This window comes from Croceibacterium mercuriale (assembly GCF_000802385.1).
In the GTDB taxonomy this organism is placed as follows: Bacteria; Pseudomonadota; Alphaproteobacteria; order Sphingomonadales; family Sphingomonadaceae; genus Croceibacterium; species Croceibacterium mercuriale.
In genome coordinates this window covers 974,573-1,872,704 of sequence record NZ_JTDN01000001.1, presented here as the reverse complement: position 1 = coordinate 1,872,704, position 898,132 = coordinate 974,573, and the positions used below count along the sequence as shown (strand labels likewise).

884 protein-coding genes, 22 tRNA genes, 3 other RNA genes, 4 pseudogenes and 2 riboswitches (2 of these 915 cut by a window edge) are annotated in these 898,132 nt (G+C 67.4%); of the genes and pseudogenes, 537 read left to right on the top strand and 376 right to left on the bottom strand.

The genetic code is table 11. The features are described from left to right. On the bottom strand, positions 1 to 1,056 hold the 5' portion of the coding sequence (locus PK98_RS08810) for a capsule biosynthesis protein (RefSeq protein WP_039095827.1). Its footprint begins 108 nt before the window's first position; only the first 1,056 of its 1,164 coding nucleotides appear in the window; the start codon lies at positions 1,054 to 1,056; its stop codon lies off the left edge, out of view. 177 nt (positions 1,057 to 1,233) lie between these two features. On the opposite strand from PK98_RS08810, the gene galE reads away from it, so the two are divergent. The 12 genes from galE to PK98_RS08750 all read left to right on the top strand — a co-directional run bounded on the left by galE (position 1,234) and on the right by PK98_RS08750 (position 12,038). Then, entirely contained in the window at positions 1,234 to 2,274 is a 1,041-nt protein-coding gene (galE, locus tag PK98_RS08805) for a UDP-glucose 4-epimerase GalE (protein ID WP_039096525.1), read from the top strand. A gap of 147 nt (positions 2,275 to 2,421) precedes the next feature. Continuing rightward, a complete protein-coding gene (locus tag PK98_RS08800) occupies positions 2,422 to 3,564 on the top strand; it encodes a polysaccharide biosynthesis/export family protein (protein ID WP_235425439.1) in 1,143 nt (380 codons plus the stop codon). Between the two features lie 53 nt (positions 3,565 to 3,617). After that, positions 3,618 to 4,154 (top strand): dTDP-4-dehydrorhamnose 3,5-epimerase, encoded by a 537-nt coding sequence (rfbC, locus tag PK98_RS08795; protein ID WP_152608569.1) that lies wholly within the window; start codon positions 3,618 to 3,620, stop codon positions 4,152 to 4,154. A gap of 2 nt (positions 4,155 to 4,156) precedes the next feature. Then, positions 4,157 to 5,215, top strand: coding sequence for a dTDP-glucose 4,6-dehydratase (rfbB, locus tag PK98_RS08790; RefSeq protein WP_039095824.1), 1,059 nt, complete (start codon positions 4,157 to 4,159; stop codon positions 5,213 to 5,215). After that, the gene (gene rfbD / locus PK98_RS08785; RefSeq protein WP_039095822.1) at positions 5,212 to 6,099 is read left to right on the top strand and encodes a dTDP-4-dehydrorhamnose reductase; all 888 of its coding nucleotides are present in this window, start codon (positions 5,212 to 5,214) and stop codon (positions 6,097 to 6,099) included. The genes rfbB and rfbD overlap by 4 nt, the downstream gene beginning before the upstream one ends. A gap of 11 nt (positions 6,100 to 6,110) precedes the next feature. Beyond that, positions 6,111 to 6,983 carry a glucose-1-phosphate thymidylyltransferase RfbA gene (rfbA, locus tag PK98_RS08780; RefSeq protein WP_039095821.1) on the top strand — a complete coding sequence of 291 codons (873 nt, stop codon included), beginning with the start codon at positions 6,111 to 6,113 and terminating at the stop codon, positions 6,981 to 6,983. Positions 6,984 to 7,084: 101 nt separating this feature from the next. Further along, the gene (locus tag PK98_RS08775; RefSeq protein WP_152608568.1) at positions 7,085 to 7,690 is read left to right on the top strand and encodes a D-sedoheptulose-7-phosphate isomerase; all 606 of its coding nucleotides are present in this window, start codon (positions 7,085 to 7,087) and stop codon (positions 7,688 to 7,690) included. 19 nt (positions 7,691 to 7,709) lie between these two features. Further along, positions 7,710 to 8,642: a D-glycero-beta-D-manno-heptose-7-phosphate kinase gene (gene rfaE1 / locus PK98_RS08770; protein WP_235425438.1), complete on the top strand. Its 933-nt coding sequence runs from the start codon at positions 7,710 to 7,712 to the stop codon at positions 8,640 to 8,642. After that, positions 8,639 to 9,118 carry an adenylyltransferase/cytidyltransferase family protein gene (locus PK98_RS08765; protein WP_039095819.1) on the top strand — a complete coding sequence of 160 codons (480 nt, stop codon included), beginning with the start codon at positions 8,639 to 8,641 and terminating at the stop codon, positions 9,116 to 9,118. The genes rfaE1 and PK98_RS08765 overlap by 4 nt, the downstream gene beginning before the upstream one ends. Next, positions 9,115 to 9,606: a D-glycero-beta-D-manno-heptose 1,7-bisphosphate 7-phosphatase gene (gmhB, locus tag PK98_RS08760; RefSeq protein WP_039095817.1), complete on the top strand. Its 492-nt coding sequence runs from the start codon at positions 9,115 to 9,117 to the stop codon at positions 9,604 to 9,606. The genes PK98_RS08765 and gmhB overlap by 4 nt, the downstream gene beginning before the upstream one ends. 51 nt (positions 9,607 to 9,657) lie before the next feature. Beyond that, positions 9,658 to 10,992 (top strand): ABC1 kinase family protein, encoded by a 1,335-nt coding sequence (locus PK98_RS08755; RefSeq protein ID WP_039095815.1) that lies wholly within the window; start codon positions 9,658 to 9,660, stop codon positions 10,990 to 10,992. Then, a complete protein-coding gene (locus PK98_RS08750) occupies positions 10,989 to 12,038 on the top strand; it encodes a single-stranded-DNA-specific exonuclease RecJ (protein WP_235425437.1) in 1,050 nt (349 codons plus the stop codon). Before PK98_RS08755 ends, PK98_RS08750 begins: the two co-directional genes overlap by 4 nt. Positions 12,039 to 12,073: 35 nt before the next feature. On the opposite strand, the gene PK98_RS08745 is transcribed toward PK98_RS08750, so the two are convergent. Next, entirely contained in the window at positions 12,074 to 12,598 is a 525-nt protein-coding gene (locus PK98_RS08745; RefSeq protein ID WP_039095813.1) for a ferritin-like domain-containing protein, read from the bottom strand. Positions 12,599 to 12,767: 169 nt separating this feature from the next. Here PK98_RS08745 and PK98_RS08740 point away from each other — a divergent pair, with 169 nt between their 5' ends. Further along, the gene (locus PK98_RS08740; RefSeq protein WP_039095812.1) at positions 12,768 to 13,397 is read left to right on the top strand and encodes a 6-phosphogluconolactonase; all 630 of its coding nucleotides are present in this window, start codon (positions 12,768 to 12,770) and stop codon (positions 13,395 to 13,397) included. A gap of 21 nt (positions 13,398 to 13,418) precedes the next feature. Beyond that, positions 13,419 to 13,865 (top strand): NUDIX hydrolase, encoded by a 447-nt coding sequence (locus PK98_RS08735; protein ID WP_039095811.1) that lies wholly within the window; start codon positions 13,419 to 13,421, stop codon positions 13,863 to 13,865. Between the two features lie 9 nt (positions 13,866 to 13,874). Here PK98_RS08735 and dinB read toward each other — a convergent pair whose 3' ends face one another. Continuing rightward, positions 13,875 to 14,990 carry a DNA polymerase IV gene (gene dinB, locus PK98_RS08730; protein ID WP_052208449.1) on the bottom strand — a complete coding sequence of 372 codons (1,116 nt, stop codon included), beginning with the start codon at positions 14,988 to 14,990 and terminating at the stop codon, positions 13,875 to 13,877. Positions 14,991 to 15,127: 137 nt separating this feature from the next. On the opposite strand from dinB, the gene PK98_RS08725 reads away from it, so the two are divergent. Beyond that, a complete protein-coding gene (locus PK98_RS08725; protein ID WP_039095810.1) occupies positions 15,128 to 16,393 on the top strand; it encodes a multidrug effflux MFS transporter in 1,266 nt (421 codons plus the stop codon). Here PK98_RS08725 and PK98_RS08720 read toward each other — a convergent pair. The 6 genes from PK98_RS08720 to crtY are packed head-to-tail and all read right to left on the bottom strand — an operon-like array spanning position 16,347 to position 23,029. Continuing rightward, positions 16,347 to 18,293, bottom strand: coding sequence for an acetyl/propionyl/methylcrotonyl-CoA carboxylase subunit alpha (locus PK98_RS08720; RefSeq protein ID WP_039095808.1), 1,947 nt, complete (start codon positions 18,291 to 18,293; stop codon positions 16,347 to 16,349). The two genes, PK98_RS08725 and PK98_RS08720, sit on opposite strands and share 47 nt — an antisense overlap. A gap of 27 nt (positions 18,294 to 18,320) precedes the next feature. Next, positions 18,321 to 19,373, bottom strand: coding sequence for a phytoene/squalene synthase family protein (locus tag PK98_RS08715; RefSeq protein WP_052208448.1), 1,053 nt, complete (start codon positions 19,371 to 19,373; stop codon positions 18,321 to 18,323). 56 nt (positions 19,374 to 19,429) lie between these two features. Next, positions 19,430 to 20,014, bottom strand: a complete 585-nt coding sequence (locus PK98_RS08710; RefSeq protein WP_039095806.1) for an LOG family protein — start codon at positions 20,012 to 20,014, stop codon at positions 19,430 to 19,432. Next, positions 20,011 to 20,313: a barstar family protein gene (locus PK98_RS08705; protein ID WP_039095804.1), complete on the bottom strand. Its 303-nt coding sequence runs from the start codon at positions 20,311 to 20,313 to the stop codon at positions 20,011 to 20,013. The genes PK98_RS08710 and PK98_RS08705 overlap by 4 nt, the downstream gene beginning before the upstream one ends. Then, positions 20,310 to 21,806: a phytoene desaturase gene (locus PK98_RS08700; RefSeq protein ID WP_039095802.1), complete on the bottom strand. Its 1,497-nt coding sequence runs from the start codon at positions 21,804 to 21,806 to the stop codon at positions 20,310 to 20,312. Before PK98_RS08700 ends, PK98_RS08705 begins: the two co-directional genes overlap by 4 nt. Continuing rightward, positions 21,803 to 23,029, bottom strand: a complete 1,227-nt coding sequence (gene crtY / locus PK98_RS08695) for a lycopene beta-cyclase CrtY (RefSeq protein ID WP_039095800.1) — start codon at positions 23,027 to 23,029, stop codon at positions 21,803 to 21,805. The genes PK98_RS08700 and crtY overlap by 4 nt, the downstream gene beginning before the upstream one ends. 116 nt (positions 23,030 to 23,145) lie before the next feature. Between crtY and PK98_RS08690 the strand changes: the two genes are divergently transcribed. Both PK98_RS08690 and thiC read left to right on the top strand, forming a co-directional pair. Continuing rightward, positions 23,146 to 24,024 carry a MipA/OmpV family protein gene (locus tag PK98_RS08690; protein WP_039095799.1) on the top strand — a complete coding sequence of 293 codons (879 nt, stop codon included), beginning with the start codon at positions 23,146 to 23,148 and terminating at the stop codon, positions 24,022 to 24,024. 33 nt (positions 24,025 to 24,057) lie between these two features. After that, positions 24,058 to 24,165: riboswitch (TPP riboswitch) on the top strand. A 47-nt stretch (positions 24,166 to 24,212) separates the two neighbouring features. Then, positions 24,213 to 26,069 (top strand): phosphomethylpyrimidine synthase ThiC, encoded by a 1,857-nt coding sequence (gene thiC, locus PK98_RS08685; RefSeq protein ID WP_039095797.1) that lies wholly within the window; start codon positions 24,213 to 24,215, stop codon positions 26,067 to 26,069. A 51-nt stretch (positions 26,070 to 26,120) separates the two neighbouring features. Here the strand turns inward: thiC and PK98_RS08680 are convergent, their stop codons facing one another. Continuing rightward, complete coding sequence (locus PK98_RS08680) at positions 26,121 to 26,540, bottom strand: hypothetical protein (protein WP_039095795.1); 420 nt, start codon at positions 26,538 to 26,540, stop codon at positions 26,121 to 26,123. A 258-nt stretch (positions 26,541 to 26,798) separates the two neighbouring features. Between PK98_RS08680 and PK98_RS08675 the strand changes: the two genes are divergently transcribed. The 4 genes from PK98_RS08675 to PK98_RS08665 all read left to right on the top strand — a co-directional run bounded on the left by PK98_RS08675 (position 26,799) and on the right by PK98_RS08665 (position 28,149). Then, positions 26,799 to 27,296 (top strand): DUF2306 domain-containing protein, encoded by a 498-nt coding sequence (locus tag PK98_RS08675; protein WP_039096513.1) that lies wholly within the window; start codon positions 26,799 to 26,801, stop codon positions 27,294 to 27,296. Between the two features lie 43 nt (positions 27,297 to 27,339). Continuing rightward, entirely contained in the window at positions 27,340 to 27,495 is a 156-nt protein-coding gene (locus PK98_RS17215; protein WP_162835549.1) for a hypothetical protein, read from the top strand. A gap of 109 nt (positions 27,496 to 27,604) precedes the next feature. Further along, on the top strand, positions 27,605 to 27,862 hold the full coding sequence (locus PK98_RS08670) for a type II toxin-antitoxin system RelE/ParE family toxin (protein ID WP_268745944.1): 258 nt from the start codon (positions 27,605 to 27,607) through the stop codon (positions 27,860 to 27,862). Then, entirely contained in the window at positions 27,859 to 28,149 is a 291-nt protein-coding gene (locus tag PK98_RS08665) for a helix-turn-helix domain-containing protein (RefSeq protein ID WP_039095793.1), read from the top strand. Before PK98_RS08670 ends, PK98_RS08665 begins: the two co-directional genes overlap by 4 nt. 8 nt (positions 28,150 to 28,157) lie before the next feature. Here the strand turns inward: PK98_RS08665 and PK98_RS08660 are convergent, their stop codons facing one another. Beyond that, positions 28,158 to 29,231 (bottom strand): type I restriction endonuclease, encoded by a 1,074-nt coding sequence (locus PK98_RS08660; protein ID WP_039095791.1) that lies wholly within the window; start codon positions 29,229 to 29,231, stop codon positions 28,158 to 28,160. A gap of 340 nt (positions 29,232 to 29,571) precedes the next feature. Between PK98_RS08660 and PK98_RS15965 the strand changes: the two genes are divergently transcribed. After that, complete coding sequence (locus tag PK98_RS15965; protein ID WP_052208233.1) at positions 29,572 to 30,048, top strand: hypothetical protein; 477 nt, start codon at positions 29,572 to 29,574, stop codon at positions 30,046 to 30,048. Between the two features lie 95 nt (positions 30,049 to 30,143). Here the strand turns inward: PK98_RS15965 and PK98_RS08650 are convergent, their stop codons facing one another. Genes PK98_RS08650 through PK98_RS08635 form a run of 4 tightly spaced genes read right to left on the bottom strand, consistent with a single transcriptional unit; the run spans position 30,144 to position 32,413 of the window. Beyond that, on the bottom strand, positions 30,144 to 30,623 hold the full coding sequence (locus tag PK98_RS08650) for a DUF892 family protein (RefSeq protein WP_039095789.1): 480 nt from the start codon (positions 30,621 to 30,623) through the stop codon (positions 30,144 to 30,146). An 11-nt stretch (positions 30,624 to 30,634) separates the two neighbouring features. After that, the gene (locus tag PK98_RS08645) at positions 30,635 to 31,342 is read right to left on the bottom strand and encodes an N-acetylmuramoyl-L-alanine amidase (protein ID WP_039095787.1); all 708 of its coding nucleotides are present in this window, start codon (positions 31,340 to 31,342) and stop codon (positions 30,635 to 30,637) included. After that, complete coding sequence (locus PK98_RS08640; RefSeq protein WP_052208443.1) at positions 31,335 to 32,006, bottom strand: histidine phosphotransferase family protein; 672 nt, start codon at positions 32,004 to 32,006, stop codon at positions 31,335 to 31,337. The genes PK98_RS08645 and PK98_RS08640 overlap by 8 nt, the downstream gene beginning before the upstream one ends. 11 nt (positions 32,007 to 32,017) lie before the next feature. Beyond that, on the bottom strand, positions 32,018 to 32,413 hold the full coding sequence (locus tag PK98_RS08635) for a M67 family metallopeptidase (RefSeq protein ID WP_039095785.1): 396 nt from the start codon (positions 32,411 to 32,413) through the stop codon (positions 32,018 to 32,020). A gap of 17 nt (positions 32,414 to 32,430) precedes the next feature. On the opposite strand from PK98_RS08635, the gene PK98_RS08630 reads away from it, so the two are divergent. Together PK98_RS08630 and rpoH are read left to right on the top strand one after the other, a co-directional pair. Beyond that, the gene (locus PK98_RS08630) at positions 32,431 to 33,375 is read left to right on the top strand and encodes an RluA family pseudouridine synthase (protein WP_039095783.1); all 945 of its coding nucleotides are present in this window, start codon (positions 32,431 to 32,433) and stop codon (positions 33,373 to 33,375) included. Between the two features lie 137 nt (positions 33,376 to 33,512). Continuing rightward, positions 33,513 to 34,418: an RNA polymerase sigma factor RpoH gene (rpoH, locus tag PK98_RS08625; protein WP_081996096.1), complete on the top strand. Its 906-nt coding sequence runs from the start codon at positions 33,513 to 33,515 to the stop codon at positions 34,416 to 34,418. Positions 34,419 to 34,496: 78 nt separating this feature from the next. Here the strand turns inward: rpoH and PK98_RS16340 are convergent, their stop codons facing one another. Further along, a complete protein-coding gene (locus tag PK98_RS16340; RefSeq protein ID WP_081996095.1) occupies positions 34,497 to 35,639 on the bottom strand; it encodes a DUF262 domain-containing protein in 1,143 nt (380 codons plus the stop codon). Continuing rightward, entirely contained in the window at positions 35,636 to 36,460 is an 825-nt protein-coding gene (locus PK98_RS16335; RefSeq protein ID WP_161792422.1) for an FRG domain-containing protein, read from the bottom strand. The genes PK98_RS16340 and PK98_RS16335 overlap by 4 nt, the downstream gene beginning before the upstream one ends. 403 nt (positions 36,461 to 36,863) lie before the next feature. Here PK98_RS16335 and PK98_RS17040 point away from each other — a divergent pair, with 403 nt between their 5' ends. Beyond that, positions 36,864 to 37,040, top strand: a complete 177-nt coding sequence (locus PK98_RS17040) for a hypothetical protein (protein ID WP_161792421.1) — start codon at positions 36,864 to 36,866, stop codon at positions 37,038 to 37,040. A 335-nt stretch (positions 37,041 to 37,375) separates the two neighbouring features. Here the strand turns inward: PK98_RS17040 and PK98_RS08610 are convergent, their stop codons facing one another. From PK98_RS08610 to PK98_RS08590, 5 genes are all read right to left on the bottom strand, one after another. Beyond that, positions 37,376 to 38,125: a 2,3-dihydro-2,3-dihydroxybenzoate dehydrogenase gene (locus tag PK98_RS08610; RefSeq protein WP_081996093.1), complete on the bottom strand. Its 750-nt coding sequence runs from the start codon at positions 38,123 to 38,125 to the stop codon at positions 37,376 to 37,378. Then, positions 38,122 to 38,766, bottom strand: coding sequence for an isochorismatase family protein (locus PK98_RS08605; protein WP_052208231.1), 645 nt, complete (start codon positions 38,764 to 38,766; stop codon positions 38,122 to 38,124). The genes PK98_RS08610 and PK98_RS08605 overlap by 4 nt, the downstream gene beginning before the upstream one ends. After that, complete coding sequence (locus PK98_RS08600; protein ID WP_052208229.1) at positions 38,763 to 39,890, bottom strand: isochorismate synthase; 1,128 nt, start codon at positions 39,888 to 39,890, stop codon at positions 38,763 to 38,765. Before PK98_RS08600 ends, PK98_RS08605 begins: the two co-directional genes overlap by 4 nt. 74 nt (positions 39,891 to 39,964) lie before the next feature. Next, complete coding sequence (locus PK98_RS08595) at positions 39,965 to 41,650, bottom strand: amidohydrolase (protein WP_039095778.1); 1,686 nt, start codon at positions 41,648 to 41,650, stop codon at positions 39,965 to 39,967. After that, positions 41,647 to 42,540, bottom strand: a complete 894-nt coding sequence (locus PK98_RS08590) for an NAD(P)-dependent oxidoreductase (protein ID WP_039095776.1) — start codon at positions 42,538 to 42,540, stop codon at positions 41,647 to 41,649. The genes PK98_RS08595 and PK98_RS08590 overlap by 4 nt, the downstream gene beginning before the upstream one ends. Positions 42,541 to 42,632: 92 nt before the next feature. Here PK98_RS08590 and PK98_RS08585 point away from each other — a divergent pair, with 92 nt between their 5' ends. Both PK98_RS08585 and PK98_RS08580 read left to right on the top strand, forming a co-directional pair. After that, positions 42,633 to 43,868, top strand: coding sequence for a threonine ammonia-lyase (locus PK98_RS08585; protein WP_039095774.1), 1,236 nt, complete (start codon positions 42,633 to 42,635; stop codon positions 43,866 to 43,868). A gap of 120 nt (positions 43,869 to 43,988) precedes the next feature. Further along, positions 43,989 to 44,846 (top strand): arginyltransferase, encoded by an 858-nt coding sequence (locus PK98_RS08580; protein ID WP_039095772.1) that lies wholly within the window; start codon positions 43,989 to 43,991, stop codon positions 44,844 to 44,846. Between the two features lie 9 nt (positions 44,847 to 44,855). On the opposite strand, the gene PK98_RS08575 is transcribed toward PK98_RS08580, so the two are convergent. From PK98_RS08575 to PK98_RS08550, 6 genes are all read right to left on the bottom strand, one after another. Further along, a complete protein-coding gene (locus tag PK98_RS08575) occupies positions 44,856 to 45,476 on the bottom strand; it encodes a lysozyme (protein ID WP_039095770.1) in 621 nt (206 codons plus the stop codon). 177 nt (positions 45,477 to 45,653) lie between these two features. Next, positions 45,654 to 47,063: a type I glutamate--ammonia ligase gene (gene glnA / locus PK98_RS08570; protein WP_039095768.1), complete on the bottom strand. Its 1,410-nt coding sequence runs from the start codon at positions 47,061 to 47,063 to the stop codon at positions 45,654 to 45,656. 61 nt (positions 47,064 to 47,124) lie between these two features. After that, a complete protein-coding gene (locus PK98_RS08565) occupies positions 47,125 to 47,463 on the bottom strand; it encodes a P-II family nitrogen regulator (protein WP_039095766.1) in 339 nt (112 codons plus the stop codon). A gap of 231 nt (positions 47,464 to 47,694) precedes the next feature. Then, positions 47,695 to 48,621, bottom strand: a complete 927-nt coding sequence (gene argC, locus PK98_RS08560) for an N-acetyl-gamma-glutamyl-phosphate reductase (protein WP_039095764.1) — start codon at positions 48,619 to 48,621, stop codon at positions 47,695 to 47,697. After that, positions 48,621 to 49,010 carry a hypothetical protein gene (locus PK98_RS08555; RefSeq protein ID WP_235425436.1) on the bottom strand — a complete coding sequence of 130 codons (390 nt, stop codon included), beginning with the start codon at positions 49,008 to 49,010 and terminating at the stop codon, positions 48,621 to 48,623. The genes argC and PK98_RS08555 overlap by 1 nt, the downstream gene beginning before the upstream one ends. A gap of 52 nt (positions 49,011 to 49,062) precedes the next feature. Continuing rightward, the gene (locus PK98_RS08550) at positions 49,063 to 50,472 is read right to left on the bottom strand and encodes a leucyl aminopeptidase family protein (RefSeq protein WP_039095763.1); all 1,410 of its coding nucleotides are present in this window, start codon (positions 50,470 to 50,472) and stop codon (positions 49,063 to 49,065) included. 54 nt (positions 50,473 to 50,526) lie between these two features. On the opposite strand from PK98_RS08550, the gene PK98_RS08545 reads away from it, so the two are divergent. Together PK98_RS08545 and map (PK98_RS08540) are read left to right on the top strand one after the other, a co-directional pair. Beyond that, positions 50,527 to 51,372 carry a DUF4163 domain-containing protein gene (locus PK98_RS08545; RefSeq protein ID WP_235425435.1) on the top strand — a complete coding sequence of 282 codons (846 nt, stop codon included), beginning with the start codon at positions 50,527 to 50,529 and terminating at the stop codon, positions 51,370 to 51,372. Between the two features lie 51 nt (positions 51,373 to 51,423). Further along, positions 51,424 to 52,251 (top strand): type I methionyl aminopeptidase, encoded by an 828-nt coding sequence (map, locus tag PK98_RS08540; protein WP_039095759.1) that lies wholly within the window; start codon positions 51,424 to 51,426, stop codon positions 52,249 to 52,251. On the opposite strand, the gene ccmB is transcribed toward map (PK98_RS08540), so the two are convergent. The 3 genes from ccmB to PK98_RS08525 all read right to left on the bottom strand — a co-directional run bounded on the left by ccmB (position 52,248) and on the right by PK98_RS08525 (position 55,713). Continuing rightward, positions 52,248 to 52,907 carry a heme exporter protein CcmB gene (gene ccmB / locus PK98_RS08535; RefSeq protein WP_039095757.1) on the bottom strand — a complete coding sequence of 220 codons (660 nt, stop codon included), beginning with the start codon at positions 52,905 to 52,907 and terminating at the stop codon, positions 52,248 to 52,250. The genes map (PK98_RS08540) and ccmB overlap by 4 nt on opposite strands. Next, on the bottom strand, positions 52,904 to 53,476 hold the full coding sequence (ccmA, locus tag PK98_RS08530) for a heme ABC exporter ATP-binding protein CcmA (protein ID WP_039095755.1): 573 nt from the start codon (positions 53,474 to 53,476) through the stop codon (positions 52,904 to 52,906). Before ccmA ends, ccmB begins: the two co-directional genes overlap by 4 nt. Positions 53,477 to 53,634: 158 nt before the next feature. Next, positions 53,635 to 55,713 (bottom strand): S9 family peptidase, encoded by a 2,079-nt coding sequence (locus tag PK98_RS08525; protein WP_326998657.1) that lies wholly within the window; start codon positions 55,711 to 55,713, stop codon positions 53,635 to 53,637. 124 nt (positions 55,714 to 55,837) lie between these two features. Here PK98_RS08525 and asd point away from each other — a divergent pair, with 124 nt between their 5' ends. The 8 genes from asd to PK98_RS16720 all read left to right on the top strand — a co-directional run bounded on the left by asd (position 55,838) and on the right by PK98_RS16720 (position 63,365). Continuing rightward, positions 55,838 to 56,713 (top strand): archaetidylserine decarboxylase, encoded by an 876-nt coding sequence (gene asd / locus PK98_RS08520; RefSeq protein WP_039095753.1) that lies wholly within the window; start codon positions 55,838 to 55,840, stop codon positions 56,711 to 56,713. Positions 56,714 to 56,749: 36 nt separating this feature from the next. Then, positions 56,750 to 56,823 (top strand) — tRNA-Gly (locus PK98_RS08515). Positions 56,824 to 57,163: 340 nt separating this feature from the next. Then, a complete protein-coding gene (gene glf / locus PK98_RS08510; RefSeq protein WP_152608567.1) occupies positions 57,164 to 59,365 on the top strand; it encodes a UDP-galactopyranose mutase in 2,202 nt (733 codons plus the stop codon). Beyond that, positions 59,362 to 60,774: a glycoside hydrolase 5 family protein gene (locus PK98_RS08505; protein WP_039095751.1), complete on the top strand. Its 1,413-nt coding sequence runs from the start codon at positions 59,362 to 59,364 to the stop codon at positions 60,772 to 60,774. The genes glf and PK98_RS08505 overlap by 4 nt, the downstream gene beginning before the upstream one ends. Positions 60,775 to 60,840: 66 nt before the next feature. Next, complete coding sequence (locus tag PK98_RS08500; RefSeq protein WP_039095749.1) at positions 60,841 to 62,157, top strand: replication-associated recombination protein A; 1,317 nt, start codon at positions 60,841 to 60,843, stop codon at positions 62,155 to 62,157. After that, the gene (locus tag PK98_RS08495) at positions 62,154 to 63,035 is read left to right on the top strand and encodes a hypothetical protein (RefSeq protein ID WP_039095747.1); all 882 of its coding nucleotides are present in this window, start codon (positions 62,154 to 62,156) and stop codon (positions 63,033 to 63,035) included. The genes PK98_RS08500 and PK98_RS08495 overlap by 4 nt, the downstream gene beginning before the upstream one ends. 22 nt (positions 63,036 to 63,057) lie before the next feature. Then, positions 63,058 to 63,133: transfer RNA gene (locus PK98_RS08490), tRNA-Thr, on the top strand. A 103-nt stretch (positions 63,134 to 63,236) separates the two neighbouring features. Next, positions 63,237 to 63,365, top strand: coding sequence for an entericidin A/B family lipoprotein (locus tag PK98_RS16720; protein ID WP_152608566.1), 129 nt, complete (start codon positions 63,237 to 63,239; stop codon positions 63,363 to 63,365). Between the two features lie 8 nt (positions 63,366 to 63,373). Here PK98_RS16720 and queF read toward each other — a convergent pair whose 3' ends face one another. Then, on the bottom strand, positions 63,374 to 63,823 hold the full coding sequence (gene queF, locus PK98_RS08485; RefSeq protein ID WP_235425434.1) for a preQ(1) synthase: 450 nt from the start codon (positions 63,821 to 63,823) through the stop codon (positions 63,374 to 63,376). Positions 63,824 to 63,950: 127 nt separating this feature from the next. On the opposite strand from queF, the gene PK98_RS08480 reads away from it, so the two are divergent. The 16 genes from PK98_RS08480 (at position 63,951) to gatB (ending at position 78,937) form a co-directional block, all read left to right on the top strand. Beyond that, complete coding sequence (locus PK98_RS08480; protein WP_152608565.1) at positions 63,951 to 65,057, top strand: hypothetical protein; 1,107 nt, start codon at positions 63,951 to 63,953, stop codon at positions 65,055 to 65,057. Between the two features lie 41 nt (positions 65,058 to 65,098). Further along, positions 65,099 to 65,938 carry a sulfurtransferase gene (locus PK98_RS08475; protein ID WP_039095742.1) on the top strand — a complete coding sequence of 280 codons (840 nt, stop codon included), beginning with the start codon at positions 65,099 to 65,101 and terminating at the stop codon, positions 65,936 to 65,938. Continuing rightward, positions 65,935 to 67,140 (top strand): cystathionine beta-lyase, encoded by a 1,206-nt coding sequence (metC, locus tag PK98_RS08470; RefSeq protein WP_039095740.1) that lies wholly within the window; start codon positions 65,935 to 65,937, stop codon positions 67,138 to 67,140. Before PK98_RS08475 ends, metC begins: the two co-directional genes overlap by 4 nt. Continuing rightward, positions 67,137 to 68,273 (top strand): mechanosensitive ion channel family protein, encoded by a 1,137-nt coding sequence (locus PK98_RS08465; RefSeq protein WP_407637608.1) that lies wholly within the window; start codon positions 67,137 to 67,139, stop codon positions 68,271 to 68,273. Before metC ends, PK98_RS08465 begins: the two co-directional genes overlap by 4 nt. A 411-nt stretch (positions 68,274 to 68,684) precedes the next feature. Beyond that, complete coding sequence (gene cobA, locus PK98_RS08455) at positions 68,685 to 69,443, top strand: uroporphyrinogen-III C-methyltransferase (RefSeq protein WP_039095736.1); 759 nt, start codon at positions 68,685 to 68,687, stop codon at positions 69,441 to 69,443. Then, positions 69,440 to 69,739: a DUF2849 domain-containing protein gene (locus PK98_RS08450; protein WP_039095734.1), complete on the top strand. Its 300-nt coding sequence runs from the start codon at positions 69,440 to 69,442 to the stop codon at positions 69,737 to 69,739. Before cobA ends, PK98_RS08450 begins: the two co-directional genes overlap by 4 nt. Next, on the top strand, positions 69,739 to 71,373 hold the full coding sequence (locus tag PK98_RS08445) for a nitrite/sulfite reductase (RefSeq protein WP_039095732.1): 1,635 nt from the start codon (positions 69,739 to 69,741) through the stop codon (positions 71,371 to 71,373). The genes PK98_RS08450 and PK98_RS08445 overlap by 1 nt, the downstream gene beginning before the upstream one ends. Continuing rightward, entirely contained in the window at positions 71,366 to 71,860 is a 495-nt protein-coding gene (locus PK98_RS08440; protein ID WP_200884983.1) for a DUF934 domain-containing protein, read from the top strand. Before PK98_RS08445 ends, PK98_RS08440 begins: the two co-directional genes overlap by 8 nt. Further along, the gene (locus tag PK98_RS08435; protein ID WP_407637607.1) at positions 71,829 to 72,656 is read left to right on the top strand and encodes a phosphoadenylyl-sulfate reductase; all 828 of its coding nucleotides are present in this window, start codon (positions 71,829 to 71,831) and stop codon (positions 72,654 to 72,656) included. Before PK98_RS08440 ends, PK98_RS08435 begins: the two co-directional genes overlap by 32 nt. Positions 72,657 to 72,683: 27 nt before the next feature. Continuing rightward, positions 72,684 to 72,995 carry a GNAT family N-acetyltransferase gene (locus PK98_RS08430; RefSeq protein WP_161792420.1) on the top strand — a complete coding sequence of 104 codons (312 nt, stop codon included), beginning with the start codon at positions 72,684 to 72,686 and terminating at the stop codon, positions 72,993 to 72,995. Between the two features lie 486 nt (positions 72,996 to 73,481). After that, positions 73,482 to 73,688 carry a 30S ribosomal protein S21 gene (gene rpsU, locus PK98_RS08425; protein WP_039095730.1) on the top strand — a complete coding sequence of 69 codons (207 nt, stop codon included), beginning with the start codon at positions 73,482 to 73,484 and terminating at the stop codon, positions 73,686 to 73,688. A gap of 129 nt (positions 73,689 to 73,817) precedes the next feature. Beyond that, positions 73,818 to 74,405, top strand: coding sequence for an FKBP-type peptidyl-prolyl cis-trans isomerase (locus PK98_RS08420; RefSeq protein ID WP_039095728.1), 588 nt, complete (start codon positions 73,818 to 73,820; stop codon positions 74,403 to 74,405). Between the two features lie 21 nt (positions 74,406 to 74,426). Then, a complete protein-coding gene (gatC, locus tag PK98_RS08415; protein ID WP_039095726.1) occupies positions 74,427 to 74,729 on the top strand; it encodes an Asp-tRNA(Asn)/Glu-tRNA(Gln) amidotransferase subunit GatC in 303 nt (100 codons plus the stop codon). A 12-nt stretch (positions 74,730 to 74,741) separates the two neighbouring features. Beyond that, on the top strand, positions 74,742 to 76,223 hold the full coding sequence (gene gatA, locus PK98_RS08410) for an Asp-tRNA(Asn)/Glu-tRNA(Gln) amidotransferase subunit GatA (protein WP_039095724.1): 1,482 nt from the start codon (positions 74,742 to 74,744) through the stop codon (positions 76,221 to 76,223). Beyond that, positions 76,217 to 77,377, top strand: coding sequence for an acyltransferase family protein (locus tag PK98_RS08405; protein WP_039095722.1), 1,161 nt, complete (start codon positions 76,217 to 76,219; stop codon positions 77,375 to 77,377). The genes gatA and PK98_RS08405 overlap by 7 nt, the downstream gene beginning before the upstream one ends. A 42-nt stretch (positions 77,378 to 77,419) precedes the next feature. Next, a complete protein-coding gene (gene gatB, locus PK98_RS08400; RefSeq protein ID WP_039095720.1) occupies positions 77,420 to 78,937 on the top strand; it encodes an Asp-tRNA(Asn)/Glu-tRNA(Gln) amidotransferase subunit GatB in 1,518 nt (505 codons plus the stop codon). 3 nt (positions 78,938 to 78,940) lie between these two features. On the opposite strand, the gene PK98_RS08395 is transcribed toward gatB, so the two are convergent. Then, positions 78,941 to 79,372, bottom strand: a complete 432-nt coding sequence (locus PK98_RS08395; RefSeq protein ID WP_039095718.1) for a COG3650 family protein — start codon at positions 79,370 to 79,372, stop codon at positions 78,941 to 78,943. Positions 79,373 to 79,532: 160 nt separating this feature from the next. On the opposite strand from PK98_RS08395, the gene PK98_RS08390 reads away from it, so the two are divergent. Then, positions 79,533 to 79,973 (top strand): DUF2721 domain-containing protein, encoded by a 441-nt coding sequence (locus tag PK98_RS08390; RefSeq protein ID WP_161792419.1) that lies wholly within the window; start codon positions 79,533 to 79,535, stop codon positions 79,971 to 79,973. A gap of 68 nt (positions 79,974 to 80,041) precedes the next feature. After that, positions 80,042 to 80,956 carry a hypothetical protein gene (locus PK98_RS08385; protein ID WP_039095714.1) on the top strand — a complete coding sequence of 305 codons (915 nt, stop codon included), beginning with the start codon at positions 80,042 to 80,044 and terminating at the stop codon, positions 80,954 to 80,956. Between the two features lie 38 nt (positions 80,957 to 80,994). On the opposite strand, the gene ruvX is transcribed toward PK98_RS08385, so the two are convergent. From ruvX to pyrE, 7 genes are read right to left on the bottom strand one after another with little or no spacing between them, the layout of a single operon-like run. Then, positions 80,995 to 81,489: a Holliday junction resolvase RuvX gene (gene ruvX / locus PK98_RS08380; RefSeq protein WP_039095712.1), complete on the bottom strand. Its 495-nt coding sequence runs from the start codon at positions 81,487 to 81,489 to the stop codon at positions 80,995 to 80,997. After that, entirely contained in the window at positions 81,474 to 82,586 is a 1,113-nt protein-coding gene (locus tag PK98_RS08375; RefSeq protein ID WP_039095710.1) for a DUF3089 domain-containing protein, read from the bottom strand. Before PK98_RS08375 ends, ruvX begins: the two co-directional genes overlap by 16 nt. Continuing rightward, entirely contained in the window at positions 82,576 to 83,691 is a 1,116-nt protein-coding gene (locus PK98_RS08370; RefSeq protein ID WP_081996090.1) for an AI-2E family transporter, read from the bottom strand. The genes PK98_RS08375 and PK98_RS08370 overlap by 11 nt, the downstream gene beginning before the upstream one ends. Next, the gene (gene lepB / locus PK98_RS08365) at positions 83,688 to 84,596 is read right to left on the bottom strand and encodes a signal peptidase I (protein WP_052208221.1); all 909 of its coding nucleotides are present in this window, start codon (positions 84,594 to 84,596) and stop codon (positions 83,688 to 83,690) included. The genes PK98_RS08370 and lepB (PK98_RS08365) overlap by 4 nt, the downstream gene beginning before the upstream one ends. Beyond that, on the bottom strand, positions 84,593 to 84,994 hold the full coding sequence (gene acpS, locus PK98_RS08360) for a holo-ACP synthase (protein WP_039095708.1): 402 nt from the start codon (positions 84,992 to 84,994) through the stop codon (positions 84,593 to 84,595). Before acpS ends, lepB (PK98_RS08365) begins: the two co-directional genes overlap by 4 nt. Further along, on the bottom strand, positions 84,995 to 85,768 hold the full coding sequence (locus PK98_RS08355) for a pyridoxine 5'-phosphate synthase (RefSeq protein ID WP_052208219.1): 774 nt from the start codon (positions 85,766 to 85,768) through the stop codon (positions 84,995 to 84,997). It lies immediately after the preceding gene. Beyond that, positions 85,768 to 86,346: an orotate phosphoribosyltransferase gene (pyrE, locus tag PK98_RS08350; RefSeq protein ID WP_039096485.1), complete on the bottom strand. Its 579-nt coding sequence runs from the start codon at positions 86,344 to 86,346 to the stop codon at positions 85,768 to 85,770. The genes PK98_RS08355 and pyrE overlap by 1 nt, the downstream gene beginning before the upstream one ends. Positions 86,347 to 86,573: 227 nt before the next feature. On the opposite strand from pyrE, the gene coxB reads away from it, so the two are divergent. Together coxB and ctaD are read left to right on the top strand one after the other, a co-directional pair. Continuing rightward, positions 86,574 to 87,710 (top strand): cytochrome c oxidase subunit II, encoded by a 1,137-nt coding sequence (gene coxB, locus PK98_RS08345; protein WP_081996089.1) that lies wholly within the window; start codon positions 86,574 to 86,576, stop codon positions 87,708 to 87,710. A gap of 60 nt (positions 87,711 to 87,770) precedes the next feature. Beyond that, entirely contained in the window at positions 87,771 to 89,498 is a 1,728-nt protein-coding gene (ctaD, locus tag PK98_RS08340; RefSeq protein ID WP_039095706.1) for a cytochrome c oxidase subunit I, read from the top strand. Positions 89,499 to 89,550: 52 nt separating this feature from the next. On the opposite strand, the gene PK98_RS08335 is transcribed toward ctaD, so the two are convergent. Beyond that, a complete protein-coding gene (locus tag PK98_RS08335; RefSeq protein ID WP_039095704.1) occupies positions 89,551 to 90,237 on the bottom strand; it encodes a DUF2490 domain-containing protein in 687 nt (228 codons plus the stop codon). 88 nt (positions 90,238 to 90,325) lie between these two features. Here PK98_RS08335 and PK98_RS08330 point away from each other — a divergent pair, with 88 nt between their 5' ends. From PK98_RS08330 to PK98_RS08300, 8 genes are all read left to right on the top strand, one after another. Next, positions 90,326 to 91,255 carry a heme o synthase gene (locus tag PK98_RS08330; RefSeq protein ID WP_052208217.1) on the top strand — a complete coding sequence of 310 codons (930 nt, stop codon included), beginning with the start codon at positions 90,326 to 90,328 and terminating at the stop codon, positions 91,253 to 91,255. Further along, on the top strand, positions 91,252 to 91,380 hold the full coding sequence (locus PK98_RS17495) for a hypothetical protein (protein WP_268745936.1): 129 nt from the start codon (positions 91,252 to 91,254) through the stop codon (positions 91,378 to 91,380). The genes PK98_RS08330 and PK98_RS17495 overlap by 4 nt, the downstream gene beginning before the upstream one ends. Continuing rightward, a complete protein-coding gene (locus PK98_RS08325; RefSeq protein WP_039095702.1) occupies positions 91,380 to 91,940 on the top strand; it encodes a cytochrome c oxidase assembly protein in 561 nt (186 codons plus the stop codon). The genes PK98_RS17495 and PK98_RS08325 overlap by 1 nt, the downstream gene beginning before the upstream one ends. Before the next feature lie 69 nt (positions 91,941 to 92,009). Then, positions 92,010 to 92,831, top strand: coding sequence for a cytochrome c oxidase subunit 3 (locus tag PK98_RS08320; RefSeq protein WP_039095699.1), 822 nt, complete (start codon positions 92,010 to 92,012; stop codon positions 92,829 to 92,831). After that, positions 92,831 to 93,445, top strand: a complete 615-nt coding sequence (locus PK98_RS08315; RefSeq protein WP_052208215.1) for an SURF1 family protein — start codon at positions 92,831 to 92,833, stop codon at positions 93,443 to 93,445. Before PK98_RS08320 ends, PK98_RS08315 begins: the two co-directional genes overlap by 1 nt. 13 nt (positions 93,446 to 93,458) lie before the next feature. Further along, on the top strand, positions 93,459 to 94,859 hold the full coding sequence (gene thrC, locus PK98_RS08310; protein WP_039095698.1) for a threonine synthase: 1,401 nt from the start codon (positions 93,459 to 93,461) through the stop codon (positions 94,857 to 94,859). Then, complete coding sequence (locus PK98_RS08305; protein WP_039095695.1) at positions 94,859 to 95,749, top strand: class I SAM-dependent methyltransferase; 891 nt, start codon at positions 94,859 to 94,861, stop codon at positions 95,747 to 95,749. Before thrC ends, PK98_RS08305 begins: the two co-directional genes overlap by 1 nt. Before the next feature lie 133 nt (positions 95,750 to 95,882). Continuing rightward, positions 95,883 to 96,245 carry a PRC-barrel domain-containing protein gene (locus PK98_RS08300; protein WP_039095693.1) on the top strand — a complete coding sequence of 121 codons (363 nt, stop codon included), beginning with the start codon at positions 95,883 to 95,885 and terminating at the stop codon, positions 96,243 to 96,245. Positions 96,246 to 96,269: 24 nt separating this feature from the next. Here PK98_RS08300 and PK98_RS08295 read toward each other — a convergent pair whose 3' ends face one another. Continuing rightward, positions 96,270 to 97,370, bottom strand: a complete 1,101-nt coding sequence (locus PK98_RS08295; protein ID WP_161792418.1) for an acyltransferase family protein — start codon at positions 97,368 to 97,370, stop codon at positions 96,270 to 96,272. Between the two features lie 114 nt (positions 97,371 to 97,484). On the opposite strand from PK98_RS08295, the gene PK98_RS08290 reads away from it, so the two are divergent. Genes PK98_RS08290 through PK98_RS08270 form a run of 5 tightly spaced genes read left to right on the top strand, consistent with a single transcriptional unit; the run spans position 97,485 to position 99,910 of the window. Beyond that, entirely contained in the window at positions 97,485 to 97,856 is a 372-nt protein-coding gene (locus PK98_RS08290) for a dihydroneopterin aldolase (protein WP_039095691.1), read from the top strand. Continuing rightward, positions 97,856 to 98,188 carry a Rossmann fold domain-containing protein gene (locus PK98_RS08285; protein WP_052208211.1) on the top strand — a complete coding sequence of 111 codons (333 nt, stop codon included), beginning with the start codon at positions 97,856 to 97,858 and terminating at the stop codon, positions 98,186 to 98,188. Before PK98_RS08290 ends, PK98_RS08285 begins: the two co-directional genes overlap by 1 nt. 12 nt (positions 98,189 to 98,200) lie before the next feature. Continuing rightward, entirely contained in the window at positions 98,201 to 99,205 is a 1,005-nt protein-coding gene (moaA, locus tag PK98_RS08280; RefSeq protein ID WP_039095688.1) for a GTP 3',8-cyclase MoaA, read from the top strand. Beyond that, positions 99,205 to 99,444 (top strand): MoaD/ThiS family protein, encoded by a 240-nt coding sequence (locus tag PK98_RS08275; RefSeq protein WP_326998656.1) that lies wholly within the window; start codon positions 99,205 to 99,207, stop codon positions 99,442 to 99,444. Before moaA ends, PK98_RS08275 begins: the two co-directional genes overlap by 1 nt. Before the next feature lies 1 nt (position 99,445). Beyond that, a complete protein-coding gene (locus tag PK98_RS08270) occupies positions 99,446 to 99,910 on the top strand; it encodes a molybdenum cofactor biosynthesis protein MoaE (protein WP_039095684.1) in 465 nt (154 codons plus the stop codon). A gap of 165 nt (positions 99,911 to 100,075) precedes the next feature. On the opposite strand, the gene PK98_RS08265 is transcribed toward PK98_RS08270, so the two are convergent. Continuing rightward, entirely contained in the window at positions 100,076 to 100,576 is a 501-nt protein-coding gene (locus tag PK98_RS08265; protein WP_039095682.1) for a hypothetical protein, read from the bottom strand. 189 nt (positions 100,577 to 100,765) lie between these two features. Between PK98_RS08265 and rplU the strand changes: the two genes are divergently transcribed. The 3 genes from rplU (at position 100,766) to PK98_RS08250 (ending at position 102,164) form a co-directional block, all read left to right on the top strand. Continuing rightward, positions 100,766 to 101,068 carry a 50S ribosomal protein L21 gene (gene rplU / locus PK98_RS08260; RefSeq protein WP_039095681.1) on the top strand — a complete coding sequence of 101 codons (303 nt, stop codon included), beginning with the start codon at positions 100,766 to 100,768 and terminating at the stop codon, positions 101,066 to 101,068. A 32-nt stretch (positions 101,069 to 101,100) separates the two neighbouring features. Then, positions 101,101 to 101,370: a 50S ribosomal protein L27 gene (gene rpmA / locus PK98_RS08255; protein WP_039095678.1), complete on the top strand. Its 270-nt coding sequence runs from the start codon at positions 101,101 to 101,103 to the stop codon at positions 101,368 to 101,370. A gap of 203 nt (positions 101,371 to 101,573) precedes the next feature. Beyond that, on the top strand, positions 101,574 to 102,164 hold the full coding sequence (locus PK98_RS08250; protein WP_039095676.1) for a GNAT family N-acetyltransferase: 591 nt from the start codon (positions 101,574 to 101,576) through the stop codon (positions 102,162 to 102,164). On the opposite strand, the gene PK98_RS08245 is transcribed toward PK98_RS08250, so the two are convergent. Then, the gene (locus PK98_RS08245) at positions 102,134 to 103,048 is read right to left on the bottom strand and encodes a metal-dependent hydrolase (RefSeq protein WP_081996087.1); all 915 of its coding nucleotides are present in this window, start codon (positions 103,046 to 103,048) and stop codon (positions 102,134 to 102,136) included. The genes PK98_RS08250 and PK98_RS08245 overlap by 31 nt on opposite strands. A 28-nt stretch (positions 103,049 to 103,076) precedes the next feature. On the opposite strand from PK98_RS08245, the gene PK98_RS08240 reads away from it, so the two are divergent. Continuing rightward, positions 103,077 to 103,646 (top strand): TetR/AcrR family transcriptional regulator, encoded by a 570-nt coding sequence (locus tag PK98_RS08240; protein ID WP_039095673.1) that lies wholly within the window; start codon positions 103,077 to 103,079, stop codon positions 103,644 to 103,646. Here PK98_RS08240 and ygfZ read toward each other — a convergent pair. Continuing rightward, a complete protein-coding gene (gene ygfZ / locus PK98_RS08235; RefSeq protein WP_039095671.1) occupies positions 103,637 to 104,359 on the bottom strand; it encodes a CAF17-like 4Fe-4S cluster assembly/insertion protein YgfZ in 723 nt (240 codons plus the stop codon). The two genes, PK98_RS08240 and ygfZ, sit on opposite strands and share 10 nt — an antisense overlap. A gap of 76 nt (positions 104,360 to 104,435) precedes the next feature. On the opposite strand from ygfZ, the gene PK98_RS08230 reads away from it, so the two are divergent. From PK98_RS08230 to PK98_RS08210, 5 genes are all read left to right on the top strand, one after another. Next, entirely contained in the window at positions 104,436 to 106,064 is a 1,629-nt protein-coding gene (locus PK98_RS08230; protein ID WP_235425433.1) for a phospholipase D family protein, read from the top strand. Positions 106,065 to 106,148: 84 nt separating this feature from the next. Next, positions 106,149 to 106,565: a hypothetical protein gene (locus tag PK98_RS08225; protein ID WP_039095669.1), complete on the top strand. Its 417-nt coding sequence runs from the start codon at positions 106,149 to 106,151 to the stop codon at positions 106,563 to 106,565. Positions 106,566 to 106,646: 81 nt separating this feature from the next. Then, positions 106,647 to 108,116 carry an ATP-binding protein gene (locus tag PK98_RS08220; RefSeq protein WP_039095668.1) on the top strand — a complete coding sequence of 490 codons (1,470 nt, stop codon included), beginning with the start codon at positions 106,647 to 106,649 and terminating at the stop codon, positions 108,114 to 108,116. A 151-nt stretch (positions 108,117 to 108,267) separates the two neighbouring features. Continuing rightward, on the top strand, positions 108,268 to 109,314 hold the full coding sequence (gene pyrC, locus PK98_RS08215) for a dihydroorotase (protein WP_235425432.1): 1,047 nt from the start codon (positions 108,268 to 108,270) through the stop codon (positions 109,312 to 109,314). Positions 109,315 to 109,411: 97 nt separating this feature from the next. Further along, positions 109,412 to 109,822, top strand: coding sequence for a glycine zipper 2TM domain-containing protein (locus PK98_RS08210; protein ID WP_039095663.1), 411 nt, complete (start codon positions 109,412 to 109,414; stop codon positions 109,820 to 109,822). Positions 109,823 to 109,847: 25 nt separating this feature from the next. On the opposite strand, the gene astD is transcribed toward PK98_RS08210, so the two are convergent. Then, complete coding sequence (gene astD, locus PK98_RS08205) at positions 109,848 to 111,266, bottom strand: succinylglutamate-semialdehyde dehydrogenase (protein WP_039095660.1); 1,419 nt, start codon at positions 111,264 to 111,266, stop codon at positions 109,848 to 109,850. Positions 111,267 to 111,321: 55 nt separating this feature from the next. Next, positions 111,322 to 112,722, bottom strand: coding sequence for a protein adenylyltransferase SelO family protein (locus tag PK98_RS08200; RefSeq protein WP_039095658.1), 1,401 nt, complete (start codon positions 112,720 to 112,722; stop codon positions 111,322 to 111,324). A 64-nt stretch (positions 112,723 to 112,786) separates the two neighbouring features. On the opposite strand from PK98_RS08200, the gene PK98_RS08195 reads away from it, so the two are divergent. The 4 genes from PK98_RS08195 to PK98_RS08180 all read left to right on the top strand — a co-directional run bounded on the left by PK98_RS08195 (position 112,787) and on the right by PK98_RS08180 (position 116,930). Next, on the top strand, positions 112,787 to 113,659 hold the full coding sequence (locus tag PK98_RS08195) for an alpha/beta fold hydrolase (RefSeq protein ID WP_200884982.1): 873 nt from the start codon (positions 112,787 to 112,789) through the stop codon (positions 113,657 to 113,659). Beyond that, a complete protein-coding gene (locus tag PK98_RS08190; RefSeq protein WP_052208210.1) occupies positions 113,659 to 114,705 on the top strand; it encodes a glycosyltransferase in 1,047 nt (348 codons plus the stop codon). Before PK98_RS08195 ends, PK98_RS08190 begins: the two co-directional genes overlap by 1 nt. A 100-nt stretch (positions 114,706 to 114,805) precedes the next feature. Further along, positions 114,806 to 115,597, top strand: coding sequence for a tetratricopeptide repeat protein (locus PK98_RS08185; RefSeq protein ID WP_039095655.1), 792 nt, complete (start codon positions 114,806 to 114,808; stop codon positions 115,595 to 115,597). Positions 115,598 to 115,601: 4 nt separating this feature from the next. After that, positions 115,602 to 116,930: an outer membrane protein assembly factor BamB family protein gene (locus PK98_RS08180; RefSeq protein ID WP_039095654.1), complete on the top strand. Its 1,329-nt coding sequence runs from the start codon at positions 115,602 to 115,604 to the stop codon at positions 116,928 to 116,930. A 3-nt stretch (positions 116,931 to 116,933) separates the two neighbouring features. On the opposite strand, the gene PK98_RS08175 is transcribed toward PK98_RS08180, so the two are convergent. Genes PK98_RS08175 through PK98_RS08165 form a run of 3 tightly spaced genes read right to left on the bottom strand, consistent with a single transcriptional unit; the run spans position 116,934 to position 121,388 of the window. Then, positions 116,934 to 118,103 carry a glycosyltransferase family 4 protein gene (locus PK98_RS08175; RefSeq protein ID WP_039095653.1) on the bottom strand — a complete coding sequence of 390 codons (1,170 nt, stop codon included), beginning with the start codon at positions 118,101 to 118,103 and terminating at the stop codon, positions 116,934 to 116,936. A gap of 43 nt (positions 118,104 to 118,146) precedes the next feature. Next, positions 118,147 to 120,678 carry an ABC transporter permease gene (locus PK98_RS08170; protein ID WP_039095651.1) on the bottom strand — a complete coding sequence of 844 codons (2,532 nt, stop codon included), beginning with the start codon at positions 120,676 to 120,678 and terminating at the stop codon, positions 118,147 to 118,149. Beyond that, positions 120,675 to 121,388 (bottom strand): ABC transporter ATP-binding protein, encoded by a 714-nt coding sequence (locus PK98_RS08165; protein ID WP_039095650.1) that lies wholly within the window; start codon positions 121,386 to 121,388, stop codon positions 120,675 to 120,677. Before PK98_RS08165 ends, PK98_RS08170 begins: the two co-directional genes overlap by 4 nt. Positions 121,389 to 121,452: 64 nt before the next feature. On the opposite strand from PK98_RS08165, the gene PK98_RS08160 reads away from it, so the two are divergent. Together PK98_RS08160 and PK98_RS08155 are read left to right on the top strand one after the other, a co-directional pair. Beyond that, positions 121,453 to 122,154 (top strand): arylesterase, encoded by a 702-nt coding sequence (locus PK98_RS08160; RefSeq protein ID WP_039095648.1) that lies wholly within the window; start codon positions 121,453 to 121,455, stop codon positions 122,152 to 122,154. A 171-nt stretch (positions 122,155 to 122,325) separates the two neighbouring features. Beyond that, a complete protein-coding gene (locus PK98_RS08155; protein WP_039095646.1) occupies positions 122,326 to 122,985 on the top strand; it encodes an RpiB/LacA/LacB family sugar-phosphate isomerase in 660 nt (219 codons plus the stop codon). Between the two features lie 45 nt (positions 122,986 to 123,030). Here the strand turns inward: PK98_RS08155 and recF are convergent, their stop codons facing one another. Then, positions 123,031 to 124,122: a DNA replication/repair protein RecF gene (gene recF, locus PK98_RS08150; RefSeq protein ID WP_039095644.1), complete on the bottom strand. Its 1,092-nt coding sequence runs from the start codon at positions 124,120 to 124,122 to the stop codon at positions 123,031 to 123,033. A 225-nt stretch (positions 124,123 to 124,347) separates the two neighbouring features. On the opposite strand from recF, the gene PK98_RS17035 reads away from it, so the two are divergent. The 3 genes from PK98_RS17035 to PK98_RS08145 are packed head-to-tail and all read left to right on the top strand — an operon-like array spanning position 124,348 to position 124,878. Further along, positions 124,348 to 124,491, top strand: a complete 144-nt coding sequence (locus tag PK98_RS17035) for a hypothetical protein (protein ID WP_161792417.1) — start codon at positions 124,348 to 124,350, stop codon at positions 124,489 to 124,491. Positions 124,492 to 124,537: 46 nt separating this feature from the next. Further along, positions 124,538 to 124,678, top strand: a complete 141-nt coding sequence (locus PK98_RS17030) for a hypothetical protein (RefSeq protein ID WP_161792416.1) — start codon at positions 124,538 to 124,540, stop codon at positions 124,676 to 124,678. Next, positions 124,675 to 124,878 carry a PspC domain-containing protein gene (locus tag PK98_RS08145; RefSeq protein WP_039095641.1) on the top strand — a complete coding sequence of 68 codons (204 nt, stop codon included), beginning with the start codon at positions 124,675 to 124,677 and terminating at the stop codon, positions 124,876 to 124,878. The genes PK98_RS17030 and PK98_RS08145 overlap by 4 nt, the downstream gene beginning before the upstream one ends. A 7-nt stretch (positions 124,879 to 124,885) precedes the next feature. On the opposite strand, the gene PK98_RS08140 is transcribed toward PK98_RS08145, so the two are convergent. Then, the gene (locus PK98_RS08140; RefSeq protein WP_052208208.1) at positions 124,886 to 125,620 is read right to left on the bottom strand and encodes a queuosine precursor transporter; all 735 of its coding nucleotides are present in this window, start codon (positions 125,618 to 125,620) and stop codon (positions 124,886 to 124,888) included. Between the two features lie 64 nt (positions 125,621 to 125,684). Between PK98_RS08140 and PK98_RS08135 the strand changes: the two genes are divergently transcribed. The 3 genes from PK98_RS08135 (at position 125,685) to PK98_RS08125 (ending at position 127,714) form a co-directional block, all read left to right on the top strand. Next, a tRNA-Arg gene (locus PK98_RS08135) sits at positions 125,685 to 125,761 on the top strand. 28 nt (positions 125,762 to 125,789) lie between these two features. Continuing rightward, a complete protein-coding gene (locus tag PK98_RS08130; RefSeq protein WP_235425431.1) occupies positions 125,790 to 126,842 on the top strand; it encodes a patatin-like phospholipase family protein in 1,053 nt (350 codons plus the stop codon). 41 nt (positions 126,843 to 126,883) lie between these two features. Then, positions 126,884 to 127,714, top strand: coding sequence for an MBL fold metallo-hydrolase (locus PK98_RS08125; protein WP_039095639.1), 831 nt, complete (start codon positions 126,884 to 126,886; stop codon positions 127,712 to 127,714). A 24-nt stretch (positions 127,715 to 127,738) separates the two neighbouring features. Here PK98_RS08125 and PK98_RS08120 read toward each other — a convergent pair. Continuing rightward, positions 127,739 to 127,813 (bottom strand) — tRNA-Gln (locus PK98_RS08120). A 61-nt stretch (positions 127,814 to 127,874) separates the two neighbouring features. Beyond that, the gene (gene yghU, locus PK98_RS08115) at positions 127,875 to 128,744 is read right to left on the bottom strand and encodes a glutathione-dependent disulfide-bond oxidoreductase (RefSeq protein WP_039095637.1); all 870 of its coding nucleotides are present in this window, start codon (positions 128,742 to 128,744) and stop codon (positions 127,875 to 127,877) included. An 87-nt stretch (positions 128,745 to 128,831) separates the two neighbouring features. On the opposite strand from yghU, the gene PK98_RS08110 reads away from it, so the two are divergent. Next, positions 128,832 to 129,851: a DNA topoisomerase IB gene (locus PK98_RS08110; RefSeq protein ID WP_039095635.1), complete on the top strand. Its 1,020-nt coding sequence runs from the start codon at positions 128,832 to 128,834 to the stop codon at positions 129,849 to 129,851. Between the two features lie 6 nt (positions 129,852 to 129,857). Here PK98_RS08110 and PK98_RS08105 read toward each other — a convergent pair whose 3' ends face one another. Next, positions 129,858 to 130,586 (bottom strand): FadR/GntR family transcriptional regulator, encoded by a 729-nt coding sequence (locus PK98_RS08105; protein WP_039095633.1) that lies wholly within the window; start codon positions 130,584 to 130,586, stop codon positions 129,858 to 129,860. Positions 130,587 to 130,691: 105 nt separating this feature from the next. Between PK98_RS08105 and PK98_RS08100 the strand changes: the two genes are divergently transcribed. The 5 genes from PK98_RS08100 (at position 130,692) to PK98_RS08080 (ending at position 135,611) form a co-directional block, all read left to right on the top strand. Continuing rightward, entirely contained in the window at positions 130,692 to 131,552 is an 861-nt protein-coding gene (locus PK98_RS08100) for a 2-dehydro-3-deoxygalactonokinase (protein ID WP_039095631.1), read from the top strand. Further along, positions 131,549 to 132,181, top strand: coding sequence for a 2-dehydro-3-deoxy-6-phosphogalactonate aldolase (locus PK98_RS08095; protein ID WP_039095628.1), 633 nt, complete (start codon positions 131,549 to 131,551; stop codon positions 132,179 to 132,181). Before PK98_RS08100 ends, PK98_RS08095 begins: the two co-directional genes overlap by 4 nt. Before the next feature lie 10 nt (positions 132,182 to 132,191). Then, positions 132,192 to 132,590 carry a peptide-methionine (R)-S-oxide reductase MsrB gene (gene msrB / locus PK98_RS08090; RefSeq protein WP_039095626.1) on the top strand — a complete coding sequence of 133 codons (399 nt, stop codon included), beginning with the start codon at positions 132,192 to 132,194 and terminating at the stop codon, positions 132,588 to 132,590. Between the two features lie 124 nt (positions 132,591 to 132,714). After that, positions 132,715 to 134,928 carry a transglycosylase domain-containing protein gene (locus PK98_RS08085; RefSeq protein ID WP_052208436.1) on the top strand — a complete coding sequence of 738 codons (2,214 nt, stop codon included), beginning with the start codon at positions 132,715 to 132,717 and terminating at the stop codon, positions 134,926 to 134,928. An 8-nt stretch (positions 134,929 to 134,936) separates the two neighbouring features. After that, positions 134,937 to 135,611, top strand: coding sequence for an HAD family hydrolase (locus tag PK98_RS08080; protein ID WP_039095624.1), 675 nt, complete (start codon positions 134,937 to 134,939; stop codon positions 135,609 to 135,611). Between the two features lie 61 nt (positions 135,612 to 135,672). Here PK98_RS08080 and PK98_RS08075 read toward each other — a convergent pair whose 3' ends face one another. From PK98_RS08075 to hflK, 3 genes are all read right to left on the bottom strand, one after another. After that, on the bottom strand, positions 135,673 to 137,199 hold the full coding sequence (locus PK98_RS08075) for a Do family serine endopeptidase (protein ID WP_039096465.1): 1,527 nt from the start codon (positions 137,197 to 137,199) through the stop codon (positions 135,673 to 135,675). 114 nt (positions 137,200 to 137,313) lie between these two features. Further along, a complete protein-coding gene (gene hflC / locus PK98_RS08070; protein WP_039095622.1) occupies positions 137,314 to 138,162 on the bottom strand; it encodes a protease modulator HflC in 849 nt (282 codons plus the stop codon). Beyond that, a complete protein-coding gene (gene hflK, locus PK98_RS08065) occupies positions 138,162 to 139,313 on the bottom strand; it encodes a protease modulator HflK (protein ID WP_081996168.1) in 1,152 nt (383 codons plus the stop codon). Before hflK ends, hflC begins: the two co-directional genes overlap by 1 nt. Before the next feature lie 134 nt (positions 139,314 to 139,447). Between hflK and PK98_RS08060 the strand changes: the two genes are divergently transcribed. The 3 genes from PK98_RS08060 to hemH are packed head-to-tail and all read left to right on the top strand — an operon-like array spanning position 139,448 to position 143,718. Continuing rightward, entirely contained in the window at positions 139,448 to 140,422 is a 975-nt protein-coding gene (locus tag PK98_RS08060; protein ID WP_052208204.1) for an Mrp/NBP35 family ATP-binding protein, read from the top strand. Between the two features lie 18 nt (positions 140,423 to 140,440). Further along, positions 140,441 to 142,699 carry a molybdopterin cofactor-binding domain-containing protein gene (locus tag PK98_RS08055; protein ID WP_039095619.1) on the top strand — a complete coding sequence of 753 codons (2,259 nt, stop codon included), beginning with the start codon at positions 140,441 to 140,443 and terminating at the stop codon, positions 142,697 to 142,699. Beyond that, positions 142,696 to 143,718 carry a ferrochelatase gene (hemH, locus tag PK98_RS08050; RefSeq protein ID WP_039095617.1) on the top strand — a complete coding sequence of 341 codons (1,023 nt, stop codon included), beginning with the start codon at positions 142,696 to 142,698 and terminating at the stop codon, positions 143,716 to 143,718. Before PK98_RS08055 ends, hemH begins: the two co-directional genes overlap by 4 nt. A gap of 17 nt (positions 143,719 to 143,735) precedes the next feature. Here hemH and PK98_RS16330 read toward each other — a convergent pair whose 3' ends face one another. Next, positions 143,736 to 143,897, bottom strand: coding sequence for a DUF1674 domain-containing protein (locus PK98_RS16330; RefSeq protein ID WP_081996084.1), 162 nt, complete (start codon positions 143,895 to 143,897; stop codon positions 143,736 to 143,738). 53 nt (positions 143,898 to 143,950) lie between these two features. On the opposite strand from PK98_RS16330, the gene PK98_RS08045 reads away from it, so the two are divergent. Then, complete coding sequence (locus PK98_RS08045; protein ID WP_052208203.1) at positions 143,951 to 145,222, top strand: RsmB/NOP family class I SAM-dependent RNA methyltransferase; 1,272 nt, start codon at positions 143,951 to 143,953, stop codon at positions 145,220 to 145,222. Here the strand turns inward: PK98_RS08045 and PK98_RS08040 are convergent. From PK98_RS08040 to PK98_RS08020, 5 genes are all read right to left on the bottom strand, one after another. Continuing rightward, entirely contained in the window at positions 145,219 to 146,286 is a 1,068-nt protein-coding gene (locus tag PK98_RS08040) for an alpha/beta hydrolase family protein (protein WP_039095615.1), read from the bottom strand. The two genes, PK98_RS08045 and PK98_RS08040, sit on opposite strands and share 4 nt — an antisense overlap. Before the next feature lie 25 nt (positions 146,287 to 146,311). Next, positions 146,312 to 147,763, bottom strand: a complete 1,452-nt coding sequence (locus PK98_RS08035; RefSeq protein ID WP_039095613.1) for a CYTH and CHAD domain-containing protein — start codon at positions 147,761 to 147,763, stop codon at positions 146,312 to 146,314. A gap of 111 nt (positions 147,764 to 147,874) precedes the next feature. Beyond that, entirely contained in the window at positions 147,875 to 148,972 is a 1,098-nt protein-coding gene (locus tag PK98_RS08030) for a branched-chain amino acid aminotransferase (RefSeq protein ID WP_039095611.1), read from the bottom strand. A gap of 404 nt (positions 148,973 to 149,376) precedes the next feature. Next, positions 149,377 to 149,913: a hypothetical protein gene (locus tag PK98_RS08025; protein ID WP_039095609.1), complete on the bottom strand. Its 537-nt coding sequence runs from the start codon at positions 149,911 to 149,913 to the stop codon at positions 149,377 to 149,379. After that, a complete protein-coding gene (locus PK98_RS08020) occupies positions 149,913 to 150,428 on the bottom strand; it encodes a hypothetical protein (RefSeq protein ID WP_039095607.1) in 516 nt (171 codons plus the stop codon). The genes PK98_RS08025 and PK98_RS08020 overlap by 1 nt, the downstream gene beginning before the upstream one ends. A gap of 72 nt (positions 150,429 to 150,500) precedes the next feature. Here PK98_RS08020 and PK98_RS08015 point away from each other — a divergent pair, with 72 nt between their 5' ends. From PK98_RS08015 to leuB, 6 genes are all read left to right on the top strand, one after another. Continuing rightward, positions 150,501 to 151,247 (top strand): TlyA family RNA methyltransferase, encoded by a 747-nt coding sequence (locus PK98_RS08015; RefSeq protein WP_039095605.1) that lies wholly within the window; start codon positions 150,501 to 150,503, stop codon positions 151,245 to 151,247. Continuing rightward, complete coding sequence (locus tag PK98_RS08010; RefSeq protein ID WP_039096459.1) at positions 151,244 to 151,735, top strand: TspO/MBR family protein; 492 nt, start codon at positions 151,244 to 151,246, stop codon at positions 151,733 to 151,735. The genes PK98_RS08015 and PK98_RS08010 overlap by 4 nt, the downstream gene beginning before the upstream one ends. Before the next feature lie 42 nt (positions 151,736 to 151,777). Next, the gene (locus PK98_RS08005) at positions 151,778 to 152,083 is read left to right on the top strand and encodes an accessory factor UbiK family protein (RefSeq protein WP_052208202.1); all 306 of its coding nucleotides are present in this window, start codon (positions 151,778 to 151,780) and stop codon (positions 152,081 to 152,083) included. 63 nt (positions 152,084 to 152,146) lie between these two features. Beyond that, on the top strand, positions 152,147 to 152,434 hold the full coding sequence (locus PK98_RS08000) for a hypothetical protein (RefSeq protein WP_052208201.1): 288 nt from the start codon (positions 152,147 to 152,149) through the stop codon (positions 152,432 to 152,434). Between the two features lie 41 nt (positions 152,435 to 152,475). Further along, positions 152,476 to 153,072, top strand: a complete 597-nt coding sequence (recO, locus tag PK98_RS07995) for a DNA repair protein RecO (protein ID WP_039095603.1) — start codon at positions 152,476 to 152,478, stop codon at positions 153,070 to 153,072. Further along, positions 153,073 to 154,128 (top strand): 3-isopropylmalate dehydrogenase, encoded by a 1,056-nt coding sequence (gene leuB / locus PK98_RS07990; RefSeq protein ID WP_039095601.1) that lies wholly within the window; start codon positions 153,073 to 153,075, stop codon positions 154,126 to 154,128. Between the two features lie 41 nt (positions 154,129 to 154,169). On the opposite strand, the gene PK98_RS17165 is transcribed toward leuB, so the two are convergent. After that, the gene (locus PK98_RS17165) at positions 154,170 to 154,535 is read right to left on the bottom strand and encodes a hypothetical protein (protein WP_039095599.1); all 366 of its coding nucleotides are present in this window, start codon (positions 154,533 to 154,535) and stop codon (positions 154,170 to 154,172) included. A gap of 112 nt (positions 154,536 to 154,647) precedes the next feature. Further along, entirely contained in the window at positions 154,648 to 155,925 is a 1,278-nt protein-coding gene (locus PK98_RS07980; protein ID WP_039095597.1) for a phospholipid carrier-dependent glycosyltransferase, read from the bottom strand. 75 nt (positions 155,926 to 156,000) lie between these two features. Here PK98_RS07980 and PK98_RS07975 point away from each other — a divergent pair, with 75 nt between their 5' ends. Further along, positions 156,001 to 157,206, top strand: a complete 1,206-nt coding sequence (locus tag PK98_RS07975; protein WP_039095594.1) for a trans-sulfuration enzyme family protein — start codon at positions 156,001 to 156,003, stop codon at positions 157,204 to 157,206. An 11-nt stretch (positions 157,207 to 157,217) separates the two neighbouring features. Here the strand turns inward: PK98_RS07975 and PK98_RS07970 are convergent, their stop codons facing one another. Beyond that, a complete protein-coding gene (locus tag PK98_RS07970; protein WP_039095592.1) occupies positions 157,218 to 158,474 on the bottom strand; it encodes a GGDEF domain-containing protein in 1,257 nt (418 codons plus the stop codon). A gap of 283 nt (positions 158,475 to 158,757) precedes the next feature. Here PK98_RS07970 and PK98_RS07965 point away from each other — a divergent pair, with 283 nt between their 5' ends. The 7 genes from PK98_RS07965 (at position 158,758) to PK98_RS07935 (ending at position 164,574) form a co-directional block, all read left to right on the top strand. Further along, positions 158,758 to 160,104 carry a sensor histidine kinase gene (locus tag PK98_RS07965; RefSeq protein ID WP_235425430.1) on the top strand — a complete coding sequence of 449 codons (1,347 nt, stop codon included), beginning with the start codon at positions 158,758 to 158,760 and terminating at the stop codon, positions 160,102 to 160,104. A gap of 69 nt (positions 160,105 to 160,173) precedes the next feature. Then, positions 160,174 to 160,584, top strand: coding sequence for a Co2+/Mg2+ efflux protein ApaG (gene apaG, locus PK98_RS07960; protein ID WP_039095589.1), 411 nt, complete (start codon positions 160,174 to 160,176; stop codon positions 160,582 to 160,584). A 36-nt stretch (positions 160,585 to 160,620) separates the two neighbouring features. Then, positions 160,621 to 161,424, top strand: coding sequence for a LysR family transcriptional regulator (locus PK98_RS07955; RefSeq protein ID WP_039095587.1), 804 nt, complete (start codon positions 160,621 to 160,623; stop codon positions 161,422 to 161,424). Positions 161,425 to 161,526: 102 nt separating this feature from the next. Beyond that, on the top strand, positions 161,527 to 162,048 hold the full coding sequence (locus tag PK98_RS07950) for a helix-turn-helix domain-containing protein (RefSeq protein WP_039095585.1): 522 nt from the start codon (positions 161,527 to 161,529) through the stop codon (positions 162,046 to 162,048). A 160-nt stretch (positions 162,049 to 162,208) separates the two neighbouring features. Beyond that, positions 162,209 to 162,634, top strand: a complete 426-nt coding sequence (locus PK98_RS07945) for a hypothetical protein (protein ID WP_152608563.1) — start codon at positions 162,209 to 162,211, stop codon at positions 162,632 to 162,634. A 28-nt stretch (positions 162,635 to 162,662) separates the two neighbouring features. Then, positions 162,663 to 163,211 carry a winged helix DNA-binding protein gene (locus PK98_RS07940; RefSeq protein ID WP_052208196.1) on the top strand — a complete coding sequence of 183 codons (549 nt, stop codon included), beginning with the start codon at positions 162,663 to 162,665 and terminating at the stop codon, positions 163,209 to 163,211. A gap of 199 nt (positions 163,212 to 163,410) precedes the next feature. Further along, a complete protein-coding gene (locus tag PK98_RS07935) occupies positions 163,411 to 164,574 on the top strand; it encodes a hypothetical protein (protein ID WP_039095583.1) in 1,164 nt (387 codons plus the stop codon). Between the two features lie 24 nt (positions 164,575 to 164,598). On the opposite strand, the gene PK98_RS07930 is transcribed toward PK98_RS07935, so the two are convergent. From PK98_RS07930 to PK98_RS15960, 3 genes are all read right to left on the bottom strand, one after another. After that, the gene (locus PK98_RS07930) at positions 164,599 to 165,450 is read right to left on the bottom strand and encodes a type 1 glutamine amidotransferase (RefSeq protein WP_039095580.1); all 852 of its coding nucleotides are present in this window, start codon (positions 165,448 to 165,450) and stop codon (positions 164,599 to 164,601) included. 245 nt (positions 165,451 to 165,695) lie between these two features. Beyond that, complete coding sequence (locus PK98_RS07920) at positions 165,696 to 166,046, bottom strand: hypothetical protein (RefSeq protein ID WP_200884980.1); 351 nt, start codon at positions 166,044 to 166,046, stop codon at positions 165,696 to 165,698. Continuing rightward, a complete protein-coding gene (locus PK98_RS15960) occupies positions 166,043 to 167,056 on the bottom strand; it encodes a hypothetical protein (protein ID WP_052208194.1) in 1,014 nt (337 codons plus the stop codon). The genes PK98_RS07920 and PK98_RS15960 overlap by 4 nt, the downstream gene beginning before the upstream one ends. Before the next feature lie 436 nt (positions 167,057 to 167,492). Between PK98_RS15960 and rpsL the strand changes: the two genes are divergently transcribed. From rpsL to rpmD, 24 genes are all read left to right on the top strand, one after another. After that, complete coding sequence (gene rpsL, locus PK98_RS07910; protein ID WP_039095576.1) at positions 167,493 to 167,864, top strand: 30S ribosomal protein S12; 372 nt, start codon at positions 167,493 to 167,495, stop codon at positions 167,862 to 167,864. 24 nt (positions 167,865 to 167,888) lie between these two features. Further along, entirely contained in the window at positions 167,889 to 168,359 is a 471-nt protein-coding gene (gene rpsG, locus PK98_RS07905) for a 30S ribosomal protein S7 (RefSeq protein ID WP_039095574.1), read from the top strand. A gap of 116 nt (positions 168,360 to 168,475) precedes the next feature. After that, entirely contained in the window at positions 168,476 to 170,569 is a 2,094-nt protein-coding gene (gene fusA, locus PK98_RS07900; RefSeq protein ID WP_039095573.1) for an elongation factor G, read from the top strand. A 102-nt stretch (positions 170,570 to 170,671) separates the two neighbouring features. Next, positions 170,672 to 171,847, top strand: a complete 1,176-nt coding sequence (tuf, locus tag PK98_RS07895; protein ID WP_039095571.1) for an elongation factor Tu — start codon at positions 170,672 to 170,674, stop codon at positions 171,845 to 171,847. 156 nt (positions 171,848 to 172,003) lie between these two features. Then, a complete protein-coding gene (gene rpsJ, locus PK98_RS07890; protein WP_039095569.1) occupies positions 172,004 to 172,315 on the top strand; it encodes a 30S ribosomal protein S10 in 312 nt (103 codons plus the stop codon). Positions 172,316 to 172,544: 229 nt separating this feature from the next. After that, positions 172,545 to 173,432, top strand: a complete 888-nt coding sequence (gene rplC / locus PK98_RS07885; protein ID WP_039095567.1) for a 50S ribosomal protein L3 — start codon at positions 172,545 to 172,547, stop codon at positions 173,430 to 173,432. A gap of 3 nt (positions 173,433 to 173,435) precedes the next feature. Further along, positions 173,436 to 174,059 (top strand): 50S ribosomal protein L4, encoded by a 624-nt coding sequence (rplD, locus tag PK98_RS07880; RefSeq protein WP_039095565.1) that lies wholly within the window; start codon positions 173,436 to 173,438, stop codon positions 174,057 to 174,059. After that, complete coding sequence (locus tag PK98_RS07875) at positions 174,052 to 174,366, top strand: 50S ribosomal protein L23 (RefSeq protein ID WP_039095563.1); 315 nt, start codon at positions 174,052 to 174,054, stop codon at positions 174,364 to 174,366. The genes rplD and PK98_RS07875 overlap by 8 nt, the downstream gene beginning before the upstream one ends. 4 nt (positions 174,367 to 174,370) lie before the next feature. Continuing rightward, positions 174,371 to 175,210 carry a 50S ribosomal protein L2 gene (rplB, locus tag PK98_RS07870; protein ID WP_039095561.1) on the top strand — a complete coding sequence of 280 codons (840 nt, stop codon included), beginning with the start codon at positions 174,371 to 174,373 and terminating at the stop codon, positions 175,208 to 175,210. A gap of 6 nt (positions 175,211 to 175,216) precedes the next feature. After that, complete coding sequence (gene rpsS, locus PK98_RS07865; RefSeq protein ID WP_039095559.1) at positions 175,217 to 175,492, top strand: 30S ribosomal protein S19; 276 nt, start codon at positions 175,217 to 175,219, stop codon at positions 175,490 to 175,492. Beyond that, entirely contained in the window at positions 175,492 to 175,869 is a 378-nt protein-coding gene (rplV, locus tag PK98_RS07860; RefSeq protein WP_039095557.1) for a 50S ribosomal protein L22, read from the top strand. The genes rpsS and rplV overlap by 1 nt, the downstream gene beginning before the upstream one ends. A gap of 1 nt (position 175,870) precedes the next feature. Next, positions 175,871 to 176,566 (top strand): 30S ribosomal protein S3, encoded by a 696-nt coding sequence (rpsC, locus tag PK98_RS07855; RefSeq protein ID WP_039095555.1) that lies wholly within the window; start codon positions 175,871 to 175,873, stop codon positions 176,564 to 176,566. A gap of 21 nt (positions 176,567 to 176,587) precedes the next feature. After that, the gene (gene rplP, locus PK98_RS07850) at positions 176,588 to 177,022 is read left to right on the top strand and encodes a 50S ribosomal protein L16 (RefSeq protein WP_039095553.1); all 435 of its coding nucleotides are present in this window, start codon (positions 176,588 to 176,590) and stop codon (positions 177,020 to 177,022) included. Continuing rightward, entirely contained in the window at positions 177,022 to 177,228 is a 207-nt protein-coding gene (rpmC, locus tag PK98_RS07845) for a 50S ribosomal protein L29 (protein WP_039096445.1), read from the top strand. The genes rplP and rpmC overlap by 1 nt, the downstream gene beginning before the upstream one ends. Before the next feature lie 10 nt (positions 177,229 to 177,238). Beyond that, on the top strand, positions 177,239 to 177,514 hold the full coding sequence (gene rpsQ / locus PK98_RS07840) for a 30S ribosomal protein S17 (RefSeq protein ID WP_039095551.1): 276 nt from the start codon (positions 177,239 to 177,241) through the stop codon (positions 177,512 to 177,514). A 121-nt stretch (positions 177,515 to 177,635) separates the two neighbouring features. Next, positions 177,636 to 178,004 carry a 50S ribosomal protein L14 gene (rplN, locus tag PK98_RS07835; protein ID WP_039095549.1) on the top strand — a complete coding sequence of 123 codons (369 nt, stop codon included), beginning with the start codon at positions 177,636 to 177,638 and terminating at the stop codon, positions 178,002 to 178,004. Continuing rightward, a complete protein-coding gene (rplX, locus tag PK98_RS07830) occupies positions 178,004 to 178,324 on the top strand; it encodes a 50S ribosomal protein L24 (protein WP_039095547.1) in 321 nt (106 codons plus the stop codon). The genes rplN and rplX overlap by 1 nt, the downstream gene beginning before the upstream one ends. Next, a complete protein-coding gene (rplE, locus tag PK98_RS07825; protein WP_039095546.1) occupies positions 178,317 to 178,898 on the top strand; it encodes a 50S ribosomal protein L5 in 582 nt (193 codons plus the stop codon). The genes rplX and rplE overlap by 8 nt, the downstream gene beginning before the upstream one ends. A 25-nt stretch (positions 178,899 to 178,923) precedes the next feature. Beyond that, positions 178,924 to 179,229: a 30S ribosomal protein S14 gene (gene rpsN, locus PK98_RS07820; RefSeq protein ID WP_039095544.1), complete on the top strand. Its 306-nt coding sequence runs from the start codon at positions 178,924 to 178,926 to the stop codon at positions 179,227 to 179,229. A gap of 11 nt (positions 179,230 to 179,240) precedes the next feature. Further along, positions 179,241 to 179,636 carry a 30S ribosomal protein S8 gene (rpsH, locus tag PK98_RS07815; protein WP_039095542.1) on the top strand — a complete coding sequence of 132 codons (396 nt, stop codon included), beginning with the start codon at positions 179,241 to 179,243 and terminating at the stop codon, positions 179,634 to 179,636. Next, on the top strand, positions 179,636 to 180,169 hold the full coding sequence (gene rplF / locus PK98_RS07810) for a 50S ribosomal protein L6 (protein ID WP_039095540.1): 534 nt from the start codon (positions 179,636 to 179,638) through the stop codon (positions 180,167 to 180,169). The genes rpsH and rplF overlap by 1 nt, the downstream gene beginning before the upstream one ends. Further along, complete coding sequence (rplR, locus tag PK98_RS07805) at positions 180,169 to 180,513, top strand: 50S ribosomal protein L18 (protein WP_039095538.1); 345 nt, start codon at positions 180,169 to 180,171, stop codon at positions 180,511 to 180,513. Before rplF ends, rplR begins: the two co-directional genes overlap by 1 nt. 2 nt (positions 180,514 to 180,515) lie before the next feature. Then, positions 180,516 to 181,307, top strand: a complete 792-nt coding sequence (rpsE, locus tag PK98_RS07800; protein ID WP_039096443.1) for a 30S ribosomal protein S5 — start codon at positions 180,516 to 180,518, stop codon at positions 181,305 to 181,307. A 6-nt stretch (positions 181,308 to 181,313) separates the two neighbouring features. Next, on the top strand, positions 181,314 to 181,490 hold the full coding sequence (gene rpmD / locus PK98_RS07795; protein ID WP_039095536.1) for a 50S ribosomal protein L30: 177 nt from the start codon (positions 181,314 to 181,316) through the stop codon (positions 181,488 to 181,490). Positions 181,491 to 181,572: 82 nt separating this feature from the next. On the opposite strand, the gene PK98_RS07790 is transcribed toward rpmD, so the two are convergent. Then, on the bottom strand, positions 181,573 to 182,820 hold the full coding sequence (locus PK98_RS07790) for a glycosyltransferase family 4 protein (RefSeq protein ID WP_152608562.1): 1,248 nt from the start codon (positions 182,818 to 182,820) through the stop codon (positions 181,573 to 181,575). A gap of 196 nt (positions 182,821 to 183,016) precedes the next feature. Here PK98_RS07790 and rplO point away from each other — a divergent pair, with 196 nt between their 5' ends. The 3 genes from rplO (at position 183,017) to PK98_RS07775 (ending at position 185,691) form a co-directional block, all read left to right on the top strand. Beyond that, complete coding sequence (gene rplO / locus PK98_RS07785) at positions 183,017 to 183,508, top strand: 50S ribosomal protein L15 (RefSeq protein WP_039095531.1); 492 nt, start codon at positions 183,017 to 183,019, stop codon at positions 183,506 to 183,508. 114 nt (positions 183,509 to 183,622) lie between these two features. Continuing rightward, the gene (gene secY, locus PK98_RS07780; RefSeq protein WP_039095529.1) at positions 183,623 to 184,987 is read left to right on the top strand and encodes a preprotein translocase subunit SecY; all 1,365 of its coding nucleotides are present in this window, start codon (positions 183,623 to 183,625) and stop codon (positions 184,985 to 184,987) included. Between the two features lie 53 nt (positions 184,988 to 185,040). Beyond that, positions 185,041 to 185,691 carry an adenylate kinase gene (locus tag PK98_RS07775; protein ID WP_039095528.1) on the top strand — a complete coding sequence of 217 codons (651 nt, stop codon included), beginning with the start codon at positions 185,041 to 185,043 and terminating at the stop codon, positions 185,689 to 185,691. Between the two features lie 132 nt (positions 185,692 to 185,823). Here PK98_RS07775 and PK98_RS07770 read toward each other — a convergent pair whose 3' ends face one another. Beyond that, the gene (locus PK98_RS07770) at positions 185,824 to 186,033 is read right to left on the bottom strand and encodes a DUF2171 domain-containing protein (protein WP_039095526.1); all 210 of its coding nucleotides are present in this window, start codon (positions 186,031 to 186,033) and stop codon (positions 185,824 to 185,826) included. 178 nt (positions 186,034 to 186,211) lie between these two features. Between PK98_RS07770 and PK98_RS07765 the strand changes: the two genes are divergently transcribed. The 3 genes from PK98_RS07765 to PK98_RS07755 all read left to right on the top strand — a co-directional run bounded on the left by PK98_RS07765 (position 186,212) and on the right by PK98_RS07755 (position 188,503). Continuing rightward, positions 186,212 to 186,583, top strand: a complete 372-nt coding sequence (locus PK98_RS07765; RefSeq protein WP_039095524.1) for a hypothetical protein — start codon at positions 186,212 to 186,214, stop codon at positions 186,581 to 186,583. A gap of 96 nt (positions 186,584 to 186,679) precedes the next feature. Continuing rightward, positions 186,680 to 187,363 (top strand): energy transducer TonB, encoded by a 684-nt coding sequence (locus PK98_RS07760; protein WP_235425428.1) that lies wholly within the window; start codon positions 186,680 to 186,682, stop codon positions 187,361 to 187,363. A gap of 84 nt (positions 187,364 to 187,447) precedes the next feature. Continuing rightward, positions 187,448 to 188,503: a mannose-1-phosphate guanylyltransferase gene (locus PK98_RS07755; protein WP_039095519.1), complete on the top strand. Its 1,056-nt coding sequence runs from the start codon at positions 187,448 to 187,450 to the stop codon at positions 188,501 to 188,503. Between the two features lie 24 nt (positions 188,504 to 188,527). Here PK98_RS07755 and PK98_RS07750 read toward each other — a convergent pair whose 3' ends face one another. Next, on the bottom strand, positions 188,528 to 191,119 hold the full coding sequence (locus tag PK98_RS07750) for an HWE histidine kinase domain-containing protein (RefSeq protein WP_039095517.1): 2,592 nt from the start codon (positions 191,117 to 191,119) through the stop codon (positions 188,528 to 188,530). Between the two features lie 179 nt (positions 191,120 to 191,298). Here PK98_RS07750 and PK98_RS07745 point away from each other — a divergent pair, with 179 nt between their 5' ends. Beyond that, positions 191,299 to 191,760: a DUF2721 domain-containing protein gene (locus tag PK98_RS07745; RefSeq protein ID WP_039096441.1), complete on the top strand. Its 462-nt coding sequence runs from the start codon at positions 191,299 to 191,301 to the stop codon at positions 191,758 to 191,760. A gap of 7 nt (positions 191,761 to 191,767) precedes the next feature. Here PK98_RS07745 and PK98_RS07740 read toward each other — a convergent pair whose 3' ends face one another. Continuing rightward, entirely contained in the window at positions 191,768 to 192,319 is a 552-nt protein-coding gene (locus PK98_RS07740; protein WP_039095514.1) for a SixA phosphatase family protein, read from the bottom strand. A 6-nt stretch (positions 192,320 to 192,325) separates the two neighbouring features. Continuing rightward, positions 192,326 to 195,067, bottom strand: coding sequence for an ATP-dependent DNA helicase (locus PK98_RS07735; protein WP_052208192.1), 2,742 nt, complete (start codon positions 195,065 to 195,067; stop codon positions 192,326 to 192,328). A 189-nt stretch (positions 195,068 to 195,256) separates the two neighbouring features. Between PK98_RS07735 and PK98_RS07730 the strand changes: the two genes are divergently transcribed. Both PK98_RS07730 and PK98_RS15955 read left to right on the top strand, forming a co-directional pair. Beyond that, positions 195,257 to 195,796, top strand: coding sequence for a hypothetical protein (locus PK98_RS07730; protein WP_039095512.1), 540 nt, complete (start codon positions 195,257 to 195,259; stop codon positions 195,794 to 195,796). An 83-nt stretch (positions 195,797 to 195,879) separates the two neighbouring features. Then, on the top strand, positions 195,880 to 196,497 hold the full coding sequence (locus tag PK98_RS15955) for a hypothetical protein (RefSeq protein ID WP_052208190.1): 618 nt from the start codon (positions 195,880 to 195,882) through the stop codon (positions 196,495 to 196,497). Here the strand turns inward: PK98_RS15955 and PK98_RS07720 are convergent. The 6 genes from PK98_RS07720 to mdh form a co-directional block, all read right to left on the bottom strand. Next, positions 196,482 to 197,108 (bottom strand): trimeric intracellular cation channel family protein, encoded by a 627-nt coding sequence (locus PK98_RS07720; RefSeq protein WP_039095510.1) that lies wholly within the window; start codon positions 197,106 to 197,108, stop codon positions 196,482 to 196,484. The genes PK98_RS15955 and PK98_RS07720 overlap by 16 nt on opposite strands. A 91-nt stretch (positions 197,109 to 197,199) precedes the next feature. Continuing rightward, complete coding sequence (gene lpdA / locus PK98_RS07715) at positions 197,200 to 198,603, bottom strand: dihydrolipoyl dehydrogenase (RefSeq protein ID WP_039095507.1); 1,404 nt, start codon at positions 198,601 to 198,603, stop codon at positions 197,200 to 197,202. A 94-nt stretch (positions 198,604 to 198,697) separates the two neighbouring features. Beyond that, positions 198,698 to 199,945, bottom strand: a complete 1,248-nt coding sequence (odhB, locus tag PK98_RS07710) for a 2-oxoglutarate dehydrogenase complex dihydrolipoyllysine-residue succinyltransferase (protein ID WP_039095505.1) — start codon at positions 199,943 to 199,945, stop codon at positions 198,698 to 198,700. A gap of 15 nt (positions 199,946 to 199,960) precedes the next feature. After that, the gene (locus PK98_RS07705; protein ID WP_039095503.1) at positions 199,961 to 202,780 is read right to left on the bottom strand and encodes a 2-oxoglutarate dehydrogenase E1 component; all 2,820 of its coding nucleotides are present in this window, start codon (positions 202,778 to 202,780) and stop codon (positions 199,961 to 199,963) included. Between the two features lie 86 nt (positions 202,781 to 202,866). Beyond that, entirely contained in the window at positions 202,867 to 203,757 is an 891-nt protein-coding gene (sucD, locus tag PK98_RS07700; RefSeq protein WP_039095501.1) for a succinate--CoA ligase subunit alpha, read from the bottom strand. Positions 203,758 to 203,768: 11 nt separating this feature from the next. Beyond that, on the bottom strand, positions 203,769 to 204,731 hold the full coding sequence (mdh, locus tag PK98_RS07695) for a malate dehydrogenase (RefSeq protein WP_039095500.1): 963 nt from the start codon (positions 204,729 to 204,731) through the stop codon (positions 203,769 to 203,771). A gap of 292 nt (positions 204,732 to 205,023) precedes the next feature. Here mdh and PK98_RS07690 point away from each other — a divergent pair, with 292 nt between their 5' ends. Beyond that, positions 205,024 to 205,227 carry a ParD-like family protein gene (locus tag PK98_RS07690; RefSeq protein ID WP_039095498.1) on the top strand — a complete coding sequence of 68 codons (204 nt, stop codon included), beginning with the start codon at positions 205,024 to 205,026 and terminating at the stop codon, positions 205,225 to 205,227. 1 nt (position 205,228) lies between these two features. After that, on the top strand, positions 205,229 to 205,999 hold the full coding sequence (gene map, locus PK98_RS07685) for a type I methionyl aminopeptidase (RefSeq protein ID WP_039095496.1): 771 nt from the start codon (positions 205,229 to 205,231) through the stop codon (positions 205,997 to 205,999). Here map (PK98_RS07685) and PK98_RS07680 read toward each other — a convergent pair. The 3 genes from PK98_RS07680 to PK98_RS07670 all read right to left on the bottom strand — a co-directional run bounded on the left by PK98_RS07680 (position 205,996) and on the right by PK98_RS07670 (position 208,922). Then, positions 205,996 to 206,760, bottom strand: a complete 765-nt coding sequence (locus tag PK98_RS07680) for a fatty acid desaturase (RefSeq protein WP_235425427.1) — start codon at positions 206,758 to 206,760, stop codon at positions 205,996 to 205,998. The two genes, map (PK98_RS07685) and PK98_RS07680, sit on opposite strands and share 4 nt — an antisense overlap. Continuing rightward, positions 206,757 to 207,284 carry a sterol desaturase family protein gene (locus tag PK98_RS07675; RefSeq protein ID WP_039095491.1) on the bottom strand — a complete coding sequence of 176 codons (528 nt, stop codon included), beginning with the start codon at positions 207,282 to 207,284 and terminating at the stop codon, positions 206,757 to 206,759. The genes PK98_RS07680 and PK98_RS07675 overlap by 4 nt, the downstream gene beginning before the upstream one ends. Positions 207,285 to 207,404: 120 nt before the next feature. Continuing rightward, on the bottom strand, positions 207,405 to 208,922 hold the full coding sequence (locus tag PK98_RS07670) for a CpaF family protein (protein WP_039095490.1): 1,518 nt from the start codon (positions 208,920 to 208,922) through the stop codon (positions 207,405 to 207,407). A 101-nt stretch (positions 208,923 to 209,023) separates the two neighbouring features. Between PK98_RS07670 and PK98_RS07665 the strand changes: the two genes are divergently transcribed. Further along, positions 209,024 to 209,941, top strand: a complete 918-nt coding sequence (locus PK98_RS07665) for a DMT family transporter (protein WP_039095489.1) — start codon at positions 209,024 to 209,026, stop codon at positions 209,939 to 209,941. Next, positions 209,928 to 210,212 (top strand): HNH endonuclease family protein, encoded by a 285-nt coding sequence (locus tag PK98_RS07660; RefSeq protein WP_039095488.1) that lies wholly within the window; start codon positions 209,928 to 209,930, stop codon positions 210,210 to 210,212. Before PK98_RS07665 ends, PK98_RS07660 begins: the two co-directional genes overlap by 14 nt. A 14-nt stretch (positions 210,213 to 210,226) precedes the next feature. Here PK98_RS07660 and PK98_RS07655 read toward each other — a convergent pair whose 3' ends face one another. The 7 genes from PK98_RS07655 to PK98_RS07625 form a co-directional block, all read right to left on the bottom strand. After that, positions 210,227 to 210,484, bottom strand: a complete 258-nt coding sequence (locus tag PK98_RS07655) for an ATP synthase F1 subunit epsilon (RefSeq protein WP_039096437.1) — start codon at positions 210,482 to 210,484, stop codon at positions 210,227 to 210,229. 8 nt (positions 210,485 to 210,492) lie between these two features. Further along, positions 210,493 to 210,984, bottom strand: a complete 492-nt coding sequence (locus PK98_RS07650) for a hypothetical protein (protein ID WP_039095486.1) — start codon at positions 210,982 to 210,984, stop codon at positions 210,493 to 210,495. A gap of 69 nt (positions 210,985 to 211,053) precedes the next feature. Then, positions 211,054 to 212,517: a F0F1 ATP synthase subunit beta gene (atpD, locus tag PK98_RS07645; protein ID WP_039095485.1), complete on the bottom strand. Its 1,464-nt coding sequence runs from the start codon at positions 212,515 to 212,517 to the stop codon at positions 211,054 to 211,056. Positions 212,518 to 212,540: 23 nt separating this feature from the next. Next, positions 212,541 to 213,422, bottom strand: a complete 882-nt coding sequence (locus PK98_RS07640; RefSeq protein WP_039095484.1) for a F0F1 ATP synthase subunit gamma — start codon at positions 213,420 to 213,422, stop codon at positions 212,541 to 212,543. 12 nt (positions 213,423 to 213,434) lie between these two features. Then, on the bottom strand, positions 213,435 to 214,964 hold the full coding sequence (atpA, locus tag PK98_RS07635) for a F0F1 ATP synthase subunit alpha (RefSeq protein ID WP_039095483.1): 1,530 nt from the start codon (positions 214,962 to 214,964) through the stop codon (positions 213,435 to 213,437). A gap of 28 nt (positions 214,965 to 214,992) precedes the next feature. Continuing rightward, the gene (locus tag PK98_RS07630; protein ID WP_039095482.1) at positions 214,993 to 215,547 is read right to left on the bottom strand and encodes a F0F1 ATP synthase subunit delta; all 555 of its coding nucleotides are present in this window, start codon (positions 215,545 to 215,547) and stop codon (positions 214,993 to 214,995) included. A 146-nt stretch (positions 215,548 to 215,693) separates the two neighbouring features. Beyond that, complete coding sequence (locus PK98_RS07625; protein WP_039095481.1) at positions 215,694 to 217,268, bottom strand: S1 family peptidase; 1,575 nt, start codon at positions 217,266 to 217,268, stop codon at positions 215,694 to 215,696. A 102-nt stretch (positions 217,269 to 217,370) separates the two neighbouring features. Between PK98_RS07625 and PK98_RS07620 the strand changes: the two genes are divergently transcribed. From PK98_RS07620 to PK98_RS07610, 3 genes are all read left to right on the top strand, one after another. Beyond that, on the top strand, positions 217,371 to 218,423 hold the full coding sequence (locus tag PK98_RS07620) for a bifunctional transcriptional activator/DNA repair enzyme AdaA (protein WP_039095480.1): 1,053 nt from the start codon (positions 217,371 to 217,373) through the stop codon (positions 218,421 to 218,423). A 116-nt stretch (positions 218,424 to 218,539) separates the two neighbouring features. Beyond that, entirely contained in the window at positions 218,540 to 218,989 is a 450-nt protein-coding gene (locus PK98_RS17025; protein WP_161792415.1) for a hypothetical protein, read from the top strand. Continuing rightward, positions 218,986 to 219,714: a TorF family putative porin gene (locus tag PK98_RS07610; RefSeq protein ID WP_052208187.1), complete on the top strand. Its 729-nt coding sequence runs from the start codon at positions 218,986 to 218,988 to the stop codon at positions 219,712 to 219,714. Before PK98_RS17025 ends, PK98_RS07610 begins: the two co-directional genes overlap by 4 nt. Before the next feature lie 28 nt (positions 219,715 to 219,742). Here PK98_RS07610 and PK98_RS15950 read toward each other — a convergent pair whose 3' ends face one another. Next, complete coding sequence (locus tag PK98_RS15950; protein WP_152608561.1) at positions 219,743 to 220,084, bottom strand: hypothetical protein; 342 nt, start codon at positions 220,082 to 220,084, stop codon at positions 219,743 to 219,745. Between the two features lie 107 nt (positions 220,085 to 220,191). Next, entirely contained in the window at positions 220,192 to 221,187 is a 996-nt protein-coding gene (locus PK98_RS07600; protein ID WP_039095478.1) for a LacI family DNA-binding transcriptional regulator, read from the bottom strand. 350 nt (positions 221,188 to 221,537) lie between these two features. Between PK98_RS07600 and PK98_RS07595 the strand changes: the two genes are divergently transcribed. After that, positions 221,538 to 224,132: a TonB-dependent receptor plug domain-containing protein gene (locus PK98_RS07595; protein ID WP_039095477.1), complete on the top strand. Its 2,595-nt coding sequence runs from the start codon at positions 221,538 to 221,540 to the stop codon at positions 224,130 to 224,132. Positions 224,133 to 224,190: 58 nt separating this feature from the next. On the opposite strand, the gene PK98_RS07590 is transcribed toward PK98_RS07595, so the two are convergent. Together PK98_RS07590 and PK98_RS07585 are read right to left on the bottom strand one after the other, a co-directional pair. Next, on the bottom strand, positions 224,191 to 224,706 hold the full coding sequence (locus tag PK98_RS07590) for an Lrp/AsnC family transcriptional regulator (RefSeq protein WP_052208183.1): 516 nt from the start codon (positions 224,704 to 224,706) through the stop codon (positions 224,191 to 224,193). 77 nt (positions 224,707 to 224,783) lie between these two features. Beyond that, positions 224,784 to 225,596, bottom strand: a complete 813-nt coding sequence (locus PK98_RS07585; RefSeq protein WP_039095475.1) for a sulfite exporter TauE/SafE family protein — start codon at positions 225,594 to 225,596, stop codon at positions 224,784 to 224,786. 283 nt (positions 225,597 to 225,879) lie between these two features. Between PK98_RS07585 and PK98_RS07580 the strand changes: the two genes are divergently transcribed. From PK98_RS07580 to PK98_RS07480, 21 genes are all read left to right on the top strand, one after another. Continuing rightward, on the top strand, positions 225,880 to 227,034 hold the full coding sequence (locus PK98_RS07580) for a pyridoxal phosphate-dependent aminotransferase (protein ID WP_039095474.1): 1,155 nt from the start codon (positions 225,880 to 225,882) through the stop codon (positions 227,032 to 227,034). A 52-nt stretch (positions 227,035 to 227,086) separates the two neighbouring features. Further along, on the top strand, positions 227,087 to 228,184 hold the full coding sequence (locus PK98_RS07575) for an SPL family radical SAM protein (RefSeq protein WP_039095473.1): 1,098 nt from the start codon (positions 227,087 to 227,089) through the stop codon (positions 228,182 to 228,184). A gap of 328 nt (positions 228,185 to 228,512) precedes the next feature. Then, complete coding sequence (locus PK98_RS07570) at positions 228,513 to 228,890, top strand: hypothetical protein (protein ID WP_152608560.1); 378 nt, start codon at positions 228,513 to 228,515, stop codon at positions 228,888 to 228,890. 158 nt (positions 228,891 to 229,048) lie between these two features. Then, complete coding sequence (locus tag PK98_RS15945; RefSeq protein WP_052208182.1) at positions 229,049 to 229,561, top strand: hypothetical protein; 513 nt, start codon at positions 229,049 to 229,051, stop codon at positions 229,559 to 229,561. A gap of 65 nt (positions 229,562 to 229,626) precedes the next feature. Then, positions 229,627 to 230,298, top strand: a complete 672-nt coding sequence (gene hisG / locus PK98_RS07560) for an ATP phosphoribosyltransferase (protein WP_039095470.1) — start codon at positions 229,627 to 229,629, stop codon at positions 230,296 to 230,298. Beyond that, the gene (gene hisD, locus PK98_RS07555) at positions 230,298 to 231,590 is read left to right on the top strand and encodes a histidinol dehydrogenase (protein WP_039095469.1); all 1,293 of its coding nucleotides are present in this window, start codon (positions 230,298 to 230,300) and stop codon (positions 231,588 to 231,590) included. The genes hisG and hisD overlap by 1 nt, the downstream gene beginning before the upstream one ends. Beyond that, the gene (nusB, locus tag PK98_RS07550) at positions 231,587 to 232,051 is read left to right on the top strand and encodes a transcription antitermination factor NusB (RefSeq protein ID WP_039095468.1); all 465 of its coding nucleotides are present in this window, start codon (positions 231,587 to 231,589) and stop codon (positions 232,049 to 232,051) included. The genes hisD and nusB overlap by 4 nt, the downstream gene beginning before the upstream one ends. Next, on the top strand, positions 232,048 to 232,923 hold the full coding sequence (gene thiL, locus PK98_RS07545; protein ID WP_039095467.1) for a thiamine-phosphate kinase: 876 nt from the start codon (positions 232,048 to 232,050) through the stop codon (positions 232,921 to 232,923). The genes nusB and thiL overlap by 4 nt, the downstream gene beginning before the upstream one ends. A 104-nt stretch (positions 232,924 to 233,027) precedes the next feature. Next, a complete protein-coding gene (locus tag PK98_RS07540) occupies positions 233,028 to 235,190 on the top strand; it encodes a sodium-translocating pyrophosphatase (RefSeq protein ID WP_039095465.1) in 2,163 nt (720 codons plus the stop codon). 103 nt (positions 235,191 to 235,293) lie between these two features. Continuing rightward, positions 235,294 to 236,187: an acyl-CoA thioesterase gene (locus tag PK98_RS07535; RefSeq protein ID WP_039095464.1), complete on the top strand. Its 894-nt coding sequence runs from the start codon at positions 235,294 to 235,296 to the stop codon at positions 236,185 to 236,187. Positions 236,188 to 236,249: 62 nt separating this feature from the next. Continuing rightward, positions 236,250 to 236,636: a hypothetical protein gene (locus tag PK98_RS07530; protein WP_039095463.1), complete on the top strand. Its 387-nt coding sequence runs from the start codon at positions 236,250 to 236,252 to the stop codon at positions 236,634 to 236,636. 134 nt (positions 236,637 to 236,770) lie between these two features. Beyond that, positions 236,771 to 238,819, top strand: a complete 2,049-nt coding sequence (locus PK98_RS07525) for a S46 family peptidase (protein WP_052208431.1) — start codon at positions 236,771 to 236,773, stop codon at positions 238,817 to 238,819. Then, on the top strand, positions 238,816 to 239,457 hold the full coding sequence (gene cobO, locus PK98_RS07520) for a cob(I)yrinic acid a,c-diamide adenosyltransferase (RefSeq protein ID WP_268745935.1): 642 nt from the start codon (positions 238,816 to 238,818) through the stop codon (positions 239,455 to 239,457). Before PK98_RS07525 ends, cobO begins: the two co-directional genes overlap by 4 nt. A 21-nt stretch (positions 239,458 to 239,478) precedes the next feature. Further along, positions 239,479 to 239,676: riboswitch (cobalamin riboswitch) on the top strand. 122 nt (positions 239,677 to 239,798) lie between these two features. Beyond that, positions 239,799 to 241,646 carry a TonB-dependent receptor plug domain-containing protein gene (locus PK98_RS07515; protein WP_039095460.1) on the top strand — a complete coding sequence of 616 codons (1,848 nt, stop codon included), beginning with the start codon at positions 239,799 to 239,801 and terminating at the stop codon, positions 241,644 to 241,646. A gap of 2 nt (positions 241,647 to 241,648) precedes the next feature. After that, entirely contained in the window at positions 241,649 to 242,458 is an 810-nt protein-coding gene (locus tag PK98_RS07510) for an ABC transporter substrate-binding protein (RefSeq protein ID WP_039095458.1), read from the top strand. After that, positions 242,455 to 243,423 carry a FecCD family ABC transporter permease gene (locus tag PK98_RS07505; protein ID WP_039096428.1) on the top strand — a complete coding sequence of 323 codons (969 nt, stop codon included), beginning with the start codon at positions 242,455 to 242,457 and terminating at the stop codon, positions 243,421 to 243,423. The genes PK98_RS07510 and PK98_RS07505 overlap by 4 nt, the downstream gene beginning before the upstream one ends. Next, the gene (locus PK98_RS07500; protein WP_039095456.1) at positions 243,414 to 244,163 is read left to right on the top strand and encodes an ABC transporter ATP-binding protein; all 750 of its coding nucleotides are present in this window, start codon (positions 243,414 to 243,416) and stop codon (positions 244,161 to 244,163) included. Before PK98_RS07505 ends, PK98_RS07500 begins: the two co-directional genes overlap by 10 nt. A 31-nt stretch (positions 244,164 to 244,194) precedes the next feature. Next, positions 244,195 to 245,262, top strand: coding sequence for a homocysteine S-methyltransferase family protein (locus tag PK98_RS07495; RefSeq protein ID WP_039095454.1), 1,068 nt, complete (start codon positions 244,195 to 244,197; stop codon positions 245,260 to 245,262). Positions 245,263 to 245,267: 5 nt separating this feature from the next. After that, the gene (gene metH, locus PK98_RS07490; protein WP_039096427.1) at positions 245,268 to 247,973 is read left to right on the top strand and encodes a methionine synthase; all 2,706 of its coding nucleotides are present in this window, start codon (positions 245,268 to 245,270) and stop codon (positions 247,971 to 247,973) included. 39 nt (positions 247,974 to 248,012) lie between these two features. Next, the gene (locus PK98_RS07485; RefSeq protein WP_081996078.1) at positions 248,013 to 249,176 is read left to right on the top strand and encodes a PKD domain-containing protein; all 1,164 of its coding nucleotides are present in this window, start codon (positions 248,013 to 248,015) and stop codon (positions 249,174 to 249,176) included. 40 nt (positions 249,177 to 249,216) lie between these two features. Then, complete coding sequence (locus tag PK98_RS07480; protein ID WP_235425426.1) at positions 249,217 to 250,218, top strand: SDR family oxidoreductase; 1,002 nt, start codon at positions 249,217 to 249,219, stop codon at positions 250,216 to 250,218. Between the two features lie 17 nt (positions 250,219 to 250,235). Here PK98_RS07480 and PK98_RS07475 read toward each other — a convergent pair whose 3' ends face one another. The 3 genes from PK98_RS07475 to PK98_RS07465 form a co-directional block, all read right to left on the bottom strand. Then, positions 250,236 to 251,255, bottom strand: coding sequence for a family 43 glycosylhydrolase (locus tag PK98_RS07475; protein ID WP_235425425.1), 1,020 nt, complete (start codon positions 251,253 to 251,255; stop codon positions 250,236 to 250,238). 70 nt (positions 251,256 to 251,325) lie between these two features. Continuing rightward, on the bottom strand, positions 251,326 to 253,266 hold the full coding sequence (uvrC, locus tag PK98_RS07470) for an excinuclease ABC subunit UvrC (RefSeq protein ID WP_039095451.1): 1,941 nt from the start codon (positions 253,264 to 253,266) through the stop codon (positions 251,326 to 251,328). Between the two features lie 62 nt (positions 253,267 to 253,328). Continuing rightward, entirely contained in the window at positions 253,329 to 256,307 is a 2,979-nt protein-coding gene (locus tag PK98_RS07465; RefSeq protein ID WP_052208181.1) for a TonB-dependent receptor plug domain-containing protein, read from the bottom strand. Between the two features lie 204 nt (positions 256,308 to 256,511). Here PK98_RS07465 and infA point away from each other — a divergent pair, with 204 nt between their 5' ends. From infA to PK98_RS07445, 5 genes are all read left to right on the top strand, one after another. Then, complete coding sequence (gene infA, locus PK98_RS07460; RefSeq protein WP_039095449.1) at positions 256,512 to 256,757, top strand: translation initiation factor IF-1; 246 nt, start codon at positions 256,512 to 256,514, stop codon at positions 256,755 to 256,757. Positions 256,758 to 256,776: 19 nt separating this feature from the next. Beyond that, the gene (locus tag PK98_RS07455) at positions 256,777 to 257,397 is read left to right on the top strand and encodes a Maf family protein (protein ID WP_039096418.1); all 621 of its coding nucleotides are present in this window, start codon (positions 256,777 to 256,779) and stop codon (positions 257,395 to 257,397) included. Beyond that, on the top strand, positions 257,390 to 258,358 hold the full coding sequence (locus tag PK98_RS07450; protein ID WP_039095447.1) for a hypothetical protein: 969 nt from the start codon (positions 257,390 to 257,392) through the stop codon (positions 258,356 to 258,358). The genes PK98_RS07455 and PK98_RS07450 overlap by 8 nt, the downstream gene beginning before the upstream one ends. Next, on the top strand, positions 258,355 to 258,528 hold the full coding sequence (locus tag PK98_RS16320; protein WP_081996077.1) for a DNA gyrase inhibitor YacG: 174 nt from the start codon (positions 258,355 to 258,357) through the stop codon (positions 258,526 to 258,528). Before PK98_RS07450 ends, PK98_RS16320 begins: the two co-directional genes overlap by 4 nt. A gap of 122 nt (positions 258,529 to 258,650) precedes the next feature. Beyond that, positions 258,651 to 258,726, top strand: a tRNA-Phe gene (locus tag PK98_RS07445). A 31-nt stretch (positions 258,727 to 258,757) separates the two neighbouring features. On the opposite strand, the gene rsmA is transcribed toward PK98_RS07445, so the two are convergent. The 4 genes from rsmA to PK98_RS07425 form a co-directional block, all read right to left on the bottom strand. After that, positions 258,758 to 259,579, bottom strand: coding sequence for a 16S rRNA (adenine(1518)-N(6)/adenine(1519)-N(6))-dimethyltransferase RsmA (gene rsmA, locus PK98_RS07440; RefSeq protein WP_039095445.1), 822 nt, complete (start codon positions 259,577 to 259,579; stop codon positions 258,758 to 258,760). Beyond that, a complete protein-coding gene (gene pdxA / locus PK98_RS07435; RefSeq protein WP_039095444.1) occupies positions 259,576 to 260,574 on the bottom strand; it encodes a 4-hydroxythreonine-4-phosphate dehydrogenase PdxA in 999 nt (332 codons plus the stop codon). Before pdxA ends, rsmA begins: the two co-directional genes overlap by 4 nt. Next, entirely contained in the window at positions 260,575 to 261,969 is a 1,395-nt protein-coding gene (locus tag PK98_RS07430) for a peptidylprolyl isomerase (protein ID WP_235425472.1), read from the bottom strand. It abuts the gene before it with no gap. 137 nt (positions 261,970 to 262,106) lie between these two features. Beyond that, positions 262,107 to 264,389, bottom strand: a complete 2,283-nt coding sequence (locus PK98_RS07425; RefSeq protein WP_326998655.1) for an LPS-assembly protein LptD — start codon at positions 264,387 to 264,389, stop codon at positions 262,107 to 262,109. 178 nt (positions 264,390 to 264,567) lie between these two features. Here PK98_RS07425 and PK98_RS07420 point away from each other — a divergent pair, with 178 nt between their 5' ends. The 3 genes from PK98_RS07420 (at position 264,568) to ndk (ending at position 266,955) form a co-directional block, all read left to right on the top strand. Beyond that, positions 264,568 to 266,019 carry a leucyl aminopeptidase gene (locus PK98_RS07420; RefSeq protein WP_039096414.1) on the top strand — a complete coding sequence of 484 codons (1,452 nt, stop codon included), beginning with the start codon at positions 264,568 to 264,570 and terminating at the stop codon, positions 266,017 to 266,019. A 9-nt stretch (positions 266,020 to 266,028) separates the two neighbouring features. After that, positions 266,029 to 266,463 (top strand): DNA polymerase III subunit chi, encoded by a 435-nt coding sequence (locus tag PK98_RS07415; RefSeq protein ID WP_039095440.1) that lies wholly within the window; start codon positions 266,029 to 266,031, stop codon positions 266,461 to 266,463. A 69-nt stretch (positions 266,464 to 266,532) separates the two neighbouring features. Continuing rightward, on the top strand, positions 266,533 to 266,955 hold the full coding sequence (ndk, locus tag PK98_RS07410; protein WP_039095438.1) for a nucleoside-diphosphate kinase: 423 nt from the start codon (positions 266,533 to 266,535) through the stop codon (positions 266,953 to 266,955). Here ndk and PK98_RS07405 read toward each other — a convergent pair. From PK98_RS07405 to purM, 3 genes are read right to left on the bottom strand one after another with little or no spacing between them, the layout of a single operon-like run. Further along, complete coding sequence (locus PK98_RS07405; protein ID WP_052208180.1) at positions 266,930 to 268,147, bottom strand: sulfotransferase family protein; 1,218 nt, start codon at positions 268,145 to 268,147, stop codon at positions 266,930 to 266,932. The two genes, ndk and PK98_RS07405, sit on opposite strands and share 26 nt — an antisense overlap. Before the next feature lie 3 nt (positions 268,148 to 268,150). After that, positions 268,151 to 269,125 carry a phosphoribosylglycinamide formyltransferase gene (purN, locus tag PK98_RS07400; RefSeq protein WP_039095431.1) on the bottom strand — a complete coding sequence of 325 codons (975 nt, stop codon included), beginning with the start codon at positions 269,123 to 269,125 and terminating at the stop codon, positions 268,151 to 268,153. Further along, entirely contained in the window at positions 269,118 to 270,224 is a 1,107-nt protein-coding gene (gene purM / locus PK98_RS07395; protein WP_039095429.1) for a phosphoribosylformylglycinamidine cyclo-ligase, read from the bottom strand. Before purM ends, purN begins: the two co-directional genes overlap by 8 nt. Before the next feature lie 76 nt (positions 270,225 to 270,300). Here purM and PK98_RS07390 point away from each other — a divergent pair, with 76 nt between their 5' ends. Genes PK98_RS07390 through PK98_RS15940 form a run of 5 tightly spaced genes read left to right on the top strand, consistent with a single transcriptional unit; the run spans position 270,301 to position 273,914 of the window. Then, positions 270,301 to 271,587: a heavy-metal-associated domain-containing protein gene (locus PK98_RS07390; protein WP_235425424.1), complete on the top strand. Its 1,287-nt coding sequence runs from the start codon at positions 270,301 to 270,303 to the stop codon at positions 271,585 to 271,587. Between the two features lie 9 nt (positions 271,588 to 271,596). Next, entirely contained in the window at positions 271,597 to 272,220 is a 624-nt protein-coding gene (locus PK98_RS07385; RefSeq protein WP_039095425.1) for an HdaA/DnaA family protein, read from the top strand. A 42-nt stretch (positions 272,221 to 272,262) separates the two neighbouring features. Beyond that, on the top strand, positions 272,263 to 272,997 hold the full coding sequence (gene epsC, locus PK98_RS07380) for a serine O-acetyltransferase EpsC (protein ID WP_039095423.1): 735 nt from the start codon (positions 272,263 to 272,265) through the stop codon (positions 272,995 to 272,997). Then, positions 272,997 to 273,359: a DUF2794 domain-containing protein gene (locus PK98_RS07375; RefSeq protein WP_039095421.1), complete on the top strand. Its 363-nt coding sequence runs from the start codon at positions 272,997 to 272,999 to the stop codon at positions 273,357 to 273,359. Before epsC ends, PK98_RS07375 begins: the two co-directional genes overlap by 1 nt. Positions 273,360 to 273,413: 54 nt before the next feature. Further along, on the top strand, positions 273,414 to 273,914 hold the full coding sequence (locus tag PK98_RS15940) for a DUF1440 domain-containing protein (RefSeq protein WP_052208178.1): 501 nt from the start codon (positions 273,414 to 273,416) through the stop codon (positions 273,912 to 273,914). 22 nt (positions 273,915 to 273,936) lie between these two features. On the opposite strand, the gene paoC is transcribed toward PK98_RS15940, so the two are convergent. The 5 genes from paoC to PK98_RS07345 all read right to left on the bottom strand — a co-directional run bounded on the left by paoC (position 273,937) and on the right by PK98_RS07345 (position 280,035). Then, positions 273,937 to 276,156 carry an aldehyde oxidoreductase molybdenum-binding subunit PaoC gene (gene paoC / locus PK98_RS07365; protein WP_039095419.1) on the bottom strand — a complete coding sequence of 740 codons (2,220 nt, stop codon included), beginning with the start codon at positions 276,154 to 276,156 and terminating at the stop codon, positions 273,937 to 273,939. Between the two features lie 5 nt (positions 276,157 to 276,161). Then, entirely contained in the window at positions 276,162 to 277,115 is a 954-nt protein-coding gene (locus PK98_RS07360) for an FAD binding domain-containing protein (protein WP_039095417.1), read from the bottom strand. Between the two features lie 3 nt (positions 277,116 to 277,118). Beyond that, on the bottom strand, positions 277,119 to 277,739 hold the full coding sequence (gene paoA, locus PK98_RS07355; RefSeq protein ID WP_039095415.1) for an aldehyde dehydrogenase iron-sulfur subunit PaoA: 621 nt from the start codon (positions 277,737 to 277,739) through the stop codon (positions 277,119 to 277,121). An 85-nt stretch (positions 277,740 to 277,824) separates the two neighbouring features. Continuing rightward, positions 277,825 to 278,886, bottom strand: a complete 1,062-nt coding sequence (locus tag PK98_RS07350; RefSeq protein ID WP_052208176.1) for an FUSC family protein — start codon at positions 278,884 to 278,886, stop codon at positions 277,825 to 277,827. Positions 278,887 to 279,009: 123 nt separating this feature from the next. Next, positions 279,010 to 280,035: a flagellin N-terminal helical domain-containing protein gene (locus PK98_RS07345; protein ID WP_039095413.1), complete on the bottom strand. Its 1,026-nt coding sequence runs from the start codon at positions 280,033 to 280,035 to the stop codon at positions 279,010 to 279,012. A gap of 231 nt (positions 280,036 to 280,266) precedes the next feature. Here PK98_RS07345 and PK98_RS07340 point away from each other — a divergent pair, with 231 nt between their 5' ends. The 18 genes from PK98_RS07340 to PK98_RS07255 are packed head-to-tail and all read left to right on the top strand — an operon-like array spanning position 280,267 to position 295,343. After that, positions 280,267 to 281,529 carry a sigma-54 interaction domain-containing protein gene (locus PK98_RS07340; RefSeq protein ID WP_039095411.1) on the top strand — a complete coding sequence of 421 codons (1,263 nt, stop codon included), beginning with the start codon at positions 280,267 to 280,269 and terminating at the stop codon, positions 281,527 to 281,529. After that, positions 281,526 to 281,921, top strand: a complete 396-nt coding sequence (gene fliE / locus PK98_RS07335) for a flagellar hook-basal body complex protein FliE (RefSeq protein ID WP_039095410.1) — start codon at positions 281,526 to 281,528, stop codon at positions 281,919 to 281,921. The genes PK98_RS07340 and fliE overlap by 4 nt, the downstream gene beginning before the upstream one ends. Before the next feature lie 3 nt (positions 281,922 to 281,924). Then, on the top strand, positions 281,925 to 283,625 hold the full coding sequence (fliF, locus tag PK98_RS07330) for a flagellar basal-body MS-ring/collar protein FliF (protein WP_039095409.1): 1,701 nt from the start codon (positions 281,925 to 281,927) through the stop codon (positions 283,623 to 283,625). Then, positions 283,625 to 284,647, top strand: a complete 1,023-nt coding sequence (locus PK98_RS07325) for a flagellar motor switch protein FliG (protein ID WP_039095407.1) — start codon at positions 283,625 to 283,627, stop codon at positions 284,645 to 284,647. Before fliF ends, PK98_RS07325 begins: the two co-directional genes overlap by 1 nt. Then, positions 284,640 to 285,248 (top strand): FliH/SctL family protein, encoded by a 609-nt coding sequence (locus tag PK98_RS17490; RefSeq protein WP_039095405.1) that lies wholly within the window; start codon positions 284,640 to 284,642, stop codon positions 285,246 to 285,248. The genes PK98_RS07325 and PK98_RS17490 overlap by 8 nt, the downstream gene beginning before the upstream one ends. Then, complete coding sequence (locus tag PK98_RS07315) at positions 285,242 to 286,576, top strand: FliI/YscN family ATPase (RefSeq protein ID WP_039095402.1); 1,335 nt, start codon at positions 285,242 to 285,244, stop codon at positions 286,574 to 286,576. The genes PK98_RS17490 and PK98_RS07315 overlap by 7 nt, the downstream gene beginning before the upstream one ends. Continuing rightward, positions 286,569 to 287,012 carry a hypothetical protein gene (locus PK98_RS07310; RefSeq protein WP_039095400.1) on the top strand — a complete coding sequence of 148 codons (444 nt, stop codon included), beginning with the start codon at positions 286,569 to 286,571 and terminating at the stop codon, positions 287,010 to 287,012. The genes PK98_RS07315 and PK98_RS07310 overlap by 8 nt, the downstream gene beginning before the upstream one ends. Positions 287,013 to 287,042: 30 nt before the next feature. Then, on the top strand, positions 287,043 to 288,332 hold the full coding sequence (locus tag PK98_RS07305) for a hypothetical protein (RefSeq protein WP_039095398.1): 1,290 nt from the start codon (positions 287,043 to 287,045) through the stop codon (positions 288,330 to 288,332). A 43-nt stretch (positions 288,333 to 288,375) separates the two neighbouring features. Next, positions 288,376 to 288,954, top strand: coding sequence for a flagellar basal body-associated FliL family protein (locus PK98_RS07300; RefSeq protein ID WP_039095396.1), 579 nt, complete (start codon positions 288,376 to 288,378; stop codon positions 288,952 to 288,954). After that, entirely contained in the window at positions 288,954 to 289,838 is an 885-nt protein-coding gene (locus PK98_RS16710) for a FliM/FliN family flagellar motor switch protein (protein ID WP_052208174.1), read from the top strand. Before PK98_RS07300 ends, PK98_RS16710 begins: the two co-directional genes overlap by 1 nt. Before the next feature lie 9 nt (positions 289,839 to 289,847). Further along, positions 289,848 to 290,201 carry a flagellar motor switch protein FliN gene (gene fliN, locus PK98_RS16315; RefSeq protein WP_152608558.1) on the top strand — a complete coding sequence of 118 codons (354 nt, stop codon included), beginning with the start codon at positions 289,848 to 289,850 and terminating at the stop codon, positions 290,199 to 290,201. Positions 290,202 to 290,210: 9 nt separating this feature from the next. Beyond that, positions 290,211 to 290,513: a flagellar biosynthetic protein FliO gene (locus PK98_RS07285; RefSeq protein ID WP_039095395.1), complete on the top strand. Its 303-nt coding sequence runs from the start codon at positions 290,211 to 290,213 to the stop codon at positions 290,511 to 290,513. Beyond that, the gene (fliP, locus tag PK98_RS07280) at positions 290,510 to 291,310 is read left to right on the top strand and encodes a flagellar type III secretion system pore protein FliP (protein WP_052208173.1); all 801 of its coding nucleotides are present in this window, start codon (positions 290,510 to 290,512) and stop codon (positions 291,308 to 291,310) included. The genes PK98_RS07285 and fliP overlap by 4 nt, the downstream gene beginning before the upstream one ends. 12 nt (positions 291,311 to 291,322) lie before the next feature. Then, a complete protein-coding gene (locus tag PK98_RS07275) occupies positions 291,323 to 291,595 on the top strand; it encodes a flagellar biosynthetic protein FliQ (protein WP_039095393.1) in 273 nt (90 codons plus the stop codon). Between the two features lies 1 nt (position 291,596). Further along, the gene (gene fliR / locus PK98_RS07270; RefSeq protein ID WP_039095391.1) at positions 291,597 to 292,379 is read left to right on the top strand and encodes a flagellar biosynthetic protein FliR; all 783 of its coding nucleotides are present in this window, start codon (positions 291,597 to 291,599) and stop codon (positions 292,377 to 292,379) included. Further along, positions 292,376 to 293,503 carry an EscU/YscU/HrcU family type III secretion system export apparatus switch protein gene (locus PK98_RS07265; RefSeq protein ID WP_039095389.1) on the top strand — a complete coding sequence of 376 codons (1,128 nt, stop codon included), beginning with the start codon at positions 292,376 to 292,378 and terminating at the stop codon, positions 293,501 to 293,503. The genes fliR and PK98_RS07265 overlap by 4 nt, the downstream gene beginning before the upstream one ends. 30 nt (positions 293,504 to 293,533) lie before the next feature. Then, complete coding sequence (fliD, locus tag PK98_RS07260) at positions 293,534 to 294,973, top strand: flagellar filament capping protein FliD (protein ID WP_039095387.1); 1,440 nt, start codon at positions 293,534 to 293,536, stop codon at positions 294,971 to 294,973. Positions 294,974 to 294,977: 4 nt separating this feature from the next. Then, a complete protein-coding gene (locus PK98_RS07255; RefSeq protein ID WP_039095385.1) occupies positions 294,978 to 295,343 on the top strand; it encodes a flagellar export chaperone FliS in 366 nt (121 codons plus the stop codon). Here the strand turns inward: PK98_RS07255 and PK98_RS17020 are convergent. The 7 genes from PK98_RS17020 to PK98_RS07235 all read right to left on the bottom strand — a co-directional run bounded on the left by PK98_RS17020 (position 295,340) and on the right by PK98_RS07235 (position 300,030). Beyond that, positions 295,340 to 295,516: a hypothetical protein gene (locus PK98_RS17020; RefSeq protein WP_161792414.1), complete on the bottom strand. Its 177-nt coding sequence runs from the start codon at positions 295,514 to 295,516 to the stop codon at positions 295,340 to 295,342. The two genes, PK98_RS07255 and PK98_RS17020, sit on opposite strands and share 4 nt — an antisense overlap. Further along, positions 295,513 to 295,665 (bottom strand): hypothetical protein, encoded by a 153-nt coding sequence (locus tag PK98_RS17015; protein WP_161792413.1) that lies wholly within the window; start codon positions 295,663 to 295,665, stop codon positions 295,513 to 295,515. Before PK98_RS17015 ends, PK98_RS17020 begins: the two co-directional genes overlap by 4 nt. A 20-nt stretch (positions 295,666 to 295,685) precedes the next feature. Next, entirely contained in the window at positions 295,686 to 295,781 is a 96-nt protein-coding gene (locus PK98_RS17350) for an alkaline phosphatase D family protein (protein ID WP_235425423.1), read from the bottom strand. Between the two features lie 89 nt (positions 295,782 to 295,870). Further along, the gene (locus tag PK98_RS07250; RefSeq protein ID WP_039095383.1) at positions 295,871 to 296,158 is read right to left on the bottom strand and encodes a hypothetical protein; all 288 of its coding nucleotides are present in this window, start codon (positions 296,156 to 296,158) and stop codon (positions 295,871 to 295,873) included. A gap of 2 nt (positions 296,159 to 296,160) precedes the next feature. Next, positions 296,161 to 298,704 (bottom strand): cbb3-type cytochrome c oxidase subunit I, encoded by a 2,544-nt coding sequence (locus tag PK98_RS07245; protein ID WP_039095380.1) that lies wholly within the window; start codon positions 298,702 to 298,704, stop codon positions 296,161 to 296,163. Further along, positions 298,701 to 299,651, bottom strand: a complete 951-nt coding sequence (locus PK98_RS07240; protein ID WP_326998654.1) for a cytochrome c oxidase subunit II — start codon at positions 299,649 to 299,651, stop codon at positions 298,701 to 298,703. The genes PK98_RS07245 and PK98_RS07240 overlap by 4 nt, the downstream gene beginning before the upstream one ends. Further along, positions 299,641 to 300,030 (bottom strand): c-type cytochrome, encoded by a 390-nt coding sequence (locus PK98_RS07235; protein ID WP_039095378.1) that lies wholly within the window; start codon positions 300,028 to 300,030, stop codon positions 299,641 to 299,643. Before PK98_RS07235 ends, PK98_RS07240 begins: the two co-directional genes overlap by 11 nt. On the opposite strand from PK98_RS07235, the pseudogene PK98_RS16310 reads away from it, so the two are divergent. Continuing rightward, positions 299,990 to 300,694, top strand: a pseudogene (locus PK98_RS16310) (c-type cytochrome); the annotation flags it as partial. The gene PK98_RS07235 and the pseudogene PK98_RS16310 overlap by 41 nt on opposite strands. A 13-nt stretch (positions 300,695 to 300,707) precedes the next feature. Here the strand turns inward: PK98_RS16310 and PK98_RS07225 are convergent. Further along, a complete protein-coding gene (locus PK98_RS07225; protein WP_052208172.1) occupies positions 300,708 to 301,379 on the bottom strand; it encodes a cytochrome b in 672 nt (223 codons plus the stop codon). After that, positions 301,376 to 302,134, bottom strand: coding sequence for a cytochrome c oxidase assembly protein (locus tag PK98_RS07220; protein ID WP_039095373.1), 759 nt, complete (start codon positions 302,132 to 302,134; stop codon positions 301,376 to 301,378). Before PK98_RS07220 ends, PK98_RS07225 begins: the two co-directional genes overlap by 4 nt. A gap of 107 nt (positions 302,135 to 302,241) precedes the next feature. On the opposite strand from PK98_RS07220, the gene PK98_RS07215 reads away from it, so the two are divergent. Beyond that, positions 302,242 to 303,147 (top strand): isopenicillin N synthase family dioxygenase, encoded by a 906-nt coding sequence (locus PK98_RS07215; protein WP_039095370.1) that lies wholly within the window; start codon positions 302,242 to 302,244, stop codon positions 303,145 to 303,147. Here the strand turns inward: PK98_RS07215 and PK98_RS07210 are convergent. From PK98_RS07210 to PK98_RS07195, 4 genes are read right to left on the bottom strand one after another with little or no spacing between them, the layout of a single operon-like run. After that, complete coding sequence (locus tag PK98_RS07210; protein ID WP_152608620.1) at positions 303,144 to 303,692, bottom strand: NUDIX hydrolase; 549 nt, start codon at positions 303,690 to 303,692, stop codon at positions 303,144 to 303,146. The genes PK98_RS07215 and PK98_RS07210 overlap by 4 nt on opposite strands. Positions 303,693 to 303,697: 5 nt before the next feature. Next, complete coding sequence (locus tag PK98_RS07205) at positions 303,698 to 304,372, bottom strand: TPM domain-containing protein (protein ID WP_039095368.1); 675 nt, start codon at positions 304,370 to 304,372, stop codon at positions 303,698 to 303,700. Continuing rightward, entirely contained in the window at positions 304,372 to 305,199 is an 828-nt protein-coding gene (locus PK98_RS07200) for a TPM domain-containing protein (RefSeq protein ID WP_039095366.1), read from the bottom strand. Before PK98_RS07200 ends, PK98_RS07205 begins: the two co-directional genes overlap by 1 nt. A gap of 11 nt (positions 305,200 to 305,210) precedes the next feature. Then, positions 305,211 to 305,882, bottom strand: coding sequence for a LemA family protein (locus PK98_RS07195; protein ID WP_039095364.1), 672 nt, complete (start codon positions 305,880 to 305,882; stop codon positions 305,211 to 305,213). Positions 305,883 to 306,027: 145 nt separating this feature from the next. Between PK98_RS07195 and mscL the strand changes: the two genes are divergently transcribed. Continuing rightward, the gene (gene mscL / locus PK98_RS07190; protein ID WP_039095362.1) at positions 306,028 to 306,516 is read left to right on the top strand and encodes a large conductance mechanosensitive channel protein MscL; all 489 of its coding nucleotides are present in this window, start codon (positions 306,028 to 306,030) and stop codon (positions 306,514 to 306,516) included. Further along, positions 306,497 to 306,839, top strand: a transfer-messenger RNA (tmRNA) gene (gene ssrA, locus PK98_RS16305). The genes mscL and ssrA overlap by 20 nt, the downstream gene beginning before the upstream one ends. A gap of 47 nt (positions 306,840 to 306,886) precedes the next feature. Here the strand turns inward: ssrA and PK98_RS07185 are convergent. From PK98_RS07185 to PK98_RS07155, 7 genes are all read right to left on the bottom strand, one after another. Then, complete coding sequence (locus PK98_RS07185) at positions 306,887 to 307,546, bottom strand: TadE/TadG family type IV pilus assembly protein (protein WP_039095360.1); 660 nt, start codon at positions 307,544 to 307,546, stop codon at positions 306,887 to 306,889. Further along, complete coding sequence (locus PK98_RS07180) at positions 307,546 to 308,124, bottom strand: TadE/TadG family type IV pilus assembly protein (protein WP_052208170.1); 579 nt, start codon at positions 308,122 to 308,124, stop codon at positions 307,546 to 307,548. The genes PK98_RS07185 and PK98_RS07180 overlap by 1 nt, the downstream gene beginning before the upstream one ends. After that, complete coding sequence (locus PK98_RS07175) at positions 308,121 to 309,935, bottom strand: TadE/TadG family type IV pilus assembly protein (RefSeq protein ID WP_161792411.1); 1,815 nt, start codon at positions 309,933 to 309,935, stop codon at positions 308,121 to 308,123. Before PK98_RS07175 ends, PK98_RS07180 begins: the two co-directional genes overlap by 4 nt. Before the next feature lie 73 nt (positions 309,936 to 310,008). Next, positions 310,009 to 310,266 carry a hypothetical protein gene (locus tag PK98_RS07170; RefSeq protein ID WP_039095354.1) on the bottom strand — a complete coding sequence of 86 codons (258 nt, stop codon included), beginning with the start codon at positions 310,264 to 310,266 and terminating at the stop codon, positions 310,009 to 310,011. A 20-nt stretch (positions 310,267 to 310,286) separates the two neighbouring features. Further along, positions 310,287 to 311,540 carry an N-succinylarginine dihydrolase gene (locus PK98_RS07165; RefSeq protein WP_039095352.1) on the bottom strand — a complete coding sequence of 418 codons (1,254 nt, stop codon included), beginning with the start codon at positions 311,538 to 311,540 and terminating at the stop codon, positions 310,287 to 310,289. Continuing rightward, positions 311,537 to 312,553, bottom strand: coding sequence for an arginine N-succinyltransferase (locus PK98_RS07160; RefSeq protein WP_039095350.1), 1,017 nt, complete (start codon positions 312,551 to 312,553; stop codon positions 311,537 to 311,539). Before PK98_RS07160 ends, PK98_RS07165 begins: the two co-directional genes overlap by 4 nt. Beyond that, positions 312,550 to 313,758 (bottom strand): hydrolase, encoded by a 1,209-nt coding sequence (locus tag PK98_RS07155; protein WP_039095348.1) that lies wholly within the window; start codon positions 313,756 to 313,758, stop codon positions 312,550 to 312,552. Before PK98_RS07155 ends, PK98_RS07160 begins: the two co-directional genes overlap by 4 nt. Before the next feature lie 89 nt (positions 313,759 to 313,847). Between PK98_RS07155 and PK98_RS07150 the strand changes: the two genes are divergently transcribed. The 5 genes from PK98_RS07150 (at position 313,848) to PK98_RS16705 (ending at position 322,180) form a co-directional block, all read left to right on the top strand. Then, a complete protein-coding gene (locus tag PK98_RS07150) occupies positions 313,848 to 315,989 on the top strand; it encodes a malate synthase G (protein ID WP_052208168.1) in 2,142 nt (713 codons plus the stop codon). Between the two features lie 65 nt (positions 315,990 to 316,054). Further along, a complete protein-coding gene (locus tag PK98_RS07145; RefSeq protein WP_039095346.1) occupies positions 316,055 to 319,165 on the top strand; it encodes a response regulator in 3,111 nt (1,036 codons plus the stop codon). Beyond that, positions 319,150 to 320,037 carry a CheR family methyltransferase gene (locus tag PK98_RS07140; protein ID WP_039095344.1) on the top strand — a complete coding sequence of 296 codons (888 nt, stop codon included), beginning with the start codon at positions 319,150 to 319,152 and terminating at the stop codon, positions 320,035 to 320,037. The genes PK98_RS07145 and PK98_RS07140 overlap by 16 nt, the downstream gene beginning before the upstream one ends. Further along, positions 320,027 to 321,856 (top strand): response regulator, encoded by a 1,830-nt coding sequence (locus PK98_RS07135; RefSeq protein ID WP_039095342.1) that lies wholly within the window; start codon positions 320,027 to 320,029, stop codon positions 321,854 to 321,856. The genes PK98_RS07140 and PK98_RS07135 overlap by 11 nt, the downstream gene beginning before the upstream one ends. Before the next feature lie 144 nt (positions 321,857 to 322,000). Further along, positions 322,001 to 322,180: a hypothetical protein gene (locus tag PK98_RS16705; protein ID WP_152608556.1), complete on the top strand. Its 180-nt coding sequence runs from the start codon at positions 322,001 to 322,003 to the stop codon at positions 322,178 to 322,180. Positions 322,181 to 322,302: 122 nt separating this feature from the next. Here the strand turns inward: PK98_RS16705 and PK98_RS07130 are convergent, their stop codons facing one another. Together PK98_RS07130 and PK98_RS07125 are read right to left on the bottom strand one after the other, a co-directional pair. Next, complete coding sequence (locus PK98_RS07130; protein ID WP_039095340.1) at positions 322,303 to 324,099, bottom strand: IlvD/Edd family dehydratase; 1,797 nt, start codon at positions 324,097 to 324,099, stop codon at positions 322,303 to 322,305. A gap of 13 nt (positions 324,100 to 324,112) precedes the next feature. After that, positions 324,113 to 325,228: an aldose epimerase family protein gene (locus PK98_RS07125; RefSeq protein WP_235425469.1), complete on the bottom strand. Its 1,116-nt coding sequence runs from the start codon at positions 325,226 to 325,228 to the stop codon at positions 324,113 to 324,115. A 160-nt stretch (positions 325,229 to 325,388) separates the two neighbouring features. Here PK98_RS07125 and PK98_RS07120 point away from each other — a divergent pair, with 160 nt between their 5' ends. After that, positions 325,389 to 326,699, top strand: a complete 1,311-nt coding sequence (locus tag PK98_RS07120) for a sugar MFS transporter (protein ID WP_052208165.1) — start codon at positions 325,389 to 325,391, stop codon at positions 326,697 to 326,699. Between the two features lie 36 nt (positions 326,700 to 326,735). Here the strand turns inward: PK98_RS07120 and PK98_RS07115 are convergent, their stop codons facing one another. After that, complete coding sequence (locus PK98_RS07115) at positions 326,736 to 327,518, bottom strand: FadR/GntR family transcriptional regulator (RefSeq protein ID WP_081996074.1); 783 nt, start codon at positions 327,516 to 327,518, stop codon at positions 326,736 to 326,738. A 93-nt stretch (positions 327,519 to 327,611) separates the two neighbouring features. Here PK98_RS07115 and PK98_RS07110 point away from each other — a divergent pair, with 93 nt between their 5' ends. The 10 genes and pseudogenes from PK98_RS07110 (at position 327,612) to PK98_RS07065 (ending at position 342,097) form a co-directional block, all read left to right on the top strand. Then, the gene (locus PK98_RS07110) at positions 327,612 to 329,162 is read left to right on the top strand and encodes an aldehyde dehydrogenase (NADP(+)) (protein WP_039095335.1); all 1,551 of its coding nucleotides are present in this window, start codon (positions 327,612 to 327,614) and stop codon (positions 329,160 to 329,162) included. 75 nt (positions 329,163 to 329,237) lie between these two features. Continuing rightward, positions 329,238 to 330,230, top strand: a complete 993-nt coding sequence (gene araD1 / locus PK98_RS07105; protein ID WP_039095333.1) for an AraD1 family protein — start codon at positions 329,238 to 329,240, stop codon at positions 330,228 to 330,230. Between the two features lie 3 nt (positions 330,231 to 330,233). Then, on the top strand, positions 330,234 to 331,160 hold the full coding sequence (locus PK98_RS07100; protein ID WP_039095332.1) for a Gfo/Idh/MocA family protein: 927 nt from the start codon (positions 330,234 to 330,236) through the stop codon (positions 331,158 to 331,160). A gap of 33 nt (positions 331,161 to 331,193) precedes the next feature. Next, on the top strand, positions 331,194 to 332,783 hold the full coding sequence (locus PK98_RS07095) for an alpha-N-arabinofuranosidase (protein ID WP_039095330.1): 1,590 nt from the start codon (positions 331,194 to 331,196) through the stop codon (positions 332,781 to 332,783). Then, positions 332,780 to 333,880, top strand: coding sequence for a family 43 glycosylhydrolase (locus PK98_RS07090; protein ID WP_407637616.1), 1,101 nt, complete (start codon positions 332,780 to 332,782; stop codon positions 333,878 to 333,880). The genes PK98_RS07095 and PK98_RS07090 overlap by 4 nt, the downstream gene beginning before the upstream one ends. Then, a pseudogene (locus tag PK98_RS07085) lies at positions 333,877 to 334,932 on the top strand (glycoside hydrolase family 43 protein); the annotation flags it as partial. The gene PK98_RS07090 and the pseudogene PK98_RS07085, both read left to right, overlap by 4 nt. 226 nt (positions 334,933 to 335,158) lie before the next feature. Continuing rightward, positions 335,159 to 338,029 carry a TonB-dependent receptor gene (locus PK98_RS07080; RefSeq protein WP_039095326.1) on the top strand — a complete coding sequence of 957 codons (2,871 nt, stop codon included), beginning with the start codon at positions 335,159 to 335,161 and terminating at the stop codon, positions 338,027 to 338,029. A 276-nt stretch (positions 338,030 to 338,305) separates the two neighbouring features. Then, the gene (locus PK98_RS07075; protein WP_052208164.1) at positions 338,306 to 338,680 is read left to right on the top strand and encodes a family 43 glycosylhydrolase; all 375 of its coding nucleotides are present in this window, start codon (positions 338,306 to 338,308) and stop codon (positions 338,678 to 338,680) included. 111 nt (positions 338,681 to 338,791) lie between these two features. Further along, the gene (locus PK98_RS07070; protein WP_039095324.1) at positions 338,792 to 339,694 is read left to right on the top strand and encodes an SMP-30/gluconolactonase/LRE family protein; all 903 of its coding nucleotides are present in this window, start codon (positions 338,792 to 338,794) and stop codon (positions 339,692 to 339,694) included. A gap of 132 nt (positions 339,695 to 339,826) precedes the next feature. Then, a complete protein-coding gene (locus PK98_RS07065; protein ID WP_081996073.1) occupies positions 339,827 to 342,097 on the top strand; it encodes a pre-peptidase C-terminal domain-containing protein in 2,271 nt (756 codons plus the stop codon). On the opposite strand, the gene purQ is transcribed toward PK98_RS07065, so the two are convergent. Together purQ and purS are read right to left on the bottom strand one after the other, a co-directional pair. Then, entirely contained in the window at positions 342,098 to 342,763 is a 666-nt protein-coding gene (gene purQ, locus PK98_RS07060; RefSeq protein ID WP_200885014.1) for a phosphoribosylformylglycinamidine synthase subunit PurQ, read from the bottom strand. 5 nt (positions 342,764 to 342,768) lie between these two features. Beyond that, positions 342,769 to 342,999, bottom strand: a complete 231-nt coding sequence (gene purS, locus PK98_RS07055; protein WP_039095319.1) for a phosphoribosylformylglycinamidine synthase subunit PurS — start codon at positions 342,997 to 342,999, stop codon at positions 342,769 to 342,771. A gap of 333 nt (positions 343,000 to 343,332) precedes the next feature. Here purS and PK98_RS07050 point away from each other — a divergent pair, with 333 nt between their 5' ends. Both PK98_RS07050 and PK98_RS07045 read left to right on the top strand, forming a co-directional pair. Next, the gene (locus PK98_RS07050; RefSeq protein WP_052208163.1) at positions 343,333 to 343,521 is read left to right on the top strand and encodes a helix-turn-helix domain-containing protein; all 189 of its coding nucleotides are present in this window, start codon (positions 343,333 to 343,335) and stop codon (positions 343,519 to 343,521) included. Positions 343,522 to 343,672: 151 nt separating this feature from the next. Next, complete coding sequence (locus tag PK98_RS07045) at positions 343,673 to 344,323, top strand: PAS domain-containing protein (protein WP_039095317.1); 651 nt, start codon at positions 343,673 to 343,675, stop codon at positions 344,321 to 344,323. Here the strand turns inward: PK98_RS07045 and PK98_RS07040 are convergent. The 6 genes from PK98_RS07040 to PK98_RS07015 all read right to left on the bottom strand — a co-directional run bounded on the left by PK98_RS07040 (position 344,320) and on the right by PK98_RS07015 (position 354,639). Then, entirely contained in the window at positions 344,320 to 345,687 is a 1,368-nt protein-coding gene (locus tag PK98_RS07040; protein ID WP_052208162.1) for a dicarboxylate/amino acid:cation symporter, read from the bottom strand. The two genes, PK98_RS07045 and PK98_RS07040, sit on opposite strands and share 4 nt — an antisense overlap. 43 nt (positions 345,688 to 345,730) lie before the next feature. Beyond that, the gene (locus tag PK98_RS07035; protein ID WP_161792410.1) at positions 345,731 to 348,541 is read right to left on the bottom strand and encodes a M16 family metallopeptidase; all 2,811 of its coding nucleotides are present in this window, start codon (positions 348,539 to 348,541) and stop codon (positions 345,731 to 345,733) included. A gap of 54 nt (positions 348,542 to 348,595) precedes the next feature. Next, on the bottom strand, positions 348,596 to 351,397 hold the full coding sequence (locus PK98_RS07030; protein WP_052208161.1) for a bifunctional diguanylate cyclase/phosphodiesterase: 2,802 nt from the start codon (positions 351,395 to 351,397) through the stop codon (positions 348,596 to 348,598). A gap of 152 nt (positions 351,398 to 351,549) precedes the next feature. Beyond that, positions 351,550 to 352,353 carry a phosphoribosylaminoimidazolesuccinocarboxamide synthase gene (gene purC, locus PK98_RS07025; protein WP_039095313.1) on the bottom strand — a complete coding sequence of 268 codons (804 nt, stop codon included), beginning with the start codon at positions 352,351 to 352,353 and terminating at the stop codon, positions 351,550 to 351,552. Positions 352,354 to 352,434: 81 nt separating this feature from the next. Further along, entirely contained in the window at positions 352,435 to 354,006 is a 1,572-nt protein-coding gene (locus tag PK98_RS07020) for a cryptochrome/photolyase family protein (RefSeq protein WP_039095311.1), read from the bottom strand. A gap of 39 nt (positions 354,007 to 354,045) precedes the next feature. Then, positions 354,046 to 354,639, bottom strand: coding sequence for an FMN-dependent NADH-azoreductase (locus tag PK98_RS07015; RefSeq protein WP_039095308.1), 594 nt, complete (start codon positions 354,637 to 354,639; stop codon positions 354,046 to 354,048). 128 nt (positions 354,640 to 354,767) lie between these two features. On the opposite strand from PK98_RS07015, the gene PK98_RS16700 reads away from it, so the two are divergent. Both PK98_RS16700 and PK98_RS16300 read left to right on the top strand, forming a co-directional pair. Next, positions 354,768 to 355,130, top strand: coding sequence for a winged helix-turn-helix transcriptional regulator (locus PK98_RS16700; protein ID WP_039095305.1), 363 nt, complete (start codon positions 354,768 to 354,770; stop codon positions 355,128 to 355,130). 2 nt (positions 355,131 to 355,132) lie between these two features. Continuing rightward, the gene (locus PK98_RS16300; protein WP_039095303.1) at positions 355,133 to 355,741 is read left to right on the top strand and encodes a glutathione S-transferase family protein; all 609 of its coding nucleotides are present in this window, start codon (positions 355,133 to 355,135) and stop codon (positions 355,739 to 355,741) included. A 356-nt stretch (positions 355,742 to 356,097) separates the two neighbouring features. On the opposite strand, the gene PK98_RS07000 is transcribed toward PK98_RS16300, so the two are convergent. From PK98_RS07000 to PK98_RS06995, 5 genes are all read right to left on the bottom strand, one after another. Further along, entirely contained in the window at positions 356,098 to 356,529 is a 432-nt protein-coding gene (locus tag PK98_RS07000) for an organic hydroperoxide resistance protein (protein ID WP_039095301.1), read from the bottom strand. A 159-nt stretch (positions 356,530 to 356,688) separates the two neighbouring features. Then, positions 356,689 to 357,297, bottom strand: a complete 609-nt coding sequence (locus PK98_RS16695; RefSeq protein ID WP_152608554.1) for a dual OB domain-containing protein — start codon at positions 357,295 to 357,297, stop codon at positions 356,689 to 356,691. Beyond that, positions 357,294 to 357,785, bottom strand: coding sequence for a DUF488 family protein (locus PK98_RS17545; RefSeq protein WP_081996071.1), 492 nt, complete (start codon positions 357,783 to 357,785; stop codon positions 357,294 to 357,296). The genes PK98_RS16695 and PK98_RS17545 overlap by 4 nt, the downstream gene beginning before the upstream one ends. Before the next feature lie 12 nt (positions 357,786 to 357,797). Then, positions 357,798 to 358,337: a DUF488 domain-containing protein gene (locus PK98_RS16290; RefSeq protein ID WP_081996070.1), complete on the bottom strand. Its 540-nt coding sequence runs from the start codon at positions 358,335 to 358,337 to the stop codon at positions 357,798 to 357,800. Positions 358,338 to 358,470: 133 nt separating this feature from the next. Beyond that, positions 358,471 to 360,636, bottom strand: a complete 2,166-nt coding sequence (locus tag PK98_RS06995) for a primosomal protein N' (RefSeq protein WP_039095299.1) — start codon at positions 360,634 to 360,636, stop codon at positions 358,471 to 358,473. Positions 360,637 to 360,838: 202 nt separating this feature from the next. Between PK98_RS06995 and PK98_RS06990 the strand changes: the two genes are divergently transcribed. Both PK98_RS06990 and PK98_RS06985 read left to right on the top strand, forming a co-directional pair. Continuing rightward, complete coding sequence (locus PK98_RS06990) at positions 360,839 to 361,666, top strand: outer membrane protein (protein ID WP_052208160.1); 828 nt, start codon at positions 360,839 to 360,841, stop codon at positions 361,664 to 361,666. 41 nt (positions 361,667 to 361,707) lie between these two features. Then, positions 361,708 to 362,364 (top strand): DUF4197 domain-containing protein, encoded by a 657-nt coding sequence (locus tag PK98_RS06985; protein ID WP_235425420.1) that lies wholly within the window; start codon positions 361,708 to 361,710, stop codon positions 362,362 to 362,364. A gap of 3 nt (positions 362,365 to 362,367) precedes the next feature. Here the strand turns inward: PK98_RS06985 and PK98_RS15935 are convergent, their stop codons facing one another. Next, complete coding sequence (locus PK98_RS15935; RefSeq protein WP_052208158.1) at positions 362,368 to 363,018, bottom strand: DUF2490 domain-containing protein; 651 nt, start codon at positions 363,016 to 363,018, stop codon at positions 362,368 to 362,370. Positions 363,019 to 363,087: 69 nt separating this feature from the next. Between PK98_RS15935 and fsa the strand changes: the two genes are divergently transcribed. The 3 genes from fsa to cysS are packed head-to-tail and all read left to right on the top strand — an operon-like array spanning position 363,088 to position 367,121. Beyond that, positions 363,088 to 363,780, top strand: a complete 693-nt coding sequence (fsa, locus tag PK98_RS06975) for a fructose-6-phosphate aldolase (RefSeq protein WP_052208155.1) — start codon at positions 363,088 to 363,090, stop codon at positions 363,778 to 363,780. A gap of 3 nt (positions 363,781 to 363,783) precedes the next feature. Continuing rightward, the gene (cobT, locus tag PK98_RS06970) at positions 363,784 to 365,604 is read left to right on the top strand and encodes a cobaltochelatase subunit CobT (protein ID WP_039095296.1); all 1,821 of its coding nucleotides are present in this window, start codon (positions 363,784 to 363,786) and stop codon (positions 365,602 to 365,604) included. Between the two features lie 41 nt (positions 365,605 to 365,645). After that, positions 365,646 to 367,121 (top strand): cysteine--tRNA ligase, encoded by a 1,476-nt coding sequence (cysS, locus tag PK98_RS06965; protein WP_039095295.1) that lies wholly within the window; start codon positions 365,646 to 365,648, stop codon positions 367,119 to 367,121. A gap of 49 nt (positions 367,122 to 367,170) precedes the next feature. On the opposite strand, the gene PK98_RS06960 is transcribed toward cysS, so the two are convergent. After that, a complete protein-coding gene (locus PK98_RS06960) occupies positions 367,171 to 367,563 on the bottom strand; it encodes a hypothetical protein (RefSeq protein ID WP_235425419.1) in 393 nt (130 codons plus the stop codon). A gap of 35 nt (positions 367,564 to 367,598) precedes the next feature. Continuing rightward, entirely contained in the window at positions 367,599 to 367,784 is a 186-nt protein-coding gene (locus PK98_RS16285) for a hypothetical protein (protein WP_081996162.1), read from the bottom strand. A gap of 130 nt (positions 367,785 to 367,914) precedes the next feature. On the opposite strand from PK98_RS16285, the gene PK98_RS06955 reads away from it, so the two are divergent. Beyond that, positions 367,915 to 368,589 (top strand): S24 family peptidase, encoded by a 675-nt coding sequence (locus PK98_RS06955; protein ID WP_039095292.1) that lies wholly within the window; start codon positions 367,915 to 367,917, stop codon positions 368,587 to 368,589. A gap of 35 nt (positions 368,590 to 368,624) precedes the next feature. Then, positions 368,625 to 369,290 (top strand): MBL fold metallo-hydrolase, encoded by a 666-nt coding sequence (locus tag PK98_RS06950; RefSeq protein ID WP_326998653.1) that lies wholly within the window; start codon positions 368,625 to 368,627, stop codon positions 369,288 to 369,290. 15 nt (positions 369,291 to 369,305) lie between these two features. Here the strand turns inward: PK98_RS06950 and PK98_RS06945 are convergent, their stop codons facing one another. Beyond that, the gene (locus PK98_RS06945; RefSeq protein ID WP_039095291.1) at positions 369,306 to 369,938 is read right to left on the bottom strand and encodes a prolyl hydroxylase family protein; all 633 of its coding nucleotides are present in this window, start codon (positions 369,936 to 369,938) and stop codon (positions 369,306 to 369,308) included. Positions 369,939 to 370,136: 198 nt separating this feature from the next. On the opposite strand from PK98_RS06945, the gene PK98_RS06940 reads away from it, so the two are divergent. From PK98_RS06940 to PK98_RS06890, 12 genes are all read left to right on the top strand, one after another. Continuing rightward, positions 370,137 to 370,213 (top strand) — tRNA-His (locus PK98_RS06940). Positions 370,214 to 370,258: 45 nt separating this feature from the next. Further along, a complete protein-coding gene (locus tag PK98_RS06935) occupies positions 370,259 to 371,323 on the top strand; it encodes a Leu/Phe/Val dehydrogenase (RefSeq protein WP_039095290.1) in 1,065 nt (354 codons plus the stop codon). A gap of 99 nt (positions 371,324 to 371,422) precedes the next feature. After that, positions 371,423 to 372,157: a heme ABC transporter permease CcmC gene (gene ccmC, locus PK98_RS06930; protein WP_039095288.1), complete on the top strand. Its 735-nt coding sequence runs from the start codon at positions 371,423 to 371,425 to the stop codon at positions 372,155 to 372,157. Then, positions 372,148 to 372,297, top strand: coding sequence for a hypothetical protein (locus tag PK98_RS17160; protein WP_162531629.1), 150 nt, complete (start codon positions 372,148 to 372,150; stop codon positions 372,295 to 372,297). Before ccmC ends, PK98_RS17160 begins: the two co-directional genes overlap by 10 nt. After that, a complete protein-coding gene (gene ccmE, locus PK98_RS06925; RefSeq protein ID WP_039095286.1) occupies positions 372,298 to 372,756 on the top strand; it encodes a cytochrome c maturation protein CcmE in 459 nt (152 codons plus the stop codon). Then, the gene (locus tag PK98_RS06920; RefSeq protein WP_039095284.1) at positions 372,753 to 374,690 is read left to right on the top strand and encodes a heme lyase CcmF/NrfE family subunit; all 1,938 of its coding nucleotides are present in this window, start codon (positions 372,753 to 372,755) and stop codon (positions 374,688 to 374,690) included. Before ccmE ends, PK98_RS06920 begins: the two co-directional genes overlap by 4 nt. Next, the gene (locus PK98_RS06915; RefSeq protein ID WP_039095282.1) at positions 374,687 to 375,214 is read left to right on the top strand and encodes a redoxin family protein; all 528 of its coding nucleotides are present in this window, start codon (positions 374,687 to 374,689) and stop codon (positions 375,212 to 375,214) included. Before PK98_RS06920 ends, PK98_RS06915 begins: the two co-directional genes overlap by 4 nt. Then, complete coding sequence (locus tag PK98_RS06910; protein ID WP_039095280.1) at positions 375,211 to 375,618, top strand: cytochrome c-type biogenesis protein; 408 nt, start codon at positions 375,211 to 375,213, stop codon at positions 375,616 to 375,618. Before PK98_RS06915 ends, PK98_RS06910 begins: the two co-directional genes overlap by 4 nt. Next, positions 375,615 to 376,301 (top strand): tetratricopeptide repeat protein, encoded by a 687-nt coding sequence (locus tag PK98_RS06905; protein WP_039095278.1) that lies wholly within the window; start codon positions 375,615 to 375,617, stop codon positions 376,299 to 376,301. Before PK98_RS06910 ends, PK98_RS06905 begins: the two co-directional genes overlap by 4 nt. Before the next feature lie 91 nt (positions 376,302 to 376,392). After that, positions 376,393 to 378,384, top strand: a complete 1,992-nt coding sequence (locus tag PK98_RS06900; protein WP_081996069.1) for a potassium transporter Kup — start codon at positions 376,393 to 376,395, stop codon at positions 378,382 to 378,384. Between the two features lie 124 nt (positions 378,385 to 378,508). Continuing rightward, entirely contained in the window at positions 378,509 to 380,602 is a 2,094-nt protein-coding gene (locus PK98_RS06895) for a prolyl oligopeptidase family serine peptidase (protein WP_052208149.1), read from the top strand. Between the two features lie 56 nt (positions 380,603 to 380,658). Beyond that, a complete protein-coding gene (locus tag PK98_RS06890) occupies positions 380,659 to 382,128 on the top strand; it encodes a DUF4403 family protein (protein ID WP_200884979.1) in 1,470 nt (489 codons plus the stop codon). On the opposite strand, the gene thpR is transcribed toward PK98_RS06890, so the two are convergent. The 8 genes from thpR to PK98_RS06850 form a co-directional block, all read right to left on the bottom strand. After that, positions 382,071 to 382,646 carry an RNA 2',3'-cyclic phosphodiesterase gene (thpR, locus tag PK98_RS06885; protein ID WP_052208146.1) on the bottom strand — a complete coding sequence of 192 codons (576 nt, stop codon included), beginning with the start codon at positions 382,644 to 382,646 and terminating at the stop codon, positions 382,071 to 382,073. The two genes, PK98_RS06890 and thpR, sit on opposite strands and share 58 nt — an antisense overlap. A 7-nt stretch (positions 382,647 to 382,653) precedes the next feature. After that, the gene (locus tag PK98_RS06880) at positions 382,654 to 383,283 is read right to left on the bottom strand and encodes an HdeD family acid-resistance protein (protein ID WP_052208145.1); all 630 of its coding nucleotides are present in this window, start codon (positions 383,281 to 383,283) and stop codon (positions 382,654 to 382,656) included. 51 nt (positions 383,284 to 383,334) lie between these two features. After that, positions 383,335 to 384,216 (bottom strand): oxygenase MpaB family protein, encoded by an 882-nt coding sequence (locus tag PK98_RS06875; protein WP_052208143.1) that lies wholly within the window; start codon positions 384,214 to 384,216, stop codon positions 383,335 to 383,337. 62 nt (positions 384,217 to 384,278) lie between these two features. Then, positions 384,279 to 384,917, bottom strand: coding sequence for a glutathione S-transferase family protein (locus PK98_RS06870; protein ID WP_039095271.1), 639 nt, complete (start codon positions 384,915 to 384,917; stop codon positions 384,279 to 384,281). A gap of 146 nt (positions 384,918 to 385,063) precedes the next feature. Further along, entirely contained in the window at positions 385,064 to 385,549 is a 486-nt protein-coding gene (locus tag PK98_RS06865) for a VOC family protein (protein WP_039095268.1), read from the bottom strand. Next, a complete protein-coding gene (locus PK98_RS06860; protein WP_052208141.1) occupies positions 385,546 to 386,376 on the bottom strand; it encodes a VOC family protein in 831 nt (276 codons plus the stop codon). The genes PK98_RS06865 and PK98_RS06860 overlap by 4 nt, the downstream gene beginning before the upstream one ends. Before the next feature lie 26 nt (positions 386,377 to 386,402). Then, positions 386,403 to 386,756: a DUF1428 domain-containing protein gene (locus PK98_RS06855; protein WP_235425418.1), complete on the bottom strand. Its 354-nt coding sequence runs from the start codon at positions 386,754 to 386,756 to the stop codon at positions 386,403 to 386,405. A 21-nt stretch (positions 386,757 to 386,777) separates the two neighbouring features. Continuing rightward, positions 386,778 to 387,452, bottom strand: coding sequence for a glutathione S-transferase family protein (locus PK98_RS06850; RefSeq protein WP_039095264.1), 675 nt, complete (start codon positions 387,450 to 387,452; stop codon positions 386,778 to 386,780). A gap of 81 nt (positions 387,453 to 387,533) precedes the next feature. On the opposite strand from PK98_RS06850, the gene PK98_RS06845 reads away from it, so the two are divergent. The 3 genes from PK98_RS06845 (at position 387,534) to PK98_RS06835 (ending at position 391,504) form a co-directional block, all read left to right on the top strand. After that, positions 387,534 to 388,232, top strand: coding sequence for a winged helix-turn-helix transcriptional regulator (locus PK98_RS06845; RefSeq protein WP_039095262.1), 699 nt, complete (start codon positions 387,534 to 387,536; stop codon positions 388,230 to 388,232). A gap of 94 nt (positions 388,233 to 388,326) precedes the next feature. After that, positions 388,327 to 389,301 carry a cobaltochelatase subunit CobS gene (gene cobS / locus PK98_RS06840; RefSeq protein WP_039096360.1) on the top strand — a complete coding sequence of 325 codons (975 nt, stop codon included), beginning with the start codon at positions 388,327 to 388,329 and terminating at the stop codon, positions 389,299 to 389,301. Positions 389,302 to 389,344: 43 nt separating this feature from the next. Further along, positions 389,345 to 391,504 carry a transglycosylase domain-containing protein gene (locus tag PK98_RS06835; protein WP_052208139.1) on the top strand — a complete coding sequence of 720 codons (2,160 nt, stop codon included), beginning with the start codon at positions 389,345 to 389,347 and terminating at the stop codon, positions 391,502 to 391,504. Positions 391,505 to 391,507: 3 nt separating this feature from the next. On the opposite strand, the gene truA is transcribed toward PK98_RS06835, so the two are convergent. Together truA and fmt are read right to left on the bottom strand one after the other, a co-directional pair. After that, the gene (truA, locus tag PK98_RS06830; protein WP_039095260.1) at positions 391,508 to 392,257 is read right to left on the bottom strand and encodes a tRNA pseudouridine(38-40) synthase TruA; all 750 of its coding nucleotides are present in this window, start codon (positions 392,255 to 392,257) and stop codon (positions 391,508 to 391,510) included. 9 nt (positions 392,258 to 392,266) lie between these two features. Next, positions 392,267 to 393,172, bottom strand: coding sequence for a methionyl-tRNA formyltransferase (fmt, locus tag PK98_RS06825; RefSeq protein ID WP_039095258.1), 906 nt, complete (start codon positions 393,170 to 393,172; stop codon positions 392,267 to 392,269). Between the two features lie 48 nt (positions 393,173 to 393,220). On the opposite strand from fmt, the gene recR reads away from it, so the two are divergent. Both recR and def read left to right on the top strand, forming a co-directional pair. Then, complete coding sequence (recR, locus tag PK98_RS06820) at positions 393,221 to 393,817, top strand: recombination mediator RecR (RefSeq protein WP_039095256.1); 597 nt, start codon at positions 393,221 to 393,223, stop codon at positions 393,815 to 393,817. A 50-nt stretch (positions 393,818 to 393,867) separates the two neighbouring features. After that, positions 393,868 to 394,434, top strand: a complete 567-nt coding sequence (def, locus tag PK98_RS06815) for a peptide deformylase (RefSeq protein ID WP_039095254.1) — start codon at positions 393,868 to 393,870, stop codon at positions 394,432 to 394,434. Positions 394,435 to 394,446: 12 nt separating this feature from the next. On the opposite strand, the gene PK98_RS06810 is transcribed toward def, so the two are convergent. Further along, positions 394,447 to 395,466, bottom strand: coding sequence for an SDR family oxidoreductase (locus PK98_RS06810; RefSeq protein ID WP_039095253.1), 1,020 nt, complete (start codon positions 395,464 to 395,466; stop codon positions 394,447 to 394,449). Between the two features lie 121 nt (positions 395,467 to 395,587). Between PK98_RS06810 and PK98_RS06805 the strand changes: the two genes are divergently transcribed. Both PK98_RS06805 and PK98_RS06800 read left to right on the top strand, forming a co-directional pair. Further along, positions 395,588 to 395,977 carry a DUF1622 domain-containing protein gene (locus PK98_RS06805; protein WP_235425417.1) on the top strand — a complete coding sequence of 130 codons (390 nt, stop codon included), beginning with the start codon at positions 395,588 to 395,590 and terminating at the stop codon, positions 395,975 to 395,977. A gap of 39 nt (positions 395,978 to 396,016) precedes the next feature. After that, the gene (locus PK98_RS06800) at positions 396,017 to 396,895 is read left to right on the top strand and encodes an EamA family transporter (RefSeq protein ID WP_039095251.1); all 879 of its coding nucleotides are present in this window, start codon (positions 396,017 to 396,019) and stop codon (positions 396,893 to 396,895) included. Between the two features lie 5 nt (positions 396,896 to 396,900). Here PK98_RS06800 and PK98_RS06795 read toward each other — a convergent pair whose 3' ends face one another. The 3 genes from PK98_RS06795 to PK98_RS06785 all read right to left on the bottom strand — a co-directional run bounded on the left by PK98_RS06795 (position 396,901) and on the right by PK98_RS06785 (position 400,600). Further along, complete coding sequence (locus tag PK98_RS06795) at positions 396,901 to 398,475, bottom strand: M56 family metallopeptidase (RefSeq protein WP_039095250.1); 1,575 nt, start codon at positions 398,473 to 398,475, stop codon at positions 396,901 to 396,903. Continuing rightward, positions 398,472 to 398,858 (bottom strand): BlaI/MecI/CopY family transcriptional regulator, encoded by a 387-nt coding sequence (locus PK98_RS06790; RefSeq protein WP_039095247.1) that lies wholly within the window; start codon positions 398,856 to 398,858, stop codon positions 398,472 to 398,474. The genes PK98_RS06795 and PK98_RS06790 overlap by 4 nt, the downstream gene beginning before the upstream one ends. Positions 398,859 to 398,938: 80 nt before the next feature. Beyond that, the gene (locus tag PK98_RS06785; protein ID WP_039095244.1) at positions 398,939 to 400,600 is read right to left on the bottom strand and encodes a formate--tetrahydrofolate ligase; all 1,662 of its coding nucleotides are present in this window, start codon (positions 400,598 to 400,600) and stop codon (positions 398,939 to 398,941) included. Positions 400,601 to 400,774: 174 nt separating this feature from the next. On the opposite strand from PK98_RS06785, the gene PK98_RS06780 reads away from it, so the two are divergent. Then, positions 400,775 to 402,172: a DNA recombination protein RmuC gene (locus PK98_RS06780; RefSeq protein ID WP_152608618.1), complete on the top strand. Its 1,398-nt coding sequence runs from the start codon at positions 400,775 to 400,777 to the stop codon at positions 402,170 to 402,172. 17 nt (positions 402,173 to 402,189) lie between these two features. After that, positions 402,190 to 402,894, top strand: a complete 705-nt coding sequence (locus tag PK98_RS06775) for a hypothetical protein (protein ID WP_039095242.1) — start codon at positions 402,190 to 402,192, stop codon at positions 402,892 to 402,894. On the opposite strand, the gene PK98_RS06770 is transcribed toward PK98_RS06775, so the two are convergent. The 7 genes from PK98_RS06770 to PK98_RS06740 form a co-directional block, all read right to left on the bottom strand. Next, a complete protein-coding gene (locus PK98_RS06770; RefSeq protein ID WP_039095240.1) occupies positions 402,881 to 403,705 on the bottom strand; it encodes a TrmH family RNA methyltransferase in 825 nt (274 codons plus the stop codon). The genes PK98_RS06775 and PK98_RS06770 overlap by 14 nt on opposite strands. 34 nt (positions 403,706 to 403,739) lie before the next feature. Beyond that, positions 403,740 to 404,018: an HPr family phosphocarrier protein gene (locus tag PK98_RS06765; RefSeq protein WP_039095238.1), complete on the bottom strand. Its 279-nt coding sequence runs from the start codon at positions 404,016 to 404,018 to the stop codon at positions 403,740 to 403,742. 42 nt (positions 404,019 to 404,060) lie between these two features. After that, a complete protein-coding gene (locus PK98_RS06760; RefSeq protein ID WP_039095236.1) occupies positions 404,061 to 404,465 on the bottom strand; it encodes a PTS sugar transporter subunit IIA in 405 nt (134 codons plus the stop codon). Positions 404,466 to 404,550: 85 nt separating this feature from the next. Then, positions 404,551 to 405,459, bottom strand: coding sequence for an RNase adapter RapZ (gene rapZ, locus PK98_RS06755; RefSeq protein WP_039095235.1), 909 nt, complete (start codon positions 405,457 to 405,459; stop codon positions 404,551 to 404,553). Between the two features lie 4 nt (positions 405,460 to 405,463). Beyond that, entirely contained in the window at positions 405,464 to 405,919 is a 456-nt protein-coding gene (locus PK98_RS06750) for an HPr kinase/phosphorylase (RefSeq protein WP_039095234.1), read from the bottom strand. Continuing rightward, entirely contained in the window at positions 405,916 to 407,499 is a 1,584-nt protein-coding gene (locus PK98_RS06745; RefSeq protein ID WP_039095233.1) for a stimulus-sensing domain-containing protein, read from the bottom strand. Before PK98_RS06745 ends, PK98_RS06750 begins: the two co-directional genes overlap by 4 nt. Continuing rightward, positions 407,492 to 408,247, bottom strand: coding sequence for a response regulator transcription factor (locus tag PK98_RS06740; protein WP_052208135.1), 756 nt, complete (start codon positions 408,245 to 408,247; stop codon positions 407,492 to 407,494). Before PK98_RS06740 ends, PK98_RS06745 begins: the two co-directional genes overlap by 8 nt. A 354-nt stretch (positions 408,248 to 408,601) precedes the next feature. On the opposite strand from PK98_RS06740, the gene PK98_RS06735 reads away from it, so the two are divergent. Further along, complete coding sequence (locus tag PK98_RS06735) at positions 408,602 to 410,212, top strand: phosphoenolpyruvate carboxykinase (RefSeq protein WP_039095231.1); 1,611 nt, start codon at positions 408,602 to 408,604, stop codon at positions 410,210 to 410,212. 33 nt (positions 410,213 to 410,245) lie between these two features. Here the strand turns inward: PK98_RS06735 and PK98_RS06730 are convergent, their stop codons facing one another. Continuing rightward, positions 410,246 to 411,820 (bottom strand): DUF1570 domain-containing protein, encoded by a 1,575-nt coding sequence (locus PK98_RS06730; protein WP_081996067.1) that lies wholly within the window; start codon positions 411,818 to 411,820, stop codon positions 410,246 to 410,248. Between the two features lie 82 nt (positions 411,821 to 411,902). Then, on the bottom strand, positions 411,903 to 412,316 hold the full coding sequence (locus tag PK98_RS06725) for a DUF3597 domain-containing protein (protein WP_039095229.1): 414 nt from the start codon (positions 412,314 to 412,316) through the stop codon (positions 411,903 to 411,905). Positions 412,317 to 412,366: 50 nt separating this feature from the next. On the opposite strand from PK98_RS06725, the gene PK98_RS17155 reads away from it, so the two are divergent. After that, positions 412,367 to 412,582, top strand: coding sequence for a hypothetical protein (locus PK98_RS17155; protein WP_162531628.1), 216 nt, complete (start codon positions 412,367 to 412,369; stop codon positions 412,580 to 412,582). Between the two features lie 18 nt (positions 412,583 to 412,600). Here the strand turns inward: PK98_RS17155 and PK98_RS06715 are convergent, their stop codons facing one another. Continuing rightward, positions 412,601 to 413,257, bottom strand: coding sequence for an alpha/beta hydrolase (locus PK98_RS06715; protein ID WP_039095226.1), 657 nt, complete (start codon positions 413,255 to 413,257; stop codon positions 412,601 to 412,603). A gap of 109 nt (positions 413,258 to 413,366) precedes the next feature. Between PK98_RS06715 and PK98_RS06710 the strand changes: the two genes are divergently transcribed. The 3 genes from PK98_RS06710 to PK98_RS06700 are packed head-to-tail and all read left to right on the top strand — an operon-like array spanning position 413,367 to position 415,830. Continuing rightward, positions 413,367 to 414,446, top strand: a complete 1,080-nt coding sequence (locus PK98_RS06710; protein WP_039095225.1) for a cysteine desulfurase family protein — start codon at positions 413,367 to 413,369, stop codon at positions 414,444 to 414,446. Next, entirely contained in the window at positions 414,443 to 415,528 is a 1,086-nt protein-coding gene (locus PK98_RS06705) for a cysteine desulfurase family protein (protein ID WP_039096350.1), read from the top strand. Before PK98_RS06710 ends, PK98_RS06705 begins: the two co-directional genes overlap by 4 nt. Continuing rightward, complete coding sequence (locus PK98_RS06700; protein WP_039095223.1) at positions 415,528 to 415,830, top strand: 2Fe-2S iron-sulfur cluster-binding protein; 303 nt, start codon at positions 415,528 to 415,530, stop codon at positions 415,828 to 415,830. Before PK98_RS06705 ends, PK98_RS06700 begins: the two co-directional genes overlap by 1 nt. Positions 415,831 to 415,843: 13 nt before the next feature. Here PK98_RS06700 and PK98_RS06695 read toward each other — a convergent pair whose 3' ends face one another. Together PK98_RS06695 and PK98_RS06690 are read right to left on the bottom strand one after the other, a co-directional pair. After that, positions 415,844 to 416,926, bottom strand: a complete 1,083-nt coding sequence (locus PK98_RS06695; RefSeq protein ID WP_161792409.1) for an acyltransferase family protein — start codon at positions 416,924 to 416,926, stop codon at positions 415,844 to 415,846. Positions 416,927 to 417,166: 240 nt separating this feature from the next. Then, positions 417,167 to 417,706 (bottom strand): type 1 glutamine amidotransferase domain-containing protein, encoded by a 540-nt coding sequence (locus PK98_RS06690; RefSeq protein ID WP_039095218.1) that lies wholly within the window; start codon positions 417,704 to 417,706, stop codon positions 417,167 to 417,169. Positions 417,707 to 417,814: 108 nt separating this feature from the next. On the opposite strand from PK98_RS06690, the gene parC reads away from it, so the two are divergent. Continuing rightward, positions 417,815 to 420,100 carry a DNA topoisomerase IV subunit A gene (parC, locus tag PK98_RS06685; RefSeq protein ID WP_039095217.1) on the top strand — a complete coding sequence of 762 codons (2,286 nt, stop codon included), beginning with the start codon at positions 417,815 to 417,817 and terminating at the stop codon, positions 420,098 to 420,100. A gap of 35 nt (positions 420,101 to 420,135) precedes the next feature. Next, complete coding sequence (locus PK98_RS06680; RefSeq protein ID WP_039095216.1) at positions 420,136 to 420,327, top strand: hypothetical protein; 192 nt, start codon at positions 420,136 to 420,138, stop codon at positions 420,325 to 420,327. A 60-nt stretch (positions 420,328 to 420,387) separates the two neighbouring features. On the opposite strand, the gene PK98_RS15930 is transcribed toward PK98_RS06680, so the two are convergent. From PK98_RS15930 to PK98_RS06655, 5 genes are all read right to left on the bottom strand, one after another. Continuing rightward, positions 420,388 to 420,978, bottom strand: a complete 591-nt coding sequence (locus tag PK98_RS15930; protein WP_052208132.1) for a hypothetical protein — start codon at positions 420,976 to 420,978, stop codon at positions 420,388 to 420,390. Positions 420,979 to 421,222: 244 nt separating this feature from the next. Continuing rightward, a complete protein-coding gene (locus PK98_RS06670; RefSeq protein WP_052208408.1) occupies positions 421,223 to 422,410 on the bottom strand; it encodes a CCA tRNA nucleotidyltransferase in 1,188 nt (395 codons plus the stop codon). Continuing rightward, positions 422,404 to 423,012, bottom strand: a complete 609-nt coding sequence (locus PK98_RS17345) for a CoA pyrophosphatase (RefSeq protein WP_039095214.1) — start codon at positions 423,010 to 423,012, stop codon at positions 422,404 to 422,406. The genes PK98_RS06670 and PK98_RS17345 overlap by 7 nt, the downstream gene beginning before the upstream one ends. Further along, positions 423,009 to 423,527, bottom strand: a complete 519-nt coding sequence (locus PK98_RS06660) for a DUF1285 domain-containing protein (RefSeq protein ID WP_039096345.1) — start codon at positions 423,525 to 423,527, stop codon at positions 423,009 to 423,011. Before PK98_RS06660 ends, PK98_RS17345 begins: the two co-directional genes overlap by 4 nt. A 23-nt stretch (positions 423,528 to 423,550) precedes the next feature. Next, positions 423,551 to 424,081, bottom strand: a complete 531-nt coding sequence (locus PK98_RS06655; protein WP_039095212.1) for a GNAT family N-acetyltransferase — start codon at positions 424,079 to 424,081, stop codon at positions 423,551 to 423,553. Positions 424,082 to 424,206: 125 nt separating this feature from the next. Here PK98_RS06655 and topA point away from each other — a divergent pair, with 125 nt between their 5' ends. The 4 genes from topA to PK98_RS06635 all read left to right on the top strand — a co-directional run bounded on the left by topA (position 424,207) and on the right by PK98_RS06635 (position 429,781). After that, complete coding sequence (gene topA, locus PK98_RS06650) at positions 424,207 to 426,837, top strand: type I DNA topoisomerase (protein WP_039095210.1); 2,631 nt, start codon at positions 424,207 to 424,209, stop codon at positions 426,835 to 426,837. Then, positions 426,837 to 427,019: a hypothetical protein gene (locus tag PK98_RS06645; RefSeq protein WP_039095207.1), complete on the top strand. Its 183-nt coding sequence runs from the start codon at positions 426,837 to 426,839 to the stop codon at positions 427,017 to 427,019. Before topA ends, PK98_RS06645 begins: the two co-directional genes overlap by 1 nt. A gap of 54 nt (positions 427,020 to 427,073) precedes the next feature. After that, positions 427,074 to 428,480, top strand: a complete 1,407-nt coding sequence (locus PK98_RS06640; protein ID WP_052208404.1) for an MFS transporter — start codon at positions 427,074 to 427,076, stop codon at positions 428,478 to 428,480. 290 nt (positions 428,481 to 428,770) lie between these two features. After that, positions 428,771 to 429,781 carry a class 1 fructose-bisphosphatase gene (locus PK98_RS06635; protein WP_039095205.1) on the top strand — a complete coding sequence of 337 codons (1,011 nt, stop codon included), beginning with the start codon at positions 428,771 to 428,773 and terminating at the stop codon, positions 429,779 to 429,781. 107 nt (positions 429,782 to 429,888) lie between these two features. On the opposite strand, the gene era is transcribed toward PK98_RS06635, so the two are convergent. From era to lepB (PK98_RS06620), 3 genes are all read right to left on the bottom strand, one after another. Next, positions 429,889 to 430,794: a GTPase Era gene (era, locus tag PK98_RS06630; RefSeq protein ID WP_039095203.1), complete on the bottom strand. Its 906-nt coding sequence runs from the start codon at positions 430,792 to 430,794 to the stop codon at positions 429,889 to 429,891. Between the two features lie 93 nt (positions 430,795 to 430,887). Beyond that, entirely contained in the window at positions 430,888 to 431,619 is a 732-nt protein-coding gene (rnc, locus tag PK98_RS06625) for a ribonuclease III (protein ID WP_200884978.1), read from the bottom strand. Further along, complete coding sequence (gene lepB, locus PK98_RS06620; protein ID WP_039095200.1) at positions 431,556 to 432,389, bottom strand: signal peptidase I; 834 nt, start codon at positions 432,387 to 432,389, stop codon at positions 431,556 to 431,558. The genes rnc and lepB (PK98_RS06620) overlap by 64 nt, the downstream gene beginning before the upstream one ends. 113 nt (positions 432,390 to 432,502) lie before the next feature. On the opposite strand from lepB (PK98_RS06620), the gene pgi reads away from it, so the two are divergent. The 3 genes from pgi to gor all read left to right on the top strand — a co-directional run bounded on the left by pgi (position 432,503) and on the right by gor (position 437,229). Next, the gene (gene pgi / locus PK98_RS06615) at positions 432,503 to 434,035 is read left to right on the top strand and encodes a glucose-6-phosphate isomerase (protein WP_039095198.1); all 1,533 of its coding nucleotides are present in this window, start codon (positions 432,503 to 432,505) and stop codon (positions 434,033 to 434,035) included. A gap of 268 nt (positions 434,036 to 434,303) precedes the next feature. After that, positions 434,304 to 435,797, top strand: a complete 1,494-nt coding sequence (locus PK98_RS06610; protein WP_039095196.1) for a DEAD/DEAH box helicase — start codon at positions 434,304 to 434,306, stop codon at positions 435,795 to 435,797. Between the two features lie 85 nt (positions 435,798 to 435,882). Continuing rightward, entirely contained in the window at positions 435,883 to 437,229 is a 1,347-nt protein-coding gene (gor, locus tag PK98_RS06605) for a glutathione-disulfide reductase (protein ID WP_039095195.1), read from the top strand. Positions 437,230 to 437,261: 32 nt separating this feature from the next. Here gor and aroB read toward each other — a convergent pair whose 3' ends face one another. Both aroB and PK98_RS06595 read right to left on the bottom strand, forming a co-directional pair. Continuing rightward, complete coding sequence (gene aroB, locus PK98_RS06600) at positions 437,262 to 438,368, bottom strand: 3-dehydroquinate synthase (RefSeq protein WP_039095192.1); 1,107 nt, start codon at positions 438,366 to 438,368, stop codon at positions 437,262 to 437,264. After that, positions 438,359 to 438,940, bottom strand: coding sequence for a shikimate kinase (locus PK98_RS06595; protein ID WP_152608550.1), 582 nt, complete (start codon positions 438,938 to 438,940; stop codon positions 438,359 to 438,361). The genes aroB and PK98_RS06595 overlap by 10 nt, the downstream gene beginning before the upstream one ends. 195 nt (positions 438,941 to 439,135) lie before the next feature. On the opposite strand from PK98_RS06595, the gene PK98_RS06590 reads away from it, so the two are divergent. The 5 genes from PK98_RS06590 (at position 439,136) to PK98_RS06575 (ending at position 444,716) form a co-directional block, all read left to right on the top strand. Further along, positions 439,136 to 441,010 carry a hypothetical protein gene (locus PK98_RS06590; protein ID WP_039095190.1) on the top strand — a complete coding sequence of 625 codons (1,875 nt, stop codon included), beginning with the start codon at positions 439,136 to 439,138 and terminating at the stop codon, positions 441,008 to 441,010. A gap of 24 nt (positions 441,011 to 441,034) precedes the next feature. Then, on the top strand, positions 441,035 to 441,928 hold the full coding sequence (locus PK98_RS06585; RefSeq protein ID WP_039095189.1) for a tyrosine recombinase: 894 nt from the start codon (positions 441,035 to 441,037) through the stop codon (positions 441,926 to 441,928). A gap of 10 nt (positions 441,929 to 441,938) precedes the next feature. Continuing rightward, positions 441,939 to 442,919, top strand: coding sequence for an acetyl-CoA carboxylase carboxyltransferase subunit alpha (locus PK98_RS06580; RefSeq protein ID WP_052208130.1), 981 nt, complete (start codon positions 441,939 to 441,941; stop codon positions 442,917 to 442,919). A gap of 35 nt (positions 442,920 to 442,954) precedes the next feature. Further along, positions 442,955 to 443,104: a DUF2256 domain-containing protein gene (locus PK98_RS16280; protein ID WP_081996065.1), complete on the top strand. Its 150-nt coding sequence runs from the start codon at positions 442,955 to 442,957 to the stop codon at positions 443,102 to 443,104. A gap of 124 nt (positions 443,105 to 443,228) precedes the next feature. Beyond that, positions 443,229 to 444,716, top strand: coding sequence for a M48 family metalloprotease (locus PK98_RS06575; protein WP_039095188.1), 1,488 nt, complete (start codon positions 443,229 to 443,231; stop codon positions 444,714 to 444,716). Between the two features lie 60 nt (positions 444,717 to 444,776). On the opposite strand, the gene PK98_RS06570 is transcribed toward PK98_RS06575, so the two are convergent. Continuing rightward, a complete protein-coding gene (locus PK98_RS06570) occupies positions 444,777 to 444,959 on the bottom strand; it encodes a Flp family type IVb pilin (RefSeq protein WP_039095187.1) in 183 nt (60 codons plus the stop codon). 88 nt (positions 444,960 to 445,047) lie between these two features. Further along, complete coding sequence (locus tag PK98_RS16275) at positions 445,048 to 445,248, bottom strand: Flp family type IVb pilin (protein WP_200884977.1); 201 nt, start codon at positions 445,246 to 445,248, stop codon at positions 445,048 to 445,050. Positions 445,249 to 445,337: 89 nt separating this feature from the next. On the opposite strand from PK98_RS16275, the gene PK98_RS06565 reads away from it, so the two are divergent. Together PK98_RS06565 and PK98_RS06560 are read left to right on the top strand one after the other, a co-directional pair. Further along, complete coding sequence (locus tag PK98_RS06565; protein WP_326998652.1) at positions 445,338 to 445,718, top strand: NUDIX domain-containing protein; 381 nt, start codon at positions 445,338 to 445,340, stop codon at positions 445,716 to 445,718. Between the two features lie 47 nt (positions 445,719 to 445,765). Beyond that, a tRNA-Arg gene (locus PK98_RS06560) sits at positions 445,766 to 445,842 on the top strand. A 44-nt stretch (positions 445,843 to 445,886) separates the two neighbouring features. Here PK98_RS06560 and PK98_RS06555 read toward each other — a convergent pair. Further along, positions 445,887 to 447,590: a bifunctional metallophosphatase/5'-nucleotidase gene (locus PK98_RS06555; RefSeq protein WP_039095184.1), complete on the bottom strand. Its 1,704-nt coding sequence runs from the start codon at positions 447,588 to 447,590 to the stop codon at positions 445,887 to 445,889. Positions 447,591 to 447,694: 104 nt separating this feature from the next. Next, on the bottom strand, positions 447,695 to 450,250 hold the full coding sequence (locus tag PK98_RS06550; protein WP_039095182.1) for a TonB-dependent receptor: 2,556 nt from the start codon (positions 450,248 to 450,250) through the stop codon (positions 447,695 to 447,697). A 335-nt stretch (positions 450,251 to 450,585) separates the two neighbouring features. Here PK98_RS06550 and ffs point away from each other — a divergent pair. The 3 genes from ffs to PK98_RS06540 all read left to right on the top strand — a co-directional run bounded on the left by ffs (position 450,586) and on the right by PK98_RS06540 (position 452,991). Next, positions 450,586 to 450,680: signal recognition particle sRNA small type (gene ffs / locus PK98_RS16270), an RNA gene on the top strand. A gap of 191 nt (positions 450,681 to 450,871) precedes the next feature. Beyond that, positions 450,872 to 452,653, top strand: coding sequence for a DNA polymerase III subunit gamma/tau (locus tag PK98_RS06545; protein ID WP_039095180.1), 1,782 nt, complete (start codon positions 450,872 to 450,874; stop codon positions 452,651 to 452,653). Continuing rightward, positions 452,650 to 452,991, top strand: a complete 342-nt coding sequence (locus PK98_RS06540) for a YbaB/EbfC family nucleoid-associated protein (protein ID WP_039095178.1) — start codon at positions 452,650 to 452,652, stop codon at positions 452,989 to 452,991. Before PK98_RS06545 ends, PK98_RS06540 begins: the two co-directional genes overlap by 4 nt. A 45-nt stretch (positions 452,992 to 453,036) precedes the next feature. Here the strand turns inward: PK98_RS06540 and ybaL are convergent, their stop codons facing one another. Continuing rightward, positions 453,037 to 454,695: a YbaL family putative K(+) efflux transporter gene (gene ybaL, locus PK98_RS06535; protein ID WP_039096335.1), complete on the bottom strand. Its 1,659-nt coding sequence runs from the start codon at positions 454,693 to 454,695 to the stop codon at positions 453,037 to 453,039. A gap of 229 nt (positions 454,696 to 454,924) precedes the next feature. Further along, positions 454,925 to 455,323: a hypothetical protein gene (locus tag PK98_RS06530; protein WP_039095176.1), complete on the bottom strand. Its 399-nt coding sequence runs from the start codon at positions 455,321 to 455,323 to the stop codon at positions 454,925 to 454,927. Positions 455,324 to 455,544: 221 nt separating this feature from the next. On the opposite strand from PK98_RS06530, the gene lon reads away from it, so the two are divergent. Both lon and PK98_RS06520 read left to right on the top strand, forming a co-directional pair. Continuing rightward, complete coding sequence (gene lon / locus PK98_RS06525) at positions 455,545 to 457,941, top strand: endopeptidase La (protein ID WP_039095173.1); 2,397 nt, start codon at positions 455,545 to 455,547, stop codon at positions 457,939 to 457,941. A 200-nt stretch (positions 457,942 to 458,141) separates the two neighbouring features. Next, entirely contained in the window at positions 458,142 to 458,414 is a 273-nt protein-coding gene (locus tag PK98_RS06520) for an HU family DNA-binding protein (protein WP_039095170.1), read from the top strand. A gap of 64 nt (positions 458,415 to 458,478) precedes the next feature. On the opposite strand, the gene PK98_RS06515 is transcribed toward PK98_RS06520, so the two are convergent. Then, a complete protein-coding gene (locus tag PK98_RS06515) occupies positions 458,479 to 459,267 on the bottom strand; it encodes a TrmH family RNA methyltransferase (RefSeq protein ID WP_039095167.1) in 789 nt (262 codons plus the stop codon). Positions 459,268 to 459,428: 161 nt separating this feature from the next. Here PK98_RS06515 and PK98_RS06510 point away from each other — a divergent pair. The 21 genes from PK98_RS06510 to PK98_RS06415 all read left to right on the top strand — a co-directional run bounded on the left by PK98_RS06510 (position 459,429) and on the right by PK98_RS06415 (position 478,263). Continuing rightward, positions 459,429 to 459,514: transfer RNA gene (locus PK98_RS06510), tRNA-Tyr, on the top strand. 88 nt (positions 459,515 to 459,602) lie between these two features. Further along, positions 459,603 to 460,355 carry a phosphatidylserine decarboxylase gene (locus tag PK98_RS06505; RefSeq protein ID WP_039095165.1) on the top strand — a complete coding sequence of 251 codons (753 nt, stop codon included), beginning with the start codon at positions 459,603 to 459,605 and terminating at the stop codon, positions 460,353 to 460,355. 19 nt (positions 460,356 to 460,374) lie between these two features. Then, a complete protein-coding gene (locus tag PK98_RS06500; RefSeq protein WP_081996063.1) occupies positions 460,375 to 461,295 on the top strand; it encodes a CDP-alcohol phosphatidyltransferase family protein in 921 nt (306 codons plus the stop codon). A 461-nt stretch (positions 461,296 to 461,756) separates the two neighbouring features. After that, positions 461,757 to 462,557, top strand: coding sequence for a 30S ribosomal protein S2 (rpsB, locus tag PK98_RS06495; RefSeq protein ID WP_039095163.1), 801 nt, complete (start codon positions 461,757 to 461,759; stop codon positions 462,555 to 462,557). A gap of 97 nt (positions 462,558 to 462,654) precedes the next feature. Next, entirely contained in the window at positions 462,655 to 463,581 is a 927-nt protein-coding gene (tsf, locus tag PK98_RS06490) for a translation elongation factor Ts (RefSeq protein WP_039095161.1), read from the top strand. Between the two features lie 176 nt (positions 463,582 to 463,757). Further along, a complete protein-coding gene (gene pyrH / locus PK98_RS06485; RefSeq protein ID WP_052208128.1) occupies positions 463,758 to 464,492 on the top strand; it encodes a UMP kinase in 735 nt (244 codons plus the stop codon). After that, positions 464,492 to 465,052: a ribosome recycling factor gene (frr, locus tag PK98_RS06480; protein WP_039095158.1), complete on the top strand. Its 561-nt coding sequence runs from the start codon at positions 464,492 to 464,494 to the stop codon at positions 465,050 to 465,052. The genes pyrH and frr overlap by 1 nt, the downstream gene beginning before the upstream one ends. Positions 465,053 to 465,147: 95 nt before the next feature. Next, complete coding sequence (gene uppS, locus PK98_RS06475) at positions 465,148 to 465,789, top strand: polyprenyl diphosphate synthase (protein WP_039096332.1); 642 nt, start codon at positions 465,148 to 465,150, stop codon at positions 465,787 to 465,789. Then, positions 465,776 to 466,549, top strand: a complete 774-nt coding sequence (locus PK98_RS06470; protein WP_052208127.1) for a phosphatidate cytidylyltransferase — start codon at positions 465,776 to 465,778, stop codon at positions 466,547 to 466,549. Before uppS ends, PK98_RS06470 begins: the two co-directional genes overlap by 14 nt. 7 nt (positions 466,550 to 466,556) lie before the next feature. Next, a complete protein-coding gene (locus tag PK98_RS06465; protein ID WP_039095154.1) occupies positions 466,557 to 467,711 on the top strand; it encodes a 1-deoxy-D-xylulose-5-phosphate reductoisomerase in 1,155 nt (384 codons plus the stop codon). Positions 467,712 to 467,715: 4 nt separating this feature from the next. Next, positions 467,716 to 468,831, top strand: a complete 1,116-nt coding sequence (gene rseP, locus PK98_RS06460; protein WP_200884976.1) for an RIP metalloprotease RseP — start codon at positions 467,716 to 467,718, stop codon at positions 468,829 to 468,831. A 213-nt stretch (positions 468,832 to 469,044) separates the two neighbouring features. Further along, the gene (bamA, locus tag PK98_RS06455; RefSeq protein WP_039095153.1) at positions 469,045 to 471,756 is read left to right on the top strand and encodes an outer membrane protein assembly factor BamA; all 2,712 of its coding nucleotides are present in this window, start codon (positions 469,045 to 469,047) and stop codon (positions 471,754 to 471,756) included. Beyond that, the gene (locus tag PK98_RS06450) at positions 471,756 to 472,424 is read left to right on the top strand and encodes an OmpH family outer membrane protein (RefSeq protein WP_039095152.1); all 669 of its coding nucleotides are present in this window, start codon (positions 471,756 to 471,758) and stop codon (positions 472,422 to 472,424) included. Before bamA ends, PK98_RS06450 begins: the two co-directional genes overlap by 1 nt. Then, a complete protein-coding gene (gene fabZ / locus PK98_RS06445) occupies positions 472,424 to 472,900 on the top strand; it encodes a 3-hydroxyacyl-ACP dehydratase FabZ (protein WP_039095151.1) in 477 nt (158 codons plus the stop codon). The genes PK98_RS06450 and fabZ overlap by 1 nt, the downstream gene beginning before the upstream one ends. Before the next feature lie 92 nt (positions 472,901 to 472,992). After that, positions 472,993 to 473,220 (top strand): 50S ribosomal protein L31, encoded by a 228-nt coding sequence (gene rpmE / locus PK98_RS06440; RefSeq protein ID WP_039095148.1) that lies wholly within the window; start codon positions 472,993 to 472,995, stop codon positions 473,218 to 473,220. 174 nt (positions 473,221 to 473,394) lie between these two features. Then, the gene (rpmF, locus tag PK98_RS16265) at positions 473,395 to 473,574 is read left to right on the top strand and encodes a 50S ribosomal protein L32 (protein ID WP_081996062.1); all 180 of its coding nucleotides are present in this window, start codon (positions 473,395 to 473,397) and stop codon (positions 473,572 to 473,574) included. A gap of 26 nt (positions 473,575 to 473,600) precedes the next feature. Then, entirely contained in the window at positions 473,601 to 474,701 is a 1,101-nt protein-coding gene (plsX, locus tag PK98_RS06435) for a phosphate acyltransferase PlsX (RefSeq protein ID WP_039095146.1), read from the top strand. Then, positions 474,698 to 475,663, top strand: coding sequence for a beta-ketoacyl-ACP synthase III (locus PK98_RS06430; protein ID WP_039095144.1), 966 nt, complete (start codon positions 474,698 to 474,700; stop codon positions 475,661 to 475,663). The genes plsX and PK98_RS06430 overlap by 4 nt, the downstream gene beginning before the upstream one ends. A 130-nt stretch (positions 475,664 to 475,793) precedes the next feature. After that, positions 475,794 to 476,093, top strand: a complete 300-nt coding sequence (locus tag PK98_RS06425) for an integration host factor subunit alpha (protein ID WP_200884975.1) — start codon at positions 475,794 to 475,796, stop codon at positions 476,091 to 476,093. Positions 476,094 to 476,116: 23 nt separating this feature from the next. Next, a complete protein-coding gene (locus PK98_RS06420) occupies positions 476,117 to 476,485 on the top strand; it encodes a MerR family transcriptional regulator (protein WP_039095141.1) in 369 nt (122 codons plus the stop codon). 149 nt (positions 476,486 to 476,634) lie between these two features. After that, complete coding sequence (locus tag PK98_RS06415; protein ID WP_039095139.1) at positions 476,635 to 478,263, top strand: lysine--tRNA ligase; 1,629 nt, start codon at positions 476,635 to 476,637, stop codon at positions 478,261 to 478,263. Here PK98_RS06415 and PK98_RS06410 read toward each other — a convergent pair. The 3 genes from PK98_RS06410 to ettA form a co-directional block, all read right to left on the bottom strand. Beyond that, positions 478,229 to 478,918 carry a prolyl hydroxylase family protein gene (locus tag PK98_RS06410; RefSeq protein WP_052208400.1) on the bottom strand — a complete coding sequence of 230 codons (690 nt, stop codon included), beginning with the start codon at positions 478,916 to 478,918 and terminating at the stop codon, positions 478,229 to 478,231. The two genes, PK98_RS06415 and PK98_RS06410, sit on opposite strands and share 35 nt — an antisense overlap. Before the next feature lie 110 nt (positions 478,919 to 479,028). Then, the gene (locus PK98_RS06405; protein WP_081996061.1) at positions 479,029 to 479,967 is read right to left on the bottom strand and encodes an RcnB family protein; all 939 of its coding nucleotides are present in this window, start codon (positions 479,965 to 479,967) and stop codon (positions 479,029 to 479,031) included. A 128-nt stretch (positions 479,968 to 480,095) separates the two neighbouring features. Continuing rightward, complete coding sequence (gene ettA, locus PK98_RS06400) at positions 480,096 to 481,775, bottom strand: energy-dependent translational throttle protein EttA (RefSeq protein ID WP_039095137.1); 1,680 nt, start codon at positions 481,773 to 481,775, stop codon at positions 480,096 to 480,098. Positions 481,776 to 481,885: 110 nt separating this feature from the next. Here ettA and PK98_RS06395 point away from each other — a divergent pair, with 110 nt between their 5' ends. Genes PK98_RS06395 through PK98_RS06385 form a run of 3 tightly spaced genes read left to right on the top strand, consistent with a single transcriptional unit; the run spans position 481,886 to position 485,091 of the window. Next, positions 481,886 to 482,527 (top strand): YitT family protein, encoded by a 642-nt coding sequence (locus tag PK98_RS06395; RefSeq protein ID WP_039095136.1) that lies wholly within the window; start codon positions 481,886 to 481,888, stop codon positions 482,525 to 482,527. A 52-nt stretch (positions 482,528 to 482,579) separates the two neighbouring features. Further along, positions 482,580 to 483,710 (top strand): polysaccharide pyruvyl transferase family protein, encoded by a 1,131-nt coding sequence (locus PK98_RS06390; protein WP_235425416.1) that lies wholly within the window; start codon positions 482,580 to 482,582, stop codon positions 483,708 to 483,710. Further along, entirely contained in the window at positions 483,703 to 485,091 is a 1,389-nt protein-coding gene (locus PK98_RS06385) for a Coenzyme F420 hydrogenase/dehydrogenase, beta subunit C-terminal domain (protein WP_039095135.1), read from the top strand. Before PK98_RS06390 ends, PK98_RS06385 begins: the two co-directional genes overlap by 8 nt. A 3-nt stretch (positions 485,092 to 485,094) precedes the next feature. On the opposite strand, the gene PK98_RS06380 is transcribed toward PK98_RS06385, so the two are convergent. From PK98_RS06380 to PK98_RS06345, 8 genes are all read right to left on the bottom strand, one after another. Continuing rightward, positions 485,095 to 486,102 carry a UDP-glucuronic acid decarboxylase family protein gene (locus tag PK98_RS06380; protein ID WP_039095133.1) on the bottom strand — a complete coding sequence of 336 codons (1,008 nt, stop codon included), beginning with the start codon at positions 486,100 to 486,102 and terminating at the stop codon, positions 485,095 to 485,097. After that, the gene (locus PK98_RS06375; protein ID WP_039095130.1) at positions 486,099 to 487,178 is read right to left on the bottom strand and encodes a CgeB family protein; all 1,080 of its coding nucleotides are present in this window, start codon (positions 487,176 to 487,178) and stop codon (positions 486,099 to 486,101) included. The genes PK98_RS06380 and PK98_RS06375 overlap by 4 nt, the downstream gene beginning before the upstream one ends. After that, entirely contained in the window at positions 487,175 to 488,260 is a 1,086-nt protein-coding gene (locus PK98_RS06370) for a CgeB family protein (protein ID WP_039095128.1), read from the bottom strand. Before PK98_RS06370 ends, PK98_RS06375 begins: the two co-directional genes overlap by 4 nt. Beyond that, positions 488,257 to 489,384 carry a CgeB family protein gene (locus PK98_RS06365; RefSeq protein ID WP_039095126.1) on the bottom strand — a complete coding sequence of 376 codons (1,128 nt, stop codon included), beginning with the start codon at positions 489,382 to 489,384 and terminating at the stop codon, positions 488,257 to 488,259. The genes PK98_RS06370 and PK98_RS06365 overlap by 4 nt, the downstream gene beginning before the upstream one ends. Next, positions 489,381 to 490,472, bottom strand: a complete 1,092-nt coding sequence (locus PK98_RS06360) for a glycosyltransferase family 4 protein (protein ID WP_052208123.1) — start codon at positions 490,470 to 490,472, stop codon at positions 489,381 to 489,383. Before PK98_RS06360 ends, PK98_RS06365 begins: the two co-directional genes overlap by 4 nt. Further along, positions 490,469 to 491,539 carry an NAD-dependent epimerase/dehydratase family protein gene (locus PK98_RS06355; RefSeq protein WP_039095124.1) on the bottom strand — a complete coding sequence of 357 codons (1,071 nt, stop codon included), beginning with the start codon at positions 491,537 to 491,539 and terminating at the stop codon, positions 490,469 to 490,471. Before PK98_RS06355 ends, PK98_RS06360 begins: the two co-directional genes overlap by 4 nt. Beyond that, positions 491,536 to 492,654: an NAD-dependent epimerase/dehydratase family protein gene (locus tag PK98_RS06350; RefSeq protein WP_235425415.1), complete on the bottom strand. Its 1,119-nt coding sequence runs from the start codon at positions 492,652 to 492,654 to the stop codon at positions 491,536 to 491,538. Before PK98_RS06350 ends, PK98_RS06355 begins: the two co-directional genes overlap by 4 nt. A 114-nt stretch (positions 492,655 to 492,768) precedes the next feature. Then, entirely contained in the window at positions 492,769 to 493,692 is a 924-nt protein-coding gene (locus PK98_RS06345) for a glycosyltransferase family 9 protein (RefSeq protein ID WP_235425414.1), read from the bottom strand. A 176-nt stretch (positions 493,693 to 493,868) separates the two neighbouring features. Between PK98_RS06345 and PK98_RS06340 the strand changes: the two genes are divergently transcribed. The 7 genes from PK98_RS06340 to PK98_RS06310 all read left to right on the top strand — a co-directional run bounded on the left by PK98_RS06340 (position 493,869) and on the right by PK98_RS06310 (position 500,483). Then, positions 493,869 to 494,678 (top strand): TIGR04290 family methyltransferase, encoded by an 810-nt coding sequence (locus tag PK98_RS06340; RefSeq protein WP_039095119.1) that lies wholly within the window; start codon positions 493,869 to 493,871, stop codon positions 494,676 to 494,678. Next, on the top strand, positions 494,675 to 495,601 hold the full coding sequence (locus tag PK98_RS06335) for a glycosyl hydrolase (RefSeq protein ID WP_039095117.1): 927 nt from the start codon (positions 494,675 to 494,677) through the stop codon (positions 495,599 to 495,601). The genes PK98_RS06340 and PK98_RS06335 overlap by 4 nt, the downstream gene beginning before the upstream one ends. A gap of 22 nt (positions 495,602 to 495,623) precedes the next feature. Then, complete coding sequence (locus PK98_RS06330) at positions 495,624 to 496,730, top strand: inositol-3-phosphate synthase (RefSeq protein WP_039096323.1); 1,107 nt, start codon at positions 495,624 to 495,626, stop codon at positions 496,728 to 496,730. 9 nt (positions 496,731 to 496,739) lie between these two features. Beyond that, on the top strand, positions 496,740 to 497,708 hold the full coding sequence (locus tag PK98_RS06325) for an MDR/zinc-dependent alcohol dehydrogenase-like family protein (RefSeq protein WP_235425413.1): 969 nt from the start codon (positions 496,740 to 496,742) through the stop codon (positions 497,706 to 497,708). After that, positions 497,705 to 498,694, top strand: a complete 990-nt coding sequence (locus PK98_RS06320) for a Gfo/Idh/MocA family protein (protein ID WP_039095113.1) — start codon at positions 497,705 to 497,707, stop codon at positions 498,692 to 498,694. Before PK98_RS06325 ends, PK98_RS06320 begins: the two co-directional genes overlap by 4 nt. 6 nt (positions 498,695 to 498,700) lie before the next feature. After that, a complete protein-coding gene (locus tag PK98_RS06315; protein WP_081996060.1) occupies positions 498,701 to 499,045 on the top strand; it encodes a tRNA-binding protein in 345 nt (114 codons plus the stop codon). A gap of 232 nt (positions 499,046 to 499,277) precedes the next feature. Further along, a complete protein-coding gene (locus PK98_RS06310) occupies positions 499,278 to 500,483 on the top strand; it encodes a type III PLP-dependent enzyme domain-containing protein (protein ID WP_039095111.1) in 1,206 nt (401 codons plus the stop codon). Positions 500,484 to 500,527: 44 nt separating this feature from the next. Here the strand turns inward: PK98_RS06310 and PK98_RS06305 are convergent, their stop codons facing one another. From PK98_RS06305 to murI, 4 genes are all read right to left on the bottom strand, one after another. Further along, complete coding sequence (locus tag PK98_RS06305) at positions 500,528 to 501,040, bottom strand: hypothetical protein (protein ID WP_039095109.1); 513 nt, start codon at positions 501,038 to 501,040, stop codon at positions 500,528 to 500,530. Positions 501,041 to 501,066: 26 nt separating this feature from the next. After that, a complete protein-coding gene (locus PK98_RS06300; RefSeq protein WP_039095107.1) occupies positions 501,067 to 502,020 on the bottom strand; it encodes a glutathione S-transferase family protein in 954 nt (317 codons plus the stop codon). Between the two features lie 27 nt (positions 502,021 to 502,047). After that, complete coding sequence (gene hemA, locus PK98_RS06295; protein WP_039096321.1) at positions 502,048 to 503,268, bottom strand: 5-aminolevulinate synthase; 1,221 nt, start codon at positions 503,266 to 503,268, stop codon at positions 502,048 to 502,050. 105 nt (positions 503,269 to 503,373) lie between these two features. Then, a complete protein-coding gene (gene murI, locus PK98_RS06290) occupies positions 503,374 to 504,174 on the bottom strand; it encodes a glutamate racemase (protein WP_081996157.1) in 801 nt (266 codons plus the stop codon). A gap of 57 nt (positions 504,175 to 504,231) precedes the next feature. Between murI and plsY the strand changes: the two genes are divergently transcribed. Next, positions 504,232 to 504,831 carry a glycerol-3-phosphate 1-O-acyltransferase PlsY gene (plsY, locus tag PK98_RS06285; RefSeq protein WP_039095103.1) on the top strand — a complete coding sequence of 200 codons (600 nt, stop codon included), beginning with the start codon at positions 504,232 to 504,234 and terminating at the stop codon, positions 504,829 to 504,831. Continuing rightward, positions 504,828 to 505,925, top strand: coding sequence for a DNA-processing protein DprA (dprA, locus tag PK98_RS06280; RefSeq protein WP_039095102.1), 1,098 nt, complete (start codon positions 504,828 to 504,830; stop codon positions 505,923 to 505,925). Before plsY ends, dprA begins: the two co-directional genes overlap by 4 nt. Before the next feature lie 5 nt (positions 505,926 to 505,930). On the opposite strand, the gene PK98_RS06275 is transcribed toward dprA, so the two are convergent. Beyond that, positions 505,931 to 506,554 (bottom strand): DedA family protein, encoded by a 624-nt coding sequence (locus tag PK98_RS06275; protein WP_039095100.1) that lies wholly within the window; start codon positions 506,552 to 506,554, stop codon positions 505,931 to 505,933. Positions 506,555 to 506,652: 98 nt separating this feature from the next. Between PK98_RS06275 and PK98_RS06270 the strand changes: the two genes are divergently transcribed. Next, a complete protein-coding gene (locus tag PK98_RS06270; RefSeq protein WP_039095099.1) occupies positions 506,653 to 506,892 on the top strand; it encodes a twin-arginine translocase TatA/TatE family subunit in 240 nt (79 codons plus the stop codon). Positions 506,893 to 506,952: 60 nt separating this feature from the next. Here the strand turns inward: PK98_RS06270 and PK98_RS06265 are convergent, their stop codons facing one another. Further along, complete coding sequence (locus PK98_RS06265; protein ID WP_326998651.1) at positions 506,953 to 507,984, bottom strand: PQQ-dependent sugar dehydrogenase; 1,032 nt, start codon at positions 507,982 to 507,984, stop codon at positions 506,953 to 506,955. A 208-nt stretch (positions 507,985 to 508,192) separates the two neighbouring features. Here PK98_RS06265 and PK98_RS06260 point away from each other — a divergent pair, with 208 nt between their 5' ends. The 3 genes from PK98_RS06260 to folP all read left to right on the top strand — a co-directional run bounded on the left by PK98_RS06260 (position 508,193) and on the right by folP (position 511,258). Then, the gene (locus PK98_RS06260) at positions 508,193 to 508,837 is read left to right on the top strand and encodes a ribonuclease HII (RefSeq protein WP_052208121.1); all 645 of its coding nucleotides are present in this window, start codon (positions 508,193 to 508,195) and stop codon (positions 508,835 to 508,837) included. Between the two features lie 184 nt (positions 508,838 to 509,021). Next, positions 509,022 to 510,146, top strand: a complete 1,125-nt coding sequence (locus PK98_RS06255) for a site-specific DNA-methyltransferase (RefSeq protein WP_039095095.1) — start codon at positions 509,022 to 509,024, stop codon at positions 510,144 to 510,146. 2 nt (positions 510,147 to 510,148) lie between these two features. Then, positions 510,149 to 511,258, top strand: coding sequence for a dihydropteroate synthase (folP, locus tag PK98_RS06250; RefSeq protein ID WP_039095093.1), 1,110 nt, complete (start codon positions 510,149 to 510,151; stop codon positions 511,256 to 511,258). On the opposite strand, the gene PK98_RS06245 is transcribed toward folP, so the two are convergent. Both PK98_RS06245 and PK98_RS06240 read right to left on the bottom strand, forming a co-directional pair. Beyond that, on the bottom strand, positions 511,255 to 511,899 hold the full coding sequence (locus PK98_RS06245; protein ID WP_152608547.1) for a hypothetical protein: 645 nt from the start codon (positions 511,897 to 511,899) through the stop codon (positions 511,255 to 511,257). The genes folP and PK98_RS06245 overlap by 4 nt on opposite strands. 64 nt (positions 511,900 to 511,963) lie before the next feature. Continuing rightward, on the bottom strand, positions 511,964 to 513,379 hold the full coding sequence (locus tag PK98_RS06240) for a sigma-54-dependent transcriptional regulator (RefSeq protein WP_039095089.1): 1,416 nt from the start codon (positions 513,377 to 513,379) through the stop codon (positions 511,964 to 511,966). A 135-nt stretch (positions 513,380 to 513,514) separates the two neighbouring features. Here PK98_RS06240 and PK98_RS17340 point away from each other — a divergent pair, with 135 nt between their 5' ends. The 8 genes from PK98_RS17340 to PK98_RS06205 all read left to right on the top strand — a co-directional run bounded on the left by PK98_RS17340 (position 513,515) and on the right by PK98_RS06205 (position 519,534). Further along, positions 513,515 to 513,673, top strand: a complete 159-nt coding sequence (locus PK98_RS17340; RefSeq protein WP_235425411.1) for a hypothetical protein — start codon at positions 513,515 to 513,517, stop codon at positions 513,671 to 513,673. Between the two features lie 14 nt (positions 513,674 to 513,687). Further along, positions 513,688 to 514,809 (top strand): NAD(P) transhydrogenase subunit alpha, encoded by a 1,122-nt coding sequence (locus PK98_RS06235; protein ID WP_039095087.1) that lies wholly within the window; start codon positions 513,688 to 513,690, stop codon positions 514,807 to 514,809. 4 nt (positions 514,810 to 514,813) lie between these two features. Continuing rightward, the gene (locus PK98_RS06230; protein WP_039095085.1) at positions 514,814 to 515,119 is read left to right on the top strand and encodes an NAD(P) transhydrogenase subunit alpha; all 306 of its coding nucleotides are present in this window, start codon (positions 514,814 to 514,816) and stop codon (positions 515,117 to 515,119) included. After that, complete coding sequence (locus tag PK98_RS06225) at positions 515,116 to 516,588, top strand: NAD(P)(+) transhydrogenase (Re/Si-specific) subunit beta (protein WP_052208119.1); 1,473 nt, start codon at positions 515,116 to 515,118, stop codon at positions 516,586 to 516,588. Before PK98_RS06230 ends, PK98_RS06225 begins: the two co-directional genes overlap by 4 nt. Continuing rightward, entirely contained in the window at positions 516,585 to 516,917 is a 333-nt protein-coding gene (locus tag PK98_RS06220) for a hypothetical protein (protein ID WP_235425410.1), read from the top strand. The genes PK98_RS06225 and PK98_RS06220 overlap by 4 nt, the downstream gene beginning before the upstream one ends. 75 nt (positions 516,918 to 516,992) lie before the next feature. Beyond that, positions 516,993 to 517,712 carry an aspartate/glutamate racemase family protein gene (locus PK98_RS06215; RefSeq protein WP_039095083.1) on the top strand — a complete coding sequence of 240 codons (720 nt, stop codon included), beginning with the start codon at positions 516,993 to 516,995 and terminating at the stop codon, positions 517,710 to 517,712. Positions 517,713 to 517,771: 59 nt separating this feature from the next. Continuing rightward, complete coding sequence (locus PK98_RS06210) at positions 517,772 to 518,944, top strand: deoxyguanosinetriphosphate triphosphohydrolase (RefSeq protein ID WP_039095081.1); 1,173 nt, start codon at positions 517,772 to 517,774, stop codon at positions 518,942 to 518,944. Beyond that, the gene (locus tag PK98_RS06205) at positions 518,941 to 519,534 is read left to right on the top strand and encodes a DUF938 domain-containing protein (protein ID WP_039095079.1); all 594 of its coding nucleotides are present in this window, start codon (positions 518,941 to 518,943) and stop codon (positions 519,532 to 519,534) included. The genes PK98_RS06210 and PK98_RS06205 overlap by 4 nt, the downstream gene beginning before the upstream one ends. 10 nt (positions 519,535 to 519,544) lie before the next feature. Here PK98_RS06205 and PK98_RS16260 read toward each other — a convergent pair whose 3' ends face one another. Genes PK98_RS16260 through PK98_RS06185 form a run of 5 tightly spaced genes read right to left on the bottom strand, consistent with a single transcriptional unit; the run spans position 519,545 to position 522,961 of the window. Continuing rightward, entirely contained in the window at positions 519,545 to 519,673 is a 129-nt protein-coding gene (locus tag PK98_RS16260) for an entericidin A/B family lipoprotein (protein WP_081996058.1), read from the bottom strand. Between the two features lie 41 nt (positions 519,674 to 519,714). Further along, complete coding sequence (locus PK98_RS06200) at positions 519,715 to 520,629, bottom strand: DMT family transporter (protein WP_039095077.1); 915 nt, start codon at positions 520,627 to 520,629, stop codon at positions 519,715 to 519,717. 57 nt (positions 520,630 to 520,686) lie between these two features. Then, complete coding sequence (locus tag PK98_RS06195; protein ID WP_039095075.1) at positions 520,687 to 520,983, bottom strand: polyhydroxyalkanoic acid system family protein; 297 nt, start codon at positions 520,981 to 520,983, stop codon at positions 520,687 to 520,689. After that, entirely contained in the window at positions 520,983 to 521,759 is a 777-nt protein-coding gene (locus tag PK98_RS06190) for a hypothetical protein (protein ID WP_052208117.1), read from the bottom strand. The genes PK98_RS06195 and PK98_RS06190 overlap by 1 nt, the downstream gene beginning before the upstream one ends. Beyond that, on the bottom strand, positions 521,759 to 522,961 hold the full coding sequence (locus PK98_RS06185) for a toxic anion resistance protein (RefSeq protein WP_039095073.1): 1,203 nt from the start codon (positions 522,959 to 522,961) through the stop codon (positions 521,759 to 521,761). The genes PK98_RS06190 and PK98_RS06185 overlap by 1 nt, the downstream gene beginning before the upstream one ends. Positions 522,962 to 523,103: 142 nt before the next feature. On the opposite strand from PK98_RS06185, the gene PK98_RS06180 reads away from it, so the two are divergent. Beyond that, on the top strand, positions 523,104 to 523,505 hold the full coding sequence (locus PK98_RS06180) for an MAPEG family protein (protein WP_407637604.1): 402 nt from the start codon (positions 523,104 to 523,106) through the stop codon (positions 523,503 to 523,505). Positions 523,506 to 523,532: 27 nt separating this feature from the next. Here the strand turns inward: PK98_RS06180 and PK98_RS06175 are convergent, their stop codons facing one another. After that, positions 523,533 to 525,260: a fatty acyl-AMP ligase gene (locus tag PK98_RS06175; RefSeq protein ID WP_081996056.1), complete on the bottom strand. Its 1,728-nt coding sequence runs from the start codon at positions 525,258 to 525,260 to the stop codon at positions 523,533 to 523,535. Between the two features lie 139 nt (positions 525,261 to 525,399). Here PK98_RS06175 and PK98_RS06170 point away from each other — a divergent pair, with 139 nt between their 5' ends. From PK98_RS06170 to PK98_RS16255, 4 genes and pseudogenes are all read left to right on the top strand, one after another. Beyond that, positions 525,400 to 525,981: a regulatory protein RecX gene (locus tag PK98_RS06170; protein ID WP_052208115.1), complete on the top strand. Its 582-nt coding sequence runs from the start codon at positions 525,400 to 525,402 to the stop codon at positions 525,979 to 525,981. Positions 525,982 to 526,005: 24 nt separating this feature from the next. Next, positions 526,006 to 526,491 (top strand): DUF192 domain-containing protein, encoded by a 486-nt coding sequence (locus PK98_RS06165; protein ID WP_039095069.1) that lies wholly within the window; start codon positions 526,006 to 526,008, stop codon positions 526,489 to 526,491. 66 nt (positions 526,492 to 526,557) lie between these two features. Continuing rightward, the gene (locus PK98_RS06160) at positions 526,558 to 526,959 is read left to right on the top strand and encodes an NADH:ubiquinone oxidoreductase subunit NDUFA12 (RefSeq protein WP_039095067.1); all 402 of its coding nucleotides are present in this window, start codon (positions 526,558 to 526,560) and stop codon (positions 526,957 to 526,959) included. A gap of 26 nt (positions 526,960 to 526,985) precedes the next feature. Beyond that, a pseudogene (locus PK98_RS16255) lies at positions 526,986 to 527,399 on the top strand (DUF2155 domain-containing protein); the annotation flags it as partial. A gap of 35 nt (positions 527,400 to 527,434) precedes the next feature. On the opposite strand, the gene aat reads toward PK98_RS16255, so the two are convergent. After that, a complete protein-coding gene (gene aat / locus PK98_RS06150; RefSeq protein ID WP_039095063.1) occupies positions 527,435 to 528,253 on the bottom strand; it encodes a leucyl/phenylalanyl-tRNA--protein transferase in 819 nt (272 codons plus the stop codon). 93 nt (positions 528,254 to 528,346) lie between these two features. On the opposite strand from aat, the gene PK98_RS06145 reads away from it, so the two are divergent. The 10 genes from PK98_RS06145 to PK98_RS17150 all read left to right on the top strand — a co-directional run bounded on the left by PK98_RS06145 (position 528,347) and on the right by PK98_RS17150 (position 535,135). Beyond that, a tRNA-Trp gene (locus tag PK98_RS06145) sits at positions 528,347 to 528,422 on the top strand. A 157-nt stretch (positions 528,423 to 528,579) separates the two neighbouring features. Further along, positions 528,580 to 528,732 carry a hypothetical protein gene (locus PK98_RS17210; protein WP_162835548.1) on the top strand — a complete coding sequence of 51 codons (153 nt, stop codon included), beginning with the start codon at positions 528,580 to 528,582 and terminating at the stop codon, positions 528,730 to 528,732. Positions 528,733 to 528,991: 259 nt separating this feature from the next. Next, positions 528,992 to 529,186 carry a preprotein translocase subunit SecE gene (secE, locus tag PK98_RS06140; RefSeq protein WP_039095061.1) on the top strand — a complete coding sequence of 65 codons (195 nt, stop codon included), beginning with the start codon at positions 528,992 to 528,994 and terminating at the stop codon, positions 529,184 to 529,186. Between the two features lie 52 nt (positions 529,187 to 529,238). Further along, positions 529,239 to 529,778: a transcription termination/antitermination protein NusG gene (nusG, locus tag PK98_RS06135; RefSeq protein ID WP_039095059.1), complete on the top strand. Its 540-nt coding sequence runs from the start codon at positions 529,239 to 529,241 to the stop codon at positions 529,776 to 529,778. A 145-nt stretch (positions 529,779 to 529,923) separates the two neighbouring features. Continuing rightward, positions 529,924 to 531,534 (top strand): amidohydrolase, encoded by a 1,611-nt coding sequence (locus PK98_RS06130; RefSeq protein WP_039095057.1) that lies wholly within the window; start codon positions 529,924 to 529,926, stop codon positions 531,532 to 531,534. Positions 531,535 to 531,734: 200 nt separating this feature from the next. Continuing rightward, positions 531,735 to 532,166, top strand: coding sequence for a 50S ribosomal protein L11 (gene rplK / locus PK98_RS06125; protein ID WP_039095055.1), 432 nt, complete (start codon positions 531,735 to 531,737; stop codon positions 532,164 to 532,166). Positions 532,167 to 532,170: 4 nt separating this feature from the next. Next, positions 532,171 to 532,866 carry a 50S ribosomal protein L1 gene (gene rplA / locus PK98_RS06120; protein ID WP_039095052.1) on the top strand — a complete coding sequence of 232 codons (696 nt, stop codon included), beginning with the start codon at positions 532,171 to 532,173 and terminating at the stop codon, positions 532,864 to 532,866. Between the two features lie 238 nt (positions 532,867 to 533,104). After that, complete coding sequence (locus PK98_RS06115) at positions 533,105 to 533,965, top strand: hypothetical protein (protein ID WP_039095050.1); 861 nt, start codon at positions 533,105 to 533,107, stop codon at positions 533,963 to 533,965. A 288-nt stretch (positions 533,966 to 534,253) separates the two neighbouring features. After that, positions 534,254 to 534,835 (top strand): hypothetical protein, encoded by a 582-nt coding sequence (locus tag PK98_RS15925; RefSeq protein ID WP_152608546.1) that lies wholly within the window; start codon positions 534,254 to 534,256, stop codon positions 534,833 to 534,835. Between the two features lie 81 nt (positions 534,836 to 534,916). Then, positions 534,917 to 535,135 carry a hypothetical protein gene (locus PK98_RS17150; protein WP_039095048.1) on the top strand — a complete coding sequence of 73 codons (219 nt, stop codon included), beginning with the start codon at positions 534,917 to 534,919 and terminating at the stop codon, positions 535,133 to 535,135. Here PK98_RS17150 and PK98_RS06100 read toward each other — a convergent pair. Then, the gene (locus tag PK98_RS06100) at positions 535,132 to 535,890 is read right to left on the bottom strand and encodes a competence/damage-inducible protein A (RefSeq protein WP_039095047.1); all 759 of its coding nucleotides are present in this window, start codon (positions 535,888 to 535,890) and stop codon (positions 535,132 to 535,134) included. The two genes, PK98_RS17150 and PK98_RS06100, sit on opposite strands and share 4 nt — an antisense overlap. 74 nt (positions 535,891 to 535,964) lie before the next feature. Between PK98_RS06100 and PK98_RS06095 the strand changes: the two genes are divergently transcribed. Continuing rightward, entirely contained in the window at positions 535,965 to 536,930 is a 966-nt protein-coding gene (locus PK98_RS06095; protein ID WP_039095045.1) for a magnesium and cobalt transport protein CorA, read from the top strand. A 7-nt stretch (positions 536,931 to 536,937) separates the two neighbouring features. Here PK98_RS06095 and folD read toward each other — a convergent pair whose 3' ends face one another. Together folD and PK98_RS06085 are read right to left on the bottom strand one after the other, a co-directional pair. After that, a complete protein-coding gene (folD, locus tag PK98_RS06090) occupies positions 536,938 to 537,819 on the bottom strand; it encodes a bifunctional methylenetetrahydrofolate dehydrogenase/methenyltetrahydrofolate cyclohydrolase FolD (protein ID WP_039095043.1) in 882 nt (293 codons plus the stop codon). A 19-nt stretch (positions 537,820 to 537,838) separates the two neighbouring features. Further along, positions 537,839 to 538,723 (bottom strand): methylenetetrahydrofolate reductase, encoded by an 885-nt coding sequence (locus PK98_RS06085; protein ID WP_039095041.1) that lies wholly within the window; start codon positions 538,721 to 538,723, stop codon positions 537,839 to 537,841. A 125-nt stretch (positions 538,724 to 538,848) separates the two neighbouring features. Here PK98_RS06085 and PK98_RS06080 point away from each other — a divergent pair, with 125 nt between their 5' ends. Beyond that, positions 538,849 to 539,550 carry an alpha/beta fold hydrolase gene (locus tag PK98_RS06080; RefSeq protein ID WP_052208109.1) on the top strand — a complete coding sequence of 234 codons (702 nt, stop codon included), beginning with the start codon at positions 538,849 to 538,851 and terminating at the stop codon, positions 539,548 to 539,550. Positions 539,551 to 539,569: 19 nt separating this feature from the next. Beyond that, positions 539,570 to 540,979 carry a syringate O-demethylase gene (gene desA, locus PK98_RS06075; RefSeq protein WP_039095037.1) on the top strand — a complete coding sequence of 470 codons (1,410 nt, stop codon included), beginning with the start codon at positions 539,570 to 539,572 and terminating at the stop codon, positions 540,977 to 540,979. A gap of 64 nt (positions 540,980 to 541,043) precedes the next feature. Here the strand turns inward: desA and PK98_RS06070 are convergent, their stop codons facing one another. Beyond that, positions 541,044 to 541,811: an IclR family transcriptional regulator gene (locus PK98_RS06070; protein ID WP_052208107.1), complete on the bottom strand. Its 768-nt coding sequence runs from the start codon at positions 541,809 to 541,811 to the stop codon at positions 541,044 to 541,046. Continuing rightward, on the bottom strand, positions 541,811 to 542,935 hold the full coding sequence (locus PK98_RS06065; RefSeq protein WP_039095034.1) for a cobalamin-independent methionine synthase II family protein: 1,125 nt from the start codon (positions 542,933 to 542,935) through the stop codon (positions 541,811 to 541,813). The genes PK98_RS06070 and PK98_RS06065 overlap by 1 nt, the downstream gene beginning before the upstream one ends. 121 nt (positions 542,936 to 543,056) lie before the next feature. On the opposite strand from PK98_RS06065, the gene PK98_RS06060 reads away from it, so the two are divergent. The 3 genes from PK98_RS06060 to PK98_RS06050 are packed head-to-tail and all read left to right on the top strand — an operon-like array spanning position 543,057 to position 546,397. Further along, on the top strand, positions 543,057 to 543,488 hold the full coding sequence (locus PK98_RS06060) for a nuclear transport factor 2 family protein (protein WP_081996055.1): 432 nt from the start codon (positions 543,057 to 543,059) through the stop codon (positions 543,486 to 543,488). A gap of 32 nt (positions 543,489 to 543,520) precedes the next feature. Next, entirely contained in the window at positions 543,521 to 545,488 is a 1,968-nt protein-coding gene (locus PK98_RS06055; RefSeq protein ID WP_052208388.1) for a TonB-dependent receptor plug domain-containing protein, read from the top strand. Positions 545,489 to 545,533: 45 nt separating this feature from the next. Further along, the gene (locus PK98_RS06050) at positions 545,534 to 546,397 is read left to right on the top strand and encodes an alpha/beta hydrolase (protein WP_039095028.1); all 864 of its coding nucleotides are present in this window, start codon (positions 545,534 to 545,536) and stop codon (positions 546,395 to 546,397) included. Here the strand turns inward: PK98_RS06050 and PK98_RS06045 are convergent, their stop codons facing one another. The 12 genes from PK98_RS06045 to PK98_RS05990 all read right to left on the bottom strand — a co-directional run bounded on the left by PK98_RS06045 (position 546,398) and on the right by PK98_RS05990 (position 559,051). Beyond that, on the bottom strand, positions 546,398 to 546,772 hold the full coding sequence (locus PK98_RS06045; RefSeq protein WP_039095026.1) for a hypothetical protein: 375 nt from the start codon (positions 546,770 to 546,772) through the stop codon (positions 546,398 to 546,400). Between the two features lie 64 nt (positions 546,773 to 546,836). Continuing rightward, positions 546,837 to 548,363, bottom strand: a complete 1,527-nt coding sequence (locus PK98_RS06040) for a Ppx/GppA family phosphatase (RefSeq protein ID WP_052208105.1) — start codon at positions 548,361 to 548,363, stop codon at positions 546,837 to 546,839. After that, positions 548,360 to 550,486 (bottom strand): RNA degradosome polyphosphate kinase, encoded by a 2,127-nt coding sequence (locus tag PK98_RS06035; protein WP_039096311.1) that lies wholly within the window; start codon positions 550,484 to 550,486, stop codon positions 548,360 to 548,362. Before PK98_RS06035 ends, PK98_RS06040 begins: the two co-directional genes overlap by 4 nt. Before the next feature lie 151 nt (positions 550,487 to 550,637). Then, entirely contained in the window at positions 550,638 to 551,678 is a 1,041-nt protein-coding gene (virB11, locus tag PK98_RS06030; protein ID WP_039095024.1) for a P-type DNA transfer ATPase VirB11, read from the bottom strand. 18 nt (positions 551,679 to 551,696) lie between these two features. Next, a complete protein-coding gene (locus tag PK98_RS06025) occupies positions 551,697 to 552,815 on the bottom strand; it encodes a TrbI/VirB10 family protein (RefSeq protein WP_039095022.1) in 1,119 nt (372 codons plus the stop codon). Then, on the bottom strand, positions 552,812 to 553,609 hold the full coding sequence (locus PK98_RS06020; RefSeq protein ID WP_052208103.1) for a TrbG/VirB9 family P-type conjugative transfer protein: 798 nt from the start codon (positions 553,607 to 553,609) through the stop codon (positions 552,812 to 552,814). Before PK98_RS06020 ends, PK98_RS06025 begins: the two co-directional genes overlap by 4 nt. Beyond that, complete coding sequence (locus tag PK98_RS06015) at positions 553,606 to 554,817, bottom strand: type IV secretion system protein (RefSeq protein ID WP_407637603.1); 1,212 nt, start codon at positions 554,815 to 554,817, stop codon at positions 553,606 to 553,608. The genes PK98_RS06020 and PK98_RS06015 overlap by 4 nt, the downstream gene beginning before the upstream one ends. Further along, entirely contained in the window at positions 554,814 to 557,285 is a 2,472-nt protein-coding gene (locus tag PK98_RS06010; RefSeq protein WP_081996053.1) for a VirB4 family type IV secretion/conjugal transfer ATPase, read from the bottom strand. Before PK98_RS06010 ends, PK98_RS06015 begins: the two co-directional genes overlap by 4 nt. A 40-nt stretch (positions 557,286 to 557,325) precedes the next feature. Beyond that, positions 557,326 to 557,607 (bottom strand): type IV secretion system protein VirB3, encoded by a 282-nt coding sequence (locus PK98_RS06005; protein ID WP_039095017.1) that lies wholly within the window; start codon positions 557,605 to 557,607, stop codon positions 557,326 to 557,328. A gap of 1 nt (position 557,608) precedes the next feature. Continuing rightward, positions 557,609 to 557,923: a TrbC/VirB2 family protein gene (locus PK98_RS06000; protein WP_200884974.1), complete on the bottom strand. Its 315-nt coding sequence runs from the start codon at positions 557,921 to 557,923 to the stop codon at positions 557,609 to 557,611. Beyond that, positions 557,920 to 558,510 carry a lytic transglycosylase domain-containing protein gene (locus PK98_RS05995; RefSeq protein WP_407637602.1) on the bottom strand — a complete coding sequence of 197 codons (591 nt, stop codon included), beginning with the start codon at positions 558,508 to 558,510 and terminating at the stop codon, positions 557,920 to 557,922. Before PK98_RS05995 ends, PK98_RS06000 begins: the two co-directional genes overlap by 4 nt. 160 nt (positions 558,511 to 558,670) lie before the next feature. Then, a complete protein-coding gene (locus PK98_RS05990) occupies positions 558,671 to 559,051 on the bottom strand; it encodes a hypothetical protein (RefSeq protein ID WP_039095015.1) in 381 nt (126 codons plus the stop codon). 250 nt (positions 559,052 to 559,301) lie between these two features. Between PK98_RS05990 and PK98_RS05985 the strand changes: the two genes are divergently transcribed. Then, positions 559,302 to 560,846 (top strand): hypothetical protein, encoded by a 1,545-nt coding sequence (locus PK98_RS05985; RefSeq protein WP_235425409.1) that lies wholly within the window; start codon positions 559,302 to 559,304, stop codon positions 560,844 to 560,846. Between the two features lie 127 nt (positions 560,847 to 560,973). Continuing rightward, positions 560,974 to 563,730, top strand: a complete 2,757-nt coding sequence (locus tag PK98_RS05980; RefSeq protein WP_039095011.1) for a TonB-dependent receptor domain-containing protein — start codon at positions 560,974 to 560,976, stop codon at positions 563,728 to 563,730. Between the two features lie 78 nt (positions 563,731 to 563,808). Here PK98_RS05980 and PK98_RS05975 read toward each other — a convergent pair whose 3' ends face one another. Then, positions 563,809 to 564,483: a response regulator transcription factor gene (locus tag PK98_RS05975; protein ID WP_052208099.1), complete on the bottom strand. Its 675-nt coding sequence runs from the start codon at positions 564,481 to 564,483 to the stop codon at positions 563,809 to 563,811. Positions 564,484 to 564,596: 113 nt separating this feature from the next. Here PK98_RS05975 and otsB point away from each other — a divergent pair, with 113 nt between their 5' ends. From otsB to PK98_RS05960, 3 genes are read left to right on the top strand one after another with little or no spacing between them, the layout of a single operon-like run. Further along, a complete protein-coding gene (gene otsB / locus PK98_RS05970) occupies positions 564,597 to 565,340 on the top strand; it encodes a trehalose-phosphatase (protein WP_039095009.1) in 744 nt (247 codons plus the stop codon). Beyond that, positions 565,337 to 567,142 carry a glycoside hydrolase family 15 protein gene (locus tag PK98_RS05965; RefSeq protein ID WP_039095007.1) on the top strand — a complete coding sequence of 602 codons (1,806 nt, stop codon included), beginning with the start codon at positions 565,337 to 565,339 and terminating at the stop codon, positions 567,140 to 567,142. Before otsB ends, PK98_RS05965 begins: the two co-directional genes overlap by 4 nt. Further along, positions 567,139 to 568,536, top strand: a complete 1,398-nt coding sequence (locus PK98_RS05960; protein ID WP_039095005.1) for an alpha,alpha-trehalose-phosphate synthase (UDP-forming) — start codon at positions 567,139 to 567,141, stop codon at positions 568,534 to 568,536. The genes PK98_RS05965 and PK98_RS05960 overlap by 4 nt, the downstream gene beginning before the upstream one ends. 6 nt (positions 568,537 to 568,542) lie before the next feature. On the opposite strand, the gene PK98_RS05955 is transcribed toward PK98_RS05960, so the two are convergent. Further along, a complete protein-coding gene (locus tag PK98_RS05955; RefSeq protein ID WP_039095004.1) occupies positions 568,543 to 569,514 on the bottom strand; it encodes a threonine ammonia-lyase in 972 nt (323 codons plus the stop codon). A gap of 109 nt (positions 569,515 to 569,623) precedes the next feature. Between PK98_RS05955 and PK98_RS05950 the strand changes: the two genes are divergently transcribed. The 3 genes from PK98_RS05950 to PK98_RS05940 are packed head-to-tail and all read left to right on the top strand — an operon-like array spanning position 569,624 to position 572,381. Further along, complete coding sequence (locus PK98_RS05950; RefSeq protein ID WP_039095003.1) at positions 569,624 to 570,835, top strand: saccharopine dehydrogenase family protein; 1,212 nt, start codon at positions 569,624 to 569,626, stop codon at positions 570,833 to 570,835. Further along, entirely contained in the window at positions 570,835 to 571,203 is a 369-nt protein-coding gene (locus tag PK98_RS05945) for a hypothetical protein (protein WP_039095001.1), read from the top strand. The genes PK98_RS05950 and PK98_RS05945 overlap by 1 nt, the downstream gene beginning before the upstream one ends. Further along, positions 571,203 to 572,381, top strand: coding sequence for a carboxynorspermidine decarboxylase (locus PK98_RS05940; RefSeq protein ID WP_039094999.1), 1,179 nt, complete (start codon positions 571,203 to 571,205; stop codon positions 572,379 to 572,381). Before PK98_RS05945 ends, PK98_RS05940 begins: the two co-directional genes overlap by 1 nt. An 8-nt stretch (positions 572,382 to 572,389) precedes the next feature. On the opposite strand, the gene PK98_RS17260 is transcribed toward PK98_RS05940, so the two are convergent. Beyond that, positions 572,390 to 575,743, bottom strand: a complete 3,354-nt coding sequence (locus PK98_RS17260; RefSeq protein WP_039094996.1) for a DUF4450 domain-containing protein — start codon at positions 575,741 to 575,743, stop codon at positions 572,390 to 572,392. Positions 575,744 to 575,817: 74 nt separating this feature from the next. Further along, positions 575,818 to 579,366 (bottom strand): TonB-dependent receptor, encoded by a 3,549-nt coding sequence (locus PK98_RS05930; protein WP_161792408.1) that lies wholly within the window; start codon positions 579,364 to 579,366, stop codon positions 575,818 to 575,820. Between the two features lie 205 nt (positions 579,367 to 579,571). Between PK98_RS05930 and pelA the strand changes: the two genes are divergently transcribed. After that, complete coding sequence (pelA, locus tag PK98_RS05925; protein WP_052208095.1) at positions 579,572 to 580,912, top strand: pectate lyase; 1,341 nt, start codon at positions 579,572 to 579,574, stop codon at positions 580,910 to 580,912. A gap of 32 nt (positions 580,913 to 580,944) precedes the next feature. On the opposite strand, the gene PK98_RS05920 is transcribed toward pelA, so the two are convergent. Further along, positions 580,945 to 581,021 (bottom strand) — tRNA-Pro (locus PK98_RS05920). Positions 581,022 to 581,053: 32 nt separating this feature from the next. Continuing rightward, positions 581,054 to 581,129, bottom strand: a tRNA-Ile gene (locus PK98_RS05915). Positions 581,130 to 581,338: 209 nt separating this feature from the next. On the opposite strand from PK98_RS05915, the gene PK98_RS05910 reads away from it, so the two are divergent. Further along, on the top strand, positions 581,339 to 581,803 hold the full coding sequence (locus PK98_RS05910) for an Lrp/AsnC family transcriptional regulator (protein ID WP_039094995.1): 465 nt from the start codon (positions 581,339 to 581,341) through the stop codon (positions 581,801 to 581,803). 21 nt (positions 581,804 to 581,824) lie between these two features. On the opposite strand, the gene accC is transcribed toward PK98_RS05910, so the two are convergent. From accC to PK98_RS05885, 5 genes are all read right to left on the bottom strand, one after another. Continuing rightward, the gene (gene accC / locus PK98_RS05905; RefSeq protein WP_039094993.1) at positions 581,825 to 583,174 is read right to left on the bottom strand and encodes an acetyl-CoA carboxylase biotin carboxylase subunit; all 1,350 of its coding nucleotides are present in this window, start codon (positions 583,172 to 583,174) and stop codon (positions 581,825 to 581,827) included. Between the two features lie 4 nt (positions 583,175 to 583,178). Further along, positions 583,179 to 583,637: an acetyl-CoA carboxylase biotin carboxyl carrier protein gene (gene accB / locus PK98_RS05900; RefSeq protein WP_081996156.1), complete on the bottom strand. Its 459-nt coding sequence runs from the start codon at positions 583,635 to 583,637 to the stop codon at positions 583,179 to 583,181. Positions 583,638 to 583,771: 134 nt separating this feature from the next. Then, the gene (gene aroQ, locus PK98_RS05895; RefSeq protein ID WP_039094991.1) at positions 583,772 to 584,206 is read right to left on the bottom strand and encodes a type II 3-dehydroquinate dehydratase; all 435 of its coding nucleotides are present in this window, start codon (positions 584,204 to 584,206) and stop codon (positions 583,772 to 583,774) included. Between the two features lie 80 nt (positions 584,207 to 584,286). Further along, on the bottom strand, positions 584,287 to 584,700 hold the full coding sequence (locus tag PK98_RS05890) for a holin family protein (protein ID WP_039094989.1): 414 nt from the start codon (positions 584,698 to 584,700) through the stop codon (positions 584,287 to 584,289). Between the two features lie 136 nt (positions 584,701 to 584,836). Beyond that, positions 584,837 to 584,913 (bottom strand) — tRNA-Pro (locus PK98_RS05885). A 36-nt stretch (positions 584,914 to 584,949) separates the two neighbouring features. On the opposite strand from PK98_RS05885, the gene yajC reads away from it, so the two are divergent. The 3 genes from yajC to secF are packed head-to-tail and all read left to right on the top strand — an operon-like array spanning position 584,950 to position 588,060. After that, a complete protein-coding gene (gene yajC, locus PK98_RS17510) occupies positions 584,950 to 585,444 on the top strand; it encodes a preprotein translocase subunit YajC (protein WP_326998650.1) in 495 nt (164 codons plus the stop codon). A 16-nt stretch (positions 585,445 to 585,460) separates the two neighbouring features. After that, entirely contained in the window at positions 585,461 to 587,065 is a 1,605-nt protein-coding gene (gene secD / locus PK98_RS05875) for a protein translocase subunit SecD (protein ID WP_039094987.1), read from the top strand. Positions 587,066 to 587,076: 11 nt separating this feature from the next. Next, a complete protein-coding gene (secF, locus tag PK98_RS05870; protein WP_039094985.1) occupies positions 587,077 to 588,060 on the top strand; it encodes a protein translocase subunit SecF in 984 nt (327 codons plus the stop codon). Between the two features lie 14 nt (positions 588,061 to 588,074). Here the strand turns inward: secF and PK98_RS05865 are convergent, their stop codons facing one another. After that, the gene (locus PK98_RS05865; protein ID WP_039094983.1) at positions 588,075 to 588,650 is read right to left on the bottom strand and encodes a helix-turn-helix domain-containing protein; all 576 of its coding nucleotides are present in this window, start codon (positions 588,648 to 588,650) and stop codon (positions 588,075 to 588,077) included. Between the two features lie 104 nt (positions 588,651 to 588,754). On the opposite strand from PK98_RS05865, the gene PK98_RS05860 reads away from it, so the two are divergent. Further along, on the top strand, positions 588,755 to 589,243 hold the full coding sequence (locus PK98_RS05860; protein WP_039096301.1) for a DUF6456 domain-containing protein: 489 nt from the start codon (positions 588,755 to 588,757) through the stop codon (positions 589,241 to 589,243). A 25-nt stretch (positions 589,244 to 589,268) separates the two neighbouring features. Here PK98_RS05860 and PK98_RS05855 read toward each other — a convergent pair whose 3' ends face one another. Continuing rightward, positions 589,269 to 591,056, bottom strand: coding sequence for an ABC-F family ATP-binding cassette domain-containing protein (locus PK98_RS05855; protein WP_039096300.1), 1,788 nt, complete (start codon positions 591,054 to 591,056; stop codon positions 589,269 to 589,271). A gap of 141 nt (positions 591,057 to 591,197) precedes the next feature. Between PK98_RS05855 and PK98_RS05850 the strand changes: the two genes are divergently transcribed. The 4 genes from PK98_RS05850 (at position 591,198) to PK98_RS05835 (ending at position 594,522) form a co-directional block, all read left to right on the top strand. Beyond that, complete coding sequence (locus PK98_RS05850; protein WP_039094981.1) at positions 591,198 to 591,935, top strand: SIMPL domain-containing protein; 738 nt, start codon at positions 591,198 to 591,200, stop codon at positions 591,933 to 591,935. A 90-nt stretch (positions 591,936 to 592,025) separates the two neighbouring features. Then, a complete protein-coding gene (locus PK98_RS05845; protein ID WP_039094979.1) occupies positions 592,026 to 592,334 on the top strand; it encodes a PepSY domain-containing protein in 309 nt (102 codons plus the stop codon). A gap of 96 nt (positions 592,335 to 592,430) precedes the next feature. Beyond that, on the top strand, positions 592,431 to 593,105 hold the full coding sequence (locus PK98_RS05840) for a response regulator transcription factor (RefSeq protein ID WP_039094977.1): 675 nt from the start codon (positions 592,431 to 592,433) through the stop codon (positions 593,103 to 593,105). Beyond that, complete coding sequence (locus tag PK98_RS05835; RefSeq protein ID WP_081996049.1) at positions 593,041 to 594,522, top strand: sensor histidine kinase; 1,482 nt, start codon at positions 593,041 to 593,043, stop codon at positions 594,520 to 594,522. Before PK98_RS05840 ends, PK98_RS05835 begins: the two co-directional genes overlap by 65 nt. On the opposite strand, the gene PK98_RS05830 is transcribed toward PK98_RS05835, so the two are convergent. Then, positions 594,519 to 594,848: a chorismate mutase gene (locus tag PK98_RS05830; RefSeq protein ID WP_039094975.1), complete on the bottom strand. Its 330-nt coding sequence runs from the start codon at positions 594,846 to 594,848 to the stop codon at positions 594,519 to 594,521. The two genes, PK98_RS05835 and PK98_RS05830, sit on opposite strands and share 4 nt — an antisense overlap. Before the next feature lie 88 nt (positions 594,849 to 594,936). Here PK98_RS05830 and PK98_RS05825 point away from each other — a divergent pair, with 88 nt between their 5' ends. After that, the gene (locus PK98_RS05825) at positions 594,937 to 595,947 is read left to right on the top strand and encodes a polyprenyl synthetase family protein (RefSeq protein WP_039094973.1); all 1,011 of its coding nucleotides are present in this window, start codon (positions 594,937 to 594,939) and stop codon (positions 595,945 to 595,947) included. A 122-nt stretch (positions 595,948 to 596,069) separates the two neighbouring features. On the opposite strand, the gene PK98_RS05820 is transcribed toward PK98_RS05825, so the two are convergent. The 3 genes from PK98_RS05820 to rlmN are packed head-to-tail and all read right to left on the bottom strand — an operon-like array spanning position 596,070 to position 600,853. After that, the gene (locus PK98_RS05820) at positions 596,070 to 598,571 is read right to left on the bottom strand and encodes a PhoX family protein (RefSeq protein ID WP_039094971.1); all 2,502 of its coding nucleotides are present in this window, start codon (positions 598,569 to 598,571) and stop codon (positions 596,070 to 596,072) included. 53 nt (positions 598,572 to 598,624) lie between these two features. Further along, entirely contained in the window at positions 598,625 to 599,560 is a 936-nt protein-coding gene (locus PK98_RS05815; RefSeq protein ID WP_039094969.1) for a septation protein IspZ, read from the bottom strand. Between the two features lie 24 nt (positions 599,561 to 599,584). Beyond that, positions 599,585 to 600,853, bottom strand: a complete 1,269-nt coding sequence (gene rlmN / locus PK98_RS05810) for a 23S rRNA (adenine(2503)-C(2))-methyltransferase RlmN (RefSeq protein ID WP_039096298.1) — start codon at positions 600,851 to 600,853, stop codon at positions 599,585 to 599,587. A gap of 251 nt (positions 600,854 to 601,104) precedes the next feature. Here rlmN and PK98_RS05805 point away from each other — a divergent pair, with 251 nt between their 5' ends. Further along, positions 601,105 to 601,764 carry an outer membrane protein gene (locus PK98_RS05805; protein ID WP_039094968.1) on the top strand — a complete coding sequence of 220 codons (660 nt, stop codon included), beginning with the start codon at positions 601,105 to 601,107 and terminating at the stop codon, positions 601,762 to 601,764. A gap of 129 nt (positions 601,765 to 601,893) precedes the next feature. Continuing rightward, a complete protein-coding gene (locus PK98_RS05800) occupies positions 601,894 to 603,048 on the top strand; it encodes a patatin-like phospholipase family protein (RefSeq protein ID WP_152608545.1) in 1,155 nt (384 codons plus the stop codon). Here PK98_RS05800 and PK98_RS05795 read toward each other — a convergent pair. After that, on the bottom strand, positions 603,035 to 603,514 hold the full coding sequence (locus PK98_RS05795) for a GreA/GreB family elongation factor (protein ID WP_039094966.1): 480 nt from the start codon (positions 603,512 to 603,514) through the stop codon (positions 603,035 to 603,037). The genes PK98_RS05800 and PK98_RS05795 overlap by 14 nt on opposite strands. A 15-nt stretch (positions 603,515 to 603,529) precedes the next feature. Beyond that, on the bottom strand, positions 603,530 to 605,485 hold the full coding sequence (locus PK98_RS05790; protein ID WP_039094964.1) for a lytic transglycosylase domain-containing protein: 1,956 nt from the start codon (positions 605,483 to 605,485) through the stop codon (positions 603,530 to 603,532). 99 nt (positions 605,486 to 605,584) lie between these two features. On the opposite strand from PK98_RS05790, the gene dapA reads away from it, so the two are divergent. The 8 genes from dapA to alaS all read left to right on the top strand — a co-directional run bounded on the left by dapA (position 605,585) and on the right by alaS (position 617,231). Beyond that, complete coding sequence (gene dapA, locus PK98_RS05785; RefSeq protein ID WP_039096296.1) at positions 605,585 to 606,469, top strand: 4-hydroxy-tetrahydrodipicolinate synthase; 885 nt, start codon at positions 605,585 to 605,587, stop codon at positions 606,467 to 606,469. Between the two features lie 63 nt (positions 606,470 to 606,532). Continuing rightward, positions 606,533 to 607,015, top strand: coding sequence for an SsrA-binding protein SmpB (gene smpB / locus PK98_RS05780; RefSeq protein WP_039094961.1), 483 nt, complete (start codon positions 606,533 to 606,535; stop codon positions 607,013 to 607,015). 62 nt (positions 607,016 to 607,077) lie between these two features. Beyond that, the gene (locus PK98_RS05775; RefSeq protein WP_039094960.1) at positions 607,078 to 607,641 is read left to right on the top strand and encodes a DUF2062 domain-containing protein; all 564 of its coding nucleotides are present in this window, start codon (positions 607,078 to 607,080) and stop codon (positions 607,639 to 607,641) included. Continuing rightward, a complete protein-coding gene (locus PK98_RS05770) occupies positions 607,638 to 610,085 on the top strand; it encodes a hybrid sensor histidine kinase/response regulator (RefSeq protein WP_052208091.1) in 2,448 nt (815 codons plus the stop codon). Before PK98_RS05775 ends, PK98_RS05770 begins: the two co-directional genes overlap by 4 nt. Before the next feature lie 34 nt (positions 610,086 to 610,119). Next, positions 610,120 to 611,634: a DUF4139 domain-containing protein gene (locus PK98_RS05765; RefSeq protein ID WP_052208089.1), complete on the top strand. Its 1,515-nt coding sequence runs from the start codon at positions 610,120 to 610,122 to the stop codon at positions 611,632 to 611,634. Between the two features lie 24 nt (positions 611,635 to 611,658). Then, complete coding sequence (locus PK98_RS05760; RefSeq protein ID WP_052208087.1) at positions 611,659 to 613,257, top strand: DUF4139 domain-containing protein; 1,599 nt, start codon at positions 611,659 to 611,661, stop codon at positions 613,255 to 613,257. Between the two features lie 124 nt (positions 613,258 to 613,381). Beyond that, on the top strand, positions 613,382 to 614,449 hold the full coding sequence (recA, locus tag PK98_RS05755) for a recombinase RecA (protein ID WP_039094959.1): 1,068 nt from the start codon (positions 613,382 to 613,384) through the stop codon (positions 614,447 to 614,449). 106 nt (positions 614,450 to 614,555) lie between these two features. Continuing rightward, positions 614,556 to 617,231, top strand: a complete 2,676-nt coding sequence (gene alaS / locus PK98_RS05750; protein ID WP_039094958.1) for an alanine--tRNA ligase — start codon at positions 614,556 to 614,558, stop codon at positions 617,229 to 617,231. Positions 617,232 to 617,285: 54 nt separating this feature from the next. On the opposite strand, the gene PK98_RS17010 is transcribed toward alaS, so the two are convergent. Both PK98_RS17010 and PK98_RS05745 read right to left on the bottom strand, forming a co-directional pair. Next, a complete protein-coding gene (locus tag PK98_RS17010) occupies positions 617,286 to 617,462 on the bottom strand; it encodes a hypothetical protein (RefSeq protein ID WP_161792407.1) in 177 nt (58 codons plus the stop codon). A 69-nt stretch (positions 617,463 to 617,531) separates the two neighbouring features. Then, complete coding sequence (locus PK98_RS05745) at positions 617,532 to 619,283, bottom strand: cation:proton antiporter domain-containing protein (RefSeq protein ID WP_235425408.1); 1,752 nt, start codon at positions 619,281 to 619,283, stop codon at positions 617,532 to 617,534. Between the two features lie 150 nt (positions 619,284 to 619,433). Between PK98_RS05745 and PK98_RS05740 the strand changes: the two are divergent. Both PK98_RS05740 and rsmD read left to right on the top strand, forming a co-directional pair. Then, positions 619,434 to 620,186 (top strand): annotated as a pseudogene (locus PK98_RS05740) (pseudouridine synthase); the annotation flags it as partial. Positions 620,187 to 620,341: 155 nt separating this feature from the next. Further along, on the top strand, positions 620,342 to 620,887 hold the full coding sequence (gene rsmD, locus PK98_RS05735; protein WP_039094954.1) for a 16S rRNA (guanine(966)-N(2))-methyltransferase RsmD: 546 nt from the start codon (positions 620,342 to 620,344) through the stop codon (positions 620,885 to 620,887). Positions 620,888 to 620,939: 52 nt separating this feature from the next. On the opposite strand, the gene PK98_RS16680 is transcribed toward rsmD, so the two are convergent. Next, entirely contained in the window at positions 620,940 to 621,578 is a 639-nt protein-coding gene (locus tag PK98_RS16680) for a hypothetical protein (RefSeq protein WP_152608544.1), read from the bottom strand. Between the two features lie 203 nt (positions 621,579 to 621,781). On the opposite strand from PK98_RS16680, the gene PK98_RS05725 reads away from it, so the two are divergent. Further along, on the top strand, positions 621,782 to 624,031 hold the full coding sequence (locus PK98_RS05725; protein ID WP_407637615.1) for an ATP-dependent helicase: 2,250 nt from the start codon (positions 621,782 to 621,784) through the stop codon (positions 624,029 to 624,031). 57 nt (positions 624,032 to 624,088) lie between these two features. Here PK98_RS05725 and PK98_RS05720 read toward each other — a convergent pair whose 3' ends face one another. Together PK98_RS05720 and PK98_RS05715 are read right to left on the bottom strand one after the other, a co-directional pair. Next, on the bottom strand, positions 624,089 to 625,528 hold the full coding sequence (locus PK98_RS05720; protein WP_039094948.1) for a DEAD/DEAH box helicase: 1,440 nt from the start codon (positions 625,526 to 625,528) through the stop codon (positions 624,089 to 624,091). A 143-nt stretch (positions 625,529 to 625,671) separates the two neighbouring features. Beyond that, the gene (locus PK98_RS05715; RefSeq protein WP_052208085.1) at positions 625,672 to 626,157 is read right to left on the bottom strand and encodes a hypothetical protein; all 486 of its coding nucleotides are present in this window, start codon (positions 626,155 to 626,157) and stop codon (positions 625,672 to 625,674) included. A 171-nt stretch (positions 626,158 to 626,328) separates the two neighbouring features. On the opposite strand from PK98_RS05715, the gene PK98_RS05710 reads away from it, so the two are divergent. Both PK98_RS05710 and PK98_RS05705 read left to right on the top strand, forming a co-directional pair. Beyond that, positions 626,329 to 627,801, top strand: a complete 1,473-nt coding sequence (locus PK98_RS05710) for an FAD-binding oxidoreductase (protein ID WP_052208083.1) — start codon at positions 626,329 to 626,331, stop codon at positions 627,799 to 627,801. A gap of 75 nt (positions 627,802 to 627,876) precedes the next feature. Then, the gene (locus tag PK98_RS05705) at positions 627,877 to 628,701 is read left to right on the top strand and encodes a SapC family protein (RefSeq protein WP_052208081.1); all 825 of its coding nucleotides are present in this window, start codon (positions 627,877 to 627,879) and stop codon (positions 628,699 to 628,701) included. A 230-nt stretch (positions 628,702 to 628,931) separates the two neighbouring features. Here PK98_RS05705 and PK98_RS05700 read toward each other — a convergent pair whose 3' ends face one another. Then, the gene (locus PK98_RS05700; RefSeq protein ID WP_081996047.1) at positions 628,932 to 629,876 is read right to left on the bottom strand and encodes an N-formylglutamate amidohydrolase; all 945 of its coding nucleotides are present in this window, start codon (positions 629,874 to 629,876) and stop codon (positions 628,932 to 628,934) included. A 120-nt stretch (positions 629,877 to 629,996) separates the two neighbouring features. Between PK98_RS05700 and PK98_RS05695 the strand changes: the two genes are divergently transcribed. The 6 genes from PK98_RS05695 to PK98_RS05675 all read left to right on the top strand — a co-directional run bounded on the left by PK98_RS05695 (position 629,997) and on the right by PK98_RS05675 (position 635,139). Continuing rightward, entirely contained in the window at positions 629,997 to 630,380 is a 384-nt protein-coding gene (locus PK98_RS05695; RefSeq protein ID WP_039094946.1) for a response regulator, read from the top strand. 87 nt (positions 630,381 to 630,467) lie between these two features. Further along, positions 630,468 to 630,542: transfer RNA gene (locus PK98_RS05690), tRNA-Val, on the top strand. Between the two features lie 145 nt (positions 630,543 to 630,687). Continuing rightward, the gene (locus PK98_RS05685; RefSeq protein WP_039094944.1) at positions 630,688 to 631,911 is read left to right on the top strand and encodes an NADP-dependent isocitrate dehydrogenase; all 1,224 of its coding nucleotides are present in this window, start codon (positions 630,688 to 630,690) and stop codon (positions 631,909 to 631,911) included. A 58-nt stretch (positions 631,912 to 631,969) separates the two neighbouring features. Continuing rightward, positions 631,970 to 632,152 (top strand): hypothetical protein, encoded by a 183-nt coding sequence (locus PK98_RS16675; protein WP_152608543.1) that lies wholly within the window; start codon positions 631,970 to 631,972, stop codon positions 632,150 to 632,152. Positions 632,153 to 632,380: 228 nt separating this feature from the next. Then, a complete protein-coding gene (locus PK98_RS05680) occupies positions 632,381 to 634,009 on the top strand; it encodes an AmpG family muropeptide MFS transporter (RefSeq protein WP_081996155.1) in 1,629 nt (542 codons plus the stop codon). 23 nt (positions 634,010 to 634,032) lie between these two features. Beyond that, complete coding sequence (locus PK98_RS05675) at positions 634,033 to 635,139, top strand: endonuclease/exonuclease/phosphatase family protein (protein ID WP_052208077.1); 1,107 nt, start codon at positions 634,033 to 634,035, stop codon at positions 635,137 to 635,139. A 62-nt stretch (positions 635,140 to 635,201) separates the two neighbouring features. Here PK98_RS05675 and PK98_RS05670 read toward each other — a convergent pair whose 3' ends face one another. Next, positions 635,202 to 635,672 (bottom strand): Hsp20 family protein, encoded by a 471-nt coding sequence (locus PK98_RS05670; protein ID WP_039094940.1) that lies wholly within the window; start codon positions 635,670 to 635,672, stop codon positions 635,202 to 635,204. A 163-nt stretch (positions 635,673 to 635,835) separates the two neighbouring features. Here PK98_RS05670 and grxC point away from each other — a divergent pair, with 163 nt between their 5' ends. The 3 genes from grxC to PK98_RS05655 are packed head-to-tail and all read left to right on the top strand — an operon-like array spanning position 635,836 to position 637,439. Then, positions 635,836 to 636,099: a glutaredoxin 3 gene (grxC, locus tag PK98_RS05665; protein ID WP_039094937.1), complete on the top strand. Its 264-nt coding sequence runs from the start codon at positions 635,836 to 635,838 to the stop codon at positions 636,097 to 636,099. After that, the gene (locus PK98_RS05660) at positions 636,100 to 636,936 is read left to right on the top strand and encodes a carbon-nitrogen hydrolase family protein (RefSeq protein ID WP_039094935.1); all 837 of its coding nucleotides are present in this window, start codon (positions 636,100 to 636,102) and stop codon (positions 636,934 to 636,936) included. After that, the gene (locus PK98_RS05655; RefSeq protein WP_039094932.1) at positions 636,936 to 637,439 is read left to right on the top strand and encodes a DUF1178 family protein; all 504 of its coding nucleotides are present in this window, start codon (positions 636,936 to 636,938) and stop codon (positions 637,437 to 637,439) included. The genes PK98_RS05660 and PK98_RS05655 overlap by 1 nt, the downstream gene beginning before the upstream one ends. A 27-nt stretch (positions 637,440 to 637,466) precedes the next feature. On the opposite strand, the gene PK98_RS05650 is transcribed toward PK98_RS05655, so the two are convergent. Next, positions 637,467 to 637,543: transfer RNA gene (locus PK98_RS05650), tRNA-Arg, on the bottom strand. Between the two features lie 55 nt (positions 637,544 to 637,598). Then, positions 637,599 to 638,168 (bottom strand): TetR/AcrR family transcriptional regulator, encoded by a 570-nt coding sequence (locus tag PK98_RS05645; protein ID WP_235425407.1) that lies wholly within the window; start codon positions 638,166 to 638,168, stop codon positions 637,599 to 637,601. A gap of 133 nt (positions 638,169 to 638,301) precedes the next feature. Here PK98_RS05645 and PK98_RS05640 point away from each other — a divergent pair, with 133 nt between their 5' ends. From PK98_RS05640 to PK98_RS05610, 7 genes are all read left to right on the top strand, one after another. Further along, positions 638,302 to 640,827 (top strand): DUF2339 domain-containing protein, encoded by a 2,526-nt coding sequence (locus PK98_RS05640; RefSeq protein ID WP_081996046.1) that lies wholly within the window; start codon positions 638,302 to 638,304, stop codon positions 640,825 to 640,827. 20 nt (positions 640,828 to 640,847) lie between these two features. Continuing rightward, entirely contained in the window at positions 640,848 to 641,429 is a 582-nt protein-coding gene (locus PK98_RS05635; protein ID WP_039094928.1) for a biliverdin-producing heme oxygenase, read from the top strand. Positions 641,430 to 641,507: 78 nt separating this feature from the next. Further along, complete coding sequence (locus PK98_RS05630) at positions 641,508 to 641,834, top strand: FtsB family cell division protein (protein ID WP_039094926.1); 327 nt, start codon at positions 641,508 to 641,510, stop codon at positions 641,832 to 641,834. Positions 641,835 to 641,982: 148 nt separating this feature from the next. Continuing rightward, entirely contained in the window at positions 641,983 to 643,056 is a 1,074-nt protein-coding gene (pdhA, locus tag PK98_RS05625) for a pyruvate dehydrogenase (acetyl-transferring) E1 component subunit alpha (protein ID WP_152608610.1), read from the top strand. Continuing rightward, positions 643,056 to 644,465: a pyruvate dehydrogenase complex E1 component subunit beta gene (locus tag PK98_RS05620; protein ID WP_039094922.1), complete on the top strand. Its 1,410-nt coding sequence runs from the start codon at positions 643,056 to 643,058 to the stop codon at positions 644,463 to 644,465. Before pdhA ends, PK98_RS05620 begins: the two co-directional genes overlap by 1 nt. Before the next feature lie 15 nt (positions 644,466 to 644,480). Beyond that, a complete protein-coding gene (locus tag PK98_RS05615; RefSeq protein ID WP_052208075.1) occupies positions 644,481 to 645,125 on the top strand; it encodes a hypothetical protein in 645 nt (214 codons plus the stop codon). Continuing rightward, on the top strand, positions 645,122 to 645,574 hold the full coding sequence (locus tag PK98_RS05610; protein WP_039094918.1) for a hypothetical protein: 453 nt from the start codon (positions 645,122 to 645,124) through the stop codon (positions 645,572 to 645,574). The genes PK98_RS05615 and PK98_RS05610 overlap by 4 nt, the downstream gene beginning before the upstream one ends. Before the next feature lie 3 nt (positions 645,575 to 645,577). On the opposite strand, the gene trmFO is transcribed toward PK98_RS05610, so the two are convergent. Next, the gene (trmFO, locus tag PK98_RS05605) at positions 645,578 to 646,927 is read right to left on the bottom strand and encodes a methylenetetrahydrofolate--tRNA-(uracil(54)-C(5))-methyltransferase (FADH(2)-oxidizing) TrmFO (RefSeq protein ID WP_039094916.1); all 1,350 of its coding nucleotides are present in this window, start codon (positions 646,925 to 646,927) and stop codon (positions 645,578 to 645,580) included. A gap of 43 nt (positions 646,928 to 646,970) precedes the next feature. Here trmFO and PK98_RS05600 point away from each other — a divergent pair, with 43 nt between their 5' ends. Beyond that, complete coding sequence (locus tag PK98_RS05600) at positions 646,971 to 647,657, top strand: hypothetical protein (protein ID WP_052208073.1); 687 nt, start codon at positions 646,971 to 646,973, stop codon at positions 647,655 to 647,657. A 44-nt stretch (positions 647,658 to 647,701) separates the two neighbouring features. Here PK98_RS05600 and gyrA read toward each other — a convergent pair whose 3' ends face one another. Then, the gene (gyrA, locus tag PK98_RS05595) at positions 647,702 to 650,515 is read right to left on the bottom strand and encodes a DNA gyrase subunit A (RefSeq protein WP_039094914.1); all 2,814 of its coding nucleotides are present in this window, start codon (positions 650,513 to 650,515) and stop codon (positions 647,702 to 647,704) included. 279 nt (positions 650,516 to 650,794) lie between these two features. On the opposite strand from gyrA, the gene PK98_RS05590 reads away from it, so the two are divergent. Next, the gene (locus PK98_RS05590) at positions 650,795 to 652,054 is read left to right on the top strand and encodes a hypothetical protein (protein WP_152608542.1); all 1,260 of its coding nucleotides are present in this window, start codon (positions 650,795 to 650,797) and stop codon (positions 652,052 to 652,054) included. A gap of 84 nt (positions 652,055 to 652,138) precedes the next feature. Here the strand turns inward: PK98_RS05590 and ychF are convergent, their stop codons facing one another. From ychF to PK98_RS05560, 6 genes are all read right to left on the bottom strand, one after another. Beyond that, a complete protein-coding gene (gene ychF / locus PK98_RS05585; RefSeq protein WP_039096285.1) occupies positions 652,139 to 653,239 on the bottom strand; it encodes a redox-regulated ATPase YchF in 1,101 nt (366 codons plus the stop codon). Between the two features lie 70 nt (positions 653,240 to 653,309). After that, positions 653,310 to 653,711 (bottom strand): GNAT family acetyltransferase, encoded by a 402-nt coding sequence (locus PK98_RS05580; RefSeq protein ID WP_039094910.1) that lies wholly within the window; start codon positions 653,709 to 653,711, stop codon positions 653,310 to 653,312. Further along, the gene (pth, locus tag PK98_RS05575) at positions 653,708 to 654,277 is read right to left on the bottom strand and encodes an aminoacyl-tRNA hydrolase (protein ID WP_039094907.1); all 570 of its coding nucleotides are present in this window, start codon (positions 654,275 to 654,277) and stop codon (positions 653,708 to 653,710) included. Before pth ends, PK98_RS05580 begins: the two co-directional genes overlap by 4 nt. A 73-nt stretch (positions 654,278 to 654,350) precedes the next feature. Next, on the bottom strand, positions 654,351 to 654,965 hold the full coding sequence (locus PK98_RS05570; RefSeq protein ID WP_039094905.1) for a 50S ribosomal protein L25/general stress protein Ctc: 615 nt from the start codon (positions 654,963 to 654,965) through the stop codon (positions 654,351 to 654,353). A gap of 104 nt (positions 654,966 to 655,069) precedes the next feature. After that, positions 655,070 to 655,918, bottom strand: coding sequence for a TraB/GumN family protein (locus PK98_RS05565; protein ID WP_039094903.1), 849 nt, complete (start codon positions 655,916 to 655,918; stop codon positions 655,070 to 655,072). Continuing rightward, the gene (locus tag PK98_RS05560; RefSeq protein WP_081996045.1) at positions 655,915 to 656,862 is read right to left on the bottom strand and encodes a TraB/GumN family protein; all 948 of its coding nucleotides are present in this window, start codon (positions 656,860 to 656,862) and stop codon (positions 655,915 to 655,917) included. The genes PK98_RS05565 and PK98_RS05560 overlap by 4 nt, the downstream gene beginning before the upstream one ends. A 131-nt stretch (positions 656,863 to 656,993) precedes the next feature. On the opposite strand from PK98_RS05560, the gene PK98_RS05555 reads away from it, so the two are divergent. Genes PK98_RS05555 through ppdK form a run of 3 tightly spaced genes read left to right on the top strand, consistent with a single transcriptional unit; the run spans position 656,994 to position 662,693 of the window. Next, the gene (locus tag PK98_RS05555; RefSeq protein WP_039094899.1) at positions 656,994 to 657,893 is read left to right on the top strand and encodes a glycine--tRNA ligase subunit alpha; all 900 of its coding nucleotides are present in this window, start codon (positions 656,994 to 656,996) and stop codon (positions 657,891 to 657,893) included. Continuing rightward, positions 657,890 to 659,989, top strand: coding sequence for a glycine--tRNA ligase subunit beta (gene glyS, locus PK98_RS05550; RefSeq protein WP_039096284.1), 2,100 nt, complete (start codon positions 657,890 to 657,892; stop codon positions 659,987 to 659,989). The genes PK98_RS05555 and glyS overlap by 4 nt, the downstream gene beginning before the upstream one ends. A gap of 19 nt (positions 659,990 to 660,008) precedes the next feature. Further along, positions 660,009 to 662,693, top strand: a complete 2,685-nt coding sequence (ppdK, locus tag PK98_RS05545) for a pyruvate, phosphate dikinase (RefSeq protein WP_235425406.1) — start codon at positions 660,009 to 660,011, stop codon at positions 662,691 to 662,693. Between the two features lie 3 nt (positions 662,694 to 662,696). Here the strand turns inward: ppdK and PK98_RS05540 are convergent, their stop codons facing one another. Further along, entirely contained in the window at positions 662,697 to 663,488 is a 792-nt protein-coding gene (locus PK98_RS05540; protein WP_039094897.1) for a methyltransferase domain-containing protein, read from the bottom strand. Positions 663,489 to 663,527: 39 nt separating this feature from the next. On the opposite strand from PK98_RS05540, the gene PK98_RS05535 reads away from it, so the two are divergent. Both PK98_RS05535 and hisI read left to right on the top strand, forming a co-directional pair. Next, positions 663,528 to 664,187 carry a ComF family protein gene (locus PK98_RS05535; RefSeq protein ID WP_052208069.1) on the top strand — a complete coding sequence of 220 codons (660 nt, stop codon included), beginning with the start codon at positions 663,528 to 663,530 and terminating at the stop codon, positions 664,185 to 664,187. A gap of 378 nt (positions 664,188 to 664,565) precedes the next feature. Continuing rightward, positions 664,566 to 664,913: a phosphoribosyl-AMP cyclohydrolase gene (hisI, locus tag PK98_RS05530; protein WP_052208067.1), complete on the top strand. Its 348-nt coding sequence runs from the start codon at positions 664,566 to 664,568 to the stop codon at positions 664,911 to 664,913. Between the two features lie 4 nt (positions 664,914 to 664,917). Here the strand turns inward: hisI and cysK are convergent, their stop codons facing one another. The 4 genes from cysK to tyrS form a co-directional block, all read right to left on the bottom strand. Next, the gene (cysK, locus tag PK98_RS05525) at positions 664,918 to 665,838 is read right to left on the bottom strand and encodes a cysteine synthase A (RefSeq protein ID WP_039094893.1); all 921 of its coding nucleotides are present in this window, start codon (positions 665,836 to 665,838) and stop codon (positions 664,918 to 664,920) included. Then, complete coding sequence (locus PK98_RS05520; protein ID WP_039094891.1) at positions 665,835 to 667,157, bottom strand: MFS transporter; 1,323 nt, start codon at positions 667,155 to 667,157, stop codon at positions 665,835 to 665,837. Before PK98_RS05520 ends, cysK begins: the two co-directional genes overlap by 4 nt. Before the next feature lie 70 nt (positions 667,158 to 667,227). Beyond that, positions 667,228 to 667,542 (bottom strand): PilZ domain-containing protein, encoded by a 315-nt coding sequence (locus tag PK98_RS05515; protein WP_235425405.1) that lies wholly within the window; start codon positions 667,540 to 667,542, stop codon positions 667,228 to 667,230. 98 nt (positions 667,543 to 667,640) lie between these two features. Next, complete coding sequence (tyrS, locus tag PK98_RS05510) at positions 667,641 to 668,873, bottom strand: tyrosine--tRNA ligase (protein ID WP_039094889.1); 1,233 nt, start codon at positions 668,871 to 668,873, stop codon at positions 667,641 to 667,643. 31 nt (positions 668,874 to 668,904) lie between these two features. Between tyrS and PK98_RS05505 the strand changes: the two genes are divergently transcribed. The 3 genes from PK98_RS05505 to PK98_RS05495 are packed head-to-tail and all read left to right on the top strand — an operon-like array spanning position 668,905 to position 671,890. After that, positions 668,905 to 669,447: a DOMON-like domain-containing protein gene (locus PK98_RS05505; protein WP_039094887.1), complete on the top strand. Its 543-nt coding sequence runs from the start codon at positions 668,905 to 668,907 to the stop codon at positions 669,445 to 669,447. Beyond that, positions 669,444 to 670,652, top strand: a complete 1,209-nt coding sequence (locus tag PK98_RS05500) for an exo-beta-N-acetylmuramidase NamZ family protein (RefSeq protein ID WP_039094885.1) — start codon at positions 669,444 to 669,446, stop codon at positions 670,650 to 670,652. Before PK98_RS05505 ends, PK98_RS05500 begins: the two co-directional genes overlap by 4 nt. Next, on the top strand, positions 670,652 to 671,890 hold the full coding sequence (locus PK98_RS05495) for a M24 family metallopeptidase (protein ID WP_039094883.1): 1,239 nt from the start codon (positions 670,652 to 670,654) through the stop codon (positions 671,888 to 671,890). Before PK98_RS05500 ends, PK98_RS05495 begins: the two co-directional genes overlap by 1 nt. On the opposite strand, the gene PK98_RS16670 is transcribed toward PK98_RS05495, so the two are convergent. From PK98_RS16670 to PK98_RS05445, 11 genes are all read right to left on the bottom strand, one after another. Further along, positions 671,779 to 672,192 (bottom strand): hypothetical protein, encoded by a 414-nt coding sequence (locus tag PK98_RS16670; RefSeq protein ID WP_152608541.1) that lies wholly within the window; start codon positions 672,190 to 672,192, stop codon positions 671,779 to 671,781. The two genes, PK98_RS05495 and PK98_RS16670, sit on opposite strands and share 112 nt — an antisense overlap. 62 nt (positions 672,193 to 672,254) lie before the next feature. After that, a complete protein-coding gene (locus tag PK98_RS05490) occupies positions 672,255 to 672,980 on the bottom strand; it encodes an RNA methyltransferase (protein ID WP_039094881.1) in 726 nt (241 codons plus the stop codon). 4 nt (positions 672,981 to 672,984) lie between these two features. After that, positions 672,985 to 673,446, bottom strand: coding sequence for a transcriptional regulator NrdR (gene nrdR / locus PK98_RS05485; RefSeq protein WP_039094879.1), 462 nt, complete (start codon positions 673,444 to 673,446; stop codon positions 672,985 to 672,987). Between the two features lie 3 nt (positions 673,447 to 673,449). Then, complete coding sequence (locus PK98_RS05480; RefSeq protein WP_407637601.1) at positions 673,450 to 673,677, bottom strand: hypothetical protein; 228 nt, start codon at positions 673,675 to 673,677, stop codon at positions 673,450 to 673,452. 1 nt (position 673,678) lies between these two features. Next, a complete protein-coding gene (gene glyA / locus PK98_RS05475; RefSeq protein WP_235425461.1) occupies positions 673,679 to 674,983 on the bottom strand; it encodes a serine hydroxymethyltransferase in 1,305 nt (434 codons plus the stop codon). A gap of 23 nt (positions 674,984 to 675,006) precedes the next feature. Next, positions 675,007 to 675,459 carry an RpiB/LacA/LacB family sugar-phosphate isomerase gene (locus PK98_RS05470; RefSeq protein ID WP_039094876.1) on the bottom strand — a complete coding sequence of 151 codons (453 nt, stop codon included), beginning with the start codon at positions 675,457 to 675,459 and terminating at the stop codon, positions 675,007 to 675,009. 243 nt (positions 675,460 to 675,702) lie between these two features. Continuing rightward, a complete protein-coding gene (locus PK98_RS05465; protein WP_039094875.1) occupies positions 675,703 to 676,047 on the bottom strand; it encodes a response regulator in 345 nt (114 codons plus the stop codon). Then, positions 676,044 to 677,513, bottom strand: a complete 1,470-nt coding sequence (locus PK98_RS05460) for a sensor histidine kinase (protein ID WP_039094873.1) — start codon at positions 677,511 to 677,513, stop codon at positions 676,044 to 676,046. The genes PK98_RS05465 and PK98_RS05460 overlap by 4 nt, the downstream gene beginning before the upstream one ends. A 46-nt stretch (positions 677,514 to 677,559) precedes the next feature. Then, positions 677,560 to 679,602 carry an RNA polymerase sigma factor RpoD gene (gene rpoD / locus PK98_RS05455; protein ID WP_039094871.1) on the bottom strand — a complete coding sequence of 681 codons (2,043 nt, stop codon included), beginning with the start codon at positions 679,600 to 679,602 and terminating at the stop codon, positions 677,560 to 677,562. Positions 679,603 to 679,610: 8 nt separating this feature from the next. After that, positions 679,611 to 681,554: a DNA primase gene (gene dnaG, locus PK98_RS05450; RefSeq protein WP_039094869.1), complete on the bottom strand. Its 1,944-nt coding sequence runs from the start codon at positions 681,552 to 681,554 to the stop codon at positions 679,611 to 679,613. A gap of 29 nt (positions 681,555 to 681,583) precedes the next feature. Next, the gene (locus PK98_RS05445) at positions 681,584 to 682,039 is read right to left on the bottom strand and encodes a GatB/YqeY domain-containing protein (RefSeq protein ID WP_039094867.1); all 456 of its coding nucleotides are present in this window, start codon (positions 682,037 to 682,039) and stop codon (positions 681,584 to 681,586) included. 159 nt (positions 682,040 to 682,198) lie between these two features. Here PK98_RS05445 and carA point away from each other — a divergent pair, with 159 nt between their 5' ends. The 3 genes from carA (at position 682,199) to greA (ending at position 687,355) form a co-directional block, all read left to right on the top strand. Beyond that, entirely contained in the window at positions 682,199 to 683,359 is a 1,161-nt protein-coding gene (carA, locus tag PK98_RS05440) for a glutamine-hydrolyzing carbamoyl-phosphate synthase small subunit (RefSeq protein WP_039094865.1), read from the top strand. Positions 683,360 to 683,431: 72 nt separating this feature from the next. Beyond that, positions 683,432 to 686,782 carry a carbamoyl-phosphate synthase large subunit gene (carB, locus tag PK98_RS05435; RefSeq protein ID WP_039094863.1) on the top strand — a complete coding sequence of 1,117 codons (3,351 nt, stop codon included), beginning with the start codon at positions 683,432 to 683,434 and terminating at the stop codon, positions 686,780 to 686,782. 105 nt (positions 686,783 to 686,887) lie between these two features. Beyond that, entirely contained in the window at positions 686,888 to 687,355 is a 468-nt protein-coding gene (gene greA, locus PK98_RS05430) for a transcription elongation factor GreA (protein ID WP_039094860.1), read from the top strand. A gap of 429 nt (positions 687,356 to 687,784) precedes the next feature. On the opposite strand, the gene PK98_RS05420 is transcribed toward greA, so the two are convergent. The 5 genes from PK98_RS05420 to PK98_RS05400 all read right to left on the bottom strand — a co-directional run bounded on the left by PK98_RS05420 (position 687,785) and on the right by PK98_RS05400 (position 689,985). After that, positions 687,785 to 688,012: a DUF4170 domain-containing protein gene (locus PK98_RS05420; RefSeq protein ID WP_081996044.1), complete on the bottom strand. Its 228-nt coding sequence runs from the start codon at positions 688,010 to 688,012 to the stop codon at positions 687,785 to 687,787. Positions 688,013 to 688,107: 95 nt separating this feature from the next. Further along, positions 688,108 to 688,611, bottom strand: a complete 504-nt coding sequence (locus PK98_RS05415) for a hypothetical protein (RefSeq protein ID WP_039094854.1) — start codon at positions 688,609 to 688,611, stop codon at positions 688,108 to 688,110. A 60-nt stretch (positions 688,612 to 688,671) separates the two neighbouring features. After that, positions 688,672 to 688,974, bottom strand: a complete 303-nt coding sequence (locus PK98_RS05410; RefSeq protein ID WP_039094852.1) for a hypothetical protein — start codon at positions 688,972 to 688,974, stop codon at positions 688,672 to 688,674. Then, the gene (locus PK98_RS15920) at positions 688,971 to 689,417 is read right to left on the bottom strand and encodes a phage holin family protein (protein ID WP_052208065.1); all 447 of its coding nucleotides are present in this window, start codon (positions 689,415 to 689,417) and stop codon (positions 688,971 to 688,973) included. Before PK98_RS15920 ends, PK98_RS05410 begins: the two co-directional genes overlap by 4 nt. A gap of 7 nt (positions 689,418 to 689,424) precedes the next feature. Next, on the bottom strand, positions 689,425 to 689,985 hold the full coding sequence (locus tag PK98_RS05400; RefSeq protein ID WP_052208063.1) for a hypothetical protein: 561 nt from the start codon (positions 689,983 to 689,985) through the stop codon (positions 689,425 to 689,427). A gap of 184 nt (positions 689,986 to 690,169) precedes the next feature. Between PK98_RS05400 and eno the strand changes: the two genes are divergently transcribed. Further along, entirely contained in the window at positions 690,170 to 691,456 is a 1,287-nt protein-coding gene (eno, locus tag PK98_RS05395) for a phosphopyruvate hydratase (protein WP_039094850.1), read from the top strand. Positions 691,457 to 691,499: 43 nt separating this feature from the next. Here the strand turns inward: eno and PK98_RS05390 are convergent, their stop codons facing one another. The 4 genes from PK98_RS05390 to ribB are packed head-to-tail and all read right to left on the bottom strand — an operon-like array spanning position 691,500 to position 694,500. Next, positions 691,500 to 691,808 carry a hypothetical protein gene (locus PK98_RS05390; protein WP_039094849.1) on the bottom strand — a complete coding sequence of 103 codons (309 nt, stop codon included), beginning with the start codon at positions 691,806 to 691,808 and terminating at the stop codon, positions 691,500 to 691,502. Next, on the bottom strand, positions 691,805 to 692,731 hold the full coding sequence (locus PK98_RS05385; protein ID WP_039094847.1) for an aldo/keto reductase: 927 nt from the start codon (positions 692,729 to 692,731) through the stop codon (positions 691,805 to 691,807). Before PK98_RS05385 ends, PK98_RS05390 begins: the two co-directional genes overlap by 4 nt. A gap of 42 nt (positions 692,732 to 692,773) precedes the next feature. Continuing rightward, entirely contained in the window at positions 692,774 to 693,193 is a 420-nt protein-coding gene (ribH, locus tag PK98_RS05380; protein ID WP_039094845.1) for a 6,7-dimethyl-8-ribityllumazine synthase, read from the bottom strand. Then, positions 693,193 to 694,500, bottom strand: coding sequence for a 3,4-dihydroxy-2-butanone-4-phosphate synthase (ribB, locus tag PK98_RS05375; protein ID WP_039094843.1), 1,308 nt, complete (start codon positions 694,498 to 694,500; stop codon positions 693,193 to 693,195). Before ribB ends, ribH begins: the two co-directional genes overlap by 1 nt. A gap of 101 nt (positions 694,501 to 694,601) precedes the next feature. Here ribB and PK98_RS05370 point away from each other — a divergent pair, with 101 nt between their 5' ends. Next, a complete protein-coding gene (locus tag PK98_RS05370) occupies positions 694,602 to 695,117 on the top strand; it encodes a flavin reductase family protein (RefSeq protein ID WP_039094841.1) in 516 nt (171 codons plus the stop codon). On the opposite strand, the gene PK98_RS05365 is transcribed toward PK98_RS05370, so the two are convergent. From PK98_RS05365 to PK98_RS05350, 4 genes are all read right to left on the bottom strand, one after another. Further along, on the bottom strand, positions 695,114 to 696,064 hold the full coding sequence (locus PK98_RS05365) for a M48 family metallopeptidase (protein ID WP_052208060.1): 951 nt from the start codon (positions 696,062 to 696,064) through the stop codon (positions 695,114 to 695,116). The genes PK98_RS05370 and PK98_RS05365 overlap by 4 nt on opposite strands. A 34-nt stretch (positions 696,065 to 696,098) precedes the next feature. Next, complete coding sequence (locus PK98_RS05360) at positions 696,099 to 696,278, bottom strand: hypothetical protein (protein WP_039094839.1); 180 nt, start codon at positions 696,276 to 696,278, stop codon at positions 696,099 to 696,101. Next, positions 696,275 to 697,423 carry a PepSY-associated TM helix domain-containing protein gene (locus tag PK98_RS05355; protein WP_039094837.1) on the bottom strand — a complete coding sequence of 383 codons (1,149 nt, stop codon included), beginning with the start codon at positions 697,421 to 697,423 and terminating at the stop codon, positions 696,275 to 696,277. The genes PK98_RS05360 and PK98_RS05355 overlap by 4 nt, the downstream gene beginning before the upstream one ends. A 133-nt stretch (positions 697,424 to 697,556) precedes the next feature. Next, the gene (locus PK98_RS05350) at positions 697,557 to 700,307 is read right to left on the bottom strand and encodes an Rne/Rng family ribonuclease (RefSeq protein WP_039094835.1); all 2,751 of its coding nucleotides are present in this window, start codon (positions 700,305 to 700,307) and stop codon (positions 697,557 to 697,559) included. A 479-nt stretch (positions 700,308 to 700,786) separates the two neighbouring features. Between PK98_RS05350 and PK98_RS05345 the strand changes: the two genes are divergently transcribed. The 8 genes from PK98_RS05345 (at position 700,787) to PK98_RS05310 (ending at position 710,866) form a co-directional block, all read left to right on the top strand. Next, positions 700,787 to 703,300: a penicillin-binding protein 1A gene (locus PK98_RS05345; protein ID WP_039094834.1), complete on the top strand. Its 2,514-nt coding sequence runs from the start codon at positions 700,787 to 700,789 to the stop codon at positions 703,298 to 703,300. Positions 703,301 to 703,342: 42 nt separating this feature from the next. Continuing rightward, positions 703,343 to 703,900 carry a peroxiredoxin gene (locus tag PK98_RS05340; protein ID WP_039094832.1) on the top strand — a complete coding sequence of 186 codons (558 nt, stop codon included), beginning with the start codon at positions 703,343 to 703,345 and terminating at the stop codon, positions 703,898 to 703,900. Between the two features lie 72 nt (positions 703,901 to 703,972). Further along, the gene (prfB, locus tag PK98_RS05335; RefSeq protein ID WP_039094830.1) at positions 703,973 to 705,100 is read left to right on the top strand and encodes a peptide chain release factor 2; all 1,128 of its coding nucleotides are present in this window, start codon (positions 703,973 to 703,975) and stop codon (positions 705,098 to 705,100) included. A gap of 80 nt (positions 705,101 to 705,180) precedes the next feature. After that, complete coding sequence (locus tag PK98_RS05330; RefSeq protein WP_039094828.1) at positions 705,181 to 705,942, top strand: class I SAM-dependent methyltransferase; 762 nt, start codon at positions 705,181 to 705,183, stop codon at positions 705,940 to 705,942. Positions 705,943 to 705,961: 19 nt separating this feature from the next. Next, a complete protein-coding gene (locus PK98_RS05325; protein ID WP_039094825.1) occupies positions 705,962 to 707,368 on the top strand; it encodes an NAD(P)H-dependent flavin oxidoreductase in 1,407 nt (468 codons plus the stop codon). A gap of 141 nt (positions 707,369 to 707,509) precedes the next feature. After that, on the top strand, positions 707,510 to 708,289 hold the full coding sequence (locus PK98_RS05320; protein ID WP_161792406.1) for a Crp/Fnr family transcriptional regulator: 780 nt from the start codon (positions 707,510 to 707,512) through the stop codon (positions 708,287 to 708,289). Between the two features lie 68 nt (positions 708,290 to 708,357). Next, positions 708,358 to 708,831 carry an SH3 domain-containing protein gene (locus PK98_RS05315; protein ID WP_235425404.1) on the top strand — a complete coding sequence of 158 codons (474 nt, stop codon included), beginning with the start codon at positions 708,358 to 708,360 and terminating at the stop codon, positions 708,829 to 708,831. Between the two features lie 145 nt (positions 708,832 to 708,976). Beyond that, positions 708,977 to 710,866, top strand: coding sequence for a M1 family metallopeptidase (locus PK98_RS05310; RefSeq protein ID WP_039096275.1), 1,890 nt, complete (start codon positions 708,977 to 708,979; stop codon positions 710,864 to 710,866). A 169-nt stretch (positions 710,867 to 711,035) separates the two neighbouring features. On the opposite strand, the gene PK98_RS05305 is transcribed toward PK98_RS05310, so the two are convergent. Next, positions 711,036 to 711,112 (bottom strand) — tRNA-Pro (locus PK98_RS05305). 112 nt (positions 711,113 to 711,224) lie between these two features. Between PK98_RS05305 and thyA the strand changes: the two genes are divergently transcribed. From thyA to PK98_RS05275, 6 genes are all read left to right on the top strand, one after another. Beyond that, the gene (gene thyA, locus PK98_RS05300; RefSeq protein ID WP_039094820.1) at positions 711,225 to 712,181 is read left to right on the top strand and encodes a thymidylate synthase; all 957 of its coding nucleotides are present in this window, start codon (positions 711,225 to 711,227) and stop codon (positions 712,179 to 712,181) included. A gap of 55 nt (positions 712,182 to 712,236) precedes the next feature. Beyond that, the gene (locus tag PK98_RS05295) at positions 712,237 to 713,532 is read left to right on the top strand and encodes a 3-methyl-2-oxobutanoate dehydrogenase (2-methylpropanoyl-transferring) subunit alpha (protein WP_152608539.1); all 1,296 of its coding nucleotides are present in this window, start codon (positions 712,237 to 712,239) and stop codon (positions 713,530 to 713,532) included. A 26-nt stretch (positions 713,533 to 713,558) separates the two neighbouring features. Continuing rightward, positions 713,559 to 714,566 (top strand): alpha-ketoacid dehydrogenase subunit beta, encoded by a 1,008-nt coding sequence (locus tag PK98_RS05290; protein WP_039094819.1) that lies wholly within the window; start codon positions 713,559 to 713,561, stop codon positions 714,564 to 714,566. Between the two features lie 13 nt (positions 714,567 to 714,579). Then, the gene (locus tag PK98_RS05285) at positions 714,580 to 715,854 is read left to right on the top strand and encodes a dihydrolipoamide acetyltransferase family protein (RefSeq protein WP_039094817.1); all 1,275 of its coding nucleotides are present in this window, start codon (positions 714,580 to 714,582) and stop codon (positions 715,852 to 715,854) included. 102 nt (positions 715,855 to 715,956) lie between these two features. Beyond that, positions 715,957 to 716,033, top strand: a tRNA-Asp gene (locus tag PK98_RS05280). Between the two features lie 76 nt (positions 716,034 to 716,109). Next, positions 716,110 to 716,186, top strand: a tRNA-Asp gene (locus PK98_RS05275). Between the two features lie 29 nt (positions 716,187 to 716,215). Here PK98_RS05275 and PK98_RS05270 read toward each other — a convergent pair. The 5 genes from PK98_RS05270 to PK98_RS05255 form a co-directional block, all read right to left on the bottom strand. Beyond that, a complete protein-coding gene (locus PK98_RS05270) occupies positions 716,216 to 716,428 on the bottom strand; it encodes a DUF2842 domain-containing protein (protein WP_039094816.1) in 213 nt (70 codons plus the stop codon). Further along, complete coding sequence (locus PK98_RS05265; RefSeq protein WP_039094815.1) at positions 716,428 to 717,009, bottom strand: 5-formyltetrahydrofolate cyclo-ligase; 582 nt, start codon at positions 717,007 to 717,009, stop codon at positions 716,428 to 716,430. Before PK98_RS05265 ends, PK98_RS05270 begins: the two co-directional genes overlap by 1 nt. Positions 717,010 to 717,054: 45 nt before the next feature. Continuing rightward, positions 717,055 to 717,223, bottom strand: a non-coding RNA gene (gene ssrS / locus PK98_RS16250) — 6S RNA. Positions 717,224 to 717,281: 58 nt separating this feature from the next. Further along, positions 717,282 to 717,605 carry a cell division protein ZapA gene (locus PK98_RS05260; protein WP_039094814.1) on the bottom strand — a complete coding sequence of 108 codons (324 nt, stop codon included), beginning with the start codon at positions 717,603 to 717,605 and terminating at the stop codon, positions 717,282 to 717,284. A gap of 16 nt (positions 717,606 to 717,621) precedes the next feature. Then, complete coding sequence (locus tag PK98_RS05255) at positions 717,622 to 717,804, bottom strand: hypothetical protein (protein WP_152608538.1); 183 nt, start codon at positions 717,802 to 717,804, stop codon at positions 717,622 to 717,624. 215 nt (positions 717,805 to 718,019) lie between these two features. Here PK98_RS05255 and tkt point away from each other — a divergent pair, with 215 nt between their 5' ends. The 5 genes from tkt to PK98_RS05230 are packed head-to-tail and all read left to right on the top strand — an operon-like array spanning position 718,020 to position 723,654. After that, entirely contained in the window at positions 718,020 to 719,966 is a 1,947-nt protein-coding gene (tkt, locus tag PK98_RS05250) for a transketolase (protein WP_162835553.1), read from the top strand. Between the two features lie 18 nt (positions 719,967 to 719,984). After that, on the top strand, positions 719,985 to 720,992 hold the full coding sequence (gene gap / locus PK98_RS05245) for a type I glyceraldehyde-3-phosphate dehydrogenase (protein WP_039094809.1): 1,008 nt from the start codon (positions 719,985 to 719,987) through the stop codon (positions 720,990 to 720,992). A 5-nt stretch (positions 720,993 to 720,997) separates the two neighbouring features. Then, a complete protein-coding gene (locus PK98_RS05240; protein WP_052208055.1) occupies positions 720,998 to 721,510 on the top strand; it encodes an MOSC domain-containing protein in 513 nt (170 codons plus the stop codon). Further along, a complete protein-coding gene (locus PK98_RS05235; protein ID WP_039094807.1) occupies positions 721,507 to 722,709 on the top strand; it encodes a phosphoglycerate kinase in 1,203 nt (400 codons plus the stop codon). The genes PK98_RS05240 and PK98_RS05235 overlap by 4 nt, the downstream gene beginning before the upstream one ends. A gap of 45 nt (positions 722,710 to 722,754) precedes the next feature. Next, positions 722,755 to 723,654: a fructose bisphosphate aldolase gene (locus PK98_RS05230; RefSeq protein ID WP_039096272.1), complete on the top strand. Its 900-nt coding sequence runs from the start codon at positions 722,755 to 722,757 to the stop codon at positions 723,652 to 723,654. On the opposite strand, the gene PK98_RS05225 is transcribed toward PK98_RS05230, so the two are convergent. Then, positions 723,651 to 724,034 (bottom strand): hypothetical protein, encoded by a 384-nt coding sequence (locus tag PK98_RS05225; RefSeq protein WP_235425403.1) that lies wholly within the window; start codon positions 724,032 to 724,034, stop codon positions 723,651 to 723,653. The genes PK98_RS05230 and PK98_RS05225 overlap by 4 nt on opposite strands. Before the next feature lie 60 nt (positions 724,035 to 724,094). Between PK98_RS05225 and thiE the strand changes: the two genes are divergently transcribed. The 4 genes from thiE (at position 724,095) to PK98_RS05205 (ending at position 727,688) form a co-directional block, all read left to right on the top strand. Beyond that, a complete protein-coding gene (gene thiE / locus PK98_RS05220; protein WP_039094805.1) occupies positions 724,095 to 724,745 on the top strand; it encodes a thiamine phosphate synthase in 651 nt (216 codons plus the stop codon). A 49-nt stretch (positions 724,746 to 724,794) separates the two neighbouring features. After that, positions 724,795 to 725,985, top strand: a complete 1,191-nt coding sequence (locus tag PK98_RS05215) for a L,D-transpeptidase family protein (protein WP_039094802.1) — start codon at positions 724,795 to 724,797, stop codon at positions 725,983 to 725,985. A 4-nt stretch (positions 725,986 to 725,989) separates the two neighbouring features. Next, a complete protein-coding gene (locus PK98_RS05210) occupies positions 725,990 to 726,601 on the top strand; it encodes a M23 family metallopeptidase (protein WP_039094801.1) in 612 nt (203 codons plus the stop codon). A gap of 559 nt (positions 726,602 to 727,160) precedes the next feature. Then, complete coding sequence (locus tag PK98_RS05205) at positions 727,161 to 727,688, top strand: DUF4269 domain-containing protein (RefSeq protein ID WP_039094799.1); 528 nt, start codon at positions 727,161 to 727,163, stop codon at positions 727,686 to 727,688. Positions 727,689 to 728,603: 915 nt separating this feature from the next. Here the strand turns inward: PK98_RS05205 and PK98_RS05195 are convergent. Together PK98_RS05195 and PK98_RS05190 are read right to left on the bottom strand one after the other, a co-directional pair. After that, positions 728,604 to 728,867, bottom strand: coding sequence for a hypothetical protein (locus PK98_RS05195; RefSeq protein ID WP_039094795.1), 264 nt, complete (start codon positions 728,865 to 728,867; stop codon positions 728,604 to 728,606). A gap of 94 nt (positions 728,868 to 728,961) precedes the next feature. Beyond that, the gene (locus PK98_RS05190; protein WP_152608537.1) at positions 728,962 to 729,372 is read right to left on the bottom strand and encodes a hypothetical protein; all 411 of its coding nucleotides are present in this window, start codon (positions 729,370 to 729,372) and stop codon (positions 728,962 to 728,964) included. A 96-nt stretch (positions 729,373 to 729,468) separates the two neighbouring features. On the opposite strand from PK98_RS05190, the gene efp reads away from it, so the two are divergent. From efp to PK98_RS05170, 4 genes are all read left to right on the top strand, one after another. Further along, positions 729,469 to 730,032, top strand: coding sequence for an elongation factor P (efp, locus tag PK98_RS05185; protein WP_039094791.1), 564 nt, complete (start codon positions 729,469 to 729,471; stop codon positions 730,030 to 730,032). Between the two features lie 6 nt (positions 730,033 to 730,038). Next, the gene (locus tag PK98_RS05180) at positions 730,039 to 730,860 is read left to right on the top strand and encodes an inositol monophosphatase family protein (protein WP_039094789.1); all 822 of its coding nucleotides are present in this window, start codon (positions 730,039 to 730,041) and stop codon (positions 730,858 to 730,860) included. 51 nt (positions 730,861 to 730,911) lie between these two features. Next, positions 730,912 to 730,995, top strand: a tRNA-Leu gene (locus PK98_RS05175). Between the two features lie 304 nt (positions 730,996 to 731,299). Beyond that, positions 731,300 to 731,572 carry a hypothetical protein gene (locus PK98_RS05170; RefSeq protein WP_039094788.1) on the top strand — a complete coding sequence of 91 codons (273 nt, stop codon included), beginning with the start codon at positions 731,300 to 731,302 and terminating at the stop codon, positions 731,570 to 731,572. A 48-nt stretch (positions 731,573 to 731,620) separates the two neighbouring features. Here PK98_RS05170 and PK98_RS05165 read toward each other — a convergent pair whose 3' ends face one another. Then, the gene (locus PK98_RS05165) at positions 731,621 to 732,715 is read right to left on the bottom strand and encodes a DUF475 domain-containing protein (protein WP_039094786.1); all 1,095 of its coding nucleotides are present in this window, start codon (positions 732,713 to 732,715) and stop codon (positions 731,621 to 731,623) included. A gap of 226 nt (positions 732,716 to 732,941) precedes the next feature. Here PK98_RS05165 and PK98_RS05160 point away from each other — a divergent pair, with 226 nt between their 5' ends. Beyond that, positions 732,942 to 734,504 (top strand): amino acid permease, encoded by a 1,563-nt coding sequence (locus PK98_RS05160; protein WP_039094784.1) that lies wholly within the window; start codon positions 732,942 to 732,944, stop codon positions 734,502 to 734,504. A gap of 82 nt (positions 734,505 to 734,586) precedes the next feature. On the opposite strand, the gene PK98_RS05155 is transcribed toward PK98_RS05160, so the two are convergent. After that, positions 734,587 to 735,057, bottom strand: a complete 471-nt coding sequence (locus PK98_RS05155; protein ID WP_039094782.1) for a pyridoxamine 5'-phosphate oxidase family protein — start codon at positions 735,055 to 735,057, stop codon at positions 734,587 to 734,589. Positions 735,058 to 735,297: 240 nt separating this feature from the next. On the opposite strand from PK98_RS05155, the gene PK98_RS15915 reads away from it, so the two are divergent. Then, complete coding sequence (locus tag PK98_RS15915) at positions 735,298 to 737,184, top strand: glycosyltransferase (protein WP_052208053.1); 1,887 nt, start codon at positions 735,298 to 735,300, stop codon at positions 737,182 to 737,184. 10 nt (positions 737,185 to 737,194) lie between these two features. On the opposite strand, the gene PK98_RS05145 is transcribed toward PK98_RS15915, so the two are convergent. Then, positions 737,195 to 738,022 carry an alpha/beta fold hydrolase gene (locus PK98_RS05145; protein WP_039094780.1) on the bottom strand — a complete coding sequence of 276 codons (828 nt, stop codon included), beginning with the start codon at positions 738,020 to 738,022 and terminating at the stop codon, positions 737,195 to 737,197. A gap of 121 nt (positions 738,023 to 738,143) precedes the next feature. Here PK98_RS05145 and PK98_RS05140 point away from each other — a divergent pair, with 121 nt between their 5' ends. From PK98_RS05140 to PK98_RS05125, 4 genes are read left to right on the top strand one after another with little or no spacing between them, the layout of a single operon-like run. Next, entirely contained in the window at positions 738,144 to 739,394 is a 1,251-nt protein-coding gene (locus PK98_RS05140) for a putative DNA modification/repair radical SAM protein (RefSeq protein ID WP_039096269.1), read from the top strand. Then, positions 739,391 to 740,824, top strand: coding sequence for a UdgX family uracil-DNA binding protein (locus PK98_RS05135; protein WP_235425402.1), 1,434 nt, complete (start codon positions 739,391 to 739,393; stop codon positions 740,822 to 740,824). The genes PK98_RS05140 and PK98_RS05135 overlap by 4 nt, the downstream gene beginning before the upstream one ends. A gap of 12 nt (positions 740,825 to 740,836) precedes the next feature. Continuing rightward, positions 740,837 to 741,478, top strand: a complete 642-nt coding sequence (locus PK98_RS05130; RefSeq protein WP_039094779.1) for a LysE family translocator — start codon at positions 740,837 to 740,839, stop codon at positions 741,476 to 741,478. Positions 741,479 to 741,509: 31 nt separating this feature from the next. Next, on the top strand, positions 741,510 to 742,232 hold the full coding sequence (locus PK98_RS05125) for an extensin-like domain-containing protein (protein ID WP_039094778.1): 723 nt from the start codon (positions 741,510 to 741,512) through the stop codon (positions 742,230 to 742,232). Here the strand turns inward: PK98_RS05125 and phoB are convergent. From phoB to recJ, 10 genes are all read right to left on the bottom strand, one after another. Further along, positions 742,229 to 742,918, bottom strand: a complete 690-nt coding sequence (gene phoB / locus PK98_RS05120) for a phosphate regulon transcriptional regulator PhoB (protein WP_039094776.1) — start codon at positions 742,916 to 742,918, stop codon at positions 742,229 to 742,231. The two genes, PK98_RS05125 and phoB, sit on opposite strands and share 4 nt — an antisense overlap. Before the next feature lie 62 nt (positions 742,919 to 742,980). Then, complete coding sequence (gene phoU, locus PK98_RS05115) at positions 742,981 to 743,649, bottom strand: phosphate signaling complex protein PhoU (RefSeq protein ID WP_200884973.1); 669 nt, start codon at positions 743,647 to 743,649, stop codon at positions 742,981 to 742,983. Further along, complete coding sequence (gene pstB / locus PK98_RS05110) at positions 743,649 to 744,431, bottom strand: phosphate ABC transporter ATP-binding protein PstB (protein ID WP_039094774.1); 783 nt, start codon at positions 744,429 to 744,431, stop codon at positions 743,649 to 743,651. The genes phoU and pstB overlap by 1 nt, the downstream gene beginning before the upstream one ends. Continuing rightward, positions 744,425 to 745,690 carry a phosphate ABC transporter permease PstA gene (gene pstA / locus PK98_RS05105; RefSeq protein WP_039094772.1) on the bottom strand — a complete coding sequence of 422 codons (1,266 nt, stop codon included), beginning with the start codon at positions 745,688 to 745,690 and terminating at the stop codon, positions 744,425 to 744,427. The genes pstB and pstA overlap by 7 nt, the downstream gene beginning before the upstream one ends. Further along, positions 745,683 to 747,068 (bottom strand): phosphate ABC transporter permease subunit PstC, encoded by a 1,386-nt coding sequence (gene pstC, locus PK98_RS05100; RefSeq protein WP_039094770.1) that lies wholly within the window; start codon positions 747,066 to 747,068, stop codon positions 745,683 to 745,685. The genes pstA and pstC overlap by 8 nt, the downstream gene beginning before the upstream one ends. 10 nt (positions 747,069 to 747,078) lie before the next feature. Continuing rightward, entirely contained in the window at positions 747,079 to 748,119 is a 1,041-nt protein-coding gene (locus tag PK98_RS05095) for a substrate-binding domain-containing protein (RefSeq protein ID WP_052208051.1), read from the bottom strand. A 109-nt stretch (positions 748,120 to 748,228) separates the two neighbouring features. Continuing rightward, complete coding sequence (locus PK98_RS05090; RefSeq protein ID WP_039094768.1) at positions 748,229 to 749,467, bottom strand: sensor histidine kinase; 1,239 nt, start codon at positions 749,465 to 749,467, stop codon at positions 748,229 to 748,231. 134 nt (positions 749,468 to 749,601) lie between these two features. Next, positions 749,602 to 749,676, bottom strand: a tRNA-Glu gene (locus PK98_RS05085). A gap of 26 nt (positions 749,677 to 749,702) precedes the next feature. Then, positions 749,703 to 749,777 (bottom strand) — tRNA-Glu (locus PK98_RS05080). A 70-nt stretch (positions 749,778 to 749,847) separates the two neighbouring features. Next, the gene (gene recJ / locus PK98_RS05075; RefSeq protein ID WP_039094766.1) at positions 749,848 to 751,629 is read right to left on the bottom strand and encodes a single-stranded-DNA-specific exonuclease RecJ; all 1,782 of its coding nucleotides are present in this window, start codon (positions 751,627 to 751,629) and stop codon (positions 749,848 to 749,850) included. Between the two features lie 208 nt (positions 751,630 to 751,837). Between recJ and PK98_RS05070 the strand changes: the two genes are divergently transcribed. Continuing rightward, the gene (locus PK98_RS05070) at positions 751,838 to 752,605 is read left to right on the top strand and encodes a hypothetical protein (RefSeq protein ID WP_052208050.1); all 768 of its coding nucleotides are present in this window, start codon (positions 751,838 to 751,840) and stop codon (positions 752,603 to 752,605) included. A 47-nt stretch (positions 752,606 to 752,652) separates the two neighbouring features. Then, positions 752,653 to 753,270 carry an AHH domain-containing protein gene (locus tag PK98_RS05065; protein ID WP_081996042.1) on the top strand — a complete coding sequence of 206 codons (618 nt, stop codon included), beginning with the start codon at positions 752,653 to 752,655 and terminating at the stop codon, positions 753,268 to 753,270. Here PK98_RS05065 and leuA read toward each other — a convergent pair. The 6 genes from leuA to miaA all read right to left on the bottom strand — a co-directional run bounded on the left by leuA (position 753,267) and on the right by miaA (position 760,409). Continuing rightward, positions 753,267 to 754,952 carry a 2-isopropylmalate synthase gene (leuA, locus tag PK98_RS05060; protein ID WP_039094763.1) on the bottom strand — a complete coding sequence of 562 codons (1,686 nt, stop codon included), beginning with the start codon at positions 754,950 to 754,952 and terminating at the stop codon, positions 753,267 to 753,269. The two genes, PK98_RS05065 and leuA, sit on opposite strands and share 4 nt — an antisense overlap. Before the next feature lie 220 nt (positions 754,953 to 755,172). Then, positions 755,173 to 755,820 (bottom strand): YceI family protein, encoded by a 648-nt coding sequence (locus PK98_RS05055; RefSeq protein ID WP_039094761.1) that lies wholly within the window; start codon positions 755,818 to 755,820, stop codon positions 755,173 to 755,175. Between the two features lie 143 nt (positions 755,821 to 755,963). Further along, positions 755,964 to 756,983 (bottom strand): ketol-acid reductoisomerase, encoded by a 1,020-nt coding sequence (gene ilvC, locus PK98_RS05050; RefSeq protein WP_039094759.1) that lies wholly within the window; start codon positions 756,981 to 756,983, stop codon positions 755,964 to 755,966. Positions 756,984 to 757,053: 70 nt separating this feature from the next. After that, positions 757,054 to 757,569 carry an acetolactate synthase small subunit gene (ilvN, locus tag PK98_RS05045; protein ID WP_039094757.1) on the bottom strand — a complete coding sequence of 172 codons (516 nt, stop codon included), beginning with the start codon at positions 757,567 to 757,569 and terminating at the stop codon, positions 757,054 to 757,056. A gap of 32 nt (positions 757,570 to 757,601) precedes the next feature. Further along, the gene (gene ilvB, locus PK98_RS05040) at positions 757,602 to 759,344 is read right to left on the bottom strand and encodes a biosynthetic-type acetolactate synthase large subunit (protein ID WP_039094755.1); all 1,743 of its coding nucleotides are present in this window, start codon (positions 759,342 to 759,344) and stop codon (positions 757,602 to 757,604) included. A gap of 126 nt (positions 759,345 to 759,470) precedes the next feature. Then, the gene (miaA, locus tag PK98_RS05035) at positions 759,471 to 760,409 is read right to left on the bottom strand and encodes a tRNA (adenosine(37)-N6)-dimethylallyltransferase MiaA (RefSeq protein ID WP_039094753.1); all 939 of its coding nucleotides are present in this window, start codon (positions 760,407 to 760,409) and stop codon (positions 759,471 to 759,473) included. Positions 760,410 to 760,423: 14 nt separating this feature from the next. Here miaA and serB point away from each other — a divergent pair, with 14 nt between their 5' ends. Beyond that, positions 760,424 to 761,308, top strand: coding sequence for a phosphoserine phosphatase SerB (gene serB, locus PK98_RS05030; protein WP_039094751.1), 885 nt, complete (start codon positions 760,424 to 760,426; stop codon positions 761,306 to 761,308). A gap of 3 nt (positions 761,309 to 761,311) precedes the next feature. Here serB and PK98_RS05025 read toward each other — a convergent pair whose 3' ends face one another. From PK98_RS05025 to purL, 3 genes are all read right to left on the bottom strand, one after another. Then, positions 761,312 to 761,902 (bottom strand): NADPH-dependent FMN reductase, encoded by a 591-nt coding sequence (locus PK98_RS05025; RefSeq protein WP_039094749.1) that lies wholly within the window; start codon positions 761,900 to 761,902, stop codon positions 761,312 to 761,314. Further along, positions 761,895 to 763,142, bottom strand: coding sequence for a DUF418 domain-containing protein (locus PK98_RS05020; RefSeq protein ID WP_039094747.1), 1,248 nt, complete (start codon positions 763,140 to 763,142; stop codon positions 761,895 to 761,897). The genes PK98_RS05025 and PK98_RS05020 overlap by 8 nt, the downstream gene beginning before the upstream one ends. Positions 763,143 to 763,204: 62 nt before the next feature. Further along, positions 763,205 to 765,439, bottom strand: coding sequence for a phosphoribosylformylglycinamidine synthase subunit PurL (gene purL / locus PK98_RS05015; protein WP_039094745.1), 2,235 nt, complete (start codon positions 765,437 to 765,439; stop codon positions 763,205 to 763,207). A gap of 79 nt (positions 765,440 to 765,518) precedes the next feature. On the opposite strand from purL, the gene PK98_RS05010 reads away from it, so the two are divergent. From PK98_RS05010 to PK98_RS16665, 6 genes are all read left to right on the top strand, one after another. Then, complete coding sequence (locus PK98_RS05010; RefSeq protein WP_039094743.1) at positions 765,519 to 765,776, top strand: exodeoxyribonuclease VII small subunit; 258 nt, start codon at positions 765,519 to 765,521, stop codon at positions 765,774 to 765,776. A gap of 11 nt (positions 765,777 to 765,787) precedes the next feature. Then, positions 765,788 to 766,696: a polyprenyl synthetase family protein gene (locus PK98_RS05005; protein WP_039094741.1), complete on the top strand. Its 909-nt coding sequence runs from the start codon at positions 765,788 to 765,790 to the stop codon at positions 766,694 to 766,696. Between the two features lie 2 nt (positions 766,697 to 766,698). Next, complete coding sequence (coaD, locus tag PK98_RS05000; protein WP_039094739.1) at positions 766,699 to 767,208, top strand: pantetheine-phosphate adenylyltransferase; 510 nt, start codon at positions 766,699 to 766,701, stop codon at positions 767,206 to 767,208. 70 nt (positions 767,209 to 767,278) lie between these two features. Then, positions 767,279 to 768,055 (top strand): peptidylprolyl isomerase, encoded by a 777-nt coding sequence (locus PK98_RS04995; RefSeq protein ID WP_039096262.1) that lies wholly within the window; start codon positions 767,279 to 767,281, stop codon positions 768,053 to 768,055. 4 nt (positions 768,056 to 768,059) lie between these two features. Then, on the top strand, positions 768,060 to 769,088 hold the full coding sequence (gene queA / locus PK98_RS04990) for a tRNA preQ1(34) S-adenosylmethionine ribosyltransferase-isomerase QueA (RefSeq protein ID WP_039094737.1): 1,029 nt from the start codon (positions 768,060 to 768,062) through the stop codon (positions 769,086 to 769,088). Between the two features lie 123 nt (positions 769,089 to 769,211). Next, positions 769,212 to 769,544 carry a hypothetical protein gene (locus PK98_RS16665; protein WP_152608536.1) on the top strand — a complete coding sequence of 111 codons (333 nt, stop codon included), beginning with the start codon at positions 769,212 to 769,214 and terminating at the stop codon, positions 769,542 to 769,544. Positions 769,545 to 769,651: 107 nt separating this feature from the next. Here PK98_RS16665 and PK98_RS04985 read toward each other — a convergent pair whose 3' ends face one another. Then, positions 769,652 to 770,797, bottom strand: coding sequence for a glycosyltransferase family 2 protein (locus PK98_RS04985; protein ID WP_081996041.1), 1,146 nt, complete (start codon positions 770,795 to 770,797; stop codon positions 769,652 to 769,654). A gap of 315 nt (positions 770,798 to 771,112) precedes the next feature. On the opposite strand from PK98_RS04985, the gene PK98_RS04980 reads away from it, so the two are divergent. The 4 genes from PK98_RS04980 to tgt are packed head-to-tail and all read left to right on the top strand — an operon-like array spanning position 771,113 to position 774,941. Further along, on the top strand, positions 771,113 to 772,081 hold the full coding sequence (locus PK98_RS04980; protein ID WP_039094736.1) for an ABC transporter ATP-binding protein: 969 nt from the start codon (positions 771,113 to 771,115) through the stop codon (positions 772,079 to 772,081). Further along, positions 772,078 to 772,845: an ABC transporter permease gene (locus tag PK98_RS04975; protein ID WP_039094735.1), complete on the top strand. Its 768-nt coding sequence runs from the start codon at positions 772,078 to 772,080 to the stop codon at positions 772,843 to 772,845. Before PK98_RS04980 ends, PK98_RS04975 begins: the two co-directional genes overlap by 4 nt. Positions 772,846 to 772,863: 18 nt before the next feature. Continuing rightward, a complete protein-coding gene (locus PK98_RS04970; RefSeq protein ID WP_039094733.1) occupies positions 772,864 to 773,811 on the top strand; it encodes a DUF481 domain-containing protein in 948 nt (315 codons plus the stop codon). A 5-nt stretch (positions 773,812 to 773,816) separates the two neighbouring features. Then, positions 773,817 to 774,941: a tRNA guanosine(34) transglycosylase Tgt gene (gene tgt / locus PK98_RS04965; RefSeq protein ID WP_039094731.1), complete on the top strand. Its 1,125-nt coding sequence runs from the start codon at positions 773,817 to 773,819 to the stop codon at positions 774,939 to 774,941. Positions 774,942 to 774,957: 16 nt separating this feature from the next. On the opposite strand, the gene PK98_RS04960 is transcribed toward tgt, so the two are convergent. Beyond that, the gene (locus tag PK98_RS04960) at positions 774,958 to 775,155 is read right to left on the bottom strand and encodes a hypothetical protein (RefSeq protein ID WP_235425401.1); all 198 of its coding nucleotides are present in this window, start codon (positions 775,153 to 775,155) and stop codon (positions 774,958 to 774,960) included. Positions 775,156 to 775,263: 108 nt separating this feature from the next. On the opposite strand from PK98_RS04960, the gene PK98_RS04955 reads away from it, so the two are divergent. Next, the gene (locus PK98_RS04955; RefSeq protein WP_039096260.1) at positions 775,264 to 775,575 is read left to right on the top strand and encodes a chorismate mutase; all 312 of its coding nucleotides are present in this window, start codon (positions 775,264 to 775,266) and stop codon (positions 775,573 to 775,575) included. A gap of 79 nt (positions 775,576 to 775,654) precedes the next feature. Here the strand turns inward: PK98_RS04955 and rpsD are convergent, their stop codons facing one another. From rpsD to PK98_RS04940, 3 genes are all read right to left on the bottom strand, one after another. Next, complete coding sequence (gene rpsD, locus PK98_RS04950) at positions 775,655 to 776,269, bottom strand: 30S ribosomal protein S4 (protein WP_039094727.1); 615 nt, start codon at positions 776,267 to 776,269, stop codon at positions 775,655 to 775,657. Between the two features lie 210 nt (positions 776,270 to 776,479). Then, positions 776,480 to 778,471 (bottom strand): DNA topoisomerase IV subunit B, encoded by a 1,992-nt coding sequence (gene parE, locus PK98_RS04945; RefSeq protein ID WP_039094725.1) that lies wholly within the window; start codon positions 778,469 to 778,471, stop codon positions 776,480 to 776,482. A gap of 73 nt (positions 778,472 to 778,544) precedes the next feature. Beyond that, the gene (locus tag PK98_RS04940; RefSeq protein ID WP_039094722.1) at positions 778,545 to 779,699 is read right to left on the bottom strand and encodes a penicillin-binding protein activator; all 1,155 of its coding nucleotides are present in this window, start codon (positions 779,697 to 779,699) and stop codon (positions 778,545 to 778,547) included. 61 nt (positions 779,700 to 779,760) lie between these two features. On the opposite strand from PK98_RS04940, the gene rsmI reads away from it, so the two are divergent. The 4 genes from rsmI to PK98_RS04920 are packed head-to-tail and all read left to right on the top strand — an operon-like array spanning position 779,761 to position 782,581. Then, a complete protein-coding gene (rsmI, locus tag PK98_RS04935; protein ID WP_039094720.1) occupies positions 779,761 to 780,606 on the top strand; it encodes a 16S rRNA (cytidine(1402)-2'-O)-methyltransferase in 846 nt (281 codons plus the stop codon). Beyond that, complete coding sequence (locus PK98_RS04930; protein ID WP_039094718.1) at positions 780,606 to 780,956, top strand: YraN family protein; 351 nt, start codon at positions 780,606 to 780,608, stop codon at positions 780,954 to 780,956. Before rsmI ends, PK98_RS04930 begins: the two co-directional genes overlap by 1 nt. Positions 780,957 to 780,969: 13 nt before the next feature. After that, positions 780,970 to 781,935: a glutathione synthase gene (gene gshB / locus PK98_RS04925; RefSeq protein WP_039094716.1), complete on the top strand. Its 966-nt coding sequence runs from the start codon at positions 780,970 to 780,972 to the stop codon at positions 781,933 to 781,935. A 37-nt stretch (positions 781,936 to 781,972) separates the two neighbouring features. Further along, a complete protein-coding gene (locus tag PK98_RS04920) occupies positions 781,973 to 782,581 on the top strand; it encodes a DedA family protein (RefSeq protein ID WP_039094713.1) in 609 nt (202 codons plus the stop codon). Here the strand turns inward: PK98_RS04920 and PK98_RS04915 are convergent. The 4 genes from PK98_RS04915 to rph are packed head-to-tail and all read right to left on the bottom strand — an operon-like array spanning position 782,578 to position 785,965. After that, positions 782,578 to 783,468 carry a tyrosine recombinase XerC gene (locus PK98_RS04915; protein WP_039094711.1) on the bottom strand — a complete coding sequence of 297 codons (891 nt, stop codon included), beginning with the start codon at positions 783,466 to 783,468 and terminating at the stop codon, positions 782,578 to 782,580. The genes PK98_RS04920 and PK98_RS04915 overlap by 4 nt on opposite strands. After that, positions 783,465 to 784,616 (bottom strand): radical SAM family heme chaperone HemW, encoded by a 1,152-nt coding sequence (gene hemW / locus PK98_RS04910; RefSeq protein ID WP_039094710.1) that lies wholly within the window; start codon positions 784,614 to 784,616, stop codon positions 783,465 to 783,467. The genes PK98_RS04915 and hemW overlap by 4 nt, the downstream gene beginning before the upstream one ends. A 6-nt stretch (positions 784,617 to 784,622) precedes the next feature. Next, entirely contained in the window at positions 784,623 to 785,252 is a 630-nt protein-coding gene (rdgB, locus tag PK98_RS04905; RefSeq protein ID WP_039094709.1) for an RdgB/HAM1 family non-canonical purine NTP pyrophosphatase, read from the bottom strand. After that, complete coding sequence (gene rph, locus PK98_RS04900; protein ID WP_039094708.1) at positions 785,249 to 785,965, bottom strand: ribonuclease PH; 717 nt, start codon at positions 785,963 to 785,965, stop codon at positions 785,249 to 785,251. The genes rdgB and rph overlap by 4 nt, the downstream gene beginning before the upstream one ends. A 68-nt stretch (positions 785,966 to 786,033) precedes the next feature. Between rph and hrcA the strand changes: the two genes are divergently transcribed. The 4 genes from hrcA to PK98_RS04880 all read left to right on the top strand — a co-directional run bounded on the left by hrcA (position 786,034) and on the right by PK98_RS04880 (position 788,315). Then, on the top strand, positions 786,034 to 787,077 hold the full coding sequence (gene hrcA, locus PK98_RS04895; protein ID WP_039094707.1) for a heat-inducible transcriptional repressor HrcA: 1,044 nt from the start codon (positions 786,034 to 786,036) through the stop codon (positions 787,075 to 787,077). Positions 787,078 to 787,087: 10 nt separating this feature from the next. Further along, positions 787,088 to 787,636 carry a nucleotide exchange factor GrpE gene (locus PK98_RS04890; protein ID WP_039094706.1) on the top strand — a complete coding sequence of 183 codons (549 nt, stop codon included), beginning with the start codon at positions 787,088 to 787,090 and terminating at the stop codon, positions 787,634 to 787,636. A 65-nt stretch (positions 787,637 to 787,701) separates the two neighbouring features. Beyond that, complete coding sequence (locus PK98_RS04885; protein WP_039094705.1) at positions 787,702 to 787,911, top strand: hypothetical protein; 210 nt, start codon at positions 787,702 to 787,704, stop codon at positions 787,909 to 787,911. A 116-nt stretch (positions 787,912 to 788,027) separates the two neighbouring features. Beyond that, complete coding sequence (locus tag PK98_RS04880; protein ID WP_039094704.1) at positions 788,028 to 788,315, top strand: YMGG-like glycine zipper-containing protein; 288 nt, start codon at positions 788,028 to 788,030, stop codon at positions 788,313 to 788,315. Between the two features lie 30 nt (positions 788,316 to 788,345). Here the strand turns inward: PK98_RS04880 and PK98_RS04875 are convergent, their stop codons facing one another. Together PK98_RS04875 and PK98_RS04870 are read right to left on the bottom strand one after the other, a co-directional pair. Beyond that, positions 788,346 to 788,765, bottom strand: a complete 420-nt coding sequence (locus PK98_RS04875) for a hypothetical protein (RefSeq protein ID WP_052208048.1) — start codon at positions 788,763 to 788,765, stop codon at positions 788,346 to 788,348. A 74-nt stretch (positions 788,766 to 788,839) separates the two neighbouring features. Continuing rightward, positions 788,840 to 789,298 (bottom strand): copper chaperone PCu(A)C, encoded by a 459-nt coding sequence (locus PK98_RS04870; RefSeq protein ID WP_161792405.1) that lies wholly within the window; start codon positions 789,296 to 789,298, stop codon positions 788,840 to 788,842. 218 nt (positions 789,299 to 789,516) lie between these two features. Here PK98_RS04870 and dnaK point away from each other — a divergent pair, with 218 nt between their 5' ends. Both dnaK and dnaJ read left to right on the top strand, forming a co-directional pair. Continuing rightward, the gene (gene dnaK, locus PK98_RS04865; RefSeq protein ID WP_039094701.1) at positions 789,517 to 791,439 is read left to right on the top strand and encodes a molecular chaperone DnaK; all 1,923 of its coding nucleotides are present in this window, start codon (positions 789,517 to 789,519) and stop codon (positions 791,437 to 791,439) included. 75 nt (positions 791,440 to 791,514) lie between these two features. Further along, positions 791,515 to 792,645, top strand: a complete 1,131-nt coding sequence (gene dnaJ, locus PK98_RS04860; RefSeq protein ID WP_039094699.1) for a molecular chaperone DnaJ — start codon at positions 791,515 to 791,517, stop codon at positions 792,643 to 792,645. 25 nt (positions 792,646 to 792,670) lie between these two features. Here dnaJ and PK98_RS04855 read toward each other — a convergent pair whose 3' ends face one another. Then, entirely contained in the window at positions 792,671 to 794,098 is a 1,428-nt protein-coding gene (locus PK98_RS04855) for a hypothetical protein (protein ID WP_039094697.1), read from the bottom strand. A 159-nt stretch (positions 794,099 to 794,257) separates the two neighbouring features. Here PK98_RS04855 and radA point away from each other — a divergent pair, with 159 nt between their 5' ends. The 7 genes from radA to PK98_RS04820 all read left to right on the top strand — a co-directional run bounded on the left by radA (position 794,258) and on the right by PK98_RS04820 (position 801,596). Further along, the gene (gene radA, locus PK98_RS04850; RefSeq protein WP_039096259.1) at positions 794,258 to 795,625 is read left to right on the top strand and encodes a DNA repair protein RadA; all 1,368 of its coding nucleotides are present in this window, start codon (positions 794,258 to 794,260) and stop codon (positions 795,623 to 795,625) included. A gap of 11 nt (positions 795,626 to 795,636) precedes the next feature. Beyond that, the gene (locus PK98_RS04845) at positions 795,637 to 796,158 is read left to right on the top strand and encodes a CvpA family protein (RefSeq protein WP_039094694.1); all 522 of its coding nucleotides are present in this window, start codon (positions 795,637 to 795,639) and stop codon (positions 796,156 to 796,158) included. 26 nt (positions 796,159 to 796,184) lie between these two features. Beyond that, the gene (locus PK98_RS04840; RefSeq protein WP_235425400.1) at positions 796,185 to 796,616 is read left to right on the top strand and encodes an iron-sulfur cluster assembly scaffold protein; all 432 of its coding nucleotides are present in this window, start codon (positions 796,185 to 796,187) and stop codon (positions 796,614 to 796,616) included. A gap of 2 nt (positions 796,617 to 796,618) precedes the next feature. Then, positions 796,619 to 798,232 carry an MFS transporter gene (locus PK98_RS04835; RefSeq protein WP_039094692.1) on the top strand — a complete coding sequence of 538 codons (1,614 nt, stop codon included), beginning with the start codon at positions 796,619 to 796,621 and terminating at the stop codon, positions 798,230 to 798,232. Further along, positions 798,232 to 799,281, top strand: a complete 1,050-nt coding sequence (gene alr, locus PK98_RS04830; RefSeq protein ID WP_039094690.1) for an alanine racemase — start codon at positions 798,232 to 798,234, stop codon at positions 799,279 to 799,281. Before PK98_RS04835 ends, alr begins: the two co-directional genes overlap by 1 nt. 73 nt (positions 799,282 to 799,354) lie before the next feature. Then, positions 799,355 to 799,951: a polyhydroxyalkanoate synthesis repressor PhaR gene (gene phaR / locus PK98_RS04825; protein WP_052208045.1), complete on the top strand. Its 597-nt coding sequence runs from the start codon at positions 799,355 to 799,357 to the stop codon at positions 799,949 to 799,951. 103 nt (positions 799,952 to 800,054) lie between these two features. Beyond that, the gene (locus tag PK98_RS04820) at positions 800,055 to 801,596 is read left to right on the top strand and encodes an aminoacyl--tRNA ligase-related protein (RefSeq protein WP_039094688.1); all 1,542 of its coding nucleotides are present in this window, start codon (positions 800,055 to 800,057) and stop codon (positions 801,594 to 801,596) included. Here the strand turns inward: PK98_RS04820 and PK98_RS04815 are convergent, their stop codons facing one another. Then, complete coding sequence (locus tag PK98_RS04815) at positions 801,597 to 802,790, bottom strand: MFS transporter (RefSeq protein ID WP_039094686.1); 1,194 nt, start codon at positions 802,788 to 802,790, stop codon at positions 801,597 to 801,599. Between the two features lie 148 nt (positions 802,791 to 802,938). On the opposite strand from PK98_RS04815, the gene PK98_RS04810 reads away from it, so the two are divergent. Then, positions 802,939 to 805,209 carry a ribonuclease R family protein gene (locus tag PK98_RS04810; protein WP_039096256.1) on the top strand — a complete coding sequence of 757 codons (2,271 nt, stop codon included), beginning with the start codon at positions 802,939 to 802,941 and terminating at the stop codon, positions 805,207 to 805,209. 108 nt (positions 805,210 to 805,317) lie between these two features. Further along, positions 805,318 to 805,689, top strand: a complete 372-nt coding sequence (locus PK98_RS04805) for a cupin domain-containing protein (protein ID WP_039094683.1) — start codon at positions 805,318 to 805,320, stop codon at positions 805,687 to 805,689. Between the two features lie 30 nt (positions 805,690 to 805,719). Here the strand turns inward: PK98_RS04805 and PK98_RS04800 are convergent, their stop codons facing one another. Next, positions 805,720 to 806,172 carry a universal stress protein gene (locus PK98_RS04800; protein ID WP_039096255.1) on the bottom strand — a complete coding sequence of 151 codons (453 nt, stop codon included), beginning with the start codon at positions 806,170 to 806,172 and terminating at the stop codon, positions 805,720 to 805,722. Between the two features lie 146 nt (positions 806,173 to 806,318). On the opposite strand from PK98_RS04800, the gene PK98_RS04795 reads away from it, so the two are divergent. From PK98_RS04795 to PK98_RS17205, 4 genes are all read left to right on the top strand, one after another. Next, positions 806,319 to 807,647: a pyruvate dehydrogenase complex dihydrolipoamide acetyltransferase gene (locus PK98_RS04795; RefSeq protein ID WP_039094681.1), complete on the top strand. Its 1,329-nt coding sequence runs from the start codon at positions 806,319 to 806,321 to the stop codon at positions 807,645 to 807,647. A gap of 52 nt (positions 807,648 to 807,699) precedes the next feature. After that, complete coding sequence (locus PK98_RS04790; RefSeq protein WP_081996150.1) at positions 807,700 to 808,032, top strand: acyl-CoA thioesterase; 333 nt, start codon at positions 807,700 to 807,702, stop codon at positions 808,030 to 808,032. A gap of 72 nt (positions 808,033 to 808,104) precedes the next feature. Further along, on the top strand, positions 808,105 to 809,520 hold the full coding sequence (gene lpdA, locus PK98_RS04785) for a dihydrolipoyl dehydrogenase (protein WP_039094679.1): 1,416 nt from the start codon (positions 808,105 to 808,107) through the stop codon (positions 809,518 to 809,520). Between the two features lie 68 nt (positions 809,521 to 809,588). Next, positions 809,589 to 809,741 (top strand): hypothetical protein, encoded by a 153-nt coding sequence (locus PK98_RS17205; RefSeq protein WP_162835547.1) that lies wholly within the window; start codon positions 809,589 to 809,591, stop codon positions 809,739 to 809,741. A 9-nt stretch (positions 809,742 to 809,750) separates the two neighbouring features. On the opposite strand, the gene PK98_RS04780 is transcribed toward PK98_RS17205, so the two are convergent. The 3 genes from PK98_RS04780 to PK98_RS04770 all read right to left on the bottom strand — a co-directional run bounded on the left by PK98_RS04780 (position 809,751) and on the right by PK98_RS04770 (position 812,868). After that, entirely contained in the window at positions 809,751 to 810,095 is a 345-nt protein-coding gene (locus PK98_RS04780) for a response regulator (protein ID WP_081996039.1), read from the bottom strand. 138 nt (positions 810,096 to 810,233) lie between these two features. Then, entirely contained in the window at positions 810,234 to 812,678 is a 2,445-nt protein-coding gene (locus PK98_RS04775; RefSeq protein WP_052208043.1) for a glycogen/starch/alpha-glucan phosphorylase, read from the bottom strand. Positions 812,679 to 812,778: 100 nt separating this feature from the next. Then, positions 812,779 to 812,868 (bottom strand) — tRNA-Ser (locus PK98_RS04770). Between the two features lie 117 nt (positions 812,869 to 812,985). Here PK98_RS04770 and PK98_RS04765 point away from each other — a divergent pair. From PK98_RS04765 to PK98_RS04730, 9 genes are all read left to right on the top strand, one after another. Next, complete coding sequence (locus PK98_RS04765) at positions 812,986 to 814,008, top strand: lytic murein transglycosylase (RefSeq protein WP_039094675.1); 1,023 nt, start codon at positions 812,986 to 812,988, stop codon at positions 814,006 to 814,008. Between the two features lie 25 nt (positions 814,009 to 814,033). After that, entirely contained in the window at positions 814,034 to 815,242 is a 1,209-nt protein-coding gene (locus tag PK98_RS04760; RefSeq protein WP_235425399.1) for a D-alanyl-D-alanine carboxypeptidase family protein, read from the top strand. Further along, a complete protein-coding gene (gene tmk / locus PK98_RS04755) occupies positions 815,239 to 815,877 on the top strand; it encodes a dTMP kinase (protein ID WP_039094673.1) in 639 nt (212 codons plus the stop codon). Before PK98_RS04760 ends, tmk begins: the two co-directional genes overlap by 4 nt. Next, entirely contained in the window at positions 815,871 to 816,830 is a 960-nt protein-coding gene (locus PK98_RS04750) for a DNA polymerase III subunit delta' (protein WP_039094671.1), read from the top strand. Before tmk ends, PK98_RS04750 begins: the two co-directional genes overlap by 7 nt. Continuing rightward, on the top strand, positions 816,823 to 818,358 hold the full coding sequence (gene metG / locus PK98_RS04745; RefSeq protein ID WP_039094669.1) for a methionine--tRNA ligase: 1,536 nt from the start codon (positions 816,823 to 816,825) through the stop codon (positions 818,356 to 818,358). The genes PK98_RS04750 and metG overlap by 8 nt, the downstream gene beginning before the upstream one ends. Then, entirely contained in the window at positions 818,358 to 819,149 is a 792-nt protein-coding gene (locus PK98_RS04740; RefSeq protein ID WP_039094667.1) for a TatD family hydrolase, read from the top strand. The genes metG and PK98_RS04740 overlap by 1 nt, the downstream gene beginning before the upstream one ends. Next, positions 819,146 to 819,913 carry an MBL fold metallo-hydrolase gene (locus PK98_RS04735; RefSeq protein ID WP_039094665.1) on the top strand — a complete coding sequence of 256 codons (768 nt, stop codon included), beginning with the start codon at positions 819,146 to 819,148 and terminating at the stop codon, positions 819,911 to 819,913. Before PK98_RS04740 ends, PK98_RS04735 begins: the two co-directional genes overlap by 4 nt. Position 819,914: 1 nt before the next feature. Further along, positions 819,915 to 820,082 carry a hypothetical protein gene (locus tag PK98_RS17005; protein WP_161792404.1) on the top strand — a complete coding sequence of 56 codons (168 nt, stop codon included), beginning with the start codon at positions 819,915 to 819,917 and terminating at the stop codon, positions 820,080 to 820,082. A gap of 166 nt (positions 820,083 to 820,248) precedes the next feature. After that, entirely contained in the window at positions 820,249 to 821,658 is a 1,410-nt protein-coding gene (locus PK98_RS04730) for an ISNCY family transposase (RefSeq protein WP_039094663.1), read from the top strand. Positions 821,659 to 821,697: 39 nt separating this feature from the next. On the opposite strand, the gene PK98_RS16660 is transcribed toward PK98_RS04730, so the two are convergent. Next, positions 821,698 to 822,453 (bottom strand): hypothetical protein, encoded by a 756-nt coding sequence (locus PK98_RS16660; RefSeq protein WP_152608534.1) that lies wholly within the window; start codon positions 822,451 to 822,453, stop codon positions 821,698 to 821,700. A 500-nt stretch (positions 822,454 to 822,953) separates the two neighbouring features. Between PK98_RS16660 and PK98_RS04720 the strand changes: the two genes are divergently transcribed. Then, positions 822,954 to 823,310: a hypothetical protein gene (locus PK98_RS04720; RefSeq protein ID WP_039094659.1), complete on the top strand. Its 357-nt coding sequence runs from the start codon at positions 822,954 to 822,956 to the stop codon at positions 823,308 to 823,310. A 37-nt stretch (positions 823,311 to 823,347) separates the two neighbouring features. On the opposite strand, the gene PK98_RS04715 is transcribed toward PK98_RS04720, so the two are convergent. Next, positions 823,348 to 824,442, bottom strand: coding sequence for a zinc-binding dehydrogenase (locus tag PK98_RS04715; RefSeq protein WP_235425398.1), 1,095 nt, complete (start codon positions 824,440 to 824,442; stop codon positions 823,348 to 823,350). Between the two features lie 154 nt (positions 824,443 to 824,596). On the opposite strand from PK98_RS04715, the gene PK98_RS04710 reads away from it, so the two are divergent. Then, positions 824,597 to 825,490: an exonuclease domain-containing protein gene (locus tag PK98_RS04710; protein ID WP_152608607.1), complete on the top strand. Its 894-nt coding sequence runs from the start codon at positions 824,597 to 824,599 to the stop codon at positions 825,488 to 825,490. 20 nt (positions 825,491 to 825,510) lie between these two features. Here PK98_RS04710 and PK98_RS04705 read toward each other — a convergent pair whose 3' ends face one another. Both PK98_RS04705 and PK98_RS04700 read right to left on the bottom strand, forming a co-directional pair. Next, the gene (locus tag PK98_RS04705; RefSeq protein WP_052208041.1) at positions 825,511 to 826,266 is read right to left on the bottom strand and encodes a glycosyltransferase family 2 protein; all 756 of its coding nucleotides are present in this window, start codon (positions 826,264 to 826,266) and stop codon (positions 825,511 to 825,513) included. 45 nt (positions 826,267 to 826,311) lie between these two features. After that, positions 826,312 to 829,209, bottom strand: a complete 2,898-nt coding sequence (locus tag PK98_RS04700) for a TonB-dependent receptor plug domain-containing protein (protein ID WP_235425397.1) — start codon at positions 829,207 to 829,209, stop codon at positions 826,312 to 826,314. A 120-nt stretch (positions 829,210 to 829,329) separates the two neighbouring features. Between PK98_RS04700 and PK98_RS04695 the strand changes: the two genes are divergently transcribed. Genes PK98_RS04695 through PK98_RS04685 form a run of 3 tightly spaced genes read left to right on the top strand, consistent with a single transcriptional unit; the run spans position 829,330 to position 832,330 of the window. Next, on the top strand, positions 829,330 to 830,598 hold the full coding sequence (locus PK98_RS04695; protein ID WP_161792403.1) for an extracellular solute-binding protein: 1,269 nt from the start codon (positions 829,330 to 829,332) through the stop codon (positions 830,596 to 830,598). Next, positions 830,595 to 831,476 carry a carbohydrate ABC transporter permease gene (locus PK98_RS04690; protein ID WP_039094652.1) on the top strand — a complete coding sequence of 294 codons (882 nt, stop codon included), beginning with the start codon at positions 830,595 to 830,597 and terminating at the stop codon, positions 831,474 to 831,476. The genes PK98_RS04695 and PK98_RS04690 overlap by 4 nt, the downstream gene beginning before the upstream one ends. Beyond that, the gene (locus PK98_RS04685; protein ID WP_039094650.1) at positions 831,467 to 832,330 is read left to right on the top strand and encodes a carbohydrate ABC transporter permease; all 864 of its coding nucleotides are present in this window, start codon (positions 831,467 to 831,469) and stop codon (positions 832,328 to 832,330) included. The genes PK98_RS04690 and PK98_RS04685 overlap by 10 nt, the downstream gene beginning before the upstream one ends. On the opposite strand, the gene PK98_RS04680 is transcribed toward PK98_RS04685, so the two are convergent. After that, positions 832,320 to 833,402 carry an ABC transporter ATP-binding protein gene (locus tag PK98_RS04680; protein ID WP_039094649.1) on the bottom strand — a complete coding sequence of 361 codons (1,083 nt, stop codon included), beginning with the start codon at positions 833,400 to 833,402 and terminating at the stop codon, positions 832,320 to 832,322. The genes PK98_RS04685 and PK98_RS04680 overlap by 11 nt on opposite strands. 63 nt (positions 833,403 to 833,465) lie before the next feature. Here PK98_RS04680 and PK98_RS04675 point away from each other — a divergent pair, with 63 nt between their 5' ends. The 3 genes from PK98_RS04675 to PK98_RS04665 all read left to right on the top strand — a co-directional run bounded on the left by PK98_RS04675 (position 833,466) and on the right by PK98_RS04665 (position 839,222). Continuing rightward, positions 833,466 to 835,037, top strand: coding sequence for an ATPase domain-containing protein (locus PK98_RS04675; protein ID WP_407637599.1), 1,572 nt, complete (start codon positions 833,466 to 833,468; stop codon positions 835,035 to 835,037). Next, positions 835,027 to 837,129, top strand: a complete 2,103-nt coding sequence (locus PK98_RS04670; protein ID WP_052208040.1) for a PAS domain-containing sensor histidine kinase — start codon at positions 835,027 to 835,029, stop codon at positions 837,127 to 837,129. Before PK98_RS04675 ends, PK98_RS04670 begins: the two co-directional genes overlap by 11 nt. Before the next feature lie 272 nt (positions 837,130 to 837,401). Beyond that, positions 837,402 to 839,222, top strand: a complete 1,821-nt coding sequence (locus tag PK98_RS04665) for a putative bifunctional diguanylate cyclase/phosphodiesterase (RefSeq protein ID WP_039094647.1) — start codon at positions 837,402 to 837,404, stop codon at positions 839,220 to 839,222. A gap of 18 nt (positions 839,223 to 839,240) precedes the next feature. On the opposite strand, the gene PK98_RS04660 is transcribed toward PK98_RS04665, so the two are convergent. After that, on the bottom strand, positions 839,241 to 839,882 hold the full coding sequence (locus PK98_RS04660) for a TetR/AcrR family transcriptional regulator (RefSeq protein ID WP_039094645.1): 642 nt from the start codon (positions 839,880 to 839,882) through the stop codon (positions 839,241 to 839,243). A 222-nt stretch (positions 839,883 to 840,104) separates the two neighbouring features. Here PK98_RS04660 and PK98_RS04655 point away from each other — a divergent pair, with 222 nt between their 5' ends. The 4 genes from PK98_RS04655 to PK98_RS04640 are packed head-to-tail and all read left to right on the top strand — an operon-like array spanning position 840,105 to position 846,557. Continuing rightward, on the top strand, positions 840,105 to 841,289 hold the full coding sequence (locus PK98_RS04655; protein WP_039094643.1) for an efflux RND transporter periplasmic adaptor subunit: 1,185 nt from the start codon (positions 840,105 to 840,107) through the stop codon (positions 841,287 to 841,289). Positions 841,290 to 841,295: 6 nt separating this feature from the next. Next, positions 841,296 to 844,493: an efflux RND transporter permease subunit gene (locus tag PK98_RS04650; RefSeq protein ID WP_039094641.1), complete on the top strand. Its 3,198-nt coding sequence runs from the start codon at positions 841,296 to 841,298 to the stop codon at positions 844,491 to 844,493. 4 nt (positions 844,494 to 844,497) lie between these two features. Then, positions 844,498 to 845,940 carry an efflux transporter outer membrane subunit gene (locus tag PK98_RS04645; RefSeq protein ID WP_039094639.1) on the top strand — a complete coding sequence of 481 codons (1,443 nt, stop codon included), beginning with the start codon at positions 844,498 to 844,500 and terminating at the stop codon, positions 845,938 to 845,940. Then, positions 845,937 to 846,557, top strand: a complete 621-nt coding sequence (locus PK98_RS04640) for a TetR/AcrR family transcriptional regulator (RefSeq protein WP_268745942.1) — start codon at positions 845,937 to 845,939, stop codon at positions 846,555 to 846,557. The genes PK98_RS04645 and PK98_RS04640 overlap by 4 nt, the downstream gene beginning before the upstream one ends. A gap of 8 nt (positions 846,558 to 846,565) precedes the next feature. Here the strand turns inward: PK98_RS04640 and PK98_RS04635 are convergent, their stop codons facing one another. Further along, the gene (locus tag PK98_RS04635; protein WP_052208034.1) at positions 846,566 to 848,572 is read right to left on the bottom strand and encodes a putative bifunctional diguanylate cyclase/phosphodiesterase; all 2,007 of its coding nucleotides are present in this window, start codon (positions 848,570 to 848,572) and stop codon (positions 846,566 to 846,568) included. A gap of 315 nt (positions 848,573 to 848,887) precedes the next feature. On the opposite strand from PK98_RS04635, the gene PK98_RS04630 reads away from it, so the two are divergent. From PK98_RS04630 to mazG, 7 genes are all read left to right on the top strand, one after another. After that, entirely contained in the window at positions 848,888 to 850,528 is a 1,641-nt protein-coding gene (locus PK98_RS04630; RefSeq protein ID WP_039094637.1) for a hypothetical protein, read from the top strand. Beyond that, positions 850,522 to 850,992 carry a GtrA family protein gene (locus PK98_RS04625; RefSeq protein ID WP_039094635.1) on the top strand — a complete coding sequence of 157 codons (471 nt, stop codon included), beginning with the start codon at positions 850,522 to 850,524 and terminating at the stop codon, positions 850,990 to 850,992. Before PK98_RS04630 ends, PK98_RS04625 begins: the two co-directional genes overlap by 7 nt. Next, entirely contained in the window at positions 850,967 to 851,833 is an 867-nt protein-coding gene (locus PK98_RS04620) for a glycosyltransferase family 2 protein (RefSeq protein WP_200884972.1), read from the top strand. The genes PK98_RS04625 and PK98_RS04620 overlap by 26 nt, the downstream gene beginning before the upstream one ends. Then, positions 851,830 to 852,807 carry a hypothetical protein gene (locus PK98_RS04615; protein WP_039094633.1) on the top strand — a complete coding sequence of 326 codons (978 nt, stop codon included), beginning with the start codon at positions 851,830 to 851,832 and terminating at the stop codon, positions 852,805 to 852,807. Before PK98_RS04620 ends, PK98_RS04615 begins: the two co-directional genes overlap by 4 nt. A 3-nt stretch (positions 852,808 to 852,810) precedes the next feature. Then, positions 852,811 to 854,271 (top strand): hypothetical protein, encoded by a 1,461-nt coding sequence (locus PK98_RS04610; protein ID WP_052208032.1) that lies wholly within the window; start codon positions 852,811 to 852,813, stop codon positions 854,269 to 854,271. Next, positions 854,268 to 854,663 (top strand): HAD family hydrolase, encoded by a 396-nt coding sequence (locus PK98_RS04605; protein ID WP_052208030.1) that lies wholly within the window; start codon positions 854,268 to 854,270, stop codon positions 854,661 to 854,663. Before PK98_RS04610 ends, PK98_RS04605 begins: the two co-directional genes overlap by 4 nt. A 776-nt stretch (positions 854,664 to 855,439) precedes the next feature. Next, a complete protein-coding gene (gene mazG / locus PK98_RS04595) occupies positions 855,440 to 856,180 on the top strand; it encodes a nucleoside triphosphate pyrophosphohydrolase (RefSeq protein ID WP_268745941.1) in 741 nt (246 codons plus the stop codon). On the opposite strand, the gene hflX is transcribed toward mazG, so the two are convergent. The 7 genes from hflX to dusB all read right to left on the bottom strand — a co-directional run bounded on the left by hflX (position 856,177) and on the right by dusB (position 865,456). Continuing rightward, complete coding sequence (gene hflX, locus PK98_RS04590; RefSeq protein ID WP_039096240.1) at positions 856,177 to 857,499, bottom strand: GTPase HflX; 1,323 nt, start codon at positions 857,497 to 857,499, stop codon at positions 856,177 to 856,179. The genes mazG and hflX overlap by 4 nt on opposite strands. Further along, positions 857,496 to 858,068: an RNA chaperone Hfq gene (gene hfq, locus PK98_RS04585; RefSeq protein ID WP_039096239.1), complete on the bottom strand. Its 573-nt coding sequence runs from the start codon at positions 858,066 to 858,068 to the stop codon at positions 857,496 to 857,498. The genes hflX and hfq overlap by 4 nt, the downstream gene beginning before the upstream one ends. A 152-nt stretch (positions 858,069 to 858,220) precedes the next feature. Then, the gene (gene ntrX, locus PK98_RS04580) at positions 858,221 to 859,597 is read right to left on the bottom strand and encodes a nitrogen assimilation response regulator NtrX (protein ID WP_039096238.1); all 1,377 of its coding nucleotides are present in this window, start codon (positions 859,595 to 859,597) and stop codon (positions 858,221 to 858,223) included. Positions 859,598 to 859,634: 37 nt separating this feature from the next. Further along, positions 859,635 to 861,815, bottom strand: coding sequence for a HAMP domain-containing histidine kinase (locus PK98_RS04575; protein WP_039094631.1), 2,181 nt, complete (start codon positions 861,813 to 861,815; stop codon positions 859,635 to 859,637). A 144-nt stretch (positions 861,816 to 861,959) separates the two neighbouring features. After that, complete coding sequence (locus PK98_RS04570; RefSeq protein ID WP_039094629.1) at positions 861,960 to 863,360, bottom strand: sigma-54-dependent transcriptional regulator; 1,401 nt, start codon at positions 863,358 to 863,360, stop codon at positions 861,960 to 861,962. An 18-nt stretch (positions 863,361 to 863,378) separates the two neighbouring features. Then, complete coding sequence (locus PK98_RS04565; protein ID WP_039094627.1) at positions 863,379 to 864,440, bottom strand: two-component system sensor histidine kinase NtrB; 1,062 nt, start codon at positions 864,438 to 864,440, stop codon at positions 863,379 to 863,381. Beyond that, entirely contained in the window at positions 864,437 to 865,456 is a 1,020-nt protein-coding gene (dusB, locus tag PK98_RS04560) for a tRNA dihydrouridine synthase DusB (RefSeq protein WP_052208368.1), read from the bottom strand. The genes PK98_RS04565 and dusB overlap by 4 nt, the downstream gene beginning before the upstream one ends. Before the next feature lie 77 nt (positions 865,457 to 865,533). Between dusB and PK98_RS04555 the strand changes: the two genes are divergently transcribed. Genes PK98_RS04555 through PK98_RS04545 form a run of 3 tightly spaced genes read left to right on the top strand, consistent with a single transcriptional unit; the run spans position 865,534 to position 867,757 of the window. Next, positions 865,534 to 866,724 carry a bifunctional 2-C-methyl-D-erythritol 4-phosphate cytidylyltransferase/2-C-methyl-D-erythritol 2,4-cyclodiphosphate synthase gene (locus tag PK98_RS04555; protein WP_052208028.1) on the top strand — a complete coding sequence of 397 codons (1,191 nt, stop codon included), beginning with the start codon at positions 865,534 to 865,536 and terminating at the stop codon, positions 866,722 to 866,724. After that, positions 866,721 to 867,263, top strand: coding sequence for a hypothetical protein (locus PK98_RS15910; protein WP_052208026.1), 543 nt, complete (start codon positions 866,721 to 866,723; stop codon positions 867,261 to 867,263). The genes PK98_RS04555 and PK98_RS15910 overlap by 4 nt, the downstream gene beginning before the upstream one ends. Continuing rightward, a complete protein-coding gene (locus PK98_RS04545) occupies positions 867,260 to 867,757 on the top strand; it encodes a CinA family protein (protein WP_039094623.1) in 498 nt (165 codons plus the stop codon). Before PK98_RS15910 ends, PK98_RS04545 begins: the two co-directional genes overlap by 4 nt. A 9-nt stretch (positions 867,758 to 867,766) precedes the next feature. Here PK98_RS04545 and PK98_RS04540 read toward each other — a convergent pair whose 3' ends face one another. Then, positions 867,767 to 868,222, bottom strand: coding sequence for a type II toxin-antitoxin system RatA family toxin (locus PK98_RS04540; protein WP_039094621.1), 456 nt, complete (start codon positions 868,220 to 868,222; stop codon positions 867,767 to 867,769). Further along, complete coding sequence (gene lipA, locus PK98_RS04535; RefSeq protein ID WP_039094619.1) at positions 868,222 to 869,190, bottom strand: lipoyl synthase; 969 nt, start codon at positions 869,188 to 869,190, stop codon at positions 868,222 to 868,224. Before lipA ends, PK98_RS04540 begins: the two co-directional genes overlap by 1 nt. Before the next feature lie 121 nt (positions 869,191 to 869,311). Between lipA and PK98_RS04530 the strand changes: the two genes are divergently transcribed. Beyond that, positions 869,312 to 870,115, top strand: a complete 804-nt coding sequence (locus tag PK98_RS04530) for a DUF1206 domain-containing protein (protein ID WP_039094617.1) — start codon at positions 869,312 to 869,314, stop codon at positions 870,113 to 870,115. A gap of 9 nt (positions 870,116 to 870,124) precedes the next feature. Here the strand turns inward: PK98_RS04530 and PK98_RS04525 are convergent, their stop codons facing one another. Then, the gene (locus PK98_RS04525; protein WP_161792402.1) at positions 870,125 to 870,613 is read right to left on the bottom strand and encodes a hypothetical protein; all 489 of its coding nucleotides are present in this window, start codon (positions 870,611 to 870,613) and stop codon (positions 870,125 to 870,127) included. Continuing rightward, the gene (gene mutL / locus PK98_RS04520) at positions 870,610 to 872,418 is read right to left on the bottom strand and encodes a DNA mismatch repair endonuclease MutL (protein WP_039094613.1); all 1,809 of its coding nucleotides are present in this window, start codon (positions 872,416 to 872,418) and stop codon (positions 870,610 to 870,612) included. Before mutL ends, PK98_RS04525 begins: the two co-directional genes overlap by 4 nt. 189 nt (positions 872,419 to 872,607) lie before the next feature. Here mutL and PK98_RS04515 point away from each other — a divergent pair, with 189 nt between their 5' ends. The 8 genes from PK98_RS04515 (at position 872,608) to PK98_RS04480 (ending at position 879,338) form a co-directional block, all read left to right on the top strand. Then, a complete protein-coding gene (locus PK98_RS04515; protein WP_039096235.1) occupies positions 872,608 to 873,654 on the top strand; it encodes a rod shape-determining protein in 1,047 nt (348 codons plus the stop codon). 30 nt (positions 873,655 to 873,684) lie between these two features. Continuing rightward, complete coding sequence (gene mreC / locus PK98_RS04510) at positions 873,685 to 874,683, top strand: rod shape-determining protein MreC (protein WP_052208024.1); 999 nt, start codon at positions 873,685 to 873,687, stop codon at positions 874,681 to 874,683. Further along, positions 874,661 to 875,233 (top strand): rod shape-determining protein MreD, encoded by a 573-nt coding sequence (locus tag PK98_RS04505; RefSeq protein WP_235425396.1) that lies wholly within the window; start codon positions 874,661 to 874,663, stop codon positions 875,231 to 875,233. Before mreC ends, PK98_RS04505 begins: the two co-directional genes overlap by 23 nt. A gap of 35 nt (positions 875,234 to 875,268) precedes the next feature. Then, a complete protein-coding gene (mrdA, locus tag PK98_RS04500) occupies positions 875,269 to 877,341 on the top strand; it encodes a penicillin-binding protein 2 (RefSeq protein WP_039094612.1) in 2,073 nt (690 codons plus the stop codon). Between the two features lie 123 nt (positions 877,342 to 877,464). After that, positions 877,465 to 877,540, top strand: a tRNA-Lys gene (locus tag PK98_RS04495). Between the two features lie 463 nt (positions 877,541 to 878,003). Continuing rightward, on the top strand, positions 878,004 to 878,243 hold the full coding sequence (locus PK98_RS04490; RefSeq protein WP_200884971.1) for a hypothetical protein: 240 nt from the start codon (positions 878,004 to 878,006) through the stop codon (positions 878,241 to 878,243). Positions 878,244 to 878,300: 57 nt separating this feature from the next. After that, entirely contained in the window at positions 878,301 to 878,537 is a 237-nt protein-coding gene (locus PK98_RS04485; RefSeq protein ID WP_039094610.1) for a DUF3253 domain-containing protein, read from the top strand. Between the two features lie 174 nt (positions 878,538 to 878,711). Beyond that, positions 878,712 to 879,338: a class I SAM-dependent methyltransferase gene (locus PK98_RS04480; RefSeq protein ID WP_039094608.1), complete on the top strand. Its 627-nt coding sequence runs from the start codon at positions 878,712 to 878,714 to the stop codon at positions 879,336 to 879,338. Between the two features lie 7 nt (positions 879,339 to 879,345). Here PK98_RS04480 and PK98_RS04475 read toward each other — a convergent pair whose 3' ends face one another. The 3 genes from PK98_RS04475 to PK98_RS04465 form a co-directional block, all read right to left on the bottom strand. Then, positions 879,346 to 880,545, bottom strand: a complete 1,200-nt coding sequence (locus PK98_RS04475; RefSeq protein WP_235425395.1) for a serine hydrolase domain-containing protein — start codon at positions 880,543 to 880,545, stop codon at positions 879,346 to 879,348. 169 nt (positions 880,546 to 880,714) lie between these two features. After that, positions 880,715 to 882,043 (bottom strand): metal-dependent hydrolase family protein, encoded by a 1,329-nt coding sequence (locus tag PK98_RS04470; protein ID WP_039094606.1) that lies wholly within the window; start codon positions 882,041 to 882,043, stop codon positions 880,715 to 880,717. 119 nt (positions 882,044 to 882,162) lie between these two features. After that, on the bottom strand, positions 882,163 to 882,669 hold the full coding sequence (locus tag PK98_RS04465; RefSeq protein WP_039094604.1) for a pyridoxamine 5'-phosphate oxidase family protein: 507 nt from the start codon (positions 882,667 to 882,669) through the stop codon (positions 882,163 to 882,165). A 315-nt stretch (positions 882,670 to 882,984) separates the two neighbouring features. Between PK98_RS04465 and PK98_RS04460 the strand changes: the two genes are divergently transcribed. Genes PK98_RS04460 through PK98_RS04445 form a run of 4 tightly spaced genes read left to right on the top strand, consistent with a single transcriptional unit; the run spans position 882,985 to position 887,433 of the window. Next, positions 882,985 to 883,686 carry a DUF1266 domain-containing protein gene (locus PK98_RS04460; RefSeq protein ID WP_161792401.1) on the top strand — a complete coding sequence of 234 codons (702 nt, stop codon included), beginning with the start codon at positions 882,985 to 882,987 and terminating at the stop codon, positions 883,684 to 883,686. After that, complete coding sequence (locus PK98_RS04455) at positions 883,641 to 885,404, top strand: Hsp70 family protein (protein ID WP_152608533.1); 1,764 nt, start codon at positions 883,641 to 883,643, stop codon at positions 885,402 to 885,404. Before PK98_RS04460 ends, PK98_RS04455 begins: the two co-directional genes overlap by 46 nt. After that, the gene (locus PK98_RS17000) at positions 885,401 to 886,672 is read left to right on the top strand and encodes a J domain-containing protein (protein ID WP_039094598.1); all 1,272 of its coding nucleotides are present in this window, start codon (positions 885,401 to 885,403) and stop codon (positions 886,670 to 886,672) included. The genes PK98_RS04455 and PK98_RS17000 overlap by 4 nt, the downstream gene beginning before the upstream one ends. Beyond that, positions 886,669 to 887,433, top strand: coding sequence for a DUF1266 domain-containing protein (locus PK98_RS04445; protein WP_039094597.1), 765 nt, complete (start codon positions 886,669 to 886,671; stop codon positions 887,431 to 887,433). The genes PK98_RS17000 and PK98_RS04445 overlap by 4 nt, the downstream gene beginning before the upstream one ends. A gap of 14 nt (positions 887,434 to 887,447) precedes the next feature. Here the strand turns inward: PK98_RS04445 and PK98_RS04440 are convergent, their stop codons facing one another. The 5 genes from PK98_RS04440 to PK98_RS04420 form a co-directional block, all read right to left on the bottom strand. Further along, positions 887,448 to 888,290, bottom strand: coding sequence for a metal ABC transporter permease (locus PK98_RS04440; RefSeq protein WP_052208021.1), 843 nt, complete (start codon positions 888,288 to 888,290; stop codon positions 887,448 to 887,450). Continuing rightward, the gene (locus PK98_RS04435) at positions 888,290 to 889,162 is read right to left on the bottom strand and encodes a metal ABC transporter permease (protein ID WP_161792400.1); all 873 of its coding nucleotides are present in this window, start codon (positions 889,160 to 889,162) and stop codon (positions 888,290 to 888,292) included. Before PK98_RS04435 ends, PK98_RS04440 begins: the two co-directional genes overlap by 1 nt. Further along, on the bottom strand, positions 889,159 to 889,995 hold the full coding sequence (locus PK98_RS04430; RefSeq protein WP_039094595.1) for a manganese/iron ABC transporter ATP-binding protein: 837 nt from the start codon (positions 889,993 to 889,995) through the stop codon (positions 889,159 to 889,161). The genes PK98_RS04435 and PK98_RS04430 overlap by 4 nt, the downstream gene beginning before the upstream one ends. Then, entirely contained in the window at positions 889,995 to 890,909 is a 915-nt protein-coding gene (locus PK98_RS04425; RefSeq protein WP_039094592.1) for a metal ABC transporter substrate-binding protein, read from the bottom strand. The genes PK98_RS04430 and PK98_RS04425 overlap by 1 nt, the downstream gene beginning before the upstream one ends. A 100-nt stretch (positions 890,910 to 891,009) precedes the next feature. Then, the gene (locus PK98_RS04420) at positions 891,010 to 892,293 is read right to left on the bottom strand and encodes a class I SAM-dependent methyltransferase (protein ID WP_039094590.1); all 1,284 of its coding nucleotides are present in this window, start codon (positions 892,291 to 892,293) and stop codon (positions 891,010 to 891,012) included. Between the two features lie 196 nt (positions 892,294 to 892,489). On the opposite strand from PK98_RS04420, the gene PK98_RS04415 reads away from it, so the two are divergent. The 6 genes from PK98_RS04415 to PK98_RS04390 all read left to right on the top strand — a co-directional run bounded on the left by PK98_RS04415 (position 892,490) and on the right by PK98_RS04390 (position 897,979). After that, positions 892,490 to 893,152, top strand: coding sequence for an RBBP9/YdeN family alpha/beta hydrolase (locus tag PK98_RS04415; RefSeq protein WP_081996035.1), 663 nt, complete (start codon positions 892,490 to 892,492; stop codon positions 893,150 to 893,152). 87 nt (positions 893,153 to 893,239) lie between these two features. Then, a complete protein-coding gene (locus tag PK98_RS04410) occupies positions 893,240 to 893,755 on the top strand; it encodes a CinA family protein (RefSeq protein WP_039094588.1) in 516 nt (171 codons plus the stop codon). Beyond that, positions 893,752 to 895,818: an NAD(+) synthase gene (locus PK98_RS04405; protein WP_039094587.1), complete on the top strand. Its 2,067-nt coding sequence runs from the start codon at positions 893,752 to 893,754 to the stop codon at positions 895,816 to 895,818. Before PK98_RS04410 ends, PK98_RS04405 begins: the two co-directional genes overlap by 4 nt. Positions 895,819 to 896,074: 256 nt before the next feature. Then, entirely contained in the window at positions 896,075 to 896,503 is a 429-nt protein-coding gene (locus PK98_RS04400; RefSeq protein ID WP_039094585.1) for a hypothetical protein, read from the top strand. A gap of 178 nt (positions 896,504 to 896,681) precedes the next feature. Then, positions 896,682 to 897,494 (top strand): ferredoxin--NADP reductase, encoded by an 813-nt coding sequence (locus PK98_RS04395; protein WP_039094583.1) that lies wholly within the window; start codon positions 896,682 to 896,684, stop codon positions 897,492 to 897,494. Positions 897,495 to 897,499: 5 nt separating this feature from the next. Next, positions 897,500 to 897,979 carry a hypothetical protein gene (locus PK98_RS04390; protein ID WP_039094581.1) on the top strand — a complete coding sequence of 160 codons (480 nt, stop codon included), beginning with the start codon at positions 897,500 to 897,502 and terminating at the stop codon, positions 897,977 to 897,979. Between the two features lie 68 nt (positions 897,980 to 898,047). On the opposite strand, the gene trxA is transcribed toward PK98_RS04390, so the two are convergent. Continuing rightward, positions 898,048 to 898,132: the final stretch of a thioredoxin gene (trxA, locus tag PK98_RS04385; protein ID WP_039094579.1), read on the bottom strand. 236 nt of this gene lie beyond the right edge of the window; the window shows 85 of its 321 coding nt (coding positions 237–321); the start codon falls outside the window, past its right edge — the gene reads right to left on this strand; the stop codon is at positions 898,048 to 898,050.

Sequence of the window (898,132 nt, the reverse complement as noted above, 5' to 3'; positions counted from 1 at the left end):
CAGCATCGGTTCGTCCGGCACGTTGGGATCGACCACCCGTTCCAGATAGAACTTCTGCCGCTGCGCCTCCGCGCGGGCCTGAACCAGCGCGGCGCTGGCCGCATTCAGGCTTTGCGTGGCGAATTCCTGCTCGACGATCAGATCCTCATATCCGCCCAGCTTCGACGCAATCCCGCCCTGTCCGCCGACGACGCGGCTGTCCTGAGACGCGATCTGGCCATTCAGTGACTGGATGCGCCGGCGCAGGGTCGGGATGGACGGGTTCTGCGGGGTGATCCGCTGCATCGTTTCGAGCTGCGCCTGAAGACCGGCACGCTCGGCAATCAGGGTATCGGCGATGGCCAGAACACCCGCCGCCTGCCGGGTAGGATCGATCAGCGACTGGGAGTTGCGGTATTGTGACAGCGCGATCCGGGCAGTCCTAGCACGCGCGGACGCCAGTTCGACCTGGCTCTGCGCCTCGGTAATCGCCGTCTCCTGCGCACGATCGTTGAGCCGGTTGACCAGTGCCTCGCTCAGATCGAGCAGGCGCAGGTTGATCTCGTACGCGTCTCGCGGGGCGAATGCCTCGACCCGTATCAGCGCCGTGCCTCCTTCGGAGTCGAACGTCGCCTCGACCCGCTTGCCGTAATATTTGAACAGGCTTTCGAAACTGTTGCTGCCGAAGGGCGTGGGCCATCTGGCGAGCGCGTCGGCATTGTCCGACGCGAACTTCGCACGAACGTCCGTCACCCGCTCCAGCTGTCTCAGCGCATCGCGCGACCGGACGAAGGTGAGAACTTCGTTGGTCTGCTCCTGTCCGCCGGACAGGCCCGTGGTCTGCACCAGATTGGCCAGCGTCGACATCTGCGAACGCTTCTCGTCCGGGCTCTTGATCACGAAACGGGATTCGGAGACGTAGACGTCGGAAGCGATCAGGCCGTAATACAGCGCCGCCAGCAGCGTCGGCCCGAGGACGAAGATGAGAAACCAGCGGCGCTTCTTCAGCCAGTCCGATATCGCTGGGCGGCGCTGACTCGTTTCGGACTCAACGGGAAACGAGGTGTTCACGTTCATGAATATGCTTTGCTACGGATGGGCGGGGATGCGCCCAGAGCGCTAGGCCAACATGAAGGCCGGTGCAAGCGCCGTGCAACCCGCTGGGATCCGGCGAGAACCCGGCTTGTCCATCTGCCGATCCCGATGTTAGGGCCCTGCCGCAGCCTCCGCGGCAACTTCAAGCATGGATCGAACATGATGACAAAGCATCCCGTTCTCGTCACGGGCGGGGCCGGTTATATCGGCAGTCACGCCGTCCTCGCGCTGAAGGATGCAGGGTGGCGCGTCGCGGTGATCGACAATCTCGTGACCGGCTTCAGGTTTGCCGTGCCCGAAGGCGTGGAGTTCTATGAAGGCGACATTGCGGACGCGGCGCTGCTCGAACGTATCTTCGGCGAGCAGGGGATGGGGCGGGGCACCGGGGCGATCATGCACTTCGCCGGCTCGGTCGTGGTGCCTGAGTCGGTCGGAAACCCGCTCAAATATTACAACAACAACACGGCCAAGAGCCGGGCGCTGATCGAATCCGCGGTCACCGCCGGGGTGCCGCACTTCATCTTCAGTTCGACCGCCGCGACCTACGGCATACCGGAGGTCTCGCCCGTCACCGAAGACACGCCGCAGGTGCCGATCAACCCCTACGGCATGTCCAAGCTGATGACGGAGGCGATGCTGGCCGATGTCGCCCGGGCGCATCCGTTCAATTCCTGCGTGCTGCGCTACTTCAATGTCGCGGGCGCCGATCCGCAGGGACGCACCGGTCAGTCGACCGCGGGCGCGACGCACCTGATCAAGGTCGCGGTCGAGGCGGCCCTGGGCAAGCGCGATCATGTCGGGGTGTTCGGCACCGACTTCGACACTCCGGATGGCACGGGGGTCCGCGACTACATCCATGTCTCCGATCTCGCCCATGCCCATGTGCTGGCGCTGGAGGCGATCATCGAAGAACCATCGCGTTCGCTGACGATGAACTGCGGCTACGGTCGCGGCTTCTCGGTACTGGAAGTGCTCGACTCGATCGATCGGGTGGCCGGCTGCCGGATCGAGCGTCGTCTGGAAAGCCGGCGGGCCGGCGACCCCGATGCGCTGATCTCGAACAACGATCGCATCATCTCCACCCTGCCGTGGACTCCGCGGTACGACGATCTGGACACGATCGTGCAGCATGCCCTCAACTGGGAACGCAGCCTCGGTGATCGTACCGGCGCATCCGGCGCCGCCATCCAGGCGCCCTGATCGAGGCTGATGCGCATCGGCATCGTCTGGTAAGTTGCCGCGTACGGCGGATCAAAGGCGCTCTTGTCCAGCCGTGAACGGGGGTGCTAGGGCGCTGCGCTGCGGCCGGGCGCCGCACATAATTCAGAGGTTCGGGTGTTTAGCGAAGTGAAGCAGTTCAGGATCGTCGGCAGCATGGCGCTGGCAGCAGCGCTTGCCGGCTGCGCTACGCTGCCGACCAGCGGCCCGACCGGAAACGACATCCGCGCTTCCGCGCTCGAGCCTGATACCGGCGCTGCGCCGATCCGCATCGTCGAAGTCGTGACTGCGGCCGACATTCCGCCAACCGCCTCGGCCGCCGCGTCGCTTGACGCCCTGCCGGACATCCCGCCGCCGCCTACCGACATGATCGGGCCCGGTGATGTGCTGGAGATCTCCATCTACGAAGCAGGGGTGACCCTGTTCGCGCCGAGCGGACCTGGTTCGGCGCAAGCCGCCGCGGCGCCCGGCGTGCAGCGGCAGGCCCTGCCGCCCAGCCGGGTCAACGATAGCGGCGAGATCACCATTCCCTATGCCGGCACCCTCCGCGTGATGGGCCGGACTGTTGCGGAGGCGGAGGAGATGATCCGCCTGTCGCTCCGCGGACTGTCGCAGAACCCGCAGGTGCGCGTGTCCCTGTCGGAGGCGCTGACCAACACCGTGATCGTCAGCGGCGAAGTGGCCCGGCCCGGACGGCTGGTCCTGCAGACCAACCGTGAGACACTGTCCGACGTCATTGCGCTCGCCGGTGGCTATCGCGGCACCACGCGGGATCTGGTGTTGCGCATCATGCGCCGTGGCGACAGCGTGGATATTCCGCTGAACGACGTGATCGAGGATCCCGGTCTCGATGTTCGCGCCTATCCGGGTGACAGGCTGATGCTGATCAACAGCCCGCGCACCTTCTCCGTTCTCGGCGCGCCCGGGCAGGTGAGCCGGGTTCCGTTCGCCACCTCGGCTGTGTCGCTGGCAGAAGCGGTGGCGAGCGTGGGCGGCGTCAATCCGGTGACCGGCGATCCGGCGGCCATCTTCCTGTTCCGCTACGTCACCGATGATGCCGGCGCTGAAGTGCCGGTGGTCTACCACCTCAACATGATGGAAACGCAGTCCTACTTCCTGGCTCAACGTTTCGCCATGCGGGACAAGGACGTGCTGTACTTCGGCAATGCGCGGGCCAATCAGCCCAGCAAGCTGGTACAGCTGATCAGCCAGCTGTTCTCCCCCATCCTGACCGTCACCAGCGCAGTTTCGGTGGTCCAGAACAGCAACTGAGCTGATCCGACGGAGGACATCGTATCCATCTCGAGGCACTCCGAACCGCCGGCGTGAAGCTGATCACGCCCCGCCGCCATGGCGACGATCGTGGCTACTTCGCGGAGACGTTCCGCGCGGATGTGTTCGCGGCCGAGATAGGCGCGTTCCAGTTCGTGCAGGACAATGAATCGCTCAGCAGCCGCGCCGGCACGATCCGCGGGCTGCACTTCCAGTCCGACCCGCATGCACAGGGCAAGCTGGTGCGCTGCACCGCGGGTGCGCTGTTCGATGTGGCGGTGGACATTCGCGTCGGCTCCCCGACCTATGCCCAGTGGGTGGGCGAGACGCTGACCCCGGCCAATGGCAGGCAGCTATGGGTGCCGCCCGGCTTCGCGCACGGCTTCTGCACGCTCGAGCCTGACACGGTCATCAGCTACAAGGTGACTGGTGGCTACTACAACGCGGCGTGCGACAAGGGCCTGGCCTGGAACGACCCGGCCATCGGCATCGAATGGCCGGACGTGGCCGATGCGGCGACCCTCTCGGCCAAGGATCACCAGCAGCCGGTGCTTGGCGATCTTCCCACCTATTTTACGTGGCAGAACTGACCATGCGCGTGATCGTCACCGGCGGGGCCGGCTTCATCGGCTCGGCTCTCGTGCGCCATCTGGTGCTGGACAAGGGCCATGACGTCCTGACCGTGGATGCGCTGACCTATGCGGGTTGCGAGGCATCGCTGAAGGCGGTCGCCGACAGCAAGCATCACACATTCCTGCATGCCGACATCCGCGACCGCGCGGCGATGGATACAGCGATTGCGGAGTTCCGCCCGGACCGGATCATGCACCTGGCCGCCGAAAGCCATGTCGACCGCTCGATTACCGGCGCGGCCGACTTCATCGGGACCAACGTGGTCGGCACCTTCACCCTGCTGGAGGCCGCGCGGCAGTACTGGAACACACTGGGCACATTCGCGAAGGCGGCGTTCCGCTTCCTCCATGTCTCGACCGACGAGGTCTATGGCTCGCTGGGCGACACCGGCCTGTTCCACGAGAGCACACCCTACGATCCCAGCAGCCCGTACTCGGCCAGCAAGGCGGCGTCGGACCATCTGGCGAAGGCGTGGCAGCGGACCTACGGCCTGCCGGTGGTGGTCTCGAACTGCTCCAACAATTACGGGCCGTACCACTTTCCGGAAAAGCTGATCCCGCTCACCATCCTCAATGCGCTCGAAGGACGCAAGCTGCCGGTCTACGGCAAGGGCGAGAATGTGCGCGACTGGCTGTATGTCGACGACCATGCCCGCGCGCTCGACCTGATCGCCGAGCGGGGCCGGGTCGGGGAGACCTACAATGTCGGCGGCCGCAACGAGCGCCGCAACATCGACGTCGTGCGCCGCATCTGCGCCGTGCTGGACGAGCTGGTGCCCACCGATACTCCGCGCGAGAACCTGATCGAGTTCGTCACCGATCGCCCCGGCCACGATGCGCGCTACGCCATCGATGCCACAAGGCTGGAGACGGAGCTGGGCTGGCGCGCGGCTGAGACCTTCGACAGCGGTATCGCCAAGACTGTGCGCTGGTATCTCGGCAATGCCTGGTGGTGGCAGCCCCTGCGCGACCAGTATGACGGCCAGCGCCTCGGGCTCGAGGCGAAGACCCCGGCATGAGGGTCGCGGTCACCGGCACCAGCGGGCAGGTCGTCACCAGCCTGCTGGAGCGCGGGCCTTTGGCCGGTCACGAGGTGATCGCGATCGGCCGCCCGGCGCTCGACCTGGCAGACCCCGCCACCATCCTGCCCGCACTGGAAGCAGCCCACCCTAATGCCATCGTCTCCGCCGCGGCGTGGACCGCAGTGGACAAGGCCGAGAGTGAGGCCGAGGCGGCCCACGCGGTCAATGCCACCGGCGCCGGTGCCGTGGCCGAAGCCGCCGCCCGGCTGGGCGTGCCGCTGGTGCACCTCTCGACCGACTACGTGTTCGACGGCATGCTCGACCGCCCGTGGCGCGAGGATGATCCGACCGGTCCGACCGGCGTCTATGGCGCCACCAAGCTGGCCGGCGAGCAGGCCGTGCTGGCCGCGCATCCTGACAGCGCGATCCTGCGCACCGCATGGGTCTACAGCCCGTTCGGCGCCAACTTCGTGGGCACCATGCTGCGGCTGGCCGGGACACGGGACGAGTTCGGCGTGGTCGGCGATCAGGTCGGCAATCCGACCAGCGCGCTCGACATCGCCGATGGCGTGCTGCGGGTCGCGGCCAACCTCGCCGCCGGCAGCGATCCGGCGCAGCGCGGCATCTTCCACATGACCGCCGCCGGCGAGGCGAGCTGGGCCGACTTCGCACGCGCCATCTTCGCCGCTTCGGCCGAACTTGGCGGCCCCACCGCTCGGGTGAATGCCATCACCACCGCCGACTATCCAACGCCGGCCACGCGCCCCGCCAACTCGCGGCTCGACTGCACCCGCATTGCCCAGGCGCACGGCGTCGCGCTGCCCCGCTGGCAGGATGCCCTGCCGCCGGTGGTCGCCCGCCTGCTCACTGCCCAGACCTGAAGGACTTCCCCATGAAAGGCATCATCCTCGCCGGCGGCAGCGGCTCGCGCCTCTACCCCATGACGCTCGCCACCTCGAAGCAGCTGATGAGCGTCTACGACAAGCCGATGATCTATTACCCGCTCAGCACGCTGATACTGGCCGGCATCCGCGAGGTGCTGATCATCTCCACCCCGCGCGACCTGCCGGCGTTCCGCGCGCTGCTGGGCGATGGCTCGCAATGGGGCATGCAGTTCGAATATGCCGAGCAGCCCAGCCCCGATGGGCTGGCGCAGGCCTACATCATCGGCGCCGACTTCGTGGGTGGGGAGCCATCCGCGCTGATCCTGGGCGACAACATCTTCTACGGCCACGGCATGCCCGAACTGCTGGCCGGCGCGCGTGCATCGCAGGCGGGTGCCACCGTGTTTGCCTACCATGTGACCGACCCGGAACGCTACGGCGTGGTCGAGTTCGACGACCGGCGCCGCGCCATCTCGATCGAGGAAAAGCCCGCCACGCCCCGCTCCAGCTATGCGGTGACCGGCCTGTACTTCTACGATGCACAGGTGGTCGATATCGCCGCCAATCTGGCGCCATCGCCGCGCGGCGAGCTGGAGATCACCGACGTCAACCGCGCCTATCTGCAGCGTGGCCAGCTGAACGTCCAGCTGATGGGCCGCGGCTATGCCTGGCTCGACACCGGCACGCCCGACAGCCTGCTGGACGCCGGCGTGTTCGTGCGCGTGCTGGAAAAGCGCCAAGGCTTCAAGATCGCCTGTCCGGAAGAGGTCGCCTTCCACCAGGGCTTCATCGACGCCGCCGGGCTGGAACGCTGCTGCGCCGCGCTCGGCAAGTCCGATTATGCCAGGTACCTCAGGCAGGTGATCGCCGAGGCGGGCTGAGCAACGGGGCCTTCGCCGAGGACCAGAATTTGCTCGCAACCGCCATCATCGTCCGGCACTGCCACAGTGTGCGGTGATGCCCGACGACCCTGGAGAACCAAGTGGCCTTATCGATCAGCAGCGAAGTCGCCGCGACGTTGGCGTCGCTGCAGCGGGTCCTGACTCCGGAGTTTCTGGCCGGCGTCGAGCCGGTGGCGCAGCACCTGGCCGAGCGTCTGCGCGGCGGGGGAAAGTTCCTGATCATGGGCAATGGTGGTTCTGCGGCGGATGCGCAGCACATCGCCGCCGAACTGGTCGGCCGCTACAAGGTCGAGCGGCCGGGCCTGCCCGCCATCGCGCTGACGACCGATACGTCGATCATCACCGCATGGAGCAACGACTACGCCTTCGACACGGTGTTCAGCCGGCAGGTCGAGACACTGGCAAGCCCGGGTGACATCGTCTGGGGTATTTCCACGTCGGGCAATTCCGCCAACCTGGTCGCCGCCTTCGCGGCGGCGCGGTCGATGGGGGTGACCACGTTCGGCCTGCTCGGCCGGGATGGCGGCAAGCTCGCCTGCCTCAGCGACCTGGCTATCATCGTGCCGCTGGCTGCCACCGACCGGATCCAGACCGCGCACATGCTGATCTATCACGCCATCTGTGCCTATCTCGATGAAGAGTTCCGCCCCTTCGCGGATCCTGTCGGGGCCTGTGCCGGTGCTTGACGCAGCCATTCGCGAACGGGTGGCCCGCCTCCACGTCGTCGTCGTCGGCGACGTCATGCTGGACGAGTACTGGTTCGGTGACGTGCGCCGCATCTCGCCCGAGGCGCCGGTGCCCGTCGTTCATGTCTCCCGGTCGGACGAACGGCCTGGCGGTGCCGCCAACGTGGCGCGCAACATCGTCTCGCTGGGTGGGCGCGCAACGCTGCTGGCGGTCGTCGGGGCGGATGCGACGGCCGATCGCCTCCGCCGCGCCCTTGACGGCGCCGGGGTGCGCCATCGCCTCAGCGTTGATCCCGCACTCCGCACGACGCTGAAGCTCAGGGTGCTGGGCCCGCACCAGCAGATGCTGCGCATCGATTTCGAGGAGCGTCCGTCCGCCCCGGCATTGCAGGCCAACTCGGCCGAGTACGAGCGGATCGTGGGTGAGGCCGACGTCGTGGTGCTCTCCGACTACGGGAAGGGTGCGCTCGCCCGCGCGGCCGGACTGGTCGCGTTCGCCCGCCGGCTCGGCAAGCCGGTGCTGGTCGATCCCAAGGGGCGGGATTACAGCGACTATGCCGGCGCCACGATGGTCACCCCCAATCGTGCCGAGATGTCCGAGGTGGTGGGATCATGGTCAGACCTGGCGGAGCTTGACGACAAGGCCGAGGGTCTGAGGGCGCAATTGCGGCTGGAGGCGCTGGTCGTCACGATGAGCGAACAGGGCATGCGGCTCTATTCACAGGACGGCGTCGTCCGGCAGCCAGCCCGCGCACAGGAAGTGTTCGATGTGTCGGGTGCGGGCGACACGGTCATCGCGGCGCTGGCGATCATGCACGGCGTCGGGGCGAGCTGGGAAGATGCGGTGGCCTTTGCCAATGCGGCAGGTGGTGTCGCGGTGGGCAAGCTGGGTACCTCCGTCGTCCAGTTCGACGAGGTCGCTGCGTTCCTGCAGGGGACGTCGTCGCCATGACCATCGCGGCCCGGATCATCGCCCGCCGCAATCTGCCGGCGGCCGTGGCGGCTCTGCCTCGCCCGCTGGTGTTCACGAACGGCGTCTTCGATCTGCTCCATCCCGGCCATGTCGAGTATCTGGAGAGTGCCCGTGCACTCGGGGGCTCGCTGCTGGTGGCGCTCAACAGCGATGCCTCGGCGCGGGGGCTGGGCAAGGGAGCGGACCGCCCGATCAATCCCGCGACCGACCGCGCCACCTTGCTGGCGGCGCTCGCATCCGTCAGCCTGGTGACCGTCTTCGATGAGCCGACGCCGGTGGCCCTGTTGCGGCAAGTCCGCCCGGACCTGTACGTGAAAGGCGGCGACTACGACATGGCAACGCTGGAAGAGACGCGCCTCGTGCGCTCCTGGGGCGGTGATGCGCAGGCCATCCCGTTCCGCGATGGCCATTCGACCACTGCCCTGCTTGAACGCATCCGCGCCCTGCAGGCATGAGCCGTTCTGCCCTGTTCCTCGACCGGGATGGCGTCATCAACGCCGATCACGGCTACGTCTTCCGCATTGCCGATTTCGAGCCGCTGCCCGGCGTGTTTGCGGCGCTGCGGCTGGCGGCGGCGCGCGGATATGCGCTGATCGTCATCACCAACCAGTCGGGTATCGGCCGGGGCTATTTCTCGCAAGCCGACTACGACATGCTGGAGGCGCATATGCGTCGCCTGTTCGCCGACGAAGGTATCGCATTCACCGGCATCTATCACTGCCCGCACCGCCCGGATGCGGGGTGCGACTGCCGCAAGCCACGCCCGGGCATGTTTCTGCGCGCCGCGTGCGAGCACGGGATCGATCTTGGCCGGTCGGTCATGGTGGGGGACAAGCCATCGGATGCCGAAGCCGCCCGTGCAGCCGGCGTGGGGACGATCGCGCTGGTCACGCCGGATCGTGGATTGCGCGAGATCGTGGCCGCCTTGCCAGTGCAGGACTGATGGTACCCGCCAGCGAAGGGCACCCATCTGCCGCGGTCGCGTTGTCGCCTCATGCCTGATGATGACAACAGCCGCTACCGCCCGATCCCCTCGGGCCGCCTCGCGCGGCTCGGCTCCTTCGGAAGGCTGGCCGGCGGGGTGGCCGGCGGCATGGTGGCGGAGGGCGCCCGGCGACTCGCCGCAGGTGAGCGCCCATCGCTGAGCACCATGATGCTGACGCCCGGCAATGCCACGCGCGTGGCCGATCGGCTGTCGCACCTGCGCGGCGCGGCGCTGAAGCTGGGGCAGATGATCTCCATGGATGCGGGCGACCTGCTGCCGCCGGAGCTTTCCGCCATCCTGGCCCGCGTGCGCGACCAGGCCTACCGCATGCCCCCGCAGCAGCTGGACGGCGTGCTGAAGGCGGAATGGGGCGCCGACTGGCGCCGCCGGTTCCGCCAGTTCGATGCCAGCCCGATCGCCGCCGCGTCCATCGGGCAGGTCCACCGCGCCACCTTGCCGGACGGGCGCGTGCTGGCGATCAAGGTGCAGTATCCCGGCATCGCTGCGAGCATCGACTCCGACGTGGACAATGTCGCCACCCTGCTGCGCGTCTCCGGCCTGCTGCCCGCGACCGTCGATCTCGCGCCGCTGCTGACGGAGGCCAAGCGCCAGCTGGCCGACGAAGCCGATTACCGGCGAGAGGGCGAGCAGATGCGCCTCTACCGCGAGCGGCTGGCTGGTGATGACCGCTATGTCGTGCCGGAACTGGAGGAAACGCTGACCACCGGCCGGGTGCTGGCGATGAGCTTCGTCGAGGGCCGTCCGATAGAGGCGCTGGCCGATGCCGGGCAGGACACCCGCGACCGGGCGATGACCGCGCTGGTCTCGCTGGTGCTGCGTGAGCTGTTCGCCTTCGGGGTGATGCAGACCGATCCCAACTTCGCCAACTATCGCTGGCAGCCGGAAAGCGGCCGGCTGGTGCTGCTGGATTTCGGTGCCACCCGCGCGGTGGATGCCGCCACGGTCACCGCCTATCGCCGGCTGATCCAGGCGGGGCTGGCGCGTGATCTGGATGCCGTGCGCCATATCGCGGTGCAAACCGGCTTCCTGGGGGCGGAGGCAGCGGCGGCGCACCAGCCGGCGGTCGACCGGATCATCGCCGCGATCGACGCGGCCCTGAACCGCCCCGGCCCGTTCGATTTTGGCGACCGCGCCTTCGTCCCGGTCGTGCGGGAGGAGGCCAGGGCCATGATCGCCGACCGTGCCACCTGGCATGTACCCGATGTCGAGACGCTGTTCGTGCAGCGCAAGGTCAGCGGCACGGCCCTGCTGGCGGCCCGGCTGAAGGCGCGGGTGGATGTGCGTGGTCTGGCAGAGGCGGCGGCTGCGGAACGGGGCGCATGATGGTCGGCGAGCTCCATGCCGGCGATCCCCGCGCGGCGGCGGCGGCCGGCACGGCGCGGTTCCTGGCGCAGGTCGACCCGGCCCGCCCGGTGGCGGTCGCCGCGCATTTCGATGCCGACGGGCTCTCCGCCGCGGCGATCCTCGTGCAGGCGCTGCGTGCCGCCGGGCGCCTGGCGGAACCGGTGATCGTCGGCAAGACCGAAACGCCATGGGACGGCACCTTCGCCGCGCGCCTGCTGGCGCTCGCCCCCGGCGGCCTTGTGCTCGCCGACCTCGGCACCCGGCCGGCTGCGGTGCTGCCCGACATGCCGACCCTCGTGATCGACCACCATCGCCCCACCGGCACGCCGCCCGCCGCCATCACGCTGAGCGGCCACGGGCTGGAGCCGGAGCCGACCAGCGCACTGATCGCCTGGTGGGCGGTAGGGGCGCTGGGCGACCAGGCCGACCTGCTGTGGCTCGCCGGGATTGGACTGGTCGGCGACATGGCGGAAGGGGCAGGCTTTGCCGAACTGGCAGACGCGCAGGCCCGCTGGGGCAAGACCGCGCTGCGCGATGCGACATCGCTGGTCAACGCGCCGCGCCGGACCGCCGCCGCCGATGCCGGCCCGGCCCTGCGACTGCTGCTCGCCTGTGACGGACCGAAAGGCATCACCAAAGGCGAAGGCCCGGACGCCGAGGCCTTGCGCGCCGCCAAGGTCGAGGTGCGCGAGGCGGTCGAGGCCGCCCGCCGCGTGGCCCCGCGTGTCGTGAGCGACGTGGCGCTGATCCGCTTCACCTCGCCCTGCCAGGTCCACCCGCTGATCGCGCAGCAGTGGCGCGGAAGACTGCGCGACAAGATCGTGATCGCGGCCAATGACGGTTACCGGCCGGGCTGGGTCCACTTCGCCGCGCGCAGCGCCAGCGGGCTGGACCTGCTGGGCTTCCTGGCGAAGCACCGGCCGGCCGGGGCAGACGGTCGCTATGGCAACGGCCATGCCCAGGCGACCGGCGGCGCCCTGCCGCTGCCTGTCTGGGACAGCTTCATCGCCGGACTGGGGTTCTGAGGCCGGCGCAAGTTCGCTTGCGCCGGCCCCGACGGTCACACCTTGGCGGCGGAGGAGCCACCTTCGGCATACAGGGCGGCGTAGCGGCGGGTGACCAGCGGCAGCGAATCGTCGATCCACTGTGCCATGTCCTGCTCCTCGCGCAGCGACAGCTTCAGCAGCGGCGTCGCCTGCGTGAAGCCGCCATCCTCCGCCATCACCAGCAGCGACTTGTAGGCCGCGATCTCGAAGTGCTCGAAGGCGTAATTGGCAAAACTGTTCTTCACGATCTCGTCACCCGCCACCGAATGGGTGATCGCTGCCATTCCGCCAGTCATGCTGAGGCCGATGTCCTTCAGCGTGGAGGAGGAGGTGCCGAGCCCTTCCAGCAGCTCGTCCAGCCGGGCGATCTGGCCGTTGGTTTCCTCGATATGCAGGCGCAGCCGGTCGGCCACCTCGGGGTAGTTCTCGATCCGCTCGACCTGCGGCGTCATGGTGGACAGCGCCTGCTTCTCCACCGCGTGGGCGTTGATCAGGCCGGTAACGAACAGCTCGCGAAGCGCGTCGGACTGGGTTGCCATGTTGTTTCCTCTCGCATTGGCGCCGACGGAACGGGCACCGCAGTGCTCTCATCGGCTCACGTTTCCAAGCCATGGCGTCCCAAGCGGTTCCACCGCTTGACGCTGGCGGCGGTCTTGCCGGCGCAGCCGGGCTGCCATAGGCATCAATCCCGCGCACAGGAGCCCGCTTATGGTCGAGATCATCCGCAACGCCCATGACGACCAGGTCGCCGGCTGGCTCTACCATCGGCTGGTCGCGGCCGAGCGCGCCGGGCCGGCGGACACCCGCGTGCCGCTGTGCCTGCCCGGTGGCTCCACCCCGCGTCCGGTGCTGGAAGCGCTGGCCGGCGCCCCGCTGGACTGGCGCCGCTTCGCCATCTGGCCAGGCGACGATCGCTGCGTGCCTGTCGATCACCCGGCCAGCAATGCCGGCATGATCGGCACGGCGCTGGGCATCGTGGGGGCCGAGGTGGTGCCGCTGACGGAGGATGCGACCCCGCCACGCTTCGCACTGACCTGGCTGGGCATGGGGGAGGATGGCCACGTCGCCAGCCTGTTCCCCGAAACCGATCCGCAGCCGGATGATCCGCAATCCATCCGCCGCATCACCCCCGATCCGCTGCCGCCGCATGCCCCGTTCGACCGCATCACCCTGACCCTGCCGGCGCTCCTCGCCACCGGGGAGCTGCTGTTCGTAATCCGCGGCGAACAGAAGCTGGCGCTGTTCGAGGGTGCTATGGCAGGGGAGATCGACCTGCCCGTCACCCGCCTGCTGCGCGGGGCGGAGGCGCAGGGCATTCCGGTCACCTGTTTCGCGTGATCTGTCCAGGGTGACTGGCCGGTGCTGATCCCGGCATCCCTCCATCGGCTGGCGCTGCGCGTCGGCCACGTCCTGCGCATCGTCCGGTGGCAGCTTGCCCGGCCTCGCATCCACGGGGTCAGCGTGATCGCGCGCGACGGGGAAGGGCGCGTGCTGCTGATCCGTCAGACCTACGGCCCGCGTCACTGGGTGCTGCCCGGCGGCGGCGTGCGCCGCAACGAGCCCGTCACCGACGCTGCCGCGCGGGAGTTCAAGGAGGAGCTGGGTTGCCCGGTGACCGATCTGTGCCTGCTGCAGGTGCGGGAGGAGCCGCTCCATGGCGCCACCAACGTCGTTCACCTGTTCACCGCCAGCCTGGCAGGTGAGCCCCGCCCCGATCGCCGCGAGGTCGGCGCCGCGCAACTGTTCGCGCTCGACGCCTTGCCGTCGGTCTCTCCCCGCACCCGCGCGCGGTTGCGGCTGCTGTGAAGCGACGCGCTACAGCAGCCGCAACTGCTCCGCCCGCGGCCGCTCCATCGGTTCCGGCTCCGGCACCTCGCCAAGCGCGCTCAGCGTCAGCCCCATCAGGCGGATCGGGCGGGGCAGGGGCAGCTGCTCGGCCAGCAGGGCGCGCGCGACCTCGGTGAACTGCTCCCGGCCCGTGACCGGCACGGACAGCGACCGGGCGCGGGTCATCAGCTGGAAATCGTTGTACTTCAGCTTCAGCGTGATGGTCCGCCCCTTCGCGCTCTTTTCCGCGATGCGGGTCCAGACGATGTCGATGATGCTTTCCAGCATGTCGCGCAGATCGTCCGGCGCGTGCAGGTCGGTGTTGAAGGTGCGCTCCCCGCCGATGGACTTGCGCTCCCGATGCGCGCGCACCGACCGATGGTCGATGCCGCGCGCGGCGTTGAACAGGTAATCGCCGAAACTGCCGAAATTGGTCCGCAGCCAGTCGACATCCTTCGTCGCCAGGTCCGCGCCGGTCTCCACGCCCAGGCGCGTCATCTTCTCCGCGCCGCGCGGACCGATGCCGTGGAACCGCCGCACCGGCAGCGCCGCCACGAAGGCCGCGCCTTCGCCCGGCTTGATGATGCACAGCCCGTCCGGCTTGTTCTGGTCGCTGGCCAGCTTGGCCAGGAACTTGTTGTACGACACGCCCGCGCTGGCGGTCAGCTGCGTCTGCTCGGCAATCAGTCGCCGGATCTCCCGCGCGATGGTGGTGGCCGACGCGATGCCCAGGTGATTGCGGGTCACGTCCAGGTAAGCCTCGTCCAGGCTCAGCGGCTCGATCAGATCGGTGAAGCGGGCGAAGATCGCGCGGATCTGCTGCGACACCTCGTGATAGACGTCGAACCGGGTTTTGCAGAAGATCAGGTCCGGGCACAGCCGCCGCGCGGTGGCGGATGGCATGGCGGACCGCACGCCGAACACCCGCGCCTCGTAACTCGCCGCCGCGACCACGCCGCGCCCGCTGCCGCCACCCACCGCCACCGGCTTGCCGCGCAACGTCGGATCGTCGCGCTGCTCCACGCTGGCGAAGAACGCATCCATGTCCACATGGATGATCTTGCGCAGGGTGTCGGCCACCGGGCCCGCTGCCGGCATGGGCATCGGTTCGGAAGCGGGCACCTCTGGCGCCGATTCGATCAGGGCCGGCTGGCTGTTCACTACCTGTTCCTAGCAGATCCTGTGCAGCCATGCTGCCAAGAAGTGTTTACCGCGCTGCAACATGGGTCTAGGCGCGGTCGATGGCCACCTCCGCCGCTACCCCCCACAACAAGATCATCGGCCAGCGGGAGCTGGTGGTGATCGTCGCCCTGCTGATGAGCCTCAACGCGCTCGCCATCGACGCCATGCTGCCCGCGCTGGGCCAGATGGCGGCGGAACTGAACGTGCAGGACGGCAACCGGCGGCAGCTGGTGGTGGCGGTGTACCTGCTGGCCAACGGTCTGGGCTGCCTGCTGCCGGGATCGCTGGCCGACCGCTTCGGACGCCGGCCGGTGCTGTTCGTCAGCCTGGCCGCCTATGCCGCCTGTTCGCTGCTGATCGCCGCGATCCATTCCTTCGAAGTGCTGCTGGCCTTGCGCGGCATCCAGGGCGTGCTGTGCGCGGGGCTGATGGTGGTGCCCACCGCGATCATCCGCGACCAGTATGAAGGCGACAAGATGGCCCGGCTGATGAGCCTGGTCAGCGCGGTGTTCATCACCGTGCCGGTAATCGCGCCCAGCCTGGGGCAGGGCGTGCTGCTGTTCGCCGGCTGGCGCTGGATCTTCATCCTGTTTGCCGTGGTGGCGGCGGTGACCGGCCTGTGGGTGTGGCTGCGCCTGCCCGAGACATTGCACCCGGAAAACCGCCAGCGGGTGGAGCTGCCGGTCGTGCTGCGCAACATGCGTACCGGCCTGCTGAACCGCGGCGCAATCGGCTACGTGCTCGGCGCCGGGCTGCTGGTCGGTGCGGTGTTCGGCTACGTCAACAGCGCGCAGCAATTGCTGGGCGAACATTTCGGCGTGGGCGAGTGGTTCCCGCTGGTGTTCGGCGGCACGGCGGCGATGATGGCGGTGTCCAACATCGTCAACTCCCGCATCGTGGAACGGTTCGGCGCGCGCCGCGTCAGCCATGCCGGTGTGCTGACCTTCATCGTGGTGTCCGCGGCGCAGGTCTGGGCGGCGCATTACCGCCCGGGCGAACTGGCGGTGTTCCTGCCGCTGATGGCCACCAACCTGATGCTGCTGGGCTTCCTGGGCGCCAATTTCGGTTCCATCGCCATGCAGCCCTTTGCCCGCATCGCCGGTGCGGCCAGCTCCGTGCAGACATTCTGCCGCATGTTCGGTGCGGCGGTCGTGGGCCTGCTGATCGGGCAGGCCTATGATGGCAGCGCGCGCCCGTTCGCCCATGCACTGCTGATGTGCAGCGTGTCGGCGTTGGTGCTGGTGCTGTTCAGCGAGAAGGGCCGCCTGTTCCGCCGCCTCAACCCGCCGCGGCAGCAGCAGCCGGCGGGGCCTCCGCCGGTCTGACCCGCACCAGCGGCGCATCCACCTGCACCTGCGCGCCGGTTGCCACCTGCAGGTCGGTGACCACGCCATCCGTCGGCGCGGTCAGCGCGTGTTCCATCTTCATCGCCTCCAGCACCAGCAGCCGTTGCCCGGCGACGACGGCTTGCCCGTCCGCCACATCGACCGCGATGACCCGCCCGGGCATCGGCGCCAGGATCGTCCCGTCGCCTGCCAGCAGCGCGCCGGCATCGAAGCGCGGCAGGCTGAACAGGAACGGCTGCGCATCACGCACCGCCAGCACGCCGTCACCGTCCCGCCCGCTGACCGGCGTGGCCGTGCCGCTGGCATAGACACACTCGGCCAGGTCCATTCGGCGCAGTTCGGTCGCGCCGCCCGGTCCATGATGCTGCACGCTGATCTGCATGGTGTCGGGCGCCGCCAGCCGCAGGCCGCCTGCCTGGTCCCACGGTCCCGCCAGCGGCTGCTCGCCCGTGCCGTAGAACGGCGCGAATAGGGCCAAGGCCGCGACCTGCCACTCATTGTCGCCCGGCCCGCCGCTGTCGGTCAGGGCTGCGCCCCGGTCCGCGATCAGGCCGGTGGTCGCCTGGCCCGTCTGCACCACCGGATCGCTCAGGCAGGCGAGCAGGAAGGCGGCATTGGTGCGCACCGGCCAGACACGCAGGTCGCGCAAGGCGGCGGCGAGGTGCTCATGCGCCTCCGCCCGGTCCTCGCCATGCGCCACCAGCTTGGCGATCATCGGGTCGTAGAACGGCGACACCGCATCGCCCTGTTCCACGCCTGTCTCGATTCGGATCGGCGTCTCGCCCCAGTCAAGCAGCTCCAGCGGGCCCGTTGCCGGCAGGAAGCCGCGCGCCGGATCCTCGGCATAGAGCCGCGCCTCCACCGCATGGCCGTGGATCGCCAGCTCGTCCTGCCCCAGCGGCAACGGCTCGCCGGCCGCCACGCGCAGCTGCCATTCCACCAGGTCGACGCCGGTGATCGCCTCCGTCACCGGATGCTCCACCTGCAGGCGGGTGTTCATCTCCATGAAGAACACCCGGTCGGCGGACAGGCCCCGGCTGCCATCGGCGATGAACTCGATCGTGCCGGCGCCGACATAGTCGACCGCCTGCGCCGCGCGCACCGCGGCATCGCAGATCGCGGCGCGGGTCGCCGCGTCCATGCCGGGGGCAGGGGCTTCCTCGATCACCTTCTGGTGCCGCCGCTGCAGCGAACAGTCGCGTTCGAACAGATGCACGACGTTGCCATGAGTGTCGCCGAACACCTGCACCTCGATATGGCGGGGCGCACTGATCCACTTTTCCAGCAGCACGCGCTCATTGCCGAAGGACGCGGCGGCCTCCCGCCGGCAGCTGTCCAGCGCCGCGGCGAAGTCGGCGCGGCTTTCCACCAGCCGCATCCCCTTGCCGCCACCGCCGGCCACAGCCTTGATCAGCACCGGCCAGCCGATCGCCTCCGCATGGTCCAGCAGGCTGGCGGCATCCTGGTCCGCCCCGTCATAGCCGGGCGTGACCGGCACCCCCGCGGCACGCATCCGCTGCTTGGCGGCGTCCTTCAACCCCATGGCGCGGATCGCTGACGGAGGCGCGCCCACCCAGACCAGCCCTGCGGCCATCACGGCCTCGGCGAACTCGGCATTCTCTGACAGGAAGCCATAGCCCGGATGCACCGCATCCGCCCCGGTCGCCAGCGCGGCCTCGATGATCCGCGCCCCCACCAGGTAGCTTGCGGCCGCAGGCGCCGGTCCGATCGACACCGCCTCGTCCGCCTCGCGCACATGCAAGGCGCGAGCATCCGCGTCGGAATGGACCGCGATCGTGCGCAGGCCCATGGCGCGGGCAGTGCGGATGATGCGGCAGGCGATCTCGCCACGGTTGGCGATCAGGACGGAACGGATCATGGCAGCCTCACCCAGTTTCTGTTGTAACTACGTACTATCCTCATCTGGCAGCGGAGTCATCGGCATCGGTGCGATCGGTCCCGCCATCCGCACCGCCAGCAGGATCTGCCCGCGCGCCGGCTGCGGCCATTGCGCCGGCGGCTCTCCGGGGGAGCGCAGCGCCTCGAACAGGGCGGTCAGCACATGGCGCAGCTTGGCCAGCTTGCCGATCCGCACCCGCCGGTCCCATGCCTTGGCGCCCCGGGCGCGTACCTTGCGACCGATCGCGCCATAGATGTTGGCCGCGGCCAGCACGGCCCAGCGCTGCCGGAAGGACAGGCTCGCCGCCCCGAACCGCGCCGATGCCTCGCGCTCCTCCGCCAGCGCGACCAGCTTCGCCACCAGCGCCACCAGCTGCGGGCGGAAGGCCGGCTTCATATGCTCGCCCGGCGGAATGTCCGCCTCCGCCAGCCACTCCATCGGCAGGTAGCAGCGGTCCCCCGCCGCATCCTCGCTGATGTCGCGCGCGATATTGCCCAGCTGGAAGGCGAGGCCGAGGTCACAGGCCCGGTCGAGCAGCTCGTCATCGTCCGGATCCACGCCCATGACCCGCGCCATCATTACGCCGACCGCACCGGCCACGTGGTAGCAGTAGCGCCACAGATCCATCTCGCTGCGAGGGCGCCAGCCGGCCAGGTCCAGCGCGAACCCCTCGATCACGTCGGCCGCCATCTCGGCCTTCAGCCCGGCCTCCAGCGCCACCTGCCCGAAGGCGTCGAACGCAGGTTCCGCCGTCGGCTGCCCCTCCAGCGCGCGCGCGGTCAGCACGCGGATGCCGGTGATCCGTTCATGCCCGTCAGTACCGGGCCGCAGGGTGAAGCCGCTGTCCTGCCCGTCGGCGATGTCATCGCACCGCCGGCACCAGGCATACAGCAGCCACGCCTTTTCCCGCGTGTCCCGGTCGAAGATCCGGCTGGCGGCGGCAAAGCTCTTGCTGCCCTTGCGGATGGCGCGGTGCGCCTCGGCCACCAGGTCGTCCCGCTCCCGCCCGCCGCCGATCTGGCGCGGGGTGGGGCGCAGGATGCGCGAAGGTGCCAGCATGCGCCGGGGCACCGTCAGCGGGCGGCGCGACGCGGGCCGCAGGGGCGGGGTGCTGCTCACAGCTCCTCCGCCGCCATGGCGAAGATCGGGCGGTGCGGCTGATAGGCGATCATGCGGTCCAGCAGCGGCTCCAGCTCGGTGTCCACCAGCATGATGTTCTGGTGCACGGAACGGACAAAGCCGGTCTCCGCCATGGTCCGGTTGAACGCCACCAGCCCGTCATAGAAGCCGAAGCTGTTCAGCAGCCCCACCGGCTTCGTGTGGTAGCCCAGCTGTGCCCAGCTCATCGCTTCCCACAATTCGTCCATCGTGCCGACCCCGCCGGGCAGGGTCAGGAACCCGTCCGACAGGTCGGTGAAGCGCAGCTTGCGCTCGTGCATGTTGGCCACCGTGATCAGCTCGGTACAGGCATGGTTGGCGACCTCCGCGGTGGCGGCCAGCGCCTCCGGGATCACGCCGATCACCTCGCCGCCGGCGGACAGCGCGCCTTCTGCCAGCGCCCCCATCAGCCCGCGCGTGCCCCCGCCATAGACCACGCCGATCCCGCGCTCCGCCAGGGCAGCGCCGGTGGCACGCGCCAGCGGGACATAGCGCGGATCTGCGGGAGTGGCGGAGCCGCAATAGACGGCAAGGCGGTTCATGGCGCTTCGGGTCCTTCGATCATGGTGAATGTGGCCGGGCGGCCTTTGGAACGGTAGTACTCGACCGCATCGTCGAACACCTGCTGCGCGCGGGCGAAGTCCAGGCCCAGCGTCGCCCGCGCCGCCGCGGCATTGCGCCAGGTGATCTCCAGCGGGGCGGTGTAGTAGGCCAGCAGCACGTCGAACAGCGCGTCGAGATTGGGGCCATGATCGTCCGGTGTTTCCGGATGCAGCGCCACCTGCGCGTGCAGGTCCGCCAGCGACCCCATCGTCGCGCCATCCAGCGTGAGTGCCGTCACGCCGCCAGGTCCGCCAGCATCAGCCCGGCCGTGGCCTTGGCGCTGCCTACCACGCCGGGGATACCCGCACCCGGATGGGTGCCCGCGCCCACCAGGTAGAAGTTGCGGATCACGTCGTCGCGATTGTGCCCCCGGAAGAACGCGCTCTGCGTCAGCATCGGCTCCAAGCTGAAGGCGCTGCCCAGATGCGCGTTCAGGTCGGCGGCGAAATCGGTCGGGGCGTAATGGAACTTGGTCACGATGCGGCTGTGGATGTCCGGGATCAGCCGGCGGCCGACCTCGTCCAGGATGCGCTTCTCCAGCTGCGGGCCGACCACCGACCAGTCGATGGCCAGCTTGCCCATGTGAGCGACCGGCACCAGCGCATAGAAGGTGCTCATGCCCGGCGGTGCCATCGCCGGGTCGGTCACGCTGGGATGATGCAGGTAGATGGAGAAATCTTCCGGCAGCACGCCATGGGTGTAGATATCGTCCAGCAGCCCTTTGTACCGGGGGCCGAACAGGATCATATGGTGCGGGATGCCGGGCCAGGTGCCCTCGACCCCGAAATGGACCACGAACAGGCTGGGGCTGAACCGCTTCTTCATCAGCTTGCGCCCTTCGCGCTGGCCGCGCTGGTTGCCGCTCAGCAGGTCGCGATAGGAATGGACGATGTCGCCATTGCTGGCCACCGCGTCGAACGTCTCGTTCCAGCCGCTGGCGCAGGTGACGTCGCTCGCCCGGTCGCCCATCGTGCCGATGGCGGTCACCGGATCGCCCAGCCGGACCACGCCGCCCAGCCGTTCGAAATGGCGGACCATGGCCGCGATCAGGCGGTTGGTGCCGCCGCGCGCCCACCACACGCCACCGTCCTTCTCCAGCTTGTGGATCAGGGCGTAGATGGAGCTGGTGGTCATCGGATTGCCGCCCACCAGCAGCGTGTGGAAGCTCAGCGCCTCGCGCAGCTTCTCGCTTTTGACGTAGCTGCTGACCACCGAATAGACGGAGCGCCACGCCTGGTGCTTCATCAGCGCGGGCGCGGCCTTGATCATGCTGGCGAAATCCAGGAACGGCACGCTGCCCAGCTTGACGTAGCCTTCCTGGAACACGCCCGCCGAATATTCCAGGAACCGGTCATATCCGGCGACATCGGCCGGATCCAGCTTGGCGATCTCCCGCTTCAGCGAGACCTCGTCGTTGGAATAGTCGAAATTACTGCCGTCGGGCCAGTTCAGGCGGTAGAACGGCATGACCGGCATCAGCTCGATGTCGCGGGCCATGTCATGCCCGCTGATGGCCCACAATTCCTGCAGGCAGGCGGGGTCGGTCACCACCGTCGGCCCGGCATCGAAGGTGAAGCCGTCGCGCTGCCAGAAATAGGCCCGCCCGCCCGGCTTGTCGCGCGCTTCCACCACGGTGGTGGCGATGCCCGCCGATTGCAGGCGGATGGCCAGTGCCAGTCCGCCAAACCCGGCACCGATGATGCAGGCGCGCTTCGCCTGGGGGTCGATCATGCACTATCCCTTTGTGTTTGCGCGCCAAGGTAAAGCGGCGGCCGGTCTTGTGCCAGTGCCCGCACTGCCGCGCCCACCGGCACTGGCGGCTTTCCGCTCAGCACCCGCACCCGGTCAGCCCAGGTGCTGCGCCCGGCATAGAACCGTTCGATCAGCGATGGCTTCAGGGCATAGAAACGCTCGAACACGCGATAACGCTCCGCCGGGGCGGCCGCCCCGAACAGCATTTTTCCCAGCAGACGATAAAAGCCCGTGCGGCGCCAGTGTTCGCGCCCGCGCTGCTCCAGCAGATCGGCCAGCGCGGTGCCCGTCAGGGCGGGTTTGTTGGCGAATGCCTCGGCCACGATCAGCGCCGTCTCGACCGCGAAGGGCAGGGTGTAGCTGGTCAGCGGATGGACCAGGCCCGCACCCGCCCCGGCACGCGCCACGCCCGGCACGCGCATTTCCGCCTGCCATGCGGCAAAGTCGCCCCCGGTGATCACCGGCAGCACGCCCGTCTCCTCGTGCGTCATCGTGCCGGTCCAGCCATGCGCGGCGGCATAGGCGTCGATCCGGCCGGACAGCAGCGCCCGGTCCAGCACCGGGCTGTCCTGATAATAGGTGTCCTCGATGAACACCGCGTCCGCCGCCATGGGCAGGACATAGACGAAGCGGTATCCGTCCACCTGGTCGACGGTCGCATCCATGATGATGGGCCGGGTCAGCCCATGCGGCCGCTCCAGCTGCAGGGTGCGCCCCATGAACACCTGCCACCCGCCCCTGAGGTGCCGGGTCGGCCGGAACCCGCGGCAGTCGATCACCGCACCGGCGGGCAGCCGCGCGCCGTCGGCCATGGTCACGCCGTCCGCCGCAACGTCTTGCGCCCGCTGTCCCGTGACCAGCGTGCCGGCCGGCAGCACAGCCGTCAGGTGGCTGGCAAAATCGTCGGAGCCGAGCGAGCGGTAATCGGTTTCCAGCACCCGGCCGCCATGCGGGAACGCGACCTCGTACCCGGCATGCCATTCGGCCTTGGTCAGCGGCGCCAGCAGCCTGGTGCCGGCCTCGTCCAGGTCGCTGGCGAACCAGCTCCACCGGTGATTGCCGCCGGGCTGCGCGCCTTCCTCGATCACCCGGATGTGCAGGTCGGGGCATCGCGTCGCCAGCGCCAGCGCGATCAGCCCGCCCGCCAGCCCGCCGCCGACGATCGCCACATCGCATCCATTGCTGCCCGCGGCTGTGCCCATGGCGCTGCCTTACCCGATCATCGCCCGCTGGCAATGCACGGTTCGCCGTATGGGCAGCAGGAACAGAGTAGCTGGACGTGCGTTTCGCGCCCATCATCCAGGGGCCTACAGACAACATGCGAAAGATCCTTACCGGCGCCGGCATTCTGGCCGCGCTGATTGCCATGCCCGCCGTCGCGCAGGACGTGGCCACCGCCTCCGGGCCGCTGCCGGCACCCGAGCAGGTGGACGCAGGCGTTCTCGACGGCGACTTCTTCATCATCGGCGCAGGTGTCGGTCTGGTGCCGACCTACGAAGGTTCGGACGATTATGTCGTGACCCCGGTGCCGGCGATCGCCGGCCGGCTGGGCGGCATCGGCATCGCCCCGCGTGCGGGCGGCGTCGCACTCGACCTGATCAGCGATTACGACACGGCTGGCAACGTGCAGTTCCAGCTCGGGCCGGTCGCCCGGCTGCGTTTCGGGCGGGACGGCGACGTCAAGGACGACATCGTCGAGCGGCTGGCTGACCAGGATCTGGCAGTCGAGGTCGGCGCCAATGCCGGCATCACCTTCTCGCAGGTGCTGCACCCGTATGACCGCCTGACTGTCAGTTCAGACGTCGTGTGGGACGTGGCCGGCGCGCATGACGGCATGGTGATCACGCCGGGCGTCAGCTACCTCACCCCGCTCAGCCGCGGCATCTTCGCGGCGCTGAACGTCAGCACCGAATGGGTCGATGATTCCTACGCCGACTACTATTATGGCGTGACCCCGGGCGATGCGGCGATCACCGGTCTGCCGGTCTATGACGCGGATGGCGGCTTCAAGTCGGCCGGCGTCAACCTGGTCGCCGGGTTCGATCTCAACGGCGACATCACCGATGGCGGCCTCGCGATCGTCGGTCTCGCCAGCTACAACCGGCTGTTCGGCTCGGCGGAGGACACGCCGTTCACCAGCATCCGCGGCAGCGCGGACCAGTGGGTCGGCGGGATCGGTCTGGCCTACACGTTCTGACGCTTGCATGCCCGGGGGGTGCGGCCTATCCTGGTTGCACCCTCGGGGAGCCTGCCATGGCTGAGAGGTGGGGCTGGCATCCCACGACCCGTCGAACCTGAACCCGTTAATACGGGCGGAGGGAAGGGCGGCGGCACAGGCGCAATCCGGCTTTCCGCACCTTTTCTCCGAAGAAACGGAGAGCGTGCATGGCCGACATCAATTCCCCGCTGGAAATCGGCGTAACGACCGGCCCGATCCGCGGATCGCGCAAGATCCATGTCGGCCCGCATCGCGTCGCAATGCGCGAGATCGTGCTGGAACCCTCCTGCGGCGAACCGCCGGTGCGGGTCTACGACACCTCCGGCCCCTACACCGACCCCGCCGCCACCATCGACATCGCCACCGGCCTGCCCCTGTTGCGCCGCCCCTGGCAGATGGCCCGCGGCGACGTGGAGGCGTATGACGCGCGCGAGGTGCAGCCGGAGGATAACGGCCTCAAGGGCCCTGACCGCTCCGCTGGCGTGCCCGCCTACCCCAACACCATCCGCCGCCCCTTGCGCGCGAAAGCCGGCGGCAACATCAGCCAGATGCACTACGCCCGCCGCGGCATCATCACGCCTGAGATGGAGTACGTTGCCGAGCGCGAGAATTTGGGCCGCGAATTCGTCCGCAAGGAAATGGACGGCAACAGCTGGGGTGCCGAGATTCCCGAATACGTCACCCCCGAGTTCGTCCGGGACGAACTCGCCCGTGGCCGCGCCATCATCCCGTCGAACGTCAACCACCCCGAATGCGAACCGATGGCGATCGGCCGCAACTTCCTGGTCAAGATCAACGCCAATATCGGCAACAGCGCGGTGGCGTCCGATGTCGCGGCGGAGGTGGACAAGCTCGTCTGGTCGATCCGCTGGGGCGCCGACACCGTCATGGACCTTAGCACCGGGCGCAACATCCACGACACCCGCGAATGGATCATCCGCAACAGCCCGGTCCCCATCGGCACCGTCCCCATCTATCAGGCGCTGGAAAAGGTCGGCGGCATTGCGGAGGACCTGACCTGGGAGATCTTCCGCGACACGTTGATCGAACAGGCGGAGCAGGGCGTCGACTACTTCACCATCCATGCCGGCGTGCGCCTGCCCTACATCCCGATGACTGCGAAACGCGTCACCGGCATCGTGTCGCGCGGCGGGTCGATCATGGCCAAGTGGTGCCTGTCCCACCACCGCGAGAGCTTCCTGTACGAACATTTCGACGAGATCACCGAGATCTGCGCCGCCTACGACATTGCCTACTCGCTGGGCGACGGACTGCGCCCCGGCTCCATCGCCGACGCCAATGACGAGGCGCAGTTCGCCGAACTCTACACGCTGGGCGAACTGACGAAGCGCGCCTGGGCGCAGGACGTGCAGGTCATGATCGAAGGGCCGGGCCATGTCCCGATGCACAAGATAAAGGAGAACATGACCAAGCAGCTGGAAGCCTGCGGGGAGGCGCCGTTCTACACCCTCGGGCCCCTCGTCACCGACATCGCGCCGGGTTACGACCACATCACCAGCGGCATCGGCGCGGCGCAGATCGGCTGGTACGGCACCGCCATGCTCTGCTACGTCACGCCCAAGGAGCACCTGGGCCTGCCCGATCGCGACGATGTGAAGGTCGGCGTCGTCACCTACAAGCTGGCCGCCCATGCCGCCGACCTGGCGAAGGGCCACCCGGCGGCGCAGGTGCGTGACGATGCGCTCAGCCGCGCCCGGTTCGAGTTCCGCTGGCGCGACCAGTTCAATCTCAGCCTCGATCCGGAAACGGCGGAACAGTACCACGACCAGACCCTGCCGGCCGAAGGCGCCAAGACGGCGCATTTCTGCTCCATGTGCGGGCCGAAGTTCTGCTCCATGAAGATCACGCAGGAAGTGCGCGACTTCGCGGCGAAGCAGAACGCCCCGATCCAGACCTTCGTGGCGGTGGAGGAGGCGGAAGCCGGCATGGCCGCGATGAGCGAGAAGTACCGCGAAGGCGGCAACGAGCTCTATATCGGCGCCAACGGGCGCGAGCAGGACTGACCGGGGCAGCGGGGGGGGCCGCGAACGGCCGCCCCCGCCCCCCTCACGCCATCAGTTGGTGGCGAGCGTCGCCGTCGGCAGCGCGGCCAGCTGCGCGGCCGTCATGCTGGTCTGTACATCCGTGTCGTTGCCGTCGGCCCGCGTGCTCAGCCCGGCCAACGGCACCATCACGTAGCGATCGGGGTTGCTGTCCTCGATCTCGACCAGCAGGCCTTCGACGGTGCTGCCGCTGCGGCGCACCTGCGCGACATCGCCCAGCTCCGTGCCGTCGGCGGTGACGAGGTCGGCATCCAGCAACTGCCGCTCGGTCAGGCCCAGCGCCACCTGCGCATCGCCGGATGCGGCGGCGCTGGCATCGGCCTGACGCTCGACCGTGTCCTCCATCGCATCCGCCTGCTTCTCGGCTTCGGACTGACACGCCGCCACGCTCAGGGCGAGCGACGACAGGGCGGCAAGGGTGGCGAACTTCATGGCAAAGGCTCCTCTGCGCTGTTGTGGGATACAGGGCGAACGAGGACGCGCCGCGTTGGTTTCCCTGTACGCCGCCACGGCAGGGGCACTGCAGACCCGCGGCCATTGACGGACCGGCGCGCAGGACGCAGGTTTCGGCCGGGTTCCTGGACGGGGGCAGCGAGTGGCATGACGGGGCCGGCGGATGCGATCAGGATTGACCCGGTGACGGCCCTGCCTCCGCCGCCTGACGCTGGGCCGGTCGCCCGGCGGGGCGGGGTGCGGGATCGCGCCGACCGCAGCCTGCTTGCGCCCACCACCTTCGACCGGGTGCTCGCCGCCGGGGCAGCAGTGCTGCTGCTGGCGGTGCTGGTCGCCCTGGCCCGCGGCTTCGGCCAATGGGCGCAGCTCCCGGCGGCGCTGTGGGTCCACATCCTCACCATCCTCGTCGCGCTGGCGCTCACGCCGGTCATGCTGCTGCGTCCGCGCGGCGACCGGCGCCATCGCCGGCTGGGCTGGGTCTGGGCCGCCGCCCTGTTCCTTACCGCTGCCGTCAGCTTCCTGGTGCGGACCGCACCCGATGGCGGGTTCAGCGTCATCCACCTGCTGTCGGCCTTCACCCTGTTGCAGGTGCCGCTGATCATCTGGACCGCGCGCACGCACCGCTGGGCACGCCATCGCAGCGCAGTCCGCGGGATGGTGACGGGCGCCCTGCTGATCGCGGGTTTCTTCACCTTCCCGTTCGGCCGGCTGATGGGCACCTGGCTGTTCGGATAAGCGCCGCGCTTTACATCGGCGGCATTGGCGGCAAACACACGCCATGGCCGATCTTTACCTCAAGGCGCTGGAATCCGAGCGCAAGGCCCTGTGGGCGACCTGTCGCCTCAAGGGCCTCCCCAAGACCTCCCTCGAGCGCATGCGCATCGTGGAACTGGACCGCCTGCTTGCTGCGCATAAGGGGAAGACGAAGGGGTAGGTCGCGCTGGCGGCCCGGCTTGTAACATATCAAAAAAGATATATAAGGCTTGGACAGTCGAATTCCTCGATGACACCGCGTTAGCAGAACTCGAAGCCATGCCGGCCACATCAAGGCGCGCGTTGCCCGCATCGTGGACCTGATCGAAGGACATGGGCTGGAGCGTGTCGGCGAGCCTCACATCAAGCATCTCCAGGGCAAGCTCTGGGAAATGCGGATGAAGGGGCGCGATGGCATCGCTCGCTCGCTTTATGTAACTGCCACCGGCCGGCGCGTGGTCGTGCTGCGGAGCTTCGCCAAGAAGACGCAGAAGACCCCGCGCCGGGAGATCAGTCTGGCCCTCGAACGGGCGAAGGAGGTCGAATGAGCCGCAGATCCATCCCCGCAAAGGCAGCCGTTGCCGAGTGGCGCAAGGATCCAGCCTTCACCCGCGAATACGAAGCACTGGCGGATGAGTTCGCCCTTGCCGCTCAGCTCATCGAAGCCCGCGCCCGCGCCGGTCTGACGCAAGCGCAATTGGCTGAGCGGATGGGAACGAGCCAGAGCGCCGTGGCCCGACTGGAGAGTGGCAAGGCGCTGCCATCAGTGGCGACGCTGGAGAAGCTCGCAGCGGCGACGGGGAGCAGGCTGCGGATTGCTCTGGAAGCGAGATAACTCTCGCGTCACCCCTTTTCCAACGCGTCATCAAGTTCATGAAGACGGCTCTCGATCTGCGAAACTAGACGATAGATGCCGGTCAACTCGGGCATCAGGTGCTTGGTCTCGTCTTTGCCGGCAAAGGTGCCAAAGTACTTTGTCGTTGGAGAGTTAAACCACATGCGCGCAATCGTTTTCCGATTGTTGTCATCCAGCAATATCGCGCAATATGACTTGCTGTCCCGGATGGTGATCCGCTTCGGGTCCACGAGACGGGAGGCAATTGCCTGGACGATATGGTACCCACTCAATTCCTCTTGAGTGGTGATAATTGCCTCTTCCGGAATCTCGGACGTTGCCTCTTCTGGCTCTGCCATCGCGGGTGTTGTCGCGTTCAGCGCTGACGAGAGGCGCTCATTGACTCTGTCCCGAATAATTGAGGCAATGGTATTTGGGATCAGGCGCGCAATCATCTCCTTGCTGGCAGGTGTCAGTCGTCCCTCAACAACCCGTCCAGCGAACATACGGGTCAATTCTTCCGAAGGCTCTGAAAACTCTTGCTCGACTGCTTTCCGGAGAAGGGACTGGAGCTTCAGGTTGCCAGCCTCCTGAATGATCTGCTCAACATCGAAGCCGGTCTTGGCGAACTTTTCCAACGTCCGAACGTCGGATGGTTTTATCGCATCCATGCTAAAGATGAAGAACGGGCGTTCATCCATCTTGTTTGGTTTTTCTACATCGGAGTAAAACTGGTAGTTAACGCCGTTGGTGAGAATGGCCAACCGGGCATCAGTCACGCTGAAGTAGCGAAATAGCTGGGAAGCATGATGAACGTTCAAATCGGCTGAAGCCGGTTTGCACTCGATTAGAATGTTAACTGCACCATTGTTGCAAATGGCGTAATCAACCTTCTCGCCCTTTTTGATGCCGACGTCTGCTGTGAACTCTGGAACAACCTCTTTAGGGTTGAAAACGTCGTATCCGAGTGATTGTAGAAAGGGCATCACCAAAGCGGTCTTTGCCGCCTCTTCTGTCAGCAGCACCTCGCGATGTTCGATCGTGCGCTTTTGCAATTCAGCCAGCCGCGTAGCAAGGTCCATAATTTTCCCTTTGTTGCCAATGCAGGATGACGAGGTGGTTACCTTGGGGCAAGCATGATTATTGCCTCACTTCCTCTTCGCGCGCCAAGACTGGCGCATACAACGCCGCCGCAAACTTGCACCGCATCTTGCACAAGCCAAAGCACTCGCCGGTCTCGATCCGGCATGATGGCGATTGATTCCGGCACATCCTCCTCGTCTGCGGCATACTCGCACAGGCGCTCCCAATCGTGTGTACGCGACAAGACCATACCCGGAGGCACGCCAGGGCGCGATGCTTGCTCGCGGACCTTCAGCAAACCGTTTTCCTACACGCCGCCAATCTGCCCAAAGCGCGCCCATGACCACGCCCCCGCCTGGCGCCCCTTCGCCAGCCGCACCGCCCCGCACCCGCCACCCCGATCCGCACCCGCACGACCAGTACCGCTGGACGCCAGCCAAGGCGCTCGCCTTCCTCGATGACCTCGCCCGGCACGGCAATGTCGCGCGGGCCGCGCGCAGCGTCGGCATGACCCGGCAATCGGCCTATCGCCTGCGCGACCGCTCGCTGACCATGGCGCAGGCCTGGCCGCGGGCGCTCGCCGCCGGGATGGAGCGGGCCGCGCTGGTGCCCAGTCGGGCGGAGACGCGGCAAGCCGCCACGCGTCGCCGGCAGGCGGATGCGCGATGGTTCGCGCAAGGACTGCCGTGGCTGCAAGGGGACGACACCGCGCGGCAGGGCGACCGCATCCCGTCCCGAGGTGACGCCGCGCTCCGGCAAAGTGACGCGTCCGGCAGGAACAGCGACAGCCATGGCGCGCAAGGCGTCAGCGTGTGACCGTCAAGGCGACACCAGCGCCGGCACGGTGTCGCCAGGCGGGATCAAGCAGACGGGAAATCCGGCCAAGCCGACGCGCAGGGGTGCAACCTGTGTCACCCCGTCAGCGCGTGCAACCGCTCCGCCAGCGCAGTATCCATCAGCGCCGCATCGTCCCGCAGGCCGCGCAGCACCGCCGCCATCTCGGCGTCGCCCAGATGCTCCGCCAGCGCCAGCGCGGTCTCGTGGCTGACCCGCTGCGCCTGCTTGCCCTTGCGCAGCGCGCCCACCAGCGCGACGTCGCGCCAGCGGCCGCGTGCCTCCGTTTCGGTGTCGCGCCCGGCATCGTCCAGGATCGCGCGCAGCCAGATATTGTCCGCACCGCCCGCCGCCGCGCCCAGCCCGGTCAGCAGGTCGATCAGCGCCCCCGCCTCGCGCGCCGCGGCACGCACATCGGCCACGATCAGCATCCGCAGCGCATCGTCATTCACTGCGTCGGCCAGCCCGTCGCCCCGCTCCGCCAGCGCGCGCGCGGCATCGGCCATGTCCTGCAGCGCCTCGACCAGCAGCCCCCGGGCACTATCGACCTGCGGCATCCCCGGCGCTCCTATCTGGTATGGCCCCGGTCGCGATCCACCAGCAGCTGGAACAGGATCGCGCGGATCTCGCCATCCACGATGCCGTCGATCCGTTCCGGCCGCCACCGCCGCTGGAACGCCTCCACGACCTTGTGGCTGTCGGTGATGTCGTATCCGAACCGCTCCAGCGCCAGCATGAAGGCGCCGTCATTGTCGAACGGATCGCCCAGGTCCAGCCGGTCGGGCCGGGGCAGGCACAGGCGGTGGGCGGCCAGCCGGTCCCACGGGAACAGCTCGCCCGGATCGATCTTGCGGGTGGGGGCGACGTCCGAATGGGCGACTACGTTGGCGCGCGGAATGTCATGCGCCTGCACGATCCGCGCCAGCAGCGGCAGCAGCGCGTCGATCTGCGCCGGCGCGAAGGGGCGGTACCCGCCGGCATGGCCCGGATGCTCCAGCTCGATCCCGATGCTGGCGGAATTGACGTTGCGGATGCCGCGCCAGAAGCTGGCCCCGGCATGCCAGGCGCGCTTGTCCTCTGCCACCAGCCGGGTGACCTCGCCCGCCTCGCTGATCAGGTAATGCGCGCTGACCTCGGCCGCCGGATCGGTCAGGCGGGCCAGCGCCGCATCGAACGGCATCTCGGTATAATGCAGCACCACCATGGCGATGGCGCCGGTGCGCTCGTTCCAGTTGGGGGAGGGGATCTCCCGCTGGACAAGCTCGTCCTCAGTCATCGGCCCAGTCGTCCGCCGGTACCTCGGTCGACGCACCGATGGTGGCGCCCATCACCAGCACGCCATCGCCCTGCGCCTGCTGCACAGTGCCGCCATGCGCCTGTGCCAGCTGGCGCACCAGCGCCGCCGGGGCGGTGCGGGCGGACAGCTGGTGCGGGGGCAGGGTGCCGTCCAGCGCGCGGCCGATGTCGCGGTCCATCGCGATGCGCGCGCCTTCCGCCCGGATGGCGATCTCCACCTCGCTGCCGCGCCGCTCCGCCGCGATGGCCAGCACCCCGCCACGCACCAGCGTGTCCAGGCCGATCGCCGCCATGTTCAGCAGCAGCTTGGCCGCCGGGCCCGGCAGCGTCTCCGCCGCGATGCCCCAGTCCAGCGCCACGTCGCGCCCGCTGGCGGCCAGCGCGGTGATCAGCTCCCGCATCTCGGCCACCGGCATCTCCTGCACGCTGGAGCCGGCCGCGCCGAAGGCGTAGCGGAAGAAGGTCAGCTTGTCCGCCGCCACCCGCGCACTCTGCGCCAGCAGCTGCGTGCAGCTGTCGCGCATGGCCGGGTCGTTCTCGTGTTCCAGCAGCTCCAGCCCGTTGCCGAAGGCGGCGACCGGGCTGACAAGATCGTGACACAGGCGGGAGCAGAGCAGGGCGGCGAGATCGGGTTGGGCGTTCATCATTGCCGCCCTTAGCTTTCCGTGACCGAACAGGGAAGCGGCGCAAAGCCCGGCTCGTCGTCCCGCCACCAGCATACGTCGCACCCCGCGACGATCGCCCACACCCGCCCGTCTCCCGCCGCCTGCGCCTGGTCGGTGGCGGACGGCCGCGCCTCGCCAACCGGGTGCGAGTGGTAGTAACCCAGCACCTGCGGCCCGCCCGCCCGCGCCGCCCGGTGCGCGGCAATCAGCGCCGCCGGGTCGATCTCGAACCGGTGCCACGGCTCCGCCGCCACATTGGCCGCCGGCACCGCCTGCGTGATCGCACCGCCCCGGCCCAGCAGCAGGCCGCAGCATTCCAGCGGATGCGCGGCGGCCGCCTCCGCCCGCAGCATCGCCAGCACGGCGCTTGTGACCGTCCATTCCATGCGGCACAGCCATAGCCATGGACGACGCGGACACAATCACCGGCACGCTGGCGGGCGGCCAGCGGCTGGACAAGGCGCTGGCGGAGGCGAGCGGCCTGTCGCGCGAACGGGTCAAGGCGCTGCTGGCCGAAGGCGCGATCACCGTGAACGACGCACCCGCTACCTCGCCCACCGCCAGACCCGCCGCCGGCACCGCCTTCGCCATCCGCCTGCCCCCGGCCACCGACCCGCACGCCGCCCCGCAGGCCATCCCGCTCACCATCGTGCACGAGGATGCCGACCTGCTGGTGGTGGACAAGCCCGCCGGCATGGTCGTCCATCCCGCCGCCGGCAATCCGGACGGCACGCTGGTCAACGCCCTGCTGCACCATTGCGCGGGGCAGCTGTCGGGCATCGGCGGCGTCGCCCGGCCCGGCATCGTCCACCGGATCGACAAGGATACCTCCGGCCTGCTGGTCGTGGCCAAGAGCGACCGCGCGCACGAAGGCCTCGCCCGCCAGTTCGCCGACCATTCCATCATCCGTGCCTACCTGGCCGTCACCACCGGCCACCCGCAGCCGCCCGCCGGCACGATCGTCACGCGGCTGGGTCGTTCCGATGCCGACCGCAAGAAGATGGCTGTGCTGCCCAAGGATTCCTCGCGCGGCAAACACGCCGTCACCCACTACAAGACCCTGGAACGGCTGCACGGCGCCGCCCTGATCGAGTGCCGGCTGGAAACCGGTCGCACCCACCAGGTCCGGGTTCACCTGCTGTCAATCGGTCATCCGCTATTGGGGGATCCGTTATATGGACGTGCCAACGCCACCACCCGCCCGATCCTGCGCAGCCTCGGCTTCGCGCGCCAGGCACTGCACGCGCAGCAGCTCGGCTTCGTCCATCCGGTCAGCGGCGAGTCGCTGCATTTCAGCAGCCCGCTGCCGCCCGACATGCGCCGACTAATCGACGAATGCGGTCAATAAGATCGACGAAACGAAGGGTGATTTCAGGATCGGTCGGTATATAAGACCGTTGAGGACATAAGTGGCTGGGTCCTGCCGGATGCCCGATCGGGGTCCGCGAACCAAACAGCCGACAAAGGTTACAGGAAACTGGATACATGAGCGAGCAACGCAAGCTGACAGTGCCGGCACTCGGGGGCGAACAGAGCCTCAACCGCTACCTGTCGCAGATCAAGAAATTCCCGGTGCTGAAGCCCGAGCAGGAATACATGCTCGCCAAGCGCTATCAGGAACATGAGGATCGGGAGGCCGCCGCGCAACTGGTGACCAGCCACCTGCGCCTAGTGGCCAAGATCGCCATGGGTTACCGCGGCTACGGCCTGCCGGTCAGCGACCTGATCTCCGAAGGCAATGTCGGTCTGATGCAGGGCGTCAAGAAGTTCGAGCCCGATCGCGGCTTCCGCCTGGCGACCTACGCCATGTGGTGGATCAAGGCGTCCATCCAGGAATACATCCTGCGCAGCTGGTCGCTGGTCAAGATGGGCACCACCGCCGCGCAGAAGAAGCTGTTCTTCAACCTGCGCCGCATGAAGAAGCAGCTGGAGGCCTACGAGGATTCCGACATGCACCCGGACGACGTCGCCAAGATCGCGACCGACCTGGGCGTGCCGGAGCAGGAGGTCATCAACATGAACCGCCGCATGCTGATGGGCGGCGATGCCTCGCTGAACGTCTCCATGCGCGCGGATGAGGAAGGCGGCGGCCAGTGGCAGGACTGGCTGACCGACGACCGCCCGCTGCAGGACCACGTCGTGGCCGAGGCGCAGGAATCCTCCGTCCGCCATGCCATGCTGGTGGAGGCGATGGACGGGCTGAACGATCGGGAGAAGCACATCCTGACCGAACGCCGCCTGACCGACGATCCGCAGACCCTGGAGGAGCTGAGCCAGGTCTACGACGTCAGCCGCGAACGCATTCGCCAGATCGAGGTGCGCGCCTTCGAGAAGGTGCAGAAGGCCATGCAGCGGATCGCCGGCGAGAAGCTGATGCCCGCGATGGCCTGAGGCTTGGTTTCAGTGCTGAGGTTATGAGAGGGCGGCCTGCGAGGGCCGCCCTTTTTCTAAGATGTGGCGCTGATCCTATCAGCCTAGAATTGGGTTGAGGTAGAACTCTGCCTTAAAGCGATGCAAAATTATCCGATAGCGACCATCAATCGATGCTTGGTCGTTGCTGCTGCGGTTCATCAGTTCGAACTGCGTGAGTTCTGGATCACGGGCAGGGTCTTCGGGTGAAAGGCGGCGGTTGATCTCGCGCAGCCGCTGGAACCGCCTGAGGAAGGCTCGAAGGCTAAGCAATTCTTTATGGTCGAGTTGACCTGCTAGCAAATAGATAATTGGTATTTGTGCTTGAGCGGCGAGCAGCGGATCTTTCGAACGAAACAAGGGAGCGAGCCGGTCCAAGGCCTGCTCGACGCGGTCTGCCGAGTGAGAGATGTCTACATTCTCCGTGTCCTCGATCGCCTCCACAAATCCGCCGATCGCGAGATCCACCTCTTCGGCTCGGCTTTTAGCGGTCGCGCGCATGCGCGCCGGGTCAGCCACAAGTCGGTCAAGCTGAGTCTTTTTTGTATCGAATGCACCTCCGGCGTGTTCCAGAAGCAAAAGTTTAGCAGCAGCGTTGGCGTCCTGTCCACGAAGCGTAGTAAACCGTACTTTCTCGCGGAAGAATGAGTGTTCCACTAGCCGTCGGATAAGGTCAGGTACCGTACCTAGCATGGCATTGCGCTTTTCAGCGCCGGTGAGCGGGCTGCTTGTGTTTAGCCGGAGGAATAGTTCGTTGATGTTTTTTTCGTCAGAAGTGACAACTCCCATTACAGTTAGGCGAAAATTGGCAAAGCGCTCTGCTATATCCGGATGGTCCCGCACGAGCTTGCTATAGTCTAGGCCACCAAGATTGCGGGCCGGTTGGTCAAAGAGGACAAACTGTCGCGAAAGTGTTAGTCGCCCTGAAAAGAACGCAAAAAGCGCTTGTAAACGCTGCTTTCCGTCGATGACAGCATACGGAAGCCCTTTCATATCAAGCGTGCGTTCACTCCGCGTGAAGTCGGCCAGATAAACCTTAGGTATATCAAAACCGTTTAGCACGGTATCGATCAAGCGTTGTTGAGTTGCTACCCCCCAGATAGAACCCTTACGCTGGTAGACTGGCGCGAAGTCGATGCTCCGCTCCTCAAACCACCAGTCTCTAAGGCTTCGGGGTTCGATCTCCCGAACAATCATGCTCATTTTAAAAACCCGCGCCGGTTTCGGATCTCTCGGCTAAGACCGTCTAGGTCAGGATACACGACCGAGTCTGAGATGCCCATATTGAAGAGGTGGGAGAAGATTTCTCTCTTGCTCGGGCCGGTCACGACTATTTTTCTCAACACATTATCGTTCATAAGATTGAGGGATACTTGATCCTCCATTGAAGATGTGTCGCGGCCATAAAGTATGAATGAACCTCGCTGGGCGACAATGCGGGGGGTGTTATGAACTCCGTAGATTGCGCAGGGCGTCGTAATCTCGATTCCCTCGACTGTGGGCGCTGGTAGAAGTCCCTGAATATCTTTTGCGTAAGCTCCAAGAACGCGAGCCGCATTAACCCGATTAGGAAACGTTTTTCTATTTAACTCTATAGGGTTGATTACCCACACGGCAGCGTCGAGTTCGCTTCCAGGATCCTCGTCGCGCGCATTCTCCGTAGCAAAAAATAGCGCAGTAAAAGGATTTTCGGTCCAATCCAGAAGTCGGGTTGGAACTCTGTAGTGCTGCATAACAAACAAAAGTTCGAGATCCGAAGCCGGGATGCTTGGCTTAAATGGCGGAGCCTGATGCCGGTAATCGTTGAGCAACTGCCACTCTAGGTCGATCAAGTCTGTAGCCTGAGTTAAAGTGGGATGCCGAAATAGTCCGGGTCTAAGATCGTGACGGACATCACGCGCGCCGCGAAACCAGATGGTGCGGCCCTCGGCAGCAAGGATGCTAACTTCATCCGCAAATTCGCGCAGCGACGTAACTGTTCGGTGTACGCCATCCTCCGCCTTCTGCTCCTGTGCCTCGGTCAAATGACATCTCTCCCGCGGTACAATAACGGACCTCTGTCTCGCGACAAACACTGCCCCGTTAACACGCTCTTCGTCTAGCCAAGTTTGTGGACTTTCTCAAACAATGACGCCGATCTCATCATCCCGATGAACGGCAGCCGTGTTTCGTTATGCTCACACTACGCAAAGGGTCTAGTAAGGTCTTAATTGCAATTCGATGCCCGGTTGTCAGATCCGCGACAAAGCTCGCTTTAAATGCAGGCGACCCAATCTCACCCGCAAACCACTTTCCTACACCCCCCTCCCATACCTACCGCCTCCGGCGATGAGCAACCGCCGCAACACTGCCCGCCCTCGGTGCGCCGCCAGCCGCCCGGGCCAGAGGCCCTGGCAGCCTTACCTCAGGCTCCCGCCCTTCCTCCCCGTGCCCGTCCGCACCCGGCGCGACGGGTGGACGGCGGAGCGGCAGGCGCGGTTCATCACCTTGCTGGCGCAGGGCGGCTGCGTGCGTAGCGCGGCTCAGGTGCTCGGCCTGTCGCGGGAGAGCGCCTGGCGCCTGCGCCACAGTGACGCGCGCCACGCTGCAAGGTTACACGGGTGATCGGCAACGCGACACCGGCTGCTGCGGTGCGTGACACCGCCATGTGGCAAGGTGACGCTGCCGCTGCGCAGGGTCACGCCGGATGGCGGCAAGGTGACACCGCCGCCGTGCAGGGTCACACCGGACGGCGGCAAGGTGACACCGGATGCCGCCAGCGTGACGCGAAATCGGGCAAGCCGACGCGAATGGGCGTCACCTGTGTCACCCCTGCCGGGTGCGGCTCTCCTTGCGGGCCGGCAGCAGCAGGAACAGGTTCGCGCGCACCGCGCCACCCACCACACCGCCGAGCAGGGTCGCACACCCGGCGCCCTCCGGACCTGCACGCCGACCCAGGCTCAGGCCCTGAGCGTCGCCCCGCCATCCACATACAGATCGGCCATGGTGATGTGGCCGGCGCGGTCGCTCAGCAGGAACAGCACGGTCTCCGCAATGTCCTCCGGCGTGGCGAGCTTGCCCAGCGGAATGCCGGTCTTGTACGCCTCCAGGCTGCCCGCGATCACCCGCGCGGCGCCCTGGTCGTCCGCCCACATGTCGGTCTGCATCGGCGTCAGGGTCGATCCGGGCGCCACATGGTTGCAGCGGATGCCGTGCGGCGCCAGCTCCAGCCCCAGGCAGCGGGTGAACATCGCCGCCGCCGCCTTGGACGCGGCATAGGCGGCCATGTTCTGCCGCGGAATGCCCGCCGCGTTGCTGCCGACGGTAACGATGCTGCCTGTGCCACGAGGCGCCATCACCCGCCCCAGCGCCCGGCCCAGGTGGAACACGCCGTCGGTGTTGACGGCAAAGGTCCGGCGCCATTCGTCATCCGTGAGGTCCAGCACCGGGGCGGTGGACAGCACGCCGGCGACATTCACCCCCAGCGCGACCGGCCCCCACTCGTGCTCGACCTTGGCCACCAGCGCATCCACCGCGCCGCTGTCGGTCACGTCCAGCACCGCCGCATCCGCGCCGTCGGGCCGGGCAAGGTCGGTCGCCATCACCCGCGCGCCTTCCTCCCGCAGCAGCCGCACCACCGCCGCGCCGATCCCGCCCGCCGCGCCGGTGACCAGCGCGATGCGGCCCTCCAGCCCGAAGGAGCGGCTCATTGCAGCGCCTCCAGCACGTCGGTCGTGGCGACCACCCGGGCGCAGCAATCGGCCGCCTGCGCCAGCGCGGCATCGTGCCACTCGCGGGAGAAGTCGCCCAGCGCGTCGCCCACCATGAAAGGCTGCAGGTCCAGCTGGAACGCCTCCGCCGCGGTGAACAGGCAGCCGATATGGGCATAGATGCCGCACACGATCAGCTGGTCCCGCCCGCGCGCCCGCAGCAGCACCTCGAGGTTGCTGCGCTGGAACGCGCTGTAGCGGTGCTTGACCAGCACGATGTCGTCGGTGGCAGGGGCAAGGGCGGGGACGATCGGCTGATGTTCCGCCACCTGGCGCATGCCCGGCCCCCACAGGTCCGCCTGCCGCCCGCGATCCGCCGGCAGCTGGTCGCCCTGCTGCGCGGTATAGAACACCGGCACCCCAGCCCCTCTCGCAGCCGCCAGCAGCGTGCCGATATGCTGCACCAGGTCCGGCACCGGCGCGGCCTGGAAGGCGTCGACGAAATAATGCTGCATGTCATGCACCAGCAGCGCGGCCCGATCCCGCTCCAGCACCCAGTCGGCGCGGGAGGCCGGCCACTCGGCGGGCAGGGGCAGGGCATAGGGCGCGATGCCGGGCAGGCGGCGGGGTGTGTCGCTCACGCCGCGGCCCCGGCCTGCACCGGCATGTCCAGCGCCAGCGCGCGCAGCATGGCGCCGAACTTGGCATCGGTCTCCGCCAGTTCGGCCGCCGGGTCCGATCCGGCGACGATCCCGGCGCCGGCATGGAGGCGCACGTCGCACCCGCTGATCTCGGCACACCGCAGCGTGACATGCCAGGCACCATCGCCCGCCGCATCGACCCAGCCGATCGCCCCGCCATAGAACCCGCGGCGATCCCCCTCCAGGTCGCGGATCGCCTGCAGCGCCGCCGCGCGCGGCACGCCGCCGACCGCCGGGGTCGGGTGCAGCAACGCCGCCAGCCCCGCCGCGCTCGGCCCGTCACCGGCCTTCAGCATGCCGCCAATTTCGGTGCCCAGATGCCACATCGTGGCGGTGGATCGCAGCGCCGGGCTGGCAACGGTCAGGTCGATGCACAGCGGTGCCAGCAGGTCGGCGATATATTCCACCACCAGCGCATGTTCGCGCCGATCCTTTTCCGATTGCAGCAAGCGCCGCCCGGCCGCCTCGTCGCTCACCCGGTCTGGCCCGCGCGGAGTGGAGCCGGCCAGCGGGTGGGAGCGGATGGCAGCACCATGCCGCTCCACCAGCAGCTCCGGCGTGGCGCCGACCAGCCAGTGATGTGCCCGGCCGGAAACCGGCGCCAGGTCCAGCAGGAAGGTCAGCACGGAAGGGTCGGCGGCATGCAGCCGACGGGCCAGTACCAGCGGATCGACCGGCACGCTGGTCCGCGCGGCCAGCTGCCGGGCCAGCACCACCTTGCTGAGCACCCCCTGGTCGATCAGGCGCAACGCCTGCGCGACCATCGCGGCATATTCATCGCCTTCGTCCAGGCGGCGCAAGGCGGCGGGGATGGCTGTCGGCGCGGCGTGCAGCACATCGGCCACGCTCCGGCCCTGGTGCGCCGCATCCGTGGCGAACAGATAGCTGTCCTGCCCCGGATCGAACGGCATCGCCCCGGCGACGAGCGCCCCCGGCCCGGCCATCGCCAGCAGCCGCTGCACGGCCTCAGGCAACGCATCCTGTCCGGGCCGCAGGTGCCGTGCAGTGCCGCGCGCATGCAGGCCATCCTCCTGCCCCAGCAACAGCAACCCGTCGAACGCCACGTGAACCTCGCCACTTGCAAGTGATTTGCAGCGGCAATAGCTCCTTGCCATTACCTTGCAACCCTTATCGCGATCTATCGCCCGGGCGCATCGGCTGCGCGTGCCTCCTCACCACCGAACACCTTGCGGCCGTTGATCCAGGTTTCCAGCACACGGATCTGGCGGATCTCCTCCGGACTGGCCATCAGCGGGTCGCGGTCGATCACCACGAAATCCGCCCGCTGGCCTTCTGCCAGCTGCCCGAAGCGCCGCTCCGCAAACCCGGCATATGCTGCGCCGGCGGTATAGGCGGCCAGCGCCTGCTCGCGGTTGATCGCCTCCTGCGGCTGCCACCCGCCGAATGGCTGACCATCGGCGCCGGTGCGGCTGATCGCGGCTGCGATGCCCATGAAGGGCAGGGGGGGTTCGACCGGGGCGTCGGACCCGAAGGCCAGTGGCGCGCCCGCCGCCAGCATGGAGCGCCAGGCATAGGCGCCCGCCAGCCGTTGCGGGCCCAGGCGAGCCTCCGCCATCTGCCGGTCCGACGGCTGGTGCTGCGGCTGCACGGAAGCGATCGTGCCGTGCTGGCCGAAGCGGGTGATGTCCGCCGGGTCGACGACCTGCGCATGTTCGATCCGCCATCGGCGGTCGCCGTCATAATCGCCCGACAGTTCGGCAATGGCATCCAGCGCTTCGCGATTGGCGCGGTCGCCGATGGCATGGATCGCCACCTGGAAGTCGTCCATCGCCGCGCGGCTCATCAGGTTGCGCAACTGCGTGCCGTCCAGCAGCGGGATGCCGCGATTGGCCGGATCATCGGCATAGGGTGCGTTCAGCAGCGCGCCGCGCGATCCCAGCGCCCCGTCAAGGAACAGCTTGATCCCGTTCAGCCGCAGCCGATCGTCATACAACCACAGGGTCGGTGCCGGCCCGCCGATCAGCACCATGGCATCCACATTGGCGGCATAGGCCATCACGCGGATGTCCAGCCGACCCGCATCGCCGGCGCGGCGCAAGGTCATCCAGTCGTCCACGCTGGTGCCCATGTCGGCCACGGCGGTCACGCCATTGCGCAGCAGCACGCGCTGCGCCTCGTACAGGGCCAGGTCGCGATCGGAGGGGCGAGGCGTGGGCACCTGCGCATCGACCAGCGCGGTCGCGGCGTCGACCAGCACGCCGGCCGGCGCACGTCCGCCGGCCGCGCGTTCGATCCGGCCACCCGCGGGGTCGGGACTCTCTGCGGTGATGCCGGCCGCCGCCAGCGCGACCGAATTGGCCCAGCCCGCATGGTCGTCAGCCCGCTTCAGCCAGACCGGGCGGTCGCCGACCACCGCATCCAGTTCCGCTGCCGTGGGGAAGCGGCCGAGACCCCAGCGTTCCTGGTTCCAGCCACGCCCGATCAGCCAGGGCTGGTCCGGATTGGCGGCGGCGTAGGCGGCCAGCTTGTCCAGCGCCTCCTGCAGGGAATCGGTGTCCGACAGGTCCAGCGTGAGCTGCGCCAGTCCCAGGCCCATCAGATGCAGGTGCCCGTCGATCAGGCCCGGGATCACGGTGCGCCCACGGCCGTCCTCGCGAAACTCGACCCGCTCCGGCGCCTTGTCGCGGCGTTGCAGCAGCTGCGTGATCTTGCCCTGATCGTCGATCACCATGCCACGGAAGCGGGTGACGGTGCCCTCGCGATCGACGGAGATGCCGTTGATGTTGTCGACCAGCGTGTCGGCCAGAGCCGGCACGGCCGTGGCGCACAGCAGTGCGGCGGCGGCGAGCAGAACGCGCTTCATCGGGCGACCTCCGGCAGATGGCGGATCAGCGCGCTGGTATCCTGCCGCCCGCCCCCCTTGGCCTGTACCGCGGCGTAGAGCTGGTCCACCAGTGCGGTCACCGGCAGCGGTTGGCCGGCCGCATTGGCGGTGGCGAGCGCGATGGCGAGATCCTTGCGCATCCAGTCGATGGCGAAGCCGAACTCGAACGTGCCCGCGGCCATGCTGGTCCAGCGATTGTCCATCTGCCAGCTTTGCGCTGCGCCGCCGCCGATCGCCTGCTGCACCTTGTCGATGTCCAGCCCTTGCGCCTGCGCGAAGGCGACCGCTTCCGACAATCCCGCCAGCACGCCGGCGATGCAGATCTGGTTCACCGCCTTGGCGCTCTGCCCGGCGCCGGCCGCGCCGATATGGACGATGCGCGCGGCATAGGCCTGCAGCACCGGCTCGGCCCGGGCCATCGCCTCCGCCGTGCCGCCGCACATGATCGACAGCTTGCCGTTCTCCGCGCCTGCCTGCCCGCCGGAGACCGGCGCATCCAGTGCCAGCAACCCGCGGCGCTCTGCCTCGGCCGCCACGTCGCGCGCCGCAGCGGGGGATACGGTGGTATGATCCACGAACAGCGCACCCGCCGGCATCGCCGCCAGCGCGCCGGTGTCGCCCAGCACGACCTCCGCTAGATCGGCATCGTTACCGACGCAGGCCAGCACCACCTGCGCACCCTGTACGGCCGCCGCCACGGAAGGCGCAGAGGCGACGTCCAGCCCGGCATGCCGCTGCAGCCAGGCGTCAGCCTTGCCGGCAGTGCGGTTCCACACGGTGACGCGGTGCCCGGCGCGCGCCAGGTGGCCGGCCATCGGCGCGCCCATCACGCCGAGGCCCAGGAAGGTGATCTGCAGGGGTTCGCTCATGCCTTCGCCAATGCCGCCTGCAGGCAAGCAAAGCAACGATTGCCGACGGTGCCGGTTTTCTCCCGCGCCGCTTTGGGCTAGGCGCACCGGCCATGGACAGTGCAGACCTGCTCGACAGCACCCTGACCCTCGCCGATGTCGAGGGCGCCGCCGCGCGGATCGCCGGCGCGGTGGTGCGCACGCCGACCCATTACAGCCGCACGCTGTCCCAGATTACCGGCGCGGAGATCTGGCTCAAGTTCGAGAACCAGCAGTTCACTGCCGCCTACAAGGAACGCGGCGCGCTCAACGCCCTGCTGCAGATGGACCCGGTCCAGACCGCGCGCGGCGTGATCACCGCCAGCGCGGGCAATCACGCGCAGGGGCTGTCCTATCACGGCACCCGGCTGGGCGTGCCGGTCACCATCGTCATGCCGCGTACCACGCCCACCGTGAAGATCATGCAGACCGAGCAGGTCGGCGGCAAGGTCGTGCTGGAGGGCGAAACCTTCGACGAGGCCAAGGCATATGCCCACCAGCTGGAGACAGAGCTCGGCCTGACCTTCGTCCATCCGTTCGACCATCCGCATATTGCCGCCGGGCAGGGCACCGTCGCGCTGGAGATGCTGGCCGATGTGCCGGACATCGACTGCATCGTGACGCCGATCGGCGGAGGCGGGCTGATCTCCGGCATGGGCACCGTCGCCAAGGCGCAGGACCGCGCGATCGAGGTGGTCGGCGTGCAGGCGGAGCTTTACCCCTCGATGTACGCCCGGCTGAAAGGGCAGGTGATGCCCGCGGGCGGCGACACGCTGGCGGAAGGCATCGCGGTCAAGGAGCCGGGCGTGTTCACCAGCCGGATCATCGGCGACGTGGTGGACGACATCGTGCTGGTCGGCGAAAGCGACCTGGAACGTGCCGTGGCGCTGCTGCTGCAGATCGAGAAGACGGTGGTGGAAGGGGCCGGCGCAGCCGGTCTGGCCGCCGTGCTGGCGCACCGCGAGCGCTTTGCCGGGCGCACGCTGGGACTGGTGCTGTGCGGCGGCAACATCGACACACGTCTGCTGACCAACGTGCTGCTGCGTGACCTGGCCCGGTCGGGCCGGATCGCCCGGCTGCGGATCACGCTGCAGGACCGGCCGGGCGCGCTGTACAAGGTCATGCGGGAATTCGACGCGCACAACGTCAACATCCTGGAAATCTATCACCAGCGCATCTTCACCACGCTGCCGGCCAAGGGGCTGATCACCGACATCGAGTGCGAGGCGCGCGATCGCGGGCAGATCGAACGGCTGGTCACAGCGCTGGAGCAGCGCGGCTATCTGGTCGGCCAGGTGGAGCTGAACTGATCCAGCAGGGGACAGTGCGCAGATATTCTGCAAGACTGGTTTGCAGTGGCGCCCGGAGCGCCTATTTCGACAGGACAAGACGCTGATTTTCGCCGTCCCTCAAGAGAGTATGCCCGGAACGTGACCGCCCCTGTGCGCTTTCCCCGGTTCTTCGTGACGACCCCGTCACCGTGCCCCTATTTGCCGGGACGGACCGAGCGCAAGGTGTTCACGGAGCTGAAGGGTCCGCAGGCGGACGGTCTGAACGATGCGCTCAGCCGCATCGGCTTCCGTCGCAGCCAGACCGTTGCCTATCGCCCCAGCTGTGTCGATTGCCGCGCCTGCGTGTCGGTCCGCGTCCTGGCGGCGGAGTTCCGCGCCTCCACCACGCAGAAGCGCGCCTTGAAGCGCAATGGCGACCTGATCGTCACCGAGTGCCGGCCCTGGGCTACGGCAGAACAGTTCGAGCTGCTGCAGCGCTACCTTGTCAGCCGCCATCCCGGCGGCGGCATGGCGGCGATGGACGAGGTCGACTTCGCCGACATGGTGGAACACACCACCGTGACCAGCAGCATGATCGAGTATCGGGAGCCCGACGCGGATGGCGGTCCGGGGCGACTGGTCGGGGCCTGCCTGACCGATCGGCAGGCCGATGGCCTGTCGATGATCTACAGCTTCTACGAGCCGGACGATGCCGCGCGCGCGGGGCTGGGCAACTTCATCATCCTCGAACATATCCGCCGCGCCGCGGCGGAGGGGTTGCGCTATGTCTATCTCGGCTACTGGGTGGATGGGTCCAGCCGGATGCAGTACAAGGTCCGCTACCGCCCGCTGGAGCGGCTGGAGCTCACCGGCTGGGTGCGGTTCTCCGACGGGGAGCAGGCGGCGCTGATCGCGCAGGTCACCGCCTCCCCTCCGGATGAAGGCCGCAAGCTGAGCGGCGAGAGCAAGGACGGTGCTCCCGGCGGCCAGCAGCAATACAAGGTCGTTCCGGAGTAGCCAGGCAGGCTACCCGGTCATGTCGTCCGCGCGGCGGTACAGTGCCGCTTCCGCCGCCCGCCGCCGCACAAGTCCGGCCAGCACGCGGCCGCCAGCCCGGTTCCAGCGCCCGAACTGCTCCGCTGCGCCGGCATGATTGCCGGCCAGGTGCATCCGCAGCAGGGTGGATGTCGCGAGCGCGGACGTGCCGATATTGTAAGCGAGGCTGACCAGCGCATCGAACTGGTTCCGGCTGGTGGGCGTCCGACCCAGTAGCGTCGCGACCTCTCCGGCGAACTCCGCGACATGCACGGCAAAGCGTGCATCGCACCGCTCCTGCGCCCACACGGTGCCCGGCGTGATCGCGTTGCCACCCTCGTCCGTGGTGGAGCCCCAGCCGATCGTCCACGGCGCGCCGCCGGTGGCGGGATCGGGATAGGCCTCGACCAATCCGTCCTTGCGTCGGCGGGCGAAGCCTTCGAACTCGCGGATCAGCTGCAATCCCGGCTCACCGACCGTGGTGACGGGGCTGCTGTCCGCTTCCGGCGTGATCGTCTGGTCGATCGCGTGATCCAGCCGCGCGACCTCCGCGCGGGAGAACCCTCGGCCCAGGATCTGGCGCACGGCGTCGAATATGGCTTTCCTGTTCATCTGCTGTCCTCCGGCAATTGGCTGCGCGAGGCACTAGGAACAGCCTGACACTGTAGGAAAATGGTTTCTTCGAGTGGGCCAGCACAACCATGCTGGTTCTACGGACAGGCTGCTGCTGCAACAGAAAGGGCGCCCGGATCGCTCCGGACGCCCCTTTCATGGTCGCTGCAGGGCCGGTCAGGCGCTGTAGTACATGTCGAATTCGACCGGGCTGGGCGTGGTTTCGAAGCGCGAAACTTCGTCCCACTTCAGCTCGACATAGGCTTCGATCTGCTCCTTGGTGAACACGTCGCCACGCAGCAGGAATTCATGATCGGCCATGACCGAGTCGAGGGCCTCGCGCAGCGAGCCGCACACGGTCGGCACCTGGGCGAGCTCTGCCGGCGGCAGGTCGTACAGGTTCTTGTCCATCGCCTCACCCGGGTGGATACGGTTCTGGATACCGTCCAGGCCGGCCATCAGCAGCGCAGCGTAGCACAGATACGGGTTGGCCATCGCGTCGGGGAAGCGGAACTCCACGCGCTTGCTCTTCTCGCCCGAACCGTACGGAATGCGGCACGAGGCCGAACGGTTGCGCGCGGAATAGGCCAGCAGCACCGGCGCCTCGAAGCCCGGCACCAACCGCTTGTAGCTGTTGGTGGTCGGATTGGTGAAGGCGTTCAGCGCCTTGGCATGCTTGATCACGCCGCCGATGAAATACAGGCAGGTGTCCGACAGGCCGGCATAGCCGTTGCCGGCGAAGGTCGGCTTGCCACCATCCCAGATCGAGAAGTGCGTGTGCATGCCGGAGCCGTTGTCGCCCTTGATCGGCTTGGGCATGAACGTCGCGGTCTTGCCGTAGGCATGGGCTACCATGTGGACCACATACTTGTAGATCTGCATGCGATCGGCCGTCTGCACCAGCGTGCCGAAGGTCATGCCCAGCTCGTGCTGCGCGGCCGCCACTTCGTGGTGGTGCTTGTCGCAGGGCAGGCCCATTTCCAGCATGGTCGAAACCATCTCGCCACGGATGTCGACGGCGCTGTCCACCGGTGCGACCGGGAAATAGCCGCCCTTCACGCGCGGACGGTGGCCCATGTTGCCGGCGTCCATTTCGGTGTTGGTGTTGGTCGGCAGCTCGATGTCGTCGATCTGGAAGCCCGAACCGTTATAGCCGTCCTGCCAGCGCACGTCGTCGAACATGAAGAACTCGGCCTCGGGGCCGACATAGACGGTGTCGCCGATGCCCAGGCTCTTCATGTAGTTCTCGGCCCGCTTGGCGGTCGTGCGCGGGTCGCGCGCATACCATTCACCGGTCGACGGCTCGATGATGTCGCAGAACACGATCATCATCGGCGTGGCGCTGAACGGGTCCATGTAGACTTCGGTCAGGTCAGGCTTCAGCACCATGTCCGACTCGTTGATGACCTTCCATCCCTCGATGGAGGAGCCGTCGAACATCAGGCCTTCTTCCAGCTGGTCCTCGTCCAGCGCGGATGCGACCATGGACAGGTGGTGCCACTTGCCCTTGGGATCGGTGAAGCGCAGATCGACCCACTCGATCTCTTCGTCCTTGATCCGCTTCATGACTTCCGATGCAGTGGACATGGCGTTCCTTCCTTGACGCTAGAATACATTGGCGCGGAGCCACGGCCCCGCGAACTCTCGATCAGATCGCGGCTTCGTCCCGCTCCCCGGTGCGGATGCGCAACACGGTGTCGACGGTGCTGACGAAGATCTTGCCATCGCCGATCCGGCCCGTCTGGGCCGCTGCGCTGACCGCTTCGACCACCGCCTCCGCCAGGCTGTCGGGCACGACGACCTCCAGCTTCACCTTGGGCAGGAAGTCGACGATATACTCAGCGCCGCGATACAGCTCGGTATGGCCCTTCTGCCGGCCGAAGCCTTTTGCCTCGGTCACGGTGATGCCGGACACGCCAACCTCGTGCAGCGCCTCCTTCACTTCGTCGAGCTTGAAGGGTTTGATGATCGCTTCGATCTTCTTCACAACTGTCCCCGCGGGTCCGGATGCCGGACGATCCCTTTCGCTGTCCCACCTGGTGGACCGGCGCGATTCCTGTTCGGGGCGTAGACAATTGTGCTGCGCTGCGAAAGGGCGATTAGCAAGATTGCAACATCATTGTGCCACCGCAGCAACAACATCGTTCACTTCGGCTGATGTTCGCGCCAGATCATTGCCTGAAAAAGGAGCAAGTGCCCGATAAAGCGGCAGTGATGCTCAGAGCCGCAGCCCGGTCGCTTCGTCCAGCCCGGCCATCAGGTTCAGTGACTGGATCGCTGCGCCGCTGGCGCCCTTGCCCAGATTGTCCAGCAACGCGATCAGCCGCGCTTGCCGGCCGTCGTCGGCACCCAGCACATGCAGTTCCAACCGATCGTTCCCCGCGGCTCCGGCACGCAGCAGCAGCTCGTCCGGCTGCGTGTCGGCAACGGACACGATCCGGCTGCCCTCGTAGAAGCGCATCAGCGCTTCCCGCAGTGCGTCGGGGTGGCCCGAGCCGGGCATGGCCGCCAGCGGCAGCGGCACTTCCACCGCCATGCCGCGATGGGCGGCGATCACCGCGGGCGCGAAGACGGGATCATGCACCAGCCCGGCATGGGCCCGCATCTCCGCCAAGTGCTTGTGCCCCAGCGCCAGGCCGTAGCCGCGCCAGGCGATGTCCCGGTCATACTCGAACCGCTCGATCAGCGCCTTGCCGCCACCCGAGTAGCCGGACACGGCATTGACGGTGTAGGGCCAGTCCGCCGGCAGCAGGCCACCGCGCACCAGCGGCGCGACCAGCGCCAGGAAGCCGGTGGGATAGCAGCCCGGATTGCTCACCCGCCGCGCCGCCGCGACAGCATCGCGACCGATCAGTTCGGGAAAGCCGTAGGCCCAGCCATCCGCCACGCGGAACGCAGTGGATGCGTCGATCACCCGCGTCGCGCTTGTCGGATCGATCAGCGCCACGGCCTCGCGTGCGGCATCGTCAGGCAGGCACAGGATGGCGAAGTCGGCCTCGTTCAACGCCTGACCCCGCGCGGACGGATCCTTGCGGCGCTCGCCATCCAGCACCAGCAATTCGAACTCCGGGCGGGTTGCCAGTCGTTCCACGATCTCCAGCCCGGTCGTCCCGGCGGCACCGTCGATGAACACGCTCTGCGCCATCAGGACAGCAGCTCCAGATGGTCCAGCCGGACATAGCCGACCGGGCCGTCCAGCGACAGGCAGCCCCAAGCCCACACCTGACCGACCTCCAGCACCTCGAAGCTGTCGCCTTCCATCAGGGTGCACAGCTCCTCTGCCTGGGCGTCGGGTTGCAGCAGCAGCGGCGCGCCGCCGGGCAGCACGGTACGCGGCTGCGGCACGGCATAATGGGGCACGAAGTGGCGGCCGGCGAGACCGATATGCGCCAGGTCGCCGCGCAGCGGCACCGTTCCGGTGGCAGGCCGCTCGATCGGGCCGCTCAGTGCATAAGGGCCCTGGTTGCGGTGCAGACCGGTGTCGGCGGCATCATCCGGATGGGTGGCGGTTTCGCCAGACGGTTCCTCTGTCACGGGCGGGCGCTTACCCGCCACCCGCACGAACGGCAAGCGGCAGCAACGTGCATCAGCTGCCGAACCGGCCCTGCAGCATGTGCCAGGCCGCGCGCAGACCCAGCGCCTCACCGCCGCGCGGCCGGCCGGGGCGCGGGGCGGGGTTCCAGGCGAAGGTGTCGAAATGGGCCCAGTCGATCGGCTGCCCGGCGGCATCCTGGCCCACGAACCGGTCAAGGAAAATCGCGGCGGTGACCGCGCCGGCGAAGCTGTTGGTGGTGGCGTTGTTGATGTCGGCGATGTCGGACTTCAGCCCCTCGGCATAAGGGGCGTGCAGCGGCAGGCGCCACACCGGGTCGTCCTGCGCGCGGCCCGCCGCCAGCAGTGCGTCGGCCGTGGCATCCGTTCGCGCGAACAGGGCAGGCAGGTCGGGGCCGAGCGCCACGCGCGCCGCGCCCGTCAGGGTGGCGAAGTCCAGCATCAGTGCAGGGCTCTCCTCGCTGGCGCGGGTCAGCGCATCGGCCAGGATCAGGCGCCCTTCGGCATCGGTGTTGCCGATTTCCACGCTCAGCCCCTTGCGGCTGCGCAGCACGTCGCCCGGGCGGAAGGCATTGCCGGCAATGGCGTTCTCCACCGCCGGCACCAGGCAATGCAGCCGTACGTCCAGCCCGGCCTCCATCACCAGCCGGGCGAGGGCAAGCGCATGGGCCGCACCGCCCATGTCCTTCTTCATCAGCAGCATGCCGGCCGATGGCTTGATGTCGAGCCCGCCCGAGTCGAAGCAGACCCCCTTGCCGACCAGCGCCAGCACCGGTGCGTCCGGCCGTCCCCAGGTCAGGTGCAGCAGGCGCGGCGCATGGTGGCGCGCCGCGGCCCGGCCGACCGCGTGGATCATGGGGTAGTCCGCCTCCAGCTGCTCCCCGCGGGTCACCGTCAACTCCGCCCGGTGCGCGGCGACGATGCCGGCGGCCACCTGCTCCAGCGCGGCAGGGCCCATGTCCTCCGCCGGGGTATTCACCAGATCACGCACCAACTGCACCGCGCGTGCTTCGGCCAGCGCACCGGCGATCGCGCCGGCCTTGCCCGTCAGCAGCACTCGCGGCCCTTCCGCCGCGGCATCGGCGGCATAGCGATCGAAGCGGTATTGCGCGGTCTGCCAGCCGAGCAGCGCATGATCGACACCGTCGAACCCGCTTTCTTCTGCCAGCCGGTACGTGCCCGCGGGCAGCACCTCGGCCAGCCGGGCCAGGCACCAGCTGCTCAGGCCCTTGTCCGGCACGCCACCCAGCGCCAGCCAGCCTTCGCCATCGGGCAGGATCGCGGTCTGTCCTGCCTTGCCGGTGAAACGCTGCGCCGCCAGCAGGGAGCGTTGCGGCCCGCTCAGCGTTATGGCGGTGCGGTCGAAGGTGTCGGCCGTGACCAGACGGATGGTGGTGGCGGCCCCGCCGCGATCCGGCTGGATCAATTCGTCTTTCATGCCCATAGAAAGGCGGCTTGCCTGTTTGCGCAAGGTTTGGAAAGGTAGTCCGTGATGCGCTTGGTTTCCCTTCTTGCCTGTGCGGCAGTGATGGCCGGCTGCACCGGTCCTGCCGGGGATGAGCAGGAACGGCAGGCCGGCACGCCGGCCCCCGAGGCGACGGCCGTCGCCACACCTCCGCCCGCGCCGGAGCCGACCGAGACCCCGCTCGCCGTGCGGGAAACCGGCGGTGCGCGCGCAGTGACGGAGGAGACGGACGACTACCTGTTCAGCTATGCCTATCCGGCGGTGGCGGGTTCGGTCGCGCCGCTGGGCGACCTGCTGGACCGGCAGCTGGAGGAACGCCGCACCGAACTCGCCACCTCCGCCGCGCAGGCCCGGCGGGAGGCGCGTGCGGACGGGTTCCCGTACAACAAGCACAGCTACCAGGCAGAATGGAAGCTGGTGGCCGACATTCCCGGCTGGCTCAGCCTTTCGAACGAGTTCAGCACCTACAGTGGCGGGGCGCACGGCATTTACGGCGTGTCTTCGCTGGTGTGGGACAAGGACGCGGCCGAGGCGATGGAGGCGATCGAGCTGTTCACCTCGCCCCAGGCGCTGGAAGACGCGCTGGGCGACCGGTTCTGCGACGGGCTTAACAAGCAGCGGGAGGAACGCCGCGGCGACCCGGTCGATCCGGAGGCGGACGATCTGTTCAACAAGTGCCCGGACATTGACGAGCTGGTCGTGCTGGTCGGTTCCGGCAGCGGGCGCCGGTTCGACCGGCTGACCCTCTATGCCGGCCCGTATGTGGCCGGCCCCTATGCCGAAGGCGATTTTCGCGTGAACCTCAATGTCGACCGGGCCGTGCTGCAGACCGTCAAGCCCCGCTACCGCGACAGCTTCGCCACCCGCGGCCGCGCCTGACCTGCGGCGTCTGGCTGGCAAAATCGGCCGGCAGCCGCTACATGCGCCGGCATGACGGAATATCAGCAGATCGAGGCAGGCGACGCTGTCCATCGGGACGGCACCATCAAGCTGCACGGGCCTGACGCGTTCGAGGGGATGCGCCGCGCCGGGCAACTGGCGGCCGGGATCCTGGACGCCATCGGCGAGCATGTGCGGCCTGGTGTCACCACGCTGGAACTGGACACGCGCATTCGGGAGATGATGCTGGATGGCGGCGCGGTGCCGGCGACGCTGGGCTATCGCGGCTACACCCATTCTTCCTGCATCTCGATCAACCATGTCGTGTGCCACGGCATCCCTTCGGCCAAGACGCTGAAGGACGGGGACATCCTGAACATCGACGTGACGCCGCTGCTGGATGGGTGGCATGGTGATTCCAGCCGCATGTACGTGGCGGGCGAAACATCAATCAAGGCGAAGCGCCTGATCGAGGTGACGTATGAGTGCCTGATGATCGGCATCGATCAGGCCCGCCCCGGTGCCCGGCTGGGCGATATCGGCGCGGCGATCCAGGATTATGCCGAAGGGCACCGTTATGGCGTGGTGCGCGACTTCTGCGGCCATGGCGTCGGGCGGCTGTTCCATGATGCGCCGGAGGTGGTCCATGCGGGTCGCCCCGGCACCGGGCCGGAACTGAAGCCGGGCATGATCTTCACCATCGAACCGATGATCAATCTTGGCCGCCCGGCGGTGAAGGTGCTCAACGATGGCTGGACCGCGGTGACGCGGGACAAGAGCCTGTCGGCGCAGTTCGAACATTCCATCGGCATCACCGATGACGGGTGCGAGATCTTTACCGGCAGCCCCGCCGGGATCGAGCGGCCGAACTTCGGCTAGGCTTCCCGCGCCGCGCGGATCGCCGCACCGCCGGCGAACGGCGCCAGTGCCACCAGCGCCAGACTGATTGAGCCGCACAGTGCCACCCCGCTGCTGCCCCCGGTGCTCAGCGCGCCGGCGCCGAACACCAGCAGCGGCACGGCGAGCGGGATCAGCAGCAGCCCGGCCAGCGCCATGCCGCCGCTGCGCAGGCCCAGGGTCAGGGCGGCGATGATGATGCCGATCGCCGCCAGCCCCGGCGTTCCCGCCAGCAGCCCCAGTTCCACGACCGCCAGCGTCCGCGCCTCCAGCCCCAGCAGCGCAGCGGCGGGCAGGGCGGCCAGCATCAGCGGCGGCCCGAAGCTGAGCCAGTGCGCCAGCCAGCGGGTGGCGACGACCACCTCCTCGGCAATCCCGCGCATGGCCCATTGATCGAAGAAGCCGTCCGCGAAATCGTTCGCCAGCAGGCGGTCGAGCGGCAGGATTGCCGCGAGCAGCGCCGCCACCCAGATCACCCCGCCGCCGGTGCGCGCCAGCAATACCGGGTCCGGCCCGACGGCAAACGGGTACAGCATCGCGACGCCCAGGAAGAACAGCAGCGGCAGCAGCGTGCCGCCTTGCCGCCCGGGCAGCAATCGGGCGAGATCACGCCGCAGCAATGCCATCAGCACTCTCATGCCGCGTGGGTCCTGAGGTCCAGCACCGCCGCATCGCACAGGCGGATCGGCTGATGGCTGGCGACGATCACGGCACCGCCGGCGGCCTGCCGTTCCGCGATCAGCGCCTCGACCAGCGCCACGCCCGCATCATCCAGCGCGTTGAGCGGCTCGTCCAGCAGCCAGTGCCGCGCGCCTTGCCCGATCAGCCGCGCCAGACCGGCCCGCTTGCGTTGCCCGGTGGAAAGATAGCGCACCGGCACGTCCAGCAATTGGTCGAGCCCCAGTCGCTCAAGCGGCATGGCCGCCGGGTCCAGTCGTTGCCAGAAGGCGAGGGCAGTGCCCAGCGCCTGCTGCTCGTCCAGCGCCACCGCGCCGTCCAGCAGCGCGAACGATCCGTCACGCTCCACCTGGCCTGCCATGGGTCGCAGCAGCCCCGCAGCGATGCGCAGCATGCTGGTCTTGCCGATCCCGTTCGGCCCGGTCAGGTGCAGCGCCTGCCCAGGCCGGACCGCCAGGTCGAGCGGCCCCCACAGCAGCCGGTCGCCTCTACGGCACACCAGTCCCGTTGCTGTCAGTGCCGCCTGCATGGGACAGGGCGATAGGTGAACTCTGCGCCGTCAACAATGGGCCGGCGCATCGGGTCAGGATGCTGGCACCAGGCGGCGCTGTCGCCTGCCCGACCGGTGAACCACTCCGGGTGTTTCTCTGAGGAAACATGGCCGGAGCGGTTCGTTGTCACCTGCCGCTATTGAGATGTGCTACCTGCGGGCAGTCCCACGATCTCTGCCCCCGCCAGCACCTGCGCAGTGGACCTGGCGACAGTTTCGCCCACCGGTTCGGCCCGGCCGCCCAGGCATGCCGCCAGGAAGTTCTCGGCCACGGCGTTGAAGGCGATGTTGTTGGTCGGCTTGGCGAAGCCATGCCCTTCGTCGGGGAACAGCACATAGGTGACCGGCACGCCCGCCGCCTGCATCGCCGCCACGATCTGGTCGCTTTCGGACTGCTTCACGCGCGGATCGTTGGCGCCCTGGCCGATCAGCAGCGGGCGCACGATCTCGCCCGCCTTGTGCAGCGGGCTGCGTTCCTGCAGCAGTGCCAGCCCTTCGGGCGTGGTGGGATCGCCCATCCGCTCGTGGAACTGCTTCACCATCGGCTCCCAGTAGGCGGGAATGGTTTCCAGCAGGGTCTCCAGGTTGGACGGGCCGACGATATCCACTCCGCAGGCAAAGGCTTCCGGCGTGAATGCCAGACCCGCCAGCGTGGCATAGCCACCATAGGAGCCGCCCATGATCGCCACCTTGTCGGCCTGGGCGACGCCGCGCTTCACGGCCCAGTCCACCGCATCCAGCAGGTCGTCATGCATCGTGGCACCCCATTGCAGGTTGCCGGCGTTGATGAAGTCCTTGCCCAGCCCGGTGGAGCCGCGGAAGTTGACCGACAGCACGGCGTAGCCGCGATTGGCCAGCCATTGATGCGCCCGGTTGAACCCGTAATTGTCGCGTGCCCATGGTCCGCCATGCACCAGCAACACCATCGGCACCGCAGCATCGGGCGTGCCGTCGCCGTCGGGATCGCTGCCGGGGGGCAGGGTCAGGTAGCTGACCAGCGCCATGCCGTCGCGCGCGGGGATTTCCACCGGGTGCATAGGCTGCAGCGGCGCGCCTTCGAGTTCGGGCCGGCTGTTGTAGAACTCCGTCAGCGTGCCGGCGGGGCGGTCATAGACATAGACCCGTGTCGGTCCGCTCAACGGGTCGTTCCACACCACCCACTTGCTGTCGTCATGGGTGCGGGACTGGACGCCGAAATCGCCCTCCAGCCGGCTGTCCAGGAACTGCAGGCTGGCGCCCACGTCCGGATCCAGCGCGGTCCATTCGGTGCGCAGGTAATTGACCGAATACGCTTCCACTTCGCCGGTGCGCGGGTTGGCCATGGTGCCGCCGATATCCGCCTTGTCGCTGGCAGCGACGATCCGCTTCTCGCCGGTCGTGGTATCCTCCGCGATCAGCGCCGCGGTGTTGCGGTCTCGGGAATCGATCCAGTACAGCGTCTTGCCGTCAGTGGTGTAGCCGGCCACGCTGGTGGTCAGGGCATCCTCCAGCCCGGTGCTTTCGCGCGGGTTGGCCGCAACGGTGCCGTCGGTGATCTCGAACATGTCGGTGCCGCCGGCCGCATTCATCTGCAGGGCCCAGCGCAGCGTAAGGCTGTCATCGGCCAGGAAGCCGACATAGCCCGGGTTCTCCATCACCAGAGTCAGTTCGCCCGTCGTCAGGTCAAGCAGGTGGACGTCGTGCAGCCGGGGATCGCGGTTGTTGATCCCCACCAGGATCTTGTCGGTGATGGTGTTGGACATGCCGACCACCTGCACCCGCGTATTCTCGAACGGGGTCAGCGTGCGCTCCGTCCCGCTCTCCACGTCGACCTGGTACAGCAGGTAGTTCTCGTCCCCGCCCTTGTCCTGCACATACACGATGCTGCGGGAATCCGGCGCCCAGGAGAAATGCGGGATCGGCCGATCGGTCGATCCGGTCATGCGGCGCGCCTCGCCCGGATTGCCGGCGGGTGCGATCCAGACGTTCATCACGCCTTCGTGGGGCGCCAGCCAGCTGACCCACTGCCCGTCGGGGCTGATCTGGCCGGCAGCGCGGGTAGGGTTGCCGTACAGCGCATCGCGCGGGATCAGCGGAAAGGCATTCACGGCGTCGGCGGCACTGGAGCTTTGCGGAGCAGCAGTCATGGTATCTCCCGATTGAGCAAGGGCGTTGGGTGCGGCGATGGCCAAAGCCAGAGCGGCGATGGAGCCGCCGGTCGCCAGGTGCTTGAACATGTGAACTCTCCCCCCGGATGTCTGATCCTCTGATGAGTAACGCGCAGACCACCGGCAGCAAGCGTGTTCGTCGAACCCGGTCAGCCCCTTGTCGGACCGGCAGGATCGGCCATAAGCATCCGCCATGACACGAAGCCCGGCCGTCCTGCTGCAATATGTGCTGCCCAAGCAGCTGATGACCCGCCTAGCCGGACGGGTTGCCGGGGCCCAGGGCGGCGGGCTGACCACCCGGCTGATCCGCTGGTTCGTCGGCCGGTACCGCGTCGACATGGCGGAGGCGGAGCAGGCCGATCTGGCCCATTACACCAGCTTCAACCATTTCTTCACCCGCGCGCTGAAGCCGGGCCTGCGCCCGCTGGCACCGGCCGCCTTCGTCTCCCCGGTCGACGGCACGATCAGCCAGCTGGGCGCGATCGACGATCACCACATGGTCCAGGCCAAGGGGCACCGCTTCACCACGACGCAGCTGCTGGGCGGTGATGCGGCGCTGGCGGCGCCGTTCCGGCATGGCAGTTTCGCCAATCTCTATCTCAGCCCGCGCGATTACCACCGGGTGCACATGCCCTGCGCCGGGCGGCTGCGGCGCATGATCCACGTGCCAGGCGCGCTGTTCTCCGTGAACCCGGTCACCGCGCGTGGTGTGCCGGGCCTGTTCGCCCGCAACGAGCGGGTCGTGTGCCTGTTCGATTCGGCGGAGCATGGCCCGTTCGCCATGGTGCTGGTCGGCGCCACCATCGTCGGCAGCATGGCGACCACCTGGCACGGTCCGGTCAATGCCAGGCGCACCGGCAGGATCGCCGAATGGCACTATGCCGACGGGGAGGTCACGCTGGACAAGGGCGCGGAGATGGGCAGGTTCCTGCTCGGCTCCACCGTGGTGATGCTGTGGGGGCCGGACACGATCGCCTTCAACGAAGGCTGGATACCCGAAGGGGCGGTGCGCCTGGGCGAACGGATGGGCGATCGGCCTGCCAGCAAGAATTCGCCACATCCACATTGACGCCGGTGCCGCAATCGTGGCACCGGACATGGCGACGCGGGTGTAGCTCAATGGTAGAGCAGAAGCTTCCCAAGCTTACGACGAGGGTTCGATTCCCTTCACCCGCTCCACTCTGACATCGATGCAAGTGGCGAGGCGAACCGCGCACCTTACTGTCGTGGTGACAGGGCGGTGATCGTCTGTAGATCCAATCGCCCTGCTCGCCAATTCTGTACTGATAAAAGTTAAACTATAATCGTGATGTTCAATCGCGCGTCGATTGACTTTGTGCAGGTGTGGAACCTGCCGCAGGGGCCGGCATTTACTTAGCTCCCTCCTTTGCAGGAAATGCTTTTGTCCCAAATGCTCGGCGGATCGAACTGGCGCAGCACCTCGCGCGCTTCCCACGGCACGTTGCTGTGCTTGTCGCATCTGCGATGGGACTTCGTCTTCCAGCGGCCGCAGCATCTGATGACCCGTTTCGGGCGCACCATGGACGTGCTGTTCTGGGAAGAGCCGCTCGACAGCGACAGCGACGTGGCCAGCGTCGACCTGCGGGAAGGCACGCCCGGCGTGACCGTCGCCATTCCGCGGCTGCCACGCGATCTGACCGGCGATGCCCGGACGCAGGCCTTGCGCACGCTGCTCGACGGCGTGCTGGCCGGCGCGCAGGAGCCGCTGTTCCGGTGGTATTACACGCCGATGATGCTGCCCTTCTCGGCCCATCTGGTCGCGGCCTGCACCGTCTATGACTGCATGGACGAGCTGGCCAATTTCCGCTTCGCCCCGCCCGAGCTGATCCCGCTGGAACGCGAATTGCTGGCCGCGGCCGATCTGGTCTTCACCGGCGGCTACAGCCTGTACGAGGCGAAGCGCGAGCAGCACCCTTCGGTGCATCCGTTCCCCTCCAGCGTGGATGTCGCCCACTTCGCGACCGCGCGCACCGATGCGGCGGCGGCCGATACCGCCGGTCTGCCGCGTCCGTGCCTGGGTTTCTACGGCGTCATCGACGAGCGGATGGACCTGCCGCTGATCGCCGCGATTGCGGATGCGCGGCCGGACTGGTCGCTGGCGATGGTCGGCCCGGTGGTGAAGATCGACCCGGCCGACCTGCCGCAGCGGCCCAACATCCATTATCTCGGCCCCCGCACCTATGCCGAGCTGCCTGCCTGCGCCGCCGGCTGGGACGTGGCGCTGATGCCGTTCGCCATCAACGCGGCGACCCGCTTCATCAGTCCGACCAAGACACCGGAATATCTCGCCGCCGGCCTGCCGGTGGTCTCCACCCCGATCACGGACGTCATCCGCCATTACGGCACGGTCGCCGGCGTGCTGATCGCTGACGGGACGGAAGCCTTCATCGCCGCCTGCGAGCAGGCGCTGCGATTGCGAGGCGAAGGCGATGGCTGGCGTGCGGAGGCCGATGCGCTGCTGTCCGCCCAGTCCTGGGACCAGGTCGCCGCGCGCATGCTGGCGCATATCCGCCAGGTGGCGCAGCCGGAGCGTCCGCACCTGACGGCGGTGCGGAAGGACCATTACGACTATCTGGTGGTCGGTGCCGGCTTTGCCGGGGCGGTCATGGCGGAACGGCTGGCCAGCGACGGCGACAAGCGGGTGCTGGTGATCGATCGGCGCCCGCATATCGCCGGCAACGCCTTCGACCGGCCGGACGAGGCCGGCATCCTGATCCACCAGTACGGCCCGCACATCTTCCACACCAACAGTGCGGAGATCTTCGACTATCTGTCACGCTTCACCCAGTGGCGCCCCTACGAGCATCGCGTGCTGGCCGATGTGGACGGCCAGCTGCTGCCGATCCCGATCAATCGCACCACGCTGAACAGGCTCTACGGGCTGGAGCTGACCACCGAAGAGGAAGCTGCTGCCTTCCTGGCCGCGCGGGCCGAACCGGTGCCGATGGTGCGGACGTCGGAGGATGTGGTCGTCTCCGCCGTCGGACAGGACCTGTATCGCACCTTCTTCCGCGGCTACACGCGCAAGCAGTGGGGCATCGACCCGGCCGATCTGGACAGGAGCGTCACCGCCCGCGTGCCGACCCGCACCAACGCCGACGACCGTTATTTCGGGGACAGGTTCCAGTACATGCCGCGCGACGGCTATACCGCGATGTTCGCCGCCATGCTGGACCATCCCAACATCGACGTGCGCACGGGGACCGACTTCGCGCAGGTGCAGGACACGGTGGATTACGACCGGCTGGTCTTCACCGGCCCGATCGACGAGTTCTTCGACTATCGCTTCGGCAAGCTGCCGTATCGCTCGCTGCAATTCGTGCACGAGACGCTGCCGCAGGAGTGGCTGCAGCCGGTCGCCGTGGTCAACTACCCGGACGAGGCGGTGCCGCATACGCGCATCACCGAATACAAGCATCTGACCGGGCAGCAGTCGACGCACACCAGCGTCACCTACGAATATCCGCAGGCCGAGGGTGATCCCTATTACCCGATCCCACGGGCCGACAATCAGGCGCTGTACAAGCGGTATGAGGCGCTGGCCAATGCGCGCCCCGACGTGCTGTTTGTCGGCCGGCTGGCGACCTACCGCTACTACAACATGGATCAGGTGGTGGGGCAGGCGCTGGCGACCTACCGCAGGCACAAGGCGGAGCTGCTGGAAAGGCCTCCCACCACACCGGCGATCGCCGTCGAGTGACAGGAGCGCCGCCGGGCCTGCCGTGGATCGAGGTCGCGGCAGGTGCCCCCTATTTCCAGGACCAAACGGGTGCGTCGTGGCACCCGGTCGGGCAGAATGACTCCATCGACTGGCCGGAACTGGCGCCCCTGTTCCGCCGGCGCGACCTGCCGGCGGTGGAGCGCCATCTCCGCTGGCTGAAGGCCAATGGCGTCACCTGCCTGCGCCTGATGCTGGAGGACGCCCGCGGGCGGCACCGCTTCCTGGAGAAGCCTGCCGGGCGCTTCGTGCCTGCGATGGTGCAGGTGTGGGACGACCTGTTCGCCCTGTGCGAGAAGGTCGGACTGTACATCCTGCTGACCCCGCTCGACACGTTCTGGATGTGGATGCGCTGGAAACAGCACCCCTGGAACGTGGCCAATGGCGGGCCGCTCGCCACCATGCGCGAGGCACTGCTGTCCGCCGAGACACGTGTGGCGGTTAAGGCGAGGCTGGACTTCGCGATCAGCCGCTGGGGCGGATCGGGCGCGTTGTTTGCATGGGACCTGTGGAACGAGATCCACCCGGCCCATGCACGTGACGATGCCAGCTGTTTCGGCGAAGTAATCGACGACCTGTCCCGGCATGTGCGGATGCGCGAGCAGGAGCTGCATGGGCGGAGCCACCTGCAGACCGTATCGATCTACGGGCCGGAACTGCGCTGGAAGCCGGACCAGCCCTTGCAGGAACCGATCTTCCGTCACCCCGCGCTCGATTTCGCGACGATCCATATCTACCGCGAACGTTCGATCGACGATCCGCGCAACACCGTCGCGCCCGCCCGCGCCATGGGCGAGATCGTGCGCGAGTGCCTGGCGGAGATCACTGACGGGCGCCCGTTCTTGGATACCGAGCATGGGCCGATCCACAGTTTCAAGGATCGGCGGGTCACCCTGCCGGAGCCGTTCGACGATGAGTATTTCCGCCATATGTCTTGGGCGCATCTGGCATCGGGCGGGGCCGGGGGCGGCATGCGCTGGCCGAACCGCCACCCGCATGTGCTGACGCCCGGCATGCGCGTGGTGCAACGGGCGATGACCGGCTTCCTGCCGCTGATCGACTGGCGCAGCTTCCGCCGTCGCAATGTCTGCGTCGAAGGCGCGGCGAAGGGCCACCACCTGTTCGCCTGTGGTGACAAGCGCCAGGCGATCGCCTGGCTGCTGCGCGCGCGCTCGCTGGCGGAGGATGGGCGCATGCGCCGCGACGTGCCGGCCCGACCGGCGGTGCTGACCCTGCCGATGGCGGATGGCGCCGTGCAGGTGACCGAGTGGGACACGACGGGCGGTGCGGTCGTGCGGGTGTCGGAACAGGCGGTGCGCGACGGAGAACTGCGGTATGAGACGACGCCCTTCGTGGCAGATATGGCGCTGGCGATTACGGCAACGCCTTGATCCGGGCCCGGGTTCTCATCCGCAACATCTACGCCGTTCGTCGCAACCCTCCTATATGCCACCCCGATGACCGACCTTTTCCCCGCCGACCCGCCACCCGCGACCGACCAGCCCGCTGCCGACGCCCCGCTGGCGGATCGCCTGCGGCCGCGTGACCTGGGCGAGGTGATCGGGCAGGAGCATCTGACCGGGGCGGAGGGACCAATTGGCCGCATGGTCGCGGCGGGACGCCTGGCCAGCCTGATCCTGTGGGGCCCGCCCGGCACCGGCAAGACCAGCATCGCCCGCCTGCTCGCCGCTGCCACCGACATGCGCTACCACGCGGTAAGCGCGGTGTTCTCCGGCGTGGCCGACCTGAAGAAGGCCTTTGCGGAAGCCGACCGGGCCCGTGCCGCCGGGCAGCGCACGCTGCTGTTCGTGGATGAGATCCACCGCTTCAACCGCGCGCAGCAGGATGGCTTCCTGCCCTTTGTCGAGTCGGGCACCGTCACGCTGGTCGGGGCCACGACGGAGAACCCCAGCTTCGAGCTGAACGCCGCGCTGCTGAGCCGGGCGCAGGTGCTGATCCTGCATCGCCTAGGCGCCGACGCGCTGGGCCGGCTGCTGGACCGGGCGGAGGTGCTGGAAGGTCCGCTGCCGCTGACGCCGGAGGCACGCGATGCCTTGATCGCCAGCGCGGACGGTGATGGCCGCTTCCTGCTCAATCAGGCGGAGACGCTCTATGCCGCGCAGTTGCCGGCGCCACTGGATCCGGCGGCGCTGGGCGCCTTCCTGCAGCGGCGGGTGGCGGTGTATGACAAGGACCGCGACGGGCACTACAATCTCATTTCCGCACTCCACAAGAGCTTGCGCGGGTCGGATCCCCAGGCTGCTCTCTATTATCTCGCGCGGATGCTGACGGCGGGGGAAGAGCCGCTCTATGTCTTGCGCCGCATTACCCGTTTCGCGGTGGAGGATATCGGCCTGGCCGATCCGCAGGCGCTGCTGCAATGCACCGCTGCGCGGGAGACGTACCAATTCCTGGGGTCACCCGAGGGGGAGCTGGCGATCGTGCAGGCCTGCCTCTATTGCGCCACCGCGCCCAAGTCGAACGCCGCCTATGCCGCGATGAAGGCCGCATGGAAGTCGGCGCGGGAGACCGGCAGCCTGTCGCCGCCGCCCTCCATCCTGAACGCACCGACCAAGCTGATGAAGGACATCGGCTACGGCAGGGATTATGCCTACGACCATGACGCCACCGACGGCTTTTCCGGCGCGGATTACTGGCCGGAGGGCATGGAACGGCAGGAGTTCTACCGGCCCGTGGAACGCGGGTTCGAGCGGCAGGTGAAGGAACGGCTGGCCTGGTGGAGCCGCCGGCGGGAGGAGTTGCAGCGGGAATGACCCGCTTCCGCCACTTCGCCGCGATCGACTGGTCCGGCGCCGCCGGCGAACGACAGCGCGGCATCGCAGTGGCACTGTGCAAGGCGGCAGACGCCCCGGTGCTGGTCCGCCCGGGCCATGTCTGGTCGCGGGCCGAGGTGCTGGACTGGCTGCTGACGGACATGCCGGCCGACACGCTGGTCGGCCTCGATCTCGGCCTGTCGCTGCCGCATGCCGATTGCGGCGCGTTCTTTCCCGGCTGGCCCGACAGCCCGCCCGATGCCCGCGCGTTGTGGGCGCTGGTGGAGCAACTGTGTTCTGCTGATCCGCACCTGGGCGTCGGCAGCTTCGTCGATCATCCGGAGGCGAGCCGCCACTTCCGCCGTCATGGCGGGCGGGAAGGCGACCTGTTCCACCTGCCCGGAAGCGATCACCGCCGTGGCCGGCTGCGCATGACGGAGGGTGCGCAGGCCACCTTCCCCGGCTGCCGGCCGACCTCCAACTTCAACCTGGTCGGCGCTGCGCAGGTCGGCAAGTCCAGCCTGACCGGCATGCGGTTGTTGCACCGGCTGGCAGGGCGGCTGCCGGTGTGGCCGGTCGATCCGCTGCCGCCCGCGGGATCGGTGGTGGTGGAGATCTACACCGCCATTCCCGCGATCGAAGGCGGGCGCAGTGCCGGACGGGCGAAGATGCGCGACATGGCGGCGCTGAACGATGCGCTGGCGGTTCTGGGCAGCCTGCCTGTGCCCGGAACCGGCGCGATCACCGACCACGCCGCCGATGCGCTGCTCGCCGCCGTCTGGCTGCGGCTGGCGGCGGATCGCGAAACCCTGTGGCATCCGGCCGCGATGACTGCGGAAGTGGCCGCAACGGAGGGCTGGACCTTCGGTGCGGCCTGAGGCATCAGGCGGCGCGCATTGGGCCGGCTTAGCTCAGTTGGTAGAGCACCTGATTTGTAATCAGGGGGCCACGGGTTCGAATCCTGTAGCCGGCACCATCTCCCCCTCGTCGCGCACGCTCCGGTCGCGGAAGTCCGGCAGGGAACGCTGCAACAAGGTCGGCGTTGGCAGGACACAGCAACTCTCTTCGGGAGACTACCCATGACCCTGCGCGCCATCACGCTTTCGACCCTGGCCGTCCTGACCCTGGCAACCACCGCCTGCAATACCGTTTCCGGCGCGGGCGAGGACATCCAGTCCGCCAGCCGCGAAGTCGAAAAGGAAATCTGACCTTCGCGTCAGCCCCGGCCGCGATATGGAGCGACGCCCTGATCGGGCAGCCACAATCCGGCCGGGGGACTGCCGCTTTGCCAGAATACGTCGATCGGTATGCCGCCGCGCGGATACCAGTAACCGCCGATGCGCAGCCATTGCGGTTGCATCTCGTCGAACAGGCGTCGGCCGATGCCCACGGTCACATCCTCGTGGAAGCCGCAATGATTGCGGAATGCACCCAGGAACAGCTTGAGGCTTTTCGACTCCACGATCGTCTCGCCCGGCGCATAATCGATCACCAGATGGGCGAAATCGGGCTGTCCGGTCACCGGGCACAGGCTGGTGAACTCCGGCGCCGCAAAGCGCACGCAGAACAGTTCCGCCTTGCGCGGGTTGGGCACGTAGTCGAGCCGGGCCTCTTCCGGGGAGGTGGGGAGGGGCGTCGTCTGGCCAAGGAATAGGGGTTCGCTCATGCCGCGCCCCTGCCTCCGTTGGCCGGGCATCGCAAGAGGTGCGTGCGCAGTTCACAGGCTGTTCAGCAAAACCGGGCAAGCGGCAGGCATGGTCAGGGGCAGGATAGCGGCAGGTGCCGCAGCTTGGGTGGGCGCAGCATCGCTGCATGGCACGGCGCTGGCTGGAGTAGCCTTGCCGGATTTCCGCCTGCCGCCCTCGACACCGACCGCCACCCCGCAGCGGGACCGGGTCGGTCCGGTCGCCCCCGATGTGCCGCAGAGCCGCGCGACGCCGACACCAACCCCGGCACCGAGCAGCCAGCCCGCCGTCCAGCCGCCACCGCTGGTGGTGCCGCCAGCCGCTACGCCGGCGCCGACGCAAGGCTCTCGTCCCGCGCCAGTGCCTGCTCCGACGCGCTCGGCACCTCAGCCTGCACCCACGGCAGAGCCGTCATCCGCCGCCGTGCCCACGGCCGAAACTGACACAGCCCCGCCCGCAACGCCTGTGCCCGACAGCACGATTGCACCGCAGCCAGGACCCGCAGCGGCGACGCCGCCACCTGCGACGCCGGAGGACGAGGGCGGTGTGACCTGGCTCGGCTGGGCGGCGGTTGCCGGCCTGCTGGCAGGCGGCGCGGTGTTGCTGGTCCTGCGCCGCCGGCGCACGGCCGAGCCGGAGCAGGCCGCACCTGTGCCGCCCACCCCGTTGCCCGTGCCTGTGCGCACACCCGTTCCACCGCCAGCGCCACGGATTGTGCCCACCTCTGCGGCCCACCCCGCCGCAGGGCTCGCCGAGGTAGAGCTGCATATCGTGGCGGAGCGGCTCAGCCTGTCGCTGATGAACGCCACGCTGACCTTCCAGCTGACCCTGCGCCATGCGGGCGCCACGCCGCTGACCGGCGTGACCTTGCATGGCGACCTGATCGCGGCGCACGGTGCTTTGTCGCAGGAGGAACAACTGGGCGGGCCGGCAGCAGATGCCCCGATGATCGCACGACTGCCCGACCTGTCGGAGGAGGCACGCACGATCCGGGGCGAGGTCCGCCTGCCCCTGGCGCAGGTCAATGCCATCCGGCAGGGGCGCAGCAACCTGCTGGTGCCGCTGCTGCGGCTGGCGCTGGAGACGGAGGGGCAGGGCCGCCGCACGCTGACCGCGCTGGTCGGCCCCCCGGGGCAGGGCGGGCAGGTGCAGCCGGTGCTGCTGGATGCCGGACCGCGCGTGATCACCCCGTTGCTGGCGCGGGTGCTGGGCTGAACGGTTTACCGGCATCGCCCGCTTCGCTACGCATTGCAGGCATGAACGAACTTGTTTCCACCGCTTGGCTGGCGCAGCAGGCGGGTGATCCCGCGCTGGTGGTGCTGGACGCCTCCGCCCATCTGCCCGCTGCCGGCCGCGATCCTGCCGCCGAGTTCGCCAGCGCGCATGTTCCCGGCGCGCAATTCCTTGACCTTGCCAGCCTGACGGACCGGGAAAGCCCGGTGCCGGCGGCCTTGCCGACGGGCGACCAGTTCGCGGCCCGGGTGGCCGGGCTGGGCATCGGCGCGGGCACGCGGGTGGTGCTGTATGATGACAGCGACATCCGCACCGCCGCGCGGGCCTGGTTCATCTTCCGCCAGCACGGCTTTGACGAGGTGGCGATCCTGGATGGCGGCTTGGCCAAGTGGCGCGCCGAAGGGCGTCCGCTGGAAAGCGGCACCCATGCGGCAGAGCCCGCCGGGGACTGGCGACCGCAGCCCGGGGCCATGGCGGTGCGCGGCAAGGCGGACCTGCTGGCCAATCTGGAGAGTGGTGCCGAGCAGGTGCTGGACGCCCGCAGCCGCGCCCGCTTCATGGCGGAGGAGCCGGAGGCGAACCCGCAGCTTGCCGGCGGGCACATCCCCGGCTCGCTGAACCTGCCCTACAAGGCCATGTTCGCGCCTGACGGCACCTTCCTGCCGCCGGCCGATCTGCGGACGGCGTTCGATGCGGCGGGCATCGACTGGGCGCGCCCGGTGGTCACCACCTGCGGCAGCGGGGTGACGGCGGCGGTGCTGCTGTTCGCCATGCGGCTGGCAGGCAAGACCGACACCGCGCTGTATGATGGCAGCTGGAGCGAGTGGGGCGCGGATCCGGGCACACCCAAGGCCGTCGGATGAGCGACACGCCCGACGATTGCGGCCCCGGGACCCGGCTGGTCAGTGCCGGCCGCCGTCCGGAATGGACCGGGCCGGTGGTCAACGTGCCGGTCTGGCGCGCCTCCACGCATCTGTATGCCGACAGTGCGGACCTTGCTGCCGGACGGCCGAATGCGGACGGGCACTTCTATTACGGCCGGCGCGGCACGCCCACGCAGTGGGCGCTGTGCGACGCGCTGACCGGGCTGGAGCCGGGCGCGACCGGCACGCTGCTCTATCCCAGCGGCCTGGCCGCGATCAGTGGCGCGCTGCTCGGCCTGCTGGATGCGGGCGACGTGCTGCTGATGAGCGACAACGCCTATGAGCCGAGCCGTGCCCTGGCGGAAAAGCTGCTGGCGCCGCTGGGGATCGAGACGCGCTGGTTCGATCCGCTCGACCTTGAGGCTTACCGCGCCGCCTTCTGCCCGCGCACCCGCGTTGTGCTGCTGGAAAGTCCCGGCAGCCTGACGATGGAGGTGTGCGACGTGCCGGCGCTGGCTGCCATCGCTCTGCAGCATGGTGCGATCAGCGTGCTGGACAATACCTGGGCCGGGCCGACCGGCTTCGCTGCACTGGCCCATGGTGTGGATGTCAGCGTGCTGGCACTGACCAAGCATGTCGGCGGCCATTCGGACCTGATGCTGGGCGCGGTCACCGCCAGCGGCGAGGTCCATGGCCGGCTGCGGGAGCGCGCGCAATTGCTGGGCCAGGTGGTCAGCCCGGACGATGCGGCGCTGGCGCTGCGCGGCCTGCGCACGCTGGGCCTGCGGCTGGAACGGCAGACAGCCAGCGCGCTGGCGGTGGCGCAGTGGCTGCAGGGACAGGCGCAGGTGGCGCATGTGCTGTGCCCCATGTTGCCGGGGGCGCCGGGCCACGAGCTGTGGCTTCGCGATTTCACCGGCGGCTGCGGCCTGTTCTCCTTCGTGCTGCGCGGCCGCAGCGTGGGCGACCGGGCCCGGCTGATCGATGCCCTGCGCCTGTTCGGCATCGGCTTTTCCTGGGGCGGGTTCGAAAGCCTGGCGATCCCGGTCGATCCGCAGCGGATCCGCACCAGCAGCATCTGGCCCAAGGCCGGGTGGGCGGCGGAGGACCGGCTGGGCGTGCGCCTCGCCATCGGGCTGGAGGATCCCGCCGACCTGATCGCCGACCTGCAGCAGGCGCTTGACGCGATGGACCGGGCGTGAGCACGCGGCTTGGCAAGCTGCTGCTGCCGGGGACGCAGGAGACGCCGGCCCCGCAGGAAACGCCGCCGGTGGTGGACGTGCCGGTCACGCAGGGCAGCCCGGTCGCGGTACCGGTGGCTCAGCCCGCCCCGGTCGAGCCGCCGCCGGAGCTGGTCGGGGCCGAGGCGCTGAGCGAAGCGATCAACGACCGCAACGCCACGGTCGGTGACATCGTCACCCAGCTGGATGCGATCGGCGTCACGCTTGGCAGTACCCGGTTCTCGCTGTGGACCGCACTGGTGGTGGTGCTGGTGATCGTGGGCGTGTTCATCGCCGCGCGCTTGTCCAACAAGTTCGGCCACCGCCTGCTGCGCAAGGTCAGTCGCTTCAGCCCGTCGCAGGAGTTGCTGGGCGAGAAGCTGGTTACGATCGGCGTCTGGACCTTCGCCATCCTGATCGGCGTCGACCTGCTGGGTATCGACCTCACGGCGCTGGCGGTGTTTTCCGGCGCCTTCGGCCTGGCTATCGGGTTCGGCCTGCAGAAGACCTTCGGCAACCTGATCGCCGGGATCATCCTGCTGATGGACCGGTCGATCAAGCCGGGCGACGTGATCGCGGTGACCGACATGGCCGGCAACGAGACCTTCGGCCAGATCCGCAAAATCGGGGTGCGTGCCGTGTCGATCATCACGCGGGACGAGAAGGAATACCTGATCCCGAACGAGAACCTGATGGTCAATCAGGTGGAGAACTGGTCCTATTCCAGCCGGCGTGTGCGCGTGCAGATCCCGGTCGGCATCTCCTACAACAGCGACATCATCATGGCCGAAACATTGATGATGCAGGCGGCGCGGGGCGCGTCCCGCGTGCTGACCGATCCGGCGCCCACCGTGTGGCTGTCGGATTATGGCGAGAGCTGGCTGCTGTTCACCATCCATTGCTGGATCGTCGATCCGGAGGAGGGTGTGGGCAATGTGAAGTCGGACGTGCTGAAGCGCCTGTGGTTGCTGTTCAAGGAAAACGGCATCGAGGTGCCTTACCCCCAGCGCGACCTGAACCTGCGCGACAATGCCCAGTTCGACCGGCTGATCGCGGCGCTGGAACAGCGCACGGCGTCCAGCCCGGCCGACAACACGCAAGCGCCTCTGCGTTAGTCCTTCCGGGAGGGTGCCGAGTTCTCCGTGCCGGCGATGCCCTGAGCCCATCGCGGATCGTCAGCCCCGATGCATTCGCCCGACACGCTGCCAGTGCTTATGATCAATCCTTCGCGCGCAGTGGCTGATTGTTCCAGGAAGCGCATGCCCCGCGCTGCGCATTGGGCGACAGCGTCGCTTCGCGCCTCATTCTGCGCCATCGTAGCGCAACCGGTCAGCGCGACCGCCCCGGCCAGGATCCCCACTGCAATTGTAAGATTCCGCAAGACTGCCCCCGTCTGTGTCGCCTCAAGCGCATCTGCCCTGTCATGATGCGCCGGCATTGTTCAAGATGCCGTTGGAAAGCACGTCTTCGCTGGCGTCAATCCATTCTCGCTGGCAGCTTCGCGATGCAGGCGCCATCTGGCCACGATGACGACAGGTACAGTCTTTCTGGTGGGCGCGGGGCCGGGCGATCCGGACCTGCTGACGCTGCGCGCCGCGCGGCTGATCGGGCGGGCGGCCATCATCGTGCATGACGGGCTGGTGGAGCCGGCGGTACTTGCACTGGCGCGGGCCGACGCGCTGCTGATCGACGTCGCCAAGCGACGCGCGCACCACACCTTGCCGCAGGACGAGATCAACACGCTGCTGGTGCGCCATGCCCGCGGCGGGCACGATGTCGTGCGGCTGAAGGGCGGCGATCCGTTCATCTTCGGCCGCGGGGGCGAGGAGGCCGAGGCCTGCCGCGCCGCCGGCATCGCCGTGGAGGTGGTGCCGGGCGTATCCAGCGCGCTGGGCGCCGCCGCCGCCGCGCAGATCCCGCTGACTCATCGCGACCATGCCAGCATCGTCAGCTTCGTCGCCGGCCAGTGCAAGGGGCTGGCGGAGCAGGACTGGGCCGGCCTCGCCGGCACCGGCCGCACGCTGGTGATCTTCATGGGGGTGAAGACTGCCCCGCAGATTGCGGAAAAGCTGATGGCCGACGGATTGGCACCCGACACGGCGGTGGCGGTGATCGAGAACGGCGCACGGCCCGAGATGCGCGTACTGCGCGGCTGCCTGGCCGGCCTGCCCGACCTGGTGGCGCGGGAAGGGGTGGTCAGCCCCGCATTGATCGTTATCGGCGCCGTGACCGGCGGCAGCGATGCCGCCCTCCTCCCCGTCGCGCTTGGAGCAGCAGCAGCATGAAGATCCTGACCGGCAATGACCTGAAGAGCGGCGCGGTCGTATGGTGGGACGGCCGCAACTGGTCCCTGCATGTCGAAGATGCCTGCGACGTGGGCGAGGATGCCGCCATGATCGCCGCGCGCGAGGATGCGGAGCGGCGCGTGGTGGTGCCCTATGCGATCGAGGCCACGGTCGATGCCGACGGCCGGATCCGGCCCGCGCATATCAAGGACCGTATCCGCGCGCTGGGCCCCACGGTCCGCACCGACCTGACTTTGCGACCGGCCGATCCCGAAGCCGGCACCTGGGTGATCTGATGTACCAGTATGACCGATACGACCAGCAGATGGTCGATGCCCGTGTCGCGGACTTCCGCGACCAGGTGCGCCGGCGGCTCGACGGCAAGCTGACGGAGGACCAGTTCAAGCCCCTGCGGCTGATGAACGGCCTGTACCTGCAACTGCACGCCTACATGCTGCGGGTGGCGGTGCCTTATGGCACGCTCAGCGCTGCGCAGATGCACATGCTGGGCACGATCGCGGACAAATATGATCGCGGCTACGGCCACTTCACCACCCGCCAGAACATCCAGTACAACTGGATCAGGCTGGAGGACGCGCCCGACATTCTGTCCGAGTTGTCGACGGTGGAGATGCACGCCATCCAGACCAGCGGCAACTGCATCCGCAACATCAGCGCCGACCATTTCGCCGGCGCAGCGGCCGACGAGGTCGCCGACCCGCGCCCCTATGCGGAGCTGATGCGGCAATGGTCCAGCTTCCACCCGGAATTCAGCTACCTGCCGCGCAAGTTCAAGATCGCGGTGATCGCCAGCGAGACGGACCGCGCGGCCATGCGGCTGCACGATATCGGCATCCGCATCCACAAGAACGATGCGGGCGAACTGGGCGCGGCGTTCTATGTCGGCGGGGGCATGGGCCGCACGCCGATGATCAGCCATCTGGTGCGCGAATGGGTGCCGCTGGACCGGCTGATCACCTATGCCGAGGCGTGCCTGCGGGTCTACAATCGCTACGGCCGGCGCGACAACAAGTACAAGGCACGCATCAAGATCCTGCTGCACGAGATCGGTGCGGAGGATTACGCCGCGCAGGTCGATGCCGAATACCAGCACCTGCTGGACCAGGGCGTGGAACCGCCCTTTGCGGAGCTGGAGCGGATCCGCACCTTCTTCGCCGATCCCTCCTTCGTGCAGGGATTGAGCGACGGGGTCGACCAGTCCGATCAGGCATTCGCCGCCTGGGTGCAGCAGAACACGCATCTGCACCGTATGCACGGCTACACGTCCGCCACGATCAGCCTGAAGCCGGTCGGCGGCATTCCGGGTGACGCCACCGCGGCGCAGATCCACCTGATGGCCGATCTGGCGAAGGAGTTCTCCTTCGACGAGTGCCGCGTGACCCATGCGCAGAACATCGTCCTGCCGCATGTGGAGCAGCGTCGCCTGTACGAACTATGGCAACGGCTGGACGCGGCCGGGCTGGCCACCGCCAACCTCGACAACATCGGCGACATCATCGCCTGCCCGGGCCTGGATTATTGCAGCCTTGCCAATGCACGGGCCATCCCGCTGGCGCAGAAGATCAGCCAGCGGTTCGCCGACAACGGGAAGGAAGCGGTAATCGGCGAGCTGAAGCTGAAGATCAGCGGCTGCATCAATGCCTGCGGCCACCACCATGCCGGCCACATCGGCATCCTTGGCGTGGATCGTAAGGGGCGCGAGAACTACCAGCTGCTGCTGGGCGGCAGCGAAGGGGCCGACACTTCATTGGGCAAGATCACCGGCCCCGGCTTCGACGAGGACGGGGTGGTGGATGCCATCGAGAAGACGACCGAGCTCTATCTGGCCCAGCGGCAGGAAGGCGAGCGGTTCCTCGATACCTATCGCCGCATCGGCATGGAGCCGTTCAAGGAGGTGCTTTATGGCTGAGCCGATCAGCGGAACCGACAGCGAGGCGCGCGAGCTGGACGATGTGCAGTTCCGTTTCCGCAACGACGAGATGGTCGATCACCCGGCGGTGACGGTCGATGCCTTCGTGGGCCAGACCAATGCCAGCGCCGTGCGGATCGAGCCGGGCGACGACGCCCGCGACCTGCTGCTGCATCTGGACCGCATTGCGCTGGTGGAGGTGAACTTTCCCTCCTTCGGCGACGGGCGCGGCTATTCGGCGGCGCGTATCCTGCGGGAAGCCGGCTATGCCGGCGAACTGCGCGCGGTGGGCGATGTGCTGATCGACCAGCTGAGCCACATGCGTCGTTGCGGGTTCGACAGCTTCGCGCCGGCTGTCCGGCTGGATGCGACGGACGCGGAACGCGCCTTTGCCACCTGGCCTGATGTCTATCAGGCGGCGGTGGACGGTCGCGCCCCGATCTGGACCTTGCGTCATGGTGGGCGAGACGGTGGCGGCAATGGCTAGCCGCGCGCGCGACATCATCGATACCGGCGCCAGCTTCGTACAGGCGGATGCGGATGCACTGAACGCCCGGTTTGCCGGGGTGGATGTGCAGACCATGCTGGCGCAGCTGTTCGCGCAAGGCAGCCTGGGCCGGGTGGCGGTGGTCTCCTCCTTCGGCACCGAAAGCGCCGTGCTGCTGGACCTGGTGGCGAAAGCCGACCGCACCGTGCCGGTGATCTTCGTCGATACGGAGAAGATGTTCGCCGAGACGCTGGACTATCGCGACACGCTGATCGCCCGGTTCGGCTTCACCGACTCGCAGGTCGTCCGCCCTGATACTGCGGCCTTGCAGGCGAAGGACGAGGCTGGCCTGCGCTGGGGCTGGGATCCCGATGGCTGCTGCGCCATCCGCAAGGTGGAGCCGCTGGCCCGCGCCAAGCACGGGCTGGATGCGTGGATCTCCGGCCGCAAGGCGTTCCAGTCGTCCACCCGCCAGAACCTGCCCCGGTTCGAGATCGAGGACGGGCGGCTGAAGATCAATCCGCTGGGTGACTGGACCAAGGCCGATCTCGACGCCTGGTTCGCCGCCAATGACCTGCCCCGCCATCCGCTGGAAGGGCAGGGCTACCTTTCGGTCGGTTGCGCGCCGTGCACCAGCCCGGTGGCCGCAGGCGAAGATCCGCGTGCCGGACGGTGGCGCGGCTGGAACAAGACCGAGTGCGGGATCCATTCCTCCAGCAACCCCGCTGCCAGCGGGCTGGAGGATCTGGCGGACAAGGACGACGACTTGCCGCCGGGGTATGAACCGGCGTTCTAGCTTTCCGTCCGGCGGGTGGAGCGGCCGGTGCAGCCTGATGGCGCACCGGCTCTTGCCCGCCTGTTCTACGACGCAGTCCATCAGCTTGCGGGCCTGTATCATACGGCCGGACAGGTGCAGGCGTGGGCTCCCCAGGTGCCGGAGCCGGACCGGATCTCCGCTTGGGCTGCTCAGGATCGGCTGTTCCTGGTTGCAGTGAACGATGATGACGAGCCGGTGGCGTTCGCCGATCTCGAGCTCGACGGTCATATCGATTACTTCTTCTGCCGCCCGGATTGCGCGGGAACTGGGGTCGCAAGGCTGCTCTTCCATGAACTGGAGCGATGCGCGCGACGGTAAAGGACGAGGCGCCTGTACGTGGAGGCCGGCGAACCGGCGCGACGGTTCTTCCTGCGAGTGGGCTTTCGTGAGGATCACCGGCGCGACTTCCTGATCGGCAATGTCCCGATCCACAACTTTCGAATGAAAAGCGTCTGTGACCAGCTTCGCTGACCGCTGCCTTCGTTGGGCTGACACGAAACGCAGCGATGTGTTGCGTGCCGCGCAACACTCCATGCGGTTTATGCGTTATGCCGAATCGGCCCTCCTCCTCATAAGGAACAGGCCTTTCAGGCATCCTCTCCCAAACTTTTCAGGCCCGCTCGGCAACGAGCGGGCCATTTTTTTGACTTGAAGGCAGGATGGCCAGGCGGGTTGCCCATGCGGCCCGTTTGCGATAACGGGCGCCGCAGATTTTGTTGCCGGTCTGCGTGCAGGTCGGCCTTTTTGTCATTTGCCCCTTCCGTTCAGGTGAAGGCATCAGCCAAAAGAGGTTACGTTACTTCTATGCAGATCATGGTTCGCGACAACAATGTGGAGCAGGCCCTGCGCGCGCTCAAGAAGAAGCTGCAGCGAGAGGGTGTGTATCGCGAGATGAAGCTGCGCCGCCATTTCGAGAAGCCGAGCGAGAAGCGTGCGCGCGAGCGGGCCGCTGCCGTGAGCCGCGCCCGCAAGATGGATCGCAAGCGTGCGGAGCGCGACGCCGCCAAGTAAGTCGCCCGCCCGCGTGGGCGGCCGGCGCACGGCATCACCTCGCGCTTGCAGGTCGCCATTGCTTCAGCCAAGGGGGCGCGAAAGGGATCATCCTTTTGCGCCCCTTCGCTTTTCAGGATCGCTCGTCTCATGACCGAAATCACCCGCGTGCAACTGCAGCCCGTCGCCAAGGGGACGCTTCCCAAGCTGTGGATCGGCATCGTGCTGGTGCTATTGCTGGCGGCCGGCGCCGCCTGGGCCGCGGTGCCCAAGGTGCTGACCCTGGCCGAAGGCGTAACGCTGGAGACGCTGACGGAAGGCACCGGTCCCAATCCGGGTGCCACCGACTATGCTCTGGTCAACTATCGCGGCCTGCTGGATGACGGCACCGTGTTCGATCAGAACGACCAGGCGCCGATGCCGGTCGACCAGGTCGTGCCGGGCTTCTCCACCGCCTTGCAGAACATGCAGGCGGGTGGTCGCTACCGCGTGAAGATCCCTGCCGCGCAGGGGTACGGCGCGCAGGGTGGCGGGCCGATCCCGCCCAACGCCGACCTGACGTTCGAGGTCGAGCTGATCGAGTTCCGTACGCGGGAGGAGATCATGCAGATGCAGCAGCAGATGATGCAGCAGCAGATGATGCAGCAGATGATGCAGGGTGGAGCTGCGCCTGGTGGTGCACCCGGTGGCGCTCCGGTCGGTCCGGGCGCGCCAGCCGCTCCGCCGGTCGGCCAGTAAGCAGCTTCGCGAAGGAACAGCATGTCCGTCGACAAGGCCACCGTGGCCAAGATCGCCTCTCTGGCGCGCCTCCGCATGGATGATGCCGCGCTGGACCGCATGGTGCCGGAACTGAACCAGATCCTGGGCTTCGTGGAGCAGCTGGGCCAGGTGGATGTGACCGGTGTGGAGCCGATGACCGCCGTCATCGCGCAGAGCTTGCGCCTGCGCGACGACGTGGTGGATGCCGATCCGCTGACTGGCGGCGGCGTGCGCGATGCGGTGCTGGCCAATGCCCCGGCTGCGGAGCACGGCTTCTTCGGCGTGCCCAAAGTCATCGAATAGGTTGATCGAGTGATGAGCGAACTGACCCAGCTAGGCGTGCAGGCGATCCGCGACGGCGTTGCCGGCGGCACCTTCACCGCGCGCGAAGTGGCGGAAGCATGCAATGCGGCAGTGGCCGATGCGGCCACGCTGAACGCCTTCATCGTCACCACGCCCGACCATGCGCTGGCCGCCGCCGACCAGGTGGACGCGGACCGCGCCGCCGGGCGTCCGCTGGGCCTGATGGCCGGCGTGCCGATCGGCATGAAGGATCTGTTCGCCACGAGGGGCGTGCAGACCACGGCGGCCAGCCACATCCTGGAAGGCTTCACGCCGCAATATGAAAGCACCGTCAGCCAGCGCCTGTGGGATGCCGGCGCAGGCATGCTGGGCAAGCTGAATCTCGACCAGTTCGCCATGGGCTCCTCCAACGAGACCAGCCATTTCGGCGACGTCGTCAGCCCGTGGCGCCGCAGCGGCAGCACGGCCGGGCTGACCCCCGGCGGCTCCTCCGGCGGCAGCAGCGCGGCCGTGGCCGCCCGGCTGGCTCCCGCGGCGACCGGCACCGACACCGGCGGCTCGATCCGCCAGCCCGCGGCACTGACCGGCATCTGCGGCATCAAGCCGACCTATGGCCGCTGCAGCCGCTGGGGCATCGTCGCCTTCGCTTCCTCCCTCGACCAGGCCGGTCCGATGGCGCGCAACGTGACCGATTGCGCGCTGATGCTGCAGGCGATGGGCGGCTTCGATCCCAAGGATTCCACCAGCCTCGACCTGCCCGTGCCGGACTGGAGCGGCGCGCTCGACGCGAACCTGGCCGGCAAGCGTGTCGGCATCCCGCGGGAATACCGGATGGACGGCACCGATGCCGCCATCCTGAAGGCATGGGACGACGGTATCGGCTGGCTGAAGGATGCCGGCGCCGAAGTGGTCGACATCAGCCTGCCGCATACCGAATATGCGCTGCCGGCCTATTACATCATCGCCCCGGCGGAGGCGTCCAGCAATCTCGCCCGCTATGACGGCGTGCGCTACGGCCTGCGCGACCTGCCACAAGGCGCCAACCTGCAGGACATGTACGCCGCCACCCGCGCCGCCGGCTTCGGCGACGAGGTGAAGCGCCGCATCCTGATCGGCACCTATGTGCTCTCCGCCGGCTATTACGACGCCTATTACACGCAGGCGATGAAGGTCCGTGCACTGGTTGCGCGCGACTTTGCCGAGGCGTGGGACAAGTGCGACGTGATCCTGGCGCCGACCGCGCCCACCGCCGCCTTTGCACTGGGCGAGAAGCTGTCCGATCCGCTGGCGATGTATCTGGGTGACGTGTTCTCGGTACCGGCCAGCCTTGCCGGACTGCCGGCGATGAGCGTGCCCGCCGGGCTGGACGGGGCCGGCCTGCCGCTGGGCCTGCAGCTGATCGGTCGCCCGCTGGACGAGCAGGGCGTGCTCAATGCCGCGCTCGCGATCGAGCAGCGGGCCGGCTTCACGGCACAGCCGGACCGCTGGTGGTAGCCAGCCGGGAGGCGCTGGCCCGCCTGCCGGATGGCGGACGGTTCATCGCCCTCGATTCGCTGCGCGGCGTGGCGGCTCTGGCCGTGATGCTGTTCCACATGGGCCCGTTCGGCTGGCTGGGCGCCTTGCCCTTCCTGCGCAATGGCTGGCTGATGGTGGACTTTTTCTTCGTCCTGTCCGGCTTCGTCATCGCTGCCAGCTATGGCGGGCGGCTGGCACAGGGGTTCTCGCGCCGGCACTTCCTGGCATTGCGGCTGGGGCGGGTGGTGCCGCTGCATCTGGCCACGGTGCTGGCGGCCAGCGCCTTCGAATGGTTCTATGTCAGCGGCGTGCTGGGCGAGCAGGCCAGACCGTGGCTGTTCTGGCGTGGCGTGCTGCTGCTGGATGGTTTCGCAACCGGCGCCAGCAACCCCTATGCGCCGGTCAGCTGGTCGATCTCGGTCGAGATCGTGCTCTACGCCATTGCCGCCGTCCTGTTCGGCACAGGCCGGCGCGGGGTGGCGGCGGCGCTGCTGCTGGCAGGCGGGTGCATTGCGGCGCTGACGCTGGAATGGAACCATCCGGGGTTGGGCCGGCTGCTCCAGCGCGGTGTGCTGGGGTTCGCGCTCGGCGTGGGATGCCACTGGCTGCACCGCTCCTGGCATCCCCGCCTCGGCATCGGTCTGCTGACCCTGCTGGAGGTTGCGTGCCTCGCCACGCTGGTGTGGCTGCTGGCGGCCATGCCGCTGGGCAATCGCACGCTGCTGCTGACGTCGCCGGTCTTCGCCCTGACGGTGCTGGTGTTCGCGCGTGACAAAGGCGGGATCAGCCGGCTGCTGCAGGTACGGCCGCTGATCCTGCTGGGGACGCTGTCCTATTCCATCTACATGCTGCACATGCTGCTGATCCGCCCGCTGGCGAAGGCCGGGCCGGAGCTGCTGCGGATGCTGGGCCGGCCGGACCTGGTGGCCACGCAGCCGCGTCCCTCGGGCCTCGCCATCCTGGCGCTGGGCGACGGTACGGCGATGGCGGTGTCGCTGGTCCTGATCGGGCTGACGATCGCGCTGTCCGCCCTGTCCTTCCGCTGGCTGGAGGAGCCCGCCCGCCGCTGGTCGCGCGACCATGCGCGTCGCTGGGGCCCCGCCGCCGCGGAACGCGAGGCATTGACCATCTGAGGCCGCTTTCCAACGGCGCCCGCGCCGGTTATCGGATGCGGCATGACTGACTCCTCTTATCGCATCCACGGCGCCACAGGTGACTGGGAGGTCGTGATCGGCCTCGAGGTCCATGCCCAGGTCACGTCCAACGCCAAGCTGTTCTCCGGCGCGGCCACCGCCTTCGGGGCCGAACCCAATGCGCAGGTCAGCCTGGTGGATGCGGCAATGCCCGGCATGCTGCCCGTGCTCAATCGCGAGTGCATCCGCCAGGCGGTGCGCACCGGCATGGCGATCGAGGCGCAGATCAACCGCTGGAGCCGGTTCGACCGCAAGAACTACTTCTACGCCGACCTGCCGCAGGGCTACCAGATCAGCCAGCTGTACCACCCGCTGGTGGGCGAGGGATCGCTGACCATCGAGGCGGACGAGAAGGCCGGCATTCCGGCCGACAAGGTGATCGGGATCGAGCGCATCCATGTGGAACAGGATGCCGGCAAGCTGATGCATGACCAGCATCCGACCATGTCCTATGTCGACCTGAACCGCAGCGGCGTGGCGCTGATGGAGATCGTCAGCCGCCCGGACATGGCGTCTCCGGCCGAGGCCGGTGCCTACCTGCGTAAGCTGCGCGCCATCCTGCGCTATGTCGGCAGCTGCGACGGCAACATGGAGGAAGGATCCATGCGGGCAGACGTCAACGTGTCCGTGCGCAAGGCGGGCGAGCCGCTGGGCACCCGGACGGAGACCAAGAACGTCAATTCGGTCCGCTTCGTCATGGCCGCAATCGAGCATGAGGCTCGCCGGCAGGTCGACCTGCTGGAGGATGGCGGGGCCATCATGCAGGAAACCCGCCTGTTCGATCCGGGCACCGGCACGACCCGCTCGATGCGGTCCAAGGAGGATGCGCACGATTACCGCTATTTCCCCGATCCCGACCTGCTGCCGCTGGAACTGGATCAGGTGTTCCTGGACGAGTGCCGCGAGAGCCTGCCCGAACTGCCCGATGCCAAGCGGCGCCGCTATGTCGAGGAACTGGGCCTCAGCGACTACAACGCGCATGCCCTGACCGCCGAGGTCGAGACCGCCCGCTGGTTCGAGGCGCTGCTGCTGACCAGTGCCGCGGCGCAGAACAAGGTGCTGGCCAATGTCGCGAAGCAGGCGGCCAACTGGCTGCTGTCCGAACTGATGGGCGCCCTGAACAAGGCCGGTCGCACGCTGGACGACGGCGCGGTGACGCCGGAAAGCGGCGCCGAGCTGCTGGCACTGATGGGTGCGGGCACCATCTCCGGCTCCATCGCCAAGCAGGTACTGGATAGCATGATCGCCACCGGTGACGCGCCGGGCGTGATCGTGGAGCGTGAGGGGCTGAAGCAGGAGTCCGACAGCGGCGCGATCGAGGCGGCGGCCGATCAGGTGCTGGCGGCCAACGGCGACAAGGTGGCGCAGTATCGCGGCGGCAAGGCGGCACTGTTCGGTTTCTTCGTCGGACAGACGATGAAGGCGATGGCTGGCAAGGCGAACCCGCAGGTCGTGAACCAGGTGTTGCAGGCGAAGCTGGGGCCCGCCGGGGAGGCGTAGCCCCTATGGCGCCGGGGCCCCGGTAAACGGCCGCGCTTCGGTCCAGCCGCAGCCGGACAGCATCTGTTCGCCGCGCTGCACGGTGACGGAGAACGGATAGGTGCGGTCGGACATGCCGTCACTGCATGATCCTTCGCTGGCCAGCAGGGTGAAGGGCGCGCCATCCAGTTCGCCCGACCAGCTGGCACCGCCCCGCCCGGCGAAGCGGGTGACGGTGATGGTGCGGCCATCGGGATCGTCGACCGTGCTGAACAGCAGGGCCGTGCCGCGCAACTGCCCGCCCCAGAACGGTTCGGTGCCGGTGAAGCGCAGCGTGTCCGCCTCCGCGATCCCGGCATAGGGGCGCGTGTCCTCGCCGCCCGGCAGGCGATCGTCCGGCTGGCCCGAACAGGCGGCGAGCAGCAGCAAGGGGGCAGCGGCGGCGAGACGGATCATTGGGCAGCTCCTCGGCATGGGCCGAACCGGCTTATCGCGAGCAGCGGCTTGAGTCGACGCGCACCCGGCGTAGAAGCCCCGCATGGACATTCTTGTATCAGGGACCAGCCTGGCGGGCGATCTGCTGGCGCGGACAGCCAGCACGGCGCGTGTGCAGCAGATGGTGCAGCTTTCGCTCACACCGGCGTTCCTGCTGGCCGCGGTCGGTGCTTTCCTCAACGTGATGAACCAGCGCCTGATCTGGATCGTCGATCGCGTGCACCTGCTCGAGAAGATGGACGATGCGGACATTCGCGACGGCGAGGTGGAGGAACTCCCGGTCCTGCGCCGGCGACGCCGCTTCGCGCATTCGGCTGTGAACCTGAGCACGGGCGCGGGGCTGCTGATCTGCATTGTTGTCAGCACGACCTTCGTCAGCGCCTTCGTGAGACCGCCGCTGGGCACGCTGGTGGCGCTGGTGTGGATCGCGGTGATGGTGCTCGTCTTCGGCGCCCTGCTGTCCTTCCTGTTCGAGACGCAACTGGCAACGAAGTCGTCCAGGGATACCCGCCTGCTGTCCCGCAAGCTGGCCGAGCGCGAGAACGACGCCGATACGAGATGATCCAGGCAGTTGGCGCTGGCCAAGCGCTGCGACCCTGCCTAGCCTCCCGGTCAGGCAGGGGGGCATGAATGTCGGTAGGATCGATCATCGGCGGCGGCGTGCGCCTGATGCGGGAGCAGCCGGGGACCGTCGCCATATGGGCGGCGATCCATCTGGGGGTCGTGGGGCTCGGCATTGCGGCCATGCAGCCATGGACAGCGGCGATCGTCGCGATGCAGCGGCAGCCTGTGGACCCGGCAATGCCACCGCAGCTGCCCTCCGGCATGTTCGGCGGACTGTTCCTCCTCTACCTGGCGATGCTGATCCTGATGGTCGTCGCCTTTGCGGCGGTGGTCCGCGCCGTGGTGCGGCCCACAGGCGACCGGTTCGCCTATCTGCGGCTAGGGATGGACGAGCTTCGGCTGTTCGGCCTCGGCGTGATCCTGGTGATCGCCGGCCTGATTGCGGAGATGGTCGCGATCCTGGCGGTGGTGCTGGTCGCCGGCCTGGTCTCGCTGGTTGCCGGCCACGCGGCGGCCGCGATCGCCGGGGTGCTCCTCGGGCTCGCGCTGTTGTGCGGCGCCTTCTACGTCCAGGTGCGTCTCTCGCTGTCCGGTGCGCTGACGGTGATGCGTGGCAGGATCGCCATACGGGAATCCTGGCGCATGACACGGGGGCACTTCTGGACTCTGGTCGGTGTTTTCGCGGTCCTGTCCGTCGGGTTCATCCTCGTGATGATCGTGGCTGTCGCCCTGACCAGCCCCGGGCTGCTCTCCGCCTATGCCAGCATGGATCCGACGGCGATCACGGCCGCGGCACAGCAGCAGATCGACCGGCAGACTGCGGGGCTGACGGCCGGCCTGATCGGGCAACTGGTGGTAAGCGCGCTCGCCGGCACGATCCTGGGGGTGGTCTTCTGCGGGGCGGTGGCGACCGCTGCGCTCGAACTTGGCGGAGACATGTCGGTTGCGGACGCTGCAGGGCAGGACCGGGGCATCGACTGACCCCGGATTCGGCAGGATGGAAGGGCCGCCCGCGCCAGCTAGTCCAGCCATCCGCCGGAGAGACGATCCATCGCCGCCTGCAGGATGATCGCGGCAGCATGCGAATCGATGCGGGTGGCGCGCTTGGCACGGCTCATGTCCTGGGAGATCATCGCCCGCTCCGCGCTCTGGGTGGACCAGCGCTCGTCCCACAGCAGGATCGGCCGATCCAGACCTGCGCAATTGCGGGCGAATGCCCGGGTCGCCTGCACGCGCGGCCCGGCGCTGCCATCCATGTTGAGCGGCAGGCCGAGCACCACTCCTGCAACGCGCCGCTCCGCGATCAGGTCGCGCAGGATGGCGAGATCGGCCGTGAACTTGCCGCGGGCCAGCGTCCTGCCCGCGCTGGCGAAGCGCCAGCCGGGATCGCAGAAGGCGGTGCCGATCGTCTTGGTGCCGAGGTCCAGCCCCAGCAGCACGCCGCCATCAGGCAGCGCGCCGGCAAAGGCACGGGCGTCGTCCGTGATCAGGGTGGCGGTCACCGGCTCTGCCATGTCGCCACCCGCCGGGCCAGATCCGCGCGCAAGTCCTGCCAGAACAGGGGAATGTCGTAGACGTGGTAATTGTTGCCCGGCAGCACATAGGGGCCAAGCTCCGGCGGATCGCCGATCAGCAGCAGGCCCTGTTCGTCGCAGCGGGCCGGCACCGCGCCCGGTACCAGCCGGCCGTTCGCCAGCCCTTCATCGGGTACCAGCGTGCCGGCATTGGCGCTGGCGGGCGCTTCTCCGCCGATTGTGCCGGTCAGCGGGTTGAAGCACAGGATCGGGCTGTTGCCGCGGCTCTCCCCGTCATAGCCGGGCGAATTGGCATAGGTATCCAGCAGCAGGCCCGGATCGGCGGGTTCGGCAAAGCTGGACCAGCCCAGGATGCAGCCTGCCTGCGCTGGCGTGGCGCAGGCGGGCAGGGGCAGGGCGGGCAGGTCATGGGCGACAGATAGCGGCCAGCCGACGGCATAGACCGCGGCGATCCGGTCCGCGACCGGCGTGCCGGCCACCTGCTCCCGCAGCAGGCGCAGCACGTGCAGCGCACCCTGGCTGTGGCCCGCCAGCACGATTGGCCGGTCCGGCTCGGCCTCGGCCAGGAACAGGGCGAAGGCCTGCGCCACGTCGGCATAGGCCGCATCCAGCGCCTGGGCGCCCTCGGGTGCGTCGGTCAGGAAGGCGCCGAATGTCGCCTGGCGGTAACGCGGCGCCCATAGCTGCGCCGCCTGGTTAAACGGGCTGGCGAGGCCGCGCACGAAGGTGCGGGCGCGCGATTGCGACTGGGCATCGTCCAGCGGGGCGTTCCAGCGGGCCCGCTCCAGATAGGAGGTGGGATGGACGAAGAACACCGCCACCGGCAGTTCCGGCCCGGCATCCACGCCCGGCGGCAGCCAGCGGGCCGGGTCGGTATCGCGCTGGAAGCGGGGATGGGACAGCCACATGCGCGCATCCGCATAGGCATTGCCGGCCAGCGGCGCCTGTTCCTCGAACGCGGTGGAGGGGATCAGCGCCACACGCGTCAGGTCCTGCCCCCAGATGCGCAGGGCGAACAGCACCGCCGCGCCGAGCAGGATCAGCCCGGCAAAGACATACAGGAACTTACGCGCCATGAGTCGTCGGTGCCACCATGCCGCGTTCGCGCGCTTCCAGCCGTTCGCTGCGGCGTTCCAGCGCGACCTTGATCATCGCCATCAGCGGATCGGCCAGGAACAGGCCCAGTATGCCGAACAGGATGCCCATGATCAGCTGCGCCGCCAGCACCAGCGCCGGCGCCAGATCCACTGTCTTGCGCGCGATCAGCGGCACCACGACGTAGCCGTCGAAGCCCTGCACGATCACGTAGACGGCGATGGTGTACAGCCCCATGTCCACCCCGCCCGAAAAACCGACGAGCACCATCAGCAGGCCGGATACGACCGCGCCGACATTGGGCAGGAAGGCCAGCAACCCGGTCAGGATGCCCAGCAGCGCAGCCATCGGCACGCCCCAGGCCGCCAGCAGGATGTAGGTCAGCACGCCTTCGAACACCATGCCGACCAGCCGCCCGGCCAGCAATCGCCGCATCGTGCTGGCCATGCGCAGCATGGTGATGTGGAAATCGTCGCGTGAGCCACGCGGCAGCATCCAGCCGAGCCCGCGTTCGTACAGACGCGGCTCCAGCGCGACATAGATGCCGATGATCAGGATCAGGAAGATCGTGGTCAGCCCGCCGAACACGCCGCCGATATAGGAGGTGACCATGCCCACGCCGCTCATCAGCTGGCCCGCCAGGGTCTGCACGGTGCCAAGGTCGATGGAAACGCCGCGGTTCTGCAGCCAGGCCAGCGTGCGCATGCCCTGCTGCTGCACCAGCGTCGGCAGCAGCGCCGCCTCCTGCGAGATCGACGAACCCGCGAAGTAGAACAGCCACAGGAAGAAGGCGAGCGACAGGATCAGCACGATCAGGATGCGCCAAGACCGGCCGAGCGGCAGCACGCGCCCCAGCAGCCGGGCGCCGCCATCGACCAGCCCGGCGAACACCAGCCCGCCGAAGATCACCAGCAGTGACTGGGAGATATGCACCAGCAGCACCGCCAGGCCGACCACCATGACCCAGGCGATTGCCCGCTGGACCTCGAAGCGGATTTCCGGATTGAGGATGCGGGTCGGGCTGACCCGGCGATCCGGGACGATGCCCTCGTCGTCGACGGTTTCGGTGCTGCCGGGTTCGCTCATTGCGGGTCGCGTTCGGGCCGCAGCGATGTGCCGGCGCGGCCGGAGCGGAATGCCGAGAACCAGCTCGCCGGGTTCCAGCCTTCGCTGCCGTCGAGCGAGAAGGTGACCAGTTCCGCCCGGCCGCCCACATCGGCGATCGGTACCGGACCGCCCAGCCCGTTGCCGATCGGCGCGGCTTCTGCCCGGCTGTCTGCCGAATGGTCGCGATTGTCGCCCATCAGGAAGACATGCCCGTCGGGCACGGTCACTTCGGGCCGATTGTCGAGCAGGCCATCGGGATTGTCATCGATTACCAGATAGCTGGCGCCGTTGGGCAGGGTTTCGCGAAGGGTCGGCGGCTCGTAGACCTGGCTGCCATCGGCCAGCGTCACGCGGAAACGCTCGAACGCGGCGAGGCAGGGGGCGCCGCCGCACAGCTGCCGGTCGGCCACGGGGATGCGCTGCGGCGGCACCATCTCCTGCGGCACGGGCTCGCCATTCAGGATGATCTGGCCATCCGCCACCGCGATCCGGTCGCCCGGCAGGGCGACGACGCGCTTGATGTAATCCTCTGCCCGGTCCGGCGGGACCACGATCACCACGTCGCCATAGGCCGGCGTCGCGGGCATGATGCGCCGGGTGGAGCGGGGCAGGAGGTGGAAGCTGGCGGACACCCAGCTCCAGCCATAGGGATATTTGCTGACGATCAGCCGGTCGCCGACCTGCAGGTTCGGCAGCATGGAGATCGACGGGATGTAGAACGGCTTGGCCACCAGGCTGTGGAAGGCGATCACCGCCAGCAGCATCAGCGCCAGGCCGCGCAGTTCGGCCAGCCAGTTCACGCCCCGGTGCGGCGGTGTGTCAGCGAGGGGCGCGACCTGCTCGGCCACGGGCGGGTGCAGGCTGTCGCCGGGGGCGGAGCTCATCGGGGGCGGGCTTCCAGGATGATGAAGGCCTGCGCCCATGGGTGATCGTCGGTGAGGGTAAGATGAACAACCATCTCGTGCCCCGCCGGCGTCAGTTCCGCCAGCCGTGCCGCCGCCCCGCCAGCCAGCGCCAGGGTCGGTGCGCCGGACGGGGTGTTGACCACGCCGATATCCTTCATGAACACGCCGCGGCTGAAGCCGGTGCCGACCGCCTTGCTGAACGCCTCCTTGGCGGCGAACCGCTTGGCGTAGGTGCCGGCACGGGTCAGCGGGCGCTTGGCCGCCCTGGCCCGTTCCACATCGGTGAAGCAGCGCTGTTCGAACCGGTCGCCATGCCGGTCGAGCGCGGCCTGGATGCGTTCGATGTTGCACAGGTCGGAACCTAGGCCGATGATCATCTAGCGAACCGCATCCATCAGATCGCGCATCTGCCGCACGGCCGCCTCCAGCCCCACGAACACCGCCTCGCCCACCAGGTAATGCCCGATATTCAGTTCGGCCAGTTGCGGGATGGCGGCGATCGGCTGCACATTGTCGTAGGTCAGGCCGTGTCCGGCATGCGGCTCTATGCCGTTCTTCGCCGCCAGCGCGGCCATGTCCGCCACACGGCGCAGCTCAGCCGGCAGGGTGTCAGGGCCGGCATGGGCATATTCGCCGGTATGGAACTCCACCACCGGCGCGGCCAGGCGCAAGGCGGCCTCCAGCTGGCGTTCCTCCGGCGCGATGAACAGGCTGACGCGAATGCCGGCATCCAGCAGTCGGCCGACGATCGGCGCCAGGCGGTTGTGCTGCCCGGCGGCGTCCAGCCCGCCTTCGGTGGTGCGTTCCTCCCGCCGCTCCGGCACGATGCAGGCGGCATGCGGCCGGTGCGCCAGCGCGATCGCCAGCATCTCTTCCGTCGCGGCCATCTCCAGGTTCAGCGGCAGGTCGGTCGAATCCTGGATGCGCCTGAGATCGTCATCGCGGATGTGGCGGCGGTCCTCCCGCAGATGCGCGGTGATGCCGTCGCCGCCAACCTGCGCCACGATCCGGGCCGCGCGCACCGGGTCCGGATGCTCGCCACCGCGAGCGTTGCGGATGGTGGCGACATGGTCGATGTTGACCCCCAGCCGCAGGCGCCCGCCCGTGCTCCCCGTCAGCGGACCGCCCCCGACCAGCGGATTGCCCGCCATCAGGCGCGGCTGCCCGGCTTGGTGACCGGGCGCGCGGCCAGCTCGGGCGGTAGTTCCTCGGGCGCGTAGGTGGGGAAGTTGATCTCCACCAGCGGGTAGAACGGCACGCCCAGCTCGACAGCCCCGGCGGAGCGGTCCACCAGCGCGACCTCGGCCAGGACCTCGCCCCCGGCAGCGGCGACCGCCTTGATCGCCTCCCGGCTGGACAGGCCGGTGGTGACGACGTCTTCCACCATCAGCACCCGGTCGCCCGGCTTGATGGAAAAGCCGCGGCGCAGTTCGAACGTGCCTTCGGGCCGCTCCAGGAAGATGGCGTCACGCTCCAGCGCGCGGCCGACCTCGTGCCCGATGATCAGGCCGCCCATCGCGGGGGAGACGACCACATCGACATGGTGGCGCAGCTCGCGCGGCATCTTCTGGACCAGCGCCCGGGCCAGTCGCCCGGCCCGCTCGCCATTCATCAGCACGCGGGCGCATTGCAGATAATAGGCGCTGTGCCGTCCGCTCGACAGACGGAAATGTCCTTCCAGCAAAGCATGGCTGGCGCGAAATTCGGCAAGCACCTCGTCATCGGTCATGGTCGGCGTCGATATCCCCGTTGCGGCCCGTGCACGGCGGCGCGGATCCGGCGTCCACCCGTAGAAGCGCTTGATGCACGGGGCAAGCGGGCGCGTGGCCGATGCTTCGGCAGCCACCCGGGCCGGCAGGCTGCGCCGGTGACAGCGCTGCACGCGCCGGTTGCCTTCCCTGCCGATTGCTGCCACTTTGCAACGATTAGTTGGCAATATTACAGACCGGCGGGGAAATGAACCTGGGCATTCTTGCATCGCGGCCAGCACGCCGCCTGTTGCCGCTGCTTGCGGCGCTTGCGCTGGGCGGCGGAGCCGTATCGGCCGTGGCCGCGGTACCCGCGACCGAGCCCGGCGCTGCCGTGACCAATGTGGAAGACACGCAGTCGCCAAACGTGGCGGCCGAGAGCGTGCCCCAGGCAGCCGCAGCGGAACCGTCCACCACCAATGCGGTGGTCGGCGAACAGGCGGCAACCGGCGGCTACACCCCGCTCGGCCCGGAATGGATCAAGGGACAGCCGAGCGACGGCGCCATGACCTTCCAGAACCAGTACACCCCCGACGGGCATTATGCGCTGTGGATGCATGATGCGATCCTGCTGCCGCTGATCGTGGCGATCAGCCTGGTGGTGCTGGGCCTGCTGCTGTGGGTGGTGGCCCGTTACAACCGGCGTGCCAACGCGACGCCCAGCCGCACCAGCCACAACACGCTGATCGAGGTGATCTGGACTGCGGTGCCGGTGCTGATCCTGGTCGCGATTGCGGTCCCGTCCATTACGCTGCTGTCCCGACAGTATCGCAGCCCGCCGGAAGACGCACTGACGGTCAAGGTCACCGGCTACCAGTGGTACTGGGGCTACACCTACCCGGACAATGGCGGGTTCGAGGTGATCTCCAACATGAAGGACGAGGGCGAGGCGCTGGCCGGTGGCGAGCCGCCGCAGCTGGCGGTCGACAACCGTATGGTCGTGCCGGTGGGCGAGCCGATCCGCATCCAGACCACCGGCGCGGACGTGATCCACTCCTTCGCCGTGCCCAGCCTGTGGTTCAAGATCGATGCGGTGCCCGGGCGCCTCAACGAACGGGTGCTCTTCATCGAGGAGCCCGGCATCTATTACGGCCAGTGTTCCGAGCTGTGCGGTGCCCGTCACGCCTACATGCCGATCGCGGTCGAGGCCGTGCCGCGTGCGCAGTTCGATGCATGGCTGCTGTCCAAGGGCGGCACGCTGGGCGGGCCGGAGAGCGAGGGCGCGCAGGCGCCGACGCTGGCTCCGCCGCAGGAACCCGAAAGCGGCGTCGAGGGCGCACCCGGCGCCGGTGCGCCGCCCACGGCGGAAACCGCGCCCGGCACTCCGGTCCCGGAAGCGACCTGACCTGATGCCGCGCGCCACCATCTTCCTTATCGCAGAACATCCAGCCAGGATCCGCTGACCATGGCCACCACCGCCGACGCCTTCCAGGCGCACCACGACGATCACGCGCATCACCACGATGCCGATCACAAGCCGCCCTTCTTCCAGCGCTGGTTCATGTCCACGAACCACAAGGACATCGGTACGCTGTACCTGATCTTCGCGATCTGCGCGGGCATCATCGGCGGCGCGGTGTCGGGCATCATGCGTGCCGAGCTGGCGGAGCCGGGCATCCAGTATCTGGGCTGGTGGGTCGAGTTCCTGGGCGGCGGCCCGGCCGATTTCGACAAGAACGGCCATATGTGGAACGTGCTGATCAGCGCCCATGGCCTGATCATGGTGTTCTTCATGGTCATGCCGGCAATGATCGGTGGGTTCGGCAACTGGTTCGTGCCGCTGATGATCGGCGCGCCGGACATGGCCTTCCCGCGGATGAACAATATCAGCTTCTGGCTGACGGTCGCGGGCTTCTGCTCGCTGATGTTCAGCGCCTTCGTGCCCGGCGGCACGGGGCTGGGCGCGGGCACCGGCTGGACGGTGTATGCTCCGCTGTCTACGAGCGGCAGCGTCGGGCCGGCGGTCGATTTCGCGATCTTCTCGCTCCATCTGGCAGGCGCCGGGTCGATCATGGGCGCGATCAACTTCATCACCACCATCTTCAACATGCGCGCCCCCGGCATGACGCTGCACAAGATGCCGCTGTTCGTGTGGTCGGTGCTGGTCACCGCCTTCCTGCTGCTGCTGGCGCTGCCGGTGCTGGCCGCGGCGATCACCATGCTGATCACCGACCGCAATTTCGGCACGACCTTCTTCGACCAGGCCGGCGGCGGCGATCCGGTGCTGTACCAGCATCTGTTCTGGTTCTTCGGCCACCCGGAGGTGTACATCATGATCCTGCCGGGCTTCGGCATGATCAGCCAGATCGTGGCGACGTTCAGCCGCAAGCCGGTGTTCGGCTATCTCGGCATGGCCTACGCCATGGTGGCGATCGGCGTGATCGGCTTCGTCGTGTGGGCGCACCACATGTACACGACCGGTCTGGACGTGAACGTGAAGATGTATTTCACGGCCGCGACCATGCTGATCGCGGTACCGACCGGCGTGAAGATCTTCAGCTGGGTCGCCACGATGTGGGGCGGCAGCCTGGAGTTCAAGTCGCCCATGGTCTGGGCATTGGGCTTCATCTTCCTGTTCACCGTCGGCGGCGTGACCGGCGTGGTGCTGGCCAATGGCGGCGTGGACGACAATTTGCACGACACCTACTACGTCGTGGCGCACTTCCACTACGTGCTGTCGATGGGCGCGGTGTTCAGCCTGTTCGCGGCATTCTACTACTGGTTCCCGAAGATGAGCGGGCGGTGGCATTCTGAGCTGCTGGCGCACATCCACTTCTGGGGCTTCTTCATCGGCGTGAACGTGATTTTCTTCCCCATGCACTTCCTGGGCATGAACGGAATGCCGCGCCGCTATCCGGACTACACGCCGGCCTTCACCTACTGGAACGAGATCGCCTCGACCGGCTATCACATCATGGCGGCGTCCATGCTGGTGTTCTTCGTGAACATTGCCTGGGCACTGGTCGCGGGCCGCAAGGCGGAGGGCAATTACTGGGGCGAGGGCGCCACCACGCTGGAGTGGACCCTGTCCAGCCCGCCGCCCTTCCACCAGTACGAGACGCTGCCGGTGATCGAGGAGCATCACGACTATCACGACCACATCGGCCCCGCCGGTGGCAGGCCCGCGCACTGAGACAGTGCCGGGCCGCCGGTCATCGCCGGCCCGCATCCGCGGGCGGCGGTGCCTAGTGGCGGATGAACAGCGCCACTGACAGCACATGGCCCATGCGCGTGGTGCCTGCGCCGTCGACCAGCTGGTTCAGGTAGCCGGCCTCGATTGTGGACGCGCCCGGCAACGGCAGTTCGGCGCCCACAAAGGTGCGCAGTTGGTCGAACCCGCCGCGCGCGCCCCAGTCCGTGTCGTTGAGTGCGACGAACCCTTCCACCGACCCGAGCAGCGCAGGACCGCCCGCCTCCTTGAGCGCGTGCTCGTAGCGGATCATCTGCCGCAGGCGGAAACCGGTATCGTCACCCGCCTCGTTCCAGCGCTGTTCGAATCGGGTGCGGGACTGGATCTCGCGCCGGCCACGTTGCACCATCCACGTCGCCTGCTGGAACGACCGGTCCTCGTCCCGCGATCCGCCGCCGGCCACCGGCTGCAGCACCTTGGCATACCCTTGGAAGAGCGTGAGATCCGGCGTCACCGCCACTCCGATCGCCGGGCGCAGCAGCGTCTGCGACACGCGCGACAGGTCGTCCGACACCCGTGGCTGCACCTCCGCGAAGTAGACGATGCCGTCGGCGAGGGAGCCCGTCAGGGTCAGGTTGCCCCACGCCTGCAGATCGTGTTCGGTCTGCGCGTGAACGGACGGGGCGGCAGGATTGACGGCCGCGATCAGTGCGGCGACGACGAGGGCAGGGGTATGACGCATGGGTACCCCTAAAGCAGCTTCGCCTGCCACGCACAACGCAGACGCCTGACGGTTGGCCGGGACGCGCAGGCCCGCTATAGGGCAGGGCATGTCCCTGAACCCGGCGTCCCCCGCGCCACCCCCTGCACCGGCGATCCAGCTGCCTGCCGACTGGCGCGACTTCCTGGCGCTGACCAAGCCGCGGGTGATGAGCCTGGTGGTATTCACCGGCCTGTGCGGCCTGCTGGCAGCGCCCGGCCACATCAATCCCGTGCTCGGCTTCACCGCGATCCTGTGCATCGCGCTGGGCGCTGGCGGCGCCGCGGCGCTGAACCAGTGGTGGGAGGCGGACATCGATGCGCTGATGAAGCGCACGGCCAGGCGCCCGCTGCCCACCGGCCGCATGGCGCGGACCGATGCCCGCGATTTCGGCATTGCGCTGTCCTGCGCCTCCGTCGGCATCATGGGCCTGGCGATCCACTGGCTGGCGGCCGTCGTGCTGGCGATCTCCATCGTCTATTATGCGGTGGTCTACACCATCTGGCTGAAGCCCCGCACGCCGCAGAACATCGTCATCGGCGGCGGCGCCGGCGCCTTTCCCCCGCTGATCGGCTGGATCGCGGTCACCGGTGAAGTCACGGCCATGCCGGTGCTGCTGTTCGCCATCATCTTCCTGTGGACGCCGCCGCATTTCTGGGCGCTGGCGCTGTTCGTGCGCACCGATTACGCAAATGCCGGCATCCCCATGCTGCCGGTCGTGGCCGGGCAGGCGGCGACGCGGCGGCAGATCCTGCTCTATTCGCTGGTGCTGCTGCCCGTGACCCTGGCGCCGTGGGCGATCGGCGGCACCGGCGCGATCTACGGGCTGGCGGCACTTGCGCTGTCGGCGCTGTTCGTGGTCCTGGCGCTGCCGGTGGCGTTCCGCCGCAGCGGGGACGGGGATCCGATGCGGCCGGAGAAGCGGCTGTTCGGTTACTCGGTATTGTATCTGTTCGCGCTGTTCGGCGCACTGGTGGTCGATCGGATGGTGCTGGCATGAATCTGCGCGAACAGGATGAGGCGATCCGCCGCACCCGCCGCAACCGCAACCGCGCGCTGGGGCTGTTCCTGCTGTTTCTGGTGGTGCTGTTCTACGCCATCACCTTCGTGAAGTTCGGCGCCTGATGGCCAGCGTCCCGCTGCAGCAGCGCAACCTGCGCACCGGTCTGCTGGCCCTGCTGGCAGCGCTGGCCATGCTGGGCCTGGGCTTCGCCTCCGTGCCGCTGTACCGCCTGTTCTGCGAGGCGACCGGCTTCGGCGGCACCACGCAGCGGGCCAGCCTGGCCGATGCCGACCTTGCCGCGCAGTTCGCCGCGAGTGGGGGCGGGCGGCAATTCTCCATCCGGTTCGATGCCAACACGGCGCGCGGCATGGGCTGGCATTTCGCGCCACGGCAGACAACCGACCGCATCACCATCGGCGAACGCGACATGGTGATCTTCGACGCGCGCAACGATACCGACGAGCCGATCACCGGCACGGCCACCTTCAACGTGGAACCGGCGCAGGCGGGCGTTCATTTCAACAAGATCCAGTGTTTCTGCTTCACGGAACAGGTGCTGCAGCCGGGGGAGAGCGTCGCCATGCCGGTGCTGTTCTTCGTCGACCCGGCCGCGGCGGACGACCCGAACATGAAGGATGTGGAGCAGATCACGCTGAGCTACACTTTTCACCGCAAGGAATAGCGGCACTGGACCGCGCCGCAGCGGCGGATTAGACATACTGCAAGAACATCGAAGTCACGGGATCAGGGCATGGCTGGCGCAAAGAACCACGAATATCACATCCTGCCGCCGTCGGTCTGGCCGCTGGTCATGTCGGCGTCGGCGCTGACCTTCACCAGCGGCATGGTGCTGTTCATGCACGACCTGCCCGCCGCGGGCGTGGTGCTGGGGCTGGGCATTGCCGGGCTGATCGCGGCGTTCTTCTTCTGGTTCAGTTCCATCGTGGGTGAAGCGCAGGCGGGCGATCATACGCCGGTGGTGCAGCTGCACCTGCGGTACGGGATGATCACCTTCATCGCGTCCGAAGTGATGTTCTTCGCCGGCTGGTTCTGGGCCTGGTTCGATTTCGCGCTGTTCCCGTCGGAGCTGACCGAAGTGGTCGGGGGCATCTGGCCCCCTGCCGGGATCGAGGCAGTGATGGACCCCTTCGCTCTGCCGCTGCTCAACACGCTGATCCTGCTGTGTTCGGGCACCACGGTCACCTGGGCGCACCATTCGCTGATCCATGGCGATCGTGAAGGGCTGAAGACCGGCCTGTGGCTGACGATCATCCTGGGTGTCGTGTTCAGCTTCGTACAGTTCTACGAATATGCTCACGCTCCGTTCGCGTTCGGCGGCAACACCTATTCCAGCGCCTTCTTCATGGCGACCGGCTTCCACGGCTTCCACGTGCTGGTGGGCACCATCTTCCTCGCCGTCTGCCTGCGCCGGGTCTATGCCGGGCACTTCACCCCGCGCCAGCATTTCGGGTTCGAGGCGGCCGCCTGGTACTGGCACTTCGTGGACGTGGTGTGGCTGTTCCTGTTCATCACCGTATATGTCTGGGGCGGCTGGGGCGCCGAATACCACTGATGACGTCGGCCCCGCAGCGGCGGGTGCCGCTGCTGCCCACGGTGCTGGTGCTGACGGCGGTCGCCCTGATGCTGGCGCTGGGCGTGTGGCAGCTGCGGCGTTCGGAGTGGAAGGGCGACATGATCGCCCGCTACGCCGATGCGCAGAACCTGCCGCCGGTCGCCTGGCCCGGCACCGCGTCCGCCCGAGAGGCGGCGCTGTATCGCCCCAGCAGCCTGACCTGCCTCCAGGTGCTCGCCATGCGGGAGACCGCCGGCCGTTCCGTCCGTGGTCAGTCGGGTTGGGCGCATGTCGCCCGCTGCCGGCTGGCGGAAGGTGGCGAGGCGGAGGTGGCGCTCGGCTGGTCCGCCGCACCTGCGCCCCCCGTATGGAGCGGCGGCAGAGTGACGGGTGTGGTCGCGCCTGCGGGTGAAGACGTGCGGCTGGTGGCTGATCCGCCGCAGGCCGGGCTGGAGGCGCTCGTCCGCCCCGATCCCAAGACGCTGCCGAACAATCACCTGTCCTATGCCGGGCAATGGTTCTTCTTTGCGATCACCGCGCTCGTCATTTACGCAATGGCATTGCGCCGCCGGGCCGATCCCGTGGACCTTGCCTCGTCCGCTACCGGCCGCTAGGCGCGCTGGCACGATGGACTACATCTCCACTCGCGGCACCGCGCCCGCGCTCGACTTCGAACAGGTGACGCTGACCGGCCTGGCTGCCGATGGCGGGCTGTACCTGCCGCGTGAATGGCCGCGCTTCACGCCGGAGCAGATCGGCGCCATGCGCGGCCTGCCCTATGCGGAGCTGGCGGTGCGGGTGATGCTGCCCTTCGTCGGCGACAGCCTGACCGAAGACAAGCTGCGCGACATTGCCACCCGCGCCTATGGCCGCTTCGGGCACAAGGCGGTGACCCCGCTGGTGCAGCTGGACGAGCAGCACTGGCTGCTGGAGCTGTTCCACGGCCCGACGCTGGCGTTCAAGGACGTGGCGCTGCAATTGCTGGGCCGCCTGTTCGAGGAGTTCCTGCAGCGGCATGAGGGGCGGCTGACCATCGTCGGCGCCACCAGCGGCGACACCGGTTCGGCTGCGATCGATGCTGTGGCCGGGCGCGACAATGTGGAGATCTTCATGCTCCACCCGCATGGCCGCGTCAGTGACGTGCAGCGCCGGCAGATGACCACCGTGCTGGCGCCCAACGTGCACAACATCGCCATCGACGGCAGCTTCGACGATGCGCAGGCCATGGTGAAGCGCATGTTCGGCGATCGCCAGATCAACGGCCCATTGCGGCTGGGTGCGGTGAACTCGATCAACTGGGCCCGGCTGATGGCGCAGGTGGTGTATTATTTCTATGCCGCGCTGCAGCTGGGGGCGCCCGAGCGGGAGGTCGCCTTCAGCGTGCCGACCGGCAATTTCGGCGACGTGTTCGCGGGCCATGTGGCGGAACGGATGGGCCTGCCCATCGCCCGGCTGATCGTCGCCACCAATGTGAACGACATCCTGCACCGCGCGTTTTCCGCCGGTGACTACTCGGCCGGCCTGGTCACCGCCACCGCGGCGCCCAGCATGGACATCCAGGTGTCGAGCAATTTCGAACGCCTGCTGTTCGATTGCGGTGGGCGCGACGGCACCCTGCTGGCCGAACAGATGCGCAGCTTCGAACACAGCGGCGCCATGCGCCTGACCGAAGCGCAGATCGCCGGCGCTGCGCGGGGCTTTGCCAGCTGCCGGGCGGACGAGATCGAGATGGCGCAGGCGATGGCCTGGGCCAAGGATCGCTGTGACGAGCTGATCGACCCGCACACCGCGATCGGCCTGCATGCGGCGCTCGCCTCGGCCCTGCCGGCGCATGTGCCGGTGGTGACGCTGGCGACCGCGCACCCGGCCAAGTTCCGCGACGCGGTCGAACGCGCCACCGGCCAGCGCCCCAGCCTGCCGACCCGCCTGGGCGACCTGTTCCAGCGGGAGGAACGCTATACCGAACTGCCCGGCACGTACGAGGCGGTGACCGGATATGTGCTGCGCCATGCGCGCCCGCATGGCTGATGGCACGATTGGCTGAACAGCCGCTGGTGCTGGCGGGCACCGGCTGGGACGATTACGCGCTGATCGACAGCGGGGATGGGCGCAAGCTGGAACGCTATGGCCCGCATCGCCTGATTCGCCCGGAAGGGCAGGCGCTGTGGCCGCCGCGGCTGGCCGACTGGCAGGCCGATGGCGAATTCATTCCCGGATCTGACGAGGATGGCGGCGGTCGCTGGCTGTTCGATCGCGCGCTGCCGGCCGATGGCTGGCCGCTGGCGCGTGGCGATGTGCGCTTCACCGCGCAATGCACCCCCTTCCGCCACCTGGCCTTCTTCCCCGACATGGCCCCGGTGTGGGACTGGATGGGCACGCAGCTGGACGACATGGCGCAGCCGGCGGAAACGCTGAACCTGTTCGGCTACACCGGGGTCGGCACGCTGTCGCTGTCCGCGCATGGCCCGGTGACGCATGTCGATGCGAGCAAGAAGTCGGTTGCGCAGGCGCGGGCCAATGCCACCCTGTCCGGCATGGAGGAGCGCCCGATCCGCTGGCTGGTGGACGATGCCGCCAAGTTCGCCGCGCGCGAGGTGCGTCGGGGCAAGCGTTACGACGGCATCATCCTGGACCCGCCCAAGTTCGGCCGCGGCCCCGATGGGGAGGTCTGGCGGCTGGAGGAGCACCTGCCCGCGCTGCTGGCCTCCTGCCGGCAGCTGCTGGATGGCGACAGCCGCTTCCTGTTCCTGACGGTCTATGCCGTGCGCATGTCCAGCCTGGCGCTGGGCGGATTGCTGCATGGGCTGTTCGCCGACCTGCCGGGCACGATCGAACATGGCGACCTGGCCATGCGGGAGGATGGCGCGGGCGGGCGGCTGCTGCCGACGGCAATCTTCGCACGCTGGTCGGCGGGGTAGGGCGGCGGGTCGGAACGGCCCGCCGGGATCGGTGTTCTCCGACTACTCCCCACGGCGTTTGGTGCGTGCGGGGGCCGGATGACGGCGCGGCTGTTCCACGGACCGTCGCCCGCTAACTTGAAAGAACCCCCATATGGCAACGAACCCCGAAGCGGCCCTGACCCTGGTGGAGGCCGAAACGTCCGGCCTGAACGTCCGCTCTCGCGATGGCGACAATCTCGGGCATATCAAGGCGCTGATGGTCGACCGGCGCACCGGCCACTCCACCTATGCGGTGCTGAGCCTCGGCGGGTTCCTGGGCTTCAACAAGAGCTATTATCCGGTGCCGTTCAGCGTGCTGGAATTCGACGTGACAACCGGCGAGTACGTGGTCGTCATCGACCGCCGGGTGCTCGAAGGCGGGCCGAGCTGGGCCAGCAACGCGCCGGAGTTCAACCAGTCCTACGCCGACCGTGTCTCCAGCTATTACGGGACGGAGCCGACCCGCATCGTCTGACCGGCCTGCCGCAGCCCCGGCCGGTCACACCGGCGCGGGCTGCGGCGCGGTTCCCCTGGCGTAGGGGAACAGGTGCTTCAGCCGGTTGAACGGCTGTTCGACCCAGTGCCACGATGCCGCGCCCATGGCGATCGCCACCAGCGTGGCCACCACGAAGGTCGCCGGGCCCGGCTTGCCCCAGTCCAGCCCCGGCAGCACCGCGATCAGGAACACCCATGCAAAGATGTGCCAGATATACAGGCCATAGCTGATGCGCCCCAGATACCGCACCGGGCGCCATGCCAGCGCCCGGCCGATCGCCCCCGGTATGCCATGCCGCGCCGCCAGCACCAGGAACGCCATCGGCACGGTGCAGGCAAAATCCGTGATCGCATAAGGCAGCTGGATCAGCACGGATGCGCCGACCAGCGCCAGGCACAGCAGGCTGGCCCCGCCCAACCGTTGCAGCAGCCGCTCGCGCGCGGCAGGATCGCCCGCCTGACGATGCACCAGTGCCGCGATCAGTCCGCCCAGCGCCAGCGCATCCATCATCGCGGGCATCAGCACGTCCTGCGGCGGCATGCCCGGCCAGATCAGGTTGCACAGGATGCGGAAGGCGATGCCGCCCGCGATCGTCGCCACCAGCGCCGCCAGCAGCCAGCGGCGCGGCAGCAGCAGGATCACCAGCGGCCAGACGAGGTAGAACTGCTCCTCCACCGCCAGCGTCCACAGGTGGACCGTGGTCCATGGCTCCCAGTCCGGGTGGCGCGCGTACCACAGGTTGGACAGGAAGGTGGCGTGGTACAGCGACGTCCCCCGCACGCCCTCCACGTTCAGCGCCACGCCGGTGGCGAGCATCAGGTAATAGGTCGGGAACAGCCGCAGGATGCGCCGGGCGTAGAAGCTGCGCAGCAAGGGCCCGAGCGGGGCCGGGCTGCCGGCCGGCCGCTGTTCCAGCAGGATGCCGGTGATCAGGAAGCCGCTGAGCACGAAGAACAGCCGCACGCCCAGATGCCCCAGATGGCCCGACTGCAGCCAGTAATGCGTGATCAGCACGCACATCACGGCCAGCGCGCGCAGGCCGTCCAGCTGCGGGAAGTGCCGTCCGGCCATCTGGCGCGGGGCACCGGCGCTGCCTCCGGCCATGCGTACCTCCATCTGCATCGAACCCCTCTCGCTCGGGCGATTGTCGGGCAATCCGGGCCACCTTGCAACCGTGCCCGGCTGGACAGCGCCGTGTGTGCCTGCCATCGGACACGCATGGCCGACCGACTGACGCTGGAGATCGCCGATTTCGTGCATGACGTGCACACCGGCATCTATTCGGAGGAAACGGGGAAGCCGCAGCCGCTGCGTTTCACCGTCACGGTGGAGCTGAAGCCTGCCGAGCGCTACGCGCCGGACACGCCGCTGTCCGCCAGCAAGAATTACATGGACCTGAAGTTCGCCGCCTCCGGTGCCTTGCCGCCGGGGGTGCATTTCACCCTGATCGAATCGGTGGCGGACCATGTGGCCGACACGCTGTTCGTGGCCGATGCCCGGGTGCAGGTGGTGACGGTGAAGATCGTCAAGCTGGCGCTGAGCGAGGCGGACGAGCTGATCGGCATCACCCTGCGCCGGGAACGCCGCTGATGGCGCAGGCGGTGCTGGTGACGGAACGGTCCCCGGCCGCGCCGCTGGATGCCGCCGCCGCCTTCCACGCCGCGGACCTGCCCCGGGCCCGCGCGCTGCTGGCGCAAGGCGGCGATCTCGTCATCCATTTCCCGCCCGCGGACCACACGCACCGCGGCTGGCGGCTGGCCGTCGTGCAGGAACTCGCACGGGAGGCGGCACCACGGCGCGTCAACGGCGTTGAAGGGCATGATGATCCAGCGACCGCCGCCACCGTCGCCTGGCTGGCGGATGCGCCCGCCATCACCGGGCAAGTGTTCGCCGTGGATGGCAACGCCGGCATGGCCGCCTAGATTGGCTGCCGGATGAGCTGTTCTTCAGGCCCCCTCGTGGATGCGTTCGACCGGCGCATCACCTATCTCCGCCTGTCGGTGACCGACCGGTGTGACCTGCGCTGCACCTATTGCATGCCCGAACGCATGCAGTTCCTGCCCCGCAAGGAGGTGCTGAGCCTGGAGGAGATGCATCGGCTGGCGCTGGCCATGATCGATCGTGGCATCCGCAAGATCCGCCTGACCGGGGGTGAACCGCTGGTCCGCCGCGACGTGATCGAGCTGGTGCAGGCGCTCGGCCGCCGGCTCGGCGATGGTCTGGACGAACTGACCCTGACCACCAACGGCACGCAGCTGGCCACCCATGCGGAGGCACTGTTCGCGGCCGGCATCCGGCGGGTGAACGTCTCGCTCGATACGCTGGACCCCGGCCTGTTCTTCGCGCTGACCCGACGCGACCAGCTGGCGGAGGTGCTGGGCGGCATCCGCGCCGCCGCGGCGGCGGGCCTGCAGGTCAAGCTGAACATCGTGGCGCTGAAGGGGCTGAACCGGCACGAGATCCCCGATCTGGTCGCCTGGGCGCACGGGCAGGGGCACGAGGTCACCCTGATCGAGGTGATGCCGCTGGGCGAGGTCGAGGGGGAGCGCGTCGACCACTACCTGCCGCTGACCGCCGTGCGCGACGATCTGGAGCAGCGCTGGACCCTGGTGGAGAGCACGCACCGCTCCGGCGGGCCGGCGCGGTATGTCGATGTGGCCGAAACCGGCGGGCGGCTGGGCTTCATCACGCCGCTGACGAACAATTTCTGTGCCACCTGCAACCGCATCCGGGTGACCGCGACGGGCCAGCTGTTCGCCTGCCTGGGCGGTGCGGAGCAGGTCGACCTGCGCGCCGCACTGCGCTCCGACACGCCCGACGTGCTGCTGGCACAGGCGCTGGACACCGCCATGGCGATCAAGCCGGAGCGCCATCATTTCAGCCATATCCGCGGCGCCGCGCCGGCGCAGCCGCGACACATGTCGCTGACGGGCGGCTGATGATCACACTCGTCTTCCTGGGCCGACTGGCGGAGCAGGCGGGCGGCCCGACTCGCCAGCTGCCCGCGCCGCTGGACTGGGCGGGCCTGCTGGGCGCGCTGGACACCGGCCTGGCGGCGCAGGTCGCCAGCGACCGGGTGCGGCTGGCGCTGAATGGCGGGCTGCTGGCCGACAAGACACAGCTGCGGGCAGAGGCGGGGGACGAGGTTGCCCTGCTGCCCCCGGTCAGCGGCGGCTGAGATGCCGGTCGACATCCGCCTGATCGACGCGGCCTTCGCGCCCGGCAGCGCGATCGACGCCTTTGCCGCCGCGCACCCGCAGGCGGGCGGCATCGCCAGCTTTACCGGGCAGGTGCGGGTGGAGGAAGACGTGCTGGCGCTGGAACTGAGCCACTATGCGCCCCTGACCCTGCCGGGCATGACGGCGCTGGGCGATGACGTGCTGGCCCGCTGGCCGCTCGCCGGCCTGCTGATCTGGCACCGCACCGGGCTGCTGCATCCGGCAGAGCCGATCGTGCTGGTTGTCGCTGCCGCCCGCCACCGGCGCGACGCGTTCCAGGCGGCGGATTATGCGATGGACCACCTGAAGTCCGATGCCTGGTTCTGGAAGCGCGAACAGCGGTCTGATGGCTGGCACTGGATCGAACCGCGCGAGCAGGATCATGCCGACTTGGCGCGATGGCGTGTGGGGGATGGTGCTGCCTGAGCCGAGGCGCGCCGAGTCGATCGTTGCAAGCGCCGAGCATGATGCCGGCCCCATCCGCGCAGTTCAGCGCGCTGGCCCTCTTCATCGCCGGCCTGAGGGCGGGCTGCTCACCTTCCGCAGGGCCTATACCGCAATTCCGTCTACCCTCGGCCGTGCCGCCGGGCCTCAGTTCGCCAGCCCGGCCAGCACCGCATCCTCTCCGGCCACCAGCGCCTCGATCTCGGCATGTACCGCGGCGATGCGATCCAGATCCTCGCCGGCGGTCGACGCTTCCACATACACCCGGTCCATGCCGGCGAGCGGCACCAGCGTGCGGCTGTGCGCAGCGGCCAGGGCGGAGCGGGCGACCTCGGCACGGGCCCACGCCTCGCTGCCGATCGCAGCATTGCGCGCCGCGCCGACCAGGCGAGTCGCCTGTGCGCTCTCGGCCGTGAAGGCGGTGTGCGCCGCGCGCGCTTCCGTCGCCAGCGAGTCCAGGCTGGCCAGGGCGGCGGCGGGCGGCGGGGGCGGGATGTGGCGGGGCGGGGGGGTCCGGACTGCGCCAGCCCGCTCCGCCGGGCGAATCGCCAGGCTGGGATAGCCTTCCGCCGCACCGGCGCAGGCCGACAGGAACAGGGTCGCGGCAAGGGGCAGCAGCAGGCCGGCGGTAAAGGTGTTGCGTGGCATCGCCGTCCGCCTTAGCGGGGGTGGCGGCGCAGGGCCAGATGCCCGCTCCGGATGGGTGCGATATGGGCGTCCGGCCATTGACAGCCGGGTAGCCGTCCCTTATCGGCCCTGCACTTTCCGGCGCCCGTTTCGGGTGCCCTTCCGGCGTTCCACAGGGGAGCGTCATCGCAAGAACGGATACGAGACACCATGTTCGCAGTAGTGCGCACCGGCGGTAAGCAGTACCGCGTCGCCGCAGGAGACAAGATCGCGGTCGAGAAGCTGGCTGGCGAAGCTGGCGAGACGATCACGCTGGGTGATATCCTGCTGGCAGGCGAGGACGGCGGTCTGGCCGATGTGGCGGGCGTGACCGTCAGTGCCGAGATCATCGCACAGGCCAAGAGCGAGAAGGTGATCGTGTTCAAGAAGCGCCGCCGGCACAATTACCGTCGGAAGAACGGTCATCGCCAGCAGCTGACGCTGCTGCGCATCCTTTCGGTCGGCAAGGCTTAAGCCCCCAGGCGGGCTTCAGGAGTTCAGACGAAATGGCACATAAGAAAGCAGGCGGTTCATCCCGCAACGGTCGCGACTCGGAAGGTCGGCGCCTTGGCGTGAAGAAGTTCGGCGGCCAGGTTGTGGTCGGTGGCAACATTCTCGTGCGTCAGCGCGGCACCAAGTTCTACCCGGGCACCAATGTCGGCATCGGCAAGGACCACACCCTGTTCGCGCTGGGCGAAGGCCGCGTGCGCTTCCACCAGGGCAAGCTGGGTCGTTCCTACGTGTCGGTCGACATGATGGCCGAGGCGGCAGAATAACACACGGATAGTTCGCTGACGGGGCTGTCCATACGGGATGGCCCAGCCGGCGCAACGCACCGGACAATCGGAGGGAGATGGGGCCACCCGTCTCCCTTTTTGCATTCTCCCTCTCCGCCGGCGGCGCCTTGCATGCGCACTGCCATCACTTCGCCACATGGGCCTGCAACAGGCCGGTCGTGGTGGGATTGGGAGACACGAGAATGTTCATCCGCACCGAACGCCTGTTCCTGCGGCCTGCCTGGGAAGAGGATGCGCCCGCGCTGACTCGTGCCATCGCGCACGAGTCGGTGGCTCACATGCTCGCGCGTGTTTCTTGGCCGTACGAGGAGGAGGATGCGCTCGCCTGGATCGGCGCACCGCGCGATCCTTCGCTGCCCAGCCTGCTGATCACAATTCCGGATGACGGAGGCACCATCATCGGTGGATGCGGTCTGCATGCCGCGGACAGTGATGGTCCGGCGGAGGTCGGATACTGGATCACGCCCGCTGCGCAGGGGCAGGGTTACGCGCGGGAGGCGCTGAGCGGCCTGCTGGCGATTGCCCGCATGGCCGGGCACCGGACCCTCCGCGGGCGGCACATGGTCGACAATCCCGGTTCCGGCCGGGTGCTCACAGCCGTCGGGTTCCGCCCGACCGGCGGCACCGGCAGCCTGCCCAGCCTTGCTCGTGCGGCCGCCATCTCCACCCTGGAGTACGAGGCGGACCTGGCCGGCGGCGAACCGGCACAGGTCCCGCCAACGGCCTGGGTGACGCCGGACGCCTACATCGCCAGCATCAACGCCGCCGCCTGATCGGGGCCGGTCCGGGGCGCGTCATAGCCCCGGATCAGCGCCGAATCATCCCGGTGCCACGGATGGAACCCGGGCAGGAAGAACGCGGCCCAGGCCGGCAGCAGGCGGCGCAACATGCCCGGGCGGCCCAGCAGGTACCAGGCGAGCCGCCCCTTCGCCCGCAGTCCGGTGATCCCGTCCTGCGCCATCAGGTCCAGCGCATCGGCATTGGCGCTGTGCATGAAGTTGCGCGTGACGCGCAGCATCAGCGCGCTGCGCAGGCTCCACCGCTTCCACGCGCTCCAGTCGCGGGTCGCATGCAGCCAGGTGTCATAGGCCACCGCCTTGTGCTCGATCTCTTCCACCGAATGCCAGCGCCACAGCTCCGCCTGCTCGTTGTCGCCACTGATGTACCGGTCGGGCTGCGCCAGGAACTCATGCGCGAACAGGGCGGTGAAGTGCTCCAGTGCGACCGTGACACCCAGCCACACGATCGGTGGCGCCTCGCGCACCTGTCCGATCAGGGTGTCGAGCCGCGCCTGCACACGTGTCAGGTCGTATCCGGCATCCTCGACCGCGCGGTTGAACGCCAGATGCTCCCGCGTGTGATTGACCTCCTGCTTCACGAAGTCGCGGATTTCCTCCGCCAGCTTGGGCGACACGCCATCGCGGAACGCCTTCACCGCGTCGATGAACAGGGTCTCGCCCTGGGGGAAGGTGATCGACAGCCCGTTCAGCCAGGCGGTGCCCACCGGATTGCCGTCGGCCCACCAGCGGGTGGCCGGGGCATGGCCGTCGCGCGCGCGGCCGAAGCGGCGGTTGCGCACCACGATGGGCGGGGTTGCGAGGGAAGCCGGCTGCTTGCCGGAGGGCGACACGCCTTCTAGGCCGATGGTCTTGCTCATGCCCCGAACCTGGGATTAACTGACACCAATGTCAATAAGAACGCGCCTGTCGTCCGAGCAGAGCCGTGCACAGGCGCTGCAGGCGGCGCATCAGCTGCTGCTGGCGGAAGGGCCGGCGGCGGTGACGCTGAAGGCGGTGGCCGGACGGATCGGGCGGACGCACGCCAACCTGCTGCACCATTTCGGCAGCGCGGCAGGGTTGCAGCAGGCGCTGGTGCAGCACCTGACGGCGCAGGTCAGTGCCTCCATTGCGGATTCGCTCCAGGGCGGACTGGCCAGCCCACGGGCGATCGTCGACCTGGTGTTCGATGCCTTCGGCGCCGGCGGGGGCGGGGAACTGGCCCGATGGATGCTCGCCACCCATCAGCACGACGCGCTGGATCCCTTCGCCGCCGCCATCCGGCATCTGGTCGACGGCCTGTTCGGCCAGGATGGCAGGGCACCGGCGCACCTGCACCAGACCGCGCTGGCACTGGTGCTGCTCGCCCTGGGCGACTCGCTGCTGGGCCAGCGGCTGGCCGGCGCCATGGCGCTGCCCCCCTCCGCCGCGCGGGACGAGGCGGAGAAGCTGGTCGCCGCCGCGCTTGCTCAGTCCTGAAGTGCCATCCAGGCGGGGCGCAGATCATCCGCGATGTCGGCCACGCGCAGATGGTCCACCGCCTGGCCCAGCTCCGGGTAGGCCACCCTGCGCCGGGCGGGATCGCCCCGCTCCAGCGGCACCACCACCAGCCGGCGATTGACCTTCTGCCGCCAGTTCATCCGCGCGGTATTCTCCTGCCCGACATAGCAGCCCTTGGTGAAGCTGACCCCATTCAGCTCCACCGCATTGGCCTCCAGCCACAGGGTGTCGCCCAGCTCGGCCCGGCCTTCGGTCACGCCCAGCGCCAGCCGGTGCCGCAGCCACGCGCCATCGCCGGCGGGCACGGCAGGGTCGGCCGCCGCGATCCAACGTCGGCCCAGCGTTGCCAGCCGCGGATCGGCCATGCCGACATCGCCACCGGCCTGCCAGTACACGGCCAGTCCGTCATCCCGCACGATGGTGATGCGCTTGCGCAGGCGGTACAGCGTCAGCCGTCGCACCAGTTCGTCCGCGAAGGCGGCTTCGCAATCCAGCAGCAATCCGCCGTCCGGCCCGGCCCACACCAGGAAGTCGAACAGCGCCTTGCCCTGCGCGCTCAGCAGCGCGGCCCACACAGGCAGCGGCCCGGTGACATCGTTGGTGACCAGCCCTTGCAGGAAGGTGGCCGGATCGTCGCCCGCTTCTCCTGTCAGGCGGACCAAGGTGCGGTCGAGCAAGCGGTGCTGATCCATGCGCCCCAGATGGCAGGGCCGGCACCCTTTTCAAGCAGCGCTTGCGTCGCGGGCTCCGGCCCGGCACCAACCGCCCATGCCGATGACCCACTGGATCCGGACCCACAAGCTGGCTGCCACCGGCGCCGCTCTCGCCACCGGCTTTGCCGCGCTGGTTCTTGCCAGCCGACTGCCGCGCCGCCGGCGGCAACGCAGCGAGACGATCTGCCAGGACGCGCCGGGTCCCGGCGAAACCCGGCTGGAGCAGGGTGCGCAGCGGCAATGTGCCGAACATCCCGGCCTGTCGGGGCTCCACCTGCTGGAGGACGGGCTGGACGCCTTCGCTGCCCGCCTGCTGCTGGTCCGCCAGGCCCAGCGGACGCTCGATCTGCAATATTACATCTGGCACGGCGACCGCACCGGCACCCTGCTGCTGGAGGAGCTGCACAAGGCGGCGGAGCGCGGCGTGCGCATCCGCCTGCTGCTGGACGATAACGGCATCGTCGGGCTCGATCGCGCCCTGGCCGCGCTGGACGGGCATCCCGCGATCGAGGTGCGGCTGTTCAATCCGTTCCGCATCCGCTGGCCCAAGATGATCGGCTACCTCACCGATTTCAGCCGGCTCAACCGGCGCATGCACAACAAGAGCCTGACGGCGGATCGCGCGGCCACGATCGTGGGCGGTCGCAATGTGGGCGACGAATATTTCAGCGCTCATGACGGCGCGCTGTTCGCCGATCTGGATGTGGTGGCGATCGGCCCGGTGGTGGACGAGGTCGAGGACGATTTCGAGCGTTACTGGACCTGTGCCGCCGCCTTCCCCGCTGCGCAGATCCTGCACCAGATCGGCCGCCCGCACCGCCGCAAGCTGGCCCGGCGCGCATCCGTGGTCGAACGCGATCCCTCCGCCCGCGCCTATGTCGAGCGGGTGGAGACGTTGCCCGTGGTGGAGCAGCTGAGCGAGGGCACGCTGCCGCTGATCTGGGCGGAGGTGGACATGATCAGCGATGATCCGGCCAAGGCGTGGGGCGGGGCAACGGGCGACGGCCTGCTGGCGGGCCAGCTGGCCAAGGCGATAGGCGAGCCGCGGCAGCAGCTGGGCATCGTTTCGGGCTACTTCGTGCCGGGGGAGCAGGGTGTCGAGCAGATCTGCGACCTGGCCCGACAGGGCGTGAACGTGTGCATCCTGACAAACGGCTATTCCGCCAGCGACGTGCCACTGGTCCATGCCGGCTACGCCCCGTGGCGGCGGCAATTGCTGGAGGCCGGCGTGCATCTGTGGGAAATCGCCCGGCGCACCGATGCGCAACGGCCATCGCACAAGGAACGGCGCCGCGGCGTGCGGCTGGGCATCGGCAGCAATCTGGCGGGCAGCGGCACCGGCCGCTCCGCCGCCTATCGCGGGGGCGCCTCCACGCTGCATGCCAAGACCTTCACGGTCGATCGGGACCGCCTGTTCATCGGCTCGTTCAACTTCGACCAGCGCTCGATCGACCTCAATACCGAGATGGGCTTCATGATCCGGTCGCCGGAACTGGCCGGGCTGGTGGCGGACTCGTTCGAAGGCACCATCCCCGAACATGCCTGGCAGGTCCGGCTGGATGATGACGGCACGATGCGCTGGGACCGCGATGGCGAGACGTGCCGGGACGAACCCGGCATGGGCCCCGGCGCCCACCTGCTGATCGCCGTCGCCTCGCGCCTGCCGATCGCCTGGCTGCTGTGAGGGCGCTGGCCATTCCCCACCCTATCCATTAGCCTCCTTCCGGCGGGCGCCAAAGACCCGCGAACAGATGGGAGAAGGCAGCCTATGCCGCTGACGATCGTACAGGGTGTTGTGGTGGGCGCGCTGGCGCTGGCGGTGCCGGCGGGCGGATACTGGCTGGGGCAGATGGGCTCCACCGATGTACGGTTCCTGCGCGGTACGGATACCGCAACGATGGCCGGCCTGGTCACGGGCGCGGCGCCGCATGATTACCGCGTGAAGGCGGCCGCGGGGCAGCAGCTGGAAGTGGCACTGGCCGGACCGCCGCAGGTCGGGTTCGACGTGCTGGCCCCGGGCAGTGACCGGGCGATCGGCACCGGCTCCGGCGCACAAGGCTGGCGCGGCACCGTGCCCGATGGCGGGGCCTACACGATCCGCGTGCATCACCAGCCCGGCAGCGATGCCGGCGGCAGCGATGCGTTCGACCTGAAGGTGTCGCGCCGCGATCCCGCAGGCGGCTGATTCGCCACAGATGTTGAAAAGCCGCCGCCGCGACCGACCCCGTGCTTGGGGGTGGGGCGCGGCGCAGCTACATGCGGCTGCATGGAGTCGCGGGTCATCATCGGGGAACAGCACGGGGGCCAGCCGGTCCACGTCGACATAGAGGAGCTGCTGGCCACCCGTCTGCTGGTGCAGGGCAATTCCGGCTCCGGCAAATCGCACCTGCTGCGCCGCCTGCTGGAGGAATCGGCCGGCATCGTGCAGCAGATCGTGATCGATCCGGAAGGCGACTTCGTGACGCTGGCCGACCATTTCGACCATGTGGTGATCGACGGCGCCAGCCATTCGGTGGCCGAGATCGAGGCGCTTGCGACCCGTACCCGGCAGCATCGCGCATCCGTGGTCCTGTCGCTGGACGGGCTGGATGTGGAGCAGCAGATCCGCTGCGCCGCGCATTTCCTTACCGCCCTGTTCGATGCTCCGCGCGAATACTGGTACCCGGTGCTGGTCGTGGTGGACGAAGCGCAGATGTTCGCGCCTGCCGCCGGGGGCGAGATCAGCGAGGATACGCGCCGGATCAGCCTGAACGCGATGACCAACCTGATGTGCCGTGGGCGCAAGCGGGGCCTTGCGGGCATCGTGGCGACCCAGCGGCTGGCCAAGCTGGCGAAGAATGTCGCCGCGGAAGCGTCCAACTTCCTGATGGGCCGCACCTTCCTGGATATCGACATGATCCGCGCGGCGGACCTGCTGGGCATGGAGCGGCGCCAGGCCGAACAGATCCGCGATCTGGATCGCGGCATGTTCCTGGGCCTGGGCCCGGCGATCACCCGCGTGCCGCTGAAGGTGCGGATCGGGGGCGTGAAGTCCGGCCCGCGCACCAGTACCGGCAGCGGGCTGCTGCCGCTGCCTTCTGCACCACCGGCCGAGATGAAGGACCTGCTCCATGCGGAGCTGGCCGAAGCTGCCGCCGCCCGCAGCGACATGCCTGCGCCGGCGCCCGCCGCCTTCGTGGCGGACCAGCCCTCCGGCTCGGAACGGCTGGCGGAACGCATGGCCGAGCTGGACGCGCAGGCGGCGGACGCCGATGCTTCCGCGCTGCCGGCTGCCGACACGGGGGAGCGGGTGGAGATGGTGCTGCGCGACATGGCGGCCGATCCCAAGGCCGCATTCCAGACGACCTCTGCCCTGTTCCAGACCTTCCTGATGCAGTGCCGGCAATATCAGGTGCCATCGTCCGGGATCGACATGGGCAGCTTCCGCCGCCGCTTCGCCCTGGCGCAGGCGGGCATGGATCGGGTGGACGAAGGGACACGTGCCGCCATCCTGCAACTGGCCGCCCCGCTGGAGGATGACCTGCTCGCCCCGTTCCTGCTGATCGCCCGGCTGGCCGCGCAAGGGCATGGCACGCCGGACGAGGACCAGCTGGCCCGCCTGTATGGCACCAGCAGCCCCAGCCGCATCCGCCGCCTGCTGGAACATCTGGAGAAGCGCGGCCTGATCGTGGTGCGGGAGGATTACGGCGGGGAGCGCAGCGTGACCGTGCCCGGCCTCGCCGCGCTGGTCGACTGACCGGCGCCTGCTCCGGACGGTCCGGGGTGTCCTACACGGTGCCTTTATGGCAAGGGCGCGGGCACGCCGGGCAGGGTCGCAGCGGCCCGCTCAGCCGACCTTTACGCCTTAGAACACTGTCAGATGTGTCAACTTCGTCAGGAACATTGCCATGGACATGAACAGCATCACCATCCGCCGGCCGGATGACTGGCATGTCCATCTGCGCGACGGCGACGTGCTGACCGGGGTCACGCCCTACACGGCGCGGGTGTTCGGGCGGGCGATCATCATGCCCAATCTGGTCCCGCCGGTCACGACCGCCGCCATGGCCGAAGCCTATCGGCGGCGGATCATGGCGGCGGTGCCGGCCAGCAGCGGCTTCACCCCGCTGATGACCTGCTACCTGACCGACGCCACCAATCCGGCCGATCTGGCCGACGGCCATGCGGCGGGCATCTTCACCGCCGCCAAGCTGTACCCGGCCGGCGCCACCACCAATTCGGCCAGCGGGGTGACGGCGATCGCCAATATCCGGCGCGTGCTGGCGGTGATGGAGCGGATCGGCATGCCGCTCTGCGTCCATGGCGAGGTGACCGATCCGGACATCGACATCTTCGATCGGGAGGCAGTGTTCATCGACCGGGTGCTTGCCCCGCTGCTGCGCGACATGCCGGGCCTGCGCGTCGTGCTGGAACATGCCACCACCAGCCAGGCGGTGCAGTTCGTGGACGCCGCCGGCCCCAACATCGCGGCGACCATCACGCCGCAGCACCTCCATCTCAATCGCAACGCCATGCTGGTGGGCGGCATCCGCCCGCATGCCTACTGCCTGCCCGTGGCGAAGCGGGAGGAGCACCGGCTTGCCCTGCGCCGCGCGGCAACCGGCGGCTCGGGCAGGTTCTTCCTCGGCACCGATTCGGCGCCTCACGCGCGGCACATGAAGGAATCGGGTTGCGGCTGTGCCGGCATCTTCAACGCGCCCCACGCGCTGGAAAGCTACCTCACCGTCTTCGACCAGGAGAACGCGCTCGAGCACTTCGAACGATTCGCCAGTCTGGCCGGCCCGGAGTTCTATCGCGTGCCGGTAAACGAAGGTTTGGTCACGCTGGTCCGCTCCGACGTGCGAATCCCGGATGTTCTGGACGCCGCCGGCACTGCGATCGTACCGTTTCATGCCGGTGAAACGATAGGATGGAAGATTTCGTCGATGAGTTGAGTGGGAAGGTGCTTTTCTTGCAGGATGGTTGCCGAACGTTCAGCTGGCCGGGTCTAAACATGAACCAACGACACTTCTGGTTCGAAGGAGACCTACCATGAGCAACCTGCTGAAGAACGCCATCCTCGCCTTTGCCGCTACCGGCGCGATCGCGACTGCTCTGCCGGCAGCCGCCGTGACGCTGCCCGCCGCGCGCACCGCGACCGTCGCCACCTTCGACAACGCCGCCGACCAGTCGGGCACCGAATGGAACCAGTGGCGCCGGGACCGCGATGATCGCCGCTATGGCCGTGACCGCCGCGACCGCGATCGCCGCGACCGCGACTACCGCCCGCAGTGCGAGAAGAAGAGCGGCACGACCGGCCTGATCGTCGGCGGTGCAGCCGGCGCCCTGCTGGGCCGCGAGATCGACGGTGGCCGTGACCGTACCCTTGGCACCGTCCTGGGTGCTGCCGGTGGCGCGCTGCTGGGCCGCGAGATCGAAGGCACCGGTGTTCGCTGCCGCTAACACCTGAACGGTTGCCGCGCCGGTCCTAATCGGCGCGGAAGCCAACGCCTACACTGGCCCGTGGCTGCGGCACTTCGGTGCTGGCCACGGGATAGGCGCAATAATCGGCCGCGTAGAATGCCGCCGGGCGGTGATTGCCCGACAGGCCTACCCCGCCGAACGGCGCCGCGGAACTGGCCCCGTTGGTCGGCCGGTTCCAGTTCACGATCCCCGCCCGTACATTCGCCCAGAAACGGTTGTATTCCTGCGGGCTGCCGCCGATCAGGCTGGCCGCCAAGCCGAAGCGGGTGTCGTTGGCGACCGCGATCGCCTCGTCGAAATCGCTGACCCGGATCACCTGCAGCAACGGGCCGAACAGCTCCTCGTCCGGCCGCTTGCCCGCCTGCGTCATGTCGATCAGCGCCGGGGTGACGAAGGGCAGATCGTTGCCCATCGGCCGCCGCATCGGCACGATCGCCCGCCCGCCGCGGGACAGCAGGTCGACGAAGCCTTCGGTCAGCTGCTCGGCCGCTGCATTGTCGATCACCGGGCCGATGAACGGCTGCGGATCGTCGAACGGTGCGCCGATCACCATCCGCTCCGCCAGCGCCGCCACCTCGCCCACCACCGCATCATACAGGCTATCCTGCACGATCAGCCGCCGGGCCGCGGTGCAGCGCTGGCCGGCGGTGGTGAAGGCGGACTGCACGATCAGCGCGGCAGCGTCGGCGACCAGCGGCGTGTTCCACACGACCAGCGGATTGTTGCCGCCCATCTCCAGCGCGACAATCTTGCCGGGGTCCTCCGCCAGCGCCTTGTTGATGGCGACACCGGCGCGGGCCGATCCGGTGAACAGCACGCCGCCCACATCGGGGTGCGCCACCAGCGCGCGGCCTTCGTCCGGCCCGCCGACCAGCAGCTGCGCAACATCCTCCGGCACGCCGGCGCGGTGCAGGCAATCGATCAGGAAGGCGGCGGTCGCCGGCGTCTTCTCACTCGGCTTGAACACCACCGCATTGCCGGCGATCAGCGCGGGCACGATGTGGCCGTTGGGCAGGTGCGCGGGGAAGTTGTAGGGGCCCAGCACCGCCATCACGCCATGCGGCTTGTGCCGGACCGCGGCGGTCGCGCCCATCGCCCCGTCCAGCCGGCGCTGCCCGGTGCGTTCGGCATAGGCCTTCACGCTGATCTCGACCTTGGCGATCACCGCCTCCACCTCGGTCAGCGACTCCCAGCGCGGCTTGCCGGTTTCCCGCGCGATCAGGTCCGCAAAGGCGTCCTGCACACTGCGCACCTCGTTGGCGAAGCGGCGCAGCAGCTCGATCCGGTTGGCCAGCGGCCGGGCGGCCCATTGCGGCCAGGCCTGCCGTGCCCGCTCCACCGCCGCATCCACATCGCCCACGGCCCCGCGCCACAGCTCCGCCCCGGTGGCGGGTTCGAACGAGACGATTTCGGCGTGGGACAAGCGGGTTACCTCGGCAGGAGTGGGACCGCAGGTTCTAGCCCGGGGTCGCTGTTCGTCAAACCGGCAGGTGACCGGCCGGCACCGGCGGCTCGCCCAGGGCGTCGCCAAGTGTGCGGATTGCCGCGACCTTGGCGTGCACCGGCTGCCAGTCATCATGTTCGGCGATGGGCTGCCAAAGCGCCTCGACCTCCTCGATCGGCAGGCCGGGCGGGGCGTCGGACCAGAGCGGATGATCGTCACCCGCCGGCTCGTAGCCGGACAGCGCCGCCGCCAGATCGCCCTGTGCCGCGCGCCCGCCACGATGGGCGAAGAAGAACGCATCAGGACCGACCGCTTCCGCCTTCATCGCCCGCTCCGCCGCGGCGATCAGCGCAAAGTCCGCCTCCGCGCCCCGGCTCGCCACGCCCAGCCGCCAGCAGAAGCGCCGCGCCATGGCGGCGTTGAAGTGGTCGGGAAAGCTTTCCAGCGCCGCGATCAGCGGTGCGCTGTCGGTCAGCCGGCGCAGCGCAATGGCGAGCTGCATCAGGTTCCAGCGGATTGCGTGCGGCTGGCGGCCAAAGGCATACAGGCCGGCATGGTCGAAATAGGCCGCGGTGAAGCCGGCATCCCATTGCGGCAGCCAGCGCCACGGTCCGTAATCGAAGCTCTCGCCCGAGATGTTCATGTTGTCGGTGTTGAGCACGCCGTGCACGAAGCCCGCGACCATGTAGCTGGCCGCAAGGTCCGCCATCCGCGCCACGGCCTGGTGCAGCAGGATCGCCGCCGGCTCGTCCCGCCCCGGCGCATCGTCCGGCGGCGGAGGGCCGGGATAGAGCCGCAGGGCGTAATCCACCAGTGCGGCGAGGTGATCGTCCTCCTCCAGCGCGGCGAGCCGCTGGAAGCTGCCGAAGCGGATGTGGCCATGGCTCAGCCGCACCAGCACGGCGGAACGGGTGGGGCTCGGCTCGTCCCCGCGCCACAGTTCCTCGCCGGTCTCCACCACGCTGAAGGTCTTGCTGGTATTGGCGCCCAGCGCCTCCAGCATCTCGGTCGCCAGGATTTCCCGCACCGCGCCCTTCAGCGTCAGCCGGCCATCGCCGGCGCGACTCCACGGCGTGGTCCCGCTGCCCTTGGTGCCGAGGTCCAGCAGGCGCCCGGCGGAATCGCGCAACTGCGCGAACAGGAAGCCGCGCCCGTCACCAAGGTCGGGATTGTACACCTGGAACTGGTGCCCGTGATACCGCAGCGCCAACGGAACCGGCAGATTGTCCGCCAACGGCACGAAGCGGCCGAAATGCTCCAGCCACGCGCTGTCGCTCAGGCCGGCCAGGCCGATCGCCGTGTCCCACCGCCGGTTGCGGAAGCGCAGTGTGGTCTGCGGGAAATCCGCCGCGGCGACCGGATCGCCCAGCCACGGGGCGACGCTGTCGATCTGCGGATCGGGGCGATAGGGGGCGGGTTGCGGTTCTGCGCGCATCCCATCAATAGTGGGCACGGGCAGGCCGGCGCGCAACCAAGCGCCGCCGGAACAGGATCGGGCGATGCAGGACACAGGCTATCAGATGCGCGAGTGGACCAGCGATGACGGGCTGGTGCTGCGCTATCGCGACTATCCCGGGCGGCAGGATCGCCCGCCGATCCTGTGCATCCCCGGCCTGACCCGCAATGCCCGGGATTTCGAGCCGGTCGCCGATGCCTTTGCCGGTGAGTGGCGCGTGCTGTGCGTCGACCTGCGCGGCCGGGGGCAGAGCGATTATGCCAAGGATCCTGCCAGTTACGTGCCGCTGCGCTACGCAGCCGATATTGCCACGCTGCTGGATCAGGCCGGGCTGGAGCGGGTGGTGGCGATCGGCACCTCGCTGGGCGGGATCGTCACCATGCTGCTGGCGGCGCAGATGCCGGACCGGATCGCCGGGGCGGTGCTGAACGATATCGGGCCGGAGATCGAGGCCGCCGGGCTGGCCCGCATCCGCGACTATGTCGGGCAGGGGCGCAGCTTTCCCACCTGGATGCACGCCGCCCGCGCGTTGCGCGAACAGGCGGGCGAGGCGCATCCGGACTACCTCATCGCCGACTGGCTGCGGCTGGCCAAGCGGCTGATGTGCGTGGGCGCCGGCGGGCGGATCGCGTTCGATTACGACATGAAGATCGCCGAGCCGTTCTCCGCCGTGCCGACGGGACCGGCGCCCGACATGTGGCCCCTGCTGCATGCGCTGGCCGGACGGCCGGTGCTGGCGATCCGCGGCGAGCTGTCGGATATCCTGTCGCCCGCCACCCTGGCGCGGATGGCGGTGGAGGTGCCGGGGCTGGAAAGCATTTCCGTACCGCGCACCGGCCATGCGCCGACGCTGGAGGAACCCGTCGCGCAGCAGGCCATCGCCCGGCTGCTCGGCCGCGTGGCGGAGGCGGGCTGATGGCGGGTGTGCTGCACTGGGTCGCCTCGGGCGCGGATGCGTTGCCCGAACGCTGCGGCGTGGTGGTCGCTGCCATGGCAGGGCAGGGGCCGCAGGTGCTGGCAGGAGACCCGCCGCCGGTCCGCGCCCGCGGCGTGCAACTGGCGACGCTGCCGCCGCTGAGCGGGCGGCCCTGGCCCGCGCGGCTGAAGATGCTGGCCGGCGCGATGGCGGGGTTTGACCTGGTATGCACCTGGGGCGGGGGCGCGCTGGATGCGGTGCTGGCGCATACCTTGTTCGCCGATGTCTACCACCTGCCGCCGCTGGTGCACCACGAAGGCACCGGCGCCGGCCGCAGCAATCTGTACCGGCGGATCGCGCTGGGGCGGAGTGCGGCGATCATCGTGCCGGATGCCGGCACGGAACGGATCGCGCTGGAACGCTGGCAGCAGCCCCGCACCCGCGTGCGCCTGATTGCGGATGGCGTCGAGCTGGCGCCGTTCGGCCGCGCGCCGAAGCGCGATGCCTTGCCCGGGCTGGTCAAGCGGCGGGACGAGAAGTGGCTGGCCGTGCCGGCGGATGGCAACGTGCCGGCGCTGATCGCCGCCCTGCCGCGCCTGCCGGAACAATGGCAGCTGGTCGTGTGGGGCGCCGGCGCGGACCGGCCGGCCTTGCTGGCCGCGGCGGCGGCGGTGGCGCAGGATCACCGCGTGCTGTTTGCAGGCGACGCTTCGGCGCAGCAGCTGCTGCCCTTGTGCGACCTGTTCGCTGCCACCGGGCCGCTGCCATCGGTGACCGTGCTGCAGGTGATGGCGACCGGGCTGCCGCTCGTGGCGCCGCGTGGCGCGGTGCATGGGCTGCCGGCCAGTGCCAACGGCCCGCTGCTGGTCCCGGATGCCGCCGCGCTGGCCGATGTGCTGGTCGCGCTGGCAGACGATGCGGATCGCCGCGCTGCCATCGGGCAGGCCAACCGGGCGCAGGCGGTGGCGGAACATGATGCCGCCACCACCGTGGAACGGCATCGTGCGCTGTATCGCGGGCTGATGCGCCGCCCGGCGCCTGTGTAGCATAACGGACCGGCTTCATCGCCGGTTCACGCCGGGAATTGAATTGCGGCGCCCTTGCGCTAAAGCGCCGGCTTCCCTTCTTGCAGCAGATCGAGCGACCTTGGCCCTCCCTTCCGACATCGACAATGCCCGCGCCGAGCGGGCCGCCGTGCGCCGCCAGGCGGAAGAGTCCGTGATGGTGCGGGAGGTGAACGAGGCCGTCCGCAAGGAAGAGTTCAGCGAACTGGCCCGCCGCTATGCGGTGCCGGTCGGCCTCGCGATCCTGGCGGTGCTGCTGGCGCTCGGCGGCTGGCTGTTCTGGCGGGATCGTCAGGCGGCGGCGCAGGAGGCACAGTCCGAACAGCTGGTATCCGCATTGGACGAACTGGAGGGCGGATCGCCCGAACAGGCCGCCAAGGAACTGGCCGCCATCGCCGAAGATGCCGACGGGGTGGCGCTGCTGTCCGCGCGGCTGGCGCAGGCCGGTCTGGCCCTGCGTGGCGAGCGGCGGGACGAGGCGCTGACCATCTATCGCGAGATCAGCGCGGATGCGGGTGCGCCCAAGCCTTATCGCGACATCGCCACCATCCGCCTGGCCGCCGCCGAGTTCGAGGACGTGCCGCCACAGACTATCGTTGACCGGCTGAAGCCGCTGGCCGTGCCGGGCAACCCCTGGTTCGGCAGCGCGGGCGAGATGGTCGCGATGGCCTACCTGAAACAGAACCGCACCGATCTGGCCGGGCCGCTGCTGGTGCAGATCGCCCGCGACGATGCGGTGCCGCCCACCTTGCGGTCCCGCACCCGGCAGCTCGCCGGGCTGCTCGGCTTCGATGCGGTTGACGAAGGCGACCTAGCGCTCGGCGGAAACACGCCGGCCGCTGCCCCCGCCGCTCCCGCACCTCAACAGGACTGATCCAATGCTGCGCAAGCCCCGCATTCTCCTGACCCTGCCGCTGCTCTCGTTGCTGGCCGCCTGCGGCATCTTCGGCGGCAATGGTGATCCGAAGACACCCTCCCTGGGCAACCGGACGCCGATCCTGTCCCGGGTGAGCCAGGTGGTGGAGGCGGACAAGTCGCTCGTCAACACGCCGGTCGTGCTGCCGGCGCAGACGCCCACCGCCGAATGGCCGCAACCCGGCGGCAACGCGGCCAAGGCTGCCGGCCATGCTGCCCTGTCCGCCGCCCCGGCGCGGGTGTGGAGCGTGCAGGTCGCCGGATCGACCAACCGCCGCCGGCTGGCCTCCAGCCCGGTGGTCGGCGACGGGATGCTGTTCGTGGCGGATACCGCCGGCGTGATCCACGCCTTCGATGCCGCCACCGGTGCGGTCCGCTGGACCAACCGGGTCGAGGTGCCGGAGAACCTGGCCGGCGTGACCTATGGTGGCGGCGCCAGCTATTTCGACGGACGCCTGTTCGTGACCAATGGCGCGGGCGACGTGATCGCGATGAACGCGCGGGATGGTACGGAGGTGTGGCGCAAGAAGCCCGCCGGGCCGTTGCGCGGGGCACCGACAATCGCGTTCAACGCGGTGTACGTGATGACGCAGGACAACCAGATCCATGCGATGAACATCGCCGATGGTGCGCCGATCTGGCGCGATGTCGCCACCAGCGGGCAGTCCGGCGTGTTCGGCGTGGCGGCACCGGCGGCGGGGCAGGGCACGGTGATTGCCGGCTATTCCAGCGGCGAGCTGGTCGCCTACCGGTACGAGAACGGCCGCACCCTGTGGTCGGACGCGCTGGCGCGCACGTCGCTGTCCACGCAGGTCGGATCGCTGACTGACGTCGATGCCGATCCGATCATCGATGCCGGGCGCGTCTACGCGCTGGGGCAGGGCGGGCGCATGGCGGCCTACGAGCTGCTGACCGGGCAGCGCGTGTGGGAGCTGAACCTGGCGGGCGTCTCCACCCCGACCGTCGCGGGCGACTGGATCTTCACCCTGACCGACGATTCCCGCCTGCTGGCGATCGCCAAGGCGACCGGCCGGGTGAAGTGGATCACCCAGCTGCGCCGCTGGCGTGACGAGGAGGATCGCGAAGGGCCGGTGTTCTGGACCGGGCCGCTGGCGGCCGGCGGTCGGCTGTGGATCGCCAGTTCGCGCGGGCAGGTCAGCTCGGTTGATCCCGCCACCGGGGAGGCGACCCCGTTCACGGATCTGGAGAAGGCGGTGACGCTGAACCCGGTCGCGGCGGGTGGCACGCTCTACATCATGGACGATAGCGGGCGGATCACCGCCTGGCGGTGATGCTCAGGCGGCCCGGCGCACCGGGCCGCGATGCGCGGCGATCAGCCGGGCATAGGTGTCGACCACTGCGCCATTGATCGCGTCCCAGCCATAGACGGCGCTGCGGCGTTCGCCGGCGATGCCCATGCGGGTGCGCAGCTGCCGGTCGGTCACCAGCCGGCCGACCGCATCGGCGAAGCCGGCCACGTCGCCGGGCTGCACCAGCACACCCGTCTCCCCCGGCACGATCAGGCTGTTGCTGCCGGTCGCGTCCGCGCCGACCACCGGCACGCCGCAGGCCATCGCCTCCAGCGTGACATTGCCGAAGGTTTCGGTGATCGACGGGTTCAGCAGCAGGTCCATGGCGGCCACCGCCCGGCCCAGATCCGGTCCCTTCTGGAACCCGGCGAAGATGGTGTCGGCCGGCAGGTGTTCGGCCAGCCAGCCATGCGCCGGCCCTTCGCCCACCACCAGCACGCGCGCAGCAATGCCGCGCTGGCGGATTTCGGCCAGCGTGTCGGCGAACACGTCCAGGCCCTTCTCCATCACCAGCCGGCCCAGGAAGCCGACGGCTACCTCGTCATCGGCCAGCCCCTGCGCATGCCGCCATGCGGGATCACGCGCGCCGGGATGAAAGATTGCCCGGTCCACGCCGCGCTGCCACAGGGCGATGTCGCCGTTCATGGCCTGGTCGCGCAGCACCTGCGCCATCCCTTCCGACGGGGCGACCAGCGCATCGCACCGGTTGTAGAAGCGGCGCAGCAGCGATTCCACCACCGGCTCGATGAAGCCGAGGTGGTAATAGCGCGGATAGGTCTCGAACCGCGTGTGGACCGACGCGAGCACCGGCAGGCGCCGCCTGCGCGCCCAGCGGACCGCCTGCTGACAGGCGATGTCGGGCGATGCCACGTGGACGATCGTGGGATCGAACGCCGCCAGATCGCGCCGCACCGCCGCCGACAGGCCCAGCGGGAAGCGGTATTCGCCGCGGCCGGGGAAGGCGGTGGACGGCACGCTGACCAGATCGCCCTTTGGCTCGAAGGCGGGTTGCGGCACCGTGGGGGCGTAGACGCGCACCGCGGCACCCTGCCGCAGCAGGTAATCCACCAGCCGGTTCAGCGCCTGATTGGCCCCATCGCGGACGTAATTGTAATTGCCGCTGAAAAGCGCGACCCGCAGGCTAGCCATGTCCATGGCTCGGGGCCTTACGGAAAGCGCGGGCGCTCTACAATGTGCTCTACAGCGTCCGTAGTGTTGCCGCCGGACGGGCCCGCAGCACCTGCAGGCTGGCGCCCAGCGCGAACAGCAGCACCAGCGCCAGCCCGGCGGCCAGCGTCAGCAGCACGCGCGGCCAGTCCGGCAGCCAATCGAATTCGAACTGCCATACGATCACCAGCCAGCCAAGCGTGCTGCCCAGCACCAGCGCCACCAGCGCCAGCAGCACGGCCAGCAGGCCGAACTCCGCCAGTTGCAGCATCAGCACCTGCCGTCCGCTGGCACCCAGCACACGCAGGATCACGCTGTCATAGGTGCGCTGCGCCCGCGCGGCGGCGATCGCGCCCAGCAGCACGGCGATGCCCGCCAGCACCGCGACGCCCGCCGCGGCCAGGATGGCGAGCGAGACCTGACTCAGGATCTCGCGCGCCTGCGTCAGCAACGGGCCGACCTCGATCACGGAGCTGGTGGGAAAGGCGCGCACCAGCTGCCGCAGCAGCGGGCCGGTGGCGGCATCTTCGGGCAGGTCGACGGTCGCGGCGATGTTGTGCGGCGCATCGGCCAGCGTGTTGGGGGAAAATACCAGCACATAGTTGAAGCCGAGGCTTTCCCAGTCGATCCGGCGGATGCTGGCGATCCGCGCCTGCCGTTCCACGCCTAGCAGGCCGATCGTCAGGGTGTCGCCCACGCGCATGCCCGCCGCCTCCGCCAGATCGGCATCGACGGAGACGAGCGGTTCACCCGTGTAGTCCTGCGGCCACCATTCCCCTTCGGTCAGCACATTGCCGGCCGGCAGCGTCGCGGCGTAAGTCAGCCCGCGTTCGCCGTTCAGTGCCCAGGCGCCTTCGGGCACTTCCTCCAGATCGGCGACGCGGGTCTGCCGGCCGGCGGGGCCATAGGCCAGGATCGCGCCGCGCAGGGTCGGCACCGTCTGGATCACCGCGCCGGGTGCGCTCGCTTTCACGGTGCCACGGAACTCGGCCACCCGGTCGCGCGGAATGTCGAGCACGAAGTAGTCGGGCGCGCGCTCCGGCACGGAGCGGCTGATATTCGCGTCGAGCGCGGTCTGCACCGCAGCCAGCAGGACGAATGCCGACAGGCCGAAGCCCAGCGCAGTCACCAGAGATGCCGTGGCGGAGCCGGGCCGGTGCAGGTTGGCCAGCGCCGCCCGCAGGATCGGGTCGCGCGGACGCGGCATCCGGGCGGCCAGGCGGCGGATGCCGAAGCCCAGCGCGGCGAGGAGCGCCAGCAGCACGGCAGCGCCCGCCAGGAAGATGGCGTTGAGACCCGGCTGGCGCGATCCCAGCACCGCCAGCGCGACGATGCCCAGCAGCCCCAGTCCGACCGGGCGCAGCGCCGCCCGCCAGCGTCCGGCGCCCAGCGGATCGATCCGTGCCCGCATCAGCGCCATTGCCGGGAAGTCGCGGGCGGCGATCAGCGGCGGCGCGGCGAAGACCAGCGCGACCAGCAACCCGAAGCCCGCCGCGCGCAGCAGCGCCAGCGGAGCCAGGACCAGGCCGGTCTCGACCGGCAGCAACGCGCCCAGTGCGCGCGCCAGCAGCGGCGTCACCAGCACACCCGCCAGCAGCCCGGCGACCGCGCCGGCCAGCGCCGCAGCGCCCAGCTGCAGGGTATAGATGCGGGCAATGTCGGCGCTGGTCGCGCCGAGAATCTTCAGCGTGGCGATCCCGGCGCGGCGCCCTTCCAGATAGGCGGAGACCCCGCCGCCGATGCCGATGCCGGCGATCACCAGCGCGGCCAGGCCGACCAGCGACAGGAACTCGCCCATGCGGCCGACGAACCGCTCCGCCCCCGGAGAGGCACGGTCGCGCGTGCGGGTGTCGAGCCCGGCGTCCGGGAAGCGTTCCAGCAGCGCCTCCTCCACCTCCGCCGGGTCGGCCGGACGGTCGAAACGCAGGCGGGTCTTGCTTTCATACAACGACCCCGGCGCCACCAAGCCGGCCGCCGCCGGCAGGTCGAGCGGGACAATTACCGTCTGGCCTAGCTGGAACCCTTCGGACAGGCGGTCCGGCTCCTCGGCGATGATGCCGCCGACGCGGACAGTGGCGGTGCCGATCTTCAGCAGAGCCCCCGGGCCGATGTCCAGCCGCTCCGCCGCGCCGGGCGCAAGCCAGGCCTGTCCGGGCGGAGGGGCGCCGACGCGGTGCCCGCCATCCAGCGTCAGCGCGCCATAGAGCGGCCAGTTGGTGGCGACCGCCTTCAGTTCCACCGGGATCGTGGCGTCACCGGCACTGGCCATTGCCTGCAGCCGCAATCCGGGCGACAGCGTGCCATAGCGTTTCAGGAAAGCGGTTTCCTCCGGCGAAAGCGGGCGCTGCCACACCTCCACCTCCAGGTCGCCGCCCAGCAGGGTCTGCCCCTGCGACGAAAGCTGCCCGTCGATCGCGGCGGTCAGGGAGCCGATCGCGGCCAGCGCGCCGACGCCCAGGAACAGGCACACCAGCAGCAGGCGCAGGCCGCGGAACCGGCGATGCAGGTCGCGCCGGGCGATGCGCCATGCCGCCGCCCAGGGGAGCACGGCAGTGTCGTTCACGCGCCGGTCGGCCCTGCGGCGGTGTCGGCGGCGATGCGTCCGTCCGCCAGCGTCACGATCCGGTCGCAGCGGGCGGCCAGCGCCTCGTCATGCGTGATGATGATCAGCGTCGCGCCGGTCTCGACCCGGCGGGCGAACAGCAGTTCGACGATGCCGGCGCCGGTGGTGGCATCAAGATTGCCGGTCGGCTCGTCGGCGAAGACCAGTGGCGGACGCGGCGCCAGCGCGCGGGCGATGGCAACCCGCTGCTGCTCTCCACCCGAAAGCTGCGCGGGGTAATGGCCCAGGCGGTGGCCCAGGCCCACGGCGGTCAGCTCGGCGGCGGCCCGCTCCCATGCATCCGCAACACCCGCCAGTTCCATCGGCGTGGCGACATTCTCCTGCGCGTTCATGGTCGGCAGCAGGTGGAAGGCCTGCAGCACGATGCCGATCCTCCCGCGGCGGGCACGGGCCAGCCCGTCCTCGCTCATGGCGGTGAAGTCCGCACCGGCGACATCGAGCGCGCCGCCAGTGGCGCGTTCCAGCCCGGTCAGCACGCTCATCAGGCTGCTCTTGCCGGAGCCCGACGGCCCCAGCAGCGCGAGGGTGGTGCCGGCGGCGACGGTCAGGTCGATGCCGCGCAGGATCTCCACCGCGGCGGACCCGCTGCCCAGGGTCAGGCGCAGGTCACGGGCTTCGATCGCGGGGGATTGCGGTGCAGGGCTTGCCACGGCCGGGCGATGGCATAGCTAAAGGGCACCGGCAAGGTGAACTCGTCGGGTCGCGGAGTGGCAGATGGTGAAGCAGGTGGCGGGATTGATGCTGGGCATGGCGGCGACTGGCGGGCTGGCGGCCTGCAGCGCGGAGCCGGCGCCCGCGCCGCAACCTTCCGCCAGCATCTCGCCCGACGATCCCATGCCCGCGATCACCGGGCCGGAACGGCGCATCCTGGCCTTCGGCGACAGCCTGTTCGCCGGCTATGGCCTGAAGGAGGGCGAGAGCTATCCCGCCCGGCTGGAGGTCGCGTTGCGCGCACGGGGCATCAATGCGCGGGTGACCAATGCCGGCGTGTCCGGCGACACCACGCAGGCCGGGCTGCAACGCCTGCCATTCACGCTGGAGAATGGCGGCGATTACGACCTCGCGATCGTGGAGCTGGGCGGCAACGACCTGCTGCGCCAGCTGCCGCCGGCACAGACGCGCGCCAATCTGCAGGCCATCCTGGAGGAAATGCAGAAGCGCGACATTCCCGTCCTGCTGATGGGCCTGCGCGCACCGCCGAACCTGGGCGCGCAGTATCAGGGCGCGTTCGACGCGATCTATCCTGACCTGGCGCGCGACTACGATGCGGAGCTGGTGCCGTTCTTCCTGGAATCGGTCTGGAACCGGCCGCAACTGATCCAGCCCGACCGCGTGCATCCCACGGCCCAGGGGATCGAGGCGATGGTCGCCGCCACCGTGGACGAGGTTGCCGCGGCCGTGCCCCAGCCCGAGTGACGGGTGGGCCGGGCCGGGCCACGACCCGTCACGCAATCGGGCCTGCGGCATTGCACAAAGTGGTAAAAAATGGCATAGCCACGCTCAGACACCGGTTACCTTACATTGCTGCGGGCGAGCGCCCGACACTGGGCCGGGCCGCTTCCCACCATCCTGCCAAGGGGATTACCTATGAAGATCGCTCTCATCGTCGAGAACAGCCAGGCCGCCAAGAGCGCGACCATCCATGACGCGCTGACCACCGTGGTCGAGCCGCTGGGCCATGAAGTGTTCCACTACGGAATGTACGCGGCCGAGGACAAGGCATCGCTGACCTATGTCATGAACGGCCTGCTGACCGGCATCCTGCTGAACAGCGGCGCCGCCGACTTCGTCGTTACCGGCTGCGGCACCGGCACCGGTTCCATGCTGGCCTGCAACGCCATGCCCGGCGTGTTCTGCGGCCTGATCATCGATCCGACCGACGCCTTCCTGTTCGGCCAGATCAATGACGGCAACGCCATCTCCATGCCCTATGCCAAGGGCTTCGGCTGGGCGGCCGAGCTGAACCTGCAGGACGTGTACAAGAAGCTGTTCGAAGGCGAGCGCGGCCTGGGCTACCCCAAGGAGCGGGCCGAGATCATGGCCAAGAACCGCGGCATCCTGAAGGACCTGAAGGCGATCACCTGCCGCGACATGCTGACCGTGCTGAAGGAGATCGACCAGGATCTGCTGAAGGCCACCGTCGCCGGCGAGAAGTTCCAGGAGCATTTCTTCGCCAACGCCACGGATGCCGGCATCGTCGAGTACATCAAGGGTCTGGTCGGAGCGCCGGCGCTCGCCGACGCCTGAGCCAGTCGGGGCAGGGCGGTCGCCGGTCGGTGACCGCCCGCTCTTCTACAACGGAACGGCCGCGCCGGCAGTGACCTGCCAGCCGGCCGCTTCCGCCAGCACGCCATCGAATGGCGCCGGCTCCGTGCCCGTGAGCCAGACCTGACCCGCGAAACCGCGCAGCAGGTCGAACAGGGCCTCCCGCCGCAGCGGATCCAGATGCGCGGCAACCTCGTCCAGCAGCAGCACGCCCGGGCGTCCACCCGCCGCTTCCGCCGTCAGCAGACCGGCGTGGGCCAGCGTCAGCGCGATCAGCATCGCCTTCTGCTCCCCGGTCGAACCAAGCGCCGCCGGCATCCCCTTGGCAGCATGCGTCACCTGCAGATCATCCCGATGGGGCCCGATCAGCGTGCGCTGTGCCGCGCGGTCTCGTGGCCGGTGACGGGCGAGGTCTGCCGCCAGCGCCTCGGCCGTCAGGGGGCCGCCGGGTGCATAGGCGAGGTCGGGGCGGGCGAAGGGGGCATCGGGCATGGTGGCGAGCGCGGTGCCGAGCTGTTCCACCAGCAGCGCCCGCGTTGCTCCCAGCATGGCGCCGGCCTGCGCCAGCTGCGCCTCCACCGCATCCAGCCAGCGGCCCTCTGGCATGTCGGGCGATGCCAGCAGGCGGTTACGCTCCCGCAATGCGCGATCATAGCGGGTGGCGATCGCGGCATGACCGGGGTGCAGCGCCACGGCGAGCCGGTCCATGTAGCGGCGGCGGGCCCCGGCACTGTCGGCGAACAGCCGGTCCATCGCCGGGGTCAGCCAGGCGATAGCCAGCCATTCGCCCAGCTGGGCGGCGCTGCTTGGCGCGCCGTTGACCTGCACCAGCCGCCGGCCCGGCTGCTCCGCGCTGGTCCCCGTACCCAGCTGGACCGGCTCCCCCGCCGGATGCGACAGCTGTGCGCTGACCGTGAAGCCGGTGACCGATCCGTCCGCTGCCATGTCCGGCAAGGCGGCGCGGCGCAGGCCGCGGCCGGGCGCCAGCAGCGACACTGCCTCCAGCACGTTGGTCTTGCCGGCCCCGTTATCCCCCACCAGCAGGTTGATGCGGCGCGTGCCCGCCAGCGTGGTGCCGTGGTGATTGCGGAAACCGGTCAGGGTGATGCGGTCGAGCATGAGGTGGCATCGCGCTAGAGGCTGGCGCGTTCCGGCAATAGGGTAAACTTTGCCGTCCTACTAGTTGGTGAATTTTACCAAGGCGGAGCGGAGCTTACCGTGACGCCTTCCGGCGTTTCAGGTCAAAGGGTTGTTAATGCTGGTGAAAGAAAAACTGGCACGCCCCATGCAATGTCCTGGGCATGGCACGGATGACCCGCTGCCCAGCAACAAGGACCCACGACAATGACCCAGAACCCCACCTTCGCCCAGCAGACCTTCGCCGCAATCGGCGCGTTCGCGATCACCGCCACGCTGCTGTTCGGCAGCTTCGCGCCGCCGGCAACCGATACCACGCAGGGCATCGTCACCACCGAAGTGCTGGCCTGATCCCACCCGACCGCTCCGCCGACATCAGACAGGAAAGACCACGACCATGACACAGACCTCCGACCTCGCCCGCCAGTCCTTTGCCGCCCTCGGCGCGCTGGCGATCACCGCGACCCTGCTGTTCGGCAGCTTCGCTCCGCCGGCGCAGGATGCCACGCAGGCCGCCAATGTCGAGGTGCAGGCATGAGCGCGCTCGAACCCCACGGACATGGCGCCGGGCTGCGGCTGGACAAGGCCAACGGCAAGCTGATGGGCGTCTGCGCCGGGCTGGCGAACCGGTTCGAAGTCGATCCGTTGTGGATACGCCTGCTGTTCGTCATCGGCACGCTGGTCGGCTTCGGCAGCTTCATCCTGATCTACCTGGCCATCGCGCTGCTGGTGAAGTGAGGCGGCGTCAGCCTCGCGCGAAGGGGGAGAAATCGGTGCCGGTATCGAACACCTCCACCCCTTCGCGCCGCTTCAGAAAGCCGACGACCGCATAGGTCACCGGCGTCAGCAACGCCTCCCACCCTGACTTGATCAGCCATTGCGACAGGATCACCTGCCCCAGTTGTTCCGGCGGCCAGCCGGCCAGGCCCCAGAAGGCGAGCGGGTAGAACAGCAGGCTGTCCACCCCCTGTCCCACCAGTGTCGACCCGATGGTGCGCAGCCATAGCAGGCGGCCACCGGTGGCCAGTTTCAGCTTGGCAAGCACCAGGCTGTTCACGAACTCCCCGCACCAGAATGCCACGATCGATGCGCCAACGATGCGCCAGGTGCTGCCGAACACGAATTCGTAAGCCGCCTGCCCCGGCCAGCCGGGCGACGCCGGCAGCGCGACCACCACCGCCGCCATCAGCGCCATGAACAGCAGTGCGGCCGTGCCGGTCCAGATCACCCGCCGCGCACGGGCAAAGCCGTAGACCTCCGTCAGCACGTCGCCGATGATGTAGCTGACCGGGAAGAACAGCACGCCCGCGCCGAACGACCACATCGTGCCGTCCGGCAGTGTCACGTAGCTGGGCTTGGCCGCGCCGATGATGTTGGACAGCAGCAGGATGGCAACAAACGCGGCCATGACCAGATCGTAATAGCGGAACGCGGCGCGTGCTCCCGCCTGCCCGTCCAGCCGCTGCATCTTCCCCTGCATGGGGCACGGTCATAGCCCGCAATTGCAGCGGGCGCAAAGCGTGGCTAAGGCCGCAGGCCAGCGCGCGCCCGTAGTTCAACTGGATAGAGCACGAGCCTTCTAAGCTTGGAGTTGCAGGTTCGAGTCCTGCCGGGCGCGCCACTTCCACAGAGTTGCGGGGATCATGCCGATGGACGATGCGGAAGCGGGTGGCGGGATGGATCACGATGTCGTGCTGGTGCTGGGCGGGGGCAACGCGCTCGGCGCCTATCAGGCGGGCGTCTACCAGGCGCTGCATGAGGCCGGCATCCTGCCGGACCGGATCGTCGGCGCCTCGATCGGGGCGCTGAATGGCGGCATCATCGCCGGCAACGCACCTGACCGGCGACTGGTGCGACTGGCCGAGTTCTGGCGCCCCGGCCTGGCCAATGGCGACTGGTCGGGCAGCCTGCATGACACCTGGCGCCGCAGCTGGGACACGATCGGCTACCTTATGGCCGGCCGGCCCGGCATGTTCGCGCCGCTGGGCAGCTCTGCCTTCTCGCCATCGCCGCCGTCGATCTACGATACGCGGCCGATGGCGGCACAGCTGGCGCAACTGATCGACCTGGAGCGGCTGAACAGCGGAGCGATCCCCTATGCCGCGACCGCTGTGGACCTGGAAACGGGCGAGGAGGTGACCTTCGATACCCGTAGCGGCCCCATCGGGATCGACCATATCCGCGCCAGCGGCGCCCTGCCGCCCTCGTTCCCGCCGATCGCGATCGATGGCCGACTGTTCGTGGATGGCGGGATCGCGGCAAACCTCCCGCTCGATCCGGTGCTGGACACGCCGCCGGGGAGGCCGATCCTGTGCATCGCCGTCGACCTGCTGCCGGCGGCTGGCGCGCGCCCCGGCACTCTGGGCATGGCGGCAGAGCGGGTGCAGGACCTGATCTTCGCCGTGCAGTCCCGCCGCACGATCACCCGCTGGCAGGAACGCTACGCCTCCGCAGCCGACGGCGGCGGCCGGCAGCCGGTCACGCTGGCGTGCCTGACCTATGCCGACCAGCAGCCGGAGGTGGCCGGCAAGGCGATGGACTTCTCCCCCACCTCCGTCCGCTTCCGCTGGGACGCGGGGTACCGTGACGGGGGCGCGCTGGTGGCGCTGCTGCGGTCCGGCACGATCATCGTCGGCGGGCCCGGTCTGCAGGTCCATCACCTGCCGGATCAACAAAAGGCAAAGGCGGAACATCCCGCTTGAGCGTCCGGTTGGTCAGGCACTCACAGGCGAGGCCATGACCCATGCGTATCCATTATCTTCGCTGCGGCACGGACTGTCCGGTCGGCGGCGCCTTGTTCGACGGGTTCAGCAAGGGGCCACTCGGGCTGATCCCCTGCGTGGCGCAACTGATCGAGACCAGCGACGGTCTGGTGCTGATCGACACCGGCTACGGCATGCAGGATGTGCGCCGCCCGCATCCCCGGCTCAGCAAGTTCTTCCATGCGCTGCTGAACATCCGGTTCCGCGAGGAGGAGACCGCCATCCATCAGGTCCGCGCGCTGGGCTACCGGCCGGAAGATGTGCGGCACATCGTGCTGACGCATCTGGATTTCGACCATGCCGGCGGGCTGGAGGACTTCCCGCATGCCCGTGTCCACGTGATGGAGGCGGAACGCGACGCGGCCGAGCGGACCCGGCGCGGCTTCATCGCCCGGCGGCGGTACCGGCCCGTACAGTGGGACGATGTGCGCGACTGGCGCACCTATGCCGGTGGTGGAGAGACCTGGTTCGGCTTCGACAGCGTGCGCGCGCTGGATGGCCTGCCGCCGGAGATCCTGATGGTGCCGTTGCCCGGGCACACCTGGGGCCACGCTGGCGTGGCGGTGCAGACCGGCGCGGGCTGGGTGTTGAATGCGGGCGATGCCTACTTCTATCGTGGAGAGATGGACCCCCGCCGGCATCGCTGCACCCCGGGTCTGCGCTTCTACCAGACCATGATGGAGGTCGATCGCGCGCAACGGCTGGACAACCAGCACCGCCTGCGGGAACTGAAGCGGCAGCATGGCGCGGAGGTGACGATCTTCTGCTCCCACGACCAGAAGCAACTGGAGGCCATGCAGCGCCGCTCGTGAGAAGCGGACCGTGCGGGCGAGAACTGGCTGGGGCGGCAGGATTCGAACCTGCGCATGCCGGTACCAAAAACCGGTGCCTTACCGCTTGGCTACGCCCCAGCATCGCCCGAACACGGGCAAGGGCGCCCTATAGCGGAGCGCCCGGCCCGTGCAAGATCGTTCAGCTGGCGATACGCTGGCGCACGGGGGCAAGCAGGGCCGGGTCCAGCGTGTCGAAATCGCTGGCCGCATGCCGTTCCGCCAGCCCTTCGGCCGCGTTGACCAGCCGCCCGCGGATCGCGCCCGGCCGGGCGTCGATCACCTTTACCCAGCGGGCGACATGCTCGTATTCGTGCAGCGACAGGAACACGTCCGCCCCGCCGTAGCCGCCATGGAACAGCATGCCGAGCCACGGATAGGCCGCCACATCGGCGATGCTGTAATCGGCGCCGGCCAGATATTCATGCCGCGCCAGCTGGGCATCGGCGACGGCGAACAGGCGCTTGGTCTCCATGGCGTAGCGGTCGATCGGATATTTGTACTTCTCCGGCGCGTAGGCGTAGAAATGGCCAAAGCCGCCGCCGATCAGCGGGGCACTGCCCATCTGCCACATCAGCCAGCTCATCACCTGCGTCCGCGCCGGCTGGGCACTTGGCAGCAGGAAGTCGAACTTCTCCGCCAAGTAGAACAGGATGGCGCCGGATTCGAACACCGGAACCGGCTGGACCCCGCTGCGGTCGACCAAAGCGGGGATCTTGGAATTGGGATTGATCTCGACAAAGCCGCTGCCGAACTGGTCGCCATCCATGATGCTGATGCGCCAGGCATCGTACTCCGCCTCGGCGAAGCCGGCTTCCAGCAGTTCTTCCAGCATCGTGGTCACCTTGATGCCGTTGGGCGTGCCCAGCGAGTATAGCTGGAACGGGTGCTTGCCCACAGGCAGCGCCTTGTCCTCCCGCGCGCCGGCGGTCGGGCGGTTCAGGCCGGCGAAGCGGCCACCATTGGCGGGATCATGGGTCCAGACTTCGGGCGGGGTATAGGCATCGGTCATGGGGCAGGGTGTCCCTTGCTGTTAGGCGCGCGATCTGGCGAGGCGTCGGTGGAACCGCAAGAGCGCGGCAGCCGTTGACCGGCAGCAATGACAAACACCCCCGCAAACCTGATCTTTGTCGATGACGAGCTGCCAGGCATCACCCGGCGCAAGGCGGGGAGGGGGTGGGCCTATTTCGATGCCACGGGCGAACGGATCAAGGACCGGGCGGAGATCGACCGGCTGAACAGCATCGCCCTGCCGCCCGCCTATGTCGACACCTGGTTCTGCCCGGCCGATAACGGCCATATCCTGGCGACCGGCTATGACGACAAGGGGCGCAAGCAGTACCGGTACCACCCGGTGTTCCGCACCCAGCAGGAAGGGCTGAAGTTTGATGGCTGCCGCACTTTCGGCGAATTGCTGCCGCTGGTGCGCAAGCGGGTGGAAACGGACCTGAGCGGCCGCACCGTCACCCGCAGCCATGCCATCGCCAGCGTCGTGCGGCTGCTGGACCTGGGCATCGTGCGGATCGGCAACGAGGCCTATGCCAAGGAGAACAACTCCTTCGGCGCCACCACCCTGCGGCAGGAACATGCCACGGTCAGCGGCCCCAGGCTGAAGCTGAGCTTCCGCGCCAAGAGCGGCAAGCAGCGCGAGGTGACCATCACCGACAAGCGGCTGGCCCATTTCGTGCGCAAGATGCAGGACCTACCCGGCCAGCACCTGTTCCAGTACCTGGGTGAGGATGGCGAGGTCCACAATGTCGGCTCCGACGAGGTGAACGAGTATCTCTGCGAAACGATGGGGCAGCACTTCACCGCCAAGAACTTCCGCACCTGGCACGGCAGCGTGCTGGCCTTCAACATGCTGGCCGGTGCCAAGGCCAAGCTGACGATCAAGGCGCTGATGGAGGAAGTGGCGGACAAGCTGGGCAATACGCCCGCCGTCGCCCGCCGGTCCTATGTCCACCCTGCGGTGACCGCGCTGATCGACGATCAGGTGACGTGGCGCGAGACTTTGAAGCTGCCGCGCCGCACCCAATGGCTCAGCCGCGAGGAGCGCGGCCTGCTGGCGCTGCTGGAGCAGAGCCCGCCGGCCGGGGAGATGCTGGCCGAAGCGGCGTAGGCGTGCTCAGTCCTCCGTATCGCCGATCAGGCCGAGCACGTCGCCGATGAGGCGCTGCATCGCCGTTCGGCTGCCGGTCGCATCCCGAGCGGCGATGGCATCGGCCACGGCGGCATGGTCGGCGATGCTGGCGGTGCGGCCCTTGATGCGGTTGGTGAAGCGGATGGAGGTGCGCAGCGCCGTCGCCACCATCTGCTGGAACTGGGCGTAGAACGGATTGCCCGATGCGCGCAGCACGGCCACGTGGAAGGCGATGTCGGCCTCCAGCGCGTCACCATCGCCGGCATCGGCCCGTTCCATCCGGTGCAGCCCTTCGCGGATGGCGGCCAGCTCCGCCGGGGAATGATGCACCGCCGCCAGTGCCGCCGCTTCCGGCTCGATGGCGATGCGCAATTGGCTGAACTGACGCAGCAGCTGGATGGAGAACTTGCGGTCCAGCAGCCAGCGCAGCACGTCGGCATCGAACAGGTTCCATTGCGACGATGGCTGCACCACCGTCCCCTGGCGCGGCCGGGCGCTGACCAGGCCCTTGGCCGTCAGCATCTTGACCGCCTCCCGCGTGACGGAGCGGCTGACCCCGAAGGTCTTGGCGATTTCGGCCTCGGTCGGGAAGGGGCGGGTCTCGTAGCGGCCGACCACGATGGCCTTGCCCAGCGTGTCGAGCATGCCGTGCGTCAGATTGCGCCCCAGCACCGGAATGAGCGGGGTGCCGGAACCGAAGGGATCGCTGTCCATAGAAGCGCCTTGTGCAACATCCGTCCGCGCCTGTCACGCAAGGGAACTGGACGGGCGGCACTTATCCTATAAATGCGGGGCGAGTTGCAGAAGGGCCCATGCCACATGTTCATCGCCGTCGACTGGGGCACCACCAATCGCCGCATCTATGCCATCGACGATGATGGCGCGGTCACGGCCACGCTGCGCGACGATCGCGGGGCAACGGCGGTCAGCGACTATCCGGCGGAGATTTCCGCCATGCGGGCGCAATTCGGCGATCTCCCGGTGCTGCTGGCCGGCATGGTCGGGTCGAACATCGGCTGGCGCGCCGTGCCTTATGTCCGGGCGCCAGCCGGGGCGGAGGCGCTGGCCGGGGCTTTGGCCGAAGTCGCGCCCGGGGTGTTCATCGTGCCCGGCGTGTCCTGGCAGGATGGTGACCGGGCTGACGTGATGCGGGGCGAGGAGGTGCAGCTGCTGGGCGCTGTTGCAAGCGGAGCGGTGGCTGGCGATGCGCTGCTCTGCCAGCCGGGCACGCATTGCAAATGGGTGCAGATGGCAGGCGGACGGATCGCCCGCTTCACCACCGCCATGACGGGCGAACTGTTCGCGCTGCTGCGCAAGCAGGGACTGCTGGCCGCGCAGCTGGGCGGCGCGGTGGAGAACGGCGCGGCCTTCCGCGCCGGCGTTGCCGAGGGTGCCCGGCGTGATCTCGCCGCCAGCCTGTTCGCCATCCGCGCGGCCGGCGTGCTGGGCCTGCGCGACGATGCCGATGCTGCCGCCCATTGCAGCGGATTGCTGATCGGCGCCGATGTTGCCGCCCGCCTGGCCCAGGCTGACGGTCAGGTGGTCGACATCCTGTCCGACCCCGCGTTGGGCGGACTGTACCAGACCGCGGTGGAGGTGCTGGGCGGGACGGCCCGCCTGCATGACAGCCAGACCGCCTTTCTCGCGGGGATCACCCGCATCCGGGAGCTTGCCCAATGACCCATCGTGAGACCTTCGACGCCGCATTCGCGCGCTGCCCCCTGATCGCCATCCTGCGCGGCGTGAAGCCGGACGAGGTGGAAGCGATCGGTGACGAGCTGGTCGCGGCCGGCTTCACCATCATCGAGGTGCCGATGAACTCGCCCGAGCCGCTGGACAGCATCGCCCGCCTGGCGAAGCGGCTGGCGGGCCGCGCGGTGGTGGGGGCAGGCACGGTGCTGACGACCGACGCTCTCGCAGCGGTGCAGGATGCCGGGGGTACCGTGATCATTGCCCCCAATGCCGACACCGCCGTAATCGCGGAGGCGGCGCGCCGCGGGCTGGTGGCGCTGCCCGGCATCGCCACTCCGACCGAAGCCTTCGCCGCGCTGGCCGCCGGCGCCGCCGCGCTGAAGCTGTTCCCTGCGGAAGCGGCCAGCCCGGCCGTGCTGAAGGCGATGCGCGCCGTCCTGCCGGCCGGCACCCGCGTGCTGCCCGTCGGCGGCATCGCGCCCGACAACATGACACCGTGGCAGGCGGCCGGCGCCGCCGGCTTCGGCCTCGGTTCCGCGCTGTATTCGGTCGGACTGGATGCCGCGGCGGTGCGCAGCCGCGCCGATGCCTTTATCGCGGCGCTGGCCGCATCCTGACGGACAGCCGATGGCCGACAAGCTGAGCCTGGATGACGTGGAATGGCGCGAGCGGCTGAGCCCGGAGCAGTACCAGGTGCTGCGCCGGGGCGGCACGGAACGCGCCTTCACCGGCAAGTACGACCGGAACAGGCAGGCTGGCGAATATCGCTGCGCCGGCTGCGGACAAGCCCTGTTTGCGTCCGGCGACAAGTATGAATCCGGCTCCGGCTGGCCGTCCTTCCGGCAGCCGGTCGCCGACGCTGCGGTGGAGGTGCGTCCGGATGCCACCCACGGCATGGTCCGCACGGAGGTGGTCTGCACCCGGTGCGATGGCCATCTGGGACACGTCTTCCCGGACGGGCCGGACCCGGATGACCTGCGCTATTGCATCAACAGTGCTTCGCTCGCCTTCCGGCCGGTGGACTGACCGTCATCCGCCGCTTGCCGCCTCGCTTGCGTTGGCGCCGTTAAGCCGCCATTCCGGCGCTCGGTCGCATGGGCGCGGCTGATCGGGGCCGGTTCGGCGCCCCGCATGCAGGATGACGGCTTTCATGGCGCAAGCGCGGCGCAGGCGCTCCCCTTCGAAGACAGGCAATGGCAGCGGTGCCCGCCCCCCTCGGGGGGAACGGTCCGGCCTGGCCCGCTGGCTGCGGCGCCTGCTGATCGGCGGCGGGCTGCTGCTGGTGCTGGGGCTGATCGGCCTCGGCACCTCCGTCTATTTCGCGGCCCGCTCCATGCCGGGCTATGCCGCGCTGATGAGCAGCCAGAACGGGCAGACCATCGTCGTCCGCGCGCGCGATGGCAGCGAGATCGTCAATCTCGGCCCGTCTTACGGCGAATGGCTGCGCGCCGACGAGATCCCGCAGGTGATGAAGGACGCGATGGTCGCGGTGGAGGACCGCCGATATTATTCGCATGTCGGCATCGATCCGATGGGCCTTGCCCGCGCGGTCTATGTCTCGTGGCGGGATGACCGGTCGGTGCGGGCGACCAGCACGATCACGCAGCAGCTGGCGCGCAACATCTTCCTGAATTCCAACCGCAGCATGGACCGCAAGGCGCGCGAGGCGATCCTGGCGCTGGCGCTGGAAGCCAAGTTCACCAAGCAGCAGATCCTGGAGCTGTACCTCAACAAGGTCTATTTCGGCGGCGGCGCCTATGGCATCGATTCCGCCAGCCGGCGTTTCTTCAGCCACTCGGCCCGCGACCTGTCGGTGGGCGAGGCGGCAATCATCGCCGGGCTGGTCAAGGCGCCCAGCCGCTACTCCCCCACCGCCGACACCGATGCCGCGGTCGATCGCGCGCGCGTGGTGCTGGACGCCATGCAGCGTTACGGCGCGATCAGTTCGTGGGAGGCGGAGGTCGACGTTTCCGCCATCCGCCTGAAGGAGGAGGAGGGGCAGAACTCCGTCCGCTACTTCACCGACTGGGTGCTGCCGCAGCTCGACCTGCTGCTGCCATACGACAATACGGAGCCGGTCGAGGTCTGGACCACGATCGATCCCGCCATGCAGCGCGCCGCACAGGGCGCGATCAGCAGCCATGCACCGAAGGGCGCCCAGGGCGCGCTGGTCAGCCTGGACCGCGATGGTGCGGTGCTGGCGATGGTCGGCGGCACGGATTACGTCCGCTCCAACTACAACCGCGCCACGGATGCGCTGCGCCAGCCGGGTTCGGCCTGGAAGCTGTTCGTCTATCTCGCGGCGCTGGAGAACGGCTACACGCCCGATGATGCCGTGGTGGATGCGCCCGTCACCATCAATGGCTGGAGCCCGCGCAATTCCAACGGCCGCTTCGCCGGGCAGATCGATCTGCGTTCCGCCTTTGCCTATTCCGTCAACACGGTGGCGGCGCAGCTGGGGAACGAGGTCGGCTTCTCCAACGTGGCAGCCATGGCCCGCCGCTTCGGCATCACCACGCCGGTCGCGACCAACCCGGCGATGGTGCTGGGCAGTTCGGAGGTGCGCCTGATTGACATGACCCGCGCCTTTGCCGCCGTTTCGGCCCGTGGCGAATCGATCGAGCCGTACGGCATCACCCGCGTCACCACCGGCAATGGCCGGCTGCTCTACGCGCGCGAGGCGCAGCGGGGCGATCTGCTGGTGCCGGAATATGTCGCCGCCGGCATTACCGACCTGCTGCAGACTGCGGTCAACACCGGCACCGGACGCGCGGCACAGATCGGGCGCCCGGTCGCGGGCAAGACCGGCACCACCAGCAGCAACAAGGATGGCTGGTTCGTCGGTTTTTCCAGCGGCATCACAACCGGCGTGTGGATGGGGCGCGACGATGCCCGTGCGGTCGGCGGGCTGCAGGGCGGCACAGCTCCGGCCCGCGCCTTTGCCGAGTACATGCGCGTGGCGGTGGCCGACCGGCCGGTGGAGCAGTTCGACACCGAGCTGAAGCTGCCCGGCTGGCAGCTGGAGCCGGACGACGAATATCTGTTCGGCGACCGGGAGGATGACGAGGGATATTACTTCTACGACGAGCAGGGCAATCCGATCGGCCCGTATCCGGACGGTCCCGGCTATGATGACAGCCAGGATCGCCGGCCGGGTATGGAACTGCCGCCGTCCGACGATGCTGCCCGCCGTCCTGTGCAGGTCCGCCCGCCTGCGGCACCACCTTCCACCCCGCCGCCCGCGGTGGGCGACGACTTCCTCGACCGGGCGCTGGGGCGGGAGGGCACCGCGGCGCCCGCGCCCCGCCGCACCGGCGCTGCCGCCTCGCCACGGAGCGAAGGGCGGATCTTCTCTGCACGATAGGACTGGCTATGGCTGATGGACCCACGCAGCCGCTACTGGCGGTGATCTTCGACATGGACGGTACCCTGCTGGATACCGAGGCGGTCGAACATGCCGCGCATCGGGCGGCGGCGCTGGCGGTCGGTCGGGACCTGCCGGCTGACGTGCTGCTGGAATTCGTCGGCGTCCACCGACAGGGCAATCTGCGCCGCCTGCACGATCTGTGGGGCGACGCCGACACCCCGCTGGCCTTCTACGCCGAATCCGACCGGCTGTTCGAGGAGATGTGGCGCCAGGGCGTGCCGTTCCGCCCCGGCGCGATCGAGTTGCTGGATGCCTTGCGCGAGGAGGGCCTGCCGCTGGGCCTGTGCACCTCCACCCGCAGCCCGAATGCGCAGGAACGGCTGCAGGGCGCCGGCATCTACGATCGCTTCGCCACGGTGGTCACCGTGAGCGACGTCACCAACCCGAAGCCTCATGCGGAGCCTTACCTGCTGGCGGCGGAGCGGCTGGGCATCGATCCCGCAGCCTGCGTGGCGGTGGAGGACTCCCCCAATGGCCTGGCCGCGGCGGCCGCGGCGGGGATGATGGCGCTGTTGGTGCCCGACCTGGCGCCGGTCACGCCGGTGACGCAGGCGCTGGCGACGGCCGTGCTGCCCGACCTGCATGCCGTGGGACGCTGGATCGCCGACGCGCGCGGCTGACCGGCAACAAAAAAGGCGCGGCAGGTCAGTCCTGCCCCGCCTTTCCTGATCGATCGCCGGATTACTGCGCCGCGCGCAGCCGGATCGGCAGCGACGTCGCCGGACCGCCACGGGCCCGAACGCGCAGCAGGATCGCCTCGCGGTTCTCGCCGCGGGCGGCGCGGATCGCGGCCTCCAGATCGCCGGTCGTCGCCACGGGCGAGCCGTTGACAGTCTCGATGATCACCCCCCGGCGCAGGCCCTTGCGGGCCGCATCGGCGGACTGATCGACCGCCAGCACCACCAGCCCGCGCGTGTCGTTGCCGACACCCAGCTGGCGCGCGATCAGCGGCGTGATCGGCGTGACCTGCAGACCCAGCGCCTGCGGGATCAGCCCATCGCTGCTCGGCAGCGGCTGCTGCTGCTCCGGCGCTTCCTCGTCCATGCTGAACTGCTGCGCCTGCAGCTCTTCCGCGCTCGGCCGGCGGCCGACAGCAACCTGGATGGTGCGGCGCTGGCCTTCGCGGATGATCTCCAGCGGAATGCGCGTGCCCGGCGCAGTGTTCGCGACCAGGAAGGACAGCGACTGTTCGGGCGTGACCTCCTTGCCGTCGACGGTCAGCACGACGTCACCCGCCTGCAGACCGGCCTGTTCCGCCGCTTCGCCCGGCTGCACACCCTGGATGAACTCGCCCCGGTTTGCGGCGATGCCCAGCGCGGCGGCCAGATCCTCGTTCATGGGCTGGATCTGCACACCCAGATAGCCGCGCACGATCTCCTCGCCTGCGATCAGCTGGCGCACGATGGGCGCCGCGGTATCCGCCGGAATGGCGAAGCCGATGCCGACGCTGCCGCCGCTGGGGCTGAAGATGGCATTGTTGATGCCGATCACATTGCCCTGCATGTCGAACAGCGGACCGCCCGAATTACCGCGGTTGATCGATGCATCGGTCTGGATGTAGCGGTCATAGGCGCCGCCATTCAGGCCGCTGCGCAGCACCGACGAGATGATGCCGCTGGTGACAGTCCCGCCCAGGCCGAACGGGTTGCCGATGGCGACCACCCAGTCTCCCGCCCGCGCGGCGGCGGAATCGCCGAACTTCACGAAGGGGAACGGCTCGTCACGGACGATCTTCAGCACGGCCAGATCGCTGTCGGCATCGTTGCCGACCACTTCGGCCTGGTATTCCTTGCCGTCGGGCAGGGTGACGGTCACCTCTTCCAGCTCGGCATTGGTATCCGGCGGGCTGATGACGTGATTGTTGGTCACGACATAGCCGTCGGCGCTGATGATGAACCCACTGCCCAGCGACTGGGCCTCACGCGTGGACTGCTGCCCCTGATTGCCGAACATCCCTTCGAACGGGGTACCGGCGAAGGGGTTGTTGGTCACGGTGACGCGCTGGCGGGTGGAGATGTTCACCACCGCCGGCTGCAGCTGCTCCGTCAGGTCGGCGAAGCTGGCCGGGGCACCGGCACGCGGGACCATGTTGGTCATGGCACCGGCATCGTTCTGCGCAACCTGCGCGCCGGCGGGGAAGCCGGTGATGAGCGAAAGGCTTGCGGCGCCGGCCAGCAGGGCGGCGGTGATGCCATAGGAATAACGCACGGGCTTCACGTCCTTGTGGTTCCTTCACGATGGGCGGCACGGGAAACGCGCCTGCCGGATGCAAGATTGTGCGTCAGCATAGCCGCCGCGGCACTGAACTGCGTTTGAACGCCCCTATCGGTTCCCGCCACGGAACTGACGCAGGTAATCATTCTCGGGCGACAGGATGATGTTGCTCTCTCCCTCGCCCATTTCAAAGGTGCGGCGGTAGGACTGCATGGCGCGGTAGAAGTCGTAGAAATCCGGATCCTTGCCGTAGGCGCTGGCATAGGTGTTCGCCGCCTGTGCCTCTGCTTCTGCCCGGATGATCTGCGCGTCGCGCTGGCCGGCCGCCCGGATCGATGCGGCTTCCTGCTCGCGATCGGTTTCCATGCGGGTGAAGGCGGCTTGCAGCGGCGTGCCATCGGGCAGGTCGGCCCGCTTGATCCGCACGTCGATCACCTGCGCGCCATATTGCCGGGCCTGCCGGTCCAGCTGGGTGCGGATGTTGCTCATCGCATCGCCGCGCTCAGCCGTCAGCAGGTTGGCGAAACTGCGCCGCCCCAGTTCCTGCCGCAGCACGGAGGTGAGGATCGGCGCCAGCTGCGTGCGCAGGTTCTCCTCCGTGCCCGCATTCTCGACCATGGCGATGGGATCGATGATCCGGAACCGGGCATAGGCGTCCACCTGCAACCGCTGCTGGTCGCTGGAGAGTACCTGCTGCCGCTCCATGTCGAGGTCGAGCACGCGCTTGTCGACATATTGCACCGTTTCCAGCACCGGGATGCGCATGGAGATACCGGCGCCCGTCTCGCCGAACGGCACGTTCGGGCGGTAGCGATTCACCACGCGTACCGGCTCACCCGTCCGGATCACCACCACCTGCTGCGTCTCGGGCACGATGATGATGCTGGCCAGCGCCGCAACCAGCAGGGCGGCCGCCGCGATGATGGCGAACCTGTAGCGGTTCCAGACCTGGTCCATCAGCGTGCTCCTGCCCGTGCGCGGGTCGGCGCCGCATCGGGCACCTGGGTCGACGGGGTCTGTGCCGGCTGCGGCGAGGACCGCCGCTGCAGTTCGGGCAGCGCGAGGTACGGCGTCACGCCGTCCGTCTCGACGATGGTCTTGTTGGTCTTGGCCAGCACGCTTTCCATGGTCTCGTAATACAACCGCCGGCGCGTCACCTCGGGCGCCTGGCGATATTCCTCGTAGATGTTGTTGAACTCGGCCGCGTCACCCTGCGCCCGGGCCAGCAGTTGCTGCGAATAGGCCTCGGCACGGTTGATGTCCGCATCCGCATCCTGCTGCGCGGCGGATACGTCCTTGAACGCCTCGACCACCTGCTCGGGCGGCTCGGTCCGGCCGATATCGACACCCTGGATGGCGATGCCGGAACGGTAGGCATCCAGCACGGCCTGCATGCGCGTGCGCACCCGCTCTTCCACCGTGGCACGGCCGGCGCCGGACACGACGCTGTCGAAGGTCTGCTCTGCCACGGACGCGCGCATCGCGGCCTCGGCTACCTCGCGCAGGGTCTCCTGCGGTTCGGCCAACTGGTAGCGGAACAGGCGCAGGTCCTTGATGTTCCAGCGGATCAGGTAGGACAGGTCGACCAGGTTCTGGTCCCCCGTCAGGATCAGCTGCTCCGCATTGCCGGTGGGCATTGTCTCGGACTGGATGGAGGTCACGTCCGTCACCTCCACATTCTGCAGCGGCCAGGGCAGCGTCATGTTGAGGCCGGGGTTCAGCGTGTGGCTGTACTTGCCGAAGGTGGACACGATGCCCTGTTCCTTGGGCCCGACCTGATGGACGGCGGTCGCCAGCAGCAGCACCGCGATCAGCGTGCCGCCGATGATGGGGACCCAGCTGCCGCCATTGGCGCGGCGCGGCATCTGGAAGTTCGGGCCGCCGGGGCCGCCCGGGCCACCGGTGCGCCGCCGCGGACCTTCGGGGCCACGATTGCGGAAGATGTCCTCGATGCCGGCCGACCGGCGCGGCGGCTTCTCGCCATCACCGCTGCCATCGGGCAACCAGGGGTTGCGCGGCCCGCGCGCAGGCGGTTCCTCCCCGCTGGGCGGCGTGGCCGGCCCGTCTTCAGGCGCGCCGCCACCCCACGGGCTGCGCTTGCCTGCCATCGCCAGCGTCCACCTGCCCAACCAACCACTTCTGTTCGTCATGGGACTTTTATAGCTAGCAGGGCGGCAAAAAACAGGGGCGCGCCCGTGCATTTTCGCTGCAGGCCCGCGCCGGACGCGCTAGCAGCGCCCTCATGACCCCCATCGACCCCCGCTCCGACCACCCGATCGCCCGCGCGCTGCCTGCCGAAGCGCAGGGCCGTATCCGCACCCTGCGCCTGGCTGATGGCGTGGTGACGCTGATCGTGGACGCCGCCGGGCTGGAACGCGGCGCGGCGGGCAAGCTGCAGGCCGCGCTGGAGCAGGCCGTGGGCGCGGTGCCCGATGTCAGCGAGGTGCGCGTGGCGCTGATGGCCGACCGGGTGGAACGGCAGATCATCGTGGTCGGCTCGGGCAAGGGCGGCGTGGGCAAGTCCACGCTGACCGCGAACCTGGCGGTTGCACTGTCCCGCCTGGGGCTGAAGGTCGGGGTGGTGGATGCCGACATCTACGGCCCCTCGCAGCCCACGCTGCTCCATGCCGAAGGGACGAAGCCGACCGCCACCGGGCAGCAGCTGAACCCGGTCGACTGCGCCTGGGGCCTGAAGATGCTGAGCATGGGCCAGTTGATCGAACCGGGCAAGGCGATCGCCTGGCGCGGGCCGATGGTCGGTAACGCGCTGGCGCAGATGATGGACGCGGCCTGGGGTGATACCGAGGTGCTGCTGGTCGACCTTCCGCCGGGCACGGGCGACGTGCAGCTGACCATGCTGCAGAAGTTCCGCCCGTCCGCCGCCGTGATCGTGTCCACCCCGCAGGACCTGGCGCTGATCGATGCCACCCGCGCGCTGGACCTGTTCCGCACGGTGGGCGTGCCGGTGGCCGGCATGGTGGAGAACATGGCCGGCTATGTCTGCCCGCATTGCGGCGAGATATCGGACCCGTTCGGCCGCGGCGGGGCGGAGGCGACCGCCGCCAAGCTGGACCTGCCGTTCCTGGGCCGGGTGCCGCTGGCGATGGAGATCCGCGTGGCCAGCGATGCCGGCCAGCCGCCGGCCGCCACGGACGGGCCGCAAGGCGATGCGTTCCGCGCGGTCGCGCTGCGGCTGGCGGAATGGATGCGGGGCTGACCGGATGCAGCTGACCCCATGCAACTGACCCGGCGCCGGCTGATCGGCGGCGCGGCGGCCGGCGGTGGGCTGCTGGTTGCCTGGCAGCTGCTGGAACGCGACCACCTGCCCCCGCTGGCGCCGACAGCGGCCGAGGCGCAGTTCGGCGCGTGGCTGAAGATCGACCGGCAGGGCGTGGTCACGGTGGCCGTGCCGCAGCTGGAAATGGGGCAGGGCATCACCACCCTGCTGGCGCAGATCGCCGCGCAGGAACTGGGGGCGGACTGGCGCCAGGTGGCGGTCGAGCCCGCGCCGGTCAGCGCCGCCTTCGCCAACCTGCCATTGGCCGCGCGCTGGACCCCCTTGCGGGCGCCGCTGGTGCCGGAACTGGCCGACGCGCCGGGCGATGCGCTGCTGCGGCGCTGGGCGCGCACGCACACTTTCACCGCCACGGCGGAGGGCACCTCGCTCGCAGCCTACGAAGGGCCCTGCCGGGAGGCCGCCGCTGCGGCACGCGCGATGCTGTGCATGGCCGCGGCGGCGCAGTGGGATGTCCGGTGGGAGGAATGCGAGGTTGGCGACGGCTTCGTGACGCACGAGGATCGCCGGGCCGGTTTCGGCGCGCTGGCGGAAGACGCCGCCCGGCTGGACGCACCCGATCCGCCGCCCTTGCGCACGGAGCCGCCCACCGATCCGACGCTGGCGGGCGAGCCATCGGCCTTCCCACGGCTCGACGCGCCGGCGAAGGTGGATGGCAGCTGGCTGTTCGCGGGCGACGTGCGCCTGCCCGGAATGGTGCACGCCGCGATCCGCCACGGCCCGCTGGACCGGGCGGAGCTGGGCACCTTCGACCGGGCCGCGGCAGCGCAGGTATCCGGGCTGGTCGGCGTGGTGGCGGGCAAGCGCTGGCTGGCGGCGGTGGCGACCGACTGGTGGAGCGCCGAGCAGGCCCTGACCGTCATGGCGCCCCATTTCCGGTCCTACGATCCCGTGCAGTCCGCACGGATGACGGAGGCGCTCGATGCCGCACTGGCGCGGGGCGAGGCGCAACGGGTCGCCAGCGCCGGCGCCGAGGAAGGGCCCGCCGGTCGCCCGACCCTGACGCAGCGCTACGACATCGCGCCCGCCGCGCATGGCAGCGTGGAAACCGCCAGCTGCACCGCGCGGCTCGCCGGTGGGCGGCTGGAACTGTGGCTGGCAACGCAGGCGCCCGAACAGGCCCGCATTGCCGTGGCGCGGGCGCTGGATGTGCCGCTGCGCCACACGGTCCTCTACCCCATGCCGGCCGGCGGCAGCTTCGACCGGCGGCTGGAGCATGAGCATGCGATCGAGGCCGCGCTGATCGCGCGGGAGGTCGGCCGTCCGGTGCAGCTGACCTGGAGCCGGTGGCAGGAACAGCTGCGCCTCCGCCCGCGTCCGCCCGCCGCCATCACGATCGCCGCGCATCTGGCCGCGGATGGCAGCCTGGCCGGCTTCGCCGCGCGCATCGCCACGCCGCCCGCCGCGCTGGAGTTCGGCGAACGGCTGCTGGGCAACCGCACCAGCTGGTCAGCGCGGGAGGCGGTGGCGGATCGTGCCGACCCGCTCGCCTGCGAGGGGCTGCTGCCACCCTATCGCGCTGCCCATGCCAGCGTCGACCATGTGCCCGTCACGCTGCCGCTGCCCGCCGGGCGGCTGCGCGGCAATGCCCATGGCATCACCTGCTTCGCGGTCGAAAGCTTCACCGACGAGCTGGCCCGCGCCGCCGGGCGGGAGCCGCTCTCGTTCCGTATCGCGCTGCTGGGTGACGATCCGCGTCTGGCCCTGTGCCTCCAGCGCGTCGGCCGGTTCGCCAGCTGGGATGGCGGCGCGCCGGGCAGCCGGCAGGGTCTCGCCTGCCATCGCATGCAGCTTGGCCCCGCCAGCGGGCGCATCGCGCTGGTGGCAACGGTGGAGCCCGGGGCAGGGCCGGTGCGGGTGACCCGGCTGGCCGCGTCGGTGGAGATCGGCCGCGTGATCAACCGCGACATTGCCCTGCAGCAGATCGAGGGCGGCCTGCTCTATGGCCTCGGCCTCGCGCTCGGCTCCGGGCTGGAATATCAGGACGGGGTCGTGCGGCAGGCACGGTTGCGGGACCTGGACCTGCCGCGGCTGGCCGATTGCCCGCAGATCGGCATCGACCTGATCGAAAGCACCGGCCCGCCCTTCGATCCGGGCGAGCTGCCGCTGGCACCGGTTGCGCCGGCCATCGCCAATGCGCTGTTCGCCGCCAGCGGGCGTCGCCTGCGCGCGCTTCCGCTGCTATCAGCCCCGGCATGACACATCAGATCCAGCGCCTGCCGGCCGATCATGCCCCTGTCACCAGCGGGAAGGTGGGGGTGCTGCTGGTCAACCTGGGCACGCCCGATGCGCCCGATGCCAAGGCCGTGCGGACCTACCTGGCGGAGTTCCTGTCAGACCGGCGCGTGGTGGAAATCCCGGCGATCGCCTGGCAGCCGATCCTGCGCGGCATCATCCTGAACACGCGCCCGAAGAAGAGCGCCCATGCCTACCAGCAGGTATGGACGGAGGCGGGATCCCCGCTGGCGGCGATCACTGCGCAGCAGGCCACCGGCTTGCAGGCGGCGCTCGGCAACGGGGTGCAGGTCGCCTGGGCGATGCGCTACGGACGGCCGGAAATCGGGGCGGAGCTGCAACGGCTGATGGACGGGGGATGCGAGCGCATCCTGCTGGCGCCGCTCTACCCGCAATATTGCGCCGCCACGACCGCCACGGTTGTGGATAAGGCTGCGGACAAGCTGCGGACGATGCGTTGGCAACCGTCGCTGCGCACCCTGCCGCCGTACCACGATGACCCGCTGTATATCGACGCGCTGGCACGGGATCTGGGACGGCAGATCGACGCGCTGGATTTTGTGCCCGAGGTCCTGCTGCTGAGCTTCCACGGCATGCCGAAGCGCACGCTGGAACTGGGCGACCCGTATCATTGCCACTGCCGCAAGACTGCCCGCCTGCTGGAAGCGGCACTGGCACGGCCCGCCTTGCGCTGCGTCACCGCCTTTCAGTCCCGCTTCGGCCCGGCCAAATGGCTGGGCCCGGCGACGGACGAGATGCTGGTGGCGGAGGCGCAGGCCGGCACCAGGCGGCTGGCGATCGCCGCGCCGGGCTTCGCCGCAGATTGCCTGGAAACGCTGGAGGAACTGGCGATCCGCGGGCGGGAGCAGTTCATCGGTGCCGGCGGAGAGAAGTTCCACACGCTCGACTGCCTGAACGCCAGTGCCGACGGCATGGCCATGCTGGAAGCCCTGATCCGCCGCGAACTGTCCGGCTGGGTCTGACGGGCCTTACGAGGCAGTCAGGAGAAGTCGATCGCGATCCCGTCCTTCACCCAGTCGCCATAGCGGGTGGGGCTGAGCTCGTCATGCTGGACGCCCGGCTGCGGGGCAGGCGCCGGGGCGTTGCTCCAGTAGGTCGGCTTGGCGAACCCCTCCGGGCGCTTGGTGGCACGCTCTGTCATTCCCGATATCTGGGACGGCTGGCGCTGCGACGCAAGGGCTTCTAGGGGGTGCCATGCCTGCACCACGCACGAACAATACGCCCGCACCCGCTCCGACCCCCGCCGGCCTGCCCGCGCGGCGGGCCGCCCTGAAGCTGCTGGATGCGGTGCTGCGCCGGGGCGAGACGCTGGACCAGGCGGAGGCGGGCGCCCTGCGCGGCGTACAGGCGCCGGCCGATCGCGCGCTGGCACGCGCCATCACGGGCGAGACCCTGCGCTGGCTGGTGGATCTCGACGCGCTGATCGACAGCGCCACCAGGCAGCGGCTGGCTGACGACACCAAGGTGCGCGGCGTGCTGCGCCTGATGCTGGCGCAATGGCTGCGCCTCAACACCCCGCCGCATGCGGTGATCGCCACCGGGCTGGACCTGCTGGCCGGGGGCCCGCGCCGGCTGGCGCATGGCGTGTTCGGCGCGCTGGTGCGGCAAGGGGTGACGCTGCCCGACGTGCCGACGCTGCCGCCGCTGGTCGCGACCCGCTGGGGTACCCGCGCCGCGGCAATCGCCGCCGGCCTGGCGGAGCCGCCACCGCTGGATCTGAGCCTGCGCGATCCCGCCGCCACCGCCGAATGGGCGGAGCGGCTGGGGGGCATCAGCCTGGCGCCGGGCCATGTGCGCCTGGCCCGCGGCGGCGCGATCGAGGCGCTGCCCGGCTTTGCCGAAGGGGCCTGGTGGGTGCAGGATCTGGCCGCATCATTGCCGGTGCGCCTGATGGGGGCAGGCCACGGCCGGCGCGCGCTGGACCTCTGCGCCGCGCCCGGCGGCAAGACGCTGCAGCTGCTGGCCGCCGGGTGGGAGGTGACCGCGCTCGATGCCAGCCGTCGCCGGCTCGGCCTGCTGGGCGACAATTGCAAGCGGCTGGACATGTGGGCGAAGATCGTGGTCGCCAATGCGCTGGAGTGGGAGCCGGAGGAGCCGTTCGACGCCATCCTGCTGGACGCACCCTGCACGGCGACCGGTACCGCCCGCCGCCACCCGGACGTACTGCACCGGATCAGTCCCGCACAGATCGAGGGCATGGTCGACCTGCAGGCCAGGCTGCTGGATCGCGCGACCGGCTGGCTGAAGCCGGGCGGCACGCTGGTCTACGCCGTCTGCTCGCTGGAGCGGGAGGAGGGCGAGGCGCAGGCCCCGCGTGTGACGCTGCCGCCTCGGCCGGTGGGCGCGGAGGAACTGATCGCCGGCGTGACCCCGACCGCCGAGGGGTGGGTCCGCACGCACCCGGCGCTGCTGGCCGAACATGGCGGCATGGACGGCTTCTTCATCGCCCGCTGGAGCGCGCCCTAAGGCGCCATGTCCGGGTCGAGCGTGCGTGCCAGCCAGGCGCCGAGCAGCGCGAAATAGGCGGGCGCATCCGGCTCGGCTGCCGTGGCGAACGCGGTGTCCATCTGCTGCTCGGGCGGCACGCCCAGCATCATCGCGTGATCGGCACCATCGATCACCTGCCAGCTTGCCTGCGGGAAGTCGGCGGCGCGCGCCTGCAGCGCGGCAAGCGAGGCGCCGACCGGCACCCACGGATCGCCCTGTCCGAACAGGATCAGGGTGGGGACGCGAGAGCCCGCCAGGGCGGCCAGCGGATCATTGCTGATCTGCTGCTTCCATTCGGGATCGTCGATATTGCCCCGGATCCAGGTGTCCCCGTACCATGCCTCCTGGCGGATGCCGGCCTCGGCAGCCTCGGCCTCGGCGCGGGAACGCCGGCCGCGGACATATTCGTCCACCGCGACCCGCGCCGCGATGGCCCGGTCGATCACCGCCTGCGGTCGTCCCTGAACACGCAGGATATTTTCCACGGCGAAGTTCATCTGGACGTCGGCTGCGGAGATCGGGCCGGATACGGCGACGGCAAACGCGGCCTGGGGCGCCTTCTGTGCAGCCAGCAGCGTCAGCCAGCCCCCTTGCGACAGGCCCCAGAAGCCGATCCGGGCCGGGTCGATCTCCGGCTCCTGACGCAGCCGGGCAAGGGCTGCGACGGCATCCTGGGCCAGCAGGTCGAAATTGCCCGGAGCCGTTCCGCCGCTGTCCGATGCACCGGACCCGCGCCGGTCGTACAGCAGGACGGCGATCCCCAGCCGGGGCATGATCTGCGTCAGGTGCCGGTACAAGGGTGCGGTACGCAGTGGCGCCTGCGCGCCATGCAGCGCGATCAACGCGGCGCGTGGCGTAGTGCCGGCAGGCAGGAACAGTGTGCCTTCAAGCTGCGCACCGGCGTTCTCGAAGACGATCCGCCGCTCCTCGACAGGATTGTCGGTCGGCACCATCCAGGGTGTTGACGGTGCCTCCTGTGCGCCTGCTGCCGGCGCCAGGGCAGACGCGGCAGCGGCAAAGGCGATCTGTAGTGCACGGTGCATCGGTTCATCCTCCGCAGGAATGGCGTCAGCGCCAGAAGCGTTTCGCGTCGGCCAGCGCGTCATGGGCCTCCACCGCGTCGGCGATCAGCGACTTCCTGCGACCGCCCGCCAGCAATGCGTCGGTGCCCGCCTGGCCTTCCAGGCCCAGCTCGCGGATCACCTCCGGCGCCGTGGCAAGATCGTTCAGCGCGCCGAGCTGGTCCTGCAGATCCTCCAGCGCGCCGACGAACCGCTTATGGCGGCGCCGCTGCTTCTTGCCATCGAACAGGGCAGCAAAGAACTCGCTGGCATAGCGCAGCTTCTTGGCATCCTTGCGGACCTCGTGCCGGGTCTCGTCATCGACCGCCTCCAGATCGCGGCCGCCCTTCTTCACCCGCCGCCGGAAGCGATCCAGCGCTGCTGTCGCAAAGTCCAATGCCGGCTCCCCGGCGCGATTGTCCGCCGCGCCCTGCCACGCTCCGATGACGAGCCATTCGCTCAGGTCCAGCATCAGCGCGCGGACCCGCGGGGATGCGAGCGTCGCCTCCACGGAAGCATACGCCTCGTCGCGCGCCTTCCTGATCCGGGTCCGCAGCTTGCCGGCGGGCGCCCGCTCCAGCAGCACGTCGCGGTCGCGCGCCCGGCCCAGTTCGCCAGACAGCCAGCGCAGCTCCTCGCGCAAGGCGTGGGCGCTCTCGTCGCCGGCGTGTAGCGGCCGGAAGATCGAGAAGGCCGAACGCAGCCGGCGCAACGCCACGCGCGCCTGATGCAGCGCCTCCGGGTTGCGCTCGCCGAACAGCACGGCCTCGTTGCGCCGGAACTGCCGCAGGCAGGTCTGCGCGACATGCTGGAACGCCTGTGCGGCCGTCATCTCGCGGGTGAGCACGACCGGCTCGGCCTTGAACACGGAGCGCGCACGCTGCGACAGATGGTGGCCACGTTCCGCCTTGGTGAGGACGCCCAGACGGATGGGCGCAGCGCTGTCGAGCGCGCGGGCCAGCGCGAACAGGGCGGCGGGCTCGCCAGTCTTCAGCTCCAGCTCGATCTCGCAGATCGGCGCCTCCAGCCCGCCGGCGCGCACCGTTCCGCGATCCAGCACTACCTCGATCCCCGCGCCGTCATGCTGCAGCAGCCAGATTCGACGCTCGACCGCAACCTCGAATTGCGCCGCAACCGCCTTGATGCGGTCGCCCAGCAGCGCCTTCACCGGGGTGCTGTCATCGAGCACCGGGATGTCGCCGTCGACCGGCATCTCCCACTCCGACCGGAGGAACAGGCCGGCGCTGCCGGCACCATCCGCCTTGACCGTCTGGATGCGCTCCTTGCCCGCCGCGCGGATGCGCAGGGACAGTCCGGCGCGGGCAAGCGCATGCTTGGGGGTGTCGAAATAGATGGCGTGCAGCCGGCGGACCTTCGCCTTGCCCGGCAGGATGTCGGACGCCTCCAGCGCATCCGCCGCGGCCGCGGTCAGGTCGAGCTTCAATTCCACTTCCTGCACGCCGAACGTCCCTTCCGTTGCTGAAGCAAACCTCGCGGTCGCCGGCTCAACGCGTGACGGTCCTGTTTGGTATGCCGCGAAATTGCCGCCGGGGGGACAAGGGCGCGTGGGTCAGTCCAGCCGCATCACCCAGCCATGCGGGTCGGGCGCTGCGCCGCGCTGGATGGCGACCAGCCGTTCGCGCAGGCGCTGCGTGGTCTGGCCGGGGCCGCCGCTGCCGATGGTGAAGGCGCCGTCCTCCCCCGCCACGCGACCCACCGGCGTCACCACCGCCGCCGTGCCGCAGGCAAAGGTTTCCACCAGCCGCCCGCTCTCCGCATCATCGCGCCACTGGTCGATGGCGTAGCGTTCCTCGCGTATGGTCAGCCCTTCCTCCCGGGCCAGCAGCAGCAGGCTGTCGCGGGTGATGCCGGGCAGGATCGTGCCGGTCAGAGGCGGGGTGATCAGCGTGCCGTCCGCGAACACGAAGAACAGGTTCATGCCGCCCAGTTCCTCGATCCAGCGGCGCTCCGCCGCGTCCAGGAACACGACCTGATCGTGCCCGCGCGCGATGGCATCGGCCTGCGGCACCAGGCTGGCGGCGTAATTGCCGCCGCACTTGGCTGCGCCGGTGCCGCCGGGGGCCGCGCGGGTATGGTCGGCCGCGACCCAGATCGACACCGCCGGCGCGCCGCTCTTGAAGTAGTTGCCCGCCGGGCTGGCGATCACCACGAACTTGTACTGCTTGGCCGGACGCACGCCCAGGAATGCCTCGGTCGCGAACATGAACGGGCGCAGGTACAGCGATCCGCCATCCACCGGCGGGAACCAGTCCCGGTCGGCCAACGCCAGGGCGCGGCACGCTTCCACGAAGGCTGCCTCCGGCAGCTCCGGCATGGCCAGACGCCGGGCGGACTCGTTGAAGCGGCGGGCGTTCCGATCAGGGCGGAACAGCGCCATGCTGCCATCGGCCAGGCGATAGGCTTTCAGCCCTTCGAAGATCTCCTGCGCATAATGCAGCACCGATGCCGCGGGATCGAGCGGGATCGGCTGGCGGGGGCCGAGCTGCGCATCATGCCAGCCGCGATCCTCGCTCCACTCAATCGTCAGCATGTGATCGGTGAACACCTTGCCGAACCCGGGATCCGCGATGGCCTGCTGGCGCGTGGCGCCGGGCACGGGGGCAGGGTGGGGCAGGCGGGCGATATCGATGATGGGTGCGTCGGCCATGTGCAATCTTCTCCTGACCGATGCGGGTAGGACGGCGCCGGGACGGAGGCAAGAGGCGGGCGATTGCGCCGGGATGTGGGGCGCGCATATGAGAAGGACGGCATCGCGTGATCGCGACACCGCCCTTCACATGGTCAGCGGCCGGAAGTGCCGCCCACGTAGCCTCTATCGGTAACAGATCAGCTTACCGATAATGCTCCGCTCGGGACTTAACCGACCTCTCTGCTGAACCATGAGACATCGGATCACCTCCTTTCGCGCTGGATAGCCATGCCGCCATTTTACCGGCGGCCGGGCCCTGCGTGCATCGCCGGACCTGCGGGGATATTTGAGTCAGACCGGGCGGCAACGCAAGTGCGAAGATGCGATTTTTCCACCGTCGCGCGCTGCCTGCCCGTCTGCCCTCAGCGGCAGTCCTCCACCACCCGCGTCACCTCCGGCCAGGCGGGCAGGAACAGCGGCGCGGCGCTGCCCGCCTCCACGGCGAACCGGCCCTTGGAAAAGGCCATCGCATCCAGCAGCGAGTCGCCCGCCGCCAGCACCGCGGTGGCGGCACCGCTGGCCGGGCTGGCCGGCAGGCTGCGCTCCGCCGCTTCCGCCCGCACGATCATGCTGCTGCCACCGGCGCCGGCCCGCGCCAGCGTTACCTGCCGTGTGCCGCTGCAGATCATGTCGAACAGCACGGTGCCGGCGGGATCGACGAAGCTCGCCCGCCCGCCCGTGCCCAGCCGGCTGTACCGCCAGTCGCCGGGTGTCTGCGGTGCATCCATCCAGTTGGTCGCGGCAGGGGGTGGCGGGGGGGCGGGCCGCGGTGCGGGGGCCGGTGCCGGGGCAGGCGCGGGGGCCGGGGTCGGCTGCGGTGTCGGCGGGATGCAGCCGGGCAGCGTCAGCGCGGCCAGCAGCGCGATGCCTGTCGCCAGGCGCAGGGTGCGCGCGCGCATCAGCTGCAGGCCTGTGCGACGCGGCTGATGCCGGTATGGCTGGGCAGGTGCAGGGCCGGGATGCCCGGCGCCTCCATGCGGATGGTGGCGGCCGGATCGGCGAACACGGCAAAGATCGGCTGCGCGGGATCGACCACCGCCTCGACGTCTCCGAGGCTGGTCGGAGCCGGCACCATCGCCAGGTCGGCGGCGACACCACCCGCCTGCAACCGGAACGTTGCCGCCTCGGCCACGCCGGACCGGGTCAGGATCACGGCCCGGTCGGCCCGGCGGCAGACCAGCCGCACCACCGGCTTGCCCGCCGGATCGGCGAACACGGCGCTGGCACCACCCGCCGTTTCCTCGACCAGCCAGCTGCCCGCGGTCAGCGGCGCGCCCTTGGCGTCGGCGGTGCGCGGCGCGGAGGTGGTCAGCGCAGGCGTGGGCGCCGCATCCTCCGGCGCCTGGTTGCAGCCGGCCAGCAGGGCGGCGGCGCCCAGCATGGCAAGGGCGACGGGGCGGGGCGGATCGATCATGGCATTCCTCTCGAAAGCGAAGACGCGTTAGGGCTGGCGGCGTGTAGGTCCGGCCTCTAAAGCGCCTGCCCCATGGCGGGCAAGATGCGTATCGACCAGTTGCTGACCGAACGGGGCCTCGCCCCCAGCCGCGCGCGGGCGCAGGCGCTGGTCATGGCGGGGCTGGTCTTTGCCGGCGACCGGCGGATCGACAAGCCGGGGCAGCAGGTGGCCGCCGATGCCGCCGTGGAGGTGCGCGGGCGCGACCATCCCTGGGTCGGCCGCGGCGGGGTGAAGCTGGCACACGCACTGGCGCACTGGCAGCTCGACCCCACCGGCGCGGTGGCGATGGACATCGGCAGCAGCACCGGCGGCTTCACGCAGGTGCTGCTGGAAAACGGCGCGCGGCATGTCTTTGCGGTGGATGTCGGCACCAACCAGCTCGACTGGAAGCTGCGGCAGGATCCGCGCATCACGGTGCTGGAACAGACCAATGCGCGGGACCTGACGACGGACATCATCACGCAAGGATGCAACTGGGTCGTCTGCGATGCCAGCTTCATCGGCCTGGCCAAGGTGCTGGCCGCCCCGCTGGACCTGGCGCTGCCCGGTGCGCAGGTCGTGGCGCTGATCAAGCCGCAGTTCGAGGTGCGGCGCGAGGAGGTGGGCAAGGGCGGCATCGTGCGCGATCCGGCGCTGCATGAGCGGGTGTGCGACGAAGTGTCCGCCTGGCTGGCGGAAACCGGCTGGCAGGTAAATGGTATCATTCCCAGCCCGATCACGGGCAGCGAGGGGAATGTGGAATTCCTCGTCAACGCCACCAAGGGAGCCGCCGCATGACCGATCGTCGCAATCTCAGGCGCTGGCTGCTGCTGGCGGTGCCGGGCGTGCTGCTGCTGGGCTCGCTGTCGGGCCTCGTCTCGGGCTCCTCCGGCGACCAGCCCTCGTTCGCCGCACTGGCCAAGCCCGCGATCTACCCGCCGGGCGCCACCTTCGGCATCGTCTGGCCGATCCTCTACGTGATGATGGGCATCGCGCTGGCGCTGGTCGGGGCGGAGCGTGGCGCGCCACACCGCCGGGCGGCGCTGACGGCTTTTGCCGTGCAGCTGGCGCTCAACCTGGCGTGGTCGCCGACCTTCTTCGCGGCGCACCAGATCGGCGCGGCGCTGGCGATCCTGCTGGCGCTGGACGTGGCGCTGATCGTCACCCTGACGCTGTTCCTGCGGGTGCGGCGGGCAGCGGGCCTGCTGCTGCTGCCCTATCTGGCCTGGGTGCTGTTCGCCACGGTGCTCAACTGGCAGGTGCTGCAGCTCAATCCCGGCGCATAGGACCACTTGCGCGGGCGCGGCCAGCGCGCCAGATAGCAGTGTATGCAGAGCCAGAACCCGATCCTCGCCGACTTCGTCAAGCTTGCCAACAGCGCCGCGGGCACCTTTGCCGGCATGACGCGGGAGGCGCGCGAGGGCGCGCGCGAACGCTTCAAGGAAGCGTTCGGCGGAATGGATTTTGTCAGCCGCGAGGAGTTCGACGCGGTCAAGGACATGGCCGCCCGCGCCCGTGAGGAAGCCGATCGGCTGCAGACCCGCATCGCCGCGCTGGAGGCGAAGCTGGCCGGTTCCGACACCGGCTTCACCAGCGCTCCGGCCGCCGGCACTTCAGGCGATCCGCTCGCCTGACCGGGTACGTCCGGAACGCTAGTCCATGTTAGCGGGTTGCTGCATGTGAAAGGTGTTCCTCACATGTTCACGCAGCTCAATCCCCCAATGCCCCTCCACGTGCTCGGCAAGGGGGATGGCCTAGCGGTCGGCATGATCGACTACGGGCCGGAGCATAGTCTGATCTGGGTCACCGCCATCGATGGTACGGGCGAGCTGTGGTGCGCACCGAACGCGCAGGTGCGAATGCAGAAGAACTGGACGGCAGGCCGGCCGGAGAACCCGCTGGTGACCAGATCGAAGGCCGACCTCAAGAACCGCGCCGAACCCTGTGCCGATTGCGCGGACCTGCTGGTGGCCAAGCCCGCCTGATCCGCTTGCGCCGCATCTCGCACGGGCGCAGGTGAAGCGCCATGCATCTGCGCGTTCCTGCCATCCTGCTCGCCGCACGTCCGCATGGCGAGACTGCGGTCATCGCGCGCGCCCTTACGGAAGAATATGGCCTTGTCGCCGCCTATGTCGCGGGCGGGCGCGGGCGGCGGCTGCGGCCCGTGCTGATCCCCGGCAACCTGCTGGACCTGCAACTCGCCGCCCGCTCCGAAGCGCAGCTGCCCTTCGCCACGCCCGAACTGCTGCGCAGCCGCGGCGCGCTGCTGGGCGAACCGCTCGCCGCTGCCGCCATCGGCTGGACCACCGCCTTCACCGCCACCGTCCTGCCGGAACGGCAGCCCTATCCGCGCCTGTTCCAGGCGCTGGGCGGCGTGCTTGACGCGATCGGCAGCGGCGCGCCGGCGCGCGACTGGCTGGGCGGGCTGGTTTCATTCGAGACGCTGGTGTTGCGCGACCTCGGCTTCGGCGGCGCGGCCCCGGTGACGGGCACCTTTGCCGAGACGCTCGCCGCGCTGGACCGGTTGCAGCCGCTGCTCGCGCGCTACCTGCTTGCCGACCGGCGCGGCGATGTTATGGCCGCCCGCTCTCGCCTGCGCGACCAATTGTCCAGGATGGAATAGATGAAGATTGCCTGCCTGCCCGGTGACGGGATCGGTCCCGAGATCATGGCGGAGGCGCTGCGCGTGCTCGCCGCGCTGGAGCTGCCGGTGGAGGTGGTCCACGGCGATGTCGGCGGCGCGGCCTATCACCGCCACGGCCATCCCCTGCCGCCCGAAACGCTGGCACTGGCACAGGGCGCAGATGCGCTGCTATTCGGCGCGGTGGGCGATCCGACCTGCGACAATCTGGAACGGCACCTTCGGCCCGAACAGGCGATCCTGGGCCTGCGATCGGCACTCGGCCTATTCGCCAACCTGCGCCCGGCGAAGATGTTTGCCGGGCTGGAGGACCTGTCCGCCCTGCGGCCCGAAGTCGCCGGCGCGATCGACCTGCTGATCATCCGCGAACTGAACGGCGACGTCTATTTTGGCGAGAAGGCGATCCGGCGGCTGGACGATGGCCGCCGCCAGGGCTTCGACCTGATGTCCTATGCGGAAGACGAGGTCCGCCGCATCGCCCATGTCGGTTTCCGTGCCGCGCAGGGGCGCAGCGGCAAGCTGTGCAGTGTCGACAAGGCAAATGTGCTTGAAACCAGCCAGCTGTGGCGCGACGTGGTGATCGAGGTCGCCGCCGAATATCCGGATGTCGCGCTGACGCATATGTATGTCGACAATGCCGCGATGCAGCTGGTGCGCGATCCCGGCCAGTTCGACGTGATCGTCACCGGCAACCTGTTCGGCGACATCCTGTCCGACCAGGCGAGCATGTGCGTCGGCTCCATCGGCCTGCTCGCCAGCGCCGCGCTGGGCGAGCGGCAGATGGCGCATGGGACGCTCGGCCTGTTCGAGCCGATCCACGGCAGCGCGCCCGACATTGCCGGCACCGGCCGTGCCAACCCGATGGCCATGATCCTGTCGCTCGCCATGCTGCTGCGCCATGCGCTGGGGCAGGAGGACGCCGCCACCCGGATCGAGGCGGCGGTCGCCGTGACCCTGGCCGACGGGATCAAGGGCGGCGACCTGGGCGGCACGGCCGGCACCGTCGCCATCGGCGATGCGGTGCTGGCGCGTTTGTAGGCCGCCTGCCGCTCCCGGCCTGCCGGGAGCGGGCGACGAAGCTACCTCCGTCCGCCGACGATCACCCGCCCGCCATAACGATGGGCGGTGGCGCGGGCTTCGCGGCAGCTGGTCGCACGCGGCTGGTGGCCGGGCGGGCGATCATCGAACCACACGCGGCACTGGCCGGCCGGCGGGATGTGACCCGGAGGGATCCCGCGCCCGCCGCGTGGCCCACGATCGTCCCGACGGTCGCCTCCGCGATAGTCGCGATGATCGTCACGGCGGTCGTTTCCGCGACGGTCGTCGCGATCCCAGCGTTCATGATGTTCGCTGTTCCCCCGGCCACTCTGGCCCTTCCCGGGGGCGGCAGCGGCGGGCGCGACGATCATGGCCGCAAGCGCCGTGGCAAGAATGAATGTCTTCATCGATCGTCTCCGATTGGCACCGGGATCTCGAATGATCCTGTTCGTTCACCTATCGGGCAGTGTACATGAACGAAACATGGCCACATCGATGTGACCGAGCAAGCTACTGCGGCTAGATCCAGCCGCGCACCCAGGCATATCGCCGGAACCCGTCTGGCCCATCCAGAGCGCCGGCGGTCAGCACCGGCCAGAACCAAGCCAGCAACAGCAATGCTCCCACCGGCACCGCCAGCACGCTCCGCCAGCCCCGCTGCCACCACGCATCCAGCGCCAGCGCCAGCGCTGCCGTCGCGAACAGGCCGGGCAGGCTATAATGATAGAAGAACTGCACGTTCTTGGCCGTCACCATCCACAGCGCCATGCTGGCGCCATACAGCACCGCCACCGCCAGTGCGTCCGCCCGCCCGCGCAGACCTGCCCACAGGCACCACGCCAGCGCGGGCAGCGCGGGCAGGTGGACCAGCGGATTGCCGACCAGCAGCACGCCTCGCTGCGCGCCGTCCACCGGCTCGTACAGATACCAGATCGCCCGCCAGTCCAGCACCCATTCCCACCATCGGCTGCCATAGGGATGCGGCGGCAGGATCTGGTGCTGCAAGGCAAGCATCTCCCCGTGCCAGGCCACCAGCCCGGCCCAGCCTCGCAGCGGGGCCACCTCCACGAACCAGTAAGGCAGGTAGCAGGCGGCATAGGTGGCCAGCGGCACCAGCCCCAGCCACAACGCGGCCTCTGCCAGCCGGATATTGGCCACCGGCGGTCCGCGCCGGGTCACCAGCCCGTGCCAGCCGCAGGCGCGCAGCCGCACGGCGGCAAAGGCGAGACCGGGGAGCACCGCCACCGGAATGGCGTTCCACTTGGCCGCCATCGCGCAGCCCAGTGCCACGCCGGCCAGTGCCAGTCGCCAGCGCGCCCGTTCCGGCTCGCGCATGGCGGCGGCGCACAGCCACGCTGCACAGGCCACGCCCGCCAGCATGAACACGTCCAGCATGGCGATGCGCGCCTGCACCAGCAGCGGGAACCCAGCCACCGCCAGCACGCCGCCCGTCAGGCTGGCAAAGCGCGAAAGGCTGGCGAACCACAGCGCGCGGGTGAACGCCCACAAGGTCAGCACGCCGGCCGCCCACGGCATCACCCGCCAGCCCAGCGGATTGTCCCCGAACAGCGCCATGCCACCCGCCAGCAGCAGCTTGCCGAGCGGCGGGTGCTCCGGATTGGCGATGCGCGAGAGGTCCAGCAGCGCACGGGCCGCGGGCAGGTAATGCACTTCGTCGAAGAAGGGCTGCGACGGGGTGGTCAGCTTCCATCCGGCCAGGACGGCAAACAGCGCCACCAGCAGCGCCGTCCAGCCGAGCGGGTCGCGGGGATGGGCAGGCGGCGGGGTCCTCGTCACCGGTGCGCGCCTACAAAGCGGCGGGCAGGAGGGCAAGCTTGCCCCGCCGCGCCGGTGGCCGTAATGCGCAGTCCCATGAAGAATACCACCGGACAGGACCGCTCCGTCACCGCCGCCTGGCGCCCCGCAACGCAGGCCGTGCGCGCCGGCACCTGGCGCTCGGAACATGGCGAGACCAGCGAGGCATTGTTCCTCAACAGCGGGTACACCTACGATTCCGCGCAGACCGTTGCCGACCGCTTTGCGGGCGAGGCACCGGGCATGGTCTATTCGCGCATGCAGAACCCCACTACGCAGATGCTGGAGGACCGCATCGCCGCGCTGGAAGGTGCCGAAGCCTGCCGTGTGCAGGCGACCGGCATGGCCGCGATGTCCGCCGCCATGCTGGCGCACCTGTCCGCCGGTGACCACATCGTTGCGGGCAAGGCGGCGTTCGGTTCGTGCCGCTGGATCGTGGACAATCTGCTGCCGCGTTTCGGGATCGAAGGCACCACCATCGACGCGCGCGACAATGCCGCGTGGGAGGCCGCGATCCGCCCCAACACAAAGATGTTCTTCTTTGAGACGCCGGCCAATCCCACGATGGACGTGGTCGACCTGGCGCATGTCTGCGGGCTGGCACGGGCGCACGGCATTACCACGCTGGTGGACAATGCCTTCGCCAGCCCGGTCCTGCAGCGGCCGATGGAGTTCGGGGCGGACATCGTCGCCTATTCCGCCACCAAGCTGATGGACGGGCAGGGCCGCGTGCTGGCCGGTGCGCTGTGCGCGTCCGAGCAGTGGATCACCGATGTGCTGATGCCGTTCCAGCGCAACACGGGCCCGATCCTGGCGCCGTTCAACGCCTGGGTGGTGCTGAAGGGGCTGGAGACGCTGGACCTGCGCGCGCGCCGGCAGAGCGAGAACGCGCTGGAGGTTGCCCGCTTCCTGGAAGGGCGCGGCGTGGAGGTGCTCTATCCCGGCCTGCCCAGCCACCCGCAGCATGATCTGGCCATGCGGCAGATGGTGGCGGCCGGTCCGATCTTCGCCTGCTACATGGACGGGCAGGAGCAGGCGATGGGTTTGCTGGACGCGCTGCAGCTGATCGACATCAGCAACAATATCGGCGATTCCAAGTCGCTGATGTGCCACCCGGCGACCACCACCCATTACAATATGGGGCCCGAGGGCCGCGCCGACGCCGGCGTCTCCGATGGCATGCTGCGATTGAATGTCGGGCTGGAGGATCCGCTCGACCTGATCGCCGACCTCGATCAGGCGCTGAACCGCATCGGCCGCTGAAAGCTGCGGCCTCAGTCGCCAAGCGACACGCGGCGCACAGCTCGCGGGTAGTCCCTCAACACAGGGGTGATGGCGACCGGCAGGAGCGAACCGGCGATGATCGTGCGATTGCGGCCGCCGCGCTTGGCCGTATACAGCGCCTCGTCCGCGCAGGCGAGCAACGCTCTGGGCCCACGGTCCGGGCCGGTCAGGGCCACGCCCACGCTGATCGTGCACCGCCGCACGGTACTGCCTTCGCGATGGCTGCGATCGGCAAAGGCCTTGCGCAGCCGGTCCGCCCGCCGCAGCGCGTCCGACATCGTGGCCGCGCGGAACACCACCGCGAACTCCTCCCCGCCGGTACGATAGACCTGTCCGGGGCCGAACAGCTCTTGCGCGACATGCGCCGCACCGGCGATCACCAGGTCGCCGAACGGGTGGCCCAGTTCGTCGTTCACCAGCTTGAAGCAGTCGATATCGAACATCGCAATCGCGACCGGCCGCGCATCCTTCGTCGGCGGTGCTTCCTCCAGCTGGGCGATTGCCGCATCCAGGGCACGGCGGTTGCCGACGCCGGTCAGCGGATCGACCATCGCCAGCCGCAGGTGGCGGGCGGCCACCTGTTCGCGCCGCAGCGCGGTCAGGAACACGCCCAGCAGCAGGCCTTCCAGCACCAGTGCGAAGTTGAACAGGGCCAGCGACCACAGCTGCGTCGGATCGACACCCAGCGGTCCGGGCAGGAGCGGCGCCAGCGGCGTGCGCCCAAGGTCGATCACGGCAAAGGCTGTCAGGATCCAGCGCAAGGTCATGGCACTGGGCGGCTGGTGTTCGGGCAGACGCCAGAACTCGCGTGCAGCCAGCGCGTTGAACAGGCCGAACAGGGCGATCCGTGGCAGCATCCGCATCTCCGGCCATGCCGTATCGGCCCCGACCGTCGCGTTGAACAGCAACGCGGCCGAACAGGGCAGCAGCACCGCCAGCAGTCGCGGCGCGCGGCCCAGGCTGACCCGGGCGGCATTCCACACACCGCCATAGACCAGCGTCAGGGCGAACCAGCCCAGCTGCAGCCCCCAGAACGGCTTGCCCAGCAATTCGGGCCAGGTCAGCAGCACGCCCGCCGGCACCGCAATGCCGAACGGGAAGAACAGCCACCACCGCTCCCGCCGTGCGCCATCGTTGGCGGAGGACAGCAGGATCACGACGCACATGATCACCGCCAACGCCGTGCTGCATGCCGCGATGGTCAGGTGGATGTCGGGCACGATCACCTTCATCTGCGCATGCGCCACCAGCAGGCCGGGCCCTGCGTGGTACCACGCCGCAGCCTGCCTCTGGTCCAGTTCGGCGCCGGTATGTGCACGCGCAATCCTTCTCGCAATCCGGGCGGGACTCAGGCGCGGTTCGCCTGCCCCTGATGTCCAGGTGCTACTTGCCTGATACTTTAGGACACGTTGCCGGCAAACCGCCTTTTTGCGCGCCCGGTCACCGGCCGCTGCTACAAAGCTCGATTGCTTTCCCCATGCGCCCTCGTATGTAGCTGGTCGGCCCCGTCAGGACGGAAACGGAACGCGCTTGATCGAGAAAGAGGACCTGTTCGCTGCCCTGTTCCAGGGATCGGACGATGCCATCGTCGCCAAGACCACGGAGGGGGTCGTGCAGGCGTGGAATCCCGCGGCGGAACGGCTGTTCGGCTACAGCGCGGCGGAGATGGTCGGGCAGTCCGTCCGCATCCTGCTGCCAGCCGACCGCCAGCAGGAGGAGGACCACATCCTCGACCGCATCCGGGCCGGGGAGCAGGTCGGCCAGTTCTTCACCCGCCGGATCCACAAGAGCGGCCGCCTGGTGGATGTGTCCGTCACCGTGTCGCCGGTGCGCAATCGTGCGGGCCTGATCGTCGGTGCCAGCAAGATCGCCCGCGATGCCGGACAGCACCTGGCGAACCAGCGCCGCCTGACGCTCAGCGAGGAACGGTTCCGCATGCTGGCGGACAATATCGACCAGCTGGCCTGGATCGCCGCGCCGGACGGCAGGATCGAATGGTACAATCGACGCTGGTACGACTTCAGCGGGGTCGACAGCGCAGCCCACCGGCCGTTCCGCGGACGGGACCTGATCCACCCGGATCACCATGCGGAAGTGACGCAGACCTTCGACGCGGCCATCCGGCGGCAGGAACCCTGGGAGGGCACGTTCCCCATGCGCGCCGCCGATGGCACCTATCGCTGGTTCCTGGGGCGCACCCAGCCGATCCGCAATGCGGCCGGACTGCTGGTCAACTGGGTCGGCACCAACACGGACATCACCGACCAGCGCGAACAGGCAGAGCAGATCCGCCTGTTGCTGATGGAGGTGAACCACCGCTCCAAGAACATGCTGAGCACCGTGCAGGCGCTCGCCCGGCGCACCGCGCCCGGGCAGGCCGAGTTCATCGCCCGGTTCGAGGATCGGGTCCGCAGCCTGGCCGTCAACCAGGACATCCTGGTCCGCCGCGCGTGGCGCGACGTTCCGGTGGCAGAGCTGGTGAGTAGCCAGCTTGCCTTCCTGACGGGCGCGCCGGGCGAAGTCAGCATCGCCGGCGAACAATGCGCGCTAGTTCCGCGGGCGGCGGAAGTGGTGGGCATGGCGCTGCACGAGCTCGCCACCAATTCGCTTAAATATGGCGCCCTGTCGGTCCAGGACGGGCATGTCTCGATCGGCTGGAATTGCCCGCCCGATCGCGCAAGGTTCCGCATATGGTGGCAGGAAAGCGGCGGGCCGCCGGTTGTGGAGCCGGAACGCAAAGGGTTCGGCACCACGCTGATCCGCGATGTGCCGCGGCACAATCTGCAGGCGACCGTGACGCTGGACTATGCGCCGGGCGGCCTGCGCTGGGCGCTGGATGCCGACGGCGCGGTGCTGGCGGAGCAGCCCGCGGACTAGGATCGCGCGGCCGCCGTCCCGGACAGAGGGGCATTGCCGTTTGAGGGGCAGGGCCGTAGGCTGCGCACCATGGCCGAACTGCTTGCCAACATGTTTCAGCACGCTGCCATCACCAACGGGGTGACGGTGCGCGTGTCCGTGACCTTCATGCCCGACCAGTCGCGCGTCACCAACGAGCGGTGGTTCTGGGTCTATCACATCCGGCTGGAGAATGCGCGGGACGACCGGATCCAGCTGCGTACCCGCCACTGGCGCATCACCGACGGGCGCGGCATCGTCAGCCTGGTGGATGGCGAAGGCGTGGTGGGGGAAACTCCGGTGCTCGATCCCGGCGCCACGCACGATTATGTGTCGGGTTGCGAGCTGACCACGCGGACCGGATCGATGGAAGGGCATTATGGCTTCTCGCGCGAGGACGGCTCGGCGTTCGAGGTGGCGATCCCGTTCTTTCCGCTGGCCGCGCCGGCTACCGCGCGTTGATCGGCCTGTGATTGCGACCGTGCCGAGCGTGATGCCATGAAGCGTACCCATCTGCCATTGAACGCCCTGCGCGTGTTCGACGCCGCGGCCCGCCATCTCAGCTTTACCCGCGCGGCGGACGAACTGGCGGTGACGCCGGCCGCCGTGGGCCAGCAGATCCGCGCGCTGGAAGATGTGCTGGGCGTGGTGCTGTTCCGCCGCACCTCGCGCGGACTGGAACTGACGGACGAGGCGCAGGGCGGGCTGGAACCCTTGCGCGAAGGCTTCCTGCGGTTCGAGGAAAGCGTGCAGGCCATGCAGGCGGGGCAGTCCAGCCACGCCTTCGCGCTGGCCGCGCCGCGCGAGTTCTACGCGCAGTGGCTCGCGCCCCGGCTGGCGAGCTTCCGCGCCGCCAACCCGCAGGTCCGCTTCCAGCTGGTGGCGGAGGAGGAGGCGGATTTCACGCAGGCCAATCTCGACGCGGCCGTGCGCCTGGTGGAAGGGCCTGGCGACTACGAAGGGGTGGAACTGTCGCCCGCGCGCCGCATCACCGTGGCCGCGCCTGATGCCCCCGCTGGCTGGGTCACCTGGCCCGGCTGCCCCGACCCTGCGGCGGGGGACGAGGTGCTGCTGCAGGTCGGCAATGCCGGCCAGGCGCTGTCCTCCGCACTGGCGGGCCTCGGCCGCACCACCCTGCCGCTGCCACTGGTCGAGGAGGCGCTCGCATCCGGCCGGCTGCTGGCGCTGAGCGAACCGGAGGAGGTCCGCCGGGCCTACTGGCTGGTCGCACCACGCCCGCAATGGCGGCAGAAGAAGGTCCGCGCGCTGGTCGCCCATCTGGTGCCCGCCACCGGCGACTGAGGCGGCCGGTCCGAATCTTCCGGACCGGCATATTGCGCACTTCCCCTCGAGCCTGCGCCCGTATAGATGTGCCGCAAAGGGACATAACAGGGTCGCAGGCATATGTCAGAGTCTGACATAAGGGAGCAGTTGGCCTCCCTGACGGACAAGCAGCGGGAGGTGCTCGACCTGCTGATAGCGCACAAGACATCCAAGGAGATCGCGCGCGATCTCGGGATCTCCCCGCATACGGTCGATCAGCGGATCCAGTTCGCCAAGGTCAAGCTCGGCGCCGACAGCCGGGGGGAGGTCGCCCAGACCTATCGCCGGCTGCTGGACGGCATGGCCGGGACGCATGGTGAACCATCCCGTCCGTTGGCATATGAAGAAACCCCTATCGTCGCCGAACCGCTGCCCGCCGATACCGGCAGGGCGAACGGCGCAGCGCTCCTGCCGGTTCCCGCTCCCTCCGCTGGAGGGGCTGGCATCACGGAGTACCGCGTCGCTCCGGAATTGTTCGAAGGGCGCAACGGTACGGTCATGCGGCTGGGTGCGATCGCGGTTCTCGCGGTCATGCTCGTCTTCATCGCGCTGGGTTCGGTCATGATGTTCGACCAGATCTCGCGCACCATGGCCGCACAATGATGCCGACCCTTCCTGCAGCTCCGGTGATGGGGATCCCGATCGTCGCGAGATCGGGCATTCGGGGGTCGAACAATGTCACGGATCTTGGCGAGGTTGAGTGCGGGGGCGGGGCCTAGCCTGGGCCATGCAGCCGCACACACTCCTGATCTCGGCGCTATCGGTGCTGGTCTACTTTCTCGCCGTGTGGCGCGGCGGTGCGCCGGAGCGGGCGGCGGGCGGCCTCCTGCTGGCGATGTTCCTGGCCGACGAACTGCTCGGCGTGGCGGTCGGCCGCGTGCAGTTCAGCCATTTCGCGCCGTCGATCTTCGTCGGCAACCTGGTGGAGCTGGCGGTCTTCACCTGGCTGGCCATCCGGGCCAACCGGGTGTGGCCGATCGTGCCGGCCGGGCTGAAGCTGGTTGCGGTGCTGGGGCACCTCGCCGCGCTGCTGCTGCCGGGGGGCATGCAGCGGGCCTACTGGGCGATGGTGGAACCGCCGGCCCTGCTCACCGTGGTGGCGCTGGCGATCGGCCTCGGCGCGCACCTGCTGCGGCAGCGCCGCATCGGACCGTATCCGGACTGGCGGCCCGAGCTTCCGTTCCGCTGATCGGCACATCACCGGCGGGAGCCGCGGCATGAGCGTCCAGCTGCCCGTCACCCCGGCGCCCGACCAGGCCGCTATGGCCGCGGACATGGCCGCGCTCACCCGCCAGCTCCGCATGCTGGGCAATCAGGCCATGCGCCTCGCCGCCGATGTCGCCGCGCGCGACGCGGCGGAGGCGGACCGCGCCGCGTTCGACGCCTACGGCCAGGACAGCGACATGTGGCTGGTGGTGGCACAGGACATCTACCGCGAACGCCAGCGTCGGCGCGAGTTCTTCGACGGTGACCTGTTCGGCGAGCCCGCATGGGACATGCTGCTGGACCTGTATATCTGCGACCGGCAGGGCAAGCGCGTCTCCGTCACCGCGGCATGCCTGGGCGCAGGCGTGCCCGAGACGACCGCCCTGCGCTGGCTGAAGCAGCTGGAAAGGAACGGCCTGCTGCTGCGGGAAGCGGACCGGCGGGATGCCCGGCGCAGCTTCGTGCGTCTGTCGGAACTGGGCTATGCCAAGATGACCGCCTACCTGCAGGCGAACCGGCCCGCGGGAAAGACCGCCATGCCGATGCCGCTCGCCGCCTGACAGCGGGTGATTCGGCCATGGGGCACGCGGGCACGTGCCGACCGGCCCCGGCGGGTCGGGCCAAGTGATTGCGAACACGGTCGAATACAGACGAACGGTTTGAAGCTGTTTACAACCCCCGGCGGCAGGCTGATACAGGCCGCAAGCTGTACGGATCGGCATGGGTCCGACCGTCGGCAACCCGGGGGATTTGCCTAGCATGTATCGCATCGCGCTGACTGCCATTGTCCTTTGCCTGGGCCAGGCCGGCCTTGTCCAAACCGCCGGCGCGCAAAGCCGCACGATTGCCGCCGATATCGCGCAGCAGCCCTCTGTCGGTTACGTCATCCAGGGCAGCTTCGCGCCGGCAGACGGAACGCGTGCCTACTGGCTGACGCTTGCGGCGGGGCAGTCGGTCGAGGTCACGGCGCTGCCGCTCGGCGGCACGGACCCGGTGCTGACCGTCTATGACGAAGCCGGTGCGGAACTCGCCACCAACGATGATTTCGGCGACGGGCTAGCCGCCCGCGTGCCGCTGTTCTCCGCCGCGGGGCAGCGGGTCCGCGTGGTGGTCAGCCAGCTTGGCGAAAGCACGGAGGGGCTGGGCGATGCGCCGCACTTCACGCTGACCGTCACCCCCAGTGACTGGCGACCGTCCGAACCGGAGACGGTAAGCCGGCTTCCCTACACCCACGAAGGTACGCTGCGCGCCAATGGCGAGCAGGCGTTCATCTTCACCGCGAAGCAGGGCGACACGTTCGAGGCCGTGGCCGGCTCCGACGAATCGGGCCTCGATCCCTATCTGCGCATCGTGCCCGCAACGCCCGGCCAGACGCCGACCGTCGCCGGCACCACGGCCCTGGTCGAGGATGATGACAGCGGCGGCAGCCTGGCCGCGCAGCTGGTGTTTACCGCGCCTGGTGACGGCACCTATGCCGCCATCGTCAGCGGCGTCGGCTCGGGCAGCGGCGCCTACACGTTCGGCCTGAACCGGATCGAGCTGCCGGACCCGATCGAGATCGGCCTGGACGAGACGGTGCAGGGCGTCGTTGCCAGTCTCGCCGCGCCGCCGGTCTACCGCCTCAGCCAGCGGGCCATCGCCACGCTCGTGCGGCAGCCGGGGGCCGTGCAGATCGCCATGAATGCGATGGGGGAAGGGGAGGACGCACTCGATCCCTACCTCAAGGTCGGGATCGACACCCCGTTCGGCCAGTCGGAAATCGCGACCGACGATGATGGCGGCGGCGACCTCAACGCGCTGGTCAGCCTGCCGCTCAGCCGGCACGAGGATCTGGCCCGCTGGCTGCGCGACCTGCGCATCACCGCCACCGCTGCCGGGGGCGTGGAAACGCCCGGCGGTTTCGAGCTGACGGTTACCCGCTGAGGCACGCCGGCGGCGGCGCCTGCCTCAGATGCCGCCGTCCCTCAGCCTGGCCGCATGATCCAGGAAATTGCTGATCTCGGTCCGCCGTCGCTGTTCTTCCGCCATTTCCCTTCCGACCCCCAGCTTCCAGCGCAAGGGGTGATGGTCGGGCCGGCGATGCAGTTCTTCCAGCATGTCGGCGATCGTGCCGACATCATCGTCGCTTTCCGCCACCCCGTTCTCCACCAGGTCGTCCGCCTGCGATCGCAGCGCGGTGGCGATTTCGGCCATGGTCAGCTCCGGGTGGTATTGCACGCCCCAGAAGACCCCGCGATCGTGGCGGATCTCGGCCGCCTGCACCACCGTGGCGGCATTGCCCGCCAGCAATGTGGCCCCGGGCGGCAGCACTTCCACCTCGTCGCCATGAATGCCGATCGCATCCCAGCATGGCGGACGCCCGGCCAGCAGGGGATGGTCGCGTCCGGCCTCCGTCGCGGTGATCCCGCGCACGATGCCTGCCTCGATCCGCCCCGCCATGCGCCGCACCCGGCCGCCCGCGGCCGCAGTGGCGACCTGCAAGCCGGCGCATGATCCGAAGGAGGGCGTGCCGGAGGCGAACACCGCCCGCATGAAGGCCAGCTGGCGGCGCACCGGCGGCGTGTCGTCATAGACATGCATCGGCGATCCGGTCAGCAGCACCGCGTCGAACCTGGCCAGCTCCTCGGGCGACAGCACCGGCGCGTCTTCGTCGGCCGGGGCAATCAGGGTGACGTCCGCGCCGGGCCGCATCTGCTCCAGCGTGGCCTGGTAGGTTTCGCCCGAACTCTTGCCTGCGCGCGCGCGCCGCTTCTGGCGTTCTTTCGGCAGTTCACTCTCGGCAATCAGGTAACGCGACACACAGGACCCTTTTCGGTTTCCTTGTTCAACCGCGGATCGGCGCATCTGTGCCGCAATTACCATTTGTCTCATGATTACCGCCGGTGCCGGCCCCGGTCCGCGGCATCCGCTTGCCCTTGGTCCGGCTGGTCAGGTGGATGCGATGGCAGCGGTCGCAACGATAGGTCCGCAACACCAGCCCGGATCGGGTGATCGCGGCCTGCGCCTCCGCCTCATCGGCAAAGGACAGCTTCCGGCGGCAGATGCTAAGCCTGGTCCGCACCCTGCGCCTCCAGTGCGGCGAACCACGCATGATAGGGGGTGTTGCGCGCCATGTGGCGGTTGAGGTCGGGCGCACCATCGTCCCACCACACCGGCCCACGCTCGCCCAGCGCGATCTTGGCCTCGTCCACCGCGCCGCGCGCCGCAGCCAGCGCCGCCGCATCACCTGCCTTCAGCGCACGGCCGACCGCGCGGCGCGCGGCCATCAGCCGATCGACCAGAGCCTGCCGCACATGGTCGGGCAGGTCCGGGTTCGCCCGCCGCCACAACCGCCCACGCACCACCAGGTAGCGGCCGTCAGGCGTCACCGGGGGTTCGCTGCGATCCTCGTTCATCCTCCGAGCGACGGTTCGGCGCTCGCCCCGTTCCCGCTTGCATGGTCTGCCACCAGCCTGTGCGGAACCGGATCGGGCGCATAGGCTTCCGCCGCCGTCATCTGCTCGAGCGCCTCCAGTTCGAACCCGGTGAAGCGGCGGAGGTCCACGCTGTGCGGCTGCTCCAGCAGCATCCGCTTCCAGCCGCGCAGATCACCGGGCGCGGCCGCCTCGGCATCGCCGGCGGGCAGGGCGGGCGGTTCCTCCTGTGACAGCGCCGGCGCCGGTGCCGGGTCCCGGGCCGGAACATGGCGCGCCTGGCGCAGCGGCGGCAGCTTGGGCGATCGTCCGCTGCCACCGTAGCGCTCGGGCCGGCGGTTCCGCAGCAGGAACATCACCAGCGCCTCGTTATGGCGCCGCTCATATCCCAGCAGCTTGCCGCCGGACACGATCAGCCGGTTCTCCCCGGTGATTGCCCGCTGCACCGCGCTGTCCTCCACCCGGGCGAAGCCGCGCTCGGCCGCCGCTTCCCATGCCGCGGCAAAGTCGTCCGCCCCCGGCTTGTGCCGCAGATTGTACAGCGCTTCGGGGCTGGCACCGATATGCGCCGCCGCCTGCAGCACCACGCCCGTCGCCGCCAGCGCGGCGATGAATTCGCGCTGCCGCTCCGCCGTGATGGAGTTGCGCCGCGGATGAGTGTGCGGCGCTGGCACGAAGTCCAGCAGCGGATCGTCCGCCTCCGGCATGGGGCCGGGATTGGTGACATAGGATGTGCGCCGCCCGGCCGCCCGCCGCGCGCGGTGGTCTTCGCAACCGGGCAGCGCATCCTCCGGCAGCACCGGCGCCGCGATCATGCCGTCGCCGTGCGGAACCATGGTGAAGGCCTGCTCGGTCGGCAGGCGCAGCTGCGGCGCCAGCTCCTGCGGCGGTGCCAGCGCGGCGGGAACCTCGAACGTCTCGATCACGGGCGATGTCGTGTTCGGCACTGCCTGTTCGATCCAGACATAATCGCCGCGTCCCTGCTCCGTCACCCGCTTGCCTCCCGCTGTACGCCGGCGCGATGGCATGGGCAGGCGGCTGTAGGAAAATGCTTTCGGCACGGGCCGTTGTGGCGGCAGGGAACCTCCAGGATGGCAAGCGCCCGGCGTCATGCCCTGCTTGACCCGCGCGGCACATCCCCGTACAGGCGCCGGGTTCCCGGCTCCGGCATTCGTGCCGTCCGGTGGCAGAGCTGAACATTGGCGCTGCCCGTCCTGCCGGGGTTTTTCCTCATCATGGCGGCCGTCAAAGTAACCCGGTGCCCGGTGGGCGGGGGTGGAGTGTTTTCGGCTCGCGCTTGTCGCAACAAGGCGCGTCTCCCTGCTTCGGGCGATGCGCCGCTGGTCTTTCGGCCCGCAGGCAGCGCGATCCTTGTGACTTTCCGCACCCGGCCGCTTCGTGGCGCCACGCACATGGTGAAGGATACCCATGCCCACTATTAACCAGCTGGTCCGCAAGGGCCGCACGCCGGTCAAGGCCAAGAGCAAGGTCCCGGCGATGGAGCAGAACCCGCAGAAGCGCGGCGTCTGCACCCGGGTCTACACGACCACCCCGAAGAAGCCGAACTCGGCACTGCGCAAGGTTGCGAAGGTTCGCCTGACCAACGGACGCGAAGTCATCTCCTACATCCCGGGCGAAGGCCATAACCTGCAGGAGCACTCCGTTGTGCTGATCCGCGGCGGCCGTGTGCGCGATCTTCCGGGCGTGCGCTACCACGTGCTGCGCGGCGTGCTCGACACGCAGGGCGTGAAGGACCGCAAGAAGAGCCGTTCGAAGTACGGCGCGAAGCGTCCTAAGTAAGCGTCTCCGGGAAGGAAGCAGAATATGTCACGTCGTCGTCGTCCCGAGAAGCGGGAAATCCTGCCCGATCCCCAGTACGGAGATCTGGTGCTGTCCAAGTTCATGAACAACCTGATGCTGGACGGGAAGAAGTCGGTTGCGGAGCGGATCGTCTATGGCGCGCTCGAGACCGTCGAGACCCGGTCCAAGAACGATCCGGTGCAGATGTTCCATGATGCGCTGAACAATGTGAAGCCGGCCGTGGAAGTCCGCAGCCGCCGTGTCGGCGGTGCCACCTACCAGGTGCCGGTGGAAGTGCGTCCGGAACGCGCCCAGGCGCTGGCGATCCGCTGGCTGATCACGGCCGCCCGCGGCCGTGCGGAAACCACCATGGCGGCGCGCCTGTCGGGCGAACTGCTGGATGCGGCCAACAATCGCGGCAACGCGGTGAAGAAGCGGGAAGATACGCACCGCATGGCCGACGCCAACCGCGCTTTCAGCCACTACCGCTGGTAAGCGTGGTGGCGGCGCGGGCCGGAGCATCCGCTTCGGCCTTCAAGCGGTCACACAATTGATTATATGGGGCGCGTCGGCTGGTCCGGCGCTGCCCCGCACACCCCGAGGAACTACCCATGGCCCGCGAATATCCGCTGGAACGTTACCGCAATATCGGCATCATGGCGCACATCGACGCCGGCAAGACCACCACGACCGAGCGGATCCTCTACTACACCGGCAAGTCCTACAAGATCGGCGAAGTCCATGACGGCGCCGCGACGATGGACTGGATGGAGCAGGAGCAGGAGCGCGGGATCACCATCACCTCCGCCGCCACGACCACGTTCTGGCAGGCAGAGGATGGCCAGGGCCCCAAGCACCGCATCAACATCATCGACACTCCCGGCCATGTCGACTTCACCATCGAAGTCGAACGCTCGCTGCGCGTCCTTGACGGCGCGGTCGCCGTGTTCGACGGCGTCGCCGGCGTCGAGCCGCAGTCCGAAACCGTGTGGCGCCAGGCGGACAAGTACAAGGTCCCGCGGATGTGCTTCGTGAACAAGCTGGATCGCACCGGTGCGGACTTCTACTACTGTGTGCAGTCGATCATCGATCGTCTGGGCGCCAAGCCGCTGGTGCTGTATCTGCCGATCGGCGCCGAGTCCGATCTGAAGGGCGTGGTCGACCTGGTGAACAACCGCGGCATCGTCTGGGAAGACGAGAGCCTGGGGGCCAACTTCAAGTATGTCGAGATCCCTGCCGACATGGCCGACAAGGCAGCGGAGTACCGCGAGCGCCTGATCGAAACCGCCGTCGAGAGCGACGACGAGCTCATGGAAGCCTATCTCGAGGGCAACCTGCCTGACGCTGCGACGCTGAAGGCGCTGATCCGCAAGGGCACGCTGGAGCAGCTGTTCGTGCCGGTGCTGTGCGGCTCCGCATTCAAGAACAAAGGCGTGCAGCCCCTGCTCGATGCCGTGGTCGACTACATGCCGAGCCCGATCGACGTACCTGCCATCAAGGGCGTGAAGCCGGACAGCGACGAGGAGGACAGCCGTCCTTCGAGCGACGAGGCACCCTTCGCCGGCCTGGCCTTCAAGATCATGAACGATCCCTTCGTGGGCTCGCTCACCTTCACCCGCATCTACTCGGGGCGTCTGGCCAAGGGCCAGGTCCTGAACTCGGTGAAGGACAAGAAGGAGAAGATCGGCCGCATGCTGCTGATGCATTCCAACAACCGGGAAGACATCGAAGAGGCATTCGCGGGCGACATCGTGGCGCTGGCCGGCATGAAGGACACCACTACCGGTGATACCCTGTGCGACCCGGCAAACCCGATCATCCTGGAGCGCATGGAGTTCCCGGAGCCGGTGATCGAGCTGAGCGTGGAGCCCAAGACCAAGGCCGACCAGGAGAAGATGGGCGTCGCCCTGAACCGCCTGGCTGCCGAGGATCCCAGCTTCCGCGTGTCGACCGACCACGAATCGGGCCAGACGATCATCAAGGGCATGGGCGAGCTTCACCTCGACATCCTGGTCGATCGCATGCGCCGCGAGTTCAAGGTCGAGGCTAATGTCGGTGCACCGCAGGTGGCGTATCGCGAGTCGCTGGCCCGTGCTGTGGAACTGATCTACACCCACAAGAAGCAGTCGGGCGGCTCCGGCCAGTTCGGCGAAGTGAAGGTGGCGCTGCGGCCCGGAGAGCGCGGGCAGGGCATCAACTTCATCGACAACGTCAAGGGCGGCAACATCCCCAAGGAATATATTCCTGCGGTGGAGAAGGGCATGCGCGAGACGGCCGAGGGCGGATCGCTGATCGGGTTCCCGATCATCGACTTCGACATCGAGCTGCTGGACGGCAAGTACCATGACGTCGACTCGTCCGCCCTGGCGTTCGAGATCGCCGGCCGCGGTGCGATGCGCGAAGCCGCGCAGAAGTCCGGCATCAAGCTGCTGGAGCCGATCATGAAGGTCGAGGTGGTGACGCCCGAGGAATTCATGGGCGACGTCATTGGCGACCTGAACAGCCGTCGTGGCCAGATCCAGGGCACCGACAGCCGCGGCAACGCACAGGTTGTGGATGCGCATGTGCCGCTGGCCAACATGTTCGGCTACGTGAACGAGCTGCGGTCCTTCACACAGGGCCGGGCGCAGTACTCCATGCAGTTCTCCCACTACGACGAAGTGCCGGCCAACGTGGCGGCCGAGGTCAAGGAGAAGCTTGCCTAAGGCAGGCGATGAGTCTAGGGGCGGGCGCTCGATTCAGCGGGCGCCCCGCCTGACCTTCCAGTCAGTACAGATCGATTTTCCAGAACAGAGGTTTTTGCAAAAATGGCTAAGGAAAAGTTCCAGCGGAACAAGCCGCACTGCAACATTGGCACCATCGGTCACGTTGACCATGGCAAGACCACGTTGACGGCGGCGATCACGAAGGTGCAGGGCGCGCCGATCGATTTCGCAAACATCGACAAGGCGCCGGAAGAGCGCGAGCGCGGCATCACGATCTCGACCGCTCACGTCGAGTACGAGACCGATGCGCGCCACTACGCGCACGTCGACTGCCCGGGTCACGCCGATTACGTGAAGAACATGATCACCGGCGCGGCGCAGATGGACGGCGCGATCCTGGTGGTGAACGCCGCCGACGGCCCGATGCCGCAGACCCGCGAGCACATCCTGCTCGCTCGTCAGGTCGGCGTGCCGGCGCTGGTCGTGTACATGAACAAGGTCGATCAGGTCGACGACGAGGAAATTCTCGAGCTGGTCGAGCTGGAAGTGCGCGAGCTGCTGTCCTCCTACGACTTCGATGGCGACAACATTCCCATCATCAAGGGCTCGGCTCTGGCCGCCCTCGAGGGTCGTGACCCGAAGATCGGCGAAGAGTCGATCAAGGAGCTGATGAAGGCTGTCGACGAGCACATCCCGCAGCCTGAGCGTCCGGTTGACCGTCCGTTCCTGATGCCGATCGAGGACGTGTTCTCGATCTCCGGCCGCGGCACCGTGGTGACCGGTCGCGTCGAGACCGGCGTCGTCAAGGTTGGCGAAGAAGTCGAGATCGTCGGCATCAAGGACACGCAGAAGACGACCGTCACCGGCGTCGAGATGTTCCGCAAGCTGCTGGACAGCGGCCAGGCCGGCGACAACATCGGCGCGCTGATCCGCGGCGTCGCACGTGAAGCGGTGGAGCGTGGCCAGGTGCTGGCCAAGCCGGGCACCGTGAACCCGCACAGCGAGTTCAGCGCCGAGATCTACGTGCTGTCGAAGGAAGAGGGTGGCCGTCACACGCCGTTCTTCGCCAACTACCGCCCGCAGTTCTACTTCCGCACCACGGACGTCACCGGCGAGGTCATCCTCCCCGAGGGCACCGAGATGGTGATGCCGGGTGACAACGTGACGATCAGCGTGAAGCTGATCGCGCCGATCGCGATGGATGAAGGCCTGCGCTTCGCCATCCGTGAAGGCGGCCGCACCGTCGGTTCTGGGGTTGTCAGCTCCATCACGAAGTAATATAGGCGCCTTCGCTGACGGGGAATCGCTCCCTGTCAGCCAGGTTTCGAAGGGGCCGCCCCTTCCCGGGCAACCGGTGAGGCGGGCGGCTCCTCTTTGTTTTGGGGGAGTGCCTCGCTGGCACCCTCTTGGCTCTTTCGCATCGGTAAGCAGGACATGGACGCTCAGAACATCCGCATTCGCCTCAAGGCCTTCGATCACCGCGTGCTTGATCAGGCAACCGGCGAGATTGCGGACACCGCCCGCCGCACCGGCGCGCTGATCCGGGGTCCGATCCCGCTGCCCACGCGCATCGAGAAGTTCACCGTGAACCGTGGCCCGCACGTCGACAAGAAGTCGCGCGAGCAGTTCGAGGTGCGCACCTACAAGCGGCTGCTCGACATCGTGCAGCCCAACGCCCAGACCGTGGACGCGCTGATGAAGCTGGACCTGGCGGCTGGCGTGAATGTGGAGATCAAGCTGGCCTGATGGCTGGTCTGATCCACCAGGTCCTTCCGGTCGGACGTTAAACGGACCGGGCAAGTTTCCGCCACCGCAACGCGGTGCGCCTATCGGGATACCGCCGGCACTCAGCCGGGCTGCGTCCCCCGTCTCGCCCCGTTGTGGGGCATCTGGCCCGGGCGGGGCGACGCATGACAATCAGGGCCGGCACGCCCACGGGATGGTCCCGTGGGCCTCTGTTAAGGAGCTGTGCATCATGCGCACAGGCGTGATCGCAAGGAAAGTCGGGATGACCCGCTTGTTTCAGGCGGACGGTCGGCACGTGCCGGTAACCGTCCTCGCCCTGGATGAGTGCCAGGTCGTGTCCCATCGCACCCTTGATCGTGATGGTTATTATTCCGTGCAGGTTGGTGCGGGCGAAGCGAAGCAGAAGAACGTTGCCAAGCCGCAGCGGGAAGCCTTTGCCCAGGCCAACGTATCCCTGAAGAAGAAGGTCGCCGAGTTCCGGGTTGACGACGAGAGCGGGCTGCTGCCCGTCGGTTCGCACATCTCGGCCGAGCACTTCATCGCCGGCCAGATGGTCGACGTTTCCGGGCACACGCAGGGCAAGGGCTTTGCCGGCGCCATGAAGCGCTGGGGCTTCGGCGGTCTGCGCGCGACGCACGGCGTCTCACTGAGCCACCGTTCGCACGGTTCGACCGGCCAGCGGCAGGATCCGGGCAAGGTCTTCAAGAACAAGAAGATGGCCGGCCACATGGGCGATCGTCAGCGCACCCAGCAGAATCTGGAGATCGTGCGGACTGATGCCGATCGCGGACTGTTGTTCGTGAAGGGGTCTGTCCCCGGTGCGAAGAACGCCTGGTTGCTGGTGCGCGACGCGGTCAAGCTGCCCCTGCCCGAAGGTGCGCCGTTCCCCGGTGCGATCCTGGAGCGCAAGAGCACTGCGATCGAGCATGAGGAAGCGCCGGCCGGCCTGGTCGAGAGCGCTGCCGAGCATGCCGTCGACACCGGCCCGACCACCGAAGAAGCGGCCGCCCTGCTTGCAGAGCAGCAGGCTGGCGCCGGTGATGATGTCACCCCGGCGGTGGGCGACACCAGCGATGCGGCGGGTACCCCTGCTGCTGACGAAAACAAGGAGGGCTGAGCCGTGAAGGTTGCAGTTCAGAAGCTTGACGGCGCCAGCGCCGGCGACATCGAGCTGAGCGATGCCGTGTTCGGCATCGAGCCGCGCGCCGATATCCTGCATCGGGTCGTCACCTGGCAGCTGGAGAATCGTCGCGGCACGGCCCGTGCCACCCGCGAGCGTTCCGACGTTGCGCGGACCGGCAAGAAGTTCGGCCGCCAGAAGGGCGGTGGTACGGCCCGTCACGGTGACCGTGCAGCCCCGATCTTCATCGGTGGCGGCAAGGCCCATGGTGCCCGCCGGCGCGACTTCGAGCAGTCGCTCAACAAGAAGCTGCGGGCGCTCGGCCTGAAGATGGCCCTGTCGGCCAAGGCGCGTGATGGCCTGGTGGTCGTGGACAGCCTGGAACTGGCCGAAGCCAAGACCAAGGCGCTGGCGCAGACCTTCGGCAGCAATGGCTGGAACGGCAAGGTGCTGGTCATCGACGGCGAAGCGGTCGAGAACGGCTTCCGCCTGGCTGCGGGCAACCTGCCGGGCGTGAACGTCCTGCCGGCCGTTGGCGCGAACGTGTACGACATCCTGAAGCATGACACGCTGGTGCTGACCCGCTCCGCTGTCGAAAAGCTGGAGGCCCGGTTCAATGGCTAACAAGCAGGAAATCGACGCCCGTCATTACGACGTGATCCTGGCGCCGCACATCACGGAGAAGGCGACGCTGCTGTCCGAGCACAACGCCACCGTGTTCAAGGTGTCGGGTGATGCGACCAAGCCGCAGATCAAGGCGGCCGTGGAGGCTCTGTTCGGCCGCAAGGTCAAGAGCGTCAACACGCTGGTCACCAAGGGCAAGTCGAAGCGCTGGAAAGGCAAGGCCTATACCCGCTCCGACGTGAAGAAGGCGGTTGTGACCCTCGTCGAGGGCCAGGACCCGATCGACATCACCGAAGGCGTGAGCTGATCCGATGGCACTGAAGAATTACAACCCGACCAGCCCGGCGCGCCGTGGTCTGATCCTCGTCGACAAGTCGTCGCTGTACAAGGGCAAGCCCGTCAAGGCGCTGACCGAAGGCAAGCACAAGACCGGCGGCCGCAACAACAAGGGCCATGTGACGAGCCGCGGCATGGCCGGCGGTCACAAGCAGAAGTACCGCTACATCGACTTCAAGCGTCGCAAGTGGGACATGCCGGCAACCGTCGAGCGGCTGGAGTACGATCCCAACCGTACCGCGTTCATCGCGCTGGTCACCTACACCGATGGCGAGCAGGCCTATATCCTGGCACCGAGCCGTCTGGCTCCGGGCGACACGGTGGTGGCGGGCGAGCGCGTCGACACGAAGCCTGGCAATGCCATGCTGCTGGGCCAGATGCCGGTCGGCACAATCTGCCACAATGTGGAGATGAAGCCGGGCAAGGGCGGGCAGATCGCCCGTTCTGCCGGCACCTATGTCCAGCTGGTCGGTCGTGACCGCAACATGGTGATCGTGCGCCTGAACAGCGGCGAGCAGCGTTACCTGCGTTCCGACTGCATGGGCACGGTCGGTTCGGTGTCGAACCCCGACAATTCGAACCAGAACTTCGCCAAGGCAGGTCGCAAGCGCTGGATGGGTGTGAAGCCGCTGACGCGTGGTGTCGCCAAGAACCCGGTCGATCACCCCCATGGTGGTGGTGAAGGCCGCACCAGCGGTGGTCGCCATCCCGTGACGCCGTGGGGCAAGCCGACCAAGGGCGCCCGTACCCGGCACAACAAGCAGACCGACAAGATGATCATCCGCTCGCGTCACGCCAAGAAGAAGAAGGGGTAAGCGACCATGGCTCGTTCCGTCTGGAAAGGTCCGTTCGTGGAACTGTCCCTGCTGAAGAAGGCAGAGGATGCCCAGGATGCTGGTGGCCGCGCGCCGATCAGGACCTGGTCGCGTCGTTCCACCATCCTTCCGCAATTCGTCGGCCTGACGTTCAGCGTCTACAATGGCCACAAGTTCATCCCGGTGTCCGTCAACGAGGACATGGTCGGCCACAAGCTTGGTGAGTTCGCGCCGACGCGCAGCTTCCCCGGCCATGCCGCCGACAAGAAGGGCAAGCGATAATGAGCAAGGCAAAGGCTCCCCGCCGCGTTGGCGAGAACGAGGCTCTGGCCGTCGGCACCACCATTCGTGGTTCCGCGCAGAAGCTGAACCTCGTCGCCGGCCTGATCCGCGGCAAGCGCGCGGAAGAGGCGATGAACATTCTCTCCTTCTCCAAGAAGGCGATGGCTGTGGATGCGCGCAAGGTGCTGGCATCCGCCATCGCCAACGCGGAAAACAACCACGACCTCGACGTGGACGCGCTGGTCGTGGCCGAGGCGAGTGTCGGCAAGTCGATCACCATGAAGCGCTTCCACACGCGTGGTCGTGGCAAGTCCACCCGGATCCTGAAGCCGTTCAGCCGGCTGCGGATCGTTGTGCGCGAAGTCGAGGAGGCGTAACATGGGTCACAAGAGCAATCCGATCGGCCTGCGCCTGCAGATCAACCGTACCTGGGACAGCCGCTGGTATGCCGAGGGCGCTGACTATGCTCAGCTGCTCAAGGAAGACATCGCGCTGCGCAAGTACATCATGAGCAGCCTGCCGCAGGCCGCGATCAGCAAGGTGGTGATCGAGCGTCCCGCCAAGCTGTGCCGCATCTCCATCTTCGCTGCACGCCCCGGCGTGATCATCGGCAAGAAGGGCGCTGACATCGAGAAGCTGCGTTCCAAGCTGGCCACCATGACCAAGAGCGACGTGAAGCTGAACATTGTCGAGATCCGCAAGCCGGAAATCGACGCCAAGCTCGTGGCGCAGGGCATTGCCGACCAGCTGGTCCGCCGCGTGGCGTTCCGCCGGGCGATGAAGCGCGCCATGCAGTCGGCCATGCGTCTGGGTGCCGAAGGCATCAAGATCATGTGCGGCGGCCGTCTTGGCGGCGCGGAAATCGCGCGTGTCGAACAGTATCGCGAAGGTCGGGTGCCGCTGCACACGCTGCGCGCAAACGTCGATTATGCCGACGCCGAGGCGCTGACCGCCTATGGCATCATCGGTATCAAGGTTTGGGTCTTCAAGGGCGAGATCCTGGGGCATGACCCGATGGCACAGGACCGGCTGATGATGGAGGCTCAAACCTCCGGCGTCCGTCCGGCCCGCTGATCGGAAGGCTGAGTAAAGACGATGCTGCAACCGAAAAAGACCAAGTTCCGCAAGATGTTCAAGGGCAAGATCCATGGTCTTGCCAAGGGCGGCGCGGAGCTGAACTTCGGGTCCTATGGCCTGAAGGCCATGGAGCCGGAGCGGATCACCGCTCGCCAGATCGAGGCCGCCCGCCGGGCGATCACGCGCCACATCAAGCGCCAAGGGCGTCTGTGGATCCGCGTGTTCCCCGACGTGCCGGTGTCCAAGAAGCCCGCCGAAGTCCGTCAGGGCAAGGGCAAGGGTGCCATTGAATACTGGGCGGCGCGCGTGAAGCCGGGCCGTATCCTGTTCGAGCTGGATGGCGTGCCTGGCCCGCTGGCGGCCGAAGCGTTCGAACGTGCGGCCATGAAGCTGCCGATCAAGACCAAGGTCGTGGCCCGTCTGGGCGACACCTCGCACCTGGGAGGCGAATGATGGCCAAGGTGGAAGACCTGCGCACCAAGACCGACGACCAGCTGGCCGACCAGCTGGTGGAGTTGAAGCGCGAACAGTTCAACCTGCGCTTCCAGGCGGCGACGAGCCAGCTGGAGCGTCCGGCGCGCATCCGTGAGGTTCGCCGCCAGATCGCGCAGATCAAGACCCTGCAGGGCGAGCGCACCCGCGCCGCCGTGCAGGCGTAAGGAGACAACCATGCCCAAGCGTATCCTGATCGGGACGGTCGTCTCCGACAAGATGGACAAGACGGTTACGGTCAAGGTGGAGCGCAAGGTCAAGCACCCGCTCTACGGCAAGATCATCCGTCAGTCGAAGAAGTACCACGCGCATGACGAGGCGAACGAGTTCCGCCCCGGCGACCGCGTGCGCATCGAGGAGACGCGTCCGCTCTCCAAGACCAAGACGTGGAACGTGCTCGACCGTGTCCAGGCCGGCAAGGGCGAGGCGCTCGAGGCCGATCTCGAAGGATAAATCCTGGGGCTGACAGGCGGGCAAGGTTGCTCTATGGGGCCGCCTCCCGCCGCGTTGTCGCAGGGATTTTTTGGAACTGCCGGACTGGTTCCGGCAAGCCGAGTGAGAAGGAACCGGATCAATGATCCAGATGCAATCAACGCTCGACGTCGCTGACAACAGCGGTGCCAAGCGCGTCCAGTGCATCAAGGTGCTGGGCGGATCGAAGCGCCGCACTGCTGGCGTGGGCGACGTCATCGTCGTCTCCGTCAAGGAAGCACAGCCGCGCGCCCGCGTTAAGAAGGGTGACGTCCACCGCGCCGTGATCGTGCGCACCCGCAAGGATGTGCGTCGTGCCGACGGCACCGTGATCCGCTTCGACAGCAATGCGGCGGTGCTGGTGAACAAGAGCGAGGAGCCGATCGGCACCCGCATCTTCGGCCCCGTGGTGCGCGAGCTGCGCAGCCGTGGCTTCATGAAGATCATCAGCCTCGCGCCGGAGGTGCTGTAATGGGCGCTGCCAAGATCAGGAAGGGCGACAAGGTTGTCGTCCTGAGCGGCAAGGACAAGGGGCGCACCGGCACGGTGAGCCAGGTCCTGCCCAAGGACGGCAAGGTTGTGGTGGACGGCGTCAACGTCGCTGCGCGTCACCGCAAGCCGACCCAGACCAACCCGCAGGGTGGCATCGAGCGTGCCCCCGCCCCGATGGCGGTGGCCAAGGTCGCCGTCGCCGATCCCAAGGATGGCAAGCCCACCCGCGTCCGCTTCGAGGAGCGTGATGGCAAGAAGGTGCGCGTGGCCGTCAAGTCCGGTGAGACGATCGATGGCTGAAACCTACATCCCGCGCATGAAGCTGGACTACAATGACCGCATCGCCCAGGCGATGATGGACAAGTTCGGCTATGCCAACCGCATGCAGATTCCCCGGTTGGAGAAGATCACGCTCAACATGGGCGTGGGCGAAGCGAGCCAGGACAAGAAGAAGGTCCAGATCGCTGCCGAGGAAATGGAGCTGATCGCCGGCCAGAAGCCGGTGATCACCAAGGCCAAGAAGTCGATTGCGCAGTTCAAGCTGCGTGAAGGCATGCCGATCGGTTGCAAGGTCACCTTGCGCCGCGAACGCATGTTCGAGTTCCTGGACCGTCTGGTGACCGTGGCGATGCCGCGGATCCGCGACTTTCGTGGCCTGAATCCCCGGTCCTTCGATGGCAATGGCAATTATGCCATGGGCCTGAAGGAGCAGATCATCTTCCCGGAGATCAGCTACGACCGGATCGAGAAGGTGCGTGGCATGGATATCATCGTGACCACCACCGCAAAGACCGACGATGAAGCGCGCGAACTGCTGCGCCTGTTCGGTTTCCCCTTCCCGGCCGCCGAGGCCGAAGAAAAGCAGGCGGCCTGAGGCCGCCGCAGGAGAGCTTAAGTCCATGGCGAAACTGAGTTCCATCAACAAGAACGAGAAGCGCAAGCAGCTCGTGAAGAAGTATGCGGCACGTTACGAGAAGCTGAAGGCTATCGCGAACGACCAGAGCCTCGAAGAGGGTGAACGGTTGATCGCGCGTCTGAAGCTGGCGGAAGTGCCGCGCAACGGCAACCCGACCCGCGTGCGCAACCGTTGCGCAACCACCGGCCGCCCGCGCGGCGTTTATCGCAAGTTCGGCCTGAACCGGATCGAACTGCGGGATCTGGCCAACAAGGGCATGATCCCCGGTGTGACCAAGTCGAGCTGGTGAGGACACGTTAAATGGCGATGACCGATCCCTTGGGTGACATGCTCACCCGTATCCGCAACGGCCAGCAGGCGAAGAAGGACTCTGTCCTCAGCCCTGCGTCGAAGCTGCGCGCCAACGTGCTGGAAGTGCTCCAGCGCGAAGGTTACATCCGTGGCTGGTCGCAGGACGAGTCCGGCAAGCATCCGGCGCTGCGGATCGAACTGAAGTATTTCGAAGGCCAGCCTGCGATCAAGCATGTGGCCCGCGTGTCCAAGCCGGGCCGCCGCGTCTATTCCGGTAGCCGCGAGCTGCCGACCGTGCGCAACGGCCTGGGCATCACCATCGTCTCGACGCCGCGTGGCGTGCTTTCCGACGCGGAAGCACGGGCGCAGAATGTCGGCGGCGAAGTGCTGGCGGAGGTTTTCTGATGAGCCGCATCGGCAAAAGGCCGGTGGTGATCCCGAACGGCGTCACCGCCAATATCGATGGCAAGGTGCTGAGCGTGAAGGGTCCCAAGGGCACCCTGACGCTTGGTCTGTCCGAGCTGGTCAACTACGATCTGGAAGACGGCTCCATTGCCGTCACCCCGGCCAATGACAGCAAGGCTGCCCGCAGCCACTGGGGCATGCAGCGCACGCTGGTGTCCAACCTGGTGGAAGGCGTCACCGGCGGCTTCACCAAGGTGCTGAACATCACGGGCGTCGGCTATCGTGCCGCGGCGCAGGGTCGCAATCTGAAGCTGCAGCTGGGCTACAGCCACGATGTCGACATTGCCGTGCCGGAAGGCCTGGAAGTGAAGACCCCGGACCAGACCACGATCGAGATCAGCGGCACCGACAAGCAGGCCGTTGGCCAGCTTGCCGCCGAGATCCGCCGCTGGCGCAAGCCGGAGCCCTACAAGGGCAAGGGCATCCGCTATCGCGGCGAGTTCATCTTCCGCAAGGAAGGGAAGAAGAAGTAATGGCCAAGCTTTCCCTGTTCGAACGCCGCCGTCGCCGGGTGCGCACCGCGCTGCGCAAGCGTGGCGGTACCCGTCCGCGACTGTCCGTTCACCGGTCCGGCCGGCACATCTACGCCCAGGTGATCGACGATGCGGCAGGCCGCACGGTCGCTGCGGCCTCTACGCTGGGTGTGTCCGCTTCGGGCGCCAATGTTGATGCGGCAGTCGAGGTTGGTCGCAAGATCGCCGAGGCGGCTGTGGCTGCCGGCGTGACCACCGTCGTGTTCGATCGCGGCGGCTACCTGTTCCATGGCCGCGTCAAGGCGCTGGCCGATGCCGCTCGTGCCGGCGGCCTGGAGTTCTGATGATGGCAGACGAAACCGAGAACCCGATCGCGACGACCCCGTCGGAAGCGGTCGAAAGCCAGTCGGCTGCCGGTGGTGAACCGAGCCAGCCTGCGCGTGAAGGCCAGGGTCGCGATGGCGGCCAGCGTGGTGCCCGTGGCGGACGCGGCGGCGGCAGCGGTGGCCCGGGCGGCAACCGTGATGGACGCGGCGGCGGCAATCGTGACGGCCGCGGCGGTCGCGGTGGCCGGCGCGACGATCGTCGTGACGATGACGGGGGCGAGGAGCTGATCGAAAAGCTCGTGCACATCAACCGCGTGTCCAAGACGGTGAAGGGCGGCAAGCGCTTCGGCTTTGCGGCGCTGGTGGTCGTGGGCGACGGCAAGGGCCGGGTCGGCTTCGGCCATGGCAAGGCACGCGAAGTGCCGGAGGCGATCACCAAGGCGACCGCCGCTGCCAAGAAGAAGATGATCCGTGTGCCGTTGAAGGATGGTCGTACGCTGCATCATGACGGCATGGGCCATTTCGGCGCAGGCAAGGTCAATGTGCGGTCCGCTCCGGCGGGTACCGGCATCATTGCCGGCGGCCCGATGCGCGCGGTGTTCGAGAGCCTGGGCGTGGCGGATGTCGTGACCAAGTCGATCGGCACTTCGAACCCGTACAACATGATCCGCGCCACCTTCGATGCGCTGGGCGAGCAGACTTCTCCGAAGTCCGTCGCGCAGCGTCGTGGCAAGCGCGTCGCGGACCTGCTGGGTCGTGGCGGTGCGGGCGAAGCAGAGGCCGAGGCCGCTGCCGAAGCCATCGTGGAGTAAGAGAACATGGCAACCATCAAGCTGAAGCAGATCGGCTCGCCGATCCGCCGCCCCGAAGCCCAGAAGAAGATTCTGATCGGGTTGGGCCTGGGCAAGATGCACCGCGTGGTTGAGCTTCAGGACACCCCTGAAGTGCGTGGCGCCATCGCTCGCCTGCCGCATATGGTGGCCGTGGTCGACTGATCGACCGCGCCGTCAAGGTACATGAAAAAGCCCCGGTGCAGTCCGCTGCACCGGGGCTTTTTCGTGCCTGCTTGCCGAAGCGTCAGGCTGGAAGGCTGTCCAGCAGCGTACCGATCCGCTCGCGATATTTCGCAAAGGTATAGTTGGCGCTTTCCGCCTGCGCTGCCACGCGCCAGGCATTCAGCCGGTCACGATCCTGGATTGGTACCAGCATCGCCTCCGCTACTGCCTCGATTGACTGTTCGTGCAGCATCAGCCCGCATGCCGGCGTGACACCATTGCCGGCCATCGGCGACTGGATCAGGGCCAGGCCGCTCGCCAGCGCCTCCAGCAGGGAAATGGCCGAGCCCTCGAAGTAGCTGGGAAACACCAGCACATGGTGTCGGGCCATGATGCCGGGCACCTCTGCACGCGGAACGTGCGGAATGTGCGTCACGCGATCGGCAAACCGCGCAAAGGTCGCGGGCGGGCTGCTGACCTCCCCCAGCAGGGTCAGCGTAAACTTGTCCGGCGGCAGGTGATCGAGCGCCTGCAGCAGCAGGTGCAGGCCCTTGCGCGGGCCGAGATGCCCCACCAGCAGGAAGCGGACCGGCTCGTCCTTGCGGACCGGGGCGGGGGCGGGCTGGCTGCCGAACCTGGTTTCGTCGAAGCAGTAGGGCAGGACTCGCAGCTTGTCGGCCACGCCGGGCACGGGCGACTCCGCGGCAACAGTGTCGGCGCAACTGCGGCTGCCGGTGACGATGACATCGGCAAGGGCATATTCGGCATCCTGCTGCTGCAGCATATCTTCGGAGATCGGATCGCTTTTGATGCCGACCCAGTCCGGCCATTGGGCCTGCAGCTCTGCCATCGCGCGGTTCAACGCGCGGTGGTCTCCGATCGTGCGATCCAGGATACAGGTGCGGTTCTGCCGCCGTCCCGCTTCGAATGCCTCGCGCGAGCTGAAGTCGAAGCCCCACAGGGCAAACGGGTCGGGACGGGCGATCTCGCGTTCCAGGGCGCGGCCAAACCGGCGATTGCCGCGGATGTCGAACCAGGTGCCGAGCTTGAAGAGCCCCGCCCGTCTCGCGATCCGCTCCAGCCACTCGTCGACACCGGACGTCTTGACCAGCGCCGGATCCAGCCCCGGTGCCTCGAACCGCCGGAACTCGCGGCCGAGCTTGCGGCCGATCGGACCCGGCAGGCGGTCGAGCACATAAGGCCAGCGTCCCGGCTGGTAGAGGATCGACGTGGCGTACCATTCCAGCCGCCCCATTTCCTGGAGTGCGCGGGCGGTCTGCCAGCTGTGCTGGGTTCCCGGATGGAATACTGCAACTTTGGACTGTGCCACCGCAACCTCGCTTGCCGCTGCGCATGGCGCGCATTGGCGCCGTCTTGCCGCAATGCACAATTGCAGGCAACCGTGCGCACCTGAACCGTGTATCGGCCCGGCATCGGCCGAGAGCGGACTGGACGTGGCGGACGCTATCGGCTAACGGCCCCGCTTCCATTCAATCGGCGCGATCAAAGCGAAAGCGAGTGCACTTATGAAACTGACAGAAATCCGCGACAATCCGGGCGCGCGCCATCGCAAGATGCGGGTGGGCCGCGGCATCGGCTCCGGCAAGGGCAAGACTGCCGGCCGTGGCCAGAAGGGCCAGAAGGCCCGTTCCGGCGTAGCCGTGAAGGGCTTCGAAGGCGGCCAGATGCCGCTGCACATGCGTCTGCCGAAGCGTGGCTTCAACAATATCTTCCGCAAGGATTATGCCGAGATCAACCTGGGCCAGATCCAGCAGCTTATCGATGCCGGCAAGCTCGACACCGGTTCGGTGATCGATCACGCGGCGCTGAAGGCGGCTGGCGTTGCCCGCGGCGGCAAGCATGGCGTGCGCCTGCTGGCCAAGGGTGCGTTGACCGCCACGGCGCAGTTCAAGGTGGCCGGCGCTTCCGCTGGTGCACTGGCCGCGGTCAAGCAGGTCGGTGGTTCGGTGGAGGTCACCGTGGCGCCCAAGGCTGCCACGCAGGAAGCCTCCGAATAAGTAGCGCTAACGGGCGGGCGGGGTTCCAGTAACCTCGCCCGTCTCCTATATGGCTGACCTCCACAGGGGGGCGGGGGCGCAAGTGCCGCCGGCCAGCGAAGGCTTACACGCACAATGGCATCACGCGCCGACAACATCGCCAGCAACATGAGCCTTGCCAATTTCGGCAAGGCGACCGAGCTGAAGCAGCGCATCTGGTTTACGGTCGGAGCACTCATCGTGTTCCGCTTTCTCAGCTTCGTGCCGCTGCCGGGCGTAAATCCGCTGATCCTGTCGACGCTGTACGACCAGACGCGTGGCGGCATCCTGGACCTGTTCAACACCTTTTCCGGCGGATCGCTGGAACGCATGAGCCTGATCGCGCTTGGCGTGATGCCCTACATCACCGCGTCCATCGTGGTGCAGCTTGCGGCGGCTCTGCACCCCTCGCTGATCGCCCTGAAGAAGGAAGGCGAGGCCGGCCGCAAGAAGCTGAACCAGTACACCCGTTATGGCGCGGTGCTGCTGTGTGCGATCCAGGGCTGGTTCCTGGCGTCCGGCCTGGAAGCCTACGGAGCGCAGAGCGGGCTGCAGGCCGTCGTCGACCCGGGCGTCATGTTCCGCGTGATCGCGGTCGTGAATCTGATCGGCGGCACCATGTTCCTGCTGTGGCTGGGTGAGCAGATCACCAGCCGCGGCATCGGCAACGGCGTCTCGCTGATCATCATGGCGGGCATCGTCGCACAGTTTCCCACATTCATCGGCAATCTGTTCGAAGGTGGCCGGTCGGGTTCGATCAGCCCGGTTCTGATCGTCGGCCTGATCGCGATGATCGTGGCGCTGATCCTGGGCATCTGCTTCATGGAGCGGGCGCAGCGCCGGTTGCTGATCCAGTATCCCAAGCGGGCCAGCGCACGCGGCATGATGCAGGCTGATCGCAGCCACCTTCCGCTGAAGCTGAACACGGCTGGTGTGATTCCGCCGATCTTCGCCAGCTCGCTGTTGCTGCTGCCGCTGACCATCACGCAGTTTGCCGGCAACTCGACGGACACCGGCAGCGTTGGGTACGACATCGTGCAGACGCTGAACCAGTATCTGCAGCACGGCGCGCCGCTATACATGTTGCTCTACGCGGCCGGGATCATGTTCTTCGCGTTCTTCTACACCGCGGTGGTCTTCAACCCGGAAGAAACGGCGGAAAACCTGAAGAAGAATGGTGGCTTCATTCCCGGGATCCGTCCGGGCAAGCGCACGGCCGACTACCTCGACTATGTCCTGACGCGCATTACCGTGCTCGGCGCGATCTACCTGACGATTGTGTGCGTTGTGCCCGAATACGTCATCGCGCAGACCGGCCTGCCACTGTTCCTCGGCGGTACCAGCCTGCTGATCGTGGTGAATGTCACGGTGGACACGATCACGCAGATACAGTCGCATCTGCTGGCGCATCAATATGGTGACCTGATCCGCAAGGCACGGTTGAAGGGTCGCATGCGCTAGAACGGCCGCGTCGACAAAAGGCGCGGAACGAAGTTGAGGGGGAGACGAGGCCGATGAACATCATCCTGCTGGGGCCGCCGGGGGCCGGCAAGGGCACGCAATCCTCGCTGCTGGTGCAGCATCATGGGATGCGGCAGCTATCCACGGGCGACATGCTGCGTGCGGCCGTCGCCGCGCAGACGCCCATCGGCATCAAGGCAAAAGCGATCATGGATGCCGGGCAGCTGGTTTCGGACGAGATCGTGTCGGCCCTGATCGATGCCGAACTGGTCGCGATGGAGCCGACGACGGGCGCCATCTTCGATGGGTATCCCCGCACCGCGGCGCAGGCGGATGCCCTTGACACGATCCTGGCCAACCATGGTCGTCGCCTGGACATGGTGATCGAGCTGTCGGTGGACGAGGACGAACTGGTCCGTCGGATCACCGGCCGTTATTCGTGCGCCAAGTGCGGCGAAGGATACCACGATACGTCCAAGCAACCCGCGATTGCCGATGTCTGCGACCGTTGCGGTAGCCACGAGTTCAAGCGTCGGCCGGATGACAACGAGGACACCGTGCGGAAGCGCATGCAGGTGTATCGCCAGGAAACGGCACCCATTCTGCCTGGTTACGACGCTCGCGGGATTGTGCACCGCCTCGACGGCATGGCGCCGATCGAGCAGGTGACTGCGGCCATCGAAGGTATGCTGGCACAACCTTAAGCCCGCTTCGGTCGCGGACATGTGAAAAGCCCCGACACGCCAGGGGGAAGCGTGCCGGGGCTATGGTACCTCTGGTCGTCCTTGGGGGGGGATTGAACGACCAGAGGGGGATCGACGGTCCGGTCAGTTCTCTTACGAGACCATGGTACCTTCTTTGAGATATACCCGGTTGTCATCGATCCGATCCACATCGGCCAGGGACAGGTAGTGATGCTGGTTGTCGGCACTGTCCGTACGGGTCAGCTTGATCTGCTCACCCTCGACATCATCGACAGTGCCGACATGCTGTCCGGCAGCATCGGTCACTTCCATGTGTTCCTTGATGCGTAGCTTTTCGAACATGCGAACTCCTGTTTTCGTTTGGTCGGCTAACGGACGGCAGCAGCACGTCGTTCCGCGGTTCGTCGCAATCGCGGCACGGGTGGCGCAACGGTGAACTCGGCTGATGATCCCGGGGCACCTACAGCGATGCCACGCATTGAACGGGCGACCAGGACAACAGCCAACAGGAGCAGGCGCCATGGATGACAACCGGATCTGGCAGTTCGAACGTGAGCTGTGGCTCGGCGGCGGCGATGTGTATCGCGAGAGGGTGGCCAAGGATTGCGTGATGGCGTTGCCGTCCGAGCCTTTCATCTTCGACGGGGAGGCTGCCACCAGCGCCGTCGAGAGCACGCCAAGGTGGACGGAGGTGGAGTTTGCCGATCAGCGGGTGGAGCGGCCACATCGTGGCCTGATCGTCATCGCCTACCGCGCCAAGGCAAACCGCGAGGGGCAGAGTTATCATGCCCTTGCCACCTCGACCCTGATGCAGCTGGAGCATGAGCAGTGGGTCGTGGTGCAACACTCGCAGGTGCCGCTCGGCGTGATGGTTGCCGATCCTGACGCCTGAGCTGGGTGTCACAACCTGCCTACACGCTATGATCCAGGGTCGCAGCGGCCGCATTGGGGCACGCTGGCCCTGGTAATCGGCCTGCACGGCGCGGCATTGTTCGGGCTGGTGCAGGCCTTCGCGCCGGATCTTGCCGGAAGAGCGGTCGAGCAGGCCGAGAAACTGGTGGCGGTCTTCGAACCCGTTGCCCCGCCGCCGGTACCGCCGCCGCCTCCAGCGCGGCCGGTGCCGGAACCTGCCGTTGCGCCGGTGTCGCAGCCCAATGCCGGCGCCAGTGCTCCGCCGGCTCCCCGGGCCACGCCTAGGCCTGTGATGGTGCCGACGCCCCCTGTTGCATTGTCCCGCCTGACCTTGCCGGATCCGCCGGTCAGCGCCGATGGTCCCGAGACCCGCTCCGGTGCAGTGGCCACCGGCGATGGCACCGGGGCGGGCGGGACCGGATCCGGTACGGGCAGCGGCTCGGCCGGACAGGGGCAGGGTGGAGGAGGCGGAGCTGTCACTCGCCCGGAGAAGATTGCGGGGAATATCAATGATGCACGTGACTATCCCATACCGCCCGGCGGGCGGGAGGTCAGGCGTGGGCATTACGTCGTGGTGCACATGATCGTGGGTGTGGATGGGCGTGCGCGCCAGTGCCGCGTGGTGGAGGCCAGCCCCGACCCGGCCGCGGACCGGCGCACCTGCCAGCTTGCGGAGGACCGCTTCCGCTTCCGCCCGGCCCGCAATGCTGCGGGGGAACCGGTCGCCGCAGCCTTCGGATGGCGGCAGGATTGGTTCTGACCGCACATTGCACTGCAACAATGCCGATGACAGCAGGCGCAACAACGGTTAGCGAGGAAAAAACACCCATGTAAAGGTATGGCAATGGCGGCGATTTACCCGGTTGTGCTGAGCGGCGGCAACGGTACCCGCTTGTGGCCACGCAGCCGCAAGGCCATGCCGAAGCCGTTCCTGCCGCTGGTCGGGGAACACACCCTGTTCGAGGCGACGCTGGACCGCTGCGCTGACGACGATCGGTTCGCCAACGCCGTGATCGTGACCGGCGTGGCGCATCTCTCCCACGTGCAGGCGCAGGCTGCGGCCTTTGCCGGCACACAGGTCATCGTAGAGCCGGAGGGCAAGAATACCGCCCCGGCCATTGCGCTGGCGGCGGCGCGCCTGCCTACCGATTCAATCATGCTGGTCTGCCCCAGCGACCACCACATCGCAGACCCGGCCGCCTTCACCCAGGCCGCATGCGCCGCCGCCACGCTGGCGCAGGAAGGCTGGCTGGTCGCACTGGGCATCACGCCGACGCACCCGGAAACCGGCTACGGCTATATCCTGCGCGGCGATCCGATCCCGGGCGGCTTTGCCGTGAAGCGCTTCGTGGAGAAGCCGGATCTGGCAACGGCGGAGGCATTCCTTGCCGACGGCAATTACAGCTGGAACGGTGGCATCTTCGCCTTCCAGGCCGGCGCCTTCCTGGATGCGCTGGACCGTTATCGTCCGGCCATGGCGGCGCTGGTGCGCCAGTCGGTTGCGGCCGGGCGCAGCGAAGGCGCGCTGTTCTTCCCCGATGCCGACAGTTTTGCGGAAATCGCCGAGGAATCGGTGGATTACGCCGTCATGGAAGAAACCGATCGTGCGGCCGTTGTGCCGGCGGTGATGGGCTGGTCGGATATCGGCAACTGGCATGCCTTGCGTGATGCACGCATCGGGGGCGCGGCCGGACTGGGCCCCGATGATGGCGCAAATGCAGTGATCGGCAATGTCGAGCTGGTCGATTGTCGCCGCGTGCTGGCAGAGACCGATGGCCCGCGCATCTCGATCATCGGAATGGAGGACGTTGCCGTCGTCGTCGATGGTGATGACGTGCTGGTGACCAGCATGACGGGCGCGCAGAAGGTCGGCAAGCTGGCGGGTGCGACCAACCAGTAGCGGCGCCCAGCGCAAGGGGGCGTGTCAGCCCCCGCGCATCTGTTTCAGAATACCGGCCAGATCCGTCGCGCTGTATGGCTTCTGCAGGATGCCGCGTGCGGCCGTTTCCCCAAGCTGGGCGATGGCATCGCCATAGCCGGTGACGAACCAGTAGGGCACGCCGATCGCATCGAGCGCGCGGGCGATCGGCTCGCTGGACTCCGCACCCAGGTTGAAGTCAAGCAGCGCCATGTCGGGCATGTCACTGTCCAGCACGCCCTGTGCTCCGGCAACGGAACTGACTACGCTCACCCGCGGCACGCCCAGCCCCAGCAGGGCCTCCTCGGCATCCATGGCGATGATCATGCTGTCTTCCACCACCAGGACGTGGCGCACCAGCCCGGGCCCGTCGCCACCCTTCCGCTCGGCCACCGCCGGGCGGGGTGTATGCGGGGTATCCGGCCGGCCCGGTGCGGCCTGCACGAAGCGGCCGGGGATGGTAAAGTCGGCCTCCACCCCGGTCAGCTTGTGGCTCAGCCGCGCGGTACCGCGCAGTTCGTAGGGGATGGAACGTTCAATGATCGTGCTGCCGAAGCCACGCCGCTGCGGCGGGCGGACGGGCGGCCCACCGCTCTCGCGCCAGCCGATCTGCAGGTCGCCCAGTTCGCCCAGCCGCGTATCGATCGTCAGCCGGCCGCTGCTGTCGCACAGTGATCCATACTTGGCCGAATTGGTCATCATCTCGTGCAGCACGAGCGCGAGCACCGTATAGGCCTCCGGAGCTACCAGCACGTCCGGCCCGGTCACGCTGACCCGGTCGGTCTTGCCGCCCAGATAGGCCTCCGCCTCCGTCTCGATCAGCTCGTGCAGGGATGCGGGGGACCAGTGCTCCCGCGTGATATTGTCATGCGCAAGTGCCAGTGCGCGGATCCGGCCGCCGATCAGATCGGCGAACTGTTCGATGCTGGTACCCTCGGTGCGGGACTGGCTGACCAAGCCGCGGATCAGGGTCAGGATGTTGCGGACCCGGTGGTTCAGCTCCGCAATCAGCAATTCCTGCTGCTCGGCGGCGCGGGCGCGTTCCTGCATCTGCTCGTCGCTCATGCGCAGGATCACCTCCAGCAGCGTGACGCGCACATGCTCGGCCACAGCCAGCTCCTCGGTTGTCCAGGGCGTGCTGTGCCCTTCCACCATCTGCCGCCAGGCCTCGAAGCTCTTGCGCGGGGACAGACGCGGCCCGTGAGGGCCGTGCTCCATCGCCTTCTCCGGGCGACCGGCCCAGGTGACTACCTGCGGCAGTTCCCGCCGCCAGAATACCACATAGTCGCGCGGGCGGCGGCTGACCGGGATCACCAGCGCCCCGCAGGCACGGTCGGCAAAGGCGCTTGCGGCCGGCAGCATGGTGGCGAGGGCATCGGAGTGGACGATCCGGCTGCTGGCAGCCGCGTTGAGCGCTGGTACCAGCGCCAGGAACTCGGCCTCCGTCGGCGCCGCGCCGCGGGCATTGTAGGCCCCATCCACAAAGGCGCTGGCGCCGTCATGCGGGATGACCTGGCCGATTACGCTGTCCAGCGTGCTGAGGTTCTCCACCAGAGCGCTGCTGCCCACCAGCCGGGTCATCAGACGGTCGTGCAACTGCCGCCCGCGTTCGGCCATGCGACTGCCACTGCTGGCGATCGCCACCTCCAGCTGCAGCGCGAACAGCTGGGCGAACAGTTCGGCCGTGGTCCGCAGCGAATAGGGCAGGGTGCGCGGGGCATAATGGTGGCAGGCGAACAGGCCCCACAGCTTACCCTTGACCACGATGGAGATGGACAGGGAGGCGCTGACCCCCATGTTCTTCAGATATTCGATATGGATCGGCGACACGGCACGCAGCGTGCTGAGCGACAGGTCGACCGCTTCTCCGCCAAGGGCATGTTCCGGCTCGATCGGCACGGGGGCTGCGTCGACGTCGGCGATGATACGCAGCAGGTTGCGCAGGTACAGCGCCCGTGCCTGGGCCGGAATGTCGGTGTGCGGGTAACGCAGGTTCAGGAAGGCTTCCAGGTGCTGTTCCCGCGCCTCTGCGATCACCTCCCCGCTGCCATCCGCGTGGAAGCGGTAGACCATCACCCGATCAAACCCCAGCAGCACCTTCATCTGCCGCGCAGCTTCGGCGCACAGATCGGCCACGTCGCTGTGCCGGCTGAGCCGCTGCATCAGCGATCGCAGGCCGCCGCTATGATGCAACTCGCCCGCCCCTTCGCCCGGCTCCAGCTCCACGATCAGCAGCGATCCCGAGCGGTGCACCGCCAGGTCGAACAGCACGCCATCACCCAGCAGGTCCACGCCGAACAGGCGGCTTACCAGATCGGTCGCGTCATCCTTGCCGTCGCCGGCAACGCCCGTATCCTCGTCAAGCTGGCCAGCGGCCGTACGCAGGAACTGCATGGCGGGCGCCGCGAAGTATTCGCCCAGTCGGCCGCCGATCGCCGGAGCCGTCGGACGCCTCAGCACTGCCGCCAGATTGGCGGAGCGATGCGCTACGATCCAGTCGGCGTTGAGCGCGATCAGGGCCCCGAAGCCCTGGATACTGCCCAGCTTGTGAATTGGTTCGCGGTCGCAGTTGGACAGATCATATCCGTGACTAGCCATGACTACGACATTCCTGCCGACAGATAGTCAGGCATGCTAAGCAACACTGTCACGACAAACCCACCCGCGCCAGCCGCACAGGTCGAACCGATGAGGCTTCAGATTAAATATATTTCCGTCTGGCTTCAAAGCAGCGGCGACCGCTAGAGTTCCCGCTTGCAGCAGTGGAGCAGCAGGACATGGAACTCAATCTGGACGGTGTGATCGCACAGACCATCCAGCTGGCGCTGACACCGGTCTTCGTGCTGGTGGCCATCGGCAATATCCTGAACATCCTGTCCAACCGCCTTGCCCGCGTGGTTGATCGGTCGCGCTTCCTGCAGGAAACGCATGCCCGGACCAGCGGGGTGGAGCATGACGCGGTCGTGCGCGAGATCCGCATCGTCGACCGGCGCATCCGCCTGATCAACAGTGCCATGCTGCTGCTGGTGATGAGCGGGCTGTCGATCGGCATGACGGTCGCCATGCTGTTCGTCGAGGAGGTATTCCACGCCTCTTTGCAGAATGCGGCCGCGGCCTTCTTCTTCGGGTCTATCGCCCTGTTGATGGCGGCGCTGCTCTCCTTCCTGCGGGAAACGCGCGTTGCCACCAACGCGCTGAAGATCCCGGCGACCTACCTGGAACTGGAACGCAAGCTCTAGCGCCCGCCTAGCCGACCGTGGACGTTTCGGGCCCTAGTGCAGGATCAAGGTCGCGCGGCCGGGCGAAGTGGACCAGCCGGGCGCAACCGGGGGACACGTCGGCCCAGCTGGTCACATCCAGCTCCAGCACGGCAAAGGTGGCGGTCGGGAATTTCTCGGCCGCCTCCTGGCACAGCGGATCGTCGAGGTCGCGCAGCAGCAGCAGCAGCAGGTCCTGCAGGCCGGGATTATGCCCGATCAGCAGCAGGCTGGCGGCATCCGCCCCGGTGGTCTGCACCAGGTCCAGCAGCGTGTCGGCGTCCGCCAGATAGGCATGGTCCTGCCATTGCGGCTCCTGCGGCAATTGCGCCGCTGCCAGCGTCTGGCGGACGCGTTCCGCAGGGCTGGCGAGCAGCCGGTCCCAACCTACGCCATGGTCGATGATGTGCTGGCCCATCAGCGCGGCGCCGCGCCGTCCGCGGCCGTTCAGCCCGCGATCGAAGTCACGCTGCTCCCCGCCGCGAAGTTCGCTTTCCGACCAGTCGGACTTGGCATGGCGCAACAGGCCCAGCAGCTTCACGGGGGATCAAGGCTCCTCTTGCAGCGCGCGATCAGTCGGGCCTGCCTCTGTCGTATATGAAACACTGGCGCCGAGCGCTTGTAAAGCCTGCTCCAGCGTGACGCGCCGCACCGGCGTGCCGGCGGGGAACGCATCCAGCAGCCGGCTGGGGAAGGCGGCGGACAGGACCACGAAGTGCCCGCGATCCCCGGCGCTGCGGATCAGCCGGCCGAACGCCTGCGCCAGCCGCGCGCGGATCAGCATGTCATCATATGCGCTGCCCGAGCCGTGCGCCGCCCGCCGTGCCCGGTGCAGGATACCCGGCTTGGGCCAGGGCACCTGTTCCAGCACCACGCAGCGCAATGAATGGCCGGGTACATCCACCCCGTCACGCAGGGCATCGGTGCCTAGCAGGCTGGCGCGATGATCATCGCGGAAGATGTCCACCAGCGTGCCCGTATCGATCGGATCGACATGCTGCGCGTAGAGCGGCAGGCCGCTGCGCGCCAGGCGGTCGGCGATGCGCGCATGTACGGCCCGCAACCGGCGGATGGCGGTGAACAGGCCCAGCACGCCGCCACCGGCCGCCTCTATGATCCGGCCGTAAGCGCCCGCCAGCGCCGGCAGGTCGCCGCGCGGCACGTCGGTCACGATCAGCACCTCGGCCATGCTGGCATAATCATACGGGCTGGCCGCCGCGCTCAGTTGCGGCGTCCCTTCCAGATGCGTCGCGCCCGATCGTGCCAGCGCGACGGTCCAGTCCTCCTCGCCCCCGGTGCCGCCGGGGCACAGGGTCGCGCTGGTCAGCATCGCGCCATGCGCCTGATCCAGCACCACGCGGGCGAAGGGCTGGCTCGGGTCCAACCAGTGCCGGTGCAGGCCCACGTCGAACTCGCGCGTATCAGCCCGCTCCACCGCCATCCAGTCCACGAAGCTGGGATCGGCCGGACCGCCCAGCCGGGCCAGCATCGCCTCCCACGCCAGCAGCAGGTCGATCCGCCAGCTCAGCGAATGACGCGCGCCCTCGATCCGGGCGCGGCCTTGCGCATCCAGCCAGTCGGGCGCGTCCTCCAGCACCGCTTCCAGCCGTTGACCCAGCTGGAGCAGCGGCTGGCGGATCGCTGCCAGGGCCGCGCCGGCCTGCTGCGCCAGTTCCACCACCGGGCCGTCCAGCCCGGCGACTTCGGTTTCCAGCCCGTAACCGGCATCCTGCGCGCTCTCGTCACGAGCATAGGTGGTCGCCCGCACCGCACTCAGCAGCGCCTCCACCGCGCCAAGCGGCAGACCCTCGTGGATGCGCTGCAGCCAGCCATCGGAGGGTAGCGCAGCGGCCGCCTCCACCGCATTGGCGATGGCCTCGCTGCCCGCCTCGTCATAGCTGGCGACATCCGCCAGTCGCGCCGCCAGGCCACGCCGGCGGCCTTTGCCGCTACGCTCCGGGCCCAGCAGCCAGCGCCGCAGTTCCACCGCCTCGCGCCCGGTCAGCGCTGCAGCGAAGGTGCTGTCCGCCGCTTCGAACACATGGTGTCCTTCGTCGAAGATGATGCGGGTGGGGCGCTGCGCATGATCGCGCCCGCGCGCGGCGTTGACCATCACCAGCGCGTGATTGGCGATCACCAGATCCGCCTCCGCACTGGCGCGGGCGGCGCGTTCGATGAAGCATTTGCGATAATGCGGGCACCCGGCATAGATGCACTCGCCGCGCTGGTCCGTCAGGCTGCGGATTGCGCGCTGGCGGAACAGCGTGCCCAGCCAGCCGGGCAGATCGCCGCCGACCACGTCGCCATCCTGCGTATAGGCGGCCCAGCGTGCCACCAGATGCGCCAGGATTGCCGCCCGTCCGCCAAACCCGCCTTGCAGCGCATCTTCTAGGTTCAGCAGGCACAGATAGTTCTCGCGCCCCTTCCGCACCACGACAGGCCGGCTGCCATCGGCGCGTTGCTGGGGCCAGGCGCGCGTGCTTTCGCGCCGCAGCTGCCGTTGCAAGTTCTTGGTATAGGTGCTGACCCACACGGTGCCGCCGCTCTGTTCCGCCCACAGGCTGGCGGGGGCGAGATAGCCCAAGGTCTTGCCGATGCCGGTGCCCGCCTGCGCCAGCAGCAGGTGAGGCCGTCCCCGTGCCTCCCGCGGAGCAAAGACGCCGGCAGCACCCTTGGCATAGGCGACCTGCCCGGCCCGCCGTTCCGCGCCGTCACCGGTCAACTCGGCAAGGCGCGCTTCCACCGCCTCGCTTTCCAGCACTACCTGTCTGGGCTGGGCTCGCGGCGGTGCCTCCTGCCATTCGGGCAGACGGGCGAACAGCCATCGTTCAGCCCTCTCGGGTCGGGCAATATGCGGGGACAACACCTGCGCCCAGTGCCAGCGGAGCCGGGTCAGCGATTGCAGCGCGCTCCACGCGCCCTCCCGCTCCGGCCACGCGGGATCGGTGCAGACCCGCACCAGCGCCGCGGCGGCGGCCTGCAACAGGGCTGGCACCTCGTCATCGCTGACCGGTACGGGTAGATCGAGGGCCTCGGCCAGCCCCTTGGGCGTCGGCACCACGAAGCGGGCCGGATGGATGAAGGCGTACAGCTCCAGCAGGTCCAGCCCCGACAGGTCGGGATAGCCCAGCCGGCTGGCAACCAGCGGCGCATTCAGCAGCAACACCGGCGTGTCAGCCGCCGCATTCAGCGCGGTGCCCTTGCCGACCGGCCGCACGACACCCGCAGGATCGCTCAGCCAGCAACCGGCATGGCTGGCGTGCAGGGCAGGCAGGGGCAGCGGGGGCATGGTAACCTAGATGGCGGTGGCGGAACGGAAAGTAAACGCGGGTTGGGCCCGACGATCTGGCGTTCAGATAAAGAGAGACATTTATGAACGTTGCTTGTCAGGCAGGTTCAGTCCCGCATCATTGCACCGGGTCTATCCCGGCACAGTCGGCGGTCCGATCAGGCCGCCAGTTGTAGTCGGAGAGTAACCATGAACACCTTTGGCAAGACTCTGGTCGGGTCGATCACGGCCGGCGCATTGGCGCTGGGCACCGTCGCACCGGCACAGGCGCAGTGGCGCGGCGATCGTGATCGCCGCAACGACAATGGCATCTCTGCAGGCGAGATCATCGCCGGTGCTCTGATCATCGGCGGCATCGCCGCGGTTGCGTCCTCCGCCGGGCGCAACAATCGCGATCGCTACTACGACAGTCCGCGTGATGCCGTCGAACGCTGCGTCAACGCGGCGGAGCGGACTGCCAGCCGCTATTCCTACGGTGGCCGTTCGGAAGTGACCGACATCCGCGATGTCGATCGCAACCGCGATGGTTACCGCATACGGGGCCGCATCGCGGTGAACCAGATGGATCGTGACTGGCGCCGGGGCGACAATCGCTATGGCCGCGGGTGGGGCAATGATTACCGCGGCTGGAACGACAATTATCGCGGCTGGGACTCCGGCCGGTTCACCTGCCGCATCGAACGCGGCCGGGTGGTCGATATCGATTATAGCGGCATCCGCGGGCTCTGATGCCTTCAGGTGGCGGCCGGTGGTTCAGCCTTGGGCAAGCACCGGCCTGCCATGATCATACCTTCACAGATGGAATTGCACCGATGCGTCGCCCACTCCGCCTGATTGCCACTGCCGCCACCAGCCTGGCGCTGCTTGCCACGCCTGTCATGGCGCGTGATCACCATCGCGGCGGCTGGAACGACCGCGGCTGGCATGATCGTGGCTGGGACCGGCGCCATCGGGACAACGGCATCGGCGCGGGCGACGTGATCGCCGGCGTGGCGGTGCTGGGGGCCATCGCCGCCATTGCCGGCGTGTTCGACGGCAACCAGACCCGTGAAAACGAGCCTGTGCCGGTCCGCTATCCCGACGTCGACACCCGCGGCTATAACGGCGTGGCTGATGGCAGCGGGCTGGACCGGGCGGTCGATATCTGTGTTGCGGAGATCGAGGCGACCGGGCCGCGCATCTCCGGCGTGGACAGTGCCAATCGTACGGCGGAAGGCTGGTTCGTGTCCGGCGCCGTGGATAGCGGCGCGCCGTTCAGCTGCCGGATCGGCAATGACGGCCGGGTCGCTGATGTGGAGATCGGGGAGGGCGGCGTCCCGGCTGGAGGGGGCTACTACAACCCCGCCGCCGATGACCGGCAATATGACGATGCCACGTACTACCAGGCGCGCAACGGCGTGGATGCCGGGCAGAGCTATTCCGCGCGGTAGGTCGGCAGCTCGATCTTCCATACCATCGCCGCACCACGCAGGGCAAAACCGGCAAGTGCGGCGATGCTCCACCCCCACGCGGGCGGCACGTCCAGCGCAGTGAAGATGGCGCACAGGCCGGCTGACAGGGCCGCCGCGGTGACGTACAGTTCAGGCCGCATCAGGATGGACGGCACGCCGGCCAGTACGTCCCGGATCATGCCGCCGACACAGCCCGTCACCACGCCCAGCACCGCAGCGGGCAGCGGCGCGACGCCATAGGCCAGCGCCTTGGCCGTGCCCAGCACGCAGAACACCGCCAGGCCCAGCGCATCCGCCCATTCCAGCAGCATTCCTTCCCACCAGCGCGAAGGCGTCAGCCAGACCAGCAGGGCGGAGGCGAGCACCACGGCCGCCACCCAGGGATCGCTGATCCAGAAGGCGCGCAGGCCGATCAGCACGTCACGCACCGATCCGCCGCCCACGCCGGTCACCAGCGCAAAGAAGCAGGTGGTCACGAAGGTCTGCCGCATCTTCACCGCCGCCAGCGCGCCGCTGATGGCAAACACCGCGATACCCAGCAGGTCCAGGAACGGGGGCAGGGCAGGGGTGGCGAACGGCTGCACGATCATGGCCGGGCCGTAGCGCGCCCATCGGCCGGCGCAACAAAAAGGGGGCCGTCCGCGATGGACAGCCCCCTTCCGATATCCGGCTTGCGACGGGTCAGATATGGATCGGCTTGCCCCGGACCGCCATCGCCGCTTCCTTGATCGCTTCCGAGTGGGTCGGATGGGCGTGGCAGGTATAGGCGATGTCTTCCGACGTGGCGCCGAACTCCATGGCCTGCGCCGCCTGCGCGATCATCGTGCCCGCCAGCGAGCTGACCATCCACACGCCCAGCACCTTGTCGCTGGTGGCGTCGGCGATCACCTTGACCCAGCCGGTGGTGTCACGGTTGGTCTTGGCGCGGCTGTTGGCAGCCATCGGGAACTTGCCGACCTTGATCTCGTGCCCGGCTTCCTTGGCGCCCTCTTCCGACAGGCCCACGCCGGCGAATTCGGGCAGGGTGTAGACGACGCTGGGGATCACGGCATGGTTCACGATGCCGACCTGGCCGGCGATGTTCTCTGCCACGGCAATGCCTTCATCTTCCGCCTTGTGCGCCAGCATCGGGCCGGGGACCACGTCGCCGATCGCCCAGACGCCATCCGCCTTGGTGCGGAAATCATGATCGGTCTCGATCTGGCCCTTGCCGTTCACCTGCAGCCCGATCCTGTCGAGGGCGAGACCGTCGGTGTTCGGCCGGCGCCCGATGGCGACCAGCACGCAATCGGCGTCCAGCGTCTCGGCTGCGCCACCAGCGGCAGGCTCCAGCGTCAGCGTTGCCGAGGCGCCGTTCACGGCCACGCCGGTGACCTTGGTCGACAGCCGCAGTTCCATGCCCTGCCTCTTGAACACCTTGGCAGCTTCCTTGCGGATCTCGCCATCCATGCCCGGCAGCAGCTGGTCCAGGAACTCGACCACGACCACTTCGGCGCCCAGGCGGCGCCACACGCTGCCCAGCTCCAGACCGATCACGCCGCCGCCGATCACGACCATGCGCTTGGGCACCTGCTTCAATGCAATGGCGCCGGTGGAATCGACCACCACGCCGGCCGCATTGTCGATCTCCACGCCCGGCAGCGGGGTGACGGAGGAACCCGTGGCGATCACGATGTTCTTCGCGGTGACCGTCTGCCCGGCCACCTCGACGCTGTTGTTGCCGGTGAAGCTGGCCCGGCCCTTCAGCCAGGTGACCTTGTTCTTCTTGAACAGGTACTCGATGCCGCCGGTCAGCTCGGTGACAGCGGTCGACTTCTCGCCCATCATGGCCGGGAGATCCAGGGTGACGCTGCCGACCTGCACGCCGAACTTCGCCAGCGTGCCATCATGCGCTTCCTCGAACAGCTCCGAGCCGTGCAGCAGCGCCTTGGACGGAATGCACCCGACATTGAGGCAGGTGCCGCCCAGGGTCTCGCGGCTCTCGGCGCAGGCGGTCTTCAGCCCCAGCTGCGCCGCGCGGATCGCGGCGACGTAGCCGCCGGGACCGGCACCGATGACAAGGACGTCGTAATCGTGTTCAGCCATTGGTCTTCCTTCCGTGCGTGCCGCTGATGTGGGCACGAGCGGGTCAAATCAGAAGGCCGGCAGCTTCGGTTCGAAGCGGCCGGCCCAGGTGGTCTCAAAGGTCGATCAGCAGGCGCATCGGATCCTCGATCGCGTCCTTCATGATCTTCAGCGCAGTCACCGCCTCGCGCCCGTCGATGATGCGGTGATCGTAGCTGAGCGCCATGTACATCATCGGGCGGATCACCACCTGACCGTTCACGGCCACCGGGCGCTCGTCGATCCGGTGCAGGCCCAGCACGGCGCTCTGCGGCGGGTTGATGATCGGGGTGGACATCAGCGAGCCGAACACACCGCCATTGGAGATGGTGAAGGTACCGCCCGACATGTCGGCCATGGTCAGCGCGCCTTCCTTGGCCTTCTTGCCGAAGCCTGCGATCGCCTGCTCGATCTCGGCAAAGCTCATCGATTCCACGTTGCGCACCACCGGCACGACCAGCCCGTTAGGGGCGCTGACCGCCACCGACAGATCGACATACTTGTGGTAGATGATCTCGTCGCCTTCCATCCGCGCATTGACTGCGGGGACGTCCTTCAGCGCCAGGCACGCGGCCTTGGCGAAGAAGCTCATGAAGCCGAGCTTGATGTTGTGCTTCTTGGCGAAGACATCCTTGTAGGCTTCACGCGCGGCGATCACCGCGCTCATGTCCACATCGTTGAACGTGGTCAGCAGCGCTGCCGTCTCCTGCGCACTCTTCAGCCGCTTGGCGATGGTCTGGCGCAGGCGCGTCATCTTGACCCGCTCCTCGAGACGCTCTCCACCACCGGAGGAGGCCGGCGCCGCAGCGACGGCCGGGGCGGAGGTGCTGGCACCGGGCGTGTCCTTCTTTGCCTGCGCGGCGGCGACGACGTCCTCCTTGGTCAGGCGGCCATCCTTGCCGGTGCCCTTGACGGAGGCCGGGTCGATCCCGTGCTCCAGCACCGCACGGCGCACGGAGGGGGACAGCGACTGGTCACCGGCAACATCGCCATTGCCGGCGGCAGGCGCCGTTGCGGGCGCGGGGGCAGCAGCAGGTGCCGGGGCGAAGGCTGCCGGGGCGGATGCAGCGCCGGACGAGGCGCCACCCTGATCGTTGATCGTCGCGATCGCCGCGCCGACCTCCACGGTGTCGCCCACCTGCACCAGGTAGTCGCCCATGAACCCGGCCACAGGGGAGGGGACCTCAACCGCCACCTTATCCGTTTCCAGGCTGGCGATGGGCTCGTCGGCAGCAACCGCCTCGCCGGGCTTCTTCAGCCACTCGCCAATGGTCGCCTCGGCCACCGATTCCCCAAGCACGGGGACCTTTACTTCAATCGCCATGTCGATTTCCTGCCATCAATTCTGCGAAAGGCCGAGCGCGGCCGAGACGAGTGCTTCCTGCTGGGCCTTGTGCCGGCTGGCCAGGCCCGTCGCCGGGGATGCGGAGGCGTCGCGACCGGCATAGGTCGGCCGCATGCCGGTCTTGCCGGCGGCGCCCAACGCCTCCTCGATCCGGCTTTCCACGAAGAACCAGGCGCCGTTGTTCTTCGGCTCCTCCTGGCACCAGACCACCTCCTGCAGGTTCGGCATGCGCGCCACGCGGTCGGCCAGCGGCTCGCCCGGGAAGGGGTAGAGCTGTTCGACACGAATGACGGACACATCCTGCAGCGCTTCCTTGTCGCGGGCCTCGAACAGGTCGTAGGCGACCTTGCCGCTGCACAGCACCAGACGGCGCACCTTCTCGTCCGCCACCGGGGTCGGGTCGGACAGCAGCCGCTGGAAGTGGCTGGTGCCCTGGAAGTGTGCCGCGGCGCTCTTGGCCATCGGATGGCGCAGCAGCGACTTGGGCGTCATGATAACCATCGGCTTGCGGAACGGCCGCAGCATCTGGCGACGCAGCACGTGGAAGTAGTTGGCGGGGCTGGTGATGTTCAGCACCTGCAGATTGTCGTCGGCGCACAGCTGCAGGAAGCGCTCCAGACGGGCGCTGGAATGTTCCGGCCCCTGACCTTCGTAACCATGCGGCAGCAGCATCACCAAGCCGTTGGCTCGCAGCCACTTGGACTCGCCGGACGCGATGTACTGGTCGATGATGATCTGTGCACCATTGGCGAAGTCGCCGAATTGCGCCTCCCACAGCACCAGCGTCTTGGGATCGGCCAGCGCGAAGCCATATTCGAAGCCCAGCACGCCATACTCGGACAGCGGACTGTCATAGACCTCGAACTTGCCGTGCGGCAGGCTGGAGAGCGGCACGTATTTCCGCTCGTCCTGCTGATCCACCCAGATCGCGTGTCGCTGGCTGAACGTGCCGCGACCCGAATCCTGGCCTGACAGGCGCACGCCGAAGCCTTCCGTCACCAGGCTGCCGAAGGCGAGCGACTCCGCGGTTGCCCAGTCGAACCCTTCGCCCCCATCGAACATGGCGCGGCGGGCATCGATCACGCGCGACAGCGTCTTGTGGACGGTAACGTCGTCCGGGATCGTGGTGAGCGTACGGCCCAGGCTGTCGAACAGCTTGGGGCTGATTGCCGTTTCCACGTTGCGCGGCGCGGTCTCGGGATCGGCCGGCTTGTGCAGCCCGCTCCACCGGCCGGCGAACCAGTCCGCCTCATTCGGCTTGTAGGACTTGGCCGCCTCGAACTCGTCGGCCAGCACGGCCTCGAACTCCGCCCGCATCCCGTCCGCATCGGTCCCTTCGATCACGCCTTCGGTGGCGAGGCGCTGCGAATACAACTCGCTCACCCGCGAATGCCCGCGGATCTGCGAATACATCAGCGGCTGCGTGAAGCTGGGCTCGTCACCTTCATTGTGGCCGAAGCGGCGGTAGCACCACATGTCGATCACGATGTCGCGCCGGAACTGCTGGCGGTACTCGATCGCCAGCTTGCAGGCGAAGGTCACCGCTTCCGGATCGTCGCCATTCACATGCAGGATCGGCGCCATCACACCCTTCGCCACGTCGGACGGGTAGGGGCTGGAGCGCGCGAATTGCGGGCTGGTGGTGAAGCCGATCTGGTTGTTGATGATGAAGTGCAGGCAGCCGCCGGTGTCGTACCCGTTCAGGCCTGACAGGCCGAGGCACTCCCATACGATGCCCTGGCCGGCAAAGGCGGCATCACCGTGGATCAGCACGGGCAGGACCTGCTGGTGCTTGGTCAGGTCATCGCGTTGCGCCTGTTGCGCGCGCACCTTGCCCAGCACCACGGGATTGACGGTTTCCAGATGCGACGGGTTGGGCACCAGGCTCATATGGACGGAGGTGCCGTCGAAATCGCGGTCGGTGCTGGTACCGAGATGGTACTTCACGTCGCCCGATCCGCCGACATCGTCCGGATTGGCGCTGCCGCCGGAGAACTCGTGGAAGATCACGCGGTACGGCTTGGCCATCACGTTGGCGAGCACGTTCAGCCGGCCACGATGCGCCATGCCGTACACGATCTCGCGCACGCCCAGCGATCCGCCATACTTGATCACCGCTTCCAGCGCGGGGATCATGCTCTCGCCGCCATCCAGGCCGAACCGCTTGGTGCCGACATACTTCTTGGCCAGGAACTGCTCGTATCCCTCGCCGCGGATCACCGCCTGCAGGATGGCGCGCTTGCCCTCCGGCGTGAAGGTGATGACCTTGTCCGGTCCTTCGATGCGGTCCTGCAGGAAGCGACGCTCATCCACATCCGCGATGTGCATGTATTCCAAGCCGACCTTGCCGCAATAATTCTTCTGCAGCACTTCCAGCAGCTTGGCCGGCTTCACCCAGTCGAGGCCAAGATTGCCGCCGACATAGACGTCACGGTTCAGCGCCGCGCCGGTGAAGTCGTGCCATTCCAGCGTCAGATCTTCGGGCAGCTCACGCTGCGACAGGCCCAGCGGGTCGAGCTTCGCGGCCAAATGGCCACGCACGCGGTAGGACCGGATCAGCAGCATGGCGCGGATCGAATCGCCCGCGGCCTGCTCCACCTGGCTGGCGTCGAGGGCCTTGCCTGCCTTGGCGGCGGCTTCCTTGACCACGACGCTCATCCGCGTCGGGTCCATGGCCATCGCCAGGTCGTCGCCCGCGGCGGTTCCGGCATTGCCTTCCGTCAGGGGCCAGTTGGCGTTGCGCCAGCTGGGGCCGGGCTGCGGCCCTTCCTGATCGGTCAGCTCGGGGAGAAAGGTTTGCGCTTCGTTACCCATTGTCGGTTCCAGACCTGCGTGTTCCCGCGGTTCGCTGTGGCGGGCAGTGCGGCGCCCCGGATTGCGGGGCGCCGGTATTCAAGCGATCACACCCGTTCCTTCAGCAGCGCGTCAAGCGTGCTGCCGAGTTCGGACGGGGAGTTGGCGACGCGCACGCCGGCCTCTTCCATCGCCGCGATCTTGTCTTCCGCGCCGCCCTGGCCGCCGGAGACGATCGCGCCCGCATGGCCCATGCGCCGGCCCGGAGGGGCGGTGCGGCCGGCGATGAAGCCGACCATCGGCTTCGACCGGCCGCGCTTCGCCTCGTCCTTCAGGAAGTGCGCAGCTTCCTCTTCCGCCGAGCCGCCGATCTCGCCGATCATGATGATCGACTTGGTCGCGTCATCGGCCAGGAACAGCTCCAGCACATCGATGAAGTTGGTGCCGTTGACCGGATCGCCGCCGATGCCGACTGCGGTGGTCTGGCCGAGACCCGCATTCGTGGTCTGGAACACGGCTTCGTAGGTCAGGGTGCCCGAGCGGCTGACGACGCCGACCGAACCCTTGGAGAAGATGGAGCCCGGCATGATGCCGATCTTGCACTCTTCCGGCGTCAGGACGCCGGGGCAGTTCGGGCCGATCAGACGGCTCTTGCTGCCGCTGAGCGCACGCTTGACGCGCACCATGTCCAGCACCGGAACACCTTCGGTGATGCACACGATCAGCTCGACCTCGGCATCGATCGCCTCGAGGATCGAGTCGGCAGCGAATGGCGGCGGCACGTAGATGCAGCTGGCGGTCGCGCCGGTCGCGGCCTTGGCCTCTGCCACGGTGTCATAGACGGGCAGACCGATATGCGTGGTGCCGCCCTTGCCGGGTGTCACGCCACCGACCATCTGCGTGCCGTAGGCCAGCGCCTGCTCGGTGTGGAAGGTGCCGGTGGCACCGGTCATCCCCTGCGTGATGACCTTGGTGTTCTTGTCGACGAGAATGCTCATGTTGCGTCCTTTCAGCCCAGCTCGCCGTCGATGCCCTTGCAGGCAACCAGCAGTTCCTTGACCGCATCGACGCTGACCTGGAAATTGTCCTTCGTCTCGCCTTCCAGCGCGATCTCGATCACTTCCTCCACGCCGTTGGCGCCGAGCACCGCCGGCACGCCGACATACAGGCCGTCCAGGCCGTACTGGCCGTCGACATAGACCGCGCAGGGCAGAATGCGCTTCTGGTCGCCCAGATAGGCTTCCGCCATGGCGATGGCACTGGTGGCCGGCGCGTAATAGGCGCTGCCGGTCTTCAGCAGGCCGACGATCTCGCCGCCGCCGGCGCGGGTGCGCTGCACGATGGCGTCGATGGCTTCCTTGCTGGACTTGCCCATAGCAACCAGGTCATCGACCGGCACGCCGGAGATGGTGGTGTAGGAGGTGACCGGCACCATGGTATCGCCATGACCGCCGAGCACGAAGGCGTTCACGTCCTTGACCGACACGCCGAATTCCCACGCCAGGAAGGTGGCGAAGCGGGCGGAGTCCAGCACGCCGGCCATGCCGACGACCTTGTTGTGCGGCAGGCCCGAATATTCGCGCAACGCCCACACCATCGCGTCCAGCGGGTTGGTGATGCAGATCACGAACGCATCCGGCGCATGCGCCTTGATGCCTTCGCCGACCGCCTTCATGACCTTCAGGTTGATGCCCAGCAGGTCATCACGGCTCATGCCCGGCTTGCGCGGCACGCCGGCGGTGACGATGATTACGTCCGACCCGGCGATGTCGGCATAGTCGTTGGTGCCGGTGATCCTGGCGTCGAAGCCTTCGACCGGGCCGCACTGCGACAGGTCCAGCGCCTTGCCCTGCGGCATGCCTTCGGCAATGTCGAACAGGACGATGTCGCCCATTTCCTTCTTGGCGGCGAGGTGTGCCAGTGTGCCACCGATCATGCCGGCGCCGATAAGGGCGATCTTCTTGCGGGCCATGGTCTTTGCCGTATCCTCTTCAGCGCGGGCGCATTCGGCTCTTCCTGATGCCGCCCTGCATCCCGCAGACGGGCCGGCACCGGTGTGGCGGATGCCGTAGGCCCGCAGACCGCTCTTTGCAACCGGCTAAACGGTGTTGCTATAAACGAAGCTGATAACAGTTCGCAAGAGCGACAGGCGAGCGATCAGGTGAGTTTGTTAGGCGGCGGATCGAATTGTGCCGGTGCCGATTTGACCAGCTGGAATATGGAACATATACGAACCGTATGTTGTTCAACAGGGAGGTTCAGCGGTGGGGATCGTGAAGATCGATGATGCGCTGCATGCGGAGGTGCGCAAGGCCAGCGCGGTGATGTGCCGGTCCATCAACGCGCAGGCCGAGTTCTGGCTCAAAATCGGCATGCTGGCAGAAGCGAACCCGACAATGCCGTTCAACGAGATCGTCAAGGCGCAACTGGCGGCAGCCAGGGTGTCGCTCGTCCAGGCTGCCGCCTGACATGGTCAAGACCCCGGACGAAGTGGCCCTGATGCGCATCTCCGGCAAGCTGCTGGCTTCCGTGTTCGAGATGCTCGATCGGCAGGATCTGGCAGGAATGTCGACCTTGCAGATCAACGATCTGGTCGACCATTACATCACCACCGATCTCGCCGCCCGCCCGGCGAGCAAGGGGCAGTACGGCTTCAAGTTCGTGCTCAACAGTTCGATAAATCAAGTCGTGTGCCATGGCGTGCCGGATGCAGGCGAGGTCGTGCGAGACGGCGACATCATCAACCTCGACATCACGCTCGAGAAGAACGGGTTCATCGCGGATTCGAGCAAGACCTACCTCGTCGGCGATGTTCCCCCTGCTACCAGGCGGCTGGTGCGGGTGGCGCAGGAGGCGATGTGGCAAGGTATCCGGCAGGTGCGCCCGGACGCGCATATCGGCGATGTCGGTCACGCGATCGAGCGGCATGCCAGGAAGCACGGCTACTCGGTCGTGCGCGAGTTCTGCGGGCATGGCATCGGGCGCGAGATGCACGAGGAGCCGCAGGTGATGAACTTCGGCCGCCCCGGCTCGGGCGTCCGCCTCCGGGAAGGGATGGTGTTCACGGTGGAGCCGATGCTCAACCAGGGCAGTCGCCAGGTTGTCACGCGGGACGACGGCTGGACCGTGGTCACCAGGGATGGGAAGCTTTCCGCCCAGTTCGAACACACGGTCGCCGTGACGGGTAACGGCGTCGAAGTGCTGACGCTGCGCGCGGACGAGACGCCGCTGCGGACCTAGCGCTCCCGCGAAGTCGCCGCATCGGCGCGCCGACGGGCGGGCAGCCCCCACCACGGCGTTCCCGGCGAAAGGTGGTGTTCGTGGTGATAGCCGCCGAAATGGAAGCAGGTCAGCAGCGACAGCACCGGAGCGATCCTGATGCTGTGCGCGCGATGGTCATCGGCAAACGGTTCGTCCCGTTCCCGATGCGGCAACCAGGTGCCGAACACGAACAATTGCGCCACCGCCCCCAATGCCGGCACCGCCCAGAAGATGACGATGTTGCCGAGCGGCGCGCCGAGCAGCAGGGTGTAGACCAGCGCCACCAGCGTGATCCGCACGATCTGCCCGTGCGAGTAATAGTTGCGGAAGAACTGCCCGAACCACCCGAACAGGCTGGGATTGCCGCCATGGAAATCGGGATCGCCGTCCCGGCCCGTATGCCGATGATGCAGATGGTGCCGCGGAAGCAGTGCGGCGTAGGACAGGCAGGCATACAGCGCCAGCGAGGCGGTACCGATCGCGCGGTTCAGACGCGGGTGCCCGGGGGCAAGCGCCCCGTGCATGGCATCATGGGCGATGATGAACAGCCCGGTGCTGAGCCAGGTCTGCACCAGCACCATCAGTGCGGCGAGCGGGACGGCGGACAGGCTCCAGTGCCAGAAGAAGATGCCGGTGACGTGGATCGCCAGCCAAGCGGCAATGATCGCGGCCGCCAATGACACGCCGACCACCGCCTGCCCGCGTGTGGCATCAACCCTGGCGGGGGCAGTCGCTATCACTGGTCCGCCGCTGCCGGGGTCTTGGCAGGGTTCCTGGCCTGAGGCGCCCGCTTGTGCTGCTGTTCCGCGTGGGCGCGCAGCTGCGCCTTCAGCACCGCCGGCTTGCGCGCGAACAGGAAGCCGTGGCTGACCGTGCCATCCTTCCCCTCGACCGCATGATGCAGCCGGTGCGCCTGCAGGAGCCGCTTGAAGTAGCCGCGCTTGGGCACCCACCGGAACCCGCCGCGCTGATGTACCAGCATGTCATGCACGAAGGTGTAGATCAGCCCGTAGATCGTGATGCCCAGTGCCGCCCACCACAGCGGCTCCCACCATAGGCCGACGACGAACAGCACGATCGGCACGATGGCGAAGACGGCGGCATACAGGTCGTTCTTCTCGAACCAGCCCTCATGCGCCTCGTGATGCGACTTGTGCCAGCCCCAGCCCCAGCCATGCATGATGTAGCGATGCGCCGCCCAGGCGAAGCACTCCATGAACAGGACCATGAAGACGACAACGGCGATCCTTTCCAGCCACGTCATCGGCAACGGCCATCACGGTTGGCAGCGGAAGCGGGGATCGGGCGCAGCATCCATCCTATATATGCGCAACGGGTCGGGGATGCGAGAGCGAGATGTCGGCAGACTCCCGGCAGCTTCGCCCTAGAGGCACGCTTCCAGATAGGCCTGGTCGAACCCGAACTGCCGCGCCTTCTCCAGCGTGTAAGGCCGCAGACCGCTGGAACGGAACTCGCCCAGGATCTTCCCGTCTTCGCCTTCGTCCAGATATTCGAAGTTGAACAGCTCCTGCGTGACGATCACATCGCCCTCCATGCCGATCACCTCGGTGATGTTGGTCGTGCGGCGGCTGCCGTCGCGCAGTCGCTTGACCTGCACGATCAGGTCCACGCTTTCGGCGATCTGCCGGCTGATCGCCTCCTTCGGGATCTTGATATCCCCCATCAGGATCATGTTCTCCATGCGCCCCAGCGCCTCGCGCGGGCTGTTGGCGTGGAGCGTGCACATCGATCCGTCATGACCGGTGTTCATCGCGGCGAGCAGGTCGAACGCCTCCGCGCCGCGGATCTCGCCCAGGATGATCCGGTCCGGCCGCATGCGCAGCGCATTCTTGACCAGATCGCCGATCGTGATCGCGCCCTGACCTTCCAGGTTGGGCGGGCGTGTTTCCAGCGGCAGCCAGTGCGGCTGCTGCAGGCGCAGCTCGGCCGCATCCTCGATCGTCAGCACGCGTTCGCCCGGATCGATCATCTTGGACATGGCATTCAGCATGGTGGTCTTGCCGGAGCCGGTGCCTCCGGAGATGACGATGTTCATCCGGCTCGCCCCTGCGATCTTCAGCGCGGTGCACATCGCCTGATCCATCGAACCGAAGTTCTTCAGCATGTCCAGCGTGATGGGCTTTTCGGAAAACTTGCGGATGGAGATCGCCGTTCCGCGCAGGCTGAGCGGCGGCACGATCACGTTGACGCGGCTGCCGTCCTTCAGCCGGGCATCGGCCAGCGGCGTGGTCTGGTCCACCCGCCGGCCGACCTGGTTGACGATCCGCTGGGCGATCTGGAACAGATGCGTCTCGTCGCGGAAGCGAATGGGCGCGATCTGCAGCTTCCCCTTCTTCTCGATATAGGTCTGGTCCGGACCGTTCACCATGATGTCGGTCACGTCCGGATCGCCCAGCAGCTCCTCCAGCGGGCCGAAGCCGAGCAACTCGTCGATCAGCACCTTTTCCAGCGCGAACTGTTCGCGCCGGTTCAGCGTGATCTTCAGCTCGGTCAGCACCTCCATGATGATCGGGCGGAACTCCTCCGCCAGCTCGTCCTTGCTCAGCGTCGCCGCCGCTTCCGGGTCGACCCGCTCCAGCAGGCGGGGCAGGACCTGCTCCTTGATGCGATGGATGCTGGCCTCGAACCCGCCGCTGTCGTCCGCGCCGGTACTGGTCAGCGCGCGGGCGCGATCCTCCAGCCGGCTCATCGCATCGGCCTTGCTGCCGCCGGGCGTCGCCGGTCCGGCCGCCAGCGCACCCGCGGCGCCGGGCTCCAGGCCGGCCGGTATGTCGGGCTGGGCTGGCGGAGGCGGGCTGAAGGACAGGCCGGTGCCTTGCATCGGCTGCGCCACACCGAACTGGGGGCGGGCGGCGGTGGTTCTTTGTCCGAAAGCGCTCATGACCAGGGATGGTTAGGCGGCAAAGCTTGCGTTTCCCTAAACGCGCGATCGCCGTTACATCCGCAGGCAGGGCGGCAGACCAAGGATTGCGACACGGGACGATGCAAGGCGGGGAACGCGCAGGGCTGCTCTACACGCTGGCAGGGTTCATGCTGCTGTCCGTCAGCGATGCGCTGGTGAAGGGGCTTGCCGGCACCTGGGCGGCACCCGCCATGGTCTGCGGCCGCTATCTGGCGGCGGCTTTGCTGCTGGGCCTGGTGCTGGCCCGGCAGGAAGGCGTGGCCGCGCTGGCCTTGCCGCGGAGCGGACTGCAATGGGTGCGCGGGATCGCCATCGCGCTGTCGGCCGTCGGCATGTTCATGGCTTTCTGGATCATGCCGCTGGCCGAAGCGACCACCATCGCCTTCACGCAACCGGTGCTGACGGCAATCCTGGGGATGGTATTGCTGGGGGAGCCTGCCCGGCGCGAGACCTGGATTGCCACCGCCATCGCCTTTGCGGGCGTCGCGATCGTGCTGCGGCCCAATCTGGCGGCGGTCGGACCTGCGGCCTTGCTGCCCCTGCTGGGCGCAACCGGCCTGGCGGTCACCATGGTCGCCAACCGTGCCAGCCGCGGGCAAGCCAGTGTCCTGCGCATGCAATACTGGCTGGCGATCACCGCCACCTTGTTCATGCTGCCGGTCGTGCCGCTGCTGCACGCGACGGGGCTGGAGCCGTTCCAGCTCACCTGGCCGCACTGGAGCGTGCTGGCCAGACTGCTGCTGGTCGGCGGCATCGCCAGCACCGCGCACGGGATGATCTACATGGGCACCGCGCGGGCCGACGCGGGTGCGGTGGCGCCGATGACCTATGGTCAGCTGCTGGGTGCGACGACGCTGGGCGCGCTGTTCTTCGACGAGGTGCCGGACCGCACCGCGCTGATCGGGGCGGCGCTGATCATCGGGGCCGGGCTGTATATGTGGCACGCCACGCGTCAGCCGCTGGCGGAGGCGCAGACCGAGGCCGATGTCGGACGTTGATGCGCCGGTCTGCTGGCTGTGCGGCCGGCCCCTCGGCGCCCGCGTGCAGCAGCATCATACCGTGCCCAAGGCCAAGGGTGGTCGGTCCACCGTGCCGCTGCACCCGATCTGCCACAAGGCGATCCATGCGCATTTCACCAACGCGCAACTGATGCGGCAAGGCGCGGATCGTGCCCGTCTGCTGGAGAATGCCGAACTGGCCGGCTTCGTGCAGTGGGTGGCGAACAAGCCCCCCGACTTTCACGCACCGACGCGCACGAAGCGCCGGTGAGATGCCCGCCGGCGTCAGTCCTCGACGTGCTCGGCCAGCACGGTCAGGCCCTTGTCGCCCACCTCGGCGAAGCCGCCACGTACCTGGATCAGTTCCGGCGCGGCGCCTTCGGTGCGGAACACCTGCACGGCGCCGTCGCGGATGGTGGACATGAACGGCGCATGCCCTTCCAGCACGCCGAACTCGCCTTCGGTGCCGGGGACGACGACCATGTGCACCTCCTCCGACCGGACGAGCTTGGCAGGGGTCACGAGTTCGAAATGCAGCGGCATGGTCAGGTTCAATCCTTGGGCTGGGGCGCGTCTATAATCGCGGAGGAGCGGCTGTCCAGACGGAAGGCCAGGATGATGGCGATCGCGCCGGCAATGGCGTAGCCGGCCAGCCGCAGCAGTTCCGGCCAGAGCATCTGGTAGCCTACGGTCTGCAACCCGGCCAGCGGCACCAGAGCAATACCCGCCGCGCTGCCCACGAACAGGCGCAGGATGCCGCGTCGCGCGCCACGCAGGATCTGCACATGGGCGTAGAAGTTCACGGCGATGAAGGGAAAGCCGACGGCATACAACCACAATGGTTGCGGCGGCACGGCCAGCAGATGGCCCTTCAGCATGGCAAAGGCGGCATCGAACTGCTGCCAGTGCGTCACCCGCCAGCGATGGATATCGAAGGCCGAAATCAGCAGGAAACAGGCGATGCCTGCCCAGGTCAGCCGTTGCAACAGCCGGTCGATCCGGAGCTGCCGCCCGGCTTCAAAGCCACGATTGTCCTGCGCCATCCTCTTGCTCCATCATCGGGCCGCCGGCGGGCAGGGCGCGGGGCACGATCGGCCCCGCGCCATAACCCTTCAGGCGCCTTCGGCCATCTTGCGGGCCTTCTCCACGGCCTCGTCGATACCGCCGACCATGTAGAAGGCGCTTTCCGGCAGATGATCGTACTCGCCTTCGACCACCGCCTTGAAGCTGCGCACGGTGTCTTCCACCTGCACGAACTTGCCGGGGATGTTGGTGAACACCTCGGCCACGTGGAACGGCTGCGACAGGAACTTCTGGATCTTGCGCGCGCGCTGGACCGTCAGCTTGTCCTCTTCCGACAACTCGTCCATCCCCAGGATGGCGATGATGTCCTGCAGGCTCTTGTACTTCTGCAGCGTTTCCTGGACCCGGCGGGCCGTGTCGTAATGCTCCTGCCCGACGACCGCCGGGGTCAGCACGCGGCTGGTGGAGTCGAGCGGATCGACCGCCGGGTAGATGCCCAGCTCCGAAATCGCGCGGTTCAGCGTGGTGGTCGCATCGAGGTGGGCGAAGGAGGTGGCGGGCGCCGGATCGGTGAGATCGTCGGCCGGCACGTAGATCGCCTGCACCGAGGTGATCGACCCCTTGTTGGTGGAGGTGATCCGTTCCTGCAGATTGCCCATGTCAGTCGACAGGGTCGGCTGGTAGCCCACGGCGGACGGGATGCGGCCCAGCAGCGCGGACACTTCCGAACCCGCCTGCGTGAAGCGGAAGATGTTGTCGACGAAGAACAGCACATCCTGTCCTTCCTCGTCGCGGAAGTATTCGGCCATGGTCAGGCCGGACAGCGCGACGCGCGCGCGGGCCCCCGGGGGCTCGTTCATCTGGCCGAAGACCAGCGCCACCTTGCTGCCGTCGGACGTGGCGTTGCCGTCGGCGTCCTTGGCAATGACCCCGGCATCGAGGAATTCGTGGTACAGGTCGTTGCCTTCGCGGGTGCGCTCACCCACGCCGGCGAAGACAGACACGCCGCCATGACCCTTGGCAATGTTGTTGATCAGTTCCTGGATCAGCACGGTCTTGCCCACGCCGGCGCCGCCGAACAGGCCGATCTTGCCGCCGCGCGCATAGGGCGCCAGCAGGTCGATGACCTTGATGCCGGTGACCAGGATCGCGGCCTCGGTCGACTGGTCAACGAACAGCGGGGCTTCGGCATGGATCGGGGCAGTGCGATCGGCGCCAATCGGGCCGCGCTCGTCGATTGGCTCACCGATCACGTTCATGATGCGGCCCAGCGTCTTGGGGCCGACCGGCACGCGGATCTGCGCACCGGTGTTCATCACGTCCTGCCCGCGGACCAGGCCGTCGGTGCCGTCCATGGCGATGCAGCGCACGGTGCTCTCGCCCAGGTGCTGTGCAACCTCCAGCACCAGACGGGTGCCATTATTGTAGGTCTCGAGCGCGGAAAGAATGGCGGGCAGCTCGCCGGCGAAGGTCACGTCGACGACGGCGCCGATGACCTGGGCGATCGTGCCCTTCTCGGTAATGTTCGGGTTGTAGGCGGGGGCGGTGGCCATGGTGTTCGTCCTTGGTCCTGAGATCAGAGCGCTTCCGCGCCGGCAATGATTTCGATGAGTTCGGTGGTGATCGCGGCCTGGCGGCTGCGGTTGTACTGGATGGTCAGGGAGTTGATCAGGTCGCCGGCATTGCGCGTGGCGTTGTCCATCGCGGTCATGCTCGCGCCCTGTTCGCTCGCCGCATTCTCCAGCAGCGCGCCGAAGATGCGCGTCTTGAGATAACGGGGCAGCAGCTCGGCCAGTATTTCCTCCTCGCCCGGCTCGTACTCCACCACCGCCTCGGCGCTGCCCGCAACGGGCGCAACGGTCGGGGCGGGGACGGGGATGATCTGCTGCACGGTCGGTTCCTGCACCAGGGCGGAGCGGAACCGGCTGAAGAACAGATGCGCCACGTCGAACCGGCCGGCCTCGTACATCGCCACCAGCTCGTCCGCGATCCGCTCGGCCTCGGCGAAGCCGGGGTTGCGGATCTCGGACGTGTCGAACTGAGCGGTGATCTGGTCGGGGAAGGCGCGGCGGATCACCGGGCGGCCCTTGCGGCCCACCAGGTAGAATTCCACGCTATGGCCCGCCGCCTCCAGTTCGCGTGCCTTCAGCAGGGCGGCACGCACGATGTTGGAGTTGAACGCACCGGCCAGCCCCTTGTCGCTGTTCGCCACCACCAGCAGGTGGCGCGAATCGGCGCCCGTGCCGCGCATCAGCAGCGGGGCATTGGCCTGCCCTGCCACCTTGCCGGACAGCGACGCCATCACGCCTGCCAGCCGCTCCGCATAGGCACGCGCGGACTCGGCGGCCGCCTGTGCCTTGCGCAGCTTGGCCGCGGCGACCATCTGCTTGGCCTTGGTGATCTTCTGGGTCGACTTGACCGAGTTGATCCGACCCTTGAGTTCCTTGAGCGATGCCACCGGCCGCTGTCCTTACGCGAACTGGCTGCCGAACGCGTCCAGCGCGCTGACGACCTTGGCCTTCACGTAGTTCTCGAACTTCTGCGTGGTGCGGATCTCTTCCAGCACGCCGGCATGTTCGCCGCGCATGTAGGACAGCATCGCCGTCTCGTACTCGGTCACGCGGTTCACCGGCACATTGTCCAGGTAACCGTTGGTGCCCGCGAAGATCGACAGGACCTGCTCCTCCACCGGCATCGGATCGAACTGCTTCTGCTTCAGCAGCTCGGTCAGGCGCGCACCGCGGTTCAGCAGCTTCTGCGTCGAGGCGTCCAGGTCGGAACCGAACTGCGCGAATGCAGCCATCTCGCGGTACTGCGCCAGCTCCAGCTTGATGGAGCCCGCCACCTTCTTCATCGCCTTGGTCTGCGCGGCGCCGCCGACGCGGCTGACCGACAGGCCCACATTGATGGCCGGACGGATGCCCTGGTAGAACAGGCCCGTTTCCAGGAAGATCTGGCCGTCGGTGATGGAGATCACGTTGGTCGGGATGTAGGCCGACACGTCGCCCGCCTGCGTCTCGATGATCGGCAGCGCCGTCAGCGATCCGCCGCCATTGGCGTCGCTCATCTTGGCCGCACGCTCCAGCAGGCGGCTGTGCAGGTAGAACACGTCGCCCGGATAGGCTTCGCGGCCCGGCGGGCGGCGCAGCAGCAGCGACATCTGGCGATAGGCGACGGCCTGCTTGGACAGATCGTCATACACGATCACGGCATGCATGCCGTTGTCGCGGAAGAACTCGCCCATGGCCGCGCCGGTATAGGGCGCCAGGTACTGCAACGGGGCCGGCTCGGATGCCGTGGCCGCGACCACGATGGAATATTCCATCGCGCCATTCTCTTCCAGCTGACGCACGATCTGCGCCACGGTGGAGCGCTTCTGGCCCACGGCGACGTAGATGCAGTACAGCTTCTTGCCTTCGTCGGTGCCGGCGTGGGCGTCCTTCTGGTTGATGAAGGTGTCGATCGCCACGGCGCTCTTGCCTGTCTGGCGGTCACCGATGATCAGCTCGCGCTGGCCACGGCCGACCGGGACCAGGGCATCGATCGCCTTCAGGCCGGTCTGCACGGGCTCGTGCACGGACTGGCGCGGGATGATGCCAGGGGCCTTGGCTTCCACGCGGCGACGCTCGGTCGTCGCGATCGGGCCCTTGCCGTCGATCGGGTTGCCCAGCGCATCGACCACGCGACCCAGCAGGCCCTTGCCCACGGGCACGTCCACGATGGTGGCGGTGCGGCGCACGCTGTCGCCTTCCTTGATGCCCGCATCGGATCCGAAGATCACGACGCCGACATTGTCGGCTTCCAGGTTCAGGGCCATGCCCTGCAGCCCGTTGTCGAACTCGACCATCTCGCCGGCCTGCACTTCGTCCAGACCGTGGATGCGGGCGATGCCGTCACCTACGGACAGCACGGTGCCGACTTCCGACACCTGGGCGTCGGTGCCGAAGCTGGCGATCTGCTCCTTGATGACGCGGGAGATTTCTGCGGCGCGGATTTCCATGATCTGCCTTTCGTGCGGCGCTTGGTCTTCAGGCCTTCAAGGCCTGGGAGAGGGTGTTGAGACGGGTGCGGATCGAGCTGTCGATCCGGCGCGAACCGATGGTGACCACCAGTCCGCCAAGAATGTCGGGGTCGACGCGCGACCGCAGCTTGACCGTGCGCCCTTCGCGGGCCCGCAGCTTCTGCTCGATCGTCTGCAACTGGCCTTCGTCCAGCGCATGGGCGCTGACGACCTCGGCCGTGACCTCGCCCCGCTGGGCACCGGCGATCATGCCGAACGCGCGGATGATCTGCGGCAACCGGTCGATCCGGCGATTCTGCGACAGCGTGCCGAGGAACCCGGCGGTGAGGCCGGAAATCTCCAGCGTCTCGCCGATCTCGTCGAACACGCGGCCGATCGCCTCGCGGCTGACCTGCGGGTTGCGGATCAGCGCGCGCAGTTCCTCGCTCTCGGCAAGGGCGGCGGACAACCGCTCCAGATCGCCTTCGACCTGGGTGACGGTGCCTGACTCAACAGCCAGGTCGAACAGGGCGGAAGCGTAGCGGCCTGCCAGACTGGCCTTGATACCGGCGGATAGCTCCACGGCGGAATGGTCCTCTCGAGACGGACAAAGGTGTTTGTACGGACCTGCCTGGTCAAGGATCACTGAATCAGCCCCCCGGCAGAGTAGGGGCGCGCCTAGCATCCACATGGGCAGCTTGCAACCGGACTGCCACAATGGATGGCCGGCTATCGCCCGGCGTCGTTCTTGGTGCAGCGATAGACCAGCCGTTCGTTGGGCGCAGGCGGCAGTACCGCCAGGATGGCCTGCTGCCGCTGGGCCAGCTGGATGGCCGCCGCACCGCCGCCGCCACATTGCGGCACCTGGTAACCGCCGCGCGCGGCCCGCGCCGCTTCCCGTGCCTCGCGACCGAGCAGGTACCGGTCGACGCGGTACTCGCCCGTCGCCGGGTCGAAGCGGTTGACGGTCGCCGCCGCTTCCTCCTCCGGCACCAGGATGCGGGTCCAGTCGCCACCGGTGCGCGCATATTGCGTGCGGCCGTTGACGCAGCCATCCGCAGCCCACCGGATCGCGACATCGCCCGCCGCGTCGCCCACCACCCGGCTGCGGCTCTCGTCCAGCACGCAGGTATAGCTGCCTGCCGGATTGTCGCCCGCGTCCGATCCGCCCGCCTCTGCCGTCCGCTGCGCCAGCAGGCTGTCCGCCAGGCGTCCCTCCACCTGCGCGAATCCGGGCCGCGCGGCCCAGGCGCCGCCGGCACCCAGCAGGGCCAGTGCCGCCACGGCAAAGGCGATGCGCGGGCGCGTGGCGGTCTCGTTCTCGCGCGGGAATTCGTGCAGGAACATGCCGTACAGTGCCGCGGCAAAGCCGGCGATCAGCAGCAGGAAGGTGGCGGCCATGCCGTTCTCCCGCTCCGCGATGATCTCGAACTCGATCGCGCGCCGGGCATCGGCCTGCCGTCGCGCGGTAGAAGCGGCATCGGCCTCGGCGGCGCGGGCCGCATCTTGCGCCTCGCGTTCCGCGCGGCCGGCCTCTGCAGCCTCCAGATCGGCGAGGCTGCGGCAGGGGGAACTGTTGACCCGCGGGACCACGCCATTGGCGGTCAGGAACGGCAGCAGCTCGCGGGTCGAGACGGCGAAGAAGAACTCCGCATCCGCGCTGCCGCTTTCCGTGCCGAAGCTGTTGACCCCCACGACGCGGCCACATTCGTCCAGCAGCGGCCCGCCGCTGTTGCCGCGCGCGATCGGCGCGGTGTGCAGCAGCGTGTCGAAATCACGGGACGGACGCCGCCCGCTCAGGAAGCCGGCACTCTTCACCGGGGGCACCGCGCGGAACAGGTCGCCGGCGGACAGGCCCTGCGCCCGGTCGACATTCATGGGGTAGCCGACCGCGACGACCGAACCGGCATCCACCGCCGGGTTGCCGCTGACCGTCAGCGGCGGCAGCGCCATGGGCGCGGTGGTCGCCAGCAGGGCCAGATCGTTGCGGTCCGAGATCGTCACCAGCCGGGCATAGATCGCATCGCCGCCATCGGATGGCACGATGCCGATCGCCAGCGACGGATCGGCCACCGCCTGCCGCACCACATGGGCGTTGGTCACCACCCGCTCCGTACCGATCGCGAAGCCGCTTCCGTGCGACAGCGGAGTGACCTGTCCGCCACGCCGGTCGATGATCACCACCCGCACCACGCCTCGCGCCGCGGCGTCGATGTCTGCCGGGTCGGCCCGCGCCGGCGATGGTGCGACCAGCAATGCCAGCAGGACGGCGGACAGGAGGAGGCGGAACAGGGATGCGACCATGATGCCCCGCTCCTTGCCGCTGCACCTGTTTGAACGCAAGGCGCGGGATGCGCCGGCCACCAACTCTTGTCACAAGCGCGCCGTGATAGGAGAAGATGCGCCATGACCCATCCGTCGATCGACGATGATGCCGCCTGGGCCGCGGTGCTGCGGCGTGACGCCGGCCAGGATGGCCGCTTCGTCACCGGCGTGCTGTCCACCGGCATCTACTGCCGCCCGTCCTGCGCGGCGCGTCATCCCCGACGGGAGAATGTCCGCTTCTTCGCCGATGGGGCGGCGGCGCAAGGTGCCGGGCTGCGCCCCTGCCGGCGCTGCCTGCCGGACGACCAGGCGCGCGACGTGGCCGCGGTGGAACAGGCCGCCGCGCTGATCCGCGCCGCCGACCAGCCGCTCACGCTGGCGCAACTGGCCGGGGCGACCGGCTACTCGCCGGCTCATTTCCAGCGGATCTTCACCCGCGCCACCGGCCTCTCCCCCGCCGCCTATGCCCGCGCGCTCAGGCGCGAACGGGCGCAGGCGGCGCTGAGCGCGGCCGGCGCGGTGACGCCGGCCATCTACGATGCCGGGTTTGAAAGCCCCAGCCGCTTCTACGCCGCCTTGGACGGCCGGCTGGGCATGAGCCCGTCCGCCTGGGCGCGCGGCGGCGAGGGGGCGCGGATCGAGTGGGCGCTCGTCGCCACCAGCCTCGGCACCATGCTGGTCGCCGCGACGGCCAAGGGCGTGTGCCGTCTGTCCTTCGCCGAAGGCGCGGAGGACCTCGCCCGCCGCTTCCCGCGCGCCGAACTGGCGGAAGGCAGCGTGGCCTTCCGGGTGTTGCTGGACCAGGTGGTCGCCGCGGTCGAACGGCCCGGCGCGGCGGCACCGGCGATCCCGCTGGATGTGCGCGGCACCGCTTTCCAGGAACGGATCTGGGCCGAACTGCAGCGCATCCCGGCCGGGGAGACACGCTCCTACGCCCAGCTTGCCGCCGCCGCCGGCCACCCTGCGGCGGTGCGCGCGGCCGGCAGCGCCAACGGCGCCAATCCGGTCGCCGTGCTGATCCCCTGCCACCGGGTGGTGCGCAGCGGCGGCGCGCTGGGCGGCTATGCCTATGGCCCGCAGATCAAGGGCGAACTGCTCCGGCGGGAGCGTAAAGGCGCACCGCCCGGCAGCTGACCGGATGCAATGCTTTGTAACTTGAACAAGGCTACCCGGGCTCCAAGGTCGTTCGGAGGCTAACAGGCCCCAACCGCTCACGGCCATAACGGCCGGGGCATCGCAGGAGAATGCAGATGACTGGTATGCTGGCAGCCGCCGCGCTCGCGCTCGGCGCCATTGTCGTGACCCCGCACCTTCCGCTGGAACACCGCACCCAGGTGCAGCACGCCAGCGGCACCGTGGATGCCGAATATCGTGGCACGGTGACACTCGCCGCGCGCCAGATCGGCACGCCCGCGCCGGGCGGCCGCGCCTCCACGCTGCGGTGCGAATGGACCGCCGGCCTTGCCGTGGAGCGGGAGGCGCGCCACGCCGGTGGCGGCCTGCTGTCGCGCACGATCGACGATGCCGACGGGCTGAAGCTCAGCCGCGCCGGCTGGTGCAATGCCCACCGCAACGACGTGGCGCAGCACTTTGCCGAACGCTCGGACGAGCTGCACCGGCAGCTGCTGGCCGTGGCCGAGGCCGATCGCGACATCCTGGTCTCGCAAGTCGAGCGGCAGCTGGCTATGACCGCCGGGTGAGACAGCTTTCCATCGTATTACTGGCCGCCCTGCTGCTCCCCGGCACGGCGGCCGCCGCTCAGTCCCTCGGCCCGGTGGCGCTGCGCCCCGCTTTCGAGATCGCCACGGAGGAGAACCGCCGCGGCGTCAGCTGGAGCGAAGGTCGCGCCGCCATTTCCGCCGATCTGGCACTGGAGGCCGGCGCGCTGGGCGCGACCGCCCGCCTTGTGTCCTTGCGCGATGCGGGCCTGCATGGCGGGGCCGACACCGTGCTCGACCTCGGCCTCTCCGCCACGCAGGACGTGGGGCCCTTCGCGCTGACCGGGCAGGGCATCGTGCACCTGTTCACCGGCGCCTTCGGCAAGCAGGATTATGCGGAGGCAGGTATCACCGCCGCCTACACGCTGGGGCCGGTGCGGGCGACCGCCGGCGGCATGTACGCGCCGGAACAGAGCGCGATCGGTGGCAGCAACCTGTACCTGTTCGCCGGTGCCGATGCCGGTATCCCGGCCACGCCGCTGACGCTGTATGGCCATGTGGGCCGCTCCACCGGTGATGTGGACGATGTCGTGCGTGCCGACCGGCTGCGTCCCGGCGGCCGCTACATCGACTGGCGCGTCGGCATCGACCATGTGACCGGCCCGCTGGCCGTGTCGCTGGAATATGTCGGGACCGACATCCCGGAGGTGGCTGCCCGGGGCGACCATGACGACCGCCTGATCGCCCGCGCCCGGTTCAGCTTCTGACGGCCGGACCGGGCGGCACGCTGCCCGGTCAGCGCAGTTTGCGTTCGACCTCGTCGAGCGAGCGGTTGTAGCTGGCGCTCTCACCGGCGCTGAGGAAACCCTGTTCGCGCACATGGCGGGCGGAGTCGGTCCGGACCCAGGCGATCTTCCCGTTCAGGCGCGCGGCTTCCGCCTGCGAGACACGTCCCGCCGCACGCGCGGCCTGCACCTGGCTGGCGACCGCCGCCACGCGCCGGGCCAGCGTGGTGTTGAGTGCATCGGGGTGCCGGCTCGCCTGCGGTATCGGGAGGGCGGCAGGTGTGGCCAGTACAGGAGCGGCCGCCAGCCCGAGTGCGGCGATGGTCAGGCTACGGGCAAGGATCGTACGCATGAGTTGCTCCAGGTCAGTCGCCATCCGCTGGCGGCGTCGACGACCTTGCCCGTCGGCGGCTGAACGGACGCTGTGATCCGCGCCCCGGCCGGACACAATCGCCGGTTCTATCCCGACTGCCGCACCACCAGTTGCGGCGGCAGGCGGACGGATGCCGCCTCCTCGCCATCGATGCGGCGGAACAGCAGGTCCAGCATTATGGTCGCCGCCCGCTCCAGATCCTGCCGCACGGTGGTCAGCGCCGGCATCACATGCGCGGCCAGGCTGACATCGTCATAGCCGATCACCGCCACGTCATCGGGCACCGTGCGCCCGCTGCCGGCCAGCGCCCGGATCACGCCCATCGCGATCACGTCCGACGCGGCGACCACGCTGTCGATCGTGCCGTCGATCGCGCCCATGTCCGCCTGCGCCCCTTGCGGATCGAACGACAGCGGCACCGCGATCTGCGGGCCGGGGGCGACACCCGCCGCCGCCAGCGCCGCCAGATAACCGGCATGGCGCGCCGCCAGTTCGGGGATGTCGGTCATCCCGGCATAGGCGATCCGCCGCCGCCCGGCGGCCAGCAGGTGCTCCGTGGCCAGCCGCCCGCCGGCCCGATTGTCGGTGCCGACGCAGCAATAGCCTTCCATCGCTTCCCCCCACACGATCAGCGGGCGATAGGCACGTGCAACCTCGCGCAGCCGGGCATCCTGGTCGGACTGGCACAGCACGATGATACCATCGACGCGCCCGCTCAACGCCAGGCTGTCCAGCCAGCCGGCATCCTCCGGTGCGCCGGTGGACAGCAGCATGGCATGTCCGCGCAGCGCCAACCCTTCCATCAGCAGGCCGATCAGCGCGGTGTAAAACGGGTCCGACACGCGCTGTGCGCTGGGGTGGCCCAGCGGAATCACCACCCCGATCGCCTGCGTCCGTCCCAGCCGCAGATTCCGTGCGGTCTGATTGATGCGGAAGCCGTGATCGTGGGCGATCGCCAGCACCTTCTGCCGCGTCGCCGGGCTAATCTGCGCGTGGCCGGACAGGGCGCGCGACACGGTCGCCGGGGTCACCCCGGCAAGGGCGGCGATGTCCGCCAGTCTGGTCACCTGCCTGCGTGTCATCGCGAAACTCCTGCACCGCCTTGCGCCAGCTAAGGCGCGCGACGGCAAGCTCTTTCTCCCGGATGGGATCCCCGGCATGGCCACGGTGCGCGGCGGCAGGTCGCTGGTTGATCAAACAAATATCCCACATACCGTGGCAAACTGCGTAAAATATCGGTGGCCATGCTGCCGAAACAATAATTCTGTTTGCACTTGACGGTGATGTTCGTACTTTGCGTTCGGAACGGAACGAAGCAGGGTCGGCCAGCCGCGTCCTCGGGCACACCGAAGGATCGCAGCGCACCAGACACTCGTGCCGGCCGTGTTGGGGAGAGGCGCCCGGAAGATCGTTGAATCGGGGGGTTAGCTGAATGAAGTCGATGCACCTGGTATCCCGTGCCGCACTTGCGGTGGCACTGGGCGTTGCGCCGCAGCTCATGGCCATGCCGGCCATGGCGCAAGCGGTGGAAGAAGAACTCGATCGCGAAGCCATCATCGTCACGGGCACCCGGCGGGTTGATCGCACCGTGACCGAATCCGCCGTCCCGGTGGACGTGTTCACCGCGGAGGATCTGGCGACGCAACCCAGCCCCAACCTGCAGACCATCCTGCGCAACCTCGTCCCGTCCTTCAACCAGCAGCGCAATGCCGGCGCCGACGGGGCCTCCTTCGTCCGTCCGCCCACCCTGCGCGGCCTTCCGCCAGACCAGATCCTGGTGCTGATCAACGGCAAGCGGATGCACCGCAGCGCGCTGGTGCAGGTGGCGGGGGACTCGCTCTCGTCCGGCTCGCAAGGCCCCGACCTGTCGCAGATCCCCTCCGTCGCGCTCAGCCGGGTGGAGGTGCTGCGTGACGGCGCCGCCGCGCAATATGGTTCGGACGCGATCGCCGGCGTGATCAATCTGGGTCTGCGCGACAATGATGACGGGCTGGAACTGAACGCCCGCTACGGCCAGAGCTACGAAGGCGATGGTGAAGACCTGCAGCTGTCGGCCAATGCCGGCTTCAAGCTGGGGGAGGGCTTCTTCAACATCTCCGGCGAGTACATCGATCAGAGCCTATACAATCGTGCGCGTGACCGGCCGGATTCGGCCGCCCTGCGCGCGCTGGGTGTCGACGTGCCGTTCCCGCCCACCCGTTATGGCCAGCCGGACAACGAGGCCTATCGTATCATCATCAACTCGGCGATCCCGGTCGATGCGGATACGGAGCTCTATTTCTTCGGCAATTACGGCTATGCCGATCAGGCGGTGGACTTCAACTATCGCCGCCCCGTGGCGGTGACGGTGCCGGGCGTGGTCGCCTTCCCGGGCGGTCCACAGGCGGCACCGCAGGCGTTCGGCAAGTCTGTCGGGACGATCTACCTCGACGCGATCCCCGGATTGCAGACCGCCGCGGGTGCGCCGGTCTACAGCGCTACCGGTCGCACCTTCGAAGCCAGCGAGGTCTTCCCCGAAGGCTTCACCCCGATCTTCCTGTCCACGAACGAAGATGTCCACGGCGTCATCGGCTATCGCGGGGAGACATCGTTCGGGATGCGCTTCGATCTCAGCGCCGCCACCGGGCGCAACCGCATCCGGTACGAGATGACGGACACGCTGAATCCGTCGCTCGGCCCGCAATCGCCGACCGACTTCTACCTGGGCTTCCTGGAACAGCGGGAAACCAACTTCAACTTCGATGCCAGCTATCCGCTGGAGGTCGGCTTCGCCAGCCCGCTGAACATCGCCGCCGGGCTGGAATTCCGGCGCGAGACCTATGTGGTGGGGCAGGGGGACGAGGCGTCGTGGGCGATCGGTCCCTATGCCACGCAGACGGTGCAGCGGGCCAACGGCACCCGCTTCCAGGCGACCGCGGCGGTGGGGGCCAACGGCTTCCCTGGCTATGGTCCGCAATCGGTCGCAGACGGGTCGCGCAACAGCTACTCGGCCTATATCGACCTGGAAACGGATATCGTGGAAGCGTTCACGCTGGGCATCGCCGGAAGGTTCGATCACTTCTCCGACTTCGGCTCGACGGTGAACGGGAAGGTCAGCGCACGCTATGCCTTCACCGATGCGATCGCCATTCGCGGCAATGTGTCGACCGGTTTCCGCGCGCCGACGCCGGGGCAGTCCTTCACCTCCAACGTGCAGACCGGCTTCCCCAATGGCAGCACGGTGCCCGTCGCCACCGCCACGGTGACGCCCGACAGCGTGACGGGCCGGTTCTTCGGTTCCGAGGCGCTGACGCCGGAAGAATCGGTCAGCTTCTCGGGCGGCGTGGTCATCTCGCCCAGCGGGCGGCTGAACCTGACGGTGGACTACTACAATATCGAGGTGACCGATCGTATCGCCATCACCTCGCCGTTCAACGTCACGCCGGCGCAGCAGCAGGCCTTGTCCGACCTGGGCGTCGGCAATGCCTTCGATCTGGGGCAGGTGAACTACTTCACCAATGGCTTCGCCACCCGCACCCAGGGTGTCGATGCGGTGCTGACCCATCGGGCCAGCCTCGGCTTCGGCAGCCTCAGCACCTCGTTGGCGGGCAACTACAACAAGAGCAAGGTGACCGACATCACCCGCCCTGCCGCCATCACGGCGCAGCGCGGGCTCAACATCGAAGGGCTCACGCCGGAGTTCCGTGCCGTGCTGGCCACGACCTTCGACGCCGATGCCTGGTATGTCACCGGGCGCCTGAACTATTCGGGCGAGATCACCTCCTACAACGACGTGCTGGCGACCGGCCCCACGGTGCAGACCTTCGGGGATGAGTTCACCTTCGACCTGGAAGTGGGCGCCACCATCGCCGAACGATTCCGCCTGGCGGCGGGCGTGGAAAACCTGTTCGACGAATATCCCGATCGGGAACTGCGCAACATCTATCCGGAAACGGGCGCGCAGGGCAGCGGGCGCATCTACAACGATGCATCCCCGATCGGCTACATGGGCGGGTTCTGGTATGTCCGCCTGGGCGCCAGCTTCTAGACTGGCACCAGCGTGAAACAGGGAAGTGCGGGGCCGCGCGGCTCCGCCCTTTTCTGTGTCAGGCGGCGCTCGCGGCGTCCGGCAGCGCCCGCTGCGCCAGCGGCAGCGCAGTGGTCAGCTTCAGCACCTCCACGGCGAAGGTGCTGGTGACGTTGACGATCTTCACCGCCTTGATCAGCCGCTTGTAGACCGAATCGTAGGCGGCGATGTCGGCGACGATCAGCTTGATCAGGTAATCCACCTCGCCCGCCATGCGGTAGAACTCGACCACCTCGGGCATCGCGGCGACCGTGGCGTAGAACGCGTCGAACCATTCCTCCGAATGTTCGCTCGCCTTCACATGGATGAAGACGGTCAGGTTCAGTCCCACCTTCTTGGGGTTCAGCAGCGTGACGCGCGCGCTGATGACGCCTTCTTCCTCCAGCCGGCGGATGCGCCGCCAGCAGCCGTTCTGCGACAGGCCGGTGCGTTCCGCCACGGCGGCAATGGACAGGGAGCCATCCGCCTGCAGGACGTCCAGGATCTTCAGATCGGCGTCGTCGAGTGCGATGTTGCTGACCGTGCTAAGCTTCATCGCCCGGCCATAGGCTAGGCGATCGAAGGATTCCAGCCGGATGGTGCGGTCCGTCCGGGCGCGGACCGGGGCTTCTGCTACATGCTGCGGCTGAACATCACCGCCGCCACGAACAGCAGGTACAGCCCGAACACGAACTTCAGCGGCCGGCTCGGCAGGCTGTGCGCCGCGGCCACGCCCAGGGGCGCGGTCAGGATCGACATGGCCGCCACCGCAGCCGTCGCCGGCAGGTTGACATAGCCCAGCGATCCCCACGGCAGGCCGTGCTGGCTGAGGCCGATGGCGACGAAGCCGATGGTGGTCGGCACCGCGATCAGCGCGCCCACGCCGCTGGCGGTGGCGATCGCGCGGTGGATGGTGCGCCCGCACAGCGTCATCATCATGATCGCCAGCGTGCCGCCACCGATTCCCAGCAGGCTGGAGAAGGCGCCCAGGCCCGTGGCGAAGGCGATCCGCACCGGACCACCCGGCATGTCGCTCGATACGACCTTGTCGCTCAGCTGCGGCACCAGGAAGTTGACGGACATCAGCGCCACGCCGGTACCGAAGATCAGCGTCAGCAGGCGCCCGTCCACATGATCCGCCAGCAGCACGCCCGCGCCGCAGCCCAGCACGATCCACAAGGCCCACCCGCGCAGGATCTCGAACTCGACCGCGCCGCGGCGAGCATGCGCGCTGAGGGAGCGTAGGGAGGTGACGATGATCGTCGCCGCACTGGTGCCGATCGCCACATGCGCCAGATGGTGCGGGTCGCCCCCCAGCAGCGGCAGCACGATCAGCAATGCCGGCACCACCACGAAGCCGCCCCCGATGCCGAACAGCCCGGCGGCAAACCCCGCGACCAGCCCTGCCGCCAGCAGGCCCAATGCCGGCACGATGATATCGATCATTGCACAACCCCTGTCTGTTCCAAAGGTCCGCTCCCGCAGCGCGCGCATCTTCCGTGTCACCCCCGGATGCCGTCGCCGATCCCTCGTTAGTTGCAATGTTCAATCTGAACAAGAGGGTAAAACCAGAAGAATCATGCGTTCAAACCAGCCTTCGTTGCTAAAAGTGTTTGACGCTGCAATGCGGTAATGGGACAACGAGGCGAGGGGCCAGCGGCAGCGGCCTGCCTGCACGGCAGCCGGCCTGTGCCTGACCCAGTGGTGGCAAAATCGGGGGTTTATCGAGATGATGGAACAGGACGCACGCGAAGATCTGCTGGGCCGTGGCTATTCACGGCGGCAGCTCGGCCGCATCGCCGCGCTGGTCGGTGGCGGCGCGGTGCTGGCGCAGGTCGCCGGTCAGGCCCAGGCGCAGAGCCAGGCCGCACGCGGCATCGCCGGCGCGGTGCGCATCGGCGCAAACGAATGCTGGACCGGCCCCTTCCCGGAAGCGGTCGCTGCGGCGGGGCGTATCGTCGGCGAAGGCAATCGCTACGATCCCGACGATCAGCGCGGCATGCTGCTGCGGACCGTGTCTCAGGTCGACGGCGTGCCGGAAGACCGCATCCTGCCGTGGCCGGGCTCCGGCGATCCGCTGGTCCGCTCCGTGATCTCGTTCTGCTCGCCGACGCGCGGGCTCGTCACCGCCGATCCGACCTTCGAATCGGCCTGGCGCGCCGCTGCCTGGCTGGAGGCGCCGCTGGCCAAGGTGCCGCTGCAACCGGGCAAGGGGCTGGACGTGCGCGCCATGCTGGCCGCCAATCCGCAGGCCGGCCTGTACTATATCTGCACGCCCAACAACCCGACCGGCACGGTGACGCCGCTGGCGGATATCGAATGGCTGGTGGCCAACAAGCCGGCCGACTCGGTCGTGCTGGTGGACGAGGCCTATCTGCACTTCTCCGAAGCGCCGAGCGCCGCGCAGCTCGCCGCCACGCGGGACGACGTCGTGGTCATGCGCACCTTCTCCAAGCTGTTCGGCATGGCCGGCATCCGCCTGGGCCTGACCTTCGCCGCACCCGCGCTGCACGACCGCATGATGCGCTATGACGGGCGGCAGGTGTCCGGCACGCTGCCGATCACGGCGCTGGCCTGCGGCACCGCTGCCTACCCGCTGGCCGACCGGATCGCCGCCCGCCGCGCAGAGATGATTGCCAACCGCGAACAGACCATTGCCAGCCTGGCGCGCCACGATGTCGAGGTCCATGGCGGCTCCGAAGCCAACATGATCATGATCGACTGGAAGCGTGGCCCCGCGGCCGACATCCAGAAGGCGCTGCTGGCCGAGAATGTGCAGATTGGCCGCTCCTGGCCGATCTGGCCCAACGTCTCGCGCGTCACGATCGGGTCGGCGCAGGACATGGCCGCCTTCAGCGCGGCGGTGGACAAGGTGCTCGCCTGAGCTGAGGCCAACCATGTGAACCCGAATGGGGCGGGTGCTCGTTGCATGATCCATGCAGTCCGCACCCACCCCGTCGCGTTCATCGTCTCGCCCGCTCTCCGTATGGCGCCCGCGTCGCCTGCTCGCCACCCGCGCTGCGCTGACCTTCGCCCATGGCCGCACCATCGTGGAGCGCGCCACTGCCATGGGCGTGGAGGTGGTGGAACTCCCGGGCGACCGGTTGAGGCTGGACCTGCCTGACGATCCCCGCCGGGCCTACGCGCAGGCGAAGGCCACGCTGGCGCTTACCGTCGCGCCACCGTCCAAGCGCCGCCTGCAACCGATTGCCCCCAGTGCGGACTGGCGCGTGGACCTGGCGGAAGGGTGTCCGGCGCATTGCAGCTACTGCTATCTCGCCGGCTCCCTCAAGGGGCCGCCGATCACCCGCGTTTATGCCAATCTGGAGGAGATCCTGGACGGGCTGCCGGCCTATCTGGGGCAGGGCACCATCACCTCGCGCAACGAAGCGCGCGTGGCGGAAGGCACCACCTTCGAGGCGTCCTGCTACACCGATCCGCTGGCGCTGGAGCCGCTGACCGGATCGCTGTCCGCCACGATCGCCTGGTTCGGCCGCTGGCAGGCCGATGCCCAGCTGCGCTTCACCACCAAGTTCGCCGATGTGGCGCCGCTGCTGGCGCTGGACCATGCCGGCCGCACGCGAATGCGCGCCTCGATCAACCCCGCCGCCTTTGCCCGCTTCGAAGGCGGCACCTCGCCGGTGGCGCAGCGCCTCGCGGCACTGGCGGCCATGGCCCGTGCCGGTTACCCGGTGGGGCTGACGATCGCTCCGATCATCGCCGCGCCCGGCTGGCAGGACGCCTACGCCACCCTGATCGGCGACGCCGCCACCGCGCTGGCAGACATTGCCGGACTGGACCTGACTGTCGAGCTGATCACGCATCGTTACACGCCCGGCTCGAAGGCCGTGCTCACCAGCTGGTATCCCGGCTCCTCGCTCGACATGACCGAAACGAACCGGGTCACCAAGCGTACGAAGTTCGGCAGCGAGAAGCAGGTCTACGACACGGCTACCATGCGGGAACTCCGCCGCTTCTTCGAGGAGCGGATTGCGCAGGAACTGCCGGCCGGGCGCATCCTGTACTGGACGTAAGCCAAGACCGGGCTGGGCAACCTGAGCGGTCTAGGAAGGCTTCGTCACCATTCCTTCGCTCTCTGGATACTATGTCGCGACCAAAGGGGGCCATTGAGAAAGTCCGCACGGCGGGAAGTTTCCTGTTGCACTAGGACAGGCATGCTTATTGTTGCTCGAGGCATATCAAAAAGATCTCACCCGCTTCCGTTCGTCTGAAATACTTGCTGAACGTCAGATAAACAATTTCTTCTCAACGAGCAGTGCCATCATCTCGCCGCATTTCGGGGACCTTCGCGGCAGGTCGTGCGTCCAGTCGACATACAGTGCCACTCAGGAGTTTTACGAAATGAAGATTGCTCTCAATAGTCTGCTCGCCGCTACGATGATGGTTGGTCTGGGCGGCGTTGCCCAGGCCCAGGACACGACGACGACGCAGCAGACTGCCCCGCAGCCGACCGATCCGATGGCGCCGACCGATCCGATGGCGCCGACCGATCCGATGGCGCCGACCGATCCGCTCGACCCGCGTGGTCCGACCACGACCCAGCCGATGGAGCCGACGCCCGCACCGACGTCTCCCACGACGCCGACGCCCGAAGCGCCTATGCCGGATGACAGCATGACGACAGATGATACGATGGACGGGACCACAGCCGATCCGATGGGCGAGAATGGCCTGTCGACGAGCCCGGAGCCGGATGCGACCCGCCCGCCGACGCTCTGACCCATTGATGAATTCGCAGGCAAGGCCTCCTTCCACTATGGTGGCAGGGGGCCTTGCCGTGTCTGCTGTCGAAGGCTGAACCGGTCGCGAGGCCTGAACGGCACCGGCACAGCCAAAGCGTTTTCCTACATCCGCTTCCCGCGCCTACGCGCTTCGGTATGAGCAACCGCCGCAACTCCAGCAAACGCCCTCGCCACAGGCGGTGGGCTGCCTACCTCAAGCTGCCGCCATTTCTTCCCGTTCCGCTGCGCACGCGCAAGGACGGCTGGACCCCTGCGCGGCAGGCACGCTTCATCGCCTTGCTGGCCGAGAGCGCCTGCGTACGGAAGGCCGCACAGCTGCTCGGCATGACCCGCGAGTCCGCCTACCGGCTGCGCAAGCATCCTGGTGCCGGCTCATTTTGCGCTGCATGGGACACCGCGGTGCGGGGGACACGGCAGCCGCGGTGGAAGTTCACACCGGTCGAGGCGCGCGCGTTGGCGCTCCAGGGCGCGTTCCACATTGCGCTTCATCGCGGCCGGGCGCGCACGATCTGGAGAAAGCCTGATGATTCCAGACTGTTGGGCGTGATCGGCCGGCTCGACCGGGCGCTTGGCGACCTCCTGCCGGGCTTTCCGGACGACCCGTTCGCCTGGCTGGACGTGCGGCGACAGATCCGTCGTTCCGTGTAACCCCCTCCTTGTGGTCCGCCGCCCGATTGCCCTTTGCCCCGGCCGCCCTTATGTGCGGCCCCGCCATGGGCCATTCCCGACCACTGACATTTGCCGTGCCCAAGGGGCGCATCCTGGAAGAGGCGCTGCCCGTGATGGCGCGCGCCGGCATCGTTCCGGAGGCTGCGTTCCACGACAAGGCCAACCGCGCGCTCAGCTTCGCCAGCGATGACGGGGCGACCCGCATCATCCGCGTGCGCGCCTTCGACGTCGCCACCTTCGTGGCGTTCGGCGCGGCGCAGGCCGGCATTGTCGGGTCCGACGTCATCGAGGAGTTCGACTATTCCGAACTCTACGCGCCGGTCGATCTCGCCATCGGCCACTGCCGCCTGTCCGTGGCGGAACCACGTGGAGGTCTCGGCGTGGATGACCTGTCCGCCCGTGCCAGCCATCTGCGGATCGCGACCAAGTACCCCAACATCGCCAGCCGCTGGTTCGAACGCCGCGGTATCCAGGCCGAATGCGTCAAGCTGAACGGGGCGATGGAGCTGGCGCCTTCGCTGGGGCTCAGCGGCCGCATCGTCGATCTGGTGTCCAGCGGCCGCACGTTGGCCGATAACGGGCTGGTGGAAACCGACCGCATCATGGACGTGTCCGCCCGCCTGATCGTCAACCGCGCCGCGCTGAAGACCGATCCCCGCGTGGCGGGACTGGTGGATCGCTTCCGTGCCCTGACGCGTGTGGTGGAGCCCGCCTGATGCTGCGCCTCCGCACCAGCGACGCCGACTTCGAACGCCGCTTTGCCCGGCTGGTCGATGATCGGCGGGAGAGTGACGGCGACGTCGCTCGCGCCGTGACCGACATCCTGCACGATGTGCGGGCACGCGGCGACGCGGCGCTGGCCGACTACACGCAGAGGTTGGACCGGCACACGCTCGCCAGCGACACCGACTGGCGGATCCCGGCGGAAGATTGCCGCGCCGCCTTCGAGGCGCTTGATCCGACCTTGCGCGAGGCGCTGGAACTCGCCGCCGACCGCATCACCGCCTATCACCGCGACCAGTTGCCCGCGGAGCGCGATTTCACTGACGATGCTGGCGTTCGGCTGGGCGCGCGGTGGAGCGCGGTCGATGCCGCCGGCCTGTACGTGCCCGGTGGCCGCGCGGCCTATCCTTCCAGCCTGCTGATGAACGCCATTCCCGCCAAGGTGGCGGGCGTGGAGCGGCTGGTCGTGGTCACCCCCACGCCCAACGGGCAGAGCAATCCGCTGGTACTCGCCGCGGCGCATCTGGCCGGCGTGGACGAGGTGTGGCGCGTCGGCGGGGCGCAGGCGATCGGTGCGCTGGCCTATGGCACGGCGCGCATCGCGCCGGTCGATGCGGTCGTAGGTCCCGGCAATGCCTATGTGGCGGAGGCCAAGCGCCAGCTTTATGGTGTGGTCGGCATCGACATGGTCGCCGGCCCGTCCGAGATCCTGGTGATTGCCGACGGGCGGAACGATCCCGACTGGATCGCCGCCGACCTGCTCAGCCAGGCGGAGCATGATCCCGCCGCGCAGTCGATCCTGATCACCGACGATGCCGCCTTCGCCGATCTGGTGGCCGATGCGGTGGACGTGCAATGCGCCCAGCTTACGACCCATCGGACCGCCCGCGAAAGCTGGGATGCGCATGGCGTGATCATCCTGGTCAGCGATCTTGCAGCAGAGTCGCCGGTGCTCGCCAACCGGCTGGCGGCCGAGCATGTGGAACTGGCGGTGGACGATCCGGAGGCGCTGTTCGCACTGCTGCGCCATGCCGGCAGCGTGTTCCTGGGGCGCCATACGCCCGAAGCGGTCGGGGACTATGTCGCCGGCCCCAACCACGTCCTGCCCACCGGCCGCCGCGCCCGCTTTGCAAGCGGCCTCTCGGTGCTCGATTTCATGAAGCGGACCAGCTTCATCTCGCTCGATGCGGCGGCTCTGGGCCGCATCGGTCCGGCCGCCATTGCCCTTGCCCATGCCGAAGGGCTGCCCGCCCATGCCCGTTCGGTGGAGTTGCGCCTGCCATGAGTTCGAAGTCCAAGTCCGTCGCCCGCTCCGCCGCCCGCCTGGGTGCGGTGCAGGCGCTCTACCAGCGCGAGATGGAGAACACCCCGCTGCCGCTGCTGCTGGACGAATTCCACCAGCACCGGCTGGGTCGTCCGATCGAGGAGGAGCCGATCGCACCGGCGGAGATGACCTTCTTCGACGATGTGGTGAAGGGCGCGCTGGCCCGGGCGGAGGAGATCGACGTGCTGCTGGAAAGCAAGCTCGCCAGCGGCTGGACCCTGGCGCGGCTGGACCGCACCATGAAGCAGATCCTGCGCTGCGGCACTTACGAGCTGCTGGCCCGTCACGACGTGCCGGTCGGCACGGTGATCAGCGAATATCTCGACGTCGCCCATGCCTTCTTCGATCCGAAGGAGGCCAAGTTCGCCAATGGCGTGCTGGACGCGGTGGCCAAGGCAGTGCGCCCTTCCGCCAGCCGGTGAGCCGCGAGGCCGCCTTCATCGACGGCTTGCGGATGCTCGCTGGCCATCAGGCGGCGCGCGGCCTGCTGGACGATGCCGCGGTGCTGGAGGTCGGCGGCGAGGCGCTGGTCCTGACGCATGACATGCTGGTGGAGGGCATCCATGTCCTGCCCGGGCAGGACGCGGCCGATATCGCGTGGAAGCTGGTGGCCACCAACCTGTCCGATCTCGCCGCCAAGGGTGCGGAGCCGGTGGGCGTGCTGCTGGGGCACATGCTGGGCGATGATGACGAATGTTTCCTGCTGGGGCTGGCGCAGGTGCTAGGCCGCTACGGCGTGCCGCTGCTGGGCGGGGATACCGTGGCCGGAGGTTCGCCGCGCAGCTGGGGCCTGACCGCGATCGGTCGCGCCACGCACCGCCCGGTGCCGGGCCGATCCGGCGCGCTGCCGGGCGACGGGCTGTGGGTAACGGGCGAGCTGGGCGCCGCCTTGCTCGGCTTCGAGGCCCTGCGCGACGGCACCGGCGCGGACAGCGCCGCCTATCGGCGGCCGCTGCCGCTGCTGGCGGAGGGCCGGGCGCTTGCCCCGCTGGTCACGGCGATGATGGACGTGTCCGATGGCCTGCTGCTGGACAGCTGGCGGCTGGCGGAAGCGAGCGAGGTTTCGATCGCCATCGACACCGCCGCCGTGCCGATCGCGACTCCGGAAAGCCGGCGGTTGCAGGCGCTGAGCTGGGGTGACGATTACCAGCTGCTGTTCTCCCTGCCGCCCGGCACGCAGCCGCCGGTCCCCGCCACGCAAATCGGCCAGGTGGAGCAGCGCGGCTTTGTGCCCCTGTTCGTGGACGGGCAGCCGATCGCCAATGCCGAAGGGTTGGGTTGGCAACACAACTGATTAGCTTCGCAGCTTTTTGCTTGCACATTCAGGATCATCGCGACTAGCCTGACTGCATTGATGGACCCGGCGACAATGATCGGGCCACAGGGAGAGGATAGCCCATGGGCTTGATCGGGATCGCGGTAGCGCTGGGCCTGCTGGCCATCGTCTATGGCCTGGTGACCGGCCGGCAGGTGCTGCGCGCACCGACCGGCACGGACCGCATGCGCGAGATCGCCGCCGCCATCCAGGAAGGCGCGCAAGCCTACCTTCGCCGGCAATACACGACCATTGCTGTGGTCGGCGCCGGCATGGCGCTGCTCGTGCTGCTGCTGCTCGGCCCGATCAGCGCCGGCGGGTTCGTCATCGGGGCCATGCTGTCGGGTGCGGCGGGCTTTATCGGCATGATCATCTCCGTCCGCGCCAACCTGCGCACCGCCGCCGCGGCGGGGGAAGGGCTGCAGCAGGGACTGACACTGGCGTTCCGGTCGGGTGCCATCACCGGCATGCTGGTGGCGGGCCTTGCGCTGCTGTCTATCGCCGTGTTCTTCGGCCTGCTCGTCGGTGTGTTCGGCTTGAACCCGGATGACCGGCAGGTGGTGGACGCGCTGGTGGCGCTGGCCTTCGGCGCCAGCCTGATCTCCATCTTCGCGCGGCTGGGCGGCGGCATCTTCACCAAGGCGGCCGATGTGGGCGCGGACCTGGTGGGCAAGGTGGAAGCCGGCATCCCGGAGGACGATCCGCGCAACCCCGCGGTGATTGCGGACAATGTGGGCGACAACGTCGGCGATTGCGCCGGCATGGCGGCCGACCTGTTCGAGACATACGTGGTCACCGTCGGTGCGACCATGGTGCTGACCGCGCTGCTGGTCCGCGACATCGGTGACCTGCTGCTGCCGCTGATGAGCCTGCCGCTGCTGATCGGCGGGGTGTGCATCGTCACCTCCATCATCGGCACCTATGCCGTGCGGCTTGGGGGCGGCACCAAAGTGATGCTGGCGATGTACAAGGGCTTCGGCCTGACCGCGCTACTGTCGATCCCCGCCATCTGGTTCGCGATCAACCTGGCGCTGGGCGACATGAACGCGGTGATCGGTGGCGATGCGTTGCTGCGCGGCACACAGGACGTGATGCCCGGTCAGCCGATCGACACGGAAGGCATGGCCGCTCAGGTGCGGCCGTTCACCGGCTGGGCGCTGTTCGCCTGCTGCATGGTGGGCCTGGCGATCACGGCGGCGATCATCTGGATCACCGAATACTATACCGGCACCAATTACCGGCCGGTCCGCTCCATCGCCAAGGCGAGCGAGACCGGGCACGGCACCAACGTGATCCAGGGCCTGGCCATCAGCTTGGAGGCGACCGCGCTGCCCACGCTGTTGATCGTGGCGGGGATCATCGGCGCCTACGAGATCGCCGGCCTGATCGGCATCGCCTATGCCGCGACCGCGATGCTGGCGCTGGCCGGCATGGTGGTGGCGCTGGATGCCTATGGCCCGGTGACCGACAATGCCGGCGGCATCGCGGAGATGGCCGGGCTGGATGCCACGGTGCGCGCACGGACCGACGCGCTGGACGCGGTCGGCAATACCACCAAGGCGGTGACCAAGGGCTATGCCATCGGCTCCGCCGGGCTCGCGGCGCTGGTGCTGTTCGCCGCCTATACCACCGATCTGACCGAGTTCTTCCCCGGGCTGGACGTCGATTTCAGCCTGGAGAATCCTTACGTCATCGTCGGCCTGCTGCTCGGTGCCTTGCTGCCATACCTGTTCGGCGCGATGGGCATGACCGCGGTTGGCCGCGCGGCGGGGGACGTGGTGCAGGATGTGCGCGCGCAGTTCCATGCCGATCCCGGCATCATGGCCGGCACCACCAAGCCGGACTATGCCCGTACGGTGGACCTGGTGACCAAGGCCGCGATCAAGGAGATGATCCTGCCCAGCCTGCTGCCGGTGCTGGCACCGCCCGCGGTCTATTTCGGGATCACGGCGGTGGCCGGGCAGCAGAACGGCTTCGCCGCACTGGGTGCGTTGCTGCTGGGGGTGATCGTCAGCGGGCTGTTCGTGGCCCTGTCCATGACAAGCGGCGGCGGCGCGTGGGACAATGCCAAGAAGTTCATCGAGGACGGCAATCATGGCGGCAAGGGGTCGGAGGCGCACAAGGCGGCGGTGACCGGCGACACGGTGGGCGATCCGTACAAGGACACGGCCGGCCCGGCGATCAACCCCATGATCAAGATCACCAACATCGTCGCATTGCTGCTGCTGGCGGCACTTGCAACCTGACCGGATGACGGCACGGAGGGACACAATGATCGGGTGACGGTTCATTGCCGCACCCTGCAATATTGTTGACTAGCCTTGTTGTGCCGCGCATCTGCGTCGCACGATGGCTAGCCGTGACCTCAAAGGACCGACGCCCGAACAGCTGGTGGCCGAGCTGAGCCTGCTGCTGGATCTGGAACCGCGCGGGGGAGACCGCTTCATCGGCCGCCGCCAGCCCGATGCGGCCGGACGGGTGTTCGGCGGGCAGGCGATCGCGCAGGCGCTGGGTGCAGCGCGCCGAACGGTGCCGGACAGCCGCACCGCCAATTCGCTCCACGCCTATTTCCTGCGCGCGGGTACCGACAAGGAGCCGATCGAGTTCCGCGTGAAGCGCGATCTGGACGGCAAGAGCTTTTCCAACCGGCGCGTGGTGGCGAGCCAGCAGGGCCAGCCGATCCTGAATCTGCTCGTTTCCTTTCAGGAGCCGCAGGACGGACCGGTGCATCAGTATGCCCGGATGCCCGACGTGCCGCCGCCGGAAGAGCTGGTGTCCGACGCGCAGATCCGCCGCGAAGTGGCCGAGCGGATGCCGGAAGGCCTGGCCAAGCAGTTCATGATCCGCAGCCGGCCGATCGATTTCCGTTCCGTGGAGCCACGCGACTGGCTGGACCCGCGTCCGCGTCCGCCAGTGGCGCATGTGTGGTTCCGCACCGTGGCGCCGCTGCCCGACCATCGCTCCGTGCACAATGCGGTGCTGGCCTATGCCAGCGACTTCCAGCTGCTTTCCACAGCATTGCAGCCGCATGGCCTCAGCTTCCCGCGCGGCGACGTGAAGGCGGCCAGCCTGGACCATGCATTGTGGTTCCATGGCGAGTTCAGCACCGATGACTGGCTGCTTTATGTGATCGAGAGCCCCTGGTCGGGGATGGCGCGTGGCTATGGCCGCGGGCAGATCTTTACCCGCGACGGCCGGCTTGTGGCCAGCGTGGCGCAGGAGGGCATGGTGCGGCTGGCCTGACAGCCGACGCTTTCCGGCAACGAGCGCTTGCCCTGCCGTCCGCCGCGGTGCCACACGGGGTCATGGACCCACATATTCGCGCCATGGTCGCCGCCGCGACCTTCGCCTCCATCACGGGCAGAAAAGTCGCCGGCCTGTTCGATCACGCCGCCGGTCAGGATCTGCGGATCGCCGCCGAGTGCCGTGGCGACCAGCTTCAGGGCTTCGACGGCGATCGTTCGGCCAGGTTCGGCGGCACCTTGCCGGAGATCTTCGACAGTGGCGAGCAGAGCTTCGTCTCGTTCGAACGGGATGGCGATCGGGTGAAGGGATACGACCGGGCGTCCGGCACCTTCTATGACGCTCACATCGCCGATGGTCTGGTGCAGGTCTACGATCACGGAGCGGCGGCATGGTTCGCCTATGACGTGCAGGATGCACAGGCGCCGCAAAGCTACCACCGCACGTAGCCCGCCGGACCGCGCGGCGATTGCCGTTGGCTGTCGATCCGATTACACCCGGGCCAGCAACAACGCTCGGCCGGCCGATGACAGCGATATGCCGCTATCTGGCTGGCCGCAGCCGGCAAACCGAAAGCGGATTGATGACGAACCGACGCGCACTCCTGGCGACTTCCCCCCTCGCTTTGCTGGCGATTGCCGGCACCACGCCCGCCGCTGCCGAGGAAGGCATGTGGACGTTTGACAATTTTCCGGAGGCGCAAGTGCGCGAAGCGTATGGCTGGGCACCGGACCAGGCGTGGCTGGACCACACCCGCCAGGCGGCGGTGCGGTTGACGGGTGGCTGTTCGGCCAGCTTCGTCTCGCCGCAGGGCCTGATCCTGACCAACCATCACTGCGTCGCATCCTGCCTGTTCGACAATTCGACGGCTGCCGCCGACCTGCTTGACGCCGGCTTCATCGCCGGGCGCCGCGAGGACGAGGTCGCCTGCCCCGGTCAGCAGGCCGAGGTGGTGACCGGCATCACCGACGTGACTGGCCGCGTGCGCACCGCGCTGGAGGGTCTTGGCGGCGAGGCGCTGACCCGCGCGCGGGATGCCGCGATCGCCGCGATCGAGGACGAGAACTGCACCGACCGGGCGACCACGCGCTGCCAGGTGGTGACCCTGTTCGGCGGCGGGCAGTACAAGCTGTACACCTACCGCAAGTACTCGGACGTGCGCCTGGTCTGGGCGCCGGAGGATCGCGCGGCGACGTTCGGCGGCGATCCGGACAATTTCAACTTTCCGCGCTATTCCATGGATGCGAGCTTCCTGCGCGCATACGAGAACGGCCAGCCGGTGCAGCCCGCAGCGCATCTGAAGTGGAACCCGCGCGCGCCACAGGAAGGCGAGCCGACCTTCGTGGTGGGCAATCCCGGCTCCACCAGCCGCCTCTACACGCAAAGCCAGCTGGCGTTCGAGCGGGAGGTCGCGCTGCCGGCCAGCGTCACCAGTTTTTCCGAACTGCGCGGCCGGCTGATCGCCGCCATGCAGGGTAGCGAGGAGCGCGCGCGTGAAGGGCTGGACCTGCTGAACGGGATCGAGAACTCGCTGAAGGTCTATATCGGCCGGCAGCGCGCGCTGAACGATCCTGCCTTCACCGCCCGGCTGGCCAGTGCCGAGACGGATCTGCGCGGGCGCACCGACGTGACCGCCGGCGATCCGTGGGAGCAGGTGAGCGAGGCGGTCGGCGCCTATCGCACGCTGTACCTGCCGTATCGCTACACCCAGCCATCGGCCGACCTGTATGCCTATGCCCACGATCTGGTGATGGCGGCGCAGGAACGGGCCAAGCCCAATGCGGAGCGTCTGCCCGCCTACAGCGACAGCGCACTGCCGCTGCTGGAGAAGGAGGTGCTGGACGAGCGCCCGATCTATCCCTGGCTGGAGGAGCTGCGGCTTTCGTGGAGCCTGTCCAAGGCGCGTGAATATCTCGGCGTGGATGATGCCGACACCAGGCTGCTGCTGGGCCGTGAAAGTCCGGAGCAGCTGGCCGCGCGGCTGGTCGCCGGCACGAAGCTGGCGGACCCCGCCTATCGCCGGCAGCTGTGGGAGGGCGGTCTGGCTGCGATCCAGGCGTCGGACGATCCGCTGATCCGTTATGCCCTGCAGCTGGAGCCGCGCCAGCGGGAACTGCAGCAGCAGGTGGATGCGCAATATCGCGGGCCGCTGGCCGCCGCCGGTGCGAAGCTGACCGATGCGCGGTTCGCCGCCTATGGCGACAGCCAGTATCCCGATGCGACCTTCACCCTGCGCATCAGCTACGGCAAGGTGGCCGGGTGGGAGGAGCGGGGCACGACGGTGCCCTTCGCCACCAATCTGGGCGGCACCTTCGACCGGGCGACCGGCAGTGCGCCATTTGATCTCGCCCGCGGGTTTGCTGCCAGGGAGAACGAGATCGACCGCGATGCGACCTATGATTTCGTGACCACGAACGACATCATCGGCGGCAATTCCGGCAGCCCGGTGATCGACCGGGCCGGCACGGTGATCGGGGCGGCGTTCGACGGCAACATCCATTCGCTCGGCGGCAATTACGGCTACGACCCCGCCTTGAACCGGACGGTCGTCGTCTCGACTGAGGCGGTGCAGGAGGCGCTGGAGACGATCTATCCGGCACCGGCGCTGGTGCGGGAGCTGGCCGGCGGGTGACTGGCACCCCCGTGACGGAACCCGCGCCGACGACCGACGCCGATCACGCGCGGCACAATGCCCGGATGAAGCGGATGAAGGTGGCGCGCGACAAGCTGCAGGCGCGCCGCACGGCGGAGCGCGGCCTGCTGATCGTGCATACCGGCAACGGCAAGGGCAAGTCGTCCGCCGCCTTCGGCATGGCGATCCGTTCCGTCGGATGGGGGATGCGGGTGGCGATCCTGCAATTCGTGAAAGGCACCTGGGAGACGGGGGAGCGCAACTTCTTCGCCGCCCTGCCGCCCGGACTCGTCAGCTTCGAAAGCATGGGCGAGGGCTTCACCTGGGACACGCAGGACCGCGCCAAGGATATCGCCGCCGCGGCGCGCGGATGGGAACGGGCGCAGGCGCTGATCCTCGATCCCGAAATCGATTTCGTGATCCTGGACGAACTGAACATCGTGCTGGCTGACGACACGCTGCCTTTTGACGACGCGCTGGCCTTCCTGCGCGAGCGGCCGCTGACCAAGCACGTCTGCATCACCGGGCGCGGTGCCCGGCCCGAGCTGGTCGAGCTGGCCGATCTGGTGACGGAATTCGGTGAGGTGAAGCACCCGTTCAATGCCGGGTTCAACGCGCAGAAGGGCGTGGAATATTGACGCGATGCCCCGGCGGGAGCTAGGGCGCGCTGCGCGAACGGCTCCCCGGTGACGGGGATGAAAAGGGAAGTCGGGATCGGCCACTGGCTGCAGCCCGCGCTGCCCCCGCAACTGTGATCGGGGAATGTCGCCCGAACTGGCCACTGGGTGCAGATCCGGGAAGGCCGGGCGACATGGTGATCCGAGAGCCAGGAGACCTGCCGGTCGCCAGTCGATCCATCGTGCGGACGGGGTGCGCCGCGCGGACGAGGCAGAAACCCTCGAGTGGCGACACGGGCGTCAGGCCGACGCACGCGCATGGTCTGCGCGGCGCCGGCCCTGTGTGGTTTGGGGCTTTTTACATGCGAATTCCCTGTCTTCTGGCGGCGCCGGCCGCCCTGCTTGCGCTGCCGTCCGCAGCGCAGGATACGGATGCAGATGCGAACATCATCGTAACTGCGATCGGTGCGCCACAGGATGCCGCCACCACCGGGCAGGCCGTCACGGTGATCGACCGCGACACGATCGAGCAGCGGCAGACCGTCGCGATCAGCGATCTGCTGGCGACCACGCCCGGCGTCACGGTGACGCGCAATGGCGGGCTGGGTACTGTGACGAGCCTGCGCATCCGTGGGGCGGAGGGCGACCAGACGCTGGTGCTGATCGACGGTGTGCGGGTGAACGATCCATCGGCGCCCGGCGGCGGGTTCGACTTCGCTCACCTGCTCGCCTCCAGTGTGGAGCGGGTGGAGGTGCTGCGCGGCCCGAACTCCGTGCCGTGGGGCAGCCAGGCGATCGGCGGCGTGGTCAATGTCATGACCAAGGCGCCGTCCGCCGGCCTGCAGGCGCGCGGCAATGTCGAGTATGGCAGCATGGACACGCTGTTCGCCAGCGGCGGCGTGTCGGGCAGCAGCGGGATCGTGTCAGGCGCGCTGACCGGCGGCTATCTGCGCACGGACGGCATCTCCGCCTTCGATGGCGGCACGGAGCGGGACGGGTACCGGCAGTACGGTGCCAGCGGCCGGGCCGAGGTCGCGTTCACACCCGACCTGCGGCTGGACCTGCGCGGATACTGGGCCGACAGCCGGACCGATCTGGACGGATTCCCCGCACCCGCTTTCGCCTTTGCCGACACGAACGAGTATTCGACCGCGCAGGAGCTGTACGGCTATGCCGGGCTGCATGGCGACATCCTCGACGGCCGCTGGCGCAACACGGTCGCGTTCCAGATCGCCGATGTGGACCGCGACAATTACGACCGGGATGCCGGGGCGGCGCCGCTGTTCGTGTCGCGGGGCCGCTCGGAACGCTACACCTACAAGGGCGACGTCGACGCGATGGACCGTGTGCGGCTGGTGATCGGCGCGGAGCATGAGGATACCCGCTTCGACGACGGCGTGCAGGATTACAGCCGTGGCACCACCAGCTTCTGGGGCGAGGCGATCCTGACCCCGCTGGATCCGCTGACGATCACCGGTGCCGTCCGGCGTGACGATGATGACGCGTTCGGCGGCCGTACCACCTTCGGCGCGAATGCCGCGCTCGCCGTGGGTCCGGGAACCACCCTCCGCGGCAGCTACGCCGAAGGCTTCAAGGCGCCGACCCTGTACCAGCTCTATGCCCCGTTCTACGGCACGACGACGCTGGAGCCGGAGACTGCGGAAAGCTGGGATGCCGGCGTGGAGCAGCGCCTGCTGGGCGATGCGCTGGTGGCAAGCGCCACCCTGTTTCACCGTGACACGACCAACCAGATCGATTTCGACCTCCTGACCTTCACCTATTCCAACATCGCCCGCACGCGTGCGCAGGGTCTGGAGCTGGGGCTGGTCGCGCGGCCGGTAGACGGGCTGACCATCTCCGGATCGTACAGCCTGATCGATACGGAGAACCGCAGCGCCGGCTTCGTCGGCAATCACCTGGCCCGCCGTCCGCGCAACAGCGGCAGCCTGTCGGCCGATTACCGCTTCACCTTCGGCCTCTCGCTGGGCAGCACGGTGCAGCTGGTCGGCGACAGCTTCGACGATGCCGGGAACACCACCCGGCTGGAGGGCTACACGCTGGTCAGCCTGCGGGCCGAGATGCCGGTGGCGGATCGCTGGTCGGTCTACGGCCGGGTCGAGAACCTGTTCGACGAACAGTATCAGGTCGTCAGCGGATACGGCACGATCGGCCGGGCCGCCTTTGGCGGTGTCCGCCTGCGGTTCGACTGAGGATGCGTCGGCTGCTGCCCTTGCTGCTGCTGCTCGCCGGGTGCGCCCCGGCGGCCGGGCAGCGGGGCGGCGGCATCGTGTCGCTGAACCCGTGTTCGGACCAGCTGCTGCTGGCGCTGGTGCCGGCGGAGCGGATTGCGGCGATCAGCCATTATTCGCAGGCGGCGGGCGCCACCTCCATGCCGCTGGACGTGGCCCGCCGGTTCCGCACCACCGGCGGGACGGCGGAGGAGGTGATCGCGCTGGCGCCCGACCTGGTCGTCGCCACCAGCTACACGCCGCCCGCCACCCGCGCCGCGTTCGAGCGGGCGGGCTTGCGGACGCTGTATCTGGATTCACCGACCACGATTGCCGGCAGCAAGGCGCAGGTGGCCGTACTGGCCGCTGCGGTTGGCGCTTCCGGGCAGGGCATGGCGATCAATGCCCGCATCGACCGGGCGTTGGCGGAGGCGCGCTGGACCGGTGCGCAGGTGCCGGCACTGCTGTACATCTCGGGCGATCTGGCGACGGGGGACGGCACCTTGCTGCACGAGATGATGCAAATGGCCGGCCTGCGGAACGCGGCGGCGGATTACGGGCTGGCGCTGACCGGCACGCTGCCGGTCGAAACCATCCTGGCGCACCCGCCGGCATTGATCCTGCGGCCCGATGCGGAGGGGCGCACGGCGGCGATCCGCCGGCGGCTGCTGGCGCGGACCGACGCCGGCACGCAGGAGGTCGCCTTCCCGCGTGAGCTGATCAATTGCGGCGGCCCGACGATCCCCGCGGCGCTGGCGCGGCTGGCGACGGTACGGCGGCAGGTGGCGCCATGAGGCGCACGCTGCTGCTCGTCGGGCTGTCCGTGCTGGTCACGGGTCTGTTCGTGGCATCGCTGATGGTGGGCAAGGCGGTGGTGCCGCTGTCCGCCTGGTGGTCGGATGATCCGCGCTGGGCCATCATCGCCGAACTGCGCCTGCCGCGCGCGGTGCTTGCGGTGCTGCTGGGCGGCTCGCTGGGGCTGTCGGGTGCGGTGATGCAGGGCTGGCTGCGCAATCCGCTGGCCGATCCGGGCGTGCTGGGTACGTCGGGTGCGGCGGCGCTGGGCGCGGTGGCGGCGATCGTGCTGGGCGGTGCGACGCAATGGGGCATCTTTGCCGCCGCCATGGCCTGCGCCGCCGGCGGGCTGGCGCTGCTGGCGGCGCTGACCTGGCGCGCGGAGACGCCGGCCGCTTTCGTGCTGGCGGGCACGGTTCTGGCCGGTCTGGCCGCGGCGCTGACCGCATTCCTGATCTCCATCGCGCCCGATCCGTACATCGTGGCTGCGGCGATCGACTGGCTGATGGGCGCCCTGACTGATCGGGGGGTGGAGGACCTGACCCATGCCGCACCATTCATGCTGGCGGGATGCGGCGTGCTGCTGGCGACCGGGCGCAGTCTGGATGCGCTGACGCTGGGGCCGGATGCGGCACGGTCGCTGGGGATCGGCCTGCCGCGACTGCAGGCGCAGGTCATCGCGGGTGCAGGCCTGTGTGTCGGCGCCGGTGTGGCGGTGACAGGGGTGGTCGGCTTCGTCGGGCTGGTGGTGCCGCACATGCTGCGGCCCGTGGCCGGCGCCCGGCCGGGCGCGCTGCTGGTGCCGAGCGCGCTGGGCGGGGCGGCGCTGGTGCTGGCGGCGGATGTGGTATGCCGGCTCGCGCCCGGTGCCGGCGAGGTGCGGCTGGGCGTGGCCATGGCGCTGATCGGCGCGCCGTACTTCCTGGTGCTGCTGCTGGGGGAGCGGGGGCGGTCATGGGCCTGACGATCGACAACCTGCATGTCGAGCTCGGCCGACGCGCAGTGCTGCGCGGGATCACGGCCAGCCTTGCGCCTGGCCGGGTGACGGCGGTGCTGGGGGCGAACGGCGCGGGCAAGTCCACCCTGCTGCGCGCCTGCGTCGCGCTGCTGCTGGCCAGCAGCGGACAGGTGATGCTGGACGGGCGCGACGTTGCGGTGCTGCCGCCCCGCGAGCGGGCAATGGCGCTCGGCTACCTGCCGCAGGATGCCGCGGTCCACTGGAACATGCTCGTGCGCGATCTGGTGAAGCTGGGCCGCCTGCCGCATGGCGATGCCGGCACCGCTGCGATCGCTGCGGCGCTGTCGGCGACCGACACGGCCGCGCTGGCCGACCGGCCGGTTCGCGCGCTGTCCGGCGGGGAGCGCGCCCGCGTGCTGCTGGCACGGGTGCTGGCGGGGGAGCCGCGCTGGCTGCTGGCGGACGAACCGCTCGCCAGCCTGGACCCGCTGCACCAGCTGGAAACCCTGGCGCTGCTGCGGGCTGCGGCAGGGCGCGGAATGGGCGTAGTGCTCGTGCTGCACGACCTGACGCTCGCCGCGCGGGTGGCCGATGATGTGCTGCTGCTGAAGGACGGCATGGCGCTTGCCGCCGGTCCGGTTGCGGAGGTGCTGACGGAGGCGAACCTGGCGGCGGCGTATGGCGTCAGGGTGGCAATCCTAGCACAGCCGGAGGGGCCGGTGATCGTGCCGCAGGCGGCCGCTTGAAAATATAAGCAAACACTTATATCCGGCCGGCATGGCCATCCTCAACTTTGCCCCGCCCGGTGCCCGCGAGGCATTGATCGCCGCCGCACAGGAACGCATCCTTATCACCGATGGCGCCTTCGGGACCGAGATCCAGAACTGGAAGCTGGGCGAGGGCGATTATGCCGGTACGCTGGCGCTGGGTCATGACCAGAAGGGCAACAACGACATCCTGGCGCTGACCAGGCCGGAAGTGCCCGAAAGCATCCATCGCGCCTATTTCGCCGCGGGCGCGGACATCGCAGAGACCAACACGTTTTCCGCCAACCGCATCAGCCAGGCCGATTACGGCGCGGAGAGTCTGGTGCGCGCGATCAATCACGAAAGCGCAGGCATGGCCCGGCGCATCGCGGACGAGTTCGCCGCACAGGACGGCCGGCGCCGGTTCGTGGCGGGCGCGATCGGGCCGACCAACAAGACCCTGTCGCTCAGCCCCGACGTCAACGATCCCGGCTATCGCGAGATCGACTTCGACCAGCTGAAGGATGTCTATCGCGAGCAGGCCGACGCGCTGATCGAAGGGGGCGCGGACTTCATCCTGATCGAGACGGTGTTCGACACGCTGAACGCCAAGTCGGCGATCATGGCCGCGCAGGAGGCGGCGGATGCGTTCGGCCGTGACGTGCCGATCATGCTGTCCATGACGCTGACCGACCTGTCCGGCCGCAACCTGTCGGGCCACACGGTGGAAGCGTTCTGGCACGCGGTGCGCCATGCGCGGCCAGTGACGATCGGGCTGAACTGTTCCTTCGGTGCTGAGCAGCTGCGCCCGCATGTTAAGGTGCTGAGCGATACCTGCGACACGCTGATCATGATCTACCCCAATGCCGGCCTGCCCAACGAGCTGGGCCAGTATGACGAGGCGCCAGCCACCACGGCAGCCTTGGTGGGGGAGTGGGCAGAGCAGGGACAGGTCAATATCCTGGGCGGCTGCTGCGGCTCCACGCCTGCTCATATCAAGGCGATCGCCGGCGCAGTCGCATCGCTGAAGCCGCGCGCGATCCCTGTGCCGCCGGTGCGGACCCGGCTGGCCGGCCTCGAACCCTTTTCGATGGCGTGACGATCATGACCGAACAGCTGTCCAGCGCGCGCTTCGTCAATATCGGCGAGCGGACCAACGTCACCGGATCGGCGGCGTTCAAGAAGCTGATCATGGCCGGCGATTACGAGGCCGCCGTTTCCGTCGCGCTGAGCCAGGTCGAGAATGGCGCGCAGATCATCGACGTCAACATGGACGAAGGCCTGCTGGACGCGGTCGAGGCCATGACCACCTTCCTGAAGCGGATCGCCGCCGAGCCCGATATCGCCCGGGTGCCGGTGATGATCGACAGCTCCAAGTGGGAGGTGATCGAGGCCGGGCTGAAATGCGTGTCTGGCAAGCCGATCGTGAATTCGATCAGCATGAAGGAAGGCGAGGACAGGTTCCTCGAACAGGCGCGCAAGTGCATGGCCTATGGCGCCGCCGTGGTGGTGATGGCCTTCGACGAGGCCGGCCAGGCGGACACGCAAGCCCGCAAGATCGAGATCTGCGAACGGGCCTACAAGCTGCTGGTCGGCATCGGCTTTCCGCCGGAAGACATCATCTTCGACGCCAACATCTTCGCGGTGGCGACGGGGATCGAGGAGCACAACAATTACGGTGTCGACTTCATCGAGGCGGTGAAGGAGATCCGCGCCCGCTGCCCCCATGTGCACTTCTCCGGCGGGCTGTCGAACCTGTCCTTCAGCTTCCGCGGCAACGAGCCGGTGCGCCGGGCGATGCACTCGATCTTCCTGTATCACGCCATTCCGGCGGGGCTGGACATGGCGATCGTCAATGCCGGGCAGCTGGACGTGTACGACCAGATCGACCCCGAGCTGCGCGAGGCGTGCGAGGATGTGATCCTCAACCGGCCGCAGCGCGATCCGGAGGAGACGCCGACCGACCGGCTGGTGCGGATCGCCGAGCGTTATCGCGGGCAGAAGGCGGGCGGTGTCGAGGACAAGAGCGCGCTGGAATGGCGCGGCTGGCCGGTGGAGAAACGGCTGGAGCATGCGCTGGTGCGCGGCATCGACGCCTTCGTGGTGGAGGACACCGAGGAGGCACGGCAGGCTGCGGTCAAGCCGATCGAGGTGATCGAGGGCCCGCTGATGGACGGAATGAACGTCGTCGGCGACCTGTTCGGATCGGGCAAGATGTTCCTGCCGCAGGTGGTGAAATCGGCCCGCGTGATGAAGAAGGCAGTGGCGCATCTGCTACCCTTTATCGAGGCGGCGAAGGAGCCGGGCGCCAAGGGCAAGGGCAAGATCGTGCTCGCGACCGTGAAGGGCGACGTCCACGATATCGGCAAGAACATCGTCGGCGTGGTCCTGCAGTGCAACGGGTTCGAGATCATCGACCTGGGCGTGATGGTGCCGTGGAAGGCGATCATCGATGCCGCCAATGACAACAAGGCCGACATGATCGGCCTGTCGGGCCTGATCACCCCCTCGCTGGACGAGATGGTGACGGTGGCGGAGGAGATGACGCGGGCGGGCATGACCATGCCGCTGCTGATCGGCGGCGCCACGACCAGCCGGGTGCATACGGCGCTCAGGATCGACCCCGCCTATGCCGGCGCTGTGGTGCATGTGCTGGATGCCAGCCGCGCGGTGGGGGTGTGCACCCAGCTGGTGTCGGACACGCAGGCAATCGACTTCGCCAGCCGGACCAAGGCGGAATATGACGACATCCGGGTCAAGCGCGCCAATGCCAGCGGATCGACGCTGGTCGCGCTGGAGCAGGCGCGTGCGAACGCGTTCGTCGCGGACATGGCGCTGAAGCCGGCTGCGCCGTTGCAGCCCGGCGTCCATCGCTATGATGCATGGGATCTGGCCGACCTGGCCGAGCTGATCGACTGGACGCCCTTCTTCCGGTCGTGGGAACTGGCCGGCAACTTCCCGGCGATCCTGGACGATGCGGTGGTCGGCGAGAGCGCGCGCAGCCTGTGGGCCGATGCGCAGACGATGCTGGCGCAGATCATCGAGGAAAAGTGGCTGACGCCCCGCGGTGTCGTGGGCCTGTGGCCGGCGCACCGGCATGGCGACGACATCTTCGTGCAACATCGCCACTCAGCCGACCATCGCAGCCCGGATGGTGCCAGCGTACCCGCCGGCCTGCGCGTACCCGACCTGGATCGCACCAACGAAGGCAGCACGCGGCTGGCCATGCTGCGGCAGCAGATCGCCAAGCGGGAAGGGCGCCCGAACATGTGCCTGGCCGACTTTGTCGATCCCGCGGGCGACTGGCTGGGCGGCTTCGCGGTGGCGATCCACGGCATCGACCCGCACCTTGCCCGCTTCCGCGCCGCGCATGACGATTATAACGACATCCTGCTGAAAGCCTTGGCCGACCGCTTCGCCGAAGCCTTCGCGGAGCGGCTGCACCAGCATGTCCGTGCCACGCTGTGGGGCTACGCACCGGACGAGCAGCTGACCAACGAGGCGCTGATCCGCGAGCAATATCGCGGCATCCGCCCGGCGCCCGGCTATCCTGCTTGCCCCGACCACACGCTCAAGCCGGAGCTGTTCGCCATGCTGGCGGATGATGGCGGTGACGTTGCCGGCATCATGCTGACGGAGAGCATGGCGATGCTGCCCACTGCGGCCGTCAGCGGCTTCTACTTCGGGCATCCGCAGGCGAGCTATTTCGGGGTCGCCCAGATCGGCATGGATCAGGTCACCGACTATGCCGCCCGTCGCGACCTGCCGGTGCAGGACGCGCAACGCTGGCTGCGGCCGAACCTACACTGACGCTGGTGCTGACCGGCTGCGCGCTGCTACGATCCTGTCATGCTTGATCGTCAGGTTCTACGGAATGTCGTGCCCGCCACCGGCTGGCTGCTGGGCGGGGCGTTGCTGGTGAGCGGCCCCGTCGCGCTGGCGCAGGACCGGCCTGACTGCGAGTACAAGATCTTCCAGTTTGCCGCCGATGCCATTCCACGGATCGACGGCCGCACGGATGACTGGGACCCAGTTGGCGGAGAGTACGCCATCGGCAGCGACAAGCTGAAAGTCACAGACGGCTCCGGCGAGAGCCCGGCTCCGGACAATCTGGACGTCCGCGTCCGCGTGGGCTGGGTCAAGGGACTGAACCGGCTCTACGTCCTGTATGAAGCGACCGACGATTACTGGGACTTCGCCGAGCGCGGCCTGCACAACGACACGTTCGAACTGGTGGTCGACGGCAACCGTTCCGGCGGGCCGCTGATTGCGCGGTTCCATCCCGATCTTGCGCCGGCCGGGACCGATCCGGCCTCCTCCGCCCGCTATGTCACGCCGGAGGAGGCCTGGCTCTCGTTCCAGAACATCCATGCCCAGAACTACCATATCTTCACCCCGGCGTTTCAGAAGGACTGGGCAATGGCATGGGGTCCGCAGGCACGCTGGATCAAGCGCCTGCCCTGGTCCAATATCGCCTACGACTACAGCTTCTCGCACGGGGAAGGCGGCAAGCTGGTGGCGGAGTTCTGGATCACGCCATTCGACCATGCTGATCCGTCCGGCTCCGACCGCTCCGTGGAAAGCGTGCTGGCGGAGAATGGCGTCGTCGGCATGGCCTGGGCGGTGATCGACTATGACGGGCTAAACACGCGGCGGAGACACTTCTGGAACTTGTCGCCCTTCCACACGATGTACGGCCAGGCGTCGCAGCTCTGTTCCTTCCGGCTGATGCCGATCGAGCCGGCCGCGCAGCAATCCGTGAGGGCCGACTGGTCGTTCACCATCCTCGACCAGCAGCGCCGGGCCGTCGCGTTCCAGGATCGGACGGCGGGAAGCGTCACCCGATGGGCATGGGATTTCGGCGACGGCACCAGCTCGACCGAGCAGCACCCGATCCACACCTACGCCGCGCCCGGCAACTTCGTCGTCACGCTGGAAGTGGACGGGCCGGATGGCCGTTCCGCCTTGACCAGGGTGTGGGATGTCTCGTTCAGCGGAGACCCGCAGAAGTGATGTCCGAATAGCGCGCTGACCCGCTTCCTTTCGCGCCCTCGTGCGTTGGGCTGGCGAGGAGAAGATCGTGAACGGATCGGACAGCAAGCGCGTCGTCATCACCGGCGCTTCCAGCGGGATCGGCGCGGCGACGGCGCAGGCATTTGCTGCGCAGGGTGCGCGGATCGTGCTGGCAGCGCGCAGCGAGGATGCGCTGGAGACCATTGCGGAGACCTGCCGCCAGCACGGCGCCCAGGTGCTGGTCCATCCGGTCGACGTGACCGATACGGAGGCGGTGGCCGGGCTGGCCCGCCGGGCGCAGGAATGGCTGGGCGCCATCGACCTGTGGTTCAGCAATGTCGGAATCGGAGTGGTCGGGAAGTTCCACGAGGTGCCGATCACCGATCATCACCGGGTGATCGAGGCAAACCTGATCGGCCATCTGAACGATGCTCACGCCGTGCTGCCGATCTTCATCGCACAGGGGCGCGGAACATTCGTGAACATGATTTCGGTAGGCGGGTTCGCGCCGGCCCCATGGGCCGCGGCCTATACGGCCAGCAAGTTCGGCCTGCGCGGCTTCAGCCAGGCGCTGCGCGGCGAAGTGGCGCCCTATCGCGACATCCACATCTGCGACGTATATCCGACCTTCGTCGACACGCCGGCCATCCGCCATGCCGGCAATTACACCGGTGGCAAGACATCTGTGCCGCCCGGCGTGCTGGATCCGCGGAGTGTCGCCAAGGCGGTCGTGCGGCTCGCTGATCATCCGCATGACACGACGGCGGTTGGCGCCCCGGCGTTCGCCATGAAGCTGGCGCAACTGGCACCCGGCCTGACGGCCAGCAGCATGAACCGGTTCATGGGCCGCTATTTCGCGAAGGCTGATCCGGCGCCAGCTACGTCCGGCAACCTGTTCGCGCCGCCGATCGATGACGGACAGGTCGATGGCGGCTTCCGCCGGGCGGAGCAGCGGGCCGCGGCGGCCGGGATTGCCGGCGTGCTGACCCTTGCAATCGTGGCCGGCGGCGTGCTGCTGAGCCGGCGGAACGACAGGCGGTAGCACCTTCTCCCCGCGCCTCAGCGGCACGGCCCCGCGGACACGCCCTGCCGGGTCTGCGCGATCGGTCGCATCAGCCCGTTCTCGTCATAGGTGATCCGCTCCGCCGCCACCGAACGACGAAACTCCGAGCCGGGCTTGCCGTCGATCGTCAGCCTGCCGTTGTGATAGATGAAGTACCAGTCGCCCTTGAATTCCTCGATCCCGGCATGGATCGTGAAGCTGTTCTCTGCCTCCCCTGTCAGCTCGCCACGGTAGGTCCACGGGCCGGCCATGGATGATGCCGTGGCGTAGGAGATGCGCTCGTTCTTCTGCTCCGGCTCCTTGATGGAGGCGTAGGTCAGGTAATACAGGTTGCCGCGCTTGTGCAGCCAAGGGCCTTCCAGATAGTTGGTCAGCTCCAGTTCCTGTGGCGGGCCGTCCAGCTCGATCATGTTGGGCTTCAGCCTGGCCAGATACAGGTTGGAATTGCCCCAGGCGATCCAGGCGGTGCCATCATCATCGACCAGCACGGTCGGGTCGATCTCGCTCCAGGTGCGCCAGGTATCCTTGTTGTCGAGCACCAGGGCGGATCCGCGCGCATCGGTGAACGGCCCCAACGGGCTGTTGCCCACCGCGACCCCGATCGCCTTGCCGCCATGCGGCTTCTGATGCTGCACGGTGGTGTAGAAGTAGAACCTGCCGTCCTTCTCCACCATTTCCGACGCCCATGCCTCGCCGGTAGACCAAGCGAAATCGGTCGGCTTCATGAAGGCGCCGTGGTCGGTCCAGGTCCGCATGTCGGTGGTGGAATAGGCGACCCACTCGTCGATCCGGAAATTATCCTCGCCATTGTCGTGCCCGGCATAGATGTACATCCGGTCGCCCACCGTCAGCGGGGCCGGGTCGGCGGTCCAGCGATTGCGGAACAGCGGATTGCAGCCGTCGGCTGCGGCCAGGGCCCCGGTTGTGGCCCCTTCCGGTAGCGGCATGGCGCAGCCGGCGGCCAGCAGCGTCGCCAGGGCGCAGGTTGCGAACAGGATCGAACGGGGATGGATCACGGGCAACTCTCCTGAATGGTCTGCTTTTGTCGGACATTGCCGATCAGGAGGCGCGCTGTCGAGCCGGTGCTCAACCCCGATGATGGTAGAAGTCGTACACGACCTGCGCCACCGCCGCACTGACGCCGGGTGCGCGTTGCAGATCCTCCAGCCCGGCGGCGCGGACCTTGCCGGCAGTGCCGAAGTGCAGAAGCAGCGCGCGCTTGCGCGCCGGGCCGATGCCGGGGATCTCGTCCAGCGGGCTGGCGGTGATGGCGCGGCTGCGCTTCTCCCGATGGGCGCCGATGACGTAGCGGTGGACCTCGTCCCGCAGGCGCTGGAGGTAGAACAGCAGCGGCGAGTTGACCGGCAGCATTTTTTCCCGGCCATCGGGGAAGTGGAACACCTCGCGCCCGTCGCGCCCGTGATGCGGCCCCTTGGCGATGGCGATCAGCGGCACATCCTCGATCCCCAGCTCCTCCAGCGTATCGCGCACGCTGGACATCTGCCCCTTTCCGCCGTCGATCAGCACCAGGTCCGGCCACATGCCGCCGTCGCGGTCCGGATCCTCTTCCAGTGCACGGGCGAAGCGCCGGCCCATCACCTCGCGCATCATGGCGAAATCATCGTTGGTCTGTGCGGTGCGGATGTTGAACTTGCGGTACTGGTTCTTGATGAAACCCGCAGGACCGGCCACGATCATCGCACCCACGGCCTTGCTGCCCTGGATATGACTGTTGTCGTAGACCTCGATACGTTGCGGCACATCGCCCAGCTCCAGGAACTCGGCCAGCTCCGTCATCAGCCTTGCCTGCGTGCCGCTCTCCGCCATGCGGCGGTCGAGCGCTTCCTCCGCATTGCGGCGTGCCTGTTCCAGCAGCCGACGGCGGTCACCACGCTGGGGGATGCTGATCTCGACCCGGCGGCCGGCGAGGGCGCAGAACGCTTCTTCCAGCAGGGCGCGGTCAGGCAGTTCGCGGTCCACCAGGATGGTCGGTGGTGGCGGCACCTCCTCGTAGAATTGCGCCAGCACGCGGGCGAGCACCTCTTCCTCGCTCACCTCGGCCGTATGGGTGGGGAAGAAGGCGCGGTGGCCCCAGTTCTGCCCGCCGCGGATGAAGAAGCCCTGCAGGCCGACATGGCCGCCCTTGCTGGCCAGCGCGAACACATCGGCATCGCCGACGCCGCCGGCATTGATCGCCTGCGCGCCCTGGATGAAGGTCGCCGCGCGCAGCCGGTCGCGCAGCATGGCGGCGCGCTCATAGTCCAGCGCCTCCGCCGCCGCGGCCATCTGCACCTCGATCTTCTTCTGCACCGCGCCCGAACGGCCGCCCAGGAAGTCCTTCGCCTCCTGGATCAGCTCGCGATAGCCTTCCTTGTCGATGCGACCCACGCACGGGGCGGAGCAGCGCTTGATCTGGTACAGCAGGCAAGGGCGGTCGCGCCGGGCGAAGAAGCTGTCGGTGCAGCTGCGCAGCAGGAACAGCTTCTGCAGCGCGTTGATGGTCGTGTTGACCGAACCGGCGCTGGCGAAGGGGCCGTAATACTGCCCCTGCATCTTGCGCGCGCCGCGATGCTTCTGGATGCGCGGGAAATCGTGCCCGGCGCGCAGCAGGATGAAGGGGAAGCTTTTGTCGTCGCGCAGCAGCACGTTGTAGGGCGGACGGAACCGCTTGATCAGCTGCGCTTCCAGCAGCAGCGCGTCCGCTTCCGACGCGGTGGTGACGATCTCCATGCTGCGTGTCTGGCCGACCATGCGGCGCAGGCGGTTGGAAAGGCGGGCGATCTGCGTGTAGTTGGCGACGCGGTTCTTCAGCGCGCGCGCCTTGCCGACATACAGCACCTCCCCCCGCGCATCCAGCATCCGGTACACGCCGGGGCTGGGCTTCAGCGTGCGCACGGTTTCGCGAATGGCGGCGACACCCGCGTCCAGGTCGGGCTGGGCGGAGGCGACGGTATAGGCGGCGCGCTCCTCGTTGAAGCGGGAGGAACCGCGGGGATCGTGGGGGGTACCGGCAGGCGTACGCGACATGGTCAGGCAGATAGGGCCTGCCGCCCCGGCATGGAAGCCGGAGCGGCATGACTATCGCACAATCAAAACAGCTTGCGCAGCTCGATCTCGAACCGGCGACCGACCGCATCCTGAAGGAAGGGCTGGTACCGGATCGGCACCACGCCGGCTTCGTCCGTCACCCGGCGGCGGGCATCGAAGATGTTGTCGATGCTGAACGACACGCGCACGTTCTCCAGCAGCGGCACCCGCTGGGTCAGCGTGCCGCGCTCGTTCATGTTGACGAAGGTCCGCAGGCTGAACGTGGCAAGGTCGCCGAAGCGCAGGTCCGTGCCGCCCGGCCGGATGCTGCCGTTCAGGTCGCTGGCACTGATATATTGCCCCTGAAGCGAGGCGCCAAGGCCGCGATAGAACAGGCCGCCGCGCAGCTGGACCCGGTGGCGGGACTCGGGATCACTCGTCAGAGCATCGCCATTCAGCAGATCGAGCACCGGACCACCTTCCGAAATCAGCGCCTCGTTCTCCAGCTCGTAGCGATAATCCAGATTGAGGTTCCAACGCCCCTGGCCGTTGCCGCCACCGCCGAACGGGTTGCCCCCGCGACCGCTACCGGGGCCACCGCCAGGGCCGCCGCGGGGCGCACCACCGGCAGGACCGCCCGTCTGCGGCGTCGCGCCGCCGGCCGCCGCCGGGCGCGGCTGTTCCCGTTCGTCCCGCTCGCTGTCGGATGGGGGCGGGGCGCCTGCACCCGGCGCCGAAGTTTGCCCGCCCGCACCCGATGACCGGCCGAACGGGGCCTCCCGGCTGCAGAAACGCTCGCGGAAGGTCTGCAGGCGCTCGGGTGCGATCTGGCCGTCCGGCCCGCGCAGCCGCTGCTGCAAACCTTCGGGCAGGACGGTGAGGTCGGCCGCGCCGCTGACCGCCGGATCGCTGCTGCAGAAGGTCTGGCGGAAGGCAGCCATCTGGTCGCGCTGTTCCGGCGTCAGATCGGCGCCGAAGCCGCCTCCGCGACGACCCGGCCCGCCGGGCCCACCGCTCTGGCCAGAGGAAGGCGTACGTCCGGGCGCGGCTGTCCCGCCCGAAGTGCCGCCGCCGGGACGCAGGGCGGAACGGAGCGGATCCCGCGACTCACGCGCCGCCTGCTGTTCCGGCGTGAACGGATCGCCCAGCGGACCGGTCAGGTTCAGGCCCACGCGGATGCGGCTGGATTTCTGCTGGGCGAAGGTGACAGGCCGCTGATCGACCGACACCAGCCGGCCGTCGGCATCGCGGCTCACTCGGCGGGGGAAGGCCGCCTCGATCGTGGGGGTCAGCACGGGGAAGCCCTGCGCCACATCCTCGGACTGCGTGTTTACGTATTCCAGCTCGATGTTGGAACGCTCGAGGAACGGCAGCTGCCAGTTGACCCCGACGTTCCAGTCGCTCTGCTGCTGTTCCGGCAACGTCGGATTGCCGCCGCTGATGATGGTCGCCAGCACGGTCTGCCCGGTGTTGAAGTCGAAGATCGACACGTTCGGCGTCTCGATCGTCGGGTTGCCCAGCTGCGCCAGGGACGGTGCCTGTTCCCGCCCGACGCGCGTGGCGCGGAAGGTCAGCGTGTCGGTCACGCCCCAGATCAGCCCGGCCGACCAGTCGGTCAGCGTGCCGAAGTCCGACAGGTGATCGACCCCGCCGGTCAGGTTCAGCGACAGGTTGCCGACATCCGCCAGGAAGTCGTCGCGCACGCTGGTCAGCGGGATGCTGACGCTGATCCCGCCATTGACGTTGCCGCGCGTCAGCTGCGCCCGCTGAGTGGCGGAGCGGGTGTCCTCCCGCGTCAGGCGCGTCCAGTCGTACCCGGCATCCAGCGTCACCGACAGGTCGCCCGCGGGCAGCAGCAGCGGCCGGCCATTGGCGGTGATCTTGCTGGAGAGGGTGTCGGTGGTGCTGTCCGCCCGGTCCAGGCCGGCGTCGGGCAATTGTCCCAGATCGCCGGTGATCGGCAGCGTACCCGCCGCCGCCGCCGCGACCAGCCCGGAGGTATCCGCCCTGCGCGCGGTCAGCGTGCGCTGATCCTGCCGACTGGCATCGACGGTGCCGGTCAGCTGCCAGTCCGCCACCGTCGCGTTCAGCGCGCTGGCGACGGAATAGGTGGTGGTGCGCCGGTCGACCGTACGCGGATCTTCCGCGCCCAGCACGCGCAGGGCGGTGATCCCGCCCGGATCGGTCAGCGTGACGGTGTCGAGACCCTGCAGGCTGAACGAATCGTCCCGCTCCACCGTGCCGTTCAGGCTGAGCGAGGTGCCGGCATCGTCCAGCGATGTGGTCCAGTTGACCGTGCCTTCCAGGCCGGCCGTGTCGCTGACCAGGCTGCGATAGCGTGCCTGATCGGGATCACCGGGCAGGCCCACGCTGCCCACCGCCTGCAACACGCCGCGTTCCGCTTCGGTCAGGATGCTGCCGTTTTCCCACCGCAGGTTCAGGTTGAACCGGCTGGGCCCGCTGATCCGCAGCAGGGTCGCCTCGACCTCCTGCGTGGAGAAGCCGCCATCCCACGGCTGGCCATATTCCGCCTCGATCTCGCGGCTGGCATAATTGGCCTTCAGGATGATGTTCACCACCCGCTGATCGGCGGAGTAGCCATATTTCTGGGCGACGGATTCGGGGAACACCTCCACCTTCTCGATCGCCTCGGGCGGGTAGCTGCGCAGTTCGCGGAAGCTGGCAATGCGCACGCCGTTGACTAGGATCACCGGCCGGCCGTCACCGCGGCCGCTGCCGCTGGTGACTTGCGGGGCGAGCAGCTCGAGCAGTTCGTCGATGGAGCCGGCGCCATAGCTGGCGATGTCCTCTTCCCCCAGTTCCAGCAGCGGGGCTTCCGCCGCATCCACCTGGCCGCGCAGGGAGCGGGCGAAGACGATGATCTCGTTCGCCGCCTCGTCCACCACAGCTTCGCCCGGCACGGCCTGCTCGTCCGGCTGTGTGGTCTCCTGTGCGAAGGCCGGGCCGGCGGGCGTCAGGGCCAGCGCAGCGCCCGCCAGCGTGGCGGACAGGGTCAGGAAACTAGGCGGCAGGTGGCGCAATGTCGTCAATCCTCATGATTCTGGTCCCAGCCCCTGTCGCGGCTTGTTGCGGCAATGGCTTGCCCCGGCAAGCCGCACCCGGTATCAAAATGTCGCACCTGTTGCCGGGATGTCTCAGCGTGCCTTTCGGCAGGCTTCCCTTTTATGCGGCCAGTCGCTATGTGCCCGGCCATGACCAACAACAGAATCGCAGCCTGAGCCCGCATGGCGAAGGAAGAACTGCTGGAAATGCGCGGGCGGGTGGTGGAACTGCTGCCGAACGCCATGTTCCGCGTCGAACTGGAAAATGGCCACGAAGTGCTGGGACACACGGCGGGCCGCATGCGGAAGAACCGCATCCGGGTGCTGGTCGGGGATGAGGTGCTGTGCGAGCTGACGCCGTACGACCTGACCAAGGCGCGCATTACCTATCGCTTCATGCCGGGACGCGGCGGACCTGGCCCGTCCTGAGAGCTGTTCCGTGGCCGAGGTGCCCGATGCTGCCGGGGCCAGTGCCGCATCGGCCACTACCCCTACGCTGATTCTGGCCTCCGCCAGCCCGCGCCGCCGCGAGTTGCTGGCGCGGCTGGACGTGACGCCGCTGCGTATAGCGGCAGCCGATATCGACGAGACGCCGCAGGCCGGCGAACTGCCGCGCCCGCATGCCGCGAGGCTGGCCCGCGGCAAGGCACTCGCCCTGGCGGCGGACGGCGCGGCCGATCGTGCGCATGTGCTGGCCGGCGACACGGTGGTTGCCGTCGGCCGCCGCATCCTGCCCAAGGCAGAGGATGCCGACACCGCCGCAGCTTGCCTGCGCCTGCTGTCCGGCCGGCGACACCGCGTATTTTCCGCCATTGCCCTGCTGTCACCCGACGGCACCTTGCGGGAACGGATCAGCGAGACCCAGCTGCGCTTCAAGCCACTGACCGATGGCGAGATCGCCGCCTATGTCGCCAGCGGCGAGTGGAAGGGCAAGGCCGGGGGCTATGGCATCCAGGGCCGAGCCGAGGCGCTCGTCGCGTGGATGGCCGGCAGCCATTCGGGCGTGATCGGCCTGCCTTTGTTCGAGACGCGCGCACTGCTGAAGGCCGCAGGGTTCCCGCTTGGCTGAATGGCTGGTCGAGAGCGGGATTGCCGATGAACGGGCGATCCTGTGGGATGGCAGCGAGGCACTCGCCGCCGCCTGGCAATGGAGTGGCGGGCTGCAGGCCGGACTGGTGGCCGATGCCGTCCTGCTCCATCGGGCCAGAGGTGCCACGCGCGGCACGGCGCGCTTTGCCGGTGGTGAGCAAGCGCTGGTCGATCGCCTGCCCGCCGATGCGATCGAGGGCGGACCGATCCGCCTGGAAGTAACCCGCCCCGCCATCGGCGAGCGCGGCCGCACGAAGCTGGCGCGTGCACGACCGACCGATCACCCGCTTGTCGCGCCTTCCTTGATCCGGCAGCTTGGCGGCCGATCGGTGCACCGCCTGCCAGCCGGTGCGTGGGACGATGTCATGGGCGAGGCCTTTGCCGGCGAGGTGGGCTTTGCCGGTGGATCCCTGGTACTGCACGCGACACCCGCCATGGTGCTGGTCGACGTGGATGGTCCCGCCGCGCCGCTGACCTTGGCCGAGGCGGCAATTATGCCTCTGGCAGCGACATTGCGACGGCTGGATCTCGGGGGCTCCGTGGGGATCGACATGCCGACGCTCGCCCGAAAGGCCGACCGGCGCGCGATCGATGCGGCGCTGGAGGGGGCTCTGGCCGACTGGCCGCATGAACGCACCGCGATGAACGGCTTCGGCTTCGTACAGGTGGTGTCTCGCCTCTCACGCGTGTCGCTGCTTCATCGCGCGCAATTGCAGCCCGCGGAGAGCGCCGCCCGCTGGCTGCTGCGGCAGGGGGAAGTGGCGGCGGAGGGGGGTATTGCCGGCGGAGTGGTGGCGCTGACCTGCCATCCACGGGTCGCGGACCGCCTGCGGCCGGACTGGCTGACCGAGCTGGCGCGGCGCACCGGGCGGGACGTGCGGGTGATGCCCGACATGCAGCTTGCCATCGGCGCGCCGCATGCCCAGATCATGGCACGATGACGACCCTTCGCCGATGCCCCATCTGCGCCAAGCCGCGCAGCGAGACCCACGCGCCATTCTGCTCCACCCGCTGCCGCGATCGTGACCTCGCGCTGTGGTTCAACGAAGGCTATACCGTGCCTGGCCGCCCGGCCACGCCGGAGGATATCGCGGAGGAAGGTCAGGGCTGAAAAGGCGCTTGCCAAGCGGGGATCGCTCCGCCATAGCGCCGCCTCCAACGCCGGTCCGGTGCTCCTGAGAGTGTCGTTTCCGACCGGCATGGCACCTGTCGCGGCCTTCAGTTCGCGCCAATGCCCGGGTAGCTCAGTTGGTAGAGCATGCGACTGAAAATCGCAGTGTCGGCGGTTCGAATCCGTCCCCGGGCACCACCTTCCCTTGCCGATAATACGTTGCGGGCGATCAGCCCGTCAGCACCCGCGCAATGTTCACGAACTCGGCCACGCTCAGCGTCTCCGCCCGACGCTGCGGCTCGATGCCGAGCTGCTCCAGCGCCGCCAGCGCGCCGGGCATGCCCTTCAGGCTCTGGCGCAGCATCTTGCGTCGCTGACCGAAAGCGGCGGCAGTCAGGCGTTCCAGCACCTTGGCCTTCACGCCCGCGGGCTGCTCCGTCGGGATCACGTGGACGATGGCGCTCATCACTTTTGGAGGCGGGGTGAACGCGCTGCGATGGACCTTCAGCGCCAGCCTGGGCGTGCTGCGCCACTGCGCCAGCACGGCCAGCCGGCCATAGGCGTCGGTATCCGGCTGCGCGACGATGCGCTGCGCGACCTCCTGCTGGAACATCAATGTCAGGCTGGTCCAGCGCGGCGGCCATGTCTCGCCACCCAGCCAGCCGGTGAATAGCGGTGTGCCGACGTTGTAGGGCAGGTTGGCCAGGATGGCGTAGGGCTCGCCCAGCAGGGCGTCATGGTCGATGGTCGTGGCGTCGCCTTCCACCACGGTCAGCTTGCCGGGGAAGGCTTCGGCGAGTTGTGCCAGTGCGGGCACGCAGCGGCGATCCATCTCGATCGCGGTGACGCGCGCCCCGGCGCGCAGCGCGGCGCGGGTCAGGCCGCCGGGACCGGGTCCGATCTCCAGCACGGCCCGGTCCGTCAGGTCGCCGACGATGGCGGCGATGCGCGACAGCAGCTGTTCGTCGAGCAGGAAGTTCTGCCCCAGTGCCTTGGTGGCGCTGAGGCCATGGGCGGCGATCACTTCACGCAGCGGTGGCAGGATAGTCATGCCTGCGCCCGCCGGGTGGCCAGTTGCGCGGCCATGCGGATCGCGGCGAAGGTGGCGCCGGGATCGGCCTGGTTCCGCCCGGCGATACCGAAAGCGGTGCCATGATCGGGCGAAGTGCGGACCACAGGCAGACCGAGCGTGACATTCACGCCCTGGTCGAAGTCCAGCGCCTTCAGCGGGATCAGCGCCTGATCGTGATACATGGCGATCGCCACATCGTAGGTGGCGCGGGCCCGCGGGGTGAACAGCGCATCGGCCGGGTGCGGGCCGGTCGCGTCCCAGCCGGCGGCGCGCAGGGCAGCGATGGCCGGGGCGATAATACGGATCTCCTCGTCCCCCATGCGGCCGTCCTCCCCCGCATGTGGGTTGAGGCCGCAGATGGCGAGGCGGGGCGCGGCGATGCCGAAATCACGCTGCATCGCCCAGGCCACGATCGTGGCGCGGCGTTCGATCAGCGCAACCGAAAGGAGGGCCGGCACGCTGGAAAGCGCGCAATGCACCGTCAGCGGCACCGTGCGCAGGGCAGGGCCGGCCAGCATCATCACCGCATCGTCGGCGGCCACGCCGCAGGCATGAGCCACGAATTCGGTCTGCCCGGGAAAGGCGAAGCCGACCTGCGCCAGTTCGGCCTTGGCAATCGGGCCGGTCACCAGCGCGGCGGCAGTCTGCCGGGTGACCAGCGCCGTCGCCTGCTCCAGCGATGCCAGCGCCAGCCGTGCCCCGGCAGCATCGGGCTGTCCGGGCCGGTAGTCCCCGTCCAGTTCGCCCAGCACGGGCAATGCATCGGCGAAGCACCAAGCGGCCTGCGCAGGATCCGTGATGGTCGCGACCGGCAGCCTGATCCCGCGGGTGGCTGCTGCCGCAACCAGCAGCCGGGCACCGCCGACCACGAAGAAGGGTGGCAGGTCGGCCGCCTGCCGCTCGGCCCAGCAGGCGGCGATCAGTTCCGGGCCGATCCCCGCCGGATCGCCTAGCGACAGTGCAAGTGCCAGCACCTAGTTGTATTCGACCACCGCATCGCGCCGCAGGTCGCGCAGGTAGCGCTGGGCGCGGCGGTTGACACGCTCGTCCTCCATCTGCCGCATCAGCTGGTCACGGCTGGGACCGCTGGCGACCTGCGGATCATCACGGCCGCACAGCATCAGCACGCGCACGCCGTCCTCCAGCGAGCCGAAGGGCGGGGTGCTCTCCCCGACATTAAGGTTGAGCAGCGTGCCCTGCAGCGCTTCCGGCAGCGAGCGGACCGTGATGTCGTCATTGGTGACGATCTCGGCACCCAGCTTCACGGCCGCGGCATCCGCCTCGCCGCATCCGCGGATGGCGGCCACACCCTCGGCAAAGGCCGCCGCGCGGCGCTGTGCCTCCTCCTGCGAGGTGCCGGGTGCGAAGTCGATCGCGATCTGCTTCAGGCTGACCACCGCATCCCGCGGATCGGCCATGCCGACCTGGCGCTTGTCGATCAGGTACAGGATGGAAAAGCCGCCGGGGATCTCCACCGGACCGACCAACTGGCCAGGGGTCAGTTCGCGCGCGGCCTGTTCCAGCTGCGGGTTCTGCAGCTGTGCCAGCTGGATCCAGCCGAGATCACCGCCCACCGCCGCGGTCGAGGCTTGCGAATACTGCCGCGCATAGGCGATGAAGCTGCCGCCGCCGCGCAGCTGTTCCATGATCTGTGCGGCCTGCTGTGCCTTTTCGGCCCGGTTGGTGGAGTTGGCCGCCAGGAAGATCTCACCGATGCGGTATTCGTCCGTGCCCTTGTTCGCCTGGATCCGCTCGTAGCTTTCGCCGACCTCTTCCTGCGAGACATTGACGAAGGGTTCCACGTTGCGGCGCAGCAGTCGGTCCCATGCCAGCTCGCCCTGGATCTGCCGCTTCAGCGACGCAGGGGAGGAGCCGATCGAGGTGAGATAGGTGGTCATCCCCTCGATCGTGCGGCCGAAGCGTTCTGTCGCCAGCTGGTTGTAGGTCTGGTCGACCTCCTCCGGCGTCACGGGGATCTCCTGCAGTTCCGCTTCCTGGATCTGCAGCGTCTCGTCGATCAGGTTGCGCAACACCTGCAGTCGCAGCCGCTGCTCCTCCTCCGGCGAGATCTGGCTGGACTGGTTGGCGGCCAGGATCAGCGCAACACGGTGGTCCACGTCGGTCCCGGTGATGATCGTGCCGTTGACCCGCGCCGTGGCACGCCGCTTGTTCGGATCGGCCCGGGTCATCAGCTGCACATCCGCCGGGATGTTCAGGATGTCATCTGCTGACGCGGCACCGGCCGGTGCGGCCTCCTGCGCCCGTACGGGGCCGAAGGCAGGTGTTACCAGCAGCGCGGCGGCCAGGGCTGGAGTGCCCACGCGGTTCCACCACGCATCGCGCCGCTGCAGTCTGCCGAAAGTTCCGATCACGCACATATCCTTGAAAACACGAAAGCGGGTCGCGGCAGATGGCAAACGGCGGCTGAACCGCAGATGATCCTCGCCAGGCGCCTGCTTTCTGCCGTAGCGGCTCGGCCGCGCCCTGCCAACAGCACGCCGATCCGTCAGCGGAAGTTGAGATTGCGCAGGGCGAAGTGGAAGCGGAAGCTGCTGCCTTCCTGCGCGTCTGCGATGGAGATGTAGTCGCGCCGCCAGGTGAAGCCCAGTTCGAGGCAATCATCGGCATAGGCGAACCCCAGCCGCGTCCGTACCGGCGAGAACCCGTCGGACTCGTTCAGCGGATCTTCCTGCCGATCCGTCAGGTTGACCACGGCGGAACCGAAGATGGACCAGTACCGGGCGAAGGCGACACGGCCGGCGGCACGGACCTCTTCACGGTCGCGCAGATCCTCGAACCCCGGGTCCAGGTTGCGGTTGAGCCGCAGATAGCCCAGTTCCAGATAGGTCCGGTCGGAGCCGATCGCGGCGTCGATCTCGTTGCGGCGGATGCCGAGGCTGTCCTTGTCCAGCCGGAAACGGTGGGTGAGGCGCAGGAAGTTGCGATATTGCACATTCACCCGGCCCACATAGTCGGAGAATTCCGAGGAGAGGCCGGTGCCATCGGGGAACAGCGCCAGCTTGTCCGTCAGCCGGTAGGACTGGCCGACGGTGCCGGAGATCCGCCAACCGGGCAGGTCCAGCTGGTAATCTGCGCCGTAGGTCAGGCGTACGCCATCCTCCACCCGGTCATAGCCCGGGAAGCGGTTGAGCGAGAACAGGTTGCTGTTGTCCAGCTCGAAGGCGCGCGAATCCTCGTTGGGGATGTCGGTGTTCTTCACGTCCGGGCTGCCGGCGAGCTGGACGCGCGGGGTCAGCACCTGCGTGCCCCCGAGGAACTCGCCGGCAAGCGGCCACTTCAGATCCACCGCGCCGATGGCGATCCCGCGCCCGTGCCAGCCTTCCGCGCCGCGGTAGGGCAGGGTGGCGGTCAGTTCCGACTGGTTCGTGTGGTATACGTCGCCCCGCACCAGGGCGGAAAAGGTCAGTTCCTGGCCCCAGCTGGTAATGGACCGGCGGGTCCAGCGGGCGCTGGTGAAGGCGCGCTGCGTGTCCTGTCCTTCGCTGCGGGTCAGCGCCAGCGTGTTGGCCTGCAACTGCACCGTGCCGCCGGCCACCGGATCGGCCAGGTTCAACCGGTAATCCATCGCCGGCAGCGCCAGCGGCACCTGCCCCTGATCGCCCTGCACCAGCAGCAACTGGGTCGCCCAGCCGGCCAGCGAGAAATAGGACCGGTCGCCGATCCGTTCGGCCGCGATGGTGGAGCGCAGGCGATCGTCGCGGCTGATGTCGTAGCGCCGCAGGAAGGTGCGGTCGCTGGCCAGCCGCAGCGATCCGGTCAGCGACCAGGCGGGGTCCAGCTGGATGCGACCATTGGCGAACAGATAGCCGCGCAGGCCGTCCTTCTCCTGCCCCGTCTCTTGCGCACCGAGCGGAATGCGCGCGCCCTGCGTGGCGTAGCCGGTGATCTGGTAGGCGCCGTTCTGCGTCAGCTGGCGGTACTGGGCGGAGATCATCGGCTTGGCACCGGTGAATACCGTGCCGGTGACCGCCAGGTCGCGGTTGGTGGCCAGGCGCCAGTAATAGCCCGCACTGGCCTCCAGCCCGTTGGCCGGGGTGTAGCCCACATTGGGGATCAGCACGCCATTGTTGGCTGAACCATCGGTGTTGAAGGTATAGCCCGGCAGAGGCAGGAGGCGCCGGCCGAACAGTTCGAACCAGGCACCTTCGAATCGTACGCTGCGATCCTCCGCATCGTAGAACACGCGGCTGGCGGTGATGCGCCAGCTTGGCTGGTCGGGGCAGCCCTCGGCCGTCTCGACCTGGCACCCGGAGTAGACCGCCCGCTCCAGCGCGATGTCGCCATTGTCGCTGCGGCGACCTTCCGTCGCCGCCAGGCGCCCGCCGGCATTGAAGGCCAGCAGCAGGTTGCTCATCGCACCGGCGCGCAACTCGTCCGTCAGTTCCAGCCGGTCGGTGAACAGCTGGTTGCCGTCCCGGTCCACGAAGCGGACATCACCCGTCGCGACGATCTGGCCGGAGGTGCGATCCCAGTTGACGGCATCGGCCCGCACCGACTGGTCGCCCTGCCGCAGGATGACGTCGCCGCTGGCGGTGACGGTCTCGCCTTCGCTGTCATATTCCACGCCGGTCGCCTCGAACGCGATCGGTTCGTCGGTAATGGGCGAAGGGGCCGGAGCCGGCGTTTCGGCGGGGTCGGGCGTGTCCTGCCCCAGCAGCTCGTCACGCCCCAGGCGCGGGGGTACGCTGCCGTCCTGCGCATGGGCAAGCAGCGGAAGAAATGCGATGGCTGCGCAGGTCGCCAGAGCAGCCAGCCGGACGGGCTGCAAGCGGGAAAGCGCGGCTTGCAACCTGTGGGTCTGGCCGGGGAGCATGGCTTGCCTATCGCACCGCCCGTCCTTAACTGCAACGGCAGCATTTCATCAGCGGCCAACGTCCTGTCGCATGTCCTTGTCGAGCGAGGGCGCGACGGTGAAGGTGGTCGCCACCCCCCTGATCGGAGACAGCATGCAGATCGAGTTCAGCCCCACCACTCCCACCAGCACCGCGCCGGTCGCCACGATCGTCGCACAGGACCAGCTGCCGCAAGGGCTGGAGCCGGTGCTGGTCGAAGGGGCCCGGGCGGCGCGCTTCACCGGCAAGGCGGGGCAGCTGTTCGAAGGGTTCGTGGAGCGCGAAGGCGTGGTGCGGCGGGTGGTGCTGGCCGGCGCCGGCACCGCCGGGACGGAGCGGCCCGCGGCGCTGGAGCGCGCCGGCGGCGGGCTGACCGCCCGGTTCCTGACCGGCGGGACGGAGCAGCTGGTGCTGGACGCCACCGGGTTGCAGGCCGGCGAGGTCGCGCATGTGCTGACCGGGCTGACCCTGCGCGCCTGGCGGCATGACGTCTACCGCACCCGGCTGAAGGACGAGCAGAAGGTGTCCCTGAAGCACGTCATCGTGACCAACGCGGCGCAGGGTGCGGAGGCGGCATGGACCGAGGCGGCGGCGCTGGTGGAAGGCGTGAACTTCACCCGCGAGCTGGTCGCGGAACCGGCCAACGTGATCTACCCCGAAACCTTCGTGGAGCGGTGCCGCGCGCGGTTCGAAGGAACCGGCGCGGAGCTGGTGGTGCTGGACGAGGCCGAGATGGCGGCCCTGGGCATGGGCGCGCTGCTGGGCGTGAGCCAGGGTTCGCGGCGCGAGGCGCGGCTGCTGGCGATCCGCTGGAACGGCGGAGCCGATGGCGCAGCGCCGATGGCCTTCGTCGGCAAGGGCGTGACATTCGACACCGGCGGCATCTCCATCAAGCCGGCGGCCGGCATGGAGGACATGAAGTGGGACATGGGCGGCGCCGGCGCCGTGGCCGGGGCGATGCTGGCGCTGGCGAAGCGCCGAGCCAAGGCCAACGTGATCGGCGTGGTCGGCCTGGTGGAAAACATGCCGGACGGCAATGCGCAGCGCCCGGGCGATGTGGTCACCAGCATGAACGGCCAGACGATCGAGGTCATCAACACCGATGCCGAGGGGCGGCTGGTGCTGTGCGACGTGCTGACCTGGGTGCAGCGCGAGCACAAGCCGACCGCCATCGTCGATCTGGCGACGCTGACCGGCGCGATGATCATTGCGCTGGGGCATGAGCATGGCGGCGTGTTCAGCAACAATGACGGGCTGGCGGCGGCGCTGCTGCAGTCCGGCCTGGACAGCGGCGACAAGCTGTGGCGCTTCCCGCTGGCGCCGGCCTACGACAAGCTGATCGACAGTCCGATTGCCGACATCCGCAATGTGGGCCCGCGTGGCGCCGGATCGATCACTGCGGCGCAGTTCCTGCAGCGCTTCATCGAGAACGACACGCCGTGGGCACATCTCGACATTGCCGGCATGGTCTGGTCGGACAAGGCGGGCGCGACCTGGGACAAGGGCGCCACCGGTTTCGGCGTGCGGCTGTTGGACCAGTATGTCCGCACGCAGCTGGAGGGCTGAGGGCACCCCGTGCGGGTCGGCTTCTATCTGTCGGCGACCCAGCCGGTCGAGCGCGTGCTGCCGCAGGTGGCACGCGCGGCCGTGCGCGCCGGTCAGCGGATGCTGGTGGTGGGCGATACGCCGCTGCTCGCCCGGCTGGACCAGGCGCTGTGGGACAGCGCACCCGACGCGTTCCTGGCGCACGGCGATGCCGCGCACCCCCATGCGGCGCGTCAGCCCATCCTCCTTTCCGCCGAATGCCGCGCGCCCAATGGTGCGCAATTGCTGGCACTGGCGGACGGGCAGTGGCGCGATGACGCACTGGCGTTCGAGCGCGCGCTGCTGTTCTTCGACGAAGGCGGCCGCGATGCCTCGCGCGCATTATGGCGCGACCTGAAGCGGCGCGAGGGCGTGATGCTGGAGTTCCACGAGCATGATGGCACGCGCTGGAACAGTCGCAGCTAGGCAGGCTTGCCGCATGCCCAGCGTGCCGCTAGGGCGCGCGCAACTTCTTACCTCTGCAAGGATAGCACAATGGCGGTCACCCGCACTTTCTCGATCATCAAGCCCGATGCCACCCGCCGCAACCTGACCGGCGGCGTCACCAAGATGCTGGAGGATGCCGGCCTGCGCGTCGTCGCGTCCAAGCGTATCCAGATGACCCGCGAACAGGCCGAGGGCTTCTATGCCGTGCATAGCGAGCGGCCGTTCTTCAACGACCTGGTCACCTTCATGATCAGCGGCCCGGTTGTCGTGCAGGTGCTGGAAGGCGAGGACGCCGTTCTCACCAACCGCACCGTGATGGGCGCCACCAACCCGGACAATGCCGACGAAGGCACCATCCGCAAGACCTATGCCGAGAGCATCGAGGCCAACAGCGTGCACGGGTCCGACAGCGACGAGAACGCCGCGATCGAGATCGAGTACTTCTTCAAGCCCGAAGAGATCGTCGGCTGAAGCTGCGATAGGCGGCCTTGTGGGCATGGTGGGGCTGGCGCGCGGCGCGGCCCTGCTCCGCCCGCATGGCCGCCAGTGCCGCCGGGGTGAGCGGCAGGCCAAGCGCCTGATAGGCGCGGCCGATCTCCCCCTCCCAATCCAGATCCAGCCCGGCGAAGTCGACCTCCGCCAGTGGCCCGGCGAAGCCGGTCAGCGCCTCCGCCATGCGGCTCTCGCGCAGGGCCACCTTGCGCCGGCACTCCGCCTCGATACAGCCCAGCTCTGCGGAAGCCGATTGCAGCGCGCGCTGATTGGCGACCAGCGACACGGCACTGGCGACCACATCCTCTTCCGCCCGGCGGGCCACCACCACCCGCGCCTGCGGGAAGCGGGCGAGCAGCGCGGGCAGGTCTTCCGCGAACTGCGGGACCTTCAGCACCCGCGTACGGTCCGCATTGCCGCGTATGGCGGCATCAGTTGCCAGCAGGCGGGCGAACTCGGCATAGACCGGCTCCGGGTCGCGCGCTTCCGACCACAGGCTGTAGCCGGGGATGCGCCACTGCGCCTCGTACGCGCAATGATCCAGCGCCGTGGCGAGCCAGCCCAGCTCCTCGTCAGGGCGGGTGGCGCCGAAGGGATGGATGGTATCCAGCCAGGGGTCCAGCCGCCGGGCGAAGGCAAGCGACAGGCCCGACCAGAGCGGGCGCAGGTCAGGCCGGCCGGAGCGGGGCGGCACCGGGTGCCAGCTGTCGCAGAACCGGGTGGCGGCATGGGCGGGATCGGCGGCCAGCAGGCGATGGACCCGTGTGGTTCCCCCACGCATATGGCCGACCACGATAATCGGCGGCGCCAGCGGGGTGACCGGCAGCTCCGGTCGATCAAGCCACAGCGCACCCAGCTGCAACCGCTGGCGCAGCACGCGCACCAGTTGCCCATGGGCAATGGTGCGGCCCAGATTGGTTAGGTCCGCCTCTTCCACCAGCGCGGCACAGAGCCGTTCCAAGCGGGCGCGGAAGTCGGCCACCTCCGCTGCATTGCGGCCCCCCGCCTCTCCGGCAGGTGGTGCCTGCTGCAGCGCCTTGGCCCAGAGCTGCGCCGGATCGAGCGAGGGGCGCTGGCACAGGCCGGCAGACCACAGGCGACCAAGCAGCCGGTCCAGCCTGCCGACCAGCGGCCCGCGGGCGAGAAGGTGAGGGCGCGGACGGCGGCTCATCGGTCAGAACTGGTCGGCAACGGACTGCAATCGGGTCAGCCGCGCCGGCGCGACGCTGCGCCAGCTGCGTTCCAGCCATTGCGCCACATGCGCCCAGTCCACGCCCGGCCGGTTCAGGATGATCCCGACCCAGCCGGCAGCGCCATAATAGGCGGGGCGAAAATAGACGTCCGGGTCACGCTCCACCAGCGCAGCCAGCTCGTCCGGCCCGTCGGTCTTCACCAGCAGCGCCAGATGCGCGCTGCCGTGATGGTGGTGATCGAAATAGGCGAAGAACTTGCCGCTCTTGCCGCCGGTGCGCCAGCCGATCGCGCCATGGCTGTCACGCTCCTCCGCCTCCGGCAGCTCCATGGCAAGAGCCCGCAGCTCCGCGATGACCCAGTCGGCCCGCAGGTGCCGACCCACATAATCGGAGAAGATGCGCGGCAGCAGTTGGTATTCGGCCAGTCGCACGCGATAAGACAGGCTGTCGGGCGTGTCGTTCGGCAGGATGGCGACAGGCATCTGCCCCAGCACCGGGCCGTCATCCAATTCCGCCGTCACCACATGCACCGAACATCCGCCATAGGCATCGCCGGCGGCGATGGCGCGGGCGTGGGTGTCGAGCCCCTTGTACTTCGGCAGCAGGGACGGGTGCGTGTTGACCATCCGCCCGGCCCAGCCTTCCACGAAGCGTGGCGTCAGGATTCGCATATAGCCGCACAGTGCCAGGTAATCCGCGCCCGATGCCCGCAACGCGGCATCCATTGCCGCGTCATGGTCGGCGCGGCTCATGCCCCGGTGCGGCAGGGCAAAGGTCGCGATCCCTTCCGCGGCGGCGATGGCCAGGCCCGGCGCATCCGGCACATTGCTGCCCACCAGCACCAGCTCGTATGGGCAATCGGGCAGGCGGCTGTGGAACAGCAGCGCGGACATGGTGGTGCCGTTGCCCGAAAGCAGCGCGGCGACCTTTACCTTCGGCCTGTCCGGCTCAGGCAAGGTGCTGCGCCTGCCAGTCGCCGCGTCCGCCCCAGGTCTCTGTGGAGCCGCGCACGGTGCAGCCGCGCTGGCCCTCCACGATCTCGCCAATGCGGCTGACCGCCTCGCCGGCTGCCTCCAGCTCCGCGGCGACCTCGTGCGCCAGTTCGGCGGGCACGGCCAGGACCATGCCGATGCCGCAATTGAAGGTGCGCGCCATCTCGCCGGGCTCGATATTGCCCTGCGCCTGCAGGAACGCCATCAGCCGCGGCTGCTCCCACGCATCGGCCTCGATCATCGCGTGGGCGCCTTCCGGCAGCACGCGCGGCACGTTTTCCAGCAGACCGCCCCCGGTGATATGCGCCAGCGCATCGACCTTGCCGCCGCGGATCACCGGCAGCAGGCTGCGCACATAGATGCGGGTCGGCGCCATCAGCGCATCGATCAGCCGCACTTCCTGGTCGAACAGGGCCGGAGCCTTGAGCCGCCAGCCGAGATCTGCGGCCAGCCGGCGGACCAGCGAGTATCCGTTGGAATGGACGCCCGAGCTGGCGAGGCCCAGCAGCACATGGCCGGGCGCCACGCGCGCGCCCGTCAGCTGCTCGCCCCGCTCCACCGCGCCCACGCAGAACCCGGCCAGATCGTAATCGCCGGCGGCATACATGCCCGGCATCTCCGCCGTTTCGCCGCCGATCAGCGCGCAGCCGGCCATCCGGCACCCGTCGGCAATACCGGCGATCACCCGCTCGGCCACGCCGTTGTCCAGCGTGCCGGTGGCGAAGTAGTCGAGGAAGAACAGCGGTTCCGCACCCTGCACGATCAGATCGTTGGCGCACATGGCGACCAGGTCGATGCCGACGGTGTCATGCGCGTCGTGATCGATCGCCAGCTTCAGCTTGGTGCCGACGCCATCGTTGGCGGCGACCAGCAGCGGATCGGAATAGCCGGCCGCCTTCGGATCGAAGAAGCCGCCGAAACCGCCGATCTCCGCATCGGCGCCGGGCCGGCGGGTGGCGCGCACCAGCGGACCGATCGCCTTGACCAGCGCATTGCCGGCCTCGATCGAAACGCCGGCGCCGGCATAGGTGTAGCTCGCGGGAGGGGTCGTGTTGTCGGCCATGGGCCAACCCCATAATCTTTCGCGCTTGGATTTCCACTCGCCATTGGGCACAAGGCCGGCGATTTCCCCGATGGCCATGCTCACCCCCTCCTTTCCGCCGCTCCGTCTGACGGCCTTGCGGCCCGCCGCAGGGGCGGTGCTGCTCGCGGCCATGCTGGCCGGCGGTGCCGCGCTGGTGGCGCAGGTCGCGGGGGAGCGCGGCATCACGCCCGTCGCCGCCACCACCGATATCGAGGTGCGCGGGATTCAGGTGAACACCACCGGCGACAGCGCGGAAGAAGCCCGCCGGGCCGGCTGGGCGGAGGCGCAGCGGCTGGCCTGGGCCAAGATCGGCGGGCCGAAGCTGCCCGATTCGCAGCTGGACGGGCTGGTGACCGCCATTATCGTGGGTCAGGAACAGATCGGCCCCCGTCGCTACATCGCCACGCTGGGCGTGGTATTCGACCGGGCGCGCGCCGGCGGGTTGCTGGGCGGCGGCGGGGCGCGGGCACGCAGCGCACCGATGCTGGTGCTGCCTGTGCTTGTGACCGGCGGCACGCAGACCATGTTCGAGGTGCGCAACCCGTGGCAACGCGCCTGGGCGGAGTATCAGACCGGTGCCAGCGCGGTGGATTATGTGCGGCCAAGCGGCGCGGGCTGGCAGTCCCTGATGCTGACCGCAGGTCAACCATCGCGCCGCAGCCGCGCCTGGTGGAACGAGGTGCTCGACCAGTTCGGCGCCGCCGACGTGGTGACGCCGGTGGCTGAACTGACCTACCTGTATCCGGGTGGGCCGGTAGAAGGGCGCTTCACCGCCCGCCACGGCCCGGAAAACCAGGTGCTGGGCACCTTCACCTTGCGTGCCAATGGCAGCGCGCAGCTGCCGGCCATGCTGGCGCAGGCGGTGGAGCGCTTCGACGAGATCTTCACCCGCGCACTCGCCAGCGGAGAGCTGCGGCCCGACCCGACCCTGACGCTGGACGAGATCCAGCTGAGCCCGGAGGTGCGCGCCCTGATCGCCGCAGCCCGGCAATCGGAGCTGGCCGACGCTGCGCGCGCAGCGGAACTGGCGCCGCCGTCCGTGCCCAGTCCGGTGCCGGTAACCCCGCCGACGCCTGTTCCGGGAACGGAGGCACCGGCGACGGCGACAGGCAGCTTCACCGTGCAGGTCGGCACACCCGATCCGGCCGCGATCGACGCGGCGCTTGGCTCCGTCCGGGGCACACCCGGCGTGCGGCAGGTGCAGACACCCTCCATCGCGATTGGCGGCACGTCGGTGCTGCAGGTGAGCTATGCGGGTGATCTGTCGGCCCTGGCCGCCGCCCTGCGCGCGCGTGGCTGGACCGTGACCGAAGGGTCCAACGCCCTCGCCATCACGCGCTAGCGCCGCCAGATGGTGGCCACGATCGCCCGCCAGATCGCGCTGCCGCTGGCACAGGGCGCGGGCGCGGCGGCGCGGATCGTGACCGGTGACGCGAATGCCCAGGCAATCGCCGCGCTGTGCAATCCCGCCGCCTGGCCCTATCGCACCGCTGTGCTGACCGGGCCGCCGCGATCGGGCAAGTCGCTGCTGGCACGGTGGTTCGCGGAAGGTGGCCGGGGTGAGGCGATCGACGACGCCCCGCTGCTGGCGGAAGATGCGCTGTTCCATCGCTGGAACAGCGCGCAACAGAGCGGTACGCCGTTGCTGATCGTGGGCGGGGCGCAGGCATGGCGCATCACATTGCCCGACCTCCGCTCCCGCCTGGGCGCGGCCATGCAGCTGCCCATCGGCCAGCCGGGTGACACCATGGCGGCAGAGCTGCTGCTGGCTCATGCGGAGCAGCGCGGTCTGCTGCTGGGGCCGGATGCGGCCGATTATCTGGTGCCGCGCGCCGGCCGGTCCTTCGCCTTGCTGGAGCAGCTGGCGGCCGAGATTGACCGGCTGAGCCTTGAACGCAAGGCGCCGGCCACCCAAACTGTATGGCGCGCCGCGCTGGAGGCGGTAATGGGTCCTGCCGAACCGCGGCTGCTATGACGCAGCCAGGCGCCTCCGGCACGATGCGATAACGAGGGTCTGATGTTCGAGCGGCTGACCGCCTACCTGGATTCGATCCGCGCGCGCGACCCGGCACCCCGGTCGCGTTGGGAGATATTGCTGTACCCGGGTGTCTGGGCGCTCGGGCTGCACCGGGTGGCGCACTGGCTGTTCACCGGGCAGCTGTTCTTCCTGGCGCGGCTGGTCAATCATCTGAGCCGCTGGCTGACCGCGATCGACATCCATCCGGGTGCGCGGATCGGGCGCAATTTCTTCATCGATCACGGCTTCACCGTGATCGGCGAAACGGCGGAGATCGGCGACAACGTCACCATCTATCAATGCGTCACGCTGGGCGGCAGCAATCCGACCAACGGCCTGGCCGGCAAGCGGCATCCGACGCTGGAAGATGGCGTGATCATCGGGTCCGGTGCGCAGATCATCGGCCCCATCACGGTGGGCCGCCGCGCCCGGGTCGGGGCCAATGCCGTCGTGCTGGACGACGTGCCGGAAGGCGCGACCATGATCGGGCTGAAGGCGCGCAGCACGCTGGTCCCGGCGGAAACCTGGCTGCGCGAGTTCATCCCCTACGGGACGCCGTGCCGCGACGGGCAGGATTGCGAGGAGGTGCGGCCTGACCGCGCCGAGACGCTCGAACTGCAGATCGCTGAATTGCGGGCAGAAGTTGCCCTGCTCAGGGCAGAGCGCCAGCAGCCCGAGCCGCCGACACCGCCGGTCACGCGCCGGGTACGGGCGGTCCGCAAGGCGGAAGGTTGATGGCGGCAGAGGGCAATGGCATCATCGCCTTTCCCGGCGGCGGCGTGCCCCCGCGCGGCGGTGCGCAGCAGGTCGGGTTCGATCGCGCGGAGCTGACCCGCATCCTGGACCTGTATGGCCGCATGGTCGCGGCTGGCGAGTGGCGCGACTACGCGATGGGCTTCACCCGCGATTGCGCCAGCTTCTCCGCCTTCCGCCGGGCGGCCGAGAACCCGCAGATGCGGCTGGAGAAGCGCCCGGCGCTGCGCGGCAAGCAGGGCATGTGGGCGCTGTTCGGTGAACACGGGCAGGTGCTGAAGCGCGGGCATGAACTGCCTGGCGTCCTTGCCGTGCTGGAACGCCGGCTGGTCAAGCTGGTCTGATCGGAACCGGCCTCGGCCCCTGCCCATTGAGGCGAGAGGCAAGGAGGACCGTTGATGACGATCGACAAGGATAGCGCAGTCACCGACATGCTGGCGGGCGTGGCCGGTGGTCTCGCCGCCACGGCGGTGGTTGCCATCTTCATGCAGCTGTCCAGGCCGTTGGCGGGCATAGACCCTGCCGCTCCCGATGCGACGGGTGAACCGCGCATCGGATCGCCTGTCGCGGCCACGCGCGCCGTCGAGGAAGGACTGGGCCGGCCATTGCCGGACGATCGCCAGGAAGCCGCGACCGGACTGTTCCAGTTCGCCTTCGGCGCTGCCCTGGGAGCCGGTTATGGCTTGCTGGCGCGCCATGTCCCGTTGGCAAGCGCAGGGCGTGGCGCACTGTTCGGCGCCGGTGTCTTCGCCGTGGCGGACGAGGTGCTGGTGCCGGCGACCGGGCTGTCCGGCAAGCCGGCCGACAGCCCGCCGGTGGCGCATGCCAGCGCCTTGGCCGTGCACCTGATCTTCGGCCTGGTGGCGGACGGTGTCAGGCGCGCAGTGCTGCGCCGCTGACACCGTCCGCCCATGCGGCAGGTCAGGCGACCTGCGGCAGCTTCTCCAGGTGCTTGTCCAACGTGATCGGGTAGTCGCGCACCCGCACGCCGGTGGCGTTGTAGATCGCGTTGGCCACGGCTGCGCCCACGCCGCACAGGCCCAGCTCGCCCACGCCCTTGGCCTTCAGCGGGTTGGCCTTGTCGTCCGGATGGTCGAGGAAGATCACCTGCTGGTGCGGGATGTCGGCATGGACCGGTACCTCGTACCCGGCGAGGTCGTGATTGACGAACAGGCCGAAGCGCGTGTCCACCGCCAGTTCCTCCATCAGTGCGGACCCCACGCCCATGGTCATCCCGCCGATCACCTGGCTGCGCGCCGTCACCGGGTTCAGGATCCGCCCGGCCTCGCACACGGCCAGCATCCGGTGGACCCGGACCTCTCCGGTGTAGGAGTCGACCGCGACCTCGCAGAAATGTCCGGCAAAGGTCGATTGCTGGTATTGCTTGTCCAGGTCGCCGAATTCGATCCTGTCCTCCGCCATCAGCTCGCCAGCGTCCGACAGGCGAGCGGACCGGTTGCCGGCGCGCACCTCGCCGTCGGTGAAGTCGGCCGTTGTCGGATCCATTCCCAGCTTCTCCGCAATGGCAGTGCGCAGCTTCACGCATGCGGCGTAGACGCCGGAGGTGGAGTTGGCCGCGCCCCACTGGCCGCCGCTGCCGGCGCTGGCAGGATCGTCGCTGTCGCCCAGGCGCACGGTCACCCGGTCGAGCGGCAGGCCCATCATCTCCGCCGCGGTCTGCGCCAGGATGGTGTAGGTGCCGGTGCCAATATCCGTCATGTCGGTTTCCACCACCAGCGATCCGTCGCGCTGCAGCCGGACCCGCGCGGCCGACTTGGTCGCCATGGAATTGCGGAACCCGGTGGCCATGCCCATGCCGACCAGCCAGCGCCCGTCGCGCACCTGTGCCGGCTTGGGGTTGCGTCGGTTCCAGCCGAACTCCTCCGCCCCGCGGCGCAGGCATTCCACCAGATGGCGTTCGGAGAAGGGCCGTTCCGGCTTCTCCGGATCGACCTGCGTGTCGTTAACGATGCGCAGTTCCACCGGGTCCATGCCCAGCTTTTCCGCCAGTTCGTCCATTGCCATCTCCAGCACCATCAGGCCGGGCGCTTCGCCCGGTGCCCGCATGGCATTGCCTTCGGGCAGGTCGTTGACCGCCAGCTTCATGAAGATTTCGCGATTGGGCGCGGCATAAAGCAGGCGGCTCTGCTGCGTGGCGACTTCCACGTCGCCGCCGGGCAGATTGCCGCTGGTGCTGGAATGATGAAACGCGGTCAGCCGGCCATCGGGCGTGGCACCCAGCTTGACCTGCTGGATCGTCGCCGGGCGATGGCTGGTGTTGTTCGCCACCAGCGGCCGCTGCATCGCGATCCGCACCGGACGACCGACCTTCTTCGCGCCCAGTGCTGCCAGCACGGCATCCGCCCGCACCCACAGCTTCGCACCGAACCCGCCGCCGATGAAGGGCGAGTCGAGCCGCACGTTCTCCGGCTTCATGCCCAGCATCTTGGCCAGTGAGCCCTTGGACCAGGCGATCATCTGGTTGGAGGTCCATACCGTAAGCTTCTCGCCTTCCCACGCGGCGATGGAGGCGAAGGGCTCCATCATCGCATGGCTTTCGTCGGCCGTGGTGTAGGTCGCGTCGACCGTGACAGGCGCCTCCGCGAAGGCGCCGGCGAAATCGCCGACCTCCACCTTGAACGGCTCGCCCTTCAGCTTGCCGCTCTCGTCCGCGACACGGGCCTGCGGGGCCAGCGTGGCAAGATCGAACCGGCCGTCGGCGCGGTCATAATCGACGCGGATCATGTTGGCCGCGGCGCGTGCCTGCTCGAACGTCTCGGCCATGACGACAGCGATCGCCTGATGGTAATGGCGGATTTCCGCGCCGCCGAAGATGTTGGCAACGATGCCCTGGCCGGGGGGCAGCAGCTCCTGCTCCAGCGTGGTGACGATGCCCAGCACGCCGGGCGCGCGGGCGGCCTCCTGCGTGTCCATGCTGGCGACGCGACCCTTGGCGATGCCGGCACCCAGGATGTAGCCATAGCTCTGGTTCGGCACGACGCCATGGTTCGGTCCGTGGCGTTCATGGGCATAGGGCGCGGTGCCGGTGGTCTTCAGCGGGCCGTCGATCCGGCTGGTCGGCTGGCCAATGATCTTCTGCCGGTCGATCGGGTTGGTGCCCGCGGCTTGTTCGAACTTCATTTGGACTATCCCTTGGCTTCGGCCAGCACGCCGGCAAGCGCGCGGGTGGCGAGCGGCAGCTTGAAACGGTTGTGCTCGGTCGGACGGGCATCGGCAAAGACCTGCGCGGTCACCGCTGCGGCGCCCTGCGGCAGCGCGGCCTCCGCCGCCTCCACCCGCCACGGCTTGTGCGCCACGCCGCCGAAGGCGACCCGGCCGGTGCCGTCCGGCTGGATCACCGCCGCAACCGATACCAGCGCATAGGCGTAGGACGCCCGGTCGCGCACCTTCTGGTAGAAGTGCTTGCCACCCAAGGGCCGGGGCAGGGTGACCGCGGTGATCAGCTCTCCATGCGCCAGCACATTGTCCCTCTCCGGCTCGTCGCCGGGCAGGCGATGGAATTCGGCAAAGGGAATGGCGCGGGTGGTGCCGTCCGGCTGCACCGTCTCCACTGTTGCGTCCAGAACGCGCATGGCAATGGCCATGTCACCTGGATAGGTGGCGATGCACTTGTCGCTGCTGCCGATCACGGCAAGCTGGCGGGAGTAACCTTCCAACGCGGCGCAGCCGCTGCCGGGGTTGCGCTTGTTGCAGGGCAGGTTGGGGTCGTAGAAATAGGGGCACCGGGTCCGCTGCAGCAGATTGCCTGCGGTGGTGGCCTTGTTGCGCAGCTGGCCCGATGCGCCGGCCACGATGGCGCGGGTCAGCACGCCATAGTCGCGCCGTACCCGCTCGTTGGCGGCGAGCGTGGTGTTGGTCACCAGCGCGCCGATCCGCAGACCGCCATCCTCCGCCTGCTCGATCGTGCCGAGGCCTTCGATGTCCTGCACATCCACCAGATGGGCGGGGCGTTCGATCTCCAGCTTCATCAGGTCGAGCAGGTTCGTGCCGCCGGCCAGGAACTTGGCGCCGGGGTTGCCGGCGACAGCGGCGGCAGCTTCGGCCGCGGTGGCGACGCGCTGATAGGTAAAGGGGCGCATGGTTCAGGCTCCCGCCACTTCGGTGATGGCGTCCACGATGTTGCTGTAGGCGCCGCAGCGGCAGATGTTGCCACTCATCCGCTCGCGCAATTCCGCCGCGCTGAAGGCGGGGGCGGCGGTGATGTCATCCTGCACGTGACTGGGGATGCCCGCGCGGATCTCCGCCAGCGTGGCCACGGCCGAACAGATCTGCCCGGGGGTGCAGTAACCGCACTGGTATCCGTCATGCTTCACGAAAGCCGCCTGCATCGGATGCAGGTTATCCGGCGTGCCCAGCCCTTCGATGGTGGTGATCTCGTCACCCTGATGCTGGACGGCGAGCGACAGGCAGGAATTGATCCGCGTACCGTTGACCATCACCGTGCAGGCACCGCACTGGCCATGGTCGCAGCCCTTCTTGCTGCCGGTCAGTTCCAGATGTTCGCGCAGCGCATCCAGCAGGGTGACCCGCGTGTCGAGGGTGAGCTCCGCTTCCTTGCCGTTGACGGTGAAGGACACCGGCATGGTCGGCGGTGTCGCCGCCCCGCCGGAACTGCCCTGCGCCTGCACCCCTGGCGCCTGCGTCAGAGCCACGGCTGCACCGCTGCCTGCCAGCATGCTGCGCCGTGTTGTATTGAAAGCCATTCCATGTCGCCCCTTGCGTGCCGTATCCTGGTTTGCTGCCACAACGGTCCAGGCACCAGCCCGTGCCTATCGCAAGCCATTCGCGTCAGTGCCGCGCCGCGCGCCGCGCCAGGGTGCCTTGCAGCGCGACCCCGGCGACCCCGATCGCCGCGCCCAGCAAGGTGTCGACCAGCCGGGCGAGCAGCAGCGCCGGCACATTCGTGGCGCCCTCTCCGACCGACAGTTGCGGCGTTTCGGCCAGCAGGATGGCCATGGGCGTGATGAACGCCACGGCGAGCGCATAATGACGCACCACCAGCATCTCCACCGCGAACAGCAGTGCCATGATTGCGATCGCCGCCTGCCATGGCACATGGATGACCGACAACAGCGGCACTGCCAGGATCAGCCCGGCGCCGGTGCCGGTCACACGATGGATCTTGCGCTGCCAGGCATGTGCGACTGAGGCGCCGCTCATGATGGTGACCGTGCTGATCGCCACCCAGTACGGGCGCGAGAGCCCCAGCACCGCGGCCAGCACCAGCGCGACGGCCACCATCATACCGTGGACGGCGGCGTCGCGCCAGATTGCGGACCACCGCTCCCCCAGCGGCTGCACCGGCAGGCGCGCGCGGCGCCGTCCGATATAGATCGAATAGATGGCCGCGACCGCCACGGCGAACAGGCACCCGGTGGCGAGCGCCGCCAGCTGCGACAGCGCCCGCGCCGGTGCCAGCGGGCCGGCCGCGGCGGCGATAGCGGCGGGCATGACCAGGAACAGGCTGCCGGGCGGACTGCGCTGCAGGCTGCGGCACAGAGCCGTCGCCGCGGAGGCAAGCAGCCCGAGCCCGGCAATCGCCAGCACGCCCCGTCCGGCCAGCCACAGGCCGGCGGCGTAGCAGGCGATCATTGCCAGGCCGAAGATCGCCACGATCCTCAACCTGTGCAGCAGCGGGGTGCGCGGCAGATAGAGCAGCGCCATCGCGCCCAGTGATCCGGCCAGCCCTTCGCCGACCAGCCCGGCGGCGCTGCCGGCGAGCAGCGGCACGCCCGCCGCGATCATGCAGGCGAAGGCCAGTTCCCACGGACGGTCGCTCGGCTGGAGCGTGCGCAGGGATCGCAGCGGCGCAAGCAGCGCAGCGGTTCCGGTCGGGCGGGTCGCGGACATGCCCGGCCTCTCGCCGCCAAAGCGGCGCGGCTGTCAAGCATGTGGCGCACACGGAAAGGCCCGCACCGATTGCGCGGTGCGGGCCTCCTTTGCCCCCGTAGGAAGGGTGGGCGAAGGTGTGTTTTAGCGCAGCAGCGACAGCACGTTCTGCTGGCTCTGGTTCGCCTGGCTCAGCATCGCGGTCGAGGCCTGGCTCAGGATCTGCGCCTTGGCGAGAGCGGTCGTCTCGGCCGAATAGTCGGTATCCTCGATCCGGCTGCGGGCGTCGGACAGGTTGGTGACGCCGGCGGTCAGGTTGTTGACCACCGATTCCAGGCGGCTCTGGCCGGCACCCAGGCTGGCGCGGGTTTCGGCAACCGTGTCCAGCGCGGTGTCGATGGTGGCCAAGGCGCCCTGCGAGCTGGCCGCCGTCAGCACGGACACGCCGCCCGCCACGTCGGTATCACCATCGGCGATGTAGAAGGTGTCGTCCTCTTCCAGCGTCACGACGGTGCCGATGTCGGCCGCTTCGACCGCAGCGCCGCCCATGGTCGCACCGAAGGCGACGTCCTCGGCCGTGACGGTGCGGTCCGCGCCGATCAGGGCGTGCCCGGCAACCAGGGCGTTGGACAGGCTGCCCGGCGTGCCGAGCGTGGCGGTGCCGTGCACGGCCACCAGGTTCAGCTGGGAAACCTTCAGCACCACCTGATCGGTGGATCCCGCGCCGACCTGGATCTGGATGTTGTTGTCGGCAGTGGAATCAAACAGGTCAACACCGTTGAACTGGGTGCCGGTGATGTCGACCAGCTGCTTCTGCAGCTCGGTGACTTCGGCCTGCATGTTTTCACGATCCTTGGTCTGGTAGGTACCCGAGGAGCCTTGGACGGACAGCTCGCGCATGCGCTGCAGGATGTTCGTGACTTCGTTCAGCGCGCCTTCGGCAGTCTGCGCCAGGCTGATGCCGTCATTGGCGTTACGGATGGACTGGCTCATGCCGCGGATGCTGGCGGTCATGCTGGTGGCGATGCCGAGACCGGCGGCATCGTCCTTTGCGCTGTTGATGCGCTTGCCGGTGGACAGGCGCTCCATCGCCGTGCCGAGCATCTTGTCGGCAGCGGTGGAAGCGTTCGCGGCCTTCATGGACGAAATGTTGGTGTTGATGACAGCCATCGTAGCAAACTCCTTGGCGGTAAACCTGCGGTAAGTGCTGCCATCACGATCCCAAAAGCGTGGCAGTCATGGGCTAGACCGGATCGGGCCAGCGTTTTTTAAGCCGGATAATGTCCCGCCGGCCGGAACTTTCGGGCAGCTACGGGAAAACCGCAGGCCTGAAATTAAGGTCGTTTTGGCCGTCCCGGGCGCAAGACTCGGCCCAGGAAGGGTCAAGGTGAAGGTCGGGTCATGAGCGTTATCGCGACGACAAGGATATTCGATGCGACGCATGCCGCATTGGCGGCGCGGCTGGCGGGGGTGGCGCCATCGCTGTTCCCCGGCCGGCCGGTGCTGCTGGCCGATGCCGGCGAACGCAGCGTGGGCGAGCAGCCCGGCGTCTCGGTCCAGCGGGCGGAGCGGCCGGGCATCGAACTGGCGGGCGTCTCCGCCCGGCTCAGCTATGCCGATGCCCGCTCGCCCGCCAGCCTGGCCGCGCTGATCGCACTGCTGTGCGCCCGGCGTTCGCCGGTGGCGGCCGATCCGGCATCGCTGTCGGTGCTGGCCCTGGCCGACCGGATCGCGCGGGCCGACATCCCGGTGCTGATCGCCGGTCCCACCGGCACCGGCAAGGAGGTGATCAGCCGCTTCATTCACGACCGCTCGACCCGCGCCGACCAGCCCTTCGTGGCGGTCAACTGCGCGGCGATCCCGGAAACCATGCTGGAGGCGTTGCTGTTCGGTCACCAGAAGGGTGCGTTCACCGGCGCCGCGACCGCGGGCGAAGGCTTCTTCCGCGCGGCCGATGGCGGCACGCTGCTGCTGGACGAGATCGCGGAGATGCCGCTTGCGCTGCAGGCCAAGCTGTTGCGGGCGTTGCAGGAAGGCGAGGTGGTGCCGGTCGGCGCCACACGGCCGATCAAGGTCGACGTGCGGATCATCGCCTGCGCCAACCGGGACCTGCCGCTCGAGGTGGAGGAGGGCCGGTTCCGCGCCGACCTGTATTACAGGCTCAACGTATTCCCGATGGCTCTGGCGGCCTTGTGCGAACGCCCGGCCGACATTGCGCCGCTCGCCTTCTCCATGGTGCTGCGCCACGCCACGAAGGGGCGGCCTGTGCCATGGATCAGTGACGCGGCACTCGCCTTGCTGGAAGGGCATGGCTGGCCCGGCAACATCCGCGAACTCGAGAACGTCATCCGTCGCGCCCTCGTTCTGGCCGGAACGGAGCGGGAGATCGACACGCAGCATATCATCTTCGACCGGCCCGCCCGGCTTGTCGCCCGGGCGGAGCCGGTGTCCGCCCACATCGGCGCGCCGGTGGAGCCGGTTGCCGCCAGCAAGCTGGCCGGCATCGTGCAACTGTCCGAAGCACGCGCCATCATGGCCACGCTGGATGCCTGTGGCGGCCGCCGGACGGAGGCGGCGCGGCAGCTGGGTATTTCCGAACGGACGCTGCGCTACCGCCTGGCATCCTACCGCGATGCCGGCCTGTCGAACGCAGGTGCCCGATGAGCGGCATCAGCGCGATCGGCGCCAATCCCGGCACCGTGCAGCAGATCATGCAGATGCGCGCCGAACTGATCGACCGGTCGGCATTGCTGCGCGAACTGCACAGCGCCCGGCCGCAGGGTGTGCAGGGCGTGTCGGGTACTACGCCCGGCGCAGCGCCGGTGCAGCCGGCGAGCACCAGCTTTGCCGCCACGCTCGAAAGTGCGCTGGACGGCGTCAACGCCACGCAGGTGCGATCGAACCAGGTCACCGAGGCCTACGAGCGCGGCGAGGTCACCGACATCGCCGCCGTGATGCTGGCGCGGCAGGAATCGGGCGTCGCCTTCGAGGCGACGCTGCAGGTGCGCAACAAATTGCTGAACGCGTACCAGGAAATCATGCGGATGGGGGTTTGATAGATGGCCGAGCTCGTTACCTCTCCGCCCGCTTCCACCGGCATCGCACCTCCGGCCACCAGCCTGCTGGGCCCGCTGCGCGACCCGCTCGGCGGTTCGCTGCCCCGCCGGCTGTCCGCCTTCGTGGCGCAACCGCCGGTCAGGAAGGCGCTGCCCTGGTTTGCCGGCGTGGCCGGCGCGGGCGTGCTGGCGCTGACCTGGGCCGCGATGGCACCGGCCCCGCAGCGTGTGCTCTATTCGTCGCTGGATGATGCGGACCGGGCGTCCGTCGTGGCCGCACTGGATACCAGCGGCATCGGTTATGCCATCGACAATGCCACCGGCACGCTGACGGTGGCGGAGGACGATCTGTACCGCGCCCGCATGCTGGTGGCCCAGGATGGCGCCCTTGCGACGCCCGAAAGCGGCACGCAGATGCTGGATTCTCTCCCGATGGGAGCCAGCCGCACACTGGAAGGGGACCGCCTGCGCGCCGCGCGCGAACGCGAACTGACGCTGACCATCGCGGAGATCGACGGGGTGGAATCCGTCCGCGTCCACCTGGCGGAGGCGGACCGGTCCGTCTTCGTGCGAGAGAACATCCCGCCCTCCGCATCCGTCATGGTGCGCATGGCACGCGGGCGGCAGCTCTCGGCCTCGCAGGTAACCGCCATCGCCAACCTCGTCGCCGCATCGGTGCCTGGCCTGTCGATCGACGCGGTGCGGATCGCCGATCAGCAGGGCAAGCTGCTGAGCCAGCCCGATGCCGACAATCCGGACCGGCTGGACCTGCAATCGCGCATGGAAGCCAAGCTGCGGGGACAGGTGGAACAGCTGCTGGTCCCAATCGTGGGCACCGGCAACTTCTCGTCGGAGATCCAAGTCCGCCTGAACATGGATGAGACGACTTCCGCGCGTGAAAGTTACGATCGAGACGGCGCATTGCGGCGCGAGACACAGCAGCAGTCGCAAGGCGGTGGGCCGGCGATGGGCGTTCCCGGCGTGCTGTCGAATACGCCGCCACCCGACGCGCAGGCGGTGAACGAGGCGCCGGCCGGCAACACGCCGCAGACCCCGCAGGTGGAGGAAAGCAGCTCCACCCGGCAGTATGAGCTGGGGCGCGAGGTGGCGGTGTCCAACAGCACGCCCGGAACGCTGGAGCGGCTGTCCGTCGCCGTGGCGCTGAACCGGGAGGCAATGGCGGGCATGAAGCCGGCCGATACGCAGGCGCTGGAGCGGCTGATCGGTGCCGCTGTCGGTGCCGACACGCAGCGGGGCGACACCGTGGCGGTGATCGTGCGCCCGTTCACCACACCGGTCGAGGAAGCCGTCGGCTTCTGGGAGCAGCCCTGGTTCGCCACCGTACTGCGCAATGTCGTGGCGCTCATCGCGGTGCTGCTGGTCCTGCTGCTGGCGGTGCGCCCGCTGGTGCGGTCACTCGTTGGCGAGAAGCCGAAGAGGGCCAGGAACAAGAACAAGCTGGTCACGGCGGGCAATGATGAAGATGACGAGATGCCGAACGGAGCGGCGCCGGGCCGGCACGGTACCGCCGCGCTGGATGGGCCGGACGCTCTCCCGCAGCTGCCCGACCTGATGCCCGCCGACGACCCGCGGCGCCTGGCCGCGCAGATGGAGCTGGCGCGCCAGATCGTGCGCGACAAGCCTGACGACGCGCTGCTGGCGCTGCGCCGGATGATCAACCAGCCCCGGGCGGAGGCCGCGTGATGAGCGAGGTGATGGAACCAGCCCTGGCCAGCGGGGCCGACCAGGCCGCCGTCATGGTCATGCTGCTGAGCGAGGAAGACGCCACCGGCCTGATCGGACGCCTGTCACAGAACGAGCTGCGTACCCTTGGCGGGCGGATGCTGGAACTGGGCGAGATCGGCCCCGATGCCATCGTCGACGCGATCGGCGCCTTCGCCATCCAGGCTGGACAACAGGGCATCCCCGCCTGGAACCGGGTGGCGGATGTACGCCAGCTGCTGACCGGCGCACTGGGCGATCTGCGTGCCGGCAGCCTGATGCGGCAGGTGGCACCCGACGCGTTGCCGCCGCCCACGCCCGCGCTGGAGATCGCCCGCTGGCTGGAGCCGGACGTGCTGGTGCCGCTGATCGTGGAGGAGCCGCCGCAGGTCATCGCCGTGCTGCTGGTGCAGCTGGATGCCCCGGTCGCCGCCAAGGTGCTGGCCGAGCTGCCGGATACGCTGCAGGTGGCGGTGGTTCACCGGATCGCGCGACTGGGCAATGTGCCGGCGCCCGCGATCCAGCTGCTGGAGGAGACCCTCTCCATCCGGCTGGAACGGATCCATGGCGTTCCGGCGCACCGCATGGGCGGCGTGCGTGACGCTGCGGGCATCATCAACAGCGCGGCCCGCAGCCTGGAACGCCGCGTGATGCCGGGCATCACCAAGGTCGATAAGCAGCTGGCGAAGGATCTGGAAAACGAGCTGTTCCGCTTCGAGCATCTGTTCGTGCTGGATGCCAAGATGATGGGCACGCTGCTGCGCGAGGTGGAAAGCGAAGTGCTGATAGACGCGCTGAAGGGCCTGGAGGAAGGCCAGCGCGACGTCTTCTTCGCCGCCATGTCCAGCCGTGCCGCCGATGGCGTGCGCGACGAGATCGAGGAGCGTGGCCGCCTGAAGAAGGCCGATGTGGAGGAAGCGCAGAAGAAGATCATCGCCACCGCCAAGCGCCTGGCCGCGGACGGCACGATCGTCCTGGGGGACGGGGAGGAGGATTATGTCTAGCCTGCCGCTGCTGGCCACCTCGGGCGGGTTCCGGCCCGTCCGCACCGCTGCCGGCTTCGCCGTCGATCGCCGCTTCGCGCTGATCGGCGTCGAGCCTGTGCCGGCGCCGCTGCCCCCGGCCGAGCCGGAGATCGACCTGGAAGAGGCGGCATTCGAGGCCGGCCGGGCGCAGGGCCGGCTGGAGGCGCTGGAGGCCGCGCGCCGCGAGGAAGCCGATCGTGACGCCGCGCGCGGGCAGATCGAGCTCGCCTTCGCCCGCATGAACCAGGAGGCGTTGCAGGAGCTGCGCGATCGCCTGCGCCAGACGGTGCTGGCCCTGTGCGAGGACGCGATCGCGCCGCTCGCCATCGATGCCGATGGCCTGGTGCTGCGGGTGGAGCGTGCCGCCGCCATGCTGCGGCGCGCGCAGGACGAGAAGCGCGTGCTGCTGCACCCGGCCGATTTCGACCTGGTGGCGGCGCGCCTGCCGGCCGGGCTGGACTGCGCGCCCGATCCCGGCATCGAGCGGGGCGGGTTGCGGATCGAGACCGCCGATGGCGGTGTAGAGGATGGGCCCGGCCAGTGGCGCCGCATTTTGGCCGAGGCGTTCCGCGAATGCTGAAGGAACTGGACCGCGTGCTGGACGATCTGTCCGTCACCCCGCTGAACTGCGCCCCGCGCCGCTTCGGCCGGATCACCGCCTGCGACGGTGGCCTGATCGAGGCGAGCGGGCTGACGGTGCCGATCGGCGGCTTGTGCCGGATCGATGCCGGCCGCTCCGGTGGGCCAGAGCTGATGGCGGAGGTCATCGGCTTCCGTAACGGGCGCACACTGATGATGTTGCTGGGCGATGCCGTTCTGCTGCGCCCGGGCCTGGTGGTGCGGCCGGAGGGACGGCCCGGCATGGTGCCGGTCGGACCGGAATTCCTGGGCCGAGCCGTCGATGCGATGGGCCAGCCGATCGATGGCGGACCGCCGATCCGCGCGCTGGCGGACTGGCCTGCCAATGGCCGCCGCACCGGCGCGCTGGACCGCGCCAGCGTGCGCGTGCCGTTCGACACCGGCATACGCGCGCTCAATGCCCTGACCACGTTCGGCGTCGGTCAGCGCGTCGGCATCATGGCGGGATCGGGCGTGGGCAAGTCGGTGCTGATCGACATGATCGCACGCTGGGCCGTGGCGGACGTGGTGGTGGTCGGCCTGATCGGTGAGCGGGCGCGCGAAGTGTCCGACTTCGTCGGCCGTCACATGCAGGGTGACGCCGCCCGCCGCACCTGCGTGGTCGCGGTGCCGGCCGACCATGCGGCTAATGTGCGGCTGCGCGGCGCGCTGCTGGCGACATCTCTGGCGGAGCATTTCCGCAGCGCAGGGCTGAAGGTCCTGCTGATCCAGGACAGCCTGACCCGCATCGCACATGCTGCGCGGGAGATCGGAATCCTACTCGGGGAGCCAGGCGCCGCCCGCGGCTATCCACCCTCGGCGCTCAACACGATCGGCAAGCTGGTGGAACGCGCCGGCAATTCGGCGGCGAGCGGGGGATCGATCACCGGCCTGTACACCGTGCTGGCCGATGGCGACGACCAGAACGACCCGGTGGTTGATACCGCGCGCTCCATCCTGGATGGGCATATCGTGCTGTCACGTGACCTGGCGCAACGCGGGCAATATCCTGCGATCGACATCGGTGCCTCGCTCAGCCGCGTGATGACGGACATCGTGCCGCCGCAACAGGCCATACAGGCGCGCCGGTTCCGCGCGCTGGTGTCCGCTTATGAAAGCAACCGCGACCTTGTGCTGATGGGCGCCTATCGCGCCGGCGCGGACCCCCTGCTGGACCGCGGCATCGCACTGGCCCCGGCCCTGAGCGCCTTCCTGTCCCAGGAGATGGGCGAGTGCGTACCGCTGCCTGCGGCGGCGCAGCAGCTGGCGACGCTGATCGGCCATGAATAGAGCGCGGCTGCGGCGGGCGCTGCTGATCGAACGTCTCCGGTCCGCAGAGTATCGCCGCGCCGCCGCCGACGCGCAGGCCGCGCAGGCGGTACGCGACAAGCTGGAAGGTCTATCGGAACGCACGCGCACGCTGGCGGGCGTCTACGCGCTGCGCGACACCGCGCAGGACGGCGCGGATCTTGCCGCCGCGGCCATGCTGAGCGCGCATCTGTGCCAGATCGGCCGCAATGCGCGCGCGCAGGCCGACAATGCCCGCGCAGAGGCCGAGATCCGCTTCGCCGAGCTGGCCCGGGCGGACCGTCGGCGGCAGCGTTCGGCGGAAGATCGCCGCGACATGGCCGCCTTGCTGCTGGCGGAGCGGGAGCGGCGCGAGGCGGGGGTGCCCGTTCGCAGCATGGCGCCATCAGGGTCCGAGGCTGGCACGCTTCTTGATTAAGGCGTCCTGCATGAACAGCAGGATCAGGACATGAACGCCTTTGACGCCGCCAGGACCAGCGCCGGAGAGACCGGCCTTGCCGGCCTTCTTGCCACCACGACGGCCCCCGCGAACGGGCAGGGTGCCCACGATCCCGCTGCGGGCGCCACACCGTTCGCGCAGCTGTTGGACCAGTTGAGCGCATTGCCGGTGCCGCAGGACATGGCGACGCCGGTGGCGCAGCCCATGGCACAAGGGCCATCGCTCGCGATCCCGCGACTGCCGGCACAGCAACTCCGCCAGACCTTCGATGCGCAGGCGTCGCCGCAGGACGAGCAAGCGTCGATCCGCATTCCGGCGCTGGATTGCGCCTTGCCCCGGCAGGTGACCGGCAAGATGGTGCCGGCGGCTGTCATGCACGGCACGATCCTGCCGGCCGATCCAGCGACCGAGGTGCCGCGTGACGAGGCGACCGGCATGAACGAAGCCCGGCCCCCTTCCGACCAGCCGGTCGAAATGATGGAGCACGATGTTTCCGCGCTCCCGTCGCTGGCAACCGCGCAGTTGGCTGCTGCGGCGGCGCCGCTATGGATCGCCGCACAGGCCGCTCCCGTGCGAGCGCCGGGCGGCGGCTTCTTGCAAGCTGGGCAATCAATGTCTCGCGAGTCAGCCGTTCCGGCCGCAGCATCGCCGGCCAGCACGCCTGCCCCCGCAGCACCTGCGGTCACGCTCATTGCAGCGGACTTGCCGGCGACCCGGCCTGGCGGAAGTGCGGCCGTTGCGGATGAACCCAGAGACTTGGTCGTTGCCATGGCTCCGGGCCGGCCGACCATGCCGGTGCCGACGGACCTGCATGGTCTTGCCGCCAGTGCAGAGCCACGGGCGGCCGCGCCGCAGGTCGGGCTCGCGCAACAGCCGCCGGCGATGCAGGACCTGACCCAGATCGTGGAGCGGCTGGCGGCTGCGCGGGAGGCTGCGGCACCAGCCGCCACGCAGCTGGCGGTGGACCATGCCGAGTTCGGCCCCCTGTCCCTGTCGATCCGGCAGGGCGAATGCGGCGAACTGGCGATCGCCGTCGCCGCGGCCGACCGCGACAGCCAGGTGGCGCTGGTGGCGGCCATCGCGCAGGGCGAAGCGCCCGCTTTCGAGCAGGCGCCCGATCGCCGCGGCGGCGATCCGGCGGGTCGCGAACCTGCCACGGCCAGCCAGCACGGCGAGCAGCGTGGCCAGGGTGGGCAGCGTGATCGGCTGGCAGGGCAGCAGCAGCAGCGTCAGCCCATGCCGCAGCGCAGGCCGGCGCAGGAGCGGGACGGGGAAACGCGTACCGGCACCTACGCCTGAAGTTAACGCCTTCCACGCCATTAACCATCCATCGTAACGGGGAATGACGGACGTGAGCGACAGCGCCGAACCGAAGAAGAGCAAGAAGGGTCTCCTCCTGAAGATCCTGCTGGGGGTGGCCATGCTGGGCGCAGGCGGCGGCGGTGCGGTCGGCCTGATGGCGGCCGGCATCGTCGGCGGCGGCCATGGTGATGCCGTGCCGGAGGGGCCGGGTCTGGTGCGGAAGGGGGCGGAGGATCCGTACCTCGTCGTCGGCGAGAAGAAGGATGCGCCAGAGGTCGTCCATGGCGATGGCGGCAGCAAGTATCGCACCGCATACTTCAACTTCACCGACAGCTTCACCAGCAACCTGAAGGACAGCCCCGCGCTGGTGCAGGTCAGCCTGACCGCCTCCACGCAGCGGGACGGCCGCGTGCTGATGTGGCTGGGGGAGCATGAGCTGGCGCTGCGCAGCCGGGTGCTGGTCGAGCTGGCCGATACGGACGAGGCTTCGATCAACAGCGACACCGGCCGCACCCGGCTGCAGCAGCGCCTGACCGGTGCCATCAATCATGAGCTGGAGCGGCTGGAAGGCTTCGGCGGCGTCGACAACGTCCTGTTCACGCAGATCATCGTCCAGTGATGCAGTTCGAACCCCTGCGGGCCGTGGCGCGCGCAGCCGATCACGCGGCGATCCTGTGCCGCCCGACCGTTGCAAAGCCGGCCCCCTTGCCACGCCTGCAGGCGCAGCACGGACGTCTGGCCCGCCGCCTGGCGGAGCAGCTGGCCGGCTTGCTGGCGGTGGACGAACCGCAGGTGCGGGCGACCGGCATCGAGGAAATCGTCGCCGGCGACCTCGGCACGATTGTCTCGCCTCTGGCGGCCAATGCCGTGTGGTCGGTGGTCGGCACGCCGCACCGGCTGCTGATCTCGGTCGAGGGCAGGGCCGTGCTGGCCGAGCTCGATCGCGCCTTCGGCGGCACGGGGGAGCTGGACGGGCCGCTGCCATCCGCGCTGCCGCTGTCGGCCGACCGGCTGGCGGACCGGCTGGAGAACGCGGTGGCGCAGGCGCTTGGCGATACGCTCGGCTGCCTGCTGGCCACCGCGGCGCGCGACACCAGCCTGGCCGTGCTGGCGCCGTTCGCGGCCGACCGACCGGTGGTGGCGATCGGCTGCGAGCTTGGGCGGCCGTGGAAGCAGGCTGCCCGTGTGACCATCGTGGTGCCGGCCGATGCGGTGGCGGATCTGGTGGCCGATGATGGCGTAGTGGGCCCGCGCGCCGCGCGTCAGCCGGCCAGCCCGCTGGACCAGCCCTTTGCCGACCTGCCGCTGGCGCTGTCGGCCACGCTGGTGGACATGCACCTGCCGATCAGCCGGCTGGCCGCGCTGTTGCCCGGCACCGTGCTGCCGGTGGCCATCGCGCGCGCGGTGCCGCTGGCCATCGAAGGCACCGTGATCGCCCGCGGCACCGTGGGCGAACTGGACGACCAGGTCGCGGTGCAGATTTCCCATACCTTCCAAGTCTGAGGACAGATCATGAGCATTGCTGACGGTTTCGGCCTGATACAGGATATCGACGTCCGGCTGACGGTGGAGCTGGGCCGCACGCAGATGCGCCTGCGCGACGTGCTGGCGCTGACGGAAGACAGTGTCGTGCGGCTCGACCGGCTGGTCGACGAGCCGCTGGACGTGATGGTCAACGGCAAGCTGATCGCCCTGGGCGAGGTGGTGGCCGAAGGCAACCGCTTCGGCCTGCGCATCCTGGAACTGGTGAGCGCCGGTGGATCAGGCACGCCGGCGATCGTTGCCCCGGCGACGGAGATCGTGCTGCCGGAGATCGAGGCCAGAGTGCCCGCGAAGCCGGCATCAGCCCGCGCAGGCCGGGGCTGAGGCGCCACGATGGGCTGGTACATCCTGAAGCTGCTGATCCTGCTGCCGCTGATCGGCGGCCTGATCTGGGGCAGCCTGAAACTGGCGCAGCGGATGCAGGGCACGATCGGCGCGCCCAGGGGCAGTGGCCGGGCGGTGCGGATCGTGGAAACGGTCATGCTGTCGCCCAGCCTGCGCCTCGCGGTGCTGGAGTTTCATGGGCGCGAGATCCTGGTCGCCACGGGGCGCAACGGCCTGACCCGGCTGGGTGAGGCGCCGGCCCGTGCAGGCATGGACAGCTTCACCGACGTGCTGGTGGAGACGCAGGCGTGATCCGGCCGCTTGCCGCATTGAGTGCCGCGCTCGCCACCCTGTCGATCCCGGCTGTCGCCTGGGCGCAGGCGGCTGCGCCGGCATTGCCGCCCGGCGTGCCCGCGCCGCCGGCCGCCGTGCCCGGCGCGCTGGATCGTGCCTTTGGCGAACTGGGTGGTGCCGGCGGCGAGCCGCTGAGCCTGTCGCTGCAATTGCTGCTGGTGATGGGGCTGCTGACCATCCTGCCGGCATTGATCCTGATGATGACCAGCTTCACCCGCATCATCGTGGTGCTGGCGATCCTGCGCCAGGCGCTGGGCCTGCAGCAGAGCCCGCCCAACCAGGTGCTGATCGGCCTGTCGCTGTTCCTCAGCCTGTTCGTCATGGCGCCCACGCTGGAGCGGGTGAACGATGCCGCGCTGGCGCCTTACTCTGCCGGTCAGATGAATGCGGAGGACGCGATCGCCCGCGCAGGCGACGAGTTCCACCTGTTCATGATGCGCCAGACACGCGAGGGCGACCTGCGCATGTTCGCCGACATCGCCCGTGTGCCGGCGTTCGAGCGGGCCAATGACGTGCCGTTTTCCATCCTGTTGCCGGCCTTCGTCACCAGCGAGCTGAAGACGGCGTTCCAGATCGGCTTCATGCTGTTCCTGCCCTTCCTGGTAATCGACTTGGTCGTGTCGTCGGTGCTGATGAGCCTGGGCATGATGATGATGTCGCCGATGCTGGTGTCGCTGCCGTTCAAGCTGCTGCTGTTCGTGCTGGTCGATGGCTGGGCCCTGCTGATGGGCAGCCTGGCCAGCAGCTTCGCCTGAGGGAGAGCGGCCATGGATGACCTATCCCTGTTCCTGTCGCTGACCGACCGGATGTTGTGGGTCACCGCGCTGGTCGCCGCCCCAGTGCTGCTGGCCAGCATGGCGGTGGGGCTGGTGATCGGCCTGGTACAGGCCGCCACCAGCGTCAGCGAACAGACGCTGACATTCGTGCCCAAGCTGGCCGCCATCGCCCTGGTGCTGGTGCTGCTCGGTTCCTCCATGATGGTGCTGGTGTCCGACTTCATGGGCCAGATCTTCGTGGAAATCGCGCGGATCGGCGACTGACATGATCGGGCTCGATTTCGGGTTTGGCGCGCTGGAGGCGGAGTTCTGGCGGATGGTGTTCCTGATGACCCGCATCGGCGCCGCGCTGCTGGCCGCGCCCCTGTTCGGCGGAGCCTCCGTTCCGGCAACGGTGCGCACCTGCCTGATCGGCGCGCTGGCGATCTTCGCCGCCGTCTGGCTGCCGGACGTACCCGTGCCGCCTTCGCTGCTGAGCCTGGAAGGGCTGCTGGCCGTTGCCGGTGAGGTGCTGGTCGGGGCAACGCTGGGCTTCGTGCTGCAACTCGCCTTTGCCGCGCCGCCGCTTGCAGCCGAGATCATCGCAGGGTCGATGGGCATGAGCATGGCCGTTGCCGCCGATCCGCAAGGGGGCGGGCAGACGACCGCCTTCGGCCAGTATTTCAACATCGTGCTGGTGCTGATCTTCCTGGGCGTCGGCGCGCATCTGCACTGGATCGCGCTGCTGATGGAGTCATACCGCGCCTTTCCACCGGGCGAGACCTGGCTGGGGCCGGAGCGGCTGTCGCTGGTGGTAGGGTTCGGCGGCGAAATCTTCGCCACCGCCTTGCGGATCGGCCTGCCGGTGACGCTGATCCTGCTGCTGGTGCAGTTCATGACCGGCGTGCTGAGCCGCGCGGCGCCCTCGCTCAACCTGTTCGCGCTCGGCCTGCCGGCGGCGGTACTGGCCGGCATCGCGGCGCTGATCATCACTGCGCCGCTGCTGCATGAGCAGCTGGAAGAGCTGTCGGCCGAGGCGATCGGCCAGGTTGGGCAGGTCCTGCGATGAGCGAGACCGCCGGCGAGAAGACCTTCGCGCCGACCGAGAAGCGCCTGCGCGATGCCACGACCAAAGGCGACGTGCTGCGCTCGAAGGAGCTGGCGACGGCGGGCGTCATCCTGCTGGCCGCGGCCTGGCTCACCTTCGCCGGTCCGTGGCTGCTGCAGATGCTGGGTACGCTGATGCGCGGTGCGCTGATGTTCGATCGCGGGCAGGTGGATGCCTTCTCTCCGGCCAGGCTGCTGACCGGCGCCCTGCTGACCGGCCTGCCGCTGATCGCCAGCATTGCGGTGCCGGTGATCGCGGTCACGCTCGTCACGCAGCTGGGGCTGGGCAGCGGCCGCTGGGTGCCGGCGAACATGGCGTGGAAGGGGTCGCGGATCGATCCGCTGGCGGGCCTCAGGCGCATGTTCGGGATGCAGGGCCTGATCGAGCTGGGCAAGGGGCTGGCCAAGGTGGCGCTGCTGGGCACGATCGCCTTTGCCTGGGTGCGCGTGTGGCTCGATACGATCGTGGGCCTGGGGCGCAGCACGCTCGCCGGGCAGCTGGATGCCGGCTGGGGCGCGCTGCTGTCGCTGCTGCTGGCGCTTGGTGGCGGGCTGGTGGTGATCGCGCTGGCCGACGTGCCGATCCAGTGGCTGCGCCGGAACAAGCGCCTGAAGATGAGCCTGCAGGAGGTGCGCGACGAGAACAAGGAAAGCGAAGGCAGCCCGGAGGCCCGCTCCGCCCGGCGGCAGCGCCAGCGGGAGATCGCCCGCGGTGCGGTCGCGCCGGCCATGCGGGATGCGCAGTTCGTGCTGACCAACCCCACCCATTTCGCCGTGGCGATGACCTACGATCCGCAGCGCGCCGCCGCGCCGATCGTGCTGGCCAAGGGGCGTGGCGACAAGGCGGCGGCGATGAAGGAGCTGGCGCGCGAAATGGCCGTGCCGCTACTGGAATATCCGCAACTCGCCCGGTCGGTATTCTACACCACGCGCGAGAACCAGACCATCCGGGAGGAGCTGTACGGGGCACTTGCCGCCGTGCTGGCCTATGTCTTTTCCCTGCCCCGGGGCGAGCAGCGCAGCCTGCCCCCGGTGGATGTGCCCGCGGCGCTGTGCTTCGACGCGGATGGCAGGCTGGCCTCTTAAGCGGGCGGGTTACGGGCCGTTCTACCGGTCATGAGCACCACCACCTCCCCCGCGGCGGCGACCAATGCTTCCGCCTCCTCGATCATCGCCACGCTGAACGCAGGCAGCGGGGTCAACTGGTCGCAGCTGGCGGCGGACCTGTCGGCGGTGCAGTTCCAGGCCAAGACGCAGCGACTGACCCAGCAGAGCGAGCTGATGGAGACGCGGATCAGCAGCGCCTCCGCCATTCGCGGGGCGCTGTCATCGCTGGCCACCGCGATCGGCGATGGCGTGCGCACCGGCAACCTGTCGACGCAGCCCGGCGTCGCCGACGCCGCGGTGGCGCAAGTGTCCTCCCCCGTGGGGACAAGCGGGAAGGGCAGCTATTCGCTGGAGGTGCAGCAGATCGCCCGCGCGCAGACGCTGGCATCGGGCGTGTATGGCAGCGGCACGGACGTGGTCGGCGCCGGGACGCTGACCATCCGCTTCGGCGCGACCACCGGCACGGGCTTCGCCGCCGATCCGGCGAAAGCCACGGTCGATGTGCAACTGGCCGCGGGCGCAACGCTGAGCGATGTCGCCAAGGCCATCAATGCCAAGGGGGCGGGCGCCACCGCCTATGTCGCCAACACCTCGGAAGGGGCGCAGTTGGTGCTGAAGGGGCAGGAGGGCGAGGCTGCCGGCTTCGTGGTCGAAACCACCGGCGCAGGTCTGCCGGACCTTGCCTGGGATCCCATGGCGGGCGGCGATCCTGCCCGGTTGAAGGGGGCGGCGCAGGATGCCCTGTTCAGGCTGGACGGGCTGGAGATGCGCAGTGCCACCAACAAGACCGCACAGGTGGCGCCTGGCCTGCAACTGACCCTGACCGGGACCAATGCCGGCGCGCCCACCACCATTACCTTCGCCAGCCCGGTGGACAACATCAGCAGCTGGATGGTCGATTTCGTCTCTTCCATGAACGACATCGCCGGTGCGCTCGGCTCCGCCATGGCCATCGGCGGCGAGCTGGCGGCAGATGCCGGCGCGCGCACGCTGCGCAGCCAGCTTGCGCGATTGCCGGGCGAGACCGTGATGCGCAATGCGGCGGCAGGTTCGCCGCGCACGCTGGGCGATCTGGGCGTGAAGCTGGAACGCGACGGCACCTTCACGCTGGATACGGCGCGCCTGTCGGCCACGCTGGCGGCTGATCCGGCGGGTGTGGCGGCGATGTTCACCACCGGTCTGGATGGCGTGTACTCGACGATCGACAAGCTGGCGCGCAATACCAGCAGCACGCTGGTGCCCGGCACCCTGGGCTACTCCATCAAGAAGTACCAGGCCGACACCAGCGACTTCGGCAAGCAGCTGACCGACATCGCGGAACGGCAGGAAGCCTTGCGCGCGCAGATGGTGACCCGGTTCAGCAAGGTCGAGACCAACGTCAATGCCTCCCGCTCCACACTCAGCTTCCTGCAGCAGCAGATCGACGCGTGGAACGCCAGCCGCGACTGATGCGATGCTGGCGCTGAGAGATCCCGACGAAGCCTACCGCCGCAGCCAGTTCGATGCGCGGATCAGCGGCGCCAGCGCCGCCGATCTGGTGCGCGTCTGCGTGGACGAGGTCGTCGACAGCCTGGCGCTGGCGGTGCTGGCGCATCGGCAGCGCAACTACACCCTGCGCAGTCGCGCCCTCACGCGCGCCGTCACTGCCCTGACCGCGCTGGAGATGGGCATTGACCGGCAGGCGCCGCTGGCCAGCGCCCTGCTGCAATTCTACGGCGCGGCGCGCATCCGCGTGCTGGACAGCGCCGTGCGGTTCGAGACACCGGCGCTGGAAGAGGTGCGCAGCGATTTCGCCGACCTGCGGGCCGCCTTCGCCTAGCCGCGATCGAACCGTGGCACGCCGTGGCGGGCGGTCATCGCGTGCGTTCCGGCCAGCTGCATCCCGCGGTCGCGGATCGACTGCACGAAGTGCCATTCCCCGCGCACCGCATCCGGTGCGAAGGCAACGCTCATGTAACCGCGCTGGCTGGCATCGGCCCATTGCAGGTTCACCCCGATCTGAACGGCAGCCCGACGCGCGCGGCGGCAAGGCCGACCGCCGCCTGAGCCTGCAGCGTCGCCGAACTGATCAGTTCGCTGACCTGCCTCGGCATGGCGATCACCCCCATGATGACCTGCTGCGCCAGCACCTGCCAGCGCACCCGGTCTCCGGTCAACCGGGTCAGCCGGTCGGCAGCCAGCCCTCCTGCTCGATCCCCATCATGGTGCGGGCGGGATCGGACCAGATGCTATCACGGAACTCGGCCAGCGTGACCATCTCGCCGGGCCGGTCACAGCCTTGCGTTACAGGATGGAGACGAGCCTGCCGGCCGGTTCAGCGCGGCCGCGTGACGTAGCGGTGGTGCATCACCCGATCAGCGCCGGCACGCAGCTGAAGGCGATTGCCATGCTGGCGAGTGCCAGGCCGAGGCCGGCGACCGACTGCACCCGAACGGGCCGCACCCGCCGCCACAGCACGCCCAGACCGGCAAAGGCGATCACGGTCAGCAGCACGCCGACGATTCTGCCCAGAGCCTGCCCGGGCCAGATCACGCTGGCGCACCACACCAGCATGAAATGCGCAAACCAGATGGTGAGCGCGGCAGTGGCGGTGAACCAGTCCGTCCGGTTGATGAAGCTGTCGGGGTCCTGCACGGTCAGCCGCCCGGGAACAGGCGCAGCACCATGCTGCCGACAAGGCCCTGCAGCGCGCAGAAGCCGATCCAGCGGACCACCACGTCCAGCGTTACATTGGCCGACCCCGTCAGCAGCCCACGCGCGCTGCGCCAGGCAAGGTATGCGGCCATGATGATGGCGGTGACCACGCACATGCCCTGATGCGCCAGCAGCGCGAACACGGTCGCGCCTTGTCCGGTCGCCGTGGGCAGCAGGCCGGTGCCGCTCCAGCCGGTGACATCCCAGTAGAGCGCCAGGGCGAGCAGGCAGGCGCCGGCCGCGGCACTCATCCAGGGGCCTTGCCCGGGGAACTCGCCGTCGGCCGTCCTGGCCAGCCAGCGGCGGGACAGCCACGCTGCGCCCAGTGCCAGCAGCAGCAGCACCGCGATGCCGCCTGTCTGCAGCAGCGCGGGCGGCGCGGTCCAGACCTCCGGATGGATGCCGTACAGGTACAGGTAGGCGAACATCGTCATCAGCCCGATCATGCCGATGCACACGATTGTCGCGTTCAGCGCCCACCAGCTGTGGCTGCCCGGCCCGGTGATGGTGATGGGCAGGATGATGCCGCCGCCCACGTCGCCCTTCTTCAGGCTGATCGACCGGTCCGTTTCCCACAACCAGCGCAAGGTGGCGTAGAGCATGAACACGCAGCTGACGGCGGAGAAGGTGTAGGCCTGCACCGTCAGTGCCAGGAAGATGCCTGCGGTGAAGATGGCCGAGGCGAGTGGCCAGACGGATGGGCCGGGCATCAGCTGGACATATTGCGGCTCCGCATTGATCGGGCTGGTGACCAGTGTCTCGCGCAGGCCGGTGATGCTGCCGGGCAGGAAGTAGCGGCCTTCCTCCACATCCTTGCCCAGCTCCGGCTGGTCCCACAACGGATCGCGGCTGCGCACCAGCGGGATGGACCGTGTGGAGTAGAGCCCGGTCGGCAGCCATTCCAGCGTACCGGCATTGTAGGTGTTGCCGGCGTCATTGTCGGTCGTGAACCGGAAATTGCGCGCGCAATCGATCAGGAACACCAGCACGCCGGCCGCCATGACGAACGAGCCGACGGTGGAGATCTGGTTCAGCAGATCCAGCCCGCGATCCGGCAGGTAGGTGTAGACGCGACGCGGCATGCCCATGAAGCCGGTCAGGTGCATGGGCAGGAAGGTGATGTGCAGGCCGGCGAACATCAGCCAGAAGGTCCACCTGCCCAGCCGTTCGCTCAACGGGCGGCTGCTGGTCATGCCGGCCCAGTAGTAGAAGGCGCCGAACACCGGGAACACCATCCCGCCGATCAGCACGTAGTGGAAGTGCGCGACGATGAAGTAGGTGTCGTGCACCTGCCAGTCGAACGGCACCATACCCACCATCACGCCCGTCAGGCCGCCCATGGTGAAGATCATCACCGATCCCACCACGAACAGGGCCGGCGTGGACCAGCGGATCCTGCCCGACGCCAGGGTGGCGATCCAGCAGAACACCTGGATGCCGGCCGGCAGGCTGACCGCCATGCTGGCGGCGGAGAAGTAGCCGGTGGACACGCGCGGCATGCCGGTGGCGAACATGTGGTGCGCCCACACGCCGAAGCTGATGAAGGCGGTAGCGACGATCGCCAGCACGTTGAGGCGGTAGCCGACCAGCGGGGTCTGGGCCGCGGTCGACACCATCATGCTCATCAGCCCGGCCGCCGGCAGGAAGATGATGTACACCTCCGGATGACCGAAGAACCAGAACAGGTGCTGCCACAGCATCGGATCACCGCCGCGCGTCGCGTCGAAGAACGGCCAGTTGAACGCCCGCTCCAGTTCCAGCAGCAGGGTGCACAGGATCACGCTGGGGAAGGCGATCAGGATCATGACGGCAAAGGCCAGCATGGCCCACACGAACATCGGCATCCGGTCTAGCGTCATGCCGGGCGCACGGGTGCGCAGCACGCCGACGATGATCTCCACCGCGCCGGCGATGGCGCTGATCTCGATGAAGCCGATGCCCAGCAGCCACATGTCGGTGTTGATGCCGGGGCTGTACTGCAGGCTGGTCAGCGGCGGATACATGAACCACCCGCCATCGGGTGCCAGGCCGATGAACAGGCTGCAGAAGAAGAACCCGCCACCCACGGCGTAGGCCCAGTAGGCATAGGCAGACAAGCGGGGGAAGGGCAGGTCACGCGCAGCCAGCATCTGCGGCAGCAGCATGACCCCGATCGCCTCCACCATGGGCACGGCGAATAGGAACATCATCACCGTGCCATGCATGGTGAAGAACTGGTTGTACGTGTCCTGCGGCAGGAAATCCATCATCGGCGCCGCCAGCTGGACCCGCATGCCAAGCGACAGGATGCCCGCCGCCAGGAAGAAGCACAGCGCCGTGACGACGTAGATGAAGCCGATATAGTTGTTGTTGACCGCCTTCAGGTACTGCCAGCCGCGCGGCGCGCACCAGATGCGCTCCAGTTCCTCCAGCTCGCCTTCGGGCCGGGGATTGGTCGTGGGAAAACGGGCGTAAAGCGCGTGGTCGAAGCCGGTTTCGGACTTCATTGCTGCTGTTCCAGCCAGCCGGCGATGGCGGTCAGCTCGGCGGCGGAGAGGGTGTCGTAACTGGGCATGCGATTGCCCGGCTTGATGCCCTGGCTGTCCCCGATCCAGCCGATCAGCGTACCCCGATGGTTGGGCAGGATGCCGGCGCCCAGCGTGGCGCGTGTGCCCACATGCGTCAGGTCAGGGCCGGCCAGGCCGTTCGCCTCCGTCCCGGCAACGCGATGGCATGCGCCGCAACCGCTTTCCATGAACAGCTGCCGCCCGGGGCCGCCGGTGGCGTTGACCTGCGCCAGCCGTCCCATTCGCCCCTGCTGCCAGCGGGCATAGTCCGCAGGTTGATGTGCGATGGCGACAAAGCCCATCAGCGCGTGCGGCCCGCCGCAATATTCCGCACAGACCCCGCCGAACTGGCCGGCCTTGTCCGCCTGGATGCGCAGCAGGTTGGTGCGGCCGGGCAGCATGTCCTTCTTGCCGGACAGGTGCGGCACCCAGAAATTGTGGATCACGTCGGCGCTGCGCAGTTCCAGCACGACCGGTTGGCCGACCGGCAGGTGGATCTCGTTCGCATCCTCCATCACCACCCGGCCGGCGGGATCGAGATATTGCACGCGGAACCACCACATCTCGCCCGTCACACGGATACGCGGTTCGGTGCCGGTGATGTCGTCCGTCAGGTCCGCCGTCAGCGTCAGCCCCCAGAACAGCAGCGCAGTCAGCACCACGCCGGGGAAGGCGATGCCGCCGATCCATACCGCACTTTCCCCGCCCAGCCGCTGCTTCCACCGGGCCGGCCCCTTGATGGCGACCCACAGCGCGGCGCAGACGATCGCGGTGACGATCACGCCCAGTGCCAGCAGCACCCAGGCCAGCACCGTCACCTTGTCGGCATAGGGCCCGGCCGGGTCCAGCACGGGCGGCGGCCAGCCCCACAGCGCATCAAACATCATCGTCAATCCCGTACAGATAGGCGGCCGCCGCCCGCGCCTCGTCCGGCGTGATGGGAATTGGCGGCATGGTCGATCCCGGCTTAACAGCAGGCGCGTTGCGCAGGAAGGCGGAGAGGTTTTCGGCCGTGTTGGGCACGGCCCCGGCAATCAGGCCGATATCACCGAACCCGGCCAGCGATGGACCCCAGCGGCCCCGTGGCCAGGCCACCCCCGGGATCTCGTGACACGCGGCACATCCGGCCCGCTCGATCACGGCCCGCCCCTGTTCCGCCAGCGCGGTGTCGACTGTGTAGCGTGGCTTCTCGGGCGCCTTGCAGCCTGCAGTGGCCAGCACGCACATGCCCAGCAGCAGGGCAGCAGCCGGCCGCCTGTGCTGCATCAGAAATCGTCGTTGCCCCCGCATGTCATCCGGGAACCGGTACAAAGCGCCGGCGGTTCCCGGACAGATGGGGCGCATCCACAACTATTTGCTGAAGGCCACGCTGTGTGCTGCCGTCGTTGTCACAGGCGCCGGCTGTTCGCGCCAGCACCAGGCCGGGGCGTTCGAGGCGACGGGCGAAGTGATCGCCCAAGGCGGCGGCGATGCCGGCGTGGATGGCGCCTGTGTGGTGTGTCACGGCCTGCAAGGGCAGGGGGATGGCGAAACGGTGCCGCGGCTGGCAGCCATGGATCGTGGCTATTTCCTGCAGCAGATGGAAAACTACGACAACGGTGCCCGCAACCACGCCCAGATGAGCTGGATCGCCGGCCGGCTGGACAACCAGGCGCGTGTACGGCTGGCCGATTACTACGCCACCCTGCCGGCGACTGCGCCGGTCGAGGTCAGCGGCGTGCTGCCGCCGACCTGCCCGCCTGCCTTTGCCGCCACGCTGTACCAGCAGGGCGACCCGGAGCGCGGACTGGTCGCCTGCGCCACCTGCCACGGCGTGCGTGGTGAAGGGGTCGGTACCGGCAATCCACCGCTCGCCGGTCAGCCGGCGCCTTACGTGGAGCAGCAATTGCGGCTGTGGCGTACGGGCAAGCGGTATGGCGATGCCATGCACGCGATGACCGGGGTCAGCCGTCTGCTGGCTGAGGATGAGCTTGCGCCGCTTGCGGATTATAGCGCCGCCCTTCCGGGTGCGACGTCGTATCCGGCACTTCCGGCAACATGCCTTCCAGCACGTCATCCCGATCCCAGAAGTGGTGCTTGATCGCGGCACCGGCATGACCGAACACCAGCACCGTCAGCGCGATCGTGCCATAGACATGCACGTTCATCGCCGCCTCCAGCGCCCACCATTGCCATTCCACCGACAGATCGTGCAGCGGCATCGGCGGGAGCGGGATCACGCCGGCCAGATACAGCGGCTGCGGCGGCTGAATCGCGGACCACATCACCCATCCGCTCAGTGGCAGCACCGCGAACAGGAAATATAGCGCCCAGTGGATCATGTGCGCGGCCGTGGTACGCCAGCCCTGTCCATCGGCGTCGTTGGTCGGCCCCGGTACCGCCATGCGCCACAGGAACCTGCCCGCGGCCAGCAGCAGCAGCAGCAGGCCCAGTTCGGTATGCCGCTGATAGAATTCGAGCTTGTCGCCGCCCACCAGCACCCGCTGCATCGTCCAGCCGGACCAGAGCTGGTAGATCACCAGTGCAGCCATCACCCAGTGGAAGGTGACGCCGACCGGGGTGTACTTGCCGCGCCTGTTGTAGGACTCGGCCCATTCGACCAGTGTCTCCCTCATGCGGGCAGGCCGTCTGCGGCATCACCGCGGAGCGATCGGTAGAGGATGGCCATGGCCGCCAGCAGGTAGATGGCAGAGGCGGGCGCCCACATCAGGATGCCGGCGAGCTGCTGGTCGTCCAGTGGCGACAGGCCCCAGCTCTGCACCGTAAGCCAGTGCGGCGCATAGAGCGGCCGCCCGGCAAAGGTGATCAGCGCGCCAAGCACGCCCATCAGCATCATGGTCGCGAGCAGCGACGTGACCGCGCCGGCCGCGCTCACCTGCCGCAGTCGCGCCCACCACAGTGCCGCGGTGGCGGTGATGCTCAGCTGCATGGCCCAGAACACCCCATCATTTCCCAGGGCAGCGGCGTAGACCGGCGGCGCGTGCCATGCCCAGAAGGTCAGCACCTGCACCGCGGTCAGCAGCGACAGCGATTGCGGCAACCGGCGAAGATGCAGGCCGGTCGCGGCGACCAGGGCAGCGGCAAGCATCGTCGCCAGCACCACATGATGCACCACGCGGGCGGTGAACAGGGCAGAACTCAGCGCGCAGAACGGGCTGACGAACAGCACCAGCATGATGGCCAGCGATGCGAGCGCCGCCCGGCTGTCCGTCACGCCCTGCCGGCGCCATCGCCACCAGGCGAACGATGCGCCCGCCAGCCCCAGCAGCAAGACTGGATCAAGGTTCCAGCGCGAAAGCCAGTCGGCCGGCAGGGGCGCCGCGCCGCAATAAGGTATCCATTGGACTGCCGCCCCGTTCACAACCACCATCCCCGATACGCTTCCTGACCGATACGAGTCCCGCTCCACCCGGTTCCGCCCGCACGGTGCAGCTTGCCGGTTGGCAGGCGGCCGGAAAGCGGAGTAGGACACGACATATGACCGCCATAGCCACCACCTCGCTCACCCGCCAGCCGGCTGAACTTGCCGCCGATCTCGGGCAGTCCTTCGAACAATACGGTTTCGCCATCGTGGCCGATCACGGCATCCCGACCGACCTGATCGCCCGCGCGCAGGAACAGGCCCGTGCATTGTTCGCCTTGCCGGAGGAGCAGAAGCGGCAATGGCACCAGACCGGGCAGGGCGGTGCGCGCGGCTATACCCCGTTCGGCATCGAGCAGGCCAAGGGCGCGACCGTGCGTGACCTGAAGGAGTTCTGGCATGTCGGGCGCGAACTGCCCGCCGGCGACCCGCTGGCGGTGTTCATGGCGCCCAACATCTGGCCCGATGACGTCCTGCCGGACTTCCGGCCCACCTTCCTGGAACTGTACGCCAGGTTCGAGCAGGTGGGGGCACATATCCTGTCTGCCATTGCGCTGCATCTGGGGCTGGAGGAGCGCTGGTTCGACCCGACGGTGGAGCAGGGCAATTCCGTGCTGCGCCTGCTGCACTATCCGCCCGTGCCGCCAGAGGCCGAGGGTGCCGTGCGCGCTGCCCCGCACGAGGACATCAACACGATCACCCTCCTGCTCGGCGCGGAAGAAGCCGGCCTGGAATTGCTGGCGCGTTCCGGCGAATGGCTGGCGGTGGCCCCGCCGCCGGGTGCGCTGGTGGTGAATATCGGCGACATGCTGCAGCGGCTGACCGCCGGACGGCTGCCTTCGACGACGCACCGGGTGATCAACCCGACGGGCCCGGCGGCGGCCCGGCCGCGTTATTCCATGCCGTTCTTCCTGCACTTCCGGCCCGACTTCCTGATCGACCCGATCGTGCCGGGCGGCGAGGCGCCGATCACCGCGGACGACTACCTCAAGCAGCGACTGCGGGAGATCAAGCTGGCCTAGGCGGGATCGCCGGCGATCCAGCCGGCGCCCAGCAGCAGCAGCAGCTTCACGTCGAGCCCGTGCCCCCTGGCCTGGTGCTCGGCGACGACCTCGTGGATGCGGGCGAGCGGCACGCGGTGGACCACGATATCCTCGCTGTCGGTCCCGCCGCCATCGCCGATGCGGGTCAGCCCGGTCGCGCGCACCAGCGTGAAGCCTTCGCTCAGCATGCCGGGGCTGGACAGGAACTCGCCCAGCACCTGCCAGTGCTCCGCACGGTAACCGGTCTCTTCCTCCAGTTCCCGCTTCGCACTGGCCAGCGCATCCTCGCCTTCCAGTCCGGCCTCGTCACCGATCAGCCCGGCGGGCAGTTCCAGGCAGTATCGGGCGGAAGGTACGCGGTACTGTTCCACCAGGATCACGTGGTCGCCATCCAGCGCCAGGATCACCGCGGCGCGGATGCTGCTGGGTCGGCCGGCATATTCCCACCGGCCCCGGCGCTTCGCCTCCACGAACTTGCCGCGCCAGACGACCTCCTCCGGCGCCTCGGCATCGGGTGGCAGGATGCGGCTCACAATTCGATCAGCCGGTCGGGCAATTCGTTGCGGTCGTCGGCTGCACGGGGGAAGTGCTGCGCCAGCACCGCGCCAACCTGCTCGATAGCCGCGATCATACCATCGGCAATGCGGCCATCCTTCAGCGGCTGCAGCAGCGCGGCCATTGCTTCACCCCAGGTGTCGTCCGGCACCAGCGCGTTGATTGCATCGTCCGCCACGATCTCGGCCCGGTGCTCGCGCATGGACAGGTAGATCAGCACGCCGGTACGCCCGGTGGTGCGCCGCTCCGCCCCGACCTTGAACAGGGCAATGGCGCGATCCTCCGCCCGGTCGGTACGGATGAAGCCGGGCACCATCGCGATGCGCAGCGGCAGCCAGGCCTGCGCCGCCAGCAGCAGCAGGAACACTCCGATGCCGATTGCCGCGGCGGCGGCGAAGATGCCGGGCGCGGCCCATGCGACGTTCCAGCCACCGTGGAACACCGCCAGCGCATCCAGCACGGGGGTCGCCATGAACGGAAGCAGCGCCAGCACGGCAAAGGCACCAAGCGCCGCCCAGGCGAGCGCGACATCCATGTAGCCGTCGGACAGGTCGGCCACGATCGTCACGATCTCGCCGCTGGTCTGCGCCTCCGCAGCGGCAACCGCCGCGCTGACACGGGCATGTTCGTCAGGGGTCAGATACGCCATCACCAGCTCCCCGAGGCGCCGCCGCCGCCGGACATGCCGCCGCCGAACCCGCCGAAGCCGCCACCACCGCCTCCGCCACCACCGCCGAAGCCGCCTCCGCCGCCCCGTCCGCCCATCATGCTGCTCACCGCGCTCCACAACAATACGTCGCCGACCGCACCGGCCGCGCCATAACGCCGGTGACGCCGCCGACCCTTGCCCTTGCGGCCGAACAGCAGCGCGAAGCCCAGGATCAGCGCGCCCCAGAAGATTGCCCCGCCGATCATGCCCGCGGTGCTGCCACCGCCGCGCTGCCGGTCCCGCTCGGCCGCGGCTGCCGCCTCCGCGATGGCGGCGGCATCTTCCGGGCTGCGGTCGAGCTGCGTCAGCAGGGCATTCACACCCGCCTCGATGCCGCCGGGATAGTCACCGGCGCGGAAGGCCGGCGTGATCGTGTCGCGGATGATCCGTCCGGACAGGATGTCGGTGACGTAGGGCGTCAGGCCATAACCGACCTCGATCCGCACCTTGCGCTCCGTCGGTGCGACCAGCAGCAGCAGGCCCAGGTCCCGCTTCGCCCCGCCGATGCCCCATTGTTCGAACAGGCCGACAGCATAGCTTTCGACCGGCTGTCCGTTCAGCGTGGCTACCGTGGCGATCACCACCGCACGCCCGGTGCGCGCATTATACGCGCGCAGCCGTGCGTCGAGGGCGGCCTCCTGCTGCTGCGGAAGGATGTTTGCCTGATCCAGCACCGGCCCCGCCGGTCGCGCAGGATAGTCCTGCGCAACGGCGGCACTGGCGCCGATGATGGCCAGCAGGGTCAGCAGCCAGCGGATGACGGGCACGGCGATTACGCTCAGTTCGCCGCCGCGGCGGGCGCCTGCTGTCCGGCATTGTCATTCGCCGGAGTGCCGGCCTGGCCGCCATTCTCGAACGAATCGCCGAAATCGACCGTGGGCGCGGTCTGCGCGCCGGCGCTGGCCTGGAACGGCACCTTGGCTTCTGCACCATGGATCAGCTTGGCGCCGATCACGCTGGGAAAGGTGCGGATCTCCGTATTGTAGTCCTGCACCGCCTCGTTGTAGCGGATACGCTCCACGTTGATCTGGTTTTCCGTACCCTCGACGGAGGTCATCAGGTCGCGAAAGCCGGCCTGGCTCTGCAGCTGGGGATACGCCTCCACCACGGTGCGCAGCTGCCCCATGGCCTGCGTCAGCTGGTTCTGTCCTTCCTGGAAGCGCTGGAACTCGGCCGGGTCGGACAGGTCGTCGGTCGTGATGTTGATGCTGGTCGCGCGGGCACGGGCAGAGGTCACGTTGTTCAGGATCTGGTTTTCCGACCCGGCGGCGGCGCGCACCGTTGACACCAGGTTGGGGATCAGGTCCGCGCGGCGCTGGTAGGCGCTCTGCACGTTGGCCCACTGCGCGTTGACGGCCTCCTCCTTGGTCGGCACCGAATTGATGCCGCAGGCGGACAGGCTGAGCGTCGCCATGGCGGCAAGGGCGAAGCGGAAGGGGGAGCGGATCATGCGTGGCTCTCTCTTGATGGGGCCGGCCACCGGACCGGCGCAAACTGTATTAGGCAGATAGCACACGCCTGCCCGCGTTCAAGCGTTGGCTGTTGCGGGTTTGTGGGGTAGCTTGCATCGCAACAGATGCGGCAGGGGATGGCTGATGTTCGGAGAGTTCAAGAAGTTCGTCGCCCGGGGCAACGTGCTCGACCTGGCGATCGGCGTGATCATCGGCGCGGCGTTCGGGCGCATCGTCACCTCGCTTACCGAAAGCATCATCATGCCCCTGATCGGCTGGGTGTTCGGGGATGTCGACTTCTCCAATTTCTTCCTGTTGCTGGGCGAGATCCCGGCCGATTACGCCGGCGACCGGACATCCTATGCTGGCCTGAAGGCGGCCGGGGTGGCCATGTTGGGCTATGGCGACTTCGTGACGCAGCTGATCAATTTCCTGATCGTCGCCTTTGCCCTGTTCCTCCTGGTCAAGGCGGTGAACCGCCTGCTGGACGAGATGCAGGCCAAGCAGAAGGCGGCGGATGACAGCGCGGCCGTGCCGGAGATCCCGACCGACCCGCAGCTGGACGTGCTGAAGCAGATCCTGGCGGAGCTGAAGGACCGGCCCGAAACACCGCCCACTTCACAATTCATTTGAAGGCGCTATATCACCCGTGCCGGTCTCGACCGGATATGGCGATAAATAGTGGTGTGTAATAGACACAGCGGACCCGGGGGCAGTACCCGGCGGCTCCACCACCACCAGCGGGCGACTGCTGTTGATGACGGGGCCGAACCAGGATCGACGTGTGTTAAAAGACATCGTTTTTGCTCGGGCTGAGTAACCCGCATAAGGCTCAAAACACACAAGTGCCAACGATAACGAAGCACTCGCAATCGCTGCGTAACCTGACGGCCTAACGGCCTGATCTTACAAAGCTAAAGCGCGGTTGGACCCACCGGGCAACAGAAGGGATTCCAGGGGCACGGGGTGCGCCCGGCAACAGAAGCACCCCACCTCTCCCGCATCACAGCCCGTCGGGTGACAGGCAATTGTCCTTGGGCGCGTATCCTTCGACAGCCAGCACCGGATGATAGATCGCCCCGCGACCACGGAAGCTGGCCGTACGGGTGATCACCGGCGGCACCTGCAGCCATTGCACGAACGTGTCGCTGAACACCGGTTCGTAGGCATAGCTGACCTGGGCGTGGAACAATGGCTCGCCCGCATTCAGCTGTCGGGGGATGCCGGCTGCGACATCGCTGATGCTCCAGCAGCCCATCAGCTGCGGCGCCCGCGTCAGCGCCCCGTCGAACCGCTGCCACATGATCTGGTTCACGTCGCCTTCGCCGTCATCATTCTCGTCCTGTCCCATCACGGCCGACACGATGACCCGCCCCCGATTGCGAATCTCGAGCGGGCTCGCGGCCACATCCATGGCGTAGAGGATGTCATAGACCTGAGCCTCCGACAGGCGCCGGTCCGAGGCGCCGTCGCGGGCCACAAGATCGGCGGTCATGGTTGCCAGCCGCTGCACCTTGACCTGCGCGAGGAGAAGGAAGGACACCTCGATGCCGGCCCCCATCACCCCCACGAACAGGGGCAGCGCCAGCGCGAACTCCACCGCGGAGACGCCGCGGCGGCAGCCGGCCAGCAGCCGCAGCAGGTGGCGGGCGCGGGTCCGCATCACAGGACGGACCGTTCCGGCTCGTTGCGGGCGACGGCGTTGCTGGTCAGCCGGAGCGGCGTGCCGAACACGCCTTCCAGGAAGGGGAAGAACGGATCGACCGGGTAGATGACGGAGTAGGATACGACATCCCCGACATCGCCCATCCGCCCGCCGGTCGGCATGGCCATGTCCCGGACGCCATTGCGGTTGCGATCGGCGAACAGCTCGCCATCGTCATAGACGCCGTTGCCGTTCAGATCCTCGAACCCCTCGGGCGTGGCGCCGCCGAAGGTGCGGTAGACCTGCGTCGTGATTTCCATCTTCTCTCCCTCGGCCACGGGGAAGGCGCCCATGATGTCGGTGATCCGGGCACGCATGGCGGCATCGCGCACATCCTCGTTCAGCGTCAGGGCCACCGCATTCTCGCGCGCCGCATGCGATACCGCGCCTTCCAGCGTGGTCTGGACCAGCAGGAAGTGCGCCGCCTCGATCGTGCCGGCCAGCAGCAGCAGCATGACGGGCGCCAGCAGGGCGAATTCCACCACCGCCACGCCGTCCTCCTGCCGCCGCAGGGCCGGGAGCCGACGGCGCGTCATTCGGTCAGGTGCAGGTCGACCAGGTCGACTGCGATCTGGCGGAAGGCGTTCTGGATCTGGCTCTGCGTATTGGTCTCAAGATAGTTGGAGCCGGCACAGGTGCGGAACACGCTGCCCGCATCGTCCGACGCCTTCATGAGAGAGACGATGTAGACGGCGATGCCATCCCGCTTGGCGTTCTCGCACACCTTGGCGAAGCGATACATGACCTGGTTCGTGAATGTGGCGGCGTTGGTGCTGGCCGTCAGCCGCCTGTCACGCAGATTGCCATAGGCGCCGTACCAGGCAGCATGGGTGTTCGCGCTGCTTTCGCCGTCGGTCATGAACACCAGGGCACGCAATGGCCGTTCGGACGGGACCGGGTTCCTGCGGACGAACACGTCGTCCCTTGTCAGCAGGCGATAACCCCACAGCATCCCGATGTGATGCAGCGTGCCGTCTGCAGGCATCAGCGGGAAATTGTCCAGCCGGATGTAATCATCATAGACGGCTTTTGCCCGGCCGTAGCTGAGCTCCAGCGCAGGCTCCGGACACTGCCAGTTCGGGGTGGCCATCCGCAGGTTGCGGCCGCCCCGGGTGGGATAGCCATAAACCCTGTTCGGATCGGACCAGTCTGCCGCTTCGCTGATCCGCGGGATGCGGGCATATTCCACACGCCATGGATCGGTGGAGCCCGGCGTGTACTTCGCACCATCGGCGGCGCGGACGATCACATCGTCGGTTGTGCTGCTATTGTCGTGGTTCAGGCCGATATAGAAATCGTAGAAATGCTGCCGGTATGCCGGCGTGTTCGCCAGCCGCTGTGCGATATCGGCGCGACCCCCGGGGCTCAGCCTGTACAGGTTGTTCTTCCGGTCGGACCCCGTGTACGTGTTCTTGTGGGCCGCTTCGTAGTTGGCGGGCAGGCGGGCATTTGATGCGAAGGCGGCAGCGGTGACCTTGGTCGTGGTCACCGGCGGCACGTGGTACGGCCGCACGCCCGGGCGACCATTTTCCCCCGGCAGGATACTGTCGATGTCCCACGCACCGTTTTCCATGCTCGTGGCGGATGCACTCAGGTCGCGCACTGTCGGATCGTTCTCGACGCAGCCACGCCATCCCAGGGCATTCGCGGCAACCGGCTCCACCTCCTTGGTGTAGTCGGAGATGTTGGTGAACCCGTCCCGTTCCATGAGGGGGACGTGATGGTCGGTCAGGATCTTCCCGACATTCGTCGTCACGGTGTAGGTGACGAAGCCCATCGCCAGGTCTGCCCGCCGCTCTTCACCCTGATGCAGAATATCGATGAAATCATTCATCGCGGTCTGCAGTGCGGTCATGCGCGTGCCCTTGCCAAGGCCGCCACCCATGGAGCCGGTATTGTCCAGCACCACCATCACCTCCAGCGGCTTGGGCTGCATCTCGGCCACGGCCTCGACCGAGACTGCCCGGTGCTCGATGCCGAACAGGCGCATGAAGACCATCGGCAGGTCAGTGGTGGCCGTGACCTGCACGCGATTGACGCCCCGGACCTCCTGAAATTCCGCCACGGGCGCGATCGGGTCGCTGCCGGCATAGCCTTCGGGCATGTTGGCGTGGAAATAGGCGGCGACCTGGGTGCCGCGATCATCGGTCAGGCCGAACACGCGGGCGCCGGCCAAGGCGCCGGCATCGACGCCGGCCTGCATCTGGGCGCGCACGGTAACGATCCGGCCGATATCGACGGCCGCGCCGATTCCCGCCAGCACCGGCAGCAGGCCCGCGGCCATCATCGGCAGCGCGGCGCCCCGTCGATCGTGCATCAGCCGGCGCATGAAGTTGCGCTTGTTCATGGTCCACCATCCCATTGTAGATGGCGGGCATAGGCTGGCGCTGGTTAAGCGGTCGTAAAAGGCGGCGGCGGGGTCAGTCCGCTTCGTCAGCCGCCATGGCGGCCCTGGCCGCCGCCTCCAGCTTCAGGCAGTCCAGTATCTTGGCCCCCGCCATCAGCACGGCGCAGCAGCAGGCCCCGAACAGCAGCCGTCCGCCCCAGCCGGGGAACTGGTCCAGATAGACCGACCCGCGCTGCGTCGCCCCAAGTGCCAGGGCATAGATCACGGCAAATGCCTCCAGCCGGGTGCGGATGGTGAACAGCGCGAGCAGCCGCTTGGGTCGGAAGGTCATGGTCCGGCAATCACTCCCGGTCAGGCAAGTTCCAGCAGGTGGAGGGCGTCCAGCAAGGCGTACCGCGCTGCGACAATCTGGTGGGCGAGTGCCGGATCGCCCAGCTGCGCCGGTGCGATCGCCTCCGGCCAGTGCGCGGCGATCACCCCCTCGATCAAGGTGGCCTTGTCGTCATCCAGCAGGAAGCGCGGATCGACGGTTCCCGGGTCTGCCACCACCCGCAGCCGCAGGCAGGCCGGTCCGCCGCCATTTGCCATGCTTTCCCGCACATCCACCGGCAGCACCTGCCGGATCGGGCCATTGCCCACCAGCAGCCGGTCAAGGAAGGCGTGAACCCGGGGATGGGCCGAGGCCTCGCCCGGCACCACCAGCGCCATGCCGCCACCCGCCGGCAAGGACAGCAGCTGGGCGTTGAACAGGTAGGAGGCGATGGCATCGGCCAGGCTGACCTCGGCGTCAGGCACCACGATGATCTCGGCCTTTGGCAGCAGTCGGCGGATCGCGGCATAGGTACCGTCGGGATCGGCAAAGGCGCGCTCGTGCGTGAACAGCACGGTGCCATTCGCCACCGCCACCACATCATTGTGGAACGCCCCCGCCTCGATCGCTTCCGCCGCCTGCTGCACGAACAGCGTGCGGCCGGGATCCAGCCCGTGTCGACGGGCCACCGCGCGGCTGGCCTGTTCGTGCTGGCGCGCGGGAAAGCGGCCGCCGGGCCGACCATGGACGAACATCTCGATACCGGGTGCGCCATGCTCGGCCGCCATGCGCATGTGATTGGCGGCGCCCTCGTCGCCGAAGCAGGGCGGAACCGCGTCGTGCACGGCAAAGTGACTTTCATCGGCAAACGCCACCCGCAGCTGGCGGATGGTATCGGGCCATTCCTGCGCCCGGTGCGGCATGGTGACGAGGTTGGCGACGGTGAGATGGCACCGGCCGTCCGCCGTATCGGGCGCGGGGCTGACCGTGGCGGCGTTGGCGGTCCACATCGCGCTGGCGGACCAGGCGCCCGCCAGCAGGGCGGGGTCCGCCTCCGGTATCCAGGCCAGCCGGTCCAGCCAGCCGGCATTGGGCCGTGGCAAGGGCAGCAGCACGCCTTGCGGCAAGCCCAGCGCCATGTTGCCGCGCATCTTGGCGAGGCCCTGCAGCGCGGCGGAGCGGGGGTGGCTGACCTGCCCGGCATGGGCGGTGGCCGCCAGGTTGCCGATGCTGAGCCCGGCATAATTGTGGCTTGGTCCGACGATCCCGTCGAAATTGATCTCGCGCAGGCTCATCGCGCGATGCTCCACACCATGTCGCCGGGATTGACCTGCAGCAGGTCCGCAGTGTGCGAGTCGATCGCCACGGTGCCATCATCCAGCACCTGCCGCGCACCGAAACAGCAGCGGAAGGTCGCCAGGGTGCCGGCGGCGATCAGCGCCTGTTCTCCCTTGGCCAGCATGGCGTCGGTCAGCGCAGCACAATGCGCCTGCCGGACGCTGGCGACCTGATCGGTCATCGCCGTCATGGTGGGTCCGCCGTCGAAGATGTCGACATAGCCGTGATGGTGGAACCCTTCATGTTCCAGCATCCGCATCGCCGCGCGGCCGGTCGGGTGCGGCAGGCCGATCACCCGGCGCGCCTCCTCTGCCAGCATGGCGGTGTAGACGGGGTGCTTGGGCATCAGGTCGGCGATGAACTGGTTGCCGTGCAGCGCATTGAACTCATCCGCTTCCTGGAACGTCATGCCGAAGAAACAGCCGCCGACAGCATCCCAGAACGGGGATCCGCCGCGTTCGTCGATGATGCCGCGCAGTTCCGCCAGGATGCGCGGGGCGAAGCGCTGCCGGTGCGCGGCAATGAACAGATACCGGCTGCGGGCGAGCAGCAGGCCGAGCCCCCCGGCCCGCTCCCCCGGATGCAGGAACAGGCCGCCCACCTCGCTCGATCCCTCCAGGTCGGTCACCAGGCTCAGCATCTCGGCGCGCATGGTGCGGTCCAGCTCGCGCGAATACTGGGTCATGGTGGTGAGGCGGTAGGAGTAGAACGGCCAGCGCTGCCCCACCTGCGTGAACAGCTGCCCGGTGCCGCGCACCAGGCCCGTCTCTACATTCTCCAGCACCAGCACGAACTGTTCGTCAATGACGGCATCATCGGTGCGGGCGAGGGCGGTGGCGGAGCGTTCCAGCTTGGCTGCCAATGCGGCCCGTTCCGGCGGAAGGTTGGTGAAGCCGCCGCCGGTCAGCTTGGCCATCTCGTAGAGCGGCTGCAGGTCGTCCGGCCCAGCGGCGCGGATCACGAAGCTCATGGCAGCTCTCCCGAGGCGAGGCGGTGCAGGACCAGCGCCGACAACCCGGCGCGTTCGGCCAGGCTGGGCACGATCATGTATTCGTCCGGCGAATGGATCGCGCCGCCACGCACGCCCATCGTGTCGACCACCGGCACCCCGGCTGCGGCGATGTTGTTTCCGTCGCACACGCCGCCGCTGGGTCGCCAGCCGAAATGCTGGCCGAGATCGGCGCCGGCGCGCTGCACCAGGTCGAACAGGCGCTGCGCGCGCGCATCCACCGGTTTGGGCGGGCGGGTAATGCCGCCATGGGGGTGCAGCTGCACCTCATGTTCCGCGGCCACGCCTGCCACAATCCTGGCGAAGTCGACCGCGAACCGCTCCGCCGCTCCTGTGGTCTGCGGGCGGATGTTGAAGCGCAGCACGGCATGGTCGGGCACGACGTTGTTCGCCGATCCGCCTTCGATCTTTGCCGGGTTCACCGACAGCTCCGGCCCTGCCAGCCACTTCAATTGAAGCGCCAGGTCAGCCAGCGCCAGTACCGCGTTGCGCCCGTCCTGCGGGTTGCGGCCGGCATGGGCGGAGCGGCCCGTCGCCACTACCGAGTAATTGCCGCTGCCCCCGCGCGCATGGGCCAGCGTGCCGTCAGGCGCGGTCGCCGGCTCGTAGGTCAGCGCGGCCACCCTGCCGGAGGCCAGCTGCGCGATCAGCGCGGCGGAGGCGAGCGAGCCGGTTTCCTCGTCCGCGTTGATCAGCACGTCGTAACCGAGGCGGGGTGCTGCCGGCGTGGCCTCCAGCGCCAGCAATGCCTCCAGCATCACCGCCAGACCGCCCTTCATGTCGGCCGCGCCCGGTGCGTTGAGTGTGTCGGCATCAAGCCAGCGGGCAAACTGGAAGGGGTGGTCTGCGGGGTAGACCGTGTCCATGTGACCGGTCAGCAGCACCCGCCGCGCGGCATCCGGCCGCACGCGCACCAGAAGGTGCTGGCCATGGGCCTGCGCAACCTCCCGCCCGGCAGCGTCGATCATCCGCACCGGCGCCGGATCGACCAGCGTGACCGCGCCCGGCAGGGCGGCAAAGGCGTCGGCCAGTGCCTGTGCCTGCCGCGCCAGTCCGGGCAGATTGCGGGTGCCGCTGTTGATCGCGCACCAGCCCTCCACCCGCGCCAGCATGGCCGCCCCGTCAATCGGCGCCAGCGCCTGTTGCTCGTCCTGCTCCAGTCCCATCGGACAGGCTGTAGCCGCTTGTGGGCCAGCTTTCAAAGTCCACCCGCCAGGCGTAGGACAGCGGCAGGACAACAAGCGGGAGCGGATGGATGGCACGGGTGGAGATCGCCGGGCTGCGGGTCGACAGTGCCATGGCTGCGTTCCTGGACACGGAGGTGCTTGGGCCGCTGGGGCTCGACACCGGTGCCTTCTGGCGCGGCCTTGCCGGGCTGGTCGCGCGTTTCACCCCGCGCAACCGCGAGCTGCTGGCCGTTCGTGAGCGGATGCAGCAGCAGATCGATGGCTGGCACCGGGAACGGCGTGGACAGGACCATGATCCGGCCGCCTGCAGCGCCTTCCTGCACACCATCGGCTACCTGCTGCCCGAGCCCGCGCCGTTCACCATCGCGGACCATCCCGCCGATCCGGAAGTCGCCGCCACCGCCGCGCCGCAGCTGGTCGTGCCGGTGCTGAATGCGCGCTACCTGCTCAACGCCGCGAATGCGCGGTGGGGCAGTCTGTACGATGCCTGGTACGGCACGGATGCGCTGGGCGACCTGCCGGTGGGCGATACCTACGATCGGCAACGCGGTGCCCGGGTGATTGCAGCCGGGCGCGCCTTCCTGGACCGGACCCTGCCGCTGCGCGCGGGCAGCTGGGCCGACCTGCCCGATGCCGATGCGATCCGGCTGGCCGACCCGGGGCAGGCCTGCGGCACGACGCAGCACGGCCTGCTGTTCCGCAACAATGGTCTGCATATCGAGCTGGTGATCGATCGTGCGCACCCCATCGGGCAGGACGACAGGGCAGGCATCGCCGATATCCGGCTGGAAGCCGCGCTGACCACCATCGTCGACCTGGAAGATTCGGTGGCGGCGGTGGATGCGGCGGACAAGCTGGCGGCCTACCGCAACTGGCTGGGCGTGATCCGCGGCGATCTGATCGCGCGGTTCGACAAGGGCGGCGATCGGCAGATCCGCCAGCTGGAAGGAGACCTGACCTGCACCGGCCCCGACGGCCATCCCGGTGCCCTGGGCGGTCGCAGCCTGCTGTTCGTGCGCAATGTCGGCCTGCTGATGACCAGCGACGCCGTGCTGCTGTCCGATGGCAGCGAGATCCCGGAAGGGCTGCTGGATGCAGTCGTCACCGCAGCGATCGGTGCGCTGGACGTGCGTGGCCTCACCCGATGGCGCAACAGTGCCGTCGGCGCGATCTACATCGTTAAGCCCAAGCTGCACGGGCCTGACGAGTGCGCCTTCGTGGACGAGATGATGGATGCCGTGGAGGACCTGCTCGAGCTGCCGCGTCATACGGTCAGGCTGGGCCTGATGGACGAGGAGCGGCGGACCAGCGCGAACCTGGCCGCCTGCATCCATGCGCTGCGCCAGCGGATCGTGTTCATCAACACCGGCTTCCTGGATCGTACCGGGGACGAGATCCACACGGCGATGCAGGCCGGCCCGGTGGTGCGCAAGGCCGCGATGAAGCAGGCCCGCTGGCTGGACGCGTACGAGCGGCGCAATGTCGCGGCAGGTCTCGCCTGTGGCCTTGGCGGGCGGGCGCAGATCGGCAAGGGCATGTGGGCCGCGCCCGACCGGATGGCGGCCATGCTGGCGGAGAAGGGCGCGCACCTGGCCGCCGGGGCGACCACGGCATGGGTGCCGTCACCCACCGCCGCGGTCCTCCACGCGCTGCACTACCATGAGGCCGATGTATTCGCGATACAGCGCACGCTGGCTGAGGCGCCCGGGAGGGAAGCGCTGCTGACCCCGCCTCTGGCCGATGGTGGCTGGTCGCGGGCGGAGATCGCAGAGGAGCTGGAGAACAACTGCCAGAGCCTGCTGGGCTATGTGGTGCGGTGGATCGATGCCGGGATCGGCTGTTCCAAGGTGCCGGACATCGCCGATGTCGGCCTGATGGAGGATCGCGCGACCCTGCGCATCTCCAGCCAGCACATCGCCAACTGGCTGCTGCATGGCGTGGTCACGCGCGAGGAGGTGCTGGACACCTTGCGCCGGATGGCCGTGCGGGTGGACCGGCAGAATGCGGCCGATGCGGCATATCGGCCGATGGCGCCGGCATGGCGGACGCATCCTGCCTTCCAGGCCGCGTGCGAACTCGTGTTCGACGGGGCGACGCAACCTTCCGGCTATACCGAGCCGATCCTGCATCGCTGGCGCCGGCAGACCAAGCGACGTCGCCGGAAGATTGACGGGAACCGGACTGGCACTTCGGCGTTTTGGGCCGAATAGCAGGCATGTCGCGAGCAGGACGGGGGCGCGACGTGGTGCCCGGAGTCCCGCTTGCCGAGTTGATAATGCCGTCACGACAAGGGTTTGACGGCCGGCTGCTGTCCTATGCCGGCCTGTTGGTGCTGTTGGGTGGCACGTTCCTGGCCGACCTGACCTTCCCGCTGGGTACGGCGGTGTGGGTCATCTATCTTCTGCCGACCGTCCTGACCTACCTGACCATGCATCGCATCCTGCCGGTGATCGTTGCGGCCACCGCGACGGTGCTGATGGCGATCGGCTTCGCCTTCGCGCCGGAGGGTATCGACACCGGCGTCGCACTGGTGAACCGCGGACTGGCGAGCTTCATCAACCTGCTGCTGGCGGCCATCGGCTTCCTGTTCATCGGCTACCGCACGCAGAACCGGCGCCAGCAATGGCTGCGCGACGGGGAGGCCGGGCTGGCGAGCGTGCTTGCCGGAGAGCTGACCCCGGGCGAGACCGCAGCGGCGGCGCTGCGGTTCCTGGTGGACCGGCTGGGGGCCGGCGTGGGGGCCATATACCTGCGCAATGGCGACCGGTTCCGGCGGCAGGCGACCTTCGGCGTGCCCGCGACCGCGCCCGTGCCGGACGAATTGCACGCCGGGGACGGGCTGCTGGCCGAGGCTGTCCGCGATTGTCGCAGCCACATCGTCACGCCGGTGCCTGCCGGCTATCTGACCTTCGGCACCGCGCTGGGCCAGGCGAGCCCGCGCAGCCTGCTGGTGGGCGTCAGCGCCGTGGACGGGATGGTCAACGGCGTGGTGGAGCTGGGCGTGTTCGACCGGCACGATCACCAAACGGACGCGCTGCCGTTCCTGGACATGGTGTCCGACCAGCTGGCCATTGCCTTCCGCTCCGCACTGTATCGTGCGCGGCTGCAGGATCTGCTGGCCGAGACGCAGGCGCAGGCAACCGAGTTGCAGGCGCAGGGCGAGGAACTGCGTGCCACCAACGAGGAACTGGACGCGCAAAGTCGTCAGCTGATGGCATCGCAGGCGCAGCTGGAGGACCAGCAGGCAGAGCTGGAGCGCAGCAACGCACAGCTGGAGGAGCAGACCCAGTCGCTGGAGGCGCAGCGCGACGAGCTGACGCGGGCGCAGGCCTCCTTGCAGAACCAGGCCGCCGAACTGGCGCAAGCGAGCCGGTACAAGAGCGAGTTCCTGGCGAACATGAGCCACGAGCTGCGTACGCCACTGAACTCGCTGCTGATCATGGCGCGGCTGCTGGCGGACAATCGCGCCGGCAACCTGACCGCGGAACAGGTCCGCTTTGCCGAGACCATCGAGGGATCGGGCAACGACCTGCTGGTGCTGATCAACGACATCCTCGACATCTCCAAGATCGAGGCCGGGAAGGTCGACCTGCAGCTGCGGGTCGTCGATCTGGCCGGCACGCTGGACAAGCTACGCGGCGTGTTCGGCGTGGCGGCGGCGGACAAGGGGCTGCGGTTCGAGGCTGTGATCGAGGACGGTGCGCCGCGGCAGCTGGAGACCGACCCGCAGCGGTTGGAGCAGATCCTGCGCAACTTCCTGTCCAACGCCATCAAGTTCACCGATAGCGGCTCGGTCACGCTGGAGGTCCGCGAGGGCCGCTCCGCCGGGCGCGTGGCACTGGTCGTGCGCGATAGCGGGCCGGGTATCGAGCCCGACCAGCACGACGCCATCTTCGAGGCGTTCCGGCAGGCCGATGGCAGCATCAGCCGCCGCTATGGCGGGACCGGGCTGGGCCTGTCGATCAGCCGCGAACTGGCCCGGTTGCTGGGGGGCGAGATCCTGCTGGACAGCACCCCGGGGCAGGGCAGCGCCTTTACGCTGGAACTGCCCGAACGGATCGACCTGGCCACCATGCCGGAGCCGGCGCGGCCGACCGCCAGTCGCATGGCCCAGCGCATCCTGCCGCAGCCCGCTCAGGCCCATGACGTGCCGGCGCCCGTGCTGGTGCCGGACGATCGCGCGGTACTGGCGGGCGACAAGCGCCTGATCCTGGTGGTGGAGGACGATCCGGTCTTTGCCCGCATCCTGCGCGACTTGGTGCACGAGCTGGGATTCCAGTGCCTGATCGCCGGGACGGCGGACGAGGGCACGTTGCTGGCGCGGCAATACCTGCCGCATGCGGTGATCCTCGACATGAACCTGCCCGACCATACCGGCCTGTCGGTGCTGGACCGGATCAAGCGCGACGTGCGCACCCGGCACATCCCGGTGCATGTGGTGTCGGTCGACGACGACATGCAGGCCGCGCTGGCCAGCGGGGCGGTGGGTTACCTGTTCAAGCCGGTCAGCCGCGATGCGCTGATCGGCATGCTGGAGGGGCTGGAAGCGCGCATGGAGCAACGCCTGCGCCGCGTGCTGGTGGTGGAGGACGATGCCACGCAGGCGACCAGCATCCGCCACCTGCTGGCATCGCGAGACGTGGAGACGGTGGAAGCCCATGACGCCGCCGCGTGCCTGGAACTGGTCGCCACGCAGACCTTCGATTGCATGGTGATGGACCTGAACCTGCCCGACATGCCCGGACTGCAGCTGCTGGAGCGGCTGAGCAATGACGAGGCGTTCAGCTTCCCGCCGGTGATCGTCTATACAGGCCGCGACTTGTCGTCGGAGGAGGAGCTGGCGCTGCGGCGCTACTCCAAGTCGATCATCGTCAAGGGCGTGAAGTCGCCCGAGCGGCTGCTGGACGAGGTGACGCTGTTCCTGCACCAGGTGGTGGCAGACCTGCCCAGCGAGCACCAGCAGATGCTGGAACGCGCCATGCGCCGCGACGCCATGCTTGACGGGCGGCAGGTGCTGGTGGTGGAGGACGATGTCCGCAACATCTACGCCCTGACCGGCATCCTGGAGCCGCATGGCGTCCGCCTGCGGGTGGCACGCAACGGGCGCGAGGCGATCGAGGTGCTGGATGGCAGCCGCGCCGACGGCGGCGTGCCGGTGGATCTGGTGCTGATGGACATCATGATGCCCGAGATGGACGGGCTTACCGCCATGCGCCACCTGCGGGCACAACCCCAGTGGCAGAACCTGCCGATCATCGCGCTGACGGCCAAGGCGATGGAGCGCGACCAGCAGGAGTGCCTGGATGCCGGCGCTAACGACTACCTCGCCAAGCCGCTGGACGTGGACAAGCTGCTGAGCCTGGTGCGCGTGTGGATGCCGCGCTGATGGTGGACGATGCAGCTGTGCGGGCGATCGAGACCGACCTGCTGGTGGAGGCGATCTGGCGACACTACCAGTATGATTTCCGTTCGTACGCCCGCGCCTCGCTGGAACGTCGGCTGGTCCGGGCGTGCGCGCATTTCGGCCTGTCGAGCCTGTCGCAGCTGCAGCATGTGGTGCTGCACGACCCGGCCGCGTTGAACGTGCTGCTGTCGTTTCTGACGATCCAGGTCAGCGAGATGTTCCGCGACCCCTCCTACTTCGCGACGCTCCGGCGGGACGTGGTACCGCATCTGCGCACCTGGCCATCGCTGAAGGTGTGGATCGCCGGGGTCGCCAACGGAGAGGAGTTCTACTCCCTCGCCATCCTGTTCCGGGAGGAGGGGCTGGAGGATCGCACGCTGTTCTATTGCACCGACATCAACCGCGCGGCGCTGGACCGGGCAGAGGCGGGCATCTTCCCCGATGACCGGATCGCCGGCTTTTCCGCCAATTACCAGGCGGCAGGCGGCAAGGGATCGCTGTCCGAATACTACACGGCCGGCTTCGGCGCCGCGCGGTTCGATCCCACCCTGCGCCGCCGCGCCGTCTTCGCCGACCACAACCTGGCCAGTGACGAGGTGTTTTCGGAGGTGCAGCTGGTGTCGAGCCGCAACGTGCTGATCTATTTCGACCGACCGCTGCAGGATCGCGCCCTTGACCTGTTTGCCCGATCCCTGCCGCATGGCGGGTTCCTGGGCCTGGGCGCCAAGGAGACGATCCACCTCTCGGCGCGGGCCCCGCTGTTCAGCGACTTCGCCACCACCGACAAGATCTATCGCCGCACCGCGCTCAGCCCCGAGAGCGTGCCGAACAGGACCATGACCCATGCAGGCTGAACCGATCCGCATCCTGGCGGTGGACGACGTCGACGCCAACCTTGTCGCCTTGCAGGCCGCGCTGGACCTGCCAGGAGTGGAGCTGGTGCCGGCGCGCGGCGCGATCGCGGCGCTGGAACTGCTGCTGCACGGTGATTTCGCACTGGCGCTGCTCGACGTGCAGATGCCGGAGATGGACGGGTTCGAACTGGCCGAGCTGATGCGCAGCACGGAGCGTACCCGCGGGATCCCCATCATCTTCCTGACCGCGGTCGCCACGGACGAGCAGCGCCGCTTCCAGGGGTTCGAGGCCGGCGGCGTGGATTACCTGCTGAAGCCGCTCGACATCACGATCCTGCGCAGCAAGGTGGCGGTGTTCGTGGAACTGGCGCGCCAGCGCTGCGAACTGGCGCGCCAGCGGGACGAGCTTGGTGCGGCGCTGGGTCGGCTGCGCGCGCATGGCGACAATTCCCCGCTGGCTGTGATCGAGCTGGATGCCGACGGCCGGATCATCACCTGGGCCGAGGGGGCGGTGCGCCTGTTCGGGCTCGAAGCCGGTGCCATGCTGGGCACGCGCATCGCCGACGCGCCGTTCCTGCTGGCCGAGATGCGGGCCGGGTTCCTGGCCGAAACGGCCGACCTGCTGACCGTGGGCGACAGGCGCGAAATGCAGTGCCACCGCTTCATTCGCGCCGACGGATCAGTCCGGGAAGGGGAGTGGTACTGCTCCTCCCTGTCCGGCAGGGCCGGCCCCGCGCGCACCCTGATGCTGCAGGTGCAGGACGTGACAGAACGCCACCGCGCGGAGGAGACGCAGCGCCTGCTGGTGGGCGAGCTGAACCACCGGGTGAAGAACACGCTGGCCACGGTGCAGGCCATGGCCTCGCTCAGCCTGAAGCGCGCCCGGTCCTTGCCGCAGTTCGAGGAGAACTTCACCGGGCGTCTGCAATCCATGTCGCGCGCCCATGCGCTGCTGAGTGCGACCACCTGGAGCAGCGCCAGCCTGCGCCGGCTGATCGCCGACCAGCTGTCCATCGGCACCGTGCCGGAGGAACGCTTGCGGCTGACTGGTCCGGATGTGCATCTGCCGCCGGAGCTGGCCCTGCGCTTCGCACTGGTGCTGCATGAACTGGCCACCAACGCGCACAAATATGGTGCCTTGTCCGGTACTGCCGGACAGGTGGCGGTCAGCTGGCAGGTCGAGCAAGGCACGCTGCAGTTCTGCTGGAGCGAGCAGGGCGGTCCGCTCATCGAGGCGCTGGACCGGCGCGGTTTCGGTTTCGAACTGATCACCGGCAGCTTGCGGCCATCCGGCGGTCGGGCCGACGTCGAGGTGAGCCGGGAAGGGTTGACCTGGCGCATCGCCCTGCCCGTGGAGGAGGCCGACCCGCCGGTTCCGTTCGAGGAACCGCAGGCTGTGGTGGAGCCGGTCGTCCCTGCCTGTTCCGCTCCGCCCGCTGGCCTGTCGCGGGTGCTGATCGTGGAGGACGAGCCGCTGGTCGCGATGGAGCTGGCGCTGGAACTGGAGGATCAGGGAATCATCACGCTGGGGCCGGCAACGTCATGCCGGCAGGCGCTGGACCTGATCGCTGCGGAGGCGCCCGATGCGGTGCTGCTGGACGGCAACCTGAACGGGGAGCCGGTCATCCCGGTGGCCCAAGCGCTGGCAGAACGCGGCACCCCGTTCGCCTTTGTGACCGGGTACAGTCTGGACCAGTTCCCGGCGGAGTTCCGGAACCGTCCGATCCTGTCCAAGCCGTTCACGCCGGCCGATCTGCGGCAGGTCCTGGCAGTGCTGAAGAGGGCGGAGCAGCCGGTGGCAGCGATCGCTGCCGCCTGATCGGCGGCCGGGCATCCGCTGCAGTGAGGCGTGCGCCACCGCCTTGGAGCACATCAGACGACCGTCACTCCACTGATATGGGCCCGGTGCCTGGAACTTCCGCGCGAAGCAGGCGGTTGGTCTGCCGTTTCAGGAGAACATCCAATGGCGACACTTCCCCCCGACCCCTATGCTCCTGATCCCGCCCGCAAGCCGGACGGTACGCCTGTCCCCGAGGACATGCCGGAAACCTTGCCCGGGCCCGACAATCCCGAGCCGCCGCGGATCACGCCCGACAGATCTGGCGACGATGTGGGCGACACTCCCGATCAGGGGCAGGCATAAACTGTAGTGCAGGCGGACGCGTGTCCGCTTGCGGTCACTACACCCGAACTATTAAGTTCGAGGCCGACGTCTCGTCGCAAGCACCGGCTCGCGACGAGACAGGTCGGACAGGCTGACCGAGGTCAGTGATTGTCGCGCGGTACGCCGTGGACCTGGGCGACGCGCTGGTACTTCTCTGCCCCTTCCAGGATCGCGCCGGTTTCCATCTGGCCGACCACAGCCCGCTGGATTTCCTGCCACGGCGTCTGCGACCCCGGATAGGCATAGCCACCCGCCGCATCGAACGCCGCTCGGCGTTCGGCCAGCTCGCCATCCGGCAGCAGCAGATCGACCCGGCCCTGGCGCAGGTCGATGCGCACCCGGTCACCCGACACCAGCAGCGCCAGGTTGCCACCTGCAGCAGCCTCCGGGCTGGCGTTGAGGATCGACGGACTGCCGCTGGTGCCGGACTGACGTCCGTCGCCCAGGCATGGCAGCGCATGGATGCCCTGCTTGATCAGCTCGGCCGGTGGCCGCATGTTGACCACCTCCGCCGCGCCCGGATAGCCGATCGGCCCCGCGCCACGCATCACCAGGATGGTGGTGTCGTCGATCCCGGTGGCGGGATCGTCGATCCGGTGATGGTAATCCTCCGGCCCGTCGAACACCACGACCGGGCCCTCGAACGCCTCGGGATCATTGGGATCGGACAGGTAGCGTTCGCGGAACTCGGCCGAGATGACGCTGGTCTTCATCAACGCGGAATCGAACAGGTTGCCGTGCAGCACCAGGAAGCCGGCATCGGCCAGCAGCGGACGCTCGAACGGGCGGATGACTTCCTCGTCCTCGATCACCGCGTTGCGGCAATTGTCGCCCATGGTGCGTCCGTTGACCGTCATCGCACCTTCCGCGATCAGGCCCTGCTTCATCAGTTCGGACACCACGGCCGGCACGCCGCCGGCGCGGTAGTAATCCTCGCCCAGATACTCACCGGCCGGCTGCAGGTTCACGAGCAGCGGGATCTTGTGGCCATGATGCTGCCATTCGTCGATCGGCAGCTCCACGCCGACATGGCGGGCGATCGCCGCCAGATGGATCGGCGCGTTGGTCGATCCGCCGATCGCGGAATTGACCGCGATGGCATTGAGGAACGCGTCCTTGGTCATGATGTCGGAGGGCTTCAGATCCTCCGCCACCATCTCCACGATCCGCTTGCCGGTCAGGTAGGCAGCTTCCTGCCGGTCCCGGTAGGGCGCGGGGATCGCGGCGGAGCCGGGCAGCGACATGCCGAGCGCTTCCGCCAGCGAGTTCATCGTGCTGGCCGTGCCCATCGTGTTGCAATAGCCGGTGGAGGGGGCGGAGGACGCGACCAGCTTGATGAAGCCGACCTCGTCGATCTCGCCCGTGGCCAGCAGTTCGCGCGCCTTCCACACGATCGTGCCGGAGCCGGTGCGCTGGCCTTTGTAATTGCCGTTCAGCATGGGGCCGACCGACAGGCTGATCGCCGGCATGTTCACCGTGGCCGCCGCCATCAGCAAGGCCGGTGTGGTCTTGTCGCAGCCGGTGGTCAGCACGACGCCGTCGAGCGGGTAGCCGAACAGCAACTCCACCAAGCCCAGATAGGCCAGGTTCCGGTCGAGCCCCGCGGTCGGGCGCTTGCCGGTTTCCTGGATCGGGTGGACCGGGAATTCCATCGCGATGCCACCCGCCTCGCGGATGCCTTCGCGGATGCGTTCGGCCAGCACCAGGTGGTGCCGGTTGCAGGGGCTGAGATCGCTGCCGGTCTGGGCGATGCCGATGATCGGCTTGCCGCCGCGCAGCTCGTCCAATGAAAGGCCGTAGTTCAGGTAACGCTCCAGATAGAGCGCCGTCATGTCGATATTGTCGGAATTGTGGAACCAGGCGCGCGAGCGAAGCGGGCGCGTTGTATTTTCAACCATGGAGCGGGCGTCCTTAGCGCGCAGTGGAAATGCGGTAGATCATGGCGTGGCGATAGGGCTTGCCGGGATCGACACGGGGCGAAACGAAATCGGGCTGGTTGGGCGCGTCGGGGAACTTCTGCGGTTCCATCGCGATGCCGTCGCCCATGCGGTACAGGTGGCCGTTCTTGCCGATCAGCGTGCCGTCCAGGAAATTGCCGGTATAGACCTGCACGCCGGGTTCGGTGGTCAGCACCTCCAGCACGCGGCCGGATACGGGATCCTCCAGCCGGGCGGCCAGCTGGGGCTGCACGGTCAGGCCCTTGTCCAGCGCCCAGTTATGGTCATAGCCGCGGCCGAAGCGGATCTGCTCGTCTGTGCCGTCCCGCAGGCCGTGCGCGATGTAGCGAGCCTGGCGGAAGTCGAACACGGTACCGGCGACAGGCATCCGTTCTCCGGTCGGAATCAGGATCTCCGACACGGGCGTAAAGTGTGCGGCCGGGATGGTCAGGCGATGTCCTTCGATGCCGCCGGCGGCGCCTTCGCCAGCCAGATTGAAGATCGCATGATTTGTCATATTTATGACGGTCGGCTTGGTCGTATCAGCCTCAAACGTGATCGCCAGATTGCCGGCATTGTCGAGCGTGTAAGTGACCTTCGCCTTCACCTCGCCCGGATAGCCGCTGTCGCCATCGGGGCTGGTCAGCGTCATCACCACGCCGGGTGTCGCGCCGGAGGTCGCGCTGGCGACCTGCCAGTTCTTCTTGTCAAAGCCGGCGCCGCCGCCGTGCAACGAATTGTCGCCGTCATTCTGGGGCAGCTGGAAGCTCTGTCCGTCGATTGCAAAGCGCCCGCCGGCGATGCGGTTGGCGTAGCGACCGACAGTGACGCCGAAATAGTTGGGCGTGTCGACATAGCCTGCCAGATCGTCGTAGCCCAGGGTGACATCGGCCAGCTTGCCCTCCCGGTCGGGGGCGATCAGCGACTGCAGGGTGGCGCCGTAGGTCAGGATGCGGGCGGACACGCCATTGTCATTGGTCAGCGTCACCGCCTCCACGACAGTGCCGTCCGCCAGCTGCCCGGCGCGCTCACGTGTCATCTCGCCGGCGAGCGCATGACCCGTCCCGGCCAGGAATAGCGCTACCACCATTGCCGACCGTGCCGGCATGCCGAGCTCCCGCATGTTCTCTCCCATCATCGTTGACTAGCTTCGCCGTGCTATATAGTCGGACATAAAAAGCTAGGGCAAGGATTTGATCACACCGGTGCCGAGATTCGTCGCCGGGTGAATGTCAGGGAGAGAATACGCGATGGCATTGCCGACTGCAGGTGCGCCTGCGCCGATAGGTGAAGCGCAGCCGGGGATGAACTATCGCCCGGCACTGACGCTGCTCGCCAGCCTGTTCTTCATGTGGGGCTTCATCACCGTCATCAACGGGACGTTGCTGCCGCATCTGCGCTCCGTGTTCGAGCTGTCCTACTTCCAGACCACGCTGATCGAATCCGTGTGGTTCATCGCCTATTTCTTCGCCTCCATCCCGTCCGCCAAGCTGATCGAGCGGATAGGCTATCAGCGGTCGATGGTTGCCGGGCTGGGCATGATGGCCGGCGGCGCGCTGCTGATGGTGCCCGCGGCGATGATCCCTTCCTATGGCGTGACGTTGATCGCGCTGTTCGTGATCGCCAGCGGCATCACCCTGCTGCAGGTGGCGGCCAACCCCTATGTCGCAGTGGTCGGCGCGCCCGAGACCGCGTCCTCCCGGCTGAACCTGGTGCAGGCGTTCAACTCTGCGGGTGCGACACTGGCCCCACTGTTCGGCGGCTATCTGATCCTGGGGCGGACGGCCGGTGGCACGGCCGCCGCGGGTGACGCGGTGCTGACGGAAGCGGAGCGGCTGGCCGATGCACAATCGGTGATCCTGCCTTACCTGCTCGTCGCCGCAGTGCTGGCGGTGCTGGCGATCGTGATCGCGCGCTTCCCGTTTCCCGCACTCGGCGCCGCCACGCAGCGGTCGGCGAAGGAAGAACGGCGCGGGCAGTCGCTGTGGCAGCACCGCAACCTGGTGCTCGCGATCCCGGCGATGATCGCCTACCTGCTGGCAGAGATCGGCGTGGGCAACCTGTTCATCAACTTCGTGTCCCAACCCGACATCGGCAATCTGACCCAGCAGCAGGCATCCAACTACCTGTTCCTGCTGTGGGGCGGCATGATGGTGGGCCGGTTGATCGGCGCCTTCGCCATGCAGCGGATGGATCCGGCCAAGGCTCTGGCGATTGCCGGTATCGGTGCCGCGATCGTCATGACCATCGCGACCTTCGCATCCGGCGAAGCCGCAATGTGGGCGCTGATTTCGGTCGGGCTGTTCCACTCGATCATGTTCCCGACGATCTTCACGCTGGGCATCCGTGGCCTGGGGCCGCTGACCGAAGAAGGTTCCGGCCTGCTGATCATGGCGATCGCCGGCGGTGCGCTGGTGGCGATCCAGGGCGTGCTGGCCGATGCTTACGGCCTGCAATGGTCGTTTCTGCTGACGATCGTGTGCGAGCTGTTCGTCGTGTACTACGCTGTATGGGGCGCTCGCCCCACCAACGCGCTCCCGCCGCCAAGCCGCACAGCCTGAAGCAGGCGTAATCTCTAGGAAGGCTGAGGCGGTGCCTCAGTCTTCCATGGAGCTGCGGGTGTCCTCCAGCGCCAGTTCCACCAACTGGCGCATGGCATCCTCCGCCCCCTGCGGGTCGCTGGCGGCAATTGCATCAGCCACGCGGGCGTGATCGGGCACCGGATTGCGCGGCAGGTCGCGCGCACGCATCTTGAACCGGGTGGTCCAGCTGACTGCGGCGCCGATGCTGGCGCTCAGGGTCACCAGTGCATCGTTCTGCGTCGCCTGCAGGATGGCGGTGTGGAAGTCGCGATCGGCCGCGCGGCCTTCGTCATTGGCGAGCGTATGCCGTCGCATGCGGCCCAGCGCATCCTTGATCACCCGTACATCGTCCCGCGTGCGTCGCTCCGCCGCCAACCGCGCCGCGGCCGGCTCCACGATGGCGCGCAGTTCGAACAGATTGCGGATGAAATTCAGGTCCGGCGAACCGCCGAAGGCCCAGGCCAGCACATCCGGGTCCAGCAGGTTCCAGCGCTGACGTGGCAGCACCCGGGTGCCGGCTTTCGGCCGACTTTCCACCAGCCCCTTGGCCGACAGCACCTGGATCGCCTCCCGATAGGCACTGCGCGAGACATCCAGCGCCTCCGAGAAGGCGACCTCGCCAGTCAGCACGTCGCCCGGCTGGTACTGGCCTGAGAGGATGGCGGTGCCCAGCTTGTGCGCGATCGCGCCATGCAGGCGCCGCCCCGTGCCGCGCGCGATCCGCGGCGCAGCCGCCGGCTGCGTCTCGCTCTCCGGCACCAGCCGACCGGCCGCTCCTTCGCCCCCATCATCTGTCATGGTGCTTGCCTATCAAAGCGGTGCGGGCTTGCAACGGCAAACATTGCCAAGCCGCATGGCCGCCGATATGTCCGAGTAAACGGAGACCTCATCATGACCGATCAGGCAACGCTTGCCGACCGCGCCGACACGTTCCGCTCCATCAGTGCCGCCACCGGCGAGGCGGAAGGTCCCGCCTTCCCCGTCCACGGCACGGCCGATGTGGAGGCCGCCTGCGCAGCGGCGGCCGCAGCCTTCGACGCCTACCGCGGCACGGACGCCGAGACCCGCAGCCGCTTCCTGGAGCAGATCGGCGAGGAGATCGAGGCGATCGGCGACACGCTGATCGAGACCGCATCGCGCGAATCCGGTCTGCCGCGGGCGCGGCTGGAGGGGGAGCGTGGTCGGACAATAGGTCAGCTGAAGCTGTTCGCGGAGGTGGTGCGCGCAGGTGCCTGGCGCGGTCTGCGCATCGATACGGCGTTGCCCGACCGCCAGCCGCTGCCGCGGCCGGACCTGCGCCTGCGCACCGTCCCACTCGGCCCGGTGGCCGTGTTCGGCGCGTCCAACTTCCCGCTCGCCTTCTCCACTGCCGGCGGCGACACCGCCTCGGCCCTGGCCGCCGGGTGTCCGGTGGTGGTGAAGGGGCACCCGGCGCATCCGGCAACGGGTGAGCTGGTGGCCGAGGCGATCCGCAAGGCGGTTGCGGCGTCCGGTCTGCCGGACGGCGTGTTCGGTCATCTGACCGGCCCCGGCAACGATCTCGGTTCCGCACTGGTGCAGGATCCGCGCATCGCGGCGGTGGGCTTCACCGGATCGCGCGGCGGTGGCATGGCGCTGGTCAGGCTGGCGCAGGCGCGGCCCGTGCCGATCCCGGTCTACGCCGAGATGTCGAGCATCAACCCGGTGGTGCTGATGCCGGAAGCGCTGAGGGCGCGCGGCGCGGCGCTGGGCATGGCGTTCGTCGGTTCGCTGACGATGGGTGCGGGCCAGTTCTGCACCAATCCGGGCCTGGTGGTGGCCGTGGAAGGGGAAGGGCTGGACGCCTTCCTCAATGCCGCGCGCACGGCGCTGGGCGATGCGCCGTCTTCGACCATGCTGACCCCGGGCATCCATGCCGCCTACACCAAGGGTGTGGAGGACCTGTCCAGCCATCCGCAGGTCGAGACCGTCGGCCGCGGTTCGGTTGGCAGCCCCACCTGCGGCCAGGCAGGCCTGTTCGCCACCACGGCGGCGGCCTTCCTGGCGGACGAGGCGCTGGGTCACGAGATCTTTGGTGCGTCCAGCCTGCTGGTCCGCTGCCGGGACGAGGCGGAGCTGATCGGGGTATTGCAGGCTGCCGAAGGTCAGCTGACGGCGACGATCCAGATGGATGCCGGCGACACCGATGCCGCCGCGCGGCTGGTGCCCGTGCTGGAGTTGAAAGCTGGCCGCGTGCTGGTGAATGGCTGGCCGACCGGCGTGGAGGTGGCGCACGCCATGGTCCATGGCGGGCCTTTCCCGGCGACGTCCGACGGGCGCACCACCAGCGTGGGCAGTCTGGCGATCGACCGCTTTCTGCGGCCGGTGAGCTATCAGAACCTGCCCGCGGAGCTGCTGCCGCCGGAACTGCGCAATGGCGGGCAGGCCGGCGCACCGCTGCTGCTGGACGGCAAGGCGGTCTGAGGATTAACGAACACAGTCACTGTAGAACAAGGGGCAGCGCCGCATGGGCGGCGGGCCCGACAAGGGGATGAACTGATGTATCTGCGCCTTCTGCAACATCGCGCCGCCGACGGCGCCCGTGCCGTGATCGCCGCCCGCGGAGATGACGCCTGGCTGGTGCCGGGCGCCACCACCATCCGCGCCCTGGCGGAACAGGCGATCGCCGCCGGCAGCACGCTGGCCGAACTGGTCGATGGTTCGGGCAAGGGCGATACGGTCGATCTCGCGGCGGAGCTGGAGGCCGGGCGCATCATCGCCCCGATCGACCATGCCGATCCGGCGCATCTGCAGATGACCGGCACCGGCCTGACCCACCTCGGGTCCGCCGAAGGGCGCGACAAGATGCATCGCGAAGCCGCCGCGGCCGAGAAGCAGACCGATTCCATGCGCATGTTCCTGGAAGGGCTGGAGGGCGGCAAGCCCGTTGCCGGCCAGACCGGGCAGCAGCCGGAATGGTTCTACAAGGGCGACGGTTCGCAGCTGGTCGGCCCCGGCGCCCCGCTGGCAATGCCGGCCTTCGCGCAGGATGGCGGCGAGGAGCCGGAGCTGGCCGGCATCTACCTGATCGGTCCCGATGGCACCCCGTTCCGCCTGGGCCTGTGCCTGGGCAACGAGTTCAGCGACCATGTGACGGAACGGCACAATTACCTGTGGCTGGCCCACTCCAAGCTGCGCCAGGCCTCGCTGGGGCCGGAGCTGCTGGTCGGTCCGCCGCCCGCCCATGTCGAAGGCATGAGCCGCATCCACCGCGATGGCGAGGTCCTGTGGGAGAAGCCGTTCCTGTCTGGCGAGGCGAACATGTCCCACAGCCTGGCCAATCTGGAAGGGCATCACTTCAAGTACGACCTGTTCCGCCGCCCGGGGGACGTGCATGTCCACTTCTTCGGCACCGCGACCCTGTCCTTCAGCGAGGGCGTGAAGACCGAGGAAGGCGACGTGTTCGAGATCGAGGCCGCGCCGTTCACCCTGCCGCTGCGCAACCCGCTGAGCCGTGCGGCAGCGGTGTCCGCCACCGTGCGGGAGCTCTGATCGATGGCCGCCATCCGGCTCGCCATTGTCGGCGTCGGCAAGATCGCGCGCGACCAGCATCTGCCCGCGATCGCCGCCGACCCGCGCTTCGAACTGGCCGCGCTGGTCAGCCGGTCTGACGCGCATGCCGATGGCGTGCCCACCTTCCCGACGCTGGATGCGTTGCTGGCGGACGGTCCGCCGGTGGATGCGGTGGCGCTGTGCACCCCGCCACAGGTCCGGTACGACCTGGCGCATCAGGCGCTGCGCGCCGGGCTGCACGTCTTCCTGGAGAAGCCGCCCGGGGCCACCGTGGCGGAAGTGGCCGCGCTGCAGGCGGAGGCTGACGCCGCCGGCCGCACCCTGTTCGCCAGCTGGCACTCGCGTTTCGCCGCCGGGGTCGAGCGGGCCGAGGCATGGCTGGCCGACAAGACGATCACGGGCGTGACCATCACCTGGCGGGAGGATGTGCGCGTCTGGCATCCGGGGCAGCACTGGATCTGGCAGGCCGGCGGGCTGGGTGTGTTCGATCCGGGCATCAATGCCCTGTCAATCGCCACCCAGATCCTGCCCTGGCAGTTCTTCCTGACCGAGGCGGTGCTGGAACGGCCGGCCAATTGTGCGAGTCCCATCGCCGCGCGCATCACCTTCCGGTCCGGCGATGGCGTGCCGGTGGAGGCCGATTTCGACTTCCGCCAGACCGGGCCGCAGAGCTGGGACATCGCTGTGGAGACCGAGGCCGGTCCGCTGCTGCTGCGCGAAGGTGGCGCGGTGCTGGTGCTGGACGGGCAGGAGAGCCGCGCACCGGATCGGGAATATCCCGGCCTGTATGCCCGCTTCGCGGAGCTGGTCGAAGCCGGCCGCAGCGAAGCCGATGTGCGCCCGCTGCAACTGGTCGCCGACGCCTTCTTGCGGGGCGAGATCCGCACGGTGGAAGAGTTCCACGACTGACCTGACACGATAACGATAATGGGGAGAGAACAAATGCTGAAAGTCTGCCGCCGCCTCGCCACAGCCTTGCTGCTGGCCACGGCACCCGTCGCCGTGGCGCATGCACAGGACGCGCAACGCCCGGTGATGGCCCCCGTGCCGGCGCAGGGCACCGCCGCCATCACGGTCCGCGCCGACACGCCTGGCCCGGTCTATGACAAGCGCATCTTCACCCAGTTTGCGGAGCATCTGGGCACCGGCATCTATGGCGGTCTGTGGGTCGGCAATGACCGCGCGATCCCCAGCACGCGGGGCTTCCGCAACGACGTGCTGGCCGCCTTGCGCGAGCTGCGCGTACCGGTCGTCCGCTGGCCCGGCGGCTGCTTTGCCGACGAATATCACTGGCGTGAAGGCATCGGCCCGCGCCGTGACCGTCCGGTCAAGATCAACACCCACTGGGGCGGCGTGGAAGAGCCGAACACCGTGGGCACGCACGAGTTCATGGATCTTGTCGAGCTGCTGGGCGCGGAGGCCTATGTCGCCGGCAATGTCGGCAACGGCACGCCGCAGGAAATGGCGGAGTGGATCGAATACATGACCTCGCCCGCCGGCAGCCTGGCGGAGGAGCGTGCGCGAAACGGTCATCCTGAACCCTGGGCCGTACCCTATTTCGGCGTCGGCAACGAACTGTGGGGCTGCGGCGGCAACATGCGGCCCGAGTATGCGGCGGACCTGACGCGACGCTATGCCACGTTCATCAAGGCGCCGCAGGGCACCCGCATCATCAAGATCGCGGCGGGCGCGAACAATGATGACGCCAACTGGACGGAGGTGCTGATCCGCGAGGCGTCGCGCCAGATCGACGCGCTGTCGCTGCACTACTACACCGTTCCGGGTGGCTGGCCGCCGCGCGCCAGCGCGACCCAGTTCGGCGAGGACAAGTGGGCGCTGACCCTGGCAGCGGCCAACCGCATGGACGAACTGATCACCCAGCATACCGATGTGATGGACAAGTACGATCCGGAGAAGCGCATCTGGCTGGCGGTGGACGAATGGGGCACCTGGTACGCGGGTGATCCGGGCACCAATCCCGGCTTCCTGCGGCAGCAGAACACGCTGCGCGATGCGCTGGTGGCGGCCATCCACCTCAACATCTTCGCCAAGCATGCCGACCGTGTGAAGATGACCGCCATCGCGCAGATGGTGAACGTGCTGCAGGCCATGATCCTGACCGACGGGCCGAAGATGGTGCTGACACCGACCTACCATGTCTTCCACATGTATCGGGACTACATGGACGGAACGGTGCTGCCGGTGGAGATCCAGTCGCCGTACTACAATGCCGGCCCTTCGACCCTGCCGACGGTCAGTGCGTCCGCGGTGCGGGGCAAGGACGGTGTGGTGCATGTCGGCCTGACCAATGCCGACCCCGACCAGCCCTCCACCGTCACCATCCGGATGCAGGGCGTGACCCCCGGTGCGGTCAGCGGGATGGTGCTGACGGCCGACGAGATGACGGCGCTGAACACGTTCGATGCGCCGGAAGCGGTGCAGCCGGCGACGTTCAACGGTGCAACCGTGCAGGGCGACACGCTGACGGTGACGCTGCCGGCCAAGTCGGTCGTCATGCTGGATCTGCGCTGATGACCCGGCCTGCCTCCATGCTGGCGATTGGGGGGCTGCTCGCATCTGCCATCGCCCTGCCGGCATGGGGGCAGGTGGCCGATGTCGCAGCCATGGCCGATGTGCCGGGTGGCGACATCGCGCCGGTGCATGATCCGGTGATCATCCGCGAAGGCGACACCTATTACGTGTTCGCCACCGGGCGTCGGCGGGGACAGGACGGGATCATTCCCACGCTGACCTCGCCGGACCTGCGGACCTGGACGGCCGGCCCGTCCATGCTGGCCGATCTGCCCGCCTGGGCGAAGGCCGCGGTGCCGCTGGCGCGCGACATGTGGGCGCCTGACATCAGCCTGGTGAACGGGCGGTACCGACTGTATTACTCGGTGTCGTCCTTCGGCTCGAACCGGTCCGCCATCGGCCTGGCGACCAGTGCCACGCTGGACCCTGCAAGCCCCGATTATGGCTGGCGGGACGAAGGGCTGGTGGTGCAGTCCACAGCCGAATCCGACTTCAACGCCATCGACCCGAACTTCATCGAGGACCGGGACGGCAATCACTGGCTGTCGCTGGGCAGCTTCTGGACCGGGTTAAAGCTCTTCCGGCTCGACCCCGCCAGCGGCAAGCCGACCGATCCGGCCGCAGCGCCGATCGCCATTGCCCGTCGCCCGGCACCGGCAGGCGGCCCGGCGCCGGTGGAGGCGCCGTTCATCATCGATCATGGTGGATATTACTGGCTGATCGCGTCCTACGATTATTGCTGCAAGGGCGTGAACAGCACCTACTACACGGTCGTCGGCCGGTCGCAGGATATCGCCGGGCCCTATCTGGGCCAGGATGGCAGTTCGATGCTGGAAGGAGGCGGCACCATCCTGCTGCGCGCCGACCTGCCGGAACGGGAACGCTTCCGCGGTCCCGGCCATGCCGGGGCGATGCAGGACAGGGACGGCACGCACTACCTGGTGTGGCACGCCTACGACAAGCAGCAGAACGGCATCCCTACGCTGCGGCTTGGCCGGATCAGCTGGGGTCAGGATGGCTGGCCGACGGTCATCCAACTCGATGCAGACATGACGACCCCGGCAGACAGCCGGGGCGATACGGGAGAGAGCGAATGATCCACCTGTCCCGCCGGCTGTTCCTGGCCGGCAGCACCGCCACCGGCCTTGCCGCCTGCACCACGCTGCCGGGTGGCGGCGGCCAGGGCGCCGGCATCGTCAATCCGCTGGTGAAGAACCGCGCCGACGCGCAGGTCTTCCGCCACACGGACGGCATGTATTACCTGACCGGTTCCGTGCCGGAGTACGACCGGCTGGTGCTGCGTCGCGCCTCCACCATCGCCGGCCTGGCCGATGCGGAGGAGCGGGTGCTGTGGCGCCATCAGGCGAGCGGGCCCATGTCCGGCTTTCTGTGGGCGCCCGAACTGCACTGGGTGGACGGCAAGTGGGTGATGTATTTCGCCGCCGGCCCGGCCGGTGGTGGGGAGGACCCGTTCCGCATCCGCACCTACGCCGTCACCACCGACAGCTCCGACGCGATGGCCGGCACCTTCGACGTGCTGGGCCAGCTGCAGACCCCGTGGGACAGCTTCAACCTGGACAGCACGATCTTCCACCATCGCGGCACCCGCTACATGGCATGGGCGCAGAAGGAGCCGGGGATCGAGACGAACTCCAACCTCTACATCGCGCCCATGGCCAGCGCGCTGACCTTCTCCGCCACGCCCGCCCGGCTGACAGTGCCGACGCTGCCATGGGAGGTCCGCGGCTACAAGGTGGCGGAGGCACCCGCGATCCTGGCGCGTAACGGCCGGTTGTTCATGACCTACTCCGCCAGTGCTACCGACGATCGCTATTGCCTGGGGCTGCTGACCGCCCGGGACGATGCGGACATCATGAACCCGGCCAGCTGGACCAAGTCGCCGGAGCCGGTCTTCGTCTCCTCGCCGGAGAACAGCGTCTATGGCCCGGGACACAACAGCTTCACCGTGGACCGGGCAGGGCGGGACGTGCTGGTCTATCACGGGCGCGACTACCGGGAGATCCAGGGCGATCCGCTGCTCGACCCCAATCGACATACCCGCGTGCAGTACTTCACCTTCGATGCCGAGGGCGTGCCGCAGTTCGGCCAGCCGGTGGCCAATGGTCCCTTGCCGGCCTCCTTCGCTACCTAGGCCAGAACCCGCGCCGACAGTCATGTCGCGTCCCAGCAGCCGCGATCGTGCAAGCGGTCGCGGCTGTGCCTGTTCATGGCATCTTTGGGCCACACACCAGGCCACCTGCCACTTCGCCAGCCTGATTGTCATACCCCTACAAAGCCGCTTGTGAGCGCCCCTGATCGGATGTAAGTTGTCCGAGTAATGAAAGGCGCAACAAGCGTCCTCTGGGGAGAGATATATGATCGAGAAGGCCTCACTGCTCCTGAGCGTATCCGCTGGCGCGTTGCTGCTGACAACGCCGGCTCTCGCGCAACAGGTGGACGCACTTGGCCCGGAAAGCCGTTCGAACACGCCGGTAACCGCCGAGGAGAACCGGCAGTCGCCGCCACCGGGTGACGAGATCATCGTCACCGGCGTGCGCGCCAGCCTGACCGGCGCGATCGATGTCAGGCGCAATTCTGTGCAGATCGTCGACTCGATCGTTGCCGAGGATGTCGGCAAATTGCCGGACAATAACGTTGTCGAGGCGTTGCAGCGTGTGACCGGCATCCAGGTGACGGATCGTGCCGGGGGCGAGACCGCCGCGATCACGATCCGCGGCCTGGCCGACCCGGTCACCACCCTGAACGGGCGCAACATCTTCACCGCTGGCGGCACATCCTTCGCGCTGCAGGATATTTCCGCCAACCTCGTCCGGCAGATCGACGTCTACAAGACGCGTTCCGCAGATCAGCTGGAGTTCGGCCTGGCCGGGCAGATCGACGTGCAGACCCGCCGCCCGTTCGACTTCGACGAGCCGACCATCTCCGGCCTGGCACGCGGCATCTACAGCGAACTGGCGGACGAGATCAATCCGAACGTCGCGCTGCTGGTGACCGACACCTGGGAGACCGGGATCGGCGATATCGGCCTGCTGATCAACGGCAGCTACACCAGGTACAAGTATCGCAACATGAACGTGCAGGCGGGCGCCAGCGTGCCCTTCGCCACGGAGGCCCCGCCCGCGGCGAGCGGCCTGAGGCCGCTGGAGCGGATCTTCCCCAACACGGCCAATCCGGCAGATCCCTTCTGGACGCCGGGCCTGAACTCGGGCCTGCCGACCGCGCCGGGCTCGACCCTGAGCATCAGAGGGGTCCAGGTGCCGTACTATCTTGCGCGCGACGCGGTGATCAGTTCGGACCTGTATGGCGAGCGTGAACGGCCATCGGTCAACGCCGCCTTGCAGTGGGCGCCGAATGACAGCTCCACCTATACCGCCGAGTTCTTCTACAGCGGCTTCCGCGGCAACACCTTCAACTCGCTGTTCTTCAGCTTCGCCGACTGGTGGGGCGATCTGGGCCCCAACCCGGGCTCCACCTTCGAGCTGTTCGAGGGTACGAACATCATCAAGTCGCGTCGCGCGGGCAGCGTCGCCGGTTTCAACAGTGGCGATTATGCCACCAACCGGACCGACAGCTACGTCTATGCGCTGAACGGCGCGTGGGATCTGGGCGATAGCGGCCAGGTCACGGCCGACCTCGCCTATCAGGACAGCGCGAACGAGACGTCGTTCTTCGCCATGCGCACGAATCGCGGCCCGCTGGACCTCGATGTCGACTTCAATGCCGGCGGCGGCATCCCTTCCTACAGCTTCGGCAACACGGCACTGCTGACCGATGCCACGCAATGGACCGTGGGCGACCTGTTCGACAGCGCCACGCGGGCGACAGGCAGTGCCTGGACCTTCATGCTCGATGGCCATTACGACTGGGAGGAAGGCTTCCTCCGCCGGATCAAGGCCGGGCTGCGGTTCGACGATCGCGACACCAGCACCTTCGTGCGGGAGCAGAGCTCGGGTGCGCTGGGCGGCACGCTGGCGGCGCTGGGCGGACACTATTCCTTCACCAACGAAGGCTTCTTCGACGGGCGGGCGGATGTTCCGACCAGCTGGGTGCTGGCCAACGGCCCCGCGCTGTACGAGAACCGCGATGCGATCCGTTCCCTGTACCAGCGGGTCAATCCTGCGCTGCGGCTGTCGGATGCGCTGGCGCTCGACCGGGTGTTCGACATCGATGAATCGACCTGGGCCGCCTATCTGGTCGCGGACGGGCAGATCGACATCTTCGGCCGCCCGCTGCAGATCCAGGCCGGCGCGCGCATCGTGGCGATCGGAACCGACTACACCTTCTATGACCGTCTGAACGCCCTGGCCGAATCGACTGTGGGCACGGACGAAACCAAGGTGCTGCCCAGCTTTACCCTGCGGTACGAGATCACGCCCGAACTGCGTCTGCGGTTCAATTACGGCCAGACATTGCGTCGCCCGGCCTTCGGCAACCTCAACCCGAACATCACGCTGGTCGGCGATCTGTCACGCCTGGGCTTCGGCACGGGCAGCGCCGGCAACCTGAGCCTCCGGTCGACCACGTCGAAGAACTACGACGTGGCGCTGGAATGGTATTTCGAGCGGAGCAGTGCGATCTACGTCACCGGTTTCCGCCGCGAGATCGATGGGCTGGTGGTCCCGCTCACCCAGCTGGAATTCATTCCCGACAACCCGATCGAGGGCGAGACGGCGACCGACTACTTCCAGATCACCCGTCCGTCCAACGCCTCCGACGGTGTGCTGCAGGGCGTGGAGATCGGGCTGACCTACTTCCCGACCTACCTGCCCGGCTTCCTGGACGGACTAGGCTTCCAGGGCAGCGCCACGATCCTGGATTCCACGCAGACCATCCCGGACACGGACGTCAACGGCAACATCACGGAAACGGAGTCCGAATTCTTCACGGTCTCGCCATTCTCCTACAATGCCACCCTGGCGTACGAGCGTGGTCCGGTCGGCGCGCGGCTGTCCTATGTCTGGCGCGAAGGATTCCTCAACAACAACGAGGCGCGCGCCTTCGCCAATCCGATCGGCTTCTGGCGCCAGCCGGAGGAGAGCCTGGACTTCCAGCTGACCCTGGCGGTGACCGACGACATCGGCGTGACCTTCGACGCGGTGAACCTGACCAAGTTCAAGCAGCAGAACTATTACCGGTACGCGGATGTCGGCAATCCGGAGCAGTTCAACTCCAGCACCTTGCTTGTCGACCGCACCTTTGCCCTGGGGGTACGCTTCACCTTTTAGGCGCCTTGTCGCCGCGCCGGGCCCGTCAAGGGTCCGGCGCGAGACAGATTCGGTCCAGCGCGGGCGATGACATTGCGCGGTCCTGCACATGGGAGCTGCGTGATGAGGATACTCAGGGTTGTATCGGCGCTGCGATCCGGTGATCCAGTCGCGCACCAGCGACGATTTCAACGCCATCGACCCGGCGGTGTTCACCGATGCCGACGGCCGAATGTGGATGGCGTTCGGCAGCTTGTGGACCGGCATCAAGCTGAGAGAGCTGGATCCCGCCCCGGGATGCGCAAATCCGGCGACACGCTCCGCTCCATCGCCGCGCGCCCGTTCCCCGGCGCGGTGGAGGCGCCCTTCGTGGTGCGCCGCGGCGCGTTCTACTACCTGTTCGTGTCGTTCGACAGCTGCTGCCAGGGGGCGGCCGGCACCTGCAACACGCGGGTCGGCCGCTCCGCCAGCCCGGCCGGCCCGTTCGTGGATCGTGACCGTCGCCCGATGATGGAAGGCGGCGGTACGATGGAGCTGGACAGCGGGCAGGGCACCGGCTCGCGCTATGTCGGGCGGGGCCATGTCGCCGTGGTCAGCCAGGCGGGGCAGGACTACATCGTCCATCATGCCTATGACACCGCCCGGAACGGCTTGCCCGTGCTGCAGATCTAGCGGCTCGGCTGGGTGGATGGCTGGCCTGTCGCGCAGTAAGCCGGCCCCCTCTTGCGGACGGCCGCGCCGATGCGCCATGGCAGGGCAACGCAATTTGCGAGAGGATGATTGATGACACAGGTGCAGCTGGGCGAACCGCGGGTCGTATGGGATCTGGGCGCAACCTTGGGCGAGGGGCCGGTCTGGCTCGACAGCGACCCGGTCGGGTCCGGCGGCGCGTTGTGGTTCGTCGATATCAAGGCGCCGGCCATCCACCGCTACGATCCCGCGACTGGCGATCGCCGCAGCTGGGTCGCGCCTTCGCCGGTCGGCTTCTGCCTGCCGGCGGCGGATGGCAGCTTCGTGGCCGGGCTGAAGACCGGCCTGGCCCGGTTCGATCCGGTGGCCGGCACCTTCACCCCGCTGCACGATCCGGAGCCGGGCATGCCCGACAACCGGCTGAATGACGGCCATGTCGACCAGCAGGGCCGCCTGTGGTTCGGGACGATGCACGATCCGGAGGACGAGGCGACCGGGCGGATCTACCGCTACGATGGCGCCAGCGCGATCGCAGTGACCGATCCGGTGATCGTCAGCAACGGCCCGGCCGTCAGCCCGGAAGGCGGCACGCTGTACCATGTGGATACGCTGGGCAGCACGATCTACGCCGCGGAGCTGGCGCCGGATGGCACGGTTGGCGAGGAACGCGTGTTTGTGCGGATCGCGCAGGGTGGCGGCTTCCCGGACGGCGTGATCGTGGATGCCGAAGGCTGCCTGTGGGTCGGCCTGTTCGGCGGCGGGCAGATCCGCCGTTACTCGCCCCTGGGCGACCTGATGGAGACGATCCCCCTGCCGGTCAGCGCCATTACCAAGGTGGCCTTCGGCGGGCCGGACCGTCGCACCCTGTTCGCCACCACCGCCAGCGTCCACTTGGACGAGGAAGGTCGCGAGCGCGAGCCGCTGGCGGGGCATCTGTTCGCTCTGCCTGTCGCCGTCGCAGGCCTGCCACCGGTCCGGATCGCCCTGCCGTCCTGAAGCCGGACAGACGGCGGCACGAAACCCCTTTCCGGCGGGCTGCCCCTCACGCATAGTGTCCGCACATCGCCCTTGCGACGCGCCCGATCCCGGTGCGCGCGCGGGCGATGGCGGGCTTGGGGGAGTTCGTTGATGCGCAGGGTTTCCAGTCGAGTGGTTGGCCTGCTGCTGGCCGGTGTCGCCATCCTGGCCGGTACTGGGCCGGCATCGGCGCAGCACAACGTGGCCGGCACGCTGGCCAGCGGCGATGGCACGCTGGATACCGGCGAGTTCTACGACACCTACGACCTGACCGGCCGTGCGGGCGACACGGTCACCATCACGCTGCAATCGGCCGACTTCGACGCCTACGTCTTCGTGCGCGGGCCGGGGGACAGCGCGTTCAGCAATGACGATGCGGAAGGGGGCGGTTCCGATGCGGCGCTCACCTTCACGCTGCCGGCGGACGGCACCTACCAGATCTTCGCCACCTCTTATGCCAGCGGGGAGACCGGCGCGTACCGCCTCGTCAGCTCCGCACCGGCAGCGGCCGCCTCCGTCGCCGCCGCGACGCCCCGTGCCGGCAGCGATGTGCTGTCCGCGGGGGAGAAGGTGGAGGGCACGCTCGCTCAGGGGGATGACACGCTGCAGGGTGGCGAGTTCGTCGACACCTACAATCTGGCAGGCGAGGCCGGCAGCCGGGTGATGCTCAGCATGCGGTCGGATGCCTTCGACGCCTATCTCCACGCCTCCGGCACCGGCGGGTACGAGGTGTTCAATGACGACGCACCGGGCGGCGGCGGGAACAGCCAGCTGGAGGCTCAGTTCCCTGCCGACGGTCGGCTCACGCTGGTGGCCACCAGCTTCGCCGCCGGGGAGCAGGGCGCCTACACCATTGCCGTGGAGCCGGTATCCTCAGGCGCCGGCCGGCCTGCCGGTGTCCAGGGCGGCGCGCCCCTGACGCTCGGGTCGGAGGTCACCGGCAGCCTGCCTGCCGCATCGACCTACCGGCTGGAGGGGCAGGCGGGGCAGACGGTGCGGTTATCGCTCCGGTCGGAGGCGTTCGACCCCGTCCTGCAGCTGGCGGGGCCTGACGGCTTTACCGCCAGCAATGATGACGATCCCGCGGGCGACACGCTCGACAGCCTGCTGGAGGTGATGCTGCCCGCCAGCGGAACCTATCACCTGACCGTCGGCACCTATTCGGGGGATGGCACCGGTTCGTTCCGCCTGGCGGCCAGCGCCGGCGGCCAGGCTGTGGCGCAGGCCGCCCGGCCCGCGGCGACGTCGCTGACGCCGGGGCGCGCCGTCACCGGATCGCTCGCGGCCGGGGACCGGACCTTCTCCAGCGGCGAATATTCCGATCGCTACAGCTTTTCGGGCCGACGGGGGGACCGGGTGGTGTTCGACATGGCTTCGGCCGACTTCGACACCTTCCTGTCGCTCTATCTGCCCGATGGCGCGATCGAGACGAATGACGACCGTGCCGGCACCGAGGGGACGGACAGCCGGCTGGCGATCACCCTGCCGCAGGACGGCACCTACGAGATCGCCGCGACCAGCTATGCCGCGGCGGAGACCGGCAGCTACACCCTGCGGATGGGGCTGGAGGACGGTGCCGGTGCGCCGATGCTGGCCGAGGCGGGCGAAGGTGCGGGCCGGGTGTTCCTGCTCAGCGTCGGGGTGGCCGACTATACACGCGCCAGTCCGCTGGCGATGACCGATGACGATGCAGCCAAGCTGACGCAGACCCTGTCCAACATGGGCGTGCTGGCACCGGGCAGCGTCACCCTGCTGAACGCGGAGGCGACGCGGGGCGCGGTGCAGGCTGCCTTCGGCCGGATCGCTTCGCAGATCGGGCCGGACGACCTGTTCCTGATGTTCTTCTCCGGCCATGGCAGCAAGGAGAGCGTCGACACGATCATGGAAGGCGATGGCAGCGCCGAGACGATCGAGATGTACGATGCCGCCTTGCGCGATTACGAGCTGGCCCAGCTGTTCGACCAGATCCCGGCGCGCAGCCTGCTGGTGCTGGACAGCTGCTTTTCCGGCGGGTTCGATACCGTGATCAAGCGGCGCACCGGGCGCATGGGCATCTTCAGTTCGGATAGCGACCTGACCAGCCTGGTGGCCGAGAAGTTCCAGGCAGGCGGCTATATCTCCATGATCCTGCAGCAGGCGCTGGGCGGGCAGGCGGACGGCGACGGCAATGCCGCGATCACCGCGGGCGAGCTGTCGGAATACATGCGCACCACCTTCTACCAGATCGCGGCGCAGGGCGGGCTGTCGGCTGCCGTCTTTGACCGCAACGCCCGGCAGGTGGGTAGCGGGTACCAGCACATCCTGGTCGACCGCGGCGGCGACGGGATGGCGTATGAGCAGGTCCTGCTGCGGGTCGGCGCGCCGCAGGTGGCGGCGCGCTGATCAGGCGAGCTGGCGGATCGCGGCTTCGAACAGGGCGCGGCCATCCGTGCCGCCATGGTCGTCCTCCACCGCACGTTCCGGGTGGGGCATCATGCCCAGCACGTTGCCGGCTTCGTTCAGCACGCCGGCGATGTCGCGCTGCGATCCGTTGCAGGTCTGCACGTATCGGAACGCGACCCGGCCTTCGCCCTCCAGCCGGTCCAGCGTGTCCTCGTCGGCGAAGTAGTTGCCGTCATGATGCGCCACGGGGATGCGGATCTGCTGCCCGGTGGAATAGCCGGCGGTGAACAGCGAGCGGCTGTTCTCCACGGTCAGCGGCACGGTACGGCAGATGAAAGTCTGGCCGGCATTGCGCAGCAGGGCACCCGGCAGCAGGCCGGCCTCCGTCAGCACCTGGAAGCCGTTGCACACGCCCAGCACGGGCACGCCGCGGCCGGCGGCTTCCACCACCGCACGCATGATCGGGCTGGTTGCGGCCATTGCGCCGCTGCGCAGGTAGTCGCCATAGGAGAAGCCACCCGGCAGCGCGATCAGGTCCAGCCGGTCGGGCAGGGCGGCATCGCCGTGCCAGATACGCAAGGGCGCCGTGCCGGAGACCTGCTCCAGCGCCACGGCCATGTCGCGGTCGCAATTGGAACCGGGGAAGGTGATGACCGCGGCGCGCAAGCCCATCAGACCCGCTCCACCCGGTAGTTCTCGACCACACCGTTGGCGAGCAGGCGGCGGCACATGTCGTCCAGCGTGGCATCGGTGGTGTCGTCCGCCACCTCCAGCTCGATCAGGCGGCCGACCCGCACATCCTGCACGCCGGTGAAGCCCAGCCCTTCAAGTGCGTGGTGGACGGCGCGACCCTGCGGATCGAGCACGCCGGGCTTCAGGCTGACATGGACGCGGACCTTCATGGCTGTTTCCCGGTGCTGGAGAGATTGCGGCAGCGCCTATCGCGCGTCACGCGGCGGGGCAAGTGGGGAGGGGGTGACACAGGTTGCACAGTGCAGGAAGGCAGGCGCGGTGCGGCAGGGGGTGACAGGGGTGACACTGTACATGACGTTGTCGCATCGAGGCGGCAGGTGATTGACTTCATTAGGCTTTGTGTGCCGCTGATATAAACCGGCCGGTCGAATGTAGGAAAGCGTTTCCCGCGCCCGATGTGACCGGCAGATCGTCAGCATGCACATGCCCGGCGATCTGGCTAACGTGGATGGTCTGCTGCTGTCTCCGGCTACCAGCTGCCCATGACGCAGGAACAGCTGGCGGATGCTACTGGCCTGACGTCGGTTCATGTCAGCCGATCGCTCATGGGTCCGGCGGCTGACGGCCTGATCGTATGCGAGAAGCGGTTCGTCGGCATTCCGGAGCGAGAGCGCCTGCGCAATCTCTGCGGCTCCAGTGAACTTTACCTGCATCTCGACCACGTTGCCTGAACCATCAGGCACCGGTATTATGTTCATGGTTCATCTCTGGAGTTAGCAAACTAAAAGTTAGTTTTAAGATGCCGGGTGAGCTGGTAGACCGCCCGCAACACTAGTCACACATCTGACGATTCCCGCGACAACGTATGAGGGTACCCCGTTCATGTTGTTTGGACACACGCTTGCAGACAGGTCCGGCACGCTTCTAGCGGTTGACGCCACGGTCTGCGAGATCATGCAACGCGAGGAACGCGAGCTTATCGGGATAGGGTTCGAGGCCCTGACACATCCGGGTGACTGCACGCGCAACGTCACCGCACTTGCCAGTCTGAGGATCGGCGATGCGCCACTGACCATCCGGAAGCGGTATGTCCGTCCGGACGGTTCCGCCATATGGTCGAACGTCCAGGTTTCGCGATTGCAGGGAAGCGATGGCGGGCGCCTGGTCGGCACCATCCACATGCTCAAGCAGGATGGTCTCAAGCACGATCCGGAGAGTCTTTGGCGGGCCGCAAGGCTGGTGGATTCACGCATCCAGCGGCGCAGGCGGGCATTGGGCGAGGATCTGTTCATGGATCATGCCTGGCTGATCCTGGTGCAGATCTACCTGGCGGAGGCTGAAGGACGCACGCCGGACGCCGCAACCATCAGCGGCCTGGCGTCAATCCAGCTGCCGCTTGTCAATCGCTGGGTGGCGGTCCTCGAGCAGAAGATGCTGGTCGAACAGACGACATATCGTGGGGCCGTCCCTCAGCTTACCTTGCAGGGAATGCGCGCGGTGGAGGCCCTGCTGGACAGTGATCTCGACTGTTAGCGGACGGTTGGGGACGTCGGCTGATCGGCCGGACCGTCCCGTGCTTCCTGCACATCCATCGCCGGCAATTCGCCACTGGTGGCCGCACGGAAGCGCTCTGCATCGAAGCCGCCTTCCCAGCGGCTGACCACCACGGTGGCCACGGCGTTGCCGATGAAGTTGGTCAGGCTGCGGCATTCGGACATGAAGCGGTCCACTCCCAGAATCAGCGCCATGCCGGCGATCGGCACGCTGGGCACGATGGAAAGCGTGGCGGCGAGCGTGATGAAGCCGGCGCCGGTGACGCCTGCCGCACCCTTGGACGACAGCATGGCCACGCCGAGCAGCAGGGCCTGCTCGCCCCAGCTCAGCTCAACGCCGGTGGCCTGCGCGATGAACAGGGCGGCCAGGGTCATGTAGATGTTGGTGCCGTCCAGGTTGAAGGAATAGCCGGTGGGCACGACCAGCCCGACAACCTGCTTGGGGCAGCCGGCACGTTCCATCTTCTCGATCAGCGAAGGCAGCGCACTTTCGCTGGAGGAGGTGCCCAGCACCAGCAGCAGTTCGGCCCGCAGATATTTCACCAGCCGCCAGAGCGAGAAGCCGGCGAGATGCGCCACGGTGCCCAGCACCACGCCCACAAACAGCAGGGAGGTGAGATAGAAGGTGGCGACCAGCCCTGCGAGACCGGCCAGGGCGCCGATGCCGTAGGCACCGATGGTGAAGGCCATCGCGCCGAACGCACCGATGGGCGCCGCACGCATGACCAGGGCCACCAGCCGGAACACGACGGTCGACAGATCCTCCAGCGCGGACAGCAGGCGGTCGCCCCGCGGGCCGACCAGTGCCAGTGCGATGCCGAACAGCACGGCCAGCAGCAGCACCTGCAGGATGTTGCCGGAGGTGAAGGCGCCCAAGGCGGTGTCGGGAATGACGCCGAGCAGGAACTCGCTGAGCGTGCTGCCGTGATGTGCAGCCTCGGCATATTGCGCGACGCTGCCGCCATCGAGGGTGGCCGGATCGACTTGCAGGGCGTCGCCCGGGCGGACGATGTTGGCGACGAGCAGCCCGACGATCAGCGCCAGGGTGGAGAAGAACAGGAAGTAGGCAAACGCCTTCGCCGCCACGCGGCCGACTGCGGCAAGGTCGCGCATGCCGGCGATCCCGGTGACGATGGTGAGGAAGATGACCGGCGCGATGACCATCTTCACCAGCTTGATGAACCCGTCGCCCAGCGGCTTCAGCGTCTGCGCGGTCTCCGGCACGAAATGACCGAGGGTGGCGCCGGCAGCGATGGCAATCAGCACCTGGACATAGAGGTGCCGCCACCACGGCAGGCTGCGCGGGGGCGTGGCGTCGGGCAGCGGGTGCGTGATGTGGGCCATGACCCGCGAAGCTACTTTGCGCGACGTCGCAAGGGAAGCGGAGTTACGGCCGCGGCAGGACGGTCACCTCCAGCGCCTGCCCGGTATCCAGCCAGCGGGCGGCGGTGGCTTGCAGGTCGGCGGGGGTGATGGCGGCGATCAGGTCGGGCGCGGCCGCGAAGCGGGTAATATCCTCCGGCCGGGACTGCGCGCGGGTGGCGAGGCCGAGCCAGCCGGCATTGCCCTTCAGCGCATTGGCGTAGAGCTGCAGCAGCGGCTGGCGGGCGCGGAGCAGCTCGTCCTCGTCGATCGGCGTGGCGGCCAGCCGGGTGATCGTGGCCAGCATGGCTGCGCGGGCGGCGGCCACCTGATCGGGCGCGATGGCGGCCGACAGGGCGAACTCGCCATATCCGGGCCAGGTGCGCGACTGGCTGGCGCTGGCCTGGGGCGAGTAGGTCTGGCCCAGCCGCTCGCGCAGCGTGTCGGTCAGCTCTAGCTGGGCCACGCGGCGAAGCAGTTCCAGGCGCAGGGCCGTGGGCTGGTCTTCGCCGTCCGTGGTCGGCCAGGACAGGCGCAGCAGTGCCTGCGAGGCAGGACCGTCATGCTGCAGGATGCGCGGGCTGCGATCGGCGGTGTAGCTGCGGGTGCGGTTGTCGGCATAGGGGCGGAAGTCGGGCTCGCGTGCGGGCAGGGTGCCCAGCGTGGCGGCGACCGCCGCGATCGCCTGATCCTCGTCGAAGTCGCCGACCAGCGCCAGCTCCAGCGCGCCGCGGGCCAGCCGGTCGGCCATGGTCGCCCGCAGGTCGGCAAAGGAGGCGGCTTCCTGTTCCGCACGGGGCTGCAGCGAGAAGCGGGGATCGTTGTCCGACAGGATTGCGCCCAGCTGCGTGGCGAGCGTGCCTTCCGGCGTGGCGGCGGCCCGGGCGAAGAAGTCGGCCACGCTGCGGCGGTGCTGCTGCTCGCCCTCGGGCCGGTAGCCGGGATCGGTGAGCGCGGCGGCGAGCAATTGCAGCTGCAGGGTGAGATCGGCCGGGGTGGTGCTGGCGGACAGGGTGAAGCGATCCTCCCCCGTGCTGAGCCCGAACTGCACGGTGCGCCCAGCGAACAGGGACTGCAGGGCATCGGCCGAGTGCCGGCCCAGCCCGCCGGCGGGCAGCGCGCTGGCCAGCGCGGTGCCGAGCGGGCGATCGGCGGTGTCCAGCAGGCGTCCCCCATCGAGGCCCAACCGCAGGGCGATGCGGTTGGCGGACAGGTCCGTGCGCTTCAGGTTGACGCGCAGGTCGTTGGCAAAGGTCAGGGTGCGGATGCCCAGCGGACCGGTATTGTCGGCGATGATGGTGCCGGGGGTGCCCCAGTCGGTGTAGGCCCAGGCATCCGTTGCATCGTCCGCCACGGTGGCGAGCGGTGCGGCTGTGCCGGCGTCCCATGCGGCGCGCAGGGCCTGGGTGCCGCCTTCGGGTGGCGTGCGGCCCTCCCACCGGATCAGCGGATCGGCCAGCGGGACGGCATCATCCAGCAGCGCAGCATGGACGGTAGCGGCGGTGATGGAAGGTGCGAAAGCTTCGAAGCGGGCGAGGGCGCTGGCCGGGGTGGTGGGCACAGTGCCGTCATCCAGCAGCGCCAGGGCGGAGGCGACATGGCTGGCGTGGTTGCGGGTGGTGGCGCCGGCGGCGGCCTGCACATGCGCGGTGCGCAGCTGGGCCAGCTGTTCGGCCAGTTCCGCATCGCTGAAGCCGCTGGCCAGTGCGCGGCGATATTCGGCCTGCGCGGCGGCAAGGCCGGGCTGCCAGCCGCCCTCCACCACGTCCACGATCAGCCGGGTGGAGCGGGCGGTGCCGAACACCTCTCCCGTGCCGAAGCCGGCGGCCTTGAACGGCGGATCCTCGGCACTGGCGATCCGCTGCAGCCGGCGGTTGACGATGGCATAGCCGATCTGCCGCAGCAGCCGGGTGCGGCGCCGGGCGGTGCTGTCGGGTTCCTCCGTCCAGGGGCCATGGCGGACCACGCTGACCCGCTCCGACAAGGCCGGATCGGCGTGGACATGCGTCAGGCCGGCAAGGTCGTGCAGCACCGGGCCGGCGTTCGGCGCGGCTGCTGGCAGACCGCCGGTCCAGTCGGCGAAGCGGGCGCGGATTGCCGCTTCCACCACCGCCGGATCAAAGTCGCCGACCACGACCAGCGCGGCATTGCCCGGGCGGTAAAGCCGCTGCCACAGCGCACGCAGCTGCGGCGTGGTGGTGGTGCGCAGCACCTCGGCATTGCCGACCGGCAGGCGGTGGGGAAAGCGCGCACCGGGGTAGAGGAAGGCGAACTCGTCCTCCGTTTCGCGCGCGGCGTAGGTGTCGCGCGTGCGCAATTCGGCCAGCACGACGCCGCGTTCCCGGTCCACGGCGGCGGGGTCGAAGGTCAGCTCGCCCGCGGTCTCCCGCAGCAGCATCAGCGCGGTGTCCAGCAAAGCGGGATCGGCGCGGGGCAGGTCCAGCCGGTAGAGCGTCTGTTCGAAGCCGGTGGAGGCGTTGGTATCCGCGCCGAAGGCCAGCCCTTCGCGTTCGAGCAGGCGTACCATGTCCCCTTCGGGCACGTTGGTGGAGCCGTTGAAGGCCATGTGTTCGATGAAGTGGGCGAGCCCCGCTTCCGCGTCATGCTCTGCCAGCGAACCGCTGCCGATCCACAGCTGCACGGTGCCCTGCACCGCCGGCGTGGCGTTGGCGCGGATCAGGAAGGTGAGGCCAGTCGGCAACGTGCCGATGCGCCAGTCCGGATCGGCCGGCAGGTCACTGGCCGCGATGGCCGACACCTGCGCGATGGCGGGTGCGGGCAGCACGGGCAGGGCGGCAAGCAGGGTGGCGAGCAGGGCGGGGGACAGGCGGAGCATCGCGCCGTCCATGCCCGCCCGCCGGTGAACGGGCAATGTGCGGCTTGCCCCGCGTCAATGCGCCAAGGTCAGCGCCTCCTGCCGGGTGATCTCCGCATGGTCGAGCGGGACGGGGCGGCCGAAGAAGTAGCCCTGCGCCTGATCGCAGCCTTCGGCGCGCAGCAGCCGGAGCTGGTCGGCGCTTTCCAGCCCTTCGGCCAGCACCGGCACGTCCAGGCTGCGGCCGAGTGCCAGCACCGCGCGGATGATCGCGCGGGCGCGGTCGCTAGCGGAGGAGTCCATCAGAAAGGATCGGTCGATCTTGATCTTGTCGAACGGGAAGGAGTTCAGCGTGTCGAGCGAGGAATAGCCGGTGCCGAAATCGTCGATCGCGATGGTGACCCCCAGCGCCTTGATCTGGCGCAGCACATGCAGCGCCCGCAGCTTGTCACCGATCACGGCGCTCTCGGTCACCTCCAGTTCCAGCCGGTGCGCGGCCAGCCCGCTTTCCAGCAACGCCTGCGCCACCAGGGCGGGCAGGTCGACATGCATCAGCTGCACCGGCGACAGGTTTATCGCCACGCGCCACGGTTGGGGCCATTCGGCCGCCTGCCGGCAGGCGGTGCGCAGCACCCAGTTGCCGATCGGCAGGATGGCGCCGCATTCCTCCGCCACCGGTATGAAGTCGACCGGCGACACCCAGCCGAGCACCGGGTGATGCCAGCGCAGCAACGCCTCGTACCCGGTGATGGCGTGGTCGGTCAGGGATCGCTGCACCTGATAGACCAGGCGCAGTTCCTCACGCTCGGCTGCCTCGCGCAGCTCGCTCGCCATGAACCGCCGCGCGCGGGCGGCCTGGTCCATGTCGGGCTGGTAGAAGCAGGTGGTCTGGCCCAGCGTCCCCTTGGCGCGGTACATGGCAAGGTCGGCATTGTTGATCAGGTCTTCGCGAGTGGTGCCATCCGCCGGATAGACCGCCACGCCGACGCTGCCACCGGGCAGGATTCGCTGCTCGCCAAGGATCACGGGGGTCTCCAGCGCCTGTTCCAGCCGGCGCACGAACTCCGCCAGATCATCGGGGTCGGTAAACGGCTTGCAGGCGGAAAACTCATCCCCGCCGATGCGGCCGATCGTCTCGCCATCGTGCAGCACGGCGCCGAAGGCATAGCCCAGCTGGCGCAGCACCAGGTCGCCTGCCGCATGGCCGTGATTGTCGTTGATCTCCTTGAACCGGTCCAGGTCGATGCCGATCACCGCCAGTTGCCCGCCGACCTTGCCGGCCTGCGCCAGTGCCTCGTCCAGCGACTGGGCGAAGCCAGGACGGTTGGGCAGGCCGGTCAGCGCATCGTGCAGCGCCATGTGCTCGATCCGGGCCGCGGCGCGGCGGCTTTCAGTGATGTCTTCCAGCGTGGTCACGAAGCCGCCGCCGGGCAACGGGCGATGGCGCATGCACAGCGTGCGATCGTTCAGCGACTGGAAGACCAGCATGCCGCCGTCAGGATCGCGATAGCACTGGCGGTGACGTTGCAGCGCGTGGTCGATGACAGCCGGCGCGGGTGGTGCACCATCCCGCAATTCGCCGTGCAGCCGGATCACGTCCGTCAGCGTGATGCCCGGCCGGAAGGTGTCCGCCGCAAACCCGCTGAGGACCGCCGCCTGCGCGTTCGCCAGCAGCAGGCGTTCGTCCGCATCGAACAGGCACAGGCCCTGGTGCATGTTGGTCAGTGCGGTATCGAGGTTGGCGGTCAGCACCGCCATCCGCTCCTCGTTCTGGCGGTACTGGGTCATGTCACGCGTGACCTTGGCATAGCCGGTCAGCGTACCGGTATCGTCCCGCATCGCCATCACCACGACATGCGCCCAGAAGCGGCTGCCATCCTTGCGGCAGCGCCAGCCTTCGGTCTTGTACGTGCCCAGTTCGGCGGCAGCAGCCAGGGTGGCGGCGATCGTGTCGGTCCGGTCCTCCGGCGGGTAGAAGGTGGACAACGGCAGACCGATGGCCTCGTCCTCGGTGTAGCCCTTCAGGCTTCGCGCGCCGCGGTTCCAGGAGCAGATCGTGCCGTCCGGTGCCAGCATGTAGATCGCCAGGCCCTGGACCGACTGCACCAGCAGCGAGAACTCCCGTTCGCGCGAGGCGATGGCAAGGCGCGCGCGGGAGGCGAACCAGGTGGCCATGCCCAGCACCGCCAGCAACCCGCTGGCAACGACGCCGATCAGCGTGCCCAGGCTGATGGCGGACAGCAGCATGGAACTGCCCGTCAGGTCGCGCCCTGCATCCGGCAGCACGGTGATGGCGGCCATCCCGGTGAAGTGCAGCAGCAGGATGGCGGCGGCCACCAGCAGGGCTGCCCCGACGGCGCTGTCGCGCCCGCGCCGCTCCAGCGCAAGGCGCAAGGCCGGCACCAGCGGAGCGATCGCCAGCAGGATGGAGGTGGCGACGACTGTCCGATCGAACCGGAACCAGCCGGGAAACTGCACCGCGACCATGCCGGTATAGTGCATCGCGGCGATGCCGCAGCCCAGCACGATGCCGCCCGCGACCGGCCCGCGCCAGCCGCCCAGCCGCAGCGCCAGCCAGAATGCGAGCCCGGCAGCACCGGTGACGATGGCGAGCGAGCCGGCGGTCGGCAGAATGTCGTAACCGGTGGCGACGCCGGGATCGTAGCCCAGCATGGCGATGAAGTGGGTCGCCCAGACACCCACGCCGGCAGCCAAGGCGGCCAGGGCGGTCCAGCGGCGACGGGTGCGGTTGCGGGCGCGCTGGGCGGATCGCAGCAGCGCGATCGTGGCCCAGCAGGTGGCGGTACACAGGATCAGCGCCAGTGCCAGCAGCCGCCAGTCGTGCTGGTCGCGGATGCAGTAGAATAGAGCGAACATGCAACCCCCCGGCCGATAAGCGGCTGGAAGTTGCGCTACCCCAAATTCGTATGCAAGTGCTTAAGCCGGAATCGGCCGGTCAGGGTCACAAGGCGGCACGAAAAGACGTGTTCCGTGCCGCCTCAGTATTTGCCCGTAGGCCGCCCGCCGGACTACTTCTTCGGCTTGGCAGGTGTGGTGCGCAGCTTCGAGCGGTGGGCGGACAGGTCGAACACCTCGCCCGGGCCATCTTCACCTTGCAGCAGGCCAAGGCGCCGGGCGACCTCCTGATAGGCCTCCTCCTCGCCACCCAGGTCGCGGCGGAAGCGGTCCTTGTCCAGCTTCTCTCCGCTGTTCATGTCCCACAGGCGGCAATTGTCCGGGCTGATCTCGTCCGCCAGGATCACACGGGAGTAATCCTGATCCCAGATGCGGCCGAATTCCAGCTTGAAGTCGACCAGACGGATGTCGATCGCGGCGAACATGCCGCACAGGAAATCGTTCACCCGGATCGCCATGGAAGAGATGTCCTGCATCTCTTCATGCGTGGCCCAGCCGAAGCAGGCGATGTGCTCTTCGGCGACCATCGGATCCTGCAGTTCGTCCGACTTCAGGTAATATTCGATCAGGGTGTGGGGCAGCGGTTCGCCCTCTTCCAGCCCCAGCCGCTTGGACAGGGAGCCGGCGGCGACGTTGCGGACGACCACTTCCAGCGGGATGATCTCCACCTGCCGCACCAGCTGCTCGCGCATGTTCAGCCGGCGGATGAAGTGGGTGGGGATGCCGATATGCGACAGCCGCAGGAAGACATGTTCGGAGATGCGGTTGTTGATCACCCCCTTGCCGTTGATCGTGCCCTTCTTCTGGGCATTGAAGGCGGTGGCGTCATCCTTGAAGTACTGGATGATGGTGCCGGGTTCCGGACCTTCATACAGGATCTTGGCCTTGCCTTCGTAGATCTGGCGGCGGCGGGACATGGGCGTATTTCCTGCTGGCGCCCGGTGGGGCGGCTTTGCGCCTGCCCTTAGGGGCAATGGCGATTGTTGGCAATGTAAGCGCTATTGCGCGTGCGCCCAGCCCGGCGCAGCGGGAACCAGTGCGTCGAGCACGCCTTTCGCACTGGCCAGGGTGTCGGCCCGGCGGCTCTCGCTCATCCGGTCCCAATTGGCGTAGATCCGGCCGATGCGGCGATTGGGTTCCAGCCTGTCCCGGTTCCGAACCATGAAATCCCAGTAGAGCGGGTTGAACGGGCAGGCATCCGGCCCGGTCTTCTGGTTCACGTCATAGCGGCAGGCGCCGCAATAATCGGACATCCTGTTGATGTAGTTGCCACTGGCGGCATAGGGCTTGCTGGCCAGCGTGCCGCCATCGGCGAACTGCGACATGGCTGCCACGTTGGGCAGTTCCACCCATTCGTAGGCGTCGGCATAGACGACCAGGAACCAGTCCTCCAGCTCCTGCGGGCTGATGCCGGCGATCAGCGCGAAATTGCCCAGCACCATCAGCCGCTGGATATGGTGTGCATGGGCGTTGTCGCGGGTGGAGCGCACGCAGTCCGCCATGCAGCGCATGTCCGTCTCGCCCGTCCAGTAGAAGTCCGGCAGCGGCCGGGTGGCGCCGAACCAGTTGGCATCGCGCAGCCCGGGCATGTGCAGCCAGTACATGCCCCGGATGAATTCCCGCCAGCCGAGCAGCTGGCGGATGAAGCCTTCCACCGCGTTCAGTGGCGCCCGGCCGGCGCGGTATTCCGCCTCCGCCCGGCGGCACAGGTCCAGCGGATCGAGCAGGCCGAGGTTGAGTGAGGTGGACAGGAGCGAGTGGAACAGGTCGTCCTGCCCGTGCAGCATGACATCCTGCCAGGTGCCGAAATGTGGCAGGCGCTGCGCCATGAAGGCTGCGGCCGCCTGCTCCGCCTGCACGCTGGTGACCGGCCAGTGGAAATGGGCAAGTGTGCCGAAGTGATGGGGGAACAGGCGTTCGACCATCGCGATGACCTCCGCCGTGATTGCGTCCGGAGCGAACTGCGGAACAGGCGGGGCGTCGAGCTGGCGGGGCGGAGGTTCGCGGTTGTCGCGGTCGTAGTTCCATTGCCCGCCAGCGGGCTCGGCGCCGTCCATCAGCAGACCGGTCTCCGTCCGCATCTGGCGGTAGAAGAACTCCATCCTGAGTTCGCGCCGGCCGGCGGACCAGCTGTAGAATTCCGGCAGGGAGCAGATGAAGCGGTCGTCCGGCAGGATGCGCATGGGCACCGGGCTGGCGGCCTGAAAGGCGCGCAGGGCCTGCATCACGCGCAGCTCGCCTGGCTCCACCATCTGTACGGCGGCGGCATCGTGGCGGGTGATGGCGCGGGCGATCTCGCCCGTGAAGCTGCCCGTGTTGGCGGGATCTTCCAGTCCGACATGGTCCACCTGCCAGCCGGCGGCCCGCATCTCGGCCGCGAAGTGGCGCATGGCGGACAGGATCAGGGCGATCTTGGCCTTGTGGTGGCGGACATAGGTGGTCTCTTCCGCCACCTCCATCAGCAGCACTATCGTGTCCGCCGGGGTGCGACCCGCCAGGCTGGAGAGCGTCGGGGTGAGCTGGTCACCGAGGATCGGGACCAGGACAGGCTGGGGGGTGGGGCCGGGCATCGCCAATCAATGCGCCGGCCGGTCACCTGTGCCCGCGGCTTACAGCTTCGCGATCTCTTCCTTCGCGGCGGCGAGGCCGGCCTCGACCGCTTCGGGGCCGAAGCCGGCCTTGTTCACGCGGACGAATTCTGGATCGATGCCCAGGAAGTTGAACACGGTCTTCAGGTAGGTTTCCTGATGTTCGCCCGCATCGCCCTGGTTGTAGTCGCCGCCGCGACTGCTGGCGACGATCACGCGCCGGCCGCCGGCCAGACCCTTGGGGCCGTTCTCGTCATAGCTGAAGGTGACGCGGGGCACGCCCAGCCGGTCGATCCAGGCCTTCAGCTGGGAGGGGATGGTGAAGTTGTACATCGGCGCGCCCAGGATCACGATGTCGCTGGCCAGGAACTCGTCGAGGATCGCGCGCTCGGCCGGGTAGGCGGCCTGCATCTCGGGCGTGCGCGCTTCTTCCGGTCGGCGGATGGCGCCGGTGGTGACGGGGGTGAGATGCGGCAGCGGGTCGGTGCCGTAATCGTGGCTGATCACGGTGGCATCGGGATGCGCCGCGGTGAAATGGTCGAGCAGCATCTGCGTGAGGCGGCCACTGACGGAATCATCGCCGGTGGTGGCGCTGTCGATGCGGAGGATTTGCATGGGTGCGTCCCTGTGGTTACTGTTGGTGACTGGAGGCAGATATGGCGACCCAGACTACATTCGCGCAAGAAGGCACATCTCTGTCCGAAAGGCACAGCGATGTGCCTGCCCATGAGCCGGAGGGGCCCTTGCATATCCCCGATCACGGCGCCTGCACCGCGGTCAACGACGTGCTGGCGCGGGTGGGCGACAAATGGACCATCCGCGTGATCATGGCGCTGGGCGACGGGCCACGGCGGTTCAATGCGTTGAAGCGGGAGATCGATGCGATCAGCCAGCGGATGCTGACCCGCACGCTGCGGGTGCTGGAACGCGACGGGCTGGTGCGCCGGCTGGTGGAGCCGAGCGTGCCGCCGCGGGTGGAATATTCGCTGACCCCGCTGGGCCATTCGCTGCAGGGGCCGGTGACGGTGATCGGCCAGTGGGCGATCGACAAGCGGATCGAGGTGGCACGGGCGCGGGCGCATTACGACGCCCGCGACGAGGGCTGACCGTGCAGCTGTACGGCGTGCCTGGCTGGGGATCGACCATCGTGGAGATCATGCTGGCGCTGGCGGGCGAGCCGTACGACTTCGTGGATGTGACCGGGTTCGACCGGCCCGGCGCGGCGCGCGACCGGTTGCGGGCGATCAATCCGTTGGCGCAGGTGCCCACGCTGGTGCTGGAGGATGGCCTGGTCCTGACCGAGAGCGCGGCCATAGCGCTGTGGCTGGCGGGGCGGCATCCTGAGCTGGCGCCGGCGGCGGGGAGCGCGGACCATGCGCGGTTCCTGCGGCTGCTGGTGTGGTATGTGGCCAATGTCTACCCGACCTTCACCTATGGCGATTACCCGGAACGCTGGGCGCCATCCGCACCGCAGGAACTGGTCGACGCGACCGACCGGCGGCGGGAGGAATTGTACCTGTGGCTGGAGACGCAGCTGGCCGGACCGTTTGCGCTGGGCGAGCGGGTGACGCTGCTGGACGCCTACATCGCCTGCGTGATCAGCTGGCGGCCGCGGCGGGCGTGGTTCGCAGGCCATACGCCCACGCTGCTGGCAGTGGCGGAGCGTGTGCGGGCCTTGCCCGAGGTGGCGCCGGTGATGGCGCGGAGCGGGCTGTAAGGCTTACACCGAACGGCCGGAATGTGCGTGCGCGGTTCGGGTGGTTTATGGCGGTTGCCTGCGGGTTTGCGGCGGATCGGTGTGTGAACTTCCGCGCGCAGGGTGTGCGGGAAGGGTGCAAGCTGTTGTTTCTGCTCGCGAAGGTCGGCGGTTGTCATGCGCCGGGCATGGCACGGCAAGGGTGATGTAGGAAAGTTCAGCCTACCTCGTCGCCCCTGCGGAGGCAGGGGCCTATCCACGCTCTCCACCTGCGGCCACGGTGATGGTGGAGGGGTTATCCAGGCCCCTGCCTGCGCAGGGGCGACGAGGAGGGGCCATCGCGGGCGCCATGGGGCACCGCGCGATGGCCAGCCGGATCAGGCGACGGTCAGCGTCACTTCGATATTGCCGCGGGTGGCGTGGCTGTAGGGGCAGATCTCGTCCCCTGCGTGCATCAGCCGCTCGGCCTCGGCACGGTCGATGCCGGGCAGGCTGGCGGAGAGGGCGACCTTGAGGCCGAAGCCCTTGTCCGGACGCGGGCCGATGCCGACGGTGGCGGTGACCTTGGCGTCGGCCGGCACCTTGGGCAGGGACTTGTCCAGCGTGGTGGCGAACTTCATCGCGCCCAGGAAACAGGCCGAATAGCCGGAGGCGAACAGCTGTTCCGGATTGGTGCCTTCGCCGGTGCCGCCCATCTCCTTGGGCGGGGACAGCTTCAGGTCGATCTTGTTGTCCGAGGTGGTGGCGCGCCCGTCGCGGCCGCCGGTGGCGGAGGCTTGGGCTTCGTAAACGGGGGTGATGGGGGTCATTAGTAGATGCTCCTACTTAGAGTTCGTTGGCTGATCCGTTGTATACCACAGCCGCTAAGGTATTGACGGGTTCCGTTTTGTTCTGTGTCGCGGCAGATGTGTTTGAGGGACCGCCCTACGTGAGCGATGCTCTTGCGCACTGGGTATCATCAGAATGTCTCAAAACCAGCCAGACAGTTGCAGATAGCAGCGCTCTTCAAGATGCTGATCTGCATCATCTGGTCTCCACCATCGCGCTAACGACATCCGAACGAAAGTTCCCGCCGGGATAACCGGGATCGCGCTTGGCTCTCCAACATAGGAGAATCCGCGGGGACCAAACTTGCCCGGATAGTCGTAATGCTTACCGTCGGATCGTAGGACCAAGTCTTGATCCGGAATCCAAAAGCAGGTGCTATGATTTGGAACGCCTCGACGTTGATTTATGAAGCCGTTGTTCGCAGCGGTGAAGGCAAGATTGCCGTCAAAGATATGCTGTGTACTGCCCGTCAATCCAGTTACAATCTGAGATACTTGGGTGCCAAAACTTGGTACGGGGCCGACAAACTTAAACCCGTGAACTAGGACATCCTCAAGATGTGGTGGTCTCAGGTTTGCTGCGTGTGTGAATGAGACATCCCATACCTCACCAATCTGGAACGGAGCGGAGGTAGGCCAATAGTCACCACCAGATGTGAGAAGCCGGACCGAATTTCCTTCCTCCGTAATACCGCCAATGCAACGATGGGAGGTGCCCATACGAGTTCGTCCCAAGATAAGGATGTTCATGGGCGAAGATGCCTTATAGGTTGATCTAAGTTGAAAAGTTCAGCCAAGCGCGTTGCGGCAAGTGATCGATGGCAAGCCGATGGTTCCGTTTCTACGCAGAAGAGTGCCAGCGCACTGGCGCTCTCTAACGATCGTAGAAATGCAGCGTCATCAAATTGATCTAGGATACATGTACTGTATTTGTCTATAAACTCGGCGGACAATAGCTGGCGATCTCGCTTTCTAATAGCGTTCGCTTGATCCTCTTGCTTTTGTGTGCTGCGTATAGCCGTTGTAGGCGCTAGGCCGAGAGCATGAACGTAGCGTATGTTTGCTGAAGCCACGAGCGCTTGTAATCGGGTGCTATTCAGAAATGCATACTTCGATCCTCGCAGCCCACGGCGCTGCCGCACATCAACTAACGTATCAACTTCATTCTTAGTGAGCGCGCTGAGAAACGAACTGTCAGTAAATCCGTATCCGCCAATGGTAAATACTTGCAAAGGCATCTCCTAGGATTGTCAACGATATTTCTTCCTCGATGTGAAACTTTCCTCAAAAAAGCTCGTTTGTCGATCGGTAAGTTGATCAATAACCTGAGATTGACTAAGCGCTGAGCCGTCCGGAAGAATGTGGGTAACATCGATTCCGTCGTCTGATAAAGCTACAGCTATAAGCTTTGCGCGATGACACTGCGATGGGTGGCCCTCGCTGCAGAATAAGCAAACAGCTAAGCTCTGCTCATAAGCTCTTTTTAATCGAGTAATGCCGTGTCTAAAGAAATCTTTCGCTCGAACCTTCTCGTAATCAACCTTACCATCAGTATAGCATTCATCATCAGTTGGCCTGCCACCTAGCACATCTCCCATAAATACATACTTAATTTCAGCGTTTTGAAGTGCCATTGATAGAGGTTCACGCGAGAAATCCGGCTGAAACTTCGAGTACGGCATTGAACGAACATCTATTAGATATTTCACACCCGTAAGGCGCAGCCGCTCGAGCACAGCCTCTTGGGTGTTGCTACCATACCCGATCGAAAAAAAACGTCCTAATACCATGGCAATTCGTTAACTCGCTACCGCTCTATGTGCCATTCCAAATCACCGAGCGCAGAGATTTAATCACCGCGCAGAGACCGGGATATGCTTGCTTGTAGTCGGCGTGACCCCGACGCCAAGCACCTAAACATCATCACACAAAGCTATACGGATCAATATCCACGCTCACCCGCACCCCCTGCGGGTGGCGATGCTCACCCAGCCATTCGCGGATGACCGCCTGCACCTGCGCCGTGCGCCGCGCATTGAGCAGCAGGCGGTAGCGGAAGCGGCCGCGCAGAAGGGATAGCGGCGCCGGGGCCGGGCCGAGCACCTCCACATTGGGCAGGTCCGGGCGGGTGGCGCCGAGGCGGTTGGCGGCTTCGCGGGCTTCGGCCTCGTCCTCGCTGCTGACGATGATCGCGGCCCAGCGGCCGAAGGGCGGCGCCCCGGCGTCGCGGCGGGCTTCGGTCTCGGCGGCGTAGAAGGCGTCGCGGTCGCCCGCGGCCAGCGCGGCGATCACCGGCGCGTCGGGGTGGCGGGTCTGGATCAGCACCTCGCCCGGCTTGGTGCCGCGGCCCGCGCGCCCCGCGACCTGGGCGACCTGCTGGTAGGTCCGCTCCGCCGCGCGCAGGTCGCCGCCTTCCAGGCCGAGATCGGCATCGACCACGCCCACCAGCGTGAGGTCGGGGAAGTGGAACCCCTTGGTGATCAATTGCGTGCCGACGATCACGTCCACCGCGCCGGTCTCGGCCTGGGCGATGAAGGTGGCGGCCTTGTCCGGCGTGTTCAGCGTGTCGGAGGTGACGAGCGCGGTGCGGGCGTCGGGGAACAGCTCGGCCACCTCGTCCGCGATGCGTTCCACGCCGGGGCCGCAGGCGACCATGCAGTCGGGCTCGCCACATTCGGGGCAAGTGCGGGGCGGCGGTGTTTCGTGCCCGCAATGGTGGCAGGCGAGGCGGCGGCTGAGGCGGTGCTCCACCAGCCAGGCGCTGCAATTGGGGCATTTGAAGCGGTAGCCGCAATTGCGGCACAGCGTCAGCGGGGCATAGCCGCGGCGATTGAGGAACAGCAGCGACTGCTCGCCGCGTTGCAGGCGTTCGGTGATGCCCTGCACGATCGGCTGGGCCAGCCAGCGGCCGGCGCCGGGCTTCTCCTCCGTCAGGTTGACGATCTTGATGGTGGGCATGGTCGCCCCGCCGAAGCGGCTGGGCAGGACGAGGCGCCGGTAGGTCCCGCTCTCCGCCATCTGCAGGCTTTCCAGCGCGGGCGTGGCGCTGGCGAGGATCACCGGGATCTGTTCGAACCGGGCGCGCATCACGGCGACATCGCGCGCATTGTAGCGGACACCGTCATCCTGCTTGAAGGATACCTCGTGCGCCTCGTCCACCACGATCAGGCCGAGGGCGGCATAGGGCAGGAACAGGGCGGAGCGGGCGCCGACCACCACCTGCGCGGTTCCTTCCGAAATGGCGCGCCAGGCGCGGCGGCGTTCGGTCGATTTGAGCGAGGAGTGCCACAGGACCGGCTGCGTGCCGAAGCGCTGCCCGAAGCGGGTGAGGAACGCCTCCGTCAGCGCGATTTCCGGCAGCAGGACCAGCACCTGGCGCTGCGCGCGCAGGGCGGCGGCGACGGCCTCGAAATAGGTCTCGGTCTTGCCGGAGCCGGTCACGCCGTCGAGCAGGAAGGGGGCGAAGGCGTGCGCCTGGACGGCGGCGACCATGGTGTCGGCGGCTTCGCGCTGCAGCTCGCTGAGGTCGGGCTGGTGGTGGTCCGGGTCGGCGGGCGGGTAGGGGCGGTCGATGTCCACCTGCACCGGTTCCAGCGCGCCGGCATTGGCAAGGCCGCGCAGCACCGCCTCGCTGACGCCGGCAAGCGTCGCGAGTTCGCGCATGGTGGCCTGCTCGCCCTGCAGCGCGTCCAGCGCCAGCCGGCGTTGCGGGGTGAGCCGCGGGGGTTCCTGGCCGGACAGGCGGTATTCGGTGGTGGTGGCCGGGCCGCGCAGGGCGCCGCCCGATGCCAGCACCATGCGGGCAACGGCCGCAAGGGGCGCGCAGTAATAGTCGGCCGTCCATTCGATCAGGCGGCGCAGCTGCGGCTGCAGGGGCGGCACGGGCAGCTTGGCCAGCAGCGGGCGCAGCTTCGCCTCCGGCACGTCGGCCGCGGGCAGGCGGTCGGCCTCCCACACGATGCCGATGATCTGCCGCGGCCCCAGCGGCGCGATCACGGCGTCGCCCGGCCCGACCTGCATCCCTTCGGGCACACGATAGTCGAGCGGGCCGAGCGCGGCGTTGAACTGGAGAAGGCGGATACGGGTCATTGGCCTGGAGGTTCATGGAGGTGACAGGAGGCGCAGGGCAAGGGCGGATGTGGCGCCTTGGCGCGCCTGCACCAGTGTTGCGCAGATGCAACATGCAGATACCGGATTGTCATTTGTTGCACGAAGCAGGGAGCTTTGCGCAGGGATGACGGTTCGGGGCAGGCAAGCCAACGAGCTGCCTAAACGCAAGAGGTATTCGAATATGAGAGCATTCCTGTCCGCCCTGGTCATCGGCACCGCCGTGATCGCTGCCCCCGCGATGGCGCAGTCCACCACCACCACCTGGGACGGCCCCTATGTCGGTGTGCATGGCGGCTACACCTTCAACGAGTCCGACCGTGGCGAGACGCTGGTGTTCGACACCAATGGCGACGGCAACCGTGACGTCGTCCGCACCGCCGCTGGCGTCAACGCGTTCGGTCCGGGCTTCTGCGATGGCCGCGCCAACACCGGCGCTGCATCGGGCGGCTGCGAAGGTGACCAGGATTCGATCACCGGTGGTGTGAAGATCGGTTACGATCGCCAGATGGGCCCCGTCGTGTTCGGCGTCGTGGCCGACTACACGCATGGCAAGCTGCGCAACTACGTCACCGGCTTCAGCACGACGCCGGCGTCCTACACCTTCACCCGCACCGTGCGGAACCAGGCCTCGCTGCGTGCGCGCGCCGGCATCACCTCGGGCGACGGCCTGCTGTATGCGACGGGCGGGCTTGCCTATGGCCGGATCCAGAACCGCTTCACCACCAGCAACACCGCCAACGCCTTCAACTTCGACGGTGATGACGATCACGCCTTCGGTTACGTCGCGGGCGGCGGTTACGAGCACAAGCTGACCGACGCCATCTCGGTGGGTCTGGAATATCAGTACCGCAACCTGAAGGCGGACGACTTCGACGTGAATGTGGCCCGTGGTTCCGCCGCGGCGAACAATCCGTTCCTGATCGGCGGCGCCGGCAGCACGGACATGGAGCGCCTGAACGGCCGCTTCAAGACGCATGGCGTGAACGCCAACGTCAACTTCCGCTTCTGATGCGGATGGCGGCCAGCCCCCTTCCGACGCGCCGTGCCGTGATGGCCGGCGCGCTGGCGGCCGGGCTGGCCGCCGCCCTGCCGGGCTGCGCGACTGGTACCCAGCCGCTCAGCCTGACAGAGGCGGTGCGCCGCCTGTTGCTGCTGTCGAGCGAGCGGGCCTTTGCCCGGCTGACGGCGCCCGGCGGATACTGGGACGACGCACTGACCCGGGCCGACCTGCCCGCCCGGCTGGGCGCGCGCGGCGACGCGCTGACGCGGGTGCTGTCCTCCCCCCTGTTCCGCCAGCGGCTGGACGAGGTGTTCGCCGATGCGGCGATCGATGCATCCTATCGCGCGGCGCCGGTGGTGACCGATGCGGTGCGGACCGTCGGCATCGGCAATGCCCTGGCGATCGTGCGCGGCGGGCCGTCCGCGGCAACGCAGTTCCTGCGCGGCGAGCTTGGCGGCCGGCTGCTGTCCGTGCTGGTGCCGGAAGCCGACGAAGCGCTGGCCACCCTGTCCGACCCGCTGGTCAGCGGCCTGCTAGGCGCGGCAACCGGTGTCGATACGGCGGCGATCGCCCGTGGCCTGGCCGCTGCGGTGGAAGACACGATCTGGGGCGAGATCGGGCGGGAAGAGGGCGTCATCCGCGCCGATCCGGCTGCGACGCGCGATCCTGCGCTGGCCACGATCCTTGGCGCTGCGGGCGCGTTCTGATCCCTACAGCCGCCAGGTCAGCGAGACCTGCGGCACATGGCTCCACTGATCCTCCCGCTCCCCACGAGGGCTGAGCATCAGCAGGTAGGCAGCCCCCAGTTCCAGCCGTTGCGACACCTTCTGCTGCACGCCGATCCGCGCGCGCCAGCTGTCCACGCCTTGGGCCATGCCGATGGTCTGCGTGCGGGCATTGTACAGCACCTCCGCCGATCCGCTGACGCTGGTATCGCGGGCAAGTGGCACCGTGACCTGCAACCGCTGCCGCAGACGCAGTGCCATGCGGTCCGCCCCGTGGAAGAACCGCTGCTCCACCCGGGTACGCGCCTGGAACACGCCGGCGGTCAGGATGAGGTGCTGGTGCGGCCGGAACTCGTTCGGCCCGGCGGTCGGGATGAAGGCCATTCCGCCGCCGACCGTGACGGCCCCGGTCAGGCGGTGATCGTAGGTGATGCGGTTGATGACCTGTTCGTCACCCACGGAGCTTTCGCGCGCGCGGGGGGACGTTTCCAGCGTCAGCCGACCGTCCGCACCGACCGGCGCGTTCAGGATCGAGAAGTGCCACAGCTGCGTGTCGTCGTTCGCCATTGCCGGTGCGGCGGCGAAGCAGGCGCTGCCCGCGGCCAGGGAGCGGAGAAAGCCGGTTGTGCGAGGCATGGTCGCGCCTATAGGGTTCGTGTCCGAAGCAGCAATCACCGCCCCTGCAAGAAGAGTGACAATCCCGACATGAAATTCTTCGTCGACACCGCCGACACTGCCGAGATCGCGGAACTGGCCGCGACCGGCCTGCTGGACGGCGTGACCACCAATCCCACGCTGATCAGCAAGTCGGGCAAGGACTTCATCGCCGTGACGCGGGAGATCTGCGCGCTGGTGGATGGCCCGGTCAGCGCGGAAGTCGTCGCGCTGGACCATCGGCAGATGATGCGGGAGGCCGACGTGCTGCGCGCCATCGCCCCCAATGTGTGCATCAAGGTGCCGCTGACGGTGGACGGGCTGAAGACCTGCAAGGCGCTGTCGGATGACGGCACCATGGTCAATGTCACGCTGTGCTTTTCCGCCAACCAGGCGCTGCTGGCCGCGAAGGCGGGGGCGAGCTTCATCAGCCCGTTCATCGGCCGGCATGACGATAACGGGTTCGACGGCATGGACCTGATCCGCGACATCCGCCTGATCTACGACAATTATGCCTTCGAGACGGAAATCCTGGCCGCCAGCATCCGCCACCCGGTGCATGTGCTGGAAGCCGCCCGGATCGGCGCCGATGTCGGCACCATGCCTGCCAAGGTGATCTGGCGCCTGTTCAACCATGTGCTGACCGACAAGGGCATCGAAGGGTTCCTGAAGGACTGGGCCACCACCGGCCAGACCATCGTGGCAGCGATCGAGGAGGCGGCAGGCGAAAAGCCCGCTGGCTAGGCCTTGGCCGAACAGACCCCCCTTGACCAGTTCCGGCTGGCGCTGACCGGCGCGGCCCGGGCCATCGCCCACGATGCCGAGGCCGAGGTCGGCTGGACGCCCGACGCTCCGGTGCTGGTCGGCCGGACCCTGCGCGTGCCCATGCCCCACCGGACGGTTCCGGCGGATCAGGCGCGCGAGGCGCGTGGCCATGCCGACAGCTTCGCCTTGCGCCTGCGCCACCATGACGAGGTGCTGCACCGCCGGGCCGCGCCCGAGGATCCCGTCGCCCGCGCGTGCTTCGATGCGGTAGAGCGCGTGCGGTACGAGGCGTTGGGCGAAACCGCCTTCGCCGGAATGCGCGACAATCTGGCGGCGTCCATCGCGCAGCGGATGCGCGGCGACGCCATTGCCCGCGCGCGGGAAGCGGACCAGGTGCCGCTGGCAAGCGCGCTGGCGCTGATGCTGCGCGAGCAGCTGACCGGTCAGCCGATTCCCGAGATCGCACGGCCCGGCGTGGAGCTGGTGCGCGAATGGGTCGAAAGTCGCACGGGTGACGATTTCGAGCAGCTGGGCGACAGCCTGGCCGACCAGCGCGCCTTCCAGTCGCTGACGCTGGACCTGCTGCGCCATCTGGATCTGGTGCAGACCGAAGCGCCAGCCGAGCCGGAGCCCGACGAAGGCGAGGATGACGCCCTGGGTGACGACGAAGGCGAGGACGAAGGTGCCGAGCAGAGCCCCGTGGAGGAGCGCCGGCCGGAGACGCAGACCGGCGAGACGGGCGAAGGCGACGCCGAGGATGACGGCTCTTCCGAGATCGAGAGCAAGGAGGAGATGCCGGAAGGCGCCGCCGGCGATGATGGCGAGGAGGGCAGCGTCCCCAATCGCCCGAACCGCCCGTGGACCGAGCTGCCCGAACATTTCGACTATCGCGCCTATAGCGAGCAGTTCGACGAGGTCGTGGAAGCACAGGAGCTGTGCGACCACGAGGAGCTGGAGCGGCTGCGCGCCTACCTCGACAGCCAGCTGAGTGGCCTGGCGAGCGTGGTCACACGACTGGCCAACCGGCTGCAGCGGCGGCTGATGGCGCAGCAGAATCGCGCCTGGGATTTCGATCAGGAGGAAGGCCTGCTGGACGCGGCGCGCCTGGCACGCGTGATCGTCAGCCCCGGCCAGTCGCTCAGCTACAAGGTGGAGCAGGAGCAGGCGTTCAAGGACACGGTCGTCACGCTGCTGATCGACAATTCCGGCTCCATGCGCGGCCGGCCGATCTCCATCGCCGCCATCAGCGCGGACATCATGGCGCGCACGCTGGAACGCTGCGGCGTGAAGGTAGAGGTGCTGGGCTTCACCACCCGCGCCTGGAAGGGCGGACAGTCGCGCGAGAAGTGGCTGGCCAACGGCAAGCCCGCACAGCCCGGCCGCCTGAACGATCTGCGGCACATCATCTACAAGCGCGCGGACGAGCCGATGCGGCGCGCCCGGCGCAATCTCGGCCTGATGATGCGCGAAGGACTGCTGAAGGAGAACATCGACGGCGAGGCGCTGCTGTGGGCGCACAGCCGCCTGCTGGCCCGGGCGGAGGACCGCCGCATCCTGATCGTGATTTCGGACGGCGCGCCGGTGGATGACAGCACGCTGAGCGTGAACAGCGCCGGTTACCTGGAGATGCACCTGCGCAAGGTGATCGACTGGATCGAGCGGCAATCGCCGGTGCAGCTGGCAGCGATCGGCATCGGGCATGACGTCACCCGCTACTACAAGCGGGCGGTCACGATCATGGATGTGGAACAGCTGGGCGGAGCGATCATCGAGCAGCTGGCGGAGCTGTTCGACGCGGATTGAGGCTGCTTGACCCGGGCGCCACCCGTGCCCATTCCGCCGGCATGACCGAACTCACCCTGTTCAATTCGCTGACGCGGCAGCTCGAACCCTTCCGGCCGGTCCATGCCGGCGAGGCGCGGGTCTATTCCTGCGGGCCGACCGTCTACAACTACCCGCATGTCGGCAACATGCGCGCCTATGTCTTTGCCGACCTGCTCGGGCGGACGCTCAGCTGGTCCGGGTACCGGCTGACGCATGTGATCAACATCACCGATGTCGGCCATCTGACGGATGATGCGGATGCGGGCGAGGACAAGATGGAGCGGATGGCGGCGAGCCGCGCGCAGTCCATCTGGGACATCGCGCGTCATTATACCGAGGCGTACTTTGCGGACATCCGGGCGCTGAACATCCGGCAGCCGGCGCACTGGTCGGTCGCCACCGACTACATCGAGGCGATGATCGAATTCGCCGCCTCGATCGAGGAGCGGCACTGCTACCGGCTGGACAGCGGCCTGTATTTCGACGTGTCGACCGTTGCCGACTATGGTCTGCTGGCACGGGCACGGACCGACGAAGGCGAGAGCCGGATCGAGGCGGTGAGCGGCAAGCGCAACGCGGCGGATTTCGCGATCTGGCGGACCACGCCGGCAGGCGAGCGGCGGCAGATGGAGTGGGACAGTCCGTGGGGCCGCGGTGCGCCCGGCTGGCACCTGGAATGCAGCGTGATGAGCGGCAAGCTGCTGGGCTTCCCGTTCGACATCCACACCGGCGGGATCGATCATCGGGAGATCCACCATCCGAACGAGATCGCGCAGAACCAGGCGTTCTGCGGTTGCGGCGGCCTGGCCGATCCGGTGAATTCCGGCGCGCGCATGTGGCTGCACAACAACTTCCTGGTGGAGCGCGGGGGCAAGATGAGCAAGTCCTCGGGCGAGTTCCTGCGCGTGCCGCTGCTGGTGGAGCGCGGCTATCACCCGCTGGCCTATCGCATGCTGTGCCTGCAGGCGCATTACCGCAGCGAGCTGGAGTTCAGCTGGGATGCGCTGGGCGCCGCGCTGACCCGACTGAAGCGGCTGGTAATGGCGGTGGCCGCCTTGCGGGAGCGTGCGCCGGCAGCCGGCTGGGCGGCGTGGACGCGGGAGGCGGTGCTGGCGCAGGACTGGGGCAAGTTGCAGCCATCGATGGAACGCTTCGATGCCGCGCTGGCGGACGATCTTGCCACGCCGGTCGCGCTGACCGCGCTGGAGGACGTGCTGGCCGCCAAGAAGATCGATCCAGAGCTGAAGCTGGCGGCAGCGGCGGCGATGGACAGCGTGCTGGGGCTGCACCTTGGCACATTGACGCGCGGCGACCTGCGGGTGCGCCCGGCGGACGCCTCCATCGGGGAGGAAGGGATCGTGGCCCTGCTTGACCGGCGCCGTCAGGCGCGGGGGGACAAGGACTTCGCCACCTCCGACGCATTGCGCGACGAGCTGGCAGGCGCGGGTGTGGAGGTGATGGATGGCGATCCGCTCGGCTGGGAGTGGCGCCTGTAGGCTCTGTGCGCCGGGGCGGTGATCCAGACCGCCCCGGCACGTCGGCAGCTCAGTTGTCGTCGAGCATCAGCACCTCGACCTGTACCACCATGCGCTCTTCCGGCAGCATCTGGTGATCCACCGCGCTCACGGCGGCGTCAGCCACCAGCTGCCCCGGAATGGCGAAATCATGTTCCGGCAGGAAGGCGATGAACTTCTCGCCCGCCTCGATCGCCTCGGCGCCGGTGAACACCAGGGTGACCTGGTGGCGGGTGCCCGCAAAGGTGATGCTGGCCCAGCTGCGCTCCCCATGATCGGTCACGGTCGCCTGCCCCTCGGCCAGCGTGATCAGCGCTGCCCGCAGGCGATCGGCGGGCGTGAGCCGGCGGCGTGTCTTCGTGTCGGCGCCCTTGAACGCCAAGGTCGGCAGGATGGCAGCGGTGTTGATGGTTTCGGAAAACATATTGATGACCCCCATTATCAATAAACGAACTCAGATCAGAAAGCGCTTGGACGGTTATATACGTTCATGAAATGTTCTATACGCTGCGCCGTATGATTACGCGGCATGCGGCCCATGCGCAGATCAAGTACAAAGCGCGGATCATGCGCGGCAAGGCGCCCGAACTTTGTAGCTGCCATGCCTGTTTCACCTAGGAATACTTCGATCTGACCCAACAACATGATGCCTCCATTATGGAAGGACTGACCCGGTAGGCGAATCGCCTGAGCCATCGTATCGCTGGAAAAATCCTACTTGTCTAGGAAAAATACTTCCTCTATGTGAGACATCATAGGAACACAGGAAAAAACCATGGATCCGCGGGAAACATTGGCCGATCTGGCCCGCGACAAGGGGACGAGCCTCGCCGCACTGTCACGCATGCTGGGGCGCAACGCCACGTATCTTCAGCAATATATCAGCAAGGGCAGCCCTCGTAAGCTGGAAGAGGAGGACCGGCGGCGGCTGGCAAAGTACTTCAACGTCGCCGAGTCCCAGCTTGGTGCGCCAGAGTATAAATCCTACGACCCGTCTGCTGCCGGCGATCTGCCCGGTCTGGGTGGCACGCTGGCGATGGACAGCGAGCAGTGGGTGGAGCTGGACCGGCTGGCGATCGAGGCATCGGCCGGGCCGGGCAGCGTGGGTGCGCAGGAAACATCCTTCGACACCATGATGTTCTCGCGCCGCTGGCTGCGCGAGCAGGGTCTGGACCCGACCAAGCTGTCCGCCATTCGCGTGTCCGGCGACAGCATGGACCCGCTGCTGAAGGATGGTGACGAGATCCTGGTCGACCGCACGCCGCGCCCGTTCCGCGAAGGCATTCATGTGCTGCGGCTGGGGGAGGTGCTGAACGTCAAGCGGCTGCAGGCCGGCAAGCCCGGACGCGTGCTGCTGATCAGCTCCAATCCCGCCTACGAGCCGATCGAGGTGGCGCAAGGCGAGGTCGACATCATCGGGCGCGTGGTGTGGAAGAGCGGCCGGGTCTGATTGCAATCCGCGCGGGCCCCGCGCACTTGTAGCGCATGAACGAGATACTGCCGCCCCTGCGCGCCGCCATCATCCCCGTCACCCCGCTGCAGCAGAACTGCAGCCTTGCCTGGTGCACGAAGACCATGCGGGCGGCGGTGATCGATCCCGGCGGCGACCTCGACAAGATCAGGGATGCGGTGCGCCGCGCCGGCGTGACGGTCGAGAAGATCCTGCTGACCCACGGGCATATCGATCATTGCGGCCTGGCCGGCGAACTGGCGAAGGACCTCGCGGTGCCGATCGAGGGCCCGGAGGAGCAGGACCGCTTCTGGATCGCCCGGCTGGACGAGGACGGTCAGCGCTTCGGCACGCCGGGCCGCGTGTTCGACCCGACGCGCTGGCTGGAGGAGGGTGACACGGTCAGCTTCGGCGAGATCACCCTGGATGTGCTGCATTGCCCCGGCCACACGCCGGGCCATGTGGTCTTTGTCCATCGTCCTACCCGCTTCGCTTTCGTGGGGGACGTGCTGTTCGCCGGATCCGTCGGGCGCACCGACTTCCCGCTGAGCGATCACGACGCGCTGATCGAGGCGATCGTCACCAAGCTGTGGCCGCTGGGCGACATGACCTTCATCCCCGGCCACGGCCCGGTCAGCACCTTCGCGCAGGAACGGGCCAGCAATCCCTTCGTCGGCGATGCCGCACTGGCCCAAGGCTGACGAAGGCCGGGCCGATCAGCCCCAAGGGCGTTCCCGATACCATTTGGTGATGACGTATTTGACGCCGCGCCGCACCTTCATGCCATGGTGCAGGGTGGCAGGGTTCAGCGTGCCATCCGGCCGGTGGTTGTTCCAGCACACCAGCTTGCCGGTCGCGGGCTGGAAGATCTTGTCGACGACCTTGAAGCGCGTGGCGCCGCCGGCCTCTACGTCGTTCAGGTAGATCATGAAGGTCCAGGTCCGGTTGCCGGCGACCGCGCAGAAGCGCTGGTAGTCCACGCCCTGTGGCTCGAAATAGTCGGTGTGCGGCTTGAACTCCTGCCCCTCGGCGTAGCGCTGTCCCTGGGCAGGCTCGCCATGGGCGGGGTCGATCCCGTTCAGCGCCAGCAGCCGCGCCTCCAGGTCCTGCACCACCGGCAGGTCGGCGGCCAGATCGCAGGTCTCGCTGGTGCGGAAATAGCTGTCGCCATTCGGGTCGGCGATGGTGGAGGGGCGCCGGTCCTGATCGATCAGCGCGATCAGGGTCGCGCACATGCCCGGCGGCAGGAAGCCGGGCATGTCGAACAGTTCCGCCTTCGGGGTCGGCACACGTCGCACCCCCGCATGTGCCAGCAGCGTCGCTGCAGTGGTCTCGCCCGGATTCGCCATGCGCCGTGTTTAAAGCGGCGCCCTGCCCGGGCAAGCCTCACCGGCGCACGCAACAATGTTGCGCCATTTGCCACCTACATCTTTTTGGATTTGCATCGGGCGGGCGAAGTGTGCAACAGGCGCCAGCCCGTGCCGATCACCGCTTGACGGCGACGTGCGGGGGCCTATCAGCGCCGCTCCCACGGCGACAGGCTGATGGCGATTGTAGCTCAGTTGGTTAGAGCGCCGGTTTGTGGTACCGGAGGTCGCGGGTTCAAACCCCGTCAATCGCCCCACCTTTTCACGGCATCCGCCCTTCGCCCAATACATGCGGAGCAGGTATGTCGGCTTTCTGGACGGACAGCGATTTCGACGCGCACGAGCAGGTGAACGTGGTGCATGATCGCGCCAGCGGCCTGACCGCCATCATCGCGCTGCATTCCACCCATCTGGGCCCGGGCGCCGGCGGCACCCGCTTCTGGCATTATGCGGATCCGGCGGGCGCGATGCGCGACGCGCTGCGGCTGAGCCGGGGCATGAGCTACAAGAACGCGATGGCCGGTCTGCCCATGGGCGGCGGCAAGGCGGTTGTCCTGCTGGATGCGCAGCGGACCAAGACGCCTGCGATGCTGGCCGCCTTCGGCGACGCGGTGGAGGACATGGGCGGCCGTTACGTGACGGCAGAAGATGTCGGTGCTTCGGTGGCGGACATGGTCGCGATCTCCGCCCGGACCAGCCATGTCTGCGGCCTGCCCGCGGGCGAAGGCGCGATCGGCGGCGATCCGGGTCCGTTCACCGCCCGTGGCATCTATCTGGGCATCAAGGCCGCGGTGGCGCATGCGCTGGGCGCGGGCGACATGCGCGGCGTGCGCGTGGCAGTGCAGGGCGTCGGCAGTGTCGGCGGCGGCGTTGCCCGCCTGCTGGCAGCCGATGGCGCCGACCTGGTGCTGGCCGATATCGACGGGGCACGGGCGCAGGCGCTGGCGACGGAGCTTGGCGCACGCAGCGTGCCGGCCGATGCCATCCTGGCGACCGAGTGCGAGGTGTTCAGCCCCAACGCGCTGGGCGCCATCCTGACGGAAGCATCGATCCCGCAGCTCGCCTGCCGGATCGTCGCCGGCGGCGCGAACAACCAGCTCGCCCGCGCGGGCGACGGTGCGCGGCTGGCGGAGCGGGGCATCCTCTATGCCCCGGACTACGTCATCAATGCCGGCGGCATCATCAATGTCAGCCTGGAATACCTCGCCAGCCAGCATGGTGCGTCGGTCGACATGGCCGATGTGCAGGGCCGGATCGACCAGATCCCCGGTCGCCTGCAGACCATCTGGCAGCAGAGCGATGCCAGCGGCCATTCGGCGGACACGGTGGCGGACCGGATGGCGCAGGAACTGATCGGTCGGGCCTGAGCCACGCCACCGGCGCTCGTAAACGGGCGCCGGTTCCTGTGCATGGGGCTTGCCGTGCGCCGGGCAGACGGTAGAACCACTGTCAGGTCACCATTTTTCATGCACTTCTACGCCAATCCTGCCCGCTTTCTCGGCATAGCCCGTCGGCTGACGCTGCCCCTGCTGATCGGCGGGCTGGTGCTGGCGGGTGCTGCGCTGGCTTGGGGGCTGCTGGTGGTGCCGCCCGACCGCCTGATGGGCGAGACGGTGCGCGTCCTGTTCGTGCACGTTCCCGCCGCCTGGCTGGGCATGGGCGGATGGATGACCATTGCCATCGCCAGCTTGGCCGAGCTCGTCTGGCGCCATCCGCTGGCCGCGCTCGCCGCCCGCGCCGCGGCAGTGCCCGGCGCCACCTTTGCCGCAATCTGTCTTGCCACCGGTTCCATCTGGGGCCGGCCGACCTGGGGCACCTGGTGGGTGTGGGACGGACGGCTGACCTCCATGCTGGTGCTGCTGTTCCTGTATCTGGGCTACATCGCGCTCGCCGGTGCCATCGCGCGTGATGGCGCGTCCAGCCGGATCCTGGCGATCTATGGTCTGGTGGGGGCGATCAACGTGCCGATCATCAACCGGTCGGTCGTGTGGTGGAACTCGCTGCACCAGCCGCCCTCCATCACGCTCGGCCAGTCCGCGATCGACGGCGTGTTCCTGGCCCCGTTGCTGGTGGCGACGATCGGCTTCTCCCTGCTGTTCGGCGGCGTGGTGCTGGCGCGGATGCGCGCGCTGCTGGCGGAGGCTCAGGCCGAGGCGCGCCTGCGCCGCCGGGCCGCTGCACCCGCCACGGAATGGGGCTGATGCGCGAAGGGCTGGACCAATGGAGCTTCGTGCTGGCGGCCTATGCCGTCGCGATCCTTGCCACCCTGCTGCTGGCCGGCTGGAGCTGGCGGTCCATGCGTCGTGCCGAAGCGCGGCGTGATCGCGTGTCGGGCCGCTGAATGGCCGCGCTGAAGGCCAAGCATCAGCGGCTGGTGCTGGTGATCATCGCGCTGGTGGCGCTGCTGGGGGCCGGGTTGCTGGCCGCCTGGGCGCTGCGCAACCAAGCCAGCTATTTCTACGTCCCCAGCGCCATGCTGGGTGATCCGCCGGCGATAGGTCAGGCGGTGCGGCTGGGCGGGATGGTGCAGGCCGGATCGCTTGAGACTGCCCCCGATGGCGTCACGATCCGTTTTCTGGTGGGCGATGGCGCGGCGCGCGTGCCGGTGCAGTTCAGCGGCATCGTGCCCGACCTGTTCGTGGAAGGATCCGGCGTGGTGGCCGAAGGCGCGTTGCGACCCGATGGCACCTTCCTCGCGACCAACCTGCTGGCCAAGCATGACGAGAACTACATGCCGCGCGAGCTGCAGGACATGAGCCCGTCCGAGGCGCGCGAGACGGTTGCGGAAACGCAGGAGTGATCGCGGAGCTGGGTCTTGCCGCGCTGTGGCTGGCGGCGGCGCTGGCCGCGTTGCAGCTGCTGGGCGGCGTGATCGCATTGGCGCGGGGCGAGGCGGAGCCGCTGGCCGGCCTGGTGCGCCCGGCGGCGCAGGTGCAGGCGCTGCTATGCGCCATTGCCTTTGCCGCACTGCTGTACCTGTTTGCGGTGACCGACCTGTCGGTGGCGCTGGTGGCCAGCAATTCGCATTCGGCCAAGCCGGCGATCTTCAAGCTGGCAGGGGCGTGGGGCAACCACGAAGGCTCCATGCTGCTGTGGATCACCGTGATGGCGCTGGCCGGCGGGCTGATCGCCTGGGTGGAGCATCGCCTGCCCGAACGCACGCTGCTGGCAACCCTGGCGGCGCAGGCCTTCGTGGGCCTCGGCTTCTATGCCTTCCTGCTCGCTTCCTCCAATCCCTTTGCCCGGATGGTACCGGCGCCGGCAGAGGGCGCGGGGCTCAACCCGCTGCTGCAGGATATCGGCCTCGCCCTGCATCCGCCGGTCCTTTATTGCGGCTATGTCGGTCTGTCGGTCGCGTTCTCCTTCGCCGTCGGCGCGCTGCTGACGCGGGAGGTCACGCCGACCTTCGCCCGTGTCATGCGCCCGTGGGTGCTGGGCGCGTGGGTGGCGCTGACGCTGGGCATCACTGCCGGTTCCTACTGGGCGTATTACGAGCTGGGCTGGGGCGGCTGGTGGTTCTGGGATCCGGTGGAGAATGCCTCGCTGATGCCGTGGCTGGCCGCGACGGCGCTGCTGCATTCCGCGGGCGTGCTCGCCGCGCGCGACGCCTTGCGTACCTGGACGCTGATGCTGGGTGTGGTGGCGTTTTCCATGAGCATGATCGGCACCTTCCTGGTGCGGTCGGGCATCCTGACCAGTGTGCATGCCTTTGCCGTAGACCCGGAGCGCGGCACCTTCATCCTGGTGCTGCTGGCGCTGTATATCGGTGGAGCACTGGCGCTGTTTGCGCTGCGCGCGGGCACCGTGGCCGAAGGGGAGCGGTTCGCGATCGTCAGCCGTGAAGGTGGGCTGGTGATCAACAATGTCGCGCTGTCCGCCATCCTCGGCATCGTGCTGCTGGGCACGCTGTATCCGCTGCTGACGGAGGCGCTGGGTTTCCGCGTCTCCGTCGGGCCGCCATACTTCAACCCGGTCGGCGCCATCTTCTTCCTGCCGGCCATGGCGGTGCTGGCAGTGGGTCCATTGCTGCGCTGGCGGCAGGACCGGCTGGCACGCATCCGCTGGCAGATGGTGGCGGTTGCCATCGCCTTCACCGTCGCGCTGCTGGCGGCATGGCTGCTGGCGGGGATCGCCTTGCTGCCGCTGCTGGGCATGGCGCTGGCGGCGGCGGTGGCGGTGGGCAGCGTGCTGCCGCTGGCTAGGCGCAAGCTGACGCGTGCTCCGCTGACGCTGTGGGGCATGGTGCTGGCGCATCTGGGCGTGGCGCTGGCGGTGTTCGGCATGGCCGCCGACAGCGCCTTCACCACCGAGCGACTGGTTGCCCTGCGTACCGGCGAGCAGACGAGCGTTGGCCCATGGCGGGTCATCCTGGAAAACGTGGAACCGGTGGCCGGGCCGAACTGGACCGCGCTGACGGCCAGCTTGCAGGTGGCCCATGCCGGCGGTGCGCCCGTGCTGCTGGAACCGCAGGCGCGCAGCTTCTGGGCGCCGGCGCAGCAGACCAGCGAAAGCGCGCTGCTGACCCGCTGGAACGGGCAGCTATATGCGGTCATCGGAGGGCAGGCGCCGGGTGACGGGCCGGAGCGCTGGCAGCTGCGCCTGTGGTGGAAGCCGTTCGTGACCTGCATCTGGTATGGGGGTGGGCTGATCGCCTTTGGCGGGCTGCTCGCGCTGATCGGCCATGTCGTGGGCGACCTCAGGCGTCGGCGCCGCTGGCGGGAGGCACGGGCATGATCGGCTGGCGTCTGTGGCTGCCATTGCTGGCAGTCGCGCTGCTGCTGGGCCTGTTCGCCCTCCAACTGGGCCGACCGAAGGACGACTTCGTCCGCTCCGCCCTGATCGGCCAGCCCTTGCCGCCCTTCCGGCTGGAGCCGGCGGTTCCCGGCCAGCCGGCACTTGCCAGCACCGACTTCGCCGATGGGCGGCCGCGGCTGCTGAACGTGTTTGCCAGCTGGTGCGTGCCCTGCGCGGCGGAGGCACCGCAGCTGACGGCGCTGAAGGCTGGCGGAGCGGAGATCGTGGCGGTCGCCATCCGCGACAAGCCGGCGGATGTTGCCGTCTTCCTGGCCAGATATGGCAATCCTTTCAGCCGCATCGGGGGCGATCCTTACAGCCAGCTGCAGATCGCGCTCGGCTCCTCCGGCGTGCCGGAAACCTTCGTGATCGACGGGCAGGGCGTGATCCGTCACCAGCATATCGGCGATATCCGCGCCGCGGACGTGCCGCGGCTGCTGGAAGAACTGCGGGACGCCGGGTGAGGCTGCTGCTCGCTCTCCTGCTGGCGCTGCTGCCGGTCGCCGCCCCGGCGCAGGACAGCCTGCCGCCGGCGCCCTACGCCTATCGCCAGCTGGACGATCCCCGGCTGGAGCGGGAGGCGCGTGACCTGATGGACAGCCTGCGCTGTCTCACCTGCCAGAGCCAGTCGATCGCCGACAGCGATGCGCCGATGGCCGGCGACATGCGCCATCAGGTGCGCACCCGGCTGGCGGCGGGCGAGACGCCGGAGGCAGTGCGTGGCTGGCTGATCGGGCGCTACGGCGACTACATCAGCTACCGTCCCGCGCCCGGCGCCACGACGTGGCCGCTGTTCGCCGTGCCCGTGCTGCTGCTGGTGGCGGCACTGCTGGTGATCGCCCGCCGCCTGCGGGGGCGCAGCCGATGAGCTGGGTGCTGGTCATTGCGCTCGCCACTGCCGCGCTGGTGCTGGCCGGGCTGGTGATGCGGATCGGGCGCGGCGCACTCGCCACCTTTGCCGTGGCGCTGACACTGGGCCTGGCCGGCTACGCGTTGCAGGCGCGGTCCGACGTGCCGGCGGCGCCTGCCGCCGGGGTGGCCGCCCGGATCGCGCCGGGACAGGCCTGGCGGGAACTGCGGCAGGAGATGATCGCCTCGCGCAACCGTTCCGACGCGCGGACGCTGATCACGGCCGATGCCTTTGCCGCACGGGGCGACTACCTGACCTCCGCCGGCCTGCTGCGCATCGCGGTGCGGGACGATCCGCGGGATGGCGAGGCATGGCTGGCGCTGGCCAACAGCTTGGTGGAGCATGCCGACGGTCTGCTGACCGCCCCGGCCCGGCTGGCTTACGGCAGGGCGGCCGGGCAGCCCGGGACCGCACTGGCCGCCGGGTACTTCCTGGGCCTCAACCAGATGCGTGGCGGTGACATCATCGGGGGGCGGGAGACCTGGGTGGCCACGCTGGGGCAAGTGCCGCAAGCGGCCGTCCGTCAGGCATCGGAAGACCCGGATCCGCAGGTGTACCTGGCACAGCGGCTGGCCCGGCTCGACCAGTTGCTGGGGGCGGCGCTGCAGGCGGAGCAGGCCGGCAAGCGGCGGCCGGACTGAGGCGCGCCGACCGCAACGGAACAACTTGCCGCAGCGCACATTGCAGCGCTGTGAACCGGCTGCTAAGCGCGCCGCCTGTTCGTGCCGGGATATGGTGTCCGGTCGCATCTTGCGTCTATTCGAGGGGCCGCACGCTTTGAGCGCCATCGAGGGGGAAGAGCGCACTTCCGCGAAGCTCAAGCTCGCGGCCGGCGCCGTCGGTATCGTGTTCGGCGATATCGGTACCAGCCCGCTATATGCCTTTCGCGAAACCTTCGTCGGCCCGCACAAGCTGACGATCGACGACGCGCATATCCTGGGCGTGGTCAGCCTGATCTTCTGGTCGATGACGCTGATCGTCTCGATCCAGTATGTGTCCTTGCTGATGCGGGCGGACAACAAGGGGCAGGGCGGCACGCTGGCGCTGGTCACGCTGATCAGTCGCCACATCGGCGAGTCGCGCTGGCACTGGTATACCCTGATGCTGGCGGTGTTCGCGACCGCACTGTTCTTCGGCGACTGCATGATCACCCCCGCCGTATCGGTGCTGTCCGCGGTGGAGGGGCTGACCGTGGTGCAGCGCGGGCTCAGCCCGTTCGTCATCCCGATCGCACTGGTCATGCTGGTCGCGCTGTTCTTCATCCAGAAGCGCGGCACGGCCCGGATCGGTCTGCTGTTCGCGCCGATCATGATCCTGTATTTTGTCACCCTGGCGATCCTCGGCGTCGGTCACATCGTGACGGCACCAGAGGTGCTGGTGGCGCTGAACCCCTGGTATGCGGTGCAATTCTTCATGCTGGACGGCTGGCTCGCCTTCCTGGCGCTCGGCTCCGTGGTGCTGGCGGTGACCGGGTCGGAGGCGCTGTACACCGACATGGGCCATTTCGGGCGCGGGCCGATGCGCCTGTCGTGGTTCGCCTTTGTCATGCCGGCGCTGCTGCTCAACTATTTCGGGCAGGGTGCGATGATCATGGGCATGGGCGATGCCGCGGCGGCCGATGCGATCAGCAATCCCTTCTTCGTGATGGCGCCGGAAGTGCTGCGCCTGCCGCTGGTGCTGCTGGCCGCCGCCGCCGCCTTCATCGCCAGCCAGGCGGTGATCTCCGGCGCGTTTTCCGTCACGCACCAGGCTGTGCAGCTGGGCTACATCCCGCGCCTGACCATCCAGCACACCAGCCAGAAGCATCAGGGGCAGATCTACATTCCGCTGGTGAACTGGACACTGTGCATCGCGGTGATCCTGCTGGTGCTGTTCTTCCGCAACTCGTCCAACCTCGCTTCGGCCTATGGCATCGCGGTGACCGGCGCGATGCTGATCGACACCTGCCTGCTCGCGGTGCTGCTGCTCGCGGTGTGGAAGTGGAAGTGGTATTTCTGGGTGCCGGTGGCGGCGCTGTTCTTCATCGTGAATGGCGCGTACTTCCTGGCCAACGCCACCAAGATCCCCAGCGGCGGATGGTTCCCCCTGCTGGTGGGCGCGATCGCCTTCATCCTGCTGACCACCTGGTCCAAGGGCCGGCGCCTGATGCGCGCCCGCATGGCGGAGGTCAGCCTGCCGCTGGACATCTTCGCCAAGAGCGCGCGCAACTCGACCGCCCGCGTGCCCGGCACGGCCATCTTCATGCATTCGGGCGCGAGCGGCACGCCATCGGCGCTGCTGCACAACATCAAGCACAACAAGGTGCTGCATGAACGGGTCGTGGTGCTGACCGTGCAGATCGCCGAGGTGCCCTTCGTGGAAGATGCCAACCGGTTTGAGATCGAGGAGCATGGCGACGGCTTCTATTCCGTGCAGCTGCGTTACGGCTTCATGCAGGAAACGGACGTGCCCGCCGCGCTGAAGGCGATCGGCCGGGCCAAGAAGGGCCCTGACTATGTGGAGCCCGCGCCGCAGACGATCGAGATCGGCGGCGGTCCGTTCGAGATGATCCAGACCAGCTTCTTCCTGTCGCGCCAGACGCTGCTGTCGGCCGAGACGCCCGGCATGGCGGTCTGGCGCGAGCGGCTGTTCGCCTGGATGATGCGCAATGCGGCGACGCCCATGCAGTTCTTCAACCTGCCCACCAACCGCGTGGTGGAACTGGGGAGCCAGGTGGAGATCTAGGCGCTCCGGAGGCAGGCGGCGGCGGCACCTGCCCCTTGCACGGCGTCGCCACGGCGCTACGTGTCTGTAGTCACAACAGAAACGGACTGCACCCTTGAGCCTCTCCCTTCTTGCCGCTGCCACCATGCTGACGCCGCTACCGGCGCCCGCCTATCCCGAAACCGCCACGGTCGAGACCAGCGAGACGATCTTCGGCGAGACCATCGCCGATCCCTATCGCTGGCTGGAGAACGATGTCCGCAACGATGCGACGGTCGCGCAGTGGGTGGAGCAGCAGAATGCGGTGACGCAGGCCTATCTGAACCAGCTGCCCGGTCGGGCGGAGCTGGCACAGCGGATCGCGCAGCTGACCGATTTTCAGCGCATCTCCACCCCGGTGAAGCGCGGCGGGCGCTATTTCCACACCAGCAATAGCGGGCTGCAGAACCAGTCGCCGCTCTATGTGCGCGACAGCCTGAATGCCGAGCCGCGCCTGCTGCTCGACCCCAATGCCTGGGCGCAGGATGGCGCCACGGCGCTGGCCGACTGGTCGCCGTCGCCCGATGGCAGCCGGCTGCTTTATGCCGTGCAGGATGGCGGCACGGACTGGCGCATCATCCGTGCGCTGGACGTGACGACTGGCGAGACGCTGGAGGACGAGGTCCGCTGGGCCAAGTTCACCGGCCTGGCATGGGTCGGCAATGACGGCTTCCTCTACTCGCGGTTTCCGGAGCCGGAAGCGGGCCAGAACTTCCAGGCGCTGAACTACAACCAGGCCGTCTACTATCACCGTCTAGGCACGCCGCAGAGCGAGGACCGGCAGGTCTTCGCGACGCCCGACCATCCCGAACGCGGGCACAGTGTCAGCGTCACCTCCGACGGCAAGTGGGCGATCGTCACCTCCAGCCTGGGCACCGATTCCCGGTACGAGGTGCACGCGATCGACCTGTCGGCGCAAGGCGGCGACGCCTGGCAGGCGGTGCCGCTGGTCACCGGGTTCGACAATGCCTGGTCGCTGATCGACGGCGTGGGCGACCGGCTGTGGTTCAGCACCAACAAGGATGCGCCGATGTACCGCGTGGTGGCGGTCGACATGGGTCAGGTCACCGCCGCCGCGCCGCCGCAATGGCAGCCGGTGATCGCGGAGCGTGGCAGCGTGATCGAGTCCGCCGCACTGGTGGGCGAGAAGCTGATCGTGTCCTATCTGGAAGACGCCAAGTCGGCACCGGTGGTGTTCGACCGGCAGGGGCAGGAGCTGTCCCGGCTGGAGCTGCCCGGCATCGGATCGATGGGCGGGGTCAGCGGGGAGCCGGGTGATGAGGAGGCGTTCTACAGCTTCTCCTCTTTCAACCAGCCTGCCGCGATCAACCGCTTGACCGTCGGCACGCTGGCGAGCGAGCCGTTCTTCCAGCCGCGCCTGACCTTCCAGCCGGATGACTTCGTGGTGGAGCAACGCTTCTACCAGTCCAAGGATGGCACGCGCGTGCCGATGTTCATCATGCGGCGCAAGGACGTGGCCGCCAGCGGCCAGCCGGTGCCGACCCTGCTGTACGGGTATGGCGGGTTCGACATCTCGCTGACGCCGGGCTTCGCCGCCAGCCGGCTGGCGTGGGTGGAGGCGGGCGGCGCCTATGCCCTGGCCAACATCCGCGGCGGCGGGGAATACGGCAAGGCGTGGCACGACGGTGGCCGGCTTGCCAACAAGCAGAACGTGTTTGACGACTTCATCGCGGCGGGCGAGTTCCTGAAGGCCGAAGGCGTGACCACGCAGGATGGCCTGGCGATCCAGGGCGGCTCCAACGGCGGCTTGCTGGTGGGCGCAGTGGTCAACCAGCGCCCGGACCTGTTCGCCGCCGGCAATGCCGCGGTGGGGGTGATGGACATGCTGCGCTTCGATCGCTGGACTGCGGGCCGGTACTGGGTTGATGATTACGGCCATCCGGATCAGGAAGCGGATTTCCGCGTGCTGCGGACCTACAGCCCGCTGCACAACATCCGCAACAACACCGCCTATCCAGCGCTGCTGGTGACCACGGCCGACACGGATGACCGCGTGGTGCCGGGCCATAGCTTCAAGTACACCGCCGCGTTGCAGGCGGCGGGGCTGGGACCCCGGCCGCAGCTGATCCGGATCGAGACGCGCGCAGGCCACGGCGCCGGCAAGCCGACCGACAAGGCCATCGCCGAAGGCGCCGACATCCTGGCCTTCCTGGCACACTGGACCGGCCTGGAACTGTAGGGCCGCAACCAACTCGGCCGCTTGCGCATTTCCCCTGAAAGCAGGGGAGGGCGTGAGTGGCCGACTTGGGCAGATCTGGTGCATTGCTGCTGCTGGCAGCGCTGGCCGCATGCAGCGGACATGGGGGAGAGGGTGCCCCGCCGCGCGCCGATGATCCCATTCCGGTCGAGAAGATCGAATCCTTCGTCGCGGTTCCGGTCGAGGCCGATCTGGGCAACCTGGCCATTGCGCTGGAACGGCGTCTGCCGCGTCGGCTGTGGCAGATCGACCAGCCGGGCGAGGCCTGCGTGCCATCTCGCCGGATAGATATCGGGATCGCCACCATCAAGACGCCCACCATCCGTTGCCGCATCGTGGGCGAGGTCACGCGCGGGCCGCTGCGGCTGGCGGGCGCGGGCGAGCAGATCACGCTTGCCATGCCGCTGAACGCCGTTGTCCGGGCGGAGGATATCGGTGGCGTGCTGCGGCGCGAGACTGCCACTGCCACGGCGATGGCGCATGCCGTGATCCGCATCGACCTGGCGCGTGACTGGACCCCACGCGGCACGATCGACATCCGCTATGACTGGCGCGACACGCCGCACATCGACTTCCTAGGCCAGCGCATCGAATTCACGGAAGCGGCCGACCGCGAATTGCGGCCGATCATCGCGCAACTGGAACGCGACCTGCCGGGCGAGATCGGCCGCCTGCAGGTTCGCGAGCAGATCGGCCGGGCGTGGCAGTCGGCTTTCACCAGCGTGTCGCTCAACCGGGCGGACCCGCCGGTATGGATGCGCATCACGCCCGATGCTCTGCGTTATGGCGGCTACCGCATCGAAGGTGGTCGGCTGCGGATGAACCTGGGCCTGAGCGCCACGACGGAGACGTTCATCGGCGATCGGCCTGCGGATCCGGCGGTCAAGCCGCTGCCGCCCCTGGCACCTCTGCAGCGCGAAAGCGGGCGGCTGTCCTTCTTCATCCCCGTCATCGCCGATTACCGGCAGCTGCAGCCCGTGCTGCTGGAGGCGCTGGTGCGCCGGTCGCAACGGCCGTTCGACGTACCGGGGCTGGGGCCGGTGCGCGCCCGGTTCGACAAGGTCACCTTGTACGGCACGACCGGTGGCCGCATTGCCGTCGGTGTCACCTTTGCGGCACAGGATGCGGAGGGCGAGCGGGCGAGCGGCACTGTCTGGTTCACGGGGACGCCGTCGAACGAAGCCGGATCGCGCCGGGTGGGCATCAGCGGCCTGGAGATCACCGGCTCCACGGATGTGACGGGCGGTGACCTGCTGCTGGACCTGGCCAATGCGCCGGGCGTCAACAGCTTCATCGCCAGCGCACTGGCGCAGGATTTCGAACGCGATTTCGATGAACTGCTCGGCAAGGTGCGGCGGGCGATCGCCGAGAAGCGCGAGGGTCCGCTGGTGATCCGCGCCGACATCGATCAGGTGAGCACCGGCACGCTGCGTGCGGCCGGGCAGGGGCTCTACCTGCCGGTGCGGCTGACCGGTACGGCCTCCGTATCGGTCGCGCCCAGCGGGTAGTCGACGGCCGGCTGGTAGATCGAGCCGGCCTTGTTCAGATGGCTTTCGTACAGGGTGAAGCTGGCAACGGACCAGCGTGGCACCGTCAGCGTTCCTGTATGGGCCAGCCACGGCGCGATCGGGCCGGCACCGCCGGACAGCCGCGCCAGAGTGACATGCGGCACGAACTTGCGGCTTTCACGGGGCAGCCCGGCGACCTGGCAGGCCCGCTCCACCCGGCCATGCAGCAGGTCGAGCCCGGCTGACGGCAGCACGCGCGCCCACACGGTGTGCGGCCGGCCCTTGCGCTCGAAGTGGCCGGTGCCGGCGACCTGTAGGTCGAACGGTGCGGCGTGGACATCGGCCAGCGCCTCCGCCAGCTCGTTGGCGACTGGCCGCTCCACCTCGCCCACGAAGCGCAGCGTCAGGTGGAGCTGGTCGTCACCTTGCCAGCGTGCGCCGTCGATCCCGTCAGTCGTGTCGATCAGCGCGTCCAGCACCGCCGCTGGTGGGCGGATGGCGATGAACAGGCGGTGCATGGCCCGATCAGCGCAGCCGGCGGAGGCGTAGTGCCAGCAGCACCAGCGCAACGCCCGCGACCAGCGCGTAGAGCGCGATCAGCCAGCCGACCGAAACGACGCTGACCGCCGGATTGCCCATCGCGATCCACAGCAGGGCGGCACCCAGTAGCAGCGACACGGCGCCCGAGAGGCCGAGCAGCCATTCGCCGGTGACCTCCCGCCGCAGCCGGATGGCGGCGCTGATCTCCGCCACGCCGGTGGCGATCGCCCAGAAGGCGATCAGTAGCACCGCGATCGTGGCGTAGGCGAGGGAGGACAGGACGGGGAAGCCGACGAACAGCACGCCGACGGCCACGCCGACCAGGCCGGACAGGATCAGCGCCCACCAGCGTTGCCGGTGGTGCGTCGCCCCGCGCACACCCGCGACGATGTTCAGCAGCCCGTCGGCGAAGGAGAAGGCGGCGAACATCAGCGCGAACACGAACAGCGCCGCCGCCGGCATGAAGGCGGCGAGCAGGCCCAGCACGATCAGCAGCATACCGCGGGCAAGATACCAGCCCCAGTTGGCCGGCGCGATGGAACCGCCTGGTACCAGCGGATCGGCAAGCCCGGCGGCGAAGGCCGGTGCGGGGGCGGGATCGTGTTGCGTGGACATCAGCTTCCTCCTGCCCGCGTTACGGCGCAGCGGTGCCCCCGGTTCCCGCGGTCAGCCCGGGCGCAAGGCCCAGCGGATGGTGCCGCCCAGCATCCGGGTGGCCATGCGGGTGCCGATCGCCGGCAGGCCGTTGCTCTGCAGACCCAGCATCGTGCGGGCGAAGGGCGGCAGCAGGTCGATCGCCGCCCGCGCCAGCACCGGCTGCGCCAGCGCGCCGATGGACTCGCCGCGATGCGCCAGCACGGTGTGCGCGACCTCCCGCGTGATGGCAGCGGCCCGCAGGGACGGGCGCATGGCAGCCATCATCTCCGCCGCCTGGGCCCGGTTCTCCGGCACCGGATCGGCCCCCAGCTGTCGGGCGATCATGGCGAACTGGCGGTAATACTCGTCCTGCTCCGCACCCGGCATGTCCGGGCGCACCAATGTGACATAGGCCTGCAGGAAGGACCGCGCCTCCGCCAGATGCACCCACGCGAGCGTGGCCGGATCGGTCGCGCTGTATGGCGTGCCATCGGGCAGGGTGCCGTTGACGTGGCGGTGAATCGCGTTGACGCGGCCGATCATCCGCTCCGCCTCCGCGGCCGGACCGTAGGTCGTGATCGCGATGAACCGGGCGGTGCGGCGCAGGCGCCCGTCGAGGTCGGTGCGGAAGTCGGAATGATCCAGCACCCCCTGCAGCGCATGGGGGTGCAGCATCTGCAGCAGCAATGCCGTGATACCGCCCACCATCATGGAGGTGACGTCGGCATGGACCATGCGGATCGGCGTGTCGGGCGCGAACAGCGCATTGCCGGCCGGCATCACCGGCGCCTCGCCTTTCGCCGGATCGTTGAACATGCGCCGGATGCTGCTGCCCAGCTGGCGGCGCAGATGTTCGGCCGGGTGCCAGGGCTGCTGCCGCAAGGGGCGCGCCGGTGTTGATCCTCTCCGCATCGGGCAATCTCCTGATTGTCGTGCAGATGGGAAGCGCCGGCGCGCTTTGCGAGGCGTCAGGCTCAGTTGGCGGCTTGCTTCATCTGGGCGATCAGTGCGTTGTCGATCGCCTTGGCCTCGGCATAGGCGGCCCGGGCGCGCAGTCGACCGGCATAGGCCTGGAAGGCGGGACGATCGGGCATGGTGCCGAAGGCGAGGCCCCAGTCCACCTGCGATCCCACATAGACGTCGACCATGGTGAACCGGGTGCCGCAGATGAAGTCGCGCCCCTGCAGCCAGCTGTCCAGCGCATCCATCGTCCGCTCGTACGATCCGAAGCCCAGCATCATCTCCTGCTGCGCATCCTTTGCTTCCCAGCCCATGGCGTGGGAGATGATCGCCTGCTCCAGCGGACCGGCACCGAACAGCAGCCAGCGGAAGTAGTCGGCCACTTCGTCCGGTCGCGGCAACAGGGAGGAGCCGGTCGCTTCCGCCAGATAGTGGCAGATCGCGGCGCATTCGGTCACCACCTTGTCGCCACCCTGGGCATGGTGGATGATCGTCGGGATCTTGGCCATCGCGTTCGCCGCCAGGAACTCGGCCGGCTTGTCTTCACCATACGGGACCAGCACGGGTTCGTAGTCCGCCGACACCTCGTGCAGCGCCCAGCGGGCGATCTGCGCCCGGCTCATCGGATTGAAGAAGAACGTGAACTCGGCCATCTGCTATGCTCCCTCGCACCAAACCGTCTGGTCCGGCAGTGCATTGCAGCCCGGTTCGATGCCGATGGCAAGGTGTTGCGCGCCGGCTTCCACCCTCTGCTGGCGGACCCGACGGGTGATCGGCGCCGTGTTCCGGCCGGCCATGATCATCCGCCCCGGCGTGCAGCCTCGATCGCGGCGACGTCGATCTTGCCCATGGTCATCATGGCTTCCATCACCCGGCGCGCGACGGCCGGGTCCGGATCGGCCATGCCTTCCGTCAGCACGCGCGGAGTGATCTGCCAGGAGATGCCCCAGCGATCGGTGCACCAGCCGCACTGGCTCGCCTGCCCGCCATCTGCGATCAGCGCATTCCAGTACCGGTCCGTCTCCGCCTGATCCTCCGTCGTGACGGAGAAGGAGAAGCTGAGATTGTGGTAGAAGTCCTCCTGCCCGCCGTTCAGCCCGAAACAGGGCAGGCCCATCACAGTGAAGTGCACCACCAGCGGATCACCCTGCTTGCCGCCCGGGTAGTCGGTGGCGGCATATTGCGTATGCCCCACATGGCTGTCGGGAAAGGTCTCGGCGTAGAAGCGCGCCGCATCGGCCGCATCATTGTTGCGAAACCACAGGCAGATCTCGGCCTTGTTCATGCGGTCTGCTCCTTGCGCGGGCCGACAAGGCCGATGGTCGCGCCGGCGGGATCGACCGCGTTCAGGACATAGCTGCCGCCCGATACTTCCTGGATCTCGCCCATCGGGGTGCCACCCTGCGCCACGACCGCCTCGGCCGCCTGATCGATGTCAGGCACTCCGATGTAGAAGTTCCAGCAGGAGCGATCGAGCTGCGGCACGAGCGGCATGACTGCACCGATCGGATCGCCACCGTGATGGATGAACTGGTAATCACCCAGCTCACCCATCGGCATGAAGCCGTCCTGCGTCCAGCCGAACAGCTTGCCATACAGGCTGATGGCGGCTGCCGGGTCGGTCGTCATGAGCTCGTTCCAGGTGATCCGGCCGGGTATCATGTAGCCGAACACATCGCTCTGCGCGTCGGGATCGCTCTCCGGCGGGGTCGGCGCCAGCAGGTAGAACGCAGCCCCTTGCGGGTCGGCAAGCATGGCCATGCGGCCGACGCCTGCCATGTCGAGCGGTCCCATGAAACACTGCCCGCCGGCTTCCACGATCGCCTGTGTGGCGGCATCCACGTCGGGATGATGGATGTAGCCGGTCCACGTCGGACGCATGCCGGAACCTGCCATCTGCGCGGTCAGGGTCAGCACGCCGCCGGCAAGGCCGCCATCGGCACGCCGGATCATGCGGTACTCCGTGCCGTCATGGTCCTCGCCCGCCGGATCGATCGTCCAGCCGGCGACCTGCTGGTAGAACTCCTGCACCAGCCCCGGGTCGGGCACCGCCAGTTCATACCAGATGAAGCCGCCATGATCGGGCGCGGCGCCGGGCTCGCTGTCAGCCATCCTCTATCTCCTGTCTCCGCGGCGCTTCAGCGGCCCAGCGTGTAGATCGGCGAGAAGCCGCCATAGATCATCCGCTTGCCGTCGAACGGCATCTCGTCCGGCATCTGCATGTCAGGGTCGGTCTCCATCGCCTTTTCCGCCGCGTCGGCCGCCTCCTTGCTGGGCCAGACGATCCACGAGAACACGATCTTCTCGCCGGCCTCTGCCTTTACCGCCATCCGGAAGTCGGTGTGTTCACCGTTGCGGACATCCTCTTCCCATGCTTCCATGATCTCAACGGCGCCATGCTTCTGGAAGAACGGGCCGGCGGACGCAGCCATCTCCCGATAAGCCTCTTTCTTGGCGGCGGGCACGGCCAGCAGGAATCCGGTGACATACATGATCGCTCTCCTCGGGTCGGTTTACTGCACAGGTGGTTCGTCGGAAAAATCGGCCAGCTGTGCCGCCAGTGCGCGCGCATGGCCGGGGCGACTGACGCCCCGCGCGAAATAGGCGGCCAGCACGGGATGGGCGGGCAGCAGATCGAGATCGTGCGCAATCTTCAGCACGGTGACCATGGCAATGTCGGCGACCGAAAACGATCCCGCCAGCCATTCGCGGCCGCCCAGCGCGGTCGCCAGTTGCGCCAGCCGTTGCTCCGCCTGTGGGCGCAAGGTGGCAAAGGCATCCTCTGCCCACGGCTGGTCGGCGTGGAACAGCCGCATATCGACCAGGCTGCCCAGGAATGGCTCGACCGAGTTGAGCGCCGCGACCAGCCAGCTTGTCGCATGCCAGCGGGCCTGCGGGTCCGCCGGGAGCAGCCTGTCGTCACTTTCCCCTAGATAGAGTAGGATGGCGCCGCTTTCGAACAGTTGCACTTCGGCATCGCGCCAGGCGGGTACCTGGCCGAAAGGCTGCCAGCAGGTGTAGTCCGGCCCGCGCTGATGCGTGGCGTCCAGCAGGACCGAGGCATAGGGCCGGCCGATCTCCTCGCACGCCCAGCGGACACGCAGGTCGCGGACATTACCGCGCGCAAAGTCCGGCACCCAGCTGAAGGCGCTGACCTCGCCCGGATCACCGCGATATCTGCTCTCCATCCGATCCACGAAGTCTCTCCTTCGTTCGCGTGCGAATCATCTACTTGAAAAGCATGCCTCTGCTGGTTACTTAATGCAACTATGAAGTCTAGTGAAGTTACCGGACCGGGGTTGCGCAACCCGGTGCATGGCAAATGGTACGCGGATGCTTGCGGCATGGCCTTCGCCATGGAGCTGGTGGGAGAGCGCTGGGCGCTGCTGATCGTGCGCGAGCTGATGCTCGGGCCGTTGCGCTTTTCGGACTTGCGCGCGCGCCTGCCCGGCCTGTCGGCCAAGGTGCTGACAGAGCGGCTGGCGGGCATGGAAGCCACCGGCATCCTGATCCGGCGCAAGCTGCCGCCGCCGACGCCGGCGCAGCTGTTCCAGCTGACCGACTGGGGGCTGGCGCTGGAACCATCCATTCAGGAGCTGGGCCGGTGGGCCGCGATGTCGCCGGCGCATGATCCGCAGCTGCCGATGTCGCCGGTATCCTTCATGCTTTCGTTGCGCACGATGCTGGATCGACAGGCGGCGCGCACGCTTGACGTGCAGGCCGGCTTCACCGTGGCCAGAGACAGCTTCCTGGCCGAACTGGGTGCCGGCGCCATGCCGGTGCGGCGGGCCGAGCCGGGCGAGGGTACGATCGGCTTCGCCGCCGACACCGCCTTGCCGCTGCTGCGGGTATTCTATGGCAAGCAGCCGCTGCATCAGGCGGAGCAGGCGGGCGTGGCGATCCGCGGCGATCGCGACCTGGCACGACGGTTCGTGGCGCTGTTCGCATTGCCGCCAAAGCTCGCGTGATTCGCTATCCATGGCCTGAGCAAAGCCGGTTGGCGGAGCCATTCCGGTTGCAGCGCAAAAGCCGCTTGTCTAGGCACATGGCAACATGAACCAGATGACCAGTTCCGCCCACGAATCCGGCACCGCGCTGCCCGCTCCGGACACCACCGTCAGTGTCCGCGAGGTGTTCGGCATCGATACCGACATGACCGTGCCGGCCTTCTCCCGCGCGGACGAGCGCGTGCCCGATACCGATGCGACCTATGTGTTCGATCCGGACACGACGCTGGCGATCCTGGCGGGCTTCGCCTTCAACCGGCGGGTGATGGTGCAGGGCTATCATGGCACGGGCAAATCGACCCATATCGAGCAGGTGGCGGCGCGGCTGAACTGGCCATGCATCCGCATCAACCTGGATGCGCATATCAGCCGCATCGACCTGATCGGCCGTGACGCGATCGTGCTGCGCGACGGGCTGCAGGTGACCGAATTCCGCGAAGGCCTGCTGCCCTGGGCGCTGCAGCACCCGGTGGCGCTGGTGTTCGACGAATATGATGCCGGTCGGCCGGACGTGATGTTCGTGATTCAGCGCGTGCTGGAGACGGAAGGCAAGCTGACCCTGCTGGATCAGAACCGGGTGATCCGCCCGCACGCGGGCTTCCGCCTGTTTGCCACCGCCAACACCGTCGGGCTGGGCGACACCAGCGGGCTGTATCATGGCACGCAGGCGATCAACCAGGGCCAGATGGACCGCTGGAACATCGTGGTCGGCCTGAACTACCTGTCGGCGGAAACCGAGCGGGCGATCGTCGGCGCCAAGACGAAGCTGGGCGACAAGCTGGTGGCTGACATGATCCGTGTCGCGGACATGAGCCGGCAGGGCTTCATGAACGGTGACATCTCCACGGTGATGAGCCCGCGCACGGTGATCACTTGGGCGCAGAATACGGAGATCTTCACCGATCCGGGCTTCGCCTTCCGCCTCAGCTTCCTGAACAAGTGTGACGAGGCCGAGAAGATGCTGGTGGCGGAATACTACCAGCGCGTGTTCGGCAAGGACCTGCCGGAAAGCGTCGTCGGCAAGGCCTGATTTGCTTCTCGCATCCGCTGTGTTGATCAGCTAATACAGCTCCATGGGATTGTGGCATCGGCTGACGGGCAGGGCGCAGCGGCGGGAGGATCCGCCGGCCTGGCGGGACCGCGAGGATGCGCCGTGGTCGCCGCTTTACGGCCTGGATGACGAAGACGAGCGCGACGATGGCTGGCGCGAGCCGCCGCGCCCGTTCGTGCCGGTTGCGGAACCTGCGAGTGTCGTAACGCCAGGTGGCCGCACCCGCGGCTGGTGGGTGCGGCACGGGCTGGCCGCCTCGCTGGCCGTGCTGATCCTGCTGATCGGGTGGCTGGCGGTCACCGCTCCCCTGTCCAAGAGCCTGCAGCCGATCGTGCCGCCGCAGATCACCCTGCTGGCGGCGGATGGCACGCCGATCGCCCGCAACGGCGCGAATGTGGATGCGCCGGTCGCCATCGCCGAGCTGCCGCCGCACGTGGTGGAAGCGTTCCTGGCGATCGAGGACAGGCGCTTCTACCAGCATTGGGGCATCGATCCGCTGGGCATCGCGCGCGCCGTGTGGGGCAACCTGACCAGCGGCCGGACGCAGGGCGGCAGCACCATCACGCAGCAGCTGGCCAAGTTCACCTTCCTCACGCCCGAACAGAGCCTGACCCGCAAGGGGCGCGAGGCGCTGATCGCGTTCTGGCTGGAGGCCTGGCTGAGCAAGGACGAAATCCTCGAGCGCTACCTCTCGAACGCCTATTTCGGCGACAACACCTACGGCTTGCGAGCCGCCTCCATGCATTACTTCCATCGCCATCCGGAACGGCTGACGGTGGCGCAGGCGGCGATGCTGGCCGGGTTGCTGCAGGCGCCGTCCCGCTACGCCCCCACCAAGAACTATGCCCTTGCGCGGGAGCGGATGGAGACGGTGGTCGGCGCGATGGTCGATGCCGAATACCTGACCGCCGCGCAGGGTGACGCACTGCGGGCGCCGCGGCTGGACGTGCGGGGCGCCAGGACGCTGCCGACCGGCACCTACTTCGCGGACTGGGCCTTGCCGCAGGCGCGACGGGTGGCATCGGCCGGCTACGCGCGGCAGACGCTGGTGACCACGCTGGACAGCCGGCTGCAGAACGCGGCCCGCCGTGCGGTGGAGCGGGCATCGCTGGGTAAGGCGCAGGTGGCGCTGGTGGCGATGCGCACCACGGGCGAAGTGGTGGCGATGATCGGGGGGCGCGATTATGGCGACAGCCCGTTCAACCGTGCGACCCAGGCCCGCCGGCAGCCGGGCTCCACCTTCAAGCTGTTCGTCTACCTGGCGGCGCTGGAGGATGGGTGGGAGCCGGAGGATCCGATCAGCAACCAGCCGATCACCGAAGGCAGCTACCGCCCGGGCAATTCGGGTGGACGCTATTCCGAGTTCATCTCGCTGGAGGACGCCTTCGCCCAATCCAGCAATGTCGCCGCGGTGCGCCTGCTGGGGGAGGTCGGGTCGGACCGGGTGATCGAGATGGCGCAGGATCTGGGCATCACCGGGCCTATGCCGGAAGGCGATCCGTCGCTGGCGCTGGGCACCACCACCGTGACGCTGCTGCAACTGACCGCCGCCTATGGCGGGGTCGCGGCCAACCGCTTCCCGGTGCAGCCGCGCGCCTTGCCGGTGGAGGAACGCGGCTGGCTGGGGCGGCTGTGGGACTGGCTGTTCAACCGGCCGGACAGCCTGAGCACGTACGAACATGGCGCAATGGAACAGATGCTGCGCGCCGCGGTCAATCGCGGCACCGGCCGTGCGGCGGTGCTGCAGGCGCCGAACTTCGGGAAGACTGGCACCACGCAGGACAACCGCGATGCGCTGTTTGTCGGCTATTCGGGCGATCTGGTTGTCGGCGTGTGGGTCGGCAATGACGACAACAGCCCGCTGCCTGGCGGCATGAGCGGCGGCGGCGTGCCCGCGCGCATCTGGCGCGACTTCATGCAGCAGGCGCTGGGAGAGCGGAGCGGCCCCGTGCGGCGCCGCGATGCCCCGGCACCGAACCCGAGCGGCCCGGTCCAGCCGCTCGACCTGCCGGATATCGGCGACGTTCCGTTGGGGGGCGAAGGCGGTCCGGTGCTGCGGCTGGACGATGGCGGCGCGGTGATCTCCAGCGATGTGGCCGGCATGCCGCTGGACCTGCGGCTGGACGAGAACGGCGTCAGCGTCAGCAGCGGACCGCCGCCGGAGCCCGCACCTGGCCTGTGACGATCAGCCCTCGTCCGGGTAGGTCGCGCGCACGAAGTACAGCCCCTGCGCCGGGGCGTTGAGGCCCAGCCGGCTGCGGTCGCGTGCGGCCAGCGCCTCTGCCACCTGCTCCTGCCGCCATTGGCCCAGGCCGACCAGCGCCAGCGTGCCGACCATGGAGCGGACCTGATGGTGCAGGAAGCTGCGCGCCGCAGCCTCCACCAGCACCCACTCGCCCTCCCGCCTTACGTCCAGCCGGTCGAGCGACTTCACCGGGCTGGCGGCCTGACAATGGGCGGAGCGGAAGGTGGTGAAGTCGTGCAGCCCGACCAGTGCCTGCGCCGCCTGGTGCATGGCGTCCGCATCCAGTGGCCGGGTCACCTGCCAGGCGCGGCCATGCTCCAGCGTCAGCGGCGCGCGGCGATTGCAGATGCGGTAGAGATAGGCGCGGCCGGTGCAGGAAAAGCGCGCATGCCAGTCGTCCGGTTTCGCTTCGCAGGCGGTCACTGCCACCGGCTGCGGGCGCAGCACGGCGTTAAGCGCCTGCATCAACCGGAACGGGGCGATCTCCTTGGCGATCTCCACATGGCTGCGCATTGCCAGCGCATGCACGCCGCTGTCGGTCCGGCCCGCGCTGTGCAGCACGACCGTCTCGCCGGTGACCTGCAGCACTGCCTCCTCCACCGCCTGTTGCACGCTGGGGCCGTGCGCCTGCCGCTGCAGGCCCATGAACGGGCCGCCGTCGAATTCCAGCGTCAGGGCGAAGCGCGTCACCTGTCGCCCCTATCGCAGTACCGTGCCCTGCGGGATGGAGCGCCCGCGCAGGAAGTCCGCCGCCGGCATGGCCGGGCGCCCCGCGCGTTGCACGATCGCGGGGCGCAGGGCGGCCTCGCCGCAGGCGACCGTCAGCTGATCGTCCACCACCGTGCCCGGCGCCGCATTGCTGGCCACGACATGCGCGCCAAGCACCTTGATCCGCTCGCCATCAAGCTCGAACCAGGCACCGGGAACAGGGGCGAAGGCGCGCACTTCCCGTTCCAGCAGTTCGGCCGGCTTGGTCCAGTCCAGCCGCGTCTCGGCCTTGTCGATCTTGGCGGCGTAGTTCGCCCCCAGCTCGTCCTGATCCTCCGGGCGCCAGTGCTGGTGATCGGCCAGAACCTCCACCAGCAGGTGCGCGCCGACCTCCGCCAGTTCGGCGAACAGCGCGCCGCTGGTCTTGTCCTCCACCGGCACGCGGGCCGTCGCCAGCATCGGCCCGGTGTCGAGCCCTTCGGCCATGCGCATGATGGTGATGCCGGTCACGGGATCGCCCGCCAGGATCGCGCGCTGGATCGGCGCGGCCCCGCGCCAGCGCGGCAGCAGGCTGCCATGCACGTTGATGCAGCCCAATGCCGGCACGTCCAGGATGGGGCGTGGCAGGATCAGGCCATAGGCGACGACCACGGCAACCTCCGGCTGCAGGGCGGCGAAGTCCGCCTGAGCTTCCGGATTGCGCAGGCTTTTGGGCGAGTGGACCGGAATACCCAGCGTCTCCGCCCGCAGCTGCACGGGTGAGGGACGGGGGGCCTTGCCGCGCCCGGCGGGGCGGGGCGGCTGGGTATAGGCTGCGACCACGTCGTGCCCGGCCTCCACCAGCGCGTCCAGCGTCGGGAGCGCGAAGTCGGGCGTGCCCATGAAGGTGATGCGCATCTGCCTGCCCCTTTGCGTTTGCCGGTGGCGCGCCCTATCTGCCGGTGGATGGCATCGCAAGAGATCGAGGCGCTGGCGGGCGCATTGGCGCGGCTGCCCGGCCTCGGCCCCCGCTCCGCCCGGCGCGCCGTGCTGTGGCTGGTCAAGCGGCGGGAAACCGCGCTGGTCCAGCTGGCCGAAGCGCTGGAGACGATGCGCCGCAGCCTGGTGGAATGCGGCACCTGCGGCAATGTCGATACGGTCACCCCTTGCGCCATCTGCTCCGACCCGCGGCGCGATGCGCGCCAGTTGTGCGTGGTCGAGGATGTGGCCGATCTGTGGGCGCTGGACCGCGCGCATCTGTTCACCGGCCGTTACCATGTGCTGGGCGGGCGCCTGTCCGCGCTGGACGGCATCCGGCCGGAGGATCTGAGCATCGGCCAGCTGCTCGACCGGGTGTCCGCCGGCGGCATCGAGGAGGTGGTGCTGGCCATGAACGCCACGCTGGAAGGTCAGACGACCGCGTACTACCTGGCGGAACGGCTGGAGGGCATGCCGGTGCGCCTGACCCAGCTGGCGCATGGCCTGCCGGTCGGGGGCGAGCTCGACTATCTGGACGAAGGCACGCTGGCGCAGGCGCTGCGTGCCCGGCGCTCGGTGCTGTAGGCGCTTGTCCCCTGATTGATTAGCGCCGCCGACCGGACTATCTGGGCGCCATGGCTATTCGTGAAATCGTGGAAGTGCCGGACGCCCGGCTGAAGCTCGTCTCCCAGCCGGTGGAGGCGTTCGACGACAGCTTGCGCACCCTGGTCGCTGACATGTTCGAGACGATGTATGACGCGCATGGCATTGGCCTTGCCGCCATTCAGGTGGGCGAGCCGGTGCGGGTGATGGTGATCGACCTGCAGGAGCCGGACCCGGATGCCGAAGGCGAGGAATGCGGCGATCACGGCTGCGGCCACGATCACCGCCCCACGAAGAAGAACCCACTCACCTTCATCAATCCGGAGATCGTCGAGGTCAGCGAGGAGCTGAGCGTCTACCAGGAAGGCTGTCTGTCCATCCCGGAGATCTACGGCGATGTGGAGCGGCCCGCCCGCTGCCGCGTGCGCTGGCAGGACCTGAATGGCGCGAACCATGAGCAGGAGCTGGACGGGCTGCTGGCGACCTGCCTGCAGCACGAGATGGATCACCTGAACGGCATCCTGTTCATCGACCATCTCAGCCGGCTGAAGCGCAACATGGCGCTCAAGAAGCTGGACAAGCTGCGCAAGGCTGCCTGATGCGGCCGGCCTTCACGCGCGTTTGAACCCGCGCGTCACGGCCCAGATCGTACCGGCGGTCAGCCCGCCGGCCACCCCGATCAGGGCCGCCGGATGGCGAGCCGCAATGGTGAAGATGCTGAAGCGGCGGCCATGCTGCCGCCCTTCCGTGGCCCCGTCATTCCCCTGCGGGGCGTACAGGTTGCCGGCCTTGTTGCCGACCGGCCGACTCGGGTCGGTCAGGACCGGCCCCATGGTGGTGGCGAGACGGTCGAACAGGTTCGGCAACATCGTGGCGGCCAGCACCTGCAGCTTGCCGGCGCCGCCCACCGTGACGGACCGGCGCGGATGGCTCACCGCATCCAGGATCGCCCGCGCGACCACCTCAGGCGCGTAGAGCGGTGGTGGCAGACGGCCGCTCTCGCCGGTGATGTTGCGGCCATGCTGCGGGAAGGGCGTGCCGATCGCGCTCGGCTTGATCAGCGTGACCGACACCGGATGGCCGTTCTTCAGCACCTCGATCCGCAGCGAGTCCGTAAAGCCCTTCACGGCGTGCTTGGACGCGTTGTAGGCGCCCAGGATCGGACTGGCCATGTCGCCATTGATCGATCCCACATTGATCAGCGCACCACCCTGCGGCCGGTTCTGCAGATGCCGCAGCGCCGCCAGCGACCCGTGCACCAGGCCCCAGTAATTCGTTTCGAACACCTGCCGGTGATCTTCCAGCGACAGTTCGGCCAGTTCGCCATAGGCGCCGGAACCTGCATTGTTGATCCAGCTGTCGAACCCGCCGAACCGCAGGATCGTTTCCTCGGCCAGCCGATCCACATCCTGCACCTGCGAGACATCGGTCACGACATATTCGGCCGTGCCACCCTTCTGTCGGATCCCGCCGACGGCGTGGCGCAGTGCATCCTCGTCACGGGCAGCGAGCATGACCCTGGCGCCGGCTTCCGCGGCCATCTGCGCAGTGGCCAGGCCATGGCCCGAGGTAGCTCCGGTAATGACGATGGTCTGTTCGGCGACCGACTTCAGCTTCGGCGTGGCTGGCATGGTGGTGTCCTGATGTGCGGATGTTCGCAGCGGAAACGGGGCGGCTGCCCGTAAGGTCCGGCTTTTCTCCGTGTGCCTGCAATCAGGCGGAACAAGCATCGGCAGCACCTATTTACTTCCCGTGCTGAGCGAAGCCTTCATGCTGAACACCGCCACCATCGTGGCGCAATGGTTCGAACTGGCCGGTATCGCCGCCATCATCCTGGGCGCGGTGCTGGCAACGGTGCAGTTCGGCCTCAGCCTGCTGCGTGGCCAGGTGCAGCGCGGGGCGGAGGGGCGCGATGGTGTCCTGCCAGCGTTCCGCCGCACTCTGGGGCGATCGGTGCTGACCGGGCTGGAGCTGCTGGTCGCGGCCGACATCATCCGCACCGTGGCGGTCGAGCCGACGCTGAACAGCGTCCTGGTGCTGGGCCTGATCGTGATCATTCGCACCTTCCTGTCCTTCAGCCTGGAGGTGGAGATCGACGGCAGGTGGCCGTGGCAGCAACGCAAGGACAGCGCCGCCGATTGATCCGTTGCATCACGCAGGCGCAGCATACAGGGACGGGCAATGAACCCCGATCGCACCGTCTTTGCCGCCGCGCTGGCGATCGTGGGATCGATCTGCTGCGTCAATCTGGGCGCGGCAATTGCCAAGGGCATGTTCGCCACGATCGGCTTCGAAGGCATCGTTGCGCTGCGCACCGCCATCGCCGCGCTGCTGCTCCTGCCGCTGGGCAAGCCATGGCGCGTACGGCTGAGCCGGGCGCAGTGGGGTTGGGTGCTGCTGTACGGCCTGACCATGGGCGCGATGAACCTGCTGATCTACTGGTCGTTCCTGTTCATCCCCATCGGGGTTGCGGTGGCGATCGAGATCACCGGGCCGCTCGTGCTGGTGCTGGCCGGCTCGCGCACGCTGGGCGACTGGCTGTGGGCCCTGGTGGCGCTGGTCGGTCTTGCCCTGCTGGTGCCGTGGACGGACCACTCCGCGGCGCTGGACGGGCGCGGCGTGGCGCTGGCGCTGGGGGCGGCGGCATGCTGGGCGGCATACATACTGTTCGGCAAGCAGGTCAGCCGCATCGGCGGGCAGCAGGTGGTGGCGCTGGGGCTCGGCATCGCCTGCCTCGTCACCGTCCCGATCGGGATAGACCATGCCGGCGCGGCGCTGCTGAACCCGTGGGTGCTGGCGGTGGGGATGCTGGTGGCCGTGCTGTCGAGCTGCCTGCCGTATCTGCTGGAAATGTTTGCGCTCGGCCGGCTGAGTCCGCGGCTGTTCGGCCTGATCATCAGCGCCGCCCCCGCCACCGCTGCGCTGGCAGGCTATGCCGTGCTGGGGGAGCGTCTGACGCTGCCACAGGGGATCGCCATCGCGCTGATGATCGCAGCCAGCGCGGGCGCGGCACTCACCGGGCGTCCGGCCGTGTCACGCCCGCGCGAGGATCTGAGCTGAATGGATCAGGTGCCGGCCTGCATGCCGGCGATCTCCGCATCCAGTTCGCGCAACACCTCGGCCCGCTGCTGCGCCGGCAGTTGCATGTTGCCGGCGATGGCAGCGCGCGCTCCGATGAGCGCACGACGGGCGGCGCGCAGGGCATTGGCCTCGATACTTGCCTCGGCACTGGCGGCTGTCACGGTAGGATCGGGACTGCCACACTCGATCGAGGCTGCCCCTGCGGTGGCGGCTTGCGAAGCGCACGCCTCAACCATGGCAAGCGCCGTGACATCCGCTGTCTGTCGCATGATCGCAGCGTGCATCGCGCCACCCTCCGCGAACTGCTGCTCGATATCGCTGGCCATGGCGGCGGCATCGCGCTCGATAGCGGCAGCGTCTGCCTCCGTGCTGGCGCCGTGCAGTGCCATCTGGCGGCCATATGCCTCCATCCGTGCGCCGAATGCGGCCCAGGCATCGCCCTCTTCTGCCGGGGCGGCATGGCTGGTGACCAGGATCTCCCCGTCATGCGCGGTATCCGGGTCGATGGAGTGGACCAGCGTCGGCAGATGCGGGTGCCGGGGTTGAGCGACCGGGGCAGGCGGGACGGCAGCAATCGGTCCGTCCTGCACCGCCGCATAGGAGATCGATGCGGTCAGCGGCAGCGCCAACGCACCTGCAGCGATCAGTGCCCGGCCGAGCAGCCGCTGCCGGCGGGAGGCCTCCGTACGGGTCAGGCTGCGCAGGCGTTGCACGATGGAGGCCTCGCCCAGCACCGGCCCGACCATTGGGCAGGCCAGCGCCGTGGGCAGCCCCCGCGGCGAGGCCGTGCGCTGGCCCGTGGCTATGCCGACGATCAGCGCGGCATAGCACGCCCGCTCGGCCCGGCCGCGGCCCGCCATCACCCGCGCATCGCACGCCGCCTCCTGATCCTGCCGCATGGCGTGCCAGCCGAACCATGCCAGCGGATTGCACCAGTGCAGCGCCAGCACCAGTTGCGCGGCCATGTTGGCGAGCAGGTCATGCGCGTGATGGTGGCTCAGCTCATGCGCGATGGCGAAGTCGCGGGCCTGCCGATCGGGCTGGTCCATGAAGCCGTCCGGCAGCGCCACGACCTTGTCCAGCACGCCGAAGGCGACCGGGCCATCGATCACCGGCGTCTCCAGCAGGCGGACCCGCCCGACCTTCCCGACCGTGCGCGCCCGTGCCAGCAGGGTGCGGCGCATCCGCCGGTACGTGACCACGCGCAGGACGACAAACCCGACTGCACCCGCCGCCCACAGGCCGAGCAGGATCACGACGAGGTACGAGGAGCCGGTCACGGCCGCCGTGTGCGGCATTGCGGCCGGCATCGGCATGGTCGGCGGGATCGCAAGACCGGGCGCCAAGGCTGGCGGCATCGGCGCCGCAGCCGGGGCCAGAACGGCAGGCAGGGTTACGGGCGGCAGCACCAGTCGCGCCAGTGGCAGAGCCCATAGCGCATAGGCAAGACCGGGCCCGAACTGCCGCGCCACCGGACGGCGCACCAGCAGGATGATCGCGATCAGCAGGCCGGTCCACATGGCTGTGTCGGCAAGCCATTCCACAAAGGCAGACATCATCGGCGCAGCTCCTGCAGCAGGCGTTCAATCTCGTTCAGGTCACGCTCGTCCAGCGCTTCTTCCCGCGCCAGATGCGCAAACAGGGAGGCGGCGCTGCCGCCGAACAGCCGATCCACCAGCCGACGGGACTCTCCGCCAACCCAGGTCTGTCGTTCCAGCAGCGGGGAATAGAGAAAGCGGCGGCCATCCGGCTCGGTCGCCACGGCGCCCTTGGTGACGAGTCGGGCCAGCAGGGTCTTGACCGTGGCCATGGTCCAGTCGCGCTGGACACAGACATGGTCGCACACCTCCACCGCGGTCAGCGGATGCCGCGTCCATAGCGCCTCCATCACCGCATGTTCCGCGTCGCTGATACGTTCAGGCTGGATGTCGGGGTCGGACACGGTGGCTCCTTCTTGTGACTACGCTTGTAGTCAAATCGACTACGGCTGTAAACACAAGAACGAGGCAGGCGCCAGCGCGCCTAGAACAGGCCTTCGATCTGTCCGTTCTCGTCCAGATGGATGCTTTCGGCGCTGGGTACGCGGGGCAGGCCGGGCATGGTCATGATCTCCCCGCATATCGCCACCACGAAACCCGCGCCGGCCGACAGGCGCACCTCGCGTACGGCGATCTCGTGCCCGACCGGCGCGCCTGTCGCGCCGGGGTCGGTGGAGAAGCTGTATTGCGTCTTGGCCATGCAGACGGGGAACTGGCCATAGCCCATCTCCTCCCATTGCTGCAGCTGCCTGCGCACCGGTTCAGTGATCGCCACGCTGCCCGCGCGATAGATTTCGGTGGCGACGGTCTCGATCTTCGCGGCCAGCTTCATGTCATCAGGGTATAGCAGCCTGAAATCAGGCGCATCCGCATCCGCCTTTTGCGCCACGATCCGGGCCAGCTCTTCGGCACCCGCGCTCCCCTCGGCCCAGTGGCGGCAGATGACGGCATCGGCGCCAAACTGCCCGGCCATTTCCTGGATGACGGCGAGCTCCTCGTCCGTGTCGGTGTCGAAGTGGTTGATGGCGATCGTCGGCGTCAGACCGAATTTCTGCACATTCTCGATATGCCGGCGCAGGTTCACGGCGCCGGCGCGCACGGCATCCGGGTTCGCCGCACTCAGATCCTTCTTCGCCACGCCTCCATGCATCTTCAGCGCACGCACCGTCGCCACCAGCACCACGGCCGCTGGCGCGAGCCCGCCCATGCGGCACTTGATGTCCATGAACTTCTCGGCGCCCAGGTCCGCGCCGAAGCCTGCCTCCGTCACCACGTAATCCGCCAGCGCCAGCGCGGTTCTGGTGGCAATCAGGCTGTTGCAGCCATGGGCGATGTTGGCGAACGGGCCGCCGTGCAGCAGCGCCGGATTGTTCTCCAGCGTCTGCACCAGATTGGGGAGGATCGCATCCTTCAGCAGCACTGTCATCGCCCTGTCGGCCTTGATGTCGCGACAGAACACGGGCGTCCGGTCGCGGCGGTAGCCGACGATGATGTCGCCCAGCCGCTGCTGCAGGTCGGCCAGATCCGCGGCGAGGCACAGGATGGCCATGATCTCCGACGCGACAGTGATGTCGAAGCCGGATTCGCGCGGGAAGCCGTTGGACACGCCGCCGAGCGGCCCGACGATCTGCCGCAGCGCGCGATCGTTCATGTCCAGCACCCGCCGCCAGGTTACCCGGCGCAAGTCGATCTCCAGCGTGTTGCCCCAGTATATGTGGTTGTCCAGCATCGCGCTCAGCAGGTTGTGGGCGGAAGTGATCGCGTGGAAGTCGCCCGTGAAGTGCAGGTTGATCTCGTCCATCGGCATGACCTGGCTCCTGCCGCCGCCGGCACCGCCACCCTTCACGCCGAAGCACGGGCCCAGGCTCGGCTCGCGCAGACATAACAGCGTCTTCCTGCCGATCCGGTGCAGCGCGTCGGACAGGCCGACGGAGGTCGTGGTCTTGTCTTCGCCCGCCGGTGTCGGGCTGATCGCCGTCACCAGGATCAGCTTGCCGCGCGGCTTCGTTGGTAGCAGGCCGACATCGATCTTCGCCTTGTACCGACCATAGGGGATCAGCGCTGCCTCCGGCACGCCGGCATGGCCTGCCACTTCCGCGATCGGCATCAGCGTGGCCTGGCGGGCGATCTCGATATCGGTCGGCATGAACTCTCCTGCGCAAGCTGCGGGGCGGGTTAGACGATGCCGGCCCATGTTTCGCAACCCTGACGGCTTCATGGTTGCGAATGACGTCCGCACCTGCGGCCCGCTGCTTGCCAGCGCCGGCACCCTCGGCTACGTTCCCCATGTGTTCTTGGGCTGAAGGGGTGTCGGGTGGATCTGCTTGCCGTGGTGCTGATCGTGCTGGCGCTGCTTGCCGGGCTGGCGGTCGGCTGGTTTGCCGGCGGGCGGCCGGCAGCTGACTGGCGGACGCGGCATGGCCAGCGGGAGGCAGAGGCAAAGGCCCTGGAGGAGAGATTTCGGCAGGCGATTGTCGATCTGGAAGGGGCCAGCGTTCGCGCGGCACGGGCGGATCAGCTCTCGGACATGCTCGACGTGACGCGCGAGGAGCTTGTGGTGCTGAAGACGCAGGCGGCCGGCTTTGCCGAGCAGAAGCGCCTGCTGGAAGAATCGCGCGACCGGCTGCTCAAGGAGTTCGAGCATACCGGTTCCGCCGTGCTGTCCCGCGCGCAAGACAGCTTCCTGGAGCGCGCGGCCGAGCGGTTCGGCCATGCGGAACGGTCCAGCGAGGCGAAGATCCGCGCCCTTCTGGAGCCGGTGGGGGAGCGGTTGCGCAGCTACGAACAGCAGGTCGAGACGCTGGAGCGCAACCGGGTGGATGCCTTCGGCCAGCTGACCGGCATGATCGAGGCAATGCGCGTTGGGCAGGAGGCGGTCCGCAACGAGGCGATGCGGCTGGGCAATGCGCTGACCAACGCGCCCAAGGCACGTGGCCGCTGGGGCGAGCAGCAGCTGAAGAACCTGCTGGAAAGCTGCGGCCTGGCGGAACACACCGATTTCCAGCTGGAACACTCCGTCACGGTGGAGGAGGGTCGGCTGCGACCCGACGCGATCGTGCGGATCCCGGGCGGCAAGCTGCTGGTGATCGACGCCAAGGTTTCGCTGAACGCCTATCAGGAGGCGTTCCATGCCGACACGGAGGAGGCCAAGCGCATCGCCATGACGGCGCATGTGCGGTCCATGAAGGCGCATGTGCAGCAGCTGGGCGCCAAGTCATACCAGAGCCAGTTCACCGATGCTCCCGACTACGTCGTGATGTTCGTGCCGGGCGAGCACTTCGTTGCCGCCGCGCTGGAGCATGATCCGGAACTGTGGGACTACGCTTTCGAGCGCCGGGTCCTGCTGGCGACGCCGACCAACCTGGTGGCGATCGCCCGCACCGTGGCGCAGGTCTGGCGACAGGATGCGCTGGCGCAGGAGGCGCGTGCGATCGGCACGCTGGCGGGCGACCTGTACGACCGCATCGCCGTTGCGGGCGAGCATCTCAAGCGGGTCGGATCCGGGCTGGAAAGCGCGGTCGGCAATTACAACAAGTTCGTCGGCAGCTTCGAACGCAACGTCCTCTCCTCCGCCCGCAAGCTGCGCGACAAGGGCGTGGAAATCGGCAAGCGGGAGGTGGACGAGGTGCCGCTGGTGGAAAGCGCGCCGCGGTACACGGCGGGCGATTGCCCGCCGGACGGGGAACCCGCACCAGCGCGGATGGTTGATCCTGCCTGACGGCGGGAGACGATCGGATGAGACTGGCGCTGGCCGCCCTTGCATTGCTGGCTGCGACCGCCGCCTGTCGTCAGGACGAGGCGCCTGCTGAAGCCATCGAGGAAACCGCCGAGAAGCTGATGGAGCCGGCCGCGCAACCCACGGCATTGGCCCGCGGCCAGTTCGCGCCGCATGATGATTGTGCAACCGTCACCGGCGCGGCGGCCTTCCGGTCCAGCCTGGCGGATGCCGTGCGGCGGCGTGACGCAGTCGCGCTGTCGGGGCTGGCGGCTCAGGACATCAAGCTGGATTTCGGTGGTGGGGGCGGCGTGGCGCAACTGCAGCAACGGCTCGCCGATCCGGAGCAGGCCCTCTGGACCGAACTGGAAGCCATGCTGCCGCTCGGATGCGCTGAGAACGAGCAGGGTGGGGTGACCATCCCGTGGATAGCCGATCAGGACCTGGGGCGCCGCGATCCGTTCTCCACCATGCTGGTGCTCGGTGAGAATGTGCCGGTACTTGCCGCACCCGCCGGGGACGCGCAGCGGCTGGGCGAAGTGTCTTGGGATCTGGTGCGGATCGCTGCGCTGCGGCCCGGTGCACCCTTCCAGCAGATCATGCTGCCGGACGAACGAACCGGCTTCATCGCCAGCGAAGCCCTGCGCAGTCCGGTGGACTACCGCCTGACCGCCTCCAGCCGCAACGGCAGGTGGAGCATCACCAGCTTGGTCAGCGGGGACTGATCGCCGTCTCGGGCGAAAGCTGCGCCAGCACTTCATAGGCCAGCACGGCCGCTGCAACGGCCGCGTTCAGGCTGTCCGCCGACCCACGCATCGGCATGGTGACGTGCATGTCGCACGCGCTCTCATACTCCGCCGGCAGGCCACGCGACTCGTTGCCGACCAGCACGAAGCAGGGTGCCTGGTATGTGGCGCCGCGATAGGGCTGCGATCCGAATGCCAGAGAGGCAGCCACCAGTTGCCCGTCACCTTGCCGCAGCCAGCCGCTGAACTCGTCCCAGCTCGCCTGGGCTAGGCTCTGCGTGAAGATCGCGCCCATGCTGGCGCGTACCGCCTCCACCCCGAACGGATCGGCGCAATCATCCAGCAGGATCAGCCCGCCGGCGCCGACCGCATCGCCCGTGCGCAGCATCGTGCCGAGATTGCCCGGATCGCGCAGCGCCTGGGCCACCAGCCAGATCGGCGCAGCGGCACGATCCAGTTGCGCGAGGCCGGTATCCCATTGCGCAAACACTCCGGTAACGGCCTGCGCATTGTCCTTGCCGGTGATCTTGCTCAGGATGTCGGCGCTGGTTTCGATCACCTCGCCCCCGGCAGCCAGCACGTCGGCTTCCAGCGCCTGCAGCAGCGGGTGCTCGTCGCGCCCCTCGGCCATCACCAGCATTTCCGGCAGGCGGCCATGCTCGCGCGCGTCGGTCAGCAGGCGCAATCCTTCTGCCAGGAAGCGCTGGTGCAGGCGGCGCTGCTTCTTGTCGCGCAACGAGCGCAGCAGCTTGACAGTGGGATTGGAGAAACCGGTGATCTGGCGACGCATGGGACTTCCGAGGTGTGACGAGGGGCCGACGAGGTCAATCCTCGCCGAAGCCGTCCTCGATCATGGCGACGAGTTGCGCCAGCCGTTCTTCCGCGGATTTGCCACTCACCTGCAACTGCACGCAATCGCCGCGCGCGGCGCCCAGCATCATCAGCCCCAGGATCGATCCGCCGGCAGCGCTGCCGCCATCCTTGCTGACGCGAACCTCGCTGCCTTCCATCTGGGCGACAGCTGACACGAACTTGGCGCTGGCGCGTGCATGCAGCCCGCGCTTGTTGACGATGGTGACCGCTGCCTCGACCTGTTCCGACATCCTTGTCTCCCTCACCGGCGCGCCCTTTGCGGGGCCGTTCGGTCAGGCATCCTGGCCCAAGAACTCGGACGCGACCGTGATGTAGTTGCGCCCTGCGTCCCGCGCCGCCGATGCCGCCGCTGACAGCGTCATATCCTTGCGCGCGCCTGCGAGTCGAATCAACATTGGCAGGTTGATGCCCGCGATCACCTCGGTCTTGCCCCGCTGCAGCAAGGAAATCGCCAGGTTCGACGGCGTACCGCCGAACAGGTCGGTCAGCAGCACCACGCCATTGCCGCTATCCACCGCCTTGATCGCCCGGGCGATGTCCTTGCGGCGTTGTTCCATGTCGTCGCTTGGGCCGATGCACACAGTTGCCACGTCGACCTGCGGGCCGACGACATGCTCCATGGCGTGGACGAACTCATCGGCCAGGCGGCCATGAGTGACCAGGATGATCCCGATCATGTTGCAGTGCGATCCTTGTTATGGTCAGCCATCGAAGCCCGCGAGGCAGCGACCAAGCTGTTGTTTCGCAACCATGTGGTGTGCATCATGCCCTGTCCGGCCCTTCCAGCAGCGCGGCCCCGCGCCCCGCCAGGTTGCGGTGCAGCACAGTGGGCGAAAAGCCGTCTGCGCGCAAGCCTGCGGCGATGCGCTCTGCCGTATAAACCGATCGGTGTTTCCCTCCGGTACAGCCGACGGCGATGCTGACATGGCTCTTGCCACGGGCCGCATATCGAGGAAGCAGGTCGGCAAGCAGTTCCACGATGCGTGTCAGGTTCGGCGCAAAGCCCGGATCGCGTGCGATATACGCTCCCACCGCTTCATCCAGTCCGGTCCGCTCGCGCAGGTCTGCCTCCCAGTGCGGATTGTCCAAGAACCGCATGTCGAACACCAGATCGGCAATGGGTGGCATGCCGCGGGCAAAGCCGAAGGAGGTGAGGGTCACGGCCATTTCATGTGGGGCCGATGCGCTGAACAGTTCCCGAATGCGGAACTGCAGGTCGTTGCTGTTAAGGTCGGTCGTGTCGATCAGCATGTCCGCCCAGTCCCGCAGGGGAGCGAGCAGTTCCCGCTCCGCCGCGATGGCCGCGGTGACCGGTAGGTCCTGCGCCAGGTGGTGCCGCCGGCGTGTCTCGTTGTAGCGGCGCACCAGTTCGGACGACCGACAGTCCAGGAACAGCGACGCCAGCTGCGTATCGCCGCGCTGGCCGAGCGCCGCGGCGCGGGCGATGACCTCGGCCGGCAGGAAACCGCGCGTGCGGCTGTCAAAACCGATCGCCAGTGCCTCTCCTGAACCATCGCCATCCACCAGACGGTCGAGCAGCCGGATCGGGAAATTGTCGATCGCCTCCCAGCCCAGATCCTCCAGCTCGCGCAAGGCCGTGGTCTTGCCGGCGCCCAGCAATCCGGTGAGCAGCAGCAAGCGGCGGGGCGGTACAGGCGAGTCGGTGGCCATCGGCTCAGGCCTCTGCGCCTCCCGCCGGCGCTTGTGAAGCCGGCAGGCCATATTGCCGCAATGCCCATTCCGCGCGCAGCGGCAGCGCGGGCGTGTCCGGCCACAGGCGGATCAATGGCAGGCCGGCGCCATGACGTGCGACCTGTTCAGCCTGCTCGACATAGCGCTGTGCCGTGGGGTCGAGCCGCACCACCAGGGCGATCCACGCGGACGCGGCGGGCAGGGTGACAAGCCCGATATTGCGCACCTCCAGCAGCCCGGCCGTGGCGGCCGGTGGATGCGCCCACAGACGACCTTGGGTCAGCGTCAGCCGGACACCGTCATCCCCCACCAGGCCTGCGCCCCGGTCGATCAGCGCCAGCGCCAGGCTGGACTTGCCGCTGCCCGGCGGCCCTTCGATCAGCAGCCCGCGCCCGCCGATCGCCACGCAACTGGCCTGCCACGAGCCGCCATTGCTCATGCCGCGGGCAGGTCCAGCACCAGGCAGGCGCCACCTGGCTGCTCCGGCAGGTTCGGATCCGCCACGCGCAGCGATCCGTCATGCGCCTCCGCAATTGTACGGGCGATGGCGAGCCCAAGGCCGCTGTGATCGCCGAACCCTTCTTCTTCCGGCCGGACCGAGTGGAAGCGGGCAAACACCTTCTCGCGACGCTCCGGCGGGATGCCCGGCCCTTCGTCACAGATCGTGGCGATCACCCGGTCGTCATGCCCGGCAACCGTCACCGTGATCCGGCCGCCCGGTGGCGAGAAGGACACGGCGTTGTCCAGCAGATTGTCCAGCACCCGTTCCAGCCGCAGCGGCACGCCCAGCACGATGGCGGGCCGGCCCTCGCGCTCCACCTGCACCCGGCAGTCGCGATTGTGCTGCCGGTCCTGCCGGGCACGCACCAGATGTTCGGTCAGGGTGGCAAGATCGATCGCCTCGAACGTTGCCCGGCTCAGTTCCGCGTCGATCCGGCTGGCCTCCGCGATCTCCGTCACCAGCCGGTCGATCCGGCGCACGTCATGCGCGGCGATGTCGATCAGTTGCGTACGCAGGTCCGGGTCGCTGACGCGCTGCAGGCTGTCGACGGCGCTGCGCAGCGAGGCGAGCGGGTTCTTGATCTCGTGCGCGACATCTGCGGCGAAGGTTTCGACCGCGTCGATCCGCAGGCGCAGCGCGGCGGTCATGTCGGAGACGGCCCGGGCCAGCACGCCGAGTTCGTCCCCCCGCGCGCCCATGCGCGGCACCTCCACGTCACGCTCCCGCCCCAGCCGCACGCGCACCGCCGCCCGGCTGAGCCGGCGCAGCGGGTCGATGATGGTGCGCGCCAGGTACAGCGACAGGAAGAAGGAGATCACCAGCACCACGGCGATGATCAGCAGCAGCTGACTGCGTGCGGAGCGGACCGTCAGCGTGATGTCGCGGGCATTGCGGGTGGTCAGCAGCGTCGCCCCGCGCAGGCCGACCGGCGCAGCGGCAGTGATCACGGGGGTGCGGTCCGGCGCATGGCGCAGCTCGATCTGGGTCAGGCCCTGCTGCCGCGCGCGGGCGACTTCCGGCCAGGCATCGGCCAGCGGCTGGGTGGGCTCCGTGTAGGGCGGTGATCCCCGTGCTCCGGTCAGAAAATCCACGGTGGCATCCATCCAGCGGGCGACATCCTCCGGCCACGGGTCGGCCGCCGGATCGTTGAACCGGAAGGATGGCGGCGCCAGCGCGAAGCTGTCCGCCGTCAGCGTGCCGTCCCGGTCGAAGATGCGCAGGCGCATGTTCTGCTCCTTGCCGATCTGGATCAGCAGCGCCTTCTGCCGCTCCGCCGTGGCCCCGGCCAGCGCCTCCGCCGTGATCTGCGCCTCGATCCGCGCCAGCTTGTAGCGTTCGTCCAGCAATTGCCGGCGGTATGAATCGAGCAGGAACAAGCTGCCGCCCAGCGCCACCAGCGGGATCAGGTTGACCGCGAGGATGCGGGTAGTGAGCGAGATGGTACTCCGAAACCGCCCGGCATGCTGCGCCCGCCCGGTGGGACGGAGCGAACGGTCCTCCAGATCCGCGTCAGCCATCGGCGAAGCTGTAACCGGCGCCATACAGGGTTTCGATGGCGGAGAATTCGGGATCCGAAACCCGGAACTTGCGGCGCAGACGCTTGATGTGGCTGTCGACCGTACGGTCATCCACGAAGACGTCGTCGGGGTAGGCCGCATCCATCAGCTGGTTGCGGCTCTTGATCACGCCCGGCCGCTGCGCCAGCGCTTCCAGGATCAGGAACTCGGTCACGGTCAGGGAAACCGGCAACCCGGCCCAGGTCACACGATGGCGCGACGGGTCCATCTGCAGCCGGCCACGTTCCAGCATCGGCGCGGCCGGCTGGACGCTCTCGGTCGCGACCTGCTCCCCCACGCTGCCGACTTCCCCCAGCGGCGCGGCACGGCGCAGGATGGCGCGGATACGCGCCAGCAGCAGCCGCTGGCTGAACGGCTTGGCGATATAATCGTCCGCGCCCATGGCGAGGCCGGCCTCCTCGTCCTGTTCGTCATCCCGGCTGGTCAGGAAGATCACCGGCAGGTCGGACGTCTCGCGCAGACGCCGCAGCAGCTCCATTCCGTCCATCCGCGGCATCTTGATGTCGAACACGGCAAGGTCAGGCGGATTGTCGGTCAGCGCGCGCAGGGCGGCTTCCCCATCGGAATACAGCCGGGTGGCATAACCTTCCGACTGCAGCGCGATCGACAGGGTCGTCAGGATGTTCCGGTCATCATCCACCAGGGCAATGGAGCGCCGGGTTTCGGCGATGGCTGGTGGCGGAGTCATGGCGCTGGTCGGGTCTCTTCTGGTGAGCAGATGCGAACCCGATGGAGCCTAGGGGCAGGGCGCCCGGACGGCAATGCTTGCAGGTCCTGCAACATGGATCGGACCACACCGGAATGACCACCGGTGTCATGAAAAAGTGGCTGTTTTGCGGGATTTATCAGACATGGATCAACTTTGCTTCTGGTGCTTTCCTGCGTGACTTTCCCCGTCTGATCGTCAATGCATCACGGCGTGTGACGGGGATCCCCGACCACCTTGGCGCGATGCACGACGCTGTGGGGACGGGGTACACACAACCATGTCTGCGGCCTGGGTGCCGCAGGATGATCGCAGGCCCAAAAGGGAGAATTCGTAGTGACAGCCACCTTGTCGTTCCCGCTTTCGCAGCAGGGGATAACCACCGACGCCACCATCCATGCCAATCTGGGCACCGCCGCGCTGGTGGAACAGGCCGTCATGCGGGGCGAAGGCCGGCTGGCCAAGGACGGGCCCCTGGTGGTCGAGACCGGGCGCCACACCGGCCGGTCCGCCAAGGACAAGTTCCTGGTCCGCGATGCGGAGACGGAAGATACGGTCTGGTGGGGCAAGGTCAACAAGGCCATGAGCGAGCAGCATTTCGCCGCGTTGAAGGCCGATTTCCTGGCCGCGCTGGCGGACAAGGAAGAGCTGTTCGTGGCCGACCTGTTCGGCGGTTCGCAACCGGAATACCGCGTCAACGTGCGGGTCATCAACGAACTGGCGTGGCACAACCTGTTCATCCGGACGCTGCTGGTACGGCCCAAGGCGGACGAACTCGAAGGTTTCGCCCCTGACTACACGATCATCGACCTGCCCAGCTTCCGCGCGGATCCGGAACGGCACGGCTGCCGCACGGAGACAGTGGTGGCGGTCAACGTCACCGAGAAGCTGATCCTGATCGGCGGCACGGCCTATGCCGGCGAGATGAAGAAGAGCGTGTTCGGCATCCTCAACTATCTGCTGCCGGCACAGGGCGTGATGCCGATGCATTGTTCCGCCAATGTCGGGCCGGACGGGCGCACTGCCGTGTTCTTCGGCCTGTCGGGCACCGGCAAGACGACGCTGTCGGCCGATGCCAGCCGCACGCTGATCGGCGATGACGAGCATGGCTGGTCCGACACGGCGGTCTTCAACTTCGAAGGCGGCTGCTACGCCAAGATGATCCGCCTGTCGGAAGAGGCGGAGCCGGAGATCTTCGCCACGACCCGCAGGTTCGGCACGGTGCTGGAAAACGTGGTGATGGATCCGGATACGCGGGTGCTGGATTTCGATGACAACAGCCTCGCGGAAAACAGCCGGGGTGCATACCCGATCGAATTCATTCCCAACTGCTCGGCCGAGAACCTCGGCCCGGTACCTTCGAATGTGGTGATGCTGACGGCGGATGCATTTGGCGTGCTGCCCCCCATTGCACGGCTGACCCCCGATCAGGCGATGTACCACTTCCTGTCGGGCTACACCGCCAAGGTCGCGGGTACGGAGATCGGGGTGACGGAGCCGGAGGCGACCTTTTCCACCTGCTTCGGTGCGCCCTTCATGCCGCGACACCCCAGCGTCTATGGCAATCTGCTGAAGGAGCGGATCGCGCGGGGCGGCGTGCAGTGCTGGCTGCTCAACACCGGCTGGACCGGTGGCAAGTATGGCGTGGGCAAGCGGATGCCGATCAAGGCAACGCGGGCGCTGCTGAACGCGGCACTGGACGGATCGCTGAACGATGCCGAGTTCCGCAAGGATCCGAATTTCGGGTTTGACGTGCCGGTCAGCGTGCCGGCCCTGGCCGCAGCCGGCATCGACCAGACGATCCTGGATCCGCGTGCCACCTGGGACGACAAGGATGCCTATGATGCGGCCGCCGGCAAGCTGGTGCAGCTGTTCGTCGACAACTTTGCCGATTTCGAGGCGCATGTGGACGAGAGCGTCCGGCAGGCTGCCCCGCAACCAGCATGACCGGCCGGGCGGGGACGTGATGACGGCCCCCGCTCAGTCCTCCGTCGAAGTGTCCGCCGCGTCGGCGCCTGCTATGGCTGTCTCCGCCGCTGTCGGGGCCCGCATGGCGGCCATCAGCGGGTCCATTCCGATGATGGTGCCATCCTCCCGATCGGCCAGATAGGTCAGCAGGCGGCCCGCCGCGATTGAGCGACCGCCGCCATGCGGCGCGAAGGCGACCGGCTGCAGCGTCAGCCGCGCCGGCTCCAGCCGCCCGTCGCTCGCCTGCTGCAGCGCAGCCATCATCCGCAGGTCCTGATCGTAGGGCGCCAGTTCCAGCGCCCGCTCCAGCGCCTGGATCGCCAGTTCGCTGGGCTCCTCGCCCCGTTCGCGATAGCTGCGGTACAGGTAGATCAGCGGCAGGGTATGATCGTTCTCCAGCCGGTTCAGCGCACGGAATGGCTCCATCGCCGCGTGGTAGGTGGCCGCCGCATTGTCGCTCCCTTCCGCCTGCCGGAACAGCGCGAAGCCTTTCTGCACATAGGCGTTCACCTGCGTCGGATCGGCTGCGAGCGCCGCATCCGCGGCGACGATCGCCTCCGCCGTGTTGCCGGCATCGAACTCCGCCTCCGCCAGCGCGGCCTGCACGGCGGCGTCATCCGGGAAGCTGGCGGCGACCGCCCGGATCTTCGGCAGCAGCTCTAGCGCCTCCTCCCGCGAAACACCCCGCTTCGATACCATCCGCAACGGCATCACCGCAGCTTCGCCGGCGCTCAGCGGCCTGATCGTGATCGGCGATCCGGACAGGTCGGTCAGCTGGAACTGGTTGATACGACGGCCATGGAGGTAATCGTCCAGCTCGTCTTCCAGCACGGCCAGGTCGCCGAAAGCCTCCCGCCCGGCCTGCAGGCTGGGTGTGCCGGAGGTCAGCTTGGCCCAGTAGCTGGACAGCTGGCCCCTGCGGGCATCGGTAAAGATGAGGAAGTGGTACAACAGCCATGCGCGTCCGTAATAGGCATCATAGCCCCGGCCGCGCCCTTCCTGGTACAGCCTGTCGTCGAGCAGCCGCTCGACCGACACCTCGGCGGCATTGAACAGCTCGCCCGCCCGGTGCATCGCCGCCGTGCCGATCAGGACACTGCCATCGCGGTTGAACTTGGCCGAGGCGTAGAACTCCGCCGCGCCTTCGGACAGCCAGCGCGGCATGGCGTGGTTGCCGGTCGAGATCAGCAGGTGATGGGCGTATTCGTGCAGCAGGACGGTCTGCGAGAAGTCCGTGGCGCTCCCGCGCGAGGTGATCCGTGGTACGAAGGCCAGCGACCCGCTGGCACGCGGCATGTAGAACCCGGCCACGAAGCGGCTTTCATCGCGGCTCAGCCGCCGGATCTCGCGCATGTCGCCGACGACGTAGATCGTGATCCGGCTGGACGGGCTGGGTACCGCGACGCTGCGGCCGGAAACCTTCTCGACCGCGCTGTGGTAGAGTTCCAGCTCGTCGGCAAACTCCCGCAGCGTCGTTTCGCGGGTATCGGCATAGACGACGAAATGATCGCTGGCTGCCTCCAGCCAGCGCGCCTGTGCCGCATCCGACCAGCACGCCAGCAGCAATGTCAAACCCAGCAATCGCATCCCGACTCCCCCAAGCCGCCTGTCCCTGGCGCACAGGCTAGGACAGGTACGGCCCGCAGGGCAAGGTGTCGGGAAGGACGGATCAGTCGGTCAGCGCAGCCGGCACCTTGCCGCCGTTCTTCGCCAGTTCGCGCATCACCCGCTTGTGCAGCGCGATGTTCTCCGCCGCTTCGCCCGAATAGTCGGTGTCGCCCAGTTCACCGGCCAGTTCCTTGCGGTTGGCAAAGCTGGAGTCGATATCGAGCAGCTTCAGCAGATCGACGATTGAGCTGCGCCAGTTCAGCCCATCCGCACCGTCCATCGCGGACAGACGCGCCTCGACATCGACCTCGCTGAGCGCTGCGGCGGGAGCAGCGGCCGGCGCCGCAGGACGTGGCGCAGCGGGCGCGGCCTGAGCAGCCGGACGGGGCGCTGCCGCCGGCTGGGCGGGTGCAGCCGCCTTCTTCTCGGGCTTCTTGCCCAAGATCGCGTCGGTGATCTTCTGAAAAATGCCCAAGGCTTGTCTCCTCCGCCTGCGCAGGCTGCGCGGCTTTGGATCGGCAATGGGTGGCTGGCCTGCGGGTTCCGCCCGTGGCGACAAGCCGCTACAGCCGGGCGATGGACTTCGTGCTGTCTCTTACGATGCTGGCCGCCATCGCGCTGGTCATCGGCGCCGCCTGGCTGCGGCGCCGCGGCGGCGCCACCCGGCAGATGTGGCTGATGCTGGTGCTGGCGGGGGTGATGCTGGCCAATGTCGCCATCTGGTCGCTGCCCCCGCCATGACCGGCCGACCGGCCGCCATCAGCGGATGGTGCAGGCCGGGTCCAGCCGGAAGTCGAGATAGCGCTTCACGGAGGCCATCAGCTCCTCCTGCTCGTTCTCGAAGAAGTGGTTGGCCCGGGGGATTTCCTCGTGATGGATGGTGATGTGCTTCTGGGTCCGCAGCTTGTCGACCAGCTTCTGCACCGAATTGGGCTGCACCACCGTATCCGCGGTCCCCTGGATGAAGATGCCGCTGGCGGGGCAGGGCGCCAGGAAGGAGAAGTCGTACATGTTGGCCGGCGGCGCGATCGAGATGAAGCCGCGGATCTCCGGCCGGCGCATCAGCAGCTGCATGCCGATCAATGCACCGAAGCTGACGCCGGCGACCCAGGTGGTCTGCGCCTCGGGATGGACCTGCTGCACCCAGTCGAGCGCGCTGGCAGCATCGCTCAGCTCGCCGATGCCATTGTCGAAGCTGCCCTGGCTGCGACCCACGCCGCGGAAGTTGAAGCGCAGCGTCGCGAAGCCACGATCGGCAAAGGTCTTGTACAGGCGCTGCACGATCCGGTCGTTCATGGTGCCGCCACCCTGCGAATGCGGGTGCAGGATCATGGCGACCGGCGCCCGCGGACGGGTGGCGGGGGAGAAGCGGCCTTCGAGGCGGCCTTCGGGGCCGGGGAAGATAACGGATGGCATCTTTGGCAGGACTCTCGTGCTTGGTTTGGCGGCTGGATCGCGAGCACGGGTGGCGCGCGGAAAGTGGGCCGCTATATAGGATTGCGAACCGGTTTCGCAATTGTCACGAATGATCCGCACCTATCTTGACCATGCGGCCACAACGCCGCTCCGCCCGCAGGCCCGTACCGCGCTGGAGGAAGGCTGGCGCCTGTGGGCCAATCCGTCCAGTCCCCATGCGGAAGGGCGCGCCGCGCGCCGGGCGCTGGAGGATGCGCGCGAGCGCATCAGGCAGGCGCTCGGCTGGACAGGCGAACTGGTCTTCACCAGCGGCGCCAGCGAGGCCGCGGCCCTGGCGCTGGACCACGCCCAGGCTGGCAGCCGGCTGGTCAGCGCGGTGGAGCATGACAGCATCCTGCGGGCCGCCACAGGCGCGACCGTGCTGCCGGTCGGCGCGGACGGCGCGCTTGATCCGGAGGTACTGGCGCGCGAGCTTGCCGCTGCCGACGATCCGCTGGTGGCGGTGCAGTCGCTCAATTCGGAAACCGGCGCGCGGCAGGATCTGCCCGCCATCGCCGACCATGTGCGCGCGGCTGGCGGGTTGCTGCTGGTCGATGCCTCGCAGAGCGCGGGCAAGTATCCGCTGCCTTGTACGCCGGACATGGTGATCGTGTCCGCGCACAAGTTCGGCGGACCGGTCGGCATCGGCGCCCTGCTGGTGGCGGACTGGGCCATGCTGCGCCCGGGCGGCGGGCAGGAGCGTGGCTATCGTCCGGGCACGGAGAACCTGCCGGGCGCGCTGGCCATGGCCGCCGCGCTGAATGCGGCCGGCGACGCGTACATGTCCTTCGATCCGGACGAGGTCCTGCGCCCCTTCGCTGCGGAGGTGCGCGCCCTGGGTGGGGTGTGGCTGTCCGACCGCCTGGCCGCGCCATCCGGCTACATCCATGCGGTCGCCATGCCGGAGCTGTCGGCAACGGCGCAGCTGATGCGGTTCGACCTGGCCGGCATCGCGGTCAGCCAGGGCAGCGCCTGTTCTTCCGGTTCCCTGCGCATCAGCCACGTCCTGGCTGCCATCGACCTGCCCGACGCGCTTGCCGCCCGCACGATCCGCATCAGCCTGGGCTGGAACACCACGCGCGAGGATCTGGACCGGTTCTGCGATGCGTGGCTCGGGCTGGCGCGACCGGCCGCCGGGCGCGCCGCGTGATCTACCTTGACCATCAGGCAACCACCCCGCTGGCGCCCGAGGCGCGCTCGGCGATGGAGCGCTGGCTGGGTGGAGCCGACAGCGCCAGTTTCGGCAACCCGCATTCGCCGCACCGGCTGGGCCGGCAGGCCGATGCCGCCGTGGAGCTGGCGCGGGAGCGGGTCGCGGCGCTGTTCCCGTCCGGCGGGCAGGTGATCTTCACCGGCAGCGCGACGGAAGCCCTGAACCTGGCGCTGCGCGGCGCGGGCCCGGTCCGGGCTGGACGACGCGTGGCGATCAGCGCGATCGAACATGCCGCGATAGAGGAAACCGCCCGCTCCCTGCCTAACAGGCTGACCGTGCTGCCGGTGGACGCCGCCGGCCTGCTGGATGCCGAGGCGGAGTGGCCCGCAGAGGTCGGCCTGGTCAGCGTGATGCAGGTCAATAACGAGATTGGTACGATCCAGCCGGTCGAGCGGGTGTATCAGCGCGCTCAGGCCGCCGGGGCGCTGTTCGTGTGCGACGCGGTGCAGGCTGCGGGCAAGCTGCCGATTGCCGGCGCCGACATGATCGCGATCAGCGCGCACAAGTTCTATGGCCCCAAGGGCATCGGCGCTCTCTGGGTCCGCAACGGCGTGGCGTTGCAGCCGCTGATCACCGGCGGCGGGCAGGAGGGCGGCTTTCGCTCCGGCACGTTGAGCCCCGCCCTGTGCGCCGGAATGGGCGCTGCCGCAGAGCTGGCGCTGACCCGCATGGAGGCGGACGCCGCGCACATGGATCGGCTGTTCGCCCGCGCGATGGATCTGTTCGCCGGCTGGACGCTGAACGGCAGCGCGGATCAGCGGCACAAGGGCAACCTAAACCTGTGCCGCGCCGGGCTGGATGTCGCCCGGCTGATGTCGGATGTGCGCCAGGTGTGCTTTTCCGCCGGCAGCGCCTGCGCCAGCGACAGCGGCAAGCCCAGCCGCGTGCTCGCCGCCATCGGCCTGTCCGCGGCCGAGGCGAAGGGCTCGATCCGGCTGGGAGTGGGTCGCTACACCACCGAAGCGGAGCTGGCGGATGCCGCCGCGCTGCTCAACGCCGCGGCAGAGGCGCAAGGCTGATGCAGGTCCAGTTCCTCGCCAGAGGTGGCGAACGCATCACCGCCGACGCCCGGGTCGGCGACCGCCTGCTTGATATCGCACAGGCCGCCGGCCTGCCGCTGGAGGGCACCTGCGAAGGGCAGATGGCCTGTTCGACCTGCCACCTGATCGTGGCCCCGCAATGGTTCGGCCGCCTGCCGCCCGCCAGCGCCGAGGAGGAGGACCTGCTGGACCTCGCCCCCGGCGCCTGCAGCACAAGCCGACTGGCGTGCCAGATCGTGCTGAGCGATGGACTGGATGGCCTCCTGACAGCTGTGCCGTAGGCAGCGTTCCGGCTCAGGCCGAAGCCGCGAGCACGCCGCTTGAGCCTTCGTCACCAGCCGCCGGCATGCGGGACGAGACCCACGCGTGACGCAGGCGATTCGCCGGTCGGTCGACCAGGTGCCACAAGGCCAGCGAACCCAGGCAGACGGCGACCACGCCCGTGCCGGCGACCATCAGACGCTCGAGCACCGGCTGGCCCGCCATCGAGTAGAACCATTGCACGGCCACCCAGTGCAGCAGGTAGATGACATACGACAGGTCGGCCAGCATGCGGTCCGCCCGGTCTGACTTCTGGTACACCGTCCACATGGCATATGGCAGGCAGACGAATGCCATGACCACGTTGAACAGCGGGTTCCAGGCGTAAAGCGGACTTGGATTGGCCCCGCCCCACAGGATGCCCGCCAATGGCGTTACCGTGACCAGCACCAGCGTTCCGACAACTGCTGCGGCCGAGCCGTAGGCCAGGGTGCTGCCGGGCTGCCAGCGCGTGGCAGACACCGTCATGCCGGCAAGGAAGAAGATCGCATAATGGGCAAGGGTCGGCACGGACAAGGACCATGTGGCCACCAGCGCAAGGATGGCCGCGCCGGCAATCAGCGGCAGGCGCAGAGCCGGCCGCAACAGCGCAACAGCCAGCAGCGGTGCCAACAGATAGAACTGCATCTCGATATCCAGCGACCATGCGGGCGCCACCGGCACATAGGTCAGGTAGGAGTAGGACAGGAGGAACACGGTCGAAACGGCGAGATGGAGGGGATCGCTTGAAAAGACCACCTCGCGCTCGATGCCGATCAGCACCAGCAGGGGTATGGTGATGATGCTCGTCACGATCATCACAGGCGCCAGCCGCCACACGCGGCTGACGAGATAGGTGCGATAGGGCGTGCGCGCATGGGAATACCGGTCGCGCCACATGGTGTTCAGCCAGAAGCCGGACAGGGCAAAAAAGACGTACACTGCAAACTTGCCGAAGCCGAAGCTGCTGAGGTGATGGCCGAAGACCAGCAATGCCAGGAACAGCCGGAACGCGCCGGGGCTTGTCGGGAGGAAGAGGGTCGCCAATGTCAGCGGCATCTTGGATCGTGACGTCATCAATGTTTCCCATCTCGCACCTGCGAGACAGAGAAGCAGATCGAAGTGAAAGTCGATAGAACGTACGGTGGCAGACCTTGCCCCAAAAAGGAACATCGCCGGTCGCTGGCTCAATGCTCGCCGACGGCAAGATGCAATGAAGAAATCTTTTGGACGGGTGGTGCGTCGTCTGTGTTGCGCAAGAAAGACAAGGCCCCGTCAGCGCTTGCTGACGGGGCCTTGTCGCTGGTGTCCTCCGGCTCAGGCGGGTTCGGCCACCTGCTCCAGCAGGCCCTGCAGCGCCTTGACGAAGGCCGGGATGTCGTCCGGCTTGCGGCTGGTGACCAGATTGCCATCTACGACGGCTTCCTCGTCCACCACATTGGCGCCGGCATTCGTCAGGTCGGTGCGGATCGATGGCCAGCTGGTCACCCGCTTGCCGCGTACCACGTCCGCCTCCACCAGCAGCCACGGTCCGTGGCAGATGGCCGCCACCGGCTTGCCCGCATCCACGAAGTCGCGCACCAGCTGAACGGCCTGGGGATCCATGCGCAGCTTGTCCGGGTTGATCTGCCCGCCGGGCAGCAGGAGGGCGTCGAAATCCGCCGCATTCGCCTCGTCCAGCGTCAGGTCGACATCCACATCGTCGCCCCAGTCGTCCTGGTCCCAGCCCTGGATCGAACCTTCCTCGGGGCTCGCCACCAGCACCTCGTACCCGGCATCCTGCAGCAGCTCCATCGGCTCTTCCAGCTCGGACTGCTCGAACCCGTCGGTGGCCATGATCAATATGCGCTGTGCCATCGTAACTCTCCTTGGAAGGTGCTTGGCCCTGCAATGAGTGGGGGAAGCGGACCGTTCCGGCCCGCCGCACCCTTTGTCGTCGGGCGTGCCGGTGGTAGGGCCGGGCGCATGGCCACCATCGATGCTGCAAAAGACCCGTTCGATGCGATCGTCGACACCCCGTTCGACAGCGCCCTGTCCGAACGCTACCTCGTCTATGCGCTCTCCACCATCACCGCCCGCTCGCTGCCGGACCTGCGCGACGGGCTGAAGCCGGTCCATCGCCGTCTGCTGTGGACCATGCGGCAGCTCAAGCTGAACCCGACGGACGCCCCCAAGAAGTCGGCCCGCGTGGTGGGCGACGTGATCGGCAAGTATCACCCTCACGGTGACGTGGCGGTCTATGATGCGATGGTCCGCCTGGCACAGGATTTCACCCTGCGGTACCCGCTGGTGGAAGGGCAGGGGAATTTCGGCAATATCGACGGGGATAGCGCCGCCGCCTACCGTTACACCGAGTGCCGGCTGACCCGCACCGCCCTGTCATTGATGCAGGGGCTGGACGAGGGTGCCGTCGATTTCGTGCCAACCTACAACAATGAGGAGGAGGAGCCGGCGCTGTTCCCCGGCCTGTTCCCCAATCTGCTGGCCAACGGCGCCAGCGGGATCGCCGTGGGCATGGCAACCAGCATCCCCAGCCACAATGTGGCCGAGATCGTCGATGCGACGCTGGAGCTGATTGATAATCCCCACGCCACGCACCAGCGGCTGATGGAGCTGTTCCACGGGCCCGATTTCGCCACTGGCGGCGTGATCGTGGACGGGCCGGGCGCGATCAGTACCGCGTACGAGACTGGCCGCGGCGCGTTCCGCGTCCGTGCCCGCTTCCATGCGCCGGAGGCGGGGAGCGAGGCGGATCGCGCGGCCGGGATCGAACGGCTGGGCAGCGGGCAGTGGCAGCTGGTCGTGTCGGAGATCCCCTACCAGGTACAGAAGGGCAAGCTGATCGAGCAGGTCGCCGCCCTGGTCGGCGACAAGAAGCTGCCGATCCTGGAGGATGTGCGCGACGAAAGCGATGAGCAGGTGCGGATCGTCTTCGTCCCGCGCAGCCGCAATGTCGATCCGGAGCAGCTGAAGGAAGCCCTGTACCGGCTGACCGACCTGGAGGTGCGCTTCTCGCTCAACCTCAACGTGCTGGACGCCACCCGCACGCCGATGGTGATGGGCCTGCACGAGCTGCTGTCCAACTGGGTGGCGCACCAGATCGACATCCTGCAGCGGCGCACGCGGCATCGGCTCGACAAGATCGCCGACCGGCTGGAGCTGGTCGCCGGCTACATCGTCGCCTTCCTCAACCTGGATCGGGTGATCGAGATCATCCGGACCGAGGACGAACCCAAGACCGTCATGATCGCGGAGTTCGAGCTGACTGACCGGCAGGCCGAGGCGATCCTGAACATGCGGCTGCGCAGCTTGCGCAGACTGGAAGAGTTCGAGCTGCGCAAGGAGCACGACACCCTGATGACGGAGCGTGGCGAGCTGGAGGCGCTGCTGGACAGCCCCGCCAAGCAACGCACCCGGATCAAGCGCGACCTGCGCGCCTTGCGCAAGGAATATGGCGAGGAGACGAAGCTGGGCCGTCGCCGCACCACCATCGCCGAGGCCGCGCCGACCGTCACATTCAGCATGGAGGCGATGATCGAGAAGGAGCCGCTGACCGTGATCCTGTCGCAGCGCGGCTGGATCCGGGCGGCGCGAGGGCATGTGCCGCTGGATGGCGACTGGAAGTGGAAGGAGGGCGATGGCCCCGCCTTCGCCGTCCATGCGCAGACTACGGACAAGCTGCTGATCGCCGGCGACGATGGCCGGTTCTTCACCCTGGGTGCCGACAAGCTGCCGGGCGCGCGCGGCTTCGGCGAGCCGATCCGCACGATGCTGGACATGGAGGCGTCGGTGCAGACGGTGGCGCTGATCGTGCATCGGCCCGGCCTGCGGCTGCTGCTGGCATCCAGCCATGGGCGCGGCTTCGTGGCGGAGACGAGCGAGCTGCTGGCCGAGACGCGCAAGGGCCGCCAGGTCGTCAATCTGAAGGGTGACGGAAAGCTGTCGGTGTTGCGGGAGATCGCGCCGGCGCATGACCACGTCGCGGTGATCGGCGACAACCGCAAACTGGTGGTGTTCCACCTGGACGAGCTGCCGCAGATGGCGCGGGGGCAGGGTGTGGCGCTGCAGCGTTACCGCGACGGCGGCATGGCCGATGCCATCACCTTCCGCCTGGAGGAAGGTTTGAGCTGGGCCATGGGCGGCGAGACAGGGCGGACGCGGACCGAGCGCGACATCCAGCAATGGAAGGTTGCCCGGGGCGGAGCCGGGCGATTGCCGCCCAACGGCTTCCCGCGGGATAATCGCTTCTGATCGCACGTTGAGGGCAGGCAACAGGAGCACTGCCCATGTTCATGGACTTCCGCGAACCGCCGATGCCGCCACCATGGCGGCCACGGCCCCGTCCGGCACGGCTGACCCGCCGGCAGGAAAAGCGGCTGGGCATGGTGTTGCTGGCGAACGTCGTGCTGATGTTCGCCGCCGCGCCACTGGCGGGATCGTCGGTCGTCGCGGCGCTGTTGTGGATGACCGGATCGTAGATACAGGAAGGGCCGGGACACCATCGCGGTGTCCCGGCCCTTCTGTTCAGCCTGCGCCGATCAGCTTACGGCGTCAGTCGCCGGTGCTGCGGCCGAGGCCTGCGAGGACACCGCTGCGTTCAGGTCGGCCGCGGTCGCGAGGAAGGTCAGGTTTTCACCCTGCACCGTCATCTGCTCCTTCGGCAGCTGGATCGGGCCGGCCGTGGTGTGCTCCACGACGACCATCCCGTCGGTCTTCACCTCGGTGATCGTGCCGACCGCCACATTGTCTACGGTGAACAGCTGCGCACCGGCCACGAGCTTGGTATCGAGCGCGGCGACGGCCTTCTGCTCCTCGGCCGCGATCGCGGCTTCCAGGTCAGCCTTGTTCCAGCCGATCGTCGGGCCATTCGCGCCGGCACTGAACGTGCTGGCCGGCAGTGTTGCGGTCTGCGTGCCGGTATTGACGACGACATTGGTGCCTTCCACCTGCTCCACCGTGCCGACCGGCTGGCCGTCCGGGCCGTAGATGGTCGCGCCGGCGGTGACGCCGGTGGCCCCTGCGGGAGCGGCGGGCGTTGCGGCCGGTGCGGTGGCCTGGGCGAGGGCGGCAGGTGCCAGGGCGGTGGTGCAGGCAAGGGCCGCAGCAGTCGCGAGGGTCCTGATGTTCATATGATCAACTCCGTATCTTCGTCTGACAGTCTTGGTGGCCGGAAAGGCCGCGGTTCTGTTCACGGGGTCGGTACAAGGAAGCCGCTGTTGGCGCGACCACTAGGGATGCCGGCGTATGTCGGCAGAACCCCAATTTCCCGTCCGGATGACCCGTTGCCGTCACTGAACGGCAAAACTTCCATCGCGGCCCCGGTGAATCGGTCAGTCGTTACTCAGACGGGACGAATTGGCGCGATGCAGCATTCTACCCACCACGGTGTGCCGCCAGCACATGGTCCAGCAAGGCATCCGTGGCCTCGGCGTTGGGGAAGCCGCTTGCGACCCACCGATCTTCCACCATGCGAAGCAGACGCGCCACGTCCGGCCCGGCGCTCACGCCGCGCGCGATAATGGCCCCGCCCTTGAGCGGGAACACGGGCATGTCCCATTCTGCAACGGCAGACGGATCGCCGCCGGTCAGCGCCAGCCGGTCCAGTGCCTCTGCCCGTCCCAGCCGATAGGCCAACGCCCGCGGGTCATCTCCGTCATGCGACTGCCGCTTCGCCGCCTGCGCCAGTCGCTTGCGCTGCGCGGTGGACAGTCGCAGCCGCGCCGCCGCCTGATCGACCTGCCGGGGATCGGCCGGCAGCAGCGCCGCCAACCGCCGCAGCGGGTCTGGCGCCATCCCGTGTGCCTGCTCCCACCCGATCAGCTGCGTCAGCAGTTCCACGCCGCCGGTGCTGCGTTCGGGCAGGGCGATCGGCAGCACACCGGCCGCCTCCATCCGCGCCAGTGTCGCCGCAGGGTCCGGCAAGGCGAGCAGGTTCAGCAATTCCATGGCCACCCGCTCCCGGCTCAGGCCTTTAAGTGTCGGCGCCAGCTCCGCACAGGCCGCTTCCGCCGCTGCATCCAGTTCCGCGCCGAAGCGGGCCTGGAAGCGGTAATAGCGCAGGATGCGCAGGTGATCCTCCCGGATGCGCTGGTGCGGATCGCCGATGAACCGCACCCGCCGCGCCGCCAGGTCGGGCAGGCCGTCGAACCAGTCGCTGATCTCCAGCGTGCGCGGATCGGCGTACAGGGCGTTGATGGTAAAATCCCGCCGCGCGGCATCATCGCGCCACTCGCTGGCAAAGGCGATCGTGGCATGACGGCCATCCGTCGCGACGTCGCGACGCAGGGTGGTGACCTCGACCGGGCCATCGGGCAGCACGGCCGTCACCGTGCCGTGGGCGATGCCGGTCGGCACGGCGCGGATGCCGGCCGCCGCCAGACGCTCCAGTACGACATCCGGTCGCAGCGGCGTGGCGGCATCCACATCCTTCACCGGCTGGTCCAGCAGCGTGTCACGCACGGCGCCCCCGACCCAGCGCAGGTTGTCCGGCCCCAATGCAGCGACCAGCGCGGCGAGGTCAGCGCGGGCGGTCCAGGAGGGGGCGGGCAGGTGGGTCACGATGCCGAACCTTCGAACAGGCTCTGCCAGCGCAGACGGCGCGACAGGTTGACCAGGATCGCGGCGGTGATGCCCCAGATGCGATGATCCTGCCACATGATCTCGGTATAATGGCGCTGCTGCCCCAGCCATTCGCCGGTGCGCTGGCGATGGTTGGCAGGGTCGAGCAGGAAGCGCAGCGGCGCCTCGAACCAGGCGCTGACCTCGGCCGGACTGGGCACGATCGGCAGGTCCGCCGGGATGGTGGCGAGCACCGGCGTCACGTCGTACCCGGTGGCGGTGACGAAGCGATCGCTGGCGCCGATCAGCTGGACCCGGGCGGGGTCGATGCCGAGTTCCTCCTGCGCCTCCCGCAGGGCCGCCGTTACCGCGTCCTCCCCCGCGTCGATCTTGCCGCCGGGGAACGCGACCTGCCCGGCATGGGCGCGCATGGTGGCCGGCCGGTGGATCAGCAGCATGCCGGGGTCCGCCCGCTCCGTCACCGCAATCAGCACCGCAGCCGGGCGCAGCCGCGGCGGCGCCAGGTCGGCATCGGTGGCCAGATCGGGCAGGACGATGCCGTGTCCTTCGTCAAACAGGGCAACGAGGCGGTCGAACAGGGTCAAGCCGGCTCCAGCGCGAAGCGCATGCCGTGGCTGGTGACGTGAAACGATCCGTCCACCGCCTCCTCCGCCAGATCGGCCAGCTGCAGCCAGGTGGCGCGGTCCAGCCGGGCCTCGCATCCATGTCGCACTGCGAGGTACAGTGCAGGCGCTGCCGCAGTTCCGGCAGCGCGCAAGGGATGGTCCGGCCCGGCCTCGATCCGGTCGCCGGTGTTCAGGCGGAACACCAGCACCGCGCCTTCCTGCACCACATCCACCGCCATGAAGGCGGCGTCCTGTACCGCGATCGACTGCCGGCATTGCGGCGTCATCAGCCAGTGCTGCCCATCCGCATCGCGCAGCAGCAGCGTGGAAAAGGCGCGCACCATGGCGGGGCGCTGGATCGGCGAATCCTGGTAGAACCAGTGCCCGGCTGCATCGATGCGCATCTGGCTGTCGATCGTCTCGGCCGGCTGCCAGCGGTCGACCGGCGGCAGCGGGCGCGCGGCGTGGTGCAGAAGATCGTCCGGGCTGGTCACGGCAGTTCCCCTGCCATGCCGCGTCAGCCGCGCCAAGGGCCCAGAATGCCGGTGGCGGGCAGCACGGCGGGGTTGCTGGCACGCAGCAGCAGGCGGTGCGCCTCCCACGGGCCGGGACAGCGCCAGCCGGCGGTGTAGTCGGCATGGAAGCCGAACGGGTTGTAATAGGCCGGATCGCCGATCAGCATCTGCGGCAGAGGCGCGCGCGGATCGATCGCGCTGGTCTGCGCCGCCATCAGCGCACGACCGAAGCCCTGGTCGCGCCGATCGGGATGGACCGCCACCGGCCCGACCATGATCAGCGGATGATCGCGCCCGGCATCGTCGGTCAGCGCGACGGGGAATGCCTGGATCGTGCCGGCCAGCGTGCCATCGGGCGCCAGCGCCGCGTAGCTGAGCGCGGGCAGGTAGTCCGTGCCCTGCCGGATGGCGTAGGCGGTGCGTTCGTGCCGGCCATTCCCGAACACGAGATCCAGCAGCGCCTCCACGCCAAGCGGGTCGTGATCGGCCAGCGGCATCAGCGTGGCGGCGTCGGCAAGGTTGGGGGTGACCATGGCGCCGGGCGGATAGGGCCAAGCAGCCCGGCGGGCAATGGTCTTCGCCGTGCATCAGCACTTGACGATGACCCCCCGGCCTTTCCACCCTCGCGCGTACACACGAAGGATCACGTTTCACTGCCATGCAGCTCGTCATTGTCGAATCGCCGGCCAAGGCCAAAACCATCGAAGGCTATCTGGGCAAGGACTTCCGCGTCCTGGCCAGTTACGGCCATGTCCGCGACCTGCCGCCCAAGGATGGCAGCGTCCGTCCGGACGAGGATTTCGCCATGGATTGGGAGATCTATGACGACAAGCGCAACAAGGACCAGGTCAAGGCCATCGCCGATGCGGCGAAGAAGAGCGACCGCCTGATCCTGGCCACCGACCCTGATCGGGAAGGGGAGGCGATCAGCTGGCACGTGCTGGAACTGCTGAAGAAGCGCAAGGCGTTGCCGGCGGAGGTGGAGCGCGTGACCTTCAACGCCATCACCAAGGCGGCAGTGACGGACGCGATGAAGGCGCCCCGCCAGCTCGATACCGATCTGATCGATGCCTATCTGGCGCGCCGCGCGCTGGATTACCTGTTCGGCTTCACGCTCAGCCCCGTGCTGTGGCGCAAGCTGCCCGGGGCCAAGAGCGCCGGGCGCGTGCAGTCGGTCGCGCTGCGTCTGATCGTTGATCGGGAGAGGGAGATCGAGGCCTTCACCGCGCAGGAATACTGGTCCGTCACCGCGCAGATGGAGCAGGACGGCATGCCGTTCACGGCGCGGCTGGTGCAGTTCGACGGCGACCGGCTGGACCGGCTGAGCATCGGCGACGGTGCCACGGCAAACCGCGCGAAGGCTGCGGTGGAGGCCGCGCGCTTCACGGTGGAGGAGGTCGAGACCAAGCCGCTGAAGCGCAACCCGGCGGCCCCGTTCACCACCTCCACCCTGCAGCAGGAGGCTGCGCGCAAGCTGGGCTATTCGGCACAGCACACGATGCGTCTGGCGCAGACGCTCTACGAGGCCGGCCACATCACCTACATGCGGACGGACGGCGTGCAGATGGACGGCAGCGCGATCAGCGCCTGCCGCAAGGCCATAACGGAGCGGTATGACGGGCATTACCTGCCCGAGAAGCCGCGCCAGTATCAGACCAAGGCCAAGAACGCGCAGGAAGCGCACGAGGCGATCCGTCCGACCGACTTCACCAGGGATCGCGCCGGCAGCGGTGACGAGGGCAAGCTGTACGACCTGATCTTCAAACGGGCGATGGCCAGCCAGATGGCCGCCGCCAGCCTGGAGCGCACGACCGTGACGCTGCGCGACCCGACGGGCCGCCACGCGCTGCGGGCTACCGGTCAGGTCGTGAAGTTCGCCGGCTTCCTGGCGGTGTACGAGGAAGGCTTCGATGCCAAGGACGAGGACGAGGCGGAGGGCCTGCTGCCGCTGATGCGCAAGGGCGATGCCCCGGCGCGCAAGGGTGTGGACGCGCTGCAGCACTTCACCCAGCCGCCGCCGCGCTTTGCCGAGGCCAGCCTGGTCAAGCGGATGGAGGAGCTGGGGATCGGCCGTCCGTCCACCTATGCCAGCACCATCCAGACGCTGCGCGACCGGTCCTATGTCCGCATGGAGAAAAACCGCTTCTTCGCGGAGGAATCCGGCCGGCTGCTGACCGCGTTCCTGGAGCGGTTCTTCCCCCGCTATGTCGGCTACGACTTCACCGCCGAGATGGAGGAGGAACTGGACGACGTGTCCGGCGGGCGCGCCGCGTGGAAGACGGTGCTGGAAGCCTTCTGGCGCGACTTCAAGCCCAAGAGCGACGAGGTGATGGAGCGCCAGCCGTCCGAGGTGACGGAGGCGCTGGACCTGTTCCTGTCCGACTACCTGTTCCCGCCACAGGCAGATGGCGGCGATCCGCGCACCTGCCCCAAATGCGTGACCGAAGGGCGCGAGGGCGGCCGTCTGTCGATGCGCGGCGGCAAGTTCGGCGCGTTCATCGCCTGCGCCAATTACCCGGAGTGCAACTTCCGTCGCCGGTTTGGCCAGCCGGGCGCGGATGGCGAGGAGTCGCAGGACGAGGTGATGGGCAACGACCCGGTCACCGGCCTGCCGGTGGAGCGCAAGGTCGGCCGCTTCGGCCCCTATGTGCAGCTGGGCGAGGGCAAGGAGGCGAAGCGCGCCAGCATCCCCAAGGACCTGCCCGACTTCGACCTGGAATGGGCGCTCAAGCTGCTCAGCCTGCCGCGCGTGGTGGGCCAGCATCCGGAGACCGGCAACGACATTAGCGCCAGTATCGGCAAGTACGGCCCCTATCTGGTGCATGACGGCAAGTATGCCCGGCTGACCAGCACCGCAGAGGTGTTCGAGACCGGCATGAACGCGGCCGTCAGCATGCTGGCCGAAGCCGCCAACCGCAAGGGTGGCACGCGGACCAAGGCGGAGCCGATCAAGGCGTTCGGCGCGCATCCGGACAGCGGGGCGGAGATGAAGGTGCTGCCCGGCCGCTTCGGCCCGTACGTCACGGACGGCACCACCAACGCGACCATTCCCAAGGACATGAAGCCGGAGGACCTGACCGAGGAACAGGCGATCGCCCTGATCCGCGACCGGGCGGCGAAGGCGCCGGCGAAGAAGAAGGCGGCGCCAAAGAAGAAGGCACCAGCCAAGAAGGCACCTGCCAAGGCAGCGGCGGCGGAGAAGAAGCCGGCCGCGAAGAAGGCACCGGCGAAGAAGGCGCCGGCGAAGAAAGCGGCGGCCAAGGCGCCGGCCGCAGAGGGAGACAGCTGATGGGCAAGGAAGTCTTCGAACGCCACAAGCAGCCGTGGAAGGCGGAGGAGGCGGGCATGCTGCGCACCCTGGCCGCCAAGGGCAAGGGGCTGAAGGACATCGCCAAGTCGCTGAACCGCAGCGAGGAATCCACCAGGGACTTTGCCAAGAAGAACGGGATCGAGATCCTCAAGAAACGCTGACCGCCCGGGCTCGGCGTGCTTGAACTCGCGCGGCGGGGCGATCACATGGCGCGCATGTTGCAGACCCCGACGGCCGCCCCGGTGGCAGCAGACCACGCTGTTCCGGGCCGGTCGGTCGATGACGGCCTGCCCACGCCCCGCCGCTGGTGGGCCATCGCCGCGATCAGCTTCGGCACGGCGGTCATGGTGCTGGACACCAACATCGCCAATGTCGCGCTGCCGACGATCGCGCGCGATCTGGGCGTCACCAATTCCGTCGTGACCAACGTGGTCGCCGTCTACCAGCTGGTGCTGGTGATGGTGCTGCTGCCCTTTGCCAGCCTGGGTGACCGGATCGGCCATCGCCGGCTGTACCAGGCGGGGCAGGCGCTGTTCATGGTGGCGAGTGCGCTGTGCCTGTTCGCCGGTACCCTGCCGGGGCTGCTGGTCCTGCGCACGGTGCAGGCTCTCGGGGCGGGCATGGCGCTCAGCGTCTCGGCTGCGATGGTGCGGCAGATCTACCCTGCGGCGAAGCTGGGGACCGGCATGGGCGTGAATTCGGTGGTCGTGGCCAGCTCCGCCGCGCTGGCGCCCACACTGGGCGGCTACATCGTCGGCCACCTGCCGTGGCAGTGGGTGTTCGTCGCGGCGGCCCCTCTGGCGGTGGTGTCGTTGCTGCTGGGACGCGCGCTGCCCGATCCGGTGCGGCGCGACGTGCCGGCACAGTGGGTCAGCGGCGTATGGAGCGCGGGCACCATGCTGCTGCTGATCGGCGGCATCCAGCTGGCGAGTCACGGCGCGCCGATGCCCGGCATTGCCGGGGTTGCCGCGGGGATCGTGTCGTTGGTGCTGCTGGTCCGGCGGGAGCGGCAGCGGGCGGAGCCGGTGCTGCCCGTCGACCTGTTGTCCACCCCGGTGATCGGCCTGTCGGCACTGGCCGCGATCGCCTGCTTCGTGGCCAGCGGCGCGCTGATGCTGTCGCTGCCCTTCCGGCTGGAAGGCGTGTTTGGTTACCCGCCGCAAAAGGTCGGCGTGCTGCTGCTCCCGTTCCCGCTGACCATGCTGGTGGTCTCGCCGGTGGCCGGCTGGCTGTCCGACCGGGTGGCGGCGAGCAAGCTGGGCGTTACCGGCATGGCCATCGCCGTTACCGGCCTGCTGCTGCTCGCCACGATGCCGGTCAGCGCTGGCGAGACGGGCATCGCCTGGCGCCTGGCGCTGGCCGCACTTGGCTTCGGGCTATTCTTCGCCCCCAACAGCCGCCTGCTGATCGGCCGTGCCCCGCGGGAACGTGCGGCGGCTGCCGGTGGGCTGCTCTCGACCTCGCGCCTGCTGGGCCAGACGCTGGCCGCAGTGACACTGGGCATCCTGCTGGCGGGCGGCATGGGCACCGGGCCTGCTCCGCTGCTGGTCAGCTGCGCGCTGGCGTGCGTGGCGGCGGGTTGCAGCCTGGCACGGTTCAGGAGCTCGCAACGCACACGGTAGCTGAGGCGGTGAAAGGCACAGCGCCCTCGCGGCCGTGGGCGATCGATACCCGCAATCGGCCCCGGGATTGTCTCGCACGTGAAGTCTTCGCAGCCGATTGGCATGTTGACCGGATCGTTGTTGTCGGCTTTGACAGCTTGCATGATCCTGCACGCGGCTTTGCCCTTGGCAGAGCAGTGGAGCAGGAACTGGATCAGGCCGTTCGGTGGCACCGGGTTTCGAGGACCCGCCACCGGGTGAGGGTATTTTTCGAGGCGGATCAAGCCTTCGTCAGCATGCGAGAGAACTGAATGAAACGCCTCACCCTTACCCGCTTCATGATCGAGGAACAGCGCCGCTCGGGCGTTCTCAGGCCTGAGCTGCGGCTGCTGATCGAGACGGTGGCGCGGGCCTGCAAGACCATCAGCCACGCTGTCGGCAAGGGCGCGCTGGGAGAGGTTCTCGGCAGCCTGGGCAGCGAGAATGTCCAGGGGGAGGTCCAGAAGAAGCTGGACGTCATCGCCAACGAGCTGCTGCTGGAAGCCAACGAGTGGGGCGGTCACCTGGCCGCAATGGCGTCGGAGGAGATGGAGGCGATCCATCGCATTCCCAACCGTTATCCCAAGGGCGAATATCTGCTGCTGTTCGATCCGATCGACGGTTCCAGCAACATCGACGTGGGCCTTTCGGTCGGCACGATCTTCTCGGTCCTGAAGGCTCCGGCAGATGCATCGGGCCGGGACATCGTGGAGCAGGACTTCATGCAGCCCGGCACCAGCCAGGTCGCAGCCGGCTACGCGATCTATGGCCCGCAGACGATCCTGGTGCTGACGCTTGGCACCGGCGTCTACGAGTTCACCCTCGATCGGGAGGTTGGTTCCTGGCAGATGACCGACGGCCCGCTCCAGCTGCCGGCCGGTACCTGCGAGTTCGCCGTCAACACGGCCCGTCATGAGCAATGGTCGCCTGCGGTCCGCCGTTACCTTGACGAGCGCCTCGCCGGCGTCAACGGACCCTGCGGCAAGGACTACAACATGCGGTGGACGGCCTCGATGGTTGCCGACGTTCACCGCATCCTGAAGCGTGGCGGCATCTTCCTGTACCCTGCCGATCACCGGACGGCCGGGAAGGCCCGTTTGCGCCTGATGTACGAAGCCAATCCGATGGCGTTCCTGATCGAACAGGCAGGCGGCGCCGCGACCAACGGCGTGGAGCGCATCCTGGATGTGCAACCCCGCGGGCTGCACGAACGGGTCGGTGTCATCCTCGGCGATCGGACCGAGGTCGAGACGGTCACGGCCTATGGCAGCGTGAGCGTCTGAACGAGCCCGATCAGACGGCCATCTGACCGGTCACCATCATCGTCGTTCCTGTCTGGGCAGAGGCGACGATGATGGATGGACGGGCGGGATGGCAGCTCAGTCGATCGTCACCGGACCCAGTCCAGCCCGATCTCCTCGTAGATCTCGCGGCTTTCCTGCCAGCGTTCGTCGACCTTCACATGCAGGTACAGGTGCACCGGCGCACCCAGGATCTCGGCCAGCTCCAGCCGGGCGGCCTCGCCGATGGCCTTGATGCGGGTGCCGTGCTTGCCCAGCACGATCGGCTTCTGGCTGTCGCGCGCGATCACGATCTGCTGGTGGATCTCCACGCTGCCGTCGGCCCGCTGCAGGTACTGCTCCGGCCGCACGGCGCAGTCATACGGCAGTTCCTCGTGCAGCTGGCGATACAGCTGCTCGCGCGTGACCTCGGTCGCCAGCAGGCGCTCGCTGGCGTCGCTCACCTGATCCTCGGGGTAGTGCCACGGGCTGGGTGGCATGGCCTTGGCCAGGTGCGTCTTCAGCTGCGGCACGCCATCCCCGGTCAGGGCGGAGATGAAGAACACCTCCTCGAACCCGATGCGGCCGACCAGATCCTGCGCCAGTTCCAGCAGCGGCTCCTTCTTGGAAACATCGACCTTGTTCAGCGCCAGCAGCTTGCGCTCCTTGCGGTCCTTCAGCTGGGCCAGCAGCGGCTCCAGCTCGTGCCGGCGCTGCTTCACCGGGTCGACGACCAGCAGCACCGCGTCTGCGGCCACGGTGCCTTCCCACGCAGCGGAGACCATCGCCCGGTCCAGCCGGCGCTTGGGCGCGAAGATGCCGGGCGTGTCGACCAGGATGATCTGGGTGGTGCCTTCCAGCGCGATGCCCAGCAGGCGGGCGCGGGTGGTCTGCGCCTTGGCGCTGGTGATGGCGACCTTCTGCCCGACCAGCTGGTTGACGAGAGTCGACTTGCCGGCATTGGGCGCGCCGATGACGGCAACCAGGCCGCATTGTGTTTCGTGTTGTTCAGTCATGATGTTCGGGCCTTGCGCGGGCGTCCTTCGACAGGCTCGGGACGGGCGAATGTGAAAAAAGGGGCAGTATGATCGGGAACGGCACGGCAGCCATTACCCGAACTGTTCCATGAAGGCGCGTGCGGCGGCCGTTTCGGCCTCCTGCTTGCTGTTGGCGGTGGCGTCCACCTGGCCGACATTGTGCACGCTGACCCGCACGGTGAAGCGCTGCGCATGGTCGGGACCGGACCGGTCGACCACCTCGTATATCGGCGTGCGCCGGCGATTGCCTGCCGCCCATTCCTGCAACGCGCTCTTGGGATGCTTGGCCCGGCCGTCCTGCCCTTGCGCGGCATCGGCCCACAGGCCGCGGACCAGCGTACGGGTCGCTTCCCATCCGTTCTGCAGGAACTGTGCGCCCAGCAGCGCCTCCATCACGTCGCCCAGGATGTTGTCGCTGTCTGCACCGCCATCGTCGCGCGCCTGCTTGCCAAGCAGCAGATGCGGCGGTGCGCCGATGGTGCGGGCGATCCGGGCACACATCTGCCGGCTGACCAGCGCGTTCAGCCGCTGCGCCAGTTGTCCCTCGCTGCCGGCCTGCGTGGCGTGCAGCCATTCCGCGACACACAGCCCCAGCACGCGGTCGCCCAGGAACTCCAGCCGCTGGTAATCCCGCGCGGCGCCCATGCTGCCATGGGTCAATGCCTCCGCCCACAGAGACTCTTCCATGATGCCGAAGCCGGTCGCCTTCAGCCAGGCACGGGCGGCGGGATCGAGTACGCTCAGATCCCCCTCCCGATCCGGCTCCAGCGGGCGGCGGTGAACCAGGTCCACGGCTTCAGCCATTCGGCGGTGCCGTCGGTGGAAAAGAACACGAAGCTGGCGCGGCCGACCACGTTCTCCACCGGCACCAGCCCGACGCCCTGGCCGGGCACCGCCGGGAAGCGGCTGTCGAGCGAGTTGTCGCGGTTGTCGCCCATCATGAACAGGTGCCCTTCGGGCACGATGAAGGTCTGCGTGGTGTCCGCCTGCCGCAGCCCGAAATCCAGCACTTCGTAGGTGACCCCGTTCGGCAGCGTCTCGCGGAAGCGGGGATAGCTGCAGGTGGGCGCGCCGTCGGCGCTGTCCTGCTGGAACTGCGGCTCCGCACAGCGCCCCCCTTCGCGCAGGGACACGACCAGCGTGCCGTCCCGGGTCTTGCGCACCGGATCGCCGTTCAGGTGCAGCACGCCATTGACCATCTGCACCTGGTCGCCCGGCAGGCCGATCACGCGCTTGATGTAGTCCACCCGGTCCACCGGATGCTTGAACACCGCCACGTCGCCGCGATCCGGCATGCCCGCCGGGACGCGGCCAGATACCAGCGGCAGGTCGAACGGCATGGAAGCCTGCGAATAACCATAGGGCCATTTGGCGGCGAACAGGTAATCGCCTTCCAGCAGGCGCGGCATCATCGATTCGCTGGGGATCGAGAAGCTGGAGAAGATCAGCGTGCGGAATATCAGCACGACCACGACCAGTTTCAGCAGGAAGACGACCAGGCTGTCCTCCTCCTTCTTCGGCTTGGCCGGGGGCGGGGCGGGGGTGTCGGCCGGGGCAGGTGCAGTGTCGCTCATCGCGACGGGTCTTGTTGGCAGGCGGGCACGGCGTCAAGCTACTGTCGCCGAATCATGGCACGTGTCCCGTGCCCGACGTTATCTTTAGGCCCGATCAATCTTCAGGAGAGTTCATGACCGATGCGCGCGCCACGGCCTGGCAGCAGCTGGCGGATCAGCCCCGCCTTCCTCTGGCGGAGCTGTTTGCCGCCGATCCGGCCCGTGTCGACTGGCTCGCCACGCGGTTCGACCTGACGCTGGATGCCGAGCGGCCCTCCGGCATGCTGCTGGACTGGTCCAAGACTCACCTCACGCGCGAGCTGGTCGCCGGATTCGAGGCGCTGGCGGACGCGAGCAACTTCACCGAGATGCGCCGCCGGCTGTTCGCCGGCGAGGTGGTGAACCCGACGGAGAACCGTGCTGCCGAACATTCCGCCCTGCGCGGTGTGGGGAAGGACAGCAGCGTGGAGGAGGCCGAAGCTTTGCGTCAGCGCATGCGCCTGCTGGTCGAGGCGATCCATGACGGTTCGCTGGGCGAAGTGCGCCACCTGATCCATATCGGCATCGGCGGCAGCGCGCTCGGCCCCGCGCTGGCCGTGGATGCGCTCGCGCGCGACCTGGAGCTGGTGGACGTGCATGTCGTCGCCAATATCGATGGCGTCGCGCTGGAGGATGCCTTCGCCGCCTGCGATCCGGAGACGACCATGATCGCGGTCGCCAGCAAGACCTTCACCACCATCGAGACGATGACCAACGCCGCCAGCGCATTGAAGTGGCTGGCCGACAATGGCGTGGACGATCCCAGCGGCCGGGTCGTGGCGCTGACCGCATATCCGGAGAAGGCGGTCGAATGGGGCGTGGACGAAACCCGCATCCTGCCTTTCGCCGAAAGCGTGGGCGGCCGCTATTCGCTATGGTCCTCCATCGGCTTCCCCATCGCGGTCGCGATCGGGTGGGAGGAGTTCGAGGCCATGCTGGCGGGCGCTGCCGCGGTGGACCGGCACTTCCGCGACACGGACGGGATCGCCAATCTGCCGCTGCGCGCGGCCTTTGCCGACCTGTACTATACCCGCCTGCGCGGAGCCGAGACCCGCGCGGTGTTCGCCTATGACCAGCGGCTGGCGCTGTTCCCGTCCTACCTGCAGCAGCTGGAGATGGAATCGAACGGCAAGAGCGTGACCGCCGAGGGCAGGCCGGTCGAGGGACCGACCGCGCCGATCACCTGGGGCGGCGTCGGCACCGATGCGCAGCACGCGGTGTTCCAGCTGCTGCACCAGGGCACCCACCTGGTGCCGATCGACTTTATCGCCAGCATCGCGCCGGGCGACATGCAGGATCTGGCGCACCATCGCATCCTGCTGATGAACTGCTTCGCGCAGGGCGCGGCGCTGATGACCGGCAAGCAGAGCGACGACCCGGCGCGCGCCTATCCGGGCGACCGGCCCAGCGCGACCATCCTGGTGGACGATCTCGATCCCGAGACGCTGGGCGCGCTGATCGCCTTCCACGAACATCGCACCTTCGCAGCGGCGGTGATGATGGGCATCAATCCATTCGACCAGTTCGGCGTGGAACTGGGCAAGGAGATCGCCAACAGGATCGACGCCGGTGGGGAGAGCTTCGATCCCAGCACCGAAGCGCTGCTGAAGGCCGCCGGGCTGGACTGAACGGCACGCCCTGCCATCCCGGACGCGGAGCCGGGATGGCAGGGCGGCGGCTGCCCCGGAAACACAATCGATTGACTTTTTGCAGTGCAGCGTCCATCTGCAGCGCCATCGAGACGCGTGCAGCGTGACTGAGCGGTCCCAAGGGACCGCCCCGGCAGCATCTCGGTCCAAGCACAAAGCTTCCCTTTCACGCGGGCGGTTTCCTTCTGACCCGCGGGCCGCGCATGCTTGTCGCTGCGCGCCGCAGATCTTTGCGAGTACTCATTCCATGACATTCGAAACGCTCGGGCTGTCGCAGCCCGTCGTCCAGGCGCTTGCCCTGAAGGGCTACGATACGCCCACCCCGATCCAGGCGCAGGCCATCCCCCATCTGTTGGAAGGGCGCGACCTGCTCGGCATCGCACAGACCGGCACCGGCAAGACGGCGGCCTTCATGCTGCCTTCGATCGACCGGCTGGTCGCCGCGGACAAGCGCCCGCGCCCCCGCTGCTGCCGCATGCTGATCCTGGCGCCGACGCGCGAACTGGCCGGCCAGATCGCCGAGAGCGCCCGTGACTATGCGCGCTTTTCCCACCTGAAGGTCGTCACCGTGTTCGGCGGCACCTCCGTCAACAAGAACCGGCAGGACGTGGCGCGCGGCGTCGACATCCTGGTCGCCACGCCGGGCCGCCTGGTCGACCTGACGGAGCAGAACGCGCTCGATCTCGGCCATGTCGAGATCCTGGTGCTGGACGAAGCCGACCAGATGATGGACCTGGGCTTTATCCATGCGCTGCGCCGCATCGTGAAGATGGTGCCGACCGAACGGCAGACGCTGTTCTTTTCCGCCACCATGCCGCCGGCGATCCGCACGCTGGCCGGCCAGTTCCTGACCGATCCGGCGCAGGTCGCCATCACGCCGGCCGCCACCACGGCGGAGCGGGTCGAGCAGTACGTCATGCACGTCAACCAGGCCGAAAAGCAGGCGCTGCTGAACCTGGTGCTGCGCGAAGGCTTCGCCAAGAAGGAGATCGACCGCGCGCTGGTGTTCACCCGCACCAAGCATGGCGCCGACCGTGTCGTGCGCAAGCTGGCGCAGAGCAACATCCGCGCCGCCGCGATCCACGGCAACAAGAGCCAGCCGCAGCGTGAAAAGGCGCTGGGCGAGTTCCGCGAAGGCAGCGTGCGCGTATTGGTGGCGACCGACATCGCCGCCCGCGGCATCGACATTCCGGGCGTGTCGCACGTCCTGAACTTCGAACTGCCCAACGTGCCCGACCAGTATGTCCACCGCATCGGCCGCACCGCGCGTGCCGGCCGCGAAGGCGTGGCCATGTCGTTCTGCGCGGCGGACGAGAAGGAATATCTGCGCGACATCCAGAAGCTGACCAAGGTCACGCTGGACACCGTGCAGCTGCCGGACTCGTTCCGCAGCGAAGTGGAGCGGGTTGCGGCGCTGCCGATGACCAGCCCCAAGGACGAGGACCGCCCCGAACGGCGCCAGCAGCAGCAGGGCCCGCGTCGGCCCAAGCGCACGGTGGAGCCGCAGCGAGTTGATGGCGCGCAGCGTCGCGCACCGCAGGGGCAGGGTGGCGGTCAGCGTACCGGTGCGGCCGGCGGTGGTCAGCGGACCGCGGCGGCCGGCGGCGGGCGTCCGCCCCAGGGTGGCGGCCGATCCAGCGGCGGTGGCCAGCGTAGCCGTAGCGGCGGTGGCGGCAACGGAACTGGTGGCGGCCGCGGCGGCAATGGTGGCGGCCGCGCCTCGGGCGCACCCCGCGCCTGATCGACGCCTGACCTGAATGACGGCGGCGCCCGGTTGGCAAGCCGGGTGCCGTCCGCCATATCCCGCTCCTGCACGGGAGCGAGCGATGCCTGATTACGATTACGACCTGTTCACCATCGGCGCAGGTTCCGGCGGCGTCCGCGCCAGCCGGATCAGCGCGGCCCATGGCGCCAAGGTGGCCGTGGCGGAGGAGCATCGGGTCGGCGGCACCTGCGTGATCCGCGGCTGCGTGCCCAAGAAGATGCTCGTCTACGGTGCGCACTTTGCCGAAGACCTGCAGGACGCGCGCAATTTCGGCTGGACGGTGGAGAACCCCCGGTTCGACTGGGGCACGCTGCGCGACAACGTCCTGAACGAAGTGACGCGCCTGGAAGGGCTGTACAGCCAGACGCTGCAGAACAACGGCGTCACCATCATCCCGCAGCGCGCACGAGTGACCGGTCCGAACGAGGTGACCCTGGCCGATGGCGAGGTGGTCACGGCCCGCCACATCCTGATCGCCACCGGCGCACGCCCGCATGTGCCCGATTGCCCGGGGCACGAGCATGGCATCACCAGCAACGAGGCATTCCATCTGGATGCCCTGCCACGCCGCGTACTGATCGCCGGCGGTGGCTACATCGCCAACGAATTTGCCGGCATCTTCAACGAGCTGGGCAGCCAGGTGACGATCATCAACCGCACCGACCAGCTGCTGCGCGGCTATGACGAGAGCATGCGCGACCGTCTGCTGCAGATCAGCCTGACCAAGGGCATCGCCTTCCGCTTCAACGCCAATTTCGTCGGGATCGAGAAGCAGGCGGATGGCAGCCTGCTGGTGTCCATGACCAACCACGATCCGCTGGAGGTCGACTGCGTGCTGTTCGCCACCGGCCGCCTGCCGAACACCGAAGGGCTGGGCCTGGCCGAGGTAGGCGTCGAGCTGAGCGGGCGCGGTGCGATCGCGGTCGACCGGTTCAGCAAGACGGCGGTCGACAGCATCCATGCCGTGGGCGACGTGACCGACCGGGTGCAGCTGACCCCCGTGGCGATCCGGGAGGGGCAGGCGCTGGCCGACACGCTGTTCGGCAACAAGCCGACCGCCGTCAGCCATGACTGCATTCCGAATGCGGTGTTCAGTCATCCGCCGATAGCGGGCGTCGGCCTGACGGAGGCGCAGGCACGCAACACGCTGGGCGCGGTCAGGGTCTACCAGTCCGACTTCCGCTCCATGAAGAACGTGCTCGCCGGCCGCAACGAACGCGCGCTATACAAGATGATCTGCGAGGAGACGTCCGGCCGGATCGTCGGCATCCACATGATCGGCCCGGACGCACCCGAGATCATGCAGGGTGCCGCCGTGGCGGTAAAGGCCGGCCTGACCAAGGACGATTTCGACGCAACGGTGGCGATCCACCCGACAATGGCGGAAGAGCTGGTGCTGATGCGGTGACTGTCCGGCTGACGCGCCCTTGCAGGTGCGCGTCAGCCCCGCAGCTGTTCGTCCAGGAACACCGCCACGTCGTCCAGCGACACCGCGCGGTCCAGGAACGCCTCGCCGATTGCGCGCAGCAGGATGAAGGGCAGGGTGCCCGCATCCATCTTCTTGTCGTGCAGCATGTGCTTCGCCAGCCCGGTACCATCCGTGTCGAGTTGCAGGCGGGCGATCTCTACCGGCAGGCCGGCCGCGCCGACCGCCTCAGCCACCAGTATCGCCTCCTCTGCCGCTAGGTGGCCGATCCGCGCGGAGTAGCGCGCTGCCAGCACCATGCCCAGCGCCACCGCCTCGCCATGCAGCAGGTCCTGGCCATAGCCGGTTTCCGCCTCCAGCGCGTGGCCGAAGGTGTGGCCCAGATTGAGCAGCGCGCGCGTGCCGGTCGTCTCGCGCTCGTCCTCCGCCACGATGCGCGCCTTGGCGGCGACGCTCTGCTCAACGGCATGTTGCTGCATCATGAGATCACCGCCCACCACGGCGCCGCCATGCGCCCGGCACCAGTCGAAGAACGCCCGATCGCCCAGCACGCCATATTTCAGCACCTCGGCAAAGCCGGAACGCAGCTCGCGCGGCGGCAGCGTGGTCAGGGTGTCGAGATCGGCCAGCACCAGCGCGGGCTGGTGGAACGCGCCGACCAGGTTCTTGCCCGCAGGCGTGGTGATCGCGGTCTTGCCGCCGACCGAGGAATCGACCTGCGCCAGCAGGCTGGTGGGCAGCTGGATGAAGCCGCAGCCGCGCTTCGTGATGGCGGCGGCGAAGCCCGCCAGATCGCCGATCACTCCGCCGCCCAGCGCCAGGATGTGGTCGCCGCGCTCCACCTCCTCCGCCAGCAGCCAGTCGACCGTACGGGCGAGGCCCTCCCAGCTCTTGGCCTGCTCCCCCGGCGCGTGCACCAGCCAGCGCACCTCCTTGCCCGCATCCTCCAGCGCCCGCGCCACCGTCTCGCCCCAGCGGGCATGGACGTTGGCATCGGTCACCACCGGTACCCGGGTCTTGCGCAGCAGCGTGCCGCACCGGGCGGCCAGATCGGGCAGCAGGCCGGTGCCGACACGCACATCGTAGGACCGGCCGGCAAGGGCCACGGGGATTACAGCCATGTGTCGATCGCCTCCAGAATGCGGTGCACGGTGTCGGCCTGCGGGCCGTTCCCGCTCAGGACCTTGAGCGGCGCCAGGGCGTAGGCGGGCTCCCGCTCCGCCTTCAGCCGTGCCAGGATTTCGGCGGGATCGCCGCCGCGCAGCAGCGGGCGGGTGTCCTTGCGGCTCACCCGTTCCACCAGGGTTGCAGTGTCGCTGTCCATCCAGACGGCGATGCCGCGCTCGATGATCATGGCGCGGGTATCCGGCTGCACGAAGGCGCCACCGCCGGTGGCGACGATGCCGGGCCCCCCTTGCAGCAACCGGGCGATCACGCGCCGCTCGCCGTCGCGGAAATACGCCTCGCCGAAGCGACCGAACACTTCGCTGACGCTCATCCGCGCGGCGCGCTCGATCTCCTCGTCGGCATCGCTGAAGGGCATCTGCAGCGCCTGCGCCAGCCGGCGGCCGACGCTGGTCTTGCCCACGCCCATCATGCCGACCAGCACGATCGGGCGGTCGATACGGGTCTGCAGCCGCGTGGCGAGATCACGGATTGTGGCGTCGTTCGGGCTGCTGGGCTCGATGGTCATTGCCGTGCGCGCTATAGTTGCGCTAACCGCCGGCGCAAGCGTGCGGGGAAGTACAGACACAGTGGCGATGCGCCGGAAAACCATAATGCAGGTGTCGATTGGTCTGGTGGCGCTGTTCGTGCTGCTGGCCTGGATCGATGGCGGGCGGGAGCCACAGCGGATGATCGAGCAGCCGGTTGTGCTGGAGAGCGGACAATGAGGCGCGGCACCTGGATCGCCCTGCTGAGCGGGGCTGCCTTGGCGGTGTCGTCCGGCCTGGCGATGGCCGCCCCGGAATCGCTGCTGCCGCCCGGCTTCGGCCAGCCGGCCCCTGCGCCCGCGCCCAGTCCGGCGCCAGCTCCCGCGCCTTCGGCACGTCCCGCGCAGCCGGCACCGCGCCCGTCGCCGCGGGCGAGCGCGCCTTCGCCGACCTCCTCCGCCGTGGTCCAGCCGCTGCCGCGCGCGGTCACCCCGCCGCCGCCCGCCGCCATCGGCATCCCCACCCTGGCCGGAGGGCGCCTGCCATCCGTCCGTGAGCTGGAACGGATGAGCGATGCGGAGTTCGACGCTCTGTTTGGCCTGGCGCCGCAATATGACATCCCGCCCGGCGCCCGCCGGGCACTGCGGCAGGTCGGCGTCATCGATCAGGCCGAGGGTGGCTTCGGCCCGGGTGCGCTGTCCCGGCAACCGGCCGCGCTGGTGCGCGCGGCGCTGATCGGCACCCAGGGCCCGCTGGTGTCGCGCTGGGGGCACATCCTGCTGCGCCGGACCCTCGCCAGCCGCATGGATGCGCCGCTGGGCATGGACCCGGTCGCCTTTGCCGCGCTGCGGGCCGACCTGCTGAACCGCCTGGGCGAACCGGCCGCTGCCCGCGCGCTGGTGCAGGATATCGAATCTGCCGCCTACTCGCCGGGGCTGGGGGCCGTGGCCCTGACCGCATATCTGGGCACGGGCGATATCCTCGGCATCTGCCCGGTGATGGGCGTGCATGGCACCCTGCGCGACGATGCGCCGTGGTTGATGGCCCGGCACATCTGCGATGCCCACGCGGGCGAGACGCAGGATGCCGACCGGGCGCTGCGCCGGATGCTGAACGGCAGTGATGCCCGCCCGATCGATGTGCGGCTGGCGCAGCGCTATGCCGGTTCAGCGGGCGCCGGGCGCCGTTCCGTGACGATCGAGTGGGACAATGTCGACGCGCTCGACCCTTGGCGCCTGGGCCTGGCCCGCACGCTGGGGATCGAGGTGCCGGACGCATTGCTGTCCGGGGCGCCCGCCCGCCTGCGGATGGCCGATGTGCATATCCCGGCCACCCCGCTCGCCGCGCGCATCGCCGCGGCGGATGGCGCGGGCGCGGCCGGCGTGCTGTCGTCTTCCGCCATGGTCGATCTGTGGTCGCAGGCGTTTGACGAGCCCGCCATGGAGGGCGCCCCGCGCGACCGGGCGCAGGCGTTGCGCCTGGCCTATGTCGCGCGCCAGCCGTCCGACCGGGTCGCCGCCATGCGCCAGCTGTGGACCGGCAGCGATCCCTATGCCGGGCAGGTGCTGACCGCCTACGCCGCGGCGCGCCTGCCGGTCCTGGCCACCGCCGTGGACGAGGCGCCGCAGCTGATCGGCGCGATGCTGTCCGCCGGGCTTGACCGCAACGCCGCCCGCTGGGCCGAGGTGGTGCCGGAGGGCAGCCTCGGCTGGGCACTGCTGGCGGTGGGCACGCCGGGCGCGTCCGGGGTCGATGAAGGTGCACTGGACGATTTCATCGGCGATGACGGCAGCAGCGAAGGGCGCAAGGGCCGTTTCCTGGTCGCGGGGCTGGCGGGCTTGGGTCGGCTGGACGAGGGGACGGCGCAGGGATTGCTGAGCGACATGGGCACCAGTCTGCGGCTGGAAGGTGCCTGGAGCCGGCGGATCGATGCCGCCGCGCAGTACCGCAACGCCGCCCTCGTTGCCTTGCTGGCCGGCGTGGGCATGCAGGGCGACGGCTGGGACCGGATGACCGCGCGCCAGCTGTTTCACATCGTGCGCGCGCTGTCACAGGTCGGGCTGGAGCCTGAGGCCCGGATGATCGCGGCGGAGGCGGTCGCCCGCGCATGATCACGCATCCGTGATCGTTCGGTCGTGAGCGCCCCTGCCACCGACGCTTTCCTGGCGATGCTGGCGGCAGAGCGCGGTGCCGCCGCCAACACGCTGGCGGCCTATCGCAGCGACCTGGCCGGCGCGGAGCAGCTGATCGGCCCGTTGGCCGAGGCGGGAGAGGGCGACCTCGGGCGCCTCGCCGCGGAATGGACCGACCTGTCCCCCGCCACGCTGGCCCGCAAGGCATCCGCCCTGCGGCAGTTCTACCTGTTTCTGGTGGAGGAAGGGCTGCGACCCGACGATCCCTCCACCGCCCTGCCGCGACCGGCCATCCGGCGGCCCCTGCCACGTATCCTGAACCACGCGGAGGTCGCCCGCCTGTTCACCACAGCCGAGGCTGAGGCCGCCATCGGCACCGCGCCGGCCTTGCGGATGCTGGCCCTGCTGGAGATGCTCTACGGCTCCGGCCTGCGCGCCACGGAGCTGGTGTCCCTGCCGATGGCGGCCGTGCCGCGGGACGCGCCGTTCGTGACCCTCATCGGCAAGGGCGGGCGGCAACGCATGGTGCCGGTCTCAACCCGCGCGAAGGCTGCGCTGGGCGACTGGCTAGCGGTACGCCCCACTGGCACGCGCCATCTGTTCCCGGGGCGCGCGGGTGCGGTTGCAGGGCATCTGACGCGCATCCGGCTGTACCAGCTGATCCGTGAACTGGCCGCCCGCGCCGACATCGACCCTGCGCGGGTCAGCCCGCATGTGCTGCGTCATGCCTTCGCGACCCATCTGCTGGAGGGCGGCGCCGATTTGCGCGTGCTGCAGACACTGCTGGGTCATGCCGACATTTCCACCACGCAGATCTACACTCATGTGGATGCCGCAAGGCTGGTGGCGCTGGTGAACGAGCGTCATCCCCTTGCAGCACGCGCCCACTCGCCTTAGCGCTGCTGCCATGATCTCCTATCTCGATTTCGAAAAGCCGCTGGCAGAGCTCGACAGCCGCATCGCCGACCTGCGCACCACCGCGGGGGAAAGCGGCGATGTCGACATCTCGTCCGAGATTGCGCGGCTGGAAGGCAAGAGCGCGGACATGCTGGCCGGGCTGTATGCCGGGCTGACGCCGTGGCAGAAGACGCAGGTGGCCCGCCACCCGCAACGGCCGCACTTCCGCGATTACCTGTCCTACGCCTTCGAAGACTGGGTGCCACTGGGCGGGGACCGCCTGTTCGGCAATGATCAGGCGATCATGGGCGGGCTGGCCACGCTGGGTGGCCGGCGCGTGATGCTGATCGGCCATGAGAAGGGCAACGACACCCACAGCCGCATCCGCCACAATTTCGGGATGGGCAAGCCGGAAGGGTATCGCAAGGCGATCCGCCTGATGGAGATGGCCGGCCGGTTCAACCTGCCCGTGGTCACGCTGGTCGACACATCCGGCGCCTTCCCGGGGATCGAGGCGGAGGAGCGCGGCCAGGCCGAAGCCATCGCCCGCTCGACCGAAGCATGTCTGGCACTGCCCACCCCGCTGGTCGCGGCGATCGTGGGGGAGGGCGGCTCCGGCGGGGCGGTGGCGCTGGCCAGCGCATCCCGGGTGCTGATGTTCGAACATGCGGTTTACTCGGTGATCTCGCCTGAAGGCTGCGCCTCCATCCTGTGGCGCACGGCCGAGAAGGCACCGCAGGCGGCCGAAGCGATGCGCATGACCGCGCAGGAACTGGCAGAGCTTGGCGTGATCGACCGCATCGTGCCGGAGCCGCGCGGCGGTGCCCAGCGCGATGGGCGTACGGCGGCGCTGGCGCTGGCCGACGCGATCGGCGAGGAGCTCGATCTTCTGGGCGAGGTGCCTCCGGCCGATCTGCGTCGCCAGCGGGAGGACCGCTTTCTGTCGATGGGCATGGGCGTCACACCCCAGGCCAGGAAGGGCAAGCGCTGAGGGAGACCTTTGTGCAGCCGGGGCGTTGAAGCGTCATGGTGCACAAGAAGGTCAACCTGCCGACCAAGATCTGCGTGGCCTGCGGGCGCCCGTTCGCGTGGCGCAAGAAGTGGGCGCGCGACTGGGACAATGTGAAGTTCTGCTCGGACCGTTGCCGGGCCGCCGGGGCGGCGAAGCCGTCGTAGATGCGCCCTGTGCGCCTTCGCGCGGGGAACATACCTCCAACCCGCCGGTTCGCCTGATACGAGCAGAACAAGGCCGCGCCGGCAGGGAGCGTGCGGCCGCCGCACATCAGGGAGCCTTGCGCAAATGCCACAATCCAACCTCACCCGTCGCTTCACCGGCGCGGTGCTCGCCGGCGTCGCCTCGCTGTCGCTGGGCGCCTGCGCTACGATGCCCGGTTCCTCCATCCAGCCCGGCACGCCGATCAGTCAGGCGGAGGCGCAGCAGGGCGCGCAGTATCACGAGCAGTTCGTGCAGGAGTTCGGCGGCGCGGTGCGTGGCCCGCAGGCCGATTACGTGGTGCAGGTGGGGCAGAACATCGCCGTGCAATCCGGCCTTGCCACCACGCCCGACGCCTTCCGCGTCACGCTGCTGAACTCCTCGATCAACAACGCCTTCGCGGTGCCCGGCGGCTACGTCTACGTCACCCGCCAGCTGGTCGGACTGATGAACAACGAGGCGGAGCTGGCCGGCGTGCTGGGGCACGAGGTCGGCCATGTCGCCGCCCGCCACTCCGCCCGACGCCAGCAGACCGCGCAGCGCAACCAGCTGCTGGGTGTGCTGGGGCAGGTGGTCTCGGGCGTGCTCCTGGGCGATTCGGCGCTGGGTCGCGGTGCGGCGAACCTGCTGAACACCGGAACGCAGCTTGCAACGCTGAGCTATTCCCGCTCGCAGGAAACCGAGGCGGACCAGCTGGGCGTCAATTACCTGCGCACGGCCGGCTACGATCCGTCCGCGATGTCGACCGTGCTCGAAAGCCTTGCCCGCCAGAACGCGCTGGACCAGCAGCTGCAGGGTCAGCAGGCGACCGTGCCCGAATGGGCCTCCACCCACCCCGATCCGGCCAGCCGCGTCGCCGCGGCGCGCAACATGGCCGGGCCGCAGGCCGGTGGCGTGCTGAACCGGGAAAACTTCCTCAGCCGCATCAACGGGCTGACCTATGATGACGACCCGGCGCAGGGCGTGATCGAGGGGCAGAGCTTCATTCACCCGCAGTTCCGCCTGACCTTCAGCGTGCCGCAGGGCTTCACCATGTCGAACGGCGCGCAGGCGGTATCGATCACCGGCGGCAACGGGCAGGGTCAGCTGGCGAGCGCGCCGTTCAGCGGCAATCTCGACACCTATGTGCAGCAGGTGTTCCAGTCCCTCGCCGGTCAGGGTGGCGCGCTGGCGCCGCAGGCATTGCAGCGCACCACGGTGAACAGCCTGCCGGCGGTCTATGGCACGGCGCGGGTCAATTCCGGACAGCAGCAGGTGGACGTGGTGGTCTTCGCCTATCAGTTCAGCAACAGCCAGGCGTTCCATTTCGCCACGATCAGCCCGGTGGGCGGGGCAGGGGTGTTCAACCCCATGTTCAACTCCATGCGCCGGATCAGCGCGGCGGAGGCGGCGGAAGTGGTGCCGCGCCGGATCGAGGTGGTGACCGCCGCCCGGGCCGACAGCGTGCAGAGCCTGGCGCGCCGGATGGCGTACACCAATGGCCAGGTGGAGCGTTTCCGCGTGCTCAACGGCCTGTCCGGCAATGCGGAGCTGGTGCCGGGGCAGCAGTACAAGATCGTAGTGCGGTCGAACTGATCGCCCATGGAAAAGGGCGACACCCGGAGGTGCCGCCCTTTTTCTCGATGTCGGCGCTGATTACGCGGCCTTGGTCGCCTCGGTGTTCAGCTTGGTGCCGACATTCGTAAAGATGCCGGACAGGCCGCCCTGCAGCGTACCGAGCGCGGTGATGAGGCCGACAGCGACCAGCGCTGCGATCAGGCCGTATTCGATGGCCGTGGCGCCATCCTCGTTCTTACGCAGCTTCTTCAAAAACTTCATCGATGGTCTCCTGGTGTGCACTACCCGATCGCCCGACCCGTTCGCGAATCAAGCATTTGCACATTGACCCCTGCCGGTTGATTTTTTGCTAACCCGGTCCCGCCGCATCTTCGACGGCACCGGCCGTCCGCTCGAACGACGCGGTGTTCTGCTCGCCGACGAAGCTGACGGAGCTGAAGATGGCGAGCGCGATCAGGGCGACGATCATCGCATACTCGATCGCGGTCGCACCCGACCGATCGGCGTGCAGCCGGCGCAACCATTGCCTTGCTCGATATGGACGTGTCACGCGGCCTGACCCTTCTTGCACTTGCGATGGTCGCCACATGGCACGGCGCAAGTAAAGAACCGGTTGTGACGGCAAGGGAGTGACTCGCGGTGGAACAGCCGATGCTGGTGGTAGCCTTGTGCCTGGAGGATGCGGATGGTCGCCTGCTGCTGGCCCGCCGACCCGTCGGCAAGCATCATGGCGGATTGTGGGAGTTTCCCGGCGGCAAGGTGGAGCCCGGTGAAACCTCGCGCGCGGCCCTGGTCCGCGAGGTGGCGGAAGAACTGGCCATCGGCATCGATCCGGCGGCCCTTGTGCCGCTGACCTTTGCCGAGGACGACAGGCTGGTCCTGCTGCTGTTCGGCGCCTGGTCGGCGAAGGGTGAGGTGACCGGGCTGGAGGGTCAGGAATGGGGCTGGTTCACCCGCGAAGCCGCCGCCGCGCTGCCGCTGGCGCCGCTGGACAAACAAATGCTGCACTTGCTTGCATAAAGCCCTTGCCAACCGGGATCGGCCTGCTATTCGGCGCCCTCCCGAGGGCACCCGTAGCTCAGCTGGATAGAGCACCAGACTACGAATCTGGGGGCCGGAGGTTCGAATCCTTCCGGGTGCACCATTACAAAGCCCGCTTCCGATCTGTCGGAAGCGGGCTTTGTCATATCAGGCGCCGGGTGCCTGGGTGACCCGCGCCACCGGATCGACGGCCACGTCGCCGGTGATGAAGGCGGTCAGCGCGTCCAGGTCGACTCCGCCGTGCGCCACGTTCCTGGCCGTCGGCAGCACGGTAAAGCCGTCGCCGCCGCTTGCCAGGAAGTTGTTCACCGTGATGCGGTAGGTGCGCGCCGGGTCGATCGCGGCGCCGCCCAGCGTGGCGCTGGTGATGCGCCGCCCGACCGGCAGTGCGGGGTCAAAGACGAAGGTGAAGCCGCGCGACGGGATCAGGATGGTGCCGCCATCCTGGCCTTCCCGGAACTGCTGCTCCAGCAGCGCCACCAGATCGGCACCGGTCAGCTCCAGCACCTCCAGCGTGTTGCCGAAGGGCTGCAGCGCATAGAGCTGGCCGAAGGTGACCGTTCCGTCGGCCGCCGGCTGGAACGCCGCACGCACGCCGCCCTGGTTGATGAAGGCGATGTCCGCCCCGCCACGCTCGGCCCCGCTGGTGGCGGCAAGCTGTGCATCGGCAACCAGGCGGGCCAGCGGGCTGTCGACCTGCTCCCCGCGGCCCAGAGAGCCGTCGATCCGTCCGATCACCCGGTCAGACACGGCGCGGGTCGCATCGGCGTAACGGGCCACCAGCGCGGCGATGCCGGTCTGTTCGCCCGCGACCCCGGTGACCGGCACGTTGACCGCGTTCATGGTCCAGCGCCCGGCAGCGTCGCGTCCGGCGCGGATGTCGGTCACAAAGCCGCCATAGCGCCCGGCGCTGGTCAGCAACCGCTCGCCCCCGCCGGCCAGCGGCATGCGGCAGACATAGGCATTGTGCGTGTGGCCTGAAACGACCAGCGGAATGGCCGGCGTCAGGCGCTCCAGGATCGGCAGCACCGGGCCGTCCAGACCCGCGCAGTCATCCGCGCGGAACATGCCCTCCACCGTTGCACCCTGGTGCAGCAGCAGCACGACCAGATCGGCGCCGCCGGCCCGCAGCTCGGCCGCCAGCCGGTTGGCCGTCTCCGCCTCGTCCGCGAAGCGCCAGCCGGCGGTGCCGGCGGGGGAGGAGACCTGCGCCGTTTCCTTCAGCGTCATGCCGATGAAGCCGACCGTGACATCGCCGAACTGGCGCAGCGCCGTGCCGGGGAACAGCGTGGCGCCGCTCTCGTCCAGCACGTTGGCGGCCAGATACTGGAAGGTGGCGCCGGTGAACGGTTCCAGTGCGCACGGCTGCTTGGGCGTGTTCTGCTCGCAGCCGCCCTGCTGCAGGCGTGTCAGCTCGGCCGTGCCGCGGTCGAATTCGTGATTGCCGACGGCCGCCAGCTCCAGCCCCATCTGGCTGAGCGCGGCGATGCTGGGCTCGTCCAGGTAATAGGACGAAACCAGCGGGCTGGCGCTGATCAGGTCACCTGCCGCCACGGTGACGGTGTTGGGCTGGCCCTGCCGCATGGCCGCCAGCTGCGCCCCCAGCCGCGCTGCGCCGCCCAGCACGGCAGTCTGCTGCCCGCCGGGCACGTTGGCGGGCGTACCGAACCAGGTGGTCGGCTGCGTGGGCACCTCCAGATTGCCGTGAAGGTCGTTGAGGCCGAGGATCTGCAGGGTCGCCGTCGCCTGCTGGCCGCCGGCGGGCGAGGGGGTGGGCAGGGTGGTGCAGGCGCCCAATGCCAGCAGGATGGCGGGCGAGAGCAGCAGGCAGGGTGCGAGGGGACGGAACATGAGGCAGACTCCTGGCAAGATCGTTGCCGGCGACAAAACAAAAACGGGGAGGCGCCGCAAGACGCCTCCCCGCAAATGTCCGCCGGCCAAGGGGCCGATGGTGATCAGAACGCAGCGGTGAGAGACACCGACACGGTGCGCGGGGCACCGATCTGCACGTTGGGAACGCTGCCCGGTGTACCCGTGATCACGCCTGCGCCCAGCACGTTGCCCTGGTTCAGACCCGCCGTGTAGGTGCCGGCGTACAGGTCGTCGAACAGGTTGTAGACGTTCAGCTGCACGAAAGTGCGGTCATTCAGGCCGGCCCACTCCATGTTCACGCGAGCATCCAGGTTGACCAGCCAGTAGGCCGGGGTCTGCGCACCGAACACCTCGACCGGAGCCGCCGCGGTTCCGGCATAAACCGGCAGGTTGGTGTCGTAGATGAACCGGCCACCGGTCCGCTTGGCGGTGGCGCCCAGGTCGACGGGGCCGAGCATCAGGCGAGCCTGCGCACCGTAGCTGTATTCCGGCGCGCCGGATTCACGCTTGCCTGCGGTAGCGATGAAGATCGGGCCGGCCGCGTTCGTACCGCTCTGCACGTCATCCTTGATCTCGGACTTCAGGTAGGAGCCGAACAGGCCGATGAACAGCTCCGGGATCGGCGTCACGTTCAGGCTGCCGTCGATCCCGTACTTCTCCACATCGCCCAGGTTGCGATAGACGTTGCGGTCGGTTTCCGGATCGTAGGCCGAAGCCAGACGGTTGGCATACTTGGTGTACCAGCCCACCGCCATCGCCTGCACCATGCCGGTGGTGTACCGCACGCCCAGGTCGAAATTGTCGGTGGTTTCCGGGGCCGGATTGGCCGGGCCGGCGTCCGGCGCGAAGAAGAAGGAGTTGTACAGCGCGTCCGTACCGGGGACCTGCAGACCCTTGGAATAGTTGAAGAACACCTGCATCGGATCGGTCAGGTCGAAGGTGAAGCCGGCGCTCGGCAGGACCTTGTTGTAGTCCAGCTCGCGCTGCTGCGGACCCTGGACGGTCGGGCGCGCCGCGGCATAGGCTGCGTTGGCTGCTTCCGTGGCGAAGCAGTCGACGAAGCCGCTGTCGCTGGTGGTGAAGCAGTTGTTCTGCAGGTCACGCTTGAAGAACGGCGCGCGCAGACCGGCGACCACGTTGAAGCGGCCCTCGGCGAAGCTGCCGCGATACTCGCCCGACACCTGGTGCAGGATCGCCTTGCTCTCGCGATCGCGCTTCTGCAGCACGTTGCCGGCCGCATCGGTCAGCGGGTTGTCATAGGCCGGCATGGTGCTCAGCGGCTCGCCATTGCCATAGACCAGGCCGGCTTCGCCCGTCTGGCGGTGATCGCCGTAGTCCAGCGTGTAGGCCAGACGCACCGTGTGATCCGGGGTGATGTCGTAGATCAGGTTGGAGATCACGCCATACCGGTTCGTGCGGGTCTGGCTGGGCTGGATGACCGTCACGCGGTCGAGGATGTCACCGTCCCCGTTCAGGTCACGTCCGAAGTAGAACGAACCGCCCACATTGCCCGTCAGGCCGCGGGGAACCCCGCCGACAGCGCTCGCAGGTGTCAGGCTTTCGAACGCAGACGTGGTGCCGCCGCCATTGGCGCGGGTCCACTGGAAGCTCGGCTCGACCGTCAGCACCAGCTGGTCGGTCAGCGTGAAGCGGCCGGCGGCCCGGATGTTGCCCGTCTTGGACGGGTTGTAGCGGCGGTCGAACTCGGTGCCGCAGACATTCGGCAGATCGACCTGGCCCGGACGGGCGGTCAGATTGACGGCGCACGGAGCGCTGATGTCGTAGGTCGCCTCGTCACGGTTGTTCGGGAAGCGGTTGCCGGAACCCGGGCCGACCACGCGGTTGGCGTCGTTGCGCAGGGGAACCGATCCGAAGAAGTTGTTGCGGTTCTCGTTATAATGCCCCGCGATCCACACATAGTCGTCACCCGCCAGCGGCTGGTAGATCTTGGCGTTGAACTGCGTCTTGTCGACCACGCCGTAATTGTTGATCGGGTTGTCGTAGTCCTGCTTGCTGGCAGAGATGAACGCGCGCAAGCCGCTGCTGGTCAGCGCACCGGTGTCGATCATGCCGAAGATGCGGAACATGTCGAAATCGCCGGCGGAGACGGAGAGCATGGCGCCCATGTCCTCGCTGGGCGTGCGGCTCTGATAGTTGACGGTCGAGCCGCTGGCCGAAGCAGTCGGGCTGTCGATGTCGGTCGAACCCAGGTTCACATTGACGTTGTCGATGATCTCCGGGTCGAGCTGCTGGTTGGAATAGATGGCGTAGTTGCCGGTGTCGTTCAGCGGCAGGCCGTCGAAGGTCAGGCTGATGCGGTCGGCGGAGAAGCCGCGGATCGACAGCTGGCCGCCGCCGGAGCCGTAGGCGTCGTTGTTGGTGAACGTGACGCCCGGGATGATGTTGATCGAATCGAGTACGGTCTGACCCGGGCCGTTGCGCTCCAGCTGCTCCTGCGTCAGCACCTGCTTGGCGCGCGGCGTGCTCGGCATCAGGATGCCTTCGACGTTGCGGGTGACGGAGCCGCTGACGATGATCGCATTGCCTTCGACTTCACTGGAGGCTGCGGACTGCGCGTGGACGGTCGCGGGCAGCACGAGCGCCAGGATCGAGCAGCCGCCGAAAAGGATGTTCTTCATTGCAGTGGTTCCTGCCTGCGATGGTGATGGAATGTCGGCTGAGCGCATCACGTGAACCGATGTCCACGAGCCGCCCTTGCGACCGGCTAGATACATAGAATGTTACAGCTATGCGACACGCTTCGCATGTGCCGCATCATGGAGCAGCTGTTGACAGAGCAAACAAGCTGTTGATTTTATGAGAGTAAATCAAAAACATGCCTCTTCCGGGAACGTTTCGGCGGCAACTTCTCCGCTGCAGTGCGGCATGATTGCAACACCGGGCCGGCATGCGCCGGTCCGGACTTTTTGGATCGGCCGTCTTGATCGGTCGGGCTTTGCGCGGCATAGGAGCCGCGGGAGTCGGGTGGACGTTCGCGTCCGCCAACTTGGTCAGGTCCGGAAGGAAGCAGCCACAACGGATGGCAGCGGGTCGCCCGGCTCCTATTTCATGCAAAACATCGCTGTCCTACACAGGCGCCGCCTGCGATGGCTGGCTGCGTCCGCAGAGCCATCCTGGTCCCCATCGGCGCGCAGGTCCGCCGGGGATCCCTGGACACTGTCAGATGTGTCAACTTCGCCCTTCATTCGACAGGCCGGGTCGCGCTCACTAGATTGCGGGTCGTGATCGATTCAGCAGACATGTTCGGTGATTCCCCGCCCATCGGGGACAGCCCGCAGGAACCGGAGCGCCCCGCCGTGGCGGAGCTGGAGGCTGCCGGCCAAGCCGCGATGTTCGGCGATCCGGCGCCCGCGTCGCCGCCCGCTCCCGCCGCGCCGCAACCATCGACGGCGGAAGGCCAGGCCTATCGCGTGCTGGCGCGCAAGTATCGTCCCCAGACCTTCAGCCAGCTGATCGGGCAGGAGCCGATGGTCCGCACGCTGGGCAACGCCATTGCCCGGGGCCGGCTGGCGCACGCCTTCCTGATGACCGGCGTGCGCGGCGTGGGCAAGACCAGCACCGCCCGGCTGATCGCCAAGGCGCTCAACTGCGTCGGGCCGGACGGTCAGGGCGGCCCGACCATCGACCCGTGCGGTCAGTGCGAGCCGTGTCGCGCCATCGCGGAAGGGCGCCATATCGACGTGATCGAGATGGACGCCGCCAGCCACACCGGCGTCAACGATGTGCGCGAGATCATCGAGGCGGTACGCTACGCCGCGGTCAGCGCCCGCTACAAGATCTACATCATCGACGAGGTTCACATGCTGTCGAACAGCGCGTTCAACGCGCTGCTCAAGACGCTGGAGGAGCCGCCGGCGCACGTGAAGTTCCTGTTTGCCACCACGGAAGTCGACAAGCTGCCGGTGACGGTGCTCAGCCGCACCCAGCGGTTCGATCTCCGGCGCATTCCGGCGGCCACCCTGCGCGAACATTTTGCCTCCATCTGCCGGCAGGAAGGCGTGGAGGCGGAGGACGAGGCGCTGGGCATGGTCGCTGCCGCGGCCGAGGGTTCGGTGCGGGACGGGCTGTCGATCCTGGACCAGGCGATCGCCCATGCCGATGCCGACACGGGCGGCGTGGTGACGGAAGAACGGGTCCGCGACATGCTGGGCCTGGCGGACAAGAGCGCCCGACGGCGGCTGTTCGCGTCCCTGCTGGGCGGCGAAGCCGGCGCCATGCTGGACGAGGTGGAGCGGCAATATGCGCTCGGCGTCGATCCGCTGGCGCTGGTCCGCTCGTTGATGGATCTGACGCATCAGGTGGCGGTGACGCAGGTCGGCGGCGGCACCAGCAGTGCCCCCACGCTGGAGGAACGCGCCGATGTGGAAGGCTGGGCCGCGCGCCTGTCACCCGGGCAGGTCCACCGTCTGTGGCAGCTGCTGCTGAAGGGGCATGACGAGGTGCGTGCTGCGCCCGATCCGCTGGCATCCGCGCAGATGGCGCTGCTGCGTGTGACCCATGCGGCCGACCTGCCCGACCCCGGCACGCTGGCCAGCCAGCTGAGCGACATGCTGGCCCGAGCGCCGGCGATCCCGGCTGCTCCGGCGGGCGAGGGCAGTGCGCCCGCTGCAGTGCAGGCGGAAGCGTCGGTTCCGTCGATCGACTGGGCTGCCCTGTGCGATCAGGTGGAGGATCGCGGACGGTTGCGGGTGGCGAACCTGATGCGCGACTGGTTGCGCGTGGTGGAACTGGCGCCCGGGCGGCTGGTCTATCAGCTGGTGCCCGGCATCGGTGACGAGCCGACCGCCGACCTGCGCGATGCGCTGCGCGAGGCGACCGGCATCAAGTGGCAGGTCGAGCGCGGCGAGGGCGAGGGTGCGCCTTCGCTGCGGGAAGAGGCGGAGTCGCTGAAGCATGCGGAGCGGGAGCGGGTGCTGGCGGATCCGCTGGTGCAGGCCGCCTTTGCCGCCTTCCCAGGCGCCGAACTGATCGAAGAGGAACGCGCCCCCGCGGGCGTCGCAACACGGAGCAGAGCACAATGAAGTCGATGGAAGAGATGATGCAGGCAGCGCAGCAGGCGGCCGAAACCATCCAGAAGCAGATGAACGAGGCGCAGGCCAAGCTCGACTCGGTCGAGGTCGAGGGGACGGCCGGTGGCGGACTGGTGAAGATCCGCTGCACCGCCAAGGGCCGCATCCTGAGCGTGGCGATCGACGACAGCCTGATCGTGCCCGAGGACAAGCAGATGCTGGAAGACCTGGTCACCGCGGCCTTCAACGATGCCCGCACCAAGGCCGACCAGGCCGCCGGGCAGGAGATGCAGGCGATCCAGTCCGGCATGGGCCTGCCGCCGGGCCTGAGCATCCCGGGCTTCAGCTGAGGCCGGACAGGTTCCGGTGCACGCCGGGGTCGAGATGCCCTGACCCTAGAGCGCGTTCGAACGGCTCATTGCCAGCATGGCGATGAGCCGACGAGCGATCTCTCGCTCCCCCATCACCACATGGTCGGCCCCGTGGCGCTCCAGATGGGCGACCTCCTCGTCCGAATGAGCCCGGGCGAAGATCGTCACCAGCCGGTTCGCTGCCCGCGCGCTGACGGCGATGGCCCCCGCTTCGAAGCCTTCGGGAATGGCGATGACCAGCTTGCTGGCCTCCGCAATGCCAGCTTCCCGCAGGATGGCGGACGAGGTGGCATTGCCGCGGACGACCGTGAACCCGTCCCGCAGTGCATGGGCAACGACATCGGCCTGATCCTCGATGATCACCAGTGCCCGGCCGCTGGCCCGCGCGCCTTCGGCGAACAGGCGCCCGACGCGGCCATAACCGATCAGCACGACATGCTCGCGCCGGTCACGTTCGCGCGCGCGTTCGATGGCTTCGCTCTCGTCCGCTTCGGCCTGCCTGACCCGCTCGATGCGTCCGGCAGCGGCGGTGAAGACCAGCGGATTGGCGAAGATCGACAGGATCGCGCCCACCAGGATCAGGTCGCGCCCCTCTGGCGGCAGCACGCCGAGATCGGTGCCGAGCCCGGCCAGGATGAAGGAGAACTCCCCGATCTGCGCCAAGCTGGCCGAGATCGTCAGCGCGGTGCGGTTGGTATGGCCGAATGCGCGGACGATCCCGAAGGCAGCCACGGACTTGCCGAAGATGATGATCGCCACGGTGGCCAGCAGCGGCCAGGGCTGCTCCACCACCACGGCGGGATCGAACAGCATGCCCACCGACACGAAGAACAGCACCGCAAAGGCGTCGCGCAGCGGCAGCGTTTCTTCCGCCGCGCGGCGGGACAGCTGCGTCTCGCCAAGGATCATGCCGGCGAAGAACGCGCCCAGCGCAAACGACACGTCAAAGGCGACGGCGGCGCCGAACGCCACGCCCAGCGCAATCGCCAGCACCGCTAGCCGGAACAGCTCCCGCGATCCGGTATGCGCGACCCAGTGCAGCGCACGCGGGATGATCCGCCGACCGACCAGCAGCATGAAGGCGATGAAGCCGCTCACCTTCAGCAGGGTCAGTCCGAAGGTCAGCGCGATGCCGCTGCCACCCGGGCTTCCTCCGCTGATCAGCTCGGCCAGCGGGGGCAGCAGGACCAGGGCGATGACCATCGCCAGATCCTCGACGATCAGCCAGCCGACCGCGATGCGGCCCCGCTGCGTGTTGATCAGGTCGCGCGCCTGCATCGCCCGCAGCAGCACCACCGTGCTGGCCACCGACAGGGCGAGCCCGAACACCAGCCCCGCCGCCAGCGACCAGCCGAGGGACAGCGCCAGACCGAGGCCGAGCGAGCTTGCCACCGCGATCTGGATCAGCGCACCGGGTACGGCGATGTGCCTGACCGACAGCAGGTCCCGCAAGGAGAAGTGCAGGCCCACGCCGAACATCAGCAGGATGACGCCAAGCTCCGCCAGCTCGTTGGCAAGGGCGACATCCGCGACGAAGCCGGGTGTGAACGGCCCGACCAGTACGCCGGCCGCCAGGTAGCCCGCCACTGGTGAGATGCGCAGGCGATGGGCAATCGCCCCCATGAAGAAGGCGGCGACGAGTCCGGCCACAATGGTGGCGATGAGCGGAGAGTGGTGCGGCATCCGGTGATCCTCGATCATGCAGGGCCGGGCGAAGGCCCTGCATGGCGACCTAGTTGACTGTTGTGGTGAACAGCAGCGCGAACAGCCCGCAGGCTCCTGTCACGCCGGCAATCAGCGCGGGCGCGAACCAGCGGGGTGGCTTGTTCCGTCGGAATCTCATTCTGACCTCCGCAAGGAGAGGCAAGGGACGGAGCGGGCGCGAGGGCGCGGCTCCGGGCACGATCACGGTTCAGGAGATCGGCGGCGCTCTTGCCGGGTGCGAGCGGGAGAGCGGGCCTGATACGGAAGCGGGAGCCGGCACCGCTATGTCGGGTAGTTCCTGCGCGGATACGAACGCCTGGCTTGCAGCGGCAAGATCCAGTGTCGCGAGCAGGCGTGGAGGCAGATCAGGCGCATCGTCGGTCGGGCCGGCCCAGCGCAGCTTGATCCCGGTGCTTTCCTCCCGCGTGCTGGGCCGCACCGTCACCGACACGGTCGACGGATCGAACGCCGATCCGATCAGCCGGGCGCAAGGCTGCGCGCCCGTCGGCGCGGCCGACAGCAGTACCAGCAGCAGCAGCGCCCAACCCCACAGCAGGAACGCCGTGGGCCGGATGCGATTGCTTGCGGGATGGCTCTGGCCGGTCATTGCACGCGACATGCTACACGATCGGACCTTGATTGCGAGGGCACATCACCGGCCCGAACAGGCGCCGGGCCTTGCGGCACCTGCGTCCAAAACCTGCCTTGTGGTTGGCCAACAATTGCAATCCGCAGCGGAATGTTCGCACATTGCAGTCGCGAAGTGTGGCGCCCATATCCGCAACAAGCATGGCGCCAGGATGCGCCTGCACTGACGGGATCTGATCTATGACTACCTATCCGCTGCTCCCCTTGCGGGACATTGTCGTGTTTCCCGGCATGGTCGTGCCGCTGTTCGTCGGCCGCGAGCGTTCGGTCGCCGCGCTGGAAGCGGCGATGGAAGGCGACAAGGACATCTTCCTGCTCTCCCAGCTCGATCCCGGCTGCGACGATCCGGGCGCGGACGACCTGTATGACGTGGGCGTCATCGCGCAGGTGCTGCAACTGCTGAAGCTGCCCGACGGCACGGTGCGTGTGCTGGTGGAAGGCCAGTCGCGTGCCCGGCTGGACACGCTGGAGACGCTGGAAGACCATGTCGTCGCCACGGTGCAGCCGATGGAGGACGAGGCCGCCACCGAGGGTGACGAGGCGACCGCCATGATGCGGTCCGCGCTGGAGCAGTTCGGCGATTACGCCAAGCACAACAAGAAGCTGCCCGACGATATCGAGGAAGAGCTGTCGCAGATCGAGGAGGCCGGCAAGCTGGCCGATGCGATCGCCGCTGCGCTGCAGGCCAAGGTGTCCGTCAAGCAATCGCTGCTGACCGAGCCCGGCGCCGTGAAGCGGTTGGAGATGATCCTGTCGATCATGGATGGCGAGCTGTCCGTGATGCAGGTCGAGCGCAAGATCCGCGGGCGCGTGAAGCGCCAGATGGAGAAGACGCAGCGGGAATATTACCTCAACGAACAGCTGAAGGCGATCCAGTCGGAACTGGGCGGCGAGGAGAGCGAGACGAACGAGCTTGCCGAACTGCAGCAGAAGATCGACAGCCTGAAGCTGTCGACCGAAGCGAAGGCCAAGGCCGTGGCGGAGCTGAAGAAGCTCAAGACCATGCAGCCGATGAGCGCCGAGGCGACCGTGGTGCGCAATTACCTGGACGTGCTGCTGGGCCTGCCCTGGGGCAAGAAGAGCCGGCTGAAGAAGGACATCGCCGCCGCGCAGGAGGTGCTGGACCAGGATCATTACGCGCTGGACAAGGTCAAGGACCGGATCATCGAGTATCTGGCGGTGCAGGCGCGGACCAACAAGCTTAAGGGGCCAATCCTGTGCCTCGTTGGCCCGCCGGGCGTGGGCAAGACCAGCTTGGGCAAGTCGATCGCCAAGGCCACCGGGCGCGAGTTCATCCGCCAGTCCTTGGGCGGCGTGCGGGACGAGGCGGAGATCCGCGGTCATCGGCGTACCTATATCGGCAGCCTGCCGGGCAAGATCGTGCAGAACCTGCGCAAGGCCGGCGCCAGCAACCCGCTGTTCCTGCTCGACGAGATCGACAAGCTGGGCCAGGATTTTCGCGGTGACCCCGCCAGCGCGCTGCTGGAGGTGCTGGATCCCGAACAGAACGCCAAGTTCCAGGACCATTACCTGGAGCTCGACATCGACCTGTCGGACATCATGTTCGTGTGCACGGCCAACAGCCTGAACCTGCCGCAGCCGCTGCTGGACCGGATGGAGATCATCCGGCTGGAAGGCTACACGGAAGACGAGAAGGTCGAGATCGCCCAGCGTCACCTGATCGAGAAGCAGGTGAGCCAGCACGGGCTGAAGCGCGAGGAGTTCTTCCTGGAGGAAGAGGCCCTGCGTGACCTGATCCGGTACTACACCCGCGAAGCCGGCGTGCGGACCCTGGAGCGCGAGATTGCCCGCCTGGCGCGCAAGAGCCTGCGGCAGATCCTGGAGAAGAAGACCACCAGCGTCCGGATCACGCCCGATAATCTCGGCGAGTTTGCCGGTGTGCGCAAGTTCCGCCACGGCATGTCGGACGAGGATGCGCAGGTCGGCGCCGTGACCGGTCTGGCCTGGACGGAGGTTGGCGGCGAACTGCTGACCATCGAGAGCGTGACCACCCCCGGCAAGGGCGAAGTCCGCACCACCGGCAAGCTGGGCGAGGTGATGACCGAGTCGGTGCAGGCCGCGTTCTCCTTCGTGAAGGCGCGTAGCCCGGCCTATGGCATCAAGCCGTCGCTGTTCGCGCGCAAGAACATCCACATCCACCTGCCCGAAGGGGCGGTGCCCAAGGATGGTCCGAGTGCGGGCGTCGGCATGGTGACGTCCATCGTCTCCACGCTGACCGGCATCGCCGTGCGGCCGGATGTCGCGATGACCGGGGAGGTTACGCTGCGGGGCCGGGTGCTGCCGATCGGCGGCCTGAAGGAGAAGCTGCTCGCAGCCTTGCGTGGCGGTATCCGCACGGTGCTGATCCCGGCCGAGAACGAGAAGGATCTGGCGGAGATCCCCGCCAACGTGAAAGCCGGGCTGGAGATCGTACCGGTGGAGCATGTCGATCAGGTGCTGGCCCTGGCGCTGGTACAGCGGCCGGAGGCCATCGAATGGACGGAGGCGGACGATCTCGCTTCGCAGCCGCCGGTCGCAGGGCAGCAGGTGCCCGCGCCGCTCTCCACCGCACACTGACACGGCGGACGTGACAAATGATGTGCGGCACGGTGGGCCGCACATCCCCCCCTCTTGCTTTCGCCCGGCGATCGGACGAAGGCGGCGCGTACGGTTTTCTGCCGCTTCTGCTTTGACTCGCGGGTCGATGCAGGGTGAGATGGCGTCTTGCGCCGGAGAGACCGAGTCACTGGCAGAGTTACGGGGGGAATGTTTCGCACATGAACAAGAATGACCTGATCGTCGCGGTTGCCGAGGCCAGCGGGCTGTCTCGCACCGACACGACGAAGGCCGTCGAGAGCGTGTTCGAGACCATCACCGCGACGCTGTCCAAGGGCGACGAAGTGCGTCTGGTCGGCTTTGGCACCTTCACCGTTTCCAAGCGCAAGGCATCCACCGGGCGCAACCCGCGCACTGGGGAGCCCATGACGATCAAGGCGTCCAGCCAGCCCAAGTTCAAGGCTGGCAAGACGCTGAAGGATTCGGTCAACTGATCAGGTGCGGCGGGGCCGTGCAGGCCCCGCCGCCACTACCGGGCCCGTGCAGGCCCCGCCGCCACTACCGGGCCGCGGCGGCGTAGAGCGCGATCGCGGCGGCGTTCGAGACGTTCAGGCTTTCCATGGCTGCGCTGATCGGCAACCGGCACAGCGCATCGCAATGCCCGGCGATGTTCTGCCGCATGCCTTCACCTTCCGCGCCCAGCACGAAGGCAACCGGCCCGGCCGGTAGCGCGTCACCCAGCGTGGCGTCTGCTTCGCCGGCGAGACCAAGGCGCCAGTAGCCCGCCTCCGCCAGCTCCTCCAGCGCACGCGCCAGGTTCACCACACGCACCCACGGCACGATCTCCAGCGCGCCCGATGCCGACTTCGCCACCACGCCGCTCTCCGGCGGGGCATGGCGGTCTTGCGTGACCAGCGCGCAGGCATCGAAGGCTGCGGCAGACCGCAGGATCGCACCGACATTGTGCGGGTCGGTCACCTGGTCCAGCACCACAACGGGGCGCATGGGCTGGCTGTCCAGCACATCGGCAAGGTGCAGCTCCTCCAGCGGGGCGCACTCCAGCACCAGTCCCTGGTGGGGTGCATCGCGCGCCACCAGCCGGCCCAGATCCGCCACCTCGGCATATTCCAGCGGGAAGTCCGCCGGCAGTTCGCCATCGAGCGAGGCGATGCCTTCGCGCGTGGCCCACAGCTTGCGATGCTGGCGCTGCGGGTTCATCAGCGCCGCCTCGACCGCATGGCGCCCCCACAGGCGCACCGCACCGGTCGATGCCCGGCCAGACCCGCGCCCGCCCTGCATTCGTCCGGCGCGCCCGCGCAGATTGCTCTTCTCGCCACGCTTGGCCATCAATCGTTCCCTTGTCCGTGCATGGTGGCGGCTCCTGCCAGCAGGGGCATTGACAGGCAAGCGCGCCTTCGGCATTGGCGCGCTTCACTCGGCCGGGTGGCCCCGTAACGGGGGCTCGCAATATCGGCGGCAGCAGTGCCTTCGTGACCGGCTAATCCGGTGGACAGGTGGCCGAGTGGTTAATGGCAGCAGACTGTAAATCTGCCCGCGAGAGCGTACGCTGGTTCGAATCCAGCCCTGTCCACCAGCCGGCCCCATCCGATCAGCCGAGACCCGTCAGCGGTGAAACGCGCCGACGGCTTGTGATGCGCCGGGCATGGCCCTAAGCACCGCCGATGGCTGGCGAACTGCTTGATAATCGTGGGCGCGGCTCGGCTGCATGGTCGTGGCCGTCGGTCCATCCGGAAGGGCGCAAGTTCGGGCTGATCACGGTCGCGATTGCCCTGTTCTTCCTGCTTGGTCTGGATTGGGAGATCGTCGGCTGGCCGCTGCTGTGCCTGTCTGCCGGCGTATTCGCCTTCTTCCGCGATCCCGTCAGGGTCGTGCCGCAGGGCGAGAACCTGGTGATCGCCCCGGCGGACGGGCTGGTGACGATGATCGGCATCGTGCCGCCGCCGCTCGAGCTGCAGGCCCCTGATGCCGCCGGGCGCCCGGGTCTCGGCGCCGCGCCGGTCACGCGCATCTCCATCTTCATGTCCATGTTCGACGTGCACATCAATCGTGCGCCCACGGCCGGGACCGTGCGGCGGGTCGTCTATATCCCCGGCAAGTTCGTGAACGCCGACCTGGACAAGGCAAGTGAAGATAATGAGCGGCAGCACCTGCTGATCGAACGGGCTGATGGCGTGACGATCGGCTGCACGCAGATCGCCGGGCTGATCGCGCGCCGGATCGTGCCGTTCGTCAAGCCGGGCGACATCGTCGCCGCCGGCCAGCGTATCGGCCTGATCCGCTTCGGCAGCCGCGTGGATGTCTATCTGCCGGCCGGCACCGATGCGCGGGTCGTGCTGGGCCAGAAGACCATCTGCGGGGAAACCATTCTGGCGGAACTTGGCGAGCAGCACCTGATTGAAGGGTTTAGCCAATGACGGCCGGAACGGAGCAAGCATGAATCAGGCTGACGATGGCTGGCTGGGTCCCAAGGCGAGCGAGGATGACGATCGCCTCGGCGGGGCGGGGCACGCGGTGCGCAGGCCGGCACGCGGTCTGGCGCTGCGGGCGCTCGTTCCCAACGCGATCACCGCCGCCGCCCTGTGTTCCGGCCTGACGGGCATCCGCTTCGGCATAACCGGCGAGTGGGAACGCGCGGTCTTCGCCATTATCCTGGCCGGCATGCTGGACGGGATCGACGGCCGCATCGCCCGGTTGCTGAAAGCGCAGTCGCGCTTCGGGGCGGAGCTGGACAGCCTGGCTGATTCGCTCAGCTTCGGCATGGCGCCCGCGCTTGTGCTGTTCCTGTGGTCGCTGCAGGACCTGCCGCGCTTCGGCTGGTTTGCGTCGCTGGCCTTCGCCATCTGCTGCGCCTTGCGGCTCGCCCGCTTCAACGCACGGATCGATCTGGAGGAGCAACCGCACAAATCCGCCGGCTTCCTGACCGGTGTGCCGGCCCCGCTGGGGGCCGGCCTTGCGTTTCTGCCACTCTATCTGTGGCTGGCGAGCGGGGAACCGGTATTCCGGTCGCCCGTGCTGGTGGCGGTATGGACGGCGGTCGTAGCCGGTCTGATGATCTCCAACCTTGCAACGCTCAGCTGGACTTCGTTCCGGCCCCATTCCAGCATCCGGCTGGGCGCCATTGCCGTTGCTGGCCTGCTGTTCGCCGCCTTGCTGACGGAGCCATGGGCCACGCTGGCGGTGCTGTGCATCATCTACCTGGCGCTGATCCCGGTGGGCATCATCCGGTACGGCCGGCTCAGGCGGCAGCGGAACGCACAGCGGCCGGCACAAGTGCCGGTCGCGCCACACGGCGCGCATTCGGCAACGTCGCCCGCCGGCGTTGTGTCGACGGAAGACCCGCCGCTGGGCAAGTAAGGCCGGTGGCGGAGCGCGGGATCGTCACCATGCGATGATGCACCTGCGCGGCCAAGCCGTGCGGACCCAGCAGCAGCCGGGCGCCGCCTGCCATCGTACGCAGGGCGTCGGAGATCATCAGCAACGCGCCAAACGCGCCAGCGGCAAACAGCAGGGCGAACATATCGGTCATCCTCGGGCTCCGCAGTCGACCATGCTGACCGACTCACAAGTGCAGTGTTCCCCATATGTTCTGCGGCGTCAAGCGTTCCGGCCTTCGGTTTGTCGGCGCGCTTTTGCGCTGGCCCCGGGGCGGCCGATCGCATAAGGGCAGCCCCGTCACCGTTCGTGCCCGACTCGCAAGAGCAGGCAGCTGCGGGGGCAAATTCACATGGAAGGCCGACATACCGGTGCCTTGCTCGTGCCTCGCGCGCGAACGGGGTTCCCAGTCTTCCAGAGGTCAAACCGGAAGGAACTTACTTATGGCGGTACCCACCGTCTCCATGCACCAACTGATTGAAGCCGGCGCTCACTTCGGCCACCAGACGCACCGCTGGAACCCGCGGATGAAGCCGTACATCTTCGGCGCGCGCAACGGCGTCCACATCATCGACCTGTCGCAGACCGTGCCGCTGATGGCGCGGGCGCTGGACTTCGTGTCGGCCACCACCCGTGCGGGCGGCAAGGTGCTGTTCGTCGGCACCAAGCGTCAGGCGCAGGAGCCGATCGCCCAGGCCGCGCGTGCCTGCGGCCAGCACTTCGTCAACCATCGCTGGCTGGGCGGCATGCTGACCAACTGGCGCACGATCAGCCTGTCCATCAAGCGCCTGAAGACGCTGGAAGAGCAGCTGGGCGGCGACACGGCCGGCCTGACCAAGAAGGAAGTCTTGCAGCTGACGCGCGAGCGCGACAAGCTGGAGATGTCGCTGGGTGGTATCCGCGACATGGGCGGCATTCCGGACGTGATGTTCGTGATCGACGCCAACAAGGAAGAGCTGGCGATCAAGGAAGCCAACGTGCTCGGCATCCCGGTCGTTGCCGTGCTCGACACCAATGTCGACCCCAGCGGGATCGCCTTCCCGATCCCGGGCAATGACGATGCCAGCCGCGCCGTGCGCCTGTACTGCGAGGCGATCGCCGCCGCAGCCAGCCAGGGCCGGACGCAGGGCGTGGTCGATTCGGGCACCGATTTCGGCGCCATGGACCTGCCGCCCGAAGAGGCTGAGGTTGCTGCGCCCGAGCCCGCCGCTCAGGAAGCACCGGCCGCGCCTGCCGAGGCGTAAGGCCTCCGTCACATTGACGGACCAGAGCGCCGGCCTGAGCCATCCGTGCGGATGTGCCCGGGCCGGCGCCCGTTAACATTCAAGAGGAATACCGATCATGGCAGCTTACACCGCCGCTGACGTCAAGAACCTGCGCGAACGGACCGGCGCGGGCATGATGGACTGCAAGAAGGCGCTGTCCGAAACCAATGGCGACGTGGAAGCCGCCGTGGACGCCCTGCGTGCACGCGGTCTGGCCGCCGCGCAGAAGAAGTCCAGCCGCACCGCGGCCGAAGGTCTGGTCGGCGTTGCCGTCGAGGGCCTGAAGGGTGTTGCGGTCGAGGTGAACTCCGAGACGGACTTCGTGGCCAAGAACGACCAGTTCCAGGACTTCGTCCGCAAGGTCACCGGTGTTGCGCTGACGGAGGACAGCGACGACGTCGAGACGCTGAAGGCGGCTGGCTATCCCGGCGGCGGTACGGTCGGCGAGAAGCTGACCGACAACGTCGCCACCATTGGCGAGAACCAGCAGCTGCGCCGCGCAAAGAGCGTGGCCGTCAGCAGCGGCATGGTCGTGCCCTACATGCACAATGCGCAGGCGCCGAACCTGGGCAAGATCGGCGTGCTGGTCGCGCTGGAGAGCGAAGCCGGCGCCGACGTGCTGGAGCCGCTGGGCAAGCAGATCGCCATGCACATCGCCGCGGCATTCCCGCAGGCACTGGATGCCGACAGCCTGGATGCCGACGTGATCGAGCGTGAGCGTGCGATCGCGCGCGAGAAGGCGGCCGAGAGCGGCAAGCCGGAAGCCGTGCAGGAAAAGATGGTCGACGGCGCGGTGAAGAAGTTCGCCAAGGAAAACGCGCTGCTCAGCCAGCTGTTCGTCATGGACAACAAGACGCCCATCGCCGACGTGGTGGCGCAGGCCGGCAAGGATGCCGGTACGCCGATCAAGCTGGTCGACTATGTCCGTTATCAGCTGGGTGAGGGCATCGAGAAGGAGCAGACCGACTTCGCCGCCGAAGTCGCTGCCGCCGTCAAGGGCTGATCCAGCCGACGACTGCATAAACGGCCGCCGGAGCGACGTGCTCCGGCGGCCGTTTTCATATGGGCCGTAGCTCCTGCCGGTGAACCCCTTGGCAGCCCACTTGCGCGCTCTATAAGGGCGCAGCAAATTTCCGCCGACCGCCCGCTTGTTGCCAATGCCCGGAGTACCCTGCCTTCATGTCCGTTTCCGTGCAGATGCCGCCCGTCCGACGTGTCCTGCTGAAGCTGTCGGGCGAGGTGCTGATGGGCGAGAAGCAGTTCGGCATCGATCCCGCCTTCGTGGCGGAGCTCGCAGGGGAAGTGAAGGCTGCCAAGGAAAGCGGGCTGGAGATCTGCCTGGTGATCGGCGGCGGCAACATCTTCCGCGGCATGGCTGGCGCGGCCCAGGGCATGGAGCGGGCGCAGGCTGACTACATGGGCATGCTGGCGACGGTCATGAATGCGCTCGCCATGCAGAACGCGCTGGAGCAGCTGGGTGTCGAAACCCGCGTACAATCCGCGGTGCAGATGGATCAGGTGTGCGAGCCGGTGATCCGCCGTCGGGCGGAGCGGCACCTGGCCAAGGGCCGGGTCGTGATCTTCGCCGCGGGCGTTGGCGCGCCTTATTTCACCACCGATTCCGGCGCCGCCTTGCGCGCGGCCGAGATGCAGTGCGATGCGCTGCTGAAAGGCACCAGCGTGGATGGTGTCTATGATGCCGATCCGAAGAAGGATCCGGCTGCAAAACGTTTTGAAGCAGTCACTTATGACAGGGTTCTGGGTGACAATCTGAAGGTCATGGATGCCTCTGCCGTGGCGCTGTGCCGTGACAACCGGATCCCGATTGTGGTGTTCTCGATCCGCGAAAAGGGCAATCTGGCGCGTGTGCTGGCGGGCGAAGGTGTCCAGACGATCGTGCAAGGGGAAGCCTGATGGCGCAGAAGTATGACAAGGCCGACGTCGAGCGGCGCATGAGCGGTGCGGTGGACAGTCTGAAGAGCGATCTGTCGGGCCTGCGCACCGGCCGCGCCAATGTGGCGCTGCTCGACCCGGTGATGGTGGAAGTCTACGGCGCGCTGATGCCGTTGAACCAGGTGGCCACCGTATCCGCACCCGAGCCGCGCATGCTGAGCGTGCAGGTATGGGACCGGTCCAACGTGATCCCGGTGGAGAAGGGCATTGCCCGGTCCAATCTGGGCCTCAATCCGATGATCGATGGCCAGACGTTGCGCCTGCCCCTGCCTGACCTGACGGAGGAGCGCCGCAAGGAACTGGCCAAGCTGGCTGGCAAGTATGCCGAGGGTGCCAAGATCGCCATTCGCAATGTCCGCCGCGATGCGATGGAATTGCTGAAGGAAGACGAGAAGAAGAAGCAGATCAGCGAGGATGATCGCAAGCGGCTGGAGGACGAGGTCCAGACCATGACCGATCGCTTCGTCAAGGATGTGGACGCCGCCAGCGAGGCGAAGGAGAAGGAAATCCTGCAGCGGTGAGCGACAAGGTGGCTCCGCTGGGCGCGCTGGACGCCGCCGCGGCGCCCGGCACGCGTGCAGGGGCGGGGCATGGCGCACGTCATGTCGCAATCATCATGGACGGCAATGGTCGCTGGGCGCGCCGTTTCCACCTGCCGCGGGCGATGGGGCACCGGCGCGGGGTGGAAGCAGTGCGGCGACTGGTCCGTGCGCTTGCGCCGATGGGGCTGGACTGCCTGACGCTGTATGCCTTCTCGTCGGAAAACTGGAAGCGGCCGGAGGACGAGATCAGCGACCTGATGGGGCTGATGCGCAGCTTCATCCGGTCCGACCTGCCGGAGTTTATCGCCAATGATGTCCGGTTGAAGATCATCGGCGATTACAAGGTGTTGGCGCCTGACATTGTGGACATGCTGGAAGATGCGCTGGCCCGCACCTCCGGCGGATCACGCACCCTGTCTGTCGCGCTCAACTACGGCTCGCAGCAGGAGATTGCGCGTGCGGCGACCAAGGCGGCCGCAACCGGGGTGATCACCGCTGACAGCATCGCCGCCAACCTCGATACCGCCGACCTGCCGCCGCTGGACCTGCTGATCCGCACCAGCGGGGAAGTGCGCCTGTCCAATTTCCTGCTGTGGCAGGCGGCTTATGCGGAGATGTGGTTCACCGAAGTGCTGTGGCCTGACTTCACGCCGGCGCATCTGGAAGAAGCGCTGTCGAGCTTCGCCAATCGGGAGCGGCGCTTTGGCGGACGCTGAGTCTCACAGGCGCAAGCGCGACCGGCTGAAGGCCCGCGCGCTCCGTTATGCCGCCGTGCCGCTGGCGGTGCGCACGGGCGACCTGCCCAAGCGGCTTGCCTCTGCCATCGTCATGCTGCTGCTGGCGGGCGGGGCGCTGGCGATGGGCGGCGCGGTATTGCAGATTTTCGTCGCGCTCGTCGCGGTGCTGGCGCTGGCAGAAGCCGTGCGGCTTGTGCTGCGCGCCGCCTATGGCTGGCGCCTGCGTCTGGCCGGGATTGCTGTTGCTGCGCTGTATATCGGTTTTGCTGCGGCGTTCCTGATCCAGATGCCACGGTTCATGCTGGTGGTGACGGTGGTCACGGTGATTGCCACCGATACGGGTGCCTATTTCAGCGGCCGCACGATCGGCGGGCCGCGCATCGCGCCGCGTATCAGCCCGTCGAAGACCTGGGCCGGTCTTGCCGGGGGCATGGTCGCCGCCGGTCTGTGGCTGGCGCTGGTGGCCACGATGCTCGATCGGGCGATGCAGGCGCTGGCCCCGAACGAGCCGGTCGGCATCGCACCAAATCAGTTGCTGGCCGGTGCGCTGATCGGTGCCGCCCTCGCCATCGCGGCGCAGGCGGGCGATTTCCTGGAGAGCTGGCTGAAGCGCAAGGCGGCGGTGAAGGACTCCTCCCGTCTGATCCCTGGGCACGGCGGAGTGCTGGACCGGGTCGACGGGATCCTGCCGGTGGCGCTGATCGTGGGTCTGCTCGGCACCTATGGCAATGCCTGGTGACCCGGGCATGACCCGCTCCATCTCCATTTTCGGCGCGACGGGTTCCATCGGCGCCTCCACACTGGATCTGGTTGCCCGCGATCCTCAGCGGTGGCGGGTCGAGGCGCTGACCGCGAACTGCCAGGCGGCCGAGCTTGCGCGGCTGGCCCGGCTCCACAATGCCCGGGTGGCAGTGGTCGCGGACGAAGGCTGCCTGCCCGAGCTGCGCGCCGCCCTGGCCGGCAGCGACATTGAAGCGGCCGGCGGCAACGCGGCGCTGGTGGAGGTGGCAGCCCGCGGTGCGGACCTGACCGTTGCCGCCATTGTCGGCTGCGCCGGGCTCGCCCCCACGATGGCGGCGATCCGCACCGGCGGCACAGTGGCACTCGCCAACAAGGAAGCGCTGGTTTCCGCTGGTGAGGTCATGACGGCGGCTGTTCGCCAGTACGGCGCCACCCTGTTGCCCGTCGACTCGGAGCACAACGCCATCTTCCAGTGCCTGGCAGGCAACGATATCGCGGATGTCCGCTGGATCACGCTGACCGCCAGCGGCGGACCCTTGCGCGAATGGTCGATGGCGCGGCTGGAAGCCGCCACGGCGGCCGAGGCGGTGGCCCATCCGAACTGGTCCATGGGAGCCAAGATCAGCGTCGATTCCGCCACCATGTTCAACAAGGGGCTGGAGTTCATCGAGGCATACCACCTGTTCCCGGTCGGGCATGAACGGCTGCGGATCGTGGTTCATCCGCAAAGCGTTATCCATTCCATGGTTGAATATCGCGACGGGTCCACCCTGGCACAGCTCGGCCCCGCAGACATGCGCGTACCGATCGCATCGGCCCTGGCATGGCCTCTGCGGATGGACACGCCCTGCGCTCCGCTCGACCTGCCTGCGATCGGCCAGCTGACCTTTCTGGCGCCGGACGAGATGCGCTTCCCGGCGACCAGGCTGGCGCGTGAGGCGGTGATCGCCGGCGGCGCCGCGCCTGCCGTGCTGAACGCCGCGAACGAAGTGGCGGTGGCCGCTTTCCTGGCCGGTCAGATAAGGTTCACGCAGATCGCGCAAATCGTGGCGCAAGTGCTTGAAAACTGCTGCCCTCCGCCGCCAGCCTGTCTGGATGACGTGCTCGCCGTCGATAGTCTGGCGCGCCGGCAGGCAAGCGCCATGCTGGAGCCTGCCTGACCCCATGATCGAGACACCGCCGCTCTGGATGTGGTTGCTCGGCTTCCTGCTGGTGCTGGGGCCCCTGGTGACGCTGCACGAACTTGGGCACTATCTTGTCGGCCGCTGGTGCGGGGTGAAGGCTGACGCCTTCTCCGTCGGGTTCGGCAAGGAGCTGATCGGCTACACCGACCGGCGCGGCACCCGCTGGAAGCTGTCGGCGCTGCCACTGGGCGGCTATGTGCAGTTTGCCGGAGACATGAACCCGGCTAGCCAGCCTTCGCCCGAATGGCTGGCGCTCCCCGCCGCCGAACGGGCGCAGACCTTTCAGGCGCGTACGCTGGGGCAGAAAGCGCTGATCGTGGCCGCTGGCCCGGCCGTGAATTTCGTGGTGGCGATCGCGATCTTGGCGGGGCTCAACCTCGCCTATGGCCGGCTGGAGGTCGCGCCGGTGGTGCAGGTTCTGGCCCAGGACGGCGCGGCTGCCCGGGCCGGCATCGCGATAGGTGACCGGATCGTCAGCATCGATGGCGATCCGATCGCCGGCTTCGACGAGGTGCCCGGCCGCATCGCGCCGCATCCGGGCGAACCGGTGACGCTGGTGGTCGATCGCGGCGGAGAGCAGCTGAGCTACAGTTTCACCATCCGCCCGGTGACCGAGCAGGACCGCTTCGGCAACCAGTTCAGGATCGGGCAGATCGGCATCGGCGCGGGCGGCGGACGGCTGGTGCCGGTCGGTGCTGGCGAGTCTGTCGTGCTGGCGGTCCGGCAGACCGGGCAGATCATGGAAACGATGGTGCTGGGCATCTGGCAGATCATCAGCGGGCGCCGTTCGGTGGAAGAGCTGGGCGGCCCGATCAAGATCGCCAAGTTTTCCGGCGAGCAGCTCAGCCTCGGCTGGCCGCAATTCATCCATTTCGCGGCGCTGATCTCAATTAACTTGGCATTCATTAACTTGCTGCCAATTCCGGCGCTGGATGGTGGGCACCTGGCGTTCTACGCAGCGGAAGCGATCCGCCGGAAACCCGCCAGCCAGCGCAGTCAGGAATGGGCATTCCGCACCGGCATAGCCTTCGTGCTGGCGCTGATGCTGTTCGTGACCATCAACGATGTGGCGACGCTGCCGCTGTGGGGGCGTTAGGCCGCGACCGTCTGCCTTGTCGCGGGGCAGACGGACCGGAATTGAAGATTGTATCGCGGCACGCTTTTCCCCAACGCTTGCTTGATCGCCCGTCTTGCATGGGGCAAGGGCGCGAGCTTGAGTTGCAAGGGCGGACCGGCACGATTTCGCGGGGGTGGCGAGACAGCCGGGCATGATTGCCAAGTTCATGCAGACGGATTGGAACCGACGGGAATGACCGCCAGGAATACTGAAGTGACTGCCTTGCCTCTGATGGCGGCGCTGCTCGGCTGCACAGTGCTGGCCGGGATGCCGGTGAGCGCATGGGCGCAGCAGGCACCGGCCGCATCGGCCACAACGCAGGCCACGCCGCCCGTAACCGGAACGGCGCCGGCCGCCACGGCGGCACCGGCGCCGGCGCCGCAGGGTGATGTGATCCGCTCGATTGCGGTCGCGGGCGCCCAGCGCCTCGAACCCCAGACCATCCTCAGCTACATCAAGCTGCGGACCGGCGACGTCTACACCGCCGCCGCGGCGGATCAGGCGCTGAAGGATCTCGCCGCGACCGAGCTGTTCTCCGACTACCGGATCGACAACGAAGTTGGCAATCTGGTCATCACCGTGGTGGAGAACCCGGTGATCAACCGCATCGTCCTGGAAGGCAATCGCCGGATCAAGGATGACAAGATCCTGCCCGAGATCCAGCTGGAACCCCGGCAGATCTTCACCCGGTCAAAGGTGCGCGCCGACGTGGCCCGCATCATCGAGCTGTACAAGCGCCAGGGCCGCTTCGCCGCCACGGTGGAGCCGCAGATGGTGCAGCTCGACCAGAACCGCGTGGATGTGGTGTTCGAGATCACGGAGGGCCCCAAGTCCAAGGTCCGCCAGATCAACATCCTCGGCAACGAGGCGTTCAGCGATGGCGACCTGCGTGACGAGATGGTGACCAAGGTTGCCGCCCCGCTGCGCATCTTCTCCTCCGCCACCAGCTACGATCCCGATCGGCTCGCCTTCGACCAGCAGCAGCTGCGCGCCTTCTACCTGCAGAACGGCTATGCCGACTTCCGCGTAGTGTCGGCCGTGGCCGAGCTGACACCGGACAAGCGCGACTTCATCATCACATACGTGGTCGAGGAAGGGCAGCGCTACAAGTTCGGCGAAGTGGAAGTGGACAGCCAGCTACGCGACTTCGACTCGGACCGCATGACCGGCAACCTGCCGATGAAGGCGGGCGACTGGTACGATGCCAAGCTGGTCGAGGACACGATCGAGCAGATGACGGAACTGGCCGGCACGTTCGGCTACGCCTTCGCCGATGTGCGGCCGCAGTTCAGCCGCAACCAGGAAGAGCTGACGATGAACGTCCGCTTCACGATCAACGAAGCGCCGCGCGTCTATGTCGAGCAGGTGAACGTCAACGGCAACACGCTGACGCAGGACAAGGTCATCCGGCGCGAGTTCCGCATCACCGAAGGCGATGCGTTCAACTCGCTGCAGGTGCAGCGTTCGACCGCGCGCATCAACTCGCTGGGCTACTTCCAGGAGAACTTCGAGGTTAGCCAGGTTGATGGCTCCAGCGCCGACCGCATCATCCTGGATGCGAACGTGCAGGAACAGGCCACGGGTGAGCTGTCCCTGTCGGCCGGCTTCTCTTCGATCGAAAGCTTCATCTTCCAGGGTTCCATCCGCCAGCGCAACTTCCGCGGTCGCGGGCAGACGGTCGGCTTGTCGGCCAGCTATTCCCGGTATTCGCGCTCCGGCAACATCAGCTTCACCGAGCCGTATCTGTTCGACAAGAACATCTCGGCCGGTGTCGATATATACCGTCGCGACTTCAACAACGGCTATCTCAGCCGTCAGAGCGCCACCTACGAACAGGCGCAGACCGGCTTCTCTGCCCGTGTCGGCGTGCCGCTGACCGAATACATGACCGCGGTTGCGCGCTACACGTTCAACTATGACGACATCACCCTCGACGAGGACCTGTACTTCATCGACGGCGAGTGCGCACCGCTGATCGCAGGCCGTTTCCTCTGCGACGCGATCGGCACCCGTACCAGCTCCATCCTGGGCGGATCGCTGATCTATTCGACGCTGAACAGCCGGCAGCGCCCGACATCGGGTGAGAACGTCCTGCTGAGCGTCGATGTCGCAGGCCTTGGCGGTACCGTGAAATATGCGCGGATCACCGCCAACGCCGACAAGTATTGGAACATCGGCAGCGGCTTCATCTTCAACGTCAGCGCACAGGGCGGCTACATCAAGGGGCTGGGCAATGGCGGCAATGTGCTGCTGACCGACCGCTTCTTCCTGGGCGAGCCGCAAATGCGCGGCTTCGACATCCGCGGCGTCGGCCCGCGCGTGGTCCGCCGCTTCTACGAGCAGGGCGCCAGCGGCTATGTCACCGACGCGCAGGGCAATGGCGTGCTGCTGCCGTTGCGCGACCGTGGCAACACGGATGACGCACTGGGCGGCAACGCCATGTACCTGTTCCAGGCCGAGCTGGAGATCCCGCTCAGCTCCGGCGCGCGCGAGCTTGGCTTGCGGCCGTCGATCTTCCTGGATGCCGGTGCAGTGTTCAACGTGAACCGGCCGGCGCTTACCAATTCGCCGTTCCCGGGTGGCATCCTGATCCCGGAGCGCGACGAGGCCGGCAATGCGCTGTACAATCAGGTCGGCACCAACGCGGCCGGCCAGGCGATCACGACGATCGTGACCAACCCGCGTTCGCCCACGGGTGACATCAACCAGGCACGCGGCCGTAACCTGCCGCCCTTCGTCGAGCAGTTCTTTGGCGACACGCCCAAGCCGCGCGTCGCCATCGGCATCGGGGTGGACTGGAATTCACCGTTCGGGCCGTTCCGGATCAACGCCGCTTATCCGCTGCTGAAGGCGGAAGGCGACGACACACAGCTCTTTTCGTTCAACGTGGGAACCCAGTTCTGATGACCAAGCTTTTCAAGCCCGCGCTGGCTGCAGGCCTCGCTCTCGCCGCGCTGACCGCGCCCGCCATCGTCGCGCCTGTCGCGGCGCAAGCCCAGCAGGGTATCGGCGTCGTGAACATCCAGGCCGTGGTCGCCAGCTCCAACGCCTACCGCACGGCACAGCAGCAGCGCCAGACCACCTACCAGGCACAGATCGACCAGGCCAACCAGCTCCGTACCGCGATCCAGCAGCAGCTGGAGCCGCTGTTCACGCAGCTGCAGACCGCCAGCCAGCAGCCGAACGCCAACCAGCAGCAGCTGCAGCAGCAGGCCGCCACGATCCAGCAGCTCGAGCAGTCCGGTCAGCGCGAGCTGCAGCAGATCCTGGGTCCCGTGGCGTTGAGCCAGGCCTATGTCGAAGAGCAGATCCAGGCGCAGCTGCCCGCCGCGATCGAGAATGCGGCCCGCGCCCGCAGCGTCACCCTGGTGCTGACGCCCGACACCGTGCTGTATGCCGACGCGGCCTACAACATGAACCAGGCGGTGCTGGACCAGCTGAACACCCTCCTGCCGTCGGCGCAGATCGTCCCGCCGGAGGGCTGGGTGCCGCCGCAGCTGCGTGAAGAGCAGGCAGCGCAGGCACAGGCGCAGGCCCCTGCCGCCGCGGCGACGCCGGTCGAGGGCCGCTGATGACAGAGGACGTGCCGGCCGCCACGGAAGCTTGCAGCATGGATATTGCGGGCATCCTGGCGGCACTGCCGCATCGCTACCCCATGTTGCTGGTCGACCGGGTGGCGGAGCTGGTGCAGGACGAACGTATCCGGGCGATCAAGGCGGTCAGCTTCAACGAGAGCTTCTTCCAAGGGCACTTCCCTGGCCGCCCGATCATGCCCGGCGTCCTGCAGATCGAGGCGCTGGCCCAGGCGGCCGGCATCCTCGCGGTCGAGACCATGAATCTCGCCGGCAGCGGCAAGCTCGTCTATTTCATGGCGATCGATGAAGCCAAGTTCCGCGCCCCGGTCGAACCGGGCTGTCTGCTGTCACTGGAGGTGAGCTTCGTCCAGAAGCGCGCCCGTGTATGCAAGTTCCGCGGCGTCGCGAGCGTGGATGGCAAGGTCACCTGCGAGGTGAGCTTTACCGCCATGATCGCCGATGCACCGGCCTGACTTGCCAACCGCGCCCCTTGGCACTAAGGGGCGCCGCTTCCATCCCATTGCGCGGCCGGTCGGTACCGGCCCCATGCACGAGGACTAATGCCATGAAGGCCGAGATTCACCCCGACTACCACATGATCAAGGTGCAGATGACCGACGGCACCGTGTTCGAGACCCGCTCCACCTGGGGCAAGGAAGGCGACACGCTGGCGCTCGACATCGATCCCACCAGCCACCCGGCCTGGACCGGTGGCACGCGTCAGCTGGATACGGGTGGCCGCGTGGCGCAGTTCAACAAGCGCTTCGGCGGGCTGTCGCTCAAGAAGAAGTAAGTCCGTGGCCCCCGTGCGGGGCCGCAGCAAAGGTTGCGTCGCGGCGTGGAATCGCTATAGCGCGCGCCTTCGCCGCATCTATGTGCCGCCTGTCCTGTCGTGCTTGCGCGCGGGGCAGCGGCGGCATAGGGCGGTCGCAACATTGATTAGCCAATTCAAGGAACAGGTGCCGCAATGGCCGTCCCCAAAAGGAAAACTTCCCCGCACCGTCGCGGTAACCGCCGGTCGCACGATGCACTGAAGGTCGATGCCTTCCACGAGTGCACCAATTGCGGTGAGCTGAAGCGTCCGCACAATCTGTGCGTCGCCTGCGGCCACTACAATGGACGCGAAATCATCGCTGCTGCTTCCTGATCGTCGGTGAGCAGGAGCAGGTACGCATGAGCCTTCCGCGTATCGCCGTCGATGCGATGGGTGGTGACGAGGGCGTGCACGTGATGGTATCCGGCGCGGCCCTGGCCCGTCGGCGTCATGAAAAATTCCAGTTCCTGCTGGTCGGCGATGGAAACAAGATCGAGCAGGCCCTGGATCAGCATCCGGGCCTGCGCGCTGCGTCCGAGATCCTGCACTGCGACGATGTCGTCGCTGGCGACGAGAAACCGACCCAGGCGCTGCGTCGCGCGCGGACCACGTCGATGGGTCTTGCCATCGACGCGGTGAAGCGTGGAGCGGCCGGAGCGGCAGTCAGCGCCGGCAATACCGGCGCGCTGATGGCGATGAGCAAGGTCGCGCTGCGCACCATGCCCGGTATCGACCGCCCTGCGCTGGCGGCGTTGATGCCCACGCTGGGCGACAATGATGTGATCATGCTGGATCTGGGCGCCAACACCGAGTGTAGCGCACAGAACCTGGTGCAGTTCGCCATCATGGGCGCCGCCTATGCCCGCATCGTCACGGGGCGCGAGCGGCCGCGTGTCCGGTTGCTGAATATCGGTACCGAGGACACGAAGGGCACCGGCGACCTGCAGGATGCCGCGCAGGCGCTGCGCGCGGCGCATGGGTTGTCGCTCGATTTCGAAGGCTTCGTGGAAGCGAACACCATCAACCGCGGCGCGGTCGACGTCGTGGTGACGGATGGTTTTTCCGGAAATATCGCCCTCAAGGCGATCGAGGGTTCGGCGCGCTTTGTCACCGACCTGCTGAAGGATGCGTTCCGCTCGTCGCTCCGCTCGAAGATCGGCTTCCTGATCTCGCGGCCGGCAACGGAATTGCTGCGCCACCATCTCGATCCGAACAACCACAATGGCGCGGTCTTTCTGGGCCTGAACGGCGTGGTCGTGAAGTCGCATGGCAGTGCTACCGCCGCGGGTGTGGCCAATGCGGTCGCCGTGTCGGCCCGCCTGCTGGAAGAAGACCTGACGCAGCGCATCATGGCCGATCTGCAGGAGCTTGGCACGGACCGCCTGCGAGCCCGCGTCGCATCCTCGACCGTGATCGACAGCAACCCGGCTGACAAGCCGGAGGCCGAGGCGGCGCAATGATCCGCTCCGTCTTCCGCGGTGTCGGTCATGCCTTGCCCCGCCGGGTGGTCAGCAATGACGAGCTGGCGGCGCAGCTGGACACCAGCGACGAATGGATCCGCGAGCGAACTGGCATCACCCAGCGCTACATTGCGGGCGAGGGCGAGACCACCGGCACGCTGGCCATCGCCGCCGCGCGCGCTGCGTTGGCGGATGCCGGCATCGATGCCGCCGCGGTCGACCTGATCGTGCTGGCGACTGCCACACCCGACCAGACATTCCCCGCCACCGCCACGCTGGTGCAGCACGAGCTTGGCTGCGCCGGTGCGGCGTTCGATGTTGCGGCGGTCTGTTCCGGGTTCCTTTATGCGCTGGGCACGGCAGATGCGATGCTGCGTACCGGCATGGCGACAACCGCGCTGGTGATCGGCGCGGAGACCTTCAGCCGCATTCTGGACTGGGAAGATCGCACCACCTGCGTGCTGTTCGGCGATGGCGCGGGCGCCTTCGTGATGCAGGCGCAGGAGGTGGCCGATCCGGACGGACCGGGTGTCCTGGCCACGCGGCTGCATGCCGATGGCCAGCATCGCGGCCTGCTGCATGTCGATGGTGGGCCATCCACCACCGGCACGGTGGGCAAGTTGCGGATGAAGGGCCGGGAAGTGTTCCGCCACGCGGTGGTGAACCTGGCCGAAGTGCTGGCCGAGGTGCTGGCCGAGACCGGGCACCAGCCGGCCGATATCGACTGGGTCGTCCCGCATCAGGCGAATTTCCGCATCCTGGACGCGACCGCGCGCAAGCTGGGCCTGCCGATGGAGCGCATGGTCGTGACTGTCGACCGCCATGCCAATACCTCCGCCGCCTCGGTGCCGCTGGCCTTCGCCGTGGCGCGGCAGGATGGCCGGATCAAGGATGGCGACCTGGTCATGCTGGAGGCGATGGGCGGCGGCTTCACCTGGGGTGCCAGCCTGCTGCGTCTATAACCGGCTGCAACGACTGACAAATGTGAGCAGTTGCAGCGGATTCGCGCCAAGCCGTTATTGCGCATGGATGCCGATTCGGGCAAGTTAGCTGCGGGGACTGCGGCACTTTCCGGGGGAATATGGCATGCACATGATGCGTTCTGTGGGCACATTGACGCGGGCTGATCTGGCCGAGACGTTGAACCGCAAGCTGGGCCTGTCCCGCGCCGAAAGTCTCGACCTGGTCGAGGCTATCTTGGCCAAGATGTGCTGTGCACTGTCCGAAGGGCAGAATGTGAAGATCTCCAGCTTCGGCAGCTTCGTGCTGCGTGACAAGCGCGAACGCGTCGGGCGCAATCCCAAGACCGGCATCGAAGTGCCGATCACGCCCCGCCGCGTGATGACCTTCCGTGCAAGCCAGAAGCTGAAGGATCGCATCGGCGCTGCCTGACGGGGCGCTGGCCGGGACTGATCATGAAGGATGGCAAGGAACCCGGCGCACTGCGCACCATTGGCGAGCTTTCCGCGATGCTGGGGGTAAAGCAGCACGTGCTGCGATACTGGGAACAGCAGTTCCCCATGCTGCAGCCGCTCAAGCGCAGCGGTGGCCGGCGCTATTACCGCAGCGACGATGTCGCGCTCGTCATGCGGATCGATGCGCTGGTCAACCGGGCCGGCTACACCCTGAAGGGTGCACGGGGTGCAATCGAACAGGAGCAGGCCGCACCGGTCGATCAGGTCCATGCGACGACGCCCTCGACAGCGTCCATGACGGAAAACGTGCGGTTGCGGACATCCTTGCAGGCGATCCGCGACCGGTTGGCAGGCGCGCTGGCGGCGTAGGTATACACGGGCGCACGTCCATACTGCCAGCCTGAGCGTCGCGTTGGATTCCGCCAGTCTCCGGGCGATCGCGGCCGCACATCGCACCCGTCCGCTGCAAGCCGGTCCGCCCCTTGCGGACTTGGCCGGCATCCGCGAAAGGCACGCTCATGTTCGACGAAGCACTGATCGCCGCCGCCCGCACCTCCAAGGCCTGGCCCTTCCAGGAGGCCATCAAGCTGTTCAAGCGGTATCCGAACGGCCGGCCGGACGGGCAGCCCGTGCTGTTCGAGACCGGCTACGGCCCCAGCGGCCTGCCGCATATCGGCACCTTCCAGGAAGTGCTGCGCACCACCCTGGTCCGCCGCGCCTACGAGATCGTCGCCAGCACGGATGGCACGCCGGCGCCCACCCGGCTGGTGGCGTTCAGCGACGACATGGATGGTCTGCGCAAGGTGCCCGACAATGTGCCTAACGGGCAGATGCTGACCGACAATCTGGGCCGTCCGCTCAGCCGCATTCCCGATCCGTTCGGCACGCATGAAAGCTTCGCGCACCACAACAACGCGATGTTGCGCAGCTTCCTGGACCGCTTCGGCTTCGATTACGAATTCGTTTCCGCATCTGACCGGTACAATGCCGGCGACTTGGATGATGCGTTGCGCAACGTGCTGCGTCACCATCAGGCGATCATGGACGTCATGCTGCCCACCTTGCGGGAGGAGCGCCGGCGCACCTACTCTCCGGTGCTGCCGATCAGCCTGTCCAGCGGGCAGGTGCTGCAGGTGCCGGTGGAGGTGCTGGACGCAGAGGCCGGGATCGTCCGGTTTGAGGATGACGGCCGCATGGTCGAGCAATCCGTACTGGGCGGTCGGGCGAAACTGCAGTGGAAGGTTGATTGGGCGATGCGCTGGGTCGCGCTGGGCGTCGATTACGAGATGTGTGGCAAGGACCTGACCGACAGTGTCACCCAGTCCGGCAAGATCGCCGCCGTGCTGGGCGGCCGGCGACCGGAAGGGCTGATCTACGAGCTGTTCCTGGACGAGAAGGGCGAGAAGATCTCGAAGTCCAAGGGCAATGGCCTGACGATCGAGGACTGGCTGACCTATGGCAGCGAGGAATCGCTGGGCTTCTACATCTTCCCCAATCCCAAGAGCGCCAAGAGCTTGCACCACGCGGTGATTCCCCGTGCCGTGGACGAGTACTGGCAGTTCCGCGCCAAGATTGCGCAACAGCCGCTGGAGCAGCAGCTGGGTAATCCGGCGTGGCACCTGCTGCGCGCCAACGGCGAGGCTGGCGGCGCGGGCGACACGCTGCCGGTGACTTACGGCCTCCTGCTGAACCTGGTGGGCGTGCTGGGGGCAGGGGCCACGCGCGAGCAGGTCTGGTCCTATCTTGGCAATTATATCGCCGACCCCGATCCGGCGCAGCACCCGCAGCTGGACACTCTGGTCAGCACGGCGCTGGCCTACAACCGCGATTTCGTCGCCCCCACGCTGCAGCGGCGCGCGCCGACCTCGGACGAGGCGGCGGCTCTGACTGAGCTGGACCGGCAGCTTGCGGCGGCGCCCGACGCGGATGCCGAAGCGTTGCAGACGATGGTGTACGAGATCGGCAAGCAGCCGGAGTTCGGTTTCGAAAGCCTGCGCGACTGGTTCAAGGCCCTGTACGAGACGCTGCTGGGATCGCCGCAAGGACCGCGCATGGGCAGCTTCATCGCGCTGTACGGCATCGACAGCACCCGCAGTTTGATCGCGGAAGCGCTTACAGCCAGCGGCGAGCCCGATACCATTTCGTGATGATGTACTTTACGCCGGCTGTCACGGGGCGGCCGGCGTGGATCGTCCACGGATTGGGGGTGCCGTCCAGCCTCGCATTGTTCCAGACCAGCAGCACGCCCGGTGCCGGGGTGATGGACAGGTCAAGCCGCGGGAAGTCGGTGGTGCCGCCGCCTTCCACCTGGTTCAGGAACACCATCGCGGTAACCGCCCGCTGTCCACCGCGGGCGCGCTCCGTCGCCCAGTAGGCGGTGTTGGACGGAAACCAGTCCGTATGGTGCTGGAACTCTTGCCCGATCTCGTACCGCTGGCCCTGGATTGTCTCGCCCGTATCCGGCTCCAGCCCCAGCAGATCGTCGATCCGCCGCTGGATGCGCTTTACGAACGGGGCGTGGGCGTCGACATCGCCGGAATAGCTGGTGCGGTAGCCGGATTCATACGGCGTGCCGAAGGCGCCGCTAGGCGTAGCGGTGGCATCGATCATCGCCATCAATTGCGTGCACTCGTCCGCCGAGAGGACATCGCCTATCGCCCACAGTTCCGCTTTCTCGGTCGGGATGCGGTACGCAGCCGGGTTGGTGGCGAGCCGTTCGCGCAGGGTGCGGCCAATCCGGCGGAGCAGCGCCTTGTCCGGGTGGTTGCTTTCGTCGATCAGGTGGTCGGGATCTTCATTCATGCCAGCCATCCTGTTCCATCCAGGCAGCCCGCTGACAAGCGGCAAAGCCCCCGGCCGTTTCCGACCGGAGGCTCCGCCCTGCCGGGCCACTCGCACCGGCAGAAGCCGGTTTACCAGTAGAAGTCGTAGATCGCGTCCACCACTTCGCCCGAATAGGTGTCGACGAGCAGCACGTCGTCATAATACCGAACCCAGCGATACTGGCCGTAGACGGGCGGCAGGCGATACTGCCCCGGATCGTTGATCCAGTAGCGGCTGCCGAAGAACAGGCTGTTCAACGTGAAACCGATGTTCAGCCGGCGATACGACCAGTCGCGATAGGGCGAGTAGTAGCTGCCACCACGATAGAGCGCCCGGTTGGAGTTCCGGTAATTGGACCAGTTGTACCGGTTGTCGTTGCGCCAGCCGCGATCCCATCGCCGATCGTTGCGATTGCCGGCCCAGTTGCCACGGCGGTCATTGTCGCGCCGCCCATCGTATCTGCGATTGTCGTTCCGGCGATCATAGCCGCGGTTATCGTTCCGGCGGTTGTCATAGCGGTCGCGGTCGTTCCCACGGTCGTTGCGGTTCCAGTCCGCCCGGTTGCCATTATTGCGGTTCCAGTCCTGGCGATTGCCGTTCCATTCGCCCCGGGCGCGGTCAGCGCGGATATCGCCGCGCTGTTCCACCCGGTTCGCCCGCTGGTCGCCCCGCTGTTCGATGCGGCGGGCGTTGCGGTCACCGACCTGTTCCACCCGGCGCGCCACGGCTTCGGCACGCCGGTCGATCTGCCGGCCCTCGCCATAGCGGCCCTGGACACGGCTCTGCTGTGCCTGGCGATCGCCCCGGCGCTCGATGCGCTGGGCCTGCCGCTCGCTGCTGCGATCAACCTGACGGGCACGTTGCTCGCTTCCGCGGTCGATCCGGCCGGCACGCTGCTCGCTGCGCCGTTCGATCCGGTCGCCGCGGCGGTCGCCCCGGTCCTGCGCCTGTGCAGCAACGGGGGGTACGGTTAGCCCTGCCGCAAGTGCGGCATAGCCCACCATCTTCAATAGGTCTGTCACGCGCATCGCTGAACTCTCCCGTATGCGGTTGCGCCGCGTGAGTGGCTGCGGCCGATACAGGAGAGATAGAGTGAGTCGGCTTTCCGTTAACTGAACCAGCTAGTTATCTGAACGAAAAGCAACAGCGTGCCAGATCAGCGAGTCAGCTTCTTATACGCCAGCTTCGTAGGTCGATCCGCCGCATCACCCAGGCGGCGACGCTTGTCTTCCTCATAGGCAGCGAAGTTCCCTTCGAACCATTCCACATGGCTGTTGCCTTCGAAGGCGAGAATGTGTGTGGCGAGGCGATCCAGGAAGAAGCGATCGTGGCTGATGACCACGGCGCAACCGGCAAAATTCTCGATCGCATCCTCCAGCGCGCCCAGCGTTTCCACGTCGAGGTCGTTGGTCGGTTCGTCGAGCAGCAGCACGTTGCCGCCCTGCTTCAGCATCTTGGCCATGTGCACGCGGTTACGCTCACCACCAGACAGCTTGCCGACATTCTTCTGCTGGTCGCCGCCCTTGAAGTTGAACGCACCGACATAGGCCCGGGTCGATGTCTCGTGCTTGTTGACGGTCATGTAGTCGTGCCCGTCGGAGATTTCCTCCCACACGTTCTTCTTGGGATCGAGGTGATCGCGGCTCTGGTCGACATAGCCGAGATGCACGGTGGAGCCGATCTCCAGCGCACCTTCGTCAGGTTCTTCCTTGCCGGTGATCAGCTTGAACAGCGTGGACTTGCCCGCGCCGTTGGGGCCGATCACGCCCACGATCCCGCCCGGGGGCAGCATGAAGGACAGGTTCTCGAACAGCAGCTTGTCGCCATAGGCCTTGGTCAGGCCCTTGGCTTCGATCACCTTGCCGCCCAGCCGCTCCGGCACCTGGATGACGATCTGCGCCTTGCCCGGCTTGCGGGTGTTCTGCGCCTCCTGCAGGGCCTCGAACTTCTTGATGCGGGCCTTGGACTTGGTCTGGCGGGCGGCGGGGGTCTGCCGGATCCACTCCAGCTCTTCCTTCAGCGCCTTGGATCGGCCGCTTTCCTCGCGGTCTTCCTGGTCCAGCCGCTTGGCCTTCTTGTCCAGGTAGGTGGAGTAGTTGCCCTCGTACGGGAAATAGCGACCGCGATCGATTTCCAGGATCCAGCCGACGACATTGTCCAGGAAGTAGCGATCGTGGGTGATCATCAGCACCGCGCCGGCATATTCCTTCAGGTGGTTCTCCAGCCATTCGACGCTTTCGGCATCGAGGTGGTTGGTCGGTTCGTCCAGCAGCAGGATGTCCGGCTTCTGGATCAGCAGCTGGGTCAGCGCGACGCGGCGCTTCTCGCCGCCGGACAGGCTTTCCACGCCGCTGTCCGATGGCGGGCAGCGCAGCGCCTCCATCGCGATCTCAAGCTGGTTATCGAGCGTCCAGCCATCCACCGCGTCGATCTTTTCCTGCAGGGTGCCCATCTCTTCCATCAGGGCGTCGAAGTCGGTGTCGTCCTGCGGGTCACCCATTTCCGCGCTGATCGCGTTGAAGCGGTCGACCATGTCGGCCACTTCGCGGGCGCCGTCCTTGACGTTTTCCAGCACGGTCTTGGTCGGGTCCAGCTCCGGCTCCTGCGGCAGGTAGCCGACCGTGATGTTCTCGCCCGGCCAGGCTTCGCCGGTAAAGTCGGTGTCGATCCCGCCCATGATCTTCATCAGGGTGGACTTGCCGGCGCCGTTGGGGCCGACGATGCCGATCTTGGCACCCTGGTAGAATTGCAGGTTAATGTCCGACAGCACCGGCTTGGGCGCGCCGGGGAAGGTCTTGGTCATGTTCTTCATGACATAGGCGTATTGGGCGGCCATGCGTCTCTATCTCGAACAAAGGTAAAGGGAACTGGCCCGGCAAATAGGCGCTGGCGCCGTCAGGGGCAACCCGCTTGGCGGCAGGGCATCCGTCCTGTAGCGGCCCGCCCGTGACAAACGAAACCAACCCGCTCGATCCCGAAGGCATGCTGCGCGACCCCAACGAGCATACGCCGCTGGAGGACATCTACGCCATCATCACGGGCTGCACGTTGCTGGCGGTCGGGCTGGTGCTGATGCAGGCCGCGAACATCGTGACGGCGGGCGTGGCGGGCATCGCCCTGCTGATGTCCTATGTCCTGCCGCTGGGCGTGGGTCCGCTGTTCTTCCTGATCAGCCTGCCGTTCCTGGCATTCGGCGGGCAGGTGCTGGGGCGCGAGTATGTGATCAAGACGGTGGTCGCCAGCGGATTGATCTTCGGCATCGCCGCCGTCGCGCAGCAGGCGATCCACATCGCCGACGTTCACCCGGCCTTCGCCGCACTGGCGGGCGGGACCTGTGCGGGCATGGGCATCCTGGCACTGGTGCGGCACAATTGCGGGGCAGGGGGCATCACCACCCTGGCGCTGTATCTCCACCGCACCCGCGGGTGGAGCGTGGGCCGGTTCCAGCTGCTGGTCGATACCTTCATCGTCGGCTCCGCCCTGCTGGCGATCCCGCCCGAACGGATCGGCTGGTCGGCGCTCAGCATCCTGGCGATCAACATGATCCTGATCGCTTGGCACAAGCCCGGCCGTTACCTTGGCCGATGATCATGCCCGGGTACGGGCCTTGCAAAGCATCGTCCGGCGCGTCTAGACGCCGATGACGATGGGGCGCTGGCTGGACGAGACGATCGGGGAACGACCCCTTCAAGCCACTACGGCCGTGCCCGGACGGGCGGGCGATGGCGTGGTCGGCGTCCTGACCTTTCACCGCTGCATCAATTATGGGTCGTACTGGCAGGCACGCAGCCTGGTGGAAGGGCTCCGTGTGGGCGGGCACCAGGCGGTGCTGCTCGACCATCAGAGCGAGGAAGTCCGCCGGCGCGAATGGCGCTGCGCCTTCCAGCCGCTGCTGCCGCATCGGTCGCCGCGATCCGACCTGTCCGCCTACGGCCGCAAGGCGCGCAAGCTGCTGGAGGCGGTGGATCGCCTGCCGCTGTCCGCCCCGTTCGAGCTGGAACAGCCGCATACCATGCCCCGGGTCGACACGGCCGTGATCGGCAGTGACGAGGTCTGGAACCTGCACCATCCGTGGTACGGCGGCAGCCGGCCGTTCTATGGGGAAGGTCTGCGGGCCGGACGCGTGATGTCCTACGCCGCGAGCTTCGGCAATTATGACGCCGCGAACGGGTTGGGCCCGGACTGGGCCGAGCGGCTGGGTGCACTGGATGCCATCTCCGTGCGGGACCACAACGCGCAGGCATTGGTGCGGGATGCCATCGGGCTGGAAGCGCCGCTGGTGCTGGATCCGGTGCTGCAGTTCCCGGTTGCCCGGCTGGAGCGGGCGATGGACTCCTTCATTCTGGTCTATGGCCACAACTTTCCGGACTGGTACGCCCGGGCCGTGCGGGCGCATGCCGATGCGCGGGGCCAGCGGCTGGTTAGCATCGGCTACCGCAACGACTGGGCGCATGAGCAATGGCTGGATGCATCGCCGCAGGAGTTCGCGGAAGCGATGGCGGCGACCAGTGCCCTGGCGACCAACTTCTTCCATGGCTGCGTGTTCGCGCTGCTGAATGGCCGGCCATTCGCCTGCGTCGCTTCGTCCTATCGCGCCAACAAGCTGCGCGACCTGATGGAGGTTGCCGGCACCGGGGACCGACGGGTGGAGGAGCACGCGGCGGAGCGTGTCGGCACCCTGCTGGAAACACCGCTGGCGCCGGCTGTCACCGATCGGCTGTCGGACATGCGGGTGCAATCCTCCGCCTTTCTCGCCACTGTCCTTGGCTGATCTCCCGGCTGCCATCAGCCCGGGCGACGTTATCGCATCGGGCCTGTGCATCGGTTGCGGCGGCTGCGCCAGCGATGCACCGGCCACGATGGGATGGGACGAGTTCGGGCAGCTGAAGCCCGACGGACCCCCGGCTTGGCTGCACCAGCCGACGGCACGGCAGGCGGCGATCTGCCCCTTTTCTCCCACCGCCGCGAACGAGGACGTGATCGCTGCCGATCGCTTCCCGGCCGCACCGGTGCTTGATCCGCGCCTGGGGCGGGTGGAGCAATGCCATGTCGGGCATGTGGCCGAACCGGGCTTCCGCGATAACGGCTCCTCCGGCGGGATGGTCAGCTGGGTCGCGGCGGAGCTGCTCAGGCGAGGGCTGGTCGATGGCGTAGCGCACGTTGCCCCATCGGATCGTGTCGTCGAGGACCGGCTGTTCCGCTACCGCATCTCGCGTACCGCGGAGGAGCTGGGGCAGGGGGCCAAGAGCCGGTACTACCCCGTGGACATGGCGCAGGTGCTGGACGAGATCCGTCGCGTGCCCGGCCGCTACGCCGTGATCGGCATACCGTGCTTCATCAAGGCGGTGCACCTCGCGCGCGCCGACGATCCAGTGCTGGAGGCGCGGGTGACCCACATGCTCGGGCTGTTCTGCGGCCACATGAAGAGCGCGCGGCTGGTGGACAGCTTCGCGCAACAGATGGGGGCCGAGCCGGCGGCGGTGAAGGCGGTCAATTACCGCGTGAAGAACGCCGACCGACCGGCCAACTGGTACCGGACGCAGCTCTCCCTGAGCGATGGCAATGCGGTCGAACAGGACTGGTGGCACCTGGTGGAGGGGGATTGGGGCTCCGGCTTCTTCCAGAACAGCGCCTGCAATTTCTGCGACGATGTGGTGGCGGAAACCGCCGACATCTCCTTCGGCGATGCTTGGGTGGAGCCGTATTCCAGTGACGGACGCGGCACCAACGTGGTGGTGACCCGCTCCCCCCAACTGCTCGCCATCGTGAACGAGGCGATCGGCGATGGGCGGCTGGCGCTGGAGGAGGTGGATACAAACTTTGTGGCCGACACGCAGGCAGCGGGCTTCCGCCACCGGCGCGAAGGGCTGGCCTGGCGGCTGGCGCACAGGTCCCGTGCTGAAGGACTGATGCCGGTCAAACGGGTTGCACCGGCAACAGCCGGCGTGCCGCGGCGCCGGCGCGCGGTCTATGCCATGCGCCGTACCATCAGCTGGGCAAGCCATCGGCTGTTTGCCATGTCGCTCAGGAATGGCGACCGTGCCATCTACCAGACGCCGACCCGCTGGATGGTCGCGCTGTATGGCGCGCTTACCTATGGTCGCGGGCGACTGGGCCGTCTGCTCGATCGCATCGACGGCACCAGTCGCTAGATCTCAGGCGACCTGCTGCTCCAGCGGCCGGGTTGCGGCGATCTCTTGCGCAAACCATTCATACGTGCGGCGCAGGCCTGTGGCGAGCTGCGTCGTCGGCTCCCACCCCAGCAGTTCGCGGGCGCGCGAGATGTCCGGCCGGCGACGCTGCGGATCGTCCTGCGGCAGATCGTGATAGGTGATGTCCAGGCTGCGGCCGACCACCGCTTCCATTGCGGCGACCAGTTCCAGCACGGTGATCTCTGCCTGCGTGCCGATGTTCACCGGCACGGGCTGCGCCATCTCGCTCTCCATCAGCCGCACCAGCGCATCGACCGTGTCCGCAACGTAGCAGAAGCTGCGCGTCTGGTTGCCGCTGCCATAGATGGTCAGCTTTTCGCCTTCCAGCGACTGGCAGATCAGGTTGGAGACGACCCGCCCGTCATCCATCCGCATCTGCGGGCCGTAGGTGTTGAAGATGCGTGCGACCCGCACATCGGCCCGGCCCATCCGGGCATAGTCGAACGCCAGCGTCTCGGCGGCGCGCTTGCCCTCGTCGTAACAGGCGCGGGGGCCGGTGCAGTTCACGTTGCCGCGATAATCCTCCGGCTGGGGGTGCACTTCCGGATCGCCATAGACCTCGCTGGTGGAGGTCAGCAGGAAACGGGCGCCGGTCTGCTCCGCCAGGCGCAGCAGCTGGTTCGTGCCGACCACGTTGGTCAGCATCGTGTGCTCCGGGTCCGCCTGGTACAGCGGCGGGGATGCGGCACAGGCCAGGTTGTAGATGTGGGTGAAGCGGGTGTCGGTGATCGCGGCCGGCAATGGCTGCGTGATGTCGGCTTTTACGTAGCTGAAGCGATCGCGCAATTGCAGCCGCTCCAGATTGGACGGCAGGGCCGTCTGCATGTTGTCCAGGCAGGTGACATGCGCCCCTGCATCCAGCAGTGCCGCGCACAGGTGCGAGCCGATGAAGCCTGCGCCCCCCGCCACCAGCACCGTGCCGCCAGCCTGTGCCTCGCCCGGGTTCCTCATGCCATTACCTTTCTTGTGGATGCCGCGCGGTCGTGTTGCCGTGCGTGCAGGTCTTGTTCCAGCTGTTGCGCGCGGATCTCCGCGCTGTGCCCGGCAAGCACCGCCTGCCGCGCCGCTTCGCCCATGTCGGAGGCCTCTCCGTCCAGTGCGGCGATCACCTCACCGGCGGTGTCGGCCAGCACGATTGCCTCGCCTGGCGTAAACACGTCCTCGATCCCCGGCCACCGGTCGGAGATGATCGGCGTTCCGCAGGCGCCAGCCTCGAACAGGCGGACGGACGGACTCCATCCGGCAGCGATCATGTCCGCACGGGTGACGTTCAGAGTGAAGCGCGACGCGGCGTAGAAGACCGGGTGCTCTGCCGGGGGCAGATGCTCGATCCGTTCAACATTGGCCGGCCAGTCGATGTCGAACGGATATTGCGGTCCGGCCACGACAAATCGCTTGTCCGGGCACTTGCGCGCAGGCTCCAGCAGCAGCCGCTCCAGTGTAGGTTGCCGGTCCGGGCTGTAGGTGCCGAGATAGGACAGGTCCCACTGCTTGGGCACATCCAGCGGCTGGTAGCGCGCCGTATCGACCGAGCAGTAAAGCGCTCGCGCCTGAGGCGATCCGAACTCCTGTTCCAGCCGTTGCAGCGTCGGGCCGCCGGTGAAGCTGAAATAGATGTCGTAGCCGGGGATCACCTCAGGCGAGAGATATTCGTGATCGCCGCGTGCCAGCTTCGCCAGCGTGACCGGGGTGTCGATGTCATAGAAGCAGGTGACCCCGCGCGCGGTGGCCTGCGCCCAGCGGCCGACCTCCACGCCATCGGGCACATAGGAGCCGACCATCACCGCATCCGCGCCCGCCACCTCGTCAGCCCAGTGCTCCAGATCGGCCATGCTGGTGTAATAGGCCAGACGGCAGAAATACGGATCCGGCAGATCGCGGTTCCCGGCATACCAGGGCACGTCGCGTTCCAGGAACAGCACCTCGTGCCCGCGCGCGGCAAAGGCGGCGAGCAGCGCGCGGAAGGTGGTGGCATGGCCGTTGCCCCACGAGGAGGACAGGCTGAGGCCGAGCACGACCAGCTTCATGCGACCGGCTCCCGCTGGCGCAGGCCGTCCAGCACCCGGTCCACTTCCACGGCGCGTCGGTCATAGGTGTGCTCGCTCAGCACGCGGGTCAGTGCCGCCTGCCCGATCGCATGGGCGCGATCCTGCGTCAGCGCGGCAAGGTGGTCGGCCACGTCCTGTCCGTCACGGGCGACCAGCACCTCGCTGTCCGGCTGCAGGAACTGCTCGATTCCTTCCCAGGCATCGGTGATCAGGCAGGCTGCGGCACCCGCCGCCTCGAACACGCGGGTCGCGGGGGAGAAGCCGATATCGGCCATGCTGTCCCGCGCCACATTCAGCACGGTACGCGGCGTGCAGTTGAAGGCGTTGTGCGACCCTGTGCCGACATGGCCGATCGCGCGGACATTGGCCGGCATCCCCTTGTCGTGCCAGCCATTGCCGCCGATCATGAACTGCCGGTCGGGCAGCAGGGCGGCGGCCTTCAGGAAGAACTCCTCCACCCGTGCCTCGCGATCGGGCAGGCGATTGGCCAGGAAGCCCAAGTCGCAGCCGAAGCGCGGGTCAGGCGGAACGGGATAGTGCGTCGCCGGGTCCAGCGCGTTGTAGATCGGCACGCACTGCTTCGCGCCGAAGCCTTCATATGCGGCAATGACCGGCGGCCCGCCGCCGTAGGTGAACACCAGGTCCAGGTGGGGCAGGGCCGCCCGCACCGGGTGGTCGGGCGCACCGCGCATCTCGTCCAGCGTGGCGGCGGCATCGACATCCCAGTAGATCTTCAGCGCATCAGGCGCGGCATGGTGCAGGATGCCCTCCAGCAGCTCCCGGTCGAACACGCCCACGCCATTGGCCTTGACCACGATGTCCGCCGCCCCGGCCTCCGCCAGCACGCCAACCAGCGCATCCTCGGTGGCGGCATAGACGACCGAGCGGCACCATTCCGGCGGGTCGATGTCGCGATGCTGCTGGCGGTCGAAGGCGTCAGGCTCGTAAAAGGTGATCTCGTGCCCGCGCTTGGCCATGGCGTGCAGAATCCCGCGATAATAGGTCGCGGCGCCGTTCCAGTAGGAGGAGAGCAGGCTGGAGCCATAGAAGGCGATCTTCATGCGGGGGTCCTTTCGGGCTCTGCCGCAGCACTGGTAGGAAGGCCGAGCGTGGCGGCGATCGCCAGCAGCTCGTCCACACGGTGCGCGCAGGTATGGCGCGCGCGGACGGTTTCGAGACCGTGCGCCACCAGTTCGGCGCGCAGGTCCGGATCGGCGGCAAGGGCGGTCAGGTGACGGGTCATCTCCGCCCCGTCCTGCGCGGTCAGGTAGTCGATGCCGGGCCGGAACAGCCCTTCCGCATCGCTCCATGGCGCACTCACCAGCGGAATGCCGCATGCGAGCGCCTCGAACACGCGGATCGTGGGGATGCCGGGCAGCACCGTGGTGTAGAAGCGCCGCGGCACATGCACGGTCGCCAGATGGCGGGCAAAGATCTCCGGGGCACGGGCGTTCGCGGCCCAGCCATGATAGGCGATGCCATAGCGGGCAAGTGTGGCGCGAGCCTCCTCAGGATAGCGGACGCCATAGATGTCGAGCGGCAGGCCGGCAGCCTGCGCCGGCGCGAACAGGAAATGTTCCAGTTCCAGCGTGCGCTCGCCATCGCCCCAGTTGCCGACCCATACCAGGCCGGTGCGCTCGCCTTCCGCAGCTGGCGGATGGAAGCGGCGCGTGTCGGCCGCTTCGTGCCAGGTCCAGACCCGGCCCTGCCAGCCCCAGCCGCGATACACCTCGCTCAGCGTCTCGCCGAACGCCAGAACCCCGTCGTAACCGGACAGGTCATAGGCCTGCATCTCCGCCGGCGCGCTGACAGCGCGATGATGCGTGTCATGGAACAGCAGGCGGAACGGCGCACCGGCCTTGCGCAGGGCGCCCAGCCGCGCGACCAGATCGTGATCGTTCCATTCATGTACGATCACCAGATCCGCGTCATCTACCAGCTCGTCCATGTCGGTACCCGGCGCGTAGGTGGTGGAGGCAAGCCGCGGATAGAGGCGGCGCCACGGCTCCAGCCCTGGTTCGCCATGATCCGCCAGCAGGTTGGCCAGGCTCCAGGCGTTCTCCGGCTCGTACGCGGCAACGTCGTGGCCGCGTTCGACCAGCTCATCCAGCACACCCCGCAGGAAATGGGCGTTGCCATGATTCCAGCAGGAGGCGAGCGAGTGCGTGAAGTATACGATCCTCATGCTGCCACCCGATGCGGCTGCACCTGATCGTACAACGCGGTCATCGCCGCTGCCGTATGCTCGGGCGTGTAGCGCAGCGCATGTTCCTGCGCCCTGCGACCCATTTGCTCTCGCTTGGCAGGGTCGCCGGCGAGCGTCGCGATCGCTTCTGCATAGGCGTCCTCCGATGCGACCGGTACGAACATGGCCGCACCATCCCACAGCTCGCGGAACGAGGGCATGTCCGCCAGCACCAGTGCGCAGCCGGCAGCCGCAGCCTCCAGCACGGCAAGGCCGAACGGTTCGAAACTTGCTGCCGACACGAAGATCGGCCGGGCAGCCAGCAGGGCATCGAGTTGCGCGGCAGGGATGGCGCCGAGCGTCTGCAGATGCTGCAGCAGGGCCTGCTCCCCGTGGGGTGCCGTCAGCGATCCGGCGGCGAGGAACGGCAGGTCGATCTGCGCAGCAACCCGGTCGAGGAGAGAGGCCTGCTTCACCTCGTCCCACAAGCGGCCGACGGTCAGCGCAAACAGGTCGTCGCGGGCCGGCAGGGCGCGCGGGCGCGAGGCCCGCCCATTGTGTACTGCAACGGGCAAGCGGGGCAGGGCATAGGTCACTTGGACATCGCGGGCGTAACTGGCGCTTGGCGCCACGACGATCTCGGCTGCAAGCAGGCCCTGCCGGGTCAGGTCCGCATGCCAGCGGAACGCTTCCGTGACCGGTGTGCCACGCGCAGCCCGCCACCAGGTGGAGACGCAGCCATGCGCGACGGCGATCACCGGCGCTGGCCACCCTGCCGCGGCGGCGTAAGCGGGGTGATTGCAATGGATCAGGTCGGCGTCGGCGGATCGCGCCAGTTGCACCAGCTGGCGGGCGGCATCCTGCACCGGCGCCGGGCCGTCGGCCAGCCAGTCCAGCGGAAGGCCGGTTTCCTGCACTTCACAGCCGGCAGCTTCTGCGGTCCGCACCTGATCCGGGCTTGCAGGCGGGCCAAGGATAGCCAGCGTGACCTCTTGCCCTAGTGCAGTCAGGGCGGCAGCCAGGTCGGTGGCATATTGCCAGACGCCGCCGACCGTATCGACAGTCATCAGGATCTTGCGAACCGTCAAAGCGCGGCAGCCTGCATAGCCGGAACGGGCTGCGCTGGCGCGTGTTGCGTTTCCAGCCAGGCGGCAAGATCGCGCAGTCCGTCGCGCCAGCCGCGCCGCTGCGACAGTTGCAGGGCCTTGTCGATGCGGGCGGTGTCGGACACGTACCAGCGCTGGTCGCCCGGGCGCCAGTCGGCAAACTCCACCTTGGGCGCATGGCCGATGACCCGGCCGATCTCGTCGATTACGGTCAGCAGGCTGACGGCGTTGTTCGCCCCGCCGCCCCAGTTGAAGGCCCGGCCACTGATCGCGTCGATCCGGTCCAGCGCTGCCAGATAGGCGTCGACCGTGTCGCGCACGTCGCAGATGTCGCGCACCTGATAACCGTCACCGAACAGGGTGATCGTCTCGCCCCGCATGGCGCGGATCAGGAAATGCGCGACCCAGCCCTGGTCCTCTGTCCCCATCTGTCGCTGACCGTAGATGCAGCTCATCCGCAGCACGGCCGTCCGCAGGCCATACGACCGGGCGTAATCCAGCACATACTGGTCCGCCGCCCCCTTCGACACGCCGTACGGCGTGTGGAAGTCGAGCGGGCGGTCCTCACCGATGCCGGTCACCGGCAGATCAGGGTGATCCGGGTGGTAGCCATGCGGGCTCGGCCGCATCGGGCAATCCGACAGGTCGCCATAGACCTTGTTGGTGGATGCGAAGATGACCGGCGCATGGGCCGCCTGTGCGCGCACCGCTTCCAGCAGGTTGAAGGTGCCGAGGATGTTGATGTCCAGGTCAGCCCGCGGATCGGCCATGCTGGTCGTGACCGCCACCTGCGCCGCGAAGTGAAATGCCGCATCGACGCCGCGAGCGGCCTGCAGCATGCGGTCCGCATCGCGGATGTCGGCGATCACCGGCTCGATCAGCTCGCCGTGACGGCTGGTCAGCCAGTCGAGATTGGCCTCCACGCCCGGACGGTTCAGCGAATCGTAGATCCGCACGCGCCGGCCGCCGGTGGCCAGCCGGTCCGCCAGATTGGAGCCGACAAAGCCAGCGCCTCCGGTGACGAGGATCGTCTGCTCGCCGCCGCTCATGCGACCAGCCCGCGAGCTTCCAGTTCGCTCCGCGCCTTGGCAACGTGGTCGACCGCGGTCTGCTGCCCGACCCACTCGGCCAGTTCGGCGAGCCGTTCCACGAAGTCCTCGCGCGCGGCGAAGCCCAGCTTCTGTTCCGAGAGGCTGGTGTCGCAGAAACAGTGACGGATGTCGCCCGTGCGCGACTTGCCCACGATCTCCGCCTCGATGGAATTGCGGTTCATCGCGCGGGCAAGATCATGCGCCACTTCCCGTACGGAGCGATCCCGCCCCGAGCCGATGTTGAAGGTGCCGCCCACTGCCTCCGGCAGGACCAGCGCATCGCAGAAGGCGCGGGCCACGTCATGCACATGCACGAAGTCGCGGCGCTGCTCGCCATCCTCGAAGATCATCGGCGGCTGGCCGTTCAGCAGGCGGGAGGCAAAGATCGCCAGCACGCCGGTATAGGGATTGGACAGTGCCTGACCCGGACCATAGACGTTGAACAGCCGCAGGCACACGCTCTCGATGCCGTAGGGATCGCCCATGATGTGGGTGGTGCGTTCCTGCACATACTTGTTCAGCGCGTAGATCGACGACAGGCTGGGCCGCTTCCACTCGGGCGTGGCGACCGGGGCCAGCGGGCGCCCATGATTGTCGAGCGGCTCCCAGTTTGCCTGACCGTCGCGCAGGGGCTTGCGTGCGGCATCCTCTACCAGACCGCCATCTGCGTCGCGGTACAGACCCTCGCCATAAATACTCATGGAGGAGGCTGTGACGACGCGTCGCACCGGCTGGTCGATCAGCTTCTCGAACAGGACGGCAGTGCCCACATCGTTGGTCGAGGTATAGCGTTCCACCTCGTACATCGACTGGCCGACGCCGACCTCGGCCGCCAGGTGGACCACGCTGTCGACCCCGCGCAGAGCCTCGGCCACCTTGCCGGCATCACGTACATCCGCGTGGACGAATTCGGCATCGCGGGAGAGAGCGTCGGGCCGGCGTGCATCAGCGCCGTGTACCTGTTCGATCAGGCTGTCGAGCACCCGGACCTTGTGTCCGCGCCGCAGCAATTCGTCACACACGAACCGGCCGATGAAGCCAGCACCGCCCGTGACCAGAACCCGTTCACTCACTACAATCCCCCCGTTCACCATCCAGGCGAGCCGACAAGCGGCGTCTTGCGATCACGCGCCGATTGCGCCAATCTCGCACATCCCCGGCCGGGATCAATAATCCTTCTTCATCATCTAAGTTCCCGCAAGTGCCACGGAAGGCGGTGCATGGTGCGGGCGATCTGCCAGCGCACCTTCGATCCGCCGGACAACGCCGGCCCAGTCGCCAACCTCGGTCTGGACGAACTGGCGCGTACCGGGATACCAGCATGACACGCTTTGCGCCGGATTCCAGCGCCAGTCCGGTTCGTGCTTCAGCATCACCCAGACCGGTACCCCCATTGCTCCGGCAAGATGCGCGATCATCGTGTCGACCGTTACAACAAGGTCCATCGTGGCGATCAGCGCAGCAGTATCGGCGATCGCGCCCGGACAACCGGCGGGATTGCGCACCGGCAGCGCAGCTGTCGGGCCAGTTGGTTGCGGCATCAGCAACGTGCAATCATGCCTCTCGCACAAGGGCTGCAGCAGCATCGCCGGCAGGTTGCGATCCGCATCCCACCCGCCGGCCGCGTGGCACAGTCCGATCGTGCCGGTGCCGCTGCCCTGCCAGCGCTGTGGCAGGTACGGCGCCGCATGAACGTCCGGCGCGGCCCGCAGGGCAAAGGCCAGATCCATTATCTCCAGGTTGCACTCGGCCGGCGGCAGAGGGTGCGCGAGATCAAACGGGTGAAAGCCGATCCGGTCCATCCAGTGGCTGAACAGTGGCAGCAGATCGGGCTGCATCTCCACCGTCACATTCCGCGCGCGTGACGCCAGCAGCGGGAGGAAGCGGGCGAACTGGATCGTGTCCCCCAGCCCGTGATAACACCGCACCAGCACATCACGCCCGTCGACGGGTCGGCCGTCCCACACCCATCGCTGATGGTACGGCAGCGATGGATCGTCACGACTTGCCGGATCGCGCAGGGCGAGTGCATCGGCAGACAGGTTCCACGCCACATCGAACCGCCGGTCACGCATGGCCTGCGTCCAGCGTTGCATCAACTCTGCTGCCATGCGTAGACCAATTGATGAAAGTAGCTGCGGTTCCGCTGCGGTGGAACCGTGCGGGAACAAGCAGCAACAAAGCATGTTATCGTACATGCAGGATGGGGGCCGGTGCATTCCGGCAAGTGAGGGCACGGGGGACGAATGATTTTTCGCAAGGCCGACGATTACGCCGAGGCGCCGGCATGAGCCGCGACGCCGAACAGATGCTCGCGCCCGAAGCGATGCGCGCGCAGGTCGACAGGCTGGCGCCCTGGTTCCAGAACCTCCATCTGCCGCACGGCATCCAGACCGCGCCTGATCATTTTCTGCCCGACTACCCGGCCAGCAAGTTCCGCAATTTTGCCCATGTGCTGCCTGATGATCTGAGCGGGCAATCGGTGCTCGACATCGGGTGCAATGCGGGCTTCTACTCGCTCGAGTTCAAGCGGCGTGGTGCCGGGCGCGTGGTCGGGATCGACAGCGACGACCGCTACCTGGCGCAGGCGCGGTTCGCGGCGCAGATGCAGGGTTACCGGGACATCGAGTTCCGCAACCTGTCGGTCTACGACGTGGCGGCGCTGGGCGAGAAGTTCGACTGGGTCATCTTCATGGGTGTGCTGTACCACCTGCGCCATCCGCTGCTGGCGCTGGACCTGATCCGCGAGCATGTGGCCGGCGGCACCATGCTGTTCCAGACCATGCAGCAGGGCGGCGAGGCCGAGATCGAGCTCCCGGAGGATCATCCCTTCCATGTGCCGGGTACCTGGGATCCGCCGGCCTTCTTCGACGATCCCGGCTATCCCAAGATGCACTTCATCGAACGCCGCTTCGCCGACGACTGGACCAACTGGTGGGCGCCGAACATGGCGTGCAGCAAGGCCATGCTGCGCGCGGCCGGCTTCACGATCGAGGTTCAGCCCGAAGCCGAAGTCTATCTCTGCCGCGTGGCCGATGTGCCTTACAGCCATCTGGGGCCGGCGGCGGTCTATCCTGACAGGGGTCCGAATACGTGATCGAAGCGGTGATGCTCTGGAACGAGCCGAACAACAAGTCGCACTGGAATCCGGAGCTTGACCCCGACTGGTCGATATACGCCGATACGGTGATCCGCGCCGGCCGCGCGATCCGCTCCGTGAACCCGTCGGTGAAGCGCGTGCTGGGTGGCATGTCGCCGATCGATCCCCACTGGACCAACCGGATGCGCGCGCATGGCGCGCTGGACGAGGTGGACGTGGTTGCCGTGCATGGCTTCCCGCTCGACTGGAACCTGTGGCCGATCCACGCCTGGCCCGACAAGATCGCCGAGATCGAGGCGGTGGTGCCGGACAAGGAGATCTGGGCCACGGAAGTAGGCGTCGGCTCGTTCGGCGCGGAGGAGGTGCAGCAGTTCGGAGTGGAGAAGACTGCCGAGCTGCTGATCGGGCGGGTGCCCAACGTATACTGGTATTCGCTGTTCGACCTGCCGCAGAGCTGGGGCGCGGAAACGCGTCACCGGGAGGCGGAAGGGTCCAGCTATTACCGCCACTTCTACATGGGCCTGATCCGGGAAGACGGAACGCCCAAGCCGGGCCTGGAAGCCTATCGGCCGTTTGCGGACCGGATGGGACTGATGCAGTGGTTCCACTTCCACGATCCGCGGCTGGACGATGCGGTTCGCTGGATGAGCGAACTGGGCGTGCGCAAGCTGCGCACCGGCCTGTCGTGGGCCGACAGCTTCCGCCCTGACGCGCTCGACTGGTTCGACCGGCAGATGGAGGCGCTGGCCCCATTCGACACGCTGGTGACCTTCTGCTTCACGCCCGAGCATCTCGGCGTGGAGGCACATCATACCAGCCCGGCGCGCGAACCGCAGGCCTTCGCCGACTGGTGTCAGCAGATGGTCGAACGCTATGCTCCCGCGACTGCTACCCCGCCGCGTATCGGGGTGCCCGCATGACGAACAAGAAGGATTGCCGCTGATGCTTTCGCCTGATCCCCGCGGTATCCGCGTTGCGCTGGTGGGCGTGGGCAATTGCGCCAGCTCGCTGGTGCAGGGGCTCGCCCATTACCGCAACGGAGCCAACGACCTGACTGGCCTAATGCACCATAATCTGGGCGGCTACCGCCCGGAAGACGTGCGGATCGTCGCGGCATGGGACGTGGACCGGCGCAAAGTGGGGCAGGACGTGGCGGAGGCGATCTTTGCCAAGCCGAACTGCACGGCCGTCTTCTGTCCGCAGGTGGAGCGTACCGGCACGATCGTGCAGATGGGCACGGTGCTGGACGGCGTGGCCGACCACATGGCCAATTATCCGGAGGACCGGACCTTTGCCGTCGCAGACGCGCCGCAACCGGATCGGCAGGCAGTGATCGATGCGCTGCGCGAGAGCGAGGCGGATGTGCTGATGAACTACCTGCCGGTGGGATCGCAGCACGCCACCGAGTTCTATGCCGAATGCGCGCTGGAAGCGGGCGTGGCCTTCGTGAACAACATTCCCGTGTTCATCGCCAGCGACGCTACCTGGGCGGAACGGTTCCGGGCAGCGGGCGTGCCGATCATCGGTGACGACATCAAGGCGCAGCTGGGCGCGACCATCGTGCATCGCGTGCTGACCGACCTGTTTGCCAAGCGTGGCGTGAAGCTCGACCGCACCTACCAGCTCAATACCGGCGGCAATACCGACTTCCTCAACATGCTGGAGCGCAGCCGCCTCGCTTCCAAGAAGGAGAGCAAGACGGAGGCCGTACAGTCGGTCGCTGCGGTGCGGATGGAGGACGACAACATCCATGTCGGCCCGTCCGACTATGTTGCCTGGCAGAACGACAACAAGGTGTGTTTCCTGCGCATGGAAGGGCAGTTGTTCGGCGGTGTGCCGATGAACCTGGAACTGCGCCTTTCGGTGGAGGACAGCCCGAACTCGGCCGGCGTGGCGATCGACATGATCCGGTGTGCCAAGCTGGCGAAGGATCGCGGTCTGGCCGGGCCGGTGCTGCCGGCTGCGGCCTATTTCTGCAAGCATCCGCCCGAGCAGATGCCGGATGACCGCGCCTATGCCGAACTCGAAACATTCATCGCTGCGGTCTGACTGCTGACCATGACAGAAATGATGAAGGCGGCGGTGCTGGCGTCGCCCGGCACGATCGAACTGCGCAACGACGTGCCCATCCCGCAACCTGGCGAGGGCGAGGTGCGCATCCGGCTCGAAGGTTGCGGCGTGTGCGCCAGCAATCTGGAACCATGGGCCGGTCTCGAGTGTATGGACTATCCCCGCGAACCGGGTGATCTGGGCCATGAGGGCTGGGGCAGGGTGGAGGCCGTCGGTCCGGGGGTCAGCGGACTGGTCACCGGTGATCGAGTGGCTGCGCTTTCCTATCGCTCTTTCGCCGAAAGCGACATCGTGCGGGCGGACATGGCAGCGAAGCTGCCGCCGGAACTGGATGGCCAGCCCTTCCCGGGCGAGCCGCTCGGCTGCGCCTTCAACATCTTCCACCGCAGCGATATCCGGCCGGAACAGACGGTGGCGATCGTCGGCATCGGCTTCCTGGGCGCGGTGCTGTGTCATCTGGCCAGTCGCGCCGGCGCGCGGGTGATCGCCATCAGCCGGCGGCAGGAGTCGCTGGATCTGGCGCGGCACTACGGCGCGGCCGAGACGATTTTCATGCACGATCATTACGCCATCATCGACCAGGTCAAGCAGCTGACCGGCGAGGCGATGTGCGAGCGGGTGATCGAGTGCGTCGGCAAGCAATGGCCGCTCGACTTAGCTGGCGAGCTGACCGGCTTCGGCGGGCGGCTGGTGATCGCCGGCTATCACCAGGATGGACCACGGCAGGTTTCCATGCAGATGTGGAACTGGAAGGGGATCGACGTCGCCAACGCGCATGAACGCGACCCGGCCGTTCAGATGCGCGGATTGCGCGAGGCGATCGCCGCAGTGGCCGATGGCAGCTTCGATCCCGCGCCGCTCTACACGCACAGCTACCCGCTGGAGCGGCTGGGGGATGCACTGGATGCGACCCGCGACAAGCCGGAAGGTTTCGTCAAAGCCCTGGTGACCCTGTGAGCAAGCCCCGCATCGGCTTTCTCGGCACCGGCTGGATCGGCCGACACCGCATGCAGGCCATTGTCGACACCGGCTTGATGGAGGCGGTGGCGATCTGCGATCCTGCGCCGGACTGCGTTGCGCAGGCACAGGCCATTGCTCCGGGGGCGGTCGCGCTGCCATCCCTGCAGGCGATGCTGGACCTGGGGTTGGACGGGGTGGTGATCGCCAGCCCGTCCGCTCTTCATGCGGCGCAATCAGTGGAGGCGCTCGGGCGCGGCGTGGCGGTGTTCTGTCAGAAGCCGCTGGGCCGCGATGCCGGCGAGGTGTCGGCGGTGGTGGATGCGGCGCAGGCGGCAGACCGGCTGCTCGGCGTCGACCTGTCCTACCGCCACACCGCCGCGACCGAGGCCATGGCGCAGGCGATCCGCAGCGGAGAGCTGGGCACGATCTATGCCGTCGATCTGACGTTCCACAATGCCTACGGACCTGACAAGCCGTGGTTCTACGACCGGGCGCAATCGGGCGGCGGCTGCGTGATCGACCTGGGTGTCCACCTGATCGATCTGGCGCTGTGGCTGCTGGATTTCCCTGCGGTGGAGCACGTCACCGCGCGCCTGTTCGCCGGCGGTGCGCCGCTGGGGCAGGTGCCTGACCGGGTGGAAGATTTCGCAACCGCACGGCTGGACCTTGCCACCGGCGCTGCGGTGCAGCTCGCCTGTTCGTGGAACCTGCCGGCCGGCCGTGATGCGGTGATCGAGGCGGCGTTCTACGGCACACAAGGGGCGGTCACGTTCCGTAATGTGGATGGCAGCTTCTACGACTTTGCCGCCTTCCGGCATCACGGCACGCAGGCCCATCCCATTGCCAGCCCGCCGGACGATTGGGGCACACGGGCTGCTTCGGCATGGGCGCGGCAACTGGCTGGAAGCACGCGGTTCGATCCGCAGGCGGCACGGCTGGTGGACGTGGCGCAGGTGCTCGACCGCATCTACGCCGCCGGATAGGGCTCAATGATGCCGGTCAGGGAACAGGTCGACTATGCGGCTTTCGAACGGCTCGACATCCGCATCGGCACGGTGTTGGACGTCCAGCCGTTCCCGAAGGCGCGCAATCCTTCATGGAAGGTCCGGATCGACCTGGGCGAACTCGGCAGCCGGTGGTCCAGCGCTCAGATCACCGCCTATCCGCCGGAACAACTGATAGGCACGCAGCTCTGCTGCGTCGTCAATTTCGCACCCCGCAACATTGCCGGCTTCCAGTCGGAAGTGCTGATCCTGGGGGTAACCGGCGCGGATGGCATGATCATTCTCCTGTCGCCGCGCTCGCCCGCGCCGGACGGCAATCCGCTGCACTGATCCCGGGCCTTGTCCTGGCATCGTCACGCCCTGTCCCGGATACACGGGGCATGCCGGGGAAAGCGGGATCGATCCTTTGCACAAACCGCTGACAACATGTGCCTTTTGGCGGTCACACAAAAACCGTTGGCGATCTGTCGATTCGCTCTTATATGCCCGCCTCCGCTGCCCCATGGGGACTTCCTAACCGCAAGGCAGCCTTGTTGAACAAACCGTTTGGGGGTCCCTTGAATTGCACAGCTATCCTGACGCACGGTCTGTAGTCCGCGACCTCGTTCCGGACGAACCGGTGATGCTCAACCGCCCGCATGCCGCGGCGCGGGCGGCGCAGTTCTTTGCGCAGCGTTTTCCGGGCACCACGATGTATGCGGTCAAGGCGAATCCCTCGCCTGACCTGATCGTGCTGCTGTGGGAAAACGGCATCCGCACCTTTGACGTCGCCTCCATTGCGGAAGTGCGGCTGGTGCGTGCCCTGCTTCCGGAAGCCACCCTGTGCTTCATGCACCCGGTGAAGACGATCGGCGCCATCCGCGAGGCCTATCACACGCATGGCGTGCGGACTTTCAGCCTGGATACGCTGGAGGAACTGGCCAAGATCGTGGAAGCCACTTCGGCTTCGGACGGCGCGGCGGCAGAAGATCTGAACCTGCTGGTGCGCCTGCGCGTCTCCTCCGAACATTCGGAGCTGAGCCTTGCCTCCAAGTTCGGGGTCGACCTGGTCGATGCCGCGCCGCTGCTGCAGGCTACCCGCCAGCATTGCGACGCGCTCGGCATCTGCTTCCATGTCGGCAGCCAGGCGATGACGCCGTTCGCCTATGTGCAGGCGCTTGATCGCGTGCGCGCGGCGATTGCGCAGGCCTCCGTCACGGTGGACATCATCGACGTCGGCGGTGGTTTCCCCAGCGCCTATCCGGGCATGAACCCGCCGCCGCTGGAAGATTACTTCGCGATCATCCACCGCCATTTCGAGGCGCTGCCTATCTCCTACAATGCGGAGCTGTGGGCTGAGCCGGGCCGGGCGCTGAGCGCGGAATATTCCAGCGTGATCGTCCGCGTGGAGAAGCGGCGGGGCGACGAACTGTACATCAATGACGGCGCCTATGGCGCGCTGTTCGATGCCGCGCATGTCGACTGGCGTTTTCCGGTGCAGGCACTGGAGGACGATCTCACTCAGCCGCTGGCCGATTTTGCGTTTTACGGCCCCACCTGTGACGATGCCGACTACATGAAGGGTCCGTTCGACCTGCCGGCCGACATCCAGGCGGATGACTATTTCGAGATCGGCATGCTGGGTGCCTATGGCGCGGCGATGAAGACCGGCTTCAACGGCTTCGGCGCGGCACAGGCGGTGGTGGTGACGGATGAGCCGATGGTGAGCCTCTATACCGGCACCCGGCAGGAACCGAAGCGCAGCGACAACGTGGTGAGCCTGCGTTGATCTGACAGGATGGCGCCGGCCGCAAAGGTCGGCGCCGCTTGCTGTCAGTCTGCATAAGGCACTTCGTAGATGCGGTCCGCCACGTTCAGCGGGTAGGCGGAGGCGCTGAACTCGCCTTCAACCACGAACACGCCGCTCCTCATCCGTTCCATGTCCCGGCGAGCTGCTGGCGACAGGTCGGCGAGCTGGCCACCAGCCGCCAGCAGATCCGGCGTGACGATGGCGCCCTTGACTGCACCACATTCGTCACCGTTCCAGGATACCTCCCGATCGCCTGCGCCAGGATAGCGCACGGTGAACAGGCACGCCGGTTGCCCTTGCACGACGATTGTCTCGGTCGCCACGATCTCCGTCGTTCCCGCTGGCGCTGGCGCTGGCTCCAGATCGATCGGCCCGGGCACACTGGCATCCTTGACCGGTGGTGCCGCAGCGGGTTGCGCCAGTTCCGCCGGGCCAGGGGCAGGCGCCGCGCTGTTGTCGCAGGCGGACAGCAACAGGGCGAGTGGAAGCAGGCGCAGAGGGATGAGGCCCGGCTTGTGGTGAGCGGCCTCCGACATGGGGGTTCGGCGATCGGCAGCCACGATCAGGCCCGTCCGTGCGGCGTGTCGAGGTCCAGCTCGGGGCCGACGGGCACCACACCGGTCGGATTGATCATCCGGTGGCTCTGGTAATAATGGCCCTTGATGTGCTGGAAGTCGACGGTGCCCGCCACCCCCGGCGTCTGGTAGATGTCCCGCAAATATCCGCTCAGCGCCGGGTAGTCGGCGATGCAGCGGATGTTGCATTTGAAGTGGCCGACATACACCGCATCGAAGCGGATCAGCGTGGTGAACAGGCGAATGTCGGCCTCCGTCATGGACGGGCCGACCAGCCAGCGACTGCCGGTCAGGCGCTGCTCCACCCAGTCCAGTGTCTTGAACAACGGGCCGACCGCCTCTTCGTACGCCTCCTGCGTGGTCGCGAAACCGGCCTTGTAGACGCCATTGTTCACATGGTCGTAGATCCGCCCGTTGACCGCGTCGATCTCCTCCCGCTGCCCTGCGGGATAGTAGTCGCCAGGCGCGGCGCCGACATCGTCGAATGCGCTGTTCAGCATGCGCAGGATCTCCGCGCTTTCATTATTGACGATGGTGCCGGTCTGCCGGTCCCACAGCACCGGCACGGTCACGCGGCCGGTATAGGCAGGGTCGGCGGCGGTATAGACCTGCCACAAGCAACGCGCATGATGGACCGGATCGCCGATGACACCCGGCGCCGGGTCGAAGGTCCAGCCATTCTCCAGCATCAGCCAGTTCACGACGGAGACCGGGATCATCTCCTCAAGCCCCTTCAGCGCGCGCATGATCAGCGTGCGATGCGCCCAGGGGCAGGCGAGGCTGACATACAGGTGGTACCGCCCGGCCTCCGCCTGGAAGCCGCTGCTGCCATCAGCTGTCACGGCGTCGCGAAAGGCGGACTGCTTGCGTCTGAACCGGCCGCCGGTCGCATCCGTGTCGTACCACACATCCTGCCACCGGCCGTCCACGAGCATGCCCATCGCCGCAATCCCCTGTCGTTACAGGGCTCAAGCGGCCTTGCGCAGCTCCAGTTCCAGCCGGTCCCAGATCTCGACTAGCGCGGCAGTCAGGTCGGTCATCATCGCCTCGGTATGGGCCGGGCCGGGGGTGAAGCGCAGCCGTTCGGTGCCGCGTGGCACCGTGGGGAAGTTGATCGGCTGCACATAGACGCCGTACTCGGCCAGCAGGATGTCGCTGATCCGCTTGGCGCGCACCGGATCGCCGACCATCAGCGGCACGATGTGCGTGGTGCTGTTCATCACCGGCAGGCCGGCCTCGCGGAACATGCGCTTCAGCGTTGCGGCCGCAGCCTGCTGCCCATCGCGCTCCTCGCTGGAAGCCTTCAGGTGACGGACGGAGGCGAGCACGCCGGCGACCAGCACCGGGGACAGCGAAGTGGTGAAGATGAAACCCGGCGCGTAGGAGCGGATGCAGTCCACGATGCGCTGGTCGGCGGCGATGTAGCCACCCATCACACCGAACGCCTTGCCCAGCGTGCCTTCGATGATGTCGATCCGGTCCGCCGCCGCATCCCGCTCGGAAATGCCGCCACCGCGTGCACCATACATGCCGACCGCATGGACCTCGTCGATATAGGTCAGCGCGTTGTACTTGTCCGCCAGGTCGCAGATCGCGTGGATCGCGGCAACGTCGCCGTCCATGGAATAGACGCTCTCGAACGCGATCAGCTTGGGGACCGCGGGATCCTCCGCCTCCAGCAGCTCTTCCAGATGCGCCACATCATTGTGGCGGAATACGCGCTTCTCGCACCCGGAGTTGCGGATGCCGGCGATCATGCTGGCGTGGTTCAACTCGTCGGAGAAGATCACGCAGCCGGGCAGCAGGCGGGCGAGGGTCGACAGCGTGGCGTCATTGGAGACATAGCCGCTGGTGAACAGCAGCGCGGCTTCCTTGCCATGCAGGTCGGCCAGCTCACGCTCCAGCTGAATGTGATAATGGGTGTTGCCGCCGATGTTCCGCGTGCCGCCACTGCCGGCACCGACATCGTGCAAGGCCTCCTCCATCGCCGCCACCACCTTGGGGTGCTGGCCCATGGCGAGATAGTCGTTGGAGCACCACACGGTGATCGGCTTCGGCCCGTTATGCCCGGCAAAACACCGCGCATTGGGATACGCACCCTTGTTGCGCAGGATGTCGATGAACACACGATACCGGCCTTCCGAATGGAGGCGGTCGATGGCCTTGTCGAAGATCAGATCGTAGTTCAGCAGACCAGTCCGTGATTGGCGAGACATTCCGGGGGCAAACCCTGCCTGCGGCATGTAAACCCTTCACCCCGGCCTTCAAAGCATTCAGTTTGCGATGGATTCGCGTTAAAACCAGTCACACTGTGTGATGCCATAGCTCAGCAGCGCAGGAGCGATCATGTCGAGATCATCGCCCGTGCCGGTGAACAGGGCACGGTCGGGCGACTTACGGATGAATGGCTGGCCCTCCACCAGATGCGCAATGCGTCGCGCGATACCGGCGGCCCCGTCAATGAAGCGGACCTCCGGGCCGAAGGCGTGGGACAATTTGTCCACCAGCAGCGGGAAGTGCGTGCAGGCCAGCACCACCGTGTCGATCGAATCGCCACCCGGCTGCTCGCGCAATCCGGAAACCGCCGTGGCGATGGCTGCCGGGTCGACGGCCGCCCCGCGCAGGAAGGCTTCCGCTGCCTGCACCAGCTCCGGCGCGGCGTGGCGCAACAGGCGCTTGTCGGCGGCAAATTCGGCCTCCAGCTGGTCGACATAGGCCTGCCGGATGGTGGCCGCCGTGCCCAGCAGACCGATCGTGCCGGTGCGTGTCATCGCGGCAGCCGGCTTGATCGCCGGCACCGTGCCGACGATCGGCACCTGCAGCACGTCGCGCACCATGCCCAGTGCGATGGTGGAGGCGGTGTTGCAGGCAATGGTGATCAACCGGGGGGCGAAGCGTTCGGAGAGCCGCCCCAGCAATCCGGCCACACGCGCCGCGATCTGCGCCTCCGTCTTCTCGCCGTAGGGCAGGCCGGCGGTGTCCGCGACATACAGCACCGGCACCTCCGGCAGCACGCGGCGCAATTCGGCCAGCACCGTCAGCCCGCCGACGCCGGAATCGAACAGCAGGATGGGCGCGTCGGGTGCAGACTGCATCTTCGCCCGCATATTTTGCCCCTGCCGAAATGCAAGCGACGCGCTAAAGGGCGGGGCATGACGCTGCCCATCGGTACCACCGCCCTTCTGGCCCTTCTGCTCGGCTACGCCATCGGTTCCATCCCGTTCGGCCTGCTGCTGGTCCGCGCCGCGGGCAAGGGCGATGTGCGCGATGTGGGATCGGGCAATATTGGCGCCACCAATGTACTGCGAGCCGCAGGCAAGGGCATCGCCGCCGCCACGCTGGTGCTGGATGCGCTGAAGGGGTGGGTGGCGATATTGCTCGCCGTGATGCTGTGGGGCGCGGGGCAGGACTGGGCCGCGCTTGGTGCGTTTCTGGGCCATTGTTTCCCCGTCTGGCTGCGGTTCAAGGGTGGCAAGGGTGTCGCCACGCTGATCGGCATCGGCCTGGGGCTGCACTGGACCATCGGCCTGACGGTGATCGTGGTGTGGCTGGGCGTTGCCCGGCTGTCGCGCATCAGCAGCGTGGGGGGCATGGCCGCCGCCGCCGCGGCACCACTGGCTGCACTTGCCTTCGGTCACACGATCTACCTGCCGGTATTGCTGGCGATCTTCGCCATTGTCCTGCTGCGCCATCGCGCGAACATCGCCCGCCTGCTCGCCGGGACGGAGCCGCGCATCGGCCGCAAGCGATGAGCCTGACGCAGGCCGAGGCGTTCGCCCGCATCCGGCTGCTGCGGTCGCCGCATGTCGGGCCGGTTTCCTACCGCCAGCTGCTGCAACGGTTCGGTACGGCGGTGGCTGCGATCGCCGCTCTGCCCGATCTCGCCCGCCGCGGTGGTCGCCCCTACGTCGCTGCACCGACGGACCGCGTTGAGCGGGAGGTTGCCGGCATACGCAAGGCTGGCGCCCGCTACCTGTTCCATGACCAGCCCGACTATCCCAGGCTGCTGGCCCAGGCGCCGGCCGCACCGCCGATCCTTACGATGCGCGGCCGGCTGGAGCTGGCGGCCCGGCCCTGTGTCGCGCTGGTCGGCGCCCGCAACGCCAGCGCCGCGGCGGTGCAGCTGGCGCGGGAGTTCGGCGCGGCGCTGGCCGCGGATGGCTTCGCGGTCGTGTCAGGCCTGGCCCGCGGCATCGACGGTGCCGCGCACGAGGGCGCCTTTCCGCACACGATCGGCGTGATCGCCAGCGGGATCGACATCACCTACCCACCGCAGCATCGCGACCTGCAGGAACGCATCGCCACGGACGGCCTGCTGCTGGCAGAACAGCCCGTCGGCACCGAGCCGCGCGGCAGCCATTTCCCGAGCCGTAACCGGATCATCGCCGGCCTGTCGCTGGGCACGCTGGTGGTCGAGGCGGCACCGCAATCGGGATCCCTCATCACCGCCCGGCTGGCGGGTGAATACGGACGGGAGGTGATGGCCATTCCGGGCAGTCCGCTGGAACCGCGCAGCGCCGGCGCAAACGAGTTGATCCGTGACGGCGCGGTGCTGGTGCAGGATCCGGCACAGGTTGCAGAACTGCTGCACCGGTTCGACGGAACGCCACGCACCGCACTGGCGGAACGGCAGCACCCGTTCACCGCCTTCGAGGAGGAGCCGGCAGGTGAGGGGCCACAAGGCAGCGAGATCGCGCCCCTGATGGGCCCTGCGCCGGTGCATGTCGACGAGCTGATCCGCCAGAGCGGTCAGCCGGCCGGCGCCGTGCAGATGGCGCTACTGGAACTGGAGATCGCCGGCCGGCTCGTGCGCCACGAAGGCGGGCGCGTTTCGCTGGCCGGCTGACCGCTTCAGAGGTCGCGAGGGGCGGAGCGGCGGTTGCGGCGGCCCCAGGTAAGCTGCCGCCAGATATACACCACCACGATCAGCACGATCACGCCGGTTGAGATCGGCCCGATGAAACGCTCAATCTGGTCGAACTGGCGCCCCAGCACCCAGCCGGCAATGGCTAGGCCCGCGCTCCAGATGGCGGTGCCAAGGGTCGACCAGATCAGGAAGCCCGGCAGGCGCATGCCCACCAGGCCGGCGGGCAGCGACACGACGGAACGGATCGTCGGGATCATCCGGCCGAAACCGACGATCGCCGCGCCGAACCGGGTGAACATGCTCTGCGCGCGTTCCACTTCCGGCCAGTCCAGCGTCAGCCAGCGGCCATACTTCTCGATCAGTGGGCGAAACCGGTGGAGTCCGATCATCCGCGCGATCACATACCAGAACAGGTTGCCCGCCATCGCCCCTGCCGTGCCGGCGATGATCACCCCCGCCAGCGACAGCTCGCCCCGCGCGGCCACGACGCCGGCCACGGGCATGATCACCTCCGACGGGATCGGCGGGAACACCGTCTCAAGCAGCATCAGCAGGAAAATGCCGGCCAATCCGCCGCCTTCCACTAGCTGAAAGACCCATTCGTCCATTGTATCGCCCCGGGTTGCTGATTAGGTACAGGTGTGAACGGGCGCCTCTTACCGACACACACGGGTGCGCGCCATGCCTCTATTACCGGAGACGTCTGATGGCTGGTTTCTCGCTGATGCACTGGGTCATCGTTGCCCTCGTGATCCTCGTCCTGTTCGGCCGGGGCAAGATTTCGGAGACGATGGGCGACTTCGGAAAAGGGATCAAAAGCTTCCGCAAGGGTCTGACCGAGGAAGAATCCGCCCCCGTGACGAAGCCGGCGCAGATCGCCCAGATCAATGACGAGAAGACGCAGGGTGTCCCCGTCGACACCGCCACCCGCAGCACGAACTCCTGATCGACAGGCCCGGTCGCGCCAGTGTGCGACCGGGCCAGGGCGCCACTGTCCGTCAAACGGTCAGCGTGGCGTCAGCCGCAGCAATCGGCCATCCTTGCCATCCTCGATCATCAGCAATGATCCGTCGGGCGCTTCCACGATGTCGCGCAGACGCTCGGGGAAGGGATGTCGCGCTTCCTCCCGCCCGCTTTCGCCACTGATCGACACCCGGACCAGCGCCTTGGAGGACAGGCCGGGGATCAGCGCCTGACCCTGCCATTGCGGGAACATGGCCCCGCGATAGAACAGGAAGTCGCCCGGCGCGATCACCGGGTTCCAGCCGATCGCCGCCGCGCGGAACTCCGGCCGCGTCGCATGGTCGGGGATCGGGGTGCCATCGTAATCGTCCCCATCGGACACGATCGGCCAGCCATAATTCTCGCCCGCCGACACCAGGTTCAGCTCGTCGCCGCCGCGGGGACCATGCTCCAGATCCCACAGCCGGCCCTGCGCGTCGAAGTGCAGGCCCAGGATGTTGCGATGGCCATAGGACCAGATCTCCCGCGACACGCCGCCGCGATCGGCGAAGGGGTTGCCTGCCGCCGGCGTGCCGTCCAGGTTCAGGCGCAGCACCTTGCCCAGATTGACGGTCAGGTCCTGCGCCGGCGTCTTCTTCTGCCGGTCGCCCGACGCGAGGAACAGATGCTGGCCATCCGGGGAGAAGGCGATCCGGTGGGAGTAATGGCCTTCACCGGTGACCTTGGGCTGCTGGCGCCAGATCACCTGCAGGTTCTCGACCCGGCAAGCCGTCTCGCTGGCACAGGACAGCGTTCCACGCCCCAGCACCGCACCGCGCGTGTCGCCGTCGCCTGCCTCCGCCCATGTCAGATAGATCGTGCGTCCGCCCAGCGTGGCGCTGCTCTGCGCCGGCAGGAAGGCCACGTCGCCAAGTCCGCCTTGGCCGCCATAGGCCACCTGCGGCAACCCGCTCACGTCGCCTACACGCCCGGTGCCGAGGTCCACGAACTTCATCGTGCCGGCACGCTCGGTCACGAACAGCGTGCGGGTGCCAGGTGCCAGCGCAAGCGCCCAGGGCTCTGCGAACTGGCCCAATGACGCGGCCTGAAAGGGCGCGTTGCCCTGCAGCGTGACCGGCTGACCGGTCGCGTAGCCGGCCGGCGTGGGTGACGGTGATGGGGTAGGGCTCGGGGCAATCCCTGCCGGAGCGGGGGTTGAGGAACTATTCCCGGACTCGGCACCGCCGCAGCTTGCGGAACAGAGCGCGACGGGTAACAGGCTGGCGGTCAGGAATGGAATGCGCATGCTCTCGGGAACGCCCTCTCCGGATTTTTGTGCCAGCCTCGGCGGGCCGCTGATCGTCGGCGTCGACGAGGCGGGACGGGGGCCGCTGGCCGGCCCTGTCGTCGCCGCCGCCGTGTTGCTGTGCCGGCCGCGACCCGCCGGGCTGGATGATTCCAAGAAGCTGAGTGCGGAGAAGCGCGCCTTGCTGGAAGAACGCATCCAGCGCCGGTGCGCCTGGGGGATCGGCGTGGTGGAGGTGGAGGCGATCGATCGCCTGAACATCTTCGGTGCCACCATGCTGGCGATGACACTTGCGGTGGACCAGCTCTGCGCGGCGTTGGGGCGCGACTGCTGCCAGGTGCTGGTCGACGGCAATCTGACGCCCGTCGGCCGTCGTACGGAATGGCGCTGGCCGGCCCGCGCCATCGTTGGTGGTGACGCGCTGGAGCCGGCGATCAGCGCCGCCTCGATCCTGGCCAAGGAACATCGCGACCGCCTGATGCGCGCCGCGGCCGCAGATCACCCGCATTACGGGTGGGACCGGAACAAGGGCTACGGCACCCCCGATCACCTGGCGGCCTTGCGCGCGCACGGGCCCAGCCCGCTGCACCGCCGGTCGTTTGCGCCGGTCGCGCAGGCCGATCTGTTTTCCTGCACCGGCTGAGTCCTGCCGGCCACACCACAGCATGTTGAGTCCCCCTGGCCGAGCTGGACTCAACATGCTGCGCCGGACTCCTTTCGTTCCGCCGAGACCCGCGCGACTCGAAGCGACTCGGCAGAAAAGCTGTACTTGACGGCGGAGTCCCTGATCGCGCAGGCTGTGGATAAGTCACAGGGGCAGGCAGATAATGGGCGAAGTTCTTTCCATCCGCGCACCGCGCACCAGCAGCGCGACGAAGGCGGAACTGCCGCTCGGGCAGATCCTGCCGGGCGACTGTATCGAGGCGATGCGCTCGCTGCCGGCGCGCAGCGTGGATCTGGTCTTTGCCGACCCGCCCTATAACCTGCAGCTGGGCGGCGACCTCAACCGGCCGGACGGCAGCATGGTCGATGCGGTCACGAACGATTGGGACCGGTTCGACAGCTTCGCCGCTTATGACAATTTCACCCGCGAATGGCTGGCCCAGTGCCGCCGCGTGCTGAAGCCCGATGGCGCGCTGTGGGTGATCGGCAGCTACCACAACATCTTCCGCGTCGGCGCGCTGATGCAGGATCTGGGCTTCTGGCTGCTGAACGACATCGTCTGGCGCAAGGCTAACCCGATGCCCAACTTCCGCGGCACCCGCTTCACGAATGCGCACGAGACGTTGCTGTGGGCCAGCATGGGGGAACGGTCACGCTATCACTTCAACTATCGCGCGATGAAGACCCTGAATGACGAGTTGCAGATGCGCAGCGACTGGCTGATCCCGCTGTGTGGCGGGCAGGAACGGCTGAAGCGTGATGGCACGAAGGCCCATCCGACGCAGAAGCCGGAGGCGCTGCTGTATCGCGTGCTGCTGGCCACGACGGAGCGCGGCGATGTGGTGCTGGACCCGTTCTTCGGCACCGGCACGACCGGCGCGGTGGCCAAGCGGCTGGGCCGCCAGTGGATCGGTTGCGAGCAGGAGGCGACCTATCGCGAGGTCGCGACCGAGCGGATCGCCGCCGCCCTGCCGCTGGACGAAAGCGCGCTGGAGGTGATGCAGAGCCGCAAGGGCGCGCCGCGCGTCGCCTTCGGTACGCTGGTGGAAACAGGCCTGGTGCCGCCGGGCAGCGTGCTGTTCGACCGGCAGCAGCGCTGGCGCGCGCAGGTGCGGGCCGACGGTTCCCTGGAATGTGGCGGCCACACCGGATCGATCCACGGCGTCGGCAAGGCGTTGCAGGATGCACCCAGCTGCAATGGCTGGACGTTCTGGCATGTCGAACATGACGGCGCGACCAAGCCGATCGACGCGCTGCGGCAGCTGCATCTGCTGGCGGTCGAGGACTGAGCATGATGCGCGTCTACGTCCAGCCGCTGACGCTGGCTCCGTCACCCCAGGCGCTGGATGGCGGCGCGGTGCGGCTGGCGGGCGGCATGGCCTGGGCGCGCGACTTCGCCGTGATCGTGACGGAGGCTGGTCGCGTCACCCGCCGCCAGATCGCGACACCAGCCACCATCGCGCAGGAACTGGCGGACCTGCCCGATGCTCTGGCGACGGATGGCGAAGGGCAATGGGCCAACCTGACCCGCGCCCGCCTCCCTCTCGCCGTGCAGGGCGGGGCGCTGCGGCTGGACGAGCCGCAGGTGATGGGCATCCTCAACGTCACGCCCGACAGCTTTTCCGATGGCGGGCAGTTCGTGAACGATCCCGCTGGCCGGGCCCGCTCCCTGCTCGACGCCGGTGCGGCGATCATCGATGTCGGCGGCGAAAGCACGCGACCGGGGGCCGCTCCGGTATGGGAAGGGGACGAGATCGCCCGGATCGTTCCGGCGGTGGAGGCCTGCCGCGAGCTTGGTGCACTGATCAGCCTCGACACGCGGCGGGCCGCCGTGATGCAGGCGGGGCTGGCCGCCGGCGCGCACCTCATCAACGATGTGTCGGCACTGCATGACGATCCCGACGCGGCGCGGGCGGTTGCCGCCGCCGGGGTGCCGGTGGTGCTGATGCATGCGCCCGGGGCAGGGCAGGGCCTCGGCCTGCATGCCGAGGGCAATTACGGCAACATCCTGTTCGATGTGTTCGACTGGCTGCGCGCCGCCCGTGATCGCGCGGTGGCAGCCGGGATAGCTGCCGACCGGATCGTGCTCGATCCCGGTATCGGCTTCGGAAAGCCGCTGGCGGGCAATCTGGCGCTGCTGAACGGCCTGGCCCTGTTCCATGCGCTGGGCCACCCGCTGCTGGTAGGCGCCAGCCGCAAGCGCATGATCGGCGCACTCCATGCGGAGGCGCCCGCCGACGCGCGGCTGGGCGGCAGCATCACGCTGGCGCTCGCGGCGATGCAGGCGGGGTGCCAGATCGTGCGGGTGCACGATGTCTGGGAAACGGTGCAGGCGCGCAATGTCTGGCGGGCCCTGCGTGACGGCGCCCTCAGCGATACTGGCGGGTTGCCGGCGTTCTAGCGACCCGGCGCGGGCAGCGTCCGCGCAAGGCTGCGGATCGTCGCCGCAATGGCCGTCCGGGCCTGGCCATTATTGTTCACCAGTTCCTGTTCGGCCAGCATCAGCGTTCGTTCGCCCACCGGGATGAAGCGGTACAGCGAACGCTTGCCCAAGCGGATCCGGTTGTAGGCGAAGCCACGGGATCCATCCAGCCGGGCCGGCATCAGTTCCGCGCCAAGCCCGGCCTTGATGAAGTCCTGCCGGTAATCCTCGATCGGCCGCTCCAGATAGGACAGGACCAGCCCGCCCTCGTCACGAGCGTTGCAGGTGCGGCGGCGGGGCGGATTGCCATAGACGCAGCCCTGCTGGCCGATATGGACGGCGCGCTCCGCCGGCACCAGCTTGGCGCCCCAAGCCTGCTGCTGGGGGCCGATCGGGAACATGATCGGCATCTCGATCAGGGTCAGTTGCCGCTGGTCATACTGGAAGCGCAACGGGCCGATCGCTCCCGGTTGCAGGTCTTCCAGCACCTCCTCCCCCGTCATCATGTCGACGCCTGCTTCGGCCAGGGCCTGCTCGGTACCGCCGGTTGCCGTCTGGTCGCATCCGGTCAGGACAGGCAGACATAGCATCGCTGGCAAGATAGACCGGAACAGGCTCATCCGGATTGAAGTACGCGCAGGCCCCGCCGGTTCCAGCCATCATGCAGATGACGGCACATTACTGTCACACTGTGTTTTCCATGCCCAGATCGGCCAGCTTGCGGTACAGCGTTGACCGTCCGATCCCCAGCCTGCGCGCCACTTCCGACATGCGGCCGCGATAATGGCCGATCGCCAGGCGGATCACGTCGGCCTCCACCTCTTCCAGCGGGCGCAGATGCCCGTCGGGGGTGAAGATGTCGACGCCGCCGCGCTCCGTCGGCTGGCCGCCGCGATCGCCTTCGCCGACCAGCTCCGCCAGCTGCGGAAAATCCTGCTCGGTCAGGGCATTGCCGTCGCAGAACACTGCGGCCCGGAACAGCACTGCCTGCAGCTGGCGCACATTGCCGGGCCAGTCGTACCAGGCCAGCAGGGTCAGCGCGCCATCGGTGATGCCCAGCTGGCGCAGGCCCGGCTCGGCCGCGATGCGCGCCAGGAAATGGCGGGCGAGCGCCACGATGTCGCCATGCCGTTCCCGCAACGGGGGCACGGTGATCACGGTGGAACTCACCAGGCCCAGCAGGTCGTCGTTGAAATTGCCGGTCGTCGCCAGATCGATCAGCGGCAGGTTGCTGGCCGCGATCACCCGCACGTCCAGGTGGAAGCCGTGCGGCGATCCGATGGGCCGGACGCGCCCGTCGCGCAGGACCTGCGCAAGCTGCGCCTGCACCTCGGGCGGCAGGTGATCGATCTCGTTCAGCACCAGCGTGCCGCCATCGCTGGCCTGCAGCGCTCCGACATGGCGCTCGAACGCGCCGGGGAAGGCGCCCTGTTCATGGCCGAACAGGACCGATGACAGGCTGGCCTGCGGGACGGCGGCGATGTTCAGGATGCGGAACGGGGCGCGTGCCCGCGGACTGGCGGCGTGGATCGCGCGCACCAGCATCTCCTTGCCCGTGCCGCGCTCCCCCTCGATCAGCAGGTTGCCATGCCCGCGCGCCGCCTTGGCGGCCCGCGCCAGCGCGGTGCGGAACGGCGGCGCGGTGCCGACCATGGCATCGAAGTCCAGCACCGCCGGCATCTTCTCGCTCAGCGGGGTCAGCTCGTGCTGCCAGGCGGCGGCAGCGGTCACGTTGCGCAGGCCCTGCATCAGCCGTTCGGGCGCGACCGGTTTCACCAGATAGTCGCTGGCCCCGGCGCGCATGGCGGCGACCGCCTGCACGGGCGAGGAACTGCCTGTCAGCACTAGCACAGGCAGGGTCGGGCGCCGTTCGCGCATGGTGGTGATCAGCTGCACCAGATCGTCACCGGGTACGATCTGGTCCAGGATGATGGCATTGATGCTCATGCCCTCCCGCGACTTCAGCAGGTCCAGCGCGCCATCCGGATCGCGCGCGACAACTGCCCGCCACCCCTCGCGCCCGGCCAGCGCGGTAATCAACCTGATCTGTGCCGGCGCATTATCCACCAACAACAGCATTCGCGCACCCGGCTCGGCCATACGCTCCATTACCCTGATTGCCCCACTTCGACCCTTGGCTAGTCCCTACAGGTAAAAAGCCGTTTAACCCCATAGCGCGGTTGTTGCGTGAGGGTAGCTGACGAAGTAGCATGCGCTCAATCAATCTCGACTGAAATGATTGTGGTTAATGGTCTGGTGGAGGACACAGGAATGGAACCGGCGAACGACATGCAGGCGGCCAGCAGCACCTACAGCAGCTTCGTCGGCACCTTGAAGTGGTCGGTGCCGCTGATCGCGGTGATCGTGTTCATCATAATCCTGGTCATCGTCTGATCGCGCCCGCGCCGGTGCGTATCGCCGTTCTGGCAGAGCGGGCCGCAGGCGAAAGCCGCGTGGCCGTCACGCCCGAAACCGTCCGCAAATTCCTGGCGCTTGGCGCGGAGGTCGCGGTCGAGCGTGGCGCGGGGGAGACAGCCTCCATCGCAGATGCCGATTACGAGGCGGCAGGCGCCACCCTGGGCTTGGCCACGCAGGTGGTGCAGGGCGCGTCGATCGTGCTCGGCGTGCAGGCGCCGGAACCGAACCTGCTGGCCGGGGTCGCACCGGGCGCGCAGGTCGCCGCCCTGTTCGATCCGTTCACGCATGGCGACCGGGTGCAGGCCTATGCCACCGCCGGGCTGGAGGCGTGGAGCATGGAACTGATGCCCCGCATCACCCGCGCGCAGAGCATGGATGTGCTTTCCAGCCAGTCCAACCTTGCCGGCTACAAGGCGGTGCTCGCCGCCGCCAACCAGTATGGCCGGGCTTTTCCGATGATGATGACGGCCGCAGGTACGGTGTCGGCCGCGCGCGTCTTCGTGATGGGGGTCGGCGTCGCCGGCCTGCAGGCGATCGCCACAGCACGCCGGCTGGGCGCGCAGGTCAGCGCCACGGATGTGCGCAGCGCCACCCGCGAACAGATCCAGTCGCTCGGCGCCAAGCCCGTCTTCGTCGAGAACGTCGCCGGGATCGAGGGGGAGGGCAGCGGCGGCTACGCCAGCGAGATGAGCGAGGAATACCAGCGCGCACAGGCAGAGCTGGTGAGCAGCCATCTGGCCAAGCAGGACATCGTCATCACCACCGCGCTGATCCCCGGCCGGCGCGCGCCGCGCCTGATCAGCGACGCCCAGATCGCCACCATGCGGCCGGGCAGCGTGATCTACGATCTCGCCGTGGCGCAGGGCGGCAATGTGGAAGGGTCCGTCGCGGACCAGGTGGTGGAGCGGCACCGTGTCACCATCATGGGCTACAGCAACACACCTGCCCTGCTGCCGGCGGATTCCAGCGCGCTGTTTGCCCGCAACCTGCTGAACTTCCTGTCCGCCTTCTGGGACAAGGAAACAGGCCGACCGGTGCTGGACGAGGAGATCGGCACCGCCGTGCGCCTGACGCAGGGCGGCACCGTCGTACACGAGAGGTTGAAAGGCTGAGCCCATGGATTTCATTTCCATCCTCTCCATCTTCGTCATGGCCTGCTTTGTCGGCTATTACGTCGTGTGGTCCGTCACTCCTGCGCTGCACACGCCGTTGATGGCGGTGACCAACGCGATCAGTTCCGTCATCATCGTCGGCGCGCTGGTTGCCTCGGCGGAGGCGGGCAGTCCGGCCGCCAAGTGGCTGGGCCTTGCCGCCGTGGTGCTGGCCAGCGTGAACATCTTCGGCGGCTTCGCGGTCACCGAACGGATGCTGGCGATGTACAAGAAGAAGGAACGGCCCGCCGCCAAGGAGCCGCGCACATGATGCTGGCACCCGACACCACCGTCGATCTCAGCCTGGCTGCCGACGCCGCCCATGCGGTGAACCCATGGGTGGCGCTCGCCTATCTGGTGGCCGGCGTGCTGTTCATCCTGGCGCTGCGCGGCCTCAGCAGTCCGGCGACCAGCCGGCGCGGCAACCGCTACGGCATGGCGGGCATGGGCATCGCGGTGGTCACCACCCTGGTGACGCACAGCATCGCCAGCCTGCCGGAGATCATCGGCGCCATCGCCATCGGTGGCGCGATCGGCTTCATCATCGCACGTCGCATCGCCATGACCGCGATGCCGCAACTGGTCGCGGCCTTCCACAGCCTGGTGGGCCTCGCCGCCGTGCTGGTCGCGGCGGCCGCATTCCTGAACCCGGCCGCGTTCGACATCCTGGGGCTGGACGGGAACATCCTCGTCGTCAGCCGGCTGGAACTGATGCTGGGCGCAGCGATCGGCGCGATCACCTTCTCCGGCAGCGTCATCGCCTTCCTGAAGCTCAACGGGAACATGAGCGGCGCGGCGATCCTGCTGCCCATGCGGCACTGGATCAATCTCGGCACGCTGGGCGGCATTCTCGTCCTCACGGCGATGTTCACCCATTCGCCGGTCGGCGGGCCGGGGGAAAACCCGCTGTTCTGGGTCGTGCTGGCACTGGCTTTCGCCATCGGCTTCCTGCTGATCATCCCCATCGGTGGCGCGGACATGCCGGTGGTGGTGTCCATGCTGAACTCTTATTCCGGCTGGGCCGCGGCGGCGATGGGCTTCACGCTGCACAACACCGCCATGATCATCACCGGCGCGCTGGTGGGATCGTCCGGCGCCATTCTGTCCTACATCATGTGCCGGGCCATGAACCGGTCGTTCCTGTCGGTCATCGCCGGCGGGTTCGGGGCGGAGGCGTCCAGCACCGGCGGCGAGGCGCGCGAACAGCGCCCGTACAAGCAGGGCAGCGCCGACGATGCCGCCTTTATGCTGAAGCAGGCGGAAAGCGTCATCATCATCCCGGGCTACGGCATGGCGGTCGCCCAGGCGCAGCACGCCCTGCGGGAGATGGGCGACCTGCTGAAGGAGGAAGGCGTCAGCGTCCGCTACGCCATCCACCCGGTCGCGGGCCGGATGCCCGGCCATATGAACGTGCTGCTGGCGGAGGCGAACGTTCCCTATGATGACGTGTTCGAGCTGGAGGACATCAACAGCGAGTTTGCACAGGCCGATGTTGCCTTCATCATCGGCGCCAACGATGTGGTGAACCCTGCTGCCAAGACGGACAAGGGCAGCCCGATCTACGGCATGCCGGTGTTCGATGTGGACAAGGCCAAGACCGTCATGTTCATCAAGCGGTCGATGGGCGGCGTAGGGTATGCCGGCGTGGACAATGACGTGTTCTATATGGATCAGACAATGATGCTGCTGGCCGATGCGAAGAAGATGGTCGAGGAAATCAACAAGGCGATGTCCGCATGATCCGGCATCCGGACATGCTGGTGCTGGCCTCGGCCACGATACTGGCGCTTGGCGGATGTGCGCAGGTGATCGCGGAGCCCCGCGTCCGCTCCGCCCTGCAGGATGCCGGCCTGTCCGAACGCAATGCCAGTTGCATGGCCGGGCGGATGGTGGACCGTCTGACGATCGCGCAGCTTAAGAAGCTGGAGGCACTCGGCCCAGGTGAGGGCGAAGCAGGTCGGCCGGCGACCCTCGGTGATTATGTCGAGCGCGTGCGGCGCGTCGGCGATCCCGAAGTGATCGGCGTTACCGCCTCGTCCGCGGCCCTGTGCGCCACCGGTCTCGGATAGCTGGACGCTGCACGCAGCTTTTCCTAAGACGATCCGTGCCGGTGCGTCGACCGGTAGAGTGATCAAGGGGTTATCGTGCGCAAGCTGGGGCTGATCGGCGGGATGAGCTGGGTTTCGACCCGCACCTATTACGAACACATCAACCGCATCGTGCAGCAGCGCTGCGACCGGCGCACCAGTGCGCCGCTGCTGATTGAAAGCCTGGACTTCGCGCAGCTTTATGCCCTGCACACGGAAGATGACTGGAGCCGTGCGGCCACCATCCTGTCCGCCAGTGCGCAGCGGCTGGAGGCGGCGGGCGCCGAAGGCCTGATCATCGGCGCCAATTCCATGCATCGCGTATACGATACGGTTGCCAGCGCGGTCTCCATCCCCATCCTGCACATCGCCGACTGCGTTGGCGCGCGGATGGAGGCGGATGGCGTGCGCACCGCCGCGCTGCTGGGCACCCGCAACGTCATGGTCGAAGGGTTCTACCGCCGCCGGCTCGTGGCGCGGGGCGTGGACCTCGTTCCGCCGGACATGAGCAATGTGGAGCAGCTGGACCAGATCATCTACGATGAACTGATGGTCGGCCGCGTCACCCGCAGCGCCGAGCGGGCGCTGAAGAGCATGGTGACCTTCATCCAGCAAAGCGGCACCGAGGCGGTGGTGCTCGCCTGCACGGAGCTGGAGATGGTGGTCGATGCCGATGCCAACGTGCTGCCCATCTATGACAGCGCCCGCATCCATTCCGAAGCCGCAGCCGACTGGATCCTGGCAGGCGGCGAACAGGTGGATAACATCGCCGCCTGACGCCGCGTTCGCCTCCTGTTCACGGTGACAGGGGGGCGTCCGGGCTCTAGCCATCGGGCATGGTCCCAGGCTCCTTTCGCGCGCCCTACGCCGCCGATCCTTCGCGGTCCCGCGGACGGGAATTTGCCACGCCCGGTGACGGCGCCCGCGGTCCGCGCAGCGTGTTCCAGCGCGACCGGGACCGGATCATCCACTCGATCGCCTTCCGCCGCTTGGCCGGCAAGACGCAGGTCTTCATCGCGCCCGATGGCGATCATTACCGCGTCCGTCTGACGCACAGCCTGGAAGTGGCGCAGATCGGCCGCACGCTGGCCCGTGCGCTGCAACTGGACGAAGATCTGACGGAGGCGCTGTGCCTGGCGCACGATATCGGCCATCCGCCCTTCGGCCATTCGGGGGAGGAGGCGCTGCACGCCGCGCTGCACGATCTTGGCGGCTTCGATCACAACGAACACTGCCTGCGCACGCTGATGCGGCTGGACAGCCCTTATTGCGACCTGCCCGGCCTCAATCTCAGCTGGGAAGTGCTGGAAGGCCTGGCGAAGCATAATGGCCCGGTCGCCGCCGCCGGCTGGGCGCTGGCGGAGCTGGATGGCGCCTTCCCGCTGCGGCTGAACGAACATGCCAGCCTGGAGGCACAGGTCGCCAGCCTCGCGGACGACATCGCCTATGACAATCACGATATCGACGATGGCCTGCGCGGCGGCTTCCTGCAGCTGGACGACCTGCTGACCCTGCCGGAGCTCGCCGACCTGTGGCGCGAGGTGGAACGGCGCCACCCCGGCAGCAGCCGGCAGGCGCAGCTGCGCGAACTGGTGCGCACGCAGATCGGCCTGATGGTCAACGACCTGATCGCCACGACCAAGGCACGCATCGCCACGATCGGCTCCGTCGAGGAGGTCCGCGCCGCCGGCGAACCGCTGGCGACCTTCTCCCCAACGATGGCGGAATACGAGCGGCGTCTGAAGCGCTTCATGTACCAGCAGCTCTATTATCACCCTGAACAGAAGGCGACCGCGCTGCGCGCGCGCGAAGTGGTGGCGCAGCTGTTCACCGCCTTCCACGACGATCCGGCGCTGATGGGCGAGACCTGGCGCGACAGCCTGCCGGTGGAGGAACCCGCCCGCAGCCGCCACATCGCCGATTATATCGCCGGCATGACCGATCGCTTCGCCATCGAGCAGTTCCGCCGCGCAACCGGCACCGTGCCGGAGAGCCTGTCCAGCGTATGAAGGGCCATGCGCCCGCCGCGCTGCGGAACCGCGACCCGATTGCCGCCGTGCTGGCGCAGGAACTGCCGGATGCCGGCATCGTGCTGGAGGTTGCCAGCGGTACGGGCGAGCACATCGTCCACTTCGCCCGACTGTTCCCGCATCTGCAATGGCGACCGAGCGACCCCGCTGTGGAGGCACGCGCCTCCATTACCGCCTGGGCCGCGGAGGCGGATCTGCCCAACCTGCTGCCGCCGGCCGCGTTGGATTGCGCGGCTGGTGACTGGCCGCTGGCAGAAGCGGCCGCGATCCTGTGCATCAACATGGTGCATATCAGCCCGGTCGCGGCGATCTGGGGCCTCGTGGCGGGCGCCGCCCGGCTGCTGCCGGCGGGCGCACCGTTGCTGGTCTACGGTCCGTTCGTGGAAGCGGACGTACCCACGGCACCTTCCAACCTTGCCTTCCACGCGGACCTGCAGCAGCGCGATCCACGCTGGGGCCTGTGCGACCTTGCCTGGCTGGACAAGGTCGCCGGCACGCATGGCCTTGTTCGCACCCGGCGGGTGGCGCTGCCGGCCAACAATCTGCTGCTGGTCTATCGCCGGGGCTGAAGGCTTTGGGTCAGAGTGCCCGGTCGCCCGCTTCGCCCACGCTCTGGATGTCGCGGCCGACGCCCTTGACGGTGTTGCAGGCGCTGACGGTCAGCGTGGCGGCGGCAAGGCAGAGGGCGAGGGCAAGCTTGCGGGTCATGAGGTAGGCTCCTTTTCAGCTACAATGCACTAGCAAGCCAATCAGGCATCTTCCAGCGGTGCCGGCGTCCTGCGCTGCCGGGCCAGCGCATGTTCGCGCCAGGCGATCACGATGCCAGCCCCGGCGATCAGCGGCGCACCGAACCATGTGCTGCCCGGGGGCAGCGTGTCGAACAGCAGGAAGCCGTACAGCGTCGCCCAGAACAGCGACGAGTAATCCATCACGATCACGCTGGACAAGGAACCGAAGCGCAGCGCCGCGGTCAGCAGCAACTGCCCGACCAGCCCGGTGACCCCGATCGCGGCGATCAGCAGCCATTCCGTCGCATCATGCGCCTGTCCCACGAAGGGGAGGGCAAAAGCGGTCATCGGCGAGGAGAACGCCGCGAAATAGAACACGATCGCCAGCGGCTTGTCCGTGCGGTTCAGGTCGGCGATCTGGATGGAGATCAGCGCCACCATGAACGCTGCGCCGAGCGCCACCAGCGCACCGTAGAGCGGAAAATGGCTGCCGCCCGGCTGTGCGATCACCAGCACCCCGGCAAAGCCGGCCAGCACCGCGGACCAGCGCCACAGCCCGACCTGCTCCTTCAGCAGCACCACGGATAGCAGCACGGCGAAGATCGGCGCGGTGAAGCTGAAGGTGGTCGCCTCCGCCAGCGGCAACAGGATCACCGCGCCGAAGGTCATCGACATGCCGACCGTCCCGTACAGCGCGCGCAGGAACTGCGTGCCGGGGCGCCGGGTCTTCAGCGGTTGCAGGCTGCGCGCGGTCAGCATCACCCAGCCCAGCAGCAGCGGCACGCTGATGAACTGGCGCCAGAACATCAGTTCCAGCAGATGCATGCCGCGCTGCGACGCCAGCTTGATCAGCGCGCCCATCGTCGCCAGCGCGGCAACCGCGCCAAGACGGATCAGCAGGGCGAGAAGCGGCCGGGTGGCCTGGGCGGCTTGCATGCTGCATTGCCATAGGTGCAATGCACCATGGCGCAACTGCCAAGGCGCCGAAGCATCTTATTTCAGCAGCTTGGGGCCCTGATCGCGGATCGCGCCGGCAATCAGCGGCTCCATGAAGCTCAGCATGGCCGGCAGCGTCACGTTGAACAGCAATTGCGTGTCCTCCACGTCGACATGGCCGTCGACCACCTGCCCCATCGCGGTGATGTTCAGCTGCATCCGGTCGGTCGTGGGCCAGCTGGTCGTTACCTGTGCGGCACCGCCCGGGATCGCGTCCGCCAGCGTGTGGCTGCGGCTGCGCAGCCGTTCGCGCGCGACTTCGCGGCCCAGCGTGTGGGGAATGGCAACCTGCATCAATGCTTCTCCGTAGGCAAGGCGATCGGCGGCGGGCCGTCGGACGCCGCGCCACCACTGTATTTGTATTCGAGATAGCGGGTGCGCACGGCCAGGTCGTCCAGCGCGCCATCGGCCAGCTGCCGGGTCACCCGGTCCAGTTCCTCGCTGATCCGCCCCAGGCTCTCGGTCAGCCTTGCATCGGCGGTGGCGCCTGCATGGTCCTCCCGCCGCAAGGATGCCGGCACCCGGCGCCAGGCATCCACCGTCTCCGGCAGATGCTCGCCGACCAGCTTCCGGGTTTCCGCCGCTGCGGGATGGGCTGGGTCGATTGTCTCCAGCTGCAGGCCCAGCGCATCCAGCTGCACGCCGATCCGGTCCACCAGCGTCACCGCCGGGGCGGGCAGGGCGGGGCGCTGATGCTCCAGCCACAGCTCGGTCCGGGCGACCAGCTGGCGGGCATCGCTGGTGCGGGTCAGGTCGGCGCGGCGCGGGACCTTCACCTTGGGGAAGTTGCTGAACACCAGCACCGCCACCAGCAGCGCCAGCGCTGTCAGCATGACGCCGACGAAGCCGATGCCGTTCAGTACGATCCCGGCGGCCATCGCCGCCAGCAGGATGCCCAGCACGGCGATGCCGATCAGCTTCAGCCGGCTGACCAGGTTCCGCCGCCTCAGCCGGGCGGACCCTTCGCCGATCGGCTGCCCGCCGACCCGTCGGCCACCCTGCCGGTTGTCGTCCAGCGACGCACGGGCGCTGCGCAGGATGGCGTCGCTGTCAGGCGTGCTGTCGGCCATCAGCTATCCAGGCTCAGCAGTCCGCGCTGCTCGATCTGCGCGGACGCCTGCGATTGCCCCTCCGCACGGGCGATGTAGCCCTTGGACCGCTCCACCTCGACCGTCAGCGTGTCCACCGTCTGGCGCATGCTTTCCAGCGCGCGCAGCTTGAAGGTGTCGACCTCGTCCATCGTGTCGTAGATGTTCTGGAAGGCGCGCTGCAGCGTCTCCAGGGGGATGGTGCTGCTGGCAGCCTGTTCGTGGATGCGGGCGGTGTTTTCACGCAGCAGCTTGCTGGTGGAATCGATGATGCCCGCCGTGGTCGTGTTCAGCGCGGTGATCTGGCCCAGTACCAGCCGCTGGTTGGTCATCGCCTGCGCCACCGTCACCGCGGTGCGCAGCGCGCCCACCGTGGTGGTGCTGGCCCGGTCCACGCCCTTGACCAGCTCCACATTGTTCTTCTTCACCAGATCCAGCGCCAGATAGCCCTGCACGCTGACCGCCATCTGCGTCAGCAGGTCCTGGGTGCGCTGACGGACGTAGAACAGCGCGGTCTCGCGCACCGCCTTGGCCTTGGCCGGGTCGGTTGCATCCAGGCTGATGGCCTCCTCCTCCAGCCGCGCATCCAGCTGGCGGGAGATGTGGATCATCTGTTCCAGCTTGCCCATCGCCTCCCACAGCTTCTGCCGCTCGACATCGATGGCGGCATTGTCCATCAGCAGTTCGTCCTTGCCGCTGGACAGCCGCGTCAGGATCGCCTGGATGTGGCCCTGCGCGGAAGAATAGCTGTCGAAATAGGTCTTCAGCTTGTTGCCGAACGGGATGATGCCCAGCAGCTTGCGCGGGGCGGTCGCCTTGCGGCCCGGATCCAGCTCCTCCACCGTGCGGCGCAGTTCCGCCAGGTCGGTGCCCACGCCACTGTCCTTGTCGATCGCGCGCACTGGCCGGTCCAGGAAGCGGTTGGACATCTGCGCCGCGGCGGCGATCTCCTTGCGGCCCATGTTGGTGATCTGGTCGACCTTCTTGCCGAAGTCGGGCGAGTTGGCATCCAGCGCGACCAGTTCGGCCACAAAGCCTTCGACCCGCGCATCCAGCTTGGTCTTCTGCTCGGCATCGACCGGCACCAGGCCGGCGGCCCGCTCCGCGGAGACCACCGGCACCGGATCGGGCGGCGTCAGTTCCAGCTTGAAATCGTCCTTGGCGGCGGTCGGCGTGGTGGCCATGCGTGTCGTCTCCCGGTGCTTCCAGCTGTATTAGTTGCACAAGACACGCAATTCAAGCGGTTCACGTTCCGGGCGCATCCGGCTAATGCAGGCGCTGGAACGACCCACGCGAAGATGCGTCCGTGCAGGAGTGATACAGGAGGTGTATTTGCCAACCGAACTCGCCGTGCTGGTGCTGGGCGCCGTGCTGCTGCTGGTGCACATCATGCTGGCCGGGCAATTCAAGACGCTGCAATATGGCGTGGAGTGGAACGCCGGGGCCCGCGATGCGGAGATGCCCGCGCTGAATGCGGTCGCCGGACGGCTGAGCCGCGCGCAGGCCAATTTCCAGGAAACGTTCCCCGTTGCCATCGTCGCGCTGGTCGGTGTGGTGCTGGCCGGGAAGACCGGCCCTGTCACCGCCACGGCCGCCTGGGTATGGCTGGCGGGCCGGGTTGCCTATTTGCCCCTGTACTGGGCCGGGGTGCCGTATGTCCGCTCGCTGGCCTGGGTCATCTCGACACTGGCGCTGGTGGTGATGCTGGGCGTGCTGCTGTTCCGCTGACGCCACCGGCCACCCGGCCGGGCCGCATCACGCCGCCAGCGTGAACGGCTCGATCTCGCCCGACAGATACAGCTTCTTGGCCTTGGCCCGGCTCAGCTTGCCGCTGCTGGTGCGCGGCAGGCTGCGGGGCGGGACAAGTTCGACCACGCAGTTCATGCCGGTGATCGCGCGCACCTTGTCACGGATCGTGTCGCGCAGCTTCAGCCGGTCCTCCGGATCGGACACGCGGCAATGCACCAGCACGGCCGGCGCTTCCTCGCCATTGTCCATCTCGACGGAGAAGGCGGCGATATCGCCATGGTTGAAGCCGGGCAGCTGCTCCACCGCCCATTCGATATCCTGCGGCCAGTGGTTCTTGCCGTTGATGATGATCATGTCCTTCGCCCGACCGACGATGAACAGATATCCGCCGGCCATGTAGCCCATGTCGCCGGTGTCGAGCCAGCCATCGACCATGCAGTCGGCGGTCGCCTCCGCATTGCGGAAGTAGGAATGCATTACCGAAGGTCCGCGGCACCACACCTTGCCGATCTGATGGTCGCCGCGCAGGCCGCCATTCTCGGCCCGGATCGCGACTTCCATGTCCGGCAGCGGCTTGCCGCAATTCACGATCGCGCGATAGCGGGCAGGGCGGCGGAGATCCCGGCGGGTGCCGCTCAGCCGCTCTTCCTCCACCAGTTCCACGCGAATACCTTCGCCCGGCGGCATCACCGTCACCGCCAGCGTTGCCTCCGCCAGGCCGTAGCTGGGGGTGAAGGCGCCGGCCTTGAACCCGGCCGGGGCAAAGGCGTTGACGAAGCCCTGCATCACATCCGGCCGGATCATGTCCGCGCCATTGCCCGCGATGCGCCAGCGGGACAGGTCGAAGCGGTCGGCGACGCTGCTCTGGCTGGAGATGCGCCGCGCGCAGATGTCGTAGCCGAAGGTCGGGGAGTAGGAGAGCGTCGTGCCGGTGTTGCGGCTGATCAGGTCCAGCCAGGCCAGCGGCCGGCGGGCGAAATGCTCGGTCTTCAGGTAGTCGACCGACATCTGGTTGGCGATCAGCGAGAGGAAGCAGCCGACCAGCCCCATGTCGTGGTACCACGGCAGCCAGCTGACCACGCGGTCGCCTTCGCCCACTTCCATGCTGGTCGAATGGCCATACAGGTTGTGCAGCAGCGCCCGGTGCGTCACCGCCACACCGGTGGGGAAGCGGGTGGAGCCGCTGGAATACTGCAGGTAGCAGATGTCGTCCGGCTCGGCCGTCGGCAGCTCCACCTCTGGCGCATCCCGCTCCGCGAAACTCGCCCAGTCGAAACCCTGGCAACCCTGCCGCGCCGCCGCCTCGCCGCACATGTCGGCCAGCTCCGGCGGGTACAGCAGGATCGTCGGGTCCGCGCTGCCCAGCTGCAGCGCCAACTGCTCGATATAATTCTCCCGCCCGCCGAAGGTGGTCGGCAGCGGCAACGGCACGGGCCAGGCACCGGCATACACCGCGCCGCAGAACAGCGCGGCGAACGGCGCGGCGGTGTCCGCGATCAGCGCGACCCGGTCGCCCTTGCCGATCCCCATCGCCAGCAGGCGGCGGGCGCAGTCCAGCGCGTCCTCGCGCAGGCGGACGTAAGGATAGACCTCGGCCAGCTCCCCACGCATGTCGTGGAAGTTGAGCCCTTTTTCACTCCGCGCGGCATATTCGATCGCTTCCACGAAGGTGGCGAAATCCGCACGCCGACGGGGCAGCGGGCAATCATTAGGAGTTGGAACCAGAATCGTCATATGCTGCAAGGACAAACCCATCCCATGGCGCTGCCTGGCGCCTTTGCTTTATACACAAGGCACTGATCCCCTTGGGGGCTCCGGGCCAAACTGCTCCCTTTGGCAAGGAGTGTGGCAGCAATAAGGCGATACTCCGCGGATGCAAGGTAAGGACCCGGCTGATCCACAGGCGCAGGAGCGCCGCCGCCGCGTGCCCACCCCGCTGGATCGCCCCCGGCTGGAGGAAATGGCGCTGGCCTATGTCGCCCGGTTCGCCACCAGCGCGGGCAAGCTGGAACGCTATCTGATACGCAAGCTGCGGGAGCGCGGCTGGGACGGGGAGGGCGCACCACCGGTGGAGGCGATCATCGCCCGCCATGTGGAACTGGGCTATATCGACGATGCCGGCTTTGCCCGTGCCCGCGCCGGCTCCCTGCTGCGGCGCGGCTACGGCCCGCGCCGCATCGGGCAGGCGCTGGGCGAAGCCGGTATCGCCGAACCGATCCGTCAGGACGTGCGGCCCGACGGCGCCGCCCGCCGGCAGGCGGCACTCGCGCTGGCCCGCAAGCGGCGCTTCGGCCCGTTCGGGGGCAAGCCGTCGACCGATCCTGCACTGCGCCAGAAACAGATTGCGGCCATGCTGCGCGCAGGCCACATGCTGGCAGAGATACGCGGCGTGCTCGACGCGCCCAGTCCGGCTGCGGCCGAAGGCTGGGCGGCAGATGCCGACGATGACGACTGACACGCTGACCCTGACGAGGTGACTATGCGCCTGGCGACCCTGCTGCTCTCCCTGATGTCCGCCACGGCGCTGGTCGCCTGCGCCCCGCAGGACAGTGGCGCCACCGCCACCACCCAGGCGCCGGCGGCGCATCCCGTGTCCGGGCTCCGGGTCATTCCGCTCACGGTGCAGACCGGCGGCACCACGCACCGGTTCCGCGTGGAAGTGGCCGAATCGGCGGAGGCGCAGGCCCGCGGCCTGATGTTCCGGACCGAGATGGGCGCCGACGAAGGCATGATCTTCCCCTATGCCGCGCCGCAGCAGCTGTCCTTCTGGATGCGCAACACGGTGCTGCCGCTGGACCTGGTCTTCATCGGCGCGGACAAGCGGGTCATCAACGTGTCCGCCAATGCGGTGCCCTATTCGGAGGCACAGCTGATGTCGGACGGCCCGGCGATCGCCGTGCTGGAACTGAATGGCGGGCGCGCGGCGCAGCTCGGCATCGGGCCGGGCGCCGTCGTAAGCTGGTAGGGACGGATGCTAACCTCCTGCTGCCCCTTGCGCTTGGCAGGGGCGGCGCGCTAACGGCGGGGCACGATGGGTATTCTCGGCAAGATCTTCACCTGGTGGGACGGCGCAACGATCGGCACCGCCCTGTTTTCCGCTCGCAAGGGCGAACAGGTCGGTACGGACGCGCAGGGCAACACGTATTTTCGCGCCACCAAGGTGCGCGGGCCTGACGGGCGCGAGAAGCGCTGGATCATGTACAATGGCGCCAACGATGCCAGCCGCGTGCCGGCCGAATGGCATGGCTGGCTGCATCATTCCTATGACGCGCTGCCCGAAAGCCATCTGGCGCCGTCCAAGATCTGGGAAGCAGACTATACTCCCAACGCCACGGGCACGATCGGCGCCTATCGCCCGGCCGGCGCGCTGGAGAAGGGTGGGCGCCGCGCGCGTGCGGCCGGCGATTACGAAGCCTGGTCGCCCGACGCCTGAAATGCCCCGGCGGTGAAGGCGCATCGATGACAATCCGTTTCGCCGCATGGGCGGTGGCCCTGCCACTGCTGCTGGCCGCCTGTTCCGACGGCCAGCCTGAGCCGGAGGCGGAGAGCACCGCCATCCCGCGCGAACTCGCCGCGCCGGCCGCTCCGCCGGCTGGGTCGCAGGCGAACGCGATCGGCACGCCCATGGCGCAACGCGTCGCCACCATCGGCCTGCTCAACAAACGCAACAACATCACGCAGGACGTGGAACTGAAGCCCGGCGAAAGCCGGCGGCTGGGTGACGTGATCCTGCGCCTGTCCGCCTGCGAGAAGACCGCCCCGTGGGAGCCGCGGGCAGAGACCGGCGCCTTTGTGCAGGTGCTGGTACAGGAGCGCGCGCAGGCCGGTGCCGAACCGCAGTGGCGCGGCATCTTCTCGGGCTGGCTGTTCCGCAACTCGCCCAGCCTCAATGTCGTCGAACACCCGATCTACGATGTCTGGGTCAAGAACTGCGCGATGAGCTTCCCGGGGGAGGAGGCGACCCCGCGCGTCCGCTCCACCTCCGGCGCGTCGGCTTCGCGGACCGCACCGGCGCCGGCGGCGACGCCCGCTGCCGTCGCTTCGCCGGCGGTCACGCCGACGCCGGAGTCCGTACCAGCCCCGGCCGCGGCCGACAGCACCGACGAATAGGCCGCCTGCAGGCTGTCCGCCCGGCCATGCGCCACGGCGATCGCCAGCGATTGCAGGTAATCCTCCCGGCTGATCGTCACCGCCCCCATGGAGTGCAGGTGCTCGGTCATGAACTGGCAGTCCAGCAGCCGGAAGCCCGCCAGCCGCATCAGCGTCACCAGCCAGGCCAGCGCCACCTTGGATGCGTCGGTGCGCCGGCTGAACATGCTCTCGCCGCAGAACACCCGGTCGAAGGCGACGCCGTACAGCCCGCCCACCAGCGTGTCTCCCTCCCAGCATTCCACCGAATGGGCGTGCCCTGCCGTGAACAGCGCGCGGTAGCTGGCGCTGATCCGGTCGCTGATCCAGGTGTCCTCGTGATCGGCGCGCGGTGCGGCACATGCCTCGATCACGCCGGCGAAATCGACATCCACCGTCACCCGGAACCGGTCGCGCCGGATCGTGCGCGCCAGGGATCGGGAACAATGCAACCCGTCCAGCGGGATGATCGCACGCTCGCGCGGCTCGACCCAGAAGACCTGGTCGTCCATCCGCCCGTCGGCCATCGGGAATATGCCGCTGCGATAGGCGTTCAGCAGCAGCTCGGTCGGAATGGGCGGCGTGGTCGGCGCATGCATCGGACCGTCAGTCTAGCAGAGCTGCATCTACGCGAAACCCGTCACGCACGCTTGCCAAGCGGGATCAGCCTGCTTAAGGGGCGCGTCTCCTGCAGGAGTGTAGCTCAGTTGGTAGAGCATCGGTCTCCAAAACCGAGGGCCGTGGGTTCGAGTCCCTCCACTCCTGCCATTTCCCCGATCTGACCTGATCCGGCCGGTGTGGCGAATGTGCTACACCGCACGCGCCCTGTGTCGGTTCGACGCCTGCCAGCGGGACGTAACGGGAACCTCTGCGACCAGCCGTTCATTATGAGCGGTAATCAACATCGCACTCAGGGAGGTTACCGATGTCGAGCCTCAGTTTCCGCAGTTCCCAGCCCGATCGCTGGACCTTGCCCCGCCCGCAGCAGAATGCCGGCACGCGCTATCGCATTCACGGCCCGATTCTGCCGATGGAGCAGCGGCCCGGCTTTCTGGCACGCTTCTTCCGCCGCTTCTGAACCGGGCGGTCACGCACGAACCCTTGCGGCTCCGCAGCAATGCGGGGCCGTTTCGTTGTGCGGGCATGGCGCCACACGCCTGCCCGGGCCCGCCTGCCTTGCCATCGGCCACGGCCCGCGCTACATGCGCCTCCGCTTTCCGACATCGGAGCCATCCTGCCCCTCCCGGCCCGCTAGGCCGGGGCGGCGATGAGCCGATGGCGGCGGGCGCAGTCACTGATGCCACGGCCGTCACCGGCCCAAGCCGAGCGAGCAAGAGATGGAAAAGACCAGTCCCGGCGAATTCATCCGTCAGGTCCGTTCCGAAGCGGGCAAGGTCGTCTGGCCCACGCGGCAGGAAACCACGCGCACGGCGATCTTCGTCGCCATCCTGGTCGTGATCCTGTCGGTCTTCTTCCTCGGCGTCGATTCCGTGTTCGGCGTTGCCGTGCGCTGGCTGCTCTCGCTGGTTTGACCATTACGGGGGCCGCTGGTCCCCATCTGAATAGACGCGCAAGGAACCGCCCATGCCCGCCCGTTGGTACATCATTCACGCCTATTCCGGCTTCGAGAACAAGGTTCGCGAATCCATCCTGACGGAGGCCGAACGGATGGGCCTGGCCGAAGCCGTGGAAGAGGTGCAGGTCCCGACTGAAACCATCAACGAGGTGAAGCGCGGCAAGCGGGTGCAGACCGAACGCAAGTTCATGCCCGGCTACGTGCTGGCCAAGCTGAACATGACGGACGATGTCTACCACCTCGTCAAGAACACGCCCAAGGTCACCGGCTTCCTGGGCAATGGCGGCAAGCCGCAGGCGATCTCCGAACGGGAGGCCGCCCGCTACTTCGGCGGCATGGAGGAGGCCAAGGCCACCCCCAAGAAGCAGGTCACCGTCGATTACGAGATCGGCGATCAGGTCAAGGTCAATGCCGGCCCGTTCACCAGCTTCAACGGCATCGTGGAGGAGCTGGACTTTGACAAGAGCCGCGTGAAGGTTGCCGTCTCCATCTTCGGCCGCGCCACCCAGGTGGAAATGGGCTTCGAGGAGGTCGAGCTGGTCAAGTAAGGCCGACTCGCCGCGTTCCCGATTATTGTCCGATTGTCAGAGGGCGCGCAGGATTGCTGCGCGCCCTTTGTCGTTCACGCCGATCTTTCGCGTGAACCGCTCCCGGCTGCGCCGTAGAACACCCTTGTACCAACAGGGGGTCCACATGAGCGTTCGCAAGCTGCCCACATCCATCCGTTCCGCCGTCGCCGCGCTGGCCTTGTGCACCGCGCTCGCCACGCCGCCGGCCGTAGCCCCGGCGGCGCACGCCCAGGCCAGTGCCGAGCTGAAGGCGGAAGTCGCCGCCGCCGTGGAGGCGCAGCGCAAGGACGTGCAGGTCATGGTCGACCAGATCTACTCCTTCGGCGAACCCGGCTTCCAGGAGGTGCGCACCAGCGAATACCTCACCGGCATCCTGGAGGAACACGGCTTCACCGTGGAGCGCGGCGTCGCCGGCATCCCCACCGCCTTCACCGCCACTTGGGGCGCCGGCGGGCCGAAGGTCGCGCTGGGCAGCGACATCGACCAGCTGCTCGGCCTGTCGCAATATCCCGGCGTGGCCGAGGTGCGCCCGATGGTGGAGGGCGCGCCCGGGCCGGGGGAAGGGCACAATAGCGGCATGCCCGCGATCGTCGCCGCCGCCATCGCGGCGAAGCAGGTGATGGAACGCCACAACCTGGCTGGCCGCCTGATGCTGTGGCCCGGCGTCGCGGAGGAGCTGCTGGCGACCAAGGCCTACTATGTGCGCGCCGGGCTGTTCAGCGACGTGGACGCCTCCATCTTCGTGCATGTGGGCGACCGCTTCGCCACCGCCTGGGGCGACATGGGGCTGAACGCGCTGGTCTCCACCGAATACACCTTCCACGGCAAGCCCGCCCACGCCGCCGGCATGCCCTGGTCCGGCCGCAGCGCGCTGGACGCGACCACCGCGATGGACGTGATGTGGAACATGCGCCGCGAACATCTGCCGCTGACGCAGCGGTCGCACTCCATCATCACCGAAGGCGGGCGCCAGCCCAACATCGTGCCGGACAAGGCCACCGCCTGGTACTTCTTCCGGGAGAAGGACTTCGCCAGCCTGCGCGCCCTGTACGAGATCGGCAACACCATCGCCGATGCCGCCGCCCTGGGCACCGGCACCACCGTCAGCCGCCGCGTGCTGGGCTACGCCGCGCCCAATTACGGCAACCGCCCGCTGGCCGAGGCCGCCTACGCCAACATCACCGCCGTCGGCATGCCCGAATGGTCCGCGGCGGACCAGTCCTTCGCCCGGCGCGTGCAGGAAACCAACAGCCTGACGGTGGAGCCGCTGCGGGCCGAAATCACGCCGCTCTCCACGCCGGAGACGCGCGGCGTCGGCATGGGCGGCGGGTCGGACGATATCGGCGACATCATGTGGACCGTGCCGACCATCACCATCAACTACCCGTCCAACATCCCGAACGTCATCTACCACCATCAGACCGCCGCCATGGCGATGGCCACCCCCATCGCGCACAAGGGCGCGGTGCAGGGGGCGAAGGCCGTGGCCATGACCGTGCTCGACATCGTCACCACGCCGGCGCTGGTGCAGGAGGCGAAGACCTTCTTCACGCAGGTGCAGGGGGCGGAACAGTCCTACGATCCGCTGCTCGGGCCGGACGACCAGCCGGGCATCCACCTCAACGGCCCCACCATGCGCGATTACCGCCCGCAGATGGAACCGTTCTACTACGACCCCGCGAAGTACGACACCTACCTGGAACAGCTCGGCATCCGGTACGGCGCCGAGGATTGATGATCTCCCGCCGTCGCCCCTGCGCCGGGGGCGACGGCAAGGGTTCTTGATCGCAGGCCGCAATGCCGCTATGCGCGCGCCTTCCCCATACCGGGAAACCACGCGGAAGGTGCATCCACCTACGGATGTGCCGTTCGTACCGCTTACCATGAGTCCCGCGCCGAACAGGCCCGGGGCGACAGTGAGAAAGGAGGCCAGCGATGGCCAAGAAGATTACCGGCTATATCAAGCTGCAGGTTGCGGCCGGCAGCGCCACCCCGTCCCCGCCGATCGGCCCTGCGCTGGGTCAGCGCGGCGTGAACATCATGGAATTCTGCAAGGCCTTCAACGCTTCCACGCAGGAGCTTGAGAAGGGCATGCCGATCCCGACGGTCATCACCGTCTATGCGGATCGTTCCTTCACGTTCGAGACCAAGACCCCGCCTGCCAGCTTCCTCATCAAGAAGGCCGCCGGCCTCAAGTCCGGCTCCAAGGAGCCCGGCAAGAGCACCGTGGGCACGATCACCCGGGCCCAGCTGTCCGAGATCGCCGAACAGAAGATGAAGGACCTGAACGCGAACGACATCGGTCAGGCGACGAAGATCATCGAGGGCTCCGCGCGCTCGATGGGCCTCGAAGTTGTGGAGGGCTGACACCATGAAGATGACCAAGCGCCAGAAGATGCTGGCCGAGACCCTCGATGCCGAGAAGCTGTACGGCTTCGACGAGGCGCTGACCAAGCTGCGCGACCTCGCCAGCAAGAAGTTCGACGAGACGATCGAGATCGCCATGAACCTGGGCGTCGACCCGCGTCATGCCGACCAGATGGTCCGTGGCATGGTCTCGCTGCCGTCGGGCACCGGCAAGACCATCCGCGTCGCCGTGTTCGCCCGCGGTGACAAGGCTGCCGAGGCCGAGGCCGCCGGGGCCGACAAGGTCGGTGCCGAGGACCTGATGGAAGACATCCAGAACGGCAATGTCGATTATGACCGGATCATCGCGACGCCGGACATGATGGGCGTCGTCGGCCGGCTGGGCAAGCTGCTGGGTCCCAAGGGCCTGATGCCGAACCCGAAGCTGGGCACCGTGACCCCGAACGTGGCGCAGGCCGTGAAGGACGCCAAGGGCGGCCAGGTCGAGTTCCGCGTGGAGAAGCAGGGCATCATCCACGCTGGCCTGGGCAAGGTCAGCTTCAGCGATGACGAGCTGAAGACCAACTTCAAGGCCTTCACCGACGCGATCGTGCGCGCCAAGCCCTCGGGGTCCAAGGGCAAGTACGTCCGCAAGGTCTCGCTCAGCTCCTCGATGGGCCCGGGCCTGAAGCTGAGCCTGGAAGAAGTGCAGGGCGCCTGACGCTTTTTACCAGCTTAGGCTGAACATTAGAGGCCGGGAGGGGAGACCCTTCCGGCCTTTTTTGTGCACAGAACGGTCGTTCCAAACGGCTTTCAGTTTATCCGTCGGATAATGTGATCAACTGTTTAGCGGATCTGGCTGAGGGTGAGTAGGATGTGTCTTTGCCATTGATGCGCCGAAACGTAGGTTCATGCTGCTAAGTCTACCACCAACAACATGCCTCCGCTAAGGTACGCTAATGGCAGATTTTTATCGTCCTCGCGCGTACTACAGCACCCGGAAAAATGGTGAGCACGCCGTCTCCTTAGATTTGGATGACTTACGAGAAATCTTACTCAGTGCTTACAGCTATTTTGAGACAAGCGGCTACCTAGTCGATGCTTTCGGTTATAACTGCGTGGATAGTGGTTATGAGCCTGGCTACGTAGGCAGCGACATTGGTATTTTTATACGCTTAACCTTGTTCCGCAAGGACCTTTGGCCTCTAATTGAAAACTATAGATTCTATACTGAAGATGATTGCTTTACGATGATCGAGTTTATTTACGATCACGTCAGTAAGCCGCATGAAAAGAACTATCACGATTGGGACCATTGCGGATACCACTTCAGCAAATTCAACAAGCAAGATGGCCGTGAGGAGTTTCGGGCTCGCTTTGCTCTGCCACTGGAGCGTTATGGCCATGGCTGGGAGCTGACTGAAGCAGGCGAGATTATGAGTTTGCCACCCACTGGCATGAACACTCTCGTGACGGCTACGCTTCCCACAAAGGATGAGACGGTTCAGACGCGAGTTGCTAACGCTACGGCGCGATTTCGGAGACACGGCACCACGCTGGAAGAACGGGAGGTCGCAGTGCGCGATTTGGCTGCTGTGTTAGAGTGGCTTCGCCCACAAATCAAAGAAGTGCTGTTGCGCGAGGACGAGAGTGAGTTGTTCAACATTGCAAACAACTTTGGCATACGGCACTTGAACAACAAGCAGAAGATGAATTACGACAAAGCCGTTTGGCTAAGTTGGATATTTTACCACTACCTTAATACAATCAATGCTGCTCTTCACATTATCAAGCGTCAGGAGGACCGAGCGAATAAGTAGGCGCGTCGTCGGAAAATCGTGATTTAATTGCAGGGACAAACTTCTGTTTGATCCGCTGATCCTCTCCAGCTTGGTCATCTCAATCATCTGCCTGCTCGTAGAAGCTGGGTGTGTGTGTGGCCGGCAGCTAGGTGCTAGGCTAGACGGCGAAGGGGCAATCGCCCGAGCCGCCAGCGGAAAGCCGCTACCGCCTCAGTCTTCTTCGCCCTGCAGAGACAATGGCCTAGACAAGCTCCCCAACATCAGTGCCCCTTGAAGGGGCAGCGTGAACGGACCCCCGCCTTTGCAGTGGCGACGACAAGGGTATTGCGCCGCAGGCTTTCGCCCAAAACCATTTTCCTACACCCACCCCGCGCGCTTACGCCTCTGGCGATGAGCAACCGCTGCAACACCTCGCCCAAGCGCCGCAAGCCCTGGCAGCCCTACCTGCGCCTCCCCGCCTTCCTCCCCGTGCCCCTGCGCGCCCGCCGCGATGGCTGGACACCGCAGCGCCAAGCCAAGTTTATCGGCCTGCTCGCGCAGACCGGCTGCGTACGCACGGCGGCGCAGATGCTCGGGCTCAGCCGGGAAAGCGCCTATCGCCTGCGCCGTCATCCCGAAGCCGGCTCCTTCGTGGCTGCCTGGAACACCGCTTTGAAGGGCCGCACACAACCGCGCTGGAAGTTCACACAGGCCGACCGCGCCCCGCTCGCCTTCGGGCAACTGCTGCAACCGCGCATGTGGCGCCGCCGCTTCATGGGTATCCAGCGCAAGGCCAGCAATCCCGCGCTTCTCGCCCTCGTGACCAATCTCGACCGGCAGACCGCCGGCTGCGATGTGGACCCGTTCACCGATCGTCAGGCGCGCGCACTTTTCGGCCGTTTCCTGTGAACTTCGTCACCCCCCTCCGCGCGGCGCGGAAACACCCGCCCGCTCGCACGTTCCTTCGCCAACACAGCATCGGAGAAGAGCATGGCCGGCGGATTATGGAGCGTGTTGACGATACTGGGGCCGATCCTGCTGATCGGCGTGATCGCCTGGGCCATGCTGCGCAATCGCGGCGGTACGAAGCGCGAGGTCGACCGGGCGGAGCATGGCGCGGCCGATCTGCGGCATGACCTGGATGCCGATGCCGCGGTGACGGATCACACGGTCACCAACACGGACGACCGCCCGGGATCGCGGCTCTAGAGCCCTCCGGGCGTCCAGTCCCACCCCGCGGCACCCAGCGCATCGCACAGCGTGTCGCGGCACGATGCCAGCATCGCCGCATCGGTCGACCGGATCACGAAATTGGCGCCGCTGCGCCCTTCCTTGAAGAAGGGGTAGCTGCCGATTTGGCATCCCTCATGCGCCTGCTCGATCGTCCGCAGGATGTCCGCCACTTCGCTCTCGGGCGCACGGCTGCCGATCGTCTCCGTCAGCAGCGGCAGCCCGCCCTCCAGCGATCCGGTCAGCGCATCCAGCATCCCCGCGGTGATCCCCGGCACGCCGGCCATGATGTAGATGTTGCCGTGGCGGATGCCCGGCGCCCCGCTGATCCGGTTGGGGATCAGGTCCGCCCCTTCCGGCACCCGCGCCATGCGCAGCCGCGCCGGATTGGTGCCGCCTTTGGTGGCGTAGTATTCCTCCAGGATCGTGCGCGCCTCCGGATGCTCGACCACCGGTACGCCCAGCGCTGCGGCGATCGCGTCCACGGTGATGTCGTCATGCGTCGGTCCGATGCCGCCGGTGGTGAACAGGTAATCGTTGCGGGCGCGCAGCGTGTTGACCGCCTCCACGATGGCGTCCTCCACGTCCGGCACCACGCGCACCTCGGCCAGGCGGATGTTCTGGATCTGCAGCCAGCCCGCGATCTGCGCGATGTTCTTGTCGTGCGTGCGGCCGGAGAGGATCTCGTCCCCGATCACGATCAGCGCTGCGGTCCAGATGCGGGGTGTGCTCATGGCGCGGGCGATACGGCAAAGCTTCGCCACGCGCCAGATTGCACGGCCGCCGCCACTCTGGCACCGCAGGCGGCATGACCATCGCCGCTGCCCGCCGCTACCGCTCCGGTTCCGTGATCGACCGCCAGCTTGCCCTGGATGCCGGGCCGGCGGGGGAGGGCGAGTTCGACTGGATCGGCCTGGTCGAACCCACGGAGGAGGAGATGGAGCAGGTCCGGCAACGCTACGACCTGCACCCGCTGGCGGTGGAGGACGCGCTGGGCCGGCGGCAGATGCCCAAGGCGGAAAGCTACGCCCACCAGCTGTTCGTGATCGCCAGGACTGCCAGCTTCGGGGAGGATGACCGGATCGGCTATGGCCAGACCGCGATCTTCCTGGGCCACGACTTCATCGTCAGCGTCCGTCAGGGCAATGCGAACGGTCATGTGGAGGTGCGCGGCTGGCTGGAATCGATGCCCGACCGGCTGTCCGAAGGCCCGGACATCGTGCTGCACGGCCTGCTCGATTTCATCGTCGACAAGTACAGCCCGCTGCTGGACCGGCTGGAGGAGATCGTGGACGAGATGGAGGACGCCGCCGTCGGCAGCTTCCCGCGTCCTGATTCCATCCGCCGCATCTTCCGCCTGCGCCGCGAACTGCGCCGGTTCGAGGATATCGCCGGCCGGACGGAGGAGGTTGCGGGCAAGCTCGGCCAGGTGCCGCTGCCCTGCATCGACGAGCGGGCGCGGCCGTACTTCCGCGACATCTACGACCATGCCAAGCGCGCCGAAAGCCGCGCCCGCTGGCTGACCGACACGCTGGGCAACATCGTCGACATCGCCGGCCTGCTGGAACAGAGCCGGCAGGGCGACATCAGCCGGCAGCTGGCCGGCTGGGCCGCGATCCTGGCGGTGCCCACGGCGATCGCGGGGATCTACGGCATGAACTTCGAATGGATGCCGGAACTGCAGTGGGAGTATGGCTACTTCGTGGTGCTGGGCGTGATGGCGGCGGTCTGTACCGGCCTCTACGCCCGTTTCCGCCGGATGGGTTGGCTGTAGGTAGCGGTCAGGCGTCCGCCAGCATCGGCTGCTTGCCGGCGGCAACGCAGGCGGCCTTCACCGTGTTGCTCAGCAGGCAGGCGATGGTCATCGGCCCCACGCCGCCCGGCACCGGGGTCACGGCCCGGGCGTGGCCCATCTCGGCAAAGGCGACGTCGCCCACCAGCCGGTCCTTGCCGTTGGCGCCGGGCACGCGGGTGATGCCCACATCGATGATGACTGCGCCCGGCTTCACCCAGTAACCGCGCACCAGCTCCGGCGCGCCGGCCGCGGCGACGATGACATCGGCCTTGCGGGTGATCTCGGCCAGGCCCTTGGTATGGATATGCGTGACGGTGACGGTCGCCTCTCGCTCAAGCAGCAGCATGGCGATGGGCTTGCCCACGATGTTGGACTTGCCGATGACCACCACGTCCAGCCCCTTCAGCTCGGGCAGCACGCTGTCCAGCAGCAGCATCACGCCCAGCGGGGTGCAGGGCACGATGCCGCCGGTACCGGTCGACAGGCGCCCGACATTGACCGGGTGGAAGCCGTCCACATCCTTGTCCGGCCGGATTGCATCCAGCACCGCGCCCTGGTCGATATGCGGGGGCAGGGGTACCTGGCACAGGATGCCGTGGACCTGCGGGTCGGCGTTCAGCGCGGCGATCACCGCCATCAGCTCGGCCTGCGTCGTGGAAGCCGGCAGGCGGCGTTCGAAGCTGGTGATGCCCACCGCCTCGCACCCCTTGATCTTGCGACGGACATAGACCTGGCTGGCGGGATCGTCGCCCACCAGCACCACCGCCAGCCCCGGACGCGGGCCGCCGCTGGCGACCAGTGCGGCAACGTCGGCCCGGGTCTGCTCGTCCACCACGCGGGCGAGCGCCTTGCCGTCGATCAGTTCCATGCCGTCTTCCCCTGCGCCCCTAGTGCCGGGCAGCGTAATCGTTGATCCAGTCGGCGGACGCGGTCAGCGCACCGAACGGGTAGAAATGCAGTCGCACGCGCCCATGGTCCGGTCCGAGCTTCCGCTCAAGCGATTCGACCAGCCGGTCCGGCCCGGCACTGCCCAGCAGACTGCCCAGCGAGATGCCATATTTCTTCAGCACCGTGGCCGACGCCCCCACGCCGCAGCGCCGGGCAAAGCCGAGCAGGCGCTTGATCCCGGCAGGGCCGGGCACGCCCAGCCGCACCGGCACGTCGATCCCGCGCGCGCGCAGGGTGGCGACCCAGTCGACGATGGCATCATCGTCGAAGCCGAACTGCGTCACCACCAGCGGCAGGATCCCGCGCGCCCGCAGCGCGGCGACCTTGCGCTCCATCCACAGCCACAGCTGTTCGCGGTCGACCGCCGGGTGCCCTTCCGGATGGCCGCCGATCCCGACAATGGTGATGCCGTGCTTCTCCAGCAGGCCGCTCTCGATCACCTGCATCGAGTCCTCGAACGGACCTTCGGCTTGCGACGGGTCGCCGGCGATCACGAACACACGCTTCAGGCCTGCCTCCGCCGCGACCCGCGCCAGATAGGTGTCGAGCTCTGCTTCGGACGTCAGCCGACGGGCGGACAGGTGGATGATCGGTTCGAACCCCAGCTGCCGCACCAGCCGGGCGGCGGCGACGCGCTGCTCCAGCGCCTCGCCCGGCAGGAACGTCACGGCGATCTGCGTATGTGGGCGGATGAACGGGGCGGCGGCCTGCAAGGCGTCCAGCTCTCGCGCGGTCATCTCCAGCGAGTAGCCGTCCACCATGTTGGTGCGCGCCCGTTCCCAGTCGGGATGGATCGCTGCGTAGCTGACAGGGTCGGTGGCCATGCTCTGTCGCCCTCCTTGGTGCTGGTTGCCGGTTCTTAGGCGGGTCCGGCGGGATGGACAAAGGCCTAGCGAACAGCCATCCTTTCGGATAGGTGAAAACTTCATGGACGTGAATTGATCCTGCGATGCTGCTGTTCCTGCCCGGCCTGATCTGCGACGCGCGCACCTTCGCGCCCCAGCTGGCGGCGTTCCCCGGCGCGCGGGCGCTGGATGGCTATGGCAGTGCCGACAGCTTGCAGGCCATGGCACGCGCCGTGCTGACCGAGGCCGACCGGCATGGTGCGGATGCGCTGGACCTGTTCGGTCATTCGATGGGGGGACGGGTCGCGCTGGAAATCGTGCGGCAGGCGCCCGGTCGCGTGCGCCGGCTGGCGCTGGTCAGCACCGGTGTTCATCCGGTCGGGCGAGGGGAGGCCGCCAAGCGCCATGCCCTGCGCGACCTTGGGCGGGAGCAGGGCTTTCCCGCGCTGGTCGATGCCTGGCTGCCGCCGATGCTGGCACCGGCGAACCGGGCCGATCCCACGCTGTACGATCCGCTGCGGGCCATGTGTATCGCGCAGGGGCAGGCGCGGTTCGAGCAGGATATCGCGGCCCTGCTTGGCCGGCCCGAGGCGGTCGGACTGCTGCCGTCGATCGCCTGCCCGGTGCTGGTGATGACCGGCGCGCTGGATGGCTGGGCGCCGCCAGAACAGCACCGCGACATTGCTGCTGCCATCCGCCAGGCCATGCTCGTCATTGTGCCCGATGCCGGCCACATGCTGCCGCTGGAGGCACCGGCGGCCGTGAACGAAGCCATCGCCGGATGGCTGTCACACCCAGAACAATAAACACGAGAGAGGAATGCCGATGACCGAACAGACCTTGCAGCAGAAGCTGGATGAAGCGGGCGACATCGTCCACTTCCTGCGTAACCAGCAAGTCGGCCCCAACGTCTATCCTGGCGTGCCGGCCGAATATTCCAACTGGCGCAGCGAGCAGCGCGCATGGGCTGAGACAGCGGTGCTGTTCAACCAGTCCTACCACATGGCGGAGCTGCTGGTCCGCGGGCCGGATGCCTTCCGCCTGCTGGAATACCTGGCGATCAATTCGTTCAAGAACTTCGCGGTGAACAAGGCCAAGCAGTTCGTGCCGGTCACGCCCGATGGCTATGTCATCGGCGACGTGATCCTGTTCTACCAGGCGGAGGAGGAGTTCAATCTGGTGGGCCGCGCCCCGGCGCTGGAATGGGTCGAATTCCATGCCGCCACCGGCGACTGGGACGTGACGGTGGAGCGGGACGAGCGCACCGCACTGCGAACGGACGGCAAGCGCCGGCATTACCGTTTCCAGCTGCAGGGCCCCAACGCGATGGCCGTGCTGGAACGCGCGCTGGGGCAGACCCCGCCGGACCTGAAGTTCTTCAACATGACGCATATCGACATTGCCGGTTGCGACGTGACGGCCCTGCGCCATGGCATGGCCGGGCAGCCGGGATACGAGCTGTATGGCCCGTGGGAAGATTACCACGCCGTCCATGCCGCGCTGGTGGAGGCAGGCGGCGATCATGGCCTGACTCTGGTCGGCGGACGGACCTATTCGTCCAACACGCTGGAATCCGGCTGGCTGCCGAGCCCGCTGCCGGCGATCTACACCGGCAGCGATCCGATGCTGGTGCAGTATCGCGAATGGCTGGCCGCCAAGTCCTATGAAGGCATGTGTTCCATCGGCGGATCCTACGTGCCGGACACGGTGGATGGCTATTACATGACCCCGTGGGACATCGGGTACGGACACATCGTGAAGTTCGATCACGATTTCGTCGGCCGCGAGGCGCTGGAGCGGATGAAGGACCAGCCGCACCGGACCAAGGTGACGCTGGCGATGGACGATGCGGACGTGACGCGGGTCATGTCCTCCGTGTTCGCGGAAGGCGGCCGGGCGAAGTATTTCGAGTTCCCCAGCGCGGTCTATTCCATGCATCCGTTCGACGAGGTGCGGTGCGACGGCAAGCTGATCGGCGTGTCCACCTGGATCGGCTATTCCGCCAATGCCGGCAAGATGCTGAGCCTGGCGATGATCGATCCCGATTACGTGGACATGGGCAAGAAGGTGACGCTGGTCTGGGGCGAGCCCGATGGCGGCACGGCCAAGCCGACCGTGGAGCCGCACGAGCAGGTGGAGATCACTGCCGTGATCAGCCCGGTGCCCTATTCCAACGTGGCGCGCGACAGCTATGCCGACAGCTGGCGGCAGAAGGGTGTCGGCGTTTCGGCCTGATCGAGGGGCCGACTTCGTCATCAAGGGGGTCGCCTGCGGCCCCTCGCGATGACGAAGTCGCGGCCTAGCTGTCCAGCATCGCCGCGGCGCGTTGCAGCATCTTGATCGCCTTGTCGTGCCGGTCCGATGTCAGGCGCGCCTTGGGAATGGCGACGGACAGTGCGCCGACCGGCACATCCCCCGACATGACCACGCAGGCCATGCCGTGGATGCCGAGGCTGTATTCCTCGTCCGTCTCGGCAATGCCGGCGTCGCGCGCCTGCGCGATCGCCTGACGCAGGCCGTTTTCGTTGGTGATGGTGGAGGGGGTCAGCCGCCGCCGGGTGGACTCGGCGAAATATCGTGCCAGATCGCCATCATCCATCAGGGTGAGCAAGGCGCGCCCGCCCGCCAGCGCATGCAGCGGCAACCGGCTGCCGACATCCAGCGAATAGCGCAGCGCGTGACTGCTGCTCTGCGTCACCAGCACCTCTGCCTCCCAGTCCACGCGGACCAGGAAGCTGGCGGTCTCGTTCAGCTGGGCGCGCAGCCATTGCACCAGCGGGGCGGCACGATCGGCCAGGGTGGGGCCATGGCGGCGGGTCTGCAGCCGCTCCAGCCCCGGGCCCGGCAGATAGCGGCGCCCTTCGCGCACGATGTAGCCGCGCTCCACCAGGGTGGCGAGCAGGTAGGACAGGCTGGACACCGGGATGCCCAGCGCCACGGCGATCTCCTGTGCCACCAGCGGGCGCGACGTGGCGACAACATACTCGATGATGTCCAGCGTGCGCGTGGCCGACTTGACCGCCGGCGACAGCGCGGCCGGCGGGATTTCGTCCTGCTCGGCCGCCATCAGCCGATCCTGCCATCCGCCAGGTCGGCGCCGGCGCGCAGGTTGGCGAGCTTCTTCCACGTCACGGCGGGGTCGATCTTGCCATAGCCCGCAAAGGTGCCGAAGCCGCAATCGGTGCTGGCGATCACGCGATCCTTGCCCACGAAGCCGGCGAAACGTTCGATCCGCTGGGCGATCAGTTCCGGCGTCTCGATATAGTTGCTGCAACTGTCGATCAGGCCGGGGGCCAGCACCTTGCCGGCCAGGTCGGCCGCGCGCCACACCACCCATTCATGCTCGTGCCGCGGATTGGCGGCTTCGAACAGGATGGTCTGCGGCCGGGCGGCAAGCACGATGTCGATGATCCGTTCCAGCGGAATGTCGTGATCGTGGGGCCCTTCGTAATTGCCCCAGCACACATGCATCCGCATCCGTTCGGCCGGGATGTTCGCGGTGGCCGCGTTCAGCGCCGCCACATTGGCGCTGATGGTGCGCAGGAATTCCGCCTCGTCCATGTCCTGGTAGCCGGTGTGCCGGCTCATCGCCAGGTCGGGGCAGTCCAGCTGCAGGTCGAAGCCGGCGGCAATGATCGCCTCGTATTCCGGCCGCATGGCGGTGACCAGGTCGGCCAGATAGGCCTCGTGGCTGGGGTAGAAGGCATTGGGCTGGAAGGCGGTGATCAGGCCGGGGCTGGCGGCGTTGAGGAAGCCCCTGACGCCCGCGCCGTGCCGGTCCAGCGCCGTGCGGAAACGGCGCGTATCATCATGCAGCGGCTGCAGGTTGACCAGTTCCACCTTGCCGATGGCGCTGGCGCGGCTGAACTCCTGCGCGCCCATGATGTGCGCCAGCTTGGCCGCTAGTTCCGGCACGTCCGCCAGATCCCGCGCCGGCTTGCGTGGCGTGTGGCCGCCGAAGCCCGACAGGCGTTCCTGGATGTAGGTGGAGTAGCCGATCTTGCCGAGCTCCCCGTCCGACACGATCGACACGCCCGCGGCAACCTGCTGCTGCACGGCTTCGTCCACCGCCGCCTGCACGGCGGTGTCGAATGCGGCCGCGTCGTACGGCTCCCCCTTGTCGCGGGCCAGCAGCAGAGGGACGAGGGCGGCGCCACGCGGCAGGCTGCCGACATGGGTGGTGGAGATCATGGCGAATGTCCTCGGGAATGAACGATGCTTCATCTTTCACGTATGCGAACTTTCCGCAAGCATGAGGAGCGGCGTCGGCCTGCTCTTGGCGGCCCCTGTCCGCTGTGGCACGGGCCGCGGCATGACCAATGACGAACGCCGCGCGATCGAGGCGGATTGCGGGCGCCTGATCCGCCTCTATGCCAACCTGGCCGATGCCGGGGAGTGGGCCCGCGTGGCCGGGCTGTATACCGATGACGGGCGCTTTGCCCGGCCCAGCCGCCCGGGCGAGTTCGTCACCGGGCGCGAGGCCATCCTGGCCAGCTTCACCGCCAGGCCAGCCCGGCCGCAGCGGCATATGGTCGGCAACATCGTGGTCGATGTGGTGGATGGCCATCACGCCACCGCCTTCAGCGTGATGCTGCTGTTCACCGGCGAGGTGCCGGCCGAGGGCGGGCTCGCGGTGCGCGATGCGACAGGGCCGCTGGTGGGCAGCTACACCGATCGGCTGGTACGCACCGCCGATGGGTGGCGCTTTGCCGAACGGGTCGGCGGGCTGGATTTCCGCCCGTGAACCGCCGCCTGCTGTGGGCCGCGCCGGCAGCGATGCTGGCGGGTGGGGCAGTGTCGGCCATGGCGCAGGAGACGGCGTCGATCATCGTGACCGGCACGGGGCTGCCGGACACGCCGGCAACACCGGCCTATGGTACGGTCACGATCGGGCGGGAGGCGATCAGCCGCAGCGCATCCGGCCGGCTGGAGGATGTGCTGAGCAACGTTGCGGGGTTCCAGCAATTCCGCCGGTCGGACAGCCGCTCCTCCAACCCTTCCGCGCAGGGGATTACCCTGCGGGCGCTGGGCGGCAATGCCAGCAGCCGGGCGCAACTGCTGCTGGACGGGGTGCCGATGGCCGATCCGTTCTTCGGCTACATCCCGTTCAGCGCCATCGCGCCCGAGCGGCTGGCGCGGGCGCGGGTGACGCGAGGCGGCGGGTCCGGCCCGTTCGGTGCCGGCGCGCTGGCCGGCACGGTGGAACTGGACAGTGCCGGACCGGAGACGCTGGGCCTGCTGAGCGGCGAGGCGCTGGTCGACCACCGCGGGGAGACGGCGCTGTCGGCGACGGTGGCGCCCGAACTGGGTGATGGCTTCGCAGTGGTCAGCGGGCGCTGGGACCGGGGGCAGGGCTTCTTCACCACGCCGGCCGACCAGCGCGTGCCTGCCACTGCACGCGCGGCGTTCGACAGCTGGTCCGCCAGTGCGCGGCTGGTGCAGCGGGTGGCGCCGGATCTGGAGGTGCAGCTGCGCGGGCTGGCGTTCGACGATCATCGCACCCTGCGCTTCGCCGGGGCGGACAGCAGCAGCCGCGGGGAGGACCTGTCGGTGCGGCTGGTCGGGCGTGGCCCCTGGCAGGTGGACGCGCTGGCCTACGCGCAATGGCGCAACTTCACCAATCGCGTGATCTCCGCCACCAGTTACGCGCTGACGCTGGACCAGCGGGACACGCCCTCGACCGGGCTGGGCGGCAAGCTGGAGGTGCGACCGCCCGTGGGAGCGGCGCATGTGCTGCGGCTGGGCGCGGATTATCGCCGCTCCGCCGGCGATCTGGTGGAGGATCGCTACCTCGCCAGCGGGGCCGCCAATGGCAGCCGTTCTGCCGGCGGCGTCAACAGCACCCTGGGCCTGTTCGTGGAGGATGACTGGCAGCTGGGCGCGGTGGTGCTGACGGGCGGTGTGCGGGCCGATCGCTGGTCCATCCGCGACGGCTACCAGCGCAATCTGGCCGCCAGCGGTGCGCTGCTGCTGGACGAAGCCTATGCGGACCGTGCGGACTGGGCGGTGAACTGGCGGGCAGGGGCTACCTTCGATGCCGGCGCCGGGGTGCAGCTGCGCGCGGCGGCCTATAGCGGGTTCCGCCTGCCCAATCTGAACGAGCTGTATCGGCCCTTCGTGGTGTTTCCGGTGACCACCAATGCCAACCCGCTGCTGCGGAACGAGCGGCTGACCGGGTTCGAGGCAGGAATGGACTGGCAGGTGGCGTCGGCGGCCCGACTGTCGCTGACCGCGTTCGACAACCGCATTCGTGGCGCGATCGCCAATGTCACGCTGACGCAGAGCGTGCGCGAGCGGCAGAACCTGGATGCCGTCCGCGCGCGCGGGCTGGAGCTTGCGGGGGAGGTGACGCATGGGGCGCTGGCGCTGGAGGGAACGCTGGCGCTGACCGATGCCGAGGTGGAGGCTGACGGCGCCGCTGCCGCGTTGGACGGGTTCCGTCCCGCGCAGGTGCCTGCCCGTGCCGGCAGCGCGACGCTGAGCTGGAACCCGGCGGAGCGCACGCGGCTGGCCGCCACGCTACGCCATGTCGGGCGGCAGTTCGAAGGCGACCGGGAGGACGACGCCTTGCGGGCGGCGACCACGGTGGACCTGTTCGCGCAGGTGCCGGTGCACGGTGCGCTGACGCTGGTCGGGCGGATCGAAAACCTGCTGGATGCGGACATTGTCACCCGCAATGGCGGAGGGTCCATCGACCTGGGAGTGCCGTTCACCGCATGGGCGGGCGTAAGATACGGTTTTTGATCGCACAATCCTGTCACCTGTCATGATCGCAGGCTACGGGGCGGGATGAACATGAGTCTCCGCGCCAGCATCGCCCGCGAAGGGCGTGACGTGACCCCGCGCATGATTGCGGCCACCCGCCGCCTGTTCGCCCCGCTGCTCGACCTCGCGGATGCCGGCGTGCTGCGCGATGTGCCCTATGGACCGGACGTCCGGCATCGGCTGAACCTGTATCCCGGCAGCGATGCGGCCGCGCGACCGGTGCTGCTGTTCGTGGGCGGTGGCGGATATGATCAGGAACTGTGGCCCGATGCCGAGGCCGGGCCCGACAATGTTGCCGCGATGGCCGCCAATCGGGGTCTGGTCGGGGCCGCCATGCACTATCGCCTGGCGCCCGAACACCGCTTCCCCGCCGGGGCCGAGGACGTCGCCCGTGCCGTCGCCTGGCTGCGCGACAATGTGGCGGAGCATGGCGGCGATCCGCTGGGCATCGTCCTTGTGGGCCATTGCACCGGGGCCACCCATGTCGGCGGCTACCTGGCGGATCCGGCGCTGCATGTCGGGCCGGGCGCGGGGATCGCCGGGGCGGTGCTGATGTCGGGCATCTACGATCCACGCCATGCCGCGGCGGATGACGGGGCAATGGCCTATTTCGGGCCGGACCGCCGCAACTGGTCGCAGGCGTCCTGCGCGGCCGGGCTGTTGAGCAGCGATGTGCCGCTGCTGTTCACCGTGGCTGAACTGGATCCGGCCGACCACCAGACGCAGGCGGCGCAGATGGTCGGGGCCTGGGGCCTGGCGCATGCCGCCTATCCCCAAATGCACCTGCTGGCGGGGCACAACCACGTCTCCCCGGTGTTGAGCGTCGGCACGCCGGAGCGGGGGATCGAACGGCTGATCCTGGACTTCGTCGCCCGGGTCACCGCCTGATCAGCGACCGATGTAGCTCATCTCCGCGCGGAGCAGGTCCGTCTGCTCCCTGGTGACGATGGCCCAGACCCGCAGCTCGTGCAGCTCCGCAGGCGTCATGCCGTCGCGGGCATAGCGGCGCGCCGCGCTCGCCATGCGGCCAGCCTCCCCCCGCAGGCGACGGGCGGTCTTGCGGTCGAGCTGCCCCGCGTCGCGACCCTCCTCGATCGTGCGGTTCAGCGCCTCGATCTCCGGGATGGGCTGCACCACGTCGGCGCGGACCAGGAAGCGGGACTTGGACGATTCCGCCGGCCATCGCTGCACGTAGCGGGCTGAGGCAGTCTGCGGCACGGTAGCGATGGCGAGCACGATGGTGGCAGCGAGAGTGAGACGCATGGTAGGCCTCCTGGAAGAGGCCAGATCAACCCGACTCGCGTGAACCCGATGTGAACTCCGGCGCTCAGGCCGGGATCGCATCCTCCCGCTCGGCAATCCGCAGCTCGTGTTCCAGCCCCATCCACTGGGCCAGGTTGCGCAGGTCGCCCAGCACGGGACCGGCGGCCAGGGCTGCACGCGCCGGGTCGACCCGCAGGACCAGACGGCCGCCTTCGCGCCGCAGCGTGCTGGTCATCAGCGACACATGCGATCCTGCGCCCAGCCGGCGGCACAGCCGGATGGCAAGGCCCCAGCCGACCGCTTCGCGCAGACGGTCCTCGGTGGTGAGACGCAGCAGGTCGGCATCGATCACCGGCTTGCCGCAGGCACCGTGCAGCGCCGCCGCCAGCCGGGCGCGGCCCGCCGGATCGATTGCCAGCCAGCGCTTCTCCAGCGCCCAGTCCAGCGCATGGCGCAGGCGCATGTTCGGTTCGAGCCGGGCGGCGGCGATCGCCAGCATGGTGGCCGCCAGGCGCAGCCGCTCGCTGCCAGCCTCGGGCACCTCCGCACCGCTGGCCACATCCGCCGTCCAGCCGGTGATGGTCGCAGCCAGCGACGGGGAGGCGCCGCGCGGTTCGGTAAACTGGCCGATCGCGGATAGCAGCGGATCCTGCTGGCAGGCGGCCGCATCCAGGTCGCCATACAGCAGCCCTTCGCGCAGGCCCCAGGCGGAGAAGATCAGGCTGTCCGGCTTCAGTTCCGCCAGCAGGACGCGCAGCATGGCGGCGGCATCGGGCAGGACGGCGGCACGGGTCTTGGAGATACCCTTCATCTTCGCCAGCTCTGCCGAGGTGCATTTTTCGACGATGCGGGCGTAGCGGTCGGCATCGTCCGTGGCCAGGCGGTAGCCGTGCGGATCGGTCAGCGGGTGGTCGGCCGCGCGCATGGCGTATGCGGCAAAGGCGCGCCAGGTGCCGCCGACCATGTACAGCCGGCCCGTGGCCTCACCGCCGCCTTCCGCATCGCTCACGATCCGGGCGACCCGGCTGCGGAACGCCTCCATACCTCCGTCGCGCAGCGCCGGCAGCCGCAGCGTACCGAGCGGCAGGCTGGTGCCGCCATGCGAACGCCCCTCGCCGATATGCACCAGTTCCAGGCTGCCGCCGCCGAGATCCGCCACGGTCCCGACCGCGCGCGGGAAGGCACCGATCACGCCCATGGCGGAGGTCTGCGCCTCCTCCTCCCCGGTCAGCAGCCGTGGCGACAGGCCCAGTTCGGTGACCCGCGCCATGAACTCGGGGCCGTTGCGCGCCTCGCGCACCGCAGCCGTGGCGACGGTCTGCACGTCGCGGATCTCCAGATCGGCCAGGATGGTGGCGGCCCGGGCCAGCATGGTCAGCGCGGCCTGCATTCCCGCCTCCGGCATCATTCCAGTCGTGGACAGGTCCTGCCCCAGCCGGGCGCTGACCTTTTCGTTCAGGAACACCTCCGGCGCGCGCACCGATCCGGCATAGACGACCAGACGCACCGTATTGGACCCGATGTCGATCACCGCGCGGTCCGGCCGCTCCAGCGCGGCGGCCGTGCGGCGGATGCCGGCGCGGGCGATCATGCCGCGCCCCGGCGTAGCGTCAGCTTCGGCACCCGGCTGTCCTTCAGCGCATCGCCCCGTCCGGAAAGGGACGGATTGGTCATGAAATATTCGTGCAGGTTGAACCCGTCGGTGCCGTCGTCGGCCACCCGTTCCCAGCTGCCATCCTCGCCATCCAGCAGCCAGCTCTGCTCGGTATCCAGCAGGTTGGCCATCAGCACCTGTTCCAGCACCTGGTCGTGCACGGTCTGGTTGATGATCGGGACCAGCAGCTCCACCCGGCGGTTGAGGTTGCGGTTCATGGCATCGGCACTGGTGATGAACACTTCTGCATCCCCGCTGGGCATTTCCGTCCCGTTCGCAAAGGCCCAGATGCGGCTGTGTTCCAGGAAGCGGCCGATGATCGACTTGACGGTGATGTTTTCGGACAGGCCGAGGATGCCGGGCCGAAGGCAGCAGATGCCCCGCACCACCAGCACGACGCGCACGCCGGCCTGGCTGGCGGCATATAGCCGGTCAATCACGCCCTGTTCGGTGAGCGAGTTCATCTTGGCCCAGATGCTGGCGGGCCGGCCTTCGCGGGCATTGGCGATCTCGCGGTCGATCTTGGTGTACAGGGTCTCCCGCAGGTTCAGTGGCGACAGCGCCAGCCGTTCCAGCCCCTGCGGCTCGACATAGCCGGTGATGAAGTTGAACAGCTTGGCCGCGTCGCGCCCGATGGCGGGATCGGCGGTGAAGAAGCTGAGATCGGTATAGATGCGCGCCGTGATCGGGTGGTAATTGCCCGTGCCGAAATGGCAGTAGGTGCGGTACCCCTCCTCCTCCTGCCGCACGACCAGCGACACCTTGGCGTGCGTCTTCCAGTCGACGAAGCCGTAGATGACCTGCACGCCGGCGCGCTCCAGCTCGCTGGCCCACTTGAGGTTCTGCTCCTCGTCGAACCGGGCCTTCAGCTCGACGACGGCGGTGACGGACTTGCCCATCTCCGCCGCATGGACCAGCGCCTGGATTACCGGGGACTGGTGCCCCGCGCGGTACAGCGTCTGCTTGATGGAGATCACCGCCGGATCGTTCGCCGCCTGGTACAGGAAATCGACCACCACCTCGAAACTTTCGTACGGGTGATGAATCACGATGTCCTTCTCGCGGATGGCGGCGAAGCAGTCGCCATCATGCTCCATCACCCGCTCCGGATAGCGGGGGGCGTAAGGGGTGAACTTCAGGTCGGGCCGGTCCTCGCCCACGATCTGTGCCAGGTCGCAGACGCCGACCAGATGATCCAGCGGCAGGACCATCGCCTGCTCCAGCCCAAGCTGGTCGCGCAGCATCTGCTCCCCGGCGGGATCGAACGCATGGTCCAGCTCCAGCAGGATCACCTTGCCGCGACGGCGGCGCTGGATGGCGGTGCGGTAGTAGCGGACCAGATCCTCCGCATCTTCCTCCAGCTCGATATCGCTGTCGCGCAGCAGGCGGAACACGCCGTCGCCATCGACGCGGAAGCCGGGGAACAGCAAGGTGGCATAGCGGCACACGATCTGTTCGGTGGTGAGATACAGCGCATCGGCGCCCGGCACCCGCACGAAGCGGGGCAGCGCGCTGGGGATCAGCACCATTTCCACCAGGCTGCTGCCATCATCCTCCCGCGTGAGGTTGAACAGCACGCCGATGCCGCGATTGGCCACGAAGGGGAAGGGATGTGCCGGGTCGATTGCCTGCGGCGTGATGACCGGCATGATGGAGTTCAGGAAATAGTTCTGCAGCCAGCCGTCGGCTTCCGCATCGATCCGGTCCTCGCCCGCGATGACGATGCCCTGCGCCGCCAGCAGCTGCTTCACGTCCGCCAGGATCGACTGCTGCTTGCCGGTCAGGTCCAGCACCTTGGCGGTGATGGCGGCCAGCTGCTGCCCGGGGGTGCGGCCGTCGAGCGACATGTTGCCGATCTTGCTGCGGATCTGGCCCGCCAGCCCGGCCGCGCGGATCATCAGGAACTCGTCCAGATTGCTGCCGCTGATCGACAGGAAGCGCAGGCGTTCCAGCAGCGGATAGGCGCTGTTGCAGGCTTCGGCGAGGACGCGATCGTTGAACGACAGCCAGCTGAGTTCGCGGTTGAAGTAGCGGTCTTCCGGGGCGGCCGGACCGACCATCAGGGCTTCGGTCGTGACGATGCTGTCGGGGCGGGCATTCTGCGCGGTGCTGCTCATGACCGGTCACTGGACTCCAAGGTGATTGGCCGGAGCGGATCCGGCCTGCCTGCCCCCGCTAGCCGGGCAATGCGTCATTTGGAAGCAGCGCGGCTCAGGGCAGGATGTCGCCCGGCCGTGCGATTGCGCTGATGCCGCGGCGACCATCGCTGCGATCCAGCTGCACGATGACGTCGATCACCGATGCGGCATAGGCGATGGTGTCGCTGCGGGTCAGGCCGATGCCGGTCTGCATGACCATCAGCGCCAGCTGTTCCAGCGCGCCGCGCAGCGAATTGGCGTGGATGGTGGAGAAGCTGCCCGGGTGACCGGTGTTGATGGCGCGCAGGAAGCTGACGCTTTCCGCGCCGCGCAGCTCGCCCAGCACGATGCGATCGGGACGCAGGCGGAGGGCCGATTGCAGCAGTTCGTTGGCGGTGACCTTGGCTTCGCCCAGCTCGCCCTTGACCGCCACCAGGCCCAAGCCATTGGCGCCGGGCAGGCGCAGTTCGGGCGTGTCCTCCACCAGGATGACGCGTTCGTGCGGCGGGATCTCGCCCAGCATGGCATTGAGGAAGGTGGTCTTGCCGGTGCTGGTGCCGCCGGAGATCAGGATCGTCTTGCGCGCGCGGATAGCCGCCCGCAGGAACGCGATCGGAGCCTGCGCCGAGTCCGGCATGTCGGGCTCCACCGGCGCCAGCAGCGGGCCGGTGTCATAGGCGTCGAGCGGCAGGTCCAGCCGGCGATGGCGGCGGATCGCCATGGCCCAATGGCGCCGGGTCGCGGGCGGGCCGCAGAACTGGATGCGCGCGCCGCCAAAGCCGTCCGCCGGCAGGGTCGCGCCCAGCAGCGGGTGTTCGCGGTTGATGCCCTGGTGGCTGACGCGGGCAACCTGTTCGGCCAGGCGCTGCACCAGGCGATCGTCGATCTCCGGCGCGACGATCCGCTGCATGCCGGGCTGCGCGGCATCCTCCACCCACACCTCGCCGGGGCGGTTGACCATGATCTCCGTCACCGTGTCCCGTTCCAGCCACTGGCGGAACGGGGCGAGGTAGGCGTCGAGATAGACGCTGCCGCTGACGATGCGCGGCGCATCGGGCTCGGCTGCGCCAAGCTCGTCGACCGGGCTGCCGAGGTGGACGATTTCGGCTGCCATGGCCTTACAGGCCCGGGATCACAGGCGGGGTGCCTGGCTGAAGTCCAGGTCGCGCGCGGTGAATACGCGAATCGGTTCGCCCTGGCGCACCCGCACGGTGGGCGCAATCTGGCCGCTCTGCTGCAGCGCAGTGCTGGCCGCATCCTGCCCGCCGCCCAGCACGACCGAGGTGCCGCCGCTGGCGACCGCGGTCAGCCCGCCGATCACCGACAGCAGGATGGACGATCCGAAGCGCTGGAAGAAGTGGTTGTCCACCCGGCCCGGCAGGCCGCCGCTGCCGTCGAACGCACTGGCGGGGCTGGCCAGTGCAACGGACACGCCGTCGGGACGGATCAGGCGGGTCCAGATGACGTAGGCGCGCCGCTGGCCGGCCTGCAGGCCGGACTGGTACTGCCCGATCAGCCGGCTGGAGCGCGGGACCAGGATGCGCGTGCCGTCGAAGCTGCGCACGTCCTGGCTGACCACGGCGCGGGCGAAGCCGGGCACGTCGGTGTTGATGGCGGTTTCCAGCACGGCGGGGATCATGGTCCCCTGCGTCACCGTGGTGCGCGGATCGACATCGGTGCGGGCCACGGCCGGGCCACCGCCCACGCCGCCGACGCGGCTGGCGAAATCCGCCGCCGTCGTGCCGGTGCCGGCGGTCGCCTCACCAGCGGGGGCGCCTGCCAGCGCGCCGGCGGCAGCGGCGGGCATGGCGCCGGCATCGAACACCACCGTGGGGCTGGCATAGGGGTTGCCCATCGGCATGGCGGCGGTCTGCGGCGGGGAGGCGAAGACCGGCGATGGTACGGGCGCACCGGCCGGCACGCCGTTCAGCACCGGCACCGGCGTGAGTGGGTCGGTCGGGATAAACGCGTTGGGCGGCCCGTTCTGCACCACCGGGGCGGTGCCTTGCGGAGCATCCGGCACGCGGCTGGCATTGAGGCCCCACAGCGTCGCCGCGCCCAGCAACGCGACGAAGCCGATGCCGGCAGCCAGGCCGACGGCATCAGACCGGCCCTTGCGCCCCGCCACCGCCGGATAGGCGGTCCGGCTTGCCAGATCGATCACCTCGGCAGAGGCGTTCTCGCGCGGGTCGGTGTCCGGCGCCGCGTCGCCGTTCGTACGCGACGGTGAAATGCGGTTGGCGAGTTTCATCGGCGTATCTCCGTGCTGGCGACCGCTCTGGGGGCGGCGGCGGAAGCGGAAGGCGCGCGAACGGGACCTTCGTTGACAAGGGTGGCAATATCATCGCCCGAACGCAGGATGAGCCGGCGTGGCACACCATCGACCACGATCTGCTCTCCACGAACGGCGTAGTTCACCGGCCCCTCGGTTCCCTCCAGATCCTGGATGAGAATGGCCGGCAGCGGCGTGCCGGCTGCCCAGGACATGAAGGTTGCCGTGCCATCGTCATAGATCGTGTTCGGCAGCAGCCCGCTGTCGCCGAAACGGCGCCAATCATGGTTCAGCAGGACCGGGTCGACCACTGCATAGGGATCGGTCGCCGCGGCAAGCTCGATCGCGGTCGGCGCCCCGGCGGCACCCTGGCCCGCCAGTTGCGCCTCATCCTCCTCCTCCGGCTCCTCCGGGTAGGTGAAGGCCAGCAGGTAGGTCGGGTTGCGGTTGGCCGGGCTGGCGACGAGATCGAACAGATAGGTGCGCTTGTCCGTCACCACCGTCATGTTGGTGGCGGCGCGGTCCGCCAGTGGCTTCACGAACAGCAGGTTGGCCCGCTTGTTGGGGGTGACCTGCCAGCTCTGGGAGTCGCCAATAGCGACGTTCTCGATATGCTCGTTCTCGGCGAAGCGGATGGCGGCCTGGACGTTGGCACGACCCTGCAGCTGGACCACTTCGTCCGCATTGTAGAAATGTTCCACCAGGCGTCGATCATCGGCCCTGGCAGGAATGGCGGCCACGAGCAGCGCGGCAAGCAGGATGGGGCGGATCATGGTGTGGTCCTGGACTTGGAGCCGCGCGGCGGCGCGGCGCGGAAACGGCTGCCGACACCGCGGGCGCGCGACGGGCCCGCCTGGTCGGCGATGCTGCCGGCGCCTGGTGCCGCAGCGCCGATGATACGCGTCTCGCGCGTGGAGACCGTGCCGGTACTGCCGCGATCATTGGCGGCGGATGGCAGGCTGGCAGCGGTCATGCGGATGTCGCGCGAGGGCGCGGCGCTGGCGGTGCGGGCAGCGCCGGCCGGACCGGCCGCGACGACTGCAGTGGCAGCCCCGCGGGCGGCAGCAGCAGCGGTGACCGCATTGTCGGCCTTGTCCGCATCGCGGCCGGTCAGGCCGAATACGGTCCAGCCCGCGACCATGGTGCCGGCGACCTTCAGCACCATGATCATCAGCGCCATGTGGACCGCCCCGATCATGAAGAAGGCCATGGCCGCACGCGGCTCGATCTCGCCCGGTACCACAGTCAGCGCGCGCAGGACGGGCACGGCCAGTTCCAGCATCAGCGACCCGCCGAGCACCGCGAACAGTGGCGTGATCGCCAGCAGCACCACGCCCTTGAGCCAGCCGGTGAACAGGCCGCGCGTGCCGTTGAACAGCGCCAGCACCACGAAGATCGGTCCCAGCGCCATCAGGATCGCCAGTGCGATCTTGCAGGTGGCGAGCAGACCGACCGTGCCCAGCAGCAGCAATGTGCCACCGAGCCACAACAGGCCGGGCGGCGAGAAGGTGGAGGGCGCGCCCTCCGCCGCCTCGTCCCCGCTGGCTTCGATCAGGGCGGCGAACACCACATCGATCTTGTCGGCGAAGACGGTGGTGGCGGATCCTTCGGTTCCGGTCAGGATGTTGGCGATCTGGTTGGGCGCGCCGATCACCAGATTGTACATCGTGCCCTGGTAGGCAGCCCAGCTTGTCGCAAAGGTCAGCACCAGGCCCAGCGTGACCATGCGCGGCGTCAGGGCGGAAATGCCCAGCGTGCTGCGCCCGGTGATCAGGCCGAAGGCGAAGAAGGCGACATACAGCGTCAGCAGGATGGTCAGCGCCGGCAGCAGCGCGCCATCGCTGGCGAACAGGCGCCCGAATGCCGCCTGCGAGGTGGCGGCGGCGGCGCAGTCGACCGCGCGCAGCGACATCGCCACACCGCTGCCGACGCCGTCCATCGCCTCCTGACACAAAGCCGGGGTCAGGCCGGCGGCGCTCACTCGGCCGCCTCCTGCGTCAGGAAGGCGGGCACGGGCGTGGGTGCCGGGATCGGCAGGTCGGCATAGTCCGGTTCTGCCATCGTGCCGGGCCACGGCTGGTTGGTCAGCAGCGGATACCAGGCGGCCGGCTCGTCCCCCACGCTGGCGCGGATCGCATCCAGCCGGCGCACGGTGCTTTCGCGGCCGGACAGGATGGTCAGCACCTCCGGTGCGCCGGACAGGTCCAGCCGGACCACCACGGATGCATCGGGCTGCCGCACCAGGAAGGCGCGGCTGTGCGCGGGCAGGCTGCGGATCAGGCTGAGTTCGTGCCGCGTGAGGCCGAACCCCTCGCAATAATCCTCTTCGCGGGCGCGGGCGTTGGGCATGAACACCATGGTGGCGGTCTGTTCGACCAGCGCGGTGGAGATGCGGCTGTCCAGCGCATCGCGGGCGCTCTGCGTGGCGAAGCCGACCAGCGCGTTGCGTTTGCGCAGCGTCTTCAACCAGTCGCGGATGCGGGCGGCGAACACCTCGTCATCCAGCGCTTTCCAGCCCTCGTCGATCAGGATCATCGTGGGCATGCCGTCCAGCCGCTCCTCGATGCGGTGGAACAGGTACATCATGGTCGGCGTGCGAAGCCGCGGGTTCTCCAGCAGCGCGCTCATGTCGAAGCCCATGACCCGGGTGGACAGGTCCAGCCGGTCGGTCGCGTTGTCGAACAGCCACCCATGCTCGCCATCCTCGATCCACGGGCTCAGCCGGTCGGCCAGATCCCCCGCCTGCGGCCGACGTGTGCCCGACAGCAATTCTCGGAAGAAACGCAGCCGGCGCAGGTGCGGGGCATTGGCGTAGGCGGCATCCACCGCACCGGCGATGGTGGCCAGTTCCTCCGGCCCTTCGGCCTTCAGCAGCACGGTCAGCCAGTCCCGCAGGAAGGCGCGGGCCGACGGGCTGTCCGGCATGGCCATCGGGTTGAAGCCGGTCGGCTCCCCCGCATGGATGCGATCGTAGCGGCCGCCGATGCCGCGGATGAACAGCTCCGCACCGCGATCCTTATCGAACAATACTGTTCGCGGGCTGAACTTCTGCGCCTGTGCCGCCAGGAAGTTCATCACCACCGTCTTGCCGGAGCCGGACGGGCCGATGACGGAGAAGTTGCCGAGATCGCCATGGTGGAAGTTGAAGAAGAACGGCGTCGCGCTGGTCGTCTCCAGCAGGGTGACGGCATCGCCCCAATGGTTGTTTTCGGCCTGGCCCAGCGCGAAGCCGTGCAGGCTGCCGAAGCTGGCCATGTTTGCGCTGGTGATCAGTGCGCGGCGGACCAGGAAGCCTTCGTTGCCGGGGAACTGGCCCCAGAATGCCGGCTCCAGATTCGTGTCCTCGCGGACGGTGATCGCGCCGGTATCGGCCAGCGCGGCGGCAACGGCGGCGGTGGCATCGTCCAGCCGGGCGAGGTCGGTCTCGCGCACCAGCACGCTGAGATGATGATCGCCGAAGATGACCGAGCCGCTGCCCAGGCCATCACGCGCGGCGAGCATGTCGCCCCGCTCGGCCTGCGCTTCCTCGTCCGCGGAGCGCAGGCGGCGAAGCGACAGGTCGATCCGCTCGCGCGCGGTCTGCCGTTCCTGCGGCGCGAAACTTTCCGTCACGATCATCTCGCACGGCAGGCGCAGCATGGGATCGAGCAGGCCGGGGCTGGTCGCCTCCGGATAGTCCTTCAGGCTGAGCATGGCGCCGAAATCGGGCGCGGCATTGCCGCCGGCGCCGCGCAGCTCCATCGCATCGACGCCGAAGCTGGCGCGGCGATAAGGCAGCATGCGGCCGATGTCGGTGTCGTCCTCCGGCCGGCGTACCGGGCGCATCTCGCCGTTGAACAGGGCGCTGAGCAGTTCCAGCAGCTCGTTGTTCGTCCCGCCATGCGGGCCGGCATAGTCGCCCAGCGGCTGCGCGCCATAATCACCCAGCGAGGCGGCAAGCGCCTGCAGCGCAGCACGGAGCGAGCGCAGATCCTTGGGATCGGCTTCCAGCTGTTCGCGCCCGCGACGCTTCCACAGCTTGCCGGCACGCTCGGCCAGACCGGCCTTGCCCCGGGCCGGGCGGCGCACCAGCGTCACGAACTGATCGTTCACGAACAGCGATCCGCCCTGCAGCTTCTGGTTCCAGCGGCGGTCGATATGCGCGGCGAGCGGATCGTCGAAGGTGGCAGGCAGGTCCACCGCCACGCGGCGGCGGATCACGTGGTGGTACAGCACGAACCGCGCATCGAGGGCGGACCGCAGCATGACCTCCCGCGTGGCGGCATGGGCGTTCAGCGCGTCGGTATCCTCCGTCTCGAACAGCAGGCCCGGCACCTGCAGCGCCGCCATCAGCGACCCGTCGCGCAGCAGCACGGTATTGCCGTCCAGCAGCCGCGCATAGGGCAGACGGTCGCCGGCATGCGCTTCCTTCGCGCTCCATGCCGCGGCGCCGAGCCACTTGGTTTTCATGCGTCCTGCTCCTTGCGCGCCGACTTGGGCGGTGCGACGGTCATGGGGTGTAGCTGTTGCAGCCCCAATGCTTCCAGTTCTTGACGCGCGGACATTTGCTGACCTTGGTCAGCCACAGATCGAAGATCCGCGGTTCGCGCAGGCAGGCGAAGTAGCCCACCAGATGGATCAGCAACGCCACCGGCAAGGCCAGGAAGCTGCCCGTGATCAGGAACAGCTCCGTCGTGACGGCGGCGTTGATGATGAAGTAGTTGTAGGTCACGCCCGCGAACATCTGCGGCCGCGTCAGTGCGCGGTGCACGGGATGGCGGACGAGGTCCATGTCAGCCCACTGCCGCGGCGGACTGGATGCCGCTGACGATGCTGGCAGCGCCGAACAGGATAAAGCAGCCGATGATCACGGTCGCGCCGAAGCGCCAGTTCATGCGCCCGGTCAGCATCATGAAGCCGACCGCGGCCACCGCCATCACCGCCACCGCCGTGGCGACATTGCCCAGCAACGTGCCCTGCATCCACGACAGCGCGGCGACGATCGGGCCGGACCCCTGCGGATCGGCGGCCGTCTGGGCCTGCGCCGCGACGGGAACGAACAGCGCGAGCAGCGTGGCGAGCAGGCGGGAAGGGGTGCGGTAGATCAAGGCTCACTCCGGGAATGGTCGCTGAGACGGCTCATTATGGCAGATACGTAGCCTTGCGTCTCGCGGATGCGGGGGATGCCGCCGGCGCGCTCTACCCGGCCGGGCCCGGCATTGTAGGCGGCCAGCGCACGTTCGATGTCGCCACCGAAGCGGTCGATCTGTTCGCGCAGGTATCGGGCGCCACCTTCAAGGTTGGCGAACGGGTCGTCAGGATTCACGCCCAGGTAGCGCGCGGTGCCCGGCATCAACTGGGCCAGGCCGCGCGCGCCGACCGGCGAGCGGGCATCGGCGCGCCAGCGGCTTTCCTGCCAGACCAGCGCCTCGATCAATGCCGGGCTGAGATCGTAGCGGTCGGCAAGTTCGGCGACCTTGGCGGCGTAGAGTTGCGGCACGGTGCCGGCCTGTGCGGCGAGCATCGCCACCGCGTGATCGGGAACAATGGCAGCTTCCAGTGGTATCTCGGCGAGCGGCAGCGCCTCGCCGACCGCGAGGACCTGTTCGGGTACGCCGGTGAGCCACACGGCTTCGCCGTGTGCGCCGATCTCCAGCACATCGGCATGTGCGGGGATGCTGGCGGTCATCAGCATGGTTGCCGTGGCAAATAGTGCAGCGCGCAGAATCATTGGTGCTCCAGAAAGCGCGCCAATGCGTATGCCAGATGACAGCGGCGTGACACAACCGCCTGCGTGAGCATGCAAATCATCGGGGTAGAACCGGATGGCCCGTTGGCTATCCGGTCGCGTGATGTCACCGAAGCGCCAGCATCGGGCGGGTCGCAAGGTCGGCCTGCGCCAGCCGGGCGGCACGGCGCGAGTCCACCCAACGGCCATCCGCCAGTTCCAGATCGTACCGGGTGCTGCTGCCCTCCGCCGCTGCGAACGCTGCCTGTGCCTCGGCGGCCCGGCCGAGGCGCAGGTAGGTGCTGCCCAGATTGATCAGCAAGGCAGGGTCGCCCGGACGCGTCGTCAGTTCGGCCTGGATCACGTCAAGCGCCGCCACGGTCTGGCCGGTGGCGAGTTCCTCGTACGCGACGTCGCGCAGTTCGGTGACCCTGATGTCAGGGCCGGGGATGGAAGTGATCGGCTGGCCGACCATCACGGCGGCGGCAAGGAAGGGGATCAGGGACATGGGCTCTCTCCGATTATCGTTCTGACCGGGATGCTACGCCGCACGCATCTAAATGCAATCAAACTGTCATAGTGTCACAGAACTGTAATTTCCTCTGCAGCATGATGCGATGCTGCATTGCAAAGAAACTGTCACAGCATGGTCGTAGGCGCGGCTCAGCGACGCTGATCGCCCGATCTGATTCTCGCCTACACATGGGGGATGTGCTGTGACCTACCTGACCCGTTCGCTTGCAATTGGCTGCAGCCTGTTGGCGCTTTCTGCTTGCGGACCTGACGAAATCGCTTCCCCCGGGACCGGCGGCAACATCACGATCAACAACCCGGCCCCGACGCCTGCGCCGAGCCCGGCACCGACGCCGGCGCCGACTGCCCCTGCGCTGGTCCAGCCGGCATCCGGCTGCCCGACCATCGCGGACGCCGCGGGTCTGGCCGATGACGGCGTGATCACCGGGCCGACCGGCACCTATCGCGTCTGCACCATGCCCGCGCGCTTCACCCGTTCCGCCACGCTGCCCAACCTGCGTGGCGTGCTGTACCGCATGAACGGCCGCGTCGATGTCGGCACTGATGGCGGGCCGACCGCCAGCGCCGCCGATACCAATGTCGTCCTGACGATCGATCCGGGCGCTATCGTCTTTGCCAGCGGTGCGTCCTTCCTGAACGTCAACCGCGGCAATCGCATCAATGCGGTCGGCACGGCCCAGCGGCCGATCATCTTTACCAGCCGCGACAACGTGCTGGGCCTGAACAGCGACACCTCGTCCGGCCAGTGGGGCGGCGTGGTGCTGAGCGGCCGTGCGCAGGTCACCGACTGCGCGGCACCGGCCGCAACCCCCGGCACCGTGGCGTGCGAGCGTCAGGTGGAAGGCGCGGCGACGCCGGCCTTCTTCGGCGGCGTGACCAACAACGACAATTCGGGCCGGCTCAGCTACGTCCAGATCCGCTATTCCGGCTTCGTCCTGTCCGGCAACAGCGAACTGCAGTCGCTGACCACCGGCGGTACCGGCAGCGGCACGCAGATGGACCACATCATGAGCTTCAACAGCTCGGATGACGGCGTCGAGTTCTTCGGCGGCTACGTGAACATGAAGCACCTGATCGTGGTCGGTCCGGAAGATGATGCGCTGGATGTCGACACCGGTGTGAAGGCCAACCTGCAATATGTGATCGTGGCGCAGAACACGAACACGCATGACACGATCCTGGAAGGCGACTCGGACAATCTGCGTGACTCCACGCCGCGCACCAATGCCCGCATCGCCAATTTCACCTTCATCGCCGGTGCTCCGGCGGCGGACGGGCAGGCGATGCTCCGCCTGCGGGGCGGCGCGGACTTCGCGTTCGTGAACGGTCTGCTGGTCAGCCGCAACGACGAGTGCCTGCGCGTGCAGCATGCCGAGACCATCGCCGCCGCTAATGCCGGCACGGACGAGGCCGGCCCGCCGATCTTCCGGTCGGTGGCGTTCCAGTGCGGCGGCGCCTCGCCGTTCATCGGCACCAACGACGTGACGGCGGCGCAGGTGCAGGGCATCTTCACCAGCGGCCCGAACAACAATGCCAACTACACGTCCACGCTGACGAACCTGTTCGTCAATGGTGCGAACGAAAGCGCGCTGGTCGCATCGAACCCGCAGGCTCTGAGCAGCTTCTTCGACACCACCAACTATGTCGGCGCCGTCCGCGACGCCAGCGACACCTGGTATGCCGGCTGGACCTGCAACTCGGCGACGGCCAGCTTCGGTGCGAACAACAGCGGGGCCTGCACCAGCCTGCCCGTCTACCCGGCCACATAAGGCACGGCTGACATGGCGGGCACGGCGGGTCGCAGATGGCGGCCGGCCGTGCCCGCCAACGGCGCTATGGCGGGGCTGCGGCCCCGTAATTTTCTGAGATGCACAGACCATTGAGGGGGTCGGTACGATGACCACTGGCAAGCAGCTTGCAGGGCTGCTCCTGCTTTCCACCGGGCTCACCGTGCCGGGTGTCGTGTTCGCGCAAGGCACGACCGGCGATGCGGGGGCCGGCATTCCCGGCACCGCGTCCGTCGGCCAGGTGCCGCAGGACGCGGATAACGCCGACACCGCCGCACCAGGGCCGGACAGCACTGCACCGGACGGGGCCGCCGATGCGCAGGTCTCCATTCCCGGCGGCGAGATCATCGTGACCGGCCGTGTCAGCCGCGATCCGCAGCGCAACGCCACGCAGGTGCTGTCGGTCCTGTCGGCCGAACAGATTGCGCGGACGGGTGAGGGCGACATCGCCGGCGCGCTCGGCCGCGTCACCGGCCTGTCCGTGCAGGGCAATGGCCTGGTATTCGTGCGTGGCCTGGGCGACCGTTACTCCCTCGCGCTGCTCAACGGGCTGCCGCTGCCGAGCCCGGAACCGCTCAGCCGCGTGGTGCCGCTGGACATCTTCCCGACCAGCGTGGTCGCATCCTCGCTGGTGCAGAAGACCTATTCCGCCAACTTCCCGGGCGAGTTCGGTGGCGGCGTGATCAATCTCACCACTTCCGCCGTGCCCGACCGGACCTTCATCACCGTCGGCACCGGGATCAGCGGCGATACCGAGACGACCGGCCAGGTCGGCTATTCGTATTTTGGTGCGGACAGCGACTGGACCGGGTTCGATGATGGCACGCGTGACGTGCCGCCGGCCTTGCAGGCGTTCTTCGACGGTGGCCAGCAGCTGGAAAGCATCACCGACCGGGGCGCGGTGCGTGACATCATCAAGGATATCACGAACCCTCAGATGATGACCATTCAGCGGCTGGATCGGCTGCCGGTCAATTTCTCCGGCACCCTCACGGCCGGCACCGGCATCGATGTCGGCGATGGTCGCCTGGGCATCATCGCGACGGCCGGCATCAGCAATCGCTGGCGCAACCGACTGATCCAGAGCGACGCTTCCGGTAGCGGCGATCTGGTGCTGAACAGCACGTCGCTCAACTACACCACCGACAACCGCGTGCTGGTGAACGGCCTGCTGGGCCTGGGGCTGGAGATCGGCGATCACCGGTTCCGCTTCACCAACCTGTTCATCCGCGACACCCTGAAGCAGACGGTGCTGGGCTTCGGCACCAACTTCGACAGCGGCAACCGCGAGATCGACAACGACACGTCGTGGTTCGAACGCCAGCTGTTCGACTCCCAGTTCGTCGGCGAGATGGAGTTCGGGGACTTCGAGGTGGATGTCCGCGCAGGCTATGCGCAGACACAGCGCGAGGCGCCGTTCGAATACTCGATCCAGTACTTCATGAGCCAGGACGAGAACAACCTGTACGAAGGCCTGTGGCAGAACACGCTGGACGGGCAGCGCAGCAACGCCTCGGTGGTGTTCTCCGACCTGACGGAAAATGTCTACCACGGCGGGCTGGACCTGTCCTATCCGGTGCTGGACGGCATCACCGTCACGGGTGGTTACGCCTACACCAAGACGGACCGGGCGTCCTCCCGGCGCGAGTTCCGCATCCGCGCCAACGGTTCCTTCCCGGCGGCTTTCAGCCTGCTGCAGCCGGGTGGCCTGCTGAGCGATGACGTGATCGACTTCGGTGAGTCTGCCCAGAACACCGATCCCGCCATGCGCTACCAGCTGCTGCTGGACGAGACGACCAGCGCCGCCCCGGCCTTCAACGCCGAGCTGGAGGTCCATGCCGGCTACCTGATGGCACGCGGCAACCTGTTCGATGCGCTGACCTTCGACGTGGGTGTCCGGTACGAGGATGCGCGGCAGACGGTCGAGCCGGACCTCGGCGTGTACGCCAGCCCGCCGCCGGATATCGGCGCGTCCACTGCGCTGAACAACGACTACTTCCTGCCGGCGGCGACGCTGACCTACGAGATCGACGCCGGTCTGCAGGCCCGTCTCAGCGCCTCGAAGACGATTGCCCGTCCGCAGTTCCGCGAGCTGATCTTCCAGCCGTACCAGGATCCGGAGACCACCCGCACCTTCCGCGGCAACCCGCTGCTGACCGACAGCGAGCTGCTGAACCTGGAAGCCCGGCTGGAATACTACCCCGGTGGTGGGACGCGCGCGCTGCTGGCCGGTTTCTACAAGAAGATCGATCGGCCGATCGAAGCCTTCGCGACGTTCGAGGATGGCCGCGTCGTGACCAGCTTCGCCAACGCCCCTTCGGCCGAGCTGTATGGCGGCGAGGCGGAGTTCGAGTATCGTTACGACCTGGAGGCGCTGGGCAGCCTGTTCACCACCAAGCAGCTGCTGGTCGTCGCGAACTACACCTACACGCAATCGTCCATCAAGGTGCAGGAAGGCGATACCACCGCGGTGTTCGGCTTCGGTACCGACGATGCGACGCTGTTCTTCCGCCCCGACGTGCCGCTGACCGGCCAGTCGGATCACCTGGTCAATCTGCAGCTGGGGCTGGAAGATACGGAGCGGCTGCAGCAGCTGACCTTCCTGCTGTCCTACGGCAGCGAGCGCGTGGTCAGCCGCGGCTTCAGCGATCTGCCGGATATCATCGAGGAGCCCGGCGCGCGGTTCGACATCGTGTTCCGCCAGGGCATCGACCTGGGCGGCGTGGATGCCGAACTGAAGCTGGAGGCGCGCAACCTCTTCGGTCAGAGCCATCAGGAGTTCCAGGACAATGGAACCCGGCGGATCGAGATCAACACCTATGACATCGGCACCAGCTTCGGCGGGTCGCTGTCCTTCACCTTCTGATGTCAGGCATGCCGGGTGACCGGCATGCCGACTGTCCCGGCCGCGCCGCGCTCTGCATGAGCCGGGTGCGGCTGTTCGTCAGATCAGGTCGAGCACGTAGCCGCGGCCGTGGACGGTGCGCAGCAGGCTTTGCGCGCCGGCGACCTTCAGACCGAACCGCAGGCGCTTGATCCAGACATCGACGGTGCGCAGGTAATCGGGGTCCCCGGCCTTGCCCAGTGCGGTCACCAGTTCCTCCCGCGCGAGAACACGGTTCGGGTGTTCGACCATGAAGCGCAGGACGCGGAACTCGTTCGGTCGCAACGGGATCAGCCGGCCCTGCCAGGTGGCCTGCTGCCCGGCGACGTTGATCTGCAGGTCGCCCAGGCTGAGCTGCTGCTGCGGGATCGCCGCCGGCCCGGTCTGGAGCGCGAGCACCCGGTCCAGCATGGCCTGACGGCCCAGCGGTCCCACGGCGTAATCGTCCGCCCCCGCCGCCAGCGCGCGACGCCGGTCCTCCAGGCTGTCCTCTTCCAGCAGCATCGTGACATGCGCCGTCTGCAGGCGCGGATCGGCCCGCAATCGCCGGCACAGTTCCAGGCCGGACAGGTCGGGCAGCAGCCAGTCGACGAACAGCCATACCGTGCCGTCGATCAGCCCGGCCGGCGCGGTCGAGCCGAGCGCGTGGAAGCGGTAGGTCGTTTCCCCGTGCGCGAAGGGCGGATAGCCCGCGCTTGCGGTATCTGTGCTGAAGATGCTGACCTGTCTGCCCATGGGTGCCCCGTCGCTGGATCGTGGCTTCGTTGCAGCAGTGGTGTGACCGGTCTGTGACGCCACCCCTGCGGCGCTGCGGTTGACCCCGGGCCAAGCGTGTCTACACAATCATTATGTTCGAACATGCCACCCTGCCGCCGCCGCCCCGCCTGCCTGACCTGAGCCAGGAAGGGCCGTTCGCGCTGTTCCTGGATTTCGACGGCACGCTGGTCGACCTGGCGCCAACGCCCGACAGCATCAGCGTGGGCACGACTCTGGCCGACGATCTTGCCACGCTGAGCGAGCGCCTGGATCACCGCGTGGCGCTTGTCAGCGGGCGGGCGATCCCGGACCTGCAGCGGCATCTCGGCTCCTTGCGCGTGGCGCGTGCCGGATCGCACGGCATCGCGCGCGAACTGGCCGACGGATCGCTGCTGGGCGAAGTGCCGGCGCCCTTGCCGGACGATGCGACGCAGGCCTTGCGCGATTTCGCCGCCGCCGGTGGCTTCGCGCTGGAGCAGAAGCCCCATGGCGCCGCACTGCATTACCGCAGCGATCCTTCGCTTGAGCCGGCGGGCCTCGCCTTTGCGCAGGATCTGGCCGGCCGGCACCAGCTGGAGGTTAAGCGCGGCAAGAGCGTGATCGAGCTGGTGCGGCCCGGCGTCAGCAAGGAAGGGGCGGTGCGCGCCTTCATGCAGGTGGCGCCGTTCGCCGGGGCCATGCCGATCTTCGTTGGCGACGACGTCACCGACGAGGATGGCTTCCGCGCCGCGGATGAACTGGGCGGCTTCGGCATCCTGGTCGGCGATCGCACCCCGACCCGGGCCCGCTACCAGTTGCCCGATGCGGCCGCCGTGCACGACTGGCTCGGCCTGTGAGCGACAGCGGCGCGAACCTTGAATTATGGCCGGTCGGCAATTGCCAGGTGTCCGGCATGATCGACGAGCGGGCCGGCCTGGTATGGGGCTGCATTCCGCGCGTCGACGGCGACCCGGTGTTCTGCGCGCTGCTGCACGGCGACAGGCCGGACCAGGGCGTCTGGCGGTTCGAGCTGGAAGGGCAGGTGCGCGCCAGCCAGAGCTACGAGCGCAACACCCCCATCCTGGTCACCCGGCTGGAGGCGGCGGATGGCAGCGCGGTAGAGATCACCGACTTTTGCCCGCGGTTCGAACGGTCCGGGCGCATGTATCGCCCGGTCGCCTTCACCCGCATCGTGCGGCCGGTCGCGGGCGTGCCGCGGTTGAAGATCAAGCTGGCGCCGCTGCACAGCCACGGGTCGGCAGAACCACGCACCACCAATGGCAGCAATCATATCCGGTATCTGCTGGGTGACGAGGCCATGCGGCTGTCGACCGACGCGCCGATTGGCTATGTACTGGCGGGCAAGACGTACCGCGTGGAAAGCGACCAGCACTTCTTCCTGGGGCCTGACGAGCCGTTCGTCGGCAATCTGCGCGCCGAGTTGCGCAACATGGAAGAACTGACGCGCAAGTACTGGCGCCTGTGGGTGCGCGGGCTGGCCACCCCGCTCGAATGGCAGGACGAGGTCATCCGCTGTGCCATCACGCTGAAGCTGTGCCAGCACGAGGAGACCGGCGCGATCGTCGCCGCGCTGACCACCTCCATCCCGGAGGCACCGGGATCGCAGCGCAACTGGGACTACCGGTTCTGCTGGATCCGCGATTCCTACTACACGGTGCAAGCGCTTAACCGGCTGGGCGCGCTGGACGTGCTGGAGAAGTATCTCGGCTATCTGCGCAACATCGTGGACGATGCGCAGGGCGGGCGGATCCAGCCGCTGTATTCGGTGATGGGCGCGGCCGAGCTGACGGAGAGCATCGCGCCGGACCTGTCGGGCTATCGTGGGATGGGGCCGGTGCGGATCGGCAATGCCGCCTTCCGGCAGGTGCAGCACGATTGCTACGGCCAGATCGTGCTGCCCACGGTGCAGGCGTTCTTCGACCGGCGATTGCTGCGCATGGCGGACGAGCGCGACTTTGCCCGGCTGGAGCAGGTGGGCGAGATGGCGTGGCGGATGCATGACCAGCCCGATGCCGGCCTGTGGGAGTTCCGCACCCGGGAGGAGGTTCACACCTACTCCGCCGTGATGTGCTGGGCCGCCTGTGATCGCCTGCGCAATGTGGCGGAGCGGCTGGGCAAGCCGGATCGAGCCGGGTTCTGGCATGACCGGGCGGATGCCGTCCGTGCGCGGATCGACCGCGATGCCTGGGTTCCCGACACGGACGAGCGGGATGGTTTCTACAAGGCCAGCTTCGAGAGCGAGTACCTGGACGCCAGCCTGCTGCAGATGCTGGAGCTGCGCTTCCTGGAACCGGACGATCCGCGCTTCGCCAGCACGATCGACGCGGTGGAGCGCGACCTGCGCCGGGGCGAGCACATGCTGCGGTACCAGAAGGAGGACGATTTCGGCCCGCCCGAGACTGCCTTCAACATCTGTACCTTCTGGCTGATCGATGCGCTGGCGCGGATGGGTCGGCACCAGGAGGCGCGGGAGCTGTTCGTCGCCATGCTGGGTCATCGCACCAGGTCGGGGCTGCTGTCCGAAGATATGGACTTCGTGACCGGGGAGCTGTGGGGGAACTTCCCGCAGACCTATTCGCTGGTCGGAGTGATCAATTGTGCTGGTCTGTTATCAAAGAACTGGAACACTGTCCGTTGAGCCGTCTTGTCGTCATTTCGAACCGCGTCGCAGTCCCCAAGGCACGGGGGGCGGCCGGGGCGCAGGGCGGACTGGCCGGCGCGCTGAATTCTGCGCTTAAGCAGAACGGTGGCATCTGGTTCGGCTGGTCCGGCCAGGAGACGGACACCTTCACCGGCAACATCAACGTGCAGCGGTCGGAAGGCGTCACCACCGCCACGATCGATCTGGAGCAGGCGGATGTCGAGGAGTACTATAACGGCTACGCCAATTCGACGCTGTGGCCGCTGTTCCATTACCGCATCGACCTGACCGAATACGAACAGGAATTCGGCCGGGGCTACGAGCGGGTAAACGAGCGCTTCGCCCAGAGCGTGCTGCCGCTGATCGAGCCCGAAGACACGGTGTGGGTGCATGATTACCACCTGATGCCGCTGGGGGAGCGGCTGCGGTCGCGCGGGGTGAAGAACCGGATCGGTTTCTTCCTGCATATCCCCTGGCCGCCAACCCGCCTGTTCGTCTCCCTGCCGTTCCACCAGCGGCTGGTCCGGGCGATGCTGCATTATGACCTGATCGGTTTCCAGACCACGGAATGGCTGGAAAGCTTCCTGCATTATTGCGAGCGGGAGCTGGGCGCGACCGTCGACCACGAAGATTGCGTGGTGGAGCTGGACGGGCGGAAGACAGTGGCCAAGGCCTACCCCATCGGAGTCGACTACGACCACTTCGTCGCGCAAGGGCAGACCATCGCGGCCAAGACCGCCTACCGCCGCCTGTGCGACAGTTCCCGCACCCGGACAGCGATGATCGGCGTGGACCGGCTGGATTATTCCAAGGGCCTGCCGGAGCGGATGGACGGGATCGGCCGGTTCTTCGACACCTACCCTGACCGGGTGAAGGACCTGCTGTTCATCCAGATCGCGCCGCCGAGCCGGGAAGATATCGGATCCTACCAGAAGATCCGCACGATGCTTGAACAGAAGACCGGGCAGATCAACGGTGCGCGCAGCGATGTCGACCTGGTGCCCATCCGCTACGTCAACCGTGGTTACAGCATGGCGGAGCTGTTCGGGTTCTACCGCGCCGCCAAGATCGGGCTGGTGACGCCCCTGCGTGACGGCATGAACCTGGTGGCGAAGGAATATGTCGCCGCGCAGGATCCGGAAGATCCGGGTGTGCTGGTGCTGTCCCGCTTTGCCGGTGCGGCGTTGCAGATGGGCGAGGCGCTGCTGGTCAACCCGTACAGTCCCGACGATGTGGCGCACAATATCCGTCTGGCGCTCGACATGTCACTGGCGGAGCGCAAGGCCAGATGGGAACAGCTGATCGTCACCGTCCGCGATGACAATGTGCTGCGCTGGACCGACAATTTCATCACCGACCTGGAAGGGACGACTGAACCTGCCGTAGGCTGATCCTCGTCACTCTCCATCAGTCAGGACCTGCGCGAAGCTGACTGCATCGGTGTTGCCGCCTGACAGGATCAGGGCAGTGTGGCCGTCCAGCGGCACCCGGCCGGCCAGCGCCGCGGCCAGCGCGACGGCACCGCCGGGTTCCAGCACCAGTCGCAACTCCGCGAAGGCGAACCGCTGTGCGGTGCGCACCTCTTCCTCGCTGACCGTCACGGCACTCACCCGGCCATGCAGCACGGCAAAGTTGACCGGCCAGGTCGCCGGCGTTTGCAGCGCATCGCAGGCGGTCTGCGGCGCATCCGCAGCGACACGCTGGATCGTGCCAGTCGCAAGGCTGCGCCCGACATCGTCCCAGCCGGCCGGCTCCACCGCCACGATCTCCGCCGCCGGACAGGCCAGTGCCAATCCTGCCGCCAGACCGCCACCGCCGCTGGGCGTGATGATCCGGGTCGGTGCGCCGCCGGCCAGCGCCGCCATCTGCGCGTCGAGTTCCACGCCGGCGCTGCCCTGACCTTCGATCACCCAGGGATCGCCGAAGGCATGGACCAGCGTTGCGCCCCGCTTCGCCGCCAGTGCCTGCGAGATGGTGTCCCGATCCTGGGATGCGCGGTCATAGGTGACGACCTCGGCGCCAAGCTCCGCCACGCGGGCCAGCTTCACCCGTGGCGCATCGGCCGGCATGACGATCGCCGCCTGCATGCCCAGTCGCCGGGCCGCCCAGGCGACGCCCTGCGCATGGTTGCCGCTGGACACGCCCACGACGCCGCGCGCGCGTTCCTCCTCGCTCAGGTCGGACAGGCGATGCCACGCACCGCGGATCTTGAACACGCCGATCGGCTGAAGGCATTCCGCCTTGGCCCAGACCTGATGGCCATGGATGGTGACGGGCAGCAGCGGGGTGGGCGGCAGGATCGCCGCGATCTTGCGTGCCGCGCGCAGCACGCCGTCCCGTGTCGGAGTTCTGACCGGCGCGACACTCATCTTGCTCCTCCTGCGCTTTTCCCTAAACGGGCGCCATCAGCGCGCTGGCACCGGCAACCCGGCACAAGCGTTAGGCGCGTGAACATGCATTTTCGAGATGGGAGTTTCCATGTCCACTATCCTGGTGATCGGCGCGGGTGGGGTGAGTTCGGTCGCGGTCCACAAGATGGCGATGAACCCGGCCATCTTCGGCGACATCCATCTGGCCAGCCGCACGAAGTCCAAGTGTGATGCCATCGCTGCCAGCGTGCAGGAACGCACAGGGCAGAATGTCGCCACGTACGAGATCGATGCGGAAGAAGTGCCGGCGATGGTCAATCTGATCCGCCGCGTGCAGCCGAAGCTGGTCGTCAATCTGGCGCTCCCGTACCAGGACCTGCCGATCATGGATGCCTGCCTGGAAGCGGGCGTCGATTACCTGGACACGGCCAATTACGAGCCCAAGGATCAGGCCAAGTTCGAATATCACTGGCAGTGGGCCTATCACGACCGCTTCAAGGATGCCGCGATCATGGCGCTGCTGGGCAGCGGGTTCGACCCCGGCGTCACCAGCGTGTTCACCATGTGGCTGAAGAAGCACAAGCTGAAGACCATCCGCCGGCTGGACATCCTGGACTGCAACGGTGGCGACCACGGCCAGAGCTTCGCCACCAACTTCAATCCCGAAATCAACATCCGCGAAGTGACCGCGCCGGCCCGCCACTGGGAGAACGGCCAGTGGGTCGAGACGCCTGCGATGAGCGTGAAGCAGGGCTTCGATTTCGAGGGCGTGGGCCCCAGGAACATGTACCTGATGTACCATGAGGAGCTGGAAAGCCTCGCCAGGTTCGTGCCGGAGCTGGAGCGCGCGCGGTTCTGGATGACCTTCGGGGACGAGTACATCAAGCATCTGACGGTTCTGCAGAATGTCGGCATGACGCGGATCGATCCAGTCATGTACGAAGGGCGTCCGATCGTGCCGCTCCAGTTCCTGAAGGCCGTGCTGCCGGAGCCTTCCAGCCTGGGGTCCACGACCAAGGGCAAGACCAATATCGGCGTGATTGCCACCGGCGAGGCGCTGGACGGCTCCGGCGAGCAGACCTTCTACATCAAGAACATCTGTGACCATGAGGACGCCTTTGCCGAGACCGGCAACCAGGCGGTCAGCTACACCACCGGCGTGCCGGCGATGATCGGCAGCGCGATGGTGCTGACCGGCGCATGGCAGGGCGATGGCGTGTTCAACATCGAGGAGTTCGATCCCGATCCGTTCATGGACATGCTGAACAGCCAGGGCCTGCCCTGGACCGTGGAACAGCTGGCCGGCCCGGTGGAGTTCTGATGCTGCGCCACAGCCTCATCGTGGCGGGCCTCGCGGTCCTGGCCGCGTGCGCCCCCGTATCGCAGGAAGAGCCGACTCCGGTCGGCCCGAACTCCACCATGGCCGTCAGCGCGGCAGCGGCCTGCCGTGCGGGCGGCGGCCTGGTGCAGCGGCGCGGGCGCATGCAGGCGGAGCTGTGCGTGCAGCCCTTCGCCGATGCGGGAAAGACCTGCACCGATGGCGACCAGTGCGCGGGCGACTGCATCACCGAGGCAGCGCAACAGGGTGGCACACAGGTCAGCGGGCAGTGCCAGGCGGATGACCGGCCGTTCGGCTGCTTCGCCAAGGTGGAAGATGGCCGGGCGACCGGCGGGATCTGTATCGACTGATGGAAACCAGAGCCGGTGATCCGGGCGCCTTCGCCCAATTCGACCTGAGCCGGGTGGACAGCCCGGCATTCGTCATCGACGCGGCGAAGCTGCGCGCCAACCTGCAGATCCTGGCGGATGTGCGCGATGCTGCGGGCATCAAGGTGCTGGCGGCGCTGAAGGCGTTCTCCATGTGGTCGGTCGCGCCGATCATCGGCGAGTACCTGGACGGCGTATGCACCTCCGGTCTGTGGGAGGCGCGGCTGGCATCCGAGTTCTATGACGGCGAGATCGCGACCTATTGCGCGGCCTACAAGCCGGAGGACCTGCCCGAGATCTGCCGTCTGTCCGACCACGTGATCTTCAACTCACCGGCGCAGCTCGAACGCGCCAGTCTGATCCTGGATGATGCCCGGGTACGTGGCGGCAACTTCGACATCGGCCTGCGCGTGAACCCGCTGCATGCCGAAGGCGAGGTGCCCCGCTACGATCCGTGTGCGCCGCACAGCCGGCTGGGCTGGCCGATCGACCAGCTGACCGAAGAACACATGGCGATGGTGGATGGCATTCACCTGCATACCTTGTGCGAGCAGGATCTGGAGCCGCTGAAGCGGACCTGGGACAAGCTGTTCGATCATCTGGAGCCCTATTTCGGGCAGATCAAATGGCTGAACTTCGGCGGTGGGCATCACATCACCCGCGCCGATTACCAGCGCGACGAACTGGTAGAATTCCTGCGCGACGTGGCCGAGGATACCGGTGCCGAGATCTACCTGGAGCCGGGCGAGGCCGTGGCGCTGGATGCCGGCATTCTGGTGGGCACGGTGCTGGACACGCACTGGAACGCCATGCCGCTGGCGATCACGGACATTTCGGCGACCTGCCACATGCCCGACGTGATCGAGGCGCCGTATCGCCCGGCCATGCTGGGCGAGGACAGCGATGTGCAGGGCGAACCTGTCAGGCTGGGTGGTCCGTCCTGCCTGGCGGGGGACGTGATCGGCGACTATCGCCTGCCGGTGCCCGCTCAGCCCGGCGCGCGCTTCGCCTTCCTGGATCAGGCGCATTATTCGATGGTGAAGACCACCACCTTCAACGGCGTGCCGCTCCCCTCCATCTGGCTGTGGGACAGCGAGACGGATGCGCTCGAATGCATCAAGCGGTTCGAGTACGAGGATTTTCGCAACCGGCTGAGCTGAGGTCGACCTTACGCTCCGCCATCGATCGTGGCGGCGAGCAGGCCGATGACCACCTCGTTCGCGCGGGCACGGACAGTCAGGGATTGCAGCTGGCGCGCCGGATCGAGCTGCAGGCCGAGCACGGTGGCCGAGCCGCCCTCGATGCGTGACTCCGGTCCGGTACCCGCACCCGCTTCGCCGCCCTGCCGAACCCGCGCGGTGGCCAAGTCGACACGCAAGGGGCGCGGACCCGGGATACGGAACTGGTAATCGTCGGGCAGGTAGTCTCGCTCGATCGGCCACCAGGTGGTGGGATTGTGCAGCGCCAGTCGGGCGGTGGTGCCATCGGTGTAGGTGACGATCACCTCGCCATTGTCGATCCGGCTCTGCATGGCATTGGTGGTGCCGGCCATCAGCAGGCGCAGGAAGCGGCCGCTGCCGGACAGGGGCAGGGTGACCTCGTCCGGGTAATTATCCCACTTCGACACGAACAGCGCGTTCTTGCCGCTCGCCGGCATGGCGAACCGCCCGCCATCGGGCAGGGTGAACCAGCCGCCGCCGGCCTGCACCGCCTGCCGCAGCCCCGCATCGTCGATGGTGGCGGTGGCGTTGACGTGCCCGGCCCAGGCGCCGAGTCCCTGTGACGGCAGCGCCAGCGAGGCAAAGGGCGAGCGCGGGCTGACATACTTGCCTGACGCGAAGATCGCGGTAACCGCGTCGTTGAAGAAGGGGGCAAGATCCACTGTGCGTTGCGCACCGGTCGGAGCCGAGTCCGTCACGATCGGTGTGACCGGCTGTTCGGCGACAGGGCCGGTCGGCACCCACCAGCGCATGGCGCCCTGCTGCCGGGCTGCGAAGCGACTGCCGGCGCCGGTCGCTGGCGCGATCGCGTCGCCGGCCCAGCGCACCACCACCTCGGCCTCCGCGCCAAGGGGGGCGGCGATCAGGATCGCCGGGGCACCGACCGCGGTTTCATCCACCTGCCATTCTGCCGGCTGACCGGCGACGGTGACGGCGGCAACCTGATCCCGCCGGGCCGGCAGGCGCAGATGCAAGCGGGCGAAGCGATCGCCTGTCTGGCGCAGGGTCCAGCGGTCTTCCGCGCCATCGCGGCGGAAGCTGAGCGACAGGTCGGGATGGTGCAGCTCGGCATGGTCCCACGCGGCGGGCAGACCGGGCTGTACGGTCAGGCTGCGGGCCAGTGCATCGGGTCTTACACCGAACAGACCCTCCACCAGCGTGCGGGCCATGACGCCTGAGCCATCGGCGAAGTCGCGCTGCGCCTCCCGTCGGTAGACGTCGAGATAGTTCATGGAGCCGACATTGCCCGGGCTGATGCCCATGAACATGCTGGCGAGCAGGGCGCTACGCGCGAGCGTGTAGGCGTCCTCCGCCCGGCCGGCCTGCCACAGGCCGAGCGCGGTGTGCAGGTTTTCCCCCATCACCACATTGTTGACGGACCAGGTGTAGGGCATCCAGTTGCTGCTGGCATAGACGCCATGCTGCCGTTCACCGGGCACACCCGGCCCTTCGACCGGCAGCATGGGCATGGTGCTGGCGACGGCATCCGCCATCCGCCACGCTTCCTGCCGGTCCGGCACACCGGAATCCAGCACATGGTAGAAACTCCACAGACCGGCGGCCGGGTGCGTGGCCTGTTCGCCCAGGAAGTCGCGGTACTCGGCAAAGTGGCCGCGTTCCGGCAGCCACAGATGCGCGCGCATGGCCCGACCGATCGCCTCCGCCTCGGCCTCGAACGGCGTGGCATCCTCGCCTAGCGCGCGGGCGAGGCTGGCGGCCTGCCGATTGTGGAACAGGTTGTAGGCGGAGGCATAGGCGACGCCGCCGCCATTGTACCCGACATCGTCGCTGGCCCAGATCTGCGCATAGGCCTCGTACAGCGGCAGGCCGTCGGATCCGAACGGGCGGCGGAACAGCCGCTGCTCCCATGCGAGGTGACGCTGGATCGCCGGCCAAGCCTCGCGCGCGAAATCGAGGTCGCCGGTCCACGCGATATGCCGGAACAGCGCGTCCACGAACACGGCGTTCATGTCGTAATGCGCGTTCGCCAGGTCACCGTTGGAGTGCAGCGCACTTTCGTTGCGGGCAAGGTTGCTGTCGGTATCCGCCGGCGGGATCGTCGCGGGGATCGGATCGGTGTTCTGGCGTGGCAGCCAGGCGCGGAAATTGGCGCGGGCACGATCGTGCCAGCCGAGCGCGTCGAGCGCATAGGGTCCACGCCAGCCGACCAGCTTGGTGCGCCATGCGACCGCACCATGCATGATGGCGGCCTGCGGGCCGTCCCATACAGCATCGGCAGCGACGTTCAGGGAGGCGGCCGCGGCGTTCAGCCACGGGTCCGGGGTAACGATCCGCACCCGGCCGCGCAGTTCCGCAAAGTGCGCCCGGGCGTCGGCGAATACCTGCGGCAGCGCATCGCTGGGGTAGGGCGGCGCCAGCGGCGGCAAAGGCGGGGGCGCCCGGCGATCGGCACTGACCGCGGCATAGGTCGACAGATCGGTATTGGCGGCCGGCGCATAGGCGGTGCGCTGCAGCACCAGGAAGCCACCGTCGCCGTCCAGCTGCAGGCTGCCGGTCATCACCGGCCGCTCCGGAGCGACGTTGGTGGCCGGGCCGGCAAACAGATCCGCCGGACTGTTCCATGCTTCCCCGGGTGCGGTGCCGGTGACACCGCCGTTCCGCAACGTGCCGGTGATCATGCCGGGCTTGCCGCTCACGCTGAAACCGTCATCCAGCGGCTCCACGATGTTGTCCTGAGCGAAGGCCGGCTGGAACCCGAACCATTCGCTGATCGGCACCTTTTCCGTGCCGATGTCGCCATCGCGCGTACCCCGCTGGCCATTCACACCGCCAAACGCCCAGGCCAGCTGTGTATCGGGCGGGAGGCCGTCGCCCCCGGCATGGATCGCCAGACCTTCGGTGTCGGCCAGGGCGACCGCGACCAGCTCGATCGCGCCCGTCCCGAGGCGTCGATCAGTGATGCGGTAGGTCAGTTCACCCGGGCGATAATGGGTGGTGATGGCCTCGGCCTCGTGCAGCCACCAGTACGTGCCGTCCGCCAGCCGCACGGCGAAGCGCAGGTTTCCGCCGCGCCCCGGCAGATAGAGCACGAACTCCGGCCGGTCGCCGCCATCGACCCGGAAGGCCGTGTTGCCGCCGTAAAGCGGACGGTTGTAGCGCTCGGTCCCGTTCTCGATCCGGAAGGCGTCGCCATCGGGCGTGTAGCGGACCGGGCGGGCCAGCTCACCTTCACGGTTGGGCGCGACGCCGCCTGTGGCGACCAGCGTCTGCGCCAGCATCGGCTGGGTCAGGGCGGTCGTCAGCGCCAGCGCGCTTGCCAGCAAGATGAACGGGCGGGGCATATCCGCATTCCTCTGAAAAGAACGCCCGGCTTCCACGAATGGAAGCCGGGCGAGGGTCCTCTGGGGAGGAGGATTTAAAGATCGGCGATGATGCCGAAGTAGAAGGTGCGACCGACGAACACCTCGTCGAACATGTACGGAGTGTCTCCGCCGATCGTGCGGAACTCGTTAGGCGTATACTTGCCGATCGAGGTGTTCAGCAGGTTCTTGCCTTCCACGAACAGCTGCAGCTTGGGGAATAGCTGGTACGATGCGCGCGCATCGAGGTTCTCTGATCCTGTCTTGTAGACCGGCGGAACGGTCTTGAAGTAGCTGGTAGCCGTAGAGCCATCGAGGCCGGCGCTGGCGGGGATGCGGTTTTCCGCATCAGGGTCAGTGCGATCGTAGAACATCGCACGACGCTGGTAGGCGACACGGGCATTGAGCTTGCCATCATCGTACCACAGATTGACATTGTAGTAGTACTTCGACTGCGACCGCGGCGGCAGGGCAATGCCCGTGAACAGATCGACCTCGCTCGTCTCTTCATTCGACTCCGTATAGGAGTAGTTGAAGCCGCCACCCAGATACTGCAGCGGTCCAGGCAGGAAGGTGAAGGCGGTGCGACCGGCGATCTCGAACCCGCGCTGCTTCAGTCCGCCAGGGCCGTCACGGTAGGTGTCGACTGCATAGTTGTTTCCGGCAAGCACGTAGCCGTCGGTCGAGACGTTCTCCGGCCGGCCGGTCTTCACCGCAATCTGGTAGATCGCGCCGGTCAACTGCGTATCCGCGTTGGGGTACCATTCCAGCGACAGGTTCTGCGTGGTCGCGCCATAGCCGGCGAGTTCGGGGTTGCCGATCCGGCCGTTGCACCGATTGACGAAGGAGTCGAGGATGTTCCCTGCCTCCGCATCGTCATCCGTGTTCGGATCGTCATCCTGGATGGCGCCGGGGTTCTGCGCCAGGAACTGCTCCAGCTGCTCCCGCAATCCGGGGGCCACAATGCCGCAGTTGGAGACGGCAGCGCCGGTGAGCTGGGCAAGGCTGGGACGCGCGCGCTGCTTGGCGATGGAATAGCGCAGGCCCAGCACATCTTCCACCGGCCAGGCCGCCAGGTTGAAGCTGGGCAGCCAGTCCTCGCTGGTGCGCTGGATGGAGCCAACGTCGCGGCGGATCAGGACATTCGCGACATTGTAGGTCGGCAACCCGTTGTCACCAACGCCCGGTGTGGCGGTGCGATTGCTGAAGTCGATGACCGGCGCGGCATCCACCTTGATGCGCTGGTACCGGACGCCGGCATTGCCCTCTAACAACACGCCGAACGGCCGCACCGCGAAATCGGCCATGATGTAGGCCGACGAGGTGATCTCGTCCGTATGATAAGGCGGCCGCTCGTAGGTCTGGCCGTCGGACGCGATGCATTCGTACAGACAGTCGAGGTTCCAGCTGCTGAGATCAGCGTACTTGCCGAGTTCACGGGCGAATACCTGAGCGTCGAGCGCGCCCCAGTTGATCGTTCCATCGTCGCGACCAGCACCCGGCAGGGTGAGGAGCGATGCGTTCAGGATGTTCTGGTACTGCTCGACCGTGAGGGTGTGCAGCTTGTTGAGCCGGTCGGTCGTGGTGTTGACGTTGGCCGGCGTAATCGATGCTGGTGCGGAGCCGAACACGCAAGGGGCGGCAGCCGTGGTGCGCGTCGGATCGCAGGCGCGAACCTGGTCGATGCTGCGGGCACGCGACAGCACGGTTCCCGGCGTGATGATGTAGCCGGTTTCGTTATAGGTGTCGTTCTTGCGGGTGCGGTGCTGGACGCCCGCCTTGATACGAGTCAGCGGCCCGAAATCTTCGAAGAAGTGTTCGGCATCGAGCTGGTAGTTCCATTCGCTGTTGCGGTTCGCTTCAGGAATGACGTCGATCTGCGCATTGCCGCTGAACCCCGTCGTGCCGATGACCGGGTAGTAGGAGGCCGGGTTGGTCTGATCGACGCCCGGCGCTTCGATTGTCCACAAGCCGCTGTCCGGTTGCAGCGCGAAGCTGGCCGTATCCAACGGCGCAAAGGCGCGGACAGCGATATCCTGCCGCTGGAACTTGGAGAGGCTGTACTGAACACGCCCCTTGATCACCCATGGCCCAGAAATGAAGTCCAATCCGCCCTGGGTGTAGTACTGCTCGGCATCGCGGCGAATGTCGCGGTTCTCTGTCGTAAGCCGATTATTGTTGATGTAGCCCGGGACCGTGGCGGCAACGTTCGCCGGCCGGTTGACCATGTCAAACGACGTCACATAGTGGTTCTCGTTGACCACCACATTGCGGATGTTCGACGTGGCAAGCAGACCGTTCGTGCCGGTGGTGCCGACAGGGATGGCAACGCTGTAGTTGTAGTCCTGCGAATTTACCTTCCGGATGTTCGGATTGTACGAGACGAAGGCGACCAGATCGTCATTGATCTCCCAGTCTACCCGCGCCTGCAGTGAAAACCGTTCTTCGCCGCGGATCTGCCGGCCTGGCCGAACGTAGGACGGGACCAGATCCTCCCACTGGGCATAGCAGTTTAGGCGGCTGTTGATGCCGGTGGTGGTCAGCGCGGCGCAGCCCGCCTTGCTCGTGACCGCTGCCGCAGCTGGATCGAAGGGAGTCGTGAAGGTCTTTTCCGGCGAATTGTCGAGATCGCCCAGCGGGATATAGCCCTGCTGCGCGCGCGATACGCGCGAGTAATCAGTGCCGATCGACTGCTTTTCGTACGTGCCGTTGATGATCAGGCCGACGCGATCGTCGAAGAACTTCTGGGTGGCGATCGCGTTGATGCGCGGGTTGAAGTCCTCGCTCAGCGTCTGGTACGCGGCCTGGACGTTCAGGCGATACAGCGGGTCCTTGAAGTCCAGACCGGTCCGCTGCTCGATCTTGACCGTGCCGCCGACGCCGCCCGGTGTCATGTCGGCCGTCTGACCCTTGATGACGTCCACGCTCTTGATGAGGTCGGATGACAGCTCGCCGACTGTCGCTGCGCGACCGCCGGTGCCGCCGCCAGAGGGCAGCGTGGTCATGCCGTCCACCTCGATGCGGATCAGGTCGGCGGACTGGCCGCGAATGGTGAAACCACCCTGTTCGCCGGAATCGCCGACGTCCAGCGCAACACCGGCGATACGCGAAATGGCTTCGGCTGCGTTCTTGTCGGGGAACTGGCCGACATCGTCCGCCACGATCGAGTCCTGCGCGGTGCGGGCGGTACGCTTGCGGGCGATGGCGGACTGCTCCGCCTGGCGAACGCCGGTCACGAGGATCTCGTCACCTTCGGCGGCGGCGCGATCGACCGGCTGGTTGCCGTCCTGCGGTGCGGGGCCGGAGATGGTCTCGTTCGAAGGAACCGTGCTGTTGGCAATGCCGGGGCCGGCAACGGCCGAGGTCTGCGCGGTGGGCGTGCTGCCGCCCGTGGACGGAGGAGTGCGGCTGTCAGCCCGCGTGCCCTGCTGCTGCACCGCGTCCTGCGCGTGCACGGCCGTTCCGCCGCCTGCGATCGCCACGGCCAGCAACGAAATGGCTGACCGCGTCCGCGCCTTGCGCAGCATCGATCCACCTTGCGCCTGCATTGTGCCGCCACTCTTCAGGATACGCGTCCCTGCGCGCGCACCAAGCCCCTCGTGCATCATCCGCTCCTCATGATCCGGTCTGTTGCGCCGGCTGAGCAAAGATGTATGACAACCTTTCCTCTATGGCAACGGGGATTATTGGTAAAAGTGACTTTGCCAATGACGGCGGCTTTCAGCGCTGTGCCAAGCGATTAAGTCAATCATTTCTTGTATGACAAGACCAGGCTCACAGGATCGCCTGTGACCGGCAGGGAGAGGCACCATGCGAGCATCACACAAGCGGGCGCGGCGGTTCGGCACAGGCACCGCCGGCATTCTTCTGGCAATCGGCGCATCGTGCGGCGTCATTACGATCTCGCCGGGTGAAGCCAGGGTGATCGGCACCAACGTACCGGCGCCGCCGCTCGATGCGGAGCGGATCGGAACTCTGCCGGCTACCCAGCGGCAGGGCTGGCTGGACTATCTGCAGCGTTCCGCCACGCAGATGCGTGCAGACCGCGCGTCGCTGCAAGCCGAGCTGCCTGCGGGTGCGAGCCAGCCACCATCGCCTGCACCGCATGGCGCCGGGATCAAGTCGATGCCCATGGATCAGGATCCAGTTTGGTATGCCGGTGCCGACGCCAGGCGCATCGCCGACAACGTCGCAAGCTTCCAGACGCCTGCCGGGGGTTGGAGCAAGAACCTGGATCGGGCCGGTTCGCCGCGCCTGCCGGGGCAGCGCTATGGCAGCGATGGTGGCCCGGCCGTGCCTGATCCCACCAATTTCGACCAGCCGGATGATCGCCGCTGGATCTATGTCGGCACGATCGACAATGGCGCCACCACCGGTGAACTGCGCTACCTGGCGCGCGTCGCCGCAGCGGTGCCGGGGCAGGAAGGTGACGCCTACCGGGCCAGCTTCGTCAGCGGGATCCGCTATCTGCTGGCGGCGCAATACCCGAATGGCGGCTGGCCGCAGGTGTGGCCGCTGCAAGGCGGCTATCATGACGGGATCACCTTCAACGATAATGGCATGGCCGAGGTCATGATGCTGCTGCACGATGTGGCGACAGACCCGCGATTCGCCTTCGTGCCCGGAGACATGCGCAGCCAGGCTGGCGCAGCGGTGGAGCGCGGGACCGCCGTGATCCTGCAGGCTCAGGTCCGGGTCGACGGACAACGCACCGGCTGGCCGCAGCAGGTGGACCCTCTGACGCTGGAGCCGATTTCCGCCCGCAATTACGAGCCACGATCGATTGCGAGTGGAGAAACAACGGACATCCTGCTGTTCCTGATGCGCGAGCCGCGCCCGGCAGCCGAGGTGCGCACCGCGATCGAGGGCGGGATCGCCTGGCTGCGCAGCAAGGCCACGCACGATGTCGCCTTCACCAGGGTGGAGGGGGAAGGGCGCAAGCTGATCCCGCATCCGGGCGCCGGCCCGATCTGGTCCCGCAACTATGATGTGGTGAGCGGGCAGCCGATCTTCGGCGATCGTGACAAGAGCATCCATGATGACGTGAACGGCATCTCGGAAGGGCGCCGCAACGGCTATGCCTGGTGGGTGAATACGCCGCAGCGCGTGCTCGACGCCTATCCTGCCTGGCGAAGCCGCACCGAGACCTGACGCTGCCGGTTTGTCCGTGGCCTGAGACGGAATGGTCGGGGAGACAGGATTCGAACCTGCGGCCCTCTGCTCCCAAAGCAGATGCGCTACCGGGCTGCGCTACTCCCCGACCGGCCCGTCAGGCCACGGCATATGCGATGGTGGTAGGCCTGGCAGGATTCGAACCCGCGACCTAGCCGTTATGAGCGGCCAGCTCTAACCGCTGAGCTACAGGCCCAGTGCACCGCATGTGCTGCCGGTGCGCCTAGCTTGGGTAGGCCCCGCAGGCAAGCTGCGTCTGCTGTCCGACCAGCTTTGTCACCAGCCGCCGGGCTCCTGTTGCAATCGCCTTCGGTTGCGGGCATGGACAACTTTGTTACCCGCACCCATGTGCAGACGCGTGTTAACTTCCAATCCGACATGGTTGCGAGGCTGAGAGAGGGACTGATGGCGACGCTCGATTCGATCGATCGCAAGCTGCTTGCTGAATTGCAGGCAGAAGGCAGAGTGACCAATGTCGACCTGGCGAAGCGTGTCGGCCTGACTGCCCCGCCCTGCCTGCGCCGTGTGCGCGGGCTGGAACTTGCAGGGGTCATCCGCGGCTACCATGCCGATCTCGATGCCTCCAAGCTGGGCTTCGCCATCACGGTCTTTGCCATGGTTAGCCTGAAGAGCCAGGCGGAGGAAGATCTGCGCGCGTTCGAGGATCACATCCGGCTGCTGCCGGAAGTGCGCGAGTGCCACATGCTGAATGGCGAGATCGATTTCATCCTGAAGATCGTCAGCCACGATCTGCAGAGCTTCCAGGAATTCCTGACCAGCAAGCTGACGCCGGCGCCCAACGTCGCCAGCGTCAAGACCTCGCTGACCATCCGCACCGCCAAGAACGAGCCGGGCGTACCTTTCGATTGAAGGGCCGCCCGGTCGTACCTGTCAGCGATCGCGCCGGGCGAGCCAGTCTTCCAGCCACTTGATCGAGTAGTTGCCGCTCAGCACGTCATCTTCGTGCAGCAAGGCGTTGTGGAGGGGGATGTTGGTCTTCACCCCCTCGATCACCATTTCCTCGAGCGCGCGCCGCAAGCGCATGATGCAACCTTCGCGTGTCCGGCCGTACACGATCAGCTTGGCGATCATGCTGTCATAGTAGGGCGGAATGGAATAGCCGGCATACAGCCCGCTATCCACGCGCACATGCATGCCGCCCGCTGCATGATAGGCGGTCACCTTGCCCGGTGACGGGGCGAAGGTGAACGGATCCTCGGCATTGATCCGGCACTCGATCGCATGGCCGGTGAAGGTGATCTCGTCCTGCGTCACTGACAGCGGCTTGCCTTCCGCGACCCGGATCTGCTCCCGCACCAGGTCGACGCCGGTGATTGCCTCCGTCACGGGATGCTCCACCTGCAGGCGCGTGTTCATCTCGATGAAGTAGAACTCGCCGTTCTCCCACAGAAACTCGATCGTGCCCGCACCGCGATAGCCCATATCGGCCATCGCCTTGGCGACGATCCCGCCCATGCGGGAGCGATCCTCTTCGGACAGGATGGGGGAGGGCGCCTCCTCCAGCACCTTCTGGTGCCGCCGCTGCAACGAACAGTCACGCTCGCCCAGGTGGATCGCGTTGCCCTTGCCGTCGCCGAATACCTGAAACTCGATGTGCCGCGGGTTGCCGAGATATTTCTCGAGATAGACGGTGTCATCACCGAACGCGGACTTGGCCTCGTTCTTGGCCTGACGGATCAGGCTTTCCAGCATGTCCGGGCCAGGCACGACCTTCATGCCACGGCCTCCGCCGCCGCTCGCCGCCTTCACCAGTACGGGATAGCCGATCTCCTCGGCAACGCGCGCTGCCTCCTCGACCGTCTCGACCGCGCCGGCAGAACCTGGCACCAGTGGCAGGCCGAGCGCACCGGCGGTACGCTTGGCTTCCACCTTGTCGCCCATGGTGCGGATATGCTCGGGCTTGGGCCCGATCCAGGCGAGGCCGTGCGCTTCCACGATCTCCGCAAACTGCGCATTCTCGGACAGGAAGCCGTACCCCGGATGGATCGCGTCCGCGCCGGTGATCTCGGCCGCGGCGATGATCGCTGCCGTGTTCAGGTAACTCTCGGTGGCGGAGGGCGGTCCGATGCAGACGGCGTGATCGGCCAGGCGAACATGCATCGCCTCCGCATCGGCGGTTGAATGCACCGCCACGGTCTCGATGCCCATCTCGTGCGCGGCGCGGTGGATGCGCAACGCGATCTCTCCGCGGTTGGCGATCAGGATGCGGGAAATGGCCATCTGTTCAGCCGATCACCATCAGCGGCTGATCGAATTCGATCGGCTGGGCATTGGTGATCAGGATCTCGCGTACAACACCTTCCTTTGTGGCGGTAATCGGGTTCATCACCTTCATCGCCTCCACGATGAGCAGCGTGTCGCCCGGCTTGACCGTGTCACCGACCTTCACGAACTGTTCCGAACCCGGCTCCGGCGACAGATAGGCGGTGCCTACCATCGGGGAGCGCAAGGCATTGGACATGTCGGGCGCTGCCTCAGCCGGTGCCGTGCCTGCCGGCGCACCGGTCAGGGCCGGGGCCACATAGGACGGGGCCGCAGATGCAACCTGCATCGGCGCTGCGGCCATCATGTTCTGGCGTACGACGCGGATGCGCCGCGCACCTTCTTCAACCTCGATTTCGGTCAGGCCGGTATCGACCAGCAACTCCGCCAGTTCGCGCACCAGCGTGCTGTCGATCTTCATCGCGGGGCCGGCAGTGTCACCGCTGCTATCTGCCACCATGGGTCCTCCAAGCTTCAAACTCATAAACGGCGCCCTATGGGATCAGCCATCCGGCAAAGCAAGGGTCGGCAGCCCCGGGAGACACGCCCTTCGCCTTACCAGCGGCTGATTGCCTGCAGCGCCAGTTCGTAGCCTAGCGCTCCCAGGCCGGCGATCGTTCCCTTGCACGCCATCCCGACATAGCTGCGGTGGCGGAAGGCCTCACGGGTGTGGGGGTTGGACAGGTGCACCTCCACGACGGGGGTGCGCACAGCCTTTATCGCATCGTGCAGTCCGATGCTGGTATGGGTCAGCGCGCCGGCATTCAGGATCACGCCCCTGGCCTCACGGGCCTGCGCCTCGTGTAGCCAATCGATCAGATGGCCTTCATGATTGGACTGGCGCAGATCGACGGTGAGCCCGAGCGGCCGGGCGAGGTCGTCAAGCCGGCCGGCGATGTCGTCGAGCGTGTCGGAGCCATAGATGTCCGGCTCCCGCGTACCGAGCAGGTTGAGGTTGGGCCCGTTCAGGACAAAAACGATCTGGCTCAAGCAGCAACTCCCCGGCATGTCTGGCAACAATGATCGCCATAGCGCCGGGGAGGAGGAAGGGTAAGGCTAAGCGCGCCGGCTCATTGCGCGGGACCCTTGGCCTTGCCCCACTGGCGGGCCGCGGTGTAGCCGAGGTAGCCGGTGCCGAACAGGACGTAAAGCTCTTCCGGCAAGCCGTTCAGATAGGTGTTCATGCCACGGGCGATGCCGTCCGCCATGTCGGGGCGAAAGGCGGACAGGACCCCCATCGGGATCGCCATCAGGATCATGATGTACATGACATAGAGGAAGGACGGACGGGCCCGGCTGGTCCAGGGATCCCGGGACTCGGCCTCGGCCACGATGGCCGAAAGGCGCGAGCGGATCGCCTCCAGCTCTTGGGTACCTTCCAGCTTCAGCAGTTCCAGCTTGGCGCGCGCCTGCGCCTCCTTGTCTGGGATGATCTTGTCGATCAGCGAGGCGATCGGCGAGATGAGGGCTTCGAAAACAGCCATGCACTTGCTCCGGATGTGAGTCGGAGCTGCCGAATGAACCAGATTGGTTTGTGTAGGAAAGGTGCTTTGCCGCGCCGACGCACATCGCGCCGCATGGCTGGCGCGCATCGATCGGCAAAGAGAGGGGGGTTGCCACTGGTCGGGACGAGAGGATTCGAACCTCCGACCCCCACACCCCCAGTGTGATGCGCTACCAGGCTGCGCTACGTCCCGATCCAGTGGAAGCGGGCGTATAGGCGCGGCTTTTGGATGTGGCAAGTGCGGGCGGACAGCCACCTGCAACTCCGCCGCTTTCCCCGTTCATTGCACGTCAGATGCATTGCTGCTACGCGCCGCGGCCACTTATCGGGCGCAGGCCGGCAGGTCTTTGCCCGACGTCCGGCACCTTGGTGCCGCCACAATCGCAAATGGATCGAACATACGATGCTTGACCTACTTGCCGCCGGTGCGGGCGGTTCGGTGCCGCCGGGATGGCTTCAGTTCTTGCCGATCATCGGCATGGTCGCGATCTTCTGGTTCCTGATCATCCGCCCGCAGATGAAGCGGCAGAAGGATCACCAGACCAAGATCGCATCCGTGAAGCGCGGCGACCAGATCGTCACCGCCGGCGGGATCATCGGCAAGGTCATCCGCGTGGAAGACGACGCAGCCGAGGTCGAGATCGCGCAAGGGGTGCGCGTCCGTGTGGTGAAGGCAACGATCGGCGACATCATGGCGCCGGGCGGCAAGCCGGCGAACGATTGAACCGGACGGAACACTGATGCTCGACTTTCCGCCTTGGAAGCGCGCCTGGCTGTGGAGCCTCACCGTGCTTGGCCTGCTATGCGCCGTGCCCAGCCTTGTGGCACTGGCCGGCGGCAGCCTGCCCGCATGGATGCCCAGCCGAACGGTCAATCTGGGACTGGATCTCGCCGGCGGGTCGCACATCATGCTGGAGGCCGAAGCCAGCCAGGTGGCGGCGCAACGGCTCCAGACCATGGAGGAAAGCGTCCGCGACACGCTGCGGCAGGCGACCCCGCGCATCCGTCATGGCGACATCTCCACCAGTGGCGGACGGCTGACCTTCATGCTGGAGGATCCCGGCCAGGTCGATGCCGCGCGCGGCCTGCTGGAACCGCTGACCACAGGCGCAGGCCTGACCGGCCAGCGCGACTGGACCATAGAGGTCGTTGACGGCACCCGCTTCGTGTTGACCCAGACGAAGGCCGGCCTGGAGGTCGCAACATCGCAGGCGATGGACAGCGCCACGGAAGTGGTGCGCAAGCGCATCGACGCGCTTGGGACGCGCGAGCCGACGATCATCCGCCAAGGCGCGAACCGCATCGTGGTGCAGGTTCCTGGCCTGGAAGATCCCGAAGCGCTGAAGGAATTGCTGGGGCAGACTGCGAACCTCGAGTTCAGGCTTGTCGATACCACGGCCCTGCCGTCCGACGTTGCCCAGGGCATTGCGCCTCCGGGCAGCGAGATCGTGCCCTATGCCGCAGATTCGCAGACCGCCGGCGGTCTGGCGCTGCGGCGGCTGGGCGGTATCCGCGGCGACTCGTTGACCAACGCACAGCAGACCTTCGATCCGCAGAACAACACGCCGGTTGTCAGTATCTCCTTCGATCCGCAGGGCGCCCAACGCTTCGCGCGACTGACCACGGAAAACGTCAATCGACAGTTCGCCATCGTGCTCGATGGTGAGATCCTGTCTGCCCCGACGATCAACGAACCGATCCTGGGCGGCACGGCGCAGATCTCCGGCAACTTCACGACCGAGAGCGCCAACCAGCTGGCGATCTCGCTGAACTCGGGCGCGTTGCCGGTCGAACTGACGGTAGTGGAGGAGCGGACCGTTCGCGCAGAGCTGGGGGCTGATTCGATCGGCAAGGGGGCTATCGCCATCGCGGTGGGCACCATCGCGCTCGTGCTGTTCATCTTCGCCACCTACGGCCCGCGTTTCGGCCTGTATGCCAATGCCGCAGTCGTCATCAACGTCCTGATCATCCTGGGTATCATGGCGGTGATGGGTGCTACACTGACGCTGCCAGGCATCGCAGGCTTCGTGCTGACGATCGGTGCGGCGGTGGATGCCAACGTGTTGATCAACGAACGCATCCGGGAGGAACGGGCTCGCGGTCGCAGGCCGGTGCAGGCTGTGGAAAGCGGCTATCGCGAGGCAAGCCGCGCGATCTTCGATGCGAACATCACCAACGTGATCGCTGCCGTGCTGCTGTTCCTGTTCGGCAGCGGGCCGGTGAAGGGCTTCGCCGTCGTGCTGGTGATCGGCATCATCACCTCCGTATTCACCGCCGTGACCCTGACCCGCATGTGGGTCGCCGGCTGGCTGCGCCGTGCGCGGCCGACCGATCTCGTGCTGTAAGGCGGCCCGCGATGAAACTGCTGAAGCTAGTCCCCGACAATACCAACATCCACTTCCTGCGGTGGCAATGGCCGTTCTTCATCGTCAACGTGCTGGCGATGCTGGGCGCGGCGGCGCTGCTGTTCACCAACGGGCTGAACCTGGGGATCGATTTCGTCGGCGGCCAGATGATCCGCACGACCTTCACCCAGAGCGCGGAAGCACCCGTCACCGAGCTGCGCGAGGAGATCGACGCACTCGGCTTCGGGGAGCCGGTGATCCAGGCCTTTGGCGAGCCGAACGAGATCTCCATCCGCATGCGCCTGCCCGACGGGGCGGACACGCAGCCGGAACTGTCGGCGCAGATGACCAACGCCGTGACGGCGGTGATCCGGGCCAATCATCCGGATGCACGGATCGACGGCGTCGATGCGGTGTCGGGCCGCGTGTCCGGCGAACTGTTCGAGACCAGCATCCTGGCGCTGGTGCTCGCCTCCATCGCCATCTCGATCTACATCTGGGTGCGGTTCGAGTGGCAATTCGGTGTCGGCGCATTGTTCGCGCTGGTGCAGGACGTGCTGCTGACTGTCGGCATGTTCTCGCTGACGCAGTGGGAGTTCGACCTCAACATCGTGGCCGCGCTGCTGACGCTGATCGGCTATTCGCTGAACGACAAGATCGTGGTCTATGATCGCATTCGCGAGAACCTGAAGAAGTATCGCCGGATGCCGCTGCCCGAGCTGCTCGACCTGTCCGTTAATGAAACCCTCTCGCGCACCATCGTCACGTCGCTGTCGCTGCTGATCACGCTGGTTGCGCTGCTGGTGCTTGGGCCGGACGTGATCTTCGGCTTCACTGCCGCGATCACGCTGGGCATCTTCATCGGGGTCTATTCGTCCATCTTCATGTCGGCGCCGTTCCTGATCTGGCTGGGCGTGACGTCGGACAGCTTCGTGCCGAAGGAAAGCGCGGCCGACCGGCAGGCGCGCAAGGCGATGGGCAGGGCCGAGCCCTGACCGTCGCCTGAGGGTCACAGGCGGCGGACGAGCATCTCCGCCACCGCGATCCAGGGCGGGTTGTCGACGACGACCTGCAACTGACCGGCGAAGGGAGGCAGCAGGCCGATCTTGCTGCCTTCCCGGTTGATCAGCCGCCCGAAGGCGAAGCGCCCGCCGGAGCGCGGGCACAGCACGTCGCGATTGACGAGCCGTCCCGCATCCTCGGGCTTGTGCTGGCGCAGCCAAACCTGATCGCCGGCGCGGTACTCGCCCTGTGTCGCCTCGATCGCCAGGCAGATCAGCGGCGCTTCCCCGCCAAGCGCAGTCGGCAGGATCGCATCGCGCGGCTTGCCCAGAGCCTCCGCGCCGTTCTCCGTCAACCGGGCCACGATCTGCGGCTGTTCCGCCGCGGCGCTGCCGCGCACCAGCAGGTTCGGTTCCACGTCCAGCGCAGCCGCGATCGTGTTCATCCAGTCCAGGCTGAGCTTGCGCGTGCCCGTTTCCAGCCGGCCGATCGTCTGCGCGGTGGTCGGCGGGTCGCACGCCGCAGCCACCTGGGCCAGCGTCAGGGCCTTCTCCTTCCGGATGTCGCGGATGCGGTTGATCATATCTCGTCCCGGAAAATGCTAACCTGATTGGTTTTCCGTTTTCCTACAGGCCAACGCATTTGGCAACCCGGTCGCATCGAACGACAGGGGAGTCGCAGTCCATGATGCAGCAGGAACTGGTGACGCGCGAGATGACCAGCGAAGGCCCGGTGCGCGGCCGCAAGGTCGGCGCGCGGGGCGCGGGCACGAAGAAGCGCAGCGTCACCGTCAACATCGCAGAATCGCCGCTCACCTGGCTGCACGCGCATGGCCACCTGGAAGACCGGCTGTACGAGGCGGGCGAGCGGTTGCGGGCGGATTGGGAGCGGGCCCAGCTTGGCCCGAACATCACGATGAGCTGGGACGTGGTGCGGATCCGCGGCACGGGCGATGCCGGCCTGTCCGCGACGGAGCGGCAGATCGCTGCCAAGCGCCGGTTCGGCGAAGCCTGCGACAGCGCCGGCAAGGGGCTGCAGGACATCCTGTGGCGCGTGGTCTGCAGCGGCGAGACGTTGCCAATCGCAGAGAAGGCACTGGAATGGCCGGCACGCAGCGGCAAGCTGGTGCTGAAGCTCGCGCTGGAGCGGGTGGCCGATTACTACCGGATCAGGTGAGAGCGCTGGAGCAGGGGAAGGGCGTTCAGCCCTCCACCTGCTCCGCCAGCGCCAGCCAGCGTTCCTCCGCCGCATCCTTTTCGGCCCGCGTCTGATCCAGCGCGGCGGAGATGCGGGAGAACCTGGCCGGATCGCTGCTGTACAATGCCGGATCGGCCAGCGCGGCCTCGCCCTTGGCGATCAACCCGTCCAGTTCCTCGATCCGGCCGGGCAGCAGGTCATAGTCACGCTGGTCCTTGTAGGTCAGCTTGGTGGCCCGGGGAGGCGGCGGTGGCGGGGGCGCGGCCTGCGCGGTCGCCTTGGCCTTGCCGCCGGCCGGCTGGCGCACCTTGCGCTTAGCCTCCCAGTCCTCGTAGCCGCCGGCCACGATGTCGACATCCCCGCTGCCATCCAGCCCCAGGGTGACGGTGACTGTGCGATCCAGGAAGTCACGATCGTGGCTGACGATCAGCACGGTTCCTTCATAGTCGGCGATGACCTCCTGCAGCAGGTCGAGCGTCTCCAGGTCGAGATCGTTGGTCGGTTCGTCCAGCACCAGCAGGTTTGATGCCTTGGCGAATTCACGCGCCAGCAGCAGGCGGCTGCGCTCCCCGCCCGACAGTACGCCGACCTTCATGTCGACAATGCCCGGATCGAACAGGAACTCCTTGAGGTAGCCCTGCACATGCTTGCGCACGCCGCGCACGTCGATCCAGTCGCCGCCTTCGGCCAGGATCTGCCGCACGGTGCGATCGCCCTGCATCAGCGCACGCTGCTGATCGATCATCACGCCGTTCAGCGTTTTGGCCAGCGTGATCTTGCCGGTATCCGGCTCGATCTCGCCCGTCAGCAGCTTCAGCAGGGTGGTCTTGCCAGCCCCGTTCGACCCGACGACGCCGATGCGATCACCGCGCTGAATGCGCAGGGTGAAGTCACGGATCACAGTGCGGGCGCCGTAGATCTTGCCGACTTCCTCCGCCACGATCACCGATTTGGTCCGCACCTCTTCATCGGTGGCGAGGCCCAGCTTGGCGGTGCCGGCGGGATTGATCATCGCTGCACGGGTGGCGCGCATCTTGTACAGCGCCTCCAGCCGGCCCTGGTTGCGCTTGCGCCGGGCGGTGACGCCACGTTCCAGCCAGTGCGCCTCCAGCTTCAGCCGGGCGTCCAGCCGCTCGGCCGCGCGCGCTTCCTCGGCATAGACCTGTTCTTCCCATGCCTCGTAGCCGCCAAAGCCGATATCCTTGCGCCGCATCGATCCGCGATCAAGCCACAGCGTTGCATTGGTCAGCCGCTTCAGGAAGGTCCGGTCATGGCTGATGGCGATGAACGCCCCGCGATAGCGTTGCAGCCAGCTTTCCAGCCAGTCGATCGCGGCAAGGTCCAGGTGGTTCGTCGGCTCGTCCAGCAACAGCAGGTCGGGCTCCATGGCCAGGGCACGCGCGATCGCCGCCCGGCGCCGCTCGCCCCCGCTCGCCGTGGCGGCGCTGCGTGACAGGTCGATGCCGAGCTGCCCGGCGATCGCATCCACCTCGAACCGGGGCGGTGCGTCGTCGCCGCCGAGTGCGAAGTCCATCAGCGTGTCGTAGCCGCTGAGGTCCGGCTCCTGCTCCAGCATCACGATGCGCGTACCCGGCTGTACCGATCGCGTCCCTTTGTCGGCCTCGATCCGGTCGGCGACGAGTTTCAGCAGCGTGGTCTTGCCCGCGCCGTTGCGGCCGATCAGCGCCAGCTTGTCGCGTGGCCCCACATGCAGGCCGAGGTCGGTGAACAGCCAGCGGCCGCCCTGCTGCAGGGAAAGGTTTTCCCAGGAAAGGATTGGTGCATCTGCCATGTTCAAGGCGGGCACCTAAGGGTTCCGTCTGGCGTAGACAAGCCGTGCACAGGGGCGGCCGCCATGGCCGTACCGAGTTCATGACCCGCTCATCCGCCGGGCGGCAGCAGACGTGCAGCAATGACAAAGGAGTGTTTCGCGATGAAGATGTTCATACCCGCCGCAGGGTTCATGGCGAGCGCCATGGCCGCCGCCGCAATAACCAACGCGCCGGTGCAGGCAGCGGAGGTGCAGATCGCCGCGAGCGGCCCGGTGGTGGAGCTGACGGTGACGGAGAATGTCGAGGCCGAGCCCGACGAGGTGACCATCGGTGCCGGCGTGACCAGCGAGGCGCCGACGGCGGTGGAAGCCTTGCGCGGCAATTCGGCGCAGATGGAGCAGGTGATCGCCCGGTTGCGGCAGCTGCGCGTGCCGGCGAACAACATCCAGACCGCCGGCATCAGCCTGGGCGCACGCTATGATTACGACCAGACAGCGCAGCGACAGGTATTCCGCGGCTATTCTGCGTCAAACCGGGTGAGCGTGAAGCTGGACGGGGTCGATCGTGTCGGCGAAGTGCTGGATGCGCTGGTCGCCGCCGGTGCCACCGACCTGTCCGGGCCGGACTTCACCATCGCGGACGATACGGCCGCCCGGGCGCAGGCACGGCAGGCAGCGATGCAGACAGCGATGGCGCAGGCGAAGGAATATGCGCGCATGGCGGGTTATTCCGACGTCCGATTGCTGAAGCTGGAAGAAGGGATCGCGCCGGGCATGCCGCAGCCGTTGATGCGCGCGATGGATGTGCAGGCGGTCTCCGCCAAGGCCGCGCCGCCGGTCCAGCCGGGCCTGGTGCAGGCCGGTGTCACGATCGTCACCACGTTCGAACTGACACGCTGATGCAACACAGGCAGGCCGGCCTTTCTGAGGCCGGTCTGTCGGAAACATTCAGTTCTTGTTCAATGGCCTGCGTCCAGTCACTATCGGGTCATGCGAACTTGCCCCGCCTCGCTTCTTGCAGCCGCTGCCATTACCCTGCTGCCGGTGATCCCGGTCGCTGCCTCCGCCCAGTCGCGGGAGGACCAGCAGAACGTGCGCACGCACATGCAGGCCGGCCGGGTCATGTCCGTGCGCGAGATCGAGCGCCGGATCATTCCGCAGATGCGCGGCAACGAATATCTCGGCTTCGAATATGACGGGGTTGCCACGGCCTATCGCCTGAAGTTCATCAAGGACGGGCAGGTCGTGTGGGTGGACGTGGATGCGCGCACCGCCCGGGTGCTGCGCGTGTCCCGCTGAGGCGGGCCTTAGTTGCCAGCGGGAAACAGCCGGGTTGTTGACGCGTTCCCCTCCAAAGCCCAGAGCAGTTCCGGGGTCAACCGCAGGGAAACTTACATGCGCATCCTGATCGTCGAGGACGAACCGACGCTGGGGCAACAGCTGAAGACCACGCTGGAGCAGACCGGCTATGCGGTGGATCTGTCCGTCGATGGCGAGGACGGGCATTTCCTGGGCTCGACCGAGGAATATGACGCCGTGATCCTGGATCTCGGCCTGCCCGAGATCGACGGACTGACCGTGCTGGGCATGTGGCGGCGGGAGGGGCGCAAGTTCCCCGTGCTGGTGCTGACCGCGCGCGACAGCTGGAGCGACAAGGTCGCGGGGCTGGATGCCGGTGCTGACGACTATCTGGCCAAGCCGTTCCAGACGGAGGAGCTGATCGCCCGCCTGCGCGCACTGATCCGCCGCGCCACGGGCAATGCCAGCAGCGAGCTGATCGCCGGCGGCGTGCGGCTGGACACGCGGAGCGGACGCGTCACCCTATCGGGCGAGCCGGTCAAGCTGACCGCGCAGGAATACAAGCTGCTGAGCTACCTGATGCACCACAAGGGCAAGGTGGTCAGCCGCACCGAGCTGATCGAGCATATCTACGATCAGGATTTCGACCGGGATTCCAATACGATCGAGGTGTTCGTGACGCGCATCCGCAAGAAGCTGGGTGCCGATGTCATCACCACCATCCGCGGCCTTGGCTACAGCCTCGACGATCCCGACGCCCCGCGCGGATGATCCGCCGGGCGTGGCGCCGGACAGCGGTGCCGCGCCGGCGGTGACAGCCACGGAGGGCGGCGCGCAGCCACAGACGGGCAGCCTCGCCCGGCGCATGCTGCTGATCGCGGCCGCGTGGATCGGCGTGCTGCTGCTGCTGGGCGGGGTGGCGCTGGATCGCACGATCAATTCCCTGCTGACCGACCAGTTCGACGAACAGCTGGAATATGTGCTGACCAGCATGATCGGTTCGGCCGAGATCGGGCCGGAGGGCGAGGTCTATTTCAACCGCGCGCTCGGGGACCAGCGGTTTCTCGAGCCCAATAGCGGGCTGTACTGGCAGATCAGCGGGGACGGGCACGAAAGCTGGCCGTCCCGGTCGCTGTGGGATCGCACGCTGGAGCTGTCTGGCGAGCGGCATGATTATCGCCCGCGCTATTACAACACGGAACAGTTCGAGGAAGAGCCGCTGCGGGTGGTGGAGCGAACCCTGCGCCTGCCCGGCAGCAATACCGAGTGGCAGTTTGCCGTCGCGGCTGCCCGGGGCGAGCTGGATGCTCAGATTGCCGACAGCCGCGCCATCCTGGTGTGGAGTTTCGTGGTTCTGGGCGTGGGCCTGTTCTGCATGGTGGCGTTGCAGACCTGGTACGGGCTGGTGCCGCTGCGCCGGGTGCGCAAGGCGATTGCCCGCATCCGCACGACCGGGGCCAATCGCGTGACGGATCCCCTGCCGCAGGAAGTACAGCCGATGGTGGAGGAGCTGAACGCCCTGCTGGCGCATACCGACCGGCAGGCAGAGGAGGCGCGTACCCACGCCGGCAACCTGGCCCATGCGCTGAAGACGCCACTGACCGTGCTGACCAATGCGGCCAGCGCCGGGGCACCCGACCTGAACGAAGCCGTGCTGCGCGAGGTGGCGACGATGCGGCGGCATGTCGACCACCATCTCGCCCGCGCCCGTGCGCTAGGGCGGCGGGCGATCGGCCTGTCCCGGACCAATGTGATGGACAGCGCGCGCGCGGTGGAGCGGGCCGTGGCGCGGCTCTATCCGGCGGTGCGGTTCGACATTGCCGGCTCACCCGCGGCGGAGGTCGCGATCGAGCGGCAGGATCTGGACGAGGTGCTGGGCAACCTGCTGGAGAATGCTGCCAAATATGGCGGGGGCAGCGTGTTCCTGACCGTGGATGCGGAGCCGGGTGGGCCGAACTGCACCATCTGGGTGGAGGATGACGGGCTCGGCATCCCGGAGCAGCAGCGCGACGGCATGTTCGGGCGCGGGGCGCGGCTGGACACCGGCAAGCCCGGCACCGGCCTGGGCCTGGCGATCGTCCGCGATGTCGTCGGCATCTATGGCGGGACGGTGGACCTGGACGAAAGCGAGGATCTGGGCGGCGTGCTGGTGCGCCTGCACCTGCCGCGTGCCGGGCTGCCGGTCTAGCCCGCTTCCGCCTCCGCCGCGGCGTGGCGCTGGTGATGCCGGATAACTTCCTCGATCACGAAGCGGATGAACTTCTCGCTGAATTCGGGATCGAGGTCGGCATCTTCGGCCAGGCTGCGCAACCGTGCGATCTGGCGCGCCTCCCGGTCGGGATCGGCCGGCGGCAGCTGGACGCGCGCCTTGTATTCGCCGACTGCCTGCGTGATGCGGAACCGTTCGGCCAGCATGCACACCAGCGCGGCATCGATGTTGTCGATGGACCGGCGAAAGCCGGCCAGCACCGCATCATTGCCGGCCTGTTCCGGTTGGGCTGCCCGTGCCTGCATTGTCGTCCCTGATCTGCTGGTGTGCCTCACCTGCTAGACAGGGATTCCGCGCTTGCCAAGCAGGGGAACCTTGTCCATCTGCACGGGCATGAGCGCCGAGGTTGTACCGCTGCCCGCCAGAGCACCGTCGCTTGGCCCCATTCTGTCGCTGACGCAGACGTCGATGAATGCGGTCAACCAGATCATCCTGGACCGGATGCAGAGCGAGATCCCGCTGATCCCGGCGCTGGCCGGTCACCTGATCGCCGGCGGGGGCAAGCGCATGCGGCCGATGCTGACGCTGGCGGGTGCCGCGGTGTGCGGTTACCAGGGCACGCGTCATCACCGGCTGGCCGCCGCGGTGGAGTTCATCCATACCTCCACCCTGCTGCATGACGATGTGGTGGACGGGTCGGAAACGCGCCGTGGCCAGTCTACCGCCAATATCGTGTTCGGCAATCCGGCTGCCGTGCTGGTGGGCGACTTCCTGTTCGCCCGCGCCTTCGAACTGATGGTGGAGGATGGCAGCCTGCGCGTGCTGAAGATCCTGAGCTCCGCCAGTGCGATCATCGCGCAGGGCGAGGTGGACCAGCTGGTCGCGCAGCGCCGGATCGAGACGAGCGAGGATCGCTACCTCCATATCATCGGCAGCAAGACCGCCGCCCTGTTCGCCGCCGCCAGCCGCATCGCCGCCGTCGTGGCCGAGACCGGCGACGCGGAGGAGCAGGCGCTTGACGATTATGGCCGCAACCTGGGCATCGCCTTCCAGCTGGTCGACGATGCGATCGATTACGACAGCACGGCCGCGGAGATGGGCAAGGACAAGGGTGACGATTTCCGGGAGGGCAAGATGACCCTGCCGGTGATCCTCGCCTATGCCCGGGGTTCCGACGAGGAACGGCAGTTCTGGCGCGACGCCATCGCCGGCTTCCGCACGGAGGACGAGGATCTGGCGCATGCGGTGACGCTGATCCGCCGCCACGACGCCATCGACGCCACCCGCGAACGGGCCCGCCACTTCGCGGAACGCGCCTGCGATGCCCTGTCGATCTTCCCGGAGAGCAAGGCCCGGGCGGCCATGATCGACGCCGCGCGCTTCGCCGTCAGCCGCGGCTACTGACGCACATCCTCCGCGAAGGTTCGGGGCTGTAGGTCCCCCGTCAGTTTCATCACCAGAGAGACAGAAAACGGCCGGCCCTCGCAGAGAGGACCGGCCGCATTCCTTGTACCCAATGGCCGGGATCAGATACCTACGATGCCGCCATCGGCCTTGGTAATGGCCACCAGGCCGGAGCGGGGACGGCCGGAATTAGTGCCGGCCTGGCTCTGCGGCCAGTTGCTGGTCGGCCGGGTCGCATCGCCCGCCTCGCCGGGATGCTGGATGCCCGCAAACAGCGTGCGCCCGTCCGGTGTGCTGTCCACGCCGGTCAGTTCGCATTCCTGCGGCCCGACCAGGAAGCGCTTGACGGTCGCCGGCGTAGCATTCGCACCCACGATGGTGGCCTGCTGCCGCGTGGTTCCGTTCTGCGCGCGATTGGTGATGGTGCGGGCGCCGCCATCGCCGACCCGGCCCGGGAAGCAGGCCAGCATCTGGTTGTTGGTCCGGTCCAGGATCGCGCCATCATCGGTCTGCAGCCACATCAGCGGGCGGCCCTGGCCGGCCGGGTTGGTGGGGCGGGAGAACCACAGGCCATCCGGGCTGCTGAACGAATTGCTGTCATCCAGGCCGGAGATGTTCACGTTGACCGGGTCGGCATCCACATTGTCGGCACCGAACAAATATATGTCCCAGCGGAACGTGGTGCCGGCACCATTGTCGTCGGTTTCCCGGAGACGGATGATGTGGCCGTTGGGATTGCCGTACTGGTTGGTCGGCTGCGGCGGGGTGGCGGGATCGGGCACCGGCTCGGTCGCGCCCTTCGGATCGTTGTAGTGACGCGGATTGGCCGCGTCTGTCCCGCTGATCGGGCGCAGCGTGGCATTGGAGTTGGTCAGGGTGAGATAGATCTCCCCGTTCGCCGGATTGACGCCGGTCCATTCCGGGCGATCCATCGGGGTCGCACGCACTGCATCTCCGGCAAGCCGCGCATTGACGCAGATGTCGGCCTGGCTGGCGAAGACATATTCCGGATCGGCGCCCGTGGCCGGGCGGTTCGGGGTCTGGCCGAACACCAGCGGCAGCCACTGACCGGTGCCGTCCGCATTGAACCGTGCCGCGTACAGCGTACCCTGGTCCAGATACTTGTCACCGATCGCCAGCGGATCGCTGGCAGTGGCATCGGCCGCCAACCAGTTTTCCCGCGACACGAACTTGTAGAGATACTCGCCGCGGGAATCGTCGCCCATGTAGACGGCGATCGGCCGACCGGCGACCGGCAGGCCGAACCATGCGCCTTCATGGCCGAACCGGCCCAGCGCGGTGCGCTTGCGCGGGGCGGATGCGGGATTGTACTGGTCGAACTCGACGACCCAGCCATACTGGTTGGGCTCGTTCCGGTAATCCTGCGTGGCATCGGCGGCCGTGGCGCGCGCGTCCCACTTGCGGAAGATCGAGTTCTGCGAATTCACCGTCGACCAGGCATAGCTGCCAGTCGAACTGGTCACGCCGTAGCGGCGCAGGCTGACCTGTTCGCCCACGGAGCGGTTGGCGTTGTCGCTGGCTGCGCCGCTGCTGGGGCGGCGGAAGTAGCCGGCCCAGTTTTCTTCGCAGGTCACCACGGTCGACCAGACGCTGACGCCGTTGGCGCAATTGTTGATCGTGCCGCGACCATCCGTTCCGGCCGGGGAGTAGGCGGTGCGCAGCAGATCACTGCCGCGCGCCGGACCGCGCATCACCGTCGGCGTGTTGGGCGTCAGGCGGCGGTTGTAGCGGCTGTCCTGCACCCAGGTCCACTGGCGGTTGCCGGTGTCGCGGATCTCGGTGACGGAGACGCCATGCGCCTCGATCTCCTTGATCGCCTCGCCTTCGGGACGCGGTCCGGTGGACACGTTGGTCGAGCCGTTGACGTGCAGGTACTGGTTGTTGATGTTCTCGTGGTTCTGCACGATCAGCCCGCGGGTGGAGGAGGCGAGATCCTTGTTCCCGGCGGCGTTCAGGCCGAAATAGGCCAGCGCATCATGATGGTCGCCGATACGCTGTGCGAAGTTCGTGTCGGTGCCATCGTTGCGATAGGCCGGCACGCCGGCAGCGATCGGGTCGCCGGTGCGGGTCAGGACCGTCACGTTGTAGCCCGCGGGCACGACAACCACGTCGCTCTGCGACTTGGGCACGGCGGTGAAGGCAAGCTGCGCCGGGGTGACGGTGATCACCGTGCTGTCGGTCGCGGTGACACCGCCACCGGCAGCGCCGTAGGTAAAGGTCAGCGGCGTGTTCTGCGCCACGCCTGGCGAGAGGAAGGTGACGGTCTCGCCAGTGCCGCTCAGCGTCACCGCCGGTCCACCGGTCTGCGCCCATGCCGCCGCGCCCGCACCCGTGGCAGAGCCGGTCAGGGTGACAGTGCGCCCGGCGGAGACGGTTGCATCCTGCCCCGCACTGACGGTCGGCGCAACCGCGTCATCGTCATCGCGGCAGGCGGCCAGCAGCGTGGTGCCGAGGAATGCCGCAACGGAAGCCTGCAGGCTGCCCATGATCGTCTGGCGGCGGCTGAACCGTTCGGCCGCCATGCTTTCCAGCGAACGGCTGCCCATGTTGTTGGTGTCGGTGTCGCCGTCCCAGTAGCCGCGATGATCGAGCTGGTTGTCCATGATGCACTTCCCCGTCCAAGTTGATGGGGTCGCGCTATCGGCGCAGTGTTACATCATTTTGCGATTGGTGAGACAGTTTCGTGACTGCGCGCAAACATCCGCCCCCGGGCGTAGCGGAACACCAGCAGTGTCAGGCTGGCGGCGAGCACGAAGTCCACGAAGGTGCTGTAGAACAGCCAGACATCGGTGCTGGCATAGAGCGCCACCAGATAGTTGAGGCCCGCCATGACCAGGCCCAGCAGGCCGAGCCCGAGGGCCAGCCGGCCTGGATCGACATCGGTATAGGGCAGGTACCGCACCAGCCCCTTGCCCAGGCGATTGCCGCCCAGCAGGCCATCGCCCAGGAACAGACCCGCGCTGATCAGGCCGAGGATGGTGCTACGCATCTTCACGGCCATGTCGTCCTGGAAGATCAGCGCCAGTGCCGCCGACAGCAGCAGCATGACGACGCCGAACATCGCCAGGCCGCCCAGCAGGTCCACCTTCACGAAGCGTTGCACGACCACCAGCGCCAAGCCGATTGCCGCCCCTGCCAGTGCCGCCGTAGTCAGATCAGTCAGCTTGGCGAGCACGTAGAACAGGATGCCGAGGGTGATGTCCACCAGCAGGGGCACCTTGTTGGCGCGGTACCGGCTCATGTCCACATTGGCGTCGGACGCCATCTTGTGGGCACTTTCGGGATAGGCGATCCGCCGGCCGGGATGGCTCTCGTGCACCAGGCTGTCGCCCACCCGCACGGCGATGCCGACATTGACCCAGTTGATATAACCCGCCTCCACCAGCAGCGCCGTACCGTCGGGCAGCGTGGCGGCGAGCCGGTGATTGCGGGTCGCGTCCGCCCCCATGCTGGGCGTGCTGTCGCGGGCGACCACTGCTCCATCCATCGCCAGCTCGCTGTGCATGCCGGCAAAGTCGGCGCGGACCGTCACCTCGCATGACACGCCGCTCGCAACGAAGGGGCGGCGGTATCGGGCAAAGGTCAGGTTCATCGGTCGGCCCTGCAGCAGGAGTGATCAAGGATGGACGAGGTGTTCCGCTGATGCCGCCGCAGCCGCTGCGTCGCGGTCGCGGTCGCGGTCGGCCCGGCTGCGCTTCTCCGCGGCGGTCTTCAGCTGACCGCAGGCCGCGTCGATGTCGCGCCCGCGCGGGGTGCGCACCGGCGCGCTGATGCCGCCTTCGAACACGATGTCCGAGAAGCGGCGGATGCGTTCCGGAGTGGAGCATTCGTAGCCGGAACCCGGCCAGGGATTGAACGGGATCAGGTTGACCTTCGCCGGCAGGTCGTACTTGCGCAGCAGGCGGACAAGCTCGTGCGCGTCCTCGTCGCTGTCGTTCCGGTCCTTCAGCATGACATATTCGAAGGTGATGCGGCGGGCATTGGATGCACCAGGATAAGCGGCGCAGGCGGCCAGCAGATCCTCAATCCCGTATTTCCGGTTGAGCGGCACCAACTCGTCGCGCACTTCCTTGCGCACGCCATGCAGGGAGACGGCCAGGTTGACGCCGATCTCCTGTCCGCACCGCTCCATCATCGGGATCACGCCGCTGGTGGACAGGGTGATCCGGCGCTTGGACAAGGCCAACCCGTCACCATCCATCACCAGCTGCAATGCGTCCCGAACATGGTCGAAATTGTACAGCGGCTCGCCCATGCCCATCATCACGATGTTGGTCAGCAGCCGGCCGTCGGTGGTGTAGCCGCCTTCGTCCTCCACGCCATCGAGCCCGACCATGGTGCCGCGCGGCCATTCGCCCAGGCCATCACGCGCCAGCATGACCTGGCCGACGATCTCGCCCGGCGTCAGGTTGCGGACCAGCCGCATCGTGCCGGTATGACAGAAGGAGCAGTTCAGCGTGCAGCCGACCTGACTGGAGACGCACAGCGTGCCGCGATCGGCGTCGGGGATGAACACCATCTCGAAATCATGGCCGTCGGAGGTACGCAGCAGCCATTTGCGCGTGCCGTCGGTCGAATGCTGCGCCTCGACCACCTCTGGCCGGCCGATGACGAAGCGTTCCGCCAGCCAGGGGCGCATGGTCTTGGCGATGTCGGTCATCGCCTCGAACCCGGTCACTCCGCGATGGTACAGCCAGTGGAACAGCTGGCGCGAGCGCAGTCTGGCCTGCTTGCGATCGAGCCCCGCCTGCTCCAGCAGTTCCGCGATACGCGGGCGCGGCAGACCGACGAGATCGATCCGGCCATCGCCACGCGGCGTGACCTCGCGGGCAACGGGCACCGGATCGAGCGGGCCGGGGATGGGCATCAGGGCAGTGTCTGGCATGATCCGCCGCCATATAAGCCAATCCGGCCGGAAAGCCAATTTGCGCTGCGAAGCTTGCGGTTCCCGCTCCGCCGAAGGCCGGATCAACGGTTCGTCGATGCAGTGTTGCAGTTCATCGACAAAGCTGTTGCTGAAATACAACGCTGCTTTCGTTGTATTAGGTTCATGAAACCGGAGGGGTGTGTCCGACATTCAACGGGTCCGCAGGCCGAGAACAACGGCTGCGCGTTTGGACAGTTGGAGCTACGATTATGTACAAGGGTCTCGCACTTCTCGCCGCCGGTTCGGCCATCGCGCTCGCCGCGCCTGCCACCGCGCAGCAGAACCCGACCTTCACCGGCCCGCGCGTGGAAGCGCTGGTGGGCTACGACATCAACAAGCCCGGCAGCTCGCAGGACATCGACAACGCCGATGACCTGGACCAGTCGATGGAAGGCGCCAGCTACGGCGTGGGCGTGGGCTATGACTTCGCGGCCGGCGGTGCGCTGCTCGGGATCGAGGGCGAGTATACCGGTTCCAGCGCGGAAACCGATTACGACACCGCCGCTGTCGAGACCTTCGGCGTAGGCGCGGTCGAAGCCGGCCGGGATCTGTATGTCGGTCTGCGTGCCGGTATCCTGGCGACTCCGCGCGCCCTGGTGTACGTCAAGGGTGGCTATACCAACGCCAGCTACAACGTGCTGACGCGTGCCGGTGGTGACACGACCGATACCGACATCAACCTCGATGGCTACCGCATCGGCGCCGGTGCGGAATATGCCCTGAGCAACAACCTGTTCCTGAAGGGCGAGTACCGGTACTCGAACTACGGCGACGGCGAAGTGCGCGGCGAAGGCGGGATCCGCAGCGACCGGTTCGACATCGACATGGATCGCCACCAGGTCATGGCCGGCCTCGGCTACCGTTTCTGATCGGCTGATCGATCTTCGGCCATCCAGGCCGGCCATGCGGGCGCGGGGGGCAACCCTCGCGCCCGTTTGCGTTCGACCTTCGCGATTGCGGATGTTGCATTGCAGCATGGCGAACATCATGTTGCGACCATGATGCATAGCCCTTCGCGATCACGCCCCGATGTCCTGGTGCTGCAAGGCGGCGGTGCCTTGGGCGCATATCAGGCCGGCGTGTACGAGGCGTTGCACCAGACCGGGTTCGAGCCGGACTGGATCGCCGGCATCTCCATCGGCGCGATCAACGCCGCGATCATCGCCGGCAACCCGGCGGAACGTCGGGTGGAGCGGTTGCGGCAGTTCTGGGATCTCGTCTCGTCCGAATGGCTTGTGCAGCCGCTGGTGCCGGAAGGCACGGTGCGTCAGTGGTTCAACGAATGGGCGGCGGCCGGCATCATGGCGGGCGGCGTGCCCGGCTTCTTCCGCCCGCGTCCGCCGGTCGACTGGCTGCTGCCGGGCGAGATGCCGCCGCTGGGTGTGTACGACACCACGCCGCTGCGTGACACGCTGCTGGAACTGGTCGATTTCGACCGGCTGAACGATGGCGCCATGCGGGTCAGCGTGGGGGCGGTGAATGTGCGGACCGGCAACTTCTCCTATTTCGACAACCGGGAACGTACGATCGGGCCGGAGCACGTGATGGCCAGCGGCGCGCTGCCGCCCGGCTTTCCGCCAGTGATGATCGACGGGGAGGCATGGTGGGATGGCGGGCTGGTGTCCAACACGCCGTTGCAGCATGTGCTGGACGAAGCGCAAGGCGACCTGACCGTGTTCCAGGTCGACCTGTTCCATGCCCTGGGCGACATGCCGACCAATATCTCGGAGGTGCTGCAACGGGACAAGGACATCCGCTACAGCAGCCGTACCCGCATGAACACCGACCTGCAGCAGCAGCTGGAGGAGCTGCGGCTGGCGGCTGCGCGGCTGGTGGCCAAGCTGCCGCCGGAACTGCAGGATGATCCGGATGTCCGGGCATTGTCCGTCCTGCCACGGCCGGGTGCGGTATGTGTGCTGCACCTGATCAACCGCCGCGAGCCGTTCGAGACGCAGAGCAAGGATTACGAGTTCAGTCGCGCCACGGTGAACGGCCACTGGGAGTCGGGCATTGCGGACGGCACGGAATCGCTGCGGCATCCGCTATGGCAGGCGCGTGATCGCTACCGGCGCGGGATCGTCACCTTCGACCTGACCCACCCCGACGGGCCGCAGGTGCGCTGCGGCGACGAGGCGCTGCTTACGGGTAGCTGATCCCGACCACTTCCCACTCCTTCTCGCCCGCGGGCAGGCGCACGGTGCGCAGGTCGCCCACGGCAGCGCCACGCAGCGCGCGGGCGATCGGCGCGCTCCAGCCGATGCGGTCGGCGGATGCGTCCTGCTCGTCATCGCCGACCAGGGTCAGCGTGCGCTGGTTGTCATCCTCGTCGGCGATGGTGATGGTGGCACCGAAGAAGGCGCGGCCACGATCGGGCGTGGCGGCCGGATCGATCACCCGCGCGGCCTTCATCCGGCGGACCAGATGCGCCAGTTCGCGGTCGATCTCCCGCATCCGCTTGCGGCCATACAGATAATCGCCATTCTCCGACCGGTCGCCATTGCCCGCAGCCCAGCTGACAATGGCGACGATCTCCGGCCGCTCGGTCCCCAGCAGGTGGTCATAGCGGGCCTTCAGCGCGCTCAGCCCTGCCGGGGTGATGGGATTGTCGTGCTGCTTCATGCGGCAGGCATTAGCCTACCGCAGGAAATCCTCCACCCCGCGTGCCCGGCCGAAGGGGGCGTTCTGCGGATAGAGCTGTTCGTAGACCACGGCATTCTCGATCACGCGGGTGACGTAGTTCTTGGTCTCGAAAAACGGGATCCGTTCGATCCAGTCGATCCAGCTGACGGAGCCGGTGCGCGGGTCGCCGTTGGCGGAGAGCCACTTGTTCACATTGCCCGGTCCCGCATTGTAGGCGGCGATCGCCAGCGGCCAGCTGCCGTAACGGGCATACAGCCGCTGGATGTGGTTGTTGCCCAGCGTCATGTTGTAGCCGGCATCGTCGATCAGGCTGGACTGGATATATGCCAAGCCTGCCTTGTTCGCCTCCTCCCGCGCGGTGCCCGGCATCAGCTGCATCAGGCCGGTAGCACCGGCATGGCTTATCGCATTCTGGGCGAACTGGCTTTCCTGCCGGGCGATGGCGTGGACCATGGTCCAGTCGGCGCCAGCCGGCGGGATCACGGTCGGGAAGCCGATGCGGGTGAAGCCGGTATGACCATCCGCCACTGCGGAATCGAGCAGGTTGACCGCCAGGTCACGCCGGCCGATCTCCCGCGCCAGTTCGGCCACCAGCATGTGCTCGCCGGCACTTGTCGCCTGGTCGGCAAGTTCGCGATAGAACCTTATGCCCACGCGCCACGGGGCGTCGCGGGCGACTTCGGTCACGGCAGCGGTGATCGGCAATTGCCGGAACCGCTGGCGTTCCTCCGCGGTCGGCTCGCCCGCGGGTCCGTCGGGGAAGGGCGGCACCGGGCGGCCGAGTGCCGCCAGCGCCATCTGCCCGTAGAATCGGTCGGGGTAGGCTGCGGCCAGCTCATAGTAACGCTGCGCCCCTGCGGCGTCGCCGGCCCGTGTGGCGGCAAAGCCGGCCCAGTAGAACCCCTTGGAGCGGGTCTGCCCCGTGCGGGCCGCATTGCCGTACCGGTAGAACAGCGGTGCCGCGCTGGCAGCGTCGCCCAGCTGCCACAGGGCCTGCGTACCGCCCAGCCACACGAGCGACGTATAATCGTCGCGCAGCTTGTACGGCTTGATGCTGATGTCGGCGCCAGCCTCGAACGCCTCGTCGATGCGGGCGGCGATGGCGACGGCGGACCGCGCGTCGGCGGCGCGCGCGGCGGCGAGCTGCTCCTCCACCCAGCGGGTCTGGTCGAAGGGAAGACGCGAAAGCTGCGGGTGCTGTGCCGCCAGCATCACCGCCTCGCCGGTGCGATCTTCCTGCCGCAGTTCGCGGCTGCGATTGTACAGCCAGCCCGGATCGGCCCGGGCGGTCGGATCGCCGATCGCGCCATCGCCGCCCTGCAGGATGGCGAGCCGGGCCGAGAAGACCGGCTGCAATGCCGGGGAGGTCCACACCATCTGCCGTTCCGCCGCCAGCCGGTCACGCTGCCACAGCAGCGCATCCATGCGCGCATCGTGATCGGCCTGCGTCAGCTGCCCGCCATAACTGGCGAGGATCGCGGCAGAGGCGGTGTCGGCCATCTCTCCGCCGCGCCATGCCTCCAGCGCGACCTGCGCCGCCGCATCCGGCCGGACCGACATCAAGGCCAGCGCATATTGCGCACGGGCCGTGTTGCCGAGCGGCGGGTAGCTGTCGAAAAAGGCGACAACCTGCCCCGGGTCGGCATATTCCTGACTGAGCCGGCCTTCGGCGAAACCGCGCATCCGCGTCTCGTCCGGCATGCCGGGATATTGCATCAGGAACCCGGCATAATCGTTGAACGAGAAGGATCCGCCTGCACTCAGCGCCTGCCAGCGGGCGATCGCGCCCGCCATCGGCCCCGGCTGCACCGCGGAAAGCTGCGCACGATTGCGGTCATATTCTGCGGCGACTGCCGCGGGGTCGGTGCTCTGGGCCGTGGCGGAGAACGGGAAAGCGAGCGCGCTGGCCAGCAGCAGCGCGGCAAATCGGGTGTGAAGCATGCTGGACATCGTGCCGGGCGGCTCCTTATCAGGCGCTTAACGAACAGGGGTATGCGGCCGAACGGCCGTGTCGAGCCCCTGGTTAACGGACAAGGCGAAAGCGGCGCAATGTTTTCTGGCTCAATTCCTGCACTCGTCACACCGTTCCGCGATGGCGCGGTGGACGAGAACGCCCTCCGGCGCCTGGTGGACTGGCAGATCGAGAGCGGTTCTGCCGCCCTGGTCGCCTGTGGCACGACTGGGGAGGCATCGACCCTGGACAATCAGGAGCATCACCGCGTCATCGGTCTGGTGGTGGAGTTCGCCCAGGGCCGTGTGCCGGTGATTGCCGGCTGCGGCAGCAATGATACCCGCACCGCATTGTGGCATCTGGAAGAGGCGCAGAAGCTGGGCGCCAGTGCCGCGCTGTGCGTTGCGCCCTACTACAACCGTCCCAGCCAGGCCGGGCTGCTGGCGCATTTTTCCACCATGGCCAAGGCGTGCGACCTGCCGATCATGCTGTACAACGTGCCCGGCCGCACGGTGACGGACCTGCTGCCTGAGACGGTGGCCGAGCTGCACCGGCGGCACCCGGACCGGATTGTGTCGCTGAAGGATGCCAGCGGCGATCTGACGCGGGTAGTGACGCACCGGCTGCTTGCGGGCGGGGGGCTGTGCCAGCTGTCGGGTGACGATCCTCTCGCGCTGGCTGGCCGCGTGCTGGGGCAGACCGGCTGCGTGTCGGTGACCGCAAACGTCGCTCCCGCGCTGTCCGCCGCGTTGCACGCCGCCTGCGATGCGGGTGACTGGACGCTGGCAGGATCGCTCAACGATCGCCTGTTCCCGTTGCACCGAGCCTTGTTCGCCGATGCGAGCCCCGCGCCGACCAAGTACGCGCTGGCAAGATTGCACCCGTGGCTGACGGAGGAGGTGCGCCTCCCCATCGTGCCTTGCAGCGATGGTGCGCGGGCGGCGGTAGATGCGGCGCTGGCCGGGCTGGAATTGCTCGACTAGGACGAACATTGCGCATCCCGGGGCTTCCCGCCGGTTCCTTTGCGTCCTACATGCCGCGGTCCAATGGCCAGACCCAAACCCGCCACCTTCGACAAGCAGAAGACCGTCGCCGAGAACCGGCGCGCGAAGTTCGATTATTTCATCGAGGAAACGTTCGAGGCGGGGATCGCCCTCAGCGGCACCGAGGTGAAGTCCCTGCGCGGTGGCGAGGGGTCGATCGCCGAAAGCTATGCACAGGTGCATGACGGACAGGCCTGGCTGATCAATGCCAACGTGCCGGAGTTCAGCCACGGCAACCGTTACAATCACGAGCCCAAGCGGCCGCGCAAGCTGCTGCTGCACAACCGCGAGATCGAGAAGATGATCGGCGCGGTGGAGCGCAAGGGCATGACGCTGATCCCGCTGTCGGTCTACTTCAACAGCCGTGGGCGGGCCAAGGTCGAGCTGGCGCTGGCCAAGGGCAAGCAGGTGCATGACAAGCGCCAGACGGTGAAGGATCGCGACTGGAAACGGGACAAGGCGCGGATCATGCGCGATCGCGGGTGATCGCCCGATGATCGTGTGCCCGCCTGCTTCCGCTCCCCCGCCAAAGGTGTAAAGCGCAGGCCATGGCTGAAGGTGAGAAATGGTGGCGGCCGCGCATGATGACGCGGGAGGAGATGGGCCAGAACCGTTGGCTCGCTCCCATAGCGCATCGTTTCCTCAGCCCTGAACTGTGGCGCTTCACCCGCCGCTCGGTGCCGCGCGGGGTGGCGCTGGGGCTGTTCGCCGGCTTCATCGTGCCGGTGGGGCAGATCTTCCTGGCCGCGTTCCTGGCCCTTCCGCTGCGTGCCAATGTGCCTGTCGGCGCGGCGGCGACCTTCCTGACCAATCCCTTCACCTTGCCGTTCTTCCTGGTCCTGGCCAACCGGCTGGGTCACTGGGCCCTGTTCATGGATCAGGCGACCGGCGGCACGGCGCCCGAGCGGCTGGATGGCGGCGTCTGGGGCTGGCTGGACTGGTTCGTCGAAGCAGCCGGCGCAACCGCGCTGGGTTACCTGATCCTGGCGATCCTGAGTGCCATCATCGGCTATGCCGTGGCCGCGCTGGTGTGGCGCCTCGTCGTGGCCCGGCGCTGGAAAAATCGTCGCCACAGGCGGATGCGCCGCGAACCGGACCAGGTCGGGTCTTGAGCGAGGGCCGTGCCCGCCTGACCGTCGGCGAAGGGCTGGCGCTCGCGGCGGCTGTCGCGGCCAGCCTCGCCCTGCTGAACCATGCTACCGGCAGCCTGTTGCTGCTGGCGGCCTATGCCGGCGGCCTGCTGACGCTGGGCGTCCTGGCCTGGCTGCTGCTGCGCCGAAGGCTGGACCAGCCGGCCGCGGGCGAAGTGCTGCTGCCGGACTGGTCCGTCACGGGGGGCGCGATCGAGGTGGACGGCGCGCAGAGCGGCGCTGCCATCGCCATCACCGACCGGGCCAATCGGCTGGTCTGCGCCAATACCATCTATGTAACCGCGTTCGGCGCCACGATCGCCCCGCCGCGCGTCCCCCTGGAAGAGGCGCAGGTGGACGCGCTTGGCGCCGCAATCCGCACGGCATGGCGTGACGGTTCCGGCGGCCCTGTCGCGGTGACCGGCCGGAACGGCAGCTGGACGGCCAGCGTCCGACGCACCGGCGTGGGCGAGGATCACCTGATCTGGCGCTTCCATCCGGCCGAACCGACCGATCCGGCGGCAGCCCTGGCCGATCAGCTGGCCGGCGGCATGGGCCAGTTGCTGTCCACCGCCGGCATCGAGGCCGCGCTGGTGGCACATGATGGTGCCCTTGCCGCCGTGACGCACGGTTTTGCGGCCCGGGCTGCGGGCGATGCGGAAGCCAATCTGGCAGGGCAGGAACTCGCCACCCTGCTGCGCGCCGACGAGCGGGAGCGGATCTACTTCGCCCGGGAGGGACGCGACGGCCGCCCGCAGGCGATGGTGTCCGCGCCGCTGGGCGACGGCGGCGGAACGCTGGTGCTGCTGGTCGATGCCGGCGCGCAGCTTGCCGGCTGGGGCACGGAACCGGCCGATCAGGCAGCGCAGCTGCAGGCGGTGCTGGCATCGCTGCCGCTGGGCCTGGCGGTGGCGGACCGTGACGGACGGCTGCTGTTCGCCAATCCCGCCTTCGCCCGCGCGGCTGGTGTGCAGGGACAGCCGTTGCCGACCTATCCTACCGACCTGGTGGTGCGGCAGGACAAGGCGGAGCTGTCCGCCGGGGTGCGCCGCCATGGGCAGGGCACCCCCACGTCGGACGAGATCACCGTACGCCTGCGCTCCGGGCCCGAGGAACCGGTCACGCTGGGGCTGGCGGGTGTCCGCGGGCTGGGCGAGGCGGCGGTGCTGCTGTCGCTGATCGACAGCACGGAGCAGAGCCGGCTCAAGCGGCAGGTGGCGCAGGCCAGCAAGATGCAGGCGATCGGCCAGCTGGCGGGCGGCGTGGCGCACGATTTCAACAATGTACTGACTTCCATCATCGGGCAGTGCGACCTGATGCTGATGCGGCACCTGCCCGGCGACAGCGATTATGGCGAGATCCAGCAGATCAAGGCGGATGCCAACCGCGCCGCTTCCCTGACACGGCAGCTGCTCGCCTTCTCCCGCCAGCAGACGCTGCAGCCGCAGGTGCTGCAGCTGCCCGACGTGCTGGCCGAGGTGAGCCAGCTGCTGAAGCGCCTGCTGGGCGTGCACATCACGCTGGAGGTGCGGCACGACCGCGATCTGGGCGTGGTGCGCGCAGATCCGCGGCAGCTGGAGCAGGTGATCGTCAATCTGGCGGTGAACGCGCGCGATGCGATCCAGGCCCGGCGCGGCGATCAGGCGCGCGGCACGCTGAGCTTCACCACAAGGCGGATCAGTGCGGCGGACATCGCCCGCATGGACAGCCAGATCATCCCGCCCGGCGAATATACCGCGCTGATCGCGGAAGATGATGGCGGCGGCATCCCCGAACAGCATCTGCCCAAGATCTTCGAGCCGTTCTTCACCACGAAGGAGCAGGGGAAGGGCACCGGACTCGGCCTGTCCACGGTCTATGGCATCGTGAAGCAGTCCGGCGGGTTCATCTTCGCCGACAATGTGGCCGGGCTGGCCACCGGGCCAGGATCGGCCAAGGGCGCGCGCTTCACCATCTTCCTCCCCGTGCACCGTGCCACCGCGGAGGAGCTCGACCGGCTCGCCGCGCCGCCGCCAGAGCCGGAGCTGGCCGGCAGCGGCGACTGGTCGGGCGGCGCGCGCATCCTGCTGGTGGAGGACGAGGACATGGTGCGCCTGGTGGCGCAGCGCGCCCTGCTGCGCGCCGGGCATGAGGTCGTGACCGCCGGCGATGGCGAGGAGGGCCTGGAGCAGCTGCGCAACGCGCTGGCGGCAGGGCAGCCGTTCGACATGGTGGTGAGCGACGTGGTGATGCCGGTGATGGATGGCCCGGCCATGGTCCGCGCCATCCGCACGATGGTGCCCGACATGCCGGTCCTGTTCATGTCCGGCTATGCCGAGGCCCAGCTGCGCAGCGAGATCGACGAGCCCGACCTGCACTTCCTGGCCAAGCCCTTCAATGTTGCGCAGATTGCCGCCAAGGTGGGGCAGGTGATCGCCGCACGCTGATTCGTCGGGCGCGGCGCCAGTGGGGGATGCCGGAATGCTGCATCGTGAGGGATCGATCGCCTGTGCCGGCCTGCTGCTCGCCGCGGCCATGCCCGTACAGGCGCAGGACGCCACCATGCCGCTGGGCGCAAGCGCGCAGGGCGATGTCTCGGTCACCATCTACAACAACGATCAGGCGCTGGTGCAGGACGTTCGCCAGCTCGCGATTCCCCGCGGCCGCAGCACGGTCGTCCTGCCTGACGTGTCCGCCCGCATCCGGCCGGAGACGCTGGGCTTCGCGACGGCGGATGCCGGGATCGTGGAGCAGAATTTCGATTTCGACCTGCTGACGCCCGGCAGCCTGATGGAGAAGGCGGTCGGGCGTCCGGTCACGCTGATCCGCACCAATCCGGGCACCGGCGCGGAGGTGCGGGAGCGGGCGACGGTCCTATCCACCGCCGGCGGCGTGGTGGTGCAGATCGGCGAGCGGATCGAGGTGTTGCGTGACGATGGCCTGCCTGTGCGGGTGATCTTCGACGAGGTGCCGCCCAACCTGCGCGCCCGGCCGACCCTGTCGGTCACGGTAGACAGCACGGCCGCCGGCAGCCGGCCTGTCGCTATTCGTTATCTCACCACAGGGCTGGCGTGGAATGCCGATTATGTGGCCCTGTTCGACGAGGCGGCCGGCACGATGGCGATGCAGGGCTGGATCACGCTGAACAACCAGACCGGCACGACCTTCAGCAATGCCCGCACATTGCTGGTCGCCGGATCTCCCGGAACGGGCCAGCCGCAGTATGGCCCGACGCGCAGGGCTGGGGTCGCGCCATTCCAGCCGGGTACCGGCAGTGCCCAGCGGGAGAGGGTGGGTGATTATTACCTCTATCCCCTGGCGCAGCCGACCACCATCGCCAGCAACCAGACCAAGCAGGTCAGTTTCCTGGACGTGCAGGGTGTTCCGGCGCGCCGGGCCTTCTTCCGGGAGGTGCCCTGGCTGACCAGTGACGAGGCGCCCGTGAACGCCACCAGCCTGATCCAGTTCAGCACCGGGGCGGCCGGGCCCGAAACCGGCCTGGGCGATGCGCTGCCGGCCGGAACAGTACGCTTCTACCAGCGTGACCAGGCCGGCAACCCGCAATTCATCGGCGAGGACCAGGTCCGCCACAGCCCGGCCGGCAGCCAGCTGGGCCTGACCACCGGAGAGGCGTTCGACATAACCGTCGAGGCGCAGGTGACCGCGCGGGAGCGGATTTCCGCCGGTGAGTTCGCGGCCAGCGCCCGGTACCGCGTGACGCAGGATGATGGCAGCACCAGCACGGCGACGGTGGAGCAGGCGGTGGAATACTGGCGCACGACGATGCGCTACACCCTGACCAACGCCCGTTCGCAGCCGGTGGAGGTCGACCTGCTGCAGAGCGGCCTGTCGAACAACTGGTGGCTGAACGACACGCGTGCGGTGCAGGAAAGCGTCATGGGGCGGCAGCTCGATGCCGATCGGCGGCTCCATGTCGTGCCCGTGCCCGCGAACGGGCGGGCGGATGTGACCGTCACCTACGAAACCCGCTACTGATCCGCGGCACGCGGGGGGCACGCCATGCGCGCGATCATCGGAGGAGTGCTGGCGCTGGCCATGGCCGCGCCCGCCAGTGCGCAGAGCGTGGTGGATGCGTCGGCCCCGCTGGCCCATGCCGTCACGATCTACCGCGATCCTGATCGCAGCCCGGATGCGGCCATGAACCGCGGCTGGCCCCGCGGCTTTGCCATGATCACGGAACGGCGGCAGGTGACGTTGCCGCCCGGGCAGTCCACAATCCGCTTCACCGGTGTGGCGGAAGGCATGATCGCGGTCAGCGCCATCGTCACCGGCCTGCCGGGCGGCCCGGTCGAGCAGAACCGCGATGCCGATCTGCTCGGTCCTGCGGCGCTGGTGGATGGTACGCTGGGCAATCGCGTGACGCTCACCCGCACGAACCCGGCCACCGGGCGCGAACAGGCGGAACCCGCCATCATCCGCACCCGCGCCGATGGCGGGCTGGTGGTGCAGACCGCGCAAGGGTTCGAAGCCGTGCGCTGTTCGGGCCTGCCGGAGCGGCTGAGCTTCGACCGGGTGCCGGACGGGCTCTCGCCGCAGCCGGTCTTCTCCATCCAGGCGGCCGATGCCGTCGGCGGGACTTACGAGGTGGAGCTGACCTACCTGTCCTGGGGGTTCGACTGGCAGGCACATCATGTCGCGCTGCTGGCTGCGCCCGATCGGGTCGCGGACCGTCCGGGTGACGTGCGGCTGGGGCTGACCAGCTGGCTGACCCTGCTGAACGACAATGGGCAGAGTTTCCCGGGTGCGGAGCTGCAGGTGGTGGCCGGCACGCTGAACATCACCAGCGATTTCCGTCGTCTTGCCAGCCCGCCACAGGCCCGACCGCTCAATCTCACCTGCTATCCGCTGGGCAGCACGGCCCAAGGTACCGAGGCATTGGACATCGGTGCCTTCGCGCCGATGATGGAGGCGATGGCGCCACCCCCACCTCCACCACCACCACCACCACCGGCCCCGGTAGCGGACAACATCACCGTCACCGGCGCGCGTATCGCCATGATCGCGCAGGAGGAGGAACTTGGGGGCCTGCGGCTCTACCGGGTGCCGGAGCCGGTGACGGTGGCCGCCAGGGGGCAGAAGCAGATCGCCTTCCTCCAGCGCGACGGGATCGCCGCGACGCTGGTCTACCGGGCAACCTGCCTGCCGGACTGGGGCAGCGAGACCGCGCGCCCATTCGACATGCGGCTGGAGACGGTGAACGACCAGGAACATGGACTGGGGATCGCCTTGCCGTCTGGCGGGCTGACCCTGTTCGAACCGACGGCCGCGGGTGACCTGCTGATCGGAGAGGAAAGCCTGCCCGACCGAGCGGCGGGGCAGCAGGTCGGCGTGGCACTGGCGGCCAGCACGCAGGTATATCTGACCTGCCAGCAGGTTCGCGCCGGGCGTCGCAGCCAGCAGATGGCGGCGACGATCAGCAATGCCGGGACCACGCCCGTGCAGGTGCGGCTGGAAGTTTACCGACCATCACTCGGGCGGGTCGCCGGTCTGCGGGACACCCGGTTGAAGGACGGCATGACGGTGACCGAACTGGTTGTCCCGGCTGCTGCCACCCGACAGCTGCGCTGGAGCGTCCGGCCGGTGGCCGGCATGGATTGAAACGGGGTAGGAAATTATCTGTTCGCCACTTGTTCCAAAGGAACAAAGCGAATACATGGTCAGAAACATCCACAGCCTATTGCAAGAGGGCTTGCCATGGCGGGGTGTTCTGACGGAGGCACGGATGGCGGCAGAACTGAAGCTGGTCGAAAAGGACAAGAACTTGGACCGTCAGAAGGCATTGGATGCAGCGCTCGCCCAGATCGACCGGGCGTTCGGCAAGGGCTCGGCCATGCGGCTGGGCTCGAAGGAAACGATGCAGGTGGAATCGATCTCCACCGGCTCGCTCGGCCTCGATATCGCGCTAGGCGTCGGCGGCTTGCCGCGCGGGCGCGTGATCGAGATCTATGGCCCGGAAAGCTCCGGCAAGACGACGCTGGCCCTGCACACCATTGCAGAGGCGCAGAAGGGTGGCGGCACGGCTGCGTTCGTCGACGCGGAACATGCGCTGGACCCGGTCTATGCCAAGAAGCTGGGCGTGAACATCGACGAGCTGATCGTGTCGCAGCCCGATACGGGCGAGCAGGCGCTGGAGATCGTGGATACGCTGGTGCGATCCAATGCGATCGATGTGCTGGTGGTCGATTCGGTCGCCGCCCTGGTGCCGCGTGCGGAGATCGAGGGCGAGATGGGCGATAGCCATGTCGGCCTGCAGGCACGATTGATGTCGCAGTCGCTGCGCAAGCTGACCGGCTCCATCAGCCGCAGCCGCTGCATGGTGATCTTCATCAACCAGCTGCGCATGAAGATCGGCGTGATGTACGGCAACCCGGAGACGACCACGGGAGGCAACGCGCTGAAGTTCTACGCGTCGGTCCGTCTGGACATCCGCCGTACCGGACAGATCAAGGATCGTGACGAGATCGTCGGCAACGCCACGCGCGTGAAGGTCGTGAAGAACAAGGTTGCCCCTCCGTTCAAGCAGGTCGAATTTGACATCATGTACGGCGAAGGCGTGTCCAAGATCGGCGAGATCCTGGATCTTGGCGTGAAGGCCGGGCTGGTGGAGAAGTCCGGCAGCTGGTTCTCCTATGACAGTGTCCGCATCGGGCAGGGCCGGGAGAACGCCAAGACCTTCCTGCGCGACAATCCCGAACTGCGCGACAAGCTGGAGGCGGCGATCCGCAGCCGGACCGACAAGGTGGCCGAGGAGATGATGGTCGGCCCCGATGCGGAAGATGCCGAGTTCTGAGAAAGCTCACGCGCCGTGTCGTGCCGCCCTGCGGCATCGGCACGGTGCGGCCTGCAGGTTGATCCCGCTTGCCGCCGGCCATTCCGCCGCTTAATCCGGCGGCGCAATGACCTCCACCAACGATATCCGCCGCACCTTCCTCGAGTTCTTCGGGCGCAACGATCACAAGATCGTGCCGTCGGCTCCGCTGGTGCCGTACAACGACCCCAGCCTGATGTTCGTGAATGCGGGCATGGTCCCGTTCAAGAACGTGTTCACTGGTCTGGAAGCTCCGCCGGCGCCGCGCGCCACCTCCTCGCAGAAATGCGTGCGCGCCGGGGGCAAGCACAACGATCTCGACAATGTCGGCTACACCGCGCGGCACCTGACCCTGTTCGAGATGCTGGGCAATTTCAGCTTCGGCGACTACTTCAAGGAACAGGCGATCGAGCACGCCTGGGCCCTGGTGACCCGCGAGTTCGGCCTTGCCGCCGACCGGCTGTGCGTCACCGTCTACCACACCGATGACGAGGCGGCCGATCTGTGGCGGCGCATCGCCGGTCTGCCGGACGAGCGCATCATCCGCATCGCCACCAAGGACAATTTCTGGGCCATGGGCTCGGATGGTCCATGTGGCCCGTGCTCGGAGATCTTCTGGGATCACGGTCCGGAGATCGCCGGTGGTCCCCCAGGATCGCCGGACGAGGATGGCGACCGCTTTGTCGAGATCTGGAATTTGGTGTTCATGCAGCACCTGCAGGAAGCCGACCAGATCGTCGCCGACCTGCCGCGTCCCTCCATCGACACCGGCATGGGGCTGGAGCGCATCGCGGGCGTGCTGCAGGGCGTGCACAATGTGTTCGAGACGGACACGTTCCGGACGCTGATCACCGCCAGCCAGGATGCCGTGGGCGCCCGCGCCGACGATGCGACCATCGCCAGCCACCGGATCATCGCCGATCATCTGCGCTCGACCAGTTTCCTGATCGCGGACGGCGTGCTGCCAGCCAATGAAGGTCGTGGGTATGTGCTGCGCCGGATCATGCGACGCGCCATGCGTCACGCACATCTGCTGGGTGCTGGCGAGCCTCTGATGCATCGGATCGTGCCGACACTGGTCCAGGAAATGGGTCAGGCCTTCCCCGAACTGCCCCGCGCGCAGGCACTGATCACCGAAGTGCTCGAGCGGGAGGAGACCCGGTTCCGGCAGACGCTGGACAAGGGACTGCGCCTGCTGGACGAGGCAACGAGCGGGCTGACCGGCGGTGACAGCCTGCCGGGCGCAACGGCGTTCCGCCTGTATGACACGTTCGGGTTCCCGTATGACCTGACCGAGGACGCGCTGCGCGATCGCGGCATCGCGGTCGATCGCGCCGGGTTCGATGCGGCCATGGCGGAGCAGAAGGCGGCGGCCCGCGCTGCCTGGAAGGGCTCGGGCGCGGCTGCGGACAGCGAGTTGTGGTTCGACATCCTGGAACGCGCCGGTGCGACCGAGTTCACCGGCTATACCGCCACCAAGGGTGATGGTCAGGTAGTAGCGCTGATCGTGGACGGCGCGGAAGTGGCCGAGGCCGCCGCCGGTGACGAGATCATCGTTCTGGCCAATCAGACGCCGTTTTATGGCGAGAGCGGCGGCCAGGTGGGCGATAGCGGATCCGCCACCAGCGATGCCGGCCTGCTGATCGAGATCACCGACACCGCCAAGCCGCTCGGCAAGTTGCACGCGATGCACGGCCGGGTGGTGACCGGTACGGTGCGAACGGGCAGTGACCTGCACCTTCAGGTGGACGTCGCGCGGCGTGATGCCATCCGTGCCAATCACTCCGCCACGCACCTGCTGCATGCTGCGCTGCGCAATCATCTGGGTGACCATGTGACGCAGAAGGGTTCGCTGGTGGCGCCTGATCGCCTGCGCTTCGATTTCTCCCACCCGCAGCCGCTGACACCCGCGCAGCTCGCCGCGGTGGAGACAGAGGTCAACGCGGAGATCCGCTTCAACGAGCCGGTCACCACCCGCCTGATGAGCCCGGACGATGCGGTCGCCGCGGGCGCGATGGCGCTATTCGGCGAGAAGTATGGCGAGGAAGTGCGCGTGCTGTCCATCGGTCGCGCCGACTGGAACGCAAGCGGGCGGACCTACTCGGTCGAACTATGCGGCGGCGTCCATGTGAGCGCCACGGGCGATATTGGCCTGTTCCGCATCATCGGCGAAAGCGCGGTCAGCTCGGGCATCCGGCGGATTGAGGCACTGACGGGTGAGGGTGCCCGCAACTGGGTGGTCGGCCGCGAGGAGGCGCTGAAGAGCATCGCTGCCACCATCAAGGCAACGCCCGAGGAGGCGCCGGCCCGTGTCGTAACGCTGCTGGAGGAACGTCGTCGGCTGGAGCGCGAGCTGGCCGAGGCGAAGAAGCAGCTGGCACTCGGCGGCGGTGGTAACACAGCGAGCGCGGCGGCGGACGAGGAGATCGCCGGCACTCGCTTCGCCGGTCAGGTGATCCCGGGCCTGGAAGCGCGCGATCTGCGCGGCCTGCTGGATCAGGCCAAGCAGCGTCTAGGCTCGGGCGTGGCGGCGATTGTCGCGGTCAACGATGGCCGCGCGACCATTGCGGTCGCCGTGACGCACGACCTGATTGGCCGCTTCGATGCGGTGCAGCTGGTGCGTGCCGGCGTGGAGGCGCTTGGCGGCAAGGGTGGCGGTGGACGCCCGGACATGGCGCAAGGCGGTGGTCCGGACGGCAATCAGGCGCATGCCGCACTGGATGCCGTGCGGGCGCATCTCACGACCGAGCCGGTGGCGGGCTAGTCCGCCAACCGGCCTGGTATCGAACCGCCCGCCCGGTGGCAGGCGGTTCGTCAGTTATTCACGATGGCCGGCGACGCCGCGCTGCTCAGGCTCGGAGCCGCGCGCGGTATCGTGCTTCATGTCGCGATCAGACCGGCCCGCGCCGACCTTGCCGGCACTCTCGCCGGTCTGCTGTGCAGGGCTGGTACCGGAATCGTCGCGGCGATCGGCCGGGTTGTTCGTCTGGCTCAAGGTCTCTCTCCTGTCAGTGTCGCTGCACAGAAGAACGCCCGGAGCGCGCACTTGGTTCACCGTCGGGTTTCAGCCCACCGTGCTGGTGCGCAGCTTGGGCTTATGATCCAGCGCGCCCCCTTGCATGATCGCGTCGCGGAACTCGTCGCGCTTCTCGTGGATGGAGGCGATCACCGGGCCCATCGCGACTCCCAGATCGACCAGCACCGCTTCCGATAGTTGCAGGCTGCTTTCCAGTGTCTCCGGCACGGCGGTCGTCGCGCCGCTGCGGTACAGGTCACCGGCATGCTGCGGATCACGGGCGCGGGCGATGATCGGCAGCCCGGGATAGGCGGAGCGCAGTTTGCGGGTGATCCGCTGGGCGAGCACAGGCTCGTCCATGGTCAGGATCACCGCCGGTGAGTTTGCCACGCCCAGCCGTTCCAGCGCCTCGATCCGGGCGCCGTTGGCGAACACGGCATTGTAGCCCTCCCGCCGGCTGCGCTCCGCCGTGTCGGCATCGGCATCGATCGCGATGTAGGGCTTGCCGTGATAGCGCAGCATGTCGGCCACAAGCCGTCCCACCCGGCCGCAGCCGATGATGATGGCGCGCGGCTCGTCGCCGTCCTCGGCAGCATCGGGGAGGGCGGGGACGGGATCCATCCGCCGGCCGATCAGCCGGCCCAGGGCCGCCAGCAGCGGCGTGATGGTGAGGCCGATGGCGGTCACCATCTGCCAGAACTGAGCGGTGCCCGGCTGGATCAGCTGTGCGGTGGCGGCGGTCGCCAGCACGATCAGCGTGGTTTCGGACGGGCTGGCCATGAGGATACCCGTCTCCGTCGCGGTGCCGAGACGGGCCCCCATCAGCCGCAGCAGCACGCCGGTGACCACCGCCTTCAGCGTCAGCACGCTGACGACGGCCAGTGCGATCGGGCCCAGATTGCTCCAGAGCTGTACCAGGTCGATGCCCATGCCGACCGTGATCAGGAACACGCCGAGCGCCAGGCCCTTGAACGGCTCCATGATCCCCTCGACCTCGACATGGTACTCGGTCTCGGCGATCAGGAGCCCGGCGATCAGCGCGCCGAAGATCGGTGACAGGCCGATCAGGCCGGTGGCGAGACTGGCACCGATCACGACCAGCAGGCTGGCGGCCAGGAACAGCTCCGGGCTCTTGGTCCGGGCCGCCTGCGCAAACAGGTATGGCAACGCATAGCGGCCGATCACCATCATGCCACCGACGACCAGCACACCCAGCAGCAGCGTGTCGAGCAGACCGTCCACCCCGTTGCTGCCGGCGACAGGCGCCAATGCGCCGAGCAGGAAGATGATCGGCACGATGGCGATATCCTCGAACAGCAGCATGGCCAAGGCCGCGCGACCGACCGGCGTGTGCGTGCCCGCCATCGGGAGCACCAGCGCCGTGGAGGACAGCGCCAGCGCCAGGCCGAGACCCAATGCGCCGGTCCAGTACTGCCCCAGCAGGACCAGCAGACCGGCCAGCAGCGAAGCGTTGATCAGCAGCTCCAGCGCGCCCAGGCCGAAGACCAGCCGCCGCATGGCCCACAGGCGATTGAAGCTGAGCTCCAGCCCGATGGTGAACAGCAGCAGCACAATGCCGAACTCGGCAAACGGGGCGAGGCCTTCCGGATCGGTGATCGTGATCCAGGTCAGCCAGGGCTGCTGGGGCACCATGCGGCCAAGACCAAAGGGGCCGACCAGCAGGCCGACCAGGATGAAGCCGATGATCGGGGTGATGCGAAACCGGGCAAAGACCGGAATGACGATGCCCGCTGCGACGAGAATGACAAGGGCATCGGACAGGGTAGGGGAGATGTGCATTGCGTGCATGGCGCGCACTATCGTGCCTGGATGACGGTAACACAACGTTTCTGAACTTTGCGCCCGGGTCGTTCCGCGCCGCGGGCCAGAACATCCCATCGGCGCGGCAAGACGATTGGCGCTGCGCCGCATCATCGCTATGCGGCGAAAATGATTGAACCGGAACAGGATCGCACGGGCGAACGGATCGCCAAGCTGCTGGCGCGCGCCGGCGTCGCCAGCCGGCGGGAGATCGAGCGGATGATCGCCGATCGCCGGATCGCGCTGAACGGCGTCATCATCGACACGCCGGCCACGATCCTGCCGGACCTGCGGGGGATCACGGTCGATGGTCAGCCCGTGGCCGAGCCCGAACGCACCAGGCTGTTCCGGTTCCACAAGCCGGCCGGCCTGCTCACGGCCGAGCGGGACCCGGCCGGCCGCCCGACCATCTACAACGCGTTGCGCAACGCCGTTCCGGCGGGGACGGGAAGGCTGATGCCGATCGGCCGGCTCGACCTCAACACCGAGGGCCTGCTGCTGATGACGAATGACGGCGAGTTCAAGCGGCTGCTGGAGCTGCCGGCAAATGGCGTACCGCGCACCTATCGCGCGCGAACCTTCGGGGACATCAGCCAGGCCCAGCTGGAGGAGCTGATCGAGGGCATCACGGTGGAAGGCATCCGCTATGGCCGGATCGATGCCAATCTGGAACGCAGCACCGGGCACAACCAGTGGATCGAGCTGACGCTGAGCGAGGGCAAGAACCGGGAAGTGCGGCGCGTGCTGGAGCATCTTGGCCTGCAGGTCAGCCGGCTGCTGCGCACCGCATATGGCCCGTTCCCGCTGGGCGACCTGCCACGAGGGGCGGCGGACGAGATCCCCCGCGAGATGACCGATCGCTTCGCCGCCAGCCTGCGCAAGGCAGCGGGCAAGCAGGCGGTGAAACCGGCGGGCACCGGTCCTCAGCACAGCCCACGTCCGCCAAGTTCGCGGCCGCCACGCCGATCCGGTCCCGGTGGTGGTGAGAGTGGCGATCGCGGGCGCCGTGCCCCTGTGAGCCGTCGCGGGAAGCCGGCATGAGGATCATTGCCGGCGAATGGCGCCGTCATCCCTTGCGCGCACCCAGTGGGGAGGTGACCCGCCCCTCCGGCGATCGCACGCGGGAGACCTTGTTCTCCATGCTGGCGAGCCGGCTCGGCACGTTTGAAGGATTGGTGGTGGCCGATCTGTTCGCCGGATCGGGCGCGCTTGGACTGGAGGCGCTGTCTCGCGGGGCAGCGTCGTGCCTGTTCGTGGAGCAGGATGCCGAGGCCTTGCGAGTATTGCGAGCGAACATTGCCGCCTTGCGAGCGCAGACTAGAGCCATCGTGCACGCCGGATCGGCGACGCAGATCGGAGCGCCGCGGCAGATGCTGGACCTGGTGCTGCTGGATCCGCCTTATGGCAGCGGCGCCGGTGGCGTTGCGCTGGACCGGATGGCGCGGCTTGGCTGGATCGGACCGTCAAGCTGGGTGGCGCTGGAGGTTGCCGCCAGGGAAGAGGTACGTCTGCCCGCCTTCACGATCGATACGGAGCGCAAGGTTGGATCGGCTCGGCTGGTCGTGGCACGACCGTCCGAGTAAAACGCGACAGGGCCGCCCGTTGCCGGGCGACCCTGCGCATTGACGTCAGACCTTAGCGTGCGCCGCGATTGACGCAGCCGTCGGTCACAGTGCGGCTGCACGTCGGATATTGTGCCGGCGTGGTGTGGCCCGGAGTCGCCTGTACCATCTGGTTGCTGGTGAACTGCGGCTGTCCAGCAGTGGATCCGGCCGGCGCGCCCATCGGCCGCGCTGCGGCACCTGTGGCCGAGCCACCCATGCCCGCGCCCATCGCGCTACCTGCCGGCGGGGTCGTGCCCATGCCTGAACCCATTCCCGGGGCCGCGGGGCGCGGCGGGGCGCCCATGGCGCCGCCGGGGGCGGGCGGCGTCGCACCGGGCCGCGGTGCGGTCGTGCCTGCTGCCGGGGGCATGGTGCCCTGGCGTGGCGCGGTCGTGCCGGACGGCGGGGGAGGGGTCCCCGCGGGCGCCGTGGTGGCGCCCGTCCCGCTACCGCGCGGCGGAGTGCCGGTGGTCGGCGGGGTGGTCGGACGCGGGGTGGTAGTCTGCGGCCCGGTTCCGGTGCGCGGCGGCATGGTCGTTGTCGTACCCGTTCCGGAGCCCATGGTGGTCTGGCCCGGCATGCTACCCGACGTACCCTGCTGCGCACCGGCAATACCGGGGGCCATGGCGATTGCGACGGCACCAATGCTGGCAAAAACTATGTTTCTCATTATTCTTCTCCCGAAGCGTATAACTTGGTGAATGTGGCGGGAGAACGTTCTCCATTGGTAATGGGTCCGGCGCTGGTCGCACTATTTACACGGTTTGCAGGTAAATGGTGGATGCACGTGCCAGCCTTGCCACCCGCCATGATGTTCCCTAACTGTTCGCTGTGAGCAGCGAAGTCGTCCCCGATCAGAATGTCCCTCCTTGGCTGGCGAGATTGAACGCTCCACAGCGTGAAGCCGTACTCGCCACCGAGGGACCGGTGCTGATGCTGGCCGGCGCCGGCACCGGCAAGACCGCCGCGCTGACTGCGCGCCTTGCCTGGCTGGTGGGTACCCGGCGGGCCTGGCCGTCAGAAATCCTGTGCGTGACCTTCACCAACAAGGCGGCGCGCGAGATGCGCCATCGTGTCGGCGCGCTGATCGGCGATGCGGTGGAAGGTATGCCCTGGCTCGGCACCTTTCACTCGATCTGCGCGCGGATGCTGCGGCGTCATGCCGAGGTCGTGGGGTTGCAGCCGAACTTCACGATCATCGACACGGACGATCAGTTGCGCCTACTGAAGCAGCTGATCGTCGAACACGGCGTGGATGAGAAGCGCTGGCCCGCCCGGCAGCTGGCGGGCCTGATCGATCGCTGGAAGAACCGCGGCCTCAATCCGGACCAGCTCGACGCGCTGGAGAACGAGGCGTGGGTCAACGGGAAGGGCACACAGTTCTACACCCTGTACCAGGCCCGGCTGCGGACGCTGAATGCGTGCGACTTCGGTGATCTGCTGCTGCACATGCTCAACATCCTGCGCACCCATCGTGACGTGCTGGAGCAGTATCAGCGCCGTTTCAAATATGTGATGGTGGACGAGTACCAGGACACCAACGCCGTCCAGTACCTGTGGCTGCGGCTGCTGGCGCAGGAGCGGCGCAATATCTGCGTGGTGGGTGACGACGATCAGTCGATCTATTCCTGGCGCGGTGCCGAGGTCGCCAACATCCTGCGTTTCGAGAAGGACTTTCCGGGCGCGACAGTGATCCGGCTGGAACAGAACTATCGCTCCACGCCCGAGATTCTGGCGGCAGCGTCCGGCCTGATCGCCGCCAACAGCGAGCGGCTGGGCAAGACCTTGTGGACCGAGGCTGGTGGCGGGGACAAGGTCCGGGTGATCGGGGTGTGGGACGCAGCCGAGGAGGCCCGCCGCGTCGGCGAGGAGATCGAGCGGCTGGAGCGCGAGGGTGCCCCGCTGAACAAGGTCGCGATACTGGTGCGCGCGCAATACCAGACTCGCGAGTTCGAGGACCGCTTCGTCCAGATCGGGCTGAACTACCGCATCGTCGGCGGGTTCCGGTTCTACGATCGGGCCGAGATCCGCGATGCGCTGGCGTATCTGCGGGTGATCGCCCAACCCAGCGACGACCTTGCGTTCGAGCGGATCCACAACCAGCCCAAGCGTGGCATCGGCGCCAAGACACTAGAGAAGATGCACAGCCACGCGCGGGCCACCGGCCTGCCGCTGGCGGCGGCGACGCTGCAGCTGGCCGACAGTGACGAGCTGCCGGCGCGTGCGGCCGGTACGATTGCCGGAATGATGCGTGACTTCCTGCGCTGGCGGGAAATGGCGGAGGCGGTCACCCCATCGGAACTGCTGCGCGTCGTGCTGGACCAGTCGGGCTATGATACGATGCTGAAAGCCGACAAGTCGGTGGAGAGCGGGCAGCGGGCGGAGAACCTGACGGAGCTGGCCCGCGCCATGGAGGAATACGAGACGCTCGGCGACTTCCTGGAACATGTCAGCCTGGTGATGGACAACGACAAGGCGGATGACACGGAGAAGGTCACCATCATGACCATCCATGCGGCCAAGGGTCTGGAATTCGACAATGTGTTCCTGCCCGGCTGGGAGGAAGGCGTGTTCCCCAGCCAGCGCGCGCTGGATGAAGGCGGCCTTGCCAGCCTGGAGGAGGAGCGGCGGCTGGCCTATGTCGCGATCACCCGTGCGCGGCGGCGGTGCACCATCATGCACGCTGCCAACCGTCGCATCTATGGCCAGTGGACCAGCTCGATCCCCAGCCGCTTCGTGGGGGAGCTGCCCGCCGCGCATGTTGCCGTCGAGACGACGATGACCGGCGGCGCCAGTCTGTGGCGCGCGAACTGGACGGAGACGGAGGATCCTTTCGCCCATCTGGCGAATGCCGCGCCCGATCGTGCGCAGCAGCGCGGTCCGGGGTGGCAGCGGGCACTGGCCACCGGATATGAGACCGCACCCACGCGCGTGCGCGAAGCTACCCGCTCGGCCGCCAGCTTTGCGGCCAAACCGCGCACCGACATGGCGGTGGGTGCCCGCGTGTTCCATGACAAGTTCGGCTATGGCGCCGTGCTGTCGCAGGACGGCAACAAGCTGGAGATCGAGTTCGAGACCAGCGGGCGCAAGCGGGTGATCGACAGCTTCCTGAAGCTGGCCTGATCTCGGCGTGGCGATGGCTGATCGGCAGCATCACTGCCGATCAGGACGCCCTGACAATCAGAGAGCAGATATGCCCAGAAATCCAGGCACCGGTCCGTTCCACTCGCCCGGCAGGCTCGGCGGGTCGGCCGGGTAATGGCGGCGCGGGGCCGGTTCCACCCGCTGGCTGCGTTCCGGGGCAGGGGCACGTGGCGCTTCTTGCGGCGGCTCCGGCCGGATGCGTTCCTCGGCTGCGGCTTCCGCCTTCCGGGGCTGGTCGCGGCGCTGTTCGCCCCGGCGCGTCCGTCCCTCGCTCCTGCGCGGGCGGTCCTCGCGGGCGGGCTTCTCGACCTCGGCAGGCGCCGCCGGCAGGGCAGGGGCTGTCTCGACCTGTTCCGCCGCGTCGTCCAGCGTGAAGACCGGGATCTTCAGGCCGGTCAGCTTCTCGACGTTGGCGATCGCTTCCGCATCCTCGCCAGCGACGAAGGTAAAGGCACGACCCGTGGCGCCAGCGCGACCGGTGCGGCCGATGCGGTGGATGTAATCGTCCGGGTGCCATGGCGTGTCGTAGTTGAACACATGGCTGACACCCTTGATGTCCAGCCCGCGCGCGGCGACGTCGCTGGCGACCAGCAGATTGATCTTGCCGGCCTTGAACAGGGCGAGCTCCGCCATGCGGCTCGCCTGGTCCATGTCGCCATGGATCTCCCCGCTGGCAAAGCCAAGCCGGCGCAGGTTCTTGTTCAGGTCGCGCACGGTCGTCTTGCGGTTCGCGAAAATGATGCCGGTCTGCACATCTTCCTTCAGCAGCAGGCTGCGCAGCACATCCTGCTTCTTGCGCGCGGTGACCGCCACCTTGAACTGCGTGATGTTGATGTTGGCGGTCGCCGGACGCGCAACCTCGATATATTTTGGGCTGGTCAGGAAACGGTCGGCCAGCTTCTTGATCGGCCCGGGCATGGTGGCCGAGAACAGCAGCGTCTGCCGCGTGGTCGGCAGTTTCTCGCAGATGAATTCAATATCGGGGATGAACCCCATGTCGAGCATCCGGTCCGCCTCGTCGATCACCAGCAGCTCGCACCCGGTCAGCAGGATCTTGCCGCGTTCGAACAAATCCATCAGCCGGCCTGGCGTCGCGATCAGTACGTCGACGCCTTCATCCAGCGCCCTGACCTGATCACCCATCTGCACGCCGCCGATCAGCAGGGCGAGCTTCAGGTCGTGGTTCGCGCCGTACTTCTCGAAATTCTCCGCCACCTGCATCGCCAGCTCGCGCGTGGGCTCCAGGATCAGCGAACGGGGCATGCGCGCCCGACGACGGCCATGACTGAGGATGTCGATCATCGGCAGCACGAAGCTGGCGGTCTTGCCCGTTCCGGTCTGCGCCACCGCGATCAGGTCCTTCATCATATGGACCTGGGGAATGGCCTGCGCCTGGATTGGCGTCGGCTCTGTATAGCCGGCCGTTTCCACGGCGCGCAGGAGTTCGTCGGAAAGGCCGAGATCGGCAAAGGTCATGAGGGCAAGAATGTCCGGTATGGCGGCCGGTTTCCCAATGGATCGCCGGCGGGTAAATTGTCGCCCGGTCAAAAGGCAACGGTCACGCTGCGCCTATGCACAGGATCCGGAAACAGTCAAGTTTTTCCGGGTCGACCGTGGGCTCAGCGTGGGGCAGCGACAAGTCGTTGCAGGCTGGTTACCTGGCAATCCGAGCCATCGCGGGCATGCAGATGGTCGCGGCCCACACACAACTGCCCATCATCGCTGTTTTCCATGTAAAAACCGGCATAAAAATGTGCGGCACGACAGCCATCCGTCAGCTCCGCCGCGAGCAGGCGCTGGTCACGCATGAACAGCAGCAGCCGGTTGTCGCGCGTGGGCTCGACCCCGCCAATTGCGCCCACCGTCACGCAATTGCCTGCCGGCTGCTGCACGACCCGCCGGGACACCGGAGTTCGCGGCTGACGGACGGGTGCGCTCGGGCCGACCCGGATGATCACCCGACGTTCGATGCGAACCTGGCTGGCCGGGGCACCCCCGACCGCATCCTCTACCGCGTCGGATAGCACTGTGGACGGCCGGTCGGCCGTGACAGGCAGCAGCAGCGCGGCAAGCGGAGCCGTGACGAAGAGGAGGGGACTGTTCATCGGCTGGTGAGGCGCACCCGGTTGCTCCGTCAGCTGCCATGGGCAGCGTTTCGGCGGCAGATCTAATCCGGCCGGTTGAATACCGCCTGAACTCGCTGGAGGAACGGCGTGTCGATCGGGACCATCGGGCATGTGCCTTGCAATCGAAGCTGTGCATGGCATGGATCGACCATGGCCGACATCACCGCCTTCCTGTCCGCCGCAGCGGACCTGCTTGGGCCGCGCGGACTGACCCGCGACCCCGAGCTGATGCAATCTTGGCTGACCGACTGGCGTGGCCGCTACACCGGGCAGGCGATGGCACTCGCGTCCCCTGCCAGCGCCGCAGAGGTGGCCGCGCTGATGCGGCTGTGTGCCGAACACGGCGTGCCGATCGTGCCGCAGGGTGGCAACAGCGGAATGTCGGGCGGGGCAACGCCGGATGCCACCGGCACCGCTGTGTTGCTGTCGCTTCGGCGCATGAACGCGATCACGCGCCTGGATGCCGGCGCGCGGGAGGTGACCTGCGAGGCCGGCGTCGTGCTGCAGACGCTGCATGATGCGGCCGAGGCACAGGGCCTGCGCTTCCCCCTGACACTGGGCGGCAAGGGATCGGCGACGATCGGCGGCCTCGTCTCCACCAATGCGGGGGGCACGCAGGTGTTGCGGCATGGATCCATGCGCGCACAGGTGCTCGGGCTACAGGCCGTGCTGGCGGACGGGTCCGTGTTCGATACCCTGACCCCGCTGAAGAAGGACAATCGCGGATTCGACCTGAAGCAGGTGCTGATCGGATCGGAAGGCACGCTGGGCATCATCACCGCCGCCACCTTGCGCCTGCTGCCGGCGGTGGCGGCCAGGCAGGTGTTGTGGGTGGGCCTGGGCTCGGTCGCCGCCGCGCGGGAGCTGCTGCTGATGGCCGACACCTTGGCGGGCGAGGTGCTGGAGGCGTTCGAGGTGCTGCCGCTCCACAGCCACCATGCGGTGCTGGCCCATGTCCCGGGCACCCGCAGTCCGCTGGGGCAGGACCATGCCTGGTATGCCCTGATCGAACTGGCCGCGGACCAGCCCCGTGCCGATGCGCTGCCCGACCTGGCACAGGCGTTGCTGGAGCAGGGGTTCGAAGCGGGACTGATCGAGGATGCCACGGTCGCTGTCAACGAGACGCAGGCGGAACAGTTCTGGACCTTGCGGGAGGAGATCAGCGCATCCGAGCGGGCGATCGGCCCGGCCATGCAGCACGACATCGCCGTGCCGGTGGCACGCATGGCAAGCTTCGTGGAACACGCCGTGCCGCTGACAGAGCAACGCTTCCCCGGCACGACCGCCATCGCCTTCGGTCATCTGGGGGACGGAAACGTGCATTACCATGTGATCGCTCCACCGGGCAGCGAGCGTGCAGCGTGGGAGCGTGAGGAAGGCAAGCAGATCAGTGCGTTCGTGCACGATCTTGTGACGGAATGGGGCGGCACGATCAGTGCCGAACACGGAATTGGCCAATTGAAGGCGGACGAACTGGTTCGCCTGGCCGATCCTGTGCAACTGACGATGATGTGGGCGATCAAGCAGGCGCTTGACCCACGCGGCCTGCTCAATCCCGGCAAGCTCCTGCCGACCCCCGCAGCATCGCGTAGCGCGCTTGCACCGGCTTACGGCGGCGATTAAGGCACCCGCTCAATTTCTGCGGAGGGGGGAACCTTCGCGAAGCTGAGCCCACGCTAGTTACCGGAGAGTTCGACCATGGCCAGCGCGCCGCAAGCCAATCTGCCCCTGTTCTACAAGGATCTGATGCCCCTCAACAGCCGCGATCATGCCGGCTGGCGTGCGCGCAGCGTGGATCGCGCCGGCTGGGCCGCCGGCCAGCATGCCATCCCGATTACTGTCGATGAGTTTGCCCAGGCGCAGCGCCACTTTCCCATCGTGTTCTCCGCCGGCGACAATCCGGTGCCGCTGGCGCTGATGGGCCTGAACGAAGGCATCAACGTGTTCTTCGACCAGGACGGCAAGGCGACCGAGGATTTCTACGTCCCCGCCTACATCCGCCGCTATCCGTTCCTGCTGGCCAAGCTGGACCGCAATTCGGACAATCTCTCGCTGTGCTTCGATCCGACCAGCGACCTGGTCGGCCAGTCGGACGAAGGCAACGAGCTGTTCGCGGATGACCAGCCCAGCCCGCACACGCAGGCCCTGCTGCAGTTCTGCGAGCGGTTCGAGGAAGCCGGGCTGCGCACGCAGGCCTTCGTGTCCGAGATCGAGAAGGCCGGCCTGCTGATGGACGGCGAAGTGTCGATCCAGCGCAACGACGAGCCGAACGGGCAGCCGTACATCTATCGTGGCTTCCGCATGATCAACCAGGAGAAGCTGAAGGAGCTGCGAGGCGATCAGCTGCGCAAGTGGAACGAGAACGGCCTGCTGCCGCTGCTCTACGCGCAGATCCTGTCGCTCGACCTGATGCGCGTGATCTTCGCCCGGCAAACTGCGATGGGCAAGGGCCCGGGTGCCTCCGCCAGCGGCAATGGCGGGGCATCGCTGGATGAAGCGGCGGCTTCGCTGCCGGGCAACTGATTGGCCGACAAGGCGTGGCGCTTGTGCGGCAGGTGCGTTGCTGCACCTGCAAAATAAGCGCCACCCGGGTCTTGCATTAGGTTCGCAGCAGCCTATTTTCCCATTGTCTGATCGGCGCTCCCCTCATGGCCCGATCGGACAGGCACCACAGGCTCCGGCCTGTGACGTGCCTCCTCCCTGAACCTTGGCCACCTCGTGCATCTGCACGAGGTGGTTTTTTCTTGTGGGGCCTACTCTGCCGCCATGGGCATGGCGGATGCGGATGACGTCAGCTCGGCCGCGAGCCGCTGCACTAGCCCGGCCACCTCGTCGATGGTGCGCGACAGTCCTGGCCCGGCATCCTGCAGATGGCTGTCCAGATACAGCGTGCGGCACAGTTCCAGTTGCAACGCATGCGTGTGGCGACCCGGCGCACCATGCCGGTCCAGCACATAGCCGCCGGCATAGGGTCGGTTGTGTGCAGGCTGCCGGCCATACGCCGCCATCTGCCCAATCGCCGCTGCAGCCAAATCCGGTGCACAGGTCACGCCGAACCGATCCCCGATCACGCAGGCAGCTGCAATCGAGAGCCCGCGCGAGCCGAGGGGCGGCATGGAGTGCAGGTCCAGCAACAGCACCGCACCCCATTGCGCGCGCAGGCAGGCAAGGGCGTCGTTCAGCGCCTGGTGGTAAGGGCGATGCACCCGCGCCAGCCGCTCCTCCAGTTCCCACGGTGCCACCTGTTCGCGCCACAGTTCTCCCACGCCCGAGAGTCGGCGCGGGATCAACCCGAGCCCGCTGCGGGCACGACTGCTGGTCACGTGCTGCGGTCGTGCAGGCCAGGGACGCGTGACCATGTCCCAGTCCATGTCGGCAGGGCCGCGATTGAGGTCGATCATGGCGCGGGGCGCCTGCGCGACCAGCAGGGCTGCACCGGTGCGCCGCGCGACGGCACGCCCGACCAGATCCACCAGCCGGTCTTCCAGCCGTATGCTTGCCACAACCGGCAGGCGCATGCGCGCGGTAAGTTCCGGCGGATACAGGCGCCCGGCATGCGGCACCGCGATCAGCACCGGCAACGGCAGGCCAGCCGGCATGTCCAGCGTGAAGGAAGGTTGTCCCTCCATGCCGGGAATGGTTGCAGGCGGGAGTTCGGCACACGGCGACTCGCCGGTTGCCGGCGGGGTACCGGTCATCCGTCACACGCTGGCGGCGATCGGCAGCCAAGTCAAAGGGTCAGCACCCTCTGATAAGGAACCGTCAACCTGTCCGTGCCATGGGTCTGGTCACATGCCACAATCCCGGAGTGCTCGCCCATGACCATGCGCATCCTGCTGGCGGAGGATGACACCGCGATGCGGCATTACCTGACTCGTGCGCTCAGCCTAGCGGGCTACCATGTGGATGCCGTCGATCGCGGCACAGCGGCGGTGCCGCTGCTGCAGGAGGGCGGATACGATCTGCTGCTGTCGGACATCGTCATGCCGGAAATGGACGGGATCGAACTGGCGCAGCAATGCGCGCGGATCAGCCCGCTGACCCGGGTGATGTTCATTACCGGCTTTGCCGCGGTCAGCTTGGCGCTGCAGGACGGGCGCGGGCAGCCTGCCCGGATGTTGTCCAAGCCATTCCATCTGAAGGCGCTGGTGAGCGAGATCGAGCGGCTGTTCGCGCAGGATGTGCCCAGCATGTCATGTTAGCAGGAAAGCCTCTTGCCTTGATGCGCAGGGGGCGCTAATCGCGCCGCCTGCCCCGGTGCTGACGCATCGGTGCAACCACGATGGTGCGGGCGTATAGCTCAGTGGTAGAGCACTATGTTGACATCGTAGGGGTCGCAAGTTCAATCCTTGCTACGCCCACCATCGCGCAAAAGCCCCGCCGATCCGGACCGGATCGCGGGGTTTTTTCTTGCGCCATCGCCTGCTGCCTGCCCGCTCCTTGCCTTGGCGCAAACGGCTCCGTAAGGACCCGCGCTAGAACCTACCCGCAGCAGACAGGATGAACCGCATGGCGAAGATCAAGGTCGCAACCCCCGTCGTGGAGATCGACGGCGACGAGATGACGCGCATCATCTGGCAGTGGATCCGCGAGCGGCTGATCCTGCCCTATCTCGATATCGATCTGAAGTACTACGATCTCGGCATGGAGAAGCGCGACGAGACGCGCGACCAGATCACCATCGATTCCGCCGAGGCCATCAAGCAGTATGGCGTGGGCGTGAAGTGCGCCACCATCACGCCGGACGAGGCGCGCGTCGAAGAGTTCAACCTGCACGAGATGTACCGGTCGCCGAACGGCACGATCCGCAACATCCTGGGCGGCACGATCTTCCGTGAGCCGATCGTGATCCAGAACGTGCCGCGGCTGATCCCCGGCTGGACCGATCCCATCGTGGTCGGCCGCCATGCCTTCGGCGACCAGTACCGCGCCACCGATTTCCTGGTGCCCAGCGCCGGCACGCTGCGCCTGGTGTTCGAGGGTGAGGATGGCCAGGTGATCGACAAGGAGGTCTACCAGTTCAAGGCCCCCGGCGTCGCACTGGCGATGTACAACCTGGACGATTCCATCCGCGACTTCGCCCGTGCCAGCTTCAACTACGGCCTCAACCGCGGCTGGCCGGTGTACCTGTCCACCAAGAACACCATCCTCAAGAAGTATGATGGCCGTTTCAAGGATCTGTTCGCGGAAGTGTTCGCGACCGAAGGGTTCGCGGAAAAGTTCAAGGAAGCTGGCATCGTCTACGAGCATCGCCTGATCGACGACATGGTCGCATCGGCGCTGAAGTGGAACGGCAAGTTCGTGTGGGCGTGCAAGAACTATGACGGTGACGTGCAGTCCGATCAGGTCGCACAGGGCTTCGGCTCGCTCGGCCTGATGACCTCCGTGCTGATGACGCCGGACGGCAAGACCGTGGAGGCCGAGGCTGCCCACGGTACCGTGACGCGCCACTTCCGCCAGCATGAGCAGGGCAAGGCCACCAGCACGAACCCGATCGCCAGCATCTTCGCCTGGACCCGGGGGCTGATCTACCGCGGCCGGTTCGACAACACGCCCGACGTGGTCCGGTTCGCCGAGACGCTGGAGCGCGTGTGCATCGAAACCGTCGAAAGCGGCAAGATGACCAAGGATCTGGCGCTGCTGATCGGTCCGGAGCAGGCGTGGCTGACGACCGAGAAGTTCTTTGAGGCGATCGTGAACAACCTCGAGACGGAAATGGCGAGCTGGGCCTGAGCCCGCTCAACCGGGGGCATGGCCGCACGCATCGTGCGGCCATGCCGGTCGGTCAGCCGTGACTTCTGTCCCGCGGGTGGGGCAGGCGTTCGGCCGCATGGTCGGCGTGGTCGAATACCTGCCATCCGGCAGCGTCCCGCACCATCTCCTGGCCACAGCGATCGCACCGCGTGCGGTAGTCGACACTGTCATGCCATACACGATGACGATTGATCAGGTGCCCTTTGGTGGCGCAGAGTAGCTTCGTGAACATGGGCAGCCTTTCGGTGCGCGGAGCAATCGAGTTAACCATATTGTCGGGTAGCATACATTGCTGCACCCGCGAAGGCTCTGCCGGGCGAACCGGGGTCGGCACGGGATCAATGTATGAAACTGGTACATTGCCGGAGGGATACAAGGCTTGCTGACCCGACGATCAAGATCGTGGCTTCGCGTCCTGCGGTCATTGGGCCAGCGCAAGACCGGCTTCATGGCACTGTTCGGCTTCGCGTCCGGCCTGCCGTTCGCGCTGTTCCTGGGCACCCTCTATGCCTGGCTGAGCGAGGCGGGCGTCGATCTCGAGACCATGGGTGTGTTCTCCCTTATCGGCCTCGCTTACGCGTTCCAGTTCCTGTGGTCGCCGGTTCTTGACCGGGTCAACCTGCCGGGACTGAAGCGGCTTGGCCGGCGCAAGCAGTGGATCGTGCCGGCGCAGGTCCTGCTTGGCATCATCCTGGTGACGATGGCCGGCCTCGATCCTGCGGCATCGCTCGGCTGGTTCTCGCTGCTGGCGGCGATCGGCGCCTTCGCCAGCGCGACGCAGGACATCGCGATCAATGCCTGGCGCATCGACATCGCGGACGAGGATGCCCCGATCGAGATCCTGTCCACCGTGTATCAGATGGGATTTCGCCTGGCTTCGCTGGTCGGAGGCGCGCTGGGCCTGATCATCGCCGCGCGGATCGGCTGGCCACAGACCTACCTGTTCATGGGTGCCGTACTGCTGGTTATCGGCATCGCGGGCCTGTTCGCGCCCGATACCTTGGCAAACCGTGCCTCCGGCGAGCAGGAGGAAGACCGCGCCGCCCTGACGCGGCCCGGGCAATTGCTGCCGCGCGTGCGCAACCTGGCGCTGCTGGCGGTCGGCCTGCTGTGGGCCTGGGCGCTTGGGACGGTCGGCCTGTTCATGGCCCGGTCGATGACGGCCCTGCCGGAGAACCGGCCCGACCCCACCGCGTTCACCGCCACCTATGGGCCGTTGATCGTGGTCGCCACCATCGTGCTGCCGGCGCTCATCGCCGCATGGCTGGTGAAGCTGCAGCGTGACGGCCGCCATGTCGTCGCTGCCGGGCAGGAGCCGGACGGTGGCAACACCGTCGCCAATCACCTGTATCGCGCATTGATCATGCCCTTGGTGGAGTTCGTCGGCCGCATGGAGTGGTCACTGGTGCTGATCCTTGCGCTGGTGCTCACCTATCGCATCTGCGATGCCATCTGGGGTACCTTCGCCTACCCCTTCTACCTGGGCGAGCTGCAATACAGCAATGACGAGGTCGCGGTCGCTTCCAAGTTCTTCGGCGTGGGGGCGATCATGCTTGGGCTGGCGCTGGGTGGCTGGCTGCTGACCGTACTTGGCCGCATGCCGACCCTGACGCTGGGTGCCGTGCTGGCAGCGGCGACCAACCTGCTCTACGCGGATCTGGCGGTGGGCGGTGCTCGGATGCAGGCGGTCAGCGATGCGACCGGGTTTACCTGGGCTGTCCTGCAGTTTCCCGGCGGCAGCGAGCGTCTGGCACGGCTGATGATCACCATCGGAATGGAGAACCTGGCTGTCGGCATTGCCGGTGCTGCCTATGTCGCTTGGCTGTCCTCCATAGTCGCCAAGGGGCACAGTGCGGTGCAATATGCGCTGCTTGCCTCCCTGACGCTGCTGGTCGGCACCCTGGGCCGCGGCGCACTTGGCCAGATGATCGAGCGGCAGGGCTATTACGAGGTGTTCCTGTTCGTCACCTGGATTGGCGGCCTGGCGATCGTGCTGTGCATCTTGGAGTGGATCCGGGAAGCCCGGGCAGGGCGGCGGGCGGGCATCGTCGCGCCCGACAGGGCAGCGACAGACTGATCTACGCTTCGCACCTGTTGCCCATGTTCTCGATCAACAAGCCTGCAAGCGCCCTGGCGATCGCCACTGCCGCCGCGCTGCTGTCTGGTTGCGCCACTCTGCCGCCGGTCAGCGTTGCATCCTGCCTGAGCCCTGACGTGCCGGCCCCGCCGCTTTCGCGCGAGAACGGTCGGGAAAGCACCACGCTGGATGTTCTGACCTACAATGTCGAAGGCCTGGCGTGGCCGGCGCGGCAAGGCCGCCGTCACGCCTTGCAGCAGATCGGAGACATCCTTGCCGACCTGAACCGGCAAGGTGCCGGGCCCGACATCATCCTGGTGCAGGAGATGTTCAGCCGGGCATCGGTCCGCGCGATCACGGCCGCGGGATACCCGTACCAGATCTGGGGCCCCACGCGGACCCAGCGCCCGCGAATGACAGGCAAGGGCGGAATGAGCAGGCCTTTCCGCTGGTCCAAGGGAGAGACCGGCTTCCACCTGCTCGGTTCCGGTCTGGCGATCCTGAGCCGATATCCGATCATCGGTGGAGATGCCGAGCCGTTCGGCGCGCGCAGATGCGCCGGTATCGACTGCCTCAGCAACAAGGGCATGCAGCGGGCGGAAATCGTCATCCCCGGCGTGCCGCAGCGCATAGAGCTGTTCAACACGCATCTGAATTCGCAACAGGCGTCGCGCGTACCCTTCGAGCGGACGATCGCCGCGCACGCATTGCAGGTGGATGATCTCTCCAGCCTCCTCTCGTCCAGCGAAAGCGCCAGGTTGCCGGCGATCCTCGGCGGCGATTTCAACATGCAGGCCGCACCTGACCGGCTGAACCAGTTCGAATCTGCCATCAACCGGTTCACCATGGTCCACCGCTTCTGTGCGCTGGAAACGTCAGGCTGCGACGTGCGGCTTTCCTGGGACGGAGACGAGCCATGGCTCGACACGCAGGACCTGCAGCTGTTCCGCAACGGCGCTGCGGTCACGGTGACCCCAATCATGGTTGATGCAATGTTCGACGGGGCTGAAGGGCAGCCAAGGCTGTCGGACCATGACGGGTTCATGGTCCGCTACCGCCTGTCCTGGCCGGCACAACAGCCGATCCGGCTGAACATGCCGGCATGCGCGGGCAGAGCTGACAACCGCTAGGCAAAAGAAAGGGGCGGTCGCCTCTCGACGCCGCCCCCGGGTCACTTCACATCACAAGGTGATCAGGCGGCGTCGGCCTGATCCTTGCCGTCCTGCACCACTTCCAGCCGGCGCTCGCCACCGATGCGGATCTTCTTGGGTCGCATCGCTTCGGGCACCTCGCGCACCAGGTCGATCATCAGCAGGCCGTCAGCCAGTTCCGCATGCTCGACCCGCACGAAGTCGGCGAGTTCGAAGCGGCGCTCGAACCCGCGATTGGCAATGCCGACATGCAGCATCTGCCCGTCACCCAGTTCGTCACGCTTGCGGCCATGAACGACCAGCAGGTTCTGCTGCGCGGTGATGTCGATATCTTCCGAGCGGAAGCCCGCGACTGCCAGCGTGATGCGGTACGCATCCTCGCTGCGGCGTTCGATGTTGAAGGGCGGGAAGTTGTCGCCACCCTGCGCCCGACCCTGGTTCTCCAGCAGGTCGAACAGCCGGTCGAAGCCGACGGTGGAGCGGCGATAGGGGGTAAAATCGAAACGGTTCATCTGAACAAATCCTCCATCCGAGCAATTTGACATTGTCGGGTCTGCCCATGCAGCACCCGGTTGCCCCTGACGCCCGATTGCGGCACGCTGGGAACGGACGAAAGATATGGTCTGTTGAGGTGGCTTCAAGAGGTCTGCAACAGACCGGAGCACGAGGTATCGCATGAGCCACCCGCAGATCGAAATCTACACCAAGGCCTTCTGTGGCTACTGCCATCGGGCCAAGCGGCTGCTGGACAGCAAGGGTGTCGCCTACGAGGAATACGACATCACCATGGGCGGGCCGAAGCGTGCCGAGATGCTACAGCGCAAGCCCGATGCTGCAACGGTGCCGCAGATCTTCATCGACGGGCAGGCGATCGGTGGTTCGGACGACCTCGCGACGCTCGACCGCGATGGCAAGCTCGATGCCTTGCTGGGCCGCTAGATGACACGCATCGCTGTGCTGCAGATGACCTCCGGCATCGATCCGGAGGCGAATGCCGCGGCGATCGAGCAGGCGCTGGCAGAGGCGAGGGCGGGCGGCGCGGCGATGCTGTTCACACCCGAGATGTCGCTGCTGATCGATCGTGATCGTGAGCGCGGCCGGGCGCAGATCATGCCGGAGGATGCCGATCCGCGTCTGCGCAGGCTCCGCGCCGCCGCCGCGCGGGAGGGCATGTGGCTGGCGCTCGGATCGATGGCCGTCACGACGGAGGATCCGGCACATGGCGGGCTGTTCGCAAACAGGTCGCTGCTGATTGCCGCGGATGGCGCCATCGTGGCGCGTTATGACAAGATGCACATGTTCGATGTGACCCTGGCCAGCGGGGAAGCGTGGCGGGAATCGGCCGCATACCGGCCGGGTGACGGCGCTGTGAGCATGCCGGAAACCCCGGTCGGTCGCTTGGGGCTGACTGTCTGTTACGACATCCGCTTTCCCGCCCTGTTCGAGGTCCTCGGCCAGGCGGCGTGTGATGTGATTGCCACCCCGGCGGCGTTCACCGTACCGACCGGGCAGGCACATTGGCACCTGCTGCAACGGGCGCGGGCGGTGGAGGCGAGCGCCTGGGTGATCGCCGCGGCGCAGGTCGGCCAGCATGCCGATGGTCGCACCACCTATGGCCATTCGCTGGTGGTCGATCCGTGGGGTGACGTGGTGCTGGACATGGGCGGCGAGGCTGCCGGGTTGGGCTTCGCAGACATTGATCCCCACCGGACGCGGGCCGTACGCACCCAGCTGCCCAGTCTTGCCAACAGGCGGACTGTCACTACAGCAGATTGATGATCGTTTACGACCTTCAGTGCGAACACGGCCATCGCTTCGAAGGCTGGTTCGGCTCATCTGCCGACTTTGACGGACAGCAGGCGCGCGGCCTGGTGAGTTGCCCGCAATGCGGTTCGGTGGTGACCAGCCGCGCACCCATGGCGCCGGCGGTCGGCCGCAAGGGCAACCAGGTGGTGGAACGGCCTCGGGCCAAGGCACCGTCGCACGGGCCCGTCAGTTCAGCCGGAGTTCCAGCCCCCGCCGTCACCCGCGGGCCGATGCCGGCCGAGGTGGCGCAGGCGCTTGACGTGCTGGCCCGCGCCCAGGCCAAGGCGCTCACGCAATCGACATGGGTGGGCAAGGCCTTTGCCGAGCAGTCGCGCGAGATGCATTATGGCGAACGTGACGTGACGCCGATCCATGGTCAGGCCAGCTTGGAGGAAGCGCGCAACCTGCTGGACGAGGGCATCGCGGTGGTGCCGCTGCCGTTTCCCGTGAGCCCGCCGGACAAGCTGAACTAGGCTGGTATCGGCAGTGGCGGACCCGGGTGGTGCGCCCAACAGGATTCGAACCTGTGGCCTTTAGATTAGGAATCTAACGCTCTATCCTGCTGAGCTATGGGCGCGCCGGGGCCGCGTCTAGGATACTGATCCGGCTATGGCAATGTGTGTCGATCGCAGTCAGCCCGGTACCTGGTAGCCGTGCGCAGCCAGGCATTCGCGGACGCGGGCAAGGGCGCTGTCTGTCGGGTCGGTTTCCTCCAGCAGGCTGAAGGTGCCGCCCAGTGCGTAGCTGCAATGCCCATGCACCGTCGCGATCAGTGAGCGTACAAAGCGCGGCACGTCCATGTTGCCCGATCGCGGCAGCGCTGCCCGCACCTCCCGGTCGACGATAGCAGTCAGTGTGCTGCGGCTGTCGTGATCGGCGGAGCCGAACAGGTCGCCCCCGACCCGATGTTCGTAGATCGCCGACCAGAGATGCGTATGATCGCGTGCAAAGGCAAAGTACGCTTCTACCAGGGTCCGGATGCGATCCGGCGGGCTGTCGGAAAGCTGCTGTTCCAGGAAGTCGGCCCACAGGCGGAAGGTGTGAGAGTTGAGGGTGACCAGCAGCCGGTCGAGCGAGCCGAACACGTTGTAGATCGTCCCGACGGTGTAGCCGGCACGTTTGGCGACCTCTCGTCCGGAGAACCGGGCCAGGCCGGTTTCGGCAAGCAGCCGGTGTCCTTCCGCGATGATCAGGCCTCGCAACTCATCCCGCGTATGATCCGATCGCCGACCCATGTTCGACCTTTAGCGCTGAAAATGAACAATGTCCAATTTAGCAATTGAACACTGATCATTTGTCGCGTAGGTCGCTTGGTATACCTGGTGGAGCCATCCCATGTCAGATTTCCTGCTGATCCTGTTGCTGATCGCTCTGGCGTGGTTGTGGCGCCGCGTGGATGCGTTAGGCCAGCGTGTGCGTCAGCTTGAAGCTGGCGGGGCGCTCGTCTCGGACCGGCCATTGTCCCCGCGCATGAATGCGCGCCCAGCTGATCCGGCACTATTGCCGACGCTTCCCGTCAGCGGTCCTGACGTGGCGCAGCAGCAACGTCCGGCGACTGCAGACCCTGTCATCGTTCGCGCACCCGGGCCGAGCGCCTCTTCGCCGGCTCGCTGGCGTCCAAGCTTCGATTTCGAGGAGCTGTTCGGACGGCTGCTGCCGATCTGGGGCGGTGGTATTGCTCTGGCTGTGGCAGGGTTCTTCCTGGTGCGCTGGTCGATCGAGAACGGGATGCTCGGGCCCTGGACGCGCGTTGCGCTCAGCTTCGGCGCCGGTGCCACGCTGCTGGCGGCTGCCGAACTGGCGCACCGCCTGTCGGCCCGGCTGGATGATGACCGCGTGCGCCAGGCTTTCGCCGGCGCCGGCCTCGCGACCCTGTATGCCGGCTTTTACCTTGGCGGCACGCTGTACCAGCTTTTCTCGCCCGTGCTCGCCTTTGCCGGCTTGGCGGGCGTTACCGCGCTGGCGATCGGATTGTCGTGGCGCTTTGGCCTGCCTACTGCGGTGATGGGCCTGGTCGGCGGCTTCGCAGCCCCGGCTCTGGCGGGGGCGACCGAACCGAACCTGCCATTGCTGGCGACCTATCTGGCGCTGGTGACAGGCGGGCTGGTGATGACCGGCGACCGCCAGCAGCGCTCGAGCCTCGGTCTCGCGGCACTGGCGGGCGGTCTGCTGTGGGGTGCGGCCCTGCTGGTTGACGGCAGCGCGCTGGCGCGGGGCGATGCGGTGCTTTCGGTCGGCCTGTATCTGGTGCTGATGGGGGCGGTGCTGCCGCATTTTGCCGGCAACGGCAGATTTGGTCAGGTCGGCCGGATTGCGGCCGGTGCGCTCGCCACGGTGCAGATCGCGCTGCTGGTCGATCGCAGCGGCTACGGTGTGCTGGCCTGGGGCTGCTACCTGCTGCTTGGCGCAGCGCTCGCCGTGCTGGGCTGGCGGCACCAGCGCCTGCGGGAGGCCGGGGCGATGGCGGCGGGTGTCAGCGCCTGCCTGCTGGCCATCTGGCCGCAGCCGGGTGGCTGGTCCTTCACCTGGATCGCGGCCGCCGCGGCAGTCATCTTCGCAGGAGGGCCGCTGGCCCATCTGTGGCGCGGGACGGCCACGCGCACGGACCGCTGGCAACTGGCGCTGTACCCGCTGGCTATCGCCGCGGCCACGCTGGTGCAGTTCGACGTGTCGCTGCTGGAGGCACGTTCCGCCAGCGTGGCGCTGGCTTTTGCCCTGCTGGCAGCCTTGCCACTGGCGGGCTGGTGGCGCGATCGCAGTGCGGCGTGCGGAGTAGCGGCGGCGCTGCTGCTGCAGGCGGCTCTGGCGCTGCTGGTGCAGGATGCCTGGATGCCGCTGATCCTGGCCGCATCGGCCGTTCTGGTGGTCTGGCGTGTCACGCGGGCGGAGCCGATCGCGATCAGCCTGCTGTTGCTGGCCACGCTATGGGCGGCCGAACCGCTGGTCTACCTGGCCGGCGCCGGCCTGGCAGCGCTGCATGCGGAGCCGGTGCTGCTGAGCGATTTGCCCGACATGCGGCTGACCTGGCAGCAGCTCGCTCCGCTGGCTGCCGGCTGGTCCGCGGCGCTGCTGCTGCAACCCGCTCTGTTCGGTCGTGCAAGGCGCGCGTCGTGGGTCATCGCGGGCACGTTGCTGCTGGCTGTGGCGCACGCCACCTTCAAGCAGCTGTTCGCGCTCGACGACCCGTTTCGCTTCGTGACCCTGGGCATGGCCGAGCGCACGCTGTGGCAGGCCGTGCTCGCCGGGATCGGTGTTGTGCTTGTCCTGCGCACACCCCTGGTCACTGCCGGGCGTGTGCTCGCCTGGCTGGCGCTGGCGCATTTCGCTACCTTTACCCTGCTGCTGCACAATCCGCTGTGGAGCGAGCAGGCGGTGGGCGGTCTGCCGGTGCTGAACCTGCTGCTGCCAGCCTATGCAGTGGCGACCGCCCTGGTGCTGTGGTTGCGCCCGGCCGCGCTACCGCGCTGGGTGCCTGATGCCGCGGCCATGCTGCTCCTGACCATCGGTGCGCTGTCGCTGCTGCGGCAGACGTTCAGCGGCACGCTGCTGCTGCAGCCGCTGGGAGCGGGCGAGGATCTGCTGCGCTCCCTGCTGGCGATCGCCCTGGCGCTCGCATATCTCGCCTGGGGCGCACGCACCGGACAACGCAGCTGGCGTGTGGGCTCGCTGGTATTGATGCTCGGTGCGGTGCTCAAGGTGTTCATGCTGGATGCGGCGGCGCTGGACGGGCTCGCCCGCATCGGCTCGTTCTTCGCCCTCGGCGTGTGCCTGATCGGGATCGGCTGGTTCTACTCCCGCCAGCTGCGTAGCCCGCAGCCGGGTACCGCGCCGAAGGTTGCTCCTGCGACACCCTCGCGATAGGGATGCCGAAAGGAGCTGTGATGGACGTGATGGAATTGAGCCGGGCCAGGCGGCTGCGGGCGGCGACCGGAGACATGCATGAGCGGCTCGACAGCCGCATCAATGCCGCCGCCGCCTTCGACAGCGTCGAGGCCTATGGCCGGTTCGCGCAGATGCAGTGGGTGTTCCATGCAGAGCTCGCACCGCTTTACAATGACGCCGGGCTAAAGGCGGCACTGCCCGGCCTGCAGGAGCGGCAGCGGCTCGCGCTGGTGGCCGCCGACCTTGCCGATCTGGATCTCGCTCCCGTGGTGGAGCCGGAGGCGCGGTTCGCGGCAGGGCGGATCGACACGGCCGAGGCGCTTGGCTGGTTGTATGTTGCGGAAGGTTCGAACATGGGTGCCGCGCTGCTGCGCAAGGCGGTCTCGCGGCTGGGCCTGTCTGACGAGTTCGGCGCCCGCCATCTGGCACCTGCGCCGGGCGGACCGGCCGCGCAGTGGCGCGTCTTCACCGCTGCGCTGGATGCAGCCGAACTGGATCCGGCGGGCGAGGGCCGGGCAGTGCAGGGTGCCCGAACGGCATTCGCCCGGGTGGAGCGCCTGGCGGAACTGCATTTCGCCTGAGGTTGCGCACGGCGCTGTCTTGCAAATCCGGCCAGATCTGCTTGAAGCGGGATTGTCCGATTTGGAAACCATACACCCATGAGAACCGGCCCGCTGCCTCGCACGTCCCTGACCCAAGGCCGCAAGGGGCAGGCGCTGATTGTCATCGCTCTGATCGTGCTTGGCGCGCTGGCGCTGGCCGGACCCTATGGCGTGCTTGCCTGGGGCGAAAGCCAGGCAGTCCTGAAGGAGCGGCAGGAACGGATCGCCCGCCTGGAAGCGGAACGGAGCGAACTGACCAACCTGGTCGACCGGCTCGACCCGGAGGCGGCGGACCCTGATCTGGTGACCGAACTGATCCGGCGCGACCTGAACGTTGCACATCCGGACGAATATGTGATGGAGGTTCAGCCCGCCGCGCAATAGGCGGGCCAGAGGAGACCCGCCCATCATGCGCGAGGCGGGCGTTGCCAGCTTGGCAATCCTCTGATTATAGGCGCTGCACACGAAGCGGTCCGGCAAGGGCCACGATGATCAAGAGGAACGCGCCTTGGCCAGAGCCAGCAATCCCGAAATCAGCAAGAAGAGCGCCGCAGCCTTTGCGGCGCCGCAGGGTTCCGACAGCGAGAACTTCTCCTTGCGCTCGCTGCAGGACACGCTCGAGAGTGACCGCCGATACCAGGCGAGCCAGGAAGAGCTGCTGCACCTTTACGAGCAGATGCTGCTCATCCGCCGCTTCGAGGAGCGTGCGGGTCAGTTGTACGGTCTCGGGCTGATCGGCGGTTTCTGCCACCTCTACATCGGGCAGGAGGCGGTTGCCGTCGGCCTGCAATCCGCGCTGGAGGAAGGCAAGGACTCGGTCATCACCGGCTATCGCGACCATGGCCACATGCTCGCCTACGGCATCGATCCCAACGTGATCATGGCGGAGCTGACCGGGCGTCAGGCCGGCATCTCGAAGGGCAAGGGCGGTTCCATGCACATGTTCAGCACCGAACATGCGTTCTACGGCGGCCACGGCATCGTCGGCGCGCAGGTCTCCCTGGGCGGCGGCCTGGCCTTTGCGCACAAGTACCGCGAAGATGGCGGGCTGTGCCTGGCCTATTTCGGTGACGGTGCGTCGAACCAGGGCCAGGTGTACGAGACGTTCAACATGGCGGCCCTGTGGCAGCTGCCGATCATCTTCGTGGTCGAGAACAACCAGTACGCCATGGGCACCTCCGTCAAGCGCTCCAGCGCGGAGACCGAGTTCTATCGTCGTGGTACCGCGTTCCGGATCCCGGGCATGAAGGTCAACGGCATGGACTTGCTGGAAGTCCGGCAGGCGGCCAATGTCGCCATCGCGCATGTGCGCGGCGGCGGCGGCCCCGTGCTGATGGAGCTGGAAACCTACCGCTACCGCGGTCACTCCATGTCCGATCCGGCCAAGTACCGGACGCGCGAGGAAGTGCAGGGCGTGCGCGAGAAGAGCGACCCGATCGAGGGCGCGAAGGCCGACCTGCTCAAGCTCGGCGTCAACGAGGATCAGCTGAAGGAGATCGACAAGCGCATCCGCGCGATCGTGTCCGAAGCGGCCGACTTCGCGGAAAAGAGCCCCGAGCCCGAGCCGACCGAACTCTACACCGATGTGCTGGTGGAATCCTACTGATGGCGATCGAACTGAAGATGCCCGCGCTTTCCCCGACTATGGAGGAAGGCACCCTGTCCCGCTGGCTGGTGAAGGAAGGCGATACCGTCTCCGCCGGCGATGTGCTGGCCGAGATCGAGACCGACAAGGCAACGATGGAATTCGAATCCATCGACGAAGGCACCGTGGGCAAGATCCTGGTGCCCGAAGGCTCCGAAGGCGTGAAGGTCGGCACGGTCATCGCCGTGCTGGCCGCAGAGGGGGAGGATGCCTCCGCCATTCAGGCACCCGAGGCTGATGCCAGTGCCGTGCAGCAGTCTCCCGAGAAGGGCGGCTCTGTGACCGAGAAGGACGAGAAGGCCAGCGCCGGTGCCAGCACCGCCGAACTGATGGAGGCCAAGCCGACCCCAAAGAAGGCCGATCCCGAGATCCCCGCCGGCACGAACATGATCAAGGTGACCCTGCGCGAAGCCCTGCGCGATGGCATGGCCGAAGAGATGCGGCGGGACGAGCGCGTCTTCGTCATGGGCGAGGAAGTCGCCGAGTATCAGGGCGCCTACAAGGTGACTCAGGGCCTGCTGGAAGAATTCGGCCCCAAGCGCGTGATCGACACGCCGATCACCGAGTACGGCTTTGCCGGCATCGGCACCGGCGCGGCGATGGGCGGCCTGCGTCCGGTTATCGAGTTCATGACCTTCAACTTCGCCATGCAGGCGATCGACCACATCGTGAACTCCGCGGCGAAGACCAACTACATGTCCGGTGGCCAGATGCGCTGCCCGGTCGTGTTCCGCGGCCCCAATGGTGCAGCCAGCCGCGTCGGCGCGCAGCACAGCCAGAACTACGGCCCGTGGTACGCCAGCGTGCCCGGCCTGATCGTGATCGCACCCTATGACGCGCATGATGCCAAGGGCCTGCTGAAGGCGGCGATCCGGTGCGAGGATCCGGTCGTGTTCCTGGAGAACGAGCTGCTGTACGGCCGCACCTACGAACTGGCGCAGCTGGACGACCATGTCCTGCCGATCGGCAAGGCGCGGATCGTGCGCGAGGGCAAGGACGTCACCATCGTATCCTACTCGATCGCGGTCGGCCTGGCGCTGGAAGCGGCCGAGCAGCTGGCGGCCGAAGGCATCGATGCGGAGGTCGTCGACCTGCGTACCCTGCGTCCGCTCGACACCGAGACGGTGCTGGAAAGCCTGAAGAAGACCAACCGCCTGGTCGTGGCCGAAGAAGGCTGGCCGACCTGCTCGATCGCCTCGGAGATCATCGCGGTGTGCATGGAGCAAGGCTTCGACCATCTGGACGCGCCCGTCATGCGGGTGTGCAACGAGGATGTGCCGCTGCCTTACGCCGCCAATCTCGAGAAGCTGGCGCTGATCGACACGCCGCGCATCGTGAGCGCGGTGAAGAAGGTCTGCTACAAGGGCTGAGCGGAGCTGCGTCCGGTGGCGGGCGACCTCCACAGCGATCTGCCCGAACTGTCGCAGCTGGCGGTGGCCTACGCCCCGCCGGCTGCAAAGCAGCAGACCGCCACCATGCTGGCGCTCGACGAGCGGCTGGCCACGATCCTGCGCAAGAAGCGTGAGCCGATGCTGGCACAGCTGCGCCTCGCCTGGTGGCGGGACCGGCTGAACGAACCGGCAGCGCAATGGCCGGCGGGTGACGCCGTGCTCGACAGCTTGCGGGAATGGAATAACCCTGGTGCACTGGCTCCACTCGTGGATGGCTGGGAAGTGCTGGTGGCCGACCAGGTGGACCAGACCGCACTGGACCGCTTCGCCACCGGCCGTGCCGCCGGCTTTGCGGCCTTGGCGGCGGAGCTCGACCATCCGCCCGCGCCTGCCCGGCGTGCCGGACGCGTCTGGGCGCTGGCCGATCTGGTCGCCAACCTCTCCGACCCGCAGGAACGTGCATTGGCTCTGACCGTGGCACAGCAGAATGGACATCCGCCGGCATTGCCGCGTGATCTGCGGCCGCTGACCGTGCTGGCAGGCCTCGGTTGGCGCGCGGTCCGGACCGGCGGCGGTCCGCTGCTGGTGGGGCGCGGCGCCGCATTGACAGCATTGCGGCTGGGGGTGCTGGGGCGGTGAGCCGGCTGGTACTGGCGGCGCTCGGGGCGCTGGCGATCGCGGCCCTGGCGCTGTTCTGGCTCAACGGCCCCGCCACTGTCGAGGCTGGCGCGCCACCGCCGGAGCCGATCGCTGTCCGCCCGGATACCCTGCCAAGTGCGGATGTGAGCGGACTGACCGGTCCAGCGCCGCCCGAGGCCACGGAGCTGAGCGATGAACAACGTCGCTACTTCCGCTACGATCGGGATCGCGACGGCCGGATCACCCGTAACGAGATGCTCTCCAGCCGCACGGACGCGTTCCGCGCACTGGACGTGGATGGCAACAATCTGCTGACGTTCGAGGAATGGGCGGTTGCCACGGCGCGGCGGTTCGATGGCGCCGATGCGGATACGAACGGGGAACTGACCCCGACAGAATTCCGCACCACGGCACCCAAGCCGCGTGCCGGACCGACCTGCCGCTGCTGACGGTCAGGCGAGGACCGGTTCCCCGGCCAGCCACTCCGACAGGTCGGCCTTGGCGCGGTCGGTGTAGGCTTCCTTGCGCTGCTTCTTCTTCACATCGTGCAATGGCGGGAACAGGCCGAAATTCACGTTCATCGGCTGATAGTCGTCCGCCTCGGCATCGCCGGTGATATGCGCCAGCAAGGCGCCGACGGCCGTGGTACGCGGCGGCGACTGCCAGGTGCGGCCGGTGCGCTCGGCGGCGACCATCCGCCCGGCGAGCAGGCCGATCGCGGCGCTCTCTACATAACCCTCGCACCCGGTGATCTGCCCGGCGAAGCGGATATGCGGTGCCGCCTTCAGCCGCAGCTGCCGGTCCAGCAGCGTCGGTGCGTTCAGGAAGGTGTTGCGATGCAGCCCCCCCAGGCGGGCAAACTCGGCGTTCTCCAGGCCCGGGATGGTGCGGAACAGCTGCACCTGGTCTGCATGGCGCAGCTTGGTCTGGAACCCCACCATGTTCCACAGCGTGCCCAGCTTGTTGTCCTGGCGCAACTGTACCACGGCGTAGGGCCAGCGCCCCTGCGGGAACTCGGGCGTGGCCAGCCGCGGATCGTCCAGCCCGACGGGCTTCATCGGGCCATAGCGGAGCGTGTCCACGCCACGCTCGGCCATCACCTCGATCGGCATGCAGCCATCGAAGTAGGGGGTGTCCGCCTCCCATTCCTTGAACACGGTCTTCTCGCCGGCCATCAGCCCGGCATGGAAGGCGAGGTACTGCTCCTTGTTCATGGCGCAGTTAATGTAGTCCTTGCCGTCGCCCTTGTTCCAGCGCGACTGGAACCAGGCATTATCCATGTCGATGCTGTCGCGGTGCACGATCGGCGCGATCGCATCGAAGAAGGCTAGGGCACCGGCGCCGGTCGCCCCCACGATGCTGTCCGCCAGCGCGGCGGCAGTCAGCGGGCCGGTGGCGACAATGGTCAGGCCGGCGGAGGGCAGGGTATCCACCCGCTCGCGCACGACCTGAACATTCGGGTGCTGCGCCAGCGCCTGGCTTACCTCCGCGCTGAAGACGTCGCGATCCACAGCCAGCGCGCTGCCGGCCGGGACGCGCGCGACTGCCGCCGCGCGCATCACCAGCGAATCCATCTGCCGCATCTCGTGGTGCAGCAGGCCGACTGCGTTGCGTTCGTCATCATCCGAGCGGAAAGAATTGGAGCAGACCATCTCCGCCAGGCCATCGGTCTGGTGGGCGGGGGTCATGTCGCCGCCACCGCGCATCTCCGACAGCCGCACACGGCATCCGGCCTGCGCCAGTTGCCATGCCGCTTCGCTGCCGGCGAGACCGCCGCCGATAATATGCACATCATGCGTCATGCGGCGGGCTTGCTCCGCCGGTCGGGCCGCGTCAAGGAGCGGCATGGCCCGTATGACCAAGGCTCTGGCCGAGAAGCGCCCCTTTCTGCTCGCCAGCATCGTGGCGGCACTGGCTTTCTATTACCTGCGCTCGGGCCCGTGGCCGGAGGCGTGGTTCATTCCGCTGAAGGGCGCGTCGGTCGGTCTGCTGGCCGTCTATGCGCGGGTGCGGCATGGCGGCACGGATGCGCGGCTGCTGTCCGTGCTGCTGCTGATCGCGGCGGGCGCCGAGATGGCAATGGAGATCGACGGGCTGGCGGCCCACGTGCTGTGGTTCGCCTACCATGCCGTCGCGCTGATGCTCTATCTGCAGCACCGCCGGGTGCTGCCGGGCGGCAGGGACAAGGTCGTGGCGGTGGCGCTGCTGCTGGCGCCCTCCGCCGTGCTTGCCTGGCTGGTGGGTGAGGAATGGGGCGGGATCATCAGCGCGGCCTACGGCCTGACGCTGGGCGGCATGGCGGCAGGCGCCTGGTCCAGCAGCTTCCCGCGTGCACGGGTGGCGGCGGGGGCCATGCTGATCCTGGCGGGCGACCTGCTGTGGTTCGCCGGTGGCGGGGTCCTGCTCGGCAGCCCGGTGCCGCAGATCTTCACCTGGCCGCTGACCTATCTTGGTCACCTGCTGATCGCGCTGGGCGTGGTCGGCAGCGTTTGGAAGCGCGAACCGGAACTGAAGCTGGTCAGTAGCCGGTGATATAGAGAAGGCGGTCGCCATCGCGCGACCGCCTTCTCCCGTTCCTATTCGTCTTCGCTGCTGTCCGGCGCGTCCTCGTCCTCGACCGGATTGTCGCGGTCGATCGTCGGTTCGGGCGTGGTTTCCGGTGTGGAGCGGGCGATCATCTCCTCCAGGATCGCCTCTTCCGCCTCGTTCTCCGGCCCTTCCTGTTCGTCGATGCGTACGGCGCTGACGACATGCTCGTTCTTGGCCACATCGAACAGGCGCACGCCGGCGCTGTTGCGGCCGATCACCCGCAGGCTGTCGAGGCCGATGCGGATCAGCTTGGCCTGATCGGTCACCAGCATCAGCTGCGCTTCCTTGGTGGCGGCGAAGCTGGCGACCACCGGGCCATTGCGGCGGATATTGTCGATGTTGACGATGCCCTGGCCACCACGGCCGGTGCGGCGATATTCGTAGGCAGAGCTGAGCTTGCCGTAGCCATTCGCGCAGACGGTCAGGATGAACTGCTCGTTCGCTGCCATCTCCACATGCACGTCGGACAGGTTGCCGGCATCGTCCTCGGCCTTCCACGGGGCCACCCGCAGATAGGACTCGCGCCGCTCCGCATCGCCTTCTGCGCCGCGCAGGATGGACAGCGACACGACCTGGTCCCCGCCGCGCAGGGTCATGCCGCGCACGCCGGTGCTGGTGCGGGACTGGAACTCGCGCACCTCCTCCGCGGCGAAGCGGATCGCCTTGCCGTCGCGCGTGGCCAGCAGCACGTCGTCACCCGCCTCGACCAGCGCCACGCCGATCAGCGTATCGGCGCTGCCATCCTCGAACCGCATGGCCAGCTTGCCGTTGGAGGGCACATTGGTGAAAGCATCCATCGCGTTGCGGCGCACATTGCCGCGCGCCGTGGCGAACATCACGTGCAGCGCACCCCAGCTGTCCTCGTCTTCCGGCAGCGGCAGGACGGCGGCGATCGTCTCGCCCTGATCCAGCGCCGGCAGCAGGTTGACGATCGGCCGTCCGCGGGTCGTCGGTCCGCCTTCGGGCAGGCGCCAGACCTTCAGGCGGTACACCTTGCCGGAAGTGGAGAAGAACAGCACCGGATTGTGGGTGGAGGTGACGAACATCGCCATCACCGCATCTTCCGCCTTCGTCGCCATGCCGGCACGGCCCTTGCCGCCGCGCGCCTGGGCGCGGAACGTGGAGAGCGGCGTACGCTTGATATAGCCGTCCAGCGTAACCGTCACGACCATCTCGTCGCGCTCGATCAGGTCCTCGTCCTCGAGGCCGTCCCAGGCCGGCGCGATCTCGCTGATGCGTGGCGTGGCGAAATCCGCGCGGACCTGCACCAGCTCCTCGCGCATCACGTGGTACAGGCGCGCGCGGTCGGCCAGGATGGCGAGGTATTCGCGGATCCGGGTCGCCAGTTCCTCCAGTTCGGAACCGATCTCGTCACGGCCCAGCGCGGTCAGGCGATGCAGGCGCAGGTCGAGGATCGCCTTCACCTGGGCTTCGCTCAGGCGGTACGTGCCGCCGTCCTCGCCGCTTTCGCCTTCCTCGATGGCTTCCACGATGCGCAGATAGGGGCCGATGTCGCCGATCGGCCATGCCTTGGCGAGCAGCTTGGCACGCGCCATTGCCGGGTTGGAGGAGCCGCGGATCATCACCACGACCTCGTCCATGTTGGTCACCGCGACCACCAGGCCCAGTAGGATATGCGCCCGGTCACGCGCCTTGTTCAGCTCGAACTTGGTGCGCCGGGTGATCACCTCCTCGCGGAAGCCGATGAAGGTCTGGATGATGTCGCGCAGGCTCAGCGTTTCCGGCCGGCCGCCGCGGATCGCCAGCATGTTGGCCGGGAAGCTGGATTGCGCCGGCGTGTGCCGCCACAGCTGGTTCAGCACCACCTCCGGCGTGGCGTCACGCTTCAGGTCGATGACCATGCGCACGCCTTCGCGATTGCTTTCGTCGCGGATGTCGCTGACGCCCTCGATCCGGCGGTCCTTGGCGGCCTCCGCGATCTTCTCAACCAGGCCGTTCTTGCCGACCTGGTACGGGATGGAGGTCAGCACGATCGACCGGCGATCGCGTGCGCCATGCTCTATGACATGGCGGCAGCGCTGCAGGATGGAGCCGCGACCGGTGGTGTACGCGGCGCGGGCACCGGCGCTGCCCAGGATCAGCGGCGCGGTCGGGAAATCCGGGCCGGGGATGTAGTGGATCAGATCCTCCGACGTCATGCCCGGATCGTCCAGGAACGCCAGGCAGCCGTCGATCACTTCACCCAGGTTGTGCGGCGGGATGTTGGTCGCCATGCCGACCGCAATGCCGCCGGCGCCGTTCACCAGCAGGTTGGGGAAGCGCGCCGGCAGGACCGACGGCTCCCGTTCCGACCCGTCATAGTTCGGGACGAAGTCGACCGTGTCCTTCTCGAGGTCGGTGAGCAGCGCTTCCGATGCCTTGGCCAGACGGCTTTCGGTGTAGCGCATGGCCGCCGGGGGATCGGGATCCATGCTGCCGAAATTGCCCTGACCATCGATCAGCGGCAGGCGCATGGACCAGGACTGCGTCATCCGGGCGAGCGCGTCGTAGATCGCGCTGTCGCCATGCGGATGGTACGAACCCATCACCTCACCGACGATCTTGGCCGACTTGCGGTACGGCTTGGCCGAGCTGTAGCCACCGACCTGCGCCGCATAGAGGATGCGCCGGTGCACCGGCTTCAGCCCGTCCCGCACGTCGGGCAGGGCGCGTGCCACGATCACGCTCATCGCGTAATCGAGGTAACTGGTCTTCATCTCGTCGACGATGTCGATGCGTTCCCATTCCACCGGCGGTTGCGCGGGCGGGGGCGGATCGATGATATCGGTGGTGTCAGCCAAGAGTTTCGGCCTGCCTTGTTGTTTTTTGTGGATGTCGGTCGAACCTTCCGCCTAGGCGAAAGTGACGCGCAAGGCCAGCAGCACTGGCGCAATGACCCGGGCTGCGGCCCTTTTTCCACATCTGGCATCGCGATCGCGGCACGGTCCGGCAGTTCAAAGACCGTTCACACCCGATTGTGCAGGACCGGAATGGGCGGACGGGCATTGCCTTGTTGCTGGGTGACGGACAAATACACGCCGTCGCACCGAATTTGCGCATCGCTTTAGGAGACAGACAGAATGGTTCGCATGGGCTTCACCGGATCGCGGACGTTGCGCGGGGCCGCCTCGGCATTTGCCATGGCGCTGACGCTGGCCGGCGGCGCGCTGGGCGGCGCGGCGCTGATCGCGACCCCTGCCGCGGCGCAGGAATACACCAAGAAATTCGTCGAGGTCTACCAGCCCGTTGCCACGATCGTGAGCACGGAAGGCGGGGACCTGGACGCCGCACGCGGGCAGCTGGAAGGCGTCTATGCCGCGATCGGCAGCGAGGATGATCGCAACGCTGCCGGCAGCCTGACGCTGAACATCGGCACCAAGCTGAGCGACAAGTCGCTGCAGCGCCGCGGCCTGGAAATGATGCTGCAGAGCGGCAAGGTCGCGCCCGAGCAGCAGGCGCAGTTCCAGTTCTTCGTCGGCAACCTGGCCTATGACGCCAATGATTATGCCGCGGCCCGCACCGCACTGCAGGCGGCCTACGACGCCGGCTATCGCGAGCAGGACGTCCGCCCGATCATCGCTGAAAGCTATTTCGGGGAAGGTCAGAACCCGCAGGGTATCGCCTATATCGAGAAGCTGGTGGCCGAACAGCAGGCTGCGGGCGAGCCGGTGAACGAGAACCTGATCCGCCGTGCACTGCGCTTCGCGTACGAGGGCAAGGATGCGGCAAAGTCGACAGAACTGTCCGCGCTGCTGATCTCCACCAATCCCTCCGCCGAAAGCTGGAAGCAGGGCCTGCAGGTCGTCAACGCCATGGTCGACCTGGAGCCGCAGGCGCAGCTGGACCTGCTGCGGCTGATGCTGGTGACCGACAGCCTGTCGGAGCGGAGCGAATTCGTCACCTATATCGAGGCGGCTGACGTCCGGGTGATGTCCAACGAGGTGCAGCGTGTCCTCGCGAAGGGGCTGGAGAAGGGCATCTTCACCGCCAGCGACGACTACTACAGCGAGTTGAAGCGTCTGGCCGACCAGCGTGCGCCGATCGATGCGCGCGAGGCTCCTGGCCTGGTGACCGAGGCCCGCAGCGCCGCGCAGGGCAACGCCGCACAGGGTGCCGGCGACGTGCAGCTGTCGCTGGCTGACTATGCGCAGGCCGAAGCGATGTACCAGCTGGCGCTGGAGAAGGGTGTGACCGATCGGGACCGCAACCTGACCCGTCTGGGCATCGCGCAGGCCATGCAGGGCAAGGGCGCCGAAGCCAAGGCCACGCTGGAGCAGGTTGCAGGGGCGCGCGCCCCGGTTGCCCGCATGTGGATGGCCTACGTCGATACCAAGGCCTGATCGGCCTCGCCTTCGATACAGGAACGGCGCGGGGAGCGATCCCCGCGCCGTTTTCATGTGCGCGTCAGGGGCGGGTCGGACCTGTCAGACGTTGAACTTGAACAGCAGCACGTCGCCATCCTGCACGACATACTCCTTGCCTTCCTGCCGCAGCTTGCCGGCGTCACGGGCGCCCGCCTCGCCATTCAGCGCGACATAGTCGTCGAAGGCGATCGTCTCGGCCCGGATGAAGCCCTTCTCGAAATCCGAATGGATCTCGCCCGCCGCCTGCGGCGCCTTGGCACCGGCGGGGAAGGTCCAGGCGCGCGATTCCTTCGGGCCCGCGGTGAAGAAGGTGCGCAGCCCCAGCAGCTCGTAACCGGCGCGGATCACGCGGGCGAGGCCGGTCTCCTCCAGCCCCAGCTCGGCCAGGAACTCGGTCCGGTCCGCCGGGTCCATGCCGACCAGCTCGGATTCGATCGCGGCGGACACGACCACCGCCTTGGCGCCTTCGGCCGCGGCCTTGGCGAACACCGCCTCCGACAACGCATTGCCGGCGGCCGCATCACCCTCCGCCACGTTGCAGACATACAGCACCGGCTTCGCGGTCAGCAGCTGCGCCTGGGCGAACAGCCGCTCCTCCTCCTCGTCCTTCGGCTCGGTCAGGCGGGCGGGCTTTCCTGCGCGCAGCAGCTCCAGTGCCTGGCCCAGCACGCTGGCGGTGGCCTTGGCTTCCTTGTCGCCGGCCAGTCCACGCTTGGCCGCCGCGGGCACGCGCTTCTCCAGGCTGTCGAGATCGGACAGCATCAGCTCGGTCTCGACCACCTCGGCATCGGCGATCGGGTCGACCTTGTTGGCGACATGCTGGATGTCGTCATCCTCGAAACAGCGCAGCACGTGGACGATGGCGTCCACCTCGCGGATATTGCCCAGGAACTGGTTGCCCAGGCCTTCGCCCTTGCTGGCGCCTTTCACCAGCCCGGCGATGTCCACGAAGGCCAGCTGGGTGGGGATTATCTTGGCGCTCTTCGCAATGGCGGCGATCTGGTCCAGCCGCGCGTCAGGCACCGCGACCTGGCCGACATTCGGCTCGATTGTGCAGAACGGATAGTTGGCCGCCTGCGCCGCCTGCGTTTCCGTCAACGCATTGAACAGGGTGGACTTGCCGACGTTGGGCAGGCCGACGATCCCACAACGAAATCCCATCTTGATACCTTCTGAATGCGTGCAGGGGTCGCCCACTAGAGCGGACGCGGCGGAAAGGCCAGTCGGTTGCCTACAGTGTCAGCGCCCAAGTTTCGACCGGCTGCCGTTCCCAGCCGAGCCGTGCGTACAATGCCGCCGCCGGATTGCCGTGGCGCACCATCAACTCGACCTTCGGGCAGCCCTGCGCTGCCAGCGCCTGGCACGCAGCGTCCACCAACGCCCTGGCATGGCCTCGGCGCTGGTACGCCGGCAGCACGCCAATGTAGTACAGCCAGCCTCGATGCCCATCATAGCCGGCCATCACCGTTCCGACCGCCGCACCTCCATGCTCCAGCAGCAGCACGGTCGAGGTCGGGCCGGCGATGGCGCGGGCGAAATCGGCCGCCGGGTCGTTCCACGGGCGCGTAAGCTCGCAGGCGTGCCACAGGGCGATCACCGTTGCCGCGTCCGCCGGCAGGGCAGGGCGGATCATTCCTGCTGCCGCAACGCCACGTCGTTCATGAACCGGACGTCGTCGCCGCCGGCCAGCCATGGCGCCTCGGCGGACACGGCACCCAGCATGTCGGACAGTTCGTCCATCTCCGACTTCGCGTAATTGCCCAGCACATGGCCGGTCACCCGGTCCTTGTGCCCGGGATGGCCGATGCCCAGCCGCACGCGGCGGAAATCCGGGCCGAGGTGGCGGTCGATGCTCCGCAGGCCGTTGTGCCCGGCGGTGCCGCCCCCTTGCTTCACCTTGACCTTCATGGCGGCCAGGTCGAGCTCGTCATGGAAAACGGTGAGCGCGGACGGCTCCAGCTTGTAGAAGCGCATCGCCTCCGCCACGGAACGGCCGCTCTCGTTCATGAAGGTGGCGGGCTTCAGCAGCAGCACACGCTCGCCGCCGATGCGCCCTTCCTGCAGCCAGCCCTGGAACTTCTTCTGCACAGGGGCGAAGCCGTGCATGTCGGCGATGACGTCCAGCGCCATGAAGCCGACATTGTGCCGGTGCAGCGCATATTGCGGGCCGGGATTGCCGAGACCTGTCCAGAGTTGCATCCGGGGCCCCTAAGCAAAAGGGCCGGCACTGCCAAGCAGCACCGGCCCCTTCGATCGATCAACCGTCAGGCGATCAGCCCTCGGTCGCTTCCGCTTCGGCAGCGTCGGTATCCGACCGCAGCGCGGACGGGGCAACCACGGTGGCGATGGTGAAGTCGCGATCGGTGATGGCGCTGACCGAACCTTCCGGCAGGCTCACGGCGCTGATGTGGATGGAATCGCCCACTTCCACACCGGTCACGTCGATCACGATCTCGCTGGGGATCTTGTCCGCATCGCAGACCAGTTCCAGCTCGTGACGGACGATGTTCAGCACGCCGCCGCGCTTCAGGCCGGGGCTTTCTTCCTCGTTCGCGAAGACGACCGGCACGGACACCGTGATGGTCGCATCACGCGCCAGGCGCAGGAAATCGACATGCAGGGGACGCCCGCTGACGGGGTGCAGCGCAACATCCTTGGGCAGGGTGCGCAGCGACTTGCCGTCAACCTCGACCATGATGATCGAGTTCATGAAGTGACCGGTCATCAGCTGCCGGTACAGCAGCTTCTCTTCCACGTGGATCGTGGTCGGTTCTTCATTGCCACCGTAGATTACGGCGGGGACCCGGCCATTGCGGCGCAGTTCACGGGAGGCTCCCTTGCCAGCCCGTTCGCGCAGCTCGGCCGGCAGGTTCAGAGCGTCGCTCATGGTACATGCCTTTCGATTATACGTTTGGTGCTTCTCCGCCACGCCTCCAGGGATGACCATGACGGGAAGCGCGGCGCCCTAGCAGAGACAGCCGAAAAGGCAAGCTACTGGATGCGTGTCACTGTGTAGCCGCGCGCCTGCAGCAGCGCCGGCAGGCCCTCCGCCCCCAGCATGTGCGCCGCGCCCACCGCCACGAACGGGCGGGCGCCTTCGTCCAGCAGCAGCGTGATGGTTCCAAGCCAGGCACGATTGCGGCCGGTCTGCAATCGCTCCCGCAACAGCGGATCGGCCAGCAGGCCGGTTGCCGCATCCCGCTCCAGCGTGGCGACGTCACCTTTCAGCCAGGCGACCGTGCGCTTGCCATCGTCAGGCGTGCCGGCCTCCCGCACGGCGTCGCGCAGCAAGGCGGTCTGCGCTGGCGCTGGCAGGGTATCGAACAAGGCGAGCTGCTCGTCCACGCTTTCCAGCGCAATCACACGGCGGGCCTCCTCGATCAGTGCGCGGTCCACGCCATTGGTCACGTCCCCCGCTCGCAGCGCATTGGCCAGCGTCAGCGCGGCGGCCCAATCCTCCAGCGATGTCAGGTCGCCGCCTTTCAGCCCGGCCTCGTTGAGCGCCGCGGAAAGGGCAGGGCGATCGTCCGGCGGCACCCGGGCCAGCAAGGGCGGCAGGCCCGGCGTATAGGCGCGGCGCGCAAACACCGAACGGACGACTGCCGGATCGGCCAGATCGCCGACCTCCACCACCAGCGGCCCCGCCTTCGCCAATGCGGCGTCGAGCGCCGGCGTCCGCCACTCGGCGCCATCAGGCAGGGCGTGAATGGTGCCGAACAGCCAGCCGGTCCGCCCGGCCGGACCCGTCACCTGCCACAGGGCCGGCGCCGGTTCCGGCCAGTCACTCTGCCCGCACGCTGCCAGCAGCGCCAGCAGCAGGGCAGCAAGCAGCCGCGTCACTGCCAGACGCGCGTGACCCGCAGCCCGCGCTTCCGCAGCTGCTCCTGCACGCTGCCGCGACCAGCCAGGTGGCCTGCACCCACCGCCACGAACACCGTGCCCGGTTGCGCCAGCCGGTCGGCGATCCAGGTCGACCAGTTAGCGTTGCGGCGGGTCAGCAACCGGGCATGCAGGTCGCTGTCGGTCATTTCCGCGTTGATCAGTGCGGCCAGATCTTCCGCATCGCCGGCCAGCCATTCGGCGACCATGGCATCCAGCGAGGTGGAGGCACTGGGAACCTGGTTCACCGCCTGGTCCAGATAGGCGAGCTGTGCGGCCATCGGCAGTGTGTCGAACAGGGCGATCTGGTCCTCGATCCGCTCCAGCCCGGACCGCCGCTTGCCCTCCGCCTTTCCGGCCAGAGCGCTCTCGACCCCGGCATCGGCCTGGTAGCCGGCCCGGACCACCGGCAGCAGGCTGAGCGACATGGCGGCCAACCAAGGTTCCATGCGGTCGAACGCTTCGACCGGCAGGCCCAGCGTGACCAGCGCGGCCTCGAACGCCTCGCGATTGTCCGGCTGCATCAGGTCGCGCAGGGACTGCCCCTCCGGCAGCATGCCGGCGCCCGCCAATGACGCGCCCGAGTTCCGGATGGTGGCGAGGTCGACCTCCGTCACCAGCTCGTCGGACGTATCGAACGCGCGCTGGATTCGCGGATCCAGCCATTGCGTCCCCTGCGGCAGCGCATGCACCGTGCCGAACAGGTAGATGGTCGTATCCTCGTCCACCACCTGCCACAGCGCCGGCCCCGGCACCGCGCCGATCGGCGGCCGTTCCGCCAGGGATGCAGGCCCGACGACACAGCCGGACAGCACCAGCGACAGCGCGGCCATGCTGCCGGCAACAACGTGCCGCACCTTCTGCCAGCGCCCGAACCCTGCCGCCATACCCCGTGCCCCTGTCATGTCTTGCGACGCGTAACGCCCACCCAGCTTAATGCCGGCTGCACCAACATGATTGCTGCAATAGAAAGCAAGATGCGCCGTAGCAATGTGGCGTGATTGACGCTGCCGAACCCATGGGCCATTGCCCGGCCATGAACAGGAACCCGCAAGCAAGCTTCCAGGACATGATCCTGGCGCTGCACGATTACTGGGCGGCGCAGGGATGCGTCATTCTGCAGCCTTACGACATGCGGATGGGCGCCGGCACGTTCCACACCGCCACCACGCTGCGCGCGCTGGGGCCGGAACCGTGGAACGCCGCCTTCGTGCAGCCCTGCCGCCGCCCGACGGACGGCCGCTATGGCGAGAACCCGAACCGGCTGCAGCATTATTACCAGTACCAGGTGATCCTGAAGCCGTCCCCGCCCGACCTGCAGGAGCTGTATCTGCGGTCGCTGGAGGTGATCGGCATCGATCCGCTGAAGCACGACATCCGCTTCGTGGAGGATGACTGGGAAAGCCCTACGCTAGGCGCCTGGGGCCTGGGCTGGGAGGTCTGGTGCGACGGGATGGAGGTGACGCAGTTCACCTATTTCCAGCAGATGGGCGGCTTCGACTGCAAGCCGGTCGCGGGCGAGCTGACCTACGGTCTGGAGCGGCTGGCCATGTACATCCAGGGCGTGGACAACGTCTATGACCTCCAGTTCAATGATCGCGGTGTAAGTTACGGCGACGTGTTCCTGGAGAACGAGCGCCAGATGTCGAAGTGGAACTTCGAGGTCGCCGACACCGATGCCCTATTCGACCTGTTCGGCAAGGCAGAGGCGGAGTGCCGCAACGCGCTGGATGCCGGCGTGCCCATCGCCGCCTACGAGCAGGCGGTGGAGGCGAGCCACATCTTCAACCTGCTGCAGGCGCGCGGTGTGATCAGCGTGCAGGAACGCGCCAGCTACATGGCTCGGGTGCGCGACTTGGCCCGTGGCTCGTGCGAGGCGCACATGGCCAAGGAGGAGGTCCGCTGGGCCGCCGAGTACGAGGGGTGGACGGCGTGAGCGACTTCCTGCTGGAACTGCGCAGCGAGGAAATCCCCGCACGCATGCAGGCCGGTGCCCGTGCCGAGCTGGAGAAGCTGTTCCGTGCCCAGATGCAGGCGGCCGGCGTCATCGCGGGTGAGGTGACCGTCTGGTCCACCCCGCGCCGCCTGGCGCTGATCGCCCGCGACCTGCCGGATGCGACGGAGGCCGTCCGCGAGGAGACGAAGGGGCCGCGCACCTCCGCTCCGCCACAGGCGCTGGAAGGCTTCCTGCGCAAGACCGGCCTGTCGCGCGAGCAGCTGGAGGATCGCGACGGTGTGCTGTTCGCGGTGGTGGAGAAGCCCGGCCGCGCTGTGCGTGAGGTGCTGGCGGAAGCCGTGCCCGCGATCGTCCGCGCCTTCAGTTGGCCCAAGTCGATGCGCTGGGGCAACGCCTCGGTCAGCACGGAAAGCCCGCGCTGGGTGCGCCCGCTCTCCGGCATCGTCGCCATCCTGGGCGAGGATCTGGTCGAATGCGACGTCGCCGGCGTGCCGAGCGGCTACGCCACCGTAGGCCACCGCTTCCATCACCCGGGCGCCATCACCATCGGCGGCGCGCATGACTACGCCGCCAAGCTGCGCGCCTGCCACGTGCTGGTCGATCACGCCGAGCGCGAGGCCTTGGTGCGCGACGGTGCCGCGCAGGTCGCGGCCGACGCCGGTCTGGTGCTGGTGGCGGATGAAGGGCTGGTAGTGGAAAATGCCGGCCTGACGGAATGGCCGGTGCCGCTGCTCGGCCGGTTCGATCCCGCCTTCCTGGAGGTGCCGCCGGAGGTGATCCAGCTGACCGCGCGGGTGAACCAGAAGTACTTCGTGTGCCAGGACGCCGCCGGCAAGCTGGCGGACGCCTTCGTGTGCACCGCCAACATCGAGGCGAAGGATGGCGGCGCCGCCATTGTTGACGGCAATCGCAAGGTGCTGGCCGCCCGCCTGTCGGACGCGCGGTTCTTCTGGAACCAGGATCGCAAGATGCCGCTGGCGAGCCAGGCCGAGAAACTGGCGCGCATCACCTTCCACGAAAAGCTGGGCACGCTTGCCGACAAGGTGGAGCGGGTGGCAAAGCTGGCACGATGGCTGGCCGAGGAAGGCGTTGTGCCCGGTGCCGATCCCGACTTGGTCGAACAGGCAGCGCGGCTGGCCAAGGCCGATCTTGTGACCGAGATGGTCGGCGAGTTTCCCGAACTGCAGGGCCTGATGGGCGGCTACTACGCCGCTGCCGAAGGATTGCCGGCGGAGGTCGCGGCGGCCATTCGGGACCATTACAAGCCGGTGGGCCAGGCGGACGACGTGCCGACCGCGCCCCTGACAGTCGCTGTCGCGCTGGCAGACAAGCTGGACACGCTTCGCAGCTTCTTCGCTATTGATGAGAAGCCGACCGGCTCCAAGGATCCGTTCGCGCTGCGTCGCGCGGCCCTGGGCGTCATCCGCATCGTGCAGGGCAACGGCTTGCGCATGGGCATCGGGGACGGCGACCTGCTCGCCTTCTTCGCCGATCGCCTGAAGGTCCAGCAGCGCGAGGCTGGCGTGCGGCACGATCTCATCGATGCGGTGTTTGCTCTGGGTGGGGAGGACGACATCGTGCGATTGTTGAACCGAGTGGAAGCATTGCAGGCCTTTGTCGGCACCGAGGACGGCGCCAACCTGCTGGCCGGATACAAGCGGGCGGCCAACATCCTGAAGAAGGAAGGCTGGCACGGGCGCGAGAGCGAGATCGCGCAGACGGGCGAGGAAGATCCGCTCGCAGTGGTGGACGATCCCGACCTGAAGGCCGTGGTCGATGCCAAGATGGCGCAGATCCACGACCAGCGTGAAGGGCATGTGCCCGAACCTGCCGAAGCGGCACTGACGGCCGCGCTGGACGCGGCCGAGCCGCAGGCGGAGCAGGCCGTTGCGGCGGAGGATTTCGCCGGCGCCATGGCCGCGCTGGCGACGTTGCGCGCTCCGATCGACCGCTTCTTCGACGAAGTGACCGTGAATGACCCAGATCGGAACAAGCGTTCTGCCCGGCTCGAACTGCTTGCGCGGTTTCGTGCTGCAGTGCACAATGTTGCAGATTTCGGCAAGATCGAAGGCTGAGGAACAAGGTATGGCGACGGTGGCGGAACCTGCGGGGCAGTTGCAGACGGTCTATACCTTTGGCGGCGGGGCGGAGCGCGGCGATGCTCGTGCGCGCGACAAGACCGTCACCGGCGGCAAGGGCTCGAACCTGGCGGAAATGGCCGGCATCGGCCTTCCCGTGCCCCCAGGCTTTACCATCACGACCGAGGAATGCGTCAGCTACCTGCGCGGCGGAGCCGACTTCACCGACGGTCTGCGCGATGCGGTGGCCGAGGCGCTGACCCACATCGAACGCGCTGTTGGCAAGGGCTTCGGCGATGCGGGCGATCCGCTGCTGGTCTCCGTCCGCTCCGGCGCGCGCGTCTCCATGCCGGGCATGATGGACACGGTGCTGAACCTGGGCCTGAACGACGAGACGGTGCAGGGTCTTGCCATGACCTCCGGCGATCCGCGCTTCGCCTGGGATTCCTATCGGCGCTTCATCCAGATGTATTCGGACGTGGTGCTGGGCCTCGATCACGGCCTGTTCGAAGAAGCGCTGGAGATCGCCAAGGAGCAGGCCGGCTACTTCGCGGATACCGAAATGGTCGCGGCCGACTGGCAGGCGCTGGTGGCCGAGTACAAGCAGATCGTCGCGCGCGAGCTGGGCGAGCCGTTCCCCCAGGACGTGCACGGGCAGCTGTGGGGCGCCATCCGCGCCGTGTTCGACAGCTGGGATTCCGACCGTGCCAAGGTCTATCGCCGCCTGAACGACATCCCCGCCGACTGGGGCACCGCCGTCAACGTGCAGGCCATGGTGTTCGGCAACATGGGCGAGACCAGCGCCACCGGCGTCGCCTTCACCCGCGATCCCGCCACCGGCGAGAAGGCCTACTACGGCGAATATCTGGTGAATGCACAGGGCGAGGATGTCGTCGCCGGCATCCGCACGCCCCAGTACCTGACCCGCGCCGCGCGCGAGGCCGCCGGTGCCGAGCAGCCGAGCATGGAGGAGGCGCTGCCTGCCGCCTATACCGAGCTGGCCGCCGTGTTCGAGCTGCTGGAGCAGCACTATCGCGACATGCAGGATATCGAGTTCACCGTGCAGCAGGGCAAGCTGTGGATGCTGCAGACCCGGTCCGGCAAGCGCACCGCCAAGGCTGCCCTGAAGATGGCGGTGGAAATGGTCGGCGAAGGGCTGATCGACGAGCGTGAGGCGGTGCTGCGCATCGATCCGATGGCACTCGACCAGCTACTACATCCCCGGCTTGATCCCACGGCGTCGCGTGATGTGCTGACGCGCGGCCTGCCCGCCAGCCCCGGTGCCGCGAGCGGGAAGATCGTGCTCGACGCCGACACGGCGGAGGTGTGGGCCGGTCGCGGCGAGAAGGTCATCCTGGTCCGCGTGGAAACCAGCCCGGAGGATATTCACGGCATGCATGCGGCGCAGGGCGTGCTGACCGCCCGCGGCGGCATGACCAGCCATGCGGCCGTCGTGGCACGCGGCATGGGGCGCCCCTGTGTGTCGGGCGCCAGCGCGGTGTCGATCGTGCTGAAGGAGCGCAAGCTGCGCATCGGCAATCGCGAACTGGCGGAAGGCGACACGATCACGCTGGACGGCACCACGGGCGAAGTGATGGCAGGCGAAGTGCCGACCATCGAGCCCGAGCTGGTGGGCGACTTCGGCGTGCTGATGGAATGGGCCGATCGGCACCGCCGCATGAAGGTGCGGACCAATGCCGAAACCCCGCAGGATTGCCGCATGGCGCGCCAGTTCGGGGCCGAGGGCATCGGCCTGTGCCGGACGGAGCACATGTTTTTCGAGGCGAGCCGGATCAGTGCCGTGCGCGAAATGATCCTGGCCGATGACGAGGCTGGTCGCCGCACCGCGCTGGCCAAGCTGCTGCCGGAACAGCGCGCGGATTTCGTGGGCATCTTCACCACCATGGCGGGCCTTCCCTGCACGATCCGCCTGCTCGACCCGCCCCTGCACGAGTTCCTGCCGCACGCCGATGCCGAGTTTGCCGATCTGGCCGACATCACCGGCCACAGCGTGGACCATCTGAAGCGCCGCGCCAGCGAGCTGCACGAGTTCAACCCGATGCTCGGCCATCGCGGCTGTCGTCTCGGCATCACCTTCCCCGAGATCTATGAGATGCAGGCGCGCGCCATCTTCGAGGCGGCGTGCGAAGTGGCCGAGACCAGCGGCGAAGCGGTCGTTCCCGAAGTGATGATCCCGCTGGTCGGCACCGCCAAGGAGCTGTCGATCCTCAAGAAGCTGGTGGACGGCATCGCGCAGCAGGTCTTCGCGGAAAGCGGGCGGACGCTCGATTATCTGGTCGGCACCATGATCGAACTGCCCCGCGCCGCGCTGATGGCCGGCGAGATCGCCGAGGAGGCGAGCTTCTTCTCCTTCGGCACGAACGACCTGACCCAGACCACGCTGGGCGTCAGTCGCGACGATGCGGCGCGCTTCCTGTCGGTCTATGTCGACAAGGGCATCTACCCGCGCGATCCGTTCGTCAGCCTGGATGTCGAGGGCGTCGGCCAGCTGGTCACCCTGGCGGCAGAACGCGGCCGCGCCACCCGGCCGGAGATCAAGCTCGGCATCTGCGGCGAACATGGCGGCGATCCGGCCAGCATCGCCTTCTGCGAGGCGACCGGGCTCGATTATGTCAGCGCATCTCCCTTCCGCGTGCCGATCGCCCGGCTGGCGGCGGCGCAGGCTTCCCTGCGGGCCTGAGCGTCAGGCGCCGCGCCGGCCGCTGAGCGTGACGATCTCGAACCGCTCGACCACGCGGCCGTCCGTGCCTTGCGCCAGGAACGCCGCGCGGGCGCGTGCCAGCGCCGCCTTGCCCAGCGGTGCGCCGGGCGTTGCCAGCACATTGCCCAGCGCCTGTTCGCGCAGATCGGCCACCAGCCGGTCCAGTGAACGGTAGGCGACGCTGATGCTGCGGCTGTCGGCCACCGGATCGGCAAAGCCGGCGCGTTGCAGCAATTGCGCCCCGCTGCGCACGTCGACCGCCGGGTGCATCCGTGCAGCCGGGCGCTCGGCATCAGCCTCCAGCATGGCCGCTCGCAGGGCCGGCAGGCTGCCCGCGCCGGCAAAGCTGACCAGCGCCAGCCCGCCGGGCTTCAGCGCATGGCGGATATGGATCAGCGCCCCCGGCAGATCGTTGACCGTGTCGAGCGTGGACAGGCTGGCCACCAGGTCGAAGCCCTGGCCGGTGATCGTGGCGGGGAAGGGCAGTTCCTCATCCAGCATGACCGCGCCGGCAGCCGGGACCGCGTCTGCGCGGGTCACCTCTACGCCCGATGCCGTCAGTGTTGCCGCCAAGGTGCCGTGCACATCCCCGATCAGCAGCGCGCGGGCGACCGGGTGGCGCAGGAAGGCGACCCGTTCCTCCACATCCTCGATCATGTCGTCCAGCATGAAGCGCGCGGCATTGGGCCGTGCCTGCAGCGCAGCCATGCGGGTGCGCGCGGCGCGGCGGCGGGCGGGGGCGAAGATGGTGGGCGGGGCGGGGGTGCTGCTCATGGTCGCCGGTCCTGACGCCTGCCGTGGCGGGGTGCAAGGGTGAGAGCGCAGCTTGCCGCCAGCGTGGCGCCGCTGGTCGACCTGGTGTTCCCGCCGCGGTGCCCCGGCTGCGGCCTGGCACTGGCGGCGCAGGATGGCCTGTGCGTCACCTGCTGGGATAAGCTGGAACGGCCACCAGGCGGTTCGGCCGGCGGGGTGGTCGCCGCCACGCTCTATGGTCCGGTCTCGCGCAAGCTGGCGCTGGCGTTCAAGCATGGCGGGCGCATCGCACTGGCGCCGATGCTTGCCCGCATGATCGTGGCACGACTGCCGGACCTGCCGGGCGAGTGGCTGTTCGTGCCCGTGCCGCTGCATCGCGGGCGTCTGTGGCGGCGCGGCTACAACCAGTCGGCGCTGCTGGCGCGGGAGATGGCGCGCGCCACCTGTCAGCCGCTGCTGGTCGATGCACTGCACCGCCGCCGCCCGACACCGAGTCTCGGCGGGCTCGGCCGCCGGCAACGGGCCGCGGCGCTGGCCGGAGCCATCGTCGCGTCGCCACGGCACGCGGCAATGCTGGCCGGGTGCAACGTCGTGCTGGTGGATGATGTGCTGACCAGCGGGGCGACCACGCAAGCCTGTGCGGCGGCGCTGCGGCAGGCAGGCGTGCGGCAGGTGATCGTCGCCACCTTCGCGCAGGTGGAGGGACGCGTGGAGAGCTGAAAAGCAAAGCGCCCGGAGCTTTCACCCCGGGCGCCCGCGTGACGAAATCTGCTGGGTTCCGGAGGTAACCCCCCGATTACACCGGAACCCAAACCCTCATGTCCCTGGGCGCCTATAGGCTGGCCAGGTTCCCCCCTTCCTTGGCGCTGATCGGCGCTGCCGGTCGGTTGCAGCCCCATAAGGCCGCTGCCCGTTCATTCGTCTGAAACAGTGTTCTTGGAAAGCTGCTTCATTACAGACGGTAGATTTTGGCAGGCCGCTGTGGTTATCGTGCAACAAATCATTGCTGCACTTGCAACCGCGGCATCGACCTCAAGGAGAACGCCGATTTCTGTACAGTCAGGTGATGTTGCGCTGCGGGAACAAGGCAGCATCTTCATGCCGCGTTTCGATGATGCGGGCCTGGTGACTGCGGTGGCGCAGGATGCGGCCAGCGGCGCCGTGCTGATGGTGGCGTTCATGGATGCGGAAGCACTGGCGGCCACGCGGCGCACCGGCCTCGCCCATTTCCATTCCCGCAGCCGGGGGCGGTTATGGATGAAGGGGGAGACATCCGGACACGTGCTGCGGGTGCAGGCGATCCTGGTGGATTGCGACCAGGATGCACTGGTGCTGCAGGTCACGCCCGCAGGCCCGGCCTGCCACACCGGCGCCCCGACCTGCTTCTACCGCAAGCTGGAGGGCGAGGCGCTGGCACAGGTCGGACAACCCGCGCCAGTGTCCTGAACGCCTACTCCGCAGGTAGGAAGTCGGGCACGGAAAGGTACCGTTCGCCCGTATCGTAGTTGAACCCCAGCACGCGCGTGCCGGCGGGCTGGTCGGCCAGCTTCTGGCGGATGGCGGCCAGCGTGGCCCCGCTGGAGATCCCGACGAGCAAACCTTCCTCGCTAGCGGACCGGCGAGCCATCTCCTTCGCGTCCTCCGCCTCCACCTGGATCACGCCGTCCAGCGCCGCGACATGCAGGTTGCCCGGGATGAACCCAGCGCCAATGCCCTGGATCGGGTGCGGTCCCGGCGTTCCCCCGGATATGACCGGCGACAGCGTGGGCTCCACGCCGAATGCCTGCAGCTGCGGCCATGCGCGCTTCAGCTCTTCCGCGCAGGCAGTCAGGTGACCGCCCGTGCCGACGCCGGTGATCAGCAGGGATGGCGGAGCATCGGCGAAGTCGGCCAGAATCTCGCGCACGGTGGTGCGGACATGGACGGCGATGTTGGACGGGTTCTCGAACTGCTGCGGCATCCACGCGCCGGGCGTGGTGTCGACCAGATGCTGGGCCCGCTCGACCGCGCCCTTCATGCCACGCTCCTTGGGCGTCAGGTCGAAGGTGGCACCATAGGCCAGCATCAGCCGCCGCCGTTCCAGAGACATCGATTCGGGCATCACCAGCACCAGGCGATAGCCCTTGACCGCGGCCACCATGGCCAGGCCGATGCCGGTATTGCCGCTGGTCGGCTCGATGATCGTGCCGCCCGGCTGCAGCGCGCCGCTGGCCTCGGCATCCTCCACCATGGCCAGTGCGATGCGATCCTTGATCGATCCTGCGGGATTGGCGCGCTCGCTCTTCACCCAGACCTCGTGATCCGGGAACAGCCGCGCCAGGCGGATGTGCGGGGTGTTGCCAATGGTGGCAAGGACGCTGTCGGCCTTCATGATGCAGGTTCCTTTGCTTCTTGGGGATCGAGATATCTGGCGCTGAAGGTGCGGGCGCGGCGTATTTCGGGAAACCACCATGCCCACAGGCCGGTGACCAATATGGCGCCGACCCCGCCAAGCACAACCGCACCGACGGCGCCCAGCAGGGCCGCCGCCAGACCGGACTGCAGCTCGCCAAGTTCGTTGGAGGCAGACACGGCCAGACCGCTGATGGCCGAAACCCGGCCACGCATCGTGTCGGGCGTGTTCAGTTGCACCAGTGAGCTGCGGATGAAGACGGAGATCATGTCCGCCGCCCCCAGCACCGCCAGGCAGCCAAGCGAAAGCAGGAAGTCGCGCGACAAGGCGAAAGCGATCGTGGCGACGCCGAACCCCGCGACCGCCCACAGCATCTTGGTGCCGACGTTCCGCTCCAGTGGTCGGAACGAGAACAGCCCTGCCATCGCGGCGGCACCCACCGCCGGCGCACCGCGCATCAGGCCGAGCCCTTCCGGCCCGACCGCCAGAATGTCGCGCGCGAACACCGGCAGCATGGCGGTCGCACCGCCCAGCAGCACGGCGAACAGGTCCAGCGTGACGCAGCCGAGCAGGAAGCGGTCGTTCTTCACGAAGGTGAAGCCCTCCACGATCCTGCGCAGCGGGTGCACCGCCGGGCCGGACTGGACCGCCCGCACCGGTCGTACGGTGGAGATCAGCAGGCCGGAAGTCAGCACCAGCGCAGCGGACAGGAAATAGGGCGCTGCCGGGCTCCAGCCGAACAGCAGCCCACCAAGGGCCGGCCCGATCACGCTGCCCGTCTGCCAGGCGATGGAAGACAGTGCGATCGCCCGCGGCAACAAGGTGGGCGGCACCAGGTTGGGCGCGATGGCCGCCAGTGCCGGGCCGTTGAACACGCGCGCCGCGCCATGCGCGGCCGCCAGCGTGAACAGCAGTGGCAGGCTCAGGGCATCGTGCCATGTGCACAAGGCCAGCGTCAGCGCGATCACGCTGTCGATGCCGTTGGCGAACAGCACCACCCGCCGGCGATCGAACCGGTCGGCGGCAAGCCCGGCCACCGGCGTCAGCAGGAAGATCGGGATGAACTGCGCCAGCCCCAGCAGGCCCAGCATGAAGGCTGCATCCGCCCGCTCCATGCCGTAATCGGCGCGCGCCACGTCGTAGGTCTGGTACCCGATCAGTACCACGGTGGACAGGGTTGCGAACACCGCCAGGAACCGGGCGAGCCAGAATCTCCGATAGTCGGCGATCGCCAATGGCGACCTGGGCGAGACCTGCGGCGACGGGTCCGGGCTGGCAGTGGAATCTTGCACGATCATCGCAATGGCAGGCGGGCAGGGACCTGCCAAGCTGACCTCAGCTATCCCCGATGAAAGCCGGATTTGCGGTTCACGGCTGCGTGGTGAGCGGCCGTGCCTGTGCCAGGATGGCGTCGAACTCCGCCGGGCGCAGCACCCGTTCGAACTGGCACCCGGCGCGCGTGTCGACGGTCCACAGGCAATAGGCCTCGATCCGGCCCAGCGCCGGCAGGCGCAGGATCAGCCGGTCGCCGCGCAGCAGATCGGGCGCAGGATCGATCAGCACGCCGTTGGCCGACAGGTTGCGCAGGCGCAGATCGATCTCGCAGCCCCGGTTCAGATGCTCCACGCGGATCATGCAATCGACCCGGTGGCGCATCGCGGTGCGCTGTTCGGTGACCGACAAATGAGCGCCGCATGGCATGAAGCAGGTGTCCCGCAGGTTGGACACACGCCATGGCCCGCAAGCTCTGTGGAAAACCTTAAGCGGTGCCTCCGCAGGAGCTACGAGGCGCGCAGGATGCCGTGTCGCTTGCGCCCCATGCTCAGCTTGCGCTCCTCGCCCGGCGCCAGCACGATCAGTTCGGCCGGATCAGTCATCGCGACATCGTCCAGCCGCACCGCACCTTCGGCGATCTTGCGCTTGGCTTCTCCGCCGCTGGCGGCAAAGCCGATCGCCGCGCACGCCGCAGCCAGGCGAATGCCGTCTGCCGGCACCGCCAGCACCGGCAGGTCGCCGCCCAGCGCACCGCCTGTGAAGGTCTGCGCTGCGGTCACGGCCGCACCTGCCGCCGCCTCGTCCCCGCGGACCAGCGCGGTCACCGCATTGGCGAGCACGATCTTGGCCTCGTTGATCTCCGCGCCCTGCAACGCCTCCAGCCGGGCGATCTCGTCCAGCGGCAGGTCGGTGAACAGCTTCATGAACCGGCCGACATCGCGGTCGTCCACATTCCGCCAGTACTGCCAGAAGTCATAGGCCGGCAGCATGTCCTCGTTCAGCCACACCGCACCGGCGACGGTCTTGCCCATCTTGCTGCCATCGGCAGTAGTCAGCAGCGGGGTGGTCGCGCCGAACACCTCCTGGCCGTCCATGCGCCGGGTCAGCTCGACCCCGTTGACGATGTTGCCCCACTGGTCGCTGCCGCCCATCTGCAGCCGGCAGCCATGGCGCTGCGCCAGTTCCCGGAAGTCGTAGGCCTGCAGGATCATGTAGTTGAATTCCAGGAAGGACAGCGACTGTTCGCGGTCCAGCCGCTGCTTCACCGAATCGAAGCTGAGCATCCGGTTGACGGAGAAATGCTGGCCGACCTCCCGCAGGAACGGGATGTATTCCAGCCGGTCCAGCCATTCGGCATTGTCCAGCATCACGGCATCGGTCGGTCCATCGCCGAAGGTCAGGAAGCGTTCGAACACCCGCTTGATGGAGGCGACGTTGGCGCTGATCGTGTCAGTCGTCAGCAGCTTGCGGGCATCGTCCTTGAAGCTGGGATCGCCGATCTTGCCCGTGCCGCCACCCATCAGCACCAGCGGCCTGTGCCCGGCCTGCTGCAGCCGGCGCAGCAGCATGATCTGCACCAGCCCGCCGACATGCAGCGATGGTGCAGTCGGATCGAAGCCGATATAGCCGGGCACGATCTCTCGGGCAGCAAGGGCATCAAGGCCGGCCGCATCGGTCAGCTGGTGGATGTAGCCGCGCTCTTCGAGCAGGCGGAGCAGGTCGGATCGGTACTGGCTCATGGCCGGGCGCCGGTAGCACGCGAGGGGAGCCATGCAAACTTGGGAACTGCTGCCACACGCCGCCGCGCCGCCGATCGGGGTGCGCGGCATGACGGCCAGCCTGCTGTCGCCCGTGGATGGCTGGCTGCGCCTCCGCTGGCGGGTGCAGGGCATGGCCACCCTTGCGGTGCCACCCTTCGCAGGCGCAGGCAGGGTGGACGGGTTATGGCGGACCACCTGTTTCGAGCTGTTCGTCCAGCCGCTTGGCGGGACAGCCTATGCGGAGTTCAATTTCAGCCCGTCCGAACAATGGGCGGCATATGATTTCACCAGCCCGCGCACCGGCATGTCGGACAGGATGGTACCGCGCCCGCCCGTCTGCACGTGGCGGCGCGGCGGTGACCTGGCGATCTTCGACGTCGCGCTGCCATATGGCGCACTACCTGCCGGGGATTGCGCCATCGGCTTGACCGCAGTGATCGAGGAGATCGATGGCTCCAGATCCTGGTGGGCGCTGGCGCATTGCAGTGCCGCCCCCGACTTCCACGACCCGGCTTGCTTCACCGCCACGCTTGCGGCACCGATCCGTCCATGAACTTCGGCATAGACCGCCTGCTGGCGGACCCCGCGCTGCTCCGGCAGCTGAGCGGCCGGCGCGTGGCGCTGGTGGCACATCCGGCCTCCGTCACGGCAGACCTGACCCATTCTCTCGACGCGCTGATCGCGGCGGGGGTCAACATCACCGCCGCCTTCGGCCCGCAGCACGGGATCAAGGGCGACAAGCAGGACAACATGGTCGAGACGGCGGACGAGGTCGATGCGACCTACGGCATCCCGCTTTTCAGCCTGTATGGCGAGGTGCGCCGGCCTTCCGCGCACATGATGGACACGGCGGACGTGTTCCTGTTCGACCTGCAGGACCTGGGCTGCCGCATCTACACCTTCTGCACCACGCTGCTCTATCTGCTGGAGGCTGCGGCCGAGACCGGCAAGACCGTGTGGGTGCTGGACCGCCCCAATCCGGCCGGGCGTCCCGTCGAAGGCACGCTGCTGCGGCCAGGGCAGGAAAGCTTCGTCGGCGCCGGGCCGATGCCGATGCGGCACGGGCTGACCATGGGCGAGATGGGCCACTGGTTTGTTGCTCGCTTCGCTCTCAATATCGACTATCAAGTCGTTGAAGTGACGGGATGGCAGCCCGGTACCGGTCCGGGGTTCGGCTGGCCGGAGGATCGCGTCTGGATCAATCCCAGCCCCAACGCCGCGACACTCAACATGGCACGCGCCTATGCCGGCACGGTCATGCTGGAAGGCGCCAACCTGAGCGAAGGGCGCGGCACAACGCGGGCACTGGAGGTGTTGTTCGGGGCGCCGGATATCGATGCCAGGGCGGTACTGCAGGAGATGCAGCGGCGCGCGCCCGACTGGCTGCGGGGCTGCGCCCTGCGCGAATGCTGGTTCACGCCGACCTTCCACAAGCATGCAGGTATGTTGTGCAACGGCCTGTTTATTCACGCAGAAGGATCGTTCTACGACCATCTGGCATTCCGCCCGTGGCGCCTGCAGGCCCTGAGCTTCAAGGCCATTCGCTCGCTGTATCCGGGTTACGATCTGTGGCGTGATTTCCCTTACGAATACGAGTTCGACCGGTTGGCGATCGATGTGATCAATGGCGGCCCGGCCTTGCGCGAATGGGTCGATGATCCGGCCGCGGAGGCCGGTGATCTGGAGGCAATGGCGAGTGCAGACGAGGACGCATGGCGCGCAGAGTGCCGACCCTTGCTCTTGTACGGAGCAGATTGATGCGGCGGCGCAGTTTTCTGGCAGGTAGCGCGGCAGGTGTCGCCTCCGCCTTCGTCCCTGAGGCGGCATGGGCGCAAGCCGGGCTGCCGGATCTGTCCGCCGGTGCCGTGCCGATCAGCGTGGCGGAGCGGCAGGCGCGGGTGGCGCGCGCGGCGGAACTGATGCGCCAGCACGACATCGCTGCTGTCCTGGTGGAGGCGGGTACCAGCCTGCGCTACTTCACCGGCGTGCAATGGTGGCGCAGCGAACGGCTGACCGCCGCCGTGCTGACGCGTGATGGCGAGATTGCCATCGTCACGCCGTTCTTCGAGGAGCCGAGCGTCCGCGAATCGCTGGCGCTCCCGGCCGAGCTGCTTACCTGGGACGAGGACGAGGACCCCGCTGCCACGCTGGCGCAATGGCTGGGCGAACGCGGCCTTGCGCAGGGGCGGATCGGGATCGAGGAAACGGTCCGCTACTTCGCGGTGGACGGGCTGGCCGCCGCGCTGCCAGGTGCGACGCTGGTCAGTGGCGATCCGGTCGTGCGCGGCTGCCGCATGGTGAAGAGCCCGGCGGAACTGGCACTGATGCAGCGTGCGACCGACATCACCATGGCCGCCTACCGCCATGCCGCACCGCGTATCCAGCGGGGCATGACTCCGTCAGACATCGGCGCGCTGATCAACGATGCGACGAGAGCAATGGGCGGCGCACCGGAATTTGCGCTGGTGCTACTGGGTGAGGCGAGTGCCTATCCGCACGGATCAGGCAAGCCGCAGGAAGTCCGCGACGGCGAGGTCATTCTGCTGGACTGCGGGTGCAATGTCCAAGGATACCAGGCAGATATCTCCCGCTCCTTCGTCTTTGGCGAAGCAAACCTGCGGCAGAAGCAGGTATGGCAGCAGATGCGGCAAGGCCAGGATGTCGCCTTCGCTGCGGCACAGGTCGGTGCCACCGCCGGCAGCGTGGACGAGGCGGTGCGCACCTTCTACGAAAAGCTGGGCTACGGCCCCGACTACCAGCTACCCGGCACATCCCACCGCACCGGTCACGGCATCGGTCTGGACGGGCACGAGCCGGTCCATCTGGTCCGCGGCGAGCAGACCTTGCTGGCGCCCGGCATGTGCTTCTCCAACGAGCCGGGCATCTACATTCCTGGCGAATTCGGCATCCGGCTGGAAGACTGTTTCTGGATGACGGAGAGCGGCCCCAGCTGGTTCAGCACGCCTGCGCCGTCCATCGAGGACCCGTTCGGCTGAGCCTGATCGCGGGCCGGCACGAACAGTCTGTTCTGCTCGTCGACCTTGGGCACATGCCTGAGTTGGCCGGTCTGGTGCATGACGAGGACGGAACAGCCCGCGACCCGGTGGTCCACCGCCTTGTAGAGCAGCGGGGTCGCAGGATCGGCAATACGGCTTTCCTGCTGCAACGATCGGTCATTGCTCACGAGCCTGGGCAGCACCCGCGCACATTGCCGCTCATCCGGATCCAGGGGGCTTCGCGCCGCAGCAGTCGTTCCACAGCAGACCAGCACGAGGGCAATCAACGGCGAGGAACGCATGACACATCTCCTTCGGACCAGCAGACTACGCCGCCTGCGCCCCAAGGCAAGAGATGGCTTGTCTAGTCGCGTGGCATACGCCGCAGGGTCGACAGCACCCCGCGCAGCGTGCGGACCTCCAAGTGGTTCCAGCCCGGCTTGGTCAGGATGCTGCGCAGCGTCCGGTGCGTGGCGACGTTGCGGCTGTCCGGCTGGTAGTAACCGCGCGGCTCCAGCATGGCTTCCAGCTGCGCCAGCATGCCTTCCAGCTCCTCCTGCGGGGCAGGGGGGAGCAGATCTTCGGCGGTCGGGACCGCAAGCTTCTGCGTGCGCGACCATTCATAGGCCACCAGAATCACGGCCTGCGCCAGGTTGAGGGAGGCGAAATCGGGATTGATCGGCACGGTTAGGATGGCCCGGGCCAGCGCGACATCGTCCGTTTCCAGCCCGGATCGTTCCGGCCCGAACAGGATCGCGCTGCGGCCTTGTGCCCGCGCGATCGCCAGCCCGGCCTCTTCCGGCGAGACGACAGGCTTGGTCACCTCGCGCTTGCGCACGGTGGTGGCATAGACATGCGCGCAATCGGCCACGGCGTCGGCCGTGGTGGCATGGACCGTGGCACCTTCCAGCACGCGGTCCGCGCCTGCGGCGGCGGGGCCGGCGGCCGGGTTGGGCCAGCCATCGCGCGGCTCCACCAGCCGCATCTCGGTCAGGCCGAAATTGAGCATGGCGCGGGCGGCCTTGCCGATGTTCTCGCCCAGTTGCGGGCGCACCAGCACGATGACGGGCGGGGTACCTACGGTTTCCATCGCCTCAGCCCGCCCCGACATCGCGCACAGTGCCGGCAAAATCCTCGAAGTCGCGGGCCTCGTTGAAGTCGCGGTAGACGGAGGCGAAGCGGATGCACGCAACCGCATCCAGTTCGCGCAGATTCTCCATCACCAGTTCGCCAATGCGGGCGGAGGGCACCTCCGGCTCGCCCGAGATTTCCAGCTGGCGCTGGATGCCGGAGACGAACTGCTCGATCCGTTCCTGCGGGACGGATCGCTTGCGGCAGGCCAGGGCCACGGACTGTTCGATCTTGGCCCGGTCGAACGGCTCACGCCGGCCGCTGGCCTTGACCACCATCACCTCGCGCAGCTGCACCCGTTCAAAGGTGGTGAACCGCGCCCCACAGCCTTCGCACTGCCGGCGGCGGCGAATGGCGGTGTTGTCTTCGGAGGGGCGCGAATCCTTTACCTGGCTGTTGTCATGCGCACAGAACGGGCACCGCATCGATCAGGGGCGTAGCCGCTTGTAGAGCATGTAACCGGCGCCGGCGAGCAGGCCGACCGGCAGCGACACGATCGGCAGCACGGCTCCGGCCACCGCGCCGACGGCAGCGCCCGTCAGCACCGGCTTGGTGGACGGATGCCTCATTCCGCCTTTGGCCATGCCCTTCAGTTCGACTGTGGCATCGTCCAGCAGGTTGCCGGACGGCTTGGGGTCATTGTCGTACTGCATCATCTTATCTCCCGGGATAGACAGGAAAGGCGTGGCACAGCTCCGTTGCCTGCCGCCGCACGGCTTCCTCGACCTGGCCGTCACCTTCGTCGCCGTTGCGCGACAGGCCCGCGACCACGTCGGCAATCATACGGCCAACCTGGGCGAACTGTTCCGTGCCGAAGCCGCGCGTGGTGGCGGCCGGAGTGCCCAGGCGGATGCCGGAGGTGACGAAGGGCGACCGCGCATCGAATGGCACCGCGTTCTTGTTGCAGGTCAGGAATGCCCGGTCGAGCGCGCGCTCCGCCGCCTTGCCGGTGACATCGGCCTGCGTCAGGTCGACCAGCACGAGGTGGTTGTCCGTGCCGCCGGACACGCAGGGCAGGCCATGCTCCTGCAACGCCGCGGCCAGCGCCTTGGCATTGGCGACGATGTTGGCGGCATAGGTACGGAACTCAGGGCGCAGAGCCTCTCCGAAAGCGACTGCCTTGCCGGCGATGACATGCATCAGCGGTCCACCCTGCATGCCGGGAAACACCGCCATGTTCAGCTTCTTGAGCAGATCCTCGTCATCCGTCAGTATCACGCCGGAGCGCGGCCCGCGCAGCGACTTGTGCGTCGTGGTGGTGACCACATGCGCATGGGGGAAGGGGGAGGGGTGCACGCCGCCGGCCACCAGGCCGGAGAAGTGCGACATGTCCACCAGCAGCCATGCGCCGACCTCATCCGCGATTTCGCGGAAGGCGGCAAAGTCCCAGTGGCGCGGATAGGCCGTGCCACCGGCGATGATCAGCTTGGGCTTGTGCTCGCGCGCCAGGCTGCGGACCTGGTCCATGTCCAGCAGGCAATCCTCGCGCCGCACGCCATAAGGCACCGCGTTGAACCACTTGCCGCTCATGTTCACCGGGCTGCCATGCGTCAGGTGCCCGCCGCTGGCGAGGTCGAGGCCCATGAAGGTATCGCCGGGACTGAGCAGCGCCAGGAACACCGCCTGGTTCATCTGGCTGCCCGAATTGGGCTGCACGTTGGCGAACCGGCAGCCGAACAGCTGGGTGACCCGCTCGATCGCCAGCCGCTCGACCTCGTCGGCATGCTCGCAGCCGCCATAATAGCGCTTGCCGGGGTAACCCTCGGCATATTTGTTGGTGAAGACCGACCCGGTTGCCTCCAGCACGGCGGGGCTGGCGATGTTCTCGCTCGCGATCAGCTCGATCCGGTCACGCTGCCGCGCCAGTTCACGGCCGATGATCGCCGCGACAGCGGGATCGGCATCTTCCAGCGTGTCGCCCCAGAAAGTCTGCAGCGCATCGCCGCCGACGGGACGATCCATGGCGAGGGTGGGAGTGGTCGCGGTCATGCCGGCTCCTGGCTGATCGGTGGATGGGAAAGCATGTCGACCCGGCGCTGGTGGCGGCCGGCTTCGAAGGTGGTGCCGAGAAAGGCGGCGACGCAGGCGCGGGCCATCTCCGGCCCGATCAGCCGTGCGCCCAGCGCAATGGCGTTTGCGTCATTGTGCATCCGCGCCAGACGGGCCGACAGTGGCTCGCTCACCTGGGCGCAGCGCACCGCAGGGTGGCGGTTCAGCGCGATACCGATGCCGATGCCGGAGCCGCACAGCGCAATGCCGCGCTCGGCAACGCCATCCGCCAGTGCCGTGGCGAGGCGGTAGCCGTAATCGGGATAGTCGACCGATCCGGCACCACCCGGGCCGAGATCCGTGACGTCATGCCCCTGTTCGCGCAGCCAGCCTGCAAGGTCGGCCTTCAGATCGACAGCGGCGTGGTCGGAGGCGAGCGCGATCTTCATGCCGGCGCCCTTAGCGGAACGCTCGCCCGCTTGCCAGCAGGTCGCGCAAAAAAGCGGCGACAAAGGCGGCTTTTGCCCTGCATCTTGCCGGCATGGTGCCGATCCGGGTTGCAAGGCTGGCCGTCATGGCGCCATTCGCATGGCGAAACCGGCGACGAGCCTGTCGGGAAAGTCGTGCCTCGGCGCCCGTGAAACCGGCGTCAGACCATGCAGGGGATCGGGTCCGTCCGCCCGCTCGTCAGCTCAGCAGGTAAACGCCGCCCGGATTGCGCAGATGTCGTAAGGCTTGGTCACGGTCGGCACGCTCGCCAGATCATCCGGCCGCGTCTGGTTGCCGTACCCGGTGGCGAAGATCACCGGCACCCGGGCCTGAAGTAGTTCGCGCGCCAGCGGGTAACTTTCCTGCCCATGGAGGTTCACGTCCAGGATCGCGGCGTCGAAGCTGTGCCTGCGGGCAAGTTGCAGCCCTTCCGACAGGGAGCATGCCAGTACGGCGCTGGCGCCCTCGCTGGCCATCATGTCTTCCAGCTCGAAGCCGATGATCGGCTCGTCCTCGACCAGCAGAACCTTGTTGCCCGTTAGTTTCATCGTTGCGGGATACTGTTCATGGGGGCTTGCGGTTCCGGCTCACCCAGTTTCGCGGTAATCTTGCAGGTGAGACCGTCAGGCGCGAAATCCATCTCCACCCGCCCGGTGCCGTCGGTCGACAGTCCGCGCCGGATCAGCCGCGTGCCAAAGCCGGCGGCCGGCGCCGGTGCCACGATCGGTCCGCCGCTCTCCCGCCAGTTAAGGGTGAATTGCCGCGCCGCATCTTCGGTAATGGACCAGTCTATGGCGATCTGCCCTTCGTCAGTGGCAAGGGCGCCATACTTCACCGCATTGGTGCACATTTCGTGTACGATCATCGCGAGCGAAACTGCGGTCTGCGGTTGCAGCGCGATGTCCGGCCCCTCCAGGATGAACCGGCTGATCGCCTCGCCCGCGGTAGCCTCGGCCGACCTGCGGATCGTTTCTGCCAGCTGGGTGCCGCCCCAGTGCGCATCGGTCAGCAGCGAATGGGCCGCCCCGAGCGCTTTCAGGCGGGCCGAGAAGATCGCGTTCGCCTCCTGGGCGCCCGCCACCCGGCGGAACGACTGACCGGCGAGTCCCTGCACCACCGCCAGCGTGTTCTTTACCCGGTGGTTCAGCTCGGCGACCAGCATTGCCTGCCGTTCCTCGTACTCGACTTCCTCCGTGACGTCGTAGCCCTGGATGATGATGCCGCTGATCTGGTCGTCCACGCCGAACACCGGCTGGAAGATGAAGTTGAGTACCAGGGCAGCGGCGGAACCGGTGGAGGTGCGCTGCAGGTACACCGGCAAGCGTCGGCCGAAGAAGGGCTCGCCGGTCACGCGCACGCGGTCCAGCACCGCGCCGAAACCCTGCTCCATCACCTCCGGTAACGCTTCGCTCACCGACTTGCCGATCAGATCATCACGGCCGACCAGTGTGCGATAGGCCTGATTGGCCATGGTAAAGCGATGGTCCGGCCCGTCCAGCAGCGCCACGAAGCCGGGCGCATGGGCGAAGAAGTCGATCAGCCGGCGGCTTTCGGCGGCAAGGTCGCGGTTGCGGTCCTGCACTGCGCTGGCCCGGCGCATCAGCCCGGCTTCGTCACGGGCGCGGCGCAGTTCGTGCAGTTCGGTCACGTCGACCGTGTGCTGCAGGATGTACTGCAGCGCGCCTGCCTCGTCCAGCAGGGGCGTGTGCGTCGCGCTCCAGTACCGGGTGTCCATCGTCTCGTCCGGCCGGCGGATGTCGTAGCGGATGATGGCGATCTCGTCCGCCTGCCCGGTGGCCAGCACACGCTGCAGCGAAGAGTCGAGCAGGCGGGAGCTCTCGGACGCGGGATCGGCCGGGAACGCTTCGAACATGCCGCGACCAAGGATGTCGTCACGGTCGCGCATGGTGACCCGCAGATAGGCATCGTTCGCCCACACGATCGTGAGCTCCGGATCGATCACTACGTACGGATTGGGCGAGCGGGCGAATAGCGCCTCGAAGTCGAGCGTCATCACAGTTCAGGCAATCCGTTCGCCAACTCGCACCGGTTCCGGTTGCCTACTGGTCCAGGAAAGAGCGCATCTTCCGGCTGCGGCTCGGATGCTTCAGCTTCCTGAGCGCCTTGGCCTCGATCTGGCGGATACGCTCGCGGGTGACGGAGAACTGCTGACCCACCTCTTCCAGCGTGTGATCGGTGTTCATGCCGATACCGAAGCGCATGCGTAGCACGCGTTCCTCACGCGGGGTCAGGCTGGCCAGCACGCGGGTGACCGTTTCCTTCAGGTTGGCCTGGATCGCGGCATCCACCGGGATGATCGCATTCTTGTCCTCGATGAAGTCGCCCAGATGGCTGTCTTCCTCGTCGCCGATCGGCGTCTCGAGGGAGATCGGCTCCTTGGCGATCTTCATCACCTTGCGCACCTTCTCCAGCGGCATGGAGAGACGCTCGGCCATCTCCTCCGGGGTCGGCTCGCGGCCTTGCTCGTGCAGGAACTGGCGGCTGGTGCGGACCAGCTTGTTGATCGTCTCGATCATGTGGACCGGGATGCGGATTGTCCGCGCCTGGTCCGCGATCGAGCGGGTGATCGCCTGCCGGATCCACCAGGTGGCATAGGTGCTGAACTTGTAGCCGCGGCGATACTCGAACTTGTCGACCGCCTTCATCAGGCCGATGTTTCCTTCCTGGATCAGATCCAGGAATTGCAGGCCGCGATTGGTGTACTTCTTGGCGATGGAGATCACGAGGCGCAGGTTCGCCTCGACCATCTCCTTCTTGGCGATGCGCGCCTCACGCTCGCCCTTCTGCACCATGTTCACGATGCGGCGGAACTCGCCCAGGCTCATGCCCGTCTGCGCGGCGATGTCGGATATCTCGGCGCGGATACGCTCCACCGGCTCGGCTTCGGTCGTGGCGAAGGCGGTCCACTTCTTGTCCTTCTTCACCATGGAACCCAGCCAGGCGTCGTCCAGCTCGTTGCCGAGATAGGCGTTCAGGAAGTCGACCCGCTTGACCTTGTGCCGTTCGGCCAGACGCAGCATCTGCCCGCCCAGCATCGTCAGCCGGCGGTTGAAGGCATACAGGTTGTCGACCAGATACTCGATCTTGGTCGCATGGAACTGGACCGATTCGACCTCGGCCGTCAGCTGCTCGCGCAGCTCCTCGTACCGGCGTTCCTTGGCGGCGGGATAGTCGTTGCCGGCGCCCAGCACGTCCACGCGCTCGGCCTGCAGCTTCTCGAACGCGTTGAACAGGTCGGTGATGCGCGCGAAGCGTTCCAGCGCATCGGGCTTCAGCGCAGCTTCCATCTGGGCGAGGGAGAGGGTGTTGTCCTCCTCTTCCTCTTCCTCGCGACGGCGGCTGGTCCCTTCGCCATCCTCGTCCTCGTCGGCGCTCGCCTCTTCCTCAGGCTCTTCCTCTTCCTTGAAAGAGGGGCCAGCGGTCTCTTCGCTGATCTCGCCGTCGTCGTCCTCGTCCGCCTCCATCTTCTCGACGGGCGGCTCCTTGGACAGCATTGCGTCGAGATCCAGGATCTCGCGCAGCTGCATCTCGCCATTGTTCAGTGCTTCGGACCATTGGATGATGGCGTGGAAGGTGATCGGGCTCTCGCACAGGCCCATGATCATCATGTCGCGGCCGGCTTCGATCCGCTTGGCGATGGCGATCTCGCCCTCGCGACTGAGCAGTTCGACCGCGCCCATCTCGCGCAGGTACATCCGCACCGGATCATCGGTGCGTTCAGTGGTCTCCTTGCGCTTCTTCTCGGGAACGTTGGCGCTGGCGGCCTCGTCGGGCTCCGTGCCGTCATCCTCGTCTTCGGAGGCCGGGGTATCCTCGGACGCGCGGCGCTCGCCTTCCTCGTCTTCCTCGGCTGCGTCCTCGTCATTCTCGACGATGTTGACGCCCATCTCGCTGATCGCGGACATCACGTCCTCGATCTGGTCGGTGGACATCTGGTCCTCGGGCAGGGCCTCGTTCAGCTCGTCCACGGTGATGTAGCCACGGCGCTTGGCCTTCGCGATCAGCTTTTTAATCGACGCCTCGTTGAGGTCGATCAGCGGTGCATCTTCCGCCGGGGCGGTGGTCGTGTCTTCCGACGCCATCTGCTCTTCTAACCTGTTTCCTGTGCGCCGGGCGACGACCGTTGGCCGGCCCCGGTATCCACCTGATCGTCGGCCGCTTCAACAGCCCGTTTTTTGGCCATCTGCCCGAGTCGTACATCGAATGCCAGCTTTCGTTTGCGCAAGCGTTGCTGCTCGGCAAACGCGCCTTCCGGATCGATATCGAAGCGGGCCGTGACCGCGGCAATGGCGGCTTCGAGAGCAGGCCTTTCAGCCAGCAATGCCACCGCCTCGGCCAGATCCTCACGCGCGCTGACTGGGTCTGTACCTTCCTGAAGGAAGGAAAACGAAGCGTTGCCCGGCGGCGGCAGGATCTTGCCAGTGCCGGATATGGGGCCTGCGCCGCCTGCGTCAAGCAGGGCGGGCATCGCTGCGCCGCCGGGGCCCGTCTCCCCCATGTGCAGCAGTCCGTCGACCAGCGGGGCCAGCACCGGGTCTGCGCCTGCCAGGCGGAGCAGCGCCTCCATGTGCCGGCCGACCTGATCCGGGTGGCGGGCCAGTCCGGCGATCACGGCGGCAGCCAGCGGATCCTGCCGGGCGGCGCCATCCCGGTTGAGCCGCGCCGCCGTGCCCGGCAGCAGCGGCAGGATGGCAGGCTTGCCGAAGGGCTGGCGCTTGCCGCCCCGCGCCTGCGGCGGCCGCGGCTGCCATTCGGCCTTCTCCCGTTTGGGGAAGGCGAGCGCGGAGAAGCGGTCCAGCCATTCGCGGCGGTACAGCGCGGCGATGTCCTGCTGCGTGATCGCTTCCACATGCGCCATCAGCCGCGCCTTGAGGCCCGCCTTGTCCTCCGGCCCGGTCAGCGGCAGCGCCGCCTGTTCGTGGCTCCACACCACCTCCAGCAGGCTGGACGCCGCCGCCAGTACCTTGTCCAGACCGGCACGTCCTTCGCGGCGCAGCAGGTCGTCCGGGTCCATCCCGGCGGGCAGGGTGGCGAACTGCAGCGAATGGCCGGGGCGCAGCAGCGGCAAGGCGCGCGTCGCAGCCCGGATCGCGGCACGTTGCCCGGCGGCATCGCCGTCGAAGCACAGCACCGGCTTGTCCGCCAGCCGCCACAACAGCTCGATCTGCTGCTCCGTCACTGCAGTGCCCATCGGGGCGACGGCATCCTCGATCCCCGCCGCCGCGAGGGCGATCACATCCATGTACCCTTCACATACGTGAACGGACCCACTCTGGCGGGAAGCGGCGCTGGCCCGATGCAGGTTGTAGAGGGTGCGCCCCTTGTCGAACAACGGGGTGTCCGGCGAGTTCAGGTACTTGGGCGCGTCCTTCTTTTCTGCATCCAGAATACGTCCACCGAACGCGATGACGCGCCCGCGTGCATCCTGGATGGGCAGCATCAGCCGGTCGCGGAAGCGGTCATAGTTCTCGCGCTGCTCGGCCTCGATCCGCAGGCCCGCCTCCACCAGCAGCGCCTCGTCGAACTGGCCGAGCGCGGCCTTCATCGCATTGCGGTCGGGCGGGGCGAAGCCGAAGCCGAACCGTTCGATCGTATGGGCGTCGATCCCGCGCATCTTCAGATAGTCGCGCGCCCTGGCCCCGCCGGCGCCTTGCAGGTTGGCGACGAACCAGTCCTGCGCGGCCTGCATCACCTCGTGCAACCCGCTGCGCTGTTCCGCAGCTTGTGCGGCGCGGGGATCGGGGCGGGGCACCTCCAGCCCGGCCTCCGCCGCCAGTTCCTGGACCGCATCGATGAAGGACAGGCCGCGCTGGTCTGTCATCCAGCGGATCGCATCGCCATGCGCACCGCAGCCGAAGCAATGATAAAATCCCTTCTCGTCACTGACGGTGAAGGACGGGCTCTTCTCGTTATGGAACGGGCAGCATGCCTTCCACTCGCGGCCGGCGCGGGTGAGCTTGGTCGTGCGCCCGATCACCGTCGACAGGGTGACGCGGGCGCGCAACTCGTCCAGCCATTGCGGGGTCAGGGCCATGGCTGCGATCTATGCCCCCAAGTGCCGGTTCAGGCGAGCGAGTCCTTCACCCAGCCACTCGCGCGGCCGAGATCGAGCACGGTGCCGTGGCGCGCCTTCAGCTCCGCCATAACCTTGCCCATGTCCTTCAGGCCGGTCGCACCCAGTTCGCCCTTGATGGCCTCGATCGCGGCGCGGGTTTCGGTCTCGTCCAGCTGGCGGGGCAGGAAATCCTCGATCACGACCAGTTCGGCCTGCTCGTTCGCGGCCAGCTCGTCGCGGCCGCCCTGCTGGAACATGGTGATCGATTCGCGGCGCTGCTTGGCCATCTTCTGCAGCACGTCGATCACCAGCGCGTCGTCATCGGGCGCCGGCTGCGTGGACGTGCGCAGCTCGATGTCGCGATCCTTCAGCTTGGCGCCGATCAGGCGCAGCGCGGCCGTGCGCGGCTTGTCGCCCGCCTTCATCGCCGTGATGGTTTCCTGCTTGATCTGGTCCCTCAGCATGACAGCCTCTTTTCCGGTATGATTGCCTGTTGCCGTGCCCCATCCGCCATCGGGATCGATCCGTCAAATGGGGGTCGGCCTTGACGGATGCGGAGGGCAGGTCTAGCCGCCGCCCCTTAGCAACATCGCTGGCAATCTTAACGAAACGGGAGCCCCCGAATGGCTTTTTCCGCATCCTCGACTGTGCCGCCAAAAGGCGCAACGGGGGTATTGGTGCTGGCAGACGGCACGGTGGTGTGGGGCAAGGGGTTCGGCCATGTGGGCCATGCCGTGGGGGAGGTCTGCTTCAACACGGCCATGACCGGGTATCAGGAGGTGATGACCGATCCCTCCTACGCCGCGCAGATCATCACCTTCACCTTCCCGCACATCGGCAATGTCGGCACCAATGACGAGGATCTCGAATCCGGCGTCGAGAGCGCCGTGGGCTGCATCGTGCGCGAGGAAGTGACGCGCCACTCCAGCTTTCGCTCCACCCGCGAGTTCGACGAGTGGATGGCCGGGCACCTGAAGATCGGCCTGTCCGGCATCGACACCCGCGCCCTGACCCGCCGCATCCGCACCAACGGCGCGCCCAATGCGGTGATGGCCCATTCGCCGCATGGCGAGTTCGACATCCCCGCGCTGCTGCAACTGGCGCAGGAATGGCCGGGGCTGAAGGGCATGGACCTGGCCAAGCGCGTCAGCCGCGAGAAGCACCATGGCTGGGAAGGCGGCCCGTGGGAGCTGGGCAAGGGCTTCGGCGCCTCGCCCGCCGATGGCCCGCATGTCGTGGCGATCGACTATGGCAGCAAGGACAACATCTTCCGCAACCTGGCCCGCGCCGGCGCGCGGGTGACGGTGGTTCCGGCGGAAACGCCGGTGCGCGAGATCATGGCGATGCGGCCCGATGGCGTGTTCCTGAGCAACGGCCCGGGCGATCCGGCGGCGACCGGCGGCTATGCCGTGCCGGTGATCCGCGAATTGCTGGAACTGGACATGCCGATCTTCGGCATCTGCCTGGGGCACCAGCTGCTGGGCCTGGCTGCAGGTGCGCAGACGGTGAAGATGCACCAGGGCCATCGCGGCGCCAACCACCCGGTCAAGCGGCTGGAGGATGGCGTGGTGGAGATCACCTCCATGAACCACGGTTTCGCGGTAGACGCTGCCACCCTGCCGGACGGCGTGGAGGAGACGCATGTCTCCCTGTTCGACGGTTCCAATTGCGGGATCAGCCTCCGTGGCAAGAAGGCGTTCGGGGTGCAGTACCATCCGGAAGCTAGCCCGGGGCCGCAGGACAGTTTTTACCTGTTCGAGCGGTTTGTGGGGATGCTGGGGTGAAGGCGGTTCGCCCCAGACACTGTTTTGGCCAAGTGCCATTCTCTCTGATTACAGCGATCCAGAAGGCGTAAGATGCCCAAACGCACTGACATCTCCTCCATCCTCGTCATCGGCGCCGGCCCGATCATCATCGGCCAGGCGTGCGAGTTCGACTATTCGGGCACGCAGGCAATCAAGGCGCTGCGCGAGGAAGGTTATCGCGTCGTCCTGGTGAACAGCAATCCGGCGACGATCATGACCGATCCGGACATGGCCGATGCCACCTATATCGAGCCGATCACCCCCGCGATCGTCGCCAAGATCATCGAGAAGGAGCGGCCGGATGCGGTGTTGCCCACGATGGGCGGGCAGACCGCGCTGAACTGCGCACTGGCGTTGTTCGAGGACGGCACGCTGGCAAAGTACGGCGTGCAGATGATCGGCGCCGATGCCGATGCGATCGACAAGGCGGAGAACCGCCAGCGCTTCCGCGAGGCGATGGACAGGATCGGTCTGGAAAGCGCCCGCAGCGGGACCGCGCACACGCTGGACGAGGCGTTCGCCGTGCTGGAACGTACCGGCCTGCCGTCCATCATCCGCCCCAGCTTCACGCTGGGCGGAACCGGCGGCGGCATCGCCTACAACAAGGCGGAGTTCGAGAAGATCGTCCGTTCTGGCCTGGACGCCAGTCCCACCACCGAGGTGCTGATCGAGGAATCGCTGCTCGGCTGGAAGGAGTACGAGATGGAGGTCGTGCGCGATCGCGCTGACAACTGCATCATCATCTGCTCCATCGAGAATGTCGATCCGATGGGCGTGCATACCGGCGATTCCATCACCGTCGCGCCGGCGCTGACGCTGACGGACAAGGAATACCAGATCATGCGTAGCGCCAGCATCGCGGTGCTGCGCGAGATCGGCGTGGAGACGGGCGGCAGCAACGTGCAGTTCGCGGTCAATCCCAAGGATGGCCGCCTGATCGTGATCGAGATGAACCCGCGCGTGTCGCGGTCCTCTGCGCTCGCCTCCAAGGCCACCGGCTTCCCCATCGCGCGCGTCGCGGCCAAGCTGGCGGTCGGCTACACGCTGGACGAGATCACCAACGAGATCACCGGCGCCACCCCAGCGGCGTTCGAGCCGACGATCGACTATGTCGTCACCAAGATCCCGCGCTTCGCGTTCGAGAAGTTCAAGGGCGCGACCAACGGCCTGTCCACCGCCATGAAGTCGGTCGGGGAGGTCATGGCGATCGGTCGCAACTTCAAGGAAAGCATGCAGAAGGCGCTGCGTGGTCTGGAGACCGGGCTGGACGGCTTCAACCGCGTGCTGGAGCTGGAAGGTGCCGCGCGTGACGTGATCACCGCCGCGCTCAGTCGTGCGACGCCCGACCGGCTGCTGCAGGTGGGTCAGGCGTTCCGCGAAGGGTTCAGCGTGGAGGAAGTCCATGCCATCACCCATTACGACAAATGGTTCCTGCGCCAGATCGAGGAGATCATCTACGAGGAGCAGATGATCGGGCAGGAAGGGTTGCCGAACGATGCCGAGGGCTTGCGCCGGCTGAAGGCGATGGGCTTCTCCGACAAGCGGCTGGCCACCCTGGCGGTCCGTTCGGTGGGCGTCGCCGGTGGCATGGCGGAAACGCAGGCCAAGCGGTCCGGCCTGCTGCACGACACGTTGCGCGCCATGGCCGGTGCCACCAGCGAGGACGAGGTGCGCGCGCTGCGGCAGAAGCTGGGCGTGCTGCCGGTGTTCAAGCGCATCGACAGCTGCGCCGCCGAATTCGAGGCGGTAACGCCCTACATGTACTCGACCTACGAAGCGCCGAGCTTCGGCGAGCCGGAGAACGAGGCCGCGCCGAGCGACCGGCGCAAGATCGTGATCCTGGGCGGCGGGCCGAACCGGATCGGGCAGGGCATCGAGTTCGACTATTGCTGCGTCCATGCCTGCTTCGCCCTGGCGGAGGCGGGTTACGAGACGATCATGGTCAACTGCAACCCGGAGACGGTGAGCACCGACTACGACACGTCGGACCGGCTGTATTTCGAACCGCTGACGGCGGAGGACGTGCTGGAGATCCTGCGCGTGGAACTGACCGCGGGCGAGCTGGTGGGCGTGATCGTGCAGTTCGGCGGGCAGACTCCGCTGAAGCTGGCCGCCGCGTTGCAGACCGCCGGTATCCCGATCCTGGGCACCAGCCCGGACTCGATCGATCTGGCGGAAGACCGCGAGCGGTTTGCGCTGCTCGTCAACAAGCTGAACCTGCTGCAGCCTGCCAACGGCCTTGCCCGCAGCCGGGACGAGGCGGTCGCCGCTGCAAACCGCATCGGCTATCCGGTGCTGCTGCGCCCGTCCTATGTGCTGGGTGGCCGTGCGATGGAGATCGTGGATAGCGAGGCGCAGCTGGACGACTACATCGCCACGGCGGTCAACGTCTCCGGCGACAGTCCGGTGCTGGTGGACCAGTATCTGCGCGACGCGATCGAGTGCGACGTGGACGTGCTGTGCGATGGCGAGGATGTCGTGATCGCCGGCGTGATGCAGCATATCGAGGAAGCCGGCGTCCATTCGGGCGACAGCGCCTGCACCCTGCCGCCCTACAGCCTGCCGGCCGAGATCGTTGCCGAGCTGGAACGGCAGGCACGCGAACTGGCACTCGCGCTGCAGGTCCAGGGGCTGATGAACGTGCAGTTCGCGGTGAAGGATGGCCTGGTCTACCTGATCGAGGTCAATCCGCGGGCCAGTCGCACGGTGCCGTTCGTCGCGAAAGCGATCGGGCAGCCGGTGGCCAAGATCGCGGCACGGATCATGGCGGGCGAGAAGCTGGCCGACTTTCCGCCGATCAAGCGCGACCTGCCCTACATGTCGGTGAAGGAGGCGGTGTTCCCCTTCAGCCGCTTCCCCGGTTCCGATCCGGTGCTCTCCCCCGAAATGAAGAGCACGGGCGAGGTGATGGGCATCGACCGCGACTTCCCCACGGCCTTCCTGAAGAGCCAGCTGGGCGCCGGAAACCTGCTGCCGATGACCGGCCGCGTGTTCGTCTCGGTCAAGGACAGCGACAAGGCACAGATGCTGGAACCGGTACGGACCCTGGCGGGGCTGGGCTTCCGGATCGTGGCGACCGGCGGGACGCAGACCTTCCTGACGGACAATGGCGTCGCGGTGGAGCGGGTGAACAAGGTGGCCGAGGGGCGCCGGCACATCGTGGACCGGATCGTGGATGGAGAGATCGACCTGATCTTCAACACCACGGAAGGCTGGCAGAGCCACAAGGACAGCCAGTCCATCCGTGCCAGCGCGATCGATCGGCGCGTCCCCTACTATACCACCGCGGCCGCAAGCGCGGCAGTGGTGCTGGCGATTGCGTCGGTCAGGGCAGGGGGTGCCGACGTCAGCTCCCCGGCCAGTGCGCTTGAAGTGCGGTCCTTGCAGGACTATTATGGATGAACCACGTGTTTTCCGGAAAACATAACGCCGTCAATTCGCCCGACCGGGCGGGAGCGGATCGCTGACCCAGCGGGCAGCCAAGAGACAGAAAGACAGGGAACGTCTATGGAAAGAGTGCCGATGCTGGCAGAGGGCTACGAAAAGCTCACCGCCGACCTCAAGGCCCTCCGGAAGGAACGCCCGCTGATCGTCGATGCGATCGAGGAGGCGCGAGCGCATGGCGACCTGTCCGAAAATGCCGAATATCATGCCGCCAAGGAACGGCAGGGCCAGGTAGAGGCGCAGATCGCCGATCTGGAGGACCGCGTCAGCCGGGCGCAGATCATCGATCCGGCGACCCTGTCGGGTAACCGGATCATCTTCGGCGCGACCGTCACCGTGCTGGACGATAACGACAAGCCGCAACGCTATCAGATCGTCGGCCAGACCGAGGCAGACGCCAAGCAGGGCCGCATCTCGTACGACTCGCCGATGGGCCGTGCGCTGATCGGCAAGCAGGTGGGTGAGGATGTCGAAGTGACCGTGCCCAGCGGCGACCGGTTCTACATGGTGGAGAAGATCGAGTTCATCTGACCTGCGTCAGACGAACTCGTCCAGCTTGAGGTGAAAGGCGAGCCGGGTGTCTTCCGGCTCGTCGATGCCGTAGCTGTGACCAGAAGCTTCATCGGCCGACTTGGCCGTGTGACAGCTAGATGTTGCCGACTAGGGCATTGCAGTGCGTGAACCCGCGCCCGACCCGCAGCCGCAGCAATGCGGCATCTCGCACCAGACCTGCTACGATGATCCGTGGGACCTCGGTCACAGTGTCGATGGCCAACACCCCGTGTGCGTCGTTTCGATTCAGGTCGGGAGATGTGTCATGGCGCAGGTGGTACATATTCGCGCCGCTTTCTCCGACATGGGACTGCTTCCCTGCGTAGCTCGCGCCATTCCCGCAAAGACAGGTGGCATGTTGAAAGGTGGCGGCGCCATGTTTCGTAGATCCGGTCGCCGCCGCCAGCTTCAGGCGCCCGGCAGATCCGGTTCCAGCAGACGGTGCAGATGCACGATGACATACTTCATTTCGGCATCGTCCACAGTGCGTTGCGCATTGCCGCGCCACGCCTCGACTGCCTCGTCATAGCTGGGGAAGACGCCGACGACGTGAACGGAGTGGGGATCGACGAACTCCAGCGCAGAGGGGTCCTTCACTCGGCCGCCCATTACCAGGTGCAGCAATTGCTTGCTCATGCGTCAGACCCTTTCTCGGTATCTCAAAATGGATGCGCCCCGCTCCTTACGGGGCAGGGCGCAAAGTGCAACAAAGGCGGCGCGCCGCCTTCCGGTCAGTGCTTGCGGCTGCCGACCACGCGATCGATCAGGCGCAAGGCATCGCGCTTAAATTCGCGGGCGTTTGCGCCGGCCTCATGCGTCAGGTGCCCTGCTTCCCGTCGTGCCTTGCGACCCGCGACGCTGATGCCGTCGCCCAAGTCGTTGAGCTGATCGGCACCAGCCCGGCGCGCCTCGCCTGCGGCAGAAAGCGCCTGTGCAAACCAGCTGGCGGCCAGCTGTGATCCGATCGCAGCTGCGCCCGAAGTCTTGGCAGCAGCCACACGTCCTGCCTTGCGGGTCGGCGAGTTGCGGAACAGGCCGCTGATCAGGACGCCGAGCGCCAGCCCGCCCGCAACGACGGCGATCGGGTGATCCTTGGCAAATTGCGTGAACCCGTCCTTGGCTTCGATCGCGCGTTCTCCGGCGCGGTCCAGCAGGGTGGATTCCTCACGGGCACGCATGCGTGCCTCACCAGCCGCGATCTGGTCCTTGATCTCGTTGTGCTTGACCACGTTCATCTGTCTTTTCCTCTGCAATGCGGCTGTATCCGGACAACGGACGGCCGTGCATGGGTGTTCCTACCGGAACGTGTCTTCGACCGTATCGCGCAGCTGGCTCAGACCCTTGCAGATCGGCCGACGCGCGAACCAGGCCACGATCACCGCCGCCACGGCAACAAACGCCGTCCGATGTTCGCGGGCAAAGTTCAGGGCATCATCCGCGATGTCGAGTGCAGCGTCAGCCGCGCGGTCTGCCACTCGGCCACCGGCACTTCGCTGGCCCAGATCTTCCCGGATGAATGCAATATCTGCATCCAGCAACCGCTTGGCCGCATCGCGCAGGGCGCGATCTTCGGCGAGTTTCAGGTCGATTGCAGTCATGACCGGGTCTCCTCCGACGAGAAGGCACCGCTCAATGCCGACCAGTTGCTACTGGCACGCTTCACCAGGACAAAAGCCACCAGCAGCAGCATCGCCACCACGATCAACGTGGCTGCGAGTGGGCCGATCAAAGTGGCGAGACTGAGGATTGCCCCGACCGTCAGACCGATCAACGCCAGCACAGCCAGAAATACAGCCGCAACGCCGTAGATCACCACCGACTTCAGCTTGGCAGTGGAAAACCGCGCCCGTGTCTTCTGGAAAGCCAGTTCGGCCGCGACGTATGTCTTGCCATCCTGCCACGCGGCTTCGATGTCACCCAGCAGCGAACGGTCAGGCATGTCGTCGGCGGCATCGCCGCCTGCTGTCATGCTGTCGCTGGTAGCGAGCGGCAACCCATCGTCCCGCACCGGCGGGACGATGGACTCAGGCTGTTGAGCCATGATGCGCTTACTTGCGCAGCAGGCGGGCAAACACGTAGCCAGCCGCCGCCGCTAGGCTCAGGGCAGTGGCAGGACTGGTGCGAACGAATGCCTTGGCATCCTCACCCAATTCTTCCAGCGACTTCTCGTTAAGGCGCCCGGCTGTGCTTTCGATGCTGCGCGAGGCATTGCGGACGTAGTCGCCATACTTGACGCCCAGCTTCTCGTCGACCGTGCCGGCATTGTCGCTGATCAGGCGGCTGACGCTGGTCAGCGCCTCGCTGACCTTGGCCTTGCCATCATAAGCAAGGTCGCTCGCCTTTGCGGACGCATCGCTCTTGTACGTTTCGCCACGGACGCTTGCCTCGCTCTTGTAGGCGGCGGCGCGTTCCTTCGCCTCTTCGCCCAGTGCGGCAGCGCCAGCCTTCGCCTCGTCGAGCGCGGCGGTGAAGCGACTTTTGGCCTCGGCCGTGTGGCTGGCGGTTAGTTCCGGCGTTTCCGGGATAGTCGTCGCAGCGGGCGTGATCGGGGTGACGTCCGTGATCGGCTGCGTACCCGGCGTGGTCGTGTTTCCAAAAGTATCGGCCATGCATGATCCCCTTCTTAGCGTTCGGACGCGACGGGCGCCCTCCTTCGACTGTGCAATGCAGCAGCAGCCATGGTTCCGAAATCGAACGCGACTTGCACGGCTTTGTTCCGCCGCATAGGAGGCGCCAAGGGCCGGGCGCTGCCGCGCCGGTCCAGTCCAGCGCCAGCATCGGAGCCGACCCTGCATGACCGCGATCATCGACATTCACGCCCGCGAGATCCTCGACAGCCGTGGCAACCCGACCGTGGAGGTCGACGTCCTGCTGGATGATGGCAGCTTCGGCCGGGCGGCGGTGCCATCCGGCGCCAGCACCGGCGCGCACGAGGCGGTGGAGCTGCGCGATGGTGACAGTGGGCGCTATCTGGGCAAGGGCGTGACCAAGGCCGTGCAGGCGGTGAATGGCGAGATCGCCGAGCAGATCATCGGCCTGGATGCCGAAGACCAGCGCGAAGTCGACATGGCCATGCTGGAACTGGACGGCACCGCCAACAAGGGGCGGATCGGCGCCAATGCAATCCTGGGCACAAGCCTCGCCGTGGCAAAGGCCGCTGCCGACGCCCGTGGCCTGCCGCTCTACTCCTACATCGGAGGGGTATCCGCCCACGTGCTGCCGGTGCCGATGATGAACATCATCAATGGCGGCGAACATGCCGACAATCCGATCGACTTCCAGGAGTTCATGGTGATGCCGGTCGGCGCGCCGAGCCTGTCCGAAGCGGTGCGGTGGGGGGCCGAGATCTTCCATACGCTGAAGAAGGGATTGCACCAGAAGGGTCTCGCCACCTCCGTCGGGGATGAGGGTGGCTTCGCGCCCAATCTCGCCAGCACGCGCGCGGCGCTGGACTTCATCATGGAGTCGGTCACCGCCGCCGGCTTCACGCCGGGCGAGGATATCGTGCTGGCGCTGGATTGCGCCGCCACCGAGTTCTTCCGCGATGGCCGGTACGAGATTTCGGGTGAGAACCTGTCGCTGTCCGGCGAGGAGATGGCGGGGTACCTCGCCGATCTGTGCGCCAACTACCCGATCCGGTCGATCGAGGACGGGATGGCGGAAGACGATTTCGCCGGCTGGAAGGCGCTGACCGATCGCGTGGGCGCCACCGTCCAGCTGGTGGGAGACGACCTGTTCGTGACCAACCCGGAACGGCTGCGCATGGGCATCGGCGAAGGTCTGGCCAACTCGCTGCTGGTGAAGGTCAACCAGATCGGTACCCTTACGGAAACGCTGGAGGCGGTCAGCATCGCGCAGCGTGCCGGTTATACCGCGGTGATGAGCCATCGGTCGGGCGAGACGGAAGACGCCACCATCGCCGACCTGGCGGTTGCCACCAATTGCGGGCAGATCAAGACCGGCTCGCTTGCCCGGTCCGACCGGCTGGCCAAGTACAACCAGCTGATCCGGATCGAGGAACAGCTGGGCAGCACGGCCGTCTATGCCGGCGCCGGCTGCTTCGGACGCATCTCCGCCTGATCTGGTCCGGCGCCGGTGGGCCTGCCCGCCGGTTCCGGTTCCGTCAGGCAGCTTCCCGGGCGACCTCCTGCTCGGCCCGGGATTGCAGTTCCTCCAGCTTTTCCAGCTTGCGCCGGTTCTTGGGGTTCAGGAGATATTGCCAAACACCCCAGGCATTGATGGTCAGCAGCACGCTGTTCATCGCGGCAATCGGCAGGGCCCCTCCGGTCAGTCCGGAGATGATCCAGCAGATCGCCACGGCGCAGAACAGCACGAAGCCCCAGCCAGTCACCCGGCGGCCAAGATCGGCGGCGATAAGGCCGGCTGCCAGCATCGTGCCGCCGGCCGCGACCCATTCCAAAGTGCCATTCACAGGCCGGCATCCGTCAGCCGCGCCAGCTGCTCTGGCGCCAGCGTCAGGTTTGCCGCCTCGAACTGCACATTCAGCTGCTCCGGCGTGCGCGCGCTGGCGAGCGGCGCGGCAATGCCGGGCTGTGCCATCAGCCAGGCGAGCGCGATCGCGCCAAGGCTGGCGCCGGTTTCCGCGGCAACGGCATCCATCGCCTGCAGCACGGGCTTCCCGCGTTCGAGATAAGGGCCGACGCCACCGCCGCGCGCCTGCCCCGCCAGATCCTCGCGCCGGCGGTACTTGCCCGTCAGAAAGCCGGCTGCCAGGCCGTAGAAAGGCAGCATGATGATGCCGTGCGTCACGCAATACGCCTGCAGGTCGGCACCGTAATCTTCGCGACTAACCAGATTGTACTCGTTCTGCAGCACGGTGAACGGCTGGCTGCCGATCTCGCGCGCCAAGTCGTTCAGGGCCGTCAGCCGCGCCAGCGAGAAGTTGGAGGCACCCAGTTCGCGCACGGTACCGGCTTCCACCAGCGCATCGAAGCCGGCGGCGACATCTTCCTGCGAGGTGCCGGTCTCGTCCCGGTGCGCGTAATACAGGTCGACATAGTCGGTTTGAAGCCGCTCCAGCGATCGTGCCAGTTCGGCGGCGACCCGTTCCGGTCGCAAGTCTCCGCTTTCGCCATGCATGCCGGTCTTGGTGCCGATGCGCATCTCGGCACGCACGCCGCTGCTGGCCAGCCAGCGGCCGATCACTGCCTCACTCTCTCCGCCTTGATGACCCGGCACCCAGTCGGAATAACCCTGTGCCGTGTCGATCATGCGACCGCCCAATTCATAGAACCGGTCGAGCACTGCGAAGCTGGTCGTCTCGTCGGCGGTCCAGCCGAAGACGTTGCCGCCCAGCACCAATGGCGGGCCGGCAAGGCAGGGATGGTTGTTCATGCCGTGACAACGGCAGACGGGCGCAAGTGTGCCCGTCCGAAATCAGGCGAAGCGCTGCTGAATGTCCAGCAGCGTCATCGCCGCGATAGCGGCTCCGGCGCCCTTGTTGCCCTGGCCCGCATCAGCGCGGACGATCGCCTGCGCCTCGTTCTCCGTGGTGAGGATGCCGTTGCCGATGGGAATTCCATCCATGGTCAGCGCCATGATCGCGCGCGCGCTTTCGCCGGCGACGATCTCGAAGTGGTAGGTCTCGCCCCGGATCACCACGCCGACGGCCACGAAACCTTCATACCGGCCGCTTTCGGCTGCCGCGGCAATAGCGCCGGGCACTTCCAGCGCGCCGGGTACGGTCAGCACCTCGACCTCATGGCCCGCCTGCTCGAGTGCCTCGCGCGCGCCGGCGATCAGCATGTCATTCAGATGTGCGTAGAAGCGGGCTTCGACGATCATGAAGCGGGCCATCAGATATTCTCCTGCAGGGCGGCAATCGGCTGTTCGCCGACAATGGACAGGCCGTAACCCTCCAGACCCACCAGCGAATGCCGGCTGTTGGTCAGCAGGATCATGTCGCTTACGCCCAGTTCGGTCAGGATCTGTGCGCCGACGCCGTAATCGCGTTGTTCGACCGCCGGTGCGGCCGCTTCATCCGCAACGCGACCCAGATGCCGGATCGCGCGGCTGGCGAAATCGTCCTGCGGGCTGCTGAGCAGCACAACCACGCCGCTGCCGGCATCGGCAATGGTGCGCATTGCGCCTTCGAGCATGCCGGTACGGTTGCAATCCTGTGCGAACACGTCGTCGAACACAGACAGGGAATGCATGCGTACCAGCGTCGGCCTGGCCGGATCGATCCGGCCCTTGACCAGCGCCAGCGTCTCGCCGCGGGTGGCCTTGTTCCAGAAGCTGACGGCCTGCCACTCGCCGCCCCACCGGCTGGTGAAGGTTGCCTCGCTGCGGCGTTCCACGAGATGATCGTGCTTGCGGCGATAGGCGATCAGGTCGCGGATCGTGCCGATCTTCAAACCGTGCTTGCGGCCGAAGGCGACCAGATCTTCCAGCCGGGCCATGGTGCCATCGTCGTTCAGCACTTCGCAGATGACCGCGCTGGGGTTTAGGCCAGCAAGCCGCGAGATGTCGACCGAAGCCTCCGTATGGCCCGCACGCACCAGCACGCCGCCCTCGCGCGCGCTGAGCGGGAAGATGTGCCCCGGGCTGACCACGTCGTCGGCGCCCTTCGTGGAGTCGATCGCGACAGCCACGGTCCGCGCGCGATCCGCCGCACTGATGCCGGTGGTGATCCCCTCGCGTGCTTCTATGCTGGTGGTGAAGGCGGTTTCCATGCGGCTGCGGTTCTTGCGGCTCATGGGCTCGAGCTGCAGCGCGTCGACGCGATCCGGAGACAGTGCCAGGCACACCAGGCCACGGCCATGCGTGACCATGAAGTTGATCGCATCGGGTGTGGCCATCTGCGCGGGCACGATGATATCGCCCTCGTTCTCGCGATCCTCGTCATCCACCAGGATGAACATGCGGCCGTTGCGCGCCTCGTCGATGATCTCCTCGATCCCCACCAGTACCGGGGCGCCGGTGGCGTTGGCGTCGAGGAACTGGTCGAGTTTGCGCAAGGTTTCGGCCGTCGGGTTCCAGCTCGGCTCGGTGCAGTCCCGCAAGGTGTTGGGATGCAGACCGGCGGCGCGAGCAAGCCCGGCACGGGTCATGTTCGCGCTGGCGATCATTTCACGCACACGATTGATGGTTAGATCAGACATGCAGGCAGACTGTCACATCGCGATGTGATAGTCAATGACGAGATCACATCGACATCACATGGGGCCTTGCCAGCGTTGCACCGGATCGCCATCCCCATGCAGTGAGTGACATCGAAACGAATCAGGCAGCCATCCGGGACAGTTTTCGCGATGCGATGCGGCACGTGGCATCCACGGTCCACGCCGTCACCACCCTCCATGATGGAGAACGTCATGGTATCCTGGCAACGGCAGTCAGCTCGCTGAGCTTCGATCCGCCTTCGCTCCTCGTCTGCATCAACCAGGCGGCATCGCTGCATCACCCGCTGACCCAGGCGGAGCTGTTCGCGGTCAACGTTCTGGGACTTGAGAACCGTGACGTTGCCGAACAATTTGCCCATGCGCGTGGGGCGGATCGCTTCATGGTAGGCGAATGGGCGGAGACCCATGGCGCGCCCGTGCTGCTTGGCGGGCAATCGGCTCTGGTCTGCCGGCGGGTCGATTGCCATCGGTTCGGCACACACACGATCGTGGTGGGGGAACTGGTTGCGGCTCGCCATCGGCAGAACGGCGCCCCGCTGACCTATTACGATCGCAGCTACATCGACATATCCGGCGCGCCCGTCAGCACCATCTAGTCGTCCCCGCCCATGGGCCGATCGCGCAGCACCAGCAGGTGCGCGGGTGTGTGGAGCGCGGCGGTGGGGTCGAGATGGTCGGCGATTTCGCCCTCCAGCAATGCGGCGCGCGCGTCTGGCCCGTGGTAGGCCCGGTGGCGCAGCAACCCGCCGCCGATCCGCCGCCCCAAGGGGCCGCGCCAGAATGCCGGCGCCGACGCCAGCTCGAAGCCGGCATTGGCCAGCAGGTGGACGGACAGCCGGTCCGCCTCCTCCTCCGCCTGGCGGATGAGGCGCCGGTTACGGCCAAGTTCGCCCAGCAGTCCCTTTTCAATACCCGCCGCCTCCAGCCGGGACCGATGCTGCAGGATCACATGAGCAAGCTCGTGAGCGACGATCACTGCAATTTCCGCGTCGTCCGCCGCCTGCGCCAGTCGCAGGGGAACATGCACGATGTGCCCATCCGTACGGGCCATCATGCCGCTTTCGGTGCCGATCTCCACGACCGCATGGCAGCCGGCGGGGGGATGCAGCACGACGCTGCGCCGGGTACCATCGCGCATGATCTCCAGCCGGAGCGCGTCACCTGCACGCCATCTCTGGGAAAGCAGCGTCAGCGCCGCCTCCCGCACGGTCGTGCCGGCGCTGACGGGTGGCAGTCCGGCGATCGCCGTGACGCCATCACCCGGTTGCAAGCCGGCAATCTCGGCCGCCGTGCCGGGCAGCACCTGCGCGACGGCCAGCGTGCCTTCCGCAAAGAGCGGCGCGGCCCAGTCACCCTGATACTGATCACGGCTGTGCAGGATCATGCCGGTCAGCGGCATCTGCGCGCGGCAGAACGGCGCATTGCTGACCAGCAGTCGCTCGGCCACCATGGCGAGTCGGCGATCCTGCATGAAGAGGGTCTCCAGCCCGTCTGCCGCGAGGGCCTGTCCGCTCAGCAGCAGCAGCAGGCAGAGGAACAGCATCGCCTTCCTCACGCAGCCAGCGAGCGGCACGGCGCTAGGCATGACGCTGCCGGAGGGCCAGGCTGACAGCGAGCACCGGCACGGCCAGCCCGATCCAGGCCACCATGTCGCGCCAGCCATCGCCCGTGAGCGCGCTGACCAGACCGACAAGGCTGCATGTCGCCAGCAGCAGCGGCACACGGAAGACTGCCAGCTTGTCGCCCTGACGCTTCATGCGGATCGTCCCTCGGCCAGGCGGCGGCGATTGGCGGCGCCCTTGGCAAGCCACAGATACACCCCCGTGCCCAGCACGATTGTCGTGAACAGCGTAAGCACAGCCCACAGCACCTTGAGGATCATCCCGCCATAATCACCGAAGTGCAGCGGCTGGGACAGGGCAAGGGCCGAGACATACCACGGCATGGCCCGGGCATCGGTAAAGGCCCCGGTGCGTGCGTCGATCAGCGCCGGTGTCAGCAGGCGCTGGGTCAGCGGCGTGCCGCCCTGGAAGAAGACGGCAAAATGATGACCCGAGCTGAAGGCGCCACCCGGGAAGGCGATGAATTGCGGGGTATACCCCGGCACGGCGCGGCGCGCTTGGGCCATGGCGAGATCCAGACTGCCATAATCGCGCGGTGCGATCGGCGACTGCCCGGCATAGGCGGCGGTCATCTCCGCGAGTTCATCCGCCTGCCACATCTGGTAGATCGGCGTGGACAGTGCGTTGATGACGCCGGTCAGCCCGACCACCATCATCCAGGCGAGGGCGGCGATGCCCAGCAGGTTATGGTAGTCGAGCCACTTCACCCGTGGCCGGCGCGTGACGCGCAACGTGCCGAAGGGCAGCTTGCGGGTGAAGGGCAGGTACAGCACCACGCCGCTGACCAGCGCAATGGCGAAGAGCACCCCCATGAACCCCAGGAACAGCATGCCGGGCAGGCCCAGGAACATATCCGTATGCAGCTGCAGCAGGAAGGGCATCACGCCATCCGCAGCATCCGCCTCCGACCACAGCAGCTCGCCTGTGGAGCGATCCAGCGAGTGGATCGTCATCTCGGCCGCCGGAGAGTCCGGCCGCGGAGCGGTGGTGATGGTCATGGCCGGCTGGTCGTTGTCGAACGCCATGAACACCAGCACTTCTCCCGGGGCCTGGTCCAGCGCCTTGCGGGCCATGAAGTCCAGCGGCAGCAAGGCGCTGTCGACGCCGGATGACGCCACGCCGGGGGCGCCAAAGCTCGGCGGTGCCTGCGTCAGACCGTCGATCTCGTCATGGAAGATCAGCGGCATGCCGGTGAGGCACAGCATCAGCAGGAACAGCGTACACAGCAGGCTGGTCCATTTGTGCAGCCAGCTCCAGATGCGGATCGTGCGCCCTGTCATGTGTCCTGCGATCGCATTGCAACAGCAGGCGGCCTAGCCGCCATGCGGCGGATCGGCAAGCGCGCAGGCCGTCCTATGCAAAGGGCCGGCCCGCGTGGTGCGGACCGGCCCCTGTCATGCAGACCTGTGGCTCTCAGGCGCCGAAGGTGCGCTGCCACCAGCCGCGTCGCGGCGAGCCTGCTGCGGAGGCATCCTCGTCGCCTGCGCCGGCTTCTGGTGCCGGTGCTGGCTCCGCAGCGTCTTCCGCGCCGACGGGTGCGGCAGCGGAGGCTGCGGCCTCGGCCAGAGGATCGCCCTCGACCTCGGCTTCGACCTTCTTGCGCCGGGTGCGCTTGGGCTTGGCCGGCGTCTCGGTGGCGGCTTCGGTCACGGCAGGCGTCTCGGCTTCGACCACCTCAGCCGCATCCGCCTTCTTGCGCCGGGTGCGCTTCGGCTTTGCCAAGGCGCCGGCAGCAGCTTCGGCCACGGCTTCGTCCACCGCCGGGGCGGCCTCTTCAGCCACCGGGCCGGTGTCCTCCACCTTCTTGCGACGGGCACGCCGGGGCTTGGCCGGAGCGGGTGCCGCGGCTTTCTCGATTGCGGCTTCCGGCTCGGGAGCAGCCTCGGCCACAGGCGCGATCCCGGCTTCCTGCAACTGCGTCGTCAGCTCTTCTGCCGGAGCATCGGCTGCGTCGGGTTCCGCCGACAGCTCGGCCGAAGAGGTCTCCGCCTCGTCACCCTCCTGCCGGCGACGACGACGGCCACCACGGCGGCGACGCTTGCGAGGCGCATCGTCGTCGCTATCATTGGCCTCGACGGGAGCCTCACCGCCCTGGTCGGTGTCGGCGTCGTCCTCGGCGTCGCTCTCATCGGCGGCGGCGTTCTCACCGTCGACGTCGCCTTCGCCATCCTCGCGCCGGTTGCGGTTGCGACCGCCACGGCGGCGACGGCGACGCTTCTTGCGGCCGTCGCTGTCCTCGTCGGAATCGTCGCGCGCGGGGCGGGCAGCCTCCTGCTCCTCCTCGACGTCCTGCTCTTCCTCTTCCTCGTCCTCGATCTCCTCGAGATCGTCCTCGAAGTCGGCTGGCTCCGCGATCGGTTCGAACCGGGGCGGGGCAATCGGGCGCGGCCCGCTGCTGATGACGCGCATCTTCGCGCCTTCATCTTCGCCTTCCGGCATGACCTCCACCCGCACGCCATAGATGCTCTCGATCTCGGCCAGATCGCTGCGCTTGGCGTTCAGCAGGTAGATCGTCGCTTCGGTCGAGGCGAACAGCGAGATGATCGTGCCACGGCCCTTGGCGGCCTCGTCCTCGATCATGCGCAGCGCGGACAGGCCGGCCGACGATGCGGTGCGGACCAGGCCGGTGCCGTCGCAATGCGGGCAGGACCGCGTGGTCGCTTCCAGAACGCCGGTACGCAGCCGCTGCCGGCTCATCTCCATCAGGCCGAAGCCGGAGATGCGGCCGATCTGGATGCGCGCACGATCGTTCTTCAGCGCCTCCTTCATCGCCTTCTCGACCTTCCGGGTATTGCTGGAATACTCCATGTCGATGAAGTCGATGACTACCAGGCCGGCCATGTCGCGCAGGCGCAGCTGACGGGCGATCTCGCGCGCGGCCTCAAGGTTGGTGGCGACGGCGGTCTGCTCGATCCCATGCTCCTTGGTGGAACGGCCCGAGTTGATGTCGATGGAGACCAGCGCTTCGGTCGGGTTGATGACCAGATAGCCGCCGCTCTTCAGCTGCACGACCGGGTCATACATGGCGGACAGCTGATCTTCCGCCCCATGCCGCTGGAACAGCGGCACCGGATCGGAATAGGGGATCACCTTCTTCACGTGGCTGGGCATCAGCAGCTTCATGAAGGTGCGGGCGGAACGGAAGCCTTCCTCGCCTTCGACCACGATCTCCTCGATCTCGCGGTTGTAGATGTCGCGGATCGCACGCTTGATCAGGTCGCTGTCCGAATGGATCAGCGCCGGGGCACTGCTCGACATCGTCTTCTCGCGGATCTCGTCCCATAGTCGGGCGAGATAGTCGAAGTCGCGCTTGATCTCGGTCTTGGTGCGCTGCAGGCCCGCGGTCCGGACGATCAGGCCCATGGACCGGGGCAGGCTGAGTTCGGCAACGATCTGCTTCAGGCGCTTGCGGTCCGCGCCGGAGCTGATCTTGCGGCTGATCCCGCCGCCGGAGCTGGAGTTGGGCATCAGCACGCAATAGCGGCCGGCGAGCGACAGGTAGGACGTCAGCGCCGCCCCCTTGTTGCCGCGCTCTTCCTTCACGACCTGCACCAGCAGCACCTGGCGGCGCTGGATCACGTCCTGGATCTTGTAGCGGCGGCGCAGTTCCATGCGCTTCGCCTTCAGGTCGTCCAGTTCCTTGGCACGGGCACCACCGCCGCGGCGACCCTGCCGGCGTGGACGACGGCTGTCGCGATCGTCGCTGTCTTCCTCGGCACTGTCGCCATTGCCTTCGACGTGCCCGTCCTCGATGGTGGCGACGTCGTCCTTCTCGTCGGTGTCGATTTCCTCGACGCCGTCCTCGTCGGAGAGGAAATCATCCTCCCCGTCATCATCGTCCTCGTCCTCGGCACGCAGCGCGGCTTCTTCGTCAGCCTGCGCCTGCTCGGCTGCGATCAGTGCCTCGCGGTCCTGCTGCGGGATCTGGTAATAGTCGGGGTGGATCTCGCTGAAGGCGAGGAAGCCGTGGCGATTGCCGCCGAAATCGACGAACGCCGCCTGCAGCGACGGTTCGACCCGGGTTACCTTGGCGAGATAGATGTTGCCCTTGATCTGCTTGTGTTCGGCAGACTCGAAATCGAATTCTTCAATGCGGTTGCCCTGGAGCACCGCCACCCGCGTTTCTTCCGGGTGGCGCGCATCGATCAGCATGCGTGTTGCCATTGTGTATTCTCCAAGCGCGCGCGGCTGCCTGCCGGACCATCGGGCCCGGTTGCAGGCGAGCGGGCGCGCGCAAATCTATGGGGATGCCGCCAACAGCCTTCGCGAAGCGAGGGAATGCGGCGGCGGATGTCATTGCCGGCACGACAAGGCGCGGGGTCTGCGTCCGCGCAGGCGTCACGGCCACGATGCAGCGATCTGGCTGCAGCGTGTCGGACGATCCTGTTCTTGTCATTCTCGGCTTTAACCTGTCGGTATTGATCCGGCGGTGCATGATCGATCGGTCTGATCGGTCGCGTGTCGCCGGAAGAGGCGCCTGTGCCGGTCAGGCACGGGGCGGCGCCATCGCTAGCATCAGCAGGACAGTGGGGCAACCATGTTGCACGGCGGACATGGGCGCCGGGTGACCGGGATGTTATCGGCGATCCGCGTTCCGGAACAGTGGCGCGGCCCCGCGCGGCCATGCTAGGGCGCGCAGGACCATGGCCGAAGCTGATACACCGTCCCGCTACCGTCTCCGCCGTGCCCAGGGCATGCTCGCCGCCGTGGCGGATGGCTGGCGCGCCCGCCCGCGACTGCGCCGCCTGGCTTATGTCGTCGGCGCGATCCTGCTGTTGCTGGTGATCGGCTGGGTGCTGGTGCTGCGCAACCTGCCCGATGCCGACCGGCTGCTGACCTACGAACCCCCACTGCCCAGCACGGTGCGCGGCATGGATGGCGATATCGTCCATTCCTTCGCCCGCGAACGCCGGGTGCAGTTGCAGTTCAAGGATTTCCCGGCGCAGCTGGTCAACGCCTACACTTCGGCGGAGGACAAGACGTTCTGGACCCATGCCGGTGTCGACATACCGGGCGTCGCCGGAGCGGTGGTGGATTATGCCAGCAAGATCGGCAGCGGCCAGCGCGCACGCGGCGGTTCCACCATCACGCAGCAGGTCGCCAAGAACATCCTGGTGGGCAACGAATACTCCATCAGCCGCAAGCTGCGGGAGATGGCGCTGGCCGCGCGGATCGAGAGCGTGCTGACCAAGCAGCAGATCATGGAGCTGTATCTCAACGAGATCCCGCTCGGCCGTCGGTCCTTTGGCGTGCAGGCGGCCGCGCGTGCCTATTTCGATCGCGATGTCGAGGATCTGGAGCTGCATCAGATGGCCTTCCTGGCCATCCTGCCCAAGGCTCCGGAAGTGTATGGCCGTGCCCGCAACGAATCCGTGGCCATCGGCCGGCGCAACTGGGTGCTGACCGCAATGCAGGAGAACGGCCACATTTCCATGGCCGAGGCAGATGCCGCCAAGGCGCAGCCGCTGGGCCTGATCCAGCAGCGCCCGGCAGAGCGCTCCGCCGATGCTGGCTACTTCCTGGAGGAGGTGCGCAGACAACTGATCGACAAGTATGGCGAGCAGGCGGAGGATGGGCCCAACTCGGTCTATGGTGGCGGGCTGTGGGTGCGGACATCGCTGGACACCGACTTGCAGGATGCGGCGCGTGACGCCCTGCGGGCGGGATTGCTGCGGTATGCCGGTGGTCGCGGCTGGCATGGTCCGGTGGCCACGATCGATCCGGACAATGGCAGCCTGACGCAGCAGCTGGCCTCTTCCAATATCGGCATTTCGTACGAGAACTGGCGGGTCGGCGTGGTCACCGCCCGCAGCGGCCAGTCGGCCACGATCGGGTTCGCCAGCGGTGACGAGGCGCCGCTTGGCGGGCTGCCCGATGCGCTGAAGGTCGGCGACGTGACGGCGGTGTCGCCCGCGGGTGGCGGTCGCTTCCGCGTGCGCACCGTGCCGGAAATTTCCGGCGCCTTCGTGGCGCAGGACCCGGCCACCGGCCGTGTGCTGGCGATGCAGGGCGGCTTCGACTTCCGGCTGGGCAGCTTCAATCGCGCCACGCAGGCGCAGCGGCAGCCCGGGTCCACCATCAAGCCCTTCGTCTATGCTACCGGACTGGATCAGGGGATGACGCCAGCCACCATGGTGCCGGACACCTCCTATTGCGTGTACCAGGGTGCTGGCCTTGGCGAGAAGTGCTTCCGCAACTTCGGCGGGGAGGGCGGTGGCAGCCACACGATGCGCTGGGGCCTGGAACAGTCGCGCAACCTGATGACGGTCCACATTGCCGCCGATGCGGGCATGCCCAACGTGCTGAAGACCTTCAGCCGAACGGGCATCGGCAGCTACGACCAGCCCTACATGTCCTATGCTCTGGGCGCTGGCGACACGACCGTCATGCGGATGGTCAACGCCTATGCGGCGCTGGAGAACCATGGCCTGCAGCATGACGCCAGCGTGATCGATTACGTGCAGGATCGCCGCGGCAAGGTGATCTGGCGCGCCGACGCCCGCGATTGTACGGGCTGCAACATGCCCCAGTGGGATGGTAAGGCGATGCCGCGGCTGGGCGATCGTGGGCGGCAGGTGATGGATGCGCGAACGGCGTTCCAGACCGTGCACATGCTGGAAGGCGTGGTGCAGCGCGGCACGGCCACGACGCTGCGCGATCTCGGCATCCCGCTGTTCGGCAAGACCGGCACCACCACCGGGCCCACCGACGTGTGGTTTGTCGGCGGGTCGCCGGACATCGTGGCCGGGATATACATGGGGTACGACCAGCCTCGCAGCATGGATGGATGGGCCCAGGGCGGGCGCCTGGCCGCGCCGATCTTCAAGCAGTTCGTCACCGACACACCGGGCAAGTGGAGCGGGCGGCCGTTCCTGGCACCGGCCGGCGTGCGGCTGGTGCGGGTGGACCGGCGCAGCGGCAAGCGGGTGTTCGGCAGCTGGCCGAGCGACAGCGACCCGCGCGCGGGCGTGATCTGGGAAGCCTTCAAGCCCGACAGCGAGCCGGCGCGGGAGAAGCGCGGCGACCGGGTCGATTCCCTGCGCGAGCTGATCATGGCACAGCTGCGCCGGACCGAACGTGCCGCAACGCGGGCCGATGCGGCAGCGGCCGCGCCACGGGATGACAGTTTCGTGGAGCAGCAGGGCGGGCTATACTGATCCGCGATGGACAGCCATCGGGGCGGAGCGCATAGACGGGCGATGATCCGAACCACCCTTCTTGCCGCAGCTGCCGCGCTGCTGCTTGCCCCGGCATTTACCGCGCCTGCAACCGCCGCATTGCGGACCGGCACACAGGCGCCGGCCCTGCGTACGCAGGGGGCTCTCGCCGGGCGTACCTTCACCTTCGATCTGCAGCAGGCGCTGCGCCAGGGTCCGGTGGTGCTGTACTTCTTCCCCAAGGCTTTCACCCAGGGTTGCACGCTGGAAGCACACGCCTTTGCCGAGGCGATGGGCGACTTCCGCGCCGCCGGCGCACAGGTCGTGGGCCTGTCCTCGGACGATCTGCCCACACTGCGCCGCTTTTCGACGGAGGAATGCCGCGACGCCTTCCCGGTGGCGATCGCCAGCCCCGCCACGATCCGCGCGTTCGACGTCGCGCTGCAGCGTCAGGGGCAGGCGACCGGAGTGTCGGATCGCACGTCTTACGTGATCGGCCGCGATGGTCGCGTCGTGATGGTGCATTCCGACCTCGACTGGCGCGAGCATGTGCGTCGCACCCTGGCTGCCGTGCAGGCACTGGATCGCCGGCCGCGCTGACCGCTGCGATCTTTTCCTTGCCCGCGCCTTCCGCTAGGCGCCGGCTCTGACATCTGACGGAGTTACCAAGACATGCGTGCCGAAGGGCAGGCCCATATCGATCGTATCGAAGGGGCAATGGCGCTGGTCCGCCGCTCTCTCGACTGGGAGCGCGCGCTGCGCCGGCTGGACGAACTGAACGCCCGGGTCGAGGATCCGGACCTGTGGAACGATCCCAAGCGTGCCGAGGCGGTCATGCGCGAGCGGCGCCAGCTGGATGCCGCAATCGGCACGGTGAAGGAGATCACCGCCGAGATGGCCGACGCGATCGAGTTCGTCGAACTGGGCGAGGCCGAGAGCGACGACGACACGATTGCCGAGGGGCTGGCAACGCTGGCTCGCCTGGCCGATCGAGCCGATGCGGACAAGGTGCAGGCCCTGCTGAAGGGCGAGGCCGACAGCAACGATACCTTTGTGGAAATCCACGCCGGCGCCGGCGGCACCGAGAGCCAGGACTGGGCAGAGATGCTCTTCCGGATGTATGCCCGCTGGGCGGAACGCAAGGGCTACAAGGTCGAGACGGTAGAGTATCAGGCGGGTGAGCAGGCGGGCATCAAGTCTGCCACGCTGCTGCTGAAGGGCGAGAACGCCTACGGCTATGCCAAGACCGAGTCCGGCGTGCATCGGCTGGTGCGGATCAGCCCGTATGACAGTTCCGCGCGGCGGCACACCTCGTTCAGTTCGGTCTGGGTCTATCCGGTCATCGACGACAATATCGAGATCGAGATCAACGACAGCGACCTGAAGATCGACACCTACCGCGCCAGTGGCGCGGGCGGTCAGCACGTCAACACCACCGATTCGGCCGTGCGGATCACCCACGTACCGACGGGCATTGTCGTTGCCAGCCAGAACGATCGCAGCCAGCACAAGAACCGTGCGACCGCCATGGGCATGCTGAAGGCGCGCCTGTTCGAGCGCGAAATGGCCGAGCGCGAAGCTGCGGCCAGCGGGGAATACCAAGAGAAGAGCGAGATCGGCTGGGGCCACCAGATCCGCTCCTATGTGCTGCAGCCATACCAGCTGGTGAAGGACCTGCGTACGGGGACCACGTCGACCGCGCCCGGCGATGTGCTGGATGGCGCGATCGATCCGTTCATTGCCGCGGCGCTTGCGCAGCGGGTGACGGGCGAGCGCGTGCAGGTGGAAGACGCGGACTAGGGTCTGACGGTGCTCCGCAGGTATTTGTGATGCTGCCGCTTTTGCCACATGCGATGCAACCGGCTAAGGGACCAGACAAGATGTTGCGCTGGTCTGCCCTTTGCCTGTCGCTGGCGCTCGCCGCCTGCTCGCCCGAGAGCGGACAGGAACCTGTGGCGGAGGAGCTCGCCTTTCCCGCCGCGGATCGGCCTGTGTCCGATCTGGGCGCGACTGCTTTTGCCGACGAGACGCTGCGCGACAGCCGCCAGGAGGCGGCCACGGTGATGCAGCTGGCCGGCGTCCGCTCGGGCATGAGCGTCGCCGACATAGGTGCGGGCGAGGGCTACTACACGGTGCGGCTGGCCGAGACGGTAGGCCCGCAGGGTCGGGTGCTGGCGCAGGATATCGATCGCGGCGCGCTGCTGCGGCTGGGCGACCGGGTCGAGAGCGAACGACTGGACAATGTCTCCATCGTGGGTGGCAAGCCAGATGATCCGCACCTTCCTGTCAACAGCTTCGACCGCATCTTCCTGATCCACATGTACCACGAGGTCGGCGACCCATACGCCTTTCTATGGCACCTCCATCCGGCATTGCGCCCCGGGGGGCAGATCGTGGTGGTGGATGTGGATCGCAGTCCGGATCGTCACGGGATCCCGCCCCAACTGCTGTTCTGTGAACTGGGACAGGTCGGGTACCGGCTGGTGGAATTTGTTCGCCACCCCGCTCTGGCGGGCTATTATGCACAGTTCGAGGCCATGGCAGAGCGGCCACAGCCCAAGGATATCCGGCCGTGCGCTCTGACCGGAAGTGGATCCGGTACTCCGGACGGAGCTGGCGGCCGGACGCCGGCGCCGCAATGATACGCGACAAGGATTTACGATGAGTTTCAAGGGGCTGAAGCCCATTTCTTATGGTGGTCGTGAAGTCTGGCCGCTGATCGAAGGCGGCAAGGGCGTATCGGCCAGCAACCACACCAGCTCGGGTGCCTGGGCGGCTGCCGGCGGCATCGGCACTGTCAGTGCCGTGAACGCGGACAGCTATGATCCCGAAGGCAAGATCGTGCCGCAGCTATATTGGCAGAAGACACGCCTGGAGCGCCACGAGCAGCTGATCCAGTATGCGATCGATGGGGCCGTGGAACAGGTCCGGCGTGCCCATGAGATTTCCGGCGGGCAGGGCGCGATCAACATCAACGTCCTGTGGGAAATGGGCGGGGCACAGCCGATCCTGGAAGGGGTGCTCGAACGTACCCGCGGGCTGGTGGCCGGGGTCACCTGCGGCGCCGGCATGCCGTATAAGCTGTCAGAGATCGCCGCGCGCTACAACGTCAGCTACCTGCCGATCATCAGTTCCGCCCGCGCGTTCCGCGCCTTGTGGAAGCGGGCCTACCACAAATATGGCGAGCTGATGGCCGCCGTGGTGTACGAGGATCCGTGGCTGGCCGGCGGGCATAATGGGCTGTCGAATGCGGAAGATCCGCTGAAGCCTGAAGATCCATACCCGCGGGTCAAGGCCGTGCGGGACACGATGCGCGCCGAAGGCATTTCGGACGATGTGCCGATCATCATGGCCGGCGGCGTGTGGTTCCTGCGGGAGTGGGAACACTGGATCGACAATCCGGAGCTCGGCTCCATTGCCTTCCAGTACGGCACGCGTCCGCTGCTCACGCATGAGAGCCCGATTCCGCAAGGATGGAAGGAGGCGCTGCGCAACCTCAACCCCGGCGATGTCCTGCTGCATCGGTTCAGCCCCACCGGCTTCTACAGTTCGGCGGTGGTCAATCCCTTCCTGCGCAGTCTTGTAGCGCGATCGGAGCGTCAGATTCCGTGGTCGCGCGTGGCCGCGGGCGATCATACAATCCAGCTTGATGCAGGGGTGAAGGGCAAGAACTTCTGGGTCACGCCAGGCGACAGGGAACGGGCCCAGCAATGGGTTGCGGCGGGCTTTACCGAGAGCCTGAAGACGCCTGACGACACGCTGGTATTCGTCGATCCGGAAGAACGCGCAATGATCCGCAAGGATCAGGCGGATTGCATGGGATGTTTGTCACATTGCGGGTTCTCGTCATGGAAAGATCATGACGATTACACGACCGGTCGCCTTGCCGACCCGCGAAGCTTCTGCATTCAGAAGACCCTGCAAGATATCGCCCACGGTTCGCCAGTGGAAGAGAACCTGATGTTTGCAGGACACGCTGCGTATCGCTTCAAGCAAGACCCATTTTATTCCAACAATTTCACGCCTACGGTGAAGGAACTGATTGATCGCATCTTGATTGGCGACTGACCGGAAACAAAAAGAGCATGCTAACATTTTAGTGGATGTGATAGGGAGAGTGTCTGGCAGCGAACCGTGCAACATCAAGGCTTTGTAACGGGTATGTGGGGGACGGGAGAGCTAGTGGAGCAATTTTGGGGGAAGGAGGCCATGAACTATTCTGCACCATTTCCTGTGCCGCGTACGGTCCGTGACGAGTTCTTGAGCAATCCTTTTGCCTTGAACATGTTGCTCGGGCGTCTGAGTGCGGCGGACAGGGCTGTGTTGGAGCCGCATTGCATCCGGTTTGACCTGCTCCGCAACCAGCGGCTTGCAAGCCCCGGTGAACCGCTGCCGATGATCCTGTTTCCCGAGGGAGGCATTCTGTCGACCATGTCCGTCGATGGAATGCGGACGGAGGTAGGCCTGATCGGCCGCGAGGGAATGGTCGGTACGGCCACGCTTCTGGGCAGCCCAGAGGAGATGTTCGAGACGTTCGTGCAGGTGGATGGTGCTTCCGCGATCGCCATTCCCGCGGACGTGATGATGTCCCGCATGGCCGAGTCTCATGACCTGCGGCAGATCATGTCGCATTACATGCTGTATTCGATGCTGCAGCTTTCGTACTCCATCGTGTCCCGGTCGAACCAGATGATGGAAGCGCGCCTGGCCCGCTGGTTGCTTATGTGCCACGACCGGATGCCTGGGGATGAAATCCCTTTGACGCACGAATTCCTGGCCACGATGATTTCGGCGCAACGCAGTGGCGTCACCGTCACGCTGCACCTGCTGGAAGGCGAAGGGCTCATCCGCGCCAACCGTGGACGGATCACCATTCGGGATCGTTGCGGGCTGGAGGCGTTGTCCGGATGCACCTACGGCAAGGCGGAAGGCAGTTACCGTGAACTGATCGGCCACTTCGGCAAGACCAAGGGGCTGGTCGGCCACTGACGGGATAGGACGCATCAGCTACCGTGTCATGTTGCGTTCACCGGGTCGTTGCCTCTATCGCAGCGGTCGTGCGAGCTTCCTTACTTTCCGGCAGTCTGCTGCTGATGATCTGCGCCATCCCCGCTCCTGCCGGCGCGCAGGAGCGGGAGGTGCCATACTGGGCCAGCTTGCGCGAGGACGAGGTCTACATGCGCGTGGGCCCAAGCGTCGATTTCCCGATCGAGTGGATCTATCGCCGCTCCGGTTTGCCGGTGAAGGTCGTGCGGCTGAACGAAGGCTGGCGGCTGGTCGAGGATCCCGAGGGCACGCGAGGCTGGGTCGCTGCCCGGTTGCTGGATCCGGAACGGGCCGCAATGGTGAGAGGGCAGGGTACCACGGCGATGCGGGCCAACCCGGATCCGGCGGCAGCATTGCGATGGCGGGTCGAGGCCGGCGTCGTCGGACAGCTGGGACGCTGCGAGTCGCGCTGGTGCCGCTTCACCGTAGGTCAGCGCAGCGGCTGGGTCGCGCAGGATCGGCTATGGGGTGCAGGGGCGCCATAAGCCGACAGCCGGGCCTATCGCGCAGCTGACGGCTGCTGGGCGGATCACCACCTTGGCAGGTCACGCGCGGGTAAGTGGATGACAAATCTGCCGAACCGGCGTTAGTGGATCAGGAAACCAGTTTCTTTTGATCTCGGAGACCGCCATGCGCCCCCTGGCCGCCGCAGCCCTTTGTCTCACCGCCGCCTGCACCACCACCGGACCGGCGCAGACCGATCGCATGATCTCGCCCATTCTCGCCACGCCCGAAGCGCGTGACGAATACACCTTTGCCCGGCCGGATGTCGCGCGCGTGACGCATGTCGCGCTGGACCTCCAGCTTGATTTCGAGGCGAAGAGCCTCGGCGGTACTGCAACCCTGGACATCGATGCCGCGCCCGGTGCCAGGGAGATCGTGCTTGATTCGAAGGGCTTGCAGATCAGCGAGATCACCGCACAGGACGGCAGTCGCCTGGCCTACACGATCGGCCAGTCGGTCGTGGGCAAGGGAGAGCCGGTCACCGTGCAGATCGGCGATGCGCGGCGGATCACCATCGACTACACCGCCGCCCGCGATGCGGACGCGCTGCAATGGCTGGCACCCGAACAGACGGCTGGCGGCGAACATCCGTTCGTGTTCAGCCAGGGTCAGGCGATCAACAATCGCACATGGATCCCCACACAGGACAGCCCCGGTATCCGCCAGACCTGGGAAGCGCGGGTGACCGCGCCGGCACCGCTGGATGTCGTCATGTCCGGCATCATGCAGGGCGAGCCGGTTGCGGTCGCGGGTGACCGTCGTGCCTTCACCTTCAGGATGGACCAGCCGGTGGCCCCCTACCTGATCGCGGTTGCTGCGGGAGATATCGACTTCCGCCCGCTTGGCCCCCGCTCCGGCGTGTGGGCGGAGCCGGCCACGCTGGAGCGTGCAGCCGCCGAGCTGGTCGATACCGAGGCGATGATCGATGCCGCCGAGGACCTGTATGGCGCGTATCGCTGGGGTCGTTACGACATGATCGTGCTGCCGCCATCGTTCCCGTACGGGGGCATGGAGAACCCGGTCATGACCTTCCTCACCCCGACCTTCATCGCCGGCGACCGTTCGCTGACGGGGCTGGTGGCGCACGAGCTGGCGCATAGCTGGTCGGGCAATCTGGTCACCTATGCCAGCTGGCGCGATGGCTGGCTGAACGAAGGCGTGACGTCCTATCTGGAGAACCGCATCTCCGAACGGGTCTTCGGCGAGACACGCGCGGCGCAGGAACGTGCGCTGAGCTATGCTGCGGCCGCCGACGCCGTGTCGGAGCTGGGCGCCCAGGCACCGGGAACCGCGCTGCGTACGCCGGACGGACTGAATCCGCTGGAGTACAATTCGGCGATCACCTATGACAAGGGCGCGCTGTTCCTGCACACGATGGAGAGCATCGTCGGACGCGAGCGGTTCGATCCGTGGCTGCGCAGCTGGTTCGACCGCCACGCGTTCCAGCCCGCCACCTCGGCCATGTTCCTGGCAGAGATGCGCGACACGCTGATCGGCGGGGATGCGGCGCTGGAACAGCGACTGATGCTGGATCAGTGGGTCTATGGCACCGGCATGCCTGCCAACGTCGCGCGTCCTGATACGCGGGCATTTGCTACCGTGGACGCTGCTGCCGCGGCCTATGCGGCCGATCGCACGCTGGACCCGCAGGCCTGGACGGGCTGGAGCGCCGCCGAGCAGATGCGCTTCCTCGGCAACCTGCCGGAGGCGCTGTCCGCCGCGGAGCTGGCGCGGCTGGATCAGGCGCTCAACCTGTCGGCCACCGGCAACACGGAGGTCAAGTTCCTGTGGCTGCAGGCCGGCTTGCGCAATCGTTACCAGCCGGCGGTGCCACAGGCGGAGGCATTCCTGGCGACGGTGGGTCGCAACAAGTTCGTGCAGCCATTGTTCAAGACGCTGGTGGACGAAGGCGAATGGGGCCTGCCGATCGCCAGGCGCATCTACGACCGGACGCGGGCGACCTATCATTCCTTCACCCGGGGCCGGGTCGATCAGCTGTTGCAGGTCGGGGGCTGAGCCATGCGCCTGAGCAGGCGCGGCGAGCGGGCGGATTGTCCGCCGGCTCGCTGCAGCTGCAGCGCACGACAAGGATGCAGATCGCAGGGGTGAAGTGTGCCGGCCATCGGGATGCGACGCCCGCAGGCGCCGCATCCCGGATGCCGCATCGTCGTTCAGACGAAGTAGTTGGTCGGGGAGAGAGGATTCGAACCTCCGGCCCCTGCCTCCCGAAGACAGTGCTCTACCAGGCTGAGCTACTCCCCGACCGGACCTGAAACACAACCGGCGAACCGGCTGCGAGGCAAGGCAGAGGCGGCCCTATAGGCAGGGTCCTGCGGGCTGGCAAGCGGGCATTTGCGGTGGTAGCAAAACAGCGATGCACAGCCTTCCGTCACCGCCCGCGCACCCGGATGCCCGCCATTGGGAATGGCAGTATCTCGACCTGATGCGCCGTATCTGGACCGAGGGTGACGAGCGCGCCGACCGCACGGGCGTGGGTACACGCAGCATCTTCGGCCCGCAGCTGCGGATCGACCTGGCGGATGATCGCGTCCCCCTGCTGACCACCAAGCGGGTGTACTGGAAGGCTGCGGCGCGCGAGATGCTGTGGTTCCTGTCGGGCGAGACCAACATCCGCCCCCTGCTGCAGCAGGGGGTCACCATCTGGAGCGACTGGCCGCTTGCCCGCTACCGGAAGGCGACGGGTGACGCAGCCACGCAGGAGATCTTCGAACGGCGGATCGTCGAGGATGCCGGCTTTGCCGCGCGATGGGGCGATCTTGGCCCGGTCTACGGCAAGCAATGGGTCGACTGGCCGACCTATGCACGCCAGTCCGACGGCTCGTTCAGGTCGGGCCGGGGCATCAACCAGGTCGCCGTGCTGATCGAAGGCCTGCAACGCGATCCCGGCGGGCGTCGACACATCATCGAAGGGTGGAACGTGGCGGAACTCGACCGGATGGCGCTGCCGCCATGCCACAAGACCTATCAGTTCCACGTTGCGGGCAGGCGCCTGTCCTGTCAGCTGTACCAGCGCAGCTGTGACGTCGCGCTGGGCCTGCCCTTCAACCTGTTCGGCGCCGCCCTGCTGGTGCGTATGGTGGCGGCACAGGTGGGGCTGGAACCGGGCGAGCTGATCTGGACCGGCGGCGACACGCACCTCTACCTGAACCATGCGCATCTTGTGGAGGAGCAACTCGGCCGTGTTCCATCCGGAGAGCCGGGCCTACATTTGTTGCGCCGGCCGGAAACAATTTTCGATTATGTGTTTGAAGATTTCGAGGTGCCCGACTACCATCCGCAGGGCGCCATTCGCGCACCCGTCGCCGTTTAGGCGGCGGTGACGACAAGGGTTCCGGCATGAACCGGGCCCGGTCTGGAGAGAGAGCATGACCATGGAGGCAGCGCCCGAACCAGGCGCGAACCGTCCAGCATTGGCACTGCATGTGCCCGAGCCGCGCTTCCGCCCGGGTGACCCGGTCGATTTCGGCTTCCTGTCGATCCCGCCGGCTGGCGCCCAGCCGCGGCCGGACGAAACCTGCGCTGCGGCCGAGACCTTCCCGCTCTGCACCGATCTGGTGCGGGTGCTGGGCGACGATGACCAGGCCCATGGTCCGTGGAACCCGCGCCTGTCGCCCGACCGGATGCGCACCATGCTGCGCCTGATGGCACTGGTCCGGGTGTTCGATGGGCGGATGTATCGCCTGCAGCGACAGGGCAAGACCAGCTTCTACCTGAAATGCTCCGGAGAGGAGGCGACCAGCGTGGCCGCCACCATGGCGCTGGATGCGGGTGACATGATCTTCCCGTCCTACCGCCAGCAGGGTTGCCTGATCGCACGTGGCTATCCGCTGCTGGAGATGGTCAACCAGATCTTCAGCAACCGTGCGGACAAGCTGAAGGGGCGGCAGCTGCCGATCCTGTATTCTGCGCGCGAAGTGAACTTCTTCACCATCAGCGGCAATCTGGCGACCCAGCTGCCGCAGGCGACCGGCTTTGCGATGGCCAGCGCGATCAAGGGTGACAGCCGCATCGCCTCTGCCTGGGTGGGCGAAGGCTCCACGGCGGAGGGCGACTTCCACAATGCGCTGACCTTTGCGGCGGTGTACAATGCGCCTGCCGTGTTCGCGGTGGTGAACAATCAGTGGGCAATTTCCAGCTTCTCCGGCTTTGCCGGAGCGGAGCGGACCACCTTTGCCGCCCGGGCCATCGGCTATGGCATTGCTGGCTTGCGGGTGGACGGGAACGATGCGCTGGCGGTGTACGCCGCGCATGCGTGGGCGGCAGACCGGGCCCGGCTGAACGGCGGGCCGACGCTGATCGAGTATTTCACCTACCGCGTGGAAGGGCATTCCACCTCCGACGATCCCACCGTCTATCGTGCGACGGACGAGGGCTCCGGCTGGCCGCTGGGCGATCCGATCGGGCGACTGGCGGCGCATCTGACCGCGATCGGCGAATGGTCGACGGAAGCGCACGATGCCATGCTGGTCGAACTGGATGGCGAGGTCCGCACCGCGATCCGCGCTGCCGAGGCGAACGGCATCCTGGGCCACGGCCTGCACCAGCCGGACGTCACCATGTTCGAGGACGTATACGAGACGATGCCGTGGCACCTGCGGGAACAGATGGTGCAGGCGCTGCACGAACGGGCAGTCAAATATCCGCCGGAGACCCAGCCATGAGCGCGGGTGACCCGGCCGGCCGGCCCATGACCATGATCGAGGCGATCAATGACGCGCTCGACATCATGCTGGCGCGCGATCCGGACGTGGTGGTGCTGGGCGAGGATATCGGCTTCTTCGGGGGCGTGTTCCGTGCAACGGCGGGCCTGCAGGCGAAACATGGCCGCACGCGGGTGTTCGATACGCCGATCAGTGAATGCGGCATCATCGGCGTGGCAGTCGGCATGGGCGCTTACGGCCTGCGCCCGGTGCCCGAGATCCAGTTCGCCGACTACATCTACCCGGGCCTGGATCAGCTGATCAGCGAAGCGGCGCGGCTGCGCTATCGCTCCGCGGCGGAGTTCATCGCGCCGATGACCGTGCGCACCCCCTTCGGCGGTGGCATTTTCGGCGGGCAGACCCACAGCCAGAGCCCGGAAGCGCTGTTCACGCATGTCGCCGGCCTGAAGACGGTGGTCCCCAGCACGCCCCACGATGCCAAGGGCCTGCTGATCGCCGCGATCGAGGACAATGATCCGGTGCTCTTCTTCGAACCCAAGCGGCTGTATAACGGCCCGTTCGACGGCTACTACGATCGTCCGGCCAAGGTCTGGAAGGGCCACGCCGACGCGGTGGTGCCGGACGGGCATTACACGATCCCGCTGGGCAAGGCGCGCACCGTCCGGGAAGGGGAGGCGCTGACCATCCTGGCCTATGGCACGATGGTGCATGTGGCGGCCGGCGTGGTCGAGGCAACCGGCGTGGATGCGGAGATCATCGACCTGCGCACGCTGGTGCCGCTCGATATTGAGGCGATCGAGCAGTCCGTGCGCAAGACCGGCCGGTGCCTGATCGTGCACGAGGCGACGCGCACCAGCGGCTTCGGGGCGGAACTGTCGGCGCTGGTGACGGAGCGATGCTTCTATCACCTGGAGGCGCCGGTAGAGCGGGTGACGGGCTTCGACACGCCCTATCCGCACAGCCTGGAATGGGCGTATTTTCCCGGACCCGTCCGGGTCGGCGAGGCGATCGAGCGGCTGCTGGCCGCCGACTGACAAGGAGGGGCACATGGCCCGCTACAGCTTCAACCTGCCCGACATCGGCGAAGGCATCGCCGAAGCGGAGATCGTGCGCTGGCACGTCGCCGTCGGCGACTGGGTGGCCGAAGACATGCCAATTGCCGACCTGATGACGGACAAGGCAACGGTCGAGATGGAGACTCCCGTCGCCGGCCGCGTGCTGGAGATCGCCGGCAAGGAAGGCGAGGTGATCGCCATCGGATCGGCGCTGGTGGTGCTGGAGACGGAGGAGACGGCCGCCGCTCAGGACGTTCCGCCCGCGATCGTTGATGGACAGGCGGAGGTGCTGGAGGAGGGACCCCCGGTCGGAAGTGGCCTGTCTGCCCCGGACGAATCCACCAGCATCGCGATACCTGCGCCTGTTGAGGCCGCCGAACCGGGGCCACCGGATCCTGCTGTTCGGATGCTTGCCAGCCCGGCCGTCCGCCAGCGTGCCCGTGCGCTCGGCATCGACCTGGTACAGGTGCGGCCTGCTGCCGACAATCGCATCCGTCACGCCGATCTGGATGCCTTCCTCAGCTACACGCCCGGCTACGTGGGCAAGGGTGCAGCGCAGCCGGACGAGGTAGTGCCGGTCATCGGCCTGCGTCGCCGCATCGCGGAGGCGATGAGCGCATCCAAGCGGCACATCCCGCATTTTACGCTGGTCGAGGAATGCGACGTCACCGTGCTGGAGGAGGCGCGGGTGCAGCTGAATGGCGGCGGCGACGACCGGCCGCGCCTGACCTTGCTGCCGTTGCTGATCGCCGCCACCTGCCGCGCGCTGGCCGAGCATCGTGCCCTGAACGCGCGCTATGACGAGGACGCCGGCGCGGTCACCCGCCATGGCGCGGTGCATATGGGCGTCGCGACGGCAACGGCGAACGGCCTGATCGTGCCGGTGATCCGCGATGCGCAAGGCCGCAATCTGTGGCAGCTGGCCGACGAGATCAGCCGCCTTGCCACAGCCGCGCGCGATGGCAGCGCGAGCCGTCAGGAACTGTCCGGTTCCACCTTCACCATCAGCTCGCTGGGGCCGCTGGGCGGCGTGGCGGCCACCCCGGTCATCAACCGGCCGGAAGTCGCCATTCTGGCGCCCGGACGCATCGTGGAGCGTCCGGCGTTCGTGCCCGACGGCCTGGGTGGGGAGCGAGTCGCCAAGCGCAAGCTGATGAGCCTGTCGCTGTCCTGCGATCACCGGGTGGTGGACGGGCAGGATGCCGCATTGTTCATGCAGGCCGTGCGCGCACTGCTCGAGGCACCAGCCCGGTTGCTGGCTGGTTGAACAGGGGAGAGACAAAGCTTTTTCAACAGGTGGTTTGGACCTGTTGACAGGGCAGGCAGCCGCCCGTAGAGGCGCGTCTCCCAAGCGGGCTCCGGCCTGTTAGCGGGTGTAGCTCAGTTGGTTAGAGCGCCGGCCTGTCACGCCGGAGGTCGCGGGTTCAAGTCCCGTCACTCGCGCCACTTGGGAGTTTCCGGACTCTCAGGCGGTAGTCGAGCCCTCAGGATCGCTTTTCAAGCAGGCCTCGGCCTGTTTTACGCGGGTGTAGCTCAGTTGGTTAGAGCGCCGGCCTGTCACGCCGGAGGTCGCGGGTTCAAGTCCCGTCACTCGCGCCACTTGAGGGCTTTGGAGCTTCAGCAGCCCATCAGCTCCAGCGGCCGGTTTCCATCCAGATCAGGAAGCGCCTGAGCGGCAGCAGCCAGGCGATGCCCAGCACCAGGTAGATCGCTGTCTGCAGCCAGACCGGCTGCTGCCCGATCCACGGCGCCAGCTGCAGCACCAGGCCGGCATACAGTGCCAGTCCGCCCAGCAGCAGCAGCACGCCGAACGGGATGCGCAATGTAGGCTTTTCCCGCATCAGAACGGTCCCAGCACCCGCGTCGGGGTCACGATAGCGGTCAATGGCATGTCATGCGTGGCAAGCGGCAGCTCCGCCACCTCCTGCACATCCCACGCCATGCCGATGGCGATCACGTCGGGATGATCCAGCAGGTAGCGGTCGTAGAACCCGCCCCCCTGACCCAGCCGCTCACCCGAAGGGGTGAATCCCACCAGTGGCACGAACAGGACCTCCGGCTCGGCGACGGGCGCCTGTGCCGCAGGCTGCAGCAGTCCCAGGGGGCCGGGGGCAAGGTCGCTTTCCTCGTAAGGGTCGGTGTGGCGGTGGAAGGTCATGGTTCTGCCACCGGCGACGCGGGGCAGGGCAACGGGATGCCCCGCCTCGAAGAAGAACCGGATGTAGCCTGCCGTGCGGGCCTCGCCTTCGGCAGCACGATAGAGTCCGATCGTCGCGCCCTCCGGCACGAGGTCCAGCACGGGCCGGGGCGGGCGATTGAAAACGAGCGCGCTGACTTCGGGGGGCAGGGCGGCGGCATGTCCGAGGCGCGTCTGGCGCAATGCTGCGCGCAAGGTGGTCTTCTGCTCGAAAATGTCGGCCAAGCCGTCCTCCCGCTGCGCTGCCCGGGCGCCGGGCGGTGGTGGTGTGGCGGAACCACCATGGGTCGTTTGCCGGGAAATCCTCTGACGCGTGACGTCAGGTGGGCGCCATGTGCACCGGCCTTCGGGACGAACCCGCAAGCCGGGCAGGGACAGCACCCAAGGATTTGCTTATAGCCTCAGGGATTTTCATGCAGCTCGTGCCGGGCAGTCCCGCCAATTCCAATCTAGGCGCTGGTGGCGCTGCACTCAAGGGCTACGCGGCAGCAAATCGATCAGTGTGCGGCCGGGCCGTCCAGCCGGTCCGCCACACTCTCCAGCCGCGCGGCAAGCTGTTCCAGCGCGACGGCCATATCGTCGTCCTGCCTTGCGGGCTCGATCACCTGCTCAGGCACCTCCCCGCGCAGTTCATGCAGTTCGTCCGCCAGCACCAGCGTGGCATACAGCAGACGGCGCACCTCCGACTGGTTCGCCAAGCCCGGAACTGCGCGCAGCCGGTCGTCCACCAGCTGGCCGAGACCTTGCAGATGTGCCTCCTCGCCGGGGCTGCACGCCACGGTGTAGGCGCGTCCGCCGATCGTCACGGTCACATTGCTCATGGCAGCAGGCGCATCCTCAACCGTCCAGCTGCCCGATCAGGCGATCAAGGTCCGCCAGCGCGGCGGTCGCTTCTGCCCGCAAGGCGGCATGGCGCTGCTCCAGGTGCGGGTCGGCCGCAGAGCGCCCGGCGCCCGCTTCGATGCGGTCGGTTGCCCGGGCGATGCGCTGCAAGGCGTGGCTGATGCTCTGCCGATCCATGATGGTCGCCTTATTGAACAAACCGAATGTTGGCAAAGCCTTGTGGGCTGCTGCGGCGAATCGGTCCCGACCGTCCGACTGCGGGACAGGGCACTGCGCTTGACGGGGCCAGTCCCGTTCGCGAGGGAGACCGCGACCGAATCGCGCTCGTTATCGCGGTGGCCATGTTTTTCCGGAGCAATCGTTTGACGCAGGATCCCGTCCGCCTCGCCGCCATGGCCAATGCCGTCCGGGCGCTGTCGATGGACGCGGTGCAGGCCGCCAATTCCGGTCACCCCGGCATGCCGATGGGCATGGCGGACGTGGCTACGGTGTTGTGGTCCGATTACCTTAAGTTCGACCCGGCCGATCCCGCGTGGCCCGATCGCGACCGGTTCGTGCTGTCGGCAGGCCATGGATCCATGCTGATCTACGCGCTGCTGCACCTGTCCGGCTACGCCCAGCCGACGATGGACGACATCCGCAACTTCCGTCAGCTGGGCAGCGTCTGTGCCGGCCATCCGGAGAACTTCCTGGTTCCGGGCGTGGAGGCCACGACCGGCCCGCTGGGTCAGGGGCTGGCGATGGCGGTGGGGATGGCGGTTGCCGAACGGCACCTCAATGCGCAGTTCGGCGATGATCTGGTCGATCATCGCACATGGGTGATCGCCGGCGACGGTTGCCTGATGGAGGGCGTCAACCACGAGGCGATCGGCCTGGCCGGCCATCTGAAGCTGGGCCGCATGATCGTGCTGTGGGACGATAACCGGATCACCATCGATGGCAGCACCGACCTGTCCACCAGCGAGGATGTGGCCGCCCGCTACGCCGCTGCCGGCTGGCATGTGGCGGCCTGCAACGGGCACGACGTCGCTGCCATTCGCTCGGCGATCGACGAGGCGGTGGCTGACCACCGGCCCAGCCTGATCGCGTGCCGGACCGTGATCGGCAAGGGCGCCCCCAACCTGCAGGGTACGTCAAAGACGCATGGTAGCCCGCTTGGTGCAGCTGAAATTGCCCTGGTGCGCGAGACGCTGGGCTGGACCGCACCGGCTTTCGAGATCCCGGAGAACGTCGCCGCCGACTGGCGCGCTACGGGCACACGCGGCGGGGAGGCTCATGCCACCTGGCACGCCCGGTCGCAGGCGGCAGGCAAGGGTGCGGAGTTTGCCGCCCGCATGCGCGGCGAACTGCCGCAACTGGCGGACTGGGCCGGGTACAAGGCCCAGGTCGCGGCCGAGCGGCCGAAGATGGCGACCCGCAAGGCGAGCGAAGCGGCCCTGTCCGTGCTGACGCAGGCTGTGCCCGCGCTGGTCGGCGGGTCAGCCGACCTGACGGGATCGAACAACACCAAGACACCATCCACGACTTCCATGTCGGCCGACGATTATGCCGGCCGCTACGTGAACTACGGCATCCGTGAATTCGGCATGGCCGCCGCGATGAACGGCATGGCGCTGCACGGGGGCGTGATCCCCTATGGTGGCACTTTCCTGGTGTTCTCCGACTATTCCCGTCCGGCGATCCGTCTTGGCGCCCTGCAGCAGGTGCGTGCGATCCATGTGATGACGCATGACAGCATCGGCCTTGGCGAGGATGGCCCGACCCACCAGCCGGTGGAACACCTGGCATCCCTGCGCGTGATCCCGGACCTGCTGGTGATGCGCCCGGCCGACACGCTTGAAACCGCCGAGTGCTGGGAACTGGCGCTGCAGAATGCAGACCGTCCCTCGTTGCTGGCGCTCACCCGGCAGAACCTGCCGGCGGTGCGGTTCGATGCGGCGGAGAACCTGTGCGCCAAGGGTGCCTATCTGCTCAAGCCGGCAACTGCTGACAGGCGAGTGCAGCTGATCGCCACCGGGTCGGAAGTGGCCCTCGCGCTGGAGGTGCAGGCCGCGCTGGAAGGTGACGGGATCGGCGCCGACGTGATCTCCATGCCTTGTGCCGAACTGTTCATGGAACAGCCCGCAGCGTACCGTACTGGCCTCATCGGCGGTGACGGCGTGCTGCGCGTCTCGATCGAGGCGGGCGCGACTTTCGGCTGGGAACGGTTTACGGGCCTCGACGGGCTCAATATCGGCATCGACCGGTTCGGTGCGTCCGCGCCGGCGGAGGAGCTGTTCGCGCGCTTCGGCCTGACCGCCGAAGCGATCGTGCCCCAGATCATGGCCAAGCTCGGCTGAACTACAGGAGATAGATGGATGGCGACCAAGGTTTCGATCAACGGTTTCGGGCGGATCGGGCGCCTGGTTGCCCGCGCCATCATGGAGCGTGACGACCACGGGCTGGAGCTGGTGGCGATCAACGATCTGGCGGAGCCCAAGGACAATGCCCTGCTGTTCGCCTTCGACAGCACGCATGGCCGCTTCCCCGGCACGGTCACCAGCGACGGTGACAGCATCCAGATCAACGGCAAGGACATCGCCGTTACCAAGGAGCGCGACCCCGCCAAGCTGCCCCATCGCGAGATGGGCGTGGACATCGTGCTGGAATGCACCGGCTTCTTCCAGTCGCATGATGCGGCCAAGCCGCACCTGGATGCGGGCGCCAAGCGCGTGCTGATCTCCGCCCCGGCTACCGGGGTCTCGGCGACGGTCGTCTATGGCGTGAATCATGAGGTGCTGACCGCCGACGATATCATCGTGTCCAACGCCAGCTGCACCACCAACTGCCTCGCTCCGCTGGCCAAGGTGCTGAACGACAGCTTCGGGATCGAGCGTGGCTTCATGACCACGATCCATTCCTATACCAACGATCAACGCATGCTGGACCAGATCCACAAGGATCTGCGCCGGGCCCGCGCCGGTGCGACCAACATGATCCCGACCACCACCGGCGCCGCGCGTGCCGTGGGCCTGGTGCTGCCGGAACTGAAGGGCAAGCTCGACGGCTCCTCCGTCCGTGTCCCCACGCCCAATGTCTCCATGGTCGATCTGGTGTTCGTGCCGGGCCGCGATGTGACGGTGGACGAGATCAACGCCGCACTGAAGGCCGCAGCGGATGGCCCGATGAAGGGCGTGCTCGACTATACCGACCAGCCGCTCGTCTCGAGCGACTTCAACCATTATCCGGCATCCTCCACCGTGGACAGCCTGGAGACTGCCGTGCTGGAGAACAAGCTGGCGCGGGTCGTTTCCTGGTACGACAACGAGTGGGGCTTCTCCAACCGCATGCTCGACACCGCCGGTGTGATGGCGGGCCTGCTCTGAGGCAGATGCAGACAGACTGGCAGGCTTCGGCCGCGGGCGAGGCGCAAGCCGCCGCCGGCGGCCGCCTGGCGGGGATCGCGCGGCGCGATCGTTCGCGCGGGGAGATCCAGCACGGGCTCGGCCATGTCCATGTCAGCCGCGCTGCGGGGATCGCCGGCGATTTCCGCGGCGCGCTGGCCGCGCAGAAGAGCAGTTTCAAGCGGCAGGTCTCGCTGATCGAGGCCGAAAGCTGGGCGGCGGCGATCGAGGACCTGAGGCTCGACCTGCCATGGTGGGTGCGGCGCAACAATCTGCTGGTGCACGGCGTCCGCCTGCCGCGGCAGGAGAAGTTCGTGCTCGGCATCGGCGACGAGTGTCGCCTGCTGGTCACCATGGAATGCGATCCGTGCAGCCGCATGGAGGAGATCGCCCCGGGCCTGAAGGCTGCGCTGCTGCCGGACTGGCGCGGCGGGTTCCTGGCCGAAGTGATAGCCGATGGCGATATTGCCGTCGGTGACCAAGTAAGGATTGAGCTATGACCGGGCAGTTCGCGACGCTGGACGATGCAGGCGATGTCCATGGCAAGGTGGCCCTGGTGCGGGTCGACCTCAACATGCCCATGCATGATGGCCAGGTCACCGACCTGACCCGCGCCCGTGCAGTCGCGCCCACCATCCTGGAACTGGCGGATGCCGGTGCCAAGGTGCTGCTGCTGGCACATTTCGGCCGGCCCAAGGGGGAACGCAACTCCACCATGTCGACCAGCCTGATCCAAGGCGCGGTCGCCGATGTGCTGGGACGCGAGGTGATGTTCGTTCCCGAAGTCGCCGGGCCGGTGGTGGCACAGACGATCGGCATCTTCCGCCCGGGTGATATCGGCCTGCTGGAGAATACCCGCTTCTGGCAGGGCGAGGAAGCGAACGATCCGGAGTTTGCCCGCGCCATCGCCGCCAATGGCGACCTGTATGTGAACGATGCCTTCTCCGCCGCGCACCGGGCCCATGCCAGTACGGAGGCGCTGGCGCATCTGCTGCCCGCCTATGCCGGACGGTCGATGCAGGCGGAGCTGGAGGCGCTGAACAAGGCCTTGGGTCAGCCCGAGACGCCGGTTGCAGCCGTGGTCGGCGGAGCCAAGGTCTCGACCAAGCTGGCTGTGCTGGAACATCTCGTGGGGCGCGTGCAGCACCTGATCATCGGCGGCGGCATGGCCAACACCTTCCTCGCCGCCCGCGGCGTGAATGTCGGCAAGAGCCTGTGCGAACATGATCTGACCGGCCAGGCGGACGCGATCATGGCCGCGGCTGATCGGGCGGGCTGCACCGTGCACCTGCCGTACGATGTGGTGGTCGCGACCGAGTTCGCCGCCGATCCGCCATCGCTGCGTACCTGCAACGTGCATGAGGTGGCGAGCGACGAGATGATCCTCGACGTCGGGCCGCGCGCCGTGGAGGCGCTGGCCGATGTGCTGAAGACCTGCCGCACCCTGGTATGGAATGGCCCGATGGGCGCGTTCGAGACGCCACCCTTCGACGTCGCGACCGTGGCGCTGGCTCGGACGGCAGCTGCGTTGAGCGCTGAAGGATCGCTGGTGTCGGTCGCCGGCGGCGGCGACACCGTTGCGGCGCTGAACCATGCAGGGGTGGCGGGCGACTTCACCTATGTTTCCACCGCCGGCGGCGCGTTCCTGGAATGGATGGAAGGGCGCGAACTGCCCGGTGTCGCCGCACTGGCGCGCTGACACTCACATCATCGACAATCAGACACGAACACAGGGGCAATGCGCATGACCAAGGACGAGATGACGGCAAAGATCGCGGAGGGCCGCGGCTTCATCGCCGCGCTGGACCAGAGCGGCGGCTCCACCCCCAAGGCGCTGCGCGCCTATGGCGTCAACGATGACGAGTGGGACGGGGAAGAGGCCATGTACGGCAAGATCCACGACATGCGCAGCCGCATCATCAGCGCGCCGAGCTTCAATGGCGACCGCGTGATCGGGGCCATCCTGTTCGAGCGCACGATGGACGGTGCGGTCGACGGCAAGCCGACCCCCACCGCGCTGATCGACAAGGGCGTCGTGCCGTTCATCAAGATCGACAAGGGTCTGGAGGACGAGGCGAACGGCGTCCAGCTGATGAAGCCCATGCCGACGCTGGACGCCCTGCTGACCCGCGCCAGCGGCCTGGGTGTGTTCGGTACCAAGGAGCGTTCCGTCATCAATTCCGCCAATCCGGAGGGCATCGCCGCGGTCGTGGCGCAGCAATTCGAGATCGGCGCGCAGGTCACCGCGCATGGCATGATGCCGATGCTGGAGCCGGAATATTCCATCAATGCGAGCGACAGAGCCGAGGGCGAGGTGCTGCTGCGGGACGAGATCCTGAAGCATCTCGACGCGCTGCCCGAGAACCAGCAGGTCATGCTGAAGCTGTCGATCCCGGCGGTCGCGGGTACCTATGACGCGCTGGTGCGCCATCCGAAGGTGCTGAAGGTCGTGGCCCTGTCGGGCGGCTTCAACCGCACCGATGCCTGCGCGGAGCTGGCGAAGAACGAAGGCATGATCGCGAGCTTCAGCCGGGCCCTGCTGCAGGAACTGCGTGCCGGGCAGAGCGATGCCGAGTTCGACACGGTGCTAGACGAAGCGATCACCGCCATCCACCGCGCCAGCACGGAAAAGACCGCCGCCTAATATCCGCCATCGAAGCGGAAGCTGAACCGGTACGCGGCGGGGGCGATCGCCTCCGCCGCGACCGTGCGATCCGGCTGCACCGACACCAGTTCCAGCGCGCCATCGGCCACCTGAACCGGCTCGCCCAGCGTCAGGTCCAGCGTGCGGTCGCCGGCTCCCAGATGCACCGCGACCCGCACCCGCACGCGCCCGGCCTGGACGCATTGCACATCGGCCGGGCAGCGGCTGTCCTCCAGCAGTTCCACCACCGTCAGTTGCGGGCCGTCGACCATCACCGTCTGGCCGATCGCCGCGGCGGGAAGGTGGCGTTCGCCCTCCGGCTGCGGCGTGGTGGCGCAGGCGGACAGGAGCAGGATGAGCGGGATGAGGGCGCGGCGCATGGGCGGGCTATCATCATGCGCGGCTTGCCTGCGGCTGAATGGCCGCTGTAAGGCGCACCCATGCCTCAATGCCAACTCTACCTGATCTCTCCCGCCGATGTATCCGGCGCGTTTGCCGACCGGCTGGCCCGGGCGATCGATGCGGCCGATCCGGCGATGCCGGTGGCCGCGTTCCAGCTGCGCCTGAAGGGCCTGGACCAGCATGCCTGCGCCCGGGCGGCCGAACCGCTGCAGGCCATCTGCGCGGCGCGCGACGTGGCCTTCATCGTCAATGACGATGTCAGCCTGGCGAAGCGCCTGGGCGCCGATGGCGTGCATCTGGGGCAGGGTGACGGCTCCCCGCGGGAGGCACGCGCCGTGCTGGGGCCGGAGGCACAGATCGGCGTGACCTGTCACGCCAGCCGCCATCTGGCCATGGAGGCGGGTGACGCAGGGGCGGATTACATCGCCTTCGGATCGTTCTACCCCAGCAGCACCAAGACGAGCGAGCACCGGCCCGAGCTGGACCTGCTGGAATGGTGGCACGGCCTGATGGAGATCCCCTGCGTCGCGATCGGCGGGATCACGCCCGGCAATTGCCGCCCGCTGGTGGAGGCCGGCACCGATTTCCTGGCGGTAAGCGCGAGCGTGTGGACCAATGTGGACGGGCTGGACGAGGCTGCCGCGGTGCAGGCCTTTGCCGCGGCCGTGCGCCAGGACCGCCCCGACTAGGGAGCCAATCGCGCAGGTGGCTGTTGTCTTGTCAGAACAGGGAGACACCATGCGCAAATTGACCATTACCGCGCCTTTGCTCGCCATCACGCTGGCGGCGGCCGGCTGCGGTTTCAACGGCTCGGACGGGCAGGATACCCCTGCCAGCACCGCCGAGGCGGTGGAGCAGGGTGGCGCCGATGCGATGGCCTCCAGCGATCCGGCGCAGGGTGCCCAGGCCGATGTGGACACGGCCGATATCGAGGCCCGTCCGCTGATGCAGGCGCAGGTGGTGCTGGAGCGGCTGGGCTTCGCCCCGGGCGTGGTCGACGGCAAGATGGGCATTTCCACCACCAACGCGCTGACGGGCTTCCAGGAAGCCAACAGTCTGGGCACCAGCGGCGAGCTGGACCAGCCGACCCGTGCGGCGCTGATGCGGTGGAGCAACATCCCGGCCACCCGCGTGGTGACCATTCCCGAGAACTGGGGGCAGGGCCAGTACCGGCCGCTTCCGGAGGACTATGCCGATCAGGCCAAGCTGCAGCATCTCGGCTACGAAAGCCTGGACGAGGCCCTGGCGGAGCGGTTCCACACGACAGTGGAGGTGCTGTACCAGCTCAACCCCAATGGTCGCCCGGCCGGCCCGGCCAACAAGGTTGCACCGGCACCGACCCCGACGGCAAGCGCCGGGACCCCGCGCAATTCCTTGCCGCCGCGCCCGGCCTTCCGGGTCGGCCAGGAGATCCGCGTGCCCAATGTCGGCGCCGACCGGATCGTCGCGGCAAATGTGGAGAACAAGGACTGGTTGGCGACCCTGTCCAGCCTGGGCGTCGGCAGCGAGCAGCCGGAGGCCGCGCGTGTCGTGGTGGACAAATCCGGCGGCTGGCTGAAGGCCTATGACGCGCAGGACAAGCTGATCGCGATGTTCACCGTGACGACCGGATCCGAACACGATCCGCTGCCGCTGGGCGAGTGGGACATCAAGGGGAAGGCCTACAATCCGGATTATGCCTATGACCCGGACCTGTTCCACGATGCGGACCCGTCCGACGAAGCGCAAAGGCTGCCACCGGGACCGAACGGACCGGTCGGCGTGGTGTGGATCGACCTGAGCAAGGACCATTACGGCATCCACGGCACGCCCAATCCGTCCACGATCGGCCGGACCGAGAGCCATGGCTGCGTCCGGCTGACGAACTGGGATGCGGCCCGGTTGGCGCAGATGGTGACGGGTTCGACCAGGGTCATTTTCGAGGCCTGACGCAGTGGGGATCCGCGACCGGCTGTCGACGATCGTCATCACGGCCACGCTGACCAGCGCGGCGTGGATCGTGGTCGGGGGCGGCTGGATGGCCCAGCCGTCAACGGTGCAGGAGGGCACGGGCGAACCCGCTCGTGCCAGGCCGCAGGGCAGCCGGTTCGTTCCGGCACCGGGTAGCTGGACGGTTCCGGTGCAGGGTGTTGCCGCCCCGGATCTGGTCGACACGTTCGATGATCCCCGTGGCGCGGCGCAGGATGAGGAGCGCACGCACGAAGCGCTCGACATCATGGCGCCGGCTGGCACCCCGGTGCTGGCCGCAACGAGCGGCAGAGTGGAGAAGCTGTTCACCAGCGAGGCCGGCGGACTGACAATCTATGCCCGTGCGGCTGATGGGCGCACATTGCTGTATTACGCGCATCTGCAGGCGTACGCACCCGGCCTGGCCGAAGGGCAACAGGTGCGGACCGGGCAGGTGCTGGGCACTGTGGGCACCACCGGCAATGCCGATGCCGGCGCGCCGCATCTGCACTTCGCCATCCTGCGCACCTCGCCCGGTGCCGAATGGTGGGAGCCGGCGCGAGCCATCAACCCATATCCGGTGCTGACCGGTAGCTGAGTCGATGGGGTGGGTTCGGGAAGCCCCGTCATGTCTGCGTAGATCGCCAGAGCATCATGCTGGCGAGTGCGTCATGCGAGACAGTCCGGAGCGATGCAAACGCCTGCACCAGATGTGAGATGGCAGCTTTCGCTCATTGCCTATTTCAGATCTCGCCGGCACGGGAACAGGGACCGTGCGCAGCATGGTGGAGGGCACGTGCCGCCTCTTCTTTCGCTTGACGGAAAGCTCTTGAGTCCAGGGCGTGCCCTTCAGCGCCCTGCGCGTGGTGCCCCTCCTCCGGGGGGGGGGGGGGGGGGAGGTCAGCTTTCGCCCCCAACATGGCAGTTCAAGTTGGGAAACCAGACCCACCGCAAGCGGCCGTTCGTTCAGCGCGACCTTTTCCCGTTTCTCCATCTCCGAGGGTCATTTCGGGAAAGAGCAATCCGGGAACAGATATTGAGAAAGCCGACCCTGCCGACCCGCCGCGGGTTTTTTCCCGCTAGCGGTTCCTTTGCGTGACGCCCATCAGCCGGTGTCTTCCTTTGCAGACCCGGGATACCCGTCCTACCAAGGCCTGATGGATAGGTCGCACTATCTGGAGGCGCTCGAACGAACGGGAGTTTTGCCGAAGCTGGCTGAGTTCTATCCCCATGTCGTCGGCACGCCGCCACTGGGTCTGGATCTTCCAACGAGCGATATAGATGTTGTTTGCTTCGCCCCCGATGCGGACGCCTTCACCTGCGTCGTATGGAACACCTTTGGCACGCAGGCGAAGTTCCGCATGTGGCAGAAGATCAAGCTTGATCGACCCGTCGTCGCCAGTTTTTCCGCCGCCGGCTGGACCATCGAGCTATTTGGCCAAGCGTCTCCCATTCTCGAGCAGTATGGATGGCGGCACTTTCTTGTGGAACAAAGGCTGCTGACGCTCGGTGGCGAGATCTTTCGTGCCGCAGTGATGGCGTGGCGTAACAAGGGCATGAAAACCGAGCCGGCATTTGCGGCCGTCCTTGGTCTTCATGGTGATCCATATCAGGCGTTGCTCAATCTTGAGGGCTGCTCAGACATGGAGCTGACCGCTCTGCTGAAGGATCAAGGTTTCAGTTGAGGGTCCTTCTCGCCACACCATCGTTTTCGGGACGGCAGCTATCGCCTGCGGTCTCCTGAAAGCCGCCAGTCCGCTGTCCACCCTCTTCGGTCGTTGGCTGAGCAGCTGATTCTTCCCGTAAGCGGACTGGCAGCTCGCGTCCCCATTGCGGCCAGTAGCCGCATCGTTCAGATTCCGCTGATGATCAACCGTGGCTTAGCAACCGACGCGTTCAAATCCCGACGCCATCACGCTGTGATTGAGGGTTGTGATCTGTGAGGTGGCTTCTCCGGCGCTATTCTCGCCATGTGGCTGGCATGTACAGCGGCGGTTTATACGATGCCCCTGACCAGCTTGATACATTTTGGCCCCTTCTTGTCGGTCTGTCTCTGCTGTTCCCGATCCTGTTCTTCTTCAATCTTCCCAGCCCCTGGAGGTGGATCGTCGGTATTGCGCTCGCCGGTCCCGGGTTCGTCTGGGCCGGATTGTTGCTCTTCCATGAGGTCAGGTCTTTGCCGGGTCGTGCTCGCCGACATGACACTGTATCGAAGCAGCGCGAGTAAGTTTATTCAGGTGATCAACTGAACGTCCGTTTTCCCCCATTGCGGACGTTCAGTTCTCGTCATGCGCAGTATGGGAAGGGGAGGGCCGCAGGCTGGTGGGGGGGGGCATCGTGCAACACCTTCAACAATCGCATGCACGTTCGGCGGCCTGTGGGCCTCCAGGAGCGTCGGCTGTCGCGCCATATTTTCGGCCATTTGCTTCGCGAACGGTCCCCGCTCCCATTGGTGATGGGAACGATGGATGGGCCGAGTGAGCAACGGAACTCCGAATCAAGTCCGGGCGAGGTTAGGGGGGCGGTGGCGGCCGACTGGCTGCTCGCGGCCGTATCGCCATCCAGTCAGGTGATGGTGACTGACCTTGAGCGGCGGTCGATCATGCCACATCCTCATCGTCCAGCGGCTTGTCGACAAGGTCTTCGAGCGATTCGTCGTCATCCTCGGGATCGACATAGTCGAGCGGGTTGAGGCCGAGCTCTGCCGCGACCTCGAGTTGAGTCGCGACGACCACCACCTCGCTGCCATCTTCCAGTTCGATTACGGTGGTGCCTTCGTCCTGCCCCAGCGACAGGTGAGTCACATCGTCCGAGTCGATGTCGATGTCTTCGCCGTCCGGCGTGTCGAAGTTTGCTCGTGTCATGGTCGCTCCTCCATTTTACCATCGAGCAAACCGAGCTTGTGGGCGGATGTTCCGGTCAGCCTGTCCGCGCAGGCCGGAACCGCCGGCGGCCGGATCAGCGCGCGCGGTGCAGGCAGCGCAGGCGGCCGGGGTTGCCGTTCTCCAGCCTGCGCACGAAGCCGTCTCCGACGATCTGGTACTGCTCGCCGGCGCGCGGGCCGCTGGACAGGACCATGGTGTCACCGCGACGCAGATAGGTGCCGGTGCCCTGGTCGGAGATGTAGCGGGAGGCGCTGGTGATGCGGAAGCTGGTGCCGGGCTGCACCACGCCGCGGGAGGATGCGCTTCCGTCCGGCAGCTCGCAGACATACAGGCCCTGCGGCATGACGCCGATCCCGCCGCGATGCGGCGGCAGCCGGTCCGCCTGGGGCGAGATGTCCTGTCCCTGCGCCGCAGGTGCCAGCAGCACCAGCGCCGCGCAGGCCGCGCCGACGCTGCGCGCGCGTGATCGCAATCGCTTAGTCATTGCGGTAACATAGCGAGCCATGCCCCGCATTGCCATGCAAGTCAGCACCCGCTACGGCGCGCAGCTGTTTCCCATCCTTCGAAGGCATGTACAGCGATGAAGATCAGCGGCGTGGACATTCGCCCCGGCAACATTCTGGAATATGAAGGCGGCATCTGGAAGGTCGCCAAGATCCAGCACACGCAGCCGGGGAAGGGCGGCGCCTACATGCAGGTCGAGATGAAGAACCTGCAGGATGGCCGCAAGACCAATGTCCGCTTCCGCAGCGCCGACACGATCGAGCGCGTGCGGCTGGACACCAAGGATTTCCAGTACCTGTATGCCGAGGGCGACATGCTGGTGTTCATGGACAAGGACACGTACGAGCAGATCAACCTGCCGGCCGACTTGCTCGGCGATGCCGCGGCCTTCCTGCAGGATGGCATGGAAGTGTCGCTGGAGCTGTGGGAGGAAAAGCCCATCAGCGTGCAGCTGCCCGATACGGTCGAGGCGACCATTGTCGAGGCGGACGCCGTGGTGAAGGGGCAGACCGCCTCCTCCAGCTACAAGCCCGCCATGCTGGACAATGGCGTGCGCGTGATGGTGCCGCCACATATCGGCAGCGGCACGCGCATCGTGGTGGATGTGTACGAACGGGCCTATGTCGGGAAGGCCGGCTGACGCGTCATGGCAGCTATCACAGGCCTGATCCGGGTAATGGAGCGTGCCGCGCGCAAGGCGGGCGGCAAGCTGCGGCGTGACTTCGGCGAGATCGAGCATCTGCAGGTGAGCCGCAAGGGGCCGGCGGATTTCGTCAGCCGCGCGGACCGGCAGTCCGAACGGACGCTGTGGGACGAGTTGCGCGCAGCGCGGCCGGACTGGGGCTTCCTGATGGAGGAAGCGGGCGAGATCGAGGGCGATCCGCGACTGCCCCGCTGGATCATCGATCCGCTGGATGGCACCAGCAACTTCCTGCACGGCATCCCGCATTTCGCGATCAGCATCGCGGTACAGGAGCCGAAGCTGGACGGCAGCGGGTGGGGCGAGGTTACTGCCGGCCTGGTCTACCAGCCGATCACTGATGAAAGCTTCTGGGCGGAAAGGAGCCGTGGCGCATGGTTGCATGACGGGCGCCTGCGCGTGTCCGCCCGCCGCCAGCTGTCGGAGGCGCTGATCGCCACCGGCACGCCGTTTTCCGGCCACGGCGATTTTGTCGAATGGAGCCGCATCTTCGGTGCCGTGGGACCGGAGGTCGCCGGCATTCGCCGCCTCGGTTCCGCCGCGCTGGACCTTGCCTGGGTGGCCGCTGGTCGTTTCGACGGGTTCTGGGAAAGCGGGCTGAGCCTGTGGGACTCCGCCGCGGGTTGCCTGCTGGTGCGGGAAGCGGGCGGGTTCGTGACCGATTATCGCGGCCGTTCGCTGCCGATCTGTGCCGATCAGGTGCTGGCCGGCAACGATCCGCTGCACTCGCGTGTGCACAAGCTGCTTGCTGGCGCCCTGCGCGACTAGACCCACTTGCCCGGATCGCGTCGGCCCGCTAAGCGCCGCCCGGTCCGGCATGCCCCTGTGGTGGAATTGGTAGACGCGCTCGACTCAAAATCGAGTTCCTTTGGAGTGCCAGTTCGAGTCTGGCCAGGGGCACCACCTGCAAGTCGGCCGCCATCGCTGTCGGCCCGACGCCATCCTTCAGAAAGTATGGCCAACCGCCTGCTGCACGATCGCGAAGATCCTGCATTCGCCGTTTTCGTGCGCCGTCTCCACCCATTCGCAGGCAAGATCCTTCTGCAAGAGGACATGCTCGCCAGCAGGCTGGACGCCTACTGGCGTATGGATGTTCGGTGTTCGCGATTACGGTGGCGGTGGCGGCGGCGGTGCGTCGCCAGGCGGACGGAACGAATGGCGAGCATCGTGCGCTGTCTCCCAGCAATAACAGCAAGGGAGATCTGCCATGGCCGATGAACGCATCGTCACCACCGAGACGCCGGAAGGCGCCAGCCACACGCACACGACTATCATCACGGAAGGTCCGTCGCGCCGGTCCAACGGCACAGCGCTGTTTGGCGTGATCGCATTGCTGCTGATTGCTGCCATCGCCGTCTGGGCGTTTTCGACCTTTGGCAGCGCCGAAGCCGCCAAGGACAACGCGATTGCAAATGCGGCCGGGGAAGTGGGCGAAGCCGCAGGGCAGATCGGCGACGCGGCGAAGGAAGCCGTGAACTAGGCGACGTTCCGACAAGGGGACGGGGAGGATTGCGCCTCCCCGCTCCTGTCAGCGGGGGCCGGTATCGACCTCCTGCTGCACGGCGGCCAGACCCTCGCGCGCCTTCATCCGGCGGTTATGGCGCATGGACCACAGCAGCGACAGCCCGATCAGCACCGCGCCGATCAGTCCGGTGATGGTTTCCGGAATATGGAACCGGGCGGACAGCAGCATGATGCCGCCCAGCACGATGATCGCCCAGAACGCGCCGTGCTCGAGGTAGCGATATTCGGCCAGCGTGCCCTGTTCGACCAAGTGGATCGTCATGGAACGCACGAACATGGCGCCGATCGACAGGCCCAGCGCAATGATGATCATGTTGTTCGACAAGGCAAAGGCACCGATCACGCCGTCGAAGCTGAAGGATGCGTCGAGAATGTTGAGGTAGATGAAGCCACCCAGGCCGCTGCGCATCGCGGCGCCCGCCAGCTTCTTCTTCTCTTCCTGCAGTTCCAGGATGGCACTGATGCCTTCCACGGCGATGAAGGTCACCAGCCCCAGAATGCCGGCGACCAGGAAGGTGAGGGCGTCAGCCGGGGACAGCAGGTTGGAGATGCCCCACAGGGTCAGCAGCAGCAGGGCGATCTCGGCCGCCGGTACCGCGGAGAAGCGCGCCAGCATCCGTTCGACACTCGCAATCCAGAACACCTCTTTTTCGCCATCGAAGAAGAACTTGAGGCCGACCATCGCAAGGAAGGCGCCGCCAAAACCGGCGATGCCGACATGGGCGGAACTGACGATGCGCTCATACTCGATCGGATCGTTCAGCGACAGGTTGATCGTTTCCATCGGCCCCAGTCCGGCCGCGATGGCAACGATCGCCAGCGGGAACACGACCCGCATGCCGAACACCGCGAAGGCGATGCCCCAGGTCAGGAAGCGCTTCTGCCAGACCTTGTCCATGTCCTTCAGAACGGAGGCGTTGACCACCGCATTGTCGAACGAGAGCGAGATCTCCAGTACCGACAGGACCACGATGATCCACAGCATGCCCAGCATTGCCGACACGCTGCCGGTGCTGGACAGGCCGTACCAGGCGCCCAGCGCGAGGCAGACGATCGTGAAGATCAGCGAGAAGCCGTAGAAACGTCGAAAGGTGCCCATGGGATCGTGCTGGCCGATGTCTGTTGAGGAATATGCCGTCCGCTAGGCGCTTTGACGATGATGGGCAACTCACCCGCTGTTCCACGCACATATCCGGCAAACATCGCCGGAATCTGTCATGCAGCATTGCAGCGACGTAAAATTGGCATAGAACAACGCACACAAGCGACGGCAAGGCTGCACAGCCAACGTCGCGGACCATGCAATTGAGGGATTGTCAGGCTCCATGATTTTCGGCCGGGTAAAGCCGCTATCCGCCATTCTGGCGACAGCGGAAAAGAAGTCGCTCGAGCGTTCCTTGGGCGCGTTTCAGCTGACCATGCTGGGGGTCGGCGCAGTTATCGGCACCGGCATCTTCGTGTTGACGGCGGAAGCGGCGCAGAAGGCCGGGCCGGGCATGATGGTGTCCTTCATCATCGCCGGGTTCGTCTGCGCGGTGGCGGCCCTGTGCTACGCCGAGATGGCGGCGATGGTGCCGGTATCCGGCTCCGCCTACACCTATTCCTACGCCGTAATGGGCGAGTTGATCGCCTGGATGGTCGGCTGGGCGCTGATCCTGGAATATGCGGTGGCGGCGGGCGCCGTGTCCGTCGGCTGGTCCGGCTATGTGGTCGGGCTGATCCAGAACGCATTCGGCGTCGACATACCGGTGGCGCTGGTGCGCGGGCCGTATGATGGCGGACTGGTCAACCTGCCGGCCATGCTGATTGCCGGGCTGGTGACATGGCTGCTGGTGATCGGCACGAAGGAAAGCGCTGCGGTCAACGCGGTGCTGGTGGCGATCAAGGTCGCCGCCCTTGCGCTGTTCGTGGCATTGTCCGTGCCGGTCATGAACATGGACGGGTTCACCCCGTTCGCGCCGCTGGGCTTTACCGGCATCTCGGCCGCAGCCGCCTCCATCTTCTTTGCCTATGTCGGCTTCGACGCGGTCTCCACCGCGGCGGAGGAAACCAAGAACCCGCAGCGCAACATGCCGATCGGCCTGATCGGTTCGCTGGCCATCTGCACCGTGTTCTACATCCTGGTCGCGGCGGGCGTGATCGGCACGGTGGGTGCGCAGCCGGTGTTCGGCCCGGCGGGCGAAGTGCTGGCCCCGGGCTCGACCGCGCTGTCCGACCAGTGCGCCGCGCTGGCCGCCGCCGGCAACGAGGCCGTGACCTGTTCCAAGGAGGCGCTGGCCTGGACCCTGCGGGAGATCGGCTGGCCGCAGATCGGCAACCTGCTGGGCCTCGCCGCAGGCCTCGCGCTGCCTTCCGTGATCCTCATGATGATGTTCGGCCAGACCCGCATCTTCTTCGTGATGAGCCGCGACGGGCTGCTGCCGGCGATGTTCTCCAAGATTCACCCGACCTATCGCACGCCGCACGTGATCACGATCCTGACCGGTATCTTCGTGGCGCTGTTCGCGGCGTTCTTCCCGGTGGGCATCCTGGCGGACATCTCCAATTCCGGCACCCTGTTCGCCTTCGCCGCGGTTTCGATCGCGGTGATGATGTTGCGGCGGACCGATCCGAGCCGTGTGCGCCCGTTCCGCACCCCGGCGGTGATGATCACGGCGCCGATCGCCATCGCGGGCTGCGCCTATCTGTTCTGGAGCCTGGGACTGGAAACCAAGCTGATGTTCGTGGTCTGGGCGGCGATCGGCCTGGTGGTCTACTTCGGATACAGCCGCAATCGGAGCCATGTGGGCCGCGGTCTGCTCGATGTGCCGGAAGATGACGCGGACATTCCGCCGCTGCCGGTGCCGCCGCTGCCCGGCGCACCCACGCCGGGTGGCAAGGACGCCTGACACCCTGCTGCCGATGCGAACATGAAAAGGCCCGCCAGGATCACTCCTGGCGGGCCTTCTTGCAGGCGGGAGGGGCAGGGCGTCAGAGCACCGTCTTGGTATGCTCGTCATGCGCTTCCGCGTGCACGTCGAAGCCCAGCATCATCTTGACCTCGTCGATTACGCCAAGATCGCTGTTCCAGATTTCGGCCCGGCCCAGATCCATGCGCAGGAACAGCAGGTTGGGATCCTCCTTGCCCTGCGGGTACCAGGCCTCGATCTGCTTGGTCCACTGCTTGTCCAGCCGTTCACGGCTGTGCTCGGTCACCAGCGTGCCGCCGAAGCGGACGAACATCTGATGCCCCTTGCCGGTGAAGGTCGCCGTGGCCGGGCCACCGGCCGCCAGCGCGTGATCCTTCTTGGTGAAGAACCAGATCGCGCTGTCGGCATCGCGATCGAGCGTGGCGGTCATCGGCACGGCCGTCGCCGGCGCGGCATCGAGTTGCAGGAAGGTGTAGGGGCTTTCGGCCAGAGCCTTCCAGAATTTCTGCTTCAGTTCATGCGTGTCGCTCATCGCGGCGTCTCCTGTGTGTTGCCCGATCAACCGGAGGCTGCCCGTTCCGGTTCCTCAAGCCTGCGGCTCGATTGGCCGGCGGGCCTTTGATCGTCACCCCGGATCGGGTCGCCGCATCGAACACGCTGTGCCCGTCATCGGGCTTGATCTTGCGCAGGCAATCCACCAACCGGAACCAACAACAGCTACGCTGCATTGCAGCATTGGCTATAAACCCCGTGCGTACAGGAAACCTTGTCCATGCCGCTGCCGCAGCGCGTCGATCTCGATCCATGGGTCCTGTTCACGGCAGTGGCCGTGCTGGCCATCTCCCTGTGGCTGGCCCGGTCCGTGCGTGTGACGCACGATACCCGTGGCGCGGAGCTGGGGGAGCTGCTGGCGATCGCAGTGCTGGCGACCGGCGCCTGCGCGCTGCTGCTGGGCGAGCTGGGCACGATCCTGTGGCCGGCCGGCATCTTCCTGCTGCTCTCGGTCGGCATTGCGCTGAACACCCGCAACCTCAGCATTCCCGGCGCCGCGTGGCTGGCCATCACCTTCCAGGGCCTGTGCACCACCTGGCTGTGGTCGTGCCTGTTCATCAACGAGCTGACCCTGTCCCGCGGGTTCGAGGCGCTGGCGCTGATGGGTGTTACGCTCACCTTTGCCGTGTCGCTGCTGGCGTCGGTCGAACGGATCGCGCGCGAGGCGGTGCTGACCCATGGCAGCTGGCGCGAGCCGACGCATGCGCCGGCGCTGGCATCCCGCCACTATCAGCCGCGTGTCTCCATCCAGCTGCCCTGCTATGCCGAGCCGCCGGAGATCGTGAAGGCGACGATGGATCACCTGGCCGCGCTCGACTATCCGGATTTCGAGGTCCTGGTGTGCGACAACAACACCAAGGACGAGGCGCTGTGGCGCCCGCTGGAAGCCTATAGCGCGGAGCTGAATGCGCGGCTGGGCCGGGAGGTATTCCGTTTCTTCCACGTGGCGCCGCTGCCCGGGGCCAAGGCGGGTGCGCTGAACTGGCTGCTGGATCAGATGGACCAGACGGCGGAGATCATCGCGGTGATCGATGCCGATTACCTGTCCACGCCGGACTTCCTTGCGCGGCTGGTGCCGTTCTTCGAAGACCCGCAGATCGGGTATCTGCAGACGCCGCACGATTATCGCGACTTCGAGAACAGCGCCTTCCTGTCCGCCTGCTATGCCGAGTACATGCCCAACAACAAGGTCGATATGCTGGGCGTGCATGAATATGGCGGGGCCTTTACCATCGGCACGATGTGCCTGCTGCGCACCCGCGCCCTGCGCGCGGCGGGTGGCTGGGCCGAATGGTGCCTGACGGAAGATTCCGAAGTGTCCGTCCGCATCCGTGCGGTCGGCTATCGCGGATATTACCTGAGCGAGACGTTCGGGCGCGGGCTGATCCCCGACACGTTCGACGATTACAAGAAGCAGCGTTTCCGCTGGACCGCCGGGCCGGTGCAGCAGTTGCGGCGGCATTGGCGCCTGTTCATGCCTGCGCCCTATGCGCGGCCGATGCCCGGTTGGACAAAACTGCTGGAGGTGCTGCGCTGCATGGCGCCGCTGCAGACACTCGCCGGCATCGTCACCGGCCTGTTCATGCTGGGGGGCGTGACGATCGCCATCTATGCCGGCCGGATCGATCCGGTGAACGTGCCGGACGTGACCTGGCCGCTGCTGACGCTGACGATGGTGACCACGCTGGTGCGCATCCGCCACCGCTACAAGCTGTCCGGCATCCACAGGCTGGCCGACATGGTGCGCGGCGAAGTGGCGCGGGCATCGCTGACCTATGTGGTGCTGCTGTCCGGGATCGCCGGCCTGTCGGGCAAGCCGCTCGGCTGGCGCCGGACGCCCAAGTTCGGCGGCAGCGACACGCTGGGCGGTGCCCTGTGGTCAGCCGCGCCGGAGATGGCGCTGGGCCTGTTGTGCCTGGCGGGCTGCGGGCTGGTGCTGGTCGCCATGTCGCAGATCGGCTGGGAGCTGACCGTGCTGGGTGCCAGCGGGCTTGCCGTCATGGCGCTGCAGTTCCTGTGCGCGCCGTACATGGCATTGCTGGCGCTGCGGGGGAGCGACCCCCGCGCCGCCGGTGGCCACGGCCCGCAAGTGCCGGCCGTGGCCTGAACGGGGTCGCCTAGCGGCGGCCCAGGAAGTCCAGCAGGTCCTGCGTCAGGCGATCCTGCTGCGTGGCGAACAGGCCATGCGGCTCGCCATCATACTCGATCAGGTCCGCCGAGGAGATGGCGGCGGCCGCAGCGCGGCCGGTGGCATCGATCGGGACGGTCTTGTCGGCCGTGCCGTGGATCACCAGCGTCGGCACGGTGAAGTGCGGCAGGTCCGGCCGGAAATTCGTAGTGGCGAACGCCTTGGCGGCCTGCAGCGTGGCATATTGTCCAGCCATCTGCGAGGTCATGAAGGCCCAGTGCAGCTGCTCGTCACTGACCGGCTGCGTCACCAGACCGACGCCATAGAAGTCCTTGAAGAAGCCGGTGAAGAAGTGGCGGAAGTCGGCGCGCATGCCGGCCGTCATCTCGTCGAACGTGGCTTGCGGCACACCATCCGGATTGTCCGGAGTCTGCAGCATGTATGGAACGACCGAACTGACCAGCACCGCCTGCGTCACGCCTGCGCCATTGTGGCGGCTCATGTAGCGGGCGATCTCGCCGCCACCCATGGAGAAGCCGACCAGCGCCACGTCCTGCTTCGCCCCGGTGCTCTCCAGAACGTCGGCCAGGTCATCGGCGAAGGTGTCGTAGTCATAGCCGGTTGCCGGCTGATCCGACCGGCCGAAGCCGCGCCGGTCATATGCGATCGCCTGGTAGCCGGCCTCTGCCAGCGCAATCATCTGCGGATCCCAGCTGTCGGCGGATAGCGGCCAGCCATGGATCAGCACCACCGGCCGGCCCTGGCCCAGGGTCTTGACGTACAGGCTGGTACCGTCGCGTGTCTGCACTCGGTTCATCGAAGCGTCCTTATGCTTGAAAGGTAACCCGGTCAGAACCTTTGAGCCCGACGTAAGTTGCATCTGTGAACGGCACACGCGGGCCCTAGCCGGGGCGCTCAATCGAACATATATGGAACAGATGAAACAAGGCAGCATCCTGGAACGGCTGGCGGTACTCGCGGATGCCGCCAAGTACGATGCGTCCTGCGCGTCCTCCGGCACGGCCAAGCGCAACAGCAAGGACACTGGCGGAAAGGGCATCGGCTCGACCGAGGGCATGGGCATCTGCCATGCCTACGCGCCGGATGGCCGCTGCATTTCGCTGCTGAAGATCCTGCTGACCAATCACTGCATCTTCGACTGCCATTACTGCATCAACCGGGCGAGTTCCAACGTGGCGCGCGCGCGGTTCACGCCGCAGGAGGTGGTGGACCTGACGCTCAGCTTCTACCGCCGCAACTACATCGAAGGCCTGTTTCTCTCCTCGGGCATCGTGAAAAGCTCCAATCACACGATGGAGCAGCTGGTGGAGGTTGCCCGCATCCTGCGGGAGGAGCATGACTTCCGTGGCTACATCCACCTGAAGACCATTCCCGATGCCGATGCCGAGCTGGTGCACCAGGCGGGGCTGTATGCCGACCGCGTGTCCATCAACGTGGAGCTGCCGACCGATGCGGGGCTGGCACGGCTGGCACCGGACAAGAACACCGGGCGGATCGAGGCCGCGATGGCGGAGGTGAAGGACGACATCGCGCAATCCCGCGACGAGACGAAGCGGTTCCGCAATGCGCCACGCTTCGCCCCGGCCGGGCAATCGACGCAGATGATCGTCGGTGCGGATGCGGCCAGCGATGCGGACATCGTGGGCAAGGCTAGTCGCCTGTATGACGGCTTCCGCCTGCGGCGGGTCTACTACTCCGCCTTCAGCCCGATCCCTGATGCCAGCGCCGTGCTGCCGCTGAAGCGTCCGCCGCTGATGCGGGAGCACCGGCTGTACCAGTCCGACTGGCTGATGCGCTTCTACGATTATTCCGCGGCAGAAGTGATGCAGGCGACGGGCGATGACGGCATGCTGCCGCTCGACATTGATCCGAAGCTGGCATGGGCGCTGAAGTTCCGCGAGCGGTTTCCGGTCGATGTGAACCGGGCCGGGCGTGAGGCGATGCTACGCATACCGGGATTGGGCGTCCGGGCGGTCGACCAGATCATCGCTGCGCGGCGTCAGCGGACGTTGCGGCTGGAGGATGTGGGCAAGCTGACCGTGTCCATCGCCAAGGTCCGTCCCTTCATCGTGGCACTGGACTGGCGGCCGACCGCCTTGACCGACCGGGCCGATCTCAAATCGCTGCTGGCGCCGAAGCAGGAGCAGCTGGAACTGTTCGCCGCGTGACAGCGCCGCTGCCTGACGGGGATGCCGCCTTCTATTCGGTGCAGCTGCCCGCGCCTGACGACTTCGGGTTCTGGCGCGACACGGCCCGTGCGCTGATGCAGTGCAGCGTGCCGCCGGACCGGATCGCGTGGGTCGAGCCGGGCGGCAGCGGCGATCTGTTCGCCGACGGCGGGCAGCCCTTGCCTGTGCCGGCGGCCGACGCGCCGCAGGTGCGGGCCAGCAAGCCGTTCATCCAGGCGGCGGAGACTGCCATCTGCCATTCCGATCCGGCGCGCTTTGCGCTGCTGTACCGCCTCCTCTGGCGGCATCAGGCGAACAGCCGCGTGCTGGAGGACCGCACTGACAGCGATGTGCGCCGGCTGGACGAACTGGCCCGCACCGTGCGGCGGGACAAGCACAAGATGCGCGCCTTTGTCCGATTCCGCGCGCTGGCGGAGGCGGATGGCGAGGAGCGGTTCGTCGCCTGGTTCGAGCCTGAGCACCATATCCTGCGCAGCAATGCCGCGTTCTTCGTCAATCGCTTCGCAAACATGCGCTGGTCGATCCTGACCCCGCGTGGTTCGTTGCACTGGGACGGTGAGGTGCTGGCCGAAGGTCCGCCCGCACAGCGCGGCGACGCGCCGGGCGAGGATCCAACGGAGGATCTGTGGCGGCGGTATTATGCCTCCACCTTCAATCCCGCGCGGCTGAAGATCGGCGCCATGCTGAAGGAGATGCCGCGCAAATACTGGAAAAACATGCCGGAGACCGCGTTGATACCGGAACTGGTGGCAGGCGCCCAGGCGCGGGAGGTGGCGATGGTGGAAGCGGGTGCGCTGGAATTCGATGAGCGGCCGACCACACTGTCGGCGATCGACAAGGCTATCCATGCCTGCCGCAAGTGCCCGATCGGAGCGCTGGAGAACCAGGCCGTCATGGGCGAGGGGCCACATCACGCCGCACTGATGATCGTGGGCGAGCAGCCCGGTGATCAGGAGGACCAGCAGGGCCGTCCGTTCGTGGGCCCGGCGGGACAGGTGCTGGACGTCCATCTGCAACGGGCCGGGATCGATCGTGGCACCACCTACGTCACCAATGCGGTCAAGCATTTCAAGTTTGTGGACCGGGGCAAGCGTCGCCTGCACCAGACGCCGACGGCCAAGGAGATCGACATCTGCCGCTGGTGGATCGAGGGCGAGCGGCAAATCGTGCAGCCCAGGCTGATCCTGGCCATGGGTGCCAGCGCGGCGCGCGGGATGCTGGGCAAGACGGTCAGCGTCAGCAAGGCGCGGGGCACGGCCCATCCGATGGAGGATGGCAGCGAACTGTGGATCACGGCGCATCCGTCCTATCTGCTGCGGCTCGACGGCACCGCCCGCGAGGAGCAGGAGCGGCTGTTCCAGGCCGATCTGGTCGCCGTGGCGGACCGGTTGGCCGTACTCACGCGCTAGTCCGTCACCATCATGATCGATCCTGCCAAGCTGCTGCTGTTCACCACCGTGACCGGCACGGTCAGCCTGGTGCCGGGTCCGCAGATGGTGTTCGTGCTGACGCAGTCCGCATGGCGAGGCCATCGTGCCGGGCTTGCGGCACTGGGCGGGCTGCAACTGGGCAACATCTTCTGGTTCGTGGCGGCCGGATTGGGCCTCGGCACGCTGGCGCTCGCCTGGCCGCGTGCGATCGGGGCGCTTGCCGCGGCCGGAGCGCTGTACCTGGCGTGGCTCGGCTGGCGTGCGATCGTGGGGTCGCGGGGGCGTTCGACGGCGGGGGAGACGCAAGCGCTCCGCAGCCGCCATGCCCTGCGTGACAGCGTGGCGATCGCGCTCGGCAACCCCAAGTCGCTGGTCTACGTCCTTGCGCTGCTGCCACCATTTCTGTCCTTCGATCAGCCGCTTGCCCCGCAGCTGGCGATCCTGGCGGCGATTGCCGTGACCTGCGACCTGGTGGTCGGTGGGGCCTATGTGGTCGCGGGGAGCAGTCTGGCTGCGGCCATGGCACGGCCGGGGACACGCATGTGGCTGGAGCGGGCAGCGGGCACGGTGTTCCTGCTGCTCGCCGCCATCATCATTGTCGGACTGGTACGCAGCGGCGGACGCATCGCCTGAGCCGGAACGGTTCAGCTGTCCCGGCGCTTGGATGACGATGCGTTTCTCCCGCCAGTTGGACCAGTTCGGCAAGGATCGCATGGTGCTGGGGCTGCTGTTGCTGGCCGGCCTGCTGCTGGCGGCACGTGCGTGGCTGGCCGATCACCCGCAACACGATCCATGGGCACCGCTGGATCTCAACGATCCACCGGGTTGGGCCACGCAGCGCAAGCTGGCGTCATTGCGCAGCGATCCGGATGAGTGCCGTGCCGTGCTGGAACGGAGCGGTGTGGCCTTTGCCGTGCTGGAACCTGCGGGGGAGGGCACCTGCCGCCGGGCGGACCGCACACAGTTGCGCGATGCTCCGTTCAGCCCCGCGCGGCCGGTGACGACGTGCCCGGTCGCGGCCGCGGTGCAGGTCTGGCTGACGCAGGCGGTGCAGCCGGCTGCCGCCGAACTGCTGGGATCGCCGATCGTGCGGATCGAGCATCTGGGCACGTTCAGCTGCCGCCGGATCGGTGGAGGCGGGAACTGGAGCGAACATGCCACCGGCAACGCGATCGACATCGCTGCTTTCGTGACGGACGACGGCCAGCGTGTCAGCGTGTTGCGCGACTGGGAGCGGGAGGGGACCGACGCCGAGTTCCTGCGCAATGTGCGCGATGGCGCGTGTGACGTGTTCGGTACTGTGCTGAGCCCGGACTACAACGCCGCGCATGCCGACCACCTGCACCTGGATCAGGCGGCACGCGGGCTGGGCGGGTTCTGCCGCTAGACAGGCTCGAGCGCATAGCCGGCGGAGCGGACCGTGCGGATCGGATCCTTGGCCGTCTCCAGCGCGACCGCCTTGCGCAGGCGGCGGATGTGCACGTCGACCGTACGCTCCTCGATCTCGCTGCCGGTGCCCCATACCGCATCCAGCAACTGCCCGCGGCTGAACACACGACGGGGATGCTCCATGAAGAACTTGAGCAGGCGGTATTCGGTCGGGCCGATCTGCAACTGGCGGCCCCGGCGCTCGACCCGATGGGCCACCGGATCGAGTCGCATGTCGCCGGCCTCGATCGTCTCCCCGGCCAGCGCGGGCCGGACCCGCCGCAGCACGGCGGACACGCGGGCCAGGAGTTCGCGCGGGGAGAACGGCTTGGTGATGTAATCGTCGGCGCCGATCTCCAGCCCGCGGATCCGGTCATCTTCCGCTTCGCGCGCGGTGAGCATGATGATGGGAACATGCGCCGTTGCCTTATCCCGGCGCAGGCGGCGGCAGACCTCGATGCCGCTGGTCCCTTCGATCATCCAGTCCAGGATGACCAGATCTGGCGCGTCTTCCGCAGCGAAGACCAGTGCCTCGTCCCCGTCGGCTGTGACGCGCACATCATAGCCTTCATTGGCGAAGCGATATTCCAGCAGTTCGGCCAGGGCGATATCGTCTTCGACCAGCAGCAGCTTGGGGGCAGACATGAGGCGGTGATCTCCGGAGGAATGTCACCGCCGCCATATTACACAAAAGCGACAGAACCGTGTCAGCGATCGATATCGGTCGGGTACCGTCCGGTGGCGGAGAAGTGCACCATCTCGGCCACATTGGTGGCGTGGTCGCCGATCCGTTCCAGGTTGCGGGCGACGAAAAGCAGATGGGCCGCGCTGCTGATCGTGGCAGGATTTTCAACCATGTAGCTGACATAGTTACGGAAGATGCTGTCATAGAACGCGTCCACCTTGGCATCACGCTCGATCACCTCACGCGCCAGCAGCGGGTCGCGCGCGGCGTAGGCGGTCAGGACGTCATGCACCATCTCGGCCGCGATCTCGCCCATGGCGGGCAGCAAGGTCAGCGGTTCGAACCGGGCCCGATCGGGCAGGCGCGGCACGCGCTTGGCGATGTTCTTGGCATAATCGCCGATCCGCTCAAGCACGCCGGCGATCTTGAGCGCGGCGATGATCTCGCGCAGGTCGTCGGCCATCGGAGCTCGCAGAGCGAGCATGCGCACGGCCATGGAGTCGACTTCCATCTCCAGTTCGTCCAGCTTGCGATCGCGGGTGACCACGCGTGCGGCCTTGTCCTCGTCGCCCGCGACCAGCGAATCCAGCGCATCCTGGATCGCGACCTCGGCCAGACCACCCATTTCCGCGATCAGGCCGCGCAGCCGGGTGATGTCCTCGTCGAAGGCCTTGACCGTATGTTGCACCATCAGCCGTACCGTCCTGTGATATAGTCCTGCGTGCGCTGTTCGCGCGGCGTGGTGAATATCTGCGAGGTATCGCCATATTCCACAAGGTTGCCCAGGTGAAAGAACGCTGTCCGCTGGGAGACACGGGCGGCCTGCTGCATGGAGTGGGTAACGATCACGATGGCGTAGCGGCCCCGCAACTCGTCGATCAATTCCTCGATCCGCGCGGTCGCGATCGGGTCCAGCGCGCTGCACGGCTCGTCCATCAGGATGACCTCTGGCTCCACCGCGATCGCGCGGGCAATGCACAGGCGTTGCTGCTGACCGCCGGACAAGGCGGTTCCGGGATCGGCCAGCCGGTCCTTCACCTCGTCCCACAGGCCGGCACGCCGGAGGGAGCGTTCCACATTGGCGTCAAGCTCCGCCTTGCTGGCGGCCAGACCGTGGATGCGCGGGCCATAGGCCACGTTCTCGTAGATCGATTTCGGAAACGGGTTGGGTTTCTGGAACACCATGCCGACCCGGGCGCGCAGCTGCACGACGTCCATGCCGGAGTGATAGATATCGTCTCCGTCGAGTTCGATCACCCCCTCCACCCGGGCGCTGCCGATCGTGTCGTTCATGCGGTTGAGCGTACGCAGGAAGGTCGACTTGCCGCAGCCGGACGGGCCGATGAAGGCGGTCACATGTTCGGTGTGGATGTCGATCGAGACGGTGTCGATCGCCCGCTTCGCGCCGTAATAGACTGATACGTCATGCGCGCGCATTTTGGGTTCTGAGTTGGGCAGCACAGGGTTCACCATGTCTTTTCGAAGCGGTTGCGCAAGTAGATGGCAATTCCGTTCATCACCAGCAGGAAGGCCAGCAGCACGATGATCGCTGCGCTGGTCCGCTCCACGAAGCCGCGATCGATCTCGTCCGACCACAGGAAGATCTGCACCGGCAGCACCGTGGCGGGATCGGTCAGGCTGCCCGGCGGCGTGGCGACAAAGGCGCGCATGCCGATCATCAGCAGCGGTGCGGTCTCGCCCAGGGCGCGGGCCATGCCGATGATGGTGCCGGTCAGGATGCCGGGCAGGGCCAGTGGCAACACGTGATGGAACACGACTTGGATCGGGCTGGCGCCGATCGCCAGGGCGCCGTCACGGATGGATGGCGGAACTGCCTTGATCGCATTGCGGCCGGAAATGACGATCACCGGCATGGTCATCAGTGCCAGGGTCATGCCGCCGATGAGCGGCGCGGAGCGCAGCGAGGGGAACAGGCCCAGGAACACCGCCAGCCCCAGCAGGCCGAAGATGATGGACGGGACCGCGGCCAGATTGTTGATCGACACCTCGATCAGGTCGGTCCAGCGGCCGCGCGGGGCGTATTCCTCCAGGTACAGCGCGGACAGCACGCCAATCGGGAAGGCGAGCGCCAGCGTGATCAGCATGGTCAGTATAGACCCCTTCAGCGCACCCCAGATGCCTGCCAGCTGCGGGTCGGTGGCGTCCGACCGGGCCAGGAAGCCCAGGTCCAGCCGATCCGCCAGGGCGCCGTCAGCGGACAGGCGATCCGCCAGCGGATGGAGTTCGGTGTGACCGTCACGATCGAACGCCGCCGCCAGATTGTGGCTGACCGGCAGGTCCATCGTCACGCGACGATCCAGCATGGCGGGATCGTCGATGATTGCCTCTGCCGCAACGCGCCAGGCATCGGGACTGATCTGCCCGGCTGCGTCCGCACCGAAGCGGGCGCCGACATTCGCCTCGATGATCTCGGGCAATCCCTGGTTTTCCAGCGAGCGGATCGCCACGCCCAGCGTAGCATCGGCAGGCGGCGCCACGAGGTCGGCGGCGGCGAGATCGACCGGCGTGACCAGCGTGGTGCGCTGGAACCCGCCGATCCCGTTCAGGGTCATCGTCGCCAGCAGGAACACCAGCACGGCCATGGAGAAGACGATCGCGGCAAGACCCGCTAGCCGGAACCGTCGTTCGGAGGCATAGCGACGCTTCAGCCGCGCGGCATATTCCGGCGAGCGGGTGGGGCCGAGATCGGCGGAGGTCATGGTGTCACTCATAGGCTTCGCGGAACCGTTTCACGACGCGCAGGGCGATGAAGTTGAGGCCGAGGGTGACCAGGAACAGCACAAAGCCGAGGGCAAAGGCGCTGAGGGTGGCGGGATGGTCGAAGCTGCCTTCGCCGGTCAGCATGGCCACGATCTGGAAGGTGACGGTGGTCATCGCCTCCAGCGGGTTGGCGGACAGGTTGGCGGCGGCGCCTGCGGCCATCACCACAATCATCGTCTCGCCGATCGCCCGGCTGACCGCCAGCATCACGCCGGCGACGATGCCGGGCAGGGCAGCGGGTACCAGCACGCGGCGGATCGTCTCGTTATGGGTGGCCCCCAGCGCCAGCGAGCCGTCGCGCATGGTGCGCGGCACGGCGGCGATGGAATCGTCGGCCATGGAAGAGACGAACGGGATGATCATGACGCCCATTACCAGCCCGGCGGCGAGCGCGCTTTCGCTGCTGGCATTGCTGATGCCGAGCGACACGGCGATGTCTCGGATGGCCGGGGCGACGGTCAGCGCGGCAAAGTAGCCGTAGACCACGGTTGGGACGCCCGCCAGGATCTCCAGCATCGGCTTGAGCCACCGGCGCCAGCGCGGGTCGGCATATTGGGTGAGGTAGATCGCGCTCATCAAACCCAGCGGGATCGCGACCACCATGGCGATGATAGCGCCGATGTAGATTGTGCCCCAGAACAGCGGCAGCGCGCCATAGCGGCTGCCATCGACATTGTCCGTGCTGCTCATCGGATCCGGCCCCCACTGGGTGCCGAACAGGAAGTCGATCGGGCTGACCATGCCGAAGAAGCGAACCGTCTCGAACACCAGGCTGACGAAGATGCCCAGCGTCGTCAGGATGGCGACCAGCGATGCCAGCAGCAGGATGGCCATCACCAGCCGCTCCACACGGGTGCGGGCACGGAAGTCGGGTCGCAGGCGCAGGAACGCGGCCACGCCGCACAGGAAGGCAATGATCACCGTCGCAGCGCCGCCGATCAGATTGTAGCGCCCGATCGCCTCCTGGAACGGCTGCACCAGCACCTGCGCACCGGTGTTGAACACGGCAGGGGCCGAGCCGGCGGCGACATTGCGGGCCTCCGCCAGCAGGGTCTGCCGCAAGAGGCCTTCGGTCGGCAGGCTGGCGGCGGCCGGGCTGGCCTCCACCGCCTGAACGATCAGCGCCGGCGAGACGATGCCCCACACGATGATGAACAGGATCGCCGGGATCAGGATCGAAAGGGCCACGAACCACGCATGGTAGGTCGGCAACGCGGCGAGCCGCTGTGTCGGCTGCGCGTTGGCGAAGCTGTAGGCGCGGCCGCGCGCGGCGATCCAGCCGATTGTCGCCAGAGCCAGGGCCAGCAGGATGAGCAGTGAAGGTGGCATGGTGCGGGCCTTACTCGAAATCGGCCGCGGTCAGGGTCGTGTAGCGGGTCGCTGCGTCAGCGCTACGCTGCGCCACGTCCGGCGGGCTGGCGACCAGGCCGATCGTGGTCAGCGGACCATCGCGGCCCCAGCTTTCCACCCACTTGGCCAGGAACGGTCGGAGACCTGGGATGGCCTGAAGATGCGCCTTCTTGACGTAAATATAGAGGGGCCGCGCGCCGGGATAGGCGAAGGAAGCGATGTTGTCGTAGGTCGGCAGCACGCCGTTCATCGGCAAACCCTGCACCCGTTCGGCATTCGCCTCCAAATAGGAATAGCCGAACAGGCCGACCGCGTTGGGATTGCCGCGGATCTTCTGAACGATCAGGTTGTCCTGCTCTCCCTGGTCGACAAAGGCGCCGTCATTGCGCACTTCGGTGCAGATCTGCTCGAACCGGGTCTCGTCGCTTTCCTTCAGCGCCGCCATGCGCGGGTCGGCAGTGCAGCCCGGGATCAGGATCAGTTCCTTCAGCGCGTCCCGCGTGCCGGAGGAGGATGGCGGGCCGTAAAGCAGGATCGGCATGTCCGGCAGCGACGGATCGACATCCGACCACAACCGCGCCGTCTGCGGCTGACCATACGGCGTGGCTGCGATCGCGCGGTAGATGATGGCGGGGCTGAGATTCAGCTGGATGCCGCTCTTCGCACTGGCAAAGGCGATGCCGTCCAGGCCGACCTGAATCTCCATCACGTCAGCCACGCCATTGGCCTGGCAGGTCGCGAATTCGGATGCCTTCATGCGGCGGCTGGCATGGGCAATGTCCGGCGTGCTGGCGCCGAGGCCGGCGCAGAACAGGTTGATGCCGCCGCCGGTGCCTGTCGCCTCGATGATGGGTGACGGGAATTCCGGATTGGAACGGGAAAACGCCTCCGCCACGGTCTTCGCGAAGGGATAGACCGTGGACGAGCCGACCGCGCGGATCGATTCCCGTGTACCGCCTGCGGCCATGCATGCCGCCAGCGAGAGGCTGGTGCAGATGGCGAGAACAGTTGATGCAAGGCGCCGCTTCATGCCGGACCTGCCAGCCTTTCCAAATTTGTGTGGCGACCGGCACAGCCAGCCGGCGGGGATGACGCGGAACGATCGGTCCAGCGCCCGATGTTGGATGATTGAGACAGCTTCATGACAAGAGCACACCCGCTGGCGCAGTTGCGCCATCCTCCTGCCCGGTCGGAACGCCTGCGACCGGCAGATGCACCGTTACCGTGGTACCACTGCCTTGCCGGCTGGCGATGTCCAGCCGGCCGCGATGCCGCTCCACGATATGCTTCACGATGGCCAAACCGAGCCCGGTGCCACCCGCTGCCCGGCTGCGGCCGGGATCGGTGCGGTAGAAGCGGCGGGTGAGATGCGGGATGTGCTCAGGCGCGATTCCGTCCCCCTTGTCCCGGACGATGATCGCCGCACAGGATCGCGGCGCCAAGGACAGCTCGATGCTCACCTGGGTTTCCGGTGCTCCATATTTCAATGCGTTATCGACTAGATTTCGCACCAGTTGTTCCAGCTGGCGCTGGTCGCCCGGCGTCTGCAGGGCTTCTTCGGTGATCGTGAATGCCAGCCGGTTCTGCCGCTCCGGCCCGGCGGCGTCGCGCGCCGCCTGCCCGACCAGCAGCCTCAGATCCACAAGTTCGCGTGGACGGTCATGCTTTTCCGCTTCGACGCGCGACAAGGACATCAGGTCGCTGACAAGGTTCTGCAGCCGGCGGGCCTCCCGCAGCACGATGCCATGGAAGCGCGCGGCGCGGGCTGGTTCCAGCGTGTCGCCTTCCTCGACCAGCGTTTCCATGTAGCCGATGATGGAGGACAGCGGCGTGCGCAGTTCGTGGCTGGCATTCGCCACGAAGTCGGTGTGCGCCCGGCTGACGTCGGCTTCCGCCGTCCGGTCGACGAGTTCGACAAGCGAATAACGCTGGTCCAGCGCCTGGCGCGTGATCTGCCAGATGCTGCGCGGGCCTGTGAGCCCCTGAACGGTTGCGCCGCCCCCATCGGCACGGGCGAGCAGCTCCACCGCCTCCGGATGGCGGAAGGCGACGCGGGCATCCTGCCCCAGCACATGCGTGCCCAAAGCTTCGCGCGCGGCGGCATTGGCGACGATGATGCGCATGCCGTCCAGCATCAGCACGGGTTGCAGCGAATGTTCGAACAGGTCGCGCATCCCGGTGCGGGTCAGCTGGACGCTTTCGGCATTGCCGGCCGGGGCCACGACGCGCTGCTGCGGTGTCACCAGCCAGAAGGTGGCGATCCATACCAGCACGATCACGGCGATCAGCAGCGGGTTCTCCCCCGCCAGCAGCAGCGCCACGCCTGATGCCAGTGCAATCAGGATGGCTGCGGTCGGGAACGGCCGGCTCTCGATCATGGCGCGGCCCTAGCCGCCGGAACGCCCGCGTGCCAGCACGAAAACATGGCTCAGGCGGGGCGAGGGACGCATCGCAGCGCGGCCGGACCGGATGGCCTCGCGCAGCGTCGCAGTGATGTGAGGGAGTGAATGGATGGTGACCCCTACGGGAATCGAACCCGTGTTTCAGCCGTGAGAGGGCCGCGTCCTAACCGCTAGACGAAGGGGCCAAAAGCCATTCATGTACGCACCGCGATGGTGACCCCTACGGGATTCGAACCCGTATTTCAGCCGTGAAAGGGCCGCGTCCTAACCCTTAGACGAAGGGGCCTTGTCGCGAAGGCGAGGGGGGCCTTTAGGGGCGCCCGGCGACCGGGTCAACCCCGGTTCTGCGGGTTGTCTCAGTCGGCGAAAGCGGCGTCGTCCAGATGCAGTTCGGCGCGCGGGGTTGCCCCCCAATCATCCGTGCGCGCGCGACCTGCCAGCCACAGGCGGCGGCCCCTTGCACCGTGAAGCAGGGTCTGGCCCAGCAGCGTCTCCGCCATCCGGAAGCCGACCGCCTTGACCGATGCGCCGTCCGCACCGCCGGCGATCAGGCGGACATGGCCGTTGCCGACCACGTCGGCGCGAACCAGATGGACCGGTCCCACCACCACGCGCGGGCCCGGCCAGCCAACGCCGAAGGGACCGGCCGCCTCGAGTTCCTCCACCAGTTCCGCTGTCAGGCCACGGGGCGCGAGCGCCAGGTCCAGCAGCAACGCACTGCCTGTCCCGGCGCGGGCCACGGATGCGGCCAGATGCGCCTCGATCCAGCTGGCGAACTCTGCCACGCGGCCATTCTCGACCGTGAGGCCGGCGGCCATGGCATGCCCGCCCCCGGCGACCAGCAATCCGCTGTCACGTGCACCGATGATCGCCGCGCCCAGGTCCACGCCGGTGATGGAGCGGCCGGACCCCTTGGCCTGCCCGGTCGCGACATCCTGCGCGATCACGATGGCCGGCTTGCCGTATTTCTCCTTCAGTCGCCCGGCGACGATGCCGATCACGCCCTGGTGCCATTCGGGGCCTGACACGACCAAGACGGCGCGGTCCGTCTGGCCAGCGGCCTGCTCCTCCGCCGCGTCCTGCACCGATTGCTCGATGGCGCGGCGCTCCTCGTTCAGCAGGTCCAGCCTGGCGGCGATCATCCGGGCCTCTTCCGGGTCGCTGGTGGTCAGCAGGCGCACGCCCAGGGCGGCATCACCGACCCGCCCGCCGGCATTGATCCGCGGCCCAAGGGCAAAGCCGCAATCGCTGCAGGTGGGGGCGCGGCTCAGCCGGCTGGCATCGATCAGCGCCGCGATGCCGGGATTGGCGCGCCGGCGCATGACCTTCAGTCCCTGTGCCACAAAGGCGCGGTTCAGCCCCCGGATCGCCGCCACGTCGGCCACCGTGCCCAACGCCACCAGGTCCAGCAGCGACAGCAGGTCGGGCTCGCTTCCGCCGGCGAAATGGCCGCGCTGGCGCAGCACGCGGACGATGGCCACGGCCAGCAGGAAGGCGACGCCGACCGCGGCAAGGTGCCCGTGCGCCGTGCCCGTCTCGTCCTCGTCCACCCGGTTGGGGTTGACCACGGCATAGGCCAGCGGCAGGTCCGCCGTGCATTTGTGATGGTCCACCACCACGACGTCGATCCCGGCCTCGTGCGCGGCGGCGAGCGGCGCAAAGGCGGTCACGCCACAATCAACCGTGACGATCAAGGTCGATCCCGCCCGACCCAGGCCAAGCAGCGCCGCTTCGGTGGGTCCGTATCCTTCCGTCAGACGATCGGGAATGTAATGCGAAGCATTGTGCCCCAGCATACGCAGCAACCGGATCAGCAAGGCGGCGCTGGTCGCGCCGTCGACGTCATAGTCACCGAATACCGCGACTTGCTCCCGCGCAATGACTGCATCGGCGATACGTTCGGCCGCACGATCCATGTCTTTGAAAAGCGATGGGTCCGGCATGAAATCACGCAGGCTGGGGGTGCGATGTCGAGGCACGTCATGCCGTTCGACACCGCGTGACAGTAGCAGGTGCGTGACCAGATCATGGCCCAGTCCGGCGGTACCATCCGCCCCAGATGCGTCCCCGCCGCGCCAATGCCAGGCCTTGCCAGACAGGGATTGTTCTATACCTAAGAGTGCAGGGCAGGTCGCCATGGTGCCCGCCTACTCCATTGCGTTCTCAGGTGCAAAGCGGGTGCAACCGGGGCAGGTCGGCCCCGGGCCATACCCCTGTGCGGAGGTCTGTGATTTTGCGTTCCGTCCCAAACAGAAACGGCTCTCCAGCCCCGTCTCGACCTGTTTAGGATTTCCGGTGCATACACTCGTTTCCACTACACACGGGGGACAGCAGATTTCAGGCGGGGTGCATCCAAACGCTGCAGGAACGCTGACCGCAGCGTCGCTCCTGTTCCTGCCGGGCCGACGTCCGTCAGCGGCAGAGGTACGTGCAGCCGCCCAACGTGATGGCGGCTTCACCATCAGCCTGGATCCGGCGGACGATGCCCCCGCCAATGCCGACCCGGAAGCGCTGCGCTGGCTGGAATTGCTGGCCAATGGCCTGACCTTCGATCTGGAAGGACTGCGCCCGGGCGAGGCCGAGCCCGTTCCCCCTGCCGGCCACCTGTATGGTCTGCCTGCGGATTTCGCGCCCGGTATGCTCGAGGCGGTGACCTTGCGCCCCGGTCCGCATCTCAGGGCAGGCGGCACCATGGTGCCGGTGGTGCGCGGCATGGCCTGGCTGATGGCGCGGCTTGCGCAGATGCCGTTCGTGCAGGCCGTCGCCTGGCATCCGGCGCGCACCTGGTGCAGCCCGCGCCACTTCAGCGATTCCGTGATCCGGTGGGCCGATGGCGGACCATTCCCCGGCCTGGGTCTCACAGCCCTGGCACCGACGCCGGAAGGCGGGTTGCAGAGTGAAGGGCTCAGCCTGTTCACCGGACAGGAATTGCGGATCGAACCGCATCTGGTGTCCGATCGCGCCGCCGGGGCCCGGTTGGCCTTGCGCATGCTGCACTGGCTGGTGGAGAACGGCCAGCTGACCGGTCAGGTCACGCTGGCTGGCCCCGGGGGAGAGGCACTGGTCCTCGATCCGTCGACGAGCGGACGGTTTGTGAGCGCCTCTCGCGCATGAACCGGACAGGACCGCCCAACCGGCGGTCTGTTCCCCGGGCCGCCATCATGGCCCGGCCCAAGCTACCCTTCCGATCCGTCAACAATCCCGGGCAGCCCGGCTATCGTGCCGGGATGCAGCGGCACCACCTGCTGCCGCGGCAGTTGCTGAGCCATCACGCCCACGGCAAGCTGTTCGACGAGATCGGGCGGGACCGGATCGGGTTTGACGATTTTCGCAGCAACGGCCTGCTGCTGCCCTCCACGGAGAACACTGCACAGCAGACCCGGATGCCGCTGCACCGCGGCCGCCATCACCATTATAACACCATGGTCGCCGAACGGATGGGGCAGATCGAGGCCGACTGGTCGCGCCTGCGGCCCAAGGCACCGGAGATCGCGCTGGATCAGGCGATCATGCGGATCGATCTGCTGCAACGGGCATTGCGCCGCCGCCTGCTGGCGGAGGATCGCACCCGCATCAAGCTGAACCGCAGCGACCGGCTGGGCGAACAGGTCGACTTCGCGGCGCTGGATGCCATGGCGGAGCTGCTGTGGAACACCACCAGCCCCGGCCTGCCGCCCGACGTCCTGATCCTGGGAAGCGACCCGCACCGACCCTTCGATGCAGCGCCTGCGCCGCCGCACCCGGGCGACCAGGCGCTGATCGACTGGATCTTCGGCTAGGCGCGCTGCGCCACCGCATTGTTGGCGGCCGACAGGATCGCACGCACACTGGCAGTGGCGACATCCTCGTCCACCCCGACGCCCCAGACAATGGAACCATCGGGCAGGGCGCATTCCAGATAGGCGGCCGCGCGTGCATCGGTGCCTTTGGCCAGTGCATGCTCGCTGTAATCCAGCACCTCCAGCCCCAGGCCGAAGGTCTGCTGCAGCGTCGCGAGAACGCTGGATACCAGCCCCTTGCCACGGCCACTGACCTGCTGCGTGCGCCCGCCGACCTTGATCGTGCCGGCGAACAACCGCGTCCCGTCGGTTGCACGAGTCTCCTCGTAATCGACCAAGTCGAAAGTCGGGGTCGCCGCCTCCAGGAAGTAGGCCGTGCGGAACGCATCCCAGATGTCCGCCCCGTTCAGCTCGCGCCCCAGCTCGTCCGCCATCCGCTGCACGTGGCGGCTGAAATCCGCCTGCAGGCGCTTGGGCAGCTTCAGACCCTGGCCCTGTTCCAGCACCCAGGCAAAGCCACCCTTGCCGGATTGCGAATTGACCCGGATCACCGCCTCGTAGCTGCGGCCCAGATCGGCCGGATCGATCGGCAGGTAGGGCACCCGCCAGAACTCGTCGTTGCGCGCGGCCTGCGCCTCGAACCCCTTCTTGATGGCGTCCTGATGGCTGCCGGAAAAGGCGGTGAACACCAGCTCGCCGCCATAGGGATGGCGCGGATGTACGGGGAGCTGGTTACAATATTCGACTGTCTCGATGATGCGGTCGATGTCGGAAAGATCCATCTGCGGATCAATGCCTTGCGTGTACATGTTGAGGGCGACTGTCACCAGGCAGCAATTGCCGGTACGCTCTCCGTTGCCGAACAGGCATCCCTCGATCCGGTCAGCGCCGGCCATCAGGCCCAGCTCCGCGGCGGCCACGCCGGTGCCACGGTCATTGTGGGTATGCAGGCTGATCACCGCCGCTTCCCGGTTGGGCAGGTGGCGGCAGAAATATTCGATCTGGTCGGCATAGACGTTGGGCGTCGCCGCCTCAACGGTCGCCGGCAGGTTCAGGATCAATGGCCGCTCGACCGTCGGTTGCAGCACATCCATCACCGCGGCGCATACCTCGAGGCTGAAATCGAGCTCGGCCGTGGAGAAGGTCTCCGGCGAGTACTCGAACAACCACTCGGTATTGGGCCGCCGTGCCGCCTCGTCCGCCAGATGACGCGCGCCGGCGATGGCGATGGCTTTCACCTCCTCGCGGCTCATGCGGAACACGATCTCGCGCCAGGCGGGGCTGACCGCGTTGTAGAGGTGGACGATCGCGCGCGGGCTGCCTTCCAGACTTTCGAAGCTGCGGCGGATCAGATCCTCGCGCGACTGGGTCAGCACCTGGATGGTCACGTCTTCCGGCACACGGCCGGACCGCACCAGATCGGAGATGAAGTCGAATTCGGTCGCGCCCGCGCTCGGGAAACCGACCTCGATTTCCTTGATGCCGATCTCCACCAGCAGGTCGAAGAAGCGGTTCTTCTTTACCGCATCCATCGGATCGATGATCGACTGGTTGCCGTCCCGCAGATCGGTGGACAGCCAGCGCGGCGGCTGGGTGATTGTGCGGGTCGGCCACTGCCGGTCAGGCAGGTCGATGGCGGGGAAGGGCCTGTACTTGCGGCCCGGTTCCTTCAGCATGGTCATGGCTTCAATTGCCTTCGCTTTGCCCCGCCGCGATGATGGCAGGGCTGTTCGACTTCGCAGGTGCAAATGGCCCTTAGGCGAATGGCCCGGCGTGGAGCACGCACGAGCCGTGACGCGCCTAAGGGCGCGTTAGTCGAAGCAGCGATAGCAGGTCGCGGGCGTTCATGCGGCGGTTTGTAAGCGGGCAGGGTGGTGCTGTCCACCCTGCCCGGGCACGCACTTACTGCTTTTCGAACGCGATCGTGATGTCGAGCTCGACCTCGTCCGATACCACCGGCAGCGCGCCGTTGACGCCAAAGTCGGAACGGCGGATCGTCGTCGTACCCTCGAAGCCGACCGTCGCCTTCTGGCTCATCGGGTTGGCGCCGGCGCCGGTGAACTCGGCCGCGATGGTGACAGGCCTGGTCACGCCGTTCAGCGTCAGGTCGCCATTGATGGTCGCACCGGTGCTGCCGGTCGGCTGCACGGACGTGGAGACGAAGCGCGCCGGTGCCGGCGCCGCGCCGAAGAAGTCGGGCGCCTTGCCATCGGCGCCGGGCCGCAGCATGTGCGCGGTCAACCCGTCGCTGGCGGTGACGACATTGGCGATCGGCACAGTCACATCCACCTTCGCCGCGGCCGGATTGGCCGGGTCGATCGTCAGTGTTCCGGCGACATCACCGAAGATACCGAAATAGTCGTTGAAGCCGAAATGGTTGACCCGCCAGCCGATCAGCGAATGGCCGGCATCGGCAGTGTAGGTGCCGGCAGTGACACGGCTGGCATCCATCTGGCCGGGCAGCTGCGGCGCATCCTGCGCGTGCAGGGTGACGATGGCGCCGGTGCTGATCGTGGCGGCGGCGATGGTGCTGAGAATGATCTTGCGCATTGCGGTAAGTTCCCCTGGTGACGCGTCTCGAGCGCAACAGGTGGCGCCTGCCTCGACAACGCTCAAGAAGGCACAAGGGTGTTACCGCTGCAACGATTTGCTCCCCGCCCAGCGGGGCAGGGAGCAAGTCATCGGCTGGCCGGTCAGTTCTGTTCCTTGTCCACCAGCTTGTTGGCGCCGATCCACGGCATCATTGCGCGCAGCTGCTCGCCCGTGCGCTCGATCGGGTGCTGCGCCTGCTTCTTGCGGCTGGCCTTCAGTTCCGGATTGCCGGCGGCGTTGTCCAGCATGAAGCGCTGCACGAACCGGCCATCCTGGATGTCGGCCAGCACGCGCTTCATTTCCTTCTTGGTCTCTTCGGTGATCAGGCGCGGGCCGGTATGGATATCGCCATATTCGGCGGTGTTGCTGATGGAGTAGCGCATGTTGGCGATGCCGCCTTCATACATCAGGTCCACGATCAGCTTCATCTCGTGCAGGCACTCGAAATAGGCCATTTCGGGCGCGTAGCCGGCTTCCACCAGCGTCTCGAACCCGGCATTGATCAGCGCGGTCAGGCCACCGCACAGCACCGCCTGCTCGCCGAACAGGTCGGTCTCGCACTCTTCCTTGAAGTCGGTCTGGATGATGCCCGACCGGCCGCCACCCACTCCGCTGGCATACGCCAGTGCGATGTCGTGCGCGTTGCCGCTGGCATCCTGATGAACGGCGATCAGGCACGGCACGCCGCCGCCCTTCTTGTATTCGCCGCGCACCGTGTGCCCCGGGCCCTTGGGCGCGATCATGATGACGTCGATGCCTTCGTCGGGCTCTATCAGGCCGAAGTGGACGTTCAGGCCGTGCGCGAAGGCCAGCGCGGCGCCAGGGCGCAGGCGACCCTTCAGGTCATCCGCCCAGATCCTGGCCTGGTGCTCGTCCGGTGCCAGGATCATCAGGATGTCGGCCCAGCCGGCCGCATCCTGGTTGCTCATCACCTGGAAGCCGGCGCCTTCGGCCTTCTTGGCGGAGCCCGATCCCGGACGCAGCGCGATCGCCACGTTCCTGATGCCGCTGTCGCGCAGGTTCTGCGCATGGGCGTGGCCCTGGCTACCATAGCCCAGGATGGCAATCTTCTTGTCCGTGATCAGGTTGAGATCGGCGTCGGCGTCGTAATAGACCTTCATTGAACTTCCCTTCTGTCGGGCATGCGCCCGCTGGCCCCCGCAGGGGCGCCATGCTGCAATTGTAAACTGTTCAGATGCCCTGCGCGCCGCGCATCATGCCGACGATGCCGGTCCGGCCGACCTCGACGAGGCCCAGCTCGCGCATCAAGGCAATGAAGCGGTCGATCTTCTCCGGCGCGCCGGTCAGTTCGAAGACGAAGCTGCTGGTGGTGGTGTCGACCACGCTGGCGCGGAACACGTCGGCCAGACGCAGAGCCTCCACCCGGTGATCGCCATGGCCGGCGACCTTCACCAGTGCCAGCTCGCGCTCCACATGTGGGCCTTCGTCGGTCAGGTCGACCACCTTGTGCACCGGCACCAGCCGTTCCAGCTGCGCGATGATCTGGTCGATCACCGGCGGCGGCCCGTTGGTGACGACCGTGATCCGGCTGGTCGCGTGATCTTCCGTGATGTCGGCCACGGTCAGGCTGTCGATGTTGTAGCCGCGCGCGGTGAACAGCCCGGCGATCTTGGCCAGAATGCCGGCTTCGTTGTCGACGATCACGGTCAGGACGTGCCGTTCCGCCTGGCGGTGCTGTATCTGCATGTCTGATCCTGCTGCGCGAAAGGAAAGGGCGGTCACACGAGCGCCTTGGCGTCATCCGCCATGGTGCCTTCGTGGATGTCGCCGTTCAGCAGCATCTCCGTATGTGCGGCGCCGCTGGGGATCATGGGGAAGCAGTTCGCATCCTTGCTGACCTGACAGTCCACGATCACCGGCCCATCATGGTCCAGCATGGCGCGGATGCCTTCATCCAGCCCGGCCTCGTCCGAAATGCGGATGCCCTTCCAGCCATATGCCTCCCCCAGCCGCACGAAGTCGGGCAGGCTGTCGGAATAGCTGTTCGAGTAGCGGCTTTCATAGGTCAGCTCCTGCCACTGGCGGACCATGCCCATGTATTCGTTGTTCAGGATGAAGATCTTCACCGGCAGGCGGTACTGGCTGGCGGTGCCCAGTTCCTGGATGTTCATCTGGATGCTGGCTTCGCCTGCAATGTCGATCACCAGCGCATCGGGATTACCGAGCTGCGCGCCGATCGCCGCCGGCAGGCCATAGCCCATCGTACCCAGGCCGCCGCTGGTCAGCCAGCGATTGGGGTTCTGGAAGCCGAAATACTGTGCCGCCCACATCTGATGCTGGCCGACCTCCGTGGTGATGATCGGCTGACGCTCGCGGGTCATCTCGTACAGGCGCTGCACCGCAAGCTGCGGCATCAGCGAATCCTTGCGGTGCGGGAAAGCCAGGCAATCACGCGCGCGCCAGCCGGCGATCCGCGCCTTCCACTCGCCCAGGTCACGCCCGCGGGTTCCTCCCCAGCCGGCGATCAGCTGCTCCAGCACGGTGCCGCAATCGCCCACGATGCCGAGATCCACCGGCACGACCTTGTTGATACTGGCACGGTCGATGTCGATGTGGATCTTGGTCGATTTCGGGCTGAACGCATCCAGCCGGCCGGTCACGCGGTCGTCGAACCGCGCGCCGACGCAGACCATCACGTCGCATTCGTTCATCGCCATGTTCGCTTCCAGCGTGCCATGCATGCCCAGCATGCCCAGCCAGTCCGGATGATCGGAAGAGAACGCGCCCAGGCCCATCAGCGTGGAAGTGACCGGCGCGCCGCTCAGCGATTGCAGGCGGCGCAGGGCCGCGCTGGCATGCGGGCCGGAATTGATGACCCCGCCGCCGGTGTAGAACACCGGCCGTTCCGCATTGATGATCAGGTCGAGCGCTTCGCCGATCTCGTCCGGCGCGGCGACGGTGCGTGGTTCGTACCGACGCTGGCGCCGCGGGCGGTCGTCCTGCAGCGGCGCGGTGGCGACCTGCACGTTCTTGGGGATGTCGATCACGACCGGGCCGGGGCGGCCGGTGGTGGCGATCAGGAACGCTTCCTCGATCGTGTGAGCCAGGTCGGCCGGATCGCGCACCAGGTAGTTGTGCTTCGTGCAATGGCGCGTCAGGCCGACCGTATCCGCCTCCTGGAAGGCGTCCGTGCCGATCAGGTTGGTGGCAACCTGCCCGGTGATGACGACCAGCGGGATGGAATCGAGATAGGCATCGGCAATGCCGGTGATGGCGTTGGTCGCGCCGGGACCGCTGGTGACCAGCACGACACCGGGCTTGCCGGTGGACCGGGCATAGCCTTCGGCGGCATGTGCCGCGCCGGCCTCATGCCGGACAAGGATGTGGCGCAGACGCGTATCGTTGAACAGCTCGTCATAGATCGGCAGCACCGCGCCGCCGGGATAGCCGAACACATATTCCACGCCCTGCTGCACCAGGGACTCGATCAATATCGCAGCGCCGCTGCGTTCTTTCGCCACCGGACCATTCCTTCGCTTGGGCGGGAAAAAACCGACCCGGCACGATTGCCTCGTGCCGGGTCGTTCCTCTCCAGCCGGTGCGGGACCGCAGCCCCGCGTCCCGGCCCAACTATGCGACACAAAATGTCATGTCAACCGCAAAGTGCGCAATATTCTTGTGATTTGCTGCTTCTGAGCGTCACTTGCTTGTCCGACCCGCTGCCAATCGGCAGGCGGTTGATTGCGAAACCAGGTATATTGCCGCTTGGCGTACCGGCGGGTGGCCTGCTGCCCCTGCACAATGGCTTCAGCGCGATCCCGTTGCCCCTGCAGCCAGCCGGCGATTTCCGGCACGCCGATTGCGTGCATGACCGGCAGGTCAGGGGACAGATCGCGGGCGAGCAATGCCGCGACCTCCTCCACCGCGCCGTCTTCCATCATCCGGGCGAACCGCAGGTCGCATCGCCGGTACAGCCATTCGCGATCGGGCAGGAGCACCAGCGGCAGCAGTGCGACCTCTTCGCCAATCCCGCCTTCGCGCCGCTGCTGCCACCAGCCGAGCGGGTGGCCGGTAGATCGCACCACCTCCAGCGCCCGCGCGATCCGCTGGCTGTCGTTCCCATGCAGCATGGCGGCGCGGGCCGGATCTTCCCGCACCAGCGCCGCATGTGCCTCGGCCACCGGCAGCGCCCGCACCGCCATGCGCACCTCCGCCGCAATCTCCGGGATCGGGGCGATGCCATCCAGCAGGGTGCGCAGGTACAGCCCCGTACCGCCCACCAGGATCGGCAGCATGCCCGCACCATGGGCGTCCGCGATCTCGCGCCGGGCCGCCGTCGCCCACGCCGCGGCGGAGCAGGCCTCCGCCCCATCCCACGCGCCGAACAGGCGATGTTCCACCCCGCGCATTTCCACCGCATCGGGTCGGGCACTCAGCACCTTCAGGTCGCGATAGACCTGCGCGCTGTCGGCATTGATGATGCGGGCAGGACAGCCGGCATCCTGCGCCGCCAGCGCCAGCTGCACGGCCAGATCGCTCTTGCCGCTCGCAGTCGGCCCTGCGATGAGCGCCACCCGCTCACGCATCGAAAGTCCTATTCTTGCTCATCGCCCGGCTCATAGCAGACCCTGCCACGCTCGACAGACAGCTCGATGCCGCCAGCGCCGCCCTGGCGCAGCACGGCATGGGGCTGGCCGGTGCCAGTCTGCTGGATCATTGGGGCGACGTGCTGGAACTGACCCTGCCGGGTGACGACCTGCCAGCGCTGAAGCAGGTGATCCGCGACCATTTCGACCCGAGCGATGCGATCATCGCGCGGGACGAGATCCGCGTGCCCGACCTGTTCGTGTCCGACATGGATTCCACCATGATCGGGCAGGAGTGCATCGACGAGCTGGCCGACTTCGCCGGATTGAAGGACCGTGTTGCCGCCATTACCGACCGGGCCATGCGGGGCGAGCTGGATTTCGCGTCGGCGCTGCACGAACGCGTCGGCCTGCTGGAAGGGCTGGAGGAAGAGGCGATCGGCACCTGCCTCGCCACCCGCATCCACCCGGTGCCGGGCGCCCGCGTGCTGGTGGCGACCCTGCGCCATCGCGGCTGCCGCACTGTGCTGGTGACCGGCGGTTTCCACCATTTCGCCGATCCGGTGGCGGAGCGGCTCGGCTTCGACCGCGTGGTCGGCAACCGCCTGTCGGTCGCTGCCGGCAAGCTGGACGGCCGACTGGCCGGCCCCATCGCCGATGCCGCCAGTAAGGAACGGACCCTGCGCGAGGAACTGTCGCTGCTGGGCGATCACGCGGTTTCCATGGCGGCGGGTGACGGGGCGAACGACATCCCGATGCTGCGCGCCGCCAGCTATGGCATCGCCTACCGTGCCAAGCCGGCCGCGCGGGAGGCGGCGAATGGCTGGGTCGAGCGGGGCGAGCTGACTGCCCTGCTAAAGCTGATGGGCATTCCCGAGACGGACTGGGTGGCGGGCTGACACTCAGTAGGGCGGGGCTTTCTGCGCCCGCTGGTTACGCGCCGCGTCGGTCCACCACGACAGATCGTCGGCAAAGCGGGGAAAGGCGCGGGCGAGGGCACCGCCGCCATCTCCGGTCGGCTCACCGGCATCGTCGAAGGCACGACCGATGCCGCCGACCGCCAGGGTGCTGGACACGACCACCATGCCCATCTCCGACAGGGTGCCATGCCAGGCGAGCCCGGCCCGTGCGCCGGCAAAGCGCCCGGCCGAGTAGCTGGCGATCGCCGCCGGCCGCCAGTGCCATTCTTCCAGAAAGTGATCGGTCAGGTTTTTCAACCCGGGCTGCATGCCCCAGTTGTATTCGCCGGTCACGAACACGAAGGCGTCAGCCGCCCTGATCTTGGCGGCGAGCTGCTCCATCGCCTCCGGTGCCTCGCCTGCGGGGTATTCCTTGTACATCCGGTCGAGCATGGGCAGCCCGACCGCCTTGGCGTCGATCAGTTCCGCATCCGCCCCGCGCGCGGCGAAGGCACGCACCAGCCAGTCGGCCAGACGGATGCCCTGCCGGTCCGACCGGTAGGAGCCGTAGAATACCAGTATACGGTCAGCCATGATCTTTCTCCTTCACTCGTCGCAACGGCTCCCACCGCCAGCGTGCCAGGCTGCGCCAGGCCCATTCCAGCGGCCCGTACCGGAACCGCGCCAGCCACCAAGGCGACCACCACAGCATCAGCGCCCAGACCGGTGGCACGAACAGCCAGCATTGTGCGCGCGACAGCTGCCCATACAGTCCGAACCCGGATCCGTTGAACAGCAGCGCACCCACCAGCGAGGCGCCCAGATAATTGCTGAACGCCATCCGCCCGACCGCTGCCACCCGGTCCGCCACCGCTCCGCTGCGGGGAAACAGCAGGATGATCGCCGCGGCATAGCCGGCCCCCGCCACCGGCCGCAGCGGTCCGGCCCAGTACTGGTCCAGCGGAACGAAGGTGAACGGATCGAAGTCGGCCTGCAGGATCGCCCAGGCGCTCGCCCCGAAATAGAGCAGGCTGGCCGCGCTGCACCATGCCGCGACCTGCACGGTACGCCGGCGCGGCCATGCTCCGGTCAGGAAGCCGGAGCGGTAGCCGGCCATACCCAGCAGCATCAGGGCCAGCGTCTCGATGCCATAGCCGGGCACGCTTTCGAACGGGCGCAGCGGGTTCTCGCGCCACATCCGCTCCGCATGCGCGGCGACCGACCGGTGCGCCGCCACATCCGCGGCAATCACAGCGGGGGCGGGGATCAAGGATGTGCGCCAGGTCGCGATGGCGGCCCGCTCCTCCGGCGTGCCGCCCGCCGTCTCCAGCGCGTGCATCGTAGCCAGCTGCTGCGAGTAGAGCACCGCCGGCGCATTGCTCAGCGCAAAGCCGACCAGCGCCAGCACCAGCAGCCGTTCGGCTGGCAGACGCCAGAAGACGAAGCCGATCATCCCCATCAGGGCATAATTGGCCAGGATGTCGCCCCATAGCAGCAGGTAATAATGCGCCAGGCCGAAGCCGAGCAGCATCACCATCCGGGGATAGTGCACGCGCCAGGGTTCACGCCCGCTCGCCGCCGCCCGTTCGCATACCAGCGCGATGCCGGCGCCGAACAGCATGGAGAACAGCGCGCGGATCTTGCCATCCACCAGGATGAAGTTGGCCGCCCACATCACCCGGTCCGCAATGCCATCGAAGCCGAAGGCCGGGGGGTAGAAATACGCGGCCTCGATCATGGCCATGCCGACCACGTTGACGGAGAAGATCCCCATCACCGCCAGTCCGCGCAGGATGTCCAGCGTCGGAATGCGATCGGATGCTAGGGGCGCCATGCGTCCTCCGCCGGGCCCAGGCGATCCGGTATGGGCGGCATGGCGCCAAACGTCCGGCAGGTCTAGCCTTCCATCCAGTCCTTGAAGAAGCCTTCATGCGCCTGGCGCAACGCAGCGAGCGGCACGCCGAGCACGCTGTCACCGCCGGTCGTGCCGATGCGGATCAGCCCGCTGCTGGCGGTGTCGGCATCCCGCGTACCCTTGGCGATCTGCTGCTGGAAGGCATCCATGTTCGGCACGGTCACGACGTACCGCCCCTGATCCTCGCCGAACCACCAGCCGGCCGCGCTGTATGCCGGATGCTGCGACACTTCGGCGCCCATGCCGCCAGCCAGCGCCATCTCCGCCAGCGCAACCGCGAGGCCGCCATCGGCGACGTCGTGTACCGCGCTGACCAGCCCGGCGGCGATCAGTTCGCGGATGAACTCGCCCTGGTACTTCTCCACCGTCAGGTCGACGAATGGGGGAGGGCCGTCCTCGCGACCGTGCAGCTCGCGCAGCCACAGCGACTGGCCCAGATGGCCGCGCTCCGGGTTGGGCGTGGCCCAGAACTCGGCCCCGAACAGATAGATCGCCTCGCCCGCCTGCTTGAAGGCGATGTTGGCGCGGCGGGTGTAGTCCTGCAGCAGCCCGACGCCGCCGATCGCCGGCGTGGGCAGGATGGCGCTGCCGCCGCCGGTCGCCTTGCTCTCGTTGTAGAGCGACACGTTGCCGCTCACCACGGGGAAGTCGAGCACGCGGCAGGCACGGCCCATGCCGGCGATGCAGCCGGTCAGCTGCGCCATGATCTCCGGCCGTTGCGGATTGGCGAAGTTCAGGCAGTTGGTGATTGCCAGCGGCGTGGCGCCGGTGGCGCTGATGTTGCGATAGGCTTCGGCCACGGCCTGCTTGCCGCCCTCGTAAGGGTCCGCGAAGCAGTAGCGTGGCGTGCAGTCGGTGGTCAGCGCCAGCGCCTTCTGCGTACCATGCACCCGCACCAGCGCAGCATCGCCGCCCGGGCCGGCGATCGTGTCGGCCCCGACCTGGTTGTCGTACTGCTCCCAGATCCACTTGCGGCTGGCGAGATCCGCTCCACCCATCAGCCTCAACAGGTCCGCGCCGGGATCGGCGCTGTCGGGCGCGTCGGTCAGCGGCGCCGGCTTTACCAGTTCGGCAGAGGGCCGATCATAGAGCGGCGCCTCGTCCGCCAGCGGGGCCAGCGGAATGTCGCACACCACCTCGCCGTCGAATTCCAGCACCATGTGGCCGGTGTCGGTCACCTCACCGATCACCGCGAAATCCAGTTCCCACTTGCGGAAGATCGCCTCGGCCATCGGCTCCTTGCCGGGCTTCAGCACCATCAGCATCCGCTCCTGGCTTTCGCTCAGCATCATCTCGTAGGGGGTCATGCCCTCTTCGCGACAGGGCACCATGTTCATGTTCAGCCGGATGCCGGCGTTGCCCTTGCTCGCCATCTCCACGCTGGAGGAGGTGAGGCCGGCCGCGCCCATGTCCTGGATGGCGACGATGGCGTCGGTCGCCATCAGCTCCAGGCACGCCTCGATCAGCAGCTTTTCCGTGAACGGATCGCCCACCTGCACAGTGGGGCGCTTGGCCTCGCTGTCCTCGCCAAAATCGGCGCTTGCCATGGTGGCGCCATGGATACCGTCGCGCCCGGTCTTGCTGCCGACATAGACGATCGGATTGCCGAGGCCGGTGGCCGCGGAATAGAAGATGCGCGACTGGTCCGCGATGCCGACGGTCATGGCATTGACCAGGATGTTGCCGTCATAGGCCGGGTGGAAGTTCGTCTCGCCACCCACCGTCGGCACGCCCACGCAATTGCCGTAGCCGCCGATCCCGGCGACCACGCCCCTGACCAGGTGCTTCATCTTGGGATGGTCCGGCCGGCCGAACCGCAGCGCGTTCATGTTCGCCACCGGCCGCGCACCCATGGTGAACACGTCGCGCAGGATGCCGCCCACGCCGGTGGCCGCGCCCTGGTACGGCTCGATATAGCTGGGGTGGTTGTGGCTCTCCATCTTGAAGATGGCGGCCAGCTTGGTGCCGTCGGGCCCGTCGCCGATATCGATCACGCCCGCATTCTCGCCCGGGCCGCAGATCACCCACGGCGCTTCGGTCGGCAGGGTCTTCAGGTGCAGCCGGCTCGACTTGTAGCTGCAATGTTCGGACCACATGACGGAAAAGATGCCCAGCTCCACCAGGTTCGGCTCTCGGCCGAGCGCGTGCAGGACGCGCTGATATTCCTCGGGGCTGAGACCGTGGGCCTCGACGACATCTGGCGTGATCTGGGACATGGGGCGCGCCCTTAGCTTTGCTGCTGTCTGCGCGCTAGTGGTTGACCGCCCCAAGGCGCTGGGTCAATGCTTGCACACGATGGATGCCACAGAAGCCAAGACCGCACCGATTGCCGAACTGAGTTTCGAGGACGCATTGCGCGCGCTGGAAGATGTCGTGCGCCGGCTGGAGGGCGGGGACGTGCCGCTGGAAGAATCGATCTCGCTGTATGAACGGGGGGAGGAGCTGCGCCGCCACTGCCAGGCGCGGCTGGACCAGGCACAGGCCCGGATCGAAAGCATCGTCGCCGGCCCGGACGGACGGGCTGCCGGCACCGCTCCGTTTCCCGGCGAATGAGGGCACCCGCCATGGGGACCAGCCTGCTCGACACCGATCTGCTCGCCCACGGCCTTGCCCGCATCCAGGGGGAGGTCGATGCGACATTCGACGCGTTGCTGCCCGTGCCCGAAGATGCGCGCAGCCGCCTGGTCGAAGCAATGCGCCATGCGGTGATCGGCGGCGGCAAGCGGGTGCGCCCGATGCTGGTGATCACGGTGGCGGAAATGTACAATGTCGATCGGGAGGCCGCCATCCGAGCCGGCTGCGCGATCGAGGCAATCCACGCCTACTCGCTGGTGCATGACGATCTGCCCTGCATGGACGACGATGCCATGCGTCACGGCAAGCCCAGCACCCATGCCGCCTTCGGCGAGGCAATCGCCGTGCTCGCCGGCGATTCGTTGCATGCGCTGGCGTTCGAGATCCTGTCCGATACTGCCACCAGTGGCGACCCGTTCGTCCGCGCCGACCTCGTCCGCTGCCTTGCCACCGCCAGCGGGCATGACGGCATGGCCGGCGGGCAGATGATGGATATCGCGGCGGAAGGTGCCGGGTTCGACCTCCACACCGTGACCCGGCTGCAGCAGCTGAAGACCGGCGCGCTGCTGTGCGCCGCGGTAGAGATGGGCGCCATCCTGGGCCATGTGCCGGAAGAGGGCCGCACCCTGCTGCGCGCCTATGCCCGCGATATCGGCCTCGCCTTCCAGATCGCCGACGACCTGCTGGACCATGAAGGTGACGAGGCGCTCGCCGGCAAGGCGCTGCGCAAGGATGCGGAGGCCGGCAAGGCCACCTTCGTCTCCCTGATGGGCGCGGAAGCCGCCCGCGCGCAGGCCCGCGCCCTCAGCGAGCAGGCGATCGGCCACCTGGTGCAGCACGGGCCGGAGGCGGACCTGCTGCGCGCGCTGGCCCGTTACGTGGTGGAACGGGACCACTGACGGTGTCGCGCATCGGCCTGTATCCCGGCACCTTCGATCCGCTGACGCTGGGTCATTCGGACATCATCCGGCGTGGGGCCAAGCTGGTCGACCGGCTGGTGGTGGGCGTCACCACCAATCCCAGCAAGAACCCCATGTTCACGCCGGAGGAGCGCATGGCCATGGTCCGGGACGAAGTCGTGCGGCTCGGCCTCGACAATGTGGAGGTGCGCGGGTTCGATGCGCTGCTGATGCACTTCGCCGAAACCTGCCGGGCCGACCTGATCGTGCGCGGCCTGCGCGCGGTGGCGGACTTCGAATACGAATACCAGATGGCCGGCATGAACCAGCAGCTGAACAGCCGGATCGAGACGGTGTTCCTGATGGCGGACGTGTCGTTGCAGCCGATCGCCTCCAAGCTGGTGAAGGAGATCGCCCTGTTCGGCGGCGACATCTCCCGCTTCGTCAGCGCACCCGTGCGCGACCTGGTCACTGCACGGGTGGACCGCATCGGCCGCCGCGGCAGCGACTGACATTCATTGCACCGACAGCCGCCTGGCCCTAAGGGCCGGCGCTTCCCTCATCCCAGCGTGTATGGAACCGATGACGAACCGCATTCTCGCCCTGGCGCTTTCCCTGCCGCTTGCCGTGTTGGCAACTGCCGCCCCGGCGCAGGACGCGCCCGCTGGTCCGCCGCAGGACGTGCCTGCCGGCCCGCCGGCTGGCGCGCCGCAGGATGCACCCGCCGTACCGGCGCAGGCCGCACCCGCTGGTGAAGCGGCTGCCACGCAAGCCGCCACCGCCATGCCGATGGTGGTCAACTTCGACGCCACGCAGGACTTGGAAAATATCCTGCTCCTCGACCTGTCGAACGGGCGGCGCGTGGCAATCCGGCTGATGCCAGAATGGGCGCCTGCCCATGTAGAGCGGGTCAAGACGCTGGCCCGGCGCGGGTTCTACGACAACATCATCTTCCACCGTGTGATCGAAGGCTTCATGGCCCAGACCGGCGATCCCACCGGCACCGGCACGGGCGGGTCTGAGCTGCCGAACCTGCCGGCGGAGTTCAACCAGTTCCCGCATGTGCGCGGCACCGTGGCCATGGCCCGCGCCCAGGCGGAGGACAGCGCCAACAGCCAGTTCTTCATCGTGTTCTACCCGCGCTTCTCGCTGGACCGGAACTACACCAATTTCGGCCGCGTGATCTCCGGCATGGATGCGGTGGATGCGATCCAGCGGGGCGAGCCGCCGCAGAACCCGACCTTCATCGTGCAGGCCTCCATCGCCGCCGACAACAAGCCGCCTAAGCTGCCGCCGGCAGCGCCCGTGGCGGCCGCCGATCTGTCTGCGGACGAACTCAGCAACTCCACCAGCAACTGATCCCATGCGCGTCGACCTGTTCGATTTCGCGCTGCCGCCAGAACTGATCGCGCTGCGCCCCGCACGCCCGCGGGATGCCGCGCGCATGCTGGTGGTACCCGGGCAGGCCGGGTTCCAGGATCGTGTCGTGCGCGACCTGCCATCGGCCCTGCGCGCAGGCGACGTGCTGGTGTTCAACGACACGCGCGTGATCCCCGCCCAGCTCGAGGGCACGCGGGGTGAAGCCCGGATCGGCGCCACGCTGCACAAACGAATCGACCTGCGGCGCTGGCAGGCCTTCATCCGCAACGGCAAGCGCCTGCGGGAGGGGGACACTATCGCCTTCCCGGCCGATGTCGCCGCAGCCGCCGAGCAGCGCCACCCTGACGGCAGCTGGACCTTGGCCTTTGCTGGCGAAGAGCCGGTCGAGGTGCTGCTGGAACGCGCTGGCCGCATGCCGCTGCCCCCCTACATCGCCGGCAAGCGGCCGACGGATGAAGCGGACCGCAGCGATTACCAGACCATGTTTGCAGTCGAGGACGGCGCCGTTGCCGCCCCCACCGCCGCGCTGCATTTCACGCCCGATCTGCTGGCTGCGCTCGAACATGCGGGCATCGGGCGCGAGACGCTGACACTGCATGTCGGCGCCGGCACGTTCCTGCCGGTGAAGGCCGACGACACCGCCGACCACGCCATGCACGCCGAATGGGGCCGGATCGAGCCGGACACGGCGGACCGGCTGAACGCGGTGCGTGCGAACGGGGGCAGGGTGATCGCGGTCGGCACCACCGTCCTGCGGCTGCTGGAAAGCGCCACTGGCGAGGATCGTATTATCCGGCCGTTCGCGGGCGATACGGCGATCTTCATCACGCCAGGCTACACCTTCCGCGCGATCGACGGGCTGATGACCAACTTCCACCTGCCGCGCTCGACCCTGTTCATGCTGGTCTCGGCGCTGATGGGACTGGACCGGATGCAGCAGACCTATGCCCATGCCATCGCAGAGGGATATCGGTTCTACTCGTATGGCGACAGCTCGCTGCTGTTGCCCTGAAGGTCCGCTCTCGCCCCATTCCCGACATAGACGGTTCGCGCTATCGTTGCCGATTGCTGCCGCGCGTTCAGGCGCACAAGAGAGATTACCTGCCCTCTGGACCAAGCCGCATTCGTTGAACTCGTGCGCGAGTTGGTGGTCGAAGCAGCTGCCAGTGACACCATCTCCCAGATTGCCAAGCCCTCAGGCAGGAACCTGTCAGAGGAAAGGAAGCGGCGTGCTGCTTGGTTCAATGGGCTTTCAGCCGATGAACGCGCAAACGTAGAATACGTGGTCGCCGATGCTGCTAGAATCACCGCATTTGGTCTGTTCTGCGTCCTTGACGGTTCGAGAGTGATTGAGAACGGACCGAACCGCGGCCATCTTGAATTGCGGTACATCAGCGCGAAATCTGAAATCCTACTCGCTTCCAGCACGGCTGACATGCCAGTGCTGCCCTTACATGAGCTCATCTGATCGTTTGTAATCCGCGATCGCGACTGACCGCTTTTGCACGTAGCCACCCAAAAGCCGCCAGTCCGCAAACCACCCAAAAGCGGCCATTCCAAACGCGCTTCAATCTCCTACTTCGCCTTCCACGTGAACAGCGCCGTCGCGGCATAATTCCAGAACGCGCCCACCACGATGCCCGCCAGCCCGGCCAGCCACCAGGCATAGCGATAGCCGGCGAACAGCACCTCCGCGATGCCGACATTGGCGATTGCCCCGACGGAGCACACCGCCACGAAGCTCAGCAATCCGCGCGTCACGGGCACAAAACCCTTCAGCCGGCGGTCGCGGTAGGTCAGCAGGTTGTTGATGAAGAAGTTGAACACCATCGCGATGCCGGTGGCGATGGACTGGGCCCAGATGAAGGCCGGCTGCCCCAGCGCGACGAAGGAACCCAGCACCGCCATGTGGACGAACACGCCGACCCCGCCGATGGCCATGAAGGACACGAAGCGGGCCGGCACGATATGGCCGATCAGCTTGTCGACCAGCAGGAGCAGATATTCCCACACAATCATCGCGTCGAGCTTGCTGTCGCCCGCCTCCCGCGCGCGGAACTGGTATGGCACCTCAGCCATGCGCAGCGGGGCGGCGCTGCTGGCGCAAATGTCCAGCAGGATCTTGTAGCCCTGGCCCGACAGGTCGCGCACCGCGCTGTCGAACGCCTCGCGGGTCAGGGCGAAGAAGCCGCTCATCGGATCGGTCAGCTTCACCCGCGCGACCATCCGCGCCAGCCTTGTCGCCACGGCGCTCACCCGCACGCGGCCGGCATCCCAGTCGCCCACGCCGCCGCCTTCGGTGTAGCGCGATCCCACCACCACGTCGGCGTCTCCCGTCTGGAGGATTGCCAGCATCTGCGGCAGCACGCGTTCGTCATGCTGCAGGTCGGCATCGATCACGGCGATGAACGGGGCGGTGGTGGACAGGATGCCTTCCACGACGGCGGTGGACAGGCCCCGCCGGCCGATCCGGTGCACCATGCGTACGCGCGGGTCGGCGGCCGAAAGTTCACACAGTCTTTCGCGTGTCCCGTCCCGGCTGTCATCGTCCACGAACACCATCTCGAACGGAATGCCGGCCAGCGCCGCATCCAGCACCTCGACCATGCGGCCCACATTGTCGCGTTCGTTGAAGGTCGGGATCACCACGGACAGCACCGCCCGCTGCCGGATGGGCAGCGGCAGGACAGATGAAGCAGGGGCGGCAGTGTCGACGGGCATGATGGCAGGTTTTCCGCAGTTTTCCGGGCCAATAGAGTGTCCGCGCGGCAGGGCAAGCACTCGCAACGGTCGCCGCTGTCCTACATGGGACAGGGCCGTTATACGATGGTCCATGATCTTCAGCCCGCCATCAGCCCGATCGCGGGCCTCCCGGACGGCGAGCGACGATGGCCGGCGGAAGTTCACACCCTTGCGCAGTGTTTCCCCGGAGACAGAATGGGGGGCTGAGGGTACGCACTTTCAGGCCGTTTGGTGTAAACCCGCCGGCATGTTTTCGCGGTTGCAATAAACCTGCCCACGCCCAATCTCCCACCCGTGCCAGAACCGATTCTCGACATCCGCAATCTCACCAAGACCTACAAGCGCGGCACCACCGCGCTGGCCGGGGTGGACCTGACCATCCAGCCGGGGGAGATCTTCGCGCTGCTCGGTCCCAATGGTGCGGGCAAGACTACGCTGATCGGCGCCGTCTGCGGGCTGGTTCGGCCCAGCGGCGGCGAGATTTTTGCGTTCGGGGAAGATCTGCAGCGCCACTGGCGCCGGCTGCGCCGCCGCATCGGGCTGGTGCCGCAGGAACTCAGCTTCGACATGTTCGACACCGTGATCCGGTCAGTCCGTTACTCGCGCGGCATGTTCGGCCTGCCGGCGGACGAGCGCCGGATCGAGGACGTGCTGCGTTCGCTCAGCCTGTGGGACAAGCGCGACTCCCGCATTCGCGAGCTTTCGGGCGGCATGAAGCGGCGCGTCCTGATCGCCAAGGCGCTGGCCCACGATCCCGACCTGCTGTTCCTCGACGAGCCGACTGCCGGCGTCGACGTGGAGCTGCGCCGGGACATGTGGCGCCAGATCGACGCGCTGCGGGCCCGCGGCACCACCATCATCCTGACGACGCACTACATCGAGGAAGCGGAGGAGATGGCGGACCGGGTCGGCGTGATCGACCAGGGGCGGATACTGCTGGTGGACGACAAGACATCGATGATGGCCAAGCTCGGGCGGATGGAGGCGCGCTTCGCCCTGGCACAGGCAATGGGCGAGATACCCGCGGGTCTCACCGATCTTCCGCTGACGCTGGAGGACGATGGCCGCACGCTGGTCTATCGGGGTGGCGACGGGCAGGGACAGGGGCGGGCGCAGGTCGCCGAACTGGCGCAGCGCCTGACGCGGCAAAATATTGGCTTCAACGGTCTGGAGACGCGGCAGTCGAGTCTGGAGGACATCTTCGTCAACTTGGTCGAACGTAACGAGGAGCATCATACCGAAATCGAGGGAGTGGTGGCATGAACGTCAACCTGCGTGGCGCCTATGCCATCTTCAAGAACGAGCTGATGCGCGCCTTCCGCACAGCGTTCGGTTCGATCCTCGCCCCAGTGCTGACGACCTCGCTGTACTTCATCGTCTTCGGCTCGGCCATCGGCGGGTCGATCCAGTCGATCGACGGGGTGTCTTACGGCGCATTCATCGTGCCCGGCCTGCTGATGCTGACGCTGCTGTCGGAATCCACCAGCAATGCCAGCTTCGGCATCTACATGCCGCGCTTCACCGGTGCGATCTACGAACTGCTGTCCGCCCCGGTGGGCGTGGCGGAAACGCTGATCGGCTTCGTGGGGGCGGCCGCCGCCAAGTCGCTGATCCTGGCGTCCATCATCCTGCTGACCGCGACCCTGTTCGTGGACTATTCTATCGCACATCCGTTCTTCGCGCTGCTGTATGTCCTCCTGATCTCCGCCGCGTTTTCGCTGTTCGGCTTCATCCTGGGCATCTGGGCGGACGGGTTCGAGAAGCTGCAGGTCGTGCCGCTGCTCATCCTCACGCCGCTCACCTTCCTGGGCGGTACGTTCTACTCGCTCGACATGCTGGGCGAACCTTGGCGTACGGTGGCGATGGTGAACCCGATCGTCTATCTGGTGAACGGCCTGCGCTGGACCTTCACCGGCACATCGGACTTTCCCATCGCCCTGTCGCTGGGCGCGACGCTGGCGTTCCTGGTCGTGTGCGTCACCGCCATTGCGGTGATCTTCCGCACCGGCTGGCGGTTGCGCGACTGACACGCTAGCAGGACAGGCATGCTGCAGCGCATCACGTTTCTTCTCCTCCCGTCGCTCGTCCTGTTGCCCAGCCCGGCGAAGGCCCAGCTAGCCGCGCCAGTGCGCGCGATGATCGATGCCGCGATGGCCACCGGCGATGCCGCCAAGGTCAGGACCGTGGTCGAGCTGGCGCGGGAGACCAACCCGGATGATGTGGAGGAGATCAACGCGCTGCAGGCGGGGTTCCGCACACGGCAACAGCAGCTGGCGCAGGCCCGCAGTACCGTGCGGGTTGAGGAGCTGCGCAACTCCGGCATCCTCGAGAACTGGTCCGGGCGGGGGCAGATCGGCGCCTTCCAGTCTTCCGGCAACAGCAACGATGTCGGGGTCTCCGCGTCGCTCGAACTGCGCCGGACGGGGATCGACTGGACGCACCTGCTGCGCGGCTCCGCAGATTACCAGCGCAGCCGCGGCCGCACGTCGCGCGAACAGTACCTGGCCAGTTACGAGCCACGCTATGTCATCAGCCCGCGCCTGTTCACCTACGGGCTGGCGCAATTCGAGAAGGACCGCTTCTCCGGCTTTGACGCCCGGTATTCCATTTCGGGCGGGCTGGGATACGAGGTGTTGCAGGGCCAGCCCAGGCTGTCGGTGCAGCTCGGCCCCGCCTATCGCCGCACGGAAGCGATCGACGGCACGACCGATACCAATCTGGGCGCCCTGGCCGGTGTGGATTTCAACTGGCAGATCATCGAAGGCCTGACGCTGACACAGGACACGGATTACGTGACGGAGACAGGCGGCCGGGCGCAGCTGATCACGGACGGCAACAATACCAGCCTGCTGCTGGTCACCGGGCTGGAAGCAAAGATCCGCGACGGCTTCACCACGCGTCTCAGCTATACGGTCGACTACAATAGCCGGCCGCCTGCCAATGCGGTGAAGACCGACACGCAGACGCGCTTCACCCTCGTTTACGGTTTCTGATACGCATGACCCGCTTTGCCTTCAACGTCCATGCCACGGACGGCCGCGCCCGCACGGGCACGATCACCATGCGCCGCGGCGAGATCCGCACACCCGCCTTCATGCCGGTGGGCACCGCCGCCACGGTAAAGGCGATGAAACCCGAAAGCGTGCGCGCGATCGGCGCCGACATCATCCTGGGCAACACCTACCATCTGATGCTGCGCCCCGGGGCGGAGCGCGTGGCACGCCTAGGCGGGCTGCACCGGTTCATGCACTGGGACCGCCCGATCCTGACGGATAGCGGCGGCTACCAGGTGATGAGTCTGGCGGCCCTGCGCAAGCTGACGGAGGAGGGCGTCACCTTCCGCAGTCACCTGGACGGCTCCAGGCACCTGATCAGTCCGGAACGCTCGATGGAGATTCAGCGCCTGCTGGGTTCCGACATCGTGATGTGCTTCGACGAATGCCCGCGCGCCGATCGTCCGCTGGCCGAGATCGAGGAGTCCATGGCGCTGTCTATGCGCTGGGCCCGGCGCAGCCGCGAGGCTTTCGATTCAGGCGGTGAGCACGCGGCAGGTGCCGCCCTGTTCGGTATCCAGCAGGGTGCGCTGGACGAAAGGCTGCGCGCCCGGTCGGCCGAGGCGCTGCGCGAGATCGGGTTCGACGGCTACGCCATCGGCGGACTGGCCGTGGGCGAGGGGCAGGAGGCCATGTTCGCGACGCTGGATTTCGCGCCGGAGCAGCTCCCGCAGGACGCACCCCGCTACCTGATGGGGGTCGGCAAGCCGGACGATCTGGTGGGCGCGGTGGAACGCGGGGTGGACATGTTCGACTGCGTGCTGCCGACGCGCTCGGGCCGCAATGGGCAGGCCTTTACGTGGACCGGGCCGCTGAACATGCGCAATGCCGTGCATGCCGAGGATACCGGCCCGCTGGATCCGCGCTGCAGTTGCGACACCTGCACCCATTACAGCCGCGCCTACCTGCACCACCTGCACCGCTCCGGCGAGATCCTGGGGGCCATGCTGCTGACGGAGCACAACCTGGCTTTCTACCAGCAGTTGATGCAGGCGATGCGCGATGCGATCGGGGCACGGCAGTTTGCCGGCTTCGCGGCAGATTTCCGGCGGGATTACCTGCGGAAGTGACGTCGCGGCCGGGCGTTCAGCCGAGGCCACTGTTCTCCGCACCGGCCTTGCGCATTTCCAGCACGGTGCCGCGATAAGGGACGAAGTGGCCCGCCGGATCCAGGAACCCGGCACCGATGGCATTTGCGCGCAACTGTGCCGTGCGGAGGTCTGCGTACCACTTGCCGGTACGATGGCGGGTGATAAAACGATAAAGGATCATGGGACTTGCCATGAACAATCCTGTTCACCCCTCGTTCCCGTCGGCTACCTCTCTTCACGTAACAAACGATGAATGGCAGAGACGCTCGACAATCACGGGGCGGAACGGCAGAGCTGGCGCATGATAGATCCTGCTCCCGCCCCGCAAGATTGTACCACGATGGCGCAGGTTCGCGCCGGTGTCGACGCACTCGACCGCGAGCTGATCGCCATGCTGGATCACCGGTTCGGCTACATGCGTGCGGCTGCCCGGATCAAGCCGACCCGCGATGCGGTGCGGGACGAGCGGCGCAAGGTGGAGGTGATCGCCGGCGCCGTCGCGGAGGCGGATCGCTGCGATCTGCCCGCCGATACCATTGCGGCGATGTGGGAGGTGCTTGTCGAAGGCTCGATCGCCTACGAGCTTGCGACATGGGACCAGACGCGCGGCTGATCCGCCGCCCTCACCTTGTGCACATGCAAAAAGGGCGGCCCCGCGGGGCCGCCCTTTTCTGTACAATGCTGCGAACCGATCAGCGCGAGTAGAACTCGACGACCAGGTTCGGCTCCATGGTGACGGGGTAGGGCACCTCGTCCAACTTCGGCACGCGCACGAAGGTCACCTTGTCGGTGCCGTCCGGGGCGACGTAGTCGGGAATGTCACGCTCCGGCAGGCTCTGCGCCTCGATCACCAGAGCCATTTCCTTGGCCTTGCTGCCCAGGCTGATGACTTCGCCAACCTTCACGCGGCGGCTGGCGATGTTGCACTTCACGCCGTCGACGCGAATGTGGCCGTGGCTGACGATCTGGCGTGCGGACCAGATGGTCGGCGCGAACTTGGCGCGGTAGACGATCATGTCCAGGCGCTGTTCCAGCAGGCCGATCAGGTTCTGGCCGGTGTCGCCCTTGATCCGGGCAGCTTCGTCATACGTCTTGCGGAACTGCTTTTCCGTGACGTCGCCGTAATAACCCTTCAGCTTCTGCTTGGCGCGCAGCTGCAGGCCGTAATCGCTCATCTTGCCCTTGCGGCGCTGGCCATGCTGGCCCGGGCCATAGGACCGCTTGTTGACCGGGCTGTTCGGCCGGCCCCAGATGTTCTCGCCCATGCGGCGGTCGAGCTTGTGCTTGGCGCTATGGCGCTTCGACATGATGTCGTTCCTTCTCAATCTGCTGGACAGGCCCGTTGCCTGCCATCCAACCCGGCATCGCACCACATGGCCGTAAGCTGCCATGCGCGGCCGCCGCTTCACCGAGATGCGGGGCCAATCGGTCGTGCCTTGCGGGCACGGCTCCGAAGTGAAGCGGGGCCTGTAGCAGGGTTTAAGCCGAAGGCAAGGGCAAGGCCCTACCCTGCAGGATCAGGCGTCGATCAGATCGCGGTCCAGCTCGCCTGCGCGGTTCTGGATGAAGTTGAAACGGTGTTCGGGATTGCGGCCCATCAGCTGGTCGACCAGCTCCTTCACCGCATGCCGCTGCTCGTGCTGTTCGGGCAGCGTGATGCGGATCAGGCTGCGGGTGCGCGGGTCCATCGTGGTTTCGCGCAGCTGGTTAGGGTTCATTTCGCCCAGACCCTTGAAGCGGCTGACTTCGACCTTCTTGCCCTTGAACAGGGTCCGCTCAAGCTCCGCCCGGTGTTCCTCGTCCGCGGCGTAGCGGCTCTCCTTGCCGGCAACCAGGCGATAGAGCGGCGGCTGCGCGAGATAGAGGTGCCCGCTGCGCACCAGATCCGGCATTTCCTGGAAGAAGAAAGTCATCAGCAGCGTGGCGATATGCGCGCCGTCGACATCGGCATCGGTCATGATGACGATGCGGTCGTAACGCAGTTGCGTCGCGTCGCAATCCTTGCGGGTGCCGCAACCCAGCGCCAGCGTCAGGTCGGCAATCTCGCTGTTGGCGCGGATCTTGTCGGCACTGGCGGAAGCGACGTTCAGGATCTTGCCGCGGATCGGCAGGATGGCCTGCGTCTTGCGGTCGCGTGCCTGCTTGGCGCTGCCGCCGGCGCTGTCACCTTCGACGATGAACAGCTCCGTCTCGCCGCTGCCATCGCCCGAACAGTCGGTCAGCTTGCCAGGCAAGCGCAGCTTCTTGGCATTGGTCGCGGTCTTGCGCTTGATCTCCCGCTCCGCCTTGCGGCGCAGGCGCTCGTCCATCCGCTCCATCACTGCGCCCAGCAGTGCGCGCCCACGTTCCATGTTGTTGGACAGGAAGTGATCGAAATGATCGCGGACGGCGTTTTCCACCAAGCGCGCAGCATCAGGGCTGGTCAGGCGATCCTTGGTCTGGCTCTGAAACTGGGGATCGCGGATGAAGACGGACAGCATGATCTCCGCCCCCGTCACCACATCCTCGGGTGCGATGTCCTTGGCCTTCTTCTGTCCGGTCAGCTCGCCGAAGGCGCGGATGCCGCGGGTCAGCGCGGCGCGCAGACCCTGCTCGTGCGTGCCGCCATCGGGCGTCGGCACCGTGTTGCAGTACCAGCTGGTGGAGCCGTCCGACCATAGTGGCCAGGCGACTGCCCACTCGACGCGGCCCTGATCGTCAGGGAAGTCCTGCCGTCCGGCGAAGAACTCTGCCGTGACGCATTCGCGCCCACCCACCTGTTCGGCCAGGTGATCGGCAAGGCCGCCGGGAAACTGGAACACCGCCTCTTCCGGCACGCCGTCCCCGGCCAGGGCAGGCGCGCACTTCCAGCGGATCTCCACCCCGGCATAAAGATAGGCCTTGGACCGGGCGAGCTTGAACAGGCGCGACGGGCGGAACTTGCGGTCGCCGAAGATGGCGATGTCGGGCACGAAGGTGACCGTGGTGCCGCGGCGATTAGGGGCCGCGCCGACGCGCTGCAGCGGCCCCTGCGGGTGCCCGGCGGAAAAATCCTGCGCGAACAGTTCCCGGTTGCGGGCCACCTCCACGCGGGTGTGGCTGGACAGCGCATTGACCACGCTGACGCCGACGCCATGCAGCCCGCCGCTGGTGGCGTAAGCCTTGCCGGAGAACTTGCCGCCGGAATGGAGGGTGGTGAGGATCACCTCCAGCGTGGACTTGCCGGGAAACTTGGGGTGCTCGTCGACCGGAATGCCGCGGCCATTGTCGGACACGGACAGGCGCCCGGCGCTGCCTTCGGGCCCTTCTTCCAGCTCCATCTCGATGCGGTTGGCATGGCCGGCGACCGCCTCGTCCATGGAATTGTCGAGCACCTCGGCCGCGAGGTGGTGCAGGGCGCGATCGTCGGTGCCGCCGATATACATGCCGGGCCGGCGGCGAACCGGCTCGAGCCCCTCCAGCACCTCGATCGCGGAGGAATCGTAATCACCGCCGCCCTGCGGCAACGCATCGAACAGGTCGTCGGACATCGGGGCTATAGAGGCCGCGCAGACGGTTGTGGCAAGCCCGCGCCGCTGCTTATCCTGTCAGAACCAGGCAAGGTCAGAACCGGGCCGGGGCTGCGTCGATCACGGTGATGGTACCGTCGCCGACCTGCCGCACCTCCATCGCCCGCTCGCCCACCCCGTCGGCGCCGAAGCGGAACGGACCGTCCAGCCCCAAGAAGCCGTCCGGCGCGCGCAGGGCCGCGACCGGAAAGGCGGTGCCATGACGCCAGTCGCGCGCAACGCGCAGCGCCAGCAGCACCGCATCATAGCCCAGCGTGGCGATCCGCGGCGGGGCATCGCCGAACCGGGAGCGGTAGGAGGTGACGAACTGGCGGAACCGCTCGTCGGACACCGCGGAGAACCAGGCACCGTTCATGGCGGAGGCATTGGCGATCGCGCTTTCCCCGCTCCAGAGTTCGGTGCCGAGCAGGTTCGGCCGCACCTCGCCGCGCACCAGCGCACCGGCGGCCAGCGCCGACAGGCGTGCCCCGTCGGCGATCAGCACGGCATCGAAGCCGCCAGCAGCCCGCAGCCGTCCCGCGGCACTGACGATGGATGTGTTGCCGCGATCATAGCGTTCGCTGGCCACCAGCGTTCCGCTGCCATCCGACACGGAACGTGCCAAGGCGGCCGCCGTGCGATCGCCATACTCGCCCCGTGGCACCAGTGCGGCAAAGCGGCGGGTGCCCTGCTGCATGGCATGGCCGACGGTGCGCGCGACCGACTGCTCGGGCACATGACCCATCACGAACACGTCCGCAGCGGCAACGGCACTGTCATTGGAAAAGGTGATCAGCGGCACGCCGGCAGGCCGCGCCGCAGCGGCCACGGGCGCCACGTCCGCTGCCAGCAGGGGTCCGAGGATCACGCGATTGCCATCGTCCAGCGCCCGTGCCGCGGCTGCGGCCGCACCTTCGGCGGTGTCGTAGGACGTGATCCGCAGCCCTTGGGCGTTGGTATCGATCAGCGCCATCGTGGCGGCATTGGCAATGGCGCGGCCGACCGTGGCGTTGTCGCCCGACAGCGGGACCAAGATGGCGACGCGATGGCGCGCATCATCCGTCGGCAGCACGCCCTCGCTCGGCCCTTCGGGTTCCGGAGGGGGCGCGGTCGTGACCGGACCTCGCCCTGCATCCGGGATCACCTGGCAGGCAGCGAGGAACAGCGTAAGGAGAAGCGCGGCGAGGCCGCGCCTGATGAGTGCCAGCATTTAGTCGCGCCGCTCCCTGTCGATCTTGTGCTCGGGCGGTCATGGGGCCACAAGCGCCTGCGTGAGCGACGCCGATGATCCCCAGACCCTGTCTCCCGGCCTGTATATAGTCGCGACCCCGATTGGCAATCTCGGCGACATCACCGTGCGCGCTGCACGGGTGCTGGCCGCCTGCGACGCGATCGCCTGCGAGGATACGCGGGTCACGGCGAAGCTGCTGCGGCATTTGCAGATCACGCGTCCCCTGTGGCGGTACGACGATCACGCCTCTGCGGAGGATCGTGCGCGGCTGCTGGACGCGATGGCAACCCGCGCCGTCGCTCTGGTCAGCGATGCGGGCATGCCGCTGGTGTCGGACCCCGGGTTCCGGCTGGTGCGTGATGCGCGGGGCGCCGGTGTGCCGGTCACCGTCATTCCTGGCGCCAGCGCGCCGGTGACCGCGCTGGCCCTGTCCGGCCTGCCCAGCGACCGCTTCCTGTTTGCCGGCTTCCTGCCGGTGAAGGACAAGGCGCGGGGCGAGGTGCTGCACGAACTCGCGCCCGTGCGCACCACGCTGATCTTCTTCGAAACCGCCCCAAGGCTGGAACGCAGCCTGCTGGCCATCGCCGAACATCTGTCCGGCCGGGAAGTCGCGGTCGGGCGGGAACTGACCAAGCTGCATGAGGAATGCCGCACGGGCACCCCGCAGGAACTGATCGCGCATTACCAGGCCCATCCGCCACGGGGCGAGATCGTGCTGCTGGTCGGGCCACCGGTGGAGCAGACCGGGCAGGAGCTGGACGTGGATGCGCTGCTGATCGAGTTGCTGGCCAGCCACAAGCCGTCGCATGCCGCAGGCGAAGCGGCACGCCTGACCGGACAGGATCGCCGCACGCTGTATGCCCGCGCGCTGGAACTGCGCAGCTGATGAAGCGGCAGCAGGCGGAAGCACGTGGCCGTGCGGCGGAACGGGAGGCGGAGGAATGGCTGGCCGGGCAGGGCTGGACCATCCTGGACCGTCGGCGCAAGACCAAGGCCGGCGAGATCGACATCGTCGCCCGCCAGCCGGGCCTCGTCGCCTTCATCGAGGTGAAATGGCGCGGGCAGGCGGCGGAGCTCCCCTTTGCCATCGACGAATACCGCCTGCGCCGGGTGGCTGCGGCGGCGGCGATGGTGGGGCACGAATATGCCGCGGATGGCGAGGACATGCGGATCGACGTGATCCTGCTTGCACCCGGCTGCCCGCCCGACCACATCACCAATGCCTGGCAGCCATAGGGAAATTTGCACAATGAGCCTGCGCGTCGCGGTCCAGATGGACCCGCTCGACACAATCAATATCGCTGGTGATTCCACTTTTGCCCTGATGCTGGCCGCGCAGGCCCGCGGGCATCGGCTGTGGCATTACGACGTGCGTACGCTGTCGTGGGAAGACGGCCGGATCTCGGCCTGGGGTCGTGCGGTGAAGGTGCGGTCAGTGGCGGGCGACCACATTGAGGATCTGGGCGAGCTGGAGAAGATCGACCTCGCCACGGATATCGATGTCGTGCTGATGCGGCAGGATCCGCCCTTCGACCTCGGCTACATCAGCGCGGCGCTGCTGCTCGACCGCTTGCGCGGCACGACGCTGGTGGTGAACGACCCGCGCGAGGTGATCAACGCGCCCGAGAAGATGTGGGTGCTGGACTATGCCCGCTTCATGCCGCCAACACTGGTGGCGCGCGACATTGCCGATGTGCGCGCCTTCCAGCAGCGCCACGGTGCGGTGGTGGTGAAGCCGTTGCACGGCAATGGCGGCAAGGCGATCTTCCGGGTTGAGGAAGACGGTACCAACCTCTCGGCGCTGACGGACCTGTTCGGGCTGATGTGGCCGGAGCCGTTCATGGTGCAGCCGTTCCTTCCCGAAGTGGCGGATGGCGACAAGCGCATCGTGCTGGTGGATGGCGAGTTCGCCGGCGCAATCAATCGCAAGCCGGGCGAGGGCGAGTTCCGTTCCAACCTGGCGCAGGGCGGGTACGCCGAAGCGGCCGGGCTGACGCAGCGGGAGGAAGAGATCTGCGCGGCGATGGGCGCCGAACTGAAGCGCCGCGGCCTAGTCTTCGTCGGCATCGACGTGATCGGCGGGAAGTGGCTGACGGAGATCAACGTCACCAGCCCGACGGGCATCGTCGCCATCGACCGGTTCAACGGCACCGACACAGGCGCGCGCATCTGGGACGCGATCGAGGCGCGAACCAGCGCGATGCAGGCGGGCTGAGCGGCACCTTTTCCCCATGTCGGCAGTTGCTGCCGACATGGACCAGTGGATCATCGAGATCGTCGATCGCGGGGGTTATATCGGCATCGCGTTGCTGATGGCGCTTGAGAACATCATCCCGCCGATACCGTCCGAACTGATCATGGGGCTGGGCGGTATCCTGGTGGCGCGCGGCGCGATGGACTTCTGGCCGTTGCTGGTCGTGGGCACGCTGGGCACGACGGTTGGCAATTATGTCTGGTTCTGGATCGGGCACCGGTTCGGCTACAACCGGCTGGAGCCGGTGGTCAGCCGCTGGGGCCGCTGGCTGACGCTGGAGTGGGAGGATATCGAGCATGCCAGCCGGTTCTTCCGCCGGCATGGCCACTGGGTCGTGTTCTGCCTGCGCTTCTCCCCGGTCCTGCGCACCATGATCTCCTTGCCGGCGGGCCTGATGCAGATGCCGGTCGGCAAATTCCTGATCTTCACCTTTGCTGGTTCCGCCGTGTGGAACGCGATCCTGATTCTGGGCGGGCGCTATCTGGCGCCGATCATCGAGCAGTACGAAGGCGCAATGACCTGGGTGATCGTGGGATCAGTTGCGCTTGGGGTAGCGATCTACCTCTACCGCGTGCTGACCTGGAAGCCGCGGGCGGAGCGCGATTAGGCGCGGGGATGCGCGTTGCGGTACGTGTCCAGCAGCGTGGCCGCATCGACCTGCGTGTAAATCTGCGTGGAGCCAAGGCTCGCATGACCCAGCAGCTCCTGCAGGGAACGCAGATCTGCGCCATTGCCCAGCAGATGGGTTGCGAAGCTGTGCCGCAGCGCGTGTGGCGTGGCGCTGGCGGGCAGATCCAGCAGGATGCGCGCGCGGGCAACCGCCTTCTGCACCATGCCCTGGCTCAGCGGCCCGCCCTTTGCGCCACGGAACAACTGGTCTCCGGAACCCACGACCCATGGGCACAGGGCCACATAGGCGGCAACCGCTTCCGCCACCGCCGGCAGGATCGGGACGATGCGCTGCTTCGATCCCTTGCCGGTGATGCGCAGGGTTTCCGCCAGCGGCACATCGGCAGAGGTCAGCGACAGCGCCTCTGCAATGCGCAGACCTGCGCCATACATCAGCAGCAGCACCGCCCGGTCACGTGCGCCGATCCACGCCGCGTCCGGCTCCTCCGCCACGGCTTCAGCCAGGTTCACCGCATCATCGGGTGTGATCGGGCGGGGTAGCCCCCGCTTGATCCGCGGCCCGCGCAACCGGGGCAGGGCGGTGTCGTTGTCGCCAGCCTGCGCCTTGGCAAAGGCCAGGAAAGCGCGCAGCGCCGACAGCTCGCGGGCGGCGGAAACATTGCCGATGCCCTGTGCCCGGCGGTGGGCGAGCTGATCACGCAAGGCATGAACGTCGAGGGCAGCCACCGCGCGCCACTCGGCGGCGCCTGTCATGTCCAGCAATCGCGCCGCCGTGGCGCCGTATGCCCGCACGGTATGCGGCGACAGGCGCCGCTGGTGCAGCAGGTGATTGTGCCACGCTTCGAGAAGGTCGCCGCGGCTCATGCGGTGACCAGGCTGTCGGCCACCACTTCGCCCAGCAGCGCGTCGAGCAGCGGCATGCCGGCATCGGTCACCCCCAGTCGATCACCCTGCTGCCACAGCAATCCGTTCGCCTGATGAAAAGCGAGCTTGCGCCCGTTGACCAGAGCTTCGGATGCAATGCCGAAGCGGGCGGAGAGGTTGGCCAGGTCGACCCCCTCCGCAAGGCGCAGCCCCATCAGCAGGGCTTCGGATGCCTGTTCCGGCCGCGCCAGAGTACGCTCATGCTGAATGCCGCTGCCGTTGCGCGCCACGGCCGCCAGCCAGTTCTCCGGCTTCCGGTGACGCTCGGTCGCGTGTCCCATGCGGCGACCATGCGCGCCGGGCCCGATGGCGCAGTGGTCTTGGTACCGCCAGTAGGTGAGATTGTGCCGGCTCTGTTCGCCCAACCGCGCGTGATTGCTGATCTCGTAGGCGGGCAGACCGACGGCCGTGGTAAGTTCGCGAGTGAGCGCGAACAGTTCGCCCGCGGCATCGTCGTCCAGCGGAGTGAATGCGCCCTGTCGGACATCGGTGGCAAACCGGGTACCTTCCTCGATCGTCAGCTGGTACAATGACAGGTGCCCGGTGCCGAGCGCCAGGGCACGGTGCAGTTCCCGGCTCCAGCTCTCCGGATCGTGGCCCGGACGAGCGTAGATCAGGTCGAAGCTCACCCGCCCGAAATGCGCTTGCGCTACCTCCAAGGCAGCCAGACCTTCGTCCACGCCGTGCAACCGGCCCAGAAAACGCAAGGAGGCGTCATCCAGCGCCTGCAGACCCAGGGAGGCACGGTTCACGCCCGCTGCGGCCAGGGCCGCGAACCGGTCGGCTTCGACAGAGGACGGGTTGGCCTCCAGCGTGATCTCTACATCGGGCGCAAAACCCCACAAGCGTTCGGCTTCCGTCAGCAACGCCGCCACCAGCGTCGGGGGCATCAGCGATGGCGTACCGCCGCCGAAGAAGATCGATTGCAGGGGCTCGCCACCGCCGATCTGCGCCTCGTGCCGCATGTCCGCCAGCAGGGCGGTCCGCCATTCGGCCTCGTCCATGCCGGTCCTGACATGCGAGTTGAAGTCGCAATACGGGCACTTCTTCAGGCAGAACGGCCAGTGGATATAGAGCGCGCGGGCCATTCCGGACTAGCCGCCGAACTGTTCCGCCACCAGCTTGGCGAAGGCGGCGGCGCGGTGGCTGATCGCCTGCTTCTCGGCAGGATGCAGTTCGGCGAAGGTACGGGTCTCGCCCGCAGGCACGAAGGCAGGATCGTAGCCGAAACCCATTGCGCCCCGCGGCGGCCATGCCAGCGTACCGTCGACCCGCCCTTCGTAGACGGCCTGCTCGCCGTCCGGCCAGGCAAGCGCCAGGACGCTGGTGAACCAGGCATCGCGTGGAGTGTCGGGGCCGAGGGCTACCAGCATGCCCTCGACCTTGCCCATCGCCATGAACCAGTCCCGGCCCGGTGCCCCTTCGAACCACTGCCGTTCGGCCCAGTCTGCCGTGTAGACGCCCGGCCGACCGTCCAGCGCGGCAACGGACAGACCGCTATCGTCCGCAAGGGCGGGCAGGCCGGATGCTTGTGCGGCCGCATGGGCCTTGATCAGGGCATTGGCCGTGAAGGTGGTACCGGTCTCCTCCGGTTCAGGCAGGCCAAGCGCCCCGGCACTGATGCATTCTGTGCCAAAGGGCGCCAGCAAGGCGCTGATTTCCTTTAGCTTGCCCGCATTGTGCGTGGCGATGACCAGCTTGCCGGGGCCGAGACGACGTGTCACCCGCGAACTGCCTGTTCCTGCGCCGCGAAGATCCGGTCACAGCCCATACGCGACAGGCGCAGCAGGCGCAGCAGCGCTTCCTCGTCATAGCAGGCGCCTTCGGCCGTTGCCTGCACCTCGGCGATCTTGCCGCCTTCCAGCAATACGAAGTTGGCATCGGCATCGGCGGCGCTATCCTCGATATAGTCGAGGTCCAGCACCGGCGTGCCGCCGTGGATACCGCAGCTGACCGCCGCGACCTTGGACATGATCGGATCGGTCGCCAGTGCGCCGGAAGCCATCAGCTTGTCGACGGCGATGCGCAGGGCGACCCATGCGCCGGAAATGCTGGCGGTCCGGGTGCCGCCATCGGCCTGGATCACATCGCAATCCAGCGTGATCTGCCGCTCGCCCAGCTTCTGCATATCCACCACCGCACGCAAGGATCGGCCGATAAGTCGCTGAATTTCCTGAGTGCGGCCGCTCTGCTTGCCTTTAGCAGCTTCACGGCTGCTGCGGGTATGCGTGGCGCGGGGCAGCATGGAATATTCGGCCGTCACCCAGCCTTGGCCCTTGCCGCGCAGGAAGGGAGGCACGCGCTCTTCCACGCTGGCCGTGACCAGTACCCGCGTGTCGCCGAAGCCGATCAGGCACGATCCCTCGGCATGCTTGGTGAAACCGGTTTCGATGGTGATGACGCGCATCTCGTCGGGCGCGCGGCCAGATGGTCGCATGATGGATCCTTAATTTACGTATGAATGTCTTTCCGGCCATCGCCCTAGCGCGTAGATCGGGCGCTGTCATGGCCCAGCCCCCGATATCCGAACTGACCGACCGTGCCCGGGACATCTTCCGGCTGGTCGTAGAAGGCTACCTCAGCGATGGGGTGCCGGTCGGGTCGAAGACGATCGCGCAGGGGCAGGGCATCAACCTGTCACCGGCCTCTATCCGGTCCGTCCTGGCGGAACTGGAGCGGCTGGGCCTCCTTTCTGCGCCGCATACCAGCGCCGGGCGAATGCCGACGGAGCAGGGGCTGCGCCTGTTCGTGGACGGCATGATGCAGGTGGCCGAACCCACGCGGGAGGAGCGGGCCGCGATCGAGCAGCGCCTCGCCGGCCCCGGTCCGGTGGAGGCAGCGCTGGAGGCGACCAGTGCCATCCTGTCGGACATCTCGGGTGCCGCCGGCATGGTGCTCGTCCCGCGGCGGAATCCCCGACTGGCGCAGATGAGCCTGATCGGGCTGGATGCGGCGCGCGCGCTGGCCGTGCTCGTCGGGATGGACGGCACGGTGGAGAACCGTATCGTCGAGCTGGATGACAGCGTGTCCGCCAGTGCCCTGCAGCAGGCATCGAACTATATTTCGGCGCGTCTGGCCGGTCGCACGCTGCCGGAAGCCGTCCGGGCGATGGAGGCAGAGATTGCGTCCGGCCGGTCCGCGCTCGACAGCGCGGCGGCCGATCTGGTGGGGCGCGGCCTGGCCGTCTGGAGCCAGGATGCCGCGCGCAGGCCCGTGCTGATCGTGCGAGGACAGGCGAACCTGCTGGACGAGACGGCGCTGGGTGACATCGAGCGGGTCCGTTCGCTGATCGACGACCTGGAAAGCAAGCAGTCCGTCGCCGACCTGCTGGACAGCGCACGCGAGGCGAAATCGACGCGTATCTTCATCGGCAGCGAGAACCGGCTGTTCGCCCTGTCAGGTTCCAGCGTGATCGCCGCACCCTATCGCGACAGAGAAGGCAGGGTTGTCGGCGTGCTGGGCGTGATCGGGCCCACCCGGTTGAATTACGCCAGGGTTGTGCCCATGGTGGATTTTACCGCCCGCTCTCTGGGCAGACGGATAGGTTGACGGGAATACGATGAACAACATGGATGACATGCAGGATCAGGCTGCCGAGCTGGACCAGACCGAAGCTGGCGAGCAGGCCGAAGCCGGCTCGAATGAACTGGCTGCGCTTCGCGAGGAACTCGCGGTGGCGAAGCAGGACGTGCTGTATGCGCGAGCGGAGACACAGAACGTCCGGCGCCGGCTGGAGAAGGACATGGCCGATGCACGCGCCTATGCTGCCACCGGCTTTGCGCGCGACGTCCTGTCGGTGGGCGACAACCTGACGCGCGCGATCGACGCAGTGCCGGCCGATCTGCGTAGCGACGAGAAGTTCAAGGGGCTGGTTGCCGGGATCGAAGCGACCTTGCGCGAACTGGACAAGGTCTTCACCCAGCACGGGATCACCCGGGTGGCCGCCATGGGCCTGCCGCTGGACCCCAACATGCATCAGGCCATGCTGGAAATCCCCAGCAACGATGCCGAGCCGGGCACCGTGGTGCAGGAAATGCAGGCGGGTTACATGATCCGCGATCGCCTGCTCCGGCCGGCAATGGTGGGGGTTGCGCGCAAGCCGGACTGATGCGGATGGGGGAACCCGCCGGGACGTTTTTCGTATGTAGGACAAACCAACCTACGGAGAACGTTATGAACAATCGTGTGCTGCTCGCTTCCCTCGTTTCCGCGGCAGCGGTTCTGTCCCTGTCGGCCTGCTCACGCAACTATGCCGCAGAAGGCGGTCTGGCCGGTGCGGCGGTTGGCGCGGGTGTCGGCGCAGTCAGCGGCGGTGATGTGGGCACCGGTGCCGCCGTGGGCGGCGCCGCCGGTGCGGTTGGCGGCGCGCTGATCGACAAGTAAGTTCCGACAGCCTCGCCACTGCGCCGGCCCGGTGTAGTGGCGAGGTCAACAACCGGAACGTAGCAGCTTGGTAGCTGTTGTTCCCTTGTATCAGATTGATTGTGAGGGAGCATTCTATGACGTATCGCACATTCACCATGGCAGCCGTGGCTGCACTGTCGCTCAGCGCTTGTGCCGAGAACTATGCCGCCGAAGGTGCGGGCGTCGGCGCTGCTGCCGGTGCGGCAATTGGCGCAATCACTGGCGGTGATGTACTGACCGGTGCTGCCGTCGGCGCTGCTGCGGGTGCCGCCGCGGGCTATTTCGTGGATCGGGACGACCGCTGCGGCGGATATGATAGCCGTGGCCGCCTCGATGACGATTGCTACGGCACGCAAGGCTACCCGGTTCGTCCGCGTAACTGAGGTCGTGCGCCCCTTCGGGGGCGCCACCTTCTAGTCCGCACCGGGAAAGCGGACCAGCGCGGCATAGGCGCGCGCGTCTCCCACGCCTGACACGGCGATCCCTTGACGCAGCAAAAAGGCATGGCGAACGATCTCCGCCTGCTGCTCGATCCCGTACCGCTCCAGCGCCCAGCCTGGTTTCAGGCTGTAATCATATCGGCAGAATGGATGACGGTGCACCGGCAGGTACAGACGTCCGCGTCGCTGCGTCTGCCACACATGTGTGAGTTCATGAATGAACAGCCCCTGCCGTGACGGTGAGGCGAGGGCGAAATCATCACAGTAGACATTACCCATGGGATGAAAGTGGATGTGCCCGCACGGCGCCATCGCCACCTGACGCGGCTGGAACGGGAAGAACTTGCGCCGGCGGATCGTGACCGGCGCAAGATCCACCGCGGTTCCGAACATTGACCTGGCCAGCGAGATCTCGCCAGCTGTAAGCGGACGCTGCCCGCCAGGTGGGCAAGGGCTGTCCTCCAAGATCAGGAGCCGCCGCCGATCGTCTCCACCGCAGCCGGGAAGCTAACCTTGTCGCCATTAATGAAGGTAAGCGTCACTTCCGCGGTGCTGCCGGCGACAATGTCCGGGCCGAGATCGTGCACCATCACGTGCAGTCCGCCGGGCGCAAAGGTGACCGTTTGCCTTGCCGCGAAGGGCACTTCCTCCAGATGCACCATCTCGGCGGTGTTGCCCTGCGTGCTGGAGGCATGCAGCATGGCCATGCCGGCGCCGGTAACCGCAGCACTCGCGATCGCAAGCTGGCTGTCGCTGCCGTTGGTGATGTCGAAATAGACCGCGCCCGGATTGCCCGCGACCGGCGGCAGAACCAGGCGCGCATTCGTCACGCTGACGCCCTCGGGCGCTTCCGGCGACCCGGTCACTGCATCGGTGGCTTCAGGAGCAGTGTCCGCTTGCTTGCATGCCGCCGGCAGCAGCGCCACACAGGCAAGCAGCGCGACGGTCAGGGTGCGGTGCAGGGCGGTGTTCGGCATGTGGGTTTCTCCGGTGCAGCTACGCGGCGGCATAGCGGCGCACCGCTCTTGTGCCAAGCAGGCCACGCCCTATATCGCCCGCGCATTCCGAGCCGCCGATCGGTTCTGCCTCCCGCAGGGGAACCAGCAGAGCGGCGTCCAACCAGTAGAAGGAAAATGGGGTAACCATGGCGAAAGTTATCGGTATCGATCTCGGCACGACGAATTCCTGCGTTGCCGTGATGGACGGGGGCAAGCCCAAGGTCGTCGAGAATTCCGAAGGCGCACGGACCACGCCTTCCATCACCGCGTTCACCCGCGATGGCGAGCGCCTGATTGGGCAGCCGGCCAAGCGGCAGGCGGTGACCAATCCGGACAATACGCTGTTCGCCATCAAGCGCCTGATCGGCCGGCGGTTCGAAGATCCGCTGACGCAGAAGGACATGGGCCTGGTGCCGTACGACATCGTGCGCGGCAAGAATGGCGATGCTTGGGTCGAGGCTGGCGGTACTGAGTACAGCCCGTCGCAGATCAGCGCCTTCATCCTGCAGAAGATGAAGGAAACCGCTGAATCCTATCTGGGTGAGACGGTCACGCAGGCGGTCATCACCGTGCCGGCCTATTTCAACGATGCGCAGCGGCAGGCGACCAAGGATGCCGGCCAGATTGCAGGTCTTGAAGTGCTGCGCATCATCAACGAGCCTACGGCCGCGGCGCTTGCCTATGGCATGGAGAAGAACGACGGCAAGACGATTGCCGTCTATGACCTTGGCGGCGGTACCTTCGACATCTCCGTGCTGGAAATCGGCGATGGCGTGTTCGAGGTGAAGAGCACCAACGGCGACACGTTCCTGGGTGGCGAGGATTTCGACACCACCCTGGTCGAATATCTGGCGGAGCAGTTCCAGCAGAAGGAGAACATGGATCTCCGCAAGGACAAGCTGGCACTGCAGCGGCTGAAGGAAGCGGCGGAGAAGGCCAAGATCGAGCTGTCTTCCAGCCAGCAGACCGAGGTCAACCTGCCCTTCATCACCGCGCGCATGGAAGGTGGTTCCTCCACCCCGCTGCACTTGGTCGAGACGATCACCCGCGCCAAGCTGGAGCAGCTGGTCGATGGCCTGATCCAGCGCACGCTGGAGCCGTGCCGCAAGGCGCTGGCCGATGCCGGCCTGGACAAGGGCGCCATTGACGAAGTCATTCTGGTCGGCGGCATGACCCGCATGCCCAAGGTGCGTGAAGTGGTGGAGCAGTTCTTCGCCAAGAAGCCGCATACCGGCGTGAACCCGGACGAGGTCGTCGCCATGGGCGCGGCTATCCAGGCCGGCGTGCTGCAGGGCGACGTCAAGGACGTGCTGCTGCTCGACGTGACCCCGCTGTCGCTGGGCATCGAGACGCTTGGCGGCATCATGACCAAGATGATCGACCGGAACACGACCATTCCGACGCGCAAGTCGCAGGTCTACTCCACGGCGGATGACAACCAGCAGGCGGTGACCATCCGGGTGTTCCAGGGCGAACGCGAGATGGCCAGCGACAACAAGATCCTGGGTCAGTTCGATCTGGTCGGGATCCCGCCGGCACCGCGCGGCGTGCCGCAGATCGAAGTGACGTTCGACATCGATGCGAACGGCATCGTGAACGTGTCCGCCAAGGACAAGGGCACGGGCAAGGAACAGCAGATCCGCATCCAGGCCTCCGGCGGTCTCAGCGACAACGACATCGAGCAGATGGTGCGCGATGCCGAGAAGTTTGCCGAGGAGGACAAGAAGCGCCGGGAAGGTGCGGAAGCACGGAACATGGCGCAGAGCCTGGTCCACTCCACGGAGAAGCAGCTTGCCGACCACGGCGACAAGGTTGACGCCAGCGTCAAGGCCGAGATCGAAGCCGCTGTTGCCGAGACCAAGACTGCGCTGGAAGGTGACGACACTGCCGCCATCCGCGGCAAGGCCGAGGCGCTGGCGCAGGTCGCGATGAAGATGGGTCAGGCCATCTACGAGCAGGACCAGGCGGCAACCGCTGGCGCCTCCGCGTCGGGCGATACCGCACAGGCCGGTGAGGAGGAGGTCGTCGAGGCCGAGTTCTCCGAAGTCGAAGACGATAAGAAGGCCTGATTGTCCTGACGATGGAAACCGCAGTCACCGCCGGGGCGCAATGTTCCGGCGGTGGCGCTGGTTGGGGGTTTGGGCATGTCCACCACCGAGATTGATTTCTACCAGTTGCTCGAGGTGAGCCGTGACGCGGACGGGGCGACGATCAAGTCGGCCTATCGCAAGCTTGCCATGAAGTATCACCCGGACCGCAATCCGGGTGACCAGGAGTGCGAGACGCGCTTCCGGGCGATCAGCGTCGCCTACGATTGCCTGAAGGATCCGCAGAAGCGGGCTGCTTACGACCGGTACGGCCATGCTGCCTTCACCCAGGGCGGGGGTGGCCAGGGTCACGGCGCCGGCGGGCAGGATTTCGGCGACATCGGCGACATCTTCGAGACCATCTTCGGCAGCGCCTTCGGTGGCGGTGCCGGCCGCGGCGCTCGTCCGCGGCGCGGGGCCGACCTGCGTTATGACATGGAAATCGGCCTGGAAGATGCCTTCCACGGCAAGTCGACCGAGATCAAGGTCGAGGTGTCCGTTGCATGCGAGCCGTGTAGCGGCACCGGGGCCGAGCCCGGCACCTCCCGCCGTGGCTGCCCCACCTGCCACGGCCATGGCAAGGTCCGCGCACAACAAGGCCTGTTCGTGATCGAGCGCCCGTGTCCGACCTGTCACGGACGTGGCGAGATCATCGAACGTCCGTGCCGCGCCTGCCGCGGCGAAGGTCGCGTGGACAAGGTACAGGAACTGCAGGTCGAGGTGCCGCCTGGTGTCGATAACGGCACCCGCATCCGCCTGACCGGAAAGGGAGAGGCGGGTCCGATGGGGGCGCCCCCGGGCGATCTGTACATCTTCATCCATGTGAAGGAACACGCCGTCTTCCAGCGGGAGGGTACCGCGCTGTTCAGCCGTGTGCCGGTCAGCTTCACCACGGCTTCACTGGGTGGCACGATCGAGATACCGGGCCTCGATGGCGAGACCCATGCCATTGCCATCCCGGCTGGCATCCAGTCGGGCAAGCAGCTGCGCAAGCGCGGCGCCGGGATGCCGGTATTGCAGGGACGCGGCCGCGGCGATCTGGTGACGGAAATCGTGGTGGAAACGCCCACGCACCTGTCCGCCCGTCAGAAGGAGCTCCTGCGCGAGTTCCAGGAGACCGAAACCGGCGACGAGTGCCCGGAGAGCCGCGGCTTCTTCGAGCGGCTGAAAGGCGCGTTCACCGGCTGATCGGCCATGTAGCTCCGGCGGTCGCTCAGACGAATTCTGCAGCGGCCGCCGAGTAGCGCTTCTTGCCAAGCAGCCCGGCTTCTTTCGCCTTGCTGATGGCGTGGCGCAGGTTTTTCGTCCGCTCCCTGTAGGCTTCCTGCGTTTCCTTGAAGGCCAGCAGCGCTTCTTCCGGCTTTAGTCCGGCCAGCAGCGGGCGCACCTGCGCGTAAGTGCCCCGGCCCTGATGGAAGATGTCGGATACGATGGCGCAGATCGTGTCCGACCGGCCGTCCAGCCCCAGCTTGCGGGCATGTACCGCCAGCTTGCGCTGCAGGATCGCCGCCGCGACCCTCACCTGCGCCAGCCGCGCCGCCGGATCGTTGATCGTCCAGTGGATCAGCCGGGCAGCATGCAGCACCTCCTGCTCGTCGATCGGGACGCGATTGGGATTGAGATAGTTCATGAACAGCTGCAGGTTGGTCTCGCCGCCCGGGCCCGTCTCCATCGGCAGTTCCAGATCGCTGGCGCCGCCATCCTTGCTGACGCGGTGCAGACGGCCATTTACCAGCTTCAGTTCGGGAAAGTAATCCTGGAAGGCGGGCAGGGTGGCAAGTTCACGGAAGAACAGGATCAGGTTGTCGCCTGGCGTATGTGCGGCAAGCTGGTAGAAGCCGAAAGTGAACTTGGCGCGATCATAGGTGTTGACCAGCACCATGCGGTTCTGGCTCTCGCACCAGCCGGACACTTCCAGCAGCACGGCCCAGTGATCCAGGTCGGCAAGGTAGTCCTTCGCCTTGAACTGCGGTCCCCAGTACTTGGCCACCGGCACGCACAGGCCGTGGAACTTGCGTCGTGCATCGTTCATCTCGTTGCCGACGAAGAAGCTGGCATTGTCACCCGTCTCCCGCGCCATCCAGCGCTTGCCATCCTCCCGCTCCAGCACGAACTTGCGGCCGGCACTCACGCTGGCCGCAGTCGGCTGGACGTTCAGCTGCAGGTTCTCGCCAGGGATCCAGCCGAAGAAGTAACCCTGTCCGGGGCCATAGGTCCGGTCGAACTTGGTGCGGAAGCTTGAGGGCGTGTCGGTCGTCACCTGATCCGCGGTGTTGCCGTAATGGTAGACCTTGCCCTTGTGGAAGATGCCGACATGCTTCTTCGGGATGTTCACCATGGCCTTGCGGTCCAGGTTCACGTTGCCGGCACGAGTGACGAAGATCAGCTGCGTGCGCGACAGGTCGGCATCTTCCCACCGGCCGACCTTCGGACACTGGGCAAACATCTCGTGTACCCGGATGTTGGCTCCATCTTCCCGGCCGCCCTCCGCCATGCCCTTGCAGTTGAAGCTGAAGTCGAGTCCCAGCACGTGGGAGGCAAAGTGGGCACAGTGGTTCTGGGCTGGATCGTGAAAGGTGTTGCGGCAGATCTTGTTGATATTCTTGCCGACAAGATCATCCAGTTGTTGCAAGTCCGCCATATGTCCCTCCCTGATACTGCCCTACGTGCGCCCTTCTTCGTTACGCGTGTGCCTCATTCTTCTACTCCTCTTCGCGAGCGGCCACAAAGGCAAAGATGGCGCCGGCAACTTGATGGCCTGGATCTTGCGTTCTCCGTCTGTTCGGCATAGATGATCGGCATGGCCAAGGCGAAGCGACGGTATGTCTGCACCGAATGCGGCAGTGTCGCGCATCGTTGGCAGGGGCAGTGCGTCGACTGCTCGCAATGGAACACGCTGGTGGAGGATGCGCCGGCCACGGTGTTCTCGACAAAGCATGACCTCTCCACCGGCGGCCGTGCAGTCACGTTCGAGGCACTCGATGCACCCACCGTGCCGCTCTCCCGCCGCACGACAGGTCTGGCGGAGTTCGACCGGGCGCTGGGCGGCGGCATCGTGCCCGGTTCCGCCATCCTGATGGGTGGCGAACCGGGGATCGGCAAGTCGACGCTGCTGCTGCAGGCGGCGGCCAGTGTGGCCCGCAGCGGTGCGCAGGCGGTGTATATCAGCGGCGAGGAAGCGACCGGGCAGGTGCGCCTGCGTGCCGTGCGGCTGGGCCTAGCCGACGCACCGCTGAAGCTGGCGGCCGCCACCAACGTTCGCGACATCCTGACCACGTTGCATGATGACGAGCCGCCCGCCTTGCTGATCGTCGATTCGATCCAGACCATGCATTCCGACACGATCGAGGGAGCGCCTGGTACCGTCAGCCAGGTGCGCGCATCCGCGTTCGAGCTGATCCGTTACGCCAAGGAGAACGGCGTCGCGCTGGTACTGGTCGGCCATGTCACCAAGGACGGCACGATCGCCGGCCCCCGCGTGCTCGAGCACATGGTCGACGTGGTTATGAGCTTCGAAGGTGAGCGGAGCCACCAATATCGCATTCTCCGCAGCCTGAAGAACCGCTTCGGCGCGGTGGACGAGATCGGCGTGTTCGCGATGGAGAGCGAAGGGCTGGAGGAGGTCGCCAATCCTTCCACCCTGTTCCTGTCCGGCCGGGAGGACCCGGTCGCCGGCACATCCGTGTTCCCCGCAATGGAAGGTACCCGGCCGGTGCTGGTCGAGATCCAGGCGCTGATCGTGCGCCTGCAATCGGGCGCCACGCCGCGCCGCGCAGTGGTCGGCTGGGACAGTGGCCGGCTGGCCATGCTGCTGGCGGTGCTGGAAGCACGCTGCGGGCTGAGTTTCTCCAGCGCCGAGGTCTATCTGAACGTCGCTGGCGGCTATCGCCTGTCCGACCCGGCGGCTGACCTGGCCGTGGCCGCCGCGCTGGTCAGCGCGCTGGCGGACAAGCCGCTGCCGTTGCGGGCGATCTGGTTCGGCGAGGTCTCGCTGTCGGGCGAAGTGCGCGCGGTGGCACATGCGCCCTTGCGTCTGCGGGAGGCGGCCAAGCTCGGCTTCGACCAGGGCAACGGACCGGTGGACAATGCAAAGGCCGGGGCGAGCCTGCACAATCGCCACCTCAACAGCCTCGCCAACCTCGTTGACCGGATCATGGGCGGGCAATAGGCACTGCGACCATGACGGGTTTCGACATCTTCGCGCTGCTGGTGGTGGGGTTCTGTGCCGTTGGCGGCCTGTCACGCGGCTTCGTGCAGGAGGCGCTGTCGCTGGCCGCCTGGATCGTGGCGATCATCGCCATCCGCCTGTTCCATACCGACCTGACGCAATGGTTGGTCGATCCGGTCGGCAGCACATCGGGTGCGGCCGTGCTGGCCTTTGCCGTGCTGCTGCTGGTGCCGTATCTGGGCCTGCGACTGCTTGCCACTCATGCGGGCAAGAACTCCCGCCGGTCCGCGCTGGCGCCGTTCGATCGCGTGCTGGGGTTCGGCTTCGGCATGCTGAAGGGCTTCGTCATCGTCATCATGGCCTTTTCGCTGCTGGTGCTCGGCTACGACACGATCTGGGGTGCAAGTGGCCGGCCAGACTGGCTGATCGAGGCGCGGACCTATCCGCTCGTCAATGCCAGTGCCGACTGGATGGTCGATCTCATCCGCGAACAGCGCGCCATGCTGGACGGGGTGGAGGACGCGGCGACGTGAGTGCGGCGAAGCTCTACACGGCAGAGGTGCTGGGTCTGGCGGTAGAGCTTGCCGCCTTTCCGCCGCTTGCTGATGCCTCGCTTGCCGGTGATGCGCGCGCATCGGCGTGCGGCAGCACATTGAGCATCGGCCTGAGGCTCGATGCTGCCGGACGGGTCGAAGCCCTGGGCTTGCAGGTACGTGCCTGTGCCATCGGTCAGGCGGCGGCTGCCCTGTTCGCCCGCGATGCCATCGGACAGAACGCGGATACGATCCTCGCAGCGCAGACCCGGATTGCGCAATGGCTGGCCGGCGAAGCCGCGTTGCCGGGCTGGCGGGATCTTGCCATGCTGGAACCTGCGCGCGCCTATCCGGGCCGGCACGGCGCCATCCTGCTGCCGTGGCAGGCGGCGGCTTCCGCCCTGTTCGCGCGCGCCGTCCCCGGCCTAACCGTCAGCCAGCACTGCAGGGGAGGGTGACAATGGCGAGTGAGGCGATCACGCATGCGCCGGACGCGAAGGAGATCCGGCTGGTCATCGCCGCATCCTCCGCCGGTACATTGTTCGAATGGTACGACTTCTTCATCTATGGCACGCTGGCGCCGTTCATCGCGGCGGCGTTCTTCCCCAGCGACAATGCCACGCTGTCGCTGCTGCTCACCTGGGCGGGGTTCGCCATCGGGTTCGGCTTCCGCCCGCTGGGTGCGGTGCTGTTCGGCTACTGGGGTGACCGGCTGGGGCGCAAATACACCTTCCTGGTGACGGTGGTGCTGATGGGCATCGCCACGGCAGGCGTCGGGCTGATCCCGGCCGAGACTTCGATCGGCCTGGCCGCTCCGGTGATCGTGATCCTGCTCCGCATTGCGCAGGGGCTTGCGCTGGGCGGCGAATATGGCGGGGCGGCGACCTATGTGGCGGAACATTCCCCGCCGGAGAAGCGCGGCTTCTATACCGGCTTCATCCAGGCCAGCGTGGTTGCCGGTTTCGTGCTCAGCGTCGCGGTGGTGCTCGGCTGCCGCGCCCTGATCCCGGCGGAGGAGTTCGCCGCCTGGGGTTGGCGTGTGCCGTTCCTGCTGTCAATCGCGCTGCTCGCCATCTCCTTGTGGATGCGTCTGAAGCTGAAGGAGAGCCCGGTATTCCGCGCCATGAAGGCGGAAGGGCGGACCAGCGCCAACCCGTTCGTGGAAAGCTTCACCTATTCCGGCAACAAGCGCCGGATCCTGGTGGCGCTGTTCGGGGTGACATGCGGCCTGACGATCACGTTCTACACGGCAGTGTTCGCCTCGCTATCGTTCCTGAAGGGACCGATGCGGGTGGACGATACCGTGGCCGAGGTGCTGGTGGGCATCGGCGCGCTTGCCTCCGTTGGTACGCTGGTGTGGTTCGGTCGCCTGTCCGATCGGATCGGACGCCGCAAGCCGATCTTGTGGGGCTATCTCGCGGCCATCGTGTTGCTGTTCCCGCTCTTCTGGGGCCTTGGCGCGCTGGCCAATCCGCCGCTGGCGGCGGCGCAGCGCGCGCATCCGATCACCTTTGCGGGTCCGGGCTGCGCGTACGACCCGCTGGCCAGCCGGCAGGCAAGCGAGTGCGCGCGATTGCTGGCCAGCCTGGCCGATCGCGGTATTCCATATGAAGCGGGCGAGGCGTCGGCGCTGTCGGTCGGTTTCGGCCCGGCACGCTTCGGCCTGGGTCCGGACACGGATGGCAATCTGGCGCTGATCGAACGCGAACTGGCGGCGCGCGGCTTCACCGGCCCGGACCAGGTACCGCCCGCGGCCAACATGATCGGGATCGTGCTGATCGTCTTCGTGCTGGGCGCGCTGACCGGCGCGACATTCGGGCCGGTGGCGGCCTTGCTGACGGAGATGTTTCCGGCGCGGATCCGGTATTCCTCCATGTCCATCCCCTACCACGTCGGGGCTGGGTACTTCGGGGGATTCCTGCCGTTGATCTCCGCCTATATCGTTGCGCGCACGGGTGATCTGCTGGCCGGGCTGTGGTACACGTTCGTGCTGCTGGTCGTGGCACTGGTGGTCGCCTGGTTCGGCCTGCCCAAGGGGCCGCCGCGCGATTTCGTGGAAGAAGACCGAGCCTGATGCAGTCACCCCCCGCACCCTTGCGCCTGCGTATCGACCGTGCGGCGCTCGCCGGCAACTGGCGCGTCCTCGATGGCATGTCGGGCACGGCGAGCGCCGGGGCTGCGGTGAAGGCGGATGCCTATGGCTTGGGTGTCGCGCACGCCGTGCCGATCCTGCGTGATGCCGGCGCCCGCGACTTCTTTGTCGCGCATTGGTGTGAAGTGGCGGCGATGCTGGACCATGTGCCACCTTCGCAGGTCGCCGTGCTGCATGGGCCGGTCACGACCGAAGATGCCGCTTTCGCCCATGCCACAGGTGTGCGGCCGGTCATCAACAGCGTGCAGCAGGCACGGCTGTGGCTGGCGCTCGGTGGGGGCGCATGCGACCTGATGGTCGACACGGGCATGAACCGGCTCGGCCTGCCGCCCTCACAGCTGGCCGAGCCGGACATTGCGCGGCTCCGGGTGCATACGCTCCACTCCCATCTGGCTTCGGCAGACGAGGATAGCGTGCAGAACCGCCAGCAGCTTAGCCTGTTCGCGCAGGTGGCCGCCGCCCGGACGGCACAGCGGCGCGCGTTCGCCAACAGCGCCGGGATTGCGCTGGGGCGGGACTATGCCTTTGACCTGACCCGGCCCGGTATTGCCCTGTATGGCGGCGTACCGCGGGCCGAACTGGCGGACGCGATCCGGCAGGTCGCCTTTCCACAGGTGCGCATCATGCAGGTTCGTCAGCTGCAGACGGGGGATCACGTCGGTTATGGGGGTGTGTTCGTGGCGCCGCATGCGATGCGGGTCGCCACCGTGGCGTTGGGCTATGCCGATGGATACCTGCGCAGCTGGGACGGCCGGGGCATGCTGCAGGCCGGGGCCGAGCAGCTGCCGCTGCTGGGGCGGGTGTCGATGGACATGGTGGTGGTCGATCTGTCCGCTATCCCCGATCTTGGCCCGGGCGACTGGCTGGATCTGCCCTACAGCCTGCCTGTTGCTGCGCAGGGCGGCCAACTCACGCAATATGAGTTGCTCACCTTGCTCGGTCCCAGGTTGGAACGCTTTGTAACCGATTAGGCGAGCATTTTGTTGCACCGCATATGCTGCAAATGCTAAGTGCAGCATCGTCGCAAACGTAAGGGGATGCCGCATGGCAGCAGAGGACGCGGACAGGGCAGAACCCAGAGCGGAGCCTATTGTCATCAAGAAATACGCCAATCGGCGGCTCTATAATACCAGCACATCCAGCTACATCACGCTGGATGATCTTTCGCGCATGACCCGTGAAGGCCTCGATTTTCGGGTGCTCGACGCGAAGACTGGCGGCGATATCACGCACGCCATCCTGACCCAGATCATCATGGAAGAGGAATCGCAGGGCGAGCAGATGCTGCCGATCAGCTTCCTGCGCCAGCTGATCGGCATGTATGGCAATTCCATGCAGGCGATGATGCCGTCCTATCTGGAAGCAGCGATGGACAACTTCCGGCAGAACCAGCGCAAGCTGCAGGATAGCTGGGGCGCGACGCCCGGCTCCGATGCCTTTACCAAGATCACCGAAACCAACATGGCCATGATCCAGGCCGCGGCCGAAGCCTTCATGCCGCCGGCGGGACGGGCCAGCCGGGCTGCCGAGGCGCAGTCTGCGGCTGCGGCGCCGACTGCGGCCGCCGGTGACAGCGAGCTGAAGCTGCTGAAGGCGCAGATGGAAGCCATGCAGAAGAAGCTGGACGAACTGGGCAAGTAAGCCGCAGGGGGCAGGGGCGGGTGCTCCCAGCGTTTGCCCCCTCGACAGGTCGGGCAAGCGCGGGCAAGGCCCGCCTCCATCCGACCCCAGCCGAAAGCCTGCCATGTCCGCCATCCGCCACGCCCTGACCACCCGCCGCGCCGACGATTTCGCCGGCTGGTACCAGGAAGTCGTATCCGCTGCCGATCTGGCGGAGGAATCCGGTGTGCGCGGCTGCATGGTCATCAAACCATGGGGGTACGGCATCTGGGAACGGATGCAGCGTCTGCTGGATGCCCGCATCAAGGATGCCGGCGTTGACAACGCCTACTTTCCGCTGTTCATCCCGCTGGCCAATTTCACGCGCGAGGCGGCGCATGTCGAAGGCTTCGCCAAGGAGATGGCGGTTGTTACCCATCATCGCCTGATCGCGGACGGCAAGGGCGGGCTGGTGCCCGATCCGGAGGCCAAGCTGGAAGAACCGCTGATCGTGCGGCCCACCAGCGAGACCATCATCGGCGATGCCATGGCGCGCTGGGTGCAAAGCTGGCGCGACCTGCCGTTGAAGATCAACCAGTGGGCCAATGTGGTGCGCTGGGAGATGCGCACCCGCATGTTCCTGCGCACCAGCGAATTCCTGTGGCAGGAAGGCCATACCGCGCACGAGACTTCCGAGGATGCCCGGATCGAAACCATGCGTGCGCTGGAAATGTACCGCGCTTTCGCGCAGGACCAGTGCGCCATCCCGGTCATCGCCGGTGAGAAGCCGGAGAACGAGCGTTTCCCGGGCGCGGTGGAGACCTGGTCGATCGAGGCTATGATGCAGGACGGCAAGGCGCTGCAGGCGGGCACCTCGCATTATCTGGGCACCAGCTTTGCCGATGCGTCGGGCATCCGCTTCCAGGATCGCGAAGGCACCCAGCAGCTGGCGCATACAGTCAGCTGGGGCATGTCGACGCGCATGATCGGCGGCCTGATCATGACGCACGGTGATGATGACGGGTTGCGCGTACCGCCGCAGATCGCGCCGTGGCAGGTGGTTATCCTGCCCATGCTGCGCGGGGATGACGGGGACGCTGCGCTGCTGGAATATTGCGAGGCGTTGAAGATCGCTGCCACCAAGGAGTGGGCGTTCGACGAGAAGCTGCGAATCCTGCTGGACAGCCGACCGGGCAAGGTGGCGGCGAAGCGGTGGGATTGGGTGCGCCGCGGTGCGCCGGTCATCATCGAGGTCGGCCCGCGCGACATGGAGCAGGGGCGCGTCAGCCTGCTGCGGCGCGACCGGCTGTGGAACGCGGCCGGCAAGGCTGATTTCACCAATCCGCAACGCGAGGAGGCCACCGGTTCGCTCTCGGCCGTCCTGGCAGACATTCAGGCCAGCATGTTCGCTGGTGCGGTGGAGCAGCGTGACGCCCGCATTGAGCGCGGGATCACCGGGTTCGAGCAGCTGGCCGCCTTCTTTGCCGAGGACCAGCACCAGCCGGGCTGGGCCGAGGTGCAGTGGGCGCGGCCTACCGGCACCGAACTGGAGCAGGTCGTCGAGCGTCTTAAGGCGCTGAAGCTGACCTTCCGCAACGTGCCGCTGGATGCTGCCGCCGCCGACGGACCATGCCTCTTCACCGGCGCGCCTGCGGTCGAGCGGATCCTGGTCGCCCGCGCCTACTGATCAGGCGGTGAGGGCGACTTCCGTGCGCTGACGCTGGTACAGGGCCAGCGTCAGCAGCAGGACAACAAGCCCCGCCAGCGACAGTGCCGTCCCGATCCAGCCGGTCGCCGGCAGACCCCAGCCGGCGCCGATCGCCAGTCCGCCCAGCCAAGGGCCAAGCGCATTGGCGAAGTTGAAGGCGCTGTGATGCGCTGCGGCAGCCAGCGCCTGTGCGTCGCCCGCCACGGTCATCAGGCGGGCCTGCAGCACCGTACCCCAGCCGCCGGAAAAGCCGATCGCGGCGACGACCGGGATCAGGGCCCACAAATTGCTGGCGGCCATTGGGAACAGCGCGCAGGCACCGGCGCTGAACGCCAGCGCGATCACGGCGGAGCGTGTGCCGATGCGATCGCCCAGCCAGGCCCAGAACAGATTGCCGGCTGTCATGCCGGCGCCGAACACCGCCAGGACCAGCGGCACCGTCGCCTCGCGCACGCCTGTCACCTGGATCAGGGTGGATGCGACATAGGTGTAGACGCAGAACAGCCCGCCAAAGCCGATCGCGCCGACCAGCAGCGTCAGCACCACCTGCGGCCGCCGCATTGCACCCAGCTCCCGCATGGGGCTGGCATCGCGGTCGGCGGACTGGTGCGGCGCGAACAGGAAGACCAGCACCACGGTCAGCAGCGCGAGAGCGGCCACGATCGCGAAGCCGCTGCGCCAGCCGAGTACCTGCCCCAGCGCATTGGCGGCCGGCACGCCGATCACTGTCGCAAGCGTCAGGCCCGTCATCACCCAGGCGACCGATTGCGCCCGCCGCTCCGGTGCGACCTGCGAGGCGGCGACAAGCGCGGCGATCCCGAAATAGGCGCCATGCGGCAGGCCGGCCAGGAACCGGCACGCCAGCAGCACGCCATAGCTGTCGGCAAAGGCGGACAGGCCGTTACCGATCGCGAACAGCCCCATCAGCCCCATCAGCAGCGGTCGGCGGGCGATACGCGCGGACAGGACGGCGATGACCGGAGCCCCGACCACCACGCCGAGCGCGTAGGCGCTGATCGCGTGGCCGGCCTGCGGCTCGGTCAGCCCCAGGTCACGGGCGAAGAACGGCACCAGGCTCATCGCGGCGAATTCGGCCGTGCCGATGGCGAAAGCGCCCATGGCGAGCGCCAGAATGACCAGCGCCACGCGCGGCGCCCGATCGACTTCCATCATGAACTGCGAAACCCATTATTGTTGCAGCGCAGCAAATAGCGTGCGCGGCCGCTGGTACAAGCCGCGCACGCACCAGTCGCAGGCTGCCGTGCGATTGCATCCGGGAGGCACCGTTGCGACATCGCTCCGCAGTCCGCATATGGAACGCATGTCTTCGCGCCCCCAGCAGCACGGCTTGCCTTCCCGGCAGCAGATCATCGACTTCATCGCCAGCAGCGACACCACCGCCGGCAAGCGGGAGATCGCCCGCGCTTTCGGCCTGAAAGGGCAGGAGCGGATCCAGCTCAAGCATCTGCTGCGCGACATGGCCGAAGAGGGGCTGATCGATGGCGGCAAGACAGCCTATCACCGGATGGGCGGCGTTCCCAAGGTGTCCGTGCTGCGCGTGGTGGTGGTGGAGGATGGCGAGGCGATTGCCGTTCCGGACAGCTGGCAGCCTGACGATGCGACCCCGCCGCCCCGCCTGCGCCTGAAGGAGCAGAAGCGCGGTTCGGCGCTGGGCGTGGGTGACCGCGTGCTCGCCCGGACGGAGGAGACAGGCAAGGGCTGGATCGCCCATCCCATGAAGGTGCTGCCGAACAAGCACGAGGCGGTGCTGGGCGTCGTGGAACTGGATACCGCCGGCAAGCCGTGGCTTGCACCGGTAGACAAGCGGATCCGCAACTCCTCCCCGATCGCCGATCTGGGCGGAGCGGAGGAAGGGCAGCTGGTACTTGCCGAGCCGGCCGGCCGGTCGCCGCGTTCCGGCGTCAAGGTGACGGAGGTGCTGGGCGATCCGCTGGCGCCCCGTGCCTATTCGCTGATTGCGATCCACAAGCATGGCATCCCGTACATCTTCCCCGAGGAGGCGATTGCTGAGGCGGAGAAGGCCGCCAGGCTGTCGCTGAGCGAGGAGCACCGGCAGGATCTGACGGATCTGCCAATCGTCGCCATCGACCCGGCGGATGCCCGCGATCACGATGACGCGATCTGGGCCGAACCGATCCCGGAGGAGCAGGGTGGCGGCTGGCGCGCGGTCGTGGCCATTGCCGATGTATCCTTCTACGTCCGGCCGGGTGGCGAGCTTGACCGGGAGGCTCGTCGGCGCGGCAATTCGGTCTACTTCCCCGATCGTGTCGTGCCGATGCTGCCGGAGGTGCTGAGCGCGGATGTCTGCTCCCTCAAGGAAGGCGCACGGCGGGCCGCCATGGTCTGTCATATGACGATCACGCCGGACGGGCGCGTCGTCGACTGGTTGTTCAAGAGAGCCTTTGTTCGCATCCATGAAGTGATCGCATACGAGGATGCGCAGGCCCGCATCGACGCTGGCAGCGCTGCGGACCACCTGAAGAATTTGTGGGATGCCTGGCACGCGCTGAACAGTGCGCGCATGGCGCGCGATCCGCTGGAGCTGGAGCTGCCCGAGCGACGGGTGACGCTGGACGAGCAGGGCCGCATCGCGGAGGTCGCCTTGCGCGAGCGGCTGGACGCGCATCGCGTGGTCGAGGAATTCATGATCGCGGCCAATGTCGCCGCGGCCAAGGCGCTGGAAAGCAAGGTCGCACCAGTGGTTTACCGCATCCACGAGCCGCCCACGCGCGAGAAGCTGCTCGCCCTGAAGGAGTACTTCGCCACCATCGGGCAGAAGCTGGCGCTGGGTCAGGTGATCACCCCCAGCCTGTTCAACCGCATGATCCGCGACGTGACCGACCCGGGCGAGAAGGCGCTGGTGATGGAGGCGGTGCTGCGCAGCCAGACGCAGGCCTATTACGGACCCGCGAATGTCGGCCATTTCGGGCTGTCGCTGGGATCCTATGCCCACTTCACCAGCCCCATCCGCCGTTATGCCGACCTTCTGGTGCACCGCGCCCTGGTGGACGCTTTCGGGTTCGAGCAGCCCAAACCCGTAAACGGCCTGCCGCCGACGACAGGCCTGTCAGACCGCGACCGTGACGATCTGTCCCGCATCACCGATGCGATCAGCCAGACCGAGCGTCGTGCCATGGAGGCGGAGCGCGACACGATCGACCGCTACGTCGCGGCATGGCTGGCCGGGCGGGTAGGGGAGGTATTCTCCACCCGTATCACGGGGGTCGCCAAGTTCGGCTTCTTCGCTACGATCGCCGGCTTCGGCGGAGACGGCCTGGTGCCGGTGTCGACGTTGGGCCGGGAATATTTCCGCCATGACGAGGCCGCCCGCGCACTGGTGGGAGAGGATAGCGGGATGCGGTACGCCGTCGGCGACCTGCTCGACCTGCGGCTGGCAGAAGCCAATCCGCTGACCGGAGCGTTGAAGTTCGAGGTGCCGGATGGTGAAGGCGCATCGGTGGAGCCGCGCGGCAGCCGGCCACACGAGAAGCGGCGCAGCCCTGCTGGCCGTCATGCCGCCGGCAAGCGCGGGCGCCCCGGCAACATCCGTCATCAGGGGCGCCGCAAGTAGGCATATCGGCGGCAATCCCCTGCCGAACGCCAAAGGTGCGCCGGACCCGGAACCCGCATCCTTGGCTGGCGGTTGAGAGCGCGTACACCAACAGCAGGAGATGCGCATATGGCCGTGTTCAACAAGGACATCATCGCCCAGACCACCAAGAACACGCACTGGCAGAAGGAAGTCTACTACGACGAGCAGTGCCAGATCGTGATGATGCACATCGAACCCGGCATGGATATCGGCGAGGAAACCCATGAGGCGGACCAGACCACGTTCTTCGTGTCCGGTGAAGGGCAGGCGGTGATCGATGGCAGCAAGACCAAGGTCAGCGAAAACCACCTGATCGTGATTCCCAAGGGCGCCAATCACAACATCATCAACAAGGGTGACGAGCCGCTGAAGCTGTTCACCATCTACTCGCCCCCGGCCGAACCCGAAGGCGTAAGCTTCAAGACCAAGGAAGAGGCTGAGGAAGCCGAAGATGATTGATCCTGTTCGCCTGACCTGACGGGGCGCTGCTCAGCTCAGCCGGTCGATCTCTTCATCGGAGAGGCCGCCCGGCACAATGATCACGGGGCAGGGCAGCGCCCCCGCAGCCGCGGCGAAGTGCGTGACGAGCGGGCCAGGTCCGCCGTCACGGGCCGCGCCAAGCACCAGCGCCGCCACTTCCGGATGTTCGGCGAGATGTTCGTTGATGACCGTCTTGGCATCACCCAGTCGCACGGTGATCTGCGGAAACCTGCCGACTTCCGTCATCAGTTCCCCTGCGGCGCTGGAGGCGAGCGCTTCCGCTCGATCGTGCGCTTCTTCCTCGATCGTGGCCTGCACCCCGCCGAAGGCATTGAACGCCTGTCGCGGCACCACTGCCAGCAGGTGCACTGTGCCGTTGGTATCGGCTGCGCGCCGGGCGGCGAAGCGCAAGGCGCCACGCGCTTCCTCGCTGTCGTCGATGATCACCAGATAGACCCGCATGGTCGGCGCCCCCGTCCCGTTACCCTCGTCTTTTCCCGACCGGTTCATCGGGCAAAGCAGATGGAGGTGCAAGCGGCGCTTGAACGAGGCGCACAAATTGGCCAGAGGATGCCGCAAGGTTTTCTGAAGGGATCACAAGCACCGCCATGTCCATTGCCATCCGGATGCCCGCATTGTCGCCCACCATGGAAGAGGGGACGCTGGCGCGTTGGCTGGTCAAGGTCGGCGACAAGGTGTCCAGTGGTGACATCATGGCCGAGATCGAAACCGACAAGGCGACCATGGAGTTCGAGGCGGTGGATGAAGGCGTGATCGCCGACATCGCCGTTGCCGAGGGCACCGAGGGCGTGAAGGTCGGCGCCGTAATCGCGACCCTGGCCGAGGAGGGCGAGGACGTCGCCAGCGTGAAGCCGGCCTCTTCCGGCAATGCCGCTTCCGCCGAACCGGCGCAGGGCGCATCATCCGGTCAGTCGCAGGATGTTGCGGGCACCGATGCCAAGGCGCAGTCACCGTCACCTGCTCCCACTCAGGCTCCGGCACAGTCGAGCACCGGCGGCGCGCGCGTGGTCGCGTCCCCTCTGGCCAAGCGGCTGGCGGCAGCGGACGGCATCGACCTGGCTGGCGTGAAGGGTTCGGGTCCTGGCGGGCGTATCGTCAAGGCGGACCTCGCGGGTGCCAAGTCCGGCGCTGCCCCTGCCGCCCAGGCTGCTCCGGCGCCTGCTGCTACCCCGGCACCCGCTCCGGCGCCGGCCGCGACCCCGGCCATCCAGGCGCAGGATTTCGGCATTCCGCACACGGAGGACAAGCTGTCTTCCATGCGCAAGACCATTGCCCGCCGTCTCTCTGAGTCGAAGCAGCAGGTGCCGCACATCTACCTGACGGTGGATATCCGCCTCGATGCGCTGCTGAAGCTGCGCGGCGAGCTGAATGGCGCGCTGGCACCCCAGGGCGTGAAGCTGTCGGTCAACGACATGCTGATCAAGGCACTGGCCAAGGCCCTGACCGTAGAGCCCAAGTGCAACGTGCAGTTCGCCGGCGACAAGCTGTTGAGCTTCACCCGCGCGGATGTCTCCGTGGCGGTGTCGATCCCCAGTGGCCTGATCACGCCGATCGTCAAGGATGCCGGCAGCAAGGCGATCAGCGCCATCAGCACCGAGATGAAGGATCTGGCCGGCCGCGCACGCGAGGGCAAGCTGGCGCCGGAGGAGTACCAGGGCGGTACGGCATCCCTGTCGAACATGGGCATGTACGGGATCAAGCAGTTCCAGGCGATCATCAACCCGCCGCAGGGCATGATCATGGCGATCGGCGCGGGCGAGAAGCGTCCGTACATCGTCGACGATGCGCTGCAGATCGCCACCGTGATGAGCGCCACCGGCAGCTTCGATCACCGCGCGATCGACGGCGCAGACGGTGCGGCGCTGATGAAGGCGTTCAAGGAATTCTGCGAAGCGCCGCTCAGCCTTGTCGCCTGAGGGCGGCCAGGTGGATCAGGCCCATCGCGATCCGGCCATCCGCGTCACCGCCATGCCGGCGGATACCAACGCGTATGGCGACATCTTCGGCGGCTGGCTGCTCAGCATGATGGACAGCGCCGCCGGGTTGACTGCGGCGCGGTACTCCCATGGCCGTGCAGTGACAGTGGCGATGGACGGCATGCAGTTCCACGAACCGGTGAAGGTGGGAGACGAGGTGTCCGTCTATACCAGCATCGAGCGTGTGGGACGCACCAGCATGACCATCGCGGTGGAAGCATGGCGCCGGGCGCGTCATGTCGACCATGCCGCCAAGGTCACGCAGGCCAAGTTCACGTTCGTCGCCATTGACGAAGCGGGGCGGCCGCGGCCTGTGGAAGGCTGAACATGCGGAGCGGCGCCACCCATATCGGCCAGACGGCCGCCAACCGATCACATCATTTCAGGAGCAATCCAAGTGGCTGAACAATACGACGTCATCGTGCTGGGTTCGGGTCCGGGCGGCTACGTTGCCGCCATTCGCTGCGCGCAGCTGGGCCTGAAGACCGCCATCGTCGAGCGCGAACTGCTGGGCGGCATCTGCCTCAACTGGGGCTGCATCCCGACCAAGGCGCTGCTGCGTTCGGCCGAGATCATGCATTACGCGCAACATGCCAAGGATTACGGCCTGAAGATCGCCGGGCAGATCGAGGCGGATCTTGACGCCGTGGTGAAGCGCAGCCGCGGTGTGGCCAGGCAGCTGAACCAGGGCGTCACGCACCTGATGAAGAAGAACAAAATCGCCGTCCACATGGGCACGGGCACGCTGACCGGCGCGACCAGCCTGACGGTAAAGAGCGACAAGGGTGAGGAGCAGCTGAGCGCCAAGCACATCATCGTCGCCACCGGCGCGCGTGCGCGCGACCTGCCTTTTGCCCCTGCGGACGGCAATCGCGTGTGGACGTACCGTCACGCCATGACCCCCGGCGAAATGCCGACCAAGCTGCTGGTGATCGGTTCGGGCGCGATCGGGATCGAGTTCGCCAGCTTCTACAACGACATGGGCGCAGACGTGACCGTGGTCGAGATGCTGGACCGGATTGTCCCGGTGGAGGATGCCGACATCTCCGCAGCGCTCGAGAAGTCGCTGACAAAGCAGGGCATTGCAATCCGGACCGCCACTGCGCTGGAGGAGCTGAAGGTCTCCGACGCCGGCATCTCCGCCAAGCTGAAGGGCAAGGATGGCAAGATCGAACAAGGCGAGTACAGCCATGTGATCGTCGCCATCGGCATCGTCGCCAACACCGAGAATATCGGCGTCGAGAAGCTGGCGGACATGGATCGCGGCTTCATCCAGATCGATCCGTATGGCCGGACCAGGAGCAAGGGCCTGTGGGCGATCGGCGATTGCGTGCCCGGCCCCTGGCTGGCGCACAAGGCCAGCCATGAAGGCGTGACCGCCGCGGAATCCATCGCCATCGAACTGGGCAAGGGCGAAGGGCTGCACCCGCATCCGCTGGACCGCAGCGCCATCCCGGGTTGCACCTATTGCCACCCGCAGGTCGCCAGCGTCGGCCTGACGGAAGCCAAGGCGAAGGAAGCCGGGCATGCCGTCAAGGTCGGCAACTTCCCTTTCATCGGCAATGGCAAGGCCATCGCGCTGGGTGAGCCGGAGGGATTCATCAAGACCGTGTTCGATGCCAAAACCGGCGAGTTGCTGGGTGCCCACATGATCGGTGCGGAAGTCACCGAACTGATCCAGGGCTACACTGTCGGCAAGGTGCTGGAGACGACGGAGGCCGAGCTGATGGGCACCATCTTCCCGCACCCGACCCTGTCCGAGATGATGCACGAGAGCGTGCTTTCCGCCTACGGCAAGGCGCTACATATCTGATCATTCAGGGAACGTCGGCGTCTCCTGATGTGTTGGCAGAACACACTTCAGGAGGCATCGATTTCGAGATGAGCGACAAGCCCGATCATCTGGCGGCCGACAAGGACGACAGCAAGACCATCAAGGATCACAAGGCGCTGGAAAACCAGTCGTCCGTGTCTCCCGAGGACTATCCCGATCTGAAAGATCGCGGACTGCACATCCCCAAAGACAAGAAATGAGGTAGAGTTTCAGCCGGCAAGGCGGCTCAGGACGGCGGCTACCTCGCCAGACGAGTAGGGCTTCGATACGATCGGCACATCCTCGCCGGCGAGGCTGCGGTCGATGTCCGCACCAAAGCCGCTGGCGACCGCAAACGGGATGCCCTTCTTGCGCAATTCCTGCATCACGCCATAGCTGTCGCGATTGTGCAGCCGCAGATCCACGATTGCAGCGTCGGCCGTGACCTCCTCGACCATCTGCATGGCACGATCCACGCTTCCGGCTTCCCCGGCAACTTCATGCCCGGCCATCTCGACCATGTCGCACAGGAGCATGGAAATCATCGGTTCGTCTTCGACGAGTAGAACACGCATCTGGCAAGGCCCTTCGAGGTTCACCAGACGCGGATAAACAAATGTTTATCCCAGCTATTTCCGCTGGCGAATGTCATTAAGCGTTAATGCAACATCAGCCGTTAGTCGAGAAATAAGGTCCGGCCGGCGCCCGGCCGGTCATCCGTGCACCTGCCACACCTCCGCGGCATATTCGGCGATCGTGCGATCGGATGAAAACCAGCCCATGCCGGCCACGTTTCGAACCGCAGACGCCGCCCAGCCATCCCGGTCGCGCCAGCGCCGGTCGACGGCAGACTGCGCCGCGTCATAGGCAGCAAAATCAGCGAGCAGCATGTACCGGTCTTCGTTCAGCAAGCTGTCCACCAGCGTTGCGTGACGTCCGGCATCATCAGGGGACCATTCGCCCTGGCGCAAGGCGGCCAGCACCTGCTCGAGTTCCGGCAATCCTGCGAGCAGTTCCGTCGGGCGGTAGCCCGCACGCACCAAGGCGGCGACTTCTGCCGCTGTCATGCCGAAGATCTCCATGTCGGCAGCGCCGATATGATCCCGCATTTCGATGTTGGCGCCGTCCAGCGTGCCGATCGTCAGGGCGCCGTTCAGCGCCAGCTTCATGTTGCCGGTACCCGATGCCTCCATCCCGGCAGTCGAGATCTGTTCGGACAGGTCGGCCGCGGGCATGATCCGTTCGGCCAGGCTGACATTGTAATCCGGCAGGAACACCACCTGCAGACGACCTGCGGCCACGGGATCGGCATTGATCCTGTGCGCGACATCGTTGGCCAGCCGGATGATCTGCTTGGCGCGCGCATAGCTGGACGCCGCCTTCCCGGCGAACAGCTTGACCCGCGGTACCCAGTCGCCTTGCGGCCGGGCACGGATGCGTTCGTACAGCACCATGGTGTGCAGGATGTTGAGCAGCTGGCGTTTGTATTCGTGGATACGTTTAACCTGCACGTCAAACATGGCGTCCGGATCCAGCTGCAAACCGGTCGACGCTGCAACCTGCGCCACCAGCAGAGCCTTGTTGGCTCTCTTCACGCCGAGGAACCGCTCCCGGAAGGCCGCGTCGTCGGCAAGGCTCCGCGCGGCGGCGATGTGGCGCAGATCGTCCGTGAAAGCGGGTCCGATTGCGTCCCTAAGCAGGGCGGTCAGTCCCGGATTGCACCCGCCCAGCCAGCGGCGTGGCGTGATGCCGTTGGTCTTGTTGTTGATGCGCCCGGCATAGAGGCGGTTCAGGTCGGCGAACACGGTTTCCCGCATCAGCTGGCTGTGCAGCGCCGCGACGCCGTTCACGCTGTGCGATCCGGCAAAGGCCAGGTTCGCCATGCGCACCCGCCGTTCGCCCGCCTCGTCGATCAGGCTGACGGCAGCCACGCCCCGTGGGTCGAGTTCCGGATTGGTCCGTGCTTGCGCCAGCACGTCGGCGTTGATCCGGAAGATGAGTTCGAGGTGACGCGGCAGCAACCGGCCGAGCAGCGGCAGCGGCCAGCTTTCCAGCGCCTCCGGCAGCAGGGTGTGGTTGGTGTAGGCGAAGGTGCGGCGGGTAATATCCCACGCGGCTTCGTATGGCAGCTGGTGTTCGTCGATCAGCAGGCGCAGCAGTTCGGCCACGCCGATCGCCGGATGCGTGTCGTTCAACTGGATCGCCGCCTTGTCCGGCAGGGTGTCCAGCGTGCCGTGGCTGTGCAGATGACGCTGCACGATGTCCTGGATGGAGGCGGAGGCGAAGAAATATTCCTGCCTCAATCGCAACTCCTGCCCGGCAGGCGTGCTGTCATTGGGGTAGAGCACGCGGACCAGTGTCTCCGCCCGGGTCTGGTCGGCCAGTGCGCCGGTGAAATCGCCGCGGTTGAACACCTCCAGCTGCAGCGGGTCGATCGCCCGTGCCGTCCACAACCGCAGCGTGTTGACGTGCCGCCCGCGCCAGCCGACCACCGGCATGTCGACCGCGACCGCCTCCACCAGCTCTGCCGGCGTCCAGTGCACCCGGCCATCATCATCCCGCTGCCAGGCTCCGCCAAAGCCCACCCGGTGTACCGAGTCGCGCCGCTCTATCTCCCACGGGTTGCCATTCGCCAGCCAGGTCTCCGGCAGTTCGACCTGCTCCCCCGCCGGATCGATCCGCTGGCTGAACATGCCGTTGATGTAGCGTATGCCATAGCCGAACGCGGGCAGCGCCATGCTGGCCAGGCTGTCCATGAAGCAGGCGGCGAGCCGGCCAAGGCCCCCGTTGCCCAGCGCTGCGTCGGGCTCCAGTGTCTCGAGAGATGCCAGATCCACCCCGAGGCTGCGCAGGGCGTCGGCAACCTCGCCATCGCGGCCCAGGTTGCGGATCGTGTCGGACAGCAGCCGGCCGATCAGGAACTCCAGGCTGAGATAGTTTACCTGTTTCAGCCCGCGCTGCTGGGTGGCCCGTGTGCTGGCCACCCACCGTTCCACCACATCGTTGCGCACGGTCAGGATGGTCGCATCGAGCCAGTCCCGCGGCAGCGCATCGGCCGGTAACTTGCCGAACCGGTGCAGCAGCGTGCCGGCGATCTCGTCGGCCAACGCGTCAGCCGATCGCTCGATCTGCGGGGCGTGCTGCTGGGGGTGATGCATGAACCTAATCCTCCTGCCGGGCGAGGTGCCCCGGAAGCGTGGATCTAGCGAGTCATTCTTGACATTTGTTTGAACAAGGGTCCGCCATCGGGCGGAGAGCTGGCGGACAGGGTGGGATTCGAACCCACGGTGAGCGTGAACCCACGGCGGTTTTCAAGACCGCTGCCTTAAACCACTCGGCCACCTGTCCGTGCGCGACGCCGCTAGCTTGCGACGGCGGCAACGCCAAGCAAAATGGCGCGGCGGTGGAGCAGATGGGCAACTGGAAGGTTTGCACCGGGCCCATGCTTTTGCCACAAGGCCCGCCATGTTCCGTTTGCCGATCCGTCCGCTGTTCGCTGCCTGCTTGGCATTGTTCGCCTGTGTCCCCGCCTGTGCGCAGGATACGTCCTTCGACGCGTACCTGCAGCAGGTTGCGGCCAAGGCCCGCGATGCGGGGGTCAGCCAGGCGACCATCGCCAGTGCCTTTGCCGGCCTCACCCCAAATCAGCGCGTGATCGCCCTGGATGGTGACAACACGTCGTCGGGCGGTGCGGCTCGAGGTTTCCCGCCGCTGGCCCCATATCTGCAGAGCCACAACACGCAGGCGCGGATTGATGGCGGCCGGCGTGCCTACGGCCGTCTTCAGCCGCTCGCCGCGACCGTTGAGGCGCGTTATGGCGTGCCTGCGCCCATCCTGTTCGCCATCTGGGGGCATGAAACCTCCTATGGCGCGGTGCGCGGCAATTTCGATCTGGTGCGATCGCTGGCGACGCTGGCATGGGAAGGGCGCCGGCGTGAGCTGTTCGAAGGCGAACTGATCGACACGCTGCGCATCCTCGAGACGGGCATTCCGCGCCAGACCATGGTGGGCAGCTGGGCCGGTGCATTCGGCAACCCGCAATTCCTGCCATCCGTCTATCTGCGGCTGGCGGTGGATGGCGACGGGGACGGGGTACGCGACATCTGGACCAGCGAGCCGGATACGCTGCACTCCATCGCCAACTACTTCCGCGATGCCGGTTGGCGCCCCGGCCAGCCGTGGGGTGTGCGCGCCTATGCGCCGAACACCGTGGATCGGGCCGCACTCATGACCGAAGTGGTCGCGCCGATCTGTCCACGCGTCCATGTCCGCCACAGCCAGTGGCGGACGGTGGCCGAATGGCGCGCGATGGGCGTGACCCCGCAAGGTGCGATCGCTGATGATGCCATGGCGGCGCTGTTCGAACCGGACGGTCCGGCAGCGCCAAGCTACCTCATCACCCAGAACTATCGGGTGATCCTGGAGTACAATTGCTCGAACTATTATGCGATGAGCGTCGGCCTGCTGGCAGACGAGATTGCCCGCTGATCGTGCGGGGCTGAAGGATTACATCTTGAAGAAGTTGCTCGCGCTTGGCGCGCTGATCCTGTGTAGTGGCGTTGCCGTGGCGCAAGCACAGCGCGCGCCGGTCCCCACCCGCCCTGACATCCAGCGGCCAGCCATCATGCTGGCGCCGACAGCGGAAACGGCACCCGTTCCGGTTGAAGTGCCGGTCGCCTATCTGGTCGATCTGTCCAGCGGACAGGTGCTGTTCGAACGTGACGCCACGCGCCGCTTCGTGCCGGCTTCCGTAACGAAGGTGATGACGGCCTACAGCATGTTCAAACTGCTGGGCGCGGGCACGCTGAAGGCGGAACAGGTCGTCACGGTGCCGCGCGTGGTGGAAGAATTGTGGTCGGGCGAGGGCTCCTCCATGTTCCTGAAGGAAGGGGAGCAGGTCACGGTCGACCAGCTGCTGATGGGCACGACCACCGTCTCCGGCAACGATGCGGCAGTGATGCTCGCCCTGACCGCAGCTGGCAGCCTGCCCGGCTGGCTCGACCTGATGAACGCCAACGCGGCCGAACTGGGTATGCGCGACACGCATTACGGATCGCCCAACGGCTACCCAGACGAGGGCCGCACCTATTCCAGCGCGCGCGACCTGGCCCGACTGGCGGAGGCGATGGTCACCCGATATCCGCAGCTCTACAGCCGCTACATCGGCAATCACGGTTTCACCTGGCGCGGGATCACCCAGGCCAATCATGATCCGATCACCGGCCGGGTGGATGGCGCGGACGGCATCAAGACGGGCTACACCCGCCAGGCTGGCTACACCTTTGTCGGATCAGCGCAGCGTGGCGATCGACGGCTGGTGATGGTGCTGGGGGCCGTGCCGAACATCCCGCTACGCAATCAGGTTGCCCGGGATCTCATCGAGTGGGGTTTCGCCGCCTTCGACAGCCGCCAGTTGCTGGCCGCCGGCGCACGCGTCGGCCAGGCGCGGGTGCAAGGCGGCGCGGCGGATAGCGTGGCCTTGCGGACCGCTAGCCCCGTACTGACGAGCATGGCCCGAGGCGAAGTGGCCGACACCCGGATGGAGGTGCATTACCGCGGTCCGCTGGAAGCGCCGGTCAAGGCCGGCCAGACGGTGGCATTCCTGCGGGTCAGCGCCCCCGGTCAGATCGCGCATGACGTGCCGCTGGTCGCCGCGGAGGAGGTCGCGGAGGCGAGCCTGTTCCGGCGGCTGCGCAACGGTCTGGTCGGCTTCGTCTCGTGACGCGTCCTGCGGGTCGCTTCATCTCCCTGGAAGGCGGCGAGGGTGCCGGCAAGTCGACCCAGGCGCGGCTGCTGGCGGATACCTTGCGGCAAAGCGGGCTGGAAGTGCTGCTGACGCGGGAGCCGGGCGGTACGCCTGGTGCGGAGGCAATCCGCCAAATGCTGCTTGCTCCGCCGGCGCCAGGCTGGACTGCTGCGGCGGAGGCCCTGCTGTTTGCGGCGGCACGCGCCGATCATGTCGCACGGACCATCATCCCGGCGCTGGCGCGCGGAGCTTGGGTGGTGTGCGACCGCTTCCTCGACTCGTCGAGAGCCTACCAGGGCGGGGAGGGGGGTCTGGACGATGCCGACCTGCTGGCCATTCACCGCATCGGTTCGCACGGCTTGCTGCCGGGCAAGACCCTGCTGCTGGAACTCGGCGCCGATCAGGCGGGCGAGCGGCTGCATGCGCGCGACGGCGGCAGCAGCGATGCGATCGGCGGGCGGGACGCGGGCTACCACGCCGGCGTCGCAATCCGGTTCGCGGAACTGGCGGTCGCTGATCCGGATCGCTTCATCCGCATCGATGCCACCGGCAGCCCCGCGGCTGTGCACCACCGCATCTTGACGGCGATCGGCGCTCCGCATCCATGCTGACCGGCCACGACGAACCATGGGCCGAGTGGCAACGCGCCCTGGCCGGGCCACGGCTGCATCATGGCTGGATCTTGGCCGGTCGGCGCGGCATCGGCAAGCGCCACTTTGCGCTGGCTGCTGCCCGCATGCTGGTTGCGGAGGACGGGCAGCCGCAGCCTGCGGGCGATCATCCCGACATCCTCCTGCTGCAGCCATTGCCTGCCAACCCCGACGAAGAGAAGAAGCGGGACGAGGGCAAGCCCTACCAGACAAAGCGCAACATCGCGGTTGATCAGGTGCGCCAGATGCAGGGGCGCCTCACCACACGGCCCACGCTTGGCGCACGACGGGCAATCATCATCGACGCGGCCGACGATCTGGAGCCGGCCTCTGCCAATGCGCTGCTCAAGAGCCTGGAGGAACCGCCTGTCGGCAGTTACTTCATCCTGATTGCGCATCGCTTGGGTCGTCTGTTGCCGACTATCCGGTCGCGCTGCCGCATCCTCCAGTTTCCGGCGCTTTCCGCCGGGCAGATCGACGTGATCCTGCAAACCGAGGCGCCTCAGGCCGATGCCGCAGCACGGGCGGCGGCGATCGAGAGCGCAGGTGGCTCGCCGGGCACGGCACTGGACTTCGTCGAGCTGGATCTGGGCCCGATCCATCAGCTGATGCGCGAGATCGCCACCCATGGTGATCGCGACTTCTCCCGTCGCGGCCGCCTCACCGAAGCAATCGGGGTGCGACCTGACCGCAGGCGGCAGCTGGCGACCATCGATCTGGCGCGCGCGGTGGCCGTGTCACGCCTGCGCGATACTCCACCGGCGGCGCAGAGGCTACTGGCAGACAGTCATGCGCAACTGGTGCAACTGGTCGTGCAGGCGCCGACCCACAATTACGATCCCGGACTGCTGGTGATGGAAATCGGCGGCTTGCTCGCCCGGATGGCGGCCCCTAGGGAAGCCGCGCATGGCTGACCCATTCTATCTCACCACCGCGATCCACTATCCCAACGGCCGCCCACATCTGGGCCACGCCTACGAGACCGTGGCGGCGGACGTACTGGCCCGGTTCCAGCGAGCGCGTGGACGTGACGTCCGGTTTCAGACCGGCACGGACGAACACGGGCTGAAGATGGCGCAGAAGGCGCGCGATCTGGGCATCACTCCCCGAGCTCTTGCAGACGAGATGTCCGGACATTTCCGTGACCTGTTTGATGTTCTTGGGATCAGCTACGACCGGTTCTTCCGCACCAGCGAGGATGCGCATCACCTTGCCAGTCAAGCCTTGTGGCAGGCGATGGAGGCAAATGGCGATCTGTATCTGGACCGGTACGAGGGCTGGTACTCGGTCCGCGACGAAGCCTATTACGACGAAGCGGAACTGACAATCGGGGAGGGCGGTGAGAAGCTTTCGCCGCAGGGCACACCGGTAGAGTGGACGGCCGAGGAAAGCTGGTTTTTTCGCCTGTCCCGCTATCAGGAGCCGTTGCTGGCCTTGCTCCGCGATAATCCGGAGTGGGTCCGGCCGGATCGCAGCCGCAACGAGGTCATGCGCTTTGTCGAAGGTGGACTGAATGATCTGTCAGTCAGCCGCACCAGCTTCGACTGGGGCGTCAAGGTACCCGGTGCAGACGAGCATGTGATGTATGTCTGGGTCGACGCCCTGACCAACTATCTTACCGGCATCGGTTACCCCGACGACAAGGCCACGTTCGAGAAGTTCTGGCCGGCGGACCTGCACCTGATCGGCAAGGACATCGTGCGCTTCCACGCGGTGTACTGGCCGGCCTTCCTGATGAGCGCGGGCCTGCCGCTCCCCAAGGCAGTGTTCGCGCATGGCTTCCTGCTCAATCGCGGGCAGAAAGAATCCAAGTCGCTGGGCAATGTCACCGATCCGCTGGCACTGGCGGAGCGGTTCGGCGTGGATGTCCTGCGATATTTCCTGCTGCGCGAATTCAGCTTCGGGCAGGATGGTACCTGGTCGCCTGAGGCAATAATCAGCCGCGCCAACGCGGAACTGGCCAACAGTTTCGGCAATCTGGCGCAGCGCGTGCTGAGCTTCATCGCCAAGAACTGCGATGGCGAGGTGAGCGCCCAGGGCGAACCGACCGAAGCAGACCGGGCCTTGCAGGACAAGGTCGGCCATGCCTGTTCGATCGAGTTGCCGGAAGCGTTCGAACGGCTCGCCTTTGCCGCCGGGCTGGAGGCGTGGATGCAGGCGGTTTTTGCCTGCAATGCCTACGTCGACGAGCAGGCCCCCTGGGCGTTGCGGAAGACCGATCCCGTCCGGATGCAAACGGTGCTTCACGTCCTTTGCGACTGTATCCGCCGCTTGGCGATCGCTGTTGCACCGGTAGTCCCAAGTGCGGCCGAACAGCTGCTCGATGCACTGACCATCCCCGACGATCGACGGAATTTCGGCAGCTTGGCTGACGACACTCCGCTGTCGTTTCAGATCGACAAGCCGGTGCCGGTGTTCCCGCGGCTTGATCTGGGGGCCTGATGCTCGTCGACAGCCATTGTCACCTCAACTACAAGGGTGTGGTCGAGCGGCAGGCCGAGGTGCTGGCCAGCGCACGCGCCGCGGGTGTCGGCGGCTTCCTCAACATCTCTACCCGGCAGAGCGAGTGGGCGGACGTCATCGCCGTCGCAGATCGTGAGACTGACGTCTGGGCGTGTATCGGCATCCACCCGCACGAGGCTGACCAGCATCCCGATCTGACCGCGACCGACCTGCTGCAGCAGGCTGACCATCCGCGCGTGATCGCCTTGGGCGAGACAGGCCTTGATTACCATTACGACCATTCCGATCGCGCGCGGCAACAGACGCTGTTCCGGCTACATATCTCCGTGGCGCGGCAGACCGGCCTGCCAGTGGTAATTCACACCCGCGATGCGGAAGAAGATACGCTGGCGATCCTGCGGGAGGAGCTGGGGGAGGGTGCCTTTACTGCTCTGATCCACTGCTTCACCGGCACGCCGGCATTTGGCCGGGCAGTGCTGGATCTTGGCCTGGCGATCTCGATTTCCGGCATCGTCACGTTCAAGAACGCCCGTGAATTGCAGGACTTTGCCCGCGAAATCCCCGCCGACAGATTGCTGGTCGAAACGGACAGTCCGTTCCTGGCGCCAGTGCCGCATCGCGGCAAGATGTGCGAACCTGCTTACGTGCGGGACACCGCCCAGTTTGTGGCGACCTTGCGAAGCGAGCCGCTGGAGCAGTTGGCCGGAGCCACAACCCGAAACTTCCACGCTCTGTTTACCAAGGCGGTACCGGCGCAGGCGGCGGCATGAAACTGATCATGCTGGGATCCGGAACGTCGACCGGCGTGCCGCGCATCGGCAATGACTGGGGCGATTGCGATCCGTCCGAGCCGCGTAACCGACGCACGCGGGTGTCGATCGTCGTGGAAAGCGCCGAAGGTGCGCGGCTGCTGGTCGATACGGGGCCGGACCTGCGCCATCAGTTGCTCGACAATGACATTGGGCGGGTAGACGCCGTGTTCTGGACGCATGATCACGCCGATCATACGCATGGCATCGACGATCTGCGAGCTCTGCGCTTCGGTCGGTATGGTCCTATTCCGGGGTTCGCCGATACCGAGACAGCACGGCGGCTACGCAACCGGTTCAGCTATGTTTTCGCCGGGCAGTTCGGCTATCCCACTATCGTGGAACTCGACACGCTTGATCGGGTGCGGATCCAGTCCGGATTTGCGGTGGACTGGTGCGAGATGCCGCATGGGCCGATCAGCAGCACCGGCCTGCGCTTCGAAGCCGATGGCAGATCACTGGGCTATGCGACCGATTTCTCGGAGATTACCGACGAGATGCTGGATCTGTTCGACGGTGTGGACGTGCTGGTGGCCGACTGCCTGCGCCGCGAACCGCATCCGAGCCACTCGCACCTGACAATGACGCTCGACTTCGCGCATCGCTGCCGTGCCGGCACCACGATCCTGACGCATCTGGACAAGAGCATGGACTACGCGACGCTCTGCAGCGAGCTTCCTGCTGGTGTCATTGCCGGGCACGACGGTTTGCAGATGGACGTCTGAGATGAGCGAGGCGGCGCTGGTTTCGATTGTGGCAATGCTCGCATGGCTGGTGCTGATCTGGCGTTCCGGCGCGCTGCGAAACATCAGCAGCCATCGCAAGATGATTTTTGCGGCGGTCTGGATCTCGATCTTCGCGATCATCGCGCTGGTCTTCCGTTCTGCGACATGACACTTCTGACTCAAGCGTGATTTTACATAATATCGATTATCGTCCTTAATGGTGTAGACGCAAGTTAGAGATGTCACTGCCCGCAAGTTAGAGACGTCACACCGAGGACGGCTCGCGGCGCTCGCGGTTTGAGTGGCATGATCTCCCGAGGTCGGGAGATGCGCTTATGACGGTGGTGGCAATGAGCCATGGCGAGCTTGGACGCTACGATACCCTGCAGCGGTTTGACCGCGGCGAGCTGAGGATCGAGGACGCAGCCGAGCTGATCGGCGTCTGCCGCCGGCAGGTCTACCGGCTGCGGGACAGGTTGCGCGCTGGTGGACCTGAGGCGCTGGTATCCTGGAAGCGCGGCCGGCCAAGCAACCGCAGCTTCAGCAGCGAGTATCGGGCTCGGGTGATAAATCTCGTCCGGCAGCACTACAGCGATTTTGGTCCGACGCTGGCGGCCGAGTATCTGGCTGAACGGCACCAGATCACCATTTCTCACGAGACGCTGCGCAAGTGGATGATCGCGGATGGTTTGTGGAAGGACCGCGCTGCACGGCGCCCTCGCCCTTACCAGCCTCGCTATCGGCGGGACTGCCGCGGCGAGCTGATCCAGGTCGATGGCTCGAAGCACTGGTGGTTCGAGGATCGCGGCCCGCAATGCACGCTGCTGGTCTATATCGACGATGCCACCAGCGAGCTGATGCATCTCAAGATGGTCGAGAGCGAGAGCGCCTTCTCCTATATGCGCGCGACGCGAACGTATATCGAACGGCACGGCAAGCCGGTGGCGCTGTATTCGGATAAGCACAGCCCGTTTCGCAACAACATGGCAACTGCAGACGGCGACGGGATGAGCCATCTCGGGCGAGCGCTGGATGCTCTCAACATCGAGATCATCTGCGCCAACTCGCCGCAAGCCAAGGGACGGGTCGAGCGGGTCAACGCAACGCTGCAGGACCGCCTGGTCAAGGCCATGCGCCTCGAAGGCATCTGCAGCATCGAGGAAGCCAATGCCTTCCTGCCGTCCTACATGGAGCGGCATAATCGGCAGTTCGCCCGGCCCGCGCTGGACCCGCGCGACGTGCATCGTCCGCTGGCACCGCACGAGAACGTCGACGCGGAGATGGTCTGGCGGGAGCAGCGGACCGTGACCGGAGCGCTGACGCTGCACTACAACAAGGCGATGTTCATCCTCGAACCGACGCCGGTCAGCGAGGCGCTCGCGCGCAAGTGGATCGAGGTCTGCGAGTACCCTGATGGCAGGATCGAGATCCGGCACGAGGGGCGCGCCCTTCCCTACACCGTGTTCGACAAGATGCGCCGGGTGAACCAGGCAGCGATCGTCGATAACAAACATCTTGATGCCGCGCTGGAGGTCGCCCGGCTCATGCAGGAGGTGGCACCGCACCACAGCAAGCGGAACAACAGCGAGCCGGCGCGCAGCTCGCAATCGTTCGGCGTGTTCGCCAAGCCGGCTCAGGCAGACAAGGCAAAGCCCGCGCGTCGCGGCCGACCACCGCTCCCACGTGGTCCTCGCCTCTCCAACGAAGAGCTGATCGCCCGTGGGTTGGGTGAGTACGTGCGGTAGCCAAGGAGTTTAAGATCAGACTTGAGCGAGGAAGAAGTACTAACGAGAGCCCCGGGAGCTTGCTCCCGACAGTTCATTATCGCCTGCTTCATTCAGTTCTGACAGATCATGCTCTATGTTTAGAACAGTATCTTGATCAAGCAAAAGAACTATGTGGGTCGTTCCTTCCTCGTCAAGCGACGTGAGATTGATGTACCTGTTTGGCCCATGAATATCTGGAACCACACTTAGCGTGTCCAGCTTCATCGGTAGCTCAGCCAATTTAAACGCAGGCGATAAGCTTGGAAGCGACGCAAACGCAACGACCGCGGTGCTTGCAGCTCCCGTCTCAGGATACATCAAGCCGAGGAAGAACTTACCATCGCTATATACGGGCCAAGAAGGGCCAGGCATGTAGCCGTCGATCAGCGGGCCAGCGCCGAGTTGGCCGGCAGCTATTGAGCCAGGAGAAGATTGTCGGGTTGAAACCCTTGCTTGAATATCCAGCTTTCTTTGAGCCAGATCAGGATCAGTGGCATTCCAGCCTGATGGAAGAAATACGATATTACCACACTGATGACGCAGACCAGCTTGCTGATCCAAAACCAAGTTCTGGAAACGAGGATCGGAAGAGACGATCTTGATGCCGTGACCTTGGTACACAAGGTCTCCCAACCGGTAGTGGTCCGGAGCATCTGCGATAGTTGCACCACCGATATCCTCGCCATCAATCTGCACAGCCGAGATCTCGATCCGTTCCGGCGCCGTTGGACAGGCCACTTCGGCAGCCATTAACAGGAAGGGAGCAATCAACATTTTCCGATTCCCATCAGCTGCTTAGCGGTACAGCAATACCGCTTGCCGGAGCATAAGTACCCTTTAGCGCCCTGTCGGCACCGTGAACGTTTTGAACTTGGCAAACATCCTGCCTTCAGAGAAGCTCGCAATTGGGGGCAGATCATCACCCATATCTATGCAAAGGCTAGCTGAGCAAGCCCACTGCTGACGCAGCGGGTCCGCGGCACCCTACCACTGCCCTTGCGCCTCAGCAGGGTCAGCGCTGCGCCGTGTGGAATGCTCCACGCTGCCCCTGCTGCCGCAAATGGTGACATCTCTAAATGGCGGAGAAAGTGTCTTTTCTAATTAGCGGCAACAATGGTCGGTCGCGGGGATCGAGCGGCCTCATTCCCTTCGACCTCTTCCATGGACCCACCCCCCGCTGCGGCGACGGCACATAGGCAGGAACGCGGCGAAGACCGGTCGGTTTGCCAAGCTGACGTCGCCAGCGCTGTCGCGCGGTTTACAGGAGATCACCAATGCGACTTCCGCCTTTCCTGGTTGCCTGCATCCTCGTCAGCGGCTGCGGTGATGCCGGCGGTCCGACAGTGATCGACGGTAGCAGCCAGGCTGCCTACGAAACCAGCCTGGCCGAGGCTCGCGGCGATGTGGGCCCGAGCGACCGCATCAAGCTGGAAGCTGCGATCTCCGAACATCGCGCCCGCATGTTCGCCAAGGCCGACAGCCGGCAAGAGTATCAAAGACTGGTTCGCGAAGGGATGGATGGCCTTACCGCACCAGCCATTGTCGCCCAGTTCGACGAAGACGTCACCCGGGTCAAAGGTCAGGCGGCCGATGCGGTCTTCGATGCCAAGCGTGCTCTGAACGGTCGTTGACGCGAACGGCCGCCGCCGCATCGCCACATGTCCTTGATCAGTCGCGGCCTGGATCGATCAGGAACTTCTCGCCCGTACCCTTGCGTTCATACGCGCGCAGCACAGCGGGATCGAGAGCTTCGGCCAGGCCGATCACCCGCGTATAGTTGCTGGCAAAGGTGGTCGTCAGTTCCGCGACGACGCGGTCACGCATGCGCCCAGTCACCTCCGCGCCCGCCTTCTGCAGGAAGGGGAACAGCAGCCAGCCCGATATGCTCCACTGGAACCCGAAGCCGGCCCGGTTCATGATGGTCGGGCCGGTGTCGAGCCCGCCATAGATGTACAGTTGCTTGACTTCGGTCGATCCGTACCGGTTGTATTCCGACAGGCGGCCGACAGCTGCGCGTTCCATGGCTTCCACGATCTGCCCGCCCAGCGTGCCGCCACCGATTGCATCGAAGGCGATCGTTGCCCCTGTCTCCGCTATCGCTTCCCTCAGGCGGTCGGTGAAGCCCTCGTCCTTGCTGTTCAGGACGTGCGTCGCGCCGATCGCCCGCAGCAACTCGGCCTGTTGCGGCGAGCGCACGATGTTCACCAAGGGTACTCCGTCGGCCAGGCAGATCTTCTGCAGCATCTGCCCCAGGTTGGAAGCTGCTGCAGTGTGGACGATGGCCTTGTGGCCTTCGCTCCTAGCTGTTTCCACGAAGCCCAGCGCCGTCAGCGGGTTCACGAACATGGATGCGCCGTCCCTGGCCTGCACACCAGCCGGCAGCGGGATCACGTCGCGCGCTTTCAGGCGGCGATAATCGGCATACATGCCCCCGCCGATCACGCCGACGCGACAACCCGTCAGATGCGCGACATCGCGGCCTGCCGCTACCACGGTGCCCGCCCCTTCATTGCCGACCGGCATGGACCGGCCGACCCGTCCGGCAACGCCAGCCAGGCGTTCGTGCGGCACCCTGCCCATCAAGCCAACGCGGCCATTCACATGCGGGGTGAGGGTCGCCATGTCCACCGGGCCGAGCAGCAGGCCCAGGTCGCTGGGATTGATCGGCGCCGCCTCGACGCGGACGACAATCTCGTCCCCCGCCGGATCGCCGACCTCGACCTCATCAAGCGTCAGGATAAATGTCCCGTCTTGGTCGATCATCGACCGCAATTCGCGTCCTGCAAGGCTCATGGTCGTCTCCGCTGGTGCAAAGGGTTCATATGGTACGCGATTTGCGTTCTGTCAGTCACGCAAAGGCCGTTCGTACAGGATTTCGTCGGTGCAAATCCGCGGCGGGCCCGGTATGTTCCACCTGATGCGTCCCCTGCCCTTCCCCGTGCCCATACAGCCCGCTGCCGGCATCGATCCTGACTTCGTGGTCATCGATGTCGAGACCGCCTGCTCGCGGGTCAGCAGCATCTGTCAGGTCGGCATCGTCGGCTTTGCCGGCGGTGTCGAAATCTTCGAGTACGAGACCCTGGTCGATCCGCTTGACGAGTTCTCATCGTTTAACACCCATATCCATGGCATCACCTGCGACCATGTGGCGGGGGCGCCCACCTTCGCCGAGATCCATGCAGCACTGGATGGCCACCTGTCCCGCAGGGTCACGGTCGCCCACTCATCCTTCGACAAGGGTGCGCTGGGCGCAGCATGCCAGCTGCATGGCCGTACCCCGATCGAGACGCGATGGCTCGACAGTGTGCGGGTGGCCAAGCGAGCCTGGCCGGACCTTCCCAGCCACCGGCTGAACGTCCTAGCGAAGTTCTTGGGCGTTCGACACAAGCACCACGACGCGCTCAGCGATGCGCGCGCCGCAGGCATGGTGATCGTGCGGGCGATCGAACATACCGGGATCGAGCTAGCCGGCTGGCTGACGCCGGCAAACAGCCGGGGTGTGACCGCACCGAAGCCCGCCGCAGCCGGTCCGTTAAAGGGGGAGCGCTTCGCCGTTCTGGGCGCGCCGCGCAACGGGGCGCTGGCGCAGCACCTTGCGGCGGCCGGCGCCAGGATCATGGGCTCGGTCGGCAGCACCACGACCAAGCTGGTGATCAGCAACGATCAGCCTTTTGGCCGTTACATCACAGCACAGGCCGACTATCGGCGCGCCGAGGAACTGCGGCGATCCGGCGCGATGATCGAGATTGTGCCTGAGGACGAGATCCGCGCTCGCCTCGCTCTCCGGCGATCAGGTATGCAGAACGCGTAGGACCCGCCGGGCCGGTCCTCTCAGATTGCCGGCTCCGCCCGGCGCCTCGCGGTCAGATAGGGATGGGCCAGCACCCGTTGCGCGTTCCTGGCTCCGACGCCGACGTCGCTGACCAGGCGGCTGCCAGCCACTGTCCGGTACAGGGCCACGAGCATGTCAATCCGGCGGAACCGTGCGCCGGCCGCCGCCGCGCGAACGTAGAAATCCCAGTCGTTGCAGTTGTGGAAGCTCGGGTCGAAGCCGTTGACCGCCGTCACGCAGCCACGCCGCACGATCGACCACGACGGTCCGATCACACCGCCCTGCCCCAGCGCTACCTGGATATCGTCACCCCACCAGCCACATTCTGGCGCGCCAGGAGCGCCGTCACCCTCCACACGTGCGAAGTGACCGACCACCACATCGGCGCCGTGCCCTGCCCCGACCAGCGCGCGTGCCGCCCCCGGCAGCCAGACATCGTCGCTGTCGAGAAAGGCGATCCACGGCGAATGGCACAGGGCAGTGCCGACATTGCGCGCGTTGGAAGCGCCTTCGTTCCGCGGCAGGATAACACCGGTCACGCGCCCTGGATGCGCCGTCTCCAGTCCGCGGATCACTCCTGCGCTGTCATCACCCGATCCGTCGTCCACCACGATGACGCGTGCCGGCGAATGATCCTGCGCCAACACGCTCGCGACCGCATCTGCGACCACATGCGCGCGGTTGTAGCAGGGGATGACGACATCATAGGCAGGCAGTGGCAGGTAATCTTCGAACCGGTCGACAGGCTTGTGCATGCCGCGCCTATGTGCGGTGCGGCATGCACGGGCAAGAGGGCTTCGTCAGCTGCCCAGATTCATCCGAATACCGGTGTAGAAGAACCGCCCGACCGGAGAGATCGGTACGTTGGTCTCGAATCCGATGTCCGGGCGCTGGTCCCCCAGATTGTTCACGCCGGTGTAGAACGTGAATGCATCGTCGACCTGCACCTGCACCTGCACATTATGCTGCCACAGTTCCTTGAACCGGAAGTAACGCGGATCGACGAAGGTCGGATTGTCGTTCGTCGTCACCCGGTTGAACCGCCGCACGCCGTTCTGCCAGCGCAGGTTGTAGCTGAGCGTCACCGCATCGTAGGTCCACGTGGGCGAGAAGGCCAAATTATACTTCGGCCGGAACGGGCGGTCGGCGTTGTTCTCCACATCTGCACCGATCGTGGCGATCTGCTCCAGCCGGTGGAGATATCCACCGACCAGCCGGACGTCGAAGGTGCCGGCGGCATCGGTCGGGATCTGATAGGCGGCGTTCAGCTCCAGCCCGGCCGTACGGAAGGCAGCGACATTCTCCGGCTGCACCACGAAGCCATTGATGTAGCCGTTGCCCGGCCGCCGGCTGACAGTGTCGCAGAACGGGTTATCGGTCGTCGGCTGGTCGACGCACAATTGCGCCACGGTGGAGGGGCTGGCCGTGTTGATCGCGTCGCGCAGGCGAATGTCGTACCAGTCGACGCCCACCTGCAGCCGGGGGATGAAGCGCGGGCGCAGCACCACACCGGCGGTCCAGGTGCGCGCCGTTTCCGCGCGCAGGTCTGCATTGCCCTGCTGCACGCCGGGAATGTTGACGTTGGCATCCGGATTGTTGGCGTTGCTGAAGTTGTCGGGATTGCCGCCCGCCGCGGCGATCAGCGCACGGCAGTTGGCCTCGCGATATTGCGTGCCCTGGTCGCGCTGGCCGAGATAGCATGGGTCGCTGATGAAATCGCTGGTGCCCGTGCGCGGCCGGAAGATCTCGGCGATGTTGGGAGCGCGCACCGACTGGCCGTATGATCCGCGGAAGGTGACGTCCTCCACCGGCGCCCACAGCCCGTTGAACTGGTAGGCGCGCGTGCTGCCGATCGTGGAATAATCCGAATAGCGGCCGGCCGCACCGAAGGACAGCAGGTGCGCGAACGGCTGGTCTGCCAGCACCGGCAGGTTCAGCTCGCCAAACGCCTCATAGACATCGAAGCTGCCGCTCGAAGGCGTCGGGATGATGTATTCATCATACTGGTAGAAGACGTTGTCGAGCAGCTCCTGCGCCGGGCGGAAGCGGCTCGACTCCTTGCGATATTCGCCGCCGGCCGCAAACTGTACCGGCCCGCCGGGCAGTTCGAAGTAGCGGCCGAAATCGCCTGTCAGGGATGCATTGACCACGTGCTGCTCGATCCGCGCATTGCTGACCGGATTGAACAGGTAATAATCGAATGATGCCGGATCGACCGTGTTCGCGCCAAAGGTGTTGACCGGCACGCAGCCGGCTGCGCGCGCTGCGGCCGAGCGGCACACGATCTGACCGCTTGCCGGGTCCCGCACAGCGTCCAGCGCCTGGTTGAACTGCGTGCTCAGCCGGTCGTTCAGCTTGGTCGCGCGCAGATCGGTACGACCGTAGGTGTAGGACACGTCGTAGCTGGCGTGCTCGCTGATCGCCCCGGTCACGTCCACCACGCCGCGCCAGGTGCGCCGCCGGTCTTCCTCGCCGCGGCGGGGAATATCGAAATTGTTGCGGCTGATGTCGATCGCGGTCAGTCCGTCATTCCTCGCCGCCGCCAGGATGTTGGTCGGAATGAACGGATTGTCGAGGGGGATGGTCGCCGGGTAGTTGCCGCCATAGCCGGCCAAGGTCCGCACATCGGTCTGGACGAACTTGCCCTCCACGCTCACCACGAACGCGTCCGATGCCTCGAACCGGCCGAGCAGGTTTACCGCATGTCGCTTCGTACGCGGGAGGATGTCGCCGATATAGCCGGCTACCGGGGTGTCGTCCCCACCGGTCGAATACCCGTCATTGTCCAGCCGTACCCCGGGATTGTAGATCGCTCCATCACCGCGATAGCGGACGCCGGCGATCTCGACGATGCCGTAGGTCGAACTGTCGGGATAGCGCAGGTCGCTCACCGGCCCGGTCTGGTAGCTGCCCGGCCGAGCCGGATCGTAGCCGTTGACGTTGACGAAGTTGAAGCGGTTCGGACCCGCAAGGAAGCTGCGGTCATCGTTGGCGAGCGGGGCGCCGTAATCGAACTCGTACGCCGCCGTCAGATTGGCGCGCCCGTCCGCGAAGTTGCGACCGACGACCAGCGAGATGAAGCGGTTGGCAGCATCGCCCTCCTCGGAGATACCGGCCTGCCCGCGCGCCGCCACGCCATCGAAGTCGCGGCGCAGGATGAAGTTGACCACGCCAGACACACCGTCGGCGCCATAGACGGCCGACGCCGCGCCCGTGAGCACATCGACCCGCTCGATCAGGTCGGTCGGGATGGAATTGATGTCGACCGCGGCGGTGTCCGGCTGACCCGACACATGCCGGCGGCCATTCACCAGCACCAGCGTCCGCGCCGGGCCAAGTCCGCGCAGATCCAGGAGGTTGAGACCGATCTGACCGATCGCGCCATCGCCTTGGGCGTTGCCAGCAGTCCGGGTGCTGTCCAGCGAGTTGGTCAGCGCAGGTACGCGCTGGAGGAAGCTGGTGACGTTTGTTGTGCCGGATTGCTGGATGCGTTCGGCATCGAACGACACGATCGGACTGGGTGCCGCATAATCCGGCCGCTGGATGCGCGATCCGGTGACGACGATCTCGCCGCCTGCCGTGTCCGCCCCGCCGCCCCCTTCCGGCGCCGGTGCGTTGTCCTGCTGCGCGCAGACCGGCACGGCGACCACGGCGAGGCCCGCAAGCAGCGTCGCCCGCATGACGTTCGATAGCGTCATCCCATCATTCCCCTGATCGTATCGGGGTACCCCGATTGTTCTTTGTTCCTGTGGAGAACCCCGCATCGGCCAAATGGTTGCATGCTGGCGCTGCATCGCCAGACCTGTCAGGAAACGCCCATGATCCAGCCTGCTTTCACGCCTGACGCCTTCTCCCGGCGTGCGGTACTGGCGGCGTCGCTGGCGCTGGCCGGATCGGGTTGCGTTCCGCGCGCTGATGCCGGCGCGGTGCGGCTGTGGGCGATGAGCTATGAAGGCGATTATTCGCCGATGCTGATGCCGGTATTCACCCGGCAGACCGGCATCGATGTCGACGTCCAGTCGCTGCCCTGGACCGCCGCACACGAGAAGCTGCTGACCGCCCATGCCGGCGGCGCCATGCCGGACGTGATGATGCTGCCGGCCGGCTGGGTAGGCGAATTCGCCATCGTCGGCGCGCTTGCCCCCGTCGGCGATCCGTCTCTCGTATCGGGGCTGGTTCCGGCCACGCTGGATTCCGGCCGCTATGGCGGCGTCCATTATGCCGTGCCCTGGTCCGTGGCACCACAGGCGCAGTTCTACCGCCGCGACCTGCTGGCCGAGAGCGGCTTCGCCAAGCCGCCGGCCGACTGGTCCGGGTGGCGCGACATGGGCCGGGCGCTGAAACGACGACGGCCGGACGAATGGGTGTTCCTGATGCCGCTGAACTGGTGGGACATGCTGTTTACCCTCGCTGGTCAGACCGGCGCCGCCATGCTGCGCGACAACAGCACGCGGGGCAACTTCACCTCGCCTGCATTTGCGGAAGCGCTCGGCTTCTACAAGTCCCTCTATGACGACAAGCTCGCCCCGGCGATGCTGTCCACCGAATTGCAGGATCCCTTCGCTGCCTTCGCGCAGGGCCAATTCGCGATCTATCCGCGCTCGCCTGCCATGCTGCTGGACCTGCATCGCAGGCGGGCGGAGATCGGCCCGGACCGGTGGGGTGTGGTCCGCATGCCCGGCCCCCGCGGACCAGCGGCTGCCAGCGGTGTCAGTGCCACGCTTGCAGTGTCCAGCCAGTCGCGTCGGCCGCAGGATGCCTGGGCGCTCGTTCGGTACATGACGTCGGCACCGGCGGAACTGCACTTCCAGCGCCTGATCGGCAGCCTGCCGGCGCGCGCGTCAGCATGGGACGATCCCCAGATGCAGGCCCCTGTGCTGCAACCATTCCGGGATCAGCTGGAACAGCCCGTTGCGACGCCAGACGTGGTCGAATGGGAGCGCATCCGCATCGAGGTGCAACTGGTGGCGGAGCGGCTGGTGCGCGGCCAGCTGACCATGGCGGAAGCTATGCGGACGATGAACCTGCGTGCCGATGCGATCCTCGCCAAGCGGCGCCAGCTCGTTTCCGCCGGACGCCTAGCATGACCCGGCAGCAACGCACCGGCTGGCTGTTCACCGCCCCTGTGCTGGCGATCATCACGCTGGTATTCGTCCTGCCGACGCTGATGGCTTTGGCGCTGAGCGTCACCGACTACAGCGTCTATGCGCTGGCCGACTGGGCGAACCTGGACTTCATCGGAGTCGGCAACTTTACCGCGTTGCTGTCCACGCCGCTGTTCTGGCGCGCGTTGGGTAACACAGCCCTGTTCGCTTTGTTCGGCGTACCCATGGCGATCGGCGCCTCGCTTGCGGCGGCGCTGCTGCTGAACGATGCGACCGTGCGCTGGAAGCCGTTGTGGCGCGTCGCCCTGTTTGCGCCCTACGTCACCAGCGTGGTGGCGACAGCGACCGTGTGGCAGTATCTGCTCAACACCCGCTACGGCCTGATAAACTACGCGCTTTCGTTGGTCGGTGTCGCGCCGGTCGACTGGCTTGGCGATCCACGGGCGTCCATTCCGGCGATCCTGCTGTTCGTGACCTGGAAGATCTTCGGCTACAACATGATCCTGTTCACCGCCGCACTGTCGACCGTGCCGCAGGACCTGATGGAGGCGGCACGGCTCGACGGCGCATCGCGCTGGGGCCGCTTCCGCCATGTCACCCTGCCGGCGATCGGCCCGACCCTGCTGCTTGCCGCGATCATGAGCGTCGCAGGGTTTCTCCAGCTGTTTGCCGAACCCTATGTGATGACGCAGGGCGGCCCGGCGCAAAGTACGGTGACGGTGCTCTACTTCATGTTCGACGAAGGCTTCAAATGGTGGAACCTGGGGCAGGCCAGCGCCGTCGCGCTGATCCTGTTCGTGGTCATCCTGGCCCTCACCTTCATCCAGACCCGGATCGGCAGGCGCTTCGAATGGCTCTGACCAACCCTCGCCGTACCTTGCGCGCCATCCTGGCCAACATGCTGGTGCTGGTGCTGACGGCGGTGACGCTGCTGCCCCTCGCCTGGATGGTCACGGTATCGTTCATGCCCCGTGGGGAGGCGAACAGCTTCCCGCCGCCCTTCCTGCCCAGCCGCTGGTCGTGGGAGAACTATCACGAACTGCTGGTCCGCCGCTTCGTCGACGGTGCGTGGTTCGACTATCGCTTCGTGCCGGCGCTGTGGAACAGCATCGGCGTGGCCACGATCGCCACCGCGCTGGGGCTGCTGCTGGCGGTGCCGGCGGGATACGCGCTCGCCAAGCTGCGCTTCACCGGGCGGGACCGGGTGCTGCGCTTCCTGGTCATCAGCCTGATCGTGCCCGGGCAGGTGGCGATGCTGCCCCTGTTCCTGATGTTCAAGGAACTGGGACTCGTGAACAGCTATCTCGGCGTGATCCTGCCCAGCCTGGCAGGCATCTTCGCCATCCTGTTCGTGCGGCAGGCGGCCCTGGGCATACCGGACGAGATGATTGACGCGGCGCGGCTGGATGGCGCCAGCGAGATCCGCATCTTCCGTTCGATCGCCCTCCCCCTGCTGGCGCCGATTGTTGTGACGCTGGCAGTGTTCCTGTTCCTGGCGAGTTGGAACGACTTCCTGTGGCCGCTGATCATCCTGGCGGACCAGCACCGATACACCCTGCCCGTCGCCGTCGCCGCGATCGGGCGCGAGCATGCGGCTGACGGCGAACTGATGATGGCGGCCGCTGTGGTAACGACCTTGCCGGTGCTCGCGCTGTTCCTGTCGTTGCAGCGCTATTACATGAGCGGCCTGCTCGGTGGCAGCGTCAAGGGCTGATACGGGGAAGCGCGCGTCCGTCCGCACCGAAGGCGTGGACCAGCCCGGGCGCGATGTCGAAGTGCAGCACCTCGCCAAGCGTGACCCGCTGATCGCCCGGCAACTGCGCCACAATGGTATGCATTGCTCCGGGTGCACCCAGATGAGCGAACGATAGCGGACCCAGCCGCTCGAACAGCTCCACCGCTCCCTGGAAGGCACCGGCGGCACTCGCCACCAGATGCTCAGGTCGCACACCCATCGTCACCACGGCGCCGGCTTCGCCACGGACGGTGGCGCGCACCTGCGCACCATCTTCGGATTGCAGCGTCACGCCATCGGCATCTGCAGCGACCACTTGCGCCGGGATCAAATTCATCCCCGGCGAGCCGATCGCCCGCGCCACCGCCAGCGATGCCGGCCGGTCGTACAGCTCGATCGGCGCGCCGACCTGCTGCACCTGCCCCTCACTCATGACGACGATGCGGTTGGCCAGCGTCATGGCCTCCAGCTGGTCATGCGTGACGTAGATCATGGTCGTGCCAAGCTGCGCGTGCAGACGGGCGAATTCGTGCCGCATCCGCACCCGCAGCTCGGTATCCAGGTTAGACAGCGGCTCGTCCAGCAACAGCACCTGCGGTTCACGCACGATCGCCCGCGCGATGGAGACACGTTGCCGCTGCCCACCGGAGAGCGCACGCGGACGCCGGGCGAGCAACGGCTCGAGGTCGAGTGATCTGGCCACTGCCGTCACCCTGTCCTTCACCTCGGCACGTGACAGACGCGCTACCCGCAACGGGAAGGCGATGTTCTCGGCGACTGTCAGATGCGGGTAGAGCGCGTAGGACTGGAACACCATGGCCAAGCCGCGATCAGCCGGTGGCGCATGGGTGATGTCCTTGCCACCGATGGAGATCGTGCCTTCGCTGGGCTCCTCCAGCCCTGCGATCAGGCGCAGCAGGGTCGACTTGCCACACCCGGACGGGCCGACGATGACGATGAACTCGCCATCCTCGATCGCCAGATCGGTCGGCGACAACGCCTCCACCGCGCCAAACCTCTTGGCCAGCCCACGCACTTCGACATTCGCCAAGCAACATCCCTTCGGCAGCGATCATCGCCGCTGCGGCATGAACCCGCAACCGGAAACCGGCGTGTGCGTTGCATACTCCTGTTCCTCGACGCCGGTTGCCACTATCGGACGGCTATGACTGTAGGGCACTTGCACGCGATGACGGAAAATTCGACGGCCGCGACCGGCAATGATGGGCTGGACCTGATCCTGAAGGGCGGATTGCCGGCCAATCGCCTGTACCTGCTCGAAGGGGCACCCGGTTCCGGCAAGACGACCCTGGCGCTGCAATTCCTGCGCGAGGGCGTCCGGCTCGGCGAGGCGGCACTCTATATCACGCTGTCGGAAACCCGCGAGGAGCTGGCCGTTGTTGCCGCCTCTCACGGCTGGAGCATCGACGAGTTCGACGTCTTCGAGTTCGGTTCCGCTGCCGAGGTCCTGGGGCAAAGTCGCCAGCAGTCAATCCTGCACCCGTGGGAGATGGAACTGACCGAGACGGTGGAGCTGATCCAGAACGAGGTTGAGCGCATCAAGCCCCGCCGTGTGGTGTTCGACAGTCTTTCCGAGATGCGGCTGCTGTCGCAGGACTCCCTGCGATACCGGCGGCAGGTGCTGGCATTGAAGCAGTTCTTCGCCGGGCGGGAGACGACCGTCATCCTGGTGGATGACATGACCGGCGCAGAGAGCGGACGTGACTCGCACCTTCATAGCCTGTGCCACGGCGTCATCACCCTGGAGCGTCTCACTCTCGACTTCGGCGCTGCGCGGCGGCGACTGCAGGTGCAGAAACTGCGCGGCGTCGACTTCACCGCAGGCTTCCACGACTTCAACATCCGTGAGGGCGGCCTTGAAATATATCCGCGCCTGATCGCCTCGGACCATCATGGCAAATTCGTCGGCGAGCAGGCGCAGAGCGGGCTGCCGGACCTCGACAAGATGTTGGCCGGGGGGCCAATGCGCGGTACCAGCACGCTGATCACGGGACCCGCGGGCACAGGCAAGACGACGCTCGCCCTTCAGTACATCCATGCCGCATGCGAGCGGGGCGAGTGCTGCACCATTTTCGAGTTCGATGAGCGGATCGGTACGCTGCTGACCCGCGCAAAGGCCTTCAACCTCGATCTCGACCATCATCTCGCGAGCGGCTGCCTGGTTATCCAGCAGATCGATCCCGCAGAGATGTCGCCGGGCGAGTTCATCGCCCGCGTGCGCAGCGAGGTGGAACAGCGCGATGTGCGCATGGTCGCGATCGACAGTCTCAATGGCTATCTCGCCGCCATGCCGCAGGAACAGCAGCTGATCCTGCAGATGCACGAACTGCTGTCCTATCTCAGCCACAAGGGCGTGGTCACCTTCCTAATCAATCCGCAGCATGGGCTTGTCGGCACCATGTCGACCAGCCTCAACATCTCCTATATTGCCGATGCGGTGGTGCTGCTGCGCTTCTTCGAGGCCGAGGGGCGGATCCGCAAGGCTATCTCGGTGCTCAAGAACCGCGGCGGGATGCACGAGGATACGATCCGCGAACTGCGCATCGATCGTTCCGGCGTGCGGGTCGGCGCTCCCTTGGTTCAATTCAAGGGCGTGCTCACCGGAACGCCGGAATATATCGGGTCGGGCAATCCGCTGCTGGAAGAGCACCCGTATGGGGCATAGGACGGCTGCCGAAGGTCACCGGGTTCTCGTCCTGGCACCATTCGGCCGGGATGCCGACAGCGTCGCCGGACTGCTGCAGCAGGCGCACTATGATGTTGAAATATGCCGCGACTCTGCGGCGGTCGCCGCGTCGCTGGACGAGCATGTCGGTGTTGTCCTCGTCACCGAGGAGGGATTGGCCGGCGAACAGCAGCGCCTGAAGGCGGCGATCGCCGCGCAACCGGCCTGGTCCGATCCGCCCTTCGTGCTGCTTGCGGCGCCCCGCGCCGGGCGTGCGCCTTCCGTCGAAGCGATACGTGAGCGTCTGCCGGCCTTCATCAATGCGGTCGTGCTGGAGCGTCCGCTCGGCGCGGCCTCGCTGATCAGCGCTGTCGCTTCGGCCATGCGATCGCGCCAGAAGCAGTTCGAGATGCGCGACCGCCTGGCTGATCTGGAGGTCAGCCGCCGGGCGCTGGCGGCGAGCGAAGCGGAATTGCGGCTGGTCGCCGATGCTCTGCCCATGCTGATCGGGTTCGTCGATCGAGCGCTGATCTACCGCTTCGCCAATCGTGCATACGAGACCTGGCTGGGCCTTTCCCCCGGCCAGGTCATCGGCCAAACCGTGACGGAGGTTCTTGGCGAGGCAGCGACAGAGGCGCGATTGGCCGCTATGCAGCTTGCCCTGTCGGGAGAGCCCGTCCTGTTCGAAGTGGAATGGCCGCATCCGGATGGCCGGGCGCGCTTTGCCAAGATCCGGTACCTGCCGCAGATTCGCGACAACGGCGTCGTGGATGGCTTCCACACCTTTGTGGAGGACGTGACGGAACAGAAGCTGGCAGAGCAGCGCCTGGAACAGCGCGTCGCCTCGCGGACGGCCGAACTGGAGCGCGAGATGGCGATCCGTGAACAGGCCGAGGCGGCCTTGCGGCAGAGCCAGAAGATGGAGGCGGTCGGTCAGCTCACCGGCGGCATTGCCCACGACTTCAACAACATGCTGACCGGCGTCATCGGCGGGCTCGACATCGTCAAGCGGCGGATCGCCGACGGACGGTACGACGATCTCGACCGCTTCATGAACGCTGCCCTCACCTCCGCCCAGCGGGCGGCGGCATTGACAGCACGACTGCTGGCGTTCTCGCGCCGGCAGTCGCTCGACCCCAGGCCCACGGACGTGAACGCACTGGCGCGCTCGCTCGAAGATCTCCTGCGGCGTACCATTCCGGAAACGGTATCGCTTCGCATCGTCACGACGGACGACCTGCCGCATGCGCTGACCGACGGCAACCAGCTCGAGAACGCGATCCTCAACCTGGCGATCAATGCCCGCGACGCCATGCCCGAAGGCGGGCAGCTCACCATCGAGACGGCGATCGTCGAGCTGGACGATGATTATGCGGCGGCCAAGCCCGACGTGAAGCCGGGCCGGTATGTGATGGTCGCGGTTTCCGACACGGGCGTCGGCATGTCGGAGGATCTGCTGGCCAAGGTGTTCGAACCTTTCTTCACGACCAAGCCGATTGGCCAGGGAACCGGGCTTGGCCTGTCGATGGTGTACGGGTTCGCCCAGCAGTCCGGTGGGCAGATCCGCGTCCACAGCCAACCCGGGGAGGGTACGTCAGTAAAGCTCTACTTGCCGGCAACCGAAACCACAGTGGCAGGCAGCGCGCAGCAGTCGGACGTGCCTGTGCCGGAGGGCACCGGCCAGACCGTGCTGCTGGTCGAGGATGACCTGTCGGTGCGCATGCTGGTACGCGATGTTCTGGAAGAATTGTCCTATACCACGATCGAGGCCGGCGATGCCACGGAGGCGGTGCCGATCCTGTCCTCGAACACCCGGATCGATCTGATGATTTCCGACGTGGGCCTGCCAGGCATGAACGGCCGCCAGCTGGCGGAGGTGGCGCGTACCCATCGGGGCGATCTGCCGATCCTGTTCGTGACCGGCTACGCAGAGAACGCCGCGATCCGCGCAGGCTTCCTCGGCACCAACATGGCCATGATCACCAAGCCGTTTTCCCTGGATGATCTGGCGACCAAGATCGGCGAGATGGTCGCGACCAGCATGGAGGCCGGGCGGCCAGGCGAGCCGCCGCCACCAAGCTCGCCGGGTTGAGCGGCATTTCAGGCGCGATCAGGCCTTTCCGGAAAGGTCCGGCATATGTGTCCGCAAGCGAACGGTGCAGCGATGATCTGTTGAAAGGGACGCATCGTTCTGCTTCCCTTTGAAGTCTGTCTCCGATGGTCGGACGGCGATCCGGCCGTCATACCTTGACCGGAGGCATGCGCGGCAACCCCGCCTAACAGCCGGAGGTCGTTCCGATGGTCGGCAGGATTGTCTCGCAACGACCGGTCAAGCCTGTCTGCGCGACGAACGCAGCTGACCAGATGGCAGACCTGCTGCATCTTCAGAACATCATTCTCGAGATGGTTGCCAAGGGCGATCCGCTCAGCATGACCACCGACCGCTTGTGCCGGGAGGTCGAGCACCGGATCCCCGACGTGATCTGTTCTGTCCTGGTGGTGGACGAGAACGGCACCCTTCGCCCGCTATCGGCGCCCAGCCTGCCAGATCATTATTCAGCCCGCCTAAACGGCCTCGCGATCGGACCTTTGGTGGGCTCCTGCGGAGCGGCTGCCTATCTTGGCGAACCGGTCTCCGTCACCAACATCGGCACCGATCCGCGCTGGGCCGAGTTCAAGCGTTTTGCCCTGCCCCTGGGCCTGATGGCCTGCTGGTCCAGCCCGATCTTCGACTCCACCGGTCGGGTGGTGGGCACGTTCGCCTTCTACTACCGGGAGAACCGCCACCCGGGGCAGCTGGAGCGGGCCATTGTCCATACCTGCGTACATCTCTGCGCCATCGCCATCGAACGGGACCAGCGGGTGGTGGAGCGCGAACGCAAGGCCACGACCGATGACCTGACGAAACTTCAGAACCGGGCCGCATTCGACTCGGCCTTGGCGCAGCTATCCTGCGAAGATGCCGGTGCCTGGGCCCTGCTGGTGGCCGACATGGACAATCTGAAGATCGTCAACGACACGTTCGGCCACCAGGCCGGTGACCGGATGCTGCAGACCGTGGCCGCGCGGATGGCGGCGGCTCTCCCGACGGACCAGATCTATCGGCTCGGCGGGGACGAATTCGCCGTGCTGCTGCGGCACCCTGACGCGGTGCAGAACCTGGAAAGGGCCGCTGGCCGGATCCTGGCGGCTCTCCGGTCCGAGGTGGATGTCGGCGGACACCTGATCACCCCACGCGTCACGATCGGCGGGGCGACGCTGACCGGCGCCGAAAACAATGCCGATGCCGTCCGCCAGAATGCCGACTTCGCCCTGTATCACGGGAAGGAGACCGATCGCGGCAGCTTCGTCCGCTACTCGCCCGAGATCGGCACGACCATGGCGCGGCGACTGGTGTCGATCCGAAACGTCGACGAGGCGTTGCGCGAGGATCGCATGGAGGTCCATTACCAGCCTGTCGTCAATCTCGACACGCGCGAGATCATCGGCATGGAGGCCCTGTGCCGCCTGAGATCCGGTGATCGGGTGCTGGCGGCCGGCGAATTCTTCGATGCGCTGTCGGATGCCCGGATCGCCTCTGAGATCACGACCCGGATGCTTGGTCAGGTCGCCGCCGATGTCCGCTACTGGCTTGATCGCGGCATTCCGTTCCAGCATGTCGGCATCAATGTCTCGTCCGCAGACTTCTACGGCGGCAAGCTGGACCGGCAGGTTTCGGCCGCCTTTGCACGGCATGGTGTGCCGCTCACGCACGTGATCCTGGAAGTGACCGAGTCGGTGTATATGGGCGAGCGGGAGAGCGATGTCCGCCTGGCGCTTGCAGCACTTCGCGCGGCGGGGCTGCGCATCGCGCTCGATGATTTCGGCACCGGCTATGCCTCGCTGACCCACCTGCTGACCGTTCCGGTCGACGTCCTGAAGATCGACAAGTCGTTCATCGCCCAGCTTTCGCGCGGCGCGCCCAGCGAAGCCATCGTCGAAGCGATCCTGACCATTTCCCGCAAGCTGGGCATGCGCGTGGTCGCAGAGGGCATAGAGCGGGAGGACCAGGTCGAACAGTTGCGGTCGTATGGCTGTACGCTGGGACAAGGTTTCCTGTTCTCGGAAGCCGTGGACCTGCAGGTCGCGACACGATTGCTGGAACAGCTCGGCCAAGCCAGGCCGGCGGGCGGCGGGACTGCGTAAGCCGCCGTATGATCAACGCTATCGTTGATCACACGGTACGTGACACCGGAACAACGTCGCCATCTCGGACGTCAGGAACCGGTCCATCAGCCGGCACGCCTCCTGTGACCCGTCCTTGCCCAGCACGATCTTCCTGCTCGCCATTCCGACCCCGAACGTCATGATCAGCTGCGCCAGCGCGTCGATCGCGGCACGTTCGGTATCCGGCGGGGCGATCGCCTCCAGCGCGGCGGAGAGGCTTGCCATGATCCGGTTGTCCAGCGCGCGGTAGCTTTCCGCGATGCGCTCGTTGCGCCCGGCTTCGGCCATGATCTCCGCCACCAGGCGGTACTCTTCCGTATCCTCCGGCTGGCTGAACCGGGCGAGCCACGCGCGGATCGCCGGCAGGTCGTTCTGCTGCACCGCCGCAGTCAGCACATCCTCCTCCAGCCACGCGGCCACGTCCATTTCGCAGATGGCGGCGATGATGGCCTCCTTGCTCTCGAAGTCGCGGTAGATCTGCCCGACCTTGATCTCCGACTCGCTGGCGATCTGGGCGACACCGGTCTGATGGAACCCCTGCTGGACGAACAATCGCCGCGCTACTTCGAGAAGATGCCGCCGCCGCTGGTCCGCCCGCGCGGTGCGGCCCTGCCCGGCTGTTTGATCTGAACCTATCACCCTGCTCCTTTAGGCTTGCCAAGCCGGCGCGTCACATCTAACGGCCCGACAATGATGTGAGTGAGCGATCACTCATACGTTGGAGCCTGCAGCAAAAGCAAGCCGATCATGCCCGGAGGGGCGCTTGTCACAGGCCGCCGCACGCGAGTGCCGGCGACGTTTCCGGCTGTCTGCCAAGGGATCATTCTCGCCCACGGGACAGCAGAGCCATCGAAGGTGCGAATGAACAGGATTGCTTCAGTGGCCGGACTGGCCTTGTTCCTCGCCGCGTGCGGCGGTGCCGAGCAGCAGCAGGCGCCCACCGGGCCGCCGCAGGTCGGCTATGTCACCGTGAACGCGCAGCCGGTCACGCTCAGCACCGAACTGCCGGGGCGGACCAGCGCCTACGAGACGTCGGACGTGCGCCCGCAGGTCAACGGCCTGATCCTGGAACGGCTGTTCCAGGAAGGCGACATGGTCCGCAAGGGCCAGCCGCTTTACCGCATCGATCCCGCGCCTTATCGGGCGCAGGTGGCCAGCGCGCGTGCGGCCCTTGCCCGCGCCCGCGCCGGCATCGCCAACAGTCAGGCGCTCGCCCGCCGCTATGCCGAGCTGGTCGACATCAATGCCATCTCCCGCCAGCAGGCGGAGGATGCCTCTGCCGCCGCGCAACAGGCCCGCGCCGATGTCGCTGCCCAGCAGGCGGCTGTCCAGGCGGCGGAGATCGACCTTGCGCGCACCACTATCCGCGCGCCCATCAGCGGCCGCATCGGCCGCTCCACCTACACCACTGGCGCGCTGGTCTCCGCCGCGCAGGCGGAGCCGCTCACCACCATCCAGCGGCTGGACCCGATCTTCGTCGACATCCAGCAATCGAGCGCCGAGGTGCTCGACCTGCGTCAGCAGCTGGCAACGGGTGAGCTGGAGAACGGCGGCGGCGCGGCGCGCGTGCAGCTGAAGCTGGAGAATGACAGCGCCTATCCCGCCGCCGGCACGCTCAGCTTCACGGACGTGACCGTCGATCCGGCGACCGGCAGCCAGGTGATCCGGGCCGTATTCCCCAATCGGCAGGGCCTGTTGCTGCCCGGCATGTATGTCCGGGCGGAAATGGTCGAGGGGACGCGCGCCAATGCGATGCTGGTGCCGATCCGCGCCGTCACGCGTGACGAACGCGGCAACCCGGTCACCACCGTCGTGGGGCCTGATGGCAAGATCCAGCTGCGCACCCTGACCGCGCCACGCACCGTGGGGCAGAACTGGCTGGTCACCGCCGGGCTTAAGCCGGGCGATCGCGTGGTCGTGGAAGGGGGGCAGAACCTGCAACCCGGTACGGCCGTGAAGGCGGTGCCCTATCGTGCCCCGGCACAGCAGGCAGGCCAGCCTGCGCCCCGGCCGCAGCCCGCTGCCACTCCGGCGCAGGCGAACTAAGCCGCCATGTCACGCTATTTCATCGACCGGCCCATCTTTGCATGGGTCATCGCCATCGTCCTGATGCTGTTCGGCGTGATCGCGATCCGCGGCCTGCCGATCTCGCAGTTCCCGACCATCGCGCCGCCCACCGTCACCATCAGCGCCGCCTATCCGGGCGCCGATGCCACGACGCTGGAGCGGACGACGACGCAGATCATCGAGCAGCAGCTGAAAGGCATCGACAATCTGCGCTACTTCTCCGCCTCGTCCTCTTCGGCCGGGCGGGTTACCATCACGCTGACCTTCGAACAGGGCACCGACCCCGACATCGCGCAGGTGCAGGTGCAGAACAAGCTGCAGGCGGCCACATCGCTGCTGCCGCAGGAGGTTCAGCGCCAGGGCGTCACCGTCGCCAAGTCCGCCGCCAGCTTCCTGCTGGTCGCTGCGATCTACTCAGAAGATGGCAGCCACACCGCCAACGACCTGTCCGACTACATCGTGGCACAGGTGCAGGATCCGGTCAGCCGCGTCACCGGCGTCGGCGAGTTGCAGGTGTTCGGCACCCAGTATGCCATGCGCATCTGGGTCGATCCGCTGAAGCTGCGCAGCTACAACCTGGCCATTGCCGATGTGACGGCGGCCGTGCAGGCGCAGAACGCGCAGGTGTCCGCCGGTCAGATCGGCCAGCTACCCGCCCCGGCGGAGCAGGAGCTGAACGCCACCGTTTCGGTCCAGACGCGCCTGCAGACGCCCGAGGAATTCGGAAACATCCGCTTGCGCAGCACGGAAGGTGGCGCCGTCGTGCGCCTGCGGGACGTGGCGCGCGTGGCCAAGGGTGCGGAAATCTACGGCTTCGACACGCAGTATAACGGCAAGCCCGCATCCGGCTTCGGCGTCCGCCTGGCTACCGGCGCCAACGCACTCGACACCGTGGATGCGGTGAAGGCGGAGATCGAGCGGATCGCGGAAGGCTTCCCGTCCGACGTGACGGTTGTCTACCCCTACGATTCCACCCCGTTCGTGCGCCTCTCGGTCGAACAGGTCATCCACACGCTGATCGAGGCGGTGATCCTGGTCTTCCTGGTCATGTTCCTGTTCCTGCAGAATTGGCGCGCGACCATCATCCCGACCATCGCGGTACCGGTGGTGCTGCTTGGCACCTTCGGCGTCATGTCGATGTTGGGCTATTCCATCAACACGCTCACCCTGTTCGGCATGGTGCTGGCGATCGGCCTGCTGGTCGATGACGCGATCGTGGTGGTGGAGAATGTCGAACGCCTGATCCAGACGGAGCACCTGTCCCCCAAGGAAGCGTCCCGCAAGTCGATGGACGAGATCAGCGGCGCGCTGATCGGCATCGGCATGGTGCTGTCGGCGGTGTTCCTGCCGATGGCGTTCTTCGGCGGATCGACCGGCGTGATCTATCGTCAGTTCTCCGTCACCATCGTTGCCTCCATGGTGCTGTCGGTGCTGGTCGCCCTGATCCTGACACCGGCCCTGTGCGCCACCATCCTGAAGCCGCACAAGGCCGATCAGGCGGAAGGCAAGGGTCCGCTGGCCCGCTTCTTCCGCTGGTTCAACCGCACCTTCGACCGCGGCACGCAGAAGTACGAACGCACTGTCGTGCGCACTGCGCGCAACTGGAAGCGTTCGGGCGTGATCTACCTGGCGATCGTAGGTGTCATGGCGCTGCTGTTCATCCGCCTGCCGGGCGGCTTCCTGCCGGAAGAGGATCAGGGTTCGATGATTGCTCTGGTCCAGGCCCCCCCGGGCGCCACCCTGCCCCGCACCCAGCGCGCGCTGGATGTCGTGCGCGACCACTTCCTGAAGACGGAAGGCGCCAACGTCGCCAGCGTGTTCACCGTCAGCGGCTTCTCCTTCGCCGGCCAGGGCCAGAATGCGGGCCTTGCCTTCATCCGCCTGAAGGACTGGGAGGAGCGGCCGGGTGCCGAGAACGGCGCGGGGGCGATCGCCGCACGGTCCATGGGCACCTTTGCGCAATATCGCGATGCCAGCATCTTCGCGCTGGTGCCACCCGCCGTGCAGGAGCTGGGCAATGCCACCGGTTTCGACATGTGGCTGGTGGATACCGGCGGCGTCGGCCACGATGGTCTGCTGGCCGCGCGCAACCAGCTGCTGGGCATGGCAGCCGGCGACAGCCGCGTGGCACAGGTCCGCCCGCTTAGCCTGGACGATGCGCCGCAGCTGTCGGTCAACATCGACCAGGACAAGGCTGGTGCGCTCGGCCTCGACATCAGTGCCATCAACCAGACGATCTCCACCGCCTGGGGCGGTGCCTACGTCAACGACTTCCTGGATCGCGGCCGGACCAAGCGGGTCTACATCCAGGCAGACCAGCAGTACCGTTCCTCGCCAGATGCGATCGGCGACTTCTATGTCCGCGGCAGCAGCGGGGAAATGGCTCCCTTCACGGCCTTCTCCGACCTGTCGTGGCAGCAGGCGCCGGTGGTCCTCAGCCGTTATCAGGGTCAGGCGGCCATGCAGCTGCAGGGCGCGCCCGGCGCTGGCCTCAGCTCCGGCGCCGCCATGGAGGCGATGGAGGAGATGCAGGCCAAGCTGCCGCCCGGCACCGCCCTGGAATGGACCGGCCTGTCCTACGAGGAACGGCTGTCCGGCGGGCAGGCCCCGGCTCTGTATGCCCTCTCCCTGCTGATTGTGTTCCTGTGCCTTGCCGCCTTGTACGAAAGCTGGTCGGTGCCGATCGGCGTTATGCTGGTGGTGCCGCTGGGCGTGATCGGCGCGGTACTGGCCGCATGGCTGACCGGGCTGAATAACGACATTTACCTGCAGGTGGGCCTGATCACGACCATCGGTGTCTCGGCGAAGAACGCGATCCTGATCGTCGAATTCGCGGAGGAGCGGGTGCGCGACGGCATGAACGCCTTCGACGCCGCGATCGAGGCGGCCCGACTGCGTCTCCGCCCGATCCTGATGACCAGCCTGGCATTCGTGTTCGGCGTGTTGCCGCTTGCGATTTCCACCGGCGCTGGTGCCGGCGGCCAGAACGCCATCGGCGGCGCGGTGGTGGGCGGCATGCTGTCCGCGACCGTGCTGGCGATCTTCTTCGTGCCGATGTTCTTCGTGGTGATCGCCCGGTTGTTCAAGCACGGGCAGACCGATCAGCGCTCCTTGAACAACGATGTCGAGCCGGACGGCGGCAACAGATCTTCCGACGGCGGCATCGCGCCGCAGGGAGCATGACGTGATGACGAAGCCTTTCCTCGCCCTTCTTGCCGGTGCGACGATGCTGGCCGGGTGCAATCTCGCGCCTGATTATGACCGCCCCGGCGGGGCCGTCCCGGTGACGTTGCCGCAGGGGGGCATCTATCCCGCCGCGGCGAGTGACGCGCCGGACATCACCCAGGTCGGGTGGTGGGACTTCTTTCTCGACGCCCGGCTGCGCCAGGTGATCGAGACCGGCCTAGCCAACAATCGTGACCTGCGCATCGCCGCGGGCAACGTGCTGCAGGCCCGGGCCCAGTTGCGCGTGCAGCGATCCGACCTGCTGCCGACTGCGACGGTGAGCGGCACCGGCACCTACACCAATAACGTGTTCGGTGCTCCGGGGGCTGGTGCCGGGGCCGGTGCAGGTCCGGGTGCCGGCACAGGCGGCTCATCCGATCTGGAGTTCTACTCGGTCAATGCCGGCATCTCCGCCTTCGAGCTCGACCTGTTCGGCCGCATCCGCAACCTCAGCCGGGCGGCGCAGGAACAGGTCTTCGCCAGCGAGGAAGCGCGACGCTCCACCCGCATCAGCCTGATCGCGGAGATTGCCACCGCCTGGCTGACCATGGCCGCAGATCAGGAGCAGCTGCGCATCGCGCGCGAGACCTTGGACACGTTCCGTCAGACGCGGGACCTGACCAGCGCCCAGTTCCGCATCGGCGTAGGCTCCGAACTCGAGGTGCAGCAGGCCGAGACGAACTTCCAGTCGGCCCGCAACGATATCGCGACGCTGGAAACGCTCGTGGCACAGGACCAGAATGCGCTGAACCTGCTGGTCGGCACCACCGTGCCGGCCGAGCAGCTGCCGGCCGCATTAGCGGCCGGGGACGTCACGCTGGATGCCCTGCCCGCCAACATCTCCTCCGACATCCTGCTGCGCCGGCCGGACGTCTTGCAGGCCGAGCACCAGCTGATTGCGGAGAATGCCAATATCGGCGCGGCACGCGCGGCATTCTTCCCGACGATCTCGCTGACCGGCGCCGTGGGCACGATCGGCACCGCCCTCTCCAACCTGTTCTCCGGCGGCAGCTTCACCTACAGCGCGTCCCCGGGCGTCTCGCTGCCGATCTTCGATGCCGGGCGCCGGCAGGGCAATCTCGATTTCTCGCGCGCGTCGGAACAGGTGGCGGTGGCAACCTACGAACGGGCGATCCAGACCGCCTTCCGCGAGGTCAGCGATGCGCTGGCGCAGCGTGGCCGCATCGGTGAACAGGTGGAGGCGCAGACAGCGCGGGCCGCGGCGGCGACCGGCGCGGCGCGCCTGTCCGATGCCCGCTTCCGGGCAGGCGTGGATTCCTTTCTCGTCACGCTGGATGCGCAGCGCACTGCCTACGCCGCGGAACAGCAGTTGGTGACCACCCGCCTGACACGCGCCAGCAATCTCGTGGAACTGTATCGCTCGCTCGGCGGGGGCCTGAGCTGACCTCCACGCGCGAGCCCGCCGTCGACGAGCGCCTCCTACGGCGCCGGGAATGCTTCGTCGCCGCCGCGGAGCAGCTGTTCATGGAACAGGGCGTCGAACGGACTGCGCTGGCCGATGTGGTGAAGCGGGCGGGCGGGTCCTTGGCGACACTCTACAAGCTGTTCGGCGGCAAGGCCGGACTGCTGGAGGCAGTCATGGTGTCGCGGGTGGAGCAGAGTGGCCTGCGCATGGTGGAGTTTGCCGCGGCCGCATGCTCGCCCCGCGAGGTGCTGCTGAGACTGGCCCGCGATCTGCGCCACAGGTCTGTCGATCCGGCGGAAATTGCCCTGTCCCGCGTGGTGATCACCTCCAGCATCGAGGACCCAGAATTCGCCTCACGCTTCTACGGCAGGACCATCGTCGAGGCGCGCGGACAGCTGGAGCGTCTCTTCGCCCACTGGCGCGACGCCGGACAGGCGCTGACGGCGGAGCCTGCGCTGCTGTCGGCGATGTTCCTGGGCATGTTCATCTATGAAGTGCATTCGCAGGCAATCAGCCACGGCTCCATCTGCGAAGGCGATGACAGCTGCCTGGAACGCAAGGTGGCCTTCTTCTGCCAGGCTGCCGGGCTGGGCTGAGCCTGCGCTCAGCAGGACGCGACGCGGGCCGGTACCGTGACCGTGTCCGGCATGGGTCGGCCGATCAGGTAGCCCTGGATCCGGTCGCAGTTCCATTCGCGCAGCCGGGACAGTTGCGCTTCGGTCTCCACGCCTTCCGCCACGATCGCCTTGCCCAGGCTGTGCCCCAGACCGATGATCGCCTGCACGATGAGGGCCGATGATCGATCCTCCAGCATGGAGGCGACGAAGGTGCGATCGATCTTCAGCATGTCGAAGCCGAAATCCCTCAGGTCGCTGAGCGAGGAATGGCCGGTGCCGAAATCGTCCATCGCGATTGCGGCGCCCGCTCCCTGGAGATGACGCAGGACATCCAGCACCATGTTCCGGTTCTTGCCGAGCAGGGTCGCGCTCTCGGTCACCTCGAAGTTCAGGCGGCTTCCGGGCATCCCGTGGCGTTCCGCCAGCTTCAGCAAATCGATCCCCAGACCCGCCTCGCGGAACTGGATGGGCGACAGGTTCAGGGACAGCGTCAGCTCAGGCGACCATCGGGCGGCCGCGGCAAGCGCCTGGTCTGCCATCCACAGGCCGATCTGGTTGATGGCGCCTGACGCTTCCGCAACCGGAATGAACTGCGTCGGGGATATCATGCCCAGCGTGGGATGATGCCAGCGGAGCAGCGCTTCGTAGCCGACGATCTGCTTCGCCACTGTCGCGATCGGCTGATATGCCACGAACAGCTCGCCATTGGCGGCCGCATGTTCGAGATCGCGGGCGAGCACCCTGCCGAGGCGGACCTCTTCCTGCAGGCCGGCATCGTAGAACCGCGCCCGGTTCCGGCCATCGGATTTGGCGCGGTACAGCGCCACATCGGCGGCCTTGTAGACATCGTCGGGCGTCTGGCCGGGCGCTGCCACGGCGACCCCGATGCTGACCTTGAACGGGATGGCCGCCCGCTCCCCTTCCGCCATGGCGCTCGCCAGATGCGCCAGCAGGGCACGGGCGCCCTGCGGCTGGGGCGCCGGGGCCTGGATGATCGCGAACTCGTCCCCGCCGACACGCGCCACCAGATCGTCCGCGCCGGCGCATTGCTGCAGCAGCGCGCCGACATGCTTTAACGCGACATCGCCGCCAGGATGGCCATGCAGGTCGTTGATCTCCTTGAACTCGTCCAGGTCGATGGCGAAGACTGCGGCCTGCCAGTCCTCGCTTTGCCCGCCGGCCAGCTCGGCCTGCAGCCGGCGTTCGAACTGAAGGCGATTGGGCAGCCCGGTCAGCACGTCGTGATAGGCCAGATAGTCGATCCGCCGTTGCGCCGCCTGCCGGTCCTCCACGGCCTTCTGGTATTCGAACAGGCCGCGGGCAAGATCGCCCAGCTCGTCCTGCCGGTCGAGGCAGGGCACGTCGGCACAGGCGATCGTCGCAGGATCGAAATTCCGCAGCCTTCCCGCAATGGCGACGATCGGGGCAATGACGCGGATGTGCAGCCAGAGCGCCACCAGCAGCAGCAGCAGGCAGGCCAGCACCGCGCCCAGAATGAACTTGCTGACACTCTCGTCGGCAAACACGACATTGTCATCGACAGCCTGCCCGATCGTCCGGTTCAGCAGTTCCCGGGTGCGTGTGCGCGCCGCCTCCAGATCCTTCAAAGCGGCGACGAAGGCTGGCATCCGATCCTGTATCCGCGCCCGGTCATGCTGTGCCGTGTCGATCAGGCCATGCCCGGCACCGACGAAGTTCATGGCCGCCAGTCGGGCCTGCGCAAGCGTGCCCGTGATTTCGGGCGGCACGTCGTCCGGCTGCGCCGCAGCAGTCAGCGATGCGAACGAATCGAGCTGCGCAGACAGTTCCTGCCAGCGCGCCGCGGACACCGGCTCGTCCTGCTCGGCCCGTCGCGTCTCGTCGCCAAGGGCCAGCCGCAATCGCCGCTGCGCACTGTCCTGCCGGTCCTGTTCCCGCAGCAGGTTGGCAAGGGAGTGAATGCGCCGGTTGGCGGCCTGACCGTCCCCGCCGATCCGGACACCTTGCGCGATCATTAAGGAGGAAAGGAGCAACAAGGCCACACAGCCAGCCGTAATCCGCGCAGCGATCGAAATGTGCACTGATGGTCCTTTCGCAGCCCACCTTAGATAAGCGCCTGAAGGTTATCAGCCTGTTTATGGATCCGCAGTGTCATTCTTCGCGCAAGAGCATCAACCCTGCTCACATTCTGGACCCAGGGTGCCGACCAGCCTTCCCGTTTGCCAGCGGTTGACGCAGCGGGCCATGAAGCGGCATTGACCCCCTGCAGCCTGCGGGCCATCATCGCCGGCTTCACCCTGTGACCATCCTGGAAAATCGTGAACCGGCCGATGACGCGTGCCCGCAATATTGCAGTGCTCTGGTGGCTGCTGCCATTTGCCATCCTGGTGCTCTCCGCTCTGCTGCAGGTCAGCCGGGGCGTGTACTTCCACATCTTCACGCACGACATGTTCGTTCCGCTGGAAGGTGCGCTGCACCTGCAGCACGGGCATCTGCCGCACCGGGATTTCGTCTCTCCGCTGGGCATCCTGTATTATGTGATCCATTGGGTTCCGGGGCTGGTGGTGCCGATTTCCGCCAGCACGCTGATCTATGCCAACCTGCTGGCGGCATTGCTGGTGGCGCTCGTTGCGCTGGTGCTCGGGCGCCAGCGCCTGCCCTTGTGGCTGGCGTCGATCGTCGCGCTTTATCTCGGTCTCGTCGCGTCCTCGCCCCGGCAGATCGGCGAGGCTGCCACTGCCATCAGCAACAACGCTTCCTACAATCGCTTTGGCTGGGCGCTGATCGGCCTGCTCGCGATCGTCGCGGCGTGCCCGCGCCCGGATCCGACACGCCGCTCGTCGCTGATCGATGGCGCCGTGACGGGTGGCCTGCTGACCGCGCTGTTCCTGATCAAGCTGACCTATGCCGGGGCAGCTCTGGGCATCGTGCTGGTCACGCTGGTCACTGTCCGCCGCCTGTCCGACTGGCGGTTTCCGGCCATGCTGTTCGGGCTGTTCGGTTCGGTCGTGCTGCTGGTGGAACTTGGTACCGGCCTGATCCACCTGTACCTGGCCGATGTGCGCATGGCCGCATCGGTGGCGACCGATGTGCTGCGCCCAGCCTTTGCCATCCGGCTGCTGTTCTATTGCGCGACAGGAGCGGTGGCGGTGCTGGTGATCGGCCTGCTCAACGAACGGGATCAGCGGCGTCATCGCCTGTGGGTCCCGCGCACCCTGCTCAGCCTGGCCATCGTGCTGGCCGGCGTGGCGATCGGCATCCAGAACCATCCGGAACTCGAAAACCCTCTGCTGGCCATCGCGGTGCTGGTCGCCGGTTACCCCGCCTTGCGGATGATGCGAACTCCGGTACTCCAGGCGGGGGAAGCGGCGGCCGGGCGACTGGCCGGCCTGCTGTGCGCGACAGCCTTCGTGGCGATGGCGGCCGTGTCGATGGTGCAGGATGTTGCGGCGATCGGCTGGACGGCCATGGCACCCCGTGCCCGTGGCGCAGACGTGGCCTGGCTGGCGGAAACGCCGATCGCCGACCTGGCGCTGTCCGGCAGCAACCTGCCGGTCGGGCCGCTGGGCACCGATCCGGCCGTCAGGAACGATGTCGCATTGATGGGTGTGATTGGCGAAGGTGTCGCCCTGCTCCGCCCGCATGTGCAGGGCCGCCACGATGCGGTGGTGTTGCCGCTGACCTTCAGCAATCCCTTTCCGCTGATCCTGGGTCTGCCACCCGTCCGGCACGAAATCGCCTGGTGGCATGCGGGCCGGACGTTCTCGCAGGATCGCAAGCCCGATCCTGCCCTGCTGCTGGGTGGCGTGGACTATGTCATGATGCCCAAACGCTACATGAGCTACTCCACCGTGCTCGCCTTCCGGCAGGCCTATGCGCCCGAGATCGCGCGCGATTTCCGCGTGGTGGACGAGAATGGATCATGGCAGCTGCTGGCCCGGCGTGACTGCCGGGCGAGAGCGCTGTGCTGACAGCTGCACTCGCTCCGGTCAGGGTTCATGCCTTTGCCCTGATATCGGGGATCGGCTGGCTGATCGACTTCACCCTGTTCAACCTGCTCGCCGCCACGGGCGTGTCGCTGTTCCTGGCCAATCTGGTCGGCGCCGGAGTAGCGGTGTCGCTGGTGTTCGTCGCCGGTCGGCGATTCATCTTCCGCGACAGCCGCACGGCGCTGCCCGTTGCCATTGCCGCTTACATCGCCTGGAACGTCGCGGCGATCCTGCTCGCGTCGCAGGCGGTGGCGGTACTGGGACAATGGCTGGCCACCCCGGCGCTCATGGTGCGAGCCGGAAACATACTTGGCAGCCTTGGCCTGACGCTCGATCCTTTGTACCTCGTGCCGCCAATCGCGAAGGTCGCGGTGACGCCTGTCACCATGTACCTTAACTACCTAGCCATGGGGATCATCATTGAACAACGTATCCGGTTCCGCTGAGGTGAACGGCGTCACGCCTGGCGGCGAGCGGATCCTCGTCTTCGTGCCGATGTACCGCTGCGCCCCGCAGATCCCTCGCGTGATCGAACAGTTCGCGCGCTTGCCCGGCCTGCCCGCCGATTTGGCGGTGCTGTGCATCGACAACCAGTCGCCCGACGAGACCCTCGCCGCCGCCGAGGCGGCGCTCGCGGCCAGCCCGGTGCGGGAAAAGTACCTGCTGCGGAACGACGACAATTACGGTCTTGGTGGATCGCACAAGGTCGCCATCGATTTTGCGCATCAGCATGGTTTCGAATATCTGGTGGTGCTGCATGGGGATGATCAGGGCTCGATCGCCGATCTCCAGCCGCATCTGGCCGCCGGCGTCCATCGTACCGTGGACGCCCTGCTGGGCGCACGCTTCATGCGCGGCGCCACGCTGCAGGGCTACTCGACACTGCGCACTGCGGCGAACCACGTGTTTAACGCGATCTTCTCGATCATCGGCGGGCAGTGGTTCAGCGATCTGGGGTCGGGCCTGAACCTGTTCCGCACCAGCATCTTTGCCGACGGCTTCCACCTGAAATATGCCGACAACCTGACCTTCAACTATTACCTCGTCTTCGGCCTGGCAGATCACGGCCATCGTTTCCGCTTCTTCCCGATCAACTGGCGGGAAGATGACCAGGTTTCCAATGCCCGACTGTTCAGTCAGGGTATCCGGATGCTGAAGCTGCTGCGCCAGCGCCTGCTCTCCGTTGCCCGGTTCCATGCCGCGGAGCATCGCGACGTGCCCCGCGCCAGCTACCCGGCCACGCTGGTCCGCAGCTGGCCCGCGCCCGTGACGCAAGAGCAGGCGTGAACCTCCGGGGGCAGTCATTCGCGCGCGGGCGGCGCTGGCTGGTGACGGCCCTGTCGGCCGTGGTCTTGGCCGCCCTGCTGGTTCACGCCAACCGCACCTTGGCGGCGGGGGGCTGGGAGATGACCGGGCGGCTGCTGTTTGCCTGCATCGGCGCAGCCGTCCTCTACATCATCGCGCACCTGATGCGGGCGTTCCGGCTGGCGGTCATCGCCATGCCGTTGCTGGGGGCCAGCTTCCGCACGGTGGTGCTGCTGCACCTTTTCGTGGCGCCCTGGTCGCTGATCCTGCCGCTGAAGACGGACGAACTGATCCGTCTGGGGGAGCTTGCCCGGACCGCGAAGTCGTGGTCGCGGCCGATCATCGTGCTGCTGATCGATCGCTCGATGGATGGCGTGGTGCTGATCGGCATGGCCTTGCTGCTGCTGGCCGATGGCGGGTGGAACGTTGCGGCGCCAGTGGCTGTGCTGGGCACCTGCCTGTCCCTGCTGGTGCTGGCGTTCTTCCTGCTGCCTGTGCTGCTGGAGCAGGTGCAGCGGCATATCTTCGTCAACCACTACCAGGATCGTGCGCTGCATGTGCTGGCGCTGGTGAGCAAGGCGCGCGGGATGCTGGACATCAGCCGCCGGACCATCAGCGCCGCGCCCGCCTTCCTGATCCTGGCAACCCTGGGTATCTGGAGCATGGAGCTGATCGGGGTCGCGGCCATCCTGATGGCGATCGATCCCGGCACGCTGTCGCTGCACGGCGTGGTGGAGGTGGCGCTGGCCCGTGCCGATGCCAGCTGGCGCATCATGCTGCTGGGGGAGCAGCCCTCCCCTGCGATCACCCTGGCCACCTTTGTCTTCTTCGATGCCCTGTTGCTGGTCTGGTTGTGGGTGCCGCTGCCCTATGGCAAGCGGCAGGCGGGCGAGCCGCAGCGGGTGCGGCTGCCCGCCGCCGCCGGCATCGTGCTGAGCGGCTCCGGAAAGGTCTGACCCATGCTGTTCGTGTATGACGACAGTGAGCCGGCCCCGGCCGCGATCCGCGAGATCATCGGCGTCGAACGGTTCGGCGCGGTGCTGAAGCGCAAGCAGCGACTGGCCGATCTGGTCGAGCGCGCCGTGACGAAGGAGCGGCAGTTCGACTTCGTGCGCATCAGCGATGCGGCATCGCGCGATGCGCTGGCGGATCAGCTCGCCCGCCGGCGGGACGACGACCGGGTGATCCGCCTGCCGAGCGGCCTGATCCCCGTGGACCTCGACATGTTCGCGCGCACCTTGCGCAAGCTGCCTTATGCCCCGGGCCCGGCCATGTTCGGCGGACGCTTCGATGACGAGGCGGTCACCCTGCTCACCCGGACCGACACGATCGCGCTGCTGAACATCCGCGAGCCCCGCCAGCGGCGCAGCTTCTTCGACGCCATCGCCGAGACCAGCCTGGCGGTGGACAATGCCATGAAGCTGCTGGACCTGCGCAGTGTGGGCAATTTTCTGGCCTACATGATCGGGGCGACGGAAGTTCGGTTCTTCAATGCCAGCCAGGTCTCGGGCGACGTGTTCCGGAAATCGTCGACGGACATCGCCAAGATGCAGGGCGAGCACGGCTTCTTCCATGTCGTGCCGGATGCGATGAAGCGGTTCCTGCTGCCGACCTTCGACTATCGCGAGGAAGGCGGCCGGGCGAGCTACGCCATGGAGAACCTGTCGGTGCCGGACGCGGCCTTGCAGATCGTCCACCACAGCTTCGACGCGGGCAGCTTCGCCCGGCTGCTCGACCGGTTCTTCGAGTTCCTGGACGCGCGCGGCCGGCAGGAGACAGGCACCGACCGGGTGCGGGCGGTGGCGCGTGACACCATCCTGGCCAAGATGCACCATCGGCTGGACGAACTGCTGACCACCGACGCCGGCCGCCGGCTGGACGCGCTGCTGGCCAGCAGCGGCCCGCGTGGCGGCATCGCGGACATGCGACGGCAGGCGAGTGCCCTGATCGAACGGGCGATCGCGACCGATCGCAGCAGCGCGCTGGCCGTCGGGCATGGCGATCCGTGCCTGTCCAATATCCTGTTCAGCCGCAATATCGGCCTGTTCCGCCTGATCGACCCCAGGGGCGCGACCAGCCTGGACGAGGCGTGGATGCACCCGCTGTATGATCTGGCCAAGTTCAGCCACTCGATCATGGGCGGCTACGACTTCGTCAATAATGGCCTGTTCGAATGTCGCGTGGGCCATGATCTACGGCTGGCGCTGGAACTTGACGGGCACGGTCCGCCGGGCTGGATGAAGAAGGCCTTGGCCGATCGGCTGGCGGCGACCGGCCATGATCAGGCGGTCATTCGCGCCTACGAACTGTCACTGTTCCTGTCGATGCTGCCGCTGCATCTGGATACGCCGCGCAAACTGCCGGGCTTCTGCCTGATCGCCTGCGCCATCATGGACGAACTGGAAGGAAAGAGCGTTTGATAGCCAAGGAACGCGTGCTCGTGGTCGATATCGACGGCACCTTGTGCAAGATCAAAGGGCCGGAAGAGGATTACGCCAGCCTCGCCTGCGACCAGCATATGAAGGCGCGGCTGATGGAACTGCACGATCAGGGCTGGCGCATCATCCTGTCCTCGTCCCGCGGCATGCGCACCTATGACGGCAATCAGGGCGAGATCCTGCGCCATGTGCTTCCGGTCGTGAGCGCCTGGCTGGACGAGCATGGCGTGCCTTATGACGAGATCTGGATGGGCAAGCCCTGGCCGGGCCGGGACGGGTTCTATGTCGACGACCGCACGGTTCGCCCGCGCGAATTCCTCGACAACTCGCTGGAGGAGCTTGCCGCGATCTGTGACCGGGACCGCCTGCTGTGACCGTGCCCGGGACGATCGCGGTCACCATGGCCGGCCTGGGCAGCCGCTTTACCAAGGTCGGCTACACAAGCCCGAAATACGAGATCGAGGTGCTGGGCCGGCCCTTGTTCGACTGGTCCATGCTGGCGCTGGAGGCTTTCCGCGCAGCCGGCTGGCGCTTCACCTTCGCCACCAGGCGGGCGGAGGATGCGCGCGCCTTCCTGACCGCCCGGTGCCAGGCGCTGGGCATCGCCATGGGCGAGATCATCGAACTGGACGGCATGACCGATGGGCAGGCGACCACCGCCAGGCTGCTGGCCGAACGTAGCGCCGCCGACGCGCCGTTCGCCGTGTTCAACATCGACACGTTCGTAGCCCCTGGCGCCATGACCCCGGCGCAGATAGCCAGGGGATCGGCCGGGTGGGTGCCATGCTTCCCCGGTCCCGGGGATGGGTGGTCGTTCTGCCGTACGGACGCGGATGGCCGGGTCGTGGAACTGCGCGAAAAGGTCCGCATCTCTCCTCATGCCACGGTGGGACTGTACTGGTTCGCCTCGGCCGCCGAATATATCGCGCTCTACGGCCGCTTCTTCTCCGACGGGCAAGGTGCGGAAAAGGGCGAGCGGTACATCGCGCCGATGTACAACCAGCTCATTGCCGAGGGTGCACTGGTCACCATGAGCGAGCTGGCGCTGGAGGATGTCGGCATGCTCGGCACGCCAGATCAGGTGGAAGGTTTCCGCACCGCACCGCCGCCTGCGGCCGCAACGCTGGCGGGGCTGGATCAGGCGGATCAGCTGCAACGCCTGCTCGCCATCATGGCGCGGTTGCGCGATCCCGTGACCGGTTGCGAATGGGACCGGGCGCAGAGCTTCGGGACGATCGCGCCATATACGATCGAGGAAGCCTACGAAGTTGCCGACGCGATCGAGCGGGGCGATCATGACGATCTGCGCGGGGAGCTGGGCGACCTGCTGCTGCAGGTGGTGTTCCATGCTCGGATCGCGGAAGAAGCCGGCCTGTTCGACTTCACCGCCGTCGCCCGTGCCATTTCCGACAAGATGGAGGCGCGCCACCCGCACATCTTCGGTGATGCCGCGACCGATCATACCGCATGGGAGGTCCTGAAGGCAGCGGAGCGCAGGCAGGCGGGCGCGACCAGCACGATGGACGGGGTTGCCCGCGCCCTGCCCGCGCTGCTGCGGGCGGACAAGTTGCAGCGCCGGGCTGCACGGGACGGATTCGACTGGCCGGACACAGCCGGTCCACGTGCGAAAGTCGTGGAAGAGATGCAGGAGCTGGCCGAGGCGGGGCCCGCCAGCATGGAGGAGGAGGCAGGCGACCTGCTATTTGCCGCCGTGAACCTGGTGCGCGCCTATGGCGTGGATGCCGAACAGGCGCTGCGCCGGGCCAACGACAAGTTCGAACGCCGTTATCGCGCCATGGAGACCATGGCGGCGGGCGGCTTCGCGGACCTCGACCTGGAAGGGCAAGAGGCGTTGTGGCAGGCGGTCAAGGCAGGTGAGCGCGCCACCTAGAGCGTGTTGAAACGCCCCAGCTCGCGTTCGGTCAGGCGCACATCCAGGCGCCGACGTGGCCCTGCGGAACCATCGCCCGCATCATGCTCGCCCAGCACCTCGCCATGCGCATGCAGCCACGCAAGGCGCTGCCCGTCGGCCGCATCCACGGTTATCGCATGCACCCGGGCACCGCCGGTCAGCACGGCACCGAGCCGGGCCAGCATCTCGTCCATGCCCTCGCCCGTAATTGCCGACAGGCGCAGGATGTCGGGCTCGCCTTCCGACACATGCGCCAGTTCATCTTGCTGCTCCGGTGGCAGCAGGTCCCACTTGTTCCAGATCTCGATAATCGGAATGTCGGCGAACTCGCCCTCCCCGGTGCCGACACCCAGCTCCGCCAGGATGTTCAGCACTTCTCGCTTCTGGTCCGCGCTGTCGGGATTGGCGATATCGCGTACATGCAGGATCACGCTGGCGGCGGTCACCTCCTCCAATGTGGCGCGGAAGGCGGCGACCAGTTGCGTCGGCAGGTCGGAGATGAAGCCCACCGTGTCCGACAGGATGGCCTTGTCCAGCCCGGGCAGGCTGATCGCGCGCATGGTCGGGTCCAGCGTGGCGAACAGCAGGTCCTGCGCCAGCACGCCGGCGCCGGTCAGCCGGTTGAAGATCGTCGACTTGCCCGCATTGGTATAGCCGACCAGCGCGATCACCGGCCAGGGCGCCCGTTCGCGCCGGCTGCGATGCAGCGCCCGGGTGCGCCGCACCTGTTCCAGTTCCCGCCGCAGGCGCCCCATGCGAGCACGGATCATGCGGCGATCCGCCTCGATCTGCGTTTCGCCCGGACCGCCCAGGAAGCCGAAGCCGCCGCGCTGCCGTTCGAGGTGGGTCCAGCTGCGCACAAGTCGGCTCTGCTGGTAATCGAGGTGCGCCAGTTCCACCTGCAGGCGGCCTTCCGCCGTGGCGGCGCGTTCGCCGAAGATCTCCAGGATCAGACCGGTGCGGTCGATCACCTTGCGCTTCAGCTTGTCTTCCAGATTGCGCTGCTGGATGGCCGAAAGCGAGCCGTCGACTATGATCAGCTCGGCTTCCGCCATGGTCGCGTCGGTCGCGATCCGCTCGATCTGACCTTCACCGAACAGCGTGCCGGGCCGAACGTCGCGTACCGGCACAATGGTCGCCTCGCGCACGTCGAGGCCGATGGCCAGGGCAAGGCCACGCGCCTCTTCCAGCCGGGCATCGGCGTCCCGTGTCTGTCGCTGAGAACGGATCTCGGGGCAGATGACCAGCGCACGCGCTCCGCGGCTGACCTCACCCTCTATTTCGTCACCGAAGTTCAGTTGTCTTCGCCTTCCTCGTCCAGATCGGCGGTCAGGTCGACCGGCACGGCGGGCTGGATGGTGGATACCGCATGCTTGTAAGCAAGCTGCACATAGCCTTCGCGTTCCAGCAACATGCAAAAAAGGTCATAGGCCGCGATCCGGCCCTGCAGCATGACGCCATTGACCAGGAACATCGTCACCGCGACCCCGGCATCGCGTACGCGGGACAGGAAAATGTCCTGCAGCAGCTTCTGCTTGCGACCACCGTCACCACCGGTGCCGAACTGTTCGGCATCCACCGGCTGGGCCGGCATGATGGTGGAGATCGCATGCTTGTACACCAGCTGCGACTGGCCATCACGCCGCAGCAGGATGGAAAAATTGTCGAACCACGTGACGATGCCCTGCAGCTTCACGCCTTTCACCAGGAACATGGTAACCGGGGTCTTCTCCCGCCGCAGATGATTCAGGAACAGATCCTGCAGATTGCCGCCACCCTTTGCGCCGCCGGATGGTGCGGGGGTGGCGGGCGCCGGCTTGGCTTCGGACGCGGGCTTGGGGCGGGCGGTGAGCGTTCCCTTGGTCATTTCACGTGACTCCTTCTTATTGGCGCTGTGCTGCGCATACCTGGCCACCTTGCTGTGGCGACAGGTCTCCTATGGCCGATCGATCCGGCTCATCATGCCAAATTATTGTGCGGCTGCGAAGTTCCTTTTCACGTCAGCTGCATGACGATCCATCATTCCTCGCCCGCGCGGTCGCTCATGCCCAACAGCTTCAACTTGCGATGCAGCGCCGACCGTTCCATGCCGATGAAGCTCGCCGTCTTGGAAATATTGCCGGAAAAGCGCCGGATCTGCACCCGCAGATATTCGCGCTCGAAGTTCTCGCGCGCCTCCCGCAACGGTACGCCCATCAAGGCGGGCATGCCGGCGCCGCTTTCCCCGCCGCCACCGATGATCTCCGCCGGCAGCATGTCCGCCTCGATCAGCCCGACCCGCTCACGCGGTGCCAGGATGACGGTCCGTTCCACCACATTGCGCAGCTGGCGCACGTTGCCAGGCCAGTCGTACGCCTGCATCGCTGCCAGCGCTTCGGACGACAGGTCAGGGGCGACCAGTCCTTGCTCGCGGGCGTAGCGGGTGAAAAAATGCTCGGCCAGCGCGGGAATGTCGTCCCGCCGCTCGATCAGGGACGGCACGGTGATCGGCACCACGTTGAGGCGGTAATACAGATCCTCGCGAAAGCGCTTCTCGGCGATCTCCGTCTCCAGGTCGCGCGCGGTGGAGGATACCACGCGCACATCCACGCCGATCTGCCGGCTGCCGCCCGCCCGCACAAAGCTCTGCTCCGTCAGCACGCGCAGGATCCGCGCCTGGGTGCTGAGCGGCATGTCGGCCACTTCGTCGAAGAACAGCGTGCCACCATCAGCCATCTCCAGCAGACCCGGGCGGACCAGCCGGCCGTCGATCTCCTCCCCGAACAGCTCCTGCTCGAACCGTTCGGGGGTGATGCGCGCGGAGTTGACGGTGACGAAGGTCTTGTCGGCGCGCGGGCTCCACGAATGGAGCAGGCGCGCGGCGACTTCCTTGCCGGAGCCGCCCGGCCCGGTGATCAGCACCCGGCTGCCGGTATTGGCCACCCGCTTCAGCAGCGCGCGCACCTGATTGATCGCGCTGGAACTGCCGGTGAACTCCTCCGCCTGCGTGATCCCCTCGCGCAGGCGAGCGTTCTCCCGCCGCAGCCGCTCCGTCTCGGTGGCGCGGGCGACCAGCAGCAGCAGGCGCTCCGCCTCGAACGGCTTCTCGATGAAGTCCATCGCGCCACGGCTGACGGCGGAGACCGCGGTGTCGAGCCCGCCATGGCCGGAGAAGATGATCACCGGCAGATCCGGCTCGCGTATCTTGATCGCGTCCAGCACCTCCAGCCCGTCCATCGGGCTGCCGTGCAGCCACACGTCCAGCAGGACCACGCTGGGACGTTTCTCGTCCACGGCGCGCAAGGCGCTCACGCTGTCGCCGGCGGTGCGGCAGGCATAACCTTCGTCGCTCAACACGCCCGCGACCAGCTCGCGAATGTCGAGCTCGTCATCCACGACCAGGATATCGAGCGCCATCATCTGTTCTCCATCTGCGTGTCTGCCCGAAACACTTTCATTCGGCCGCCTCGCTGCCCACCACCGGTCCGTCATCGGCAACCGCCAGCGGATCGCGCGCCAGCCGCAGCGTGGCGCAGGTGCCGCCATCCGTCTCGGCGGCGAAGGCGATCTCGCCACCATGCTCTTCCACGATCTTCTTCACGATCGCGAGGCCCAGCCCGGTCCCCTTCTCGCGCGTGGTGACGTAGGGTTCCATGATGCGTTCGCCGCCCTGCGGCAGGCCGATGCCGTTGTCGTGCACCTCGATCGTGATCCCGGCCACCTCCAGCACCATGGTGATGGCGATACGTCCCCCGTCGCCCGGCAGGCTGCCTTCGCGACGGCGGCTGTCGATCGCCTCGGCCGCATTCTTCAGCACGTTGGTCAGGGCCTGGCCGATCTGGTGCCGATCGCAGCTGATCGCCGTCCCTTCCCCATGCACGTCCAGCAGATAGCGGATGTCGGGGTTGCCGACCTCCTGCAGGAACACGGCCTGGCGCACCAGATCCACCGCATCCTCGCGCCGGAACACCGGCTTAGGCAGGCGGGCGAAGGAGGAAAACTCGTCCACCATCTTCCGCAGGTCGCCGACCTGGCGGATGATCGTGCCGGTCAGGTCGTCAAACAGCTCGCCATCGGCCAGGATCTGCTTGCGATACCGGCGCTTCAGCCGCTCCGTCGCCAGCTGGATGGGCGTCAGCGGGTTCTTGATCTCGTGCGCGATACGCCGAGCGACGTCCGACCAGGCGGCCTGGCGCTGGTCCAGCAGCTGGCGGGTGATGTCCTCGAAGGTGATCACATGACCGTTGCCCGACGGGGCCAGCCTGACGGCGAGGGTCAGCATCTCGCCATGTCGGTTGAACTGCACGGTGCTGCCGGTCGCACCGCCGCGCAGCAGCTCCGCCAGCCGTGGCGACAGTTCTGCCAGGGGGCGCCCGACGGGGCTGCCGTCGCCCTCGGCCAGCAGGTCGCGGGCCGAATTGTTCATCAGGATGATCGTACCGGCCGCATCAACGGAGACGATGCCGGCGGTGATCGACTGCAGCACCGTCTCGATAAAGGCGCGCCGTTCGGCAAGCTGGCGGTTGGCGCCGATCAGCGCATCGGTCTGCCGCTCGATCTGCTGGGTCATGCGGTTGAAGGCCCGGTTCAGCAGGCCGATCTCGTCCGGTCCGGTCCGCCCGGTCACCCGCATGGCGTAGTTGCCCGCGCCGATCGCACGCGCGGCGCCGACCAGATCGGCCAGCGGCTGCACCTGCCGGTCCGCGAAGCGCAGGGCGAACCACACCGCCAGCCCGACCAGCGCCAGCGACACGCCCAGCAGCGCCAGGTTGAAGGTCAGCTGCAACCGGCGGGCCCGCTCCGTCAGCACGTCGTAGGCCTGCACCACGCTTTGCGCGCGCTTCCACTGGCTGAGCGCCAGCGCATCGGAATTGCGCGCATTGTAGAGGTACAGACCGGTCGCGCGATCGATGGCGGTGACCGCCTCGATTCGTTCGGGGCTGGCGGTCACGACCACGGCATCGCCCTGCCGCAACCGCGCCAGCGCGACGGCGGAGATGCGCTGGCGATCGACATTCTCCTCCTCCGGATCGACGATCGCATCGACCCGCAACGTTCCGTCGGGCTGCTGTTGCAGGATGGCGCTCTCGTTCAGCTTGCGGAACAGCACCTGCAGGGAATAGGCGCTCTGGAAGGCCTGGCTGGTCATCCCGTTGCGCTCAAGCTCGAAGCGGAGGTCGCCGGCCATGGCGACTGTCTCCTGCTCCACATCGCGCTGGCTCTCGTCGTAATAGCCGCGCGCGAGTTCGTTGGCGCTTTCCAGGATGCCGCGGGACTGGCTGGAGAACCAGAACTCCACGCCCGACTGGAACATGAAGCTGGCGAATACTGCCACCAGCAGCGTGGGCACGGCCGCCACCAGGGAGAAGAAGAACACCAGGTTGACATGCAGCCGCGCTGTAGTGCCGCCGGCCCGCCGGATCGCCAGCCGGCGACCGAACAGCACGATCAGTCCCAGCGCCGGGATCAGCGTGCCGATCAGCATGGCCGAAGACTGGCCCGAAGGCACCAGCGTCCGTTCGTCCGCCAGATCGGCGAGCGTCAGGTAGGAGCTGACCAGCATCCCGGCCAGCACCGCGGCGCACAGGATCGCCAGCCAGAAATACAGGTTCACCTGCCGTCCGACCACCTGCATCCGGCGCCACCAGCGCGGCGAACGACGGATCGCGCTGGGCGAACCTGGCGGGCGTGTTGCAGAGGAGGCGCTGACACTCACAGTTGCAAGTTTACAACAGCCCTGTTGCCACAAGGCAAGCCCTTTTTACACCAGCACGCGGCGTCAGTGTCCGTCCGATCCGATCTGCAGGTCGGTCAGCCGCTTGCGCAGCGTGTTGCGGTTGATGCCGAGGAGGCGGGCCGCGCGCAGCTGGTTGCCGCCGGTCTGGCGCAAGGCATGTTCGAACAGGGGCCGCTCGAAAGCCGCCAGGGCGGTGTGATACAGCGTGCCCGGTGCGGGGTTCTCCTGCCCCAGCCAATGATCGAGCGCCTGGGCCATGTCGACCGGACCGCCCGCCACACTCGCCAGTGGCCGGTCGGCCAGCAGTTGCCCGATCAGGCCGACATCGATCTCCTCCTCCCGCGCCAGCAGGGCCGCGCGGTAGATGAAGTTGCGCAGTTCGCGCACATTGCCGCGCCAGGGCTGCGCGTCCAGCAGCGCCGCGCCCGCTGCCGCCAGGCTGCGGGCGGGCAGGCCGTCCTGCGCCGCACAGCGCAGGAAGTGGCGCGCGAGCGGCTCCACGTCGCCGGTCCGGTCGCGCAAGGGCGGCAGCTGGATCGGCACGACAGCCAGCCGGTAATACAGGTCTTCCCGGAACGAACCATCTGCGATCAGCGGTTGCAGGTCGCGATTGGTGGCGGCGACGATACGCACGTTGATCGGCACCTCCTCGTTGCCGCCCACCCGCCGGATACGGCCGGATTGCAGCGCGCGGAGCAGCCGCGTCTGCGCCTCCGGCGGCATGTCGCCGATCTCGTCCAGGAACAGGGTGCCATTATTCGCCTGCTCGAACTTGCCGAGCTGCCGCGCGGTTGCCCCGGTGAAGGCACCCTTCTCGTGCCCGAACAGCTCCGATTCGATCAGGTCGCGCGGGATGGCGGCGGTGTTCACCGCCACGAAGGGCCCGTCCTTGCGGGCACCCAGCTGATGGATCGCCTCCGCCACCAGTTCCTTGCCGGTGCCGGACTCGCCCAGCACCAGCACGGTCAGGTCGTTGCGCAGGACCCGCGTGATCATGCGATAGACGTCCTGCATCGGCTGGCTGCGCCCAATCAATGGCAGCGCGCTGGTGGCGGCGCTGTCCGCCAGGTCGACTGCGCCACGCCCGTCAGCTGCCTGACACGCGGCGCGCACCAGCTCGTCCAGGTCGAACGGCTTGGGAAAATACTCGAAGGCGCCAGTGTCGGTCGCCCGCACGGCGGTATCCAGCGTGTTCTGGGCCGACAGGATGATGACCGGCATATCCGGGCACACCGCCATTGCCGCCGGCAGGGTGGCGATGCCGTCACCATCCGTCAGGACGACATCGGTCAGCATCACGTCGAACTGCTGTTCCGCCAGCAGCCAGTCCCGCTGGGCGACGCTGTCGCACCGGGCCACGGTGAAGGCTTCTTCCTCCAACGCGGCGGTGATCACGGTGGCGATGGCGGCATCATCCTCCACCAGCAAGGCCTTGCGACTCACGTCCGATCCTCTCTTTTCTTATCGCGCCATGGGCAGGTGCACGCGGAAATGCGTCCAGCCCGTGGCGGCGTCGCGTTCATGGCTGATCCGCCCGTCCATGTCGCGCACCAGCTTGTTGACCAGCGCCAGCCCCAGTCCCTGCCCGTTCTTCTTCGCGGAGACGAACGGTTCGAATATGTGATCGCGGATGGCGGGGTCGATGCCGGCGCCATTGTCGCTGACCTGAACCTCGATCGGCAGCTTGACCGGTCGGCCCAGCCGGATCACGTTCATCACCAGCCCGCTGACGAAGCGGGTGCGGATGATCACCTCGGGCCGGTCCGCCGTTTCGCTGGCGTCACGCGCGTTGGTGACCAGGTTGATCAGCACCTGCACCAGCGCCCCGTCGCTGCCCAGCACCGGCGGCAGGCTGGGATCGAACTCCTCCCGCACCACCATCGGCCCACGCGCGGCGGTGACCGTCTCCAGCGCGCGCCGGATGGTGGCGTGCAGGTTCAGCGGGGCGACCGGATCGGCCCGTTCGCGGCCCAGCCGCTGCATCCGGTCGATCAGTTCGGCAATGCGGTCCACCTCGTCGGTGATCAGGCGGGTCAGTCCGCGATCATCCTCCGGCAGCTTGCGGCTGACCAGCTGCGCGGCTCCGCGGATCGCGGCCAGCGGGTTCTTGATCTCGTGCGCCAGCACCGCCGGCCCGCGCAGCGCACTGCGGCTGTCCCGTTCTCCCAGCCGCTCGCCCTGCCCGGCATCGGAAAGCGTGATGATGCGCCAGCCCGGATGGTTGGCCATCGGCGAGATGGTCAGGTTGGCGGCGATCTCCCGGTCCTCGACCCGTAACTGCGCGTTGCGCGCAGTCAGTTGCAGGTCGCCATCGTTCAGCCGTTCGCGCACCAGCGGGTCGGCGAAGCGCAGCACCTCCAGCAAGGATCGGCCGCGCAGGCGGCGGCTGCTCTGGCCCAGCAGGCTCTCGCCGGCCGGATTGACCTCCCGGATGATCAGGTCGGGCGTGACCAGCAGGACGGCGAAGACCAGGCCGGTGATCTGTTCGCGCGGCCCCGGGGCGCCGCGCGTGTCGTCGATCACGCCGCCTGTTGCCGCAGGAACGGCGCGTAGAACCGCTCCAGCTCGCCCAGCACGGTGTCGGCATCGTCGATGAAGTTGACCTTGTTGCGGAACTCCGCCGATCCGGTCAGCCCCTTGGTGTACCAGCCCAGATGCTTGCGGGCCATCTTCACGCCCAGGTCGCGGCCGTAATGGTCCAGCATCAGTCCGTAATGCTCCATCAGGACGCCGAACTGTTCGTCGATGTCGGGCTCTCCGATCACCTCGCCCGTCTGCCACCAGCGCATCACCTGACCCAGCAGCCACGGCTTGCCATAGGCGCCCCGCCCGATCATCACGCCATCGGCGCCCGACTGGTCCAGCGCCTGTGCGGCATCCGCGATCGAGCAGATGTCGCCATTGACGACCACCGGCACGCTGACGGCCTGCTTGACCCGCGCGACGAAGCCCCAGTCGGCCTCGCCCTTGTACATCTGGTTGCGGGTGCGGCCGTGGACGGTGATCAGCTGCGCGCCCAGATCCTGCGCGATCCGGGCCAGTTCCGGCGCGTTGAGGCTGTCATGGTCCCAGCCCATGCGCATCTTCACCGTCACCGGCACGGACACCGCCTTTACCGTGGCCGAGATCAGGCGGGCGGCCAGCGGCAGGTCGCGCATCAGTGCGCTGCCGGCATCGCCGCTCACCACCTTCTTCACGGGGCAGCCCATGTTGATGTCGATGATCGCAGCGCCGCGATCGGCGTTAAGCTTCGCCGCCTCTGCCATCTCGTCCGGCGAGCAGCCGGCCAGCTGGAGGGAGACAGGCTCCTCCACCGGGTCCCATGCAGCCTTCTGCAGCGACTGGCGCGTCTCGCGGATCATGGCCGGGCTGGCGATCATCTCCGTCACGTTGAGACCGCTGCCATAGCGGCGCACCAGCTTCCGGAACGGCAGGTCGGTGACGCCGGTCATCGGTGCCAGCACCACGGGGCAGGCGATCGTTACCGGTCCAATTGCAATCGGTCGGCATGCGGGGGGTGAAGGTGTCTGCTCTTGCATCATACTGCCCAAAAAACAGGCAGCGCATAGTGGATTGCCGCCCGCCCTGCAAGCCGCTAGCCGCCGCAGCCCAGATCATGGCCACAATGTCAGACCTTTCCGGCGGCCCCGCCGCGATCATCGTCGCCGCCGGGCAAGGCCTACGCGCCGGGCAGCCGGTGCCCAAGCAGTTCGCGCTGGTCGCCGGCGTTCCCGTGCTGCGACGCGCGGCCGACGCCCTGCGGCAGGGCGGCGTCGGCCGTATCGTCGTCGCCATTCCGGCAGGGGCGGAGGCGATTGCCGCAGGATGTTGCGCCGGGCTGGACGATATCAGCTTCGTCACCGGGGGCGCGACGCGCCAGCTCTCCGTCCGCAAGGCGCTGGAGGCGCTGGAGGCGCTGGCGGAGGCCGAGCCTGCGCAGGTGCTGATCCATGATGCTGCCCGCCCGCACTGCCCGCCGGCGGTGATCGCGCGCCTGCTCGATGCGTTGCAACGGCACTTTGGTGCCATTCCGGTGTTGCCGGTGGCGGACAGCCTGGCCCATGCGGATGGTGCGCTGATGGGCGCGCCTGCCCGCCGCGAGGACCTGCGCCGGGTACAGACTCCGCAAGCGTTCAGCTTCGCGGCGATATTGGCTGCGCATCGTGCATGGTCCGGCACCCCCGATGCTGGTGACGATGCGCAGGTGGCGCGTGCTGCCGGCCTGGCAGTGGCGCTGGTTGAAGGAGACGATACGCTGCACAAGCTGACCTTTGCGGGCGACTTCCCCGCCCCGGCCTCATCCGTCGCAACCCGCTGGCCGCGGACGGGTACCGGGTTCGACGTGCACCGCCTGGTCGCGGGCGAGGAATTGTGGCTGTGCGGGGTGCGCATCGATCATCCGCTCGGCCTGTCCGGCCACAGCGATGCCGATGTTGGCCTGCACGCGGTGGTGGACGCGATCCTTGGGGCGATCGGCGCTGGCGATATCGGCCAGCACTTCCCGCCGACGGACCCGCAATGGCGTGGCGCCTCCTCCGACCAGTTCGTCGACCATGCCGTGGGCCTGGCGCGCGCGGCCGGCTACGCGGTCGGCAATGTCGACCTGACGCTGATCTGCGAGGCACCCAAGATCGGCCCGCACCGGCCGGCCATGCAGCAGCGGCTTGCCGAATTGCTGCAGGTGGGCGTAGAGGCGGTCAACGTGAAGGCAACCACCACAGAACGGCTCGGCTTTGCCGGTCGCGGCGAAGGCATTGCGGCGCAGGCCGTGGCGATGCTGGTTCCAGTTGGGGAGACCGGGGCATGAGGCGTCTGCACACCATCGTGGCGGCAGCTGCCGCCATGCTCTCCGTCGTCACCCCCACGATAGCCGCAGCGCAGGCCTGCGTCTCCGCGCCGGAGGTGCAGGCGATGACCATCTATGCCGTGCCCGCGTCCGTGCAGGCACTGGAGCTGCGCTGCGCCGATCAGCTGACATCCAGCGGCTTCCTGGCCCGCGAAGGCCGCAACTTTGCGCAACGCTACGCTGCCCTGCAGACGCGCAACTGGCCGCAGGCAAAGTCCGGCCTGCTCAAGGTGCTGGGCAGCGGCGCTGTCGGCGGGCAGGTGCGCGACAATCTCAGCCTGATCGCTGCCCTGCCGGACCAGCATGTCCGGCCGCTGGTGGATGCGCTGCTGGTGCAGGAGCTGTCGGGCCGCATCCCGCTGGGTGATTGCGGCACGGCGGAACAGCTGCTGCAGACCCTGTCCACCATCGAACCGCAGGTGGCGGGCACGCTGGTCAGCCAGATGCTGACGCTGTTCGGCAATCAGCCTGCCCTGATCTGCCCATCCACCCGGCAATGACCGACCACCTGCTGCCCGACGCGATCGTCGCGCTGGCCGCGCGGGTGATCGAGGAGAACCGCGCCGCCGGCCGACGCATCGCCGTGGCGGAAAGCTGCACCGGCGGGCTGGTCAGCGCCGCGCTGACGGAAATTTCGGGCTGTTCCGATGTGTTCGAGCGCGGCTTCGTGACCTATTCCAACAGTTCCAAGCAGGCCGACCTGGGCGTGCCGGGCGATATCATCGACACGTTCGGCGCTGTCTCGATCGCCTGCGTCTACGCCATGGCCCGTGGCGCGCTGGAGCGTAGCAAGGCCGACGTGGCGGTGGCGATCAGCGGCATAGCCGGGCCGGGCGGCGGGACCGACAGCAAGCCGGTCGGCACGGTGGTGTTCGCCCGCGCGGTGCGCGGACAGGACAAGCCGGAGGCGGAATCCCGCCAGTTCGCCGATGAGGGCCGTTCCGCCATCCGGCAGGATGCGACGATGTGCGCCCTGGAACTACTGCTGCCGTAGGCGGCCGGCTCAGCCGACCGGCTGGGTGGATGGTACGCCGTACAATGCGTCGGCGCGCCGTTCGAACGCTTCCACCATCTTGCGGAAGGCGCGGTCGAAATACTGGCCGGCCAGCATCTCGAACATCCGGTTCTTGAACGCGAAGTCGACGGAGAAGTCGATCTCGCATCCGCCTTCGGGCAGGTCGGCGAAGCGCCAGCAATTGTCGAGGTCGCGCAGCGGCCCGTCGACATATTGCACCCGGATGAAGTCCGGCCGTTCCTTGTGAACGCGGCTGGTGAACTTCTCCCGCAAGGCCTTGAAGCCGACCAGCATGTCGGCGACCATTTCCGTCCCGTCGTCCGAGCGGATGCGGGTCGCCACCACCCATGGCAGGAATTCCGGATAGTGGCCGACATCGGCCACCAGGTCGAACATCTGCGCCGCCGAATAGGGCAGCCGGCGCTTTTCCCTGATCCCCGGCATCAGACGACTGCGATGCCGATCTTCGGGGCGGCCTTGGCCAGCTTGGCCTCACGCGCGGCCTTCATCACGGCGAAATCGTCGCCTGCGTGGTAGCTGGAACGGGTCAGCGGGGTGGAGGCCACCTGCAGGAAGCCTTTGGCCCGGGCCACCGCGCCATAGGCGCCGAAGCCCTTGGGGGTGACGAACTCCTCCACCTTCGCGTGCTTGGGTGTGGGTTGCAGATATTGGCCCATGGTGATGAAATCGACATCGGCGCAGCGCATGTCGTCCATCACCTGATGCACTTCCAGCCGCTGCTCGCCCAGGCCCAGCATCACGCCGCTCTTGGTGAAGATCAGCGGATCGTGGCGTTTCACCTCTTCCAGCAGGCGGAGTGAGGCGTAGTAGCGCGCGCCGGGGCGGATGGTGGGATACAGCCGGGGCACCGTCTCCAGATTGTGGTTGTACACGTCCGGCCCGGCAGCGCAGATCGCCTCCAGCGCGGGACGCATCTTGCCGCGGAAATCCGGCGTCAGGATCTCGATCGTGGTGTTGGGCGTCTCCCGCCGCAGGGCCTGGATGACCTTCACGAACTGCCCGGCGCCGCCATCGGCCAGATCGTCGCGATCGACGCTGGTGATCACGATATGCTCCAGCCCCATGGCCGCCGCCGCCGCCGCCGTATGCTCGGGCTCCAGCGGATCGACCGCCCGCGGCATGCCGGTCTTGACGTTGCAGAAGGCGCAGGCGCGTGTGCAGACGTCGCCCAGGATCATCACCGTGGCGTGCTTCTTGGTCCAGCATTCACCGATATTCGGGCAGGCCGCTTCCTCGCACACGGTGTTGAGGTTCAGGTCGCGCATCAGCTTGCGCGTCTCCTGGTACCCCTTGCTGACCGGCGCCTTGACCCGGATCCAGTCCGGTTTGCGACGCCGCCCCTCGGGCGCGGGGTCGGATTGCGGGCTGGGGATCGGGGATAGCTCGGTCATTGGCCGGTCATTTAGGGCTGCTGTCGGCGACTGGCAATGGCAAGCACCGGCAGGTACGGTCAACGGGCACGTTACGGCGACAGCTTCGTTGATGGCGCGAACAGCAGCGGGGGCTACCAGTATGCAGATCGACAAGTCGGAACAGTTCGACCGCGCCGTGCGGCTCGGCTTCCTCGCCCGCGCCACGATCTACATCCTGCTGGGGGTACTGGCGCTGGCCAGCAGCAAGCAGATCTCCGACGGGCCGGCCGCCGCATTCGACGCGATCGGCCAGGCGCCCGGCGGCACGCTGCTGCTGTGGCTGGTGGCGATCGGACTGGTTGCCTACGCCCTGTTCCGGCTCGCATCGCCCCTGTTCGATATCGAGCACGAAGGATCCGACAAGCTGGGCTGGGCCAAGCGCGTCGGCCATGGCGGCAGCGCGATCGGCCACCTGCTGCTGGCGTGGAGCGCATTCCAGTTCGCCACCACCGGCACGGCAGCCGATGACAGCGCCCGCGCACAGGAGGTCGCCGCCGGTGTCCTGTCGGTCAATCTCGGCCCTGTGCTGGTAGCGCTGGCGGGCGTGGCCTTCCTGGCGACCGCACTGTTCCAGGCGCGCGAAGGGCTGACGGGCAGCTTCATGCACACGATCAGCCGCAACGCACCGCGCGGGACGCGCCAGATCGGCGCGGCCGGCTATTGCGCCCGCGCGGTGGTATTCGCGATCATCGGCTGGTCGCTGGTGCAATCGGCATGGAGCGAGACCAGCGACGGCGTGGTGTCCATCGGCGGCGCGATCACGTCGCTGGGCGACATGGGCATCGCCTTCGATCTGCTCGGCGTCGGCCTGCTGCTGTTCGGTGTCTTCAGCCTGGTCCTGGCCCGGTATCGTACCATTCCCGACATGGATGTCAGCGGCCGCATTCCAGCCTTCCGCGCCTGATCACGCGGGCTATACCGGGTTGCATTGCGCGTAGCCGGTGCCGCGATACACGATACGCCCGTGCGGATCGCGCAGGGTGATGGTCCCGTCATAATGATGGTCGGACGGGTCCTCCGCCAGCGCGAGCAGCAGTTCGTAGCCGGCACTGAGATACCGGTCCCACGATCCCGCTGCCAGCTGCGTGGCACCGGAATCGGCGGCGAAGCGCATCATCTCGCCGTCGATCTTCATCCAGGCGTCCTGAGGTCCAGCCAGCACGCGGGCGCCGAGGCTGGTGCCGGGCGCATAGTTGCAGCCTTCGCCCGTCAACTGGTGGCGTTCCATCTCCGGCGCGCCGATCGCTTCCGGCACGACCTGACGCGCCGGGGGTGGCGCTTTGTTGGCCTGTTCCACCAGCGCGATCTCCCGCTCCGCATCGACCGCAGCCGCCTGGGGGTCGGGGTCCGAACAGGCAGCGATCAGCGCCAGCGGCAACAGGACGGCAAGGCGGCGCATCATTGTCTCCCGAACAGCTTTTCGACCTCGGTGATGGACAGCTTCACCCAGGTCGGCCGTCCATGATTGCACTGGCCCGAGCGCGGCGTCACCTCCATTTCGCGTAACAAAGCATTCATCTCGGTAACCGAAAGCACCCGACCGGCGCGGACCGATCCGTGGCAGGCCATGGTCGCCAGCACATGCTCGATCCGTTCCTCCAGCAGCAGCGCGGCACCGTGCTGGACCAGATCGTCCGCCAGATCGCGCAGCAGCCTTGCCGGATCAGCCTTCGCAAGTGATCCGGGCACTGCGCGCACAAGCAGCGCACCGGGACCGAAGCGTTCGTAATGCAGGCCGAACCGCGCCATGGCCTGGGTCGCATCCTCCAGCAGGTCGCACGCCGGCTCGTCCAGTTCCACGACCTCGGGCATCAGCAGCGCCTGCGCCGCAGCCACCTTCTGCGCCGCGCCGGAGGCTCGCAGTCGCTCCAGCACCAGCCGCTCATGCGCGGCATGCTGGTCCACGATCACCAAGCCATCGCTCGCCTCCGCCACGATGTAGGTCGCCGCCACCTGCCCGCGGGCCACGCCCAGCGGATGCTGGCTGGCGGCTTCCGGCTCCGCCTCCGCCATCTCGGCCCGGCCCAGCGGCGCGGTCATCACCATGCTTTCGAAGCCCTGCCACGCCGCCACCTGCTCGCGCACGGCGGCAGGCGGGGGCATGTGCGATGCCCATGATGGCTGAGCTCCCGGCGGAGCCACCTGCCACCGCGCCATGGCGGAGGCGTCGGCCGCCTGCGCGCTGCGCCGATCACCGGTGGAGAGCGACTGCCGCAGCGCCGTCACGATGAAGCCGCGCACGCCGGAAGCATCGCGGAACCGCACCTCCGTCTTGGCCGGATGCACGTTCACGTCCAGCTCGGTCGCCGGCATGTCCAGGAACAGGGCCAGCACCGCATGCCGGTCACGCGCCAGCATCTCGGCATAGGCACCGCGCACCGCACCGATCAGCAGCCGATCGCGTACCGGCCTGCCGTTGACGAACAGGTACTGATGGTCGGCGATCCCGCGATTGAAGGTCGGCAGGCCGGCCAGACCGGTCAGGCGCATGGGCCCCTGTTCCGTCTCCCGCACCCATTCGACCACCACGCCATTGTCGGCCAGGTCTCGGTCGATCACCTGCGCGATACGGGCGGCCTGTCCCTCGCCGCCCTGCAGTTGCAGGATACGACGCTCGCCATGATGCAGCGTGAAGGCGATGTCCGGCCGGGCCATGGCAAGCCGCCGCACCACATCCAGGCAGGCGGCATACTCGCTGCGGGCGCTGCGCAGGAACTTGCGGCGGGCCGGCACCCGGGCGAACAGTTGCTCCACCCGCACCTTCGTGCCCGGGGGGATCGCGCAAGGGCCATCCTCGGCCAGCGTGCCGTGATCCACCACCCGACGCCAGCCCTGCGCGGCGCCATGCGGGCGGCTTTCCAGCGCCAGCCGGGCAACGCTGGCGATCGACGGCAGCGCCTCCCCCCGGAAGCCCAGCGTGGCGACCTGTTCCAGCGCGCCGTCCTCGCCCACCAGCGTCTCCGGCAGCTTGGAGGTGGCGTGCCGTTCCAGCGCCAGAGATATCTGATCAGGATCCATGCCGCAGCCATCGTCCACCACCTCGATCCGGTCGAGCCCGCCTTCCAGCAGCGTCACGCCGATGCGCGTGGCGCCGGCGTCGACGGCATTCTCCACCAGTTCCTTCAGCGCGCTGGCCGGCCGTTCAACCACTTCGCCGGCGGCGATGCGGTTGATCAGTGTCTCTGGCAGGCGGCGGATCAGGGGCATGGCCGGCAGGGTAGCGACAACCTGCCGGCAATTCGAGCCAGGCGGTTAATTTGTGTTGCACATGTGGACATATTTATTTTGGCCTTCCCGCGATCACCACGCTAAGGAGCCGCCTGTGAGCGGCGGGTTTCCCTGCCCTGCCCCTTGCCTCACCAACCGCCCCCGGCGCACCAATAAGACGGAATGTCCATGAGTTCCTACTTCAGCAGATTGTTCAAGTTCGGCTCCCAGAACATGGCTATCGATCTCGGCACGGCCAACACGCTGGTCTACGTGCAGGATCGCGGCATCGTGCTGAACGAACCGTCTGTTGTCGCGATCGAGACGCTGAACGGCGTCAAGCGCGTCAAGGCCGTGGGCGACGATGCCAAGCTGATGATGGGCAAGACGCCCGACAGCATCGAAGCGATCCGCCCGCTGCGTGACGGCGTGATCGCCGACATCGAGATCGCCGAGGCGATGATCAAGCACTTCATCCAGAAGGTGCATGGCAAGAAGAGCCTGTTCCGCTACCCCGAGATCGTGATCTGCGTGCCGTCGGGCTCCACCAGCGTGGAGCGCCGTGCGATCCGTGACGCCGCCAGCAATGCCGGCGCATCGGAGGTGTTCCTCATCTGGGAGCCGATGGCCGCGGCAATCGGCGCCGGCATGCCGGTGACGGAGCCGGTCGGATCCATGGTGGTGGACATCGGTGGCGGCACCACCGAGGTCGCCGTGCTGTCGCTGCGCGGCCTGGCCTACACCACCTCCGTCCGCACCGGCGGTGACAAGATGGACGAGGCGATCGTCTCCTATGTCCGCCGCCACCACAACCTGCTGATCGGCGAAGCCACGGCAGAGCGGATCAAGCAGAATTACGGCATCGCCGTCATGCCCGAAGACGGCATCGGCGAGGCGATCTCCATCAAGGGACGCGACCTGGTGAACGGCGTCCCCAAGGAGATCATGATCAACCAGGGCAATCTGGCAGAGGCGCTGGCGGAGCCGATCGGCGCCATCGTGGAAGGCGTGCGCATCGCGCTGGAAAACACCGCCCCGGAACTGGCGGCCGACATCGTGGACCAGGGTATCGTGATGACCGGCGGCGGCGCGCTGATCGCCCGCCTCGACGAACACCTGCGCGAGGAGACCGGGCTGCCCGTGTCGATCGCCGAAGATCCGCTGTCCTGCGTGGCCATGGGCACGGGGCGCGCGATGGAAGATCCGCTGTATCGCGGCGTGTTGATGACCGCCTGATCCACGACACTCGCATAAGGGTCTGCAGCCATGGCGCTGCCTTCCGGTCGCCGGCCGGGTAGCAACAGGAAGGCCCAGCTGGGCCTGTTCGCCGGGTACCTCATGGCCGGGTCCGGCGCGCTGCTGGGTGCGGTCCTGCTCAGCCTGTCGCTGTTCCGGCCTGAAGCCTTTGCCGGCCTCCGGTCGATGGCGGCGGACTTCGCCAGTCCGGCCGGCGAGGCCGGCGCCGGCGGCCGCGTCGCCTCGCAGAACGTGTTCGACGCGATCGCCGGCTACTACCGCGCCGGCAGCCGCAATGCCGAGTTGCGCGACGAGATGCGCATCGCCCGCGTCAAGCTGGCGGAGGCGGAGGCAATCCGGCGGGAGAACTTGCGGCTGAAGGCCGTGCTGCGCCTGGCCGACGGGGAAACGCGCCCCATCGCCACCGCGCGCCTGATCGGTTCCACCGCTGCCAGCACCCGCCGGTTCGCCTGGATTTCGGCCGGCCGGGCCGATGGCGTCCGCCCGGGCATGCCCGTCAGCAGCCCGCTGGGCCTGATCGGCCGCGTGCTGGAGACCGGCCAGCGGTCCAGCCGGGTGCTGTTGCTGACCGACCCCGAAAGCATGGTGCCGGTCCGCCGCGCGACCGACGACGTGGTCGCCTTTGCCGAAGGGCGGGCGGATGGCCTGCTGCGCCTGCGCCTGATCAATCTGGGCATCAATCCCATCAAGAAGGGCGACGTCTTCGTCACCAGCGGATCGGGCGGGCTGTTCCGTCCCGGTATCGCGGTGGCGCTGGTCACCGCCCTGACGCGCGATGGTGCCATTGCCCAGCTGCTGAGCAATCCGGCGGCGACCGACGTGGTGCTGGTGGAACCGATCTGGCAGCCGCAGGCCGTCGCCGCATCGCAGGCCCCTTCCATAGCGGAGGCCGAACGGGCGGATGCGGAGGAAACTGCCAGCGTCATCGCCGCCAATCCGGCGACGGACACCGGCAGCAGGTCCGCGCCGGAGGTCACCCCGGTGGTTGAGCCGCAGAGCGGTGATTGATTCGGTCGTCTCGCGCGTGCGCACCGACGGGCCGTCGCGCAGCATCAATCGCACGCAATCCCCCATCCGCGCGCTGGGCGTGCCATGGGGCACGATCATGCTGGCCTCGCTCACCCCATGGCTGCCGATCATCGCCCCGGTGCCGATCCTGCCCCCGTTCGGGTTCATGATGCTGATCGCCTGGCGGCTGGGCCGCCCCAACCTGCTGCCGCTGTGGGCGGGCTTCCCGCTCGGCCTGTTCGACGACCTGTTCTCCGGCCAGCCACTGGGCAGCGGCATCCTGCTGTTTTCGCTCGCGCTGATCGCGATCGACCTGATCGAGATCCGCTTCCCCTGGCGGTCGTTCTGGCTGGACTGGCTGTCGGCCGGCACGCTGCTGCTGCTCTACCTCACTGCCACCACCCTGTTCGCGCGCGTGCCGCTGACCGACCTGCAAGTGCAGCTTGTCGGTTCTCAGCTCTTGTTCTGCATCGTGCTGTTCCCCATTATCGCCCGGACTGCCGCCCTGCTTGATCGCCTGCGCCTGCAACGGGTCCGCCGCATCGACTGATCGTGTTTCCTGCCATCCGAGTTGCCCAACGCCACGTGCGCCACAAGTTCACCCCATCCAGCCTTGCGCAGAGCTTCGAGCGGCGCTCCTTTCTCGTGGGCGGCATCCAGGGCGGGATCGGCCTGCTGCTGGCCACCCGCATGGGCTACATCGCGGTGGCGGAGAACGAGCGGTACAAGATGGAGGCGGAGAGCAACCGGGTGAACCTCACCCTGATCGCGCCGCGCCGCGGCTGGATCCTGGACCGCAATGGCGCCCCCCTCGCCTCCAACCAGGCCGAGTTCCGGATCGACATCATTCCCGAGCGGCTGGACGACCCCGCCGCGACGATCGAGACGCTGAGCGAGCTGCTCGCGCTCGATCCGGTGGAAAAGACCGACCTGCTCGACAAGGTGGAGGCGTCGCCCCGCTTCGCCGCGGTTCAGGTGGCGAGCGGGATCGACTACGACCGCTTCGCCGCGATCAGCGTGCGGCTGCCGGAACTGCATGGCGTGATCCCGCAGCGCGGCTTCTCGCGCTTCTATCCCACCGGCCCGTCGGTCGGCCACCTGATCGGCTTCGTCGGCACCGCGAACAAGGAGGAATGGGAGGAGGCGGAGCGCAATCCGCTACTGGTCACCCCCGGTTTCAAGCTGGGCAAGGACGGGCTGGAGAAGCAGTTCGAACAGGTTCTGCGCGGCACGCCCGGTGCCCGCCGGGCCGAGGTGACCGCCGGTGGCCGGATCGTGCGCGACCTGGAAACGCGCGAGGACGTTCAGGGCCAGCCGATCCAGCTGACCATCGACGGCCCGTTGCAGGATTACGCTGCCCGCCGCATCGGGCTGGAAAGCGGCTCCGTCGTGGTGATCGACTGCCTGACGGGCGACCTCATGTGCATGGCCTCCATGCCGTCCTTCGATCCCAACAGCTTCTCCGACGGCATCGGGCGGGTCGAGTACAAGATGCTGTCGGAGAACGAACGCATCCCGCTGCGCAACAAGGTGCTGAAGGGCCTCTACCCGCCGGGCTCCACCGTGAAGCCGATGGTGGCCATGGCCTTCCTGGAGGCGGGCCTGTCCCCCACCGCCAGCGTCGGCTGCGGCGGTGGCCTGCGGGTGGGCAATCGCGTGTTCCACTGCTGGAACCGGCGAGGGCACGGCAGCGTCGACATGGCCAAGGGCATCTACCAGTCGTGCGACGTCTATTTCTACCACTTCGCGCAGCAGCTCGGCATGGACGTGATCGCCCCGATGGCCAAGCGGCTGGGCATGGGACAGGAATTCCCGCTGCCGGTCGCCAGCCAGTTCTACGGCACGGTGCCTGATCCCGCCTGGAAGCTGCGCAAGTATGAGAGCAAGTGGCAGCCCTTCGACACGGTCAATGCGACGATCGGCCAGGGATACATGCTGGCTAATCCGTTGCAGCTGGCGGTCATGGCCGCGCGGCTGGCGACCGGCAACCAGATCATGCCGCGCCTGCTGCTGAGCAAGAACCGGCCCAGCTTCCCGTCCATGAACTTCCACGGCGATCACGTGCAGGTCATGCAGAAGGCCATGAGCGACGTGGTCAACGGCCCCGGCACCGCCGGCCGGGCGCGGCTGCCGCTCGACAACATCCTGATGGCGGGCAAGACCGGCACGGCGCAGGTCGTCAGCCTGTCCGTCGCCAGCGGCAAGAGCGGTCCGTGGAAGTATCGTGACCACGGCCTGTTCATCTCCTTCGCGCCGTTCGACAATCCGCGATATGCCTGCGCGGTGGTGATCGAGCATGGTGGCGGTTCCGGCGCCGCCTACCCGATCGCGCGCGACGTGATGACCTTCCTGTTCGATCCGCCAAAGGCGCTGGATGCGCTGCACCAGCTGGAGGCGCAATGGGGCGGCACCGCGCAGCAGCGGCTGGCGGCGACCTATGCCCGCTATGCCGCAGCCGCCGGTGAATCCGTGCCGCCGCCTGCGCCGACCGATCTGCTGGCCATGGCCCGCCAGGTCGATGCGGAGGCCCGCGCCGGGCCGCAGCCCCGTGCCGCCGCCACCGACGCCGTGGCGCCCCCGCCCGAGCCCGAGAGCGGTCCGGTACCAGCGGCGACCGCCACACCGGTCGGTGCCACGGTCCGGCGGAGCGTCCCGTAGCAACTTTCGTCAGAAAAATACGCGTGAGGCCAAGTCAGGGGTTTTCAAGCGCCAAGCGATCTGTATAGGGGCGCTTCCCGCGGCGGCAGACCGCCCTCGCGGGCTTCACGGCAATGCCGGGATGGACGCATAGCTCAGTTGGTAGAGCAGCTGACTCTTAATCAGCGGGTCCTTGGTTCGAGCCCAAGTGCGTCCACCACCCTTTCCAGATATAAGGATGCGGTCGCTTCCTTTCCGACACCGGGCGGCCAGCTGCTCAAGCGTTGCGCTCCCGCACCCGGGTTTGACGCGCCAGCCTGGCGTGTGGGAAGATGCACTCATGCGGATCCTCAAGGCAGCCGGCCCCCTCCTGTTCCTGTCTGCCCGCATCGGCACGCAGAGCGCCGCGCAGTCCTCGACAGGGACATATCAGCGCCCGATGGCAGCGGGTTACAAGGCGGCGTTCTACTGCTCCGGCATCTTCAACGCCGGATGCACCACTGTTCAGATCGACACCGACGAGTTGACCGGCATCTACCCTGAGTATGACAGGATCGTGCCGGCGCTAATCGGTCTCGCCAATGACGACGCGCTGCATGCGCCCGCGTCCGTGCTCGAATGGAGACCTGGCGACCCCCGACAGACCATCAAGCTGGACGACCTGCTACGGCTGGATGCGCACCATGACCACGGCAAGCGGGCCGCAGCCGGACAGCGGGCCGGGCTATGGCGCGACGATGTGGCTGTTCGGTCCGGAGCAAGGCCTGCCCGAGGGCAGCTACGCCGCGCAAGGCAGCCGGGGCCAGTATGTCATGGTCATTCCGTCCCGGCACCTGGTGGTGATCCGGCGTGGCGAGGATCCCGGCTCGGCGCGGTTCGACATCGCTCGCTTCGCAGCAGATGTCGCCGGTGCGCTCACCTGAGCCGGCCGGCTCCTCTCGCGGCTTGACCGGGTGGCGTGCGGTGGTGAGTTGAGCCCGATGACCGATCCACGGGCCGCAACGCTGTCCCTGCTCGCGCACCGCGCGCCGGAAGCGACGATCTGCCCGAGCGAGGTGGCGCGCGCGATCTCGCCGGACTGGCGCGGTGCAATGCCGGCGGTCCATTTCGCGATCGACGGACTGGTCCGTGACGGGCTTGTACGGCTGAGCTGGAAGGGACAGAGGCTGGCAACCCGATCGGGTCCGTACAGGATCGGCCATCCCGACGAGGATTGAGCCAGGCGCCGATCGCCCTAACGGCGCTCCGCTAACGGGCGGGAATGAGGGGGAACAAACGCCTTCTGACCGCGATGATGGCCGATGGGTTCGTGAACGCTGGCTCACTGCCAGGCGAGATCGCCGGCGCCGCGGGCCCGTCCCCGCGCAGGGGCCCGGTCGAAAGGATGACCAATGACGGACGATCCTCTTCCCGAGCTGCCGGCCGGCGCTTTTGCCAGGCAGGACGGGGGCGATGACCTGGCCTTCTACGCGCCGCCGCGGCTCGTCACGCATATCGACGAGTGCGCGACCGCTTCGCTGACGGCCTTCTACCGGACCCTGCTGCCAGAAGGTGGGCGCCTGCTCGATCTCATGTCGAGCTGGGTCAGCCACCTGCCAGATGATCGGCGCTTCGGCGAGGTCGTGGGCCACGGCATGAACGCACAGGAACTCGGCGCCAATCCGCGGCTCGACCGCTGGTTCGTGCAGGATCTGAACGCGGATGCGGCGCTGCCAATGGAGGATGGCGCCTTTGACGCGGCGATGTGCTGCGTCGGCGCGCAATATCTGCAGCATCCCGTGGCCGTCTTTGCCGAGGTGCGCCGTGCCCTCGTTGCCGATGCACCGTTTATCGTCAGCTTCTCCAATCGCTGCTTCCCGACCAAGGCGGTGGCGATCTGGCGCGCGCTCGACACCGCGGGCCACGCGGCGCTGGTGCGGCTCTATCTGGAGCGTGCGGGTTTCGCCGACGTCACGACGGAGCTACTGGCCGACGGACGTACCAGCGATCCGCTCGTCGCGGTGACCGGCCGCGCCTGAGGGCTGATCAGTCGCCGGCAGGTCCCTGGTAGGCATCCCCGTAGATCGCCCGCCGCAGATCCCGATGGAGCGTGCCGTCGAACGGCACGACCTGTACAAAGAACACGGCGGTCAGCCTGTTCACCGGGTCCACCCAGAACAGCGTCGAGGCCCGGCCATCCCAGAAGTACTCGCCGACAGCGCCCCGGTTCTCGGCAGCATCCTGCGGGCGGGCCGTGCGGACGAAGAGGTCGATGCCGAAGCCGCCCGTGCCCTTGCTGGACAGCCAGGAGCGTTCGGTGACGCGCGGGTCGAGCTGGTCGGTCGCCATCAGCTTCACCGTGGACGGCCTGAGGATGGTCACCCCGTCGAGGCTGCCGTTGTTCAGCAGCATGCGGGCAAAGCGCATGTAGTCGTCCACGGTCGAGGCGATACCGGCCCCGCCCATCGTGAGCCTGCGGTCAGGATCGAAGTTCAGCCCGCGCTGCTCCCGTTCAGAGGCACGTTCCAGCTGTCCGTCCGGCCCTTTCTGATACATCGCGGCAAGCCGGGCGAAACGGTTCTCCGGCTGGCTCCAGCCGCTTTGCGACATGCCGAGCGGTTCGAAGATCTGCTGGCGCACATACGTCTCGAACGGAACGCCGGTAAGCTTCTCCACCAGCAGCGCCTGCACATCGACTGCGGCACTGTAGCGCCACTCCCGTCCGGGGTCGAGAAGCAACGGTACTTCGGCGAGGCGCCGGCCGAACTCGGCCAGATCGTGAGACGGGTTCAGGGGATCCAGGCGCGACCATTCCGATCCGGGGAAGTCTTCCCCTGCGCCGTAGCCGAAACCCGCGGTATGGCGGAGAATGTCGCGGACGAGGACAGGACGGTCCGGCGCCCGCAAGACCGGCTGACCCGCCGCGTCGAGACCGGCAAACACCTGTGTCTGTCCGAATTCGGGCAGATAGCGCGCTAGCGGATCGTCCAGCCCGAACCTTCCCTCCTCCCACAGCTTCATCAGCGCCACGCCGGTCACCGGCTTGGTCATGGAATAGATCTGCGCGAGGGTGTCGCGCCCCATTGGGCGTTCGGCTTCGCGATCCGCCTGCCCGGCTGTTCCGAAATAGACTTCGTGACCGTCCTGCCAGACCAGGGCCGAGACGCCGACGGCGCGGCCGCTCGCCACCATGTCGGCAAGCGTCCGGTCGATCCGCGCCTTGTCGATCTGAACCGTGCCGGACACTGCGGATGCGGTGTCCGGGGCATCCGCGTACGCAACGGGAGAAAACAGCAGAACAAGCGCGGCGGTGCTCGCAAGCAGTGACTTCATGACCGGCTCTCCCATTCGCCACAAGATTAGCAGGGTTGTAGCCCGCTGAGAACGTCATGCCGCTATGGGCAGCGTCTTTCCCTCAGTCCTCCTGCAAGACGACCCGTCCCGCCTTCATGACGAAATCCACGTCTTCAAGCTGGCGCACATCGGCTAGCGGGTCGCCGTCCACCGCGATGATGTCGGCTGCCATGCCCGGGGCGATGCGGCCGAGACTGTCGGCGCGACCGAGCACCTCGGCGGCATCGCTGGTGGCCGCGCGAATGGCGGCGGCGGGGGTCATCCCGGCGGCCACCATCAGGGCGAACTCCTCGGCATTGCGGCCGTGGGTGCTGACCCCGGTATCGGTGCCGAAGGCGATCTTCACGCCGGCTGCGATGGCGCGGGCATGGCTGTCCGTCGCGGCGGCCACGGCCGCGCGCGCCTTGGGCACCACGGCGGGCGGCAGGGCGCCGGCTTCCGCCTGGGCGACCGCGGCGCGCGGAGCAAGCATGGTGGGTACCAGCCAGGTGCCGCGTTGCTTCATCAGTGCAATGGTCTCCGGCTCGAGGAAGGAGCCGTGCTCGATCGTGTCCACGCCGGCTTCCACCGCCGCCCTAGTCCCCGCATCGGCGTGGCTGTGCGCGGCGACCCGGCGACCGAGCCCGTGGGCGGTGTCGATGATGGAAGCCATCTCGGCCGAGGTCATCGCCTGACCCAGGCCGCCGCTGACGTTGGAGAGGACCCCGCCGGTGGCCGCGAACTTGATCACCTCGGCGCCCAGGCCAACCTGCCGGCGTACCGCGCGGGCGCAGTCCTCCACGCCGTCGCATACATGTTCCTGATGCCCCTGCGCGTCGGCATAGCGGTCGCCCAGGCCATTGCGCCCGTCACCATGGCCACCGGTGACCGAGAGCATGTAGCCGGCATTGACGATGGTGGGCGCCTCCACCGATCCGGCCCGTGCCGCATCGCGCAAGGCCCGGATCGAGCGTTCGGCGCCGCCCAGATCGCGCACCGTCGTGAAGCCGGCGCGAAGCGTGGCACGGGCGTTGGCCACGCCTTGCAGCAGGTCGTCCTGCACGTCGCGATTGATGGCGGTCAGCCGGTCCGCCAGCGGATCGCCGCCGGGGCCGAGCAGGTGAACGTGCAGGTCGATGAGCCCCGGCAGCACGAAGCTGTCTGACAGGTCGACCAGCGTGGCGCCGGCCTCGGGCGCGGCGAACCCGTCACGCAGTTCGGCAACCTGCCCTCCCCGCACCACGATCGTGGCTGGTCCACGGGGAGCCTGGCCCGGTTCTGCCAGCAGGCGGCCCGCATGGATATAGACGCTCTCCGGCTCGGCGGCCGGATCACGCCCCTGCGCGGTGGCGGGCATGGCCGCTGCCATGAACAGACCCGCCAGAAATCCGTTGCCCCAGTGCTGCTTCATCGTGCGCCTCCCCTGTTCAGGAGAAAGCTAGCACGGGTACGGCGCGGGTAAAGGCGGCCGTTGCGGATCGCCGCATCGACGCGGTCTCGCAACGGCAGGCCGGGCCGGATCCTGCCGCCTCAAAGATCAACCTTGGTATCTTCGATATGGTACGGCTTGCCCGTTACCCGCGCCTTGATGAAGGACAGCACCGATACGACCCCGGCGCCGGGGCTGTCCCAGTACTCGGCGCCATCCGCATGTACCTTTACCAGGACGATGTCAGGATCTTCCGGCCCGTCCGGAAACCAGGCCGATATGCTCGCATTCCACAGCTCCCTGGCCTTGGCGACGTCGCGCAAGACTTCGGCAATGCCGGTCACGGACACCCATGAGCTCCGCGACGCAAGCGCGACGTTGACCCGCGACTGCTGGCCGATCTGTTCCACCTTGCGACTGCCCTGCCTGGTGAAGAACCACAGGTCACCGTCGAACTCGACCTCCTGCACCGCCATCGGACGGCTCATCAGGCGGCCATCGCTGTCCACCGTCGTGAACATGCAGATCCGGGTGTCGGCGATCAGATCGGCGAGCTTGGCGACCTCGTCGTCATGGGTGGCGGGGGGATCCTGCTGTGCGTTGCTCATGATGCTTTCCGCCTATGGGTTCGGGAGGTCGAACGGATCAACCCCCTCCGCCATGCACAACGCCCCAGATTCCAGATTGGCCGGCAACGCGGACTTTCCCGCGAAATTTTGCACGCCGGCCCCGGATCGCGGATCGAGCATCTGTTTCAGGTCCATGGTTTTCCGTCAAAGACTGCCAGCCTGACTGTCGTTGCCGCATCTGCCCCGGCTGTTCTCCGAACGGCGTTTCGCGCGGTCGATCATCGATGCTGCCCGTCAGAAACAGGATCCCTCGTCGCAAGTTGTTGCACTGGTGCGGAACGGGGGAGCATGCGCGTGTTCAAGTTTTTGCGGGAGATGGCGCAAGCCATCAAGGAAGGCGCGGCGGAAGGCAGCGAGGAGGCCGATCGGGAGATCGCCATCGACAAGGAGGCCACGGCTGCGGAGCAACGCCAGCGGGTGGCCGTGTTCGAACGCCGGCTGGCAGCCACGCCCACCGCCGAGCGCCTGCTCACCGCGATTGCCGCACCGTACCGGGAGGTGTTCATGAGCGAACTGGGTACGGCCAGGGACGAGGAGCGCCCGCCAGTCTACCTGTTCTGCGCCGGCCTGCCCGACAAGGAGGTCGACAGCTGGAAGGCACTGCTCAACCGCGATTTCGACATCGAGGATGGCGATGATGCGGCAGCCTTCGTGAACGCCTTCATGGACACCATCGGCGAGGGCGAGGCGACGAGGCCCGAGGCAGCGGTGTGGCTGGTTCGCGCGGCGCATGTCGCCACCGGTGCGGTCGGCGCCGGCCATGTCGAACCCGGGCGCGTGATGGACTGGGCTGCCGCACTGATACCGATCGCCGCAGATCATTTCACGAGCTGGTCCGATATGGGGGCGGCGTTCCTGGAAGGCGAGAAATCGGCACCCGGCAGCAACATGCTCGGTCGCACGTTCCTCGCCCGTGCCGTCAAGCGGCTGAACGAGGACGCGCGCAGCCCGTGGGTGAAGCTCGACTGGCCGGCGACTGGTGCCGTGCCACGATGATCGTCGGCATCGACCTGGGAACCACCAATTCCCTGATCGGGCTATGGCACGAAGACGGGGCCGCACTGGTTCCCAACCCGCTCGGTCACCTCCTCACGCCATCGGTCGTCAGCCTTGATCGTACGGGCGAGGTGATCGTCGGCGCCGCCGCGCGCGAACGGCTGGCGAGCCATCCCGACCTGACCGCCGCCGCGTTCAAGCGCTACATGGGTACGTCCCGGCGGATCCCGCTCGGCACGCGCAGCTTCCTGGCGGAAGAGCTGTCATCCTTCGTCATCCGCGCATTGTGCGCCGATGCTGCGGCACTGCTCGGGCATATGGTCGAGGAAGCCGTGATCACGGTCCCTGCCTATTTCAGCGATGCCCAGCGCCGCGCCACCCGTCGCGCAGGCGAGCTGGCCGGGCTGCGGGTCGAACGCGTGCTCAACGAACCGACCGCTGCTGCCCTAGCCTACGGGCTGGCCGACCGTGATGCCGGGCGCGACGGTCCGGTGCTGGTGTTCGATCTGGGTGGCGGCACGTTCGATGTCTCCGTGCTGGAGATGGAGGACGGGATCGTCGAGGTTCGCGCCACCGCCGGCGACAACTTCCTGGGTGGCGAGGATTTCGACGACGCCGTCGTCGCCTGGTTCGTGGACGCTGCCGGTATCACGGCGCCTGATCCGTTCTCCCCCCAGCCGGACGGGCAGCGGCTGGCCGCACGCCTGCGCCGGGCGGCCGAAGCGGCGCGGCGCACGCTGTCCGCAGGTCGGGAAGCAAGGATGACTGTTACCCTGCCCAGTGGTGCCATGGCGGGGGCGTCCCTGCGCGAAGACGTGTTTGCGGGACTGTGCGAGCCGCTGCTGGAGCGGCTGCGGCGGCCGATCGCCCGCGCACTGGCCGACAGCAGGATCCGTCCGGAGACGCTGTCGCAAGTGGTGCTGGCAGGCGGCGCGACGCGGATGCCGGTTGTCCGGCGGGAGGTGGCGCGGCTGTTCGGGCGGCTGCCCCTGCAATCGATCGACCCGGACGAGGTGGTCGCCCGCGGCGCGGCGGTGCAGGCGGGCCTGAAGATGCGCTCTGCCGCGCTGGCCGACGTCGTGCTGACGGATGTTGCGCCATACACGCTGGGCATCGAGGTGTCGGAGCCGACCCCCACCGGGCGTGCGACCGGCCGGATGCTGTCCGTCATCGAGCGCAACAGCGTGGTGCCGGTCAGTCGCACCCGCGATGTGTCGCCCGCACGCGATTTCCAGAAGCAGGTCGGCGTCCGCATCTTCCAGGGCGAGGCGCGGCTGGTGAGCGACAACATCCTGCTCGGCGAGTTCGATCTTGCACTGTCGCCACGCCGCGCCGGCGAACAGCCGATCGAGGTCCGCTTCACCTATGATGTGAACGGCATCCTGGAAGTTGCCGCCGTCGCCCAGGCGACGGGTGCCAGCGAACGGATCGTCATCCGCCACGGACCCGACGCGCCCACGATGGAGGAGGCGGAGGAAAGGTTGCAGGCGCTTGCCGGGATCAAGACTGCCCCGCGCGAGGCGGCCGCCAACCGGCTGCTGCTGGCGCGGGCCGAACGCATGTTCGAGGAAGTGCTGGGCATGGAGCGCGAAATGCTCGGCGCGGCGATCGGCATGTTCGAAGCAGCCTTGTCGGCGCAGGATCCGGCGGGCATTGAGGAAGCCGCCGATCATCTGCGGCACGCCCTGTCGCACGCGAAATCCGGATCGGAACAATGATGCAGGCACCTTCCCCGACCGACTGGACCGTGCTGGGCCTGGCGCCGACCGGCGACCGTGACGCGGTGCGCGCGGCATACCGGACCCGGCTGCGCGACATGGGGCCGGACAAGGATCCCGAAGGCTTCCAGACCTTGCGCCAGGCCTACGAGGCGGTGCTGGCGTCACTGGAAACGGACGGCGACGAGGCAGGCGACGGTGCCCCATCCGCGGAGGTGATCGCGTTTCTGGACGAACTGGCGGCGCACCGCGCCGCGGGCGATGCGGCCGGGGCGATCACGCTGATCGATGCGACGATCGCGCGGCATCCTCCGGGATCGGCGACACTGGTCGCGCTGGAAGATGCCGTGCTCCACGTCGTGGCTTTCTCGGAGCCGCTCGCGCCCGGCTTGTTCCGGCATCTCGCGGACCGGTTCGACTGGCGCGACATGGGCGGTCATGCCGCCAGGAGCGATCCCGAGCGCCACGCCGCGCTGCTGGACCGGATCGCCGCCGAGGACTGGTTCCGCCGGTTGCGGGTCACGGGCAGCGATGCCACCGGCCGGGTCGAGCAACTGCTGCTGCTGAACGGCCGCGAGGTGTTGTCCGCATTGTCGGACCGGGCGCTGTCGGAAGAGGAACGGCAGCGGGTCCGCACGCTGTTCGACGAACTGCTGGAGCATGGCGGATATCTGCTGCCCCGCTTCGACGGGGAGGCGCTTGCGGTTCTGCGCGAGGCGGTCGAAGGCCCGCCCCTGCTTGGGGATGCGATCGCCGCGACAGCCACCCCGCCCTTGGCAGTCGCCCCGTCCAGGGTCGCCGCGCCGGCGCGCGCCATGCCGGCAGATACAGGGATGCCGCCGGCCAATCGCAAGCTGACGCTGCTGGTGATCATTGTGGCGATCATCGCCATGGGTGCGATCAAGATGGGGATCGATCACTTCCGTTCCGCACCCGATGCCGCCACCACGACGGACGATGCCCCGGCCGAGGCCGATGCGATCCGCGCCATCAAGGATCCCGCCACACCATGGCTGGTGACGCGGCAGGAGCCGGACGGCATCTATGTGGACTGGTCGCCCATGGTCACGTTGCGCAACGGCCTGGCGGAGATCCGCATCGGCGCGGAAACCCCGCAGCCGACCACGGCCATGCCGGTGCCGACCATGCCGATGCAGCTGGGCTTCGTCGCACCGCCATCGCTGACCTACATGACCATGCGCGTCCAGACCCGCGACGGCGCATGGTCCGAGATCCGTCGTTATTCCCTGACGAAAGCAGCGCCATGACCGTCGCTCCCGCCATCATCCTGTCCGATCACCCGATCGCCGACGAGACGCGCGCCTGGGCCTACGCGCTGGGCGCGATGTACCATGTCGCGCAGGGCTTCCATGCCGATGCCCCGACCGGCGAACCGGAGGACGGGCTGAACGCGCATATCCTTGCCGACAGCTGGGGAGCGACGAACCGGGCCGAACTGGTCGGGCGGATGACCGACCTCGGGAATGACGGGCACCGGAAGGATCATGTGCGGCTCGTCCGCTATTATTGCATGCTCTGGCGGCCGGCGGTCGCGGCCCGGCGGGAGGAGTATCGATCCGCCCTTCGCGAAGGCGGCGAGGCGGCGGAGGATGCAAGAACCGCGCTGTGGCGGCTGGATGCCGTGCAGGCGAATGTCGGTGATATCCGCTCGTCCTCGCTGCTGGCATTCGATGCGGCACGCGGGATCATGCTGGCGCGCGCCGGCCTGATGCTCGGCTGGCTCTCCGAGGATGAAGCCTGGGCCTACATGCTGGATGTCGGGCGCGACGTGCAGCGCACCTATCCCTCCTGGTCCGAATACGCGGCCGACTTCGTCCTGGCCCGCAACATGTGGGCGGGCGACGGATCGACGGACATCTTCGACAGCGTCATTGCCGGCCTGCGCACCGATGCGGCAAGCCCCTGGGTCCGCCTGGCCTGGTCACGACCGGAGCTGACCACCCCGCGGGCCGTCCGCCAGTTCGACGGCGATACTCCGTACTGGACGCTCGAGCAGGATGGTGGCTGACCGGGCTGTCGTCATCATCGTCCGGGCGTTGCGCCTTCGTGTGTGTGCGTCGTCGGCACTGGGCCGGACCGGAACAGGGCGGCGATGAAGATCAGCGTCAGGATCAGCACGATCGTCGGTGCCGGCGCGCTGTCCAGGAAGAAGCTGAGATAGACGCCGAGCAGGCTGGCACCGACCGCAACACCGACCGACACCGCCAGCATCCGTTGAAAGCGATTGGTCAGCAGGAAGGCGATAGCCCCCGGTGCGATCAGCAACGCAACGGCCAGGATGATGCCCGTCGCGCGCAGTGCGCCGATCACCACCAGCGTCAGCACGCACAGCAATCCATAATGCAGCACCCGCACAGGCAGGCCGATCGCACGCGCCTGCTGCGGGTCGAAGGCATGCAGCAGCAGGTCGCGCCATTTCAGCAGCAGCAGGGTGCCGGCAATCAGCGCAATGATCGCCGTCTCCACGATCTCGCTGCCACTCACCCCCAGCATGTCGCCGAACAGGATATGGTCCAGGTGGACGTTCGTCGGCACCTTGGTGAACAGCACGATGCCCAGCGCGAACATGCCGGAGAAGACGACGCCCAGCAGCGTGTCCTCCTTCACCCGGCAATGATCCTTCAGCACGCCGGTGGCCAGCGCGCAGCCCAGGCCCGCCACGAAGGCGCCGAGGAGCAGCGGCAGGCCGGCGACATAGGCCAGCACAATGCCCGGCAGCACGGCATGGCTGACCGCATCCCCCATCAGCGACCAGCCCTTCAGCACCACGAAGCAGGATAGCAGCGCCGCCGGGATCGCGATCAGCGCCCCGACCAGGAAGGCCTGCTGCATGAAAGGGAAGGCGAAGGGGGCGAGCAGGTCCATCACCGCTCCGCCGCCGCCGTGACGACCGGTCGCGCCCGTCGCCGCGCCGCCAGCACACCGTGCTTGGGCGCGAACACGAATGCCAGGAGGAACACCGCGGTCTGCAACAGCACGATGACCCCGCCGGTGGCGCCATCCAGGAAATAGCTGAGATAGGCGCCGGCAGCGCTGGTGCAGGTGCCGATCGCGGTGCTGATGGCGATCAGGCGCGGGAAGTTGTCCGACAGCAGGTAGGCAGTAGCCCCTGGCGTCACCACCAGCGCGATCACCAGCAGTGCGCCGACGGTCTGCAGCGCCGCCACGGTGCAGGCAGCCAGCAGGGCAAAGAACAGGATCTTCAGCGCGGCAGGGTTCAACCCCACCGCACGGGCATGGTTCTCGTCGAAGAAGGCGAGCATCAGGTCCTTCCACTTGGCCAGCAGGATGGCCAGCGACACGCCAGCGATGATCGCCAGCTGCAGCGTGTCGGCGGCGGTTACCGCCAGGATGTTGCCCAGCACGATGGTCTGCACGTTCACGGACGTGGGCGAGATCGACACCATGAACAGGCCCAGACCGAAGAAGGAGGTGAAGATCAGCCCGATGATCGCATCTTCGCGCAGCCGGGTACGCCGGTTCAGCACCAGCATGGCCGCCGCCGCCAGTCCGCCGGACAGGAATGCACCGAAGGCGAACGGCAGGCCCAGCATGTAGGCGCCCGCCACCCCCGGCACGATCGAGTGCGACAGCGCATCGCCGATCAGCGACCAGCCCTTCAGCATCAGATAGGCCGACAGGAAGGCGCAGACCGCGCCAACCAGGGCGCTGACCCAGATGGCGTTGACCATGTAGCCATAGCCGAACGGCTCGCCCAGCAGCGCGCCCAGGTTCATGCGTCGCCGTTCCGGTCGTGGAGAATGAACGGATGCTCGTCGTCGAACAGCAGGGTCGTGGTGCCCTGCCCCGCCTCGGTCGGCAGCGCGTGGCTGCGCAGCCCGCCGCCGAAGGCGCGGCGCAGATTGGCTTCGGTGAACACCTCCGCCGTCGGCCCGGCGGCCAGCACCGTCCGGTCCAGCAGCACCGTGCGGTCGCAGAACAGCGGCACGCTGCCGAGATTGTGGGTGGACACCAGCATCACCCGCCCCTCGTCCCGCAAGGTGCGCAGCAGGGCGATGATGGACTCTTCCGTGGTCACGTCGACCCCGGTGAACGGCTCGTCCAGCAGGATGACGCGCCCGTTCTGCGCCAGCGCGCGGGCCAGGAACACGCGCTTCTTCTGGCCGCCGGACAGTTCACCGATCTGCCGGTCGGCAAAGGCGGTCATGCCGACCCGTTCCAGCGCGTCCGCCACCGCCGCCCGATCGGTGGCGCGGGGCCGGCGCAGGAACCCCATGCGGCCATAGCGCCCCATCATCGCCACATCGCGCACCAGCACGGGGAAGTTCCAGTCGACGTCCTCGCTCTGCGGCACATAGGCGACCAGCTGCTCGCGCAAAGCCTGCCGCACGGGCCGGCCTAGCACGGACACGGAGCCGCCGCGCACCGGCACGAAGCCCATGATCGCCTTGAACAGGGTCGACTTGCCGCTGCCATTGATGCCGACCAACGCGGCGATGGTGCCGGTGGGAATGGAGAAGGATGCGTCGGACAACGCCGTGTGGCCGTTGCGGTAGGTGACCGTGGCATGGCGGATGTCCAGGCCGGAACCGCCCTCCGCTCCGTCCATCAGGCCAGGCCCTCCGCGATGCGGCCCGTCGTGATGCGCAGCAGTTCCAGATAGGTCGGCACCGGGCCATCCGCTTCGCTCAGGGAGTCGACGAACAGCACCCCGCCATAGCGGGCGCCGGTCTCCCGCGCGACCTGCTGCGCCGGATCTGGCGAGATCGTGCTCTCGCTGAACACGGCCGGGATGCGGTGCTGGCGCACCTGATCGATCACGCTGCGCACCTGCTGCGGCGTGCCCTGCTGGTCGGCGTTGATCGGCCACAGATACAGCTCCCGCAGGCCGAAATCGCGCGCCAGATAGCTGAATGCGCCCTCGCTGCTGACCAGCCAGCGCCGTTGCGGCGGGATCGCGGACAGCCGCTCGCGGATCGGGGCGATCGTCTGCTCGATCTGCTGCTTGTAGGCGGTCGCATTGGCGGCATAGGTGGCGGCATTGACCGGATCATGCCGGGCAAGCGCGGCGGCGATATTGCCGACATAGACCTGCGCGGCTGTTGGCGACATCCAGGCATGCGGATTGGGCCGTCCGCTGTAGGGCCCGGAGCCGACGCCGATCGGCGTCACGCCGTCCGACACCACGGCGGAGGGTACATCGCCCATATTGTCCAGGAACCGTTCGAACCATTGTTCCAGCCCCAGCCCGTTCCACAGGATCAGGTCGGCGCCGCGTGCGCTGACCATGTCGCCGGGGGTCGGCTGGTAATTGTGGATCTCGGCCCCTGGCTTGGTGATCGACAACACCGTTGCGGCATTGCCGGCCACGTTGCGGGCCATGTCAGCAATGATGGTGAAGGTGGTGACCACCGTGAAGCCGGCATCCTGCGCCTGCCCGCAACCGGCGAGCGCCCCCAGGGCTACCGCCCCTGCACCCAACCGCAATGCGCCGCGCCGATCTGTCCTGTCGCCTGTTCGCACGTGCCGCCTCCTTAGCCACGGCTATATAGTCGAGACATTGCTGTCTGCGAAGAGCGTTCGGACAAAGCGCCCGCCATGCTCCGGCGGCGCTCCGGTGACGTCAGCTGCCGGCCAGGCGTGCGGACAGGTTGCGGATCCGGGCGGCGGGCAGTTCGCCCGTCAGCGCGAAGGCGACCGGGCCTTTCTCCCAATATGCCACCGACTGCGCGTCCCGCTGGTCGAGCATCGGCAGCTGCTCCGCAGGTGTTTCCGCACGGGCCGCGAACAGCGCCACCGTCTCCGCCTGGTCCGTCCGCAGCACCGTGGCGACGGCCATGCCGCTTTTTGCCGGATAGACCTGCACGTCCAGCACCTGCCAGCCGGCCGGGATGACCGGCAGGTTCAGCCCGGTGACGCGGCCCAGTTCGGCCCGGTCCAGCTGCGTGCTTTCCGGTTGCGAGGCCATCGCATGCCGGGCCAGGCTGGCGCGATAGGACGCGGCTGCATCGTCAACGAAGGTCGCAGCCTGCGCCGCCGGCGCCACGCTTTCCGCCGCGTCATGCAGCAGCCATCCGCCCAGCAGCAGCGCCGCGGCAAAGCCGATGCGCCGGGCGCCTGCGACCATGGCGATCTCCCGCCGGGGCAGCGGGATCACATCCGCGCTCTTGCGACCGGCCAGCGTGCCTGCGGTGCTGCCGCCGACGCGTTCGAACCGGATTTCGGGCCAGCGCCGTCGCCAGCGCCGCGCTACGACGCGTTCGCCCGGGCGGGCCGCATCATCCAGCAGCACCATGCCGCCGGGCCGCAGCCGGCCGAACAGCTGGTCGGCCGCGCCACGCACGAAGGGATGCACGGTCCAGGGCGGACCGTCGATGATCAGCAGATCGATGCTTTCGGGAACATCGTGCAGGGCATACCAGCTGCCGGGCCAGTCGCCGCTTGCCTCCGGCTGCAACGGCGCGTGGCGGATGCTGGCAGCGACGCCTTCCTCCTGCAGCCAGCTCTGCGTCGCGGCGACGAAATCGCCATGCTGGTCGTAACTGACCAGTCGCCCGCCGCCGTTCAGCTCCAAGGCGCGCGCCGTGACGAGGCTGGATGCACCGCAGCCCAGCTCCACCACGGTGGTCGGCCGCAGCAATTCGACTGCGTCCACGATCCGGTGCAGGAATCCCGTATCCGCCTTCCAGCTGCCCAGATGCGGCAGCGCATCTTCCTTCAGGCCGATCCGCGCCAGCAGGTGCCGCTTGCTGGCCCGCGTCCCGCCCCACAGGCTGAACGCGAGGAACGGCCAGCCGATTGCGCCGTAGAACAGGCGATGCAGCCGATCGCTCAGCTGCGTTGCGGGTGCATCGTCGCCCGGGACCGGAGCAAGGGATCGCAGGCTGGTCAGTTCGCGAGAGGTCATTGCCGTTCCTTTGCTGCAACCCGGCAGCCTTGCCAATGCTGTTCGCATTGACTGTGACACGAACAGTCGGCTCGGCGCGCGAGAACCGCAATCCGTCGCCAAGCCCTTTGTCTACTCAGCTGGTTGAGTTAGGTGGTGGCTGTCGGACCTACTCGAGTCGGACGGCCGCGAAACTGACCCTTGCAGGAGAGCAGGCATGGCCCATTATCTTGATCTCGCCCCGCGGAAGATGGCGGATGACCCGCTGATCCTGATCGTACCGGGCATCAACAATTCCAATCCGCGACATTGGCAATCACGCTGGGAACGCCAGCGGGCCGATTGTGCCCGGGTGGACCTGGGCATGTGGGATGATCCGCATCGCAACACCTGGGTGAACAAGCTGAACCTGGCGATCGCCCGCGCGCAGCGGCCGGTCGTTCTGGTGGCGCATAGCCTGGGCTGCCTGGCGGTGGCGTGGTGGGCCGAATACGAGCAGCCCAGCCGGGGCAATCCGGTCGTCTCCGCCCTGCTGGTGGCACCGCCCGATGTGGACCGCCCGGGCACGGATCCGCGCCTCGCCCGCTTCGGTGCCTGCCCGCGCAAGGCGCTGCCCTTCCCGTCCTTCCTGGTGGCGAGCGACAATGACGATTACTGCCAGCTGCGCACCTCGCGAATGCTGGCGCAGGACTGGGGCTCGCGCTTCGTGTTCGCGGGCACGATCGGGCACATCAATGCCGATTCGGGCCTGGGCGACTGGGTGTTCGGCCAGGAACTGCTGGACCGGCTGCTGCGCGACCATCGCGACACGCAGGATCGCCAGGCACCCGCCATCGTGCGTGGCGCGGCACGGCAGGGGCGCCTGGCTGCCGGGTTCTGACTGCCAAATGTGCAATCGGGAACGCCTGTCGGACGCGTATGGTTAGACCTCTCACCTGCAACAACAGGCGCCTGAGAGGGAACAAGGATGACCGAAACGCTTGATCCGGTACTGCCGGCGGACATCACGCAGGCGGTGGAACGCGTGCTGGATGCGGCATGCGATCGCGACCTGATGCTGGCTACGGCCGAAAGCTGCACGGGTGGCCTGCTGGCGGCGTTGCTGACGGATGTGCCGGGTCGCAGCCACGTGTTCGAACGTGGCTTCGTCGTCTATGCGAAGCAGGCCAAGTGCGACCTGCTGGCGATCGAGCGCAAGCGCGTCGACAGCTGCGGCGCAGTCAGCCGCGAGATCGCGCTGGACATGGCGACAGGCGCGCTCGCGGCCTCCAAGGCTGACATCGCATTGTCGATCACCGGCTATGCCGGTCCCCCGGGCAGGGGCGAGGATGGCGAGGAAGGGCTTGTCCATTTCGGCTGCGCCCGCAAGAACGGCGACGCCTTCCACCGGGAGGAGCGGTTCGGTGAGATCGGGCGGGATGGTGTGCGCATCGCCTGCCTGCGCACTGCGCTGGACATGCTGGAGGAGGCCTTGAGCCAGTGAGCGCGGATCATCCTTTCTACGATCGCCATACCCACGGGTTCGTCCGGGTGGCGACCTCTACCCCCGCGGTCCGCACGTCCGATGTCGCGTTCAACCGCGATGCCATCCTGACCGAGGCGCGGCGGGCGCACGAATGCGGAGTGGACCTGCTGGTCTATCCCGAGCTGTCACTGTCCTCCTATGCGCTGGACGACCTGCTGATGCAGGACGCGCTGCTGGACGCGGTGGAGCAATCGGTCGACGTGCTGGTAGAGGCCAGCGCCGGGCTCGCCCCCGTCCTGCTGGTCGGCGCACCGCTGCGCCACCGCGGACGGTTGTACAATTGCGCGCTGGCGATCGCCGACGGGCGGCTGCTGGGGGTCGTGCCCAAGAGCTACCTGCCCAATTACCGCGAGTTCTACGAAAAACGCTGGTTCGCCCATGGGCGCGACATCCGCGGCGGCATGTCGATCCGGGTCGCCGGGCAGGACGTGCCCTTCGGCTGCGACCTGCTGTTCGCCTCCGCCCGGCTGCCCGGCTTCATCGTGCATGTGGAGATCTGCGAGGATGTGTGGGCGCCGATCCCGCCCTCCAGCTACGGCGCGCTTGCCGGGGCGACGATCCTGACCAACCTGTCGGCCAGCAACATCGTCATCGGCAAGGCGGACGAGCGCCACCTGCTATGCCGTGCGCACTCTTCCCGCACCGCCAGCGCCTACGTCTATTCGGCCGCTGGCCACGGGGAGAGCACGACCGATCTCGCTTGGGATGGTCAGGGCATGATCTACGAACTGGGTGACCTGCTGGCCGAAAGCGCGCGGTTCGAGCGCAAGCCGCAACTGTGCATCGCCGACGTGGATACGCAACGCATTCTGGGTGACCGGCTGCGCCTGCAGACCTTCAACGACAATGCGGAGGAGGCCGGCCGCCCGGAGGATCATTTCACCACCATCACCTTCGACCATTCGCCGTCGGCGGCACCGGCAGAAGCCGCGCTGATCCGCCCGATCCGCCGCTTCCCATTCGTGCCCAACCGTCCGCAGAAGCTGGACGAGGATTGTTTCGAGGCGTTCAACATCCAGGTCGATGGCCTGATGCGCCGCTTCGAATCCACCCGTGGCGAGAGCATGGTGATCGGCGTGTCGGGCGGGCTTGATTCCACCCATGCGCTGATCGTCGCGGCCAAGGTGTGTGACCGGCTGGACCTGCCGCGCACCACGATCAAGGGCTTTACCATGCCCGGGTTCGGCACCTCCGCTGGCACGAAATCGAACGCTTGGAAGCTGATGGACGCGCTGGGCATCCAGTCGGCGGAGATCGACATCCGGCCGGCCGCCGAACGGATGCTGGCCGATATCGGGCATCCTTATGCGCGGGGCGAGAAGGTCTATGACCTGACGTTCGAGAATGTGCAGGCGGGCTTGCGCACGGATTACCTGTTCCGGCTGGCCGGGCAGCATCGCGGGTTCGTGATCGGCACCGGCGACCTGTCCGAACTGGCGCTGGGCTGGTGCACCTATGGCGTCGGCGACCAGATGAGCCATTACGCCGTCAATGCTGGCGTGCCCAAGACGCTGATCCAGTACCTGATCCGGTGGGCCACCCGCACCGACCAGTTCGACTCGACGACGGACGCCGTGCTGGAGGCGATCCTGGGTCAGGAGATCAGCCCCGAACTGATCCCGCAGGGCGAAGACGAGGAACTGCAAAGCACCGAGGGGACCGTCGGCCCGTACGAGCTGAACGACTTCTTCCTCCATCATATCATGCGCTTCGGACAACGACCGTCAAAGGTGGCCTTCCTGGCCTGGCACGCCTGGCGCGATGCCTCGGCTGGCCTGTGGCCGCCCGCTTTTCCGCAGGACGGGCGGAACGCGTACGATCTCGCCACCATCCGGCACTGGCTGGAGAAGTTCCTGCACCGCTTCTTCGCCACCAGCCAGTTCAAGCGCAGTGCCATCCCCAACGGGCCCAAGGTCAGCTCCGGCGGGGCACTCAGCCCTCGCGGCGACTGGCGGGCGCCGTCTGATGCGAGCGCCGCGGTGTGGCTCGCTGAGCTTGAGGCGCAGCTACCCCCGGAGTGATGCCGCTTATCTGCGAATAAATTGCAACAGGCGGGTTGACGGCTTGATGCAAGCGCTGCACCCTTGCCTGCAATTCAGTTGCAATAGCGGAGGCAGGCGATGGAAGCGCGGTTCGGCCATCATCATGCAGGCGGGTGTCTGCAATCGCATACCCAGCCCGACGCACTCGCCTGGCAGGCGCGCCCACCCTGCGCCGTGCTGGCGCAGGCGCTGCGGGATCGAGGAACCCGGACCGGCAGACGGCAGGTGCGGGCTGATGTATGACTTCATCGATCGCCCGCTGGTGCGACAGGATCGCAACGTGCAGCTGTTTGTCTGGTCCATGCGGCAATGGGCCAGTGCCGCGCTGGACGGGCGTTGCGTCTGCCGGTTGGTGTCCTGCGCCTTTCGCTCCGCGGAACTGAAGGACGCGGTCGAGCCGCTGCACCAGGCGATGCACGCGTTATGCCATCACGGTCATACCTCGATGCGCTTCGGCGCGGTGCAGCGTTCCGCCATCACGGAACATGAGGCGATCCTGCTTTCCGCGCTGATTGCCGCCGGCAATGGACAGCATCGCACGCTCGACACGATCTGCACGGCGCTGGTGACGTCAGAGGCGGCACCCGTGCTGTCGGCGAGCCTGCAGGCGCTGTCCGGCGCCTTTGCCGATGCGGAACTCGGCTTCGCGACCGTGAATGGCTGAGCCGCGCCTGCCACATCGCAGTCAGGATTGTGCATCCGCCGGCCGCTCCCCACCTAGCCGATGCCTTGCGCCAGCCTGCATTGCGGCTATTTGCGCGGGACCTGTGATGCGCGGCGCCGGATGATCGGTCCGGCGGACAGCCGCGTGGCCGTGACGGCGTGAATGATATGGGGAATGCATGAACGATCTGGTTAGCAATGGCATGGTGCTGGAGCCTACCGCAGCGCTGAGCGTGGAGACGGTCACCTGGGTCCATCACTGGTCCGACGGGCTGTTCAGCTTCCGCCTGACGCGCGATGCGAGCTTCCGCTTCCGTTCGGGCGAGTTCGTCATGATCGGCCTGCCATCCGACAAGAAGCCGCTGCTGCGCGCCTACTCCGTCGCCAGCGCCTCCTATGACGAAGAGATCGAATTCCTGTCGATCGCCGTCCAGGAAGGGCCGTTGACGTCGCGCCTGCAGCACATCCAAGCGGGCGATCAGGTCTATGTCGGCAAGAAGCCGACGGGCACGCTGGTGACCGACGCGCTGAAGCCGGGCAAGCGGCTGTTCATGCTCTCCACCGGCACTGGCCTGGCCCCGTTCATGAGCCTGGCCCGCGACCCGGACGTGTACGACATGTTCGAGGAAATCGTGGTCGTCCATTCGGTGCGCAAGGTCGGCGACCTGGCCTATCGCGAATTCCTGGAAAGCAAGCTGACGGGCGATCCGCTGGTGGAAGACGAGGCCGCGCGCCAGTTCCACTACGTGCCCACCGTCACGCGGGAGGAGTTCCACACGACCGGCCGGATCGACGCGCTCATCGACGATGGTACCCTGTTCAAGGGCCTGTCCGGGCCGGCGACCTTCGACCCGGAAAGCGACCGCATCATGCTGTGCGGTTCCATGGCGATGATCAAGGATCTGGCGGCCAAGCTGGAGACCTTCGGCCTGGTCGAAGGTGCGAACAACAAGCCCGGCGACTACGTGATCGAACGGGCCTTTGTGGGGTAACATGCATGGATGCCGGCGCCATCGCTGACGGGCAGCCCGGCTGCGGCGAACAGACGCTGGTTGCGCTGTTTCGCCTGTGGCAGCGGCACCGGGGCGATGGCGTCAATCCGCTGCCGGCGATGGCCGCACTGGCTACGCTGCATGGCATGCCGGCGGATGGCAGCGTCCAGCTGGCAGTTGCCTGCGACAGCTTTCTGGCCCTGACGGAGGCGTGTCTCGACCGCCCGCTGCAGCCCGGCATCGATGCGGCAGGCTCGGTCGACGAGCGCGCGCTCCTGGTCACATTGAGGCAGATGCCGGTGCTCGAAGCGATCGGACCCAGTCTGGCTCTACCGCACGGCCTGCCCGGCGCACTGCAATGGGCTGCCTTTGCGGTGCTGCGGTGGGTAGATGTGAGCACGGACGACCAGCCGGAACTGCGGGTTCTGCTTGCCTGTCCGTATGCGGCCGAAGGGTCGATCGAAGAACCTGCGCCACAACTCTGAGGCGTGTTTTACAGTCGTGAAATGTTCACAGATGTGAAAAGGGGAGCCGGCTGGCTCCCCTCTTGCTCTCAGATCTCGCTTTCGATCCAGCTCTTCAGCTGACTCTTGGGCGCCGCGCCCAGCTTCTGGGCGACCGGCTCGCCATCCTTGAAC

Bases quoted from the DNA above. Each gene is read 5' to 3' on its own strand.
- queF (WP_235425434.1), bottom strand. From the start codon at position 63,823: ATGAGCGAACCCCTATTCCTTGGCCAGACGACGCCCCTCCCCACCTCC.
- PK98_RS07015 (WP_039095308.1), bottom strand. From the start codon at position 354,639: ATGCAAATCCTCCGCATCGACAGCGCCACCACCGGCGATGATTCCGTC.
- PK98_RS05680 (WP_081996155.1), top strand. From the start codon at position 632,381: ATGGCACTGTTCGGCTTCGCGTCCGGCCTGCCGTTCGCGCTGTTCCTG.
- PK98_RS05655 (WP_039094932.1), top strand. From the start codon at position 636,936: ATGATCGTTTACGACCTTCAGTGCGAACACGGCCATCGCTTCGAAGGC.
- PK98_RS05620 (WP_039094922.1), top strand. From the start codon at position 643,056: ATGGCGATCGAACTGAAGATGCCCGCGCTTTCCCCGACTATGGAGGAA.
- PK98_RS06410 (WP_052208400.1), bottom strand. From the start codon at position 478,918: ATGAATGAAGATCCCGACCACCTGATCGACGAAAGCAACCACCCGGAC.
- PK98_RS04515 (WP_039096235.1), top strand. From the start codon at position 872,608: ATGAGTTCCTACTTCAGCAGATTGTTCAAGTTCGGCTCCCAGAACATG.
- PK98_RS05745 (WP_235425408.1), bottom strand. From the start codon at position 619,283: ATGCACATCTCCCCTACCCTGTCCGATGCCCTTGTCATTCTCGTCGCA.
- PK98_RS06450 (WP_039095152.1), top strand. From the start codon at position 471,756: ATGACCAAGCTTTTCAAGCCCGCGCTGGCTGCAGGCCTCGCTCTCGCC.
- PK98_RS07345 (WP_039095413.1), bottom strand. From the start codon at position 280,035: ATGGCTGTCATCAACACCAACATTTCGTCCATGAAGGCCGCGAACGCT.
- PK98_RS06700 (WP_039095223.1), top strand. From the start codon at position 415,528: ATGCAGGTCCAGTTCCTCGCCAGAGGTGGCGAACGCATCACCGCCGAC.
- PK98_RS08200 (WP_039095658.1), bottom strand. From the start codon at position 112,722: ATGCGCGCAGAACCGCAACCCGCCCCCTATCGCCCCGATCCGCAGATC.
- grxC (WP_039094937.1), top strand. From the start codon at position 635,836: ATGAGCCACCCGCAGATCGAAATCTACACCAAGGCCTTCTGTGGCTAC.
- PK98_RS06365 (WP_039095126.1), bottom strand. From the start codon at position 489,384: ATGAGGATCGTATACTTCACGCACTCGCTCGCCTCCTGCTGGAATCAT.
- PK98_RS07775 (WP_039095528.1), top strand. From the start codon at position 185,041: ATGAACATCATCCTGCTGGGGCCGCCGGGGGCCGGCAAGGGCACGCAA.
- PK98_RS06945 (WP_039095291.1), bottom strand. From the start codon at position 369,938: ATGGCGAATCCGGGCGAGACCACTGCAGCGACGCTGCTGGCACATGCG.
- pelA (WP_052208095.1), top strand. From the start codon at position 579,572: ATGCGAGCATCACACAAGCGGGCGCGGCGGTTCGGCACAGGCACCGCC.
- rpsD (WP_039094727.1), bottom strand. From the start codon at position 776,269: ATGTCGAAGCGCCATAGCGCCAAGCACAAGCTCGACCGCCGCATGGGC.
- PK98_RS06905 (WP_039095278.1), top strand. From the start codon at position 375,615: ATGAGCTGGGTGCTGGTCATTGCGCTCGCCACTGCCGCGCTGGTGCTG.
- PK98_RS07325 (WP_039095407.1), top strand. From the start codon at position 283,625: ATGAGCGAGGTGATGGAACCAGCCCTGGCCAGCGGGGCCGACCAGGCC.
- PK98_RS07155 (WP_039095348.1), bottom strand. From the start codon at position 313,758: ATGGGACTGGAGCAGGACGAGCAACAGGCGCTGGCGCCGATTGACGGG.
- infA (WP_039095449.1), top strand. From the start codon at position 256,512: ATGGCGAAGGAAGAACTGCTGGAAATGCGCGGGCGGGTGGTGGAACTG.
- PK98_RS08590 (WP_039095776.1), bottom strand. From the start codon at position 42,540: ATGAGCGAACCCCTGCAGATCACCTTCCTGGGCCTCGGCGTGATGGGC.
- PK98_RS07120 (WP_052208165.1), top strand. From the start codon at position 325,389: ATGGCATTGCCGACTGCAGGTGCGCCTGCGCCGATAGGTGAAGCGCAG.
- PK98_RS04435 (WP_161792400.1), bottom strand. From the start codon at position 889,162: ATGAACCTGGGCGCGCTGCTGGGCGAGCCGTTCGGCTATGGCTACATG.
- aat (WP_039095063.1), bottom strand. From the start codon at position 528,253: ATGCATGCGCCGACCACGCCGCCCATTCCGACCGAGCTGCTGCTGAAC.
- rplE (WP_039095546.1), top strand. From the start codon at position 178,317: ATGGCTGAAACCTACATCCCGCGCATGAAGCTGGACTACAATGACCGC.
- PK98_RS05940 (WP_039094999.1), top strand. From the start codon at position 571,203: ATGGAAACCAGAGCCGGTGATCCGGGCGCCTTCGCCCAATTCGACCTG.
- PK98_RS08375 (WP_039095710.1), bottom strand. From the start codon at position 82,586: ATGGCGCGTAAGTTCCTGTATGTCTTTGCCGGGCTGATCCTGCTCGGC.
- PK98_RS08225 (WP_039095669.1), top strand. From the start codon at position 106,149: ATGCCGCTGACGATCGTACAGGGTGTTGTGGTGGGCGCGCTGGCGCTG.
- PK98_RS04390 (WP_039094581.1), top strand. From the start codon at position 897,500: ATGGATGCCGGCGCCATCGCTGACGGGCAGCCCGGCTGCGGCGAACAG.
- PK98_RS05975 (WP_052208099.1), bottom strand. From the start codon at position 564,483: ATGGGCAGACAGGTCAGCATCTTCAGCACAGATACCGCAAGCGCGGGC.
- gor (WP_039095195.1), top strand. From the start codon at position 435,883: ATGCCTGATTACGATTACGACCTGTTCACCATCGGCGCAGGTTCCGGC.
- PK98_RS05670 (WP_039094940.1), bottom strand. From the start codon at position 635,672: ATGAACCGTTTCGATTTTACCCCCTATCGCCGCTCCACCGTCGGCTTC.
- PK98_RS06230 (WP_039095085.1), top strand. From the start codon at position 514,814: ATGGATTTCATTTCCATCCTCTCCATCTTCGTCATGGCCTGCTTTGTC.
- PK98_RS04915 (WP_039094711.1), bottom strand. From the start codon at position 783,468: ATGAGCCGCGGCGACCTTCTCGAAGCGTGGCACAATCACCTGCTGCAC.
- PK98_RS04810 (WP_039096256.1), top strand. From the start codon at position 802,939: ATGTCTTCGCGCCCCCAGCAGCACGGCTTGCCTTCCCGGCAGCAGATC.
- PK98_RS08060 (WP_052208204.1), top strand. From the start codon at position 139,448: ATGACCCCCATCGACCCCCGCTCCGACCACCCGATCGCCCGCGCGCTG.
- def (WP_039095254.1), top strand. From the start codon at position 393,868: ATGGCTATTCGTGAAATCGTGGAAGTGCCGGACGCCCGGCTGAAGCTC.
- PK98_RS08305 (WP_039095695.1), top strand. From the start codon at position 94,859: ATGGCACGATTGGCTGAACAGCCGCTGGTGCTGGCGGGCACCGGCTGG.
- PK98_RS04845 (WP_039094694.1), top strand. From the start codon at position 795,637: ATGACGGGTTTCGACATCTTCGCGCTGCTGGTGGTGGGGTTCTGTGCC.
- PK98_RS07405 (WP_052208180.1), bottom strand. From the start codon at position 268,147: ATGAGCCGCCGTCCGCGCCCTCACCTTCTCGCCCGCGGGCCGCTGGTC.
- PK98_RS07675 (WP_039095491.1), bottom strand. From the start codon at position 207,284: ATGACGTGGCTGGAAAGGATCGCCGTTGTCGTCTTCATGGTCCTGTTC.
- PK98_RS05825 (WP_039094973.1), top strand. From the start codon at position 594,937: ATGAGCGCCGAGGTTGTACCGCTGCCCGCCAGAGCACCGTCGCTTGGC.
- PK98_RS06990 (WP_052208160.1), top strand. From the start codon at position 360,839: ATGAGAGCATTCCTGTCCGCCCTGGTCATCGGCACCGCCGTGATCGCT.
- PK98_RS06855 (WP_235425418.1), bottom strand. From the start codon at position 386,756: ATGTATGTCACCGGATTCCTGCTGGCCGTGCCCGCCGCCAAGAAAGAG.
- PK98_RS17035 (WP_161792417.1), top strand. From the start codon at position 124,348: ATGACCCAGAACCCCACCTTCGCCCAGCAGACCTTCGCCGCAATCGGC.
- rpsE (WP_039096443.1), top strand. From the start codon at position 180,516: ATGGCAGACGAAACCGAGAACCCGATCGCGACGACCCCGTCGGAAGCG.
- lpdA (WP_039095507.1), bottom strand. From the start codon at position 198,603: ATGGCTGAACACGATTACGACGTCCTTGTCATCGGTGCCGGTCCCGGC.
- rph (WP_039094708.1), bottom strand. From the start codon at position 785,965: ATGCGACCATCTGGCCGCGCGCCCGACGAGATGCGCGTCATCACCATC.
- PK98_RS04835 (WP_039094692.1), top strand. From the start codon at position 796,619: ATGGCGAGTGAGGCGATCACGCATGCGCCGGACGCGAAGGAGATCCGG.
- purC (WP_039095313.1), bottom strand. From the start codon at position 352,353: ATGTCCCGCCGCCGCCAGATCTACGAAGGCAAGGCCAAGATCCTGTAT.
- PK98_RS06610 (WP_039095196.1), top strand. From the start codon at position 434,304: ATGACATTCGAAACGCTCGGGCTGTCGCAGCCCGTCGTCCAGGCGCTT.
- PK98_RS06240 (WP_039095089.1), bottom strand. From the start codon at position 513,379: ATGGCCGAGCCGGGTGCGCGAATGCTGTTGTTGGTGGATAATGCGCCG.
- PK98_RS08140 (WP_052208208.1), bottom strand. From the start codon at position 125,620: ATGCAGGGGAAGATGCAGCGGCTGGACGGGCAGGCGGGAGCACGCGCC.
- PK98_RS07950 (WP_039095585.1), top strand. From the start codon at position 161,527: ATGTCAGAGTCTGACATAAGGGAGCAGTTGGCCTCCCTGACGGACAAG.
- PK98_RS05540 (WP_039094897.1), bottom strand. From the start codon at position 663,488: ATGAGCAGCACCCCCGCCCCGCCCACCATCTTCGCCCCCGCCCGCCGC.
- PK98_RS06050 (WP_039095028.1), top strand. From the start codon at position 545,534: ATGAACATGAGTCTCCGCGCCAGCATCGCCCGCGAAGGGCGTGACGTG.
- PK98_RS08525 (WP_326998657.1), bottom strand. From the start codon at position 55,713: ATGTTCAAGCACCTGGCGACCGGCGGCTCCATCGCCGCTCTGGCTTTG.
- PK98_RS05930 (WP_161792408.1), bottom strand. From the start codon at position 579,366: ATGCACGAGGGGCTTGGTGCGCGCGCAGGGACGCGTATCCTGAAGAGT.
- PK98_RS04720 (WP_039094659.1), top strand. From the start codon at position 822,954: ATGCGACTTCCGCCTTTCCTGGTTGCCTGCATCCTCGTCAGCGGCTGC.
- PK98_RS07160 (WP_039095350.1), bottom strand. From the start codon at position 312,553: ATGAGCTTCGTGATCCGCGCCGCTGGGCCGGACGACCTGCAGCCGCTC.
- hflC (WP_039095622.1), bottom strand. From the start codon at position 138,162: ATGGACCAGGTCTGGAACCGCTACAGGTTCGCCATCATCGCGGCGGCC.
- PK98_RS06860 (WP_052208141.1), bottom strand. From the start codon at position 386,376: ATGGCTGACAGCGAGCCCGGCGCCGCGCCCGATCATGGCGGCTTCATC.
- PK98_RS07255 (WP_039095385.1), top strand. From the start codon at position 294,978: ATGCTGGCGCTGAGAGATCCCGACGAAGCCTACCGCCGCAGCCAGTTC.
- PK98_RS16695 (WP_152608554.1), bottom strand. From the start codon at position 357,297: ATGAACATCCTTATCTTGGGACGAACTCGTATGGGCACCTCCCATCGT.
- PK98_RS06430 (WP_039095144.1), top strand. From the start codon at position 474,698: ATGATCCGCTCCGTCTTCCGCGGTGTCGGTCATGCCTTGCCCCGCCGG.
- PK98_RS05290 (WP_039094819.1), top strand. From the start codon at position 713,559: ATGACCATGATCGAGGCGATCAATGACGCGCTCGACATCATGCTGGCG.
- rfbD (WP_039095822.1), top strand. From the start codon at position 5,212: ATGAGGGTCGCGGTCACCGGCACCAGCGGGCAGGTCGTCACCAGCCTG.
- PK98_RS06680 (WP_039095216.1), top strand. From the start codon at position 420,136: ATGTTCATGGACTTCCGCGAACCGCCGATGCCGCCACCATGGCGGCCA.
- acpS (WP_039095708.1), bottom strand. From the start codon at position 84,994: ATGATCATCGGCCTAGGTTCCGACCTGTGCAACATCGAACGCATCCAG.
- PK98_RS05005 (WP_039094741.1), top strand. From the start codon at position 765,788: ATGGGGACCAGCCTGCTCGACACCGATCTGCTCGCCCACGGCCTTGCC.
- galE (WP_039096525.1), top strand. From the start codon at position 1,234: ATGATGACAAAGCATCCCGTTCTCGTCACGGGCGGGGCCGGTTATATC.
- PK98_RS07720 (WP_039095510.1), bottom strand. From the start codon at position 197,108: ATGATCGTGCAGCCGTTCGCCACCCCTGCCCTGCCCCCGTTCCTGGAC.
- PK98_RS07665 (WP_039095489.1), top strand. From the start codon at position 209,024: ATGCAAGGCGGGGAACGCGCAGGGCTGCTCTACACGCTGGCAGGGTTC.
- PK98_RS06375 (WP_039095130.1), bottom strand. From the start codon at position 487,178: ATGAAGCTGGTCGTGCTCGGCCTCAGCCTGTCCTCCTCGTGGGGCAAC.
- PK98_RS06870 (WP_039095271.1), bottom strand. From the start codon at position 384,917: ATGGCCGAGTTCACGTTCTTCTTCAATCCGATGAGCCGGGCGCAGATC.
- PK98_RS06595 (WP_152608550.1), bottom strand. From the start codon at position 438,940: ATGACCATCGAGCCCAGCAGCCCGAACGACGCCACAATCCGTGATCTC.
- rplU (WP_039095681.1), top strand. From the start codon at position 100,766: ATGTTCGCAGTAGTGCGCACCGGCGGTAAGCAGTACCGCGTCGCCGCA.
- fliF (WP_039095409.1), top strand. From the start codon at position 281,925: ATGGCCGAGCTCGTTACCTCTCCGCCCGCTTCCACCGGCATCGCACCT.
- PK98_RS05445 (WP_039094867.1), bottom strand. From the start codon at position 682,039: ATGCTGAGGGACCAGATCAAGCAGGAAACCATCACGGCGATGAAGGCG.
- recF (WP_039095644.1), bottom strand. From the start codon at position 124,122: ATGCTCGACCGCATCACCCTGACCGGTTTCCGCAATCACCACGGCACC.
- metC (WP_039095740.1), top strand. From the start codon at position 65,935: ATGAGCGACACGCCCGACGATTGCGGCCCCGGGACCCGGCTGGTCAGT.
- rpsL (WP_039095576.1), top strand. From the start codon at position 167,493: ATGCCCACTATTAACCAGCTGGTCCGCAAGGGCCGCACGCCGGTCAAG.
- dinB (WP_052208449.1), bottom strand. From the start codon at position 14,990: ATGCCCATGCCGGCAGCGGGCCCGGTGGCCGACACCCTGCGCAAGATC.
- PK98_RS07340 (WP_039095411.1), top strand. From the start codon at position 280,267: ATGAGCGTTATCGCGACGACAAGGATATTCGATGCGACGCATGCCGCA.
- PK98_RS15910 (WP_052208026.1), top strand. From the start codon at position 866,721: ATGAGGCGTCTGCACACCATCGTGGCGGCAGCTGCCGCCATGCTCTCC.
- PK98_RS07670 (WP_039095490.1), bottom strand. From the start codon at position 208,922: ATGAGCGCTTTCGGACAAAGAACCACCGCCGCCCGCCCCCAGTTCGGT.
- PK98_RS16260 (WP_081996058.1), bottom strand. From the start codon at position 519,673: ATGACCCGCAAGCTTGCCCTCGCCCTCTGCCTTGCCGCCGCCACGCTG.
- PK98_RS05695 (WP_039094946.1), top strand. From the start codon at position 629,997: ATGACCATGCGCATCCTGCTGGCGGAGGATGACACCGCGATGCGGCAT.
- lepB (WP_039095200.1), bottom strand. From the start codon at position 432,389: ATGAGCGACACTGCACCTGCCCCGGCCGACACCCCCGCCCCGCCCCCG.
- PK98_RS15955 (WP_052208190.1), top strand. From the start codon at position 195,880: ATGCGTCGCCCACTCCGCCTGATTGCCACTGCCGCCACCAGCCTGGCG.
- PK98_RS06170 (WP_052208115.1), top strand. From the start codon at position 525,400: ATGCAAGGTAAGGACCCGGCTGATCCACAGGCGCAGGAGCGCCGCCGC.
- folP (WP_039095093.1), top strand. From the start codon at position 510,149: ATGATGCGCGTCTACGTCCAGCCGCTGACGCTGGCTCCGTCACCCCAG.
- uvrC (WP_039095451.1), bottom strand. From the start codon at position 253,266: ATGTCGCGTACGCCTGCCGGTACCCCCCACGATCCCCGCGGTTCCTCC.
- PK98_RS07525 (WP_052208431.1), top strand. From the start codon at position 236,771: ATGACGAACCGACGCGCACTCCTGGCGACTTCCCCCCTCGCTTTGCTG.
- PK98_RS08125 (WP_039095639.1), top strand. From the start codon at position 126,884: ATGCGTATCCATTATCTTCGCTGCGGCACGGACTGTCCGGTCGGCGGC.
- PK98_RS07650 (WP_039095486.1), bottom strand. From the start codon at position 210,984: ATGGCGCAGGACAATCGTGGCTTTGAAGCCGGGCGGCAGCTCCGGATC.
- purM (WP_039095429.1), bottom strand. From the start codon at position 270,224: ATGGCCGACAACACGACCCCTCCCGCGAGCTACACCTATGCCGGCGCC.
- ccmA (WP_039095755.1), bottom strand. From the start codon at position 53,476: ATGCAGGCGGCACTGACAGCAACGGGACTGGTGTGCCGTAGAGGCGAC.
- PK98_RS07735 (WP_052208192.1), bottom strand. From the start codon at position 195,067: ATGCCCCCGCTGCCCCTGCCTGCCCTGCACGCCAGCCATGCCGGTTGC.
- PK98_RS06515 (WP_039095167.1), bottom strand. From the start codon at position 459,267: ATGGCCAAGCGTGGCGAGAAGAGCAATCTGCGCGGGCGCGCCGGACGA.
- trmFO (WP_039094916.1), bottom strand. From the start codon at position 646,927: ATGACGCATGATGTGCATATTATCGGCGGCGGTCTCGCCGGCAGCGAA.
- PK98_RS05340 (WP_039094832.1), top strand. From the start codon at position 703,343: ATGATCCGAACCACCCTTCTTGCCGCAGCTGCCGCGCTGCTGCTTGCC.
- PK98_RS06770 (WP_039095240.1), bottom strand. From the start codon at position 403,705: ATGCGTCGCCAGATCACCGGTTTCTCCAATCCCACTGTCAAGCTGCTG.
- PK98_RS04920 (WP_039094713.1), top strand. From the start codon at position 781,973: ATGGACCAGTGGATCATCGAGATCGTCGATCGCGGGGGTTATATCGGC.
- PK98_RS05010 (WP_039094743.1), top strand. From the start codon at position 765,519: ATGGATGCCACAGAAGCCAAGACCGCACCGATTGCCGAACTGAGTTTC.
- rseP (WP_200884976.1), top strand. From the start codon at position 467,716: ATGATCGAGACACCGCCGCTCTGGATGTGGTTGCTCGGCTTCCTGCTG.
- parE (WP_039094725.1), bottom strand. From the start codon at position 778,471: ATGTCCGACGACCTGTTCGATGCGTTGCCGCAGGGCGGCGGTGATTAC.
- PK98_RS06570 (WP_039095187.1), bottom strand. From the start codon at position 444,959: ATGAAGTTTTTGAAGAAGCTGCGTAAGAACGAGGATGGCGCCACGGCC.
- accC (WP_039094993.1), bottom strand. From the start codon at position 583,174: ATGGCCATTTCCCGCATCCTGATCGCCAACCGCGGAGAGATCGCGTTG.
- rpsN (WP_039095544.1), top strand. From the start codon at position 178,924: ATGGCGAAACTGAGTTCCATCAACAAGAACGAGAAGCGCAAGCAGCTC.
- PK98_RS05330 (WP_039094828.1), top strand. From the start codon at position 705,181: ATGTTGCGCTGGTCTGCCCTTTGCCTGTCGCTGGCGCTCGCCGCCTGC.
- pgi (WP_039095198.1), top strand. From the start codon at position 432,503: ATGACCGATGCGCGCGCCACGGCCTGGCAGCAGCTGGCGGATCAGCCC.
- PK98_RS04930 (WP_039094718.1), top strand. From the start codon at position 780,606: ATGAAGCGGCAGCAGGCGGAAGCACGTGGCCGTGCGGCGGAACGGGAG.
- PK98_RS08710 (WP_039095806.1), bottom strand. From the start codon at position 20,014: ATGAACCGCCTTGCCGTCTATTGCGGCTCCGCCACTCCCGCAGATCCG.
- PK98_RS08665 (WP_039095793.1), top strand. From the start codon at position 27,859: ATGAGCCGCAGATCCATCCCCGCAAAGGCAGCCGTTGCCGAGTGGCGC.
- PK98_RS05145 (WP_039094780.1), bottom strand. From the start codon at position 738,022: ATGAACCGAGTGCAGACACGCGACGGTACCAGCCTGTACGTCAAGACC.
- PK98_RS06960 (WP_235425419.1), bottom strand. From the start codon at position 367,563: ATGTTTTCCGAAACCATCAACACCGCTGCCATCCTGCCGACCTTGGCG.
- PK98_RS07215 (WP_039095370.1), top strand. From the start codon at position 302,242: ATGACCGCCATAGCCACCACCTCGCTCACCCGCCAGCCGGCTGAACTT.
- gap (WP_039094809.1), top strand. From the start codon at position 719,985: ATGGCGACCAAGGTTTCGATCAACGGTTTCGGGCGGATCGGGCGCCTG.
- PK98_RS07035 (WP_161792410.1), bottom strand. From the start codon at position 348,541: ATGCTCCGCCTGTCCCCCGCCCTGCTCGCCACCCTGCTTGCCGCCCTG.
- radA (WP_039096259.1), top strand. From the start codon at position 794,258: ATGGCCAAGGCGAAGCGACGGTATGTCTGCACCGAATGCGGCAGTGTC.
- PK98_RS08390 (WP_161792419.1), top strand. From the start codon at position 79,533: ATGGTGCAGCTTTCGCTCACACCGGCGTTCCTGCTGGCCGCGGTCGGT.
- PK98_RS08575 (WP_039095770.1), bottom strand. From the start codon at position 45,476: ATGAACAGGAAAGCCATATTCGACGCCGTGCGCCAGATCCTGGGCCGA.
- PK98_RS05350 (WP_039094835.1), bottom strand. From the start codon at position 700,307: ATGGCAACACGCATGCTGATCGATGCGCGCCACCCGGAAGAAACGCGG.
- ndk (WP_039095438.1), top strand. From the start codon at position 266,533: ATGGCGGTCACCCGCACTTTCTCGATCATCAAGCCCGATGCCACCCGC.
- PK98_RS06465 (WP_039095154.1), top strand. From the start codon at position 466,557: ATGACCCGCTCCATCTCCATTTTCGGCGCGACGGGTTCCATCGGCGCC.
- PK98_RS06195 (WP_039095075.1), bottom strand. From the start codon at position 520,983: ATGCAGGTTGCCATTCCCCACACGCTGGGCCGCGAAGTCGCGCGCGAA.
- purL (WP_039094745.1), bottom strand. From the start codon at position 765,439: ATGTCCCAGATCACGCCAGATGTCGTCGAGGCCCACGGTCTCAGCCCC.
- PK98_RS08635 (WP_039095785.1), bottom strand. From the start codon at position 32,413: ATGGAATGGACGGTCACAAGCGCCGTGCTGGCGATGCTGCGGGCGGAG.
- PK98_RS06190 (WP_052208117.1), bottom strand. From the start codon at position 521,759: ATGGCCGACAGCACGCCTGACAGCGACGCCATCCTGCGCAGCGCCCGT.
- PK98_RS06530 (WP_039095176.1), bottom strand. From the start codon at position 455,323: ATGACCGGCCAGAGCCATCCCGCAAGCAATCGCATCCGGCCCACGGCG.
- pyrC (WP_235425432.1), top strand. From the start codon at position 108,268: ATGGACATGAACAGCATCACCATCCGCCGGCCGGATGACTGGCATGTC.
- PK98_RS04665 (WP_039094647.1), top strand. From the start codon at position 837,402: ATGGCAGACCTGCTGCATCTTCAGAACATCATTCTCGAGATGGTTGCC.
- PK98_RS06045 (WP_039095026.1), bottom strand. From the start codon at position 546,772: ATGCGTCTCACTCTCGCTGCCACCATCGTGCTCGCCATCGCTACCGTG.
- secY (WP_039095529.1), top strand. From the start codon at position 183,623: ATGGCATCACGCGCCGACAACATCGCCAGCAACATGAGCCTTGCCAAT.
- PK98_RS08010 (WP_039096459.1), top strand. From the start codon at position 151,244: ATGACCGATCGTCGCAATCTCAGGCGCTGGCTGCTGCTGGCGGTGCCG.
- PK98_RS07505 (WP_039096428.1), top strand. From the start codon at position 242,455: ATGAGGCGCACGCTGCTGCTCGTCGGGCTGTCCGTGCTGGTCACGGGT.
- nrdR (WP_039094879.1), bottom strand. From the start codon at position 673,446: ATGCGGTGCCCGTTCTGTGCGCATGACAACAGCCAGGTAAAGGATTCG.
- PK98_RS06880 (WP_052208145.1), bottom strand. From the start codon at position 383,283: ATGTCCACGCAACACGATCCCGCCCCCGCACCGGCCTTCGCCGCCGGG.
- PK98_RS17545 (WP_081996071.1), bottom strand. From the start codon at position 357,785: ATGCCTTTGCAAGTATTTACCATTGGCGGATACGGATTTACTGACAGT.
- PK98_RS06275 (WP_039095100.1), bottom strand. From the start codon at position 506,554: ATGGACGAATGGGTCTTTCAGCTAGTGGAAGGCGGCGGATTGGCCGGC.
- PK98_RS07940 (WP_052208196.1), top strand. From the start codon at position 162,663: ATGAGCGTCCAGCTGCCCGTCACCCCGGCGCCCGACCAGGCCGCTATG.
- PK98_RS08250 (WP_039095676.1), top strand. From the start codon at position 101,574: ATGTTCATCCGCACCGAACGCCTGTTCCTGCGGCCTGCCTGGGAAGAG.
- pyrH (WP_052208128.1), top strand. From the start codon at position 463,758: ATGTCCGTTTCCGTGCAGATGCCGCCCGTCCGACGTGTCCTGCTGAAG.
- PK98_RS07285 (WP_039095395.1), top strand. From the start codon at position 290,211: ATGGGCTGGTACATCCTGAAGCTGCTGATCCTGCTGCCGCTGATCGGC.
- PK98_RS06405 (WP_081996061.1), bottom strand. From the start codon at position 479,967: ATGCGCGTGACAGACCTATTGAAGATGGTGGGCTATGCCGCACTTGCG.
- PK98_RS05355 (WP_039094837.1), bottom strand. From the start codon at position 697,423: ATGACAGGGCGCACGATCCGCATCTGGAGCTGGCTGCACAAATGGACC.
- PK98_RS07020 (WP_039095311.1), bottom strand. From the start codon at position 354,006: ATGCCCGGCCCCACCCCCCAGCCTGTCCTGGTCCCGATCCTCGGTGAC.
- PK98_RS04490 (WP_200884971.1), top strand. From the start codon at position 878,004: ATGACCACGGCAAGCGGGCCGCAGCCGGACAGCGGGCCGGGCTATGGC.
- PK98_RS07755 (WP_039095519.1), top strand. From the start codon at position 187,448: ATGGCGGCGATTTACCCGGTTGTGCTGAGCGGCGGCAACGGTACCCGC.
- PK98_RS17165 (WP_039095599.1), bottom strand. From the start codon at position 154,535: ATGAAGACATTCATTCTTGCCACGGCGCTTGCGGCCATGATCGTCGCG.
- PK98_RS07390 (WP_235425424.1), top strand. From the start codon at position 270,301: ATGCTCACCCCCTCCTTTCCGCCGCTCCGTCTGACGGCCTTGCGGCCC.
- PK98_RS05160 (WP_039094784.1), top strand. From the start codon at position 732,942: ATGATTTTCGGCCGGGTAAAGCCGCTATCCGCCATTCTGGCGACAGCG.
- PK98_RS08325 (WP_039095702.1), top strand. From the start codon at position 91,380: ATGGCCAGCGTCCCGCTGCAGCAGCGCAACCTGCGCACCGGTCTGCTG.
- queA (WP_039094737.1), top strand. From the start codon at position 768,060: ATGCGCGTCGACCTGTTCGATTTCGCGCTGCCGCCAGAACTGATCGCG.
- PK98_RS06100 (WP_039095047.1), bottom strand. From the start codon at position 535,890: ATGAGCACACCCCGCATCTGGACCGCAGCGCTGATCGTGATCGGGGAC.
- PK98_RS04685 (WP_039094650.1), top strand. From the start codon at position 831,467: ATGGCTCTGACCAACCCTCGCCGTACCTTGCGCGCCATCCTGGCCAAC.
- eno (WP_039094850.1), top strand. From the start codon at position 690,170: ATGACCGCGATCATCGACATTCACGCCCGCGAGATCCTCGACAGCCGT.
- PK98_RS06955 (WP_039095292.1), top strand. From the start codon at position 367,915: ATGGATCCGCGGGAAACATTGGCCGATCTGGCCCGCGACAAGGGGACG.
- ribH (WP_039094845.1), bottom strand. From the start codon at position 693,193: ATGGCCCGCTTCATGATCGTCGAAGCCCGCTTCTACGCACATCTGAAT.
- PK98_RS05285 (WP_039094817.1), top strand. From the start codon at position 714,580: ATGGCCCGCTACAGCTTCAACCTGCCCGACATCGGCGAAGGCATCGCC.
- PK98_RS05775 (WP_039094960.1), top strand. From the start codon at position 607,078: ATGGCTGAAGGTGAGAAATGGTGGCGGCCGCGCATGATGACGCGGGAG.
- rsmA (WP_039095445.1), bottom strand. From the start codon at position 259,579: ATGACTATCCTGCCACCGCTGCGTGAAGTGATCGCCGCCCATGGCCTC.
- PK98_RS05805 (WP_039094968.1), top strand. From the start codon at position 601,105: ATGTACAAGGGTCTCGCACTTCTCGCCGCCGGTTCGGCCATCGCGCTC.
- rpsB (WP_039095163.1), top strand. From the start codon at position 461,757: ATGGCGGTACCCACCGTCTCCATGCACCAACTGATTGAAGCCGGCGCT.
- PK98_RS08610 (WP_081996093.1), bottom strand. From the start codon at position 38,125: ATGAGCCGCTCCTTCGGGCTGGAGGGCCGCATCGCGCTGGTCACCGGC.
- PK98_RS08585 (WP_039095774.1), top strand. From the start codon at position 42,633: ATGGACAGTGCAGACCTGCTCGACAGCACCCTGACCCTCGCCGATGTC.
- PK98_RS06070 (WP_052208107.1), bottom strand. From the start codon at position 541,811: ATGGCGGCCGAGCAGGACGAAATCCCGCCGGCCGCGCTGTCGCCGGCG.
- PK98_RS05820 (WP_039094971.1), bottom strand. From the start codon at position 598,571: ATGGACAACCAGCTCGATCATCGCGGCTACTGGGACGGCGACACCGAC.
- gshB (WP_039094716.1), top strand. From the start codon at position 780,970: ATGAGCCTGCGCGTCGCGGTCCAGATGGACCCGCTCGACACAATCAAT.
- PK98_RS08435 (WP_407637607.1), top strand. From the start codon at position 71,829: ATGGTGGGCGAGACGGTGGCGGCAATGGCTAGCCGCGCGCGCGACATC.
- recJ (WP_039094766.1), bottom strand. From the start codon at position 751,629: ATGGCGACCTGCCCTGCACTCTTAGGTATAGAACAATCCCTGTCTGGC.
- PK98_RS06255 (WP_039095095.1), top strand. From the start codon at position 509,022: ATGGGCGAAGTTCTTTCCATCCGCGCACCGCGCACCAGCAGCGCGACG.
- fmt (WP_039095258.1), bottom strand. From the start codon at position 393,172: ATGCGCATCACCTTCATGGGCACGCCCGACTTCGCGCTCCCGACGCTG.
- crtY (WP_039095800.1), bottom strand. From the start codon at position 23,029: ATGGGCACAGCCGCGGGCAGCAATGGATGCGATGTGGCGATCGTCGGC.
- PK98_RS06035 (WP_039096311.1), bottom strand. From the start codon at position 550,486: ATGGTCGGTCCGGCCGCCCCGGAAGACCGCTACTTCAACCGCGAACTC.
- virB11 (WP_039095024.1), bottom strand. From the start codon at position 551,678: ATGGCAGCCGAAATCGTCCACCTCGGCAGCCCGGTCGACGAGCTTGGC.
- PK98_RS06950 (WP_326998653.1), top strand. From the start codon at position 368,625: ATGAACGAGATACTGCCGCCCCTGCGCGCCGCCATCATCCCCGTCACC.
- PK98_RS04765 (WP_039094675.1), top strand. From the start codon at position 812,986: ATGTTCCGTTTGCCGATCCGTCCGCTGTTCGCTGCCTGCTTGGCATTG.
- PK98_RS04775 (WP_052208043.1), bottom strand. From the start codon at position 812,678: ATGCATCACCCCCAGCAGCACGCCCCGCAGATCGAGCGATCGGCTGAC.
- PK98_RS05890 (WP_039094989.1), bottom strand. From the start codon at position 584,700: ATGGCTGTTTTCGAAGCCCTCATCTCGCCGATCGCCTCGCTGATCGAC.
- mscL (WP_039095362.1), top strand. From the start codon at position 306,028: ATGTTCGGAGAGTTCAAGAAGTTCGTCGCCCGGGGCAACGTGCTCGAC.
- rplF (WP_039095540.1), top strand. From the start codon at position 179,636: ATGAGCCGCATCGGCAAAAGGCCGGTGGTGATCCCGAACGGCGTCACC.
- PK98_RS06545 (WP_039095180.1), top strand. From the start codon at position 450,872: ATGTTCGGTGATTCCCCGCCCATCGGGGACAGCCCGCAGGAACCGGAG.
- PK98_RS08630 (WP_039095783.1), top strand. From the start codon at position 32,431: ATGGACGACGCGGACACAATCACCGGCACGCTGGCGGGCGGCCAGCGG.
- PK98_RS05790 (WP_039094964.1), bottom strand. From the start codon at position 605,485: ATGTCCAGCATGCTTCACACCCGATTTGCCGCGCTGCTGCTGGCCAGC.
- PK98_RS04440 (WP_052208021.1), bottom strand. From the start codon at position 888,290: ATGGACCTGCTCGCCCCCTTCGCCTTCCCTTTCATGCAGCAGGCCTTC.
- secD (WP_039094987.1), top strand. From the start codon at position 585,461: ATGCTCGACTTTCCGCCTTGGAAGCGCGCCTGGCTGTGGAGCCTCACC.
- PK98_RS05995 (WP_407637602.1), bottom strand. From the start codon at position 558,510: ATGCTGATGACCGCCAGCATCCCCGCACATGCCGATGTGCTGGAGATC.
- alr (WP_039094690.1), top strand. From the start codon at position 798,232: ATGCAGTCACCCCCCGCACCCTTGCGCCTGCGTATCGACCGTGCGGCG.
- PK98_RS07275 (WP_039095393.1), top strand. From the start codon at position 291,323: ATGGATGACCTATCCCTGTTCCTGTCGCTGACCGACCGGATGTTGTGG.
- PK98_RS05295 (WP_152608539.1), top strand. From the start codon at position 712,237: ATGACCATGGAGGCAGCGCCCGAACCAGGCGCGAACCGTCCAGCATTG.
- PK98_RS07375 (WP_039095421.1), top strand. From the start codon at position 272,997: ATGGCGGCAGAGGGCAATGGCATCATCGCCTTTCCCGGCGGCGGCGTG.
- era (WP_039095203.1), bottom strand. From the start codon at position 430,794: ATGACTGAACAACACGAAACACAATGCGGCCTGGTTGCCGTCATCGGC.
- PK98_RS06065 (WP_039095034.1), bottom strand. From the start codon at position 542,935: ATGATCTCCACCACCCATGTCGGCAGCCTGCCGCGTGGCGCCGCCCTC.
- PK98_RS15965 (WP_052208233.1), top strand. From the start codon at position 29,572: ATGACCACGCCCCCGCCTGGCGCCCCTTCGCCAGCCGCACCGCCCCGC.
- ychF (WP_039096285.1), bottom strand. From the start codon at position 653,239: ATGGGATTTCGTTGTGGGATCGTCGGCCTGCCCAACGTCGGCAAGTCC.
- PK98_RS08355 (WP_052208219.1), bottom strand. From the start codon at position 85,768: ATGGCGGGCAATCCGCTGGTCGGGGGCGGTCCGCTGACGGGGAGCACG.
- PK98_RS08230 (WP_235425433.1), top strand. From the start codon at position 104,436: ATGCCGATGACCCACTGGATCCGGACCCACAAGCTGGCTGCCACCGGC.
- PK98_RS15940 (WP_052208178.1), top strand. From the start codon at position 273,414: ATGACGATCGACAAGGATAGCGCAGTCACCGACATGCTGGCGGGCGTG.
- ribB (WP_039094843.1), bottom strand. From the start codon at position 694,500: ATGTCTGATCTAACCATCAATCGTGTGCGTGAAATGATCGCCAGCGCG.
- gmhB (WP_039095817.1), top strand. From the start codon at position 9,115: ATGAGCCGTTCTGCCCTGTTCCTCGACCGGGATGGCGTCATCAACGCC.
- PK98_RS04780 (WP_081996039.1), bottom strand. From the start codon at position 810,095: ATGCGTGTTCTACTCGTCGAAGACGAACCGATGATTTCCATGCTCCTG.
- secE (WP_039095061.1), top strand. From the start codon at position 528,992: ATGGAAAAGACCAGTCCCGGCGAATTCATCCGTCAGGTCCGTTCCGAA.
- nusG (WP_039095059.1), top strand. From the start codon at position 529,239: ATGCCCGCCCGTTGGTACATCATTCACGCCTATTCCGGCTTCGAGAAC.
- PK98_RS05980 (WP_039095011.1), top strand. From the start codon at position 560,974: ATGACCACTGGCAAGCAGCTTGCAGGGCTGCTCCTGCTTTCCACCGGG.
- PK98_RS05020 (WP_039094747.1), bottom strand. From the start codon at position 763,142: ATGGCGCCCCTAGCATCCGATCGCATTCCGACGCTGGACATCCTGCGC.
- PK98_RS06745 (WP_039095233.1), bottom strand. From the start codon at position 407,499: ATGGCTGACGCGGATCTGGAGGACCGTTCGCTCCGTCCCACCGGGCGG.
- PK98_RS06130 (WP_039095057.1), top strand. From the start codon at position 529,924: ATGAGCGTTCGCAAGCTGCCCACATCCATCCGTTCCGCCGTCGCCGCG.
- PK98_RS16290 (WP_081996070.1), bottom strand. From the start codon at position 358,337: ATGGTATTAGGACGTTTTTTTTCGATCGGGTATGGTAGCAACACCCAA.
- PK98_RS05860 (WP_039096301.1), top strand. From the start codon at position 588,755: ATGCAGCAGGAACTGGTGACGCGCGAGATGACCAGCGAAGGCCCGGTG.
- PK98_RS08475 (WP_039095742.1), top strand. From the start codon at position 65,099: ATGAACGAACTTGTTTCCACCGCTTGGCTGGCGCAGCAGGCGGGTGAT.
- atpA (WP_039095483.1), bottom strand. From the start codon at position 214,964: ATGGAAATCCGCGCCGCAGAAATCTCCCGCGTCATCAAGGAGCAGATC.
- PK98_RS04630 (WP_039094637.1), top strand. From the start codon at position 848,888: ATGACGCGTGCCCGCAATATTGCAGTGCTCTGGTGGCTGCTGCCATTT.
- PK98_RS04695 (WP_161792403.1), top strand. From the start codon at position 829,330: ATGATCCAGCCTGCTTTCACGCCTGACGCCTTCTCCCGGCGTGCGGTA.
- PK98_RS07745 (WP_039096441.1), top strand. From the start codon at position 191,299: ATGGAACTCAATCTGGACGGTGTGATCGCACAGACCATCCAGCTGGCG.
- PK98_RS07125 (WP_235425469.1), bottom strand. From the start codon at position 325,228: ATGGTGGTAGCGCTATTCCTGGCCGGGACGGGTCATGCGCTCGCCGGC.
- PK98_RS06165 (WP_039095069.1), top strand. From the start codon at position 526,006: ATGCGCCTGGCGACCCTGCTGCTCTCCCTGATGTCCGCCACGGCGCTG.
- PK98_RS07920 (WP_200884980.1), bottom strand. From the start codon at position 166,046: ATGAACGAGGATCGCAGCGAACCCCCGGTGACGCCTGACGGCCGCTAC.
- ygfZ (WP_039095671.1), bottom strand. From the start codon at position 104,359: ATGGATCAGCACCGCTTGCTCGACCGCACCTTGGTCCGCCTGACAGGA.
- PK98_RS07000 (WP_039095301.1), bottom strand. From the start codon at position 356,529: ATGACCCCCATCACCCCCGTTTACGAAGCCCAAGCCTCCGCCACCGGC.
- PK98_RS07975 (WP_039095594.1), top strand. From the start codon at position 156,001: ATGAAGAATACCACCGGACAGGACCGCTCCGTCACCGCCGCCTGGCGC.
- PK98_RS05240 (WP_052208055.1), top strand. From the start codon at position 720,998: ATGCAGACAGACTGGCAGGCTTCGGCCGCGGGCGAGGCGCAAGCCGCC.
- PK98_RS08155 (WP_039095646.1), top strand. From the start codon at position 122,326: ATGAAGATCGCTCTCATCGTCGAGAACAGCCAGGCCGCCAAGAGCGCG.
- PK98_RS05095 (WP_052208051.1), bottom strand. From the start codon at position 748,119: ATGAAGCGGCGCCTTGCATCAACTGTTCTCGCCATCTGCACCAGCCTC.
- PK98_RS05715 (WP_052208085.1), bottom strand. From the start codon at position 626,157: ATGAACAGTCCCCTCCTCTTCGTCACGGCTCCGCTTGCCGCGCTGCTG.
- PK98_RS06055 (WP_052208388.1), top strand. From the start codon at position 543,521: ATGCTGGCGGGTGGGGCAGTGTCGGCCATGGCGCAGGAGACGGCGTCG.
- PK98_RS08085 (WP_052208436.1), top strand. From the start codon at position 132,715: ATGGCGCAAGCGCGGCGCAGGCGCTCCCCTTCGAAGACAGGCAATGGC.
- carB (WP_039094863.1), top strand. From the start codon at position 683,432: ATGCCCAAACGCACTGACATCTCCTCCATCCTCGTCATCGGCGCCGGC.
- PK98_RS05385 (WP_039094847.1), bottom strand. From the start codon at position 692,731: ATGAACAACCATCCCTGCCTTGCCGGCCCGCCATTGGTGCTGGGCGGC.
- PK98_RS05490 (WP_039094881.1), bottom strand. From the start codon at position 672,980: ATGGAAACCGTAGGTACCCCGCCCGTCATCGTGCTGGTGCGCCCGCAA.
- PK98_RS05225 (WP_235425403.1), bottom strand. From the start codon at position 724,034: ATGCGCCGCGCCCTCATCCCGCTCATCCTGCTCCTGTCCGCCTGCGCC.
- PK98_RS06025 (WP_039095022.1), bottom strand. From the start codon at position 552,815: ATGAAACTCGCCAACCGCATTTCACCGTCGCGTACGAACGGCGACGCG.
- PK98_RS07315 (WP_039095402.1), top strand. From the start codon at position 285,242: ATGCTGAAGGAACTGGACCGCGTGCTGGACGATCTGTCCGTCACCCCG.
- PK98_RS07595 (WP_039095477.1), top strand. From the start codon at position 221,538: ATGAAGTCGATGCACCTGGTATCCCGTGCCGCACTTGCGGTGGCACTG.
- PK98_RS06175 (WP_081996056.1), bottom strand. From the start codon at position 525,260: ATGACGATTCTGGTTCCAACTCCTAATGATTGCCCGCTGCCCCGTCGG.
- thyA (WP_039094820.1), top strand. From the start codon at position 711,225: ATGCACAGCCTTCCGTCACCGCCCGCGCACCCGGATGCCCGCCATTGG.
- PK98_RS08440 (WP_200884983.1), top strand. From the start codon at position 71,366: ATGGCTGAGCCGATCAGCGGAACCGACAGCGAGGCGCGCGAGCTGGAC.
- PK98_RS08680 (WP_039095795.1), bottom strand. From the start codon at position 26,540: ATGAAGTTCGCCACCCTTGCCGCCCTGTCGTCGCTCGCCCTGAGCGTG.
- phaR (WP_052208045.1), top strand. From the start codon at position 799,355: ATGGCAGCAGAGGACGCGGACAGGGCAGAACCCAGAGCGGAGCCTATT.
- PK98_RS06020 (WP_052208103.1), bottom strand. From the start codon at position 553,609: ATGATCCGCCCCATCCTGCTTGCCGCGCTGCTCGTGGCCGCCATTCCT.
- PK98_RS06760 (WP_039095236.1), bottom strand. From the start codon at position 404,465: ATGATCGGGATCATCCTGGTCACTCATGGCCGCCTGGCCGATGAGTTC.
- rplC (WP_039095567.1), top strand. From the start codon at position 172,545: ATGCGCACAGGCGTGATCGCAAGGAAAGTCGGGATGACCCGCTTGTTT.
- PK98_RS08320 (WP_039095699.1), top strand. From the start codon at position 92,010: ATGGCTGGCGCAAAGAACCACGAATATCACATCCTGCCGCCGTCGGTC.
- PK98_RS06635 (WP_039095205.1), top strand. From the start codon at position 428,771: ATGAAACGCCTCACCCTTACCCGCTTCATGATCGAGGAACAGCGCCGC.
- hisD (WP_039095469.1), top strand. From the start codon at position 230,298: ATGCTGCGCCTCCGCACCAGCGACGCCGACTTCGAACGCCGCTTTGCC.
- PK98_RS08025 (WP_039095609.1), bottom strand. From the start codon at position 149,913: ATGCGCGCGCGCACCCTGCGCCTGGCGACAGGCATCGCGCTGCTGGCC.
- glf (WP_152608567.1), top strand. From the start codon at position 57,164: ATGACCCGTTTCGGGCGCACCATGGACGTGCTGTTCTGGGAAGAGCCG.
- lepB (WP_052208221.1), bottom strand. From the start codon at position 84,596: ATGAGCTCCGCCCCCGGCGACAGCCTGCACCCGCCCGTGGCCGAGCAG.
- PK98_RS07570 (WP_152608560.1), top strand. From the start codon at position 228,513: ATGAAGATTGCTCTCAATAGTCTGCTCGCCGCTACGATGATGGTTGGT.
- PK98_RS05025 (WP_039094749.1), bottom strand. From the start codon at position 761,902: ATGGCTGACCGTATACTGGTATTCTACGGCTCCTACCGGTCGGACCGG.
- PK98_RS05865 (WP_039094983.1), bottom strand. From the start codon at position 588,650: ATGATCAACCGCATCCGCGACATCCGGAAGGAGAAGGCCCTGACGCTG.
- map (WP_039095759.1), top strand. From the start codon at position 51,424: ATGACGGAATATCAGCAGATCGAGGCAGGCGACGCTGTCCATCGGGAC.
- pth (WP_039094907.1), bottom strand. From the start codon at position 654,277: ATGCAACTCTGGACAGGTCTCGGCAATCCCGGCCCGCAATATGCGCTG.
- rpsG (WP_039095574.1), top strand. From the start codon at position 167,889: ATGTCACGTCGTCGTCGTCCCGAGAAGCGGGAAATCCTGCCCGATCCC.
- PK98_RS05800 (WP_152608545.1), top strand. From the start codon at position 601,894: ATGATGCATAGCCCTTCGCGATCACGCCCCGATGTCCTGGTGCTGCAA.
- smpB (WP_039094961.1), top strand. From the start codon at position 606,533: ATGGCCAGACCCAAACCCGCCACCTTCGACAAGCAGAAGACCGTCGCC.
- PK98_RS05130 (WP_039094779.1), top strand. From the start codon at position 740,837: ATGATCGATCCTGCCAAGCTGCTGCTGTTCACCACCGTGACCGGCACG.
- prfB (WP_039094830.1), top strand. From the start codon at position 703,973: ATGCGTGCCGAAGGGCAGGCCCATATCGATCGTATCGAAGGGGCAATG.
- PK98_RS05590 (WP_152608542.1), top strand. From the start codon at position 650,795: ATGGTTCGCATGGGCTTCACCGGATCGCGGACGTTGCGCGGGGCCGCC.
- PK98_RS06200 (WP_039095077.1), bottom strand. From the start codon at position 520,629: ATGCAAGCCGCCCAGGCCACCCGGCCGCTTCTCGCCCTGCTGATCCGT.
- PK98_RS15950 (WP_152608561.1), bottom strand. From the start codon at position 220,084: ATGCGTACGATCCTTGCCCGTAGCCTGACCATCGCCGCACTCGGGCTG.
- PK98_RS16340 (WP_081996095.1), bottom strand. From the start codon at position 35,639: ATGAGCATGATTGTTCGGGAGATCGAACCCCGAAGCCTTAGAGACTGG.
- hfq (WP_039096239.1), bottom strand. From the start codon at position 858,068: ATGACCAAGGGAACGCTCACCGCCCGCCCCAAGCCCGCGTCCGAAGCC.
- PK98_RS05165 (WP_039094786.1), bottom strand. From the start codon at position 732,715: ATGGGCACCTTTCGACGTTTCTACGGCTTCTCGCTGATCTTCACGATC.
- PK98_RS16660 (WP_152608534.1), bottom strand. From the start codon at position 822,453: ATGTTGATTGCTCCCTTCCTGTTAATGGCTGCCGAAGTGGCCTGTCCA.
- PK98_RS08220 (WP_039095668.1), top strand. From the start codon at position 106,647: ATGGAGTCGCGGGTCATCATCGGGGAACAGCACGGGGGCCAGCCGGTC.
- PK98_RS04740 (WP_039094667.1), top strand. From the start codon at position 818,358: ATGCTCGTCGACAGCCATTGTCACCTCAACTACAAGGGTGTGGTCGAG.
- fliR (WP_039095391.1), top strand. From the start codon at position 291,597: ATGATCGGGCTCGATTTCGGGTTTGGCGCGCTGGAGGCGGAGTTCTGG.
- ruvX (WP_039095712.1), bottom strand. From the start codon at position 81,489: ATGGCAGAGCCGGTGACCGCCACCCTGATCACGGACGACGCCCGTGCC.
- PK98_RS07175 (WP_161792411.1), bottom strand. From the start codon at position 309,935: ATGAACAAGCGCAACTTCATGCGCCGGCTGATGCACGATCGACGGGGC.
- PK98_RS04555 (WP_052208028.1), top strand. From the start codon at position 865,534: ATGGCCACAATGTCAGACCTTTCCGGCGGCCCCGCCGCGATCATCGTC.
- PK98_RS08295 (WP_161792418.1), bottom strand. From the start codon at position 97,370: ATGGCCGGAGGCAGCGCCGGTGCCCCGCGCCAGATGGCCGGACGGCAC.
- PK98_RS08290 (WP_039095691.1), top strand. From the start codon at position 97,485: ATGGCCGACCGACTGACGCTGGAGATCGCCGATTTCGTGCATGACGTG.
- PK98_RS05685 (WP_039094944.1), top strand. From the start codon at position 630,688: ATGGCGAAGATCAAGGTCGCAACCCCCGTCGTGGAGATCGACGGCGAC.
- PK98_RS05520 (WP_039094891.1), bottom strand. From the start codon at position 667,157: ATGATCGTGCAAGATTCCACTGCCAGCCCGGACCCGTCGCCGCAGGTC.
- PK98_RS08015 (WP_039095605.1), top strand. From the start codon at position 150,501: ATGGCGGGCAAGATGCGTATCGACCAGTTGCTGACCGAACGGGGCCTC.
- PK98_RS04655 (WP_039094643.1), top strand. From the start codon at position 840,105: ATGAACAGGATTGCTTCAGTGGCCGGACTGGCCTTGTTCCTCGCCGCG.
- PK98_RS07625 (WP_039095481.1), bottom strand. From the start codon at position 217,268: ATGGTCGCATCCCTGTTCCGCCTCCTCCTGTCCGCCGTCCTGCTGGCA.
- PK98_RS04610 (WP_052208032.1), top strand. From the start codon at position 852,811: ATGCTGTTCGTGTATGACGACAGTGAGCCGGCCCCGGCCGCGATCCGC.
- PK98_RS06710 (WP_039095225.1), top strand. From the start codon at position 413,367: ATGATCCGCACCTATCTTGACCATGCGGCCACAACGCCGCTCCGCCCG.
- PK98_RS06740 (WP_052208135.1), bottom strand. From the start codon at position 408,247: ATGACTCCGCCACCAGCCATCGCCGAAACCCGGCGCTCCATTGCCCTG.
- PK98_RS04575 (WP_039094631.1), bottom strand. From the start codon at position 861,815: ATGCAGGTGGTCGGACGGCAGGTGAACCTGTATTTCTGGCTGGCGATC.
- PK98_RS04885 (WP_039094705.1), top strand. From the start codon at position 787,702: ATGAACAATCGTGTGCTGCTCGCTTCCCTCGTTTCCGCGGCAGCGGTT.
- PK98_RS08190 (WP_052208210.1), top strand. From the start codon at position 113,659: ATGGCGGGTGTGCTGCACTGGGTCGCCTCGGGCGCGGATGCGTTGCCC.
- PK98_RS04975 (WP_039094735.1), top strand. From the start codon at position 772,078: ATGAACGTCAACCTGCGTGGCGCCTATGCCATCTTCAAGAACGAGCTG.
- tuf (WP_039095571.1), top strand. From the start codon at position 170,672: ATGGCTAAGGAAAAGTTCCAGCGGAACAAGCCGCACTGCAACATTGGC.
- PK98_RS08650 (WP_039095789.1), bottom strand. From the start codon at position 30,623: ATGCCGCAGGTCGATAGTGCCCGGGGGCTGCTGGTCGAGGCGCTGCAG.
- PK98_RS06300 (WP_039095107.1), bottom strand. From the start codon at position 502,020: ATGGGCATGCTCGTGGACGGCCGGTGGCAGGATGTGTGGTACGACACG.
- PK98_RS07115 (WP_081996074.1), bottom strand. From the start codon at position 327,518: ATGACAGATGATGGGGGCGAAGGAGCGGCCGGTCGGCTGGTGCCGGAG.
- asd (WP_039095753.1), top strand. From the start codon at position 55,838: ATGACACGAAGCCCGGCCGTCCTGCTGCAATATGTGCTGCCCAAGCAG.
- PK98_RS16280 (WP_081996065.1), top strand. From the start codon at position 442,955: ATGGTGCACAAGAAGGTCAACCTGCCGACCAAGATCTGCGTGGCCTGC.
- PK98_RS08750 (WP_235425437.1), top strand. From the start codon at position 10,989: ATGATGGTCGGCGAGCTCCATGCCGGCGATCCCCGCGCGGCGGCGGCG.
- PK98_RS04485 (WP_039094610.1), top strand. From the start codon at position 878,301: ATGACCGATCCACGGGCCGCAACGCTGTCCCTGCTCGCGCACCGCGCG.
- PK98_RS06995 (WP_039095299.1), bottom strand. From the start codon at position 360,636: ATGACCCGTATCCGCCTTCTCCAGTTCAACGCCGCGCTCGGCCCGCTC.
- PK98_RS04410 (WP_039094588.1), top strand. From the start codon at position 893,240: ATGACCGAAACGCTTGATCCGGTACTGCCGGCGGACATCACGCAGGCG.
- ettA (WP_039095137.1), bottom strand. From the start codon at position 481,775: ATGGCCGCCCAATACGCCTATGTCATGAAGAACATGACCAAGACCTTC.
- PK98_RS08110 (WP_039095635.1), top strand. From the start codon at position 128,832: ATGACAAACACCCCCGCAAACCTGATCTTTGTCGATGACGAGCTGCCA.
- PK98_RS05495 (WP_039094883.1), top strand. From the start codon at position 670,652: ATGCGGCGGCGCAGTTTTCTGGCAGGTAGCGCGGCAGGTGTCGCCTCC.
- PK98_RS06800 (WP_039095251.1), top strand. From the start codon at position 396,017: ATGAACCCCGATCGCACCGTCTTTGCCGCCGCGCTGGCGATCGTGGGA.
- PK98_RS05555 (WP_039094899.1), top strand. From the start codon at position 656,994: ATGAACAGGAACCCGCAAGCAAGCTTCCAGGACATGATCCTGGCGCTG.
- rpsH (WP_039095542.1), top strand. From the start codon at position 179,241: ATGGCGATGACCGATCCCTTGGGTGACATGCTCACCCGTATCCGCAAC.
- fliN (WP_152608558.1), top strand. From the start codon at position 289,848: ATGAGCATTGCTGACGGTTTCGGCCTGATACAGGATATCGACGTCCGG.
- PK98_RS06875 (WP_052208143.1), bottom strand. From the start codon at position 384,216: ATGCGGAGAGGATCAACACCGGCGCGCCCCTTGCGGCAGCAGCCCTGG.
- PK98_RS07660 (WP_039095488.1), top strand. From the start codon at position 209,928: ATGTCGGACGTTGATGCGCCGGTCTGCTGGCTGTGCGGCCGGCCCCTC.
- PK98_RS15935 (WP_052208158.1), bottom strand. From the start codon at position 363,018: ATGCCTCGCACAACCGGCTTTCTCCGCTCCCTGGCCGCGGGCAGCGCC.
- PK98_RS07080 (WP_039095326.1), top strand. From the start codon at position 335,159: ATGATCGAGAAGGCCTCACTGCTCCTGAGCGTATCCGCTGGCGCGTTG.
- PK98_RS06655 (WP_039095212.1), bottom strand. From the start codon at position 424,081: ATGGTCACCCCCAACCTTGCCGACGCCGCCACGCTGATGCCGCTGGCC.
- PK98_RS06540 (WP_039095178.1), top strand. From the start codon at position 452,650: ATGAAGTCGATGGAAGAGATGATGCAGGCAGCGCAGCAGGCGGCCGAA.
- lon (WP_039095173.1), top strand. From the start codon at position 455,545: ATGACTACCTATCCGCTGCTCCCCTTGCGGGACATTGTCGTGTTTCCC.
- PK98_RS04940 (WP_039094722.1), bottom strand. From the start codon at position 779,699: ATGCTGGCACTCATCAGGCGCGGCCTCGCCGCGCTTCTCCTTACGCTG.
- PK98_RS06865 (WP_039095268.1), bottom strand. From the start codon at position 385,549: ATGAACAAGGCCGAGATCTGCCTGTGGTTTCGCAACAATGATGCGGCC.
- secF (WP_039094985.1), top strand. From the start codon at position 587,077: ATGAAACTGCTGAAGCTAGTCCCCGACAATACCAACATCCACTTCCTG.
- PK98_RS06040 (WP_052208105.1), bottom strand. From the start codon at position 548,363: ATGATCGCCCGCGCCGGCATCCGCCGCACGGCCGCCGCGCTGGAGCGG.
- PK98_RS05600 (WP_052208073.1), top strand. From the start codon at position 646,971: ATGGCCCGTATGACCAAGGCTCTGGCCGAGAAGCGCCCCTTTCTGCTC.
- rpmC (WP_039096445.1), top strand. From the start codon at position 177,022: ATGGCCAAGGTGGAAGACCTGCGCACCAAGACCGACGACCAGCTGGCC.
- PK98_RS04420 (WP_039094590.1), bottom strand. From the start codon at position 892,293: ATGACCTCTCGCGAACTGACCAGCCTGCGATCCCTTGCTCCGGTCCCG.
- rpsQ (WP_039095551.1), top strand. From the start codon at position 177,239: ATGCCCAAGCGTATCCTGATCGGGACGGTCGTCTCCGACAAGATGGAC.
- rplB (WP_039095561.1), top strand. From the start codon at position 174,371: ATGGCACTGAAGAATTACAACCCGACCAGCCCGGCGCGCCGTGGTCTG.
- PK98_RS06330 (WP_039096323.1), top strand. From the start codon at position 495,624: ATGCTTTCGCCTGATCCCCGCGGTATCCGCGTTGCGCTGGTGGGCGTG.
- tkt (WP_162835553.1), top strand. From the start codon at position 718,020: ATGGCCAATGCCGTCCGGGCGCTGTCGATGGACGCGGTGCAGGCCGCC.
- rplN (WP_039095549.1), top strand. From the start codon at position 177,636: ATGATCCAGATGCAATCAACGCTCGACGTCGCTGACAACAGCGGTGCC.
- PK98_RS06115 (WP_039095050.1), top strand. From the start codon at position 533,105: ATGGCAGATTTTTATCGTCCTCGCGCGTACTACAGCACCCGGAAAAAT.
- PK98_RS08055 (WP_039095619.1), top strand. From the start codon at position 140,441: ATGCAACTGACCCGGCGCCGGCTGATCGGCGGCGCGGCGGCCGGCGGT.
- PK98_RS07100 (WP_039095332.1), top strand. From the start codon at position 330,234: ATGGCCGCCATCCGGCTCGCCATTGTCGGCGTCGGCAAGATCGCGCGC.
- PK98_RS06580 (WP_052208130.1), top strand. From the start codon at position 441,939: ATGATCTCCTATCTCGATTTCGAAAAGCCGCTGGCAGAGCTCGACAGC.
- PK98_RS06900 (WP_081996069.1), top strand. From the start codon at position 376,393: ATGGTGTCCGGTCGCATCTTGCGTCTATTCGAGGGGCCGCACGCTTTG.
- PK98_RS04805 (WP_039094683.1), top strand. From the start codon at position 805,318: ATGGCCGTGTTCAACAAGGACATCATCGCCCAGACCACCAAGAACACG.
- PK98_RS07150 (WP_052208168.1), top strand. From the start codon at position 313,848: ATGGCACGGGTGGAGATCGCCGGGCTGCGGGTCGACAGTGCCATGGCT.
- PK98_RS06690 (WP_039095218.1), bottom strand. From the start codon at position 417,706: ATGGCACAGCGCATATTGATCATGGCCACCGACGGGTTCGAGCAGTCC.
- PK98_RS06695 (WP_161792409.1), bottom strand. From the start codon at position 416,926: ATGACGTCACGATCCAAGATGCCGCTGACATTGGCGACCCTCTTCCTC.
- PK98_RS06915 (WP_039095282.1), top strand. From the start codon at position 374,687: ATGATCGGCTGGCGTCTGTGGCTGCCATTGCTGGCAGTCGCGCTGCTG.
- PK98_RS07585 (WP_039095475.1), bottom strand. From the start codon at position 225,596: ATGATCGATATCATCGTGCCGGCATTGGGCCTGCTGGCGGCAGGGCTG.
- PK98_RS07095 (WP_039095330.1), top strand. From the start codon at position 331,194: ATGCTGAAAGTCTGCCGCCGCCTCGCCACAGCCTTGCTGCTGGCCACG.
- PK98_RS05270 (WP_039094816.1), bottom strand. From the start codon at position 716,428: ATGCGGGAAAAGCCTACATTGCGCATCCCGTTCGGCGTGCTGCTGCTG.
- PK98_RS17150 (WP_039095048.1), top strand. From the start codon at position 534,917: ATGGCCGGCGGATTATGGAGCGTGTTGACGATACTGGGGCCGATCCTG.
- PK98_RS05910 (WP_039094995.1), top strand. From the start codon at position 581,339: ATGGCGACGCTCGATTCGATCGATCGCAAGCTGCTTGCTGAATTGCAG.
- dnaK (WP_039094701.1), top strand. From the start codon at position 789,517: ATGGCGAAAGTTATCGGTATCGATCTCGGCACGACGAATTCCTGCGTT.
- PK98_RS08495 (WP_039095747.1), top strand. From the start codon at position 62,154: ATGACCCGCTTCCGCCACTTCGCCGCGATCGACTGGTCCGGCGCCGCC.
- bamA (WP_039095153.1), top strand. From the start codon at position 469,045: ATGACCGCCAGGAATACTGAAGTGACTGCCTTGCCTCTGATGGCGGCG.
- PK98_RS07750 (WP_039095517.1), bottom strand. From the start codon at position 191,119: ATGGCTAGTCACGGATATGATCTGTCCAACTGCGACCGCGAACCAATT.
- PK98_RS16330 (WP_081996084.1), bottom strand. From the start codon at position 143,897: ATGACAGAGCGTGCCACCAAGCGCCCGGAGGGGTTCGCCAAGCCGACC.
- PK98_RS07620 (WP_039095480.1), top strand. From the start codon at position 217,371: ATGACCCATCCGTCGATCGACGATGATGCCGCCTGGGCCGCGGTGCTG.
- PK98_RS06895 (WP_052208149.1), top strand. From the start codon at position 378,509: ATGCTGACGCCGCTACCGGCGCCCGCCTATCCCGAAACCGCCACGGTC.
- dusB (WP_052208368.1), bottom strand. From the start codon at position 865,456: ATGCAAGAGCAGACACCTTCACCCCCCGCATGCCGACCGATTGCAATT.
- PK98_RS04800 (WP_039096255.1), bottom strand. From the start codon at position 806,172: ATGCGGGTCTATCTGGTGATCATCGACGACAGCGAGGAAGCGCGTGGC.
- rplO (WP_039095531.1), top strand. From the start codon at position 183,017: ATGAAACTGACAGAAATCCGCGACAATCCGGGCGCGCGCCATCGCAAG.
- glnA (WP_039095768.1), bottom strand. From the start codon at position 47,063: ATGTCCACTGCATCGGAAGTCATGAAGCGGATCAAGGACGAAGAGATC.
- PK98_RS08745 (WP_039095813.1), bottom strand. From the start codon at position 12,598: ATGGCAACCCAGTCCGACGCGCTTCGCGAGCTGTTCGTTACCGGCCTG.
- mutL (WP_039094613.1), bottom strand. From the start codon at position 872,418: ATGCCCCTGATCCGCCGCCTGCCAGAGACACTGATCAACCGCATCGCC.
- fliE (WP_039095410.1), top strand. From the start codon at position 281,526: ATGAGCGGCATCAGCGCGATCGGCGCCAATCCCGGCACCGTGCAGCAG.
- PK98_RS05850 (WP_039094981.1), top strand. From the start codon at position 591,198: ATGAAGATGTTCATACCCGCCGCAGGGTTCATGGCGAGCGCCATGGCC.
- PK98_RS04955 (WP_039096260.1), top strand. From the start codon at position 775,264: ATGATAGATCCTGCTCCCGCCCCGCAAGATTGTACCACGATGGCGCAG.
- hemW (WP_039094710.1), bottom strand. From the start codon at position 784,616: ATGGCCCGCGCGCTCTATATCCACTGGCCGTTCTGCCTGAAGAAGTGC.
- PK98_RS06420 (WP_039095141.1), top strand. From the start codon at position 476,117: ATGAAGGATGGCAAGGAACCCGGCGCACTGCGCACCATTGGCGAGCTT.
- PK98_RS06810 (WP_039095253.1), bottom strand. From the start codon at position 395,466: ATGCCAGCCACGCCGAAGCTGAAGTCGGTCGCCGAACAGACCATCGTC.
- PK98_RS06080 (WP_052208109.1), top strand. From the start codon at position 538,849: ATGCTGCTGTTCCTGCCCGGCCTGATCTGCGACGCGCGCACCTTCGCG.
- PK98_RS08285 (WP_052208211.1), top strand. From the start codon at position 97,856: ATGGCGCAGGCGGTGCTGGTGACGGAACGGTCCCCGGCCGCGCCGCTG.
- map (WP_039095496.1), top strand. From the start codon at position 205,229: ATGGTCAAGACCCCGGACGAAGTGGCCCTGATGCGCATCTCCGGCAAG.
- paoA (WP_039095415.1), bottom strand. From the start codon at position 277,739: ATGGCTTTCAATACAACACGGCGCAGCATGCTGGCAGGCAGCGGTGCA.
- PK98_RS05855 (WP_039096300.1), bottom strand. From the start codon at position 591,056: ATGGCAGATGCACCAATCCTTTCCTGGGAAAACCTTTCCCTGCAGCAG.
- PK98_RS05065 (WP_081996042.1), top strand. From the start codon at position 752,653: ATGGCCCGGCCCAAGCTACCCTTCCGATCCGTCAACAATCCCGGGCAG.
- PK98_RS04890 (WP_039094706.1), top strand. From the start codon at position 787,088: ATGAACAACATGGATGACATGCAGGATCAGGCTGCCGAGCTGGACCAG.
- otsB (WP_039095009.1), top strand. From the start codon at position 564,597: ATGTTCGAACATGCCACCCTGCCGCCGCCGCCCCGCCTGCCTGACCTG.
- leuB (WP_039095601.1), top strand. From the start codon at position 153,073: ATGAAGATTGCCTGCCTGCCCGGTGACGGGATCGGTCCCGAGATCATG.
- PK98_RS17495 (WP_268745936.1), top strand. From the start codon at position 91,252: ATGAATCTGCGCGAACAGGATGAGGCGATCCGCCGCACCCGCCGCAAC.
- PK98_RS04650 (WP_039094641.1), top strand. From the start codon at position 841,296: ATGTCACGCTATTTCATCGACCGGCCCATCTTTGCATGGGTCATCGCC.
- PK98_RS08095 (WP_039095628.1), top strand. From the start codon at position 131,549: ATGACCCATCGTGAGACCTTCGACGCCGCATTCGCGCGCTGCCCCCTG.
- PK98_RS15920 (WP_052208065.1), bottom strand. From the start codon at position 689,417: ATGGCTCAACAGCCTGAGTCCATCGTCCCGCCGGTGCGGGACGATGGG.
- coxB (WP_081996089.1), top strand. From the start codon at position 86,574: ATGAACCTGGGCATTCTTGCATCGCGGCCAGCACGCCGCCTGTTGCCG.
- rpsU (WP_039095730.1), top strand. From the start codon at position 73,482: ATGCAGATCATGGTTCGCGACAACAATGTGGAGCAGGCCCTGCGCGCG.
- PK98_RS05560 (WP_081996045.1), bottom strand. From the start codon at position 656,862: ATGACAGGGGCACGGGGTATGGCGGCAGGGTTCGGGCGCTGGCAGAAG.
- PK98_RS17025 (WP_161792415.1), top strand. From the start codon at position 218,540: ATGACTGGTATGCTGGCAGCCGCCGCGCTCGCGCTCGGCGCCATTGTC.
- argC (WP_039095764.1), bottom strand. From the start codon at position 48,621: ATGGCGCAGAGCGTGTTCATCGACGGTGCCGCCGGGACGACCGGGCTG.
- plsY (WP_039095103.1), top strand. From the start codon at position 504,232: ATGACGCTGCCCATCGGTACCACCGCCCTTCTGGCCCTTCTGCTCGGC.
- PK98_RS08640 (WP_052208443.1), bottom strand. From the start codon at position 32,006: ATGAACGCCCAACCCGATCTCGCCGCCCTGCTCTGCTCCCGCCTGTGT.
- hflK (WP_081996168.1), bottom strand. From the start codon at position 139,313: ATGGCAGGCAAGCGCAGCCCGTGGGGTGGCGGCGCGCCTGAAGACGGG.
- gatB (WP_039095720.1), top strand. From the start codon at position 77,420: ATGACTGACTCCTCTTATCGCATCCACGGCGCCACAGGTGACTGGGAG.
- cysS (WP_039095295.1), top strand. From the start codon at position 365,646: ATGACCGAACTCACCCTGTTCAATTCGCTGACGCGGCAGCTCGAACCC.
- ilvC (WP_039094759.1), bottom strand. From the start codon at position 756,983: ATGAAGGTCTATTACGACGCCGACGCCGATCTCAACCTGATCACGGAC.
- PK98_RS06210 (WP_039095081.1), top strand. From the start codon at position 517,772: ATGGTCCCAGGCTCCTTTCGCGCGCCCTACGCCGCCGATCCTTCGCGG.
- PK98_RS16285 (WP_081996162.1), bottom strand. From the start codon at position 367,784: ATGTTGTTGGGTCAGATCGAAGTATTCCTAGGTGAAACAGGCATGGCA.
- PK98_RS04715 (WP_235425398.1), bottom strand. From the start codon at position 824,442: ATGATCGACCAAGACGGGACATTTATCCTGACGCTTGATGAGGTCGAG.
- PK98_RS06985 (WP_235425420.1), top strand. From the start codon at position 361,708: ATGGCCGGCGCGCTGGCGGCCGGGCTGGCCGCCGCCCTGCCGGGCTGC.
- PK98_RS04795 (WP_039094681.1), top strand. From the start codon at position 806,319: ATGTCCATTGCCATCCGGATGCCCGCATTGTCGCCCACCATGGAAGAG.
- PK98_RS05325 (WP_039094825.1), top strand. From the start codon at position 705,962: ATGAGTTTCAAGGGGCTGAAGCCCATTTCTTATGGTGGTCGTGAAGTC.
- PK98_RS08715 (WP_052208448.1), bottom strand. From the start codon at position 19,373: ATGCTGGCACCTTCGCGCATCCTGCGCCCCACCCCGCGCCAGATCGGC.
- pstC (WP_039094770.1), bottom strand. From the start codon at position 747,068: ATGCCACCTTCACTGCTCATCCTGCTGGCCCTGGCTCTGGCGACAATC.
- PK98_RS16680 (WP_152608544.1), bottom strand. From the start codon at position 621,578: ATGAGAAACATAGTTTTTGCCAGCATTGGTGCCGTCGCAATCGCCATG.
- PK98_RS04525 (WP_161792402.1), bottom strand. From the start codon at position 870,613: ATGATGCGCCGCCTTGCCGTCCTGTTGCCGCTGGCGCTGATCGCTGCC.
- PK98_RS04705 (WP_052208041.1), bottom strand. From the start codon at position 826,266: ATGCACAAGCCTGTCGACCGGTTCGAAGATTACCTGCCACTGCCTGCC.
- PK98_RS08005 (WP_052208202.1), top strand. From the start codon at position 151,778: ATGCAGAGCCAGAACCCGATCCTCGCCGACTTCGTCAAGCTTGCCAAC.
- PK98_RS08445 (WP_039095732.1), top strand. From the start codon at position 69,739: ATGTACCAGTATGACCGATACGACCAGCAGATGGTCGATGCCCGTGTC.
- PK98_RS07075 (WP_052208164.1), top strand. From the start codon at position 338,306: ATGCGCAAATCCGGCGACACGCTCCGCTCCATCGCCGCGCGCCCGTTC.
- PK98_RS08300 (WP_039095693.1), top strand. From the start codon at position 95,883: ATGGCAACGAACCCCGAAGCGGCCCTGACCCTGGTGGAGGCCGAAACG.
- PK98_RS08000 (WP_052208201.1), top strand. From the start codon at position 152,147: ATGTTCACGCAGCTCAATCCCCCAATGCCCCTCCACGTGCTCGGCAAG.
- PK98_RS08160 (WP_039095648.1), top strand. From the start codon at position 121,453: ATGGTGAAGCAGGTGGCGGGATTGATGCTGGGCATGGCGGCGACTGGC.
- PK98_RS08245 (WP_081996087.1), bottom strand. From the start codon at position 103,048: ATGAGCAAGACCATCGGCCTAGAAGGCGTGTCGCCCTCCGGCAAGCAG.
- PK98_RS06750 (WP_039095234.1), bottom strand. From the start codon at position 405,919: ATGAGCAATGGCGGCTCGTGGCAGGCCAGTTGCGTGGCGATCGGCGGG.
- PK98_RS06345 (WP_235425414.1), bottom strand. From the start codon at position 493,692: ATGGCAGCAGAGTTGATGCAACGCTGGACGCAGGCCATGCGTGACCGG.
- cobA (WP_039095736.1), top strand. From the start codon at position 68,685: ATGACGACAGGTACAGTCTTTCTGGTGGGCGCGGGGCCGGGCGATCCG.
- PK98_RS06245 (WP_152608547.1), bottom strand. From the start codon at position 511,899: ATGAGCCTGTTCCGGTCTATCTTGCCAGCGATGCTATGTCTGCCTGTC.
- PK98_RS07220 (WP_039095373.1), bottom strand. From the start codon at position 302,134: ATGGTGGTTGTGAACGGGGCGGCAGTCCAATGGATACCTTATTGCGGC.
- PK98_RS04730 (WP_039094663.1), top strand. From the start codon at position 820,249: ATGACGGTGGTGGCAATGAGCCATGGCGAGCTTGGACGCTACGATACC.
- PK98_RS06010 (WP_081996053.1), bottom strand. From the start codon at position 557,285: ATGAAAACCAAGTGGCTCGGCGCCGCGGCATGGAGCGCGAAGGAAGCG.
- PK98_RS07185 (WP_039095360.1), bottom strand. From the start codon at position 307,546: ATGCGGACCCGCGCCCGCCACCTGCTGCGGCTGCTGGCCGGCTGCCGC.
- PK98_RS05205 (WP_039094799.1), top strand. From the start codon at position 727,161: ATGGATAGGTCGCACTATCTGGAGGCGCTCGAACGAACGGGAGTTTTG.
- PK98_RS07310 (WP_039095400.1), top strand. From the start codon at position 286,569: ATGAATAGAGCGCGGCTGCGGCGGGCGCTGCTGATCGAACGTCTCCGG.
- metH (WP_039096427.1), top strand. From the start codon at position 245,268: ATGACCGAACAGCTGTCCAGCGCGCGCTTCGTCAATATCGGCGAGCGG.
- PK98_RS16320 (WP_081996077.1), top strand. From the start codon at position 258,355: ATGACGACCCTTCGCCGATGCCCCATCTGCGCCAAGCCGCGCAGCGAG.
- PK98_RS06370 (WP_039095128.1), bottom strand. From the start codon at position 488,260: ATGAAGATCGCCTTCTATGGCTCCAGCCTGCTCTCCTCCTACTGGAAC.
- PK98_RS05580 (WP_039094910.1), bottom strand. From the start codon at position 653,711: ATGATCCGCCCTGCCCTGCCGGCGGACGCGGCAACGGTGATCGCCCTG.
- leuA (WP_039094763.1), bottom strand. From the start codon at position 754,952: ATGACCATGCTGAAGGAACCGGGCCGCAAGTACAGGCCCTTCCCCGCC.
- PK98_RS08645 (WP_039095787.1), bottom strand. From the start codon at position 31,342: ATGACTGAGGACGAGCTTGTCCAGCGGGAGATCCCCTCCCCCAACTGG.
- topA (WP_039095210.1), top strand. From the start codon at position 424,207: ATGCAGCTCGTCATTGTCGAATCGCCGGCCAAGGCCAAAACCATCGAA.
- thrC (WP_039095698.1), top strand. From the start codon at position 93,459: ATGGACTACATCTCCACTCGCGGCACCGCGCCCGCGCTCGACTTCGAA.
- greA (WP_039094860.1), top strand. From the start codon at position 686,888: ATGGAAAGAGTGCCGATGCTGGCAGAGGGCTACGAAAAGCTCACCGCC.
- PK98_RS05660 (WP_039094935.1), top strand. From the start codon at position 636,100: ATGACACGCATCGCTGTGCTGCAGATGACCTCCGGCATCGATCCGGAG.
- rpmD (WP_039095536.1), top strand. From the start codon at position 181,314: ATGGCAACCATCAAGCTGAAGCAGATCGGCTCGCCGATCCGCCGCCCC.
- PK98_RS08195 (WP_200884982.1), top strand. From the start codon at position 112,787: ATGCAGGACACAGGCTATCAGATGCGCGAGTGGACCAGCGATGACGGG.
- PK98_RS05140 (WP_039096269.1), top strand. From the start codon at position 738,144: ATGAAACAAGGCAGCATCCTGGAACGGCTGGCGGTACTCGCGGATGCC.
- PK98_RS07145 (WP_039095346.1), top strand. From the start codon at position 316,055: ATGCCGTCACGACAAGGGTTTGACGGCCGGCTGCTGTCCTATGCCGGC.
- PK98_RS17205 (WP_162835547.1), top strand. From the start codon at position 809,589: ATGAGCGACAAGCCCGATCATCTGGCGGCCGACAAGGACGACAGCAAG.
- yghU (WP_039095637.1), bottom strand. From the start codon at position 128,744: ATGACCGATGCCTATACCCCGCCCGAAGTCTGGACCCATGATCCCGCC.
- PK98_RS06850 (WP_039095264.1), bottom strand. From the start codon at position 387,452: ATGGAGAGCAGATATCGCGGTGATCCGGGCGAGGTCAGCGCCTTCAGC.
- rsmD (WP_039094954.1), top strand. From the start codon at position 620,342: ATGAGGATCATTGCCGGCGAATGGCGCCGTCATCCCTTGCGCGCACCC.
- dapA (WP_039096296.1), top strand. From the start codon at position 605,585: ATGTTTTCTGGCTCAATTCCTGCACTCGTCACACCGTTCCGCGATGGC.
- PK98_RS07235 (WP_039095378.1), bottom strand. From the start codon at position 300,030: ATGCAGCACAGGCGGCCGGCTGCTGCCCTGCTGCTGGGCATGTGCGTG.
- PK98_RS06935 (WP_039095290.1), top strand. From the start codon at position 370,259: ATGTCGGCTTTCTGGACGGACAGCGATTTCGACGCGCACGAGCAGGTG.
- PK98_RS07535 (WP_039095464.1), top strand. From the start codon at position 235,294: ATGGCTAGCCGTGACCTCAAAGGACCGACGCCCGAACAGCTGGTGGCC.
- rpsC (WP_039095555.1), top strand. From the start codon at position 175,871: ATGGGTCACAAGAGCAATCCGATCGGCCTGCGCCTGCAGATCAACCGT.
- PK98_RS07135 (WP_039095342.1), top strand. From the start codon at position 320,027: ATGCAGGCTGAACCGATCCGCATCCTGGCGGTGGACGACGTCGACGCC.
- PK98_RS07485 (WP_081996078.1), top strand. From the start codon at position 248,013: ATGCTTGATCGTCAGGTTCTACGGAATGTCGTGCCCGCCACCGGCTGG.
- ccmE (WP_039095286.1), top strand. From the start codon at position 372,298: ATGGCCGCGCTGAAGGCCAAGCATCAGCGGCTGGTGCTGGTGATCATC.
- purS (WP_039095319.1), bottom strand. From the start codon at position 342,999: ATGAAGGTCCGCGTCCATGTCAGCCTGAAGCCCGGCGTGCTCGATCCG.
- PK98_RS05500 (WP_039094885.1), top strand. From the start codon at position 669,444: ATGAACTTCGGCATAGACCGCCTGCTGGCGGACCCCGCGCTGCTCCGG.
- PK98_RS06785 (WP_039095244.1), bottom strand. From the start codon at position 400,600: ATGCCGACCGATATCGAGATCGCCCGCCAGGCCACGCTGATGCCGATC.
- PK98_RS05215 (WP_039094802.1), top strand. From the start codon at position 724,795: ATGCGCAAATTGACCATTACCGCGCCTTTGCTCGCCATCACGCTGGCG.
- PK98_RS06225 (WP_052208119.1), top strand. From the start codon at position 515,116: ATGATGCTGGCACCCGACACCACCGTCGATCTCAGCCTGGCTGCCGAC.
- PK98_RS06005 (WP_039095017.1), bottom strand. From the start codon at position 557,607: ATGGACCTCGTCCGCCATCCCGTGCACCGCGCACTGACGCGGCCGCAG.
- PK98_RS06555 (WP_039095184.1), bottom strand. From the start codon at position 447,590: ATGTTCCGTCCCCTCGCACCCTGCCTGCTGCTCTCGCCCGCCATCCTG.
- PK98_RS06185 (WP_039095073.1), bottom strand. From the start codon at position 522,961: ATGGCCACCACGCCGACCGCCGCCAAGGACGATTTCAAGCTGGAACTG.
- tgt (WP_039094731.1), top strand. From the start codon at position 773,817: ATGACCCGCTTTGCCTTCAACGTCCATGCCACGGACGGCCGCGCCCGC.
- PK98_RS08080 (WP_039095624.1), top strand. From the start codon at position 134,937: ATGGCTGATGGACCCACGCAGCCGCTACTGGCGGTGATCTTCGACATG.
- PK98_RS17210 (WP_162835548.1), top strand. From the start codon at position 528,580: ATGTCGAGCCTCAGTTTCCGCAGTTCCCAGCCCGATCGCTGGACCTTG.
- PK98_RS04970 (WP_039094733.1), top strand. From the start codon at position 772,864: ATGCTGCAGCGCATCACGTTTCTTCTCCTCCCGTCGCTCGTCCTGTTG.
- PK98_RS08370 (WP_081996090.1), bottom strand. From the start codon at position 83,691: ATGAGCGAACCCGGCAGCACCGAAACCGTCGACGACGAGGGCATCGTC.
- PK98_RS08385 (WP_039095714.1), top strand. From the start codon at position 80,042: ATGTCGGTAGGATCGATCATCGGCGGCGGCGTGCGCCTGATGCGGGAG.
- PK98_RS05180 (WP_039094789.1), top strand. From the start codon at position 730,039: ATGGCAGCTATCACAGGCCTGATCCGGGTAATGGAGCGTGCCGCGCGC.
- PK98_RS05505 (WP_039094887.1), top strand. From the start codon at position 668,905: ATGCAAACTTGGGAACTGCTGCCACACGCCGCCGCGCCGCCGATCGGG.
- rfbB (WP_039095824.1), top strand. From the start codon at position 4,157: ATGCGCGTGATCGTCACCGGCGGGGCCGGCTTCATCGGCTCGGCTCTC.
- PK98_RS05420 (WP_081996044.1), bottom strand. From the start codon at position 688,012: ATGAGCAAGCAATTGCTGCACCTGGTAATGGGCGGCCGAGTGAAGGAC.
- fsa (WP_052208155.1), top strand. From the start codon at position 363,088: ATGAAATTCTTCGTCGACACCGCCGACACTGCCGAGATCGCGGAACTG.
- PK98_RS08740 (WP_039095812.1), top strand. From the start codon at position 12,768: ATGGTCGAGATCATCCGCAACGCCCATGACGACCAGGTCGCCGGCTGG.
- dprA (WP_039095102.1), top strand. From the start codon at position 504,828: ATGAGCCTGACGCAGGCCGAGGCGTTCGCCCGCATCCGGCTGCTGCGG.
- PK98_RS07875 (WP_039095563.1), top strand. From the start codon at position 174,052: ATGGCTAACAAGCAGGAAATCGACGCCCGTCATTACGACGTGATCCTG.
- PK98_RS04400 (WP_039094585.1), top strand. From the start codon at position 896,075: ATGTATGACTTCATCGATCGCCCGCTGGTGCGACAGGATCGCAACGTG.
- PK98_RS07225 (WP_052208172.1), bottom strand. From the start codon at position 301,379: ATGAGGGAGACACTGGTCGAATGGGCCGAGTCCTACAACAGGCGCGGC.
- atpD (WP_039095485.1), bottom strand. From the start codon at position 212,517: ATGGCCACCGCCCCCGCCTACAACCCGAACATTACCGAGAAGGGCACG.
- PK98_RS04985 (WP_081996041.1), bottom strand. From the start codon at position 770,797: ATGCCCGTCGACACTGCCGCCCCTGCTTCATCTGTCCTGCCGCTGCCC.
- PK98_RS05570 (WP_039094905.1), bottom strand. From the start codon at position 654,965: ATGAGCGACGCTCTGAACCTGCCGGCCGAGCTGCGCGAACGGGCTGGC.
- PK98_RS16720 (WP_152608566.1), top strand. From the start codon at position 63,237: ATGACCCTGCGCGCCATCACGCTTTCGACCCTGGCCGTCCTGACCCTG.
- PK98_RS05720 (WP_039094948.1), bottom strand. From the start codon at position 625,528: ATGACCTTTGCCGATCTCGGCCTTTCCGACGAACTCCTGCGCGCCGTG.
- PK98_RS07245 (WP_039095380.1), bottom strand. From the start codon at position 298,704: ATGAAGTCCGAAACCGGCTTCGACCACGCGCTTTACGCCCGTTTTCCC.
- PK98_RS08040 (WP_039095615.1), bottom strand. From the start codon at position 146,286: ATGCACCGTGCACTACAGATCGCCTTTGCCGCTGCCGCGTCTGCCCTG.
- PK98_RS05795 (WP_039094966.1), bottom strand. From the start codon at position 603,514: ATGAAGCAGCACGACAATCCCATCACCCCGGCAGGGCTGAGCGCGCTG.
- phoU (WP_200884973.1), bottom strand. From the start codon at position 743,649: ATGGTGCAACATACGGTCAAGGCCTTCGACGAGGACATCACCCGGCTG.
- PK98_RS05170 (WP_039094788.1), top strand. From the start codon at position 731,300: ATGGCCGATGAACGCATCGTCACCACCGAGACGCCGGAAGGCGCCAGC.
- PK98_RS04540 (WP_039094621.1), bottom strand. From the start codon at position 868,222: ATGCCGGGGATCAGGGAAAAGCGCCGGCTGCCCTATTCGGCGGCGCAG.
- PK98_RS05190 (WP_152608537.1), bottom strand. From the start codon at position 729,372: ATGACTAAGCGATTGCGATCACGCGCGCGCAGCGTCGGCGCGGCCTGC.
- PK98_RS07165 (WP_039095352.1), bottom strand. From the start codon at position 311,540: ATGAGCCTGCGCGAGATCAATTTCGACGGGATCGTCGGACCAAGCCAC.
- sucD (WP_039095501.1), bottom strand. From the start codon at position 203,757: ATGAGCATTCTCGTCGACAAGAACACCAAGGTCATCACGCAGGGGATG.
- PK98_RS04750 (WP_039094671.1), top strand. From the start codon at position 815,871: ATGCTGACCGGCCACGACGAACCATGGGCCGAGTGGCAACGCGCCCTG.
- PK98_RS15945 (WP_052208182.1), top strand. From the start codon at position 229,049: ATGAGCAACCGCCGCAACTCCAGCAAACGCCCTCGCCACAGGCGGTGG.
- PK98_RS06520 (WP_039095170.1), top strand. From the start codon at position 458,142: ATGAACAAGAATGACCTGATCGTCGCGGTTGCCGAGGCCAGCGGGCTG.
- PK98_RS06095 (WP_039095045.1), top strand. From the start codon at position 535,965: ATGACCATCGCCGCTGCCCGCCGCTACCGCTCCGGTTCCGTGATCGAC.
- fliD (WP_039095387.1), top strand. From the start codon at position 293,534: ATGAGCACCACCACCTCCCCCGCGGCGGCGACCAATGCTTCCGCCTCC.
- paoC (WP_039095419.1), bottom strand. From the start codon at position 276,156: ATGAAGTTCGAACAAGCCGCGGGCACCAACCCGATCGACCGGCAGAAG.
- PK98_RS07195 (WP_039095364.1), bottom strand. From the start codon at position 305,882: ATGATCCGCTCCCCCTTCCGCTTCGCCCTTGCCGCCATGGCGACGCTC.
- thpR (WP_052208146.1), bottom strand. From the start codon at position 382,646: ATGCACCGCCTGTTCATCGCCATCCGCCCACCAGCGGCGGTGCTGGAC.
- ccmC (WP_039095288.1), top strand. From the start codon at position 371,423: ATGCACTTCTACGCCAATCCTGCCCGCTTTCTCGGCATAGCCCGTCGG.
- PK98_RS08395 (WP_039095718.1), bottom strand. From the start codon at position 79,372: ATGATCCGTCTCGCCGCCGCTGCCCCCTTGCTGCTGCTCGCCGCCTGT.
- tsf (WP_039095161.1), top strand. From the start codon at position 462,655: ATGGCAGCTTACACCGCCGCTGACGTCAAGAACCTGCGCGAACGGACC.
- PK98_RS05705 (WP_052208081.1), top strand. From the start codon at position 627,877: ATGGCCAGCGCGCCGCAAGCCAATCTGCCCCTGTTCTACAAGGATCTG.
- PK98_RS06380 (WP_039095133.1), bottom strand. From the start codon at position 486,102: ATGAGGAACCCGGGCGAGGCACAGGCTGGCGGCACGGTGCTGGTGGCG.
- rpsJ (WP_039095569.1), top strand. From the start codon at position 172,004: ATGGACGCTCAGAACATCCGCATTCGCCTCAAGGCCTTCGATCACCGC.
- PK98_RS06845 (WP_039095262.1), top strand. From the start codon at position 387,534: ATGAAGTCTAGTGAAGTTACCGGACCGGGGTTGCGCAACCCGGTGCAT.
- tyrS (WP_039094889.1), bottom strand. From the start codon at position 668,873: ATGAGCCAGTACCGATCCGACCTGCTCCGCCTGCTCGAAGAGCGCGGC.
- epsC (WP_039095423.1), top strand. From the start codon at position 272,263: ATGTTCGAGCGGCTGACCGCCTACCTGGATTCGATCCGCGCGCGCGAC.
- PK98_RS06220 (WP_235425410.1), top strand. From the start codon at position 516,585: ATGATCCGGCATCCGGACATGCTGGTGCTGGCCTCGGCCACGATACTG.
- fabZ (WP_039095151.1), top strand. From the start codon at position 472,424: ATGACAGAGGACGTGCCGGCCGCCACGGAAGCTTGCAGCATGGATATT.
- PK98_RS05125 (WP_039094778.1), top strand. From the start codon at position 741,510: ATGACGATGCGTTTCTCCCGCCAGTTGGACCAGTTCGGCAAGGATCGC.
- PK98_RS05360 (WP_039094839.1), bottom strand. From the start codon at position 696,278: ATGAAGCGTCAGGGCGACAAGCTGGCAGTCTTCCGTGTGCCGCTGCTG.
- PK98_RS05480 (WP_407637601.1), bottom strand. From the start codon at position 673,677: ATGATGCAGTACGACAATGACCCCAAGCCGTCCGGCAACCTGCTGGAC.
- PK98_RS05320 (WP_161792406.1), top strand. From the start codon at position 707,510: ATGAACTATTCTGCACCATTTCCTGTGCCGCGTACGGTCCGTGACGAG.
- rplA (WP_039095052.1), top strand. From the start codon at position 532,171: ATGAAGATGACCAAGCGCCAGAAGATGCTGGCCGAGACCCTCGATGCC.
- PK98_RS07300 (WP_039095396.1), top strand. From the start codon at position 288,376: ATGACGGACGTGAGCGACAGCGCCGAACCGAAGAAGAGCAAGAAGGGT.
- ccmB (WP_039095757.1), bottom strand. From the start codon at position 52,907: ATGAGAGTGCTGATGGCATTGCTGCGGCGTGATCTCGCCCGATTGCTG.
- frr (WP_039095158.1), top strand. From the start codon at position 464,492: ATGGCGCAGAAGTATGACAAGGCCGACGTCGAGCGGCGCATGAGCGGT.
- phoB (WP_039094776.1), bottom strand. From the start codon at position 742,918: ATGTCTGCCCCCAAGCTGCTGCTGGTCGAAGACGATATCGCCCTGGCC.
- rpoD (WP_039094871.1), bottom strand. From the start codon at position 679,602: ATGGCGTCGGAAGACACGACCACCGCCCCGGCGGAAGATGCACCGCTG.
- ilvN (WP_039094757.1), bottom strand. From the start codon at position 757,569: ATGCAGATACAGCACCGCCAGGCGGAACGGCACGTCCTGACCGTGATC.
- PK98_RS07590 (WP_052208183.1), bottom strand. From the start codon at position 224,706: ATGAAGCTTAGCACGGTCAGCAACATCGCACTCGACGACGCCGATCTG.
- PK98_RS04710 (WP_152608607.1), top strand. From the start codon at position 824,597: ATGCGTCCCCTGCCCTTCCCCGTGCCCATACAGCCCGCTGCCGGCATC.
- yajC (WP_326998650.1), top strand. From the start codon at position 584,950: ATGTGGCAAGTGCGGGCGGACAGCCACCTGCAACTCCGCCGCTTTCCC.
- rpmE (WP_039095148.1), top strand. From the start codon at position 472,993: ATGAAGGCCGAGATTCACCCCGACTACCACATGATCAAGGTGCAGATG.
- PK98_RS08690 (WP_039095799.1), top strand. From the start codon at position 23,146: ATGCGAAAGATCCTTACCGGCGCCGGCATTCTGGCCGCGCTGATTGCC.
- PK98_RS07580 (WP_039095474.1), top strand. From the start codon at position 225,880: ATGATGGAACAGGACGCACGCGAAGATCTGCTGGGCCGTGGCTATTCA.
- PK98_RS07130 (WP_039095340.1), bottom strand. From the start codon at position 324,099: ATGGTTGAAAATACAACGCGCCCGCTTCGCTCGCGCGCCTGGTTCCAC.
- PK98_RS07050 (WP_052208163.1), top strand. From the start codon at position 343,333: ATGACGCAGGAACAGCTGGCGGATGCTACTGGCCTGACGTCGGTTCAT.
- PK98_RS08105 (WP_039095633.1), bottom strand. From the start codon at position 130,586: ATGGACAGCGATCCCTTCGGTTCCGGCACCCCGCTCATTCCGGTGCTG.
- PK98_RS05950 (WP_039095003.1), top strand. From the start codon at position 569,624: ATGTCCACTATCCTGGTGATCGGCGCGGGTGGGGTGAGTTCGGTCGCG.
- PK98_RS04995 (WP_039096262.1), top strand. From the start codon at position 767,279: ATGACGAACCGCATTCTCGCCCTGGCGCTTTCCCTGCCGCTTGCCGTG.
- parC (WP_039095217.1), top strand. From the start codon at position 417,815: ATGGCCACCATCGATGCTGCAAAAGACCCGTTCGATGCGATCGTCGAC.
- PK98_RS06355 (WP_039095124.1), bottom strand. From the start codon at position 491,539: ATGAGCGGCGGCGAGCAGACGATCCTCGTCACCGGAGGCGCTGGCTTT.
- PK98_RS08335 (WP_039095704.1), bottom strand. From the start codon at position 90,237: ATGCGTCATACCCCTGCCCTCGTCGTCGCCGCACTGATCGCGGCCGTC.
- PK98_RS07070 (WP_039095324.1), top strand. From the start codon at position 338,792: ATGACACAGGTGCAGCTGGGCGAACCGCGGGTCGTATGGGATCTGGGC.
- PK98_RS07530 (WP_039095463.1), top strand. From the start codon at position 236,250: ATGGACCCACATATTCGCGCCATGGTCGCCGCCGCGACCTTCGCCTCC.
- PK98_RS08755 (WP_039095815.1), top strand. From the start codon at position 9,658: ATGCCTGATGATGACAACAGCCGCTACCGCCCGATCCCCTCGGGCCGC.
- moaA (WP_039095688.1), top strand. From the start codon at position 98,201: ATGAGCTGTTCTTCAGGCCCCCTCGTGGATGCGTTCGACCGGCGCATC.
- PK98_RS08550 (WP_039095763.1), bottom strand. From the start codon at position 50,472: ATGGGCATGAAAGACGAATTGATCCAGCCGGATCGCGGCGGGGCCGCC.
- rpoH (WP_081996096.1), top strand. From the start codon at position 33,513: ATGAGCGAGCAACGCAAGCTGACAGTGCCGGCACTCGGGGGCGAACAG.
- rlmN (WP_039096298.1), bottom strand. From the start codon at position 600,853: ATGCCAGACACTGCCCTGATGCCCATCCCCGGCCCGCTCGATCCGGTG.
- PK98_RS05255 (WP_152608538.1), bottom strand. From the start codon at position 717,804: ATGGATCGGCAGAGCATCAGCCACGCCTTGCAGCGCATCGCCCGGGCA.
- PK98_RS15930 (WP_052208132.1), bottom strand. From the start codon at position 420,978: ATGAACATCAGGACCCTCGCGACTGCTGCGGCCCTTGCCTGCACCACC.
- PK98_RS04820 (WP_039094688.1), top strand. From the start codon at position 800,055: ATGTCCGCCATCCGCCACGCCCTGACCACCCGCCGCGCCGACGATTTC.
- glyA (WP_235425461.1), bottom strand. From the start codon at position 674,983: ATGGATCGTCCCGTCGGCGGCGATGCGCTGCAGACTTTCTGGGGCGAC.
- PK98_RS05230 (WP_039096272.1), top strand. From the start codon at position 722,755: ATGACCAAGGACGAGATGACGGCAAAGATCGCGGAGGGCCGCGGCTTC.
- PK98_RS08270 (WP_039095684.1), top strand. From the start codon at position 99,446: ATGCCGGTCGACATCCGCCTGATCGACGCGGCCTTCGCGCCCGGCAGC.
- PK98_RS05675 (WP_052208077.1), top strand. From the start codon at position 634,033: ATGTTCTCGATCAACAAGCCTGCAAGCGCCCTGGCGATCGCCACTGCC.
- PK98_RS17215 (WP_162835549.1), top strand. From the start codon at position 27,340: ATGGCCGATCTTTACCTCAAGGCGCTGGAATCCGAGCGCAAGGCCCTG.
- PK98_RS06640 (WP_052208404.1), top strand. From the start codon at position 427,074: ATGTTGCAGACCCCGACGGCCGCCCCGGTGGCAGCAGACCACGCTGTT.
- gatA (WP_039095724.1), top strand. From the start codon at position 74,742: ATGAGCGAACTGACCCAGCTAGGCGTGCAGGCGATCCGCGACGGCGTT.
- PK98_RS17005 (WP_161792404.1), top strand. From the start codon at position 819,915: ATGAGCGAGGCGGCGCTGGTTTCGATTGTGGCAATGCTCGCATGGCTG.
- PK98_RS04875 (WP_052208048.1), bottom strand. From the start codon at position 788,765: ATGTTCGGAACCGCGGTGGATCTTGCGCCGGTCACGATCCGCCGGCGC.
- pstB (WP_039094774.1), bottom strand. From the start codon at position 744,431: ATGGTGAACCCTGTGCTGCCCAACTCAGAACCCAAAATGCGCGCGCAT.
- uppS (WP_039096332.1), top strand. From the start codon at position 465,148: ATGGACGGCAATGGTCGCTGGGCGCGCCGTTTCCACCTGCCGCGGGCG.
- PK98_RS04445 (WP_039094597.1), top strand. From the start codon at position 886,669: ATGACCGTCGCTCCCGCCATCATCCTGTCCGATCACCCGATCGCCGAC.
- PK98_RS17490 (WP_039095405.1), top strand. From the start codon at position 284,640: ATGTCTAGCCTGCCGCTGCTGGCCACCTCGGGCGGGTTCCGGCCCGTC.
- desA (WP_039095037.1), top strand. From the start codon at position 539,570: ATGACCGAACAGACCTTGCAGCAGAAGCTGGATGAAGCGGGCGACATC.
- PK98_RS06315 (WP_081996060.1), top strand. From the start codon at position 498,701: ATGATGCCGGTCAGGGAACAGGTCGACTATGCGGCTTTCGAACGGCTC.
- pstA (WP_039094772.1), bottom strand. From the start codon at position 745,690: ATGAGTGACACCATGACCTCCGCCGATCTCGGCCCCACCCGCTCGCCG.
- araD1 (WP_039095333.1), top strand. From the start codon at position 329,238: ATGTATCTGCGCCTTCTGCAACATCGCGCCGCCGACGGCGCCCGTGCC.
- PK98_RS04960 (WP_235425401.1), bottom strand. From the start codon at position 775,155: ATGGCAAGTCCCATGATCCTTTATCGTTTTATCACCCGCCATCGTACC.
- PK98_RS04530 (WP_039094617.1), top strand. From the start codon at position 869,312: ATGCAGATCGACAAGTCGGAACAGTTCGACCGCGCCGTGCGGCTCGGC.
- dnaG (WP_039094869.1), bottom strand. From the start codon at position 681,554: ATGGCCCTGACCCCGCAATGGCTGGACGAGTTGCGCGCCCGCGTCACC.
- PK98_RS15915 (WP_052208053.1), top strand. From the start codon at position 735,298: ATGCCGCTGCCGCAGCGCGTCGATCTCGATCCATGGGTCCTGTTCACG.
- rplP (WP_039095553.1), top strand. From the start codon at position 176,588: ATGCTGCAACCGAAAAAGACCAAGTTCCGCAAGATGTTCAAGGGCAAG.
- PK98_RS04670 (WP_052208040.1), top strand. From the start codon at position 835,027: ATGGGGCATAGGACGGCTGCCGAAGGTCACCGGGTTCTCGTCCTGGCA.
- PK98_RS06795 (WP_039095250.1), bottom strand. From the start codon at position 398,475: ATGATGTCTGCCTTTGTGGAATGGCTTGCCGACACAGCCATGTGGACC.
- PK98_RS07510 (WP_039095458.1), top strand. From the start codon at position 241,649: ATGCGTCGGCTGCTGCCCTTGCTGCTGCTGCTCGCCGGGTGCGCCCCG.
- rplV (WP_039095557.1), top strand. From the start codon at position 175,492: ATGAGCAAGGCAAAGGCTCCCCGCCGCGTTGGCGAGAACGAGGCTCTG.
- PK98_RS05990 (WP_039095015.1), bottom strand. From the start codon at position 559,051: ATGTCCCTGATCCCCTTCCTTGCCGCCGCCGTGATGGTCGGCCAGCCG.
- PK98_RS05235 (WP_039094807.1), top strand. From the start codon at position 721,507: ATGACCGGGCAGTTCGCGACGCTGGACGATGCAGGCGATGTCCATGGC.
- PK98_RS08130 (WP_235425431.1), top strand. From the start codon at position 125,790: ATGGACGATGCGGAAGCGGGTGGCGGGATGGATCACGATGTCGTGCTG.
- PK98_RS05955 (WP_039095004.1), bottom strand. From the start codon at position 569,514: ATGAGTGTCGCGCCGGTCAGAACTCCGACACGGGACGGCGTGCTGCGC.
- PK98_RS05760 (WP_052208087.1), top strand. From the start codon at position 611,659: ATGCGCGCGATCATCGGAGGAGTGCTGGCGCTGGCCATGGCCGCGCCC.
- recR (WP_039095256.1), top strand. From the start codon at position 393,221: ATGGCATCGCAAGAGATCGAGGCGCTGGCGGGCGCATTGGCGCGGCTG.
- PK98_RS05945 (WP_039095001.1), top strand. From the start codon at position 570,835: ATGCTGCGCCACAGCCTCATCGTGGCGGGCCTCGCGGTCCTGGCCGCG.
- rapZ (WP_039095235.1), bottom strand. From the start codon at position 405,459: ATGGCCACCGACTCGCCTGTACCGCCCCGCCGCTTGCTGCTGCTCACC.
- PK98_RS04645 (WP_039094639.1), top strand. From the start codon at position 844,498: ATGACGAAGCCTTTCCTCGCCCTTCTTGCCGGTGCGACGATGCTGGCC.
- PK98_RS04880 (WP_039094704.1), top strand. From the start codon at position 788,028: ATGACGTATCGCACATTCACCATGGCAGCCGTGGCTGCACTGTCGCTC.
- PK98_RS05845 (WP_039094979.1), top strand. From the start codon at position 592,026: ATGCGAACTTGCCCCGCCTCGCTTCTTGCAGCCGCTGCCATTACCCTG.
- PK98_RS06160 (WP_039095067.1), top strand. From the start codon at position 526,558: ATGGGTATTCTCGGCAAGATCTTCACCTGGTGGGACGGCGCAACGATC.
- PK98_RS06260 (WP_052208121.1), top strand. From the start codon at position 508,193: ATGCTCTCGGGAACGCCCTCTCCGGATTTTTGTGCCAGCCTCGGCGGG.
- PK98_RS05840 (WP_039094977.1), top strand. From the start codon at position 592,431: ATGCGCATCCTGATCGTCGAGGACGAACCGACGCTGGGGCAACAGCTG.
- rpmF (WP_081996062.1), top strand. From the start codon at position 473,395: ATGGCCGTCCCCAAAAGGAAAACTTCCCCGCACCGTCGCGGTAACCGC.
- PK98_RS08420 (WP_039095728.1), top strand. From the start codon at position 73,818: ATGACCGAAATCACCCGCGTGCAACTGCAGCCCGTCGCCAAGGGGACG.
- PK98_RS17260 (WP_039094996.1), bottom strand. From the start codon at position 575,743: ATGCCCCGCCCGTTCATCTTGCTGGCAAGCGCGCTGGCGCTGACGACC.
- apaG (WP_039095589.1), top strand. From the start codon at position 160,174: ATGGCCGAACTGCTTGCCAACATGTTTCAGCACGCTGCCATCACCAAC.
- odhB (WP_039095505.1), bottom strand. From the start codon at position 199,945: ATGGCGATTGAAGTAAAGGTCCCCGTGCTTGGGGAATCGGTGGCCGAG.
- PK98_RS06765 (WP_039095238.1), bottom strand. From the start codon at position 404,018: ATGTCGGAACAGGTCGAGGCAGCGGTCACCATCGTCAACAAGCGCGGG.
- PK98_RS06205 (WP_039095079.1), top strand. From the start codon at position 518,941: ATGAAGGGCCATGCGCCCGCCGCGCTGCGGAACCGCGACCCGATTGCC.
- recA (WP_039094959.1), top strand. From the start codon at position 613,382: ATGGCGGCAGAACTGAAGCTGGTCGAAAAGGACAAGAACTTGGACCGT.
- PK98_RS07500 (WP_039095456.1), top strand. From the start codon at position 243,414: ATGGGCCTGACGATCGACAACCTGCATGTCGAGCTCGGCCGACGCGCA.
- gatC (WP_039095726.1), top strand. From the start codon at position 74,427: ATGTCCGTCGACAAGGCCACCGTGGCCAAGATCGCCTCTCTGGCGCGC.
- nusB (WP_039095468.1), top strand. From the start codon at position 231,587: ATGAGTTCGAAGTCCAAGTCCGTCGCCCGCTCCGCCGCCCGCCTGGGT.
- PK98_RS17160 (WP_162531629.1), top strand. From the start codon at position 372,148: ATGGGGCTGATGCGCGAAGGGCTGGACCAATGGAGCTTCGTGCTGGCG.
- PK98_RS05365 (WP_052208060.1), bottom strand. From the start codon at position 696,064: ATGCTGTTCCTCTGCCTGCTGCTGCTGCTGAGCGGACAGGCCCTCGCG.
- PK98_RS08175 (WP_039095653.1), bottom strand. From the start codon at position 118,103: ATGGACATGGCTAGCCTGCGGGTCGCGCTTTTCAGCGGCAATTACAAT.
- PK98_RS08765 (WP_039095819.1), top strand. From the start codon at position 8,639: ATGACCATCGCGGCCCGGATCATCGCCCGCCGCAATCTGCCGGCGGCC.
- PK98_RS05415 (WP_039094854.1), bottom strand. From the start codon at position 688,611: ATGAACGTGGTCAAGCACAACGAGATCAAGGACCAGATCGCGGCTGGT.
- PK98_RS08595 (WP_039095778.1), bottom strand. From the start codon at position 41,650: ATGAAGCGCGTTCTGCTCGCCGCCGCCGCACTGCTGTGCGCCACGGCC.
- PK98_RS07045 (WP_039095317.1), top strand. From the start codon at position 343,673: ATGTTGTTTGGACACACGCTTGCAGACAGGTCCGGCACGCTTCTAGCG.
- PK98_RS07540 (WP_039095465.1), top strand. From the start codon at position 233,028: ATGGGCTTGATCGGGATCGCGGTAGCGCTGGGCCTGCTGGCCATCGTC.
- PK98_RS07385 (WP_039095425.1), top strand. From the start codon at position 271,597: ATGGTGGCCACGATCGCCCGCCAGATCGCGCTGCCGCTGGCACAGGGC.
- PK98_RS04545 (WP_039094623.1), top strand. From the start codon at position 867,260: ATGACCGACCACCTGCTGCCCGACGCGATCGTCGCGCTGGCCGCGCGG.
- PK98_RS05470 (WP_039094876.1), bottom strand. From the start codon at position 675,459: ATGAAGATCGCGCTCGCCTCCGACCACGCCGCTGTCGATCTGAAGGCC.
- PK98_RS04690 (WP_039094652.1), top strand. From the start codon at position 830,595: ATGACCCGGCAGCAACGCACCGGCTGGCTGTTCACCGCCCCTGTGCTG.
- PK98_RS08330 (WP_052208217.1), top strand. From the start codon at position 90,326: ATGTCCCTGAACCCGGCGTCCCCCGCGCCACCCCCTGCACCGGCGATC.
- lipA (WP_039094619.1), bottom strand. From the start codon at position 869,190: ATGACCGAGCTATCCCCGATCCCCAGCCCGCAATCCGACCCCGCGCCC.
- PK98_RS07935 (WP_039095583.1), top strand. From the start codon at position 163,411: ATGTATCGCATCGCGCTGACTGCCATTGTCCTTTGCCTGGGCCAGGCC.
- PK98_RS08210 (WP_039095663.1), top strand. From the start codon at position 109,412: ATGAGCAACCTGCTGAAGAACGCCATCCTCGCCTTTGCCGCTACCGGC.
- PK98_RS06060 (WP_081996055.1), top strand. From the start codon at position 543,057: ATGACCAATGACGAACGCCGCGCGATCGAGGCGGATTGCGGGCGCCTG.
- PK98_RS06775 (WP_039095242.1), top strand. From the start codon at position 402,190: ATGAGACTGGCGCTGGCCGCCCTTGCATTGCTGGCTGCGACCGCCGCC.
- PK98_RS06715 (WP_039095226.1), bottom strand. From the start codon at position 413,257: ATGCCATCCGTTATCTTCCCCGGCCCCGAAGGCCGCCTCGAAGGCCGC.
- PK98_RS05260 (WP_039094814.1), bottom strand. From the start codon at position 717,605: ATGAGCAATGTGACCGTGACGATCGGCGGACGCGCCTACACCGTGGCG.
- PK98_RS05400 (WP_052208063.1), bottom strand. From the start codon at position 689,985: ATGGCCGATACTTTTGGAAACACGACCACGCCGGGTACGCAGCCGATC.
- PK98_RS07350 (WP_052208176.1), bottom strand. From the start codon at position 278,886: ATGTCCGCGACCCGCCCGACCGGAACCGCTGCGCTGCTTGCGCCGCTG.
- PK98_RS07205 (WP_039095368.1), bottom strand. From the start codon at position 304,372: ATGGCGTATCTGACCCCTGACGAACATGCCCGTGTCAGCGCGGCGGTT.
- PK98_RS04735 (WP_039094665.1), top strand. From the start codon at position 819,146: ATGAAACTGATCATGCTGGGATCCGGAACGTCGACCGGCGTGCCGCGC.
- hisG (WP_039095470.1), top strand. From the start codon at position 229,627: ATGGGCCATTCCCGACCACTGACATTTGCCGTGCCCAAGGGGCGCATC.
- PK98_RS06550 (WP_039095182.1), bottom strand. From the start codon at position 450,250: ATGAAGAACATCCTTTTCGGCGGCTGCTCGATCCTGGCGCTCGTGCTG.
- PK98_RS08720 (WP_039095808.1), bottom strand. From the start codon at position 18,293: ATGATCCGTTCCGTCCTGATCGCCAACCGTGGCGAGATCGCCTGCCGC.
- PK98_RS07955 (WP_039095587.1), top strand. From the start codon at position 160,621: ATGAAGCGTACCCATCTGCCATTGAACGCCCTGCGCGTGTTCGACGCC.
- aroB (WP_039095192.1), bottom strand. From the start codon at position 438,368: ATGGCTGTAATCCCCGTGGCCCTTGCCGGCCGGTCCTACGATGTGCGT.
- PK98_RS04470 (WP_039094606.1), bottom strand. From the start codon at position 882,043: ATGAAGCAGCACTGGGGCAACGGATTTCTGGCGGGTCTGTTCATGGCA.
- PK98_RS17340 (WP_235425411.1), top strand. From the start codon at position 513,515: ATGATTGTGGTTAATGGTCTGGTGGAGGACACAGGAATGGAACCGGCG.
- PK98_RS08275 (WP_326998656.1), top strand. From the start codon at position 99,205: ATGATCACACTCGTCTTCCTGGGCCGACTGGCGGAGCAGGCGGGCGGC.
- miaA (WP_039094753.1), bottom strand. From the start codon at position 760,409: ATGCGTGAGCGGGTGGCGCTCATCGCAGGGCCGACTGCGAGCGGCAAG.
- PK98_RS07730 (WP_039095512.1), top strand. From the start codon at position 195,257: ATGAACACCTTTGGCAAGACTCTGGTCGGGTCGATCACGGCCGGCGCA.
- rpsS (WP_039095559.1), top strand. From the start codon at position 175,217: ATGGCTCGTTCCGTCTGGAAAGGTCCGTTCGTGGAACTGTCCCTGCTG.
- PK98_RS08450 (WP_039095734.1), top strand. From the start codon at position 69,440: ATGAAGATCCTGACCGGCAATGACCTGAAGAGCGGCGCGGTCGTATGG.
- cobS (WP_039096360.1), top strand. From the start codon at position 388,327: ATGACCAGTTCCGCCCACGAATCCGGCACCGCGCTGCCCGCTCCGGAC.
- PK98_RS05710 (WP_052208083.1), top strand. From the start codon at position 626,329: ATGGCCGACATCACCGCCTTCCTGTCCGCCGCAGCGGACCTGCTTGGG.
- pyrE (WP_039096485.1), bottom strand. From the start codon at position 86,346: ATGACCGATGACGAGGTGCTTGCCGAATTTCGCGCCAGCCATGCTTTG.
- PK98_RS05835 (WP_081996049.1), top strand. From the start codon at position 593,041: ATGTCATCACCACCATCCGCGGCCTTGGCTACAGCCTCGACGATCCCG.
- PK98_RS08700 (WP_039095802.1), bottom strand. From the start codon at position 21,806: ATGATCGACCCCCAGGCGAAGCGCGCCTGCATCATCGGTGCCGGGTTT.
- PK98_RS05765 (WP_052208089.1), top strand. From the start codon at position 610,120: ATGCTGCATCGTGAGGGATCGATCGCCTGTGCCGGCCTGCTGCTCGCC.
- PK98_RS07705 (WP_039095503.1), bottom strand. From the start codon at position 202,780: ATGGGTAACGAAGCGCAAACCTTTCTCCCCGAGCTGACCGATCAGGAA.
- PK98_RS07420 (WP_039096414.1), top strand. From the start codon at position 264,568: ATGCAGATCGAGTTCAGCCCCACCACTCCCACCAGCACCGCGCCGGTC.
- PK98_RS06730 (WP_081996067.1), bottom strand. From the start codon at position 411,820: ATGCGATTGCTGGGTTTGACATTGCTGCTGGCGTGCTGGTCGGATGCG.
- hrcA (WP_039094707.1), top strand. From the start codon at position 786,034: ATGGCCCAGCCCCCGATATCCGAACTGACCGACCGTGCCCGGGACATC.
- PK98_RS06575 (WP_039095188.1), top strand. From the start codon at position 443,229: ATGCCACAATCCAACCTCACCCGTCGCTTCACCGGCGCGGTGCTCGCC.
- accB (WP_081996156.1), bottom strand. From the start codon at position 583,637: ATGAAGATCGACAGCACGCTGGTGCGCGAACTGGCGGAGTTGCTGGTC.
- PK98_RS17000 (WP_039094598.1), top strand. From the start codon at position 885,401: ATGATGCAGGCACCTTCCCCGACCGACTGGACCGTGCTGGGCCTGGCG.
- PK98_RS08020 (WP_039095607.1), bottom strand. From the start codon at position 150,428: ATGATCGATCCGCCCCGCCCCGTCGCCCTTGCCATGCTGGGCGCCGCC.
- PK98_RS06305 (WP_039095109.1), bottom strand. From the start codon at position 501,040: ATGTCGGAGGCCGCTCACCACAAGCCGGGCCTCATCCCTCTGCGCCTG.
- rpmA (WP_039095678.1), top strand. From the start codon at position 101,101: ATGGCACATAAGAAAGCAGGCGGTTCATCCCGCAACGGTCGCGACTCG.
- PK98_RS07265 (WP_039095389.1), top strand. From the start codon at position 292,376: ATGAGCGAGACCGCCGGCGAGAAGACCTTCGCGCCGACCGAGAAGCGC.
- PK98_RS08045 (WP_052208203.1), top strand. From the start codon at position 143,951: ATGCCTGCACCACGCACGAACAATACGCCCGCACCCGCTCCGACCCCC.
- PK98_RS08265 (WP_039095682.1), bottom strand. From the start codon at position 100,576: ATGCCACGCAACACCTTTACCGCCGGCCTGCTGCTGCCCCTTGCCGCG.
- PK98_RS06505 (WP_039095165.1), top strand. From the start codon at position 459,603: ATGGCTGGCGAACTGCTTGATAATCGTGGGCGCGGCTCGGCTGCATGG.
- murI (WP_081996157.1), bottom strand. From the start codon at position 504,174: ATGCAGTCTGCACCCGACGCGCCCATCCTGCTGTTCGATTCCGGCGTC.
- folD (WP_039095043.1), bottom strand. From the start codon at position 537,819: ATGGAACTGATCGACGGCAAGGCGCTCGCCCGCGTGGTGGACGAGCAG.
- PK98_RS05155 (WP_039094782.1), bottom strand. From the start codon at position 735,057: ATGAGCGACACGCATGAACTGAAGCAGAAATTCTGGAAGGCTCTGGCC.
- PK98_RS07305 (WP_039095398.1), top strand. From the start codon at position 287,043: ATGAACGCCTTTGACGCCGCCAGGACCAGCGCCGGAGAGACCGGCCTT.
- PK98_RS05460 (WP_039094873.1), bottom strand. From the start codon at position 677,513: ATGACGCTCGACTTCGAGGCGCTATTCGCCCGCTCGCCCAATCCGTAC.
- ybaL (WP_039096335.1), bottom strand. From the start codon at position 454,695: ATGCCGCACCACTCTCCGCTCATCGCCACCATTGTGGCCGGACTCGTC.
- carA (WP_039094865.1), top strand. From the start codon at position 682,199: ATGGCTTTTTCCGCATCCTCGACTGTGCCGCCAAAAGGCGCAACGGGG.
- PK98_RS07600 (WP_039095478.1), bottom strand. From the start codon at position 221,187: ATGACACGCAGGCAGGTGACCAGACTGGCGGACATCGCCGCCCTTGCC.
- PK98_RS04855 (WP_039094697.1), bottom strand. From the start codon at position 794,098: ATGGCGGACTTGCAACAACTGGATGATCTTGTCGGCAAGAATATCAAC.
- ntrX (WP_039096238.1), bottom strand. From the start codon at position 859,597: ATGGCGCTCGATATCCTGGTCGTGGATGACGAGCTCGACATTCGCGAG.
- PK98_RS04395 (WP_039094583.1), top strand. From the start codon at position 896,682: ATGAACGATCTGGTTAGCAATGGCATGGTGCTGGAGCCTACCGCAGCG.
- rplX (WP_039095547.1), top strand. From the start codon at position 178,004: ATGGGCGCTGCCAAGATCAGGAAGGGCGACAAGGTTGTCGTCCTGAGC.
- PK98_RS04815 (WP_039094686.1), bottom strand. From the start codon at position 802,790: ATGATGGAAGTCGATCGGGCGCCGCGCGTGGCGCTGGTCATTCTGGCG.
- PK98_RS07065 (WP_081996073.1), top strand. From the start codon at position 339,827: ATGCGCAGGGTTTCCAGTCGAGTGGTTGGCCTGCTGCTGGCCGGTGTC.
- PK98_RS08315 (WP_052208215.1), top strand. From the start codon at position 92,831: ATGACGTCGGCCCCGCAGCGGCGGGTGCCGCTGCTGCCCACGGTGCTG.
- PK98_RS07240 (WP_326998654.1), bottom strand. From the start codon at position 299,651: ATGATGTTTGATGCGCTGTGGGGCTGGCCGCCGCCCGTGCTGGACCCG.
- PK98_RS07360 (WP_039095417.1), bottom strand. From the start codon at position 277,115: ATGCGCCCCTTTACCTATCAGCGCGTCGCCACCGCGGCCGAAGCTGCC.
- PK98_RS08725 (WP_039095810.1), top strand. From the start codon at position 15,128: ATGGCCACCTCCGCCGCTACCCCCCACAACAAGATCATCGGCCAGCGG.
- PK98_RS07765 (WP_039095524.1), top strand. From the start codon at position 186,212: ATGGATGACAACCGGATCTGGCAGTTCGAACGTGAGCTGTGGCTCGGC.
- PK98_RS05195 (WP_039094795.1), bottom strand. From the start codon at position 728,867: ATGACACGAGCAAACTTCGACACGCCGGACGGCGAAGACATCGACATC.
- PK98_RS07110 (WP_039095335.1), top strand. From the start codon at position 327,612: ATGACCGATCAGGCAACGCTTGCCGACCGCGCCGACACGTTCCGCTCC.
- PK98_RS05310 (WP_039096275.1), top strand. From the start codon at position 708,977: ATGCGCCCCCTGGCCGCCGCAGCCCTTTGTCTCACCGCCGCCTGCACC.
- PK98_RS07170 (WP_039095354.1), bottom strand. From the start codon at position 310,266: ATGACCTTCCGACCCAAGCGGCTGCTCGCGCTGTTCACCATCCGCACC.
- PK98_RS06270 (WP_039095099.1), top strand. From the start codon at position 506,653: ATGGCTGGTTTCTCGCTGATGCACTGGGTCATCGTTGCCCTCGTGATC.
- PK98_RS07515 (WP_039095460.1), top strand. From the start codon at position 239,799: ATGCGAATTCCCTGTCTTCTGGCGGCGCCGGCCGCCCTGCTTGCGCTG.
- PK98_RS05640 (WP_081996046.1), top strand. From the start codon at position 638,302: ATGTCAGATTTCCTGCTGATCCTGTTGCTGATCGCTCTGGCGTGGTTG.
- PK98_RS05700 (WP_081996047.1), bottom strand. From the start codon at position 629,876: ATGACCGGTACCCCGCCGGCAACCGGCGAGTCGCCGTGTGCCGAACTC.
- thiC (WP_039095797.1), top strand. From the start codon at position 24,213: ATGGCCGACATCAATTCCCCGCTGGAAATCGGCGTAACGACCGGCCCG.
- PK98_RS06325 (WP_235425413.1), top strand. From the start codon at position 496,740: ATGACAGAAATGATGAAGGCGGCGGTGCTGGCGTCGCCCGGCACGATC.
- plsX (WP_039095146.1), top strand. From the start codon at position 473,601: ATGAGCCTTCCGCGTATCGCCGTCGATGCGATGGGTGGTGACGAGGGC.
- rplR (WP_039095538.1), top strand. From the start codon at position 180,169: ATGGCCAAGCTTTCCCTGTTCGAACGCCGCCGTCGCCGGGTGCGCACC.
- alaS (WP_039094958.1), top strand. From the start codon at position 614,556: ATGACCTCCACCAACGATATCCGCCGCACCTTCCTCGAGTTCTTCGGG.
- PK98_RS08030 (WP_039095611.1), bottom strand. From the start codon at position 148,972: ATGGCCGACGCACCCATCATCGATATCGCCCGCCTGCCCCACCCTGCC.
- PK98_RS17030 (WP_161792416.1), top strand. From the start codon at position 124,538: ATGACACAGACCTCCGACCTCGCCCGCCAGTCCTTTGCCGCCCTCGGC.
- PK98_RS06500 (WP_081996063.1), top strand. From the start codon at position 460,375: ATGAATCAGGCTGACGATGGCTGGCTGGGTCCCAAGGCGAGCGAGGAT.
- hemH (WP_039095617.1), top strand. From the start codon at position 142,696: ATGACACATCAGATCCAGCGCCTGCCGGCCGATCATGCCCCTGTCACC.
- mreC (WP_052208024.1), top strand. From the start codon at position 873,685: ATGGCGCTGCCTTCCGGTCGCCGGCCGGGTAGCAACAGGAAGGCCCAG.
- PK98_RS07040 (WP_052208162.1), bottom strand. From the start codon at position 345,687: ATGGCCCACATCACGCACCCGCTGCCCGACGCCACGCCCCCGCGCAGC.
- PK98_RS04465 (WP_039094604.1), bottom strand. From the start codon at position 882,669: ATGAGCAACGCACAGCAGGATCCCCCCGCCACCCATGACGACGAGGTC.
- PK98_RS05345 (WP_039094834.1), top strand. From the start codon at position 700,787: ATGGCCGAAGCTGATACACCGTCCCGCTACCGTCTCCGCCGTGCCCAG.
- PK98_RS06340 (WP_039095119.1), top strand. From the start codon at position 493,869: ATGAGCCGCGACGCCGAACAGATGCTCGCGCCCGAAGCGATGCGCGCG.
- recO (WP_039095603.1), top strand. From the start codon at position 152,476: ATGCATCTGCGCGTTCCTGCCATCCTGCTCGCCGCACGTCCGCATGGC.
- PK98_RS07030 (WP_052208161.1), bottom strand. From the start codon at position 351,397: ATGTTCGCTCTATTCTACTGCATCCGCGACCAGCACGACTGGCGGCTG.
- hisI (WP_052208067.1), top strand. From the start codon at position 664,566: ATGCCGCGTTTCGATGATGCGGGCCTGGTGACTGCGGTGGCGCAGGAT.
- PK98_RS07575 (WP_039095473.1), top strand. From the start codon at position 227,087: ATGCAGTCCGCACCCACCCCGTCGCGTTCATCGTCTCGCCCGCTCTCC.
- PK98_RS06085 (WP_039095041.1), bottom strand. From the start codon at position 538,723: ATGGCCACCGACCCTGTCAGCTACGCAGCGATCCATCCCGACTGGGAA.
- PK98_RS05630 (WP_039094926.1), top strand. From the start codon at position 641,508: ATGAGAACCGGCCCGCTGCCTCGCACGTCCCTGACCCAAGGCCGCAAG.
- mdh (WP_039095500.1), bottom strand. From the start codon at position 204,731: ATGGCCCGCAAGAAGATCGCCCTTATCGGCGCCGGCATGATCGGTGGC.
- PK98_RS06590 (WP_039095190.1), top strand. From the start codon at position 439,136: ATGAGGCGCGGCACCTGGATCGCCCTGCTGAGCGGGGCTGCCTTGGCG.
- PK98_RS07495 (WP_039095454.1), top strand. From the start codon at position 244,195: ATGGCCATCCTCAACTTTGCCCCGCCCGGTGCCCGCGAGGCATTGATC.
- PK98_RS07655 (WP_039096437.1), bottom strand. From the start codon at position 210,484: ATGCCGCTGCATTTCGAACTCGTGACCCCTGCCAAGCTCGTCCGGTCG.
- PK98_RS05465 (WP_039094875.1), bottom strand. From the start codon at position 676,047: ATGAAACTAACGGGCAACAAGGTTCTGCTGGTCGAGGACGAGCCGATC.
- PK98_RS05815 (WP_039094969.1), bottom strand. From the start codon at position 599,560: ATGAACCTGACCTTTGCCCGATACCGCCGCCCCTTCGTTGCGAGCGGC.
- PK98_RS07180 (WP_052208170.1), bottom strand. From the start codon at position 308,124: ATGACGCGCCGTCGGCTCCCGGCCCTGCGGCGGCAGGAGGACGGCGTG.
- thiE (WP_039094805.1), top strand. From the start codon at position 724,095: ATGCCTCAATGCCAACTCTACCTGATCTCTCCCGCCGATGTATCCGGC.
- PK98_RS05830 (WP_039094975.1), bottom strand. From the start codon at position 594,848: ATGCAGGCACGGGCAGCCCAACCGGAACAGGCCGGCAATGATGCGGTG.
- PK98_RS06835 (WP_052208139.1), top strand. From the start codon at position 389,345: ATGGGATTGTGGCATCGGCTGACGGGCAGGGCGCAGCGGCGGGAGGAT.
- metG (WP_039094669.1), top strand. From the start codon at position 816,823: ATGGCTGACCCATTCTATCTCACCACCGCGATCCACTATCCCAACGGC.
- msrB (WP_039095626.1), top strand. From the start codon at position 132,192: ATGGCCGACAAGCTGAGCCTGGATGACGTGGAATGGCGCGAGCGGCTG.
- PK98_RS08180 (WP_039095654.1), top strand. From the start codon at position 115,602: ATGCTGCGCAAGCCCCGCATTCTCCTGACCCTGCCGCTGCTCTCGTTG.
- PK98_RS08145 (WP_039095641.1), top strand. From the start codon at position 124,675: ATGAGCGCGCTCGAACCCCACGGACATGGCGCCGGGCTGCGGCTGGAC.
- PK98_RS07770 (WP_039095526.1), bottom strand. From the start codon at position 186,033: ATGTTCGAAAAGCTACGCATCAAGGAACACATGGAAGTGACCGATGCT.
- PK98_RS04635 (WP_052208034.1), bottom strand. From the start codon at position 848,572: ATGATCGCGCAAGGTGTCCGGATCGGCGGGGACGGTCAGGCCGCCAAC.
- PK98_RS04790 (WP_081996150.1), top strand. From the start codon at position 807,700: ATGCCGGCGGATACCAACGCGTATGGCGACATCTTCGGCGGCTGGCTG.
- PK98_RS04700 (WP_235425397.1), bottom strand. From the start codon at position 829,209: ATGACGCTATCGAACGTCATGCGGGCGACGCTGCTTGCGGGCCTCGCC.
- efp (WP_039094791.1), top strand. From the start codon at position 729,469: ATGAAGATCAGCGGCGTGGACATTCGCCCCGGCAACATTCTGGAATAT.
- rfbA (WP_039095821.1), top strand. From the start codon at position 6,111: ATGAAAGGCATCATCCTCGCCGGCGGCAGCGGCTCGCGCCTCTACCCC.
- cysK (WP_039094893.1), bottom strand. From the start codon at position 665,838: ATGAAGGCCGACAGCGTCCTTGCCACCATTGGCAACACCCCGCACATC.
- rplK (WP_039095055.1), top strand. From the start codon at position 531,735: ATGGCCAAGAAGATTACCGGCTATATCAAGCTGCAGGTTGCGGCCGGC.
- fusA (WP_039095573.1), top strand. From the start codon at position 168,476: ATGGCCCGCGAATATCCGCTGGAACGTTACCGCAATATCGGCATCATG.
- PK98_RS06415 (WP_039095139.1), top strand. From the start codon at position 476,635: ATGTTCGACGAAGCACTGATCGCCGCCGCCCGCACCTCCAAGGCCTGG.
- PK98_RS06390 (WP_235425416.1), top strand. From the start codon at position 482,580: ATGACGATGGGGCGCTGGCTGGACGAGACGATCGGGGAACGACCCCTT.
- dnaJ (WP_039094699.1), top strand. From the start codon at position 791,515: ATGTCCACCACCGAGATTGATTTCTACCAGTTGCTCGAGGTGAGCCGT.
- PK98_RS04430 (WP_039094595.1), bottom strand. From the start codon at position 889,995: ATGGACGGAGCGGAGGGCGGTTCCGGCCTGGACATCCGCCATGCCACG.
- PK98_RS05410 (WP_039094852.1), bottom strand. From the start codon at position 688,974: ATGACTGCAATCGACCTGAAACTCGCCGAAGATCGCGCCCTGCGCGAT.
- PK98_RS08240 (WP_039095673.1), top strand. From the start codon at position 103,077: ATGTCAATAAGAACGCGCCTGTCGTCCGAGCAGAGCCGTGCACAGGCG.
- PK98_RS16705 (WP_152608556.1), top strand. From the start codon at position 322,001: ATGGCGACACTTCCCCCCGACCCCTATGCTCCTGATCCCGCCCGCAAG.
- rnc (WP_200884978.1), bottom strand. From the start codon at position 431,619: ATGGCTGAAGCCGTGGACCTGGTTCACCGCCGCCCGCTGGAGCCGGAT.
- PK98_RS05055 (WP_039094761.1), bottom strand. From the start codon at position 755,820: ATGCGCAAGATCATTCTCAGCACCATCGCCGCCGCCACGATCAGCACC.
- PK98_RS06425 (WP_200884975.1), top strand. From the start codon at position 475,794: ATGATGCGTTCTGTGGGCACATTGACGCGGGCTGATCTGGCCGAGACG.
- PK98_RS16670 (WP_152608541.1), bottom strand. From the start codon at position 672,192: ATGCGTTCCTCGCCGTTGATTGCCCTCGTGCTGGTCTGCTGTGGAACG.
- PK98_RS08660 (WP_039095791.1), bottom strand. From the start codon at position 29,231: ATGGACCTTGCTACGCGGCTGGCTGAATTGCAAAAGCGCACGATCGAA.
- PK98_RS16710 (WP_052208174.1), top strand. From the start codon at position 288,954: ATGCAGTTCGAACCCCTGCGGGCCGTGGCGCGCGCAGCCGATCACGCG.
- ctaD (WP_039095706.1), top strand. From the start codon at position 87,771: ATGGCCACCACCGCCGACGCCTTCCAGGCGCACCACGACGATCACGCG.
- PK98_RS08500 (WP_039095749.1), top strand. From the start codon at position 60,841: ATGACCGACCTTTTCCCCGCCGACCCGCCACCCGCGACCGACCAGCCC.
- PK98_RS06645 (WP_039095207.1), top strand. From the start codon at position 426,837: ATGGGCAAGGAAGTCTTCGAACGCCACAAGCAGCCGTGGAAGGCGGAG.
- PK98_RS04480 (WP_039094608.1), top strand. From the start codon at position 878,712: ATGACGGACGATCCTCTTCCCGAGCTGCCGGCCGGCGCTTTTGCCAGG.
- PK98_RS05635 (WP_039094928.1), top strand. From the start codon at position 640,848: ATGGACGTGATGGAATTGAGCCGGGCCAGGCGGCTGCGGGCGGCGACC.
- PK98_RS04415 (WP_081996035.1), top strand. From the start codon at position 892,490: ATGGCCCATTATCTTGATCTCGCCCCGCGGAAGATGGCGGATGACCCG.
- PK98_RS17350 (WP_235425423.1), bottom strand. From the start codon at position 295,781: ATGGTCACGCTGGCCGAGTTCCGTGATAGCATCTGGTCCGATCCCGCC.
- PK98_RS05090 (WP_039094768.1), bottom strand. From the start codon at position 749,467: ATGATCGAGAGCCGGCCGTTCCCGACCGCAGCCATCCTGATTGCACTG.
- PK98_RS08100 (WP_039095631.1), top strand. From the start codon at position 130,692: ATGTTCATCGCCGTCGACTGGGGCACCACCAATCGCCGCATCTATGCC.